Here is a 922746-nt window from a genome sequence, read left to right as displayed (position 1 = left end):
TGGATGTGGTTGATCGATGAACCATATCGTATTTGAAATCGGATTGGCTATTGCCCTTGTGGCGCTGTCCGGCTTGGTTGCCGCGAAGTTCCGCTTCTCCGTTATTCCTTTTTATATTCTGATCGGAATGGCGGTAGGACCGCATGCATTTCATATTTGGCATCTGGATTTCCGGTTTATCGAAAGCGCCGCTCTGATCGAATTTATGGGCCGGATCGGCGTGCTGTTCCTGCTGTTCTATCTCGGTCTGGAGTTCTCGGTGGGCAGGCTGGTCAAAGCGGGGAAATCGATTGCTATTGGCGGAACCATTTACATTCTGATCAACTTCTCCCTCGGTCTGCTGCTAGGCTGGGGACTCGGGTTCCCGCTTGAAGAAATTCTGGTGATCGCCGGCATTACCACCATTTCCTCCAGCGCCATCGTCGCCAAGGTTCTTGTCGATCTGAAGCGAACCGCCAATCCGGAGACCGAAATGATACTCGGCATCATCATGTTCGAGGACGTCTTTTTGGCCGTTTATATTTCGATTCTTTCCGGCCTGGTGCTCAGCGGCTCCTCCTCGCTTGGCGGAGTGCTGCTGTCGGCGCTGATTGCTCTTGTATACATGCTGGGTCTGCTTATTGTCGGCCGCAAACTGGTCCCGCTGCTTAACAAGGCGCTTAATATCCGCTCGGGCGAACTGTTTGGCCTTGTGATTTTTGCCATTCTGTTTCTGGTGGCGGGCTTCTCCGAGACCATTCATGTGGCGGAAGCGATCGGAGCGCTGCTTGTCGGACTCGTTCTGGCGGAGACCGAGCATGCCAAACGGATCGAGAAGCTGATCATTCCGTTCCGCGATTTTTTCGGAGCCGTCTTCTTCTTCAGCTTCGGCCTGACGATCGATCCGCTCACCCTTGGCGGAGAAGCCTTATGGTATTCACTGGCGGCAGTGGCCGTAACACTGCTGGGCAATTTCGCCGCTGGCCTGCTTGCCGGACGGAGCGCCGGGTTAAGCCCGCGCGCATCATCCAATATCGGCCTGACCATCGTATCGCGCGGCGAATTCTCTATCATTATGGCCAATCTCGGTAAAGCTGGCGGATTGCTTGCCGTTTTGCAGCCGTTCGCAGCGATGTATGTGCTGATTCTGGCGATTCTTGGACCGCTGCTGACCAAAGAATCCAAGGCGATCTACAAAGCGCTGGATAAGGTTTTCAAATGGGAAAGCAGACATAGGGAGCGGAAGGCGCGGGCGCAGAAGCCGACTCCAGCCTCCGACGAGCAATAGCCTTAGACATTCTTTAATCCAAGAAGAAACGCCTGACGGCACCTTTTTAAGACGCAAGTTCGTTTCTCGAAGAAATATAAGTCAAAATGATAAGCGACCGGCTTATACATTCTTATATCTTAAAAAAGCGTTCCAGGCTTTTAGGCCGGAACGCTTTTTTCTTTGTGCCGCTGTCCATCCACTGCTCATGTAACGACCAACTGACCTATGCTAGCGGAACATTCCCCATAACCGAATCAAATGAAACGTGTTGTTCGGATCGATTTTCTGGGCGATTACAAATCTTACTATGCTGTCCTCCTGGTCGGAGGTGAGTCTTTCCCCCAGAATAACCGAAGCGCTGCGCACCAGTCGGCGCACAACACCGGAGTCCTGCAGCTGTTGTCTGCTTACACCGTTAATCAGGGATTTGATCCGTTCCTTGACCGCCGGGTTCTTCATCTTCAGCTTGATGCGCTCCACCAGCTGCGGGCTGATTCCATATTGCTGATAACTCAAGCTTGCCGCACCTCCCGTCATAACCCATCTTTTACGTTCTTCTAAGTATATGACGGTATGGGGCTTCATTTGACTCAATCGATCAGATCCCCCTGAAAAATATGCTCCTTCTGAAGATAATTCCTCAGCGGGGCATATTCGGCGGACGTCCAGAAGCTGCCGTCCCGGAGCAATTCGGCCGCATCTTCACGGGCCTGTTCCAGGATGGCAAAGTCACCGGTCATATCCGCTAAGCGAAATTCCGGCAGCCCGCTCTGCTTCGTGCCGAAGAAATCGCCCGGTCCCCGAAGCTCGAGATCCCGCCGGGAGACTTCGAATCCGTCGTCCGTTTCGGTCATCGCGGCCATCCGCTCGCGACCGACCTCCGATTTCGGATCGGCGACCAGCACGCAGTAGGAAGCGTGCTCTCCCCGCCCGACGCGTCCGCGCAGCTGATGGAGCTGGGACAATCCGAACCGGTCGGCGTCCATAATAATCATCAGCGTGGCATTCGGCACATCGACGCCTACCTCAACAACGGTCGTGGATACGAGCACCTGCACCTCATTCTCGTAAAAAGCGCGCATAACCTCGTCCTTCTCACCGGGAGTCATCCGGCCATGCAGCAAGCCCACCCGGTAATCGGGAAAAGCCTGCGTTAACTGAATGTGCAAATCGATGGCATTCTGCACGTCCAGCTTGTCCGATTCTTCGATGAGCGGACAGATCAGGTACGCTTGACGCCCTAAACCGACTTCACGACGGATCAGATTCAACACCTTATCCATCTTGTCCGGCTTGACCCAATGGGTTGCAATCGGAATACGGCCCTTTGGACGTTCGGAGAGTGTGGAAACGTCCATATCCCCGAAGACGGTAATCGCCAACGTCCGCGGAATCGGTGTCGCGGTCATCGTAAGCACATCCGGGTTATAGCCTTTACGCCGCAGAACGCTGCGCTGGTTCACACCGAAGCGATGCTGTTCATCGGTTACAACAAGGCCGAGCTCCCTGAAGAACACATCTTCCTGAATCAAGGCATGGGTTCCAACGACAATATCAACGAGACCCATTTGCAGCGAGGCCAGAAGATCCTTTCGCTTGCGCCCGTTCACACTGCCTGTCAGCAGCGCTACTGTAATGCCAAAAGGCTCGAACATCGCCTGAAGAGACCGGCTGTGCTGTTCGGCTAAAATCTCCGTCGGCACCATCAGCGCTCCCTGAAAGCCCGAGCGGACCGTCGCGAACAGGGCGATCGCCGCAAGCGCCGTTTTGCCGGAGCCCACATCCCCTTGAAGCAGGCGGTTCATGCAGTAGGAAGAGCGCATATCATGCAGAATTTCAAGCTCCGCCTTCTTCTGGGCATTGGTCAGCTCGAAAGGAAGACTGCGAACGAACTGCCGCACGGTCGCATTGTCCACGGTATGAACCATGCCGTCCATTCTCCCCCGGTTCAGCGTCCGAAAGGCTTGAACCTTGAGCTGAAAGAGAAACAGCTCTTCATACACCATCCGCCTGCGACCCTGCTGCCCTTCCCTTGAATCCTCGGGCTGATGGATCGTTGCGATTGCCCGTTTGCGCGGCATGAACTCATATTTGCGCATAATCGGCTGAGGCAGAATCTCAGGGATCAAATCCCCGAACTGCAGCAGTGCCTGGGAAATCGTCTTGCGGAGCCAGCTTTGCGTCATCTTCCCGGTGACGGAATACACCGGCTGCAGCGTTCCGGTCTTTCCTTCGCCCCGGTCCGGAAATTCATAATCGGTCACCGTTATTTGCGACCGTTTCTGATCCCATTTTCCGCTGACAACAATCCGGCGTCCCGCGGTCAACTGATCGCGTACATAGTGGCGGTTAAACCAGGTCGCCGTAAACATCCACGGCTCCGCGATCATTTTGCAGCTAAGGCGGGACTTTCCTCCAAAGCGCTGCAGCACCGGAACACCGATCACTTTAGCCTCTACGGTCACTTTGTCCCCATGCTTCACCTCGCTAAGCGACTTCGGGCGGTAATCCTCATAACGGAAAGGATAATACTCCAGCAAATCCTTCACTGTAAATATGCCAAGGGCGTGAAGCTCAGCCTGCTTTTGAGCGCTCACGCCACCAATTTGCTTAATTTCGATTGTTTCCAAAGACAGAGTCATATTCATCCCTCACTACGCGGGCCAAATAAATACGGCAAGCGTACCATTGCCGACATGGCTGCCTACAACAGGGCCTACGTTGGTCAGCACTTGTTCCTCAAGGGTAAAATGCTGAGAAAGCTCCCGCATTAATTCTTCACCGGCCTCAGCCTGAGCCGTATGCCCTACGGCCACATTGATTTTGTCTATGCCTTGAAGATCGGCTTGGAACAGCTCGATCATCCGGGCCACTGCTTTTTTTCGTCCCCTAACCTTCTCCACCGCATAAATGATGCCTTCCTGATCAATGGACAGAATCGGCTTGATATTGAGCAAGGTACCGAGCACAGCCGACGCTTTGCCGATCCGTCCTCCCTTTTGCAGATACTCCAGCGTATCCACGAGAAAATACAGCTTGCGCGCGCGGCGCAATTGTTCGACCGATGCCAAAATCTCCTCCGGACCTTTCCCTTCTGCGGCTAGCCGGGCTGCATGGACCACCAGCAAACCGAATCCGTAAGACGCCGACAGGGAATCGAATACGGTAATCCGCTCGCCTTCCTCCTCCAGCATCGATTTGGCGAGCAGCGCGGACTGATAGGTTCCGCTTAACCCGGAAGAAATATGGAAAGACAGTATCGGACTGTCCGGATATTGCTCCAGCAGTTTTTGGTACACATTCATATATTCGACCGGAGACGGTTGGGACGTAGTCGGCAACTGCTGCGACCTTGGAAGTCGCTCATAGAATTGTTCCGGCGTGATATCAATTCCGTCGCGGTAAGATTCTTCCCCGAACATTAGGGTCAGCGGCACGACCTCGATGCCATAAGCTTCCGCCAGGGACGGGGGAATATCCGAGGTGCTGTCGGTAACGATAACGGTTTTATTCATGGTAAACCTCCCCTTGACTAGTGAAAAAGGCTTAAGCTTCTACCGAGAATAAATAATAATAGATGGGTTGACCGCCTTCATGGACCTCGACCTCGGCATCTGGGTAATTAGCTTCAAGCCAGCTCTCTAAGGCAGCCGTCGTCTCCGGATCGGCATCTTGTCCTGTCAGGATGGTCACGATTTCATCCCCGCTCTCCAGCATGCTTGCCAGCAGGGCCTGGCTCGCACCCAGCAGATTCTCTGCTGCAGCGACTATCTTTGAATTGGAGATCCCGATGTACTGGCCCGATTTAATGTCCATTTCCTCGAATTTCGTATCCCTCACCGCATGCGTGACCTGCCCGGATGTAACCCGACTTAGAGCCTCCAGCATACCGGAAGTGTTAGTCTCCACGGATTCTTCCTCCTGGAAGGCAAAAGCCGCCACAATGCCCTGCGGAATACTCTTGGTTGGAATAACCGTAATCTCACGCTCGCCTTCAAGCAGTTCCTTCGCTTGCTGAGCGGCAAGGACAATATTCGAGTTATTAGGCAGGAGGTAGACATGCTTCGCTGAGATAGACGATATCGCGTTAACGAAATCTTCCGTACTCGGATTCATCGTCTGCCCGCCCGACAGCACAACATCGATGCCCAGGCTTTTGAAGATCTCGGCGATTCCGTCGCCTGACGACACGGCGATGAATCCGTATGGCGCCAGATCATCCGCCGGAGGAACGGCAGGCTCCGCAGCCGTGCTCTTCTCCTCAGGAATTTCGGCAAATACATCGGGACTTGGTGCGATATCCATCCCCGCGGTCAGCAGCTCGCGGTGCTGCTCGCGCATATTCAAAATATGAATCTGCGTAATCTCCCCATACAGCAGCGCAAGATTCAGGACCTCGCCCGGAGCTCTGGAGTGGACATGTACCTTGATCGTCTCGTCATCGGAGATGACTATGATCGAATCGCCGTTCACAGATAACGCTTTCCGAAATTGATCTTCATCGAAATCTGCCGCCTGAGTTCCTCCCAGCTGACGGTTTATAAAGAATTCCATATCGTAAAAGAATTCAATATCCTCTGTCGAGAGCTGAGACTGGGCCGAGGCCTGGATGCGCTGCGGCTTCGTTTCAAGCTTGGCCGGCGGCGCCGCAGGAACTGACGGAACCGCAGCGCTTACAGCTTGTCCCTTGGCCGAATCCGCCAACGATCCGCTCATTAAATATTCATAAAACCCTTCATATATATAGACCAAACCCTGACCTCCCGAATCCACAACGCCTACTTGTTTGAGTACCGGCAGAAGCTCCGGCGTTCCCGCAAGCGCTTCTTTGGCTTTGGCCAGCACTTCAGTCATCAATTCGTTAATATCGTTAGTCCGTCTCGCAAGATAAACGGCATGTCTGGCAGCTTCCTTGGCTACAGTCAGAATGGTTCCTTCCACCGGTTTGACCACCGCTTTGTAAGCGGTATCGACTCCGGTTTGAAGTGCTGCAGCGAACTGCTGCGTATTGAGCTCCTCATATTGCGCAGCATAGCGGCCGAACCCCCGGAACAGTTGGGATAAAATAACCCCGGAATTCCCCCGGGCGCCCATCAAGAGGCCCTTCGACAGCACTCCCGCGCATTGACCGATCGAAGCCGAGCTGTTCTTTCGCAGCTCGCCCGCGCCTGCCGTCATCGTTAAATTCATATTGGTCCCCGTATCTCCGTCCGGAACCGGAAAAACATTCAGGGAATTGACGTGCTCCGCGTGCTGCTGCAGCTTCTCCGCGCCGGCTAGTACCATCGCGGTAAAATCATCTCCGTTTATAGAACGCTTACTCAATGAGAATTCCCCTTCCTAGCCTTCGTGCCTCTTCATACCTGACATCAAATAGACATAATGCACTAATCTATATTGTACTATAAGCGAACTGAGAAATAAAATGTTTTTGAATTGGTTGACGAAGCATTTTTTACTATGATATTATATTTAAGTATTGTTTGATTGCAGGTAATCGCTACAAGGAGGTGTAATCATGTCCCGTAAATGTGCTGTAACTGGCAAAAAGCCGAGCAGCGGCAACCACGTTTCTCATGCCAACAATCGTAACCGCCGCTCCTGGGGAGTTAACGTTCAGAAAGTACGCATTCTGGTGAACGGTAAACCGAAGCGTGTATACGTTAGCACCCGCGCCCTGAAATCCGGTAAGGTCGAGCGCGTTTAATCTTTAGAATGAGCCGCTCACAATAATTTGATACTTAGAAGAAATGGCAGCCCCGTCCTTTGCGGGATGGCAACCGTTTCTCCGACAAATATAAGACGAACTATAAGCGCGCAGCTTATAATACTTATATTTCAAGCAAAAAGCACCCTTACAATAGTAAGGTGCTTTTTTCATGTTCCCCTATTCCTTTTACGGCCCTCAACTCTTCTGAAAGGTATTCAAAATCGCTTTCACAAACCCTCCCAAAAACTTTGGAAGTTTAAATGTATAAAATTTCATGTTCCACCCTCCGATCGGTCCTGCAGCCCTGTCAAGAACACAAAAAAGGCTACATGAGATTTCTGCTCATGTAACCATATTTATGCGAAGAGAACTTGGCCTATACCTTGGCCATTAGCCCAACTTAGCGCCTCCGGCTGCCGCCCGAATCGCCGAAATGGCCGCTGCCCGGTTGCTTTGTCCGAAGACGGCATTCCCGGCAACCAGCACATCCGCTCCCGCCTCACTGACGATTGGCGCCGTCGCTTCGGCAATTCCACCGTCGACTTCAATGCGCAGATCATGCCCAATTTCGTTCGCCCATTCCCGGATTTCCCGGATTTTATGCACAGTGCTCGGGATGAATGCCTGTCCGCCAAAACCGGGGTTCACGGTCATGACGAGAACCAGATCGAGATCCGGCAGAATTTCTTTCACTGCGGAAGCGGGAGTCGCCGGATTGATTGCAACGCCTGCAAGCAGTCCGAGCTCCTTGATCTGATGGACAACCCGATGCAAGTGTACACACGCTTCAGCGTGAACGGTAATAACCGCCGCTCCGGCTGCGGCAAACTCGGCAATATAGCGCTCCGGATTCTCAATCATGAGATGAACATCCAGCGAAAGGGAAGTATGGGCCGATACCGCTTTGACGACTACCGGACCCAGCGTAATATTAGGCACAAAGCGTCCGTCCATAACGTCTACATGAATCCAGTCGGCGCCGGATTTTTCGGCTTCGGCCACCTCGGCGCCGAGCGCCGCGAAATCGGCAGAGAGCAGGGATGGTGCAATTTTGATCATAGGTCAATACCTCCGCTTCTTATCTTTCATTTCATTAAAAAACAGCTTGTAATGCTCGTAGCGGCTGTCTTCGATTTCTCCGGCTTCCCAAGCCTCGATGACGCGGCAGCCCGGTTCATGCAGATGGGTGCATCCGCGGAATTTGCAATCCGCCGCATAGGGAGTAAACTCGCGGAAACAGGAAGACAGCTCCTCCACGCCAAGCTCCAGAAAATCCAGCTGGCTAAAACCCGGCGTATCGGCCACATAGCCCCCTTCGCCGATATCCATCAGCTCGACATGCCGAGTCGTATGACGTCCGCGTCCAAGCCGCATACTGATCTCGCTTGTTTCCAGGGAAAGTCCGGGAACGATCCGGTTAAGCAGCGACGACTTGCCGACGCCGGATTGGCCGGCGAATACGCTAATTATGCCCGACAGCCTTTTCCGCACCTCTTCGCTTCCCGAACCCGTCCGTGAACTGGTAACCAGCACTTCGTAGCCGATCTGCTCGTACAATTTCTTCACATGAACGATGGCTTCTCCGTCTTCATCAGCGAGATCCTGTTTGGTTAACACGATGATCGTGTCCAGACCGGCATGCTCGATATGTACAAGAAACTTGTCGAGCAGCTGCAAATTCAAATCCGGTTCACGTACGGAGAATAACAGAACGGCTAATGACACATTGGCGACCGGCGGCCGGATCAGCTCGGAATCCCGGGGATTGATTTCATCAACCATCCCTTCTCCATTCTCGGTCAAGGAATAAATGACGTTGTCTCCGACAAGCGGAGACAACCCTTTTTTCTTGAAGATACCGCGGGCTCTGCACTGAATGATTTCATCCTCCGGAGAGATTTTCCCTTCCCGGAGCGGTTTTACATAATAATAACCGCTTAGAGCCTTGACGATTATTCCTTCAGGCATATGATAAAGCCTTCCTCTCTTCGATTTGGCTTACATTCTGGCAAATCTTTAACTCCGTTTACTGCAAGAGCGGCTGATAATCGGCCGCTCTTGCTCAGGGAATTATTTGTCAAATCAATTTTATTTCTGTTTCGGTTTGTCTTTTTTACCTTTATCGGCAGGATTTGAAGTATTCATGCCTGTGACAACCTGGGAAGCACTGCCTCCCGTCTGGTTGACAGCTGAGCCGTCCCCAGTATCCGGCGGGTTGCTCCCCGTACCGGGCGCGGCTGCCGGATCACCCGTCGGCTCGCCGTTGGTGGGCGCCTCCGAAGGCGTCTGGGTCGGTGACGGCGACGGCTCAACCGGAGAAGCTTCGGGAATCTGCACCGTACCGTTCTTGGCATCCATGTACGAAACGGGATACGTATCGAAGAACTCCCCGTCACGGTACAAAATGACTGCCCCATCCTTGTTGGGAGCAAGCACCAGATTCACCGACAAAACTTGGGTCCGGCTGATCGTGCGGGTTCCCCAATCCTGATTCTCGCCATTGTTGCGCGCATCGGCGTACTCAATCCTGATCTTGGTCTTCTTGCCTTCCTGAACCGGCGAAACCGGCAGGTTGAACGTGTATTCCAGCGCTTCCGGCGGATAGCCGTCACTGATGTAAATAGTGATTTTCTCGCCGGGCGGCGCCGAGGCGCCTTTTTCATACGGCCACTGCTTCGTTACCTTTCCTTTTTCAACAGTGAAACTGGATTCACTCTTCACATCGCCGAGAGCCAGACCCGCCTCTTCAAGCTTGGCTTTCGCCTCCGCTTCGGAAAGCCCGGTCAGGTCCGGGGTAGTGACGGTCTCCTGCCCCTTGCTGACGGTGATGGAGACGGTTGCCGTGTCCGGGTCATATTCGCTTCCGGAGGTCGGGTTCTGCCTAAGAACCTGGCCTGCCTGAACCTCCGCACTGAATTCGCTGACCTGGGTAATCCGGCTCTGCTCCATTCCCTGAGCCAGCAGGGCGTTCACCGCTTCGTCATAAGTCATTCCGGTAAGATTCGGCATGGCCGACAGCGGTTTGGCGATGCTTACCTTAAGCGCGATGGTCGTTCCTTCTTTGACTGTCGTATCCGGCTCCTTGCTCTGCTCAAAGACGATGCCTTCGGCAAAGTTAGGGTTGTATTGAGTTGTAACCGGCTCTTCCAGAACGAGCCCGACTTCGGTAAGTTTGGCTTTGGCGTCGTCCAGCGAAAGATTGACCAGCTTCGGGACCGTAACTTCAGGGACAACCAGCTTCGCGTTAACATACCATACTACACTGAGCATCGCCAGAAGGAGCAAAAGCGTCAGCCCAATCCATAGCGTGGGTTTCCCCCAGCCTTTTCTCTTGCTGGAAGATGGCGCATCTTCGTCACGGATCATCCGGTCTTCGACAGCCCCTCGCGCACCGAGGCCCTTGGGAATCGGCTTGATCGCGGGCATGACCCTCGTCCTGTCCTCATCGTCGTCGGCAAAAGTCAGCTTTGGCTCGCTTCGGCGTTCCGGCAGCAGACAGGTTTCCAGATCCTGAAGCATCTCCTTGGCGGACTGGTATCGTTCCTCGGGATTCTTGCGCATTGATTTGAGAATGATGTTCTCCACACTCTGGGGAATCATCGGATTCAGCTTGCGAGGTTCCTCGAATTCCTCCTGCAAATGCTTCAGCGCTACGCTGATCGGACTCTCGCCCAGAAAGGGGAGGCTGCCCGTCAGCATTTGATAAATCACGATGCCGAGCGAGTACAGGTCCGATTTTTCGCCGGTGGTTACCCCCTTGGCATGCTCCGGGGAAAAATAATGCACCGAACCGACAACCGAACCGGTCTGGGTAATGGTCGTCGACGTCACCGCGCGGGCGATCCCGAAATCCGTTACCTTAACCCGGCCGTTTCGCCCGATCAGGATATTATGCGGCTTGATGTCCCGGTGGATAATCTGGTTCTGATGGGCATGATCCAGCGCGTCGCAGATTTGAGTGGCGATTCTTACCGCTTCATCCACCTGCAGCGGAGCCCTCTCCTTGATGATTTCGTTCAGATTCTTACCTTCAACGTACTCCATAACAATATAATGAATTTCATCTTCCTGCCCCACGTCATAGATGCTGACCACATTGGGATGAGAGAGGGATGCGGCGGATTGAGCCTCCCGCCGGAACCGGCGAATAAATTCTTCATCATGTACAAATTGATTGCGTAAAACTTTAATAGCGACGTTACGGTTGAGCAGAATATCATGCGCCCTGTATACAAGGGCCATACCCCCTCCACCGATTCGCTCGATGACTTGGTAACGGCCTCCCAACTCGTGACCGATCATCTATCCCACTCCTTTGATTCGGGCACAGCGGCCTCCTCTTGATGTTCTAACATAGCGACGCTGATGTTGTCGCCGCCGCCGGCAAGCAGTGCCAGCTGTAGCAATCGGTCCGCTCTTTCCTTAAGCGATATTTCCTGCAGCCCGGCAACCTTCCCCAGATGCTCGGCGCTGACAAAATTGCTCAAACCGTCGCTGCACAGCAGCAGCACTTCACCCGGCTCAAGCTTTATTGGAAGCAGATCGGTCTTGATGTCCTCGTCCGTACCAAGCGCGCGTGTAAGAACGTTGCGGCGCGGATGGGTATCCAGCTCCTCAAGACTGATCTGGCCATTTTTGAACAGCTCATTTACCAGCGTATGATCATCGGTCAATTGCTTCGCTTTGCCGTCCTGGATTATGTAAGCTCTGCTGTCTCCAATGTGGCCAATGTACCCCGACTGCCCGGCAAGCAGCACGGAAACGACGGTCGTCCCCATATTGTGGTAACGGTCGTCGCTTGCTGCCTGATTAAAGACGGTATCATTGGCTTCACTGATTGCATTAGACAGGGCGGTGCTCAAAGCTTCTCCCTCCAGACCGGGCGCGAGGCCATCCAGATTGTCACGGATGGATTCAAGCGCAAGGCGGCTGGCGGTATCGCCTGCCAAATGTCCGCCCATTCCGTCGGCAATAATACCGAGCGTATAGCCGTGAGCCGTCACACCGGTCCAGACCGAATCTTCATTGACGGAGCGCACCCGTCCAATATCGCTGGCATGAACTGTTCTGATCAAAAGATCTCACCTCAACTCCATATGTTTGGCACGCAGCTGTCCGCATGCGGCCGCGATATCATGGCCCTGTTCCCGTCGTATCGTCACATTGACGCCTTGGTCGGCCAGAATCCGCTGAAACTGAAAAATATCGTTGCGGGAGGTGCGGACATACTTACGTTCCGGCACATGGTTGACCGGAATCAGATTGACATGGCACAGCATGTTCTTCAGCACCCCGGCAAGCTCTTCCGCGTGCTCCGGCCGGTCGTTGACGCCGCCGATCAGCGCATATTCAAAGCTGATGCGCCGTCCCGTCTTTGCCTGATAATAACGCAGCGACTCCATCACCTCATCAAAAGGATAACGCCGGTTGACTGGCATCAGCTTCGAACGAAGCGCATCATTCGGGGCATGGATGGAGATCGCCAGATTAATCTGGGTATCCTCCTCTGCAAATTTATAAATACTCGGGACAATCCCGCTCGTTGATACCGTTATATGCCGCTGGCCGATATTTAATCCTTTTTCATGAATCATTAGCCGCAGAAACCGCATTGTAGCGTCGTAATTTTCAAACGGCTCTCCCGTTCCCATAATGACAATGCTGCTGACGCGCTCGCCCCGGGTATCTAAAATCTGCTGGGAACGGACAACCTGGGCTACAATTTCGCCAGCCGTCAAATCCCGCTTCAGTCCGCCGAGCGTGGAGGCGCAAAAGGTACAGCCGATTCTGCAGCCCACCTGTGTCGTTACACATACGCTGTTGCCGTAATTATGCTTCATAATAACCGTCTCAATCGCATGGTCATCATGCAGGCCGAACAGAAATTTCACCGTTCCGTCCTTCGACTCCAGCCTGGTGATCTCTGAAAGCGCGTTTATTGAGAACTGATCACTCAGCTTTGCCCGCAGCGTCTTCGACAGGTTGCTCATCGATTCAAAGTCGGTCACCCGCTTAACGTACAGCCAATCAAAAATCTGTCCTCCGCGAAAAGCCGGCTCTCCGTTGTCTTTGGCCCACTGGGACAGCTCTTCAAGAGTAAAATCATATATTAAAGGTTTCATTATTTTATTCGCACCTGTACTTTCTTCTGGATAGTCATAATGCTTTGTCATCCTGCCTATTTTAACATAAATCTCACAAAGGGTAAAAGAAATCGCGGGACAGCGCATATTTTTAAGGCGTTGGGCCCGGTTTCTGGGCAAAAAAATTCCTGCGCAGCGGAGGTGATCCGCACGCAGGAATTTATGAATTTCAGGACATTCGCCGCAGAGCCGCGATATAAAAACCGTCACTGCCGAAATTATGGGGAAGGATCTGTATTCCGGGGGCATCTGAGGAAAGAAGATCGCGGAGGCGCCCGCCTAGAGGCGTATCGCGGTCAGCTGACGTAAACTGCGGGTTGCGCCGCAAAAAATCACCAACCGTCTCCTCATTCTCGGCACTCTCGATCGTGCAGGTGCTATACACCAGGACACCGCCCGGTTTCAGAAGCCCTGAAACGGACTCCAGCAGCTCTCTTTGCAGTTCGGAAATGCTTGCTACATCCTCGGAGCTCTTGCTCCATTTCAAATCCGGCTTACGCCGGATCACGCCGAGTCCCGAGCATGGGGCGTCCAGCAAAATCCGGTCAAAGGTCATGGGAGCATATCGCTCCTTCAGAAGCAGAGCATCCGTTGCAATCGCTTTGACGGACTCCAAACCGAGCCTTTGGGCCTGTTCGCGCACAAGCGAAACCTTATGCTCATGAAGATCACTCGCGATTACCGTGCCCCGGTCCTTCATCAGCTCGGCCATATGCGACGTCTTTCCGCCCGGCGCCGAGCAGCAGTCGAGCACGGTCATTCCCGGCTCAGGCGCCACCGCTTCGGCGACGAGCATCGAGCTCTCATCCTGAATGGACAGGACTCCGTCCCGATACCAGGAGGATAAAGCGAGATTGCCGCCTCCTTTGACGACAATCCCATAGGGACTAAGCAGAGAAGGAGCCGCTTCGAGCCCTTCGCTTCGCATCTCCTCCAGAAGCTTGTCCCGGGTCGTCATCGTAGTGTTCACCCGCACACTGACAGCGGGAGGCTCATTATTGGCCCGGCAAATGTCTTCGGCAGCAGCTTGGCCATATTGCCGAATCCAATCCTTGACCATCCACAGGGGATGCGAATGTTTCAGGGAAATGCGCTCGGCATCATCAAGTGTTTCAGGCAGCTTGGGAAGTTCTCCTGCACGCAGCGCGCTGCGGAGAACGCCGTTGACCATGCCCGATATTCCCTGATGCCCCCGCTTCTTGGCCAAATTGACCGCCTCGTTCACAGCGGCGTGAGGCGGAATCCGGTCAAGGTATACGATTTGATACAAGCTCATCCGAAGCAGGCAGCGCACCCAGGGCTGAAGCTTGCGCGTTCCTTTGCTTACGAAGTCTTCCAGTATAAAGTCCAGCGTATTCAGTCTTGAAATCGTGCCATATACCAGCTCCGTCACAAGTCCCGCATCTTCACGGGACAGCCCTGCTTTTTGCAGGCTGGCATTAAGCAGAAGATTGCTGTATGCGCCTTCCTGCTCGACACGCACGAGCACATCAAGTGCGGTTTCCCTTGCCGTAACCGGGCGGGCGCTGCGAGCCTCCCCCGGTCCGCGGCCGCCCTTGCCGCCCCGGTGGTTACCGGACGGCCTCATTCCAGCACCGTTCCGGGCTTCATCGCTGCGCCGCGCGTGAAGTCGGCCGCGCTCATTGCCTTCTTGCCGGCCGGCTGAACGGTCAGAAGCAGCAGACTTCCATCGCCGGTCTTCACTTCAACGCCGGCAGGGCCGACCGCCAGCACCGTTCCCGGCACGGTCTCGGCTTCTCCGGAACCTTCTTCCAGAATGAGTATTCCGGAAAGAGCTGTGTTGTCGGGATTGGCGGCCGCCCATACTTTGAACGTCTCTCCGTTCCACAGGGTAAAAGCGCCCGAGAAAGGGACAAGGCCGCGGATTTGGTTATAAATGGCGCGAGATTCTGCGGTCCAGTCGATCCGCTCATCCTCCCGGGTCAAGTTGGGTGCATAAGTTGCCTGACTGTCATCCTGCGTTTCCGCCGGTACAGGTCCTGCCAGCAGGCGCGGCATCTGGGCCTTCAGCAAATCCCGTCCGGCGAGACTCAGCTTCTCAAACAGCGTTCCTGAAGTATCATCATTCTCAATCGGGACCTCAACCTTGGCGATCATGTCTCCCGTATCAAGTCCTTCCGCCATGTACATCAGCGTAACGCCCGTTACGCTTTCTCCGTTGATAATGCTGCGCTGAATCGGCGCTCCTCCCCGGTACTTCGGAAGTAGCGACCCGTGTACGTTCACGCAGCCTTTGGCAGGCAAATCCAGCACGGCCTTGGGCAGAATCTGCCCGTAGGCGGCCGTTACAATCAGCTCCGGCTCATAAGCGGCAAGCTCAGCTACCGCCTCCGGCCGGCGCATTCGTTCCGGCTGAAGAACGGGTAGGCCAAGCGCTTCAGCAGCCGCTTTGACTGGTGAAGGGGTCAGCGTCTTCTTTCTTCCCTGGGGCCGGTCCGGCTGGGTAACGACGGCTACTACCTCATAGCCTTCCTCCACAAGCATTTGAAGGCAGGGCACCGCAAAAGCGGGTGTGCCCATGAACACAATCTTCATTTCCTTCACTCCTCGGTCCGGCTGCGTTCCGCATTGCTGTCGTATACCTTCTCCGCGACATCTGTGAACAGCACGCCGTTAAGGTGGTCGATTTCATGCTGAAACGCCCGGGCCAGCAGCCCGCTTCCCGTAATGGTAATCTCATTGCCTTCCCGGTCAAGTCCCCGGACGGTTACCGTCTCCGCACGGCGGACGTCTCCGTTGAGGCCCGGAATGCTGAGGCAGCCTTCAGGACCGAGCTGCTCGCCCTCGGATTTGATGATTTCGGGATTGATCATTTTAATCAACCCATGCTCCTCATCGGCATCCACCACGATCAGCCTTTTGAGAATGCCGACCTGCGGCGCGGCGAGACCGACGCCCTCGGCGTCATACATCGTATCGGCCATATCGTCCAGAAGCTTTTGGACGTTGGGCGTAATTTTAGTTACCGGTTTTGCTATTTTGTGAAGCACTTCGTCAGGCTCTTTCACGATTATACGTATCGCCATTTCGCTAACACCTTCCTGTTTTTGAATAGATTATGCCAAAACGGCGCTACATCAACATTTGAGGGTCGACGTCAATACTTAATTGAAGCACCGGGTCGCGAAGCGAATCCTCCAGCTCCTCCGCTACCTCGCGGGCCAGTCCAATGGCGTCGATGGCTCCGCGCCACTTCACCATACACTGGAAGCGGTATCTACCTTTTAGCCGGGGCAGCGGGGAGGCGACAGGGCCCAGAAGATCGAGTCCATCGGCCGTCAGCTTGTCGAGACTTCCGAACCATCGGCGCTGACGGGCTTTGCCCTGAATATTCATCGCGTAGTTCTCCGCCATCCGCAGCGCCACCGGCATCTGCTCATGAGACACCGTCACCAGAATCAGTCTGCAATAGGGCGGATAGTGAAGCGCTTTGCGGTGCTTCAGTTCATCCTTTATAAAAGAAGCATAGTCATGCCGGCTGGCATGAACGATGGAATAATGGTCAGGCGTGTAGGACTGGACCAGCACCTCTCCCGGAAGTGTGTGCCGTCCCGCCCGTCCGGCGACCTGTGTGAGAAGTTGAAACGTCTTCTCTGCCGCACGGAAATCCGGAAGATTCAGCGCCGAGTCCGCGGTGATGACGCCCACCAGCGTCACATCGGGAAAATCAAGCCCTTTGGCTACCATTTGCGTGCCCAGCAGCACGTCGGCTTTTTTGTCCCTGAACTGTCCGAGCAGCTTCTCGTGCGAGCCTTTCTCGGTCGTCGTGTCGACATCCATCCGAATGACCCGGATTCCCGGAAACAGCTTGCCCAGTTCTTCTTCTACACGCTGCGTTCCCGTTCCGAAGAAGCGGATATGTTCGCTGCCGCATTCCGGGCAGATCTCCGGAGCCGGCTCCGCATGACCGCAGTAATGACATCGCAAATTATTGCTGCGGCTGTGATAGGTCAGTGAAATGTCACATTCGGGACAGCCCGCGACGTAACCGCAGCTTCGGCACATCACAAAGGTCGAGAAGCCTCTTCGGTTCAGCAGCAGCACCGTCTGCTCTCCCCGCTCCAGTCTGCTCTGAATCGCCGAGTGAAGAGCGCGGCTGAACATGGAGCGGTTGCCTTCCTTCAGCTCCTCGCGCATGTCCACGATTTGAACCGCCGGAAGCTGGTTGCCCAGCGCCCGGCTCGGCATCTCCAGCAGTACCGGTGAGAAAAGATCGTCGCTCTTGGACCGTGCAGCGTAATAGCTCTCCAGCGAAGGCGTCGCCGACCCGAGGATGACGGCCGCATCGCCAAGCATCGCCCGGCGGACGGCCACATCCCGCGCATGGTATCTCGGATTCTCCTCCTGCTTGTAGGAGGTTTCATGCTCTTCGTCCATAATGATCAGGCCCAGATTGCTAAAAGGAGCAAATACCGCCGAGCGGGCCCCGACCGCAACAGACGCTTTGCCCTCGCGGATTTTGCGCCATTCGTCATATCGCTCCCCGGAGGACAAACGGCTGTGCATGACCGCGACCCCGCTGCCGAATCGGCCCTTGAAGCGTTCCACCATCTGCGGTGTCAGCGAAATTTCAGGAACAAGGACTATGGCCTGGCGTCCCTGTTCGACGCATCGCTGGATGCACTGAAGATAAATTTCCGTCTTTCCGCTGCCCGTTACCCCGTGCAGCAGAAAGACTTCATGACGCTGCTGCTCAACCGCGCCAATAATCCGATCGAATACGGCCTGCTGCTCACCAGTTAGCGGGAGCGGATCGCTCGGCTTAAAGTCTCTCCCCCGGTAAGGATCACGATAGACTTCCACTTCCGTAATTTCAATCAGACCTTTGTCTTCAAGTCCCTTTACCGTACCGGCTGTCACCTGCAGTGCAGACAGGACATCCTTGAGCGGCATGGGGAGCACTGCCTCCATATCGATCAGGAACGACAGCACTTCCTTCTGGCGGGCGGATCTGGCGGGAAGCTTGCTGAGCGCTTCACGGGCGGATTCCGGCTCCATGGCCAGATCGACCGCTTTGAGCTTTTTTTTGCCCATTTTATCCTTGATCGACTGGCTTTCCCTCAGCACGCCCCGCCGCAGCATGAACTTGATCGTCTCCGCTCCGTCCGGAAAGGCCCGGGTCAGCTGTCTCATTGACACCTCGCCTCCCCGACGAACGAAGTCGGCGATCTCTTTCTCCTCCCCGCCGGTACCCAGGAAGATGGGAAACCATTCTTCATCGGGGAACAAGGTTTCCTCTTCATTTACCGGTTCCGGTTCCGCGTCGCCAAGCGAAATAAGCCGTTCGGCTTTGCCCTTAAGCGCCGTCGGCAGCATAGCCTGCAGCGCAGAAATCCTGCGGCAGGCGTAACGCTCGCTAATCCAGTCCGCCAGCTCTACCAGCTCCGGAGAGAGCGGCGGAACGAGATCGAGCACCTCCTGAATCGGCTTGATTCCCTTAATCGTCCGTATATCGCCGGATTCCAGGGATACAACAAAGCCCTGCACCGTCCGGTGCCCGAAAGGAACAGCCACCCGGCTGCCCACCTCAATCCATACTTTAAAAGACTCGGGAATCGAATAATCGAAGGTTCGGTCGGTGCTTCGAACGGGAACATCGACGATAACCTTGGCGATATCCATTACAAGCCTTCTTCCGGCAGCCGTTCCGCCGCAACCGAGAGCACCCGGCGGGCCACCTCGTCCTTTGAAAGCAGCGGCAGTTCCTCCACAAGACCTTTTGGATCGTAAATCGAGACAATGTTTGTATCTGCGCCGAAGACCGCACCCGGTACGCTCACATCGTTGGCGACAATCAAATCGAGGTTTTTGCGGACCAGCTTGTCCTTGGCGTACATTTCCGCATTCCCGGTCTCGGCCGCAAAACCGATCAGCAGCTGATGGTTTTTGCGCTGCCCCAGCGTCTCCAGAATATCAACGGTTTTGACGAGTTCGAGGGTCATGGTGCTGCCAGACTTCTTGATCTTCGTGTCCGCTCTCTCTTTCGGACGGTAGTCGGAAACGGCGGCAGCCTTGATCAGGATGTCGCAATCCTCCCAGACGGCCGATACGGCGCCATACATCTCGTCGGCAGATTGAACGCGGATCACGTTAATGTCCCGAGGCGGCTGTTCATCCGTCCGCGCGGCCACAAGCGTTACCTCCGCTCCCATTTCTTTGGCCGCCCGTGCGAGGGCAAAGCCCATTTTGCCGGAAGAATCATTGGAGATATAGCGGACAGGGTCAATCCGTTCCACTGTGCCGCCGGCGGTTATCACAACTTTTTTGCCTGCCAGCTTGCCGGTATTTGCCTTATCGTTCCGCTCAAAAAAAGCCTCCACGCAGCTTACAATCGTCTCTGGCTCCTCCATACGTCCTTTGCCGACATAGCCGCAGGCCAGCAGCCCTTCTCCAGGCTCGATGAACTGGATTCCGCGTTCCGCCAGGATGTTGAGATTGTTCTGCACAGCGGGATGCTGATACATATTCACGTTCATGGCTGGAGCAACCATTACGGTTGAAGTCGCAGCCAGCAGTACGGTCGAGAGCATATCGTCGGCGATGCCGTGCGCCATTTTGGCTATAATATTTGCGGTGGCGGGTGCGATCAGCACAAGATCGGCCGAATCGGCCAAATCAATATGCGAGATGGAAGACGGGTCCCGCTCCTGAAAGGTGTCGCTGAATACTCTCTGTTTCGACAATGACTGTAAGGTCAGCTCGGTAATGAACTGTTTGGCCGAGGCTGTCATGATAACATGCACCTTGGCGCCCTTTTGTACAAGCTTGCTGCACAAGGAAGCCGCTTTATACGCGGCGATTCCCCCTGTAATGCCAAGCAATATCGTCTTGCCCTTTAACATACTCTTCCCCCCTGCTTCCCGTGTTAACGGAAAGAATCCGTCCACAAGATAACAGCCGCCTCATCAGTGATCGGGAGCAGCCATAACTTACGGACATCCACACGTTTGTGAAAAACGTATCAATATCAAGAAGAAACGGCCTCACTGTCCTTTTGGAAGCTTAGCTTCTGAAGCGGCGATACAAGTATCGCTGTTAGGTACCGTTTCTTGCAGAAATTAAGACATTTGAATTAGCGCTCAGCGTATTCATACTTAATATTTTAAAAAAATAACAACCTTCCGGTTGTCAGGAACAGCCCATTCGGGCTATGAAAAAATGCGGATCATCGATGCGCGGGGCACCAGCCTGAGCGGCCGCAGCCCCCTCAATCAGGACTGCGGGCGCCAGCTGCTAGGAAGCCCTGCCGCTTACCGCTTATTCGGAGATTTTGTCATCTACGCGGGTTACCGTGATGTAATCCTTGTATATTTCTTCAAGCGCAACCCCGACTTGCTTATGTGCTCTCGGAGACTTCAGCTCGGAAAGGCTTCCTTCACGAAGCTGTCTCGCCCGGCGGGCCGCAGCGACAACAAGGGAATATTTGCTGTCGACTTTGTTCATCATTTCATCGATCGATGGATATAACACTGGTACACCTCTTCAATTCAATTTATACAGTTTCCGAAACCGCCCAAACTATCTTATTTTACAATGTTCGGCAATAATAATGCTTTCTATTCGCTTACACGCAAGATCGATTTCGTCGTTAACCACTGCGTAATCATAATGGCGCATCAGGCTGATTTCGTCCTCCGCGACCGTCATGCGGTGATTAATAATGTCATCATGCTCTGTTCCGCGCCCGCGAATACGATCTTTCAGCTCATCCATCGACGGCGGCAGGAGGAACACAAAGATCCCTTCAGGGAACTTTTCCTTCACTTTAAGAGCGCCCTGCACTTCAATCTCAAGGATGATATCCTTCCCGCTTTCCAGCGTCCGTTCCACAAAATCGCGCGGAGTTCCATAATAATTCCCCACGTATTCCGCGTATTCCAGGAGTTCGTCGGCTTCAATCATATGAAGAAACTCCTCCCGGGTCTTGAAGAAATAATTCACTCCATCCCGTTCGCCTTCGCGGGGGCTCCGCGTGGTCGCCGACACGGAATAAATGAGCTCCGGTATTCTCGGCCTCAGCGCGCTGCATACCGTTCCTTTACCGACTCCGGAAGGTCCGGACAATACGATCAGCAATCCTTTTGACATAGTACACTCCATTAATCGTTATTCGTCGTTGTCGTCATCTTTACTGGACAGTCTGTGCGCCACGGTCTCCGGCTGAACCGCAGACAATATGACATGGTCGCTGTCCGTAATAATGACGGCACGGGTACGTCTACCATAGGTTGCGTCGATCAGCATATGCCGGTCTCTCGCTTCCTGGATAATCCGCTTGATCGGAGCCGACTCCGGGCTGACTATGGAAATGATTCGATTCGCCGATACTATATTTCCAAAGCCGATGTTGATGAGTTTGATTGCCATGTTCCGGTTGTTCCCCCCATAAGTTACATCTTCGCTTGCCCGGTCGCTATTCCAAATTAGCCGCCTGCTCGCGAATCTTCTCCAGCTCCGCCTTCATCTCCAGCACGCGGCCGGCGATCCCCAAATGATTGCATTTGGAGCCGATCGTATTCGTTTCCCGGTTCATCTCCTGAATAAGAAAATCCAGCTTCCGGCCCATTGGCTCGCCGCTGCCGAGCAGATTCCTGCACTGCTCAAAGTGACTCCGCAAACGGGTCAGCTCTTCTTCAATGTTGGAGCGGTCGGCGAAAACGGCAACTTCCATTCCGAATTTCTGATCGTCAAAAGGAAACGTGCCGTCCTGAAGCTCAGCCAGTCGCTGACGAAGCTTGTCTCTGTGTTCCAGTACCACAGCCGGAGCCAGCTCAGTCATTTCACTTTGAAGTTCTTCAAGCCTGCTCATGCGCTCCGCGATATCGGCTGCCAGATAACGTCCTTCCCTGGCTCGCATTTCCACAAGGGCCCGAACGCTCTCTTCCAGTCCGCCTACCAGGAGTTCCTGCAAGAACTCCCCGTTCTCCGGCTGATCCGGACGGCTGTCGCCGCTCTCCATTACTCCCGGCAGACTCATTATACCCGGAAGATCAAGCTCGCCGCCCACGCCGAATTCCTTCTTCAGCGCTTCTGCCGCAGCCAGATACGCCTTTACAACCGGGCGGTTCAGAACCGGACCGCCCGCGTTCTCCTCATGCTCCCGGTTAATAAAGACGTCAATGCGGCCGCGTTTGACGTATTGCTGAACCTTACGCCGCAGCGCATCTTCAAACCCGTTCCACTCCCGAGGCATACGGACCACAATTTCGCAGTAACGGTGATTCACCGATTTAACTTCAAAAACGATCTTGCTGCCGCCTAAATGCCTGGACGATTGACCGTATCCGGTCATGCTAAATGACATCGGCATCACATCCGTTACACTATTGTAATTGATTCTTTCTAGCGAAACAAGGGGGATAATTGGCGTCCCGATTTGGCCCACACATGGTTCAGAAGCTGAACGCTCATATCGTAGAACATGAACGGAGTCATCAAATAAATGCCGTTGAAGCGCTCCGTCGCCGCGTCAAGCAGCTCCTTCGCGATCGCAACCCCCTCTGCCCGTCCCGCTTCGCCTTCCAGCCCTTTCATCCGTTCACGCACCTCACCGGAGAGCTGAATGCCGGGCACTTCATTATGAAGATACTCGGCGTTGCGTCCGCTGGCGAGAGGCATGATGCCGATAAATACAGGAATATTCAGGTGAGCCGTCGCATCGGCGATCTTATGAATCAGCTCCGGGTCATATACCGGCTGGGTCATAATATAGTCGGCTCCGAATGCAATCTTCTTCTCGAGACGCTCAACGGCCTTGCCCAAATGCTTGACATTGGGGTTGAACGCCGCCCCGATAACGAAATTGGCTTTCTGCTTTAGCGGCTTGCCCGAGAAAGCAATGCCGTCGTTAAGCTGCTTGATCATCCGGATGATCTCGAATGATGTCAGATCGTACACCGAGCTTGAACCCGGAAGATCTCCGAATCTTGCAGGATCGCCCGTTACGGCAAGCACATGGTCGATGTCAAGCGCATCGAGCCCCATCAGGTGAGACTGGGTTCCGATCAGGTTCCGGTCCCGGCAGGCGATGTGCACAAGCGGTCGCAGGCCCGTCTTCTGCCGAACGAGTGCGCCGAGCGCCATATTGCTCATGCGGCACACGGCCAGTGAGTTGTCGGCGAGCGTCAGCGCGTCCGCTCCCGCGCGGCGCAGCGCCTCTGCTCCGGCCATAAATTTCGAGATATCGAGATCCCGCGGCGGGTCCAGCTCAACGATTACAGCATGGCGTTCCTTGACGATATCGATAAGGCTCGGCTCTCCGCCTTCAGCCTCGAAATCGTCCACTAAGCTCTCATGTATGCGAACGTTAATCTTTTCTTTCGGCTCAGGAGCCGTCAGCGGCAGTGGCTCATAGCCTTTAAGAGCCGCCGCGATTTCCGCGATATGCTGCGGCGTCGTTCCGCAGCAGCCGCCGATAATGCGGCTTCCCATACCGGCGAAATCTCTTGCCATCTGGCCGAAATATTCAGGGGAGGCGCCGTATTTGTAGTGGCCGTCCACATAATCGGCCAGCCCAGCGTTCGGATACACCGATACCGGCAGGTTCAGTCTGCCTTGAAGCGTTCCGAGCGCCCTTTTGATGCCGATCGGACCGGTACGGCAGTTAAAGCCGATCACATCGGCCCCATCATCTTCCAGAATGCGGAAGGCTTCGGGAAGCGTAAGCCCGTCCATCGTCATCGCCGTCTCGTCGACGGCGAACTGGCAGATGACCGGTACATCGCTTAGCTTACGCGCCGTCCGGAGCGCCAGATGCAGCTCCTCCAGATCGTAAAACGTTTCCAACATAATACCGTCCGCATTTTCTTCGAGCATCGCGCCGATCTGCTGGCTGAAATACTTTTTGAGCTCGGAGGCCGACAGATTGGCCCGCTTGCCGGCACGGATCGAGCCAACGGCCCCGACGACATAACCGGCGCTTCCGGTGGCTTGTCTGGCAATCCGGATGCCTGCACGGTTAATCTCCTCCACTTTGGATTCCAGACCGAACTTGGACAGTTTATCGTAATTGGCCGAATACGTATTGCTCTCCAGCACCTCCGCACCCGCCTCAATATAACTGCGGTGAACCTCATCAACAACCTCGGGCGAGGTCAAATTCAATTCCTCATAAGATATGCCGACAGGAAACCCTTTCTGATATAAAAAGGTTCCCATCGCTCCATCCCCGACCAGCACCTTGCTCGCCCAGGCAGACCGCAAATCCGGCTTCACAGAGCAACCCCTCCCCAGACATTAGTTTCATACTAATGTAACATAAATCGTGAGGAAAGATAAGCTTTCGTCCCGAAGCATCTGCAAGATTCGAGCGCAGGGCGCATGACGGGCGGGTTACCGCCCCATACTATTGTATAAGGCAAAGGAGCTGAAACCCGTGAAGAAACGAACAAGAAAGATGCTGCTGAAAAAATATGCCGCAATGGTTCTGTGTGGCACCCTTACCATTCTGCTGTTGTACTTTGCGGACTGGATATTCGGGTACGGTCTTACCAATATTAACACCCTGTTCCCTTTCACTATTACTACCCAAGCCGAAAAAATACTGATGATTACCCTGGCCGCAAGCTTCCTTATCCCGGATCTTATCCATTGGATTACCGGACGTCAGTCCGCTCGGGAACTCGAACGATGATTCCTGAAGGCGGCGACAATAATCAGGACGGCCGGAATGACAATAGTAAAGACGGGATATACGAAGGTAAGCATCTCCCCGCCTTCCTCCAGATGCTCCACAAAGCTTCGCGAATCCAGCATGCCGGAGAATAAAATGATAATCGCCGAGGGAATAATCAACGTCCGGTATGGAAGTTTGAACAGGTCCGAGATGGCGATCACTGCCGCACCGTAGAAAACGGCTACTTTGAAAAAAACCCCGATAATCAGCAGCATTACCACCAAAACGTCCAATCGCTGGATAAAATCGGACAACGCCGCTTTACTCACGGTAGATAGCAGAGGAAACGGAGAACGTTCCACCATGTCGCTGCCCAGCACCGTTATATTGACGAGCGACGTGTAGCTGATAATCAATCCGGATGCCAGGATTGCGGAAGGGACTACCCAAACCGCTCTTTTTTTGTCGCCGACATAAGGCATCAGCATCGTGAAACAGAAGACTTCGCCGAACGGAAACATATAATTCGAACGGATCACCGAAAGGGCCACCGGTTTGATTCCATCCCCCAGCATCGGTTGCATTCGCGACCATTCCATTTCCCCCGAAAAAAGCATTAGCAGCGTAATAATCCCGCCGATCATCAGCACACCGATCATAATAATAAACGAGGTCCGGGCCAGCACCTCCAATCCTTTATGCAACACGTATCCGCAAGATAAAATCATCATCGCGGCAACGATCATGATCGGCGTTCGGTTCAAGGCGGCCATGACCAGCAGAGCGCTTCCATCCCGCATATCGCGGCCGGCTCCATTCAAAAAGATAACCGCATAAAGAATGACCACGACCGCCCCAAGCGGTTTGCCGAGAATCGCCCGCGCATAGCCGGATAACGGCAGATCGGGATACAGCTTGAACAGATAATTATAACCCGTATAGATAAGCATGCCCACCAAACAGCCCAGGAGGATGGCTATCCAGGCGTCTCTGCCGGCTTCCATTCCAACATTAACCACCAGAGCCGTCCCCAGCTCAAACATGAGAACCAGCGAAAAAAAATGTAATGATCCTATTCTGATCTCCCGCATGAAATTCCTCCATTCCTATTTCTTTCCCTCTCCCGACGATCGCAAGGAACGGGTCCTCATCTCGGTATGACGGACAAGGGTGTTCACCTTGATGCGGACTTCGCAGCGAGGAAAGATGGTATCCCAGCGATCCTTCACTCGTTTCCAGCCTTTCGGATTATCCCGATTCACCGTCTCATTGAACCGGATATAATCGCTGTTAAGACGCTTGGCCTCTTTGACAGCGGCATCGATTTCCTTCTTTGTTTCTTCACTCAGAAGCTTTTCCCAGTTTCTCAGTACAGAAGACTTGGAAATATCCAGAGAGCCGTTGTATTCTTTCAAGGCGGCCTGCTGTTGGGTGGTGATGTAGATAACAGGATGCTCTGGATCTTTCGCGTTGGCCGTGACCGAGGTATGCACCTTGAACATACTAAAGGTGGCGGATTCATTATTTCCAAAATCAAGGAATAAAGGATATTCAGTCAGCTTGTTGTGGATCAGGCTCAGGCCCATTCCTTCTATGCCATCTTGGTATGCCATCAGTTTATCCTGCTTGAATACAGCAAGACCGGCGTTTTTCAGAATGGCCTTTGGCTTGATGCCCTCCACATTCCCCTTCGTTTCCCCCGCTTCCAAATCGCCCTTGACAAGCACGCCGTTGATAATCGCCCCTCCCTGTTTTGCCAAAATCCCGCGGATTACATCATCCACCTCAATTCGGAAATTGTAACCGAAGGAGCGGTTTCCCGTTTCCAGCTTCTGAACAAGGTCGTTGGCAGGGATTTTGCCGAATACCGTCATTACGGAAAGAATGTCTTCCGCTCGCTGTCCTCTGGACACAAAGACCAGGGTGCTGAGCCGCATTTCGGATTCCCGTTCAAAAAGATCCATGAGATCCTTAATCCCTTCACGGGCGAGCTCTTCGGATATGATGATCACCTTTGAATGGCCCAGAGAGAGAATTCGCGCGGATTGACGAGAAGCGTTGACGAGGGCCTCATAAATGGACCGGCCGCTTCCTTTGTATAGAGCGACAGGGGCGTTCCCCCTGCTGTTTTTCCCGGTTATTTCATCCGCTACAACGACCTGGAAGGACACGCTGTATTTTTTCTCCTTCGACGGCCCCTTATCGATAGATACGCCAGATACTATTGCTCTCTTGTTCAGTTCAACACTGTCCCAGCAGCCGGCCACAAAAAGAAGGAGCCCCGACACCACAAGCAGCTTCCAAAATTTAAGCACCACTTTGCCCATCCTTCCCTGTATCGGCTGTCCCCTTGCGCTTACCTGACTTGTCGTCTTTCATGTATCCAAGCTTATTGGGCCTGAGATTGATCAGAAACATTGGCACTCTAATAACCGTATCCTTTTGCCCTCTTATGGAAAACGGGCTGAGCGGGGCTAAATAGGGAGTGCCGAACGATTGCAGGCTGTTGACGTGGGCAATCAATACGATCAGCCCTAGCGTAATGCCATAGAACCCGAACATCGACGCGGAGATCATAAATCCGAAGCGGACGATCCGACCCGCGACGGCTAGATTGTAGGATGGTATGGCAAAGCTTGCGATACCAGTCAGCGCGACCACAATGACCATCACCGGTGTAATAATGCCAGCTTCTACTACGGCAGTACCCAGAATCAAAGCGCCGACCACCGAAACGGTCTGTCCCACCGCTCTCGGCATCCGGATGCCGGCCTCTCTCAAAATTTCAAATGCGGCCTCCATAATGATCGCTTCGATCGCAGCCGGAAAAGGGACATTCTCCCGCTGGGCCAGCAGACTGATCAGCATAGGCGTCGGTACCATTTCATAGTGGAAGGTAGTCAACGCAATAAAAACCGAGGGCCCGAGAAGCAGAATGATCAAGCTGACATAGCGCACCAAGCGCATGAGCGTGGCAATGTCAAACCGCAGGCTGTAATCATCGGTCGATTGAAGAAACTGGGCCAATACCGTCGGCACGATAAGCACAAAAGGCGTACCGTCTACAATCAGAACAATTCGCCCTTCCAGCAAATTGGCTGCTGCCACATCCGGCCGCTCCGTATTATAGACCGTCGGAAACGGGGTAAATACTTTATCCTGAATAAGCTGCTCAATATAACTGGATTCCAGAACCGCTTCAATGTCGATTTTTTTCAAGCGCATTTTGAGCTGGTCGAGGACTTTCTGGTCAGCTCTATCTTTCATATATAAAAGGGCAACGTCCGTATTCGTCACCGTGCCGAATTTCATAAACTCGACCCAAAGCTTCGGCGATTTGATCCGTCTTCGGATCAGCGCAGTGTTTGTAATGATTGACTCGACAAAAGAATCTTTCGGCCCCCGGATCACAATCTGGGAGGATGGCTCGGCAACGGTCCGCCATTCCCCTCCTTTTGTTCCTCCTTCGATCGCCTTACTGCAGCCGTCCAGTAAAATGATGGTGTTCCCCGAAAGCAGAGAGAGCATCATGTCGTTCCAATTATCTTTAATTGAGGTTTCGCCAAGCTCCAGCGCCCGGCCGAGGATGAGCTGAAGCCTTTCCTGCGGCTCCCGCGGCATTTCTTCCGCTGCGAAGGCAGTATTTTCAATCAATGCGCCAACCACGAATTCATCAACGGCAACGGAATTGACCAATCCATCTATAAAAACGGCGGCCGCCCAGACCGGTTCAGCTTGACCCAACTGAACCTTCCGGATCTTCAAATCGGGACTGGAACCGAGCTCCAGCTTGATGTTGCTCAGCGTTTGCTCAAGATTATCCGAAATGGTTAGAACCGACTGGTTACCGGCTCCGGCTGCTGGTTCACCCGAAGCCCCGGCAGACGCGTTCTGACTGTTTGGTCCGTTTTTTTTCATCCGCTCTCGCCTCAATTCAGACTTCTTTTTTCCATTATTTACGACTTCCGCATTTGTTATTCGCCTGGGATTAAAGCGCACACGAATTAGGCAAGTGTCATTAAACGGCAAAAAGGCCAACCGGCAAGCTGCCGATTGACCTTATTCATTCTTCTATTTGGCGAAAATTACCTTAGATGGATACGGACCCTTTGAATACCGCCTCTGCCGGTCCCGTCATGTAGACGTGATTGTCTTCCTCGTTCCATTCAATGAACAGGTCTCCGCCCTTCAGGCTTACCCAGGCTGCCCGGTCGCTAACTCCGTTGAGGACGGAGGAGACGAGCGTGGCGCAAGCACCTGTTCCGCAAGCCAGCGTAGGCCCGGCTCCCCGTTCCCATACCCGCATGTCGATGTGTCCGCGGTCTTTTACGGTGGCGAATTCGACATTCACCTTGCGAGGGAACAGCGGATGAACCTCAAGCTTCGGTCCCCAAGTCGTCAGATCAAAGGATACGGCGTCGTCCACATAAATAACGCAGTGCGGATTGCCCATCGAAACGGCGGTAAAGGTAAATTCCTTCCCGTCCGTCTCAATCGGCTGCCCCAGTACAGGCTCAGCGTCGATATTCACCGGAATTTGCGGACCTGACAGTACAGGCTCGCCCATGTCGACCGTTACAGTCTCCACCTTTCCGTCCGTAACCTTCAGCTTTACCTTCTGTTCGCCCGCGCCGATCGTTACAATGACGATTTCCTCCGACTGCACATGGCCGTGATCATACACATATTTCGCCACGCAGCGGATGGCGTTGCCGCACTGTTCCGCTTCGGAACCGTCCGAATTGATAATCCGCATCATGAAGTCCCCGCGTTCCGAGGGCAGAATATATACGAGTCCGTCGGCTCCGATGCCGAAGAACCGGTTGCATAATTTGACGGCCAGTTCCGCTGCGTTGTCTGGCAGCGATTTCTCGCCGAATACGACGATAAAGTCATTGCCGAGTCCATGCATTTTGGTAAATTCCATAGCTTCGTCCACTCCTTCGGTTAATTGCCACAAGCATACCGCAAGAGTTCAGGCAAAGCTATTGATTTTATGCCGAAATTTTTGTACTTTTCGGCAGGCTCCGTCCGCCGCCGGTGCCTCCTGCCCGGAGACGCTTCCGGCTGTGCTTCCCGCCGAAGACGCTGGCCGCACCCATCAGGAAAGTCGGAATGCCGGAGGCGACGAGGCACAGCGACCAGTCTCTGAAGCCGAGGGGCACGGTCTTGAATATAGGCTGCAGCGCCGGGATGTACATTACCGCCAGCATCAGCAATACGGATGAGAGCACCGCGAGCACCAGATATTTGTTCTGGAACGGATTCCGGTGAAACACCGATCGGGAGCTCCGGCAGTCGAACACGTGAAAGAGCTGGGCCATAACGAGGGTCGCGAACGCCACAGATTGTGCTTGGATAAGCCGCGCTGGATCGTCCGGAGCGACGCGCAGCGTCAGCCAGAAGGCCGCAAGCGTGCACAGGCCGATCAGAATGCCGCGGCTGATAATCTTCCAGCCCAGCCTGCGGGCGAAGATATTTTCACTGGCTCCGCGCGGCTTATGTTCCATCAGGTCTTTCTCGGGCTGGTCAACGCCCAGCGCCATCGCAGGCAGGCCGTCTGTTACCAGATTCACCCACAGGATTTGAATCGGCACAAGCGGCAGCGGCAGGCCGAGCATCATGGCGAAGAACATCGTCAGAATCTCCCCGACATTCGATGCGAGCAAATAACGGATAAATTTGCGGATGTTCTCATAGATGCTCCGGCCCTCTTCGATCGCCGCCACAATCGTGGAGAAATTGTCGTCTCCCAGGATCAGGGCCGATGCTTCCTTGGTGACATCAGTGCCCGTAATGCCCATCGCGATGCCGATGTCCGACGCCTTGATCGCCGGAGCGTCGTTGACCCCGTCGCCCGTCATGGCGACGACATGGCCGCGCCGCTGCAGCGACTTGACGATGCGCAGCTTGTGCTCGGGCGAGACGCGGGCGTAGACGTACACGCTGTCCGACATTTTGTCGAGCGCGTCGTCGTCCATCCGCGACAGCTGGCTGCCCGTCAGCACTTTGCCGCCGCGCTGGAGGATGCCGAGCTGATGGGCGATCGCTTCGGCGGTCGTGCCGTGATCACCGGTAATCATCACCGTCTTGATGCCCGCCTTGCGGGTGATGCTAATCGCATCCCGCACCTCCCGGCGCGGCGGGTCGATCATGCCGGCAAGACCGGCGAAGATCAGCTGGCCTTCGGCCTCCTTCTCCGAATCGGCATGTTCATTCGGCCGCAGGTCGCGGTAGGCCAGGCCGAGGACGCGGAGCGCGTCCGAAGCCATCGCTTCGTTCGCGTCGAGCGCTTTTTGCCGCAGGGTAGGCGTACATGGCACCACCTGACCTTCCCACAGCATGTAGGAGCAGCGGCTCAGCAGGACATCGGGCGCTCCCTTCGTGCACACCATGCGGCCTCCGGGATGGCTTACAATAACCGACATCAGCTTGCGTTCGGAATCGAACGGAAATTCCTTCTCTCTGGAGAACGATACGGCAAGCGCCGATGCAGTAAGCCCCATCTTTGCGGATAGCGCGACGAGTGCGCCTTCCGTCGGATCGCCCTTTAGCTCCCATACTTTGGCTGCAGAGGCAGATGTCTCTCCTTCGCCGCCTTTCGCCTTGCCTTTTCCTTTGCGTTTGGCCCGAACTTCCTCGGGAACCGTCTCGTAAATTTCGGCGTTGTTGCACAGAGCGCCGATCTGCAATACCCGCCGCAGGCTCTGGTCATTCTTCAGATCGGCCGGCTTCCCTTTATAGAGGACCGCGCCTTCCGGAGCGTACCCTTCACCTGTGACCTCAAAGCTGCGCCCGCCGTTCCAGACTCGGGTGACGGTCATTTTATTCTGCGTCAACGTTCCAGTCTTGTCGGAACAGATGACGGAAGCGCAGCCCAGCGTCTCGACGGAAGGCAGCTTGCGGACGATAGCCCTGCGCTTGATCATCCGCTGGACGCCGAGCGCCAGCGCTATGGTCACGATGGCGGGCAGCCCCTCGGGAATCGCGGCGACCGCCAGACTGACCCCGGCCAGGAACATCGACACCGCGGGCTGGCCGTGCAAAATCCCCGCAAGCACCACCACCACGGTCAATGCGAGCGACACGTAAATCAGAATTTTGCCGAGCTGCTCCAGCCGCCGCTGCAATGGCGTCTCCTGGGTATCGGTGCTCTGGATCAAGTCGGCGATCTTCCCCATTTCCGTGCCCATTCCTGTCCGGACGACGATCGCTTTGCCTGTTCCCCGGGTGACCATCGTGCCCATGAAGCCGATATTCTTCTGGTCCCCCAGGGGGACCTCCTCGGCGTGAATCGGCTCCGGGTGCTTGGATACCGGCAACGATTCACCGGTCAGCGCCGACTCCTCGCAGTACAGGGAGCTGCATTCCAGCCAGCGCACATCGGCGGGAACCCGGTCGCCGCTCTCAAGCAGGACGATGTCGCCCGGAACGAGCAGGTTCGCGGGAATTTGCTTCACGGTTCCGTCACGCAGCGCTTTCGCAGATGGGGCGGACAACTGCTTCAGCGCCCGCAGCGAGCGCTCGGCGCGAAACTCCTGGACGAACCCGAGCAGACCGTTCAGTACAATAATGGCGACAATCGTGACCGCATCCAGGTATTCGCCCAGCAGCCCCGATACGAGCGTCGCTCCCATCAGCACCAGAACCATGAAGTCCTTGAATTGATTCAGCAGCAGCGTCAGCGGGGAGATTTTCTCTCCTTCCGACAGCTCGTTCAGGCCGCTCTCGTTGCGTCTTGCTTCAGCCTCCTCTTCGCCAAGGCCCCGCTGCTTCGACACCGCGAATATTTTTTGCAGCTCATCACTGCCGAGCCTGTGCCAACTTTTTTGTTCCATGACTCTCCATTCCCCTCCCGGTCGTTTCTTGACTTCCGGCGGCGTTACCGCTTTTCCACCCGTTCATGACCAATGTATTCGAGGTCGTCCCGAATTATCACCCTGAGCTTATCCGCTTCGTTTTGCGCTGAGCGGCGAAAGTATGGCATCATAGAGAGGAATGAAATTTTACCAGCGACAGGAGAAATTATAACCATGGCACTCGACGGCATCGTGACCCGCGCCATTGTGTCCGAGCTTCAGGCTTGCATTGGACAGCGGATCAGTAAAATATATCAACCCGGCGATCACGATCTTGTATTTACCCTAAGAGGCGCAGGGGGAGGCGGCAAGCTGCTCTTGTCGGCCAACCCGACTTATCCGCGCGTGCATTTTACGGAAAGAAGCACCCTGAATCCGGCGGAAGCCCCCATGTTCTGCATGCTGATGCGAAAGCACTGCGAGGGCGGCGTCATCGAGGCGATCTCCCAAGTGGGGATGGAACGCATCATTCATTTCGAAATCCGGCAAAGGGATGAACTCGGAGACGTCTCCAGCAAGAAAATCATCATTGAGCTGATGGGCCGGCACAGCAACATTATCCTGACCGACTTCCAGACGGGCACCATTATCGACGGCATCCATCATGTTACGCCCGCCATCAGCAGTTACCGGATCGTAATGCCCGGCTTTGCCTACACGCAACCGCCGGAGCAGAACAAGCACAACCCGCTGGATATCTCTCGGAGCGACTTTCTGCAGCTGTACCGGGATGCCGATGAGGAGCAGGTTGAATCGGAAGCAGCCCTTGAGGAGGAGACGGAAGGCTCTGGCGATAAGAGCAGCGTCCGGGAGAATCGGGGAAGAAGCGACCAGAATCGGCCTTCTCTCAATCCCGCCGGGTGGATCGTCGATACCTTCAGCGGGATCAGCCCTCTGATCGCGCAGGAGATGGTCCGGCAGTCCGCACAGGGCGGAGATGCCGGGACGGCTTCAGGAAGCGGCGAAGTCTTCGGACAGGAAATCGTGACCGGAGAGAAGCTCCATGAAGCCTTCGATTCCGTCATGGAGCCTGTCCGCAGGGGCCAATTCTCTCCGGTGATCGGGACGAATGCGAAAGGAAAGCTTGTGTTTTCGGCGATTTCGTTGACGCTGCCGGAAGGCCGGACCAAGCATTACGACACGATCAGCCGCTGCATGGAGGACTATTTCGGCGACAAGGCCGAGCGGGACACGGTCAAGCAGAGAGTCAGCGACCTGATCCGTTTCCTGACGAACGAGCGGAGCAAGAATATCAAGAAGCTCGCCAATCTGCAGGCGGATCTGGAGGAAGCCGGCGGCGCCGAGGAGTACCGCATTCGGGGCGAGCTGCTGTTCGCATCGCTTCATATGCTGTCCAAAGGCGAGAAGGAAGTCCGCCTGGTTAATTACTACGATGAGGATCAGGCGGAGATCACGATCCCGCTCGACCCGCTGCTCACTCCGTCCGACAACGCCCAGCGCTATTTTAAAAAATACAATAAATACAAGAACAGCCTCGCGGTTATCGAAGAGCAGCTAGAGAAGACGCATGAGGAAATCCGCTATTTGGAGAGCCTTCTCCAGCAGTTGGATCACGCTTCCCTGAACGACATCGAGGAAATCCGGGAAGAGCTCGTAGCCGGAGGATATCTAAGGGACCGCAGTAAAAAAGGCAAAAAGAAAAAGAAGCCCACCCGTCCGACGCTTCAGGTGTTCACTTCCTCCGAAGGCGTTGAAATCTATGTTGGCAAGAACAACCTGCAAAATGAATACCTCACGAACCGCCTTGCAGGACCGAACGAAACGTGGCTGCATACGAAGGACATCCCGGGTTCGCATGTCGTGATCCGGGGCGAGGCATTCGGCGACGCCACGCTGAGTGAAGCTGCGCAGCTTGCAGCTTACTTCAGCCAGGCCAAGCAGTCGAGCAGCGTTCCGGTGGACTGCACGCTGATCCGGCATGTGCGCAAACCAAGCGGCTCCAAGCCCGGCTTCGTCATCTATGACCATCAGCGGACCCTGTTCGTGACGCCGGATGACGAGATGATCAAGGGACTGCCCAGCACGTTGAAGAGCTGAGTCCTCGGCTGGATTCCGTTAAGACTGGGTTGGTCCATTGCACCTGCACCTCCGGCCGCCAAATAAAACGAAAAAGCTTTCACGAATCGGATATACCGCTTTGTGAAAGCTTTTTTTTTGCGTTGGTTTGCACTGCCCGGGCTTATTCATCGGGTTATGCAGGTACGCTTTACAACGCACCTTCAAGCTAATGAAAGCTCTTTTGCCCCGGATTACCCGGACACATTATCGGCCAACCTATTAGGCTCTCTTTCTTTTTGCCCTAAGCCTTTAGTTGTACCAGCACATCCGCGGAGACCGTCACGCTTCCGAGATCGCCGTGAAAGATTACGCCGCCCCGCGCGCCGTGAAAATCCGAGCCGCCCGTTACCAGCAGTCCATATTCCCGGGCCATGGCCAGGTAGCGCTCCTCCTCTGCGGGGCCGTGGTCGGAGTGGTACGCCTCAACGCCGGCGAATCCGCCGCCGCCGAGAATGCCGCGCACCAACTCGTCGTCGCCGTAGAGCCCTGGGTGGGCAAGCACCGCCTTGCCCTTGGCTTCTGCGATCCATTGACTGGCTTCCTCGGGAGAAATGCGCGGCTGGGCGACAAATCCGGGCTTGCCCTCGGCAAGATATTTATCAAAGGCGTCGCGCATATCCACCGCCGCTCCGAGCCGCACCAGCTCATCCGCGATATGCGGCCTGCCGACGCTCTCGTCCGGCTTCAGTTCCCGGCCGATGCCCCGGACGACGGCCTCCATCGTAATGCCGATGCCCAGACCTTGCAACCGCTGGATGATGGCCTCATTTCGCGCGGCCCGGGTGTCCCTTAAGCCCGCCAGTCTGCTCAGGAACAACTCGTCCCGGAAATCCACAGAATATCCAAGGACATGGATGTCTTTGCCGCCGGCGCGGGTGCTGATTTCAACGCCGGAAACGACTGTAATGCCATACCGTTCCCCGGCCTCCAGCGCTTCGGGCACGCCCGCAACCGTGTCGTGATCCGTAATGGCAACCGCGGCCAGACCCTTTTCCTTGGCAAGACGCACATTTTCAGCCGGTGGCTGCATGCCGTCGGACGCCAGCGTGTGGGTATGCAGGTCGCAGAGGCCGGAAGATACGGACCCGGCAGTCTCGAACTCTTTTACCATTTCGCTCATCCTCTCTGTATGGATTCCAGCCGTTTCCTTTCTTCCCATTCCTCGCGCAGAATCCCCATTTTGCTTTAACAGACTTGTCAATCCTCCGCATGCTTGCGCAGAAAATTCAGAAACGTTACCGCGTGAATCGGCAGCAGCGTCGATTTATCATGTATCGCGTAAAACTGCCGCTTGAACGAAGCGCCCGAGACATTTACGATCTTCAGCAGCCCCAGAGCTACCTCATGCCTGACCGTAGAGGGGGACAGCATTGTCAGGCCGAGCCCGGCCTCGACCGCCGATTTGACCGCGCCAGTGCTGCCAAGCTCCATGACAACCTGCAGTTCTCCCAGATCCATCCCCTTGGCGAGCAGCTGCTCCTCCATCACCCGGCGGGTTCCCGAGCCCTGCTCTCGAAGCACGAAAGGAAACCGCAGCGCCTCTTCAAGCGAGACTTCGTCTCGGTCTGCCAGCTCATGATCCCCCGGCACAATCAGCTTCAGCTCGTCCTCCATCACCGGCTCGATTACCATGTCCGGGTGGGTGACCTCCGCCTCAATCAGCCCAAACGTGAGCTGGTGCTTGTTGATTTCCTCCATAATTTGCGTGGTGTTCATAATCTTGAGCATGACGGAAATGTAAGGATACGCTTTGCCAAAAGGGGCCAGAAGCCTCGGCAGCACATATTCCCCGATCGTCAGACTGGAACCGAGCAGCAGCCGCCCTTCCAGCATATGCGTATATGCCGCCATCCCCTGATCGGTCTCCCTCATCAGCTCAATACTGCGCAGCGCAAAGGGTAGGAGCGTTCTTCCGGCGTCAGACAGCACGATTTTTTTGGTGGAACGGTTGAACAGCTTTGTCCCGAAATAGTCCTCCAGCGCCTGCACCTGCATCGTCACGGCCGGCTGCGTCATATGAAGCGCCTGCGCCGCCGCGGAGAAGCTTCCTTTTTCGGACACGGTGTAAAAAATATGCAGCTGATGAAAATTCACGCTCGTCCACTCCTATTTATGCAAGACTTGGATTTCCGTAACTTCCTTCATTCTCAAAAAGACATGCAGCCCCGGCCGCATGCCTCTTCGCCTTATGTTTGTTCCGGTTTGTTACTACTGAAGCCCCTTTAAGGCTCCATTGAAGTTACCTTCTTTTCCGGCCGGACTGCATGAGAGATACTCTCCTCGAGCTTCGCTGACGGGCAAAATAGCTTTTCAAATCCCTGAGATCAATATTTTCCGACATTTTCCCGAGAAAGGATACGACGATCAGCTTGTAGAGCGGGTTTCCGTACAGATCGGCTTCGCCCGGCATTTCCACAATGCGCGCCGCCATCACAAGATCGTTGTCCACCACATACATTTCCGGCTCGCCCGGAGAATGCGGCTTCACTCTTTTTTGCTTAAGACATTGCCACAGCCAAAAAGCGGCCTCCTTGCCGGTCATTCCGTCCCCCTGGCTCCTGTCCTCGTAACGGCTTCTCGCGTGGGCCGTAATGACAAGATCGGCGATTCTATACTCGTTCAGCATCACATAGAACGGCTCGTAACCGCCCCGGCCGGCCATTTCCTTATCGCGCATAGCTATCACACTCCACAAAGGATCTTGGCGCGCATGTATTGATGCAATCTTACCACCATAAGAGCGGGATATACAAGTCTGAGGCCTGCGGCCGGGTAACTACGAACGCCTAGGCAAAGACTTCCGGCAGCGTACTGTCGTCGATCAGACAGCTGCCTTTGATCTGTTTGCATCTCTTTTTGAGACGCGCGGCCTCTGCGGAAATCTCCTCGATTGACTCGAACTTGCGATACCGGTTCGTTACGACGGAAACCGAAAGCGAGACGAGCGGAATTTCCTCATATTTACCCAAACGATTCTCCGCCAGAACGGACTGCTTCGTCAGATGCGACTCAGAGTAGAAGCTGTGGATCGTCTCGTCAAAAGCGCGCAGAACTGTCCGGCAGTCTTCGGAATACTGATGATGGTCCATCACGACGATAAAATCATCTCCGCCGATATGCCCGACAAGTCCTCCCGCGGGAGCCATACCACCGCTGATGATTTCCGCCGTCCATTGAATGAGCCTGTCTCCTTCTTTGAACCCGTATGTATCGTTGTAAGCTTTGAAGTAATCCAGGTCGAAATAAAGCACGCTGAACTGCTCCAATGACATGGATTTCTTGAGCCAATCGTTGATATTGACATTCCCCGGCAGACCGGTAAGGGGATTCAGGTAGCTCGCCGTCTCAGCCATAATCTCGGCAAAATGCAGCAGCAAATCTCTCACGCTAACTGCGCCGCATAACCGGTTGCCGCTCGTGACCACCACATCGTCGTACAGCTTATCCTCATCGCGGGCCATCGCCTGCTTGCTGACCTCCGTGATCGGACATTCGGCATCCACAACTAGAGGAGCACGGTCCATGACCAGCTTCACGGGTCTCTGCATATAGAGCGTGTAGCCGTATAAGGTTCCTATTTTTTGGTAAAATCTCACTCTCATGATCAATGCGACCGGATATTCGTCCTCGGTGACGGCTATTCCCTGAAGCCCCGGATTCTGCTTAAAAATACGATCCACGCATTCACATGGTGTACTCGGAGCAAGGTGCGGAATCGACTGGCATATTTCTCCTACATTATGCTGCATCAATTAGTGGCTCCTTTCCAGGACAGAACATTAAACAACGACGGGTATGCGTCCCGCTGCGGGAGAGGATTCCGGTCTTCCGACAAGATAACCTTGTCCGTAATCGATTGCCGCTTGCTGCAAATATTTCAGCTCCGCTTCGGTTTCGATGCCTTCGGCAATGACGCGGGTCCCCGACGCCAAAGCGTATTCGCGTATAAGTCCAAGCAGATGCTGCTGTTCTATATTCCCGTTAATGCCCCGGATCAGCGACTTGTCCAGCTTGATGAATTCCGGTTTCAGATATACAAGGGTCTTCAGGCTGTTATAGCCCGATCCGGCATCATCGACGGCAATCCGGAAGCCTTGCTTGCGGTAATGCGCCAGTGTTTTTTCAAAACCGACGTAGTCATGGACCGCCTGTCTCTCCGTCAATTCCAGAACGACGCGGGATGGCGTCAGTCCCAAATGCTTCAGCAAGCTGACGGTTTCACCGCTTTTGTAGCGTTCATCATTTAATACACCGGGACTTACATTGATAAAAAGCAGGGCCGAACCGCCAAAGCCAGCCACAGCCGCACTGCCTACATAACGGGTAAGCGACATCTTCCGGCAGTATCGGTCCAGCCTGGACGTGTACTCCGTTTTTGCCGCGAACTCATAGAAAATATCCGCCGAATGAAAAAGCGTTGATGCGGGAGGGCGGTTCAGCGCCTCATGCCCCATGGTCTCGCCCGTTGACAGCTCTACAATCGGCTGATAAAAGGTAGACAACGCTTCCTCGTTCAACACCCTTAATAACTCCGCGAGCCGTCTGAATTCTGTGATTTCTCTCTTCATCCTGTGGTTGATGTGCCTTAAATAATGCAATATGGGCGCATCTTCCATTAAGGATAGGTATGATTTGATCATATTCGCTCCTGCATGCTATTCGCCTAAATTTCCGATACTCTTCTAGAATAGGACCGCATTATTAACGGCGGATAAAATTCAGTCAAGTATTTCCACGAAAATAATCCGGTCGACCTAATTCCATAGTCCTATATTCATTTGCATGATCTCCCGAGTGAAGCCCGATGGTTCAAGTAAAGAATTATGCTCATTAACAACAAAACCAATCCAATTTGCAAATACCAACCTTCATAGGACAACATAATAATGAGTTCCCAACTGTTCGATGGGCCTGAGTTAGGTCCATTGCTTGCCGGATAGTCAAAAATGTAAGGGATTAATCCAATGACGAGTGAAATCACACCTAGTAGGGCCAGTAAAACAGCAATTTTTTTAATACTTATTCCCCCTGCAAAAAAGATAATATGCCATCATTAATATGCATCTAAAATAACATTATTTGGTATATATCTTCAAACGGCAACAAAAAAGGAAGAAGTCCAAAAGAGGACTTCTTCCTTTCCACACAAGAGCTTCAGACTACAGCCCGTAATATCGGGTCTTGTCCGGCACGTTGCTGTTATACTCCGTCTTCAGTTCATTCCGGTATGAGCGTTCAATCTTGCGAACGTAGGACAGCCTGCGCACGTTCTTCATGATTTCTTCCGCACGGTCCGTATTCACGTACATAACCGCGTAATGCATTTTTCGCGAAATGTAATGCAGTGTGCCGTATTTTTCCAGATTACGCGCGGCTTTTACATCGCTTACCCAAATGATATAACCTGTGCGTTCCGCAAACATGCGCTTCTCCGCCTTTCTGTCTAGGGCTTCCTTAGGCGTGTCAGCCGCAGGAGCATTTGCCTCCGCTGCCGCAGCCTCCGCCTTTGGGCAAGGGGTCGTTGCTTGGAACCTTGATGCTGTCCGAGACCGAATAAGCGATCATCTCCGACATGGAATGAAGCATATCGTCCAGCGCTTTCTCCGCCTGCTTGAACCGCGCCACTTCCTCGAACGTTTCGAGCTCGGCTTCCGTCTTGGCTACCTCATCCTTAGCCGCGTGATAGCTCGGATGAAAATGGCCGAACCGCTGAGTTTCCTCGAACAGTTCTTTCTTGCTCTCGAGCTTTCTGATCAAGCTCTGGATTTCGGGACTCGCGGCAATCCGCGTCTTCCAGTATAAATAATCCGTCACTTCGGCGGATCGGTTAATCATATCGCCCAATTCATAGGCGCCTGTCAGCACTTCAGCCATATCGACCGTGTTGTATTCCGCTACGCTCATGAATTTCATCTCGACTTCCGTAAATAATTGTTCCACTTTTTTTCAGGTGGACTATCCTATCATACCACAACCGCCATCCGCAGAAGAAGAGGGAAAACCGCGAAATACAGGAACGATCAACTGGATCGTGTCCCAATCGCCTGCGGATAGTTCCAATTCCTGAGGAGTCTCGCCAGTGAAGTCTAGCAAGCGGCCGGATACTCTCCATGCCCCCGGCATGATCCGCTCAGGGATGAATTCGCAGGGTCTTCCTTCCAGGGACAGTCTTACCTTCGTCCCCCATTTCAGCGCCTGCTCCATCAGCAGGCGTGCGGTGGAAGCGTGATACCGGCGCTCCTCCTTGATCCAGGCGGACGGCACTTCCGCCGCATCCGGCCACAGCTCCTCTGCCGACTCCGGCGCAGGAGGCATCTCGGCCTGCACGGAGACGCCGTGGCCCTCGGCGAACCACAACCCTGCGGCGGAATCGGCCGGCAGCGCATACCCGCTATCCCCGGTTTCAGGCGGATCAAGCCGGAACAATCCGCCTTCAGGCGAGCCTTCGCCGGCAGAGCCGGGCAAGCCTTCCTGCGGATACATTCCGGCTGAAGCCAGCTCCCTGCGGACCAGTTCCGCCCGGCCTTGGCTCACGGCGAAGTGGCGGGGGCCCAACCGCTCCAGGCCGTCCTTCAGCCTGGGATGTCCGGCGATCATCTCGGCATCCGTTTCACTCCTGCAGGAAAGCACCAGGGTCACGGTCAGAGCCGTCCGGCCGATATCCCGACCCCATTGTTCAAGAACGGCCCTCACCTCACCGGGCAGACCGGACTCCGCGTAATGCTCCAGCCATCGAATGACCTCATCGGGTGATATCCCTCTGGAAGAAGCCCTTTCCAGCCGATCCCGGGTCAATCTTAAGCTCCACATGCTGTCAATCTGAACCAGCTCCGCGAAGCAGGCCAGGCTCCAGCGAGAGCTGTAGGGTGTCTCCTCCGGGACAAGCACCTCAAGGTCCGGCTGAACGATAATACGCGCCTCTGCGGGTTCAATGGTTTCGGAAGACACCGATCGCTGGGGCTTCGCGTTCGTCCAGCGGAAGAATAGACTTCCGCCGGGATCGCTTCCGACATCAGCCCAGCCGAAGCCCGCGAGGCAGCGCAGCCAGGCGGCAGAAGCCTCTATAAGCCCGGGTCTTTCCCCGGGCAATGCCAGTCCTGTCGCTTCCATCCAGCCGACCGTATCGGCCAGCGAATACCAATGGCCAGGCCAGTATTCCGGCCTGCAGATCAGGCAGCGGAAATGCCTGTCAGCCGCCATCCGGCGGCCGTATCGCCGGGAAGCCGCGCGATACAGCAGAACGGACATTTCGCTTTCACTAAGGGCAAGCCACTTCTCAACGCCATTTCCCTCAGGCAAGAACGTTTGGTCCCGCCGTACCAGAAGACCCAGATGAAGCAGCAAATCGATGATCAGTACCGCAGGCTGAGGGTAATCTTCCGGATACGGCGAACGCAGATCAAGCCCTTGCAAATGTTCTTCATCCAGCTGCAATTTACAGGCGAGACGGCTGATATATTTTTTGTGAACGGCTCCTTTGGAAGTCAGCGGGAGACCTTCCTCTACGGCAAACAGCAGGGCAAGAAACAGCTCCCCCGCCAGACCCGGACCTGCTGCTACGGAAAGCCGCAGACCTTCCGGCTTCAAGCAATTGGGAGATACCGGGAAGAAGCGGCTATGCAGAGTATCCAGTCTTTCGGCGGGTATATAGAACAGCTGATTCCCCCCGATTTGCCTCATGGCGCCGATCCATCCGCCTCGCCGCAGCTCTGAGAAGGCCAATCTGAACTCCACCCGGGTCATATCAAGCGGACGGAACTTTTCCTCGACGCCCTCCTGAAACGGACGGTCTGAGCAGGCCGCGCAAATCTGTCTTAGCACACGGGATGCATCTTCGGACAGACGATGAAACCCGCTGCTGTCTTCGCTCGTCCAATGGTCCTTACAGGTTGTCATAACGATCCCGAAGCCTCCTGTTCATGGGGGTTTCCGCAATCCGGCAGCAGATTAAATTTCTGAGCGGCCGAGTCCAGTTTCTGCATCACTGCATATTCATATCCCTGCTCCGTCAGAAACAGCCGGCGCTTCAGCGCAAATTCCTGCTCTCTGCTGTCCTCTGTCACCAACGTATAAAAGAACGCCCGGTTGGCTCCCCGCTTCGGGCGAAGCACCCTCCCGAGCCGCTGGGCTTCCTCCTGCCGGGAGCCGAAGGCGCCGGACACCTCAATAGCGACTGAAGCATCCGGCAGATTGACGGCAAAGTTGGCGACTTTGGATACGATCAGCACCGGCAGTACGCCCGCGTTAAATCGGTTGTATAGCTCAATCCGCTCTTGCTGCGGCGTCTTTCCGGTAATCACCGGAGCGCCGATAATCGCCGCAAGCCCAGCCAATTGGTCAAGGTATTGGCCGATGACCAGTATGGACGCCCCCTTGTGGGCCTCAATAATTTTGACGGCCGTTTCAGCTTTGGCTGGATTGGCCGAAGCAAGGCGGAATTTCTCTTTGGGCGCCGCGTATAAATAACGTTTCTTCAGCTCCGGTTCCATCGGCACCTGAACCTCCACACACTGAACTGCGGCGATCCAGCCCTGCCGTTCAAGCGTCTTCCAAGGACAGTCGTAGACTTTGGGACCGATCAGGGAAAAAACATCCCCCTCTCTCCCGTCTTCTCTGACCAGCGTGGCGGTCAGCCCAAGACGACGGGTGGCCTGAATCTCGGCGGTGGCCCGGAAGACGGGTGCCGGAAGCAGATGCACTTCATCATAAACAATCAATCCCCAGTTCCGTTCGTTGAACAGCCCCATATGGGAGAAGCCTCCCTCTTTAGACGTACGGTGCGTCAGCATCTGATAGGTTGCGACCGTAACCGGACGCACCTGCCGCCGTTCTCCCGTGTACTCTCCCACGGACTCAGGAGACAGATTGGTCCGTTTCAACAGCTCCTCGGTCCACTGGCGTACGGAAGTTGCATTTGAGGTAAGGACCAGCGTCTCGCACTTTAATTCCTCCAAGGCGGCCAGCCCGACGATCGTCTTTCCCGCGCCGCAGGGCAGAACGGCAATTCCGCTGCTTCCGGAAATACCGAACCTTCGCGCCGCTTCCCGTTGGTACTCTCTTAGCTTAAAGGCCGAGTCTCCTTCCTTCCAGCGGATATCAAGCGCTTCCCCTTCATGATAGCCTGCCTGGTCCAGCACCGGATATCCGGCACGGGCCAGCTCCTGCTTCAGCAGCCCCCGGCAGGCGGCGCTTCCGGCCATTTCCAAACGCCCTGTTCTCTGGAATCCACAAGCTTCGGCAGTCTGCCTTACCTCATGCTCATTCAGCAGCTCGTCGCTGTCGCCGCGCAGCAGCAGTTCCCCGGAACCGTCCGACGCATGCAGTGTGAGCCTCCCATATCTGGACATCAGCAGCCTGATCTCATCCTCTAGACCGGAGGGCAATCCGCGTCCAGACCACTGCTCAAGGCTGTCGATAATCTCACCGGGATCCGCGCCAAGCGCAGCCGCGTTCCACAGCGTAAGCGGTGTGATCCGGTACGTATGATAGTGCGGCGGACTTTTGACCAGCTCCGCAAACACCGGCAGCCGGTCACGAACGGCGTCAAATTCCGGGTGGCGGCAATCAAGAAGCACTGTCCGGTCCCGGCGGACAACGCACGGCCCCTTGTCAATCACATTTATTCCCCCTTACGCACTCAAGCGCTGCACTATGTTCTATGTACAAGCCGGCCGGTGATTGATGCAAAGCAAGCGGAAAAAGCCCATCCCGGGCATCCGGGAATGAGCTTATAGATCAGTGATGTGCTAGTGCAGGCGATGCTGCTCGGAAATATCGCTGAGCGCTTCACCGGCATTGTCCGCAAATATATTGCGAACCGCCAAGTCGCCGATGGATACGACTCCGATCAGCTTCTTGCCGTCCGTAACCGGCAGGCGGCGAATTTGCTGCGAGGCCATCAGTTCGGCGGCTTCGTCTACCGTAGTGGATTGCGAAGCGCAGCGGATGCCGGTCGTCATTACTTTTTCCACCGAAGTGGAGCCCGAGTGCTTCTCAGCGTATCCCCGGATGACCAGGTCACGGTCGGTAACAACGCCGATAAGCGTATGTCCGTCCGCGAAATCCACAACCGGGATAAATCCGGTGTCGTTATCTTTCATTTTGACAGCCGCTTCATAAATATTATCCTGCAGAGTCACGGTAACCGGCTGGGTGGTCATAACTTCCTGGACTGTTTTCTTCAACGAAGAACCCTCCTTTTCGCTTGACGGACGGTCAGCCTTCGCCCGACAAAAGCCGAACGGCTCCTGTAAAACGCGCAGGCCGCATCCGTATTACGTAAATAGGTTCTCCGTTAACCGCAAAAATATTCGGCACTCATTCGTTCAGACAGGAATCGGCCATCGCGACCATCAGCTTGAGGCCATGAATCATCGCGTCTTCATCGAAATCGAATTTTGCGTGATGATGCGGATAAATCGCAGCCTTCTCCGGGTTGCCCGCTCCAACGAACATGAAGCAGCCCGGGACCTCACGTACATAATAGGAGAAGTCCTCGGCAGGCATCAGCTTTTCCATGACCGTCACCTGAACCGAACTTCCCAATGCTTCCGGAGCCACCCGGAAAAAGCGCGCCGCCTCTCCTTCATGATTCACCAGCGGCGGATATCCCATCAAATAATCCAGCTTCGCCTCCGCGCCGTAGGCCGCGCAGACTGAAGTTACCATCTCTTCGACCCTGCGCCTGAGCAGCTGCCGCGTCTCATCGTCGAAGGCCCGTACCGTCCCGGTCAGCCGGGACTGCTCCGCGACAACATTCTGGGCATACCCGCCTTGAAATGTGCCCACGTTCAGAACGGCCGGGCGCAGCGGGTCCACCGACCGGCTGACAATGCTGTGAAGCTGCGTCACGAGAGCGGCTCCGGCCAAGATGCTGTCGACCGTCCGGTGAGGCGTCCCGGCATGGCCGCCCTTGCCGATAATGTCGATAAAGAACTCATCCGCCGAAGCCATCAGCGGACCCGGCGCGCTCGCCACCGTTCCAACCGGCAGCGGCGTCCACAAGTGGAGCCCGTATACGGCATCTGCGCCTTCCAGCATGCCTTCGTCGATCATGCCGAGGGCTCCGCCCGGGCAGACCTCTTCCGCAGGCTGGAACAGGAAGCGCAGCTCGCCGCGCAGCTCTTCCTTGCGGCTGCTGTAATAGCTAGCCGCCGCCAGCAGAATGGAAGTATGCCCGTCATGACCGCAGGCATGCATAACGCCGTTAATCTCAGAAGCGTATTCGCATTCCTTCTCATCCTGGATCGGCAGCGCGTCCATATCCGCCCGAAGAACAACGATCTTGCCGGGGCTTCCGCCTTTCAATATTCCCGTAACGCCGTACCCTGACGCGCTTTTCTTCACTTCGATACCGAAGCTCTCCAGTTTCTCAGCCACAAAAGCCGATGTCTTCCGTTCCTGATACGACAGCTCCGGATTGCGGTGCAGGTGGCGGCGCCAGGCCACCATATCCGGCTGCAGGATTTCAATCGGTTTTTGCTCCATATTATCCATTCCCTTCGCATTGGCCGCTCCCATAGAAGGCCCCGCCTGTTTCCGGCTTGTCTCCTCATGAAGCGGCAGTCTGCTTTTATTGTAGCAGAAATGGCATTGTCCGGGTATTCCGTCCTGCTTTCAGCCCTTGCATAGCCCTGTCAAACATAATATCATGAGGAAGAATAAGGCACTTGCCAGGCGGGATCACTTGTTTGGATTTACATCATAAGGAGGTTGGCACGCCATGATTTTTGAGAACACGGGTCTTGTAGGGCTGCAAAGCGATCTTCTTTATCTGGATGAGAGCGCCGAAAAGGCGGGGTTCATCCGCTGGCAGTGGGAATACTACCGGGCTACATATGACTGCAAAATCGAAGACTCCGCGGGCGGCGGGGATTACTTTCTTCGAATCAATACGCGAGCCGTTGAGGGCAAGCTGGAGAAGCCGGATACCGTGCTGGCGATTGAAGCCGTTTACTTGGGCAAAGCGACCTTTCCCCACGGTCTGGAATACGAATCTCCGGTTCCTGAAACCGTGCTGAACACTGCCGGTGAACGGATTCTGGAACTCAAACGCCTTCTTGAGACATGAGAGCAGACTGATGATGAAGAAGAACGAAAGCCCGCCCGCAAAAGGAACACCCGATTTTCAACTCTTGATCCTGACACTGCTGCTTGTCGGATTCGGCCTGATCATGGTGTTCAGCTCAAGCTCCAGCCTTTTTTTCAAAAATGATCCGCTGTACTTTTTGAAGAGGCAGCTCGTATGGGTCCTTCTCGGAACCGTCGCCATGTTCGTCACCATGAATATTCACTACAGCAAGTTCAAAAAGTGGTATGCGCCGCTATTTATGATTACACTTATCCTGCTGCTGTTCGTGGCTTCGACCGAAAGGGTCAACGGAGCGCGGAGCTGGCTTAACATCGCCGGAATGGGCATCCAGCCGACAGAGCTTGCCAAAATATCGATTATCCTGTATCTGGCCGCTTTAATCACGAAAAAAGGCGAACGCCTGCGCGACCTGAGAAGCGGATATATTCCGGTCATGGTTATAGTCGGCATCGTCGCAGGTCTGATTATGATGCAGCCGGACCTCGGGTCCTGCCTGATTCTCGTCGCTACCAGTGGTCTTGTCATTTTCGCCGGAGGCGCGAGTCTGAAGCATATTTTAGGATCGGTCATGCTGCTTGTTCTCGGCGCGGGTTTGGTGTTGGGCGCGAAAATGGCGGTCGACTCCCTCTCCCCGGGCGTTGAACAGTCGGCAGCCAGCCATGATTACCGCCAAGGCCGGATCGATGCCTTTCTTGATCCGTTTCAGGACGCCGAAGGCGCCGGATACAACATCATTCAATCTCTAACGGCGCTTGGGGAAGGCGGCCTCGGGGGCGCCGGGATCGGAAAGGGCGTTCAGAAGCTGCATTACCTGCCTTACCCATACACGGATTTTATTTTCGCCGTGATCGGAGAAGAGCTTGGCTTTACCGGCACACTGCTGTTCCTTCTGGTCTATCTCTATTTTCTATGGAGAGGCATTCTCGTGGCCCTAAGGTGCAAAGACCCGTTCGGAACCCTTGTGGGCATCGGCGTTATGGGCCTTATCGCTATACAGGCCTTCGTCAATATCGGCGGTGTCACGAAGACGATTCCGCTGACCGGGGTCACGCTTCCTTTCATCAGCTACGGCGGCTCTTCGCTGCTCGTTACGATGCTGTCGATGGGCATTATCCTTAACATCTCGCGGGAAACGGCCCGTCCGATGAAGGAGGAGCATACGAAATCGGTCCGAATCACCCGATCGGTATCCCGCTAATGATTTCGCCAAGGCTTATACATTCTTATATTTGAACAAAAGGGTGTCTCTTTCCTACCTTGACGGTACGGAAGAGACACCCTTTTTCTATGCCGCTTGATCGGTAAATCCTTTCGTTCGAAGGATCTGTATTACGAAATTTCATCGTTCTTGAAAGCAACGCCTTCCACCTTGACATTCACTTCGACGACTCTTAGACCTGTCATGCTCTCTACCGCTTCACGTACGTTCTGCTGCAGCATGCGGCATACCTCGTGAATCGGTGTTTCGTACAGTACGATAATCCGCAGGTCAATCGCCGCCTCCAGCTGTCCCACTTCGACGGTAACGCCTTTTTGCACGTTTTTGCCGCTGAGACGCTTGGCCCAGCCTTCCGACAATCCGCCTGACATGGCTGCGATTCCCGGAGTTTCCAATGCAGCCATTCCGGCAATTTTTGAGACTACGTCATTAGAGATTCGAATATTTCCCTTTTCCAGTTGAAGTTGTTCCGCCATGCCCTTTCCCCCTTACACTCATTATCAATTATTGTAATTCCTAAACAGGCCAAAATGCAAATGTCATTATGCGCGTTCGTTTACATACAGGAACAATTTGGGTATATTGAGATACATACATAAAATTGATTGGGGTGTGTTTGAAATTGAAAAAATGGATTTCGCCGTCGCTTCTCGCCATCACCTTCTTACTAAGCGCCATCGGACATTACGCTAACTGGGATCACACCATTCAATTCGTCCTGTCCGCCATCGCTGTCGTATTCGTAGCAGGGTTCCTCGGCAGAGCAACGGAGAGCGTAGCCCATTATGCCGGACAACGGCTGGGAGGGTTCCTCAACGCAACATTCGGCAACGCCGCCGAGCTGATTATCGCTTTTTTCCTCGTTAAAGAAGGGTTATACGACATGGTAAAAGCGAGCTTGACCGGCTCCATCATCGGCAACCTGCTGCTTGTGCTGGGTCTCAGCATTTTCGCGGGGGGCCTGAAATACAAAGTGCAGAACTTCAATGTGACGCTGGCCGGGATGAACGGCTCCTTGATGATCGTGGGGATTATTGCCCTGTTCGTTCCGGCTATGTTCCTGAGCACGCATTCGATTACCGAAGGGGAAACCGACATGCTCAGCCTGGTCGTCGCAGGCGTTCTGATCGCTTCCTACATTGCCTGGCTTATATTCTCTATGATTACGCATAAGAAATATTTGGACGACGTCACCGATGATAAAGAGGAAGAGCTTCCGAATGAGCATGCTCCTGCCTGGTCCAAAGGCAAATCGATTCTATACCTGATTCTGGCCACCGTCATGGTCGCGTTCGTCAGTGAATGGCTGGTCGGCACGCTGGAGAGTCTGACTGAACGCTTCGGACTCAGCGAGCTGTTCGTCGGCGCCTTCCTGGTTGCGATCATCGGTAACGCCGCGGAGCACAGCGCCGCCATCCTGCTCGCCACGAAGAACAAAATCGGCGCAGCCGTCGAAATCGCGGTCGGAAGCAGCTTGCAGATCGCCTTGTTCGTGGCGCCAGTGCTTATTTTCGCCAGCTATTTCACCGGCAATACGATGGATATCGTATTCACCACCATTGAGCTGGTCGCGATCGCCGTCGCTGTCTTTATCGCCAAGTCGATTACGCAGGACGGCGCGACCAACTGGTACGAAGGGCTCCTGCTGTTAGCCGTCTACATTATTCTCGGCGTTTCTTTTTACCTCGTATAAGGGTAAAGACGACAAAAATCGCGCATGTGGTCACATGCGCGATTTTTTTTATGACGGGTTAGTCCGGTGTATTATTTTTGAAAGAAGAACCTGCCTATTGCTTCGCCTTCTCATTCAGCATTTCATACAATACCGCCAATTCCCGTTCGAGTTTGCTTACAATTTCTTTGCCCGTAAGCTCCGATAGCAGTCCCGCTCTGACCGCGAAGTCGACTTCTCTGGAGAAACCGTACATTTGAGTATCCAGTACTTCCTCATAGAGAGGGCAGTAGCGCGTTGCCAGATTCTCCATCTGCACTTCGATGAGCTTCTGAATCTTATCGGCGTCTTCTTGCAAAAGAGCGACAGCCTTGATATTCAGTTGTTCCTGCAATTCCGACGAAGTCATGCATCTTCCCCCCCATGTCCAAATTTACAGCTCCGGCACTATTGATTTAATATTAGTCGAAATCGGTTCCCAATACAAGAATGCACTTGGTTCACCTGTATTAAAAAGCCCTGCCGGTCCCGGCAGGGCTTCTGAATAACGGATATTATTCCTCGACGACGGTAAACTTCAGACCATGCTTGGCAAATACTTCGCTCATTGCCTTCTTCGCATTTTCGGCATCCGCTCCGTGCACATGCAGTTCATAATTCTGGCTCGCTACCAGAGTCGTGAACAAACCGAGAATGCTTTTGACGTCGATGTACTTGTTGTCAGCCTGAAGAACAATCGATGAGGCGAATTTACTCGCTGTTTGTGCAATTTCCACGATTGCTGCGTTGTTACTGTTTGTGGACATGTGGGATCCCTCCGCAACTGATTTTAGAAATTTATATGCTGTATAATCATTTCCATGATACATTGAATCCGCTTACCGACGCAAGGATTTATCTAATATTTATCCTTCTATTTCAAATGCTCCGGGTTGAGAGCTTCAAGCTCCGGTATGACGAACAGGCCGTCTTTGCGAATGAGTCTGTCGTCAAAATAAATTTCCCCGCCGCCGTACTCCGGCCGCTGGATCAGCACAAGATCCCAATGGATAGAGGAACGGTTGCCGTTGTCGGTCACCTCGTACGCCTGGCCTGGTGTAAAATGCAGGCTGCCGGCGATTTTTTCATCGAACAGAATATCCTTCATCGGATGCAAAATATACGGATTGAACCCGATGGCGAATTCGCCGATATAGCGCGCCCCTTCATCCGAATCCAGAATATCGTTAAGACGGGCGGTATCGTTGCTGGTTGCTTCGATAATTTTGCCTTGTTCAAAAGTAAGCTTGATGTTCTCAAACGTAATGCCGTTATATACCGTTGGCGTGTTGTAGCTGATCGTACCGTTGACCGAATCGCGTACTGGCGCGCTGTACACTTCGCCGTCCGGAATGTTTCGATGACCCGAGCATTTCTGAGCGCCGATGCCTTTGATGGAGAAGGAAATATCCGTTCCCGGCCCCGTGATCCGCACCTTGTCCGTATTGCTCATGAGTTCCGCGAGCGGGTCCTGCGCTTTATCCATATTGGCGTAATCCAGGTTGCAGACGTTGAAGTAGAAATCCTCAAAAGCTTCCGTGCTCGTATTGGCAAGCTGTGCCATGCTGGAGTTCGGATACCGCAGAACCACCCATTTCGTATGTTTTACCCGCTGTTCGCTATGTACTGGATGGGAATACAGTGAATTGTAGAGACGCATTTTCTCTTCGGGCACGTCGGACAAGTCGTTGACATTCTCGCCGGCACGGATGCCGATATACCCTTGCATTTGCTTCATGCGGTTCAAATCGATCTCCGCCCATGTACGCAGGCTCTCTTCAGTCGCGGTCATCAGCATGCTGCGCAGCACGGAACGGTCAATTAGCTGCACAAATGCACGGCCTCCGGCCTTGCCGATTTCCTCAACAATCGCTTTTACCAGATCGCGCTCGCTGCCGATCATTTCGACCAGCACATTCTCTCCCGGTTGTACATTTACGGAGTAGCCGACCAGATTTTCGGCCAATTTCTGAATTCGGGGATCTTTCATCTCTGTTCTTCCTTCCTTCGCCTAGCTTTTTATTTCTTGTTCTTTCCAAAATTCAGCATGCTTCCTTATTGTAGCACGACCAATTGGAAGCGCAAGTGGAGCGCCTTGAACGCCCTTCTTTTAGCGGTATCCATAGAAGTCTACCCGCGATACATACGTCTCCCGGCGAGTCTGTCCCTTTGTTGTCATGTATGTGATTGTCCGTTGTCTGGACATGCTCTTGGGCAAATTGCGCCGCGCATCCACCTTGACATGGTAAACGGTCTCCACCGCAGCATTGTTCAGTCTGCGCTCCAGTTCTCCGTTCTCTTTCGACCAAAGCGTTTCCAGCTTGGAGAGTTCAGCTCCCGTCCCGGCTCTCAAATCCGGCAAACGGGAATATGCCGCGCGAATTGCTTCCATCTCTGCCTTCAGCTCGGCAGCCAGCTGGTCCTGGGCCTGCTGCGGGGCAAGCTCTATTCTCAGCAGGCGCATACCCCGTCCCGCTCCATCTTCATTCGTCACCATTTTGCTCATGCTCTTGAGCTCTTCAAGCTGACGGATGGGGTTCAGGCCCGGGAGAGGGTTGACGGACCGTTCATCGCTCTCTGGAAGCACCTGCCATGCTCCGTTTCTTTTCTCCAGCCTGCTGTAAAGATTCGCTCTGGCCGACTGCTCCGTAAGTACGCCTCGTGTATTCGCAGAGTCCGGCAAAAGGGTGTACAACCGCAGGGTGCTGTGATGGTTCATCTCCCCGCCGTAATAGACCGATCCTTCAGGCAGCTGCCTGCCATCAACCAGAAGCGCCGCCTGTCCCTCGAAAGTCACGCCGTCAGTTCCCGTCAACCCGGCCAGCGCCAGATTCAGCATCTCCCCGGCCGGTTTCCCGTCCATCACGCCGCAGCCGCCGGTTAATCCGCAGAGAATCGCCAGCAGCACCGCCGCCCTTTTGGCTTGCGAAATCATCATAGGCTCCATTCCCTCTTTTCATCACTTAGTAACTATATCGTTTCCCTGTCGATGGGGCTTATGCAAAAGAAGCCCTTGAAAACGGGGATTCCCGTCTCCAAGGGCGCTATCTCATTCAATTCATGCTTTCGATCTCTCCCGAACTGCGGTCTATCATAATTTTGTTGCGGCCGTTGTTCTTGGCCTCGTACAAGGCCATGTCCGCTCTGTAGAACAGAGAGTCCAGGCTTGCCTGGTCCTGCTCCGTCCAGTTCCACTCCGCAATGCCGCAGGATATGGTAACGCTCGGGTTCGTCTCCTTCTGAACCCGCTGACGGATCCGTTCCGCTACGGAATAGGCCTGCTCGGCACCGAGCTGCGGCAGATAGACCGCCAGCTCTTCGCCGCCCCACCTTGCGGCCAAATCCCCCTGACGGATCGACAACCGAAGGATATCGCTCACCTGCTTCAGAATAAGGTCGCCCTTCTGATGGCCGTATGTATCGTTCACCGATTTGAAATGGTCTATGTCGACGACGACAAGGGTCCCGCAGAAATCGCCGTTCTGCTTCTCCTTAATAGTCTGGTCGAGAAAATGCCTGGCGTATAGTCCGGTTAACGTATCCCTGTTCGCCAGCCGGTGGACCTCCGCATGCAGCAGCGCATTGCCCACGGCAAGGCCGATATGTCCGGCCATCGCCTGGAGCAGCCGGAAATTATCATAAGTGAAATAATGCGGCTCCCTGTGGGACAGCATAATCGCTCCCCGCACCTCACCGCCTACACTGAGCGGAGTGGCGATTAGCGACTGCGATTCAGTCAAATCCATCAATTGGGACTTCGTTCCCGACTGATCCGGGTATTCGGGGATGATGACCGTTTCGCCGGAGGCGTACACCTTTCCGCCAATTCCTCTGTCGACTTCAATCAATTCATTAATCAGACCGGGATGGTTGCAGGCGACCGCTTCTAACCCGCCCCGCTCCTCGTTATAATGCAGAATGCAGCAGTAATCGGTTTCGAACATTTTCATCAATTCTTCAAAAGCCGCCTCAAACGTCTCGCTCAGCCCGAGGTTCTGATTAAGCCGCCGGGTCAGTTCATTGGTCATCCGCAGCTCGCGGATGAGCTGATTCGAACGTTCGTACAGCTTGGCGTTCTCAAAAGCGGTTCCCGCGGTTCCCGCCACCATGGACAGAAAAGGCAGATCCACTTCCGGCCAGGCGGGACTAAGCATCACCAAGTGAAACACGCCGTATACGCCCTGTTTACCGCCAAGGGGCAGACCGATCTCCACTTGCCTGTCATCCTCAGTATATGGCCGCAGCGCCATGCTGCCGTCTTTGAATGCCTTTATCCGGACGTCCTCTTCCTCCAGATCAAGCGGAAGCGGCTTCACCTGCGGATGCGAGCTTCGGTGATCCTGGGACATGTACAGCGTCAGTCTGACGTCCGGATACATCGTCATTATGCTCGCTATCACTTCCGTCAATACGGCATCGACATCGATGTTATCATGCATCCGCTGCACGATCTGGAACAGCAGGGTACGGCGGCTGCTTTCGCGTTTGGCATGAATATGTACATTTGCAAGATCAGCTACAAACATATGTTCAAACTGCCTGTAGAAGCAGGTGACGTAGTGCCGTGCCATTTCTTCGGCGGTATTGCGTCCACCACTTGCAAAATGCTCAGCCGGCATCGCACAGCCGAAGAGGGCAAATATTTCCCCCTTGGAGCGCGTAGTCATTGGCATTACAAAAAAAGCCGTTTCGGCTCCATTCTCCTCAATCTGAAGCGTACACTCCTTAGCTGTGCTTAGGCTTAAAGTAGCAACCTGCTCCCACAAAGAGTTGTCCGGTTCACTAACACCGCCGCTGCCCACAAGCCATTTGCCCGCATAATCGAACACGCACCATTTCCACGATTCCGCAAAAGACATGGTGGAGCCCCTTTTGTACCATTCATGAAAACTGTCCACAATCAAGCCTGCGGTGTAAGGAAAATCATGTCGATTGACGTCCATTTTCCTGAGCCACCCGGTTGGATCTTCGGAGTTCCATTCCGGCATCTGGGCGTTTCGCATCAGCGCATGGCTTTCCTTATGACCATAAGCTTTCTGCTCTGACATAATGAAGGATCCCCTTTGCATCCCAAATAGTAATCCGCTACTGCCTTAATTAGCACTATTTTACTCTTTTCCCGTCTGTCTTGCATCTGATTTTCGGTAATTCCGGGACTTTTTTTAGGCCCAAAGCCCTAAATATGAAAAAACTCATAAACTTCGTAAGGTACACTTGACTTGAAACCCTATTTTCATATAAAATTTATTGTTGAACAAGACTGTAACAAGTCTTCAATTGGGCGTAACGTTGTGTCACCCTCACGTCTTTCGACTGCAGCGGGCAGCGGCTGAACTTTCCCTGCGGCGCGGCTCCGAATCGGTATGCCGCATTTCGAAATACGGCGCAAATAGAGCCCTGATGAAATTTCAATTAAAAAGGAGTCTACTATAACATGGCACGTTACACCGGACCTAAATTCAAACTCAGCCGCCGTCTGGGCATTTCCCTGAGCGGCACTGGCAAAGACCTGAAACGCCCTTTCCCTCCGGGACAGCATGGCGCTAACCAACGCAGAAAAGTAAGCAACTACGGTCAACAGCTTCTGGAGAAGCAAAAACTGCGCCACATGTACGGTTTGGGCGAAAAGCAATTCCGCACTTTGTTCCACAAAGCTCACAGCTTGCAAGGGATCGCGGGCGAAAACTTCATGTTCCTGCTTGAAAGCCGTCTGGACAACCTCGTTTACCGTCTTGGCTTTGCCAACTCCCGCGCTGGCGCGCGTCAATTGGTATCGCATGGCCACGTAACGGTTAACGGCAAGAAAGTCGACATCGCTTCTTACCGTGTAAGCATCGGCGACGTTATCGGCCTTCGCGAAAGAAGCCGCGCTTTGACTTCCGTTAAGGAAGCCCTGGCAAACCGTTCGCATCTTCCGGCATACCTGGAATACTCCGACGCTGCAGTGGAAGGCAAGTACATCCGTCTGCCTGAGCGCGCCGAGCTTTCCCAAGATATCGACGAGAAGCAAATCGTCGAATTCTACAACCGTTAATATTTGCTGGATACGCATATATTGCAGCGAAAGAGCCTCCGGATATTCCGGGGGCTTTTTTGTGTTTCCTGCATATTCCTAGACATGTAAAAAAGAAGGAGAACCGGACGCCAAAGTCCGTTCTCCCTCTTTGAATGCAGCTCACCAGCTGCGCTTGTATTCAGCCTTAGCTCTACTCCAGAACCAGCTTGGCAAATTTGCGCTTGCCGACCTGAATAATATCCCCGTCCTGCGGAACGATCTCTGCGTTCGGGTCGGTCAATTTCTCTTCGTTCAGCTTGACCGCCCCCTGCTGAACGCTCCGCTTGGCCTCTCCGCCCGAAGCGGCCAGGCCGATCACCGTAAGCAGCTTGGTCAACCGGATCGACCCATCGCTAAGCTCATTTGCTGGCACAACCGCCGTCTCGATATCGTCCGGCAGCGCACGCTGCTGGAACACGGTCACGAAATGCTGCTGTGCGGCATCCGCCGCTTCGGTGCCGTGGTACATTCTGACAAAGGTGTGCGCCAGCCGCATTTTAGCATCGCGTGGATGGACCGTCCCCGCTTTCAGGCCTTCCTCCAGCTCCTTCAGCTCCTCGTTGCCAATGTCGGTCGCCAGCGAGTAGTATTTCAGCATCAGCTCATCCGGTACGGACATCGCCTTGCCGTAGATTTCATTCGGCTCTTCGTCGATGCCGATGTAGTTGCCAAGGCTCTTGCTCATCTTCTGCACGCCGTCCAGGCCTTCAAGCAGAGGGGTCATGATCGCGGCCTGGGTGTCGACGCCGTATTCTTTTTGCAGCGTCCGCCCCATCAGCAGATTGAACTTCTGGTCCGTTCCCCCGAGCTCCACGTCGCTCTTCAGCGCCACGGAATCCATACCCTGCATCAGCGGATAGAAGAACTCGTGAATGCTGATCGGCTGTCCGCTCTGATAGCGCTTCGTGAAATCGTCGCGTTCCAGCATACGCGCAACCGTAACTTTGGCCGACAAGCCCACGACATCCGCAAAGCTCATCGGTCCGAGCCATTCCGAGTTGTAGTACACTTTGGTCTTCTCAGGATCGAGAATTTTATGAAGCTGCTTCTTGTACGTTTCCGCGTTCCGCTTCACATCCTCCTCGGTAAGCTGCTTGCGTGTTTCCGATTTGCCCGTCGGATCGCCGATCCGTCCCGTGAAATCGCCGATAATCAGCTGCACCTGATGGCCCAGCTCCTGAAATTGGCGCAGCTTATGCATGACGACCGTATGGCCCACATGGATATCCGGAGCGGACGGGTCCAGACCCAGCTTGACATTCAGCGGCACGCCCGTGACGACCGATTTCATGATTTTCCGCTTCAGTTCCTCTTCCGGCACAATTTCCACGACGCCGCGCGCGATAATCTCCAGTTGGCGCTCAACCTCATGCTGCTGCTCCTGCGTTAATTCTTCCCACTTCATAATAGCAACCCCTTTTGATGTTGATACTTCTAAAATAAGAACGCACAAAAAAAGCCTCCTCTTCATCCCAAGGGACGAGAAAGAGACTCGCGGTACCACCCTAGTTAAAGCTCTAACCGTCATTGACTGTATCGTGACGATTCCAAGCCTTCGCTCGATTGAAATAACGGGCGCTTGACGTACCCGGTGCCGGACTACTGGGACTTGGGCCTTCAGGTCCATTCCGTTCCCCCGGACGGCTCCGGACTGTAATTCAAAAAGGATCCGCTATCGGTTTGCACCACCCACCGACTCTCTGAAAATCCGGGCTTCCCTTCTTACTTCTGTCCTTCTCTGCCTTTAGAAATATCCAGTTGAATTTATTTATATCACAGGATCTTTTGAAAAGTCAAATATCTGCAAATACCGCCCTCTTCCTACAAGCGCATTCAAAATCGTCAAATTGTGCTATAATAATTCCGTTAAAAGGAGGATGTCGATGTCTCAGGAAAATATGAAAAAAACAGCGACGGACATTCGCCCGCGAAGATCTTGGCTGCGCAGGGTCGGTTCCGTCGTGAAATGGATGTTTATTCTGGGCGTAATGGGCGTCCTGTTCGCCAGCGGTGCAGTTGGAGGCTTTATCGCTTCCATTGTAAAAGATGATCCGGTCCGCTCCGAGAAAATGATTCAGGAAAAGGTTGGAGAGAACGTCGTGACGGGGTTCGCCTACTTCCGCGACGGCATGCCGATCGGCCAGCTCCGGACGGAGGAAGACCGCAGGCTGGTCGCCTACAAGGATATTCCCCAGCTGGTCATTGACGCTGTACTCGCGATCGAGGACAACCATTTTTACGAGCATCATGGCGTGGATATCAGCGGCACCATGCGCGCAGTCAAGCAGAAGCTGCTGAACGAATCCGTGCAGACCGGCGGCAGCACCTTGACCCAGCAGCTCGCCAGACGAGTATTTCTTAATCTGGATAAAACGGACGACCGCAAGGTCAAGGAAATATTGCTGTCGCTTCGGCTGGAGCGTTTTTTAAGCAAAGAGGAAATATTGACGGCATACCTGAACAAGGTGCCGTTCGGCAACGGTTCCAATGGCTATAACGTCTACGGTATCAAAGCGGCGGCGAAAGGGATATTCGGCATCGATAATTTGAACAAGCTGAATGTCGCCCAAGCGGCCTACCTGGCCGGCCTCCCCCAGCTTCCTTCCGCCTATTCGGCGTTCAACGGGTACGGGGAATTTAACGAGGCTGCTTTTAAACGCGCGCTCGACCGCCAGCACCTGGTCCTTCGGCGCATGCTGGAGGAGAACAAAATCTCTTCTTCCCAGTATCAGGAAGCCCTCGCCTTTGACATTAAGAAAGCCCTTGCCCCGCACACCAAGAAGGCTTACGTCACTTTTCCTTATCTTATGATGGAGACGGAGCGTCAGGCAGCCGCGATCCTGCTGTCGCTTGAGAACAACAATCAGGAGACCGCAAAGGGCGGTTCACAGCTTGAAGAGGCCCGCCAGCAGCTGCTGACGGGAGGCTACCGCGTATACACGACAATTGATAAAAAAGTATACAGCGCAATGCACAGCATCTCCGATGACAGCAGCAATTTTACCAAAGAGAGCAAAAGCAAAGGGCTTGAACAGACCGCAGGCATGATGATCGAGAACAAAACCGGCGCGATACTGGGAATGATCGAAGGGCGTGATTTTAATGTCGAGAGCATGAACTACGCCACCCAGATGGTTCGACAGCCCGGATCGACAATGAAGCCGATAGCCGCCTATCTGCCCGCTTTAGAGTCGGGGCTGATCCAGCCGGCCAGCATTTTGGACGATGCGCCTATCATTCTGAAGGATGGCGAGAAAGGCTTCCACATTCCAAAGAACGCCAACAACCGCTATCAAGGGCTGGTAACGGCGAGGTATGCGCTGAACAACTCGCTGAACCTCCCGGCGCTGAAGCTGTTCGACGAGAAGGTAGGCATCAAGAACGCCTGGGCTTTTGCCAAGAAGCTGGGAATCACAACCATTCAAGACGATGATTACAGCGCGCAGACCGGCGTTCTCGGCGGATTGAAGTATGGAGTATCCGTTGAAGATCTGACCAATGCTTATTCCTCTATTGGCAATAAAGGCCTGTTTAACGATGCCTACATGATTGAGAAGATCGTCGATTCGAAGGGCAACATCATTTATCAGCACAAGCCTCAGCCGGAGCGTGTATTTTCGGAGCAGAGCGCTTATCTGATGACAGACATGCTCCGCACCGTCGTTACCGACGGCACCGGAAGCACCGTCAAGAGCAAGTACAAGCATTTCAAAAATATTCCGATCGTCGGCAAGACCGGCTCGACTCAAAATTATGCGGATGTCTGGTTCATGGGATATACCCCGGATATCACGCTCGGCATGTGGGTCGGATACAAAGAGCCGATCAATACGCTGGAGGGTAAAACCCAGCGGAAACAGGCGCAGACCTTGTGGGCCAAGGTTATGAACGCCGTGATCGACAAAAAGCCGGAACTGTTCAAGACAAAGAGCTTCACCAAGCCTGAAGGTATCGTCAAGGAGACCGTATCGGCGTACAGCGGCAAACTGCCGACCTCACTTACGGACAAGTTTACGACTGATATTTTCAATGCAAAATATACGCCGAAGGACAGCGACGACGGAATTTCAAGAGCGAAATACATTACCTACCAAGGGGTAAATTATATTCCGCGGGATGGAACGCCTGATGATTTTCTGAAGGAAAAGATCGTTGTTTCCAGAGAGAAGCCGATCGAAGAATTGATCAAGGAACTGGAAGCAGCCTTCAAATCCATGAAGGAGCATGAACCGCTGGAGTACTACCTGCCCGAGGATGCGAAGTCGGACGTGCCGACAGAAGTCGACCCAAGAGTCGACGACGGCGCCGCTCCGGCGGCGCCCGGGAATGTAGAAGTCTCTTACGACACCGGCAAGGCCGTCATCCGCTTTGCGCCGAGCGCTTCCCCCGATGTCGTGGGTTACCGGTTATATTCTTCCGTGAATGGCGGACCGTTCCAAAAGGTGGCGGTGCTCCTTGCCGGTGACGGCACATCTTTCACTACGGGTACCCCTGCAAGCGACTTTGCCGTGTTTTATGTGACGGCTGTGGATGTGGCAGGGAAAGAAACGTCTTCGGGGAATGTCGGCGGAGGTATGCCGACGCCTGAGCCGTCGCCTAGCCCAGGAGACGTACTTTTCCCGCCGGATACGGGGGCAACCCCTGGGGATCAGGGTCTTCCTGATCCGGGGCTCTTTCCTGGAGGGATCGGCGACCCCGGAGCGACCCCCATCCAGCCGGGTCCAGACGGTGGGCAGGTCACTCCGCCGGCCGACGGCAACAATCCGGTTAGCGGCGGAAGTAACTCCGCTAACTAAATAACCGCCATTTCCTTATCTGGCGGACCTTATAATGAGTAGACGGTTGACGCCGCCCTAATGGGCTTAGCGGTCAACCGTCTTTTTTATGGCTCGTTTACGCCTCTAATCCTCTATCGTCGAGAGATCGCCTGCGGGCAGTTGAAGCTCCCACGCTTTGAGCACGCGGCGCATGATTTTACCGGACCGGGTCTTCGGAAGCTTATCTTTGAATTCGATTTCCCTCGGCGCGGCGTGGGCGGATAACCCTGATCTCACAAATGAAGCAATTTCCGCCTTCAGCTCAGGTGATGGGATATATCCTTGCCGGAGTGATATAAAGGCCTTTACGATTTCTCCCCGCAGGGTATCGGGTTTGCCAATAACACCGGCTTCCGCAACCGCAGGATGCTCGATCAGCTTGCTCTCCACCTCAAACGGCCCAATCCGCTCGCCTGCGGAGTTAATGACATCATCAACCCGTCCCTGGAACCAGAAATAACCTTCATCGTCCATATAGGCAGAGTCCCCGGAAATATACCAGCCGGGTATGCGAAAATACTCCTCATATTTGGCGGGATTATTCCAAATCCGGTCCATCATGGACGGCCAAGGTGTTTGGATGGCCAGATTGCCCATCGTATACGGCGGGAGCTTATTCCCTTTGTCGTCCAGAATCGCAGCCGTAATGCCGGGAAGCGGCCGTCCCATCGACCCTGGTTTGATATCCATTCCGGGAAAGTTGCAGATGAGCTGTCCGCCTGTCTCCGTCATCCACCATGTATCATGAATCCGCTGGCTGTACACTTTGTCACCCCAACGGATAACCTCGGGATTGAGCGGCTCACCGACTGAGAGAATATGGCGCAGACTGCTTAAATCGACGCCTTTCAGACTTTCGGTTCCCGCACTCATCAGCATGCGGAATGCCGTAGGAGCGCTGTACCATACCGTTACTTTATTACGTTCAATCGTTTGGTACCAATCCCGTGGACTGAATCGGCCGCCGCGCACAACATTCGTCACACCGCACAGCCAGGGGGCAAAAATTCCGTAAGAGGTTCCAGTGACCCAACCGGGGTCGGCGGTGCACCAGTAAATATCATCCTCACGCAGATCGAGCACGACTTTGCCGCTATAGTAATGCTGGATCATCGCGCGCTGCACATGGTAGACGCCTTTGGGCTTTCCCGTAGAACCTGAGGTATAGTGCATTATCAGTCCATCCTCGAGGCCGAGCCACTCCGGCTCAAGCACCGTAGACGCGGAAGCGCATTCCGTTTCATAGTCAAGCACATCATTTTCAGGGTCCGAGCCCCCGCCCACAAGAAAAATATAACGCAGCTCCGGAAGCTCCTCACGTTTTATACGGTGCAATAAATCCGGGGTAGTGACCAACGCGACAGCGCCGCTGTCCTCAAGCCGATCCTTGACCGCAGTTTCCATAAACGCTTCGAACAAGGGTCCCGCAATCGCACCGACCTTCAGGATGCCGAGAAGACTGAAATACAGCTCAGGCTGCCTGGGCATAAACAGAAATACCCGGTCCCCTTTTCCGATCCCGTATTTGCGGAGGACATTACCGAAACGGTTCGACTTCTCCTGCAAATCGGCAAACGTATAGGATTCGTCCCGTGCAGAATCACTGTACAGAAGCGCCGTCTTTTCTCCCCTTCCCTCACGGACATGGCGGTCGACCGCTTCATAAGCCATATTGACCTTACCCGTGTCATACCAAGTAAAGTTGCGCTCCACATCCTCCCACTTAAAATGGGCGACAGCCTGATCGTAATCAGCCAAATTCGGATTCCGCGCCCGTCCCGGTAAAACATGATGATGAACCTGCCCCATTGCCTTTGCCCCCTCTCACATGAATGGTATAAGTTCCAATCACTTCAAGCACCATTGAAGTCAAGCTATAATTATGAACTTTTTATGTCGAATTCAAGTATATCATAGCAAACGCTTACAATCCATCCTTTGTTCATACCAAAAAGAGTCGGCAATCGCCTATTCTGCTATGACTTCTATCGGGTTCGAAAATGCCGCTGCCCTCCTATGAGCTGTTCAGCAGCGTACGGGAGGGCAGCGGGTTATGTATTAAGGCAGCATATCCAGTATGCCGCTCAAGATTTCATGGGACTTCCGGGACGCGGTCACTGTAAATTCCGAGAAGCTGACATCGGCTGAGCCGTCGGCCTTATCGGACATGGCGCGGATCACAACGAATGGAATACCGTTCATATAGCATACTTGAGCCAGCGCCGCTCCTTCCATTTCCGCGCAGGCACCTCCCAGCTGCTCCCGCAGCATCGCGACCGTTTCGTGGCTGGCAATAAACTGGTCCCCCGAAAGAACTCTCCCTGTCACATAGCGGACATCCAGCTTCCGGCAAGCCCTCTCTGCAAGCAGCACAAGTTCCGGATCGGCCGAAAACTCAGAGGTCTCCTGGTAGGGAATCACCCCGCGAGGGAAGCCAAGCGCCGTTACATCCATATCATGCTGCAAGCACTCGGAAGAGATGACAATATCTCCAACTTCAAGGTCTGGATGCAGCGCTCCGGCCACGCCAGTAAAGAGTATCTTGGCAGCGCCGAACGCATCGATCATAATCTGCGTGGTGACTGCGGCATTAACTTTTCCTACTCCCGATTTGGAGACCACAACGGATTTCCCGCCGATGTTGCCTTTATAGTATGTAATCCCCGCCTTTTCAACAGCTTCGCTGTGCTCCATATTTTCCAACAGCAATTTGATTTCTTCATCCATAGCTCCCATGATCCCGATGACCGTTTCCATCAACTGGCCTCCCTTAAAATAAAAAGATAGGTGATCGCTATCGCTCCTACAGTTCCAAACTTCCCCTTCGTTACTCCTTACACTGATTACATTTTTGAAGTTCATCTTATATAGCATAAAAAGCCCCGTGAAGGAGCTTTTTACTTTAAGTCTATTCTACTTATCCAGGTGTAAACCGCCCGGCAGCCCCATCAGGGGGATGTCCATACTATTCGTTAACGTGGCTGACGGACAGTCGCAGAATGGTCTCATGCGGCAAAATGACGCGCGGATTCTCTACGGTCTCCTTCTTCATCAGCTTGGTCAAAAGTCTCATGGCCACGGCGCCGAGGTCGTACATCGGCTGAGCCACCGTCGTTAGCAGCGGACGCACCATGGAAGCCATGCGGATGTTATCTACACTAATGATCGAGAAATCGTCTGGCACTTTCAGCCCTTCGTCCTGAATGCTGTGAATGGCGCCAATCGCCATTTCGTCCGTTGCGGCAAAGATCGCCGTCGGCTTCTTCTTCAGCCCCAGGAAATACTTCATCGCTTCAACGCCGGATTCATAGCGGTAATTTCCGATGCGCACAAGATCTTCCTGGTATTCGATACCGGCGGCTTCAAGCGCCTTCTTGTAGCCCTGGAAGCGTGAAAAACCATTGGCCGGGTCATGCAGTGTGCCGCTGATCATCGCGATTTCCCGGTGACCATGGCGAATCAGCGTATTGACCGCATCGAAGGCGGCCGCTTCATGATCGATATCAACCGAAGGATAGGTCCCCTTCTCATCGCTTGTCGCGCACAGCACAATTGGAACGGCCGAAGTCTGGAAAGCGAGAATATGCTCATCCGTCACGGTGCCGCCCATGAAGAGGAGTCCATCCACCTGCTTCTCGAGCAGGGTGTTGATCACGCGGATTTCCTTCTCCTTACGCTTGTCGGCATTACACAAAATAATATTATAGTGATACATATTGGCAATATCTTCGATTCCGCGGGCAATTTCCGCAAAAATCGAATTGGATATATCAGGAATGACAACGCCGACAGTTGTCGTTTTCTTGCTGGCAAGACCTCTTGCCACGGCGTTGGGGCGGTACCCCAAACGTTCGATCGCTTCATACACCTTCTTGCGGGTTTGCGGTTTCACATTGGGATTGTTGTTGACAACCCGTGATACCGTTGCCATAGATACGCCTGCTTCACGCGCTACATCGTAAATGGTTACCGTCAAATTACTCTCTCCATTGCCATAAATTTTATCGTTCGACCTAATTAAAATCATGATACGATAATTTGTACTTTTGTGCAATGATAACGCTTCAATTTCCTTTCAGAAATCTATTCAGTTCGGAAGCAAAGATGCCGAAACAGGGACTTGTTACACGGTTTCTTGTTATTTTTAACAAAAAGCGCCGTGATTGTCTAGTTCCGGATACCTATTCTTCTCTTCATTGCACATGCCATAAACAGGACCTTGGCGATCATCGTTTACCGGCCGATTTTCCGGACTTTCACGCAGGTATCATTGAACAGGTTGTAAGGCTTCCGCTTTAATCAGATTTCCTGCTAAAACAGAAATGTAACCTCTTTCTTTATGGTATCAAAAATCGACGAAAAAATCCAATGTTTCTGAAAAATTTTCATTGTTTTGCATAAGGGATTATACAATTCGGGATACGGTATGCGGGACCAGTCTCAGCAGCCTGTCCTCAAGCTCCTCCATCCACTTCTTATCCGCTGCTTCGGACGCAATCCGGAATAAATCCAGCAGCAGATCGATCCTCTCGCTCAACGCCTGCTGAACCGCCTGTTCCAGAACTTCCACTCTTCCCCCGTTATCGTTAAAGGTGTCATTCACTACGGAAGCCCACTCATTGTGTTCGGTAAAAGAGAAGCGGCTTCTCTTGGGATTCCCTCCCAGCTCTTGAATCAGCCGGCTTAAATCGTTCTTGACCGCCGGATGCGGCTTATACTGGAAGCAGGACTGGCACATAAAAACAGGGACATTGGTTATTTTCACTTTGCCTTTATAAATCAGCGTATGCATATGTATAATCATCTCTCCGCCGCAGCGGCAGGTTTGATGCAGTTGGCCTTCATTGTACATGATCACACCTCAACAAATGGTTATTAATAAGGATATTCGCAGCTGCCTGCGGACAGACATTCTGCGCTGGTCCAAACGAATGGATGCATTAGATTTATATTCGCGTTCTCCTGTAAAAAACCTTCCTGTTTGCATAAAATGATTAAATTACCATTTATGATAGTAAATTCTACTATGCGGATGACTTAAAAATTTAAATTTGCTACAATAATCGGGATTACGTTCTTAAGAAGGGAGCTAAAGTCAAATGCGTCTGGACGGAAAAAAAGTAATTGCACTCGTAGACGATGAATTTGAAGATTTGGAGCTTTGGTATCCTGTCTACCGGGTAAGAGAGGAAGGCGCGGAGGTACATCTTGCCGGCCTTATTAAAGACAAGACTTACGTAGGCAAATATGGTGTTCCCGCAACCGCGGAATACTCCTGGGATGAGCTGGACGCTGCCGATTACGACGGCATCCTTGTTCCCGGCGGGTGGGCGCCGGACAAGATCCGCCGCTATCCGGCGGTCCTCAAGCTGATCCGGGACTTCAACGAGTCGAAGAAACCGATTGGGCAAATCTGCCATGCCGGCTGGGTACTGATCTCCGCCAAAATTCTGGAGGGCGTCACCGTAACCTCGACTCCTGGCATCCGCGACGATATGGAGAACGCCGGAGCGATCTGGAAGGACGAGCCGGTCGTGGTCGACGGCCATATCGTCTCCGCCCGCCGTCCTCCCGATCTCCCGCCGTACGGCAAAGCCTTCTGCGACGCGCTGGCCGGGAAATAACGAAATGAAAACAGCCTTTAGCCCTCGTTTTGTAAAGCGGGCCGAAGGCTGCTTTTTTATTAACTATGCGAATTGGGGAACTGGCAAGGTACAGGGATAGATTTTGCGTGATTTGACAATATAAGAAACGGGGCAAGGATACACCGCCTGCAAAACCATGGATAGAAGCTGTAACGGAACTAAACAATAAACAGACCAATGATTATGCCGAAATGGAGGATTTTATAGCCTATGTTCATGCATAAGATGTTGCTGATTTTTCATTTGTTCATCTTATCCAATCCAGTCACCACGGCAGAGCCTCCTCAAAATCAAGAAAAAATATCGATTAGGATCGATCCTCTGTACCACCAACTGTACCTGTACTCGAATAGCCAACTTATCAAAAAGTATACAATCGCTCTTGGTAAACCCGAAACACCGTCACCTGTAGGCGAGTATGTCGTTATTAACAAATACAAAAATTGGGGGAAAGGGTTCGGCACCCGGTGGATAGGACTTAACGTACCCTGGGGAACCTACGGTATTCATGGTACAAACAGGCCCTATTCTATAGGCCATAATGCCAGTCATGGATGCATCCGGATGCACAACCATGATGTAGAGGAGTTATATGAGTTTGTACGAGTGGGGACCAGGATAAGCTTTGGAGGGCATGTTCTTGGGAAACTAGGCGAAAATCCCAGAAGTTTGGCAAAGGGGGATAGCGGCGGTGACGTTCAAATCATTCAATACCGGTTGCGGAGCGCTGGATTTTACAATGGTGAATGCAATGGCAGGTTCAACAGCACAACCGAAATAGCGCTCAAACATTATGAAAAAAAGCATGGGCTGCCCGTTGATGGCGTTGCCGGATATCACGATTATTTACACCTCGGGTTGGTTGAATGAAGCTAAAAAGTCCGGCAACCATGCCGGACCCCCAGTTCTCTATATTTTGAAAGGTTAACCGTCGATTGGTTAAGCGTCGCCCTTAACGACAGGCTGTATGATCGCCTTGTCGAGGAACTGCGTGAGCTGCCGCTCGCTCTCCTCGGCAGCCCGGCTGCGGAAGCAGAGTTTGGCGATTCTTCGGGCCTCGGAGGCCGCTGTATTCAGTGTCCGGTGCTTGACCTTCAGCAGCGCTTGAGGCGACATGCTGAGGTCACTTACGCCAAGCTCCAGCCACAGGGGAAGCGAACGCTCATCGCCGGCCAGTTCCCCGCAGACGCTGATGCCGATACCCGCTGCTTTGGCCGCTTCCACAGTCATGCGGATCATCCGAAGCACAGCCGGGTGATACGGATGGTACAAATGAGCGATCTGCTCGTTCATCCGGTCAACCGCCAGCACATACTGCACCAGATCATTCGTACCGATGCTGAAAAAGTCCACCTCTTCCGCCAGGAAGTCGGCGATCATCACCGCGGCCGGCACCTCGATCATGATGCCAATCTGCAAATTGCGGTTGTAAGGAATGCCGCGCCGGTCCAAGTCTTTTTTCACTTCCTTAAGCACGGCCTTGGCCTCCCTTACCTCCTCAATTGAGGAGATCATAGGGAACATCATTTTAATGTTGCCGTGAACGCTCGCCCGCAGGATTGCCGTCATCTGCGTCTGGAACATGTCCTTCCGGTCAAGGCTGATGCGGATGGCGCGGTAGCCAAGGAAAGGGTTCTGCTCCTCAGGAAGCTGAAAATAATCCAGATGCTTGTCTCCCCCGATATCCAGCGTTCGGATGACAACCGGATGCTCTCCTACCTTCTCCGCCACAAGTTTATATACCTCATATTGCTCCTCTTCGGTCGGAAAACTCTGACGGTCCATATACAAAAACTCTGTCCGGAACAGACCGACGCCCTCGGCGCCGTACTTCAACGCCAGATCCAGCTCCTTCACGGAGCTGATGTTGCCGGCCAGGCGCAGCTTTACTCCATCCCGGGTCTGAGCCTTCACTGAGGACAGAAGCTCCAGCTGTTGCCGTTTCTCCCGTTGTCTGTCGCGAACAATACTGTAATGTTCGGTTGTAGCTTGGTCAGGATTTACATAAAGATTACCGTTGTCCCCGTCGATAATCAGCAGCTCCCCGGTCTGGATCGGGCTGGAGAGCTTGCTCTCCAGGCCTGCCACCAGCGGGATGCCAAGCGCACGGGCCATAATGGAAGAATGCGACGTCATGCCTCCCATCATGGTCACAATACCAAGCACGTAAGCGGGATTCAGGTGGGCCAGCTGGGAAGGGGAAAGCTCTTTGGCCACCAGAATGTAGGGCTGGGTATCTGAAGGCAGCGTGACCTCAGGCGCCCCCAGCAGATGCTTAAGCAGCCGGTTACCGACATCCTTGATGTCGACCGCCCTCTCCTTCATGTATTCGTCATCCAGGAGGTCGAACATGGCCACAAAATGATCGATGGCCTCCTTGACGGCAACCTCCGCCGCCTTGTATTGCCTCTCGATGATTCCGCGGATTTCGCTCATGAATACCGGATCGTCCAGAATCGCCAAATGAGCGTCAAAAATGCTAGATTCCTCGGGGCCGACGACTTCCCTGAATTCTTTTTTGATAAATTCGAGCTCATCCTTGGAGGTGCGTATCCCTTCATATAAACGCTCAAACTCTTTGGCCAGATCGACCGGATTCACCTGCGTCTCCGGCATGCTCCATTCCCAGTTCGGCAGAACGAAGGCCTTTCCGATGGCAACACCCGCTGAGGCGCCTATACCTTGTATCATGATTCTACCCCTCCAACATTGCTTTCGTGCAATACGACGGACATCACCGAAGATTGCCCTTTTTTCACAGTTTTAAACGGAGCGTAGCTCCAGGATTTGACGCGTTCCGGATTAGTAATCACCATCGGGGTGGCAAGCGATGAGGCATGCTCTTTCAGGTATTCCAGGTCGAATTTCACCAGCAGCTGGCCGGGTTCGACGCTGTCCCCTTCCTTGATTTCCGATTCAAACGGACCTTTCAGCTGGGAGGTATTGATGCCGATATGCATGAGCACCTCGAGTCCTTCCGGCGTCGCAATGCCGATCGCGTGCATCGTGGGATATATATGCATGACTTTGCCGAATACCGGAGAGACGAGCTCTCCCTTTTCCGGAATGAAGGCGACGCCGTCTCCAACCAGCTTTTGGGCAAAAATATGATCGGGGACCTCTTCGATCGGCAGCATTTTACCCTGCATCGGGGCGTTGAACAGCACCTGAGGCAGGTCGCGGAGCATGAGCTTGTCGATTTCCTCGCGGATCAGCTCGGAGTACGTGCCGAAGACGACTTGCACATTGCCCCCGCCAAGCTTGATGATGCCTGCAGAGCCAAGGCTTTTGAGCGCTCCAATGTCGATCTTGCGGTCGTTATGCACCGTAAGCCTCAGCCGGGTAATGCAGGCCTGGACCTGCACGATGTTCTCCTTGCCGCCAAGTGCCTGCAAGATAAGCGGAGCCTGGTAAGGGATATTCCCCGCCCAGTCGCCAAGCTCGGAGCCTTCCTCCCGGCCTGGAGTCGGAATCTGAAAGCGGCGGATCGCCCAGCGGAACAATTGGTAATAGACCATCCCGTAGACGATACCGATCGGGATCAGCAGCCAGGCGCGCCGGGCCAGATGCAGATTCAAGAAAAAGTCGATGGCCCCCGCCGAATAGGAAAAGCCGTGATGGATGCCCAGCGCATAAGTCAGGGCCATGGCCAGTCCGGACATAACCGCATGGAGGGCGAACAGGTATGGCGAAGCGAACAGAAAGGCGAATTCGATCTGCTCGGATACGCCGGTCAGGAAGCAGACCAGCGCCGCGCGCATGAACGTCTTTCGGATTTGCGGCTTCAAATCTTCCCGCGCTTCCTGAATAATTGCGAACGCAATGGCGGGGAGCGCAAACATCATGATCGGAAAGAGCCCAGCCATGAAGCTGCCAGCCGTCGGATCGCCGGCAAAAAACCGCGGCAGATCGCCCTGAACGGCTGCGCCGTCCGGCGTTGTATACGTTCCCAGTTGAAACCAGAACACATTGTTCAATATATGATGAAGTCCAAAGGCCGTGAGCACTCTGTATAACACGCCGTACAGGAACAAGCCGAAGCCTCCTGTCCTGTCGACAAAGCGGAGCAGGTCGTCAAGACCGTGCTGTATCATCGGGGAGACGCCCAGCATCACCCACGCGAACAGAGCGGAGAACAAGCCCATAAAGAGCAGTACAAAACGCGATCCCCCAAAAAACTGGATCGCCTCGGGAAGCTTGATATTCTTAAAGCGGTTATGGGCGATGCCGGCAACAATTCCGAGCAGAATGCCGATCAGCGTCGCGGGCTGCAATGTGCCGTCTCCCAGCTTCATCACAATCCGGTCATAGGTGAACATTCCCGCCAGCGCCGCAAGTCCCGCGGGCCCGGCTTGATTGGACAGCCCCCAGGCGACCCCTACCGCAAACAGATAAGGCATATAATAAAAAATCCCCTGTCCCGCATAGGTTGCCACTTCAGCTACCGAAGCCAGCCCCCAAGCGGACCATGGCAGGCTTCCCAGGCTGAGCAGAATGGCCGCCGCCGGCAGCACCATGGTGGGAAGCATAATGGCTCTGCCCAGCTGCTGCAATGATCCGAGCCAGTTCAAAATGGATCTCTCCTTTCATACTACATTGAATGGTACGGCCTGTGTCCCGTTTTGTCAAAAGAATAAGTCGGCACATTTTTGTATTATACCATAAAATTCCATATCATTCGATTGAACGTGCAAAAGCAGGCACAAAAAAACGTCCCTCCCTCTCGCTCAGGACGTTTTCTCTTCACTGACGTTACTGCGTTTTCCGGGTCCGCCCCTGCATCGTAATCGCTTCTTCCACCTTGATGCAGCGGTCCATGATGGCCGTCATTCCCGCCTCTGCGGCGATTTCGGCCGCTTCCTGGCTGACAACGCCCTGCTGCAGCCACAGCACTTTGGCACCGATCGCTGCGGCCTCCCGGGCAAGCTCAGCACAGAATTCGCTGCGGCGGAACACGTTGACGATGTCGACCGGTTCAGGAATCTCGGCAAGCGAATGATAGCACTTCTCCCCAAGGATTTCGCCATCGACCATCGGATTGACCGGAATAATACGGTAGCCTTTGTTCTGCATGGCGTAAGCAACCATATAGGAGGTCCGGTCGCTCTTGTCGGACAGACCCACGATGGCGATGTTGCCTGCGGAAGCCAGGATGTCTCCGATCCGCTCCCTGGACGGATTTTCAAAAGCCATACATTTCAGCCCCTTTGTTAAGAAGTTCCTTCTGCCGCTTTTATTTTACCCACTCCACATCCGCGCCAAGCGCCTTCAAATGGTCAAAGTACTGCGGATACGATTTGGCTACATGATGCGCATCCTTAATCAGCAGCGGCTTCGCCGCGCGAAGTCCGACGACTGTGAGGGCCATAATGACGCGATGATCGAAGTGCGCGTTGATCGTAACGCCACCTTCGACGCCTTCCGGTCTGCCGTGAACGATGATCTCGTCCCGCCGTTCTTCGACCTTCGCCCCGGCCTTGCTCAGCTCGGCCAAATAATCGGTGATGCGGTCGCATTCCTTGTAGCGTAAATTCTCCACATTATAAAATCTGGAGGTCCCTTCCGCGAACACGGCGGCGGCAACCATAGCCAGCACGGCGTCCGTAGCCGCATCTCCGTCGAATTCGACCGCCTTCAGGCGTTCATTCCCCTGTACGTGCACCGTTCCGTTCTCGTGGGTAAGCGGCACTTCCATCATACGCAGCACGTCGATAATTGCTCTTTCCCCCTGCCGGCTCTTCTCGGCGAGGCGATGAATCTTTACATCGGACTTTGTAACGGCGGCGGCGGCCAGTACGGCTGCCGAGCCGGGGTAATCCCCCTGTACGGTATACGACTTGGCCTCATAAGACTGTCCGCCCGGCACCTTGAACGACATATAATCGTCGGCCGCGTGAACTACGATACCGGCCTGCTCCAGCACCTCCAGCGTCTGGCCTACAACCACTTTCGATTTCAGATCGTTCAGGACGATAATCTCACTGTCTTCCTCAAGCAGCGGCGTCAGAAACAGCAGCGCGCTCAAATACTGGGAGCTGACCGCTCCGGAGACGGTAATGCGTCCCCCTTTGGGGTTGCCGCCCCGGATAGTGATCGGAAGGCGGCCTTCGTTATGCTCGACCTCAACACCGAGCTGGCCGAGGGCGTCGATCAGATCGTCATGGGGACGCTTGCCCAGTGAGTCGGGGTATGTATTCACAAAGGTCACTTCCGGGCACAGGGAAGCTACCGCCATCAGGAAGCGCAGCACGGCGCCGGCATTGCCGACATTGAGCTCCTTAACGTCTTTGGGACGCCGGCCGAAGCCTTTGATGACAATCTTCTCGTCATCCTCCGTAAGCTCGGCTCCCAGATCGCGGATACAGCGGCGGATCGCGTCGCTGTCCTCGCTGTGCGCCGGGTGATAGATGGTGCTGGTTCCTTCGGACAGCGCGGCGACCAGCAGATAGCGCGTTGTATAATTTTTGGAGGAAAGTGCTCCGATTTCCCCGTTTAGTACCGGCGTAGGCCTTACAATAACGTCCATGTTTCTTAGCTCTCCTTATATATTGAATATATTGATTGGTGGATACGGTCACAGTCATCATTTGACAGAGTAATCCGTCCTTATGATATCATTAAACCATTCTCGTCAAGGAAAGAGGTCATATCCATGAATGGTATTCCCCAAATTACCGCCGAGGAATTGCATCAGCGCCTGGAATCCGGCGAAGAATTGGTCCTGATTGATGTCAGAGAAGCCGATGAAGTAGCCCTTGGAATGATTTCGGGCGCTCAGCATATTCCGATGGGCGACATTCCGTACCGCATGTCCGATATCCCCGAGGATGCGGAGGTTGTTTTCATATGCCGTTCCGGCTCCAGAAGCCAGCGGGTATGCGAATATTTGAGCTCCCAGGGTTATGACCGCGTAGCGAACTTCAGCGGCGGCATGATCGGCTGGTACGAGCTGCTGGAGCATTAACCAACATGCTTAAAAGCTAAAACGCGGTAGTGCATTAAAATATCCTGACACACTTGTGCCGCTGTAAGGCTGCTTGTATCCACTGTGCAGTGCGCGAAGCTGTAGGCGTCCTTACGTTCTTCCAGAATGCGTCTGACGCGCTCTTCCGCATTGCCGGCAAGCAGCGGCCGGTTGCTGTCGCCGTTTACACGTGAGATGATCTCCTCCGCCGTTGCTCTGAGCGCTGCGACGACTCCGTTCTCCAGCATCAGCTGTCTGTTCGCCTCGGCCAATACTGCACCTCCGCCCGTGGCGATAACCTGTCCTCCGGTCTGAAGCGTTTCCCGCAAGCTTTCCGTCTCTACTGTCCGGAAGTAGCCTTCTCCATCCTTTTCAAAAATCTCGGCGATGCTTCGCCCTTCCTTACGAACGATCACCTGATCCAGGTCGACCAGTTCAAATCCCAGTTCCTCGGCAAGAATGGCGCCTACCGTCGACTTCCCCGTTCCCATCATTCCGATCAGAATCAGATTTTTGGCGTCCGTTGGCCTGCTCTGCCGCTTCATGTCGTCTGCCGACATAACGATCACCACCCCTAGTTTGAGACTTTATCGTAATTTTAGACATATCATAACACAGGGTGAAAACTCAGCACAATGCTTCGTCCATCCGATTATCCCATGACCTCATAAAAAAGCCCGGAAGAACCGCCAGAAGGCGGACTCTTTCCGGGCTGTGAGGCGTAGTATACTCGACTTTATTCGGATTGCGCTTCGGCGATCCAATCGTGGTGGAAGATGCCTTCCTTGTCCACGCGCTTGAAGGTATGCGCGCCGAAGTAGTCGCGCTGCGCCTGAAGCAGGTTCGCCGGCAGACGCTCCGTGCGGTAGCTGTCGTAGTATGCCAGGGCGCTCGCAAAACCAGGAACCGGAATGCCGCGTGTAACGGCTTCGGCAACCACTTTGCGCCATGCATCCTGGTAAGAAGTCATGACGTCCTTGAAGAACGGATCCAGCAGCAGGTTTTTGAGCTCCGGATTGTTCTCGTAGGCGTCCGTAATGTTTTGCAGGAAGCGGGAACGGATATGCAGCCGCCGCGCCAGATTTTGGCGAGATTGCCGTATTTCAGGTTCCAGCCGTATTCATCGGAAGCGACGCGCAGCTGCGCGAAGCCTTGAGCGTACGACACGATCTTGCTCGCGAACAGCGCTCTGCGGACATTCTCGATGAATTCAGCCTTGTCGCCGCTGAACGGCTCCCCTGCTGGACCGCTCAGCACCTTGCTGGCTTCCACGCGCTCTTCCTTCATCGCGGACAGGAAGCGGGAGAAGACGGATTCGGTGATCATGGACAGCGGCACGCCGAGATCCAGCGAGCTTTGGCTTGTCCATTTGCCGGTGCCTTTTTGGCCCGCCGCGTCAAGAATGACGTCGACCATCGGTTTGCCGGTCTCCGGATCATACTGTGCGAAGATGTCCTTCGTGATCTCGATCAGGTAGCTGTCGAGCTCGCCTTTGTTCCACTCGGCGAAGGTGGCATGCAGTTCTTTTTCATCCAGTCCCACTACGTCCTTGAGCAGCTGATAAGCTTCGCAGATAAGCTGCATATCGCCGTACTCAATGCCGTTATGCACCATTTTGACGTAATGGCCGGCTCCGTCCGGTCCGATATATGTACAGCAAGGTTCTCCGTCCACTTTGGCCGAGATTGCTGTGAGGATCGGTTCTACCAATTGATATGCGCTTTCCTGACCGCCAGGCATAATGGAAGGTCCTTTGAGCGCGCCTTCTTCGCCGCCGGATACGCCGGTGCCGATAAAGCGGAAGCCCTTCTCTTCGAGTTCCTTGTTACGGCGAACCGTATCCGGGAAGTAGGCGTTGCCGCCGTCGATGATGATATCGCCTTGATCCAGATGCGGAATCAGTTGCTCGATCGTTGCATCCGTCGCTTTGCCCGCCTGAACCATAATCAGGATTTTGCGCGGAGTTTCCAGCGATTGCACAAATTCTTCAACGGAGAAAGTGCCTGTCAAATTCTTGCCTTCTGCTTCTTTGAGAAGATCATGCGTCTTCTCGGGGGAACGATTGTATACCGATACGGTAAAGCCTCTGCTCTCGATGTTAAGAGCCAAATTTTTGCCCATTACAGCCAGGCCTATGACGCCGATTTGTTGTTTTGCCATCTGGTCCTCCACCCTTTTTACACTTTTAATTTTGTGTGAAGCATCAAGAGATCAATTTCATTGACAAAATGCATCTTTGATGAAATTTGACTCGCAACGTAACCATTCTAACGTTTTTTTCACCAGAAGTGAACCCCTAAGGGAAATTGCCTCGCAAATCGAAGACACCCCTTTGCCAGAGGTGCCCGAATCATGCTTGATAAGAACTGTATCTACCATTCCAATTTCGTTAATTCCTTCATCAAAAATGTGAGTTTTTCCTTGGAAAGCTTTGCCTGCTGCTCGTCCTTGCGGGCCAAAGCGGCGCTTAGCCGGTCCAGCTCCTCGTCGACTTCGATTCTGCGCTCGCGGATTCGCTCTTCGCCCAGTGTTGAGTAGAACATTTTCGTAAGTTCCTGATCGGACAGCATAGGGCCTTTCTGATAGAGCACCCTCTGCTGATAGCCGGATATCTCCACCAGGCGGATGACCTCGCCGAACAGGATGTTCTCGATGATGATTTGACGATCGCGGAACCGCTTGACGATGGCATGCCCGCGCATATCGCCAATCAGCTTCTCCATCCATTCCGCCAGTCGGGCATCGCGAATCATGTAATCGCCCACCAGCTTGTAACCGTCCCTGATCCGCTGAAAACGGAGCTTGATAAGCTTGCGCCCGGTACGGACCGATATGACAAAAAGATTATCGCTCTCGCTCCAGTATAAGGAATAGCCTTCCTGGATCAAATCCTTGATCAGATTCTGAATATGCATACGGTCAAACCGGAGCTCCAAATTGCAGTACTCCACCTCGTCGTTCTTATTCACGGCACTCCCTCCTCTATGCCTTGGGATAGCAAAACCGACCTTGTCATTTGCGTCTTGTGTGTTTACGGAAGCCGTGACTGCCGCCGGTAAACACAAGCGGCCGCGGGTAAAGATTCTTTGCGTTAAGCCTACACTTATTTTATACTTCAGTTTATGTAGCGGGAACTTGGTTTATTGACTATTTTTACCCGCTCCCACAACATTCCAAACGCTTTTGCCGCGGATAAATAGCGCGCATTATAGCGAAATCGGAACATTCGCATAGAGCTTAGAGGTGACAGGATTTGACGTTTAACGGATTTACAGCAGAAGATTTCGAAGTATTTGCCATAGGCGGCCTGGAACCGCGGATGGAGGCTCTCATCTCCAGGGTACGGCCCAAGCTGACGGCGCTCGGCGACGAAGTCGCCCCGTTTCTTTCCGCCTTAAGCGGGGAAGAAATGTACCCTTATGTGGCCAAGCACGCCCGGCGAACGGTGCATCCGCCAAATGATACCTGGGTGGCCTGGGGGCCCGGAAAAAGAGGCTACAAAGCGCTCCCCCATTTCCAGACGGGAATGTTTCACAGCCATCTGTTTATCGTGTTCGCCATCATTTATGAGAGTTCGAACAAGATTATTTTCGCCGATGCGCTCTCCGGCAGCATTTCTGAAGTCCGTAATCAGCTGCCGGGAAATTATTTCTGGTCTACGGACCATCTGGACCCGCACGGAACCCCGCAATCGGACATGGACGATGAACAGTTCGCCCGGTTGACGCGCCGTCTCAAGGAGGTCAAGAAAGCGGAGGTCACCTGCGGCCTGCGGATAGAAAGCAGCGATCCCGTTCTTCGGGACGGCCCAGCGCTTCTCAAGATCATCGAACAAACCTTCGAGACGCTGCTGCCGCTGTACCGGATGGCGTTCTAAGGGGATTTTTTCATCCCCCGGATTTCTTCAAAAAAGAAAGGCAAAAACCGCCCGCTCACCGTAACATAGGAGAGCGGGCGGTTTGTATTTGGGGCACGGCTTTCAGGGGGAAGCTCCACGCTCAAGACCGCGTTAACTGGAGTGCCTCGTTTTTCCGTTTGGTGCGGCGAACAATCGCCAGGTGAAGGAAGAACAGCAGCACCATGACAAATGAGCTGGCTATAAAGGGTACGCCGTGCCCGACCGAATCCCAAAGCTTGCCCGATACGATGGGACCGGCCACCATACCGGAGCCCTGTAGGGTAAGAAATATTCCCCATACCGTTCCGCGTTCGCCTTTGGGCACCTGCTTGGCTATGAAGGCGTTCCATGCGGGCAGGATACAAGCATAGCTGATCCCGACCAGAGCGACAACCACGAAGACATACGGTAGGCTGCGTACGTGAGCAAAGGTGGCGAGCGAAGCAGCGGCCAGCAGGAAGCCGGTATTGAGAAACGCCTCAGTGCCGATCCGGTCGACCAGCTTGCCCGCCGGAACCAGAGCCAGCACGGTGATTCCGCCGCCGGCAATCAGCAGGAGATTGAACTGGATCGGCGATAAATGCAGCTCCGTCCGGGTGAACAGAGTGACGACCGGCGTCATCAGCCCGATGGCGAACGCCTGCAGGAACAAAGCCGGGTACAGCAGACGGCTGACCCTCAGCGATTGTTTAAGCTGAAGCAACGTCCGCTTCAGACTCGCGAGCGGGGACAGCTTCGGACGGGCCGCTTCCGGTGCTTGGGTTCCGCGCGTCACGGCATGTACCCCATGGCCGATCCGGGCGGGGAGCAGCAGGGCGACGGCGACTACGGCCGCTGCAAAGCCCAGGAGCACGAAGAATACGGCGCGGTAGCTTTGGTGGCCGTGGTCCATCAGGAAGTTGACCGTGATCGGGCCGATGCCCGTACCGGCCAGAGAGGCCATCTCCACGGCGCCCATGGCCGCGCCGCTGCTGCCGCTCTTGGTAGAAACGGCCAGCTCGGTTACGCCCGTCATGACGCACGGCCAGAGCGGGGATGTGCCGATCCCTAAGATCAGGCAGGCCAGCGACAGAGACGCCGCATCTTTGGCGTAAATAATAAGGATTACGGCTACCGCGATCAAGAGCAGCGCTCCGGTCATAGTCCAGCGGTACCCGATCCGTTCCATGATCCAGCCCGAAGGGCCGCGAAAGAGATTGTCGCCGAGATACTGCAGCGCAAAGGCAAGTCCGACTACCGTGACGGACAGCCCAAGAACGTTCTCCATATAGACAGGAAGCAGTGCGACAAGCAGTGATCCCTTCACAAATTCAACCAAAAAAATGATAAACCACATCTCGATTATGAACGGCGACGCCAGACTGATATGCGTGCGCTGCTGGGTATTTGCAGGCATTACATCACATCCTAGTATTATGATGATTGTTTTGTTATACTTCTCTTTGTTTGCGACTTCAGTTATAGAAAGGTTGTGGGAGTATTAATGGATCAATCGCTTACCCCTCTCTTCACGGCTCTAAAAAAGCACGCTGCCGGAAATCCGGTGCAATTTCATATTCCCGGTCATAAAAAAGGTGCCGGAACCGATCCCGAGTTCAGGGAATTCATCGGTGATAACGCCTTTTCCATAGATCTGATCAATATTGCACCGCTTGACGACCTGCATCAGCCCAAAGGCGTGATCGCCCAGGCACAGAACCTGGCGGCGGAAGCGTTTGGAGCGGACTATACTTATTTTAGCGTTCAGGGCACAAGCGGAGCCATCATGACGATGATTCTGTCGGTCTGCTCTCCAGGGGAGAAGATTATCGTGCCCCGCAATGTCCACAAATCGGTCATGTCCGCCATTATCTTCTCGGGGGCAAAGCCGATTTTTGTCTCTCCCGTACAGGATGAGAATCTCGGCATCGACCACGGCATTACGACCAGTTCGCTCAAACGGGCCCTGCAGCGTCATCCGGACGCCAAAGGGGTGCTTGTCATCAATCCGACCTATTTCGGGATATGCACCGATCTTCGATCGATCGTCGATCTGGCCCACAGCTACGGCGTTCCCGTGCTTGTTGATGAGGCCCACGGGGTGTTGATCCATTTCCACGAGGAGCTGCCGATGTCGGCCATGCAGGCCGGAGCCGATATGGCTGCCACAAGCGTTCATAAGCTCGGCGGCTCCATGACCCAAAGCTCCGTACTTAACGTCAACGCCGATACCGGTTTTATTAATCCGCAGCGCGTACAGACGATGCTCAGTATGCTGACGACAACGTCGACTTCGTACGTCTTGCTGGCATCTCTCGACACGGCTAGACGCCAGCTTGCCCTCCATGGCCATGACATGGCTTCTAGAGCAATTGAGCTTGCCAACTATGCGAGAGAAGCGGTTAACGAACTTGAAGGCCTGTACAGCTTCGGCAATGAAATTCTCGGCACGGAAGCTACCTTCGACCATGACCCTACCAAGCTGAGTATTCACGTGCGCCATCTGGGCATCACGGGCTGGGAAGCAGAGAACTGGCTGCGCGAGAAATATAATATTGAAGTTGAAATGAGCGACATGTATAACATTCTTTGCCTAATCACGCCGGGAGATACCCAACAATCGGTCGACAAGCTGTTGTCGGCACTGCGGGTGCTCTCCGCCATCCATTACGGCAAAGGCGACATCTACGAGCTTAAAGTCCAGGTTCCCGAGATTCCGCAGCTTGCGCTTACTCCGCGCGACGCCTTCTATGCGGACACGGAGCTTGTCCCGTTCAAGGAATCGGCCGACCGGATTATCGCGGAGTTCATTTATGTGTATCCACCGGGTATTCCAATCCTGCTCCCTGGAGAAGTTATTACCCAGGATAACATCGATTATATCCTCGACCATGTGGAGATCGGCCTGCCGGTCAAGGGGCCGGAGGATCGCACTCTTACTCATGTTAAAGTTATCGTCGAGGCCGACCCGATTTTTTAATATATCCCGAATTAAGGTGCTTCACCTTTATGCCAGCCCTCTATCCCGGACAGAAGCGGCTGCCTGATAGCGATACTCAGTTGAGCTGCTTCCCGCTTGATCTACCAAATAAAAACCCGATACCTGATCGTAGGTATCGGGTTTTCTTGAATTGGCGCCGGGATGTTCCCGGGCTTCTTCTATATCTCGTCCGAATTTATCCTTGCTGTGCAATCAGCTCTTGATAAGCCGCTTCTACAGCTTTCCATTCCGCTTCGTCTTCGATATTGTAAAGCACCATTTCTTCGTCTTCTTCTTCCATGCGGAGAATGATGCCGTCGGCTTCGGGGTTCTCGCGTTCCAGCAGCAGCGCATAGAGCTTGTCGGCTACGTCGAACGTTTCCACCAGCACCATTTCCACATCTTCGCCCTGCTCGTTAGTCAAAGTCAACACAAACTCCTCATGCTCATGGTCGTGTCCGCAGCCGCATCCATCATGATCATGGCTGTGCCCATGATGATGGCCATGTCCGCCGCAGCATTCTCCGCCATGCTCATGTTTGTGATCGCTCATTAAAATACCTCGCTTTGAATTGAATTATCCTACATTTGGTATGGTAACACGTAAGACGAGCCCAGGTCAATTTACTGACACTCAAGGCAAAGCGTTAATCGAGCGCAGTGATGACCTTCTCGGACACGAGCGCGTAATCGCCGTTTCGGGTCGCTTTCATGTAAAAGCCTACCTGGTACTTGCCTTTCTCCTTGAAATCGTACGTAATTTCTTTCGTCGAGAACCAGAAGTTATCCTTCTGTGCGCCGTCCAAGTCCCTGGAGTCAAGGTCCTTGACGTTGCCCGAAGGATCAGTAATCGATATTTTAACGCCCGCGATATCGTCGGTCAGGCTGTCCACCTGGCACAGCGCTTTAAATTTCAGTTTGCCCACATTAACGTTGCCAAATATGGTGTCGCCCTTGAAAAGGGATATATGAACATTCGGTTTAAGAATCTTCACCTTGCCAGAGTCGCTCCAGATCACCAGCCCGTCGATTTCACGAGCGGGTATATAGGTTTTACCATCAATAAAGTACCCTCCGTCGGATAACTCCTTGCCGTTGCTCCATACGCGCACTTTTTGATATACCGAATCGGCAAACAGCACCGAACCGCCCATCAGGGAAAATGCCAACACGCACACAGCCACTTTTCTCCATCTTTTATTCATCGCCGTTCGTACCTCCATACTAATTCATGCTGTTAATATATACTTCATACGTATAGGCAAGTTGCGCCCGACCCGGCAAAATTTTCTTCCGTTTCGCATAAGGGCGTTTTTCTTGGTGCAATATGGATAAAATGAGAGAGGACGCCATAAAATCCGTGTCATACAGCCGATTTATCAAGAGCTTAGATTTGGATTAAATAACTTCATTCTGCGTTTACAAAAGGCTGATATGATAATACAGATGGCTAACCCGGGAGGTATACAGGAATGACCGTCAAAATGCAAATGCTCGGAACGGGCAGCGCCTTCGCCAAAAATTATTTCAACAATAACGCCCTGCTGCTGGGCAGCGGCTACAACCTGCTGATCGACTGCGGCATTACCGCTCCACTGGCCATGCATGAGCTGGGACGTTCGTTCGAGGAGATCGACGCGGTCCTGATCACGCATCTGCATGCCGACCACGTTGGCGGACTGGAAGAGCTGGCCCTGACGCTTAGACATAAAACGGGCCGCAAAATGACGCTTCTGCTCGCCGAAGCTCTCGTCGATCCATTGTGGGAGCATACTCTGATGGGCGGATTGTACCAAGAGGGTATAACGACTTCGCTGGACGATGTCTTTCATGTCCGTCCCCTGCACCCGGATACGAATTACTCGCTCTCGCCGGAGATTAGCGTTCATCTTCTTCGGACACCCCACATACCGGGGAAAGACAGCTATTCACTTCTGCTAAACGAGGAAATATTTTATAGCGCCGATATGACATTCGAGCCAAAGCTGCTGACCGGTCTTGTGCGAAACCGCGGATGCCGCAAAATTTATCATGACTGCCAGCTGGAAGGCCCGGGAGTCGTACATACAACCCTCAATGAGCTGAAGAGTCTTCCGGAGGACATCCGCAGCAGAATCTCCTTGATGCATTACGGCGACGAGAAGCCGGATTATATCGGGCGGACAGCGGGAATGGATTTTTTGGAACAGCATGTAATTTACGAACTATAAAAAACCAAGAAGGTTCTGGCCCGCCACTTCCCCATCTTTTGCAATTAAAAAAGGGACTGCCCCGGGGCAGTCCCTGTCATTTCGCTGCGCTTAGAACAGCGGTAGCTGGTCAAGATTGTTGGTCGGATCGCCGTCGGCATCCCCTCTGATATGGGGAGCTCCGTCCTTGCCTTTAAATATATTGACGCCGGCTATCGCTCCGGCCTGAATTTCCTGAAGAGCCTGTTCATAGCTCAGCACGCGACCCGTAGAGGTCTGAAACGAAGTCAGATCTCCGTCACCGTTTTTTTGAACCGCCACAAAACGTTCCCGTTCTCCGTTCACCATCTGGACAATCTCCTTTATTGCAAATTTGCCAATAATCAGGCAACTCCTAGTTTGTCCGAAGAACAGGACGGATATGCGGACCTATAATTTTTTTTGCATCCGTACGTGCAGGATTCCGGCATCATAGAACGGCTTCTCGGAAACAACCTCGTAACCGAGCCTCCGGTAGAACGATTCGGCCTGGCACTGTCCGTCAAGGATGGACGTTTCGAGCCCAAGCTCCCGGGCCAGCTCTTCCAGTGCGAGCATCAGCACCCGCCCATAGCCCTTTACTCTATATTCCTTCAGCACAGCGATCCGCTGCATTTTGGCGGCTCCCTCGCGGTAATAGGTCAATCTTCCCGTGGCAACGGGAACCCCGTCGTCTATGATCAGCAAGTGATGGGCATCGGGGCCAATCACATCGAAACCGTCGATTTCTTCTTCCACGGGAACCTTTTGCTCCTCTACAAACACCTTTTTGCGGATCTCCAGCCCCTGCTGCAGCTGCTCCCCAGTTGTCACACGCACAATCTCCGCCGCCATGAATATGGTTGCTCCCCTCTATGGTCTCGATGTTGTCAATCAAACTATTATACTGAATATCGTTTGAGCTGTATAGCCGAAAGAGAAGGAGCGCGGGAACGCGTTCCCTCTGAAGTTATCGGCAGCTTACAGGCCGTTATCAGCGGTCCGTGTATACATCCTCAGGAATGGATTTCGAGTATACGTCCTGAAGCACAGGCGCCAGAGGATCGCGTTCACCTAGCCCTCTTCCAGGATTCGTGCTTGTTATATCCAATGAATCGGGAAGAGCTGGAGCGGTAGACAGCCCAGCGGGATAGATGCATCCGGAGGCGGCAATAAGCAGCGCGGCGAAGACCGCGGCCAGACCCAGTTGTCTTTTCTTCATCATGCGGCTCCTTTACTCGGATTTACCTTTCCAGGTTTGTCCAATAGTTTTAACGAAACCGGTTCATTTTATAACCCGCCCTACTCTCTGGCAAAATCAAGTTATGCTATAATAGCTACGTTTGATTGTACTTATACGACTATGATTATACTTTTATATTGAAAAGAGCTGATTTCGTGATAGGTGAGATTTTGCTTCAGGTTGTGCTTCCTGTATTTATACTGATAGGCGCCGGATCGCTGCTGCAGCGGCTGTTTCGGCTGGATTTGTATACGCTGGCCAAAATCAACTTCTACTACATAACGCCCGCCGCCGTGTTTATGAGCATGTACCTCTCCAAAATGTCGGCTTCCCTCCTCGGCCTGGTGGTCGGCTTCTATGCGCTTTACATAGGCATTCTGTATATTGTTTCCTTTACGCTTACACGTTCGTTAAAATATTCCACAAGCATGAAAGCCGCGTTCACGAACAGCGTGATTCTCGATAACGCCGGAAATTACGGCATGCCGGTCAATGAGCTGGCTTTTCACGGGGATTCTCTCGCCGCTTCGCTTCAATCGCTGATTATGGCGCTGCAAAGCCTGCTCACTTTTACATATGGCGTCATGTCCATCCAGCGGGCCAAGCTGAAAGGCAATTACCGGATCGTCATTATCGGCTTTCTGAAAATGCCCGTTCCTTATGCGCTGGTGCTGGGATTAGTGTTTCACGCTTTCTCCGTGCCTTTGCCGCTGTTCATTTCGAAACCGCTCACTTACGCCCAGGAATCAATGGTTGCCGTCGCACTGCTTACGCTTGGAGCACAAATTGTCAAATATCCGATTCGCCTTGCCCGGCTTGATCTTTATCTGAGCCTTCTCCTGCGCTTGCTTGCCGCTCCAACGATTGGCATTCTGCTTGTGCTTGCGCTTGGGATCAAAGGCATTCCCGCCCAGGCTCTGATTATCGCTTCCGGTATGCCGACCGGCGTCAACGCTTCGCTGCTGGCTGAGGAATATGGCAACGAGCCGGACTTCGCGGCCCAGACCGTGCTCATTTCAACGCTGCTGAATGTCGTTACGATTACCGGTCTGATTTCGGTGGCCCGAATGTTGGGGTAAGAAATCCGATTCACTTTCATATAAGAGATAGGGAGGAACAGACCATGAATAAGCTTGTATTTTTTCTCGGGGGAGCGGGAGCCGGCAAGACCACACTCGCCAAGGCGCTGGCAGCAAGACGAAAAATCGCCTTCTTCGACATGGATATCCTGCTGCGGCCTGCGGCAGACGCGATTATGACACTTCACGGACTGGACCCCTCCGACCGCGATTCACAGGAATACAAGAAGCTGTGCCGCGATTTGGGGTACCGGATTACGATGGACGCCGCGCTGGACAACGTCAAGCTGAATGTCGACAGCGTGGTTGTCGGCCCTTTTACAAAAGAAGCCGAGGATGAAGGATGGATTGCGCGCGAGCTGGCCCGGATCGGACGTTCGCTGTCTGATGTCGAGGTTAAAGCGGTCGTGGTCCGCCTGTCCGATGAGAGGCTGTACAAGGAGAGAATTACAGCAAGAGGCTCCGCCCTGGATGATTGGAAGCTGCGCCACTGGGATGATTTCCGCACCTCGCTTGGTGCACGCACGGTAAAATGGCCGCTTCCCTCTTCCTCCATCCTGTACTTTGACAATTCCGGTTCGGACCCGGACCTTGCTGCGGACGTCGTAGAGCGTTTCGTCTACCCGGAGGAATAAGGCGTCACCCTTCCAGGTTTTAGATGAAGAGAATGCGGGAATGTTTGTAGTATTGTCAAACATTTTGACCTTGTGCAAATTGTGAAACAATTCACCGCTAATTATAATTAAACATAACTTACAAGCGCGTCTTCCAACGAAGGCAAGGAGAGGATGAATGAATATGAAATCCGAAACGGCACAAGTCAAAGAAAGATTGCCCCGCCACCTGCTTGCCATGCTGCCCTGCCCGCTTAAGGTGCCTATTGAAGAAACATTTTTGCACCAGCAGAGCTCGGGGCTCTGGTCCGAGCTGGACCCGGAAGAGCTGGCATTTGAAGGAAATGCCAATCAAAGCGACTTCTATAAGACAGTGGATCAGTTTGATTCCGCGGACGAACTGCCGGATGTCGTGATTACACCGGGAATCAGCAGCTTTTTCCATCCGGACTTCCGCACCCGGTTTCTTGATCATGACGTATTCGCCGACGCCGCCGAATACGTGCCTAATGAGCGGTTCGCGGAAATCGGAATGAAGGACCCGACAGGCAGGGTAACGCTGATGTGCGTGAATCCGCTCGTCATCGTCGCAGACAAAGCCCGGCTGGGCGATACGCCCGAACCGCGTTCATGGAGCGACCTGCTGAATCCGGTCTACCGGAAGCAGGTGACGATGAGAGGCCATAACGGAACCTTTTGCGAGACGGTGCTGCTGACTATCGGACAGTGCTTCGGCCAGGATACGCTGACCGGGCTTGGACGTTCGGTTCGCCAGGGACTCCACCCGGGTCAAATGGCAAAGCTGGCGGGAACCGACAACGAGGCGGGAACGGCTCTTTACGTCATGCCGTATTTTTATGCAAATATGATCCGTAAACGGGATAAGGTCAATATTATCTGGCCCGAGGAAGGCGCGATTGCAAGTCCGGTCTTCCTGCTGGCCAAGAAGAATGCTACGGAAGGCGGACGCCGGCTGGCTTCCTTCTTCACAGGCGAAGAGACGGCCCGGCTCTGCGAACAGGCCTTCTTCCCTTCCCCGCATCCTTCTGCTTCGTCTTCGGTCCCTGATCGCAAGCTGCTGTGGATGGGTTGGGACCTTGTCTGGAACCGGGATATCCAGGCTTTGACGGACGCTGCCAACTCCGCCTTCAACAAAGGCTTTGCAGAGGAGGTCTGACCGATGAAGCTCATAACCGTGGCCGGCCCGCCGTCGAGCGGCAAAACCTCCATGCTTCTACGTGTGATTGATTGGCTAAAGGAGCAGGGACTTCAAGCGGGGGTCGTCAAATTCGACTGCGTCGCGTCCAAGGATGATGAGCGCTACCGTGCCAAAGATGTTCCGGTGCTTCTTGGTCTTGCCGGCAATTTGTGCCCGGATCATTATTTTGTGACCAATATTGAAGCCTGTGTCCGCTGGGGGCAGTCGCTGGAGCTGGATATTCTGATCAGCGAAAGCGCAGGACTGTGCAATCGCTGCTCCCCGTTCATCCGCCACGCGCTGGCGGTCTGTGTGATTGATAATTTATCGGGGGCGAATACCCCGACCAAAATGGGGCCTCTGCTCAAGCAGGCCGATATCGTCGCCATTACCAAAGGCGACATTGTATCCCAAGCCGAGCGTGAAGTGTTTCAGTATCAGGTGCGTAAAGTGAATTCCAAAGCCGAGGTGCTCCAGATCAACGGCCTGACCGGTCAAGGCAAGGAGCGACTTGGTGCTCTGCTGAAGCAGGCGCAGGATATCGACACCCTTGAAGGGCGGAAGCTCCGGTTCTCGATGCCTGCGGCGGTCTGTTCCTACTGCCTGGGCGAAACGAAAATCGGCAGCGATTACCAGATGGGCAACGTCAAGAGCATTGCGATACCGGACGTCCCACGCCCGGAGGTGAGTTAAGATGACGGACAGCATTGAGTCCATTACGATTCTGGGGGGCCGTTCCAAGTCAGGCAGCCCCGAGGATGTCAATCTAAGGCTGGTACCAGGCCATCTTGTGGCCGTGGTGGGGCCGACCGGCTCTGGGAAGAGCAGGCTGCTGGCCGATATCGAATATATTGCCCAGCGGGATACGCCGAGCGGGCGCTGCATCCTGATTAACGATCAGCCTCCTGCTCCCGAGCTCAGGTTCGCCTGGGGCAGAAAGCTGATCGCACAGCTGTCCCAGAACATGAACTTTGTGATGGACGCTACGGTAGCGGAATTTATCGCCATGCATGCGGAGTGCCGCGACACCCGTTTCGAAGAAGCGGGACTTGCGAATCTCATCGACAGCGTCGTCGCTCAGGCCAACCGGCTGACCGGGGAGCCGATTGTTTCGGACACTCCGCTCACCGCGCTGAGCGGCGGCCAGTCGCGGGCCCTGATGATCGCGGATACCGCGATTCTGTCTGACAGCCCAATTGTGCTCATCGACGAAATCGAGAACGCGGGGATCGACCGCAGACAGGCACTGGACATCCTCGTGCAGAATCAGAAGATTGTGCTGATGGCGACCCACGACCCGATTCTGGCGCTGCTCGCTCACAGCCGGATTATCCTGAAGAGCGGCGGCATCGCCGATGTCCTTCGCAGCGACGAGGGCGAATCCGAGCTGCTGGAAGAGCTGCAGAAGGCGGACGCCGCCATCATGGCAGTCCGCGAGAAGCTCCGCCGGGGCGAGCGGCTGGGAAGCGCCGCGTTCAAGATCTCCTGACTTACCGCGGCTTTAGGATTCATTTTCTCTTCCTTTTGAAGCCGCATAAATAAAAAGCGAACCGGCCCATCGTTGGCCGGTTCGCTTTTTATATTGATAAAGTCAAACCTCGTTCATTCGGCAGAATGTGCTGCCTTTCACTTGAGTTAGTACACGCTGGTCAGCGCTTTTTTCCGGGCAACGCCGGTTCGGATAGCCGCTTCGGCTACTGCTTTTCGAATGCATTCCACAACCCGCTTGTCGAAAGCATTGGGAATGATGAAATGCTCGTTCAGCTCGGATTCGTCGACCGCCGACGCGATCGCTTCCGCAACCGCAAGCTTCATTTCGTCGTTAATGTCGGTGGCGCCGCAGTCTAGAGCCCCCCGGAATATGCCCGGGAAGCAAAGCACATTGTTAATCTGGTTCGGATAATCGGAGCGACCCGTCGCCATAACCTTGACATACGGGGCCGCAAGAGCGGGATCGATCTCCGGTGTCGGATTGGCCATGGCGAATACGATCGGATCTTTGGCCATATTTTGAACATCCTCGACTTTTAGCACGTTCGGTGCGGAAACCCCGATAAATACATCCGCTTCCTTGATGCAGTCGGACAAAGAGCCTTGCTCCAAATGGGGATTGCTGATCTGTGCAAATTCGGTCCAGTGATGCTTGTCGTACACATTCTGGCGGTTAATCGCGCCTTCCCGGTCGACGCCGATCAGATTTTCGGCTCCTGCGCCCAGCAGCATTTTTGCGATCGATATGCCTGCCGCTCCGCAGCCGTTTACGACAATTTTGACGTCCCTGATGTCTTTGTCTACTACCTTCAGCGCGTTAAGCAGTCCGGCCAGCACCACAATCGCCGTACCATGCTGATCGTCGTGAAATACCGGAATATCCAGCTCTTCCTTGAGACGGCGCTCAATTTCGAAGCAGCGGGGAGAAGAAATATCCTCCAGATTGATGCCTCCGAACGTGGGAGCCAGCGCCTTGACGATCGCGATAATCTCTTCCGTGCTCTTCGTGTCCAGGCAGATCGGCACCGCATCCACATCGGCAAACTGTTTGAACAGCGCGGCTTTTCCTTCCATGACCGGCATGGCCGCTCTCGGTCCGATATCCCCAAGCCCCAGTACCGCCGTACCGTCGCTGATGACCGCCACTGTATTTTTTTTCGTAGTCAGCTCATATGCTTTATCCTGATCCGAAGCGATGGCTTGACATACCTTGGCAACACCCGGTGTATAGACCTTGGCCAAATCCTCCATCGATTCGATTGGATGCTTCAAAGTTGTTTCTAACTTGCCGCCTTGGTGAAGCAGCATGATTTCCTCCACATTCATGGTTATCCCTCCTGGTAATTGGCTGAACGTTTCGTGCTTTAGGTCCTTCTTTATTTATCCTGAATCGGGATGAGATGACCCCTAATCATTAATTCGGAATTTCGGTCTTCAATTCTTAATTCAATCACATAACCCTGAGGGATTTCCGCCAAATACATCACATTGACAGGTAAGCTTTTGAATTTATCGCTAATTTTTTGGGGAGCACTCCCTGCTTTTTTCATTTTCAAAAAAATAGTTGCATCTCCTGCCAGCTTTATGATATTATAAATCTCGTTGCAGGACGGTAGCTCAGCGGGAGAGCACTATCTTGACAGGGTAGGGGTCATGGGTTCGATCCCCATCCGTCCTATACGCAGAAAGCCTTGTGTATCAAGGCTTTTTTTTCATTTTAAGGACAGATTCCATCTCAACATAGCCTCTCCTTTGCCTTCGTGGTAGCACCGTGGTAGTAAGTCAGTTCATATCTTCCTGTATCCTTCAATCACCGCTGAGCAACTCAGGTTCTGAATAATTGTTCTCCCAGAGCGTGTGCAGCTTCTTCCTGCATGTTCGGAAACAGGTGAGAGTATAGATCAAGGGTAATCTGTATTGAAGCGTGTCCCAAGCGCTCTGATACGATCTTAGGATGCACATTATTCTTAAGCAGCAGTGAAGCATGGGTGTGTCTAAGATCATGAAAAGTAATAGGATGAAGTTCGGACTTCTTAAGCATGCTGTACCACGTTCTGGACAGGTTCCTCGGTGTAGTTGGTGTTCCGACCGTTGTGCAGATCACAAGGTCATGATTAATGTACATTCCCCCAGCGTCATATTTCTCCAGTTGTTGCCGACGCTTCCACTTCTCCAGCATTTGGGTTGTATCAGCATCAAGTGAGATTGTCCGAATACTGGTTGTTGTTTTTGCTCCAGCCCTTAACTCTTTGCCATCATGACTCAGCGTTTGTCTGACTGAAATCACTCCACGTTCTAAATCCACATCTCGCCAACGCAGACCAAGTATTTCTCCTTGCCGCATCCCTGTAGCTAGTGCCAAATGGAATGCTTCATAATATCGTACCTCCTCTTTACGGACTGTATGAAGGAAATGTCTGACCTCATCAGCATTCCATATCTGCATGTCTTTCCGTTTAGCCTTAGGCTTGTTATCTATCCTTGAGGCCACATTCCTTGGAATAATATCTTTTCTCTCAGCCGAATTAAGCGAGGCTGTAACCACATTAAAAATTCGTTTGATAGTACCCTCTGCCAACCCCTTGTCTCTCAGGCCGTTCACAAAACGTTCAATTGTTATGATATTTAACTTTGCCAATGGATACTGACCAAGCTGCGGTTTGATATGAAGTCTGATGTATGATTCCGTGCTCTTAGCCGTCTGCGTTCCGTAATTAGATGATTTACCTCTGAACCACTCCATCAGAAACTCTCCGTAGGTCAGTTTAGACGGCTCACAATAAGAACCCTTGTCTGCTTGCACCTGAGCTTCCCTAAGCGCCTTCTTTGCTTCCCTTTCACTCTTGAAACCGCGCTTTTTAATTTGGATTCGCTTACCGTTAGCATCTTTGCCCAAAGTCAGAGTGTAAAAGTACAGTTCCTTATTCTCTTTCTTCACGAAGTACTTTCCTACATAGCCCGCAACTGTCATTTCAATCGCCTCCATTGAATTATTGTAGTTGTTAAAAGAATTTAGAGGATTATGGATCACCACGAATACGTTCCACTAGCACTCTATATCACCACCTTTCAAGATGTATTCTTAGCCATTAAGCCACATGAAGAAGACCTCCTTCAGAATGCGAATCGACTTACCGACACGCACTACACGAAATTGTCCCGAGTTCACCAGTTCATAAGCTTGACGGCGGCCAATTCCCAGTATATTTTGAACATCCGCTACGTTAAGCACTTCAGGGTAAGAGTTTTGCATAGTAATCATCCTTTCACAATTTCTTTAGGAAGAGATATACGTTCCGCTTGATTAACAGATGCGCGTTTACTTCGATACGGGTCGAAAAGTTCAATTGCCTTAGGATTCAACCTGATAAGCAATGCTTTTCTTCCAGGCTTAGAGCAGTCAGTTTCTATATCAAGATAAGATCGCTGTCTAAGTATGCTGATGGCAGTATCAAGTCGTTCCACCCTAGCGAACTTACCCTTTGTCTTTTGCCAGATGTATTGCTTTCGATAATCTTGCTTCCCTTCTCTAACCAGAACATTCCAAAGGTATTTCGCGCTCTCCAGTTCCTCATCTGATTTGATACAACCGAACGCAGCCAACGCATGGTCAACAAAATACTGAATTGTCCCAAGTACCCTTTCTATAGTGTCTAGACTGATAATGCGGTTTATATCACCCAGTACGTCTTCTCCAAGCTCGAACTGTTCGGCTGCATGTAATAATGAAGCAATTCGTAATAGATGGGCGGGGAGCCGTTCAGTCCAAGATGTCATGAAGTCAAATGCAAGATCATTATTCAAACTTTCTTCTTGCTCTTTCAAGAAAGCAAGAAATAACTCCTGTGCTTCTTCTGAAAGGCTTAATTGAATTGGATATTTTGGATTAAACTCCATCATAGCAGTGATGGAAGCATAGAACTTTTGGGCCGCGTGCTCATCTATCTCTTTAGGAGTTACATCACGTTTGCCACGCATCGATCTGGGTTTGGCGTAAAGGAACCGACCGAATAATCCACGATCTGCTAAGCGATCAGGAAGCCCCTGAAGTACGCTTGGCTGTACAAACAAACCGATTGTAAGTATAGGGTTGTTAAGCACTTCAGAAGGACGTCCCATTCGATCGACAGCGAGATAATCACCTGTATACGACTTCAGGTATACATCCAGATTTGGAGTGGTTGTGTATCGCTTTCCATCCAGCATCTCGAACAATCCCCCCTCAGATGAGAGAACTGCCATTCTTTCATTGTTTTTCTTCATTAGGCCTATTAATTTCTCGGGGGTAGTGTCATCTGCAATAAATCTAGGCATGGAGCCGTCTTCGTCAGAGTCGGAGTCCTTATCTTGTAAAGCCTCCTTTCTCTTCCGTTTCTCATATTCGATAACGGGCCAAACGAAGGCATTGTGAACTACGCTTTTTCTTTCACCCGATGGCATAATTACTACCGTGTAAAGGTTGTTTAGCTCAGTCCATGATCCTCTTGTAAACGGACGAATTAAGAATTTCTTGGATAATGCTGTAGACAAGACTGATAATGCGGCAAAGCCTGAAGCGTCAGTTGGGGTCTGAGAAGCATCTGATACACTTAAGACAAATTGTCCTAGCCAATTCGGAAAGATGTCCACTGGGAAACTTGGAAGCTCATATTGATCGAACGGAACGATCCCCGTTTGTTCCATATCACTCTGCTTTATAATCATTTGAATACCTCCAGGTATATTAATTTGGTTTTAAGCTGATTGATTAAGACGGTGCGCCCGCTACCAAAATTGCGTAGAAACAAGATTATTTGCAGAGCGTTGAATGATTGACGTAAGCATCGTTTAGTCACATCCTTCCAAAAATGTCTCGCAGCTGTCTTGCAAACATGACTTTACAGCAGGTTGATTTTGTTTTCAACTAGTGTAAGATAAGGTGTTGTTTGTTTATTTACATTTCAACTTTAATCATTGAACCTATGTTACTTCCTTGGATTTGAACAAGTAATGAACGCAGAAGTATAAAGCCCTCAAATCTGATTCAACTCAAATACAAGCTAGGAGGAACCAGAATGGCTATAGTCAGAGGAAGATTTATTTGGCATAAGGAGCTTTCGTCTCTGAACAAAAAGAGCATTGGAAGCAAATTCAAGACTATTCGACAAATGTTAAACAAAATGTATCCAGGTGAATACACAAGACAAGCCGTGGTCAATATACCCGATCCGATAAAGCAGTTTGTTTCTTATCAGGGACTAAAGAACATTGAAGAGAACATTAAGAAGCCACGACGAAACATGATCTTAAATCTCAAGAATCATTACAATGTTCCAACTGCTTTATTTTTCCCAGACGAGGCGAACGAGCCATTGGCGGGATTTTTCCTCGGAAAGCATGAGGATGAGGAAGCATATTTCGATGATTTTTACAGAAAAGCAGGTACGATTCATCCGCATGATCCAAGAGAACGTACTGCTCTCGTAAGAAAATATCCCGAGTTGCTTGATTATGACGGTGATCTTGATGAAGAAGGAGAAGAAATTTACGAGAAGGACGGGGGTCTTGTCCTGGATCGAGTATCTATCGAATTCGTAATGAGGGTCTATCAAGGTACAAGTAAGAACGTATTAATGGAGAAGAGGATTTTTGATCAATATGTGCTTGATCCTGAGGACATTGAGTTCATTGAGCAGACAATCAAATTCTTATCTGATAAGCATAAACAGAAGCTTGAATCAAAGCAGAGCTTGGACAAAAGTAAAACGGAAGCATTACTGCTAAGGCTATCTTCATTAGCCAGTAAATTTCGTTAAACCAAACAAATTAGCACATACGTTCTCTTGTGTTTTCATGAAGTAAAAGGTTGTTCTAGCTGTGGAGATAAGTATTACACAGTTTCTTGTCGTTTCTATCTCCTTACAACAGATAAGGGGGCAGCCATAGCATGAGAGTATCATCGGATACAAAGACGTTATACATCAAACTAAATGACATCGAAAGCAGACAGCTATTCAACAGCATTATCAAGGCGTACAACAACACGAATCACGTAAGGTATCGTTACTTCGTCTTAGATAAGCGGAAGGGCGTATACCTATGGCACATTCCCAAGTTTCCTACCTCGAAGTTTACCTGTAAGCTCATGTTTCACGGCTACTCTGACGATAGCCCGTTGCTACGTGACATATTCAGTCTGATACCATTGCATAGGTGGTCAGTGAAGCGGCTAGATATTGCATTCGACAGTAACACTCCTTATGAACAGTTCCACGCCGTGCATCCTCCCAAGCGAGCAGATGTTAGGCCTCTGCCTACTTCAATGTATATGGGGTCCAGGCGATCCTCTGTTCAGCTACACATGTATGACAAGCAGCTTCAGATGCAGGAGCGGCACCGAACTCATACAGATACATGGACACGGACAGAGCTTCGTTTCCGATTCCCGACTATGAAGAAGGTGTCGGCGCTGACCATTGATGATTTTATTTCGGCCCAGCAGTATCAGATTATTACAGACATTACGGCAATGCCTGCTAAACAACAGGAACTTGTCAGGCAACTGAATGCAGGGAGCCTGGTGTGGGGGCATCTCACAAGGGCCAATCAGAAAAAAATAAGAGAGTATGCGGCAGCACAAGCGGTGAACTTGTATAACCTCATACTCTCCAATGTAGATGACCTTCCCAGCTTCATTCACTCTCCATCATCAGACGTGAGCGCTAGAACCTCGTGACAGATTTCCGCCGCTGTAAGTTCATATCTGTTCCTATTGATCGTAAGCACTCCTGAGCGATTTTTCAATACTATTCGGACTAATCCACCTGCAAGCCGTGATACGTCTGGATTTTCGCTAGTCCTATCTCTATACTGATGCATGACCTATAATGCCTAGCGGCGGCGATCCATCCTCTGATTAGGATTATCAGTCCCCTTACGTAATACTGCGTTAAGTCCTTGTATATCAAGGCTTTAAGCGGGTTTAGTCCTATTAGTTTGCCTGGTATCACATACTACCTAAATTTTCTCTTAATTCGCATCATCCTAATGATTAAGTTTACAGTCTCTGCGGGATGGCAACTCGCATAGCTGTCTCCTTTACTCATAGCGGCTCTCTAACGTACAGGGGGCCGCATTATCCCTACGTTGTTAACAGAAAGGATGAACTGATGAAGAAGCAATCGTATTACCCAAGCGATTTCGATGACAATGAGGAGGACATTCCTTATTGGAATTTACACCGCTTGTTCAATAAGTACGTATTGATCAATGCTGATGGACTTCCTGTGTGCTATGCCCTTCACTTGAAACGCTACCATGACTTCTTAACTCAATCAGAACTAGCATCCCATCTTGGAATGGCCACTTCCAGATCGAGAGCGGGAGACGGCCTATAGCTCGCAAGTATTGGCCTGCTGTGCAGAAATACCTTTATCAAGAGTGTTACTATGGTGGGGCGTTGACGTATGTAATCGATGATCTTGATGAGCAAACAGAGGTGATTTGAATGACGATGGATGAGATTCGAGCAATAATTTCAGATCAGGAACGGCATCCTTCCTGTACGAATGCCCAACGGGCGGCAAATCAGGTTAAGCTAAAGTGGTACGGTTGAGAGATAGAGAGCAGAAGGTGGAGCCTCGTCCGATACTGGATGTCATAAGGGAACGACTGGTGAACGGTACCACCCACACACCGATTTCACTGCTTGAAAATTAACTAGCAGGAGTAGTTCATTCATTGAGCGTCAGAGATTCCTTTATGGAGAGAAGAGCCGTGTTAGCCTCGCAAGCCCAATTGGGCGCTTCCAGGAAGCTCCGCAAGGAAGCGGAAACACGGCTTCACGAGAGGCTCCGTAAAGGACGATTAATGGAATGTTTCTTGCTTACTCCTCAGGACTGGGATTCGTCTTTAAAAATCACAAAGATTTAGAATTCTACGAAAATCTTCAATATAAATTGACATTAATTTTTTAGTGACGGTTACCTTTGTACCGATGATTGATGGCAGACCTAATTGCAAACAAGTAGCTTTAAGCCCATCAACAAAATCTTGTTTGGTAATTTCTCCACCATGGTGAACCAGGCATTTTCTTAAATCACCCATTTCAAGAGTGAGCGTTTCGATAACTGACTGAATTTGAATTGAATATAGTTCATTCAAGAGCCAGTTAACGAATCTTACGTTGTAATAACTTGTTGACCCAACGGAAGTATGTCCATTGAGCCTTTGCCACGTCGACCTTTCATTAGTTAAAGAATTCTTTAAATCATCAAGACTTATACCCTTTCGCTCTGCTATATATTCTTGTACAAAAGCTTCAAACAAGGAAACAAGGTACATAAACCTGAACTTAGGTAATGCTTCTAATGCAGGGCGGGTTAAATCATACATACTAAGAGGGGCATCAACGGGTAAACCCATAGATTGTTTCCCTTCAGGGGTAATAAGATCCTTTTTCAACGCACTCTCTAACTTCAGGTCCTGAAAGAATTCCCCAGCTGCAATTTCATCATTTAGCATACGTTTAAACTTACTGCACACCGCTGATTGATTCATTTAAACACCCCCATTATTTATTCTATAAACATATTCTACCCATTAATTAAGACGTGTTCAAATTTTAAAATGAGTAAAGGGAGCAGCCCGAATAAGGCCACTCCCTTGTGTTGGCAGAACTATTCAGTTACAATTGCAGTAGTCAGATTTACTTGGTCGCATTCGCTGTGCGGCCTTTTTCTTTTTCTCCAAGCTGAATTTCAGTCTTTGCCAACAGAGCCAAGCACTTGACGTACATCATACCTTCAGCGGTAGTGAGCAGCGCATTCCGATTCAATGTTGCCTTGACGAACTGTAGTTGCTTCCGCCGCTGGATCAATTGCTCAATGTTTTTCATCTTTCGTCTCACCTCTTCTCCTTAACCAGCCTGTCTCTTCCCTTTCTGATGCTTCTCAAGGTGGGAAGGGTAATTCTTGCCAGTACCGAACCACATAAAGAGCGGCAAGCTCATCTTCAAGCTCCCATTTCCTTTTGAATACGAACAGTACTGTACCCGCCATGCGGAAATGTCCATTCATGACGAGTTGTCGAAGCAATATCGTCATATCTTCGTCTCAAGCCTCTTTTAACAACCATGCTTCATTCCTCCCTAATTTGGTTTCGCCATTCCATCATCTGATGAACGGTCTCCCGCCAATCACTGCTCAGCCGATAATGTTCATCCAGGTAATCGGAATGAGTATTCTCGATACGCTCCCATTCTGCTTCCAACTTGATCATGGAATCAATTACTTTATCCAAAACCATCATAAAGGCTTCCAACTGCTCTCACCTCCTCGTATGGGGTTCATCTCACCTGCCCCGATTATCGCTGTAAGAAACGCAAAAAGGCCTGAATGCGCCCCTTAGTGGGGAGAATTCAAGTCTCTTAACTATCCCTTATATTCATCATTTTAGTTTAACTTAACCAGATACAACGAGCTATTTCGATCATCAACAAGTTTGATCATTTTATTTGCATTTACCTTCTTAGCAGGGTGAAAAAGTGTAAGAATTATCCGAGAGATGCCCCATGAGTTCGTATGCCTTTCTTGTATATATCATTACACGGACGGGTTATTTGTGATATAAATAATAGATGGGCTGTTGTTGTATACGACTGGGAACCAGTGGGCTCGTTATGAAGATTGAAAGTATCTAGCAACATAATATCTGCGCCTGGAATATTTCTAAAATTTTTCAGTTTACATAAGGAGAATTGATATGGCAAATGAAAGGATAACCGAGAATGTCGTTAGAGACATTCTAAGAGATCTTGGATACGGTAATACAGATAGTGATATTGTTATCGAAGAACAGAAAAGCCAAATTGATGAAGTGACGAAGCTCCTTAAAGGGGCTAGCAAGTCTGGAAAAGGCGGGAAAGGTGCACCAGAATTTATTATTAGTTCGCCATCTTCCCCTGACTTTCTTATCATTTTTGAGTGTAAGGCCAGCACTAAGTTCCACCAATCTCCTGATTTGAATAAGCCAGTTGAGTTTGCTGTAGATGGTGTCCTCCACTATGCAAAGTTTCTTAGTAAATCATTCAGCGTCATCTCTGTGGCAGTCAGTGGTCAGACAAAGTCAGGGTTAAAGGTGTCTACATATCTGCATCCTAAGGGTTCAAGCGACTCTAAAGTTCTAACTAATGAACATGGCCAAGAAATCAATTCAATAATTCCATATGACGATTTTCTAAGACATGGTTCTTTTGACCCTGAAGTTGCAAAGCAACGTCATGATGACTTAATGGCATTCTCAAGAGAACTGCACGATTTTATGCGGGATCACGCAAAACTCACTGAAAGTGAGAAGCCACTTCTTGTGAGCGGGACACTTATTGCCCTAAGGAATACTGCTTTCGCAAAGAGCTTTGGGGAGTATTCCCCTGAAGATCTACAGAAACAATGGATGCACGTTATTCGAGAGGAGATCGAAAAAGCGAAGATTCCCAATTCGAAGAAAGCTAATATGGCACAACCATATTCAACAATTGCAGTTCATCCAGAGCTTGGTAAGGCAGTTCCAAAGTTCCCAAAGGGCACATTACATGAGTTAATTAGGATGCTGAATGAGAAGGTCTGGCCATTCGTAAGTATTTATCACGATTTTGATGTCGTTGGCCAGTTCTATGGTGAGTTCTTGAAGTACACAGGAGGAGACAAAAAGGCTCTTGGAATTGTACTAACACCGAGGCACGTCACAGAATTGTTCTCACTCCTTGCAAACTTGGAGGTCAGTATAGAGTCAGATGAGAATGGAAGGCCAAAGGTAATCGCTACGAAGGTACTTGATATTTGTGCTGGTACAGGTGGATTTCTCATTTCTGCTATGCAACAAATGATTCGACTCGCTAGAACAGAAGCGGAAAGAGAATTCATTAAGAAAGAGTGTCTTGTAGGTGTTGAGCAACAACCGAACATGTATGCACTCGCAGCAAGTAACATGATCTTACGTGGTGATGGAAAAGCGAATTTATATCAAGGCTCATCATTTGATCAGGCAATAACTAAAGCGATTAAAGGGCATAAATGCCAAGTTGGTATGCTTAACCCCCCTTATGCTCAAGGTGATGCTGAATTACATGAATTAGTTTTCGTAAATCATATGCTGAATGCTCTACAAAAAGGTGGTACAGGAATTGCGATCGTGCCAATGTCCTGTGCAATTTCACCTCATCCTATGCGAGAAGAGCTACTCAAGCATCACACCTTAGAAGCTGTTATGTCGATGCCAGATGAGTTATTTTACCCTGTTGGAGTTATTACCTGCATTATGATTTTTACTGCTGGTGTACCGCATAAGACCAGCAATAAGAAAACATGGTTTGGATATTGGAAAGATGACGGGTACACTAAAACGAAGCATAGGGGACGTGTAGATCAAGGTAATGCATGGCCTTCTATTCGCGACCGATGGATACAGCAATACAGAAATCGGGACGTTAAACCTGGCGAAAGTGTGATGGAATATGTAACACATGATGATGAATGGTGTGCAGAAGCATATATGGAAACCGATTACTCTGCAATAACCAAAGAAGCCTTTGAAGAAGCGGTCAAGAAATACGCTGTCTTTAAATTGATTGGCGGATCTTTAGGGGGCGAAGAAGAAGATGCTAAAGAAGCTGAGTGATCTTTTTGATGTTCGCTATGGTCATAGCCTAGAACTGAATCGACTAAAGCAATGTGGATCAGAAGGCATCCCATTCGTATCACGAAAAATGAATGATAATGGTATCTCAGCGTATGTTGAACTAATTGATGGGGTTGAACCTAATCCAGCAGGTGAACTTACATGTGCATTAAGTGGAAATGGGGTACTCTCAACTTTTATTCAAGAGAGACCTTACTACACAGGATTTCATGTAGCTTGTCTGAGTCCACGAAGCCCAATGACAAAACAAGAGCTTTTATATTACTGCGTTTGTATCAAGGCAAATAGGTATCGTTATAACTATGGAAGACAAGCTAACAGGTCTTTGAAGGATATTCTAATACCTGCTCCAGAACAGATTCCTGATTGGGTCAACACCTATGACGTAAACGCATTTGATACTGCAAATCTCCCTGTTACTAAAGAAATCCACGTTGATTTAGACAAAGCGAATTGGCAATGGTTTGAACTACAAGATCTATTTGAGATCAAGAAAGGTAAAAGACTCACGAAGGCAAATATGTTGGAGGGTGAAACCCCTTTTATAGGATCTATTGACAAGAATAATGGAGTCTCCCGTTTTGTAGGTCAGGAAGCAATACATGAGGGTAATACCATAACGGTAAACTACAATGGTTCCGTCGCCGAGTCTTTCTATCAGCCAAAACCATTCTGGGCATCAGACGATGTAAATGTTCTTTACCCTAAATTTACTCTCACTCAGCACATTGCAATGTTTATCATTACATTAATAAGAGAAGAGAAGTATAGATACAATTATGGACGGAAGTGGCACATGGAACGAATGCGAACATCAAAGATAAAGCTTCCTATAGATGCTAATGGAAATCCTGACTTTACGTTAATGGATAATTATATTAAGTCACTTAACTATAGCTCTGCTATCTGTTGATTAAAACCAATGTGGTTATTTATTTAAAACGGCAACAACGGATATGCATGTGCAAAAAAAGGATATAACCTACGTCGTATTACAGGGTGAGTAGATAATCAAATATCCATGTAAGGGTCATAGATGCGTTGGTATGCCCCAGGCGATCAGCGATCATCCTCACGAGCGAAAAATCCCGATGCTTTTCGAATGCCAAGGTACTCACTTCTACTCGAATAATCAAGACTAATCGGACTAGGATGGCTTTAGTTGTTTTTATAACTAGAGTTAAACTAGTCTTATCGTTGTACTAAACCCCACCTAACTCCACTTGAAGCGGTTTAATCAGTCTATTTAGTAACCTGGCAGGATGAGATCTATAACTAGCTAAAATGCAGGAAGATCAATGTTTTATAACTATTTAGTACGATTAGTCTTGAATAGACCAGGATGATGAGTTCCTGTATACTATTTCCATGGCTATATCTCGTTAAGTTTGGGTGGGACACATGTATATCATTTACTTTGGCATACTAGTAGATCATCGAATGAAGCGTATTATTTACGGTGAGAAGTCGAGTATTATCCAAGCTGAGAGCTACTTAGGCGAGCAAGCAGAAATCTTCACAACACATTATGGATTCGAAGCTGGCTTGCAGCAAGCAGTAGAAAAATATCCTGATTATACACTGGTTAAAGTAGAACTGAGATACTAAGGAGGCGAACATTATGGCTATTTACGGTATTGGAGCCATGTATGGAAGAACACAAGACAAAAAGGACGAATTCATCCAGAATAATTGTGCTTGCATTGGATATGATCCTGCTGATGCGCCAGCCTTGCACAAGATGCTTAACAAGCTCAAGACAGGTGACTTTATCTACATAAAGTCGATAGCTGGTCAATCCGAGAAATCACTGGTCATTAAAGCTGTCGGTATTGTAACTGACGATCATATCGAAAATCGTAATGGACTTGGGTTAGGCGTAACGATGAAATGGTTATGGGAAGGTGAGGAACGAGTTATCCTGACCGAACAAATGTACAAAAATAATGTTTTCAACAATACGCTATATGAAGAGTATAATTTCGATATTCAGTCGCTTGTCTTACAGAAGGTATTTGATCTACTGTAATGCCAAAGCTCTCCTCCCTTATAGAAAGTACTAGAACGGAATATAATACGAACATACGATCGTTATTGCTCCTTGCTGGAAATGACAAGGTTTTATGAGGGATTTTTGATCCTCTCGCCGCTTCCATGTGTTGCTAGGTATGCAAACATCCACAAGCTCATTTTAACGATAAGGTGGGGTTGTTTGTTGCTTACGCTAATATCGACGATACTCACTCTACAGGTTTCATATCTATGGCGTACTCTCTCCTCGTTTTAAGATGATTTGCCAAAACGCACGTGAGCCGTCAAGGGGCGCGATAGCGACCGCGTATGCGGCTTGCCCTTTACGAGCGAGTCTCCATTATTCAAGCTATTCCCATGCCTTTCAAACTTCGTTTGAAGGCCTGCCTAGCGGCAAGCGACATCTTTATTCCCTTTGCTTTGAATGGTCGCGCCGAACAAACATCAGCTTTACTGTCTTAAGAATTCAAAGTAGTGCTGAACCGCGCTCCGTAATGAGGCTGTACCTTCTCGTATTGAATGGTATCCCTTACTCCCATTAAACGTAATTCCATGTTCAGGTTCAAGTCCACGATCAGCATCTTTTTTACTATAGAACAGGCGTTTCAGAAGCGATCTTCCACAATCTTTGGCGTATTGATCATACAAGTTACCTTCCGAATGCTCAACACGCCGACATCTTGATATACAATTTCGAACTAATATTTCACTACTTAATACCCTGCCTAGATAAATCCTGAATTCGTCCTCGCTGATTAATGACTTCATCATTATTGCTCCTTTCAAGTTACGGCATATAGGAATCATAACATGAGAAGATGTAGCCAGCACTTAGCATTTCTTATGCTTATTCATCGGTGTTTAATCATCAATGATTATTTGGTTACTGATTATAGTACCTTGGCCCCCACCGAGAGCATCATATTCCGCACTCTGAGAGTTTAACTGTGAGAGCCAACAAATCCAGTACTGGTGCGGGTTTGCTCAAGCACAGGAGTAAGTTGTGTGTAGGTGAAGCAAAAAGGCAAACAGGATTATTAATTTGTTTAATAAATCACTTGTATTTTTTTACTAAAATGGATAAGTTGAGAATAGAATCGATAAGGGTTTCTAGAGTTTCCTGCATCGGTTCTCCTTCCTAATATAGCCTCTCTCTTCTCCAGGGAGAGGCCCAATACCCATCAAAAGGAATGATTATATGGACCTATCGGATGTAGTTAAGTATGGTGATTTCGGCTTTAGACGCGATTATGTTCATAATCCAGATGATATTATGAGTATCTACAATGCAAGGAGATCTGTGTTCATCAATGTGGATAATCTGGCGTTACACAAGCAGATCAAGGCGAAGCGAATTATAGAGGGTTTCGATCAGGAGGGGCTGGGCAAGATTGTGGGCCTTCCAGCATCTACAATCAGCCTTATCGAGACAGGGAAATTGCTTATCCCTGTAAAAAGCCGTAAAGCGTTCGAACGCTATCTTTACGATAGTTGGTACGTTGATTGTCAGCTTTACTTCCAGTACTCTGAAGATGATCCCGACGATAACTATGAAGCTGAGGAATTGATGGATATCGAGGAACAAAGAGCTTACTGGAAAGCAATATTTAGTAATGACTCTGACATGTGGGGATCGGTACTCTGAATGTGAATGTAATACGATAAAGGAGCGAACCATTTGAATATTAACAACGAAACGTTTGACCGCAAGGATGACTTTGTTTTTGGTTCTAACCAATCTGAAGAAGGGACTGACGATGATGAATAGCTATGAAGAAGAATTTCTTAAGGCGCTGGAACTAGAGGATAGTCTGCCTGGAACTACAAAATGTCAGAAAGAGGCAAATGAACATAGACGTAGGCTGTGCCTACATTATATTAATAAGAGGCAAAATGATGAGGAAACAACGTATACGGACTTAGCACAGGAGATGCATATTAACAAAGCAATTGACCCGTCATACCGCTTGTCTATTTTTGGATTTCTTAAATAGGAACGCAGAGCCAACCATAATAGCTGGCACTTGATGAAACTCCGCTAATTCCTACGATACAATTCTTCTGCCTCTTCCTCTGTAACAAGGTCAAGATAGCTGTACATAATTGCTTCGAGGCGTTTTAAGTCCTCTTTAGATAATCCCATCTTCTTAGCCGCCAGTAAGGCGTATCCGATAGCTGCTTCGTTTGTCATTGTAACATTCCTCCACGAATATGATTTTGCACATTTATACATAGAACTGCGTATGGGGCGGACGAGAGAACATATAGCGCGTAGCGAAGCAGAGCGCGTATCCTGCAGCCGCAGGCATTTAAAGGAGGGGAGCTAGCCGTTTGACTGACTCCCCATTTGGTTACATCAAACCACGTTCCTTTAAGGATACATAATCCTGACCCCCTATGATCAAATGATCAAGTACACTAATGCCTAAAATATCGCCAGCATCTACTAAGCGTTTTGTAAGCTGAATATCCTCAAAAGAGGGAGTGGGATCGTCGCTGGGGTGATTATGAGCGCAAATAAGGGCTGCGCTGGAACGTTTGATGGCGGCGCGGAAGACTTCTCTTGGATGTACAATTGCTGAGTTCAGGGAACCTATAGAGATCGTCTCTGGCTGACCAATAATACGGTTCTTGGTGTTGAGGAACAGACAAATAAAGTGCTCCTTCGTTAGGTATGACAATTCACTGTACAGAAGTTCATAAGCATCCTGCGGAGAGCGTATAACAGCAGGAAGTTGCTTGGGTGTATTTAGCAGCTTGGCAAGCTCCAAGGCAGCTGCGACTTGCTGGGCTTTAACTTTTCCAATACCACGTATCTGCATCAACTCCTGTTCGGTAGCACCCAATAGTTCCTCAGGTGTGCTGAATACCTTCATAATTTCCTCAACGGTGTAGCTGCTCTTTTTCTCACGCAATGTATTGGCGATTATGGCCATATATGGATTGTTGGTTGTCATTATAAATTCCTCCATAACGTAAAATAGAGGAGTCAGCCGCAGCCGCTCCTCTTGAATATGAACTGATATTTGTTTATTATTGATTCGAATAAGTATTACCGAGGGCGCTCTGCAAAGCGTCCTTTTTCATTATCTTGCAGTTGCTCAAGCTGCATTTCCGTCATTACCAACAGGGTCAGGTAACGATTATTTCTTAACCCGTTTTTGGTATGAAGTGGAGCTTTACTGTTCGGAGCTTCCTGACCTCCTGTAGAGCCTCTTTTACACTCTGGGAGCTCCTTCATCATTGATTATCAACCTCCCTATCTAACTGCATGTAGACGCTTCAGGTGCCTCTCAAGTTGCTCGGGATAATACTTAAAGAAATAACCTCTTACATACTTGGTCGCCAACTCCTCATTGGTCTTCCATCGTCGAATAAAATAGGCTTTAAGCACATGCCCTGCCATACTGATCTGATTTTGCATAACCAATTGCCGTAAAAGAACAGTCATTTCTTCATTGATGATTTTATTTTCCTTCAATATTAATTACCTCCCGACGACCTACTCTCACACAGCCTTTTTATTCTCTGTCTTGCCTGTTATGTCTGGATATCAAGCTTTGTTTTATATTGGCTTGTTAAACTGCTGAAATTAATAAAGACTCCTACTATTGCCGTGATTGGCAAATAAGTAGGAGTCCTACCGTTCATTATTCTTACTTACTTCATTATCTGATTTCAGCCTGAATTTCTTGATGGATAGATCCCTCCTTAGCAATTGATTCGCTTTTTGACTGAATGGATTGCCATATGAATTTTTGCACCAATCCGAATATTCGCTCCAGATAATTCGTCTTATCTCCTCAACTTCTTGTATGTCCTGTCTGCACAGATGATGGAACAATGCGCTGACCTTATAATTCCTTGTATTAAGCGGGCCACTGTCATAATGAATTTGTTCCTGACCTATAAAAATGATTGCAACTATGCCATATACGCTAAGCTTTACATTCTTAATGATTTCAGAACCTCTGTAGTTATTGTAGTAAGCGGGATATAGCATGCTTGTACTGTAAAACTGGTACTGGATATTCCCCTTAGCTTGTGCAATCAATATTTGTCTGCTCAATCAAATCACTCCTCTGTAAGATTTGTGTTAATGCCGCGCCGATTCAGTTCTTCTTTAAGAAGCTGAATGAAATCATAGCTGAGTCCAAGTTTAACCGCATCCTGATAAGCTTCGAGGATGACCACGTTCCATCCTCTGTAATGGTTGTCTGAGCATGACTTTTCCCTCCTCTCCAATTTAGAGCTTTATCTCACAGCTCCTAATAATCTCTGTTAAGCGGCAGAACGCAAAAAAGGACCCGTACTCATCCCTCAACGGAATGAAATACGAGTCCTTAATTTGTATGTACTACTATTCGTCTTTCCATTCAAGCATATAGCTAAGTAATTCGTAAGCGTGTTTTTGATCCGAGGCACTTCTGCTTTGGAATTTCGATACAAGCAAGGACAGATAGTAGTTATCCCTGCCTTTTTCTAAAGGTTGAATAAAACGGAATAGTTCTTCAAAGGGGACATCAAGCGCAGCGGCTACCTTTTCAATGCTCTTCATTGTGACATTATTCTCACCTCGTTCAATTCGCCCGATGTAAGTGTAATGCAGCTCGGCAAGCTCCCCTAGCTTCATCTGACTCCACTTTCGTTGTTCACGTAAAGCGCGTATACGCTCACCTATAAGCTTCATTGTACGACTACTCAACGTTATCACCTCTACGGCAACCATAGCCTAGAGCAAACGGAGCATCGATAGTTTAATAGTATTATAAATTCAATTTTATAGCGTATTAGTATCATTTGTGATATATATACTATTGTAATAAATATACAACTAGGATTATAGGTTTAGGCTGGAAGAACTACTATTTTGTAGATAAGGGGTGGGCTCGTTAGGATTTCAAAGGAACAAATCATATATATTATTTGACCCTGGAAAAATTTATGAATTTTGAATCCTTATATGAATTTTTAAGGTAAGGAGGTGAAGAAAGAATGATAAGCGCTGGATTGATTACAGGTATCGTCATAGTAGGATTTATGCTGTTTAGCGATAAGGGTGTTGCTAGAAAGATCGGCTGGGGATGCCTGCTATTCATACTGTTGCTGATAGTGCTTGGCGCTGTAGCAATAAGCTTACTTAACAGCATGTAACCGTTTAAAGACTGTCACAGTAAGGGCCGTATGTAGTGATTTCCAAATAACAGCGGACCAAAACAACCGACCAGTCTAAATTAGATTATGAGGAGACATGTATATGAACAGAACGTAACAACGGTAATAGCTTTTACAGTAGCCACTTCAATAACCCCTGTTTCACATGCGGCTGTAAACACAAAGCAACAAGCCGTATACTTGGCCAGCGCCAGCTTCATAAAGGAATAAAGCCACTCGCCGTGACGGAGAATTCTATAGCGCAGCACTTGCTGTAGTAAAGGAGATGATAATGTGAAAAGATTAGTAATCTTGGTTATAGTAATGGGGTTATTCATATGCGGTACCGTGTCAGCTGCAGAAATTGAGGCTTATGTCACAGCTAAAGGGGAGTACGGCGAAGTAAGTACGATTACGGGGAATGGCACAGCAGGACAAGGGACATATTCAGTAGATCACCCAAGATTCCCAGTATCTGATACCAGAGGCAATGTGTACTTCTTAGATGGAGACCAGAAGAAAACAAAGCTTCGGATGTGGAATGGTAAGAGGAATACAACCATTGTAGATATGGCAGTAAATAAAGTAACTCGTCGTGAAGGAGAATTTTATACAGCAGGACTCGCTGTAGTGAAGAATAACGTGTACTTCGCTTTAAAGGATAGAACCTATAAAGTGACTAACGGCATAGTGAGCGAGATGCCTAAGGTTGCAAAGTGGATGAAAGAAAATCAGTATCACTACATTTACCGAATGGAATCGTATCAGAGTCAGTTAGCCTTTATGTTCTGGAGTAAGCTTGGAGGCGGTACCTATGGATTTGCTCTCTATAACCCTCAGAATGGCTCTATGGAGGAGTTACTACCCACAGGGTGGTATGGTAACCCTACGAACTTTGAACTCCTCCCAGATGGTGTAATGGTTGCGACAGAGGGCGGCTTTATATACTATGAGCAGTTCTTCCCGCGTAAGTCCATTATTGTCCTGAATACAAACGAAGGACAGATCCTAGATGTATGGGTGGACAAGGAGAAGACCATTTACTATTCTCTAGTGAAAGACAAGCTTAAACCTATCATTCGAACGATCCCGCGCGGAACTTCAAATCGACATAACGACACAGAAGTATTCGTTGGCAGTACACAAGGCTATACAGATGGCATAGCAGATGAAGTCCAAATGCACCATCCTACTGATTTCTCATGGGACGGGTCAGGATACATCTTCTCAGATCGAGAAAATAATGCCATAAGAAAGGTATGGGGAGATAAGGGACCATTATCACTTGATTGATCTCACAGTGTGACTAACTCATTCAATCAACGACGCTAAACCAAACCAATACTTTTCTGTACATCAATCGAACTGAGTACATACTACGTGGTAACAGATAACATTCAGATTGTAAGATTTATCATTTCTGGTTACTCAGGAAGTAAAGTTCAAGCTATAGATAGTAACGGAAAACCAACAACTTACAGGATTTCAGAGGACAAGAAAGGTGCTAGGAAGACACCGACTAGTTTTATTTATAAAAGTCAGGAGGATGTTCTGTGTCTATTACTATCGAAATCGTAATCTCCATCGCTCTAGTCATTCTGGCTATCTTTATAGTCAGCGGTATTCGCACGTATCGCGCTGATAAAGAGGCGGCTATCTTAGCACAAGCAGAGCTGGTCATGGAAAAGCAGTACGAGAAGACGAAGAATGATTCGCTCAATATTTCGGAGCGCATCAAAGGTCAAGTCACGAACCACAAGATTCACTGGCTCACGGTGACTGATCATGGGAGTACTCGTACCTATCTTCGCTACGAGGATTTGCTGGATGCGGAGGAAATAACTCCTGATGAGAAACGCGGACTAGACGTTGTTGAGCGCCATTTAAAACGTGTCCGTGAATATGTCGAGGAGAACGGGCTAAATAATACATCTGATGGTCAGAGCGGTAGTAAGAGCGCCAATGAAAGAATTGATAATTCATCCTTATATATTAAGTGTCCTAACTGTTATAAACAAAACTTTCTTTCTATGAATCATGCAAGGTGCGAGAACTGTGGTTATGTTTTTAATGGTTATGAACAGAGAGGTGTTCAAGCCTTATCGAGTTCTATTAATGAAACTCTTGACCAAGGGGGAATTTCCACTAAACACCAAGCAGCCGTGTCATCTGAAACTATTAGTAATATAATATTAGTTGACCAGCGAACGATGATGTTAATTAAAAACGAGACAACAAGAGCCAGCAAAGAGATGCAAGGTAATAGGAGTGATAAAGCCTTCACGGAGTTGGAGAAAGCTTTAGGTTATGCGGCTTTTATTAACTGGTTAGGAACTTATCTACAAATGGATAAAGAGAATAATCCTAAAAAAAGTGAGTTTTACGAAGCCTGTAATGTCAGTGCTAGAGTAATTGCGACTACGGTTATGTGCCACGTGTATAAAGATCAAACTTTATATACTCATTTAAAAAAAATTATTCCCGAGCTTAATACTTACAGAGAAATCGAATTAGCTCAGCTTACAGCTACTGCTAGCAGCAATAGCTTCGATGCTTACTGGCTAAATTGTACAACTCGGGCTGTGATCATGATTTGTCGGCAAATGGCTTATAACTACACAGGCGTTTTAGGTCAAGCAGATTTCAGATTGGCTAAACAAGGGATAAGCTGGGAAGAACTGACTATGGCAACTGATCAATGGTTGAATGAAGTTCTATACACATAGGATTGCCAAACCCTTATCTTCATACAATAGTTACTAAAGAGGCATCGTTGCGAGGCCTATCATGATGTTATTCTGCATCGAATCAACATCGATGCTTTCGTTTCATTAAAGAAATGAATGGATTACCTTTGATAACGGCAAGAACTGGGGTTATCACGATGCTAAGACAAGATACCACTTCGTTTATGATCTGTCATATTAGGATGGTGAATGGATGCTTGAATGTAGGAATCGCATGGACTTATATACAATAGTGTGAATGATGAAAGAGTTATTAAAAAGATTCAAAACACTCTTCATTTTTATAATGTGATAAGCAGCAAAATAACGAGAATAGCACTACGATTTGTCTGGTACCATGGTAGCACTGTGGTAGCACACTCTAAATAACATGCGGATATCGAAGGTAATGTGATTTATCAACTCTCCTTTCGATTCCTCGATTTATAAGCCTTAATGCCCTCGCGGGACAGCAAAGGAAACCACGGTGCTCCATTGACAGGGTAGGGGTCATGGGTTCGATCCCCATCCGTCCTATACGAATCACCACGAAAAACCCTTGTAAATCAAGGGTTTTTTCTTTTCCCGTTGATTGAAATTACTGAAATTCACCAGAAAAGTAGAATCAGGTACGAATCGGGGGACGAATTTCAGCACAAACCCTAAACTTTTGGTACCATTGTTCTTTATGGAGCTGATTTAGCCGCAGCAAGCAACTTCGAAAATATGCTGAAAGCAATCCACGTATAACTATTTTTAGTTTTATGGAAATGTGGTATAGTAGGGCTAGAAACAGCGTACAATGCAAAGAGAGCCGTGCGCGAACACGACTCTCCAAGCAATAGCCGCTTTTAAGGGCGGTTCGGCTTTAACACGGTTTACCTACAAGAAATAGGCCGCGACCCGGTCAGAGGGCGGCCTATTTCTTTTTGAGGTAATTCAGCAGAGCAATAATGAACATGCCGAACATGAACATCAGTGACAACGCTTGATAAACCTCCATGGCATCACCTCCCTTCCGGGAGATTAGCCGGCCGCCCTTACAAGCCTTTCTATTGCTCCAGTCATTATACCATGGCGGTTGCAGACTGGATAGATTTACATTTAGCCCATTACCGGGTCTACCCCCTTGTGTTTTTAGAAAGCCCAGCATAAAAAATCTACTTCCCTTTTCTTTCCTGCAGGAAGGAAAGCAGCAGATGACCTTGGAATTCCTCAGGGTCATCTTTTTTCATGTCCGCTGGCACCGCTAATGAAATGTTGACTTATTTGTCAATTGCCAGCGCATCTTATAATGGTGACAAATCATACGACGAAATGTGGATTGACCAAGATGGTGAATGTACCGACATTTACCGTGGACAGCAACTTAAGACTGACATTGACGCGGCTGGAGGACAGTCTGGCGGCCCTTAAAACCGACGTATGGTTTCAAGCTCTCTGTGAAGAGTATGGAAACATGCATTCAGTTGACCGTTTTGTAAGTTGCGGATCCTTGGGGGACACTATGTTTACACAGGGTATGCTGCCAAACTATAACATTCCCCACGTCTTCTCTAACGATAAGGGACCCGTCATTAGAGGTTTTAGTCCACGTTACATAGAAAGTTGGATGACCCCGTGCCGATTAAGTGTTATGCAAAAGCAAGAATGGATAAAAAATCACTAAGTAATAGAAAGCAGCCAAATGTTTATGATTTGGTTGCTTTTTTTTACCGTATAAATAGTAGTTCCGTACAAATACTAAGTAGCGAATTTCATGAGAGTGTGCATAAAAGGAACAGAAAAGAAAGGAGAATCATTAATGATTGACAACAAAGACCCGGAAAGTAATGAAAGCTCGGTACTAAGCGGGGCCTTCCCAGCTAACGGCAATACGGTAGGTGACGATCAAGCATTCGGAGGCAGCAGTTATGGAGGCGTAATTCCCGAGAGTGCCTCTTCTATGGCCATCGCAACACCAGATTTAGATCTGAGTCAGCCACAGGAACTGAAAAAGTCTGCACCAGGTGCTCAATGGAATCCGGATCAATTTCTATCTATTGCAATATTTCCGAAAGATTCAACCTGCTTTGGAGATGCCACTCCCTCCTATCAAAATCTTTTCAGTAGTCAATGCGGAAATGTTGAACAGTGCGGCAGCCCCTTCATCTTTGACATTTTGTATCACGTTGATGCGGATGGAGTTTCGCGTCCGACTCCGTTTACGCCTCCTAAACTGACCCTCGATGTTAAGTTCATAGATACAAGTGGGAATGTAGTATTTCAAAAACAGGCAACGGATAACAATCCTGTCTATAGAAGTGCCGGTTCTCCATTAAAAACCACATTTGGGACTCGTTTTACGATAAACACAACTAAGAATGGCAATTTACAGGTTAGTTTAAAAATGCATGACACCGATACCGGTAAAATTGTTCGTTATACCGATTCCATCAAATGTTCCATTATTGATTGCTCTTGACCTCAGGAGCCGATTAAGGATTTGGAGGCGGCAGCTATGCGAGATGTAATCCCTGAAACCATGCTGGATGTGATAAAGAGACGTTTTGGTGTCGGGATTGACCCAGACTCAAATGGCGGGCAAATTTTGAATAGCCTTCGTCCTAGACCGCCCTTTGACGATCAGATGCTCACCGGGCAGGCGGATGTTACCCCACTGACCTTGACCTTCACGAACGATGGGCTCAGTGTACATCCCGCACAGGTTACCGACGCTCTTGTATTTACCTTGCCTGTGGGTCCTCTGGACTTCAAACTGGTTCCCCCGGATGCTGTTCATCCGAAGCCGCAAGTGGAGTTGAAGCTGGTTTCGTTTCCTGTGCCTCTTCCCTATTTGCGTCCCGCTCAACTCAAACCTGACGGAACATTACAGGAGGCGGCCGGAAAAGTGGAACTCCATTTCCCTGACCTCCTGCTTGTTGTTGCTGGCAGCAGCGCAAAGCTCGCCCCTTCCCGCAATGCCACAGCAGCGTTGGAAGTGACGATGACGCCCCCTCTTGCACTTTTTGGCCCAAGTACAGTGGTTGGGTTTGGTTTCGATCGGGCGGCTCTTAAACTTGAGGGTCCGGATACGCCGGAGCTCTTCGTTCCTACAGTCGAGATTTATGTCTCGCCTCCGGCCCTCCCCGCTTTGGCGATGCACGGCAGCTGCCGCGATCTGTACTTAGGCCTGAGCGGCGGCGGTTTGTCCGGCGATTTCAGCCTTGGACTGGTTAATGGTGCTCTGGCTTCGGCACGTCCGCGATTTCTTCGAAACATGGCGACTCGTTTGCGCCTTAATCGCAATTCGGTTACCTTATTGGAATTAACCGGCCAGATTGACCTGCCGGGCGAGTTGAGGGTCCTCGTCGGCCTACAGGAGGATTCCTCCCAGTTAATCGATTACGTGCTGAGCTTGATGCTCGATGGCGGCTGGAAGGCGGCACTCACCTTGAAAGCCAATGGTAACCGAAACTACCTCTGGCGAACACAGCGCCCATTCCCAAACCCCGACGCGCATGACCTGCCGCGAGATACACTGGGAGCGTATGCGGTATTCAGTCCGCTGCTGATCCCTAACCTTCCCGGTGCGGGAAGCAGCGGCTACATAGACCTCGGAATCAGCGCTGGAGCAGCGGGCGCGATTGCAGCCAGCCAATCGGTCAGCACGCAGTCGGTTACATTGTATGGAGGCCAGTTGGTCATCCACCAGCCGGTTGGCGCCCCTCCCGAGGCGTTTTTGTTCTTTGACCTGGAGACCGAACTTCATTTCAAAATGAAAATCGGTGCCATGAAGCTGCTGGCAACCCGACGGCCGCTTAAGGTGCGCCAAAGAGCTATCGGTCTGCGGCTCGATTTCGGCCCCGGCGATGGTCCGCCTCAATTCAAGCCGGTCTTTGACCCGGCGAAGGGTTTCAGTCTTGACCTGAGCGACCCTGGTCTGTTCGAGGTGCCGGCTCCACTGGGGGATATTGTCCAGCCGGAAGGAGCCCGTATGGCGCGCGAGAACCCGCTCAACTTCGAGATTGACCTCGTGCTCAAGGCAGACCTCGGTGTGGTGACGGTCGACCGGGCCAGCGTACGTATTCCGGTCGATTCAACCGCCCTCCCCACATTGACAGCACTGGGTGCACATATCAATGTACCCGGCGCTTTATCGGGTAGCGGCTACCTTAAACTGCTGCCGGACGGCAGTTTTGCAGGGAGCCTGGATGCAGCCATTACTCCCCCGTTCGGTGTGCGCGTAGCATCCGGATTACAAATCGATAACGCTCGAGATAGCACATCGAATGAAACACTTACCGCCGTGATGGTCACGTTGGGTGTCGAGCTGCCGGTCCCTATACCATTAGCAAACTCGGGTTTGGGCCTGTTCGGATTACTTGGCATGTTCGGCATGCACTTTACGCGCAATCAGCTTTCCTCACAAACTGCGCTGAATTGGTTCGTGGATAGTGCCAAAGGCAATGCGACCAACCTTAATGCGTGGAAAGCTAATGCACACGCCTGGGCGCTGGGTTTAGGCGCAGTGATTGGAACGGTCGAGGGAGGCTTTCTGACCCACGCCAAGGGGATGGTTGTAATTGAGCTTCCCGGCCCGCGCTTTCTGCTGGTAACGAACGCCGACCTGCTAAAGGGACGGCCTGCTACGAGAGGTACTGAGACCGGCAAATTCCTGGCGATCATCGATATTCAGCCAGATAAGTCGCTTACGATGGGCATTGTCGTTGACTACAGCATCAAGCCTCTACTAGAGTTTCGCGTGCCTGTTGAGGCTTTTTTTGATTTCAAACAGCCGGAGAACTGGCATCTGGATGTAGGCGGTATCCCGCCTCGTCTGCCGGCTTCGATTAAGTTCCTTAACGAAATGCGGGCCGACGGCTATCTGCTTATCCACGGTAACGGCATCCCTTCAGCCGGCGATCCTACGCCTCCCAGCCAAGCAGATTTTCCGATCGGTCCGTTATATGGTTTCTCGGTGGCTGCCGGGGTTCGCGCCGCATTTACCTGGGGACCTGAGGAGATCGGCCTGTATCTAAAAATCGCCGCCCAGATCGACGTCGGCATCAGCTTCAAGCCTTTTCTGATTATAGGTAAGATGTCGCTCCGCGGGGAACTGCATCTGTTCATTGTCAGTATAGAAGCTTCGGCTTCGGCTGAGGTGATCATCAGCCCCATAGGTCACTTCATTTCGGCGGAAGTGTGCGGTTCGGTTGATTTCTTTTTTTTCGATGTGGAAGGCTGCGTCAAGCTGGAGCTGGGCGAACGGCCGGGTAAACCACCCGCTGAACCGCTGGTGCGGGCGCTGTCGCTTCACAGCCGCTCGCCGGCTCTGTTGACCGGATCTGCTGTCGACCGTCCAGTAGATGGAAACTTAGGGGATGCCGCATATTTTGCCGGTAATTGGGTTGGAGAGCTACCAGTTGTACCTATTGACACCATCCCGGTGCTGCAAATGGAAATGCGTCCTTGCGTTGATCCAGCGTGCAAATTCTTTAACCAGACGATTGATTCCAAACTGCCGCCGAATGGCTGGGTACGACGCGGCGAGCGTTTCTATCGCTATACACTCCAGTCGATCCAGCTTATCTGCACAAACGCTAGTGGTGCTCCGTTATATCCTCCGGTATACGAAGGAGAAACACCTGCCGTTTGGTGGGACCGGTATGGCAAACAAAGCGGCAGCGGTGATAATGAGGTGCAGTTGGCCCTGTTAAGCTGGATTCCCGATGCAACGCCGGCTGCTGCCGAGCGCACAACCAGCCTTGACCAGCGGGTCAAGGCCCGCTGGGGCAATGTATGTATTGAGGTGGCCCCTCCAACCAAAGTTCTATGGACATTCCGGCAGGCTCCAGGCGGACCTTCGAAGTCCGGATGGAGATTAGAAGGGCTTGCATGGCCTGACTCTCCTGGGACGTACCGCGGCATGCTGCCGGAGACCCGCCTGCAAGTGACCGAGCCCTGGCGCTCCGGTGAACAGCTTGCTGACGGGATGATTCTTGCTGATCCGGCCTATATATGCGCCTGGCAGGGTGAGCCGGACCGGCTGCTGGTCGCCCCGCATACCGGCATACGTTTTCGGCCTGCTGTTCCCAATGATCATCAATTCGATGAATTATTGCAAGCTTTGCGGCCCGGTGGACTAGACGCTCTGGCCGACGCCATTCGGCTTAACTGCGGAGGACTGCGAACCGTCCGATTGCTGCTTTTTGTCCACCCTGTAGTGTGGAGACACGAGTTTCTGCTCTTGCGAGCACTGGACAATGAAGGTAGCCCTACCGGTTTCGAACAAACCATCTCCCCGAATACTAGCAGGGTGATAACCCATCCGGACGAACTTCCTTCGGATTGGAACGATTCCGATGCTCCTTGGAAGCCATTAACAGAGGGGGCCTGCAATTTTTGGTTCCACAGCTTAGGGGCAATTGCCGAGCGGGCTAAGCTGGTAGTATTTGAGGCTGATTTACAAGGTGGCGCGGCGCAGCTCGAGATTGGCCTATCGAAAGATTTTTATGACAGTGACTCGAAGAAAATTGGATTTCTCCCAAACTGGGGGCTGCTGATCATCGAGGGTCTGCTTGAAGCCGAATTTTTACGCTATAACTATGACAAAGAAGCCGTTAAGCAGAACATCCAAGTTGTGAATGGAGCGCTTGGAGCAGATCAGGGCAAGCGGGCACTGCTTCGTCCTGACGCCTTTTATACGGTTGATCTAACTTATGATGTGGAAGCGGCGGACAATGACGGTAACGGCAATCCGAAGGAAGACGATATCCAGAAACTGATCGGTCAAAGGCAGCAGCTCCGCTTCAAGACCGATGCGAAGCCGCCTGAGCGACTCGATCCATGGGTTCTAGCGACTGATCCTGGACCAGCGCAGAATTTCTTTTTTTATGGCGACCTGCTTCGAATCGTGTTTGCCACCAATGCGACACGTAAACTGTTCAAGGCTTATAACCAGGAGCTATTCGCCGTGGTCAAGGCTGCCTCCGGCAAGCATCCTCAGGCGTCACCAGGGTTTGATGCTGCGGTGACCAAACTGGGGAATAGTGTGTTTCCTCCGAAAGGTATTGCGGCAGCTGCCATGACGCCATTTGAAAGCTCGCTGCGAGAAGCGCTTGCCGGGCAGTCCTGCTTAAGCGTCTCTAACCAAACAGCTGCTCACGAGCTGGTTACACTGAAGATGAAACTGGAGCCGTTGACCGACTATATTCTCGACCTTGAAGCTCGGTCTTCTGCCGCCGCACCTTCTTACCCCATGTTCCGGCGGCATTTCAGCACCTCGCGCTACGAGAGCATGGAGGCGCTGGCGGCAGACGTTAACAAGACACAAGTGCAGCATCGCCGCGTCGCCAGTACTGCGCCGCTGGCGATACTCGCCGCTCAGAATCCGGGGTCTTCGGTCTTACAGGTTAGCGACCTGGATATCGAAAACGCGTTACGGAGAGCGCGTTGGGGCGATCTCGCCCGGCCGGTGAACCCCCGCCTGACGGTGCTCTGGAAAGACGGTGCTCCAGGTACGCCCCCGCAGCCCTTTGCTCTGCTGATCGAGACGACTGAACCGCTTTGGCGCTGGCGCGATGTTCCGCAAGAAGTGATGGATAGCCACGGTACGCGCCGGTACCAACTGCAACCCGCAGCCTGGTTGGACGTAATCGAGACGACAGCGGGCGTTCGTTTAGTGTCCCGTTTCATCCGTTCAAGCGGCGGCGGTCGCACACTGGTCGTTCTTAAGCCTTCGGCGAGAGGTGGAACGCTCTCTTTGGCACTGCGCCGTACCCATCATATATTGTTCGAAGGTAATACTGCCGTCAGGACAGCTTCGATAAAAACGATCAGCCTGGCAATGGCTCCTTGGGAGGATCAATCATGAGCGTTCGTTGGGTTTTACCCCATTTGTTTAAACTACAGTCAGCAGCAATCCGTTGGAGCGATGAGCTTACCCGGTCACAATACAATGAACCCGTCTCGCATACAGACATGGATGAAGCCGCCCTCCAATTCCGCTGGATGCTGCATCCTTCGCTTGGCCTCCCAAGGCAGCCATTCTTCCTGTGGAAGAACCGTCACCCGGGCGGTGATCTGAGCACCCAGGAATTAGCAAACCTGCCGGGCTGGGAACCGCTCGAGGTCATTGGCCTTCCTGTCGACAATTCGTGGCGCGATACCGGCTACGATCTGAATGATCAGGGGCCGATTAACCATCTGTTATCCCCAATCCGGGCAGCACTTCAGCGGTTGAAGCTGGGTGCGCCGCGAAACGGCTGGACGCGGTTGTCTCTAAGCAACGTTCCCCTGCCCGATTGGGAGCCGCCCGAACCGGAAGCCTATCTCGATGATTTGCTTAAGGGCAGGCTGCTGCTCGGTATCCAAGCCATGCTTCGGGACCTCTACAATGCGCGAGACCATGACAAGTACGTGGTAAAAGAGGCGGAAGCTTACCCGGGGCAGCTTAATCCCCGATTGCTTCTTCAACAGGTCAAGGCTGCGGCCGGGCTTCATCCACCTTCCCGCAGTGAATGGCACCCGCTTGGGCTGCTGCTGGTGGGAGCCGGAACGGACCCGCTCACAGCCTTGGCACTTGGCTTTGGCACGGCACGGGTCCCTGATGGCGAAGTGGACGATCTGTATATGGTTTCGGTTCGTCATGGGCTGCAGGTGGGAAACAAGGAGTATGAATTCGAATTGGCGGATGTCGTGACTGTAAACCAGCACTTACCCGCACCAAAGGCACCTACTGGCCTTACCGCCCGCATTATCGCCCACAATCGGCCGCAGTTGCTTGACGATCCAGTACTCGAAAATATCGGCGTCAGTTGGGATCGGTCCGAGAACCCTAACTACTCTTTCCTGCCGCCGGGCAACACGAGTCACCCGGCTGCCTACGCTGTTGGACGTTTCGGCCCTGAATCCTGGCGGTCCGAGATCCTGTTAACCCGGCGTCCCGAACTTGTTAGAGGCTGGCTCCCGTTCGTCGCCAGCAAGCCGGATCAAGCCCGGCCCGTGATCTTTACCGATCACGTCGTGCACCCGGCGGCCAATAGTGATTCTCACTTGATCGCCAGCTCACTCGGCTTGAAGTGCAGCTATGCGGTAGCCGCTCAGGATATCTTTGGCCGCTGGAGCCCTTGGACCACGACTTTGTTCCAGGGCCCGGATGAACCGCCTCAGACGCCCTCCGTTCTTTCGATCAAATTAGATCCATCCGGCGCGGCTGTGGTCGATTTTTCCTGGGATTGGTCCAATCGCAGTCCTGAATTCATCGAGTTGATCGGCACTTACGAAGACGATCCCGGCAGCCGGCTGTTCATGGTGCATTTGCAGTTTGGCGGCTATGAGCAGCCTGAGTCCAGCGGTTTTGAGGTTATCCCGCTGAATTCTAAACGAGAACTTGCCGCTGGCTGGGGCGGAGCGCAGGACACGGATCCGTCGGAGCCGGAGGTTCGCTTCTATAGACTAAGCGTTACGATCCCTATCCATTTCGCCGGACAACGTTACCGATTCTTTCAGGTTCAGGCCCGAGGCCAGTGCCACAACCATCATATCTCAATCCCTGACTGGAATATAAGCCCATTCAGCCAACCGGTAGGCACAGCGATTTATGACCCTGCGCCGCCTCCACCACCCGCCGTGCCGGAAGTGCCGCAGTGGGCCAGCCTGCCCGATATTACAGGTGTGAGCCGTGCGCAGTTAAGGTGGTCTGGCAACAGTACCATAGCGGGGTATGTACTCTACGAAGCAACGGAAACAACGCTCCTTGCCGCGCTTGGGCTGCCTGGCCCGGACACCAGCAAGCCCTTCACCGATCGGCTGGCGATATTACGTGCTGCCAATCTTTCAGCACTGCGCAGCGCCTTCCGGCGAGTGCGAAAGGAACTCATCCCCGCTGCTACGCCTGAGACGGTTTACGAAGCGGCGCTGCCGCGAGGCAGCACAGTGATACACCTTTACGCTGTAACGGCGATGAGTCATAATCAGGTCGAGTCTCCTTGGCCGGACAACAGCAAGAAGTTTATTGCTGTAGCCGCCCCGAAGCTAGCCGTACCGGCAGCACCCTCACTGGAAGCAACACCTCTTACAATGGCAGAGAGAGCATTAGTCAATCTGACTATAGGATTGGGTCAAGGCGTTGCCGCGGAGAATGTTGAGCTCTACCGGACAGCTAACGAAAAACTGGCAGCCAACGTCGATACCATGGGCCCTCCAATTGCGACTCTCCATGTGGCTGGTCCCGAAATCAGCTTTACCGACAATACACTAACTCCAGGGTGGCGGCGCGTCTGGTATCGTGCCGTGGCCTGGTCGGCACGCGACGATCAACGCGGCATGATCGAAGCCCGCTCGCCAGCCTCTTCGGCGGTATCCTTCCTACTTACGCCGAGCAGCCTGCCCGAAGTTATTGATCTGAGAGTCAATGAATCCGGTTCGAGCAACTCCGAGGTGTGGATTAGTTGGACCAGTCATGCACCTGAGACTGTTACGCCTTTGGGGCCTCACAACATCGTGCTGGAGACATGTGATGCAGATGGTTCGGTAATTGCACGCGCTGAAGAACGCCTCGACGCCGTGACCGATGTTGACAACCTATCGAATCTCCCGCCTGTTGAACCGGGCGGCTGGGCTATCGTTCGTGTAGGGGAGGCGGGCAGTTACCGTATATACGCGAGATTACCACGACCGGCAGTCGATCAGGCTTTCAGCGTTACGGTTAAGATCATTGACCCGCTCGGGCGTATCGGCAGCGTTTCAGCTGATGTCCCGCCATTCACTCGTGATTTATAGTTCGATTAAACAAAAGCCAGTCTAACACTTTTTCGTGTTTCGACTGGCTTTTCGCCATCATCTTTCAGAAGGTATGACCCTTTCGTATATTTCAACCATTCGCCTCCCTCTTCACTCCGGCACTTTTAGAGACTGCGGCAGCAGCGCTCTTTCTTGTCTTCAACAAAAAGGTTAGCGGGATCGCAACAACGCCAATCCATGTAGCGACCAGAAACACATCCTGAACGCCCATCGCCATGCCTTGCGCTTTTAACAGCGAAGATCCTGCCGCCCCTCCCCCGGTCAGTGCTTTCAGATGGGTCGCGGATCTTGCAGCCAGCAAGGAGCTGAAGATCGCAATAGCCAGCGCTCCGGTGGCTTGGCGCACCCAGTTCGTTACCGAAGAGGCATGCCCGCTATATTCTTTGGGGATGGCCGACATCCCGGCATTGGTCACCGGCATAAAAGCAAGGGCGATCCCGACATAACGCAGCGTCATCCATGCGGCCACATAGATATGAGTTGCAGCCGGTGTAAGATGGCTAAGTTCCCAGGTCGAGAGAACCAGCAGCAGAATCCCTCCCAGAATCAGCCGGAACGGCCCCACCCTGGGGTACAGCTTGCCGACCACCGGTGACATAAACGCCATCGCCAGCGAGCCCGGAAGCAGCACCAGAGCGGTTAGCAGCGGTGTCGACTGCTGGATATCCTGCATAAAAATCGGAATCAGGAACGATCCGGAATACAGGGAAATGGTAATCGTGCAGTTGATGATTAAGCTGTACGTAAAGCGCTTCTGGCGGAACACCTTCAGATTGAGCAGCGGCTCTTTCAGGAAAAGCTCCCTGCGGATGAAGTAAGTCAACAGGGCCGCCCCGACAACGAGCAGCGATATTGTCCCCAACGAAGTCCAGCCCCAGGAGTTGCCTTCGCTGAAAGCCAGGATAATACAGGCGCTGCTTAGAATAACCGTGATGAAGCCCGGCAAATCAAAGGTTTTGGACAGACTGGACTGGCGAGAATAGGGCAAAAATTTAAGCGCGACCGCAATTGCAGCAATTCCTATCGGCAGGTTGATGATAAAAAGGGAGCGCCAGCCGAAATATCCGGTCAGCCAGCCGCCGAGTGTAGGCCCGAACGCCGGAGCCAGCATGGAAGAAAGACTCCATAAGCTCATGGCAAAAGCCTGCCGATCCTTCTCTATAAACTGATAGATCATCGCCATTGTTGTAGGAATAATCATTCCGCCGAACACGCCCTGCATGATGCGAAAAGCGATCAAGGAATGCATGCTCCAGGCTAACGTCGACAGTCCGGAAAAAAGGGTGAAGCCCGTTAAGGCAAACACATAAAAGTACTTATAGCTCCACTTGTCGCCAAAATATCCGACGATCGGAGCGACTACCCCGGTCGCCATCAGATAGCCGGTGATCATCCATTGAACGGAACTGACCTCCGCATGAAAATCCTTCATGAACACCGGAAAAGCCACGTTAATCGTGGTTGAACTCAGGATAGACATGAAATTCCCGAAAAAAACCGCTAAAATAATGGGCCAAAATGAAGAAATACCGGCTGTATGTTTATTCAAAGCGTTCTCTCCCCTATGCTGCACCAAAAAGAAAAAACAAATTTAGGTGTAGAATACAATTAGTTTTACATAGATGTATTATACAACTAATAATTTGAAAATGCATATAACTTTTTTCATTTTATTTTCATTTATGGATATGGATTTGCCTTGCCGGAGGTATTTTCACTTATAATATGGAGAAGAGTACACAGCAAAGGACGGAGTAAACAATGGACGATAAAAATTTGGATTTCATTAGCAATGAAATGTTGAAGCTGATTCGCCGCGCCTCTCTGGACAAAAAGCATGGCGGTCTGGACCGTTCAAGCTATACCCTGCTGTACCATTTGTCCAGCCATGACAATATCGGGGTTAAAGCGCTGGCCGAAGAATTCGGCCTGGACACCTCCACCATAAGCAGGCAGATCAGCGTGTTGGAACTTAAAGGGTACATAGAGCGGATACCCGATCCGCAGGACGGAAGATCGAGCTATTTTCAGATCACCGAACTGGGGTCACAGAGGCTTGCCGAAGCGAAAAAAATCCGCATGAACAGGTACGAGCAAATCTTTCAAAACTGGTCGCCGCAGGAATGCCGGACTTTCGGTGATTCGCTGGCCAGACTTAACCGTACACTTGCCGAATGACTCTGCTCTGCCGCATTCATTAAACGGCCTGCTCCTCCCATTCGGTTGAACTTTCCTTTTGTTCAGGTATGCAGGATAACCTCTCCCTTTTAAGCAGCGGATAATCGTATAGAAGCCCTTCGTACACCGTCTCGAAAGCCGGATGATGCAGAAAGTCGTTGGGCGTTACCAGCGCGGATGGCCGATCCCATAGGGAAAGTCCGCTTCGGCGAAGCGCTTCGGATACAAACTGGGAGCAAAAATAAGCATTTTTCGTCTCCATATCAAAGTTCATCAGCACGCCTAATAATCCGATCAGATTGTAGCGGTAGACCTGCCTCTTCTTCTGAAAAGAGAGGATTGTCCGTAGTGCAGCGTCGCGCTCTTGCCTCGAAATCCGCAATCGGAGCAGTACGCAGCGAGTGCCCGGATATTGGCGGAACGTTCCCTCATAAACATCTTCTTTCACGAATCCGCCGGCCCACGGTTTTTTGGGTTCTTTGCGGCCAAAGCTGAACACCTCGCTTAGCTCCTCGTCGAGCGCCAGAGAGGCGTGGTTATACGGAGCGGCGGTGATGCTTTTGATCAATGTTGTGAACAAAGTTCCCGTATCGGTCAACAAAACATAAATGCTGCTCTCGGAATTATTGTCTCTGCTGTTGTCAATCATTGTCTTCACCTCACCCTAAGATTAACAAAGGATGAAATTAGCGGTAACTGACCGAGGTTTAGTTTCGTTCTGGACTTTGGTCGCGGGACTTCTTTGGCCAATGGCCAGGAACACCAAAGCTTATAGTAAAGGATAAGTGAACCGTTAGTACGCAAATGGACGAAAAAAACGCCCGCGCTAGCGGACGCTCAAACGAGTTTTTTTTATTTATTTTCTTAAACATTATAGCTATTTGAGCCATTTCTCTTGAATGGCCTCCTCAAGTTCCAAATCGTTGAACCTTGCCATTGCCATGGTCAAACAAAGTAAATCAACCAGCTCGTTTTGAAAGTTTTCCTTCAGTTCCTCCAGTGACCTTCCCCTGCTTCTGGCTTTTCCAGCGCTCTCCAGATAGCATTGCACCAATTCGCCCAATTCCTCCTGAATCTTTAATAGGAACCAATCATTATCCCGCTCGATATTAAATTTTCGGCAGTACTGGGATGAAACCTTCTCCACTCTCTCAACGACATCATTAAACTTCAAACGAATCCTCCTCAAACCTCACAAATTCATCGGCATTAGCCCGGATATGGGCGGCGATTGCCTTCAGACTTGCCGGAGAAATCTGCTGAAACCGCCGGTATAACTGCTCCACCTCGGCATGCAATTCCTTGTCACGATCGAGATCGGTAATTGCGGCGTCCTTCCACTCCAAGCCGAGCCTGCGGTTTCGGGTCTCCAGAACCTCTTTGGTTTCTTCTAGCAGACGAGACATATCCACATCGCCAAAAAAGCTTAATCCGTTCATCACACCCGCCCACATGTCCGGATTTTGCAGCAGATGGGTGATCCAGCCGTAATACTCCATTTCCGAATTCTTCGCATGACCGTAGAAGACTTTGAACATGCATAACGCCCGCTGCCCTTCAGAAAGTTCGGATATTACCTTGGCCTTCACCGCCATATCTTTGGCCCGTATTTGGCTGAAGGTCGGCTCCATGCACGCCCAGCCCAATCTTTCATCTTCCAAGGAATCGAATTCACGCTTGTTCATTACCGCTAATGCCATAACATCCCTCCTTTCCATATAATACCACAACATTCCAGATGGCAGTTTACAACAAGTACTCCAGTTCAAGCTCATGGCGAATGGGAATGCCGTCATATCCGATCAGAGGAATCGACGACTTCAGCTTCCGCGCCTCTGTAATGGCGTCCCTATGAACGGCTTGGAGATCAAATCCCCTTTTCTGATAAAAACGGATCGCCCTAGTATTATCGTTGGATGTTATGAGCCAGACTCTGGCGCAGCCTTCAGCCCGGGCGTGTGCAATTACCGCATTGATCAGTCGGGTGCCGGCCCCGCGGTTCTCCACTCTGCTCTCCAGCGAGACGATCTCGCACTCTCCATTCGTCACATTATAGAAAATTGCCGAGAGCAGGTTCCCGTCTTCATCTTCCGCACAACAGCCGGGCAGCTCCTCCAGCCGGTGGACTTTCCCCCGGGATACCATCAGCGGACCAGCCTCGCCCGCCGCTTCCTTCCTGCTTCCCGCATCCATATCTTTTATCCGCATCCAGCATGCCTCCCGTCTCAGTAACAGCGGCTTTATTATAGATCAACCGGCTGTAAGGAGGCAAAATACAGCTTATTCCTGACCTTTCCACGGCGCCCGTTCAATGCTCAATCACCAGCATGCTCCATTGATACACGTTGGGAACGGTAACCGAAAGCACATATCCCCGCTCGGTTTCTTCAAGGGAATATTCAAGCTCTTTCGGTCTGCCCATGTCGATATCGGGGCTCGCCGTAAATACGGAACGGACCGACTCGTTAACTTGTACGCGAACGGTCAGATTTTTCACTTCCGCCGGCCGGTTCTTTCCTTCGTTCCAGTAATCCTCGGTGTTATTCGTCAGGTTGATGAACTGGATCAATTTCATCTGTTCGCTCTCCCGGACCACGGTCCAGACTTTGCCGGGTTCGCCGTATGTGGAATAAGAAGCGCCGCTGAATACATACTCCAGATTGTCACCCTCCACATGAGTCATTGAGACATTGCGTAAAGACGGATCATACAGCAGATGAACGTAGCGAACCATAAAATCGTAATAATTCCGGATTTCACGCATAAAGGCACCGTCCGCTACGGAATAATCGACGTAGTATCCTTGAGTCAGCACTCCGCTTTTCTCTCCAAGCAGCAGATGGTAAGCCCCATGGGAGAAAATCACCGCCGACAGCAGCAGCGCGGCAGCGTGGGCTTTATCGATGGATTCCGCTGGCTCCAGCCGGAAAGGCTTCAGGTAGGCCGCAAGAATGACCGGCTTTCCATGACCGAATTGCTGCGCCCAGGCAATAATCTGCTGGATATGATGATATTTTTCATACGGATTCCATACCTCGATATATACGGCATCCTGTGACGCCCCCGCGACCGTATCGACCGGCCAATTACCGACATTGTTGAAGATGAGGCCGATATCCGCTTTGGACTTGCTCAGCTCTCTACGAGTATTCTCGATCAGAACCGGGAATTGCTGCTCCAGCCGCTCTACCTTCTCCACGCCGCCGAGTTTTGAAATGCCCGTCTTCGGATATCCGTACGTGTCCATATGGATGCCGTCGAAGCCGACCTGTTCGATCGCCTTTTTGTACTCTCCAATGATGTGATGATGCCAGGGCGACTCCTCGCTGACGTTCATGATCGTAAAAATATCGATGAAATCGATGACTTTTCCATTGCCGTAATACAGCGCCCAATCCGGATGCTCCCGGTAAAAATCCTGGCTCGCCGCGTAAATCGCCCCATAAGCCATGGTCTTCATGCCATAGGAGCGGCAGAGGGCGATTTTCTCCTTCACCACTTTAAGGCTGAGCTCTCTCCCCATCAGATCGGTAAAGGTATCCTCCGGCGGAACGAGGTCGTCGTGGCGGTACATCCAATCGTAAAATTGCACCAGATTAATATGGAGCTTGCCCAGGCTCTCCACATCCTTGGCATCTCCCAGCTCACGCGAATGAAAATCGCTTAAAAAGCCGTACCTCGGCGATTGCCGCCAGCTCGAAACCACATCAAAGGCGGTCGAGAAACGCACAGGCTCCGCCTCCTCCCGCGTTAGCAGCAAATCGACGCCATATCCGCGAAAGGCTTCATCAGGCGGGCCAAAATCCAGGACATGCGTTGAAATGGCACCTGGAGGAATGACAATTTCATAGGCTTGGCTGTCCAGCACACGATTCGAACATATAATTTCCGCTGTTAGACGAACCGTAACTTCATGCTGGAGCGGATTATCCAATTCAACCTTAATGCATACCGGTTCTCCGGTCAGATACTGGGCTTTACCCGGGTAAGCGTCTTTAATCGTTGGAAACATACGGTTCATCCTTTCACCGCTCCGGCGGTTATCCCTTTGACAAAATATTGTTGGAAGACCAGAAAAGCAAGGACAGCAGGCGCAAGTCCGATCACAGCAGCCGCTGCCATCAGATTCCACTGCGCGCCGTACTGCTGAAAGAACATGGAGACGGCCAACGGGATCGTCCTCATATCCTGGCCCTGCAGGAAAAATACAGCCTGACCGTAATTGTTCCAGATCGCCAGCCCCTGCAAAATAACGACCGCCGCCGTAACCGGACGCAGAAAATGAAACGTGACTCTCCAAAAAGCCGTAAACGGCGTGCACCCGTCGATAATCGCCGACTCCTCAATTTCCCGGGGCAGCACTTTAATGAAGCCGGTATACAGGAAGACGGAAAAAGGAACGCCGTTCGACGCCATAAGCAGAATCATCGCCCAATGAGTATTGATACCGCCAATCGATTTCATCAGCGTGTAAAGCGGCACGGTAATAATGATCGCCGGGATCATCATGCAGATCAGCAGCACGTTGAACACCGATTGATGAAATTTGTTGCTATACCTGGCGATGGCGTAGCCCGCGGAGCTTGCCGCGAGAATAATCAGGACGGCGCCCCCTATAGCGATAATCAGGGAGTTCAGCGTAGCCAGTCCCATTTTGGACGATTCCCACGCCTCCGAGAAATTGGAGAAGTTGAAATCGGGCAGCAGCGACAGGCCGTTAAACAACGTGCGGGAAGGATTGTTCAGCGCCAAATACAGCAGGATGTAAAAAGGAATCAACGACAGCAGCGTCATTGCCGCTACCAAAGTGTATTTACCGAGTGTTCGCGTATTTTTCATAGCGGCGGCCCTCACATTTCAAACTCTTTCTTATTGATATATCTCATAAAGAGAAAGACGGGAATAATAATCATGACGAACAGAATCATCGCTACCGCAGTCGAATAGCCGGTAAAGCTTCCGTACAGCATGCGAAGAATGTAGATGCTCAGCGATTCCGTACTGTAGCCCGGCCCTCCGTCCGTCAGCGCGACGATGATCTCGAAGACAGATAGGGACCCGATAATGTTGGTGACGACATTGATTTTGATCGACTGAACGACCATCGGTATCGTAATGTACCAGAGCGATTTCAGATACCCGGCGCCGTCAATCTCCCCGGCCTCGTACAGCTCTTTTGGAATGGACTGCAGACCCGCCAGATAAATAATCATCGTCATGCCCACGAACTGCCACACATTGATGAACACCAGCACGAGGAGCGCAGAGTTCGCGTTGCCCAGCCAATCGCTTCCGCCGGTGCCCAGATGCAGGCTTGCCAGCAGATGATAGAGAAAGCCCCGATCCGGCTGCAGGATAAAATACCAGACATATCCCATAATCAGCGGGCTGATGACCGCCGGCAAATAGACGACCGCGCGCACAAAGCCTTTTCCCTTAAATGGCCGGTCCAGAATCAGCGCGTACAGAAAGCCGAATAAATTAAGCAGGGGAGCGCTTCCAATCGCAAAGAAGACCGTATTGTACACATCTTTCTTCGCCCGGGCATCATGGAAAAAATCCACAAAGTTCTGCAGTCCGATAAAACGCGGCGGGGACATACCGTTGGAATCCGTCAGGCTGATCCCGATTCCCTGCGCCAGCGGATAAATGAAGAACAGTCCAAACAGCACGATGGCCGGCAGCGCCATAAAAAGATGCAGGTTATTCCATAGCTTACGCAGTAGATTCATCCGATTTCTCTCCAATCCGTTGCCGGGACCCGGCTTTTATCTTGCGTATGCCGCTTTCCGGGTCCCGGGTTATCTGGCGCTTTATCTGTGGGTTGCTTTCCAGGCTTTGTCCCAGGCGTCTTTGTAGGCTTTGGCAAAATCCAAGGAGGCGGCATATTGGCCGGCCAGCAGCTCCTGCACCATTCTGCCGGCATCGTCGCCCGAGAAGCCTGACGGCGAATCCGTGAAAGCAATGTTAACGCCGCTGCTTAAGGCCTGATTGGCTTGTTCTTTAAGCGGTCCCCAATCCGCAGTCACATCCGTGAACGCCGGAGGCGATTTCAGGAACTCGCTGTAGGTCTTCAGATTTTCCGGCTGCAATAAAAACTCTAGGAATTTTTTCGCTTCATCCGGATGCTTGGACTGGGCCGTGATCGCGTATCTCGAATCGTCCGCAGACAGGACAACCGGCTTCGTTCCGTCCTGAATGGACGGGTAAGGGCTGAACCCGAGGTCATTCTGGAAGTCGGGGCTAATTTTGAGCAGATCCGCAACGACCCACATTCCCTGGCTGATCATCGCGGCTTTGCCTGTAGCGAACGCTTCCTTCTGGTTGTCGTATGTCGCGGTCAAAGCGTCTTTGTTAATCAGGCCGGCCGCTTGCAGCTCCAACAGACGTTTCGCGAAGGTGTCAATCGGGCCGTTCTCCTGATCAAATTTCAATTTATCCGATTCATTGTTGATGAAGGCTTCCCGGGCGCTTTTTACACCCAAATCCTGCTTGATGATCCCGTGAGCCAGGAACTCGATCAGATGTCCAAGCGTCCAGGAATCCCTTCCGGCGATAAACAGCGGCGTTACATCCGGCTTTTTGTCCTTGATCGCCTGCAGATTCGCCTTAAACTCGTCCCAGGTCAGCGCTTCCTTCAGGCCCAGCTCCTGGAATATTTTTTTGTTATAAAAAATGCCGGCCATCGTCACGTTCGTCGCCACCTGATACTGTTTGCCGCTCTTTACATCCGTCGACAGCTCTTTGACCGCAGGCAGCACTCTCGGCCAGAACGGCTCATTTGAAAGATCCAGGTATTTGCCCTGGTCGATATAATCCTGCTCTACCACTGTGGTGATGTCGGGAATGTCGCCGGAAGCAAATTTCACTTTAATGACATTGCTTGCGTCCTTTTGGTATTCCTGCTCCACCTCGATCCCCGGATTTTCCGAATTGAACTTCTGGATCAGGGTGTTCATTAAGTCGACCGTCTCCACTTTTCCGGTAAAAAACTTCAGTTTCACGGTTTCTTTGGGGGCCGTTTCCTGAACCGTGCCCGCAGCAGTACCGCTTGGGCTTGGCGAATCTGCGTTCTTCCCGCCGCAGCCTGCCAATAAACCGACCATCATCACGCCTGTAAGCAGCAGCCCCAGTTTCTTTTTTCTCATGATTGACTCCTCCCTTTGTTGGCTGTTCCTATGATTGTGTTCCCTGTTACAGTTTCATCATAAGGGGGAATCCCCGGCCGCAAAACACCGCATTTTTACACAAAGGTGCGATTTTTGCAGATCCCCGAAAAACGAATTGAAGCGCATACAATAAATCGCTACACTGATCTTGGGGGGAGTGAATATGTACAAATGGAAGCGCTACAGATATTGGAGTATCAAGAAAAAACTGCTCTTTTTCTCCGTATTGTTCATTCTGGGCTCGGTCTTTCTAGCCTCTATCCTGTCCTACTCCAAGTACACGATGGACTTTGAACAGCAATCCTCCGAGCAGGTACAGCAAATTATCGCCCAGGTCTCCTATAATATCGACACCTATCTGGATGATCTGTTCCGCCTTACCCTGTCGCCCTATATGAACGATGGCGTGATGCAGACTCTCGAGGAAGATGTGCAGGATTCCCAGCTGGCCCAGCTGAAAAAACGCCGCTTCATTGACAATTATCTCGAAGAGATGATGATTTATCCACGGAAAGATATTAACCGGGTCTTTATTTTGACGGATGAAATTTATACGGTCGGACGCATGCCCATCAGCGTGGACTACGACAGCCGGTTTCAGGAATTCGATTGGTATAAACAGGCGATGAATACGCAGGACTCCATCTTTGTGCCTACGCATACGCAGCAGATGGTGAAAAACGGCGGTCCCAAAGTATTTTCCATCGTGAAGCAGCTTCGGAGCACCCGGGATACGGAGAAAATACTCGGGGCCATCAAGGTGGATGCCAACTATAACGGCATCGCCGTCATTTGCAACAAGGTCGATATGGGCTCGGGCGGAGGCTTGTTTATTCTGGACAACAACCGCAACGTGATCTACCGGAGTACGGATCGGCTAAACGCTGTATCCTTGTTCAATCAAGTCAAAGCGGGCGGGAAACCGACGATGATGATTGATCAGAACGGCACCTCCTACCTGCTCAATTCGACGCAGCTCCCGCGTTCCAACTGGACAATCGTCGCCGTAAGCTCCGTCAAGGAACTGAATCAAAAAGCGACGGAAACGAGGAACTTCGGCTTCTTCATCGCAATGGCCTGCTCGCTGCTCGCGTTTGTCCTGATGTATTTCTTTGTCCGCCGTTTCCTGGCTCCACTGCTGAATATCGTGAAATTGATGCGGGAGGTGGAGCAGGGGAATTTGCAGGTCTCTTTTCCCGCGCACCGGAATGATGAGATCGGATATCTCGGCACCTCCTTTAACGGCCTGGTCGCCAGAGTCAACGAAATGCTGGAGGAAAATACGCAGCTCGTGAAGCAGGTATACGAAACGGAGCTGCTCCAGAAAGAAGCCCAGGTACAGGCTCTGTACAATCAGATCCGCCCCCATTTTCTGTTCAATACGCTGAATATGATATCGATGCAGATGCAGACCGGGAAGCAGGACAAGGCCATCGACCATCTCCATAAACTAAGCAGCATGCTTCGCGGCATGACCCGGATGGATAAGGACATTCCGCTGCAGAAGGAACTGGATCTCCTTAAAGCTTTCTTAAGCATCCAAAGCAGCCGCTACGAAGGCAGACTGGAGTACGAGCTGCAGGTCGACCCCGCCTTGTATGACATGCCCATCCCCGCCCTGCTGTTTCAGCCGATTGCCGAGAACGCAGTGATTCACGGCTGCGAAGCCAAACGGGAAAAGACCAGTATTCGGATTTCGGGCGAAAAGACCGCGCGCGGCGAGGTATTGTTCACGATCCGGGACAGCGGGCAGGGAATGAGCGCTGAAACGCTGCAGAAGCTCCGTGACAAGCTCGAGCGGGCCCGGCCGGATCATCCAGCTGCCGGAGATTCGGACGCGGACGGCATCCGGGCAGGAACCGGCATCGGTCTGCTAAACGTGAATAAACGGATCAAGCTAAAATACGGTTCCGGGTATGGACTTCAAGTCGACAGCGTGCAGGGACAGGGAACCGCCGTATATGTACGATTGCCGGAAGCCGGATTTGGAAGGAGCGTCGCGGATGTATAAAGTGCTGATTGTCGATGATGAACCGCTCGTGCGCGAATATTTGAAATTGCATATCACCTCGAATCATCCCGATTGGGAGGTTGCGGGAGAAGCCATGGACGGGCAGGAAGCCTGGGAAATGCTGCAGAGCATACGGGTTCATCTGGTCATCACCGATATTAAAATGCCGGTTGTTGACGGACTCGAGCTGTGCGGACGGCTGGCCCGATCGGATAATCCGCCCATTATTCTGATTCTGTCCGGCTTTGATGAATTCTCGCTTGCCCGGGATGCTCTCCGCTTCGGGGTGCAGAACTACTTGCTGAAGCCCGTAGTTCAAGATGAATTGGCCGAAGCCCTGACGCAGGTCACCGCACAGCTGGACCGCAAATTCCATGACGAGCTTGCCGCCCGGGCTATGGGGAAGGTCTCCAAGGAAAGCCAGGCGCAGGTCGTCAGACAATTCCTGAAGGCCCTTGTAAGCGAAAACCGCGTGGAGATTAAGGCCCTCTATCCCCTTGTCTTCCGCCTGAAGGTGCAGCTGATTGAAACCGAAGGCCTTATTATGGTGCTGGATCTCGATGAAGACCGGCTTGCCCAAAAAGGGATGCCTTACAGCGACTTCCCCGTCTTCCGTTTTATTCTTCATCAAATGACGGGCGAGCTGTCCGAAGCATGCGGCTTCGGGTTCGTCTTCCTGGACGAAGATCAGCACACCTGCGTGCTGGTGACGGGCGAAGACAAGAACGATATTGAGCATAAGTGCCGCTTACTCTATGATAAAGTCGCTTCAGCCATGCTGGCCAATACCGGAATTACCGTCTCCGGCGCCCTCGGAACCTTGGAATCCGAGCTGTTTCATCTGCAGTACTCCCATGCCAAAGCCATTGAAACTCATGGCCGCTGCCTATTCTCGGAAGAGCCTCTTCTGTTCAATGAACGAAACGGCGGCGTTCTCCCTCAGTGTCTCTCCATGCTTGAGCAGACGATGGCCACCGTGCAATTGGCCGTCCCGGATCGGAATGAGGCCGCCTTTTTGATGGCGGTGAAGCGTTATTTTGAAAGTCTGCCGCATATTGGCTCCGTTCATGTCTTGAAGTTCGGACTTCACCTGCTAAGACAGCTTGCGAACGGACCTTTGGAACGTCAGGGCGGATTCGCGGAAAGCGCCTACCAGCATCTACGGCAGATGCCCGGCAATCCGTCCGGACTCTCCATACAAGCTGTGCTCGGGCTGTTTCAGGAAATCTTTCATTGCCTGACCAGAGGCGGCCCGGAAGAGCCTGTCCACGAGAATGAACAGGACATCGTCAGCCGGGTCAGAACTTATATCTACTCCCACTACGCGGAGCCGTTAAGCCTTGCCCTCCTCGCCGAAAAGATAGGAATTTCTCCGGGCTATTTAAGCAGCATCTTTCACAAAACGATGCAGGAGCCGTATATCAAATTCCTGACCCGGGTCCGGATGGAGCAGGCGGCAAAGCTGCTCAAGGCCAGCCCGGCCATGAAAGTATACGACGTTTCGGAGAAGGTCGGTTACGTCAGCGTTAAACATTTTTCTCATGTGTTTAAACAATTTCACCATATGCCTCCGGGCGAGTATCAGGAAAAATATCTGAACCATAAAGAGCGCTCCATCCTCTAAGCCCCCGTCCCCTTCGTCTGCTGTCCTTAGGCTGTGTTCATCGCAATGCCGATGAACACAGCCTCTTGGCATGGGGCCGCAAGGTTACAACAGGACGATATCTGTCCATCCACTACCCTCCGCTCACTCACCTTCCTCTTTAAGACGCCCGCATGCTTCCCGCCGGCTTCCAGGCCAAAATGCGGTCGAGCCGGAACGTTCGCGGACTTCCCGTTGTCAGACACGAGGCCCGGACCAGACCTCCTCGGATATCGTTGACCGTAATCCGCCGCTGTGACAAGCGTCCGCTTCGGTCCAGATAGACAATTTCGACGGTATGGCCTATATATTTCTTCGGCATGGCGCACCTCCAAGAACAAGCGTTCGCTTTTTATTAGCACCATTATCGCAAACATTTGTTCGCAATTCAAGACCCTTTGGAAAATAATATGTATATACACGATCATATGTTCGCAATATAATTAGAGCATAGTCCTCTTTTTCCGTTCAGAAAGACCCCTGCCCAGGTACATAGGAGACGCTTCCCGGAAGCGCCGGTGTGATTACAAGTTTTTTGATGGAGGGTTCACCCATGTTGAGACACATTTTTTTAATTGACGGACAGTCCTTCTACGCATCGATAGAGAAGTCGGCTCATCCCGAATATCGCGATAAGCCCGTTGCTGTAGGAGACCCCGAAAGGCTGAACGGCATCGTGCTGGCGGCATGCCCAATCGCCAAATCCCGCGGCGTGACGACGGCGTCCCGGGTCGGAGAGGCGCTGGCCAAATGCCCGGAGTTGGTGGTCATCCGTCCCAGAATGCGGACCTATATTCAAGTCTCGCTCCTGATCACCGAAATCTTTGAGTCCTATACCGATCTTGTGGAGCCTTACAGCATCGATGAGCAATTTTTGGACGTTTCGGGCTCGCTAGCTTATTTCGGATCTCCCTATGAAATGGCCCAAATGATTCAAAACCATGTCTATTTATCAACCGGAGTACATACGAGGGTCGGCATCGGCCCTACCAAGGTTCTGGCCAAAATGGCGACCGACAACTATGCCAAGAAGATGCAGGAAGGCATATTTGAGCTCTCGTTCGAGAGGCTGGAGTCGACGTTATGGAAGCTCCCCGTGCATCAAATGTTCATGGTGGCATCGGCGATGACCCGCCATTTTACCCGGATGGGCCTGGCCTGCATCGGAGATATCGCGCGTATGGAGCTCTATGAGTTCAAGCAGCGGATGCGGCGGGAAATGGGAAAACAGAGCGATATTCAGGCCGAGTACTACTGGCAGACGGCTCGGGGGATCGATCCAAGCCCCGTGGCCGCCGGAATACGGCATCAATTAAAATCGGTGAACCATGGCAAGGCGCTCCGCTGGAGGCTGTATCACAGGCTTAAAGACATCGAAATTGTCCTGCTTGAGCTGGTGATTGAGGTGTGCCGGCGCACAAGATATCATCATTACATGGGCTCGGTTGTGTCCGTCTCCGCAGCGGAAACGGACGGCGAACGCTCCTCCCACTTTAGCCGGCAGATGACGCTGCCCGAGCCGACCGCCCTGACCCATGAAGTGGCCGCCGCCGCCCATTCCCTGTTCAAGAAGCACTGGAGCGGGCTGCCTGTCAGCCACCTGAGCGTCTCCCTGTCCCAGCTGACGGACGACAGCATTATGCAGCTTACCTTTTTTGATAACCGCTGCCTTGCTTACGACCGGGAACGGGCCATCGACGGAATCAAGGACCGGTACGGGAGCGATGCCATTATGCGCGCCTCCTCTCTGATGGAAGCCGGCGTCGCGCGGGAAAGAGCCGAACAGATTGGGGGGCATTATAAATGAGCAAGCTGGACGACAACGAACGCTGGAAATCCAAAATGCTGCTGACAGAGCATGTCGAGCAGTATGAACAGCAGCATCTTCCCCACCCGGGCAAGATCATTACCGCCGAGGAACGCACAATGCTCCGGGACTGCATCCTGCTTCCGTATATGGAAACAATGGTGCAAAAAAGCATAGCCGAAATCGAGTACTCCACCAATATCCTCAAACGCCTGTATCTCGCCGCCGGCCAATACATTCTGGAGCAAATCATGAAAGATTTGTACAGACTGCGCCGGGAGCTTAAACAGCGAAATATCCGGATTCTGACGGAGGAACAGTCCGATTTGGTCGTATATCATTATTTTTATTGCCGGGGATACAAGGAGCGGTTTGGCATGACCCGCGATGTGATGCGGTCGGAGATCAGCCTCAGGCTGACCAGGTATACGTCGGAGCTGACTACGCTGCTGAAAGAATCGCTCAAAGAACGGAACAAGGAAACTTAAGTGGGGAAAGATTGCCGGAAACCGCCAGTCACGCTTCCTCCTTGAAGCAGCTCTGCCCAGGGCTGCCGTTTGCGTTGCCTTTATTTTGACACATCCCTCCCGGGGGGATACAATGACCGTGAGCATCGGAAACGCGCAGAAGGTTATCAAGTACATTCACATAAATTACGGAGGTTCCTCATGTTAGCAGCCGCCCGCAGCGACCGGAGCCGAAAGATCAAAGTGATCCTGGCTCTGGCCATACCGTCTATGATTGAAAATTTTTTGCAGACTATTGTCGGCTTTGTCGACACCCTCTTTGTATCCCGGATCGGTCTGAATGAAGTCGCCGCCGTCGGGGTCACCAATGCCATTATGGCCGTTTATATCGCTATTTTTATGGCTATGGGAGTGGGGACTTCCTCACTGATAGCACGGAGCGTCGGCGCCGGGGAGATCGGCAAGGCCAAAGCCATTGCCCGGCAATCGGCGTGGATTTCGGCGCTGCTGGGCCTGGCCTTCGGCATCATTACGTTGTTATTTGCCGAGCCTTTGCTGCGGCTGATGGGAGCGGAGCCGGAAGTATTGGCGGATAGTGCGGTCTATTTCCGGATCGTGGCCGTCCCCTCTGTTTTCTTGTCCCTGATGACGGTATTCGGAAGCATTTTGCGCGCGGCCGGCGATACGAAAACCCCCATGAAGGTCGGCATTTGGATGAATATGGTCCATATCGCACTGGATTACGTTCTCATTTTTGGTCTGTTCGGCTGGTCAGGCTGGGGGATCGCGGGAGCCGCTTGGGCGACCTCTGCGGTTCGGGTGATTGGAGCCATTGCGCTGTTTATCCATATCCGCAGATCGAAGCTCTCTTTTTCCATTCGAAAAAGGGGCTCAAGCGAATACACGCTGCCCTTGCTGAAGCTTTCCGCCCCGGCGGCAGCCGAGAGGCTGATCATGCGTTTTGGGCAGGTGCTTTATTTTGGCCTCATTGTGCGAATAGGTACGGATGTTTACGCAGCCCATATTCTTGCCGGAAATATAGAGATCTTCTCTTATATGCCGGGGTACGGCCTGGCCGTCGCGGCGACCACGCTTGTAGGCCAGAACCTGGGAGCGGACAAAAAAGAGGATGCCCGCCAATACGGGCTGTTAACCATGTGGATTGCCGTGGCGTTTATGACCGCTGTGGGGATCTTGATGTTTGTGTTCTCCCCAGTTGCCGCCGGCTGGTTCACCCAGGATGCCGCCGTTATCGGGATGGTGACCACCGCGCTGCGTATCGATGCGTTCGCCCAGCCGTTCCTGGCCGTCGGACTGGTTATCGCCGGAGCCCTTCAAGGAGCTGGGGATACGAAGAGTCCCATGTACAGCACAGCTATCGGAATGTGGTTGATCCGCGTGGTCGGCGTATATGTGCTGTGCCTTTATTTCGACATGGGCATTGCCGGGGTCTGGTTATCCATCGCCATTGATTTGATTATTCGCGCCGTTTATTTGACGCTAAGATTTAACCGGAAAATGCGGTCCACTCAAGCCTGATTCGCCACGGATAGATGAAATAAAGAATTGGAACTTGATCTTTTGGTCCGTTGCAGGCACAATCGGATATATAACATTCAAGGGGAGGATCAACCAGGTTTTGAACAACGCTGAATCCGGGACAACCTATGAAATTATAGATCTGTGCCTTCTGGCCGGAAAAATCATGCTCCAAAATGGCGCGGAGACTTACCGCGTGGAGGATACGATGACGCGCATGGCCGCCTCCCTCGGATTTCCGGGGGCGCACAGCTATGTGACGCCGACAGTGATCCTCTTTACGACCAGCCGGACCGAGCAGCCCAAGCTGTTCCGTATCGCCGAGCGTACGACCGACCTGCAAAAGGTCGCGGAGGTCAATGACATCTCGCGCCGCCTCAGCCAGCGGCAGATCACCTCGGCGCAGGCACGGGAGCGGCTGGCCCAGGTGGACGATGCGGCCCATGCCTACCCGGTCTGGCTCCAGATCATGGCCGCCGCCATGGCGGGCGGCTGCTTCACCATGATGTTCAAGGGCGGCTTCCAGGACGCCCTGCCCGCACTCCTAGTGTCGGGGCTTGGCTACGCCTCAGCGACTTATTTGCAAAGGCTGGTCCAGATTAAATTTTTTGCCGAGCTTACGGCGTCTTTTCTGATCGGCCTGCTGGCCTACCTGTTCGTCCAGGCCGGCATCGGCAAGGAAACGGACAAGATCATCATCGGCTCCGTTATGCCGCTCGTGCCGGGACTGCTGATTACCAATGCCGTCAGAGACCTGATGGCCGGTCATCTGATATCGGGGCTGTCCAAGGGAGCGGAAGCGTTCCTGACCGCTTTTGCCATCGGAACAGGTATCGGACTTGTACTGTCCTTCGTTTCATAGCCTTACAAAGAGGAGTAATATCATGATTGTGCAGCTTATCACAAGCTTTATCGCCTCCGCCACGTTCTGCATCCTCTTTAACACGCCCAAACGCATGCTGTTTCAATGCGGACTGGCCGGAATGCTGGGCTGGATGGTATTTCTGCTGCTCGATCCCGAGTGGAAATCCGTCGTGGCTACCTTCTTTGCCACGGTCGTCGTCGGGGCGGTCAGCCAAATTTTTGCCAGATCGTTTAAAACGCCTGTTATCATCTTCAGCGTTGGCGGCATCATACCGCTCGTACCGGGCGGCCTCGCCTACGATGCCATGCGCCGGTTCATTGAAGACGATTATAACACCGCGCTGGAGGCCGCCGTGCAGGCTTTCCTGCTCTCAGGGGCCATCGCCACCGGGCTTGTACTCAGCGAGGTGCTGGGACAGATGTTCCGCCGCGGCCGAAAATAACTGCCGTTTCAAGGGGAGATCATACCCCCTCCCAAATAAGCTCACCCCCGGGCGCAGCGCTGGGGGAACAATAAGGCCGCCCTGCCCTGGATTATTGATCCGGGCAGGACGGCCTTATTGGCGATTATATAGGAGCGAAGATGTTCCGAATCCCGCTATGCTCCGACTCTTTTTTGATACACAACGATATCCAGCCACCGGCCGAATTTACGGCCGATTTCCCTGTAATAGGCACTCTGCTCATAACCGCTGCTCTCGAAAAAGGACCGGCTCGGGCCATTCTCCGAGCATACCGTGGCCACCAGCGTATGAAATCCTTGTTCCGCGGCCATCCGCTCGATAAAGGCCAATGCCGGCCTTCCGAATTTTTTCCCCGTACACTCCGGCTTCAGGTATACGCTGATTTCACCCGTTACGTCATAAGCCTGCTTGCTCTTGTGTCTTGCTATCAAAACATAGCCCTGCATTTCCTCGTCCTGCATGACCGCATAGGATTTAAACCGGGGGTCGTCGGTCAGCATGTTCCGTCTCATTTCCTGTATAGTCAGCTGCTTGGTGTGAAACGACACGGTCGTATTCAGCACATAATAATTATATATATCTGTCGCCTCAGCCAAATGCTCTTCCCCGATTTCGGCGAAAGACAGCTCTTCGCAGTTCATCTTTAATCCTCCCAAATGGCCAACTCCAGTTCATCAACAAACCAGCGGAGCTCGGCGGTGGCCTGGCGGCCCAGCGTCCCGTCCTCAAACATCCTCTGCACCGTATCGCGCTGCTCCTGAATGGCTTCGAGCTTCAATTCCAGCTGGCGGCCTTCCTCATGCTCCGCTCCATTTCCGCCCTGGTCGTGCTTCAGACGGTCTATCAGCAAGCCGTAACGCTTTGCCACGCTTCCGTAACCTTCCCGGTTATCCTCGTTCATCTCTTCCTGGATGGCGCCGATCGCGGCGCGGCACATCCCGATCTTGGCTTCCCGGATGCCTCCGACCGGAAGAGGGCGGGAACGGCCGGTTTCTTGCAGCGGCTTCGAGAATATTCCGGAGAACATCCGGCCCAGTTTCTCTAGCGACAGTCTGAGCTGTGAATCGAGTCCTCTCGTCAGCAGCGCTTCCTTGTGATCCAGCAGCTCCATCATCGCTTGCCCCGCCTCGGAAGAGATGGACCCGCCTTCAATAAGCCCGCTCAGCTCCCGCCGCTCAGCCTGCAGCCCGGTCAACCGCGCTTTGAGTGCGCACTCCTTGCCATATTTGTCATCCGGACTTGTAATCATCAGCTTGTTCTGTATTTCCTGCAGCGCCGGGAACGTACCCGGGAGTCCCGGAACAGCTGGAACAGCGTCGACACGATTCTTCTCTGCCGTCCCGCCACGGACTATCGCCTTGCAGTTCTCCACAATTTGCGACTTGGCCGCCTGCTCCGATTCTTCACGACTGTCCTCCTCCCTGCGGGCGATAAGCGGAAGCAGGACGCTGGCAATGATCAGGGAAGACAGTATAACACCCGCCGCCAAAAAGATAATCAGGTCCCGCTCCGGGAACGGCGATCCGTCGTCCAGCACAAGCGGAATAGAGAAAGCGCCGGCCAGAGTAACCGCACCTCGCACGCCCGAAATAGAGGTAATAATCCGCGACTTCATCGAAGGCTTGCCCCCGTTCTTAAAGCGCGCGCTCCTCAGGCAGATCAACCACACCCAGACGAAACGAAGTGCAATCAGCAGAGCCGTGATAGCCAGCACATACAGAATCACAGTCAGGTTGTCGACCGCCGTATCCCGGTAGATGACCGATACAACATCCGGAATCGAAATACCGAGAATAAGGAAGACCATGCCGTTCAAAATAAACAGCAGCACCGACCATATGCTTGCCGAGACAAGCTGAAGCTTGTATTGGGGGGAATCGGTCCGGTCTTTTTCAATAGCATGAACAATGCCCCCCGCCACTACCGCCAGAATGCCCGACACGCCCAGCTCTTCGCTGACAAGGTAGATCAGGAATGGCGTCAGAATCTGCAGGAGGACATGTACGGTGACATCCTCCATCCCAAAGCGCCGGATAAAGACGCTAAGACGAATCAGCAGGAACGACAGCACAGCTCCGGCAAGAAGTCCTCCGGCAGCAATGAGAATAAAGCTGCCAATCGCTTGGGATAGAGAGAATACGCCGGTGACTGCAGCCGCTACCGCAAACTTAAACGCAACGAGGCCGGAAGCGTCATTCATCAACGACTCGCCTTCAAGTACGCGGTGGACGCTCTTCGGCAGCTGCACCCGGCCTGCCCGGCCGGCCAGAGCGCTTACTGCGACCGCGTCCGTCGGCGACAGAATCGCCGCGAGTGCGAACGCCGCCGCGAGCGGGATCGTCGGAATCATCCAGTGGATGGTGTAACCCGCCACCAGTACCGTCGCAAACACCAGGCCGAGCGCCAGCAGCAGAATCGGTGCCCGCAGATTCCACAGCTCGGCCCGCGGGGTACGCCTTCCGTCGTTGAACAGAAGCGGAGCGATAAACAGGACAAAGAACAGCTCCGGTTCCAGCGCCAAGTGAATCCCCCAAGGAAAGGCGGCGGTGACAACCCCGAAACCGATTTGAATAAGCGGTACGGGAACGAAGGGAATGAACCGGTTGACAATTTTGGATAGACCGATCAGACCAAGAAGGACAAGCACGGCGATAAACGTCTCCATAGAACCATCCCCCCAATTTAGGTTTGCATCATTTTATCGTAATCGTAAATCTTCATGAAGAAGCAGAAAAAAGCGGATAACATTCTTTATTCCAATACAAAACCCATTATGTTCTACGATTCGTCGATATTCAGCTGCATACTCATTTTATTATCACTTGACAAAAAAAGTTATTTATGGTATAATAATAAATTTGCATATTGATTAAAATCCCCTCTTGGACTAAGATAGTCTCTGCACTCATTTTCCGTCTAGGAGGAATACCATGCAAATCGCCCAAGGAATTGAAATGCTGGAGATTACAGCCGAAGTAATGGGAGGAACAGATACACTGTATCCAGCCCTGCTGTGGGATGAAGATCATGCGGTACTGGTCGACACGGGCTACCCCGGACTGCTCGATAAAATCAAGAAAGCGTTCGAACTAGCCGGAGTCGCATGGAGCACACTCGACACCGTCGTTCTCACCCACCAGGACATCGACCATATCGGCGGACTCCCTTCCATGCTGGACGAGGCGAATGGAACAATCAAGGTACTGGCTCATCCCATCGAGCAGCCTTATATCGAAGGGGAGCGGATGCTGCTCAAGCATACGCCGGAAGCGATTGCCGCTGCCGAAGCCATGCTCCCGCCTCATGTGCCGGAGGAGTGGCGGCGGGCCTTTCTGCACCTTCTCGCCCATCCTCCCAAGGCAAAAGTGGACGCCGTAATCGAAGACAGCCAGGAGCTGCCGGTCGCAGGCGGCGTCATCGTCATTGAGACCCCCGGCCACAGCCCGGGGCATGTCAGTCTGTACCATCCCGCCAGCCGGACGCTGATCGCCGCCGACAGCCTGACAGTGAAGAACGGCGAACTGCATGGCCCTGATCCCCGGGTAACGCCGGATATGGCTACCGCGCTGTCCAGTCTGCGCAAATATGCAGACTATGCCGTTGAGAACGTCATCTGCTATCATGGCGGACTATACCGCGGAGATGCGGGCCGACGCATTGCCGAACTGGCGGATGGGGCGCAGTAAGCTGTCCGCTGTTGAACTTCGGTCAAGCGGACAGCAGCCGCACTTCCGCTCCGTAACCCCGCCGGGCAGCACCGGAAGTACGCCTGCCGTCAACCCGGAATTTGCGACGAGATCTGGGCCAGCGTGACTCCGCGCAGCGCGTCTTCCATCGCCTGCTGGGCTACTGAAAAGACCGGAATGATGGCCCCGGCGATGTTCTGGCCGACGGGGCAGGACGGATTCGGATGATCGTGAACCGCGAACAGGGAGTCTTTGCCAACGGCGTCAACCGCCAGATAAATGTCGAGCAGCGTAATCTCTCCGGCCGGCCGGGCCAGCTTGGCTCCGGCGATCCCCGGCCGAACCTCGATGAGACCCGCTTTGCCGAGCATGCTCGTGATCCGGCGGATCACCACCGGGTTCGTGCCAACGCTTCCGGCGATCCATTCGGAAGTATTCTTACCCTCTTTGTTAACCTCAAGCAGGGTCAGGATATGGATGGCAACCGCCAATCGGGTGCTGATGTTCATAGGGTGCTCTCCTTTTGCCGTCCGGTATTAATAAGACCTTATTAATTGGAACTATCATAGTTACCTTTACTGTTCTTGTCAATCACGGCGAGGATGGCCTGGGTCTGCGGCCCGTATTTACGGGTCAGCCGGGATTTGCCGAGATTGGCTTTTACGATCCGGACAATTCGCGGATCGGACATGCCGGCGAAGCGTTCAAGCAGGGCGGATCCTTCCTCCGGCTCGGCTGCCGCGAAGACGCTTAAGGCATATTCGAGGCCTTTGGACAGTACGCGAAGCGGCTCCGGTTCCCGTACCGGCCGGGCCGCAAGCTCTTCCATGATTTCGCCCGCCAGCGAGAGCGCGTACCGCGCGTTGTCCTTCGCTTTCAGCAGCGGAGGATGGGCCAGAGCAGCGACAAAAGATCGCTGCTCCAGCTCATTCGCCCCCCTCTTCCACGCTTCAAGCAGAGCGCGGAGCAGCCCGAAATCCTGCTCGCCGACGCTTTGCAGCCCCATCGCGGCCGCCTCGCGCATCCGCCAGCGGGAATCGTTCATCGCCCGCTTGAACGCGTCCGCAATCCTCTCTCTGCGTTCAGCGTCCGCATATCCGTAATGCGCGCCCATCGCCTGGACCGCGCAAAAAGGCAAAAACTCCCGGGGATTGCCCGTACCCGCCGCTTCGACCGAAATCTCCGCCCATTCAACCAGCAGCTCCCACAGTCCTCCGGCCAGCTCCGGGACAGCAAAGTGCCGGGCGAATTTCTCCGCCAGTTCAAGATTGGCCCGCGGCCCCGGGAGCTGGCTGTCCGCCGACATCTCGTCCCCGAGCCGATCGGGAGCCGCTTCGCCGCCGTTCATCCACCGCTCCAGCTCCGCCAGCGCGGCGTACGCTTGTCCGTTCATACTTCCTCCTTCACAGGATATACCCAACCTGTCTCATTCGTATATGTTATAATATGGAAAATACTTTCCAGAATAGAGAAACGTTACGGGAGGCGCTCATGAATCAATTGAAGCCATTGGAACAGGTGCTGCAGGAAAAAGGTATCCAATATGAAATCATTAAGCATGAAGGACCCATCAAGACGGCTCAGGAAGGCGCGGCCTATTTCGGAATCGAAATCGGGCAGACCGCCCCGGCTTTGGTGCTGAGAGCCGACGATCAATTCTACGCCCTGATCGTGTCCGGCGACCGGGGGCGCGTCAATCTGGACGAGCCCGCGGCTCTGCTCGGACTGGGCTCTTTAAAAATGGCAAGCCCCAAGCAGGTTCTAAAGCTTACGGGACAGGAAGTAGGCAGCGTATCACTAAAGCTCCCCCTGCCCTGCATCGTGGACCGGAGGCTCTTCCGTTATCCCTTCATATATGGAGGCACGGGAGAGCCCGGTTCGACGCTAAAAATACCGCCGCAGGCTTTGGAACAGCTCAATGATGTCGTCGCTTATCTGGATTAGAAGAACCAGTAGCTGCGGCCCTTTTCGGCTCAGGCTGGCTTTCGGGAGATTTTCAGGCCCCCGTCAAAATAATAGGCCGCCCCTTCGTTACGATAATCGTATGCTCGAACTGCGCAACCCGGCTGTTATCCGGAACGGTCAGCGTCCAGCCGTCCGCCTCCTGGTCCACGAATTCCGCGCCGGTCGTCAGGAACGGTTCAATCGTGATAACCTGGTTCGGTTTCAGCACCGTTGTCTCCCGGGGACTGAAATACGGCAGGATTTCATGAGGCTTATCATGCAGCGTTTTGCCGATACCGTGGCTGCACAGATTCCGCACAACCTTGTAGCCGCGTTTTCGGGCCTCCAGCTCCATCACTCTGCCGATTTCGTTGACCCGCATCCCCGCTCGCAAATGGGAGATTACGCTCATCATCGTTTCCTCGGCGCTGGTGCACAGGCGCAGCAGCTTCTGGTTGTACGGGGGCAGTTGGAAGGACACGGCGGCATCGCTGAAATACCCGTTCAGCTCGGCCGACACATCGATGTTGATCAGGTCACCGGGACGAATCACTTTGGAACCCGGAATGCCGTGCGCCACTTCCTCATTAATGCTGATGCAGGTGTCCCCCGGAAAATCATACACCTCTCTCGGAGCCGATTTCGCGCCGAAGCGCTTCAGAATTTCCGCCCCTATTTTGTCGAGCTGCAAGGTGGTCATGCCGGGTTTTACGCTCTTCCTCATCTCCGCGATGGTGAACCCGACGACCTTTCCCGCCGCCTTCAGTCCTTCCAGATCTTGTTCCGTATCGCTTGTCATCGACGCCCATCCTCTCTCATTTAATATCGGTAAAAATAATATGTCCGCCGCAAATTACCGCGCTCTGCCGGTGCGAATGGCAACCGCATAATCGGGTCTTCCGCTGCGCTCCGCGATCTCCGCCGCCGCATTCCAATCGTATGGGATCAGCTTATGCTCCACGCTCCAGCCCGTTCCTTCCTTCTTGCGGACCATGCAAAAGCTCGCATATGGCGTGCCCGATTCCATAACATGGGGAAAAGGAAGATCGTCCTCATAAGCCGGAAGACCGACGCTTCCCGGGTTGACCAGAAACTTGCCGTCCGGCAGCGTGACGGTATGAAACACATGGCTGTGTCCGCAGAAAATGCCGCGCTCCTCTATAGTGTGCAGCTCCGCCTGCAACGTTTCCGTTTTTTTGTAAAAAACGCCGTCTTCGGTTACTTCTTCAAGCAGGTACCGTCTATTGTGATCAGGCGTTCCGTGGCAGAACAGCAGATCCTCATGGCGCCACACGGCTAAATGCCCCGCAATCCACGCTTCCGTATCGGCATCAAGCAGCGGCTTGACATGGCGGTACGTCGGCGATTCGCAGTCTTTCTCCAAAAGAATTTCATCGCAGTTGCCCATGATGTTCACAAGATTTCCACGCTGCCGAAGCAGCCGCGCCGTTCCCGTCGGATCTACCGGACCGAATAAACTGTCTCCCAGATTGACGATCCAATCGGCGCCGCTCCGGTCAATTTCCCGTAAGACCGCCTCCAGCGCTGGCGTATTGCTATGTATGTCCGAAATTACCGCTATGGTGCAGCTCAGGTAGATCGCCTCCCAAAACACGCGTTCTCTATATTATAACAGCAAAACCGAAACTGGAGAAATCAGGAGGTCTCCCCGCTGTACGGACAAAAAAAAGAAAGGATGCCCGGCTTAAACAGCCCTGGAACATCCTCTCCACGCTTGCAATCGCCTTATGTTCCGCTTCAGGAACACAGCGAGGCTTCAAAAATATTCAGTTCACACCGGCCGCTTTCAGCCAGGCTTCGGTAATGAGCGCATGACCCGCGGGAGTAGGATGAACGCCGTCTTCGGCCCAGTAAGCCGGATCGGCCTTCACCGAAGCGGCGGCGAACAGGCCGTCGAGCGGGACGAGCAGCGCTCCGTATTCTCGGGCCAGCTTCCGCACAACCGCGATTTTCGGGTCCAGATCTTCCCGCCAGTCGCGGTTCAGCCCCCGAACCGGCAGGACGAACGGCTCGACCAGGATCAGCTTCGCATCCAAAGCCTCCCGCGTGCGGTCGAGCAGATTCCGGTACTGCGCTTCGAACGTTTCCGCCGTTGTCTCATCGCCGCTGTCATACCGGCACCAGCTTTCGTTGATGCCGACATAGATCGATACCCAGGTCGGCTTCAGCGCGAGGCAGTCCCTGTCCCAGCGCCGCACAAGATCGGCCGCGCGGTCGCCGCCGATGCCCCGGTTGTAGAAGGTAAGGTTTTTCTCAGGATACAGCAGGCCAAGCCGCCCGGCTACCATCAAGGGATACCCGTTTCCCAGCGAATAAGCGTCGAAACGGTCGCGGCCAACGTCCGTAATACTGTCTCCCTGGAACAGAATCACGTCATTTTCTTTAAAAAGCATCTTTGGAAATCCTCCTTTATAATAGACTCTATTACGGTTTGGAAATATTGGCAATCCCAAAAAGCGGGAGCTTTGTTGAAGGTGTGTACGACCTCATTGACGGATATCAAAAGCTGTGATATGTTTATTAAGTAACTATTAGTAAGTTTGTTAGTTTATTAAACCAATTTATTTTTTGATTATAGGATGGAGGCATTACCCATGAGCACACCCGTATCGACGAATTCTTTTGCAGACGTGGTCCAAGCCCGCAGATCAGCTATGAATTTTGTGGAAGGTATCAAGATTCCGCAGAGCGATCTGGAAGAAATCTTCTCCCTCGCCAGACTCGCCCCTTCGGCTTTCAATCTGCAGCACGCCCGTTACAAGGTAATCGCAGACCCGGAACTTAAGGAAAAGATTCGCGAGAACGCCTACGGACAATACAAAATCCATACCGCCTCGGCCGTCATTGCCGTTCTGGGCGATATGCGCGCTTACGAGCAGGCCCCGGAAATTTATGGTGGTCTCAAAATGCTGGGAGCGATGTCGCAGGAGGAATATGACGGAATGATTGGGGCGATCAATCAAGCTTACATAGGCAAAGAATCTTTCCAACGCGACGAGGCGATCCGCAACGCATCCCTGTCGGCCATGCAGTTCATGCTGATCGCCAAAGACAAGGGCTGGGATACATGCCCGATGATCGGCTTCGACCCGGAGGCTGTCAAACAGACGCTCTCCCTTCCGGACCATCTGGTTCCCGTCATGCTGATCACGATCGGCAAAGACAACCAGCGCAAGATCAGACCGCGCGGCTACCGCAAGCCGGTGGGCGAGTTCGTTGATTTTCTGTAAAAATAATTTGAAAAAACTGCTCTCATGGCTTGCTCGGCAAGCCGGAGGGCATTTTTTTATCCAATAAAACCAAAAAGAACCCCGCCATTCGGCGGGGCCAAGTGTCATCTTTGGGGGTCATGTTTATACTATACAGCCGGACGCTTAAAGGTGCATGAAAATGGGCTGAACCTCCGGTTAAACTGCTGCAAATTGGCTGTTGTACAGACGGGCGTAGTATCCTTTTCGGAGCAGCAGCTGGTTGTGGGTTCCGCTTTCCACAATGTCGCCGTCCTTCATGAACAGAATGAGGTCCGATTCACGGATGGTGGACAGGCGGTGGGCGATGACAAAGCTGGTGCGTCCCTCCATCATTTTTAGGAACGCCCGCTGGATGCGGATTTCGGTCCGGGTGTCAATGCTGCTGGTGGCCTCGTCAAGAATGAGCATCGGCGGATCGGCCAGCAGCACGCGCGCAATCGTCAGCAGCTGCTTCTGTCCCTGGGACAGATTGTCGCCGGAGCCGCTGATCACGGTATGGTAGCCTTCCGGCAGCCGTTTGATGAAGCTGTGCGCGCTTACGGCCTTGGCGGCGGCGATGACCTCATCGTCCGTCGCGCCCGGCTTGCCGTAGGCGATATTATCCCGGATGGTTCCGCTTAGCAGCCACGTATCCTGCAGCACCATGCCGAAATTCCGGCGCAGGCTGTCTCGTGTCATCTCCCTGATGTCCACGCCGCCGATTCGGATCGCTCCGCCATCCACATCATAAAAGCGCATCAGCAGGTTAACCAGCGTTGTTTTGCCTGCTCCCGTCTGTCCGACAATGGCGACCCGGGTACCCGGTTTGACTTCCAGGCTAAAGTCCGTTATCAAGGGGCGCTCGGGATGATAAGCAAACTTGACTTTGTCGAATACAACCGTCCCCTGGCCGGGCTCAGGCACAAAAGCATCTGGAGCATCCGGGGTTTCGGGCTCAAGGTCAAGTATGGCAAAGATGCGCTGCGCCGAAGCGGTCGCTGACTGAAGCTGTGTAATGACGCCGGTGATTTCGTTAAACGGCTTGGCGAACAAATTGGAGTAGATCAGAAAGCCGGACAAGTCCCCCACGCTAAGCCGGCCTGCGATAATGACGATACTGCCGATAATCGCAATCACGGAGAATGTGATATTGTTGACGAGCCGGGTCGTCGGCCCGGATAGGGAACCGTAGAATTGGGATTTGACTCCGGTCTGGTACAGCTCCCCGTTCAGCCCGGAGAACCGTTCAAAGGCGGCGTTTTCTTGATGAAAGGCTTGAACGATTTTTTGCCCGCCGACCATTTCTTCCACATAGCCATTGAGACCGCCGAGAATTTTGGCCTGGTCGCGGAAGAGCTGCTGCGAGCGCGTCGTAATAAACCGCGCCATATAATACGATGCGGGCGCGGACAGCAGCACGACTCCGGTCATGAGCGGACTGATGTACAGCATCAATCCTATGCTGCCGGCGATGGTCACCACCCCGGTGAGCAGCGTCTGGTAGCCCTGAAGCAGACCGTCCGATACAGCATCCATATCGTTCACGAACCGGCTGATCAGATCGCCCTGCGGATGATTGTCATGGAACCTCAGCGGCAGAACGTTCAGCTTGTCGAACAGCTCGGTGCGCATATTGTTGACCGTGCCGTAAGCGATCCGGTTCGTAAGATAGGTCAGCAGCCAGCCGCATAAGCTTCCGGCGATATATACAGCCGCCAAAACCAGGAGCAATTTCAGGAGCGCAGGGAAATCCACCTTCCCCTGCCCCGTCATGCGGTCGATCGCCCGGGCGATCAGCAGCGGCCCGATAAGGCTGGCCGCTACACTGAGTATGGCGCTGAACGCCGCCAGGATGGCCGAGCTTCTGAACTGCGCGGTATAGATGATCAGTCTTTTCCAAACGTTGTTGCCGTTCATACAGCCGTCTCCTCTCCTGTCAGCTGGGAGCTGCAAATTTCACGGTATACCTCGCAGCTGCGAAGCAATTCTTCATGGCGGCCGATCCCGGCAATCCGCCCGTCTTCGAACACGATAATTTTGTCGGCCTGCCGCACGGTGGCGACCCGCTGGGAGACGACAAGCGTCGTCATTCCGGCCCGGGTCTCATTCAGAGCCCGGCGGAGCGCCGCGTCGGTGGCGAAATCCAGCGCACTGGAGGAATCGTCCAGAATAAGAATGTCCGGACGTCCGATCACCGCCCGCGCGATGGTCAGCCGCTGCTTCTGCCCGCCGGACAGGTTAAGTCCGCCGCGCGAAACCGCCGTATCCAGGCCTTCGGGCAGCCTGGAAATGAACTCCTCCGCCTGCGCGACAGCCGCTGCCTCGCGGACCTCATCCTCGGAAGCTTCAGGCTTCCCCCAACGGATGTTCTCGGCGATGGTTCCGGTAAAGAGCACAGCCTTTTGCGGGACGATGCCAATGGATTGTCTGAGCCCGAGAAGCGGGTAGTCCTTGACGTTCACACCATCGACTCGCACTTCGCCCGAGAAAGTGTCATAGAAGCGGGAAATCAGATTGACAAAGGTCGATTTACCCGAGCCGGTGCCGCCGATCAGCCCCACCGTCTCCCCCCGTTCAATGGTCACTGAAATATCATCCAGCGCCAGCTCTCCGGCACGGCTGTAGCCAAAGGAGACATGGTCGAACTCAATGGCGGGAACACGGTCGGCAGATGCGGAAGAAGCGTTCCGTTCCGTTTGTGCGGCAGGTAGGACATCCGCTCTGGCAGCCTGAAGTGAGACCGCCGGATGCTCCGGCTCCGTCACGGAACTGGTTACGGTCAGCACCTCGTTTACCCGGGCCAACGACGAGTTGGCTTTGGTGAATATAATTACCAGATTGGAGGTCACGATCAGCGCCAGCAATATTTGCGTAACATAGTTGATAAAAGCGATGATCTCTCCCTGCGAGAGCCGGCCCTCATTAATGTGAATGCCTCCGGCCCAAAGAATCGCAAGGATGGCCGCATTGACCACCAGAGTGGTCAACGGGCTGAGCAGAGCGGAGATCCGGCCGACGCTCAGCGCCATCGCCGTCACTTCGTCCGCAGCGGCGCCGAAGCGTTCCCGTTCAGCGCCCCGTTTGGCGAAAGCCCGGATGACCCGGATGCCGGACAGATTCTCGCTCAGCACCTGGGCGATGCCGTCGAGCTTCTGCTGATACTTGCGGTACAGCGGCGACGAACGCGAAATGATCCAGTACAGTAAGACGGCGAAGACCGGAGCAGCCGCCAGCAGCACAAGCGACAAGCGCAAATCGAGAATCATGGCCATGATAATCGCTCCAATGGCGATAAACGGCGCCCGGATGACAAGCCGGATCAGCATGGCAACGGCCAGCTGAAGCTGGTTCACATCATTCGTCATCCGGTTAATAAGCGAAGGCGTACCGAACCGGTCAAGCTCCGCATAGGACAGCGAGGAAATATGCCGGAACATCGCGTTGCGCAGCCTGGTGCCGAAGCCCTGGGACGCCCGGGCGGCTGAATACTGGCACACCATGGAGCAGGCGAAGCCCAGGATGGACATCAGCAGCATAAGTCCCCCCATCCGGTACACATATGCGGCGTTATGCGGTCCGATGCCCCTGTTCACCATCAGTGCGACTATGGTCGGCAGCAGGAGCTCAAGAATCGCCTCCAGCAGCTTGAAAATCGGGCCGATAATCAGCTGTTTCCGGTAAGGCTTCAGAAATACGGCAATCTTGTTCATTGCTTGGTCACACCCATTCGAGAAAGTATACGTAATATATTTCACAAACAATAAAAGCCAGTTATGATTATGGCATACCTATTCCCATATTAATAATATTGGATTCGTATCTCTCCGATACGATTAACATATCAATAAGGCGGAGATGCATAATGGACATCAGACAGCTTAAATATTTTCTGACGATTGCGGAGGAAGGCCAGATTACATCGGCGGCGCGAAAGCTGCAAATGGCCCAGCCGCCGCTTAGTCAGCAGTTAAAGCAGCTGGAGGAAGAGCTTGGGGTCAAGCTGGTGGAGCGGGGACCGCGCAGCATCCAGCTCACGGACGCAGGGGTGATCCTGAGAAACCGGGCGCAGCAAATTCTCGATTTGGCCGATGCTACGGCAAGGGAAATCGGTGATTATGTCAAGGGACTAACGGGGACGCTGTCCATCGGAACCGTCTCCTCCTCGGGGTCTGCCCTGCTGCAGAATCGGCTGTGCGAGTTCCACAGGACCTATGAAGGAGTCAAATTTGAAATTCATGAGGGCAACACATTCAAAATCATTGACCTGCTGGCCAGGGGAATCGTGGAGCTCGGCATTGTCCGCACGCCGTTCAATCCGGCCAACCTCGAATGCCGCTATGCCGATTCCGAACCGATGATCGCTGTCATGAGCCGGGAGCTGGACTTTTGCCCCGGTCAGCCTTCGGTTGATCTGGGAGAGCTCAAAGACAAGCCCCTGATCATCTACCGGCGGTTCGAGCAGCTTATCACAGAGGCCTGCCTGGGGCACGGCTTCGAGCCGCAGCTCTTCTGCATGAACGACGACGCCCGGACCACGCTGCTGTGGGCCAATGCGGGTCTTGGCATCGGCATCGTGCCGAAATCCGCTTTCGGACTGGTAAGCAGCGGCAACCTGGTCTATAAAGAAATCAACAGCGACTCGTTGCACACGCGCATTGCGGCTATTATGATGAAGGGAAAATATGCGTCAACTCTGGCGACCAAGTTTTTCGAGAACTTCGGTCAAGGAGACAGCTGAATGTTAAGCATCCATTCCATTTCGACAGGAGGAATACCCATGGCGCCTTTCATCGCCCTTATTGTTTCTTTCGTACTGTTCCGCGTGCTTGGACTGTTTGGCCTCACCCCTTTCGACGGCTGGCAGCCGTCGCTGCAAGCGGCCGCAGCCGTCATGCTGCTGCTTACCGCTTCCGCCCACTGGGGAAAACGCAGAGCCGACTTGATCCGCATGGTGCCCCCCTCTTTTAGGCAACCCGGGCTTATCGTGACCCTCACCGGCCTGCTTGAGATAGCCGGCGCTGTGGGCCTGCTCTTTCCCGCCACATCGCGGACGGCGTCCTGGTGTCTGGCTGCGCTGCTGATCATCATGTTTCCGGCCAATGTGCATGCGGCCCGCAAGAAGCTGACCATTGCCGGGAGTCCGGTTCCCGGGCTTCCTGTCCGCACCCTGCTCCAGCTGGTGTTTATTGCAGTCGTACTGCTCGCGGGGTAACAATAGGGGAAGCTCCCCTTGTTACGGTCCAGCGTCTTGGGGACCAACTGGTTTAGAAAAGGCTGGAACTGTGCTAAATTAATGAAAGCGAAATAATATTCATACAGAGGATAGGTGAAACCATTGCAGAATTTCGGATTCGCAAGAGTCGCGGCCGCTTCCCCCGAGCTGCGGGTTGCCGACTGCGCATTTAATGCTGATAAAATTATGGAAATTATTGAACAGGCGGACAAGCAGCAGGTTGAATACCTGGTACTGCCGGAGCTCAGCATCACCGGCTACACGTGCGCGGACTTATTCATGCAGCGCCGGCTGCTTGACTCCGCGCTGGAGGCGCTGCTTGCCATCGCCCGCAAGACAGCAGGCCTTGGCATGGTCGTAATTGCCGGCCTTCCCATCGAGATCAGAGGACGGCTCTACAACTGCGCCGCCGTTATACAAAGCGGAAACATTCTCGGGATTGTACCGAAGACCTGCATTCCCGGCTACAGCGAGTTTTACGAGCCCCGGTGGTTCGCCGGAGCCGAGGAGCTCGAGACTTCAGAGCTGCGCATCGGGGGAGCCGTGGTCCCGATTGGCAGCGATCTCCTCTTTGTCTCCGAAGAGAATTCCAACCTGGTCTTCGGCGTGGAAATCTGCGAGGATCTGTGGGTTCCCGTTCCTCCGAGCAGTCGGCTGGCCCAGGCGGGGGCGGTGCTGCTGTTCAACCCGTCCGCCAGCAACGAGCTTGTCGGCAAGGCGGATTACCGCCGGCAGCTTGTCAGCAGCCAATCCGCTTCCTGCGTGGCGGGATATGTCTATGCCGGCAGCAATACCGGCGAATCGTCGACGGACGTCGTCTTCGGCGGCCATTCCCTCATCGCCGAGAATGGGCAGATGCTGGCGGAATCCGAACGGTTCATCCATGAGAGCCGGATAACCGTCGCCGACATCGACATTCCGAAGATCCATTATTCGCGGATCATTATGGGAACCTTCCGCGGCGGCCGGGGCGGCGCCGATTACCGCGAGATTGCGTTCAGCAACCCCGCCCCGCAGAGCGATTCGCCCCGGGAGCTGGCCCGCAAAGTGGTCACCAATCCCTTTGTTCCAGGCAATCCGCTGCAGCGGGACGAACGCTGCCAGGAAATTCTGGCGATTCAGACCTCCGGCCTGATGAAGCGCATCCGCCACATCGGCACGAAGCAGGCGGTCATCGGCATCTCAGGCGGGCTCGATTCCACGCTCGCGCTGCTTGTTGCCGTAAGAGCGATGCAGCTGCTTGGACGCCCGGCGAGCGACGTGCTCGCCGTCACGATGCCCGGCTTCGGAACGACGAACCGGACGTACGATAATGCCGTCGGCCTGATCAAGGCCCTGGGGGCTTCGATGAAGGTCGTCGATATCAAGGACGCCTGTCTGCAGCATTTCGAGGATATCGGGCATGACAAGGACGTCCACGATTTAACCTACGAGAACGTTCAGGCCAGAGAGCGGACGCAGATTCTGATGGATCTCGCCAACAAGAACGGCGGCATCGTCATCGGCACCGGCGACCTGTCCGAGCTGGCTCTCGGCTGGTGCACCTATAACGGCGACCACATGTCCATGTACGGTGTCAATTCGGGGATTCCGAAGACGCTGATCAAATATGTCGTCCAGTGGTACGCGGACCACGAGGCGGACGAAACGGCCGCCAGGTTCCTGTACGATATTATCGACACGGGAATCAGTCCGGAGCTGCTGCCTCCTTCACCGGATGGCGAGATCGCCCAGCTCACGGAAGACATTCTGGGCCCATACGATGTACATGATTTCTACCTGTATTACATGCTCAGAACGGGCGCTCCGCCCGCCAAAATTCTGTATCTCGCGGAGCACGCTTTCGGCGATCGCTTCACAAGAGAGCAGCTGGTTCAGTGGATGCGCGTGTTCTACAGCCGCTTCTTCTCCCAGCAGTTCAAACGCTCGTGCCTGCCCGATGGCCCGAAGGTAGGCACCGTCAGCCTGTCCCCGCGAGGAGACTGGCGCATGCCAAGCGACGCTTCCGCAGCCCTCTGGCTGCGGGAAGTGGAAGAGCTGTAGAACGGGAACCACGCGCGTTCCCCCTCTTTTATTAGCGTAAATGTGCCGTCCCGGTGTCTTGGTAAGACTCAGGGACGGCTTTTTACATAACATTTTTAGAATCGCCGGAGGACAATGTGAAGAAAATTTTGATTCTGTATCATTCTGGTGTCGGGAACACGAAATTTGTGGCTGAGCGAATTTATGAAAATCTAAACCGAGATTTTCATCTTGAGGTTTATTCGGTAGAACAGATCGCGGGGAACCTCGATTTAAATCATTACGATGGCTTTGTTTTCGGTTTTCCTACCGTTCATACTCATCCGTCCACTCGCATACTGCGCTTTATGGAGAGCCTCGGCATTCTTGCAAAGCCTGTACCGGACTATATCTTTACGACCTGCGGATTATATTCCGCAAATACATTGAGAATCTTTTCCAAATACTGTGTAAAGAAAAATATCATCCCGGTAACACACAGAGCATACCGCTGCGCGGCAATAGATGGAATATTATTGGCCCCTTTTATGAAACTATGGTTTTACCATGAAAAAGGTCTTGATAATAAAATTGATGCGGACTGCCAAGAGTTCCTTTCAAAAATGACAACCGGCGGTTGCCAATTAAATATGCCCCGCTTCAAGCTTTATAGCATTCTGAACTATCCGAATAAATGGCTGGGACAGCATTTGACATTTCCTATTTATCTCCATAAGGATCGATGTACCGGCTGTGGAAAGTGTATCCGAAACTGCCCTGCCGCCGCACTTGAAAAAGATGCAAGGAATTATCCCGTCTTCATGTCAAAACGATGCGAAAAATGCTACCGTTGCATCCATCGCTGTCCAAGAAAGGCATTGTCATTGTCGAAAAAAAAACCACCCTCAAAGGTGTTGGGATGAGGCTCCATGACAAAGAAGCCGCTATTCAAAGAAGAGCGGCTTCCGTACCTCGCTATTGCGTCCAGGCGGTGTCCCGCGCAAATTCGCAGTCCCGCCCGTTATTCATGCAATCGTCCGCTAGAAAATCCCCATGCTTAAGTAACGCTCACCCGAATCGGGCGCAATGCAGAGCACCCGCTTGCCGCTGCCCAGTCTTTCAGCCTCTCTCATGGCAGCCCACACTGCCGCCCCGCCGGACGGGCCGATCAGAATGCCCTCCTGGGCCGCCATCGCCCGGACGGTATTCAGGGCATCCTCATCGGAGACCTGTACAATCTCGTCATACACATCCGTATTCAAAATGGAGGGCACGAAACCCGGACTTGTCCCCACCAGCTTGTGCGGCCCCGGTTCTCCGCCGGACAATACAGGCGATCCCTTCGGCTCAACCACCAGAATGCGCACCCCGGGCAGATGCGCCCGCAGCGCCTCCCCCGTGCCGGTAATGGTGCCGCCGGTTCCCGAGGTCGCCACAAACGCATCCAGCTTCCCCTCCATTTGCGACAGAATCTCAATCGCGGTCGTTGTCCGGTGAATGTCGGGGTTCGCCTTGTTCTCGAACTGCTGCGGGATGAAGCTTCCTTCAATTTCTTTTCCAAGCTCGAGCGCCTTGGCGATGGCTCCCGGCATCCGCTCGGCGGCGGGCGTGAGCACTACTTCCGCTCCGTACGCTTTCAGCAGATTGATCCGCTCCTTGGTCATATTGTCCGGCATAACCATAATCGCCTGGTACCCCTTGGACGCCGCGTTCATCGCCAGACCAATTCCCGTATTGCCGCTCGTCGGCTCGATGATGGTGCCGCCCGGTTTCAGCAGCCCGTCCTTCTCCGCCTGCAGAATCAGATTGTACGCGGCCCGGTCTTTGACGCTTCCGCTCGGATTGAACTTCTCCAGCTTGACATACAGCTCAGCAGCATCCGGTCCGCTCAGGCGGTTCAGCCGGACAACCGGGGTGTCTCCGATCAGTTCCGTAATATGGTTGACTACTTTCTTCGGCATAACAGACCTCCTTCATTCCTACACGGAAACATTGTACCGTGTCCGGAAAACGATGTCGAATGCCCCCGCGACTGGTTAACTTCAGCCGAAGCAAAAAACGGACCCTCGGGTTTCCCCGAAGGTCCGCTATTTATAAGACAAGCTTGGCTGCTTTTTTCACCAAGTTCAATTTCCCGTATCCTTCAAGGAACGAATCGGCCTGGAAAGCTCGGCTGTGTCCGGCTGCAAATTTGTGCTTTTTGGAACTAATGTAAACATTGAAAAGATCACCTGGGACAGCTTTTTATAATTGCAAGCAAAAGCCATTCCAAGAACAGCCTCCGACGTCACAATAAGTCCATATGAATCGGTGGCCGCAGGCACCAGCAGGATGAGCAGCATCAGCCCGAGCCAGACCAGCCTGTATTTGAATAACGCTTCAACATACCGGTTGATCCATAAAACAGCGTTCATTCCGATATAGCTGACCAGCAGAACCCCGGCCCAAACCATATAGACGTTGATCGAATACAGTTTGAAATAAGTGAGTATGAAGATCAGGAACACATGAACGTACAAGAACAGAAACGAATGTTTGCCGAGAAATAGCAGCGGGTTCTTCAACGAATACTGCCGGATCAGCCTGAACAGGGCGAACGACATAAACAGCAGCACCAGGGAAAGGAAAAAGTAGCCTGGCGACATGTTGTATTTTATCAGAAATTCCGTCTCCCTCGGGGTAAGAGCATAAGCCGCCGCCAGACCGCATGCCGCAGCTATACCGCAGATTAGATTCACCAACCTTCGGCTTCGGTAGGCGAACACGCCAAGCAAAAATATCGAAAACCAAGGGACGAAGGTAAAATAGGTGTAATCCCCCTCCGGTATGAAAAATTGCTTACCCGGAAAAGAAGGTACTTTTGCCGTAAACCCAAAGTGCAGGACGAACAGGAAGACGCCTAATATCAGATACACGTAGCGGCCGGGTCTGAAATATTTTTCTAACAAAATAATGGCAAGCACGCTCATCGCCACGATCTGCGGCACATCCGAAACGGGATCGGACCAAATATAGGGCCTCCACAAAGCGTTATAGGATAGTCCAATGACGGCGAAGACGAAATAGTAGGCAATCAGCGGCAGAACGGATTTTTTGCTCTGGAAGATTGAAGTGATGCCGGACACGGCGAAAAATAGAATAGGAGCCAATTCACCGATGATCTGAAGCGAGCGGCTGCTGCCGGAAAAAACAAGCCCGGTATGAGCCATCATCATCAGCAAACAGCTAAAGCCTTTCATCGCGTCCAACGAATGATCGTATTTTTTCTCCATCCTCTCTGCTCCCCTTACATCGTAATCTTAACCAGTCGATACTTATGTAAGTGAGGTAATACTAACAGCTACATAATTACGCATCAATCATACATTCGTGTAAAAAAAAGGGCACTGCAGAGTTATATACTTTCGTCTCTACTTCTCCAAATACCGCCCCAGCTCCGTTAGCGCCCGGTGGCGCGAAAGATTAAAGGAAGGCCACTTGCCCGCAGCAGCCGCTAAATCCGAGCGCTTATTCCGCAATCCGCTGTCCAGCATTCCGTTATTCTGACGGCTGAACTCGATCAGTCGCGGCACCGCGTCGTCCGACAGAGTGAGAAGATAAGCCGCGTCGATCTTGCCGGTGGCTTCGTAGCGCTCGATATTTTTTCCAGCGATCATGGCATCCATGCCGATAAAGTTCATAACGAGATAAGCCGCAGCAGTCAGCAGAATATAGCATTTGGCCAGCGGAAACCGCGGCAAGCCGATGCGCAGCGCCGTCACCGCCAGCAGCAGCCCCAGAAAAATCATGAAGCCGTGAACGAGGAACCGGATGGTCGTATAGCCGTAAGCCTCTTCGTATAAAGCCAGCCGCGAATAAGCGGAGTACAGCATCACCGCCGAGCAGCCCGTCAGTAGATACAGCAGTCCGCGAATCGCCTTGTTCAGCCTCTCCGTCCCTTTCGTCCCCAGCAGGAGCAGCCCGAGCAGGATGATAAAATTGATACCCGCTACCATAATCAGCTCAAAAAATCCTCTCCTCGCATATTCAGCATAAGTCTCACCCGACGGCAGCACCCCCTGCCATGAACCGAACAGATACGAGAATTGCACACAGACAAACAGCACATATACAGTGTTAACCGCAGTCAACACGGTGGCGGCAATGATCGAATCGACCCGCATATCCGGCCATTCGGCCTTGTCCGGCTGCTCTGGCTGTGCCATGACTCCTGGAACCCCCTCATCTTGAAACGGAAACAGAAATCCCCGCAGAAGCCCGAAAAAGAACATTCCCAGGACCAACGCCCACAGCGTCCGGGTTAAGCCTTCCACAAACGAAACGTTGCTCAGCCATACAGGTATTTCCGACAGCACACTGTGAAACACGCCGTCGGCCGATGACAGCAGCAGCAGGACGACCAGCAGCAGCGGGAAGGAAAGGCAGAGGCCGATCAGCACTTTGCCGAGAACGTGCCTGTTCCCTCCATCCTCCGGATGTCCTGATTCTCTCCTGAAGATGTCAACGACACGGGGCCACTGCCGCAGGCTCTGCGGAATCAGATGGTCGAGCGCCCCGAAGACTAAGGAGAACTGGTCATAGGCAGGCCTTCCGTCCCCGAGCACATAGGCCAAATGCAGGAAGATCAGCACAGGAATAACTGCCATGTTCAAGTGGTAAAAAAATTCATTGCCGAACAGGCCGAAGGTCATAGAAAGCAGAAAGATAAAGGCCAGACCCGCATATCCCCCCGCCCTGGGCTTGCGGATTTTATCTTTGGCAAAGCCCAGCATATAAGCATAAAAAAGAACAGTGAACAGCGGATACGAGACGCCATAGCGGTTCCCCAGGAACAGATACTGATGAATGACGCCCAGCGCAAAAGCGGCGGCCGGCAACGCCAGGGAACGCGCCTGGATGGATGCAGCTTCTTCGTTCATGGTAATCCCTCCATTTTTTACTTACTGTACCTTATTTTAGATGATAAAATAAGAAGTTGAACACTCCCTCACTTAGCTAACACTTGAAGTGGGGGATTCTTGGGTAATCCCTTCTACTGAGGGGAATTCATATCGATATTTTCTCACGAAAAATCGTATACCAAGCGATCCCTGCGGTTCCCGCAGTTTTCCAAAGGAAAATCTGTACCGATCTTCCCACAGCTTTAAGATTTTTACCTTAGCAAAATATCTAGGAAAGAAGGGGTTGACGTTTAAACAGCAAGGCTTTTGATGTTCTGTGCGGCATTTTCATCTCGATCATGATGGGTATGGCACGATGGACATGTCCATCGCCGCACAGACAATTTCTTTACTTCGGAATGGATATAGCCACATATATGACACCTTTGGCTCGTTGGGGCGAACGTGTCGGCCACCTTCACCGTACGTCCATACCATTCCGCTTTATACGAAAGCTGACGGGCAAATTCACTCCAGGACGCATCGGCGATGGATTTGGCCAGACGGTGATTTTTGAGCATGTTCGCCACTCTCAGATTTTCGATGCTGATCGTTTGGTTTTCACGAATCAGCTTCGTGGTGAGTTGATGCAAAAAATCATGGCGGCCATTGACGATCTTTTCATGGATCCGGGCAACCTTCTGTTTGGCTTTCTGCCAATTGGAGCCCCCTTGGTTACGACGAGCCATGCGGCGTTGCCAAAATGCAAGTTTTTGTTCATATTTGCGAAATACTTTGGGATTGGCAACCCGCAACCCATCAGAGCAGACCGCTAATTCCTTGAGTCCAAGGTCAATGCCGATCTCCTTATCGGTCTGCGGCAGAGGTTTTATTTCCACTTCACAGAGGATGGATACAAAATACTTGCCTGCCGCATTTCGCCGCAGGGTAGCCGAAAGAATGCGACCTTCACACGCTCTGGAGTTGGCAAAACGAATCCAGCTAAGCTTCGGAAGTTTAAGTCGGTTTCCATCAATAGCAATGTTGTCATTGGTGTATTTGGTGGTGTAGCTTTGCACAGGATGCTTGCGGCTTTTGAAGCGTGGAGACTGATTTTGTTTCTTGAAGAAACGTTCAAAGCTGTCTGCCACGTTCCGCACCGCCGATTGCAAAGCAATGCTATCTACCGATTTCAACCATTCAAATTGCTGTTTGAGTGCAGGAAGCTGTGTGGCACAGGTGTTATAGGACAACCCTTTGCCGGTTGCTGCATAGGTTTTGTTCCATTTGACTAAGAAATGATTGAAGACAAAGCGGCAACAGCCAAACATTTGATGGATGAGTTGCCGTTGTTCCGGGTTGGGATAGATACGATATTTGTAAGCTTTATGTACCAACATGCCACAGAGCCTCCTTTCGTGTAGGATATTTCCATTATAGCACATATGTTCGATTTAAGGCAAAAAATACCACCGAGTCATCTTCTCCCTACAGAACATGAATTTGCTGGCTGAATCCTTTGTTCCCAGCCACGTATATGACGGGCTTGTCCGCACAGGGGCCGGCGGCGAAGAGATTGTTCCCGGTCTGGCCCATGCCTGGGAGACCGACGGAACACGGACAAGCTGGACCTTCCACCTCCGCAAGGAAGTGCTGCTGCATAACGGCGCGATCCTTGATGCGGACGATGTCGTCCACTCCTTCTCCCGCTTGATCCGGATGCCCCGGGGCAGGCTGTACAGCTTTATTTTGCGGGATATGGTTGAGGTGAAGGCCCTGAACAGGCTGACGGTAAGCATCCGGCTTAAAACGCCGAACGAGCTGTTTCTTTCGTTTTTGTGTACGAGCCGGGCGGCCGTCGTTCCGCGGGAGCCGGAGCGCAGCCTGGAGGGGCGCTTCGTCACGAAGCCGGTCGGAACCGGCCCGTTCAAAGTTGCGGAATGGAATGATGGGTTTTACGTGCTGGAGGCGTTCCCGCATTATTTTCAGGGAAGGGCGCAGCTGGACCGGGTGGAGATTTTGCATGTTCCGTGGGATGCGGAGCCGGATGTGGCCGATGCGGAATTCCCTTTTCACATCATCCAGAATCCCCGTCCGGAAGAATCCGCTTCGTTAAGCCGGATTCACACCGAGACCTCCGTCCGCAAATTTCTTACCTGCAACACCAAAAAAGCGGGACCGCTAAGCGATCCCGCCGTCAGGGCGGACGTGATGTCTTGTCTGGGAAGGCTGGACGAGCCGGAGAATGGTTCCGGCCCTCATGACCCGGGCGGTATCACTGGTAATCCCGGGATTTCCAGCAATCCTGGGATTTCTGGCACGATTGGTATTCCGGGCTCATCCGGCGATTCAGGCACGGATGCTGTCCCGGGCGTACCCGGCACAGTTGGTGCCCCCGGCGATATCGGCGGTTCTGGCTCGGATGGTACCACGGGCAATCCCGGTGCTTTCGACGTTCCCGACAGCAACCCAAGGGTTTCCGGCGTTCCCGGCGACTCCGGCGTTCCCTCTCCCACCGGTACTTGCCGTCCCGCCGCCTTCGGAGCAGCCGGCTCACTGTCCGGGCTGTCCTTGCGGATTGCCACGATTCCGCAGTACGCGGCGGACGCCAGGCTCGTCGCCGCGAGACTGGCGCAGCGCGGCATTTCGGCGGCTATCATCTCCGTACCGCCGGAAGAATTCAAAGGGCCGGTGCGGATGGAAGCCGACCTCATCCTGTTCGCGCTCGTCCGCGACCGGGACGAGCAGCTCAGGCTCTTCGATCTGTATCAGACGCTTGCGGAGCACGTCACGCCGCTGGCCCGGGCGGAGATCGAAGCCGAACTGCATCTGATCGCGCGCGAGCCCGGTCATGCCGCACGGGCCGAGGCGTTCAGCCGGATCGAGGGCCGGCTGATTCGGGAGCGTGAGCTGCATATTTTGTACGAAAAGCCGGTGGAAACGGCCTATCTGCCATCCGTCCGGGGAGTCCGGTTCAACAGCCAGGGCTGGATCGATCTGCGGCATGTCTGGTTTCCGCAGCCCGTCTGAATTAGAGGCTACTCGTCCGATACCTTCGTTATGTTGACTGCGTCCCCGGCCTGAAGATGCATCTCTACCTTACCCGCCGTATGCTTGCCGACGAATTTAATACGATTTTTGCCTTTGTCCAGAGTCACCATACTGACTCCGTTGCCGCTTCCCTCTGCAATAGTTGACGCCTGCTCGCTTGGGGTTACAAGCACAACCTTGAATTCCCCTTTGCCGACGGTCAGGGAATAATCGATCCGGATGTCGGCTTTTTTCTTCACATTCAGAATCCATATGGTATCCGTACCCGAAAAGCCTTTAAATTCAATATCCGCTATCCGGGAAGTCGTTGAACCTTTCCGCAAGAAATAGCTATATTGGTCGCCTTCCTGAACGATAGCAGCGTTATTATTATACATTTGCTCCTTATCATACGTTAGGTCCTTGCCGCCGCTGATCAGACTGCAGCCTGCCATCAGTAATACGGCGTATATAGCACCGACCTTTCCGAGCCGCCTGATAGTTAACATTGAAATCCCCTCCTGGAGAGCAGATTTCAATAATTTAACATTTTATTTACCCGCCGCCTATGACTTTTTCACCGTCTCCGGTGCGAGCAGCTTCATCACCGACTGCCGACAGGCATCCCGGTACACGGCATGAAGCTCGTCCTGGCCGGTCATCAGCCACTGGATCAGACAGCCGTCAATGATCGACCGGATAACCGGGGCGGTCTCCTGCACCGACAGCCGGGGATCGAACATGCCCTCGCGCTGGCCAAGCTCCACAATTTCCGCGCTGATTCGCGCGCAGTTGTCATAGAAGCGGCTGTTGATTTCCCGGTAGGAGGCACTGCGGCTGGCTCTCGCCAGAAAGTCAAGATACACCCGGTAGAAATCCCGGTTCTTCTCCGGTGACACAAAGACGGAATCGATATACGCGGCCATTTTGTCCACTGCCCGGGATTGTCCGTTTACCGCCGCGGTTTCTTTTTCATAAATTTTCCCTGTCAGCCACCCCAGCAGTTCCACAAGCACGGCCTCTTTGTTATCAAAATAATAATGGACGACGCCTTTGCTGACCTTTGCGCTATCCGCTATCGTCTGGAGCGTTACGGCATCATACCCTTGTTCGGCGATGGCCTGAAAGGCAGCGTACAGAATCTGTTTGCGTTTTTCTTCGGATTTTTTGTAACGGACCATAGAGCACCTGCCTGTAAAGAAGATATTGTAATTGAAAAAAAGGTATAAGAAATCATTGACATAAAAAAGTTGACCGGTCAGAATAAAAATATAACGACAGCATTTGACCCAACCAACCGGCTTTAATCATTCATTAATGCTTTACATACTCATTAAAAGGAGCGTATCATTATGTCCTCATCCTTTCAAGCCCTGTTTGTAGACAACACGGAGCCGTTCAGCGTCGCTGTCAAACCGGTTTCATTAGACGATCTGCCCGCAGGTGAAGTGATCATCAAGGTTGCTTATTCCAGCGTGAATTACAAAGACGGTCTGGCCTCGATTCCTGACGGCAATATCGTCAAATCGTATCCTTTTGTGCCCGGCATCGATTTGTCCGGCGTGGTGGAATCGTCCGAGGATGAACGCTATAAGCCAGGCCAGCCGGTACTCGTTACCGGATACGGATTCGGCGTGTCTCATTTCGGCGGTTACAGCGAGTATGCCCGCGTCCCTGCGGACTGGGTCGTTCCGCTGCCGGACGGCCTGTCCCTGAGAGAAGCGATGATTTACGGCACGGCGGGCTTTACGGCAGCCATGTCCATTCAAGCGCTTGAAGACAACGGCGTATCGCCGGATCAGGGAAAAGTGCTCGTCACGGGCGCGGCCGGAGGCGTCGGCGGCGCGGCCGTCGCGATGCTGGCTGCGCGCGGCTATCACGTTGTCGCCGGTACAGGCCGCACCTTGGAGAGCGATTACCTGAAAGGGCTCGGCGCAGCCGAGGTGATCTCGAGAAGCGAGATCTACGACCCTGAAGCCAAGCAGCGGCCGCTGGACAAGCAGCTCTGGCAGGCCGCCGTCGATCCGGTGGGCGGGAATCAGCTTGCGGCGATTCTCAGCAAAATCGCGTACCGCGGCTCGGTCGCCGTCAGCGGACTTACAGGCGGGACGAAAGTGCCGACAACGGTGCTGCCGTTCATTCTGCGCGGCGTGAATCTGCTCGGCATCGACTCCGTCTTCTGCCCGGCCGAGCTACGGCTCAAGGTATGGGGCCGGATGGCGAACGATCTGAAGCCAGCGGATCTGGAAACTCTTGTCGGCCGTGAGGTCACGCTGGCGGAACTGCCGCAGGCGCTTGCCGACATCTTGAAATCGAACACGCGCGGCCGGGTGCTGGTGAAACTGTCCTAAGCGGACGGCGGAACTGCCGGGCAAACTGAATTAAGGCAGCAATTAAGAGCAAAAATGACCTCATCTCCACAATAGCGTGGAGGTCGAGGTCATTTTTTTGTTCTTCCTATTTAATGCGGACTCTTGGAGATCAGCCTTTTTATTTAATGATGCCGACTTCCGAATCCAGTCTCCAGCCCGTGCCTTTCACAAACCGGAATGGTGCATCGACGATGACATGCTCGGTATCGCCTTGCGGTACGTCAAAACGGAACGTCTTCGCCTCCGCTCCATCAGCAAGCAGGCTTGCTTTTGCCTTGGACCAATCCCGCAGACTGCCTCCGTCGGCATTCGGCTGGGCGAGGCGTCCGCCCACTTCCGCAAGGCTGCCGCTTTGCGTCTGGCTGTTCCAGTATTGCTGAACTTTCTCCGGCGTGTAGACCTCCTTCAGATAGGAGAACAGCTTCTCTTTGGTGGATAGATCTTCGCCAAGCCAGCGGTAATGCTCGCCTTTGCCCGGAATGGAGAATTCCTTGATCTCTCCTTCCTTCGTCGCTTTGCCGCCGCTTTGGATATGCCAATAATGGGCGGCTGCCTTGGCTGCCAGGCCTGCGGCATCGGCAGGGCCGAATGCGGGAACGCCGTCCTTATTAACCGGAACGCCGCTTCTCGGCAGTTCACGATCGGAGGCCAGCGCCGCGATCACCCAGCTTCCGTTCTCTTTTTCAAGAGAAAGCGTGAGCATAACCGACGGCTCGGTACCGGCTGAAGTCGCCATATCCAGTCTCAGCTCGATCTGCTCCTTGCTGTTGCCGATAGGCGTGTCCTTGGTCACTTCCCATTTCGTGATCCAGGGACTGGAGACGCCGGTAACCCAGTTCAGCTCTTTGAACACGGGATACATCGTCTTTTTGAGCGCCTCGGAGAAGGCGGCATACTGTATAGAGGCGCTGCGCCGCTGCAGGCCAAAGGCATACAGCTCAGCCGCCTGTCTCGCGTCGGTCAGCACGATCGCCAACACCGGGGCCGTCTGCGTCGTCCGGTTCAACGAGAAGGACAGCCCGTGCTTCAGGTTGGCCAATATTTTACGAGCCATCCGGTAATCCGGACTGTTCGGTTTTTTGGCATAAGGCGTTTCCCCGGACTTGTGCAGCGCGTACACAATGCCGTTCAGGCTGCCGAGCACGGTATAGACCCCGCTTTCCTTATAGTCAGCCCATTTGGCGCTGTCGATCGCCTCGATGGTGAACAGCACTTCCTGGGGCAGCGACCGGTTTTGCGGAACATAATAGACCAGGGTTTGTTTGTCTTTCTCTGTGAATTGAAGCCGGTTCTTCCAATCGTTAGGCAGACGAAGCGTGAACACAGCGTTCTTGTACGTGAAGGTTTTGGAAGCGGCGGCGATCAGGGTGCCATGCCCCGGTTCCAAGGCTTTGGCCGATACGCGGCCGGGGGTGCCGACAACAATTCCGGATAACAATAGCGTTCCTGCGAGAACACCTGCCGTCAGCTTGCGAGTCAGAGATGTGGTCATAGTCTGTCGCTCCTTCTGAAGTGGATAGGGATTCATTCCATTATTTTCTTTTTCCAATCCTGTAAACGTATACCTGTCGGCAAATGTTGCAGTCCGGTGAATGTTTTTAGTTCGAACCACAGACAAAATAAGCGGCCGCGCCGAACATGGCGCAGCCGCTTTATATTTTTTACCAAATGGAGTTTTGTTATTCCCGGGAAGTCCCGGTAAAGTAATCCAGTTTCCGAGCTTCGGCATCGCGATCCAGCCTTCTGCGCTTGACCAGCTTGACCCGAAGCTGCTGAAAATCGAGTTCCATCATTAAAAGAGAAGCCATAATAAGCAGTCCGCCATAAAACAAATCGTCAGTCAACCGTTCGAATCCGAAAGCGATGGAAAAGACGCTCCCAAATACGCCTTCAAGCATCATAATCAGTCCGGCGGATGTCGCCGAGGTATGCTTTTGGGCTGCGATTTGAATCGTCTGCGCGACAAAGGAACACAGGATTCCCACATACAGCAATGGGATGAGGGCGGCCGACCAATCGATATCGGCAATCCGCTCCGTCTCCGCAAACAGGAAAAAAATCAATCCGCCGGCTCCCTGCACCGCGGCCAGCATAAAAGCTACAATACTCACATCCGTCTGTCTTGCTCCATAACCGAGATAAACAATCGAGCCGGCATAAAACACCGCGCACACCAAAGAGTAGAAGTCGCCGATATTTACCGTAAACGCTTTGTTCCATATCCCTGTCAGTATTCCCATACCAAGCATGCATAACGAGATAGAAATGAAGCTTTTGACCCTAAGCGGTTTTCGGTAGAAAGCCCAGGCTATGAAAGGAATCAAGACAACATATGTGGCCGAAATAAACGCGTTATTCGATGGAGTGGTATACTTGACGCCAATCGTTTGGGTAAGGAACCCGCCAAAATTGAGCAATCCGGCAATCAAGCCTATTTTAAAATCCTTGAAGGTCATATTAAATATCTTGGTATTAAAGAAGATAAGCACAAGCAGGGCAAAGAGAAAGCCCCGAAAAAAATTAATAAATCCTACAGATGCGTTGGCGTCCAACGCGATTTTGGTTACCACGAACCCCGAGCCCCAAAGCATGGAAATGAACAGCAGCAGGACATTGGCGGTGGATTTTGTCATTTTCATCTATTTAATCTCCTTCTAATAAAAAAAATCCTGCCTCGTTAAGAGACAGGATGCATCCGCTCTTCTATTGTTCTCATCAATACGGAACGTCTACCAAGATACTACACTACCTTCATGAGGTCAACCAAAATTTAGGACAAAAATTAGAATATTGGGCAGCCTATTCCCCGCTGAATCCTGCAAAATAGTCCAGTCCCATCGCCTCCCGCACCTCCAGCATGGTCTCACGCGCAATGGCGCGGGCCTGGGACGTGCCGCTCATCAGCAGATCGTCCACTTCGCGGGGCCGGGCCGCATAATACGACCTGCGCTCTGCCATCGGCTCAAGCAGCTCCGAGATGGTTTCCACGGCTCGCCGTTTGCACTCCGCGCAGCCGATCGCGCCCTTGCGGCATTCCTCGCCGATTTCCTCCGCCCCTTCCGGACGGAAGCAGCGGTGATACGCATAAACCGGGCAGATTTCGGGATGCCCCGGATCACCCTTGCGGACGCGCGAGGGGTCGGTCACCGCCTTGCGCATCTTCAGCTCCAGCTCCTCCCGGGAGGAATCGAGGTGAATCGCGTTACCAAGGCTCTTGCTCATCTTGGCGCTGCCGTCCGTACCCACCAGCCGAGGCGTATCGCCGACAAGCGCCCGGGGCAGGGTCAGCACGGGCCGGTACAGTTCGTTAAAGCGGCGGACTACTTTGCGGGCTAATTCGATAAGCGGCAGCTGATCTTCGCCCACCGGAATAATCGTCGCCTTGCAGAACGTAATATCCGCCGCCTGACTGACGGGATAACCAAGAAATCCGTAGTACATCTCATCTCCGCCGCCGCTCTGCGCTTCCGATTTTATGGTCGGGTTATGGCGCAGACTGTTCACGGTAACGAACATGGAATAGAACTGGGTCAGCTCGGCGATTTCCGGAATCATTGACTGGACGAAGATGGTCGCCCGCTCGGGATCGATCCCTGCCGCCAAATAATCCAGGGCGATCTCCCGCAGATGCGTCCGGATCAGCCCGGGCTGATGAAAATGGGTGGTCAGCGCCTGAACATCGGCCAGCATAATAAAGGTGTCGTACCGGTGCTGAAGCTCTACCCGGTTCTTAAGGGTTCCCGCGTAATGGCCCAGATGCAGCTTTCCGGTCACGCGGTCCGCGGTTAATACTCTCTCTTGATTCATTGTTCATTCTCCTTATTCGGTATATTGTCAACCTTAACCATCGCCACCAGCCGCCATCCAAGGCCATCACCCCCTTTCAAAATCTTCCCGTAAAGTGAAGAATCGGCTCTGCAGCCTTTGACCAACAAAAAAAGCCCCGTCCTTATAAGGACGAGACTGCTCGTTGTGCCACCTTAAGTTGACCGTTCTATCCGGCATAGCTGCGCGAAATCGGCGGTCCTCGTTAGACGGTGCGGAATCGGCGGTTCACGCCTCATCGATACCGTTCCCTCTGATAACGGCGGGAACCCCGGCCTATCCCTACGACCGGCGGGCCGGGCTCGGGACAGCAACTCGGAAGGCCATTCGATCGTATGCGGAACACCGGCTCGCAGCCACCGCCGGCTCTCTGAAATTCCTGGCATACGTCTACTTACCCTTCGTCTTCGTTGATTCTTATTTTGCAATTCCTTAAATTAATTGTAAATGTATTCCTTCCACAGGTCAACGCCGGAGCTTGTGAACGGGAATCTCCAGCACGACTTTGCCGATCAGCTTATCCTTCGCGACAAAAGGGGTGTCCCACATATGCGCGTCGAAGCTGATATTCCGGTTGTCTCCGAGGAAAAAATAGTGATCTTCCGGAACCGTTACCGGTCCGAAGGCGTAATCCATTTTTACGCTCAAATACGGTTCGTCCACCTTGTCCCCGTTGCGGTACAGCGCCCCGTCCTTGATCTGAACGACATCTCCGGGAAGCCCAATCAGCCTTTTGACATACAGCTTGGTCTCGCCTTTGATGGGAGGATGGAACACGACGATGTCTCCATGCTTCAGCGAGGTGGCCCACAACATTTTTTCCACAATCACCCTGTCTCCTACCTGAATGGTCGGGTCCATCGATTCCGTCGGAACTCTCATCGCTTCGGCGACATAACTGCGAATTAGCAAAGAAAGGACAATAGCAATCAGCAGGGTCGGTACCCAATCTTTAACCAGCTTGGTGAGCTTGTTCACTTTTAATAACCTCCGTTAAATACCGTAAGCACGGGTAATCTTATCAAGTTCAGCCTTCAAGGACTGCTCCGCTACCTTCGGAACGTGAATGATGAGGACCCCGCCAAATACGGTCTCCCATTTCCCGCCGCATTTCAGCACCTGCTTCCTAAATGATGCAAGCACTGGAGACTGTGCGGCTTCCCGGCTGAGCAGCCTGACCATTTTCACGTAGTCCGATTTACGCACCGTTTCCACGTAGTAATAGACGCCGCGTTCTTCTTTCACTTTGATGATGTCTCCCAGGGACAAGTCCGGTCTGAACACAGGCGTCTCTTCGATCCGGTATTCGTTCTCGCCGATGCGGGTAACATCGAGAATTTCAATTTCGCGTCCCGCTTCGTCGAAACAAAGCTGGAACTCCATAAACTCAGGCATCGGTTGCCTCCAATCGCTGTTATGTACCTAACTCTACAATAGACTACCGGACGGCAAAATTCAAACCTCGTCATGATCGGAGCGCCCGGGCGACGATCCGCTCGAACCAGCTCCACGGCAGCAGCGCCCTACCTCCGATCAGCAGTCGCGAGCCTCTACCTAGCACATAGCGCAGTCGGGGTGACCGCAGCCGGACAATGCGGCCAATCAGGTCGGCAACCTCCTGCGGATCGGGGGCCGTAACCGCAGCCTTGCGCGAATACTTCAGCACGGCATCCAGACGCGCCCGGTAAGGCGAGTCCCCGGCGGAAGCGATCTGCGACAGCCCCTTGTTCCAGATGGGCGTACGATACGCTCCCGGCTCCAGCAGAACGACCTTCACTCCAAACGGCGACATTTCATGCCGCAGACACTCACTGAAGCCCTCAACCGCGAATTTGGAAGCCGCGTAAGGCCCAAAGCCCGGGAAAGCGGCCCGGCCGCTGACGCTGCCGATGTTGACGATAAGCCCCGTCCTCCGCTCCCTCATCCGCGGAAGCACCGCCTTCGTCACCGCGACCAGGCCGAAAAAGTTCGTTTCGAGCTGCTGCCGCCACGCTTCCAGCGGCACCTCTTCCACAAAGCCGCCTGCCGCATAGCCCGCGTTATTGACCAGCACGTCGATTCTGCCGTAATCGGCCAGCACCGCCTTCACCGTCTCTTCGATCCCGGCGGGATCGGTCACATCCATGCGCATCACCCGCACGCGGCCCAGGATGCCGGAATGCTCCGCCCGCCGCTCCAGCTCTTCCTTCCTCGACGGCTCGCGCATCGTTGCTATGACCGTGCAGCCAAGCTCCGCCAGCTTTACGGCCGTCAGCAGCCCGAAGCCGCTGGAAGCCCCAGTGACAAAAGCCACGGCTTCCGAGTCCCGGTTCTTGGAATCATTCAATGCAACCTCTCCTTATCTTGCATATTCGTCTCCCTACACCATCAGCCGGACGATCAAGGTAATCAAAAGGGCAGCGGGATAAAGAACGAACTGGCCTAGCAGCGTGCCCAGAAACCGGGAGCCCATGAGCAGCACATATACCTTGCCAAGCTGGCTGCGGTGCTCCGGGCTGGCCGTCGCCTTGTCAGTGATCAGCCCGAGCTGCGGGTCAATGAAGATTGTCAGCAGTATCGTCGCCATCCCGTTAATGATCCCCGAAGCCTGGGAGGCGGTCGTGCTGAACTGCGGCACGAGATGGGCCGCATACAGCGACGACATCACGCCCACCGTATAGAAAGCCGTAACGAAAATATTCAGCACGATCAGCCGTTTCGGAACATCCAGGTATCGGAAATAGTACAGCCCGATTTTCGGCCGTCTGACATACTTCCGGGTATTTTTCAATTGTCCGATCGTGACGCTGGCCAGCAGCTTCGGGATAGAACCCTGGATTTCCAGCTTGGCAATGATGCGTCCGAACAACCCGATAAAAGTGGGGAACAGTCCGATGGCAATCAACGTTCCGAGCGAGCCGCCCAGCAGGATAATCCTTAAATAATTCTCCAGATGAAAGCTTGAATCGTTTCTCGCGACATCCACAAATTTGGCAGTCAGCGGAGCCTGAATCAGATTTGCCGTTCGAGAGACGAGCACAATAATGCCGGTCAGGGACAGCGCGATCGCGATTTTGTTCAGTCTGACCCCGGCGTACCGGACGGAATACGACAGTGTTTCGGCGGTATGTATAACCATTGTAAGAAGAAAGACGACAAGCAGACTTCCGGCCATTCCAGTTTCCTCCCCAAGCTCCGCCCTGCCCTAAGGCTGCATGCGGAGCATTCCCAAGACTGGGTATTTCATCCATCCCATTCTAGCACATCGCCCACTTCAAGTCTTCGGCAAAAAAATGACAGGCAGCCTCATGAGGAGACCGCCTGTCATTTTCTTGTGTAAACAACGACTCTTTAAGCCCGGACGTTACAATACATCGCCGGCCTCATTGCCAAACTCCATCACCCCCGCTTCCCTGCGGCGAATGAGGAAAGTCAGGGCAAGATCGGCGGCAAAGCCGAGAGATACCAAGGGAAGGAGCACGCTCCAGACATCCACCGTCAGCGAGTACAGATGAATCATCAGCGGATGAACGGCAACGAGGCATACAACGGCTAATCCCCACCAGTACAGTGAAAACAGCAGACAGATATGTCCGCCGAGTTGAAACTCCTGGCCCGTGTAATCCCACCACCGGCGGCGGAACAGAAGCTTCAGCAAAGCCCCGGTGGCATATTCCACAGCCGACGGTACGATAAATGCCGCGGCCAGAAACAGCGGCAGCGGCATGGTCGTGCCGCCCAAGGCCAGCAGAAGCAGAGGAGTGAAGCCGTACATCGGTTTATACGGCCCTTTCATCAGGCCCTCCTTGCGGAATGTCCCGTTGCTGTACCGGTTATACAATCCCTCGATAAGCCAGCCCAATATCGAATAGACAATAAAATAAAAAAAGTATTCCCCGGGCAGACTATGCGCCGCCTCCCGGCCCCAAGAAAACAATCCCGATATCATTAACTTCCCGCCTTCACTGTCAGAATGGAATATCCGATTTTTTCTTGCAAATCGGGCATATTATGCCATTCTGGAGACAGGAATATGCGCATAAAATCAGCCCTGCATTAGCAGGGCTTTAAAGGCCGCATGTGGTTTGCGCGGACCTTAACCTTAATTATCTCAATCGGATATAAATCCCAGTCTTGTCATCCGATACTTTAAACCGGGGATAGCGAATGCATTCGGAGTCTTCCCGTTCCAATTGCAGCAGCCACTCGGCATAACGGCTAAGGCCTGTCTGCCTGACCTCGCGGACCATTGATTTAACCCCATCCTCTTCAGAGGTTTCACCCTCCTCCGGATAGAACAGGCCGTCCGATACGAGCAGCAGGCTCTGCAGCCGGATCCGGTTGATTCTTCCATATTCGAAGAACTGCTCCGCTTCAGCCATTCCGTTAAGGACAGAATACCCTTCGGCCGTGTTCATTTTCTGCTTGTTAGCCGCAATTACGGGCTTGACCGTCTCCCATAATTGATCTTTGGAGCGCACTCCCTCCTCAATGCCATCGACCCATATCCGCTTCGACTCATGATCAATCGCAGCCACATGATCCCGGGTTATCGACCGGATCGCCCCATCCTCATAAATCGCATAGATCATGCAATCACCGGCCTGTATGAACTCGACGGCGGCATCGGTTATGCGAACAAGGGCTGCGCCCGCTGTCCATAATTCATCCTTCGACTGCGGATTAATCCCGCATCGTTTCATTTCCTGGCCCAGCCGGAGGTTGGCATCCCGAAGAAGGGCTTCCATTCCTCTAAATTCTGCAGCGGTTACACTTTCGGCATATTGCTTGACGATTTGAGAAGCTAGCCGACCGCCGGTTTCATTGCCTTCCCCGCGGAACGGCACAAGCGAAGTGGCGCCGTCCACCACACCATAGAGCTTCAGCTCCTCATTCAGTATGACGGCGTCCTCATTCCACTCCCCCGTGCCTTGAACTGAAATCCAATCCATTTCAATCATGTTAACCTTCCCCTGTCCAATATATATTCCATCCCGGCAGCATCGCCCATCCAAATGCCCTAAAGATTAGGGCATGTATGGCAGTAATTGCGCAGCGTATGCACCGAAATCCGCCTCCTGTTCCATCTCCAGATGGTTAAGGATTTGCGTGATCTGTTCCCAGCGCAGACCCGCGTCTGCCGATGGCTTCTGGCTCTCCAGCGTGCCGACCGCGCCAAGAAGCACGCCATATTTTCTGTTTAAGGCATAGTTTCGGGTGATGGCCTCAATCGTCTGATTTCGCACCGGCAAATACCCGGTTGCCTCAAGCACCTTGGTCTGAGCTTCGGAGGAGGCGAGGTAGTTCACCACATTTTCCGCCGCACTCCCAGCCTTCTTGCCGGCCACGATGCCAAATGAGCTGATGTGAGGCAGTAACACATTCCCGCCCGCAAGCGGCGCCGGAAGCATGTCATACTCAAATTTTCCGGCAATGTAATGGTCCAGCCAAGGTATCATATTTGAATGGGTCATATAAAATAACGTCTTGCCGGAAATGAAATCACTCGGCGCCAACTGGCTGCGAAGCGGCTTCATGGCCTTCGAATCAAAGACGAGTCCGCTCCATATCCGGAGCAGGCGTTCCAGTCTTTGATTACCGGGCAGGCCGCTTTGCCGGGATTGCTCCCATAAATTCAGCAGAATAAACGGCTTCGAATCATCCATGACCAGCGCTTGCTCCCAGCCCGCCGAATTGCGGGCCGTCAGATCGGCTTTCCATGCCTTCGTTTTGCTTCCAAGCTCCTCCAGAGAAGAGAAGTCGATCGCTTTATCCACACCCGTCCATTTCATCAGGTTCTTATTGTAGAACATCACCGGAACGGAGACTCCCGCCGGAACCGCCCATAACCGTTCGCCATAAGTGAATGGCTTGGCCGCCGCAGGCATAATCTCTCCGGGGAGAAGCGCACTGCCGAAGACCGGTGCTAACGCATTCATCGAGACCAGTTCAGACAGCCCGTAGGAGCTGTCCAGCTCAGTTATCTGCGGAGCGGTCTGAATCGACAGCGCCGCGAGAAGCTCTGTATACAGTTCCTTATATGAAGGAAATACTCTCACTTCAAGCTCAACACCCGAATGGGCTTTCTGATACGACGCCAGCAGGTCCGACCACCCGTCCGTATAGATCCAGCAGACCAGCTTCTCTTTTTCCGTGTCATATTGCTCCGGGACCCGCTTGACCTCAGTGAAATAGTTGGAATATACAATGACGGTAACCGTAATAATGACTAATAAAGCCGCCCATACGACACTGTTTTTTGTCATTGTCATCCTCCCTTTCTACTGGGTCCTTACACGGATAGCCCTTTTCCGCCGGACAGCTTATTCGCAATGAGCAAGGAAATCAGCGTGCTTAACGTCAGAATCGATGCAAGCGCCGCACCCGTTCCATAATTGGAGGTGAATACCTCGCTATAGATCGTAACGGAAATCGTTGCTGTTGCTCCATAATACAACACAAGAGTCGAGCTAAGCTCGTTAATCGTTGTAATCCAGCTCAGAATCGCTCCGGATATGACGCCCGGCGCCATCAGCCTTCCAGTTGTCTTGAAGAACGTCTTCATCGGCGGAACGCCCAGACTGATGGACGCTTCCTCCACACTGCGGTCAAGCTGATGAAGAATGGCGGTGCTGGAGCGTATGGTGTATGGAATTTTGCGCACGACATAGGCAATGACAAGAATGATCCATGTTCCCGTTAGCACAACCGGCGGTTTGTTAAAAGCGACAATCAGACTGATCCCGAGCACCGTCCCAGGCATGACATACGGAATCATCAGAATGCCGTCGAGTGCCGCCGTAAGCTTGGATTTGCGCCGCACCAGGATATACGAAATCAGCATGCCGCCCGCAACCATAATGATGATGGACAGAATGGAATACGAATACGTGTGAATAATCGAACGGGGAACCCGGTACAGCACTTCCCTGTAGCTATCGAGGCTAAACCCTGACTGGAAGACAGGACCCTTCGTTTTGATAAATGACGTTAAGATGACTGTAAGCTGCGGCAGGATCGAAATACACGCCGGAATAAAAGCAAGAATTGTCAGCAGCGTCTTCGCGAGTGGCTTCAGCGGAATCAGCTTCGGTGTGCGCATGCCCGTCATTGAAAAGTTTTTGCGTGCGACGAAATATCGCTGAGTGAACAAGACCGACGTGGAGAACAAGATCAGGATGATGCTCAGCGTACTGGCCATCGCCGGGTTGCCGCCCATCTCGCTCACGAACTGCTCATAGGCGAGAATCGGGAGCACCTTGAAGCCTTGTCCCAGCAGCATCGGTGTGCCGAAATCCGCGAAGGATGCCATGAATACCATTAACGCCCCGGCCGACAGAGTTGGAAAAATCAAGGGCAAGGTCACGGTGCGAAGACGCTGCCAGGAGGTCATCCCGAGGCTTTCCGACGCTTCCTCCAGCGACGTATCGATCGTCTTCAGCGCGCCGGAGACGTACAGGAAGATATGCGGATAAAATTGCAGCGCGAAAACGAACACGATACCGTGCATTCCGTAGATCGACGGAACCGAAATGCCGAGGTCTCGAATAAATCTGGTAATAAAACCGTTGTTGCCCATCAGCAAGATCCACGAATACGCGCCAATGAACGGAGGCGACAGCAGAGACATCACAATCATAATCTGCATGAGACCTTTGAATTTAATCGCATACCGGGTGGATAAATAGGCCAGCGGTACTCCGATCAGGATTGCCCCCAGTGTGGCAAGCGCGGATACCATAAAGCTGTTCAGCAGCGCCATACGGTAGTATTTTAATGAAATGAAGGTAATATAATTCTCGATCGTGAAGCCGCCTTCTTCGCTGATAAAGCTGTTGATGAACAACGTGACCAGCGGGTAAACCACGAAGACGCAGAGCAGCAGGTAGACCACGATCGTGACTGCGGTCCAGAAATCCCATTTTCTAAGCAGAAGTCTCTGCCGGATGACATTGCCCGGACTAGGCTCAGCTCTCGATAGCACGGTAGATCACCTCCTCGCCGCTACCATTGTAAATGACGGACTGGCTCAGCTGCAGATCAAGATAAACAGGCTGCTTCGGTTTGTAAATATCCCGCGTATACACCGAATGGTCATGAACCTCAATGGATTCTCCCGACGCCATTTTTACCGTATAGCTGACTTTCTCCCCAAGGAAAGTAACCTCGTCTATCGTGCCTTTATATTCATGTTCCACGGAAGGCTCAGGCGACAGTTTAACCCGTTCGGGCCGGATGGAGAACAGCACCTTCCCGGAATGCGGCTTTAGCAGAGGCAGTTCGGTTTCAAGGCCCATCAGCTTGATATTGGCGGGATTGCTAAGCGTAGCGCCTCCTTCACAGGTTCCGTCCAGAAAGTTCGAGGTGCCCATGAAGTTTGCGACAAAACGGTTTTGCGGATACAGATAAATCTCCTCAGGGGAAGCAATCTGCTGGACGGTACCATTATGCAGGACGGCAATCCGGTCGGATACAGCCAGCGCCTCCTCCTGGTCATGCGTTACGTAAATGGTCGTGATGTTCAAGTCTTTTTGCAGCTTGCGGATATCCGTGCGCATCTTCACTCTCAGCTTGGCATCTAGGTTCGACAAAGGTTCATCCATTAGCAGCAGTGCCGGACGGATGACAATCGCGCGGGCCAAGGCAATCCGCTGCTGCTGCCCGCCGCTCATGTTGGACGGTATGCGGTCTTTAAGATGCGTGAGCTCCACCATGTCGAGCGCCTCCAGCACCCGGGTCCGAATCTCGTCCTTGGGAACTTTTCTCGCCTTCAGGCCGTAGGCCACGTTATCAAATACAGTCATATGGGGGAAAATCGCATAGTTCTGAAACACCATGCCGATATTGCGTTCGTGAGTGGGTACATCGTTAATCAATTGATCGCCAAAATAAATATGGCCTTCTTCCTGTCTGTAGAAGCCCGCGATCGTCCGAAGCAGCGTCGTCTTGCCGCATCCGCTGGGGCCGAGCAAGGTGAAGAACTCGCCTTCTTCTATAGTAAAATGCGCATTATTAACAGCCTTTGCCGTACCGAAGTATTTTGTGACATGATCGAAAACAACCTTGCTCATGAGTATCTCCTCGCTTCCGGTAATGACGGGAAGAGCGGCAGCAGCCGATTCATGCTCCCTCTGCCGCCGCTCTTCTCCTTGATACGTGATACCTTATTCCTGTCCAGTCGTGATTCGGGTGAACTTTTTAATAATTTCGTCTTTATTGGTCGCGGCCCAATCGAAGTTATAATCGACCAGTTTGATATCGCCTGTCTGAGGCAGACCCTCTACAGGAGCTACATCCTTACGCACGGAGCGGCGCTTGAATTCCTTTTGCACGATCTCCTGCGCGTCTTTGCTTACGAGGAAATCGACGAACTGCTTGGCCTGCTCGAGATTCTTGCTGCCTTTCATAATGGCTGCGCCGTCAGGTACAGCGGAGGTTCCTTCTGCCGGATAAATGATGCCGATTTGCGAGCCTCCTTCAATGTAACGAAGAGCCGCATCCTCAAGGGTGATGCCGAGCGCGAATTCTTTGTCCGGAACGGCACGCTGCACAAGGCTTGAACCGGAGAGGATTTTGCCATCCATATTCGCCACCAGCTTCTTCACGTAATCCCAGCCCTTGCCGTCTTCTTTGCCGAAAGCCGTCAGCATTGTCACCAGCTGGGTATAGGAAGAGCCGGATTTGGACGGATCGGCAAAAGCGATATTGCCTTTCCACTTCGGATCAAGCAGATCCTCCCAGGATTTTGGCAGCTCACTTTCAGACACCAGTTCTTTGTTGTAAGTAATAACCATCGGGAGCGCGTTGAATGGCGTCCAGTAGGAATTCTTATCTACGTAAGCCGGCAGCAGGTTGTCATATTCCTTAGTCTTATAAGGCTGGAAGTATTCTTTATAGGATTCCAGGGAGTCTGCGCCACCCGCCCAGAATACATCGCCTAGCGGATTTCCCGCTTCTGCCTGCACTCTTTTCAGCAGTTCCCCCGTGCCTCCGGAGATCAAGTCCACTGTAATTCCTGTCCGGTCTTGAAACTCTTTAATAATGGGGTTGTTGATTTCCGCCGCATTCGGGGAGTATACCGTCAATTTCCCGCCCCCGGCCTTTCCTCCGCTTTCAGAGCCGGTAGTTGCGGCTGTGTCCTCTTTAGCCCCGCATGCCGTGATCGTTAGTGTCATGAGTGCCATAGCGACGAGACCTTTAAGCCATCTTTTCTTCATTTCTTTCCAACCTCCGCTTGATGTCATGTTTTCTTTCATCGATTGAATCTATACCCACTATACTTAGCGGCCACTGTTCCCTCAATGGGACAAAATTTCGTAATTGTTTAAAAAAATGATCTCCAAAAACAGTAAAATCGCCCCCTTTCGGGGACGATCCCTTGATTTTACTGGTTTTATTATTAACATTCATCTAACGCATAATTGTCATATCATTCACATATATAAGCTGAACTAAAGATTTTTCCATCAGATACCAGTCGCAACTACGAGGAACGTTTGGACTTCCGGCCGCTGTTGTCTCCAGATTTCTTGATTTAATCCACTCTTCGCGGTTGCAATCCGGAGACAAAGGCGATCGCTATCGCTCCTACAGTTCCAAACTTCCCCTTCGTTACTCCTTACACTGATTACATTTTTCAAGCTCATCTTATATAAGTTCCCTTTCTTTACGGAATTCTGTCGGGGTCTTGCCTGTAGCCTTGCGGAATAACTGGCTGAAATAGCGTGAATCCTGATAGCCGACGGCCAGCGATACTTCATATATCCGCGAATCAGGAGAACTTAACAGCTCCATCGCTTTTTCCATTCTCACCTGTGTCACATAATCAATAAAGGTCGTCCCCGTAGCTTTACGGAACAGTCTGCTGAAATGGGCCTCACTTATGTGAAACTGGGCGGCGAGCTGCTGCAAGGACAGATCCTCCGCATAGCGTGTCTGAATGAATGCCTCTACCTGTTTGAAATTGGCGGCATCTGTAGCTACAGGCTGCTCTCCCCAGCACTCAATATCGCCAAACTCATATACTCCGCTCTTCTGCCCCGGACCCGGGCGCTTGAAATGAAGCGCGGCCGTCGCCTCGCGGTGAGCCTGCCCTACACTCTCAAGGCTTTGATGCGGCAGGCTTAGCCCAATAACGAGCGGGCTGTTCCCTGAAATCTCTTGAATCCGGCTCCAGAGCTGCTTACCATGATCTCCTGAATCCGCTCCGATCATTAGCGCCGCACGGTTCCCGCCCAGCGTCACAGGAGGCCCTATGAGTATATCCCATAATCGGTCATGCAGTTCATCCTTGAGCTGCTCGTGCCAGCAGGTATGATCCTCATACTGAATCAGTGCAATGCGGAACCCTTCTTCACACAGCCGCCGGTTATCGATGATCTCCGTTAACATCCTGGCGGATTTCGGATCGGAAATCCCTAATAATTGGTCATGAAGAAGCTTCTCCAGCACAAGGGTATACCCGGCGGACACCCATTCTCTAAGCTCCCGTTCGACCGTTTCATTGTCCCTGCTGGCCTTGATATCCCCGCAGACCTTCTCAAAGACCTCCACTAATTCATCCGGATTGGTCGGCTTCAATACATAATCAGCTGCTTTAAGCTTCACTGCCTGCTGTGCATAGGTAAAGTCATCAAATCCCGTTAAAAATATAATGCGAATACTAGGGTGAATCCGCTGCGCTTCTTCCGCAAGCTGCATTCCATCCATACTCGGCATCCGAATATCAGTCAGCAAAATATCCGGTTTATGCTCTTTAACCGCCTGCAGCGATTGCTCTCCGTTCAAAGCCTCGGCCACAATCTCGCAATCGAGAGCCTGCCAGTCAATCGTCTGCTTCAGTCCCTCCCTGATGAGCCACTCATCGTCTGTAATCAACACTTTATACAACCCGTTCAACCTCCTTCGGATCAGTAATGCAAGGAATCCGAATCGTCACCTTCGTTCCTTTGCCCGCTTCACTCTCCACCTCCAGCTGATATGCCGTCCCAAAATGCAGCTCCAGCCGTTTCTTCAAATTGTGCAGGCCAATCCGTGTCTTTGCGGACGGTCCGCTATCTCCCTCCTGCTCCCACAGCTTCGCCAGTTTGTCCCCGTTCATCCCGACGCCATCGTCCTCGACGATGAACTCTACATCCCGGTCTACGGCACCTGCCCAAATCCGCAATGTTCCCTGGCCCTCCTTCATCTCCAGCCCGTGCCCCACCGCATTCTCAACCAGGGGCTGCAGCAGCAGCTTCGGAGTGTAGAGATCAAGAATGCCCTCGTCAATATCAAGCTCGATGTTGATTTTGTCGCGGTATCTAAGCTGAACAATCGTCAGATAATTGCGGATCTGCTTCATGTCCTCACGGATCGGAATGACCGGATTGCCGCGTCGGATGCTGAACCGCAGCAGATTGCCCAGCGATAAAGCCACTTTGCTGATCGCATCCATTCCGTGTAATCGCGCCATCCAGTTAATCGAATCGAGCGCATTATACAAAAAGTGGGGCGTAAACTGCGCCTGAATCGCCTTGATTTCCGCCTCCTGCACCTGAATCTGCTTCTCATAGCCTTCGCGGATTAACCGGTTGATCTGCCGGAGCATCGTATTAAAGCTGCGTCCCAGATGTCCGACCTCGTCGCCATATTTTGAAGGAAAGGTAACGTCCATCCGGCCCTTCTCCACCTCGTTCATCAACAAGCGAAGCTTGCGTAATGGGCGCGTCATGTAATCGGACAGCAAATAAGCAATGCAATAGCTGATCAGTATGCATGAGATGACGATAAATATCGTCAAATTGCGGATGCTGTGACTCTCTTTCGTCAATACGCCGATCGGGACGACACTCACCATTTTGAAGCCGGAGGAATCGGAGGAGTCGTATATAATCATTTTGTCAGACCCTTCGTCCACTGTGGAAAAATAGCCCTTGGTGCCGTTCAGCACTTCAGCCATATAGCTTTTATTCAGGCGCGTTCCGACCTGCTGCTTAGAGGGACTGCTGGAGATGACATATCCGTTCGCATCCAGCAAATACACCTCGCCGCCTGGATACTGGTGAGCCTTCTGATACTTGTCCGCCAGCGCGGACTCCTTAATATCCACGATGAAATAGCCGAGCGTCTCCCCGGTTTTTATCGATTTCAGGAGCCTTCCCGAGCTTAACACAGCTCCGTAATCCTCGATTTTCTTCAGGGAGTAATGGGTATCCCAGGCAGGGCCGCCGCCCGCGATTCTTGTCTTGCGGAATAATCCCCAGTTCGGCTGGTAATCCCGGTAAGCGGGCGGCAAAAAATCGCCTGTAAAATAACGTTCTCCGTTCACGCCGATCACATACAGCTCGATGTCCCAGGATTTAAAGCCGAGAAAGCTCTTCAAAATGCCGTTCACCGTCTGCTCGTCCTCATACTTCTCAGCCACGCTCCGGGATGACGGTTTGGACAATATCTCCTGTATATCTTCGTTACTGTAGATGTACATCGACAATTGCTCAATATCCTGGACAAAGTCGGTCAAGCTGTGATTGACCTGAGACAGGTTCTCCAAAATAATTTCGTAAGCTTTGATCTGAATTTCCGTGGAAGCCTTGCGGTACGAGAACATCCCAAGCAATCCGAGGGGCAAAACGGTGATGATCAGCAGCAGAAGCATTAATTTTGTCCTTAACCCCATGGAATGGAACCGATTGATAAGGCTCATGCTGTCCGACTTCCTCTCCGCCTGCAGAATTTGTCGATAAATATATCACAATCCGCGAAGAGACGACAACCGGAATTCCAAAATCGCACAAGCTGGAGCCGATAGCAAAAAAAAGCATAACCCTAAAGGTTATGCCCGGATATACGGCCTGCTGCCACCGTAATCGTTAATTGGGAGACTGCTCTTTAATCGCCGGCGATTGGAGCGGGCCGTCTTGCAGCTTTCGAAGAGTTTCCAGCTTCATATCGCTGCGGACCCCGGAATATGGACCGTACTTCTTCTCAAGAGCGGCTCCGTGAGGAGCGTCCTGCCGATTCTGCCGGTAACGGGCGTTTCGATTCCGATCACGCATTTGCATTTTCCTCCCTAAAGGTAAAATGGGTTTCAGATCAAGAAAGTGCGCCGCTTAAGCAACAGATTTATAAAGCCGGTATTTACTTCCAGTATACAAGACGCGCGGGCACAAAAAAACAGGCTGTCCCAAAGGAAAGCCTGTTTTTCTTAAAATTTTAGAAAATTTTAGCTGCTCGCTATGCCTTAACTTATATTCTAATGACGGGCCTTATTTTTTCGGCACAGGGTCGGGATGGGCGGTTGGAGCCGGTTTGGCTTCCCACTCGTCCGCTTCGGGTTCGATATCTACCCCGTTTTCCATCTTCTTGATCTCGGCGAGCGAGTCCCCAGCTTTATTTTCCCGGTTGCGGATTTCCGCTTCGTTTTGGATTTGATCGGCCATGCTTATCTCCTCCTTCTTAAGGTTTTACTTATTTGCCACATAGTTATAGTTACCCGATGATGCCTTTTACAAACATGCTAATTGTTCTCTGGAGACGGACATTCCTGTTATGCGGCTTGATACCGGCACCCGTAAGGCACTTTGATTCACGGCCGTTATCCCTTATCATAAAGAAAAAGAACGGCAAGGGGACGGGAAGATTGGAGCTGCTTTATAAGACGCGCGGAGACGGGCATGATATTGAGGTATACGAAACGGATGAATGGTATGGCGAGAAAGGGCGTTTCCGGCTGCTGCAATTTTCGGAGGAGGCGGTTCAGGGAGCGGTGGACCTTAATCGCCCGGAGCGGATCCTGTTCGAGTATCCGAGAGCGATCCTTCATTTGATGGAGTGGAACAACCCGGCGTTCGAGGACGTATTCATCATCGGGCATGGGGTCGGGACGATTTCCGGCCACTTATCCGGCAAAAAAATCATCACCGCGGAGATCGGCCAGGAGATCGCGGAAATCAGCAGAACGTATTTCGGATACAGCGGGGATTCGGTGAGGATCGGCGACGGACGCCACACGCTTGAACAAGAGGGGGACGGGGTCTTCGATTATATCGTTCTGGACGCATTCAGCGACAAGGGCACGCCCGGACATTTGATCTCGCAGGAGTTCTTCAGCCTCGTCCGGACGAAGCTGAATCCTGGCGGGATAATGCTGATGAACCTGACGGGAAAAAGCGGGAATGACCGGCTGATCCAGGCGGTTCACACAACACTCACTTCGGTATTCCCACATACGGAAGCGTTCATTCTCCCCGAAAAAGGCGCCTCCAGCCTGAAAAATATGATTCTCGCCGGCAGCGGCAGGCCGATCGGCTTCAAAGCCCGCCAGATGGCGGGCTTTACCGGGACGGTGCTCCCTCCGGGGCATATCCTGACGGACTAAAAGCTACCGCTTCGCCTTCACCTCAATCCCCTCCGCTTTCAGCCGGCGGCCCAGCTCGGCGGCAAATGCGGCCGCGCCCGCCCCGTCGCCGTGGATGCAGACGGTATCCGCTTTAAGCGGGACTTCTGCTCCGTCCAAAGACAGGACATTCCCTTCCTTGACCATGCGGATCACCTGACGGATCGATTGTTCCATGTCCGTGATCACGGCTCCCGGCTGACGGCGCGGCGTCAGCGACCCGTCCCGCTGATACGTCCGGTCGGCGAACACTTCGCTTGCCGTGGTGAGTCCTGCCTTGCGGCCGGCGGCGAGCAGCTCGCTTCCCGACAGGCCGTACAGCACCAGGGACGGATCGAACCGGGACACGGCGGCGGCGATGGCATCGGCAAGCGGACGCGAAGCCGCGGCCATATTATACAGAGCGCCGTGCGGCTTCACGTGATGAAGCCGGCCATCCTCCTGCCGGACGAAGGCGTCCAAGGCGCCGATCTGGTACGTCACGAGATCGAACGCCTCTTCGGGAGAAATGTCCATATTCCTTCTCCCGAAGCCCGTAAGATCCGGCAGGCCCGGATGCGCTCCGACGCTCACGCCAGCGGCGATCGCCGCCCGGACCGCCTTGCGCATGACACCGGGATCGCCCGCATGGAACCCGCAGGCAATATTCGCCGATGTGACGGCCGCAAGCAATGCTTCGTCAGCGCCAATGATATAAGCGCCAAAGCTCTCTCCCATATCGCAGTTCAAATCCACCTCAAGCATGATAACCCTCCTTCAGCTTCAGCCGGATCATCATTTCCAGCCGTTTCAGCTTTCGTTCTCCGCGCAGGTACAGGGATTCCGCCTCCTCCGGCGTGACCTCCCGAAACGAGACATTTCCTCCCGGCACGGTCTGGGCCAACACCGGAAGGTCCGCGCTGATGACCTGCGCGATCTTCGGATAGCCGCCGAGCGACTGCCGGTCGGCCATCAGCACAATCGGCTGGCCGTCTGCCGGAATCTGAACCGTCCCGACCGCCACGGCCTCGGACAAATATTCGCGCGGCGATTCCAGCTCAAGGGACGGCCCGGACAAGCGGTAGCCCATCCGGTCCGATTGGGGTGTTACAAGGAAGGCGGATTCCAAAAAAGCCCGGCGGCTGGCTTGGGTAAAGTCATCCCACTGACGGCCGCGGATCACCCGGATCACCGGCTTCCGGCTGTAAGCCGGAAGCAGCGACCAGGGAATGGTCCAGTGGACCGCATAGAAGGGGCCGTCTTCCCCAGCCGCCCCTGAAATCGTCGGCGCCTTGCATAGCCTGCTCTCCAGCGAAGCCGGAACTGGATAAGGGTCCCGCAGCGAAGCAGGGCCTACAGCCAGCTCATCCCCCGCTTTCAGTGGCCTCCCTCCAAATCCGCCGATTCCTGCACGCAGGTACGTACTGCGGCTGCCCATGACCTCGGGGACATCCAATCCACCGGAGACCGCCACATGCGCCCGACAGCCGGAGACCGGCCGTTTGAGCACAAGCCTGCTGCCTTTTCGAACGAATACGGGACGCCACATTGGCACCGGGCTGCCGTCGATAACGGGAGCCATATCGCCCCCCGTTATCGCAATCCAGTGATTCTGCCGGAACTCGGCGGCAAAGCCCGAGAGCGTAATCTCCAGCGCCGCCGCGCCGCCATTGTTCCCTACAAGCCAATTCGCCGCGCGATGGGCAAACCGGTCCATGGCTCCGGAGACGATTACGCCGTATTTTCCATAGCCCGTTCTCCCAAGATCCTGGATCGTCGTTAGCGGACCCGGTTTATGTATATAGATGCTCATGGCTGCATTCCCCGCAATCTCCGGTATTCTTCCTCCCCGATCGGACGAAACCGGATATAGTCTCCTCCCTTAAGCAGGGTCGGCGGCGACTTCTCCGGCCGAAAGAGCGCGAGCGGCGTTCTGCCGATAATCTGCCAGCCTCCGGGCGTCTCGATGGGATAAATGCCGGTTTGGGCGCCCGCAATGCCGACTGAACCGGCGGGAATGCTGAGCCTTGGCGTCTGTTTGCGCGGGGCCGCAATGCGATCCGGCATGCCTCCGAGATAAGGGAACCCCGGCGCAAAGCCGATGGCATACACCAGATACCGTTCACCGGAATGAATCGAAACGACTTCCTCCCCGCTTAACCCGTTCAGCTCCGCCACAAGCCCAAGGTCGGGACCGAATTCGCCGCCGTAGCAGACCGGAATGTCGATGACCTGCCCGCTTTGGACCTCCTTGTCCTCATCGGCTGTCTTCTCCATCTCCCGCAGGAGGGAACAAACATGCTCAAACGCCGTCATTTTTCGCTCCGGAAGGCGAAGCCCCATTAGATCATAATAGACGCACAACGTGGTGAAAGCCGGAACACATTCGATAAAGCCGGGGAACGGACGGCCTTCAATCCGGCGCACAGCGACTCTTATTTCTTGATGAAGCTTCTCGTCAACGCCGGAGCCGAACTCGATCAGCACCGCCGAATCCCCCAGAGGGTAAAAAGACCAGGCCATCGCCGGTCCCCCCTTTCTATTGATTAAGCGGCCGCTTGGACGGAACGCCGGCTGACTAAATAACCAGCGAACCACCCGGACCGGCTGCATTTTCTTTTTATAAGGATAAGCGATCGGCATGCCGGGGTAAACCTTTTATTCTGCCCTGGTTTCAGCGCTTCTTCCTGAACGCCAACCAGCCGAGAAGCAGCAGCAGAACGACAGCCAGCATCCCGATGCAGGCAAACACGCGCGTCATGCGTTCCCCAAAATGCATCAAAGGCATGCTGCGGAACGAGAACGCCGATACGCTCATGCACATTATGCCCATACCGATCAGAAGAACCACAATCAGCCATTCGATTTTCTTCATTAACGTTCCTCCTGCCGCAGCGCAAAATGAAGCTCGAAACAGGTTCCTTCCCCCACCTTGCTGGTGACTGTGATATTTCCGCCGAGCAGTCCCGCCAGCTTGTGAACGATGGACAGCCCAAGGCCTGTGCCGCCATGGCTGCGGGATCTGGACTTCTCCACCCGGTAAAACCGCTCGAATATATAAGGGAGCTCATCCTCAGGTATTCCGATTCCCGTATCCTGTACGGCCAGCTTCACCTCACCCGGCTCAAACGACAACCGGAGGCGGACCCATCCCCGCTCGGTGTACCGGATTGCATTTTCCAGCAGATTCAGCACAATTTGCTCCATCCGGGCACCGTCCGTATACATAGGTACCGGCTTACCTTCCACCGTATATTGTAGCTCCAGGTTTTTGTCCCCGGCTTTCAGCTTCGTCTTCTCGACCGCCTGCCCCGCAAGCTCCGCCAAATCGACCCATTCCGGCGCTAGGCTGATCTTGCCTTCCTCCATTTTGGCCAGCTCGAACAGATCATCCACAAGATGCTGAATGCGACGCGCTTCCATGTAGATGATGTCAAGATACCGGTCCTTTTCCTCTTCCGTCTCGTACAGGCGTTCTTTGACCACGTTCGCATACCCCTCAAGGTAGGTAATCGGCGTCCGAAGCTCATGCGAGATATTGGCAAAAAACTCCTGCCGCGAATCCCGGTAACGCTGCAGATCGACCGCCAAATCGTTAATCGCTCCGGCGAGCGCGCCGATCTCATCCCTGTTCCCGATGTCCACTCTCGTCTCCAGCTCTCCGGCGGCAATCTTCCGGGTAGCCTTCTGCATCTGCAGAAGCGGCCTGGACAGAAACTGGGCGATAATCCATGTGCTCCCCAAAGCAAGCAGGAACGCGCCGATGCCGGAGAGTATCAGCAGCTTCCGTACTCCCGCCAGCGACTCGTCCATCCTTTCGGTTGAAGCCACGATATACAGGGCGGAGACGACCTGCCCATCCTTCACGATCGGTTCGACCGAAACGAAATGGCGCGCGCCACCCGGATCTTTATAGAGATAGCTTACCTTTTCCCCAGAAAAAATCGCATTCAGGTCCGAACTCCGGACAAAAGACATGCACCCGTGGTCCTCGACACCCGAGTGCATCATCACGTTACCTTCCCGGCTCACATTATAAATGCCGACACCCGAAAATTCGGCGAACGTCCCCATCATGCCCATCGTATCATTCTCCGAAGACTCGGCCATAACGGTAAAATGAGAAGCCAAGTCCTCCGTTTCTGTCCGCATATTGGCATAATAAAAGCTGGTGAACATCCGGTCGACAGCCACGCCCAGAAACAGCAGCACGACGAGAAAGAGGCCAGAAATGATCAAGCCGAGCTTCAGTCCGATTCGATTATTCTTCATTGGATTTCACCGGGCACCTGAAATTTATAGCCCACTCCCCAGACGGTCTGAACCGGATTGTAGCCGAGGCCGGCTTTTTGCAGCTTTTCGCGGATATTCTTGATATGGGTGTCCACAACCCGGGTTTCCCCCTCAAAATCAAGTCCCCACAGCCGCTCCACCAGCTCATCCCGGCTGAAGGCGCGCTGCAGGTTGCCGGACAGAACGGCCAGCAGATCGAATTCCTTCGGCGTCAGCTCGACCCCGCTGTCCATGACGGACACCTCGCGGGCATCCGGACGGATGACCAGCCCGGGGAACTCCAGCACCCGCTCCTTCGGAGCCGCATACTGCGCCAGGTTCGCCCTGCGGATCAGCGAATGCATCCGGGCCACCAATTCCTCAGGCTCGAACGGCTTCGTCAGATAATCGTCTGCCCCGGTCTCCAGCCCCCGGATCTTGTCCTTCGTTTCGGAACGGGCGGTCAGCATGAGAATCGGCACGCTGCTCTTGTCCCTGACAGCCTCACATACCTGCCAGCCATCCATGTCGGGCATCATCACGTCCAGCAGCATGATATCGAACGGCTCGCTGCCAATAAGCGAAAGCGCCTCCCGTCCCGTCGAGGCTTCGCTTACCCAAAAGCCTTCCTTCATCAAATAAATTCGCAGCAGATTTCGCATATTCCATTCATCGTCCACAACAAGCGCACGGAGCCGCGCCATGATCGTCACCTTCTTTTTCCCGGTTGCCTATGCCGCAATTATTATGCTATTCCGCCTTTTGGTACGCTTTTAAAGTATCAAGCTCCCGCTTCAATTGCTCATTCTGCGCTTTCAGTTCGTCCAGCTCCAGCCGAATGCCGGAATCCGCTGAGGAAACGCCGTGTGAATGAGAACTCTTTTTGCCATGTCCGTGTCCGTGCGCTCCCTTCATCCCGAGCATCATAACCACCATCATCAGCGGACAGATCAGCGTCAGCAGCGAAGACCAATTCATCCATCATCTCTCCCGTCATTATTATAATATGAAATAGAGTAAATTCATTATAAAACGAGGTTATGTGGAAAATGTGTTGACCGCGCTGACCCATAGACCGCAGCAAAAAGCCATCCCCGGTAGGGATGACTTTACTTAATCATGATTATTTTACCATTCGGTATGGAAAATGCCTTCTTTGTCTGTTCGCTCATACGTATGCGCGCCGAAGTAATCCCGCTGGGCCTGAAGCAGATTTGCCGGCAGCCGCTCCGTCCGGTAGCTGTCAAAATAGGAGATAGCGCTAGCGAAAGCCGGAACCGAAATTCCCTGCCCGACGGCTGCCATTACCGTATCCCGCCAATCCTGCTGGTACTGGCCGATAATGTGCTGAAAATAATCATCCAATAGCAGATTGGTTAAATCAGGATTATGGTCGTAAGCCTGCTTGATTTTATTCAGAAACTGCGCCCGGATAATGCAGCCGCCCCGGAATATCATGGCAATACTGCCAAGGTCCAGATTCCAGTTATATTCCTTCGACGCTTTCGCAAGCAGGCTGAAGCCCTGGGCATAAGCGCAGATTTTGCTGACGTATAGAGCTCTGCGGATCGACTCGATGAAACCGGCGGGAATTTCGGCTTCTCTCGGAGCTGGATCGCTGAAAGCTTTGCTCGCTGTGACGCGCTCTTCTTTCAAAGCGGATAGATAACGCTCGAACACCGCGGCCGTAATGGTCGGGACAGGGGTCCCTATATCCAGCGCATTCTGGCTGGTCCATTTGCCCGTGCCCTTCTGCCCGGCGGAATCGAGAATTACATCCACCAGATATTGCCCCGTGTCCGGGTCGGTCTTCCCGAAGATATCTGCCGTAATCTCAATCAGGTAGCTATTCAGCTCTCCTTCATTCCACTCGGTGAACGCCTGCCGGATGTCGGCCGGAGACAGACCCAGCAGCCGCTGCATCAGCACATAAGCTTCTCCGATTAACTGCATGTCGGCATATTCGATCCCATTGTGAACCATTTTGACAAAATGTCCGGCCCCGTCGCCGCCTGTGTACGTGCAGCAGGGTTCGCCCTCGACCTTCGCCGAGATGTCGTTCAGTATAGGCGCAATGAGCTGGTAAGCTTCATAATTGCCGCCGGGCATAATGGACGGTCCCTTAAGCGCGCCTTCTTCCCCGCCGGATATCCCTGTGCCGACAAAATAAATGCCCCGATCTTCCAGCTCGCGGCTTCTGCGGATCGTGTCCTTGTAAAAGGAGTTGCCGCCGTCAACCAGCACATCCCCGGGTTCCAGATAAGGCAGCAGTTGAGCAATAGCCTCGTCCACGGGCTGCCCGGCTTTTACCATCAGCAGAATCTTCCGGGGCCGCTCCAGCGTCTCCGCCAAATCCTGTAGGGTGTATGCGCCCCTGATGTCCTTCTCCCCGGCCTCTGCCAGCAAAAGGTCTGTCTTCTCCTTCGACCGGTTGTATACGGCTACGGAATAACCGTGCCCGGCTATATTCAAGGCAAGATTCTTGCCCATGACGGCCAATCCGACAACTCCTACTTGCTGCTTGCTCATTCGATCTCCAGCCCCCTGTTTATTAGTATCGAATTCGACATAACGGAAGTCTTCCCGGAGCGCTGCCCCGGAAAGACTTCGTCAATGCAAGGCGAGTGCCTGCTTAGGCCTTCACGCCAACTTCTGGATTGACGCAGGTGACCGGCGCCCCGCCGTCAAGCACTGCAAAGATGTTCCGGGCGCACAGCTCGCCCATGGCTACCCTGGCTTCGGTTGTGGAGCTGCCCACATGGGGGGCCAGTACCACATTCGGAAGCTCAGCCAGTCCCGGCGCAAGCTCCGGCTCGGACTCGAACACGTCGAGGCCCGCTCCGGCAATGACGCCGCCTTGAAGCGCGGCCACCAGCGCCTGCTCGTCGATGATGGGACCCCGCGAATCGTTGATCAGGATCGCGCTCGTCTTCATGAGTTCAAGCTCTTCTGCCCCGATCAGATGGTGGGTGGAAGGCAGCAGCGGCACATGAACGGATACGAAATCCGATTCGCTCAGCAGCGTATTCTTATCCGTGAATATCCCACCCGTCTCGGCCTCAAAATCGGGATTCGGCCGCTGATCATTGTACAGTATCCGCATATTGAAGCCTTGGGCGCGCTTCGCCACAGCCTTGCCGATCCGCCCTCCGCCGAGTATCCCGATCGTCTTGCCGCTGACCTGGGCTCCGATCAGATTCATGGGGCCCCAGTTCTTCTTGCCGGCCCGTACATACGAATCGCATTCGACTACCCGGCGCGCGGCGGACAGCAGCAGGGCAAAGGCAAAATCCGCCGTTGCATCCGTCAGAACATCCGGCGTGTTGCTGACATAAATGCCGTGTTTTGATGCGGCTTCGACATCAATGTTGTTGTAGCCGACGCCGTAGTTGGCGAAAATTTTGCAGCTCGAAGCAAGCGCACGGGCCACTTCCTCATTGACTCCTGCCGACACGGTCAGAACGGCGTCGAAGCCCCGGGCATTTTCAATCAGCTCTTCCGGGCTCAGGCTCCGCTCCTCAGGGTTCATCACCACTTCACATTGTTCGCGAAGCAGTGCGAGAATATCGTCCCCCAGCGGATATGTAACATAGACACGTGCTTTGGACATGAATGATCCACTCCTATTGGTTTATTAAATTTTTTAACAATTATATAAGCTGAACTTGAATTGTTTACATCAGATATCAGTCGTAACTACGAGGAATGTTTGGACTTCCGGCCGCTGTTGTCCCCAGATTTCTTAATTAAAACCACTATTCGCGGATGAAATCCGGTGACAGCCTATGCTTTCGAAGCGAGCTTTCCTCCGGAAAGCTTTCGGGCGATCGCTATCGCTCCTACAGTTCCAAAATTCCCCTTCGTTACTCCTTACCCTGATGCCATTTTGCAAGTTCATCCTATATATTGCAAAATATCAAATTGATCAAAGACTGTCCGCAAGCTATCTTGCCATCCAACCTCCATCCACACAGATGATCTGTCCGTGAATATAACGCGCGGCCTCGGAAGCAAGAAAGACGGCGGTCCCGCCCATATCCTCCGGCGAACCCCAGCGTTTGGACGGAATCCGGTCCATGATCTGCCCGCTGCGGACCGAATCGTTAATCAAGGCCGTATTCATATCCGTCGCCATATACCCGGGCGCAATGGCATTGACATTCACTCCCCGCGAGGACCATTCATTGGCCAGTGCCTTGGTCAGCTGGGCGATCCCTCCCTTCGCCGCCGCATAGGCTGGCACGGTCAAGCCGCCGGAGAAAGACAGCAGCGAGGCGATATTGATGATTTTGCCGGAGCCTCTTTCCAGCATCCGTTTGCCGAACGCCTGGCAGAGCATGAACACCGAGCGAAGCTGAACCTGCATCACCAGATCCCAGTCTTCGATTGGAAATTGCTCCGCCGGATGGCGGCGCTGTATCCCCGCATTGTTGACCAGAATGTCCACCGGACCGAACTGCTCCTCAATCGCCGCTGCGAGCTCTTCTCCCGTCTTCAGCTCCGCCAGATCGCAGGCGACCGCATGACAGCGGCGGCCCAGCGCTTCCGTCAAAGCCGCAGTTTCCGGGCTCTCCCCGCTCCGCTGTACGGACACGATATTCGCTCCGGCCTTGGCCAACGCAACCGCCATGCCTTGTCCAAGCCCCCTGTTGCCTCCGGTAACGACTGCCAGTTTGCCTTCCAGTGAAAAATCAGATAAATCCATCGTATGATTCCTCCATCTCCTGTATTTTGCGGCGGCATGAGCTTGCTGCCACTTCAGCCGCCGCTATCTCTATTGTGAATCAGGCCGCTTTATCGCTCACTATGCTTTGAACTGTCTTCGGCAGCGTGGCGGTAATAAGCGCCGATACGGCCAGCAGACCTACAAGGCTGTACACCCCTACATTATAATTGAATGCTTGAATGAGAAAACCGACGATATAGGGTCCAAAGAATCCGCCCAGGTTCCCGAGCGCATTGATGGCTCCCCGGGCTCCGCCAGCGACTTCCTTGCTGAACAAACGCGGAGGGATTGCCCAGAACACTACCCCGGCAGCTTTTACGAAGAATCCGGCGCCAATAAGAAAGACGTATGAGAACCAGATATTCCCTTTAATCGTTACAGACAGAAGCAAGCACAGCGCGAATCCCAGCAGCGGAATAATGACAAATTCCCTTCTCCGTCCGGTCCGGTCGGACAGGCCCGAGAACAGCAGCATACCTGCAATACACGCGACCCACGGCAAGCTGGACAACAGGCCCACCATCCCCATTCCGCTATGGGTCAATTTCTTGAGCAGCGTCGGCAGCCACATGGAGAATCCATAATCGCCCGATTGGTAGCAGAAGTTCAGAGCTATGAGCTTCCACATGGATTTATTGGGCAGCAAATCCTTGATCGATGCCTGCTTCACCTGATTTTCCTGCTCGATCGCCAGCTGCTCTTCTTCCAGCTTGCCGATAATGTAATCTTTCTCTTCCTTGCTGATCCATTTGGCCTTCTGCGGGCGGTCACTGACCATAAGCAGCCAGGGAATAAGCACGATCAGCGACACAATCCCTTCAATAATGAACATTTCGCGCCAGCCGGACATAGAAATGATGAATCCCGAGATAGGGCCGGTGATGATCGCCGCGATCGGCGCAAACATCAGCACAATGGCGTTGGCCCGGCCTCTTTCCTCATTAGGGAACCAGTTGCTGCACATCGTCAGGACAACCGGCAGCATTCCGCCCTCTGCCACACCGAGACAGAACCGAAGCACAAGCAGCTGAGTCGTGCTCGTTGCCAAGCCGCTCAATATGGAAACAACCGCCCAAAAGGGAATCACCCAGGCTATGAACTTTTTGCCGCTCCTCTTGGCAGCGATTTGTCCGCCGGGGATTTGCAGAAACAAATAGCCGAAGAAGAATATTCCTGCCGCAAATCCGGCCATGCCGGCCGTCATTCCAAGTTCCTTATCCATGCCGCCAGATATGGCAAAGCTCACGTTCACACGGTCCATAAATGAAATAATGCACACAATCAATAGTGGAGGCAAAATCCGTTTCCAACGGCTGTTCGGTATGGTCTGAGTTTCGCTTTTCATCTCACTGACACCCCTTGTTATAGGAAGTTTTCAAGCGAATTAACGATTACAAAATGGCTTCGTTGATCTTAATGACTACTCTGCGGATTGCCGCCCTGCCGCCGTGCTCCCAAATCGGCCGGTGAACATCCTCGGGGAAAAAGATCGCATAATCCCCCGGCTCCAGCACCAGCTCCACTTCCCTGTTAACCTCGGCGTAAAAAATCGCATCCTTGGTCTCCAGCAGCGTCTCCGTCACCGTGTTCTTGCCTAAATCCACCGCAAACCCGATTCGTTCTTTCCCCTCTACCGAATAGTGCAGCTCAACATATTTGCGGTGCACTTCCGGTCTGGCCTCTTCTTTATCCCGGGTGGTGACATCGAAGACCTGAACAAAGAAATCATCGCCTTCAATCGGATAAATACCTGTCTCCATAAGCGCAAATTCATGCTGATGCTCCTGCAAATACCGGATGGCCCGGACTACAGGCTCCGTATACTTTTTCTCGATGGCTTCTCCGGTTTCAATGTTGGAAAAGATCATGTCCTCTAACGCCTCCCCAGATTAGTTACAAGGCTTCTGTGCTTACCTTGACGATCACTTTGCGCAGATGTGCCTGACTTTTGTTCTGACAGCCCGGACGATGGACATCCTCGGGAAAGAAGACAGCGAACTGCCCCGGCTGCATCAGAAGCTCCATTTCATTCTCGGCCTGCTTGTAAAAAATAATGTCCTTCTCCGCCGCCAAATCCTCATCTACAGCATTGTTTCCCGTGTCCGCCGCAAACCCGATCCGTTCGTTGCCTTCCACGGAAAATTGCACATCGATATACTTGCGGTGAACCTCCGGCCGGGTGTCCTCCTTCTTCTTGGTCTCCAGATTGACGACCTGAGCATAGATCTGCTGCCCTTCAATGGGATACACACCGGCGTCCATGGACAGAAATTGCTCCCGGTTATCCTTCAAATACTGAAGAGCTCTTGCAATGGCCGGCGGATACTGCCGCTTTGTTTGTTCCAAGGTTTCAATACTACCGAAATACATGACTGATCCTCCCCGTCTTCTTCCCCGGCTTAATGTATAGTCAATGCACCGGTTCTGGAATCGATTAATGTTTACGCTTTCAAGTCTTTGCTTTTGGATTAAGTGCTGCACAGCACACGCTTAATCCAATAACGGTTACCTGTAAAAAGGATGATCTTCAGATGAAGCCCGGCGATCCTCTTCTCTCTCCTTGGCTCCCAGAAAAAAGACATATTTCATTCTGGCGCCCGGCGACGCCACCGTGGGATGATAGCCGTTCGGAATGATGACCGCATCCCCCGAACGGACAATCTCCGCCTGCTCGGTTCCATCCATCAGCATTCCCACATGAATGCCAAAGCCGTTAGCGGGAATATCGAAATAGAAGTAGATTTCCTCCAGCGTATCGGAATGGTGATGGGGCGGCCAACTGGTCCAGGCGCCGTCCTGTCCTAAGGTAATGCCTGTAACGATACGGCTCGCCCGGTCGGAACGGGTCAGCAGGTTCGTGATCTCGCGGGTATAGTTGTATCGCCCGTGGATTTCCTTCTCCCGGTATGCGGCGCCGTAATCCGCATAAATAAATTCCGCGTCGCTCCACGCTTCCGCCGTTGCCATAACGAGCCTGGATGGTTCTGACCCGCCTTCAATCCTGACCGTCTGGCCTCGCGGGACATAAAGCCCGTCTCCCGGCAGCAATATGTACTCGCTATTTGCGGACTGAGCCCGCTGCTTGCCTTCGATGCAGACCAGGCTTGCTTCGCTGCCTTCCAGTTCAATGATTTGCGCCTCGCCCGGGGGCAGGTTCAGCACGAACAGCTCCAGAACCTCAAGTCGGCTGTTCCCGGGTCCTACAACCCGGTGCAGTCCCGGCGTGCTTGGCGCGGTAAATTTCAGCTCCATCTTCTCCTCCTTACAAAGGCTTTGGACTGTCTGACTACTGCCTACAACCGAATTTTAAAATGAAAGCGCATAATTGTCAACAAGTATTTCTGTCGACAACCTGATTCAAAGAAAAATCCCCCTCACCAATCGGCTCAGGAGAAGCGGATAACCTGCCTTAGAAATCTATTTTCATCAAAATTCTTTTTTATCGATCCAGCTGTTGTAGTGAAAGTGATTGCGAAGCGCGGCCAGAATCTCCTCGTTGTTTCCATCCTTCAAGGCGGCCACAATCTGGCGGTGCTTGCCCACCACCTGACGCTTGTATTCGAACTCTCCCTTGTCAAACTGGCGGCGTGTTCCCACAACCAGAATGGCCCGGCACAGCTTGTCTATGTTCGCCCAGAACAGCTTGATGAATTTGTGGTCGATGACCTCGAACGGCTTCGTGTGGAACGCGATATCCTGGGCCGCGAACTCGTCGGCATCCTTGTGGCCCAGCGCCAGCTCCATTCTGTCGACGGAAGTCTCCATAAAACGGATCACGGAATCCCGAGCCTCGGGCAGAATGTGGCTGAGCGCAAAAGATTCCAGCATGTAGCGGACATTGTAGAATTCGTTGACCTCTTTTTCCGTCAGAACCCTAATAACAGCTCCCTGCTTCGTAATATCCATCAGACCTTCGTATTCCAGATTGCGGAACGCTTCCCGCACCGGAGCGCGGCTTAATCCATATTCGCTTGCTATCGCGGTTTCCGTCAGCTTCAGCCCGTTCTCCAATTGGCCGCTGACAATCTTCATCCGCAAAATATCGGTCAGCTGCTCTCCCAACCCTATGTTAAGCTTCGGATCGATCATCAGATTAACTCCTTAAAATACATGTCGACATACAGATCCAGTTTATCACAACGGGCAAGGTAAGCGCTACATAATCTGAATTTTTGTTTTAATTGAGGATTGTCGCGGACTGAGAGAAACGCTTGGAGTTCCGGTCGCTGTTGTTTTCGGATTTTCTGGATTAGGACCGCTCTTTGCGGTATAAATCCGAAAACAAAGGCGAACGCTGACGCTCCTTCATTTCCAAGCTTCCTCTTCGCCGCTCCGCCTCTCATTCATTCCGAAGTTCATTTTAGCTGGATTCTTATCTCTTTGCCTTTTTTCCCGGTTATGTATACCCCTGCAAACACAAGCAGTCCGCCGAGTACCTGCGCAAGCGTCACCGGATTGCCGAGCAGCATGCTGAGAATGGCCGTGAACACCGTGATCAGATTCAGATATATCCCAGCCCGGCTGGCCCCGATCTCGCGGATTGACGCGTTCCAGAAAATAAACGATCCGACGGATGGAAAAATGCCGATATACAGAATGCCCAAGGTTGCCCGGTGGCTTAGCGGCAGATTCATGCCCGATGCGAGAAAAAACGGAAGGATCAGAATGAGCCCTAGCAGCGCAGATACCGCCGTCGCCGAGATGGGAGGCACCCCTACTATTTTCCGACCAAAGATCGAATACAGCGTCCAGACTAGAATCGCGGCCAGCATCAGCAAATCGCCAATATTATACTTGGTCTGAAAAATCAGCTGCAGCTGCCCCTTGGTCAGCACTAGCAGCACGCCCAGCAGCGACACCAGCAGTCCCGCGCCCTTGGCAAGCGAAATTCGTTCCCGGAGAAAAAAGGAAGAGAACAGCACGATCAGTGCCGGATTCATCGCATTGACCAGCGCGGCGTTCATCGAGGTCGTGAATCTCAGCGCTTCATACAGCAGGAAGTTATAGCCGACCACGCCCAGTAAGGCCATCACCAGCAGAATCCTCCACCTGGCCCAGACGCTCCTCCAATCCGGACGTTCCACGAGATGCGCGATCGGAAACAGCAGAAACACAGCGATCAGCCACCGCGAGAACGTCATCTGCACCGGCGTCATCTCCGCCACCACATATTTGCCGAACACATAATTCCCCGCCCAGAACAAATTAGCCAAAATTAGAAATAGATAAGTACGGTACTTGCCCATGTTCCTTGCTCGCCTCTTTCATTTTTCTGAAAATGCAAATACATTCTTTTCATTATAATACACATGAGCAAGTGGGGCAGCGACGGAGGACATTTATTTCTTACTTAAATAGGGCCTTGATACTTTTTTCTAACTGATCTGCTTGGTTTATAAAATATTCCATATTACCACTAACTTGTATATTCATTCCCAAACCTGCATCACGCAGATTTTTTCGCAACTCTTCAAAATTCTCTTTATCCTCTTCTGTTAAATCAGTGAAACGATAAATTTCATCCTTTGGATATTGATTTAGCTTATTATACAAATGGTTAAGAATTTCCTTATCACTCCTTGAAAGAGTTCCTAAATCTTCACCAGTAGTAATACTAAGCCAAATTCCGTTTAATACATCTCCCAATTCAGTCGTTACCAAGTTGGGGGCTGACCAATTATCCTCACTTTGATTCGCAATTACACCTTCCAATTCAACCAAGTTTTGCTGTACCTCTGTATGAAGAACCTGCTCATTTACAAAATTCATCTTTATATATCCCCAAGCTATAACTGCGATAAGCATTATATTCAAACCTATTGAAATTGGAAATAGCAACTTTCTTTTTTTACTCAAATTTCTCCCCTCCTACCATGAATATTTTATCGTAAAAGCCCACAATCCTTATTAAAGTATTCTGCCCGTTATGTGAACAAAGACAGCCGGTCATACTGACCGGCTGCCAAGCTTCCCTAAAAAGATACACACTCCTGTAAACTCAACAAAAACCGTTGATCTAATTAGTGGTCTTTAAATGTCTGATCTCTCTTTTCCCGTTAGCGCAACATTCCTTTGCCATTTTTATAAATAGCAACTGCAAACAATATAACACCAATAACCATGAACAAAATGCTTATTATATAGGGTACTCTCAGCATCGTTGCATCCAAAGCCAATGAGAATTTTCCTGGAGGATCGCTCCATCCCGTCATATGCGGAACATAGTTTGCAATTGCCAAATATACCATGCCAAATAGTAAGGTTCCGGACAATAAAAAAGTTGATCCAGCTATTAAAAATGATCTTCTCACGACTCCCCACCTCTGTCCGTTTATTTCAGTTTGGGCGATAAAATCTATCATCCATCCTACCACACCCCACGCAAAGTATCGCCCTAGATCAGGCTTTGCATGAGGACTTCCTAGTTAATGAGCAATTCAGCGTTACCGATATAACTCCGCTTTTTACATATTCTTAACGAGTTCGTTTATATTTCTTATAACAGTATGTTTCTTACATGTGATTTTATAATAGATGTAGAGCTTCCAGTCTCTGCATAACAGAAATGCTCGGATTCCAAGTTTCTTAGCTCCGTCACAGTTCCTTATGTTATCGTCAATAAATAAGACTTCACTCGGGGATAGTTGAAGTTCTTCAAGGGCTGTCATATACATTAACTCATGTGGCTTGGTTACACCCAATACAGAAGAAATAATGAAGGATGAAAAATAATCCCTTAACCCGGATTCTCTATAAACATGATCCAATGATGGCCAGGCATCAGATACAACCGCCAGTTTATATTTTTCACTTAATTTAGGGATGAGTTCGATGGCATCGTTGTAGAATGTATATTTTTTATTATTATGTACGAGATCTTCCGCGATAGATTTTATATGTTTGTCATCCATACCCAATTGGGGTAATTCAGCTGAAAAGATGCGATAGAATTCAACGAAATGTATATACTCCTCATCCTTATCTTTTATTAAGCTCTGCTCCGATATGTATTTACCTGCTTTATGAAAAGCATTATTGATCGAATGTTTGTCTATAGATTTGAAACTCCGTTCATCAATGACATAGAAGAAATTCGGAGTAATAAACCAATGTCCACTAGCGGGCCTATTCAGCACTCTGCCTGAGTCAAACAAAAGAGCTTTGATTTCTGTTCCGTGGGATCTGCCTCTCATACTCCTCACTCCTATAAAGGTGGCGTTGAGAAATCATCAATAATTTCTACCACTTCGATTTGTCCGTTAATTAAAAGTCAAAAGAGTTCCCAATCACTCGGAGTTTAACAATTTGTAATACTTTCCGATTGTAAGAGTCAAATAATTCTTTCCACTTTAAAGCGTCTTCGTAGCTCTTGGCAGCGTATAAGCAAGATAATCTTGAAGGATATTCAGGATATTCTTGCAGTCTAACCATTTCTACGACCACTTCTCTAATCGCTCTGGTTGTTTGGTCCATATACTTGATAGCTACATCCGCATTTTCTTTATTCAAGTTTAAGCCTTCATTTGTATAATGGCCTTGCAAAATCTTAATAAAGTCTTCGCCTTTGGAATTCAATTGTTCCCTCTCAAAACTTTCAAAATAGGGCCCTTCATTTTTAAATCTATATAATCATAAACCTTATTAATTTCTTCTTCATAATCTTGATCAATCTCAAAATACATCATGCCATGTTCCAAGCATTTGGTTCTGCATTCCACGTGCTCATTGATAAATTCATCGATCGTTCTCTCTTCTGGATAGGCACGATTTTCAATGGCATTTCTAAATTTAGTAATATTAATAAAGTTTTCATTTATATATTTTGTAGAAAAACCAAGAAAAACTGTAATGATGTTACCATTATAAGCGTTTTCGATTTCCTTAACATACTGAGGTAATAAATAACAACCTTCGATGATTAGATTCTGTTCATTCTCAATACTAGTCAAAATAATACCCTTAATAATCGGCCACAATTTTTCACTAATTACTTCGGTGCTGTCAAGCGGTGTGAACCCGCAATTCCTGTCTCCTCTAAACAAGCCCATTTTTAAGTGATCAATAGAAAGGTAAGGAATGTGATACTTCTCTAATAACCTTTGAGACATTAATGTTTTACCGGTACAGCTATTACCACTTAGTAAGATAATCATGAATGGATGACTCCTTTTTTCGTTCCCTCAGTAATTTCTCATCGACTTAACAATAAATTCACGCACAAAATCCAAAGGCTTGATGGTATTATCCAGCGTGCTGGTAAATCCATATTATGTTTATCGGGTGTAGACATGGGCCACGTATTGGACATCTATTGTAATCCCTTCCGAACCTTGGATAAATAATATCGATGTTGAGTATTTAGCAGTTCCTTAATTTCCGGAATTTCTTTGTGTGTTATTGGCTGTATACTTATTAATTCTCCGCCACATCTAAAATATTTACGGCCATCCGAATATATGTACTCATATCCCTCCAAGCCATCTTTACACTTCCCACAATTGTAGCATCCAGTATATTTATAATCATATTCTTCAATGACGGCTCTTATACTTTCATGAAAAATGTAGGAGTAATCTTTTGAGGCATAAAATTTCATTTTTAGTATTGGGTTTCCTTTTTCAATTGAAAACTTCATAATATGTTTTTTAGTCTTATGATTATTGAACACGTAATTTATCGCCTGGGTTTTTGCCTTTTTAGGTTTATAACCAAGGTTGATTGCATAATCAGCAATCTCAGAATATATATTTTGATCTTCGGCTGACAGACACTGATAAAATTCTTCGAGATCCATTCTGCTCGCCCCCTCGTTAGTTCTATGAATTAACTTCGCTATTCATTTGCTGGGAGACAGTACGTAACGTATCTGCATTCACGACGTCACTATGGCTTAAGTCCGCTCTATGTTATACATCGATTTTGAATCCAAGATTTATTTCGCTAGCCGGCAACCCGCGTATTCCCCAATTCTCCATAGTTGGTTCAAGTAATATAATCATAATATCTTGTTTCATTATTCCTAAGGGTTCAAGCTTCTCCGTTATAGTTCTGTATAAACTCCTTTTAGCTTCCACTGACCGTCCTGAAAATAGGGTTATCTCAATGATTGTAAATAATTCAGTTTTATTTGGTGGTACTTCAAAATTTGATTTTTTATGTTCATGTAAGATTTGTATACGATCATCATCGGGTATCTTAATTGACTCAACTAATGCGTCATGAACAGCTGCCAACAAATTCATCTTATGTTCTTCAGATCTTCCTACTCTAATATCAATTTTAACTCTTGGCATACTTAATCTCTCCGATCTTAAAAAATGAAACATCTATGGAGCCATCAGGCTCCGCATTGTATATGTATTGTTATCGGATGTCAGCGAGTCCCTCGAATCACTAATGCGATAAGATAAATATCTATCCCATTCTCCGGCACCTATTCCGATATTGCAGACATTCATATTCTCTTTAATCTGAAAGTTATCCTCAAAAAATTTCCGGATTGAATATTCTAAATATAAGCTCGTTTTAGATAAATTCCATGGGCCGGCTTCAGCATCATAACATTGGCCGTATACGAACCTCCCCGAATGCATTGTTATACGCAGAACCGTGCTTCATCGAGTCTTCATTCATTGATTGTTCTTTAAAGGAACAGTACAATTATTTATATATCTTCTCTTGGAGGTGTACGTATGGATTGGTCAACTGTTCGACACAATTACCCTGATAAGTGGGTCTAAATTGAGGCGCTAGCAACAAATTCTATTAATCATAAAAGAATTATTAATAATATGTCTGTAATTTCGGATTATTCAAATCCTAAAGAGGCATGGAGGAGTTATAAAAACTTCATTTATCTGAGCCAGCAAGAGAACTATATGTGTTTTATACAGCTAATGAGTTCATTGATGTTATCGAACAACCATTCACTGGAATAAGAGGTCTTCAATGAAAATAACAATAACTAATGGTCTCCCTACCCTTTCCTTCCCCTTCCTAAAAATCACCTTGGGCGGAATATACCCCAAAGATCCCCTTACTAAATTGACTCTCTATCAACTCATTGAAGTTGTTAATGGTATAATCTGCCATAGATAAATCTTGTTTGCCTAGCGGATTTTGATAACCTATTCTTTATCTCTTAATACCACTGTAACTAATTTTGTATCTGCTAAGCCTTTCACTGTTAACGGTCGCAATTCCTCATTATGAACAGTGTGGTCAGATTGAGCATGCCTAACAAAGTAAACATTCGTTGTATTTTTCATTATTTTTCCTCACTTCGAGCAACAGGACGTTGCGGATGATTTACTCATAACGAATTTAATGCCGATCTTTCACCTAACATTCCAGTATTCACGACGTCCAATCAGCTTAAGGCTCGTAGTGCCGGGTGGCTCCGCCACTTAGTCGATTGAATGTGTCCGGTGAATCCGCTCCCTCGAAATGTCTCTCCCGGACCAAGGGTCCTTGCGGGCCCGCTGCGTTGAATGCAATGTTAGGTGATGTCTCTGCCTTCTTCGAATTACTTACAATATTCTTCTTTTCTATTATTTGTTGTATGGTCCAGTTATCTCAAGCATATTTCCATCCGGATCTTCAAGCATAAAGCAATAGTAGGGTTGAACTATATTTATGTATAAAATTTCTGTTACTCTACCAATATTCAAAGCCTTGATACGTTCATATTCATTTTTAAGATCTGGTACGTTAAAATTGAGTATGATATTATTTCCGTAATTTATTTTGTTATTTTGCTTAAACAATAAATACTCCTTGTTGAAATGCTCCTCTAAATCATCATTGTTTCTAATTAGTTCGAGATCATATTCAGGATTCCATAATGCTATTGTATTTCCACAATCAAATTGAGCCCATCTCTTTATGTTCCTTGATTGTGCTTTGATCCCTAGGACTGTTTCATAAAATGAAATCGATTCTTCCATATCTTTCACAATTAAATATGTACAAGTTAAATGTAACATTTCCCCAACTCCTTCTCCAACATACTATTATTCACGAAACGCCCCTGCCTTAGATAGCTCTTATCTTAGGCTAAGGGCGTTTGTTGTCTGAGCTTCTTCCATGATTATACATCTGACAACCAAGGGGCGGTAGCTCCGATGCGTGAATGTGGTGTTTTGCAATTCCAACGACTTCTTTGAACTACTTAATTAAAACCTTGTCTTCCATCTGTTCAAATTCTTCTTTAGTCATTCCAAAGAGAATTTCATTTAGATATTTGCCATTGGTATAAACAACTTGCCGACGAATTCCTTCTTGAATACATCCTAGTTTTTTCATCATCTTCTCTGAGGCGTCATTCCCTTCAAGAATAGAGACATTAAACTTATTAAGTCTCCTTTCGAAAAATGCGTATCTTAATAGAATTCTCATGGCTCTAGTACCACAACCATTACCTCGGTGATCCCGATTTATCTGTATACCAATACTAAAAGTTCCATTTCTTTCGTCAATGCTATTAAGATTAATTCCTCCTACGTTTTCGCATTCAAAATTCTCGATAGTAAACATTATCCTACCCTGGTTAGCCGAAAAATCTGCAAATTCTTCAGCAAAACGTTTAGCTTCAACCATTGTAGGGGGTAATTCTACTTCATAATCAACTAACCTTCGAGCGGGTGTATCAAAACGATTGTTATAGTGCTCTTCCCAGTCCTCAGGTTGTATTGCACGCAATCTGATTACCCCATCTTGCCAAAAATAATTGTTGGGGATAATATCTTTCATATAAATTCCTCCAGTAATCTATGTGTTTAAATGTTTCTCGTTGGTTTCGCATAACGTTTCCGCATTCACGAACCTATGGTCGCCATTTATCATAATTAACTACATCTTCATTAAATTTCAATCGCAAGTCCATTTGAGTTCACCTCACAAATTATTATTTTCTTTATGCTTTAAAACCAGTGCACAATTTCATCTAACGTTCTTGTATCTACGAACCCAACTCCTACAGACCAAGGAGCCGCAGGCTCCGCAGCGTAAATACGGTGTTAGGCGAAGCGTCTTCTTCTTTGATTAATCCCACTACTTAACGCACTTTATAATCTTTCTTAAGTAATGCATATATTACAGTATCAACAAACCGATTCCTCCAATAAAAATGTTCCTTCAATGTCCCTTCTTCACTAAATCCAATTTTCTCAAGCACCCTTCTTGATCCCACATTCTCTGGTTCTACAAATGCTTGAATACGGTTTAATCCAAGATTGTTAAATCCGAATTCAATTGCCTTCTGAATCACCTCAGACATATAGCCTTGCCGCCAATATTCTGGTGTTAGTTCATATCCAATTTCAGCTTTATAATGATTTTTCATCCATCCATGAAATCCACATGTTCCAATTACTCTGCTTTCCGACCGCAAAGTGATTCCCCAGCGAATGCCCTGATTTCTTTCAAACTTTTGATTCCATCTATCAATTAGTTCTTCTGCTTGCTCAATATTCGTAAAACTCTCCAAATCATAAAATTTTGTAACTTCATCCAAAGAGAAATATTGAAATATTTCTCTTGAATCGTCTTGATTAAGCTGTCTTAGTACAAATCTTTCTGTTTCTAATATGGGGAATCGAGACATATTTTTTCTCCTTTCATGGTTTAAGTCATTTCGCATAACGTTGTGGTATTCACGAACCCGAGTGGCTTATGACGCTTCAGCGCCGGGTTGTTAGACTTAGTCTTGCGGGGTTTTGTCTGCTGCCATAACCTCCTCTCTCTAGCTTCTGCAGACCGAGAGGACTGTCAGGGCTCGCAGCGTGAATGCTATGTTATGCGATATCGGAGGCTTCATTGTGACGCTCTGAGAATGAATTGAAGTTTAGGTCCTAATTGTTCAAGTTTCTGTTTAATATAAGGGTCTGTCTTTTCAGGTATTTTATTGAGGTCAAAAAACTCCGCTTCTATTACTTCGTTTCCATCAGGTTTTAATTGTCCATTATATTCCGTACATAGGTACCCAATAATAATATTGTAATATTCATGTCCGTTTTTTAGTTTTGTATATAGTTTTTCTCCTGAGTACACCCCAAATAATTGTACAGATCCTATCTCGATATTTATTTCTTCTTTTACTTCTCTTCTAATACACTCCTCAACTGTTTCTCCAAGTTCCATTAGCCCACCAGGAATTCCCCATGTTTGATCTTGGTATTTGACTAGTAAAATTTGTCCTTTTTCATTCAGTATAGCAACGCTCGGTCTAACCAATAAGAAGGGTTGATTCCCAACCAGAGTTCTGAGATCTTCAACATATCCCACAGAATTACCTCCTCTAAAAATTTGTAATGCTTTTCCCCGATTTCATCTAACGTTGTTGCATTCCCGACGCGCCACCACCTTAAAGGTAGCATAGAGCCATAGGGGAATCCGGGTCCAAACAGGGTGAAACTGCGCTTAGGTGGTGCGTGTGTGTCGCCTGAATCTGCTTCCCTGCTCAAAGCATCTGGTGACCAAGGGCCATTAGGCCTGCTGCGGGAATGCGGTGTTATCGGATGTTATTGCCTTGAATCAACCCTCTCGATATTTCTTTAATCCTTCTATATATTTGTCTATATTATTTATTAATTCATTCCTATGTTCGGTTATATTTTTTTTTAATTTCATCCCTTCATGTAAAGCAATCTTGAATTCTTCGTCAGAAATAATTTCATCAATACGTGCGTTTTTCAATTCTTCTTCATCTTTGACAATCAGCTTTCCATTAGGCAATACCACGTAATCCAAGTACATGTCATTTATTAAAGGTATTCCTTCATTCGTTAATTCCATTGATTTTATAATGTCAAAATACCATTGAAGAACTTTATAATCCTGATTAATCATAAGTGTTAAACTGTATAATTTATTCTTCGGAAAGAACATCATCCATGAAAATCCGTCATCTACTATACAAATCTCATCTGTATCGTACTTGACTGTAAGTGTTTCCTTTACTTTATCAAGAAGCAAATATGAAATATATCCTTCATATTCGTCGTTACTGATATATTCCTGAAAGTATCGTTTTATTAGTATTCGTCCCCAATTGGGACGATCAGCATGTTTTTGTTTCATATTTACCTCCTTGAGACATACTCAATACATATTGCAATAATTTCCGATAACATCTTATTTACGAACTTCTTAAAATACACTATTTAACGTATATTCACGAAATCTTTAAGCAACCTAATTTTACTTACTTCATCGCTTATGTAACATTCCGCTGATTCCATTTCAGCAAAACGTATTCTTTTATTTGCTCCGCAACTTCAGCTGGTGGAGTGGACGTTGTGACAATTGTCGGCATCGGCGGGTTGTATGCGGTTTCGGCATTGTCGAGAAGCCACTGGGCAAATTGTTCATGTTGTTTTAGCATATCATCCGTCCACATCGCTTTATCCTCTCGGTTACGAAGACGACGATTACGGGTGGTGTCATCACAATGTAAGTTAATAAAGCAAAGTTCACTAAACGCTTGATACACATCACATTTCTCCGCATCCCAGGGCATAAACGTCCCACATATAATCGTTCCTCTTCCGGATTTGGCAACAGCGCTAGCAAAATGAAGCAGCAAGTTATAGCGATCCTGGTATTCCAACTTGGAAGCGGTCGTACCAAAATTATCAATATCCGTGCTGAATACAACAAAATCAGGTAATTGAACTCGCAGCTCCTCCATGACCGTTGTTTTACCTACACCGCTCGCTCCGGTAACAATAAATAAAGGTAATTTCCGTTCCAAAAATGGTTACCTCCTTTGAAATAATAACCTTATAATATCTTCTAATTTATGTATAGAAAAGGGAAAGTTTTGTAACGTGTGTTGGATGTAAACAATGACAATCATTCTATCCAACGTAAAAAAATAGCGTGCCGAATCTTCGATTCGCGCACGCCATTCTCGTTTACCCGTCACAATCCAGCTTTTTACATCATGGAGCTTCCGTTCATCATACTCCCCATATTCTTCATCATTCCGGAACCGGATTTCATCATATTATCCATATTGCCTTTTTGTTCTCCACAGGATTTGTACATATCATTCAGCTGCTGGTCGGTCAGGCTCGGATGCATTTTTTTCATAAAGGGGAGCATCTGCTCAAATGCAGGGTTGCCGGTGTCAGCGGCATATACGGCGGTGCCGATACCAAGCGTCAGCACGATCGCGCCGATGCCAATCCATAATTTCTTCTTCATTTGTATTGCCTCCTTTTTCTGTAAGCCGGATTTCTGGTTAGAGAGCGGCGGAGCGTACTTCCCAAGATGGGATGAGCGCCCTTGTTTAACTTTATTTTAACGCTAAAATATGTAGAAAATATGAGGGTAAATCTCGTCATTGAATAACTCGCCACGAGTATAGTCCTTGCTTTACAAGATAGACATACCCCTCCCATTGCGAAAATGAATTCCCCGGCGGCATAACTTTCAACTTTGTTCGATCTTTGACAACCCACCTTACAGGCGGCTGAAACCGATTTTTCGCTTCATATTGGATATGTACAACGGAATAACCGGATAAGTGCTGCACATCGAGAACCTTCACGTTTCCCCAGTCACTGCCGTTTTGCCAAAGACGAGAGACATAAGTACCTGGATTTTGTCTTGGAATCGAAATCAGGATAATAGACAGGATAACAAAAATTATAATAGATACAATCATTGCCTTCTTCATTTAATATCCTCCCGGAAAAGAGTTTATTATCGTTTTACTTGAGGACTGACAGTAAGCGACCGGCCAGTTCGAACGATACCTATTTTAAGTTCCTATTATGGAAATAATCAACATCTATTTTATGGTAAGCGGCAGCCTCTTCTCGCCCCTTCTTATTTTGCATTCAGTTAGTTTTTATTATAAACTGTTTACTATGATAACTAATGAGGAGCGTACCCCAATGCACGATCCCCGTCATACCGCAGAGGTTTACCATTCATTTTTTTCCGTTGCCAGACAGCTCAAGAGGCTTGCCCACCAAAGCGCCGCCGAAGCCGGACTTACGGTCCACCAGCTCGACATTCTCCGGTTGATCCGGCACATTCCCGGACTTACCCAGAAAGAAGTAACCGAGCGGCTTCGCGTCCCGAAGAGCAGGGTCAGCCTGCACATTGACGCCCTCGTTGAAAAAGAGCTGGCCGTGCGCGAAACCTCCCGGCAGGACCGCAGAGAAACGCTGCTCCGCCTTACCCCAGCAGGTGAAGAGCTGAGCGAACGCTTCGACAGGGAAGATCAATCGCGTCTGGCGCTTGAACAAGCTTTGGGGCAGTTCTCGGCCGAAGAAATCGGAACCCTGCTGGACATGCATCAACGGCTGCTGGATAAGCTGTAACTCTATCAAAAAAAGTTGGTGATTTGGGTATGTCAAGATATGGCGGATACACGCTCGGAAGAATGAAATTCGATGACTCACAGGAAAAGCCCGACCTCTCCAAAGAGATGCTGCTGCGGATTTCCCGCTATTTTCTTCCCTATTGGAAGCAGACTCTCGTGGTACTGGTCATTCTGGCTGCCACCTCCGTTCTAGGCTTGCTGCCGCCTCTGCTCATTCAGCAGATCGTCGACCACGCGCTTCCAGGCAAAGACTTGCGCCTGCTCGCTCTTCTGGTTGCAGGCTCTCTTGCTGCGACGGTTGCTTCAGGCTTGCTGGGGGTGCTCCAGAGCTATTTGAATGCTTTTATATCGCAAAATATTATCTTTGATATGAAAAATCAGATGTACCGGCACCTTCAAGGCATGCCGCTGCAGTTCTTCTCCAATGTAAAGCAGGGAGAGGTTATTACGCGGATGACCAGCGATATTTCGGGGATTCAAGGGGTGTTCAACGGAACGATCGTGAATTTTGCCAGCAATCTGCTGATGCTGATTACGACGGCGGGAACACTGTTCTGGATGAACTGGAAGCTGGCCTTGGTAAGTGTATTCGTTGTGCCCCTGTTTGTCGCGCCTACCCGCAAAATGGGCAGTCTCCGCTGGAAGCTGGCGAAAGAAACGCAGGAGAAAATCTCCGAGCAAAACCACATCATCGAGGAAACGCTCAGCCTGAGCGGCTATATGCTGATGAAGCTGTTTACGAAGGAGGATCAGGAACGGGACCGCTTCAAAGCGGTCAGCGCGGAGACGACGCGACTGCAAATCAGGGAATCGATGGCCGGGCGCTGGTTTATGATGCTGGTGAACACCTTCGCGTCCATCGGGCCCATGCTGATTTACCTTTGCGGCGGCTATTTGTTCATTCGGGGAGAGATCACCATCGGCGCCATTATCGCCTTTGTGTCCTTGCTCGGCAGATTGTACTCTCCCGTGGGACAGCTTACGAATTTGTATGTGGACATCAAACGGTCGGTCGCCCTGTTCGAGCGCATCTTCGATTACTTCGACATGGAGCCGCAGATTGTCGACGCTCCGGGAGCCGATTCTCTGAATGGCGCAGGAAGCGCCATCGAATTCCGGAATGTCAGCTTCGCTTATCAGCCGGATAAGCCGGCGCTGCGGGACATTTCCTTCAAGGCCGAGCCGGGCACGCTGACCGCCCTCGTCGGTCCGAGCGGAGCGGGAAAAACGACGATCACGAACCTCATCCCCCGGCTGTATAATGCCGATTCGGGCAGCATCCGCATAGGCGGCGCAGACATCGCTTCAATAACGTTGAAGTCGCTGCGTTCCAGCATCGGCCTGGTTACCCAGGATACTTACCTGTTCAACGGAACGATCCGCGAAAATCTGCTGTATGCGAACGAGGAAGCGACCGATGAAGAGATCACCCAGGCCTGCCAGGCCGCTTATATTCATGATTTTATCATGAAGCTGCCGGACGGCTACGACACGGTTGTAGGGAACCGGGGAATCAAGCTGTCAGGCGGAGAAAAACAGCGCCTGTCCATCGCAAGGGTGCTGCTGAAGAATCCGTCGATCATCATCATGGACGAAGCGACCTCATCCCTTGACACCGTCTCGGAATTTTATGTACAGCAGGCGATGAATGTTCTGCTTAAGGATAAGACCAGCCTCGTCATCGCCCACCGCCTGTCGACGATTATGTCCGCCGACAACATCCTTGTTATCCAGGATGGCCGGGTTGCCGAGGAAGGCAAGCATCAGCAGCTGCTGGAGAGAAACGGAGTTTACAAGGACTTATACGATAAACAGTTTGGGAAAAAAGTCACTTAATGCGCCCTGCGGGCAAAGTCGACAAACTGGAATTTGTCGAGTCTGTGCCGCGACTCGGTATACTGAAACAGCGTCGTATCTTCCAGATAGACGTAGCCCCGGACGACAACGACATGGGAGAGATTTTTCAGGTCGAGCAGCGCCCGGTCTTCGGGCGTCGCCGGCTCGGCCGAGATCTCTTTTTTGGCGTAGCTGATCGATAAATTCAACGTATTCTCCAAATAATCGTAGATCGACCTTGCGGCGATTTCCGGAGTCAGCGTCCCTACCCTTTCCGGCACAAAATAATCCTTGTCCAGAATGACCCGCTCCTCTTCAATCTCGCGGGACCGGATCACTTCCCATACCGTCGTTCCCTCATTGAGATCCAGATGCGCGGCAATGGTCCGCGACGCGGGAACAAGTTCCGTCTTATAGACAAGCGTCCTGGATTTCCGGCCCATTTTCTCCGACATTTCCTTAAAGCTGATCAGGCCCGTGACGGGGAATTTCATCTTGCCCAAATCGAGGACAAACGACCCCTTGCCTTTCACTTTGTGGATATATCCGTTCTGCGACAGCAGACCCAGTGCCTTGCGCACCGTTTCTCTTGAGGTTCCGTAGCTCTCCGCGAGCTCGCTCTCCGACGGGATTTTGGCTCCTGCAGGGATGTCGCCGTTCTGAATTTTCTCCGCGTAATCGTTATAAATAATCCAATAAATATTGGCGTTCACCGGTTATCACCATCCTGTCTATAGCATAACCCGAAGATAAGAAGAAGCACAGCCCCCTGGACTGCGCTTCTTTTGTTTTTATACCAAGACCGGTTCAGATGTTAGATTCCTTGGGGAGACAGTTGGATCTTCAGCACGATATCGCGGCCGGCAACCTTCGCTCCCGCAGGCTCTTCGGTTACCCGCCCAACAATAGGCTGCCCGTCTGGAATAATGATCGGTGTAATAACCGGCAGTCTTGCCTGAAGAATGGCCTCTCTGTCGAACTCGATCAGCAGCTGGCCAGCCTTCACTTCATCGCCGATGCCGACATGCAGCGTGAAAGGTGCTCCCTTCAGCGACACCGTGTTGATGCCGATATGAATCAGCACCTGGACGCCGGTGGCATGCTCCAGAATGATGGCGTGCTTGCTCTTGATAATATGCACCACCTTGGCGTCGAACGGAGCGACAACCTTTCCATCCGAAGGCTCGATAGCAATGCCCTGGCCCATCTGCCGTTCGGCGAAGGCTGGATCGGGCACGTTCTCCAGCGGAACGACTACCCCGGCAAGCGGAGCTTGAATGTCCAGCACGTTAACGGCTTTTCCTGCAGGGACAACCGGAGCCGCTTCAGAAACGGCTGCTGTGGCGGCCGTCTCGTTCGTTGCTGCAGTCCCGGAGGAGGCTTGAACCGGCGCGGATTCGTTGTTCGTATCGGCCGGACCCGCCTTTCGGGAGGCTACTTTGCCATAAACCGCCGTCAGCAGGAACGGAACGACAAGGACGATGGCCATGCCGACGAAGAAGACGCCCCACTGGTTCGGATAAATGGACAGGAAGCCGGGGATGCCGCCGACGCCGATCGACGATGCCAGAACGTGATTGATCGTCAGCACCAGTCCGCCGATCGCGGAGCCGATCATCCCGAAGATGAACGGATACTTATAGCGGATATTGACCCCGAATATGGCTGGCTCGGTTACTCCGAGAAATGCGGAGACGGAAGAAGTAACGGCAAGGCCTTTCGATTTCTGCTCGCGGAATACTAGCAGCATAGCGAGCGCCGCCGAGCCTTGAGCGATATTGGAGAGCGCCAGCATCGGCCACAGGAAGGTTCCTCCCTTGCTGCCGATAAGCTGCACGTCAACGGCCAGAAATGTGTGATGCATGCCGGTTACGACGAGCAGCGCGTAAATTCCGCCGTACAGAATGCCGCCAAGAGCCGGCAGCGTATTGAACACATGCACCAATCCGTTCGTGATCGCGTTTCCAATTGCAAAAGTGACCGGTCCGATGATGGTAAAGGCCAGGAAGCCCGTTACGAGCAGAGCCACCGGAGCGACAACGAGCAGCTTGATAGAGTCATGCACCTTCTTGTTCAGGAATCTCTCGACCCGGGCAAGAAGGTAGGCCGATACAAGAACCGGAAGCACCTGCCCCTGGTAGCCGATTTTTTCAAACTGCCAGCCGAACAGATTCCAATGCGGAATCTTGCCTTCCTGCGCAGCCTGAGCGTAGGCCCAAGCATTGAGCAGATCGGGATGCACGAGAATCAGGCCGAGTACGATACCAAGCAGCGGACTGCCGCCGAAACGGGTCGCTGCGGACCAGCCGATAAGCGCGGGCAGGAAGGTGAATGCGGTATTGGCGATCAGGTTGATAATGCCGGCGAAGTCCGTCCATGCCGGGTACTCCTGCACCAGGGACCGCCCTTCGAAGAAGATGCCGGGACCCGTCAGAATATTATTGATGCCGAGCAGCAGACCCGCGGTAACGATGGCCGGAAGGATTGGAATGAAGATATCCGCCAGCGTCTTGATCGCCTGCTGAAGCGGGTTTTGTTTTTTGGCCGCCGCCTTCTTGACGTCATCCTTGGAGGAGCGCGACCCTCCGGTAATGGCGATCATTTCATCATAGACCTTGTCCACAAGGCCGGGGCCGATGACAACCTGGAACTGTCCCTGGGAAGAGAAATGTCCCTTCACCAAGTCATTTTGCTCCAACAGCTTATGATCGACCTTCTTCTCGTCCGCCAGGGAAAATCTCAACCTCGTGACACAATGCGTAGCGGCTTCGATGTTATCCGCACCGCCGACCGCCTTGATGATCTTCTCTACGTTTGCTCTATCAATAGCCATTCATTCTCGCTCCCTTCTGAACTATAACTTAAACGGATTTATCGGATAATCCACATATAGGAGGCGTAAGGGCTCAGCTCCAGCCGAGCTTTCAACTCCGGCGTCTCATTCGTGTTGCCGGCCAGCAGTTCCGGCTCTCCGCTTTCTCTAAGCTTTGCCGCAAAGGCTTCAGGGAATTCAAAGACCGCGTCTTTGCCGCTGAAGTTGGAAACAACCGCTAAGATCTCCTCGCCGCTGATCCTTGCATAAGCGAACACCTGCGGATGCCCTTCGTCCAGACGCTCGTACCGTCCATCGGTCAGGATGTCCAATTCCTTGCGCAGCGCAATCAGCTTCTTATAATGGCTGTATACGGAATCCGGATCACTAAGCTGGTTCTTGACATTAATCTCGCGGTAACGCTCATCCACCTTAATCCACGGCGTTCCGGTTGTAAAGCCCGCCTCGGGACTGTCATCCCACTGCATCGGCGTACGTGAGTTGTCACGCGACCGTTCGCGGATAATATTCAGCGCCTCTTCCGGGGTCTTTCCGAGTTCCTGCAAAATAACGTACATGTTCCGGGACTCGATGTCCCGCAATTCACTGATGTCGTTCCAGTGCGGATTCGGCATTCCAATTTCTTCACCCTGGAACACGTAAGGCGTTCCCTGAAGACCGTGCAGCGTCGTCGCCAGCATCTTCGCGCTTTCCGTCCGGTACTTGCCGTCATCGGCGAACCTTGACAATGCCCGCGGCTGATCGTGGTTGTTCAGGAACAGGGCGTTCCATCCGCCCCCCTGCTGCATGCCGACCTGCCAATCTGAAAGCAGCGCTTTCAGCTGCTCGAAATCGTAAGGCATTAGCTCCCATTTCCGTCCGCCCGGATAATCGACCTTCAGGTGATGGAAGTTGAAGGTCATCGAGAACTCCCGTTCCTCCGGATTGGAGTAGCGGATACAGTGCTCCATCGTCGTTGAGGACATTTCGCCAACCGTTACGGTATCGGGACCGAACACTCTCCGGTTCATTTCCTTCAGATATTCGTGGACCCTTGGGCCGTCCGTGTAGAACTTTCTTCCGTCTCCGGGAGGAACGCTGCCATCATCGTCCGGGAAGCGCTGGTCCTTGGAGATCAGGTTGATGACATCCATCCGGAAGCCGCTTACACCCTTGTTCGCCCAGAAGCTCATCAGCTGGTAAACTTCTTCCCTGACCTTTGGATTCTCCCAGTTGAGATCGGCCTGCGTCTTGTCGAACAGCGTAAGAAAATACTGTCCCGTTCCTTCATCATACTGCCAGGCTGAGCCGCCGAATTTGGACTGCCAGTTGTTAGGGGGGCTTCCGTCCGGCTTCGGATCTCTCCAAATATAATAATCGCGGTACGGATTATCTTTGGATTTCTTGGCTTCTTGAAACCATCTGTGCTCCGTCGAGGAATGGTTGACAACGATGTCGAGCATCAGTCGCATCCCTCTGCGCCGGACTTCGGCCGAAAGCTCGTCGAAATCAGCCATCGTGCCGAACTGCGGATCGATCTCGCAATAATCGGCTACGTCGTAACCGTTATCATTTTGCGGCGAAACATACACTGGCTGCAGCCAAATAATGTCGATGCCAAGATCTTTTAAATAATCCAGCTTCTCCAGCAGCCCCCGGATATCGCCCTGTCCGCTGCCTGTCGTATCCTTAAAGCTCTTCGGGTAAACCTGGTAGACGGTAGAGCGGCGCCACCACTCCTGTTTGGTTCCTGCACTCACGGCATGATCCCCTCCCACGGAATTTTTCCAATTTTCTATAACCATTCATTGTAGCGCTTCCTTAAATATTTCATCTATCTGTGCTAATCCTCTTAACATCCTGTATATACAGGCTCTTGTTTATGTCCCTATATTAAACCTGTATATACAGGTTGTCAATGAAAGCGTTAAAATTTTTAAAAATGAAGATTGGGCTGAAACGGTTCTTAGGGGCTCCCAAGACGGAATGACACATACATAATAGGAGCCCTCGATTCAAACCGAAGATGTCAAACCTTGTGCGAACGCAAAAAGAAACGGCTGCCCATCCTCTTAAAGATGAAAGCAGCCGTTTCTATTAATAATATCAAAACCTGTATAAAAGCCCAGCTTATGCAAACGGAGCTTTAGCCGTCTTGATACAGCTCGTCGGACAGCTGTCAACCGCATCGCCCAGTTCTTCCAGCAGATCGCTCGGGATGAGCGTTACGCCCTTGTTGTTATCGCCCTCGTAGATTACTTCAGCCAGACCGTCATCGTCGAAATCGAAAATTTCCGGAGCCGAGGAACCGCAGCTTCCGCAGGCGATGCAAGAATCCTTTTTAACCAATACGTATTTACTCATGAAATCCCACTCCTCTATTGATAGATAACTCATATTATAAAAGCAGAATTTCCCATAAGGATGTGACTTAATTTATATTATTTAAATAGAGAAAGGAATTTACAACGATTTTTCATCGTGTTTCACATTCATGCGTGACTTTACTTAACATGAACTTTCGATTTTCAACAAGATCGTTCCCATAAAAAACAGACGCCCGTCCGAGGGCTGTTCCCTCTTTGGCCAAGCGTCCGTATTCATTCGTTAAATTCATTGCCTGGAAAGGCCTATGACGTGTAAGGTCTGCCGAGTCCTAGTTCGCTAAGAAGCTGCCGGTATGCAATCGAGGTGCGGTCTGCCGGAATATGAGCTTCGGCCTGCAAATCGAGCGGCAAATCCTCCGGTGTCTGCGCCTCCACCATCGCCCGGTCTTCCTGGAAGACCTGCAGGTTAAACTTGATCGCGTCCTCAACCGGAGCGCTCTTGTCAAAGTTTCTTGAAATCGGGCAGAACAAACGGGTATAGCGGGCCGATACTGGCGAGGCGCAGTTCAAAATCCGCAGCCTTCCCTCGTTCGGGAAATACACGGTAAGGGAAGCGGCAAACGGCGGATATACGCGGAATTCGCGAAGCCACTGAAAGCCCTCGGGTGCGGGATTTTCCTGGCCTTTACCGTAATTGCTGACCGTACTCCAATACTCGGCCACCAGCTCGTTCCCTTCCCGTCTCACCTTGTATTGAGGGACTTCCGTGTTGTTGCGGTCGCCGAAGGTTGCGGTATGCACATAGGCAAAATGGGACACATCCAGGAATCCTTCCATCTGCCGGCCGGCGGAGCCTGCAATGTCAAAGCTGGGAGGAAGGATATTCAGGTAATCGGGATCTTCCCATCCAGGGAAGGACGGGATTTGCTCCGGAGTGGACGACAAACAGGTCCAAATCAAGCCATAGCGCTCGACCGCAGGATAGACGATCAGTTTCAATTTGGGCGAAATTTTGGCGGTTGGATGGGCCGGAACGGCCGTACATTTACCCTCGCAGTTATATCGGAAGCCGTGGTATGGACAGACGATTTCCCCGTTCTCCACCCAGCCCATGCTTAAAGGCGCTCCCCGGTGAAAACAGAGGTCACGGGCGATAACCGCCTTCCCATTGCTGCGGTAAACGACAAGCTTTACATCCAATAGCTTCACAGCTACCGGTTTATCCTTCACTTCATCGGCAATGGCAACCGGATACCAATATTGGGACAGCACACGCCAATCCTCGGGTGAAAATGTACAATCGCGGGGAAGCTCCATTTCTTCCAGCGCTTTCTTCTGATTCTCTGACATGACCGCTCCACCTCGTTCTTTACTATTATTTATTGGGTTCAATCTAATGCATGTAATATAATGTGACTGTTGATGTGTATTTTAATATCATTTCATTTTAATAATCAATCTAAAGTTTTTGTTTTTGGTCACGCGCATAAAAAACTGGCCTTAACGTTATGCATAATCCCATTTAGCCTCATCAGAGCTTGATTACACAAGAATTTGTTCATTTAAACAAGCGTACCTGCCGCTTCTGCACTGTGGTAACAACGAGAACCCTGTTCATTTGAAAAAACACGGCGGCATCCCAATCGATGCAACCGTGTCCGGTGATGCGCCTTAAAGCGCAACACAACCTTCCTCTCAAAAAGAGGAGCTTCCTTAACCTTACTTGGACCGGCTAGGAGGCGCCATAAACTCCGGGCCGACCGGTTCCTTTACCGTTTCCCCAACAATCCGATCGATTTCTTCCAAAGCCTGCCGATCCAGCGACCAGCCCGTCGCTTCATCCACTGGGGCCAATTGCTCCGGTTTACGCGCGCCCCAGAGCGCTACGCCGGCACCCGGTTGAGCGAGAATCCAACGAACCGCCAGATGGATTACACGTTTGCCGTAATTTTCCTGAGCAAACTGATCAAGCTTCTGCACGGCATCGAGATACTGCCCGAAACGAGGGGCTTGAAACTTCGGATCTACCTTCCGCAGATCATCGCCTGTAAATTCCGCATCCGCCTTTATGCGTCCGCTTAACAAGCCGCGGCACAAGCTTCCATACAGCAGCGTAGTGATTTGATGCTCCGCGCAATAAGGCAGCACGTCCTGTTCAATCTCGCGCTCAAACAAATTATAGGGAGGCTGGTCCGCATGCAGCGGGGCGACCTTGCGGAAAGCATCCATTTGTTCTGTGGAGAAATTGCTGACGCCAATGGCGCGTATTTTCCCCTGCTCCAATAGCTGCCGCATCGTTTCCGCCGTTTCTTCTACAGGGACCAGCGGGTCCGGCCAATGGATTTGATAAATGTCAATATAGTCTGTCTTCAAACGCCGAAGAGAGTCGTCGACTTCCTTCAGGATGCGTTGTCTCGTTGCGTTGCGGTGAACGCTGCCGTCGATCCACTCCAGCGCCGCTTTTGTCGCAATCACAATTTGATCCCGCTTCCCATAGGACTGGACTGCTTGTCCAACAACTTCCTCAGAATGGCCAAAACCGTACACGGGCGCCGTATCGATCAGATTAATTCCGCGGTCCAATGCGGCGTGAATCGTACGAATCGACTCCGCATCATCGCTTCCGCCCCACATCCAGCCGCCGATAGCCCAAGTACCCAGACCAATTCGGGAGGCCTTAAGTCCGGTATCGGAAACCTGTACAAATTCCATTTTTCCTTCATCCTTTCTGCGAGTTAGAGTTCCAATAGGATTAAAAGACGCTTCTCACCAAACCTCCGTCAATCCGCAATGCCGCGCCGTTGATTGCCGAGGACAAAGGACTGCTTAAAAAGGTGACGAAATTAGCGATTTCTTCGGGTCTGATCAGGCGCTCTATAATGGAGGTCGGCCGATTTTCCTTCATAAACTTGGCCTCCGCTTCCTCTATGTTAAGACCCTCATTCGGATATAAAGAATTGAGCATCGTCTCTACCCCTTCGGTAAGCGTCGAGCCCGGCATAACGGTATTTACCGTAACGCGAGAGCCTGTGGTCAGTTCGGCCAGACTTCGGGAGAGCGACAACTGCATCGTTTTGGTTGCGCTGTAATGAGCCATTTCTTGGGAAGGCATGATGGCGGCTTCGCTGGCGATGAAGATTACTCTTCCTTCATCTTTTTGCAGCATTTGCTGAAGGTAGTGCCGCGTCAGCCGGACTCCGCTCATAATATTCACTTCAAAGAACTTAAACCACTCTTCGTCCGGGATTTCAAAATACTCCGCCGGCTTAAAAATCCCCAAGTTGTTGACGAGGATATCAATGTCAAATCCCCGATTAATCAGCTCCTGACAGCCGCTTTCCGTCCCCAGATCAGCGGCGGCTGGCTGAGGATTTGCATAAGGATACAATTCCTTTATATCTTGTACAACTTTTAACACCTTGTCCGCATTGCGTCCGTTGATCAGTACAGATACGCCTTCCTTGGACAAGGCCTCGGCGATCGCTCTGCCGATTCCTTCCGTCGAACCGGTGACAAGCGCGGTTCTTCCTTCTAAATGAAGCTCCATGGTTAATCACCCTCCTCCACAACAGGATAACCTATCCATCCAGTTAAATCCAGAAAGCCAGTTCACGAACAATCGGCTGCCACCCTGGAACTGTTTCAAATATAGAAACTTTATTTCTTTATTTGAATCTTTTTTTAGTAATGCTCTACTATTTTTATCATCAAAGGAGGTGAATGTATGTCTACGAAAATCTATCTCGCGCTGTTCGCGCTTGCCGTCAGCGCCTTTGCCATCGGCACGACCGAATTCGTAATCATCGGTCTTCTCCAGACGGTGGCCGCCGATCTTGGAATCACGATAACCAAGGCCGGAACTCTGGTCTCGGGCTACGCTGCGGCTATCGCCATCGGCACCCCGATCGTTGCCGCGCTGACCGGCCGCCTCCCGAAGAAAGGCTACCTGCTATTCCTTATGGCGCTGTTCACGGCGGGAAATGTGCTGTCCGCCGTCGCCGGTTCATACTCGCTGCTAATGTTCTCCCGAGTCGTCACGGCGGTGGCCCACGGCATCTTCTTCGCGGTCGCTGCAACCGTCGCCGCCGATATGGTTCCTGAGGGCAAAAAAGGAAGCGCCATTTCAATCATGTTCACGGGACTTACGGTCGCCACCATTCTGGGGGTTCCATTCGGAACTTACATCGGACAGCAGTTCAATTGGCGTCTCAGCTTCGCCGCTGTCGCCATCCTCGGCCTTATCGGCTTGCTGGTCATTATATTTGCGGTAAACAAAGTCTCCCGCGACAACGCTTCACCGACAATCAGGGATGTAGGCAGACTGGCCGGCAATCCGCGTATTTTGCTGGCGCTGCTCATGACCGTAGCCGGTTTTGGCGGAACCTTCGCCTTGTTCACTTATCTGTCACCCATTCTGGAAGAGATCAGCGGCTTCTCGTCCGATTCCATCTCCCTGCTTCTGCTCGTCTACGGCATCGCCGTTGCCGCCGGCAATCTTGCGGGAGGGAAGCTGGCGAACGGAAATCCGGTGAAGGCGCTCCGGTATGTGTTCCTGTTTCAGACAGCAGCGCTGCTGCTGCAAATCTGGCTGCTGCCCGGCAGACATTTAAGCATTCTGTCCATTATACTGCTGGGCCTATTCGCCTTCATGATGTCGGCGGGCGTGCAAGCCTATGTTCTGATGCTGGCCGAGAAGCTGGTTCCATCCGCCAAGTCGGTTGCTTCCGCGCTGAACATTTCCGCCTTCAACATCGGCATCGCCGCCGGGTCGGCGCTTGGAGGGTACACGGTCGATTACATGAGCTATCTCGATACAGCCTGGATCGGCGCGATAATGACGGCGGCCGCCATGGCGCTGGCGCTGATCAATTACCGTCTGGACCGCAGACAGCGATTATTCGATTAATTTTATTATTACGTTAGATCGAGGAGAGAGAAATATGAACTTGCAGACATTGGAACAATTGGAGCGAGAGCTCGAATTCACCGGATTCACCAATGAGGACGCTCTGCAATTGGGCAATCTGATTATTCAATATGCGAAGGAGAACAACGCGGCTATCGCTGTCCACATTGAACGGTGCCGCGTACCCGTCTTCACTCATCTGATGGATGGAACTTCAGAGGAAAATTACGCCTGGCTGTTCCGAAAAAAACGGATTGTCGATCATTACAACCGGAGCTCTGCATACATCGAAACCCGCTTTATCGAGAGCGGAACCACACATACCGCTAGCTCGCTGCTTCCCCCCGGGGATTATCAGGCGGTGGGCGGATCTTTACCCATCCGTGTCAAGGGAGTCGGCGTAGTCGGCTCCGTCACAGTTGGCGGATTGACCGGTGAATTGGACCATGAATACGCGGTTGAAGGCCTCCGGCGGTTTCTTAGCGGCAAATAGGCCATCCTGACCTGAAAAAGGCCTGAAGACGCGTCCAAGAGACGTGTCTTTCGGCCTTTCACAGTTTCCTGGAGATTTGGGCGCTGCATTCCAGCAATCTTTTGCTCAGCGCCCGGTCTTTCTTCTTCGTAAGCCGGGCGGCTGGACCGGCGAGCGCCACAGCGGCAATCACCGCATCATCATAATAGATCGGGGCGGCGATACAGCGCAGACCGACCTCCGTCTCTTCATCGTCAACCGCATAGCCTTGCCGCCGGATCACTTTAAGATGCTCCCTGAGCATATGCATGTCGGAAAAAGTGTTTTCCGTATTCTTGTGAAGCGTAAGCCGGCTCAAAATCTCTTCCCTCTGCTCTTCGCCCAAATGGGCCAGGATGACTTTGCCGAAGGCGCTCAAATGAGCGTAAGAGGAATCGCCGACCTGGGAATGAATCCGCATGGTATGCGTACCCTCCACCACTTGCGTCGTCACCACATGGAGGTCATGAAGCACTCCGACATACAGCGTCTCCCCCACCTCCTGAGCCAATTGATTTAGCGGAGGCACTGCGAGCCAGTCGAGTCTCGGACTCGAGGCCGCCGGCGTCCTTCCCAGCTTGTCCGTAACACGGTAAGCACGGTCTTCCTTCTCGATATACCCCGCATTCTCCAGCGTGTGCAGCAAGCGGAATGTCGTTGATTTGTTCAATTGAAAGGTCCGCATAATTTCGGTCAGCGTCATCGGCTGCCCTTCCCGCAGCGCCTCCAGAATCAGCAGCCCTTTCTTTAGCGTTGCCACCTCGTATTGATCCACATCTTCATCTCCTAACTATTTTATACGGTAAGCAGTAGTCCTTATATTATAGAACAAATTGCAAAGTAGGTTCAAATATAGGTACAATGGTTCATTATATGAAAAAGACCAAAAACAGAGCAAAACCGCGTACGCCATTCGAAACAGTATCCGAGGCTTTCTGGCTCAGGGAAAATACATTCAAGGCTATGGGGAACTGAACTAGCTGGAAGGTTACGCCCGTTCGTTGAAAAGGCTATGAAACACCCTTTAAAAAATTTTTTTGATATGAAGTGAGAGCAATTAATGGTTTACTGCATCTTAGAAGCAGAACAGCAGGAAAGGAGGACAAAAAAATGGATGCAAAAGAGCTGGAGCTTAGCAAGATACAGGATGTATTAAGAGGAAATAAAGAATCATACGCTTTCCTGGTAGACAAATATAAAAATAAAATATTCGGTCTGCTTCTAAAAATGGGCGCCTCTCCCGAAGACGCTCAAGATATGACACAGGAAGCTTTTATAACGGCTTATCGTAAGCTGGGGCACCATCATATAGACCGAAGCTTTGCAGGATGGATTTACACCATTGCTGTTCATATTTTCCAGGAAAGATTCAGGGGAAGAAAAAACCTCATGCATCAAGAAATTCCTGCCGATCTTTTGAGCCCGCTCCCTAATCCAGAGAGTGAGGCCATACAACAGGAGAACAGAAACGAACTCTCCCGTATAGTCAACAAGCTTCCAAGCAACTACAGATTAATGCTAATGCTGAGATATACAAATGACCTGACCTACGAAGAAATAGAACAAATAACGGGATTCAGTATGAATCAAATCAGAAACGGATTGCATCGGGCTAAAAAAAGACTTCAAAAGATGCTTACAAAGGAAGGAGTTGACCTAAATGAAATGCTGGAGCACTGCACAGATGGAAGAACTTCTTATAAACAGGCACCTGAATAAGCTGGAGAAGCATATTGAGAACTGCCCATCTTGTTTAGCTCGTTACGAACAGCTGTTGCAGGAACAATCTGAATGGTCTGACGCCCTGTTTCAGGATTCCTTATCTCCTTCATTTACCAATCAAGTCCTGGAAACTCTACAAGAAACGGAGATAGAGCCTGTTGAAGAGCCGGTACATAAGAATATGATTCCCCCTAGAAAACCTCCTCGTCGGAAATATAGAAAAAATTTACAACAATGGGCTGGTGCAGCGGTGATTCTCCTTGCTATGTCCGGATCATTAATCTATGCAAATCCATCAATAGCGGAAATCGTTCGCTCCATGTTTTCGTCTGATGCTGAACTTGACCCTGGACTGCAGCAGTCCAGAAAATTAGGACTCATTCAAGATCCAGGCATAAATGTCAGCAGTCACGGCTACAGAATTCAGGTGAACGAGGTTTCCGCAGATGCGGCTAGACTCACAATAGCTGTAAAAGTCACCGATCGGTTTGGTAAACCGGTGCTACAAGGATTTAATTGGGAGCAAATTAGCGTTAAGGATGAACTAGGTAATGAAATTGGCTTAGGGAGATTTGGAAGCGGAAATAGCAGCGTAGATGTTTTTACCTATATTTATAAAGGGGAACTTACTTCTCCAACAATTACTGTAGAGAGCCGCATTGATAAGATCAAAGGAACAAAAGGGAACTGGAGATTTTCTTTCCCGGTGGACTTGACTAAAGCAGATTCTCTGACTACTGTAGATGAGCTGAAGGAACACTATGTTAATCCAGAAGGCCTGACTATACAAATGGATAAACTGACCCATACTCCAAGCGGAGTGAAATTGGAACTTACAACGAGACTGAGCCAACAAGCAAGAAATAAAGTTCCGGCAAATATGGAAGAAATGCAGAAACTAATGTTTCATTTTGAAGATGAACAGGGGAATATAATATCACAAGTTAATGGCATGCACTCGATTTCTATGTTAGCGGGAGAAGCATCCAAACGTACGGAACAAGGGATTCACTGGGTATATACCTTTATTGATCTGCCTTATGACTCACAGCACGTAAAAATGGTGTTGGATGGATACTCCATACCTGAGAAGAGTGAGGATTCCGTAGTCATTTATCCATCCAGACTAAATAAAGAAAATGCGGTATTTAGTAATTCAGGCGATAAAGTATGGTTTAACTCCTTTAAGATTACTCAAGATCCTGATCAACAAGCAGCGATAGCGGCTGGAGTTATTGAGAATCAAGAAGCGAAATCGGCAGGAGTAGTCGAAATTAAGGGTGAATACGTGAATATGGCCAATCCGGCGGTCGAGCAATGGCAAGCCATTGATGATAAAGGCAATAAATACCCTATAGAGTTTCGAGGGACCGGGGATCTTGATAAAAAAACTCTGGATGGCAGTTTTATCATCAAAGGATTATCCTACACTCCTACGAAACTTACATTGGTTCGTAGTATTGTTGATCGGTATTACTCAGATGTTCAATGGTCTTTTGACCTCCCGAAAGGCAGACCAATCCCCGGACTTGAGAATAACGAACCCATTAAATATTGGGAAGATATTTTACCTATCCGTTAATATTGTAAGGCTGCCATATCTCCTCGGCAGCCTATATCAGTATTCGGTATCGGCTATTTGGCCCTGAGATGCAGACAACCCTTAGTGATGAAACAACCGAGTGTTGGAGAACGCCATCACTATTCCATATTCGTTACATGCGTTAATCACCTTATCGTCCCTAATTGAGCCGCCTGGTTGGACAATGTATTTCACACCGCTTTTTTGGGCGCGATCGATATTGTCCCTTTGAGGGAAAAATGCATCAGAACCAAGAGAAACGCCATCCAAATTCTTCAGCCAATCGTTTTTTTCTTCCTGGGTGAGTCTTGTTGGAATATTTACAAAGACATCTCCCCAATCTTTCATTTCCTCAGCTGTTGTATTGCTCCCCAGGAACTGATCAATTGAAATATCTTTTTCCGTTCTCGAAACGCCTTCCTTAAACTGTAAGTCCAACACTGCCGGATGTTGACGAAGGAACCAGAGGTCTGCTTTTTCTCCGGCGAGACGAGTACAATGAATTCTCGACTGCTGCCCGGCTCCACATCCAATAACCTGTCCATTCAAGGCATAACAAACGGAATTGGACTGTGTATATTTTAAAGTTATCATTGAAACGATCAAATCACGGACAGCTTCATCAGGCAGATTCTTATTTTCAGTTACAATATTATGTAATAAATCCGTATTGGGAATTAGGTCATTCCGGTGCTGCTCAAAAACAATTCCATACATTTTCCTTGTATCCAAGGCATCGGGTTCATAGTCCGGATCTATTTTGATAATATTGAAGCTGCCTTTACGCTTTTGTTTAAGAATTTTCAAGGCTTCGACTGAATAATCAGGGGCAATGATACCGTCTGACACTTCCTTTTTGATCAGCAAAGCAGTTGCCTCATCCACCTTGTCGTTTAGAGCGATCCAATCTCCAAAAGAAGAAATCCTGTCCGCGCCTCTAGCTCTGGCATACGCAGCAGCCAATGGACTTAATTCCATATTCTCAACAAAATAAGCCTTCTTTAGGTTTTCATCAAGTGGCAGCCCTATTCCACTGCCTGCCGGGCTCACATGCTTGAAGGAAGCTGCCGCAGGGAGTTTCAATGAAATCTTAAGCTCCTTTACCAACTGCCAAGAATTTATAGCATCCATAAAATTGATGTATCCCGGATTCCCGTTTAATACTTCAATAGGCAATTGATCTGTTACGGAATAAATCCTTGACGGTTTTTGGTATGGATTAATTCCATATTTCAAAATAATTTCTTTTTGCTTCATTGTCTCGCCCTCCTATTGAAAAACATTTACAGATATTTCTATATATCATATTTCTCAATACTCGGCTTGTCCAGGTATCAGGTGTGAAAAATCCTGTTGCTACACATACCCCATTAACTACTTGAGCTTCTGCGCCAAAAATCTCCGCAAACCGTCTACAAAGTGGACTAAGCTGCAAAACATTTTTATAGCCTTACAAGCCCGCAGCCGCTTTAATTTGGGCTCTTTGAGACATAATCAACGTTCTTAGTCTTTTAGTTCCGAAGGCGCCTGCCGAAAATCCGTTACCTTTCGGATAGTAAACAATCCGCAACGAGGTTCCATCCTTAAGGTGCACTCGCAGGAAAACACCATTATCGTGCTTTATTTCCTCATAAACGGCATCGGAACCCACATACTTCAGAATCAGCAGTTCACGTATGAATTCTGAAGATGCTTCCTTGCTAAAGTCTCCAATTTGACTGCCGTCCCTGGCGCTTTCCAGGCTTACTTTTTGCACCTTCCCTTCGATGTCCAGCAGATCCCCCATCGTTGCCGCATTCGGATTTTCCGTTGCTTGATAGATCTTGTTGTTTGCTGCGACCCGGAATTCCGGGTTATATCCTTTTAACGTGTAGATGACAGTTCCGGCTGGAAGGAAAGCCGCATCCCCATTTTTTGTAACGTGATCCGTACAAGCATTGTCATTCAACATATACTTCACTCGTCCCACTTCGGCATCAAGCTGCTCTGGTTTCACTTCTTTCGTTCCATCGTAGTTTTGAGCATACCTAATGTTATTGATCATCAAAAAATCAACCCACTCAATTTTCGATAAACAGGGTTCTGCTGATTTTTCAATAACCGGCTCTGAAGCAGCATGCTGTTCAACTGCCCTTTTCCCTGCCGTGCCGCAGGCAGTTCCCATCAGCACAAGACCAAAGACGAGTAATAACCGTGCCAATCGCCTGATCTTTTTCATCCCTAATCACCTCAGTTCTTTGACGAAATTCTTAAGCTTAATGTTTCAGACAGATACTTGCAACTTGTATTTATATTTCACGGGCTGGTGAATATATTATATTAATCTCCGTACAAACCGTTTTCCTCCTGGAACGACAAATCATACTTTCAATGGATAGTTAGAAACAAATGCTGAGCTGCTGCTCTAATTTTCACATTATTTTCATCTTATCCGGGTTTTGTGCACTGAATTTTGGTTAAATAACGGACATGTGTGGCAAAATGGGTGATTCAGCCTGTTTTGTGATTCATTGCAGTAAATGCAGGACCCCTGCTTGTCATCATTTTCAAGGAGGAGTTTAGGTGATTACGAGAAACGTAAGCGCTTGCATTCGTGATGTGCAAAAACAGTCCACCGAGTCCGGTTCCGGTACTCAAACGATTCTTTACCTTAAGGGCTGTCCTCTGTACTGCAATTGGTGCCCCAATCCGGAGCTCCGCAATCCCGAAGTCAGGCTGGTGTGGGACCCGATCAAAGCCAAACACTATGAAGACGGACGGATTTATTCCGTTCAGGAGGTATTGGAGTTATGCCTCGATAATCTTGATCCCGCCGAAAGGACTGCGTCCGGGGTTACGTTGACTGGCGGAGAAGCCTTGACGCAGCATACCTTTGTCTATGAACTGCTGTCACGCTTGAAGGAGCTCGGAGTACATACGGCCGTTGAAACTACCGGATATGTACCTGAGGGTCAATTTGCCAAGCTGCTCCCCCTGATTGATCATCTGATATTTTATGTAAAACACTATGAACGTGAAGCGCACAGAAAAATAACCGGAGTTTACAATGATCTCATTATTGAAAATTTGCGGAATTCTCTCTCCAGTCCAAGCGAGGTTGAGGTGCGGCTTAACCTTATTCCCGGATTGAACGACCGTCCGGAGGATGCCGAAGGATTTGCCAGACTGCTCCAGCGTATAGGTGTAAAACAGGTGCAGCTTTTCCCCTCCAACAACCAGACAGACCCATCAAACCGGCACAATGCCCAAGGCAGCGCTTCACCGTTTACCGAGGTAGAATTAGCCGCCTATCAGGACGCCTTTCAAAATCTCATAAGATGACTGCTTATAGCTTTAAGGTTTCGTGAACCCTCAGTCGAACTGAGGGTTTTCCTATACAAAAACCGCCAAACAAAATTGGACTGCCAAATATATATCCATCTGATCAGATGATATTAAAATTCAATAACCGATAAAATTAGTTGCGAACAAAAAAACTATCGTATATTGTGAAATTGCCCTCAATGTATGCGTAACCAAATTTGGAATTATTTAATAGGTAAGGAGTGTTGATGCTTGAGTCAAGTTTCTGAAGCTGTGGCCCTGAATGCGGCCGAACACCCGCAGGAGCGCCGTTTTAAGCTGTATCTGTGGGTCGTATCCTATCTTCGGCCTTACGCGGGTCAACTTACGCTGATCGTGCTGTGCGGACTGATTGCCGCCGCGGGTGAGCTGGTGATCCCCAAGATGATCGAGCATCTGGTCGACAGCATCATTCCGGCTAAGAATAAAAGCGCTTTTACAAGTATGCTTCTTCTGCTCGTTGGAATCGTGGCGCTCTCCGTCTGCGCTTCCTTGCTTCGCAATCTGCTTCAAAGAACAGTCGGAAGCAAAGCCGCGCGCGACCTGCAATTCTCCGTGCTTCAGAAGCTGCGGAAGCTTGGCTTTTCCTACTATGAACAGCGTCCCGTAGGCGAAACGCTCTCTTTGATGAACAATCAGGTGCACGCGGTGCAGGAGCTGTACACCAGCTTTTTTCCCGACATGCTGGAGCTTGCCCTCTTCGTCATTCTCGCCGTTTCCGTGATGGTGTCGGGCAGTCTCAAATTGACATTGGTTGCCGTTCCGTTCTTCCTGATCTACTATGCCGTAGGGCCGAGTCTTGATCGAAAGACCACGGAGTGGAATGAGCGCATGAATACACAGCGGATGGACTATAACCGCAAAATCCATGAATCGGTGTCAGGCATCCGCGACTTCCGGGCTTTTTCCGCTGAGAATTGGGATTTGCAGCGTGGGCTTCGGCTGTATCAGACCGTCACAGACACCACCTTGAAATGGGTATTCTTCATACATACCCGCTGGAGCATCCGAAGGGTGTTCTTCGACGCCGGCGCGGTCGCGCTTTTCATATTCGGCTATTGGTTTATCCGTAATCAGACGTTGACTGTAGGCGCTTTCCTATCCTTTTTCCTCATTTACTCTGTCGTTATGTTCAAATTATCCATGCTGATTGGCAATCTTGCGCAGCAAGGGATGATGCTGGAGCAGGCCAATCCGATTCGCAGACTTATGCTGCTGAAGCCCCTTGTAGAGGAACCGGAGCATCCCATTCCCTTGGGAACGATAAATGGCCGAATCACTTTCAAAGATGTTGGTTTCCGCTACCCGAATCGCCCGCCGGTCATCAGGGACTTCTCGCTCGACATCCGGCCCGGTGAAAGGCTGGCCTTTGTCGGCACCAGTGGAAACGGAAAATCAACTTTACTTAAGCTGATCAACCGCTTTTACGATCCTCAGGAAGGAACGATCGAGCTGGATGGGGTCCCCATCACCCGGCTGTCTTTTCAAGATTTAAGAGGAAGCATTGGTTATGTCTTTCAGGAATCGTATCTGTTTGGCTTCTCCGTCAGAGAGAACATTCGCTTTGGACGGCCGGAGGCGTCGGATGAAGAGATTGAGCAGGCCGCGAAAGCTGCCATGGCGCATGAATTTATCCTTCAGCTTCCGCAGGGCTATGACACTTTGGTCGGAGACCGCGGAATGAAGCTGTCAGGCGGACAGAAACAAAGAATCGCGATTGCCCGTATGCTGATCTCGGGTCCGAAAATCGTCCTGCTCGATGAAGCAACGTCAGCACTGGACAACGTCTCCGAAGCAGAGGTCAAGACCGCGCTGGATCGCCTCTTTGAAGGCCGGACGATGATCGCCGTTGCCCACCGGTTATCGACTATCAAGGATTTTGACCGGATTGTGGTCTTGGATGAGGGGACAATCGCAGAGATTGGTACCTACGAAGAGTTAATCGCCCGGGAAGGCATCTTCTATAATCTGGCCCAGGGTCAGGGGCAAACGGTCGCTATTACCGGTGATTCGGAGGATACGCTGTGAAATATGTGAAATGGATATGGGATCACCTGATGATGATCAGAGCCGGCTTTCAGCTGGCCATTGTGCTGCTCGTTTTGGAAAGTTTCTTCGGCGTCGCTTCCGTCTACGTGCAAAAGTACATCATCGATGATCTGTTCATGCAGCAAAAGTTCGAGCTTCTGCCCGTTCTGCTTAGTGTTTACGCCATTATCTTTATCTGTAGTGCCATCTTGTTCGTCGCCACGCCGTATACGTTTGTCCGAAACGAATATATTATTACGAAAATCATGACCAAAAACATGTTCACCCGGTTATTCCGCTTTCCCATCTCCACTTTCCAAAAAGAGAGAGCCGCCAAGTTCGTCCAAAACCTGAACAGCGATGTTCTGGATACGGGTTCTCTGGTCAGCTATCTTTCACCCACCGGGATCAGGAGTATGTTCGAAGCGCTCATCATGCTTGCCATTGTCGGCTACTCGAGCATTTGGGTCATGGTGTGCGTCCTGGCCGTGTGCTTGCTGTATATTGGTAATGCCTGTTTCTTTGCGAAAAGGATCAAGAAAGCGGCAGCCGTTGTGCTGGAGAAGCGGACGGATCTGACGGTTCATCTGGAGGAAGGAATCTCCTCGACACGGGAGGTCGTTGCGTTTCACAGAACCGAGTGGGAGTCGAACCGCTATCAAGCCTTGTTTAAAAAATACTTTGACGCAATCCTGCAGGAAGGCCGGACTGTCAACCTTCAGATGCTGTTCAGCGCGCCCTTGCGCTGGGGGGTTGCCGTTTCGGTTGTAGCCGTTGGCGGCTATCAGTTGATTGAGGGCAGACTGAGCCTCGGCACCTTCGTGGTCGTCCTACAGCTGGTGCTGCAGATCATGGATAAAATCCATTGGCTGTTCGACTACGTCATGATGATGATCGCGCGCTTCGCTTTAATCGACCGAATCGAGGACTTTAATAGTATACCGCAAATCGATAACGGAACGCAGCCGCTTAGCGGCGAGGTTCAATCTATCCAGTTCCGGAACATCAGCTTCGCTTATGAGGACAAAAATATACTGAACGGCCTTACCGCCGTCCTTCCTATTGGGAAGAAAATCGCATTCGTCGGAGCAAGCGGCGGCGGCAAATCGACGGTAGCCCAACTGCTCACCCGCTTCTACAACCCAAGCGAAGGCGAAATTCTGGTGAACGGCATTCCGCTTACCGATATTCGTCGTCAGGACTGGATGAGCCGAATTGCGATCGTATTCCAAGAGCCCTACCTGCTAGCCGACACGATCCGGAAGAACGTGCTGTTCGGCCGGGAAGACACGGATGATCAGCTTATCGGCGTGCTGCAGGACGCACAGCTGCTGGATACGGTAATGAAGCTGCCGAATAAGCTGGATGAAACCATCGGGGAACGAGGCATTCAGCTCTCCGGAGGCCAGCGCCAGCGTCTAGCCTTGGCGAGAGCGATGCTGAGAGATCCCGATATTCTCATCTTGGATGAAGCCACCTCCGCCCTGGATATGGAGACGGAAAGGAAAGTGCAGCTGCTGCTGGATGACAAGCGTTCGGGACGAACGACGATCATCATTGCGCATCGGTTGTCCACCGTAATGAACGCAGACATCATCTTCGTCATGAAAGATGGGCAGGTCGTTGAGGAAGGCACTCATGAGGAGCTGCTAAGAGAAGGCGAGCTGTATCCAGAATTGGTCCGGACCTTTGAGAAAGAAGCCAGGGATCTTGCAAGCGCGTAAGAAATAATCTTCGATGATTCGAATAAACAGGTTGGGCAGAAGATATTCTGACCCAACCTTTTTTCGCGCTCCCGCGTTCTTATTCCTAGCTGCTCAACCATACTTTACTCATATCTGCTGCCCGCTTTTGACTTTCATATCCCGATACTGAGTAGGTGCAACTCCAAGACGTTTCTTGAATGCTTTCGAGAAGGAGAAGATATCTGGATAGCCCACAGAATGGGCAATTTCGGACAATGTATAGGAAGTCTGCTCCAGTAATGATCGGGCCTCCTTCATCTTCAAGTCCTGGATAAACTGAATGGGAGTGATTCCGTAAGCCTTACGGTACTGTTTGGTAAAATGGGTGCGGTCTATGCCGACATACTCCGCAACTCTTTCAACTGTAATGCCCTCCGCATAGTGAATCTCCATATATTCATGTCCTTTTTGAAGCCACGAGACATCCCGCAGATCATTACGGGCAGAACTGTCAACCGCAGCAGAGAGCTGGTCGAAGATACGGTGGAATAAGATAAGCCGTCTCAGGTCCGTATCATTATCCGAATTCACCAATCTGAAGAAATCCCACATCAGTTGAATCGCTTCGGGTGTTAATACACCCGCCGCATGCGGGCTGTGCATAGTCAGCCCAATCTTCTCAAGCAGCATTACAGCCTGCCTCCCGTCAAAGGCAAGAAATACTTTGCGGAGCGGATCGTCCGGACTCGTGTAATATTCATGAATGACCTGCGGAAACAAACAGAAAATATCATTTGGGCGGAGCTGAAAGGTTTGCTCATTTTGATGAAACGTCCCTTGCCCTTCCAGCACAAAAAGCAAATAATAATAGGGCGTCGTCCGGGGGCCAATATGATAATTCAATTTGGCAATATTGTGTCCAAGGCGAATCGGCCAAGCGGCTCCGGACTTTTCAAATACGGAAGGGGTAAATAGGCGCAGCTCCAAAAACTCATGATTATCTTCGATCATCTTGTCTTTCATATCACTGACCTCTTTTTACAATGCGTCTCATTTTTATAAATAATATATAATTTCTAAAAGGTTCACAATGCTCTTTCATTCACTCTTTTATTCTGGAGCAATCTTTCATCATGACTCAAAATGACAAACGAGAACAACTTAAAATGACATTTACTTGCGAATATCCGGGTTGATAATATATAAAACATAGTAAACCAAGTAAATTTATTGGACATTGACTAGACCACTAGAGAAGCTGATAATACATACTGTTTGCTAGCTAATAACCATTTAAGGAGTGTACATACGATGAACAAGAGAACTCTCCTGCTTACGCTGCCCGCGATCTTGCTGGTCCTTTCCATGCTGTTAAGCGCCTGCGGTGCAAACGCCGATAGCGGCGAAGCATCCGAAATCGAAATCAAATTCCCCAGTATTTGGGTAGCCAAAGATTCCAAAGCCGCCACGTTCACTCAAATTGTCAAAGATTTCAATGATCAAAATCAAGGCAAAATCAAAGTTGTCGTTGAAGAGATCCCCGATTACGCCGCTTACAAGGACAAGATCCGCACCAATATTACGACGGGGACAGCGCCGGATATTTTTTCCTTCGATAATCCCGCGGACGGGGAGTTCTATTACAAATCGGGAAATTTGGCCGATCTTACGCCTTATCTGGACGATCAGTGGAAAAGCACATTTCTGGATCACGCTTTTGACAATGCCACATATGACGGCAAAGTATACTCGATTCCATTCGAGTTCGGCGTAACGCCGGTGTTATACAATACCAAGCTGTTCAAACAAGCGGGCATTACCGGATTCCCTAAAACATACACCGAGCTGTTCGCCGCTTTTGACAAACTCAAAGCCGCAGGCATCGCTCCCGCAACGCAAATGACCGGAGGCGACGGCTGGGTCTCCATGCTGTGGTACTCCCAGCTCGTGTCCGCAATTGGCGGACCGGATGTGTACAAACACGGATTGGACGACCCCGCTTTTGTGCAAGCCGCCGAGGTGCTGAAAAAGCTCTTTGACTACACTACCGGAGATGCTGTCGGACTGGATAATGCAGGCGGCCACTTTTTAAATCAGCAAACCGCTGTATTACTTAACGGTCCCTGGTTTATCGGCCGAATCAAAAAGGAAGGCATTGATCATTTGTACGACTCCGTCGAGGTAGCGCCTGCTCCCGTCTATGAAGGCGGGAAAGGACAACCCGGGCAGTATATCGGTTTTACCCAAGCAAGTCTGGCCGTAGGCAAGCAAAAGGATAAAAAGAAAGAAGAAGCCATTGTGAAGTTTCTTAAATACCTGACCTCTCCGGACAATGTGAAGAAAATATCGCTGGATTCCGGATCACTGTTCGTCATTAAATACGAGGTTACAAAGGACGATAAAGTGGAACGCCTGCAAACCGAGATGAAAAAAGGAATGGAAGCCGCACCGTACATCATCCCCCATTTCCGGGCAAGTGTGAGCCCCGCCGTCGGCGCAGAATTCCCGCAAGCGTTAAGCGGTCTGGTGCTTGGAAAATATACGCCGGAACAATTCGTGGAGCAGCTTAAACAAGCCGATTCTAAATAAATCCGGCACACTGAAAGCTGGAGTGAAGGAGGCAGAACATGCAGCGAACTACCCATTTCCGTACAGGCGCTATCCTTTTTCTACTGCCGGCCCTACTGCTCTTTGCCGCCTTTTTTCTATATCCTGTCGGGTATGTCGTCATTGTAAGCTTAATGAAATGGGATGGGATGAGCAGTCCCGGGTTTGTCGGTCTCCGAAATTACAGCGCCTTGTTACAGGATGAAGTATTTCGAATCTCCATTCGCAACAATTTGATCTGGGCTTGCGCGGAGGCGTTGATTCAGGTACCGCTTGCCATTCTGGTCGCCCTGCTGCTGGCCCGAAAGCCGAAGGGCTGGAAGCTGCTGCGAACGATTTATTTTTTCCCCCATGTCATCTCGGGTATCGCAATTACGATGTTGTGGGGAGCCATCTATAACAATGAACGGGGATTGCTTAACGGCTTTCTCCGTTTGATCGGATTGTCCGAATGGGAGCATAACTGGCTCGGAGGGCTGGACAGCGCGTTCCCTTCCGTACTCGTGTACGGATTGCTGTATATCGGCTATTTCATGGTCATTATTTTGGCGGACATCTCCTCGGTTTCGCAGTCCTACTATGAGGCGGCAAGCATTGACGGAGCGACACGCACGCAGCAGGATTGGTTCATCACGCTGCCGCTGATAAGGGGAACCATAGCTACTTGCGTTACGCTTGCGATGGTTAACGGGCTTCGGCAATTCGAGCAGGTTCTGCTGCTGACAAATGGCGGTCCGGCCAACAGCACCTCGGTCCTTGTACTTTATTTATATAAAGAACTGCAGAACTTCCATTATGGGACGGCCAATGCTTTGGGCACGGTGCTGATTGTTCTGGGCGGCCTGATTATTCTAACGGTACGCAGATTATTTAACGCCGCCAAATATGACATGTAATTCAGGAGAAGTCTTATGAAAATAAATGCACTGCTTGAAAAGTTATTTTCCCGGACCATTCTGTCCTTGTTTCTTGTCTACACGCTCTTCCCCATGCTCTGGCTTATCATGGCTTCGCTCAAAACAAATGTCGAACTGCTTGGCGATCCTTTCCGGTTCCCCTCTCCTCCGCAGTTCGGCAATTATGTGAATGCGTTCAAGTCGGCGCACTTGGCTTTGTTATTTTCAAATTCGGTTATAATCAGCTTCTCGGCAACTGCCTTGAACGCCCTGGTTGCATCCATGGCCGCCTATGTGCTCTCCAGGTATAAGTTCAAGTTCGGACCGGTAATATTTTCAATCCTGATCACAGGGATACTGGTGCCGGTCAGCGCACTGATGGTTCCGTATTTCACTTTAATCCGGACGCTCGGCCTCTATGACACCAAGCTGGCGCTGATTTTAACGTATACGGCGATCTCGCTTCCGCTGTCCGTCTTTATTATTAAAGGCTTCATGGATTCGATTCCCGGGGAGCTGGAAGAGGCCGCGCTGCTGGACGGGTGCGATTTCTATCAAAAGTTCTTTAGAGTGATTGTGCCGATTTCCCGCACAGGTATCGTGACCGCGGCGACGTTTCAATTCTTAAGCAGTTGGAACGAGTTCCTGTATGCGATGCTGCTGACTTCCTCCGAACAGGTGCGGACCCTGCAATTGGGCATTCGCTTTTTTTCCAGCCAGTTTACTACCGATTTCACCTCGATGTTCGCAGCGATTATCATCAGCATTATTCCAAGCGTTGCGATGTACAGCCTGTTTCAAAACCAGATCATTTCCGGACTTACGCAAGGTTCTGTTAAAGGCTGAGCGGATCGGCCGGTTCTACAAACAAAGGGGGCTCCGAGTCATTTTAATTATGGCTTTGGAGCTCTCTTTTTTCCAAGTTCATATTTAAATATATATCCAACTCCCCTTTCTAAAAATATTATTTTTCCCACTAAAAATCTACTCATTTCTCTCTCCCTCTCTTCTAATACGATCTGTTCAGCATCTATAGAAAAGACGTAAATTGACAAATCAAAGTTAACGCGAATTGACATTCCCGATAACTGAAACGCTTGTTACAATCAGAATATAAATTTAATCCTATAAGTTTTATAGGAATTCGACCGGTACACCGGAGAAATTAACCAGCAATGGTGACATCAAGTTACGACATAAGGAGGCAATCATGAGTTTGCATACAGAAGAGATTCGATTTGGCTGGTTTTTGCCGACATCCGGTGACGGCCGCTATGTGGGAACTGATCCGGAGAGAGAACCCTCGCTTGATTATTTAATTGAGGTGGCACAGATGGCGGAACGCTCCGGCTTTGAGTTCGTTCTGATCCCGACAGGCGGATCATGCCTTGATTCATGGGTAGTCGGATCAGCGGTGATGAGCCACACGACTCGGCTTAACGCCCTCGTAGCGGTCAGACCCGGATTAATCGCCCCGGTGCTTGCGGCTCGCATGGCCGCTTCTCTTGATCAATTGTCAGGGGGGCGGGCTATGATCAATGTCGTTACCGGGAGTTCGGTTCAGGATCTGGAGCAGCTCGGCGATCCGCTCGCCCATGCTCATGATGACCGGTACGAACGGGCGATGGAATACATGCAGGTGATGAAGCTTGCCTTGACCGGATCGGCCGGATCCGCGTTATCTGAATTCTCAGGCGAAGCTGAAGATGGCTCTGCCGCAGCCGCAAATTCTTTTGAAGGAAAGTATTATCAATTTCGCGGCCCGGTTCACACGCCGATTGCGGTACAGCGACCGCATCCCCCGCTTTATCTGGGAGGAAGCTCGCTGATCGCCAAGCAGGCTGCGGTCCAGCATGCAGACACTTTTCTGATGTGGGGCGAGCCGCATGAATGGATAGCCGGGCAGATTGCCGAGATGGAGGATGTTCGAAAGGAGGTTCTCAGGACTACAGGAATTGACCGCAAACCAAGGTACGGATTAAGGGCTCAGGTGCTTATACGCGACACCGAGGAAGAAGCCTGGGCGGCTGCGTGGAGCTTGATTAGCCACGCCTCACCGGACACGCTTCGGCAAGCGCAGCAATCTTTTGCCAAGACGGACGCTGCCAACCAGAGCAGGCAGAACGAGCTCAGGGAACTGTCTGCAGCGAACGACTTCGTCTTAGGCCCGAATCTGTGGAGCGGCTTATCCCTCGTTCGCTCGGGAGGGGCGATGCTAATTGTCGGTACGGCGCAGCAGGTTACGGATGTGTTAATCCGCTATGCCGAAATCGGTGTAAGCACCTTTATTCTTTCCGGTTACCCCCATTTGGAGGAAGCGGATAACTTTGGACAACAGGTCCTCCCGCTGTTCCGTGAACAGTGGAGTCAGAGGCGTTAACTTTAATCTACTTAAATCTTAAAAAATGAAGGCTGGGGTGAATGCGGATGTGTGCAGTTATAACTCACGCTTCTGGACAAAGAGAATTAACATTACGGGAAGTTATGGATAAATACAATGATGTATCTCCTTTTGTCATTATTAAATCGGATGTTACCCGCAGGTCGTTTATCTATACAGACCGGGCGCTGGGAGCGCTGGACAAAAGCAAGCATCAGTATCAGCAAAGAGTGCTGATCGGCTCCAACGGAGGTGAGAACGCCGCCGTTCCAGTCTCGCTCCTGCTCAGGGACGGAACCTCGATTATCGGCACGCCTTCCAAGACGGCCAAAAATCCTTATGTGGTCGATCAGATCGACGGCAAGCTGTATTTGACCGATCAGGGCGAAATCGTGGAAGAGGTACACTATTGGTACAAGCCGGATTATTATGACAAGTTCACGAGCTCCGGTACTCCGATGTGGCAGGTGGCCTCTGCCAGGCCGCAAAGGCTAGACATCGATCCCAACAGCCACTGCCACTTCTGGAACAAGGGGAACGGCTGCAAATTTTGCAATATCAACGCCAACTCCACACAAAGCGAGAAAGAATGCAATATGTCGAAGCAGCTGACGGCGCAGGATGTATACGAGACGGTGAAAGAGGCTTTGAAGCAGCCGGGCGCTTTTACCAATCTCAAGATGAGCTCCGGCTCCATTCTCAGCGGCGCGGAAATATTTGACGACGAAGTGGACATGTACATTGAAATGCTGCAGGCCGCCGGAGACAATTTCAAAGACAAGAAATTCCCCAGCACCATCGTTGCCTCGGCTTTCAGCGAGAAACAGCTTGCCAGACTGTACGAGAACACCGGGCTGATGACCTACACCTCGGATATTGAAATCCCGAACGAGGCATTGTTCGCCTGGATTTGCAAAGGCAAGCATAACGAAGTCGGATATGCCGAGTGGAAGCGGAGAATTATCCGGGCCGTCGATATTTTTGGAGCAGGAAATGTCAGCAGCGGAATCGTGGGCGGATGCGAAATGGCGCAGCCCCATGGATTTACCAATGAGGATGACGCGCTGAAAGCTGTGCTTGAAGAAGCGGAGGATTTTGCGAGCCAGGGAGTCAGTGTCGTTCATTGCGTATGGGTGCCCATGCATGGTTCGGCCTTCCATAACCAACAGAACCCTTCGCTTGAATACTACGTGCGGTTGGCCAAGGGCTTAAGCGACCTGAGAAAAAAATACCTTTTGAATGTCGATATGGACAATTACAGAAAATGCGGCAACCATCCGGACACGGATCTGGACAGAGGAAATTTAGATTAAAGGAGGCAAGATGAACCCATGTCTATTTTAAATGAAAGAATTCAGGCGCTTCTTCAAGATTCCGGGACGGCGAAAGTTCTGGCAACCGTCGATAAACAGGGCCTCCCTCATATCGTATCGGACCCATCTATTTCAGTTAACAACGAAGGACAGATCATTTATCTTGAGCTGATCGAAACGTCCCAGAGCAATGTGAATCTCGTGAACAGCATCTGGTTCAAGCGCAAAGTCGCCATCCATCTCTCCAAGGGAGAAGAAAGCTATCAGATTAAAGGCTATCCGGCCTACTCGGTGATTTGCGGCCCGGTGTTTGAGCATTATTATAAGCTCTCCCTGGAAAGAAATCCGGAGTTCGATTTGTCCACAGTCTGGATCATTGAGGCCGATGAGATTACGGATGATACTTACGCTGCCCGCAAAAATAAAGAACGCGAGAAGCATCCGCTCATTACGCATCTGGATCGGCTGGCAAAATAATTCATGCAGCAGTAAACAATTTATCAGTTGGAGGCTGTGACTATGTCTGTAAAAGAAAGCTATCTCTTTACATCCGAATCTGTAACGGAGGGGCATCCGGATAAAATATGCGACCAGATTTCCGACGCTGTTCTGGATGCTTTTCTGGCTAATGACCCCCATGCCCGCGTTGCCTGCGAGGTCTCCGTGGCTACCGGTCTTGTGCTGGTCATTGGAGAAATCAGCTCAAAGTCCGGATATGTGGACATCCAGTCCATCGTCCGCAATACGATTAGGGACATCGGCTATGAGCGGGCCCAGGACGGTTTTAATGCCAATAACTGCGCGGTACTGGTATCGCTGAATGAGCAATCAGCCGATATCGCCATGGGTGTTAATGCCGCTCTGGAAGATCGGGACCCTGCTCAAGTGGCTGAAGAAACCGCGAATATCGGAGCCGGCGACCAAGGATTGATGTTCGGATTCGCTACTAATGAGACATCGGAGCTGATGCCGCTGCCAATCGCTCTATCCCACCGGATCGCGCGCCGTTTATCCGAAGTCCGCAAGAACGGATTGCTGGACTATCTGCGTCCCGACGGAAAAACTCAGGTAACGATTGAATATCAGGATGGCAATCCTAAACGTATCGATACCATCGTCGTATCCGCCCAGCATGCCGAAGAGATTTCCCTGGAGCAAATTCAAGCGGATATCAAAGAGCATGTCATTCTGCAGGTGGTACCGCGTGAGCTGCTTGATCAAGACACGAAATACTTCATCAACCCGACCGGGCGGTTCGTCATCGGCGGACCTCAAGGGGACGCCGGACTGACCGGACGCAAAATCATCGTGGATACCTACGGCGGTTATGCCCGCCACGGCGGCGGAGCCTTCTCCGGCAAGGACCCGACGAAAGTGGACCGTTCCGGAGCCTATGCTGCCCGTTATGTTGCCAAAAACATTGTCGCCGCAGGCCTCGCCGATACCTGCGAAATTCAGCTGGCTTATGCCATCGGAGTGGCAAATCCGGTGTCGATTCACGTGGATACCTACGGGACCGGCCGCATTGGCGAAGACAAGCTGGTGAAGCTGATCCGCGACAACTTCGATCTGCGTCCGGCAGGCATCATTAAGATGCTGGACCTGCGCAAGCCGATTTATAAGCAAACCGCAGCCTATGGCCACTTTGGCCGAAAGGACCTGGATCTCCCTTGGGAGAGAACGGATAAAGCCGAGCTGCTGAAATCGCAAGCAGGGATGGAAGTATTCAATACGTAAGTGTGGAGTGGCTTTCCATTGATGGTGAAAACACCCGTATATCAGCCGGACACCGGATTCAGGTGTTCGGAGGATAGCGGGTGTTCTGTTTTTTGGAGTGATACAATCTTGCCTGCGTTCAGACACTTGCTTTATGCAGTCACCCGATTCGATTGAGTAACACGACTTCTTCTTCCCCCGAGAAAATAATTACTGCTTAACGCCAATAAAATACAACCTACCGTCGTAACCACGATACCGGAACAATTAAAATGTTCCATTTGAGAATGCACAAATTTCAGAATAATGTCTGGCGTGGTCATAACTCTGCAGTATTTTTTGAGGATGATTCATTGCTTTAAGCCAAAACCGCTGAAATGATTCCCTTGTAGGGAAAATCAATATCTAAAAATTGAGGGTAATATTTCATTCGACCGGTCGCATTAACAACTGCGTACTTGTACGTTTCTGAAGCATCATTAGTAATGATGAATTTAGACTGAACGGTATGATTCAAAAAAAGAGAGGAAGTTTAAACATGAACAATAACAAATAAAGGCCTATGGCGGATCTTGCTTGCCGAGGAAGATTGTCGGATTTTACAAATCGACGGTTTCATAGAGAAGTTAGTCAATCCAAAATAAAATGAAATGAGGGAGAATAATAAACATGGAGAAGAAACTTGTTCTAGAACCGGAAGCACAAAATTTTGTTGAGGCTACAGCCAATCCGCCATTCTTATTCGAGCTAGGACCGGAGCAGGGGCGGATTGCGGTCGACGAAGCCCAAGCGGGCGAGATTCAAAAGCCAGACGTGGACATTGAAGATATCAGCATAACAGGTGGCCCAAGCGGCCATGTATCCATTCGGATTTTACGTCCGAAACTCATTGCTGAGAAGAATCTGCCTGTCATTCTGTACATACACGGTGCAGGTTGGGTGTTCGGCAACGCACATACCCATGATCGGTTGATCCGTGAACTGGCCGTGAAGAGTGGAGCTGCTGTTGTATTCCCGAATTACAGTCTGTCTCCCGAAGCGAAGTATCCTACTGCAATTGAAGAAATCTATGCTGTCCTGCAGTGGATCGTAGAGCAAGGCAAAGAACATGGGCTTGATTCGGAACACTTGGCTGTAGCCGGCGATAGTGTCGGCGGAAACATGACTGCGGCAATCACGCTGATAGCCAAAGAACGCAGTGGTCCTGTTATAGGTCAGCAGCTCCTTTTCTACCCGGTTACGGATGCTTCATTTGATACGGAATCCTACCATCAATTCGCCGAAGGATACTTTTTACGCCGGGACGGGATGAAGTGGTTCTGGGATCAGTATACAAGCGATTCTGAGGAAAGAAACCAGATTACGGCCTCACCGCTGAGGGCAACTACCGAGCAGCTTCGCGGTCTTCCTCCTGCTTTGATCATTACAGCCGAAGCCGATGTCCTACGGGACGAAGGTGAAGCTTATGCGAATAAACTTCGAGAAGCTGGTGTTGATGTCACTGCGGTACGCTATCAAGGTATAATCCATGACTTCGTTATGTTGAATGCACTATCGGACACTGCCGCGGCCAAAAGTGCAATATCTCTGGCCAGCGCTTGGCTGAAAGACGGGTTTCAATAACCCTACCGATAAGAGGATGTACCTCAACTAGCATCGGAGCAATATGTCGAACCAACAAGTTACGTTTTGTTTAATCAACTGTTTCCTTATTAACTTGAATAAGCCTGTAGCCGGCAAATATTGCGGCTAAAGGCTGCCGATATGGTTGGCCAATTTATGAATTAAGATTTTCTGTTCTCCCGAGCAACCAATAAAAGTAACCTTAGAGCCCTCTGGAAAATACTTAGGAAGTTTCACCATCAATTGGTCCATGGAGATTTTGCCTACAATTTCTGCGCGGCATCCATCCACTAGCACTTCCGTATTTTGCATTCTTTGCGTCCAGCCATCGGCGTAGCCGATTGGCACGGTTCCTATCCATTGATCCGTTTTTGTTTGATAAGCATTGTTATAGCCTACATATTCCCCTTGTTTCAGTCTTTTCGTTTGCATTAAACTACTGTGCAAACTGAATGCCGGCTTTAATTTTATGTTGGTTACTTGCATTTCAGGATAAAATCCATAGATGGCAGCTCCGATACGAACCATATCCATGGACAATTCAGGGAATCGAAGTGCTGCTACGCTTCCTGCACAGTGATAATGGTTGATGGGAATCGGCAACATACTGCTCCATTCTTTCATTTCCTGAAAACGTTGGATTTGAAGCTCAAGATAACTGCTGTCTGCCTCACCTGCCGTGGCGAAATGCGTATAAAACCCATCTACCACGATATCCGGTGCTGACAGCCAGGGAACGATTTCTTGCCACTCTTCCATCGTGCGTATTCCGATGCGCCCTAGTCCAGTATCCATTTTCACATGAACATATAGTTTATTCAGGGCATTGACAGGCTTGTGTGCCCGCATCTCCTGAAACCACGACGCTCGAGTGACGGTAAGCATCAGATCATATTCTAGAGCCAGAGATGTGAGCTCGGGACGAATCGGAGTCAAAATAAGAATCGGTTGTTTCAAACCAGCATTCCTTAGTCGAATAGCTTCTTCAATAAAGGCAACCCCTAAATAATCTGCCCCTGCCTGAACGGCCTCTTTAGCCGTTTCGATATCTCCGTGGCCGTAAGCATTTGCTTTAACAACTGCCATCAGTTTGGTAGAACTAGGTAGAAATTGGCGGATCTCCATTACATTCTCGCGGATTTGCGTTAGATCTATCTCCGCCCAAGTGTCACGGTACATCAGAAGGATCTCCTCGCATAAACACTTATCGAGGAAACGTCATGTTCAATCGGTTTTCCGAAATATATAGTGAATAACATTCTTTTCATCGTGTGCCTCCTGAGGTCGTGATTTTAGGATATTGATTCGTTTAAGCTTTCAAGGTAAAACAAAGCCACGTATCAAACATCAATAACGCCTATATGCTCGGTAGTTTCATCTTACCTAGCACATAGGCGTTATTTATTCGTTGCTTATCACAAGATCCTAACTTTTCTATACTGAATTTCTTACGATTTTCTTACCGACGCTGGAAGAATGGGTGAATTCTTTATGTATCATCTGGAATCCCCTCCGCCTAAGCGGGTGTGCTATCAGATTCAACCGCGTTAGTTACTATACAAGCGCAATAAAACAAGCGATCCATCGAGAATAAAGGTTTCCCTCTTCCCGAGATCGCTTGTTTTCAGGTGACTAAAAATCATTTTTGATCCAAGTCAGTTTTTATTTCCCAGTAAAAGTTTATTTGTGCTAATATTTTTCTCAGCTTCATGAATAAATAAGAAATTGACTGCAAAAACGACAACCACATTGACTAAAAGTCCCCAGAAACCATCATATCCTGGTAAATGGAAAATAAAGTGATTAAGGAATACCATCGTAATACCTGCCACTAAACCAATAAAAACAGAAGTTTTAGCAAGTTTTGTCCAATACAAACTCAAGAAAATAGCAGGAAGTATTTGAGCGATACCACTAACCCCTTCTAATTGGAGCTGAATTAAATAGTTAGGGAATAAAATACCGAATAACAACGCTAAACCTGTAATCACAAAAACAAATAATCGTGCTACAAGCGTTTGTGATTTTCCAGAGATATTTGGGAAGAAAATATCTTTGACAATATTTGTTGCAACCAGGTTACTTGCAGCAAGAACCATGATCGAAGCGGGTACTAGGCTTGCTAACATAATTGTTGAGAACATAACACCTTGAATTAAAGGATTTGAATAAGAGGCATCAATTAAATGTAACAAAGCGAAATTGGCAAATGACGGATCTTCAGGATGCTTAGGTAAAACGATAAAGGCAACAAGTCCAAGCAATATAACGAAGAATAATAAAACATTATAAAAGGATAAGAATACCGTATTTTTTCGAACGGCCTCTTCTGATTTGGAACTTAGTACACCGGTAGCGCCATGCGGCCACATAAATAAGGCAAGAGCAGAAATAAAGGATGCTGTCGCGAACCAAAAACCATTTAACGCCCCATTTGGGCTAGTTCCTGGCAGTGTTAGCTTTTCGGGATATTTTGTAACAATCTGATTAAACATATCTCCCCATCCATCAAACCAAATAAATGGGATTGTCACAATCATCGTAATCAAAACAATCCACACTAACAAATCTTTAATTACGCCCGTCCAAGCTGGTGCACGGAGACCACTGAAGCATGTATATAAAGCAACCAAGATAAAGGATACGACGAGAGCAACCGTTCCCACAGCCTTAGGGTTTTCAAATACACCTTGTCCTGCCACTTGAACAACACCCGTAATACCTGATAATTGCAGACAAATATACGGGATTAAAAAGACGATACTAACGATGGCAACACTTACGCCAACTAACTTACTTTGGAATCTTTCGCGAGCATAATCGGCAAGCGTTGTTAAATTATGCTTTGACGCATAACGCCAAATTTTGGGGATAATAAAATAGGCAATTGGAAAAGCCATTACAGGATATGCAATAGAGAAAAATGCAGGCGCCCCAAAGCTATAGGCATAGCCTGTCATGCCTAAGAATGCATAAGCAGTATAAAGATCCGCTCCAATAAGAAACCAGACTAATAAACCGCCAAAATTACGTCCACCAACACTCCACTGCTCAATGGAACTGCGAGCGGCTTTATCACGGCCAGCTAAAAAGCCAACAAATATCACAGCTAATACAATTAAACAAGTAACAACAAATGCAGTCATTCTTCAGCACTCCTTAACTCACTATCATGTTTCTTTTCTCCGATAACATATACAAACCATGAAAGTATCGGGGTAATAATTAAACTGAAGAGATACCAGAACAGAAAAAAAGGTATCCCATTGACTAAGGGATACACTCGATTAATTAGTGGAAGCACCCCGACGTTTAGAATAATGATAACTAGTAATAAAATCCATTGCATGTTTCACACTCCCCTTTTAACAATAAGGTAACATATCTTAGCAACTAGGCCAACTAAAAATGGACCAACCAATGATCCAAGTATTGCGCTTAGTGACATGGCAATAGAAGCCATTGATGCACTAAACTCTCCGTATTCAATAGACTTGGAAATACCTAAGACATGTGCGCAACAATCATAAATGCATTATACGACATACCGGAACATAAAAGTGTGATTACAACTACAACAGATGTGTTCAGTATTGGCAGAGGGAATCTTCAAAAGACCTGCCCTGTCGATTCCGATAAAAAGAAGTAGATCAAGAGACTGACGAGAGTTGTCATGACCGTTGTTATAAGAAAAAACTATTCCCAATTGAAGTGCTCCGTAATAAATCCGCATAATACCCGACCCAGAAGTCCTCCCGCCAATGTGGCACTAACATACGTGGCCAGCACCATCCCTTTTTTCTTGATGGGAAATTCTTCACCGTACATGAACATTTTAGGGCAGGGAAGGCCTAGAAACTTGTTAATCAGATCGCCGTAGTCGGATAACTCCGACCATGGACTGGAAGATCCCTCGTACCGCGTCGGCCCGAACTTTATGGCGCAGGTTGGATGCATATAGGGCGCTAGAATAGGCTGGCGTATGACGGGTTCGCTCAATGAAGTCATCCAGGAACCGCTCGGCATCAGCCTCTGGATAGTCGATGATTTGTCTGCTGAGAAAACAATCTCAAGTACTGCTAATGCTGTTTCCACCAGAAAGGGAATAGAGATCTGCGACAAGTCCGAGCAGTGAGATTCGCCACAACCCGGCGCATCGTATGCAAGAAAGGGATGACCGGCAAAAGCTGAATAGCGAACGATGTCGGCGTAATCATCTTTCATCGAGCCAAAGCCATGAAGGAATACAATTGGGGAAAGTTCTCCATCACGATTAATGGCTGCAATGTCTAATTCAACGCTCTCCATAATGAACGAAAATTGGGATCTGACGAACTCTTTTTGCATGGAGACACTCCTTTTATCTCAATTTCAATGTCATTCTAGCTTACGAATTAATATTAATAAAATAGAAATAAGCATTTTATAATTTCGAAAGGTTAGATAATTCTGTATGCATCTTTATTTTCTTTTAATACATTGAACCGCCAGAAGACTGGTTCCAGAAATAAAAAAGGGGGCAACCAATGAAATTGGCTAACCCATCTTTCCTTTGTAAGTTCACCAGAAACCAGATCAAATGAACGGTTAGAGGCGTCCCTAGCCATTGCAGGCTTATGGGACGCCCCGTTTGTGAAAAATTGCTGTTATTGCGCTTGCTGCAGCAGCCCCAGAATGACGGTTACAGCTTCCGCTCTTGTAACACTTTGATTTGGAGCAAACCGGTTCTGACCGATTCCGTTCACAAGTCCCGCATCCTTAATCGCTGCGATATAAGGAACCGCCCATTTCGGAGCATCCTTGGCGTCCGCAAAAGACAGCGCCGCTTTAGGATTCACTTCGACCCCGCCAGCACGGACAATCAACGCTGCCATTTCGGCTCTTGTGATGACCTGATCGGGACGGAAGGTGTTATCGTTATAGCCGGCAATAATACCCGCATCCAGAGCTTGCGCGATAAAGGATTGCGACCAAGCCGGAATGTTGCCCGCATCTTTGAAGCCCAGTGACTTCCCGGCGTCCGGATGTTTCACAGCACGCATCAGGAGAGTAATAAATTCCGCCCGGTTGACCGTTTGGTTCGGACGGAAGGTTCCGTCCGCATACCCTTTGGCAAATCCAAGCTCCACGGCCTTGTTGATTGCAGCTGCTGCCCAGTGCCCGCCAATATCCTTCAGCTTTGCTGCCGGAACGGTTGGTGCCGGTATTTCTGGTGCTGACGGCGTAGTTGGTGCCGTTGGTACCGTCGGCGTTGCTGGCGCCGCCGGTTTCGTTCCTCCACCTCCAGTATTGCTAGGGGTGTCAACGTTATTACCGGTATTGGAAATTTTTTGAATACCAAACTGATCAACCAGATAAGGAGCAGCTTTATCTACATTCTGATCAATTTCATACGTAAATGCCGTCAGCTTGCCGCCGTCAATCGTGATGCCCACGAAATTCTGTACCTGGCTGCGTTTTGGACGGGTGGTGTCGCCTGGGTCCGGGCCGTATTTCGCCGCATGGTTTTCTTCCGCACGCTCGAACAGATTGTAATACTTGTCTCCTCCAAGCGCTTCTTTTTGATTCTTGTAATAGACCTTCGGTCCGGCTGTCGCCGGGATCAGATAAATCGTGCCGTCCGGGTTGACCGTGTATTCCACGGATTTGCCGTTCTGCGATTCGATGAATTTCGAGGTTGCGGCAGCGGTGTTATCGCTCTTGATCGGCTTCGTGCGGGCGTAAATATGGTCATGCCCCTGAAGGACAAAATCAATGTCCAGCTCTGCCATCAGCGGAGCGATCTTATTCCGCACTCCGTTTGGTCCCATGATGTCAGTGTCGGTCGCATGGTTCGACGTCGTGTACGGTCCCTTGTGAATGTTCACGATAATCCATTGGGCGCCTGCCGCCTTGGCTGCCTTCACATCATTTTTCAGCCACTCTACCTGATCCTTGGAGAAATCCGCGTACTCCTCCGAATTCTCATTCGAGTTCAGCACCACAAAATGCGCGTTGCTGTAATCGTAGGAGTAGTACGCTCCGGTTTCTGTAGCCGAGCCTGCGGCCGGTTTGATGTCAAAATGCTCGATGAACGCCTTGTTCTCGTCTTCATGGTTGCCCGCAGCCGGCACAATCGTTGTGTTCAGCAAGCTTTGCTGGGAGTGGCCCAGCAGCCAGTTCCACTGCTCCTCCTTGATTCCGTTATCGACAATGTCGCCGTTATGGACCACAAAGTCGGCATTCGGAACCGTCGCCAGCGCTTTGGCCAGCGTTTCGGAGGAAAGGATCGCTTCGTCCTCGCTCTTCGCCTGCGTATCGGCCAGGTCGATGAACGTGAAGGCTCCGCTTGCAGGCGCCGTCTTGAACGTTCCCGCTTCACTCCACACATTCAGCGCGGCATCTCCCACGCGGAAATAATAAGCGGTGTTTGCTTTGAGGCCGGTTGCTTCGGCTTTATGCACATTTTCCAGAGGAGAGTTTGTAGATACCTGGGTTATTCCCTTGAACGTAAGGCCGGTGTCAAACTCCGCTTTTCCATAGGTCGCTTCAATAACCTGTACAGTGCTGTCTTGAGAAGCCTTTGGCGTATACCACGTGAACCCCTTGGAAGTTTTGGGATCGCCATTGAACGTTACCGTTACCTTGCTGACGGATACCGCAGCATCCGGAGACTCTGCTGCCCATACAGGTCCCGCCGCATTCAAAGACCCCGCCGCCAACAGAAAGGCCAGCAACATAGCTGTTATGTACTTTAATAATCTCATCCTATCTCCTCCTATACTCTTTTTTCGTCACAGGGGACAATAGGATAATTCTAGCAATGAATGGTAAATAGAATGTTAGATCGTTGTATTGGGTATGTAAATATTGGAAACCCACTGCATGGTATTGAATCATGTTACGGTTAACTTTTGCGATTCATCCGCCTTGCTGTTTACTTTCTTGGGATATGCTCAATCAGACTCATTTTCAATTCATTAACTATTTTTTCAAGATCTTTGGTTTGTTGTAAGATCCGGTTGGACGCTTCTTCCAACTTTTCTTGGGGGGCATTGAAAATAGCCGGCTACCGGCTAAGCTGATTTTCAATTATCAGGCACTTTTTCAACCAGGGATGAAGCGCACCGGACCACTTGACGGACGACCGAGCCTGTTTTTTTCTCCAGCTTGCTGCTCCAGCCTTTCGAACAAATCGCTCCTAGCCGCTTGCTCATAAATACCATCGAATTCGGAACAGTCTCAAGTCGTTTCTCTATATAGATTAATGACATCCTTTAATGCTGCCGCTGCTGCTCCTCTTGGGTGAGATGCGCCTCCAATTGCACAAACGGCCCCCATTTCGATCGTTTCAAAAACGACACCTTTATTTGTTCCATTGACATGAGCTAAAGGATGCTCGCTTTCAAGCTCACATGGTTTTACTTCTACGATTACATTCTCAGCTTCTTTGTAAGCACTAGCTAGAAGCTTAAGCGTACGGCCATTTTGTTTAGCTTCCTGAATGTCTTCCTTAGTGACTTGTTCAATTCCTTTAATTTTTACATCGTCGATTAATAAGCTGCTTCCGAAAAATCCATTAGCGAGGAGGAGAATTTTGCAAGCCGTATCAAATCCTTGCACATCTAAAGCCGGGTTTGCTTCCGCAATTCCTTTTTCCTGTGCAATTTTTAGCGCTTCTTCTAAAGATAAATTGTTCTCACTCATGCTTGCTAAAATGAAATTGGAGGTTCCATTTAAAATGCCTTCAATACGAGTAATCGTGCATCCTGCTAGACTGTATTCTCCGATATCAAGCGTTGGTAAGGCTGCCGCGGTTGCGCCGCTGTACTTTAATCGACTACCATGCTTGGCTGCTTGTGTTTTGATTTTATCGAATGACTTTACAAGCGCTCCTTTTGAAACAGAGACAATATCCATCCCATTCTCCATAGATTTCTGAATATAGCCAAGTGCTGGTTCTCCCGTTTCTATATTTGTCGGAGTGCACTCGATCAGGACATCTCCTTGAAAAATCGGTTCAGTAAAAGGGAGCTTGAAATATTCCGAATATCTCGAAAGTGCTTCCGAACCCGTTCCGAAATCAATCAAGCTTGAGAGCTTGATTCCTTTTTCTTCGTAAATCATTCCTTTACTGCCAACGATTCCGGTTACGAGTAAGTCAAAGCCGTATTTTTCTTTGATCAAAGCTTCATTGTGAATAATCAGTTTGATTAGCTCTTTTGCAACGGTACCATACCCAGTTAATATGATTTTCTTCTGCATAGAAGTCTCCTTTTATTTAAATTAGCTTTATCAGAAAACGAACTTTAGGGCTGCACTAATATATTTTTAACTGGCTAGTTTCAGTCCCACAGCAGAGCCGAGGACCAACCCTATACACAAAATGCGCATTAAATTGCGTGGCTCATTATAAAAGATCATTCCAAGGATAGCACCTCCAGAAGCGCCAATTCCAGTCCATACAGCGTAAGCTGTTCCCATCGGAAGTATTTTCATTGCCAACGACAAAAATAAAAAACTAAGGCCAAAGCTGGTAATCAAAAGGGTGAGTGATCTCCAACTGCGGGATTGATTATACTTGTTGATAAGCAATACCCCTGTCATTTCAAACATGCCCGCCAGAATCAAATATATCCAATTCATATTCCACTGACCTCCTCTTTCTTCTTACTAAGCATTTTCAGACCAATCACTCCAATGAGCAGCAGTCCGATTAAAACTATCTTCGTAACACTTAAGTCTGCATCAAACAAAAGAATATCAGCTACTACAGTTCCTGTCGTTCCTAGGCCAACAAATACAGCGTATACCGTTCCAACTGCCAGTGAACGAGCCGCCTTTATCATCAAATAAAAGCTGATGTATATAGCGATTACTGTACCAATCCATTCCAAAAAGTTATCAGCATGCTTCATCCCAATAACCCATGCAACCTCAAATATAGCCGCAACAATGACTGTAATCCACGTTTTATGCATAGCACGCTCCTCCTTAAAATTCTCATTCAAAATCTGACCATAAAAAAATAAAGCCTGGGAAATAAACCGCATAATGCGTTTATCTCCCAGGCTTTTATCCTTCCGTGTCACAGCCATTTGGCTATGAGTTTTCTCTCGGACCAGACCAGTCTTGCGACTGCGGAACCCTAGAAAACTTGTTTATTCAGTTATTGATTATTTCGTTCTTCCCCTTACCCGCAACGGCTGTAGCCACAGTTCCCGCACGTCTTGCAGCCCTCGATATTAATCAGCGAGGCGCTGCCGCAGGATGGGCACAGGTCGCGGGAAGTCGCTGACGAATGGCTGTGCCCGTGTCCGCCGTGGCCGTGGTCGGCCTCAGCGTCCGGGGCTGCCGGAGCGACGCCGCCGGCTTTAAGCTCGGCGTTCAGCGCGCTCTCGAAATCCTCGAGCGCGAGTGTTGCGGCGATCGGCGCGGGAGCGTGGTCTTCATGTGCACTTTGCTGCACATGGGTTTCCAGCGCCTTCGCCACCGCGTCGGCGATGGACTCGACGCGGTTTGCGCCGAAGCCGATGGCGCCGGAGCCGCCGATGCCTTTGAGATGCTTGATCAGCAGCTCCACCTTCTCGCCGTGGTCTCCGTAGCGGAGGAACAGGGAGCAGACGCGGCCGAGCGCTTCCGCCATCGCGAACACGTCGGAGCCGGCCTTGCCGACGTTCAGGAAGATTTCGGCCGGCGTGCCATTCAGGTCGTTAATCGTAATGTACGCCATGCCGAACGGCGTGTTGATCTTGTAGGTCGCGCCGCGCAGCACCTGCGGGCGTTTCTTGTACTGCTTGTCAACGACGCCTCCGGCGGCCTGCGCGGCTGGAGCCGGAGCAGATGGAGCCACATTTACAGCCGGCGCCGCAGGGGCTTCCGCAGCCGCTTCGGCAGCGGGTTCAGCTGTCTCTTTCAGCGGAGTATCCTTCTTGTCTTCCTTCTTCTCCGTCTGCAGCACCTGCGTATCGCGGCTGCCGTCGCGGTAAATCGTGACGCCTTTGCAGCCGAGGTCGAAGGCCAGCTCGTACAGCTCTTTCGTCTCTTCCACCGTAAAGTCGTTCGGGCAGTTCGCCGTCTTGGAAATGGAGCTGTCCACCCAGCGCTGAATGGCGGCCTGTACGCGGATGTGATCCTTCGCGGACAGGTCCATGGAGGTTACGAAATAATCCGGCAGCTCTTCGCCCGGATGAGCCTCCAGATAATCCTCTGCAATCGGCACGAACTGCTCGTCGAAGCCGAGGCGGCTTTGACGGAAATATTTGAAGGCAAAGTACGGCTCGATGCCGGTCGATGTGCCGACCATCGTGCCCGTGCTGCCTGTCGGTGCTTGGGTAATGACTGTAACGTTGCGCATCCCCTGATTCGAGATGGCTTCGCCGACCTCTGGATACACTTCAGTCATATTTTTCATAAAGCCGCTAAGCAGGTATTTCTCGGCGTCGAACGCCTGGAAAGAACCTTTCTCCGCCGCGATTCCGGCTGAAGCCAGATAAGCTTCGCGCGCCATGAAGCCGTACAGCTTGTCCAGAAATTCCAGCGAGTCCGGGCTGCCGTAACGGATATTCAGCTTGATCATCAGCTCGGCCAGACCCATTGTTCCGAGACCTACGCGGCGCTCTTTTTTCTGATTGGCTTCGTTCTCCGGGAAATGATACGGCGTCTTGTCGATAACATTGTCCAGGAAGCGCACGGAATAGCGGGTTGTCGTCGCCAGATCGTCCCAAGCGACATCATGCTTCTCCTCGTCGTAAAACTTGGAGAGGTTGATCGCGGACAGGTTGCAGACGCCCCAGCCCGGCAGCCCCTGCTCACCGCACGGATTCGTACAAATGATCGGGTTGAAGTACCAGCTGTTGGACATCTGGTTGTAGTATTCCATGAAGACGACGCCCGGCTCCGCCGATTTCCACGCGGATTCGATGATCGTATGCCAGATCTCCCGCGCTTTAACGGTACGGTAATGGTTGACCTTGCGGCCCGCCGCCTTCCATTTATCCAGATCGCCGTCCCAGACTTCGTTATAGTCCGGCTCGGTCGTATCCGGGAAGACGAGATCCCAGTCGAGATCCTCTTTGACCGCCTTCATAAAGGCGTTGCTGACGCAAACCGACAGGTTGGCGTTTGTCACCTGGCCCATCGTCTGTTTAACGGTAATGAAATCGGCCACGTCCGGATGCCAGTCGTTGATCATCAGCATCAGCGCACCGCGGCGGCTGCCGCCCTGCTCGATCAGGCCAGTCGTATAGCTGAACAGACCTCCCCAGGATACCGCTCCGCTCGAAGAGCCGTTAACGCCCTTGACAACGGCACGGCGCGGACGCAGCGAAGACAGATTGATGCCGACACCGCCGCCACGGGCCATAATCTCCGTCATTTCGGACAATGTCTCCATAATGCCGCCACGGCTGTCTTTTGGCGAAGGAATGACATAGCAGTTGAACAACGTCAGTTCGTCGCTCGCACCCGCTCCAGCTGCGATCCGGCCTCCCGGAACGAGCTTCCAGTCGTCCAGGATGCTGCGAAATTTATCCGTCCATTCGCGCTGCAGCTCCGGCGTCTTCTCCACGGAAGCCATGGCTCCCGCCAGGCGGTCCCACATTTCTTCCGGTGTTTTTTCTATATTAAGCGTGAGCTTCTCCACATCGGATTTCACCAGCTCGCCGCTGCGCGTCTTGACCGTTACCGTCCGGCCGCTGCGCTCCACGATTTCTCCGACTTCCTTGGTCGGGAACTTCGGATCATCCTTCGTCAGTACCAGAACCACATCGCCCACCTTGGCATTATTTGTATCGGCATCCTTCCAGGCATAGCGGTCCAAAAAGATTTTCTCGCTTAGCCCCTCCAGCTGCTGCTTGCGCTTCACTGTACTCAATATAAACAACCTCCCGTAAGTATGATTCGTATTCCGATGTATGTGTCAGGCGGGTTTTCATTTTGTCACCCACAACATGAGCTTCCCTGCCATAACGCTACGGCTCTTAAGAAGCTCCCGGAAGTTCATCTTGTCAATTACAAATAACCTCTTCTATTCGAAATAAAACGGCTTTTACCGCATTTGTCACAATATATTGTGTGAAGCGGCCTTTAAACTATACCATATATTGTAGAAAGAGTCTTTGGCGAAATATCGCTGACCATGCCGAAAAATCGCGGCGGATGCCCCTGTTTTCTCCCTGTTTCTCTTGTTCTTAAAGGCAGACTTCAAAAATAGCAGTTATGAATTCTCTCTTTTGCGCGCATACTACTTATACAATTCACTATGTAAACATAAACGTATACGTAAACTTTAGGCCCGCAGGAGGAGACCGCTCACATGACTCACGTACCCCGCAATAATTCCGAGCAAGAATCAGCGGAGGCTTCCGTTCTCCCCGTGCCTATTTCCTTCGAACGTGATTGGCTGCAGGATCTGGAGTCCCGGCTGGACAAAGGCGGTCCCTGGGGCGACTGGAGACTGTCCCGGCTGGCGATGGAAGGCGAGGCTTCCGGACTTGTGGAGAGCTTCGAGGAGCTGCAGTGCATAAAGCATCTGGCTTCGCTGTCTCCTCTGCCCCATCAAATCGACACGGCGCAAAAGGTGCTGTTTGAGATGTCGGGACGCGCGATTCTGGCGGACGAGGTCGGCCTCGGCAAGACGATCGAAGCAGGGCTGGTGCTGAAGGAATATCTGGTGCGCGGGCTGGTCTCCAAGGTGCTCATTCTCGTTCCCGCATCGCTGGTGCTTCAGTGGGTACGGGAGCTCAATACGAAGTTCGGCATACCGGCCGTGGCGCAAAAAAAAGCCTACTCCTGGGACAACGACATCGTCGTCGCGTCCATGGATACGGCCAAACGTGATCCCCACAAGGACCGGCTGATCTCGGGCGAATACGACATGCTGATCATCGACGAAGCCCACAAGCTCAAGAACAAGAAGACGACCAACTACCAATTCGTTCAGCAGCTGCGCAAAAAATACTGCCTGCTCCTCACCGCGACGCCGGTGCAGAACGATCTCGGGGAGCTCTTCAACCTCATTACGCTGCTGAAGCCGGGTCAGCTTGGAAATCAGGGGGATTTTTCCGCCAATTTCGTGGTGGACAAGCGCGTGGCCAAGAACGAAGACCAGCTCCGGGGAGAGCTGTCCAAAGTGATGATCCGCAACCGCCGGGGCGAAGGACCGGTGACTTTTACGAAACGGAAGGTGCGGAACGTCCCGCTTACCCTTTCACCCGAAGAACAAACATTATATGACGGAGTCACTTCCTTTGTCAAAGATCAGTATCAGGAATCGGGCGGGAACCTCAGCAGTATGCTGTCGCTCGTCACCCTGCAGCGGGAGGTGTGCAGCAGCCGGGACGCGGTGTTCGTCACCCTAGTGAATCTGACGAAAAAGCTGCCCGAGGACTCGCCGCGCCGGGACCGGATGATCGAGCTCCTTCAGCTGATTCGGACGGTAAAGGCGAATACCAAGGCGGAGAAAACGATCTCACTCATCAAAGAGATGAACGATAAAGTAATCGTATTCACCGAATACCGGGCGACGCAGGAGTATTTGCTGCAATATTTTCGGGAGCATGGCATCCACTCTGTCCCTTATTCCGGCGGCATGAACCGCGGCAAAAAAGACTGGATGATGGACCTGTTTCGCGGCCGCGCCCAGGTGATGATTGCCACCGAAGCGGGCGGCGAGGGCATTAACCTGCAGTTCTGCCACCATATGATCAATTTCGATCTTCCATGGAACCCGATGCGGGTCGAGCAGCGGATCGGCCGGGTACATCGGCTGGGGCAGCAGAACGATGTCCTCATTCACAACCTCTCCACCACCGGCACGATCGAGGAGCATATTCTCCACCTGCTGCATGAAAAAATCAACCTGTTCGAGACGGTGATCGGCGGTCTGGATACGATTCTGGAACGCTTCGAGAAGAAAGAGTCGCTGGAAAAAAGCCTCTACAAGATCATGCTTGAGGCTGCGAGCGACGAGGAAATCCGCAGCAAAGTGGACCATCTCGGCCAGACGCTGGCCGATCTCAAGGATGGAATGCTTAGTGAAAGCGAGGCCGCGCCATGACCATGACCTCCCAGCAGGTGCAGAAGCATGTAATGGATTATCTGGAAGCAACGGAATGCCAGATTATTGAAAAATCGCCCGATCACGTGACCGTAAAACTGTCCCCTAGGGCCGATCAAATGCTGACGGACCGGCCGTATTACTGGGGATTTGTCGAGCGCACCGGTGCGGAGCCGCAGACGCTGTCCTTCACCTTCGTGTTCGACCCCGAGAAATACGATGCAGTGAACGATCCCGCTCCGCGCGGCGGCGGTTTGGGCGCCAGCGGCGCAGCGGGGACAATCAGCGCCGCAGGAGATGCCGGGAATCCGCCGGCCGCCGCCGCAGGACCGAATGACGGCATCCTCTCGCGCTACTTCGGAGTAACGCCGATGCTGCCGCGTCTCGGTCCCGGCCTGATCCGCCGGGAGGACGTTACTTACGGCAGCAGACGGCTGCGCCAGATCTGGAGCGCGGCGCAGACCGAGGGCAAATGCCTGCATTTGTTCGAGGTCCCGGGAAGCCTTCAGCGGAAGACGCTTTTCTCGGCCGCCTACGAGCCATGGCTTGCCGTCTGCTTCAAGGTGGAGCTCAGCTGCGATTTGAAGCGCGAGGAGCTGCATTTTATCGGCGTTTCCCTGCTTACCGGGGAAGTCCGGGAGAACTTCGGGTCCAGGCTGAATTCCATGGAACTATCTCCCCGGCTCCCGGAGAACGTCCATATCCAGCCTTATGAGCTCTCCCTCGTCAAGGGAGCCGATCTGCTGGAGCGCCGGATCGTCTCGAAGCTGTCGGCCCAAGATTACGGCTGGGCCGAAGCGGCGAGACGGCGTCTGCATGGCGAGCTGGAAATTATAGACGCCTACTACGGCGAGCTGCTGAAAGAACCCGACGAGGAAAAGCGCCTTGCCGTGGAAGAGCAGTATAACAGCCGCCGAAAGGAAACCGTTTGGCAGTATGAGCCGCATATTTCGGTTTCCCCGGTCATCTATGGCCTGTTTCATCTCCGGAAGCAGTAGGAAGCGACCCGGCTCGCTAAAAGCGGCCAAAAAAAGTGCAATCCGCCGCCCGGAAGCGTGACAGCTTGCAACATTCTTTTCAGCGTTTGTCCGCTACAATTTAAGAAGTGAAACTGAAGCAGCGGCATTGAGACAATATTCGGAGCCATTAAGAAAGACAGGTGAATAAAAAGCTAATGGATAGTCTAAGCAGAATGAGGCGGATCGCTTCGGCGCTGCGTGTCAGCTTTCTCTTGATTGTTGCCCTTCTTCTAACGGCAGTCTTTCCCGAATTTCCCTTGGGGCCGCCAGGGGGAGGCGCTCAAGCCGTCAGACTGATGGACCAACCGGCGCAAGGAGCGGCCGCCTTCCGGGATGCCGGAATCGTTGATGCGAAAGGTACCGGGACGAGCAGCTCTGCCGCTTCCGCCCTATCCCCGCTGCCCAAAAGGCAGCAGGATATGACCGTTCCGGAGTCGCTGAAGGATTTTGTCCGCAAAGCGGTGGACAAGCTTGCCGGTGAGGCGCCGTTCAAGGAATGGAAGACGGCAGAGCAAACAATTGGTCCGCTCGGTCCCGGCACCCACAGCTGGCTCGTGAACTTCTTCAGCGGAGATCAGCGGATCGGCTATATGATTATTACCGCCTCGGACAACGGGGAATATACATTAAGCGAATACGGAGCGGGTACTGATGAAAGCCTCCCCTACTCCGTAAGCGAGCTGCGCCGGTTCCTGGCGCAGAAAGGCCTTATTCATTCTTCCGACAATATCATTGAACCGATTCCACTTTATGCACCGCTTCTGCCTTATTGGAAAATAACATTGAACGGCCAAACGCTGTACTTGAACGCCATCGTTCCGGAGATTCTTCCATGGGACAAAAGCAAGGCTGAAGCGGTCGCCGGACGCGCTCAATCGGCCCGGCCTTACGGCTTATTGTCATCGGCGCTGCCGGATTCTACAGCCAAGCCGATATTCCGGAGCGGACAAGCCGGGGACCCGTATGACAATCTGCTGTGGCTGACGTCTCCGAAGCTCGCCCGGCTTACAGCCGGAGAGTTTGCCAGGCTGCTTCACCGGGAGCAAGGACTTGTATTCCGGTCGGGCGCCGGAGAGAACGACACTGTCTTCGCCCCGCTGATGATCTCGGGCTACCAGCTGTGGACCAGACCGGATGCCACAGGCAGCAGCCCCATAGCATATGCCGCTTCAGGCATGGGCGGACAGCGCTTCCTTCCGCTTGACGCCCTTCAGCAAAGCGGCCAGTTCCAGGTCTATGTCACCGGCGATGGTCAACCGGAAAGCCTGAATCGCTAAGCAAGTCGATAAAGCCCCATCCTCCGATTTTGGAGAGATGGGGCTTTATTACAGAAAAATGCAACAATATCTACTAAGACCAACGTGTATATAATGCTTTGCAAAGGCCGGGTGATCGGCGGCTATTCTGTTCCCGATATCGCTGGTCTGTTAGGCGCGCCCTACTCCTTGAATGGTTTAACTTTGGAAGAAGTAACGGGGCTCAGTTACCAAGAATGGCTTCGTCATTGGGAGATGAAATATGGGGATTAACGCAAAAACGCACATAAGTGTGCGAACGATAAAATAAGGCGCGCAAACCTGCTTTCTGATTTGCGCGCCATTTCATCTGCCGCATTGTTTACCCCTTGTCTCTAACCTTTCGGCTGCTGCGCCAAATGGACAAGCCGACCGGCAGCATACCGAACCATTTTTGGCTCCAGGGCTGTTTGCCGGCGCGGCTGCGGCCGCGGCTTTCACGAGGGCTTTCCATATATCCAACCACTTTTTCAGTAATATATTTGACCAGATCTTCACCGTCCGAGGCCACTGCACTCACCTCCTCCTGTCATCCTCTCCTTATTGTTAGTTTACGCCGTTTCTCTCTCCCTTAAACGGGCTTTATCCGCATAAATCGGTCTTATCATGCACAATCTAACCCAAAAAAGAACAGTGCTAAAGTAAGCTTTACTGCTTTCGGCTTCAAGATTGCACAGGGGAGGTTGATCTCTTGATTCTGTATACCAAGTGGAGAGCATTGGCAAGAGGGGTAATGGTCCTGATTATGGCCGGAACCCTGCTGTCCGGCAATACAAAGGCGTTCGCCGCCACACCGGAGGAACGGCCTGAACAGCATCAATCCCTGATTGGGCATGGCCACCGCATCGTCCTGATTGATGCCGGCCACGGGGGCATTGATGGAGGAACCTCACACGGCGACCTTCTGGAGAAAGACCTGACGCTTGCCATATCCCGCAAGCTGTTCATGCTGCTCAGAGCGGACGGATTCGACACGATCCTGAACCGGTTCGGCGATTATGCGCCCAGCGAGGAGAATTTGTGGCTTGGCAGCCGTTCCCGGCATATGCGCGATCTCGCCCAGCGCAAAGAATTGGCCGAGACGCTGCCCGCAGCTGTTGTCGTAAGTGTTCATGTCAATTGGGCGCGTTCTTCCTCGAAGCATGGTCCGATTGTGCTGTATCGCCAGGAAGGACGCAGCTTTATGCTGGCCAAATCGATCCAGGACCAGTTGAACGGGCTTTTCGGGGTAGAGCTCGACAGCCAGCCCGGGAAACCATTTTATCTTCTCAACAAAATAACCGCCCCCACAGTTATCGTGGAGGCGGGCTTTATCAGCAGCCCGGTTGACCGGGCCATGCTGACCTCTTCGAGAGGTCAGGAAAAGATCGCCGAAGCAATCTCGGAAGGCATTGCCGCTTACCTTATGGAATTGTAGGCTCCGGGTTCCAGTTCCACTCTTTCTTCACCAGATCGGAAATTCCGATGAACTGAACATGGTTCTTTAATTCCTTAATGCCGCCGCGAATTCCTGCGGCGGTCTCTTTGCCTTGGATGCCGACATGGCCGATCGTAACGCAGTAATGGTGATCGAGCGCCCTTTTTCCCGCCAATTGCAGCTGACGGGAGACGTGGCCGGCCGTATGCGTGTCGTCCAGGAAGACATGATTCTCCACTCGCGGCAGTCCCATTTGTTCAGCCACCCGGCCGGCTACCGACCAGTAATTGGTGTGGCTATCCACAAAGATCAGCCCCCGCTCTTTGCAGACGGACAGTACGGCGCGCATAGCCCGCTCGTCTCCCGTAACTTTGGAGCCCATATGATTGTTGATGCCGATGGCATACGGCACATGGTCAATCGCCGCTTCGACACTCTTACGGATTTCTTCGTCGCTCATATCCGATCTTATCGCCCCCGGACCTAGCCACTCCCGCTTGCCGTTTCGAGGTTCCATCGGCAAATGCACCAGCACATCGAAGCCCCGTTCATGCGCTCTTCGGGCGTCGGCCTCCGAGGTTGACAGAAACGGCATCACCGCGACAGTCAGCTTGATCGGCAGCTCGAACATCTCATCTGTTCCCCGCATGTTGTTTCCGAAATCATCGATGATGACCGCAACACTCGGATGTCCGCCTTCGGGCGTCGATTCGGCCTGCACCAGAGCATTCGTCTTCACCTTGCCGGCCAGGATCTGCCGATTATTATACGAAGAATCACGCGTTTGATCGGCTGCTTTGCCGTCTCCGACGGATTCATATTTCTGCCAAGCTGCTGCATTTCCATTACCGCCGACTATTGCCAGGCTAATTGCTAGAACTACCAGGGCGGCAGCTTTCGAGCCAATCCTGTTCGGCTGACGCATACGATTCTTGTTCATGATTTCATCTCCCTCGCCAGTATGGGTATACAGTCATTGTTTGATGACGAAGGAAATTTTATGTGGAGCGAACGGCAGTAACAATTGTCAGCTCCTTAAGCACAACGTCATTTTTATAAAATGGAGATTAGTAACATTTCCCGGAATGGGCGAATATCATGACGTTGTAAAGGAGGGATAGGCAAATGATCAATCCAAATCCAGCATATCCTAATCAAAGTAATGAAGCTTACCCAATGGGGGGCGATGTAAAAACACTAAGTCAACGGTATATGAATTACCATGTCATTGCAAAGACGAGAGACGGGTCACAGTTTGATGGAATTATCGATGGGATGGACGACGATGGCATCACGATGTTAGTTCCTGAGGAGATTGATGCCGCAGAACGGGAAAATGATAATACTTACAGAGCATTTGGCTATGGTCAAAGAAGATTTCGCCGGTTTCGCCGACAACGGTTCCCATTTTTCTTCTTTGCATTTCCATTTTTCACACCTTATCCATATTACTATCCTTATCCTTATCCTTACTATCCTGGGTATGGGTACGGTGGAGGATATTAATTTAGTAATCTCTTCTGCCCTGGTTATGAGCAATATCTTGAAAATAAGAATCGGACACTCCCACATCTGCAGAGATTTGGGAGTGTCTGTTTTTATGAACATCCTGAATATGGGCTCCAAGGCCATTTCGTAATTGGCTTAGCAAAGCAAGATGTTGGATCGACTTATCCCTGCCGCACTGGCGAGTGAACTGCTTGCTCCAGTCTGTTCAGGGCTTCTTCCACAGTCGAACGCTGACAGCCGATGTTGATCCGGACGAATCCGTCTCCTTCTTTGCCAAACGTATATCCCTGATTGAACCAGAGCTTCGCCTCGTGCAGCAAAAAATGCTCCAGTTCCTGATTACCGAGACCGAGCGAACGGCAGTCGAGCCACAGGAAATAGGTCCCTTCCGGATTGTACACCTTCAGCTGCGGCAGTCTGGCTTCAATAAATCCGACCGCATACCGCCGGTTTTCATCTATGTAGGACATCAGCTGATCCAGCCACTCCTCCCCATGCCTATATGCCGCTTCACAGGCTGCTGCGCCGAATATGTTATGGCTCTTTTGCGCCACTTGATCATTGGCTGCATCATACCGGTGTCTCAATTCATCATTTGGAATGATGATATTGGATGTGGAGAGACCCGCTAAATTGAACGTTTTGCTTGGAGCCGTGCATACAACCGTATTCTGTGCAAATGCCTCCGAGATGGATGCAAACGGAACATGACGGTGCGGCTTGAACAGCAGATCAGAATGAATTTCGTCGGATATGACGATAACGCCATGCTTCAGGCACAGCTCGCCCATGACCCGAAGCTCTTCTTGTGTGAACAGCCTCCCCACAGGGTTATGCGGATTACATAGAATAAACAGCTTAACCGAGCCGCTGCCGACCTTGTCTGCAAAGTCGGCGAGATCGGGAACGTAGCGGCCCTCTTCCACCTTCAGCGGATTAAGGACAGTCTTGCAATCATTCATGCTGATGGCGCGAAAGAAAGGGGGATAAACCGGAGGCTGGATAAGAATGCCGTCTCCCGGTTTGGTGAAGGCGCGTACCGCAGTAAACAAAGCATTGACCACGCCCGGACTGTGGGTAATCCAATTCTTATCCACCTTCCAGCCGTGCCTCTTCAGATTCCAATCGATAATCGCTTCATAGTAGTCATTAGAGCGTGCTGTGTACCCGTATATGCCATGCTGCGCTCTGTCCAGAATCGCAGTCTTAACCTCGGGAACAGTCTCGAAATCCATATCGGCCACCCACATGGGCAGAGCATCCTCCACTCCTACGGATTCCTTGACATAGTTCCACTTGGCCGACAGGGTATTGTCCCTGTTAACCGGCTTGTCAAAGTCAAAGCGCGGCCGGGTCATACGGCCTGTGCCTGCCTTAAATCATTCTGCTCCTGCTCTGCGATGCGTTGTCCGGTCAGGTCGGTATTCAGGATGGCCTGCTCCACAAGCTCCGCATTGACCTTGAAGGGCAGCGCGGCCGCCGCTTCTTCGTCAAGGGAAACGCCGCCTGCTACCAGCGCCGCTTTGTCCTGGAAGCTGTCCTTAAATCCAAGCGCGCGCAAGGTTAATGGCTGCCTTAGAGCATGCAGCAGGCGGGCGACAGTATCAATCTTGGTCTGGCTGTACCCTTCCAGATACAGCTGCACGACCAGACCGAATGCTACCTTCTCGCCATGCAGCCGGACATGCGTCTCATGCTGCTTAGTCAGGCTGTTGTTAATGGCATGCGCAATATAAGCTCGCGGTCTGCCACTGCTCAAGCTGCCAGCCTGGCCTGCCAGAAAAAGGATCGTATTGGTTACCTCGGTTATGGCATCCGTAACCTCCCCGCGGCCCGACGCCAAATAGGCGTCGATGGAGAGCTCCTCCAGAATGTCCAGCGCCAGCTTGGAGGTCGCCAGTCCCGCTCTGGCGTGAATGCTGCCCGGTCCTTTTCCCACATTGGGCGCGGCTTCATACCATTTGACGAGGGTGTCGGCAATCCCGGCCGCTATATAGCGTGGCGGCGCAGCTGCCAATATTGCTGTGTCGGACAATACCGCCTTCGGCGATCTTTCCAGTATGATTCCGCCTGTCTGGGTACCTTGACGGGTATAGATGACGGACAGGGCCGACCATGCGGCACAGGTTGCCGCGATGGTCGGCACCGTCACAACAGGAAGGCTCAGCTTATCGCCCACCGCCTTAATGGTATCCAGGATTTTGCCGCCGCCAATCCCAATGAGCACATCGGAAGCCGAGGCTTGCACCGCCGCCGCAAGAATATCGATATCTTCCAGAGTGCAGTAACCTTCATACACTTGAATCTCATAACCAATGCCGTTTTCGTCCAGACTTTTCAATAACGGCTCACCGGCCACGGACAACGCCGTCTTTCCCGCCAGTATCCAAGCCCGCTTGCCGATGGGGGCAATAATCTCTCCTCCTTTTGCGAGAATTCCCGGTTCATTCCAGTACTTCTCCGGAGCCTTTGCCAAAATCATATTCATTTTCTCCCCTCAATAATAAGTTAAGCTCTTAACGAATTAGTTCTTTGAACTTCCGGCCGCCTCCGGGGCCTTGAGCACCTTGCGCAGCGCCTCTATAAATATGCGGTTCTCTTCCATCGTTCCAATGCTGATTCTAAGCCACTCCCGCATGCCGTAAGCCGATCCGGGGCGAATGATCACGCCTTCCTTCAGCAGCTGCTGATACAAGGTATCACTGTCCTGCCCGGTATGTACCATAATGAAGCTCGCTTCCGTTGGAATGTAATCCAATCCCAGCTCTCCGAAGGTTTTGTAGAAGTATTCCTTTCCCAGCCGGTTGTTCTCGTAGACTCTCTCCCGAAATCCGGCATCCTTTAATCCGGCCAAGGCAGAGGCTTGGGCAACAGCGTTCACATTGAAAATCTGGCGGCATCTGTTCATGTAATCGGCCGTTTCCTCGCTTGCGGCGGCGTACCCGATGCGCAGAGAGGCCAGACCGTAAATCTTGGAAAAAGTACGGAGAACGATCAAATTCGGATATCGACCGATCCAATTGAGCGTATCCGGATAGCCCTGCCCGCCGGTTACAAAATCACAGTAAGCCTCGTCCATGGCGACCACAATTGAGGACGGAATATCCTCGAGGAACCGTCTAAGCTGTTCATCTGTAAAGATCGTGCCGGTGGGATTGTTGGGATTGCAAAGCCAGATAACCTTTGTTTTAGCTGTAATTTCTCTCTTAATGGCATCCAGATCGACATTATGCGTTGTTAGCGGAACCTGTATGATTCTTCCTTCCTGCAGCTTGGTAACCGTACCGTACCAAGAGAAGGAAGGTGTCGGCATAATCGCCTCATCGCCCGGCCCGATGAACGTTTCCGCAACAAAGGCAATCAGCTCAAAGGAGCCTGCCCCGATAACGAACTGCTGCGGACCGAGCCCGGTCAGCCGGGACAGTTCAGCCTTTAGCTCGGAATTGCCGCCGTCCGGATAGCGGGAGGGGGCTTGCAGGACAGCCACCGCCGCTTCTGGGACACGGGGGGAGCAGCCCAGAGGATTCTCATTGGAAGCCAGCTTGATCACCTTGGAAAGCCCAAGCTCCTTCACCACCTCCTCCAGCCGCTTGCCGGGAATATACGGATCAATGCTGTGAAGACCCTTCTTATAGGGTAACGCTGAAGACATCAGCTTCAACCTCCTAAAATTAAAATAAAGAAGACCCGATTAATGCTGAACATTAATCAGGCCTCCGGTTTTCCAGTTGGCAGCGAAAGGAATATATTATTTCTATTTCACCAATATGTTTAGTTTGTTTTTGTATTTTAACAATATATCATCGGGTATCTATCATTTCAATAGTCTAGTCATCCATAATTTAGTCGAAATAGTGTATTTAATCAGTTGGTATTACTCAAAACAATCTTCCCCCGTGTCCGGCCTGACCGGCTCAACTGATGGGCGGCTTTAACACCGTCTACGGTTAGCGGAAATACTTCGGTTACAACCGCTTTTAATTTTTTCGCTTCAACCAGTTCCCTGATGTGATTCATATTCGTTCCATCCGGGCGGGTAAAAACAAACGAAACGGTCAATTGACGTTCTTGTTCCAATACATCTGCAGAAGTTGAACGTACAGCATCCCGCGCGCTGACTATGGTCGCCACCTTGCCGTTATGCTTCATGAATTTCAATGCTTCCCCATAAGGCTCGCCCCCGAGCGTATCCAGCATAAAATCAAATTCCGTTGCTGTATCCAGGGTTCCCCGGTCATAAGCAAGAACTTCATCCGCCCCTAATGCGCGCACAAATTCAATATTCCTGGAGCTGGTTGTCGTCGCTACATATGCGCCGCGCGCTTTGGCCAGCTGAATGGCGGCCGAACCGATTCCGCCGCTTCCCCCCAGAATGAGCACCTTATCCACTGCCTGAACATTTCCCGCTTCCACAAGCGCCTGCCAGACGGTGAGACCCACCAAGGGGAGAGAAGCCGCTTCAACATAGGTCAATCCTCGTGGCATTGGCGCAACAAAGCGAGCAGGAACCACAATTTCATCGGCGTAAGTGCCCTGTTTTTCCATTTCCGGTCTAAAAAAGACATCGTCGCCTACTTTAAAATCAGTCACCTTGGAACCGGCAGCCGCCACTGTACCCGCAGCATCCCAGCCCAAAATCAAGGGAAGACGATATGGAAAAGCTTCTCGCAAAAGCCCTTCCCGCACTTTCCAGTCCACAGGGTTCACCCCGCTTGCCTTGATGGTAATCAGCAGATCTTCCGGTCCGAGCGGCTCTGTCTCTACAGCAATCATCTTCAGCTGTTGTTCATCGCCATATTCCTTTATGCCAATTCCGTTCATCGTTTACATCCCCTTTCCGTAGATTAAAAATAATCCACCCCTCAAAAGTGTTCAAGAGATGGATTGTTCACTCTTATATTAGAAATCAAAATTGTCCGGATCCGGGCCGACCCGATGATTTTGATTAAGACTGTCAATTTGCTTCATATCTTCCCCAGTTAATTCGAAATCAAAAACGTTGGCATTTTCAACGATCCGGTGTTCTTTTGTAGACTTAGGAATCGTTATAACGCCGTTCTGGAGGTCCCAGCGCAGAATGATCTGGGCAATGGATTTATTGTATTTATCGGCAATTTCTTTGAGTTCCGGATTATCCAGGAGTTCACCCTGCATGAGCGGCGACCAGGCTTCAAATTGAATGCCTTGCTGCTTGCAATATTGCTGTAATTCCTTTTGGGTCAACCGGGGATGATACTCCACTTGATTCACCATCGGTTTAAGTTCCGCGTCAACCATTAATTCTTCAATATGATGAATTTGGAAGTTGCTGACACCAATCGCTTTTACACGGCCTTCTTTATAAATGGTTTCCAGCGCTCTCCAGCCTTCTTTGAACTTTCCTTCTTTCGGCCAGTGAATCAGGTACAGATCCAGGTAGTCGAGGCCCAGTTTTTGCAGGCTCGTTTCATAGGCGGCCAACGTGGACTCATATCCCAAATCAGCGTTCCATACTTTGGAGGTCACGAACAGCTCTTCTCTGCCAATGCCTGCTTCTTCAAGCCCTTGGCGAATTCCCCGTCCGACACCTTCTTCATTTCCATAGATAGCTGCCGTATCGATGCTGCGGTACCCATGTTTGATCGCCGTTTTGACCGCATTCTCAAGTTCGGGGCCTTCTTCCACTTTAAATACGCCCAAACCAAACCACGGCATGCTCACACCATTATAAAGAGCAACTGTATCTTGCAAATTCTTAGCCACTTATTCTTCCTCCATTCTCACATCTAATTCATACGGATCGATGACCCGGCGCAGGTTTCATTATAGATTTAATCATCCATTTCGTGTAGTACGTACTTTTTAGTACTATAGGTACCAATAAGTGCCTGTAAAAATGATGTAGAGCAGCCCGGCAGCCGCTGGAATAAGCCCCCGAAAACTGAGTCTTACGTTCAGGTTCTGCAATTAGTGCCGCTTCTTTACTATTTAATAATTATTTATACAGGTACTTTTTAGTGCCTATATCACTAAAAAGTACGTACTTATCATGAAGATTGTACGGCTATATAATAGCCCCATGCACAGGAAATGCAGAGCGTTGCAGTCTGGATCAATGCAAATAATCACATTGGAGGAAAATACAAATGAGCAATATCGCACAAACCGCGTCTCAGCCTAAAGAGATGCAAAAATCGGGTAACTGGGCGCTTCTCGCCCTGGCCATTAGCGCATTTGGCATCGGTACAACCGAATTTGTTCCGGTTGGTCTGCTTGCAGCCATCGCCGATGACTTGAGAATCGGTCTTACACTGGCCGGCCTTCTTATTACAGGTTATGCCCTTGGGGTTGCTGTGGGGGCCCCTATCATTACTGCACTCACCAATCGCATGAGCCGCAAGTCTTTGCTGATGTGGCTGATGGTGCTCTTCATCATCGGTAATGCAACCGCCGCGATGTCATCATCATTTGGGCTGCTGCTCGTTGCACGTTTCATTACAGCCTTCTCGCACGGCGTCTTTTTCTCGATCGCATCGACGATCGCTGTTCAATTGGTATCTCCGGAGAAAAAAGCCAGCGCCATTGCGTTAGTATTTACCGGTCTGACGATTGCCATCGTTACGGGCGTTCCGCTTGGAACCTTCATTGGTCAAGCTTTCAACTGGAGAGCAACATTCTGGGCCGTCGCCCTGCTGGGTGTTATTGCAATCATTGCAAGCTCTATTCTGATCCCGCGTAATTTGAAGCAAGCTCCTCCCGCCAAATTCTCGGATATGTTCCGGCTGATCACGAACGGTCGTCTGCTGCTGGGCTTTCTGATTACAGCTCTTGGTTATGGCGGAACGTTTGTTGCTTTCACTTTCTTGACTCCGCTCCTGGAAGATGTCACTGGATACAGTAAAGGTGCGGTTAACGTTATCCTGATCGCCTACGGTGTAGCCGTGGCATTCGGTAACTCGATCGGCGGAAAATGGGCGAACAAAAACCCGATCCGCGCGCTGCTGATGATGTTTATTTTACAGGCCGCAGCTCTCATTCTGTTAACGTTCCTCATTCCTTTTAAAATTGCTGGTTTGATTGGCGTCGTTCTGATGGGCTTGTTCGCCTTCATGAATGTGCCCGGTCTTCAGCTCTATATTGTTCAACTGGCTGAAAAATACGTTCCATCTGCGGTAGACGTCGCTTCGGCGCTGAATATTGCGGCTTTCAACATCGGTATTGCCATCGGCGCTTTTGTCGGTGGGGTTGTTGTCGATTCGATGGGTCTTGTGCACACTCCGTGGATCGGCGCTTTAATGGTAATCGTTGCGGTTGTGCTCACCGCTATTTCGGGCAAGCTTGAACGGAAATGATCGGAGGCGCCGCCTATGTTTCAGAATCATGAAGCTTATCAAAGGATGTACCGGGAAGGTCAAATGACGCTGGGTCTTCACATCCCGCTTGAGAATTACGGAATCAAGACACCGACAATGGCGCATCAGATTGAATTGGCACAGGCTGCGGAACATTACGGATTTACCGCGCTATGGCTTCGGGACGTCATCTTGAAAGATCCGAATTTTCTCGACCCGGCGGTCGGACAAATTTACGATATTTTGATTTACGGCACGCATCTTCTGAGTCAGACGAGCAAAATCGCTCTCGGGACTTCCGCCCTCGTCCTGCCTCTTCGCCATCCGCTAAGGCTGGCGAAAGAGGCGGCGACCATTGAAGCGCTGTTTCCCCACAGGCTGGTTATGGGGGTCTCGTCCGGAGACCGGAGAGCCGACTTTCAGGGACTTGGAGTGGATCACCCCAGCAGGGGCACCCAGTTTAGGGAAGCATTTGGCTATCTTCAAAAAGCGCTGTATGAAGAATATCCCTTGATTCATTCGAGCTATGGGCATATGGAGCAAACGACGCTTGTCCCGAAGCCGGGTCACAGAATTCCGACGATCGTTACCGGCTTTGCGCAGCAGGACCTGGACTGGCATGGACAGCATGGAGACGGCTGGATGTACTACCCGCAGGCGCCGGAGCGCCAGCATGAAGTGATAACGGCATGGCGTGAATCCGCCGCCCGTCACGGCAATGAGAACTTTCGTCCGTTCTCGATGCCGATGCATCTCGATCTGGCGGAAAATCCGGATGAACGGCCAACCCCTATTCGCCTGGGATATCGTCTAGGTCGGAACAGACTGATCGAACTGCTTGAAGTCTATCGCTCCATTGGCGTGAATCATCTGTTCTTCGCCCTGTTTGACAGCGACCGGCCCGCCGGTGAAGTTATTCAGGAGCTGGGTGAATACGTGCTGCCTCATTTTCCAGCGCATGAGATGAACGATTAAAATAATAGGCTTTCCCACATAAGCCTGTTCACATAAAGAAGGGTTGTCGCCTTTAAGCCGCACATGGCTTGGCAACAACCCTTCGTTATTTTTCTTAAGAGGCGCGGCGCTCAAAAGTGACTCCAAATCGACAGGTTAAGAGATCATGAGCACCATCTTCAAACAAAAAAGGTTCATAAAACTGTTTATGCAACAGTTTCATGAACCTTTTCATTTTAAGGAATGCGGTCGAGAGGACTCGAACCTCCACGGGGGGTTAGCCCACACGGACCTGAACCGTGCGCGTCTGCCAATTCCGCCACGACCGCTCATCAATTGGCCGCTCGCTCTCGCGGCGACAAGATATATCTTACCATGACGCTAAATATCAGTCAACGATTTTTTAAATAACATTTTTTTCATAAAATGCATATAGGAATATTGCTTTCACAGCTGTAACGGATGTATAATAAGAACAAAGGTTCGCATACTACAATTGAGGTGATTCAGATGGCGACGATTGCAAAGCGTAACCGTGAAGCAACTCAGGAAGAACTGTCCCTTGTCAGAAGCTATTTGCTGCTAACGTTTATTCATAAAGTATTCGAACGCGACTGCCGGGCTATCGGTAAGAGCGGTCTGTTCAAGATGCCTCAGCTCTATATGGAACTGGTCTCCATCGGAGCCAAGAAGACTGCCCTCATGCTGCAAGAGGTCAAACGCGAGCTGGAGTCGCAGAATATCATCGTTTCAACGATCCGGCAGGATCAGAAAGGTGTTGAGGCCCAGTTCAAGTGCCGGGGAATCGCCGGCGAGATGCATATTCAATGGCCGAGCTTTCGCCGGGAGATGACGCTGCGGATGCGGGCCTACCTTGGGCTTGCCGGGGAGTTCTCCATTCATGCTCGGGAAGAGTCATCCAATCCGGTGGCCTGCCCGGTCTGACGGAAACGGCATATTGTAAGAGAAGTATTGAACCGCAGGCCCTTCCAGTCTGGCATAACGATGTCAGGCTGTTTTTTTGTTTGCCTAAAGCGGGTAATCCGCTTTCTATTCCACAATCTCAGTCACCTGCCGGGTATCCGTCAAATGAAGATCGATTTTACCGGTTCCTCAGCGTCTGTCCCGCACATATACATAGAGAAGAACGGTATCGCTGCCATATGATGGGGATTGGAGGAACGGCAATGAACAAATACTGGAGCGAGACGATCAAGGGGATTACGCCGTACGTGCCGGGAGAGCAGCCGCGGGCAGGCAGACTGGTCAAATTAAATACGAACGAGAATCCTTACCCGCCTTCGCCTGAAGTGCTGGAAGCGATGAAGGCAGCCGTTACCGACAAGCTGAGATTATACCCCGATCCGAACTGCTCCCGCTTGCGGGAAGCGGCCAGCCGCCTCTATGGTATCCCGGCGGAGCAGATTTTTGCCGGCAACGGGTCCGATGAAATTTTGGCTTTTTGCTTCAAGGCATTTTTCGATCCGGGCGATACGATCCTCTTTCCCGATATCACTTATAATTTCTATGAAGTGTACGCCGATCTGTTCGGCGTGTCATACCGGACCGTCCCGCTTACAGAAAACTTCGAGGTCTCTGCCAGTGAATTCTCCTCAGACAATGACGGCATTATCCTGGCCAACCCGAACGCCCCCACAGGCAAAACGCTCTCCCTGGAAGATCTGGAAACTCTGATACAATCCAATCGCCAAGCTGTTGTTATTATAGACGAAGCTTACATTGACTTTGGAGGAGAATCCTCGATCGGGCTGATACCCAAATACGATAATCTGCTCGTGATCCGCACATTCTCCAAATCGCGGTCGCTGGCGGGTCTGCGAATCGGCCTGGCTATGGGAAACCGCAGTCTCATTGAAGCGCTCATCCGCGTCCGGGATTGCATCAACTGCTTCACCGTCGATTGGATCGCTCAGGCGGGAGCCATAGCGTCGCTGGAAGATACGGGCACTTTCTCCCATTACATCGGCAGAATTACCGCAACCAGAGGCCGGATGACGGAATATCTCCGGGATGCGGACTTCCATGTCATTGATTCGAGTACGAACTTTCTCATGATGTCTCATCCGTTCCTGCGGGCCAAGGCGCTTTACGAGGCTTTGCGCGAAAAAAACATCTTCGTCCGTTATTTCCCCAAACCCCGGATTGACAATTATTTGCGTGTGACGATCGGAACGGATGAAGAAATGGATATTTTCTATGACGCGATTCTGGATATAGTAAAAAACACCCATTAGTGTTCCCCGCAAATACCCGGAACCAAGAGATGAAGCTCAGGCAAAAAGCGTAAACAAAAGAACAGACGGCTTTCGAACGTGGTCGGAAGCCGTCTTCGCTGCAGGTCCTATGTTGCTTGTCCGCCTACGGTCTTTATCCAAATATATGGCGCCGCGGCTCGGCATAGGGCTGAAATATATAATTCCGGTCAAGCTTAACCACCCTCCGGCTGGGCTTGCGGATCATCACCTGACTGTCGTCCCAGGCAATGACGATACCGATCACATCATTGCTCTCAAGAGCATCGCGAACGATCCGGATTTTCTCGCCCGAGAGGCGGTATTCATTCAGCTCTTCGTCGCTGATCATTTCGTGAATTCTCCTTTCCCCAGGACAAGCGTAAAGCTTGTACAGACTTAGAATAGAATAAAAAAGACCGCAATGACAAGTCATTGGGTCTTATTTTTAAAACGAGATATGCATCTCTTTGTGTTTGACCTATATCAGCGCTTCGTTCTTCTCGAACCAGAAGTCCAGCACTTTAGCGGACATCACCCGTTGTTCCAGATACTCTACTTGTTTGGTTGTAAACTTCTCTCTCCATGCGAAATTCAGTTCTTCGCACAAGCCTGCGATAGTCAGAAGTTCCGACCAGGCAACATAGCGTTTGTACCAAAAGAATTGAGGATGTTCGATCATATAGGGATACAGATCGTCAAACTCCGTGTGCTTGCAATCGAGCGCACGCTCGAAGTGATCCTTGGCCTCGGTTAATTTATCAATAAAGAATTGCTCTGTCACCGGTTCTTTCCCCATTGTGACGCCTCCTCTCCTATATCTGACCTTATTATAAAGGAAAAAGGTTGGGGTGGAAAGCAATTGTTATAAAAATAGGCTTTGTTCTCATTTTCGTCACGATTTGTAACTCACCAGGTTACTCTTCAAATTCGATTCGGCCATCGGCCAGGGATTTGATCTTGACGAGCGATTCCAGACGAACGCCCTGCTCACGGATCGTCCGTGCGCCGGCTTCAAAGCATTTTTCCACAACGACCCCGAGTCCGACCAGCTCCGCTCCCGACCGGTTAATAATCTTGATCAGGCCGCGTGCGGCGTCGCCGTTGGCGATAATGTCGTCGATGAACAAGATTTTGTCATCGGGCGAGATATACTGCCGCGAAATCATAATATCCGTGACGATCCCCTTGGTAAAGGACGGAACGCGTTCGCACAGGGCGTCGGGATCGGCGAGCAGCGTTTTTTTGCGGCGTGCAAAAACGAGCGGCACCTTGAGTTCATAAGCGGTGGCAAATGCCACGGCAATACCCGAGGACTCCACGGTAACGACGCGGGTCACCCCCTGGCCTGCAAAAAGCCTCGCAAATTCCCGTCCCATCTCCATCGTCAGCTCGGGATCGACCTGATGGTTGAGCAGTCCATCAAGCTTGAGCACCTGATCGGAAACGACAACCCCTTCCTCCAAAATCCGCTTTTTCAATAATTCCATGACGCTTACGCCTCCATTATCCATTCTCTTCGGACGTTCCTCTGTAAAATTCTTGCAATGCAAAACAGGCGGAAGTCATGTCCTTCTGCTCAACATCATAACCTGTACTATGCCAGTACACAAGCTTGTCCGGCAAAGCATCGCCGAAAGACCGCGTTTTCCGCTTCGCCGGGGAGATTCCCACCGCTTTCGAAGCGAGTTTTGCCGAAGTTATATCGACGAGGTCTACGCCCCGCAAAACTTTTAGGAGGATACCCATGAGACAAACGCTCCGCACGCTGCAAATCGCCTTTACTTATATAGGCACCATAGTGGGAGCCGGGTTCGCCACCGGCCGGGAGATTCTCCAGTTCTTTACGCAGTACGGCCACTGGGCGACACTAACCATTATCCTCTCGACTGGGGTCTTTATCTGGCTCGGTACCAAAATGATGATTCTGGCGCGCCGGATCGGGGCCGAATCGTATGAGGATTTCAACTGCCACCTGTTCGGAAAAAACACAGGAGGCATTATCAGCCTGTTCACACTGCTCATCCTCGTCGGGGTCAACAGCATCATGCTCGCGGGTGCCGGAGCCATGTTTGAAGAGCATCTCGGCCTCCATTACCAAACCGGGCTGCTGGTGACACTGGTCGGCTCCTATCTGCTGCTGAGACGGGGCATTGCCGGCATTTTGCAGATGAACAGCGTTGTCGTCCCTCTGATGCTGAGCCTGTCTCTTATTATTATATTCAACACGATTGACCATCCGGAAGCACGCCACTTTATTTCGCTTGTGACCGAACGCAGCGCGTTTTCCGCCTGGATGTCGCCTTTTCTGTATACGGCGTTCAATCTGGGCATGGCCCAGGCCGTCCTCGTCCCCATGGCGCGCCATACCCAGGACGATCGGACGCTAACCTACGGCGGCATTATCGGCGGTCTGGGCATTGGGTTTATGCTGATGGCGGCCCATTTTGCCATGAGCGCGCACATGCCGGGCATCCTGAAGTTTGAAATTCCAATGGCAAGCATCGCCTTAAGTCTCGGAACGGTGGTTCAGTTTGTGTATATGCTGTTGATTTTTCTGGAAATCTTCAGCACCTTTGTGGCCGATATTTACGGCGTAACGCTTCAACTGGCGCAGCGCCTGCCGATCTCCCGCTCCGTCATTACAGCCGCAGTAATGCTGACCTGCTATGTCTTCAGCCAATTCGGCTTCAGCAATCTGCTCGGATTGTTCTATCCCATGTTCGGCGCGCTCTCGCTGGTCTGGGCAGTCCGCCTGATCGTGACCCCTATGGTTCCGCCGGGTAAACCGGGCGCTTTTGAAAAAACGACAGCCACCCCAGCCCCCAAAACGGTTCCGCGTTCTACACGGAAATAACGGAGGCCTCAGGCACCAGTCTGGCGGAGGCTTCCGCGACATGCCGGTGACAGGTCAGCATAACAACCTGGCGGGAAGACGACAGCTCGCCAAGCAGGGAAAGCGCCGCATGCAGACGCTTCTCATCGAAATTGACGAACAGATCGTCGAACAAAAGCGGCAGCGGGTCCTGACGATCCATCGTTCCCGCGAGCGCCAGCCGCAGGGACAGATACAGCTGCTCGGCCGTTCCCCGGCTCAGCAGTCCGCTGTCCAGCAGCCCCGTTTCCCGGTGCTCGGCTTTCAGCTCTTTCTTCCCCAGCGTCATGACAACCCGCCGGTATTCTCCGCCGGTCAATCGTTCAAAATACGAAGAGGCCAAGGTTAGAACCTGCGGCTGCTTCTCGCGCTCATAAATGCGCCTCGTCCGGCCGATTAATTCCGCGGCAAGCGCGGAGATGGCGTACTGCTCGGCGAGGCTCCGCAGCGCCGCCTTCTGCTCCTCCAAACGTTGGAGCACTGTATCCTCCCGGCAGCTCTTGCTCAGGCTCTCTCTTTCCTGCAGCAGACTGCCCCGAAGCTGAAGCAGCTCGCTTCTCCGCTCTTCCAGTTCGGAAAGGCTGGCTTCCAACCGTCCCTTCTCTTCTTCCAGCGCGTAAGCATCCCTATGCTCCAGCAGCTCCAAAAGCTCCTGTCTTTCCTCTCCGCCTCTGCCGCCGAACATGGCCAGTTCCCACTCCCGGAGCGACCGCTCCAGTTCCCGGCGCCGGGAAACGGCAGCGGCGCGGCGCAGCAAATCTTCACCATCCTCAGCGAAGCCTTCGTGCAGCAGATGATCGCCCATCTGAGCCAGCGATTCCAGTTCACGCCGCATCTCTTCCCGTTCCTCCTCCGCCCCGCGCAGGCGGGACGTCAGGTCTTTCCGGTGCAGAAGTGCCGTCTTCAGAACTTCCCATGCGGCCGCCCGGTCTTCCAGCCAACGGACAGGCGAAATCGAAAGCGGCAAGCGGACAGATGCTGAAGGCGCTGCATCGGCAGGCGTAACGCCTGCCAGCGGTTCTTCAGGCAATGTTCGCTCAGGCTGCGGAGCATCGATCGGCAAAGCGGGCGGATCGTCGGGCTGTGTTACGGACGGTGAGGTCGAAAGCAGGGAGGGACACATTGGAAGAAGCCGCTCCCATCTTAGGGCGGGTTTCTTCGGCGGCTGAGGCTGTTTCCTCAGCCGCCGCTCCCGCTTCCGCCATCAAGACTCTGCATTCTTCCTCGAACGCATCGATTTCCCGCTTCAGCTCGGAAAACCGCAGCTGAAGCCCGTCTTCCCGGCGCAGCAGGTCATTCCCCTGCTCCGCCAGAGCGAAAATGTCGGGCAGCCCTTCCGGAGACAGATCCACCGGCAGCTTGCGGCGGCGAAGCCATTCCTCGAAGCGGGCCGACGCGGCGCGGAAGTCTCCTTCCGCCGCGTCCATCTCGCGGACCAGCGCCCGCTCCTGGCCGGCCAGCGCCTCGGTCTCCGTCCGGCGGAGGTCCCGCTCGCCGGTCAGCCGCTCGGCGCGCTGGCGCCAGGCCGTCCAGGCGTCCATCAGCCGCCGCAGCTCCTTCATGCCCGCCTCCAGCCCGCCCGCATCCGGGCTGGCCGGCGCCTGCTGCTCTGCGAGCAGCAGCTCCCGCAGCCGCAGCATCTCGGCTGCGGCCTCCGCCCCGCCCGTCAGCGGCGGGGCACCTCGCGGCCGGCGCACGCCGCGCCCGCCGGCGAGCAGGGCCAGATCGGCGGCGGCCAGCACGCCGAACGCGAGCCAGGCGCTGGCCGGCGGCGCGCCGGTCAGCCACAGCGCCGCCGGCAGCAGCGCGGTCAGCGCGGCCGCCAGCGCCAGCAGCGGCCGGGCGGGGGCGCGCCCGCCGGCAGCCACCGCAGCGCGCGGCTGCTGCGGCTGCAGCTGGGCCTCGCGCCAGCGCTCCGCGGCGTGCTGCAGCTCGTCCCACAGCCGCGCCGTCTCGCGCGGGCTGATGGGCCGCAGCGCCGCGAACGAAGCGGCGGCTTCCTGCTCCTCGCGCGCGAGCGAGCGCTCGGCCTGCTGCAGCGTCGCCTGCGCCGCGGCAAGCTGCACGCGCAGCGCCTGCCGCCCGGCGGCGAGGCTCTCCATTTGCCGATCGTAGGCGGCAAATGAGGCGGCAAAGCGGCGCGCCGCCTCCCGGTCCGCGGCGGCCCCGGCGAATTCCGCAAGCTCTGTCGCGGTCCAGCCGGGGTGGATGCCGCGTATAATGCGGCGCAAATGCTCCCGTAGCGCCTGCCGTTCCTCCTCCAGACGCCGAAGCTCGGCCTTCCGGCTTTCGTACCCACCCTGGGTGGCGAAGCAGCCGCTCCAGCCGAGGGCCCTGCGCTTCCAGCAGCCGGTCGGGAACCGTTCTCATCAGCTCCTCCTTCAGCTCCGAAGCGATTCGCCCGGCTCGAGCCTCCGCCTGCCGGGCATTGGCGGTCCGTGTCTGAAGCTCCCTCCAGCGCTCAGGGACATCCTCGGGAAACGACGGAAGCTCCGGCAGCTCCCTCAGTTCCTGGCGCGCGGCTTCCCGCTTCAGCCAGAGCTCGCGGATGTCGAGCGCCTTGCGCAGGCGCGCCAGCCGGTCGCTTTCCTCCCGCCGGCGGCGCTCCAGCGCGTCCAGCTCGCTTTCCGCGGACTGCATCGCCGCGGTATTCTTGTTGTATCGCGGGAGGTAAGAACGGCTCTCCGCGATCTCCCTTTCCAGTCTTTCAATCGACTGGAGAACCTTCGCTGCCTCCTGCGTCTTGCCCCGCGGCTTATAGAGCTTCTCCGCCTCCTGCTGGAGGCGCCGCTCCGCACGCAGAATTTCCCCGCCGCCGCCGATGCCGGCGTGAAACAAAAAGCTGCCCAGCTCCTTGGATTGCAGGGTCCCCAGCTCCTGAAGCTCGTCCAGCGACACCGCAAAGAGCTGACGAAACATCGTTCGGGAGACACCGCCCAGCAGCATCTTCTCCAGCTCGTCCTGTCCGAACTCTTCCACGGTTCCGTCGATGCCGCTAAACGTAATCTTGAGCCTGTCTCCCCTGCCGCCTTCCGGACCGGCGGCGTACCGCCGGATGCTCCAGCCGTTTCCCTTGGCGTCCCTGGCGGTAAGAGTTCCTCCGTGCCGGCCTCCATGCAGTGGCTCAAGCCTTTCCGACGGGTAGCTGCGGCCGGGAATGCCGAACAGCATCGCGCGGATAAACTGCAGCAGCGTGGATTTGCCGGCTTCGTTGGGACCGTACAGTACGGTAAGTCCCTCTGCCAGCTCCAGCTCCTTCCCGTGAAGACGGCCAAAGCCGCCGATTTCAAGCCGCTGTATTCTCATCTTACCGACCTCCTTGCCTGTTCCGGCCTTCAGGGAATGGACGGCTCTCTTCTTCTCCCGGTTCCATGACATCGCTCAGCAGCGTTACGGCCGTTTCGGCCGCCCGCATTAGCCAGGCGCGCATTTCGTCTTCCCCGATTTCGGCTAGAAGCCGTCTCAGCTCACGATTCTCCGCAAGCGGCGCCAGCGCTGCCCGGGCAAACTCGTCCAGAGCTTGGCCGTTCCCGACGCTTTCTGCAGCCACTCGCATCATTTCTCCCAGAAAGCTGTCCTCCGCAAGCAGGCGCTCGCGGTCAACCTCCGTTCCGGATTCAAGGGAGAAGCCTTCGGTCCAGACGAGTCCGCGGAACAGCCCCTGTTCAGCCCGCAGCGCTTCACGCCGGCGCAGCTCGTCCAGCAGGTCTCCTACCGCTCCTTTTTCGGCCAGCACGCGGTGAACGGAACCGCGCCCGGTAATCCGGAAACGCACGACGGACATCAACTCCGGGTGCAGAGCACGAATGTCCTCGACCGACCGCTCCACCGCCTCGATCCATTCGGTTTCCCGCACCATTTCGTCGATGGAAATATCCCGGATCAGGAAGCGTACTTCATCCAGCTCCCGAAACCGCAGGCTGGCAATGCCGCCGCCATCCACATCCACGACATAGCAGCCCTTTGGCCCGGTTTCTATAACGCTGCGCCCCTGGATATTTCCCGGATATACAATGTAAGGGCGTTCATTAAGAATTCGGCGCGTATGAATATGACCGAGCGCCCAGTAGTCGAAGCCCGAATCTATCAAATCCCGGCGCGTGCATGGAGAATAGGTCTCATGCGCCGGATCGCCATCCACGTTGGCGTGCAGCAGCGCGATATGGAACAGCCTGTTTCCCTCTTTCCGCCGATACCGCAGCGACGTATTCTCCGTCACTTTGGCCGTGGGATAGGATAAACCGCTGACAACCGCCACTTCCTGCCCGTCGCTGCGCCGCACAGCCACCACTTGTTCCGGCACATCTGCGCCGAATACCGTGACGCCTTCCGGAAGATCCATATGAAGACGCGGACCGTCCAGCGGGTCATGATTGCCGTGGATGAGATAGACGGCAATCCCCCTCTTGGAGAACTCCGTCAGCGCTTCATGAAAGCGCAGCTGGCTCTGAAGGGAAGAATCGGCGGAGTCGTAGACGTCGCCGCTGATGACAACGAAATCGGCCTCTTCCTCCACCGCCACGGCAACAAGCCGCCCGAGGGCGGCGAATGCGGCTTCGCGCAGGTAATTTCTTATCGGCCCCGGAATATGCGACAAGCCGGCGAACCGGCTGTCCAGATGCAAATCCGCGGCATGCACAAAACGAAACGGAACCATCCGGTTCACCCTTTACGATCGGTTTGAAGCTGCAGATATGTCTTCTTCAATTCATTTGCGATGCGGGTCAGCGAATACAGATTTTTGGCTTTGTCCCATGCCGACCGGGACAGCTCATAGCGGTAAGCGGGATCGGTGATTACCTTCTCCAGAGCGTCCGCCAAGGCATCTACATCGTCGGGCTTGACGAGCAACCCGTTGACACCGTCCTCGATTTGCTCGGGAATGCCCCCGACGTCCGTACCGACGAGCGCCAGACAGCTCAGCGCGGCCTCTGCAAATACCGAGCCGAAGGCTTCCGCGCGGGAAGGCAGCACGAAGATATCGAAGAACGGCATGAACTCTTCCGGATGCAGCGTGTACCCGTAGAAAATTGTTTCATTATATATTCCAAGCGATATCGCAAGATTCTCAAGTTCAGCGCGGAACGGGCCGTCGCCGATAATATGCAGCACGTATTCGTGGCCGCGCTTCTTCAGCTCGGCGCAGGCTTTGAAGAGGATATCGAGCCCCTTCGCCGGAACGAGACGGGTAACGGTAACCAATTGGGGGACAGCATTTTCGTGCGCCACCGGCTTAAAGCGTTTTTCGTCGAACCCGTTCGGGATGATTTGGATGCGGGACGGGTCATTTGTATAATGAGACATATAGTCCGCAAAGGACTGCGACACCGTCATCAGCCGGTCGCTGACATATTCCAGTTCCCGGTAAATCTTGGTCAGGAACTGATGCTCCAGCCCGTTCTCGGCGATTTTCCCGTTCAGGATCAGCTCGCGTTCGTAACTGGAGTGAACCGTCTGAACGAGAGGCACATCCGGGAACACTTTTTTCATCGCCAAGCCGGCGATCGGATGATGCGCGTGAATCAGATCATACCGTTTGTTCAGGCGCAGCTTCGTCCACCACAAATAATCCCGGTACGTCTGAATGTATTTTTGCACGACCGGACTTTCGCCGTAAGGCGTCCAATCGAACGTTTCGAAGACGATTTCGTCGCTGCCTTTCCCCCGGATACGCTTGGGGAGCCAGAACAGCTCCATCTCCCAGCGGCTTGATCGAAACCGTTCCTGCAAATATGGAATCATGGAGGATACACCGCCGGGCTGCTCCGGCGGAAAGAAGAGCGCTTGCAGCAAATTCATATGGTAAGTCCCCTTTTCTATTGCCTAAGATGAAACGGTTGCGCCTTCCTGTACCGGAAGATACAACTTCACCCGCCCCTTCAGGGATGGTGCCGTTTCCCGCAGAAATAGAAGAACATTTTATAAGCGGGCGAGCCTATAAATTCTTATCCTTCAAAAAACGGCCTTGCATGGCAATTATGGTATAGTTGAGCATATGTACATAGATACTGTGGATGTTCCTACTTACGATTTTATCGGCATACGTCTGAAACGGCAACACACAAAACCGTGATGATCCTCAGACGGAGTCTTACGGCCTTGCGCCGCAAGGGTTTATCCAACATGATTATTTTAAGCAAGAGGAGAATGCTGCCATGAATAAGGAAATGCTGCCCGCCGCTTTTACAGCGAGAATCCAGGAGATGCTGGGAAACGAAACGGACGCCTTTCTGGATACCTATTCAACGCCGAGGACCCAAGGCCTGCGGTTGAACCTGTTAAAAACCGAGATAGATTCGGGACGAAACGCAGCGGACCAAGCGGTGAGGCTATTCGGCCTTCAGCCCGTACCCTGGTGCCCCGGAGGCTATTATTATGAAGAACCCGCGCGCCCGGGCCGCCATCCATACCATGAGGCCGGATTATACTATATTCAGGAGCCGTCGGCCATGTCCGCCGCCGAGCTGCTGGCTCCCCGACCCGGTGAGACTGTGCTGGACCTCGCCGCAGCGCCCGGGGGCAAGACCACTCATATCGCTTCCCTAATGGGAAGGCAAGGGCTGCTTGTATCGAATGAAATCCACCCTGAACGGGCGAAAATTCTGGCGGAAAACGTGGAGCGCTCGGGAATTATGAACGCGCTGGTCACCAGCGCAGCCCCGGGCGAGCTGGCGAGCCGCTTCCCTGAAGCCTTCGACCGGATAATGCTGGACGCCCCTTGCTCCGGGGAAGGCATGTTCCGCAAGGACCCGGACGCCATTAACGAATGGTCGCCGGAGCATGTGGAGCTGTGCGCTTCCAGACAATGGGATATTGTTCAGGACGCATACACCATGCTGAAGCCGGGCGGCCGGCTGGTCTACTCCACCTGCACGTTCAATACGAAAGAGAATGAAGAGCTCATTTCGCGCCTTACGGCAAACTATCCCGATCTGGAGCTGCTTGCAGTCAAGCGGCTGTGGCCGCACCGTGAAAAAGGTGAAGGGCATTTTGTGGCGCTGTTGGCCAAAGGCGCAGACTTGTGCCCCGATAACGCTTCCTTCTCAGCACAAGATTCCACGAGACGCAGGGGACGGGCGGGCAAAGGCCGGACGGGCGGACAGGCGGAAGCCTCCGCGCAGGCCGCATTCCGGCAGTTCCTGGAATGGGCGGCAGCGGAAGTTCCGGGCTTCCGGCCGGAGGGAGTGCCCGTTCTGTTCGGTGATTCCCTCTACCTCCTGCCAGCTTCATTTGGAGACTCTTTTTCTCCCGAACTCCTTAAGGGACTGCGTATTCCGCGCGCCGGCCTCCATCTGGCCCACTTGAAGAAAAACCGGATAGAGCCTGCCCATGCGCTCGCCATGGCGCTTCGTCCAGAACAGGCGGCGCGTGTGTTCAGCCTGAACTCCGATAGCCCGGAGGCAAGAAGCTGGCTGCGGGGAGAAAGTCTTGCCGTGCCGGATGACCTTCGGGGCTGGACGCTGGTCACTGTGGACGGGCTGCCGCTGGGCTGGGGCAAAGCCAGCGCCGGCCAGCTCAAAAATCATTACCCGAAAGGGCTGCGCCTTCCGTAGAAACCCGCCCATATTAACGCCGCTGGGCGGCTGACCGAAGCGGCAGGGGCCCTCCCTACATACGATGTTCTATCCCATAAAGCCACTCCCGAAAATGAGAAGGCAGTTGGGAGAACGTCCCTTTATTTTAAGGAGGAATCCAATATGGACACAGTTTACGGAGGCTTCACTTCGACCGGAGCGATTCTGGTACTGTTTATTCTGCTAGTCATTATTAGCCGCTCGTTCTTCATTTAGTTTACCTTATATTATACGTCCGGATAACAAAAGAGTGCTCTTGGCCGCAGCTAAAAGCACTCTTTATATTTGATATTCATAAGTTCATTTTGCCAAAAGATCCGCTTTCGCCCCTGAGTTAGGACAGGCAGTATTTAATAAGCGCCTCGGATACGCCATTCTCATTGTTGGTTCCGGTGATGACGTCGGCGGCTGCTTTGACTTCCAGCGGGGAATTGTCCATGGCGATTCCGAGTCCCGCAAAAGCAAGCATCGAAATATCGTTATAATAATTGCCGATGGACAGCACTTCCTCCTGACGAATGCCAAGCTGCTTCGCCAGCTGCTTCAGCGCATTGCCCTTGGATGCTTCCGGGTGCATTAAATCGACGAAAAACTCGCCGCTGCGCTGAATATTGAACGTTTGTAACCAAGTATTCCATTCCCGCTGGGCTTCGTCCATCTTGTCCGCCGTGGAAAACACAGTGAATTTCACAATCGGTTCGCGGAATTCCTCCCAGGCCGGAAGCGATGCAGGAACCAGCTCGAGATGCTCATACATAAATCGGGCTTCTTGCGTTAAGTACTCCACATTATCTACGTAGAGTTCAAAAGCAGTATTCACGTCAAAATGGATATCGCGCTCGCGGCAGTAGCGAATATACGGATCAAGTCCGCGCCCGTCCATCTCGTATTGATGAATGACCTTCTGGTCCTCCACCCGCACGGTAACGGCGCCATTGTCCGCAAGCACATGGCCGGTCAGCCCCATCTCCTCCATTATCGGAAAAGCATTCTTCGGGTTTCTTCCCGTACAGAGTACGACCCGGCCGCCCTGCCTGGTAACCTCTGCAACCGCCTCCTTGTTCTCGGGGCTTAAAAAGTGATCGTCGTTCAGCAGCGTACCGTCCACATCAAGCGCTATCAGCTTGTATTTCATTCTCCACCGTCCTTGACCATTCTTTATCTGTCTTTTCATTATAAAATAGCGCCTTCACGGGATGTGGCCATGATTGTTAAATTTCCGCGCCAAGCAGCGCAAGCTCCGCTTTGGTCAGCTCCCGGCAGGCTCCTTCGGGCAGGCTCTCGTCGAGAGCTAAATTGCCCATCGAGACTCTTTTTAAAAAGATGACTTTTTTACCGACAGCCTGAAACATTCTTTTCACCTGATGAAACTTCCCTTCGGTTATCGTGAGGGAGATTCGCGAAATGACTTGTTTCCCGCGCTCTCTCCCCAGAATGACCAGCTGCGCAGGCAGGGTCACATAACCGTCATCCAGCTCCACTCCTTCGGCAAAAGCCGCCACGTCTTCCGGGCCGACATCGCCTTCCACAACCGCCTCGTACGTCTTCGGCACATGCTTGCGCGGCGACAGCAGCTCATGGGCAAGCTTCCCGTCATTCGTAAGCAGCAGCAGCCCCACCGTATCTTTGTCAAGCCGCCCTACGGGAAAAGGCTCGAACACCGCATAGCGCTCTTCCAGCAGATCCAGCACGGTCCGGTCCCGTTTATCCTCCGTCGCCGACAGCACGCCGGGCGGCTTGTTCATCATGAGATAAATATGCTCACGGTAATGAACCGCCTCTCCGGCCACCTCGATCTTGTCTGCGTAGGGATCGACATGCGCGCCGCTGTCTTTAACGACCGTGCCGTTTACCGTGATAAGCCCCTGCTTCGCCAGCTTCCGCAGCTCGCTGCGCGAGCCGAAGCCGATATGGGACAGCACCTTGTCCAGCCGCTGCGTTCGGCCTTGGCCGCCTTTTGTCTTGGACATCTATGTCCACCTCCAGCCTGCGGGATATTCGTTCTTGAGCATGCCGTCCTGCCATTTCCCCCAGCCCACGCTGTATTCGTCAATGCAGACGAGCACGTAGCCCTTGGGGGCTGCGCCGGGAGCGAGCCTCAGGCGGTCCGCCGGAATAGATAGCGTCTCCCCTTTAAGATAGGAGACCGCTTCCGCTCCTTCACCGGCAAGCGACAGACTGCGCCGGCTTTCCTGCGGAGTCAGCGCGGTGGCCAGGGGATGGCCGGGGATGAACCGTCCGTTGTTCCGTACCTGCCCCATGTACCAGCCGGGACGCACCGTCTTCAGGCCGTCCAGCGCTTCACGCGGCAGCGGAGACATGTACAGATGCTCCCCGAACAGGATCGGGAAGCCTTCCGGCTGCCAGCCCAGCTGTTCCGCTGCAAACTCCGCGTATGCTGCCATCATACCGTCCTCCGATAGAACGGCCGCATTCCGTCCCCGGCTTCCATTCCTGCCGGAAGCGCGGCCTCCGCTCCGGCCTTCTTGAGCCTTGTCCTTGCGGGAGACGACTGTCCGGCCGCTGTTCTCCCGGCGCGGCGCCGCCGGCAGGGACGGGCCATCGGGCGGCGTTCCGGCCATAGTATCCGCTCCCTCAGCATCTTCACGCCTTAACACAGCGATAAAATGCCCCTCGCCCTTCACCTTGTGGGGCCATAAACGCGCCGTGCCCGGAAGCGGCGGAAATCCGGGCGAGAAGAAGCCTGTCCCGCCGGCCGGAACGACCGAAAACTGCGAATGCCCCGCCAAAAATTCGGCGATGCTCCCTTCATTCTCCTCCGGCGAGAACGTGCAGGTCGAGTAGACCAATGTGCCGCCGGGCTTCAGCGCGCGGGCCGCCGCCTGCAGAATGTCTCGCTGCATGCCGGCATATTTGGCCGGCGTGCTCTCGTCCCACTGCCGGACCATGTCCTCATCCTTGCGGAACATGCCCTCACCCGAGCATGGAGCATCGATCAGAATGCGGTCGAAAAATCCGGGGAACGCCGCGGCGATCCTCTCCGGGCTCTCGTTCAGGACGACCGCGTTTCTCGCGCCGCACAGCTCCAGATTCTTGGCGAGAGCCTTGGTCCGTTCGGCATTCAGGTCATTGCTGACCAGCATGCCCCGGCCCTGCAGCTTCGCGGCAATTTGGGTCGACTTCCCGCCGGGAGCGGCGCACAGGTCCAGCACCCGGTCGCCCGGCATGACGCCAAGCAGCTCTACAGGGGCCATGGCGCTCGGCTCCTGAATATAGTAAAGGCCGGCGTGATAATAAGGGTGCTTGCCGGGTCTTGCTCCTTCGGCCGTATAGAATCCCGTGGGGCACCAGGGAATCGGTTCCATGCGAAAAGGGGCCAACCGCTGCAGCCCTTCCACCGGAATTTTTAATGTATTAACGCGGACGCCGGTATGAGGAATCTCCCCATACGTCTCCGCAAATGCTTCGTACTCCCGTCCAAGCAGGTCCCTCATCCGCTCGGAGAAGGAGCGCGGAAGTTGTACCGCCATGCTGCATCCTCCCGGTAATCTCTTTAGCAAAAAGGGGTGTATAACTGAAGGAACACCCCCTCAGGGGGTGTCCGTGTGCCGTGAACTTATTCAGCCGTGCCCGGTCAGCGGCGGCAGGACTGCTGTCTGCAGGGCCCCCGCCGCTGGGGGATATTCGGCTTGATGTCAGGCGATGCGGTCTCAACGGCTTCCGCCAGCTTCTCATCCGCGATGTCGATCGTCAAATCGTAGTAGGGGAACGGCTTCTGCTCGTATTCCTTAAGCTTCCGGGCATAGTCTTCGGTCTCGCGAATCAACTTAGTTAGGTGAATGCCTAGCGTCACATCCGGGTACTGACGGAGTCTTGAGGCCGCCCCTTCCAGCATAATCAAGGCGCCGCGCACGTTGCCGTTGCGGAAATGATACAGTCCGACAGCGACCTGAAGCAGCGCCTTGTACAGCGGATCGCGCTCCTTGGAGAGCCACAGTTCCTCCAGAACCTCATGGCACTCAAAATAATCGCGGTCCCGGTTAAAATAGACCAGATAAGCAACATACAGCCTATCATAAACCATCCGGTAAATCGCCTTTCTTCGCTTCCGAAATCATGGCGCGCACGCGGAGCAGCAGCTCTTTCATCGCCTCCATGTCCTGGCGCTGCCAGATTTCATTGAATTCTTCCTGACTGCGGATGGCTTCATTGACAAGGTGGTAGAAGTACAGTTGATGTATCGCATGAAGCACCTGGGTCGTCGTATTGGAATTTTCCTCAAACGTCTTCTGCGCCTCCAGAATCTCTTCGCGGATGCTGGACATCTCGGAATCCAGTATCGAAGCAGCCTCCGCCGCCGTCTTCAGGCGCAGTCTAATTTCATCCGGCAGGCTTTCCCGGTATTTATAGTTTAGGGAATGCTCGATGGTCGCCCAGAAATTCATCGCCAAGGTGCGGATTTGAATTTCGGCCAGCACAATTTTTAGCCCGAGCGCCGTCTGTACCGGATATTTGATGATCATATGGAAGCTGCGGTAGCCGCTCTCTTTGTAATTGGTAATATAGTCCTTCTCATATAACACTTCCAGGTCTTTGCGGGCGCGGATCATTTCCGCTACACGCCGGATATCCTCAACGAATTGGCACATAATCCGAATGCCCGCGATATCCTCAATTCCCTGCTCCAGATCCTCCATCCGCACATTAAGGCGCTTCGCCTTTTCCAAAATACTGGAGAGCCTCTTCACCCGGCCGGTGACGAATTCGATCGGCGTATATTCCTCGCGTTTTTTGAGTTCCGCGCGCATCGTTTTGAACTTGACCTTTAGCTCTTCTACTGTCTGTTCATAAGGAAGCAAAAAAATGCCCCAATCCCTGCCGTCCATCGTCCTTCCTCCTGTCTCTCATCGCCGCTCCTGCTATGGAGTAACGGCTGCGCCGCCTCCTAAGGACCACTCCGTTTCCGTACTTATAAGCACCCAAGGATAAAGTGTTAAAAGCTTTCCTTTAGCTTATAATTGGACGTCCGCGCCCACAGCCTCGGATATATGCCGGAACCCGTCCCGCCGCAAAAGATTCCGTAAACCAGTATGGATTCTGCGATTTACCTCAGGACCTTCGTAGATAAGCGCCGTATAAATTTCGACCAGGCTGGCGCCAGCCCGTATCTTGTCATAGGCGTCCTGGGGAGTAAAAATGCCGCCCGAGCCGATAATCGGCAGCTTTCCCTTCGTCTGGCGGTAGATCGCGGAGATTACCTCCGTTGATCTGTCCCGCAGCGGCTTCCCGCTGAGTCCTCCGGTCTCCGATGCCTTCTCATGCGTAAGCCCCTCGCGGCTAATCGTCGTGTTGGTAGCTATGATACCATCCATTCCCGATTCTGTCAGCGCGTGCACCATATATTCCAGCTCGGATTCGCTGACATCGGGAGCGATTTTGACCAAAATGCTCTTCTTGACGCCGGTTGCCTTGCGCTGAAGCTCCATCTCTTCCTTGACTTCGGACAGCAGACGGGACAACTCGCTTCCGTGCTGAAGACTGCGCAAATCCGGCGTATTCGGCGAGCTGATATTCACTACAAAAAAATCACCGTACGGATACAGCGTACGAATGCATTTTCGGTAATCCTCGTGCGCTTCTTCATTGGGTGTCGTCTTGTTCTTGCCGATATTCACCGCCACCGGAATGCTCCGCCGGGTTTCCGGCTTCAGACGACGCGCCATCGCTTCCGCGCCTTCATTGTTAAAGCCCATCCGGTTGATAAGCGCTTCATCAGACGGCAGGCGGAACAGCCTCGGCTGTTCATTTCCCGACTGACCCTTCGGCGTCACCGTGCCGACCTCCATAAAGCCGAAGCCGATGGAAGAAAATCCGGGCACCGCCTGGGCGTTCTTATCCAGTCCGGCCGCAAGCCCCACTGGCGTATGAAAATGGAGGCCGAACAGGTCGACGGCCAGCTCCGGCGTCTCCGGGACGCCGTACATAAGGCGCAGAGCCGAGCGTCCTCCCGGCAGGGCAGCCGCTTTTTCCAGTCCCCCGATTACGAGATGGTGTGCTGCCTCCGGGTCCATGTTGAAGAAAAAAGGTTTAGCAATATTTCGATACAGCACCGTTCTCGCTCCTTCAGGCATAAGGTTTCACTCTAATTTTAGCCTTTTCCGCTGGAAAAGAAAAGTTTTTGTCACTGCCGCAGATATCCGCCTTGGACATGGAGTATAGTATTTTTATTGAAAACGCATTACAATGTAAAGGTACATGGAATTCACGATAAGAGAAAAGGAAGGTCGAACCCTATGTCAGCCAAACGCAAACCGCCTACAATGCATCAGAAAAAAGAAGAGGTCAACCGCAAAGCGATTCTCTGGGTCGGCGTCAGCATTGCGCTGCTTGTGCTTGTTTTCATCATCCTCTTTATCGTAACCGGCAGTTAATTCAGCCAGTGGTACTCTTTACGGGGGTTAGTCTGATTCCCGGCAGCGTTCAGGGAGAAAGTTTTCTCCGGACGCAGCGTTTCGTCAGGCAGAAGACCCCCTTTGACGATTTGCACACGGGTTCCTTTGGGAACAAGATCGAACAGCTCCTCGATATCGGCCCGCTTCATTCGAATGCAGCCCAGGGATTCGTCTTTGCCTATGCTGCCTGCTTCATTGGTGCCGTGGATGGCGTAGTTGGTGTCTGACAGCTGCATCCCCCTGCTGCCGAATTCCCCGTTATCATGTCCGTTCGGATTCACGACCTTATCGGTTATGACGAAGCTGCCTTCGGGCGTCCGGTTTCCTCCAAGACCTACTTCATAGCTCCGAATTAGAATCCCGCCGCTGGTTACCGCCAAGCGGTGTTTTTGCTTGTCGATGAGAATGGCGAGCGGGCGGGACAGGAACGGCATCTCCGCCCCGCCATTGCCTGCTGATGCCGCCGCCGCTTCCGCATTCTGTTCAGCCGCCGGCGCTAAGGCCTCAGAACCTTGCGCGGCCCGCCCGGCCCGTTCCGCCGCTATCGATTTCAGCGGCCCGAACGCACGCTTCATCAGCGGAGTCGTCCCGGCCAGCCAATTGCCCGGGAAATCTCCGGCCAGCTCGGCCAGCGATTCCGGAAGACGGCCTTTGGCAGCGCGAAATCCGTTCAGCGCGCTCCAGAGTACGGCGAGCTGTTCCTGCCGCTCCTGCCAGCCGGCTGCCTTCTCCTTGAGCGGCCCGGCATCCGGCGGCTCACAAGCACAGGCCGCGGCATCGAATGACTGGATCATCGTCCGTCCGTTGACCTGACGATCCACCGTATAAACGACAGGAAGCCGCTCTTTCCAAAGAAGCCACTTCCCCGATCGCTGCATGCCCAGCACGGCTATCAACGAAGGAGCCCGGCCGCCGCTTCCGCTTCCGAGTATTCCCGCCAGATCGCGCGCTGACGGCCCGCCGCCCGCCTCACCGGCGGTGAAGCGAAGGCTGTCCACCCCCGCTGTCTTCGAGCCGCTTTGCTTCCCGGGACCATCATGACGGTCTTCGGAAAAGTCCGGCAGGCCGGAAGACTGAGCCGTGTCAGGCTTCCGGCCAAGCGGTCCCGAATCTTTACCCGGCGCGATAGCCGCGGCCGGCGTCAGAACAAGCAGCAGCAGCGACAAGGATAACAGCAGCTTTCGCGCGGCGCCTGTCCGCCGTTCCCGCTCGCGCGCCGACCGAAGCAGCCCTTCCTCATACTCTCGGAGCATATCTCCCGGCACTTTGCTCTGTTCGAAGGCTTCGTATACGCCCCCGGCCTGATTGAAGCAGTAGTTCGCCTTCCCGTCCTGCCCGTTCTTCTTATATTCCTTCCCTAGCAAGTACCACGCCATTTTATTTTCGGGGTGCTTCTGCACATACTGCTTGAGGTACTGCGAATTTTTCATCGTTACCTCCGTATAGTTGGAACAGAATCAACTTTTTTATACTATATATCGGATCGAAAACGGCAAAAAGACACCCCGGCCACGAAAAATCCGTGAAACGGGGTGTCTCTTAACAAGCCGAGCAATTCATCGAACAAGCGAAAGCTTCAATTAGCCTTCCTTGTTAAAAGGCGTATCGGAAATTTTGATCGAGTCCGTCGGGCAGCCGTCAGCTGCATCCTGCAAATCATCGAACAGATCTTCCGGGATATCCGTAATACCGCGGTTAGCGTCCGCTTCGTAGATAACCTCAGCCAGTCCCTCATCGTCGTAATCATAAATGTCCGGGGCCGTAGCGCCGCAAGCTCCGCATGCGATGCAGGTGTCCTTCTCAACCCAAGTGTATTTAGCCATAATTCTCTGCCTCCTGTTGACCAATCAGCTCCGCGCAAGGCAGGCTGTTATAATAACGATTGTCGTTCCTTGTGGACGAGTTGTCGTTTCTTCTTGTCATATTAATATAAAAAGACGGCAATTTCAATCGTATCCCCGCGCTTTTATCATTTCCGCCATGAAATCCGTCACTCCTCATCCTGAGAAGGCCGCCGCAGCTGATCCTTCTGCAGCGAGGTCCCGCGTGCCTTGTGGTTCCTCAGAAGAGCGGTATGCGGGTCGCCTAACATCCCGGCCGTCAGCACGGCGTTCTCGCCAAATTTGTTGCGCAGCATATCCATTACCTGGTTCAGCGATTCCTTTTTCGGCTGGCGCTCGTAATCGAACAAATCAAGCTGGATGGCGGAATTCTCCTTCGGAGTCAGGCTGTGCAGCGTCACTCCAAGCAGGCGGATCGGTTTTTCCTCGTTCCAATGTCTCTGAAACAGCCCGCAGGCCGCCTTATATATTTCCTCTGCCGTTTCGGACGGAGCCTCCAGCTGCCTCGAGCGGGTGATGGTCTTCATATCCGGAGTTCGCACGGTAAGCTGAACGCCGCCGGCAACAAGCTTCTGTCTTCGCAGCCTTCTTGCTACCTGGTCGCTCAAGGCGAGCAGCACCGGTCTCGCTTCGGCCAGCCCCTGGATGTCGCCGGGAAGCGTCGTCGTGTGCCCGATCGATTTGCTCTGCTCGCGCTCTGGATTCACGGGAGAATCGTCGATTCCGTTTGCAGCGCGTTTGAGCCAGTTCCCCATGACGCCAAACACGTCGGCCAGCATCCCTTCATCCGCGGCGGCCAGCTGTCCGATGCTGTAAATGCCGAGCTTTTTCAGCTTCTCCGCCGTCTTGCCTCCGATTCCGAACATCTCGCCGCATGGCTTGTCCCACAGTATCTTCGGCACATCTCTCAGCCTTAGAATCGAAATGCCATTCGGTTTCTTGAGATCCGAGGCCATTTTGGCCAGCAGCTTGTTCGGCGCGATTCCGATGGAGCAGGGCAGCCCAAGCTCCTCCTTGATTCTGCGCTGAATCTCCTCCGCAATCTCGGGCGGTGTGCCGAACTGGCGCGAGCCGGTTATGTCGAGGTAGCACTCGTCGATCGATACCGCCTCCAGCATCGGCGTATAACTGTAGGCAATTTGCATGAATGCAGCGGAATAGCGGCGGTAGAGATGAAAATCCGGTTTGATGACAATCAGCTCGGGGCATATTCTTAAAGCTTTCTGCACCTGCATTCCTGTCGATATCCCACGCCGTCTTGCCGGATACGAGCAGGTGACGATAATTCCTTTGCGCAGCTCCACGCTTCCGGCTACTGCGGTCGGTTTGCCTTTATAAGCTTCCGGATTCTCCGCCTCATGAACGGAACAGTAGAACGCATTCATATCGACATGCAAAATGACCCGGCCGAGCGCGGGATAATACCGGTCCACATTTTCGCTCATGCTCGTCCCTCTTCCTTCATCTAATACGGATGATTCTCACATTCCCCTGATGATTTTTAGCATACCGCTCCCCGCGCGGCAGGTCAATCGGGAGAACGTGGACGCGCCAATTTCGAGGACTCTGCATTTTAACGTGTCCGCGCCGGAATTTTCCGCTCTATTTTCGATGGATATGTATTATAATTGTGTAGGTTCTCTGTTACATTCCAGCGTAAAAATGCTATAATATAAAAATTCATCCCGCTTTTGCGGAGCAGATTCAAGAAGCTTATGCTATCAAAACTAAGTCCATGCTTCCGTAGTCAGTTTTGCGGAGCGGATTCAAGAAGCTTATGCTATCAAAACTTTTAGGAGGACGCACATGTCTAAGTCCATATCCATCTTCGATACAACGCTGCGCGACGGCACCCAAGGCGAAGGTATCAGTCTGTCGGCGGACGACAAGCTGAAAATCGCCAAGAAACTTGACGATCTGGGTGTGCACTATATTGAAGGTGGCATTCCTGGAAGCAACATGAAGGATATCGAATTTTTTAAAAGAGTAAAAGATCTTAACCTGCGCGCCAAAGTTACCGCATTCGGCAGTACGCGCCGCAAAAACTCCCAAGCGGATCAAGATGACAATCTTCAGCGCATACTGGATGCAGGCGTACCCGCGGCCACGCTGGTCGGTAAATCATGGGATTTCCATGTGCATACCGCGCTGCAAACGACCCTTGAGGAAAATCTCGCCATGATTGGCGATTCCATCGCTTATTTAAAAAGCAAAGGGCTTGAGGTCATTTTTGACGCCGAGCACTTTTTCGACGGATATAAGAATAATCCCGATTACGCCGTGGCGGTCATGTCGCGGGCTCTTGAGGCCGGAGCCGATTGGCTCGTCATGTGCGATACGAATGGCGGGACACTGCCGCATGAGATCCGGGACATCGTCACCTCATTGGGCCTTCATCTGCCCGGAGCGCCGCTCGGCATCCATACCCACAACGACTGCGAGCTTGCAGTCGCCAACGCGCTCAGCGCCATTGAGGCCGGCGTCCGCCATGTGCAGGGAACGATCAACGGGTACGGCGAACGCTGCGGCAACGCCAACCTGTGTTCCATCATTCCGACGCTTCAACTGAAGATGGGATACAGCTGCATTCCAGGCGATTCTTTGCCGCATCTCACAAATACGGCTCGCTATGTAAGTGAGGTCGCGAACGTTAACATGCCGGTCAACCAGCCATATGTCGGAAGCGCGGCGTTTGCGCATAAAGGCGGTATTCACGTCTCCGCCATCCTGCGCGATTCCCGCACCTACGAGCATATTTCTCCCGAACTGGTCGGCAACAAGCAGCGGGTACTTGTCTCCGAACTGGCCGGCCAGAGCAATGTGCTATCCAAAGCCCAGGATATGGGCCTGAGTCTTGACCCGAGCAGCGAGCAGGCGCGTAAAGTGATCGACAAGATCAAGGACCTGGAGCATCAAGGCTACCAGTTCGAAGGCGCTGACGCTTCGCTGGAGCTGCTACTTCGTGAAGCGACTGGCGAGATGAACGAGCTGTTTACTTTCGAATCGTTCAAAATGCTCGTTGAGAAATCGGCCGGCAAACCGGTCGTCTCGGAAGCATTCGTCAAGCTTAAGGTAGGAAACGAAACGCTGTACACTGCCGGGGAAGGCAATGGTCCGGTCAACGCTCTCGACAATGCGCTGCGCAAGGCGCTTCTGGCTTACTTCCCGCAGCTCAAGGAAATGCACCTGTCCGATTATAAGGTGCGGGTACTCGATGAAAAGGATCAAACTGCAGCAAAGGTGCGGGTGCTTATCGAATCCAAAAATTACACCGACACCTGGAGCACCGTCGGCGTATCCGCCAATATCATCGAAGCAAGCTGGGAAGCGCTGGTCGACAGTATGCGCTACGCGCTGCTCGGTCAAATGTCGCCTGAGACAACCGAATTGCTGGATCTTGGCCAGTGCGGCCTCATTAATCATTAATCATTAATTACGGCCGGTTTGAGCCACATGCTTCAATGCTCCGGCTGAATCCGGAACAAGAGCCGTTCCTTATGCTTATCGGCGCAGGAACGGCTCTTTTGCTGTGCTGATGTTATTCATTCTGCACGCGGACCAGCTTCTTCAATTTCTGATCCATTTCTTCCGCGGTCAATCCGCCAAGAATGATCTCGCTAACCACACCGCTTCTGTCGATCAGGACATTGGTAGGGAACACGGTCCCGTAATATTTGGCGTAAACCTCACCTTTAAGATCGAACATGACCGGAAACGCAAGCTTGTATTTCTTGACAAAACGCTTCGCATTAGCCTTATAATCGTAGCTGGTTACATTAATGCCGTAGATATCAAGCGTATCCCTATATTTTTCGGCAATTTTGTTCAGCTCGGGGGCCTCTTTCTGACAGGGGTCGCACCAGGAAGCCCAGAAATTAAGCAGCACGGCCTTGTCCCTTGGCCCCCCTACTGTATATGCGGTGCCATCCTCACTCCGGATAGTGAAGGACGGCGCTAGATGACCGACCTTGGGTCCGTTCTCTGCTGGCATAGCCTTACCGATGGCCGGAAGTGATTCCTGGGCTGCCGGCAGTGCCTTATTTTGCGGAATGTCAGCATCGTTCTTCTTCCCGAGATGCTGCTCAAAGATAAAGACTGCCGCAAGCAGCGCTATAACGGTGATTATCAGGTTTCTATGTTTTGTAAGCTTCATCGCGGCTTATCCTTTGCAAGTGGAGTGGATACCTCTTATTGTACCCCCGAGCTTGCCAGTTTCAAACGGCCAAAAAAAAAGAGGATTTCGTCCAGGACGAAACCCAATGAAGAGAGAGGGGTGAACAATGACAGCATTCCAGGGAAAATTACCGCCCATATGGCTGAAACCTTCCGTATACCAAGCGCTGGGGAAGCATTTGGCATCCGCTCTTCCGCACGAAGCGTGCGGCGTCCTGCTGGGTGCTGCCGCAGCGGGCGGCATGCTCATCGACAACTATGTGCCTATGCGCAACGTAGCGCCTAACCCGCTGCATACGTTCGTTCCACATCCGGCCGACTGGATTTCGGCGCTTTACTTATCGCCGCCTCCGGTAGGACTGTTCCACTCTCATCCGCGAACGCTCCCCAAACCCTCTACAGCCGATTACGATGGGCTGAGCGGACTGGATGAGCATTTTGCGGTATATTTGATTGGCGCTCCCGGCATAGAGCCTGAGCATCCCATTCATCTGAACGGTTATCACATTCAGCGCACCCGAACCGGAGATGGACTCCGTTCAATCTCTCTGATTGAATCGAAGCTTCAGGTTCTGCTTAAATAGGCATACAACTCTCCCAAAGTCTCTACCTGTTTGCGCTGGGTGATTTCGCGAAGATAGGACACCCAGAGCTTAGCCGTCATCTTCGCGTCTTCAAGCGCGTGATGCCTTCCGTGAATGGGTATGCCATGAACAGCAAGCAGCTCATCAAGCGTGTAGTTGCTTCTAGAAGGCTCAAGCCAGCGCGCAAGCATCATGGTATCCAGCACACGATGCGTAAGCTGGACCTTGGACGTCTTCCACAGCGCCGCATTCAGGAAAGCTTTGTCGTGAGCGCTCGCGTGAGCGATCAGCACTCTTTTGCCTACAAAAGACATGAAGTTATGAAGTCCGTCCATCAGCGAAGGTGCCTTCCTGCACATTTCTTCGGTAATTCCCGTTAGCTCGGTAATGTTATCAGGGATGGAGGTGCTGCAATTCACAAGCGTGTAAAAGCACTCTTCCTCCCTTATTTCATCACCGACAACCTTTATTGCTCCAAATGACAGAATTTCATCCCCATGCTGGCTGGAAAACCCCGTCGTCTCCAAATCGAACACAACCGTTTCCAGCTTGGACAGCGGCGTATGGAGCACTTCCGGACGGCGCTTCTCCCGCATCAGAGAACGGATAAAAGCCATTTGCTGCGCGGTTTGCTGCGCCGTTTCACCGCCACGAATCGAAGCGATCGCAGACGGCATTCCGCCTTGTCTAAGGTTGTTCCAAAACCCGCCGCCTTTGTTCGGCTCCTTCATAGCTGTCTCCTTTCCGCTAACCGGAGCTGGCGCTGCAGAACGCGATGAATGCGTCTTACAAGCAATAGGCTGTCCCGCAGCTCTGACATCAGCCGCCTGTCCTTCAGTTCGTTTTCAGATGCAAAATCGCTGCCCGACAAGAGACCGTCATATTCCGAGTAGGGAGTATTGACCCTCATCTTTAGCGCCGTCAGGAACGCGCTTCGCACACCTTCGGGCAGGTGCTGGTACTCCTTGCTCAGTATTTCCAGCCTTTCTAATGTCGAGGTCTTGCGAATTCCATGCTGCAAAGCAAAATATCTTACACCGTTAACTAACGGAATGTATAGCCCATATTTGACGTCAAATCCGCCGGCATGCTCCCCGAACCGTTCGGTAAGCACCTGTCCGAGCAAATTAAGCGTCGCTTTATGACGGACAGTATTTCGCAGAACAGCCGCCCAAAGTTTGGGGTTATCGATAAACCCTTCATGATAAAAATCCAGCCACTGATCAGAAAGGTTGCGGTCTCCCGCAACATGGCGCATATCGGAACAGATTATCAAATAGCGGATAGGTTCCCACTCAAACTGGGTTCTCCAGCCCTCAATCTGCTCCTTCCACTCCGTTAGGGTCTTACGCCACATCGGCTCGGATACCATGACCCTGCCTTCGCATTTCTCATATCCGGTATCAGCCAGCATTAAGGAAAGCCTGATCCCGAATTCTTCAAAATACTTCTCCTTCGCTTCCTCCGGTTCTCCTTCGATAATCAGTCCGTTATCCTGGTCGCTCCACAGCGTTGTTTCTTTTCTCCCTGCGCTGCCGAACACAATAAAGGAATAAGCGCAGGGAGGCGGGCCATGGCCCGCCTCAATCATCTGCGCCTCGGATAAAGCAACCGCCGCTTCTGCGATAGCATCATGCATCGCATTTACACGCAGCATCCATTCCTCAATGGGGATAACATTTAACTGTTCCAGGAGAATGCTTTGACAGGCGATGCGCCTTGTCTTCAGCTCCTGGGGCGAACCGGAGGTTACGATGGACTCATGAACTGCCTTATAGTCCCAATCGTCAGACTCGGTCTGGGTCACTCGGCCCGCCTCCCTGATGTCATATTCTAATTATTTCTTTTGGGATTCGGATTCCGAAATCAGCTTCATTTGCTCAGGATAACCGTAAGTGCCGTGTTCGCTGATATCCAGACCCATCAATTCTTCTTCTTCCGTTACGCGAATGCCGCTTACCAGCTTCATGATGTACAGGAAGACAAAGGACAGGATAGCTACGAAGGCAAACGTTCCGATTACGCCCAGAACTTGTACGCCCAACTGGTGTACGCCGCCGCCATAGAACAGACCGGCCTGACCGATACCTACAGTTTTAACAAGCTCAGGAGTTGCGAACAAACCAGTGGATACCGCACCCCACATACCGGCGATGCCGTGTACGGAGAAGGCATAGATCGGATCGTCCAGACCCGCGCGTTCCAGCCATTGCGAAGTCATAAACGTAAATGCACCTGCAACAAGACCGATAACAAAGGCAGCCCAAGGTTCAACAAATGCGCAGGCGCCGGTGATAGCTACGAGAGCGGCCAGAACGCCGTTCAGCATTGCTGGAATGTCGGACTTGCCGAAGTACAGCCAGGAAGCTACCAGAGCCGCAAGGCCGCCGGCTGCTGCCGCAATGTTAGTAGTCAAGGCTACATATCCGAAGAATCCGCCCATCGGGCTCAGTGCGCTGCCTGGGTTGAAGCCGAACCAGCCGAACCACAGAATGATAACACCGAGAACCGTGAACACTTGGTTATGCCCAGGAATAATAACCGGCTTGCCTTCTTTGTTGAACTTGCCAAGGCGAGGTTTCAGCAAAATAGTTGCCACAACCGCAGCCGTTGCACCCGTCAGATGGACTACTGTCGAACCTGCATAGTCCTGCATACCCATAGCGGCCAGCCAGCCGCCGCCCCATACCCAGTGAGCGACAACCGGATAAATAAAGACGGAGAACAGAATACCGAAGATAATGTATACGCTCAGCTTCGCGCGTTCCGCCATACCGCCGGAAACGATGGCCAGCGAGACAGCAGCAAACGCCATTTGGAACAGGAATTTCACGTTCAGGGTTACATCGGAGAATGCCAGGGAATCAAAGGAAGATGCCATTGAATCGCCGCCATATCCAAAGCCCGTTGTGCCGAAGAAACTGTTGCCGTTGCCGAAGCCCAGGCCAAAGCCCAGCGCCCAGAAGCAAATGCTTGCGATCGCCAGCGTCAGCACCGTCTTACCGGCTACGTGGCCCGCGTTCTTCATTCGAACGGAACCCGCTTCAAGCATCGCAAAGCCTGCTTGCATAAAGAACACCAGAATAAAAGCCAGATAAGTAAAAGCTGTGTCCAGACCGATTTGTAGGTCCGGAGCCGTAGGACCGTCAGCTGCAAAAGCGCTGACCGGGTAAATCGTCAGTGTTAGCATCGCTAACACAAAACATAACCACTTTCTTTTCATTACTCCCCACTCCCCTATGTAATATATTCTAACAAAGCGTGAAACTCTTAATGTCATTATAAGCAAAACGCATCAAAATTGACAAGAGTATTTTTCACGAAAAGAAAAATAATTTTCAGTAAATATTTAGCAGCATTTCAGCAGCATTAATGAAGAGTTTAACACATATATTTGATAAAAGCATGACGTTTGACTGTATGGTTTGTGATTGATATCATTATAAATGGATATAAAATCCTGCCTTTTTATCGGCCAGGACAAAAAACTACATCTGCGAGGTGAACGGCATGGGGATATGAAGTTGTTTCGTATCGGTGAACTGGCCAAAGCGGCCCGGATCAGCGAGCGAACCATCGATTATTATACCAAACTTGGACTAATCCAGCCGGAATCCAGAGGTTCGAACAATTATCGGCTGTACAGCGATGAAACCTTGGGTATCCTGGAACGTATTAATCAATTGAAACAAGAAAAATATACATTGGAAGAAATCAAGTCCATGATAGCCAAGTGGAGTACTGCGACATCCGACATCGATGTCTCCGGCAAGCTGGCGGAGCTTGAGTCCCATATGCAGCAGCTCCAGCGTGAGGTCAAGGCGCTTGAGCCGGCGCTGAGCAAGCTCAAGCCGGGACAGGCCAGAAGGGCATTGGCCCATCTGATTCCCCAGGGAGCCGCATGTATTGAAGCGATCCGCATTCTGCTTGCGCAGGGACCCCCAATGTAAATCAACTGATCAAAAAGTGGAGGAATGACCATGATGTACCTATTAATAATAGTTGCTTTTCTATTCTCGCTGTGGGCGCAGTTCAGGGTTAAAGGAACGTTCAACAAATGGTCGGAGGTCGCGAATCTGAGCGGAATGACCGGTTACGACGCCGCAAGACGCATGCTGGACGCGAACGGTCTCTCCGATGTTCCGATTGAGCCGGTCCGAGGAGCCCTCACCGACCACTATGACCCGATTCACCGGGTGGTCCGCCTGTCCGAACCTGTTTATTACGAGCGTTCCATTTCAGCCGTCTCGGTAGCCTGCCACGAGGTAGGCCACGCCATCCAGCATAAGGTTCACTATCCGATGCTGGTGCTGCGCCACCGGATGTTCCCTATCGTCAATTTCGCATCCGGCGTCGCTCCGTTTATGCTGCTGGCCGGCTTCCTCTTCAGTTCGTTGAACTTGATTGGACTTGGCATCATCTTCTTCTCGGCGGCCGTCGCCTTTCAGCTTGTGACACTGCCGGTGGAATTCAATGCCAGCAACAGGGCCCGCCAAGTTATGGTCGAACAGGGCTTTATCCGGAACGAAGAAGAACGCGGAGTTGCCAAAGTTCTTAACGCCGCAGCGCTGACCTACGTTGCTGCCGCTCTCGTCTCCGTGCTCGAACTGCTCCGTTTGATTATGGTTTACACCAGCAGCCGGGATTGACCCCAGGCTGCCAATCATCTGGCGACACACAATATACCCCGGAAGGCTCTAGGAGCCGACCGGGGTATTATTTTGCCGCATTCTGAAATAGGTCAGCAGAAACGCGCGGAACGACCGGGCGACGAGCGGCAGCTTGCCGTCGGAACGGTAAATGAGGCCGATCGTCCGCGTGACCGCGGGCTCCACCACTTTTACCTGAGCCGGCTGCAGCGTGCTTGTCTGGAACAGCGCCATTTCCGGCAGCAGACTAACTCCCATTCCGGCGGCGACCAGACCGCGAATCGTATCCGTCTCCCCGCCCTCGAACGCAAGCTGCGGTGTGAAGCCTGCTTTAAGGCAGGCCTGCCATACGATGGGGCGAAGCGAGTACCCCTGACTGAACAGCACAAACGGTTCTTCCTTGAGCTGTTCCAGCCGAATCACCTTCTCCCCCGCAAGCGGATGACTAGGAGGAAGAATGGCGAACAGCTCCTCGGTCATCACCACTTCCCCTGTCAATTGATCGTCGCTGTCGGGGCAGGGCGATATGAAGGCCAGGTCAACCTCACCCCCGAGCACATCCTTGATTAAAGAGGGGTAGGTCCCCTGCTTGAACCGGAATTTCACATGCGGGTAATGCTGCCGGAACTCGGCGACAATCGCCGGAATCAAGTGCGTCCCAATGCTGTGCGGAAAGCCGATCCGGATTTCCCCCCGCTCCGGGTCCAGAAATTCATGGATCTCGGACACAGACCGGTCCAGATCTTTAAGAATCGACTCCACACGTTTGCAGAACAGCTGCCCTACCGGAGTCAGCTGTAAGTTCCTGCCTTTTTGCATGAACAAATCAACGCCAAGTTCCTGCTCCAACAGACGAATCTGCCGGCTGACCGCCGACTGGGCCACATGCAGCTCCTCCGCCGCTCGGGTGACATGTTCTTTTTGGGCAACTTTCAAGAAGTACTGCAGTTGTCTAAGCTCCACGCCGCATCCGCCTCCGTCTTACACTTCTTACTGCCGGGATCCTGGTCATCGCTGCCGCCTGCGGGATAACACCCGAATAATGAGGCCGTACAAGAAAAAGCCCCCGATTAAACCGCCAATATGGGCAGCCCAGTTCACATTAGGCGTTACGAACGACATAATAATCCCCATTGTCAGCAAACCATACAGCGTCCTGCGCGAGCTCTCATCCATCAACGGACGCTGGAACAGTGCGATATACAGATACGCGCCATACACGGCGAAGATCGCCCCTGAAGCGCCGACTGAGATGGTCACCACTTCCCGCGGGCCGGCCCCCCATGCCGCCAAAGAGAGAATATTGCCGACAACTCCGCCGATCACATAGAGAAGCGCGTAACGCCACCAGCCCATCAGCCGCTCCAGCGGCGGCGCGAACACCAGAATCGCGAAACTGTTAAACAACAGGTGGGAAAATCCGTTATGCAGAAAGATCGAGGCGACATACCGCCAAAGCTCTCCCCTGTGAGATCCGGAGTCCACCATCCCTCCGAAGCGGAACAGTGTTTCCGGATCAGTCGAACCTCCGTTAAACGTCAGCACCAGGAACATAATGATATTGGCAACCAGAATCAGGCTGGTCACGGGGTAATACTTTAGATAGCTCTTCCAGTTCTCGTACCGAATGAATATCAAGGACTCTTTCCTCCCATTCTGTTTTCTTCTATGTACGTCACCGGTTGGACATGGTCTCATTAAAAAGATTATAATTTATTGGAGCAGCAACAATCCAATTTTGTTAGTTCAAGGAGGAATCAACATTGACACAAGAAAGAACCGGCGTAGCCACTCTTAAAGGAAATCCGATTACTCTTGTAGGCCCCGAGCTTAAGGTTGGAGATCAGGCCCCCGATTTTATTCTCAGCAAAAATCTGCTCGAGGAAGTTACGCTGAAGGACTACAGCGGAAAAATAAAGCTGATCAGCGTTGTTCCTTCCCTGGATACCGGCGTATGCGACGCCCAGACCCGCCGATTTAACAGCGAGGCTGCCGAACTTGGCGATGAGGTCACCATTCTGACGGTCAGCGTCGACCTTCCGTTCGCCCAGGAGCGCTGGTGCGGCGCCGCAGGCATTGACCGCGTAATTACCCTCTCCGATTACAAAACAAACGCCTTCGGCGAAGCCTACGGCGTGCTGATCAAGGAATTCAAACTGGATATGCGCTCTATTTTTGTTCTGGATAAAGACGACAAGATTACTTATGTGGAATACTTAAGCGAAATGGCGGAGCATCCGAATTACGAAGCCGCAATCGCCGCGGTCAAGACCTTGCTTTAATCAGCGTAAAATATACCGGAATTTTTAAAAAAGCGGAAGAAGGCTGCACCTTCTTCCGCTTTTTTACAGCAAAAACAAGACGATTTCCTCCTCCTGCTGCGGCGAAATTCGCTTCTCCCCTAAATATAAGCGCATACAATGGACGGTTGCTTCAACCAGGGCACCGAAAAAATAGGACTTAATCTATTTTATATTTGCCGATTTTCTTGTCCATCGACTCATAGAGACGTTGAATTACGCGGTAATTGGCTCCCAAATCGCCGAGCGAGCCCCGGGAAGCTGAATAAATATCAACTGCGCAGCGTGTAGGCGACGTACTCAGCACGGACACGGTGATATCGAGCGTCCGGCCGAAGGCCGTTTTTTTCTCCAGGGTAATCTCGCCGACGGATTTCACCTCGTGCAGCACTTTAAAGCCAGGAATCTTCTTGAGGGTGGACGATACTTCCTCCCATCCCTTTTCTTTGGAGAGGTTGTAATACCGCGTTTTTAGAGCAGGTTCTTTGGCACGATCGCTTGTCCCTTCATGGCTGCGTAACAAGCCGACCAGGTTTCTTTTTAAAGACAACGTACTTCCTCCTCATATCCCAAGTTCACTATTCCAAGTGTATCACTGTTACTCCCGGAACAAAAGTAAAATGCTTGTTTCTCTCTACATTTCGACAAAAAGAAAACGCCCTTCTCCCGTTAGGATAATGGCGCCTTCGTAAATGTTAAAGGAAAAACCCGCCTATGCCGTCCGGCCACAGTGTCTTCTGAACCTGCAACAGCAGGTGGGTGATCGCAGTCGCGTTTTTGAAGTCCCCATGTCATATAGACAGGGCCTTTCAGCTGCGCTCCAATATAGATCTCCCGAGACAATGTCATTGGTTCAAAACAACGAGCAGCCGATAACGTACATCGCAGGATTTAGTTATTATTATATTGCGTTTTAACGAAAAAGTAAACCTTGTATGCGCTTTATTTTACATAGTGGCCAATCGGACGGGCAGCTCTTCTCCCCCTGAAGTCCTGAACTACGGCCGTGGGCGCTCTTCATCCGGCGATTCTTTGGATGCGTCGATTTTTTCCGAAAGCGTGCCGGAATCTTCCGTTTCGTCGGATTGTTCAGCCTCGCGCTCTTCCTCTTCCCTCTGTTTCTTCTGCTCTGCCTGAAGCTGCAGTTTGCTGTAGGTCGCATAAAAATTAAAGAAAGCAACCATTGCAATCAACGAAGGAATGCAAACCAGATACAGCGCCGGATATTTCAGGCCGATATAAGCCAGCAGCACGCCTGCCACCAAGGTTGTAAACACCCGAATCGGGCGGGCAATCGTCAGCAGAATGGAATTGCTCATAACCTGCTTGAAGGTCATCTGATAGTGAACCACCACAGAGAAGAAGTTGAACATCGATACCATCACGACAATCATCAGGACGAGCATCAAAATACCGACAATTTTAAAATCCGGCATGCGCGTCATGTAAATTGTCACATCAAAATACATCACGAAGAACAGCACCGTATAGATCAGGCCGCCAAGCATGCTTTTCAGATAGTTCTCTTTATATCCTTTGAAAAAAGTCTTGAATGTACTGATATCCGTATTGCCCATCACCCATTTGCGGACGACGGTGAACAGCGCGGACGTTGCCGGAAAAACAGTAAACGGAGCTGTTATCGCAAGCGCCCAGTTTAAGGTTACCTGCTCGCTCACTCCCCCCTGACCGGTCGCCAGCATGATGAATTTCATAAAGATAAAGAATAAGAACGGAATGGAACAGATCGTCCACAGCACATTGCTGAACGCAATGCGTGAAATCCACTCCGTAATGCGGTATAGACCGCCCATAGCACCTTTAAACTCCACTTTCCTTCCTCCTGTCTCTTCGCTACTGCGTACCTTAACTATACCTTATTTCATCCGGCTATTTCCATAGCCCATGTTCACAAGTTTAGACTGAGGTCTAAGCATCCCGGACATAACGGCCGTCACAGGCGAATGGCTTGTAAGTTCTTATTTAAAAAAAAGAAGACGGAGCGCATGCGCACCGTCTTCTTTGCGGTCAGGGCTTGTCAGCCCAGATCATGACTTAAATGTCAAAGGAGTCTTCATGCTTCGCCGTGCGGCGCTCGCCGTCCGCTGGACGCTGGGACTTGCGCTCCCCACCGCGGTAGCTCGAGCCCTCGCGGCTGCCGTATCCATCACGGTTGCCTTTGTAGCCGCCGCTGCTATATCCTCCGCGGTTTCCGCCTTCGCGGTTTCCACCTTCACGGTTGCCCCGGTAACCGCCGCCGCCGCCATAGCCGCCACGGTTGCCGCTGTAGCCGCTTGGCTTGCGTCCGCTGCGGATGTCGTTCTTGCCGCCGCGCCGTTTCACGCGGATCGGCTCTTCCGGCGTCAGTTGAATATCGGAGTCCTTCTTCTCGCCGGTCAGCAGCTTGATTGCCGCGGACAGAAGCTGGACGGAATCGTACTGTTCAAGCATTTGAATAGCAATGCCCTTGTACTCGTTCAATTCCCCATTCTCCATCGTATCCATCAGACGCTCCGCTGTAACGCGCTGCTTGCCTTCAATGGCCTCGGCCAATGTCGGCAGCGGCTTGCGTGTGATCCGGTGGCGGGTCACACGTTCGATCAGACGAAGGTGATCGATCTCACGCGGCGTCACGAACGACCATGCGGAACCTTCTTTGCCGGCCCGGCCCGTACGGCCGATCCGGTGAACATAGCTCTCCGGGTCCTGCGGAAGGTCAAAGTTGATGACATGCGTTACGCCCGACACGTCAAGACCGCGGGCCGCTACGTCGGTAGCGACCAGAACGTCGATGCTGCCGTCCCGGAATTTGCGCATAACCGCGTCGCGCTGGTTCTGCGACAGGTCGCCGTGCAGGCCGTCCGCGGAGTATCCGCGTTTTTGCAGAGCTTCCGACAGCTCATCTACCCGACGCTTCGTACGACCGAACACAATCGCAAGCTCAGGCGATTCCATGTCGATGAGGCGGCTGAGCGCTTCGAACTTCTGGCGCTCCGGAACCTCGATGTAAGCCTGGTCGATCAGCGGCGCGCTGACCTGCTTCGGAATGACGGATACATGCTCGGGGTTTTTCAGGAACTGCTGGGCAAGACGCTGGATGTTCGGAGGCATCGTGGCCGAGAAGAGCATCGTCTGCCGTTCTTCCGGAACCAGCTTCAGGATGGACTGAATGTCTTCCATAAAGCCCATATCCAGCATTTCGTCCGCTTCATCAAGCACGACGGTCTGAACGTCGTCCAGACGGATCGTCTTGCGGTTGATGTGATCCAGCAGACGGCCCGGCGTACCGATAATGATCTGCGGTTTCTTTTTGAGACCGCGGATCTGACGGCCGATGTCTTGTCCGCCATAAATCGGCAGGGAACGAAGCCCCTTAAAACGGGTGAGCTTGCCGATTTCTTCGGCCACCTGAATGGCAAGTTCACGGGTCGGTGTCATAATGAGCGCAGCGATTTTTTCTTCGTCACGGGAAATTTTAGAGATAAGAGGAATTCCGAAGGCTGCCGTTTTCCCGGTACCGGTCTGAGCTTGTCCGATCAGGTCTCTTCCTGTCATCGCGATGGGGATCGACTGCGATTGAATCGGGGTCGCCTCTTCAAATCCCAATTCTGTGATGGCTTGCAACACCTTTGGTTCCAAGTCAAATTCTGCAAATGTTTTCAAATTATTCATGCTCCTTCTATACAGTGGACATTCCACATGCTTGTCTGTATTCTTAAGTAGCGGCAAACATTAATAGGGTGTCCAAACATGCCGAAAACTCTGCATGGTTTCGCGTTAAGAGGACGGCAGGCCGTCCTTTTCATCAGGTGCTCCAATTCGCCCGAACAACGGTAGCTTCACGTTCGAAACAATGCAAAAAGTTCATTGTAACGCTCTACTCAAGAATATCCTATACATTATATCACAAACTCCAAGAGGAATACCAGCGTATTCCTTTCATTCGTTCTTGCATCGTTTTCATCCCTGTTTACATCATACATCGGTAGGTGGTTTACTTGATAAAATATAGCTTGAACCTTCTGGCCGTTGTGCTCGGCTCCGGGCTGATTGCCGCCGGCTTCAACCTGTTCCTCATTCCCCATCACTTGCTGAGCGGAGGCGTCTCCGGCCTCTCCATGCTGGCAAGCTACTTCACTCCTCTTGGTGTCAGCCCCCTGTACTTTCTGTTCAACGTTCCGCTGCTGATCGCCGGATGGTTTCAGCTGGGCAGGCGTTTTATCGTGTTCAGTATTGTATCGGTTGCCGCAGCGGCATGGCTCATTGAATGGATTCCCGTCAAACCGCTGGTATCGGACATGCTGCTCGCTTCCGTATTCGGCGGAGTAATTGTCGGAGTGGGCAGCGGAATCTCGTTCCGAGTTGGCGGTTCATCCGGCGGGTTCGACATTCTGGGGTCGATCATCAGCCGGCACCGGGATTTTCCGATCGGCAGCGTGCTCGTATCCCTGAACGCACTCGTCATTCTCGCGGCGGGCTATCTGGAGAACAACTGGAACATCGCCCTCGCCTCCATGGCCTCTATGTATGTATCCGGCCGGGTGGTCGATTTCATCCATGTAAGCCATATCAAGGTAACCGTGTTTATTGTGACGAATCGGACGGACGAGATGCTTCAGCGTCTGTTAGGTCTTCAAAGGGGCATTACCAAAATCAAGACCGAAGGCGCTTATACTCACACGGAAAAGGATATGCTAATGACAGTGACGACCCGGTACGAACTGGCCGAGCTGAAACGCATCATTAAAGAAAGCGATCCGCAGGCGTTTGTTAATATTTTGGAAACGGTCGGCGTACTAGGTTCTTTCCGCAAAAGGTGATTGTTAAAGGATGCACTTGCTTTAAAATTGTGATATATTAATGATGCGCAGATGCCATATAATGCTCATAAAGTTTCTGCTTTGCCCTCTTTTCCAGGCACTTGTCGTTTTTCTGGGTGAAACCTGAATGCAAGTTCAGCAACATTCGAAAAAGGAAAGGGTGATTACTGTGGAAATGGAAACGGTAAAACTGTCAGCAATCGTCATGAAGTGGTATCCCGATATGATGCCGTTTCTCAAGCAGGACGAACTCGATTCCATGATCGTTCTGCGGGACGGGCTGAGCATTTTGGACTCTGCTGATGCGATGGACATCATTCAGTACAGCATATGTGAGCATCAGGATTCTGCGTATCTTCAATAAGAATTACAAGGTTTTAGTTTGCCGCTTGGACCGGCGTTTTGCCGGTTCAGGCGGCATTTACTTTTTATGATACCGTTAGACTCCCCCAGTATTTGTTTATTTAAAAAGGAAGGAATAAACTTCCGCTTTTGTTACAAACCTGTTCTTTTTCACATTAAACGTTCTTATATAATTTAAGCTAACGTACATAAAAGGGGAGAAAACAATGAACATCACTTGGGCTGTATTGATGATGGCCCTGGGAAGCGTTGGCGTTCAAAATGTCCGGACGGATGCCGACGTAGCCGCTGTGCTTCAATCCGCCGCCAATCCAGCCGTCGTCTCGAATCAGACCGGCGCTTCGTCGGCTCCGGCTTCATCCACCGGTACTGCAACCGCAACCGTCTCGCCGGCACCGGCTCCTTCCGCTTCGCCCGGTCCGGCTGAATCCGCCGATGCTGCGCCCCCGCTGGCCGATCCGCAGCCGGATGCTCCCAAAGTCAAGGGAGTATATGTCACGGCGTACAGCGCAGGAGGCTCCCGGATGGATACGCTGCTGAATCTGATCGATCAGACGGAGCTGAACGCCATGGTCATCGATATCAAAGATGACGCCGGCTATATTACCTACAAGACGGATAATCCGGAGCTTAAGCAATTGGGCAATCCGCAGCCGTTCATCCGCGATGTCGGCAAGCTGATGGAGCGGCTGAAGAAGCATAATGTCTATCCTATTGCCCGCATCGTTGTCTTCAAGGATTCCGTGCTCGCCAAGAAGCATCCGGAATTGTCATTTGTGAAGAGTGACGGCTCCGTATGGCATAACAAAGGCGGAGACAGCTTCGTCAATCCTTACAATGAGGATGTATGGAAGTACAATGTCGAAATTGCCAAAGAAGCCGTCAAGCTCGGTTTCAAAGAAATCCAGTTCGACTACGTCCGCTTCCCTGAAGGCTTTGAAAAGCGCGCGGATTCACTGAAATATACGAAGGCCCCAGGTAAAACCCGGGTTCAAATCGTTTCAGACTTCGTTAATTATGCGAAGCAGGAGCTGAATTCACTGGGCGTTCGCGTTTCGGTCGATATTTTCGGTTATGCCGCATCGGTTCCAGCTGCCGAAGGCATCGGGCAGGATTTTGTCAAGATCTCCAAAAACGTCGATGTCATCAGTCCGATGGTCTACCCGAGCCATTATACCGCCGGCTGGTTTGGCGTGAATGACCCCGATAAAAATCCTTATGCGACAATAAAAGGCTCGATGGCGGACACCCACAAAAAGCTGAACCCGCTTGGAAGCTATAAACCGGTGATCCGTCCCTGGATTCAGGACTTTACGGCCAGTTGGCTTGGCAGCGGTCACTACATTAAATACGGCAAGCAGCAGGTGGAAGACCAGATCCGCGCTCTGAACGAACAGAATATCGAAGAATTCCTGTTATGGAATGCGAGCAACCGATATACTGCAGGCGTCGACTACAGCAAATAAGCGCATACCGCACTAATCCAGTTTTATTCTATCCTGTCAAAATTGAGCTAACCCAAAGACCCGGCTCCGATGCCGGGTTCTTTGCTGGATAACGCACCCGAAGCGTGCAAGCTTGCCCGCTCCCCTATTTTGCAAACTATCAGATAAAGAGGCACATTTACATGAAACCTACAACATCATTAGGCCAGAAAACCATTCAGTTCCTTCATATTCTCTTTCCTATCCTTGTCACACAAATTGCCCTTTCGGCAATCGCCTTCTTCGATATGAACATGTCCGGCCGATTCGGCACGGCAGACCTTGCCGGGGTCGCGATCGGAACCAGCCTGTGGATTCCCGTACAAACCGGACTGAACGGTATATTAATTGGTCTCACTCCGATTGTCTCGCAGCTGCTCGGCAAAAAACGCGAAGGAGAGGTCGCCTACAAAGTCATGCAGGGCATCTGGCTCTCATTAATCGTATCGGCTATTGTGCTGGTACTTGGAGCGCTGTCGCTTGGTCCGGTTCTTCATTTTATGAACCTAGAACCCACTGTACGCAGCATCGCCTTACACTTCCTGATCGCCATTTCCTTCGGCGTCCTTCCGCTGTTCGGATATACGGTGCTGCGAAGCTGCATCGATGCGACGGGACAGACCCGGGTATCCATGTTCATCACGCTGATCGCCCTGCCAGTCAATGTCGGACTGAACTACCTGCTGATCTATGGCAACTTCGGGTTTCCCCGCCTGGGCGGTGTCGGGGCCGGAGTGGCTTCAGCGATCACGTACTGGGTCATTTTTGGCGCTGGGCTGCTGTTCATCTTCCGGGCGGAGCCTTTCCGAAGCTTGCGGATTCTCCGCAAATTCCATGCGTTCTCTCCGGCGGCCATCAAGGAGCAGCTTGCGATCGGAATCCCGATCGGCTTCTCCATCTTTTTTGAGACGGCCGTCTTCTCAACGGTTACGCTGCTAATGAGCCGATTCGACACGGTGACCATTGCCGCCCATCAGGCGGCGATTAATTTTGCTTCAACGCTATATATGATTCCGCTAAGCATTTGCATGAGTCTTACCATTCTGGTCGGCTTCGAGACCGGGGCGGGCCGATTGAAGGATGCCAGGCAATATAGTGTTCTCGGCATAGGCTCCGCCGCCGCCCTCTCGCTGGCTACCGCGCTGGTCCTTCTCTTTGCAGGAAAGCATGTGGCGGGCATATACTCTACCGATCCGGACGTGATCCGGTTGATCCAGCATTTCTTGATCTATGCGATCTTTTTCCAGATATCCGACGCTATCGCGACACCTACCCAAGGGGTGCTGCGCGGTTACAAGGATGTAAATCCTGCGTTCATCATTTGCTTTGTCGCATATTGGGTTATCGGGCTGCCCGTTGGCTTTGTCCTCGCCGAGTATACGGATCTGGGCGCGTACGGATACTGGATCGGATTGATTACCGGTCTCGCCATCGGCGCGGTTCTGCTACTGAGTCGGTTGGTCAAGGTTCAACGCCGGTATACGGCAGAATACACCATTTCCAAATCGGAAGGATAGTCCCTTCCCCCAAGACGAATAAGCGTATGGCGATGCGTTCTGAGAGCCGCAAAAATGAAACCGCCTCTTCCGCAGAGACATCTGCGAAAGAGGCGGCATCTTATATCCAGCCCAAGCATAAAAGTGTATGGCGTCAGCGGTAGCAGAAAATATCAGCGGCTTTTGACCAGAAGCTCAACCGCTTCCTTAATTACTTTGTCCGGCGAATGGCCCTTGTTCAGTTCCTCCTGGATACAGTGCTCCAGGTTCGATCCGATTACCGAGCCGATGGTCCGGTCGACCGCCGTACGGATTGCCGTCAGCTGGGTTACAATATCGCGGCAGTCCTTCCCTTCCTCCAACATGGCGAGTACTCCCCGCACCTGTCCTTCGATCCGTTTCAGCCTGTTTTTTATCGCGTTATCGTATTCCATTAGCAGCTCCTTTCTTAGATAAACAGATTCATTCCCGCATCATCGGCAGAACCGATATAGCTTGCTACACCTGCGAATTCAATGCCATCGATCAGTTCCTCCTTGCGAATGCCCATAATATCCATACTCATTGTGCAGGCTATCATTCGAACACCCGACTTGGCTGCATTCGAGATCAGCAGCTCCAACGAATCGACGTTCTTCCGGCGCATCACGCCTCGTATCATCTTCGGACCCAAACCGCCCATGTTCATTTTGGACAGCGGCAGATCATTGGTACTCTTGGGGAGCAAAAGGCCGAACATTTTCTCCATTGCAGTCTTCTTCATCTTCGGGTGTTTCGGCTTGCGCAGGAGACCCAGGCCCCAGAACGTGAAGAACATCGTAACCCTCTTCCCCATGGCAGCCGCGCCTGAGGCAATAATGAATGATGCGATGGCTTTATCCAGGTCGCCGCTGAACACGACCATTGTCGCTCCGTCGGAACGGCTGGGCTGACGGGACACAGACGCGCCTGATATTTTGTTTCCCTTTCTTATCAGCGCTTTTACTGTTCCTCCGACCGTATCCACCGATTCAAGCGTATGGCCCATCTTCTGACACCACTGGCCAATATCCGCTGCGAAACCGAAATCGGTTGCCCTGATTTCCAGCAGTTCTCCCTCGTTCAGCACTTGTACCGCTTCATATACTTTGAGTATAGGGCCGGGGCATTGGAGTCCGCAAGCATCCACCATCGTAATCCGCGAAATGGGAAGCTCAGAATCCTCCCTGCTCCTGTCAGCCGAGTCAGCCATCAACCGTTTATTAACATTTATTTTTGTATTCTCTAATTGTGAAATCCCTTCAGGCATACGGTTATCGGCCATGGAAGCATAAGTCTTATAACCCCCATCCACATTACGAACCCGGTATCCATGCTGAGCCAGCATCCGGGCGGCGATGTATCCGCGCAATCCGACCTGGCAGCTAACCGCTATTTCCCGGTTCGAAGGGAGCGCATCCAGACGGCCGCGCAATTCCGGCAGTGGAATGTTTATGGAGCCCGGAATGCTTCCAGCTATTAATTCAATTTCGTCACGGACATCAACCACAAGCCCTCCCCTGCGAACAAAATCGTCAACTTCATGCCACTGCATGGTTTCGACCAGACCGTCCGCGATATTGGAAGCGACATAGCCCGCCATGTTTACCGGATCTTTTGCCGAAGAGTACGGAGGGGCATAAGCCAGTTCAATGTCCGCAAGCTCTTGGACCTTCATACCTGCCCGGATAGCCGTCGCTATTACGTCAATCCGTTTATCGACGCCGTCTGCTCCAACCGCCTGCGCACCGAAAATATCCCCTGTCTTCGGATCAAACAGAAGCTTTAATGAAATAGGAGAAGCCCCCGGGTAATACCCTGCGTGAGATTGGGGATGGATATGAACCGCCTGATAAGGGACGCCGAGCCGCTTCAGTGTCTTTTCGCTGCTGCCTGTGGCGGCTGCCGTCAGGTCAAAGATCTTGATAATGGCCGTTCCCAGCGCCCCCTTGTACGATATCTGCTGCCCGTTGATATGGTCGGCGGCCAGTCTTCCCTGGCGGTTCGCTCCCCAGGCGAGTGAAACAAGCGTCCGAAATCCATGGATCCGGTCTTTGACCTCAATGGCATCTCCGACGGCATAGATGGAAGGATCGCTGGTCTGAAGCTGTTCATTGACGGAGATTGCACCCCGGACGCCGAGCTCAAGTCCGCTACTGCGGGCAAGCTCGTTCTCCGGCGATACACCAATGGCGAGAATGATCATATCGGCCTCCAGCACCCGCCCCGAGTCGAGACGCACTTGTCCACCCTGCCGTTCAACCGCCTTAATCCCGGTATTCAGCAGGACCTCAACCCCTTTGAGCTTCATATGCTGTTCCACCGGCTTCACCATCTCCGGATCGAACGGAGCTAGCACCTGCTCCCCGCGGTCGATTACCGTTACGCCGAGTCCTTGATCCCGCAAATTCTCCGCCATTTCAAGGCCGATAAACCCGGCTCCGATCACGACAGCGCGCTTCGGACAACGTTCGCTGACATAGGTCTTGATCAGGTCCGTATCCCGAATATTCCGAAGCGTGAACAGGTTATCGGCTGAGCCGATTCCCGGAAGCTCCGGCACGATCGGCTTGGCTCCGGGAGACAGAATAAGAATATCGTAAGGCTGACGTCCCGTTTCGCCTGTCTCCGTATTGCGGTAAACGACCGTCTTCAAGATCCTATCTATTTCCGTCACCTCGGTAAGCGGCCTAACGTCAATATTGAACCTATCCTCAATCCCTTTTTCAGTTTGAACAAAAAGCTTGTCGCGGGACTCGATTATCCCCCCGATATAATAGGGCAGCCCGCAGTTCGCAAAGGATACATGCTCTCCCCGTTCGAACATGATGATTTGATCCTGTTCATTCCATCTGCGGAGCCGCGCAGCGGCAGACGCCCCACCCGCTACTCCTCCAACGATTACAATATTTCTGGCCATCTGTGTGCCCTCCCATAAAATCAAAATACCCTATGGGGTATATATTATACGGGTAGGGGTATATTGTCAACGCAGGAAATAGCTATATGCGCGACAAAAAAGCCCTGCGCATTGCGCAGGGCTTGTCCGTATCTATTACTGGGAGAGACGCGAAGCCAGGTTGTACAGCTCCAGGTCGAAATCCTTCTTCGTATTGACAACCTTGTCGATATCCGTAAGCACAAGCTCGCCATTGATGATGCCGCATGCTTTACCCGATTCGCCTTCGATCAGCTTGCGCACAGCGAAGTCGCCAAGCCGGCTCGCCAGATTACGGTCGGCCGGTGTAGGGCTGCCGCCGCGCTGAATATGTCCGAGCACCGTTACGCGCGCATCGATCGAAGCGTGGCGATCCTTGAGCGCCTGGGCGATGTCTTCGCCTTTGCCTACGCCTTCGGCCACGATAACGATACTGTGACGCTTGCCTTTGGCAAAGTTCTCCCGCATGCGGTCGGCGACCTCGTCAAGCTCGAACGGCATTTCCGGAATGAGAATCGTCTCCGCTCCGGAAGCGAGTCCCGAATGCAGGGCGATATCGCCGCAGTGACGTCCCATGACCTCAACAACAGAAGAGCGTTCGTGGGAAGACATTGTGTCGCGCAGCTTATTGATGGCGTCAACGACGATGCTGACCGCCGTATCAAAGCCGATGGTATAGTCGGTGAAAGAAATATCATTGTCGATTGTACCCGGCAGCCCCATTGTCTTGATGCCGAGCTTGCTCAGCTTGTTGGCACCGTTGTAGGAACCATCTCCGCCGATTACCACAAGGCCGTCGATGCCGTATTCACGCAAAATATCGGCGCCCTTCTGCTGGCCTTCTGGCTTCAAAAACTCCAGGCATCGCGCGGATTGCAGGATCGTGCCGCCCCGCTGGATAATGTCGCCTACGCTGCGGATATCCATCGGGAAAATATCCCGATTCAGAAGCCCTTGGTAGCCGCGTTGAATTCCGTACACCTCAACTCCGAAAAAAAGAGCGCTGCGCACAACTGCGCGGACAGCGGCGTTCATGCCTTGCGAGTCTCCGCCGCTTGTCAAAACTGCGATTTTCTTTACTTCTGCCATACGAATGGTTTCCTCCTTAGAATGCTAATACAAATGCTTGCGTATCCACCGGCTGTTGACAAAGAAAAACAGTCTCGTCAGAGGGCTTCTCTTCATCAGCCTTCTGGAGACAGAGCGAACCTCCCGCTGTTCGCTGACTTTCGGATCGGATAAATACAATGCCAGCAGCCCCTCGATGACCATGCGGTGCAAGGGAGTCTCAGGTATGTTCCGAACATCATTTCGTGCCCACTCCACGATTGAAGCAATCCGATTCAGCATGGTATCCGTATTGTCGTAGTAATTGCAGAAATTGAGATCGCCGCCGGCGCGGTCTTCATCCTGATCGATCAGATAATCCAGCATAATATGCAGACAGCATAAATGCGGGAAATATCCTGCTCGAATCAATGAAGCGTCCGGCTTACTAAGCCTGGAGTCGCAGGAAGCCAGGAACAGCATGAAAATCCCCAGCGTCGAACCCGTTGCCGCCGCAAATTCATTCCAATGTAACCGCGGCGCCCTGCTTCGATTCTCCTCCCACCATTCCTTAAGCGCAGCTTCCCTCAAATCATGACGGATATGCTTATAGACCTGGAGATCCGTGTATAAACTTGCCAGTCCGGAAATCTCTGAAGCTGCGGACGCGTATCCGGGAAGCTTTGAGATCATTTCCTGGCAAGTGCGCACCAGCCGGTACAGATATCCGCCGTCATCTTGTTCGCTGCGGAGCGCGTAATAATTAACCGGTTCAGCTCCCGGTGTAATCGCATCCAGCATTGATTGGTGCAGCAGCCTGAAGTCTTCGGCATTCATGGAAGTGCTGCGGTCGCACAGATTGTCCAAATAATCGCTTATCGTCTGATAGGCGACAATCAGCGGGATAAGAATATGCCTCATCGGCAAATTGCCCGCTGCATATACGCCTCCGCCTTCGCAATGAAACTGCTTCGTTTCTATACTTGCGAGCGCTTGCTTCCGAAGCTCGGGATCGGGAATCCCTTCCGCATCCTTACGCCAGACATTAAGGCAGTTCCGTACCTCAGGGAGCACGTACTTGTAGACCCTGCTCATTAATCCAATCGGGCCGCGCGGACTCAGGGAACGGCCTTGCTCAAATTCACTCAATGACGGTGCCTCCACATTGTTGTCTCCTTATCCAAATCATACTCATTATAATATGATCCAAACGTTTGTACAAACAAGAAAATCACTCGCAAATTTTCATAAATTTTCATGAGTAACGCAAATAGGTACACAATTAATCATTACTATATGATATACTAACCGTATTTCATCTTTAGAGGAGTGCTTTCATGAATTTAACCGTCAGCTTATGCTTGCAACCGTCCCTTTGGCAAATTTCAGGAGGGGTGCAGCTATGAAGCGAAGAGACGGAAGCTTCACAGGCCAAAACTGGCTGCGTTCGTTCATGTTCACTATTTACGGAACCAGCGTACTCGCCATATCCTATTTCCCGCTCTTTTACAGCCATTTGGGATTTAGCAGCGCTCAAGTCGGCTATTTATATTCCCTTGGCCCGCTGATTTCAATTCTCTCCAACCTGTTCTGGAGCATGATCAGCGACCGGCTTGGCACCATTCGTAAAATTATGGTCATTCTGCTAGGCGGCCAGCTTGGTGCAGCGGTTATGTTGTCCCAGGCGACCGAGTTTTCCTCGGTTATGGTTATTCTGTCCTTCTTTTACTTCTTCTATTATCCTGTTTTTCCGCTGTCAGATACCATGGCAATCAAAATCGCGGAAAGACTTGGTCGGAACTTTATCACGATACGCCTGTTCGGATCGATAGGATATGCTTTTTTTGCTCTGACGATCGGATATCTGCTTAGAGCACTTGGCACATCGTGGAGCGTATATCTCTGTATCATTATCATTTTGATATCTCTGTTTACAGCATGGATGCTTCAGGATACGAAACCGGAGAAACGCAGCAGCACAATAAATAACTCCGAAATGGAAGTCACGCCACAGACAGGGAGCAAATCGGAAGGCATAAGACAGATTCTTTTTAAAAAGGAAGTTCTCTGGTTCTTCGGCTGCGTATTCTTACTTGCCCTGGGGCACCGGATGAACGAGGCTTTCCTGACGGTGAGCATGAAGCAGCTTGGAGCCGGGGCCGAACTGATCGGCTGGGCATTGCTGGTCTCCGCCCTAAGCGAAATTCCTGTACTGTTCCTGCTCGGAAAATACGGCGACCGATTCAAGGAGCTGCCTCTGCTCGCGTTGGCGAGCCTGATGTACGCCATCAGGTTTCTGCTCATGGCCTCCGTTCATCATCCGGGCGGTATGATCGCCATTCAGCTCATGCACAGCATCACGTTCGGGGTCTTTTATGTAACGGCCGTACGCTATATTACGCGCATTATTCCGGATCATCTGCGTGCGACCGGAATGGCTATTTTCACCATCATCTGGTCCAGCGTATCGGGACTGCTCAGCGGAACGTTCGGGGGGATGATATTTCAGGAAGCGGGACTTGCGCCGTTCTACCGGGTCGCGATGCTGCTCTCTATTGTTGCCTGTGCCGGGTTCTTCGCAAAATACTGGCTCGAGTCGGACGGCGAATTTTCGCTTACTCCATGGAAACGGCTCAGCCGGGCGAAACGCCCGAAAGTGCCTGCTGCCCAAACCTCTGCCGAAGCTTCTCACCTGGAAGAAGTTACGCTATAATAGACTAAGCAGCAGGTGTTAGTACCTGGTAACAATATTGGAAGGGGCATTTATGCAAATGACTTTTGACGATTTCAAGCAGCTGGCTCAGTCCCGCCGCAGTATCCGGGATTTCAGCGATGAGGACGTGCTACCGGAAGACGTTAGGGATATTATCGATTGCGCCCGCTTTGCTCCCAGCGACACCAATTCGCAAACCTGGGAATTTATCGCCGTGATGAACCGCGACAAGATTAAAGCAATTGAAGCCTTCACCTGGAAACGGCTGGATGAAATTGCGGCTGCGGCGGAGACCCGGGGACTTGCTCGGGAAGCCAAGCTGATGGTGAAGTCGTTCGGCCCCTACGCTACCGCATTCGGGAACGCCCCGGCGATGATTATTTGCCTGGCCACCCCCTACACGTCCAAATTCCGGGAACGGATCTTTGATCCGGTTCAGTTCGGTAACCCGGAAATCTGGGCCGAGGAAGGAATCAAGAGCAGCTGCCTGTCGGTTCAAAATCTGATGCTCGCCGCTCACGCCAAAGGGCTGGCCACCTGCCCGATGACCGGTCCCGTGCTGCTGGCAGAACAGGATCTGAGGGAATACCTGAACATTCCCCATGACCGGCAGATCAACATGGCTGTTGCGCTTGGACATCCCGCCGCTAAGCCCAAAACGATTGCGCGCAAAGAGATCGATGAGATCCTGACCTTTGTCGAGTAAATTCCCGCACCCGCGAAAAGAGCCCCGCGTCTCCTTAAAGAGAGCTGCGGGGCTTTGAATTTTTTAAATAAAGGCTATGTTAAATTCTAATGTTTTTATTGATTGTCTTCGTCGCTTTTGTACTCCAAAATATCACCTGGCTGACAATCCAAAGACTTACAAATCGCTTCTAATGTTGAAAAACGAACCGCTTTTGCTTTCCCATTTTTCAGAATGGAGAGATTCGCCATAGTAATTCCAACCCTCTCCGAAAGCTCCGTTACGCTCATTTTCCGTTTTGCTAACATCACATCAATATTAATGATAATTGTCATATCCCCACCTCAGACCGTCAAATCATTTTCTGATTTTATGTTAATCGCTTCTTGTAGAAGCCGTTGGAGGATAGCAGCAAAAACAGAGATAACCAACGAAGCAAAAATGATGATTAGCCCCAAAAATCCAATAGGAGGGTCAACTTTCTTCGCTATCAAACGAAAGAGTGGCAAACCTAATACATACAAACCACTGATTGTAATCGCACAGCACTTTATGTTCTTTAACGCCTTTACAGATAATTCCGAGAAGGCTGTGTTCTCGTCAATGTACCGTAATAGATTGAAAGCCTGATAGAGAGCAAAGTAAAACGGCACAGCCGCTCCATACATCACAATGAAAACGAAATATTTCATTAGGACAATATTGGGATACAATTTTGCTGCGAAATTCGCTATATGGGGCACTAAAAATATACACAAAGCAAGCACTGCAATTCCAGCCAGAAAAATAATTACCTTTAAGAACGTGGTTGAACCTCGTTTAACATTCATTTAAAACACCTCCTCCACCTAATAGCAGCATGATTTTAGCATATTATTTATCGTATTACAATAAATTTATATTGTTTTTATTATACTATTATTGTTATTTAAATATCCTTTGAATTTTGACAAAAATAAAAAGCATTTCTCATTAGAAAGAAATGCTCTTACTTTAAAATGTTAAATTCGAGGTTTAACATAGCCTAAATAAAAAACACAGTCCCCTCTCGAGAACTGTGCCTTGAGTTATACATGGTTGGATAACGCCTTGTTAAAAGCCTACCATATCAAGTATATTCAGAGCGAAGGGCTATCCCTTCCGCCTTGTCTTACAGTTTAATTACGTTAGCTGCTTGAGGGCCGCGGTTGCCTTCAGTGATTTCGAATTCAACGGATTGACCTTCTTCCAAAGTCTTGAAGCCGTCTCCTTGGATTGCGGAGAAATGAACGAATACGTCTTCGCCGCCATCAACTTGGATAAAACCGTAACCTTTTTCTGCGTTAAACCATTTTACTGTACCTTTCAAGTGAACAACCTCCTAAAAATACCGCCATATATGGCGAATATCTACATTATACTTTAATCTTCCGGTCAAAGCAATGCATCTTTATGATTCGCCCCAAATGATTTGCTTTTCCCTTCTCCGGTGCGTTATCATTTACCAAAAGCCAATTATCGCCAGGGTGGGACTACTATGATCAAAAAACACGAAATTTATAAAACAGACAAATGGAATATGATGACGGTGGAGGTTCAGGGCCGCTACATCATTCTACGGGAAATATCGGACCAATGGGGTGAAGAAACGCATACATTCCTCAGCCGTCCCGCCATGATGCAATGGGTAAATAACCGGTTCAACAAGGATTCCTTTAAAGATAACCCGGAAGAGTACAGCCGCATCATTGAAGCGTTCAAGCAGGTATAGACGTGAACAACGAAAGTCTTGCGATTTATGTTGTCGCTGTCCTGTGCCTGGGAGCCGTGCTGATTATGAGCAAGGATCGCCTCGCCCCCAAATTGAGAAGGAGCATGGCGCTTATCACGGTTATTATGATTGCGCTGGCGTTTGTGTTCGTCATCGTCGATTTGCTGACGTGACGCTCCGGAGAGTCCGCTAAGAGACAAACAGCGCAGGAATAGATTCATAATTGCGGGGTGCCGGGGAATAATAGGCGGACCTTTAGTCTAGAGGAGGCCGCCGCCATGCCATTCGCCGCCCGATCCCTGTTATTGCTGCTTGCGTTCGGCCTGCTGCAGGGGAGCTTCTCCTCCGCAGCGGCCGGGCGGCAGCCCGCGCAATCATCATCCCATCTTTTAAGGAGGATTCCCATGGAACAATTATTGAAGAGAAACGAAGTGCCCGAAGAGCACCGCTGGAAGCTTGAAGATATGTTCGCTTCGCAGCAGGAGTGGGACAAAACTTATGATCAAGCGAAGCAGCTGATTGAGGAAGCCTCCAAATTCCAAGGCAAACTCAGCACCGCTGCTGCGCTCAAGGAATGCTTTGAACTGGACGACGAATTGTCGCTCAAGACTGAGCGTCTGTATGTATACGCCCATATGCGTCAGGATGAAGACACCGCCAATCCAGTCTATCAGGCGCTCTCCCAGAAAGCGAAGAAGCTCAGCGTAGACGCCGGGGAAGCTCTCTCCTATGTGACGCCGGAAATTCTGGCGCTGCCGGTGGAGAAGCTTGACGAGTTCATCGCCGATCCTTCGCTGGCGGATTATACCTTTACACTGACCGAGATGAAGCGCCAAAAAGCTCATGTGCTGTCCAAAGCGGAAGAAGCGCTGCTGGCGCAGGTCGGCACGCTGTCCCAGGCGCCGCAAAATATTTTTGGCATGCTGAACAACGCCGATCTCAAATTCCCAAAAATCAAAGATGAGTCCGGCAAGGAAGTCGAACTGACCCACGGCAGCTACATAAAGTTCCTTGAGAGCCCGAACCGGGAAGTCCGCAAGAGTGCCTTTACGGCGGTATATAACACGTATGCCAAGCAAAAGAACACGATCGCCGCAACGCTCGGCGCGAATGTGAACAAGAATGTCTTTTACTCGCGGGTGCGCAAATATCCTTCCGTTCTGGAGATGTCTCTGTTCGGCGACAACATTTCCGAAGAAGTCTATACGAACCTCATCGACACGATCCATGAGAGCCTGCCGCTGATGCACCGTTATATGAAGCTGCGCCAGAAGCTGCTTGGCGTGGATGAGCTCCATATGTATGATCTGTTCGCGCCGCTGGTGGACGAATACAAGCTGGACATTCCTTTTGAAGAAGCCAAGAAAATTACAAAAGAAGGCCTGAAACCGCTGGGCGAGGATTACTTAAAGGCGCTCCAGGATGGATACGACAACGGCTGGATCGACGTCTACGAGAATGAGAACAAGCGCACCGGAGCATACAGCTGGGGAGCCTACGGCACGCATCCGTACGTGCTGCTGAACCACAACGACAACCTGAACAGCATGTTCACGCTGGCGCATGAAATGGGCCACGCCCTCCACTCGTACTATTCGGATAACGCGCTGAAGTACCGTGACGCCCAATATACGATCTTCCTTGCAGAGGTGGCTTCCACAACGAACGAGGCGCTGCTCATGCATTATTTGCTGGAAAAGTCGACCGACAAGAAGGAAAAGATGTATCTGCTCACCTACTACGCGGATCAATTCCGCACAACGGTGTTCCGTCAGACGATGTTTGCCGAGTTCGAAAAAATCGTTCACGAGCGCGCCGAGAAGGGCGAATCGCTCACTCCGCAGGATCTGTCGGCGATCTACTACGATCTGAATCTCAAATATTACGGCAAGGACATGGTCGTGGACAAGGACATTGAGATGGAATGGGCGCGGATTCCGCATTTCTATAACAGCTTCTATGTCTATAAGTACGCGACGGGCTTCTCGGCGGCCACCAGCTTCTCCAAGCAGATTCTGGAGGAAGGCAAGCCGGCGGTCGACCGTTATCTCGGCTTCCTGAAGAGCGGCGGCAGCGACTATTCGATCAATATTCTGAAAAAAGCAGGCGTCGACATGTCCTCGCCGCAGCCGATCCGCGAAGCGATGAGCGTCTTCGAGAATGTGATCGAGCAAATGGAAGAGTTGACGAAGTAAAGCGGCATCGCTGCGGCTTACAAGTTGCAAGTCCATGTCGTCCCTTGCCCCTTTTTGGGGTAAGGGATTTTATAATGTAAAGCGGCCCCAAACCTAAAAGATTCGCAAATGCTTGAGGAGGTATTTACTAATGAGAATGCAATGGTCAATAATTTTCGGACTGATTTTTGCGCTGCTGATTGCCCTGTTTGCGGTCATCAACGTCGATCCGGTGCAGGTGAACTTCGGTTTCAGCATCGTATCTCTCCCCCTGATCCTGGTCATACTCAGCTGTGCGCTGATCGGAGGGTTAATCGTGGGCTTATACGGCATTTTCCGCCAGTATAAACAGCAGAGAAAGATCAAATCCCTGACAGCGGAGCTCACGCAAGCGCAGGAGAAAATTGCCACACTTGAGGCGGCAAGCACGGTGAGTGCGGTACCCGAATCCGTTTATCCTGAAGGAACAAGCACGTTTAATTAGACAGGAGGGCTTCCTTTGTCCATTTTTACGATTCAGCCCAATGAAGATTATATCCTGGGTATTCTAAAAAAGCTGCTGGAAACGCCTAGCCCAAGCGGCTTCACCCATGCCGTTATGAAGCTGGTCGCCGAGGAGGCTGCCGCGCTGGACGTAAACCTGTCCTGGAACGAAAAAGGCGGTCTGATCCTGAGTGTGGACGGCCTCGATCCTTCCCGCATCGTCGGACTGAGCGCCCATGTCGATACGCTCGGGGCGATGGTCCGCTCCATCCGCCCGGACGGCACTCTGCGGCTGACCTCCGTGGGAGGCTTCACGATGTACAGCATCGAGAATGAATACTGCGTCATTCACACCCGTAGCGGAAAGACTTATACGGGAACGATTCTGTCGACGCGTCCTTCCGCCCATGCCTACCCCGCTGATGCCCGTGATATCAAGCGCGTGGAAGAAAATATGGAGGTCCGCATCGACGAAGTCGTCTCAAGCAAGGACGATGTGCTGAAGCTGGGCATCGCGCCCGGGGACTTCATCTCCTTCGACGCCCGTCCCGTATTCACGCCAAGCGGGTATATCAAGTCCCGTCATCTGGACGATAAAGCGAGCGTCGCCGCCCTGCTTGGCCTGCTGGAAAGTATTAAGCGCGAAGGCTGGAAGCCGCTGCATAATCTGTCTCTGCTGATCTCTAATTATGAAGAGGTCGGGCACGGCGCTTCCTGGATTCCCGGCGAAATCAGCGAATTGATCGCTGTCGATATGGGCGTCCTGGGCGACGATTTGAGCTGCAAGGAGACCGATGTCTCCATCTGCGCTAAGGATTCCACCGGCCCGTACGACTACACGATGACCGGAAGGCTCATCGAGCTGGCACAAGGCCTCGGCATCCCCTATGCGGTCGATGTATATCCGCACTACGGCTCGGACGCATCCGCCGCGCTGCATGGCGGCGCGAATATCCGGGCCGCATTGATCGGCCCCGGCGTGCACGCTTCCCATTCCATGGAGCGCACACACAAGCAGGCCGTATTCAACACGGCCAAGCTGCTTGCGGCTTATGTGGGAGCGAACTGAATCCATATTTCCATGTGTCTCCACTCCTAATCTGTTGTATTAAATCAAATCTTCTTATGTATGATCCGCTCTGAGTAAATTCAAACGAAATATGGCGAACTAATTGCCGGAATAAGAAAAACCTGCACACCCCAGAAAGGTTGTGCAGGTTTTTTATTTTTGTAAAGCGGTTCTTGATTTATTGGGCTGGATAAGCCGCAGCCGCAGCGCAGAAGCGCTCCAGCGCCTTTTGCAGAATCGATCTCGGGCAGGCCATATTGATCCGCAGATACCCTTCCCCTTCGCTTCCGTACACCGATCCTTCGTTGAAGGCAACGCCGGCCTCCTCATACATCAGCTTTTTCAATCCCGCTCCGTTTAGGCCCAGCTCGCGGCAGTCGATCCACAACAGATAGGTCGCCTCGGGCTTCATAGGCTTGACTTGCGGCAGATGCTCGGCCAGATAAGAAATGGTGTAGCCAATGTTGCCGTCAATATATGTGATCAGCTCGTCGAGCCATTCGGCCCCTTCGTTATAAGCCGCTTCAACCGCATCCTGGGCGAAAAAGCTGGCCATGTGCAGACTGAGCGCTTTGATCCGCGTCTCGAATTTCCGCTTGATTTCCGGGTTCGACGCTACGATAAAGGAGGAATGAATGCCTGGCAAATTAAAGGTTTTGGTTGGAGCCAGCGCCATCAGTGTAATGTCTGACAGTTCCTTGGACAGCGAAGCGAACGGAATATGCTTATGCCCGGGCAGCGCCAGGTCGCAGTGAATTTCGTCGGAAACGACGATGACGCCATACTGCAGGCAGAGCTCGCCGAGCCGAAGCAGCTCCTCGCGCTCCCACACTCGTCCTCCAGGATTATGCGGGCTGCACAGCAGCAGCAGCTTTGCGCCGCCTTTCATCAGCCCTTCCAGCTGCTCATAGTCCATCTCATAGCGTCCGTTCCGCAGGATCAGCGGATTGTCGGCTACTTTGCGGTCATTCATTTTGATGACATCGTAGAAAGGATAATAGACCGGCGATTGCAAAATTACCTCGGCCCCCGGCTCGCTGAACAGCTCGACCGCAAGGCTGAGTGTAGTTACGATGCCTGGAGACTGGGCGATCCATTCCTTCGATATTTCCCAGTCGTGGCGGCGCTGGAACCATCCGGTGATGGACTCTATGTATGAGCCGCTGGGGACGCAGTATCCATAGATACCGTGCTCGGCGCGGCGAACCAGCGTTTCTTTGACAGCCGGAGGACTCTCGAAGTCCATATCCGCCACCCACAGCGGTAATATATCCTTGCTTCCAAACAGTTTCTCTGCCTGGTCCCATTTGTAGGAATGGGTATTTCTCCGGTCCAGGACACGGTCAAAATCATACTTTGTCAATGCACTCACCTCGTCTTTAAATTATCTTATCTTAATCCGCCGACAGACCCGTTACGATTTGTTCGCGATTTTCTCCGCCAGTTCGTTCAGGTACGTCCAGCGCTCCATCAGCCGCTCTAGTTCGGCCTCGGCCCCGCGCTGCTCCTCCACCAATTCCTGAAGCTTCGCGGAATCAGCGTAGGCCGCCTCCATCTGCGCCGCAATGGTGCTTAACCGCTGCTCGGCCCGCTCGACAAGACCGTCTATCTCCTCATACTCCCGTTGTTCCTTGAACGAAAATTTCAGCTTTTCCCGGGCCGGCGCCTGAGTGCTGTTCCCTTGAGAAGATTGGCCTCCTTCGCTCCGCTTGACCGCCGTATTCTCTTTACCGTCGGCCACGGAACTACGAACCGGCGCATTCTTCGCCAACCACTCCTCATATTCGCTGTAATCGCCGACATGAACACGGATATTGCCGTCCTCGAACGCGATGATCTTGTCCACCGTCCGGTCCAGGAAGTACCGGTCATGGGAAACGGTCAGCACGACTCCCGGAAATTCGTCCAGGTAATCTTCGAGGATGGCGAGCGTGCCGATATCCAGATCGTTCGTCGGCTCGTCCAGCAGCAGTACATTGGGGGCGCTCATCAGGATGCGCAGAAGATACAATCTTCTCTTCTCTCCACCGGACAGCTTCGAGATCGGGGTCCACTGCATCGCCGGCGGAAAGAGGAAGCGCTCCAGCATTTGGGCTGCCGTAACGGTGGAGCCGTCGGCCGTCCGCACGACCTCCGCCTCCTCCTTGATATACTCAATCACCCGCAGCGAATCGTCCATGTCCTGATGCTCCTGGGTGAAGTACCCGAGCTTCACGGTCGGACCCAGCACCACCTCGCCGCTGTCCGGCTGAAGCTTGCCGGCGATCAGGTTCAGCAGCGTCGATTTGCCGCTGCCGTTCGGGCCGACGATTCCGACGCGGTCCTGAGGGACAGCGATATAGCTCAATTTATTGATGAGCGTCCGCCCGTTCCGGGAAATCGTCAAATCTTCAATTTCAAGGATTTTACGCCCCAGTCTTGTCGAGGCGGCGGAAATCTCCAGCTGGCTGCCGGAGGATACAGCCTGCTGATCCTTCAGTTTCTCGAAGCGGTCGATTCTCGCCTTCTGCTTCGTAGACCGCGCCTTGGCGCCCCGTCTAATCCAGGCGAGCTCATTACGCAGCAGGTTCTGCCGTTTCTGCTCGGAAGCGGCTTCCCGCTCTTCGCGTTCGGCCTTCAGCTCGAGGAAGCGGGAATAGTTCGCTTCGTAGCGGAACAGTCTTCCCTGATCAAGCTCCAGCATTACGCCTGCTACCCGCTCCAGAAAGTAGCGGTCATGCGTGATCATCAGCAGCGCGCCGCGCCGCTTCTGCAAATACTGCTCCAGCCAAGCGACCGAGGAGGTGTCAATATGGTTGGTGGGCTCGTCCAGGATAAGCAGCTCCGAGGGAGTAATCAGGGCCGCCGCCAGCGCGACCCGCTTGCGCTGGCCGCCCGAGAGCGTCTCCATGCGCGCGTCGAACTGCTGGATGCCCAGCTTGGAGAGGACGCTTTTCGCTTCGCTCTCCAGATGCCAGACTCCCGCGGCGTCGATCTCCTGGCCAAGACGGATCAGCTCATGCTCAAGCTCAGCATTTCCCGGCTGGGCTTCCAGCCTTGCCGCCGTCTCCATATACTGCCGCATGACAGCCAGTTCCGGATTGTTCCCGGCAAATACCTGCTGGAGCACGGTGTTGTTCGGTTCATAGGGAGGGTTCTGCGCCAGATACTGCACGCGAACATCATTGCCGATGGCAATTTGCCCCTCGTCGGGACTTTCAACCCCGGCGATAATCCGCAGAAGCGTCGACTTGCCCGTCCCGTTCACGCCGATGACACCGATTTTGTCGCGGTCTTCCATTCCGAAGGACGCGTCCTGGAACAGCACTTTTTCTCCGTAGCTTTTGACAAGGTGCTCTACGGTCATAATATTCATAGTTGTTGTTCGCCTTCCCTTTATATTTCGAACTTAAAAGTCAAAACAGACCGCCGATCAGGAGCGCCACGGCTCCTCCGACGATTGAACTGACCGCGTTGACGGCATCGTTACCCATCCACCGCCAGCCTCTGTGATGCACCGCCGGGCGGCCGCAGTGGACCCCGCTTTCCACCTCGCGCCCGCATACGTCGCAGCGGTTCATCTGCTGAACCGTTGCGCCGAGTAGCGAATCGGCAAAAGCGCCGGCGAGCCCTCCAAGGAGTCCTGCGGCCACCAGAGCCGTGAACGACGGCCCTTGCATTCCCGCCAGCTGCTGAAGGACCCACGAAACCGCCCCAATCATGGCGGCGCCTGCCGCAGCCGCAAGTGTCCCAGGGAGCGAAACGCCGCCGGAGGCGCCGGTCGGAAGCTTCCTGCCGGTCAATACCGAGCGGGGAGGCTTGCCGCTCAGGGTACCGATTTCGGTCGCCCACGTATCCGCGGTCACAGCCGCCATTACGCCGACGAAGAGCAGCTCCCACTCGGACCGGGGATATACAGCGCTAAGCAGAACAAGCAGCATGCCGAGACCGCCATTAGCGAATACCTGGCCTGCATCCCGCCTGCCCGTCTTCGCATAGGAACGTTCCAGCTCTTCCTTGTGCTCGGCCTTCAGTTTCGACAGCAGGCTGGAGGAGATAAAGAACAGCAGCAGGATCCCGAACCAAAAGGCGTTGCCCGCACCAAAATATATGGCGCCCATAACCACGGCGGCAAGCATGCCGGAGAGGCTAAGCGATCCCTTGCGATAAGCCGCTCCGGCAACGAACAAGGCGCCCAAGACGCCGATTACCCACTGCATGGCATCAGCTCCAATACTCTGTCCCAAAATTCCGTTATCCGATCAGGCAGCTGCCCAACAGCCGGTCGCCCCAATACAGCTCGAACGAATCGCCCGGAAGGGTGGGACCGACGCCTGCAGGCGTGCCGGTGAAGATCACATCGTCTTTGCCCAGCCCGTAGCGGGTGCCGATGAAATCCACAATGGTCTGCAGCGAAAAAATCATATTTTTCACATTGCCCCGCTGCACTTCTTCCCCGTTCTTGCGGACCGTGAAATCAGTATTCTCCAGCTCTTCCCTCGAAGGGAAAGCGATGAAGGGGGACAGAGGCGCGGCATTCCGGAAGCCTTTGGCGGGCGTCCAGGGAAGTCCTCTTTTTTGCAGATCGTTATGAATGTCCCGGAGCGTGAAATCCAGGCCCAAAGCCATTTCATCCACCAGCTCTTCCACACTTATGCCCGGAACATAGTCGCGCGCGATGCGCAGCACAAGTTCCCCTTCATAATCCACTTTTCCAGAACCCTGAGGCAGCTGAATGGTTTCTTTGTCGAGAGGAACGGCGGCATGAGACGGCTTCAAAAAAATAAGCGGCTCCGCCGGAACCTGATTGCCAAGCTCCTCCGCATGAAGTTTGTAGTTTCGTCCCACACAGTATAAGGTCTTTACAGCAGCGCACATTGACATTCAGCTCTCTTTCCACTCGATTTGTATATTTATTCATACTCCCAAAAACGTATCGCCCCATATATCCGGGCGGTTCGTACATATCATTATATCAGAATGCATGTCCGCAAGGCGACGCATCTCTTTCGCTTTGTTCACCGTCCAGGCCATGAGCCCCACTCCGCGGGCCGACATAAACCGGGCAAGCCCTGGAGTCAGACGGGAGAATGCGATAGACAAAAAAGAACATCCCAGCTCCCGCACACGCCCCGCCGGATCGCCCCATCTGGAGTCGAAGATCAGTCCGCGGCGGACAGCCGGATCGGCCTCCTGGCATCTTTGCAGCGTGCCGGTATCGAATGAGGTCAGCACCACGTCTTTGCTCATCCCTTTGGAGGCCAGCAGCTGCGTTACGGTCTTTTCGATGCCGGGGTACAGGTTGCCCGCATTTTTCAGCTCGATATTCAGCCGCATCCGTTCTTTGGACAGCTCCAGCACTTCCTCCAGCGACGGAATCCTTTCTCCCCGAAAAGAGCGATTCTTCCATCCCCCTGCGTCCAGCCGACGCATTTGGCTCCAATCCATATCCTTCACTTTGCCGTGACCGTTGGTAGTGCGGTCCAGACTGTAATCATGGATCACGACGGGCACCCCGTCTCTCGTCAGCTGAACGTCGATTTCCATCCAGGTCACATACGGAAGCTCCATCGCCATACGGAATGCGGCCAGCGTATTCTCCGGAGCCTTCCCGGAAAATCCCCGATGGGCGACGCACAAGTTGTTCATCAAAGAGCAGCCCTCCCGAAAAATAGCCCCCGCAAAGAACAGGCCTGCTTCGAAGCCTGCCCCAAATTAGCGGGGACCCCCGATAAAGAATAAGTTCCTTTTTCTATGGTATTGAAAAATCCAACAATTATTAACGCCCGGCCTCTGTCACGCGGCCCTCTTCGTCAATTTTAACCTTGCCGCCGGACAGCGATTCGACCCGCTTCAGCAGCTTCTGCCCGTCAGCGGCGCTCATCGGCACCGGCTGGCCCAGTTCGGCGTCTACAGGCTTAAGCTTGATCCCGCATTGTCCATTGGCGCTGCAATCGGCCTGAAATACGGCTGTCTCCCAGGTTGTCTTCAAAGCGGACCTTGTAAAAATAAAGTTGCCCGTGCTGTACGCGATCCATTTTCCTTTGTACGGCTCAAGACCCTGCAGGACATGGGGATGCCCTCCGATGACAAGATCCGCCCCGGCGTCGATAAAGCTCCGGCCCAGCGACTGCTGAACCGCATTCGGTTCATCCATCCGTTCCTGTCCCCAGTGGACGACGACGGCGACGATATCCGCTTTCTTCCGGGCATCGGCGATCGCCTTCAGCGCCGGGGCGCTGTCGTATACGGAAGCTACGCCGGGCTTGCCAGCTCCGGCAGCCCATCCGGCTTCGGGTATGACCCGCGTAAAGCCGAGCAGGGCGATGGTGATTCCTTTGCGCGTATAATATTGCGCCGAATAGGCCTGGCCGGCGTCCACTCCCGCCCCAACGAACGATATGCCTCTGGACTCCAGATTATCCAGCGTATCCCGTAGTCCCTGCTCGCCCATATCGAGCGTATGGTTGTTCGCCAGATTGACGGCGTCCACGCCCGCCGCCTTCAGCGCGTCCAGAGCCTCCGGAGCCGACTTGAACACATAGGTCTTGTCGGCCTCTGCACCCCGGACGGTGACAGGCGTTTCCAGATTGACAACCGACAGATCGTCCTTCTGGAACAGGCCGTTCAGGCGGGCATACGGATAATCGTAGCCCTTCTGCTTCAGCAGCTCGCCGACTTTGCCGGCAAAGATGACGTCTCCGGCAAAATTCAGCGTCACCGTGCGGCCGCTTCCGTCCTGGCCATCGGACGGCCCGGCCGTCTGACCGCCTCCTTCTTCGGCAGCAGGGCTGCCGTCAGGCGCCGCGGCCGAAGCTCCGCCCCCCGTAGAGGGCGTGCTGCCCGCGTCGGTTTCGGCCGGCGGCGTCCCGCCCGGAGACGGGTCCGCCGCCGGTGTGGCGGACGGCAGCGGCTCCCCTGACGGAGCTGAAGGCGCTCCGCCAGCGGTCCCGGGCTCCGCGGAGGGACCGGTTCCCGCTTCAGCCGATGCTTCCGGGGATGCCTCCGGCGAAGCGGAAGCCGCCCCCATGCCGGAAGGAGGAAGGTTTCCGCCTTTCTCTCCGGTGTAGAAGAAATAAAACAGCATAACCGAAATCAGCACCAGCAGACTGAGGTTGATCCACGTCCAGATCCGGTTTCTTTTCTGCTTTCTGGTCGTTTTGCTCCTTTTTCTGCTGGATCTAGGGGAATACATGTCGGACTCGAACTCCTTTTTCTGCTAAACTCGCTCTATTATATCATATCAATTAATCTTGCTCGGCCGGTAACAAATAAACGGCGAAGCGCGGGCAGAACCCTCGCTTCGCCGTCAATCCAATCTAAATCCAATAACAATAGAAAATTAGTTCAGTTCTCCCGCAGGCCTTCGGCCGCCGCCTTCGCCGTCAGCTTCGCAAACTTGATGCAGTCCGGCATGCCAATGCCGTCATACCCTGCGCCAAAGACATACACACCGGGCAGAAGTGCCGCAAGGTCGTTTCGTAGTCCGGCGATATTCGAAGGATGTCCGACCGGATACTGCGGCATCGAGTTCGGCAGACGCGTAATTTCCGTGAACAGCGGTTCGGCCGTAACGCCCATCACCTCGCGCAGATCTTTGCGCACCAGTTCCTCCAGCGCAGCGTCCGGCAGCTCCACATTCTGCTCGTCGCCCGAACGCCCCACATAACAGCGAAGCAGCACTTTACCCTCGGGGCTTGTGTGCAGCCATTTCGCCGAGGTCCAGGTGCAGGCCGTAATATTGCGCCCCTCCTTGCGGGGAACGAGGAAGCCAGAACCGTCAAAATTGCCGTCCATCTCCTCGCCGGAGAAGGCCATAACCACGTTGGCGACCGACACGTAGTTCACCGCGTCCAGCGAGGACACATCGACATGAGGCCGCAGCAGCTCGGCCGCTGCAAAGTTGGGCACGGTGATGTAAATATCATCCGCAGGCAGCAGCTCGCCGGTTCCCAGCTCAACCGCGTAACGCGGCTGCGGAGTATCAGCCGCTTCGGGATAGCCGTCCTTGGTTCCGGCCGCTTCAGTGAAGGTATCGGCTATCCGGTCGTGAATGGCCACGACGGCCGCTTCCGTACGCTGCTCCACATCATGCAGCTCATGCACAAGCGCATGGACGAGGCTTTGCAACCCCTGGCGGAAAGTGAGGAACATGCTCTTTTTGGCGCCGGTATGCGTCTCCTTAGGCTGTCTTCCCCTCAGCATTCCGCGAATCAGGCTGCCGTACTGCCGCTCCATCTCGCCGAACTGCGGAAACGTTGCCTGCAGGCTGATCTTGCGCATATCCGCCGCATAAATACCGGCCAGCAGCGGTTCCGTTAAATTCTCCAGCACTTCGGTGCCGAAACGACGCTCAATCAGCTCTCCAAGCGGCTCGTCCTCCTCCGACCGCCGGGGCGGAATGACAAAGTCCATCAATGCGCGCAGCTTGCCGGGAAAGGACAGGAGCTTGGTGCCGACAAAAGGCTTGAGGTCCGTCGGAATGCCAAGCACAAGGCCCGCTGGCATCGGCTGCAGCTTGCCCCGCTGCAAAATATATGTTTTTTTGGCGTTAGGATTCGTTGTCACCAGCTCATGATCGAGCTCCAATTCCCTGGCGAGATCGCTCATTTCCTTCTTACGGGCCAGGAAGGAATCGGGTCCTTTTTCGATAACGAAGCCGTCCTTGTGCAGGGTCTCGATTTTCCCGCCGAGGCTGCGCTCTTTTTCAAGAATAATGATCTCCGGATTAACGCCGGCTTCCTTATAAAATTTGCGGACGTAAAAAGCGGTGCTTAATCCGCTCAGCCCTCCGCCGATAATGACGACCTTGCGTGAAGTTCCGTTCATGAACGCCCCGCCTTCAGTTCCCCCGCCCGGGTGCGCACCACGTCGCTTAGCACAGCGATAAAAGCAGGGTCGCTGTTCAGCGATTCGATCCGCAGCAGGCGCATATCCAGCTCGCTCGCCACGGCCTGGGCTTCGATATCCAGATCGTACAGCACCTCAAGATGATCGGATACAAATCCGATTGGGGCGGACAGGACGTATTCCACCTGTTCCTTGCTCAGCTCGCGGAGCGTATCCAGAATATCCGGCCCGAGCCAGGGCTCCGGCGTTCTTCCAGCGCTCTGCCAAGTGAACTGCCAGGAGGTAACGCCAGCCTGTTCGGCAACGGCCTTCGAGGTTTCCAGCAGCTGGTCCCGGTACGGATCACCCATATTAAGAATCCGCTCCGGCAGGCTGTGGGCGCTGAAGAGCACCCGTACGTCTTCCCGTTTCGCGCCCGCCTCTTCATATTGGTCCAGCTTTGCCGACACGCGGCGGCTCAGGGCGGCGATCAGCTGCGGATGAAGATGGTAGCTTTCCACAAATACCATTTGGATGCCCAGACTCTCCGCTTTTTCCCTGGCGCGCTTTATGTAGCTTCCGACGCTCATGACCGAATAATGCGGCGCGAGGACGATCCCCACCGCATGGTCGATTCCGCTCTCCGCCAGCCGCTGCACCCCGTCCTCAATGAACGGATGCGCGTGCTTCAGCCCCTGAAAGCATATATATTCGATCGCTTTATCTTCATTATCCCGGTTCAGCGCTTCTTGCAGCGCCCCGGTCTGCCGGTCCGTATGCTCCCTCAGCGGAAATACGCCGCCGGTGATGGCTTCATATCGGCCCTTCAGCTCCTTCAACTGTTCATCAGATGGCGGATTGCCGCGCCGGATATGCGTGTAATAAGACTCAACACCCTCCAGGCTTTCGGGAGTGCCGTATGACATGACGAGTACGCCGATTTTGGTTGTCAAAGCAGGAATCACCTCTTAGCGAATTAATGATGTGCGAATAGTTAGGAGTGCGGCTGTGCTGCTTTCCGCAGCGCCAGCGCTTCCCTGGAATAGCCGTGGATGTACTCCGTCAGCTCGCGCAGCTTCTCCAGAGACGCCTCGGGGAACAGGCCATGCCCCAGGTTGAACACGTAGCCGGGTTCCTGGATGCCTTCGTCAATCAGCGCTTTGGCGCGCTCTTTGATAAGCTCCATCGGAGCAGTCAGGAGATAAGGGTCCAGATTGCCCTGCACCGCGAATCGCCCTCCGGTTCTGCGGCGGCCTTCGGCCAGCGACACCCGCCAGTCCAGACCGATCACATCCGCTTGAAGTCCGGAGAGAGTCGGCAGCAGTTCCCCCGAGCTTACGCCCGGAAAATAAATTTTGGGCACATCCAAATCCGATAATTCGGCAAAAATACGAGTGATCGTCGGCAGAACGAAGATTTCAAAATCCTGCGGCGACAGCGCTCCAACCCAGCTGTCGAACAGCTGGAACGCTTTGCCTCCGCTGCGGACATGAGCCCGCAAATAGGCGATGACCATATCGCCCAGCTTGTCCATCAGCTTTGCCCATACAAGAGGCTCGCTGTACATCAGCTCCTTGGTGCGGATATAGCTTTTGGAAGGTCTGCCTTCGATCAGGTAGCTCGCGATCGTGAAGGGAGCGCCGGCGAACGTGATCAACGGCACCTGGAGCTCCTTGTCCAGAATCGCGATTGTCTCCAGAATATGAGCGAGATCGCCTTCCACGTCTACTGGCCGCAGCCGCTCCACGTCGGCCGAGCTTCGGATCGGCTGTTCGATGACAGGTCCGATATTTTTGACAATGTCGAACTCGACACCGATGGAGGCTACCGGATTCATGATATCGGAATATAAAATGGCTGCATCCACACCCAGCTTGCGCACCGGCATCATCGTAATTTCGGCCGCCAGTTCGGGTTGTCTGCTGATTTCCAGCAGCGAATACTTCTCTTTGATCGCCCGGTATTCGGGATCGTAGCGGCCGGCCTGCCGCATATACCATACGGGGACGTGCTCCGTCTCCTGCTTCCTGCAGGCGCGGATAAATGTATCGTTATAGGTCATGATAAAGTCTCCATATGTTTTAATTAAAATTTTCTCAAAATATATTATGCCCTTTTTAAAAGAATGTAACAACCGTCACACCTTACAAGGCATGACAATTCCTTGACAACGGCAAAAATGCGTCTCAAGTTGGGCAGAAAAATATGGTATACTTTTGGAATGTCATCTTCGTGAATGATCGCGTAAGTTGAAAGGATGTGAAAGCACATTGAAAAAGTGGAAATCCTGGGAACCTTGGCAGATCAATCTCTATGTGCTTTGGTTTGGACAATTTCTTGTCAATGCGGGGATGACGATGATTACCCCTTTCCTGTCCCTCTATCTGGCCAAGAACCTCGGTGTGCAGGGAAACGCCGTCGGGATTTGGGCCGGTATCATATTTTCCGCCAACTTTATGACCTCGTTTCTGTTTCAGCCGCTGTGGGGCTCGCTCTCCGACAAATACGGCCGCAAAATCATGCTGCTGCGCTCCGGCTTCGGCATGGCGATCGTCATCTCGCTGATGGGCTTTGCGCAGACGCCCTGGCAGCTGCTCCTGCTGAGGCTGCTCAACGGGACGATCTCCGGGTTCAATCCCGCCTCCATCTCGCTCGTCTCGGGTACGGCGCCGAAGCATCGGATGGGCTTCGCCATGGGCCTGATGCAGTCCGGCTCTGTGGCCGGAACGATTCTCGGACCGCTGATCGGCGGGCTGCTCGCGGACTGGATCGGATTCCGTCCTATTTTTTATGTAATCGGCTTGCTGCTGTTCATCGCTTCTCTGCTCGCCCTGTTTCTGGTCAAAGAGAACTTCAACCGCGAGGAAGCCGCCCACAAGCCGCAAGTTTCCACATTTGAAGGGCTTAAGGATCTCATCAAGGTTCCGCAGCTTCCGGCGCTGTTCGCCGTCACCTTTCTGATCCAGTTCGCCATGATCAGCCCGATGGCCCTGCTGCCGCTCTATGTCGAGAGGCTGCATGGGACCGCTGTTAACATCGCGTTCTGGGCAGGCGTTGTCAGCGCTGTCACCGGAGTCTCGAACATGCTCGCCTCGCCGGTGCTCGGCAGGCTCAGCGACAAGGTCGGCGCCCACCGTATACTAACCTACGCCCTGATTGGCGCTTCATTGTTTGTTATTCCGCAGGCGTTCGTCAGCAGCGTCTGGCAGCTCATCTTCGTCCGTTTCTTGATGGGCGTCTTCATGGGCGGACTTCTTCCGAGCGTGAACGCCTTGATCCGTTCTTATACACCGGACGGCAAGGAGAGCCGGGCCTTCGGCTTCAACAGCAGCACGCTGGCCCTCGGCAATATGCTAGGGTCGCTGATAGGCGGCTTTCTGGCGGGCTATATTGGCATTGAAGGGATATTCATCGTTTCCGGCGCCATGCTGCTGATTAATACATTATGGGTACGCATGATGTTGTACAAGGCTACCCCGATCAGGCTGTTCCGCTAAACCGCAGCCCAGGCCATCCGCAGCTTATACTATTTCACCATCGCCAGAGCCAGACCGTCATAGGCGGGGAGCAGCGTGCTGGTCAGGCGGCTGTCGCTTGCGATCATTTCGTTGAAACGGCGCATCGCCTGCACCGCCGGTCCGTTCTTGTCCGCGTTCAGCGTCCGGCCGCGAAGAAAAATATTGTCTCCGGCGATAATCGCCCCCGGATTGGCAAGCCGGATCGCGTACTCCAGATAGTTCGGATAATTCTCCTTGTCCGCGTCGATAAAAAAGAAATCAAAGGTCCGGCCTTCTTCCTGGAGTTTGGCCAAACTGTCCAGTGCGGGCCCAGTGCGATATTCCACGATGCCACCGAACCCCGCCTGCTCCAGATGGCGGCGGGCCATTTCAGCGTATTCTGGCTTCAGCTCCAAGGAGGTCAACGTTCCGCCCGGAGCGAGCCCGCGGGCAAGGCAAATCCCGCTGTAGCCGCCGAGCGCCCCGATTTCAAGCACGCTTGACGAACGGGACAGCGAGACGAGCATGCCCAGCAGCCTTCCGTAGCCCGGAGCAATCGACACTTCGGGCATGCCGCCATTCCGGATGGCTTCCTTTACCGACAGCAGAAGCTCATCCTCTTCATAGAGCCTCTCGCTGTATTGTTCCTGATTGAAATATTGCTCCTGATTAAGCATGTCAGTTCTCCTTTTTATCGCTTTCTTTATTCTGATGCAGGCATTCGGTCACTCCGAACGCAGGCTGGACGTTGTGATACGTCCTTCCTTCACCTATACTTAGAACGTATTAATTTCTGTGAGAAACGGGTACCGCGCCTGATTATTAGGGCAAAATGTTTCTTATCGATTGTAACGGCAATACGCACATCCCTACAAGCAACGGAGTTGAGATTCTTGAGTAAACTACAATTGATTGCCACCGCCCCGATGGGGCTCGAGGCTATCGTCGCGCGCGAATTAAATGAAATGGGCTATGAAACGGTTACCGAGAACGGCCGCGTTCACTTCAGCGGAGATGTCATCGACATTTGCCGCTGCAACCTGTGGCTGCGCACCTCAGACCGGGTTCTGATCAACATGGGACAATTTCCTGCCAAGACCTTTGACGAGCTGTTTGAAGGCGTCAAAGCGCTTCCCTGGCAGGATTGGATTCCTGAACACGGCGAATTTCCGGTGGAAGGCCGCTCGCACAAATCGCAGCTCAGCAGCGTTCCGGCCGCGCAGGGCATCGTCAAAAAAGCGGTCGTCGAGAAGCTGAAGCAGTATTACCGCACCGACTGGTTCCCCGAGAACGGGCCGCGCTATGTCATCGAGGTCACGCTGCTGAATGACATCGCGCTGATTACGCTGGACACCACCGGTCCCGCGCTGCATAAGCGGGGCTACCGCAAGCTGGTTACGGAAGCGCCGATCAAAGAGACTATGGCCGCCGCAATGCTGAAGCTCAGCCGCTGGAGCGGCAGCCGCCCTCTGTACGACCCCTGCTGCGGGTCGGGCACGTTTCTGATCGAGGCGGCCATGATGGCCTGGAATATCGCGCCCGGCCTCCGGCGCTCATTCCCGTCCGAGCATTGGCCGGCGATCCCGCCGGAAGCGTGGCAGACGGCTCGCGAGGAAGCTTTCGACGCCGTACGGGACGACATTCCGCTGCAGCTTGCCGGCAGCGACATCGATCCGAAGGCGATTGAAGTCGCGCAGGCCGCCGCGAAGAGCGCGGGTCTGTCCGGCGAGATCGCCTTCTCCGTCCTGTCCGCCGCCAAAGCAAGGCCGGAGGGCGATTACGGCTGCATCATCACCAATCCACCTTATGGGGAGCGGCTGAGCGATGATAAAGAAGTGGAGAAGCTCATCCGCCAATTCGGACAGATGATGCTCCATCTGCCTAACTGGTCCTTCTTCGCCATCAGTCCTTCCAAGCAGTTCGAGCACTACTTCGGACGCAAGGCGGACAAGCGGCGCAAGCTGTATAACGGACGGATCGAGTGCCAGTATTATCAGTTCTTCGGTCCGCTTCCGCCAAGAGCGCCGAAGAAGGAAACGGATGAAGCCTAGTTGAACCGGCCCGGATACAATCGGATTCAGTCGTTTGAGAGCGAAGGACAACCGACGGGCCGGGCATAAGCGCTAAAATACAGGCAGGCTGCGATATCCCCGCAGCCTGCCTGTTTCTTTTTGTGCAATCGTCCTTCTCAGAAATCAACCTCGTCCGGATGTCTGCCGATGCGTTCCCCGGTATCCAGCGTATCGATGGCGTTCATTTCCTCCTCAGACAGGTTGAAATCGAAGATTTCGCTGTTCTCCTTGATCCGGGAAGGCGTTACCGATTTCGGAATCGTGACGATGTCATGCTGCAGCTCCCAGCGAAGGATGACTTGGGACACCGATTTGCCATGCATTCGCGCGATGGATGTAAGAATCTCGTTATCCTGCAGTTTTCCTTTCATAAGCGGGGCCCAGGCTTCGATCTGGATATTGTTCAGCAAGCAGAAATCATGCAGCGGCCGCTGTCTTAGACGGGGATGCAGTTCCACCTGGTTCACGACCGGAACGGTATGGCTGTCATTCATGAGCGACTCCAGATGATGAATCTGGAAGTTGCTGACGCCAATCGCGCGCACGCTGCCTTCTTCGTACAGACGCTCAAGTGCACGCCACGTATCCTTGTATCTGTTCACTCCGGGCCAATGAATGAGGTACAAGTCGATCACTTCCAGCCCCAGCGCCTCCCGGCTCTTCTCAAAAGCGGCCAGCGCCCGGTCATAGCCCTGATCGTCATTCCATACCTTGGTTGTGACGAATACGTCTTCTCTGCGCAGACCGCTGGCCCTGATGGCCCGTCCCACTTCCTGCTCGTTCCCGTACAGGGACGCCGTGTCGATGGCCCGGTAGCCGAGCTCCAGCGCCGCTGTCACCGCACGTTCCACCTCATTGCCTTCCGCTTTATACGTTCCAAGGCCGTAGCATGGCATGGCGACGCCGTTGTTCAGCAATATGGTATCCGATAGCTGCTTCATTTGCATTGCTCCTTTCTATGTAACACGCACCATTTGATACAACAAAGCTATTATATCACGCTTGACTTTATTGCCAACCTGTCCGCATACCGGTTAGGAAGGAGCACCGTCGATTGCTGCCGTACCGTTCCCGAAGCAAAAAGGCCGCTTCACAGCTTAAGCTGTGAAATCGGCCTTCATCCATAACGGCGCTGCTCCGACTTCAGATGGAGACCGCACGTTCCAAATATTACTCTTTGACAACGGGGCGCTTCACAAAAGGCTCCGCTTTCTTTAGTACCTCGTCCTCGGTCGGAGCGCTGACGTAGCGCCCGTTGATATAAATGAACGCACGCTTGCCGCACGGACCGCAGTAGGACTTGCAGCCGATTTTGATCTCGGCGTCCGGCGCCATTTTACGGAGCTTGGGGAGCACGCTCTTGATGCTCATATGATTGCATTTGTCGCAGATGCGTATATCGTTAGCCATTGCAGTTCCCTTCTATGCGCGATCCAATCTGTCCAAGCCTCCTATGGGCCGGATTAGTGGTCGCCGTGATTGCCTTTGGACGGATTGGTAATGACAAAGCCTTCCTGCGGAAAATACAGATAATCGACCTTTACTCCGTCAAGCAGCGGCTGGCCCTTCTCCAGAATAACGTCAATTTCCTTGTCGGTTGGAATAACTTCGTCGTTCTCCTTGGGCGTGTCCAAATCGAGGCCGTAGTGGGCATGATCGCCGTGCGCGTGGGTAATCAGCACCCGCAGCTTGAGATCCTTGTTTTCTTCCAGGTCCATCTGTTTCTTTATAACTTTAGCCGCGTTGCGGGTAATTTTCACATTCATGATCCGTCCATCTCCTGACAACTGGATTTAAATACTCGGTAATCTATTTTAAAGGATAACAGCCGCATTTTGCAACCATTCATGCCTCGAATTTTATCTTCCGCTGCGGAGTGACGGGTATTTGCGGTCCATTCTGGAAACGAACCAGGCCATAAGCAGCATCGATACGCCGATATCGTCAACCGGCATAAAAGGCATGACATCGGGAAGCACCCAGTACAGTAGAGCCGGAATTGTGAACAGGAGCTTGTCCCCTATCGCAACGCGGGGGGAGCTCAAATACTTCCAGGTGCCCCGCAGCACGGTGGACCAGCCTTTCAGCGACAACAGCTTCTTCAGTTTCACCTTCTGCCTCCTTTCCGTAGAAAAGGGTACGGCCGTTTAACAGCTTTTACGCGAAGTTACGGCCATACCCTCTGCATTAGATTACGCAGATTTCCTGAAAATGTTTCAATCCGTTTTACCCGGACAAAATGGACGCCAGAATGAGCCCCGTTTCCAGAGCCATGCCTTCAAAATCCTCCAGCGGGAGCGGATTTCTTCCAAGTCCCAGCTCCACGGTGAATCCCGGCTTTCCGAATTTCATAATGAACCAGTCCTTGAACCCGGCGTCGCTCTCTGTCAATGTAACGGCCCGGTAGCCGCCGGCCTTCGCCAGGCGTTCCGCAAGTTCCCGGCTCTCCGGCGGCTCATACCCCCGGTAGTTCCAGTAAATTTCCTGGCCTTGGCTATGGAGCGACACCGCCATGTCCGGCGGGGCCTTCTCGCACAGCTCGGCAAGAGCGGCCGCCTCCGGCTCACTGAGCGGCGAAGGGCCTCCATAATCCCGTGGAGAAGGCCCGGCCGCTCCCCGCCGCGACTGCTCTTCGTCCCAAAAGGCCGGGAACTGGTCCCCGAGGTCGACGCCCCGGATGTTGGCCTTCCAGTGGCGGAAGCTGCGCCGTCCGCTGTTCCATTCCGTCAGTTCCCGGCGGTATGGATGCCCTGGGCCAGCTCCCTCCTGCACCAGTTCCACGCCGTCGGGATTCGCCATTGGAACCGCCCACAGCGTCCAATTGCTGAACCAGTCTTCGGGACTGTGACCGTTCCACTTCCGGCCGTCCGCATAGGCATCGGCGTACTGCTCCAGAAAGGACAGCAGACACGGCGAAGTCAGCCATTCATTGGCATGAATCGCCGCGTTGACATGCAGACATCGGCTGCCGGTGCCGATCCGCAGCAGATGAAGCGGCTGGCCGAGGACGCTTGCGCCGATCGTGCCGGTCGAAATAAACGGATATTTGGCGGTCAGCCTGCCGATATCATCCCCGAGTTCTCTCGGTCCGTACTCGCCGCGCATCTTCACAATCGCCGTACGTTCGGACGGCGGGATCACAAGTATAGTTCCGGGCGTGCAGGACCCGTCCGGAGATAGTCTCGGATTAAGCATGATCAGCGCATCTATACTGACTCCATAGAGATCCGCTACATCCCGGGCAGATTCCCCATCCTGCGCCGCATGCCTTCTCCGCTGGATGGCAGGGAGAAACAGCACCTGCCCTGGATAAAGGTAAGGCTGGGCCGCCGCCCAGGGATTGCCGTGGATTACATTTTCCGGAGCAAGTCCGTGAGCCGCCGCAATCCGCGCCAAGGTGTCTCCTTTTCGGACAATATATTGAAGCATACCTTCTCATCCTCTCCGCTGCTCTTCTAATGATGGCTGTGCAGATATAAAGCATCCTGCTGCAGCTAGCGGCCATAGTTCAATGGGAGTTCTTTAATTGTATGCGGAGAGCGTAATAAAAGATTCCACGCAAAGAACGGCCGGGCTTCAGGCAGCCCGGCCGTTTCCGAAGGAAAGTATATTCATAAGTTCTGAAAGATTTGTCCTGTGTACCATTCAGACATCCATGGGCTCAAGCGACGATACCTGCCAAACGACCGGCGTTCGCTTGATCTGCTCGCCAAGCCAGTCCATGGCGATCTTCTGGAAGATGCCGGCGTCGCCGCTGCAGAAGAATTGATGAACGGGACTGTCGTCCCCTCTCGCCAGCTTTCCCTTGTCATATAAAATCGTGCTGATCTCGCGCGCCGTCTCGTCCGCGGAGCTGATCAGCTTGACGCCAGGCCCCATCGCCCGGCCGATCGGCTCGACCAGAAACGGGTAATGCGTGCAGCCGAGGATCAGGGTGTCGATCGGCTCATGCTTTATGCCGTTTAGTGATTCGATTACCGCCTGATCGGATTCCTTCGAACGGAACATTCCCTGTTCGACCAAGGGGACAAGCGCCGGGCATGCCTGACTGACCACCTCAATATAAGGCGACAGCTGCTTCAGCGCAGCGGTGTAAGCCCCGCTGCCGATCGTTCCGACGGTCCCGATAACGCCTACCCTGCCCGTCTTGGTCGCGCTGATCGCCGCGCGGGCGCCAGGGTGAATCACACCGATGACCGGGATGTCCACTTTGTCCGATATATAATCGAGAGCTGCCGCGGTCGCCGTATTGCAGGCAATCACGATCAGTTTGGGATTAAATTGAATAAGGTAATCGACAATTTGCTCGGTGAACATTTTGACTTCTTCGGACGAACGGGGTCCGTACGGGGCGCGGGCGGTGTCTCCGAAATAAATGATTTTTTCCCGCGGGAGCTGCCTCATGACTTCCTTGGCAACCGTCAACCCTCCCACGCCTGAATCCAGTATTGCAATAGCTTGCTGCACGAACACACCGCTTCCTTCATCTTGTTTTGAATAGCTTATGTAAGGCGGAAGCAAAGTGTACCGGGCTTCCTGTCCCAATTGCAGATAATACTCCTTTTGGCTTTCCAGTTCAAGGGCAGGAGTCTCCGTAAAAATGAATGCCCTTGAAAGGCGCCTGCTCGCTTTATGAGCGAAGCAGCGGCCTTTCAAGGGCATGCCGTCCTGCTGTATGAACCGGTCGTAATTAGGTGCGATGCTCCATCGGCTCCCGGGACCCGATTTTTCCCGCCGCTCCAGAACCCTGCGCTATGCCTGCTTCCCGGCCTCATTGCCTGCAAGATCCGCCGAGGACACGGCGGCTTCATCTTCGAAAGACGCTTCTGCGGATTTCGCTGTCGCCCCGGTATCGGCAATTGAGCTTACCGTCACCGCTTCAGGCTCATCTTCCCCGACGAACTGTTTGCTCCAGTCCGCCACTTCCTGAATGACCAGATCGACGGAATCCTTGGCTTTGCCGTACCATTCCGCGCCTTTGTCCGCAGCCTGCTGGACAAGCTCCTGGGCTTTATCGATCGTAGCTGTGGCTCCGTCCGAAATATCCTTGCGCAGCTCTTTTCCGGCTTTGGGCGCCAGCAGCAGGGCGGTTACCGAACCGACGGCTCCTCCGGCAACGATTCCCCAGAGCAGGCTTTTCGTGTTCTTCTTCATCTTACATCTCTCCTTTACGGGCGAATGCCTAGATCCTGCTTTATCATAAGCAAAGAGAGTTTGTCCTGTGACTGGTGAAGAACTTTTTTAACGAAGATAAAAAAAGACAAGCAGTGCGTCTCCTTTACGACTAACCCTTCGGTCTGATCGAATATTTGCAGCACTGTCCGCCGTCGGCCATGCACTCGCTCCGCGAGACCTTCGCTTCCAGCAGCTCCTCAAACAAATGCTGCTCGCACTCGCACGCACGGCGGTACTGAACCGCAACCTGGCGGATAGGGCAGTTATACTCCCGGAGCACAAAAGAACCGTCATCCTCCCGGTCCCACTCCGCCATATAACCTCCCGAGTTTTGGATGGCGGACAGCTCCGCCACTCGTTCTTCGAGGTCCCTGCGCTCCATCATGGGACTGTACTGCGCCAGAAGCCTGCGCCGCCGTCCCTCAAACAGGACGTTTACGGCCTCGGTCCCGCTGGTGTGGTCCAGTTCGCGCAGAAGCTCCAGCGCAAGATTATGATAATTTTTCGGAAAATAATCCTCTGCTCTTTCCGTCAGCGAATACATATGCATCGGCCGGCCCATGGCCTGGCGCACAATCCGGTTTCTTGCCAGACCCTCTCTCTCCAGCTGGAGGACATGGCGCCTTACCCCCATTTCGGTAATGCCGAGCTCCTCGGCAAGCGCTCCGATGGTCTGCGGGCCTTTCATTTTTAGGAGCGTCATAATGATTCGCCTTGTTGAACCGTTCTCCTGCCCTCTCTTCACCCCTCAGACCTCCCTTCTGCTAAAGATTCTATACGGGCTTCGGCGGAGCTTCACGCACCGGCCGGGCGATTTCAAGCTCCCGATTCAAATAGTCTTGGATCTCGGATGCAAAGCGTGTCAGCAGCTCCGGGAGCACGGCTGTCAGCGGATGCAGGCGCCCCCGTTCCCAGTTGTAGTATTCCTGCACCAGCGGCTTCCGCAGCGAGACCAGCTCAATCAGCCGGTCATACATCTCTTGGTCGCGAAATACCGACTCTTCGTAAATGATCGTGACGATATCCTCATAGCTCCCCGCATCGCGCATAATGAAGCCGTCGATCAGACAGCTTCCGGCATCGGTGACGACTTCAATGGCGAGGTGAAGGCAGCGCTCCTGCACCATTCCCCAGACGGTTCCTCCATCCCAGGAAGACGCCGCCATTCGCAGTCCGTCCGCAATATCGGGGATTTGCCGCAAAATGCGCTCAATTTGCCCGCGATTAACATAGTACATTAGGGGCGCTCCTTTCTATTTACGGCGTTTGCCGCGGCGCTTCAGCCAGAAAAGCATGATCCCGCAGGCCGCAAAAAACACAACAAGATACGTTAACGCTTCCATCGGGTATTCCAGCTCACGCATACCAGTCACCGCTTTCCGTTATGAGATGGCTGTGCCCCTGGTCAGATAAATCCCTATTTCGGTCAGATCTCGTAATCCACAGCTAATGAGAGCTCCTTGACCTCGTTGATATGAGCGATAACTTCCTTGTGCGCAGGATGCACCTGGTACTGTTCAAGGTCTTCCAGACTGGCCAGTGTCGCGGTCAGGGCGATATCGAACGAACGCTCGGTGCGCAGGATGTCTTGACCGATCTCGAGCGAGAGCAGCTGCGGGATTTTCCCTTCCATGTTGCGCAGTACTGCCACGGTCTTGGCCACGCTCTCCTCCGAACCGTCCTTCAGCTTAAAAAATACGATGTGCTTTATCATTTCATTCGCTCCCTGTGATTGGATTAAAGTTGATTCATACAAGTTTATTAAAATATATCATACCCCCCCGTTTTCCGAAAGGAATGTGCGCCAGGATGTGAAGTGTAAGGAATAACCATTGCCTTAAAACGGACAAGTATTGTAGTATATTTTTAAAAAATCGGAGGATTGTATGCCTACAAATCAGTCAGAGCCTTATATGATACAGGCGTGGTCTCTGGTCAACCGCAAGTATTTGGGAAAAGGCGTCCGGATCAAAAGATTCCGCCGTCCCCAAAGAAGCCAGATCCGCAACCGCGTGCTGCTCGCCGTGCTGATGTCCCGGGATATCAAGCTTTCCCGTCTTGCGGAAGAGCTCTCCGTATCCTCGCGGAGCGTCAGCGCATGGGTGTATGAAAGCCGCATTCCGTCCAAGACGAATATGGACAAAGCCTGCCGTTTTCTCGGTTACCCGCAGCATGTGTTATTTAACGAAGCGCTGCTTCGGCAGAGCCCGATCCTGTGCCAGCCGGGTTCTTCCCGCTTTATGAAACGAAGAGCGGCTCAGCCGAATCGCAGCGACATTCTGACCGGACTGTGCATGGTCCATGACCTTTCGGTCACCGATGCAGCCCGGTGGATCGGCGTTCATCCCGGCACGTTCCGCAAATGGATGCACCACAGCCTGCTTCCGGCCCCTTCCCTGCAGGAAAAAGCGGAAGCGTTTTTCCGGATACCTCGGGCTATTCTGTTCGCCGACTGCGTACCTTCAAGGAAACATCAATAATTTGCATTTTCGCTGTTAAATTCCGTTCCCACCCGGTTAATGTAGATCATCACCCAATACTTTTAGCGGGGCGGTGGATCGGAAGTGAGAACAACCCGGACGCTCAGAATGTCGCTCGGGCTCTTGGCCGGAACGGCGCTGGGCCATAGTCTCGGCGCACTATTCTGCTGGCAGAACCCGGTTTCTTTGAAATTCGCTTTGCTCGGCGGATTCTTCGGGATCTTCTTGGGAGCCGCGGTACCCGCCCGGAGATATAAGGACAATCATACATAAATCACTCGGACCGTTTCCTTTACGAAGGACGGTCTGTTTGTTTTTTAGGGCTCTGTTTTTGAAATGCAGGGTTATTGTTTCTTTCTCCGGTAAAAGATAAGCGGTAAACGGATCATAGATCCAGCGAGAAGCACAGGAGGTGCTCGTATTGGAATCAGGCAGTATGCTGAAAACGGGCTTAACGGATACGTGGGAAGTTGCTTCCGGCATCGTCGGTCTTAGGACGCTGTTCGTCAACGTTGCCTTTCTGGGGCAGGCCGGAGGTGACTGGGTTCTGGTGGACGCTGGGCTCGGCATGTTCGCCGGTACCATCCGCAAGCTGGCACGGGAACGGTTCGGCCGACCGCCGGCAGCGATTATTCTGACCCACGGCCATTTCGACCATGTCGGCACGCTTGGCGAACTTATCGAAGAATGGAGCGTCCCTGTATTCGCCCATTTGCTGGAGCTCCCTTATCTGACAGGCGAGGGTGACTATCCTCCGGGCGACCCTTCCGTCGGCGGAGGTATGATGGCCGAGGTTTCTCCCCTGTATCCCCACCGGGGAGTCAATTTGGGCGGCGCGGTATCTCCGCTGCCGGAGGACGGCAGTGTTCCGGGGGCACAGGGATGGCGCTGGGTGCATACGCCCGGCCATACTCACGGGCATATTTCTCTGTTTCGTGACGCCGACAAGGCGCTTATTGCAGGGGACGCCTTCATCACCGTTAAGCAGGAATCCGCTCTCTCCGTCGTTCAGCAGAGCAAGGAAATTCATGGGCCGCCGACCTATTTTACAACCGACTGGGCGGCTGCTGAGAAGTCGGTCGCTATGCTCGCCGGCATGAAGCCGCTGATAGCGTTGACCGGCCACGGCCTGCCTGTAAGCGGAGCGGAGCTGACCGGCAGGCTTGAGGATTTGGCTGACCATTTCAAAGAAATGGCTGTCCCGGACCACGGGAAATATTTGAGCTAGTATTGACAGGCCTATCAGAGACCGTGCAGCGGACATATCGAGGATCGTCCGATACGTGCGGTCTTTTTGTGGCATGTTGCGTGTGAAAGCTGGCCGCAGGGGCTCCGGCGGTTCCTTCTACCCTTTTTTCCGGGCAGCAATCGTCCGCAGCATGTAATCATGCAAGCCTTCCGTCGCACCGTCCAAAGTCTCCCTTAAGGCGCCGGTTTCCAGAATTTCCGTTCCGGAGAAATGGGCCTTCCAGTCATCCTCGCTGAAAAAATGCGCATATTTGCCTTCTTTATACCGGTACGTCCCTGTTTCCAACTGCTCACCTCGCCCGCAGCACGGGTCCTCGTCAGAGAAGCTGGTGAAGTACAGAAGTCCTCCCGGCCGAAGCCGGCTCAAGCAGGAAGCCACCAGCCTCCGGCGCTCCGGTTCAAGAAACAAATGCAGCAGGTCGTAGCAGTATATCGCGTCGAAGAGCTCGCCCTCTTCTGGAGCATCCAGTGCAGAGCCGCAGCGGACGAGGCTGTCCGGATCCCACTCCCCCGCTAGTTTCACGGCGGTTTCGCTAAGTTCGACTCCCTCCACGATGAAGTCCCGCGAGAATGCCTTCGTATTGCGGCCGTAACCGGCTCCGGGAACGAACACCGTCCGGACCCCATGCTTCAGAAACAGCTCCCTTGCCTCGAGGGCGGTTGGGCTGGGCTCCGTTCCCCAGATCATCCCTTCGCTGCCGAACCGCCGTTCCCAATATTGATCGTTTATTCGCATACAGTCCCCCGTTTGATTTTTTTGTGATTTTTCAGCCGGATGTTAGATCAAGACATCGCTCAAAACTTAACACGCGGACTGCGTAGGTGCTTTAGCTCGATTTCGCGCTAGACACATGGGATGAACGGGAATAACTCCTCTTTATTCAATGAAAAAAAGAGATTTCAGGCAATAAACGGGAAAAATTCCGGCTTATTGGCCGCTTTTCTTAATTGCTGGCTTAAATGCCTGAATTGAGATGGAGATTTTCCCGCCCAGGGCTGAAAAAGCGCCTTTTTTGAAAAATGTAGTGGAGAAATTCCGTTTCGTCCCTTCCACATCCTAATCTAACGTTATCCATCAGACATGCGCCCCATTGAGCAATTGGTTCCTCGTGGTTCTGCCGTTACTAATACTGCGTATCACCTCGTACTTGTAAAGTCTGTTCAGCTCTTATCTTACGAAGAAAATAATTTGCCCGCTCCCGGTAGTGGATGCCTATGCAGTTCCTGTGCTCAACAATTTCGCGCCTCAAGCTTCCAAATCCTCCCTTTCAGAAAAGATCACGGCCTCTCAAATCAGGAAAAAAGGTCCCGTTTCTGAGTTCATCCAGCAGGAGGTTCATCTTTTGCGGCAATATATTGGGATTTAAACGGTTCGCCCGCCGTGTTACGAATCCTGCGCTTTGAAAATTCGCCGCCCCTCCCATCAGGGGATTACAACAAAATCGGTCTTTATAGCGCGCTGGACACGTATAGATAGAATCGGGAATATATTCATCTTTACGAGGAATTGAAGGAGCGGAAGGAAGGATGAGAATACCGGTTATTGTCTTGAGCGGATTTTTGGGAAGTGGTAAAACAACCCTGCTGCTGTCGCTGCTGAAAGAGAACTATGCTCGTGGCCTGCGGCCGGGTGTTCTGATGAACGAGCTCGGCATGCAGGATGTGGACGGCTATATTCTGGAGGAGCAGACCGGCGCGGCGGTTGAGAAGCTGCTGGACGGCTGCGTATGCTGCAGCCGCAAGGAAGAGCTCGGAGCCAATCTTGAGCTGCTGATCGAACGGCGCCCCGACGTTATTTATATAGAGCTTACCGGAGTGGCGAACCCCGATGAAATTGCGCAGTCGCTCTTGGAACCTTACTGGGACAGCAGGCTGTCGCTGCATTCTTTGGTGACGTTGGTGGATGCCGAACATGTGCTGGACTACGGCAGCCGGCTGTCCGCCGACAAGCAGCTTGTGCGCACTTTACGCAGCCAGCTGGCCGCAGCACATCTCATTATCGTGAACAAAAGCGATCTTGTGGAACAGGAAACGCTCTGGAAAATCGAAAAGCTGATCCGTAAGCAAAACGCCTCGGCGGGCATCGAATTTACAATTTTCAGCCGGATTTCGCTGGACCCGCTGCTTGAGGGGATTGTTTCACGGGGAGCGAAGCCCCTGCCAAAGCGGGCACCTGCCGAATTCAAGGAGGGCCTGCTTAAGAAAGCGGCGGCGGACCCCGGCGGGGTTAAAACGGGCCTGGTGCCCGCACAGCAGGGCGGGACCGAACCAGGTCCGGCGCCTGCACAGCATGGCGAGGCCAAACCGGGCCCGGCGCCCGCACAACACGGCGGGACCGAACCAGGCCCGGTGCCCGCACAGCATGGCGAGGCCAAACCGGTCCTGGTGCCCGCACAGCACGCCGGTTCCTTCTCCCAGGTCGGCGCCGTTACGCTTGCTTTTCCCCAAGGAAAAACGCTGCCCAAGGCGGTTCTGGAAAGCTTTTTCCGGGAATGGGCGGACAGGCTGCTGCGCGCTAAAGGACATGTACGGCTTCCGGGTGGAGAGCCGGTGCAGCTTGTTCAGCATGCGGGCGCCCGGACAACCTGGGAAAACTCCCGCTATCCAGGGACGCCTTATGTCGTCTTTATCGGCATGAACATCGACAAGGAACGACTGGCTGAGCGTTGGTCCGCCCTGTTCCGCTGAGCAAAGGAGGAAGCCGCCGCATGACCGCCTTTTCGCCCCTCAAAGCGCTGCCGCTGCTTCTTCCTGCGGCTTTTCTGATCATTCCCGCCGTCCTGTGGCTGCCTCAGCACAGCGAGCTCCTGGACAGCGCTTATCTGTATACGTTCAAAACGGGGTTTATCGGCATTTTGCTGGAGGCCCTGCCTTTTGTGCTGGCCGGTTCGCTGCTGTCCTCGCTGATCGGCGTATTCGTGCCGGATGAAGCCATTGCCCGCTGGATTCCGCGCCGGGTGCTTCCGGCCTTGCTGTTCGCCTGTCTGCTGGGCGTGATCGTCCCCATCTGCGAATGCGGTATGATTCCGCTTGTCAGGCGGCTGCTGCGCAAGGGAATGCCGCTGCATGTCGGGGTCGCTTTTATCCTGTCCGGCCCCATCCTGAATCCGGTTGTATTCGCCGCCACGCTGACGGCCTTTCGCAGTCATCCGAGCCTGGCGTATGCCCGCATGGGGCTTGCCTTCGCCGTGGCTTTCCTTATAGGACTTATCCTGTATGTCACGGTCAAAAAATCGCCGCTCCGCCTTTCGATTCCGCGCGGCAGCGGGCCGGAGCATCAACACGGCACAAGGGGAGGGAAATTTGCGGCTGTGTTCACGCATGCTGCGGATGATTTTTTTGAGATGGGAAAATTCCTCATCTTCGGCTGCATGCTCACCTCTCTGATCCAGACGTTTGTCGTCCAGAGCAGCCTTGCTTCCATCGGCGCCAGACCGCTTGGCTCCTATTTGTTTATGATGGGCTTTGCGTTTATTTTGTCGCTCTGCTCGACGTCCGATGCCTTCGTTGGGGCGGCTTTTCTGCATTCCTTTCCGGCCGGATCGCTGCTTGCCTTTACGGTGCTCGGGCCGATGCTCGACTTCAAAAATGCCTTGATGCTGCTGTCGTTATTCAAGACCCGTTTTGCCTTTTATTTGTTCTTTCTGATCGCTTCCATTGTGTTTACCGGCTCGATCCTGCTGTCCGGATGGCTGTGACAGCCCCATGACCATGATCCGGCCGGCTTTGCCGATGCTATTATAGGAGGACCGCTCATGAATAACTCAGCGAGCATCCAGCGCCACTACTTGTTTCGGGCGGCCGTTCTGCTGGCGTTCGCCGTCTATATCGAACATCTGGCACGACAGGACGCGCTCCATTATTATGTCACTCCTGGTCTGGCGTTCTGGGTCAGGCTCTGTCCGATCCCGCTCGCCTTCATGGCGCTTGGTCTGGCCGTACAGGCCATCTTCGGCAGGGAAAGCGCCGGGTGCGATTGCGGCCATCAGCTCCCCCGCTCAAAGGCCCGCAGCGCCGCAGTATACGGCGCTTTCCTGTTCCCCCTCCTGCTCGGCTTCGCCCTGCCGGACAGAGCGCTTGGCAGCGTTGCCGCAGCCAGCAAGGGAGTAGCGCTAACCTTTGCATCGGAACGGAACGGAGATGCTGCAGGGTTCCGGACCTCCGATCCGTTCGCGGCGGAATTTGCCGCCTTGGCCAGGAAGCTGTACACCCAGCCGGTCATACCCGTATATCCGCAAATCTTCTCGGAAACACTGGGGGCGCTTGATCAATACAAACAGGATTTCAAGGGAAGAGAGGTTGTGGTCAGCGGCTTCCTGTACCGTGAGGATAACCACGACTTGGGCGGCCGCTTTGCGGTGAGCCGCTTTCTGGTGCAGTGCTGCACCGCGGATGCGACACCGCTCGGCGTCCTCGTCAACGCCGGACAGCAAAAAAGCCTGCCAGCCGACACCTGGATCAAGGTTCGGGGCAAGCTTCAAATTGTGGTCTATAAGGGCAAGGAAACGCTGCAGATTGACGCCGAATCGGTGACGCCGCTAAAACAGCCTTCCACTCCGTATGTCTATACCAGCCCCGATTCCGTGGAGGCATGGAACGAGCTGCAGAGGGCTGCTCAATGACTACCTGATCGATGAGGATCTGAAACGGCCGTACCAGGGAAACTTAGCCGCATAAATCCTTGATCAGCAATTATAGACTATCTGTCTTTATTCGCGCTCTTTCGAGATTGCCTTGCCGGTCATGGCGCTCCCCGGCGCCCACTGCTTCAGCACTCTGTCCAGTTCATCGCTGTGGATCGGCTTGGAAATGAAATCCTGCATTCCCGCCTTCATGCACATCTCCCTGTCTTCCTTTCTGGCAAAAGCCGTTACCGCAACGATAGCCGGACGCGAGCCGTGCTTCTCCCTGATAAGAGCCGCGGCCTCAAGGCCGTCCATGACAGGCATCTGGATATCCATAAAGACAAGATCATAATCCTTGAGCTGGACGGCGCGGACGGCCTGTTCCCCGTCCTCCACAATATCCGCCTGATAACCGCGTTTCCGCAAATAAGTTCCGAGCAAATGCCGGTTGACCGGATGGTCTTCGGCGACCAGGATCGACAGCGGACCATACTGCCCTCCCGCTATCGAGTTGGCCGCAAGATGCTTGCCCGCCTTCATATCCTCTCTTTTCTCAGCTCCGGATGCAGGCGCTCCGCCCGGTAGCAAGGCTTCCACCGTAAAGTAAAAGGAAGATCCCTCCCCTTCCCGGCTGTCCACTCCGATCGTGCCGCCGAGCAGCTCGGAAAGCTTTTTGCTGATCGCAAGCCCAAGGCCCGTTCCCCCGTATTTCCGGTTGATGGACGGATGGAGCTGCGTGAAGGATTGGAAGAGCAGTCCCTGCCTGTCCTCCGGAATGCCGATACCGGTGTCCGTAACCGTGAACTGCACGATGATCCGGGAGTAATCCAATGCCGCGCCCAGTTTCGCGTCAATGCTGATTTTTCCGCGTTCCGTGAATTTAACGGCGTTGCCAACCAGATTGACGAGAATCTGTCTAAGCCTCGCCTCATCGGTGATCAGCGTATCCGGGAGCTCCGGATCGATTGAATAGCTGAAATGCAGCTTCTTATCCGCTACCTTCGGATAGAACAGATCCCTCACGCCCTGAAGCACGTTTCGCAAGTCTACCTCTTTCAGCTCCAGCGTCATCATGCCCGCTTCAATTTTGCTGAAATCCAGCACTTCGTTTAGAATATGCAGCAGCGATTCGCCGCTCTGGCTGATGATCTCGGCATAACCGCGCTGTTCCTCATCCAGCTCCGTATCCTTGAGCAAATCCGTCATCCCGATGATCCCGTTCATCGGCGTTCGCAGTTCATGGCTCATAATCGCCAGAAACTCCGATTTGGCGCGGTCGGCTTGCTCGGCCGATTCTTTGGCGCGCCGGATCTCCTTCTCTTCCGTAATGTCCCGGAATACGACGACAGTTCCTTTTCTTTCGCCATTGTCATACAGCGGAGTCATCCGATATTTGGCCAAAAAGCTTGAGCCATCCTGCCGCCAAAAGACGCCCTCCCGCTCATCGTACATCCCGATTTCCGACAAGGTCTGAATGAGGCTCGTCTGTTCGCCCGCATATTCTCCGCTCAGTCGTGTCAGCTGAATGGGGCCTTCATGGCTGCGCCCTGCCCATTCACCCGGTCCGTACCCCAGCATATTGGCCGCGGCCGGATTAATGAACATTGTCTTGCCTTCCATGTCGATGCCGAAAATCCCCTCGGACACCGAATTGAGGATCAGCGCATGCTCGTAGCTGAGCTTCTCAATCTGCCGAAGATGGCGCTTATGTTCCGTGATGTCGCTGGTTATGCTGAACACGCCCACCACCACGCCATCCACCAGGATGGGGACCAGAATCACGCTGGCTTCCACGATATGCCCGTCCCGGTGAACGATCCGGCTCTCGAAGGTCTGGGCAATGCCTCCCGCAGCGCGGCGGAAACGTTCGCTCACATACTCCAGTTCATCCGTGTCGATGACTTCCGTGAAGAAGGACATCAGGAGATCGGAGTAGCTGTAGCCGGTTAAATATTCCATGCTGGAATTCACGGAGAGAGTACGTCCTAGCAGATCCATCGCGCTGATTGCGGAAGGATTATACTCAAACAAGGATTTGTAACGGTTCTGGCTTTCCTCAAGCCTCATTTCATATTGCTTGCGTTCCCTGGCGTCCCGTGATACCGCAATAATCTCAAAGGCCTGCCTCTCCTCGGAATACACAAGGCGGATCGTCGTCTCGGTCCACATATAGGTTCCGTCCTTGCATAAAAAGCGGAACAGAATCGGAAGGTTCTCTTTACCCTCAATGCATTCCTCCAAATAATGCTTCACCTTGTCCACATCATCCGGATGGATATAATCGATTCCCCGGGTCCCTGTCATCTCTTCCGGCGTATAGCCGTACATCGGCAGACAGATCGACGAAGCGTACAGATAAGTAGCATATCCGTCAACCGCGTTGCGCGATATGAAATCCAGTGAATTCTCCGAGATCAGACGGTAGTTCCGCTCGCTTACCCGCAGCTTCTCTTCCATCTGGTGGTGCTCGGTGACATCCTGCATAATACCGCTGACAGAAAGCATTCTGCCGTTTTCATCCTTTACCGCTTCCCAGTGACAGTCAATGTATTTCAGACTATCGCCGTTCATAATGCGGATAACCATCTGGCCGCTGATTCCGTCCTCTACCGACTGGCACAACACTTCAAGGAACCTTTCGCGATCGCCCGGCTCCATACGGGACAGGAACAAATCTGGATCGCTGCTTCCATGCTGGGGGGAGTCTCCTTCCTCATCGTCTATCCAAAATATATGCCGCAGCTCTTTTGATACCGTCAAACGGCCTGTACCCGTTTCACATTCCCAAGAGCCCATGCGGGCCAAATGCTGCGCTTTCGCGAGCATGTCCTCATGCTTCTTGCGCTCCGAGACATCTCGGGCGATGGTCATGATCTGCTGCAAGTCCCCCTCTTCGTCCCGCATCACCTTACAGCTGCTCTCAATCCATAAATAACGGCCGTCCTTGTGGCGGACCCTGCGGGTGAAGACCTTGCCGAACGAGTTATACTCACCGTACTGTGTGACATCCAGCGCGTCGTCCGGGTGGTAGAAAAGAGGCCGCTTCTGCCCGATAACTTCTTCCACAGAGTAACCGAGAAGCTGCTTTACGGATGGGGAAATATGGAGCAGCGTGCCGTCCGGCTTGCTTAAGGAAATCATGTCGGGGCTGTTCTCAGTGATCAGTCTATATAAATGCTCGCTTTCCCGCAGCTTCTCTTCGGCCAGCTTGCGATTTGTGATATCGGTCATTTCGACAACCAGGCAAGAAGGTTCACCGTCCGGCTGTTCCCGGATCATAAACAAATGAAGCTGCGTCCACAGCAGACCGCCGTCCTTACGGATGAACCGCTTTTCTTTGCTGCATTCCTCACCCGGAATCGACAGCAAAAAGGCAAGGATGGAAGAGGGATCAGACGTGTACTCTCCGCCAGGCATCATCGGATCGCCATAACGGAGGCTTGCCAGTTCTTCCTCGGTGTATCCAAACATGCGGCAGAGAGCCGGATTGCAGCGGATCTTCGCCCCAGCCTGCAAAGAAACTACGGCTATTCCGCTCGATGAGCGATGATAGATTTGTTCAAATATCAAATCGGACACAAAGGAACCCTCCTCTGCAAGCACTCGGCGGTGTATTTAAAATTCTATTTTAAGTATACCGGGTTTCGACAGAATAATCTAAGAGCTTTCCACAAAAAGGAACAGGCAAGCTAAACTTTAAGTTTAATTAAAAAAGCCGGCGGGGAACAAGTTGTTCCCCGCCGGCCCGCATACCGCGCAGCGCTTCAGTTCAAAGCGAACAGATAGGCCAGCATAGCGGCCACGCTTGCCCGATTTTACAGTTTGAATCGTTCGACCAGTTCGTGCATTTCCGCCGCCATTCGGGATAAGTCGCCCGATGACGACGAAATTTCTTCCATGGATGCCAGCTGCTGCTGAGCCGCAGCCGATATGCTCTCCGTTTCGGCCGCGCTCGACCGGGCAACACCCGCAATGGCTTCAATCGCCTCGTTCATCTCCGCCGCTCCCTCGGAAATCCGCAGGGCGGCCGCCGAGACCTCACCGATTTGACCGTTAACCTCGCCGATAAACCGTTCGATCTGCGAGAACAGGCTGCCGGCCGTTTCCACGGTGAGCATGCCGCCCTTGACCTCATTCGTAGAGGCTTCCATCGATGCCTCGACGTTAACAATTTCATTCCTGATGCTGCCGACCAGTTCGGAAATCTCCTGCGAAGAGCGCGACGAACGGTCCGAAAGCTTCTTCACTTCATCGGCAACCACCGCAAATCCCCGCCCATGCTCTCCGGCTCTTGCCGCCTCAATGGAAGCATTCAGTGAAAGCATCCCTGTCTGCCGGGAAAATTTGTTGATCGCATCCGTCACTTCACCGATCTTCTCCGAAGTTATGGACAAAACTTGGATGAGCCGCGCCAGATGCTCGACGGACTGGTCGATGGAATTCATCTGCTCGGCGGCGCTTCCGATGGCGACAGACCCCTCCGCCGACAGCGACGACGTCTTGCTCGATGTGCTCGCAACCGATTGGGCAGCGGAGGCGATTTCCTGGATTCGGGCGGTCATTTCAAAGACGGTCCGGGCCCCTTTCTCCACCGTGGCAGCCTGGTGCTCGGCTCCATCCGACATTTTCTCTGTCGCTCCGGCAATGTGCTCGGTAGCCTTGACAGTCTGCTCCGAGCTGACCGAGAGCTGCTCCGCCGAAGCGGCCAATTGATTGGACAGCTCGCTCACATCGCTTAAAACCCCGCGCAGCGAGTCGGTCATCCGGTTAAAGGCCGTTCCAAGCTGGCCCAGTTCATCCTTCCTTTCTACCTGCACGTGGGCAGTCAAATCTCCCTCGGCAAGCTTCTCGGACGCCCTCGTGAGCAGCCGCAGCGGAGAAGTGATTGAACGGATAATGAACAGAACAGCGGCCAATCCAGCCGCCATGGCAGCGATCAGAACGATGAGCGTCGTCCGGAAAATTGGCGCCGCCTCTTCCTTCACTTCATCGATGTACCAGGTTCCGGCTATTTTCCATCCGGTCAGGGGATTGGTGACAAACACCAATTTTTTGGACTTTCCGTCTCTTGCGTTCACATATTCCAATTGACCCGAGCCGGATTTAAACATGGGGTCGGCGATTAACGAATCAACCGGATCTCCGACAGTCACTCCCGGAGCAACCAAAAATTTCTTTTGATTGTCAGTCATGATGACATACCCCTGTCTGCCGATCTTCACTCCTCTTGCCGATTCGCTGAGCTCGGTCAGGCTGAAATTGGCGCCGACGATTCCATGTCCGTCACTCGTCGCTTTGGCTATCGTCACCACCGTACTGTTCGTTGACGCGGATTTATAAGTGTCTGTAATAATCACCTTGCCTTTGTTCGCCATGGCCTTGATGTATTGAGGTCGCGTCCGCGGATCGTACCCTTTAGGAAGGTTCAATTTTGTTGCGCTAAGGATCTGCCCCTGATTATTTGAAGCAAATACCGTCTCCAGATCGGGATGCAGCGCCTTGAAGCTGACAAGCAGCGCTTTTAATTCGGCATTTTCAGCGCCTGATTCCGAAATGAGATTATTAACCGGCACCTGCTGGGACAAAAAATCAATGGCATTCATTTTTTCGCGTATGTACTTATCAATCATTTGATTCAGCAGATTCACGTTAGAGGATGCCGAATTCCTTATCTCCTCATCCACTTTGTTTCTGGCGGTCACATAAGCGGTACTGCCGATCGCGAGACCGGGGAGTAGCAAGATGCATAAAAAAGACAGCACCAACCTGCTTTTGACCGAATGAAAATTGAACTTCCGACTTCGCACTTTTCCCAAGCTAAACCCATCCTCTCTTTCTCTCAAAGGAAATAAACCCCATTTTCGGTTTGATTTGAAACAAACACTAAGATATATATCGGCAAAATGAATCTTGAAAACAATACTTTTAGAAAACATTAATGTTAAAATATGGTTAAACAAAATAAAACAAGCGCAGCACAATAAAAAAAGAAGCACATTCACTCTGAAAACAAGTGTCAGTGCTTCTTCTCCAACTTATTATTCCTTGTCTAAAAAATCTTGCCCGCATTAAGAATGTTGCGATCATCGAGCGCGTTCTTGATCTGCCTCATGGCAGCGATCACCGCCGGGTCCGTAGCTTTCTGGAAATAAGGCTTCTTGCTAAGCCCGATTCCATGCTCGCCCGATGTCAAGCCGCCAAGCTCATGGCTTTTTCCGTAAATGCGGCTCATGACGGCTTTCAAATCCTTCCTCCAAGCCTCAGCATCCCGCTCCCCGCGAACCACGCATAAATGCACGTTGCCATCCCCGGCATGGCCGAAGCTGATCATCTGTACGCCGCTTTCCTGCTCCACTTCATTGGCGTAAGCGATAAAATCCGCCGTCTTGTCGATCGGCACAACGATATCCACCGGCTCCTGCTCGGATACCGCTTCTACCGCCTTGACCAGCGCCCCGCGTACCTTCCAAACCTCATCCAGCGTCTCTTTGTCCTCGAGCAGCAGAAAATCGAGCGCACCATTCCGAGTGACAGCCTGACGCGCGCGCTCCGCATTGGTGCGGACCTCACTCTCGCTGCTGCCGTCGAAGGATAGCAGGATATACGCCGACGCCTCCGGATATGGAAAGGTGACTCCCATAAACTGCTCGCCCAAGGCAACTACCTTGCGTTCCATAAATTCGATCGCGGTTGGTCCGACATTCTCGTGAATGAGCCGAATCACAGCATCAATCCCCGTCTTTAGGCTGTCAAAAGGCACAAGCGCCCCCGTCACGAACGCAGGCTTCGGAATAAGCTTCAATACGCATTCGGTGATGATGCCAAGTGTGCCCTCCGAGCCGATCAGCAGATGCTTGAGCGACAGCCCCGAGCTGTCCTTTACCACTTTGCCGCCGGTACGAATCACCTCGCCATTTGGCAATACCGCCGTAAGCCCCCGCACATAATCCCGAGTCACGCCGTATTTGACCGCCCGCATTCCGCCCGCATTGGTGCTGATATTGCCACCAATCGTGGCCTTCTTCTCCCCCGGATCGGGCGGATAGAACAATCCCCTATCTTCCACATAGGCTTGCAAATCGGTCAGCAGAACGCCCGGCTGAACCGTAATGTTGAGCGTATCTTCGTCAAGCTCTACAATCCGGTTCATCCGGGATAGATCAAGCACGATTCCCCCATGCTCAGGCACGGTGGAGCCGACGAGATTCGTCCCCGCTCCGCGCGGCGTTACGGGAACGGAGTGCGCATACGCCCATTTCATAATCGCGCTGACCTCTTCGGTGCTTACCGGAAATACCAGAGCGTCGCAGGTTCCCTGCAGGCGTCCCAAATTATCCGTAACATACTTTTCCGCGATTCCTTCGGTCTTGATCCGCTGCGGATCGGAAATAATACTGTACAGCTCCTGCAAGAAACCCACCTCTACTTTCTGGTATATAGCCGTGCGCACCAGTCGCCGATAAATTGCGCCCCCTGGACAATAACAACCAGAAGGATGACCGTTGCGATCATTACTCCCGTTTCATAGCGATAATATCCGTACTGGATCGCCAGATCGCCGATCCCGCCGCCGCCGACCAATCCCGCCATCGCGGAATATCCGATCAGACTGATGACCGTCACGGTGGTTGCCCGGATCAGCCCCGGCATCGCCTCCACAAACAGCACCTTCCGCAAAATCAGGCTTAAGCTTGCACCCGTGGCAATGGCCGCCTCCAGCACCCCTTTGTCCACTTCGCTGAACGCCGCCTCCACCAGCCGTGCGAAGAACGCAACGGAAGCAAAGGCAAGCGGAACCGAAGCGGCTACCGGCCCGATGCTGGTTCCGGCGATAGCCTTGGTTAATGGAATGAGCAGCACGAGCAAGATGACGAACGGGACGGAGCGGATCACATTCACAAGCACGCCCATCACTGCGTTGAGACCCCGTTTCGGAAAAAACAGCGGGCTTGCCGACAAATACAAAACAAGACCAAGCAGCAATCCGAACACCAGGGAAGCGGCCATGGAGATGGCAATCATAATCAGCGTTTCCCAAATCGCGGAAGGCAGCTCCAACTGCAAAATATCCCAGGTGCTATCCATTCAGCTCTCCCCCTTCGATTGCGGCGGAAAGCCGTTCAATTTTGAACACCTGTCCGGCGATATAGTCCCGGGCTTTTGCAATTTCCGCTGCATCCCCGCTCAGCTTGATGAGCAGAATACCGAGCGGCTTGCCTTGAATATACTCGATTTTCCCGTGGAGAATATCGACAAGCACGTCAAATTCCTTCGACACCTTGCTGATCAGCGGCTCGTATGCCCGCTCCCCAGTGTAGGTGATCTTCAGCATTTCCTCCTGATCCTTCAGCTGCAAATGCTCCGGAATTTCGATATTCAGCACCCGGGAAACCAAAGATTGGGTCATCGGATGCTCCGGTTCCGTAAATACCCGGTACGTATCTCCGACCTCCACGATTTCGCCATCCGCCATTACGGCAATACGGTCGAACAGCTTCCGCGCCACGTCCATCTCATGCGTAATGAACACAATGGTAATCGGATTCTCCCGGTTGATCCGCCGCAGAATCCGAATGATTTCTTCCGTATTCTCCAAATCAAGCGCCGAGGTCGCTTCGTCGCACAGCAGAATTTCCGGATCATTCGCGAGCGCGCGGGCGATCGCTACCCGCTGCTTTTGTCCGCCGCTCAAATTGGCCGGATATACTTGCTCCTTGTCCGCCAGATTCACCTGGGTAAGCAGCTCAAGTACCCGTTCTCGGATTTTAGGCTCGGGACAATTATTCGCTTTGAGCGCGAATGCGATATTGTCGTACACCGTCGCTCCGCTGATCAAGTTGAAGTGCTGGAAGATCATTCCTATTTTCAACCTGACCTTACGCAGCGCAGTGCCTTTGAACCGGGTAATATCCTGGCCGCCCACAATAACCCTGCCTGAAGCGGGAGGCTGCAGGAGATTGATTACCCGGACCAGCGTGCTCTTTCCGGCTCCGCTCGGGCCGACAATCCCGAAGATTTCGCCTTTGTTTATGGAAATGGACGCCTCTTTTACCGCATGCATCTTTCGGCCCTTCTGTTTAAAGATCACGTTGACTTTATCAAGAACAATCACCACGAGCACCCTTTCCTGCAATCAACGCCGTTCTATCCGGCTGTATCCTGTGATTGATTATTTGCCGTATTTGGCCGTATACCATTCCGGTTTGTCAAATGCTTTAAAAATCCCGTTCGCATCTTCAATCGCTTGATGGAACTCTTCCGACTCGACAGCAGCCTTCAGATCCTTGCCAAGCTGCCCATCGATATCGGCGGTCCGGACTGCAACGACGTTCTTGTAATCCTCCGTCAGCTTCTCCACAGCGATCGCGTTCGCGAGATCCAGCTTCGCTGCGATGGCAAAGTTTCCGGGGATAAGACCGATAGCCACGCTATCCAGGCTGCGCGAGATTTGGGCGGCGTCCATGGTAACAAACTCCAGCTTGTGCGGATTATCCGATACATCATGTACGGTGGCTTTCGTGGCGTCAATGTCCGCTTTCAGATCAATCAGGCCAAGCGCCTTCAAGAAACGCAGCGAGCGAGCCAGATTGGAAGCGTCGACGGCAATTGCTACCTTGGAGCCATCCGGCAAATCGCTTAAATTCTTCACTGTATTGGAATATACACCCATGCCTGCTGTCGGAACGGAGATTACCTTGCCGATATCCAGCTTGTTGTCCGCTGCGAATTTGTTCAGATACACCGTGTGCTGCATCAGGTTGGCATCGATTTCACCGCTGCCTAGTGCCTGATCGGGCTGTACATAGTCCGAAAATTGCACGACTTCAATTTTGTAGCCCTGCTTTTCCATATACGGAGCAATCGCTTTGGTGATCATATCGCCATAAGGGCCAGGAGCCACGCCAATCTTGATATCCTTCTTCGTCTCCGACGCTGCGCCCTCATCCGCCGCTTTCTCATTGCCGCCGCAAGCGGCGAGCAGAAGTCCCATCAGGGAAATAACCAGTGTAAAGACCAACCCTTTTTTTATCTTGTTCATTTGTCTGTTCCTCTCGCATTCAAATTATTTGGTATTTGATAATTCCGCGCCACGGTATGCCTCAAGCTTCTCCAGCCGTTTGAGCGCCTCGACCAGTGTCTCTTCCTTCTTGGCAAAATGAAACCGGATGTATTGATTGACGTCTTCCCGGAAAAAGCTCGAGCCCGGAACCGCCGCCACCCCAATCTCCCTTGCCAGCCACTCGCAGAACTTGTAATCGTCCGGCTCGCCGAACTCGCTGATATCTACGAGCACATAATACGCCCCTTGGGGCTTGTAATACTTGAGACCGAGCCGGTCCAGACCGTCCAGAAACAGCGTCCGCTTCCGCTCGTAAACCTGGGTCAATTCCTCGTAATACGCATCGTCCATTTCCAGACCCTTCACCGCGGCCTTCTGCAAGGGAGCGGCGGCACCGACAGTAAGGAAATCATGGACCTTGCGGCAGACCTCAATAACATGGGTCGGACCGATAATATACCCGAGCCTCCATCCTGTGATCGAATACGTCTTGGACAGCGAGCTACAGGACAGCGTCCGCTCGAACATGCCTGGAAGAGAAGCCATGTACGTATGTACATAAGGCTCGTACACGATGTGCTCATACACTTCATCCGTAATCACGAAAGTATCGAATTCGACCGCAAGCCGGGCAATCTCCTCCAGCTCTTCGCGTGTGAATACTTTACCCGTCGGATTGGACGGATTGCACAGCACGATCGCTTTAACCCCCTGCTCGAACGCGCGCCGAAGTTCCTCGGGGTTGAACATAAATTCCGGCGGGGCCAGCGGCACATATACAGGAGTGACGCCGGTCAGGATCGCATCCGCCGTATAATTTTCATAAAACGGTGAGAATACGATAACCTTGTCGCCCGGGTTGCACACCGTCATCATCGCCGCCATCATCGCTTCGGTGCTGCCGCAGGTTACAACAATATTTTCCGCAGGGTTCACAGGGATGCCCATCAGCTTGCTCTGCTTGAGCGCCAGCTTCTCCCGGAACAATTCAGAGCCCCATGTAATTTCATATTGATGGGGACCATCATCCGCCACTTTCCGCAGTTCTTCCGTCAGCTCCCGGGGAGGATCGAAATCAGGAAAGCCCTGAGAGAGATTCACAGCGTCGTACTGCCTGGCAATACGGGTCATTTTGCGAATGATCGATTCAGTAAAGCCATCCAGCCGATTGCTTAATTCCGGCATTGCCTCATCTCCTTTTCCTATAAACATTATGCCAAAGGCATAAATTTACAGATTTGATTTAAACATACTAAATTTGTCGGATTAACGTTTTAAAGTATAGGGTGCCTCCCCCGGTCTTGTCAATGCTTTTTCTGCTGTGGTGCGCCATAATACGACAAATGCGGCGGGGGCGTCCTGGCAGCCATGAAGACTTATAAAACAACCCCCACACATCATCTTGAAAAATGGCAATCAATAACTACTGAAGCAGCGTCTTCGATATGAAATCATATGCCGGAAGCTTGGCGCCCCAGGAGCCAACCAATTTATTAAAAGTATCATTAAAAACGTTTAACGAATGAAGAGCAAAGAGCCGGAACCTTAACCGGTTCCGGTTCAAAGCATTTACCCGGCCGGCTCAATCTTCAACCGGCCAAGGCAGCGGATTATAAAATGTATTCCAGTCCTGCTTCATTTCTTCCTCACTCAGCAGGCAACGGTCCAGCTCTTTCTCTATATCCTCCCGGTTCATATCCATGCCGATGAAGACAAGCTCGGTCATTCGATCGCCCCACTTATGATCCCAGCGTTCCAGCACTTCCGGTTCGCCTTCCAATACTTCGCGCTGCTGGTCCTCCGGCAGAGATGCCAGCCAATATCCTGCGGGACCAAACTGGATGGAGGGGCCGGCCTGGCTAAGCGATGCAGCCATATCGCCACGCGCCGCGATCCATACCAGTCCTTTTGCCCGAATCACTTCCTCAGGCCAATCGTTTAAGAAGTTACTGAGGCGCTCAGGATAAAACGGAACTCTGCGGCAATACACAAATGACCCTATTCCGTATTCCTCGGTTTCCGGAGCATGCTCTTCCTTGGCAAGCTCCGAAATCCACCCTGAGGACATGCTTGTCTTCTCAAAATCAAACAAACCTGTGTTCAAAATTTCCTTTGGGTTCACAACCCCGTTCACGGTACGAATGATTTTAGCCGTCGGCTGAAGCTTTCTTAGGACAGCCTCCAGCTTAACCAATTCTTTCTCTTCCACCAAGTCGCACTTGTTCAGCAATAAAACATCACAGGTTTCAATCTGATCAATCAACAGATCTACAATATCTCTATAGTCCGTCTCTCCAACCGCCTGATTGCGGTCAAGCAAGCTTTCCCCCGATGCAAAATCTTGCCAGAAACGGTTGGCATCAACGACGGTAACCATCGTATCCAATCGAGCCAGGGCGGTTAAATCGATGTCCAACTCCGGATCTGCATAAGTGAAGGTTTGCGCTACCGGAATAGGCTCGCTAATTCCCGATGACTCAATCAGGATGTAATCGAACCGGCCTTCGTCGGCCAGCTTTTGCACTTCCCGCAGCAAATCATCCCGAAGCGTGCAGCAAATGCAGCCATTGGACAGCTCCACCAGCTTTTCTTCCGTTCTCGACAGGGCGTTCCCCGATTTTACCAGATTGGCATCCACATTGACTTCGCTCATGTCATTAACAATAACAGCAACCTTTAGCCCGTCCCTGTTATGCAATACATGATTCAGTAAAGTCGTTTTCCCGGCTCCCAAATAACCGCTTAAAACCGTTATCGGAATCTTCCTGTCCACCTGTTCAGCTAACATGTATGGCCTCCTCCCATGAATTAACGCGTTTCACGATGCAGCGTATATTTTTTGAGCCGGGGGCTGTATTTGCGCAATTCCATGCGTCCGGGGTGCGTCTTTTTATTTTTGGTGGTCGTGTAATTGCGGTCTCCCGTTTCGGTACACGCCAAAGTAACAACAACTCTCATCTCTGAACATCTCCTTTTATTCGTAATTATTACGATTTAATAATTCTACATACTCTTTTCCTTCATGTCAATCGCTCCGATTGCAAATCTCGAATAGCAAAAAAGCTCCTGAATCGTCACAAGGACAAATTCAAGAGCTTGTTCATTAATATGGTGGTGCGGTCGAGAGGACTCGAACCTCCACGGGGGGTTAGCCCACACGGACCTGAACCGTGCGCGTCTGCCAATTCCGCCACGACCGCATGTTATGTAATTCCGGCTGCAATCACCGTAATTAAGAATATACAGCTTTTCTTTGTGAAAAGCAACACTTTTTTTGACAAAGCTGATCGCGATTCGAAACGCAGTCCTTTAGCCAAAAACGCCCCTGCCTTCCGGCAGAGACGTTCCTTGAGTATAACCTAAATTTTAAATTTCTCAACCAGCTCTTGGAGCTCTTTGGCGCTTTGGGTGTTCTCATCCGCCATCTCGGCTTCTTTAAACGTCTTCTCCACGATATCGGAGGTCTTCTCGGCAATATCCTGCACGCCAGCCGCACTTTCGGAAATCGTCGCCGCCACCTCGTTGACCGCAATCGTAATCGCCGAGACCGTCTCGCTCAAATGTCCGGCCGAGGTCTCGAAATCGCTCATCAGATGGTTAATCAGCTCTGCATCCTGATTATACTGCTCGCCAACCTCTTTCAACTTCTCATAGTCGGTCAGCACATTCCGGTCGATGAAAGAGAGCAGATCCTCCGAGCTGTCCTTCATCTGTCCGACGGAATGATGCACCCCTTTGACGATATCCTGAATACCCGATGCGGTCACCGAAGATTTCTCGGCAAGCTTGCGGATTTCACCGGCGACTACCGCGAATCCTTTTCCGGCCTCGCCCGCCCGCGCCGCTTCAATCGCCGCATTGAGCGCCAGCAGATTCGTCTGGCTCGTGATGTCCATAATCGTCTTCGCCAAATCATTGATTTGAGTAATCGTACCTGATTCCTCAATCGCCTGCTCCATTTTGGCGCGGACCGAATTGTAAATATTCTGCGCATGCTCCGCCGATTCCACTGCATCTTTCCGCAGCGACAAGGCGCGGCTTGTAATGCCAACCGACACTTTGCCGCCTTCCTTCGCCTTCTCGGAGATGGCGCCGACATTGCTGTCGATCTCCTGGATCGCAGCCGTCATTTCCTGTGTGGAAGCGGCGGTTTCTTCCATGCCTGCGGACAGCTCCTCGGTCGTCGCCCCGTTGTCATGGGCGTTCTCTCTCACCTCGACAGCCACCCGCTCCAGCATTTCCGCATTGCTGAGCACTTGGCCGGAAATATTCTTGAGGCTGCCCGCCATTTCTCTCAGCACCTTGCGTGTCCGGAATATCGCCTTGGCGATGGTACCGGTCTCGTCTTTATTTTTCTGCAAATATTCATATTGATTGTCGTATTTCAGATCGAGCTCGGCCGTCTTGTTGATCAGTTCGGTCAATTTAATAATCGGAGCGGTAATCTTCTGAGACACGAACACGCCTATGAGCAGGGTCACCGCCAGACTGATCAGACCGAGAATGATAATAAAGACCGTCATTTGCCGGACAGGCTGCATGATCTCTCCCACGTCTCCCGCCAGAACAAGCGTCCATTTGGTGCCGGGAAGAACGGTATAGGCCGCTTTTTTGGCTTTGCCCAAAAAATCGTAATCAATGGTTCCGTCGGCTGGCCGTTCGCCTTTTTGAACACGGGCAACAATGGCTTTGATGCCTTCGTTCTCCACCGGCTTGCCGATCTTCTCCTTGGTCGGATGATAGATCATTGTTCCCTGGGCGTCAACCAGGTAGGCGTAGCTGGTCGATCCATTCACCGCCTTCGCGCCTCCAAGGTAAGTCGTCAGACTGTCCGCATAAACGGCGGATACGGCAAGGCCCACCGTCTCGGAACCCGCCTTCACCGGCTGCGCGATGGCAAGAACAAATGCGCCCGTCGATTTGGACTTGAGCGTCTCGCTGATTACCGGCTCGCCGGTTTGAAGCACTTGTTTCACATAAGCCCGATCACTGATATTTTTGCCGACCAGCACAGGATCGCTGTCCGCAATAATAACGCCGTCCATGCCGACGACGAACATATGCTCCAGATTTCCCGCGTCCTTAACCAGCTGCTTGAGCCTGGCATTAACCTCCGCGTGAAGTGCGCTATCCCCGGGGGCTCCATTCCGTACTCCCGCAAGCAGCTCCGTGACTCCGGCCTCTCCGGCGAACACAGCTACGCTGTTTTGCTCTTTCTGAATCATGGTATTTATCGTTTCACCGCGGCTCTTGTTCAGTTCCAGCATCGAATTGTCGGACATGGACCCCAGCGAGCCGGCCGACTTCGAATAACTGAAGTACCCCATCAGAGCGGTGGATAGCAGGGTAACTGCAAGAACCATTAGTGAAAGCTTGGAACGAATCTTCATTATTTGTCTACACCCTTTCAACACGGACGATACTTCTGTCGAAATACGCTCGATGTACAAATTGTAATATTCATTCTTATCGGAAAAAGATTTTAAAAAATGAACAGGGATATTGTCAAAATTCATGGATTCTAATGTAAACGTCCAAAAATGGCACGCTGAAATAAGCTAAAGCCCATATACAGCAAAAAATCCGCCGAAACGAAATGAATTCGTTCGGCGAATTTTAATGAAACGCTTTATTCGACTTTAATTTTTGATGACATTCTGGTAGCTGGCCGTTCCTCCAAATACATTCAGGCCGAAATACCCGCTGCTGAATGTGGAGTCGTTAACGTCGATGACCGGAGTGGTCGCGCCGTCGAAGTACACCTTGATATTCGTTCCGGAGGTCACGATTTTGACATGATAGGCCGTACCGGATGTCAGGGTCGCCGGAATGTTGGCGAGGACCTGGGAATCGGAAAAGCTGCCGTTCAGTTTATAGAACAATCTCAGCGCTCTGATATTGGGATCAATATTGAAATAATAGCCGCTGGAGCCGTCGGAAGTGGCTCGGAAAATGATAGAACCCGCCCCTCCGCTTCGGTCCAGTTTGACATCGGCCTCGTACGTGAAATCGGAGCCGGTGCTGCCGGACATGTAATTGCTGTCCTTGTCGAACGTGCCGGAGATTCCATCACCGGTCACCGTCCAGGAAGGTGCCGGCATGCTGTTCCAGCCGGTCAAATTGGTCGTGAACGAACCGAACTCGACGACGGTCTTCGAGGCGATTCCGCCCGATTGCGTCGTCGCGGTAATCACTGCCCTGCCCTGCGAAACCGCCGTGACGTCAGCGCTGACGGAATCCGCCTGGGCTACAGACGCCACCGCCGGATTGCTTGAACTCCATACCAGCGTTTTGTTTGTTGCAGAACGCGGAAGAACTTCCGCGTACAGCCGGTAAACGGAGCCGCCGGCCAGTTGAACGCGGGTCTGGTCCATGACAACCTTTTGCGGCGTTGAACCGGTAGAAGGCTCGGACCGCCAGACATTGTTGAGCGGATAATAATTAAGCGAGACAATCTTTACATTGCCGCCGGTTGTATATAAGCTCAGGCCGCTGCGGGCCGATCCGGGAAAAATCATATCGGAGAAGACTGCTTTGCCATCATTTCCGAAGGCCTCGATGGACGATTGATCGACGTAAATATGCATCTTGACTCTGCCATTCTCCAGCGGAAGAACCGTGCTCTGCACGGGATGGAAATCAGTCGTGAAGCCGCTTGCCCCTGCGGATGTGCGGTCCACGAACATTTCCGATGTTCCGGGCTTGTAGCCCACAACCGTCTTCTGGCTGCCTCCTTCCCGCAGACGGAAGCCGAATTCGGATGCCGTGCTGCCGGACGGCAGCTCAAGCACCGCGTCGATCTCATAGGCCGTGCCTGCGAGCGCCGCGAGCGGATTGGCACTCGAAGGAGTGACGGTTACGTTGCTAAGCGAAGTCATGTTTGCCGTGTCACGGAGCGCGTTCAAATCGGAGACAGGCGTCTCTGTGATTCGGACGCCGGTTCCCGGGATGTCGGTCAGCTTCAGCTCGCGCGGAATGGACATCTGCCCGTTCCAGGGCGAAGTCGGGAAGCTGAACGGGTAATCCCAGTTCGACATCCAGCCGATGGAAATCCGCCGTCCGTCAGCGGCCGGAATGCCGTCAAACGTCATGGCCGCATACATATCCTTGCCCTTCTCGGTCCGAAGTACGGTCGAAGCGGAGTTATCGCTGGCAAACGTGGTGCCGTCAAAGCTGCCGACGTAATACTCCATTGCCGAGCCCTGCGTGGCGGCGACCGCTCCGGTGCTGAGCATCAACACCCATTTCTTGTTGCTCGTGCTTCCGTCGACAGGCAGCTGGAACAGATCCGGGCATTCCAGCACACCGCCATGCAGGTAAGAACCGTAGCCGAATGTACTGGCGAACGTCCAGCTGAGAAGGTTGGTCGATGTGTAGAACCGGATATGGTCCCCTCCTGAGACAACCATGACCCATTTTGAATGATCGGCATCCCATACAACTTTAGGGTCGCGGAAATCCCAGCCGCCGTCGGTTCCACCCGGATTCTGCACCACGGGGTTGCTCGCGTAATCGGTCCAGGTGCGTCCTTTGTCGCTGCTGTAAGCAATGCTGATCTTTTGGTTGCCGTTCGGCTTGTCCGGATTAAACGAAGTATAATAGGCGATCAGTCCGGAGCCGCTCGGGAACAGACCGGAAGCGTTATTCAGGTCAGCCACGGCCCCGCCCGACCAGGCATTCCCGGCGTCGTTCCACGGAATGGCGATGGGAAGGTGCTTCCAGTTCACCAGATCGGTGCTTACCGCGTGAGCCCATTGCCCGTCCTGCTGATGAAATAGGTGATACTCACCCTGATAATAGACCAGACCGTTCGGGTCGCTCGTCCGGTTTCTCGTTTCGGTAAAATGGTACTGCGGACGGTAAGTCTCGTTATAGTATTGGCTTAGATCCATAGCATAGACGTTCTGGAAATAGGCAGTGCCATTGAACGTGTTCAGCCCGATTTGACCCGATGAATAGGACGTGTCGGTTGCCGAGATCACCGGGGAAGCCGAACCATCCGCATAAACTTTAATACTGGAACCGTTTACAAAGATTTCAATGTGATACACACGTCCGGATTCTATGCTCATGTTGGCCGTGGCGATCGTGCTTCCCCCGCTGCGGTTGAAGAGGCGGATACGATCCAGATTCGGATCGATGTTCAGCACGTAGCCCCCGCTTGACGCGGATGCGGCCCGGAAGACAAGGCCCGCCGTGCCAAGCGGCGTTCCGGCATCAACCGAAAGATCGCCTTCCAGCACAAAATCGGACAGGCTTGTCGCTGATACGTTAAAAGCGTCCGTGCTTCCGGCGCTTGTCCCTTTGAAGCCTCCGAGCTGCGGAATCCAGGTCCCGCTTGGAGACGTCCAGCCTTCCAGATTAGTGTTCGGCGTGCTCATCAGAATATTTTGAAACACGGCCGAACCGTTGTAGACACCCAGACCCGTAAATCCCTGAGTATAAGTAGTATCCGTGGCCGAAAGCAGAGGATTGTAACCGCTCGTGTTTATGAAATCGCTCTGTAAGTATACTTTAATTGATGATCCTTGCGCCTTGATCCGAAGATGATAGACTTTGCCGGGGGCAATCTGCGCAGTCGCCTGTGCCAGAGTTACGTCTCCCGCCGTCTTATACAGCCTGATGCGGTCAAGGTTAGGATCGATTTGCAGCCCGTAAGCCTGCGATCCATCCGCATTCGAGCGGAACAGCAGGGTCCCAAGGGCATATGCATCGTTAATCAGCACGTCCGATTCATAGGAGAAATTGTCCGAGCTTGTTGCGGAGATGGCCGAAATATTCTGATTGGCAGCAGCCGTGCCCTTCCAGCCTTGAGATGTAAGATTCCATGTCCCAGAAGTGTTCCAGCCCGTCACATTCGTATTCAGCACATTTACGAACACATTCTGGAAATAGGCAGTACCGTTATAGACATGAAAGCCGGTGAGTCCAGAGCTATATTTGGAATCGCTTACAGAAAAGGCCTGTGTACCGTCAGCATAAACTTTTAGCGAGCTTCCATCGGCAGCCACCTTCAAATGATAGGAAGTTCCTTCGCTCATCGTCTTGGAAACAGGTGCCGCCAAGTCCGTTCCCGTGGCATAATCGAACAGGCGGATGCGGTCCATGTTCGGGTCCAGGCTGACGACATAACCTTTGGAACCGTCTGCGCTCGCCCTGAACACCAGCGAAGCCACGCCGTATGGCGATGAGGCATCGACTTTGACGTCGGCGTCATAGACAAAGTTCGCCCCCACAGCCGCTGTCGACATATTGAAGGCGTTGTCCGCTCCGGAACTAACCCCACGGAGTCCGCCCGCATCCTGCGTCCACGTCCCCGATACGGGCAAATACCCGGGAGTGTTGCCGGCCAGCCCTGCCGCATGGGCAATCGGAGAGGCATACAGACCGGAAATCCCTAATGCAAGCGCTAACAAAAATGCTGCCCATCTACCTTTACTTCTTCTCATACATTCGCTCCTTAAACTCAAATGAGCAAGACCGGGCGGATCGCCGCCGCGGTCTTGCATTATTGCAACGAGGACATGACTTGGCTGTCCTCAGTCTTGCACATTTTAATCGAGTTGCCTCGAATTGGACGGTCCGTCAGAAGGCTTGCCGCCAGTTCTTATCGGTACCGGCCCTTTCAAGCTCGGCAAACTCCCCAGTTGAAGCTTCCGTTAACCTTTAACACCCGACGCCGTAATCCCCTGAATGTAATACCGCTGAAGGAACAGGAACAGAATCAGAATGGGCACGGTCGAAATGGTGCTCGCCGCCAGAATCTTCGACCAGTCCGTTCCTTCCGCCGAAGAGAACGCGGCAATGGCAACCTGAATCATCTGCTTCTTGTCATCGTTGATGACGATCAGCGGCCACAGGTAAGAGTCCCAGTTGCCGAGGAAGGTCATCAGCCCCAGCGTGATCATCGGAGGTACAGCAGCGGGCAGCACGATCCGGGCAAAGGTGCGCGGCATCGTTGCGCCGTCGATTTTGGCCGCCTCCAGAATTTCATCCGGAATTTCAGCGAAGAACTGCCGCAGCAGGAAGATGCCGAACACGGACAGCATCGAAGGAATAATCAGCGCTTTGTACGAATCAAGCCAGCCGAAAGCGTGCATAAGCAGGTAGTTGGGTACCAAAGTCACTTCGCCGGGAATAATCATGGCGGACATGAACAGGGCGAACACGATCGCCTTGCCCCGGAAGCGCAGCTTGGCAAAAGCGAATGCGGCCATCGAGTTGATCAGCAGCACGAGCACCGTGACAATCGCAGCGACAAACAGCGTGTTGCCGATATACGTAAGGAACGGATTCCGTTCATTAAAGATAACATCTTTGAAGTTCTGCAGAGTCGGATGCACCGGCACGAACAAATGAATATTGAAGCTGTTCGAGTATTTGAACAATTCCTCGTAGGGACGAGACGCCCCCGTGATCATCCAGACAATCGGAATGATGGAGATAATGGCGATAATGATCATGGCTGTATATTTGGCGAAGCTTGCAAAACGGTTCATATCCATTCCCTCCTAGTAATCCTGATTCCGGAACAGTCTCATCTGCACAAGCGAAATGGCAAGCACGATCGCGAACAGTATAAACGCCGCCGCCGTTCCGTATCCCATTTGCATTTGCTTGAATGCCATTTGATAAATATAGAAGACTGCAGTTTCGGTCGCCCCGTTAGGTCCCCCGTTAGTCAGAACGAACACCAGACCGGAAATCTTGATGGCGTCAATCGTCGTGATGATGACAACGAAGGCGGTGGTACGGTTAAGCAGCGGAAGCGTGATCCGGAAGAACTGCTGAATTTTGCTTGCGCCGTCGACTCTGGCCGCTTCGTACAAATCCTGGGGAATATTGTTCAGCCCCGCCAGGAAGATGATCATGAAAAATCCGACCGCTTTCCACATGCCGAGCATAATAACCCCGTTCATTGCCGTGTCCGGATTGGACAGGAAGTTCGTCGTCGGCAGATGTAGAAGCTCCAGAAAATTGTTCAGCAGACCGTATTCCTTGTTGTAGATCAGCTTGAAGACCGTTGCCGCCACCGCCGTCGAAATGACAACCGGAATGAAGTAGAGCGTCCGGAACAGGCCGGTTGCGACTACCTTTTTCTGAATCAGCAGCGCCATGCCGAGCGAGATGATCGTCTGAATCGGGATGACGATGATTGCAAAATAGAACGAATGCCCGAGGCTGGCGAGGAACGAGTGATCCGTTATCAGCGTTTTGTAATTGTCCAGGCCGACAAAGGTTTTGGTGCCGCCGACCAGATTATAATTTTGAAAGCTGATAATGAACGCCTGCAGCATCGGGTAGAACACGAAGATAAGCAGGAGGGCAAACGCCGGAAGGACGAACCACCATGCCGTCATCTCTTCATTTCTCAAAGAGGAATGCCGCTTCTTTTTCGGTACGATATTGGCCGCAGGTTTTGCAGCAGTTGTTGGACTTGCCATAGGTTACCTCATCTCCAATCCCTCCGCCGCTCCGGGCCGCTTCCCTAAGACCTGACGGGCGTTTACCGTGCGGCGGATTATTATTATGAATCAAGCCTTATGCATAGGCGGGCTAAGGTTTATACACGAACGAGCTGAGCACGGAATAGACTTTGCCGTCGGGAGTCCGTGCCTTGATTTCGGCCTGGCCTTCCTTGAAGCCTTTAATGACGGCTGTCGTTCCTCCGTCGCTCACAACCTTTGCGACCGTCTCGTCGGACGATTCCCAGACCAGCTTCTGCGGAGCGGTATACGGGAGCACTGCTGCGACCGCCTGCGCACTGCCGCCAACCGGAACATCCAGGCTGCTCTTGTTCAGCACCACTCTCAGCGGTTCTGTTCCATCCGCCGCCTCATCCCGCCAAATGGACTTCATCGGGTAGAGCGCCGCGCTTTCCAGCTTAACGCTGCCCTTGGAGAGATACAGTTCCAGGCCGCTGCTCGTGGCGCTCGGGAAAATAATGCTGGAGATCACCGTGGTGCCGTCTCCCGAGAACACTTCCAGCGTGGATTCATCCACATAGAGACGCAGCTTGACGGTTCCGTTCTCCGGCTTCAGCGGCGCTTCCACCTTCTCGGCAAAGCCCGGTTCAAACGAGCTGTCGCCCGATTTGGTACGGTCCACCGTTAAAGTGGAGGATGCGGCATTGTAGGAAATGACCGTCTCCTGCCCGGCTCCTTTTCTCACCTTGATACCGAATTCCGCACTGTCATCGACGTTAAATGCCGCATCCAGCTCATAGGATGTGCCCAGCAGCGAGGAGAAGGGATTAGAGCCCTTCTTCAGCTCCTGCGCTGGTATCTCCGCCGGCTTGCCGCGCAGGGCTTCCATCTCCTTAACCGGCTGCTGCGCCAGCCTTAAGCCTTCTCCCGGTACGTCTTTGAGCGTCAGGACGCGGGGCACGGACATATTGCCCTTCCAGGGGTCCGTCGGCATATTGAAGGGATAGCGCCAATTGGACATCCAGCCTGTATAAATTCTCCGTCCGTCGCTTTCGGGAATGTCGGAGTATGAGACGGCGGCGTAGAAATCCTTCCCGTAATCGGTCCAGAGCACCTTGGAGGGCTCGTTCTCATTCTTAAAGTTCTTCCCGTCGAAAGATCCAACGAAATACTGCGCGGTAGAGCCTTTGGTCGCCGGGTTGTTGCCGATGCTCACGGCCAGCACCCACTTCTTCTCTTTAGTGCCTTCAACCGGAAGCTCGAACAGGTCCGGACATTCCCATACCGCGGCATGCGAACCCTGATCCGCTCCAAATTCGCCGGTCATCTCCCACTTCTTCAGATCAGGCGAGGAATAGAACCTGACTTTGTTATCTACGGAGACAACCATCGTCCACGATTTGGACGGCTCATACCAGAACACCTTAGGGTCCCGGAAATCCTTCAGGCCGGGATTCGGGATGACGGGGTTTCCTTCATACTTGGTCCAAGTCCGTCCTCTGTCGGCGCTATAGGCGATGCTCTGCGACTGTAATCCGCCCTTGAAATGGGTGAATATCGCAACCAGTCCGGGCTTGCCGTCAAAAAAACCGCTTGTGTCCTTCCAATCAACCACCGCGCTGCCCGACCAAATCTCTCCGAGCGAATCGCGCAGCAGCGCTACCGGCAGATGCTGCCAGTGAATAAGATCCGTGCTTACCGCATGCCCCCACTGTCCGCTGTTCTGATAGAATTGGTGATACTCCCCCTCGAAAAAGACCATCCCGTTCGGGTCGCTCATATTACCCGTTTCTGGGGACAAATGATACTGCGGCCGGTACAGCTCGGTGTAATAATTCGGGTCCTGGCTGAACTTGAAAGGCGCCGGCGTCGCTTCATTTGGCGTACTTTCGCTTTCAGCTTCTCCTCCCTTGGACGAGCCTCCCTTTCCGCAGCCGGACACCGCCACAACCAGCGCCAGAGCCATCAGGCATAACAGCTTTTTTGTTTTTTCGCTCATGCCGTCTACTCCTATCTTTGGGTTCAACATATTGGATTCTTCCCTTGTGATTTCATTGTAGACGACCGGCCGTCTTAAAAATTTCAATATCATCGGGTATTAACTTGCAATTTTTTGGCCCGCATTAATGGGGTGTTGTCCGGCCGGGCGGATGCCCGCAGACTGGCAGCAAAACATGGTTCAGGCCGCTAAAAAAGCCGGTCCAGACAGCAAAAAAAACCGCACCCAAGCGGTTCACACGCTTTTCAGGTACGGTTGTTTTGTTTCGAAGATCGAAGCGGTAAGGCGGATAACGCGAAGAGTGCATCACTGCGCGTTCTGCAAATAATCTTCCCTGTATTCCTTCGGGCTTTTGCCGGATGCCTTCTTGAAGACGGTGCTGAAATAACTGGAGCTGGAATAGCCGACAAGCATCGCGATATCGGTCAGCTTCAGCTCGTTCTCCTTCAACAGCTGCTGGGCTTTGGCGATGCGCAGACCCGTGACATAATCGCTGAAGGTGACCCCGACATGCTGCTTGAAGAGGCCCGACAGATACGTTTCGTTCAAGTGGAACATATCCGCCAAAGAGGACAGATTCAGCTCGTAGCAGAAGTTCTCCTCCACATATTGGCGTACGGCTTCCACAATATGTTGGCCGCTGGAAAACCGCGTCTTTTTGACTTCTTCCATCACGAGGCCCGCCAGCTCGTCGATCTGTCCCATAATGCCCTCTCTGGATTGATAATCCGATATGGTCATCTGGCAGTTCCATAAATGCTTTTGCAGCGAAGAGTCGCCCAGCTCGAATTTCTTCGCTACCGAACTGAACAGCAGCAGCAGCCGGAGCGCAAGAAAGGTAAAGGCGAACACCGGTGTGTCCCGGTCGGCGGAGAAGACGGCCTGCAGCTGACGACGGAACGCCGGCATATCAAGGTTCTCGATCGCCTGAACCAGCTTACGCTCCATCTCGGGCGTAAACGCGTTCGTCAGCTCCAAGAGACCGGTCTGTCCGCTCCCTTTTTGCTCATGCACGGTGCTCCGGCTCCAGGCCAGCATACAGGAGGCATAGCCGTTCTTCAAAGCGTCCCAGCCCTCCACGGTCTCCCCGATTCCCGCCACGCTGTCGACGTTCAAATATTCGGTAATATTCCGCTTCAATTCGGCGACGAAGCTCTCCGCGCTGTTCTCCGGCACGCCTTCCCCCATCACGATCAGAAAATACATCATCGAGGAGTGGGCGATTTCCGGAAACGGATAGATCCCCTCTCTCCGCGAAGCTGTCTCTCTGCACAGCATCTGGAAAGCCAGGTTCATCAGGTCCCTGCGTTCCCGGCTCACGCCGAGCCGGTCCGGCGGAATCCGCATCTCCACAGCGGCGAAGCGGGCTTTTAAACTGTCTGTGGCCAATGGGGCGAGCTGCAGCTGCTGCAGCCGCTCCTTCACGGCCGAAAGGCTGTACCACTCGTCTTTAACCAGCTGCAGCAGGTAATGCTCCTGAAGCATCAGCAGCTGCTCATTCTTCTGGTGCCGCTCCCGCTCCGAATCGCGGAGCCGCTCCTGCTCCGCGGTGATATCGGCGGCGATTCTGCCGAGCATTTCGGTCAATTCGCCGCGGGCTACAGGCTTCAGCAGATAGTCTTTGACGCCAAGCTGGATGGCCGCTTTCAAATATTCGAAATCGGAATAGCCCGACAGAACAGCCGTGCGTAATCCCGGATAGCGCTCCTTGCAGATCGTGATCAGCTCGATGCCGTTCATTTTGGGCATGCGGATATCGGAGATCAGAAGATGGGGCAGCGGCCCCTCTTCCAGTAGCTGCAGCGCTTCTCCACCGCCGGATGCTTCATAGGCAATCCGAAATCCGGCTTCTTCCCAGTTAATCTTGGCTTTGATGCTGTCGCGGATGCCCTTCTCGTCATCGACCAGCATAATCGTATACATCCCATTCAGCTCCTTACCGCCGGCAGCTTCAGCGTAATGGAAGTGCCCACATTCAATTCGGACTTCAAATTCACTTCAAACAGATCGCCATAATACAGGCGGCAGCGGGAAAGCACATTTCGCAGACCGATGCTGTTTCCTTTATCGTTCAATATACCGACGCCGCTCCTCAGCTCTGTATCCGCAAGCACGCTGCGGATCAGTTCCTCGGACATGCCGATTCCGTTATCCTCGATGGTCAGCCACAGCTGGTTGCCTCGCAGCTCCGACGATATCGTTATTTCGGCGGTGTCGCCTTTTTCCAGGCTGTATTTAATCGCGTTCTCCACCAAGGGCTGCAAAATAAACTTCGCAATATGAAGCGACTCGGTTTGCGGATCGCAATGGATAGTGACGTTCAGATTATCTTGATGACGCAGGTGCAAAATGAACAAATAATCGCGGATATAGCCCATTTCCTCGCTGACCTTCACGAGGTCGCTGTCCAGTCTGAGCGAATATCTCATCATCTTGGCGAGCGCTTCCGTCGCGTCCATGACCAGCTCCTCCTGCTTCATCGCCGCCAACCCGCCTATAATCTCCAGTGTATTGTAATAAAAATGCGGATTAATCTGCAGCAGCAGCGCCTTGTATTCGGCGTTCTTGCGCCGCAGATCCGTCTCGAATTCAGTCTCGATCAAATACTTCAGCCTGTGGGTCATCTGCTCGAATACACTGGCGACATAATTCACTTCGCTCTGCCGTTTCCCGGCCTTGGGCATATGCTGCAGCGCAAGATCGAACCGCCCGTGCTTGACATGCCTCATCGCCCGCGCCATGGCGCTAAGCGGCCTTGTAATCCCGATCGACAGCCACAGAGCGACCGCGATAACAACCACCAGCAGACCGAGGCTTCCCAGCAGCAGCGTCTGCTTGATCCGGGTAATCTTCGCATACAGCTCCGCTTCGGGCACTTCCCCGATAATAATCCAGTTCTGCGCTGGCAGCTTGCGGTAGAACAAGAGATAATCCCGATCCTTCTGCCGCAGCGGAATGATGCCGCTGATGATTCCGGTGGAGTGCGCCTTGACATATGCCAATCCCTCGCTGACCACCTGCTTGCTGTCCCCGAGATTCTGGTCAAGCACGCTCGTCCCTTCCTCGGTCAGCAAAAAAGCTCTTCCGCTGCTGCCGAACCGGATCTTGTCAATATCGCTGCGCAGCAAACTGGTCGGGTAATTGATCTTGAGAAACCCGATATTGCTCAGGGACTGAAGCTGAACGAGGGGAACGACAAGGCTGTTCACTTCTCTCCCGCGCATGCTCTCATCGCTCTGATCGGGGTCATGGTGGGCCCCGGTCCAACGGATATTCATATGCATGTACTGCTTGTACCACTCTCTGTCCTTATAGCTTCGATCCTGCGTCCAGATTCCTCCCCCGTCATCCCTGAACGCAGAAATGGAGATGATGTTGGAGTTGTTGATGGCATAAGAGGAGAAAAAATTCCGCAGCTGCTGCATCGCCAAATACCGTTCTCCGGCTGTGCCGCTTCCGTTTAAACTTGTGGTAATCCACTGCTGGGTGAACGGGCTGCTGAGCACCTGCTTGCCTGTGTCTTCGATCTGCAGGAGCAGCGTATCGGCATGGGATGCGAACTGGTCGATCGTCTGAAGCGTCGAGGTCTCAATCGAAGATTGGATCTGCTTCGCCGACTCCTTGCTCAGAATGAACACGACGGCGGTAAAAGGAATAATCAGCAATATCGAAAAAGACAGCATCAATCGGCTTCGCAGCGAGTACGGCATGTTGTTACAGCTCCTGTCTAAGGCCCCGCTTCTTGCTTTACGGACCGGAAAACTTTAATCAGTATAGTCGCTTTTTACCCAAAAAGAAATGTGTTTCATCTACTTTCCGCCCCAACGTCCGAAAAGAGACGGCCGGATTTCCGGACGCCTCTTCTCCAACCTATTCGTTGCTCTCCCGCTTGCTTTCGGGAAGGCGGTTATTTTTGCGGCAGGTCGGCATAAGCCTTGTCGATCTTGGTGATGGCATCGGCAACGGCGGCATCGACGTTCCGTCCGCTGATCGTCACTTCTTCGATCATCTTGTTCACCGCTTCGGACATTTGCGGGAAGATCGGAGTAATCGGACGCGGTCTGCCGTATTTTTGGTTCTGTACAACAAAGATGTTCTTCGGATATTCATTGAGTTCCGGGAATTGCTTCGCTACGGAGTAGCGGGCCGGAATATCTTTGGTCATCGAGCAGTAGGTCTTCGAGCCTTCGGCACCGGTAACGTAGTTGACGAACTGCCAAGCGGCTTCCGGGTTCTTGCTCTTCGCGGACACAGCCAGCGCCCAGCTTCCGTTCGCTACGGCCTGCTGCGTTTCCTTAGGCAGCGGAGCGATGTCGTAATCGACGCCAAGCTTGAAGTTCGGGAACTTATCGGCATAGTTGCCAAGAGACCACGAGCCGTCGATCGTCATGGCAAGCTGGTTGTTCGGGAACGGGTCCGGTGGGTATTCCAGAGAGGATACCTTGGACTTGTTATACAGATCCGAGAAGAATTGCAGCGCTTTTTTCGTTTCCGGCTTATCCAGGTAGCCTTTGGAGGTCGTTCCGTCCGGGCTCATGATATCGCCGCCGAATTGCCAGATGATCGGATACTTGAAGTAAGCCGTTCCGCCCGCGTTGCCGAAGCCTTGGGCCGGGTCGATGCCGTAGACGCCTTTGCCCGGATCGTTCAGCTTTTGAGCTGCTTCAAGCACTTGATCCCAAGTGATCGGCTCATCCGGATTCTTGGAAGGAAGCGGAATGCCTTTGGCTTCGAACATCTTCTTGTTATAGAACAAGGCGATCGAAGATTCGGTCAGTGGCGCCATGTAAATCTCGTTCTTGTAAGTATACGTTTTGATGGTGGACTCCGGAATATCTTCCAGATTGCCATCCTTTTTAAAATATTCCGTCAGCGGCTGCAGAGCGCCCGCCTGTGCGTAGGAAGCCATGTTCGGCGCGTCAATCGCCATAATATCCGGCGGGTTGCCCGAAGCGATGGATGTTCTGAGCTTTGTATCGTAATCCGCATAAGGGATCGGGCTCATCTCCACCTTGATGTCGGGATGACTCTCATTGAAGGAAGCCACCAGTTTGTCGTACGCCGCGTTCTCTGTGTCATTACCGGAGTTTCTCCAGAAGGTCAGCGTTACCTTCTCGCTCTTTGTCCCGGAAGAGTTCCCCTCCGCCGAGCTGTTGCCCCCTCCACTATTTCCGCATCCGGCTAACAGGCCGGTGATAAGCAGTGCGCTTATAGCCAATTTTGTTTTCTTTTTCAATTCTGTCCTCCCCTTTCTGTTATTGAATGCCCTTACATTGCAATCATAGCAGACCCTCTTCAGTATAAAATTCACTATTTTCTGCTTCGTCTTTATAAAATATTCGGGAATGATCCAGGGGCCCGCAACCGGCGGTTTCGCCTTGCCACATAGCAAAGAAACCACTTCCATAATTAGGAGAAAGCGGCTCTGCGCCAGCCTTTCCTATCGGATCTGTCCGGCTTCCAATACTCAAATCATAACAGATTTTAGACAGGACGGCCCTAAGCTCAGGAAAAACGGCGTCAGGGCCGCCTCCCGCTTCGCTTGGGGAGACGGCCCTGACGGCCTGATCAGACCGGCCTTTCGCCAGTCGTGCATTTTAATGGTCAAAGGGCTGGTTGCGGGCGCTCCTTCGCTCCTTGCTCCCGGATCGTCCGAAGAACGCCTGCTGAAGTCTAGATTCCCGGAGGAAACAGCGCGTCCCGGGCGGGACAAGGCTGGCGTTCCAGAAAGCGTTCCAGCTCCGCCGGCATCGGATTATAAATATCCTTCAACGAAGTTCCTTCATAGATGTTTCCGATAACAACCGGATGGCATAATTCGGAGATCAGGATATCGCCGTTGCCGTGCAGATGCAGCTGGGTCTTGCCTTCAATACAGTGCGAAAAATATACGCCGGGCTGCTCCCTGAAGCCCAGTTCCTCCATAAAGCGGTCCATGCAGGTGAAGTACAGCACGGTATCCTCTTTTTTGTGGGCGATCAGATCGTTGACCGAATTTTTCAGTGCTTCTCGGGCCGCAATTGATTTCCAGCCGCTGTGGTCCATAATGATGCTGTTCTGGATTTCGTGCGTGCGGACACCCATGTCGTAGACATGCTCGCTGATCTCCCGCATCCGGTGCTCGGTCTCGCTGAACAGCAGCGTTTCCAGCACGGTATCCACGTCCGTCTTCGCGAACTGCGTAATATTCTCCCTGATCTTCCGGTACACAGTCGGATGGATGTTGTAATAGCGCGAGAACTCATCCTCGTTCGTGAAATTAAACGAAATATGTATGGTCGTCAGTCCGGCTTTGGCAAGTCTGTCAATTCTCGAAGCGCTCAGCAGGCTGCCGTTGGAGTTAAGCTGCGTCTGGATTCCTCTCGAAGCGCAGTAGGTGACAACCTCCAGACAATCGTCGAACTTCAGCGTAACCTCGCCGCCGGACAGGCGGACTCTTTTTAAAGAAGGAAGCTCTTCAAGAATGCGGATAATCTCTTTCCCTTCAAGGCCCTGCCCGTCGTTCCGGTTGTAAGCGCAGCAGTAGTCGCAGCGGAAGTTGCAGTTCGACGTGACGCCGATTTCCAGCCCCTCCAGCTCCCAGGTTTGCGGTTTGACAAGCTCAAGTGATTTGTAAGTCATGCTCTTTAGGTCCTCCCGAGAAGTAATGATTGCGGGCTAAGGCCCGATGCTTGAACCTAAGTGATTATAGCGGTTTACGCTTCCGGAATATGTGACTTTTATCGTGATCGGGCGCACTACCTCCAAATACCGTTCATGTATAGTAAAACTATGAAAGAAACGCAAGCCTCATCCTGAAACTTTTAAAATTTGATTCAAATCCTCTTTTTTGAACGGCTGCCCGGATACAATGAATTTGCTGGTCAACCAATCAACCTACAGGAGGTCATATCATATGATTGCAAATCTCAAGATTGCCGACAACACGTACTGGGTCGGAAAAATAGACGACCGTGAAGTTCCGTTCCACCGTCTCGTGCTGGCAAAGGGCACAACCTACAATTCCTATTTGTTAAAAACGGGCAAGCCGACCGTCATCGACACCGTGGATATGGAGTTCGGACGGGAATATGCGGAACACCTGGCTGAAATGATCGATCCGCTCGACATTCATTATATTGTCATCAACCATACCGAACCCGACCACTCCGGCGGACTGGCCGCTCTCGCGGGCAAGGCCGTCAATGCCGTTATCGTCTGTACGGAAATCGCCGTGCCGGAGCTGCAGGAAATGTACAAGCTTCACAACCGGAATTTCCTTGTTGTCAAAGACGGAGACACGCTTGATATCGGCGGCAAGACGCTGCTGTTTAAAGAAACGCCGTACCTTCACACCGCGGAAACGATGATCACCTACTGCATCGAAGATAAAATCCTGTTCCCGTGCGATATTTTCAGCACGCATGTCGCGGCGAAGCGCCTGTTCGCTGACGAAGCCGGCTTTGATATCACCGAGGATTTCAAGGGCTATTACACGGCCATTATTCATCCGCACCGCAGATATGTAAGAACGCTGATTGAAGCGGTCAAGGATCTGGACATTGAAATGATCGCTCCCTCCCACGGATTCGTCCTCCGTCAGGAAGTGCGTAAATATATCGACCTGTACGCCGAGCTGAGCCGTGAAACGACTCAAGGGAAAAAAGCGGCCATCGTCTATACCACCATCAGAAACAATACCCGGAAAATGGCTAAAATCCTGGAGGATTCCCTTCAGCAGAACGGGATCGAGACAGCGGTCTGGGATGCCGACAAAGCGGATGCGGCGGATATTCTGGCCAGCGTCTCGGCAGCCGATGCCGTCTTCGTTGGCAGCTCCACCCGGTATGCGGATATGATCGGAAACCTGGAGCCGGTTCTTGTGCAGATGCAGTCGATGAACCTTGAAGGGAAGCTGGCTGCGGCCTTTGGCTCATACGGATGGAGCGGTGAAGCGATAGAGGTTATCCAGGATTATTTGAACGGAACCAACATGAACGTGCAGAGCACTTCAGAAGTTATTAAGACTACAGGGATGACTCATGTGGAATTTCCGGTAAGAGTCCGCTTCTCGCCCAAAGAACCCGAAAAAGAACAAAAAATCAGACATGCGGCGGAATTCGTTTCAGACCTGCTGCTTAACTCATTTTAGGAAGGAGCGTACCAATATGACGAAGCCCTATGTCATTATCGGCGGCGGCGTGGCTGCCGTTCATGCGGCAAAGGCGATCCGGGACCGTGACGATGCGGCGGAAATCATTATTTTCGGCGAAGAGAACCATCTTCCTTACAACCGGATCAAGCTGACTAAGGGTTTGTTCACCGACCTGCACAGTGAAAAGGTGCTCATTAAAAAAGAAAAATGGTATCTCGCCAACCGGATAACCGTGCACACTGGAGCACGCGCCGTATCTATCCGTCCGGATCTCTGCCAGGTCGAGACGGGGGATGGAAGAACGTGGGAATACGGCAAGCTGCTCCTGTGTATGGGTGCCCGGAACCGCGCGCTCCCCGTTCCGGGAGCCGGCCTTCCCGGGGTTCACTCGATCCGGGATATGAAGGATGCCGATACGCTCAAGTCCAGCCTCGCAAGCGGCAGCCGCGTCGCCGTCATCGGCGGAGGCGTTCAGGGGCTGGAAACGGCATGGGCGCTGTGTGAAGCCGGTTACGCCGTAACTGTCATCGAAGCCTCTCCCCGGCTGATGGCCCGTCAGCTCGACCCCCATTCCTCGGAGCGCCTCCGGTCGGAGCTGGAACGTTCCGGCGTCACGGTTCGCCTGCATTCCGGCGTTGCCGCTATCGAGGGAACCGGGTCGGTTCAGGGAATCCGGCTGGAAGACGGCTCCCTAATTCCCTGCGATCATGCTGTCTATTCCATTGGCATCCAGCCGAATACGTCTATCGTCAAAGGTACGGACATTGAGGTCCGGAACGGCATCGTTGTGAATGACCGCCTGGAAACGAGCGTAGCGGGCATATATGCCGCCGGTGACGTAGCCGAACTGAACGGACATGTGGAGGGGCTATGGGGAGGAGCGCTCGAACAGGGCCGCACGGCGGGCTTCAATATGGCGGCAGGCGACCCGGAAGTCTACGTCAAAGCGGTGCCCCTCACTCTTTTTAACGCCTTCGGCATCTCGCTGTTCTCCATCGGAACCGTCGATGAAGACCGGTGTGACCTCATGCTGTCCGGTGAGCAAAACGGAGTGTACACAGCCCTTTTTATAAAAGGGAACACCATCGTTGGCGCTATTTCCTGGGAAGGCGCAGCCGCCTCCCTCGTTTACAAGGAAGCCATCGAGCAAAGAATCGGGCTTGAAGGTATCGCGCTTGCCGGTATGGATGCAGTCTCGGTTATAGATGAAGTGAAGTCCAGACTGAGCGGGAAGACATGCAGCGCCTAACTTAATTTACATTCAGGAGATGATTAGGATGAAAAAATACATCTGTGAGCCTTGCGGTTATATATACGATCCGGCGGTCGGCGACCCCGATGAGGATGTCGCTCCAGGAACAGCTTTTGAGGACCTGCCCGAAGATTGGGTCTGCCCCGTCTGCGGCGAGGATAAAGACCATTTCGCGCCGGTTGAAGGCGCTCAAGCTTAAACCGGCGTCTGCAGCATGAAGCAAAGACCGGCGCCATGACCGTGAGAACAGGAGTGATGAGAGATGAACAAGCATTCATGCCAATACGCCGCTGAGCCCTGCACCCGGAAGGTACCGATCTTTGCTGCGCTCACTGATCAGGATTTGTCCCGCATCGGGGCCATGATCAAACACCGGAAATATGACAAGGGACAAGCGCTGGTTCTGGAGGAGCAGCCTTCGGATACGCTCTTTATTATCCGCCAGGGCCATGTGAAATTGTCCAAAATGACCCCCCAGGGGAAAGAGCAAATTTTGCGCATACTGACAGCGGGCGAGTTCTTTGGCGAGCTCAGTATTTTTGGCGGCGGGGAGCTCAGCAACTTCAGTGCCTATGCGCTGCAGGATACCGCTATTTGCAAGCTGACCCGGACCGATATGGAGACAATTATTACCGAAAATCCGGATATTTCGCTCCGGCTGTTGAAGGCCGTTACCCAGCGTCTCGCCCATACGGAAAATTTGGCGCAGAGTCTTGCAACCAAAGATCCGGAAATCCGGATCGCCCATATGATACTGGAGCTGGGTGTCAAATACGGTAAGCAGCGGGATGGTGGCTTTGACATACAGCTCCCCCTGTCCCGGGAAGAAATGGCCAATTATGTCGGTGTAACCCGGGAGACGATCAGCCGAAAATTCGCCCGGTTCGAGGAACTGAAGCTGATCAAGCTCATCGGCAACAAGCGGTTGGTTCTGAAAGATCCGGCAGCCTTGGAAAAATATTTGGATTAGCGATGAATGAGAACGGGTGTCATGCCTTTTGGCCTGACACCCGTTTTTTTATGTCTATTACGACGGTTAATTTGACATTAAATTTAATTTGACAGTTACTATCATTTTATATAGAATGCCATTATCAACTTCATTTATTGAAAGGTGGTTTATCGAAATGACGGATTCTTCAAGATCAAAATGGTGGGTTCTCTTCGCGCTCACCTTCGGTTTGCTCGCTGTCGGTCTGGATATGACCGTTCTGAATGTGGCTCTGCCGACTCTGGCCATGGATATGCAGGCATCCACTAGCCAACTGCAATGGATTCTGGACTCCTATAATCTTGTGCTCGCGGCTATGCTGCTTCCTGCAGGTATGTTGGGCGACCGTTTCGGACGAAAAAAGCTGCTTCTGCTCGCCCTTGTCCTGTTCGGGGCTGCTTCGGCCGCCTGCGCCTACTCCGGCACTCCCGCCATGATGATCGGCATGCGGTCGCTGCTCGGCCTCGGCGCGGCATTTCTGATTCCGCTGTCGATGTCCGTGCTTCCTGTTATGTTCTCCGGCGAGGAACGGACGAAAGCCATGATCATCTGGGCCAGCGCCAACATGCTCGGCATCCCTCTGGGTCCCATCCTTGGCGGTTGGCTGCTGAACCATTACAGCTGGGGCTCCGTCTTTCTGCTCAACCTCCCGCTGATCGCGATCGCTTTGATCGCCGTCACGCTGCTCATGCCGGAATCCCGAAGCGCCGAGCGTCCCCGCTTGGATATTCCCGGCGTCCTCGCTTCCAGCCTGGGTCTTACCGGCATTACCTACGGAGTGATCCGCGCCGGTGAGCACGGCTGGGGAAATACGGGAACGCTCGGCTCTCTCATTGCGGGAACATTGATTTTGACGGCCTTTATTCTGTGGCAGCGCCGCACGAAGCACCCGCTGATCGATTTGTCCCTGTTCCGGTCTTCCAGCTTTACTTGGGGCACAATCCTGGCCACCACCGTTTCCTTCGCCATGTTTGGTCTGCTCTTTGTCATGCCCCAATACTTTCAGGCCGTGAACGGAGCCGACGCCTTGGGTACCGGTCTTCGCCTGCTCCCCATGATCGGCGGTCTTATCGTCGGGGCGAAAGCGGCCCAGGCCCTTATTCCGCGGTTTGGGGCCAAGTACACCGCCGCGGCAGGCTTTGCGTTAATGACGGCCGGGCTGCTCGTGGGGACGGCCACCGGCTTGGATACCAGCTACGGATTCGCCGCTTTCTGGATCAGCGTATCCGGACTCGGCCTTGGATTCGTGCTGCCTACCGCCATGGACTCGGCGCTCGGCGAGTTGTCGGCGGAGCGCAGCGGTGTCGGTTCCGCCCTGATCATGGCGATGCGCCAAGTCGGCGGCGCAGTTGGAGTAGCCCTGCTTGGGGCGGCGCTTAACTCCACCTATCGCGCCAATCTCGCGCTCGGCGGACTGGGCAGCCAAACCGCCGACACGATCAAGCAGAGCGTATCCGCTGGAGCCGCGGCGGCGCGGCAGGCTGGGTCCGATGCGCTGCTGGCTGAAGTCCGGTCAGCTTTTGTCCAAGGGATGGATACTATGCTGTGGATTTGCGGAGGCATTGCTGCGGTCAGCTTCCTGCTTGCCCTCCTCTTCCTTCCCCGGAAAGCCGTAAGAAAGGACCAAGCGGTCCAGCCTCCGGCGGGGCTTGCCTGATCAAGCAGGGTTGTCCATGAGCCGAGAAAAAAGGTACACTAAGAGAGGGCCCCTCTACCGGAGTCTCGCTGAAAAGGGTTGATGGAGGGATTGCCGTGCCTGATTTAACTCGGCCAAAGGTCGGACTGCGTGAACGAAAGAAAATCAAGACGAGAGCCTCAATACAGCAAAACGCCATGCGGCTGTTCCGAGAGCAGGGCTATCAGGCCACCACCGTGGAACAGATTGCCGAAGCCGCTGAAATATCGCCCAGCACATTCTTCCGGTATTTTGCGACCAAAGAAGCCGTTGTGCTTGAGGACGACTACGATCCGCTGCTGATCGAGACTTATCGGAACCAGCCTCCCGGGTTGAACGTCATCCAGGCATTCCGGAATGCCGTCCGCGAAGGCTTCCTGCTTATTCCCGAGGAGGAGCGCGATGATATTTGGGAACGCGTCTCGCTGGCCATGTCCATACCCGAGCTGCGCATCGCAATGATTCACCAAATTACCGGAACTGCCGAGATGCTGGCCCGCATTATTGCCGAACGCGCGGGACTGGACGCCGGTGATCTGAAGGTCCGAAATGTGGCCGCTGCCGTTATCGGCTTGGTCATTTCTGCGCAAATATATTATTTCGAACACCCGGAAAAAGATTTTCTGGAGATACTGGATGAATCCCTGGCGCATTTGCAAGACGGGTTCCCGCTTTGATGCGGCTGTCCGCTCCGATAGGACAGATGACAGGAGACAATGCCTGCTTGGATTAGCGGATACCGCAAAGCGACCGTATACGAAACGAGGCTGACCGAAGGTAATTTTTGATCCCCTTCGGTCAGCCTCGTTCGTTTTATTCGCTCAATTGTTCGCTCTAAGATTTGCTCAATTCCACCGACTTGTTCATTTCATTCCACGCCTTCTGGCCGATCAGGCCCAGACGCCAGACGGCGATCCCCTTCAGGCCGTAACGCTTGGCAAGGCCGATTTTCGTATTGACGGAGCTTTCGTTCTCGCTATAGAGAGAGACGCCCAGCACGATCTTGTCCTTGGTCGTCTGTTTCAGGGCGAGCCGGATCGCTTCGTCTACTTTAGCCGTCGGTTCGGGACGTTGTTCGTCCTCGTAGGCGTAAGCCATCACAATCAAATCATCGGCCAAAGACGCGAGCGTCTTGTAATCATAGCCGGTGTAAGAGCTGTTGATCGGATGGACGGCGATGCTGAGCTTCAGCCCCTGCGCGCGCGCCTTGCCGGACAGATTTTTCACAAAAGCGTTATAATCCGCCGCCGCCTTTGCCTTGTCTCCGGTCATGCCGAGCCCCTCCAGATCCAGCACGATGCCTTTGAAGCCTTTCTGCACAGCCAGCTCTATGATATTCGCAATCGTTCTCTCCTGAAGCGCCTTATCTTCCAGGTTCTTGGTCACTTCAAGACCGTCGTCTCCGGAATAGACCATAAGATATGGCGTTGTTCCTCCGGCATCTGCGTTCTGTACAATATATTCCGGCGTAATATCGCCGTCTGCCTTCGGCCAGTAGTGATCCGCGCCCGTGGTGGTCAGCTCGCCGTTCTTGTCCAGCCGGCTCCATCCAAACGCCATCGCGTCGAAATCCGGGAGCAGCGCATATTCGCTGTATGAGGACATCGCATAAAAGCCCAGCGTGTACATCTCCGTCTTCGGCGAGGTGATCGACACCGTCTTCGTAGATTGATTCCACGATACCTTTGCACCGAACTGCTGGCTAAAGAAGCTCAGCGGGATCATCGTTGTACCGCGAATCGTCTGCGGCGCGACCGCCAGCTTCGCTGAACCGCCATTTACCAGCGCGGTCTTGCTGCCGAGCGTCAGAACCACATTTTTTACTACCGCCTTGTCCACTCTGGAGGCGGTAATTCGCTTCGCGCTCTGATTCCACTGCACTTTTATGCCCAGCGCTTCGGAGATGGCCCGGAACGGTACCATCGTCGTACCATTCTTGACCAAAGGCTCCACCGGAAATGGCAGCGGATAGCCGTCAAGTATAATCGAGACTTCCCCGGCCGCCGAAGCGGTCCCGGGCACGGCGGCCGGGGCGCTCCCCAGCAGCAGCGCGCCGCATAGCAATATTTTTCCCCAATGCTTCATTTGTCCAATTCTCCTGTTCCCTATAAAAATAGCAGCCCCTATCTTTAAACGCGACGAGAGAAGAATAGTTGCCATTTTTCAGGGAATTCTCACAAAAAAAGAAGCCGCCGACCTCCGAGAGCCTGTCCTCTATGAAAGATTTCCGTTTCGTTACTAATAAACATGGCTCCGGTCCGCTTCCTTCAGCCGGGTTAGCTCCCCAATTTGCGTTAATATGCTCTCCATAGAGGCGTGGTCGTTCACATCGTACTCGTCGATATTGAGCCGCAGCACCGGGCAAACGTCAAAGCCGTCAATCCATGCCGAATACCGTTCATACATTTTCTCCCAATAGGTTCGGTCAGTCCGAATCTCCATTTCGCGCCCGCGTTCCTTAATCCGGCACAGAATAGACGGGAGGGCGCCTTCCAAATAAATCAGCACATGGGGATGCGGAAAATAAGGCGTCATCACCATCGCCTCGTAGAGGCTGGTATATGTAGCGTAATCCGTCACGGACATCGTACCCTGATCGGCATGCATTTTGGCGAAAATGCCGGTATCCTCATAAATCGAACGGTCCTGCACGAAGCCCCCGCCCAATTCATGCATCCTCTTCTGCTCCTTAAACCTTTCGGCAAGAAAATAGATTTGCAGATGGAAGCTCCAGCGCTCAAAATCAACATAGAATTTCTCCAGATACGGATTATGCTCAACCTGCTCCAGCGAGGTCCGAAAGCCGAGGCTCTTCGCCAAGGCTGCCGTCAAGGTGGATTTGCCTACGCCGACGGTTCCGGCCACCGTGATCAGCGCATTTTCCGGGATATGATATCGGTTCATTATGTAAGCTCCTTTACCTGGGAAAGCTCCCTGTCTGAATACATAAGCTAAAAACAACCAGATCATTGTATCACAGCCTCCGGACCGGCGCATAAAAAATTGTGGGTTTGGATGAAATAAACTCCATCGACATCTTTCTTCGCGGCATTCGAAACCGTTCATGGTTTTGAATGCCTTTTTCATATGTAAAATCAGCTGCTATAAGCAACGGCATCGAGCATACATAAGCAAGTCGGATTCACGAAATCGGTAGTGGTTGTCATTCGCGCAGGAAAATGATCCTTCTTGAAATATTTATAAAACACATCCTTCGCTACTCTGAAATCCTCAATATTCTTGAGATACAGATTGATCTGGACAATATCGCCAAATGTCGCTCCGGCCGATTCCAAGGTAGCCGCCAGGCTGTCGAAGCTGGCTTCCATTTGGTGTACGATATCATTTGATTCATGCCCACCTGCGTGATGCGAAAGAAAGATAAAATCCCCTGCCGTTACGTAAGATGAGCAGGTATCATCTCCATAATGCGATGACGTTCTGATAATCATCTCAAACATCCTTTCCGGTGGAAAATAATTACTTATCGCCATTTTACCAAACATGTGTTCGCAAATCAACCTTTATTATTACATATAAAAGGCCCTTTCGGACTGAGTCCGAAAAGGCCTTGGAATTATGCCGTCTGCTATGGGTCAATCGGCGTTGAATCAGCTCAGCGTAGCAAGATCCTCCCGCTTGAAGGGCTGCAGTTCTTCGATGCGATTGTCGCGGATCTTGGCCGCCCACGCGGGGTCGGTCAGCAGTGCTCGACCAACTGCGACGAGGTCGAACTCTCCGCGCTCCAGACGCTCGATCAGGCTGTCAAGGCCGGCATACTGCCCGCCCTTGCCCTCCTCGAACAGGCTTGTGAAATCGGAGTCCAAGCCGATAGAGCCTACGGTAATAGCCGGCTTGCCGGTCAGCTTCTGAGTCCAGCCCGCCAGATTGAGATCCGAGCCCTCGAACTCCGGTTCCCAGAAGCGGCGCGTAGAGGCATGGAAAATATCAACGCCTGCCGCAGACAACGGCGCGAGGAAGCGCTCCAGCTCCTCCGGGTTAGCTGCCAGCTTGACGCCGTAATCGACCGGCTTCCACTGGGAGAAACGGAAGATAATCGGGAAGTCAGGACCGACCGCAGCTCGCACCGCCTCGATGATCTCTACCGCGAATCGGGTGCGGCCAACCAGGTCGCCGCCATACTCATCCGTACGCTTATTGGTAAAGTCCCAGAAGAACTGGTCAATGAGATAGCCGTGCGCGCCGTGGATCTCCACCGCGTCAAATCCGGCGCTCTTCGCATCGGCAGCGGCCTGGGCATAAGCCTGCACGAGACCGCGAATCTCTTCAACCGTTAGCGGTTCTGATACCTGCTCACCGGTCAGGCTGAGGCCCGACGGCCCGATCGGGTCGGCATTCGAATCCGGGAAATTCTTCCGATCGCGGGCGGTTCCGGTATGCCAAATCTGCGGAGCGATTTTGCCGCCCGCTTCATGAACTTCGCGAACGACGCGCGCCCATCCTTCCAGAGCTTCCTCTCCGTAAAAATGCGGCACGCCGCTGTCAGCAGCCGCAGCAGGATGGTTAATGACTGTTCCTTCGGTGATGATGAGACCGACGCCGTTTTCCGCCCTCCGGCGGTAATATCCGGCCACGTCTGGACCTGGAACGCCTGTTGGCGAAAAGGATCGGGTCATCGGGGCCATGACAATACGATTTTCAAGCTTCAATCGGCCGCTTTCAAAAGGCTTGAACAGAGCCGCAGCTGTTTTGGATACAGTCATCTCATTCTCTCCTCCTATATAGAAAAAGGCATTAATCTGTAAATACAAATATATAGATTAATCGATGGAAATGCAAGCAATACGGTGAAAACCTTCAGAGCTGCTACTTCTTCGCCTGCAGTCCGGCCTCAAAGCCCTCCAAAAAGGCTGCGATCGCCTCTTCATTTCGCCTGTAATAGGTCCATTGGCCAAAGCGGCGGGACTCCAGCAGTCCGGCCTTCTGCATAGATGACAGGTATGAGGAGATGACCGACTGCGCAAGACCGGATTTTTCCTGAATGCTTCCCACGCAGACACCGCCCGGGAACTCTTCTTTAATGACATTAGGCAGATTCTCATTCATTTTTTCCGGCTCCCGCAGCCAGCAAAGGATGTTTAGGCGGGTCTCATTAGACAGTGCCTTCAGTACCGCAAGAATATCTTCATTTTTCATTACTCGACACCCATTCTTGGTTGTTTTGTTCCCAGTATACCAAAAGTTCTACCTATATAGAAAAGAAACGGCTTCACTGTCCTCTGAAAGAGGAAGGTAACCGTTTCTCGTAAAAATATCAGAAAAAGGATATGGGCGCAGCTGACTCTTTCTGATATTTCGAAAGAAGGACAGCCGGTAAGCTGCCCTTCTCCCACACACAGATATGAATTGGCTTCATATCATTTTCTGTCTACGCCTGCCTTACGACAAGCGGCCGCTGTAATCCTCATAGCCGAAGGTACGAATCACCTTGACGCCTTCCTCATCGTTGTAGGACACGATGGACGGCAGGTTCACTCCGTTGAACATGTGGTTCTTGACCATCGAGTAATGCGCCATGTCGAGGAATACGAGACGGTCGCCGTTCTTGAGCGGCTGCTTGAACGAATAATCGCCGATAATGTCCCCTGCGAGACAGGTCAGTCCACCGAGGCGGTACGTATGCTCATACTCGTTCGGCTGCCCCGCACCTATGATGTTCGGCCGGTAAGGCATGGCCAGCACATCGGGCATATGGCATTCCGCCGAGGTGTCGAGAATGGCAATTTCCATGCCGTTCTTGACCACGTCCAGCACTGTCGCCACCAGATATCCGGTATTCAGGGCGATGGCTTCGCCCGGTTCCAGGTAAATCTGGAGGTTGTATTTTTCCTTCATATATAAAATACAGCGCACAAGCGTCTCCACATCGTAATCGGGACGCGTAATATGATGCCCGCCGCCGAAATTGAGCCACTTCATGCCTTTCAAATATGGACCGAATTTCTCGTCCACGACCTTGATCGTCCGCTCCAGTGTATCCGAGTTCTGCTCGCACATCGTATGGAAATGCAGGCCTTCGATGCCGTCCAACTCCTCCGGCCGGAAGTTATCCAGCGTCACGCCCATTCTGGAATTGTTGTAGCAGGGATCGTAGAGCGGAATCTCGATTTCGGAATACTCGGGATTCACGCGGATGCCGCAGCTGATATGCTTCGGAGCGCTCTGAACCTTCTCCTTGTAGCGACTCCACTGGTCGAAGGAGTTAAAAACAATATGATCGCTGTACTCCATCAGCTCATCGAATTCCGAGTCCACATACGCCGGAGCGTAGGCGTGAACCTCTTTGCCCATTTTTTCGTAACCGAGACGGGCTTCGAACAAGGAGCTGGAAGTGACGCCTTTCAGATATTTCCCTACAAGCGGGTAGAGAGCATGCATGGAAAAGCCTTTTTGGGCCAGCAGGATATGCGCGCCCGTACGCTCCTGAACAGAGTTCAGCAGCTCAAGATTTTTGACAAGAAGCCTTTCGTCTACAACATAACTTGGTGAAGGAACCGCGCTGAAATTAATCTCTTTCATCACAAATCCTAATCCAGCAGCGTCGGCGAGAAATCTTCCTGCCACGGCAGTCCTTTAGTATTCAGCAGCTCCATGAACGGGTCTGGGTCCAGTTCTTCCACGTTGTAAACGCCCGGTTTCATCCAGGTTCCCTTAATCATCAGCATCGCGCCGATCATGGCCGGTACGCCGGTCGTGTAGGAAATGGCCTGGGAGCCAACTTCACGATAGCATTCTTGATGGTCGCATACATTGTAGACGTAGTAATTCTTCGGCTCGCCGTCTTTGGTGCCCTGAGCGATAATGCCGATGTTCGTCTTGCCCTTCGTTCTCGGTCCGAGCGACGCCGGGTCCGGCAGAACCGCCTTCAGGAATTGCAGCGGAATGATCTCCTTGCCTTCGAACACAATCGGCTCGATGGAAGTCATGCCGACGTTCTCCAGCACCTTCAGGTGAGTCAGGTAGTTCTGGGAGAAGGTCATCCAGAAGCGGATTTTCTTGATTCCCGTAATATTTTTGGCCAGGGATTCCAGCTCTTCATGATACAGCAGGTAAATGTCCTTCGGTCCGATTTCCGGCAGGTCGTATACCTTCTTCTCGGAAAGCGGCGGCGTTTCAATCCATTCGCCGTTCTCGTAGTAGCGTCCGTTGGCGGTAATTTCGCGGATGTTGATCTCCGGGTTGAAGTTGGTCGCGAAAGGATAGCCGTGATCGCCCGCGTTGGCGTCAACAATATCGATCGTGTGAATTTCGTCAAAATAATGCTTGAGCGCATAGGCCGAGAATACGCCGGTTACACCCGGATCAAAGCCGCAGCCCAGTACAGCCATAATGCCGGCTTCTTCGAATTTCTTCTTGTACGCCCACTGCCAGCTGTATTCGAATTTCGCCGTTTCCGGCGGCTCGTAGTTCGCGGTATCCAGATAATGCACGCCCGTTGCAAGGCAGGCATCCATAATGGTCAGGTCCTGGTAAGGGAGCGCCACGTTAATAACGACGTCCGGCCCAAAGCTTTTGATGAGCTGAATTACCTCTTCGGTATTGTCGGCGTCAACCCGGGCCGTCTGGATTTTCGTGCGGCCTCCGTCCAATTTCTTTTTCAAAGCTTCGCATTTTTCTACCGTTCTGCTCGCAATACAGATCTCCTCAAAAACATCCGGGTTCTGGCAGCATTTATGAACAACAACGCTTGCGACGCCGCCAGCGCCGATAATTAACGCTTTTCCCAAAATGAAAGACCTCCTCAAAAAAAGTGTAATGGTGAAATTGAAATAGCTTCATTAAATATGATTTCAGCAAAACTCGCTTGGAAAGCGCATGCTTACGAAAAATCAACAACGCTGATTATACAAAACCTGCCGCAAATAATCAATAAAAATCGACGAATACCGTGAAGAATTTACACAAACAATAATAATGCTTGAAAATCCTCAAAAATGCATAAAAATCCTCCGTTTTTCACCGCTTTAAAACGATAAATCGGCAAACGCCCACAGTTTAGCTATACCCTTTTCCGGCAGAAATAAACGGCTCTGGGGAGGACCGCCATTACCCGATGGAACAATTTATTCATTGTAGCACAATCGGGTTCAGGATCACAGCGCGCAGGATTTAGCCCGGGAACTGCTTGTTTTCCTATGTTGACGGACGATTTCGAGGCGGCGGCGCACCGCTTTGAACGGTCCAGAAAAGCAAGCTCATGTCTGAATCTGCGATTAAGGTAAGTGTCGAGTTTGGGCTTAGTCGAGTTTGGGCTTAGGAGTGACCGGCGTAGAGGGGCTGGCATTTTCCTGCAAATATGCAGGTATTTCAGGTGAATTTGGCGCATGGGGAAGTAAAAGATGCGATTATGCAGCTATTAGAGCTCGCGGGCCGATTGGTGGGGAGATCGGAGGAGAATACCTGCACCGTTGCAGGAATGGGTTAAGGCAGGAGGAATTTCACTGAAAAAAGATGTATCAACGCAGGAATATCCGTAACCCGTAGTCCGCAGCCCGGAGCCCGCAACGAGCCCGCAGCCCGGAGCCCGCAGCCCGTAACCCGTAGTCCGCAGCCCGTAGCCCGTAGCACGCAGTCCGCAGCCCTCAATCCGCACACAATCCGGCCCGTTAATTTTCACTGGATAGTCTGTGGACGACCGTAGGTGGGAGGGGATTTTCTGCAAATCCAAAAGGTTATCAAAGGTGACTTAGGCACAGGATGTAGAAAAGAACCCAAATGCGGCCAAATCCTCCGGCATACCCCGCGGCCGACACGTTTGGGAGGCTGACTCATACACTGAAAAATGGCCGTTCTTAACTACGAGAGTAGGAACGACATAGACACAGCGCGAAAAAAAGTCAAGGACCCATTCCTCCCGCCTGCACGGGGTAAGGGTCCTTTAAATGTCATGAAGAAGTGAAATCAAGCTTCTACTGCCCGAATCCCACCCGCGGACGCTGCCGCTCTTTGGTCTCCACGGATACTGAACGGATCGCCGTAATCGGAATGTAATGGACCTGATAGTCCGTCACGTATTTGATAAACTTCTCGCCCACCTCTTCCAGAACGCCATCCCCCAGAAAGGTGCCGTCCAGAAAATAAACCGCCGCTTTTTCTCCCTGCAATGCCGTTAACATGTTCTCTCTCTCCTTTACAATTGGGTGATCACTTTGTCGATAATGCCGTACTCCAAAGCTTCCTCGGCCGTCATGAAGAAGTCCCGGTCCATATCCTTCTCGACTTTGTCGATCGGCTGACCGGTCCGTTCCGAGGTAATGCGGACAATTCGTTCCCTCACCTGCAAAATGCGCTTCGCGCTGATCGCGATGTCGCTCGCCTGCCCCTGCGCCCCGCCGTGCGGCTGATGGATCATGATTTCGCCGTTCGGGAGACAGCAGCGTTTGCCGGTCGCTCCCGACAGAAGAAGAAAGGCCGCGAAGGAAGCCGCGAAGCCGGTGCAAATCGTATTCACCTGGGGCTTAATCAATTGCATTGTATCATAGATCCCGAACCCTGCCGAAGTGGAGCCTCCCGGACTGTTGATGTACATATGAATATCCTTGTCCGGGTCCTCCGCCGCCAGAAACAGCAGCTGCGCAATGACGCTGTTCGCGAGCTGGTCGTCGATCGCCGCCCCTACGAACACAATCCGGTCTTTTAGCAGCCGGGAGTAAATATCGTAGGAACGCTCACCCCGGCTCGTCTGTTCCAGCACATAAGGAATATAACTCATTTTCGCTTACCTCCACCGATTGGATTGAATGTTTTGTTCTGACCCGTATACGGTTGAAGGCGCCCGAAAGATACTGCAATTGATACTCCGATAAAATAATTTCAGCCGCGTATCGTTTCCGCATCGTTATTCGTTTACACTGGAAAGAAAGAAGGAATGGGTTCAGATATCGCTTATGCAAAAGGAGGAATACGCATGATCACTCCGAAACGCGCGGAAGAAGGGAAGCTGCCGGATGACAGCGGGATTATTCAATTACAGGCCGCTCTGAAAAGGTACTGTCTGTCGCTCACCCGCTCAAGCTGGGATGCCGAGGATTTGGTTCAGGACACCTGGGTAAAGGCGCTTAACCCCTTAAGGTCCGGGCACGGCAACCCTGAAGCCTTCCTGCTGCGGATCGCCAAAAATACATGGCTTGATGCGGCGCGGAGAAAAACCGCGCTGAGCCAAAAGCTGCCGCTGCTGCTTGATCCGGCGGCGGTTACGCAGAGCGGCGGAGATTTCGCCGCGGAAATGGCTCTGCAGGCGATGATGAAGCATCTGTCTCCGCTTCAGCGGACGGTGTTTCTCCTGCGGGACGTGCTGGAGTATTCGGCCGCCGAAGCCGCGGAGCTGCTGGGGACCACGGAGGGCGCCGTCAAAGCGGCGCTCCACCGGGCGCGCCGGGCGCTGCCTGCGCTGCGGGAGGAGCTGGCCCTGGGCGGTCCTCCGCTCCCGGAGGAGCCCGGCTTTCGCGCGCTGCTGGAGCGGATGGCGGCCGCTTGCGAGCGCGCGGACATTGCCGAGCTGATCGCGCTGGCTCGGCAGGAGGACGAACCAGCCGAGGCCGTCGGCTGGATGCAGGATGCCCGGCCGCCGTACAGCACAGGCCGGAGCGGCGGCGGCACCGTTATGCTCATGGCAGCATAAGGCCGCCCGCCTAACAAACAAGAAAGCGCCCTGCCGGCTTATGGCAGTGGCGCTTTTTTTATCGCAACAGGGGACTAGGAACGCATCAATACCCACTCCCGGGTACCCGCTTCCCGGCCGCGCGCAGCTTACTGCGAGCCGCCCTGCGCAGCCGGCTTTTTCCCGATTCCGAAGCGCGACGTTACCCTTTTGACAAGCTCGGGCAGCAGCGCAAAGGAATCTTTTTCAAACAGGGAATTGATGGCCAGATAAATCGGGAATATCACCGCAGACAGCACGATTCCCCATATTACAAACGATAGGTAGGAATGGACAGGGAGAGTGACGCTCTCCACGACCAGATAGATGAAGACGAACAGCGCGATATTGGCCCCCCACTTCTTAAACGTGAGCCACGGACTGCGATCCATAAGCCTGCGGTTGGCATAAAAAATCATATCTGTCGTGCGGTACAGCAGCGCCGCAATCGTGCCCATCAGTACACCATAGATTCCGAACAGCAGGACAAATCCAATCGAACAGACAAGATTGATCACCGATTCCAGAATCGATCTTCCCTGGGTGCTGCGGAAATGGCCGGCGATTTCGATCACATTGTCCACCGGAGCCCGGGCATTCATTAGCAGCTTGGCCGCGGCGAACAGCAGAGGCAGCAGAACATCGATGTAGTTATTGTCTTTGATTCCGGCCGTGTACAGATGCATGAACGGCAGAATCATAATCGTAACCACAGTGATCACCGCAAAAATAAACCCGGTATAGTACGTCTCGTACATGTTGTACATTTTTATAAACTTTTCCCGGTTATCGAAATAACTTTGGCCGAGTGCGAATTTGAAGCTGCCGGTGACCATATGCACCAGATTGTCCACGAAGTTGAACACCATATTATACAGGACGTAGATGCTTACGACCTTCAGATTCGTAAACAGGGTCAGCACGAGAATATCCGTATTTCGGAAAATCAGATAGGACAGCTCGTGGATGAGCGCGGAATTCTTTTGGCTGATCGCCCCATAATCGGGTTTCCGGTTAAGATCGATCCAGCTGTAATATTTACGGATATAGAAACGGTAGAACACAATCTGCAGCAGGATGACGATAAAATAAACCGCCTGTACGGCGATAATATTAAAGCCTTGCAGCAGCAGCACAATGCGGACCAGACTGTTGGCGACATTGGCAATGGTGCCGACCGATGAATCGATGTAGCTCTTCCCCTCGGCAAGCAGGAGCACTCTGAACTTCCCCTGAAAATAATAGTTGACCGCGCCGCCCAGCCCGCTGAGCGCCACAACCGCCATGACCGTCACCGCGTCAAAGCCAGATTCAATCACAAATGGATAAACTCCCGCAATCAGGACGACCGCGGCGAAATAATAAAGTCCCGTTTTTTTGTAATAAATCGAGGTAGCAGCCAAAATATCATTGATCTTGGAACGGTCGTTCTTACTGATCGGCCGGTAGAGGGCCTGAATCGACGCTGCGCCGACGCCAGCTTCCAGCAGTGACAAATAGGCGATGATCTGTGTGATGGAGGCAACCAGCCCATTGGCTTCTGAACCGTAATTCAGCATAATCAGCCGGGGAATAAAGAAGCTGAGCGCAATGGTAACCAACTGGCTGAGCAAGCCGATGGAGATATTGAGAAAGCTGCGTTTGGCAATCATACCGTTCCTCCTTTAGCTTCATATTGTAACTGCTTGGTTTAGTGCATTCCTTCCCTCGATTATTAGACAGCCATACTCCGGTTTCCGTTACGCCGTCGCATGACGGAGTGTGGAGCGGATACGGGACTTCAGCTTGATCGCCGCCTGCTGGCATCCGAGGAGCACCCGGTACAGCTCAGGAGCGATTAGAAATGCGCGGACATGCGCTTTCGCATTGCCGTTCTCTTTGGTCCAGCGCTTGATTAAATCACGCATTTCTTCATTTAAATGCGGGTAGTTCCTGTCAATATCCTGCAGCAACGTGCGGATGGACACTTTGCCCGAGCTTCCCAGGCAGGTCTTCAGATTATAAAAATAGTTCTCAATCATGTGGCGATACAGAAGCGTATCCTGAACCTCTTTCAGCTCAGGCCGTCCGTCCATATACATTCCGGCCCGCTTGAAGGCGTCCGCAAAGTCAAATTTCTTGACGTTGTATACGCCCGAGATAGACGTACTCCGGTGCAGATAATAAGACAACACACTGTCGATAAAAACAACGTCGGCCGCGCGCGCCAAAGCCTTAAACGTGTACTCCTGGTCCTCTCCGTTCACGCAGCCGGGCGTATAGAGAATCCCTTCCTCTTCCAGAAGTCGTCTCTTGTAGGCGGCGCTTGCCGTCCAGATCCGCATGTCCTGATTGACCAGCACATGCCGCAGCGCATCCGCGCCCGACATCCGCTTCGGAAGACGCGGGGTATCCCGGTAGAAATCGTAGAGCTGCTTCCCCTTCTCGTCGACCAGCGTCCATTTCCAGCATACTATATCGGGCTCTCCGTTATCCGCCGCCTTGGCGAAAGCTTCAACCAGACCGGGGGCCACATGATCGTCGCCGTCAAGAAACAGAACATAGTCGCCGACCGCTTCCTCGGTCCCCCGGTTCCGGGCGGCGCTGACTCCACCGTTCTCCTTGGTGATCAGGCGGCAGTTCGCCAACCGGCCGCTGTCGATAAAGTTCCGGACCGCCTGCCCCGTCCCGTCGGTGGAGCCGTCGTCAACGACAATCGTCTCAAAATCCTTGCTGCTCTGTCTGGCGAGCGATTCAAGCGTATAACCGATATACGCTTCGACATTGTACGCCGGAATGATCACGCTAAGCTTCACAAGCTCTCCTCCTTTTGACGGCTGTTCCTTCATTTATTACCAGTCAGAACGGCCGGCTTGAAATTCACGGCGTCCCCGCCGCCAATACTGTCCGTAAACAGCGCCTTCAGCTTGGCGCCGATGACCTCCTCGGAATACTGGGTGCGGACAATTTCGAGCGCCCGGTCCCCCATCTTCGCGCGGAGCTCGGGGCTTGACAGCAGCTTCCGCAGCGAGTCGGCCAGCCGAAGCGGGTCGAGATTCTCCGCAAGCAGCCCGTTCTCGCCGTCGCGGATCATGCCTCTGACCCCCATGACATTGAAGGCCGCGGCAGGCAATCCGCAGGCTCCAGCTTCCAGCAGGACCAGCGGCAGTCCTTCATAGCGCGAGGGAAGCACAAACAGCTCGCTGGCGTTGTAATAGTGCCTCAATTGATTTTTGTCGCGTACCGAGCCGAGCAGGATGATTTTGTCCTCCAGACCGGCATCCGAAATCCGCTTCCGCAGCTCCTGCTCATCCGGCCCGCTTCCGGCGATCAGCACCTTCAGCTCCGGAAAGTCATGAAGTGATTTGACCGCCTCAACGAGCAGCGAATGCGCTTTTTGATACTCATCCAGTCTTCCGACCGTTATGATGTACCTTGAACCGGGGTCCAGGTCCAGTGCGCGGCGCGCCTCTTCCCGGTCTTCCCGGTGGAAGATGGACTGGTTAACGAAATTCGGAATGATGCGAATGCGGTCTTTCATATGGGGCAAAGAAGCGAGCATGCTGCGATGCTCATCTTCGTTAAGTGTCGTCAAATAAGCGGCCTGGCTCAAGGTCCGTTTTTTGATCGGCATCAGGAATTTCGGTATGCTGCCTCCGTGATAGGCCGCCACGATCGGTATGCCAAGAGATTTGGCAACGCCGGCCAGCCGTTCAAACCGTCCGGAAGCATATTCCTGGGCATAGATGACATCGATGCCGTCGTCCTGCAGAATCCGCGCAAGGTCCGGCTGAATCGTGGAGGCGTACTGGGAAATGAATTTAAGCACGGGGGTCCGGGTTGCGTAAGGAATCCGGTCATACATCCGGTACAGCGTGCCAATCGGTATGAACTTGACCGTGCAATCGACCACTTTATGCTGATAGGTCCGGGCCTTGTCGCCGGTTTTGGTGAAATTGTAGATGGTGGTTGTGATCCCGTGCTCACGGAGCAGGCGGGCATAGTCAAACGAAAAATCATTATGATAGGACTCGACATACTCCCGTTCGTTGATGCCGAGGCCCTTGACGAAGAAATCCTCGAAGTAATTGGTGTGCATAAAAATGCCGATATGCATCATACGTTCCTCCCTGTAGATAAGAATTCGCACCTTGAGCGCGGCTCTGCCGGGCGATCTACATCAGGCTCTGATTCTTCTCTTTGCGGAACGGAAAGATCAGGGTGCTGTACAGCAGGCTGTAGAAGGCCTCGCTCGTCGACAGGATAAGAGCGGCCAATTTCAGTTTCGGCCCGATCGGCTTGGCCGTCAGGATGACGGACAGATTTTCGCGCAGGAACTTTTTGACCTTTTCGACATCCCCGCTCTGGGCGGTTCCGTCTTTTTGCCTGAGCAGATAATTATACAGCTCCATCGCTTCATTAATGACGACATTGGCGGCCCAGCCCCAGGTAGCCTTATCGATTTTGTCCCGGTACTGGCTTCTGACCTTATCGTACTTCTCATAGGCTCCGTAGAATTTGTCCTGGAGCTTCTTCAGATTTTTGCTTCCGGTGATGCTCTCTTTGCGCTTGAAGTAAAAATATTTCGGAATGTTGACCAAAGACACCTTGGAAGCCTTCAGGAACAGCTTATAGGTTGTCGGAGTATCCTCGTAATACACCCCGACGGGATAGTTGACATTGCGGAACAGCTCTCTTTTGTACAGCTTGTCCCAGGCCAGATTCTTGATCCGGACGTCCATCAGCAGCTCGCTCAATCCTTCCACATTGCCAAGCACGCGGGGATAGCCGTCAAAATTGTTGATCTGGAACAGCTCGCCCTCAACCACCTCGTAGTGGCAGCATACGGCGATGTCCGAATCATTTTCGATTATGGAATGGTACAGCAGCTCATACATATCGTCGGCAACCCAGTCGTCCGAATCGACAAAGCCGACGTATTTGCCTTCGGCGATATTAAGACCCCAGTTTCTGGCGTCGGACAATCCGCCGTTCGGCTTATGAATGACCCGCACTCTCGGGTCCTTGGCGGCGTACTCGTCGCAAATGGCGGGACAGTTGTCGGGAGAGCCGTCATCGACTAGAATCAGTTCAAAGTTCTCGAAGCTCTGTGCCAGAATCGAATCCACGCATTTGCGGATATAATTTTCCACCTTATACACAGGCACAATGATGCTGATTTCCGGTTTCATCGAAGCAGGGCACCCCTTTCCATGGATAATAAAGTAAGACCAAAGATTCACGTTCGGAGGACCTTGGACTCCCCGGTTCCGCTTTAGGAAACCTTCTGAAACCGGCTCGAATCCCAAATCCGTTTATAGGCTTAACCTCAATATATTTATCGCAAGAAAAAAGGTCAATGGACTTTCAGAAAACACGGCAAAAATGGCTCTAACGTAGTAGAAGGGGGTACCCTCGTAGAGGGGGAAATTCGCTAAAAAAAGAGGAGTTTCGCGCTTAAGCGATCCCCCTCCATTTTGCTCCCAATATATCTGTTCCCTATATAATAGTAGAATCGTTGTTCATACTCCCGGGCAAATGGCCCGGCTACTCGGCAATCGCCTTTTCCAGCTCTTCGACATAGGCCAGTCCCAACTTTGAAAGCGCGGCGTCCTTATGGCAGATCCAGCCCACATTGATGCTCTCGTCGCAATCGAGCGGAACGGGAATGATCTCGTTGCCGTTCAAATCCGCGCTAAGCACGCCCGTCGATATCGTGTAGCCGTTAAGGCCGATCAGCAGATTGAACAGCGTCGCCCGGTCGTTGACCCGGATGCTCTTGGGGTGCGACAACGTGCTGAGAATTTCCTCCGAGAAGTGAAAGGAATTGTATTCCCCCTGCTCAAAGGACAAATACGGATATTCATGAAGCTGGTCGATGGTCACGATGGACTGCTTGGCCAGCGGATTATGGATGCTGATAAAAATATGCGGCTTCGCGATGAACAGGCTGTTGAAGACCAGCCCCGCGTCCTTGAGCAGCCTGCCCATCACCTTGGCGTTGAACTCATTGAGATACAGAATGCCGATCTCGCTGCGCAGGCTTTTGACGTCCTGAATGATTTCGTAGGTCTTCGTCTCACGGAGCGCCATTTCGTATTCTTCCTGGCCGTGCCGGCGCACCAGGTTCACAAAGGCGTTGACCGCAAAAGCGTAATGCTGGGTGGACACGGAGAAATGCTGGGGCGACGGCTTGGCGCCAAGATACCGGTTCTCCAGCAGTTCGGCCTGCTCGACCACCTGCCTGGCGTAGCTTAGAAACTCCGCGCCTTCCTTAGACAGCGAAATGCCTTTGTTGGTGCGCTCAAAGATCGTGATCCCGATTTCTTCTTCCAGATCCCGGATCGCGTTGGACAGGCTGGGCTGGGAAATGAACAGCCGTTTGGCGGCTTCGTTCATCGAACCGCGGCCCGCCACCTCGATGACGTATTTCAATTGTTGTAGAGTCAATGGGACGATTCCTTTCTCAAACAGGCTTATAGATAGTTTTAGCTTGGATCCGGTTCCAGGTTGCTGCAGGCAAAGCCCTGTTCCCGGAGCGTGCGTTTGGCGTCCCCGTACTCCGGATTGGCGGCGAAGAAGGCGGCGACACGGGCGGTCCAGTCTTTTTCCTCCAGCCCCTGAGCTTTCAGCGCCTGCCGGTTGCTGTCGTTCATTTCCTGCAGGTATCCGGCCAGATCGGGATTATAGCTCTCCTCGTGCCAAACCGCGGGCAGCGGAAGCCGGGGCTGCTTGGGCACTTCGGCCTCGGGATACCCGACACACAGACCGACTACCGGGAATACGTATTTCGGCAGCTTCAGCAGGTCGATGACGCCCTGCGTATTCCGCCGGATGCCGCCGATCGGAATGACGCCGAGGCCCAGCGACTCCGCCGCGACGATCGCCGCTTCCAGCGCGATGCCCACATCCGTCGCCCCGATCAGCAATGCATCCACATCGCGCTCTGCTTCAAATGAAGTCTCCTCGATCTCGCCCGCCAGCTTGGCGCGGTAAAAATCCATGCAGAACATGAGAAACACCGGTGCTTCGGCGACATGCTTCTGGTTCCCGCTGAACTCCGACAGCTGCCGCTTCCGCTCTTCGTCCCGGACGGAAATCACCGTCACGTGCTGGCCGTTGATCCAGGAAGGAGCCGCCTGCGCGGCTTCGATGATGGTCCGCAATGCTTCCGTTTCCACTTCCCGCTGTGCATACTGCCGGTAGGAGCGGTGATTTTTTAATGTAGCAATAACTTCATTCAAAAGAATGTTCCTCCTTCATATTTTCTAAGCTAAGCCCTATTATAACGGATATCGCACAAAAAAACGCCCGGGCGCTTATGCGCTCAAGGCGTTCGGTAATTTCAGGCAGCAGCGTCGAAATCGTCATCAAGGACCGCATGTTTCAGTGTACTTCCTCGCCTTGGTAGATGCCGGATATCTCCCTGAATTTGAACTGGCATTTCAGAAATACCGGGACGATGTCCGGATCGAAATGCTTGCCCGCATCCCCCGTGATAATCGCCACCGCCTGTTCATGGGACATGGCGTCCTTATACACCCTTTTGCTGGTGAGTGCGTCGTAGACGTCAGCCACGGCCATCAGCCTTGCCGAGAGCGGAATGTTTTCCCCCGCAAGTCCTTCAGGATAGCCTGTGCCGTTCCATTTTTCATGATGGGAATACACGATTTCCTTGGCATAACGAAAAAAAGTCTCGGTCTTGTTCATCAGCTGCTCCGCCCGCAAAATCGCCTCTTTCCCCAGCGTCGTGTGGGTTTTCATGATCTCGTACTCTTCCCGGGTCAGCGGACCCGGCTTCTGCAGGATATAATCCGGGATGCCCACCTTCCCGATATCATGAAGCGGAGCGGAGGCGGCAATCAGATCGACGCTCTCCTGGCATAAATACGAGCTGTACTTAGGAGTCCGGCTAAGCTGGGTGGCCAATTCTTCGACATACAGCTTCGTCCGCTGGATATGGTTCCCCGTATCAATATCCCGGATCTCGGCAAGAGCGGCCATGGACATAATGCTGACTTCCTGAATCAAAGATATTTCTTTGATCCGTCTGGAAATTTCGGTCTCAAGAAAATGGTTCTTGTCCTTGAGAAAATCCTTCGACCGCTTGAGCGTCAAATGGGTCTTCACCCTGGACAGCAGAATTGGCGAGCTGATCGGCTTCGTAATATAGTCAACCGCTCCCAGCTCGAACCCTTTATTCTCATCCTCCACCTCTTCCTTGGCAGTCAGGAAAATCACCGGTATATCCTCCAGCTCCCTGTCCATCTTCAGCCTCCGGCATGTTTCATAGCCGTCCATCACCGGCATCATGATGTCGAGCAGAATCAAATCGGGCGGTGCGGCTTTGGCTACTGCAAGCGCCCTCTCTCCGTTCGTTGCAACTTTCACCTTATACCGCTCTTTCAGCAGGCCGCTCAGTAAAGCAATATTGTCAGGCGTATCGTCCACCACTAAAACAACGGGTCTCAGGTCAAGCATCTTTATCAACCCCTATATCCAAGTTGCCGTTCCTTACCGCCCTTTCGATCCGGTCAATCGCATCTTCGTAATCGAATATTCCGATCGAGCGGGCCGTTAAGCGCCATTCCTCCGGCTCCATCCATGCCTTCAACTGGTCCTTGACCGATTGAAAATAATCGGAGGCTTCACTGTCGCTCTCCTTCAGGAGTACAAGCAATTTCCTTACGGCCTGCTCCGCTGGACGGGTTGGAACCTGTGCCTCGATTTCGAGCAGACGGGCTTCCCGTAACCGGGTCCGGATTTCTTCCGTAATGCTCAGGACACCAGCTTCGAGCTTGTCCAGAACCAGATCGGTCTCCTCTCCGGCAAGCCCCGCCGCAAGCATTGTGACGGCTTCGTCGGCCAGAAGCTGCACTTCCAGGGCGCCGACATTACCGGATACGCCTTTTAAGTTATGGGCGAGCCGGTGGGCCGTCGCGAAATCCTGCCTCTGCGCGGCCCTTTTGACCTGAATCACGGTATTCCCGTGGTTGTCTGCATATTTCTGCAGCAGGCTGACGTACAGCTTGACATTATACCCGGTCCGCCTAAGGCCGTTAACGGTATCGATTCCGGCAAATTGCGGAAAGTACGGAGCCTCGAAAGGAGTCCCGATACCTTGTTCATTGATCTCAACCGAGCGGCTATCGCTCAGCAGCCTGCGTTTCCGGTTGTCCGAAACCCATCTGTCCAGAATGGCGAACAGAATATCCGGGTCGATCGGCTTGGGCACATGATCATTCATGCCGGCCGTCAGACACTTCTCCCTCTCCTCCGGCATCGTCCGGGCCGTCATGGCGATAATCGGCAGCCGCGGGGTCAGCTCCCGGATGGCCCGCGCGGCGGCAAATCCGTCCATTACAGGCATTTGCATATCCATCAGCACCAATTGATAATGCTCCCCGGGCATATCCCTCACCATGCGAACGGCCTCCGCTCCATTCGGGGCGATCTCCGCTTCGATTCCCTGACTTTTAAGCAGCTCTACGGCGATTTGCTGGTTAATTTCGTTGTCTTCGGCCAACAGGACCCTTATTCCCGCCAGCTTATAATCCTTCTCCTTTACGATTGAGGGAACGGACAATCCCCCGTTAAGGGTAGCGAACCGACTGATAATCATGTCATAGAGCAGTGACTGATTGACCGGCTTGACCAAATAATCGTCTACATTCCCGGTGTCAGTCTGGTTAAGGAAATCGTCCCTTCCGAAAGCCGTAACGAGGATCACTGCGGGAACATGCCTTAAAGACGCATTGTTCTTAATCCTTCGGGCGAGTTCGGTGCCGTATTTGCCCTCGATCTCCCAGTCCAGGAACACGGCTTCGAATGGCTCACCGGCATCCGCCTGTTCAAGAGCAAGCAGCGCCTCTTCGCCGGATGACACGGCCGTCGCCCGGCATTCAAAATCCCGCAAATAATCGGCCAAAAGCTCTCCAGCGGCCCGGTTGTCGTCTACGACAAGCATCCGGAGCCTTCCAAGCTCAACAGGTACCGCTCTGGCCGGAGAGACGCTCTCCGCGCCGACGCCGAACCAGGCCGTAAAGGCAAAGATGCTTCCCTCGCCCTCCTTGCTCTCCACCCACAGCGTTCCTCCCATCATCTCGACGAGTCTGCGGCTGATGGCAAGCCCAAGTCCCGTACCGCCGAATTTGCGTGTGGTCGAGTTGTCCGCCTGGGTAAACGCCTGAAAAAGTCTGGCTTCCGCTTCTTTACTGAGGCCGATGCCCGTATCCCGCACGCTGATCTTCAGCTTGATCCTGTTGTCCACTCGGCGGACCTGCTCCGCCCGGACAACGACTTCTCCCGTCTCGGTGAATTTTACCGCATTGCTTACCAGATTAGTCACGATCTGCTGAAGGCGGAGCGGATCGCCGGTCAGATTCTGCGGTACATCCGCCGGTATGTAATACATCAGCTCCAGGCCTTTTTCGTAAGCGGACTGGCTTGACAGGGCAACCGAATCCGTGATCACCTCCTGAAGCTCAAACCCGGTATCCTCAAGCTCCAGCTTGCCGGATTCGACTTTGGAGAAATCCAGAATCTCGTTGACGATGCCAAGCAGGGAGGTCCCGGCATTATGAATTTTGGACAAATAATCCCGCTGCTTGGGGCTGAGCTCAGTTTTGAGCGCCAGATGAGCCAGTCCGATAATCGCGTTCATTGGCGTTCGGATTTCATGGCTCATGTTGGCCAAAAACTGCGACTTGGCGGCCGTTGCCTCTTCGGCGACGTGCAGAGCCGTTTTAAGCTCCTCTTCCTTCTTCTTCGTCTCGGTAATATCCTCGGAAACGCCCAGAAGAAAGAGCGGCTTGCCGTCGGCATCCAGAATCGGCACCTTTGAGGCATGGACATACCGGAGAGAGCCCTCCTCGCCGTCGCCCGGCAAAATTTCAATTTCGTTCACGGCTTGCCCGATCTCCAGAACCTTACGGTCCGTACTGTTCAGCTTCCTTGCCACCTCTTGCGGGAACAGATCGTAATCGCACATCCCCGGCATTTCATCTGTCGACAGACCAAGGAAATCGGCGCAGGCCTGATTCGCTTTGTAGAAATTGAGCGTTTCGGCGTCCTTGACGTACAGCATGACAGGAATATGATTGATGATGACATCGAGGAAATTCCGGCTTTCCAGCAGCTCTTTTTCCTTCGTCTTCAGATCCGTAATATCCGTCATTATGCCTAAATATCCTCCCACGGAGCCGTCGGAACGGTGATAGGCCGAAAGAGAATACAGAATATCATGCTCTTTTCCGTCGGCAAAGGGCCTTCTGAGCTGCCTTTGGGAGGGTAGGCCATTACGGCTTACTTCCTTCCGCATATCGTCCAGTACCCGATAGCTGTCACGGGGCATGTACGACAAGTCCCTCGCATGCAGTCCGGTCAGTTCCTGGCGATTCACATTAAACGCACTCTCGTAAGCGGTATTGCAGCCAAGGAAATAACCCTCGACGTCCAGGTAAAATAACGGGTGGGGCAAAGTGTCAATGAGCTGGGAGGTGAAATAGAACTGGTCGGACAGCTCCCTTTTGATGCGTTTGTACTCGGACACATTCTCTTTAATGCCGACATAATGAGTGATGTTCTGGCTGCTATCCTTGATGGACGAAATAATGGCGGCTTCCATGTACTTCTCTCCGCTCTTCTTTTTGTTGATGAATTCCCCCTGCCACTTGTCGCCCCGGCTGATGGTCTGCCACATTTCCCAGTACATCTCGGGCTTTGCTTCTTCCGATTTCAGAATACCCGGCGTCTTGCCGATCAGTTCTTCCTTGGTGTAACCGGTCAACTCCGAGAAATAAGGATTGATGTACTGGATCCGGCTGTGCGCATCGGTGATCACAATGGAAAGCGGCGACTGCTCGATCACATTCAGATACAGGCGCAGCTGCTCGTTGTATTTCTTCTCGGTTTCCAGCAGCTGTTTGGCCGCCCGGAACTGCTTCACGTACAGGCGTACGATAAAATAAGCCATAACGAATATCGCCAGATAAACGATGCTATGTATGGAAGCCAAGAGCGGCATCCTCCCCTCAGAGTCTTCCTGGTTTTCCTGAAAACTCCCTTTATCTTTTCTTCGACATCATTCAACAAAAAAATTAGACCGGACACTCGCTGGTTGCGCTTACAAAAATAATATTGTGACAGGCCGCCGCCATAAATTCAAACGGCCGCCAAGCACCCTTATCAGGCTGCCCGACGGCCGTGTCTTCAAACCCAAAATGATCCTATTTTACCGTTTCATTGTACTGCTTGAGCTTGTCTGTGATCTGCGACGCTGCATCCTGAAGTGCCTTGTCCGGCTGCTTCTGTCCGTTCAGCGCCTCTTCGATGGCCCCTTCAACGATTTGGCGCGCTTCCGGGAAAATGCCCATGACCGCACCCGAAGTGGCATTCGAGGCGCTTGAAGCGTGAAGCTGATCAACAGCAGTCTGGAACTGCGGGTATTTGACCATATTGTCTTTCAGAACCTGCTGGTCGTAAGCAGCCTTCGTGATGGGGAAGTAACCGGTGCTTACGCTCCACTCGGCCTGCACTTCCGGCGAAGCCACATATTTGATGAACTCCCATGCGGCTTTCTGCTCCTCCTCCGGCTTGTTGTTCATGATATAAAGGCTGGCTCCGCCGACAACGACGCCGCCTTCATTGACACCTTCCGGTCTTGGCAGGAAGCCGGTTCCCACCTCGAACTTGCCGCCTACCGCATCCACCATCTTCCGGAGAGCCGCCGTCGAGTTTAGGGTCATCGCCACCTGGCCGGCTGCAAATGCGCTGTCCGTGTCATCCGTATCCCGTCCGAGGTTGGCGACGGCTTTTTCATCCACCATCTTTTTCCACCAATCCAGCGTATTCACTCCAGCCTCCGATGCCAGCAGAGACTCTGTTGCAGCTTGATCGCGGCCATTGCCGCCGTTCACATACTCCGCGTTCTGATTGGCGAATAGCTGCTCCATGAACCAGCCGTAGATTGCGATAGCCGCTCCCGGCTTGCCGTTCTTGCTCAGTGCTTTGGCGGCCGCTTCAAATTCTTCGAAGGTCTTGGGCGGATTCTCGGGATCGAGTCCCGCCGCTTTAAAGGCATCCTTGTTGTAATAAAGAATCGGATTGGACGTGTTGAACGGCATCGCGTTCAGTTGGCCGCCAATCGTATAGTAACGGATGATGTTCGGTTCCAGGGAAGACAAGTCAAATTTATCCTTGTCGATAAACTTTTGTACAGGAGTAATCATCTTGGAGTCGATCATAAATTTGCTGCCGATCTCATACACCTGCATTAGATCCGGGCCGCTGTTCGAGCCGAGCGACGCCTTCAGCTTGTTGAGGCTCTCATCGTATTTGCCCTGATAGACGGCTTCAACCTGAATCTCCGGATGGCTTGCGTTAAAATCGGACACGATCTTGTTAATCGCTTTCTCTCCGGCGCCAGACATGGAGTGCCACCAGGTGATTTTCACCGGTGCAGCCGCGGCGTTAGTCGTCCCTTTATCGCTACCAGATTCGTTGTTAGACGACGTATTGTTTGCTTCAGTGTTCGCGTTAGCGCCCGAATTCCCTCCGCAGCCTGCCAAGACCAGCATCAGCATGGCGAGCACCAGAATCATTCCTCGTCTGAACCGCAGTCTTCCAAAGCCAAACCTTTTCATTGTCTTAACCTCTCCTTTTCCATTATCCGTCTTTTGGTTATATCTATCATCTGCAGAATGCAGCTGATTTCTCGGTTGGCCCCGGTCTTCTAGCCTTTCAGCGCTCCCGCCGCCATGCCACGCACCAGCTGCTTCAAGCCAAACATAAGCAGCAGCAGCGAAGGCAGAATCGCGAGTGTGATGCCGGCGAACACGAGGTTCCATGACGTCGATTCCTGAAATTCCAGCATGGAAATGCCGATCTGCACCGTCCGCATCCCTTCGCTGTTCGTAATCAGCAGCGGCCACAGATAAGCGTTATACATGTTCAAGAAGGAATAGACGGCCAAGGTGCCAATCGCGGGACGGGACAGCGGCAGCACATGCTGCAAAAAATAGCGGATATGCCCGCAGCCATCCATCCGGGCCGCTTCGAACAACTCCTTAGGCAGCTGAAGAAAGAACTGGCGCAGCAGGAAGGTGCCGAAGGCCGTCGCCAGAAACGGGACGGTCATTCCCTGATACGTATCGAGCCAGTTCAGGCTGCGGACGGTCAAGTAATTCGGGATCATCGTCACTTCCCAGGGAACCATCATTGAAGCGACGAACAGGCTGAAGATGAAGCTCTTGCCCTTGAACTCCATTTTGGCAAAAGCGTAAGCCGCAAGGCTTGCCGTAATGAGCTGCCCCGCCATCACGATGCCCGACACGAGAAACGTATTCCCGATGAATGCCGCAATCGGCACGATTCCGAATACGTCGATGAAATTGGCCGGATTGAACGTGTGCGGAACGATGGACGGCGGGAAGGCGCTCGCTTCCTCCGGCTTCATCACGGACAGAAAGAAGCTGTACGCCACCGGATACAGTGTGAATACGGCAAGCACGGTTAAGATGAGATAGACGGTGGCCCGTTCGGCGATACGCTTGTTCATTGATAATGCACCTTCCTTTCCACCCATTTGAACTGAATCAGGGTAAGGAGCAGGATCACCAGGAACAGCATCAGCGCCTGCGCGCTGCCGGTTCCGAAACGGAAATTTACGAAAGCCTCCCTGTAAATGGAGTAGACGAAGACATTTGTGCTGTTCATCGGACCGCCCTGGGTCAAAATGTTAATCTGGCCGAACGATTGAAAGGCGCTGATGATCGATACGACCAGAACGAAGAACAGTGTCGGAGACAGCAGCGGAACCGTAATCCGGCGGAACATGGCGAGCGGCCCCGCGCCGTCGATCTTGGCGCTCTCGTACATATCATCCGGAATGCCCTGCATGCCGCTGGAAATAACAATGTAATTGAACCCAAGATTCATCCAAACGGTCATGAGCGAGACGGACAGCAGCGCCCACTTTGGACTGGTCAGCCAAGGCACCGGCGCGAATCCGGCCAGCTCCAGCCCGTAGTTCAGCATGCCAAGCGACGGATGAAACAGGAACTTCCAGATGACGGCCGCAGAACCCACGGACAGCACCATCGGAAGCGAGAAGGCGAATTGGAACGGCCGCTTCCCCCTCAGAAGATTGTGGGTGAGCGCCGCAAGCGCGAGCGCGATCAGCATTCCTGCAGGAACGGTGAGTAGCGTGAACAGCGCGGTGACACGAATACCGTCCAGGAACAGGCCCGATGAGAATAAGGACTTGAAATTATCCAAGCCGACAAAAGAGGCTACCCTTCCGGCCGGATCTGTGCTGTACAGGCTGAGGTACACCGACCGCAGCAGAGGATAGAACATGAATACGCCGAACAGCAGCAGCGAGGGGGCCAGAAAAACGTAGGCAAGCATGTTTTCACGTATTTTCAGCCTTTTTAACGATATGGACCGCCGGGCGGCAGCGGAAGAAGCGCGTCTTGTTCCGGCAGGAAGGCTCCATTGATTATCAAGCTCGCTCAAGGTGAATACCTCCTTATTCGTTGAAATCTGCTCTTGTACAATCCTCTGCAAGTGTAAGACTTGAATGTAAACCGAAAACGACGGGAAATTCTGGCTGACGTAAAACTTTAGTAAAACTGTTAACCGAATGAAAAAACACAAAAAAGCTGTCCCGTAAATTGCATACTCAGGGACAGCTTCGGTTAAAGGGTGCGCGGCCAGCGGGTCTGGGCTTCAAATGAAACGGAATTTCTCCATCTTAATTTTGTCGAAAAGGACCTATGTCAAGCCTGAACGGGAAATCCTCCGCCTTAATCAGGCTTTTTGCCGAAAACAAAGAAATCGCAGAGTATAAGCCGGAGCTTTTCCCGCTTATGCTCTGCGATGCCCTTTTTTCTTAAAATAAGGAGGAGCTTTTCCTGCTCATGCATACTCCTACCTGCAGATTATAGTGAAGCCCACCATAGCCAGCAGCTCCCAATTTCCCGGGAAAATCACCTAATCCTGCATCATGCTCTCAAACAGCCTTTCAGTATCCTCCCGCTTGCACAGCTCCCGCTCGGGATTCATGACGGCGGCCGCTCCGGCGGCGATGCCGAAGCGGACGGATTCCGCCAGCGGCCCCCCCTGCTCCAACCGGTAGACAACTCCGGCCACCAGACTGTCGCCCGCGCCCACAACGCTGACAACGGGTACCTGGGGAGCGGTAATATGCTCGGCTCCTTCCTTGGAAATCATGAAGGCGCCCTTCGCTCCCAGCGAAACGATCACCGCTTCGGTACGTCCTTCCGCGATGAGCTTCTCCGCCGCAGCCTTCACATCATCGTCGCCCGTAAGCGTCATTCCGGTCAACTCTTCCAGCTCGCGGGCATTGGGCTTTAGCAGATACACGCCCGCATCGGCTGCCCGCTGAAGAGCTTCCCCCGAGGTATCCACGATGACCCGGCAGTTCCAATCCTTGACGGATTTGATGATCTGCGCGTAGTAATCCGCGGGACATCCTGGAGGCAGACTGCCGCTTAAGACCAGATAATCCGGCTTGGTCTTGAGCTGATTTAATTGATCCAGACACCGCTGCCGGTCGTCCTCGCCAAATGCCGGACCCGGCATATCGAATCGAAATTGCTGCCCGGTCGACTCCTCCAGAACAATCAAATTCTCTCTTGTTTGTCCCTTAATTGGGATAGACTGATGCTCAACGCCCTCTTGCTCCAGCATTTGATGAATCAGCTGCCCATGCAATCCTCCCGACGCGTATAGAGCCAAAGCCTTTCCGCCCAATCTGTGGATGGCCCTGGAGACGTTAACTCCGCCTCCTCCGGGTTGATAGGTCGCTTCACGGCAGCGGAGTTTATGGTCGGGAACCACCTGCTTTATGGCTGTGCTGGCGTCCACGCTTGGGTTAACGGTCAAAGTAACAATCATTTCCGCATCTCCTTTTTTGGGGAACCTCGTTATATTCTACCTAAACGGTATACTTCACATTTACCCTTTTTATACATAGGTAGGCTGGACCCGAGTGAATTCCCCAAGAAAAAACGGCCCGTCGTCACCCGGTTGCTCCTATTATCCGAAGAATCAGTCTTCCCTATGTTTCATCAGCTCCGTCTGCGCCTCCACAGCCGGTAGCCTTTCCTGACCGCTTCCAGCACCGTGTCCGGAACGCGAAACACGCCAAGAGAAGCAATCGGCCGGTACAGACGGCTGTATGCTTTTTTGAAATCGCTCCACATGGTGCAGTCTTCCTGCTTCAAAAAATCCGAAATGTCCACGATCAGGCCGCGCCCGTCCCCCAGCATTACATTTTTGGCGTGGACATCATGGGGATGGAGCCCCCGGGAAACGGCATATTTCAATGCCTCGTCAATGTCGCGGACAGCCTGATCGGTGATGGGAATCCCACGCTTCATGCAATTGTAGAAGGTTACTCCCCTAAGCCGCTTGAGCAGCAAAAAATTAGTGCCGGCATAATAAAGCAGCGAGTAGGCGGGATGCGAACCGAGACGCCGGTAAACCTCCACTTCTTCTTGAAGGCCCGGTCTTCCGGGAGCATATATCTTCACCGCATAATCCTCGTACTCCGGATGGAAGAGCACCGCGGCATAATTCCCCGATCCAAGGAGCACCCACGGCTTCGGAACGCTTCGGACCTCGATCGGGTCCTCCGGTTCCACGCTCTCCAAGACCAGATGCTCCAGCAGCTCTTCCTGTATGATTTCCAGCAGCTTCTCCATGCCTTACCCCCTGCGGCTTCATTCGACCAATTCAGTCACGGTTCTGCCCTCAGGCAGCCCTCCTCTGTCTCCAGTTTAAGGCATATTGTGCAAAAACACATCCAAAGACCGCAGCAATGGCTCCATGGCGGTGTTCTTACGGCTTACACAAACAAACAGGCCGGCCAAGGTTTGATCCTTGATCGGCCTGCAGGTATACGGTTCCTTATGGAACCGGCTCCGAAAAATGTACGAAAATTATGCCAATACGCCCAGCGCGTATCCGATAATGCCTACAGCGAATAAAGCAAAGATTAGAGCGATTGCGTTCACTTTCTTTTTAAGCAGCTTCATGCAGAGGAAGGTCAGCAGCAGAGGCAGCAGTCCAGGCATCAACTGGTCGAGAATCATTTGCACCGTCGTAATTACTTCTTTGCCGTCAGCGCCCGTATATTTGGAAACGACAAGCGGAACGTTGATACTGGTCCATTTGGAGACTAACGCGCCCATGACGAATAGTCCAAGAATGGAAGCCGATTCCGTCAGCTTGCGCAGCCGGTTACCCGACATATCGGATACAATTTCCGTACCCTTCTCATAGCCGTATTTCAAGCCGTACCACTTGGTCGCCAGACGGCACACGTTGAAGAGAAGGAAGAACAGGAGCGGTCCGACAATGCTGCCGGTCAGAGCGATGGAAGCGCCAAGCGCCGCGAGTACCGGACGGAGGGTTCCCCAGTAAATCGGATCGCCCACACCGGCGAGCGGACCCATCAGACCGACCTTCACCCCGCTAATAGTAGCGTTATCAATTGGCTGCCCATTGGCTTTCTGTTCTTCCATTGCGGCCGTTACGCCCATAATCGGGGCCGAGATAAACGGCTGCGTATTGAAGAATTCCAGGTGCCGCTTCAAAGCTTCCTTCTGATCTTCTTTCTTGCTGTACAGGCGCTTGATTGCCGGAATCAGCGTTACGCAGAAGCCGATCGACTGCATCCGTTCAAAGTTGAACGATCCGAGCAGAAACCAGGAGCGAACAAACATGCTGTTTATATCTTTTTTAGTTAATTTCTTATCTTCCATTGCGTAATCCCCTCTTTCTTTGGAAGCTTGCTACAGCTCATCGATTTCTTCGACCGCCGCGCTCTGCGCGTTATATTTCGGATTCAACTGGATGTACAGGATGGCCAGAACCGCGCCCACAATACCGAAGCCGACCAGGTTGATGCCCGTAAACGCTGCCACGACAAAGCCCAGGAAGAAGAAAGGCATCAGGTAACGGGCGGACATCATGTTGATAACCATGGCATAACCGACGACGACGATAAATCCGCCCGCAATTTGCAGACCTCTCGTGACAACTTCCGGAATGGAATTCAGCAGGCTCGTAACGAGACCCGTTTCAGCTGCAACCGCTACCAAAACAGCCGGTAATGCGACACGCAGACCTTGGAGCAGCAGCGCTATAAAGTGGCATAGCTCAATTCCCCTGAAATTCGATGATTCCGCATATTTATCGGCCAAATGCTGGAAAAATACGGTAATCGTCCGGACAAAAATCGTAAGCACCTGACCTGCGGCCGCAATCGGTATGGCGACGGCAATACCGGCGCCTATCGACTGATGACCCACGATGACAAGGATCGTGGAAACCACACTCGCGAGCGCGGCGTCGGGAGCCATGGATGCGCCGACGTTCATCCAGCCCAGCGCCATCAGCTCCAAGGTGCCGCCAAGAATAATCCCGGTCTTGATATCGCCGAGGACCAGACCGATCAGCGTGCACGCAATCAGCGGACGATGCGTCTGTCCTTCGTCGAGTACACTGCCCATGCCGCATATGGCGGCAACAATCGCTACCATTACGATTTCAAAAGTACTCATGTCATAACCCCTCTCTTATTTCCTTTGGCTATAAATCCTGAATCTTGGACATCAGATTCACCTTTGGATCGCTGGCGACTTTTCTGATCTCCAATTCGATTCCCTTTTCATGAAGCTTGCGGAACGCTTCGACGTCCTGCTTGTCGACCGATACCGCTCCGGTAATCTGTGTCTTGCCTTCTTTATAGCACATGCCGCCGACATTCACCGATTTGAACGGGACCCCTCCTTCCACCACCCGCACAACGTCGGTCGGGTTGGTAAACAGGAACAAGGTTTTGAAGTCGGCATACTTTGGATTATTATAGGCCTCGATCGCTTTATCTATGGTAACGACATACGCCTTAATCCCCGGAGGAGACACTTGCAGCAGCAGGGTCTTCCGCAATGTATCCGCTGCCACTTCATCGCTCACCGCGATAATTTTGTTGCACTTCGTTTCTTTAACCCAAACCGTAGCTACTTGACCGTGAATCAGGCGGTCGTCAATCCGAACAAATGAAATTTCCATCTTATAACTCCTCCTCTGCTTGGCTTTCTCTTATGCTGCGGAACGATTTCATTGAATCACGGCCAGCGCTGATCGCCAGTTGAGCCAATCCTTCCAGATGCTCCGATGAACGGTTGACCAGAACATCAACAACCATGGGCAGGTTCACTCCGGATACAATGTCTATGTTCTCATAGCCGGCAGCAATCCGGCTGGCGGCGTTGTACGGGCTGCCACCAAACAAATCGACAAGAAAAATAGCGCCGTCGCTCCAATCAAGCGTTTCCAAAGCTGCTTTGAATTTATCGACAAGCCCGCTAACGCTCTCACCGGGTTCAAATGTAACTCCCGCCACATTTTCCAACTGTCCGTAAACCATCGATGTCGACCTCAGCAGTTCCTCCGAAAATTTTCCATGTGTGCCAACAATAACTGCTATCATTCATTTCACCCCCTTGAATTGCCCTTCGTCCATATTTAATATGCAAGACCCGTGCCAAACTTCTGTATCGCCCAAAAAAATTTTTGAAAAAACAAAAAATCCCCGCTGTATCAGGGATTTTTGTTCGCTTGAAAACGCTAGCTTTGGTTCTATTTTTTATCTGTCATACACAAATGTAAACGCTTCATACTCTAGGCTTCTATAATGGGGCTGTTTTATATACATCGCTCAACATTTCGCAAATATAATATTTTTCATCGTCGGTCAGGGTTAAATTAATACCTGAGGCAAAAATACCGCAGGCCCGGTTCACCGCATTCATGATTTGCGGATCAAGCGTCCCTGTCTCTCCACGGTAAACTAACCCGTCATGTATAACCATCCGCTCCAGCGCGTGGGCCGTGTGGATGGCAAGCTGGACCTTCATCGCATATTCAAATTCGAGCTTAAGTTCCTGTTCCAGCTCCTGAACGAAATTCATCAAGGTGCCCAATATTTTGTGGGGATTCAGGTACGTCAGAAATTCCTTCAGGCTGTCCTCGCACAAATCCTTGATGACCACGCTCTCACTGGCCTGCACTACAGGCAGCTCATGATTCAGAAGCAATTCCCGCAGCAGCTCTTCGCCGCTTGCGTCAATCAGCTGCTCCAATGGAATGAACGGAACGGTCCGGTCGACAGGCCGCTTTACTCCAATAACAGCCAGCACATCCTGTTTGGCCTGCAGCTCTTTGACCACCTTATCCAGTTCCCTGATTCTCGCCGGGATCACCGTTATTTTCTTCTCGGTAAGGTCGTACACGATTTTCTCCACAAATTCCTTAACCTTGATCGCGGCGCCTCGGCCGGAGGAGCAGACCGTGATGATAACCTTGTTATCCAATATGGCATTCACTGAAGCATCAATATTGTTATAGCCTCTGAAATCCTTCAGCGACCGGTAAATGTCCTCAAGCTCCATATCGAGTATGCTGGCTTTTCGCACGGCTTCAAGCGTAAGCGGCGTGGACACCATGTCGATCGTCTTGACCTTGATTCCGACCCGTTCCATAATGGTTGCTTCAAAACTGAGCAGGGAGCCCATATCCACCAGCATCAGCACCCCTCTGCCGCTGTCGATGCTCTTCACCTTGTCGATAATAATCTCCAAAATCTCTCTTGGGCTGACATCAAGCGGCATATCGACTGCGCAAATATTCGAACTGCCAAGGAGACTGTCTACAACGCCGACGATGCTGCTCGCCGTACTGTTGCCGTGCGCGGCCACAATAATTCCCACATTGCCCTGACGCTCCTCCTCCACCGATTTGAGCAGGATCGCCACATACGTAACCTCGGCTCCGGGCACGTCGATTCCGAACCGGGCTTCGATCATGTCCTTGATGGTCAAGGCCACTCTATATTCTTCATCATTCTGGTTTACGGGATCGTAGACAGGCTTGCCGCCGTATTTTTTCTCCCGAATCCGCTTGAGAAAGGCGCTCAAATGAAGACTGAAGGCATAGACGAACCGCTCGCTGCATTTTCGGTCCAGCTCCTCCTCCACCAGCAGCTTTACCTGCTCGGCAAATTCAAGAACTTCATTGTCGACGATCTTGAGAATACGTTCCCGGCTTCCCTTCAGATTGTAGAACCGGTTATAGAAGCTTTTGATATGGATGTTGACGTCCGTGGTGATGAACCGGTTAATGTAGCTGTCGTCCAGACCTTCGTCCTTGAGCAGGCTTATTTTGTCCTCTATCAGCTTGTATAGGTTGAACGGCGGCTCCAATACGTCCTCTTCTTCCGTTACATGGCTGCCCTCCGGCGTAATGTACAGCTGGGATGCAATTGCTCCGAACTCCTCAATTTCCCTGCGGTTCTTCCCAATGTTGAACAGACCTTCCCGGATATTGCCCGGCAGCAATTTGAAGTCGAGAATAATTTCATCCTGGTTCTCGCGGATGCTGTTCAGAAACCCTTTGGCGCATACGAGCTGGATATTCGATTTAAGCTGCCCGATATTGCCGTAGGTGACACTGCCGATCAGCGCTTTGACGACCTCAGATTCGACCTTGATCGGCTTGTTGACCCGAAGCGCCTCGCTCTCCAGCAGATGCTTCAAAATCTGAAGCTGCTCCGCGGGCGTCCGTTCCTGCAAAGGAGGAATGTTGATGGTGATCGGGATGCGCCGGATAAAGGTCTTCAGCATGGAAGAGCCCGGATCTTCCGTCGTGGCCGCAACAAGCAGCACATTCGCGCTCCGGTTCCGCTCCGATTCCCCAAGCTTGTTGTACGTGTGCGTATCCATGAAATAGAAAATCATTTCCTGGCCTTCCGGCGGCAGGCGGTGAATCTCGTCGAGAAACAGAATGCCTCCGTCCGCTTTTTCCACCAGTCCCTTTTTTTCCGAATCGGCTCCGGTAAAGGCCCCTTTGACATGGCCGAAAATATGGGAAATCAGCAGCTGGGGATTGTTGTAATAGTCGGCGCAGTTGAATACGATAAATGGAGAATCCTCGGAAAACCGCTTCATATGCTTGCCGTAGTTGTACATCAGCCTGGCAAACAGCGTCTTGCCTACCCCCGTCTGACCCACAATCAGCGTATGCAAGCCTCTCGGCGGGTACAAAATGGCAGCCTTTCCCTGCTCCACCTGGTTGCGCATGCTGGCCTTGAAGCCGATCAGGGAATGGAACGGATCAACCTGTTCCCCGGGCCGCAGGATCTCATCCAGACTCCCGACCTCAATCTGCTTCTCTTTGAGCTGAATCCGGAAGATCTCCTCAACCGTCTGCTTATGCAGAAATTTCACCGGTCTTCCCTTGATTTTAATGATCTGGTCGGCGCGGAGAAGGTCGCTCAGCTCTTTGCTCACGTTGTTTCTCAGCATGTTCTGATGAGCGGCGATTTCCGCCGCGGTGATCCCTCCGTCGTACAGCAAATGTTCCTCGGCAAGCTTTTTGGTATGCTCTGCTATATATTCTAAAATCTTATCGATTCTTTTCATTTGCACACCTCCTGTCGTCATCCTCTTTGCAGTAAGCGCTTACTATTTTAAAATACTTTAGATATCCAGTATATATGAACCGGGAATGAATCTCTATTTAAAAACGCACCTTATAAAAAGGTGACAGATTCAATGTGCAAAAGCAACACTAAAAAAGTGCAAATAAAAGCTCCTGATTGGCAGGAAACTTGCATCGGATTCGCGAAGTCTTCTTCTACTATAGATAACTGACACGGTACTGCCCCGCTGTGTTGTTCCCGAAGGAGCTGTGACAGATCATGATACGATTCGGATTAAAGCAAGAACAGACTTTGAAGCTGACAATGACGCCCGAGCTGAGGCAGGCCATCCAGATTCTGCAATACTCTTCGGCTGATCTGATGTCCTACTTGCGCGAACAGGCGAATGAAAATCCGGTGATCGATCTGAAGGAATACGATCTTTCCATGTCGGGTGCAAGCAGCGGACAGGAACGGACAGGGATAGATTATTCCAACTCAAAAAGCGCAAATTCCGTTGACCTTCTGGATTGGATCGCCGAACCGGCGGAAACGCTGTATAAGCATCTGCAAGCGCAACTGGGACTGGTTCGCGGCCTTACCGGCATCCGGCGGAAGACGGCACTGTATCTTATCGGCAATCTGGATGAAAAAGGGTATCTGGAAACGGACGCGCCGGAGGCCGCCCGGGTGCTGGGTATTCCCGCTCAGGAAGTTCTGGACACCCTTGCCCTGATACAAAGCTTCGAGCCGGCCGGGGTTGCCGCCCGCAGTCTGGAGGAATGCCTGCTCCTGCAGCTTCGGCGCAGCGGCCAGGATGATCCACTTGCCGTAGCCATTGTTCAGCGCCATTTAAACGAATTGGCATGCAACCGGTTGCAAAAAATGTCGGATACGCTCGGTGCCTCCGTTGCCGTGATCCAGGACACGGCCGACAAGATACGCAGGCTGAATCCGTCTCCAGGTGCGGCGTTCGCCCTTAACGAGCAGCAGTACATCGTCGCTGATTTAACAGTAGAACAAACGGACAGCGGGTACGCGGTCCGTCTGAGCGACATCGGCGCTCCGCAGGTCGCGGTCAACCCCCATTACCGGCAAATGCTGAGAAATCTCCCCCAACAGGAGGAGACCCGCCAATTTATCCATGACAAGTACACCACCGCCAATTGGCTGATGAAAAGTCTGGAGCAGCGCCGTCAGACGTTGACACGCGTCGCCGAGGCCATCGTGGACATGCAGCGCGATTTTTTTGACGAGGGCATTCACGGACTTAAACCGCTTACCCAAAAAGAAATCGCCGAAAAAACCGGCCTGCACGAATCGACGGTCAGCCGGGCGGTCAGCAATAAATACATGCAGACGCCGCGCGGTCTGTTCGAATTGAAATATTTCTTCACCTCTGCTCTCGCCTCGGCTGACGGGGAATCCGCTTCCTCGGAAAGCGCCAAAAGACGGATCAAGCAGCTGATCGATGATGAAGACAAACGCAAACCGCTGGCCGATCAGACGATTGCCGAATTACTTGCCAGAGAAGGACTGGAGATTTCCCGCCGAACCGTGGCAAAATACCGGGAAGAAATGCGAATTCCATCCTCCGCCAAACGAAAACGGTTTTGAAATAAAGGCTTGTTCTCTATTTTGTCATATTTTACGAACTTTCTTGTCCGGCTGCTTATAAAGCACGAGAAACCCCCACAAATGCCAATTATTATTTGAAAATTGCCCAATCCCGGTCCAACCGATGTGATATTTATTTACATGACTTTTTTGAAATCTTTCTCCTATTTCTGAAAACATGATTTTTATCAATTATTTTATGGGCCGGTATTGGTATATTATTAGAAAAATTTTAGGCATGTGGAGGGAATACCGATGTATTATGTACAAGAAATCGCATCCGATATATTTTGGGTGGGCGGAACCGACAAAAGACTGGAACGCTTCGAGAATATGTTCCCGCTCCCTCAAGGGGTTGCCTTTAACTCGCATTTGATTCTAGATGAAAAAACCGCGCTCATGGATACAGTGGATGCCGCGATCAGCGCCCAGTTTCTGGAGAATATCGAGCATGTGCTGAACGGCCGTTCTCTGGACTATCTGGTTGTGGGACATATGGAGCCCGATCATTGCGCCAATATCGAAGAGCTGCTGCGCCGCTATCCCGATCTGAAGATCGTCGGCAACAAAAAGACGTTCCAGTTCCTGGAGCAGTTCTACACGTTCAGCAAGCCGGACAATTACCTTATCGTCAAAGAAGGGGACGAGCTTCCGCTCGGCAGACGCACGCTCCGTTTCTTCATGGCTCCGTTCGTCCATTGGCCGGAGGTCATGTTCTCGTACGAAGTTACGGAGAAAATTCTGTTCTCCGCCGACGCCTTTGGCTGCTTCGGGTCGCTTTCGGGGAATATTTTTGCCGATCAGACGGATTTTGAAGGGGTCTACCTCGACGAGTCCCGCCGCTACTACTCCAACATTGTCGGCAAATACGGACCGCAGGTACAGACGGTGCTGAAGAAGCTGGCCAAGCTGGAGATCGAGATGATCGTTCCGCTGCACGGCCCGATCTGGCGCGAGAATCTGCCTTATATCATTGACAAATACCAGCATTGGAGCACCTATCAGCCGGAGAAGAAGGGCGTTGTTCTCGTCTATGCGTCCATGTACGGCAATACGGAAAATGTGATGAACCTCATCGCGGGCAAGCTTGCCGCCAAGGGAGTTCAGGACATCCGCATGTATGATGTGTCCAAGACCCATCCGTCCTATATTATCGCGGATGCCTGGAAGTTCAGCCATCTCGTATTCGGTTCGCCGACCTATAACCTCGGGTTGTATCACGGCATGCAGGCCCTGCTTCATGAAATGGCGTCTTTGAACCTGCAGAACCGCAAAGTGGCTCTGGTCGGCAACTATACCTGGGCGAATGCCGCGGTCAGAGACATGACGGAAATTATCGAGAGCATGAAGAAGATCGAGTTCATTGGCGAGCCATTCGAAATCCAATCCGCGCTTAAGGCGGAGCAGCTCCCTGAACTGGACCAACTGGTCGAGGCCATCTACGCTTCCCTGAACGCCGATTCGGCGGAGCTGGTTGCTGAAGGCGCCGGAACAAGCACGAAATTAATTTAGAGAATTATCCAAGCAGGAATTTTGTCATTTATCAAAAGCTGCCCTTAAGTCAAGGGGACTAGCTTCCGTCCAATCGGCGGGGCAGTCCTATGACGTTAGGAGCGGCTTTTCTTTTTGATCGGGAAGATGAAAGCCCTCCCTTCTCATGAAGTCCCGCCGAAAAATGGCCATCCAAATGGGACCGAACGCCCTTGTTCCTGTATTTTCCATTCGGTAAAATAAGCTGAGTGTGCACAAATACATAATATGGAAGAAGGAATGAGGATGCGTTCAACCATCACGTATTCCCGGCTCTTACTCTCCGGACTAATGCTCGGCAGTCTGCTGGCAGGCTGTGCGGACCGGGAGCAATCGGGACAAAGCCCGGAAGACAGGCAGCCGGTGCAGGGGACCGCGGCCAAGAAAATTCACTGGTCCTATGAGGGAGAGACTTCTCCCGAATATTGGGGGGAGCTTAGCGAAGATTTTAAGACCTGCGAAGCCGGGAAGAAGCAGTCCCCGATCGATATTGAGGACAAAGATGTAGTGAAAGACGCAAATCTTTCAGCGGTTCAGGTCCATTATTCACCTTCGGAGGTGTCTCTGGTCAACAACGGCCACACCATTCAGGTAACCGTCAAAGGGCAGGATAACAATATCGTTCTCGAGGGTAAGACCTACACACTAAAGCAGTTTCATTTTCATTTACCAAGTGAGCACGAAGTAGGCGGCAAGCACAGCGAGATGGAGTTGCATTTTGTTCACCAGAGCGCAGACGGGGAATTTGCCGTTCTGAGCGTACTTATTAACAGCGGCGCGGAGAACGCGGAGCTGAACAAGCTGTGGTCCCAGCTCCCTAAGGAAGAAAGCGAAGAAGCAACGGTCATTGGGGGAACGTTCGATCTGAGCGCCCTGCTTCCGGACAATCTTCATTCCTACCGCTACCAAGGCTCGCTGACCACACCGCCGTGCACCGAAGGGGTACAGTGGATCGTCCTGCAGGAGCAGGTGGAATGGTCCGCAGACCAGATCGGCGCGTTCCGCAGCATTTTCCCGCATGATAACCGCCCGGTCCAGCCGCTGGACGGCCGCAAACTGGAGACGGAAGGGTAACTGCAGCCGGAAGCAAGCAAAAGACCGTTTTCCCGGTAAGGGGACGGTCTTTTGCCATTTTATCAGACAATCGGGTTCATTGTGTTATTAAGCCGCCGGGACCGCCTTAGGAGTCGTGCCTATCATTGTGATCCAGCCGGACCGCTCAGCTGCGGCCTTTTTATTTCCGCTTCGGCTTGTTGTACCCCTTGTCCCCGAAGGGCTCAAGCTTCTCGATCCACAGCTCAAGCAGCGCGTCGACCTCTTGCTGGTATTCGTTAAGTTCTGAACTGTCGTTCATCGTTTCTTCACGCGGCTTGATAAGGTCCAGTTCCTCGAATACGAAGCTGTCGCCGCCATAGATTTTCCAATCGGACTGCAGCTCATGGATCGAGTTCAAATTCGATTGCTGCATGAAGCTTAGCCGGTTGCGGGCCCCGGTCAAATCCATGCTGCCGAGCACCAATATTTTGCCGTTCTTTACATTTCGAATCTGGTAAACACCCATCGGGCGAAAAGACTGCGCGTACGCCTGAAGTGCACCCCTTAGAATGGACATTGGAATAAACCCCTGGTTTATCCGATGAAGTTCTTGGGGGTGCATTTTTTGTATGGCTATCAAAGGGCAAAAGTTTAAAACGTATTCCGAAGAGATCAAGAAAGAGGCCGTTCGCCTGCATGTTGTGGAAGGATGGACCTACCGAAAGATTAACGAACATTTAGGCATTCAAGACCCGCAGAGGATGAAGAAGTGGATGCGCAAATACCGGGAACAAGGCGAATTTGGACTCCTGGATCAGCGAGGCAGACGAGAGGAATACATCAATCAAGACCGGTATGTTCAAAAGCTCAAGCGGGAAAACGAAATGCTAAAAAAGTGCTTGGAAATCTGGATACAGGAGGTAAGGAAGAAAGGTATGTCCTTGTAGAGAAGGCGTCTGCCCAAGGTCGGATCACAGAATTGTGCCAGTTATTCGGCGTTTCCAGAAGCGGTTATTACGCATACCTGAAGCGAAAACAGACCGATCGGGATGCAGATGCCAAGAAACTCATCAGTAGAGCTTACTGGCGCTATGAGGGGAAGTACGGTTATCGGCAGCTCCAACTTATGATATGGCAGGACGAGGGGATATGGATGAACCACAAGAAGATACTGCGTCTCATGCAACAGCTTGGCCTTCAAGCTAAGATCCGCCGAAAACGCCGCTTGAACGTGACGTACCCGACAGGTGAGCGTGTAGCTGAGAACTTGCTCAAACGAAACTTTACAGCTGAAAAACCAAACCAGAAATGGGTCACCGATGTCACCCAATACCGTGTCGGGGATCGCTGGCTGTATCTTTCAGCGGTGAAAGACTTATTTAACAACGAGATAGTGGCCTACCAGCTAGGTGAACGCAACGACAATGAGCTGGTTCTACAGACGTTCACCAAAGCTTTTGCCAAGCAAAAAGACGTGACCGGATTGGTCGTTCACAGCGACCAGGGATTCCAGTACACGTCTCATGCTTACCACGACATGCTGCCACAGGTTGGCGCCCAAATCAGCATGTCTCGCCGGGGCAATTGCCTAGACAACGCCTCCATGGAGAGCTTCTTCTCGCATCTCAAAACGGAAGGACTCTATCCCTATGATATCCGAAATCTGGCAGAGGCACAAAGCCGAATTGAGAAATACATACGATTTTATAACCGAAAACGGCCGCAACGTAAATTAAATAAACTGACGCCGGTAGAGTACCGGCGCCAGTTTGCAGCCTAGGTGTTTTTTCAATGTCCACTAAATGGGGTCTTGACCACGCCGCAGCAAGCTCTTTCTTCTTCTGTTTATCAAGTGCCACTTACTCTGCCTCCTATCCTTCTTCGGACCGTTTAATAACCCATTTCCTTCAAAATTACCGACAGCGTCTTCAGACGTTCCCCAATCAGTTCCCCGTCATCGCTGAGCGCCTGGCTGAACAGCTTGATATCTTCATGGATTCTGTCGTTGTCCGTGCATACGGAGACGGTCATCGCATCTCCCTGTAATCCCACCCGGTCAATAACCGGATTCTCGGGATCGTACAGCTCCGGATACTGGTAGGCCTCCCGGAAATGAACCATGCTGCGCGTGACCAGAATGGCCAGATCAAGCACACGATGCAGCGGCAGCTCCTCCGATTGTCTGGACCACTTCTCGCCTGTGTACCGCCATACTTTGGCCGAAATATCGACTTTTCCGCGGTCGTTCCATTGGGCCAAGCCTAACGAAAGCCCCTTGGCGTCCGATTGATTCGCATATCTGCCATCGACGTTTTCATAATTCTCGGATACGATAACCGGTTTATGCTTGAGCGTTGTTGGAATTTTCATTTTCTTTGATCTCCTGTCGTCAGTTCGATTTCTCGATTTACTAATTTACTAAATTACTAAATGAGTAACAGTGACATAATATCCCAACCCAAACAAGAAGTCAATCTTGAACTCCAAAAAAAACGCCCGTGCGCCCTCTACGGGCGCTCCAAGCGTCAATGTCCATTTATTATTCGTGCTTTCTTTGTCCGAACTTTAAACTTTAACTACCGCTTTTTTCTTGATGCGGATCACCGCGCTTTGGGGGACCCTCGCGTCATGATATACGACAAACGCTTCGTTGAAATGCCACAGATAATCCGACTCATGGGACTTCGGAGACAGGATGATCATTTTTCTCGACAGCTCCTGCTCGTACAGCTCGAACACCTTGGACTTTCTGCCCTCGTCCAGGGCGCTGTCGAATTCGTCCAGCACGATGAATCCCGGCTCAGCCTCAATTGTCTTGAGCAGAGCAAGGGCGAACAGCAGCGAGCTCAGCGATTCCTCCCCGCCGGACACCCCTTTGCCGACCCGTCCTCCGCGGCCCTTTATGCCGATTTCCTCCAGCGGTCCCCGGTGGCCCTGCTTTCTGGCCCTGATGTTCAGGTAATACTTTACGTTGCCCTGCTTCATCTCCTGCAGCTCCCAGCTCACTTCGCCGTCAAACGAGAACAGATCCATATACCGGGTAAACCGGCTGTTTATCTGCTTGATTTCATAATCGGTCGTGCTGATCAGCTTCGCTTCAAGCTCGGCCAGACTCTCCTCCAGCTGACGCAGAAGCATGCGGGCATTCTGCACCTCCTGCTCGCCCCGCTCGAACTCCAGCCTGACTTTCTCGTAATTCTCCACGGCGTTCTCGTCCACCGTCTCGATGATCGCCTGATTTAACTGAACGAGAGCGTCCTCCTTGCGCGCTTTAGCCTGCGCCGGATTCCAGTCGGCCGCCGGAGGAAAGTCCGGCGATTCCTCAAGTAGTGTGGCGTATACGGAATCCAGTCGAACGGTCCAGTCGCTGTAAAATCGGCGCTCGGCCGTCCAGCTCTCCTCTGCGACTTCCAGAAGCTCCAGCCCGTCGTTCTTCTCCCGGGTCAGCGCCTCCAGCGTCTTGTTCGATTCTTCGATATACTGGAGCTGCTCCCTGACCCTCCTCCTTGCCGATTCCAGCGAGCGGGTAAGCCGATCCGCTTCCTCCTCACGGTCCTGAAGCTCTCTTTCGAGCTTTTGCACCCGCTCGGCCGAAATCTCTAGCTCTCTGCCGAGCTGCCCGAAGCGCTCGATTGCGGAGCTTTCCCGGTCGGCCCGGTCATACACTTGCCGGTAGCCCTCGAGCGCTTCAATTCGGACCGCAAGCTCGGCGGCGGTCCGGTTCAGCTGCCGGGCTTCACCGGCGGATTCGTCCCGGATTTCCGTCCACTTCCGCAGCTCGTCCGTCTTCCGCTCCAGCTCGCGCTTTCTCAAATCCCGCTCGGCAACATCGCCCACAATTGTCTCCGCTTCCTTGATCATTTGAAGCACCGAACGGATGAGACTCAGCCGTTCCTCGCATTCCTCCAGTTCCCGGCGTTCGGAATCAAGCTGAAGCTCCAGCTTGTCCAGCTCTTCGCCTGCGTGCTTCATACGCAGCTTGATTCCGCGCGGATGGAGAATCCATTGCCTGTCCTCCTGAGCCCCTCTCCGTCCAAGGGCGTCGACAAGCTGGCCGTTTCCAAGCCAAGCCTTCGAGGAAGCGGCGCCGGATATCAGGGTTCCGATCCACCATAATGCTTTCTGGGCTGCGGCGTACGTCTTGTCGTCGATATCTTGTTTCACGCGCAGCCCGAGAGGTGGCAGCTCATCCATCGTCCGTTCGGGGACAACGGCAGGCAGCTCGACATGACAGACATCGGTCGGCGCTGCGAAGCCCCGGGCGTCCACAAACAGCGTATACTTGATGGCGTCCAGCCGCTCTTCCCGCTCCAGCGGAACATGCTCGTCCATTTCCAGCAGGTCCGGCAGGGTGTAGACGGTTAGACCTTGGCCGCGCAGGCGGCCGATCGATTTCGCCTGTCTCAAGCTGAGCATTCCGCCGCCCTTCATCAGCGTGAAGACCTCCTCCTTCATAGAGCGGATGCCTTGCTCCAGTTCCCTTCCGCTGTCCAGCAAGGCGGAACGCCGGCTCTCCAGGCTCTCGACCTCGCGTTCAAGCCCGGCGCTTCCACCATACTGGGCGAGCATCTTCTTGGCGTCGCCTAGCCTGCGGAAGTCCTCCTCCTGCGCATATTTCAGCCTGCCGACTTCCCCGATCAGCCGATCCAGATGCGTCTGGGCCTCCCGGCACTTCTCCTCTGTCTCCCGCTCTTTGGCTTCCGTCTCCCGGAGCCTTGCCCGGTCCTGCGCCAACCGTTCTTCGACCTGTGCTCTGGAATAGGGAATCGCCCTCATCTGTTTATCCAGCTCCCGGAGAATATCTTCCAGCTGCCGGTATTCATCACTCAGCCGCTCGCGAAGGGTGCGTTCTTCGTCCGTCCGTCCTTCCAGCTCCGCCAGCAGGCCGTCCAGTTCATTCTTCCGGCGCGTCTTGTCTTCAAGCTCTCCCTGGCAGGACCGGTGCTCCTCCTCCAGCCCCATTAATCGCTCCTTTTCAGCTCCCAACCGCTCTTCCAGTCCGCCGATCCGCTCCCTCAGCGCATCGCTTTCCCTGCCGTACAGCCGTTCAAGCGCCGCCGAAGCGGTCAGCGCAGTATGGAGTCCCAGCCTCCGGCGTTCGTTCCTTCCGAGCAGCCGGTCCCGCTCCTGCTGCCAGTTGCCCAGGTTAAGCTTGTGCGAATGCTGGTTGCTTTCCGCCGTCTGGAGCGTGGAGAGCGCATCTTTTCGTTCCTCTTTTACCTTCTCCCAATTATGCTGCATCCGGTCAATGCCGGTCATTTCGCTGAAGATACGGAAGCGCTCCTCAGGCCGCATGACAGCGAACTGGTTCACATCTTGCTGATACCAGATCAAATAAAAGGCGTCGGGGGCCACCTTATATTTATGCTTCAGCTGCTGGCGGTACTCATGCAGATCATTGACGCTGTCCCCGGGGGTATAGCGGGTCTCTGTATCCCATTTCCAGGCTTCTTCCCCTTCGCAAATATAATACTCCTTCCGCAGTGGCTCCCCGGGCTGCTGCTCCAGATTCAACCGGAAGCCGATGTAAGCTCCAGCATCAACGGGGCTGTCCCCGGTATTGGCAAAAACAAGCTGAATCGCCGCTCGCCACACCCGGTCTGGCGATAAATTCCGCGAACGCAGCCCTTCCAGATCCACTTTGGAAGAGGCAAGCACCGCTCCAAGGCAGAACGTGATTGTCGATTTTCCCGAGCCGTTCGGCCCGCCTATCAGCACATGATCTTCAGGTCCGCCCCATTCCAGCCGGGTATCGGTAAAATCGCGGATGCCGCTAAACTCCAGCGCCCAAGGATTCACATTCCCTCACCTGCCTCGAGATTATAGCGTTTGAAGAACTTCAGCACATCGTCCATATTCAGCTGCTGCGAGTGGCTAAACTCGGTAAAACGTTTCAAATAGGAGTCCGAGAACAGCCGGGCCCCGATCGCTGTCAGCGCATAGGCTTCCTCACCCGATGGATGCTCGTATCGGGACACGGCGCCAAGCTTGATAAGCGTGTCAAGGTTCGCAAGTATTTTCCGCCTGACGTCAAGAGACTCATGCCCGAACGCCTCAAGCAGCTGGGTGAACAGTGTGAAATCGTTCCGGAGCACTTCCTGGTGATAAAAAATAAACATCAGCAAGGCCAGGCTTTCGGAAGGCAGCAGCTCTCTGGCCTGTCTGGCAGGAACATGAATCAGCACAACGGCCCGGTCCCGCCGCTCGTCATAGACCAGCCTGTAGTAGCGAGAGACGGCCTGATTCACTCTTTTCAAAAAAGAGACAAACCCCTGCCCGTCATCCGGACTCAGCTTCAATATCTTCATCACTTCCCGTCTGGACAGGCCGAAGCTGTCACTGCGCACCGCCGCCGAGGACGAGAACATAATCTGAACGAACGCATATTCTTCATCGGGACTGAGCACCGCCGTCAGGCGCTCCATCGCTGCCAGCGGCAGATTGCTGTAGCTGCCCTCCAGTTCTTCTGACGACATTTTTTTCTCCCCCTTTATTCATGAGCTGCCACTCCGTCCGGGTTTCGGGCGCCTGTGCATGTTCTGCACCGCCTTCTTCCCGTTCAATCGCCGCCTGTTGTCCGCCTACCAGAGCGGAGACGGCCAGCAGTGCGTTCAAGGCATCGCTCCAGTTCTCCGAACCCGCCTCCAGCACAAGCTTTTCCAGCCCTACCGCTTCCCGCTTCTGTAAAATCCGCTCGACTTCGTCTGTCCGTATCCGCTCTTTGGTCAATTGCCATTCCATCCGGGCCAGATGCAGGCCAATTTCATCCTCGGTCCATTCCTCGGCTTTCGGATAGTCAGGCTCCAGCCGCTCGAGGATCGGCTCGGCCTTGGGCACATACCCTTCGAGATAGCGGACGGTATCTGCAAGCTGAAGATTGGACACCGGGGAGGCGAACTGCACGGGTACCCACATGCCGTCCAACCGTTCTCCGGGGACGCGATCCTGCTCCAGAAAGCTCAATATTTCATGGCCGCGGGGCTGCTCGGAATCGGTTGCTTTGTCAAAGGATTGGATAATGTAGCGGCGAATGGCCTGCGGAGAAATTTCGGTCCTGATCTCGGTCTGCTGCAAGCGGGCGAAATGGAGAAATTTATTCAGCGTGCCAAGGGATATCTCCATTCCTTCCCGCATGATTTCCCTGCCTTGTTGAAGCAGGGGCGGTAAGGAATCGGCCTCCTCAACACCTTCGAATGGGCTTAGCCTTTCATTCATCCGGTCGTTCAGCTCCTGCATCAAATCCGCGATAATCTGAATCTGGGGAAGGGCGTTCCGGTCGGCGAGGAGCTCCAGCTGCCGTTCCTTCAGCTCGTCTACGGCATCCGCCGTGTTGCGAATCATGCTGGCCATCCTGTCGCCCCCCGAAATCCCTTTGTCGTCGTATGCTTCGCCAAGATCCGCATCCCTTCTTGCCTGGAACAGAGACCGGGCCACATCGTCCTGCATATAGTAAGCGAGCGAATCGTTGGCCAAGCGGATCAGCGTATCCGTCATCCTTTTGCCCGCATCCAGCATCGTCAGTCGGCGCTTGCCGCGGCTGATCCAGTTATATTTCTGCAGAACATTCAGCAGGCGGTCCAGGCGGATGCCCGGCTCGTATCCGTACTTGTTCCTGAATCGGTAAAAGAGGGCGTCGCCATCCGCAAGCGGCTCATCCAGCCCCAGCGCCTCCCGCTGAATCAGGTTCAGCATTTTCAACGTTTCCAGCACCTTCAGCGGTTCCTCGAAATGCTCCCGCAGCTCCGCCAGCACGCCCGCAAGCTTGACAAGATCACGCAGCGATTCCTTGCGAAGATGATCGGGCGCATCGGCGCCAAATATCGAGATCAGATTTCCGTCCATAGGCGGTTCCACTTCTTGGTATCCCCCATTTCCGTTTCCTGCTTGTTTTCCAAGCTCGGGTCAATTCAGGCAAGCGCTTACGGCCTTATTCAACTCACAACAGCCGCAAACGCGGTAGACCAGCAAAAATCCAAAACCTCAACTAATACCCGTCAGTGTCCAAGCTTCCCTGCCATATCCACTATAAAATTCCATAAAGGCTGCCGGTTTTCCTTCCCCTCTTTAAAGTCGTCAGTATATTTTCCCGCACCAATCAAGGGACTTAGCCGGAAACGCACAGCGATAACGCCCCAACGATAATTCATGTGCCGGGAGGGAAATAATAAAAGGAAAACTCTTGAAGGAGGTGCGCTCCGTGGACAACCGGGAGATCCTTGCGCATACAAATCATCGGCCATACCCGCTACCCAAAGGATCGTGGGCAATGAAGCAGGGCTGGAATCATCTGCTGTTCGCACACTGGCCGGCGGTTGAACGGGAACTGCAGCCATACGTGCCGGGCGGTCTCGAGCTAGATAAATGGCAGGGCACGCCGTGGGTCAGCATGTCTCCTTTTCTTGTGAAACCGCTAAGGCTGAGGGGTATTCCTCCCCTTCCTTTGGCCAGCCGCTTTCTGGAGCTGAATGTACGAACCTACGTTATCCGGAACGGCAAACCGGGTGTTCTTTTTCTTGGCCTGGAAGCCTCCAGCCGGCCGGTTGTCCTGGCGGCGCGCCGGATCGGACACTTGCCGTATCATTATGCCGATATGAAGGCTAGATTTTCCGAATCCGGAGTCACTTTTACAAGCTCAAGACGTAAGGGATCGCAGCAAGCGGTGTTTAGCGCCGAATATCAAGCGGCCGAAGGGCCTCTGTTTCATGCCCGGATTGGCACCCTTCTCTATTGGCTGACCGAGCGCTACTGCCTGTATACTTCAGACCTGAAGGGACGGCTGTTTGAAATGGATATCCATCACCTTCCTTGGCCGTTACAGGAAGCTTCTATTCATCTGAAGGCCAACACGCTGGCCGAAGCCTATGGAATATCCCTGGACTCCGCTCCTTCGGCCGTCACCTATACAGATCGTCTGGACGCGCTGATTTGGCCGATGAAAGAGGTCTGACCGGACCTCCCGATTCGGGAGAGTCCGGTCAAAGGCGATTTTTATGAGCCGGAAACGGGCAAGAGAACGCTCCGTCCTATAACCTCTTTAGCGTTTCAATATTCAGCTTGTCCATATGAAGTAACGCGTTCATCACTCTAACCGCTTTTTCTAAAAGATCGAGGTATAGAAATTTATCTCTTCCCCGGCCTTGCCGTCAAACCACAGAAAAGGGAATCTCGGGCACCGCGTTCTGCTCCTTATCCTCTGATTATAAACATTGAAAAGGTCAAGAACAACGGAAAGCCGCCGAAAACATCAGGAACTCTTACGCTAGAGCTACAGCTTGAAATGCAGGACCGTCTGACGAAGCTTGGCCGACATTTCATGCAGCATGGAGGTATGCGCCGAATTCTGCTCCATGCAGGCAAGCTGCTGCTCGGTGGCGGCTCCCACACTTTCCGTACTCTCCGCCACAGTCTTCGTCATCTCCGATATCCGGTCCATCGTATAGACGATTTTCTCGGAGTGCCCGGATAAATGATGCAGCGCTTCGGTTACCTCGTGAATTTCACCCGTAGTATCATTGGTCAGACTCTTGATCCTCTCGAACAATTCACTGACGGAACTGGTGGTCTGTACGCCTTGCGCCACCTCGTCATTCATTTCCCTGACCGACAGGCCAACCTGCCGCGTATCGCTCTGTATCGCCTGAACCAGCGCTCGGACTTTTTCCGCCGAAGCGTTGGTTTCATTGGCCAGCTTGCGGATTTCTGTCGTTACGACCGCAAATCCCCTTCCCTGCTCGCCGGCCCGTGCAGCTTCAATTGCCGCATTTAACGACAGAAGATTGGTCTGCACCCCGATTGAGGAAATGACGTTGTTCATTACTTCGATTTCGGCGGAGCGCTTCTCAAGGGATTCCATCGTCCGCTCGATATCCTCCATCCGCTCCCGGATCGTGTTCATCTGGCTAACCGCACCGGCAAGCCCCGATTCACCCAATACAGCCATATCCTGCGCTTGTCTGGCGACATCCATCGCGGCTTGGCTGTTCCGATCGATATTTCGGATATCGGCATCGACGGCCATAACCGCTTCCTGCCCTTGCTTCGTCGCCTCCACCCGGCTGCCGCTTGTAGTGGCCAAATCGCTCATCACGGCAGCCATATGCTCCGCCGCCCGGCTCGTCTCTTCCGTACCTGCCGCCACCTCTGCGGATATCGTGATTAGCTGCTCGGTGCTCTCGTTAATTTCCTTGACAATGACTCTCAGGTTGTCTTGCATCCGGCCAAAGGCTTCTGCCAGCACGCCTAATTCATCCTTCTGCTTCAGAACGAGAGGCTCCCCTCCCAAATTCCCTTCGGAAATGGATCGCACCGCCGAGGACAGCTGCCGGATCGGCCGGGATATCAGACGGGCCATGTACAAGCCGATTCCGACCGCAAGAACGAAGACGGCAATTCCGATCGCCATAGTGATTCGAATCGCCTCAGCATTCGTCCGATCCAGAGCCGCCTTGACCGCCAGCATTTCCCGGTTTTGTTCATCCGAGAGCTGCTGGGCATAGTGAACGATAGAGTCACCCATCAGCATCAGATCAGTCTTGGCCTCCAAAAAAGTGCCTTCCAAAGATTCCTTCGGCAGCGCGAACAGCGTCTCGGCCTTCTCGCTGTAATACCGGTTCATGCTTTTCATCAGATCAATCATCTTGCGACTCTCCGGCTGCTCCGCAAGCAGGGGAGACATCTCATCCAGAAGCTGCTCCGTTCGGCTGTTGTCGGTCTGCAGCTTCATATGATAGAACGTATCCTGATTCAGCAAATACGACTGCAGATTGCTGTTTTGCGATATGGCATAGAATTTCAGGTTGTCCGCCTGTTCCTTCACCTTCACATGCTGTTCCAGAACCTTCGCCATGGTCCTCTGCACCTTTCGCATGGACTGGATGTAGCTCACACCCGCACAACCGGAAATGATGGCGACTATCAAAAATCCGGCCAATAATTTATGTGCAATAGATAAACGCAATGACGCTCCCTCCTCTCCTAATTTTTCCATTTGGCAATATACTGGTCCGTTTGATTTGCAGTGACCAGCTCATATGGGACGTATGTATTTTTGGAGAAGCTTAAGCCCTTTGCGGCTTTGAGCGCGACCTTTACTGCCTGCTTACCCTGTTCAGCCGCATTCTGAAAGACAGTGACATCAATGCTGCCCATCTTCATCAGTTCCAGAGCCTGCATCGTGCCGTCGACTCCCGCAAACCGTATATTCTTCTCTTTGCCCTCCAACCGCGCGGCGAGAATCGCTCCGATCGCCATTTCGTCATTAGTCGCCACGACAGCGTCAATCGGTTGGCCGGCCTTCAGCCAGTCCGACATGAGCAGCAGCGCCTGATACCGGTCATGCGAAGCGCTTCCTTCATGCACCAGCTTCAGTCCCGGGTGCCGGGCAATGACACTCTTGATATCATCGGCCCGCTTCTCTCCTTGTCCCCCGTCGATCAGCGCAATATTCCCCTGTCCCCCCAGCAATTTGGCGATCTCGCTCATCTCCAGAATTCCGGCGGCATCGGGGGGCGATTCTGCAGAAGGCGGCTGATCGGAGCCGACGTATGCCGTCGCCTTCTCCACCCCTTCATAAGCGCGGCAAAGGACAATGGCCGGAATTCCGGCGTCCTGAATCCGTTTTGACAGCTTGACCGATTGCTCCGCGTTCAGCGGAATAAACACGATGGCGTTTACCCCCGCCGCAAGCAGCTCCTCCACCTGTTCGGCTTGGAGTTTCGCATCTTCGCCGGAATATTTGATTTCAAGCGACGTTCCCGGCTCGGCCTGAGCCTCCCGCTTCATGTTCTGCGCCAGATAGGTAAGATACCGGTCAGTCTCATCTAGTAGAACGGCTCCGATTGTCACCTCGCCTTGCTTTCCCGAGTCAGCGGCCGCCTTTGCTCTCTGTTCGACGGCCCCGCCTTCGCTGCCGCTTGCTTCGGCCGAAGCAGACTCGGCCGCTTGCTGCGCTTTCGGCGGGACGCTTCCGGATGAGCATGACACTGTCCACCCCAGCATTCCCGTCACGCATAGCATATACAGGAAGCGGACAGATTTTCTCTTTGTTTTCATCAGCTTAACCCCCTAAATAGACAGACCCTGAGTCCAAGAGCCTGAGTAACTGGTACACATGCAGGCCATTGTCCAGGGACAGCAGGCCAATCCTTTCATGCATCCATGCGTTGCGTGAGTTCGTACCAGTTTTCGTGATTATCGACATAATCCCTGTCTTTTGTTATACATTCCCGTAAATAATTCACGTGGGATAGCATTATCCCCGCCCCCCGCTTTTCGTTATCATCGCGCATACAAAAAGCCGTTAAACACACGACAGCTCCATGTGTTTAACGGCCCCAATGAAAGCCTCTTCCTATCCGATTATCTGCCGTCCAGCAGATTACCCAGTCCGCCGAGGATGCTGCCCTCTTCCTTGCGTCCCGTGCCGCGGGCTGCGGACAGAATACGGTCGGCCATCCGGTTGAACGGCAGCGACTGAACCCAAATCTTGCCCGGTCCGCGCAGCGTAGCGAAGAACAGGCCTTCGCCGCCGAACAGGGCCGTCTTGATGCCCTTGACCATCTCGATATCGTAGTCCACCGACGAGGTCATGGCGACAAGACAACCCGTGTCCAGCCGGATCACTTCTCCGGGCTGGAGCGTTCTCTCCATGACGTAGCCGCCGGAATGGACGAAGGCCAGGCCGTCGCCTTCCAGCTTCTGCATAATGAATCCTTCGCCGCCGAAGAATCCGGCACCAAGCCGGCGCTGAAATTCAATCCCGACGGATACACCCTTCGCGGCGCAGAGAAAGGCGTCCTTTTGACAGATGATTTTCCCGTTGTATTGCAGAAGGTCGAGCGGGATAATTTTCCCCGGATACGGAGCGGCGAATGTGACGGATTTCCGCCCGTAGCCTCCGGCGTGCGTGAATACGGTCATGAACAGACTTTCGCCGGTCAGCACTCTTTTGCCTGCGCCCATCAGCTTGCCCATCAGTCCGCCGCCTTGATTCGAACCGCTGCCGTCTCCGAAGATCGTCTCCATACGGATTTCCGGGTCCATCATCATGAAGCTGCCCGCTTCCGCAATGACGCTCTCGCCAGGATCAAGCTGAACCTCCACGCACTGCATTTCTTCACCCATAATGACATAATCGATTTCATGAGCTGCCATAATTCCAATTCCTCCTAAAGGTTAGTTCAAGACCTCTTCCTCTTTCGGCCGTTTGAGCGTTAATACGTCCGGCAAGCCGGAGCGGTTTCACCGGAACCCGAAATTAACCTTATGCGAATCGGCGCATTCCGATTCCTCTTGGCTGCTTCAACAGATGGGGTGCCTGTCCAAGCCCTTGTATAGTCCATCAGAAAGATGTTGTCGCGTTAAGAACATCCTGATCTTTACATCGCTAAACCGTATAGCCATAAAAAATGCAGACCCAGGTCTACATCGGGGCCAGAGTCTGCATAAATTATGAATCGTGGATTTGCCCCTTTTGATGATATGGTTCTCCGCGCTATCTGTAACGGCAAGTTTTGAAAAATGGCCATCCCTCAGGAATGACCATTCACATATTATCTGGTTGCTGTATGCTCAATGTTAAGCAAAATTAACTACCAATACGACTAAACAATCATATCACCTATTCCAATTCTTTTTATGTCGGACTTTATACTGTATATTGGCTTGAACTTCGAGTAATGTTCTGCCCATACCAATATATGTTCACTGGTGACAAATTGGTCCAAAGCTCCTGGTATTTCAAGATGTTGAAGTCCTTTAGGTAACGAAGAAAATAACGCATCCTCTACATTAATATAAGAATAGGATTGTAAACCTCTTGCGTAGAAGATGGGAGGTTCAAGTTCGATATATTCCGTCAACTTCATGTCATTATGTTGTTTTACTAGTATCGCTAATACACCCTCGATTTGTTCAACTGCTTTTGTAACACAAGGTTCCATGATGATACCTTCAAGAAGTTCAATCAACTCATTGGCTAAAGGACTGGTCTGTGCCAGTTCCTTCGAAATCCATTTGTAAGTACCAGGTCGATAACTTTTGTTATAGAGAAAAACCAATTGGATTGCTTTCTCTACCATTCTGTTTATGATTAATCTAGCTGATAATGACTCTCCTCTAATATCTGTGAGCCTTGCCACATAGAGATGACGAAATGAGCTCCATGCATATTTCAATTTATACCGCCATACATCTTCAGGTAGATAAGAAAGAGTCTTTCGTACTTCAGTTATTTCGCCTACAGGATCCGTAAAAATCTTTCCTCTTGTCCACTCTATCAATTTTTGTTCAGGAATTACTAACCAATCGTAAATGGAGAGCTGAGAAGTATGCAATCCCAATTGGATTCGCATATGCCGAGAAACACTAGTAATTGCAATATGATGTATATTGCTTTTTCCATTATACGGTACAAGCACCTCATTGAATTCATCTACGGAAAAACGAGAGGGATATCCCTTGAATAAAATTGGAACTTCTTCGTCAAATGCTTGATTTAGGGATGTAGCGTACTCATCATAGTCCGAGTCAAGCAACCAAATGTAGCATCTCGCTCCCCATTCATGATCTCTTGATAAATCATCATCATAACCTAAGACATCTGAGCCATAACCAATTAATCCAGCAGCATGTTTTTCCAACAGTTGTGGGAAACGACAGGCTATTATTGGCCTTACGATCTCCCAATAAAACTCCTCACTTAAGTCTAAACCCTTCATTGGCTAACTCCATCCCATGTAGCTGTGCGCACCCACATTATTTTTACCGGTACCCTAATGTTAACATTTGACCTAAAAATTACTAGACTATTCTTTTGGGTTCTGTTATCATTTAGATTGAAGTCTTGGTGAAATATCGCAGTCCCATATTTACTTGAGAAGCCGGAAAATTTTCTGGGCTTTTTTCATTTATACATAAAAGAAGCGCATTAAATCTCCCCCCAATATAACTCTGTTTCATATGTATAAGGTACTTTACCGTTTTTCTCATATCGATTAAATAACTTTTTTAATTCGTCCATCATAGGTCCGTAGTTAGGGTGTTCAGGCATAGGAGTATAGGAGGAAGACATTACTCTTCCACGTAGACCCTCAAAATCAAATAATTGTTCTATTTTAAAAACGGACTTCTCCATCGTATTTTCTTTATAGAATAATTGCAGTTTATCTTCAGAAATGTTTTTGTGATTCACTTCAGAATAATCAATACCATAGTTAAGCAATAAATGTTCTATCCCTTCTAAAAAAGGGGTTCCTTTTGTTTGACGTGTATTCCAAACTAAAATAACCTTACCATGTTCTTTTAGAATTCGTTTAAATTCTATTTTTGTAACCGTACGATCGAACCAGTGGAACGCCTGTGCACAAACTATAAAGTCTACGGAATTGTCACGTAAACATGTTGATTCTGCTGAACCTGCCACAGCACGAAAGTTGGATTCATGTCCAAGTATTTGTTCAGAAGCTTTTCGCATTTCCTGATCTGGTTCGACTGCAATAACATTAGTACCTCTTTCAACTAGTAATTTAGATAATTTTCCTGTTCCTGCCCCAATATCAGCTACGGTCGAATTCTCATCAAGTTTGACAATATCATATAAATAATCTATTGCATCACTAGGATATGTCGGACGATATTTCACATAATCTTTAACTCTGTTTGAAAATGATTGATTTATGTCCATCACCATACTCCTCCATTTGTCTGAGCCTATACTTATAAGACGAAAAAAGTTTACCTGTTGTTCCATACTGGATGTGAACGAAAACCAACAAGAGACGTACGAGCTGGTCGAGGCCGAAGACCGCCTAATCCGGCAGCTCAAAACCTGCGAACTGGCCCCTTCCGCCAAAACGGAGAGGGGGCTTTTGCTTTCCGCAAGCAAAAGTCCCCTCCAGATACCGCATCATCCTGTAGACCAAAAAGCTCTCAGAAGCCCCTTTTAGCAGACTTTTCTGCCGAATCTGGCCCATCCCAAACCCATTCCAAGCAAGGCGCCCTCCCAACCCTGCTGCGGGATTTCCCAAAAAAACTTACCGTTACTTGTGGTACGGTTCACCGCGCCAACAGCCCGCAGGCTGTTCTCTTTCACTGTCTACATTAGAAGCAGGTGAACGAGCTAATCCGATTCAAATCAATGCCGAAGTACGCCCAGAAGAAACCGAACCATCTGAACCCAGCAATAGAATTACGCCCGACGAATACCGGGTAGAACCAAAATTGCTCGCCGTTGTTCAGCCAAATGTATGTGTTGCGGAACAGGCAGCGTCTGATCCCGCCGGGGTCGATGGCAAATGTGGTGGCCGGCATTTGCGGTACGAATTGCGGTGGAGGAGCCGTCGGCGCTTGAACGCCTCCCGGTGCACCCCCCGGAAGTCCCGGAGTCCCGGGAAATCCACCTGGAAACCCCGGTCCTCCCGGCACGCCAGGTCCGCCCGGAAACCCTGGAAGTCCTTGGCCGGGTCCCGGCGTTGGAAAAAATCCCATATGTGATCGCTCCTTTCAATGTATAGGCATAATCATCATATGCATTCGCGGAAAGGGCGCTTGGGCGGATGCCAAGAAAAAATCCCCGCCCAGCCGAAGCTGAACGGTAATGAAATTAAGCCGCCTTTTTATCAATATCACTTATAAAGCAAATTCCATAAAGGAATCGTCTTCTGTAGATATATTGAGATTCGCGGATGAAAGAAGGAGCATGTCCTCAGGTGCGCTCACCAAGAAATTCGTGTTTGTAAATCGCATGAATTCTTTCCAAAACGTTCAGCGCTTGATCTTTAAATTTTAAATCTGCAACCTTACCTTTCAGCAAAAACACGCCGGTCTCATTACGGTGTTCCCCGAGGGCCCCCTCATACAACTGGTTCGCGCCGTGGGTAGGCGGAGAGAAAAACAGCTTCATTAGCAAATTAACCATTATGGGCAGTCCGGATTTTTCTCCTTTTCTTAGCGTATTATTGCCGCCGGGGTCAACGCTGCGGATCTTAATGCCTTCCTTGGCAAGCTGCGATGCGATAGCCTGAGTCCACAGCGAAAGCGCCAGCTTTGAAGTGGCATAAGGACCGAGCAGTTTGCGGAAGGTTTTGGGGCGTTCCAGGGTTTCGATATTAAACTCTTTCACATAGTTTAGTGCTGAAGATGAGGTATTGACCACCGTTTTTAAGCTGCCGTTTTTTAAGAGTTCCTTCAATTCCATCAGAATGATATACGGAACGACCGTCATCAGTTCATAATGTTTCTCACGCCTTTGTTTCGAATAACTTAGCTCGGGAAAGCTCGCGCCGGCATTGTTGAACAAGATGTCGATCCGCCGCTCCTTTCCTTTGATCTCTTCCAAAGTACGTCTCAAGCTGGCATAATCGGCGAGATCCGTTATTTTATAAATGCGAAGCCATCCACTATTGATAGCTTTTTGGATTCTCATATCATCCGCAGGAAAGTCGGAACGGTTCAAAGCAACCACCTGCCATTCCTCCGAAAGCAACTTCCGTGTTAATTCCAACCCGATCCCGTTGCTTGCGCCTGTAATCAGTGCGATATTTTCACGTTGGTTCGTGTTCATTGTACGTCTCCTCCTGATGTCGGGATATTTCCCCCTGATAGCGCACATTCTATAACTTGGAGTCGACTCCAAGTCAAGGCACGTAAACAAAGTTTTTGTCCTAAGGATAAGAGACTTGACTTGGAGCCAGCACCAAGATGTATAATGCACAAAAAAAGCAATCTCCGGGAGGGAACAGGATGATGGCAGAGCAAACCTTTACAATAAAGCAAACCGCCGAGCAAACCGGAATTTCCGAGGATGCGATCCGTTATTACGAAAAGATCGCGCTGCTACGCCGGGCGGACCGGAAGGACAACGGGCACCGCATCTACCGGCAGGAGGACATCAATACGATCCGGCTGATGTCCTGCCTGAAAAAAACGGGGATGCCGCTGGAGAAAATGCGGCCGTTTTTGGCGGTCTCCGCCGACACCGATCCCGCGGAATATCCCGAGCTGGTGGAGCACATAAGGAGCCACCGGGAAAATATCGTCAGCCAAATCGCCTCGCTGCAGCAGGTCGTCGATTTTATCGACATGAAGCTGGAGGAGGGAAGATACCGCCGGGATTGCTCAGATGAAAGCCAGGACGGCGTGTCGGAGAAACTGAGAGGGGAACCGAAATCAAAGCCCGTCTCACCTGTTGAGATGAGTTATTTTTCTGTATCAGCCAAAACGGGAAAGTCACCGGCTTCCGTAAAATAAGCTCGAAACATCATAAGAGAGAAAGTGCAGGAGACTTTGGCGGCCTTTAAGAAATATCTATGCAGTATCAACGTTCAGTTCGATTTTCTGCTTTACCACTATTTGTGGTACGGTTCACCGCGATGTCTGTAACGGCAAGTTTTAAGGCCATCCTTTGCAGGATGGCCTTCCGTAATCCAGCTATGGTCGGTGCCCCATTATTTCACTTTCTAGTACTATAACCTTTTCACCGGCCGCAGCACCGCATAACCATACCCCTCTGGAAAATGCCGCTGGTAATCTTGCTTGATCAATTCATCCCACTGATACCCCAGACTTTTAGGGTCGAAGGACCACGCCACGTCTTCAACCATTCCCATAACGGCACCATTATCCTTCAGGTAATTGAACGGCGGGTGGAAAAAGACCAGATACTCCGACTCTGGAATATCCCTGCATTCCATTCCTGCCGGAATCGGTCCGTCGTACTCCGTTGAAACTGGGATGCCATACAAATATCCCTTTTGTCCGCTCTGGTAAAACCATCCTGCGGTCTGTCCCAGCTGTCCGGGAAGTGTGTTGTTTGACATACTCTCCAACGTGCCGCTGACCTCGTCACAAGAGTGCCCGTTTCCCCAGAAGTCCCCATAGTTTGTTACGGAAATGTCCCAGATCCCGATAAATTTGTGCGTTGGTATGAACTCGACTTTGATCTCCGCCGATTGCAAATGTACCTTGCTCATCTTATCACGCTCCTTGATCAAATAATGATAAGGCGAGAATACCTCCTGACGAATAGCCAACGGAATAGGTCGGGGAGCTTTTTGGTAGGCTGCGGGGGAGAGCTGAAAAGCCTTGTTGAAAGCTCGTGTAAACGCCTCTTGTGATGAGAATCCATACTTTACGGCAATATCCAGAACGCGCTGGTCCGTGTCGCGGAGCTCCAAGGCGGCACGGCTGATTCTTCGGGTCCAGACGTAATCCCGTAATGTCATTCCGGTCAGTTGGTTGAACTGCTTGGAACAATAAAAGGGGGAATACCCTAACTGCTCCGACATCTTCAATAGAGATGAACTCTCCGTTATATTGGTCTCCACCCAATCCACCATAAGTTGGACCATTTCATTCCATTCGTACATGGAAGTCCTCCCTCCTTTCCCTTCGATCATATCACCGGCGATCTTCGCATACTTGATTCGAGTTGCACAATTAAAACTTGCCCTTATTTATGATACGGTTCACCTTATCATAAAACAACAAACGCCCGGATACCCGGGCGCCTTGGTGAATACGATCTATATTTTTTGCTCAAGCTTGTCATCCGCCGTTTGTATCGGCCACACGCCGACGAATTCATCCTCGTTATAGTCCAGGAAAGACTGCAAAATCTCTTCGCGGTCATCAAGAAACAGCTGATCTGCCACTCCGGTCACAAGCTTGGGAACCGCGTTCTTCGTCCCCGAAATCGCAGAAGCCGACAGGCCGCAGCTGGCCAGAGCCGAATAGTTGAAGATAAAGAGCCCATGGAGCAGCGGCTCTCCCGCTGCGTCACGACTCGTGAGCGCAAAGCCGGGGCTAAGATAAGGATGCGCGTCAAGCAGCGGATTGGCCGCTTCCTCCGGAGCTTTGTACACATCGGACCAGCGGGCAATGTGGCTCTCGATCAGCCGAAACTCCGGACGCAGGCTCGGATCGCTGAGCAGGCCGGTGCTGACAATGAGATAATCGAAGGTAAACTTGCCTTTAGGTGTGGTCACGACGACTCCCTCGCCGTCCGTCTCTACATCAAGCCATGGTGAGCCGAGATGCAGCTGAAATCCGGGCCATGATGCCGCGCGTTCGAACGTATCGTTGGTCGGCGGCTGATTGAACTTGAAGAAATGGGAGATCACCGCATATTTATCGGCATCCGACAGTACATGATATCGTTCAATCATCCCCGAGGACTCCATCTGGCGGATCGGATTGACAGTTGGCAGCTTCTCCCGGCGGACAAAGACATGGGCTTCGGCCACGCCGCTCGACAAGGCGAAATTGGCATTATCGAAGGCGGAAGCCCCGCCGCCGAGAATCCCGATTTTCTTGCCTTTAAGGCTCTCGAAATCGATCATCTCCGAAGTATGGGCGTACAGATGTCCTGGCAGCTTATCGGCAATCATCGGAGGCACATGCCACTCGCCGCCTCCCTGAATGCCGGTGGCCAGTACGACCTTTCGCGCCAGCAGGTGCGCCGCAGGCGCTCCCGCTCCTTCAATATGCAAGCGATGGACCCCGCCACCAGCAGGCTCGATCAGCTTCAGCTTCACATCGTTGATAACCGGCAGACCCAGAATCTGCCGGTACCAGCGCAGATAGTTCATCCAATCGCCCCGCGGAATCTTAACGACCTCTTCCCAGCCCTCCGGTCCGAACTGCGCTTCCCACCAGGAGCGGAAGGTCAGGGAAGGGATGCCAAGGTCGACAGAAGTTAAATGCTTGGGCGTGCGCAGCGTCACCATTCGCGCATAGGTTTCCCACGGTCCTTCCAGTCCTTCGGGGTTCTCATCAATAACCAGAATATTCGATACCCGTTCACGCAGCAGGCCGAAAGCTGCAGCCAGGCCGCTTTGGCCTCCTCCGACAATGACGACGTCATAGACATGCCCTTCGGAGTGCTCCTTCGGCTGCACCCAATCCGCGCCTCCGAAGGCAAGGTAGGAAAGATCGGTTTTCACTCGTTCGTTCAAAGCTTCCAGACTCATGCTTCCTCATACCTTTCAGTGGCGTTTAAATCAGCATATGTGCTATTACTCCAATTATATATTGTCTGATACGCCGTTTAAATGTCGATGGCATGTTAATTGTCATAATACCTAAATTTCTTACTATTAATTGTGCATCATAACTAACAATCCGTGCACACAAGCCGAATGAATGGAAGAGAACATTACATATCGAGCAAAAAGAGGGGGAACTCCGCCCCTCAGCAAAAAGCCGGAGACTCGCCCGCTCAGCAAAAATCCCCCGGGATCAAACCATCCCTGGGGATTGCCAAAAAGAATGCGCCTGCCCGCTCAACGGACCAGGGTGATTGGAGCGGGCCGATGGTCCTCGGCCGACCGGTAAGCGGCCAGTGCGACTTCAAGCGCCCGCAGCCCGTCTTCCCCGGTTACCGAGGGGGTCTTCGCTCCTTCGCTGACCGACCGGACAAAATCGCGGATCAGCTCCAGATCCATATTGTCTCCCCAGTAGTCCCAGCTCACGCCGTTGTCATTGCGATACACGCTCATTTTCTGATTGAAGGCATTGATCGACAGCACACCGTACTCGCAGATCACATCCAGCGTTACGTCCCCCCAGGTCGGGAAGTTCCTGTTCCGTGACCAGCTGCAGTCCAGGCTGGCGAACACCCCGTTGTCGAACTCCATCGTCAGGATGCCGCAGTCGTCGATCTTCCCTTCCGAGAACCGGCTGGCGGCCTCGGCGTACACATTCGTCACTTCCGCGCCCATATACCAGCGCATGACGTCAACGACATGAACGGTATGGTCCATCACCGCTCCCCCGCCGGACAGCTCCTTATCCAGGAACCAGCCGCCGGGAATGCGCCCTCGGTTCGTCCCTTTCATGGCAAGAATTTTGCCGTACACACCGCTGTCCAGCAGCTCCTTGCCCCGCCTGATCGAGGTTTGGAACCGGACGGGAAAAGCGGTCTGGAGAAGCACTCCGTTCTCCCGGCAGGCCGCGATCATCGCCAGCGCATCCTCTACCCGGGTAGCCAGCGGCTTCTCGCACAGAACATGCTTGCCCGCCCCGGCGGCCGCCATGACACAATCAATATGCCGCACGTTCTCGGAGCAGACGATGACCGCGTCGATCCCGCTGCCGATCAGCTGATTCAGCTCGGGATAGTACGCCGTCTGATAACGGCCGGCTATCTCCTGCCCCTTCTCCGCATCCTCGTCCCAGATTCCGGCCAGCTCCGCGCCGTCAATCTGCAATAAAGCGTCCATATAGCCCATGGCATGCATATGAGCAAAACTGGCTATGCCTATTTTAATCATAAGACCCTCCTGTACTTGTTAATTTTGAGATGAGGCGTCCTAACGCCCGGACACTTAAGCAATTGCCACGGGCGTGCCGCTGCGGGACGATTCAATGGCTGCCAGCGAGATGGCCAGCGCCTGGTACGCGTCCTCGGCGGTAACGATCGGTTCTTCCCCCGTCTCCATACAAGACAGAAAATGGGCCAGCTCCCGGTAATAAGGCGTTTTCAGCAGCGGGCTTTCCGGAACGGCAGCGCCCTCCTGCGGCTGGTCCGGCGCCTTCCGGAAGGACAGGATCGGATTGTCGCTCGCGCTGTTGAAATCAATAATCCCGTCGGTTCCCGCGATTTCGAAGGAAGTCGTAAATTTCTGATGGGACCACGAGCCTTCGACATGGGCAATTACGCCGCTGCGGAAGGTTAGCGTTGTCAGTGCGTAGCCGCCGCCCTCTGAAGATTCCGGAACATAGGCTTTGGCGAATACCCGCTCCACTTCCCCGAAGCACCAGCGCAAATAATCGAAATCATGGATGGACAGGTCGAGCAGCAGACCGCCGCTCTTGCTCGTATCCGCATACCAGTTCTGCCAGGCGCGCGGAAATCCTGAGGTCCGGCTGGCCCTTACCATGGCGATATCACCCAGACCTTTCTGCTCCATTACCTGTCTGGCCTGAACATATTCCGGGAAGAATCTCACCACATGTCCCACAAACAGCCGGATCTTCTTGTCCTTGCAGTAGTCGATCATTTCGCGCGCGTCCTTCAAGCTGCCGGCCAGCGGTTTTTCGCAAATGATGTGCTTGCCGTCATCCGCCGCCTTGAGCACGTACTCCCGGTGCAGATACGTTGGCAGACAGATGTCAACCACGTCGACCGTATCCAGCTCCATCATCGCTTCCTCATAGCTGCCGAACGAACGGGTACCGAACCGCTCAGCTGCTTTGCCCGCCGCGGCCGCATCCGAATCGACGATACCCGCCAAAGACACATCCTTCATGGCCGAATAGGCTTCCGCATGCGTTCTCCCCATCGTGCCGGCGCCAATCAACAACACATTCTTCATTCTGGAATCGTCTCCTTTTGAAAAGGGATGCCTTTAATACCTTTCCGTGATCCACATCGCATAACGCTGCCCCGGAAAAAGCGCCTGAAGCGCCCTGTTGCTGCGCAGCGTCTCCCGCTTTACCGCCTGTATGCCCTGCGTCAGCATGGCGCAAAATTCGGCGGCCGTACATTTGATTTCCTCGTCATAGACCAGTCCCCAGGGGGAAACCTGAACGATGACCGAGGATGGCTCGAGAACGAGCACGGCCCGCTCGGACCCGCACCGAAGCAGCAGGCGCTCAGGCAGGGCGGCCACCTCTTCTCCGGTCAGACCGGCGATCCGGTCTGTCAGTTCGGGCGCAAGCTTGGCCAGCATGGCGGGTAACCCGATCACCTTCCACATCGTCTCGTCGTTATCGACAACCTCCACAGAACCGAGCTGCCTGAAAGTTTCCGGCAGGACGCCGTCCTCAGGCAGGGTAGCTTCCAGCCGTTTGACGGATTCCGCGCCGGCTATCCTTGAGAGCAGCGGCTTCATCGCTTCGCCCTCTCCATCAAGGTAGGCGCATTCCAGCAGATTCAGCTTCCCGGCCTTTTCCTTCCCACCGATGGCGTAAGCGGCGATTTCGTTTCCTTTTCTGGCCACCCAAAAATTGTCCGTGACATGACCCGTCCATTTCAGCAAGCCTTCCCAGTATTCACGAGTCCGCACCCGGGTGTTGGCGTTCTTCCGGTTGTACCGCTCACAAATCTCCATGACCTCGTGCAAATCCCCGGCTTCAAACTTCGAGATCTGATAGGGCGTCCCCGTGCCGTCTTCCATCAATACCGATTCGGCGTTCAGCACATACAGAGGGGCTTCCACCGTCTCCCAGCCCGCCTTCTCGTAGAATGGATGAATCCCGGTAAACAGAAGGGAAAGGTCGAAACCATGGCTGCTCATCCACAAGCTCATCTCTGCCAAAATCGCCTGCACCGCCCCCAGTCCCCGGTATGCCGGGACCGCGGCCACACTGCCGATGCCTCCGACGAGCAGCTCCGCCGATCCAATATGAATCCGGTATGGAAACAGCTGCACCGACCCCGCCAATTCCCCGTCCGCCAAAGCGATCCAGGTCGTTTCGGGATCATTCGAGACATCGTAATCGAGCCTCTGCTGAAAGAACGAACGGTCCTCAGGAAATACGCTCCCCAGCATATCAAAGATCCTGTCGATTTCTTCACGGTTTTGAACCTGCCTGACTTCCAATCTTGGCAATGGCGCACCTCTTTTCCGTTAGTTAACCCTTCACGGCTCCTGCGGTCATCCCGTCCACCAAATAGCGCTGGAAGAACAGAGTCAGCAGCACCGGAGGAAGCAGGCCAATAATTCCCGACGCTGCCATCAGACCGTAATCGACGGAGAAGCGTCCGAGGAATTCGTTGATGACGACCGGCATCGTCTTCGATTGCGAGGAGCCTGTCAGCACAAGGGCCGTATTAAATTCATTCCACGTATTCAAATAGGCAAACACGCCGATGGCAAATAGCCCTGGAGCCGAAATCGGCAAAATGATCCGCAGCAGAGCGCCGAACCGTCCGAGTCCGTCCACAAAGGCCGATTCCTCCAGCTCTTTCGGAATGGATTCGAAGAACGCCCGCATCATCCAAATGATAAAAGGCAGAGTGAAGGACAGATTGGCCAGCACAAGCGCCGATTTGGTGTCCAGCAGTCCGATCCGGTTAAAAATCAAATACATCGGCAGCGCAATCGCGATGCTTGGCACCATTTGCGTAATGAGAAAAATGACCGCAAGGCGGTCTTTCAAGCGGAAACGAAGTCTGGCAAAGGCGTAGGCTCCCAAGGAGCCGAAGATCAGCGAGAACAACGTCGTGACGCTGGCCACAATCAGGCTGTTAAGCAGCGAGTTTTTGAACGATGCCGCATTGTCGGACAAGCTCAGCACCTGCTTGTAGTTCATCAGGGTGAAGCTGTCCGGCAGCCAGTGACGGGCAAGCGACGCCAGTTCTTTACCGGGCGAAAGGCTGATGATACAAGCCCAGACCAGAGGGGATACCGTAAAGATCATGACAAGCGCGACGCCGCAAAATAACAGAACCTTTTTAATGGACTTGTTCAATTGCCGCTCCCCCTTTCTCAAACTCCGTCCTTCTGCCGAAGTATCCGCATGTACAGCAGTACGAATACCAGAATAAATCCGGTCAGGATATAGCTTCCGGCCGAACCTAATCCGAAATCGCTGAACATGAAGCCCTGCTTGTACAGGTACAGGCCAGACAGCTGCGTGGAATTCGCGGGACCGCCCTTGGTCATGGCAAAGACCAGATCGAATATCCGGAAGGAGTCGATCGTGCGCAGAACGAGCAGAACCAGGGTAACGGGCACCAGCAATTTTACAATAATGTCTTTAAAAATGCGTATGCTCCCCGCACCGTCGATTTTGGCGGCTTCTACCAATTCTCCGGAAATTGACTGCAGCGCGGCCAGATACATCAAGGCGACAAAAGGAAACGATGTCCATACCTGCGCCATAATAATGGAGGCCAGCGCCAGCTTCGGGTCGGACAGCCAGCCGACCGGACTATCGATCACGCCCAGCTTCAGCAGTACCCCGTTCAGCAGACCGTAGTTCGGATGCAGCATCGTCTGCCAGATCATGGCGTTGACTACCCCGGGCATGGCCCACGGAATCAGCAGCAGCGATCGCCCGAGCCCCCTCATACGGAACTTGATATTAAAAAGAAGGGCTGCGGCCAGCCCCAGAATCATGCTTGCCGCAACACTGAATACGGCAAAATAAAGCGTCGTTTCCATGCTGAGCCAGAATTCCCCGTCTTTAAGCACCGCACTGAAATTATCCAGTCCGACGAATTTCGGGCCGACCCATGGTTTCGTCAGGTTGAGATCAACAAAACAAAGGTAGATGGAGTAGAGAAACGGATATAGCAGCAGACCGAGCAGAATAACGATAGTGGGAAGCAGCAAAAGGAATGCAAATTTCGATTCGGAAATCATTTTCTTCGAATTCGAAACGGAAGCTGCAGCCGGACGAAACAACGCTTGACCTCGCATGGACAATCCTTCTTTCTGAATCACGACCGGGTTACGGTGTTCGCTCTTATCCATAGCCATGCTCCTTACTTGTTGCTCTCCTGGATTTTTTGCGTTTCAGCGAACGCATCCGCGAGGGCCTCAGCCGGCGTTTTCTTTTGAGTCAGCGCGTTCTGGAGTTCAACCTGGAATTTGGATGACCATTCATTGTACCAAGGAATTTGCGGACGGTTGACGGCAACCTCGGCCTGCTCCAGAATCTTGTCCAATCCGGGCACACCCGCCTTCACTTCCGGATCTTCATATACGCTCTTCCAGCCCGGGAACATGCCGATTTCAAGCGCCTGCCGTTTGCTGCCTTCTACGTCGTTCAGGAATTTGATATATTCCCACGCGGCTTCCTTGTTCTTCGAACCCGAGGAGATCGCATAGGCCATCGGTCCGGCAATCGTCGCGCTGGATACGGTGTATGGAAGCGGAGCGACATCGGCCTGGTTCACGATTTTGGACTTGGAGGAATCGTTGAGCGGAGTGAGCGGCAGCCCCCAGTTGAGTTCAAAAGCGATATCGCCCGCCGCCATGGCGTCCAGTACGTTGGTTTCATTATATTGAATCGAAGCGGGGTCCACGATTTTGTATTTGTAGATCATATCCACCATCATTTGCAGCGCAGCGGTGTTCTCCGGGCTGTTGAAGACAGGATTGCCGTTCTCGTCAAACAGCTTGCCCCCCATGCTGGAAGCAATCGCGATGAAATCGCAGACAAGGCCTTCCGTCTGGCTCCAGGCCCAGGCTGAGCCGTATTTGACGAGCCCTTTTTCCTGCAAAGTCTGACTGTACTTAATGAAATCGTCCCATGTTTTCGGCGGAGCGGAGAACCCGGCTTTTTCCAGCATCGTCTTGTTATAAACAAAGGACTTGTATTCGGAGGCGTAAGGGAGGCCGTAATACTTGCCCTGATACTGCAGCGCCTGTTTCGCAAACGGCAGCATTTCATTCTTCATATCGTCCGTCATCCATTGATCGACCGGCTCCACCCATCCCGACATTACAAACCGGGGCAAGTCGATGACATCCATGACAAAAATATCATAGGTGGAACCGCCGGACATAAAGGAGTTCATCAATTTCGGTGTAACATCGGCATTGCCGACCGTATCGACCTGTACTTCAATCCCCGTCTTTTCCTGAAACTCTTTGTTCACCTTTGCGAAGTATTCCTGATTGGACGGATTGGAAATGGTTCGGAGGACAACTCCCGCATACGGCTTGTCGCCGGCGGGCGCATCTGTCGCTGTGCTGGTGCCGGTCGCTTGGCCAGTTCCTTCCGCCTTATTTGAGCCGTTACCGCAGCCGGACAGCGCCGCAACCGTAAGTACCATCAGCAGCAATACCATAATTGATGATTTCCGTTTCATGAGAACCCCCCAGTAAGATTAGGATTTGAAGTACAGCAGGCCAGCCGTCGCCGCAAATTTAAACCGGGTTAAAATGTACACGAAATGTAATGAAGCCCTCCCTCCCTGTCAACTTCCTCCAATGGATGCACAATGATGTAAATTTATCTCTCAATAAAAGAAAGAATTTTGCTGTTTTCATGTTCGTTTACATACCATTTACGCTATTATAGTCACAGAAAAGTAATATTTTCAATATCTTGCGTTAATTTTTGTCACATATTATTATGGATATATTGTAAATACCTCTCTAATCTTAATTCCACTTACTCTAATAGGTGTATTAAGTTCTCCAAGTTGAATATCGTTACTTTTTTCATTGGATGAATTAAGTGGCCGTGATAATGTGGATTTTATATTGGTCCTAAAGCGAGGTTGAGCGAAGTGAACAAGATCAGAACTGGAGATCAGAAGCTGGTTCAGGAGCTGAACCGGTCGATTATTTTAAATGTGATTCGGGAAAAAGGGCCCATCTCCCGAAGCGAGATTGCAAAGCACTACGGCATCAGCGCCACAACGGTGGCTTCCGCCATCCAGGAGCTGATCCGGGACGGTTATGTGTGCGAAATGGGCGAAGGAGCTTCCAATGGCGGAAGAAAACCGATCATGCTGAAGCTGGCTTCCGACCGCCTTTACCTGATCGGGGTCTCCGTATCCAATTCTTCCATTGACATTGCCCGGATGGATCTGGAAGCCAAGATCAGCCGCAAGCAATCGAGACCGGTTCAAGCCTTATACGGGGAGGAGCTTGTCGCTGCCGTTCTATCGGAGATTGAGCGGTTTTTGCAGGGTTGTCCCGATACCGGGCAATGCCTGGGTATCTCGATTATTATTCCGGGGGTTATCGACAAGGATTTAGGCATCGTGTACTTTAACTCCAAGCTCAAGCTGGAGCAAATCAGCCTGAAAGCTATTATTGAAAGCCGTTTCAATATCAAAACATGGCTCGAGAACGACCTTAACGCCACCGTGCTTGCCCAAAAAAAATTCGGACCCTACGGAAAGGTCCAAAATTTGATCTACGTCTCGATCTCGGAGGGTGTGGGGGCGGGGATTTTTTTTCACGACATTCTGCTTAGAGGAGGCAACGGCGGTGCGGGAGAGCTCGGGCATACCATCATTGACCGGAACGGTATCCGCTGCGAATGCGGAAGCTCGGGATGTCTGGAGAACTATATCAGCTGGCCCGCGGTATATTCCCGGATTATCGCCTCTGCGACGCGCGGCAGAAAGACGGCGATTATGGATTTGGCAGAGGGTGACATCGCCCGGGTCACGCCCGAGATGTTCAATCAAGCTGTCAAGATGCAGGACCCGCTGGCTGTCGATTTAACCGATGAGATATCCGGCTACCTCGGTCACGGCCTGGTCAATCTCATCAATTTGTTCAATCCGGAAATACTGATCCTCGGCGGGCAGATCGGCTCAAGCAACCCCCGCTTGCTGGAAAACGTCCAAAAATACGTGTCATCCCACGCGCTTCCCATACTCCGGGATCTTAAAATTTGCCCGTCAACGCTCGGTGAAGAGGCAAACCTGTTGGCGGCCGCCTCGATTATTCTGGAGGATATATTCCACTTCTCGCTCGCCAATTGATCGGGAGGACCTATTTATTTTGATCGGTCATTCAGCATAGCCGAATAGTACGCTTTTTTCTCCAGGGCGACAGTCTTGACCTGCTCCAGATGCTCCATCTGCCGCTCCAGCCAGTCGATATGCTTATCCAGGATGTCCATTCGCAAATGCAGTGAATCCTGGATGTCTGGCATTTCCCTGCCGTCAAGATCCAGCAAGCAGCCGTCTTTGGCAAAAGAAGCGATATCCTCCAGCTTCATTCCCGTTTGCTTTAAGCCATGGATGAAACGGATAAACCGGATATCCCCTTCGTCGTACCGCCGGCGCCCGGTTTCCTTTCCATCCTTACGGGAGGGGTTCGGCAGTATGCCTACTTTTTCATAGAAACGAAGGGTATACGCCGTGATCCCCGTTATTTTGGATACTTCGCTGATCGAGTACATACGCTAAAGCCCTCCCTTCCTTTGTTCATTCATCCTTTTACAACATATTTCAACTGATCAGCACCACTTTGCCGACGGCCAAAGACCGTTCAAGCAGTTCCTGCGCCTTGGCCGCTTCCTGAAGCGGAATGCGATGCGATACCAGCGGATGGATCAATCCCTCTTCCAGCAGGGACAGTACGGCGCTTGCGTCTTCCCGGAACCAGTCCAGCTGCTCCTTTTTCAAAAGGGTGATGCTGTAAAGATGCATAGGGTGTCCCTGCTCCGTCGTTTGGGCCTTTGCCAGGCGGCTCCACTCCTTCTCCCAATTTCCGGAGTTCCGCTCCTGAAGCACCGAAGTATAGCCGTAGCTGATGAACCGCCCGTTCCGGCTTAAAGTTCGCAGCGAGCGCTCGTAGTTCTCGCCTCCGATCGGATCGAACACGGCATCGATTCCTTCGGAAGCATGAAGCCTCAGAACATCGACGAAATCTTCATTCCTGTAATCAATAGGTATGGCGCCGTACCCGGAAACGATGTGATGCTTCGCAAGCGAAGCCGTGCCGTACATCTTCAGCTTCGCCAATCTGCCCAGCTCCAAAAGGGCGGTGCCGGTTCCGCCGCTTGCGCCGTGGATCAGGATACTCTCCCCCTCAGTTACTTTGGCAATCCGGTGAAGCATCTGATAAGCGGTCACATAATTCAAGACGGTGGCAACAGCGAGTGAAGAATCCATCTGCGGGGGAACGGCCACCAGCTCATCGGGCTTCGCATATACATAAGCCGCATAGCCCCCCGTTCCGTTATAGAAAACCGCCACTTTGTCCCCTATACGAAACTGCTGCACATCCTCTCCGAGCTCGTCGATCACACCGACCGCATCGTATCCCGGCGTAAACGGCGGCGTTGGCGGATTCGGAAACTTGCCTTCCCTTCTCATGATATCCGCCAGCGCGACGCCGGAGCTTTGAACTTTGACACGAACCTCGTCCCGATCTGGTATCCGCAGCGGCTCCTGAACCAATGTCAGCACTTCCGGCCCGCCGTACGCCGTTACAATGACTCTTGAGTTAAACACAGGACATCTCCCCTTCAAAGGTGAATAATGGATGCCCGTATTATATTTCTTAGAGTTTACTCGAAGTCAAGCGGCCATGAGCGCATTATCTCAAATAGCCTCCGTTATTAATATCAAAGGTCGCGCCCGTGTAGTGCCTGGATTTATCGGATAATAAAAAGACGACCGTTTCGGCCACATCCTCCGGCAGGACCGGGGTTTGGATCAGCTGGTGACTGAGATACTCCTTTTTTCTCCAATCGGGAATGGTCTGCATCATCGAGGTGTCGACCATGGTTGGCGCGACGGCGTTCACGCGTATATAAGGGGAAAAATTCATGGCACAGCTCTTCGTTAACCCGAGCAAAGCCGCTTTGGTCAGTCCGTATACCGCATCCGAGCTTCCCTCCATACCGGAGACGGAAGACATATTGACGATGGTTCCCTGCTGCCGATTGCGGAGCATCCGTCTACCGAACAGCTGCGAGAAATAGACGGCGCCCTTGATGTTGATATCCATCACCTTGTCGATCTCGTTCTCTTGATAATCGAGTATGCTTTTGGCTAAGTAAATGCCCGCATTATTAACCAGGCCGTTCGCATCCGGATGTTCCGTTTCAATATAGGCAAAAAAGTCACGAACCTGCTCGTACTCACTCACATCCGCTTGATAGGTGTGCAGCTTATGGCAAGCCCCCTCCTCCTCCTTCAGCTCTTCAAGCAGCCGGCTGTTCAGATCGCACGCGATTACCGAAGCGCCTTCGCGCAAACTTAGTTTCACGACCGCTTTTCCGATTCCGGACGCCGCGCCTGTAATGATTATTTTTTTATCAGAAAGCATTATGTCCGCCCACCCTAAAATGAAATTTAATCGCAATTTTACCTTTCCGCCGTTTGGGATTTGCATAGGACTCATATAGTGATAACAGGGTTCAATTCAACGGTAAAGGATTTGATGATTTTGAGGATAGCCTTCTTCACGGATACGTTTTACCCGCAGATCAATGGTGTGTCCAATACGTTGATGTATTTGAGCCAATATCTGACCCGCTGCGGCATTGAACATCTATTCTTTGCTCCCGATTATGAGACTGGTGAGCCTGAAGCCAGCGGGGTTCCGGTCGTGCGGTTCAAAGGATTTACTCCTCATATCTACCCGGACTGCCGCCTCGCTTTCCCTCCTTATCCCAAAGTTCTGGAGCAGCTCTCGGACTTTAAGCCCGATGTTGTCCATATTGTTACCGAGCTCGGCGTCGGCTGGAGCGGCCTTCGGGCCGCGAGAGCGCTGAATCTACCGATCGTCATGTCCTATCATACCAGCTTCGACAAGTACCTCCAATTTTACCATATGCAATATTTAAGCAAAGCCTTGTGGGCATACATGCGCCGGTTCCACAGCTTCGCGCAGGTCAATCTTGCCCCTTCCCGGAGCACGATGCAGGATTTGGCGCGCCACGGCATCACCAATTTGGATCTGTGGCCTCGCGGAATCGATCTGGAGCGGTTTCATCCCGGGAATTACTCCCCCAAGCTTCGGGAGGAGATGGGGATTACGAATGAAGTCGTATTTCTCTATGTAGGCCGCATCGCGGTGGAAAAGGGGCTGCAGACGCTGGCCGACAGCATTAAGCAAGTGAATCTGCGCTACGGCAGGGAAGTGAAATGGGTCTTCACGGGAGACGGACCTTATTTACCGGAGCTGATTGCCCAAAGGATACCTAACGCCATTTTTACGGGGAGCCGCCGGGGCGATGAACTCGCCGCTATTTATGCGAGCGCGGATGCCTTCGTCTTTCCTTCCGGCACCGAGACGTTCGGGAATGTGCTGCTGGAGGCCATGGCGAGCGGGCTTCCGGTCATCTGCACCGATTCCGGCGGAGTGACCGATTTTACGGAGAACCACCACAATGCTCTGGTCTGCAAGTACGGGAGCGTTCCGGAGTTAACCAAGGCGATTGTCAGCATGCTCAATCCGCATAATCGGCAATCTATTGGGGCAAAAGCGCTTGAAACCGCAAAAGCCCGAGGCTGGGACGCCGTATTCGATGATCTCATGCTGCAGTACACGTACGCCGCGAATCCGGAACTTCACCCCGAGCGGAGGAGCACCGGTTGACGCTGCCGGGTAGCTTGTTTAAGCACGCAGGGAAAAAGATTGCAAAACATACCGGAATCCCGGTGTCTTGCGATTTTTTTCTATACCATGGTCGGTCGTTGTGATTACGGTAAGTCTGGCAAAGTGTACTCGCGGCCAGCCGGAGCGGCCCATGCCGCCAGCACGGTGCCGCCCGGGATACAAATTCTCACAACAAACGGTAAGCATAGGATTGTGCTGTTCAGTTTGAGTCAAGTATTAAAGTAGCCGGTGTTTTTCCTGCAAGTCCTGCGGAATGTCACGGACTTCCATTTGGTCCCGAGTCCGATGTATAGTGGCTGCACCATTTTCATGCGAACCTGCGGAATACCGTGAGATACTTTTGTCAAACCTCGGTCCGGAGTGTAGTGGCTGGCGTTTTCCTGCAAACCTGCGGAATACCATGAGATGCTTCTGTTCTGCCTCGCCCCCGGGATATAGTAGCTGCACCATTTTCCTGCAAACCTGCAGGTTTGTCAGGAGAATTTCGCGTTGGTAGAAGGAAAAGATGCGATCGTACATCCTTTTAAGCCTACGAACCGCCAACGGGGAGATAGGAGGAGAATTGCCTGCACTTTGGCAGGAATTGGGCCCGGGAGGAGAGTTTCCACGGAAAAAGATGTATACACGCAGGAATCTCCGCAACCCAGCTACTTACTTAACTACTCACTTACTTACCTACCTTACTCACCTACTCACCAAACTCACCTTACTCACCTACCTTACTCACCTTACTCACCTACCTACTCACCTACTCACCAAACTCACCATACTTACTCACCTTCTCACCGCCCACCAATCTGAAAACCCAACAAACTTCCTCCCCGACACCTATCTATCCCCTTCCCCCCAAACTAACTTTCCCCGCTGCCGGTTGCCTTAACTTCTCACTGTGATCATGAAATAGATACTTCTATTCAGTAGGGACCGGTTTACAGTAGTTGGCGTTTTCCTGCTAAATTTGTAGAATACTGAGATACTTCTGTTCAACCTCGCCCCCGGGATATAGTAGCTGTCCCGTTTTCCTGCAAACCTGCAGGTTTGTCAGGTGAGTTTCGCGTTGGTAGAAGGAAAAGATGCGATCGTGCATCCTTTTTAACCTATGTACCGCCAACGGGGAGATAGGAGGAGAATTGCCTGCACTTTGGCAGGAATTGGGTTCGGGGTGAGAGTTTCCACGGAAAAAGATGTATACACGCAGGAATCTCCGCACCGTTAACGCCCCAAGCGGCCTACTGGCTGATTCTCCGTCTCTTCCCGGAGCGGTCGGCGGCTTCAATCTGGCGGCCACGGCCGCTTTTTTTGTACATTAATGGCTTTCTGGCTGTGCCCATATCCTGGTTCCATAGCAGCACCCAAGGGCGAAGCGGCGCATAAAATGCACTGCGAGGTGAGACCAACTATGAACGGACAGATTTGGCGGCAGCAGCATGCCGCGAAGCTGCATCGGCCCTTGAGGCGAAAGATTCAACAGTTGTCTAAATCCGGCGGCGCCAAGCCGGCGGCCATTCCGGTCATTATTCAACTGAAGCACCCAATAACCCCGGCCCGGCTTCAGGCTCTGAAGCGGCATGCGGGTTCGCATGCGCTGCCGGTACTGCACAAGCTTCCCCTGCTTCAATCGATAGCTACCCGGATTTCGATGGACTGTCTAAAGCGGATGTGCTGCTGCGGCGGGGTGAGGAAAATCTATCTGGACGGAATCAAAAAAACGTCGCTCCATATAGCGACGCCTTCAATCGGTTCTACTTCGGTTCAACGAAAAAAGGGGCTTACCGGAAAAGGGGTAAACATCGCCATTCTGGACACCGGCGTCTTCCCCCATCCGGATCTGACCCGGCCCATTAACCGGATTATAGCTTTTAAGGACTTCATCAACCATAGGCGAACTCCTTATGACGATAACGGCCACGGGACGCATACGGCCGGGGACGCCGCGGGAAACGGCTGGTCGAGCAAGGGTAAATACAAAGGCCCCGCCCCGAAAGCGGGCGTTATCGGCGTCAAAGTGCTGGATCAGAACGGCAACGGTTACGATTCGACGATAATCAAGGGAATCGAGTGGTGCATCGCCAACCGGAAACGACTAAAGCTGCGTATACTTTCGATGTCGCTGGGCGGTCCGATTCAAACTCCCTGTTCCGACGATCCCTTATGCCAAGCTGTGGAGCATGCGGTCAAGGCCGGGCTCAGCGTTGTGATCGCGGCCGGAAACGACGGACCGGGGTACGGAACGATAGAAACCCCCGGGAACAGTCCGTCGGCCATCACGGTCGGAGCGGTAGACGACCGGCGCACTCTCCTCCAGGCGGACGACCGCATTGCTTGGTTCTCCAGCCGGGGACCGGTACCTGGCGGCGGCAAAAAGCCGGATTTGGTCGCACCAGGCGAGTCGATCATCTCGCTGCGGGCCCCATGCTCCAAGCTTGACCGTGAATCTCCTTACTTAAGAGTCGGTAAAAAATACTTCACGCTCTCCGGCACCAGCATGTCTACGCCCATCGTCTCCGGCGCGGCCGCGCAGCTGCTTCAGAGCAGACCTTCTCTCTCGCCCCTGCAGGTGAAAACATTGCTCAAAAAGAATACCTTCCGCCTCAAGCTGAACGCCAACACCGCAGGAAGCGGCGAAGTTAATGTCAGATTTCTGCTGTCATGCCGGAAGCGGCCCCGGTCAGTCCCTTTCAGGAAACCGGGGCGCCAATAAGCTCTTCCGGTAAGAACTTACAGATACCAATCTATGTGAACGCTTTTGAAGCCTTTCAGCCTCTGAAAGCGGAAAAGTATATATCTGTTCTCCCTGTTAACCCCGCCGTCTGCTCGCCGCATCCATCCAATTCGGAATCCAGCCCCGCTCCAAATCATCCAGCGTCTTTCCTGGAGCTACAATCGTATCAATGGCGTCGAGCAGATCAGCACTTAACTTAATATCAGCGCCAGCGAGCGATCCTTGAAGCTGTTCCAGAGTGCGCGGTCCAATAATGGTAGATGTAATGGATGGGTGCGCTTGAGTAAAAGCGACAGCCATGTGGGCAAGGGAGATTCCGGCCTCGGCGGCAAGCCCTTGCAGCTCGTTAATGATTTCGAACTTCACGCGATTTTCTTCACGGGTTGGGTCCACGATTTTTCCGAGTATACCTCCCTGAAAACGGACAGCACGGGAATCTGACGAAGCAGCTTGACCCTTGACGTATTTTCCTGTGAGCAAGCCTCCTGACAGCGGACTCCATACCAGAACGCCCATGCCGTATTTTCTCACCACTTCAAGAACATCAAGCTCAATGCTGCGGTTCAGGATGGAATAAGGAGGCTGCTCGCTTGCGAAACGCGCCAGATTGCGGCGTTCGCTTACCCCTTGCGCTTCGGCAATCTGCCAAGCCTGAAAAGTGGAGGAGCCGATATAGCGGATTTTCCCTTCCTGGACAAGATCGGTTAATACGCCAAGCGTCTCTTCAATATCGGTTTGCGGGTCCGGACGATGGAGCTGATAGAGGTCAATATGGTCGGTTTGAAGCCGGCGCAAGCTGTTTTCGACTTCTTGTCTGATCCACAAGCGTGAACTTCCGCTTTGATTCAGCCCTTTTCCCATTGGCATTCCGACTTTTGTCGCAAGCACAACCTCGTTGCGCCGGCCCTTTAAAGCTTTCCCGACAATTTCTTCTGAAGCGCCGGCCGAATAGACGTCGGCTGTGTCAATGAAGTTGATGCCATTACCGATAGCGGTATCCACGATCTGGATGCATTCTTCCTCATTCGAGTTTCCCCATGCTCCAAATGCTCCTGTACCCAAAGTAAAATTGCTTACCTTTATGCCTGTGCGTCCCAAATTCCGGTATTCCATATCAATTATCTCCCAAGGCTTTAATCAGTTCTTCTGTGGTAAAAATTTCATGGACGATAGTCGGACCGTTGATCTCATGCGCCGCATGCATCGCCTCATGGCTAAAGGCAGCCGTCGCATCTTTTACGAGAGTGACATGGTACCCAAGCTCCATTCCAAATCTTGCCGTTGATTCAATGCATGTGTTTGCCAGCATGCCGATGATGATTATTTTGCTGATACCATGCACTTTAAGCTGGTGATCAAGGTCCGTGTTCGCAAAGCCGCTCTGAGACCAATGCTCTTTAATGATGATATCCCCCTCCTGCGGCTGGAAATCGGGGTGAAACTCGCCTCCCCAGGTACCTTTGGCAAATGGTTGGGCTTTGGCTGCAGATAGCTGGTAAGGCGTCGGATATTTCCATGTTGAAAAATCTCCCGGTTCAAAGCGGTGATGCGGTACGAAAAACACCTGAATACCCGCCTCCCGGACCGCTGCCACAATTTTCTTCAAATGCTCCAGCATGTTCACGGATTCCGCCACTTCTTTGGCATAAGGGTAGAGCTTGCCTTCGGAAGCCAGGAAGTCGTTATACGGATCGACCAGTAGAAGCCCTGTATCTGCGCTGTCATATTTTTTGTCCGTCATTTTAAACACTCCTTATTAATAATTATGATTTCACTAATCCACGATCCGGTTTTCCATATTTATGAAGCAAGTACAAGGAAATGAGGGGCAGCACGCAAAGTCCGAGGTAAATGTTCTGAAATACGCCGGCCATATCCGTTCCTTTTTGCAGCACAATCAGCATCCCCGTAATGCCTACCCCGAACGCGCCTCCGAAGAAGCCGCCCAGCTGGTTCATACCCATACCCGCCCCCATGTGTTCTAAAGAGAGATAATGTGATATTTCATTGGAATTACTGGCGGTCAGACTGGAAAATCCAAGACTCATAAAGAAATAACTGATGAGAACGCCGTAGACTGAAAGACTTGCCACCGTTGCGAACAGGACGACGGACAGCAGCAGAAAGATGGCTCCCCATCTGGAGACGATTCCGTTCCCCATCCGGTCGATGATTTTTCCTATTTGTCTTGAGGCAAACGCCGTAATAATCGCACCCGGGAAGATAATCAATCCGATTTCCATCGGACTCCGGTGAAAGACTTGAGCCAGCAGAATCGGCATAGCGAACAGCGTGGCAAAATTGATGAAATACGCGGTGAAGCTGATCGACAGCAGCTGGGTGAACCTTCTCTGGCGAAGCAGCTCCGGATGGATAAACGGCGAACGGATTCGATTGATATGCCGCCACAGCAGCCACAGCGTAATTAAACTAACGAGAAGCGGCCAAAGCGCGAAAGTCGTAACGAACAGCAGCAGACCCGTAATTGAAGCCGCCACCAGCAAGCTTCCGGCGTTATCAAATTGGACGGACTTTTTCTCTTCCATAGGCACATGTCTGTTAAAAATTGGAGTGATAAACAAAACCGCAGCCGTCATGACAAAAAGGAAGTTCCATCCGAGATACTGGGTCAGGGCTCCCCCGACCACCGGTCCCAATCCGAATCCAAGCGATGTGCCTGAAGCAATGAAGGACATGGCGCTGCCTCTTCGTTCTTGCGGGATATATCTAGAGAACAGCACATAGCCTAGCCCAGGAAAAGCCGCAGCTCCTATTGCCTGAAATATCCGGGCGACCATCAACAGAATAAAGGTGTGGGCGAAATAGCCGAGTAATGAGGACAGTACCAATAAAAAGGCACCAAACAGAACCATTTTACGGATCGGTAAAAAATCGGTCAGCCGGCTGTAAGTAATGGTTGCGATCCCAAAAATGATGGAATATGCGGTGACAATCCATGAAGCGACCGTTGGCGATAACGAAAACTCATGGGCAACTCTGGGCAAAGCCACGTTGAACATCGTCGTATTCATGACCACGAGCATCGCCGCCAAGCTCCAAAAGGGGACGATCAATTTCTCATTAAATGATTTTTCTCTTGTATTGAGTATCTCTATATCAGATATGGCTTCCATAAAAAAACCTCCCACTCCTATATTCCTCTTATAAGAAAGTCCGAGTAAATCCTTACTCGCTTAAAAACGCGGAGACATGCAGGACAAACCGTTCAGGATATTGAAACAGGAATCCGTGCCCGGAGTCGGGATAGAGTATCAACTGGGCATTCGGTATATGCTGCGACATAATAAAGGAATTGATGGTCGGAGCCATGATATCGTTATCACCGTTCGCGACTAGAACAGGCTGTTTAATCTCAGCCAAACGGGGATAGGCTGTATCCGGTCCGGCAGCGAAACCGATCAGTGCTTGTGTCTGCGCCTTTATGGTTTCAGCTGTAACCAGCGGCGCGCGATCCGTCTTTCTCCATTGAAGACGCTCCAGATACTCACGGCCTTTGGCCTGACTGGTTTCTGTCGGCTCGAAGAACAGGAATAAGAAATCTTTATCCTCATTAACAGGCGTGGTCATCACTTCAAACACTCCGTTTCTCGATCTTACGGTGTCTTCGCCCGCTCCGGGTCCTGTTCCGGCAAGAATGAGACGGCGAACCAGGTCCGGCCGCTTCAGCGTCACATGCTGCGCCACCATGCCGCCCATTGAGAACCCGATTAAATCGACTTGCTTAAAACCAAGCGTTTCAATAAAAGTGATCGCATAATCGGCCATATCAGGGACGCTATTAGGTGTAACCCCTGTAGACAGTCCCACACCGGCGCTGTCGAACAGGATAACGGTTCTCTCCTTGGCGATGCCGTTAACAACAGCCGGGTCCCAGTCATCCATCGTGCCCCGGTAACGTTGGCAGAACACAAGCGGAACTTCGGACTCCGCTCCGAACTTGCGGTAGGCGAAGGTGATTCCTCCGGCTTCCACGTAAGAGGTTGGTACAGTCTCCGCGGTCAATGCGCTTAATGCTTCTTGATTAATCATCGATAATCTCTCCTTTTGTTCTAACGGTTTAAATAGCGGTGCAGCAGATGGGTTCTGAACAAACGCATTACTTTTATTCATTGGAACTCCTCCCATATGGTTACTATGAAGGTCAACAGCGCTCCATCTTTTGAGAACAATCATTCTCAAATTATTAAAAAAAATTTAATCCAATATAGCCAGCGTCATGTCGATAATGCTTTCCAGCTTCTGTCTGTCTTTGGTTGTCTTCACCAAAACTCTAAGGCCCGTCAGCGCATTGAACAGATATTGGGAAAGCTGCACCGGATCGTGCTTTGCGGAAATTCCCCCTGCAGCCTGACCTTGCGTGATCAGCTCGCACAGCAGTTCCTCTGTCTCGGCAAAATAGTCGCTGACCTTGGCGGCCGCTTCCGGGTCGAGCAACGACAGCTCGCACGCCGTATTGACGGTCAGACATCCTTCGGGCCGGATATCCCTCGCGCTAATTACCATTTCGAATATGGCGCGGATCGCCTGCTTCGGGGAAGCCGCATCCTGAACACGGGTCTTAACTGAAGCAAACACTGTCTCATGATACCGCTCCAAGGCTTGCATAAATAAAGCATGTTTGTCTCCGAACGTATCATACATGCTTCGTTTATGAACGCCCATTGTCTCCACGAGGTCTTTCATCGAAGTCTTCTCATAGCCTTGACTCCAGAATAACCGCACCGCTTTCTGCAGCACCGCATCCACATCAAACTCTTTGTTTCTCGCCATAATTCTTCACCCCGCCTCCTTGCAAAGCCATCATAGCATATTGAGAACGATCGGTAAAGAATTTTTCGGAAAAATATTCTTTCGCTTCATCCGCCGCTTTCCAAACGAAAAGAAGCCTGTCCGCATCTTCTTGCGGACAGGCTTCTTTTCGGCAAGGTATTAATCAGGAGATCGGGAAAGGCAAGGGACCGCCCGGCGCCTAAGACCGCCACCAACTATACCGCTTCCGAATCGGCAGAATCGGCAAGATCCGTTAACGGCAGGTGATCCGGCAATTCGTCGATTGTAGCGAGGACAAGCGCCGCCGCGCTTTCAGCCACCGTATGAATCGTCCGGGCCAGTTCATGCTCTGTCTCTTCCCCGGTTGAATGAATGGGAGCGGCAGACACAATGCGCGCCAGCTTCTCGGCGCTTAACGACTGCTCATGGGCGTCGTCGGAAATGGAGCGGACGACCAGGAACGGCACCTTATTCGTCCAGGCGACCTGGGCGAAAGCCGCCCCTTCGGTCTCGACAGCCAGAGCCTCGAACTGTTCCCGGATGTGCTGGCGTTTCTCCGACGAGAACACGACCTGATCGCCTGTCGCGATGACTCCCTCTTTGAATTTGCGGTCAGGCGCCAAAGAAGTAAGGTTGATCGCCGCCTGACGGGCGGCCCGAAGCAGCCCTCTGTCGCTGTTGAAGCGGTTGACTCTGCCCCAAAGAGCCGCCTGTTCCGCAGCTTCGTCCGCGATCCGTGGACCGAATGGATGAAACACCTGCGGGCTGCCGTACAGGACTCCAGCGTCATGATGCACGACCGACGAAGCCAGCACCACGTCGTTTATCGCGAGCTCCGGGTCTAGCGCTCCGGCAACGCCGGTAAAGAACAGAACATCCGGACGATAGCCGGTGATAAGCGCCTGAAGCGCCGCCGCCGTATTCGTCTTTTGCGTGCCGGCCACCCCGAGGAACAGCTCATGCCCTCCGTATGAGGCTTGATAAAGCAGCCCTACCGGCGCCGGTATACGGCGAACCTGCCCCACCCAGCCAAGCAGCGGTTCGATTTCCGACACCAGCGCACTGAGCACTCCAATTCTGAGCGGAGTTTCTTCCGCGTTCCCATTCGCCATATACGAGCCTCCGTTCAATTATTATGAATCAAACCGCGATGACCTGGGTAGCGTCCGCTCCGGTTCCCTTGGAGAAATCCAGCACCTTCAGTTCCCGGGCATCGACCTTATAGAAAGCCGTATTCTGAAGCAGGCCCTTATCCGCTCTCTCTTTAAACCGCGGGTTGCGGCTGCCCAGCTGCTCAGTCGCCCGATCGATCTCGGCCGGCTCGGCCAGCGCTTCGGCTGTTCCGTGCACGGAAATATTTACAAAGCCGGACAGCTCCTGATTCTCGTGCTGGAAGAAGAGAACGATCTGCGGATTCTCCTTAATCTGCTCCACCTTCTTGCTGTCCTTCTGGGTTGAAAAATAAATCGTATACCCGTCGGCAGCAAACGAACCCAGACTTCTCAGCACTGGAGATTGATCCTTATTAACCGTCGCCAATACGACAAACCGGGTATCATTTAAATATTTCACAATCTGATCTTTAGCTTCTACGCTCATTTCCACTCACTCCTTATTTTTGTTCTGAAATCTTATGAACACCGGGACGCAAAAAAGAGGCCTGATTGGTAATCAAGCCTCCAGCATTCTGGTCAGCGAAATAATATCGACTATTCCACTCGGTATTTAAGATATTTCAAATATTAGCCAGGGGCGTGCCCCTTGTCAATATTTTTATTTTGAACAGTGCGGCATTACTGCTCTCTTCTTCTGTACAAATCGATCGACTTGTAGCCTTGAGCCAGAATCTCTTTCATCTCGCCCAATCGTTTCTCCTGCGTCTCGCTTCTCTTCGCGCTGTACACATAACGGGCCCAATCCTTCTGGTAGCCGGGGGTTAATTGATTGTAGACGGCCAGCACTTCCTGATCGCTCTCCAAATACAGCCGGATGCCCGAAATGTGATCGATATAATCGTCGACGCATTGGCTGCTCTTGGCGCCAGCTGTTCGCTTCTTGCTTGCAGCCTGCGACTTCAGGCCTACAATCGTGAACACCTCATTCAGACTGACCATCCTCGAAAATTTCAGGCGGCTGTTCCGCACAACCCCGTCCTCGTCCACGGGGAGTTCAGCTATAATGCTATCCCGCTCAATGAATTCCTCATACTGCGGATTATTCTTTTTGGGATAGGCGAAGTACAAATATCCGTCATCATTCAACGCCTGCTGCTCAATAACGCTCTGCAGGTGATGGCCAAATTGCTCAAGATTAAACACAAAAATAAAAATCAGATCATACTTCTCTTTGGAGAAAGCCGAATCATAATCAAGCTCATTGAAATCATCAATGTCTTCCGGTTTGTTCAGGATCAGCTTTGAGGGATATTTGTTTAGATTCAATTTTGCAATGACGCTGTTCTTCGAATTCATGAATGGGCCTCCAGACACTCTTTATACGGTCGCACTATGAAATATTATAATCGATTCCGTATGAAAAGAGTAACTCCGCCTTAGCCCCGTTCCGCCTTGCATATCAAAGCCTCATAGGGCTTCAGCACGCATTCCTGATGTTCTTTCAGATTGGACAAAATAACCCGGCCGATGGCTGGTTCGGCAAACGCAAGGCTCTTGTCCGAAAAATTGCATAATACCGTCCACTCCTCATTACCCAAGCTCCGGACATAGCCGCCGATCTCCTCGGAATCCTTATAAATCTCCCGATAGCCGCCGTAAATCAGCGCTTTATTCTCGCGGCGCAGCCGGATCAGCTTCCGGTAGAAATGCAGAATCGATTGCTCGTCACGCAGCGACTGGTCCACATTGATCGACGTATAGTTCGGATTCAAAGACAGCCACGGCTCCCCGGATGTAAATCCGGCCTGCGGCCCCGAACTCCACTGCATCGGCATGCGCCCCTGATCCCGGCTTCTCTTCGCCAGATGGTTCAGGATGTCCGTTTCAGGCCGCCCAAGTGCCTTTTCGTAAGCGTGAAAGTTAATGCTTTCAATATCCCGGTACTCCTCTATCGAATCAAAGGAATAATTGGTCATCCCAATCTCCTGCCCCTGGTAGATAAAAGGAGTTCCCCGCATCAGAAAATAGTAGGCGGCCAGCATCTTGGCCGATTCCTCGCGGTAGCGCCCGTCGCTGCCGAATTTGGAAACCGAACGGACATGGTCATGATTCTCCATGAACAGCGCCATCCATCCCTTACCCTCCGTTTCCGTCTGCCATTTGGACAGGGCGTGCTTGAACTCCGTCAGCTTCCAGGGATGGTAGATTCCTTTGGCCGCCGGTTTGACATCCAGATCCACATGATCAAATTGAAAAATCATATTAAATACGCCGCTCTGCTCATCCACATAATCATGAATCTGTTCAATCGGAACGCCGGGCGCCTCCGCGACGGTCATTACATTGCGCGGCTCCAGTACCTCCTGTTTCATTTCGCGCAGAAAATCCAGGATGCCGGGTTGATTCAGGCAAGCTTCAGCGAGCGGAGCGTAACGGCGTTTGTCTTCCGTCTTCAGATTCGGAAACCGCTGATCCTTTTTAATAAACGTAATCGCATCTATGCGGAATCCGGCAATTCCCTTGTCGATCCACCATTCCATCATGGAGAAAATATTCCGGCGAACCTCGGGATTCTCCCAGTTCAGATCCGGCTGCTTTCTGGAGAAACAGTGTAGATAATATTCCTGCGTCTGCTCGTCATACTCCCAGGCGGAACCTCCGAAATTGGATTCCCAATTGGTCGGCTCCTCCCCTCCCGAGCCCGGTCTCCATATATACCAGTCGCGTTTCGGATTATCCTTGGAGCTGCGCGATTCCACGAACCACGCATGTTCATCCGAGGTATGGTTCGCCACCAGATCCATGATGATACGGATGCCGAGGGCTTCCGCCTTGGTGATCAGTTCCAGCATATCCTCCATCGTTCCATATTCAGCCTGCATTTTATAAAAATCCCGGATGTCGTACCCGTTATCGTCGTTGGGCGAGTCATAAACCGGGCAGATCCAAATGACGTCAATATCCAAATCGCTCAAGTAGCCGAGCCGGCTGATGATGCCGCGAAGATCGCCTACTCCGTCCCCGTTAGAATCCTGAAAGCTCCGGGGATAAATTTGATAAACGACACTTTCCTTCCACCAGTTGCGGTCTCTGTTTTCCATAGCTCCACACTTCCTCCAGGTTTCGCATATTTTTATCTGTACTTTATTTGATCGCTCCCTGGCTCACGCCCCGGATAATATAGCGCTGTCCGAACAGATAGGCGACGAGAATCGGCAGAATGGTCAGCAGCAGGGCGGGAATCAGCAGCTCCCAGTTGTTCATGTACGTGCCGTTGAAGACCTTCATTTTGATCGGCATGGTGAAGTCCTGTTCTTTCGTAAGCACCAGAGACGGCAGCAGGTAGTCGTTCCAGATCCAGAGTACATTAAGGATAGCGATTGTCACGGAGGTGGGAACGAGCATCGGCAGCACTATTTTGAAAAATGTCTGCGCCCGAGTGCATCCGTCCAGCAATGAAGCTTCTTCCAGCTCATAAGGGATCGATTTGACGAACCCGTGGTACATGAAGACGGAAAGGGCGCTCCCGAAGCCGATATAAAGAATAATGAGCAGCGGAATCGGCGCGGCGTCGATCCAGTGAAGCTTGGCCCCGTAAATATAAATCAATGGAATCATGATGGATTGAAAAGGAATAATCATCGAAGCGACCATCAGGGCAAACAGCCCGTTATTGAATTTGGTCGGACGTCTAACCATGTAATAGGCGGTCATGGCCGCGAATATGCCAATGAACAGAACGCTTAAGAATGTAACGATAACCGTATTCCGGAACGAGACAAAGAAATTCATCTTATCGACAACTTCGGCAAAATGCCCGAAATTCAGGCTGGTCGGCAGGGAAAACGGACTTTCAAGGATTTCTCCGTTGCTCTTGAAGGAGTTGACCAGCATAAGAAAGAACGGAAAGACAAAGAGAACGAAAGATACGGCCAGCAGCAGATAAGTCAGGAACGACACGGCTTTCTTTCGGGCTTCCATCAGGCGGCAACCTCCATTTTCTTGCTGAAATAGACTTGCAGTCCCGTAATAACCGCAACAATGACGAACAGCACAATCGCCTCGGCTTGACCGACACCGTAAATATTTTCGACAAAAGCCTTTTGAACGACATGCATCGATACCATCGTCGTACTGCCGTATGGCCCGCCCTCGGTCAGGGAGTAGTTCACATCATAAACCATAAAGGCATTTTTCAAGGTTAAAAAAACCGTAACGACAAAGGACGGAACCATCAGCGGCAAAGTAACGTTTCTCAAGCGCTGCCAGGCGTTTGCCCCGTCGATCGTGGACGCTTCCATGACGTCTTTCGGCACATTGATCAATCCGGCGACGAAAATAATCATCATATAACCGGCCGATTGCCAGATCGTCACGATAACGATGGCCCAGAAAGCCAGATGCTCGTCACCCAGCCAGCCCAGCCGCAGCCACTCGATTCCAAGCTTGTCGCCAATAGACGGAAGCGTCTGGACGAAAATAAACTGCCAAATATAGCCGAGGATCAATCCGCCGATCAGATTGGGCGTGAACAGTGCCGTCCGGAAGAAATTTTGCATCTTAACGCCGGAGGTCACCAGAAAAGCCAGAATAAAGCCAAGGATATTAATGATCAGGACCGTTGCGACAACAAATTCGACCGTTAGCCACAAGGAGTCCCAGAACGCGGTATCCATAAATGCCGTTTTATAGTTGCCGAAGCCCGAGAACTTGATCGGATTAATGGGAGAGGTCATGTCCGTCAGCGTCAGGTACAGCCCATAGGCGAAAGGAATCAGTACAGCCAGAGCAAAGAACAGGATCGTGGGACCGGTAAAAAACAGCTGGTGGCCCAGCGACTTCAGCCGGCTTTTTTCCGTTATCATAGGTATGGCTCACCCCTAAGCGATTGAAGTTGAGGAAAAGAACGGGCCGCCCCGCCCTTTTCCCATTGTTTAACGATGGAAGGATTATTTCTGGTTTTTGTAATAGGTTTCGATGGCTTTGGCCAGATCGGTGCGGGATTCTTTCTTCGCAATGTATTTCTGGACATCCGGCGCCAGGATGCTGCCCCAATCCTCAACCTTTACATAGTTGGAGCTGAAAGGCAGCGTCTTGCTTGATTGAATCGCATCCGCGATTGCGCTTCCGAGCGGGTTCGTCACTTTATTCGGATTGTTTTTGAATGCGGAGACCACCTGGGCTTGATTAACCAGGAAATCCTGCCCTTTCTGGTCGTACACGATCCAGTTCAGGAACTTCTTCGCCGCTTCCTGCTGGGCGGGCGTAGCCGCTTTGTTGATGACCAGAATATTGGTCGGCCCGGCAGCGATTTTATTGTTCAGCGGATTGTCCGGATTGTTGTCAACCGGTACCGGAATAAAGCCGAAGGACTCACCTGAAACCGCCTTCAAGGAATCGAAGGCCCAGTTCCCGTTAAACAAGATCGCCGACTCGCCTTTGCCTACGCTAATATGCGCATCGTCGTAATATTTGCCGAGCGGACGTTCGCCGTATTTGTTGTACTGCGGGGAAGTCAGCAAATCCAGCGTATCGTAGTAACCATTCCACACCGGGTTGCTCGCCAGGTCGAAGGTGCCGGCCTTCAATTGTTCCACAATCGTAGCCGGATCTTCAGCCTGATTGAGAAACTGCGTACTGTAATGGTTCGCCACCGACCAGTTCTCCGTCTGGTAAGCGACCGGATATTTGACGCCGGAAGCCTGGATTTTGTCCAGAAGCGCTTTCAATTTATCGAGAGTGTTGATGGAATAAGGATCAAATGCGCCCCCAACGGCTTTTTCCACAACGCTTTTGTTGTAGACCAGCCCAAAGCCTTCAATCGAGAACGGGAAGCCTGCGACTTTGCCGTTCGCGTCTTTCACGCCGTACACCGTGTCTGCATTCCATTTCTCACCGGAAAGATCGATGCCGAAATCCTTGTATTTGTTCACGATCGCATCAGGGGCCATCATCGCCAAGGTTACGGTTTTGCCGGAAGCCGTCAGTTTATCGAGCAAATTGACCGTCTCGCCCACTGCTCCCGAAACCGCTTCCACCTCTATGTTCGGATTTGCCGCCATAAAATCTTTGGCCGCCTGCTGCCACTGAGATGCGATCTCGCCTTTTCCGTTCGTGATGATGATGCTGACTTTCCCGTCTTTGGAGCCCGCTTCCGGACTGCCCGCACTAGGTGAACCCGAATCATTGGAGCCGCCGCAAGCCGTCAAGGCTACAGCCATAAGAAGAACGAGGAATAAAGCCAATGTCTTTTTCAAATGAAACCCCTCCATTAATGTAAATGGTACAATCCCTTGCAGAACAGTTGGTAACGTTCCCAATTGCACAGATCAAATCCCGCTTACCAATTCTCTGAAGTGATTATGGATATACTATATCATCCTTTGGTAACGGTTTCAACAACTATTTATTATGCATTCATCAGATAAAAAGGCCAATCGCTATGAAAACGGCTGTTCACAGGCCCTCGGCGAACCATTTCAACCCGCATTTATTGGTAACGTTCCCAATTTTACGAAAGACAATCCGCAGCATCCACCCTTTCCTATCAAGTGGATTGACGGACGATCAATTCGACGGGAAGCTCATACACCGCCGCCCCGGGTCCGGTCTGATTCAGGATGTCCAGTAAAACCTCCCCCGCTTTCTTCCCCATTTGCTCAATGGGCTGCCTGATGGTAGTGAGTCCCGGATCAAGCACTTCCGCTATGGGCTGATCATCAAAACCGATAACCGCCAAATCCCGGGGAATGGACAAGCCGGCCTTTTTCGCGGCCAACATCAGCCCTCCGGCAATTTCATCGCTCCCGGTAAATACAGCCGTCGGACGGTCCTTCATCTCAAGAAGCTGCTGCATCGTTTGTTTGCCGTCCTCGATCGTATGCTTATCGACCAGAATCCAGTTCGGATTCACCGGGATGCCAGCTTCCGCCAGCGCTTTTTGATATCCCAAATTCCGATCCCTGTCTTTTCCGAAATCGGTAAATAGCCCCCCGGTGCAATAAGCGATCTTGCGGTGGCCCCGTTCAATCAGATGCTTAACGCCGATGTAAGTGCCTTGATACTGATCCACTCTGATCATGGGGACATCCGCTCTGTTGATATATTCGTTGCACAGCACAATCGGTCCGTACTCTGTATAAGGCTTGATGTCCTCCCAATCGTTCTCTATCGACGCCATAATGATTCCGTCCGCCTGCTTGGTCTTCAGCAGATTCAAATAGGATAATTCCTTCTCTTTATCCTCGTTCGTCTGGCAGATTAGGGTCTGGTAGCCTTTCCGGTAACCGACCTGTTCAATGGCGTCCACCAGGTAGGAAAAAAACGGATTCACAATCTTCGGCACGACGACCGCGATGGTTGTGGCGATCTGGCCTCTAAGTCTTCTCGCTGAAGGATTGGGCGTAAAGCCAAGCTGCTCCATGGCCTTCAGGACCTGTTCCTTCTTGTCCGGGGAAATATGGGGATAATTATTGATCACCCGGGAAACGGTTGTCTTGGACACTCCCGCCAGACGGGCCACATCGATTATAGTTGTCATCCGCTATATTCACCTCTCTTTGGCAAAGTATTGAAACCAGTTTCAATCATTCTACCTTAAATCCGGACGATGCGAAAGGCGCAAAATAAAGCCGCCGGACACCCGAAAGTGTCCAAAGCGGCTTCATCATACCGAATCAGTTATAGAAATTGCGGACCCACCGGTGCGCTTTCAGCTTGGCGAGCTGGTCCTGGGGAAGCCCCAAACCGTCCCCGATCTTCATATTCCGTTCCACATTGGTAACGGAGCGCATGCCCGGAATAACCGTCGAAACAGCCGGGCTGCTGAGCACATAGCGCAGCGCCGTCTCGGCGATGCCGTCCACGGGGATATTGAGGTCGGCGGCAATGCTCTGTACCCGCTCATACACCTCTCGCTTGCGGTCACCCTTGAAATAATGATTGCGGAAATCGCCTTGCTCGAAGGTCGTTTCCGGAGTGATTTTTCCGGTTAACCCGCCTTCATCCAGCGCAACCCGGACGATCACCCCGATATTATGCTTCTCGCAGGCCGGCAGCAGCTCGTCCTCCGGACTTTGTTCAAAAATATTATAAATCACCTGCACCGTATCAACGAGACCGCTTTCAATCAGCTTGATCGCATTGCTTGGCTGATAGTCATTGATGGAAACGCCGAAGAAGCGGATCTTTCCCTGTTCTTTCAGCTTCTGCACGCCTTCGAGCCAGTCCCCGGTGCCAACCCACTCATCCGACCAGACGTGGAACTGCTGAACATCAATTGTCTCCAGCCCCAGGTTGCGCAGGCTCTGCTCCGTGCTGGAAATCACATGCTCCTTTGTGAACGTCTCCTCAGCCGGCACACCGCTGCGCGCGGGCCACTGTCTGTTCTTCGGCGGGATCTTGGTCGCTACATAGATGTTCCCCGCATGCTCCCGGACGACTTGTCCGACCAGCTGCTCGCTGTGACCGTCCCCGTATCCGAGCGCCGTATCGATAAAATTCAAACCAAGCTCAACCGACCGGTTCAGCGCACCCAGCGATTCTTGATCATCCGCGCCGATCCATGACGTCTTGCCAATTCCCCAGGCTCCAAAACCGACTTCAGATACTTTCAGACCCGTTCTTCCAAGCGTTCTGTAGTTCATAAGTTCCCTCGCCTTCTTTTATCATAAATTTTCCATTGCAAACTCCAGTATAGCACAGGGAAATACAAAGCTTAAAGCCGCCGGACACACGTTAATCCCTTGTGTTTGCCGGCGGCCCGCACAGCACTTCCTATTTCTTTCTTCCGATTACCTGCTCGATGGCCTGCTTCATCACCCGGCCCGACCGGTCCCAGGAAAGCCCGAGCGCAGCCTTGCGTCCCTGCTGCCCTTTTTTCTTGCAAAGACGGGGATTCTGATAGGCGGTTCTCATCTGCTTTTTGAGGCTTTGCAGCCGGGGCTCCGCCCATAGCTGCCCCTGCTGCGCGAACAGTTCATGAAATTTGCGCGATATGGCGTGTCTGCTTCTCATGCTAACCGCCGGGTTCTGAAGCATGTACTCCACCAGAAATGAATTTTGGCTGTTCAAGAAATCCATTTGGCCTCCCCATCCAGTAGCAATAACCGGAATACCGCTGGCCATTGCTTCAAGAAACGGCAGACCTACGCCTTCTCCTCTGGTTGGAAGAACAAAAGCATTTCCCAGCGTAAACATTCCTTTCATCTGTCCGGGAGTGAGCTGTCTGCCGATGATCTTGACGGGAGCGGTGCTTTTGCCATAACCGAGCTTTTTCTTATAGCCGGCAATTCGCTGCTTGATCCAGGCCTCATTCTCATGGGAACTGTAGCCGTTGGTCTTGATAACAAGCAGCACGGAATCTCTGGCGGAGAACTCCTCCCAATACGCCCGAAGCAGCCCTTCCGGATTCTTGCGGTGCTGAAATCCAAAGACGGATACAAATACGAATCTCCCTTTGCTCTCCGGGATGTTCAGCTTGGGATTCCCCGGACGGTATCCCTTCGTATCCACGCCATGAGGCACGATGAAGATTGGAACCTTAACTCCGCTCTTTAGGAGGGCTTCCTTGTTATGACGCGTGGGCACAAAGACCGCATCAAATTTATTCATGTGAGGCTTCCAGCTGTTTGGAATCCGCGTTGTCTCCCAGACGGTGTTGAGGATGACATAGTCGTAATGCTTTCTCTCTTGTTTGATATGGACATGGTGCGGCGGGTGATGGCAGATCAGCACTTTCTTGACAGCTGAACGCCGGGCTCCCGGGCGCTTTAACGCTCCGGCGCCAACCTGCACTTCCACACCTTGTCTGCGCAGCCCCCGTACATAGGCACGGCTGGCGATACCCAGCCCGCTCTTTTTCTTAACAGGACCTCTCCACTCACAGCGGTAGCTGTTCATCATTCCCCTCTTTTCTTTTGCTTGGACTCCTATCGTCCTTCTTAATGCAGCCTAAAAGTTATGCCGTTGGATTAGGATATGCAGGGTATCCTTCAGAAGGTGCCGGGCCGAGAATGTTATAAAGCTTTTTCCGAAAAATTTGAAAGCCTCGGCGACTGATCAATGCTAAAATATCGAAATGCATTTACTGGTTGAATCATCCATTTTGGGGGAGAGTGGTGCTGTGGGGAAATATGCCGCTTATACGATAACCACGCTGAAAAACACGCAGGTCTATAAGTTCGATTTGCTGCTTCGCGTAGTGAACTCTTTTATTTTGGTAATCGCTTTCAGGGAAGCGTGGAAGGCCATTTACGAGAACGGGCAAGGCCTCGTCCTGTCCACGGGAGTGACTTCGCAGGGAATGCAGACCTACGCAATGCTATCCGTCATCCTGTTCGCCCTCCTCCCCCCTTCCATCTCTTATGAAATCAGCGACAAAGTCAGAGACGGCTCCATCGTGTTCGATATGCAGAAGCCGTGGGACTATGAATGGATGCACTTCTCCAAAGCGGTCGGCGTCTTCGTGTTCAATTTGATTTATGCCGTTATTCCGCAGTTGATTGCGATTCTTTTGTTTTTCCCCGTCGATTATCCGGTCGGCCTGCAGGCCGCCGCTTTCGCGGCAAGCGTTCTGCTTGCTTTTCTGCTGTCCTTCTTGATCAATTTTATCGTCGGCATGACGGCTGTCCTGTTTACGGAGACGTGGGGAATCGATATGTTTAAGACCGTTATCACCGACATTTGTTCCGGTGCGATGGTTCCGCTCTGGTTCTTCCCGGACGCGGTCGCCCGGTTCCTCTCCTGGCTTCCTTTTCAGGGAATCTTCAATATTCCTTTGTCCTTATTTATCGGAAAAATAACGGGAACCGCCGTCTGGGAGCAGCTTGCCTTTCAGGCGGCGTGGTGTCTGGCCCTGCTGCTGCTGAGCAGGCTGATTCTTGCGGGGGTCCAGCGGAAGCTGGTCATTTCGGGAGGTTAAAACACAAGTGAGGAGTGTGTCCCATTGATCGGCAGACATATCAAGCTGTATCTTGCCATGCAATCGGCAAATTTGCGCTCGCACATGGCCTATCCGCTGAATTTCGCCATCGGTGTGCTGAGCATTACGTTTCTCGGGCTGTCCTTCATTCTGGTGTCCTGGGTCATCACTCAGAAGGTCCCGATCATTAACGGCTGGAGTACATATGAACTCATTTTCATGACTTCGCTCTGGCGGACGACCCACGGCATTTTCATCGCTTTTTTTGTGCAATGCTGGTTTCTCGATTCGCTGATCCGGAACGGTGAATTCGACCGTTTTCTCGTCAGGCCGCTTAACCCGCTGTTCTCCTTCGCCGCCTTCAACATTCAAATCTACGGATTCGGCGATATGCTGGCAGGCCTTATCGGGCTCGCCATATCCATGGCTCATATTCCGGACTGGACGCTTGGGAAGATTGCCTATCTGCTGGTAATCGTCATCAGCGGCGCAGCCATCGAATGGTCACTGCAGATGCTGATCGGCTGCATGGTGTTCTGGACGCTGCAGGGCGGGGCGATGCGCCATATTCTGGATCAGCTGCTTGCGCAGTTCACGCGTTATCCGCTGTCCATTTATAACCGCAGCTTGCAGGTTCTGCTGACTTTCATTCTGCCTGTCGCGTTCATCAGCTACTATCCTTCTTCCTTTTTACTGGGAAACCGGCCGGACGGCGCATTCTCTCCCCTGTTAATTTACTTTACGCCGCTGGTGGCGCTGGTCCTGGTCTTGGTCACTTACTTCGTATGGACAAAAAGCTTAAACGCCTATAAAGGAGCGGGATCTTAATTGGACATTATCGTAGCGGACCATTTAGTGAGACAATTTCATTCCAGGAAAAAGCCGGAAGGCTCATTCAAGCTGCTCAAATCCGTCTTCTCCATGAAAAAGGAGACCAAAAATGTAGTTGACCGTGTATCATTCACCGTACGCAAAGGGGATATCGTCGGCTATATCGGCCCGAACGGAGCCGGAAAATCGACCACCATCAAAATGCTGTCCGGCGTGCTTGTACCCACTTCTGGAACCGTTCATGTCAAAGGCCTGGAACCGCATAAGAACCGCAAGCAGCACGCGGGGAATATCGGCGTCGTGTTCGGACAGCGGACCCAGCTCTGGTGGGATTTGCCGCTAATCGAATCCTTTAAGCTCCTTGGCAAAATATACGATGTTCCCGAGGATCGCTTCCGCCGCAATCTGGAGATGTTGACCGATATTCTCGACATGTCGTCTTTCCTTTCCACGCCGGTACGCCAGCTCAGCCTCGGGCAGCGAATGCGCGGGGACATTGCGGCTGCCCTGCTGCATGAGCCGGAAATTCTTTTTCTCGACGAACCGACAATCGGACTTGACATCATGGCCAAGGAGAAAATCCAATCCTTTCTGCAAAAGATCAACAAAGAGAAAGAAATCACCATCATCTTAACGACGCATAACATGGACGATATCGAAAAATTATGCCATAGAGTCATCTTCATCGACAAAGGACAAATCCTGTTCGACGGCAGCACGGAGGTCATGACCGCTGAGTTCGGAGGCTTTCGCTATCTTGTCGTAGATGCGCCGAATTGGGACGAAGCCGCCTGGAATGGGCCGCCTGTCGAACGGAGGGAAGACAGCCAGCTGTTCTTTCGGATTGAAGACGACAAGCAGGTCGCCCCCATGATCAAGCAGCTCACCGACCTGATCGATATCCATAATCTGACCGTCCAGGAGCCCAAAATCGAAGACGTAATTAAACAGCTATACGGAAACCACCAAAACCCACTTTTGAAACCACAGCACCAGCAGACTCTTTAATATAGAATGAAACTGCACAGTGATAGCGGCTGTGCAGTTTTTTTATGCAGATTTCGTTTAGAGGATCGGGCACCTGCAGATAAATTGGGTGAATTGCTTGGTGAAAATGCCCTAATCCCCCGGTACTCCGCAAACGTATATTATGGTACATTCCCACAAATAACGTAATGGAGGATAATCCGATGATCGAACTGGTCCTGGCTTTTCAAGACAAGGATGGGAAGTACGCCGAGCATGCCGGAGTCGTTCTGGCGTCCGTATTCCACAATACGAGCGTCCCCGTTAATGTTCATATTTTGCATGATGAGACTTTAACCGAAGATAACAAGCAGCGGCTGCTGGATTTGACTACCGACTATAACGGAATGATCCAGTTTTATCACATCACTTTACCCGAGGACATGCTTCAGGTAATGAAGGGAATCGCTTCGATTGGCATCTGGACGGAGGCCTGCATGTACCGCCTGCTTCTCCCCGCTATCATACCTGTAGACAAAATGATTTATCTGGACTGCGATGTATTGGTGAATCTGGACATCGAAGAATTGTGGCAATCCGATTTGGGAAATTATGAGTTGGCCGCCGCCAAGGATCAGGGCATCATGGGGATCCCCCAGATTATCAGCTCGAAGGGACTGAATCCGGATCATTATTTTAACTCAGGGGTTATTGTATTTGATTTAAATCGTATTCGCAGCCATGAGAATTGGTACGAAGAAACGCTGAATTTTTTGCAAAAACATCCCGATACGGCTATGCCCGATCAGGATGCCTTGAATGCCGTGTTCGGGGGGAATTACCTGCCGCTCGACCAGCGGTTTAATTGGTTCAGCGCGACCATCACGGATTATGATTTTAATAATAAAATCGTCCATTTTGCCGGTGAGGATAAATGCTGGAAGGAGGATTCCTCAGGTTGGAAGCTGTACCAGTATTACCTTGACCTGACGCCTTGGGGAAAACGTCAATCTGGAAAAACGGCGGAAAACAGCGTTCCGAAATGGATGCCGGCTGAAGCGCCCCGGATTGAAATGCATCCGGTTCAAGTAAATCCTTTTCAAGTGAATTCTTTTCAGCTTCGTCTTGCTCCGGCGCTTCCAGCTCTAGCTCTAGCTCCAGCTTCTGCTCCGGCGCTCCCGGCTGCAGCAAAAAGAAAAATCAGAAAACGCAAAACGAAGAGTATGAAGAGATACCGGAAACGGATGTATGGTACAGCTTCAAAAACCACCATGAGACGAACAGTAAAGAGGGTTCCTCAGGCAAAACCCGTCTCCAAAAAAAGAAGCCGCATGAAGGGCAGACGAACGAAGACGGTTCTGGTTTCTTTTGACAGTTTGAAATGGATCAGAACGGGCGGAGGCCAGGGCTATTATGAACATCAAGGCGTAGAGATCAATCCGGCGCTGTTTCTGCCGGCAAGAACGCTGAATTAACAAGAAAAGCCGCGGTCACATGGACGCGGCCTTTCTTTTGTCATGGAAGCGACGGACTCCCCAACTGTAACTCTATCTGCTATACTTCACCATGGTTGAACTGCCATGTCACGCCGAACTTGTCCGACAAACTTCCGTAACACTTGCTCCAAAAGGTTTCTTGCAGCTCCATGCCTACTTGTCCGCCTTCTTTAAGCCCTGCAAAAGCGGATTTCAAGGCTTCGATGTCGTTAGACACAAGCGCAAGGCTGATATTACTGCCTACTGTAAAAGGCATGCCGGGGAACACATCGGAAAACATCACATGACTGCCAAAAATGTCAAGCTGGGCATGCATGATCAGTTTTTTCGCTTCGTCCGGGAGCGGGTATTCCGGGTTGGGAGGCGCTTCCCCAAACGTCATCAGGTTAGGTTTCTCCGTCCCGAACACCTTGGCGTAGAATTCTACAGCCTCTCGGCAATTGCCATTAAAATTCAGATAAGCGTTAACAGCCATTGAGCAAGCTCCTTTATTTTAAATTTGTTATTTCCATAATACATCATGTCTTAAAGAGCAATCAAATAAACCATGCAGCCGTCTTAGTTCCCCTTCGATTTGTTCCATTCTTCATGATTTTTCAGTACCTTCTTCCATAAATTATCCCGCTCTTGGCTGGAATAGTTAACCAGGTGTTCACCAAAAATCTCCCCTAGTACTTCAAGCCAATGGGATTTTGTAAGTATTTCGGTCGTCTCAACATTCCTGTTCTCCCGCTTACTCCAGATACAACCTCTAAGTTCATTGCTTCCCTCACCGTGCCTGTGCCTGATAAGAAACAGATTCAACCATGGCGAATCCGCTGCTCGGCTGTAATAATCGTGTTTCAGCTTAAACTCTTCCATATCAAGCACAACCTCAGGCGCATAATCCACTCCGGGAAACGAGGACAGAGGATCATGTTCCAATCTCCAACCGTTCTTAACTACAGCAGACTCCTTAACCCTATATGTAAAAGGGCCCTGCCCATAGACTCCTGCATGAAGCGGCAGCGGTTCATATGGCATATCGCCCAGGCCAACATCGATGATCCATCTCTCCTCCTCTTGCTCATCTTTCGCCATATTAACAGTTAATCCAAGGTGAAAAGAGTCTACCCGAGGTTCTTGTCCCGAAGGCTGGACGCCGGCCCTATGCCAGGAAACGTTATAGCCCAAGGAACGGAGGAGTGTGCTAAACGCTCCATTAAGGTGAAAACAATAACCGCTTCGGCGGTTGATCATAAGTTGTACGGATTCTCTAACATCAATGGAAACCGGTCTTCCGGCAAAAATATCGACAGTTTCCCATGGGATACTTTTCACATGAGCTTTATGCAGTTCGATTAAAAAGGATTTGGTAGGCGGCTGAATTTCGTTAATCCCTAATCTTGTTAGATAAGCCTTTATTTCTTCTTTCGATAACATTGACTCTTGTTGCCCCTTTTATAGTCAGGTTACAGTTATTTTGAGATTTTCTTAATAAATAAGTTCACTTCAGCAATATACTTATCTTCTTCCTCATCAGGAATCATGTGTCCAGACTGCAGAAAGTCAACAACTTGGCAAGAAGGAAAGGATTGAGTATACAAATGCAAGGTTTCATCAAAAATATTCGATGGAATAACAGATTCCTTATTTTTACCGACAAAAAGACTTACGGGTAACTGTATTTGCGATAATTGCGGAGAAAAGTCTACTTCCTTCGCATCATTTCCCAGCCCCTCAAGCGCTTTCGAGCGCATGAAGTTTAAAATAGGAACCTGTAAGTAAACAAGTTCACGCCACATTTGTACAGTTTCTGCTGTAAGGCTTCTATGTATAGGTGGTTGGTCCACAAGTATAAGACCCTGCATATTATGTTGATTCTGTATACTCCACCCTAGGGCGTAAGATGCTCCTCTAGAAAATCCTAGTATGCAGTATTTCTGAAGTTCACAATGTTTAACAATCGCTTCAATATCAGTAAGATGATCCGTAAGATCATAGCCTGATTGGGGCGTCGAACTTAAACCTCGACCACGAAAACTAAACGCGACAACATGACTCGAAATCCCAGACAGAAGGGGGATCGCTCTCTCCGAAGGTTCCCATAATCCGCCAATAATCAGAAGTGATGGCACATCAGGAGAAGCAACTCCATTCTCCAGCACATGCAAAGCTACTGATCCATTATTAACAAAATAGCTTCTCATCCGTTGTACCTCCATAGATAAATAAAACTAATAATAGCTTCTCCTAGAAAAATATTGAAGCATAATGATCACATCAGTTCGTCGCTAGCGCAATATCCATTGTCTGGAAGGTTTGTTTTTGACCAAAAGTAAAAGAACCCGAACCATTTCCGCTCTCACGATTGCTCGGGCTCCTTCTCATTTTAATCCGGCAATCCGGTAAATCTTGCCGATATCGAGATGCGCTCTGGCATGTTCGGCCAATCGGTCGAACGCGGCTGTTTTGCGGCTTTGGAAATGAATGTCCGTTTCAAGAGAGGCAAGTCCTTTTTCCTGCCGGATCAGGTTGAGCCATTTACGCCGGAATTCATCGTTTTCGAATATCCCGTGCAGATAAGTGCCCCATATCCTCCCGTCAGCCGACAGCATGCCGTCTTCATGACCGCCGATCTGAAACAGCCCTTCTATGGGCTTCAGCTTCTCCGTCCTGCCCATATGGATTTCGTAACCCTCAACGGAAATACCTTGCAGCTCCAGCCATTCCGGATGCTTGCAAGCTACAATTCCCCGGACTCGCTCCGTTCGTTTATCGGGATGAAAGACCGTTTCCGCCGGCAAATATCCAAGCCCAGCCACTTCACCTTCCTCCGACTCCACTTGATGCGGGTCGCTCAGTCTCGCACCTAGCATCTGGTATCCGCCGCAAATGCCCACTAGGCGGGTACCGAGTCCGACCTTTTTGCTAATGGCTTCCGCCAATCCCAATTCCCTCAGAAATCCCAGGTCTGCCAGGGTGTTCTTCGTTCCGGGCAGCAAAATGACATCGGGATTGCCCAGTTCCTCCGGACTCTGTACATAACGCACCTGCACATCCGGTTCAGCCCCGAGCGGGTCGGTATCCGTAAAGTTGGAAATCCGGGGCAACCGGATGACAGCGACATCGATGTCGGCATCCGGATTCAGGTTATCCGCCTGGTGATCCAGGGCCACCGAATCCTCGGCCTCGATATCGATCCCGTTCAGGTGGGGGACCACGCCAAGGACGGGTATTCCCGTACGCTGCTCCAGCCAGTCCAACCCGGGCTGCAGGATCGCGATATCCCCCCGGAATTTATTGATAATGAAGCCTTTTACCCGGCTCCGTTCATGCTCTTCAAGCAGCTCCAGCGTTCCGACGATAGAGGCGAACACACCGCCGCGATCGATATCCGCGACGAGAACAACCGGAGCATCCGCCCACTCCGCGAGCCGCATATTGACAATATCCCGGTCCTTCAAATTGATTTCCGCCGGGCTCCCCGCCCCTTCGATGACGATTACCTCATACTCGGACTTCAAGCGATCAAGGGCGTCCCGCACAATGCTACCCGCTATGGGAAGGTACTCTTCACGGTAGCGCCGGGCGCTCATTTCCGCATGCGGCCTGCCGTGGACGACAACCTGGGCGGTCATATCCCTTGTCGGTTTGATTAGAATGGGGTTCATGTCCGTTGTAGCTGTAATCCCGCAGGCTTCCGCCTGAACGCCCTGCGCCCGGCCGATCTCTTTGCCGCACAAGGTAACATAGGAGTTCAGCGCCATATTTTGCGACTTGTAAGGCGCCGTCTTAAACCCGTCCTGAACCAAAATTCGGCAGATTGCCGTGGTGATGATGCTTTTTCCTACGTCGGACGCCGTTCCCTGGAACATAATCGTTTTCGCTTTACTCAGTTTCCCTCACCTCTTGACCCTCGCATTCAGTCCATTCCCCATGCTTAAGGGGATTCTCCCAGAATGGCTTCTTCCCGATATGCGCGAGCCATGAATTGATGACTCCGCCATGGGTAACAATTAGAATCCTGCTGTAATCCTGCCCGCTCACTTCCTTCATAAAATCGCACACCCGGCTGCGGACATCGGATAGCGATTCTTTCCCGCCGGGCGGGGTCCGCGTCTCGATCTGTTCGTACCACCGGGTCATTTCTTCGGGAAAGCGGGCCATTGCTTCTTCATAAGTTAATCCTTCGATCCAGCCGAAATCCGTTTCTCTCAGCCTTGCATCCGCGATCAGCGGAGGCCGGCTTAGGCCAGCGTCAAATACCGCCCGCTGTACTTCACAGGCTGTCTCGCGGGCTCTTCGCAGATCGCTGCAATAAATGGCATCCAAATGAAAATGCGTCAAGGCACTGCCGAGTTCCTTCGCTTGTTTCCTGCCCCGCTCATTCAACGGCTGATCCGTATGCCCAAGATAACGCCGCTGCGTATTCCAATCCGTAGCTCCATGTCTGGCTAAGATAATTTTGGTTAGCGGGACGTTCAATCTATCCCCTCCGCTTCCTGCCGATTGCAGAGCGCGCCGCGCAGCGCGGCAATCAAGCGTTCATTCTCCATGCATGTTCTAACCGCAATCCGGAAGTACCGCGTATCCAGACCGGCAAAGCCTGTGCAGAGGCGAATTAGAATGCCCTGCTTCCCCAGCGTGAGCTGCAGCTCCGAAGCATCCGGACCGGACGCAGCGGTGCGGACCAGCATAAAATTAGCTTTTCCCGGATACGGCAGGCAGCCGATTCGCTTTAATTCCTCTTCAAGCCAAGCCCGCTCAACGGCTACGAGCTGCCTTGTGCGCGTTTCGTATTCGCTCTGGCTTAATGCGTAGACCCCGGCTTTTTGCGCCAAATGATTTACGCTCCAAGGCACCTGCAGCTTCCGAATGAACGAGATATTGTCCGGATGGGAGGCGGCATAACCAAGGCGCAATCCGGGGATGCCGTAAAATTTGGTCATAGACCGGATAACAATCACATGCCTTGAGGCAGACGCCTCGCGAATGAAAGACAGCTCTTTCTCGTCCTCGAAAAAGTCAATGAACGCCTCGTCGAGAACGAGGATGGTATTATGCGCTATGGCTGTGTCTGCAAGACGAACCACTGCTTCCTTGTTCAACCACTGTCCCGTAGGATTGTTAGGCTGGCCAATAAACAACAGGTCGGCTTCTTCGCAAGCGGCGAGCAGCGCTTCCTCGGGAATGGCGAAGCCATCGTCCGCAGATGCGGGAACGGATAGAACTTCGGCGCCGGCTTTTAACGCGGCTTCGGCATATTCCAGGAACGCCGGATCTACCACCGCCACTTTCCCCGGCTTAAACCCTCGAACGATCAAATCAATGATTTCGGCAGCCCCGTTGCCAACGAGAATGGACGCAGGCTCAATATTGTATTTTTGCGAAATGGCTGTTCGCAGCTCTCGGGATTCAGGGTCGGGATAGTGAACCAGCCCCGCCCATTGTTCATGAAGGACATCCTTTAACCCCGGCGGCGGCCCCAAGGGATTAATATTCGCGCTGAAATCAAGCAAATCCCGGGCCGGTACTCCGAACAGTTCAACCGCCGTAGTCAAGTCCCCTCCATGGCCGTTTCGTTCCAGCATGCTTTTTCCTCCTGTTCTAGAACGAGATATATACCGCAGCCAGGAGACCTACGGTCTCTACCAGCTCGTTTAAAGCCCCATATGTATCCCCAGTCAACCCTCCAAGCCGCCGGACAAAATGACGGACCAGCAGCCAGGCGGCGGCGGCCTGAATGCCTGAAAGCCAGAACCAGCCGTAGGAAGGCCGGAGAATAACCGGGAACAGCAGCAGCAACATCGCTCCTGCAAGATAACCGGCACGGGCCTCCCGGAACAGCCCTCCCATGCCTTGCTCTCCTCCAATATAAGGGCGCCGGACAATGGCAGCCACCATGGCCCCCCGGCTCACAGCCGGAACGGTTAGCAGCACACAGAGCAGCATGTTCCCGGATATCGAACCCTGATGCATTCTGTCAAGCAGAGTCCACAGGGAAGCCCACTTCAGTAACAGCACGAAGAACGCCGCCAACACGCCCATGGCTCCAACACGGCTGTCCTTCATGATCGCCAGCATCTGCTCACGCGGCCGATGGCTTCCGAGTCCGTCCGCTGTATCCATCAATCCGTCCAGATGCAGGCCTCCGGTTATAAGGGTCCAAATGAGCAGCAGTACAGCCGCATCGAGAGGAGCCGAGCCGGATGACAGCACCACCAAAGCCAGATAAAGAATAGAGCCGATGACAAACCCTACAACTGGATAAAATATTACGCTCCGGCTCACATAGCGCTTGTCATATTCCACTTGAACGGGAATCGGAAGCCGGGTAAGAAACTGGAACGCCACGATCAAAGAAACCAGCCATTGTCTCATTTTATCTCTCCAATAAAAAGGCTTCCCGCCACGAGCAGCAGTAAGAGCATGATGAGTGCCGCGGTCAGCCATAGAATCTTTATCGTCTGCCGGATATCTTCTGCTGCCAACTCCCGGGTGGCGGTTCCCATTCTGGCTCTCTCCGATACAATGCCGCCATAGCTGTTGAACCCGCCGAGCTGAATCCCCAGCGCTCCGGCAACCGCGGCCTCGGGGATACCGCTGTTCGGGCTCGGATGCTTCGTGGCATCGCGCCGCATGGCCTGCCAGGCCCTTCCGGCATTCAGCCCTTTCGTCATGAGCGCCGAAGCCCAGAGCAGCAGCCCCGTTATTCTGGCAGGGATATAGTTCAGCACATCGTCAAGCCGGGCGGAGGCCCAGCCGAAATACCGGAATTTATCGTTCTTATAGCCAACCATCGAATCGAGGGTATTCACCGCACGATACAGTAAAGCCAGGGGAGCCCCGCCGAGCAGCGCGTAAAATAAGGGAGCAACCACAGCATCGACAATATTCTCGGCAACCGTCTCTACGGTGGCTCTCGTGACTTCCCGTTCCGATAAAGCATGCGTTTCCCTGCCCACAATGTAGCCGACATAGGTTCTGGCGCTGTCCAAATCTCCATTAACCAAAGGGCGGAATACCTGCATGGCCGCGTCACCCAAGCCTTTGATGGCAATCGTGGTTGAAATCAGCCAGACCTCCGCTAAAGATCGGATAACAGGGTGGATGAGGCCGGCAAGCCATAGAATCAGGAAAGCGGCGGCGTAAACGGCGGATAGTACGACCAGGACAAGGAGCACGCCAAGCGCTCTCTCCGCCGCCCGCCCAGTTCCCCATTTCCGCAGGGCCGATTCCGTGCCGGATATGATCTTCCCGATCCCGATCACCGGATGCGGAATGCCTCGCGGGTCGCCGACCAGCAGATCAATGACAATCGCTGTAATCACAAACATAATTCCTTGCAACAATTACTGCCCCTTTCCGCCGAACCGCCAGGCCGCTTCCCGCAAATTCAAAGGAATTCCGCAAACAACCAGAAAGACTTCATCCGCCTGTTCCGCAAGCGTCTGATTCACCTGCCCGGCAAGGTCGCGGTACACTCTGCCGAGCGGATATTCGGGAACGAGTGAGTCGCCCACTTCATTGGTGACCAGAATCGCATGGAACGGAGCACGTTTCAGCAGGCGGGAAAGCTCCCGGGTCCGCCCAAGAATAGCTTCGCTGTGCTCCGGCTTCATCCAGCGCTCTTGTCCCTCTTCTTCTGGCTGTAACAGCAGGTTCGAAATCCATAAGGTAATGCAATCGATCAGGACAACGGATACCGGTTCTTCCGACAGCCGCCGGATGACGGATTCCAGCTCGTACGGCTCTTCGACCGTCCGCCATTCCGCGGGCCGCCGGTCCCGGTGTAATGCCGCCCGCCTTTTCATTTCGTCATCATATAACTGGGATGTGGCTATATACACAACTTCCTGCCCCCGGAGCAGTCCCAGTTCTCCGGTATACTGTTCGGCAAAACGGCTCTTGCCGCTTCGCGCCCCGCCGGTGGCAAGAATCAGCTTTTTTTCATAGGACTCCGCTTCAACCATCATTTCCTCCCTGCCGCGTCCAAGGTCAATATTCAATCCCGAGAACCGCGGGTACTCCATCATTGTAATAATGCTTAACGGCCTGAACCTCGGACACCAGGTCCGCCAGTTCCAGAATTTCCGGTTTCGCCTGACGCCCGGTCAGAACCAGATGCAAATGCTTCGGCTTTTGCCTGATTAAATCGAGCACTTCTCTAAGGGGAAGGACGTCTTCAATCGGGAATTTCTCGATCGCGAGCGCATTGTTGATCTCGTCCAGAACCACAACGTCCCAATCGCCGCCAAGCACTTCATCTCTGGCCGAAGACCAGGCCTCCCGCAGAGCGGTGCGGTGCTCCTCCGGCGTCTTCGTCCAGGTGAATCCCACGCCAAGCTGCCGGATCTCCACCCCCAGTTTGCGAAGAGCGATATGTTCTCCGTAGGTCCTCTGGGGCGATTTGATAAATTGCAGAATCAGCACTTTGTAGCCGCGCCCCGAAGCCCGTACCGCGAGTCCCAGCGCGGCTGTCGTTTTGCCTTTGCCGTCGCCTGTATAGACAAGGGTATAGCCCTTGCGGTTCGATCTCCGGTCAGACTGTTCCACTGGCTTCGCCTCTTTTCCGGCTGTATTGTAAGCAGCGCTGTATGAAGCGCTCCGCGGCTTTCGGATTGGATGCAAAATGAAGATGCGTGTAGCCTGCCATCACATTTTCCGAATGGTAGCCTTCCAGTCCCGTTCCGCGCAGACCTTTCGTTTCATAAACAAAAGGGTAATTCTCCCGGTCCGCCGTTAGTTTGGAATAATGGAACTCATGGCCCCGGATGACCTCGCCCGCTTCCATAAGCAGACAGTCCCGAAGCGCCGTGGCCTCACGGTAGCCCAGAGCAGCAAGCTTATCCTGCATGGCAACGTCCGCTGGGATAAGCCCGACCATTGCATGGGCAACTCTCGCGCGGTCCGTAATCGAACGGGTAAGGTACATGTACCCTCCGCATTCGGCGAAGACCGGGAGCCCTTCCCGGACGCGGGCTTGCAAATCCCGCTTTACCCGCTCATCCGCCGCTAGCTTAGCAGCAAACTCCTCGGGGAATCCGCCGCCGAGATATACACCGTCCGCATCGCCCGGCACGGTATCGCCCGCCAGAGGGCTGAAATACACCAGCGTGGCGCCATATTGCTCAAGCAGTTCCAGGTTCTCACGGTAGTAGAAGTTGAATGCCGCGTCCCGGGCAACGGCAATCACCGGTCCAGGGTTCGGGCACGGCCCGCCGCTGAACAGCCGTTCCTCCGGCCATGCAAGCGGTTGAGCCGTACCCGCGAGTGTCAGCACCGACTCAATATCCACTCCGCCCTCGACCAGATCGGCCGCCCGTTCAAACAAACCGTCCAGTTCTCCCCGTTCAATGGCCGGAACGAGACCGAGATGGCGCTCGGGAATATCCAGCCCGTCGTCCCGCCCCAGCCAGCCGACAACGGGAATGCCGCATTCCTGTTCAATCGCGGCTTTTACGAGCTGGTAATGTCCCCGGCTTCCGCACTTGTTGACGATAACACCGGCTATGCGGATGCTTTCATCCAGCTTCTGGTACCCCAGTACGACAGCGGCCGCGCTGCGAGCCATGCTCTGCGCGTTCACAACGAGAATGACCGGACTCTCCAGCAGGGCGGAAATTTCCGCTGTCGAACCGGTATTGGACAACGGGTCCTTCCCATCGTACAGCCCCATGACGCCCTCAATGATAGACAGATCCGCTCCTTCGGAAGCTCTGAGAAAAATTTCACGCATGATATCATAGGGCAGCATCCAGGTGTCCAGATTACGCGACGGCCTGCCCGTTACGGCAGTATGATAGGTCGGATCGATGTAATCGGGGCCGCATTTGAAGCCCTGAACCCGAAGACCCCGGCGCTTCAGCGCGGCCATTAACCCTATCGTCACCGTTGTTTTACCGGCGCCGCTGCCCGTCCCTGTAATGACGATCCGGTTTCTGTTCTCGCTCATATCCTCACCTGCCCGCCAGACGGGAATGGAACGCGGGCGATGGAAAGGGTGACGTTGCCGCTCTTCCTTTTCTCCAGCAGCCAATCCGCCGCTCCGGATGAGCGAAGCGCCGCAGGCTCGCTAACCCCGTATGCGCCCGTATATTTAAATACCGTTTCGGACGGATTTCGAAGAGGAACTTCATTCAGCTCGTCCGGCGTATACAGCTCAAGCTTCCACTTATACTTCCGGCAGACTTCGAGAAGCCCCTCTTCATCCTTCTTCAGGACAATGGTGGCCGCATTGCGGACGCTTTTGACGGACAGACGGAGCTCGGACAGTGTGCTTTTGATCGTATGCTCGATCTCTTCCGCCGATGTCCCCCGGTTGCACCCGATGCCGAGGACAAGCGTCTTGGGCCTGTACAGCACCCCGTTGCTCAGCAGCGCGGCTTCTTCCCCAGACTCCAGCAGCCGGTCCGTAACGACCAGCGCCGCGTCAAACGCCGCACGCATCGCCTCTGAGGCGTGACCGTAAACGGCAATATGCGGCGGCAGCGGCTTGTCATAGGTCCACCACTGCGTCTCGCCCGCTTCCTGCACAACGGCGATCCGCCCCTCATTGACCACCGATGCGCTGACGGGTGTCGCCTTGTCGAAGCTTTCAATCTCCCAGCCGAAGCCGCGTCCGAACAAATCCACCGGAATCGTCCCCTGTACATCGGACGCGGTCGTGATGACAGGGCGGGCGCCGAGTGCTTTCGCTACCTCCAGCGTCAGCGCATTGGCTCCGCCCAAATGCCCTGAAAGTACGCTGATCACATGCTGGCCGCGATCATCGATCACGATGACTGCAGGGTCTTTTTTCTTGTCTTCCAGAATCGGGGCGATCATGCGGACGACGGCTCCAAGAGAAATGAAGATAATAAGTCCTTTGTAGGCTTTGAACAGGTCCGGCAGGATCAGCTTGACAGAGCCTTCGAACAGCCTGTACCCGAGCTCCGTCTCGTCGCCCCGGGCGAATTTGCTCATATAATAGAGGTCGGTTCCCGGGAAATCGCCGGCCAAGGACCGGGCCATTTCCACCCCATGCTTGGTGATCGCGACGGCGGCGTAAGGCTTAGTCATTGGCTGCCAGCCCTTTCCGGTAACCGTGGGTAAACGACTTGTCATATAGTTTGGAACGGTGATCATCCCGGTCAACCATTCCCGGGTCAAGCGCCCAACCCGCCAGAATCATGGCATGCATGCGAATTCCGGCCTGCCGCAAATCGCTGTCGAGATTTCGGAGCGTCGTGCGCACAATTTTCTGGTCCGGCCATGTGGCCCGCTGCACGACGGCGACCGGCGTGTCCTTCGACCAGCCTGCCTCCACAAATTCTTTGACCACCTTCTTCGCGAGCGTAGCGCTTAAAAACAGGGCAACCGTACAATGATGGGAAGCGAGGTCGCGAAGCTTCTCCCGCTCCGGAACGGGCGTTCGCCCTTCGGCCCGGGTTAGAATGACCGTCTGGGTCAAATCCGGCACCGTCAATTCGGCGCCCAGGACGGCTGCCGCAGCAAAAACGGAGCTGACGCCCGGCACGATCTCGTAGGGGATGCCGCGCTGCTTCAGCAGAACCATCTGCTCCAGGATCGCGCCGTATACGGCTGGGTCGCCCGTATGCACGCGGGCCACGCTTTTTCCGGCCAGAACGGCCTCTGCCATCACATCGACCATCTGCTCCAGATCCATCCCGGAGCTCTGCAGCACCTTGGCATGACTGCCCGCACGGGCGACAAGCTCTTCGTTCACGAGCGAATCGGTATACAGGACGAGATCGGCGTTCATCAGGATGTTCAAGCCTTTCACTGTAATCAGATCCGGATCACCCGGACCGGCGCCGACAATATACACTCTCGGTTCGAGCTTCACTATTTTTTCACCGCCATTAACGTTAAATATTCAAGCTCCTGCCCCTTTAATTCCCGCACATTCTGCCAGATCAGCTCATCCGAAGAGGTTACTTTCATGACCACCGAAGCTTTGTCCACAAGCTCCATCTCCTCCAACAGATCGATAATCAAATCCAGCACTTTGGCTACCTTGATGAACACAACCGCGTCATGGTCTTCAAGGGCTTTCTTCATTGCTTGACGGTCATTACGGGCCGGTACAATCGCTACCTGTTCGTCACCGTCGGCCAGAGGGAGTCCGAGGCGGGCGGCAGCCCCCAGGACGGAGGAAATGCCCGGGACAGAAACAACAGGGACTTCTGGATAGAGCTCCTGCACCAGGCGGGCCATATGAATAAAAGTGCTGTACAAATTGGGATCGCCTTCCGTCACAAAAGCGATATCGCGCCCTTCCTTCAGGTGCTCCCAGCACTGGGCAACCGTCCGGCTCCACTCCCTATCAAGGGTTTCCTGATCCTTGGTCATCGGGAATACGAGACCCAGCATTTCTTTTTCCGCCGTATTAATATATAATTCCACGATTTCAAGGGCGTAGGATTTGCCTCCCATCCGCTTCTTGGGATAAGCAATAACCGGACATTCTTTCATCAGGCGGAACGCCTTGACCGTAATTAACTCCGGGTCTCCCGGGCCTACACCAACCCCGTATAAGGTTCCTGTTTTTACTGCTGTCGTTGTCATGGTTGTTCGGTTCCCCCTCTTTCACTTTCGGGCTTCGCAATACCGGTGATCACATAAATGGGATTGAGTCCTTCGAAGCGGGTCATATTCAAAATCGGCTTGCTGCGCGAAATCTGCACCAGCATAATCCGGGAATCAAAGCCGTGATCGGCAAGCGCCTGCCGGGATTCGGACAATGTCTCAATCGTAGCCGCGTTCACGACTATACGCCCTTCCGCGTTCAGCCGGGAGCAGCAGATCCGGATCAACTCCCGCAGTTCCCCTCCGCTGCCGCCAATAAACACCGCATCCGGATCGGGAAGCTGATCAAGGCCATTCGGGGCTTTGTCATGAATCACCGTAAAATCCGCGCGGAATTTCTTCCGGTTCAGCTCAATGTTCTCGATATCTCCGGCGTTTTTCTCGATAGCAAACACCTGCCCGTACGGAGCAGACAGCGTACACTCAACAGCGACCGATCCGGAGCCGGCTCCAATATCCCAAACGACACTATCTTTCTTAAGCCTTAGCTCAGCCAGGCTGAGCACCCGGACTTCCTTTTTGGTAATCAATCCTTTTTCAGGCTTACGCTGATGAAACTCATTGTCCTCTATGCCAAAGCCAAACTGAGGTGCCATAACCCCAGGTTTTCGGCGCAAAATGACAACATTCAGGGGTGAAAACTCCGTCCGGGACATCTCGTCCAGCGTCCAGAATCCGCATCTCTCATTGACGCCACCCAGATTTTCCGCAACAAAAGCGTCATATTCATTGACCCCAAAATCGATCAGATAACGGGCAATCGCAGACGGACTGTTCTCGTGATCGGTCAGCAGGGCAATCTTCTCTTTACCGTTGATTCTCTGCGCCAACCCTTTCATCGTTCGCCCATGGACGCTTTCCACTGCGGCATCCTGCCAGCTTTCACCCATTCTTGCAAAGGCCAATTGCACCGAGCTTACATGAGGATGGATCTCCACCGCATCCCCGCCCAGCTTCTTCACCATGAAACTCGCGATACCGTAAAACAGCGGATCACCGGAAGCCAGCACAACGACATCTTTGTCCGCCCTTAGTTCAGCCAGCCGTTCGACAGTGCTTCCCAGCCCTCCTTTAAATATGAAGCTTTCTCCCTGGTGATCAGGGAAAAAAGACAAATGTCTCTCGCCTCCGGCAAGCACGTCCGCCCGATGAATCCGTTCGAGGGAAGCCGCGGATAGCCCCGCAGGGCCTTCGTCTCCGATACCGATAATCTTGATGCGCCTATCCACTCCGTTCCTCCCTCCCTAATATCTCGCCTTTCATCGTGACCAGCACGACCTCCACCGTTACTCCTCCCCCGATATGCTCAAGACAGTGACGGCAGGCGTATTCGCATAATTTATCAAAAAAACCGGGCAGACCGGCTTCAATTACGAGTTCGGCGGCTTGAGTCGCCGTGTTGCACTCCAGAATCGCCTCCTGAAGTTCGGGTGACGCGCCCGTCTCGACTGCGGCCTTAGCCAAAAAACCGAAGTCGACGGCGGCGCTTTTAGAGTGAACCATCATCACGCCCTGGGCCACTTTCGAGAATTTGCCGATCATGCCGACAAGGCTGATGGTGCTCATTCCGAGGCGCTTGGCATGCTGTAGGGAGAAGCCGACGAAGTCACCCATCTGGATAAAAGCCTCTTCACTCAGCTCCGGGTTTAGCTTCATTGCATATTTCTCGCTGCTGCCGCCTGTGGTCAGAACAACCTGAGTGCAGCCCGAAGCTCTTGCCACCTGCATGGCTTGAATAATGCTCGCCTTATACGCCGACGTGGAAAATGGCACCACTGTCCCCCGAGTACCCAAAATCGATATCCCGCCGATAATGCCCAGACGGCCGTTCAAGGTCTTCTTGGCGATTTCTTCTCCGCCGGGTACAGAAATGACCACTTTAACGCCCCGGTCTATGCCGTACTCGTCCAGGACTTCCTGAACTTCCTTCCGGATCATTCGGCGGGGAACCGGATTGATGGCCGCTTCGCCTACCGGAATGGGAAGCCCCGGCTTGGTGACACGCCCCACCCCGGTGCCGCCGTCCAGTTCGATGCCGCTGCCGTCCGTCCATGCCGCCATAGCGACAATCCTCGCCTTATGGGTGGCGTCCGGGTCATCGCCCGCGTCCTTGGTCGTAGCGCACTGGGCCATATCAGCAGTGAATTCACCATCTACAATGGTAAACGTATGGAAAAATCCGGCGGGCAGCCAGATGGTGGATTCATTAACCCGGCTATGGGTAGCCAGCATCATGACTGCGGCTTTCGCCGCCGCAGCCGCACAGGCGCCGGTTGTATATCCGTGCCGCATCTCTTTCGGATTGTTCTCCGGTTCCACAAAATCGCTCATGAGATCCCTTCCCTGATTTACGCTTTTTTCTCCGCCATAATGGCAAGGGCATTAACAGCCGCCACCACAACCGTACTGCCGCCCTTGCGTCCAAGATTGGTGATAAAAGGAATATCGAGCTTGCGGAGCTCATCCTTTGATTCCGCGGCAGACACGAAGCCCACCGGCATGCCGATAATCAGGCCCGGCTTGGCTTCGCCTTCCTTGACCATGCGGATCAATTCAAGAAGGGCGGTAGGGGCGTTGCCGATGGCGTAAATTCCGCCCTCCGCTTCACGCACCGCTTTGCGCATGGAGATGATCGCGCGGGTTGTGTTCAGCCGCTTCGCTTCCTCCATCACATCGGGGTCCGAAATGTAGACGTTGACGCTTCCGCCGAACCGCTCTATACGCGGCTTGCTGATCCCAACTTGGACCATTTGCACATCGGCAACGATCTTTTTGCCGCTGCTGATGGCCGCTATTCCCGCTTCAATCGCTCCCGGATGAAACACTACATTCCTGCCAAGCTCGAAGTCCGCCGAGGCATGGATGATTCGCTGAACGACCGGGTACTGCTCGGGTGTAAAGGGATGTTCGCCCAGCTCCTCCGTGATGATCTCGAAGCTCTTGCTCTCAATTTCCTGAGGCTGCACCGTTAGCGGTTTAAATTCCGTCTTAAAATCCATAACATTTCTCCCTTCTATTCGGATGATATAAAATGAAATTGAGATTTTCCCATTTGGGTGCAGTTCCAAACTTCCCCTTCGTTACTCCTTACCCTGATGTCATTTTTTCAAGTTCATTTTATATAGCAGGCAACTTCATTTAACTCCTCAATGACGTCCTGGAAATCCGTAAACACAGCCCCAAAATCAATTTCCGGCCGGGAAATTAATATTACCTGTATGCCCAGCTTCAGCGCGGCTTCAATCTTCTCGTCGACAGCCCCGGTTTTGCCGCTCTCTTTGGTGACCATCACCGTCGTACCGTACTGCCGGTACAGAGCTTCATTCAGCTCCCGGGTGAACGGCCCTTGCAGGGCAATGATGTTCTTCTGCTCCACGCCGAGCTCTTCGCATTTCTCCATATTATCGCGCCGGGGCAGCATGCGGGCCACTAGACGGATTTCTGGATCTCCCAGCAGATGCTTTGCAAAAATATGCAGTGTCTTGCCGCCGGTGGTCAGCATAACGGAGCCCTTGCGTTTCTTTGCTTCCAACGCCGCTTCTTCATAGGACGACACAACCGTAAGCTTCGGATCGTCACCGTAAACTAAAGATGCCCGTTCAAAACGAATATAAGGAATACCCGCCTCTTTCGCAGATTCCATGGCGTTCCTGTGCGCTTCTTCGGCGAACGGATGGCTCGCGTCAACAATGGCCTTGACTTCTTCCCGGCGTATCAGCGTCACAATCTCATCCTTGGCCAGACGTCCGACTCGCACGGGCAGATTGGCTTCCTGCAAACTTTTCGCCGCATTATCGGTAACCACCGATGTCAATATTTCAAATCCGTTCTGTTGTATCAAAGCAGCGAGCTCTCTCGCATCGCTTGTACCGCACAGGGCAAAAATCAAATCGCTTCCTCCTCAACATACTCTTGATGTCATTCAGCGCGGCTACGTTCCCACATGATGATGATCTTGGTCGTGGTGATGGTGGTCGTGATCATGCCCATGGTCGTGATTGTGCCCATGCCCGTGGTGATGATCGTGCCCGTGATCGTGGTCGTGATGATGGTGATGATGCTCATGACCAGCCGCCAACCGGTATTGGCACATATCACAGTTCATATAGGCTTGCCCTTCTACCGCTTCGGCAACCCGGTCGAGCAGCGCCTCAACCAGTTTCGGATGGAAACCGAAATACCCTGCAAGCTCAACTGTGATATCCGGGTGCAGTGCGGCAAATTCCGCTGTCATTTCCTCAATGCGCTTAATCAAAATTCCTGTAAACAGGAAGTAAGGAAGGACGAAGATTTTTTTCGCGCCAAGCCGTAAGACTCTTTCCAGGCCATCCTCAAAAGTAGGCTCCGTAACGCCAATAAAGCAGTTTTCCACCCATTTGACCGGAAGCTGCTCCCACAGAAGGCGGGTCATCTTAAAAAAATCGCCGTTGGCATCGCCGTCGCTGCTCCCCCGGCCAATCAGCAGAACAGCCGTATCCGGTTCACGCAGCCCTTGTTCTATAGGCAGCACCGGGATGCCGGTCTTAAATCCGGCTGACGCCATACGGGAAGTGAGGATCTCCATCACCTTTTGATGCACACCAATCGGACGCCCATAGACAAATTCCACGGCCGGATACAGCTTCTTGGCCCGATCGATCTCAAAAGGGATATGAATTTTGGCATGGCCCGCCGCGAACAGCATGATCGGAATCACGACAACCCGAGCGGCTCCCTGCTCAACGCAATTGGCTATTCCCCGGGCAATATCCGGCTGCACAAACTCCAAAAAGCAGGTCTCTATCTTATACTGGGGCGCTGCCTGGCGAACCTTATCGGCAAACTGCAGCAGCTCCTCGTTCCCTTCGGGGTCACGGCTTCCATGCCCCACCAATAATATCGCGTCCATCTTCTTCCTCCTCATGATCGTTAATCGCCGCAGACCGCATCTGCCAAAGTAACTGCACTTTGTTCCTGATGTCTGAACCCAGCAACCGTCCCTACACGTTTAAAAAACTTATGAAATCTTTCCCCCGGAAAAGCCTTATCGGTATATTCCCGGAAAATCCGTTCCACCGTATCTACAATTTGGTCCGCCTCAATTCCTTCGGCTGCTGGCTGCGCCGGATGGGCGTTCCGTCCGATCGTCTTGCCGCCAAGGAACAGGTCATATGCCCCTTTGCGGTATACAATGCCGATATCCTCCAGCACAGCCCCGTAGCAGGCCATACCGCAGCCGTTAAAGCCGATTTTCAATTCCTTGGGCGTCTTCAAACCGCCGATGACGCGGTTCAGTTCTTCCGCGACGGGGATGGACCCGTCTTTCTCCAAATTGCAGAAGTCGCAGGCTTTAATCTGCGCAACATCGCCAACCGGGAAGACGAGCAGCTTCGCCGATTTCAGTTCCGCGACGATCCTTTCTGGATCACCCCCGGGGATACGAAGAATGATTTGGTGATGCGGGGTATACTCCATTTCCCCCTGTTCACCTGCGATTTCCGCAAGCAGCGCCATTTGACGCGTGGTGAACTTCTTGTTCGCGATGCCCGGCGCCACTCCCACCTCAAAAAGGGCGTTCGGATTTCCGGCGGCAGATGGGGCGGACGGGTTCGAGGTGGCAGACGGGACGGAACCCGCGTACCCCCCGGTGACGATGCCTTTGGCCTCGAGAATTTGCAGCGCCTCCATCGCTGCTTCCAGCGGGCTGGACGAACTCACGCTGCTTAAAGAGACTGGTCCCGGGAAATCACGCTCGGCAGACTTGGCTTCCCCGCTCGCTCCGGCCTGTTCCTTCGCACTCAGAGACCACGGCTCCGCTGCCACTTGCAGACGCTCGCTGGGTCTTAGTCTCTGCTCTTCCGAGTTCAGCGTATATTTCCGCTGGTAGCCTCTTGGCGTAATCATTAGGCCGTCATATACCACCGTCGAGGAATTACCGATAATAACTGTCGTAAGCATCCCTATTTCATGCTCCAGCATGTCTGCGAGTGTGGTAAGCACGACCTGCTGCCGGTCCCGGTAAGCGCTCTTCACCAGGCCCACCGGCGTGTCCGGAGAACGGTGCCCCAGCAAAATCCGCTGAGTCTCAGCGATCTGCCGGGTGCGCTTTCCGCTTCTCGGATTATACAGAGCGATTACAAAGTCCGCCGCGGCCGCCGCTTCCACGCGTTTGGCGATGGTGTCCCAGGGGGTTAAATGATCGCTTAGGCTGATCGTACAGGCGTCATGCATAATTGGCGCCCCAAGGAGCGCTGCACAGGAGTTGATCGAGGATATTCCGGGAATAACCTCTACTTCAACTCCCTCCTCGGCATTCCATTTCTTTTCCATCAGCACTTCATAGATGAGCCCGGCCATTCCGTATACACCGGCGTCGCCGCTGGAAATAACCGCAACCGTCCTTCCCATATAAGCCTGCCGTACTGCTTCCTGAGCGCGGCTTACTTCTTCCGTCATGCCGGTTCTTACGATCTCCTGTGTGGTCAGAAGGCCCCGGATCAAATCTACATAAGTGTTGTAGCCAATAATGACTTCGCTTTCCTCGATTGCCCTGCGGGCACGATCCGTAATATGTTCAAAAGCGCCCGGACCAAACCCGATCACCAGCAGTTTGCCTCTCTTCTTTTCCATTCGTGCTGCCTCCTCTATATGAAACAACTAACCTTTCCCGTAACGCCAAGCTTTCCTTAGAGGAAGCCAGTTTCATCGACTCACCTTCCCCGGATCGGTTTAACCCTGCTGCATCCGGACCCGGATCATTGAACCGCGAGGCCGAATTCATCTTCTTCGGGGGCCGGACTCGGGATACCGAGATCTTCAAATGTGGCCATCTTCGAAACCAATTGGAGGGCCGATTCGATTACAGGCAGGGCCAGCGCTGCTCCTGTCCCTTCTCCAAGGCGCATGTCCAGATGCAGCAAAGGCTTCAGCCCAAGCTCATCCAGCACGATACGGTGCGCCGGTTCAACGGATAAATGGGAAGCGAATAAATAATCCCGGCAGCGGGGTTCGATCCGGAAGGCAGCAAGCGCCGCGGCGCCTGTAATCACCCCGTCAATGACCACCGGAACCTTGCGGGCCGCCGCTCCCAATATCACGCCTGCCAGCCCGGCGATTTCGAGCCCCCCTACTTTGGCGAGCACATCGACGGCGTCACCGGGATTTGGCCGATTGACCTCTATCGCCCGTTCGATCACCTTTGCTTTGGCGGCCAATGCTTCATCGTTAATGCCGGTCCCTCTTCCGGTGATCCGTTCCACCGGATGGTTCGTAAATACTGCCGTCATGGCGCTGCTTGGAGTCGTGTTGCCGATGCCCATTTCCCCTAAACCGATCACTTCGATTCCTTTATCAGCAAGCTCAGAAGCCATATCAATCCCGACATGGATTGCAGCAACCGCTTCTTCCTTGGTCATTGCCGGTCCTTTGGCCATATTGGCCGTTCCCGGGCGGACTTTCCGCTGAATTACACCTTCCGGCAGGTCTGTCAGCACCGTCCCGATATCGACAACGTGAACCTCCGCCCCCGCTTGGTGCGCGAGCACATTAACGGCGGCGCTTTGGCGAATAAAATTTGCCATCATCAGCCCCGTAACTTCCTGCGGATAGGCGCTGACGCCTTCCTGAACGACCCCGTGATCGCCGCACATCACGATAATCGCTTTGTTTCCCACACTGGGCTGCACACTGCCCGTAATACCGGCAAGCCTTATAGCGATCTCCTCCAGGCGGCCGAGACTCCCCAAAGGTTTGGTCAGGTTGTTGACGCGCTTTCTCATTTGATGCATTGATACAATATTGAGCCGTTCAATCTCATTTAGCACCTGCAATAATTTTCCCAAGAAAATCACAATCCTCTCTTTTATAGAGACCTATGTAACAAGAATTTGAGAAATAAAAAAGCACTTCCTACACAAAAAGAGCGCAGAAGTGCCGTTAATCGCTAATACAAGCGTGCTCCCCCTCCCTATCCTCGTAGGTCAGTCGTGCTGTTGAAAAAGGCAGGTCTCCTGACTTATGGATCAGACGCAAATACGAGATCATGATGACCAAGTTGCTTAAGCCTTCCCGTTTGACACAGTGGCTCAAAGCTCGCTCTCCATTTACAGTGGCGGGACCGCGACGGATTTTCACCGTTCTTCCCTTTTAAGAAACGCCTCGGCGTTCCACCTTTTTCTCCATATGATGTTGTTGACAAGATATGATTATAGTACGGCTATTATAACTTGAGATTTAAAAAGAAGTCTATAAGTCTGCTTTCCAGATTATCCGTGAGTTCGACTATAGTACCATTGTCTACGATTTCTGTTTGTCCGGTAATCATCCGAATAATGCTGCCATGGGTTACAAGCAGTACATTTCTTTCCTCCGGAACCTCAAGGCTGCCAATTCCTTCGCAAACCCGCCTTTGCATCGATTCCACAGCTTCAACCCCATAGATCGGAGAATGGATCAGCTCAGGATTGGCTATTTGGAATACAGTCCTGATTTCCTCCAGCGCCTTGCCTTCCAGCTCACCGAAGCTGCGTTCCGCGAACCGGCTGTCAACCTTGATAGAGAGTCCATAGACAGATGCCAGAATATGGGCTGACTCACGGGCTCTTCGCAAAGGGCTTGAAATAACGGCATGAACATTCATCCGTTCTCTGAGCCGTCTGGAAGCTTCCTGAATCTGGCCGATCCCGCGTTCATTCAGACCGATATCCTGTATCCCTTGTATTCTCCCCTGCTTATTCCAATCGGTCTCGCCATGGCGAATCAGATAAAGAGGCATTCTTCATCTCGTCCTTTTCTAAATCTGTAATGTTAAGCTAATTTGCTGCAGTATGTAGTAAATTCGATTTCCATCTGACACACGAGATAGAAAAGCAGCCTACCGGGATGAGCTAGGCTGCTCATGGCAAAATCTATTCAGGGCTAGGCGGTCAAACCGGACAGCAGCTCGCTCAGCCGGTCGAAGTTCTGCTCATTGCCTTCTACGCAGTACGTCTTGGCTTGCTCGAACTCCGCAGTATGCTTAAACAGCTGGCGGAATGTGACTCTTGTACGGTCATCCAGATCCTCAAAGGTGGCCGTCACCTGAAATTCCGGGCCGGACAAATGATTGAATACAATCCGCTCCAGCGGCACGATCTCGATGAAGACACTATGATTGGGATAGTCCGCGCCAGTCGGCCCGTGCATGACGAACCGCCACTCGCCTCCCGGCCTGAAGTCAAACTCGTGAAACGTATTGGTGAAGCCCTTCGGTCCCCACCAGCGGGCTAACAGATCGGGGGTTGTCCAGGCTTTATATACCAGCTCCTGTGGCGCATCGAACTCACGTGAGGATATAATTTCATTCTCACCTATGCTTGCTTTCATGGCTATGCCTCCCTTTAGAGTGTCTTGCCCAATGCATCCAGCATCGCGTTCGTGCCATGCTCACGTATTTCCTGCGTATCGTACCCGTCAAAGAACGCATCTTGCTCGGTTAAAACCAGCTTCGTGCCGTCCCCGGCCGGAATAAATTCGACCGTTGTGATCGAAACGGAGATGCGCTTGCCGCCCGAATCCAAGGTGTAGGTGTAGACAATGCGCTCTTCCGGAACGATCTCCTGGTAGCAGGCGTCGAAGGTAAAGACCGGTCCCTCGGGAGGCCCTCCACTGCTGTATTCGCGTCCCCCGACCCGGAATTCGAAGATATCGGGCTTCGAGAACCACTTAGATTTGGCAGTCGGGTCCGCCCAAGCGTTATAGACCCGCGCAGGCGAAGCGGCATAGGTCCGCTCGACAACGAAGGTGGCATGCTTGACGAATCGTTCGGTCATGATTGATCCTCCTTGGGTTTCGTGACTTTATTTTCCTTGGCAAGAAAGTCGTCCAGCAAATCCAGACGGTGTTCCCAGTTCATCCGCCGCTCTGCGACCAGCTTCTCATGACGCATTTTCATCGCTTGCAGGAGGCTTGTGAAATCTTCAACGGTTAATGGCGCCTTCCCCTGCATCAACTTGGATACATGCTCGAGCTGCTCGAGAAGCTTATGCTGCAGCTTGATCTGCTCCTTGATCCGGGCTATCTGCAGGGTGACGATCTCAAGCGGGTTATACTGCTCGCCGGCCAAGACGGACTTGACCTCCTCCAGTGATAAGCCCAGCTCCTTAAGCGATAAAATCTGCTGCAGACGCGACAGGTCGGATTCATTGTACAGCCTGTGGCCGGATTCCGTCTGGCCTGATGGCGAGAACAAGCCAATTTGATCGTAAAATCGCAAGGTTCGCACGGTGAGTCCCGTCAGCTTGGCAAGGTTCCCGACCTTCCAATATCTTTTCATAATCAACTCCTTCGTTTGCACTTGCTGTGTTCCGGTAACTTCACTATAAAACATGACGTAACGTAAAGTGCAAGCAGGAATATCGGAGCAATAGATCAAACCCATTCTCCAATTGACATATGAATCAGAATTACTTTGATTTCCTTTATTTTATAGCAGTGATTCGATAACTGGCTCTAAGTCAACCGGTTCCGTCGTCGTTTCGAATCTAGCTTTCACATATCCATTACGATCGATCAAAAATTTCGAGAAGTTCCACTTGATCCCGTCGCCGGCGTATATTTCCGGATGCTTTTCCTGCAGAAAATTCTGCATCCATTGGCCGTCCGAAGTCTGGGTATCGAAACCGTAAAATGGTGCTTGCTGTGTCAGATATTGAAATATAGGATGAGCAGATAGCCCTCTAACCTCTATTTTCTCAAACAACGGGAACGTCACCCCAAAGTTGCTCTCGCAAAATTGTTGCACTTCAGAGTTGCTCCCCTGCTCTTTCTCGTTGAATTGGTTGCAAGGAAAACCGAGTATTTCGAGTCCCTGCTCGCGGTGACTTTCGTAAAGCTTCTGTAGACCGGCGAATTGACGAGAATAGCTGCATCTGCTTGCAGTATTGACAATAAGGAGAACTTTTCCGCGATAGGCTGACAATTCGACCAGCTTACCGTTAATTGAGTTGACTTGAAAATCATAAATCGACACCGTATCATTCCTCCTCAAGCTTAATAGATACATCATACGGCTAGAACATCTATTGGTCTAATATATAAGAGGAATAATCGTTATAGGTTATACCAATATAGCGAGGGTGCTCGGGCCTATCACGAAACTTGACGGCTCTACTGTTCCTAGTCCTCCGTTTTTGCATGGTCAATGGCGGTTACTACCTCTGTAAAAGTTTCAATCTGCTCGTACATAAGGTCTAGATCTATTTTCTCAATATGTCCGTTGTCTCCTACCGCACAAAGGTAATCGGGTCCTGGCACAAGAGAGGTCGTTGGGATACACGCTTCGTACAAGGGCTGGCCTTCTCCAAAATAAAAATTACCCTTGGAATTTAAGGTTATGGTTCGGACCTTTGTCCGCCCTTGGATGGCGTTCAGGTAGATGCTGTCCATGAGTTGATTGCCTGCAAAGACTAACTCATTATCGCCGTCTGATATCATGGCGGACATTCCTGCGTTTGTACATCTTTTTCTGTGGAAATCCTCCTCCCTGACCCAATACCTGCAAAAGTGCAGGCATATCTCCTCCGATCTCCCCGCCTAGGGGCGCGCATGCTCTAAAAGGTGCACCATCGTAGGCTTTACTTCTTCCTGTCCAAAAATCGCCTGAAAAACCTGCAGATTTGCAGGAATACCTCAGCCCCACTCTACCTCGCAGTCCATTCTGACCGTCGTATCGAATATGCCCAGGTACGCCGCAACGCTGCCGTCACCCGACAAGTACAATCCGGTAAAAGAACGTTATCACTCAAAAGACCACTTTTACGTTTAAACTGCCGCTATCCACTGATTAACAAGAAAAAAATCCGCTTCCCCAGGATATATCCCGCGGGAGCGGATTTTTTTATACGGTAGATTTCTTTATGCAATCTCTTGCATTTTCATCGGCCGTGTATTATACAGATTTCCTTGAATGATGACCGGTTCAGCAGATTAACCCAGCTGTTCAATAACGGCTTTGGTTACAGCCAGCGTCGACTGTGGATTTTGGCCCGTAATCAGGTTGCCGTCCACCTCGTAATGGGAAGTCCAGTTCGGAGCGGCAACATAGATGGCTCCCAGATCGCGAATCTTGCTTTCCAGCAGGAAAGGAAGATACTGATCCAGCGTCGTTTGCGCTTCTTCCCGGTCTGTAAACGCGCTGACGCGTTTGCCGGCAACAAGCGGCTCGCCGTTCGACAAGGTAGCGCCAACCAGTCCGGCCGGTCCGTGGCATACTGCAGCCACAATCTTGCCCCCTTCATAGAAATCGCGCAGCAGCTTCTGAAGAGCTTCGTTAGCTGGAAGATCGTACATCGTTCCGTGGCCGCCCGGCAGGAAAATCGCATCGAAGCCTTCTACGGAAAATTCATCCAGCTTGGCTGTGTTTTCCAAATATTTTTGCGTATCCAGGATTTCTTGCGGGGTGTTGGCATCTACGCTGCCGGGATCGACCGGGGCCTTGCCTCCAAGCGGACTTGCGATGGTAAGCTCGTAGCCCTTCTTGGTAAATTCAATATAGGCTTCAGCGAATTCAGAAAGCCAAATCCCGGTCGACTTGCCTTCATGAATTTCCGAGTGATTCGTTACAACAATCAGAACTTTTTTTGCCATTGGTATTGCCTCCAGTATTTTAATTTTGGTGCTGGCTTTATTCTAGTCCTGATCTTGCTATAAAACAAATTATGAAATTTCGGATTATCCATAAATATATTTATATATTATCGCGTATTGCCGCTATCATCTCCTGGATTTGAGGCAAATGCTTATGCTTCAATTTATAGGCGAAGTACAGCTCGTTATTGACTTTTAAATCCTCATAAACCGCTTTTGCCGCAACACTTGCCGAGTTATTCAAAATATAGGTCGGGATCACACTTAAACCTGCGCCTTGTTCAATGGCTTTCAGGATTAGACGCAGATCAGGAATGATATGGGCGGGCCGGATTTGCGGACGCTTCTTGAAATGCTCCCTCCAAATTCTCCGGATGATCGGCAGATCCGGCCCGTAGCTGATCCACTTCTGAGCTGAAAGCCATTGTTCCATTGACTCCGGGTTATCCGTATCCGGCATTTCATAATCCCCGGGAGTGACAATGACGAATTCTTCATCCATGAATTTCAGGTACTCGATGCCCGGTGTCTGATATTTTTTTGATGTAATGACGAGGTCCAGCTTATCCTCTTTCAACAGCTCCACCAACTGGTCGGCCGTTCCAAAATTTGATATGGTGCTCATCTTGTATGTATGCAGGTTGGGGAGTATTTTTTCAGTGTAAAATTCGTGCGCAGCCCCTAACTTTATGACGGAATGCGTGGGCAGAGAAGCCGATTTGAAATTCATCGTGGTCTCCTCCAAAGCCTCGATCAGCGGAGCCAGCTGGGAATATAGCTCTTTTCCCCGTTCCGTCGGAATCATTTTTCTTGAAGTCCGGATGAATAAATCTTCCCCGACCTCAGCTTCCAAGGAAGCTAAATGCTGGCTCATCGCCGGCTGTGTCATAATCCGCGCCTTGGCGGCTTCAGATACGGAGTTATGCTTATATATCGTGCAAAAGCTTCGGTACCACTCAAAATCGGCCATATCCACTACTCCCTTTCATCAAACTTTCCACTGTCTTTAAAAAGGAATAGACCGCCCCCGTCCAATGGATGCGATCTATTCCTCCCCATAATATCTAAGCCATGATCATGTTCTCGCTTCTCCGGGCCGGATTTCGGCTACCGACTCTCTTTCGATGATTTTATAAGGCAAATAAAAATGCCCCTTCTCAGGAATCTGACCTCCCTCGGTAAACCATCGGATCATGTGCTTGACGCCTTCTGCACCAATCTCGCCAAAGGGCTGTTCAATGGTTGTCAGCTTCGGCATCGTAATCCGGCTTACCGACAAATTGTCAAAGCCGATAACCGAGATATCCTGCGGCACTCTAAGCCCCGAATCGAAGATGCAGCGCATCGCTCCGATCGCCATTTCATCCGAAGCGGCAAATACAGCCGTCAGTCCGGTCTCCTCCCGCTTGGCAAGAAGCTCCTTCATCGCTGTATATCCAAAACGCATATCTCCGTAAGCGACCAACGCTTCCGAGAACGGCAGACCGTAGAAGTCAACGGCCTGTTTATAACCCTTCAGCCTTAGCTGCTCGCCCCGGTCATGCTGATCCGTCAGCAGGGCGGAAATCATGCCAATGTTCCGGTGTCCGCGCGAAACGAGGTAAGAAACGGCTTCGAATGATGCCCGGATATCATCCACCTTGTAAGTCGGGAGCTTTCCACTCTCATGAGAATCAAGCAGCAGAACGACCGGAATCTGAAGCGTATCGATCAGCTCGTCATACTTGGCCGGCAGATGGAAACTCGTAAGGATAATCCCGTCAACCAAGTGCCGCTGCACAAAGGAAAAAGCCTCGGCAAGACCCTCCTCGTTCATTTTGCTGCTCTTCAGTTCGTACAAAATCAAATCAATATGATTCTCCTGTGCGATACGGCTTATCCCGCTGAATAATTCCCCGAAGAAAAACGAGGTAATATACGGAATAATGACGCCCAGGGAAATCTTTTTGTTCTTCAGATTCGCTTGTCTGGTCTTGGCCGGATCGAAGTAATTAAGCTTCTTCGCCGCCTGCATGACACGCTCGCGGGTCTCCGCATTGACCATCGCCGGTTTGTTAAGCGCCCTTGATACGGTTGCAATGGAAAGCCCCACATAATCTGCTATATCCTGAATTGTCGCCAATACGATAACCCTCCGTTTCTTTCTTTCCCGGAGGCCTAACTACCCGGACCGCTCGGCTTATTCGCTGCTTGTTAGCATCCATAATAATTATACTCGATATGACTTTAACCGAACAAGAAATCGTCAGGCCGCCTCCCGCTAGCCTTTTTCTGCTCCCGACGTCAATCCGGCAACCAGGTACCGCTGCAGCAGAAGGAACAGCACCGTAATCGGTACGGCAATCAACACACAACCGGCCGCGAACATCGTAAATTGAAGCTTCGTCCGGTCCGTGACAATATCATATAGTCCGACGGCCAGCGTCTTTTTCTCCGGAGTCCTCAGCACGAGCCTGGCGAAGATGATATCTGATAACCAGCCCCGTCGATCCGCGAGCTTCGACCGCTGCTTGAGGAGACCTTCTATGGATTGTCATCGATCCATGGAACATTCCAATCAGCTCACTTGAAGAAAAAAGGCAAAAGCACCCCTGACTGGATAGTCATGCGAGTGCTTTTGCCTTTATGGTGCATTAAATTATTTTGCCCCTAACATCATTAAAATACAATCAGCCAGTTCGGTACCCGTTGCACCGCATGCATGAATGCATTGAGCTAAAGCTAAGCCTATCATTAAGACACCTCCTAACCAAACCAATTATTACTTCAATAGTAGCTCAAAGTTATGTAGATATTATGTAGAAAAGAAAACTGCAGCCTGAGCCGGATGATCAATCGATACTTTGGCTCACGCCGGTTCCCATCTTTACCGTCAATCAATAAAAAAATCTCCCCGAATAGGAGAGACATAAATAGTAACCCAAAAAAGGAACACAAATAACCCTACACAAGCAGCATTCGATTAAGCAGCTTAAGGCCTGAAATCATTTTTTCCCGCTTCGCATACAGCTCTTGCGCATATGTTACATCCACAGCTTCAAATCGAATTTGATCCCGGGGCTTTTTCTGGGCGACATAGGGAAGATCAACGCTGATCACAACTCCGATCTTGGTATAACCACCTGTCGTCTGGCAATCCGCCATCAGAATAATTGGTTGTCCAATTGCGGGAACTTGGATGGAACCGACTGTGATAAAATCGGAAATGATATCCGCTCCATTCACATGCTCTAATTGTTGTCCCTGCAATCGATACCCCATTCGATCCGATTCGTTGGTAACGTCATAGGGCCTGGAAGTAAACCATTCGAACGATTCTTGGGTAAACGCATCTGCTTGCGGTCCCGGAATAAAACGTATAGGCCGATCCGTTCGATAGTCGGGAATGGCGCCTGGCTGTAATCTTCTTCCCTCGATATCATAGAGATTAAAGCGGCAGTTGCCTATCGGAATTTCATCGCCAATCTTCAATGCCCTGCCCTCATGCCCTCCATAATGGCCTCGAAAATATGTCGAACGGCTTCCCATAATGGGAGGTACTTCAATTCCGCCCGCAATTGAGATGTATGCTCTGCAGCCAGTAACACAATTGCCAAAGCTCAGCTCGTCATCCTGGCGAATACGAATAGATTTCCACATCGGTACCGGGATGCCGTTCAGCGCTGGAGACAAATCTCCGCCTGTAATTGCAATCACCCCGTCTGCAGCAAATCTTAATTTGGGGCCGATTAATGTTGCCTCTAAGGCTGCGTCTTCTTCATCATTCCCCACCAATAAATTGGCCAGACGCAAAGACAAACCGTCCATGGCTCCAGAGGTGGATATGCCAAGATTCTGGTATTGGAGACGCCCCAAATCCTGGACGGTTGTGAAGAAACCGGGTTTAACTACTTTTACGAATTCCATTCCCGATCCCACTCTCTCTGTCTTTGATCATCCCACCGTTCCGATTCATCGGCTGAAATAGGCACATATTGCAGGTAATCCCCCGCAACAAGTGCGCATGGCCTTTCCTGATAGGGATTAAAGACTTCCATCGGAGTCCAACCCAGCAAGTGCCACCCTCCCGGAGACTCGATGGTGTAGAGAGAGGTTTGGTTCATTGCAATGGCTACCGCCCCCTTTCTGACCTTGACCCGGGGATTGGAGCGTCTGGGAAGCACCAGTCTCTCGTCAATATCGCCGCAATAGGGCGTCCCGTCTACAAATCCAACCATGTACACGTAATAGGGTTTGGAATATAAGGTTTGGATCACTTGTTCCGGACTTAATCCGGTTCTGGCGGACACCTCGTCCAAGTCGGGACTGTATTCTCCGCCGAATACGACGGGAACATGGATCGTTTTGCTTGGAATGGCGTGATCTTCGGAGATCTGGTCTTCCAACCCCCGGATTGTATCCGCCAATTTATAGAAGCTGATCCTGACCGGATCGTAACAAATGGCCAAGCTGTTAAAGGTAATTATCAACTGAACGATTCCCGAAATCTTCCGGCTCTTGATCAAGTTTGCAAAAGCTTGAACGCCTCGGTTAACCTCAATCGAGATCTTATTCTCGAATTGCACCACCAGCGTCTGATCTCCTAGCGGAACATATTTCAAGTTCTTGTGAGAAACAAGCTGAGAAGCCAAAGCCTTCACCTCCGGACTAGCCCTTCAAATCTTTCACCGGGTGCATGGTTTCGCCCCAGAATTGGATCATCCCGTTTCCGAATTGTTCCGTCGGCCTTTTCCAGAAGCCGTATCTTTCATAGAAATGCTCTAACCCTTTTGTTGACATCAGCCCGACAACGGCGCTTTGGCAGGCATTCTTGCCGATATAATCCATGATGCGTTCCATAATTCGAGCCCCATTCCCCTCCCTTGAAATTCAGGGAGAACGAGAACATCTTGAACATAGAAGCAAGTGCCGCCATCGCGATCACTCTTGCCATCCCCACAATACGACCCGAGGATACGGCGCAAACGGCAAACAGAGAGTTATCCAGGCCTCGCGCAACCGAATCCTCCGGCATTAGTTGAAACTCTACTGCTTTGCGCAAGCTCAAATACTCCTTAACGGAAGGCTTACGGTCCACCACCAGTACATTATCAGTCATTTAGGCGGACCTCCCGATTCCATAGAACCTCAGCCTATCATCTGAAGGGTCTCCACAAATCTACAACCACTTCCCAAGGGGCATAACGCCGATTCCGTGATTCTTTAAAGTCTCTTTAATTTTAAGCGCCAGCTCAAGCGAGCCCGCTGTATCCCCGTGAACGACCAACGTATGGCCGTGAACTTCAATTTCCTTCCCCGTAATTGCGGTCACTTTTCGTTCAAGCACCATCCGCAGGCATCTTTCCACAACGACTTCAGGTTCATGAATGACAGCTCCTTCAATACTCCGGGAGACAAGGGATCCGTCTACGTTATACGCGCGATCGGCATAGATTGAGTAGGCAATTTTGAGCCCGCGCTGCTCGGCAATATTCGCAAGCTCCCCCGGATCGGTCATCACGATCAAGGAAGGATCATACTTAACGATCGCTTCAACGAACGCCTCAGCGTATTTCCGATCGTAATTCACCCGGTTTCCCAATACGCCGTGAGGAAATACATGCTGCAAGCTGCCCCCGTGTGCCTTGGCAAAAGCACTTAAAGCACCTATCTGATAAAGTGTATCCGTTATGATTTCTAACGGGGTTAATTCCATGTCCCTTCTTCCGAATCCCACCAGGTCCGGAAAACCAGGATGGGCACCGATGCCAACTCCCATCTTCACCGCTTGCGCTACCGCCGCATTCATCGTACGCGGATCCCCGGCATGGAACCCGCAAGCGATATTAGCCGAACTGACCACTTCCAATAACGCCTGATCATCAGCGACCTTGTAGTTTCCATAGCCCTCTCCCAGATCGGAACAAATATCGATGTAAGCCTTCATTCTTTGAACCTCCCCCCTTAGCGCGAGACGATAATAGAACGTTATTTTAAGATCTTTCAGCCACTTGTATTTCCTGAACATCTTCCAACCAGTCCTGCTGGAGAGCACGGCGCAGAAACTTGGCCGTTCTTTCTGTCTTCGGATGAGCGAACACTTCTTTCGCAGGCCCCTGTTCGACAATGACACCCTTGTCCATTACGATGACGCGATCTGCCACTTCTTCCGCAAATTTCATTTCGTGCGTCACCAAGATCATGGTCATTCCACCCTCCGCAAGCTTACGCATGACAAGCAGCACTTCCCCCACAAGCTCAGGATCCAGCGCAGAAGTCACCTCGTCAAATAGCATAATATCCGGATGCATGGCCAGCGCCCTGGCAATCGCAACGCGCTGCTGTTGGCCTCCGGATAATTGGCTCGGATAGTTATTCGCCTTCTCCCGCAACCCAACAACTTCAAGCAAGCGAAGCGCTTCGGCTTCCGCATCCTTCTTATTCACCCGATTCACGTGAATCGGCGCCAGTGTAATGTTGCGTAGAATCGTGAGATGAGGAAATAAATTATAGGATTGAAAAACCATGCCCACTTTACTGTGAATCTCATTCAGCGCCTGTGAACTTGCATCGCTAGTCAGCGTTATGCCCTTAACGTTAATTGTCCCTTGATTAATGGTCTCAATCCCGTTTATTGTCCGCAGAAGGGTTGTCTTACCCGATCCACTCGGACCGATGATCGACACAACCTCTCCCGCTTTTACTTCAAGCGAAACACCCCGCAGTACCTCTACAGAGCCGAAACACTTATGAATGTTATCCAGCGCGATTACCGTTTCTTTACCCGGCTTATGCTTCGTTGCCATCACAATCGCCCCTCTCCATAGGTTCGTTTAGCGAGCCAGTTTTTTCTCAAGCATACGAACACCGATCATTGCAGGATAACTGATAATGAAGTAAATGATAAAAACAGCAGTATAGATCGTTATATATTGGAAGGTGTCCGAAGACAGCAATCTTCCGGCAAACATCAATTCCGTCACAGAGATCGTCGACGCCAGCGCACTATCCTTAAATAGAGAGACCAAATAATTCCCAAGTGACGGCATAATGACACGCAGGGTTTGCGGCAAAATAACCAGACGCATCGTCTTCGCCCAACTCATATTCAAAGCTTTGGCAGCTTCCCACTGCGTACGAGGGATTGCTTCAATGCCGGAACGGTAAACTTCACTTAAGTACGCGCCATAATTCAAAGCCAGTCCGAGAATGCCCGCTTGAAACGGATCAAAGCGTATGCCCATATAAGGAAGAACAAAGTAGATATAAAATAATTGGAGAATAAGCGGCGTGCCTCGGATCACTTCGACAATAATTCCGGCCGGAATGGATAAGATGCGAATACGGCGCTTCCCGATCCGCGGCATCGCAAGAAGCAAACCTATAACAAGTGCGATAGGGAAACTCACTAACGTCAGCAAGATCGTCTTCCAAAGTCCACTGCCCAGCTTGGGCGCCCAGTCAATTAAATTCGCTATTAATTCATTTTGCACCCCACCTCACTCCTTCCCTTTTCCCCCCTATTGCCAAGATTGGTCGTGAAACCTTTGCTCGCAGAGGGGGGATTGTTATCTGATGATTCGACTATCCTTACTTATTAATCCAATAATCAGCAGGTGTTAATCCCCATTTCTCAAATATCGCTTTAACCTCACCGCTGCTCAAAGCCTGTGCGTAATATTGGTTAAACAAGGTAATGAATTCGGGATCTCCTTTAGCTATACCAAGCCCGTTCGCTACCGCTGTCTTGTCCGGAGAGTACTCGGGAACCAATTCAAGATTCAGATTCGGGTTTTGGCTGATCGCATAACTTGATACGGAGGAATCGACCAGAGCGGCCGCCAAACGTCCGCTTTCCACATCCGCCATGACATCCTGAATCGTAGGATAGACGTTCACCTTAACCTTGGAGCCGTCTGCTCCCTTGATATTATTGAGCGTATCAATCCATGTCGTGCCTTCATACGTCCCTGCCGCTTTACCGCCTAAGTCTTCCAGCGATTTGATATTTTGCGGATTTCCTTTCTTCACAACAAGTGCTTCTGGATTGTAGAACAGGATGTCCGTAAAGTCGATTTGTTCTTGGCGTTCAGCCGTTTTATACATTGCATCGCCCACGATTTGAATCCGGCCGCTTTGAATGGATGGGATAATGCTGCCGAATGGCATTGCAGTGGATCTAATCTCCGCATCGACATTCATATAATCCAAGAAGCCGCGAATAATATCAGGAACGATCCCTTCCGCTTTTCCTTCCGCCGTTACCGTAGACCAAGGTGCGTCATTGGAAGTTCCGATTTCGATTTTTTTGTTCTTAATAACTTCTTCCAATAATTTCGAGGTGACAGCTGGAGACGAGGACGCTTCCGTGTTGGAACCAGGATCAGAGGAAGTCGATGGAGCAGCGTTTGAAGCCGAAGGAGAGCTGGAAGAACTGGAGTTATCGTTATTACCGCACGCAGTAGCAAAAGCCGTACAAATTGCCAAGACTATAATCACCATGGATAGTTTACGCATTCTTATTCCGCCTCTCTGAGATGATCGGTATTTGAAATCTCTTTTGCCAATACTTCCATACCTTTCTCGATATGAGCCTTGATCAATTCTCCGACAAGTTCGTATTTTTTCGCTTGAATAGCCTCAACAATTTGGGTGTGCTCGTCCAATGAAGATTGAAGGTGGTCTCTCGAAGACGCATAAACATGCAGATAACGCAACGCTCTCTGCCTGAGCTGATCCGTCAAGGAACAGATATAGAGGTAACCTGAAGCGCGGTAAAGTACGTCGTGGAAACGTTCATCCAACTGAAGAAATTGCACCGAGTCTTGTTTTTCTACAGCAACTTTTTTTGCATCGAGCAGCCTTTTCAACTCCAGAATCTGGCCCAACTCGCACTTTCTTGCGCCTACTTTGGCAAGCATCGACTCCAGAGAAATACGTGCGCTATAGATTTCTACCAGATCCTCCATACTAAGCGGCGTTACCTTCGCGCCTTTATTGGACACATACGTGACCAACCCCTCCAAGGAAAGCCTGAGCAATGCTTGACGAACTGGCAAACGACTGCATTCCAGCTGCTTCGCGATCAAGGTTTGATCCACTGTATCCAGAGGTTTTAGTTTCCCCTGAATAATCTCATTTCGAATATAATGGTACGCTCGGTCATTCTTATCCTCATTCTTCACGTCAGATAATCTCCCTTCTTGTCAAGGTAATTTGCCCAGTCTTCTTAGTCACCCACTCCTCATTTAAAAAAATGGATCCAATTCGACGAAATTGTCACCATTTCTTCATTATTTGATAAAGTATAGAGTCTAAAGTTGTCGATAGTCAAGGTTTTATGTTAGATTATGTCACATTAATTCATAAAAATTGAGATTTTGAGCGTTAGTACACCTGCGATGTCATGTTTACTCACATGTTTAAGCCCGTAAAAATTTGTCGGATTGGATGCTGCATCTCCTATCCTATTGGAGACATATCCATAACTTCCATAACTTCCTTGGCTAAATAAAGAAAAGTCCCGATGATACAAATATCATCGGGACGGATCTTAATAGGAAATCTGCCCATGCCGTTTACAAACAAACGTTATCCAATGCCATGCCGCGCCATAGACGTCAAGAGCCTCCAACTTTCAAAAAAGCTGGGCTCTGCATAATCATACGATGTCGCTTCGGATCACACCGTAATAAACTTTATCATCATACTCGCCTGTCTCGCTGTAGTAGTAGCTTTTTCTTAGAATCCCTTCATATTTCATTCGAGCTTTCTGCAATACTCTTCCGGAAGATACGTTTCTTCCCCGATGAAAGGCCTGAACTCGATTCAACCCGGTTCGTTCAAATACAAATTGGATCACCGAAGCCAGCGCCTCCGTGGCAAAGCCCTGACCTTGGTACGACCTTCCAATGCAGTATTCGATATCCGCAACATGGTGAGCGCCATCCACATGACAAAAGGCAATTAGTCCAATGCACTCATTCTTCTCTTTAAGCACAACGGCCCACCTGTAAAAATCCTGTCTTGCATAAGACATCATCCATTTGTGCAGCAGCTCATTTACGGACTCGATCGTTTCGTACACGGGTTCACCGTAGTTTGCCTGAACTTCTTCATCGCCAATCCAGTTTCCAAGCATGCTCGCCGCATCCTGCATGACAAATGGCCTTAGTATAATTCTGTCAGTCTGGATGACTTGCGTTCCGGTATGCAAACCGCTTCCCCCTTTGACACGCCTGCCGTCACCTGAATCTGAAGATTCATGCCTTACTCCATCTTTGGATCAAACCGACATCCCGCTTGCCTTTGAGGATTCCTTGCGCTGTTCTCTTAGCAGAAAACCGCCCATTACCCCAAGTGCGGCGAACACAACCGGGATGATAAACCCGTAAGTATACCCCGCTCCGCTGGATACCGGTTGAAAATGATCCAGCACCTTCCCGTAGATGCTCGGGAGCAAGATCGCGCTGATAAAGCCTCCGGTATTCGCAAAGCCCGAAACGACGCCAACCTCTCGCATGGCAAAAGATTGACGAACAGCCGCAAACGTTAATGCGCTCGCCCCATTTCCATAGCCAATGATGAAGAACAGAACCGCAAGCATGAAGAAAGGCGGTTTCCCGCCAAATACCAGAAACGCTATCCAGCTGACGAGAACGACCAGATGAACAACCATATAGGGGCGCTTTATCGATTCCAGCCGGTTGGCAATCCAGGTGGTCAGGGAAGCACCAACAATCGCCCCGACAAGTCCGATCATCATGAGCTGGCTTACTTCCGAACGCGACATCCCGTACATCTGCATCCCGTAAGGAACCGCCCACGAGCCGATAAACCCGACATACGTGCCGACAAGCCCGAAATGGCAGAAAAAGGTGGCCCAGGCTTGCCGATCCGAAAATATCCTTTTTAACATCAAGAATGTTCTTACCCGCTCTTGTTCCGACTGAAGAACCGCCTCAGGATGGCCCTTGAAAAGCTGGTTGGGCCGCTTGACAAGTACGACATAAAGAAGAATCCCGCAAAGACAGAGTAAAATTCCGACTGTAAAAAATGGCGGCCTCCAGCCCGACCAGGCAATCCAGGCCGAAAAAGGATAAGTTGCCAGCAAGAAGCCCAGACTGCCCGCCATGCCTGCGAAGCCAAGCAATCCCACAAACTCTTTGACTCTAAACCATTGACCCAGGATTAGAACCAAATTGACCCAAATCGTCGCGTCCCCCATGCCTACCAGCGCCCGGGAAACTAACAGAACGAACTCGTTCGGCGCAGCGCTGTAAATTAAAGTGCCCAGACCATTCAGCAGCGCTCCTGCAATGAGGAACAGGTTAGGGCCGTAACGATCGGATAAAATCCCAATCGGAATTTGCAGGCTGGCATAGGCCAAAAATTGGATGCTGGTCAAAAGCCCGATGGTAGATGCCGATACATTGAAATCTTTCATCAATTGATCGGTAATTAATCCCGGCGCCGTCCTTTGACTTACAATCAGGAAATAGGTAAACAATACTGCTGTAAAAACAATCCACCGATATTTGCTATTTTGTTTGTCCAAGTATATTTCGCTCCTGCCTGACTCAGTATACTTGTATTTTACTATTCATTTTTCATTTAATATATGTACTTTTTTCACAAGCTGAAAAAACAAAACCGGAGATTCCGATGGAACCCCCGGTTCTTGCCAGTTATTCGCCCGTGAGAATGGCGTAGATTTTCCAGCTGTTGTCCGCCATTTTCTTCAGCATATATTGGCCGTCTGTCTTGATCGTGTCTTCATAGGTATTTTCGCCGTTCGATATTTTCATTTTGATCTCTCCATATACCGAATCCAATACCGCAAGACGGTCCGAACGCTCGGTAACGACGAAGGTTGGAGCTTTTACGACTTCAATGTCGATCGTTCCGCCCACGGCGGCCATTTGATTGATCTCGGTCAGGGAAGACATGTTGTAAGCGAACTGGTAGCCTGTGTAATACTTCAGAAAAATCCGCTCAAGATCATCATACTTCTTGTTTATCATAAGCTGCGTTTCTTCCTTGTCCGCTTTGGCGGCAAGATCAATCAAATCCTGTGCGGCCGGCAGGTTCCCCTGCTGCAGCTTCAGCGAGCGTTCCAGCATGACAACCGCTTGAGCGCGGGTAGCGCGGCTAAACGGCTTGAATTCGGTCTCGGTCATTCCGGTCACGATGCCGGCCTGACTGGCTTTTTGAATGGCTGTCTTCGCGTAATATTGTGGAACATCCGTAAAGGTTTTGGGTTGTCCGTCGAACTTAACGGTAGATGAAAAAGCGTTAACCACCATAACCGCAATCTCTCCCCGGGTGATCGGCCGGTCGGGACCGAATTCCGTAGGACTGATGCCGCCGACGACACCGAGCGAGCTGGCGATCCGGATCGGATCGGCGTACCATTTTCCAGCCTTCACGTCCGTGAAGGTTTTACCTTGCTGACTGCTGGTCAGACCGGCCGCATTCACAAGAATCGTTACGAACTCGGCGCGGGTGATATTATGATTCGGCTTTATGTAGATCGTGCCATCGGCATCGGCATAGCCGCTCAGCCAGTTGGCATTGACGAAATTATCCAGCGCGTCATAAGCCCAGTGGTCTTCAATGTCGGAAGGATAATACTTATCTAGAAGAGCAGACTCTTCTGCATGGGCGGACGCGGGAAAGCTCGCGGCAACCAATAAAAATGGTACTAAGAGGAAAAAAAACATTCGGTTCAACTTTGGTCTCATCTGGGATGTCCTCCTACTATTTCAAGTTCCGTCCTATAGAATAGCAGACTCATCTCAATATCTCTAACGGAAAAATCTGCAAACTGGAGCTTGGTGCATAAATCCCTTCATCTTATGTGACACTACTCCTTGTTATCCGAAAATTGAAGGAGGGTATAACCATGAATACGCAAAGAGCTCAAGAGATTGCGGCTTCGCCGATTATGGAAAATGTAACCTTTGAAGGGACGCCCATCTATATCCAGCATGTGGATGGAAACACCGGCATGGCCAGAATCTATCCTTTGAATCAGCCGGAAAACGAGCAAACGGTCCCCGTCGGAAACCTGATCGAGCATTAATCCGCCGCTTGCCTATGTTTTAAACTTTACCCACAAGAGGAGCACTTGAACAATTGGCCTTCTTGTGGGTAAAGAAAAGACAATGAAGATTTGACAAAAGCCCTGGCGTCATGCCAAGGGCCTAATTTATTTCCCACATTAGATTCATGGTCACATTTGACTCTCATACCCTGCTGTACTATATGTAAACATAGATAACATCAAAAAAAACAATTGGCGACCTGCAAAATTACGGTTTTACACGCTGATTATAACACTTCCCCTTCGCTTCACTTTCAAACCCCCGTTTTATGACTTCCCAAGACCTTCATAAACCGCTTCACAAAGATCTATCGTGAACTGGCCCGACATGCCTTCCAGCGCGGTATTGGTAAACGCCACGACGCTTATTTGCTTGACGGGATCAACGAACCAGGAATGCCCGTAAGTTCCGCCCATGCGCCAAGTTCCCGGCGATTCGGATGTTTGAGCGGCCACCGGATCTTTTAACACGGTAATACCTAACCCGAACCCGCGCCCTGGCCAGTAGGCCATTGGAAGATTGCCAATCTGGTTGGTGGTCATTTCCCGAACCAGCTTCTCCGGCAATAAAGGCGCTCCGCCTTTTCGCAGCGTTTCCAACAGCCGCATAAAGTCGCCCGCGCTGCCAACCATGCCAGCTCCGCCTGAAGGATACGCCGTTTGATCAAGCGCTCGGCCGGGAGCAAGCCTGAACCCCGAAGTACCTTCTATGAATGGAATGTGGTCAGAATCAAGCAGCCGGCGCGGCTCAGAAAAATCGTTGGCATAGGCAGCGGACAGCCTTAGGGGATCAACGGCAATAAACCCGGTATCCATCATGCCAAGGGGTTCAGTCACAAGAGAGCGAACGGCTTCGCCCAGCGGGGCATCGGCGGATCTGGCAATGACCGCACCGAGCACATCTGTTGCAATGGAATATTTCCACTGGGTACCAGGCTTATAGAGCAGCGGTACGGAAGCAATGCGCCGCAAATTTTCTTCCAATGAAATGCCAGCCTGATCCATACCGTCCGATACTCCGGCGTTCTCATATGAATCATGTTCCTTCTGGAAGAAACGGTAGGTCAACCCTGCCGTGTGAGTCAACAAATGCCGAATGGTGATGGCAGCAAATTCGCCATTTTGCAAACGGGGGCGAAACTCGGGCAGCCATCTGTCCACGCGGTCATCCAACCCCAGACGGCCTTGCGATACAAGCACCAGGGCAGCCGTGGAAACGATCGGTTTGGATACGGAAGCAAGCCGGAATAGAGTATTATTTTGCATGAACCGGTTGTGTTCACGATCTGCATATCCGGCAGCACGGTTATAACACTCCATTCCGTTAAGCGTAACTTGGACAACAGCGCCAACCAGCCTTTTTTCGGCAAGTGTACGATCAATGACTTCATCTATATGTGCCTGCAGCGCTTCTGTATCTCTCTTATTTAGTTCGTATTTGCTCATTTGCAGCCATCCTTTCTAACTTTCATAAATTAATTAAATCACTCATTTTACATATCAGAATCAATCCATTATGATAATTACACAGAGCAATAAAAGAAATTTTCTTTAAATGACCTTAATTTTAAAGGAGGATATTCATAATGGATCATGTGGACAAGCAAATCCTCTTCCATCTTCAAAATCAGGCAAGAATTTCAATGACAGAGCTGGGTAAAAGCGTGGGTTTGTCCCAGCCTGCCGTAACGGAACGGGTCAGACGAATGGAAGAAAAAGGCGTGATCGAAGAGTATCGCACAATCATCAATCCTGAAAATATTGGAAAAAACACAGCAGCCTATATGTTATTTCGGACTAGAGACTGCTATGCCTTTCTTGATTTCGTCCGTACATCTCCCCATGTTGCCGAGTGCCACCGCATCAGCGGAGAACACAATTATTTATTAAAAGTACAGACCGACTCTACACGCGCTCTCGAAGAGTTTGGCAATCAGTGCGACAAGTATGGAACCTATACGATCCTGATTGTCATGTCTTCACCGATCGATTATAAATTTCTCATTCCTTCTCTCGAAGAAGTGTAAGGAAATCCGTATTCTTGTGCCCGCCAGACAACAAGCAGTGCGAGGAGCAGCAGCAGAAACAAGGCCCACGGAAAGGATCGAACGCCTAGGGTTTCGAGTAAAATAGCGCCGATTATCCCGCCACCGCCGATGGCCAGATTCCATACTGTCACCAGCATCGATTGAGCCGTATCCGCATTCTCGCCAGCTGCGTCAGCTATTGCCGTCTGCAGCAGTGTAGCCGCTCCGCCAAACGTAAGTCCCCAGACCGATACCGCTAAATAAATCACAACGGGCTGACTGCTTGTGCCAAGAAGAAGGGATGCTAATGCGAAACCCGCAAGGCTGATCAATACCAATAAACGCTGCATACGATCAATCAACAGTCCGATTATCCAGATTCCGGCAACCGACGTAACACCGAAATTAAGCAGCATCAAGTCAACACGCCGGGCAAGTCCGGCCTGGGCAAGGTAAGGCGCAATATACGTGTACAAAATGTTATGAGACAACACCCATGCCAGTACTACAATCAATACGGGCCGCACCCCCGGCAAGATGATGACTTGGCGAAGGGGGAGTCTCTTATCAGCGGCCTGACCAGAGAAGTCCGGCATCTTCCAGAGCACCCAAGCAATGAGTAGCGCCGCCAGCAGCGACATGATGGCAAAAACAGAGCGCCAGCCAATAAGAACGCCGAGGAATGTTCCGGCTGGAACACCAAGCGCTAGAGCGAGAGGTGTGCCGACCATCGCCACCGCCATGGCCTTACCTTTGAGGATATCGGGCACCATACGCCGGGCATAGCCTGCTGTCATTCCCCACAAGACACCTGCAGAAACTCCAGCCAAGAAACGGGCAACCAGAGTCAGCATATAGATAGAGGATAGTGCAGTAACGCTGTTGAACACGAGAAAACCGATAATACACAGCAAGAGAAGCGGCCGCCTCCTCCAACCTCGTGTTGCGGTTGTTAAGGGAATTGCGGCGAGCAGGGAGCCGATTGCATACGAAGTGACAAGCTGGCCGGCAGCCGCCTCCGAGACTCCAAGTCCCCCGCCGATCTGGGGAAGCAAACCGGCTGGAAGCGTCTCTGTGAGGATACAGATAAACCCTGCCATGGCAAGGGCTAATAATCCGGCCCACGGAAGACGAGCAGAAGAAACTCCGCTCGCGGCCCTTTGCGTTGCTGATGTCAAATAAGGACTCAATATCAATCACCTCCTGTCATTTGTGCGGATTCATCAATCCGCTGTAGAGCAAGCAATCGCTCAGTCCAGATAAGTTTACAAAATGAATTGGTTATTTTACATACATCAATCAAGGTATATTTACACTTTTAGCTACAGTATTAAATTTAGTTTTCAGTGTTATCCTTTAATTTAAAACTCTGATATTTCATACTCCTTTAACGTGGTCAAAAGTCTTTGTATAAAATAAAAAGACCTCTGCATTCAGAAGGTCTTCAGTCATTGTGGGGCGCCTTGTGGGGTCAAGCCCTTAATCGCATCATTGGAGGCGAATTCGATCTACTTTAGGTGTCGCGGTTCCTGCAATACGACGCGATAATCGATGATATTGCCGTATCGGTCCGATTCAATACCCGAAATGGCCTTTTCTGGAAGATAACGATTCAATCGTTCGAAAATAAGCAACAATAGGTCACATCCCTTTGCATGTCACGCCGAGGGTGATGTTATGCAAACGCTGAAGCAGGTTTCGCTTGTCTTAAAAGATTCCCCAACAGGATAAACCCGGCAGAAGTTAAAGCGGAACCCGCAATAACGAATATTGAGGCCGCGCTACTCGTGTAACCCGCTGCAGCAAAAACAATCGTTCCAAGAATCAGAAATATACCAGCTTGCTTGGCGTGAGTTCCCGATTTTATTAACTGGACGCCAAGAATCAACATACCGAAGACAAACAGAAGCGGACCAGAGGTTACAATCCACTGTATCTCAGGAGCCTTAAGTACCGCTGCGGCTGCTGTGCTCGAAACGCCTACTATCTCAACGAGAACAATCACCGACACGAACATCGTGCCAAATGTTGAGAATAGTAGACTGAGCATACCGAATCGTCTTGTTCTCGTATGGTTTTCGTAAATGGATATCAGGGCAAATACCATCATCAAATGTGCAACCAATACGAGGTTCTTGGCAATCACAATTAAGGTGACGCTCGATGAAATCTCTTCGAGTAAATGCGCGGCAAACAGAAGCAGTCCCTATACGATGGAAGCAAAGCTTCCGAATTCACGAATGGATACGTTAAGATTCATGAATAATTCCTCCCTTAAGTTAATTAACAAACTAATGATATTAGTTTTATTTTAAACTAATTACATTAGTTTATCAAGCGGTTTTTCATTTTCTTAATTTAAGCCGATGAACTGCTGTCTTACCTCAAAAAAAATAGACCGCCCTCGATAAAGATAAAGGTAGCGATCTATTTCTGCCATCCGAAAAATATTAATTACTTTGCCATATGGGTTTGTATCATCGTGTTGCACCGATTGACAAAATCCAAGATGACGGATAATTCTTCATCTGAATATTTACATAAAATTTGAATCGTATCGTTCAAGGCAGCTTCAAATTTGGCGTCGATATGTTGTAATTTTGATGGAACTTTGTGAACAAGAACTTTTCTTTTATCCTCCGGGTCCTTCTCCCGCTTTACATATCCAGCTTTCTCCAGCCGATTGATTATTCCGGTCACTGCACCTGTCGTCAACCCGGTATAATCTGTAATTTGTCCTGCCGTTAGGGGGCCGTTTCGTATGATGTGATCCAAACATTTATGATCTGTAGCGTTAAGACCGTACGATTCCGCAATGGATGTGTCAAACAATATGGTATTTGTGCTGTTTTGGCGTAATGCGGCAAGAAGCTCTCGTTGAATTGGAGAGAGGGCAGAAAGTTTGCTTGACATAAATACCAGCTCCGAATATGATTTATTTATCTTAGTTTAGTAAGATAAGATATATGGTACGATTATAACACATTTCAATCTAACAGAAAATTTTAATGGAGATGTGAACAGATGTCTACAGTATGGAACAAAAGATTGTTGAAGTTGGGAATTATTGCTCCGATTTCCCTTAATGTTGTAGCTACAGTTGACGCATTGACAAGACCAGAATTCAACCCTGTTCGCCATTGGATCAGTCATCAGAGTCTGGGCGAGCGAGGCTGGCTTGGGACATGGAATCTGCTTCTCTCCGGAACGTTGATTATCGTTTTTGCCATCGTGCTTAGATTAACCATTCACTCAGGCAAGGGCGCGGTGTGGGGCTCCATTTTTATGGGAACGTTCGGATTAGGGTTGCTGATCGCTGCCTTATTCCCCATAGACCCAGGGCTGGACTGGCCTCCCGGTATACCGGCAAGCCGCAGCGTATCAGGCCAAATCCACGATATCGGAGGAACGATGGTATTTGGTTCATTAATTGCCGTTTGCCTTGCCATGTCAAGTAAATTCAAGGAAAGCCCTGATTGGAAAAGATGGAGAATTTATTCCATTCTCTCGGCAGTCGCCGTATTCGCATCTTTTGTTCTATGCAGCGTTTTTGTTGCCTTGGACTTCTCCAATGTGATGCCGAGTGCGCCAAGCGGTCTCTTTGAACGGATTTCTATGGCTGCAGGGTGCCTGTGGATCGTGCTTCTAACCCTTCGTCTACTGGATAACAAGTAAATCAAAATATCAACGAAAGAGGAGATTCTATGAACCAGGAAGTGACCGACTTTATTAACAATGTAAATCAATCGTGGCAGGCCAATGTGTGCAACCAGCTTCGACAGATCGTACACGTATCGATTCCGGGTGTAGAGGAACGGATTCAATACCGCAAACCTCATTTTTTGAAAAATGGCAAATATGCTGCTGTGATCACGACAGCAAAGGAAACCGTAAGTTTTACAATCTTTAACGCCGCTGGTCTCATATTGCCGGATGGTTTGTTTGAAGGCCCTTCTGAAAGAAAGACGATCAAAATCCGTGATGGTCAGACGGTTGACTACGAACTATTGACGAAGCTCTTGGAACAAGCGTCCAGTTCCTTGTGAACCATTCTTTTTTCAAAATAAGGAGGCTTATATATGCAAGCTGTTACAACTAAGCCTGGTACGCCGATCTCACAAACCGCTGCGCGATTTTCATGGGCGGCAGCCGTTTTGTCCCTGATATTACTTGCCGCTCTGCACTTCTTGAAACCGGAGTTTGATCCTTCGTGGCGAATGGTTAGCGAATATGCGATTGGGCGTAACGGCTGGGTCATGGATATCGCGTTTCTTTCCTTATCGGTTAGCTGTGTCGCCTTATTCGTTGCGATCCGCCCGCAAATACGGACTACCGGCGGTTATATCGGGCAGACTTTACTGTTGATTAGTGCAGCCGCTATTGCCACTGCAGCCTTTTTTACCATTGATCCCATAACGGCAAGCAAGGATGCCTTGACAACACATGGCAATCTTCATGGTTTAGCGTCTATGATCGGCAACCCCGGCCTTACAATTGCTGCTATACTCATTAGCCGGAGTTTGATTCCCGAGCAATCTTGGTCCCCGTCCCGGCGATTGCTTCTATGGACGTCCAACCTAATTTGGATATGTCTTCTGTTGATGCTATTGACTTTAGCCGTCACACTCCCGCAAAGCGGAGGTAAGTTCGGTCCGAACGTGCTAATCGGATGGCCCAATCGGCTTCTAATGGTAGCATATTGTACATGGCTGATGTCGGTCGCTTGGCACGCGTTAAAGTTGTACAGTCAAAGATCCTAACAGAATACAAAAATTGAAACCAAAACAAAAGAACGGCATCGCTGCCGTTCTTTCTTGTATGGACTCTCAGGGACTCGAACCCTGGACCAATTGATTAAGAGTCAACTGCTCTACCAACTGAGCTAAGAGTCCATATAATATTTTTGGTGGAGCCTAGGGGGATCGAACCCCTGACCTCATCGCTGCCAGCGATGCGCTCTCCCAGCTGAGCTAAGGCCCCATGTTATCTAAATCCGATATGTATGCATCGGCTTCTTGGTGTCTTCTGCAGCATCATGTCTCGCAGCCGACTTCTATATCATATAAAATTACGGGCTATGTGTCAACAGTTATTTTAAAAAATATTTTGCGGGACATGCACCGGATTGTCATCCGGTGGAGTAAGGAGAATGGAGAGTGGACAAACTGTAAAGCCTGGGCTTACAGTCCGTCCGTCTCTGAAGGATTTTTGGACAAGAGGGCCTTTAATTCCTTCATGAACATACTGATGTCTTTAAACTGGCGATATACGGATGCGAAGCGGACATAAGCCACCTCGTCCACCGGGTAGAGCTGCTCCATGACAAGCTCGCCGATCTGCTGGCTATCGACCTCGGCTACCGCGATGCCGCGCAGCGATTTCTCGACCTCGGAGACGATCATCTCGAGCCGCTCGACGGATACGGGGCGTTTTTCGCAGGCGCGGATGAGGCCCCGGAGTATTTTGTCGCGGCTGAACTCTTCGCGGCTGCCGTCCTTTTTGATAACGATCAGTGGAGTCTCTTCCACCATCTCGAACGTGGTGAAGCGCCGGCTGCACCTCTCGCACTCCCGCCTGCGGCGGATCGATTTATTTTCATTGGCTGGACGTGAATCGAGCACTTTGGTGTTGGTATGGTCGCAGTATGGGCATTTCATGATCCGATCACTTCCTTTGCAAAGATTATAGGTTTTACTTTTCCAGAAAACACCTTTAATTATGAGTTATGAATGTTGCATGTCCGGCACATAATACAGTTACCAACCGATAGGAGGTGAACAGAAATGGCACAAGCAAGCAATGGTCAATCCAGCACCAATAACCTTGTCGTACCAAGAGCGAATGCAGCTTTGGAGCAACTGAAATATGAAGTTGCTCAAGAACTTGGTATCACTCTTTCTCCGGATGGATATCAAGGCAATAAAACTTCTTATGAGAACGGTTCGATCGGGGGTTACATTACGAAACGTCTTGTAACCCTGGCTGAACAACAACTGGCAGGTCAATTCCAATAATCTGCCCAAATAAGCTTGCCGAAGAAGTGCTGAACGGTCCGAAGCGGCTGTCGGCACTTCTTTTCTCGTGAACGGCCAACACTAAAAGATATTTCCGTAAATCTCCGTATACTGATTGTAATAGTAAATCACGCGCTGCACATAGTGGCGGGTTTCACCGAACGGAATGCTCTTGATGTCCTCTTCGCTTCCGTTCCAAGAGCCTTCCTTAAGCCAACGTTGCACCTTGCCGGGACCTGCATTATAGGCCGCAATGACCGCTGTACGGTTGCCGTCAAACTCATCGGATAAGGTATGCAAATACCAGGCGCCCAGCTCGATATTGGCAGAAGGCTCATTCTTCAGCCTGCTCATCGAGACATCAGGGAGCTTGGCCTGTTCGAGGGCCCATTTGGCGGTATCCGGCATAAGCTGCATCAGCCCGATGGCTCCCTTTTTCGACTCGCGTCCGGTCTTGTAGTTCGTCTCTACCCGAATGATGGCCGCAATGAGATAAGGATCAACCTCATATGTGGAGCTGTGCCTGCGGATTTCTTCCTTATAATAGATCGGGTAGAACCAGGACATCCAATTGGTGCTGAGAAACAGGATTGCCGTAAAGCCGAGGAACAGCAGCAGCAGAACTCTTTTTTTACGAAGCCAATTTAGCATGGCAGACCCAGCCTGTCCCACAAAACGGCGATCTGCCGCTCAGTGTCGGCCACATCCCCGCTGTTATTGATGACAAAATCCGCTTTGGCGCGCTTCAGCTCGATATCCATTTGCGAATCCAGACGGGCTTCCGCCTGCTCCCGCGTCAGTCCGTTTCGTTTTATCAAGCGCTCAAGCTGTATATCGCGCGGCACATAAACGACCAAAATCCGTTCAAACATATCCTCCTGTCCCGACTCGTAGAGCAGCGGAATATCGGCAATAACCAGACGTTCCGGCGCTTCCCGGTCGAAGGCCTGCATCCGTTCGCGGGTTATCCGGCGGATGGCCGGATGTGTCATTCCATTCAGAGCCTTGAGGGCTTCAGGATCATTAAATACAATTTCCCCCAGCTTGGTGCGGTTTAGCGTTCCGTCAGAGAGCAATATCCCCTCGCCAAAATACTTCACAACGGCGGCCAGCACCTCGTGTCCGGGGAGCATGACCTCCCGGGCAATGGCGTCGGCGTCGACGACCTTTGCCCCCTTCTCGGCGAGAATGGCGGACACGGTGCTTTTTCCGGAGGCAATTCCTCCGGTTAAGCCCATAATCATGTTTTCACCTCATAACAGCTTCAATATTCCTATGGCAATCAAGAGCAGAGCCGGCAGCACCGAGGCGCGCTTCATCCAGACGCTTCCGGCAAAACGCAGTCCCGTGTTCAGCCCCAGAACCAGAATGCTGCCGCTGAACAGGGCGATCACAAGCGACGTCCAGAGCGGATTAAATCCGAGGAGCGCGGCCCCGAGGCCCGCCCCGAAAGCGTCGAGCGAAAGCGCAATGCCCAGAACGAGCGCCTCTGTAGAGGAGATGCTGCCCGATTGGTCCATGTCGGCTGAAGACGGCGTACGCAATATTTGAATGACAATTCCCAGTCTTCGAAGCTCCCAGGAAAATACTGCCGAGCTGTCAGGCTCTGCTTTCGCTGCTCCATCCGCCAAAGCCGGAAGCTCCTCGCTGTCTTTGGCGACGGTTCCGAGGGCGGCCTCATCATCCGGCTTCCCCTCCTTCTGCATCATCAGCTGCACCAAAGACCAGCAGCCCATCAGAAGTATGATAACCGCCCCGAACAGGGAAGCGAGATGCGGTGAAACGATTTTGGCCAGCAGCGAGCCAACCTGCATCGACACACACATCACAACACCGGAACAGAACGAGATGATGAGAACGGAAAGCAGAGGTATTTTCAATTTGCGCAATCCGTATGTAATGCCGACACCGAAACCGTCCAGACTCAGGGCAAAAGCCAGCAGCAGCAGCGAAAAAATGGGGCTGATCACCCGCAATCCCTCCCGTTGAAGAACCTGCGCCTCCGTAACCACCGGGAAGCGGCCGTTCGCAATTGTAGCATTCTTCACCCAGTATATGGGCGGGATGGGCTATGAGTGTCAACCTTCATGAAAAATCGTGAAATCTGAAGAAAACCGGCGCAAATCAATCCGGTATTAACATCAGGTTCAAGTTAAAAGCGGCGGCTGGCAGCTTGGGCAAAAATGGGTGCCCCGTCCCCCTACTACGCTTTTCTCCACCTTCGAACCGCAGGTGTAGCAGATGGCGTCTTTGCGCCCGTATATCCGCAACTGATGCTGGTACGAGCCGCTCTCGCCCTGCCCGTTCACGTACGACTTCACGGAGGAGCCGCCGGCATTCACCGCTTCCGACAGCGTAGAGACAATCGCCTGATGAAGACGACTGAGTTCCTCTGCGGAGAGGGATTTGGCGCTTCTCTTCGGATGAATGCCGGCCAGATGCAGGGACTCATCCACATAAATATTGCCGATGCCGACCACATATGCCTGATTGAGCAGCAGGGGCTTGATTTTTGTATTTTTCCCGGCAGCCAGATCCTTAAACGCTTCGATTGTAAATTCCGGACTCAGCGGCTCCAGTCCCAGCTTGTTCAGCGGGGGGAGCTCAAGATCCTCTCCGGGCAGAAAAAGATCCATCGTGCCGAACTGCCTTACATCCGTATAGCGAAGCTCGGTTCCATCGTCAAAGTAAAAAATAACATGCGTATGCTTATCTAAAGGCTCTCCCGCCGCAAACAATCCGTACCGCCCTTCCATCCGCAGATGGGAGACGAGCACCAGACCGTCCAGCAGAAAGCGCAAAAATTTGCCGCGGCGCTCCACACGTTCGATCGTATGGCCTTCCAGTAACGTCTCAAATATTCGAATATCGTCCGGCCGCCGGATAATGCGGGGCAGACGAACGGTGACTTTGTGTATCTTTTTTCCTTGCACCAAGGTGTTCAGTGTTCTCTTGACGGTCTCTACTTCCGGTAATTCCGGCATGATGTCCTCACCTCTACTCCATTATACCGGATAAGCAGGGGACGCGGGACCTTTATTTCGCTTCATACCAGTCTGCCCCGTAACTGACCTCTGCCTTGAGCGGAACGGACAGCTGCAGCGCGCCTTCCATGACCTCGGGCACAAGCTTCTTCATCGTCTCCAGCTCTTCCTCCGGCACCTCGAATACCAATTCGTCATGTACCTGCAGCAGCATGCGGCTCTTCAGCCTCTGCTTGAACAAGGCCTGGTCCATATGGATCATCGCCAGCTTGATGATATCGGCAGCGGTCCCTTGAATCGGTGTGTTCATCGCTGTCCGTTCTGCGAAGGAACGCAGGTTGAAGTTGCTCGCATTGATCTCGGGCAGGTAGCGGCGGCGTTCCAGCAGCGTGGTGACATAGCCCGATTTGCGCGCTTCCCGGACAATCTCGTCCATGTAGCGGCGCACGCCCTGGAATACCTCGAAATATTGCTCGATGAATCTTGCGGCTTCCTTCCGGGTGATATTCAGGTTCTGGGAAAGCCCGTAATCGCTGATGCCGTACACAATCCCGAAATTAACCGCCTTGGCGGAGCGGCGCATGTTGGCGTCTACCGCATCGGCAGGCACGCCGAATACGTCCATAGCCGTCTTGGTATGAATATCCATGTCATGCAAAAAGGCTTCCTTCAGCCTTGCGTCGTCCGAAATATGCGCAAGCACCCGCAGCTCAATCTGCGAATAGTCAGCCGCGAGAATCGACCAGCCCGGCTCGGAGGGCACGAAAACTTTACGGATTTTGCGGCCTTCCTCCAGCCGGATCGGAATGTTCTGCAGGTTGGGGAACTGGCTGCTCAGCCGTCCGGTCGCCGCGATCGTCTGGCGGTAGAAGGTATGGACCTTGCCCGTGGACGGGGCAATTTCCTTGAGCAGCCCCTCCACGTAGGTGGACTGCAGCTTGGCAAGCGTGCGGTACTGCAAAATATTCCGCACGATTTCATGGTAAGGCTCCAGCTTCTCCAGCACTTCGGCATCTGTGGAGTAACCGGTCTTCGTCTTCTTGATGACAGGCAGACCCAGCTTGTCGAACAAAATCTCCCCGAGCTGCTTCGTCGAATTCAAATTGAATTCCGTGCCGGCGATTTCATAGATTTGCTCAACAAGACCGGAGATCGTGCCTTCGAACTCCCGTCCCAGCTCCTTAAGTCCGTCTGTGTTGACGGAAATCCCCTGCTTCTCCATGTCCGCCAGAATGCGCGACAGCGGCATTTCGAGATCGTGGAACAGCTTAGGCATGGCTGTATCGGCCAAATCCTTCTCCTGCTTCGGCACAAGTCCAAGCACAGCCGCGCTCTTGGCAGCGACATGCGCGCTCAGAATGTCCAGCTCCGGCACCTTGTATTTCGCTCCCTTGCCAAATACCTCCTCGTCCGGCGCAAGGCGCGGCAGGCCGTATTTGGCAACAAGGTCGCTGAGGTTCTGGTTCGCCTCGGTTGGGTCGAGCAGGTAAGCGGCGAGCTGCACATCATGCGCCGCTCCGGCAAAAAGAATGCCCTGCCAGTGCAGCGCCAAATCGGCACGGTGCAGATCATAGCCGTTCTTCGGCGCCTGCTCGTCGGCAAGCCAATCGCGCAATGCCGCCGCCGCTTCGCTCTTAAGCAGCTCGAACGGCACAAAATAATGCCGCTCCGGCGTCGACACCGAGAGACCGATCACTTCTGCCCGGTGCGGGTTCTCGCCGTTCGTCTCGATATGCAGCGCCTTGACATCCTTGAGCGCGGCCGCAAGCGCTTCAAGCTCCGCTTCGCCTGCAATGACGATGTCCAGGTCGACGGCTTTGGGAGCGGTCTCTTCGTTCACAGGAGCGCTCCCGCTCAAAGACAGCCGCTCCAGCAGCGACTTGAATTCCAGCTTCGCCAGCGCGGGACCGGCACTGTCGCTCTTCAGGCCGTGAAAGGCCATGTCTTCCCAGGAATGCGTCAGCGGCACCTCGCGGAATATGGTTGCCAGCTTTTTGCTCATTATGGCGTCTTCCGCATGCGCCTCCAGCTTTTCCTTCATTTTGCCTTTCAGCTCGCCTGTTCCCGCAAGCACGCCTTCCACCGAGCCGAACTGGTGCAGGAGCTTGAGCGCGGTCTTCTCACCGACACCCGGCACGCCGGGAATGTTGTCACTCGCATCGCCCATCAGGCCCTTAAGGTCGATGATCTGCTGCGGCGTCAAATCATATTTTTCACGGATTTGCTCCGGACCGTACAGCTCAATATCGGTAACCCCTTTACGGATCAGCGCGATGGTCGTATGCTCCGACGCCAGCTGCAGCATATCCTTATCCCCCGATACGATCATCACCTGACGCCCCGCCTCATCTGCCTGACGGGAGATGCTGCCAATGATGTCATCCGCCTCATAGTTCTCGATCTCAAACTGCGAAACGCCAAGATCGCGCAGCAGGTCCTTCAGCAGGGGGAACTGCTCCGACAGCTCCGGCGGAGTCTTCTGTCGTCCCCCTTTGTACTCCTGGTAGCCCTCATGCCGGAAGGTGATCTTCCCCGCGTCGAAAGCGACGATCAGATGACTCGGCTTGTGTTCCTCGATGAGGCGCAGCAGCATCGTCGTAAAGCCGTATACGGCATTTGTCTGCTGGCCCGCCGTATTGGTCAGCGGAGGCATGGCGAAGAATGCGCGGTAAATTACATTATTTCCATCTATTAGAATCAGCTTGTCCATTATGCACCTCGTCTTCAATAGCTTATCCTTAACATCTTACCACATGGTCATAGCCCCACAAAGTGCCGCGTCGGCTTCAAGGGGATATAAAAGAAGAAAGCGCCCGGCCGCCTGACGGCAGCGGTGCGCTTTCTTCTTTTATATAGGTTCCGTGTTTCCGGCGCCGCTTACGGGCCGATTCTACCGGTTCAAATCCGGACGCTTGCCCGTTACCAGATAAACGACGCTTTCGCCAATATTGGTTGCATGATCAGCGATACGCTCGATGTACCGTCCGACCAGCGTCAGCAGCATCGCCTGGGATACGGCATCAGGCTTCTTGATCATGTAGGAGTACAGCTCATTGATCATCGCGCTGTACAGATGATCGACCTGATCGTCATCCAGCGCCATTTTATGCGCCAGATCGGTGTTCTCGTCCAGATAAGCTGTAATCGCTTCCGTCGTCATGAGCTTGACAATTTCCGCCATACGCGGAATATCTACCAGCGGCTTGATCAGCTCCTGGCCCTGAATGCGCAGGGTTACCTTCGCTACGTCCAGCGCAAGATCTCCCATCCGCTCAAGATCGCTCGATATTTTGAAGGCTACGATAATTCTTCGCAAATCCTTGGCTACCGGCTGCTGCGTTATGATGAGACGCGAACCGATATCCATAATCTTCTCTTCCATCGCATTGAGATGAACGTCAGCTGCGACGATTTCCTGCGCCCGGGTTGTATCCTGATGCTGAAGAGAAAGCACGGCGCCTTCCAGCGCGTCGATAACATGCTCGCCCATTTCACGCAAAAGGCTCCGGAGCTCCTCAAGGTTTTTATCAAATTCCAATCTTCGGATCATAAAGTAATGGCTCCTCCTCGAATCTATAGGTCTTCCGTCAGACTAAGAACCGCATTCCCTTACGGGAAGCCGCATTTAGCCGAATCTGCCGGAAATATAATCTTCGGTGCGCGAATCTTTCGGATTCGAGAATAACTGTTCCGTGTCAGCTGATTCGACAATCACGCCGTTCAGGAAGAATACAGTCTGGTTCGATACTCTCGCCGCCTGATGCATATTATGCGTGACCATGACGATAGTATACCGGTCCCGCAGCTCCTGAACCAGCTCTTCGATCTTCTGCGTTGAAACGGGGTCAAGCGCCGAGGTCGCTTCATCCATCAGCAGGATGTCAGGCTGTACGGCAAGCGCTCTGGCAATACATAACCGCTGCTGCTGTCCGCCGGACAGGCTCAGTGCGGATTTCTTCAAAAAGTCTTTGACTTCGTCCCACAAGGCCGCCTGCCGGAGACTTTGCTCCACCAGTTCGTCAAGCTGAGCCTTAGGAGGGCTGCCGTGCAGACGGGGGCCGTAAGCAACATTATCGTAAATCGATTTCGGAAAAGGATTCGGCTGCTGAAAAACCATGCCTACCCGCTTGCGCAGGGTTTCCACCTCGATGCCGCCTCCGTAAATGTCCGTGCCCCCGATCAGGACCTTGCCTTCGATCCGGGTTCCCGGAATCATGTCGTTCATCCGGTTCAAGGTGCGGAGCAGCGTTGATTTCCCGCAGCCGGACGGCCCGATGAACGCGGTAACGGCCTTCTCGGGTATCTGCAAATCCATGCCCTTGAGCGCATGAAAGGATTCGTAGTAGAGATCCAGCTTTTCTATATCAATGATGGTTTGCTTTTCTATGTCAACTGTGGACTTCATTATAGGTGTCTGTCTCCTTCTCATCACTCTTCGGAGCTATTATATGCTCTGTTTGTAAATGCCAGTCCAGAGAATTGTTAACGCTCTGTAAAATCATTCATCGCAAGCAATCTCCCTTTGACCTCCAAAGCCCGGTCCGCACTCTCCCGCGCCAACCGGCACGCCGTCTCATCTGCTTGCTCCACGGTAGAAACTGCGGATTTCAAGTTTGAGAAGAGTTCCTTCGCGGCCGTCACTTCCTCCGCACTGCCGCCGATATCGCCCGCTGCGGCTCCGGTAAGCTCCGCCGTGCGGGCGGCCAGCTCGCCAATCTTGCCAAGCAGCGAAGAAATGCTGACCGTCAAACTGCGGGTATGATGGGCGAGCGAGCGCACTTCCCCCGCCACGACCTGAAATCCCCGCCCATGCGCCCCGGCATGAGCCGCCTCAATGGAGGCGTTCAGCGCAAGCAGCTCGCTGGTCTCGGCAATCCCGCTGATCTCTGCCGTCAGAGAAGCGATCCCCGACACATTATTAAGCAGCTCTTGTACCTGGCTTCGCTGTTCATTCATTCGATCCTCGACACGCAGATACGAGTTATGTACATGGTCCAGCTTCCCGGAGCCGGCCGTGATCCAGTGCTCCATCCGGCTGCATTCTGCCCGGGCCGCCTCTGCAGCGGATGCCGCTAATTTCAGGGCCGACTCCATTTCGCCAACATGAACACTGCTGCCTTCCACGGCCAGGCGGCGCTCCTGCTCCGCCCGATCCTGCAGCCGGCCGGAGAGTGCCATTAAATCCCTTACGGTCAGAGCGCCTTTAAGTCTTCCTTCCTCCGTTACCAGGACGCAGTCGTAAAACCGCTCTTCCGTTCGCCGTAAAGCCTGGCCTATCAGCTCGGTAGGCGATACCTTGCTGTCAACCATAAGAGCTTCCTTATCCGCAAAACGGGACGCCGGATGAGCATAGAATAATTCCGCGGAGAACCTTCCCGACAGATGGCGATGAAAAGCGTCTCGCATCAACAAGCCGACAGGGCGCCCCTCCCCATCCGTTACGACAATGCACGGAGCATTCGGATAGTCGCGAAATACCGCAAGCGCCTCAAAGCAGCCGAGCTCTTGATCGATTTCCGGAACGGAGAGACAGTAGTCCATAAGCGATATGTTTAAAGGGCGGCCTGACGGATGGTCCTGTTCAAGGGATGACACAGCTTCCGTCTGCCCAGCTTCGCTTTTATACCGGGATATCTGATCATTTGGTCCCATTTCCTGCTGTGTTAGCACAGGCTTGTCTGTACCCGTCCGGCCTGCTGCTCCGGTCCCCTTCGTTCCACCCAGTCTGTTCTCGTTCTCCTCAACCGATATGAGTAACTGCACGCCCATTCCTCCCGCATGACCTTAATGCTCATAGCGTATCAGCCGATTGTCATGGCAATATTTACTTTCCGTTAAAGAAATGTGAAGGAAGTCCTAGAAAAAAAGAACCCCGGGCCTAGTTAAACGACCGGAGTTCTCTGCTTGTTGACAACCAGCTTGTAGCCGACACCGCGGATGGAGTCGATATGGACCGATTCGGGGTCCAGCTCCAGCTTCTTGCGCAGCGAACTGACATGCACATCCACCGTACGCTGGCCGCCGATGTAATCGAATCCCCACACGGCGTTCATCAAATCGTCCCTTGTCAGCACCACGCCCGGCTTCCGGGCCAGATACAGCAGGACTTCGAATTCTTTGGGGCGCAGATTGATGCTCTGGCCGCCCAACGTAACCTCGTACCGCTCAGGGTAAATTTCCAGCTGTCCCAAAATAATGGTGGAACCTGTTGTTCCCGTGGTAACCGGAGCTTCTTCGGTAACGCCGGATACGCGCCGAAGTACGGCGCTGACCCGTGCGAGCAGTTCGGATACACCGAAAGGCTTCGTCATGTAATCATCGGCTCCCGATTTCAGCCCCCGGACCACATCATCTTCGGTATTCTTGGCCGTAAGGACGATGATGGGCGTTCGGATCCCCTGGCCGCGCAGTTTGTCCAAAATGTCAATTCCGTTCATCCCCGGCAGCATGAGATCCAGCACAATCAGATCAAAATGCTCCTTGACCGCACGGTCATACCCCGTCGTTCCATGATCCTCATGCGCGACCTCGTAGCCTTCCTGCACCAAATTATACGACAGCAGCCGGGCCAGTGTAGGTTCGTCTTCGATGACTAGTAATCGTTGTGCCATAGGTTCCCCCGTCCTCCAAATTTGTGACAAGCCTATCATATCATCGGAATGTTAACCTGGTGTAAAACTCATTTTAATTTAAATGGCATTGTCCTGCAAAAGCGGCAGCTCCAGAGTAAACGTCGTTCCGATGCCAAGGTCGCTTTCTACGGAAATCGCTCCCCGGTGCAGCTCGACCAGATGCTTGACGATCGACAGCCCGAGACCGGTCCCCCCCGAACTTCGCGATCTCGCCTTGTCTACCCGGTAAAACCGTTCGAATATACGCGGCAAATCCTTGCGCGGAATGCCCATACCGGTATCGACGACTGTAAATACGACCGTTTCCTCGCCGTCCTTGTTCTGCCGGTTGACCGCTCTTACTTTTACATTGCCGCCTTCATGGGTATAGTTGATTGCATTGGAGAGCAGATTGAGAAAAATTTGCCGGAGCTTGTCCTCGTCGCCTTCCATGAACAGCTCCTCCGGCACTTCCGCGCTCAGGGTGATGCTTTTTTTCTCGGCCACCTTGCTCATCGTCTCCAGCAGCGAATCGAAGAAAGATGACAAATGAACCGGAGAGCATTCGAGCTGAACCCGCTTGGACTCGATCTTGGACAGCTCCAGAATATCCCCGATCAAGCGGTTGAGCCGCTCGTTCTCGTCATAAATAATTTGCAAAAAAGAGTTCGCCGTCTTCTCGTCCTTCACTCCGCCACTGAGCAGAGTTTCCGCGAACCCCTTGACTGCCGCGACAGGCGTCTTAAGCTCATGCGAGACATTGGCGACGAATTCGCTGCGCATCCGTTCCAGCCTCCGGATTTCCGTCACTTCCTGAAGCAGGAAGAGCATTCCCTGATAAGTTCCGTCCTGCGTCATCGGCACGCCGTCCAGGCGCACAATGCGCTCGCCAGAGTTATAGAAGTTCCGCTCCTCGTGAATCGGCTCCCTGCAGGACAGCCCCTCCTCCAGAATGCGGGTCAGCTCATAGTGGCGCTTCAGTTCCCGGAAGGAACGGCCGACCATATCGTCCGCCCTTACATCCAGCATCTTCTCCGCTGCTTTGTTGAGCAGCGCGATTTTCCCTTCCGCATCCACCAGCAAAATACCGCCGGTGATGTTGTCCAGCACACTCTGCAGCAGGTTCTCATTATCGCGGATCGTACGGAGCTGGGTCTGCAGGCTGTCAGCCATTACATTGATCGCACTCGCCAGCTGGCCGATTTCATCCTTTCTCTTGAAGGGAACCCGGGCGTCGTAATCGAGATCGGTAATACGTCGGGCGACCCGGGTAATCTGTTCCAGCGGGGAGGTAAGACTGAATGCAACTCTATAGCTGACCAAAGCGGCCGCAATAAACAGCAGAACAAGTCCGCCAGCCATGATGATCCAGGCTCTGTTTAATCCCTCTTCAACCGCATCTAGGCCCATGGACAGACGGATATATCCGTCGAAACGGCCGTTCGAGGATAATACCTTTTTGGCCACATACAGCATATTCCGATCCAGCGTATCGCTGTAACGGATCGCCCGCCCGATCCCATTCTTGGCGGCCATTATTTCTTCCTCGCGGCCCAGATGATTGTCCATCAGCTGCGGATTTTTCTCGGAATCGCCGAGAACTTTGCCGTCTTTTGCAATAAAGGTGATTCGGGAATTCGTGAGCTTGGAGATGCTGTGAGCCTGCCCGGTATAGTAATTGTAGGCGTCGCTGCCGTTCATATCGCGGAATTCCATCGTGCCCGTCAGCAGATTTATTTCCCGGGACATGTTATCCTCAAGTGCGCTAATATGGGATTTCTTGAACAGATGAGCCATCGTGAAGCCCGTTCCGATCATGGAAATGCCAATTAAAATCATAAGTATAAACGTTAGACGGACTCGAAACGGTCTCATGCTGCATTTGCCTCTTTCTTATTGAATTGAACTGATATCTTTTTATCGTAGCCCGATTCTATCAAAAATACCAGCACATGATTGTAAAGGGAATGTTAAAAAAACGGAGCGCAAACGTTCAACGTCTGCACTCCATTGGTCGTATGATTCCGATCAGGCCCATATTCGGTCAGGGCTACTTGAATACCGCCTCGCGGAACTGCGCCAGCTTCTCTGCGGAGTCCTTCTCCACATCGGCATGCAGGCTGTTTCCGTGGGCGTCCATCGTCACAATCGCCGCAAAGCCGTCCACCGTCAGATGCCACATCGCCTCGGGGATGCCGAATTCCATAAAATCGACGCCGTCCACCTTCTTGATGCATTCGGCGTAATACTGGGCCGCTCCGCCGATCGCATTCAGATATACGCCGCCATGCTCGTTGAGCGCCTGAAGGGTCTTTGCCCCCATGCCGCCCTTGCCGATAACCGCTCGGATGCCGAATTTCTTGATGATATCGCCCTGATACGGCTCCTCGCGAATGCTCGTTGTCGGGCCGGCAGCCTTCACATGCCAGCCTTCCTCGTCTTTGAGCATAACGGGACCGCAGTGGTAAATGACCGCCCCGTTCAGATCGACCGGAGACTCATGATCGGTCAGATACTTATGTAGCGCGTCGCGTCCGGTGTGCAGATCACCGGACAAGATCACCACATCGCCCACGCGCAGGGCCCGGATGTCCTCCTCACTGATCGGCGTGGTCAGCCGGATCTCGCGAGGACTGCTGCCGTGGGCCGCTTCTTCGGCGGGCGCGGCTCCGTCCGCCCAAGCAGCGCCGCCGGTCAAGGCTTCATCTGCTGCCGCGGATACAGCCGCTTCGTCCTCTCCTACCGAAATGCCGGTGCCACGCTCGTACAGCCATTCCCGAATCTCGCCGCTGCCCGCGTCGATCAGTACACCCTGTCGGCGGAACGCCCAGCAGTTATAGGCCACGGAGACGAAGAAGCTTGCCGGTAATCGGTTCATCACCCCGGCCTTGCAGCCGAGCAGCGTTACCTCGCCCCCGAAGCCCATTGTACCGATCCCGAGCTTGTTGGCATTCTCCATAATATATTCTTCCAGTTCACGCAACTCTTGGTTCGGATTGATATCGTCCACCTTGCGGAATAGCTGCTGCTTCGCAAGCTCATAGCCGGATGCCCGGTCGCCGCCGATCCCCACTCCGATAAAGCCTGCGCTGCAGCCCTGCCCCTGGGCTTGATAGACGGCATGAAGAACGCATTTGCGGATGCCGTCCAGGTCTCGTCCCGCTTTTCCAAGACCTTCAAGCTCGGCGGGAAGGCTGTACTGGATGTTCTTGTTCTCGCAGCCGCCTCCTTTAAGAATGAGCCGCACCTCTACATGCTCCTCTTCCCACTGCTCAAAATGAATCACCGGCGTGCCTTCGCCGAGATTGTCGCCGCTGTTCCGTCCGGTCAGCGAATCGACGGAGTTCGGCCGCAGCTTGCCGTCCCGGGTCGCCCTCGCGATGGCAGTGTGAATGTCACGCTTAATTTCAAGCTGGCTTCCGCCTACCGGCGTATGTATGAAAAATGTCGGCATGCCCGTATCCTGGCAAATAGGCGAAATCTGCCGCTCGGCCATGCCGATATTATGCGCAATCGTCGTCAGCGCAAGCCCCGAACGGGTGGCCTTGTCTTCAAGGCTCCGCCCCGCGGCGACCGCCCGCCGGACGTCGCCCGGCAAATTGGTGGAGGTTTCCACGATCAGATCATAGATACTGTCCTCAAAGCGCTGCATCGTTATTAAGCCCCTTTCCGTTCCGATGATCTTCTGGTTACTTTTATTCGTTACCTATCATATCATATCGGCGGATACCCGAAAGGGTTTACTTCAAATTCAAAGCATTATTCTGTCAGATTCCCTCCACAATCCGCTTGGCGCGCCCGGATACTTCATGCATAAGCTGCTCCTCGTCAATCGTAAGCAGTCGGCGATTCCGCATCAATATTCGGCCGTTTACGATCGTCGTATCCACATCGGCGCCCACAGCGCTGTATGCAAGTAGTGAAGCCGCATGATGGACGGGCTGCAGATGTGGCTTGCCCAGATCAATGAGAATGAGGTCGGCTTTGGCCCCGGCTTTCAGCGTTCCCGTCTTCCCCTCAAGGTTCAGCAGCTTAGCGCTTCCTTCCGTTGCCATCCGCAGCGCTTCCACAGCTGGAAGAAGAGCCGGATCGCCATAATCCGCTTTTTGCAGCCAGGCCGCCGCCCGGATTTCCTGAAACATATCGAGTGTCGTTGCACTGCCGGCTCCATCCGTGCCAAGCCCGACCGTGATGCCCGCATTCCTCATCTCCGTTACCGGTGCAATGCCGCAGCCGAGCTTCAGATTGCTAACCGGGTTGTGAGAGACGCCGCCACGCATGCCCCTCAGAAGCCCCACGTCCCTGCGGTTCAGATGAACGGCGTGAGCCAGCAGCACATGGCATTTTTCAAACAGCCCCTGATGGTAAAGGTACTGCGTGGGGGTCATCCCGTATTTCTGCCGGATGATCGCTACCTCTTCCTTCGTTTCGGCCAGGTGGATATGCACCGGAATATCCTCTGCTTCCGCAAGGGATACCACTTCCCTCAGCGGCTCCGGCGGGCACAGATACGGCGAATGCGGACCGAGCATAGCCGTTATCCGGCCTTCGGCCGCGCCGTCCCAGCGCCGGATTAAATCCAGCGCTTCGGTCATTCTTTTTCCCCCGTCGTCTTCGTGAAACACAAGCCCCCGGGTCAATGCGGCCCGCATTCCCGTCTCCTGCACCGCCCGCGCAATCTCGTCCATATGGATGTACATATCGGCAAAAGCCGTCGTCCCCGAGCGGATCATCTCGGCCATGGACAGCAGCGCGCCCCAGTAGATATCGTCCGGCGTCATACGCGCCTCTGCGGGAAGCATTTTTCGCTCCAGCCAGTCCATCAGCTTCAAATCGTCCGAGAAGCCCCTAAGCAGACTCATCGGCGTATGCTGGTGCGCATTGATGAGCCCGGGCATCGCCAGCATGCCGCCACCCTCGATTGAATCCGCGTGCTCTACGTCCAGATTCGCCCCTATTGCGGCGATTTTCTCGCCTTCGATCAGGATATCGCCTTTCACCGGTTGTTCCTGAACCAAATCCATAATCCATACATTTTTGATCAAAAAGCTCAATTCCTGCGCCTCCCTTTTCGGTTGAACGATTCATAACCGCAGGATAAACCTTTCCGCAAGGAGAAGGTCAAGGGGGTATTCATTTTTTGATATGATAGAGAAAGCTCAGTTGACGAAAGGATAACCTATGAAAATCAAAGAAATCGCGGAGAAGCTGGGCCTGTCGGCCAGGGCCATCCGGTTTTACGAAGAAAAGGGACTGATCGCCCCCTCAAAAGGTAATAATCAGTACCGCGAGTTCAGCGAGCAGGAAGTGTGGCGGCTTCAGACGGTGATCGCACTGCGGGAGGCGGGCATGAGCGTCGAAGATATCCGCAGGGCGCTGCAGGAGTGGGAGGGACGGGATCACGAGCGGCTTCAGTATTACCTTGAACTGCAAAGGTCCGCGCTGTTCGCCAAATGGCTGGAAATCAAGAGCATGATCGAAACGGCCGATTCGATGATTGAAATGGTCAAAAAAGAAGGCGCCTTGAAGCTGGACGATCTGTACGCGCTGGCCGAAGCTTCGCGCAAACTGCGGGGGAGCCGCAACTGGGAAGATAAATGGAACTATGACAGCCGGGCCGTCCTGCATGATCGGAATGTCCGCAGTGCCGCCGAATATGCAGGCTATGAAGAGGCCCTGGAGCTGGCAGTGGAGTGGTTGGTGCCGGTCCCCGGGGAAAAAGGGCTCGACATCGGCACGGGAACCGGCAATCTGGCCGGAAAATTGATGGAGCTAGGCGCGAACATGACGGGAGTCGACCAGTCGAAGGAAATGCTGAAGCAATGCGGCCGGAAATATCCGAAGCTTAAGACGAAGCTCGGCAATTTTCTGGCGCTGCCGTTCATTGACGAGAGATTCGACTTTGCCGTATCCAGCTTCGCCTTTCATCATCTTGCTGGGGAGCAGCAGACACTGGCCGCCAAGGAAATGCGCCGGGTGCTGAAGCCCCACGGCCGAATCTGCATTGCCGACTTGATGCTCGCGGAAGGGGACCCTGCGCCGCTGCCGGAAGAAGACGGTTATCCCTCGCTCTCCGGCCTGCTGGCCTGGTTCGATGGCAATGGCTATATTACGAAACACCGGCGCATCCAAGGTCGGCTGCATGTTGTATTTGCGGTTCCGATCCGCTGAAGCTCTTCAGGACAGCAGGCTGCGGCTCTGTCTACGCTGTTTGAAGGCTCGCACGCGGCCTGCGGTTGATTACTGGGATACGAGATAAACTTACTGGGATAAGGGATAAATGCAGCAAGCCAACCCTGCCCTAAGGAGAAGGTTGGCTTGAAATAGGCCTAGCTTGCGCCCGTTGATCATATGCTGCTTTCGGCAAGAATATCCCAGTCCTTGAACACCGGCTGCAGCCCGCTGCGGTACAGCATCTCCCGGATTTCCGGCACGCCCCGGCTGTCCGAAATTTCAAACTGCGGCGTTCCGCCTTCTCCCGTATGCCCGCCAACCTCGGTAGAGACGCCAGCCGACATTTTGGTGACCCCCAGGTGGACTAGGCGGTCGCGGAGCCTGGCGGGTTCTCTGGTGGACAAGGTAATGCCGGAACGGGGAAGGAACAGCCGATATGCCAGAATGATCTGCACCAGCGCCCGGTCGGTCACGTCCGATTCCGGGTTGAAGCTGCCCAGATAAGGGCGGAACCGCGGAGGAGACAGGCCGATTTCACAGCCGGGATAACGGTCTTGAAGATAGCGCGCATGCATCGCGGCCATGAAGGCCTCCTGCCGCCAGTCATACATGCCGAGCAGCGCGCCGACATTGACGGAACGAAAGCCTGCCTGGCAACCCCGCTCCGGGGCGTCGAGGCGGGCGCGGAAGTTCCGCTTCGGTCCTTTGACATGAAGCTTCTCGTAGGTCTCCCGGTGGTATACCTCCTGATAGATGGTCAATCCGTCCACTCCCGCATGAGCCAGCTCTTTGTATTCCTCCTGGGACAGCGGATTGACCTCGATGCCGATGGAGGAGAAATACTTGCGGAGCACGGTGACGCAATCTTTAACGTAGCTTACCGGCGAATCCCGGCGCGATTCCCCCGTCAGCAGCAGGATATGGCGAAGTCCCGTGGAGGCGATCGCCGCCGCTTCCTGTTCCACTTCTTCGAGCGTCAGCTTTTTGCGCGGAAAATCATAAATGGAGCTGAAGCTGCAGTACGTACAGTGATTGACGCAAAAGTCGGCGACATACATCGGGGTAAACAGCTGCATGACATGACCGAAATGAGTACGGGTGAGGCGCTGCGCTTTCTGCGCCATCTCCTCCAAATGCTGTCCCGCGGCAGGCGACAGCAGGGCAAGCAGATCCTCTTCATCCAGCTTATCCTTGGCAAGCGCCCGTTTCACATCCTCCGGCCCGCACTCCTTCCACAGCTCCGTAAAAGGCAGCTGCTCCAGCGCCATCAGCGATTCATAGAAGCTCATTTCCCTTCCCCCCTTCTATACGTTCAGGAATCCGGTCAATGGCGAAGAAGCTTCCGCCTCCTGCTGGACCGCTCCAAGCCCGGCTAGATACGCCTGCCGTCCGGCGGCAACCGCTCCCCGGAAAGCTTCCGCCATGACGAGCGGATCGCGGGCGGTGGCTATCGCCGTATTCAACAGCACGGCCGCCGCGCCCATCTCCATCGCTTCCGCCGCTTCCGACGGCCGACCGATTCCGGCATCCACAATAATCGGCAGGCCGGTCTCTTCGATCAGGATGCCGATCAATTCTTTCGTCCGCAGGCCCCGGTTGCTTCCGATGGGCGCTCCCAGCGGCATTACCGCAGCCGCGCCCGCGTCTCTTAGCCGCAGCGCCGCTGACAGGTCCGGGCTCATATAAGGAAGGACGACAAAACCTTCGGCGGCCAGAATCTCCGTAGCCCGGATTGTCTCCAGGTTGTCGGGCAGCAGGTACCGCTGATCGTTGATGACTTCGATCTTGACCCAATTCCCCATTCCCGCCGCTCTGGCCAGCCGGGCGATGCGCACCGCTTCTTCCGCGGTCCGTGCCCCGGAAGTATTCGGCAGCAGGGTCATGTGCGGCGGAATATGGCTCAGAATATTCTCCTCCTTAGACGACGGATCGACTCTTCGCAGAGCGACCGTAATCACTTCGGAGCCCGAACGCGCGATTACTTCCGGTATAAGCGTATTGCGGTTGTATTTGCCGGTTCCGATGAACAAACGGCTGGAAAGGGCCTTGCCCCCGATATGTAAAGCATCCTGCATAATGATTTCATCCTCCCATTCCTGATAATAGAGCGGTCAGCCAAAATAGCGGTGATAAAGCGAACGGGCTTCGGCGGGATCTCCCGTTCCGTGAACAAGCACCCTTCCGTCGGGAAAGACCGCCAGACGGTGCTTCTCCAGCGTCAGTGAAAGCATATACGGATTGCGCTCGGCCCGGCCGTAAGCGGAAAGCCGCCGCTCCCACTCCTCCAAATCCAGTCTCGCCGGACTTGGCGGGCGAATCTGCACCGTATCCCGCCCGCAGAGCACGGTCGTTCTGGAATGGCTGCCCGGCGACAAATACGGATACGTCCGCTTGTCGCCGCAGGACGGACAATCGGCCCGCTTCAGCCTTGTGGTATCCACTGACGAGTGGCGGTTCGCCCACAGGTCGAAGGAGACCAGGGTTCCGCGGAGCGCGCCGCTGTTCCCTGACAGCCATTTTAGCGCCTCGGCCGTCTGATAGGCGGCGGTCATCTGTACGGCGGGACCGATAATACCCGCCGTGTCGCAGGTATCCCCTCCGGCCGGAAGCCCGTCCAGCAGACAGTGTAGACAGGCGCTCTGCCCGGGGACAATGGTCATGGAAATCCCGTAGCTGCCGGTGCAGGCGCCATAGATCCAGGGAATTTCATCCCTTGCGGCAATATCATTGACAATCATCCTCACCTCGAAATTGTCCGCCGCATCGAGTATAAGGTCTATATCCCGCGTGTAAAGGCCGATCTCCTCTGCTGAAATATCCGCTACTATTCCTTTGACCTCTACGGAGGAATTAACGCTGCGCAGCCTGCGTGCCGCCGCCACCGCTTTGGGCATCCGCTCCGCCGCATCCTGCTCGCTGTACAGGTTTTGCCGCTGCAGGTTGCTCCACTCCACGTAATCCCGGTCCACAAGCGTCACCTTACCGACGCCCGAGCGTACCATTGTCTCCGCGCATGCAGAGCCAAGTGCCCCGGCGCCAATGATAAGCACATTTGCCTGCTCAAGCTTCCTCTGGCCCTCGATTCCGATTCCATAAAAGCGTTCCTGTCTGCTATATCTGTCCTCTCCGGCGGAAATCACCTCAACCTCAGCCTCCTCCCACAAAATGCACCAGCTCGACACGGTCCCCGTCGGCCAGCGTGACCTGCCCGTAATCGTCCTTGCCCACGATGATCCCATTCAGTTCCACGATCATCCGTCGTTCCTTCCATTCGGGACGGCTCAGCAGATCCGCAAGCGTCCCGCATGCTTCGTCAAGCCGGGTCTCGCTGCCGTTGATATACAGCATCATGGCCTTCACCTCCTTTCAAGCCGGGCCGCCCGGACCGCGGCTCGGTAAGCCATTGCCGCCGCGGCCGGATCGGCGGCGCCGCAAATGCCCGAGAGCACGGCAATGCCCGCCGCTCCGGTGGAGAGAACTTGCCCTGCATTTCCCGGCTCAATGCCGCCGATCGCGATGACCGGAACCGGGCAGGTCCGGACGGTTTCCGCGAGTCCGTCCAGGCCCCGGCCGGGTAAGCCCGGCTTGCTGGCCGAGGCGTACACATGCCCGTAGAGGCAGTAGTCCGCTCCTTCGCCCGCGGCATCGGCCGCCTCCGCCGGAGAATGGACGGAGCGGCCAATGCGCAGCCCCGGTGCATGCGGACGGGCAGCTGCAGGAGGAAGGCTGTGTCCCGCAAGCTGGACGCCGCCGGCTCCCGCAGCCAGCGCGACATCCAGCCGGTCGTTCACGACGATTTTGGCAAGCGGTACTCCACGCCGTGTCATCTCCTTCACTGCTTGGTACAGCTCATTCGCTGTACACGCTTTCTCTCGCAAATGGATGTAATCAACCCATGAATGGACCGTTTCCGCAATCAGCAGAAACTTGTCCAGCCGCGTCTCGCCGCCGGAAATAAGATGAATCTCGGGATCACTGTCTTTAATGCCCGCAGCAGCGGAACGCCGGTTAAGGGGATCTTGTGCCGCATGCACAGCCATCCTCTCCTTCCAAATTTCGTTAATCGCACCAAAAAAGCCGCCCTCCCGAAGGAAGGCGGCTGAAAACTGCGGATTGGTTCGAACCTCAGATGAGGCCCGGATGCAGCTATTCACTCTCCACTTCCCTACGCTGGTACAATCCAGATCAGGTTCAAAGGGTCCGAACAATCACGTTCGTCTCAGCCATGCGGCACCCCTAGTGTCAATCGCTATGCGGTTATGAATCTTCTACAGCATAGCATATTCTTCCTTCTCATCATACCCCTTGCGTGAAAAAAAGCCCCCGGCCGCTCTAGCGGACCGGAGGCTTTGTACCCTACCGCTAACGCGGTTGATTTCAAGGCGTGAACGGTTAGCCGTTCACGATTTCTCCGCCATTGACGTGCATAACCTGGCCGGTCACATACGTCGAATCATCGGAAGCAAGATAGACATAGGCCGGCGCCAGCTCTTCCGGCTGCCCCGGACGCTTCATCGGCTGGGTGGAGCCAAACTCGCTGACCTTTTTCTCGTCAAAGGTGGACGGAATGAGCGGTGTCCAGATCGGACCCGGCGCGACGGCGTTGACGCGAATGCCTTTGTCGGCCAGATTCATGGCAAGCGAGCGTGTGAAGGCAAGGATAGCGCCTTTAGTGGACGAATAGTCCAGCAGTTGAGGGTTTCCTCTGTATGCCGTAATCGACGTCGTATTGACGATGGTGGAGCCTTCTTTCAAATGAGGCATCGCCGCTTTCGTCAAATAGAACATCGAGAAAATATTCGTGCGGAACGTCCGCTCCAGCTGCTCGGAAGTAATATCCTCGATCTTTTCCTGCGGATGCTGCTCCGCGGCATTGTTGATGAGGATGTCCAGCTTGCCAAGACCCTCCACCGATTTGTTGATGAGATCCTGGCAGAAGGCTTCAACGCCAATATCGCCGGATATGAGAATGCATTTGCGCCCTTCCTGCTCGACTTGCCGCTTCGTCTCCTCGGCGTCAGTGTGCTCGTTCAGATAGGAAATGACCACATCGGCCCCCTCCTTGGCAAAAGCCACGGCAACCGCGCGGCCGATCCCGCTGTCACCGCCTGTAATGAGCGCCGCCCTGCCAAGCAGCTTGCCAGCCGCTTTGTATGCCGCCGGCTCATACTTCGGCCGCGGCGTCATTTCCGATTCCAGGCCGGGTTGACGATCCTGATGCTGTGGCGGCAGCGTCTTCTGGGTTTGCTGACTGCTATTGGACATCTTTCATTCTCCTTTCGAAAGTTTGTAAAAGCTCAGACTTTCCTTAGGATGTCTTTGGGATGTGCAATTATGCGTTCCCTTTACGATAGTTAAATTAACCATTTGCCGGAGGCTCAAACAGGCCTGTCCCGGCCCAGCCGAAGACCGGCCCATTTGGAAGCTTGTCCATTACGCTAGACAGGAACCTAAGAGCGCCGTCCCCCGCAGCACAAAAAAACCGCTCCCGTAAGGAAGCGGCAATACGCACGGCTGTGTGCGGCTTAAATAATCCCGTCAAAAGCCATAAAGAACAGTATGACCAGCAAGCATACCGCCAGCAGTGCGCTCAATGTGCGGATTTTGCCGGTTTCTATGGATACATTTCGGCCCTGCTTCATGCCTGAGGCGGCCAACCGAAGCGGTTTGCTCATAATGCCGCCCAGGGCGAACATCGCGAGCAGCAGCAGCGTTACGATAATCATCCACGGAACCGAAACATCTGCTTTGGTCATCAGATAGCCTCCTGTTAGCAGTTGGACAACAAGGCCGTATTGGGCGAAACGGTTAAATCCGGTAATGGCGCTAAGCGCCCCCTCCTTGGCCGCGGGAGAAAGCTTCTCCATCCGGCCAAGGATGAAAGGCAGCACCAGGTAGAATCCCAACGCCAGCATGCCGATCATATGTAAGAACATTAAAACATCCCAATCCATATCAGATTCCTCCCGATAAGTCTATGATATAAGTTACATTCGTAAATATTATAACCAATTGCCACCGCTTCTCAAAAGAAAATCCCCATTTTATCGAAATAAAATGGGGATGCCGTTCATATTTTTGTCAATTCGTCACACATTGACTACAGGCGCTGCATTATTTACATGTTTGATGGCCAATGTGATCGTCCTCACTACATGTGTTTGATCACTTCATCAGCGAACTCAGAACACTTCAGTTCGGTTGCTCCTTCCATCAGACGAGCGAAATCGTAAGTAACGGTTTTGTTGTTGATTGCGGTACTCATACCTTTGTAGATCAGATCGGCGGCTTCCTGCCAGCCCAAATGCTCAAGCATCATTACCCCGGACAGAACGACGGAACCCGGATTCACGACATCCTTGTCGGCGTATTTCGGCGCCGTACCATGCGTCGCTTCAAAAATGGCATGTCCGGTCACGTAGTTGATGTTCGCTCCCGGAGCGATGCCGATGCCGCCGATTTGCGCAGCCAGAGCGTCGGACAGATAGTCACCGTTAAGATTCAGCGTGGCAATAACGTCAAAGTCCGTCGGACGCGTCAGCACCTGCTGCAGCGCGATGTCGGCAATGGCGTCCTTGATAATGATCTTGCCTTCCTGCTCAGCCTTCTTCTGGGCCGCGTTTGCCGCATCGGCGCCTTCGGCCTCCTTGATGGCGTCGTACTGGCTCCAGGTGAACACCTTGTCGCCGAATTCCTGCTCGGCCACTTCGTATCCCCAGTTCTTGAACGCGCCCTCGGTGAATTTCATGATGTTGCCTTTATGCACAAGAGTGACGCTCTTGCGGCCATGCTTGATCGCATATTCCACTGCTGCGCGCACGAGGCGCTTCGAGCCTTCGGAGGATACCGGCTTGATGCCGATGCCCGACGTTTCCGGGAAACGGATTTTGTTCACGCCCATCTCTTGCTGCAGGAACTCGATCACTTTCTTGACCTGCTCCGAGCCTTCCTGGTATTCGATGCCAGCGTAAATATCTTCGGTGTTCTCGCGGAAAATGACCATATCGACCAGCTCTGGACGCTTCACCGGGGAAGGCACGCCGTCAAAATACCGCACCGGGCGCAGGCAAACGTATAAATCCAGCTCCTGGCGCAGCGCCACATTCAACGAACGGATGCCTCCGCCAATCGGGGTCGTAAGCGGCCCTTTGATCGCCACGATATATTCGCGGATCGCTTCAAGCGTATCGTTCGGAAGCCACTCCCCATATGTATTGAATGCTTTCTCTCCGGCAAAAACCTCGTACCAGGCAATGCTCTTGGTACCGCCGTAAGCTTTGTCGACCGCTGCGTCCAGCACTCTTTTGGAGGCTTTCCAGATGTCGCGTCCCGTTCCGTCACCCTCGATAAAAGGGATAATCGGATGATTCGGGACCTGCAGCTTTCCGTTGTCAATGGTAATTTGTTCGCCTTCTGTCGGCAGAGCATATTTTTCGAGTTTCAGCATTGGTGTGTAATTCCTCCTTAAAAGTTAATGTGGGGCATACGCTCGCCGCTTTGACTACCGCCGAAAAACCGGCAGTAAAAAGCGTACGCCCCTTAAGTGACCCGTCATCTGAAGACGGCACCTTTCCTGCTAGAGGCAGGCGCGCCAAAGAGACGGCTTATCTTTCAGTGACCGGAACGTATTTTTGCTCCACTTGACCCGTGTATTCCGCACGCGGACGGATAATGCGGTTGTCTTCATACTGCTCCAGAATATGAGCGGTCCATCCGGATACCCGGCTAATGGCGAAGAGCGGTGTAAACAGTTCGCGGTCTATGCCTAATTGAGTATACACGGAGGCGGAGTAAAAATCGACATTCGGCTTGAGACCTTTAATTCCGGTGATCAGCTCCTCGATCTTCACGGACATGTCGTACAGCCGCGTATCACCCTTCATTGCGCCCAGCTCCCGCGACATCTTCATCAGATGCTTCGCGCGCGGATCGCCGTTCTTGTACACGCGGTGACCGAAGCCCATTACCTTCTCCCGGCGCGCCAGTTTGCCGCGGATATAAGGCTCCACATTCTCGAAGCTGCCGATTTCTTCCAGCATTCTCATCACAGCTTCATTCGCCCCGCCATGCAGAGGCCCTTTGAGGGCGCCGATCGCCGAGGTGACGCCGGAGTAAATGTCCGATAGAGTGGCAACCGTTACCCTTCCGGCAAAGGTTGAAGCGTTCAGCTCATGGTCGGCGTGAAGCACGAGCCCCGTATCAAGCGCTTTGACCGACACCATATCGGGCTGATCGCCCCGGAGCATGTATAAAAAGTTCTCGGCGATGGAGAAGCCCGGCTTCGGAGCAATGGGCTCAAGCCCTTTGCGGATACGTGCCAGAGCCGCCACAATCGTCGGAATCTTCGCCTGCAGCTTCACCGCTTTGATCTCGTTCGCGCTGCGGCTCATATCGTCGGCTTCCTCATCGAACAGCGCCAGGCTCGATACGGCGGATCTCAAGGCAGCCATCGTGTTGGCATCCTTCGGATACAGCTTCATCTGCTCAATCAGCGGCTCCGGAATGGCGGCGAAATCGCTCAGATCGCGCTTGAGCTTCTCCAGCTCCGCCGTGGTCGGCAGACTGCCGAACCAGAGCAAAAAGGCAGTCTCTTCGAAGCTGGCATGTTCAGCAAGATCGTCGATATCATAGCCGCGATAGGTGAGCACGCCGTCCACAATCGAGCTGATCGAGGAAGTAGTCGCAACGATGCCTTCCAGTCCTTTGATAACTGTCATATATATTCTCTCCTTTGCCACTGGATATTTAAAAAGCGGGTTTTCCGTGAAAACATTTACAATTTGAAATATTCTAAAGAATGAATAATTATGCATTCCACCATTTTCAGTCACCGGTAATAATTTCAGGAATGCAGAGCAGAGTCCTCTATTTATCATACCGGAAATTGTCGGTTACGTGAACTAAGTGGAAGCTTTTCAGCGCATCAAATGATTTTATCGGAGATATAGAAAAATCCTTCAGTACCGGGCGTTTCATCTTTGTATTTTCCGTTTAGAGGGCTGAAAATGGGATGTTTTCTCTGTTAGAGGAATATACATTAGTGCGAGCATCAGACGAGCTATCCGCCAAACTGGGCATTTGCATAATACCTAAATTAAAAGCATGTTTATGTTCCTGGAAGCTTGATCGAAAGGAGAATCAGGATGGACCGGCTGACGTTACAACGAGTGCTGCGGGGCCTGTGGGTCGTATTCGCCATCTTTCTTGTAGTGTTCTGTCTTTATGTACTGGTTCCCCTGCTTTACCCGCTGTGCCTCGCATGGCTGCTCGCATACAGCATACGTCCGGTCGTGGAGCTTCTGAAGGGGTTTAGGCTGCCGTCATGGCTGGCTGTGATTCTCTCGCTGGTGCTTTATATCGGCTCCGCCGGTCTTATGCTTACCGCTCTCATAACCCGTCTGGTTAAAGAGCTGGCCGTCCTTGCCCAAACGTTCAACCTTCACACCGCGCAGTGGCATGAACTGCTCCTCTCCTGGGGCCGCAATGACAGACTTCAATATATCATTAACCAGATCAATCAGTTTTACAACAGCAACCCGGATTATCACGCCACAATAGACAGCCATCTCAGCAAAACGACAGAAACCATCGGGCGCGCCGCAACCGAGCTTGTCACCGGCATCTTCAATCTGATTCTGAAGCTGATTGCTTCTCTTCCTTCAGTCGGGACGGTTCTGATTGTCGTCATTCTTGCCGCCTTTTTTCTGGCGACCGGCTGGGAAAAGCGCAGGCGGATGCTGTCGGATTGGCTGCCGGAGGGTTTACGCAGCGCCGCGGCGGACATCTGGAGCGATTTGCGGAGAGCCCTCTTCGGTTACCTGCTGGCGCAGCTCGTCCTGATCTCGATTACGGGAGCCCTGGTCATTCTCGGCCTGCTGATACTGGGCGTCAAATCGGCGTTCGTCCTCGGACTGATGATCGGACTTGTCGATCTGCTGCCTTATCTTGGCGTTGGCATTGTGATTATTCCCTGGGCGTTCTATTCCTGGATGACTGGAGATATGGCGCTCGGCATCGGCCTTTCGGTGCTGTACGCGGTCATTCTGATTACCCGCCAGGTGCTGGAGCCCAAGGTACTGGCCAGCAGCATCGGCCTGGACCCTCTCGCCATGCTCATCGGCATGTTCGCCGGTCTGAAGCTGCTCGGTGCGGCAGGCCTCATTCTCGGTCCGGTCGCGCTCGTGGTGCTTGGCGCCTTTTGGAGGGCGGGGGTCTTCCGCAGCCTGCAGTCCTATATTCTCAGCGGCAGGCTGCGTTAAGGGGGAAGCAGGCGCACACCAAAAAGCGAAGGCCGCATGATGATAACGCAGCCTTCGCTTTTGCCAGTCAAGCGGGACGCTTACCTCTTGTAGTAGGTAAACGTGCCGTTTTTCATTTTTTTCTCGATCCACTTCAGCAGGACTCCCCGGTACAACGGCCGGGTCAAGGGAAAAACAAGGGTAAAACCGATAATATCCGTGATAAAGCCCGGAATAATCAGCAGCAGACCGCCAAAAAAGATACATAACCCATCCAGCATTGTCCGGCCGGGAATCCGTCCTTCCTGCATCTGCTGTCTGCTGTCCTGGAGCACCTTACTGCCTTCGAATCTCATCATCAGCAGCCCGATCAGCGAAGTCGAAATCAGCAGCAGCAGCGTCTTGGACACGCCAAACCAGGATGACACCAGAATAAAGCCGAACAGTTCTACGGCAGGTATAATAAATAACGCGGCCCACAGCACGTTTCTTTTGATAATCATATCGTCCCCCTTTCTTCCCTCAGCGCGTTCCTTATGCCACCGTAAATTTCGGGCAGCGTCCTGTCAAGCCGCACGGGCGCAAACTCCCGGTTAACCCAGGCATGGCCGGTGGAGCCGGATACCAGCAATTCGCCGTCCGCCGAGGACTTAAAGCCTTGAGGGGCGGATTCCGATCCGTCCAAACCGCTTCCCGGAGCCCCCGCACGGCGAACCTCATATTCAAAAGCGAGGCGAAGCGGTGTATATGACGTGATGCGCGTATAGACGGTAACGGTATCGTCGTATTTCGCCGATCGTTTGAACTTCAGCTCTGCCGAGAGAACGGGAAGCAGCAGCCCCTTTTTCTCCAGATCAAGATAGGTAAAGCCGAGTTCGCGCAGCATTTCAGTCCGCCCGATTTCGAACCAGTTCAAGTAATTCGAATGATAGACCACGCCCATCTGGTCGCTCTCCTGATAACGGACCCGAAACGATGCGGCATGCCAGCAGCCTGACAGAAAATCTTGAGTTTCCATGCGTGTTACCCCCTTAAAAAAAAGCTGGCTTATGCGGTCTATACTTCCGTTTAGGCACTTAATCCTTCGGTTGCCGAGGACAGCTGTCTGCGGGAGCTTCGGGCCACATAGAGGAGCAGCAAGGCTCCGGCAGCAGAGCTCAGCATACAGGAGATGTTCATGAGCTGGACGCCCCCCTGGCTCAGCAGCAAGCCGTTAAGCAAATTTCCGACAATGCCCGAAAGGCCGGAAAACACCATATTGAACACGCTTTGCCCGGTGGCCTGCATATCCGCCGATGTCGTCTTGGATACATATTCCACCGCCGCGACCAGAAAGAAGCCGAAGGATAGGCCGTGCAGCACCTGAACGCCGATCATGGCCGCAGGATACGGGAAGATAACCTGGATCGCCCAACGCAGCACATAGACGAGGGCGGCGAGCAGCAGCATCCTCTCTCTCCCGATTTTGCCGATAACGCGCGACGCCACCAGCATGGAGGGCACATTGGTGATGGAAGCAAGCATTAGCGCGATTCCGGCATACTTCGCCGAGCCTCCCACCGACTCAAAAGCCAGCACAAAATACGAGCCAAATGCCATCATCGTCTGATTGACGAGAAAGCTCCCTCCTAAAAAAGCGAGGAAAATCCTGTTTCCCAGCAGCTGCCGGATTCCTTGGGCGAAGGACTGGGTCATGATCGGATTTCCTTCCGCTTCCTTCGGCAGCGTAACCGCGACAAGTACGGTAATCAGGCTGAATAACAGATAGGGTATCCAAATGGTCGAGACGGAATATTCGGACACATACACACCGCCGAGGTAGCCTCCCGTAGCCGCGCCGAAGCTTAGCATCAGCCGGATGCTGCCGTAGGTCGAGCCCGCTCTTCTCGCGGCGGCAATAGCGTAAGAATCGGCAATGGGAGCCTGCGTGGAGGAGAAAACGGTGGATATCATATAGACCGCAAACAAGACAATAAAATATTCGGACCGGTAAAAAACGGCAAGCCCCGCCGGAACGGCGACGCTTAAGATGAGCACCAGACGGGCCTGGTTATACCGGTCGGAAATCATGCCCCATACCGGCTGAAAAAGGATCGCGACCAGTGTCCCGGTCGCCATCAGCATCCCCACCTGCCCGCTGTTCAACCCGTTGTCGACGAGCAGCGAGGTCAGGAAGGGCGAAAACAAGCCCCCGCCAAGACCCAAAAACAAATAAAAGACGCGCAGCTTCAGCAATTTCTCCATGTTGTTCCTATGTCCTCTCCGTCCGTTAACTAAATGCCTGTTCCTCGCCGCCTAAAGCTGCACATAATCTATCTTACGAAAAAAAGGGGGCCAATCACAAATCGGGATGAAGAAAAAGCAATGGCGAAAAATGCCATTGCTTTTATTTCAAATCTTATAGCATATCTCAAAACATCTCTAATGCTTGATTATTCAGTGATTTGTTCCACTTTCACCAGGTTCGTCGAACCGGAATGTCCAAGCGGAATGCCTGCTGTAATGACCACCAGGTCGCCGGCTGTTACCAGACCGGAGTCTTTGCCGCCTTTAACAGCCGTTTCCAGAAGCTCATCCGTGGAAGAAGCCGGGGAGCCTTGTACCGGAATTATGCCCCATACAAGCGCCAGTTGACGCATAGTTCTTTCTTGCGTCGTTACGGCAATAATCGGGGACTTCGGACGATACTTCGAAACGACGCGTGCCGTATGTCCGCTGACTGTCGAGGAAATGATCGCTTTCGCGTTCAGATCCAGAGCCGAGATGGATACGGATTGGCTGATTGCCTCAGTTACTGTCGTTTCTTGGGCGATTTGCTGTTTCAGGAAGATCTCACGGTAGTTCAGTGCGGATTCCGCTTTTTCGGCGATACGGGACATCGTCAGCACCGATTCAACCGGATATTTCCCTGCAGCCGTTTCGCCGGACAGCATGATTGCGTCGGTTCCGTCGAAAATCGCGTTAGCTACGTCACTCGCTTCGGCGCGTGTCGGACGCGGGTTGCGCTGCATGGAATCCAGCATTTGAGTAGCCGTGATAACCGGTTTACCCGCAATGTTACATTTTTGAATCATTAGTTTTTGCGCCAGCGGCACATCTTCCGCCGGAATTTCAACGCCAAGGTCGCCGCGGGCAACCATCAGGCCGTCGGATACCGCAAGAATTTCATCAAGGTTGTCGACACCCTGCTGGTTCTCAATTTTGGAGATGATTTGGATATGGCTTGCACCATGTTTCTCGAGCAAATCGCGAATTTCCTGAACGTCGCTGGCTTTGCGAACGAAGGAAGCGGCGATAAAATCGATGTCCTGTTCGATCCCGAAAATGATGTCGTTGGTGTCTTTTTCCGTAATGCCCGGCAGGGAAATGGCAACTCCAGGGACGTTAACACCCTTCTTGCTCTTGATCGTGCCACCGTTGACAATGCGGGTCTTGATTTCTGTGCCTTGAACGTCGACAACCGTAAGTCCGATGAGGCCGTCGTCAATCAGAATGGTGGAGCCTACTTGAACGTCTTTCGGAAGGTCAGCGTAAGTGACGGAAATGCGATTTTTGTCGCCAAGAATCTCTTCCGTAGTCAGGGTCAGGTACTCGTCCTGCACCAGTTCAATCGGTTCTACTTCCAGCTTGCCTGTACGAATCTCAGGTCCTTTCGTATCGAGCAGGATGGCAACGGTCTTGTTCAGTTCCTTCGATGCCAGACGGATGTTCTTAATCCGTGCTCCATGCTCTTCAAAGTCACCGTGGGAGAAGTTCAGGCGTGCCACATTCATTCCGGCCAGAATCAATTTCTTGAGGTTCTCCAACGATTCACTTGCTGGACCAATCGTACATACAATTTTACTTTTCCGCATTTGGTTTTCCTCCGTTTTTTCTTTTCTCTATGTCTCACTTTTTCCAACTACAAAATCTACTACAAAGTCGTCCATTTGGATAGGAACTATGTCATATGCAGTATGGACGGCGCCCTTATGAATATTACTTCAACTGGATAACAAAATCAATGTTTCCGCGGCTTTTTTCATATAAATCATCATTGACGGCATTGCAAAAAAATAACCCCGAAGCCTCTTCGGGGTTGCAAATTGCTAGTTATTTAGAGTCAACGGACCGGCTTCGCTTACTTCGGACTCCAGCACGGGTTCCTCGGAAAATACTTCTTCCGCCGCCTGCGTTTCCGCGAACTCACCGATCTTCCGGAACTTCAGATAACGGTCTTCCCTAAGCTCGTCAGCGCCCAGACCGGCCAGATCGCGCAGATGACGGATAATGGCGTCCTTGATGGCCGAGGCCGTGCTCTCGTAATCGCGGTGCGCTCCGCCTTTCGGCTCGGGAATGACCTCCTCGATCACTTCCATGGCCAGCAGGTCGCCCGCGGTAATCTTCATCGCTTCCGCCGCCTGATCGGCCTTCGAGGCGTCCTTCCACAGGATCGAAGCGGCGCCGTTCGGCGAGATGACGGAATATATGGCGTGCTCCAGCATCAGTACGCGGTTGCCAACAGCCATCGCCAGCGCCCCGCCGCTGCCGCCCTCGCCGATGACGACGCAGATGACCGGCACGCCAAGGCCTGACATTTCACGCAGATTGCGGGCAATCGCCTCCGATTGGCCCCGCTCTTCCGCGGTGTTGCCCGGATAAGCGCCCTTCGTGTCGATGAATGTAATGATCGGACGGCGGAACTTGTCCGCCTGCTGCATAAGCCGAAGCGCCTTGCGGAATCCTTCAGGATGCGGGCTGCCGAAAAATCTGGCGATATTGTCTTTTGTGTCTTTACCCCGCTGCTGTCCGATCACGGTGACCGGTACTCCCTCCAGCTTGCCGATGCCGCCGACGACTGCAAGATCGTCCCCGAACAGCCGATCCCCGTGCAGCTCGATAAAATCGGTAAAGATAAGCCCGATCAGATCGAGCGAGGTCGGCCGGCCGTGGTGGCGGGCCAGATGCATTTTCTGCGAAGGGGTAATATTCGAATAAATTTCCTCCTCCAGAAGCTTGTACCGCTCCTCGAGACGGGAGATTTCATCGGTGAAATCGATGTCTTTTTCCAGGCCGAATTGCTTCAGCTCATCAATCTTTTTGCGCATTTCAACGAGAGGTTTTTCAAAAGGCAAGTCCCCCGCCATTCTAAAATCCCCCTTTCACGTCATGCAGCTCCAGAATTTTGCTTAGCGTGGAGCGCATTTCCTTACGGTGCACCACCAGATCGAGCTGGCCGTGCTGCAAATTGAATTCCGCCGTCTGGAAATCATCCGGAAGCTTCTGCCGGATCGTCTGCTCAATGACGATTCGTCCGGCAAAGCCGAATACGGCTCCCGGCTCGGCGATATTGATATCGCCCAGCGTAGCGAAGCTCGCGGACACGCCTCCCGTCGTCGGGTCGGTAATCACGGATATGTACAATCCGCCCAACTCCCCGAAGCGGGCCAGCGCGGCGCTGGTCTTCGCCATCTGCATCAGACTCAGGATGCTCTCCTGCATCCGGGCACCGCCGGAAGTCGAAAATATGATCAGCGGCAGCTTTCTTTCAGTAGCTTCCTCGATGGCGCGGGTGATCTTCTCCCCTACCACCGAGCCCATGCTGCCCGTGAAAAATTCAAAATTCATAACCGCCACAATAACGGAATTCCCGCCGATGCTGCCCTGCCCCGTAATGACGGCGTCAAGCTGGCCCGACTTCAGCTGCTGCTGCTCCAGCTTCGTGCTGTAGCCCGGAAAGCCTAGCGGGTCCACCGACCTCATGTCTGCGTCGAACTCGATAAAGCTTCCTGGGTCCAGCGTCATGGCGATTCTCTCCGGAGCGTTCAGGCGCAGATGATGGCCGCACTCCGAACAGACCTTGAGATTCTTCTCCAGCTCCTTGCTGTACTGGATGGAACCGCATTTGGGACACTTGCTCATCAGCCCTTCGGGAATCTCCCGCTTGGGCCGCTCCCCTTCCGCCGGTTCTTTTAACTGCTCCAGCCGCTGGGAAGGAACTGTCGCGTATTTCCTTTTCTTCTGAAACAAGTCTTTAAACAAGATCCGCACCTCTTCAGCCGTTTATTTGCATTATGCAGCGTTCCGCTGTCATGATTGCTCTCAATGATGTCAATCTAGGGATGCAGAATCAGGTTAAGCACTTCCTGCACTTCATCCAGCTCGCCGGAAGGAACCAGAATCTCAAACTGCTGCTTGGACATATTGACGGGACGGCATTTAACCAGAAAGCCCTCTTCCGTCAACTTGCTCTTAATCATCTCCGCCACTTTGGCGGTAGGCGCAATATAAATGACCGTCCACATGTCCTGACGAGGCCTCCCCATGTCGATTCCAAAGCCGTATCCCGTATAATGGAACCATGATAACACAGTTTTCTTTTTCCCTGCAACAGAAGGGGAGGGAGGCAACGCGGGAGAGACCGCGCCGGATTCATGGCTTCAAGCCGGGTTTACGTCGTAGGGATACACCTTGGCTCCATCATGGCGGTGGGCGATTCTGGCCGAAGCTGCGGCGGCGATGCCGGCGACCAGATCGTCGAGAAATACGTTGATTCCGTCCTTTCTGTTGTTCAGCTCCCCGATGACACCCAGCTTGATTTTGTCCAGATAGCCGAAGCCTGTCAGACCGATCATGCCGTAAACGCCGGTAATCCCCAGCGCGAGTGTCTCGTCCGCCCCGTAAAGCGATTCATCGGCCTCCATGATGGCCTGAAACGGCTGCGGCAGCTGTTTCTTCTCCGCCAGCTCATCCAGAGCGATGCCTGTCATCAGTGTGTACTGCACCTCTCGTTTGCCCAAAACGGCACTGACGCTCGCCAGACACTCCTCCCCGCTCAAATCCGGATAATAAGCCGATTGCAGCGTATATACGATCTTGGCGATCGACTCGACTGTAACGCCTCTGCGTTCCAGTAAGTTCACCGCCAGCTGGTAGGACATCTTCATTCCCCTTTCCGCAAGTGAAGCCTGTGGTTCCCTAATGTATGCGAAAAGATGGCGAAATGTTCTTATTTTATTCTTATTGTTCCAGGGCCCAGCAGCGATTCGACAAGCCCGAACAGCTCCGGTGAAGGCTTGACCCGAAAGCTGTCGCTTAGCGCGATGAGCCTCTGCTCCCGCTCATAGAACAGCAGCGTCGGGACAGCCCCGGGATGATTCTGCAGCAGCTCCTTCAGCTGCGGCAGGAGGCCGCCTTCCTCGGCGGCGGCCGTGATTTTGATGTACGCGCGCTGGCCGGCGGAGCCCGCCGCCGGCGGCGCAGCAGCCTGCCGCGGTGCCCGCGCGGCAGGCGCCAGGCCGCCCGGCGGCCCGGCCGGGCCCCGGCCGCCGGCGGCAGTTCCTGCGGCCGCGGCTGGGGCGGCCGCCGCTTTCGGCGCGCCGGAGCCTGCCGGCGCGGGGCGGCCCTGCGGCCGCGCGGCCGCGGCCGCGCGGCGCTGCAGCAGGGCGCGCAGCGTGTCCGGCGACAGCTGCGCAACCTCGTCGGCCAGCAGCTTGAAGCCTTCGTCCTGCTGCTGGACCTTGGCGCGCAGGGCAAGCAGCGCGCCCTTGTCGACGAGCGCGCGGCTGCGCTTCCACACCTCGGGGAACAGCACGACCTCGCAGCGCTCGATCTGGTCCTCCCATTCGGCAAAGGCCATCGCTTTGCCCGCCTTGGTCATAATCTCCTTGACGGATACGATCATGCCGGCTGTAACCGCCGGGCTCTCATCCGGCGCCTCGCCAAGATCCATCAGGCGCTGCACACCGGATTGCTCCAGCAGCTCCGCGTAGTCGTCCAGCGGATGACCCGACAAATACAGGCCCAGCAGCTCTCGTTCCAGCTCCAGCTGTTGGCCTGCCGTAAATTTCGGAACATCGGGGTACCGGATGTCCCAGTTCGGCATTTCGACAAGGTCGTCGAAGAGCTGGATCTGCAGCTCCTCGCGCTCCTTGCGCCATTTGGCCGCCGCTTCCGTCGTCTCGTCCAGCATGGCAAGCAGCTGCGCCCGGTGTCCCGGCAGGCTGTCGAAGGCCCCCGCCTGGATCAGCGATTCCACGACGCGCTTGTTGCAGACTCTGAGGTCGACCCGGCGGCAAAAATCGAGCAGGCTGTCGAAAGGACGCTCCTTCCGGGCTTCCAGAATGCTCTCTACGGCCAACGTGCCGACGTTCTTGATCGCGGCCAGCCCGAAGCGGATATGTCCGCCCGCGCCGCTCGCACCGTCCACCGGCGTGAACAGCACGCCGCTCTCGTTCACATCCGGAGACAGCACGCCGATGTCCATGCGCCGGCATTCCAGCACATATTCCGCCACCTTGCGGTGGACGCCCGTCACCGCTGTCAGCATCGAAGCCATGAACGGCACCGGATAATGCGCCTTGAGGTAGGCCGTCTGGAAGGCCAGCACGCCGTAAGCCGCGGCATGGGCGCGAGGGAAGCCGTAATCGGCAAAGCGGACGATCATGTCGTAGACCGCGTTTGCGTCCGCCTCTTCATAGCCCTGCTTCAGGCTTCCCCTGACAAAATGGCCGCGCTCCCGGTCCAGCGTCTCGCGCTTCTTCTTGGATACGGCTCTGCGCAGCAGATCCGCTTCGCCGAGCGAGAAGCCCGCCATCGCCGAAGCGATCTGCATGATCTGCTCCTGATAGACGATGATGCCGTAGGTGTCGGACAGAATCGGAATCAGATCGGGATGGGGATATTCCACTTCGGCAAGCCCGTGCTTGCTCTGAATATATTTCGGTATGAATTCCATCGGACCCGGGCGGTACAGCGCCAGGACGGAAATAATATCCTCAAAGACCGTCGGCTTCAGTTCCTTGAGCACGCGGCGCATCCCCGCCGATTCCAGCTGGAACACGCCCGTCGTCTCGCCGTGGCCCAGCATCGCATACGTCGCTTCGTCGCTGTCGGGAATATTCCGGAAATCCGGCCGGCTCCCGGTCATCTCTCCGACCCAGTTCATGCAGCGCTCGATAATCGACAGCGTTCTAAGGCCCAGAAAGTCCATCTTCAGCAGCCCGACGCTCTCCAGATGCTCCATCGAATACTGGGTCAACGCCGTCCCTTCGCTGCCCTCCTGCAGCGGAACCGCATCTGTGAGCGGCCCCCGGGAGATAACGACCCCGGCGGCATGCGTCGAGGCATGACGCGGCATGCCCTCGACCTTCATCGCCATGTCGAGCAAATCGCGGGTCTTCGGGCTGCCCTCGTACAGCGCTTTAAGATCCGGACTGCTCTCCAGCGCCCGCTCGATGCTGATGCCAAGCGTCCCCGGGATCAGCTTCGCCGCTTTGTCCACATCCCCGTAGGGAAGGTTCAGCGCCCGTCCCACGTCTCGGACCGCCGCCCGAGCCGCCAGGGTTCCGAACGTAATGATCTGAGCGACATGCTCTTCGCCGTATTTGCCGGAGACATACGAGATGACCTCGTCGCGGCGCTCGTCGCTGAAATCGATATCGATATCGGGCATCGTAATCCGCTCGGGGTTCAGGAAGCGTTCGAACAACAGATTATACTTCAGCGGATCGACATCCGTAATGCGCAGGCAGTAGGCGGTGAGGCTTCCGGCGGACGAGCCCCTCCCCGGTCCTGTCGCAATGCCTTCTCTGTGGCAGAAGGCGATAAAATCCCAGACAATCAGAAAATAATCGGAGAAGCCCATCGTCTCGATAACGCCCAGCTCATAGGACAGCCGCTCTTCTGCAAGCCTCCGGCTCTCCTCCGATTCCCACCGGGGAGTGTCTTTGTAGCGTTCTTCAAGGCCGGCTTCGCACAGCCGCCTTAAATAGGCGGCGGCATCCAGTCCTTCCGGCAGCGGGGAGTAGGCGGGCAGTATGTGCTTGCCAAATTCCAGCTCCAGATTGCACCGTTCAGCGATGACTGCCGTGTTGGCAACAGCCTCCGGGACATGCGGAAACAGCGCGGCCATTTCCTCGCCGCTCTTAAGATAAAGCTGATCCGTTCCGATTTGCAGCCGGTCCTCGTCTTCCACCGTCTTCCCCGTTCCGATGCAGATCAGCACGTCCTGAACCTCGGAATCCTCCCGAGACAGATAATGCACATCGTTGGTGGCCACCAGAGGGATGCCGGTTTCTTCGGCGAGGGCGATCAGCTTCGGATTCACTCTTTTCTGCTCGGACATTCCGTGATCCTGAAGCTCCAGATAGAAGTCTCCGCCGAAGATCTCCTTGTATCGCAGCGCCGCCTTCTTCGCCTCACCGTCCCGCCCGTAGAGCAGATGCTGCGGCACCTCTCCGCCGAGACAGGCGCTTAGACAAATAAGGCCCTCCGCATGCGCGGCAAGGGCTTCTATGTCGATTCTCGGCTTATAGTGATAGCCTTCCAGTTGGCCGATGGTAACGAGCCTCATCAGATTTCGATAGCCTTCTTCGTTCCGGGCCAGCAGGATCAGGTGATAGATCGGCTGATCCTTGCGGCTGCCGCGTTCGCGGCGCGAGCCCGCCGTCAGATACACCTCGCAGCCGATGATCGGCTTGATGCCGTTCTCCTTGCACGCTTTATAAAAAGGGATCGCCCCGTACATCACTCCGTGATCGGTCAGCGCCAGCGACTTCATGCCGTGTTCGCCGGCCCGGCGCACCAGATCGGCAATGCGCGCCGCCCCGTCCAATAAACTGTATTCGCTGTGCACATGCAGATGCACGAAAGGGCTCATGATCCCACTTCCTTCCGGTTTTTCGATATACCGTTTATTTTATCATATTGAAGGGGGATTGGCCCATAGAATGAAGGGAGAGCACAAGGACAGGCAAAGCACTTGACAGAAGCCGCGTCCGGACAAGGGGGACTTTATGAACGTTTTTTTGGGCAAAGCCGTCCTCGATTTCTTCATAGCCTTCGGCATTGTGCTGGGCGGAGCCATGCTCGGGGGCATCGGAGCGGTCATATCGCTCCAGCCGCCGACGCAGACGATGCTGGATGTGGCAGGCAGGATCAAGATCTGGGCGCTGGCTGCCGCCGTAGGCGGGACGATCGACCCGATGCGGGTCATTGAAAGCAATATGCTGGGCGGAAATCTGTCCCCGGCCATCAAGCAGATATTATATCTGGTCTTTGCTTTTCTGGGCGCGCATATGGGCAGCGAGCTGGTGAAATGGGTATGCAGCAGGGGGTAATGCCATGAGGGTTCCGCCCTTTCAGCAGTTTCGCCGGTTCTCCAAGGTGTCGGCCATTTTTGTGCTCGGGATGATCGTCGGCAGCGCGGTGTACAATGCGATTTTTCATATGGGCTTCAATGCGCTCTGGCTGGACAATCAGGACCTGCGTGTGCAGGTGGAGCAGTATGAGAAGGATATTCTGACCCTGAAAAAATACAAAAACAGCTCAACAGTCATCAAGGAAATCAAAATCCGGTCCGAAAGCGGCGGATCAAGGGAAGCCGCAAACGGGCTGGACCCGGCAACCGTAAAGGAGATAATCCTCAAAATGAGCGGCGACCTCGCGCCGATGCGCGGCCGCAGCGTCTTCGACATCGACGAGGACAGCAAGATGGCCCGTCTTCTGCTGAGCGGAAAGGTATACATCGTGCGCGACAAGGAATATGCGGTCCGCATCCGAACGATGCTTGTCATGGAAGGCGTTCTGCAGATCTGGGTGGAGATCACGCCGAACCCCCCCAGATAAATCTCGCAGATTAACATGGGCAGACCCGCCAACAGCATGCTAAAATACAGGTAGAAAACGCTTTAGTCCGCTGTCTGCCGGACAAGAGCTTGCGGGGGCAGATGGCGCTCGAAGGGGTGTACCATGATCTTGTTTATCAAATATCTCCTGTTTCTCCTGCTGACGCTCTCCGTCCTCGGAGCCGCTTATTACAGCGCCGCTTCACGCCGTGCCCTAGATCCCGGCGAGCGGGGGCTGAAACGGGCGGTCATGAATATTCTGCTCGGATGCATGCTCATTCTGCTCGCGCTGATGTCGATGTTTCTATTTCGCGGCTCCACCGTCAGCGTCGCGGTCGAAGCGGTCTTTCTTGTACTGGGCGCCTTCAATCTGTTTTCCGGGCTGCGCAGCTACGGCTATTACAGCCGCCAGGATCATTCGCGGAGCCGGCGGTGAGGTTATCCACTGCGAGGCCGGGCTCAGGCCCTTACAGCCAGCTCAAACAGCCTTCTCCCTTTCGGGACAAGAAGGCTGTTTGTCTTTCCACATGTTCAGTTAACGACCGATCAGCTTGCGGATTAAAGGAACCTGGAGAATCTGCTTTTTAATAAGCCGCGTTCGGAATTCCTGCTTGACCTTGGCATAGATCTCCGGGCAGTTGCTGTGCGTCCACTCGTACATGTACGTGTAATCTTCCTTCGTCTTGGCCGAATTCCGAAGGTAGTAGACGATCGTATCGTAGGCGGTGTTGTTGAACCAGCCGGTCATTTCCTTCTTCTTATAATTGTACCGCTCGATGGCCAGGTTGCGGATCGTGCGCTTCTCTTCCAGATTCCGGACCAGAAAATCCCGGGACAGATTGAAGGTGATGTTATTTCCGTGAATCCGGTATACGCCGACCGCCGCGTCGATGAATCCGGCGTCGCCGACGAGCAGGGAGCGCAGGTAGATGGACGCGTCGTTCACCATATTCATATGAAGAATATCCATTTCGATCAGCGCTTCCCGCCGGAACAGCGTGGTCAGCGTGGAAGCCGGCTTCCCGTAGCCCGGCCGCTCGAAATTCAGAAAATAGGCGCGCCGGTCGGTCACATCCGAAAGTCCGATCTCCTGAAGCTGCAGCCGCTGCGTCGCGGAATACTCCAGAAAGACGTTGGCGGCCACAAAGGAAAGGCCGGGATGGCTCCGGTGAAAAGCAACGGCTCTGCTGAAATATCCGCTGTCGATCAAATAATCGTCGTCGTCGAGGAAGAGAATGTACTCTCCGTCCCCGTGCGCGGTAAAGGCTGCAAGCCGGTTCGCGCCTGGTCCCCGGTTAGTATCGTTCCGCATGTAAATGACTCGCGGCTCGTCTCCGAAGCTCTCCTCCATCATCAACTCCGTTCCGTCCGTCGAAGCGTCGTCGATGACGACAATCTCTTTGTTCGGATAATCCTGGGCCAGGATGCTTTCCACAGCCTGTCGCAGGAACGGTTTGCGGTTGTAGGTGGTAATGATGACGCTGATTTTGGGTGCGCTGCCGGTTTCGGCACCAGACGCGGCGCTGTCCGCCGCTTCGGCCCCGTCGCCGCCGCACAGCGCCGCAAGCTTGGCCTCCAGCAGGTCGGTCTCTTCCGACTCACCTGCCCCGAACTGGCTGTCCAGGTAGAAGCGGAGCACCTCAGGCGCATCCTTGCCTGCGGCCTGGCGGGCGATTACCCGCGACAGCGCCGTCAGCGCTTCCTGCGCCTCCGGCTGCTCCAGGGTTGCGAGTGTCTGGCACGTTCCGAACACCGTTTCTTCCGCTGCCGGACCGCCGCTGATTTCCCGGCTTACGCTGTCCATAAATCTGCGGCAGACCTGCCGCATTTCTTCTTTTTGAACCATTCCCACCCCTCCAGTCGCGATCTGTAATACAGCGATATCTTCTGGTTTCCTAATGTCAGCCGCTGACCTTGACCTTGCCGGGAACGAACTTGGCTCTCATCTTTAAGCCCAGACCCCTGAACAGCCCGAGACTATACAGAAACACCTCGCGCTCCAGCAGCGAAGCAACCGCAACGTAGAGCGGAAAAATGATAATGCCAAGAACAAAGGCTCCCAAAATAATTGAAAGGTAGGAATCGAACGAATAGCCTACAAGATTGTTCAGATAAACGACTCCGGCAAATACCGCGATATTGATGACCCATCTTCGGAATGTGATCCAGGGGCTTCGATCAAGCAGCCTTCGGTTGGCGTAAAAAATAATATCCGTGGAACGGTATACCAGCGCGGCCACCGTGCCCAGCAGCACGCCGTAAATGCCCATAAAGTGGACCAGAATCAGCGATGCGCCGAGATTGATGCCCGATTCAAGCAGCGTACGGCTCAGCGTATTTTTGAAATGGCCGGCGATATTGATGACATTGTTGGCGGACGAACGCGCGTTGATCAGCAGCTTTTGGGCGACGAACAGGACCGGAACCCAGTACAGCACATAATTGACGTCATTGACGCCGGTTGTGTAGAGCGTGATGAACGGCAGGATGAGAATATAGGCGACCGTCATCAGCGAAAACACAAAGGCCATGAAATACAGCTCGTACGCGTCGTAGAGCTTGATGAATCGGCTTCGGCCTTCATGATAGCTTTGCCCCAGGGCGAAGCGGACGCTTGTATTTACCGTATTGACGATGTTGTCGATAATGGTAAAAATCATGTTGTACATCACGTAGACGCTGACGATTTTCAGATTGGTGAAAAAGGTCAGCACCAGCACGTCGGTATTCCGGAAGATCATATAGGACAGCTCATGAACGAGCACGAAATTTTTCTGGCTGATGGCCGCAAGATTCGGCTCTTTGTTGAAATCCAGCCATTTATAATGCCGTTTCTTATAGATATGAAAAGCAACCATTTGAAGCAGCGTCACGGCAAAATACGAAGCCTGCACCAGCACGATATCCACACTCTGCATCAGCAGGATGATCCGCACCAGATTGTTGATAATGTTGCCGACGGTGACAATTGAGGTGTCCACATAGCTCTTGCCTTCGGCTAGCAGGTACACCCTGAATTTACCCTGGTAATAGTAATTGATGGCTCCGCCCATACCGTTGAAAAGCACGATGCCCATTACCTGCCACATGCCCAGCTCCGTCTTGACCGCGAATGGGTAAATCACCGAAATGGCGATTACGGAGAGCAGGTAGTAGAAGCCCGTTTTTTTGTAATACATGGCGGTGGCCGAAAGGATGGAATTAATGCCTTCACGGTCATCCTTCGAGATCGGCTTGTACAGCGCCTGCAACGATGCCGCGCCTACGCCCGCTTCCAGCAGCGCCAGATACGCAATGATCTGGACGACGGAGGACACAAGCCCGTTAGCCTCCGACCCGTAATGAACCATGATCAGCCGGGGAATGAAAATGCTGAGAACGATCGTAATCAGCTGGCTGCCCAAACCGAAGACAAGGTTAAGAATACTCCGTTTAGCTTTCATGGCCCCTCCTTGCAAAGACGCCGGGATTTAACGCAGCCGAAGCTTCTTTGGCATTATTGTTTTTTCCAAGATAGTTGTCCAGCTTTTCGAAATGCCGCTCGGCCTGTCTGGCCAGAACGGAGACGTTCAGAGTGTTCGTGTTCAGGCTGCGGACAACCTCTTCCGGATCCAGGGAGTCCATCGCTTTGAGATCAGCATACGCTCCAGTAAAGCCGGCGTCATTCATAACGTTAGTTGTCTTCTCGCTGTAGGCGATAGGGAACACGGGCTTACCGAACACCCAGCCGAGAATCATGGCATGGAACCGCGTCGCGACAATCATGCCGGAAGAGGCCAGCAGCCCGACGGCTTCCTCCAGGTTGGTCTTGTAAAAATACATATTCACACGGTCGGCATACACCTGCGGAATTAAAGAATGGATAGCTTTTACCGCTTCCTCGTCCCCTTCATACTCGCAGAACGACATCAGCTTCACCCCGTAGCCTTCTTCGGCAAAAGCGACGGCGATCTCTTTGATTTTGTTGTAATACATCGCGTCGAAGTCTTTAAGGCTCTCACGGTCCGAGGGTTTGATGACGGAAATGACGACATATTTCCCGTTCCTTGGGTTATCCGGCTTGGCGTGCTGGAAAATGATATCCGGTGCCAGCCTGACGTTGCCCAGATCCTTGAACAGGTCGTAGGAGTACCGGTCCCGGAAACAGATATCGGTGTACGTGGAGAACAGCTCTCTGTGCCTGACGTAGAACGTGTCGTCCTTGTAAGGTCCGAAGTTGGCGCCGAGGACGAAGTACGGCTTTCTGCTGTCGAACACGTCCAGCTTCCAGGCATAATCCTCTTTCCACCGGGCTCCCTGCATAAATACCGAACCGCCGATCTGAACGACACCGTCGCAGCGCCGGGCCAGTCTCTTGAGCAGGACCTTCTGGATATCGATGCTCCCGAGTTTCAATTTCTTGAGCACCTTGCGGATTCCGCGAACCCAGATGGATTCGATCGGATACAGGGTAAGATTGGACAAAGATGCGAAGCACTGCTTGTACTCGCTCCGGGCGGGAAGGACAAAATGGGTGTCCGGATACCTCTCGCACAGCAGCTTGACAAAGAGATCATCGCCCAGATTGAATTTGGTATACGCGTGGATCAACATTCTTTTCAATTTCTTCATCCCTTCCCGCAGGTAGATAGCCGAAACCGGCAACGAACAGGCTCTTCCAGGTGTGGAGGAAAAGCTGATGGGAATTTTCTGAAAGCCGCTCTTACTTTGTTCCAATTCTAAAGAATCGATTTTCCCTTTGCAATAAAAATGCAGGAAATGTCAACTTTCGACCCAAGGGCATCCTCCAAGGAGATACCGCCTCAATAATCCTTTAGAGGGTTGAAGAAACGTGAAATCCGCCATTTGCATAAATAAGGACTCCGTCATAACTGACGAAGCCCTTGTTGAAGCCTTATGAACGATGAAGTCCGCTGCCTTTGTCCGGCTCCTGCTAAGAATCTCTTGCCGCTTGATCTATCCGTGGTCTATCGACTGAAGCATCAATACGGCCTTGGCGACCAGGGTGCCCTGATGGCTGATCTCGATTTCAAGCTTGCAGGTCCGGCGGCTGCTCTCCAGCAGTCTCGGCGTTACGATAACGGAGTCCTCGATCTGGACCGGACGAACAAAATAAGTGGACATATTGTCCAGCACATGGTCGTTCCCGGTGATATCCTTGGCCGCCTTGAATGCGGAATGCATCATGAGCGTCGAAATCACCCCTTCGGAAATGGTGCCCAGATCCGTCGCCATCTGCGGGGTGATGAAGCCGTGGAAGAACAGCTTGCCCTCCTCGTCCCGCTCCTCGGCAAATCCGTTCCAGATGAGATGGTCGAAGGTTTCCCCAAGCTGCGGCTGGTTTCGGGCGTCCCTTAGGCTCTGCAGCACTTCCTTCCGGGTAAGCGAGCCTACCAGCTTGCGGTTCCGGTCGATAATGGGCAGAAAGTCGATGCCCTCCCACATCATGATCTGGGCCGCCGAGGCCAGCGACGTCTGCAATCCGGCTGTGACCGGACCGCGGATCATCATCTTCTCGATCGTCTGATCATCGGGCAGATCCTCCACATCCCGGCGGCCGACGATGCCGATAACGCGGTTCCATTCATCGGTCACGGAAAACCGCTGTTCCCCGCTCTCCCTGGACAGACTGAGCAGCTCGCCGACCGTGCTGGATATTTTCAGCGTGTTGATCCGCGGCTTCCGTTCGACAATATCCTCCACGAGCATAATCTTTTTCTTGATTAACCGGTCAAAAATCGCGCGGTTGATCATGTAGGCTACGGTAAAGGTATCGTGGCGCGAAGAAATGACCGGAAGGTCAAGCTTGTCCGCCAGCTCCTTGACCTCCCGGCTAGTTCCAAAGCCTCCGGTCACAAGCACCCCCGCGCCCTGTTCCAGCGCCAGCGAATGGACGTCGTCGCGGTTGCCAACAATCAGCAGACTGTCCGCATCGATATAGCGGATCATGGCGTCGATCTTCATGGCGCCGATGATATATTTATGCAAGGGCTTGTCCAGTCCGTTAGCACCTCCGAGCACATGTCCCTCGACAATGTCAACCACATCACCGAACGTGAGCTGCTCCGAGATGCCTCTGGGCTTCTTTTCCACCCGGACGGTTCCTATGCGCTCCTTGGTAATGACAATCCCCAGGTTCTCCGCTTCCTTGACCGCCCGGTATGCCGTTCCGTCGCTGACAGCCATCTCCTTCGCCAGCTTCCGGACCGATATTTTGGAGCCCACCTTCAGGTTTTCAATATGCTGCAGCAGCTGTTCGTGCTTAGTGACTGCATCGCCTTGATTGTCCAACTGTTACACCTCCGAAGCCAAAACTGTACTACACTGTATCTGTATTGTAGACGCAACCGGGTACGGCCGTCAAATGAATCCTTTGTTTCATAAGCGCAAATAAAAAACGGCCCGCCGGATCATTTCCGGACAGACCGTATGACGAAAGGACTATAACCGCTGAGCAGCCCGTCCTTCTTCGCTCCATTTTCCTTGCCACATATCCAGCTTCGCCTTGCGCACCGCCTCCAGCCGTTTCTGCTTCTCCTCGTCCACCCCGAGAATAAAATGCAGATGAGCCGCAATCACAAGCAGCGCAAAGGCCACCCATACCGCCCCGAACACGAATACCGGGGTTGAACCAGCCCACGACAACTCCGGCAGCGCATACAGGAGCATGACCAGCGCCAGCACCAGGTAGACCACATGCTTGAACTTGTTTCTTTTTCTCATTTCTTCCGACAGCTCCTTCATAACGAATCTATACTCTACTCTATGAGCAAGCCGTCCAAATTATGAGACGAGTTATCAAAATGCCGGAGAGCAAGGATAGGGTCAGGGCAGCCGAACGTATCATTCTCGGCCCGGACGAAGGCAAGCAGGAGACCGCCGGGTAAGCCGGTTATGTTAATCGCCTGAACAAACAGAGGGTGCTTGTCAGCCGGATCTAACCGGCAACAAGCACCCTCTTTGATTTTTATGTGATGAAATAATGCCTGAGGCGCCTTTAAACGTCCGCTCCATACAGATGTTCCAGACTGCCGGTAATAATCTTGTTCACGTCCTCGATAACAACGCTGAGGCGCCGCTCCGCTTCGAACAGGCGGCGGATGCTGAGGTTCATATTCAGCACTTCGAACAGCTTCTCCATCTTCTCCATCTCTTCCTGTGCCGGCATTTCCCCAGCCATCATCCGTTCCTGAAGCTCATGCTGGCTGCTGCGAAAATTGTCCAGCATTTCCTTGCTGCCCGGATCAGCCTCCACCAGCTTGAGCGCTGCGGAAATATCCGCCACCTCGCTGCTATCCTTGATTGCACGGGCCAATTCATGCGCCTTGTCGTAGATGTTCATATTTGGGTTCCTCCTAAAAGTATTGTTAGACCCCTTCCCCCTTGTGAATAAGGGACCTTTCGGCAGATGGGTCAATCACCAAGGGGCGTATGACTCCATATGATGGATGATATGAAGACCTCAGCTGTGAAACAGCCGGCATCATGCTGCCTACCGGAAGGAGATCCACGATGTCAAAGCTAAAGATCCCGGTCCATACGGTGTACTCGGGCATCCTGCAGGAGAACGCCGTCATGCTCGGCGACCGGCTCATCAAAAAACTCAAAATCCCGGCGCACGGACCAATCCTGCTTGCCTTCGGTTCTTTCCGTCAGGAGGTCACCGTCATTCCGGTCCCCCGATCCGACAATCTTCGCGTGAGCGAGGGTCTGGCGCGGAAGACCGGATTCAAGGCGCGTAATGTGCTGAACGCCTCCTACAGTTCCGGAAGCCGGACGCTTCGGCTCGGACCGCTGATCGGCGTGCTGGTCAGCCGGGAGCATCCCGAGCGGCCTGAAAGGTTGTTCGGTCCAATCACCTTGTTCTGCCGGGAATTAACGAATGCCTGCCATGCGCAGGGCGCCTTTGTCTATTTCTTTACCCCGGAAGCTCTGGAGAGTACCGGCTCCTCCATTACGGGCTGGGTATACGACGAAGGCTGGAAACAATCGAAGCTGCCCATTGCCGATGTCATCAACAACAGGCTCACCACGCGCAAGGCGGAGAATAAACCTAGCGTACAGCATTTTTTGTCGGAAGTAAAATCAAGGTACGGCACTCATTTTTTCAATGAGAAATTCCTCGACAAGAGCGAGGTGTTCGAAGCGCTCCGGCGGGACCCTTCCCTTCAGCGTTATTTGCCGGAGTCCCACTTGCTCGGCGGGTTTGCGATTCTCAAGAAAATGTGCGGCCATTATCCGGTCGTGTTCCTGAAGCCTGTCCGGGGCAGCCTCGGCAAAGGCATTCTGCGGATTTCCCGGGAAGAAGGCGGCGGCTACCGGCTGCAGTCCACAACTCCGCTGGGCACCCGCAAGCAGAGCTACCCGACCCTAACCAAATTGTATCAGGCGGTTGCGCCGAAGATGAAGACCACCCGATTCCAGATTCAGCAGGGGCTGCCGCTGATGGAAATCGGACGCAGGCCGGTTGATTTCCGGGCGCTCGTGCAAAAGAACGGCACCGGAAAATGGAATGTCACCTCCATCGTCGCCCGCACCGCAGGGAACAACCATTTCGTCTCGAATCTGGCGCGGGGCGGCAGCCTTAGCACCGTTCGCGAGGCGATCGGTAAAAGCTCCATCCCTCCCGGTGCCAAAGAAAGCGCAAATCTTCAGCTGCCCCGGGCGGCGCTTGCCATTGCCAAAGGCGTGGAGGCCAATATTCCGGCCCATTTCGGAGAGCTGGGCATCGATCTTGGTATGGATCAATCCGGCCGGATCTGGCTGCTCGAAGTAAATTCGAAGCCGTCCAAGAATGATAACACTCCGCTGAACGACACCAAAATCAGACCGTCCGTGAAGCAAATGATTCAGTACTGCCGCTACTTGGCCGGACTGTAAGGAGGACGCCATGCCAGTGACCGAAATGGGCTGTCTCGGCATTCTGACGTGCCGGGGCGTCAAAGGTTCCCCGGTGGCCGAACCCGCCTTCTGCAGCGTACTGTGCCGGACCGCTCCATCCTACGGTCTGCGCGTCATCGTCTTCACTCCCGATGGCGTTTCAGGCGACGGCAGGACAGTGAGAGGGTTTGTTCGCGAAGGTGAAGAATGGCGCGAAGCGACGGCCGAAGCGCCCGACATTGTGTATAACCGGATGTTCTGCAAAAATCCGGAGGAAAGACGAAACGGCTCCCGGGCTCTGCATGCGCTGGGGCGCAGTCTCGTATGGTCGAGGGGGCTGCCGGACAAATGGAGGGTATATGAACTTCTGCGGCGCAGCCGCAGGGCTTCCTCCCTGCTGCCCGAGACGAGAAGGTATGCAGGCCGGCGCAGCCTGGAGCGAATGCTCGCCGAACAGGGGGACGGGGTCTTTCTGAAGCCCCGGGCAGGCACACACGGAAAGCGAACCCTGCATGCCGTGCTCCGGGGAACTTCATCCGGAGGACTGTTCGTAAAGGGCCGGGACGGAGATAACCGGGAGATCGTCCGCGGCTTTAATGACCGCCTGAGCGGTCTTGAATGGATCGACCGCTTTATCGGCAAGCAGGGCTTTATCATGCAGCCGTTCCTGCGGCTGACCGGAGGCGGACAGCCGTTCGATGTCCGCGTACTCATGCAGAAGGACGGCGCCGGCCGCTGGACGCTCTCTGGAATGGCTGCCCGCCTTGGCCCGAGCGGCGCGCTTACCTCGAACCTTCACGGCGGAGGAACCGCGGTCCATCCCGCTTCCTTCTTACGGAAGCAATACGGCGGGGCCGCGGATGATATTCTACGTGAGGTGGAGCTTAGCGCCGCCTTTCTTCCGCCGCTGCTGGAGGCTGCCTGCGGGCGTCTCGGCGAGCTTGGGCTCGATTTCGGCATCGATCCCGGGGGCCGGATCTGGCTGCTCGAGGCCAACTCCAAGCCGGGCCGCTCCGCATTTACAATTACGGGCGACAAAGACGCCGCGCGGCGCGCGGCGGAATACCCTCTTTCCTACGCCCGCTACCTGCTGCTGACACGGCGACGTTCTCCCCGAAGCGCCGAAAGCTTAAGCGGATGATCCGGAAGATTGATATCAATGGTGCTTAAGGAGGATTCATAAATGGGTCTCACATTTTGCAATGTCCATTTCACCAAGCAGCCCCAAAGAGTCGTCTATATATCGGGGTCGCTGATGAAAAGCCTGAAGCTGTCCGGGAAGAGGAACATCCGGCTGCGACTCGGCAAAGACGCCATTCCGGCGGTGATCAAGCCGATCAAGCGAGCCGGGAAACATCTTTTTCTCGCTTCGGGCGTTCAGAACGCCATCAAGGTGCCCAAAACGGGCAGCGTCTACCTGAGGAACCTGCAGAACGACGAGGTGCAAATCGGCCCGCTCGTGGGCGTCCTGTCCGACGGCCCGTCTTCTCCGACCCAGCCGTTCGGTTCACGAACGGGCTTCATCAAGCAGCTGCTGCGCGAAGGCAGCAACATGTGCTATATTTTCGCGTTCATGCCCCGGGACATTAATTGGCAGCAGGAACGTGTGAACGGGTACTTTTTGACGGAAAGCGGCAAGTTCGAGCGCAAGATCGTACCGCTGCCCGATGTCATCTACAACCGGCTGCCCAGCAGGCGGGCGGAGACGTCGCTTGCGATTAACCAGCTCCGGGAACGGTTCACCCGCAAGAAAATCCCGTTTTTCAACTGGAGCTTTTTCAACAAATCCGACATTTACCGGCTCCTGGAAAACGACAGCTTTGCGAGCCAGCATGTGCCCGAAACGCACAGCAGCCCCGATACCGAGCTCATCAGAGATATGCTGGACCGCCATCATTTCGTCTACTACAAGCCATCCGCCGGCAGCCTTGGCCACGGCATTTACAGGCTGACTTATCTGCCGAAACGCGGATATTTCGCCCGCTATCGCCGGGGCGGCAAGAACGTGCTGCTTCGTTTTGGAACCTTTGAGAGCCTGATGCGACTGCTGCAGTCCCGTCATGGCCGCTCTCTGCAGAGCTATGTCGTTCAGCAGGGTATCCGGCTGATTGAAATCGACGGCTGCCCGATCGACTTCCGGTTCCACATGCACAAGAACGGCAGCAACCAGTGGGTTGTGGTTGGAATCGGAGCGAAGAAGGCCGGACGCGGCAGCGTAACGACCCATCTGAAAAACGGAGGCTCCCTCCTTACCCCGCAGCAGGCGCTCGGACGCGTATTCGGAGCCAAAGCCGACGAAGTGCTGCAGCGGGCGAAGCAAACGGCTATCCGGCTGGCGGAATCGCTGGAAACCCAGCATCGCCATCTGCTTGGAGAAATCGGCTTCGATCTTGGCATTGACCAGAATGAAGAAATCTGGATGTTCGAGGCAAACGCCAAGCCCGGGCGGTCCATCTTCCGCCATCCTTCCCTGAGGGCTGAAGGCAAAGCCTCCATCGAGCATATACTGGAGCACTGCCTATACCTCAGCAAGTTCCGCAGGAGGGATGATATGTGAACATCCGGCCCGACGACAGAAAGCCCGTCATCGCCATACTAACGACCAGAGATAAGTTCCGGGAATTCCGCGGCAATCATAAGAACTTTCGCGATATTATTCGAACCGGCAAGGAACTCGGCTATCTCGTTTATGTGATCACCGTGAAAGAACTAAGGCTGGGGAATCACTATGTTAACGGTTACGTTCCGGGTCCGGGCAAATCATGGATCTCCGTCCAGCTTCCCCCGCCGGAAGTCGTATACAATCGCATTCCGACCCGCGAGGATGAAGCCAAACCCGCAGTTGCCCGCAAACTCGCCGAATGTCTGGAGTATCCGGGCATTCGGCTGTACAATCCTTACTTTTTCAACAAATGGAGCCTGTTCGAATGGCTGAGAGGCTCAAATGCGACAGCCCGGCATGTGCCTGCTACCCGGCGGCTCAGAAGCGCGCGAACGCTGGCGGCCATGCTGAAGACCCACACCAGCCTGTACCTCAAGCCGGAGACCGGCAAGGCGGGGAAAGGCATCATGCGGGTCATTTATCACGCAGGCGGTGAGCTGCCGTACCGGCTGCAGATTCAAAGCGGCAAGAAGAACGTCACATACAAGGCGGCGACAGTGGAGCGGCTCTGGTCCCGCATCGGAAAGGAACGGGGCGATTCGCGCTATATCGTTCAGCAGGCGATTGAGCTTGCGACGTGCAAAGGAAGACCTTTCGACCTGCGCGTGCTCGTGCAAAAGAACGGCAAGGGCGGATGGAGCATGACGGGCATCGGTGCCAGACTGGCCGGCTCCCGCAGCATCACGACCCATGTTCCCCGAGGCGGAAGTGTTGAAGAGCCCTCCAGCATGCTCGAAGCCATGTTCGGCCCCGAACGGTCCTTATCCATCCTGAAAAGCGTTTCCGGAACGGCCCTGCTGATCGCCCGGCAGATCGAGCGGGCTTCCGGCTATATGCTGGGCGAAATGTCCATGGATCTGGGCGTCGACGAAAAAGGCGGTCTCTGGTTCTTCGAAGCCAATTCCCGTCCGATGAAATTCGATGAGCCGGACATCCGGAGGCTGTCACTCGAACGGATCATTCAATACAGCCAACATTTGTACCGCCAAATCGCAATCTTTCCGCAAAGGATGTGACTAGCCAGCATGCGGATATCTTCTGTTTACGCCGCCGGCTCCATACAGTGGAGCCGGCAGCAGGGCGCACTTCTCGCCTTTCTCCGCCGCCATGCCGGCCAGCGGATTCCAACGGAATGCTTGCAAACGCTGGCGGATCTGACGCCGGGACGTCTATCCGCGCCAGGTACGTCGCTGCTGACGGCAACGCTTCGCGATCAGCTCGGCACCCAGCTTGCCGCCCTTAGCTTGGTGACGGATTACGGCAAGGAGGCCTGTGTCATCGCCGTTCACCCGCTGTACCGGAACAAAGGCATAGGCGCCTCCCTGATGCGGGAGCAGGTGAAACGTCTCGGAACGCTCGAATGCCGTGTGACTCCGGATCATGCATCCGGCCTGAAGATGTGCTTCAATGCCGGCTTGGCTGCCGTGGCGCTGACCCGGAGCGCCTCCGGCGCGCCGGTTCTCCGCCTGCGCTCCTTCCCGGCCGGGTTCCTGCTCGCAGAAGCCGCCGAACCGGACGCGCAGCGGGACCGGAGTCCCATTTTACTGCAAGAAGGTGAATCTCTGTGAGCCAACCCGTTCTGGGAATTCTGACCCTGTATCTGAATAACGCCCGGCAGTTGGAAGAAAAGCAGGTGTACCGCCGGATGATCGCGGAAGGCAAGCAGATTGGGCTGGATGTCTTCGTGTTCACGCCGATGGATGTCGACAACGTGAAGCAGCGCATTTATGCGCTTGTGTTCGACCCGGCAAAGGGAGAGTGGAGCCGTAAATGGCGGAGCTTTCCCGACATGATATACGACCGGTGTCGCATTCAGCGCAGCGTCCGCTTCCAGCAGCTGCTTCAATTCCGCTCGCGTTACAACCACCTCACCTTCCTGAACCGGCCGCTGCGCAACAAATGGACGATTCACCAGACGTTCTCGCAAAAGGGCCGCTTCCGCCAGCATTTGCCGGATACTCTGCTGTATCAGTCTTCGGCAGACCTGCACCGAATGCTCAGGGCGAATCCGGTGGTCTACATCAAACCATCTAACGGCACAGGCGGAAGAGGGATTCTACGCATCGAGCGGCTGAAGGGAGAGCGCGGGATGTTCGACATCCAGGGCCGGCGTCTTAACCGCCAGATTATTCAGCCCCGCCGGGTTTCCTTATCCCGGCTGGAGTCGATCGTCCGCCAGTGGTGCATCGGCGGCCGCTTTCTCGTCCAGCAGGGCATCCCGCTGCGCCTTCCGGGCGGCCGGTTCCACGATTACAGGATGCTCGTTCAGAAGAACAGCCAGGGCAACTGGGCGATGACCGGCATCGCCGGCCGGGTTGGAGCAGCCAGGAGCGTGACCTCCAATCTGCATGGCGGCGGTCATGCGGTTAGAGCGGAGATACTGCTGAAGCAGTGGCTCGGCAGCGAAGAGAAAGCGGCAAAAACGATACAAACGGCCGAGAAGCTCGGTACGGACGCCGCCGCTTATCTGGAAGATAGCTTCAGCGACCTGTGCGAGCTCGCTCTTGATCTGGCCATCGACCGGGAAGGAAGGATCTATGTCCTTGAGGTTAACCCCAAACCGGCCCGCGAGGTGTTCTCCAGGGCCGGCGATAAGGAAACCTACCGCAAAGCGCTGAGGCGGCCGCTGGAATACGCGCTCTGGATTTACCGGACGAAGCTGGCGCCCTCCTCCTCGAAGAAAGTCGAGGAGTGACGGGCGAGACCCTTCGTTCCGGCAGAAAAAAACCCCAACAAGCGATTGACTAAACCCGCCTCTTCCGTGCGGATGACAATGGCTTCGTTGGGGTTAGTTTTTGCTTTACTGACTCTCTTGGTTACTGCGCCCCTTCGTACAGCTCCAGAAGCTGGTCAAAGGAACGGATAATCACATCCGAGCCTTCAAGCTCGTCCTCACGGCCAAATCCGGCGTAGGCGCAGCCGATCACCGTCTGCCCGTTCTCTTTTCCCGCCTGAACGTCGGAAGATCGGTCTCCTACCATCCAGGCGGTGCCGATGCGGTGGTTGTCCAGAAGAAGCTTCAGCAGCTGGGCCTTCGTAGAGGTACCCTGGCCGCCCGCACTGTACAAGCCTTCGAACACATCTTCCAGCTTATGTATAACGACAATGCTGTGAATATATTCCTCCAGACCGTTGCTGCAAACAAACAGCCGGATGCCCTTCTCCTTCAACTTCCGCAGCGTCTCCGGAACGCTCGGGTACAGAACGGAGCCGCCGGCCTCAAGCCCTTCGATCTCCAGCTTCAGCAGCAGCTCGCTGGCGCGCCGGTGAACCGCTTCCCCGGCTTCCGGCATGACGTTCTTCCAAATATCCGACAGCAGCATGCCTAGGCAGCCAAGGATCCGCTCCTCGGGAGGCGTCGGCCCCGAATACAGCCCTTCCTCGCGCAGAATATCGAACATTTTGTGGTAGGCTGGCAGCAGCAGACTTTCTGTCTGAAGCAGGGTTCCGTCCATATCGAACACCATCGCCTCGGGCTTTACTAGCAATTTCTGCATGTCTTGATGTTCCGCACTTTGACCTTCTCTGCTCATGAATCACTCTTCCCTTCCCTTGGACTACCCCTATATTATTGGAAACCAAATGGTCCCCGCAATTAAAAACGGCAGGTTGGCCGTTCCATTCGGAACTCCCCTCCTGCCGTTGTATTATTATTTTTGAGTCTGCCGGATTATATCTGGTTAAAGCTCTCGAGCAGTTCGTCGAGAATGTCCTTGCTGACCATTTTCCCCTTGAAGTTAATCAGATTCTCCGAGCTTCCGGAAAAAATGCAGGTTGGTTCATATTTTCTGAGAATAATCTTCTCTCCGTCGACGAAAATTTCAAGCGGGTCCTTAATGTCGATTCCCATCGTGCGGCGAAGCTCGATCGGAATGACGATACGTCCCAGCTCATCCACTTTTCTTACGATTCCAGTTGCCTTCATTCAATGTATCCTCCCTTGAAATAACCGTTATGCCATCTTTTAGAATAGAAAAGCGAAAAATTCCATTAACGGATAGAAATGATTACGCTCTTACTTGAATTGTAAAGTGTCACAAGTTTCCTGTCAATTCATATTTCTACATCTTCCGATATCAATCGACAAATTTATCGCATTAACTCTCCTAAATTCGACAAAGCAAAGTCTGATTACTACTAATTTAATCTAAAATCAGGGGTAATGGCAAGTTTATTCCAACAGATCTCTAGTAGAGTCGCTAGAGTTTCCTATGTCCGGTGCTAATTACACATGCTTTTGCAGGGATTTCGGTTAAAAAAAGAGCGGCCTTGCGGCCGCCCTTCTCATTCAGTCACTATGCGCCTGCGGTTCTCTCGGAAACCTGTCCCTTCGAATCTACAACAGCATTAAATGACCGCTCTTTTAGCAATTGAATAATCTTCTTGTTGTAATTTGCTCCCATAAATACCGGCTGGCCGTGCACAATTTTGACCGGCGTTACGCTGGCGGACAGCTTGTTTCCGGCAATCCGGAAATTCGCGAGCATCGAATCCAGCGTCTTGTCTCCGCCGCGGGTAGAACGGTTGAATACAAAATTCCCGAGAGAATAAAAAATAGGCTTGTGCTTATAGTACTCGATTCCCATCAAGCAGTGGCTGTGCGCTCCGATAATCAAATCGGCTCCGCTGTCGATCATCTGCCTGGCCAGCACGCGCGCATACTTCTCTGGATAATCCTTGAATTCCTGATTCCAATGGATATAGACGACTGTGAAATCATTGGTTTTGGCCGACTGTTTGATCTTGCCGAGCAGCGGCTCCGGCGTGTAGGCCGAGGCCGCCCCCGGTTTGTTCTTCCCCGCGTACCAAGAAGAGTCCGACAGCACGCGGCTTACGCCCAGGATCGCGATTTTTTGACCGTTCACCGTCTTAATATAGGGCTTGAACGCTTCCTCGACATCCTTTCCCGCACCCGTACGGCCGATTCCGTATTTGTCGAGATTGGACAAGGTGTCCAGCATGCCTGCTTGCCCGTAATCCAGAATATGATTGTTCGCCACGGTCACTCCGTCAATTCCGGCATATTGGAGACCGGCGAGCGTGCCCGGCTTTGACCGGAATACAAACGTCTTCTTCGCGGCCTGGCCTTTAGTCGAAACAGGCGTCTCCAGGTTGGCAAAGGCCACATCCGCCTTCTGAAGCAATGGCGCCACTTTAACAAAAGGATAATTCACTCCGTATTTGGCAATCTGGTCGCCGACATAACCGTCAAGCAGTATATCACCGGCGAACACCAGCTTGATATCGGAAGCGGCGTCCGCTGTACGGTTAACGGCAGATGCTTCGGTTCCGGCCGGAATGGACAGAGCAAGCAAGATTATAATGAAGAATAGCGGAAGTCTGCGCAACCTGAATCCCCCTCTTTATGTAAACCTTTACATTGAAAAAGTTTCAGCATCCCTCCTATTCTACTATATCATTCCATTCTATTAAAGCGGGGATCGCAAAATAATAGAGAGTTACAGAAAATGCGGTCCGCATTCCGGAGGAGTGGTATAACCGGAGCCCGTTTCAGGAAATCTAACGCTAAGAGCGACAATTAAAGTGTTGGTTTTGCGCCGGAGATGCGCTGGAAAGGAGTATACGAAATTGCGGGTTTATAGACTGCCCTTATGCTTGCTGCTGTCCGCCGCGCTGGCCGGAGGCAGCGCGAATGCCGCATCGGCTGCGGGGCCCAAAGACAGAACATACTACGAAAAACATGGTGAAATCGTTTGGGAGGTGCCGACTGCGCAGAAGCTCGTCGCCCTTACTTTCGATGACGGACCCGACCGGAGGCTCACCCCGGAAATCCTCCGTCTGCTCAAACAATACGGGGCGAAGGCCACCTTTTTCGTCGTCGGCGACAAGGCGATACGGTATCCTGAAATTCTGCGGGCCGAGCTTGATGAAGGCCATGAAATCGGCAATCATACGTTCCATCACCCCTCGTTCCAGGGAGCGTCCTCCATCCGGATTCTGGAAGAGATTAGCCGGACACAGGATGCTGTTCAGCAGGCAACCCGCCATAAGCCCGTCCTGTTCCGTCCTCCCGGCGGCTGGTATAACGAAGCAGTCGTGGATATTATCAAACAAAACCGGATGCAAATGGTGCTGTGGTCCTGGCATCAGGATACCTGGGACTGGGCCAAGCCGGGGGTTGGCCGCATCGTAAACAAAGTGCTGGGCAATGTTCGCAGCGGCGATATCATCCTGATGCATGATTATGTATACAACAGCACCCAGACAGTCGAGGCGCTCAAAATCATCCTTCCTGAGCTTCGCAGGCGGAATTATTCCGTCGTAACGGTATCGGAGCTTCTGAAGCACCGTTCGAGCCGGCGGGCCGCCGATATAAACCGGATTCCCGATCCTTTGAAGGAATCGGGCGAATCCGCCCGCACCTCAAAGCCAATACCCCGCTAATTGAGAGCGGGGTATTGGCTTTTTCGCCGATGCCCGCTTCAAGAGCAGGCTCAGCCAATTTTTTTGCTCAGAATATCTTCTTGCAATCCTGGTCATGCTTGAGAATCTCAACAGCTTCCCGGAACCGCTGCGAATGCACGATCTCCCGCTCTCTCAGGAATTTGAGGCTGTCCTGAAGATCCACGTCATCGGTCATATTGATCAGCCACTGATATGTAGCCCGCGCTTTTTCCTCTGCAGCAATGTCTTCATAGAGATCGGCAATCGGGTCCCCTTTGGCCTGAATATAAGCGGCCGTCCACGGCACGCCTCCGGCATTCTCGTAATACAGCGCGGAGTCATGGTTGACATAATGGGCGCCTAGACCGGCCTCCTCCAGCTGCTGCACGGTCGCATCCTTGGTCAGCTTGTAGACCATCGTGGCAATCATTTCCAAATGGGCCAGCTCTTCCGTTGAAATATCGTTGAGCACCGCGATCACCTTGCCCGGGATGGTGTATCTTTGATTCATGTAGCGAAGGGCGGCGGCAAGCTCTCCATCCGCTCCTCCATACTGCTCGATCAGATACTTCGCCATCCGGACGTCGCACTTGCACACCCTGACCGGATATTGCAGTTTTTTTTCGTAAACCCACATGCGCTGGACCTCCTTTTCGCCTCTATCGTTTCCTTAAACCTGCCAAGGCCAGGGACTTTCGCTCCATTCCCAGGGACATTTCGAGTACGCGCGCCCGAAATTTTGCAGCGGACCGTACAGCTCCTGAAACTGCTTCGCTAGCCGCGTCCGTTCCTGGGTAAGCTGATTGAACTGCTGGATGCTTTTGAGGTCTGTCGGATGAGTGTCCAGGTACAGATTCAGCTCAACCAGCGCAAAATCCAGCGTCTGAAGCTGCTCCAGCAGTTCATAATAGCGGGGATCGCAGGGAGTTGCTTCCATGTGCTAGTTCCCTCCTCTGATTTGAGGCGTATACGGACTGTACAGCGCGGGCCACAGCGTGCCGAGCCTCAAGGCTTCCGGAAGGTTAAACTGCGGCAGATTGGGAGGTTGGAAGCCCAAAAACAAATGCGGGGGCACGACATACGTCTTGCAAGTCACCGGCGGACAGGGATCGAACGGCCCTGCGTATACCGAATATACACGTTCTTCGGAGTTCTTCGGCGCTTGTGAAGTCAACGGCAATTCCTCCTTCGCTTTCCCCGGCTGACACGTAAATTCTGCTCTCCCGGGGATTATCTTCGTAACTAATCTATGTAGCTCTCCCGCCATTAAGACGATCTTTCCGAAAAAATAAAAACCCGCCCCGTAAGAGCGCCGTAAGGCGCGGGGCGAGTCTTTAAGGGTTCGAACGAGTGCGGCCGTCATGAGCTTTAATCGTTTCGATCCTGAGCTTCCTCTTCTTCTTCCGCTTTGGAAAAGCCCGGTTCCCGGTGAATGTTGATCCGGGTAATGCGCAGTCTGGTGGATTCCTCCACCTCGAATATCACATGATCGACGACTCTGCGTTTGCCCTTGGCCGGATTCCCCTCCAGCTCCTTGAACAGCCAGCCGCCAATGGAGTCAACCTCGTCGTCCTCGATCTCGATGCCAGTCAAATCATTGATATCCTCGATCAGCAGCCGGCCGGAGACGGAGATATAGCCATTCTCCTTGTGCTCCACCTCGGGGCGTTCATCCTCGAACTCGTCATGCAGGTCGCCGACAATCTCTTCGAGAATTTCTTCCGCCGTAAGCAGGCCGGCCGTGCCGCCGTATTCGTCCACAACCAGCGTCAGCTGGGAATGATGCTTCTGCATCAGCCGCAGTGCATGGCTGATTTCGATCGATTCCGGCACATTCAGAATCGGACGGACAAGGCTGGCGAGATTGCCCTGCTGCTCCGGGGTAGCAAGCAGAAAATCGGTAATGTGAACGAAGCCGATAATCCGGTCCTTGTCTTCCAGCGCCACGGGATATCTGGAATGCTTGGTCTCCATCACAATCCGCAAATTCTCTTCCACGGAAAGATTCGTGTACAAGCAGTCCATATCCGTTCGGGGAAGCATGACTTCCCTGGCCAACAGGTCGGAGAACTCGAAGATATTGTCCATCAGCTTCATCTCGTCCTTGTCGATAACGCCGCTCTTCGCGCTCTGATTCATCAGAATGCGGATCTCCTCCTCGGAGTGGGCGGCCTCTGCCTCGCTCGCCGGCTCCACGCCGATGAAACGCAGCAGCCCGTTCGCCGACGCGTTCAGCACCCAGATGAACGGAAAGAACAGCTTGTAAAAGAACATCAACGGAGCCGACAGCAGCAGCGCAGAGCCTTCGGTCTTCTGGATCGCCAGAGATTTGGGCGCAAGCTCGCCAAGCACAATATGTAGGAAAGTGATGATGCAGAAGCCGATAACGACTGATACGGTGGAAATCAGTCCATGGTCGGTGACCCCCAGCTTGAACATCAGCGGCTCCACGAGCAGCTCTGAAATCGCCGGCTCCCCCACCCAGCCAAGACCCAGCGAAGCCAGCGTGATGCCGAACTGGGTGGCGGACAGGTAAGCGTCCAGCCGATGGTTGACCTTGAGCGCATAGGCGGCCAGTTTGTTGCCCTCGCTTTGAAGCTGGGTCAGCCGGGACTGCCGAACCTTCACCAGCGAGAACTCCGCAGCCACAAAGACACCGTTCAAAAAGACGAGCAACAGAACAAGCAGAAGGTTAAGAATTAAACTTCCTATCTCAAATTCCGTATGCACGTTCATTACAACGCCCCATTTCTACAAAGTGATCGCTTTTCTCGATTTAAAATCAATATCCGAATAGTACATGTCTTTTACCAAGAGATTGGGGCCGCAGCAGCCGGCTTCGGCGCAGTGGCAGTTCACCGTTTGATTCAGAGGATGCTCATTTTGCCATTCCGCAAATATATCATCCAGCTTCCGCTCGGCAATATTCCCGAAGGCTGGAATGTCAGCAAAGTCCGTGACGAATACATCGCCGGTGAACAGATTGACATTGACGCGGTTTCGGCCGTCGGGATCGTTGCGCACCGTAACGTTCTTCTCGGACTTCAGGCGGTGCAGCAGCTTGCGGTCCTCTTCCAGAAAGCTGCAGGCAAAAAAGGGCAGCGTGCCGAACAGCATCCACATGTCGGGATTCCGCTGGTCCAGCAGGCCCTGAATGGCTGCCGCCGTCTCATTCAGAGAGAGAACCGGAAGCGAGGATGCGAAATTGGAGGCGTACATCGGATGAACCTCATGTCTGCGGCAGCCCATTTCCCCGATCAGCCGGTGAATTTCCGGCAGCTTGCCGTGCGTCCGGTAATTGATCATCGATTCGGCGGAGATGAACATGCCTTCCCGGCTGAGCCGCTCCGCGTTCTCCAGCATCGTGTCATACAGCCGGTAAGCCGTCTCTTTCGCCACCGAATGGCCACTAGCCGCAAACCCGACCTCATGAAAATCATCGCCGTTCACATAGTTGAACGAGATATGCATGACGTCAAGATACGGGAGCAGCTTCTCATACCGGGAATAAGGCATCGTCAGATTCGAATTGATCTGCGAGCGCAACCCGCGCTCCTTAGCATATTGAAGTAATGGAACAATGATGTTGTCCACGGTACTTGCGCGGAACATCGGCTCCCCGCCGGTAATGCTGATCGTCTCCAGATGCTCTACTTCCTCCAGCCGGCGCAACATCATCTCCAGCGGCAGCATCTCTCCTTCCCGAGTCGTCAGACTGTCGCCGACCGCACAGTGCTCACAGCGCATGTTGCACAGATTGGTAACTGTCATTTCCACGCTGGTAAGCACATGCTTGCCGTATCGGCTGAGCGAAGAAATCGGGTCCCACGGATCATAGCTGGGCGACAGCTCCTGGGGTAATGATGCCGGTGATTGAATCCTGTTCATGTGGCAGAAACTCCTTCGATAGCAATTGCTTATTCTCTTTATTAACCAAAAAAAACGCGAAAAACTTCCGTCTTATCCTATATCATACCATGAACTTTTTAAAAAACGCAGGGTTCCGCAACTCGCACAGCCGCTTCCCTAAGCTCTTGACGGGTCAAAACAAAGAATGCAGCGGGAAAGAAGGCGAAGACATCCCCCGGCCGGAGGCGCCTTTCGTCCCCATTCCCGCTGCATGGCGGCCGGTTCCGTACGGAACCCCAGGAGATTAGCGAGCATATACAGGGCCTATTCCGTCATATCGGAAATGACCACCGACAGGACCTTACGCAGATCGATTTCATAGGGAGTCAATTTCTCGCCCTCCGGACCCTCGATGACCCGGACAACGGGCCTGTGGGGAAGGCTTGGATCAATTGAAACGACAACGCCGGTCTCTCCCGTGCTCAGTTTGACGTTCAAGCCAATCGGATAGATCGCCACGCGATCCCGGAAGATCTCAAGCTGATTCTGCTCATAAAGTGTGCCGGAACCGACATAAAGCGCCTCCACCGCCTGATGCGGCAGCATCGCTTTTTTATAAATGCGGTTTGATGTCATCGCATCATAGGAATCTGCCACGCCGATCCATTTGGCATATTCGTGAATCTCCGGACCCCGTATGCCGCGCGGGTACCCGGACCCATTGATCCGTTCGTGATGCTGATAGGCACAGTGTGCGGCGAGAAGAGGAATGTTCGGTTCGTCCTTCAGAATTTTGAAGCCGATCTCGGTATGGGCCCGCATGTGCCGGAACTCTTCATCACTCAGCATGCCCGGCTTCTGCACGATCTTGATCGGAATCTGCGTCTTGCCGATATCGTGCAGCAGCGAGCCGAGCCCGAGCACTTTCAGTTCGGAGCTGCTGTAACCGTGAGCGATTCCGAGTACCAGCGTATAGAGACATACATTCAGCGAATGGACGTACAGGTAATTGTCCGTAGTATGCATATCATGAAGCATAATCATCGGATCTTCCTGCGAAGACATATCGTCGAGTATGGAATCCATGATATTGGAGAATTTCTTGTCCAGATGATAAAAGCCTTTCCTGATGCCTGACGAGTTCGACATGTCCTGGAATTGGGTGCGTATCGTCTTCAGCGCCTGATTGCGGGTCTCATCGTGCAGCATCGTCGGAATATCGACATCTTCCGTCAGGGAATCGTGTACGTATACATATCCGATATCCATTCTGGCCAGGCGGCCGATCAGAGGACCAGTAAGCTCCACACCGTCTGAGAGCAGCACTAATCCCTCATCGTTATATATTTTTTTGCCCAGCTTCATCCCCTCTTGAAGCCGATTGACTGGTACCAAACGCAACTTGGGCTCACTCCTGCCTTAACGGTAATTGGGTGCCATACAAAATATTCATGATCGCTCGGGTAGCTATACCGTTACCGTTACATCCAGCAAGCGGGTCGATAAAGCGAGAAACGGGTCTTAGCGCATAACGAACAGCCAGAAGAAGGCGGCTAGCAAAAAGCGGTAAATGGCAAAATGGGTGAGCCGGATTTTTTGAATCAGACGCATGAACAGTATCACGACGAGATAGGCTACTACAAAAGAAACCAGGAACCCGATGGCAAAGATTCCGATGGTGTCGCCGGTAATGTCCTTGTAGGAATCGAGCAGCTCATAGCCTGACGCCGCGCACATGATCGGGATAGCGATCAAAAAGGAGAAATCGGCCGATGCCTTGTAGCTGACACCGCTCAGCATGCCGCCCGAAATCGTCGAGCCGGAACGTGAAAAGCCGGGCCACAGCACGGAAATAATCTGGTACAACCCGATCGCCAGAGCTTGTCCGTAGGACAGGTCATCCAGTTCATGTGCGGTGATCCGCACTTTGCGCTTGTTGACCCACTCGGCGACGATCATCAGAATTCCTCCTGCGACCAGAGCCCACAGCACCGTGCTCGCTCCGAACAGGCTTTTAATGAAATCGCGGGCGAAAAAGGCGACTGCAAGCGCAGGGACGATGCCGAGAAGAACATGAATGAGATTAAGGCGCGAGCGGGGCATGACGCCAGCTCTCTCCTTCTTGCGGCCGATACCGAGCAGATTAAGGATACGCCGCCAGTAGATGAGCGCGATTGCGAGAATCGCCCCGAGCTGGATGACAATCTCGAACGTCTTCATCAAATTGTCCTGTTCTTCAAATCCGAGAAGCCGGGTGGTCAGGATCATGTGACCGGTGGAGGATACGGGAATAAATTCGGTGATGCCCTCAACGATAGCGAGAATGATAGCTGTAATTGTGTCCATATTTGGCCTCCTAACAGTTCTGCAATTTAGTAGTAAGACAGTCCCGCAGGTGTGCGATCTGCTCCGAAGAAGAGTTCAGGCCCTTTTGCGGGAACCCCTGGAAATTCGAGGGTAATGAGCGGGAGTTGCGTTAGCGGGAGGTCCTGCGTTAGCGGGTTCTCGGCTCCCAGCGGACCTTTCCACACTCGTCCAGACTTCCCGGACGCTGCAGCTCCAGCCGAAGCAAATCCCGGAGAAAATGAGGCAGCAGGTACCGCACGTCTTCTCCATTGCTTATCGACTCATACCCCATGCGAAAAGTGAACATGTCGAGCGTCCCGACCGTATAGTCCCGGCTGTCGTCAAGCGGCTGTCCGTCGACAAAAACTGCAATATTTGTATCATACGGCATCACATGAGGATCGTACAAGATTTTTAATCCGTCCACAGCCAGACCGCCGAGCCGTTCACCCCGAAAGCCGTATCCGTATACGACCTTCTCACGGAATTCCGACAACAGACTCTGCTGAAGCGCGGTGCGGATATCCCGTCCGGGCAGCCGCATAATGCACGTGTTAATCGGGGACGGACAGAGCGCATGCAGCATACCGGCCGTGATCTCCCCTTCGGGAAGCGGTCCTAGCAGCTGACCGGCATTGACCAGCGAAAGCGGGGTCCCTGTGAATCGTCTTACCGACTGCGCCAGCAGATTGGCAAAAGGCGACTCTCCCCTGAGATCAAGGGCCAGCCGCCGGTCGGTAATGGCAACCTTCTCGCTCAGCGCTTCCCTTCCGCGCTCCAGCTGCAGGACGGCCGCCGAGGAGAGTGAAGGTTCCAGGAGAGATGGATTGACTGGCACGCATTCACCCGTTACATAATGGAAACGTCCAGACGCTTCGTCGCGCTCGAATTCAAGACGCCCCAGATAGTTCCCGAATTTGCCCGCGCCGCACACCGCTGTGCCGTTTACGATCAGCGGCTGTTCCAGCACGTGATGCGTATGGCCGCCGAGAATGGCGTGGACCCCGTCCAGGCGTTCGGCAAGCCGCTGATCCGCAGGCAGGCCCAGATGCGAAAGGATAATGACAATATCAGCTTTCTGCGCAAGCAGCCGGCATTGTTCCCGAAGGCATTCTTCGGGCTCCAGCACATCCCATCCGAGCAGGGAATAGAACGAGGTGAAAGGAGCGGTTGCTCCTGTAACACCGATCCGTATTCCTTCTCTTTCCAGAATGGCATGGGGCTGCATCCAATGCGGAGGCTTCCCCGTTGTGCTCTCCACCAAGTTGCAGCATACGACCGGACACTGAATGCCGGCAAAGACGGAAGACAGCATCTCCCGCGTAAAAGTTAAGCCTTCATTATTACCGATTGTAACGGCGTCGTAGCCCGTCAGGTTGATCATATCGATATTCGCCTGTCCCAAGGTGCCTTCAGTTTCCGGGGCGGCCCGATCCATATGATCTCCGATATCGAACAGAAGCACGGGACTGTTTCGGGCCTCTTGTTTCTGCCTTGCGATAGCGGCTGCAAGCGGGCTCATCATCTCGAAGTGGCTGTGAATGTCATTGGTATGTAGAATCGTCAGACGCTCTGTTTCAGGCCTCATCGTCCAAGCTCCTTCCGCCTGTATATCCGCGCCCATAAGGGGCGGCCGGCAGTTTGTCTATAGTGCCTAGCATAACATTTTAAATGACATTATGGTATATTGTAGTCATTACGATCATAGCGAGGTGAACTTCAGATGCAGCTTTCCATTCGTCTTTTCGCGGGATTGGCCGAAGTTATCGGCTCCCAGACCTTGAATTTCCACGTTGCCGAGCCTCCTGTAACCGCCGGCAGACTCAAGGAGCTCCTGTCCGCTTCCTATCCGGAAGCCGCCGGTCAGATCGCCGTTTCCATGGTGGCCGTTGACCGCGAATACGCTCCCGAAGACACCGTAATTCCCGAATCTTCCGAAGTGGCGCTGATTCCTCCGGTTTCCGGGGGAGAGCCCTCCCCGGAGGAGAACAGCACTCAGGATGGATTGTACACCGTAACGGAGCAGCCGCTCCGTACGGAGGACATCCTGGCCAAAGTACTAGACAGGAATCACGGCGCTTCGCTTGTCTTTGTCGGGACTACCCGGGAAATGACGGGCAGCGAGCACACCTCCGCCCTGTACTACGAGGCCTATATTCCGATGGCCCTCTCCAAATTTGAAGAAATCGGCAGGGAAGTCAAGGAACGCTGGCAGGCGCGCTGCGCCATTTCGCACCGCATCGGACTTGTGGGCGTACAGGAAGCAAGCGTTGTGATCGCGGTATCTTCCCCGCATCGGGCCGTCTGTTATGAGGCCAGCCGCTTTGCGATTGAAGAGCTGAAACGCATGGTCCCCATCTGGAAGAAAGACATAGGCGAATCCTCCCAATCGTGGAAAGGCGCCGATCCGGCTTCCCGGGACAATTGGCCTGCTCCCCCCGCTGATTCTCATTGAAAATTTTACCTGCTCTTGTTATGCTTGAAGCAAATAACTGGCAGGGGAGACATTGGATTTGAGAGTTCACGTCACTGATTTAAAGCCCGGCGATTGCCTGAAGGACGACACCTTCAGCAAGAGGGGCATTCATGTGCTGTCCAAGGGAGCTTTGCTCCAGTTGGATGATATTTCCAGGTTGATTCGGCATGATGTGGACTATGTGGATATTGAGGACCCCCCTCAAACTCCCGCTTCGATTCCTCGTGTCTTCCATACGGTTACCACGAATTTTGACCAAAGCATCGAGGGCTTTCAATCCCTCTATCTGGAGGCGCTGTCCAGAGGAAGCTTCAACCGTTCCATGGTTGACGATATCCTGAAGCCTCTGCTTCACTCACTCGACCAGCACAAGGACACTGTTTCGCTGCTTCTTTTGCTGGATCGTGATGATGAATATACCTATAACCATTCCCTCCAGGTCGGTATGCTAACCTATTATATTGCTACCTGGCTCGGTTATTCCAAGCAGGAATGCTACGAAATTTCCCGGGCGGGTTACTTGCTCGACATTGGCAAATGCCGTATCCCGACTTCCTTGCTGAACAAGCCCGGCAGACTGACTCCGGAAGAATTTCAGGAGGTCAAACGGCACACTACATACGGATATGAAATCATCCGCAATTCCATGAACGACCACAGCACGGCGCTTGTGGCTCTTCAGCATCATGAACGCGAGGACGGGTCGGGTTATCCCGGCCGTCTGAAATCAAGCGAAATTCATCCCTACGCCCAAATCGCCGCAATCGCGGACGTGTACAGCGCAATGACAACAACCCGCGCGTTTCAGTCCAAGCAGGAGTTTATCAGTGTATTGCGGGAGCTGCATAATCTCGGATTCGGCAAATTGAACGGCAAATTCGTACAATCCTTTATCCATCATTTAATTCCCAACTTTATCGGCAAAAGAGTGCTGCTCAGCACCGGCGACATGGGAATTATCATCATGAATAACCCAATTGATGTCTTTCGGCCTCTCGTCCAGAGCGAAGGCCGCTTCATCGATCTGGACCGGGAACGGCAGGTTTCAATTGTAGAAATCTATATGGAGTGACAGACTTGGCCCTCCGGGAAGCTTCCCGGGGGGCTGCTCTTATTATGAGGTTACACCGACCCTGCATCTCATCCCCGGTTGAAGACTTTTCGTCATGCCCCGCCAAAAGACGGATACGCCTTGTACATATTATTTTCATATAGTTCCATATACCTAGTACAAATAGAGTAGTATAATTGGAAGAAAATAGTTTACAAGGAGATGCAGCACAATGGTTAAGCAAGCGGTAAAAGCGGGTCTTTTGTTCATGCTGGCCTTTATTCTCTCGGCTCAGCCGCTCTTTGCGGCAGGCAAGACTGTGAAGGTTAAAGTGACCTTCGTAAGCGCCGAGCTGGTTCAGAACGAGCATGTGGGCAATGAGTGGTGGTGGGGCGGTTATGTCAACGGCAAGGAGCTTGAGGAAGGATCGTCTGTGACTGTAAGCGCCAGCTCATCGGGTTCCATCAAGCTTCGCGCGGAAGCCCAGGAGCAGGATAAAATTCCTGAAGACGGAATCGCCAATGCTTCCGTTAAAGTGTCCTCCCTTAAATCCTCCGTCAACAAAACGTTGAACGTCACCGTGACCGAGAACCGCGGACGGTATTCCGGAAACACGGCCACATGGCGTTTTGTATTCAAGGTGGAGAAGCTGTAACCCTCTGCATATATGTACATAAATGCCCCGGCGGAGCCTGAACATTCAGGACTCTGCCGGGGCATTTATTTGTCACAGAAACCGGAACTGCGCTTCAATCAGGCCGTTATATATGCCCTCGCGTTCCGTCAGCTCGCGATGCGTCCCCATTTCTTTAATTTCCCCGTGATCGAGGACGACGATCTGGTCTGCATGGCGGATCGTTGACAGCCGGTGGGCGACGATGAACGACGTCCGGCCTTTGAGCAATACCTTTAGCGCCTCCTGAATCTTCAGCTCCGTCTCGGTATCGATGCTGGCCGTCGCTTCGTCCAGAATCAGAATGCGCGGATCGGCCAGCAGCGCCCGGGCAAATGACAACAGCTGACGCTGCCCCATCGACAGCGCGCTACCGCGCTCCTCTACCTCGGTATCATAGCCGTCCGGGAGCTTCATAATGAATTCATGGGCATCTACCGCTTTGGCCGCTTCTTCAACCTCTTTGTCTGTCGCGTCAAGCCGCCCAAAGCGGATGTTATCCCGGATGGTCCCGGAGAAAATAAACGTATCCTGCAGCACGATTCCGATTTGGCTCCGGAGACTGCTCAGAGTGACCTCGCGGATATCCTGGCCGTCTATTGTAATTAGTCCGCCCGTAATATCATAGAAACGACCGATCAGATTAATGATGGTGCTCTTCCCCGAACCGGTATGGCCGACTAACGCAATCGACTGCCCCGCTTTGACATCCAGATCGATTCCTTTCAGCGCGGCGCGCCCTTTTTCATACTCGAAATAGACCTTCCGAAAGGCGATATCGCCGCGGATCGTCGGCAGCGGCTTCGCGCCGGGATGATCCCGGACGAGCGGCTCTTCATCAAGATATTCAAAAATGCGTTCCGAAGATGCCATCGCCACAAGCAGCTGGTTATAGGTTTGTCCAAGCCGGTTGATCGGGTCCCAGAAGTTGCTCACATAAGTGCTGAAAGCCACGAGCACACCTACCGTCAGATTCCCCGTCTGGATCAGATGCGCTCCAAGCCAGAACAGAATCAGCGTTCCGATGCCGCCCGTGATCTCGATAATCGGTCCGAAGGACTGGTTCATGGCCGACGCTTTATCCCAGGACTTCTTGCTGTCCATGTTCATGGCGTCGAAGTAGCTCATGTTCTCGAGCTCCTGGGTGTAGGCCTGGGTTACCCGTATGCCTTGAATCGACTCGTTCAAATGCGAATTGATCCGCGAGTTCTTGATCCGGACCTCCTGCCAAGCGACGCGGATCGTCTTGCGGAGCTTCGTCGAGACGAAGAACATGATCGGCACCGTCACCATAACGGCGAGGCCCAGCTTCCAGTTCAGCGCCAGCAAAATTACGATAATCCCGGCAAGCTGAACGCAGTCGATAATCGAGTTGACGACCCCGTTCGTGAACAGATCCTGGAGCGAGTTGATGTCATTGGTCACCCTCACCAGCACCGAGCCTGCCGGTCGTTTGTCGAAGAAGTTAAATGAGAGCTTCTGAATATGCTTGAACAGATCGGAACGGAGATCGTAGATGACGCGCTGCCCAATCACATTGGTGTACTTGATCCGGTAGACACCGGCAACCCACTGCACGATGTACAGTACGATTACGCCTGCGGTAAGAAGATAGAGCAAGGCCGGATTCGGGATTCCTGTCTTCGGTGCAATGGCTTTATCGATCGCTTGGCTGGTGAGAAACGGTACCGCAAGCTTGGTGATCGTGCCCAGTACCATCATTAGCAGAACAAGCGGCAGCATCTGCCTGGCATATGGCTTCATGTAGCCGAACAGCCGGAGAAATTGCCTCCAGTCAAAGGGCTTGTCAATGACATCGTCATCCTTGTAGACGAATCTCTCCTGCCTCGATATCTCCGTTCCCGTCTTCATAGAGCCAGGCGCTTCCTCTTTGGTCTTCATCGTCACATGGCTCACTGTACCTCACCTCCAGCGGCTTTCACCAAATAATCGGCGTATTGAATCCGGTACACATCCCGGTAGGGGCCTGGAACCTGAATTAACTGCTCATGGGTACCGCGCTGCGCGATTTTTCCTTCGTTCAGAACAATGATCTCATCGGCATGCCGGAGCGAAGAAATGCGGTGCGCGATAATCAGCGTCGTCCGGCCGCGCATAACCTCCTGAAATCCTGCCTGGATTTCATGCTCCGTCTCCATATCGACCGCGCTTGTGGCATCGTCAAGGATCAGAATCCGCGGGTTCTTCAGCAGAGCTCTTGCAATCGCAACCCGCTGCTTCTGGCCTCCCGAGAGCCCCATGCCGCGCTCACCGACAATCGTCTCGTACCCTTCCGGCAGCTCCATAATAAAATCATGCGCCTGTGCCAGCTTGGCTGCCCGGATTACCTCCTCCATCGTCACATCCTTCAGCCCGTAGGCGATATTGTTCCGAATCGAGGACGAGAACAGAAAGGTCTCCTGAAATACGGTGGCGATCTGAGATCTCAAGCTGCGTACTCCAAGCTCCCTGATGTCGGTGCCGTCCAATCTGATGCTGCCCTCATTAACATCATAAGCCCGCATGAGCAGCTGGATGATCGTTGATTTGCCCGAACCGGTCCCGCCAAGGAAACCGATGACCGAGCCGGCTTTTGCCTCAAAGTTAATATCCGTTACAGCCGGAAGCTTATTTCCATACGCAAAGGTAACATGATCAAACTCGATATTACCCTCAACTTCAGTCGCAGCCACTTCCACCGCATCCGGCTGATCCCGGACGTCGATCCATTGATTCAGCACCTCCAGCACTCTTTCTCCGGAAGCCTTCGACTGGGTATAATTGTTGATATGAAAGCCAAGTCCCCATACAGGAGCGATAATATACCAGATCAGACTGAAAAAAGCGACCAGTTCGCCGAGTGTCATTCCATGATTAATGACCAGCGTTCCGCCCACTCCAAGGAGAATAGCCACACAGGCGCAAGCCAGAAACTCCATGATCGGAAAGAACTTGCTCCAGAGACCGGCTGCAAAAATTTGATTGTTTTTATACCGCTCATTGCGACCGGAGAATTTCTCCACCTCATGCGGCTCTCTGGCAAAAGATTTGACGGTCCTCACACCGGTCACATTCTCCTGAACCGCCGTTGTCAGCGCGCTGAGCGCAAGACGCATCTCCTGAAAAGCCGGATGAATGCGGGATTCGAACTTGAAAGCTACCGCAGCCAGCAGCGGCATCGTGACGAGCGTCACCAGCGTAAGCTTCCAGTTGAGCGAGAACATCATGATCGATCCGAAAACCACCATGAAGAAAACATTCAACAGCTGCGCGAATCCGAAGCCGATGAACAGCCGGATCGCCTCGAGATCGCCGGTCAGCCGGGACATGAGATCTCCGGTCTTTGCGGTGTCGTAATAACGGAATGACAGAAACTGCAGTTTCTCATAACAGGCGTTACGGAGCCGGTAGGCCAGATAATTCCCAACCCTTCCTCCGAAAAAGCCGTGTGCGAACTGCAAACTCGCCTTCACGCACACCACAGCCAGTACGGTCAGAGCAAGCAGGGGAACATCATTGAACTTCATGGGCACAATCACATCGTCAATCAGTTTCCTCAGCAGGTTCGGGGTAATTAGCCCCACTGCCGTAGCGGCGGCTAAACATACAATCGAAAGAATCAGATAATGCAGCCTCTCCCGGTAAAAGCCCCGCAGTTGCCTAAGAACATCCATGTCTCTCCTCCTTTATTTCACACCTTTCCAAAATTTAACGCTTTCAGTTTTTAGCGACTTTAAGCAGTTTATCATTCCTAAATTAATGGAGCAAAGTGGAAAAATAGCCTGATTCGGCGTTAAATCCTGGAATTTGACGTTTATTCTATCCAAATCGGTCCCTGCGTTCATAGAATGCTTCTATTCTCTCCTCCATGCTGGCCTTATCTAGGATAAATCGAGAACAAAATAAAAAGCGTCTCCAACGCGGAAACGCTCATCGTTATCCCTGTCATTACCTTTGTTAAGATTGCAAGCTTCGGATGGAATCAGGAGGGCTCGGGCGCCGCCATCTCCGTCATGACTTGCCAAATGATCCCGTACTTGTCCTCAAGCTGGCCGAAGTGCGCTCCCCAAAATTGTTTCTTTAGTGGCTCCATGATTTTGCCGCCCTCGGCCAGCTTGTCAAAAGCGGCATAAGCCTCTGCTTCCGCCGGAAATTCAAGCGAGAGAGCCATCCCGTTACCACGCTCGAACGCCCACATGGAATCACACATGTAAAATAAAATACCGGCCGCCTTCAGACTCAGATGCATAACCTTGTCTTTAAATTCCGGATTCGGGTCGGGACCATCCGCAAATGTCATCACATCCAGAATTTCTCCGCCAAGCGCCTCGGTATAAAATGCAGCCTGAGATTTGGCATCCTCCGAAAAAATGTACGGGGTCAGTTTAGCCATGTCTTCAACATCCCTTTCAATCTTGGATTTTGAATATCTACTGCCATGTTATCATAGAACATATGTTCGTGTCTAGTCCAAAATATAACCCGGCCGGGGCCGGGTCGGACTTGCCTTATTTTTTGATGACCATTCTCGTGGTCTTCTTATTAACCGAAGCATCATGGTCGGCTGCATAATCATTCAGCAATTTTTGCGCGGAAATGCACTCGGTCGGCGTACCTGCGCCCGTAGTGCGGAGCAGCTCGATCATTTTCCCCTTTACATTCAGGTCAGTAAGGAGCTCTCCGCTGCGCAGGAAACAGAATTTAATATCTTCACCCTCCGGGAGGTACCTCTCGCTTGTGCTCGTTCCTGAATCTATCGTATAGAACTCAATGCGGCCTTCGAGGTTGATGCCTCCAAAGGCAATCATTATCTTTACATCCCTTTGACTCGGATCATCGACTTTGAAAAAATCGACCAAAGCTTGATGAATGGCGGCAAAATCCGTTTTTTCATCAAAGTAGGGAAGCATCTGGACCGACAGCTCTTCACAAGGCCCTTGACTGCCCGCGAAAGCAATAAAAGCGCTGTTTCCGATATTAATAAAATTTTGATAATCCTCTTGCAAAACCTCGTTGTTCTCACCCAGCAGCTTTCCGTCGCTCATCACGCTTAAAAAATTCTCCCGGCCCAAAATAGACACAAAGCTCATGATATTCCCCCTAATTTCCAGCACAATTTAAAGTATGTTGACCTAAATAAAATACGTGTCCGAGCGTCTTGGGCATAAGAGCGTCAAGTTCACTGGCGGACACGTATCAAAGATGGTATTTAATTAACGGCTAAACTCCGTCCGAAAGCCGAAAAACCTTGAAGGATCAAGGTTAACCGATGCTTCCCTCCATCTCAAATTTGATGAGACGGTTCATTTCGACGGCGTATTCCATCGGCAGCTCCTTGGTGAACGGCTCGATGAAGCCCATAACGATCATCTGGGTCGCTTCGGCTTCCGAAAGACCACGGCTCATGAGGTAGAAGAGCTGTTCCTCGGATACCTTCGAGACCGTCGCTTCGTGCTCAAGCGTAATGTTATCGTTCATAATCTCATTATAAGGAATCGTATCCGAAGTGGACTCGTTATCCATAATGAGCGTATCGCACTTGATGTTCGATTTCGCGCCTTCCGCCTGACGGCCGAAGGAAGCAAGTCCGCGGTAAGTAACCTTGCCGCCGTGCTTACTGATCGATTTGGAAATAATGGTGGACGTTGTGTCCGGTGCCAAATGGATCATTTTGGCCCCTGCATCCTGGTGCTGGCCTTTGCCGGCCACCGCGATGGAGAGCACAGATCCTTTGGCGCCGCGTCCTTTCAGAACAACAGCTGGGTATTTCATCGTCAGCTTGGAACCGATGTTGCCGTCAACCCATTCCATCGTCGCGTTCTCTTCCGCAACCGCGCGTTTCGTAACGAGGTTGTAGATGTTCGGCGCCCAGTTCTGGATAGTGGTATAACGGACACGCGCGTTCTTCTTGCAGATGATCTCAACGACAGCGCTGTGCAGCGAGTTCGTGCTGTAGACCGGAGCGGTACAGCCTTCCACGTAGTGCACAAAGCTGTCCTCGTCGGCGATGATCAGCGTTCTTTCGAATTGACCCATGTTCTCGGAGTTGATGCGGAAGTATGCTTGCAGCGGAACTTCGCATTTAACGCCCTTTGGAACATAGATAAAGCTTCCGCCCGACCACACAGCGCTGTTCAGCGCAGCGAACTTGTTGTCGGCAGGAGGAATAACGGTACCGAAATATTCCTTGAAAATCTCGGGATACTCACGAAGAGCCGTGTCCGTATCCGTAAAGATAACGCCCTGCTCTTCCAGATCCTTCTGCATGCTGTGATATACAACTTCGGATTCGTATTGTGCGGATACACCCGCGAGGAACTTTTGTTCAGCTTCAGGAATACCGAGCTTATCGAAGGTTTCCTTGATTTCGGAAGGAACCTCTTCCCAGGTCTTTCCCTGCTTCTCAGAGGGTCTGACATAATACTGAATGTCGTTGAAGTCCAGCTCGTCAAGGTCTCCGCCCCAACGCGGCAGCGGCATTTTGTCGAATTGACCGAGCGATTTCAGACGGAAGTCCAGCATCCACTGCGGTTCATTCTTGATAGCCGAAATTTCCTTGACGATTTCCGGAGTCAGCCCTTTACCCGTTTGAAATACCGCCTTGTGCTCGTCCCGAAAACCATATTTGTACTCTTCAATTTCAGGCGCTTTTTTGGCCATGGGGGTATGCCTCCTTCATTTCATTTAGTGGTGTCGCTCTTCCTCATCGATGCCTTTGCGCAGCGCATTCCAGGCCAGTGTCGCGCATTTGATGCGCGCCGGGAATTTGTTCACGCCGGAAAGGGCTTCGATATCTTCATAATCGCCGAACGTCACGTCCTCGCCTTGCATCAGTGCGGAGAAGCGGCTGGCCAAGTCCAGCGCCTGTTCCACGGTTTTACCTTTAACGACTTCGGTCATCATCGAGGCGGAGGACATGCTGATTGAGCAGCCCTCACCGACATACCGAGCCTCTTTAACGATCCCGTCCTCAACCTTCAGCTGCAGTGTAATACGGTCTCCGCAGGTAGGATTGTTCAACTCCACCTTCATGGCGTCATCTTCAAATAAGCCGCGGTTCCGGGGATTCTTATAATGATCCATGATTACACGTCTGTACAAATCATCCAATTGCATCGGCGAAATACTCCTTTGTACGGATTAATGCCGAAGCCAGCCGGTCGATATCTTCTTCGTTGTTGTATAAATATAAGCTGGCCCGTGCCGTTGAACTAGCTTCCAGCCAGCGCATAAGCGGCTGGCAGCAGTGATGGCCCGCCCGAACCGCAATTCCCTCCGCATCGAGCACAGTTGCTACGTCATGCGGGTGAACATCCCCCAGATTAAAGGTCACGACGCCCACTTGCCGGTTGCGCGGTCCGTAGATGGTGATGCCATCGATTTCGGAAAGCCGCTCCTCGGCATAGGCTGCGAGCTTGATCTCATGCCGGTGAATCTCATCGAGACCGACCTCCTGAAGAAAATCGATCGCGGCTCCGAGGCCGACAGCGCCCGCAATGATCGGCGTTCCGCCCTCGAACTTCCACGGTAGCTCCTTCCAGGTCGACTCGTAAAGACCAACGTCATCAATCATTTCCCCGCCGAATTCCACCGGCTCCATGGCTTCAAGCAGCGCTCTCTTGCCGTAAAGGGCGCCGATGCCGGTAGGCGCGCACATCTTGTGGCCGGACAACGCATAGAAGTCACAGTCCAGATCCTGGACGTCGACCTTCATATGCGGCGTGCTCTGCGCGCCGTCAACCACCATAACCGCGCCATGCCGGTGGGCAATGGCCGCCAGCTCCTTCACCGGGCTTGTAACGCCCATTACGTTGGAGACGTAGGCTACGGATACGATCTTCGTTCTGTCCGTAATCGTCTTCTCGGCGTCTTCCAGCAGAATGGTTCCGTCTTTCTGCAGCGGAATGAACTTCAGCGTCGCTCCCGTCTTCTTGGCAAGCTGCTGCCACGGAATCAGGTTGCTGTGGTGCTCCATCAGCGTTATTACGATCTCATCGCCTTCACCAACGGCTGAAGGACCGTAGGAGGAAGCAACCAAATTCAGCGCCGTCGTCGTACCGCGGGTAAACACGATTTCCTTGGTGCTGCGGGCGTTAATAAATTTGGCGACCTTCTCTCTGGCACCCTCATAGGCATCGGTAGCGCGGCTGCCCAGCGTATGGACGCCGCGGTGAACGTTGGAATTATCATGTTCATAATAAGCCTTGATTGCTTCAATTACCTGCCGAGGCTTCTGTGAAGTAGCAGCGCTGTCCAGGTACACGAGCGGATGACCGTTGACGTTCTGGTTCAGGATGGGGAATTGCTCCCGGATGGCCTTGTTCATTGTCCCAACTTCCTTTCCACAAGAGACTTCAGCTGTTCGCGCAGTCCCTCTAGTGGAATTTGCGACACAACGGGCGCAAGGAAGCCGTATATAACCAGTCTCTCTGCTTCGGCGCGCGAAATGCCGCGCGACATCAGATAGTAGATTTGCTCTGGATTGACCTGACCGACGGAAGCTGCGTGTCCTGCGGTCACGTCATCTTCGTCAATAAGCAGGATCGGATTGGCGTCCCCGCGTGCCTTCGGGCTCAGCATAAGCACTTTTTCCGTCTGCTGGCCGTCTGCGCGCGTAGCGCCTTTCTCGATTTTGGTAATCCCGTTGATAATCGACGTTGCGCTTTCCCGCATTACCGCGCGGGTAATCATATTGCTTGGCGTGTTTTTGCCAAAATGCTGAGCCTGCGTCGTGTAGTTCAGCTTTTGAGCGCCCGAGCCAACCGCAATGACTTTCGCGTCGGAGCTTGCCCCGTTGCCCTTAAGCACCGACTTCGTGTCGCTGGCCGTATCGCCGCCATTCATTTCGCCGACGATCCACTCGACCGCTCCGTCATTTTCAACAATGGCGCGGCGGTAAGTCACATCGGTTGTATCCGTTCCGAATTGATGAACTGTAGCGTAGCGGACTTTCGCTCCGGCTCCGACGAACACTTCCACGGCGCCGTTATGAAGTCCAGCTTCTTCCTTGCCCGACACGTAGTTGTCGACATAGGTCACCGAGCTGTTGCTGTCGGCCACGATCAGGACGTGAGGCGCGAATGCAGCCTCCGCGTCGTCCGTCAGGAATACGGCCTGTACCGGCGTATCGACTACGACATTCTTCGGAATGTACAGGAACACGCCTCCGTTCCACAGCGCCGCGTGCAGCGCAGCGATCGAATGCTCCTCCGGTTTGACCGCAGTGTGCAGATAACGCTGCACAAGCTCGCTGTGTTCCTTAGCCGCAGTCTGCAGATCGGAGAAGATGACTCCCTTCTCCGCAAGCTCCGGGGCAAGGCGGGTGTAGACTACTCCCGAATTCCGTTGAATGATCAGGCTGCCTTCCCCTGCGCTGCCAGCAAGTGCAGCAATGGAGGAGGGGGCTTCGTTCAATGCGGCAATCGCCGCGCTTTCTTTATAACTCCCGTACCCGTGTATATTCCAGCGCTCAATCCGTGTCTTCTCCAGTTTTGGAAGCTCCAGCTTCGCTGCAAGCTCCAGTGCCTTCAGGCGGCTTTCCTTCAGCCATTCCGGCTCTCCGCTTCGCAGCGACAGTTCGCTCAGCCGGCCGGCGTCCACCGGAAGAATGGTTTGCGTCATCATAATGGTCTCCTCCTTCCAGGTGTTCTTAAGCTTCCTGTCCTACGGTTTCATCTTCGATTCCGAGTTCTTCCTTCACCCATTCGTAGCCTTCGGCTTCAAGACGTTCCGCCAGCTCCGGACCGCCGGATTTGACGATTCTGCCTTGCATCATTATATGAACAAAGTCAGGCTTGATATAGTTGAGCAAACGTTGGTAGTGGGTGATAACCAGGAATCCGCGGTCTTCGCTGCGCATAGCGTTTACCCCTTGGGCTACAACTCTCAATGCGTCGATATCCAGACCGGAGTCAATTTCGTCAAGAATGACGATTTTCGGTTCCAGCAACATCATTTGCAGGATTTCGTTGCGTTTCTTCTCGCCGCCGGAGAAGCCTTCGTTCAAATAGCGGTGCATGAACTCAGGGTTCATTTCCAATTCCTTCATTTTGCCTTCCATCTGGCGGATAAACTTGATCAGCGAAATTTCGCTGCCTTCTTCGCGGCGGGCGTTAATCGCGCTGCGGAGAAAGTCGGAGTTCGTTACGCCGGCGATTTCACTCGGATACTGCATTGCAAGGAACAATCCGGCGCGGGCGCGCTCGTCAACGCCCATTTCCAGCAAGTCTTCGCCCTCAAGGGTTACGGTTCCTTCCGTTACTTCGTATTTCGGATGGCCCATCAGCGAAGAAGCAAGTGTACTCTTGCCGGTGCCGTTCGGCCCCATGATGGCATGAACCTCGCCGCCCTTCATTTGAAGGTTAAACCCCTTTAGAATCTCTTTCCCCTCAACTGTCGCTTTCAAACCCTCAATGACAAATTCTGCTGCCATAACGTTCATTCCCTCCATTGATCGATTTGCGAAATCAGAATTATATTAAAACAGGTTAGCCCTGATCCCAGCATTATGCTTTAGAGTGCTTATCAAATTATAATCATTATAATTTGATTCTCACTGATTATCAATGATTTTCACTCATTTTATTATAATGAACCTGTCATTACAAACCGAATTTTCATTTTTTCAAAATCTTTCAACGAAGTTTCACCATTATTGTCATATTATTGCCCTAATATGGACTTAATTCTCACACGCTTTTCTTCAAACGACTCTTCGCTCAAAACCGGGTTTAACCGGATGTCGTCCTTCACCGCCGGAAGCTCAATCCAGGAACGGCAGCCCCCATATTCCGGAAGCGCCTCGATCAGAACCGGCTCCTCCAGCTTGTATACCCGGAGCAGTAATATATGAAGCGGCTGCTTCGCCTTCCATTTGAGCCGCTCCTCGGCCAAATTTCCCGTCCACATATGATAAGGATAAAGCAGCTCAAGCTGCGCGAAATCACGCACTTCAAGATCATCGGTTGCCTCGGCATATGCGGTAAGCTTCACATGGGCGGCTCCCGCATCAAATTCCGAAAGTGAACGCTCCACGAAGGATTGATAGGGGTCCTTGATCAGGTGGGCCCGCTGGTGTTCATAGGTCGGGAACAGATAAAAGGAACGGCTCTTCAGCTCAAACCGCCTCGTTTCCTCCTCGATGCCGCCTTTTCGCATAAGCAGGATCTGATCACCTTCCAGCAGAACATCAATGACCGAAGCCCATTCTTTCAGAGCGACGGGGTTGAGTTTCATCGCTTATCCCTCCTTCCAATCCCAATTTTTCAGCTGCTCATGAATCTATTATAACGGCATTCGTTCCATTCCGACAGGCTGATGTTAAAAAAGCTTCCGCAAGAAGACCATTCAAGCTCGTATTCCGGAATCCGTATGGCGTAAAAAAACGCGCCGTGTATAGATTTCCTTCCTCAGCCGCGGTATCATCCCGAAATATTTTCCAAAGCAGTTTTTTTCAAAAGGCATTACGAATTTGTCGAATAACGCAAAAAAGCCTCCTGGGGAGGCTTGTCCGCTAATTCATAGATCCTCACTGCCTGTCAAACGTACGGTCCGGTCCTCAACCGAGGAAAGAACGCAGCATCCAGGCATGCTTTTCAAAGTCGGTGCGGATTTTGATGAACAAGTCGGCCGTAGGGTGGTCCGTACCTTCCTCCGCCAGTTCGATGCCTTCCGTCACTTCTTCAGCCACGGTGGTGAAATCCTCGATCAGTGTTTGCACCATCGCGCGCGTATCCTCCTTGCCGGTTGCTTCCTGAATGGTCGCAATTTCCAGATACTCCTTCAAGGTTGCAGCCGGTTGCCCTTTGATGCTCAAGAGACGCTCTGCCACCTCGTCCATTTTCTCCGTAACCTCATCATATAATTCTTCGAATTTGACATGAAGCGAGAAGAACTGCTCGCCTTTTACATACCAATGGTAATTGTGTATTTTGACATACAGCACATTCAGATTGGCAACCTGACGGTTCAATACTTGCTCGACTGAGGTAGATTCAACTTTGTTTGTTGCTTTAGCCATTTTAAATCCCTTCCTTGTCCAAAAATGTAGCCGGCATCTCAAGATGGTCCGGCCCTGCCGTTGTCTACTGACCATTTACCCCTATGTCCACCCGGGCGAAACAATATGACCCAATCTCCATAATTTTGTCAAAATACCGGATGGATCGACTTCCGTAGGATGCTCAAAGGGATTCCCGCTTATGCTTGCCCATCCGCTTCCGGTTTTTTACACAAACGCGTAACCTCTATTTATGGACATCAATTTGGTTAAAAGCCTAGCATTAAAAAAGGGGCCGATTGGCCCCATCTCACCTGCGCATTTCTCTACAGCATCCTGAGCAAAGCTTCGGACCCGATCATGCCCGGAACGATTCCAAGCTTCTCCGCCTCGAATGTCACGGATTCCAGCGGAGCGGCAAGCAGCTGTTCCAATGTCCGTACCCCCACAGCCCTTCCGGCAATGATGCCCCGGTCTGCAAGACGTTCGTTCAGCAGTCCGACATCAAGCGCTCCGCACATAATATAACCTTTATCGGTGCTGATCGTCAGCAGCGTCGTTTTGGGCAGTTTCACTTCCACGCCAAGCATAATATGATTGCCGACCGCTACAGGCTCCAAAGTCACCATTAACAGCCACCTCCCTTATCGTTTCCCCGCTCTATGTGTATGCCTGCCTTGTTGCAGACGTGTGGACGATGGTCCCGATTTTTACGGAAGAACCAGGTGACAAAAGGCCCAATCTCCCCGAAATTCTTCTATATTATTATTTCGCGTTTAATGATATAGTTTGTTTACATAGAACCATTTCTAAGGATAAGCTGGGGGCATTATGGACAAAAAAACACTAAGCGAAGACGATCATTATTTGTTTAACGTCGACATCTTGATTAATGCCCGTACCCATCCGCTTGCTCTGCAATATTTGCTGGAACTGATGAACGGCAGCCAGGTCGTAGGAGATTTTAAAATCAATTCGGAACTCCCCCTGGGAAAAAAAATCGACAGCCTGCTGAATCCGCCCAAAACGTTGTCCAAGCAGGAAAGCGCTCTGCTTAAGAAGCTCTCGGGTTATAAGTCTTCCGTGCACGCTTCACCTTCTGCAGCGGCATCTCCTCCGAAGGCACCCGCGGAAAGTCCCGCAGACGCCTTCGAACAGATTCGCACGTTTATCCGGGATAACCGACTGGTCCGGTTAAGGGCCAACCGCCAGGGCAAGCAGTTGTCACTTCCGTGCCGTATTCTGAATTTTGACGAAGAGACAGGCACCATAAACGTCTATCATGTAGACGAGAAGCAGGTATATACGTTCAGGCTAAATGAAATCGACGAATTTTTGTAAAAAGCAAACGAGGGTGCCTTTAGACCATAAGACGGTCTAAGAGCACCCTCGCTTGCGTAAAGCCATAAGATCGCTCCGCGAGATTCAATGCGCTTCTGCCAGCGGAGCGCCTTTTGGAACTAGCGGGCTTTTTTCCGGGACCAGCCCTCCAAAGCAAGCAGCAGCCAGCCGGCAATGAAGCATACTCCGCCTAACGGAGTAATTGCTCCCAGCACCTTGATTCCCGAAATGCTCAGCGCATAAAGGCTCCCCGAGAACAGGATGATGCCGGCAATAAGCAGCCAGCCGGACCAGCGGAGCCGGCCGCTCTCACCCCATTGTCCGGCGGCAAGGCCGACGATCAGCAGACCCAGCGCATGCATCATGTGATAATGGACGCCCGTTTCATAGACCGCCATCGCCGATTCATTGAGCGAGGCTTTAAGGATATGGGCGCCGAAAGCGCCGACGGCTACGGCAAGCATGGCGAACAGCGCTCCCCAAGTGATAAATGTCCGCTGCAAAGACTGACAACTCCTTATCCTATGCCGAGAATACGCTACATACGGCATGCTTTTTCGATCCCTTCTATCATAACGGATGCACAGCAGACATATCCAGTGTTCACCTTTTTTGCCAGGGGCCTTGCATTTGGAGCTTAGCCTGTGAACAATAGTTATAGCATATACATAGTAAATAATCGGCAAAGGAGCATACCCAGTCTATGGATGAACAGGATTTTCCGAAGCAAGACCCACAGCAAAACAACCCCTATACCGGTGCCCCCGGCTTCTCTCCCTACCCGGAGGAACCGCGAAAGCTCAAGCATTCTGGCCCAGGCATCGCCTCCTTTGTTATCGCTATGGTGACAATTGTGGGATACATCGTCTCCTTCATAGTCGCTGCAGTCTTAATCGGGCAGGAAGTTCATGTAACGATCACGCTGGCTGACCGGGGAGGCGAAGGTTTTCTGTTTCTCGGCTTGTCGGTGCTTGCGCTTGCGGCGCTTAATTTGATCGGCCTGGTGGTTGGAATCATCGGCCTTGCCCTGCGCGGTAGGCGCAAAGTATTCGGAATCATCGGGACGATCATCAACGGACTTATATTGCTGATGTTCGTGCTGCTCATTGTGGTGGTTCTGGCGGACGTGGGCGCCCTGTCGTAAAGTCGGGACGGACGCTGCCCCCTTACAAAATGGCGGCTTCGAATACAGAACCGGCCCCTCGGGTTGTCCGGGTAATTACCCGAAGACAAGACCCGAGGGGCCGTTTTGTCTCTCAGCCAGTGAAGCCTTTTATGCTGCGTTTAACGGTTCACAAGCGTATTCAACGAAGCAAAGGCATGCGGTGGAAATCCTTCCGTGGCCTCACCGAAAGGGATATTCATGGTAATGATAAAACCCTGCCCGTCCGACTCCTTGACGATATATTTTTTCGCCCCGTCCTTGCCGGTTGCGGTCAGGAACAGCCGGGCGTCCGGCATTGCCTGAGCTCTCTCGCCCTCTTTAAGCTCCTTGACTTCCCCAATTTTGGACAGCTCCTTGCTGCCTTCAAGCCGCAGAATATCCAGATTAAAGTCTGAAGGAAGCTTCTCGATGTCGGCGTAATAGTCGGGATTAACCTTCAGATAAAGCCGGCCCTTCGCCTGGTCGAAGCTGAGAATATCAAACACATACAGCGCATAACCGTTGCCCTGAGCGAGCGTCGCCGTCTTCACTTCCCGGCTTCCTTCCAACGTAAGCTCCAGCTGCTTCGTTGGCGGCAATTCGGACGAATTATCCGCGCTCCCTTCCGAAGCGCTCAGCTTGGTAAGCACACGCTGCTTGACCGAAGGGTCGCCCTCTACCTCTTTTTCCACGTATTCAAAGGAGATCTTGTCCTCTTCATTCAGCGTTTCCGGCACATTCTCCAATCCGGCTCCGAGTTCAAAGGCAATCGGACCTTCCTCCGTCTGGATTTCTATGGAATGATTATCGATTTGACCGTTGTAGACCCCGGTCCCTTTTATAACCTGAGTCTCCCCGACTGCCGGTTGGCTCGGTGAAGCGGATGGTTCGGGCGCCGTGCTCGGTTCGGGAACGGCCGTGGGCGCAATGGTCGGCGAGGCCGTGACGGGCGCATCCGATGGGCCTGCGGCAGGCTTATCTCCCGTGCAAGCCGTCAGAGCGAGCAAGAATACGGCAAGAGCGGCCGCGGCCGATATGGAACGTTGTGGTTTCATGCAGTTTTGCCTCCTTAAGGTTCTCGTGCGGTGCGCACTTACCCTTTTAACGTCCCATCCCGTGCTAAGGTTGCAAATGAATTTTTCCGGAAACCGGCCTTTAACTTCTCCGCCGCTTTCAGCGCACATATCCCCAAGCCCCGTGAATATACTTTAGTTACAACTACCGGCTTCTCCGCCCCGGCGCTTTGCCGGATCTGTTCCCCTTATGCCGGTCCGCGCCGCAAGCCGCGAATTCTTTCGTTTCTTATATTCCATGGGAGGTGATCCTCTTTGCCGCAATCGTCACAGCCTTTTTCATTCGTCGTCTCAAAGGAAGACTGGTCCCTGCACCGCAAAGGCCATCAGGATCAGGAACGTCACCAGCAGAAGGTCAAGGAAGCCATCAAGAGCAATCTGCCCGATCTCGTTACGGAAGAGAACATTATCATGTCCGATGGCAAGCAAATTGTAAAAGTGCCGATCCGCAGTCTGGATGAGTACCGGATTATTTATAATTACCGCAAGCAGAAGCATGTCGGGCAAGGCGACGGAGACAGTCAAATTGGAGATGTTCTGGGACGGGAACCGGCCCAAGCGGGTCCGGGCAAGGGAGATAAAGCCGGCGATCAGCCGGGTCAGGACCTGGTGGAGGCGGAGGTCGATCTGGAGGATCTGGAGGACATTCTGTTTCAGGAATTTGAGCTGCCTCATCTAAAGCCCAAGGACAAGGAAGAAGTTGAGGTCCAGTCCATCGTCTTCAACGATATCCGCAAAAAAGGTATGATGTCCAATATCGACAAAAAGCGCACCCTGCTTGAGAACCTGCGCCGCAACGCCAGAGCCGGTATTCCGAAAATTCACCGCATCAGTCCCGACGATCTGCGCTACAAAACATGGGACGAAACGACCATCCCGCATTCCAATGCGGTTATCATCGCCATGATGGATACTTCAGGAAGTATGGGAACCTTTGAAAAATACTGCGCCCGCAGCTTCTTCTTCTGGATGACCCGCTTCCTGCGCCGCCAGTACGAGAAGGTCGAGATTGTCTTTCTGGCCCATCATACGGAAGCCAAAGAGGTCACCGAGCATGACTTCTTCACCCGGGGCGAGAGCGGCGGCACGATCTGTTCGTCGGCCTATCAAAAAGCGCTGGATATTATCGACAAACGCTATCCGCCTTCCAAGTACAACATCTATCCTTTCCATTTCTCGGACGGCGACAATTTAAGCTCCGACAACGAGCGCTGCGTCAAGCTGATCGGGGAGCTGCTGAAGCGCAGCAACATCTTCGGCTACGGCGAGGTCAACCAGTATAACCGGAGCAGCACGCTGATGTCGGCATACAAGCATATCAAGCAGCCGCAGTTCATGTACTATGTCATCAAGGACAAGAAGGAAGTGTATCAGGCGCTCAAGACCTTTTTCGCCAAAAAAGAGCCCGCAGGGCGGTAATCCGTTAATCCCGGACGCCACGGGAACAAGCCGGTTCTTTGACTTCACTCCTTACAACCTTCAGCAGCATATAAAAACGAAAAACGGCCGTTTATTACCTAAAAAAGCTTCCCTGTTGTAAGAACGGGAAGCTTTTAAATATTTTAAATGGGTTAAGCAGCTATTTCCCTTTACGCTCTTACCCTTTGCTGGCTCCCGCTGTCAATCCGTCTACCAGCAAGCGCTGGAGGAAGGCGAACAAGATCATAATCGGCACAGCAATCAGTACGGCTCCGGCCGAGAACAGGGTGAAGTTGGAGTTCTGAATGGTGTTGACCATGTCCCACATCCCTACTGCGACGGTCCAGTTCTCTTTTGTCCGCAGAATCAGCCGTGCGAAAATGAAGTCAACCCATGGTCCGACAAACTGGGTCAGCGCCATATAAGTAATCATCGGTCGTGATAATGGCAGAATAATTCTTGAGAAAATGCCGAAGTTGCTTGCCCCGTCAATCCGCGCGGCCTCGTCAAGGGAACGGGGAATCGTATCGAGAAAGCCTTTGGCGATGAATGTTCCGCTGAGAGGAGCGCCGGCCGCGTAGACGATAATTAACGCCAGATGAGTATCCAGAAGATGAAACTCCTTCAGCAGCAAATAAATGGCGATCATACTCATAAAGCCCGGGAACATGCCGAGAATCAGCAGTGTGGACAACGCCGTCTGACGTCCCTTAAAACGAAATCTTGATACCGCATAGCTTGTCAGCAGAGTCAATAATACGCCGATCAGCATAGAGCAGAGAGCGATCTTCAACGTATTCATGTACCAAGTGCCGAACAAATAGACCTGTGAGGTAAAGAGCTCTTTATAATGGACAAGCGTCAGCTGATCCGGAATAAAATGCTTGCTGTACAGCGACTTTCCGGGCCGAAGCGATCCGAGAACAATCCATATCGCCGGATACAAGGCCGATATCGCCAGGACAATCAGGATGATATAACTCACAGCCAGACGACTGATATTGGCGAATTTACGTCCGATCATTGGATCATGTCCTCCTGTTTGAAAGAATTGGTCCGGCGGTAGTTGTATATCGAAAAGGAAGCGATGATGATAAAGATAATGATCCCTACTGCGGCGGCCATGTTGTTTTTGTTCTGGTCAAGCGTCAATTTATACAACCATGTTACGAGCAAATCCGTTGAACCTGCGTATTGATAGTTCCCATTCACCGGATTCCCGCCCGTAAGCAGAAAAATCGCGTTAAAGTTGTTAATGTTGCCCGCAAACTGCGTTATGAGCGTAGGGGCTGTGGTGAACAGAACCATGGGTAAAGTGACAATGCGAAATTTTTGAAAGTTGGAAGCTCCGTCAACCTCTGCCGCTTCGTACATATCCCGCGGAATTGTCGTCAGCACACCCATAATTAGCAGCATGGATACCGGTATGCCGACCCACATATTTACAATAATAACGGTCACCTTCGCCCAGAATGGATCGGTTAGCCACGGCAGTCCGCCGAGTCCAAAATATCTCAGATATTGATTGATCGGGCCGAATTGCCCATTGAACAGGTTGCGCATGAGCAGCAGAGAGATCAGCTGCGGAACAGCATACGGAATAATCAGAATCGCTCTCCAGAAACCTTTAAATCTTATACCCTGCTGGCTAATCAGCAGCGCTACCAGCAGACCTCCGAAATAAGTGGTAACCGTCGATAAGATCGCCCAAATAATTGTCCAGGTCAGAACCCCGTAAAAAGTATGGCTCCATGTCTTCAGTGCAAGCAAATTGCGGAAGGTTTCGAAGCCGACCCAATCCACAAGCTTCGCCGGAGGAACGTGCGAGGGGGCGGAATAGTTCGTAAAGGCAATCAGGATCATAAAGATAATCGGCATGATGGTGAAGAACAAAATGCCGACGGCAGGAAGAATCAGGAAGGTTTCCGCAAATTTATAATCCCGTACATAGCGGAGTGATTGTTTAAAGTTGTTAACCGGAATTCCGGCTTCCCGTTTCCTGGCGGTTTGGAACGCATCCCTGATGTTCATAACCCAGGCGATCAGAAACAAAATCAGCACAAACAAGGTAATCAAGCTCTGAATCAAAATATAAATGGAATGGTCTCCGGGCACCATTTTCGTGATCCCGTTCACTTTAGCCAAATGGTTGGGCGTATCTCCCAAAGTGGCAATCCCCCACAAGGCCCTTCCCAAATTTCCGATAAAATAATAGACACACGCTGATTCGATCAAGAAAAAAATAATGCCTTTTACGAATTGGCGGTTGTATATTTGTCCGAGTCCCATAAAAATCGTCGACAGTATCGTGGCTGTTGCGCGTTGTATTCGCATTCCTTCTCCGCTCTCCTCTCCCGGGAATCGCTATCGCCCGCCAGGCTTGGCGCGGCGGGCGATGGCGATTTGTTTCATTATTGAGCTGCGGCTCCATTGTTCAAATCCTTGATTTGCTGAACCGCTTTGTCCATTGCCGCCTTCGGATCGGCGTTTTTATCCCAAATTTCCGGCAGCGCTGCGTTAGCCGGGCTCCACACATTGCCCATCTCCGGTATGGACGGCATAGGCTGGGAATTCTTCGCTTGTTCGGCAAAGGCCGACACATATGGATCATTCTTGACCTGCGGATCTTCCAATGCTTCCTTGTTCGTCGGGATGGAACCAATCAGCTTGTTCAGCAGAAGCTGGGCATCTTTGCTGGTAGCGAATTCAGCATACAATTTGGCCGCATTCGGATACTGCGAATACGCATTGACTCCGTAGATTTTGATGCCGGAGAAGGAAATCGACGTTTTCCCGTCAACTGTCGGCAGCGGCGCCAAACCCAACTTGTCTCCAAGCGCTTGTTTATAGCCGGCCAGTTCCCACGGACCATTAATATCCATAGCTACGTCTCCGGAATTGAACAGGCTGCGCTTGATATCCGGGTTGATATCCCCGCTCTTGATCGGCAGAGCCTCTTTCATTTTGACAAAAGCTTTCAAGCCTTCAATGGCTTGATCGGAGTTCAGGCCAATATCGTCCTTGTTAGTGCCGCTATCGCCGAAGACATAACCGCCTGTCGAAGCGATAAACATATAGTTAAAATACAGGTTGCCGACTTCCCACATAATCCCGTATTTGTTCTTCGATTTGTCCGTGAACGTCTTGCTGAAAGCAAGCACATCATCAAAAGACTTCGGCGCTTCCTTCACCAGCGATTTATTATAATACAGAGCGTAGGTCTCGGCGGAACGCGGGTAGCCGTACAGTTCGCCCTCAAAGCTGGCTCCGGTAATCGCGGCCTCGGTGTTGTTCTTTTTGGTTTCCTCGGCAAACAGATCATTTGGAAGGACAAGACTCGCAGCGACCGCCTTACCGAGATTGTCATGCGGAATAACGATAACGTCCGCCGCCAATCCCGAAGGACCGTCCTGAGACAATTTCGTCACTTGATCTGCGGGAGCCACTTCTTCGATTTTGACCGGAACATTATATTTTTGGGTAAATTCCTTGGCGATTTGCTCGGTGAACGCCCTTTCTTCTTTACTCTCCCATACCGTCAAAGCAGCTCCGTCTTCAGGAGTGATTTGAGAAGACACTGATCCCGTGTTCGTACCTCCAGAATTGGAGGCGCTTTCTGTAGGTGCACTCGTTTGGGCAGAATTCGCTCCGTTATTTCCGGACCCGCAGGCCGTAATGGAGAGAACCATTGTGAACGCAGCGGCGAGAGTGACAAACTTTTTCATCTTCAATTTCATTAGCCCCTTTCGTGTTCAATTCCCTTAATTTTTGAGTTGAAGCGATCAAGTTCGGCAGTTTGCGCAAACGATTGCAAAAAAGCTGCCACAGGACCGTAATTCTTATCTTATTTCGTCGAATTAGACAATCCCATAACTTGGAAGCGCTTCATTTCGAACCAATCATACAATAGCGTATCTTGTTTGTAAAAACGCTTTCACATAGAATTTTACGTCATTTCGTCCAATTTAATTGGGTAAATCACCTATTATCTTCTCAAATCAAATGATATCTCCTGTTTTCGTTTCTTTTTTTCAAAACATTTACTAGTGAACTGCAATATTCATGCATATTCAAGCAAAACAGGAAAGCCATATTAAGCAGAGTAAGACTGCAAAAAAATCTCTATTCTTCCCTGAGCCTGTTCGAAGCAAAAACAATTGTGTGCAAAGGTTTGAATTAACTATTGCCTGAAATCTTGGCCTCATGCTATAATCCTAATCATTCCAGAAGTAATCGCTTTCCTGGATACCAATTTAAAGGCAATGCTACTTGTTACAGGTACATCCTCGGTCGTTTCCCGGCTTAGGATGTGCCTTTTTGCTTTGGTTTAAGGGCGCATAATCTCCTTGTGTCGTGACCGGGGTGGCTTAAATAACAAGGTGTCTTGAAGTAAGAGAGTCCCGTTAAAAAAATTTTGGGAGGTATTGTTCATGTTACTGGAAGCTGTCTATCATCGCCCTCGTCTCAACTGGTCCTATGCTTACGATGAGAACACGATTCATCTGCGGCTTCGCGCCAAAAAAGGCGATTTGAGCGAAGTGTTCGCCTGGGTAGGGGATAAATATGCCTGGGATCAAACCAAAGAACTGATTCCAATGACCGTTTTTGCCTCTGACGACATGTTCGATTATTGGGAATGCGAGTCCGTTCCGCCTTTCCGCCGGCTGAAATATGGCTTTCTGCTGCAAAAGGGCAAAGAGCGGATCTGGATGACCGAAAGCGAATTTCAAGCCGAGCGTCCCTTGAATCCTTATCGGCTGTTTGAATTCCCATATATCAACCGCGGCGATGTCTTCGCTCCTCCGGCCTGGGTCAAGGATTCGATCTTTTATCAAATTTTCCCGGAGCGTTTCGCGAGTGGCGACCCCGGCCTTGATCCGGAAAACGTTGAGCCTTGGGGCGGCGTTCCGAAACAGGACAACTTTTTCGGCGGCGACCTGCAGGGTGTGATCGATCATCTGGACCACCTGACTGAACTCGGCATTACCGGTATTTACTTTACGCCTGTGTTCGCCGCTGCCTCGAATCATAAATATGACACAGAGGACTACATGAGAGTTGATCCGCATTTCGGTGACACCGAGACATTGAAGCGGCTTGTGGACGCCTGCCACGAAAGAGGAATTCGCGTGCTGCTCGACGCTGTGTTCAATCACTCGGGCAGTACCTTTGCCCCGTTTGTCGACGTCGTCCGGAACGGGGAGAACTCTGTTTATAAGGACTGGTTTCATATCCGCAAGTTCCCGGTTCATTCCGAGAATGGAATTCCCACGTACGATGCCTTTGGCTTTGTGAGAGAAATGCCGAAGCTGAATACCGAACATCCGGACGTCAAGCGTTATCTCCTGGGCGTTGCCGAATACTGGATCAAGGAAGTAGGCATTGACGGCTGGCGTCTGGACGTGGCTAACGAAGTGGATCACGGTTTCTGGCGCGATTTCCGGAAGGTCGTCAAGCAGGCCAACCCCGAAGCGTATATATTGGGCGAAATTTGGAATGAATCCTCCCCATGGCTGGAGGGAGACAAATTTGACGCCGTGATGAACTATCCATTTACCGAGGCCGTACTCGATTTCTTCATACGCGGCTCTTTGGATTCGGAAGGCTTTGCCCATGCGATCGGCAAACAGTTATCCCGTTATCCGCTTCAAGCCAGCGAAGTCACCTTCAATCTTCTGGACAGCCATGATACCGCCCGCCTGCTGACGCTCGCCGGAGGCGACAAGCGTATAATGAAACTGGCCGCGTTGTTTCAATTCACATTCATGGGCGCTCCCTGCATCTATTACGGCGATGAGATCGGTCTTGAAGGCGGTGAAGATCCAGGCTGCCGGAAATGTATGGAATGGGACATGGCCAAGCAGGACCGCGAGCTGTTCGGCTTCTACCGCAAGCTGATCGACATCCGGAAGAGTCATCCGTCGCTCCGGACCGGCACAATGGCTTTTCTTGAAGCCAACCGTCACGGCAGCAAGCTGGCCTACGAACGCCGGCTGGGAGACGAGTCGGTAATTGTGCTTCTTAATAATGAAGATACGGCGCAATCTTTCCATCTTAATGTAGAGATAGAGCGCTGGAAAGACCTGTTCACCGGGGAAACGCTTCGCATAAGCCGGGGCGTACTGTCCGTCAAGCTGCCTGCCTACGGCTTTACAGTTCTGGGCGCAGCAGACCTATAATTTTTCAATACCTTTTATGGTCCGGCCCTGCAAAGTTCAACTATTTACAATTGATTGGACTTCGATTAAGATAAGCTTAAGCAAACGTTTCCATAAGGGGGTTTCTATGACGGTTACCATCAAGGATGTGGCCAAGAGAGCGGGCGTCTCCCCTTCCACGGTCTCCCGGGTTTTGTCGGGCCATCCGAGAATCAGCGCGGAAACCTCACGCAAGGTCAAGATTATAATGGAAGAAATGGGCTACCACCCGAACATCATGGCCAAGAGTCTCGTTTCAAGGACGACGAACAGCATCTGCATCATTCTGCCGAAGCCGGCCGAGGAATTGTTCTCCAATCTGTTCTTTATGGAATTGATTCGCGGGATTGTCACACAGGCAAGCCGCTCGGGCTACGATGTTCTGATCAGCTCCGGCGCAACGGAGAAGGAAGAACTGGAAGCGGTCTCACGGCTGCTGAAAGGTCGGCGGGTTGACGGCGCGATCCTGCTCTACTCGCGCAAAGGCGACGCCGTGATCGATTTTCTCAAAGAAGAGGGCTACCCCTTTGTTCTGGTGGGGCGCAGCGACAAGTATGACGATATCCTGTCGGTCGATACCGACAACCGGATGGCGGCTTATGATGCCACAAGTCACCTTATTTCCATGGGGCATAAACGAATCGGCTTCGTCAGCGGGCCTCCGAACCTGATCGTCTCCCGGGACCGGCTGGAAGGCTACCGGGCAGCTATGGAGGATAACGGCCTTGAACTGAAATCCGAATGGATTGTGGAAGGCGAGTTTCTGCAGGAGAGCGGCTACCGGGCCATGTCTTTCTTCATGAATCTGCCGAGCCGTCCAACGGCGCTGGTTGTTGTGGACGACATCGTCTCCTTCGGAGTTCTCCGGGGGCTAAGCGAGCTGAACTACTCGGTTCCCGCGGATCTGGCGCTGGTCAGCTTTAACAACATTCCGCTGTCAGAGCTGTCTACTCCGCCGATCAGCAGCATCGATATCGGAATTTACCAGCTGGGCTACACCGCTTCTCAAATTCTGATTCAGACGATTCAGAAGCAGGTTAACGAGCCGGGCGGCACAAAGCGGCATATTATTCCTCATCGTTTGATTGTTCGAGAATCCTCCATGTATTCACCCGGCGGAAAATGACGCCGAGAACATGTAAATAAATGAAGCGCCGCAAGCTTCATTTGTTTTTTTACATTTAGTACAAACGTTTGCACAATACCGCCGATCAATGGCGACACTGCTGTTATTAGGAGGGTTAACATGAAAGAAGTCAAAGCCTGCCTGTTCGATCTCGACGGCGTGCTGGTCGACACGGCCAAGTATCATTACATCGCCTGGAAAGAGCTGGCGGACCGCCTCGGTTTCGAGTTCACCGAGAAGGATAACGAGCGGCTGAAAGGCGTCAGCCGGACCGCCTCGCTGAACATCCTGCTGGAAATCGGAGGACTTACGCTGGACGAGGCTGAAAAAGCCAAGCTTGCCGAGAGCAAGAATAACCGCTACGTCGAATATATTTCGAAGATGGACAGCTCCGAAATCCTTCCCGGAGCGCTGAACTTCCTGAAGGAATGCCGCAGTCAGGGAATATGGGTCGCCCTCGGCTCCGCCAGCAAGAACGCGATGACGATTCTGGACCAGACCGGACTCACCCCTTATTTCGACGCGATTATCGACGGCACCAAGACGTCCGCGGCCAAGCCCGATCCGGAAGTCTTCCTGCTCGGAGCCGAAGCGCTCGGGGTCTCTCCCGCCGAATGCGTTGTCTTCGAAGACGCCGAGGCCGGAATCGAGGCGGCGATCCGCGGAGGCATGGCGAGCGTCGGCATCGGTTCGCCGGAGACGCTTGGAGCCGCGAACCTTGTCATCCCGTCCCTGCAGGAGATGAACGTCGCACGGCTTAAGGAAGCTTTTGCCGCCGTTTAAATGAAAGGTCGGTCTATTTCAGATTATTGTTAATCAAAGGAGACGATCCGCAATGAAACAATATTTAAAAGTCGATGAATGGTCCATTGTTGAAGAATCATTCGATCCCCAAACCCAGGAGATTTCCGAAAGCGTATTCAGTTTGGGCAACGGCTATATGGGCGGGCGCGCCAATTTTGAAGAACAGTACAGCGGGCCCAGCCTTCAAGGCAGCTATATGGCCGGCGTGTACTATCCCGACAAGACCCGGGTCGGCTGGTGGAAGAACGGCTACCCTGAATATTTTGCCAAAGTATTGAACAGCACCAACTGGATTGGTATCGACATCGATATTGACGGCACTCCGTTGGATCTCGCGTCTTCCACCGTATCGGAATTTCGGCGGGTGCTGAACATGAAGGAAGGCACGCTGTCCCGCAGCTTCACCGCCGTCCTTGCGGACGGGAAGGAAGTTAAAGTGGAAAGCATCCGAATTGTAAGCATGACCCGGCGGGAGATCGGTGCGATCCGCTATTCGGTCACCCCGCTCAATTTTGCGGGAACGATTACGGTAACCCCCTACCTGGACGGGGACATCAAGAACAAGGATTCCAATTATGATGAGAAGTTCTGGAATGAGGTTGAGAAGAACGGCTTTCCCGGCGGGGGCTATCTGACCCTGAAGACGAAGAAGCTCGATTTTCATGTGACCACCGCCATGGCGTATGATATTGTCGTTGCCGGAGAGAAGCTGGAAGCCGAGGCCGAGCCGGTTCTGCGCGACAAGTATGTGGCGAATATCATTCAGGTTCCGGTGCACCAGGGCGAGCAGGTCGTCGTCTACAAATACGCCGCAAGCGTGACTTCGCGCAACTACGGTCTGGGCCAGCTCGTGGAGGCGGCGCAGAGTGCTCTCCAGTCGGCAAGGGAGGCCGGTTTTGTAGCCCTGCTGACGGAGCAGGCGGATGCCTGGAAGGACAAATGGAAAGAAAGCGACATTATTATTGAAGGCGACCCTTCGGCCCAGCAGGCGATCCGCTTTAATATTTTTCAGCTGAACCAGACCTATACCGGCGAGGATGACCGGCTGAATATCGGACCCAAGGGCTTCACCGGTGAAAAATACGGCGGCAGCACCTACTGGGACACGGAGGCATACTGCGTTCCTTTTTACCTCAGCACCGCGGATGCCTCCATTGCCCGCAATCTGCTGATTTACCGTTACAAGCATCTGGAAAAGGCCAAGGAGAACGCCCTTAAGCTCGGCTTTACCAAAGGCGCACTGTATCCGATGGTGACAATGAACGGCGAGGAATGCCATAACGAGTGGGAGATCACTTTTGAGGAAATCCACCGTAACGGAGCGATCGCCTACGCAATTTACAACTATGTGAACTACACCGGCGACAAGTCCTATCTCGGACAATACGGCCTGGAGGTGCTGACGGAAATCTCCCGTTTCTGGGAAGAGCGCGTGCACTACGCCCCGCATAAAGACAAATACGTCATGCTCGGCGTTACCGGACCGAACGAGTACGAGAATAATGTGAACAACAACTGGTACACGAACCGGATCGCCGCCTGGACGCTGGAGTATACCCTCGAAGCGCTCGCCTATTTGCGGGACAATGAAGAATCGCGCTATACCGAGCTGGTCGACAAGCTGGATCTGCTGGAGAGCGAGACGGAGAAGTGGCAGGATATCATCGACAAAATGTATTACCCGGCTGACGAGGAACGCGGCATTTTCCTGCAGCAGGACGGCTTCCTCGACAAGCAGATCATCCCGGTCAGGGAGCTTGGCCAAGAACACCTGCCGCTGAACCAGAAATGGTCCTGGGACCGCATTCTGCGCTCCTGCTATATCAAGCAGGCCGACGTGCTGCAAGGACTGTATTTCCTGAACGACCGCTACGACCTGGAGACGAAAAAACGGAACTTCGACTTCTACGAGCCGATCACCGTTCACGAGTCTTCCCTCTCTCCGTGCATCCATTCGGTTCTCGCCTGCGAGCTGGGATACAAGGAGAAGGCCTACGAGATGTACCTGCGCACTTCAAGGCTTGACCTGGACAATTACAACAACGACACCGAGGACGGCTGCCATACCACCAGCATGGCGGGCACCTGGATGTCGATCGTCCACGGCTTCGGCGGACTGCGTGTCCAGGATGGCCGTCTGATCCTGAAACCGTTCAACCCGGGCCACTGGAAGTCGTATTCGTTCAAAATCATGTTCCGCAGTTCCCGGCTTAAGGTAACTGTCACCGACCAAACCGTTACGGTCGCCAACGAAACCGAAACCCCGGCTTCCATCCGGATTTACGACAAGGAGTACACGGTGAACGGACTTGGCGAAGTGACTGCGCAAGGGATACCTGTAATCATATAAAAAGCAGCTTCCACCGCTTGGCCTTCGGCCGGGCGGTTTTCTTCTGTACGCGCAATGAGGCGATGGGGCAAGCGCAGCTTCCGTAACTGCGATATACTGGTGTGGATGAACCGAGGGATACTGTCCCAAGGGAGCACGGAAGAACAGGACCGGGGCAGCGCTGAATGGTAGGATAAATGCAAAGGAGATGGCGAGCGATGGAATGGCTGAACCGCATGAGGGACGCTTTGGACTATATGGAAGGGCATATGACGCAACCGGTGAATATGGATGATATCGCCAAAGCGGCCTGCTCTTCGCCCTTCCACTTTCAGCGGATGTTCAATCTGCTGACCGGAGTGACCGTAGCCGAGTACATCCGCAAGCGGAGGCTGACGCTGGCCGCGCAGGAATTGGCGATGACGCCGATCCGGGTGCTGGACGTTGCGCTCAAATACGGTTACGACTCTCCGGAAGCATTCGCCAAAGCATTCCGCAAGGCGCACGGCATTACGCCCTCGGCGGCGCGAGAGCCGGGGACCGTCCTAAAGGCTTTTCCCCGCCTCTCCTTCCACTTGTCCTTGAAGGGAGACAAAGAAATGGATTACCGTATCGTACACAAAGAAGCGTTTACCGTGGTTGGCAAAACGATGAAGACCTCCTCCCGCGATGGAGAGAATTTGCGGAAAATCCCGCTTTTCTGGCTCGAATGCAACAAGGACGGCACCTATGACAAACTTCTTGAGTTGGGCGGCAGCGTCCATGATCTGCTCGGGATATGCGCCGATATAAATCACGAGCAGGAGACGCTCACTTATTGGATTGCCGTGGAGAGCGGCGAACCCGCCCCGGACGGCTACTCCTCCACCGTCATTCCGGCCGCAACCTGGGCCGTCTTCACCTCCGTTGGCCCCATGCCGCATGCGATTCAGAGTGTGTGGGCAAGGATCTTTCAGGAATGGTTCCCGGGCACCGGCTACGAGCATTCGGGCGGGCCCGAATTCGAGCTGTATCCGCCCGGAGACCCGGCATCGGAAGACTACCGCTGCGAGATATGGATTCCGGTTCTGAAGAAGTCTTAAGCGAGGCTGATTGAGCGGTTATGTACGTCAAGAACCGGCCGGGCGCTTCAGTGCGCTCGGCCGGTTTGCTCTGGACAAGGCGTCCCGGAATTCACAGTAAGCCAGGCAGAAGGAGTCCGTAAGCCGTGGAACGGATCATCGCGATGGGAGCATGGAGATGCTATAATGAACGTATACGCGATACATGCTTTAGACTTAAGGTGATCCGATTCATCGGTGAAGGAGAATTTCATGCCCAACGTCAAAATTTTTACCGACAGCACATCCGATATGCCGCAAGGCTGGAAAGAAACCTATGATATCGGCGTTATCCCGCTGTATGTCGTGTTCGAGGATACTACATACAGAGACGGCGTGGATATTACACCGGATGAAGTGTACCGGAAAGTAGCCGCTGCCGGTGCGCTGCCGAAGACAGCCGCCCCTTCGCCTGCCGACTTCATCCATGCCTTTGCGCCCGTAATTGAGAGCGGTGACAATATTGTGTATCTCAGCCTTTCCTCATCGCTTTCCTCCACCTACCAGAACGCGCGGCTTGCCGCAGAGGAATTTCCTCCCGGACGCGTGCAGGTCGTGGATTCCTGCACCGTGTGCGGCGGAATCGCCCTGCTCGCCGTAAAGGCGGCCAAAGCGGCTCTCGGCGGCAGCAGCTCCGGCGAAATCGTCTCCATGCTGGAGCGGGACCGGGAACGGCTCAACACGGAGTTCGTCATTGATACGCTGGATTATTTATATATGGGCGGTCGCTGCTCTGGCATGCAGAATTTTATCGGCAGCCTGCTCAAGATCCGGCCGGTGCTTCGAATGGTCGACGGCTCCATCGTTCCCGTGAGCAAAGTCCGCGGCAAGAAGGAAAAAGCGGTCGAGCAAATGCTCTCCCATGCGCTTTCCGACATCGAACGGATGGACAAGGAGCTGGTGATCATTGCGCATACGCAGGCCGAGGAAGACGCCAGATATTTATGCGACGCGCTGGAAGGCGCAGGCGCGGAGGAAATTGCCGTTATGGAAGCGGGATGCGTAATCGGCAGCCACTGCGGACCTCGTACCGTAGGCATGATGTACCTTAAGAACGAATAACCGGACTTACACTGATTTCGCAGCGGCTTGATCGCTGTACAGTACTTATACCAAGAAGAAACGGATACCGCCTATTACCAGGGGTATCCGTTTTGATTTGAGCTTAGATTTGAACTTCCGCCTCTTCTTTGACAAAGGGCAGCATAAACCGGAAGATGGAACCGCGGCCCTCCTCGCTCTCCACGAAGATCGTTCCGCCCATAAGCTCCACCAGCTGCTTGCAGATCGCCAGCCCCAGTCCGGTGCCGCCGTATTTGCGGTTAATCATCGGATGAAGCTGGGAGAACGACTGGAACAGCAGCCCCAGCTTGTCCTCGGCGATGCCGACCCCGGTATCCCGTACGGAAAATTCCAGCAGATAGTTCGGCGATTCGGGCAGCAGGATGTTCTTGACGGACAGCGTCACGCTTCCCTTCTCCGTGAATTTCAGCGCATTACCGACCAGATTGACGATAATCTGCCGCAGACGGCTCGGATCGGCCTTAATCGTCTCGGGGACGCTTGTATCCGCCCACCAGCGAAGCGCCAAGCCCTTCTCCTCCGCCTTCGGCGTGAACAAATCGATGATCACAGAGAGCATCTCCCGGAGGCCGAACCGTTCGGGCTCGAGCGGCATCTTGCCGGCTTCGATTTTGCTGAAATCGAGGATGTCGTTCAAAATATTCAGCAGACTGTAGCTGCTGCTGCGCAGAATCTCCGCATACGTCCGCTGCTCTTCCCCCAGATCACTGTCCAGCAGCAGATCGGCCATTCCGATCATGCCGTTCATCGGGGTCCGGATCTCGTGGCTGATCATGGCCAGAAACTCCGATTTCGCCCGGGAGGCCTGCTCGGCAGACTCCTTCGCCCGGCGAATTTCCCGATCGTTCGTAATATCGGTAAAGGCGACGACCGCACCATCAATCTGGCCGCGTTCCATGATGGGCGACACTCTGTAGTTCACCCAGAAGCTGGTGCCGTCCTTGCGCCAGAAAATCTCCTCATTCATGGTCCTTGAAGTCCCGTCCTCAACCGTCATAAGAATCGGGCACTCTTTCGGGCAGTAACGGGAGCCGTCAGGCCGGGTGTGATGGATATGCGAGAGGCTGTGTACGCCGATGATTTCCTCACTGGAGTACCCCAGCATGAACATCGCGGTTTTGTTGATGAAGATAATTTCTCCGTCCCTGTCAAGTCCGAAGATCCCTTCCGTAACCGAATCCAGGATCAGGCTCTGCGGGTCTTGATGCTCGTAGTCCAGCTCTGGATAGGCGGCCCTTGGCGCGGTCCCGCCGCTCTCCGCCACCGTCTCAGCGGTGATGTTCCGCACAATGGCGAATATGCCAACCACGTCTTCCTTATTTGCAATCGGGATAAATGTTACCTCGGCGGAAGCGACAATGCCCAATTTTTGAATAAACTTCAAATGAAACGAAGTTGTATTGCCCGCACAGGCCAGCACAAAATGACGCCCGGCTTCCGTCCGGCTTCCGAACAAAAGCGCTTTGCTCCAAATGCCCCTTACTTCCTCGGGTGCAGCCAGCTGTTCAGCGGAGCGGTTAGCACCGATGCAGCGCCCTCTAAGATCCAGAACGTAGACGCAGTCCGGATGGTGCTCATACAGTGCCTTGTATATGCCCTCTTCGGCAATTAACCGCTTTAATATGGCTAGTTTATCCCTATGCACAGTCTACTTCCTCTCTAAACGAACTGAATGCCTTCCTCTAGAAGGCATTGCGACGGGCAATTTGCCATGAAACCGCTTTGCATTGCTGTGATAGAAATCCAATATATAAGCACCGCCGGCCATCCGGCAGGCGAAGATAGTCTACTGGTGTAGATTCGAGCAGAAGTTAAGCTTATTATAGCAAAAATTTTCAAAGGTTTAACGGGATTTTTTGTTAACTTTCGTGCTTGGGGAGGCTCATATTTGCACACAACTAGCCATATACATGTTAAGAACGGTCTGCCGCTGACAGGATGGACAGCTGGAAAGGAGATGGGTACATGCCCAGCGACGAGATACAGGCGCTTGAGAAAGCTATAGCCGAGATTACGGAAATCGCCTCCGGCTTTGGCCTGGATTTCTATCCGATGCGCTACGAGATTTGCCCTGCCGATATTATCTATACCTTCGGAGCTTACGGGATGCCGACGCGTTTTGGCCACTGGAGCTTCGGCAAGACGTTTCACAAGATGAAGTCCCAATATGATTTCGGGCTGAGCAAAATATACGAATTGGTCATCAACTCCAATCCGTGCTACGCCTTTCTTCTCGACGGCAACTCGCTGGTCCAGAACAAGCTGATCGTCGCCCATGTGCTCGCGCACTGCGACTTCTTCAAGAACAATGTCCGCTTCTCCAAGTCGAACCGGAATATGGTGGAGAGCATGTCGGCCACAGCCGACCGGATCGGCGAATATTCGATCAAGTACGGGACGGACACGGTCGAGAGTTTCATCGACGCCGTTCTGTCCATCCAGGAGCATATCGACCCTAGCCTGATCCAACAGGGCAGGCTCGGCAATAGCCGGATCGCGGAAGGGCGGCTGAAAGGACGCCGGGAAACGGCGCAGGGTCTTGCCGATGCCAACCCTTACAACGATCTTTGGGGGCTCGATGACGCCACAGGGGGCTCCCGGCAGCCCGCGTCTGGACATAAGCCGTTCCCCACGGAGCCGGAGAAAGATTTGGTCTGGTTCATTCAGCAGTACTCCGCCAGTCTGGAGAACTGGCAGCGCGACATTATGACGATGCTGCATGATGAAATGCTCTACTTCTGGCCGCAGATGGAGACGAAGATAATGAATGAGGGCTGGGCGTCTTACTGGCATCAGCGCATCATGCGGGAGCTGGACCTGACGCCGGAGGAGACCATCGAGTACGCCAAGCTCAACTCTGCGGTGGTGCAGCCCTCCCGCCAGAGCCTGAACCCGTATTATCTGGGACTGAAGATTCTCGAAGATATCGAACGCCGCTGGGACCGGGACAAAATCTTCGAGGTCCGGGAGCTCGACTCCGATATCTCCTTCATCCGCAGCTATCTGACCAAAGAATTGGTCGAGGATCTCGATCTTTATGTCTTCGAGAAGAAAGGCCCGGAATGGAAGATCACCGACAAAGCCTGGGAAAATGTCAGGGACCAGCTGGTGCAGGCCCGCATCAACGGCGGCGCCCCCTATCTCGTCGTGCAGGATGGCAACTTCGAGCGCAACGGCGAGCTATACATCATCCACCGCTATGAAGGCATCGAGCTGGATCTGAAATATCTGGAACGCACGCTGCCTCATATTCACACGCTGTGGGGCAAGACCGTCCATCTGGAGACTGTCGTCGAAGACAAGAAGGCATGCTTCTCCTATGACGGCAAAAAGGTGCTGCGGAAGTTCGTCTAAAGTCTCGGCCGGAGCCGGGATGCAGCAGATTAGGTAAAAACGGCGCCGGATAGCGCCATATTCAAAAGCAGGCCCGAGGACCCACCGTCCCCGGGCCTTGCTGTACTTGAAGCTTGTTGTGCCGCCTACTCGCTACCCGAATCCATGTCGACGACCTCCACATGCTCCGGCCCGGAGCTGGCTGTCGGCGACGGAGCGGCAGACGATCCGGCGCTTGCCCCGGGCGACGGGGTAGCTGTCGGTGCAGCCGAAGGAGCGGTCTTCGAGAACTCGGCCGTGATCCGGTTGATTCGGATGGACTTGTCCGCTCCCGAATAATCATTGGAATGAAGGGCGGTCTTCAGATTGAAGGCGTACCCGTAGACCACCTTCTTATTGTAGAACCGGAACGTGATTGCTCCGCTGCCGTTCTGCTTGTCGATCATGCGCACACTTTTGTGGCCGATGTAATCCTCAAATTTCAGCACAAGCCAATCGGGGTCGGCCATTGCCGAAGCGGCATAATCCACCTGAACATCGACGTACGATTCCGCAGGCAGCGTGATGAACTGTCCGTCTGTAATGATCGACTCGCTTCCGTCCGCAAGCGGGATTTCCTTGTCTTTGGTGATGACGATTCGCTGATCCTCTGCCGACGACTTGTCGATGTAATTTCTATACGTGAGGATCTTCTTTTTCATAGCACTGTCGGACAAGGATGTCCTCTCATACTTCCCACTGAACAGCTCCCCGTTCTCCGAGGTCAGGCTGTACAGCTGCCCGCTGTTATCCACCTGATACACGGTCCCCTTCTCCGTGGAGTAAAAAACATCGCCGTTATAGTGGGAAGCGAACAGAATCGGCGAATCTTCCGTGTATTTGCGGAACACGCTCCGGCCCGTCGTATAGGCATCCAGCTCAGGGTCCGCATAATCCAGCAGCGAGAGCAGAATATCCTTCTGCCCGAATACGCCGTCGTTGATAATCTGGCCGTTGATATCTGGTGAATACGCCGCAAAAATCCCCCAGTTCGACCCGAAAGGCTGGTCGTTCACCCCATGCGATTCGTCGGAGACGAACAGCACCAGGGTGTCTTTGGCAAAGCTCGAATGGTCAATATAATCGATAAATCCGGACAGCGCCTCATTCAGATAAGCGACCGCCGCCGCCTTGCGGCTCGGATAATTCTTCGCGTAATCGTCCGTCACCGCGTAGGGATGATGCGTTCCGACCGTCAGCATCGTGGCGAACCACGGCTTGCCCTTGTTGTTCAGCTCGTCGATATATTTTTGCGATTGCTCGAAAAAGGCTTTATCATCCGGTCCCCATCCGAAGGGGACGTAAGGGTTGCTGAAGCTCTCCCCGCCGATTACCGTATCGAAGCCCGCCGCCGTCATGAAATCGCCCTTGGACATGTACTCCAGCACCGCCCCCTGGATAAACGCCGTGTTGTAGCCGCGGTTCTTCAGCAGCTTGGGCAGAAGCTCTTCGCGGTAACTGGGGTCTTTTTGCAAATATTCGTAAGCCTTCGGCGTGGACGCGTCCAGCTTGGGGTAATCTCCGCTGACGAGCGAGTACATCCCTCTTATGGTCTGGTTGTTATGGGTAATGTAGTTGGGGAGAATGAGGCTGTGCGCCTTGATTTTATCCAGACTCGTCAGCTTGATTTCGTTCGGGATATTCAAATATTCCTGGTTCGCGGGCGAATAGGCGCCGGGAATGCCTTCCATGACGACCATCAGAATATTCTTCTTGCCCGTGTGGTTGCCAAGCAAATATTCGCCTTCTTTCAGCTGCTGCGACGTGTTAATCTGCCGCTCGATATCCGGAGGGTAGTCGGTCAAATCCTCGTCGTTGAAGGTCAGCAGCGCGACGGAATTGCGGATCGAGGCCGAGACGAAATTGCCGTTCTTCCAATCTCCGCTCGAGTAAACGGCGAGGGCCAGATAGAGAATCAGCAGCCCGGCGAAGGCGAACAGACTGTACCGTTTGGTCTTTAGCGGGAGCAGCGGCAGCTTGCGCTGACAAAAAATCGACGCCAGAAGAGACGCCATCAGCAGGATGGAATAGACCGGAAAACTGACGTGAAACAGCGTGCCCGCAATAAACTCCTTGTCCGAAGCCATCGTGATATCTTTCAGATTAACGACATGGTCCAGCGCGTAAATATATTCGACATTCGCCAAATGAAAAATGCCCAGCACGAGCGCCAGAACATACGAAGCGATGAGACTGACCTTTGAAAGCGCATATAAAAAAAGCAGAATCAAAATGCCGATGCCGATATCCTTCAAGGCAGGAGCATAGATTGAGATAAAGTCCACGGAGATATCCTTCTGCAGATACAAGAGAATACGCCCATAGGCAAAGAAGAGCAAAAAAAGAATCGAGGGTAATAGATAAAGACGTTTTTTCATGTTCTCGCCCCTGTCATAGTGCATTGAAATCTATTATATATGATATTGGTCCCTCCGGGGTCTGAATTTTTTCTGAGAAAAATAGAGCAAACGGGCACAGTCCGCCCCTGCCGCACGGAAAAAGGACCGCTGCCGTCAGCGGTCCCTCTAACACATCTATCGCGCATTCGCCGTATACATTCGGCACTTTCTTACCGGTTCAGCAGGCTTCCCACATAACGTAGCAGCTCGTTGGCGCAGATCGGGCAATAGTTGTGCTCCTCGATCAGCCTGCGGGACACCTCGTTGATGCGCTTCAGCTGGCTCTCATCCGGCGTTTTGGACGAGGTCGTGATCTTGACGATATCCTTCAGATCCGTGAACAGCTTCTTCTCGATCGCCTCCCGAAGACGGTCGTGGTTGCTGTACTCGAACTTCTTGCCTTTGCGCGAATACGCGGAAATCCGGATCAGGATCTCTTCCCGGAAGGCCTTCTTCGCGTTTTCGGAGATGCCGATTTGCTCCTCGATGGAACGCATCAGCCGCTCATCCGGCTCCAGCTCCTCGTCGGTCAGCGGGTCGCGGATTTTGGTCCAGTTGCAAAACGCCTCGATGTTGTCGAGATAGTTCTCGAACAGCGTCTTGGCCGACTCCTCGAACGAGTAGACGAACGCCTTCTGCACTTCGTTCTTGGCCAGCGTATCGTACTCCTTCCGGGCGATGGAAATGAAGTTCAAATACCGCTCCCGCTCTTCCTTCGTAATCGAAGGATGCTGGTCCAGCCCGTCCTTGATCGCCCGAAGCACATCAAGCGCGTTCATGCATTCCAGATCGCCCTTGATCAGCGCGCTGGAGATACGGTTGATGACGTACCGGGGATCGATCCCGGACATGCCTTCGTCTAAGTATTCATTTTGCATCTCCTTCAGATCGGCTTCCTTGTAGCCCTCAACCTCTTCGCCGTCGTACATGCGCAGCTTCTTGATAAGGTCCATGCCCTGCTTCTTGCTCTCCCTCAGCCTGGTCAGGACGGAGAAAATCGCGGCGGCTCGCAGCGCGTGGGGCGCGATATGCACATGCTTCATGTCGCTCTGGGCGATCAGCTTGGCATAAATCTTCTCCTCTTCCGAGACCTTCAGATTGTAGGGCACCGGCATGACAATCATCCGCGACTGAAGCGCCTCGTTCTTTTTATTCGAAATAAACGCCTTGTACTCCGTTTCGTTCGTATGGGCGACTATCAGCTCGTCGGCGCTGATCAGCGCAAACCGTCCGGCCTTGAAATTGCCCTCCTGCGTCAGCGACAGCAGGTTCCACAGGAACTTCTCGTCGCATTTCAGCATTTCCTGGAACTCCATCAGTCCGCGGTTGGCCTTGTTCAGCTCGCCGTCGAAGCGGTACGCCCGGGGATCGGATTCCGACCCGTACTCGGTGATGGTCGAAAAGTCGATGCTGCCCGTCAGGTCGGCGATATCCTGCGATTTCGGGTCGGACGGGCTGAAGGTGCCGATGCCGACGCGCTCTTCTTCGGACAGAAGCACCCGCACGACCCTCACTTTTTCAATATCGCCGCCAAACTCATTTTTCAGCCGCATCTGGCACGAAGGGCACAGGTTGCCCTCAATGCGCACCCCGAGCTCCTTCTCAATCTCCGGACGCAGCTCACCCGGTATCAAATGCAGCGGCTCCTCGTGCATCGGGCAGCCTTCAATCGCGTACACCGCCCCCTGAATCGTCCGGGAATACTGCTCCAGCCCGCGCTTCAACAGCGTAACCAGCGTCGATTTGCCGCCGCTCACCGGCCCCATCAGCAGCAGAATCCGTTTGCGAACGTCCAGCCGCCGCGCAGCCGAATGAAAATACTCCTCCACTAGCTTCTCAATGGCCCGGTCCAATCCAAAAATCTCCTGCTCGAAAAACTTGTAGCGTTTGCGGCCATTAATTTCCTCCACACCATGCGATTTGATCATGTCATACACACGGGCATGTGCTGTTTTGGCGGGAGTGGGATCTTTTCTTAGCAGTTCTATATATTCCTTGAAGGTTCCGCTCCATGCCAAACGCTCGTTCTCTGCCCGGTACGATGCTATACGTTCAAAAATGTCCATTGCTCGCTGCCTCCTCACCTTGCGCTCTTGTGACCCTCGCGTGATGTCCATCGGGCTTTGCCCGGTTGCCCTCGACAAATATCCGCCTGCCTGCCGCCGTCCCTTCCGACGCTTCCGCCGCCAAGAGCGGGGTCTGCATTCGAAAAGTGTAATACATACCTATGCGGGAAGCCCGAAATATTGACCTCTTTTTTGATGTGCTATAATAGAGAATCGGCTTTAATCGTGACAAAGGAGACAAACTATGGCGGTAAAGCGGGAAACAGAACTGTATGCTCCTTTAAAAAGTTTTTTTGAACAGCAAGGCTACGAAATCAAGGGCGAGGTGCGCTCCTGCGATTTGGTCGGCGTGCGGGAGGACGATGAACCGCCGCTGATTGTGGAGATGAAGAAGACGTTCAACCTCTCCCTGCTGCTGCAGGGGGCCCAGCGGCTGAAGCTGAGTCCGGTCGTCTATTTGGCGGTTGAGAGATGCCGGGAGAAAAAGGGCTCTGCGAGCCAGCGCTGGGGCGAGCTTAGCGATCTGTGCCGCCGCATCGGCCTCGGGCTCGTTACGGTCGTCTTCTACAAGACGAAGGCACCGCTTGTAGAGGTGCTGGCGGAGCCCGCAGTGCCCGCCGGACCGGTCCGGGGCGGCGGGCGGCGCCGGGAGCGGCTGCTCTATGAGTTCCGCGAGCGCAGCGGCGACTACAACACCGGCGGCAGCGCGCGGGTGAAGCTCGTCACCGCCTACCGCGAGAAGGCGCTGCGCGTAGCCGCCGCGCTGGAAGCGGCGGAGCGCGAGGCCGCCCTGGCCGCGGCCATAGGCGAGCCGCGCTCTGCCGCGGGGCCCGACAGCGGCACGGCTGCGCCAAAGCCCGGCGCCGTGCCCGGAGGCGCGGCCGCCGGGAGCGCGCCGCCGAAGGGCGTGACGCCGGCAGAGCTGCGCCGGCGCAGCGGGGTGCCGGCAGCGGCCGCCATCCTGCAGAACAACTACTACGGCTGGTTCAAGCGGGTGGCCCGCGGCCGGTATACGCTTGAGGCGGCCGGACGCGCCGCGCTGCTGGAGTATGCCGCCGTGTCGGTATCCCAGTCGCTGGCGGACCGTATTAACGCCGGGGAGGATGAGCATCAATCCTCTTGACACAGCCAGTGAAGCTGTTCTGATAAATCACATCATATATCCTTCTTCGCCCCTCGAAACTTCGACCCTGAAGACGGAAGCGATGCCGGTTGCAAAAAGAGCCCATTCTCTAGAACATTCTAGAGAATGGGCTCTTCGGTTAACATTCCGCCAGGTACGCCTATTAACTGCGGGCCGTAAATTCCGATACGGCTTCGCTCATCAAATTCATCCCAAGCAGCAGTTCGTCGCGGCCGGGATGGCTGAAATTAAGCCGGATATACCGGCTTCCGCTGTCGTCAGCCGTACAGAGCGGCCCCGGCAGGAAAACGACGCCCTTGCGAAGGGCGTTCTTCAGCAATATTCCTGCGTCCAGCCCCTCCGGGAGCGAAACCCACAGGAACATGCCCCCGGCAGGAAGATCATACGTGCTGTCCTTCCAGGCGGCGCGCTTGAGCAGCTCTGCCATCAGTTTCAGCCTTGTGCCGTATTCACGGTTCAGCAGCGCAATGTGCTCGCGCAAATTGAACGGGGACGCATGCAGCAGATGATACAGCAGACGCTGGTTCAGCGAGCTGGACTGCCAATCCGCCATTCCCTTGGCAGCGGCCATTACCCCGATCAGCTCACGGCTGCCCGCCGCCCAGCCCGTCCGAAGCGCAGGAGCCACCGTCTTGCTGAAAGAACCGATGTACAGCACATGTCCGTCCTCGCCCGCGTCTTCCAACGCATATAGAGATGGATACTTGCTTCCGCTGCGGTCCTGTCTCTTGAAATGCAGATCTCCGTAGGAGTCATCTTCCACAATAAGCACATCATGCGTAACGCATGCCTCCAGCACTTCCTTGCGGCGCTTTAGGCTCCAGAGGATGCCGCTCGGATTCGTAAAGCTCGGTGCGGCAAACAGCACTTTGGGCCGGTGCCTGATAATCTTCTCCCGCAAATCCTCGGGCAATAGCCCTTCCCGGTCTCCCTGTACCGGAATAATGACCGCTCCCTGCATCCGCAGCGCCTGAAGAAATCCCGGAGAAGTCGGATTCTCCACAAGCACGCGGTCCCCAGGATCGATGTATACCCGGGATAGAAGATCCACCGCCTGCTGGCTGCCTGTGGTCAGCAGGACGCCGTCCCCGGGAATATGTACTCCCTTGCCTTTCAGCCAATCCCCGGCCAGCCATTCCCTGAGCGGTCCGTATCCCTCGGGATCTCCGTATTGAAGCGCCTGCGCATCGGCCGAAATGACGGTAGACGCCGCTTCCGCCAGCAGAGGCAGCGGAAACAGCTCTTCCGCGGGCAGCTCTTCGGCCAGCGAAATCACGGAGCCTCTGCGCGTCTGCGTCCGGATGCTCAGCAATGGCGAAGACATCAGCGTATGCGCCCGGGCGGAAAAATCGTATTTCATGCGGCGTCCCTCCCTTCATGCTCTCATGAATGATTATTCCGGAGGAAGCCGCGTTATGACGCCCCGCCGGATGCTATGCGTACACGGGTCTGACCTGACGCGAATACAGCGCATACTTCTCAATGGCCTGCGCCCGCGTGGAAACTTCGAGTTTAACATAAATCTTGCGCAGGTAATTGTCAATGGATCGGCGGCTTACTTCAATCTCGGCCGCTATTTTATCGTAGGTGATTCCCTGGACAATCCGCTCCATAATAAATCTTTCAGTCGGGGTAAGCTTCAGAAGAACGTCTCCATCCTCGGTTGCGCTGATCGGCAGGATCCCCATCTCCAGCCAGTCAAGCGGCATGGACAGAAACCCCTCCCTTAGTCCTTCGATCAGCTGCAGCAGCTGGCTCGGTGATGCTCCTTTGGAAATAATGCCGCTCGCTCCCAGCTTTAACAGCGGCAGCAGCAGCTCCCTACCCTCCCTGTCGGTCATAACGACAAAATGGGACGCAGGAGCCTCCTTTTTCAGCCCGGGTAGAATCGTCTCGATCACCTCGTCCGGCACACAGTAGTCCAGAAGCACCAGCTCCGGCCGCTCCTCCCGAACCATTGCGGCTCCTTGCTCCCAATCGGAGAAGGTGCCAAGCACAATCAGACTTCCCGCCTCTTCCAGTATCAATTTTGTTCCCAGCATGCTTGTGGGATGACAGCCCATAATCACTACCTGCCAAACCTTCCTCATTAAAGCCCAAACCTCCTGCTATTATGTATTTTACCCAATTAAAGAGACGCGTTTCGCGTTTATGCGCATGGTGCAAACCAGAAGAAACGTCTTCGGGCGCCCTCATTAATGATGAGGGTTACTCCGTCTTTTTTCCTAGGCTCTGGATACATTTATGCATAGAATATTCTAGTGAAATTGTAACGCACTGCTTTCAAAGGATGCAATTACTTTTTTCCTGAATCTTCCTCTATTCTTTTTGCGAAAAAGGCGTAATTCTGGTAGAATAAGGTCTCATTAATAGGTCTAGAGGTGATTTATTCATGCAGCCGTCAATGAAATCGCCGGATGCGTATCCTTCACGCGCCGCGACAAGAAACGGCTCCTCCGTTAAATGGTTTCTGTTGTTCTGGCTAATCGTAATCGCCGCCGGCGGCTATGCCGTGTACAGCTATACGAATCATTTGAAGGATCAGATGCTTTTGCAGCTTGCCGCTCAGAACCGTCAACAATTGGCCGCGGTGCAAGCGGATTACGAGAAGAAACTGTCGGTCCTTTCGGAAGAAGTGAATGATTTACAGGATAAAGTGCAGTCATTCAATGAACTTCTTACTTTTACCAAAGATAACGCGAGCACCAAGACGGACAACAGCAACAAGCTGTACACCCAGCTGAGCGAAGTCCGCAAGCAGCTGGACGCGTTGCAGAAAGAGATGGATCTGCTGAAATGATAACGCCGGTCAAAAGAGTGAACCGTTTCTTCATGCTCGTTACCGCTCCATTCATCGGCCTGCTGGTGTGCCTGGCGTTCTATAAGCCCTCGCTTACGCTGAATTTGGAAACGCAGCGGTTTGCGCCTTCAGAGGGTCCTGTTCAGTTAACGGCCGGGATCAAGGATCAGCTGGATCAGGCCCGGAGCACCGCCGACTATACCATGCGCGCCGTTAGCGACAGCGCCAAGCTGTACAGGGAGACGACCGCTGCCATGAACTCGATTGTGGTTAAGGCCAAGACACAGGCGGGCCGTCCGGGTGTGATATACAACCGGCGGATTACGGCCAGGCTCGGCTTCCCGTACGAAACGATTACCAGCAGCCGGATTGCGATAGAGTTATACCGGGTCAATCCCGGGACTTATACGGGCTATGCGATGAAGATCAAGCTCAAGGACAAGAACGCGATGACGATGAGTCTCGGCGCGGAAGGCCCCGGCAGCTCGGAAACGACGCTCCAGGCGGCCAGAAGGTACGGAGCCGTCGCCGGCATAAACGCGGGGGGCTTCGCCGATCAGGACGGCAAGAGATACCCGCTTAGCACCACAATCGTGGGCGGCCGGTATTTAACGGGCTTTGAACCGAGCTATAAGGATTTAAGCTTCGTTGGACTGAACAAGGACGGGCGGCTGATCGGTGGGAAGTTTTACAGCCGGGAGCAGCTCGACAAGCTGAAGCCGGCCTTTGGCGCTTCCTTTGTGCCGGTGCTGCTGCAGAGCGGTTACAAAACGGTGATACCCGCGAAATGGGAAGTTTCCCCGAGGCGGGCGCCGCGTACCGCAATCGGCAAATACAAAGACGATCAGCTGCTAATTATCGTAACCGAGGGAGACAATGAGAACGGCAGCTCGGGAGCTACGCTGGAGGAGCTTCAGGACAAGCTGTTCAATATGGGCGTAAGCGATGCCTATAATCTGGATGGCGGGGGGTCTTCGTCGCTCGTCTTTAACGGGCGGGTTGTGAACAGGCCTTCGGACGGGGCTTTGCGACCAGTGCCGACAAGCTTTCTATTTTTCAAATAAAGCATCATCAATAATGTCTATGCGGCATATCACCATAACATTTATTTTTATTTAAAGGCCGGTTATAATGAGAGTAATGACAACAACATTTCCATTTTGGAGGTGCCCGAATGTCGTTCTCCTTGACCTTTTGGATTGTCTTACTCGTATTTCTGCTGTTTCTGACCGGGATTCTAACTGCCTCGTATAATGACGACAAGACCAAGGGCCTATAAAGGCTGAGCTTCCTCCGTTGCATGGAGGGAGCTTTTTTTTGTGAGAGGAAAGGATGGGAGGCCTTAGTTGAGCAGGAGAACGTATCCGCTGAAGAAAAAAGCGCTGCATAAATGCAGCGCCCGGCTTCCGAGCGAAGACGCTACGGCTTGAAGCGTTTCGGGAAGGTCCTCTATTTTGCTTAAGCGTGTCTTTGCAGTTGGGTCATTTCACCCAGGCATTGGCCGCAAATGTAACGTTCCTTATATTCGCTGACCTCTTCCATCGAACCGCAAAATACGCATTTTGGACGATATCGTTCCAAAATAATATGGTCGCCCTGAACCAAAATCTCAACAGGGTCCCCTTCATTCATTTGATACCTTTTACGCAGGGATTTGGGCAGAACAATTCTGCCAAGCTGATCCACCTTGCGAACTACACCAGCAGGCTTCATCTAAAAGCACACCTTTCCTATTCAACTGATTAATCAATATGATGAAATTTCCATTACGTTGAATTATTCGATGTGAAGATGTCGAATCCTGCTGATGAAAAATAAATTTCTGTAACTTCTTCAGGTTAACCCCGGAAAGTTCAGTTGCCGAAGGGCCTCGTATACGATAATGGCCGCTGAATTTGACAAATTAAGCGATCTTACATCTCCGGTCATCGGCATGCGCATCGTCGTTTCTCTTCCGGCGCTCAGGATGCTGTCAGGCAAACCTTTCGTTTCTTTACCGAATACAAAAAAATCGCCGTCGCGAAAAGAATAATCCGTATACCGCTTGTCCGCCTTGGTCGTTGCATAAAAGAAACGTCCTTCCGGATACATCTCCAGCACTTCTCCGAAAGAATCGTGATATTCAATGTGAACGGCGTGCCAATAATCCAGTCCAGCCCGCTTCAGGGTAGCATCATCGGTGCGAAAGCCGAGCGGACGAACCAAATGCAGATGGGTGCCGGTAGCCGCGCAGGTACGGGAAATGTTCCCCGTGTTGGCCGGAATCTCCGGCTCTACCAGTACAATGTGAAGGGCCATAGTGCTAAGTCTCTCCTTATCGCTGAACAATGTCTTAGTGATGGAAATACCCCCAAGAGCAGAGGTTTGCCCTGAGGCAAGACTTCCTTTGCTTTGGGGGAACCTTGAAAAAAATATCCTATTCGCTTAGAAGACCCTCCGCCGGAGGCGGAAGGTCTTCTGCTTAAGCTGCAATGGTCAATTAGCCGTTAGTCTTCTGGAAGTGGCTCATGAAATCGGTCAGCGCCTTGATGCTCTCATAAGGAACAGCGTTATAAATGGAAGCGCGAAGTCCTCCTACGCTGCGGTGTCCTTTAAGACCGACGAATCCTTCCTGCTCCGACGCCTTGATGAATTTCTTCTCCAGCTCTTCGGATTCCATGCGGAACGTCACGTTCATGATCGACCGGCTGCCCTGCTCGGCTACACCGCGGTAGAATCCGCCGCTGCCGTCGATGGTGTTGTACAGCAATCCGGCCTTGTCGCGGTTCTTCGCTTCGACGCCTGCCAGACCGCCCTGCTCTTCGATCCATTTCAGAACCTGGTTTACCATGTAGATCGAGTAGGATGGCGGCGTGTTGTAAAGAGAGTTGTTCTTGTAGTGGGTGCTGTAACGCAAAATAGTCGGAATGTTGGATGGAGATTCGGCAATGAGCTCTTCTTTCGCGATCACAACGGTCACGCCCGAAGGTCCGAGATTTTTTTGAGCGCCGGCATAGATCAGTCCGAACTTGTTAACGTCAAACGCGCGGCTCAAGATATCGCTCGACATATCCGCGATCAGCGGAAGCGAACCGGTATCCGGGAACTCGCTGTACTGGGTGCCTTCAATCGTCTCATTGGAAGTAATGTGCAGGTAAGCCGCATTGTCGGCCGGTTTAATCGAACCAAGATCCGGGATCGCCAGGAATTTCTTGTCTTCGGAGGTAGCTGCAACATGCGCTCCGCCGGCGATTTTGGCTTCCTTGAACGCTTTGTCGGCCCAGCTTCCCGTCATAACATAGCTTCCCACTTTGCCTTCGGAGAGGAAATTCAACGGAATCATGGCGAACTGCGTCGTTGCTCCGCCTTGAATGAATAATACTTTATAGCCCGACGGATTGCCCAAAAGCGAAAGCAGACGTTCCTGCGCTTCGTTGTGAACGGATTCGTAAACAGCTCCGCGGTGCGACATTTCCATGATCGACATTCCGGTTTCGCGGAAATCGACGAATTCTGCCTGTGCGCGCTCCAGTACCTCAAGAGGTAAAGCCGCCGGACCGGCGTTGAAATTATAAGCTCTCTTGCTCAAAATACTCCCACCCTTTCTCTTCTTTCAATATCGTAATGATAGCAATAATCTAACATGGCAGCAAGTATAATTATTCACAAATAATACGGATGATAAGGTAAAAAATCGCTGTTTTTTCCGGCTGCCGCCGAAAAATAGCGAATGCGGGTTCTGTCGGATTAATTATGCAATTGACTTTCTCCTCCCATTGGCTTGATAAATGCACCGCATTGAACATAAAATCCGGGAAAGGCAGTAAGTAAATCCAACTCTTGACCTAAAAAATCAACTGAACGGAATGACGACCAATGACCTGCGGCAGCAAGCTGAAAGACCCGCCCTATTATTGAGTGCCGCCACTTTTCAGGTAAGAGTCCTTCGTTTCATACGAAAGGACTTCTTACCCATTCGTATTTCCGCGGCGCCTAAGGGGTTTCCACGGCCCGTCAGCAGATCGCCTATACAAGCTGTGTGCTATAAGCCCATATTTGAGTCATTTCGGCCAGCAGCGCGCTGCAGCCTATACGTACATTCCCTTTCCTCATATCCTATAACAACAGCCCTGTTACCTTTTGTGACAAAATAAAAAGGAGCCCCGCTAGCCATTAACATGGCCAACGGGGCTCCTTTTTATTAAAGGTTAAGAAATCTTATACATCGAAGTACAGAGTGTATTCGTGCGGATGAACACGAATGGCAACCGCTTGAGCCTCGCCGCGTTTCAGTTCGATGTAGTTGTCGATGAAGTCTTTAGTGAAGACGCCGCCTTCTGTCAGGAACTCATAGTCAGCTTCCAGAGCGTCAAGCGCTTCGTTCAGGCTGCCCGGTACGCTGCGGATTTTCGCTTTTTCTTCATTTGGCAGTTCGTAAATGTTCTTGTCGAGCGGGCCATAGCCAAGCTCAACCGGGTTGATCTTCTTCTTGATGCCGTCCAGACCAGCCAGCAGCATTGCGGAGAAGGCCAGGTAAGGGTTAGCCGTGGTGTCCGGAGTACGGAACTCGATGCGGCAGCCCTTAGGCGTTACAGCAGCTACAGGGATACGAACTGCAGCGGAACGGTTACCTTTGGAGAATACCAGGTTAACTGGTGCTTCATAACCAGGAACCAGACGTTTGAAGGAGTTCGTGCTCGGGTTGGTCAGAGCGATCAGTGCCGGAGCATGATACAGGATACCGCCGATGTAGTTCAGAGCCATTTCGCTCAGGTTGGCATATCCGCCTTTTTCATAGAACAACGGGCTGTCGCCGTTAAAGATCGATTGGTGAACGTGCATACCGCTGCCGTTGTCGCCGAAGAGCGGTTTAGGCATGAAAGTTGCCACTTTGCCGTATTGACGGGCAGTGTTTTGCACGATGTATTTGTAAGTCAACAGATTATCGGCAGTCTTCTTCAATGTATCGAAGCGGAAGTTGATCTCAGCTTGTCCAGCTGTAGCAACTTCATGGTGATGGCGCTCGATTACAAGACCAGCTTCGGCAAGCAGACGACACATTTCGCTGCGGATATCTTGCTGAGTATCAACCGGAGCAACCGGTACATAACCGCCTTTGATGCCAACTTTGAAGCCGAGGTTGCCGCCTTCATCCTTACGGTTGGTGTTCCAGGCTGCTTCTTCGGAATCCACGAAGTAAGAAGAGCTGTTCATTCCGCTCTCGTAACGAACGTCGTCAAAAATGAAGAACTCGGATTCAGGTGCGAAGAATGCTGCGGTACCTACGCCGCTCTTTTGCAGGTATTCTTCCGCTTTAACAGCGATACCGCGCGGGTCACGCTCATAACGCTCGCCATCAGGAGTGAAAATGTCGCACATAATGTTGATCGTAGGGTGAGCAGTGAACGGATCAATATATGTAGTGCTTGGATCCGGAATCATAACCATGTCAGACTCTTCAATTCCGCGGAAACCGGCAATGGAAGATCCGTCAAAAGCTACGCCATTTACAAAAGTCTCTTCGTCAACGGCAGCAGCCGGCAAGGCAATATGATGGGCCCGTCCACCCAAATCAACAAAGCGGAAATCTACCCATTCAATGTTGTTCTCTTTAATCGTTTGCAGCACTTTTTCAACCGACATGAAAATTTTCCTCCTCAAGTTTGAACATTAAGCCGAACCCACAATGCAAATGTTCTCGTATTAATTTTAACTGTCGTCATTATAAAACTCAAACCTGACATCGTCAATGCTTATGTGAGGTATTTTTTAAGGTAATGTAAGATATTCTTACGCTTTAGTGAATTATTTCGCAACCGGCATTTATACTTGGAAAAACGCGGCAAACAGCCCTTCCGCCACCTCATTTTTCGAGGGGAAAAGGCTGTCTGCTTCTCTAACATTATACCCGTCATTTAACATTTATACTAAATATTTTCTACCCAAACTGCGCCTTGTTTATACAGAGCACAGACCGGGTTCTTTATATTCCTTAAACGACCGGTACGGCCACTTGGCTGGAGAGTTTCTTGCCAACCAGCGGAGCCAGCTTCTCCAGATCACGCAGCAGGTTGTCGAACTGGTCCGGGAACAGAGATTGAACGCCGTCACCTGTCATGGAGTTGTCCGGGTCGGTGTGCATTTCGATAATCAGACCGTTGGCGCCGGCCGCTACGGATGCTTTGGCCATAGGCTCTACCAGTTCGCGGCGTCCCGTACCGTGGCTCGGGTCGGAAATGACAGGCAGATGACTCAGTCCTTGAAGAACAGGAATAGCCGAGAGATCAAGCGTGTTGCGGGTGTAGGTCTCGAACGTACGGATACCGCGCTCGCAGAGCATAACGTCCCGGTTGCCGCCGGCCAGAATGTACTCGGCCGCATTCAGGAGCTCGTCGTACGTTGCGCTGAAACCGCGTTTCAGCAGCACGGGACGGCCGCAGGTGCCAAGCGCGCGCAGCAGGTCAAAGTTCTGCATATTCCGCGTGCCCACTTGGAGAATATCGGCGTATTCCGCGCACACATCAACATACTCCGGCGTCATAACTTCAGTGATGGTCAGCAGTCCGTGGCGTTCACCGGCTTCAGCCATCATCTTCAGCCCTTCCACGCCGATTCCCTGGAAGCTGTAAGGACCGGTACGGGGCTTGAATGCTCCGCCGCGAAGAATCTGCGCTCCCGACGCTTTGACAAGTCTTGCGATTTCGTCGATCTGCTCCGGCGATTCTACCGCGCAAGGTCCGCCCATAATGGCCAGATGCTCTCCGCCGATCTTAACACCCTTAACTTCGATGATCGTATCATCCGGATGAAAGTCTCTGCTCGCAAGCTTGTAGGATTTGGAGATTTTAACCACATTCTCAACACCTTTCATTTGACGCAGATGCTCTGCAAGCTTCGGGTTCACGCTGCCCACCAGGCCGATAACCGTACGGTCCGATCCTTTGGACAGATGCACCTGCAGACCCTCCTTCTCGATTACTGCGATAATTTCGTTGATTTGTTCCTCCGGAGTTTGATTGGATGTAATAACGATCATCTGATTCCTTCCTTTCCAAACCTCTATTATATAATGGTTGATTATTCGTTCAGCGCTATTTTACTACGACGCTTTTAAGCTTTTATGCTTTTAATCACTAAAGTCATTTTATGATAGAATACCAAATCCGTCAACCCTTTATTCAAAAAAATAATATCGCCCTGCTTCCGCTGAGAAAGCAGAGCGCTAACCGCTCGCACATTATTAAACCAGTTGTCACGTGGGCTGCCCGGCCTTGGCCTTAACCGGCGGCAGCAGCTTGGCCATATTGACCGTCCGTTTGATTCCCCAGGTATCGGGATTTTCATGATCATACTGCTCCAGGTAGGCTATGACTTCTTTGGTGATCGGCGTCGGTGTTGACGCGCCCGAAGTGACGGCAACTTTCGACACGCCCTTCAGCCACTCCTGCTTCAGTTCCGAAACGTCGGCGATCCGGTGAGCCGGAACGCCTGCGATCTCCTCGGACACCTGGGCAAGCCGGTTGGAGTTGTTGCTGCGGGGATCGCCCACGACGATGACGAGGTCGGCCTGTCCGGCCTGCTCCGCCACGGCTTCCTGCCGGACCTGTGTGGCCAGACAGATCTCATTATGAACCTCGGCGCCGGGAAAGGTTTCCAGCAGCTTTTTCATAATATGCTTGATGTCCCATTGGCTCATCGTCGTCTGATTGGTAATGACAATCCGGGAGCCTGCCGGGAGCGAAAGCGAAGCGATCTCCTCTTCCTTCTCGATCAGGTGCACATGCCCCGGAGCGATACCCACGGCACCTTCCGGCTCGGGGTGGCCCTTCTTGCCGATATAGATAATTTCGCAGCCTTCCGAAACCTTCTCGTGGATGAGATTATGCGTCTTCGTGACATCGGGGCAAGTGGCGTCTACGGTCGTCAGCCCCTTGGCCTGCGCTTTCTTGCGAACCTCCGGCGAAATGCCGTGCGCGGTGAAGATGACGGTGCCGCTGTCGATCTGGTCCAGAATATCCAGACGATTGCTGCCATCCAGAGTAATAATGCCCTCGTCCTCAAAAGATTGGGTGACGTGGCTGTTATGGACAATCATGCCGAGTATATAAACCGGCCGGGGAAGGTCGAGATTTTTCGCCGCCTGACGGGCCATAACCATGGCATCGACCACACCGTAGCAGTATCCCCGGGGAGATATTTTGATTACTTCCATTGCTTCACCAGCTTTCTGCCGTCATTGAATGTATTAAGCCAAGCCGTTTCATTATACCCTATTCCAAAGGGGCGGCAAAGAGAAGGGGCAGCCAGATGATAAACGTTGTGCCTTCGCCCTGCCGGGTAACGACCTCGACCGAGCCGCCGTGCTCATCGATGATCCATTTGGCGATGGACAGCCCCAGTCCGATGCCCTCGGTAATGCCGCGGGATTCATCTGCCCGGTAGAAACGGTCGAAAATATACGGCACCTCGTCTTTTTCCATGCCGATCCCTGTATCTCTAACCCGCAAGCCCACTTGGGATTGATATACGACCGCGTCAAAGCTCACCTCTCCGGACGGCGTATATTTGAACGCATTGTCAATAAAAATGAACAGCATCTGCTGCAAATAATCCTTGTTGCCCAGCACATATTTGCCGTTAAGCACTGACAAATCGCCTACCACCCACTCCGCTTCCCGCGGAAGGAAGGCTGCACGGCGGGCGACCTCGACCATCATCGGCTCCAGCGCAACCGGCTCCTTCTCAAAGGTTCGACCGGTATCGGCCCGGGCCAAAGACAGCATATCGCCGACAAGCCTGCTCATGCGCTTCGCCTCATCCGCGATATCGCGCACCGACTCCACCGACATCTGCCGAATAGTCGCCTCATCCATCGCCGGTTTTTCCCCAGGCTCAAGTTCCCATACCTTCTGAAGCAGATCAATGTTCCCCCGGATCGTTGTCAGCGGAGTACGAAGCTCATGCGAGGCGTCGGACACAAACCGGCGCTGGGCCGCGTACGATTGCTCCAAATTTTTGTAAAACCCTTCCATACGCCCAATCATGCTGTTGACCGTGCGGATCAGCCTTCCGATTTCGTCCGGCGGCCCGTCATATTCGATCCGTACGCTGAGGTCGTTGCCGGTCTGAATACCTTCGGCCGCTTCGATCACCTTGCCAATCGGACTCATCGCCTTGCGGGCCAGGAACAGGCCGAAAGTAAAGGCGGCGATCAGTGTGGCGAAGGAGCCGGCGATCAGAATAGTCTTCAGGCGCTCGAGCAACTTATCCTGTTCGCCGGTATAGGCCGCCATCTGAAGAACGGCCGCTGGATTTTTACCGAAGCCTTCAACATTGACCGCCTTTTGAAAAATCAAAAAGTGATAGCCTTTGTAATAGGCATCCTTAAACCCGTCACCCTTCAGGCTCTCCCTCGGTGGAACATCGAACCGCAGACTGATATTTGTCAAAGTCAAGCTCTGAATAAGCTTACCGCTGTCGTAGAAATACATTTGACCGTATAAATTCTGGGCTTCCAGACGGTTGTCAAAGACAACGTCGAGCGATTCGCCCTTCGCCTGTTCCCGAAGCCGATCTTTGATATCTCCATAAGTATTAATATAGAAAAAACCGTAAATGGCGGCTGAAAAGGCCAGCAGCATAACGGCCAATATTCCCGAATACCAGGCGGTCAGCCGCAGCTTGATCGACATCTTAGTTGTCACCTCTTAGGATATAGCCCGCTCCCCGGATCGTCTGAATCAGGCGTTTACCTCCGTGCTCCTCCGTCTTCTGGCGAAGCATGGCGATATAAACCTCCAGCACATTGGATTCCCCGCTGTAGTCGTAGCCCCAGATTTTATCCATAATCAGATCGCGGGACAACACCCGCTTCGGATTCTGCATAAACAGATGCAGCAGCTCGAATTCCTTCGCCGTCAGCTCCAGCCTTTTGCCTCCGCGGGTCACCTCGCGTGAATCGACATCCAGCACTAGATCGTTATAGACGACGGCCTGCTCGCCGCCTCCGCTCTGTTCGCTCTTGCGGCGAAGCAGCGCTCTAACCCGCGCCAGCAGCTCTTCCAGCGCAAACGGCTTGACGAGATAGTCGTCGGCTCCAAGATCCAGCCCTTTTACCCGATGTTCCACCTCGTCCTTGGCTGTCAGCATCAACACGGGAACAGTACTCCCGCCCTCTCTGAGCCTGCGGCACACCTCAAAGCCGTCCACCTGCGGCATCATAACGTCGAGAACGACGACATCCGGGTCACCGCTCAATACGGCTCGCAGGCCGTCTGCCCCGTTGGAAGCCGTCTTTACGTCATACCCTTCAAATGCGAGTCCTCTCCGCAGCATGGAAATGATTTTTTCGTCATCGTCAATAATCAAAATATTCGGTCGCATAAGCCGCCCCTTCGTTCGATTTCTTGTATATCTCTATTGTAACAGTGAACGCATCTGTGCGCACATATACGGGAAAAGCGGAAGGGCTGCCCCTCCCGCTTCCTAAGTTACCCGGTTACTGCTGACCAGTCTGCGTGGTGTTGAAGTCGTTCTTGTTGCCGATCGTTACGGGCAGATCCAGCTTCTTGCCGTCTCTGACGACGTTCAGCGTAATTTTGTCACCGACCTTCTTGCTCTTGATGAAGTCGATCAACTCCTGGCTGGTTGCATACTTCGTTCCATCAACGCCGGTAATGATATCGTATGGACGAAGATCGGCAACATAGGCAGGAGATTTGAAAATAATTTCGGCTACAACAGAGCCTTCAGTGATATTGGTTCCCATCTGCTTCGCCACTTCATCCGTAATTGTCATCAGCGAAGCGCCGATAAACGGAACCGGATCTTTCGGGATAGCCTTGTTGGCTTCCAGCTTGCTGACCACTTCCTTGATCCGATTCACCGGAATCGCGAAGCCGATCCCTTGCGAGTCCGTGCTGACGGCAACGTTCATCCCGATAACCTGGCCGTCGGCGTTAAGAAGCGGTCCGCCGGAATTGCCGGGGTTAATGGAAGCATCCGTTTGAAGCAGGTTGGAATAATTACGGGTGCCGCTTCCGTCCTCTTCATTAATATCGATGCTGCGTCCTTTCGCGCTCAGCACGCCTGCGGTAACCGTATGGTCGAATCCCTGCGGGTTGCCGATCGCCACGACCTCGGAGCCGACTTTGATCGCGTCCGAATCTCCAAGCGGAACGGTTGGGAAATTATTGTCGCCTTCAATCTTCAGCACCGCCAGGTCCAAGTCCTTGCTGGAGCCGAGCAGCTTCGCTTCATACGGCTTGGAGTTGCCGTCGACGGTTACCTGAATGACGTCGGCATTATCGATTACGTGCTGGTTGGTCAGGATGTAACCGGCTTTGTCGTAAATAAATCCGGTACCGATGCCATAAGGCGTCAACTGTGAATTCAGGCCGGAACCGCTGCCTCCGTTGTTCCGCTGCGAGCCTCCGTTAGAATTGCCGCCGAACTGGTCGCCGAAGAAGAATTGATAGAACGGATCGTTGGCGTTCGGATTGGCTTGGCTCCGTGAACCTGTCTTGACCAGCGTCTCGATCTTGACAACTGCAGGACCCGCCTCATCCACTACGCTCGACACGCCTTCCGATCCAGTCACAAACTTTGTCGCTGCCGTCGTCGGTGTAACGTTGGCGCTCTCATTGGCCGCCTTGCCTTGCGAGCTTAAAGCCGTTGAAGACGCCGCCTGATCTCCCGTAAACCAGTTCCCCCTGTCGGCCATGAACATGGAACCGGAGAGCACGAGCATACCGGCAATGAAGGACAGGACCGCGGTCTTGAAGGGCTTCTTCGGCTTGCGGTTATACTGCCAGCCGTTGCCGCCGTCCGAACCGTTGCCGCCGCCATAGCCGCCGCCGTAACCCGAAGGGCGCGGCAGCTGGTAAGGTACCGGCTTGACCGGCTGGGGAGGGGTAATTTCTACCCTTTCCGGCTCCCGCCGGTTATAATGCTCTACGCCGTCACTGTTACGCTCATTATGATTAAGAGATTTAAAAGGGCCATATGAATAATAATAGGAAGAATTTGATTCGGGAGACTGCTCGTTACCGTTTTGTTCCCGATCCGGAGATTGTCCTTCGAAACGGCCATCGCCTTCGCCGTTGAATCTGTTTTTATTGTCGTCCATTGTTTTTGCCCTCCCGCGCTCTGTCCCTCAAGGACAAGAATTCATTTTGCTTTCTTGGTTTTATTTTGTACTTTAAACCTTAAACCGACATTAAAAACAATTTAAGCGAAGATAAAACCTTCCGGATGAGACCAGAAAAAAAGCCCGGCGCTGTCTGCGTTCAGCGCCGGGCTTTTTGTGAAAGACTTCCCTCTCATTAAAAAAAGTCCCATATACAGGACTTATAATAGACTTTAAGATTGCGGCTCAACATTCCCAAGAAGAGAAGGCAGATCGGACGCTTATCCCTGGGTAACCCATCCTTTGCGGTGGGCATAGATGGCAAGCTGGGTGCGGTCCTCCAATTCGCATTTCATCAGCAAATTGCTGACATGCGTCTTGACTGTCTTGATGCTGATATGAAGCTCCTCGCCGATATCCTTGTTGCTCTTACCCTCGGCAATCAGCAGCAGAACCTCTCTTTCTCGTTCGGTCAGCCCGGATGTATCGTCCTGCACCGTGCGCTGGCGGATGCCGCGCGTCAGCGCCTGGGACACATCGCCTGTCATCACCGGCATACCGCGGTATGCGCCTTGCAGCGCGTAAATCAGTTCCTCCGCCGATACCGTCTTCAGCACGTAGCTGACCGCTCCTGCCTCAATTGCGTCAACCACGAGATCATCTTCGAGGAAGCTGGTCAGTATGACAATTTTCATCCCCGGAAACTCCGACTGTACCGCCCGGGTCGTCTCGACACCGTTCATCACCGGCATCATGAGATCCATCAGAATCAAATCGGGGAGCCCTTCCTCGCCGCTCGAACGCAGCAGCTCCAGCGCCTCACGTCCGTTTGACGCCTCGGCGATCACATCGAACATCGGCTCCAGCATCAGATACGTTTTGAGCCCCATCCGGACCATGTCGTGGTCATCCACCAGCAATATTTTGATTCGGTTCATTCGCCGATTGCCTCCTCATCCTCTTCTTCTCTTCCTGACGCTACGGCTTCATTGCCTGGTATCCGGCCGCCGTTCCCCTGAACAAACTTGGGGATATGTACGCGGATCGTCGTTCCCGCCCCCTTGCGGCTGATGATTTCAACCTGACCGCCGAGCTTCTCGGCGCGCTCCCGCATCGTTGTCAATCCGTACGAGCCCTGCTTACTGTGGGCAAGCTCAAAACCCTGCCCGTCGTCGCTGATGCTGAGCGCAACGAGCCTCGCTCCCTCGCGCAGCGACAGGCTGACCAGCCGCGCTCCGGAATGCTTGACGATATTGGCCATCGCTTCCTGGATAATCAGGAACAGCTGATGCTCGATCGCCTCGGACAGCCCGCCCTGAAGTTCAAGCTCCTTCATTCCCTTCAGCCCGTTCTGGCGGCAGTAATCCGGGAACCATTTCTCCAGCGCTTCGGAGAGGTCCCGGTCTTCCAGCTCCACCGGCCGAAGCTGGGCAATCAGCGCCCGCATCTGCTTCTGCGCCATCTGCGACATGGTGATCAGCTGGTCCATCACCGTTCGCCCTTGTTCTTCATTCCGCTCAAGCACCTTCGGCAGCGAAGAGGCGGACATGTGAATGGCGAAGAGCTGCTGGCTCACCGTATCATGCAAATCCCGGGCCATCCGCCGCCGTTCCTCAAGAACCGCGCTCTCCGCCGCCTTCTCCTTCTCAACAACCTCCTGCTCGCCTAGACGCTGAAGCAGTTTCATTTTGTTCTCAACCGCATCCATCATAAGATTGAACTCATGATAAACTCTTGCAAAAGAAGGGTCGTCACTCCCCGGCATCCGAACGGAAAGATTGCCTTTGGCTACCTTCAGCATATTGAGATCCAGATGATCGATCCGCCGCTGAATCCGCTGCACGGCCATATAGCCGATAACGGCGGTAAACAGCACGATGCCAAGGCACAGGTACACCCACATCCGGTAATCTTCGACTTTGATATAGCCCAGACAGCTCCCGGCATACATCAGCACCGCTGTTACGCTTCCGCATAGCAGAAAATAGAGCAGCAGCACCCATTTCGTATTTTTAATAATCGTCCCCATCGGTCAACCCACCGTCTTAACCTTGATATCTCCGATAAAAGCGCTGACATTGATGCGGATTTTTTTGCCGGCTTCCTTATAATATGGCGTCTTACACTGCACACTGCTCATAAATCCGCTGCGCGACTGCTCCAGCACTTCCATGTCCCCGATGAACGAGCTGCTGTTGACGGAAATGCCGAGATCCATATCGTCCGGAATGTAGACCTTGAGATCGCCGATAAACGCCGAAAGATTGATCTTCGTCTCACCGTACGGGATTTGCGCATTAGTCAGATCAAGCACCGTATCGCCGATAAACTGGGATATATTTGTGTTTTTGAGCTGAAAATGCTCGCGGCCCATATGGATATCACCGATAAAAGTGGATCGGTTCGTCGTCTCCTTGTCTCCGTCGTGGGTCCATTCATGCCCGGCATAATGCCCATGTCCATGCTTGCGCTCATGACGCTCCCAGCGCTCTTCTCTTCTACGCTCGTGGCGCTCCCAGCGTTCTTCTCTCCTGCGTTCGTGGCGCTCCTCGCGCTCCTGGCGTCTATGCTGATGACGGTCCCGATTCTCCTCCCAGCCTGCAGGCTTCTCACCATTCAGGTCCATATCTTCATCCGGGCGCCGTTCACGTTCCTCACCGCTCATTCCTTCTGTGGCCTCATGCATGCCGATGGAGCTGCGGTTCTCCTCGGGTCTGCCGAATTTCCGCTCGAATTCTTCGTCCAATGTCGAATTCAGCGGCCGGGGCGGTTCATCGCTCCCCCGCTTGTCCTCGGGATAGAATCGCGGCGGTGCCGGCGGCGGAACCGGAGGGACCGGCGGTTCGGAGCGGTGCGGTCTGAAGATGACCATTAGCCCGCCTCCAATCAGCGCGACCGGAATAATCATGGTGAAGAAATCTCCGGGGGAAAATTCGAACCATTCGAGATTCCGCCCCAGAAAATAAACGCCCATAGCCAGAAGGAACAGGGCTCCGACAGAAGCAAATCCTCTGCCGTTACGTCCTCCTCCCAGCAGCCGCTGAAAGCCTATAATAATCAGAATTACCGGCCAGAAATTGGAGAACAGGTAGCCGATATCAATCTCTGTATATCCCATCTGCCTGAGCAGAAACAGCACGCCGATTCCGATCAGAATTAGACCGCCGAATACCTGACTGGCTATTCGTCTTCTCATCTGTCATTTCCCCTTTAGCTTAGTCTAACACTTTTCCTTATGGACTAAGTTTACAACAGGCTTCGTCCGGATAACAGCGGCGGCGGAATGAAAACCTTATCGGTCTGCGGACGGAGGAAGTGGAAGTTTTTGACCCTAAAATACGAAAACATCCAATGTCCCGCCAAAAAAATGCCCCGCCTTCTAAAGAAGACGGGACATCGCTCGGCCTGCGGCCGACACTTTATTTACTTATTTGACGGTTACACTTGCGGTTTTTGGACCGGTTTGGCGATGCCGCCTTGCTTCGACGCTACGTTCGACGCTACGTTGTTCTCGGCAGCGAACTCAGCGTTGAATTTTTCGTTCGGTGTCTTGTAGTTTTCTTGAACCTTCGGTTTTTTAGCCACGTTGGTCACCTCCCTTTGCTCCTTCGCGCGTGCATGGAAGCGCCGCACAGAGGACGAATAGAGGCTAACTGCTGTGCCCCAGTCCGTATTATGGCTAGGCAGGCGGTCGATTATTCAAACCGCATGTGAAATTAAGTTCATGACTTTCCCTTTAGATTAATTCCTCAAGCATTTCCTGAGGCACGGTGTCGTAGGCCCGGATGGCTCTGCCGATATTTTTGAGCATCGCTTCCGTACATTTGCCGCTGCCGTGTTTGATCAGTTGAACCTCAACCGTTCGTTTACCCCATTCCTTATATACCTGTCTTGTCGTTGCAAAATACAGATCGACCTTATGGCCCTTGATCGCCGACCCGGTATCCGCAACCACCGCATAGCCGTATCCAGGCACATACAAAATGCTCCCCAGCGGCAGCACCTTCGGATCGGCGGCAATGGTTGATATGGCGTTCTTGTCCCGCCGAACCTTGACGCCGGAGTAGGTAATTCCGTATTCCGGATGGTTCGGGCGCTTGCCGGTCGATTCAAATCCCGCGGTATAGCCCGTGGCCGTTACCTTGAGTGTCCGGATGATCTGTTCCGGCGCCGGAGCGGCAACGGGTATGGATGATTTATTTCCTGGCTTCGGCGCTTGGGCCCGGGTTATTACGGCCTCGGACGGCTCGAACACCGCGTCACTCTCCGTCGATTGATGCGGAAATACCGTTGCACGGATCAGCCTAATTCTGGGCCGGTGTCCGCCGCCCTCATAGGCAAGCGCCGAGGAACCGGCCTCCAGGTTCGGCGCGGACGCCGCCTTCGGCTGAACCGGAGGAAACCGAAGTTCCCGGTCGGCCTCGCGGCCCGCTTTCGTATATATCAAGGACAGAGCCAACAAAAATGCAAATGTAACCAATATACACCAAGACCTCTGCCAAACACCCATTTTGTTCATCATGAAATCCTCCCCCTTATTAGCGAAGGTTTCCCGATTCCCAAAATTTTATACATGAGCCGGATATACCGTCCCACGGAGTATTGGCAGAGGTCTTGCGCAGCAAATTCATTTATTTTAGAAAATGGACTTGTTCGAAACTTCGGCAGCGAGGCTATCGATCACCTCGTCAAGCAGCTTCGCCCCAATATCGCCTTCGCCGCGTTTGCGGACGGAGACGGACCCGCCATTCTTCTCGTTCTCGCCGACGATGAACATATACGGCAGCTTCTCGAGTTGGGCTTCGCGGATCTTGTAGCCCAGCTTCTCGTTGCGAAGGTCGGCCTCGGCTCTCAGGCCGCGAAGGCGCAGCTTGTCAACAACTTCACCAGCATAGTCGTCAAAAGCGCTGGAGACAGGAATCACCTTTACCTGCTGCGGAGACAGCCAGAGCGGCAGCGAGCCGGCAAAGTTCTCCAGCAGGAAGGCGACGAAACGCTCCATGGTACTCAGGACGCCTCGGTGCAGCACAACCGGACGGTGTTTCTGCCCGTCGTCGCCGACATATTCCAGCTCAAAGCGTTCCGGCAGCAGGAAGTCGATCTGCACGGTTGACAGCGTCTCTTCCTTGCCGAGCGCGGTCTTAATTTGAACATCGAGCTTCGGCCCGTAGAACGCGGCTTCTCCCTCCGCTTCGTAGAACGGCAGACCCTCATCCTCGACTACCTCGCGCAGCATCCGCTGAGCGGTCTCCCACATATTGTCGTCCTGGAAGTACTTCTCGGTATCGGCCGGATCGCGGTAGGACAGCCGGAAACGGTAATCGTTGATGCCAAAGTCGCTGTATACCTGCTTGACCAGTTCAAGCACCCGTTTAAATTCGCCCTTGATCTGATCCAGGCGGCAGAAAATATGCGAATCGTTCAAGGTCATGGAGCGGACGCGGTGCAGGCCGGTCAGCGCGCCGGACATTTCGTAACGGTGCATCGTTCCAAGCTCGGCGATCCGGATCGGCAGATCGCGGTAGCTGTGCATGCTGCTCTTGTACACCATCATATGATGCGGACAGTTCATCGGACGCAGCACGAATTCCTCGGTGTCGATGGTCATCTTCGGGAACATGTCTTCCTGATAATGCTCCCAGTGGCCGGAGGTCTTGTACAGATCGACATTGCCGAGCACCGGAGTATAGACATGCTGGTAACCTAGGCTCGCTTCCAGATCGACGATATAGCGTTCCAGAATGCTGCGCAGCTTGGCGCCCTTCGGCAGCCAAATCGGAAGTCCCTGCCCGACCAGCTGATTGAATGTGAAAATTTCCAGTTCCTTGCCAAGCTTACGGTGGTCGCGCTTCTTCGCTTCCTCGAGCAGCCGGAGATACTCGTCAAGCTGTGCCTTCTTGACCCAGGCGGTGCCATAAACGCGCTGCAGCATTTTGTTCTTGGCGTCTCCGCGCCAGTACGCTCCCGCCACGTTCATCAGCTTGAACACTTTAATTTTGCCGGTCGAAGGGAGATGCGGCCCGCGGCACAGATCAAAGAATTCACCCTGCTCGTATATAGTGATCACGCTGTCCTCGGGCAGCGCCTCGATAAGCTCGATTTTGTACGGATCGCCAAGCTCCCCGAACAGGTCCAGCGCTTCCTTGCGGCTGACTTCCTTGCGGACAATCGGCAGATTCTCCGATACGATGCGCTCCATTTCCTTCTCGATCTTCTGCAGGTCCTCCGGATTCAGCGGATACTCCAGATCCATGTCATAGTAGAATCCGTCCTCAATCGTCGGTCCTACACCAAGCTTCACCTCTTTGGCGCCGAACAGGCGCTTGACAGCCTGCGCCATCAAATGGGCGGTGCTGTGCCGTATAACCTCCAGCCCGTCCGGGGAATCCAGCGTTACGATCTCCACCAGATCACCGTCGCCAAGCTTGGCGGACAAATCGACGATTACCCCGTTCAGCTTGCCGGCGGCGGCGTTCTTGCGCAGCCCGCTGCTGATGGAAGACGCTACATCTTCGATGCTGCTGCCTTCTGCGTATTCCCGGACCGAGCCGTCCGGTAATTTGATACTTACTGCCATTTTCATTTCCTCCTCGGGTAGTCAAGTAAACTAATTCCAGCGGCCGTCAGCCGCATACCGATCTTGCGGAACGGATATATCCACGCATACAAAAAACACCCGTCCCGCGCAGGGACGAGTGCTATACCCGTGGTTCCACCCAAATTCAATTCTGCGTCATACCCCCGGACTTCAAAAAAGATCGGGCGACGGCAGAATCCTTGTTCAGCATGGGAATAACGGCCATGAACCGGCGGTTCTTACTGATTCCGGTGCTTAACGGATCAAACGATGCGCCTTGCAATGGAAAGTTCATAACCGCAGCTACAAAGGGGTAAACCAAATACCGGATTCCGGAGGAAATTGCAGCCCAGGTGTTTCCTCTCTCTGTACGGTCCAGAAAGTCGATTCATGTCTTTGTCAATGCTGTTCGCGTGAATAATGTGTAAATTATAATTCCGGCGGCCGCTTTCGTCAACCCTGTAAGCTCAAGCAGAAACGCCCAAGAACCGTTCAGGGCCGATCTTCGCCTGTCTTTCGATCCGGCAAGCGGCCGGCGCGTCTCAGGCTCTCCCGCAGCAAAAACTCGATATGCCCGTTCACACTGCGGAACTCCTCCCCCGCCCAGCGCTCCAGCGCTTCGTACAGCGCGGGATCGATCCGCAGCGGAAAGTTCTTCTTGGCCGCCATGATTGGACCGCCTTAATACAACGAGCCGGCGTTGATGACCGGACTCGCTCCGCGCTCGGATACGATGGCCACCATCAGATTGTTGATCATCGCGGCCTTTCGTTCTTCGTCCAGCTCCACCACGCCGCTCTCCTTCAGCTGCTTGATCGCCATATCCACCATGCCGACCGCGCCTTCTACAATAATCTGCCGGGCGGACAAAACGGCGGATGCCTGCTGCCGCTGAAGCATGGTGCTTGCGATTTCGGTGGAATAGGCCAGATGCGTCAGGCGAGCCTCCAGCACTTCAACCCCGGACAGAGACAGCCGGTCCTGAAGCTCGCCGGCCAATTCCTTCGCAATTTCGTCGGCGTTGGCCCGCAGGGACATCCCGGTTCCGCTGAAGCTGTCGTACGGATACTTGCTGGCTACGTGGCGCAGCGCAGTTTCACTCTGGATTTCAACAAATTCCATGTATTTGTCCACATCGAAGAGCGCTTTGGCCGAGTTGATGACCTTGAACACGACAACGGCTGCGATTTCGATCGGATTGCCCTCGACATCGTTGACCTTAAGCTTGACGCTGTTGAAATTGCGGACCCGCAGGGAAACGGTCTTGCGCACGCTGAACGGAATGACGGCCCACAGGCCGCTTTTCGAAATCGTTCCAACGTATTGGCCGAAGAAAGTGACCACGACTGACTTGTTGGGCTGAACTACCGTGATACTTGTCATCAGAACCGCCGCTAGCACAAACAAAATGGCAGCCGCAGCATCGTAGCCCTGATTGGCACCGTAAACTCCCCCGGCAGCAAAAACAACGATAAAAGCGATGATCCAAAATCCGCTGACGGGCTGAAGTATTTTCTCTTTCATGAGGCACCTCCAAAAGGATATGTATTTGATATTTATATGATATCACTTTTGGATATTGTTGTAAATCTATGTTTTCAGGGCGGATCGCACTTCAGAAAAAGATCACAGATATACCTCCGGATTTTCCATTACTATAAATTTGATAGACAAGCTTTGGATTAAGTGACTAAAAACGGGGAGGTGAATGAAGAATGAGCGTTAAGGAGCAGGTGCTGGAAACAATTAAATCCGCAGGCAAGCCGGTAAGTGCGGGCGAGGTAGAGAAGCTGTCCGGTCTGGACCGGAAGGAGATTGACAAGGCATTTAACGAGCTTAAAAAGGAAAAAGCGATCGTCTCCCCAATTCGTTGCAAATGGGAAGCCGCCGAATAGACTCCAGTTCAGATACAGTCCTATCGAACCGGATAAGGCAGCCTTTGCCGCTCATGAACGTAAGCTGCCCTGTCCGGCTGATGCGCCGGAGCCTTCACGCCATACCCGGCTCCAGCTTTTCGTGCGCAGCACAAAGAGCCCGAAGCCTCAGCGGCCTCGGGCTCTTAAGATTGCCCTATTTAATTCTGCATCACAAAATCGCGCCGTACTCCTGAAGATACGTCGTCGAACACTCTCAGAATATCGTACTGCGTATTGCGCTGCGCCGGGATTTTGCCCGCCTCGCGGATGATTTGCAGAATCGATTCGATGTTGACCTTGTATGTGGCACCCGCGGAAGACACGACATTCTCCTCGATCATCGTGCTGCCGAAATCGTTGCAGCCGTACTGCAGCGACAGCTTGCCTACCTCCGGTCCCATCGTGACCCAGGAGGATTGGAAGTTCTTGATGTTGTCCAGCACAAGCCGGCTGATCGCAACGGTCTTGAGGTATTCCTCGGGTGTCTGTCTTGCCAGCTTCAGGTTGGTATTATCCGGCTGGAACGTCCAGGAGATAAAGGCGAGGAACCCTTCCGTGTTGTAATTATGCTCAATACACTCGTCTTGGGCTTCACGCACCCGGAGAAGGTGCAGCGCGCGTTCCTCCATGCTCTCGCCAAGACCGATGACCATTGTCGCGGTCGTATTCATGCCGATCCGGTGCGCCGTCCGCATCACGTCCATCCAGTCATGCCATGAGCCCTTGAGCCGGCTGATCTTGCGCCGCGTGCGGTCGTCCAGAATTTCCGCGCCGCCTCCCGGAAGCGAGTCCAGACCGGCTGCATGAATCTGGCGAAGCGTCTCTTCCAGAGGCAATCCCGAGAGCTCCTTCATTTTCATGATTTCCGCAGGGGAGAAGGAATGCATCGTGATTCCGGGGAAACGCTCCTTGATGTTCCGCAGCAGGTTCGTATAATAATCAAACGGCAGATCGGGATTCGTGCCGCCCTGCATCAGAATCTCGGTTCCGTCAACGGCCTGGGTCTCCCTGATTTTCTCAAAAATCGTCTCATCCGGCAGAACATAGCCCTCTTTCGAACCGGGTCTGCGGTAGAATGCGCAAAAACGGCAGTACACATCGCATATATTCGTATAGTTAATGTTGCGGCCAATAACGAACGTCGTGACTGGCTCGGGGTGCCATCTTTTCATAATCACATCCGCCGCGGCGCCCATTTTCTCGATTTCGTTGCTCTCAAACAGTCTTACCGTATCTTCAAGCCCAAGGCGTTCACCCTGGAGCGCTTTATCCAAAATGCGATCAATCGTACCCATTGTCGCAGCCTCCTTTTACAACCATCCTAATCAATCCATAAAATTTATATGACAAAGGAATATATTCGTTCATTCATCGTAACATAATCCGCTGTGCTTGAAAAACGTCTTTTTTCTTTTCATACCCTATTAGCTGCAAAAAAAGCGATAAAATACGCTAATAATTCGCATTATTGTTGGAAATTTCGAGGGGATTCGTGAAAAAGTTTCATCAATCAAACAAAAAAAACGGCCCGCCTACCTGGGGCGGCGCCGTCTCTATTCATGTCTCTCCGTTCTCTTATTGCTTGCTATATAAGCCGAACTTAAGATTTTCTCATCAGATATCAGTCATAACTACGAGGAACGTTTGGACTTCCGGTCGCTGCCCATCTTCAGATTTCTCGATTTAACCCGCTCTTCGTGGATGAAATCCGAAGACAAAGGCGATCGCTATCGCTCCTACAGTTCCAAACTTCCCCTTCGTTACTCCTTACCCTGATGTCATTTTTTAAACAGTTCATCGTATATTGCACTAAAGAGGCATGCCTCATGGCAACTGCGGCAAATGTGCTTTTCTTAAATCGGCTGCCTAAGCTTGGACGTTATTCGCTTCAAGCTCTGTCCGCGCGGCCTCCAGCGCCTGATTCAGGTCGGCGATCAGATCGTCGACATGCTCGATGCCGACCGAGAAACGCAGCAGCCGGTCGTCGACGCCGACCGCATCGCGGATTTCAACCGGGATGTCGGCATGGGTCTGCACCGCCGGGTAGGTCATCAGCGACTCGACGCCGCCAAGACTTTCCGCGAACGCGATCAGCTTGACATGGCGCAGTAGGGGCTCCACATATTTTGCATCCTTCACCTTGAAGGAGAAAATGCCAGTGTTGCCGCTGGACTGCCGCTGCTGAATGTCAAATCCGGGATGACCCGGAAGGCCCGGATGGAAGACCTCCGCAATCGCCGGATGCTCCTGCAGATGCTGGGCAATCGCCAGCGAGTTGCTCTCATGGCGTTCCATGCGCAGCGCCAGCGTCTTCATGCCTCTCATCAGCTGATAGCTGTCGCTTGGACTCAGGACGGCTCCGATCGAATTATGGAGCATCGCCATCTCCTCGGACAGTTCCTTGCCCTTCGTCACAATCAGGCCTGCCAGCACGTCGTTATGCCCGCCCAAATATTTGGTCGCGCTGTGGATGATGATGTCGGCGCCCAGCTCCAGCGGCCGCTGGAAATACGGCGTCAGCAGCGTGTTGTCCACGATCGTCAGCATGTCGTGACGGCGGGCCCACGTACACACGGCCTGAATATCGGTAATCATCATCAGCGGATTGGTCGGTGTCTCAATAAAGACGGCCTTCGTGTTCTCTCTGCAGGCCGATTCCAGAGCGTCCAGATCGTTCGTATCCACATAGGAAGCGGAGACGCCGAACTTGGACATAATCCGCTCCAGCATCCGGTAAGTGCCGCCGTACAAGTCCAGCGAAACGATCAGGTGATCCCCCTGCGCGAACAGAGCGAAAATGGTCTGCAGCGCGGCCATCCCGGAGCTGCAGGCAAAGCCCGCGTCACCGGATTCCAGCTCGGCTGCCGCGCGCTCCAGCACGGAACGCGTAGGATTTTTGGTGCGAATGTAATCAAAGCCTGTGCTTTGTCCCAGCCGGGGATGACGGAATGCGGTCGATTGGTAGATCGGGTAATTCACTGCGCCCGTCGCCGGGTCCTCCTGAGAGCCGATTTGGGCCAGCCTGCTTTCAATCCTGAGTTTGTCGTTCATGATTTACCTCCAGAAAGTTAGTACGGGATTTGCCTCCCTATTTGCTGACGGAGCCTTTTCGGCTTCCGTTATATCTGCGGAGCTGTTGCCGGCAACATCCCGGCCTTCAAAGTTAAGCTTGTCCAATCCGGAAGGCAATCATATCGTAGGTCCGATATCGTATGGCGTTTCCTGGTAGACGTAATAGTTAAGCCAGTTGGAGAACAGCAGATTCGCATGGGCGCGCCATACAGCCGGCGGTGTTCGGCCCGGATCATCATTCGGGTAGTAATGCTTCGGCAGCGCGACGTCCATCCCCTTGGCGATATCGCGCTCATACTCCCATTTCAGGGAGAACGGATCGTACTCGGAATGGCCCGTTACAAAAATCTGCCGGCCGTCCTGAGTGGCGACGAGATAAACGCCGGCTTCCTCCGATTCCGCCAATATCTGCAAATCCGGCGTATTCTCGACATCCTCGCGGGAAATGTCCGTATGACGGGAGTGGGGCACATAGAACAGCTCGTCAAAGCCCCTAAGCAGCTTCGTATTCGGCGCAGTAGTGCAGTGCGGGAATACGCCGAAGCACTTCTCGGGAAGCCCGACTTTACGAACCCCGTAGTGATAATACAAACCAGCCTGCGCCGCCCAGCATATATGCATCGTCGAAGTGACGTTGTCCTTGCTCCACTCAAAAATCTTTTTCATCTCATCCCAGTAATTCACGTCCTCGAAGTCCATCTGCTCCACCGGAGCGCCGGTCACAATCATGCCGTCCAGCCGGCGGTGGCTGATTTCGTCAAAGGTTTTGTAGAAGCTCTTGAGATGCTCCGCGGACGTATTCTTCGACGTATGGGAGCTCGGATGAAGCAGCGTGACATCAACCTGAAGCGGCGAGTTGCCTACCAGACGCAGCAGCTGCGTTTCCGTGGTCTCTTTTGTAGGCATCAAGTTCAGAATAGCGATTCGGAGAGGGCGGATATCCTGGTGAAAGGCCTGGCTTTCATCCATTACGAAAATATTTTCCCCTGAAAGCACCTCCTTGGCGGGCAAACTGTCGGGAATCTTGATTGGCATTGTGTCTCACTCCTTCATTAAAATGCAAACCGCGGACTGCGGTCTAAGTTAAAATAGAACAAATAAAAACCTTTCCCGCAGCACGAGAAAGGTCATATTTATACACATATGATACTCTCTCATCTGTCAGACAACGCGCCGCAGATCATTACACCTACGCGTCTCTGCAAGAATTAGCACCGTGCGTTATACGCCGGTTGCCGGGTTTCATTGGGCCAGTCCCTCCACCTGCTCTTGATAAGATTTGGTCATATTCAATTTTAAATTCTTATAGATCACTATAATCAATGAACCTAACTTTCGTCAAGTCCATATACTATTTTTAGAGTCCCGATTATGACAACAATTTAGCTTGAAAGAGCCCATACCCGGCGTTATACTAGACAAGTGTTTTCCGAAGATCGATATAAGCGAAGCCTTGGCTTCCGAGCCTATGGCGGGCGCTTTGCGAGAGGAAATCCCAAAACCTAATTTAATGAATAAAGAGGTGAGAAGAAGAATGGAAGGCGACCCGAGTACCCAGCACAGCGCTGATCAGGAACAACCGTACAGGATCAACATCAGCTTGCCGGCGGCGGGAGCGCTTCTTCTTCATGCCTTCGGAAAATAAGCGGCCCTATCGTCACAAACAGCCGGCCAAGCTGATTTGATTTCCTGTGCTTTCATAAGCATATTCCCTGGGCAAGCTAGGGAGAGAAGGAGTGAATCAGATGAAAATCCGGCTGGTTAACGCAGGCATTTTTACACCTGTCGACGATATTGAGCTGACCCTCGCCCCTCCGGCAGAAGGGTTCTATTGGATTGATGCAGACGTGGAGGATTTGGCACTGCTGCAGCCTGTATTTAATCTTCATGATCTGGCAGTAGAGGACTGTCTCAGCGATGAGGAGCAGCGTCCCAAAATTGAAATTTACGAGAGCCATTATTTTATTGTAGTTAACAGCATCCGTTTTGATGACGAGGAAATCTTCCTCCGGGCCCTTAACGTTTTTCTCGGGCGGCATTATATTATTACCGTCACGAAGCAGAAAATTAACGAGCTGCGCACCCTGAAGCCTATCTTGTGGGAGCAGGAGGTCAGTTCTCCGGACCGCTTCCTTTACCTTTTGGTAGACCTTGTCGTGGACAATTATTTCGCCGTCGGCGACCGGATCGAAGTCAAGATCGAGAAGCTGGAAGAAGATATACTGATGCATACCAAGAAATCGCACCTCAGCGAGATTATCGGTCTGCGGGGCGAAATTCTGTGGCTGAAGAAAATGCTTGGCCCGCAGAAGGAAGTCGTCAACACCCTGAACAAAAAAGATCTCCGGCTGATCGACGACCAGCTGCAGAAATATTTCAGCGACATCTACGAAAACGCCGTCAAAATTTCCGAGACATTCGAAACGTACCGCGATCTGATGGGCAACTTGCGAGAAGCTTATCAGTCCAGTATCGCCAACCGCGCCAATGAAATCATGCGGGTGTTTACGGCGATTACGACCATATTCATGCCGCTGACCGTGATCACAGGTATCTATGGGATGAACTTTGACAACATTCCCGAAATTCATACGAGATACGGTTACTATGGCGTCATCGGCGTTATGGTAACGCTGGGATGCGGGATGCTGTACGTGTTCCGCAAAAAAGAGTGGCTGTGAACAGCCGTCCCGCAATTTTCGTTATACAGAGAAGGTCTCCCTGACGCCTTAGGCGCTAAGGAGACCTTCTTTTGGCTTGACCGGGCCTATGCCTGCTCCTGCGGGTGAGGTGCCAATCCTGGCGTACCCTCGTTCTCTCTGCGGAACCGGAGCCTGATCAGCCGCAGGCGCTCGTAATACAGATCCAGGCTGCCCGCGGACGTGATCTCTTCGCCGTAGACTTTATGCAGCACCGGCTTCAGGAGCGTATCCCCAAGCTCTTGGTAAGCGTTCCAAACCGCTTCCTGCTCCGCGCCGGACATGCTTGCCAGTTCCCTGTCGATCAACGAATCGACAATATAGCCGTCCTTTTCGAGCTCCTCAACGGCTTCCAGAATCTCTCTTCGCGAAGAGGCGCTTCGCTCTTTGAGCTCCTCCATCCCGCAGCCGTCCGCAATGCCCTCAAGGAGCACACGCCGCAGACGGAGGCGCTCCAGCTGCTTCTTGTATTTGATCTCTTTCTGCTTGTACAGCCAGGAGGTAAAGGACTCCTCATCGATCTCGGCGCTAACCCAGCTCAGCGGAAAGGAATGACTGCGCTCCGCCGCGGAGGTAATGGCCAGTATCTCCAGGCCGTACTGCGCGGCCTTGGTCTCTCCCACACCTGGAATTTGCAGAAGCTCTTCCTCGGTCTTGGGCAGGAAGGTGCCCAATAAACGCAGCAGGCGATTGCTTGCGAGCAAATACGGCGCTTTGCGTTCTGAAGCGGCTTTCCGCCGCCGCCATGCGCATAATTCTTCGTATACAGACTCATTTGCATGCTGTTCGCTGTAATACTGAAGCTTCAGCTGCTCCTGATTCCGTCCCGCCAGGCTCTCCTCTTCGTGGAAGACACCGTCAATAAGCGGCCGGTAGCCCTCCCCCATTTTGACCGCCAGCTCATGCCTGTACACACCGAGCATTTCGTTCCAGGAGGTTCCCTCATACCATAAAGAATCGGCGCTTTCCTGATTTTCGCCGAATTCACGCCAGCCCAGACGCCAATTCCCCTCCTCCTCACCAATCCACAGCTGGGCGAATTCCCCGGCGGAATCCCCCGATTGTTTGGATAACCGGTTCATGAATACGATTTGCATGTTGCTTCCCTGCCTTTACTTTTTTAATGGTCAGTATGCGGAATTCCGCGCCGTAAAGGCACGTGTCTTCGGCTTCCAGGCGGAAGCCCCTCGGTCGAACACAAAAAAGCGCCTCTCCCACGGTAACGTGAAAGAGGCGCTTCCTCCCGAACGGCTATACTGTTAATTCATACAATACCATATATTTCCGAACAGTCAATCCCTTTTGCTCAAAAGACGGATCAGAGCCGGATCAAGAAAGTCTATTATTCCTGGGCGAGAGCCATTGCTGCCAGCCCGATCGCACCGGCCAGGCCTGCATTGTCCCCGAGCCCTGGAGGCACCACAAAGCTGTCGATATCAGCCGTCAGCGAAGCATGCTGCACGTAGCCCTTCAGCAGATCCTGAAGTTTGGCGCGGATCAGCGGGAAGAGATGGCTCTGCTTCATGACGCCGCCGCCCATAACAATTTTCTGCGGCGACAGAATCAGCACATAGCTCATCAGAGCATGGGCCAGATAATGGGCCTCTATCTCCCAAGCCGGATGATCCGGGCCGAGCTCCGCTCCCGGCACCTGCCAGCGCTGTCCAAGCGCGGGGCCTGCGGCCAGCCCCTCCAGGCAGTCCCCGTGGTAAGGGCATGTCCCCGCAAAAGCATCATCCGGATGGCGGCGGACATAAATATGTCCCATTTCCGGATGGGACAGCCCGTGGATCAATCTGCCACCCACAACGGCTCCGGCTCCGATGCCGGTTCCTACCGTGATGTAAAGGCAGCTGTCCAGCCCCCGTGCTGCGCCCCAGGTGTATTCGCCGAGCGCGGCGCCATTTACATCGGTATCGAATCCAATTGGCACGTCGATTTTGTCCCGGACCGCGCCGACCAGATTAAATTGGCCCCAATACGGCTTGGGCGTCGTCGTTACATAGCCGTATGTCGGGCTGCCGGGAATCGGATCGATCGGCCCGAACGAGCCAATGCCGATCGCTTCGACATTTTTACCTTCAAAATAGCGGTACACCTCTGCCATCGTCTCTTCCGGACGGGTCGTCGGGAAGCTGACCCGGTCGATAATGCTGCCGTCCTCATGCCCAATCCCGCATACAAATTTTGTTCCTCCCGCTTCAATTGCACCAAGTACTCTCACAGGCCTGTCTCCCCTCTACTCTTGCATACGCTTTCAATCCACAAGCGCATATCCGATATTTATTATACTTTGCGTGCCAAAAGAATAACAAGCAAATCCCGGCCATTCGCCGACTGGAAACATTCGGACACAATAGGACCGAACGACCGCTGCGCTTTTCGCCTTACGAATAAAGACTGCTCCACAGGACGCCTTGTACGCGCTCCAGTGAAACAGTCTTTATCAGATTCCGCCGACCATCCGATCAGGCAAACGGGTCAGCCTTTATGGCCCCAGCTCCGGTAGAGCGGCTCTGCCGGTCCGGAAGCACAATCTCCACGATTCCTTCCTCCCGCTGCTCTTCCTCTGCCGCCGCAATGAGATACATCAGGCTGCCGAACTCAAGCTCCTTGAACTTGCGCGCAGCCGATTCCCGCTGCAGTTCCCAGAGACACTCGGTCAGCGTGCAGACAAGCGGAACGTCGCAGCGAATTTCCGCCAGATCCCGGGACAGATGGAGCATGTCCAGATCCGCTTCGATCTTGCTCCGTACCCCTTTGGGCAGCAGATGGAGATTCTCGATTACGCCCTCCACTGTCCGGTATTCAGCCAGCAGCTTGAGCGCCGTCTTCTCACCGATTCCCCGGACACCAGGGTAATTATCACTCGTATCGCCCATGAATCCCTTCAGGTCAATGACCTGGGAAGGGGTCAGCCCTTTTTCCTCCAGCAGCGAACCCGGATCGTACACTTTGTAGTTGGAACGGCCCTTTTTCATAATAACAACCCGGACCTGATCATTCACCAGCTGAAGCATGTCATGGTCTCCGGTCAAAATATACACCTCGGACTCCCCGCCGAAGCTGGAAGCCAGGGTACCGATGCAGTCGTCGGCTTCGAATCCGGGAATGCCCACATTCGGAACGCCGAGCTCGGCGACCACCTCTTTGACCAGGTCGAACTGCGGAATCAGCTCCAACGGGGGCTCCGCGCGGTTCGATTTATAAGCATCAAATTTCTCGGTGCGGAACGTACTCTTGCCCATATCCCAGCAGCATACAACGTGGGAAGGCTCAAAGGTTGACACCGCGTCGAAAAAATACTGCAAAAACCCGTATACGCCATTGGTCGGCAGTCCGGCGCTTGTCTTGCGAATATAGCCTCCGTATGCAGTGGCATAATAGGCCCGGAACAGCAGCGCCATGCCGTCCACAATCATTACGCGGCTTCTTCCTTCTCCACTCATCGCCGTTCTCCTCCTTTACTCATTTCCCCAGGCTTTGCGGTAATCCTCTTCCTTGAACCCGACCGTTACCTTGTCCCCCGAGACAACGATGGGGCGTTTGATCAGCATGCCGTTCCCGGCCAGCATCTCCAGCTTCTCGCGATCATCGAGGCTTGGCAGCTTCTCCTTCAGGTTTTCCCGTTTGTAGACCTCGCCGCTTGTATTGAAAAACTTCTTGAGCTCAAGGCCGCTTGCCTTGGCCAGAGAAGACAGTTCGTCCACTCCCGGCGTCTGCTCCACGATATGGCGCAGCTCCAGCTCATGTCCCTGTTCTTTCAGCCATTTTACCGCCGAACGGCAGGTGCCGCACTTCGGATAATGGTATACGATCAATTGACTCATTGTGTGCGATTCTCCTTATTTCATATCCGTTTCGTTAATGTCTGCGACGTCTCTTGTTCCAGTCCTCAGTATTGCTTCCAGTTCCAACATATCCGGAGGAAGCGGCGCTTCAAACGTCATCTCGCGGCGAAAAATCGGATGCGTGAAGGACAGCCGCGCCGCATGCAGCGCCTGTCGGCCGATGGCGGCGTCCAGCTCAGCCACCCGGGTAAGCTCCGCGGCCCCTGCGGGCGCCGCGCCCGGATCAGCCCCTTCATATACCGGATGCCGGTACATCCGGTCTCCAATCAGCGGCTTGCCGATGGAGGTCATATGCACACGGATTTGATGCGTCCGCCCGGTGAGCAGCTTCAGTTCCACTTTGGAAGCATAAGCGTACCGATCCTTGACCTCGTAGCGGGTCAGCGACGGATAACCGTCCGGCGTCACAATCCGACGGTGCGGTTCGCCCGGATCGCGGTCGATCGGACCGTCGATGTCGCCCTTTTCCGGCTCCGGAATACCGTGGACAAGCGCAATATAGCGTTTGTCCACGGTGCCTGCCAGCATCTGCTCCGAGATGTGCTGGTGGCTGTACGGATTCTTCGCGATGGCAAGGACGCCGGACGTCTCCTGATCCAGCCGGTGGACGGGTCGAAAGCGGTAACGCTCGTTTTTTTGCGCCCAATAATGGACGACTCCGTTAGCCAACGTATCGGTATAGTGGCCGTGGGTGGGATGCACGATCATGCCCGCGGGCTTGCTGACGACCAGCAGGTGCTCGTCTTCATACAGGATAGGGAACGGGATCGGCTGCGGCAAAATATCCTCCGAGGTCTCCGTCTCCATCCGGATTTCCACGAGATCGCCGGCACGGACGTGCACGCTGATATAGACCCTTTCCCCGTTCAGGGTAATTCCCCGCTCGGTCAGTTTGAGACGGGACAGCAGCTTGCGCGAGACATCCATCCGCTTTTGCAGAATCGTCTTGAGCAGCATGCCGTCCTCTTCGGCAGGAACGGTGTAGGTGATGGGCGGATAGTAAGTCGTCATCTTTAGTCCCGAAACACCTTGGCGCCGCGGATATATTCAACGTCCGTCACCCCGAGCCGCGTATTGGCCGTGCGGGCAAGCGCGAAGAAATAATCCGACAGCCTGTTCAGATAAGCCACGGTCTCGCCGTTAATCTCTTGGCTGCGCCCGAGCGTAACGGTCCGGCGTTCGGCACGGCGGCATACGGTCCGGCAGACATGCAGGACCGAAGCAAGCCCGGTTCCTCCCGGCAAAATAAACCGTTCAATCGGCGGATTTCCGGCCTGAAGAACATCAATCCACCGCTCCAGCCGCTCCGTCATGTCGCCGGTTACTTTCATCTTGCCTTCGTCCAGCTTCGCATACGCCAGATCGGAGCCGCAGTCGAACAGCTCGTGCTGAATTTCAAGCAGCTGCTCCCGGACATCGGCGAATAGTTCGTCATCCATCATGCTGCGCGCCTGCCCGACAAAACCGTTCAGCTCGTCAATCGCGCCGTAGGCCTCAACCCGGATATCATCTTTGGAGACCCGGCCGCCGATAACCGAGGTCTCGCCCTGGTCCCCCGTTCGTGTATAAATCGACATGGTCCAACCCTCCGCTTCTTTTTGTGGAATTCTTTACTAACAAGCGACCGTCCTTCCGGCATCTCATCCGGCATAATCATACTTTAACATATTAACTTCGGCTTGCAAGGCCATCGGTTGTTTCCAGCAGGGCCGCAAATATAGGAGCCGCACAAACAAAAAGAGGGCCCCAAGGACCCCCACCAAGGCACTCCCGCTAATTCTTGCGGGAACGCCTCTTCATATATTCGTTGATCTTCAAATCCAGCTTGCTGCTGATTTCCACCACGTTATCAGAGGTGAATGATTTCTCTTGCAAAAACAATTGCTCCATTCGATTGCGGAGTATGCGGATCTCCTCTTCCAGGGAGAGGCTGCGCGAGGTTACATCATCCCTCGCGGAAGCTTTCCCGCTTTCCGGGAACCGGTTCCCGCCAAAGGACCACAGGTAGTAATCGCTATAAAGCAACATCATCCCCCCTAAGAACTGTACGGAGCGTAACTCCACTGCTTCCGTCATCGTAATGGTCTGACTCGCCTGAATCAACAGCAAAACAATGCGCGGAGTCGGATCATCCAGATTATCAATGTATAATTAGATTAAGGAACATATAAATAATCTGTATTCAGAGTAAAATTATACCATGAAACTGGATGATTTGCTATAACTTTTTCAACTTTTACGTCAATTTTTGTGATTTTTATCAGTTTTTTGCCGTATTAAGCCTTAATTTCTTTCTCTTTCTTCAAAAGAGCAACAAACGCGCCAATCCGTTCCAGCGCTTCGTTTAATTGGCTCACCGATGTGGCGTAGGAGCAGCGCAGATAGCCTTCGCCGCCCAGCCCGAATACGCTGCCCGGAACGGCCGCCACCCGAAACTCCCGCAGCAGGCGCTGGGCGAATTCGTCGGAGGTCAGACCCGTACCGGCTATGCTTGGGAAGGCATAGAACGCCCCTTGCGGCTCATGGCATTCCAGTCCCGCATCACGCAGCCCCTTGACAATCAGACGGCGGCGCTGATTATAGGAATCCACCATCCGGTCCTTCTCCTCCATGCCGTTCGTCAGCGCTTCAAGCGCCGCCACCTGGCCCATGGAGGGCGCGCACATCACGGTGTACTGGTGAATTTTGAGCATGGCCGCGATCAGATCGGGATGTCCGCAGGCATAGCCCAGCCGCCAGCCCGTCATCGCGAAAGCTTTGGAAAATCCGCTGACGAGTATCGTCCGGTCCATCATACCCGGCAAAGAGGCAAAGCTGACATGATTGCTGCCGTAGGTAAGCTCGGCATAAATTTCGTCGGAAATGACGATCAGGTCATGCTTCTCCACCACTTTGGCGATAGGCTCCCAGTCTTCCCGGCTCATGATCGCTCCCGTTGGATTGCTGGGATAGCACAGGATCAGAATTTTGGACCGCGGCGTTATTTTCGCTTCCAGCCCTTCGGCCGTCAGCTTGAAACGATCCTTGCCGAACGTCTCGATGCCAACCGGAACCCCGCCGCCGATCGAGGTGATCGGTGAATAGGAAATATAGCAAGGCTCCGGAATGAGAATCTCGTCTCCCGGCGATATCAGCGCCCGTAGCGCCAGATCAATCGCTTCGCTGCCGCCAATGGTCGCGATAATTTGATTCGCAGGATCATAGTCCAGATTAAATCGGGTATGAAGGTAATTTGCAATACCCTCACGGAGCTCCGGCATCCCCGCATTCGAGGTATATCCCGTAAAGCCGCGCTCCAGCGAATAGACGCAGGCTTCCCGGACATGCCAAGGCGTCTTGAAATCCGGCTCGCCGACCCCAAGAGAAATGATGTCCTTGCTTCCCGCGGCCATGTCAAAAAATCTGCGGATGCCCGAGGGCTGAATTTGCTGAACCAGCGGGGACAGATAGGATGTCATTGACTTGCTTTGTTCTCCGGCCAACTGTGTTTTGTTCGTAATCATATCAGTTCATCTCTTCCTTTACGGGGAGATCATCAGACGGTTATCTTCTTCATGATCTTCAAAAATAATCCCGTCCTGTTTATATTTTTTCAGCGTGAAATTTGTCTTGGTCGACAGTACGGAATCAATGGGAGACAGCTTCTCGGAAACGAAATTGGCAACCTCGCGCAAATTCCGGCCCTCCACTTCCACCAGTAAATCGTAGGCACCGGACATCAAATAGACCGATTTCACCTGCGGATACAGATAAATCCGTTCGGCGATGCCTTCAAATCCGCGTCCACGCTCGGGCGTAATCTGCACTTCGATCAGCGCTGTTACCCGTTCGTCGTCAACTTTATCCCAATTGACCACGGTCGCGTATTTCACGATTACGTGCTCCTGCTCCATTTGTGCGATCGCCGTCTTCACGTCTTCTTCTTCGGCCCCGAGCAGCGTTGCCATAAGCGCCGGAGTTCTTCTCGCATCTTCTTTTAACAGCTCCAGCACTTTTCTCTTCAACTCATTCATTTGTTCCATGACTTCCCTCCGGAATCTTCGCAAGGGACGGTTCGCCGCTGCCGGCGCCTCCCGCGAAAGAATTGGTTACATAAGAGTTTATTAATAATATGACATGAAAAGGTTGTGTCTGCAAACAAAAATGACGGCCCGGCCCGGGAAAATCAATCCTGCGCTGTCCCTTGCTTAAAGCGAGCGGCATGGAGAAGCGTCACCTTCCTCTCCTAAGAACCAAAGGATTCCAATCTTAAAAAAAGCGTCCGCCCTTTCACGGATACCCGCGAAGAACGGACGCTTCTTATGACACCGCCGGAGCGGCCGCAAGGCCGGGGACGATGCGTCACCCGGGTATGGCCGATTTACATATAGTAAGGGTTACTCACGTTGGGTTGATGCTGGGACACGTTCGGTGTCTGGGCATACATGCCTTGTCCGCCCATTTTTTGCTGAATGAACTGCCGGCTTTTTTGCTGAGTCTGCTGTGCGCTTTGAATTTGTTTGTCCAGCTCCTGGCGGAGCGCCTTGGAAGGCGCCTGGTACATGTTCAGCTGCGACATTTGCATGTAGAGCTCGCCCTGAATGCGGAGCGTATTCATCGTCAAGTCATTAAAGGCGCGGCGAACCGTCTGACAATTGGACTCCGTTGCGGCTGTCGCGTATTCGCGAACCGTCCGTTTCAAATCCGCCAAAATGATGTTGAGCAAATCCTCTTCTTGCATAAAAGCATTTGTGTTTTGTGCGTACACGTAAGTGACCTCCTAAAAGTTTTGTGCTGAGCAGCTTAAGAGAAAAACTTCAACTAAACTGGCTTCGGAAGCATCGACTTAAGTTTTGTGATCGGTCAGGAACGGACCAAAGTTATTGCGGCTGGGAAGGAGCGTACTGCTGGTGCTGCTGAAGAAGCTGGATCAGTATTTCCATATGGTGGTTGTGATTTTGGATATGCTGCTCGCAAATTTGGCGAACGGCTTGATTTTGTGTCACTCCGGCCGTGGCGGCGTACTGCTTGATAAGCATTTCCTCATTGGAAATGGAGTCGGAAATATAATCCAATTCTTTGCTGCTGAGCGGTTGCATTTGAGTGGATTGCATTGCATTCATTCCTTTCTTGGGATGGTTCAACCGATCTTAGTATGCCTTTCCTTCCGCCATTTATGTGCTTAATTTCGCAAGCAAAAGCCTTCTCCTGAAAATCCAGGCGGCCGGTAACTTTTGTTGCAGCATTTCTTTCTATTTGTGATAATGGGTTAGGTATAAAACCGGGAAGGGTGGAGCTCACATTATGTGGAAAGATTTCAAAAACTTCGCGCTGAAGGGAAATGTGCTTGACCTCGCATTCGCTGTCGTGATCGGGGCCGCCTTCGGCAAAATCGTAACCTCGCTGGTAGGCGACATTATTACGCCATTGATCGGACTCTTGATCGGCGGGATTAGTCTGGAAGGGCTGCAGTATACACACGGCAGCGCCGTGCTGAAATACGGGGTCTTTCTCCAAAGCGTGATCGACTTCTTTATTATCGCCTTCTCTCTGTTTCTGCTGGTCCGGATTGCCGGAAAGTTTAAACGCAAAAGAGAGGAAGCCCCCAAAACCGAGCCCGCGCCGACGCGCGAAGAGGTGCTGCTGACGGAAATCCGCGATCTGCTGAAGAACAAATAGTGCCCTAACGTATCTTGAAGCAAAACAATGCCAAAAGCCGTCTCTCCTGCCCGCATTGGGCAAGGGAAACGGCTTTTCAATAGGGTGCGTAACAGGCCAGCACCGGTTGGGTTTCGATTTAACGCATCGTCTACCGCTCGGGCACTATATTTTTCCGCAGCATTCGGCGCAGACACAGCCAGCTTCCGAGGGGAGCAACGCCAAGGCCCAGCATCAGCAGAGTAACGGTGCGTGGGGCGGCGCTGGCCGACAGAACGCCGATAAAAATAAATGTCCCCGCAAGCCTCCCGGTCATCAGACACAGCTCGCGCAGCACAATTAGTTCAACCCGCATCCCCGCGCTCTCCTTGCTCTCGCCCATCAGATCAAAGCTGCTCGAAACCATCGGGAGCATATACAGCGGAATGAACAGCGACGTTCCGATCCCCATAATCAGTAGAGTGCCGTAGTTAACCTTCCACAACAAGGGGAAGATAACCGCCACCAGCAGCAGCGAGCCCCAGAACATCCCGGCCGACCGATATTTCGGTTTAAGCCATTTCCCTGCCGCCCAGTAACAGACAAGCGATACCGCCGAGGTAATCAGCGTAAACTGCCCCAGCTTGCTTTCCTCTTTAGACGCTATGTATACGAGCAGGCCGATCAAAAAGGAAAATACGCCTTCCCGAAGCCCCTGAAATACAAGTCCCGCTCCCATTACGCGCCAATCTCTATCTTCGGAATGAAGCTCATGCCAGGGCTCGAGCCATTGATACTCGCCGGGAGTTTTTCGCTTTTTCAGAAAGAAGCTCAGCACCGCCGCCACCCCGTAAATGCAAAGCGAGATGATGAACACTACCCGATACCCACGGTTTCCGTTCATCGAGGAGATCAGCCACCCGGACAGCCAGGGACCGACGATACCGGCCAAGGAGCCAAGTAGTCCAACCCAACCGTTGAAAGCATTCCGGTTACCGGGGTCCGTGGTCTCAAAAAAAACGATGTTGAAGGCAAGCCAAAACAGCCCCAGAGCAACTCCCAACAGAACGCCGAGCGGCCAGACATAATCAACCACCCGGCTCTCCAGCCACAGCACCAATAGATAAAAAAGGCCCGAAACGGCGATGCCAAGCCGCAGGGCATTCATTTTATTGAACTCCTTCACCCATTTGCCGCCCAGCCAAAAGCTGAGGCCCAGAGCAATTTGCTGAGCCACCGTAAACCAGCCAATCATGATATAGTCCTGGCGGCTTTTCCATAAGTATACATTTAAAAAAGTTCCCGCAAGCGCCCCCGACAGCACGAATAACCCGTTCACCGCCAAGAGCAGCCGCGGTTGTCCCCGCAGCGATTCATTCATGATGCTCCCCCCTTACCCTTTGAGACATGCCTTTGATAGCATGCCCCAAACGAAGGGATTCTTACCGGCGGGAATTTATTTCCGGAGGCCGCCGATACCCCGGACCCACTGCTTGCGGTCTTCTTCCGCCAGGCTGTGCTGAACCTGGAAGCATGACGGACAGACGTACATATTCAGGGAAAAAGGTGCCTTTAGCAGCGGTACGCCGACAGCTGCGGGCACCGCAGCGTTGAACTCTTTTACCAGAGTGGTACCGGCCAGCAGCATATACTCATGGCACTGCGGACATTCCGGTACCTCGGACTGCTCATCCAGAATGGCTGCCACAGTGCTGTCATAGCGCTCCAGATCGTAGGCGTCACGATAGCTGTCAAGCAGGTTGTAGACGGGAACAATGCCGTCCTGTCCGTCTTCTCCCCATAAATCCCCGTCCCCATGTTCATGCTCATGCTCGTCGTCGTCTTCCTCATCCTCCAGATCCTCGCCGCTGATGTTGACCGTTCGGTAAGCGCTCAGTTCGTTGCCGCAATGCGGGCAGGTTTTCTCCGGTCCAAGTTCCTCATCCCATACGATTTCCGTATGGCACCAAGGGCACACAGTTGTATCCATCTCTCCAGTCTCCTTCATCATTTCATCATTAAGTAGATAATTCCGGCCGCCAAAAAAAGAACCGCCGAAACAAACAGTACGCGCACCAGAATTTTCATGCCGCCCTCAAGTCTCCTTCTCGCGCCTGAATCGTTCTTTACAAAATCGAGGCCCCGATGACATAGGACAACGACACGGAAATAAGCATCGCCGTAAGTCCAACCGCCCGGTTATCCGCCGCAATCTCCTTGTCAATCGAGAAGACGGGCGTCAGAAATTCAAACATAAAATAGGCGAGCAGAAGGAGAACGAAACCGATGAGGGACCATTTCATCGTGTCATAAATCGAGGCCTGCGCCTGAATGCTGAAGCGGAGCACATTGCAGATGCCGAATATTTTGCCGCCGGTTGCCATTGAAGCCGCCACGTTGCCCTTTCGGATTTCTTCCCAGCAGTTGTATTTCGTCACCATTTCAAATATGGACAAAAAGACAACCAGCTCCAGTATGGCGACCGCAAAGTAGCCGAGCACGCTTCCCAGCGGATGATTCAGCAAAGCATCGATTGTGTGTTCCATGGGTTCCTCCTTCTTTCCGCCGGAAACGCCGCTATTTCAGCTCGGCAACCGTTACGCCCGCTCCGCCTTCATTGTAGTTGCCGAGACGGTAGCTCTTAACATGCTTGTGTTTGCGCAAATATTCCTGGATTCCCGAACGCAGGACACCGGTTCCTTTGCCGTGGATGATATAAATTTGTCCAAGGTTGCCAAGGAACGCTTCATCAATGAAACGGTCCGTGTCGATCAGCGCCTCCTCCAGATTCGCTCCCCGCAAATCGAGCTCGCTGCGGGTATTTTCATCCCGGGTGCGCTTCAAGGTCGTGGCCTGGCGAAGCGGCTGGGGCGCAGAAGGCTTCGCGGAAGACAGCAGCTCCAGGTCGTCCAGCCGCACCTTCATTTTCATAATGCCGAGCTGTACGACGGCTTCTTTGCTTCCGCTCAGCTCGACGACATGTCCCTTCTGATTCAGGCTGTTTACAGCCACTTCATCTCCAGGGCCGATTTGTCGCGCCGGCTTGTTCTTCGTGCTGCGCGCAGGCTCCTTCTTACGCGGCGAAGGCTGCGCTTCATCGAGCCGCCGCCGGGCTTCAATCAGCTTATGCTCCTTGACCGACGCCCCTTCCTCCAGAGCCAGGCGCCGCAAATCGCCGATAATCTGTTCGGCTTCCTTACGGGCCTTGTCGACAATCGCTGCGGCTTCCTTCTCTGCCTTATCCAGCCATTTGTCCCGCTGGTTCTCAAGCTTCTCCAGCTCCTGGCGCTGTCTGCCGCGCAGCTCTTCCGCTTCGCGCCGCAGCATCTCGGCCCGTTCGCGCTCGTTCTCCGCGCCTAGCCGGTTCTCTTCCAGGGAGGCGATCATATGCTCGACGCGCAGATCCTCTTCCTTGACCTCGCCCCGAGCATGCTCCAGAATGGCCTCCGGCAGTCCCAGGCGCTCGGCAATTGCGAAGGCGTTGCTTCGGCCGGGAACGCCGATCAGCAGGCGGTACGTCGGACGAAGGCTCTGCACGTCAAATTCCATGCTGGCGTTGATGACGCCGTTACGTTCGTAGGCGTAAGCTTTAAGCTCGCTGTAGTGCGTCGTCGCCACCATCCGGCAGCCCGTCCGGTGGATATGCTCCAATATGGCAATGGCCAGTGCGGAGCCTTCCGCCGGGTCCGTACCCGCGCCGACTTCGTCGAGTAGAACCAGGCTTTTGGTAGTCATCCGCTTGAGGATGGATATAATATTGGTCATATGGCTCGAGAATGTGCTCAGACTCTGCTCTATGCTCTGTTCATCTCCGATGTCAGCGAATATGCCGTCGAACACGCACATTTGGCTGCCTTCTTCGGCCGGAATAAAGAGTCCGGACATCGACATCAGGCTGAGCAGCCCAATGGTCTTCAGTGTAACGGTCTTGCCGCCCGTATTCGGGCCAGTCACAATAATGGAGCTGTACTGATTGCCAAGCTCCGCATCCAGAGGAACGACGGACTCCGCCGGAATCAGCGGATGTCTTCCTTTGCGCAGCTTCAAGTAGCCGCGGTCGTTCATCCGCGGCCTGGACGCTTTCATTTCTCTGGCCAGACGGGCTTTGGCGAATATAAAGTCAAGCTGGCCGAGAATATCGACATCATAAGCGGTCTCCTCGGCAATTTCTCCGACAAGGGCGGTCAGCTTACGCAGGATGATTTCGATTTCCCGCTCCTCTCGCAGTCTCGTCTCTCGAAGCTTGTTGTTCATCGCGACAATTGATTCCGGCTCGATGAACAGCGTCGCCCCCGAGCCCGACTGGTCGTGAACGATGCCGCCGAAGTGCGAGCGGTATTCCGCCTTAACCGGAATAACGAACCGGTCGCCGCGGATCGTAACGAGCTGGTCCTGCAGCATCTTGGCTACGGAGGAGGAGCGAATCATCGAATCCAGCTTCTCGCGGATTCTGGTCTCGCCGTTTCGCAATTCTCTGCGGATGGCGGACAGCTCGGGGCTTGCGGAATCAAGCACATCCGCATTCTCGTCGATGGCAGAGCGAATCGCGTCCTCGACAGGCTTCTGCTCCGAGATCAAATCGCTTAGATCGAAGAGCATCGGAATCTGCTCTTCTTCATGCATGGCCGCAAGGAAGCGCTTGACCCGGCGCCCGCCGCCAATCGTGTTGCCGACGGCCAGAAGCTCGTGCGTGCCAAGCATTCCGCCGATGAAGGCCCGTTTCAGCGCCGATTTAATGTCGGTAATGCCTCCGAAGGAAGGGATTCCCTTCAAGCGGTCGACCGTTGCCCCTTCATCCGTTGCCTGCAGCAGCAGCTTGACGGCTTCAAAATCGCCCGATGGCCTGAGGGTTTCAGCCATTGCTTCTCCCATCGGGGTTTGTGTATACTGCACCAATTTATTTAAAATCTTTCGATATTCAAGCGTATGCAATATCTTGTCGTCCAATTACGGTCACAGCTCCCTTCATATAGAAATCATTATACCGAATATGGAGCATTTCCGCTATTTGGGTGCTGCCTTCCAACATAACGGAGAATGATTCTGTGTACAATAACGATTGCACGTATCCTTAAGCTTGAAGCAAAGGAGGCTTGTACAGTGAGGTTTTTAGGTCATGTAGTCCGCTTTATCGTTTCCGCGCTGGTTCTTCTCGTGGTTGGCTGGATTGTGCCAAACTTCAGCATCGGCGGATTCTGGAGCGCCCTTATGCTTGCTTTGGTGATCGCTCTGCTGGGGTGGATCGCCGAAGGCATCTTCGGGCGCAAAACAACGCCGTTCGGGCGCGGTATTGTAGGGTTTCTGGTGAGCGCCCTGGTCATCTGGCTTGCGCAGTTCATTGTCGCCGGAGTTAGCGTGTCCATCATCGGCGCAATCCTCGCGGCACTGGTCATCGGGATTATTGACCTGTTCCTGCCTGTCTCGACGCCGTTCGAAGCCGGCAAATAACAGGAAGCCGCGCAGCTAAGAAGAAACGGCTTCGCCGCCGTCCTCTGGAAGAGGAAGGCATCCGTTTCTCGTAAAAATATCAGGTTAAGGATAAGCGCGAAGCTTATCCTTTCTGATATTTCCACAAAGAAGCCGTCCCCTGCACATTAGTGAAGGGACGGCTATCTTAGGTTATGAATCAGACCGGCACAAGCCGATGTTCACCGGCGGTGATTACCCGGTTTTTACCGCTGCGCTTAGCCTGGTAGAGGGCCTCGTCCGTTCTGCGAAACAGCAGCTCTTTACCGTCTCCTGCCCGGTAAGGGCAAAGGCCGATGCTAACAGTAATCGGTTTGCCTCCCGCATAAGGATGCTCCATTTCCGATATGCCGGACCGGAGCGCTTCGGCCAGCACCAAAGCGTCCTCCAGGCTTTTATCCGTAAAGATGACCGCGAACTCCTCGCCTCCGTACCTGGCGGCAAAATCGTTGAGGCTGATCGTTCCGCCAATCTTCGCCGCGACCTCTTTCAGCACAATATCTCCAATCCAGTGTCCGTAGGTATCGTTCACCTGCTTGAAATTGTCGATATCAAACAGCGCAAGCTGCAGCTGCAGCCCGTTCTTCTCGCTTTGCTCCAGCAGTGAATCCAGATATTCATGAAAGGTCTTATGATTGTAAAGCCCCGTAAGCGCATCGATCTTGAGCAGCTTGTCCGAAAGCGCCCGTTCGACCAGAAGCCCCTGCTCCGATTTGGTCACTTGCTCCAGGTATTGGCTCGTTTCGTACGCTCTCACGATAACCCCCCGCGCCATCACGACAAACACAATAAATATACTTTCCACCATCAAAAATTCAAGCAGCGGTTTCTCCAGCAGTCTTCGCTCCAGCCCGAAGTAAATGCCGGCGTACATCAAGAGATTAAGCCCTCCAAGCGCAAACAGCATCCTGAGGTCAAAATACACAAGCGAGGCCATGACCGGTATCATCAATGCCATCTGGGCGCCGTCGATATACGGTTCGACTATAAAGTACAGCAGATAAGACACCAACAATCCGCAGCCGATCACTATTTGCTTCTGAAATCTGAATTCGGCCCGCAGCCACACTTCCGCCACGATCATAATCAGCAGCATAAACAGGCTGCAAGGGAGTATAAAATAACCGATCTGCTCCGGAACGGTGGTATCGGGCGCCAGCTTCAAGCCGCCAATCGCATAGACCATTTGCCCAACTAAAGTAATCGCTATCAGCGTCCAATACAAATTTAATATCTTTCGGTGCCAGACTTCCGTGTTCATTAAAACAGCTGCTCCACTAATGACAATCCCCTACTTTTAACCTTTGTATTATAATATATGCGCGGTATAATGCTTTTCATTATAATAAATTTGAATCGCTTTTGCATCCGGTTTTTAGATTCCTGATTTAGCTTGCGAGGCCGGTTGTACCACTTTCTTTGCCCGGAAGCGTTATCATTGTAAAATCAGGCATATGCTCTTTTTGTGCGAGTTTTGCTGTAGTCTTGCCCTGAACCATAATCTTCGCAAAACTTAAGCGTATGCTTCCGATGCGAGTTTTGCTGTAGTCCAGTCTTGATGCATTATCTTCGCAAAACTTTTAGGAGGGTTCATATGAAAAAAACGGCATTGTACCTGACATCCATCACTCTTTTGCTTACTCTCGTCAGTGGCTGCGGGAAATCGGGCAACGGCGGGAACACCGCGGACAGCGGGACCGGAAGTACGGCCGTCACGGCTTCGGCGCAGGAGGAAATCGTCATCAAGGCAACCAATTTCCGCTTTGACCAAAAAGAGTACCATCTGAAAAAAGGGGTTCCCGTCAAAATTACACTCGAGAACGCAAGCGGCAATCACGGCATTCTGGTTCCGGAGCTTGAGCTTCAATTGAGCGGCAAACATCTTTCACAGGTAATCGTTCCCGAACAAGCGGGGACATTCAAGATGACCTGCTCGGTATTTTGCGGCTCCGGTCACAGCCAAATGAGCGCCGATCTCATCGTGGAATAGATTCGTCAAAAAGGTAAAGGGCAGCCCCAAACTTTCGGGGCTGCCCTTTAAATGCAAGAAACGCAGTCGCGGCCTGCACGGTCGCTGTCCGCCGTTTCTTCTTGTGCGGTTAGGTTCAACTATCCTGTTCGATGAGCTGAATCCATTCATTATACTCATTTTGCAGCTTCGCATATTCAGCCTGAAGCTTCTGATGCTCCTGCGCAACACGATCCAGCTCGTTCTGCCGGATGTTGAATTCGGCCTGCAGCAGCCGCAGCTGCCCCTGGACAAGCTCGTAGCTTTCGCCGATCTCTTCAAGCTTCCGAAGCGCGTCACTGCGTTCCTGGCTAAGCGAATCACGCAGCTGCTCGCCCTCCAGGGCCTCCTGCTGCCAGACTTCGATTTCTTCGCGGAGCTTTGATTCCGTCTCGGCCCACGTCTGCTGCGCCTGCTTCAGCTCTTCGTAGCTCACTTTCCACGATTCGCCGTAGCTTCGAGCTTCGCTTAGCTGTTCGCGCTGCAGCTCGGCGGCAGCCGCCGCCTCTCTGCCCGCTTCGGACAGCTCCTCCAGCCGAAGGGATGCTTCCCCTGCTTCCTCCTCAAGCAAACGGCAGCGTTCCTCCAGCCGTTCTCCGCTTTGCAGCACTTCATCGTACTGCATGATCAATTCCTCATGTCGCTCACGCAGACCGGCCAGAGCGCTCTCGGTCTCCTCGCTGCGGACACGCAGCGCCTCTGCCGAGCTCTCGGCTTCCCGCCGGAGAGCCGCTTCCCGCTCCAGCGACTTCGACAGCTCTTCGGCTTCGCTCCGAAGCCTGTAAAGCTCTCCCTGCACCGCTTCGAGCTTCTCCTCGGCTTCAAGCAGGCTGACTTCGAGCTCGCCGATCTCCTCCTGCCGCTTGCCCGCCGCCGCCTCCCACTCGCCGTGTTCGGTCGTTATCCGCGAAAGCTCTTCTTCGGTGCGGTGAAGCTGCTTGGACGTCTCGCCCAGCGACTTCCGCAGTTCTTCCGCCTGGCCCGCCGACAGCTCGTAGTCCTGCCGAAGCTCCGCTAGCTCCTGTTGCAGCAGGTCTCCCAGACCGGTAGCCGCCTCCAGCTCGCCGCTCAGCTTCTGCTCGCGCAGAAGAGCCTCGTTATGCTGAGTCTGCAGCGCAGACCGGGCTTCCCGCTCCGCCTTCAGACCCGCCTCTTCAGAGCGCAGCTTCGCCTGAAGCTGGCTGATCGTGCCGCGCAGCTCGCCGAGATGCTTCTCCATCTCCTGCGCAGCTTGCTTGTGCCGGTTCTCCTGATTGCCCAAGGACTGCCGAAGCTCCTTGTTCTTGGCAAGCTCCCGCTGCAAAGACTCCCGCTCCTGGCCCAGTTCCTTGTTCAGCGCCGCGGTGGCTTCTTCCCGCTGAAGGGTCAAAATGCTCTTCGTCTCTTCCAGCTCCCTGCCGAGCGCCGCCTTCGTCTCCGCAAGCTCCCGCTCCAGGCGACCCGTGATCTCCGTCAGCTCCGACATGTGTGAAGCCCGAAGCTCCTCCAGCTCCGCCCGGTGTCCGGCGCTGAGCGCTTCCACTTGCCTCAAACGCAGCGCCTCGGCCTGCTCCAGTTGGAGCCGGTAGCTCTCCCGGCTCTCTTCCTGTTCGCGAGCATGCGCTTCGCGAAGCTCCTGCAGCTCCAGATCCCGACGCTTCAGCTCTTCCTCAAGGCCCTGCCGGACCTCCGCTGCGGTCTCCTCCGCCTGCCGCAGACTCTCGCTATGAGCGCTGCGTTCCCGCTCCTCGGCCTCCAGATGCCGCTTGCGTTCTTCTTCGGCTCCAGCGATCAGCCGCTGCTTCTCCTCTTCGGCTCCGGCAATCAACTGCTGCTTCTCCTCTTCCGCCTCAGCGATCAGCCGCTGCTTCTCTTCCTGAGCCGAGGCCTTCAGCCGTTCCCACTCCTTCTCCTGCTCCCCTTGGGCCTCGAGCAGACGGGCAACCTCAGCGCGAAGCAGGCTGCGTTCTCCGGTCAGCATATTCACTTCATTCTTGAGATCCTGCGCCTGGATCGCCTGCTCCGCCATGTGTACGGCTGCAAGAACCGCTATGCGCGGAGTATCCAGTCGGCTATGGGATTTGGAAATCGCCCGCATATGCTCGTCCACATATTGGGCGACCTGTTTCATATATTCAGTGCTGCTTCCAACCAATTTATAGGAAGTACCGTAAATTTCGACGGCGACACGAGTCCGGTCCATTGCCACAGTTGTGCCCTCCTTTATGTGTATGCGGATTCTAAGTTGGTCTCTCGTCTCTCTATTGTAACGTTATCCACAAGCATTTGGCAAAAATGTGCGCTTATCTTATTAGCCGCGATTAGCCGCAAAAGCCTCTCCAATGCAAAAGAAAAGCCGCAGCGAATCCGGGGTTCTAATTGGATTCGCTGCGGCTTTGCACAATTCCTGCTACTTTCTTAAGTTTGCGCCAAAACTTTGCTGAAGCGCGTCCAGCACCTTGGTGTGCACCTCCGAGACTTCCTCATCGGTTAATGTATGCTCCGCATGGCGGTACAGCAGGGAAACGGCGACGCTCTTCTTGCCGCTTTCCATCTTCCCGCCCGTATAGACGTCAAACACCTGCGCCGATTGCAGCAGGCTGCCTCCCTGTTCGCGGATGACATCCAGCAGACGGCTTGCCGGAACTTCCGAATCGACGACGAGCGCAATATCCCGTTCCATACCGGGGAAACGCGGAAGGTCCGTGAACTGCAGCGTTGTCCGGGCCGCTTCGTAGAGCGGCGCCAGCAGAATCTCGGCCGCATACGTATCCTCCAGATCCTGCTTGCGCTGCAGATCCGGATGAATCTGGCCTATGGTGCCAAGCTTCACCCGTTCGCCCTCCGCGTTCAGGTAGACCGATGCGGAGCGGCCAGGATGATAGCCCTGCGGCGAATCGCCTTCGAAGACAACGGCATTCTCTAGTCCGAGGTAGGCGAACACCGATTCCAGCGCGCCTTTCAGATCGAAGAAGTCGACGGGTTCGGCTGCGACATTCCACTGCTTCGCTGCCCGGCTTCCCGTCAGCAGCAGACCGAGGGTCTGGAACTCCCGAGGCTGACGGGTCAACTGCTCCTCATCGGTAACAAAGACAGTACCGATTTCGAACAGCGCCAGATCGCTCTGGCGGCGGTTCAAGTTGTACTGCGCGATATCAAGCAGCTGCGGCAAAAGACTGGTCCGCAGCACGCTGCGCTCCTCGCTCATCGGCAAAGCCAGCTTGACCGCATGCCCGCCCTCGGTCAATGCCGGGAACAGCGTCGTCTGCTCGGGCTGAATGAAGGAATAGCCCAGCACTTCCTGGTACCCGCCGTCGGCCAGCAGCCGGCGCAGATTGCGGCGCATCGCCTGCGGCCCGGTCAATCCTCCCGGTGTTGTCGGTCCTTCAATCGGCGTGGTCGGAATGTTGTCATAACCGTACAGGCGGGCAACTTCCTCGAGGAGATCCACGTCCAGCGTAATATCGCCGCGTCTTGTAGGCACGCTGACCTCAACCACTCCTTCTTCCGCATCGCCGAATGAAAAATGCAGCCGCGCAAACAGCGTCTTCACTTCCAGCAGCGAAAGGTCCGTGCCGAGGCGGCTGTTGACCTTGTCGAGCGACAGCTTGATGACTCTCTCCTGTACATCGTCGGTTCCGGCCTGAACAATCCCTCCATGCACGGAGCCGCCGGCAATGCTGCTAAGAAGCGAAGCCGCGCGGTCCAGCGCAGGGATAACGGAGCGCGGGTCCACTTCCTTCTCAAACCGCAGGGAAGCTTCCGAGCGGAGACCGAGCTGACGGGAGGTCTTGCGGACCGTTCCGCCGTCGAACCGGGCCGATTCCAGTAAGATATTGACCGTCTGATCGGTGACCTCCGAATTCAGGCCGCCCATCACGCCTGCCAATCCCACCGCTTTGGCCGCATCCGCGATAACCAGCATATGCGGCTCCAGCTTGCGCTCCTGGCCGTCCAGCGTGGTGAGGATTTCGCCTTCGCGGGCGAGACGGACGCCGATGACGCCGCCCTCAAGCCGGTCGGCATCGAAAGCATGCAGCGGCTGTCCGTATTCCAGCATGACATAGTTCGTGATGTCCACAATATTGTTAATCGGACGGATGCCGGCCGCCATCAGGCGATTCTGCATCCACAGCGGAGAGGGAGCGGGCTTCACACCGGCGATATACCGGACTGCATAATGCTTGCAGTGCTCCTCGTTCTCAATCGTAACGGCTATTTGCTCAGAAGCAGGGAATGCGATCTCAATAACATCCCGGCCTGGATTCGGCAGAGACAACTCGCGTCCCAGAATGGCGCTGGTCTCATAAGCCGCGCCGATCATGCTCAGACAGTCGGACCGGTTCGGAGTCAGATCGAATTCCAGAATCTCGTCGTTCAAACCGAGCACTTTCGTAATGTCTTGCCCGATTTCCGTATCTTCCGGCAGCACAAGGATGCCTTCCTGAAGCTCCTTCGGCAGCAGCTTGTCGTTCAGGCCCAGCTCCTTGGCCGAACAGATCATACCCTGGGACAAGACGCCGCGAAGCTTGGCCTTCTTGATCTCAAGACCCGGAAGCTTCGCGCCAACGAGCGCCACGGGAACCTTTTGGCCGGCGGCCACGTTCTTCGCTCCGCAGACGATCTGCAGGTCCTCTTCCTGACCGGCGTCGACAATGCATACATTCAGTTTGTCGGCGTCGGGATGTTTTTCCTTGGATTTAACATATCCGGTTACGATGCCGGACAGCCCTTTGTTCCGTTTCTCCACGCTGTCGATTTCGATGCCCGCGTCCGTAATTTTATCTGCCAGATCCTCTGCGGTCACGCCATCCAGCGAAATATAATCAGCCAGCCAGCCGGTAGATACTTTCATGTCCGTTCACTTCCTTATTTAATGTTGATTTTCTTACGCTCTCAAGGGAAATTCACACGCCCCGGAACTGCTTGACGAAGCCCATATCGTTGAAATAGAAGTTGCGGATATCGTCAATGCCGTATTTCAGCATCGCAATCCGCTCTACGCCCATGCCAAATGCGAATCCGCTATATTTTTCAGGGTCATAACCGCCCATTTCCAGCACCTTCGGATGCACCATGCCGGCTCCCAGAATTTCCAGCCAACCGGTCTGTTTGCACAATCTGCAGCCGTGTCCGCCGCATTTGAAGCAGCTCACGTCGACTTCCACGCTCGGCTCAGTGAAAGGGAAGAAGCTCGGACGAAGGCGAATGCCGGTGGACGGCCCGAACATCTCCTTAACGAACTGTTGGAGCGTGCCTTTCAGGTCGCTCATGCGGATATTCGGCCCGATAACCAGCCCTTCAATTTGATGGAACTGGAAGGAGTGAGTCGCATCGTCGTCGTCGCGCCGGAACACTTTGCCCGGGCAGATGATTTTAACCGGAACTTCGCCTTCCATTGCCAGCATGGTGCGGGCCTGAACCGGAGATGTCTGGGTGCGCATCAGCAACTCTTCCGTCAAATAAAAGGAATCCTGCATGTCGCGGGCCGGATGGTTCTTCGGCAGGTTCAGCGCCTCGAAATTGTAATGATCCGTCTCCACCTCGGGACCTTCAGCCACATGGTAGCCCATGCCGATGAAAATATCCTCAATTTCCTGAATCACCCGGTTCAGCGGATGAATACCACCCTGGGGCAGACGGCGTCCCGGCAGCGTAACATCGACTTTCTCTGCTTGCAGACGCTTCAGCGTTTCCTGCTCCTGAAAAGCCTCCTGCTTCGCGGAAATAATCTCCTCAATGGCGCTCCGTACCGTATTTGCCACCTGTCCGATGACCGGGCGCTCCTCCGCGCTGAGTGAGCCCATGCCGCGCAGAACCTCCGTCAGCTCGCCCTTCTTGCCGAGATATTTTACCCGCAGATCATTCAGAGTCTGAGGGTCCTGAACCTCCCGCAGCTTCTCAAGCGCTTCAACCTTCAATGCTTCCAGCTTTTCTTTCATGGCTTTAGCAGCCTCCTTCACTTCAATATTCATGCACAAAAAAAGCCTTTTCTCCCGCTAAGGGACGAAAAGACCGTGGTACCACCCTTGTTAGACAGCTGCGGACGTTTCCCGTTAAAAGAATAAACGCTCAGCTAATACTGCCTCACTTTAAACAGAAATAACGGTCTGTGGCCGGTATCCTCTACTTAATGATCACCCTCCTGGGCGTCATGTTCAAAGAACTGCTCCGGAGCGAACTTCGACAGCCCTGATTCCCGGACACGCTCTCAATCTACGGCGTATCCTCCCTGTGGGTCCGATGCTGTGTACTCTTCTCCATCGTCGCATTATTTTATTCCTTCTTACAGTATTCTTCATTATAGAGTTTTCGAGCTATTTTGGCAAGCGGCCCACCCAAAATGCCTGAAAACCGCCCCGCTCCGGCAGACGGATTCACATTGCCACGCGTTTGACGACATCGGCTCTAAGTCTTAGTCCGGGCAGCCCAAGAATCCGGCCGATCCGGGTACCGATCGTATTCAGGACGGACATTGGGCATAAATATAGACAAGTAACTCTTTTCCCTAGCAGCAGAGGATCAATGACAGCAGCACCAGGCTACCATAAAAACCGCCTTTGCCCAGTTGTCAACGGAAATATAATTTTCTGTCAGATAAAAGGGCTGTGCTTTGAGCCATCTTGCGATAGCCCCAAACTGATAAACAATAAACACTAGCCAGATTCCTCCAAGGACGTATCGAACGGGCTTTAGCTGGGTAATAAGTCTCAAGGGTTTTTCCCGCCAGTTCAATACATATTGAATAACGCCGGCCTTGCCAAATGATCCTGGCATGCTGCCTGGCTGAAAGCGTATGTACATATCCCGTAATTCTGTGAGAAGAAGCATCGGTTCCATTTATTTTGATGAAGGTTTGCTCCGGCTCAACCGGCTGAACGGATCGATTGCCCCGCCGGTGTGGCTGCGGACCATCGCCTGCCGATGCCAAAAATGGTTTTCGAAAATCTCTGCCGCTTTTCGCTCCTTTTGTTTTGAATCAGCATAGTTTACGGACCGAATATCAGTCTATGACAGAACCAACAATCTGGGCTGCCCTGCCTCGGACAATCTTTGGGAACGACTTCTTCTATGGCGGTCATGGGGCGCGCTCATCGTGTGATTTTATAATGTCTTTGCGAGGAGAGGAAGACAGTGGCTGGGTTCACCGAAGCTAAAACAACCCGTAAATTAATCATCATGTTCGCTGCTATAACTATACTTCTGATAGGCGTGAGCATCGGCTCCTTGCTGTATCTGAACCATACCATTAACCGGTTCTCGGCGACCCTTTACGAGGATATCAACCGGAATACAGGTCTTATTCGGAATGCCGAGCGGGACTTGAATCAAGCCTCGATCGCTCTGCAGATGGTTCTAAACCCTTCGCTGCCCGAAGCGCAGCGCTCTGAATTCCGGCGGGAATTCGATAATAATCTGATGGGTACCGAGCAGAATGTAGAAGACATTAGACTGAAGCTGGACTCGATGGAGCCCTACCAGAGGGGGAAAAAGAGCGAAAAGCTGCTCGCTGATATCCGGCAGGAGCTTGCTGGTTTTGAAGGACCCTTCGGAGAATGGCGGGCAGACGCGCAGGCGCTCCTCTTAACCGGCAGGCCGAAGAGCGGCGAAGTCCCGGAGAACTTCTCTTCCGCTCCGGACAGCGTACAGCTGAAACAGGCGCTCCTGAATCTGAACCGGTCGGAAGAGCTGCTTGGCAGTTATGCGGAGCAGGTAATCGCCGATTTTCAGAGCCGGAAAAGCTCGGTATTCGCGCTCTATTCCCTGATCCTGTTCATGCTTGTTCTCCTTATTATTTATCTGGGCCGAAGAATTCTCTCGCTGCAAACCGAAATGCGGGAGGAACAGGCGCTGTACCAGCTTATCGGGGAGACGATGTCCGATTTCATCCTGCTTACGGATGCCAACGGCCTGATTCTGTATGCGTCTCCGTCGCATTTTGCAGCGTTCGGTTATATCCCCCAGAAGGGTGATCCCCTCTCCCTCTACATCCGGGAGCCCGAAATTGCCTGGGCCAAACTAAAAAGTGTAGTTCAGGCCACGCCGAAGATGGCGGAACTGAGAATGAGGAGCTCTGAAGGACACTGGATATGGCTGGAAACGAGGGTCTCTCCCGTAAAAAGCAGCCTGCCCATTCCGGCGAGGTTCATGCTTGTTTCCCGGGAAATAACGCAGCGCAAGCAGTATGAGGAAAGGCTGCACAAGCTGGCTTTCTATGATCATCTGACGTCGATCCCCAATCGGGCCCATTTTAAAATGTATATGGAAAACCTGATTTCCCATCCCGATGACCGAAGGCAGAAGCTGGCGCTTGCTCTGCTCGATTGCGACAGGTTCAAGCAGCTTAACGACACCTTGGGACATCTGGCCGGCGATGAATTTTTGCAGCTGTTGTCCAGCGAGCTTCAGCAGGCCGTAAAAGGCTTGGGCCAAGCATTCCGGATTGGAGGCGATGAATTCGCCGTCGTGCTTCATCTCGGCTCCGCTCCCGAAAAAATGGATGAGATACTGGACCGGCTGCTCCAGCTGTTCAACAAGTCATGGTCGGTGAATAACGGATCGAGTTTCCGTACTTCGGCAAGCATCGGCGTCGCGCTCTACCCCCAGCATGGAAAGACTATTAACGAACTGCTGCGGGCAGCCGATCTGGCGATGTACCGTTCCAAAAGCCATGGCGGCAATGAAGCCAATCTGTATGTCAAAGGGATGGACGAAGAATACCCGGAGCAAGAGGATACCAGGCATTAAAGCCCGGTTTCCCTGCAAACTTTTTTCAAATTTAAAAAGGCTGCTGCAGCGCCGGGATGAACGGCGGATTGCAGCAGCCTTTTGCATCGGTGTCCTTCAATGTTTCAACTGGTCATGGAGAGTTTCTTGTCAACGGCAGGGCTGGTGTCGCTGATCAGCACCTTGACCTCCTTGTCGCTCTTCGAGCAATCGATGAACTTGTCGGTGCTTCCGTCCCGTGCCTCCCAATCGTTTACCCGCAAAATGTAACCGAAGGAACGCGTCTCCGGCAGCACCTCGACCACGGCGACAGCCCGGCCGTCCTCCATATACCGGAAATTGATTTGACCGTCCTGTATTCCGGTGCCCCACACCCATAAATTCCAGCCGCTAAAATCTCCGTCGGCGCGTTCATAGTGCACCTCGACTCTTTTGGCCCGCGGACGCGGCTCACCGCACTCGTCATAGAGCACCATCATCGAGAGTCCTTCAAGCTGCACTTCTGTCCCTTCCACCTTCCGGAAAGCTTCCGAGCCCGCACGGGTATGGTCGACAACCACATTCCATTGTTCCGAGCAGGTGGGCAGACCTGTCATGACTTCCCACGGATTGGCGTTGAACAGAACGACGATATTCTTCCACACGTCGCCGCCGGCGTGATTTTTCAGGATGTAGGAAACAACGCCCCCGTCGCAGCGGTAAATTTCCAGCGAACGCTCAATCTCCTGGCGTCCGCGCAGCCGGAAGGCCGGGTGATTTTTCCGCAGTGCGATCAGACTCTTGTAGTATTCAAACACCGGCAAGAATCTGGCCTTGTTGCTCCAGCGGATTGCATTGATGGCGTCGCCGCTCCGGTAGCTGTTATGGTCGCCGAATTTGCTGCGAAGCATCTCGTCACCCGCATGCATAAACGGAACGCCCTGAGAGGTCAATACAATTCCTCCGGCCAGCAATGAACGGCGCACCGTCTCATTGTCAAGCAGGCTCTCTTCAGTAATGCCAATATACGGGTCGGCTTTCGCCACCGCTTCCTCCAGACTGCCGCCGCCGTTCTTGAGCCTTCCGTTATCCAAATCGGGGAACCGGCAATCCTGACGCACTCCCTGCACCGCCAGTATCTTATCCCACAGATTCAAGTTGTCATGCGCAGTCGTATAATTAACCGTCTCTGCCGGAGAATCCGCAAAGTCATGAACGGCTCCGATAATTCCGGCCGCAACCGCTCCTTCTTTGCCCATCTCACCTGTAACAAAGCCTCTTCCCCAACCGTCGCTGTCGCCCTTAATGGCTGAGCGGAAGTTATCGTTAAAGACGGCAAAGCCCTTCCCACGCTGTGCGCCTTTAAGCGTCTTGGTGACCAGAGGGGAATCGCCACCGGTCCATGGTTCACCGTATACAATCAGGTTCGGGTTAATCTCCAGACGCAGTTCCTCGGTGATTTCACGCATGGTTGCCGTGTCGATAAGACCCATAAGGTCAAAACGAAAACCGTCGATATGATATTCAGCAGCCCAGTGCCGGAGAGAGTCTTTGATGAATTTACGCACCATCGGCCGTTCGGTGGCCAGTTCATTGCCGACTCCGGATCCATTGGAGAGACGGCCCGCATAGTCATGCCGATAGAAATAACCCGGCGCGAACGCTTCGAAAGGTCCCTTATCCACGGAATACGTATGGTTGTAAACCACGTCCATAACGACCGAAAGTCCCTGCCGGTGCAGCGCCTGAACCATCTCTTTAAATTCCCTGATGCGTACGGCGGGGTCGGATGCATTCGTGCTGTATGAGCCTTCCGGTGCATTATAGTGCTGCGGATCGTATCCCCAGTTATAGTTGTTCTCACCGGGAGCCGCGTCTCTCTGCTGCAGTTCGTCCACCGTCTGAAAATCGAACACGGGGAGCAGATGAACATGCGTGATACCCAGCTCGCTTAAATGATCGATTCCAAGCGTATGGCCTTCCGAATCGCGAAGACCTGTCTCTGTGAACGCTTTATATTTTCCCTTTCCGCTGATGCCCGAAGTTTCATGAATCGAAAAATCGCGTACGTGCAGCTCGTAGATCACCGCATCCACCGGATGCTCCAAGGGGAGGTATGCATCTAGCTCCCAGCCTTCGGGATTCGTTTCACTCATATCGATAATGGCCGATCGAAGTCCGTTTGCCGAAACGGAGAATGAATAAGGATCGGTCGACTCCCGGATCGTCCCATCCGCATAAACAACACGGTACATGTAAAATTTACCCTTCAGATCCCCGGCAATTCTGGTCTGCCACACCCCGCCTTCCCGGCGAAGCATATAAGTCAAGCGGGCGTCTTCCGACCACTCAGCATTTCCGCTTTCTTCTCCTCCCGAATTGTACAGCACAAGTGACACAGCCGAAGCTGTCGGCGCCCACACCTTGAAGATGCTGCCTTCCGGAGTATAGCTCAAGCCCAAATCTCTGCCCTCATATATTTCAGCTGCGGATTCCGCATTCATATAATAGTTTTTCATTGCATCCACCATCCTATCGCTCCCGTGCATTATAGCCGCCGGAAGTTTTTAAATCCAGATATACCCAAAACCCGGATGCCTTATACATGGCAAATGATGAATAATAAAGGCATAAAACTCATTGCCAATATATAATATGTAACAGTATGTTCACAGGTTTGGGTTTTTGGCTTTCTTATGAAACCTCTTACTTTTATTATCGGTTAAAATGACTATTTCCTGTATATAAATAACTAAATTATCTTCAATTTTTAATGATTATAACCTGCACAAAAACGCAATTCACTAGAAAATATATGCAAATGCCCAAGAAATATGGCAGATTTCCGAACATCATCCCCATTTTGCCACGAACTTTCGCCAAAACAAGAAGAAACGGCTTCGCCGTCCTTTTAAGGACGGTACCATTTCTCGTAGAAAAATAAAACAAAGTAATAAGTGCGCAGACCTTAAAAATCCTTATTTTTTGGAAAAACTAACTTTTTTCAGGAGCTTCCCCGCAGAAATAAAAAGGCCGGTCCGATGGACCGGCTGAGTCATTGTTGGAAAAGTGGTTGATTGTTAAATCGAAGGAATGCCCCGGCCGATAGCCGGATTAGCTGCTGATGCCGCGCACCAGAGCAACTACTTCCTCCGCTGTGCCTAGATCCAGCGCTTTAGCGGCCAATGTCTTCATTTCATCGACAGACAGCTTCGAAATTTGGCTGCGTGCCGGCAAAATGGAAGTGGCGCTCATACTGAACTCGTCGAGCCCAAGGCCAAGCAGCAGCGGAATGGCTGTTGCGTCTCCGGCCATCTCACCGCACATTCCCGTCCATTTGCCCTGGGCGTGAGCCGCGTCGATAACGTTCTTGATCAGACGCAGGATTGCGGGATTGTACGGCTGATACAGGTAGGATACCCGTTCGTTCATACGATCGGCAGCCATTGTATATTGAATAAGGTCGTTCGTACCGATACTGAAGAAATCAACTTCTTTGGCGAACTGATCCGCGAGTACGGCCGTGGACGGAATCTCCACCATAATGCCGAGCTGAATGTTGTCCGAAACTTCCTGGCCTTCGGCCAGAAGCTTGGCTTTCTCTTCAAACAGCAGATCGCGGGCGGCGCGGAATTCCGTAAGCGTCGCGATCATCGGGAACATGATGCGCAGGTTGCCGTGAACGCTTGCTCTCAGCAGAGCGCGGAGCTGCGTGCGGAAAATATCCTGGCGGTCCAAACACAGACGCACTGCGCGGAAGCCCAGGAACGGGTTCATTTCCTTCGGCAGATCCAGATATGGAAGCTCTTTGTCCCCGCCGATGTCCAGCGTCCGGACAACAACCGGCTTGCCGTTCATATTTTCCAGAACGGTCCGGTAGGCATTGTACTGAATTTCCTCGGAAGGCAGCTTGTCGCGGCCCATATACAGGAATTCGGTACGGTACAGGCCTACGGCTTCGCCGCCATTCTCAATTACGCCCGCCACATCATTCGGCGTACCGATGTTGGCGGCCAGCTCCACATGCGTGCCGTCGGCGGATACCGTCGGCTCGTCCCGAAGCTTTTTCCACTCCGCAATTTGCTGAGCATAGGCCTCCTGTTTCGTGGTGTACTCAGCCACCTCGGCGTCGCTCGGGTTAATGAGCACATCGCCGCTCAGGCCGTCTACAATGACGAGATCACCGGCTTTTACTTGGGACAGCACATTCTTGGTGCCGACAACCGCCGGAATCTCCAGGGAGCGGGCCATAATGGCCGAGTGGGAGGTGCGTCCGCCGATATTGGTCGTAAAGCCTTTGACATATTGACGGTTCAGCTGAGCCGTGTCGGACGGCGTCAGGTCTTCCGCGATGACGACAACCTCTTCACTGATTTCCGCAGGGCTCACATAATGGATGCCCAGCAGATGATTCATTACACGTTTGGTCACGTCGCGCATATCGGCTGCGCGTTCCTGAAGGTACGCGCTTTTCATGTTCTCGAACATGGCGATGAATTGGGCAGACACTTCGTTTAATGCGTAATCCGCATTTACCGATTCCTCGCGGATTTTATCCTTCACAGGGCTGATCAGCTCAGGATCATCCAGAATAAGCAGGTGGGATTCGAAAATCTCCGCCTTCTTCTCGCCCAGCTCCGCCAAAGTGCGCTCTTTAATCGTCTGGAGCTCCGCTTTCGATACTTCAAGCGCCTGATCCAGCTTGGCAACTTCCGCCTCTACATCTGCTACAGCGGTCTTCTTGATGGTATAGTCGGGGTGTTCCAGGATAAAGGCTCTGGCTACCGCAATACCTGCCGAAGCCGCGATTCCTGAAATTTTAGTCATTCAGCTCTCCCAGCCCTTCTTTGATCATAACTTCCTGAAGCGCGCTCAATGCTTCAGTTTCTTCGCTGCCTTCCGTAATCAGCGTCAGGGTGTCGCCTGGTTCCAGGCCAAGGGACAGAACGCCGAGGATCGATTTCAAAGTTACCTTTTTGCCTTTTGCTTCTGCAAATGCTTCAGTGCCTTTGAACTTTGTAGCAGTGTTTACCAGGGCAGTAGCCGGGCGTGCGTGAATTCCGTCCTCGTCGATGATTCTGAATGTTTTTTGCATAATTATCCAACTCGCTTTCTCTAATTTGTAGTGTATAAGGTAATGGCTAACGCTTCCATATATTATAAAGGATGCGCAGCCGGTTTGCACTTTTACTGGATGGAGATGATGTCTTTATCGCCAATGGACACCTTGCCCGGCTTCTTCAGCGTTACCGCAGAGCCTTCCGGCAGATTCGAGAAGATTACCGGCGAAATGACGGAAGGCGCGTGAGCCTTCACATATTCCAGATCGACTTCCATAATCGGCTGGCCTGCGGCGACAAGATCGCCTTCTTCTACCAGTACGGTAAAGCCCTGGCCTTTCAACTTAACGGTGTTGACGCCGATATGGACGAGCACTTCTTTGCCGCCATCGGACATAATGCCGATTGCATGCTTGCTCGGGAATACGTTGAACACTTTACCGTAGACCGGCGAAGCGATTTTGCCGTCGGAGGACAGGAACGCGAAGCCGTCACCCGTCATCTTCTGGGAGAACACGGCGTCCGGAACCTGCGTGATATCCAGCAGTTCACCGTTAACCGGCGAAACGATATCTTCAGGGATAATAGCCAGACCTTGTTCACCTGCCTGCTGCTCGGCTTCCGGCTCGGGAGCCAGGGCTACAGGAGCTGCTGCCGGCGTTCTGCCTGAAATAACATCCTGAATTTGCGACTTGATCGTATCGGAACGGGTGCCGAAAATGGCCTGTACGTTATTTCCTACTTCCAGCACACCCGACGCGCCCAGCTTCTTCAGCCGGTTCTTGTCGACATTCACTTTGTCTTTAACTTCAACCCGCAGTCGGGTAATGCAGGCGTCCAGATGAACAATGTTCTGCTGGCCGCCGAGAGCGGACAGAATATTGCGCGGCAAATCATCGCCCGCCGTAGAAACCGCCGCCGCGTCTGCAGCCGTACCGTCGGCGTCATTGTCGACCGCATCTTCGCGGCCCGGCGTCTTCAGGTTGAACTTGCGGATCACAAAACGGAATCCGAAGTAGTAGATGACGGCTATCACAAGACCGACTGGAATGACAAGCCACCATGCGGTGCGGTTCGGAATAATCCCGAACAGCGTATAGTCGATGAACCCGCCGGAGAAGGTCATACCGATCTTGACGCCAAGAATTTGCATTGTCATAAAGGAGAGACCGGCAAAAACGACGTGTACCGCGAACAGCAGCGGTGCCACGAACAGGAACGAGAACTCCAGCGGCTCGGTAATCCCTGTCAGGAATGAAGTCAAGGCCGCGGATACCATCAGGGAGCCGACAACCTTTTTGTTCTCCGGTCTGGACTCATGGTAGATAGCCAGAGCGGCGGCAGGAAGCCCGAACATCATGAACGGATACTTACCGGTTGTAAACGTACCCGCCGTAAACGGAACGCCGTCACGAAGCTGCTGCATGAAGATCCGCTGGTCGCCTCGGACCAGATCGCCCGCCTTGTCGACATAGCTTCCGAACTCGTACCAGAACGGCGCATAGAAAATGTGGTGCAAGCCGAACGGAATCAGCGAACGTTCGATCAGTCCGAAGATGAACGCCGACAGCGTCAAATTCGTATTGATCATGTTCTGGGACAAGAAGTTAAGTCCATGCTGGATGGGAGGCCAGACAATGGTCAGAACAAGACCCAGGATCAAGGATGTAACGGCCGTCATGATCGGCACAAAGCGTTTGCCCGCAAAGAACCCTAGATACGAGGGCAGCTCAATATTGAAGAAGCGCTTGTACATGGATGACGCCAATATACCGACGATAATACCGCCGAACACCCCGGTCTGAAGTGTCGGAATCCCCAATACGCTGGCATAGGCGTAATCCTGTCTGCTCAGAACGTAATCGTTGATTCCGAGCACCGTTCCCATTGTCACATTCATGACGAGGAATCCGATGATCGCCGCAAGGCCCGCAACACCCTCGCCTCCGGCCAGACCGATCGCCACCCCGACGGCGAACAACAACGACAGGTTGCTGAAGACGATTTGCCCCGAATTCATCAATACGTTAGCAATGGCCTGAACCGAATGGTTCTCAAGCGCCGGCACATATTGCAGAAAGTCCGGGTTGACCAGCATGTTGCCAATCCCCAGCAGCAAGCCCGCCGCCGGAAGAATCGCAACAGGAAGCATTAGCGCTTTACCGACTCTCTGTAAAACCCCGAAAAGCTTTTTAAACATTGAAGTGTCACTTCCTTTAACGATTATGAACAACAAGCAAAACAGAGCACAAAAAAGGCATGAGCGTAAACAGTCTACCGGTTGTTCCCTAACCCTAGAGTTAGATTACCCCGACAAGGGGAAATACAACCAAGTTACCGTAAATCACTCATGCCTGATCGAATCAGTTACACGTTAGTATTCTGTTTTGCAACTTATTGACATTGATAATTGTAGCACTGAATACGTTTTCTTGCAATACATAATCTTAAAAAAACATTCGTTCGCTCGTACTCAAAATTGGTCTAAAACCATGGACTAAAACACTATTGCGCTATTTCGATTTATTCAAATCGCCCTCGTCCTCTTTTTTCTGCGCCAAACGCTGCAAATGGACCGTCAAATAACTGACTTCCGCCGGATATACGGACAAGTGCACCCGCTGCTCGATCACCTTGGTCAGCTTCCAAGCGAGCGCATACATTTCCGGGTACTCGCGTTTCATCAAACCGTCAAGCGAGGTCGTTTCCCTGACTGCCTCCCCGCGGCGCAGCCGTTCCAGCACGAACCTCATGTGGGTAACCAGTCTGGAGTAATCCAGCGAATCCCGGGGAACGCGATATTCGAGACTGTCCTCGACTATGCTTACCAAGTCTCCGATCAGCTTCGAATGCTGCTTGAGCTCCGAAATATGTCTGTTACTTAGTGCGCTGTGAATGTGCAGAGCTACAAAGCCCACCTCGTCGGCCGGCATCGTTACGTTCATGGCCTTGTTAATTTTGTCGATGGCGTATTCGGCCATGGCATATTCCTCGGGGTAAATCTCTTTGGTCTCGTACAAAAAAGGATTATGAAAGGCGACATCCTGCTCATACCGCCGTATTGCGAAGGACAAGTGATCGGTCAGCGCGATATGGATATGCTCGTTGACTGGCTTATTGCTGTGCTGAACAATATACAGCACGATTTCCTGAATCGCTTCGATCAGTTTCTCTTCAACCTGTGGCACAAGCTGTTTATATTGTTCCTGCTCCTGCTGGTTACGGAGAATGAACATCTTCTCTACGGCGGACAGGTTGATCTGATCGCGGCTTTTGCGGTTGAAACCGATTCCTTTTCCAATCACGACAACTTCCGCATATTGGGGATGATCTGCAATAATAACATTGTTATTCAACACCTTGGCCACAGTTATGCTGCTCACGTGTACACCTCTTTTATTTCTGAATACCCTATCATTTGGCAGCAGCTTAAATGGAAGCGGCACGGTTAAATTATACTTTGGCACGCTCTCAACATCAAGAAATCTGTAAAAAAGAGAGCCGATTTTTCAAGCAATTGTGTCCAGAAATGTTCCCCCGCCGGAGCGGGGGGAAAGGACCTTGCTTGCGAAACGGCTCTGAACATAACATGGACCGGATAATTATTTATTCGGCAAGGGAAGTTTGAACCGGAACGGCTGCCGGAGACTCCTGCTTGCCGGGCGCTCCAGTCTTTGTCAGACTTTTGATCAATTGTTCCAGATCAATGCCCGAGACGCTCTTCAGCATTTCCGGCGCGGTTGCCATCAGTCCGGTCACATAATTGCTCACCCGGGCGGCTCCCTCACCGCTGCCTGTATCGACTACAGTCAGCTTATCGATAGACGATAGCGGATCGGCGATTCGGCCTGCCAGCTCGGGCAGCATTTTCACGATGATGTCCAGCACCGCAGCCTCACCGAATTTCTGGAAAGCCTCGGCAAGTTTCTCTTTCGCTTCCGCTTCGGCCAGGCCGCGCAGCCGGATGACTTCAGCATCCGCGGTACCCTTGGCGCGCTCGGCGTCGGCGACGGCCTGCCCTTCGAGACGTTTCTGCTCGGCTGTCGCTCTGGCCTGCGTCTCGATGCTGTACTGCATCGCGTCGGCCTCTCTCATCTTCCGCGCTTTCTCCGCTTCTGCAGCCTGTTCCACCGCGTAGCGGTCCGCTTCGGCCTTCTTCTTGACTTCCGCATCATACTGCTTCTCGCGGATTTGGATTTCCTTCTCCTGAAGGTCGATCTCCCGCATCTTGCGGACAAGCTCTACTTTCATCTGCTCCTCCACTGCGGTCTGCTTGGCGCGGGCCTCCTGGATATGGTAGGCCTGGTCGGCGTCCGCTTTGGCCGTATCCTGATCCCGCTTAAACGCGGCGATCTGCAGCTGATTGTCGCGGGATGCCTCCGCGATATTCGTATCGCGCAGCAGTTCGGCCTTCTGGCCCTGCTCCTCCGCGTTGGCCTTCTGGATTCTTGCGTCGCGCAGCGCCTCCGCTTCGGCGACTTCCGCATCCCGCTTGACGGCAGCAATCCGCGGCTTGCCGAGCGCTTCCAGATATCCGTGCTTGTCGCGCACATCTTTAATGGTGAAAGAAACGATCTGCAGCCCCATTTTCTTAAGGTCCCGCGCGGCCACTCCCTGCACCTCCTGGGCAAACCGGTCGCGGTTGCGGTACACTTCCTCTACCGTCATCGTCCCCAGAATGGCCCGCAGATGCCCTTCCAGCACCTCCTGGGCCTCAGCCTTGAGCGATTCGATCGGCTTGCCCATGAACTGTTCAGCCGCCGTTGCGACATCCTCTACCGCACTGCCCACCTTGATAATGGCCACACCGTCCGCGATTACGGGGACACCCTGCTCGGTATACACTTCCGGAGTGGTGACATCAAGCTTGTGGGACAACAGCGACATGAATTCCGCCTTTTGAAACACAGGCAAAATAAATGCGCCGCCGCCGCGCACGATCTTGATTTTCCTTCCTGAGCCATCATCGGAAATATGGTTGTTGCCCAGAAAAGAGCCGGTTACGATCATTGCTTTATCGGGACCAACCGTCTTGTAACGAGCCCAAAAAGCCAGGCCAAGAACAATCAAAACGGCGATAACGACTGCGGGTATCAACAGAAAATCAGGTACACCAAACATTATGAATCCTCTCCTCTTCTCATGGGTTAATCCAGTTCGGACACGAGCGCCACGCCTTCGATCACTTCAACCACGACCACTTTTGTCCCGGCGGGCAGTGTCCGGCGGTCAAAGCTTGCGGCGGTATGCAGCGTATTGGCAGGGCCAAATTTCACCATCACTTCGCCGTAGCCTTGCGCGGGAACGGGAACGGTGATTTCGCCGATTTTGCCGGGAAGCTCCCGCATGGAGAAGCCGGTCGATACTTCGCTCTTACTCGCTGGCCTCACAAATCCGAGATACAGCAGCAAGCTCATAAAAACGGATATCAGCAAAGACAGGACGAGGACAGCCTCGTTCGCCAGCCCGCTGTATCTCGTGAGCAGAATCCCGGCTCCCCCAAACACGGTCACTCCCCCGGCCAGAACCGTCGGACTTAAGGCGTCAAAGGACAGAAAATCAAGCATTCCTCCGAGCGCATGCCCGATCAAATCCCCGGCCAGCAAGCTGATCAGGGCAAATAACACCCCCAGAAACAAGCAGCCTATGTATAATGTTTGCATTGTTTCTCCTCCGATCTTGTTCCCGACTCCATATCTTATTAACGCATAAAGGTTGTGTAAGGTTTCACAAATTATGGATTAATACCTAAAGTATTGATGTTGTGGCAGGACATGCTTAAGGAGCGCAAAAAACCGGAAGCAGCTGCTTCCGGTAAAAGACTGGCATTCGATCAGCTATTTCGAAAAAAGATTCAGGTTCCTCTGAAAGAGAGCTTATAAGGCCAATTTGTAAATCTCAACCACATCTTCCCGCTGTAGCTTGCGGAAATTTCCGAACGAACCGAAACGGACAGCCTTGTCTGCCATAGCGCCAATATGGCTTCCGTCAATTTCGTAATCCGCCAGGCGGGCAGGAGCGCCAATGGAATTCCAGAAGCGGCTCAGCGCCTCGATGCCTTCCAGGCCGGCTTCGCGGTCGGTTTTGCCGGAATGATCTACGCCGAACACGTTTACCGCAAGCTGGCGGAACCGCTCAGGGCCGGCGTCCAGGTTATACTTCATCCACTGCGGGAACAGAATCGCCAGGCCGCCGCCATGTGGGATATCGTACACAGCCGAGACGGCATGCTCAATATTATGCGTAGCCCAGTCACCGGCAAAGCCCATGCTCACCATACCGTTCAGAGCCATTGTGCCGCAATACAGAATCGTCTCGCGCAGTTCATAATTCTCAAGATCGTTTACCAGTTTAGAGCCGGCATCCATCATGGTCCGCAGCAGCGCTTCACAGAAGCCGTCCTGAACGGGCGTGTTGCCATCCGTGTGGAAATAATGCTCCAGGACATGAACCATCATATCCACAACACCGTACACGGTCTGGTCACGCGGCAGGGAGAAGGTCATTTCAGGATCGAGAATAGAGAATGCCGGGTAAGCGTAAGGGCTGCTCCAGCCTATTTTTTCCATCGTCGTTTCGTTTGTGATTACCGAGTTGCTATTCATCTCCGAGCCCGTTGCAGCCATCGTCAGGACGGTACCGAGCGGCAGCGCATCCTGCGGAGCCGCCTTGCGCTCTACGAAGTCCCACATATCGCCTTCGTATTTCGCGCCCACGGCAATCGCCTTGCCGCAGTCCAGCACGCTTCCGCCGCCGACGGCGATAATCAGTTCAATGCCATTGCTGCGGCACAGATCGACGCCTTTATGTACGGTGGACAAGCGGGGATTCGGCTCGACTCCGGCCAGCTCGGTAACATTCGCGCCAATGGTTTGAAGCTGCGAGATGACTTTGTCATATAAGCCATTGCGTTTAATGCTGCCTCCGCCATAGAGAAGGAGCACATTTTTTCCGTATTTAGGAACTTCGGAAGATAATGCTTCCACTGTACCTTTGCCAAAAATAAGCTTCGTCGGGTTGTAAAATTGGAAATTGCGCATAGGTAGACCTCCGCATTTTAGAATTGGTCCTGCATTTTCTATTATATTCCTGTAATTTTTGCCGTTCAAACCGGCGAAAGTCCACATTCCCGGTCAGAGCAAAAAACCGGCTTCTCTGCTAAGAGAAACCGGCCATGCCGTTACTGTCTGATCTATTCCACCGCACCGAAGTTCTTAACGAAACGCCGGAAGGCTTCACGGCCTTCGGACGTGCGTTTGTAAACCCCGGCATGCTCCAGAATTTGCGCGAACTTGAGGCCAACTTCATTCCGGACCGTCCGCACGGCATCCTCGTGATCCATTGCCGTTCCAAATCGTTCGGTGAGTTCCGCGATCCAATCCGCATGCTGGGCCAGAGGGTGGTCCGCAACGCTTCGAACCGCTTCCAGCTCCGCCGAGTTCCCAGCCAGAATGTCTGCGATGTCGTCCAGCTCCTGCTTGAGCCTTCCCGGCAAAATCGCCAGTCCCATGACCTCGATCAGGCCGATGTTCTCCTTCTTGATATGGTGCATCTCCCGGTGCGGATGGAAAATGCCCTCGGGATGCTCCTCGCTGGTCCGGTTGTTGCGCAGCACGAGATCCAGCTCGTACCCGCCCCCTTCGCTGCGCCGGACAATCGGCGTGACCGTGTTATGAGGTTGCCGCTCGCCCTCTAATTCGGTGAACGCCAGAATATCGGCCGCAGAGTCGCTGTAGCTTTTCCATGCTTCGTAAAGGTCGTTGGCGCATTCCAGCAGGATGTCCGGCTCATCACCCTGAAGGCGGATGACAGACATCGGCCAATTGACAAGCCCCAGACTGACTCCCGGATACTTCGGATGGTTGAAGGTCTCTTCGATCGGCGCTTTTTGAAGCGCAAAGGTATGGCGGCCGCCCTGAAAGTGGTCATGCGTCAATATGGAGCCGCCCACAATCGGAAGATCCGCATTTGAGCCGATAAAATAGTGCGGGAACTCGCTTACAAATCCGAGCAGCCGCTTCAGCGTATCCTTCGTCAGCTTCATTGGAACATGATCGTGATGGAACACGATGCAGTGCTCGTTGTAATACACATAAGGCGAGTATTGGAAAAACCATTTCTCGTCATTGAGCGTAATTGGAATGGCGCGAAGATTCTGGCGGGCCGGATGGTTGAGCTGCCCGGCATAGCCTATATTTTCCCGGCAGAGCAGGCATTTCGGATACACCGGAGGGGGAAGCAGGCGCGCCGCCGCGATTTCCTTCGGATTTTTTTCCGGCTTGGACAGATTGATCGTCATCTCCAGATCACCGTAAGGCGAAGGCTGCAGCCAGTAGACGTTCTTCGAAATGCGGTCCATGCGGATATAGTTCGAATCAATGCTGAGCTGATAGAACCGGTCCGTCGCAGCAGCGCCGCCCCGCTCTTCACTCAGCCGGTAAAATTCCGCGTTCACTTCCGACGGGCGCGCCATGAGCAGTCCCATGATTTTGGCGTCCAGCAAATCCCGGTACGTGTCGCTGTTCTCCGGTATCAGTCCGATGCCGAAGCCGTAATCGATCAGGATATCGAGCGGACCCTGCGGGCCGCTCAATTCCGTCTCGTCGACATCACCCGTATACGGTTCAGTGAAGCGGAACTGATCCAGCAGCAGATTGCGGCTGTAGTCAGTGTCGGCGGGCTCGATCAGGCGCCGTCTTACGGCGAACAGCACCAGCTGCTCAATGGCATACAGTGCCCGATCGGCCGCGGAAGCTGCAGTATTACCGCTAACCATAACGTTCGACTCCTTCATTGCGGATACCGTATCAAGGGAGTTCATCAGGCTTCTCCGTACCCTGACGGATGTGACGAATGCCAGTTCCAGGCGCTGCGGATAATCTCCTTCAGGTTGGCGCGCGAAGGATTCCAGCCCAGCACGCTGCGGGCCTTGTCCGAAGAGGCCACAAGCACGGCGGGGTCGCCCGCGCGGCGTTCCTGGATGACTACCGGGATGTCGAGACCGGTCACTTCCTTGGCCGTTTCGATCACTTCCTTGACGGAGAAGCCGAGGCCGTTGCCAAGATTGAAGAAATTGCTTCCGCTTCCGCTGCGCAGATAGGTTACAGCCCGGACATGGGCGTCGGCCAGATCGCTGACATGGATGTAGTCACGGATGCAGGTGCCGTCTTCGGTCGGGTAGTCGTCGCCGAATACGGCGATGCTTTCGCGCTGCTTCAGCGCGGTCTGAAGAACGAGCGGAATCAGATGGCTTTCCGGACGGTGATCCTCGCCGATTGTTCCGCTAGCATGGGCCCCGGCGGCATTGAAGTAGCGCAGCGCCACGTACTTGATTCCAAGTACCTTGTCGAACCAAGACATCATCCGCTCCATCGTCAGCTTCGTTTCCCCGTAGACGTTGGAAGGCTCGGTACGGTCGGTCTCTTCAATCGGCACCTTCTCAGGCTCACCGTAGGTAGCGGCGGTGGAGGAAAATACGATTTTGTCCACTCTCGCCTTCTGCATGCCTTCCAGCAGGCACTGTGTGCCGTATACGTTGTTGTCGTAATATTTTACCGGATCCTTCATGCTCTCTCCAACGAGCGAGCTTGCGGCAAAGTGAATGACCGCTTCAATGTCGTTCTCGGCAAACAGCTTTGCCAGCAGCTCCTTGTCCCTTAAATCGCCGACATACAGCTTGCCTCCCAGCAGGGACTCCCGGTGCCCTGTCACCAGACTGTCGAGCACCACCACCTCTTCGCCGCGATCCAGCAGCTCCGCCACCGTATGAGAACCAATATACCCTGCTCCACCTGTTACCAAAATAGCCATCTTCCTTCACTCCTCCCGATTATTTAACACCGTTTCCGATGCCGCATACGTAATATTTTGGCCCTTAAGGGACCATTCTTTATGCAGCTCCAAGTATCCGCAAACCCATAGCATCCACCCTTTTGCCGCATCTCCTTCTAGACTGAATATTCAGCACCTTTATGCTTATAGTATAATTAAAGGAGACTATTGCCGTAATGCAATCATGTGTGTAAAGTATGGATAAATGTGACTTTACCCGAGTATAGAAAGAAAGGGATCCGTGGATGGAACAATCCTACTCCGTCGCTTCCAACCCCGTATATTACGAAGAGCAGAACCTTCATGTCCTGTTCGCGGGCGAAAGCCAGACACCCCCGACGCACCAGGTCGGACCAAAAATCTACGATTATTTTCTGCTGCACTGCATTGAAACCGGGACTGGCATGTTCCGCACAGAGCAGCGGACTTATAAGCTTGGACCCGGGGATTGCTTTCTCATCCATCCCGGCCAGCTGGTCAGTTACGTATCCGACCCCGAGAATCCGTGGAAATACCGCTGGGCGGCCTTTTCCGGCAAGGAGGCGGACAGGACTGTCCGGGAAGCCGGCTTCTCTCCCGAGCAGCCGGTCGCAGCCTGCGGAGGCGAAAGCGGCATTCCGGGCGCGCTCGCCGGCATCATGGAAACGTTCTTCGAAGGCAGGGAGAGCGGTCATTTAACCTCACTTGGACTGCTCTACCTCACACTGGGTGAGGCGGCCGGAAAGCTGAAGGCCGAGTCCGGCCCTCAGGGAAAGGACTCACAGGTGAAGCGGACCGTCAAGCAGATGATCCATTACATGTCCTCGCAGTACGCCCACCCTGTCTCCATTGAGCAAATGTGCGCGAGTCTCGGCTACAATCGAGCTTATCTGTCGCGCATTTTCAAAGAGGAGACGGGCCTGTCCCCCGTTACCTACCTACTCAAGCTGCGGATCGACAAGTCACGCCAGCTGCTGCGCGAACGGCCGGAGCTGTCGGTCGAGCAGGTGGCCGCTTCAGTCGGCCTGACCGACGCCCTGTATTTCTCGCGCCAGTTCAAGCGCTTCTGCGGGCTGTCGCCGACGGTTTACCGCGCCGTCACGGCCCGTCAGCAGGACCGCTAACAAGCAGCCTCCAAGTTACCCGTCGTTCTCCGCCCCCAGAATCACTTCGATCCGTTCCAGCTCCTCCTGCGAGAACTCCAGATTGGACAAAGCGGCGACGTTGTCTTCGATTTGGCTGACCCGGCTCGCGCCAATCAGCGCGGAAGTGACTCTGCCGCTGCGAAGCACCCAGGCCAGCGCAAACTGCGCCAGGCTCTGGCCGCGCGCCGCAGCCATCTGATTCAGCAGCCGCACCTTTCGCAGCGTGTCCGGCGTGATCTGGCTCTCGCTAAGCGCAGTCGAAGGCTTGGCCGCCCGGGAATCGCCGGGAATGCCGTTCAGGTATTTATTCGTCAGCATTCCCTGCGCCAGCGGCGTAAAGGCGATGCTGCCGACGCCGTGATGTTCCAGCACATCCCGCAGCCCGTTCTCGATCCAGCGGTCCAGCAAGGAATATCTGGGCTGGTGGATCAGCAGCGGAGTGCCAAGCTCCCGCAGGATGGCGATGGCGGCTTCCGTCTGCTCCGCGGAATAATTGGATAACCCTACATACAAGGCCTTGCCGGAGCGGACGGCCTGATCCAGCGCGCCCATCGTCTCTTCCAGCGGCGTCTCCGGATCGGGACGGTGGGAATAAAAAATATCTACATAATCCAGTCCGAGCCGCTTCAGGCTCTGGTCCAGGCTCGACAGCACATATTTGCGCGAGCCCCATTCTCCGTACGGGCCCGGCCACATATAAAAGCCGGCTTTGGTCGAGATCACCATTTCGTCACGATACGGCGCCAAATCTCTGGCGAGTACCCTTCCGAACAGCTCCTCCGCAGAACCCGGGGGAGGACCGTAGTTGTTAGCCAAATCGAAGTGGGTGATGCCCAGATCGAAGGCCCGGGTAATCATGTCCCTGCCGTTCTCGTAAGTGTCGATGCCGCCGAAGTTATGCCACAGTCCGAGCGAGATGGCCGGGAGCTTTAGTCCGGATTTACCGCAGCGGTTGTATCTCATTGCCTCATAGCGCTCGTCGCTTGCCACATATACCATGCGTATCCCCCTGCCTCTTTGGTCTAGTGTCTACCTTGTTCTTATTAAACTGCCGCGGGCCGTCAGAATCGCGAGTGGCCGCCAAAGCCTAAGAGAACGGTCAGGACAACAGCCCCCCTATGCGTTCCATCGCCTGGCCGATCCGATCCTTAATAATCAGATCCGCCCTCGAATCGTAGGGCGTCGACTCGCCGTTAAGCAGCACCGTATGCTTGCCACGGAAAAATTGGATCAGACTCGCGGCAGGCTGAACGGTCAGCGAGGTTCCGCCGATGAGAAGCAGATCGGCGCTTGCAATCGCCTGGACGGAATCATTCAGCACCTGATCGTCCAGCTGTTCCTCATACAGCACAACATCCGGCTTGATGATGCCGCCGCAGGCCGGGCAGCGGGGAACGGTTTCGGCGCTGCTTGTAATGGCGTCCAGTCCATAGTAACGGGAGCAATTCATACAGTGATTGCGGTGCACGGACCCGTGAAGCTCCAGCACGCTGCGGCTGCCCGCCTTCTGGTGAAGCCCGTCGATATTCTGCGTCACGACAGCGCTCAGCCGCCCTTCGCTTTCCAGCCGGGCCAGCAGACGGTGGGCGCCGTTCGGCTCCGCACCCGGATGGAGCATCTTCGTGCGATAAAAGTCAAAAAAGACATCCGGCTTGGAGATGAAAAAGCTGTGGCTGAGCATTTGCTCGGGCGGATACGGTGAATGCTTCTCCGTCAGGTACAGTCCCGCAGCGGAACGGAAATCGGGAATCCCGCTTTCCGTGGACGTTCCCGCCCCGCCGAAGAAGACGATGCTGCGGCTTTCCCGTATCCACGAAGCCAAAGTCTCCAAATCTTCCATAGCTAGCATCTTCCCTTCTTTCAAATTTTATAGAGCTATATAGAGACGGACAACCGGGTAAAATCCCGCACGACGATATCCGCATCCGTCAAATGCTCCGCCGTCTCCGCGCCTGGCCATATACCGATGGTCAACCGAAGTCCGGCTCCCCTGCCCATCTGCATGTCGGCGTTGCTGTCACCGATGACAACCGTCTCTTCGGGCAGAACGCCAAGCTCCCGGCAGGCGGTTTCCGCCATTTCCGGAGCAGGCTTGCCCTTGCTTACTCTGTCTCTCGTTACAACCGAGCCGAAGTACCCGGCAATTCCGAGCCACTCCAGATGCTCGGCAGTCATCTTCGACTCATCCGATGTAACGACACCCATCTTCAGCGAAGCCGCTTCGCACTGCCTTAAAAAGGGAAGCAGCCCAGGCAGAGGCCTTGCGGAGCGTCGCTCCCGGAGCACGTTCATCGCATCCTTGGCAATGCCCATCACCCGGGTTACCGCATCGTTCCAGGGAACACCTGCGGCATAGAGCTGCCAGGCCAGAATGCCGTAGGTCTGCTCCACCGTCGCCATCGGCAGCGGCCCGCCGGGATCGTAGCCGGTGATCCGGCCTTCGGCGTTCTGGACGGTGCCGAGCACCAGGTTCTTGCCGCCGGAAAAGCCGGACCCGGCCAGGGCCAAATGGGTCTCCATCGCGAGAAGCACCGATTCTGCCCATGTCCCCCACATTTCCATCAGATCCAGCAGTGTGCCGTCTTTGTCGAACAGGATGGCTTTGCAGGGCACGGAAATGCCGTTTGCATGCAGTAGAGGCACTTTCGTATCTCCCTTCGTCCTTATGTACTGCGGCCTTCGCATCCCGGAGGGCCGCAGCCGGTGCCTAGCGGACACATCCGGGATCAGCGTAAATTGCTCATCCAATCAAGCAGCGCACGAACGGTCTCTTTCTGCTGGGCATTCTCGGTTATCGTTGCCTCTCCGTCTCCTTTTTGGGGGCCGTAGCTGCCGAACTGGGCGTGGTTACCGCCTTCCAGCGAATAGTACACGGTGCTGTCCGGCAGGTAGGCTCTGCCCTCGCGGTACTTTTTCGGATCGACCACCTTGTCTTCCGTACCCAGCACCGACAGGACAGCCAGCGTTGTCGACTTCAGGCTCCCTTTCTCATCCGGATAGGAAGCAAGGAAGAACACACCTGCCAGCTCGTCGGGATGACTTGCGGCATACCGCGCCGCTATCACGCCTCCCAGCGAATGCCCGCCCAGCACAAAGGACAGGCCCGGATGCACGCGAATGATCTCCTCCGCCGCATCGCTGCGGGTCATCGCGAGATTAAGCGGCATGCGGGCGATGTAGACCGGATGCCCGGCTGCAGCCAATCCTCTGGCTAGCGGCGCATACGCTTCGGCTTTTACGAGACCCCCCGGATAAAAAATGACGCCTGCACCGCTTGCCGCCAAAGGCTCGAGGGAAATCCAGTTATCATTCATCTCGATGGTGATTCCCTTGCCGGAGACCAGGGCTGTTTCGGCCTGGCCTGTCAAGGCGTAAGGCTTCAAATAAACCCAGAGAGCCAGCGCTACAGCCGCGATGAACGCCAGCACCAACAATGCGAAACCGCGCTTCGTACGAGTCTCAGTCAATTTGTCCACTCCCGGATTTACCGCATGCGTCGCTTGTACTTAAGGAAAATTATAGAGGAATCGCTACAAGCAAACAACCTTCTACAATTTGCCACAATCGGACAGCCCATCAGCTTTGCTATAATGAATAAAGTTTGTGATAAACTTAACATCGTCCGGTAGAAAAAAGCGGTCCTTTATGATAGACTCTACTAATAAATGAGCAAAGCCTGACCTTACCTTCAGGCGGTTTGCAGCCTTTATATTTTTATAGAAACGGCGTCGACCACCCTCTTGAATAGAGCTGGACCCTGTTCTTTCTATAAACCGCGGGCTCGCGGCTCCTCGGAGAGCAGCGCGTTAACGCGGCAAAATACGGAATCACAATTGATTAATAAGGGGGAAATTGTTTAATATGGCAGCCAAGAAAATGCGTTCAGACATGATCAAGAAGGGCTTTGACCGGGCCCCGCACCGCAGTCTGCTGCGGGCCGCAGGCGTTAAGGAAGAGGATTTCGGCAAACCGTTCATCGCGGTCTGCAATTCGTATATCGATATCGTGCCGGGTCATGTGCATCTTCAGGAATTCGGCAAAATCGTCAAGGAAGCGATCCGCGAAGCGGGCGGCGTTCCTTTTGAATTCAATACAATCGGCGTTGACGACGGCATCGCCATGGGACATATCGGCATGCGCTACTCGCTGCCCAGCCGCGAGATTATCGCCGACTCCCTGGAAACGGTCGTATCCGCGCACTGGTTCGACGGCATGGTCTGCATCCCGAACTGCGACAAGATTACGCCGGGCATGATGATGGGCGCGCTGCGCGTCAACATCCCGACCATCTTCGTCAGCGGCGGACCGATGAAGGCCGGCGTGGACAGCAAGGGCCGCAAACTGTCGCTGACCTCCGTCTTTGAAGGCGTCGGCGCGTACCAGGTCGGCAAGATCAACGACGCAGAGCTGACAGAACTGGAACAATATGGCTGTCCGACCTGTGGTTCCTGTTCGGGCATGTTCACCGCCAACTCGATGAACTGTCTGGCGGAAGCTCTGGGCCTCGCCCTGCCGGGCAACGGCACGATTCTGGCCGTAGCGGAAGAGCGCAAGGAATTTGTACGGAAGTCCGCCAAACAGCTCATGGAGCTGATCAAGCTGGACCTGAAGCCCCGCGATATCGTGACCAAAGAGTCGATCGACAACGCCTTTGCCCTGGACATGGCGATGGGCGGCTCCACCAACACGGTGCTGCACACCCTTGCGCTCGCACAGGAAGCCGACATCGAATACCCGCTTGAGCGGATCAACGAAGTCGCCAACCGCACACCGTATCTGTCCAAGCTGGCTCCCGCTTCGGACATCTTCATCGAGGACGTGGACCGGGCAGGCGGCGTCAGCGCCGTGCTGAACGAGCTGCTGAAGAAGCCGGGCACGCTGTTCGGCGATTGCATGACCGTTTCCGGAAAGACACTTGCAGAGAATGTTACCGGACATGAAATTCAGGATACGAGCGTTATCCATACACTGGACAACCCGTACTCTGCGGTCGGCGGATTGTCCGTGCTGTACGGCAACCTGGCGCCGGAAGGCTCCATCATCAAAGTCGGAGCGGTGGACCCGTCCGTGGGCGGCTACCATAAAGGCCCGGCTATCTGCTTTGATTCCCAGGAAGAAGCGCTGCAAGGCATCGCGGGCGGCAAGGTTAAAGAAGGCCATGTCGTCGTAATCCGCTACGAAGGTCCGAAAGGCGGACCGGGTATGCCGGAAATGCTCGCCCCGACCTCGCAGATCGTTGGCATGGGCCTTGGCGCCAAAGTCGGCCTGATCACCGACGGCCGCTTCTCGGGCGCTTCCCGCGGCATCAGCATCGGCCATATCTCGCCGGAGGCGGCGGAAGGCGGACCGATTGCCTTCGTTCGCGACGGCGATATCATCGAGCTGGATCTGAACAACCGCAAGATCGAGCTGCATGTCAGCGAAGAGGAGCTGGCGGACCGCCGCAAAGACTGGGTGGAGTTCGAGCCCAAAGTGAAGACGGGCTACCTGGCCCGCTACTCCAAGCTTGTTACGAACGCCAGCAAGGGCGGCGTACTCAAAATTTAATTTTCCCGCAGGCCAGCGGAACAGATTGTGATACTGGCTGCGGCCATTCAACAAACAAGCCCGGAAGGCATCGTCTAATCGACGAAAGCCTTCCGGGCTGTTTTTTTGAGGCGAATCCTCATTTATGCAGTTTCCGCTCAGCGTTCCTGCCTTAAACCTCGCCCGTTTCGATTACATCCTGATACCAGTAATAGCTGTCTTTCGGCGTACGGACAAGCGTATCGTAATCCACATGGATCAGTCCGAACCGCATGCTGTATCCGAAAGCCCACTCGAAATTGTCGAGCAGCGACCAGGCAAAATATCCTTTGACCGGAATACCGCTGCCGATGCTGCGGTGAAGCTGGAGCAGATGCTGGTACAGATAATCAATCCGCTTCTGATCCGCCACGATTCCCCTGTCCGGTCCGTCGTTGTAGCAGGCCCCATTCTCCGTAATGTAGATCGGAATATCGCCGTAACGGCCGCCTATATAGCTCAGCGCTTTGTAAAAGCCCTCCGGGTAAATCGGCCAGCCGATATCCGTCCGGGCATACCCCATGTCCACCGGTTCGCATGCCATAAGACCCGCTTGCTCGCCGTATTTTGCCACGGAGCCGGAATAGTAATTGATGCCAAGAAAATCGATCTTCTCACGGATAAGCTCCAGATCGCCTTCCAGTGCGGGAACCACCGCTCCCTTCTCCCGGAACCATTTGACCAGAAAGGACGGATACTCGCCCTTGAATACCGGGTCCATAAACCATTCTATGAACCAGCCGTTCTCCCGTTTGCAGGCATCTGTATCCTTTTTCCGGCTGCTGTATGGCTCCATCCACGTTACATTGGGGGCAAAGCCGATTTCTCCGGGGATTTCCAATTCCCGAAAGGTTCGAACGGCCATTCCGTGTGCCAGCAGCAAATGATGGGAAACGGTTACGGCGAGCTGCAAATCCATGTTGCCGGGCGCATGCACTCCAAGGTAATTGGACAGAAACGACACACACCAAGGTTCGTTAATCGTTATCCATGTCTTGATTCTGCCTCCCAGAGCGCGGAACAGCGTCTTCGCATATTCGGCAAATGCATCGACAGTCGCCCGGTTCTCCCATCCTCCCGCATCCTGCAGCGTTTGGGGCAGGTCCCAGTGGTACAGCGTGCATACGGGCTCGATCCCGTTCTCTAGCAGTGCGTCAACCAAAGCATCATAGTAAGCAAGCCCTTCCGGGTTAAGCTCCCCCGTGCCTTCGGGAAAAATCCGCGGCCAGGCAATGGAGAACCGGTAAGCTTTAACGCCGAGCTCCTTCATAAAGGCGATATCCTCGCGGAACCGGTGATAGCTGTCGCAGGCGACGTCTCCGTTGTCCATGTTCTCAACTTTTCCGGGAATCCGGGCGAACGTGTCCCAGATGGACATCCCTCTGCCGTCTTCATCGTAAGCGCCTTCGATTTGGTACGAAGCGGTAGCCGCGCCCCAGATAAAATCCTGCGGAAACTGTACGGGTTTCATTGGCAAGAACCTCCTGTTATCGTTAGGGTGACAAAAAAATGATGACTTCCACACTTCTATATTACCTTTTTGAAGCGTCAATGAGAAAGGAGCTCATTTTGTTTTTTTTGAAACGGGTACGAAAGTCCTTCGTACAAAACAAGTAACACAAAGGGGCAGTCGCGCCAGCTATTGCCATAATAAAAAGCCCTTTCCGTCGGACGCCGCCAAATCCCGCCAAAGGGTTCTGACTGAGCGTCTTCCAGAAAGGGATCTCTATATGCGGATAATTGCCTAATCAATGAGCGTGCGCGCCGGGAAGCTCAGCTTCGGCCATATCTTCTTCATGCTCCGGACCAGCGGCCTGCCGTCTGTGGAGCTTGGCTCCGGTGCATTTTTGCCCATAGGAATCAAGCAGCTGAGATACCGGCATCACGATGATCTTGGGAACCAGCGCCTCGCTTCGTTCCTTCAGCCGCGCCCCGCCTGCAGGATGAATGACGCTAAGAAGAATGCTGAGATAAAATTTCGTAAGGCTTGCAAAGAGCCCTTTCGGCATATCCTTGACGGTAAAGCCGAACTTCTCCGGCCCCCGGTTGATCATACTGATGCCGTACAGCGCCTTCGCTTCGGACAGGGCATCGTCTCCGGCGATGATTTCCGCAAGATACGGCATATCCTTATCCATCCGGCGAATCATCCGGATCGCGAGCTGGGCCGCCGAACGAGACTGCATCCCGAGCTCGAACAGCTGGTGATTGTCGATATGAAGCTCAATGACCTGGTCGCCCTTGCTCAGCGTCGTTCCGTCATCAAGTGAAACCGAATGGCCTTGATAAGCGCGCAGACGGTAATGGAGGAACGGAAGCGCCGGTGATACCGTCCGCAGACGGAACAGGAAGTGAAAGCACCGTTCCCAAAGAAGCCACAGACCGACAAGCAGACGCTTGCTGAAGGACATCCGGGCCAGCGAGGATTTCTCGGCCGCCTTGATCATCTCGTCAACCCGGATGCTGTTAAGCCCCCTGACCTTGGCTTCTTCCAGCGTGCGTTCCAGCGCAGCCAGCATTTGCTCCGGCGCCTCGGGATCGGCCCCCAGCGTCAAGCCGCAGTCATGCAGCAGCATTACTTCACCGGGATTCAAACGGGCCAGCATTTTTTCCGTCAGTCGATCCACGCCAAGATTCGTGCGCCAATCCCCGAACATGGCGGACCATAGGACGATTTTGACATGACGGCGCTTCGAGAAATCGAACAGGTTGACGATCCCCCAAGGTGGACGGTAGTACGTGCTGCGCTCGCCGGTAATCCCGTAGATAATATCGTCGGTGCGCTGAATCTGCTTGCATACCGTGCCGGGGCGCATCAGCCAGTTGCTCTTGTGGACGTAATTGTGAATACCGATCAGATGCCCCTCCGCATGCATGCGGCGGATCAGCTCGGGGTACCGCTCCGCGTGGGAGCCGACGACAAAGAAGGTAGCCTTGGCGTTATACTTGTTCAGCAAATCAAGCAGCTTCGGCGTGTACTGCGGATCAGGACCGTCGTCAAAGGTAAGGGCGAAATCCTTAACTCCGATTCCTCTTCGAAAGACGCGGTAGCCAAAGATCCGGCTGATGATACCGGGAATAAAAGCATAAAATGTTGAGATATAAAACAACCAGAGCAGCAAAGTCTCCATTTTTCTTCCCCGCTTTTCTCGAGAGTTGACTTGAGAGCCGCTCTTACGTCTGTTAGCTGACAGGCGGAAAACGGCCAATAGAGGTGAATGCCGGCATAAGCGGCGACAAGGCATGAAGAAGCGGCAGCACCGATCTTGTAGAGCTTGCGCTTTCTGTGCCAGCGATGCGTGCAGACGCTTGTGAATATCCGTTTCTGGACTGAACGAGTCGCATCCTTTTAAAAACCGTTACTCCCCATTTTACCACAGCTGTCAAAGAAAAAGACGGTTTTTTGGTAAAATCGTGTACAATGGAAATCAGTTCTGTGAAAGAAATGCCATCCCAATCGCAAAGGAGTCGTTAAATCCATGCTGCCGCTTTACAAAAAATATTGGCGTACCTTTTTCGATATCGGACTGCTCGTGCTTACCGTCTATCTGGTCATGCTCGCCTTCAGCAAGCTGTACCAGTTGGCCGCTCCCGTGTTTTTGTCCTTTTTCGTATTTATGCTGATCGAACCTCTGGCGCGCTTCCTGAATCGCAGGGGGCTGCCCAAGCCGTTCGCTTCCGCTATCTCCGTGCTGCTGTTCCTGATTCTGCTGCTCGGCACGTTGTTCGGCGCCGGACTGCTGATTGCATCGCAGGCGCTGCAGCTTCAGGAAAATCTCCCCCATTATACATATGTGGTGCAGCAGCAATTTATTGAGCTGACGACCTGGCTTCAGCAAAAAATAGCGAATCTCCCGCCCGATATTACGGGCAAACTGAACAGCTATTTCAAAACGGCTACCGATCTGCTGTCGGGTTGGCTGATTGTGTTCTTTAAATATATGATCCGGCTTCTGGGCACGTTCTCCTCGTTTATGGCCAATTTCGGGGTCGCCATCATCCTCGCGTTCTTCCTGAGCATGGAGATCAAGGATTGGCGGCGGGTCGCGCATGATAAAATGCCGAAGACGTTCAAGACGGCTTACAGCTTCCTGCAGGGTAACGTCTTCAAAGCCATCGGCTCCTATTTAAAAGCGCAGCTGATCCTGATTTCCATTACATTCGTCATTGTATTGGTTGGCCTGTTCATCCTGCGGACCGGAAATGAAATCACGATGGCGATCGTCTGCGCGGTGTTCGACGTACTGCCGCTCCTTGGAGTGTCAACGATTCTGATCCCGTGGATCATTTATCTGTTCATCATCGGCAGCACGCCGCTCGCGATCGGCCTTCTCGTCCTGCTGGCTGTCGTGCTGCTCGTCCGTCAGCTGCTGGAGCCGAAGATTACCGGCAACTCCATTGGCGTCTCTTCGGCGTTCCTGATGCTGTCCTTTGTCATCCTGTCGACCTCCGCCTTCGGCGTCGCCGGGCTGATTCTCTCGCCGATTCTGCTGATTCTGATCAAGGAGCTGCTGCAGCAGGGCTATCTTAAGAAGTGGATTTCCCTGCCGCAGGAGGAATTTATCGTTTCTCCTTTCGCATACGGTGACGGAAACGGAGATGAGCCGGGCGAATCAGCCGCCGGCAGCGATGCAGAGATCAGCCGTCGGAAGGCTCCGCCAGAAGGTCCATGATCTCGCCGAACAGCCGGGTGGCGGTGTGGGGGCTCTCCGGAGCCGCGTTCTTGGCCAGCACCGCCACCGCATATTCCGGCTTCTCCGCCGGACCGAAGCCGATAAACCATTGATTGGTCCGGGGGGCTCCCCGGACCAGCGTCTCCGCCGTGCCGGACTTGCCGGCGAGCGACCAGCGCGCGCCGCTGAGGGACCGGCCCGTGCCTTCCGTCACCACCCGGCGCATCCAGGACCGCAGCAGCTTCGCGGTCCGCTCCGAGATGCGCCCTTCCGGGGCGGGCGCCAGATGCGGGGGCAGGTCCATCAGCTTCTGCCCATTGGCGAAATCGACCTCGCGCAGGATTCGCGGCGCGCGCACCTCGCCGCCGTGCAGCAGCGTGACGACCAGATTCGCCGCCTGCAGCGGCGTGACCATGGCGTCGCGCTGGCCGATGGCCGTCTGGACGCGGGCTCCCCCGTCGCCCGGGAGCAGCGTCCGAAAGACGGTCCCCCGCTGTTCGCCGGAGAGCGGCTGGAGCAGCGGCAGGCCGAGAACCTTCTCCTGCCGCCAGCCGATGTCCCGGCCGAGGCCGAGCGCCAGCGCCGCGGACTGGAGCTGGCTCGCCGTCAGCCGCTCGGCGAGCGCGGCGAACACGCTGTTGCAGGACAGGGCGAAGCCCTGCTCCAGAGTCAGCGCGCCGTGTCCGGCTTTCTTATGGCAGGACAGCCCGTATTTGCCATAGGCGCCATGACAGTGAAACGTCTCACCCGGCGAAGTCACGCCGGCTTCCAGCGCGGCGGCGGCGGTAACGATTTTGAAGATCGAGCCGGGCGCCGCCGCCTGGAGCGCGCGGTTATTCCACTCGCCTCCCTCGGGCGAGACATTGCCGGGATCATAGAACGGCAGCGATACCATCACCGCCACATCGCCGGTCCCGGCCTCCAGCACGACGACCGCTCCTTCCTTGACGCCGCTTTCGGCAGCCAGCCTCTCAATCTTGTCCTGAAGCTTCAGATCGACAGTGGTCTGAAGCTTCAGTGGATAATAGGGATTGGACGGCGTCCGCACCGTCAATCCGCTGTCCGGCAGACGCTTCCCTTCGGCGTCGACTCTCACAAAGACCTCGGTATGCCCGACCCCGCGAAGCAGCGGCTCCAGCGTCTTCTCAAGTCCCGTCGTTCCTTCCATCGTCACGCGCAGACCGGAGCCGCCATTTCCGCCGTTTCCGGTGGATGCCGCTTTACCGTCCGCCGCACGGCTCTGCTGCTTCGGCCGGGCTTCGGACAAATGGCCCAGCCACTGGCGCCCATTCAGACTGCCGCCCGGTCTGCGGGCGAACGGCAGCACCTGGACGCCGTCAATCTGAAGCCGACCGATTTCGGCGGCCTGCTCTGGCGTAAGCGCAAGCGGGCCGCCGCCGGACTTGGCGGGCCAGAGGAAGGGCTGGACCAGCTTCTCTCTTTTTTCCTGTAGCTGTTTATAGGGCACGCCCAGTACCAGGGCCAAACGGCGAAGCGCTTGAAGCGAATCCGCAGCCCCGGCGCTACTCTCTCCTCGCTTTCCTGCCTCCTGCGGGTAAAAAGCCGCCGCCCAGATCGTCTCTCCAGCCAGCGGCAGGCCATGACGGTCATACAGCCGTCCCCGGCCGGTGTCGAGCACAACCTCCCGTTCGCTCTGAATCCGGGACATTTTGGCGAGAGGATACTGCCCCCCGGGAACACGGCGCCCGCTGATGACGAATTGAATCCAGGCGAGCCGCAGTACAAGCAGAGCGAAGACGGCAGCGAGCAGAATCAGGGCGACAGAAATTCGTTTGTTTTTGTAGTGGCGTTTGCTTGGCATCGGACCGCCTCCGAAAGCGTAATTTTTCCTATTATGTCCAGCGTCCGCGATAACAATGCCCGCTATCGTCCTTGTATGTCGCTTGAATATGCAAAAAAGACCTCCGCACCGATTGATGCGAAGGTCCGCTATTAACAGAAGTCCTCTCGTTGCCGCCGATTGCTTGCGCTGCGGTCAAATTTTGAAAAGCGACAGCTTTTCCTTCAAATGGCCCGAAACGCTTTCAAGGTTGGCAGACAGCATGACCAGCTGATCACTCACACTCTGCTGCTCGCTGCTGAGCGACGCCACCTCCTCCGAGGTTGCCGACGACTGCTCCGCCACAGCGCTTACATTGCTCATCGCCTCAGACAGCACCGTCTGGGAAGCTTTTAGACTGTCGACCGCAGATGTTACAGATTGCAGGCTGGCAACGAAGCCATCCATCTGTTCCCGAACCGATAGAAAAATATCGCTCGTATTCTTGACCGAGCTCATCTGCTCCGCAAAGAGCGGCGTCACCTCTGACAGCACATCCACCGTTTCGTTCATCTCCGTCATGATCTTGTCGGTGATGTTCGCAACGAGCGCGATCGATTCCTTCGATTGATCGGCCAGCGCCCGTATTTCGCCCGCCACCACCATAAAGCCCCGGCCTGCCGCGCCTGCGCGCGCCGCTTCGATCGTTGCGTTCAGCGACAGAATGTTCGTCTGCTGGGTAATATTTTTCATCACGTCAAGCACCTTCAGGACGGACAGAGCCGTCTGCTTCAGGTTGTCCACTTTATCGACGAGCGCCTTGGTCATCTGGCCCGTGCGCCCCGTCTGCTTCAGCAGCTCTTCAAGCTGCATCATCCCTTTGCCGCTGGATTCTCCAACAATACGCGCCCTGTCATCCATTTCGCGGTTGGAGAGAATAACCGCCTCCATTTGGGCCGACAAGGCCTCGGTCAGCTCATTGCCTTTCTCTGCCTCAAGCGCGAGACTGCCGGCTCCCTCGGCAATTTCTTCGGTTGCGGACGCAATTTCCTTGGCGGATACCGCCGTCTTGCGGGAAGCTTCTCCAAGCTCGCCCGCCGTCCCCAGCACATCGCGAGCCGATTCCGTCGTCTGTGAGACCAGCTCCGTAATGCGTTCCATCATCAGATTAAAGGAAGCCGACAGCTGGCCGATCTCATCCGAGGACGTATACGGTGTGCGTACCGTCAAATTCCCCTTGGCGCCTTCGCCCATCAGATCCTTGAGACGTGCAAGCGGACGGGCGATCATGCGCACCATCCATACGCCGAGCAGCAGCGCCAGCAGGGCCGCCGCTCCAGCCGCGATATAAGTAGTAAAAAGAATCGGCTTCGCGTCCTTCACGAGCGCATCAGTCGGAACGATGCCCGTAAGCTTCCAGTCGGCTTTTGTAAGCGGGCTGAACACGGCCAGCAGGTCACGGCCCTTGGCGTCCCGGGTCTCGATGCTGCTGTTATTGGCTTTGCTGTCCTTGATAAAAGCATAGGCCGACGCTTTTCCGTCCTCCTCCTTGACCGAGGAAGCGATAACGGTTCCTCCGGGCGAAACCAGTTGGATATGTGATCCGTTCCCCAGATTTACGCATCGGAAGGCGCTTTCAAGCGCATCTTGTTTGATTTCGATCACCACGACGTACCCGGAAGTATCCCCCATATTCTGGAGCTTTCGCACAATGGCGATATTGGTGCTTTCCTTCACAACATCGCTAACCGGAAACCAGTAGAACTTCGAGCTGAAGGAGTCGCCCGCAAAGGTCGGCTTATAATTTTCCGTATTGGCGATCGCCTGCTTGTACCAATCCTTGTCCCGCATATCCTCCGAAACCAGCTTGGAATTGCCGCTTGTCATGACTTGCTGTTTAGCGTTATCCGGGATCAGCGAAAAACTGATGATATTGGAATCCGAGGTCGTCTGATTGGTCAGCTTCTCACCGATGTTATCCATCGCCACAAATTGATCATAGAACGATTTAGCGTTTTTCAGATTGTCAATCTGCCCCTGAACCTCCGGATCAAAGAACAGCTGCAAAGCGAGCGTCTCGTACTGGTTCAAAATAATATCAAGCTTCTCGGCATTTTGAATAATCGTCTGGCGGTTCGCTTCGGACACATTATCCTTGATGGTGTTCTTGGCCTTCGTATAAGACATTAATCCCAGGAACATAACCACAACGACAATGGACGATAAAAAAATCAAAAACAGCTTGACCCCGACCGACTTGGCGGGATTGACCGTTCTGAATTGCCCTGCGGATTGAGTCAGCAAGCGCTTCCAACTCAGACGTGCCGTTATGCCCGCAAACCAGCCGCCCGTCTTCTCCCTTGTCGTCAGGTTCTGGCCTGGCCGGCCTTCATCCCGCTGACCTTTCGCTAACCTTTCTTTGCGTTGAACTCGTTTTCTCTCTCTTTCAGCTTCTCCCATTCCTATTATCACCTGCCTGATGAATTTGCACTGCATGATGTAAGCGTTATCTATTATATCGGCAGACTGGGAGATTTTTCTTATACCTTTCTTTATTTTTTATGTCTGCAGACCTACTTTCTTTGTAAATTTGTAATTTTGTACAAAAAAACAGGCGGGTTCCGTCATCCGAAACCCGCCCGTTCCATACATTCCGCTTTGTTATTTCTTCTTCCGCATCATATCAAAATAAGCCACCGGCTGGTCGACCTTCATTCGGATGCGCTGCAAAGGATGGCGCGCGGCGTCCAGTACAGTGCCTTCCTCATCACGCAGCTCGCCAACAATCTGCTTGAAAGAGCTGCGGTCCGGCCCGAAGAATTCAACTTCCTGACCCGGTTTGAAATGGTTGCGCTGCTGAATCAGCGCCGTGCCCGTCTCCGCGTCATACTCCAGCACAAGGCCGGCAAAGTCAAATGGAGCGGCTTTTTCTTCCGGTTCGTAGATGTGGTCCTCATGATCCGGCGTGTCGTAGAAGAATCCCGTGTTCAGCGGACGGTTGGCCGCTTTGTTCAGTTCATCCATCCATTCCCGCTTCATCTCGTAATGCTCGGGATCAGCCATATAGGCGTCGATCGCCTTCCGGTAAGCATTGACCACGGTGGCGACGTAGTGGATGGACTTCATCCGGCCTTCGATCTTGAAGCTGTCGATGCCCGCCTCGATCAGATCGGGAATGCGCTCCAGCATGCACAGATCCTTGGCACCCATCGAAAACGGATTATCCTCCGGCTCGTGCAGCGGAAGCTGCGTTACGCCGGGAACCAGGCGCTGCGGCAGCCGTCCGGCGCTTGATTCCTCAGAAATCCGGACTCCGTCTTCACGCGTATCCTCGAACAAATCGTATTTCCACCGGCACGACTGGCAGCAGCCTCCGCGATTGGAGTCGCGGTCCGTAAAGTGGTTGGACAGCACGCAGCGGCCGGAATATGAGGAGCACATCGCTCCATGGATAAATGCCTCGATTTCTATATCGACATGCTGCTTGATCTCGGCGATTTCCTCAAGGCTCGTCTCGCGGCCCAGCACGACGCGCGGCAGTCCTTCTTCCTTCCAGAAGGATACGGCCTGCCAGTTCAATGTAGACTGCTGGGTGCTGAGGTGCACCTCAAGGCCAGGTACGGTCCGCTGGGCAATGTCCACAATCGCGGGGTCCGCGACAATAATGGCGGCGATGCCAACCTCATACAGATTGCGCAGATACTCCTCAATCCCGGCGATATCTTCGTTATGCGCGTAAATATTTGTCGCTACAAATACTTTAGCACCGTATTTCTTGGCGAATTCCACACCCTCGCGCATTTCCTCGAAGCTGAAGTTGTCCGCATTCGAGCGCAGGCCGTATTTCTGCCCGCCGATATAGACCGCATCCGCGCCATAATGCACGGCAAATTTCAATTTTTCCAGATTGCCCGCCGGAGCCAGGAGCTCCGGTTTGTCCAAACGGTAACGCTTGCCTTTGAATTGCGGCTTGGCCACAGTATTCATCCCTGTTCTCCTCTCCTTTATTCCAATATAATTAGATTTTTAAAAAACCTGCTCCTTGTAAAAGAAGCCGAAGGTCAGCTCCCGCTCCGGGTCCTGAAGCTCCCGGACTTCGTCCAGCCACTCCTCCTGGAAGGCGTAGCCTGCCGGATCGGCCGCATAGGCGTCGATCGCCTTGCGGTAAGCCTTGACCGCCGCCACGTTGTAAGACGTTGGCTTCAGCAGCCCTTCAATTTTGAAGCTGTCTACTCCGGCTTCCATCAGCACATGTAAATCTTCCAAAATGCAAATATCGTCCGAGCTCATAATATGGGTGCCGTTGCGATCCTCGTAAATCGGGAATTTCTCGTCAGGCCGTTCGGCCTCGATCAGGAACAGGCCGCGTTCCTTTCCAAGGCTTCCGCCGGTGATCGGCCGCCCCTGATGAGCCATATAGCTCTCCACAAGCTTCCGCTTGGAGTGATAAATATTGGTCATGCCGTGGACCTGAACCTGGGCCTCTACCTCAAGCTTCGGCACCATTTCCGTGATTTCGTCCATGTTCAGCTCCCGGGCCAGCACGACGCGGGAAGCGCCTTTGCGTCCCCAGTAGTTAGACGTCGCGAAATTGGTCGACGTCATCTCTGCGTTCCAGTGCAGCTTGAAGCCGGGCGCCTCGTGCCTTACCGCGGCCAGCACGGCCGGATCGCCGAACTCTGCGGCATCCACGCCGATTTCGGCAATGGCCTTGATATAGGCCGGAAGCTCGTCCAGCAGCCGGTTCGGCATCAGCCCTCCGAGTCCGGAATATATTTTACAGCCGCGTGCATGGGCCAGCTCAACCGCTGCCGCCGTATCTTCCAGACTGAAATGTCCCGCCAGCCGCATGCCGAACCGGTCGTCGCCGATCAGCAGCGCGTCGGCTCCGGCATCCAGCAGCGCGGCCGCTTCCGCAAGAGAAGCAGCCGTCGCCAGCAGCTCCGGTTTGCTCTTCATCGTGTATCCTCCTGTCATGCCGTCTTAGGCAATCCGAGACGGCCCCGGACGGCATTCTTATTGTTTCTTACGATTTTGATAAGTGCTATATATTTGCCCGGAAACGATACGGTCCTTATGAGGACGTTTCCTTCGCTCCCTGCTGGCTTTTTTTCACATTGGCCAAATGTTCCTTGTACGTCTTGGCGAACAGATGGGTGTGCGTTCCATCTTTTTTCGTGACATAGAAATAATAATCCGAAGCCTCCGGCGCAAGCGCCGCTTTGATCGAGGCTAATCCGGGGTTGCAGATCGGTCCTGGCGGCAGCCCAGTATTCCGGTACGTATTGTACGGACTCTTGATTTCCAGGTCTTTATACAACAATCTTTCCTTCTGGCGGCCCAGCAAATACTGGACAGTCGCGTCGATCTCCAGCTTTTGCCCCTTCTTCAGCCTGTTATAGATCACGCCGGCCACAAGCGGCCGCTCGCTGTCCACAACGACCTCACGCTCCACAAGCGAAGCGACGGTCAGCAGCTCGTGCAGAGTCATTCCGCGTTCTTTAAGCCGGGTCTGCCAATCCGGAATACTATCGAGCTTCTTTTGCAGCTCGTCCATCAGCTTCTCGACAATCTGCTGCGGGGTGCTGCCCTTGACCAGCTCATACGTCTCCGGAAACAGATAACCCTCCAGCCGGTGACGCAAATCCTGATCCGGCGGAACGCCGAGAACCTCCATCTCCTTAAGGCCCTCCCCCTTGTCCATCAGCGACAAAAAGACCGATGCTTCCTTGCCCCACGCCTGAGCCAGCCTGTCCGCAATCTGCTCCGCCGTATAGCCTTCCGGGATGGTGAACACGACCGTTTCCTTTTTTACCACGTCTCCTGCATTCAGCCGGGAAATCAGATTGTCATACGTTGCGCCAGGCGCGGCGCTGTAGGTTCCCGCCTTGAACTGCGAGCCTTCATTGGTCCATTTCAAATAGCCTTTAAATAAAAGAGCGCTGCGGATAATGCCGTGCTTCTCCAAAAGGTTGGCAATTTCCGAGCTGCCCATTCCTTTTTGTACCGTAAAGGTTACTGCGGAGCCAGAAGGCTCAACCGGCTTCATGCCGTTCCATACGTACCAGATTCCTCCCCCCGCCGCAATGATCAACAGCAGCAGGACAATCAACAGATTGCGAATGGCGGATTTCAAACCTACTCCTCGCTTTCCGACTATAAATATAAAATTGTATTCATTTAAATTCAATAGATATTTTAAAAAATAATCATGCAAAAGGAGCGCGGAATGCTCCGCCCTCCCCTGCATGCGCCTGCGGCAGCCGGCCCGAGGGCCGAAAGCGGCAAGCCGTATATGCTTACACTTCGTCGTCCGGAAAAGTCAGCTCGTCGTATAGCTCCGAGACATCTTCCCATTCGTCGTCGTCTTCAATACTTTCCAGCTCCGGAAGGCCATCCGGGGAAACGAGCATGCGCAGAATTTCCGGCTCCCCGTCCTTGTCCGACTCTTTCAGCACCGCATATCCGCGGCCCTGCACTTCAAATTCGGCGATGATCTCGTATACGGAGGCTGTGCCGTTCTCGTCTTCCAGTTCCACGGTTTCTCCAAAAGCTTCTTTCAGCCTGGAGGTCCATTTCACCTGGTCGGCAGAGTACTCAGTCATTCTCCGCTCCTCCGTCCAGCTCGTCAACCAGCGTGTTGAAGGTTTCTTCGACAATCGCCCACTCCTCGTCGTCCTCGATCATGAACAACTGCAGATCGTCTCCGTCCTCTTCATAACGGAATGCGTATACCTCATCGGCTTCATCGTCCTCGGAATCGAGCGGGACGACCATCATGTACTTGGAATCGGAGCCGTCAACCTCGAACTTCATAATAACCTCGAATTCCTCTTCGTTGCCTTCATCATCGGGAATATAAATAATTTCCGGTTCCTCTTCCATGCCGATCTGCTCGTTTGCCATGTGTGCGCACCCCTCACCTTTTACTGTTAGCATCCAAATAATTTTGCAAAATCAGAACTGCGGCCATTTTATCCACAATTCCTTTGCGCTTCTTACGGCTGACATCGCCTTCAATCAGCACCCGCTCCGCGGATACCGTTGTCAGACGCTCATCCCAAAGGTGTACGGGCAAGTTCAGCTTCTCCCGCAGCGCGTTTGCGAATTCAATGCAGATCTCGCCGCGAGGGCCTACTGTGCCATTCATATTCTTGGGCAGGCCGACCACAACCTCGGACACTTCATACTCCTCGATCAGGTGACGAATTCGCTCCAGCTCGCTCCCGTCCCGGCGGCGCTCGATGGTCTCCAGTCCCTGAGCGGTCCAGCCAAAAGCATCGCTTACGGCCGCGCCGATCCGGCGGTCTCCGTAATCCAGACCGAGCTTCCTCATTTGACCTTATCCACCGGCTGATTGGCAAGGTAGAACCGGACCAGCTCTTCAATCAGCTCGTCACGTTCTTTCCTCCGGACCAAACTTCTCGCATTGTTGTGGCGCGGAATATAAGCCGGATCACCGGAAAGAAGATACCCTACAATCTGGTTGATCGGATTATAATCCTTCTCCAACAGGGCGTTGTGGACGGTGAGCAGAATCTCCCGGGGAGATGCCTCTTTCTCGTCGCCCTTCACATTGAATTTGACCGTTTTGTCCATGGAGTCCATCTGTGACACCTTCCTCCTGCGCAGCCGATTTTAATAGCGGCACTCGCAAAGTTGCTGTATTACTGATTTATATCTGTCCCCATCATAACATATTCACGGCCAAACAAGAAAATCCTGCCGGAATATAGCGCTTTTTTGGGATTTTGCCTGCAAAACCCGCAATTTAAGAATGGGCAGCGGACATAAGAGATGAAAAAGCGCAAAACTTGTCCCGCAGGGGCCTAAAGCCTGCTTGGGCGCCTGACTGAAGGCCCGACTCAAAGAGCAAGCCTTTCAGGCTGCAAGTCTTCCAAGGCCCCTCTGTTCCGGGACTCTAAGCGCTTGCGGCCCTTTCAGAACGGGCACGCCCAAAGTGCGTCCATTTGCCGCTCCCCTCGCGGGAAAGGGCAAATGGACGGGCAGCCGACTCTCTAGCCCTGAGCCGCTACCAGCTCTTCGGCCTTCGCCAGCGCGGCAGCCAGCTTGGAGGCGTCCTTGCCGCCGGCCTGCGCCATGTCCGGACGGCCGCCTCCGCCTCCGCCGCATAAGGCGGCGACTTCCTTCACCAGCTTGCCGGCATGGTAGCCTTGCTTCACCAGCGCCTGCGGCACGGCCACAACAAAGTTCACTTTGTCGTCCATGGAAGCGCCCAGCACGATGATCGCCTCTGGCAGCTTCACTTTCAGCTCGTCGGCCATGGAGCGCAGCGCATCCATACTGCCGGCCTGCACGGCAGCCGTCAGCACCTGAACGCCGCTGCCGACCGTCTTCACGCTGCTCGTCAGCTCGGCAGCCGCAGCCGCGCTGAGCTTCGATTGCAGCGACTCGTTCTCGCGTGCAAGCTCTCGCACCTGGCCGCTCAAAGCCTCGATCCGCTTCGGCACATCCGGCAGCGACGATTTCAGCAGCGCGGCAGCCTGCTTCAGCACGTCGAGCTGGCTCTCCGTGTACTGGTAAGCGTAACGGCCGGTCACAGCCTCGATCCGGCGCACGCCGGAGCCGATGCCGCTCTCGCTGACGAGCTTGAAGATGCCGATCTGCGATGTGTTGCTTACATGACAGCCGCCGCACAGCTCAAGGCTGTAATCGCCGACCTGCACCACGCGGACGATATCGCCGTATTTTTCGCCGAAGAGCGCCATTGCGCCCATCGCTTTGGCTTCGTCGATCGGTTTGTTTTCGATGATGACGTCCAGGGCACGCCAGATTTGCTCATTGACCTTATGCTCAATTTCCGTCAGCTCTTCCGGTGTAATCGCGCCGAAATGCGAGAAGTCGAACCGCAGGCGCTGCCCTTCCACGAGCGAGCCCGCCTGATTGACATGGCTGCCAAGCACTTCCTTCAGCGCTTTATGCAGCAGGTGAGTAGCCGTGTGGTTCTTCACCACATCTTCGCGTTCCGTCCGGTTCACTTCGGCGCGGACCGTATCTCCCACTTTCAGCTCACCGGACTCCACGGTCACCAGATGGACATGCTGGCCGCGGGGCGCCTTGAAGAGCCCGTTGACCTTCGCTGTAACCGCACCGCCCGTCAGCACGCCGTGGTCGCTTACTTGACCGCCGCTTTCGGCGTAGAACGGAGTGGACTCCAGAATAACCTGCGCTTCAGCGCCCTCACCTGCGGTGTCCACCAGCTCGTCCCCAACCAGGATGGCGGCGATTTTCGTTTCGGCTACGAGGTCATTATATCCAACAAATTCGCTTTTAACCGTCAATTCGGACAACGCGCCGCCCTGCACCTTCATGCTGCCGCTGTCGTGACGGGCAGCTCTTGCCCGGTCGCGCTGCTCCTGCATCGCCGCGTCGAACCCTTCGCGGTCGACCTTCAGCCCCTGCTCGGCTGCATAGTCTTCCGTCAGGTCGAACGGGAAGCCATACGTGTCATACAGCTTGAACGCATCCGCACCGCTGATCGTGTCCACGCCTTCCGCCTTTGCCCGGTCGCTGATTTCGCCCAGGATGGCCAGGCCGTCGGACAGCGTTTCATGGAAGCGTTCTTCTTCCGTGCGGATGATTTTGGCGATATATTCGCGGTTCTCTACAACGGTTGGGTAGTAGACGCCCATGATGTCGCCCACAACGCTTGTCAGCTCGTACATGAACGGACGGTCCAGGCCCAGCGTCTTGCCGTAACGAACCGCACGGCGCAGCAGACGGCGGATAATGTAGCCGCGTCCTTCATTGGAAGGCAGTACACCGTCGCCTACAGCGAAAGCAACGGTACGGATATGGTCGGCGATGACCTTCAGCGCGATATCCTGCTCCAGATTGTCCTTGTAGTTTACGCCGGCAAGCTTGGCCGTTGATTGAATGATCGGCTGGAACAGGTCGGTGTCGAAGTTCGAATCCACATCCTGGAGGATGGAAGCGAAACGCTCCAGACCCGCGCCGGTATCGATGTTCTTGTTTGGAAGCGGTGTATAGCTGCCGTCTTTATTATGGTTGAACTGCGAGAACACCAGATTCCACACTTCCAGGTAGCGTTCATTCTCGCCGCCCGGGTACATTTCAGGGTCCGACATGTCGCTGCCGTAGGCTTCGCCGCGGTCGTAGAAAATTTCCGTACAGGGTCCGCATGGCCCTTCGCCGATATCCCAGAAGTTGTCCTCCAGCTTGATGATGCGCTCTGCGGGCAGCCCGATTTTTTCATTCCAGAACTTGAACGCTTCTTCATCCTCTGGGTATACAGTAACCGACAAGCGGTCCGGATCGAAGCCGATCCAATCCTTGCCCGTCAGGAACTCCCAGGCCCATGTAATCGCTTCTTCCTTAAAATAGTCGCCAATGGAGAAGTTGCCCAGCATTTCAAAAAACGTATGGTGCCGGCGTGTCTTGCCGACGTTCTCGATGTCATTGGTGCGGATACACTTCTGCGAGTTCGCAAGACGCGGATTCTCCGGCTTCACCCGGCCGTCAAAATAAGCTTTAAGCGGCGCCATCCCTGCGTTAATCCACAAAAGCGAAGGGTCGTTATGAGGAACCAGAGACGCGCTGGGCTCGATTTTATGACCTTTTCCCGCAAAAAATTCCAGCCATTTGGAACGGATTTCACTAGCTTTCATCTAAATACAGCTCCCGTCGATTGAAGTTTAAGAAGAATCGTAAAAATCTGGCAGCGGATAAGCGCTCGTCCGATCCTTGCCAGGATTTCGAAAAAATGAAAACAAAAACGCCCCTGAATAAATTCAGGGACGATTCATATCGCGGTACCACCCTGGTTATCGCCCATTTGCGTCTTGAGCATCCAGTAAAGGTGCTTAAAGATACGCCGCAGCCGAGCGATCGCCTTGTTACAGCCGTTAACGGGGCCATCCGGCGGGCTTTACCCGCACTCCGAAATCAGCTTTCCGCCGGCCCGTCTCCCGGATTCTCGCAGCCGCTTGCGTAACCCGCAAGGGAATCCGTTCTCTGCTGAAGCCTTGTTTCCGGCGTACTTCATTTCATCACTGTATTCATAGCTATGAGGTTAACGCATTTTAACATTATAAGTATATCTATGTCCATCGTTTCTGTCAAACAGCCTTACTGGATCTGCTATGACAACCGGCTGCCCTAGATCGTGGCAATCCTATTTCTTAGCTGTGCGCCAGCCTTAAGACAGAGCCTGTCCGGTTTAAGCGCTGACGGTTACAGCACTGCCGAAGAGCCGCCGTCGATATTGACGGACGTTCCGGTTACATAGGAAGCCGAATCGGATACGAGGAACGCGATCACCTTGGCCGCTTCTTCCGCCTCGCCGATTCTTCCCAGCGGAATGCCGTGCTGCGGGTCGGCCGAGAACTCCTCCCAGCTCTTCTCTGGAGCAGATTGCTTCCACTTCCGCTCGATCTGGTCGCTGCGGATAAGGCCGATGCATACCGCGTTGACGCGAATGCCCGCTCCGCCCAAATCCTTGCTCATCGCTTTGGTCAGCGCGAGCCCTGCGGCCCGGCTGACCGACGTAGGCAGAGAAGATGCGGACGGAGCCTTGCCTTTCACCGCCGTGACATTGACGATCGCGCCGCCGCCCGCCCCGCGCATATACGGGATCGCCGCCCGCGCGCAGTGAACTGCGCCCAGCAGCTTCAGGTCAAGGTCGGCGTCCCATGATTCGGCGTCCACTTCCTCGAACGGCTTGGCCGCTGAGGTCCCGGCATTATTGATAAGTATATCGACGCCTCCAAAATGCGCTCCGGCCGTCTCGACCGCCCGCCGTGCGCCCTCCTCCGACGAGATGTCGGCCTCGATGACCAGCGGCTCCTTTCCCGTCTCTTCCTGAATCCGCTGCGCGGCTGCGTTCAGCGGCTCCAGCGTGCGGGCGACGATGGCCACCTCTGCGCCTTCACTCGCCAGAAGGATGGCCGTAGCCAGACCGATTCCTTTGCTGCCGCCGGTCACTATTGCTTTTTTCCCCTTTAAACCCAGGTCCATGTTAACTCCCCCTTAGATGGCGGACGATACCGCCCTGTTAAAAATTCTCATATGGACATTATACATACTGGCGGTCTCTAAACCTACTTCAGCCAGATGTTCATATTTTCACCTCTTTTTTCCCAAAAACACTCCTTTACAAGAAACGCGAACAGGCGTATAATCTCTAATTGTTCGGACGAAACATCACTGATAATTTCCGTTAACGAGACGTGGCTCAGCTTGGTAGAGCGCTTGCTTCGGGAGCAAGAGGTCGCAGGTTCAAATCCTGTCGTCTCGACCATACTTACAAATGACAAACCCCTTGGTATCCAAGGGGTTTTTATTATTTGGCTCTTTTCTAAAGTATTGTTGCTTCAAATAAATGTCGTTCTACATTATTAAAAACGACAAAAAGCTCGTTTAAAGCCATTTCACAGGCTATAAAACGAGCTTTTTGCTTTACAGGAAACTATCGCAGGACTTAAGAAAACTAATTGCAATGAATAATACCCCTGCTATTCTGATGAGTAACTTCCATCTCCAATTGAGCATCCTTTTTTTATAAGGCCTAATCCCAAGATAAAATGAATCCCAAAACTTTTGTGGAAATAAAAGGCATAGTAATCCTATTAATAGAACACCGATCGTTATAAGAATAGACATATTCAACTCCTTAGATATTATGCCTCCAGTAGAAAGCTGTTGCTATATGGATACTAAGTTCTTCTGCTATGGCTTGATAAAGCTGAAACTACTCCGACTTTGGCAATTCCGAAATGTACCTATAGCTTTAACCAAGCCATTTTGTTATCCCTTCCTAATACACATCGACGTCCTTTCTAAACTCACCTGCCCGCTGATACCGCTTCATCCCCGCAGCCCCATCCGGTTGCCGGAACTATACCGGGCGAGCCCCTGGTGGAACAGTGTCCACGCGCCCATCCCCAGCACAGTTACCGCAGCCACAAGTCCGACCATAAAGCCCCAGTTGAACTCCCGCAAAAAACCGACCGGCAGATAGCTGATGAATCCGGCTGGCAAAACGGTAAACAGCATGATCTTCCCCCAGCTTTTGAAAATATCCGTAGGGTAGGTGCTGAACGATATGAAGCCTATAAACATCTGATACCCGATTCCTTCCGCATTTCCGATATAGAAGGCAAGGGACTGGATCAGCAGGTTAAAAAAGGTGAAGATCATGGCGGCCAGCAGCACCGCAGCGGCGTATTTTAACAGCCCCAGCGGGGTATGCTGCCCGAACCAGACATAGATCACCAGCCCGAACACAAAATCTCCTACCGCCGTTAGCGACATCCGGTTGACCAGCACATTTAGCAGCACCGGCTTGGGCTGAGCCAGATACAAATCCAAGTCGCCGTTCGCCACGATAAAAGCGATGCGCAGTGTATTGCCGAACAGCATATTGGATATGCCAAAGCCGGCCGTGCTGACGGCCCAGACCATCATCACATCGCTCAAGGTCCATCCGTTGATCAGGGGAAACCGATGAAAGTACATTGCCCAGAAGAATAGAAACACCATATTGCTTAAGGCCATCATCCCAGCCGTCATGAAGAAGCTGAGGCGAAACTCCATGGCGCCGGCCAAATTCAGCTTCCACGCCGTAAAGACAAAGCCGTATTTTCGTTTAACCGCCGTTAACATTAAGCTTGTTCACCCCTCTCCTGTACACCAGGCTGAGCAGCAGACCGAACACCAGCCCCCATACAGCCTGGATCCCCAGCATCTGGAGCATTCTCCCGGCTTCAAATTGAACAGCCGTCTTGACCGGAAAATAGATCATGGTCTGAAAAGGCAGCCAGCGGCAGATGCTCCGGAACGGCTCTGCAAACAGTTCCAAGGGAAGCAGCATCCCTCCAATTGTAAACAGCAGCTTGTCATACACGAAGATCAGGCCTTGAATTTCCTCCACCCAAAAAGCGCACAGCGACAGCATCATCCGGATCATAAAATTCAGCGTTACCGCCGCGGCAGCCACCGGCACAAAGCCGAGCCAGCCCCATCCGAAGCCCGGGAGTCCGAAAAGCGTGAGGCCCAGGGCGCCTCCCACCAGCAGGTTGACGACAAGCCTTACGGCAAATTCCCCGGCAAACTCCGCATACCGATAAAGGATGTAACTCACAGGTCTGCACAGCAGGTACCCGATGCCGCCCGTCTTCACCTCGTCCTCCACAGTAATATGAAGCTTCGGCATAGCCGTCACGAGAGATTCGGAAAAAATAAGATACCAGATCAGTTCCTCGAAACGGTAGCCTCCGATAACCTTCTCCCCTGTACCGGCATAAGTGGCGGTCCACAGCTGAATGAAGATATAGAGAATGATGAGCAGAAACAGCGTTCTTACCAGCAAATCCATAACATACATGAGTTGGTTCTTGACCGTTATCCGGCTGACGGCCCGATATTTGCGCAGCTTGACCGATACATTCATAGGGAACCTCCTGAAGCCTTGCCGCGGTGCAAGGCGGCTACGTGCGCAGCTTCCTTCTCCGCTCCTGCGGGATACCCGGCCAAGGAGCTGCGAGTGCCGCCGGTGCGCTCGTATATTTTGGCGATAATCTCTTCCATAGGAGGATCTTCAATGGTTACATCCTCCACCTGGCAGTGAGCGACAATGTACCCTAGAACCTCTTCGATGTTAATCACGGCGGTGTCAATGTTAAGCTTCAGCCCATTCCCTTGCTGCTTCAGGATCTGTACGCCGGGGAGCTCCATAGAGGCGGGTTTCTCCTTCAACCGCAGGTTGATGGTCTTGTAGGTGAGGTAATCCCGCTTCATCCGGGATACCTCCTGATCGAGAATGATATCTCCATGGTTGATGACGATAGCTCTTTTGCACAACTGCTCGATATCACCGGCGTCATGAGAGGTCAGGAACAGCGTGGTCCCTTCCTCTCTGTTCATCTCCACGATCAGGTCGCGAATCTTCTGCTTGACGACAATATCCAGTCCGATGGTGGGCTCGTCGAGGAATACCACTCTTGGGCTGTGGAGCAGCGCCGCCACAATCTCACAGCGCATTCTTTCGCCAAGAGACAGCCTGCGCACGGGAGTGTTCATATAAGGGCCAATCTCAAAGCGTTCGGCCAGATCGTCTCTGCGGCGCAGGAAATCCGTTTTCGGGAGTTCGTAGACGGCCCCGAGCAGCTCGAAGGAGTCCACAGGCGGAAGATGATACCAGAGCTGCGATTTCTGTCCGAAGACGGACCCGACCACGAAGCCCAGCCTGCCGCGTTCCTTCCAGGGGCACAGACCCAGAACCTCTGCATGGCCTGATGTCGGATGGAGAATACCGGTCAGCATTTTGATCGTGGTTGATTTTCCCGCACCGTTAGGTCCCATAAAGGCCAGGATTTCTCCCTCCTCCACCGAAAAATCAATCGGCCTCACCGCTATCTTCTCCCTGTATACCGGCCGGAACAAAGACTGCATACTGCCGCGAAGCCCCTGCCGCTTTTCCTTGACATTGAACACCTTGCTTAAGCCCTGTACACGTATGGCCGACATTGACATTCCCTCCCCGGATTTCCTTCCTCAATAAAAAAAGACCCTGGCATGCAGCTTGCCGGAAGTCGTTGATCTCTATGTACTTCCAATTATTTCTATCGATACTACCATGTGGACAGAGAAGCTGGCAAGTATAATTTACATGGGGTGTAATCATTATCGAGCAAGAACTCGAGCACGTTCTCGTATAGGTAAAGGAATCAAAATACAGATGTCGAATCTTATGAATTAAAGCTTTTGCATCGGCACTCCAGCCACCCGCTCATAAACCTCGGAACACTCAACCCTTTTAACAGCGTCGGCAAAGCTTTCCTCCGTGGAACAAACGGACAGTTTATAGGAAGGATCAACATCATATTGCCGAAAAAAGAACGAATGCGCGTAATGGGTCTGGGCAACGGAAATGGCGCCTGCTTCCCTGTCCTTATGGATCTCAAATGAATCAAGAGGAAGCGTCAATCCTGCGCCGGTAGCTTTAAGATAGCTTTCCTTTAGCGTCCATAAATCATAGAAATACTCCAATTGACGGGACTTGCTTTCCCTAATCAAACGACGGTACTCCATCGGGGCGAAAAATCGTTCGGCAATATCAAGCTCAATCGGCCGGATTTCTTCAATATCAACTCCTATCCATTGTCCATGTTCGGCAACGGCCGCAACGATCCAATTTCCCGAGTGGGAGATATTGAACGCAAAGCTTGGATCTCTCTCAAAAACAGGCTTGCCATGTGGATTGGTAACAAACGTAATCTCTTTGTTTTTCAGCTTGTATTTGTCCATAATCAGAACGCGAACGAGCAATTCGGCCCAAAGAAGACGCTGCGCGTCTTTTGGGCTTGCCATGCGCTTGATGCGTATGCTTTTCTCTGGCGACACATAATCGCACAATTCCATATTTTGCGGAAAACCCTCTTCATACGGCACCGGCAGCGCATAGACCTCAACCATTGATGTCCTTCCACTCCTTAAAAATAGACAGTGAACAGAGGAGTGTCACCCCTGCTCACTGCCCGAGTTTATCTGTACTTTTAACCTGCAAGCCATTCCTATTCCCGAATCAAATCCACAGCCTCCCGTCTCATGCTAAGCGGTGTCTCTCGGGTCGGTCTTCCCAAGCGGATCAGGAACTGGATCGTTTCGCCCGGCGACGCATACTCTCTGTGGATTCTGCCGTAAGCCTCTCGCATTTCCGGATATTCCTCCAAGACCTGGCTGAGCGGCTGCATCACGAGTCCTTCCTCATGCGCGGCAAGGATAAGCCTGCTGTACAGCATTCCCGCTTTAACCTGGCTGGTCCGGCTGTTATCCTTGCTGAGGACCAAAGCATACGCCGGAGTATGGCTCGCTGCGGTTCGGGCCGTCTGGACGGCGAGCTTGGCCGCGGCTTCTTCATTGTTGAGGGAGGGAATGAGCGTGATTAATCCTTGCAGCAGATGCTTTTTCCAGCCCGTCGTTCCTTGCCCTTCAAATGAAAATCCAAAACGGTATTTATTCTTCTGATACTCATTGGAACGAAAAATCCGGGCCGACTCGTCGTTCATCCGCTGCAGACCGGTTTCGATTTCCGTGCCCTCCACACCGTAGACGCCAAACTTCTTGATATCCTCGTTTCCGTTTAAAAAGGATAAGATCAGGTCCTGCTCCGTGTCGGTTGCGCTCAGCTTCCGGATTTGAGCCGGCGTCACTTCATCCGCCCGATAGGCCATTCTGTTCGTATCCGGCAAGAACATAAATTCATAAAGCGGATCTCGCCGGGGGTTCGCCTTGGACAACGTAATCTTCGCCACCGGCTTCCGTTCCATGCTCTCACTTAAATGTTGTTCATCGTACTCCCCATCCGGAAACAGCGTGATCTCTGCGGGGTATCCCAGCTGCTCGCCGGCTATCCGCATATACTCCAAAAAGGTGCCTTGTGAAACCAGCGTTTGCCGGGCCAAGGGGTCCGATTCCGGCGCAAGCCGTTCGCTGTCGGTGTAAAGATAGAACAGCAGCGGGTTCTGCTGGTCCAAGCGAATTTTCCATGGCTGCAGATTATGGCTGTTCGCGGCCAATAATCCATGAGCCACGAGCTGCAGTCGCGGGTCCTCGAACTGTTTGGCATAATCCCGTTTCCAGGGATCAAGATATTCGGCCTTCTTCAACGCACCGCTGGCAGTGAACAAGGTGAAGGCCAGCAGGGCGAGCAGAACAATGACAGACAGGATTATAGTTCTTGTTATTTTGTAGCCCTTGCTCATGCCCTTCTCCCTTTATACCTCGATTTTTCGGAGTCCTGCCTTTATGACCGGCACTTCCTCTTGTTCATAAGAAACCTTATAGAACTCATTAGCGAACGGATAGGTCGGCAAGAGCACCTTTTTCTGATCGGGACTACCAAGTCCGGACGGGTCGAAAGGAACGCCAAGAACATACAGCTTGCCCATGCCCTGCAAAAGATTCTCTACAGCGTCCGATTCCAGCGAGATGCTTAGGGTCTGGATTGTATCGCGCTGACCGGCCGGCAGGTTAACCGAGCGAAGATCGCTTCCGAAATAAATCAGCGCTTCGCCCGCGCCCATGGCATCCGTAAAATCCTGTTCCTCCAGTTTATTCCCGGCAGCGTTCTTAACGAAAGACCAGATGTCTCTGTTATGGCCGCGATAGATTACGCCTAGAGGAGTTACCACCGGACATTTCAAAAATTCGTGATCATCAATTGTCGTCTCGCCAGGCTGCTCGATTCCCTCCTGCATAAATAATACGGCTTGCCGCAGTGAAATCTGGCCTGTGAGAACGAGCGCGGCGAGTATGCCTGTTCCCTCCGCAAAGATTCCGGCAGGACGAATCCCTAATTCGAGCAGCAGCTTTGCAGATGCGTATTGAAGGGCAAAAGACTTAAGCTGCTCTCCGCCACTCTTAATTTCCTGCTTCGCTTTCTGGTAGGCCGAGTCAAAGCCTGGGAACCGGGAGCAGAGCGCATCCACTTCACTGCAGCTTACCTTTAGATTGCCGTCCAGCATAAGATGTACCGCTGTCGTTCGGCTTGGATTGGAGCGTCCTTTGGTAATTTCAGCAAAAGACTCGCCATTTTCAACCGCGGAAAGAACACTCGTCAAATGCTCACGGGACCTGATGACGGCAGCCGCTTTGGCGGACATTTCTTTCTGTGAAAGATTCATTGTGCAGCATACGGAAGCTGCGCTAGCCTCCTCATGCTTTTCAAGATACGCTCTGAGCTGTCCGGCAACGGCCCTTATGCTTTGTTCATTTCTGCCGGTAAGCATCAGAAGATGCGGTTCGTTATCCGCCGGAGAAAGAACATCCGCAGTCTGCGGGGCCTGTTCCAAAATAACATGGGCGTTGGTACCTCCGAATCCGAAGGCATTGACACTTGCTCTGAGCGGCGTGTCTCCTTCCGCCTTCCATGGTCTTGGATATTTATCGACCACATAGAACGGGGATTGCTCAAAATCGATATTCGGATTCGGCCGGTCATAATTCAGCGTATGCGGCAGCGTTTGATGCTTCAAGGCAAGAGCCACCTTGATCAGACTGGTCACCCCGGCGGCGGACAGCATATGGCCAACGGAGGATTTGACTGAACCGATTCCGCAAAATTGCTTCTTGTCCGTAAAGGTGCTGAACGCCTGGGTCATCCCCTCAATTTCAATGGGGTCGCCAAGCGGCGTGGCGGTACCGTGCGTTTCGACATAAGAAACCGTTTCGGGATGTATTCCCGTCCGCAGGAACGCTGCCCTGATTACCTCGGCCTGCCCCTGCGGTCTTGGCGCAGTAATTCCCTGGGAGCGGCCGTCATTGTTAATGGCCGAGCCTTTGATGACCGCATAGATGTAATCGCCGTCTCTCTGCGCGGCTTCAAGCGGCTTCAGCAGTACAGCTCCGGCTCCTTCACCCAGCACCATTCCGTTCGCTCTTTGGTCAAACGGGTAGCAGACTCCGGTCGGCGACAGCGCGGTCACCCGGCTGAGGGAGACGAACGGCGTCGGGCTAAGGTTCAGGTTCACGCCGCCCGCAATGGCCATTTCAGACTCTCCGGTGCGAAGACTTTCACAGGCCATGTGAATGGCTACCAGGGAAGAGGAGCAGGCGGAATTTACGATCAGACTGGGTCCGGTCAAATTCAAGCAATGGCTTACCCGCGCCGCTACCTCATTCAAGCCGTTGCCGGCGACCGTATCGGGAACGAGGCGGGCCGGCTCAAGAACGCCGGAAATGCCGGCGAGAATTTCCTGCCGTTCTTCAGGGTTCATCCGTTTGAAGGCGGGGCTGTCCGCCAAACGGTTCTTGATCAGCTTATAGGAACGGTAATTGGCGAAGTGCTCCATATAGGTGTTCTGCTCGCAGCCTGCGAACACGCCGATTTTGCGGGTGCGGTATTTCCCTCCATACCCCGCTTGCTGCAAGGCCTCCCAGGCGATCTGCAGAAAGATCCTCTGCTGGGGATCGGTGGCCTCCGCTTCTTTCGGCGACATTCCAAAGAACAACGGATCAAAGTCGTACGGAGCGTCGATAAAGCCCCCACGGCTGATGTAAGTCGTATGAAGCGCCGTGGCATCGGTGTTCACATGCTCATCATTAGACCATCTTCCGGGATCGACAGGGCGAATGGCGCTTCGGCCGTTATGCAGCAGCTCCCAATATTCCTCCGGATTGCCCGCTCCGGGTATGCGCAGACCGATCCCGATAATGGCGATATCTCCAAGTTTTTCATTCTTCCCGTTGTCCTCGGGTTTCTTGTTCTCCCCGTGAGCCGCTGCCTTTACGGGTTCAGCCGTGAGCAGCTCCACAATGTGCGCGGATAATTCTTCGGGCGTCTGGTATTCAAAAATGAGCGTCGGGTACAGCTCGGTATTAAAGATGCCGCCAAGCTTGGACACCACCTGAACCGCCCCGAGCGAATCCAGGCCAAGCTCCATGAAATTCTTGCCCGCCTCCAGGTGGCTGACAGGAATTTGCAGCTGCCCGGCTATTGTCCGGTATACCGTTTCCCGGATTTCTTTTGCCGTGTGGTAAACCTGCGTCCGAGCGCCGGTATCGGCGGCGGCTGCGGGATGACGTTCTGCTTTAAGAGCGGCCGGGCGTTCCTTCTTCTCATCGGTTTTTACCAGGTCCAGGATATGAATGACATCCGGCCGGGCGGTTCCCAAGGCTCTCAGGAAAGCATCGGCGGCTCTCGAGTGAGCAAGCGGCTTCAGCCCTTGTGATCTAAGCGTCAGCTCAAGAAGATTCCCAAACTCCGTTCCCGCCCCCGTGTCCGACCAAAGCGAGAAGTTGACCGACAAGGAACGCCCCGGAGCCTGCACCTTCGTTCGATAGGAGCTGTAGCTATTCAAGAAAGCGTTGGCCGCGGCATAATCGCCAAGACCCGAGGCCCATGCTTTGCGGGTGGCCGAAACCGAAGACAGGGCCGCGAAGAATCGCAGCGGCTCTTGACGGGTTACGAGGTCCGTAATAATGGTCCCCTTCCATTTGGGAGCCAGAATGCTGTCCATATCGTTTACACTTCGGCTTAAAATCTTATGCGGCGTGTATTCCAGCTGTCCCGCGGCATGAACGACTCCGTGCAATGGGCCATAGGCGGCGTGAATGCTGCGCAGCAGTTCCTCCATTTGAGCCTGATCCGTAACATCTACGGCCGCGTACATCACCTGAGCGCCCAGCTCTTCCAGCTTTGGCAGGAGGGGATGATCTGGCGGAAGCTGTTTTCGGCCAGTAAGAACGACATTGATCCGTGCTTGCCGCGCAAGCGCCAGAGCAATTTGGCCTCCCACGAGCCCAGTGCCTCCAGTGATCAGGTACGTTTCCCCATCGTTAAGGTTAATAGCCTGTCCTACGGCCGGCGCGGGCATTTTCTCCAAGGTGCGCTCATAACGGACACCGCCGCGTATGGCCGAGATCGACTCCTCATCGGCCTGCTGCTGTATGGCTAAAGTCAATGCTTTGGCCAGCTCCCGGCCTGACGGGTATTCCTGCTTGTTCATATCAACTATCGATACCCGGATTCCGTCATTCTCGGTACCGATGACCTGGCCCAGTGTGGCCGCAGCCGCCTGATTCGGATTGCCCCCGCCTGCATCGTCAGGCAGTGCATAAGCTTTATCCGTAACTATGACCAGCTGGACATCGCTCAGCCCGTGGCGGACCAAACCTTGCCCCAAATACAGAAGACTGTAAAAATGTTCATTCACGCCGCCATCCTTCAGCAGATTCTCGGCATGAAGCTCTTCCTGCAGATAATGGGATAAATGAATAACTGCCGACAGCCTGCCTGGCACCTGCTCCAGCAAATCCGCATAATCCTCCGCATGGTCGGGCCGTATGGTAAAGCTGCGCTTGCCGTCGAAATGGAACTTATCGCCGGAGGCAGCGTAGTAGACCGGGTTCCGTTCAGTGTCCGTCAGGCGTTCCAGCTCCCCGCCGATCTCCAGGTTGCCATTCCATACGATCAGGGCTCCTTCATTAAACAGGGTACCGCCGGTAAGGTCCGCAGGTTTCCACTGCCATTCGTGGAACAAGCCGCTGCCATTTGCCCCAGCTTCCGAGTCTGCTCCAAAGTCCGGCTTGAACGTCTTATGCTCGAAAGGATACGCCGGGAGCGCCACTTTCCGGTAGACATGCTCGGGCTCTATCGCTGTCCAATTGATGCCCGCTCCCAGCGAAAATAACTGCCCAAGCATACCGAGCCAGGTCTCCCAGTTCTCTTTTTTGCGGCTAAGAGAATGGAGCACCTGCGGTTTGCCTGGATGCTGCAAGCCTCCCGCCATCCCGGCAAGGATAGCGTCCGGTCCGCATTCGACCAGAACCGAGACCTCCTGGTCTATCGCGTAAGTCAGGCTTTGCTCAAACTTAACGGCATCCAGAATATGCTGCATCCAATACTGCGCCGTGGGTGATTCCTGAATGACTTCAGCGGTCACATTGGAAATGACCGGAATTTGCGGAGCATGGAACACAGTGGCTTCCAGTTCCTTCTTGAACGCTTCCAGCATCGGTTCCATCAGCGGCGTGTGAAAGGCTTGGGACACATTCAGTTTCTTGGCTCCAATTCCCTGCGTCTGCAGCGCGGACACAAATGCTTCCACCGCTTCCGCCGTTCCGGACACAACCTGATGCGTGACGTTGTACCCAGCGACCCACAAGGAACCTTCAAAGGACTTCAGCAAAGCATTAAGTTTGCTGGCTGAAGTAAATACCGCCGCCATGGCGCCCGCCGCCGGCAGCTCACTCATTAACTTGCCTCTTGCGGCTACCAATCTTGCCGCATCCTCAAGGCTCACGACGCCCGCGAGACAAGCAGCAACCCATTCCCCGATGCTGTGGCCGAGCAGGTAAGCGGGCCGGATGCCCAAATCGAGCAGCAGTCTGCCAAAGGTATAGTCCATCGTAAAGACGGCCGGTTGAGTGATGTTCGTCTGCGCAAGAACTTGATTGTCGGCCGCCGCGCCGTAGAGCAAGTCGGTCAGCTTCAATTGCAAATAGGGATAAAAGGCCTCGGAGCACTCGTCCACAATTTGACGAAAAACGGGAAGCTGATCGTATAAAGCTCTGCCCATCCCCGCATATTGCGAGCCTTGTCCGGTAAACATCAACGCAATCTTCGGCGAAATCAGGGCCGATACCGGCTCAGGCGAAGGGAGCTTTAATTTGTCGATCAGGTCCTGAGCCGAATCCGCTACCGCATGGAAACGGTGCGGCAGCGCAGTACGCGTCACATTTTCCGTGTAGCACACATCCCCGAGCGAATACTCCCCGGATTGTTCGAGAAAGGCCGCCAGCTCCGCCTTTTTTTGCTCCAGCGCGGAAGGAGTGTGAGCCGACAGCCCGATGACGTGCTTCGGCCGCTCAGGATACCCTTCCCTGCTTATCGTATGTCCCTGCAGCGCCTCTTCAACGACCATATGGCTGTTGGTCCCGCCAAAACCGAAGGAGTTAATGGCCGCTCGTCTGGCCGCTCCCTCCGCCACTTTCCATTCGCTGGCTTCAGGGAGCAGATAGAAAGGAGTCTGCTCAAATTTCAGCATCGGATTCGGCTGAACAACATTCACCTGCGGCGGCATCGTTTTGTTCCGCAGGGCCATGACGATCTTGATAAAGCTGGCGATTCCCGCCGCGCCCAACAGATGCCCGATATTGGATTTTACCGAACCAATGGCTATCGATTGCGCGGCAAGCCCCCAGCTTTTGAAGGCTTTATCAAGCGCTCTGACTTCGCTCGGATCCCCGATTTTCGTGCCCGTTCCATGGGCTTCCACATACTGAATGTCCGCCGGATTCAGCCCGCTGCGCACATAGAGGGACTCGATCAGCTCTCTCTGCCCGTCAGGGTTAGGGGCCATAACACCGATGGAGTGGCCGTCGTTGTTGATTTCACTGGCCCTAAGAACCGCCAGAACGGAATCTCCGTCTCTTTGCGCTTGCTCAAGTGGCTTGAGCATTACCAGCCCGCCCCCTTCTCCGGGTACGAAGCCGTCGGCGCCGGCATCAAAGACGCTGCTGCGCCCGCTGGCAGATAAAGCGCCGGCATTGCTGAAATATTGATACGAGGTAGGCGTCAGCAGGAGAGAGATTCCTCCAGCTATAGCGGATTCGCATTCCCCTCTGCGAATGGAATCGGCGGCAAGGTGAAGGGTAACCAGCGACGATGAGCACGCCGTATCCACGGCCATGCTCGGCCCTTTGAAATTGAATTCCTGCGAGGTTCGCGCCGGAATCATATTAACAATATTATCGACCAGCAGATTGGAATGGTCGCCCGTGATTCCCAGCTTCCGTCTCCACTCCTCCATTATCTGCTCCTGCTGCTCACGGCTGAGCACGGCGAAGCTGTCAAAGCTCTGCAGCTTCATCCGGTTCAAGGTATTCAGATGATATTCAAAATAGGAATTTCCTCCTGCACCGACAAATAGTCCGACCTTCTTCCCGCTCATTTGCTGCCGGGAATACCCCGCCCGTTCGATCAGCTCGTATGTCAGTTCCAGGACCATTCGCTGCTGCGGGTCCATCACAGCCGCTTCTTCATCGGAGATGCCAAACAAGCCGGCGTCAAAGCCGTAGGGATTGTCAAGAAAGCCTCCTGTGCGGCAGTAGGTCTTGCCGAATTCCGGACTCGGACTGTAATAGTCATCAATATTCCAATGGCTGACGGGCACTTCGCCGATTGACGTCACTCCCTGCATCAGGTTGTTCCAGAACTCCTCCGGGCTGGACGCTCCCGGGAACCGGCAGGCCATGGCGATCACGGCAATATCTCCGCCGCCGGACTTGACGCCACTTGAAGCGGACGGCTCCTTCCGCTCTTCGGAGGGGCTGCCCTTGGAGTTAATCCAGACGGCAAGGTACTCGTCCATTTCACGCACGGTGCGGCATTTGATTAACAAATCATGCGTCAGTTCAATGTGCAGCTCATCCTCAAGCGCCCCAAGAACTTGCATTGCTTTCAAAGAGGTGCCTCCCAAAGACAGGAAGGGCTCATCGTACGGTATGGTTTCTACCGGTTTATGAAGAACAGAAGCCCATATCTTCCGAATGGTCTCTATAAATGCACCGGAAGCGGCTTCGCCGCCTGATTTTTTCTCCGGTTCCATCGGATTAGCTTCGGCTGTAAAATAAGAGCCAGGATACGTCTTATCCTGAAATTCGCCCTTCTTGAATGATTCGACAAGATTGAATCGCTGCACTTTGCCGCTGGTCGTCTTGGGAATAGAGCGGATGAATGAGACATAGTCGACAGGAATACCCATTGTCTCGTTGATATGGCGGAGGATTCTGGAATAGACCGGCTTTACGTCCTTCTCCTGCAGCCGCTGGGTGGAGAACAGCCCCACCTTTTCTTTTCCCTCTGCCTCATCATGCCAACCGCAAACGGCCATTTTTCCAGGCTCAACCTCGTCCAGCTCCTCAATGACCGCTTCAATATCATGGGCGAAAAAGTTCTGCCCGTTGACGAAGACTATGTCCTTGATCCGTCCGCTGACCGATAAACGCCCGTTCAAAATAAAACCGGTATCGCCGGTCTTTAGCCACCCGTCCTGAAAGGATTTGGCTGTAACCTCAGGGTTGTTGATATAACCGGAAGTGACATTCCGCCCGCGAATCTGGATTTCGCCCACGGTTCCCTCGGGAACGACTTCGCCGGATTCCTCCTCCACAATCCGAATTTCCATGCCATGGACAGGATAGCCTTCATCGGCCATTAATGTGGCCCGCTTGTCGTCCTCGTCAATGGCCTCGGCACGCGATTCTCCCGCCAGCAATTCGCGGTTCAACGAGTGAACCAGAGGCTCTTCACCCAGGGCGGGAAAGCTTACGGCCAGACAGGCCTCGGCCATCCCGTAAACCGGAAACATGGCATTTTTGTTGAATCCGCTTTTCGCAAATTTATCCATGAATTTCCGCATTGTTTTGACTGAAACGGGTTCGGCGCCGTTAAAGAGCAATCTTAACGAGCTTAGGTCCCAGGAGCTCAATTGTTCCTCCTTCACCCTGCTGTGAACGAGCCGAAGACCGAAATTGGGGCAGCCGGAGAAGGTGATCCGGTGCTTATCGATGATATCGAGCCACAGGGTCGGCCGCTTGACGAATTTCATGGGCGTCATATTGAATTGATGGATGCCGCAAACCAAGGTGGAGAGGTGAAAGCCGATCAGCCCCATATCGTGGTGGTATGGCATCCAGCCGAGGGAGCGGTCCTTGTCCGACATCCGGCAGCTGGAGATAATGGCCTCAATGTTTGTTAACAGGTTGTCATGAGTCAGGATCGTCCCTTTAGGTATATTCGTGCTGCCGGAGCTAAACTGGATCAGCGCGGGCGAATGGGCGTCAGCCAGCATAAGAGTTCCGTCCTGCTGCGCCTCATCCAGGCTTGAAGCTTCAAGAATCTGCAATCCGCTGATGCCGAGTGTCGTTTCCATTTCTTCACGGGACTCCAGCAGACTTCGGTCGGACAGAATCCGGGGACGCTCAATAACCTCCCAAATGGCCTGCAGCTTGCTAAGCGAGGTATTGATTACCTTGGAGGATGCCGGGTAGGATGCCGGAACAGGGATAACACCGCCAAGGATGCAGGCCCAGAAGGTAAGAATGAAATCCTTGCTGTCTTCCAGCAAAATCAACGCATACTCGCCCGGCTTAAACCCTAGTTCCTGCAGACCTCCCAGGCGGCGGGTAGCTCCATCCAAGAGCGCCTGATACGAAAGGAAGAATTCCGAGTTATCATTTTGGATAAAAGTAATGCCTCTTTCCGGGTTGCCCGTCACTTGAACGAGGGCATTCGCCAGATTGCCGAGCTCGGCATATTTGCCGGTTATGCTTTTTCCCTTGAGAATAGATAGATTCTCTTTACTCTTCCTCTTGAATCTGCTCACAACATTTCCTCCTTGGCTAATCGTACTTTTGAACCTTTTCTAGTCACAAACATGTGGGTCAGAAACAAGCCAAACAGCAGCAGACTGGCCGTAAAAATATGCCGGTGCCCCCAAACGTCCATCACGACTGAGGAGAAAAACGGCCCGGCCGCCGAACCAAAGCCGTAAAAGGTGGTGAACCATGCATTTCCCGATGACCTCTCGCTTTGAGGCAAATCCTGAACCGCAAGAGCCATTGAGAGAGGATACAGCGGCCCGATCATAAACCCGGCGGCGAAGGAAAAAAGCATTTTAAGAGACATATCCGATACGTACACGATGCCGGTCACGGCCACAATCGAGAGAAGCACACATATAGCCAGGCACTTCCTCCGTCCGATCCGGTCGGCCAGATAGGTTAATGGAAGAAGACCGATAATGCTGCCGATTACAAAAATACTTAAAGCATACCCTGTCTGGGAAACCTCGACATGCTCCCTTATTAAGTAGAGGGGATACAACGAAACGACAATCGTTTCGCTGAACCCGTACACAAAGGCCCCGAAGAGTGCCAGCGTAATTTTGGATATGACCTTGTCCCTTGCACGCCCGGGAATGATCAATACATCGGTCAGCTTAAAATGAATAATTCCCGCGGCGAGCACCAGGCACAGACCGCTGAAAGCAAAGGGCAGCCATGCCGCATAACCGTACACCTGCGGCGACAGCGCCGCGCTGACTATCAGCCCCAAGGCATAGCATAAGCTGTAAATTCCGTTGATCATCCCGAGACTTTTTGCACTCGAAAGATTATGCAGCGCTGTCTGCATCCCCACCATATTGCAGCTGATGCCAATACCCATCACGGACATGAGGCCCAGCCAGATACTATTGACGGTAAAAAACGGGAAAATCGATGCGCAAACTGAGGTTAGCAGCAGCCCTGTCGTAATGACCCTTTTCACATTGCTTCCTCTCATCGTGCGGTCCACAAATACGGAACCCAGTGCCATAAAGAAAAAATAAGAGGAAGAAATGATGCCAATCCAGATTTCATCTCCATGGTTGGTGGTCATGTGGGTCGTAGAAAGCGGGTTGATGACGCCCATGGAGGTTCCCACCAGAAGGGCAATGCTGTAAATGATCCCTTTGCTTCCGCCAAAGAGCTCATGAAAGTTGCCCGATTGCTGCTCCATTTTCACTTAGGCCCCTTTTACAATGATGGTTGCTTGCGCATGACCGCCTGCAGCATTTGCATCTGCTGTGCTCCAAACCAGTTCATATCCTGCTTGCCATAGATTTGCAGAGCTTCGCCGGTAATATAATCTGAAGCGGACGAAGCCAGGAATACCGCCGCATCGGCAACGCCTGATGGAGGGATGGCCCTTCCTCTGAACGCAGCGGGGGCCATATCGGTATCCACAAGCGCCGGGCACAGCGCGTTCACCTGAATATTGCTGTTCTTTAGCTCTTCCGACAAAGACCGGGTCAAACCAAGGACACCATGTTTGGAGGCTGCATAGGCGCTCATCATCGGATAACCGATAAACGAGGAGTCGGAGCCGATATTGATGATCTTGCCCTGCTTCTGTTTCAGCAGATGCGGGATAACCGCATAGCAAAAGTGATACGTTCCCAGCAGATTCACCTGAATAATCTCGCTCCACGCCTCGGGGCTCATATCGGCCGCTGCAGCCATTCCGGTGATTCCGGCGCTGTTGACCAGAATATCAATATGGCCGAAGCGTTCCATGGCCTGATCTACGGCCTTATATACACTCGAAATATCGCTGACATCAGCCGATATCGCCAGAACCTCCGCACCTAACTTGCGGATCTCTTCGGCTGTTTCTTGGAGCTGAAGAGCCGATCTGGATACGAGAACAATATCGGCTCCCTCCCGGGCCAAGGATTCCGCGATGCTCCGTCCGATGCCTTTGCTGCCGCCCGTCACAATGGCCACTTTATTGGACAGCAGTCCTTCTCTTGATCTAAGCTGCGGTGCCGGCGATTCGATCGACGAAAGCAGGTTCAGCATATTTTCGGTGTAGTGCTCCGCCAGGCGATTGATCGTTGACGCCGCATGAAGATTGGACGAATATTCAATCTCAAGGGCCAGTTTGCCCTCCTCGATGGAGAAGAAAAATTCAATGACGGATATTCTTTTTTGCTCCGGCAGTGCGAACCGGCGGTCCAGCCCTTCCTTCGAGAATTCAAAGCCGGGCAGCTTCGGCATATCCCGGTTTCCGAGATAATTGGCCCTGATCGGCGTTAATTTGACGTCCGGGTACATGTAGATCGGCAAATTCTCGGAGATAAGATCATAGCTCACCCCGCCAAGCGGAACCTCCTCCAAACTCTGGCGAATGGCGCGGACAAGTTCCTGCCAACTGCTATTCTCCTCCACATGAACGCCCATCGGAAAATTGACGGCAAAATTGCCGGGCGTCTGCATAAAGCTCTGCTCGCTCCCCAGCTCTCGCCCATGCACCCGGTGGCTGACAATGACCTTCTGGCGCTGATAGAGACTGCCCAGCAGCCGGTAAAGCGGAGCCAGCAGAATCGGATATACATTGCTGCCAAAGTGCTTTTTGGCCCGGCCCAGTACCTTCGAAGTCTGCTCTTTGTTAAATTCGAAGCGGATAAGCCTTGCGGACTGCTCATCGTTTGGCCCCTTGATATAATCGGCAGGGAGCTTGAACACGGACTCCGGCGGAAATTGGGATGACCAGTAATCCGCATAGTTTTTGCCGTGAATTTGTTTGTGTTCCTGTACGGCCTTAATGAAATCGGCATATGAATGAGGCTTCGGGAGCTGCACTTGCTGCTCTTCCGGCCCGAGACCGGCATAAATCTGCCAAATTTCCCGAACCAACAGCTGGTTGGTAATAATATCCGAAATCAGATGATGGCCAACCGCCGCAATATCGTACGACGACTCCGAAATCTGAACGACGACAATTCGCCATAAAGGCCACCGGTCAACCTGCAATCCCTTAATCGCTTCGGTCAGGGCTGCTTGAATCGCTTCATTTCTTTCGGCTTCCTCCATATGGGTGCCGTCGTAGAAATCCACATTGCTGTCCACTTCCTTCGAAAGGAAACGCTGCTCCCATCCGAAATCCTTTTGCACCAGGACGCTTCTCAGTACATCATGCCGCCCGTTCAATATAGCAACGGCTTTTTTGAACTGCAGCAAATCCAGCGGCCGGTTGTATACAAATCGGGTATAGCCCGCCCAGCAATACGGGGATTCAAAATAATTCATCAGCCAGCTCTGGGCCGGCGCCAGCGGAAGGGTGTCCTCCGCTTTCATCTCAGGGAGATGAGGACTCTCCAAAGGCTTCGCCGGATAGCCCAATCCACCGAACAAGTCATGCAGCGCTTTGCGGTCCAGCTTGCCGTTCGGGTTCTTCGGCAGCCGTGGGAGCCACTCCAAACGATGCGGAATCATGTAGTAGGGGAGCTTCCGGCCGATAAAATCCTTGATTTCTTGTTCCTCAGTCGTCTTGCCGGACAGGCAGGCCAGCAGGATTTGCTGTCCGGGAACCAGCTCAACTACAATGACAGCAGCCTCGTCGATATGATCATGGGCGTCCAGAACGGCTTCAATCTCGCCCAATTCCACCCGAAAGCCGCGCAGCTTCACCTGATTATCGATGCGGCCATGGTATTCGAAGCTGCCATCCGCCCTTTTCACCGTCAAATCCCCAGTCCGGTAAATGAATTCCCCGGGAGTTTCCGGGAACGGATTCGGGTGGAAGGCGGCGCGGGTCTTCTCCGGATCATGCAAATATCCTTTGGCCAGCTGAATGCCGCCGATCCACAGCTCGCCCATTTCGCCCTCCGGAACTTCACGCATCCGCTCGTCCAGATTTTTAATAAACACGTTGTTGATAGGCTTGCCAATAGGGATGCTGAACTCGCCGTTCGACCCCGGTCTTTCGGAAACGATATGATAAGTGACATCGATGGAAGCCTCGGTGGGACCATAGAGATTGGCGAGTCCGGTGGACTTCCCGTACCGGTCCATCCATTTCTGAACCGGAGAGAGAGGAAGACCTTCTCCACTGAAAATGAGCCAGCGCAGCCCGGGAAACGCATATCCCTCGTCCTCAAGCGAATTGACAAATTCACCGAACAATGAGGGCACAAAATGCATGACATTGATGCGGGTATCGATCATCCACCGGGCCAGGCTCCACGGATTCTTGACGACCTCCGGCTTGGCCGGGCACACAGTTCCGCCATACATCAGCGGCCACAGCAGCTCCCAGACCGAGATGTCGAAGCAGCAGGACGTCTTTTGCGCCACCCGTTCGCCGGGCTGCAGCCGGAACGTCTCCTGATGCCATTCCAGCCGGTTCATATAGCCGCGGTGATTCAGCACAACGCCCTTCGGATTTCCGGTTGATCCCGATGTATAGAGAACGACCATGACATCATGGGGCGAGCTTATGACCTCAGGATCGCGCTCGGAATAGTTCCTCCACTGCGCCGAAGCAGGCTGGACTTGCCGTTCATGCTTGTCAACAGCTTCATCCAGATAAATCAATGCCCGGACAGACGAGCTTTCCTGAACGATTTGGTTCGCCTGCTCATTCAGCAGCTGTTCCGTCAGCAGGAACTGAAGCTGGGCATGCCGGGTAATATACTTGATCCGTTCAGGCGGATACACCGGATCAAGAGGAACATAAGCGGCCCCGGCCTTCAGAATTCCTAATATTCCGACAAGCATCAGGTGACCGGGAAGCGTCATAATTCCGACCAGCGTCTGCGATTTCACTCCCTGTGAGCGCAGATAGTTAGCCAAGCGGTTGGATAATTCATCCAGTTCGCGGTAGGTGACGCTTCGAGTTCCGTCCAGAACAGCGACGGCGTTCGGGGTAAGCTTGGATTGCTCGGAGATTTTTAGATAAGGGATCTCCGCTGCCGCCGTTTCGCTATCCTCTGACGAACCAGCGCTGCCGCCGTCCAATTTGGAAATCATTTCATTCATCGTCCGGCATTCGAACAAAGCTCCCTTATCGATATTCCCGAATACGCCGCCCAGCCTCGTGATGAGCCGGATACGCTGCAGGGAATCGAGACCAAGCTCGGCTTCCAGATCACGGGACAGATCTTCGGCGCCAAGCTTCCTTGCGCTGATTTCTTGGGCGATGGCCCGCAGCTTCTCTTCCGTCTCACCGGTCCTCCGATCCGCCTGCGGTCCCGGCGCCACAGAGACAGACTCGGCGGTCTTCCCTTCAAATGCGGCGAGCCGGTTAATATTTTCAATAAATCTGCTCATATGCTTGTCGATGTAGCCGTCGTCAAAAAAGGTGCTGTCATAGTTCGATGTGAGCATCAGTCTGCCTTGAAAAATTTCTACCAGATTGTCTATCGTCCCGGGGTTGGTTCCCGTATAAGCTTCATAATCTTGAACTTCATACTGTCCGTAATTCTTGTCAATGGATGTGTTTCCTACGAAGGAGAGATAAAGGTTTGATTTCAATGTAGAGCGGATCATGGAAGCAGCCGCTTCTGGCATGCTGCCATTGTGCAGGCGGATCGAGTCTTTGGAGTAGTGTGCAGCTCTGGAGGTCTGCGCCCGGTCCATTCCTGAGGATAGCTTGCTGTTGATGACTTCTTTGGTTCTGCCAATCAGCGATTCCCAGCCATCCCCGGCATCGTCGCAATTAAAGGTAAGGGCCAGATTCTGCGCAAACGCGCCGAGCACGTCTGTTGCATCCTGATTGGGGTACAGCTTGCCGCTTGTCGGCAGATTGAGAATAATTCGGCTTTGTTCTTCCCCCTGCTGTTTGATCGTCTTTAAATACGCGCTGACCAGAAGAACAAACAAGGAGGTGCGCCATGCTTTGGTACGCTTGAACAGGAGAGACGTAGTCTGCTCATCGATCCAATATTTCCGGGTATGGATTACAGCTTCTTTCGTACGCTCAGGTGCGAGTGCGCCTAAGGATTTATAGGGGTTGAAAAAATAGGTTCCCCTCCCCTGCTGCCGTACATAATCGTCCAGGGCTTGAACTTCCTCCGGCGCTTCCCACTGATTAATCTTCATAACGATATCGTTATACTCTTTGGCGCGAAGGGCAGGTCCCAGCCGGGCGTTTCTCTTGTGCGATCTTGCGCCGTAAATCTCCAGCAATTCCTTCACGATCTGCTGGTTGCCGAGACCATCCGAGATGAGATGGTTAATATCCAAAATGAGTTCGAATTCATCATCGGCGGTACGCATCACTGAGAAGGTGTGCAGCGGCCACCGGGTAATATCAAATTTACGATTCAGCGCGTCTTCAAATTTTCGGGAGATTACTTGCTGCTGTGCCTGCTGGTCCAGATGCCGGATATCCTCCACGGGAATCTCAGGCGGAGCAACATCCTTGAGCAGTTTCAGGCGGTAGCCCTTCAGGCTGCTTGTCCCTTGATCAAGGGTAAACACGCTCCGGAGAACAGGATGGCGGTAAATCAGCTCTCCCCAGGACTCTCTCAGACTTCCCAAATTCAGCTCGCCTCTGACCTTCACTCCCGTGCTGATGGAGAGATTAGCTACGGATAAATACGTGACCAAAAATAAATATTGGGTATGTAAAATTTCAAGAAACTCAGGATCATTTTCAGAAATTCCTGCCATAATAGGGGCGTCGGCGTTCAGAACCGGCTGGGGGACAATACCGGCATTCTTCCGCCAATCGGCAAACAACTCTACAATATCTCCGACGGTCTGCAGGGTCAGCAGCGAAGCGAAGGAATATTTGCATGTAAAGTCATCCACCTGGTCTGCAGGAATGAGTCTCAGCATAGCGTTCATGAGCGAAATCATTTTGATCGAATCCAGCCCCAGATCACTTTCCAGATCCATATCCACATGCAGATCGGCAAGGTTATGGCCGGTGATTTCGGAGATCAATTCGCAGACCTCCACCCTGAGCTGCTCGCGCATTTCACCGGTTATGGAGACGCCATCGGCAGTGGCCGCAATTTCAGGAGAATTCATAGTTTTTCCAAGGGAGGCTTCCCACGTCTCAAAAATACCCAGCAATTCACGGACAGTGGATATAACCAGCAATGATCCCACCGGGTGAGCGTCTTGAAAATCATCCAGCTGTTCCTCCGGGATCAGCTTCATCATTTCATTCATCAGCGAAATCATCTTGATCGAGTCCAGCCCCAGATCTTCTTCCAGAAACATTTCCTCTTCAATGTCTTCAATCCTGTGACCCGTCACACTGGATACCGTCTTAAGAATCCTTTGCCTGGATGCACCGTTTTCTTTGGATGGATCAACATACATTTTGCTCATTAAGCTATCCCCCTTATACGAAAGGTATTATTGATCTTACATATGTATGTACCTTGCGCTGGGATTTCTTGTCAATGATTTTTTACCTTATATTTCATTTTTTATAAAATTTAACGGCGTTTTAACATAGTTATGCAATAAATCCATAATAAACTGTCGCATTCCATGTAAAAAAGTAAAATAATGGGGTTCGTTTCGACTTAGTTAACCAGCTTTCGTGGGTGTTGAAGGGTGTGAGGAGAAAGGGGGAAAAGATTCCTGCCCGACCACTACCGTTCCAACAAGCTTTTCAGCTTGTCGAGCAGCTGCGGGCTCAGATCGATTAAGCGGCTGTATGCATCTTTCGGGGATTCAAGGGGTACCATCTGCACTCCGGAAGGACCGATGATGAGAAAAGCGACGGGAATAATGGACATGCCCACTCCAATCCCTCCACCGAACGGCAGCTTTGCAGCAACCGCGCTTGAGAATTCAGTGCCCCCGGTCACTAATCCAAAGTTCGTCCGGCAAATGGGGATGACGACCGTACCGTCCGGCGTCTGGATTGGCTTGCCAATGACAGTCTCTGCGTCGTTCATGCCTTTCAGATTTTGCAATGCGGTTTCGACCAATTGATGAATGTGTTCGGACATGTCGGCACCTCTTCTTTTACTTCAGTGCTAACCAGTCTGGACAATATTTTATCCCTTTAAACGGTCAAAAAAAGAAGGCGGAGACGCATCTCCGCCCTTGCTTTTACTGAACCGCCTCTTTTATCGGCTCCGCAACTTTGTTAACCAGCTGACTTCTGTTGATCATACTGCCAGCCTGTCCGCCTACAATCCGACCCACCCGGTCGCCCAGAAAGCCGCCGAGCGTAGCTCCAACCACAGTGCCGACGCCGGGCAGAAGCGCACTTCCAAGTACGGCTCCGTACTCGACTCCAGCCATAACGCCGACAGCCCCGGTTACGTTCTCCACCGTACGTGCGGTGAACTCCTGTCTGCCAAGCTGCCCTTGCTGCAAGTTTTTCGTGTCCTGAAGCTGTGACATGCCTCCGGAGAGAAGGCCTGCCCACAGCGATCCGCCCTGGAACATAGGAAAGCCCTCCATTCATCTGAATAACCGCATGCTGCGGTCTCATCAGATTGTGCCCATTTTGTCTACTAGTTATCGGCTGTATTACTGGAAATCTTCTCCTCGTTTCGTGTGGTTAGCGATTGCAGCCTGCTTTGTGCGGCCGAACCTGCATCCTTCGCCATTTCGGTCAGATCGAGCACGGTCTCCGTTCCCTTCACCGCCCATTTCCTTACGGCTTTTCTGGCCTCCGGCGAACATGCCAACAATAATGCCGCAGCGCCCAGTATTAAGCCAGCACGTGATTTTATCATGTGAACCCCTCCAAAAAAAGGATTAACAAAGCGGTAAGATTATTCCTCAAAGCACGGCGTTTTATGCGTGAAGTTTCTATGATCCGGCGAATAACCAGGTTTTAATTGCAAATACTATTTTGGCGAAAAAAAGCAGTAAAACCACCACCTAAAAGGAGCAATTTCATGTCGATTACCGCTCATAGCAGGGTTATCCGCTTTTTGCCAGGGCGTATTCGCCTTGAATTTGCAGGTCTGCTGCACAGCAAGTCAACCGAATTGTCTTTGCGTCAGGATCTGGCGCTCCTTCCGGGTGTCACCAAAGCCGAAGCATCCGCGATCACCGGCCGGATTCTCGTATTCTATGACGAACGGCAAACGTCCGGGCGCCAGCTGCTGCAGCAATTGGAGCGGCTCGAGAGCAAGTATAATGGCTCTGGAGAAGATAAAACGGTTATTCAAGCTTCCCGGGAGGCGCCTGTTCTTGAAACTGGAGATCAAGAGGCCTGCGCCGAAGCGGCGGTTTCTGCGGAATCGCCAGAGCTGCCGCTGAAGACTTCGGTACATGGAGGCTCCATGCCGGTTTCACATGCTGCCCAAGGGGCGCCGGAAACAAATTCAGCCCAGGTCTATCCGAGGTCTACTTCGCCTCCAGGCGTCCCTCTTCCGCTCGCGATTGCAATGGGCGGACTGCTGGTGCTTGGAACGAAGCAGCTGTTTTTCGGCAAGTCCGCATGGGCTGGCAGTCCGGTTCCCTTTTACATGTCCGGGGCGGTTGCCGCCGTTACCGGTTACCCTTTTCTGCGAAGGGGCTTTAACCGCTTTACCGAACAGGGCAAGCTGAATCCCGATCTCATTCTCGGGACCGCTGCGCTGGGACTTGCGCTTGTCCGGGAAAATCTCGTCGTGCTTGGCGCATTAAGCCTTCTTCAATATGTAAATTGGAAACGCAGCCGGATCGGGCTGGACGATATGGATACTCCGCCGCTCTCTCCCGAAATCCAGGCCTACAGCGAGCGCGCCGGACGCTTGGGGCTGGCCGCCGCGGCGGGAACCTGGCTCTTTACCCGCAGCCCTATGCGGGCCATTGCCGTTCTGCTTGCCGCCAATCCGCGGGCGGCGACCATTCCGGTGAAGACGGCTTGGCAGCAGGCGGAGCTTTACGCCAAAGAAGCGCAGGCCGGCCTCCCGCGTGGAGAATCGGCAGCGCATCTGGCACAGACCGGCACACTGCTGCTGGAAGACACCTCCCTGCTGATGCAGACGAAGATTCAGGAGACGGAATGTGTATCGCATGAGGAAGACCCGGACAAAATCATTTGTCTGACTGCGGGTCTGATGAAAAAAACTGCGCATCCGTGGAGAGATGAAGTGCTGCGGAAAGCAAGTCTGACATGCCGTACCCTGCGAACAGCATTTCACGTCGCCGAAGAGGATGACGGACTTAGCGGCCTGATCAGCAATACATCTTATTGCGTCGGCAATCTTAGCTTTTGCAAGCGGCATGAAGTGGCCTTCGAGCAATATTACCTGGAGGCTAAACGCATTGAAAGCAAAGGCTGCGAAGTGCTGTTCCTGGCGAAAAAAACCGGCGGGAACTGGATAGCCCAGGGACTGGTCTACCGTGGTCAGCAGATCGACTCCGGGCGGGCGGCCCTGCTCTCGCGGGCACGGCAGCAGGGCATGCAGATATCCGTGCTGGAGGATACCCCCGGCATCGGCCGGGATAGGGTCGCCCAGCTCGGCCTGCACACGGATTGGCTGAGCACTCCGATCCATGAAGCGGCGGAGCGCATCGCCAAGCTTCATGAACAAGGGAACCGGGTGCTTCTCGTTAGCGAATCACCCGGCGAATACAGCCGCTATTTGATGGAAGCAGGCGTTCCCGGTGTGGCGTTCGATCAGCTGGAGCAGGTGCTGGGCGCCAAACAATCCGCACAAAAGCTGGAAAATACGATAAATCAACACTACCAAATCACGAAGAAATGGAATGTACTCGGAGCTCTGCTGGCCGCCTTTGGCGTGCTGAGCGCCCCGCTTGCCAATTTAACCAATGACGCCCTGTCGCTAATCTTTCTTTCCCGCACGCAAAAGCTGGCGCAGCAAGCATTTCCCGCTGATACCGCAAGTAGCGCCGGGGCTCATAACGAGGTGGCAGCGGCGGCAGAAGCGGCCGTGTGGCACGGGATGCCATGGGAGTCAGTCACGGAGCAGCTTCGGGTTAATGTGCAGCGCGGCTTAACGGCTGCTCAAGTGAACGATTTGCGCAGCCGGCACGGAATCAACCGGCTTGCCGAAAAGGAACAGACCCCCTGGGTCGTGTCGTACGCCAGCCAGTTCAAAGAATTTACGACGCTGATTTTGCTGGGAACCTCGGTGCTTGCCCTGTTCACGGGCGGATTGTTCGACGGCCTTGCCATGGGCGCCGTGCTGCTCGCCAACGCGGCGATCGGCACGTTCCAAGAGCGGAAAGCCGAGCGGATTGTCGAAAGCTTGAACCAGTTTCAGCCTCCGGCCAGCAAGGTCATCCGTGACGGCGCGGAAGCTATTATCGACGCCACCGACCTGGTGCCAGGCGACATCGTCTGTCTGGAACCGGGCGACCGGGTGCCAGCCGATATTCGCCTGATTCGCGCCTGGAACCTGGAGGTTAACGAATCCGCGTTAACCGGGGAATCTGTGCCTGTCGCCAAGCAGGAAACCGAGGCCGAAGGAGACTGTCCGCTGTCGGAGCGGAGCTGCATGCTGTATATGGGCACCGATATTTCCCGGGGCAAAGCTTTGGGTGTCGTTGTTCAGACCGGCATGAACACGGAATTCGGCCACCTGATGTCGATGCTCAAAACGAATGAGAAGACAGCCACGCCGCTTCAGGAAAAGGTTACGTCCATCAGTAAAAAGTTCGTTAAATGGGCGTTTATCGCCGGAAGCATCGTATTTGTGTCCGGACTTCTGCGCGGCGTTCCGATCCCTGAGCTGGTGAGCACCTCGATTACGCTCGTCGCCTCGGCGATTCCTGAGGGGCTCCCGGTTACGATTACAATCGCACTGAGCGCGGGCATCTTCCGCATGTCCAGAAAAAACGCGCTCGTCCGCAAGCTGTCGGCGCTTGAGACACTGGGCCATGCGACGATCATCTGTACGGACAAGACCGGCACGCTGACGAAAAATGAAATGACGGTCAAGCAAGTCGCCGCCGTCGGCCATGCCTGGGAGGTATCCGGCAGTGGATATGACCCGGCGGGCGGTTTCCGGGAAAAGGGCCGGGCAGGGGGCGAATCCAGTCTGCCGGATTCAGCGGCTGATGAAAGCAATGCCGCGCAGCCGGAACTGCAGCGAATCCTGCAGATTGCCTGCTTGTGCAATAACAGCAAGCTGATCAAGGAAGGCTCGGGCTGGTCGATACAGGGAGACCCGACTGAAGGCGCGCTGCTGGCAATGGCTCATAAAGGCGGGGTCAAGCCGGAGGAGCTCAACCACTGGCACCGCGGCGCGGAGATCCCTTTTGATTCCGGGACGGGAAAAATGAGCGTGGTATGCAAGGACACTTCGTCCGGGCAAGCCTGTTACATTTTCTCCAAGGGTTCTGTGGAATCGATCCTCCGCCGCTGCAGCAGGTACCAGCAGAACGGCGAAGTACACCCGCTCACCATGGAGCTGCGGGCAGACATCCTGAAGGAAAGCGAGCGGCTCGCTTCCAACGCGCTGCGGGTGCTCGGCTTCGCCTACCGCGCGCTGGAGGCGGAGGAGCATGACCGTCAGGAAGACCTCGACGAGCGGGAGATGATCTATGTCGGCATGGCCGGCATGATCGACCCGCCGAAGGCCGATGTACGGCAAAGCATTGAAGAAGCGCTCTCCCTCGGCGTGAAGCCGGTCATGATTACAGGGGATCACCCGATTACGGCGATCGCCATCGCCGAGCAAATCGGCATTACTGGCGGCAGCCGGCCGGGTCAGGTCCTCACCGGTCACGAACTGGACCGCATGAGCGACGAGGAACTGGAGCAGTCGGTCGATCAGGTGTCCATCTTTGCCCGTATGACGCCGGAGCATAAGCTGCGCATCGTCAGTCTGCTGCGCAAGAAAGGGCATATCGTCGCCATGACCGGGGACGGCGTGAACGACAGCCCGGCGATCAAGCGGGCAGACGTCGGGATCGCGATGGGACGCGCCGGTACGGAAGTCAGCAAAGCAACCGCCGATATCGTGCTGAAGGAAGACCACTTCGGCTCTATCGTAGAGGGGGTCAAGGAAGGCCGTACCATTATCGGTAATATCCGCAAGGCGCTGGGCTGTCTGCTCACCGGCAATCTCGCGGAAATTCTCGTTACAAGCACTGCGGTGATACTCGGCATGCCGATTCCGCTTGTGCCTATTCAAATTTTATTGATGAACATGCTGACAGACGCGCTCCCGGCCATGGTTCTGGCCGTCAACCCGGGCAGCAAAGCCAAGCGGACGAAACGGGCGAATATCGTGGACAAATCGCTGTACCGCAAGGTTATTACGCGCGGAGTGCTGCTTGGCGCGGGATCGCTCGGACTGTTCGGCCTGGCTCTGGCCTCCGGTCAGCCCGTGGCTGTGGCGCAGAGCGTCGCTTTCGCGACACTGGTGGCCGGCCAGCTGATCCAGACGTTCTCCTGGCGCCAGGAGGACACCGAGCAAAAGGTGGGCGATTGGAGCAAAGACCGCTTCCTGGTCGGCGCGTTGAGCATTTCCTGGCTTGCCCTGCTGGGTGCGCTCTATGTGCCTCCACTTAACCAGTTTTTCCATACCGCGCCCATTCCTCTGCATCTCTGGGGGCCCATCCTGCTTGTCGCCGGCTCGATTTCCTGGCTTTCGAGACCGATTCTGTCCCTGCTCGAAGGAAAGGAACAGACGACGGGAACGGCAGTCCCTGCCTATTCCGCAGCCTAGCTGCGGGATAGTCTTTTTTATATCCACTTTAGGGAGGTTATCCGAACATGCTGGAACGAAACACGGACAGACTTATCGTGGGCACCGCGCTCGCTTTTGCCGCCTCCACGCTTTGGCCGATTGTGAAAAACACCTTGAAGCCGCTCACAGAAACCGGGGTACAGGGCGCCTCATTCCTGACGGATCGAATTCAATACGCCGTGCAAATAGCCCGCGATGAAATGGAAGACATTGTCGCCGAAGCCCAATTCGAACGGATGCGAAAGCGGCTGGATCAGGAGATTTCCGCGGAATCCTCTTCAGCCGGAGAGACAGGAGGCACACTGCATGCAGAACCTGACCATTGATCAGCATCTTCAGGAAGCGCTCGCGCATTTGGAGGAAGCCATCAATCAAAGCATACATAGCGTGGCGGACAATCAAGCCTCCAGCAAGGAGATCGGCGGGAAGTGGGAGCATTTTTTAGGCCAGTTTTACGGCATGGTTAAGGATAAGGGGAAAAAGTCACGGGTCAACCTGCTCAGCTGGATCTCTTTTGCCAAAATCCGTTGATGTACCATGTTTCGCTAAAACCCGCGGTATATAATCCTCTTTAAGCCGGCAAATCACTTTGCCGGCTTTTTTGCAGCCTTGGCAATACTAACTCTGAAATAGTAAGCAGCCTAATCCGCTGATTTAGTGATCAAATCATAGACCCTTTTCAAGTTTGTCTTAAAATATGTAGTAAAGTACCAGTCTTGAACCGTACCATAAGTAACAGCGAGGTCGAGTGGTACCGCTATTCACTAAAAGAAAATAGGTCACATCGTTGATGAATATGCATCTCAGGTAGAGGTGCTTTTTTTCATTACAGCAAGATTTGGAAAGTGCATTTTATGCCATGATGTTATCTTATGTTCATCAAATAATTATTGAAACGGAATGGAGGCACATAAAGAAGATTATGATTACCATATGGCGAGATTAATAATCTGAGTCAATCGTTAGTTTTTTGATAGGTGCGTAGATGTGGTAGGCCGAATCAAGATTGTGGATGTCATCAAAAAATTGAATAAGTTCGATGTGAGAATCGTCAGCTTCCTGCCTGGAAATCTTTAAAAATCTTGCATAATCAGTTATGAAAACATCACCTATATCAAGGAGATCACCAAAATATTTAAACTTGGCACAGAAGAGTTGTGGTACATCAACGGTAAAATAAAAAGGTTTCTCTATTTGAATATCATTTGGGATCCCGAACAAGACCTTGAAGCGGGTTGAGTTGGGTTGGCAATTCGAATAAATGACATAACATGAGCCAGTTACTGTTTCATCAATGTTATTTAACAGCTTCTTTGAATGAGACCGAATCTTCGTTTTGTAATCATCAGTTGCCAAGTCAACCTCAAAGGCTATGCCGCTCAACCGGATTGGTTTAAGCTCCGCTAGAGTAAAATCGGTGACAATATCACCATTGATGTTTTTAATGGGTCTTTTAACGACAGATGGCACTGGACTTTGAAGTATGTTCAAATTTTTTACTCTCAGAGAGCTTGGAGCAATACCGTATTGGCGTTTGAAAGCGCGGGTGAAAGAGGATTGTGTTCCAAAGTTTAGCATGTAGGCTATATCTATTAGTGGTAAATTATCGGTTTGAATGAATGGTAGTGATGCGTTCAATCTTCTGGATAGTATGTAGTTGTTTAAAGAACAACCCATCATGGCAGAAAAAAGTCTGTGAAAGTAATATTTGGACATGTTAAAGGTATTAGCCACAGACTCTAGTGATAAAGACTGGTCTAAATTGTTTTCAATATGGATTAAAGAACTCTCTATGACTTCATAATGGTCCATAATAACCCCCAATCATTTTTTTCAGAATATTCTATGATTATTATTACAATGGTGATCAGCCAAAGGAGGTTAGGTTAATGACGCAAGACAGAATAAATGGGATCATAATCGGCATTTTTTATATTGTAGCTGCGGTCACATCAGTCATCGCTGTTATCTTGTATGAGCCGGTATTGTCAGAACAATGGTATATGTCCGTGGCAAATGGATTTAAAACAAAGGTTTTGCTCGGTGTCATTAACGATCTCTTGCTCGTTCTGACAGCAGTAGGTACAGCGGTTATGCTGTTTCCTTATCTCCGTCGTTGGAATGAACAACTAGCACTAGGATATCTATGCTTTCGATTTATGGAAGCTGTTCTTATTGCAATAGGTGTGGTGAGTATATTAGGTTTATTGCAGCTTAGTATACATTATGAAGCAAACAGCTTAGCAAGTGAAGAAAATCTTCACGAGATCGGTTACATGCTGCAAGCTTTCCATCGTTGGACATCGATGTTAGGTCCCAATTTTATGCTGGGTATCAATACGGCATTGTATAGCTATTTGCTTTTTAAAACAGGTTTAGTGCCAAGACCGTTAGCGCTGTTTGGTATGATTACAGCTGTACTCGTATTCATAGCTGGTCTATTAGAAATGTTCGGTATCGTAGAACCTCTCTCTGCAGCAAAAGGACTTATTGCTTTACCTGTGGGCGTTTATGAATTGAGTTTGGCAGTCCGGTTGATTGTGAAGGGATTTCACAAGCAAAACCTCGAAAAACTAAAAGCGTGTTAGATTGTTTGCCCTATTAAACAAATAGAGATAGATTAATAAAAGAGAAGTATATCCGAAGAAGCCACTCCATTGTCAAAGGAGTGGATTTATCTTTATATACTGATGTAAACTTCATGGTCAAAATGTACTTTGTGCTTGGATACATTACGGTGAACCGTATCATTAATCAAGAGCTCTTGATTGCGCTATCCTGCCCTTTCAACAAATATTAAAGGACGCTCCCGCTCCTTCGCTTGGGCTGCGTCCTTTATACACTAAGAAAATACTTTATTTTTCCAAGACACCTTCTAGAAGGATATGTATTCAAGTCACCTTCTCAAAAGCCTGCTTAATATCCTCAATCAGCAGCTGCGGATCTTCCAATCCGATATATAACCGCACAACCGGTCCGGCCGCTGATTCATAGCCTTCCGGCAGAGTTGGAACGGTCACGAGGCTTTCGTAGCCGCCCCAGCTTACGCCGATGCGGAAATATTCCAGATGGTCCGCCCAACGCTTAATCACATCGACCGGCAGGTCCGTCTCAAATGCGAACAAGCTGCTGTAACCGGACATCTGCTCCTTGCCCAGCTCAAATTGCGGATGCGAAGGCAGGCCGGGATGATGGACTTTAAGGACATGCGAGAGCTGTTCCATCGCTTCGGCCACACGCAGGCCGTTCTTCTCGAACCGCTCCATGCGAAGCGGCAGCGTGCGCAGTCCGCGCATGGTCAGCGAAGCGGTATGCGGGGTCATTACTCCGCCGAGCAGCAGGTACTCGCTCTCATTGATCCGCCCGATCAGCTCCTCCGAGCCGATGGCCACACCGCCGACGGAATCGCTGTGCCCACCTATAAACTTGCTGGTCGAATGGAGGACCAGATCGACGCCCAGTGCGAACGGATTTTGAAAGCAAGGCGTCGCCCACGTATTGTCGATGTAGGTCAGCGCCCCGACACTCTTGGCCAGCTCCGTGCAAGCCTTCAGATCCTGAAGCTGAAACAGCAGGCTGGTTGGGCTTTCCAGGTAAAACAGTTTGGTGTTCGCGCGCACGGCGGACCGGACAGCGTCCAGGGAAGTCCCGTCCGCAAAGGTATATTCCACGCCGAATTTGGTCAGGAAATTCTCCAGCAGCTTGCGGGTCGGACCGTACACCTGGCTGACGCACACGATGTGGTCCCCCGTGCGGACAGCGGCCAGGATGGCCGTCGAAATCGCCGCCATGCCCGAAGCGAAGCAGCGGGCTTTATCTCCGCCTTGCAGCTCGGCGAGCCGCTGCTCCAGCTGTTGAACGGTCGGATTGTTCCCCCTCGAATACATCGGCCGGTCCGGCTCCTCCGCTACCGCATGGTCAAATTCCGCATAGGTGGCAAAGCTGAATAAGCTCGTTTGGTATTGCGGCACCGTTACGGAGCCTTGGTGGCGCTCGTCATGCTTGTCATGAACGACAACGGTTTGCGGATCGGGTGTCCGGCCGGCCGTTATTTTTTCTGTTTCCGACATCACTCGTCATATCCTTTCTCATCTAAGTATCCAAAGATCCCTAACCTTTCACGGCACCGTCCGTAAGGCCCTGCACAATAAGCCGCTGGCAAAGGGCAAACAGGATCATGGTAGGAATGACGGACAGAACCGTCGCAGCCGACATGGCCCCCCAGTCGATATCAAACTTGGTAATGAAGGAATTCATGGCAACGGGGATCGTCTTAGCTTCCTCACGGTCGATGAACATAATGGCCAGGAACAGCTCGTTCCAGTTCTGCACGAAGGCAAAAATAAACGTCGCCGATATCCCCGGCTTCATCACCGGAAGGATAATGCGGATCAATCCGCCCAGCCGGGAGCATCCGTCAATCATTGCCGCTTCCTCCAGGCTCGAAGGAATCCGCTGAAAGAACCCTTTAAGCATCAGGGTGCAGAACGGGATGAGCAGCACAGAATACATCAGGACAAGGGACCCCTGCTTGTTAAGCAGGTTCAATTGAGACATGATGCTATAAAGTGGACCAAATCCGATGAACATCGGAATCATTTGCGTAAGGAAGAAACCGCTCATAATCTGCCGGCTGCCCCGGAACGTAAAGCGTGCCAGCACATAGCTGCTCAATATGGAAATAACAATGACGATAAACGCCGACAATAGCGAAACGAGCAGGCTGTTGCCGATGTACACATGAAATTTTGAAATCGCGAAGATGTTGGCATAGTTCTCAAACGAAATCTTCTCCGGCAGATATTCCAGCGGAAACTGGAAAATATCATTCTTCGGCTTCAGTGAAGTAAGAATCATCCAATATAAAGGAAAGATCATGAATAACAGCCAGATCCCGAGTATGATCACTTTGGCGCTTAAATTAACCCTTCTTACAACTTTCCGTTTCATCTAAAAATCACCCGCCTTACTCGCTTTCGTAGCAAAAAGATAGAATAGGGTGTACAGCAGCAGCAGCACGATCGAAATGACCCCGACTGCGCCCGCCAGTCCGTAATCCCCGCCGAATACGATTTTATCCAGCATGAACGTGGACAGAATATGCGTCGAATTGGCCGGTCCGCCGTTCGTCATCGCATAGATAATATCCGGGAAATTGAAAATCCAGATGACCCGCAGCGCCGTGGTCGTAATGATCGTCGGCAGGATGTAGGGAATAATGACGTGCAGCATCTTTTGCAGTCCGTTCGCGCCGTCCATATCGGCAGCCTCAAACAATTCTTCGGGAATGGACTGCATGGCAGCCGTAAGCATGATGGCGAAAAAAGCAACCCCGTACCAGATATTCGCCACGATAACCGAGAACATCGCCCATTTCGGGTCGGACAGAAATCCGATGCGCTCCGAGATCAGCCCCGCTTTGAGCAGCAGATCATTAATGACGCCGATTTGGCCGTTGAACATCCAGCGCCAGATAATCCCGATCAGGAAGCCGGACATTGCCCAGGAATAATAAATCAAGCCTTGATAAACGCCTCTGCCCGGGAATTTCCGGTACAGGAGTAGCGACAGCAGGAATCCGATGGCAAACTGCAGGATCAGGGAGATGAACACCCAGAGCCCCGTATTTTTCAGAATGGTCGGCAGGTTTGGGTCCTGGAGTACCGTTCGGAAATTGTCAAAGCCGATAAACCGGATGTCGTTCAAATTAAAAAGCGAGTAGTTCTGAAACGCCATCACGATGCCCTTCAAAATCGGAAAATATGTAAGCACAAGCACCGGTATAAGGGCGGGCAGCAGACAGAACAGGATAAAAGCGGCGGTGCGGCTCAGGCGAGGTTTGCGGACGCCAGTGTTGTTCATCAGGACAGGAACCTCCTCTTAAAACAAACATATGGGCGGCAGCACCCGTACCCATATGTTTGATTGAATATTTACTTGCCTTGCTTCTTCTGGTCGAGCCAGTATGCGTCCCATTTCTTCAGGGCGTCGTCCACGGACAGCCTGCCGAAAATGATCGCCTGCGTATCCTGCTGGATGATCGAGCGCCATTCGCCGAAGCCTTTGTAGTCCGTTTCGGGCTTAACCGGAATATAGTGGGCGGCATCTGCGTTCATGTCCATGTAAGGCTTGTAGTAGCCGGTCTTGTAGAACTCGTTCTCCGAGGCGGTGGTGTGCACGGGAATCAGACCGATCTTTTGGGTGAAGAACTCATTCTGTTCCGGGCTGGACAGGAACTCGATCAATTTCCAGGCTTCGTCCTTATGCTCGGAATGAGCGGCCATCCCCCATCCGGCTGCGCCGACTTTGTAGTGGGTTACACCCGAAGGACCTGCCGGAATAGCGGCCGTGCTCCAGGTGCCTTCGCCCATTTTTTGCTTGACGACGTCGATGACATCCGGGTCTTGAATCAGCATGCCGGTAACGCCGGCCTCAAAGCCTTCGACCATTTCCGCGAATCCCCAGTTCACCGAATCTTTCGGAGAGCCGTCTTTGTAAATATTCAGGTGGTTCTCCAGCGCCTGCTTGGCTTCCGGAGTACTGAAAATGGTGTTGCCGTTCTTCAGGAACATCGCGTCTTCAGGGTTGGTGTTCGTTCCGTTGTAGTCGCGAATCATATCGACGATATAGCTGTCGGCGCCTTTGCCTCCGCGGAAGGAGTAGCCGTAGCGGTTCTTGGACGGATCGGTGATCGCCTTCGCCGCTGCATACAGCTCTTCCCACGTCTTGGGCGCTTCCAGACCTTTTTCCTTGAACCAGTCGGTACGGTAGAACAAAATCTTCTCATACAGGCCATAAGGGATGTAATACGGCTTGTTCTCGATATAATTGGCGGACATTTGTGCGCTCGCGTTCAGCGTGCCGTAACCGGACCACTTGGACGTGTAGGGCGACAAGTCGGCAATCCAGTTGTTCGTTACAAATTGCTTGACCGTTGAGTCTCTGACTTCCAGCACATCGATATCCGCTTTGGACGACAGCATTTGCGCAATCTTCGTATCGGCGCTGTCCAGCGGCGGGGAGATCAGTTCCACATCAATTCCCGGATTAGCCTCTTCAAATTTGCTCACCATTTGCTTGAGAACTTCCGTACGGGCCGGGCTGGTCAAGCTTTCGATCATCCGGATCTTCACCGGTTCCGTAGAGCCGCTTCCCGCAGCTCCTTCGCTGCTTGTCCCGCTCCCGCATGCTGTTAACGAGCTGAGTGCCGTTACGAGCAATAAAGTTGATGCGAACCATTTTTTACCGATTCTCACAAAAATCCCCCTCATTCAGAAAAAATATTATTATAAAAGGTTCAAAGTCCCTTCATAATTCTCATTCATGCTGCAGCCAAGTCGCCATACTGTCATGCTGTCATACAGGTTGAGACACAGGCTCCTGCTCACCCTCTCTGCAAGGGATCAGCTGGAGGAAATATCTGGCCGCCAGTAATGCTGTAAACCTATCTGATAGGTTAGAGCCTGAGAATCTCATTCTTTTTACCAAAGACCTTCGGTTCATGTCATGTTACATGCCACTGATGTTGAATTTCGTATCGTTATTCCAAGGATTGAACAAAGTTTTAGTTAAATTCTTAATGAATCTTAACATCCCTTTTCCCTTGTGTCAATCCTTATGTCAGAAAAGTTCACTTCACTTCGGTGATGGCTTTCACCATAACGTCCATCATTTTGTTGAATTCTACTCTCGCCTTCTCCGGATTCTTCTCCTCGATCGCTTCAACGACGGATTTATGAAAAGGATAGCTGTCATAGAAAAAATCCTTGTTGCCAAACGGCGCCCGCCAAAACTCGACAAACGTATTCCAGATCGATCCGATGATTTCCTGCAGAATGACGTTCCCCGAAGCCCGGTAAATCGCCTGGTGAAACTTCATATCCGCAATTGAGCTTTCCGCTCCGGTCGTCTTGCCGATCAGCTCGTAATAGTACCACATCTCGTCCACATGCTCCTGACTGGCCCGTACCGCCGCCAGCTCCACAGCAATTCCCTCCAGGCCTCTGCGTACGTCGCACAGCTGAAGAAGCGCGGATTTCTCATCCTCCACCGTAAATTTGGTCGACAATTGATACAAGGACGGCTCCTTGACGAATATACCTTTGCCGTTGAGGACTTCAATGATATCCAAAGCCTCCAGGTAACGGATCGCTTCACGGATCGAGGAACGGCCGACGCCAAGATTCTCCATAATTTGCTCTACGGAGGGCAGCTTGTCACCCTTCTTCAAATTGTTCTGCTGAATATAATCCTTGATTTCCTTCGAGACCATTTCGTGCGTCTGAACTTTCTTGATCTTCTTCATTCGGCTTCCCCTTCGACCAATATTTGCAACTATTCTACCTGAAAATGATAGCATGACGGATAATAAGTTACAAATATGGACTTCATGGAAAATAACCGAGTTTTGCACATAGCAAGACTCGGTTATTGGCCCAGACGGATGCCGCCGCTTAGACGAGCTTCACCCATTCTCCCTGGGCATCGGCCGAGCGGATTTCCGCTTCCACGACTTCCAGCGATTCCGCCGCGCTCTCGGGCGTACAGACGTCAACAGACTTGTCATGGATGACCGCATCCAGAAAATAGTCCAGCTCCCGGTAATAGCCGGCTTCAGGGGAGATTTCCGGGGTAAAGCCGGGGGCGTCATTCGGATTCACCTTGACCGTGCTTCCGTCAAAGACCACACTTCCCCCTTCAAAATTAACCCGGTAGCCCATGTAAAAGCCGAAATCGCCCTCCAGCGTCCAGTCCACCTGGGAGTTGATGACTTTCCCGTCTTTATAATAATAATGGGTGGAGGCGATATCGTAGCCGCTTCCCGGAAGCACATTGCGTCCGAGCGTCGATACCTTCTCCGGTTTGCCGAACAGATAGTTGATTATATCGGTGTCGTGAATATGCATGTCCATAATGCAGCCGCCGCTCAGCTTCTCATCAAGGAACCAGTCCTTCGGAGCCCCGGAGCCGCGATAGAAATAGCCTTCCGTCGCCTGGCCGAACTTGCCGCTGTCCACAACTTCCTTCAAATACTCATAGCCCGGCCAGAACCGGAGACACTGCCCGATCATGAGCTTCTTCCCGTTGCGGTTAGCCATCTCGACCATCTTCCGCGCGTCCGCCGAATGCCTTGCCATCGGTTTCTCGCAGAATACATGGATGCCGCGCTCCAGCAGTGAGCAGGCCATCTCGGCATGCAGATACGTGGGAGCCGCAATATCAATGACATCCAGCTGCTCGTTCGCCAGCATGTCCTCAAGATCGGTGTAGAGATGGTAAGCGGATAAATCGTACACTTCACGGGCCGTGCTCATATTCCCGCCCGCTTTTCCGTTCTTCAATTCTTCAATCAGTGGATCGCAGATCGCCGCGAGCGAAACAGGGCTGCCTTCCTCCATTAACCGGACGTAATTGTCAAAGTGCATCCGGCCCATAAAGCCGAAACCGACCAATCCTATTTTCAACATGCCAGAAATCGCCTCCCGCTAATGATTGTCGCTCAATAAAGCGTTGTCGCTTTAAAACAAAGTAACCCATGCCCCTTCATTCCGGGTGGATTCCATTTCAGCCTCAATGATTTCAATGGACAGAGCCGTACTTTCCGGCGCGCAGACGCTAACCGGCTTATCCTGAAGAATCGCGTCAAGGAAATAAACCAGTTCCCGATAGTAGCCCGTATGCGGAGAAAGATACGCCGTAAAGCCGGGCTGGTTGTTCGGATTGACTTTGACCTTACTGCCGTCAAACACCAGATTGCCCCGCTCAAAATTGACCCTGTAGCCCATATAAAAGCCGAAATCCCCTTCGAGCGTCCAATCCGCCTGCGCGTTGATTACTTTTCCATCCGTATAGTGATAATGCGAGGACACGATATCGTAACCGCTACCCGGTACGACATTGCGGCCGAGCGAGGAAACCTTGTCCGGCTTCCCAAACAAATACTGAATCATATCGGTGTCATGGACATGCATATCCATCATGCAGCCGCCGCTCAGCTCGTCATTTACAAGCCAGCCCTTCGGCGCGCCGGAGCCCCGGTAGAAATAACCCGCCGTAACCTGGCCGAATTCACCGCTGTCTATTTTTTCCTTCAAATATTCATAAGCCGGCCAGAACCGGAGACAATGTCCGATCATCAGCTTCTTCCCGGTCCGCGCCGCCGTCTCCGCCATCTTCACCGCCTCCGCCGAATGCCGGGCCATCGGCTTCTCGCAGAACACATGGTAGCCCCGTTCCAGCAGGGAACATGCCATTTCGGCATGCAGATACGTCGGGACCGCCAGACTGACGACATCCAGCTGCTCGTTAGCCAGCATGTCCTCCAAATCCCGATATAGATGATAGGCGGACAAATCGTAGACCTCATGGGCCGTGTTCATATTGCCGCCTGCCTTCTGGCCCTTCAGTTCTTCAATCCGCGGGTCGCAGATGGCCGTCAGAGCGATCGGATAGCCGTCTTCATTCAGCTTGACGTATTGGTCAAAGTTCATCCGGCCCATGAAACCGAATCCTACCAGTCCTACTTTAAGCATTTCTCTCACTCCCGATTAGGCTTTGTAATCCGTCCGGCCCAAAATGGCGTCCATGGACGCTGAAGTGTTGAAAATAATCTGCTCCGTGTAATGCTTGTAAGCAGGGATCATTTCGCCTGTGACATAACCGTCGTAGCCGATCTCCTTAAGAGCGCTGACGACAGCGGGATAATCCACATCTCCGGCGAGCAGGTCCACAAAGCCGTGCAGACCTCCCGCTTCCCGGCGGTAATCCTTGAAATGCACTTTCTTGATCCGGTCGCCCAGAATCCGCACCCACTGCTCCGGATAGCCGGAATGAACGATATTCCCCACATCGAGGTACGAGCCTACGAAGCGGGAGCCGACGGCGTCAATGAAACCGCGCATTTCAAGCGGGGACAGCAGGAATTTGTTCCATACATTCTCGATGCCGATGGCTACGCCCAGTCGCTCGGCCTCCAGCGCCAGCTTGCCGATCGCCTCCAGCGCTCTGTCATAGGCTTTGTCGTAGGAGACAACCTCGGAGCCCGGGATGAAATCAACGCCGACCGCGCCCGGAATGACCAGAATCGTATCCGCTCCAAGAACGGCTGCGAGCTCGAGCTGCTTTTTGCAGACATCCATCGCCTTGGTGCGGTTCGCCTCCGATTCGCTCGTCATCGCATAGGACCAATACAGTCCCGTTGCCAGTCCGGCGATTTCCAAACCCGCTTCGGCGATCGAATCGCGCAGCTCGCGGGCTTCCTTCTCAGTCGTTTGCAGTCCCATTTCACCGGACTCGTTCAGCGACAATTCAATGCCGTCAAAGCCTGCCGCTTTGGCCAGCCGCACGCACTCCTTGATTGGCATCCCTTCGCGAAACGACCAAATGTTAATCCCTTTTTTCATTACGATCACCCTCCGGTTTTGTTATTTTCCGTTTTATAGAAAGATAGCTGCGTTTGCTGTTTTCCTTAGCTTTTTTATAGTATATTAGATTTGAATTTTAATTTATTTAGGGGAAAAAGATACTTTTTGAATTATTCCGGTATATATCTTTGGTTGCCCCGTTCGTTATGGGAGGCCTTGCCATGCAGGAAAATGAGATTGTCCATCCGGTTAAAAAAGAAACGCCCTTTCGCGAATGGTCGCCCGGCATCCACTACGCCCAGTTTCAAAGCCTTCAGCCCTGCAGCTTTCCCGAACGGAGGCTGTATGATTTCGAGCTGCTGTACGTTCGCCAAGGGGAACTGACGACCAGGATTAACGGTGCGCTTCATTCGCTGACTCCCGGCCAGCTTATTTTTCTTGCGCCCGGCGTCTATCATCAAAATTCGATCCTGTCGTCTCCCGCGAAGCTGCTCGGTATCCATTTTGACTTTTTCGGTGAATCTCGGATCTTGCGGGAAGAAGACATGGTGGTCAATGAAGAGGAAGTGATTCCGGGTAAATTCGCTGTCGAAGCGGTAGCCGCGCCCTTTCTGCCCTTGTCCGAAGATCCGATCTATACGCCGCCTCCAGAATGCGTCCATGCCATGGAGCAGCTCGTGCAGGAGTTTACGATGCGTCCCCCCGGTTATGAGCTGGTCTGCCGGGGACTCATGCTGGGCATCCTCACCTCCCTGCTGCGCACGCAAAGCTCGCGCCGTCTGGCCAAAGCTTCTGTGCACGGCGAACGGATTCGGGCGCTGATGGAGGAGATCGAAGCCAAGCCCGCCGCAGGCTGGACCAACCGGTCGATGGCGGACAGGATGAACCTGCATGAGGACCATTTCTCCAAGCTGTTCCGCCAGATTGCCGGCATGCCTCCGGGCGAATATCTCCGTTCCATCCGGCACCGGGAAGCGCGCAAGCTGCTTAGGGAGACCGACTGGCCCGTCGAAAAAGTAGGAGAGCAGGTCGGTTATCCGGATATCCACTATTTCAGCAGAACCTTTTCGGCCCAAGAGGGCATTTCCCCCCGCGCGTACCGCAAGCTTTCCCGGATTTTGTGAGGCTGGCGGGACGAGGACCGGATTCGAACGCTACTATATTATTGCCGCAATTTTTTTGCTGCCAAGGAGGACACAAATGATGAACCCAACCCGCTCATATTCAATTGCACACTATACCGGTTCAACCGATTGGGAGAATATTGCACCGCTTACGTTGGACGAATATCTCTGGCTGGACAACGGCTACACGCCCAAGGTCGAGATCAGGCTGTATTACACAGCTGGGCGGCTGCACATCCAGTTCAATGTTTATGAAAAAGATCCGCTCGCTCGGTACAAGGAGCAGAATGATCCGGTCTACACGGACAGCTGCGCCGAATTTTTCATGCAGCCGCTTCCCGGCTCCGATCCCCGTTATCTTAACTTCGAATTCAACGCGGCCGGCACCATCCTGCTGCAGATTGGCAAAGGACGGGAGAACCGGATTACCCTTTCGGATTCTCCGGCGATTTTCCAAATCAAAACAGCGGTTAATCGGGTCGATGAGCACAGCGGGGAGACGTATTGGGAGCTGGCGTTTTCCATTCCTTTCGAGTGGCTGCAGAGCAAGTTTCCCGGATTCAAGGCCGAGCCCGGCCGAGCCTTCCGCGGCAACTTCTATAAATGCGGCGACGAAACGCCGGTCCCCCATTACGGGTGCTGGAACCGGGTTGATTCGGCTTCGCCGGATTACCATCAAAGCGGGTTTTTTGGGGAATTGGTGTTTAAGTAATGGGGGGGATAAACTAAAGGGTACCACTCACTAGTTCTGTTTTGACTGTCCGGTGTAGGGTAGCGGGTGTGCGGTAGCTAGCGATTCCCTGAAAATTTGAAGGCTTATTAGGTGAATTTTCTGTTCAATCTATGCCCGTTTTTTCGGTGGCAGGGGTTTTCCTGCAAATCTGCAGGTTTATCAAGTGAATTTCGTACAGGAAGAAGGAAAAGATGCAATTGTGCAGCTACTTGTGCTTGTGGGCCGATTGGAAGGGGATAGGAGGGGAAGTGCCTGCACCTTAGCAGGAATTGAGTCTGGGTGGGAGGAGTTGGACGAAAAAAGATGTATACACGCAGGAATGTCCTTAACCACACTCACCAAACGCACCGGTCCGTAATCCACCTACCCACCGCCCCACACACTAACCTACTAATTCACCGACCCAGCAACCCTCCGGCCACCAAACCATCTACCCAACTCACCAACCAGAAATACCACATAAAGCAAGCAGTAGGGTCCAATTGTGTAGACCAGATGAAGCCATCTTTTAATAGGAAAACTCTATAAAACAACAAAAAATCGAGGCCTTAAGGGCCGCGATTTTTTGTTTTAATGAGTTCACTATTAAGGATAGAAGTCATTAATAATAACTCAGCGTTCGAATTAAATTGGCGTCACCACGCCCAAGCAGCACTGCTTGTATTTCTTGCCGCTGCCGCAGGCGCAAGGATTGTTGCGGCCCGGGAGCTTTCCTTTGAAGTAAACCTTCACGTTCTGGTGAAACAGGTTGCTTCGGACACTGTCCCCAAGCAACTTCATCCGCTCGTCGGCGTACGAATAAATCTCCTTGTAGCTGGCGCAGAAATAATCTCTGCCCTTGGCCTCAAGCTCAGCTCCCCATTCCCGGTTGCGAGGGCAGCCGCCATGACAGAGCTGCTTCCATTCGCAGGTTCGGCAGCCTTCGGGAAGCGAAGGCTTCATCCCGAGAAAACGGGCATACAGTGGATGCGCCAGAAGCTCTTCGATCGAATGGGTCGCCACATTGCCGATTTTCCATTCCGGAGAAATGAAGAAATCGCATGGATAAGCATCCCCATTTTGCTCCAGGATGATCGTGGTCGGGCACGCGGCCCGGTGAATGCACAGCTCCGCCTCACGTCCGGTATAACCGGCCAGCATATTGTCAAAAAACCGCACGGAAACCCGCGGATTCCCTCCGTTATACCAGTAATCGAAGGCTTCCCGCAGAAAACGGCCGTATTCCGCTGGCGTAATATCGTAGACACCGGGCTTGTCCGGCTCCTGGGACCGGAAATCCATGCAAGGAATGAACTGCACGTAGCTGAAGCCTTCCTGTTCAAAGAAAGCCATGATCTCCGCCGCTTGTCCCACATTGCCTTTGTGAATCACGGACAAGATGTTGAAATCCACGTGATGCCGCCGTAAATGCTCAATCCCCTTCATTACCCGGTGAAAGCTGCCCTGACCGCGCGAGTCCACCCGCCGCGCATCATGAACCGCTTCAGGACCGTCCAGGCTGACGCCGACCAGAAAATTGTATTTTTTAAAAAAAGCTGCCCAGCGGTCGTTAATCAGCGTTCCGTTTGTCTGAATGGAATTACCGATGCTCGTCCCCTTCAGTGCGAAGCGAGCCTGAAGCGACACGACCTCTTCGAAGAACTCCATACCCGCCAGAAGTGGCTCCCCTCCCTGCCAGGCAAAAGAAGCCGCTCCCCGCGACCGGGCCATATATTCTTTAATGAATTTTTCCAAAATAACGGAATCAATCCGGTTGATCTTCGGTCCCGGCTTGCCGCCGCATGTGCTGTAATAGCAGTAATCGCAGGCCAGGTTGCAGTCCTCCGAAACCGTCTTCCACATCACGCCCACATGCCTTTGTTCCATTGTTATGCTACCGCAGCCCATATTTTCACCTTCCTTGTCTATTGTACTTACTTTATAATATCGCAGCGAGATCGGCCAGTTAAAAAAGCAAAACCGCTCTACGGTTACGAAGGCGTTATGCCCTTCATACCGAAGAACGGTTTTATTTTATATGTGTTATCCGTCTCCTCAAGGCAGAGCCAGCTTTCCCAGAACCGTTGAGCGGCCCGCGCCCGTGGCGGAAGGCAGATGATTGCTGATGCCATGCATGAAATCATTGCCCAGCAGCGCGAAAATAACCGCTTCCTTCGCATCGTCGCTGACGCCCAGCTCGCCCGAGGTCCGAACGGCCTGGTTCGGCAGCTGCTGCTGAAGCATCTTCAGCAGCGTGCGGTTGTGCGCGCCACCGCCGCTGACGATTACCTCGTCGATAGCGCAGCGGGGGAAGACGAAGCGCTTGCAGCCCTCGGCGATCGTGCGCGCCGTGAAAGCAGTCGCCGTAGCGACGATGTCGCTTCCGGCAAGCCCCCGCGCCGCAGCCCGGGAGACGAATTCGGCGGCATACGCCTTGCCGAACAGCTCCCGGCCCGTCGATTTCGGCGGCGCTGCAGCGAAATACGGATGCTCCAGCAGCTCGGCAACGAGCGCTTCGTCGGGGCTGCCCTTCGCGGCCCAGGAACCACCATCGTCGTAAGACAATTGGCCATCCGACAGCAGATATACAGCCTGGTCAATCACCATGTTGCCGGGACCTGTGTCGAAGGCGAATACATCTTCCGGTCCGGCTGAGGGCGGCAGGGCGGTGCAGTTGCCGATGCCGCCGATATTTTGCAGCAGCCGCCCCTTGGACGGATGGCGGAACAGGATCAGGTCTCCGTACGGGGCGAGCGGCGCCCCCTGGCCACCGACCGCCATATCGGCCGGGCGGAAATCGCCGACGACCGGCCGGCCGGTCCGCTTGGCGAGCACGGACAAGTCGCCCAATTGCAGCGTGGAGCGGACCTTGTAAGGATCAGTGGCGTCTCCTTCAGGGATATGCCAGACCGTCTGGCCGTGCGAGCTGATCAGATCGATGTCTTCCATGCTCATTCCGGCGAGGCGTACGGCCTCCAGCGAAGCCTCGGCGAATTTCTCGGCAAGGTAGACGTTCATGCCGCATACAAGGTCCACCGAGGAGCGCTCGGTGGTGCAAAGCTCCTTCAGCCGCTCGCGCAGCGCTTCGTCATATGGGACGCTGTAGTAATGCAGCAGCTTCACTTTCGCTTCAAGTCCGGCGCCTTCGATGGATACAATGGCCGCGTCGATGCCGTCCAGCGAGGTGCCGGACATCAGGCCGAGGACCGTCGCGCTCCGCTTGTTCCACAGCGGCCCGATCATAGCTCGATCCCCCAGCCGGCCGGATGCAGCCCGCCTAGCGATACGGGCAGGCGGCCCCGGAACGGAATGAGGCCCAGCAGCGCCTTCGCCAGGCTGTCCATCGCAAGCGGACGGGATTCGTAAGCTGCCGCGTAGACCTGCACTTCGGGAAAGGCCAACAGATCATAGGGATTGCGCAGGGCTGTCACCGCCAGCGGTTTCCCGAGTTCGAGCAGGGATTTCACCAGCGAGATTTGAGCGGCGTCGAACTGCGCGTTGTACGTGCCGACAACGAGATGCCCGTATCCCCCCTGCTCCGCTTCACGGACCAGTGAATCGAGCCGTCCGGTGATTTCAGCCGGCGGAACGACAATCTCGCGGCAATCCAGGCCGTGCCGCTGCAGCGCGGAGCCCAGCCCAGGCCCTGCCGCCACCGATTCATCGGCCTGGGTCACCGCCCCCGGAGCGATGGTGACAACGAGCGTCCGTTCCCCGCCGAGTGGAAGCATTGAAAGATCGTGCCGTACGAGCGTCACGCTCCTTTCGCTGATCCGTCGCGCAATCTCCCGGTGCTCCGCATTGCCGAGGAGAGACAGATCCGGCGCGCCGGGGCCGCCTGCCGCCGGATCTGCCATGCCGGGAAGGCCTGCGCCGGCCTCATTCTTAACCGGCGGCAAGGCGGCGGCGCTGACTTGTTCGTCCTCCGGCGCTATTCCGCCCGGGAGACTCTCGGGCAGCTGCCCAACGCCCAGTACGCCGCGCCGCAGCTTCATAGCCAGCAGACGGCGGACGGATTGGTCGATGCGCTCCTCGCTTAATCTCCCATCTACCACCGCCTGCTCGATCGCACCTATGGCGCCGAGCTGCCGGTCGAGGCGATGGCTGACCAGAACAAGGTCCGCACCGGCCTCGACCGCCATGACAGAAGCCTCAACCGTGCCGAAGTGCTCGGCAATGGCGTTCATTTCCATACAGTCGGTCGTAATGATGCCTTCGAACCCCAGCTCCTCGCGCAGCAGCCCGGTAAGCGCCGCCTTCGAGAGCGTCACGGGCAGCTTCCCGCTCTCGAGCGCCGGAAAATAAATATGCGCGGACATTATGGCGTCCACGCCCGCCCGCACCGCTTCCCTGAACGGCTTCAGCTCAACCTCTTCCATGCGCTTGCGGTCATGCGGCACGGTGGGCAGGTCGAGATGGGAATCCACATCGGTGTCGCCGTGCCCGGGAAAATGCTTGGCGGTCGCCGCGACACCGGCGTCCTGAAAGCCCCGGAGGGTCCGTTCGCCGAACCGCGCGACCTTCTCCGGCGATTCGCCAAAGGACCGCACGCCGATTACCGGATTGTCCGGGTTGTTGTTCACGTCCAGCACCGGCGCATAGTTCAGGTTAATCCCCATCGCGGCAAGCTCCCGGCCGCTGGCAAAAGCCGCCAAATAGGCGTCCTCCTCCGACCCGGCGGCGGCAATGGCCATTCCGCCCGGCATCAGGGCGACGCCTTCGGTAATCCGCGCGACCATTCCGCCTTCCTGGTCGATGGAAATCCAGAGCGGCGGCGTGCCGCTCTTCGCGGCGGTGTCCTGCAGCTCCGCGGTAAGCCGGATAACCTGGGCCGGCGATTCCACATTGCGGGCGAAATAAATGACGCCCCCGATTTTATAATCGGCGATCAGCCGCCGGAGATCTCCGTCCATGGAGGTCCCGTGGAAGCCGCAGATGACCATCTGGCCGATTTTGTCCCTCAGGCTCATTCCGGCCAGCCTGTCTTCCACTATGCCTGCTGTTTTGCCGTCCGGTACGCCCGTTCCGCCAGGCAGCGGTTTACCCGAGACTCCGTTACCGTTCGCATCCGAGGCGATGTCCCTATCCACCGGGTTATTCGCCGTTATGAGCACTTCCTCAATCTGCCGCTCCATGCTGTCACTTCTCCTTTCGTAGCTGAAACTTGCGTTAGACCGCCTTTTTACGAATACAAAAGATAAGGCCGGCGCAACTCCTTCCACTCTTCACTGTCTTGAAGCCAGTCCGCAGCAATCCGTTTGAGGCCTGCTTTCTGCCCAACATAGCTTCGGACCTCGTCCCCGCCGGTCAATAAATCGATAAAATGCCGCGAGCCCGCCTTCGGCGGCGCCAGCCATTCAAAATGCTCCGGATACAGCGATTGCGCTTCATGCAGCAGAACCAGTCCCGTCAGGGCGGATTGAAAGCGGTCCGGGTCCGTAACGAACAGGCGCACGCCGCCGCACAGCTTCCCTTGATGCTTGGAAAAAGAGGGCGTCATATATACCGGATGGGCATAAACACCCGGCAGTTCATGGCGGTTCACCGCTTCGGCGAAGGCTTCGCCGTCCATCCAAGGCGCCCCGATCCACTCAAACGGCCGCGTCGTTCCCCGCCCTTCGGACAAATTCGTCCCTTCGAAAAAGCACGTCCCCCCGTACACTCTGACGGTATCGACATCCGGCATATTCGGCGACGGAAGCATCCACGGCAGTCCGGTATCGCCATATTCCATGCTGCGCTCCCAGCGTTCCATCGGAATGACGCCAAGATCGCATCCAAGCCCTTTCTTATCATTGGCCATAAGAGCCAGTTCGCCGATCGTCATGCCCGTGCGAATCGGCATCGTCCACGCGCCGACCATCGATTCGTAACCCGGCTTCAGCAGTCCGCCTTCGCAGACGAACCCGCCTAGCGGATTGGGCCGGTCCAGCACCAGCAGGCTTTTGCCGTTCTCCGCGCAGGCCTCCATGACATACAACAGGGTGGACAGGTAGGTGTAGAACCGTATGCCCAAATCCTGAACGTCGAACACCACCGTATCGACCTCGTCCAGCATGTAGCTCTGCGGCCGGGTATGCCTGCCGTACAAACTGTACACCGGAACGCCGAACCATTCGTCCCGTTCATCCTCAAACCTGACGCCCGCCTGATGCTGGCCGCGTATGCCATGCTCGCAGGCGAACAGCGCCGTCAGCCGGGAAGACGGCAGCTCCGCGCAGACGCTCGCGGTAGAGCGGAAATCCGCCGTGATCCCGGTCGGATTGGTGACAAGGCCCAGGCGCCGCCCGTCCAGCAGCGGATGGCCAAGACCGGCGGCAAGCCGGTCGGCACCGGAGCGAACGCAGGGGCGCGGCTCATCCTTTCGACCTCCGGCGGCTCTATTCATAACCGCTCCCTTCCCGCATAAACGGCGCCTCCTGCCTCTTGCCCTTCCTCCGCTTCCTCCGCTTCGTCCGGGTTAAGGACATTGTGGACGGCTTTATGGGAATAGACCGCCAGCATGCCGCCGAACAGAGCGAAGAAGCCAATAACGGTCACGGCCAGCATCACACCGACGCATACCGCCTGAAAGAACGCTCCGATCGTATAAGCGGGATGCCGGAAGAACAGCTTCACGCTCTCGCCCATCGCTCTAACGATGCCCATCTCCCGTTGAATTACCAATTGCAGCGTATAGAACTGGGAAATGAGCGCCATCGCCACGAAATAGGTCTGAAAAATGGCAACCGCCCGGCCCGCCAGGCTGCCCCGCCCGCCGTAATACCACCAGGTCGACCACAAAATCACGCCCAGCAGGGCCATCAGCAGGCCAAGCGTAAAAGCGGGCGCGAAGCCTTTGGCGGCACCGGCCAGCATCTGGCGAACGGAAAGCTTCTGCCCTTCCGTTTTGCGGTGATAGGCGTAGAACGAACCGAATAAGAGCGGCATGTAGATGAGAGGCAGAAGCAGAAGCGTCAGCGTTGCCGGAAGAAACAGAATCGCCGGCACCAGTACGGCCGATCCGGTCAGACCCAGCAGCGTAAGCGGGATGATCTCTCTGTAAATCTCCGATCCGGTGCCGATCAGCACCTCGTTCAGTTTTTTCATTGCGTGCGCCTCCCTTTCAATAAGACAGAATTGACGCCTGCCCTCAATTATCCGGTTATACGTTCCTGCGTCCCCGGATCAAAATAATGGCCTTTTCTCAAATCAAGGATAAATTCTTTGCTCAGCCCGTTATACCCCTTGGTCTCGGGATGCACCTTCGCGGTCACCAACCGGTTGCCGACGTGAAAATACATAAGGTTCTCCGAGCCCAGATGCTCGACGACCTGAATACGGGCCTGAAGCCGATGCTCCGTGGAAACGCCGGGTGCAAAGTCTTCCCCGTAAATATCCTCGGGGCGGATGCCAAGCACAATGTCCTTGCCCGAATAAGGAGACAAGCGCGCAGCAACGTCCTCCGGCAGCCTAAACGATCCGCCGTCCACGATAAGGTGATCCCGCTCGACGTGAGCGTCGATAAAATTCATGGCCGGAGAGCCGATAAAGCCGGCGACGAACATATTCTTCGGATTCGCGTACAGATCCGCCGGTGAAGCGATCTGCTGAATGACCCCCTGATTCATGACGACGATGCGCTCGCCCAGCGTCATGGCTTCCACCTGGTCATGGGTAACGTAAACGATGGTCGCCCCCAGCCGCTTATGCAGCTCGCTAAGCTCCACCCGCATCTGTACCCGGAGCTTAGCGTCCAGATTGGACAGCGGCTCGTCGAACAGAAACACCTGCGGATCGCGCACGATGGCGCGGCCGACGGCCACCCGCTGGCGCTGCCCGCCGGACAGCTCACGCGGCTTGCGCTCCAGCATATGATCCAGCCCGAGTATGGCGGACGCTTCGCTCACTTTTTGATCAATATACGCTTTCGGCTTCTTGAGATTGCGCAGCCCGAAGGACAGATTCTCACGGATCGTCATGTGCGGATACAGCGCATAATCCTGAAACACCATCGCGATGTCGCGGTCCTTCGGATGCAGATCGTTGACGATGCGGTCGCCAATGATAATATCGCCGCTCGTCTGCTTCTCCAGACCCGCGATCATTCGCAGCGAAGTCGTCTTTCCGCAGCCCGAGGGACCGACGAAGACGACAAACTCCTGATCCTCTATTACAAAATCCGATCCCGCCACCGCGGTGAACGGCTTCTTGTTGCGGTCGATAAACTGCTTGCGCACCTGGCGAAATTCGACGCGTGCCATAGTTCTTCCCCCTTAAATAGCCTCATTTAGCATAGTCTGTGCCGTATAAATGCCAAGACGCCATACCAGCGTTCATTGGCTCTCTCAGGCATACGGTTGTCTGCCGACTGCTTTCATTGCTGCCCGTCTCAGCCTTTCACGGCCCCGATCGTAATGCCCTGCAGGAAATACCGCTGCAGCGAGAAGAACAGGATCAGCATCGGCAGCGCGCCGACCGTCGCCCCTGCCATAATGGCCCCATAGTCGGTCGATTCCGCGAATACGAAGGATGCAAGTCCCACCTGAATCGTCCGCATCTCGGTCGAGTTGGTAATCAGGAACGGCCAGAAAAATTCATTCCATGATGCGACAAAGGTAAAGATCGCCAGCACCGCAAGTCCCGGCTTCGCAAGAGGCAGGATAACCTTCCAGAAAATCCCGAACTCCGAGCAGGCGTCGATCCTTGCAGCGTGAATGAGCGAGGTCGGAAGCGACGACATGTACTGCTTCATCAAAAAGATGTTGCCTGCGGTAACCGCGGTTGGCAGAATGATCGCCGTGTAGCTGTCGCCGAGGTTGAAGACATTAACCACCAGGACATACAGCGGAATCAGCGTCACCTGCGCCGGTATCATCATCGTGCTGAGCAAAAGCCAGAATACCGCCTTGCTGCCCGGAAATTTCAGTTTGGAGAACGCGTATCCCGCCAGCGAAGCAAAGAATACGTTCGTTATGGTCAAAACAGTGGAGATTAACAGCGAGTTCGCCAGCCAGCGCCAGGCGGCCGTTTTGGCAAAAAAGCGCTCATACGGCGCAATCGATAACGCCCCCGGAAGCATCTCCGGCCGAAAGCTGGCCGACGCCGCCGAATCCTGTACCGAACCGACAACCATCCAGTACAAGGGAATAATGGTGATAAACGCCCAACCCGCCAGACAGGCTGCGGCCAGGATCAAAAACAGTTTGGATTTCGATTTCAATTCCCTTTCGCTCCTTTCACCCTAATACTCGACGTCACTCGAGAAGTATTTGAACTGAATGACAGAGACCAGGATAATCAGAAACGCCAGCACGAATGATTGCGCCGAAGCCAGTCCGAATTCGTAGAATTTGAACGCCGTCTGGTAGATCAGATAAGCGATGGTCGTCGTTGCAAAGTTAGGCCCGCCCTGCGTCATCATATAGACCGAGATAAACACCTGGAACGAAGTGATCACTCCCGTTACCAGCAGATACAAGGTCGTCGGCTTGAGAAGCGGCCAGGTAATCGCCCTGAACTGGGTCCACCCGCTGGCATGATCGATATCCGCCGCTTCATACAGCGATTTTGGAATACCGCCCATCGAGGCCAGGTAGAGAATAATGCCCGCGCCGTGAGAACCGACCCAGTTCATCAAAATCAGCGAGAACAGCGCGGTCTTCGATTGACCGAGCCAAATGACCGGGTCCAGACCGAACAAACCGAGGAACCGGTTCAGCAGCCCCACATCCGTAGGATCGAAAATGGCGAGCCACACAATGGAAATGGTCACGCCTGAGGCGACAGCCGGCAGATACATAGTGGCCTTGAAGAACGTCTGCCATTTCGTCTTCATCTGATAGATGAAATGAGCGAGCACGAACGTGATGACGATGTTGACCGGTACCGTGCAGACCGTAAACACCACCGTGTTCCATATCGACTTCCAGAACGTATCATCCTTGAACAAACGCTCGTAATTATCGAAGCCAACCCACGTAGATTGCATAATATTGTACTGCTGAAAGCTCATGACCAGAGCCGAAATGACCGGATATAGCGTAAAAATGAGAAAGAGCAGCACCGGCGCAAGGATGAACAGATAAGCCCATCCGTATTCCCGCCAGAACCTCCCGGCGGCGCTTCGCCGTTTGGGAGCGATTGTCGTCTGCATGAAGTGTCCTCCTAACGCTTAAGCTGAAAGCAAAGGGGACGATGCCGTCCCCTTTGACCTGAATTTACTGCCCCAGCATTTGGCCCGCTTTGCTCTTGAAATCCTCCGCGATCGCTTCCGGAGTCTCTTCTCCCGAGTACAGCGCCTGAATATTCGGCGTAACGACCTGCTCCTTGAACTGCTTCATTTTGGCTGCTGCGGCGGTATCGAGGCTCAGGGTAACGGGGATCTGGATGTTCTCAGCCATTTTCTTGGAAGCCGCAATGGTTTCAGGCGTGCCCAGCTCCTTGCCCGCATACATATCCGCCTGGGATTTGCGGACGAAAGGAAGCACCAATTCGTTGGAGGCATTGCCGGCCTTCGCGTTGCTGAGATATTCCATCAACATGAATGTATTCTTGGCGTGCTGTTCGCCTTGGTCGTTCTTCTGCTTGAAGGCGACATAGCCTTCGGCGCCCATCGTCGTTTTGGCAGGAGCGTTGTCACTGTGCGGTACCGGCAGCAGGACGAAATCGATTTTTTCGCCGGTAACCTTGCCTGCATCAATATCTTTGTTGCGGTTCTGGATCATCACGTCATAGTAAGGAATGGCTTTGGAAATAATGGCGGCCTGTCCGGCATAGAACATATCCGAGCGCTTCTTCGGGGCAATCGCCGCGGTTTCTTTTGGCATATATCCTTTGTCCAGCAGACTTTTGATGAAGCCCAGCGTCTGTTTGATCCGGTCGTCGCCCCACTGGAACTCGCCCTTCTCATTCAGAACGTCCGGCATGCCGTTGTTTCGGGTCAGCATTTCAATGAAGTCCAGGGAAGTGCCGTCCGTCACCAGGCCGTACTGCGTGGAGCCGTCAGGCAGCTTCTTGGTTAGCTTGGCCGCCGCTTCGGTAAACTCCGACCAGGTCCATCCGTTCTGCTGAATGCTCTTCCAGTCTATACCCGCTTCTTCAAGAATACGCTTGTTGCCGCCCCAGGCCCACTGGAACTGATACAGCGGAAGCCCGTACTGTTTGCCGCCGATTTGGGCAAGCTCAAGCGTTCCCGGCAAATAATCGTTCTTGATATCGTCAGTCATGTACGGATCAAGATCAAGCGCCAGGCCAGTATTCACATACGAACCGTCCACTGCGTGGAAGTACAGATCCGGAGGGCTGCCCGCGTTCAGCGCCACGTCGAATTTCTGCGGGCCTTCGGCCCAGGACAGTATTTCGGTCTTGACCGTAATGTTCGGATGCTCAGTTTCAAAGGCCGACACCAGACCTTTCAGTTCGTCTTCATAGGTGCCATGGACCGGATATGTCCAGACCGTAATCGTATCCTTGGCATCCGGAGACTTGGCGGAACTGGCTCCTTTGTCCGAATTTCCACAGGCCGTCATGAGAACAAGGACCACAATCATACACAGCATGAGACTCTTTTTCATCAATCTCCATCTCCTTTTTATCAACCTGTTTTTATCAACCTATATAATAGAAACATTTGTTATGGACCAGCCATTTGGACATCTCTCTTGATTGCGGCTAAAGCTGCTTGATGGTCTGACGGCTCTTTTCCAAATAAGTAACCGACTGCTCGTAATTCCGGCTGGCGACCGCCAGATACAGAATATCGATCAGGTTAAGCTGCGTAATTCGGGAAGCCATCGCGCCGCTGCGGATTTCATTTTCCGTGGAAGAGGTGCACAATGGGATATCGGATTGGCGACTCAGCGTGGAATTGCCATATTTCGTAATGCTGATGACCGTCCCTCCCTGTTCCTTGAACAGCGACGCCGCCCGGATGACCTCCTTCGTCTCTCCCGAGTACGAAATGCATACCGCCGTGTCGCCGGAATCTGCCGTTATCGCACTTGTCAATTGGACGTGGGGATCGGCAAATGAAAAGCTTGTCTTGTTAATCCGCAAAAATTTCTGCTGGGCGTCCATGGCAATCAGGTTCGACGCTCCCACGCCAAAAAAGTAAATCCGCCTCGCCTGGTCCAGCGCCTTAACCGCAAGCTCCACCATGTTCGGGTCCAAAATCGTGAGCGTATCCCGTATCGACTGAATATTGTTGTTCGATACGTTCTGCATAATAGCGGGCACCGTGTCATTGGGGCGAATCTCCTGATACCCTGCGGCGACAGGGTCCCGCGTATGAAGATCGCCGGCGACTTTGATCTTGAGCTCCTGGTAGCCTTTGAAGCCGATGCTTTTGCACAGCCGGACGATGGCCGCCTGACTGGAGCCGCTCTTCTGCGCCAGATCCGCAACCGATAGATGAATGATTTCATCGGGATGCTGAAGAATGTAAGAAGCGATCTTGCTCTCTGAAGGATTGAGCGTCTCCAGCATTTCCCGTAAGCGAATAAGCCCCCCGTTCATCAACCCTAAACACCTCCCTTTCAAATGGAATGGCTTTTCATTTCCGATGATCCCATCGCAGTTCTTGTCATATTAAATGACGAATCGAGTTAATATTTCTCCGCGTTTCTGGATTGAGATTATTATATGTGCAGTAAAACAAAATTTCAATATATTTTTTATTTGTGAAATTTTATTTTACATCCGGTGCAAGTTCACCTATAATTATGAAAAAATCAAAGTGGTGATCTGGCAATGAAGATATACCTCGGTCTTGATGGAGGAGGAACCAAAACCGATGCAGCCGCGGTCGATTCTCAAGGTTCCGTCCTTGCCCGCTTTACCGGCGGTCCTTCCAATCCGCATGCCGGAACCTTCAATGAAGCAACCGCGGAATTGGATAGGGTCGTTCGCGGACTGCTGTCTTCTCTGCCGGAAAAGGATATTCAGCCGGGAGGTATCTGCCTTGGAATGTCAGGTATTGATACATCAGAGGAGCGTTCCCTTATAAGTATGGCTGTCAGGAGCACTTTGGCCGAATGGCCCGGCGAGCTTCCGGTCGCAGTCGCTTCCGAAGCGCAAATTTCGCTCATGGCCGCGCTGGGACAGGAATTCGGCGTCCAAATTATTTCCGGCACCGGCTCCATCTGCTACGCCTTCGCCCCGGACGGCTCACACTGGCGCACGGGCGGCTGGGGACATTATTTGGGCGATGAAGGCAGCGGCTACAGCATCGGCCTACGCACGCTCAAAGCCGTCATGCGCAGCTACGACGGCGTACAGCCGCCGACCGAAATTACCGGCATCATCCTTGAAGAATACGGCTTTTCCCGCATTACGGAGCTGAAAAGCTACATTTATAAGCCGGAGCGGGGAAAAGCGGATATCGCCGCCTTCGCCAAGGTATGCCTAAAGGCCGCTTCCGGCGGGGACGAATGTGCCATTCGGATCGTTACGGAGGAAGCCGCGGCGCTGGCGGATACGGCCGCCGCGCTGCTGGAGCGGCTTCCAGCGGAGCTTCGAGGCCGGGCCGTGCTGACCGGCTCTATCTTCGCGCATTCACCCTTGTTTGCGCGGACGCTCCGCGGCAAGCTGCTGGACCGGTATCCGTCGCTGGAATTCGTGGACGGAACCCTTGCGCCGCCGCCCTCGGTCGGCGCGGCTCTTCTCGCCCGCAAATGGTTCGGCGGTCCGGATGCATAAGACAACAATGACAGGAGGAAATAACCCTGATGGATTCCATTCTTGATGGCTTGATTACAGAGCAGCCCAACGACAAGACAAACGCCATCGATCAGTTGAATTCAGCTGAAATTATGGCATTGATTAATGAAGAAGACCGGCTCGTCCCCGGAGTGATCACCGGGCTGATCCCGCAAATTGCCGCTGCGGCAGACCGGATTGTCGAAGCCTTCCGCTCCGGCGGACGCTTGTTCTACGTCGGCGCGGGAACGAGCGGGCGTATCGGCATCCTCGACGCCTCCGAATGTCCGCCCACCTACGGAACGGACCCGTCGATGGTTCAAGGGCTGATTGCCGGCGGCTTCAAGGCCGTTAAAGACCCCGTCGAAGGCGCGGAGGACAGCGAGGAATTGGGCGCCGCCGATCTTGAAGCCGCCGGCGTCACCGCCGGGGACGTCGTTATCGGCATTGCCGCCAGCGGCCGCACGCCTTATGTGCTCGGCGCGATGAAGCGGGGCGGCGAGCTGGGCGCGGCCGTGTTCGGCATTTGCAACAACCATGGGACGCCGATGGCCCAAACGGGATTTCCGGTCATCGAGGCCGTTGTCGGCCCTGAGGTTGTAATGGGCTCTACCCGGATGAAATCCGGGACGGCGCAGAAGCTGATCCTTAACATGCTGACTACCACCGCCATGATCCGGATTGGAAAGGTATACCGCAATCTGATGGTCGATTTGAATCCGTCCAACAAGAAGCTGGTCCACCGGGCCAAACGGATTATCGCCCTGGCCACGGAAGCGTCCGCCGCCGAAATCGAAGAAGCCTACCGCGAATCGGAAGGCCAGGTTAAAACCGCCATCGTCATGCTTCTGGCGGGTGTCAGCGCCGCCGAAGCACGCAGCCGGTTATCCGCCTCGGGCGGCTTCGTGCACAGCGCGGGCGACCGCGGCTAAACCGTAATAAAGTCCGAATGTATCGGATTTAACCGATCGAACTCCTTCCTATTTATAATAGTAGAAAGACAAAACCTCCGGTTCCATTTCAATCATGGAGCCGGAGGTTTTGTCTATTCCGTTTTTTCTATTAAAGTGGGGTTGAAGCTGCCGATTCGGCGATAGAGTCGTACACTTTTTTTACATTCGGCTTAAAATAGGTAGTAAAATACCAGTCCACATAAGCTTCCGGCACTGCAAGCTCATCGATGCTCTTCTTGTTCTGAACGGCTTCCGTCACCAATGCGACAATATCATTGATATAACTTCTCACCTCATGAAGCTCTTTCACCCCGCACACTTCCCCATGCCCCGGAATGATCGTTTCTACACCAAGCCCTTCGACTCGTTCCAAAATATCCAGCCAAGCGTCAGGATTGGCATACATCATTACAGGATGATGCTTCGAGAGCACCAGATCTCCCGTGATTGCGATTTTTTCTTCCGGGAGGTACACGAAGGCATCGCTTTGTGTGTGACCGCCGCCATAGGTGATGAGCTGTACGGTCCGATCACTGCCGTGGATCGTCATTTGTCCGTCAAAAGTTATCGTCGGCAGAGTATATTCGAGCTTGGGGAGTATGTTCATGTACTCACGGTCGCTGGCATTTTCCCATTGCATTTCCTTTTTTAGCTTGTCATCCGTCTCTTGCTGTATTTTCTCGTCGAGTTCATCCATAGCCTTAACAATCGGTTCCGGATTTGCCAATTGCCGGGCCAGCCGTTCTGTTCCAAACGTCGCCATAATTTCGCGGGTAACCGATGTAGATATGATTTGCGCCTCGGGGGCAAACACTTGATTTCCGCTCGTATGGTCACTGTGCCAATGGGTGTTGATTACATAAGAAACCGGCTTACCCGTAAGCTCTATTGCGGCTGCCTGCAAATCCTCCGCGGCTTCTATGGTTAAGAAGGTATCCACCACAAGCGTGGAATCGCCAAGGTCAATAATTGCCGCGTTTCCTAAAGAGCCGGTACCGGGGACCGATATTGCTGCAAATACCCCGTTAGCGACGTGATTAAGCCGAAAATGCTTGGAGCCTGAAAAAGTTTCCGTTTGATTTGTCATATGCCGCCTCTCTTTTCTGCTGAAATTACTGATTTATAGTATCACAGTTGTTTTCTGCCAACCAGCTTATTGCGCACTCCACCCCTGTTCATTCAACAAATGGGAGAGGACACTCCCGCGCCTGCCGCCGATACAGCCTACTAAAAAAAGGTGCTCCGCAGCCATCCGGAGATGGCCTGCGAAACACCTTGGGGGAGCTGCCGGATTTTAGGATGCTTTCTTCTCCAGCATACGGTAGATGATAACCGCCGCCTGAGCGCGGCTGGCGATATCCTTCGGTGCGAATTTCTCGGCATCCACACCGTTCACAATTCCAAGCCGGGTCAGCTGCGCGACAGCTTCCTGCGCGTAAGGCGCGATTTTGGACTTATCGGCAAACTTCTGCAGCGTCGCATTCTTATCAATCGGCTGCAGTTGTCCTTTCAGGGCATTCACGATCATAATCGCCATTTCTTCACGGGTGATTTCACGTCCCGGTTCGAATTTGCCGCTTCCGGAGCCTTTCACGATTCCAGCCTGAACGGCTGCTGCGATGGAACCCGAATACCAGACGCCCTGCTTGACATCATTGAATTTGCCGATCGCGCCAGAAGCGTTCAGATTCAGAGCGCGCACCAGCATGGTGACGAATTCTGCGCGGGTCACAGGTTTGGCCGGTGCAAAATTGCTGCCGTCCACGCCATTGATGATGCCTTTGGCGGCCAGAGAAGCAATGGCTTCCTTCGCCCATGCCACTTTCTCCACATCCTTGAATACCGGTGCCGAGGCGGTTGGTGCCGGTGTTGCATTTGGAGCCGGCGTAGCGGAAGGCGTCGGACTTGGCGATGCGGACGGGCTTGGCGTCGATCCAGGGTTAGAAGAATCCGACGGGTTCAGTTTGTTGGTGATGCGTCCTTCAATTTTAGCTGTGATCATGCCGCCCTTGAAGGTCTTCACGACGTAATCATAGAACACGTCGAGGTCGATTGGACCAGGAACGGAAGCACTGGCTTGGGTCAGAACCTTGTAGTTGTCTCCGCCCGCCGCCATAAAGTTATTCACAACGGCCGTATACGTTTGATCGGGTTTAATCGGCGTGCCGTCCGTCTTGGTGAGGCTGGCGATCCGGTCGGCTACCGGCAGATACATATTGGCTGTGTATTTCAGTCCGGCAATTTGCAGCGTTTTGGTGTCTGCCGTTCCGTCGGCTTTCACACCCCATTGCTGCTGCAGCAGAGTCTTGATTTGCGCGCCGGTGAGCGTCAGCTTCACGAGCGTGTTGCCGAACGGCTGGATTTTGGCCAGGTCGCCGAACGAGACATTTCCTTTCGGAAGATCCGCCCGGATGCCGCCCGGATTCATGAAGGCGAAGTCGGCTTGCTTGCCGTCGCCGAAATCGGCGCTCAGCATAGCGTCGGCAATCAGGTTGCCGAGAGCCGATTCGTTGTTGTACGCGTCGGTGCGGGTAATCGTACCGTCAGTCGTACCTACCGGCTTGGTCAGCTCCGGATGCAGATTCAGGTATTTGTCCACAAGTGCAGCGGTTGCCGGATCAGGGGTTACACCATCCTGGAAGGTGGTATTAACAACTGCCGACTTCGTCTTGACATCCCCTGTCGTATGATCGATCACCAGCTTGATGTCCTCAAAAGCCGTGCCGTAAGAATAAGCCTGAACAATCAGCTTGCCGTTCACAAGGCCGTTCGCCAGCGCGTGGTTGTCACCGGCAACGATGACGTCGACCGGCGAATTGGCCGGAAGCGCATTGGCCAGATCGGCGGCTTCGCCGGTTGTCACATCGCCTTTGGTGGAAGCCGGGTCATGCGCCAGCACAACAATCGTTTGGACGCCTTTGCTTTGAAGCTCGGCCGCGTACTTCCCGATCGCCTGAACTTCTTCTTCGGCGCTCAGGAAACGCACGCCCGCCGTTCCGGCAGGTGAAACTTTGCTAGGCGTAGCTTTGGTTACAACGCCGATAAAGCCGATTTTCACGCCGCCGATTTCCTTAATGACGTAAGGATTGATAATCGGCGTATTGTAGGTGCTGTCGATTACATTGGCATTGACATAATCAAAATCCGCGCCGGCATGAACAATTTTGTTGTTCTTCGGATCAGCGCCGCCGAAGATTTGCGATTTCAACGCATCTACGCCTTGGTCAAACTCATGGTTGCCCAGGGTACCGACATCGAATTTCATCAAGTTCATCCATTCAAGGGTCGGTTCGTCGCGTTCAAGCGAGGACACCGGAGCCGATGCGCCGACGGAATCCCCGTTATGGAAGAGCAGAGAATTCTCATATTTCGCCCGGGTTTGATTCAGGTAAGTCGCAAGAATCGCCGCCGTGCCTACATTCTTGCCACCCACCACGGATGTAGTGTCAAGCTGGCCGTGGAAGTCGTTGATGCCGATCAAGTGAACTTCAACGTCCTGGGTCGGAGCGGGAACCGTTTCTTTCAGGTTCAGGCTGTAGACCTCAAATCCCTTGGCATCAGATGCCCCTGTATCCTTGATGTTGCCAGGAAGAACATTTTTGGCGTCAGGCGAGGAAGTGAAGGTCACATTGACATTGCCCTTAATCGGCGCCAAAGACCAGTTGTTATCGGCGGTCGGGTCAATCGTACCCGCATCTTTGATATAATCCATCAGAACCTGACGGTTCTCGGTTTGAGTGTCCATGATCATCTGGGCGGTTTTGACTCCCGGGAAGTTGCCCCCGCCGCTTGCGCGGTAGTTATTCGTCACAACGATAAAATCCTGATCCGGATCGAGCGGCTGATCGTTATAGGTCACTTCAACCACCCGGCTGGAGGTCGGATCGTTAATCGTACCGTCCGGTTTGTATTTTGCATTCTTGGTTACGTCGATTTTGTACTTGATGCCGTCAATCACGTCGAAGTTGAATACGGCAAACCCTGGATTCAACAGGGGCTGAGGCGTGGAAATCGCCGGTTTGATCCGGTTGAACGCGCCCGCGCTCATTTCCAGCCATTCCTTAACGACCGAGCCTTTGACCTTGATCGCTTTCAGCGTGTTGTCGTACAGGTACAAATCGCTCGCGCTGCGGATCGTCAGCGGACCTGCGTCAATGCTTGTATATTCGCCAGGGCCGTTGCGTCCCGCCTTGAAAGGAGCGCCTATGCTGAGAATTGGCAGGCCTTTATATGGGGCCAAGGTAGGATCGGTGGCAATTTCTTTTTCCACATACTGTTTTTGCGCATAGGTTACAATTTGAACGGTCGGATCATCCTGTACCAGGGCAAAATAGCTGTTCATCGGAGCCGTTGTCGTACCGAGCGGTGTACCGGTGTAAGCGATAGTAGCCTCATGATCGCCCCCTACGGTAGCCAAAATGGCGGGATCCTCCGGAGCATCCTTTGCAGACCGGGTCGAAGCTTTGGAAGCGGTCTTGTCCACTGTCCACTTGCCGTCTACTTGGGTGATCGAAAGGTCGATCAGGCCGAGGTAGCCGCCGCCATAACCGGCTTGCACAGCCGGAACGTCATGAATATGGCCGTTCACATTGTCAATATAGCTGTAAGGCTGCTTGGTTGCCGGATCTTTGAAGGAAGCGTCCAGCGACGTGTTATTTCCGTTTGTCGGGAATACTTTATGCGTATGAGAGAAGGTAATCGCATCAATGCCAGGAACCTGACTGAGCTCGCTGATGGCATTTTCAGCGTTTGGTCCCGTTGCCGCAGCGTCGAAGCCGGTATGCGCCATAACCACAACGACGTCCGCACCGGCTGCTCTGACTTCAGGAACAAACTTTTCTGCGGTTTCAACAATTCCTTTGGTCACAACCTTGCCTTCCAGATTGGCCTTGTCCCATTCCAGGATTTGAGGGGTTACCAGGCCGAGAAGGCCGACTTTAATCGTTTGGTCTTGCCCATTCGTGTCTTTTACCGTCTTGGTGATAATCTCATAAGGTTTAAAATAGTTCGTTACGCCGTCCGGCTTATATATATTCGCATTGATATAAGGAAATTTAGCTTTGGTGTCTGCAGCGTCTGTGGAGCTTCCGTTAACGACCCGATCCAGGAAATCCAGACCGTAGTTGAACTCATGGTTGCCGTAGGTCGCCGCATCGTATCCCAGGGCGTTCAGCGCCGCAATCATTGGATGGGGCTTGGAATCGTAGACCACGTCAGTCACCGGCTGAATCTTCGCCTCATATGTACCGAGCGGTGTACCCTGAATCAGGTCCCCGTTGTCAAGCAGCAGGTTGTTCGGCTGCTCCGCTCTTGCCGCCTTGATCAAGGTAGCCGTCCTCGCGAGCCCGACCGAAGATGATGCGGCATTTTTGAAATAATCCCAGCCGTATACATTCGTATGCACGTCCGTCGTGCTCATTAACCGCAGGTCAATTTTAGGCAGCAAAGAGCCCCCGGAAGCGGCAGCCTCTGCCTTATCGGCCCCCCACAGCGAGCCCGTGAAAATTCCACCCAGCACCTGTGCAGAGAGCACGGCCGTTGCCAGCATGGAAGCTAGAGGCCTGTTCCATCGTTTCTTCCCCATAATCTATTAGTCCTCCTATCAAATAGTCTACTTCCGGCGATATTGTATCATACAAAATTAACCAATACCAGACGGGAAATATAAATCTCATGTTTATTTTATGTAAAATTTCTCACACAAAAGGGTAAAAACCCTCCATTTTCGAGTGAATTTAATAAAAAATTCATAATTATTCATACGTTTTGTAAACTTCAGCCTATAAATCTATCGAAATTCGGCGGCAGATTTCCTATCATCTCCCGTCAATAAAAAGAAGAGCCTTGCACAGCAATTTATCTAATTTTGAAGGATATAAGCGGATCAAAAACCCAGGGTTTTATCCAAATTTTTGGAATTATGAACAACTTGGGCTCGGTGTCCGCAGCCGGCTCAGCAGGTAATGGATGACCTCCGGTTCACAGACCGAATAACATGGAATTTCTCCCGCTTATTTCTCAAAAAGCTGCCGGTACGGGGTAATGAGATGGAATTTCTCCACCATATTTTTGAGTTATAGCCGAAAATCAACGTAAAGCGGCCAATAAGCGGGAGCTTTTCCCGTTTATTGGCCGCGAGGGTCCCTTTTTCCGAAAAAAAAAGGGACCTTTTCCCGTTCATGCATATGTCCGTCTGAAACTGGTGCTCAACGTGGATTGAGATCGTTTTCCGCGGGTACATGCGCTCGATAACCTCCGGCAGTACGCTCCCGATGACAATCATACCGTCCAGATCGTCAAGCGGCTGCTTGGGCAGCTGCCCGTTCAGGTGGAAGCTCCGAATCACTTTAATGCCGAGCTCCGCGAGCTGCTTTTCCGCCCCTTGCCGGATATACAGGAAATAAGGATCTTCGTTCTCGATCTCCGGCGGATACCAGACGAGAAGCCCGACTTTGGCCTGCTGCGGCTCAAGCGTGCTTGAAGCCGGCTTTTTTCTGCGTTTCGAAAAATCATAGTTCATCTGCCGGGCCGTACCTAAGACTCGCCGCCGCGTCTCTTCCGTAACGGAAAGTGACAAGTCGTCGTTCAGTATTCTGGATACCGTCGCGATGGATACATTGGCGCTGCGCGCAATATCGCGAATCGTCGTCATTGTTCATCCTCCCGAAGCGAACCGTTTGTTTAGTTAATGTTTACTAATATCAGCACTTCATCTTAACAAGATAACGCTTTCATTGCAACATGTTTTTTGAAGATTCCCATAAAAATATAGAGAATACTCTAAAACGCCTACGTTTCGAGCGATTAATAGGGTTAACGGCTCGAACTTTGTTTAGTAAACAAATACAAAATAACTGCGTCGTTCCCGGTAAAGTCCGCACCGCGTTCCCCCGGCGAATTCCATCCCGCATTCCGGAGCAGCGAAAAAGCCGGCCCCCTTTACCGTAAAGAGGACCGGCTGTATGAACAATTTTATTATAAGCTTGGAATCAAATCATGTTCTCCGGCTTTACCATCCGGTCAAATTCCTCTTCCGTCAGCAGCTTCAGCTTCAACGCGGCTTCCTTCAATGTGAGGCCTTCCTTGTGCGCCAGCTTGGCGATTTCAGCCGCCTTCTCGTAGCCGATATGCGGATTCAGGGCCGTCACCAGCATCAGGGAGTTATGGAGATTGCGGTGAATGACCGGCTCGTTCGCCGTGATGCCCCGGGCGCAGTGCTCCTCAAACGACCGCATGACATCGGCCAGCAGGCGGCAGGACTGCAGGAAGCTGTGAATAATGACGGGCTTGAATACATTAAGCTGAAAATGCCCCTGGCTCGCCGCCACACCAATCGTCACGTCATTGCCCAGCACCTGGCAGACGACCATCGTCATTGCTTCGCTCTGCGTCGGGTTCACCTTGCCCGGCATAATCGAGCTGCCCGGCTCATTTTCCGGGATAAGCAACTCGCCGATGCCGCTGCGGGGGCCGCTGGCGAGGAGGCGGACGTCATTTGCGATCTTCATGAGATCAGCGGCCAGCGCCTTCAGCGCTCCATGCACATGAACAATCTGGTCATGGCTCGTCAAGGCGTGGAACTTGTTGCCGGCCTGCGCAAAGGGAATGGAAAGTTCTTCGCCAATCTCCCCGGCGACCCTGGCCCCAAATTCAGGATGGGCGTTAAGGCCGGTTCCGACGGCCGTTCCTCCGATCGCCAGCTCAAGCAGCGACCGAGCGCTGTCCGTAATAAAACGTTCGCCTTTTTCCAGCATCGCGGCCCAGGCGCCGATCTCCTGCCCCAGCGTAAGCGGCGTAGCGTCCTGGAGGTGCGTGCGTCCAATTTTTATTAGGGACTGATACTCGTCCGCTTTCTGTTCCAGCGTGCTCTTGAGCCGCTTCAGTGCCGGAAGCACTTGACGTTCCACCGCGAGGAAGGCGGCGATGTGCATGGCCGAAGGAAAGGTATCGTTGGAGCTTTGGCCCTTGTTCACATCGTCATTCGGATGAATTACCGCTTCCGCCCCGACAAGCTTCAGCAGTTCGCCGCCTCGGCGGGCAATCACTTCGTTGACGTTCATATTCGTCTGGGTCCCGCTTCCCGTCTGCCAAACGACCAGCGGAAAATGCTCATCATGCATCCCCTGCATAATTTCATCAGCCGCGCGGACAATGGCGTCCGCCTTGGCTTCCGGCAGCAGGCCGAGCTCTGCGTTCACCTTTGCCGCCGCCTTCTTGATCAGCGCCAGGGCATAAACCACTTCGAGAGGCATTTGCTCGCCGCCGATTTTGAAGTTTTGCAGACTGCGCTGCGTCTGGGCGCCCCAATACTTGTCCGCCGGCACCCGCAGTTCGCCGAACGTGTCTTTTTCTATGCGAAATTCCATCCTTCATCCCGTCCTTTTGCCGGATTAGTCTGAAGCCGTTTGCATAGGCTTAACCTTATTTTACAATGGGCCGTGTCGGCGGGACAAACCGCGCCCCATCCCTTTTGGCTTCACTCCTCCCGGCCGCACAGACCGTAGAAGAACAAATGAGTCATCTCCTCGAGAAAAGTATCCATATTGTCCTGCTTACGTGCCACTTCCAGCAGATCTCCGACGCTCTTCATATACATATTCATAAAAATAAGGACGGAATTGGACGAAATTTTGGGCGAAATTTCACTCCTCGCCTTCCCTTCCTCCACCAGTCTGACGATCAGCGGAAGCACCGTTTTCTCATAACGCTCCTGAATGTAGCCGAACATTTCGGGATCGTCCACCATCAATTCTTTGATCTGCGACGGTGACAAGACGGAATACTGCGCCTTTTCCTGATCAATCGAATATTTCACAAAGTCCTTGATCGTCGGGTTCCCCTGCATGAATTGTTCGAAACCTTCGATAGACCGGTCGATGTAGTCCTTAAAGGATTGTTCCAGCAATTTCTCCTTACTGCCAAAATAGTTATAAATCGTGACCTGCGAGACGCCCGCCGCTTTGGCGATATCCGCAATCCGCATCCGTTTGGGTTCCCACGTTTTCAGCATTTCTATCGTCGTTTTCATGATTTTCCGCCTGATTTTCGCCGCTCTTTTTTCAAAACCGTTGATTTTAGTCATTCCTCTTTCACCCTAACCTGACAATATCGGATATCAAAATGTAATTTATGAAATATATTTTATAAAAAATTTCATTACTCTATTGACGCCGGCCTCAGCCAGGACTATTATAACACATGAAATATATCACTAAAAATATTTCATTATTTTACGTCGGAGGTGGCAGTATGCTTACTGTCCAAGGGTTGACCAAAACATTTTCAAACGGAAAAGGGATACGAGACATTTCATTTACGGTAAACAAAGGAGAGGTATTCGGGTTTCTCGGACCGAACGGAGCGGGCAAATCGACGACCATCCGGCATCTGATGGGCTTTATGAAGCCTGACCGGGGGAATGCAGAAATATGCGGGCTGGATGTGTGGAAAGCGCAGGGCACGGTGCAAAAGCACGTCGGCTACCTGCCGGGGGAAATCGCCTTCGTCGACGGAATGACGGGAATCGCCTTCCTTGATTTTATGGCGGATATGCAGGGCCTGAAGCACAAGGGAAAGCGCGAGGAACTCATCCGGCGCCTGCAGTTTGACGCGCGCACGCCGATCCGCAAAATGTCCAAGGGGATGAAGCAGAAGGTCGGCCTCGTCGCCGCATTCATGCACAGCCCGGAGGTGATTATTCTGGATGAGCCCACATCCGGCCTAGACCCGCTGATGCAGAAGGAATTTATTGAACTCGTGCTGGAGGAAAAAGAGCGGGGTACGACCTTCCTGATGTCGTCGCACAGCTTTCCGGAAATTGAGCGGACGTGTGACCGGGCCGCCATTATCAAGGACGGCAATCTCGTCGCCGTGAAAAATATCCACGAGCTGCAGTCGATGCAGCGGAAGCTGTTCGACGTCGTCTTCGAGAACAAGGAGGACGCGCACCGGTTCCGCGCTTCCGGTCTGCCCGTCGAGAATTATGACGATTTCCGCGTGCGGGTCGCCATCCGGGGCAATTATAACGCATTCATCGAGGAAGCAGCGAAATACCGCATTCGCAGCATGGATGTGTTCACCCAGAACCTGGAGGATATTTTTATGGATTACTATGACCGGGAGGACAAACAGCCATGAATTTCCCATTGTTCAAACAAATGATTAAAGTGAACGCCAAGGGGACGATGAACTACGCTTTTGGCTCCGCTTTTTATATCCTGCTGATTATCTGGCTCTATCCCGGCATCGCGAAAAACACCGAGGCGCTTGGCGATATTGTCAAATCCATGCCGGAGGGCGTGAACAACGCGTTCGGCCTGAACAGCGGCTTCGCCAGCGCGGAGGCGTTCATCTCAGGTGAATACTACGGGCTTATTCTGGTGCTGATCCTGTCCATTGTGTGCGTGCAAATGTCGACCCGGCTGATGGCCAGCATGGTGGACCGGGGCTCGATGGCCTATCTGCTGTCCACGCCGACCACCCGGGCCAAAGTATCGGCGACGCAGGCGCTGGTGCTGATTATGTCCCTGATCGTCATTGTGGGCGTAACGACGCTGGCGGGCTTTCTGGGAAAGGTCTGGTTTCTGGGCGACGCCTACCCTTTCAACAGCGCACGGTTTCTGCATCTGAACCTCGTTGCTTTTATGCTGTTTTTTGCGATCGGCGGACTGACCTTTCTGGTGTCCTGCCTGGCCAATGACGAGAAAAAAGCGCTCGGTATTTCCGGCCTTATCGCTTTCGGCTTCTTCACCATCGACCTGGTCGCCAAAATCAGCGACAAGCTGAGCTGGATGAAGTCGCTGACGCTCTTCACGCTGTATCGCCCCGCCGAGATCGTCACCGGGCAAGCGGAATGGGGCCGCAGCGCCCTTGTGCTGCTGGCCGTCGGCCTGGTCTCCTTCGGCTTGGGCATCGCGCTGTTCAAGCGGCGGGATTTGCCGCTATAGGCGGAGTTGGGACGGCGAGAGAGCGCGCGGGGAGCGGGAGCGACGAGGCAAGGGAGCGCGGGTGAGCAGCCTACGAGCGCGGGCGGTGCGACAGCGTGGAGCGGTGACACGGCGAGAGCGGCGGTGCGCGACAGGCGGGAGCGACGTGCGGGAGCGCGGGGCGAGGGCACGGCGGCGAGGTGCGGCAGTGGTAAGCTGGCCGCGGGCGGCCTACAAGCCCGGCTGCTCACGCTGCCAAGGCGGCCCGCCCCTCACCCAAGCCCCAGCACTACGCTCGTTACCACTAAAGCGGAATTTCTCCCCCTTATTGGGCTAATAAGGGCCCAAATCATAAATAAGCGGGAATTTCTCCCTCACATTTGATCGATTAAGATCATTTTCCCGGAAATAGGCCGAATAAGATGGAGGTTTGGACCTCTGTCAAGAAAGTGGACACCCTTTAGCTTGCTTTTCTCTTATTGAACCGAGCAGCAAAGCGAATCGGTGACAGGTACCCTAGTGCACCATGGATTCGTTTGCGGTTATAAAAAAACTCAATGTATCGGTAGATCTCATCGTAGGCCTGCTGTTTCGTTCTAAATCGCTTGCAGTAAATGAGCTCCTTTTTCAGGATGCTATGGAAAGATTCCATGCAAGCATTATCGTAGCAGTTTCCTTTGCGGCTCATGCTGGTGATCATACGGTAAGTCTTGAGCTGTTTTCGGTAATCTTCGGACGCGTACTGGCTTCCTCGATCCGAATGGTGGATCAGTCCTTTTTTAGGTCTCTTGGCAAGGTGGGCATCCTTTAGGGCGCCCAGGACGAGATCGGTGTTCATCCGGTCGCTCAGACGCCAGCCTACGATCTCACGGGTGCATAAGTCCAGCACACTGGCTAGATACAGGCGGCCTTCCCGGCATGGAATATACGTAATGTCGGCTACCCATACTTTATTGGGTTTCTCCACGTGAAACTGCTGGTTCAGGAGGTTTGGAGCGATCGGCAAATCATGATTGGAGTCGGTGGTTTGAACCTTGAAGGTACGGCTGACACAGGCACGGAATCCGAGTTCTTGCATGTATAGGCCGACGGTACGTTCGGTGACGGTTTCGCCTTCCTGGCGCAAAAGATGTGCAATCTTGGGCGCACCATAACGCTGCTGTGAATCGTTGAAATGATACGTGATCCGCTTTAACAGCCGCACCTTGCGCCGCACTCGCTCGCTGGGTTTTCGGCTGCGCCAGGTGTAGTAGCCGCTCCGGGAGACACCTAGTGCTTTGCACATCTTCTCCAAAGGGAACTCGGAGCGATGATCTTCCACAAACTGAAATCTCAGTTCTTTGGTTTGCTGAAGATGTGCACTGCTTTTTTTACGATGGCCAGTTCCTCCTCCGCATCGGCAGCACGTTGCTGGCTTTCGTGAAGTTCACGTTCTTTTTCTTTCAGCAGCTGCTCCAGTTCGCGGACTCGATCCAGGCTGGCGATAGGCTCGTTCTTAAACTCGCGGTATTTCGCCTTCCAGGCATACAGGGTCTTCACAGGAATATTCAGCTCCAGAGCGATGTCCTCTACCGACTTCGTTTGCTCCTGCAGGTACTTTACCGTTTGTTTCTTGAACTCTTCGTTATACTGTTTCCGTGGTTCACTCATGTGAACACCTCCTTAGATAACTCTATTATCTTTTTCTCTTAACGAGGTGTCCACTTTTTATACTAGCTCTAGTTTTCCTGTTCATCCACCTAATTCAAGCCTAAATGGGAAAATATGAGGGAGAAATTCCCGTTCATAGTTTCTATAGTGATTCCACCTGATCATTTTGGCAGCCGAATGAATCGGCATTATCGCCCCTGCCGCTCGCCGAGGCGCCAGCCGGGGCACTCTGCCGGATCGGCCAGTGCCTGCCTCCACCCAATCCGCTCCCGGCTTAGCACCGACCACCTCACATGTGCAAAGCCCTACTCCGCCAGCCCTTTGGCGCGGAGAAACCGCCCGATCCGCCGGGCGGCCTCGGCCAGGCGCTCCGCATCCTGCACAAGCGCTATGCGGACGAAGCCCCGTCCTTCCGCACCGAAGGCGTCGCCCGGGATGACGGCGACGCCCGTCTCCAGCAGCAGCTCGCGGGCGAAGCGCCGCGAGTCGATGCCGGCCGCCGCTGCTCCGCCGGGCAGCGGCGCCCAGACAAACATCGTCGCCGCCGGCTTCGGCACGTCCCAGTCTTCATCACGCAGCGCGCCGATGAAGGCGTCACGGCGCCGCTCATACAGCGGCCCGACACCCTCGCCGGCGTCCGGGCCCATCGCCTGATCCAGCGCGGCGATTGCCGCTTCCTGCACGGGCTCAAAGACGCCGTAGTCGATGTTGCCCTTCAGGGTCCGAAGGGCACCTACGGCATCCCGATTGCCGGCCAAAAAGCCGATACGGCAGCCGGCCATGTTAAAGCTTTTGGAAAAAGAATGAAACTCGACCGCCGTCTCCCGCGCGCCGGGCACCTGCAGAATGCTGATCGGCCGATATCCGTCAAAGCCCATTTCAGAATAGGCCAGATCATGTACGACAAGCAGGTTCCACTTGCGGGCCAGTTCAATCAGTTCTCCGAAAAAAGCCTCGTCAGCCCGAACCGAAACCGGATTGCCGGGAAAGTTAAGCAGAATAAATGACGCGCGCTCCAGCACGTCCTCCGGAATGGCTTCCAGATCGGGCAAAAAGCCGTTCTCCGCCTTCAGCGGTAGCAGCCACGGCGTTACTCCGGCGATAGCCAGCGCTCCGGAATAAATCGGATATCCCGGGTCCGGCACAATCGCCGTATCGCCGGGATTGCATACCGCCAGCGCCAGATGCGCAAGCCCATCCTGGGAGCCCATCAGCGTCAGCAGCTCGGTCTCGGGGTCAATCTCGACTCCGAACCGATGCCGCATCCAGTCCGAGGCTTTCCGGCGGAAGGCAAGCCCTCCTTCCGAAGACGGGTACGAGTAGCCGTCCTCCTTCAAGACGGATTCGCTTAGCGCCCGACGGATTTCAATGGCCGGTCCCCAGTCCGGGCTGCCGATCCCGAGGTCTATAATATCCTTGCCGGCCGCGGCCGCTTCGTTTTTCCAGCCTGCGACCTCCTGAAAGATCGAGGAGCCGAGGCTCGACAGCTTGTCCGCGCGCCATGTGGATTTGGAAGCTTTAAGAGTCAATGGAACACACCTGCCTGTATTATCAAAATCGCAGATTCAAATCGCTGCTTCAACAAGTATATCATCTCCCCCCTGTTCCTGCACCGCCCTAAAGCGATTCAATCTCCTTAAGCGAACAGAGCGCATGGAGCCACAGAACAACGGCCAACGGAGCGCACAAAGTTCACCGATCAGTTCTGCACTCAGAACATATGAAGCTAACATTATGCACCTGGCCCCCGCTGCGTCTGCCCTCGCAGCCCTTGCCCCCCCCCCCAGCGGTCCTCCGGGCCTTGCGGCATAAAAAGAGCCGGTCCCGGGAATCCCAGGCCAGCTCTTTTTCATCTACAGCAGCACTTCCCGCTTGATCGTCTCCAGCTCTTTCGAATTGCCATAGACCGGATAAGCGCGCTTGGTCGGCTCGGCCCACTGCACGCCATTGACGATGACACTCTGAATTTCCGGATGGTAGTAGGTCGGATACGCTTCATGTCCCGGCTGGAAGTAGAAGATTTTGCCGTTTCCCCGCCGGTACGTGCAGCCGCTTGGAAATACGTTTCCGCCTTCAAACCAGCCGACAAAGATCAATTCCTCGGGCGCGGGCACATCGAAGTGCGTCCCGTACATTTCCTCCTGGTCAAGCTCAATATATTCACCGATGCCCTCCGCGATTGGATGGCTCGGGTTCATCACCCACAGACGTTCCTTTTCCCCGACATCCCGCCATTTTAAATCGCAAGTGGTGCCCATCAGCTTCATGAAAATCTTCGACATATGCCCGGAATGCAGCACGACCAGTCCCATGCCCTGAAGAACCCGCCGGTGAACGCGGTCCACGATCTCGTCGCTTACTTCTTTATGAGCGATATGGCCCCACCAGACGAGAACATCGGTATTATTCAGCACTTCCTCCGTAAGCCCGTGCTCCGGCTCATCCAGCGTTGCCGTTGTGGCGTCCATGCCCGCTTCCTTCAGGAAACCTGCGATCTGGTTGTGGATGCCTTCCGGATATACAGCTGCAATTTTGTCGTCGTTCCGCTCGTGCCGGTACTCATTCCATACGGTTACTTTGACCATGCCTTTTTTCTCTCCTGTCCCCAGGTACGCCCGGAGCTCTCAAATCATGGATAGACAGCGCTGTTCCTGCCCGCCAGCAGGTGCCGCCAATCCTGTATTCAGGGCTATCACGCGTACGAGTTTAATCGTTTGCACTACTTATGATACAACTTGGGGAAGGCGCTTTCTTCCTACATTTTAGCCGAATTATTCCCGTATATTGTCCTGCGGTATTTCAGCGGAGATATGCCTGTCGCTTCCTTAAAAAAATGGTGGAACGTCTTCACGCTCCCGAACCCCGAAGCCTCGGCAACCTCCGTCATCGGCGCATCTCCGTTCAGCAGCATCCATTTGGCCTTGTTCAGCCGGTATTCATTCAGAAAGGACACAAAGGTCATGCCCGTATTCCGTTTAAACAGCTTGGTAAAATAGTAAGGGCTAAAGCCCATATATTGCGCAACTTCCTTCAAACTGATCGCTTCGCGGTAATGATTCTCGACATAGGTAAAAATCCGCTCCAGCTTCTCCAGCGTTTCCCTCGATTTGGTGGCCGATTCCTCCGATATTTTCGGTTGGCGGTGCGCGCCGCTCTTTGGAACCTCGCGGAAGATCAAGGTCAGCATCTCAAACATCCGGGCTTTGATCAGGTAAGCGTACCCGTCGGCCCTCCGCGTGTTCTCCTCGTGAATGCTTTCGATTAGCCGCCGCATTTTGTCCGCCACCCCCGCGGGCCACTTGCGCCCCGAGTGCTCCATGGAAGCGAAGATATCGCGGAGCGAATGCTCCCTCACGTCTATGACTGGAACCTCTTGAAAAAAGCCCAAATCAAACTGGATAACCACCCGCTCGCTGTCCGGGGATGCCAGAAAATAATGCACGTCCCCGCTGTCCACGAACTGGATTTCCCCCTGACTCAGATGGATCGGAACATCGTTGATCCCTAGATCCACACTTCCTTTTGCCACATAAATGATCTCGATTTCCTTATGCCAATGCGGGTAGCACAGCCGGTCCCCCTTGGTCACAAAGCTGCGGAAAGGAAAATGCTTGTCGAGCTCCGGAATTTCCAGATATAGTTTCATGCCGTCTCCCGTGCCTTTACGTTTAATGTGCTTTTGATATCGATGATAAGGCAGCGGAGCCCCGCAGGGCAAAGGATTTTTTTCGGGAAAACGGCGGAAAATTCGGGAGCTGGATCGCTTAGGACGGTAAAGGATTGGGTTCGATTCACCCAGCATAGAAAACCGCAGTTATTGCACATAAAAAAAGCCGCCGGGACTTTCCCGGGCAGCTCATAGATCCGGCACATTCCGTTATCATCTTAATAAAAATGGAAGGCCGTGTTTAAGGTGTACTCAGATTGTGCCGTAAAGATGCGCCGGACTATGCTCCGGAACGGGCTGGTAAATTTGCTGCATGGCGTTAACCGCTTGGCTGGAAGCCATGACGACAGGGTATTGGCCTTTGCGCGCCATATAATCCCAGACTTCAAAAGCCTGGTGCGAGCACATCCGAAATGCATCCTCCAGGAAGGAGCGAAGCTGCGGTGTGGAGCATTCGAAAGCAGACCAGGCGTATTCACGGCCGGCTCGTTTCAATGTCAGCAGGTAGGAAGTTGCGATGGAACGGTCGTCCAATTGTTGAAGCTGCACTTTAGGCTGCATCGGCGTATAGGCGGGGGAAGGCGCAGGCATTCCTGCGTTCATCTGCATGTTTGGAACATTCAATGTATCTGGAGAATACGAGCTGTTGGCAAACTCTACTTTCATGTTGTAATCCTGAACGTGGACTGCATAGTGCCGGGCAATCATGTTCTTTAGTTCAGGGTCGCGGGCTTGATCTAGAAACAGCGCCATACACTGAATAGAGTTCGTACAGCTAAGAAGCAGTTCGTTCAGTTCATGAGCTTCGTGGGAGCCAAGCGGCATAATTGACATCTCCTTTTTTATGGTGGATATTTGCGCCTACCGTTCTAAAATGTACAGTTTCACCTGCTTTATTCGTTGTCGTAAAGGCAATGGGCCTGCTCCGTCAGAAGGAAGGTTTCCAATCAAATTGAATCAACCGCAGGGTTTTGCAACCTTTTTTCGTCTAATCCGTTAAATGCTATAAAGAACCGTTTAAGAAAGAACACAGTGGGTATATAGCCTTATACTGTGCTTCATAGAGACAAGGGGGATACGAAATCATGTTATTAAAAAAGACCGCCGTAGTGCCTTTTATCGTACTGCTGTTCTTTTCCCTCATTCACACGTCTAGCACAGCCGGAACCCGGGCGGCTGCCGAGAGCAGCGGACCGGCGCAGGAATTGACCGTCTATATTCACTCGCTCGAGCGGGACGGTGATCGGGTAACCCTGACTGCGGATGAAATTAACTGGTATGAAGGAGCCGAAGCGAACCGTATCTTCGCGGAGCGGGAACCGGAAGCCGCAGCGGAGCTGGGCGGAGCCCCGGACGATTATTATATTGTGAATGACAGCGATATACTGACCAGCTACCCGCTGGCTGACAATGTCAGCATCAAGATGCAAATTTTTGACCACACGGGAAATCCCGGGGATCTGGACATCCATTGGAATGAAGCTGTCGGCCTCGATGCATTTTTGGAAAAATTCAGCAGCACGGATGTTGTTGACCTGAGCCAGTTCCCTTATCACATCACGGTGCAGGACGGAAAAGTGATCTCTATTGTTCAGCAATATATTCCATGATGAATAGAATAAGCCTGATTCGATTGAAATAACGGCCCGCGGCGGGACTCTTAGCCATAAGAAGTCCCGCTTGCGGGCCGCTTTGCGTATAAATGATAATCGTCTCCGCAGTCTCCGCAAATATTTCATTTGGGGCCTGGCAGAGTCTTCGGTATAATAGGGGTTAACCTGAACGGGGATGACAACTTGTGCATAAGGAGATTCTGGATGTTTAAACGGAAGTGGACGATCGCCCTGTTAATTTTACTGTGCGGATTTTTATATACGCTGGCCCAGTTCGTTCTCTCGACGAACCGGCTGCAGCGGCAAGTGGACACGCTTCTGCCCGGCCAAGCCCAGGCAGCTTCCTCCCGGCGGGTCGTCCTGATTTCCCAGGAGCAAGACAACCCTTTCTGGCGCTCGATCGAGCAGGGAGCGCGGCAGGCCGCCGGCAAATACGGCTTGACCCTTGAATACACCGGCCCCTTCCGGATTAATCCGGAGGAACAGCTGTCGCTGCTGGAGCGGGCAATTGCCACTCGGCCCGATGCCATTATTGTGCAGGGCAGCGGCGAAAGCGCTTCGCGGAATCTGATCGACCGTGCGGAATCCTTCGGGATTCCCGTCGTAACCGTCGATGCGGATGAGCCGGGAAGCCACAGGCTGTTCTACGTTGGCACGGACAATCTGGCGGCCGGCAAGGAAATGGGCCGGCTTGTCGCCAAAGCGACAGGCGGCAAAGGAACGATCGGCGTGCTGGTCGGAACACCCCGCGCGGACAGCCAGCGGCTCCGCTTGGAAGGGCTGCGGAGCGTTGTCCAGCAATATCCGGAGCTAAAGATTGCGGACATCCGCTCCTCCGATATTTCACGGCTTCAGGCCGCGGAGCAGACCCGCAGCCTTCTGGCGGCTTATCCTGAGCTGAGGGCTGTTGTGGGATTCAGCTCCCTGGACGGGCTCGGCGCCATGGACACTGCTCAGCGGCTCGGGAAAACAGGGCTGCTGCTGTTCGCTTTCGACGATCTCGCGGACACCAGGGAAGCCGTGCGCAAAGGGCTCATCGAATTGACCCTTGTCCAGCAGCCGCTGGAAATGGGCGCCGAGGCCGTGACCCTGCTGAATAAATATTTCCACCAGAAAACGGTGCCGGACGTCAGCTTCACCTCGATTTCTCCGTTGGACGGCAGCGGACTAACCGAGTCTGCGGGGGAGAGTGCGCCATGAGTATACGCAACAAGCTGCTGATCTTTATCCCCCTGCTCGTTCTGCTGATGAATCTCGTGACCTATTTCCTGTTTCAGAGCGGTACGATCGTTCAGGAAAGCTACGATCTTATTATGGGCCGGGTTCTCAAATACAAAGAGACCGCCGAGGCTGCCGAAGACAGCCTCAAGGCGGTGTACTCCTATCTGCTTCATCCTACGGAGGATATGAAAACGGTGGCGGCCGGGAAGCTTACCCAGATCTCGGCGCTGCATTCCTCCCTGATGGAAACGGGCGCGGTTCCTCCCCTGGCCTCGTCATTGACTGGGTACGGGAATATGATTCAGACTCTGCTGTCGCTTGAGCAGCAGTCGCTGGCCGCTGCTGAGAACGGCAAGGCGTCGGAAGCGTTCTCTCATTATCTGGAGGCCGAAAAGACCGTCTCCTTTATCCGGAGCGAAGGCCAGCGGCTCGTTGAAGGCGAGCTCGATTATTACCGGCCGGTCTATCGGAGCATCCAGGCGGACAATGCGCATCTGTACAAGCTGGGCGTCGCCGTCTTCGCGCTGATTACGACGCTCAGCATCGTGGTCGCGCTCTGGATTTCCCGAAGCATAACGGCTCCGGTCAGCGCGTTGGTCCGTTCGGCAGATTCGGTATCCAAGGGGAACCTGGATACCGTTCTTCCTGATGGCGGCAAGGATGAGCTCGCGGCCCTTTCAAGCGCCTTCAACAAGATGCTGGCGGGTCTCAAGGAGTCCATCGAAAAGGACAGGGAGATTGCCGAAAAGGAACAGCTGGTGAAGACCCTGGAGCTGCGTGCGCTGCAGAGCCAGATCAATCCGCATTTTTTATACAATACGCTTAATGCTCTTTCAAAGCTTGCCCTGCTGGAAGACGCAGAGAAGACGAGCGATCTGATTGTCTCGATGTCGAGCTTTCTGCGTTACAATCTGCAGAATCTGGACCGTCAGGTGCCGCTGCGGAGCGAGCTGGAGCATGTGAAGGAATACATCAGGCTGCAGCAGGCCCGGTTCCGCGACCGTGTGGAGTTCCGGCTCGATATCGAAGAGAAGGCGCTGGATGTCCGAGTGCCCTCCCTGACACTGCAGCCAATTATCGAGAATGCGTTCGTCCACGGGATTGCCCATATGGAGAGCGGAGCCGTCATCTCTCTTATCGTTCGTGAGGACACCTCGGATACGAAGATTATTATCTCCGACAACGGTCAGGGAATGACCGAGGAGATCCGGGAAGCTCTGCTGAGCCGATCTCAGTCAGTACAGGCGCCTGGTGCTCCCGGGCCGCAGGCCTCGGGGCAAACGAAGACGGGCGGACGCTCCACCTCCACCGGTCTCGGCACCCGCAACGTGTTCAGAAGGCTTGAGCTTGTCTATGGGCGGGAGGATTTGGTGCAAATCTCCAGCCAGCCGGGGAAAGGGACTACCGTAATGCTAACAATTCCGGCGAGAAGGAGCGGGATAAACAGTGTATCGGCTGATGATAGCAGATGACGAAGCGCTTGAGCGCGAGGGGCTGGAGCTGATCATCCGGCGGGCAATGCCGGACATTTTCCGGATTATCCACGCCGAGAACGGCAGGACCGCCATCGGACTGGCCGAGGAGCAGCGGCCCCATATTATTTTTATGGATGTCAATATGCCCGGGATTCAAGGTCTGGAGGCCCTCAAAGAGATCAAGGCGCGGATGCCGGACGCCAAGCTTGTGCTGGTGACGGCGTATGATTATTTTGCCTATGCCAAGGAAGCCATATCGCTGGGGGTCAGGGAGTATATCGTAAAGCCGGCCAAACGGGAGGAACTGGTATCCCTGCTGCGAAGACTGGTGGAGGAACTGGATCAGGAAAAAGCCAAACGCGAGGAAGAGCTCGAAATCCGCGACCGGATGTCGCAGCTTATGCCGCTTGCCGAGAATGAGCTCGCTCTCCTTCTGATGATGAACAAAGCTGCGGATGAAGACAGCCTGCAGCTGTCCGAATGGCTGGACTTCCCGCTGGACCGGGGTCTCGGGCTCGTTATCGCCTTCAACGACGACGCGGATATCGGCAGGCAAAGAGCATACAGCGTTATCCACAGTCTTGTCCGAACGTTCGGCAGTTCCATTTCGAGCTCTCTCATCGACAGTCATATCGCCGTATTCCTGCGCGTACCGCCGGACATGCTGGAAGCGGATTTCAACGAACAGTCTGTTGAATACGGAGAGAAGCTGCGCTCCCATGCGGAGCAGCACCTCGGACTTTCCACGGCGGTCGGGATCGGCACGATCCGCGAAGGCGCAGAAGGCCTGCATGAATCGTATTTTGAAGCCGTATTCGCCTCCACCCTTGTCGAGCGCAGCGGCGGGGTGTGCCGCTTCGGCGAGCTGAAGAAAGAGGAACGGGATTTTAACGGCGGGACCCCGGCTGCTATTGACCGGGCAGGCCAGCGTTCCTATGTCGCCGCCGCACTCCAGCGGATAAGGGAGGAGCGGGAGCAGCAGACGATGGGCGTGCTGGACAAGGCGAAGGTATATATTGGCGCCAGGTTCACGGAAGAGCTCTCACTGGAGGAGGTTGCTGATCACGTTCATCTGAATTCTTTTTACTTCAGCAAAATCTTTAAGCAGCTCACGGGCGAAACCTTTATCGATTATTTGACCGGCCTCCGAATCGGAAAAGCCAAGGAACTGATTGCCGCCGGAGAATACAGCCTGAAAGAAATCTGCTTTCTCGCAGGCTATAAAGACCCGAACTACTTCAGCCGGGTATTCAAAAAGGTAACCGGAATCACACCAAGCGAATACCGCGATCAGATCCATTAAGTGGAGTCCATGCCGCCAGGCATGGACTTTTTTGCGCCTGAATGACAACATAATGCTAGCACAGGCATTCTCCTCCCCCTTTCCCGCCCGACCTTAAAGAAATGCGCAAAAGAGCACAAAATCGTGCAGGGGATTGCTCAGCCGCGCACTTTTGGGGAATGATATAATTCAAATATGAACGGCGCCACCTTCATTTATCGGCATCCGTTGTTACATGCAATAAGACGAAGGTTAGGCATTTAGTCTTATAACGTCTTGTCATTCAGGAATTACGAAATGGCTTGGAGAGGGGCAAATATATGAGTACTCTAATTAACAATCCGGCAAAAGAACAGGAGAGCAGCATTAAATTTGTTATGCTTGTAGCGATGGTTGCAGCTCTTGGAGGTTTTTTGTTCGGATTCGATACGGCAGTCATGTCGGGAGCAAACGGATTCCTGCGCGCCCGGTTCGGACTGGGCGACTTCATGCTCGGCTGGACGGTATCCTGCCTGATTATCGGCTGTATGGCCGGAGCGGCGGTATCCGGTGCGCTGGGCGAACGGTTCGGCCGGAAAAAGGTGCTGATTACGGCGGCAATTTTGTACACTGCCGGAATTTTCGTGTCCGCCATTTCGCCGAGCCTGCTGATCTTTATCGTGGCCCGCATGATCGAGGGCGTTGGCATCGGTATCACTTCAACGCTCTGCCCGCTCTATAATGCGGAAATCGCGCCCGCGAAATACCGCGGACGGCTGGTCGCCATGAACCAGATGGCGGTGGTATCAGGTATCCTCATCGGTTCTTTCCTGGCTTTTGGCGTATCCAGCCTCGGAAACGACGCATGGGACGTGTCCACCGGCTGGCGCATCATGTTCGGAAGCGGCATCGTTCCGGGACTGCTGTTCCTGGTTCTGCTGTTCCTTGTTCCGGAAAGCCCGCGTTGGCTGATCAAGAAAGGAAGAGCCGCCGAAGCTCTGCCGATTCTGCTGAAGATTCACGGAGAAGAGCTGGCGAAGAAAGAAGTGCTCGACATCAAGCAGACCTTCAAGCAGGACGAGGAAGCAAAAGCCGCCTCCGGACGGAGATTCACACCGGCTCTGCGCATTGTTCTTATCGTTGGTATTATCACCGCTATGCTTCAGCAGGTTACAGGAATTAACGCGGTTATGTACTATGCGCCGGAAATTTTCCGCCAGACCGGAGCCGGAACGAGCGGTTCCCTTACCCAGACCATTATGGTCGGGCTGGTCAACCTGATCTTCACCGCGCTGTCTCTGTGGCTTGTCGATAAGCTTGGGCGCAAGCTGCTGCTGCTCGTCGGTTCGATCTTCATGACAATCAGTCTTACAATCATCGGCTTCGCCTTCCATACGGGACAGACAAGCGGTCCGATTGTTCTGATCTGCATTCTCGTTTACGTCGCTGCCTTTGCTATTTCGCTTGGAGCGGTTGTCTGGGTAATTCTGTCCGAAATCTTCCCGAGCCGAATTCGCGGCTTTGCCACGGCGGTCGCTACAATGGCTCTATGGGGAGCCGACTTCGCGGTGTCCCAGTCTTTCCCGCCGCTGCTCGCTTCCGCGGGACCAGCCGTAACGTTCTGGATTTTCGGTGCGACGTCCCTGTTCACCTTCCTCTTCACTTGGGGAGTCATTCCCGAGACGAAGGGCAAATCGCTCGAAGAAATCGAAGCGATGTGGGAGACCAAGCACAGCGGCAAACAAGAGAGCCTGCATCCTTCCCTACAGGATTAATTGAAGCTTAAGACGGTAGAAGCGATAATTTAAATAACAGCGAGCGAGGCTGTCCCTTCGTCACCTTGGTGATGACAATCGGGACAGCCTCGTTATATTATTTTCCTAAAATTCGTTTATAATTATGTAAACTACTGATTTTCACAAAGCCTACTGGGAGAAGGAAGCATATATGATCTACATTAAAGATTTAAAGAGCGGCCTGGATATCTTCAAGGCGCTGAGCTCCGAAATCCGGATTCAAATTCTGGAGATGCTGGGCTCCAACCAGGAACTGAACCTGAACGAAATCGCCAAACGGCTGAACCTGACCAACGGCGCGATTACCATGCATATTAAAAAACTGGAAGAAAGCGGTTTAATCAAAATCACTACCTCGGTGGGCAAGCACGGCATCCAGAAGGTGTGTTTTTTGAACAAGGACCGGCTGATGGTTGATCTCCGCAGCAAGGATGCTGACAATCTGTACGAAGTCGAGATTCAGGTGGGCCACTACAGCAACTATGCTGCCGTTCCAACCTGCGGGCTGGCGACCCGTGAACGGATTATCGGAGATCTGGACGAGCCCCGGTATTTCGCCGATCCGCAGCGGATTCATGCGGAGATTGTCTGGATGGCCGAAGGCTTTCTGGAATACCGGATTCCGAACTATTTGAAGTCCAACCAGCGCTTCCGCGAGATTCAGTTCTCCCTCGAGCTGGGATCGGAAGCTCCCGGATGCTTCGTTCCTTATCCTTCGGATATTTATTTTTACCTGAATGGCGTAGAACTCGGCTACTGGACAAGCCCCGGCGATTTCGGCGATACAAGGGGAACGTTCACCCCCGATTGGTGGCCTCCTCATTTGAATCAATACGGGATGCTGAAGCTGCTCCGGATCAACCAGGAAGGATGCTTTATCGACGGCTGCCGCAGCTCGGACGTTACGCTGAGCGATATCAACCTTGATTACAAAAGCGAGCTGACCTTCCGCATCGCCGTTACCGACAAATCGGTAAACAAACGCGGGCTGACGATCTACGGCAAGCATTTCGGCAACTACAGCCAGCATCTGCTCGCCCGCGTGCTGTACGATGTCCGCGAGACCAAAGAGCTTCAGCACGCTGCAGTCGAAGCTGTAACGGAGGTGCGCTCCTGAGAAGGGGACATCCGCCCGCCAAACGGTGATCTTTTGATGAATAGGTTGAGTTTTGGCCGGGGTGCCAATTTATGGCGAATTCGCGGACTTCTATGTTCGCATAGTCTTGCTGCTCCGCGCGCACACTATTCTTCGTCTGCCAAATCCAGCGAGAAGGAGTGTTTCAAATGCGTGAAGGTTTGATTCCTGCTGTTCTTGGTACCGTTGTATCCGCTTCTGGGGCCGCTTTGCTTGGAAGCAAGTATAAGATGGTTGCAACAGGCGTACTTGGTTTTGGTCTCGCGCACATTGTTCTTGGCGCCATCGACCTGATCGAGCATCGGTAGTCGGCTTTGGAAGACAGGATATTCCGCTGCGTTCCGGCGCTTCGCGGGATATCTTTTTTTATGCTTCGCTAAATTTTCCAGCCGATTGAATTCCCCCTATACAAAGGTGAAGGCACTCCCTCATGCAACGACAAAAAAGCGGTCCTTCTCCAGAGCCGGAGAAAAACCGCTAATCATTACTTTATGAACTCGAGCATTTCCGTTACTTCACAGCCACATAGAACAGCCGCTGGGCTTCGTTCCCGGCCGGAATCCATTCAAAGTCGGCATACACCTGCACCTGACGGAAGCCGGCGCTTCGCAGCTCTTCCGCCATCCACTCGGGATCATACGCCCGCTGAACATGGACTTCATCAAACCTGCGATACCGGTCGCTCCCCGGCGCTTCGCTCACGAAGATGGATAAATGATGCTCGATCTCCATTCTCGGCTCATCCAGATCACAAGTCCAGATGTACGAAACGGAAGGCTCATCCATAACAAAGGGCTGCTCTTCCGCATAGCGGATCAGCGTCGAAGGATGGTGAACATCGAACAGAAAGCTGCCTCCCGGTTTAAGCCCCTCGTACGTGCGCTTGAAGACCGAAGCAATCCCGTTCTCGTCCAGGACATAATTCAGGCTGTCGCAAAAGGAAATCACGGAGTCCACCGGTTCCGGCAGCTCCCATTCCCTCATGTCCTGCCTGATCCAGCGGACGCTTCCCTCCCGCAAAAACGCGAGGCCTCGCGGAAGCTCCTCCAACTTCTGCTGAGCCACGGCGAGCATATCAGATGACAGATCAATCCCCGTCATCTGATATCCCGCCTTGGCCAGTGGAATGGTAAGGCTGCCGGTGCCGCAGCCGAGCTCGGCCACAGTCTTCGGCTTGCCCAGCCGTTCCCAGGCGGCCTCGGCAAAGGCCAGCCACTGCGGATACGGCATATCGGCCATCAGTTCATCGTAGACATATGCAAATTTTCCATAGGAGGTCACACAAGGCACCGCGCTTTCCATTGCTATCTTATTCGGCAGAGCTTCCGCCGCCGCCGCTATTCTGCTTTCCGGAAGCCTGATCCGCCTTCTCTCCCTGCACCAGATACGTCCAGCTTTCCTTCTGGGTGATGAGCCCTTCCTTCATCAGCTTGCCGAGCGCTCGCTTGAACGCCGCCTTGCTGATTCCGAACCGCTGCTTGATGATATCCGGCGGCGTCGCATCCGAATACGGCATCCCCCCGCCCGGACGGTTCTTCAGGAACTCCAGAATCTTCTCGGAGTCGATATCCCGTCCGACTTCCTTGCGCTGAGCCATGGACAGATTGACTCGTCCGTCCTCCCGGATGTGAGCCACCCGAACTTCCAGCTCCTCGCCCAGACGAAGCAGCCGCGTCCGTTCCGAGGAATGGATCATGCCGATCGCACCGAAGCCGAGAACGCCCCCATCCACAATGACGAAGGTGCCCATTTGAAGCGGCTTGTATACCCGAGCCTTCAGCCACTGGCCCTTCCAGCTTGCAGGCGCCTGGAAAGTCAGCGGAGCAAGCTCCGGTTCGCCCGCAAGCTTGGCCCGCAGCCGCCCTTGCTTGTCATGCTCCATGATGACGAATACCCGGTCTCCAACCTGAGGATGCAGCTCCTTCAGCTCAGGCAGCTCGCGGATGGGCAGCAGCAGCTGGCGGCCAAGCCCCATCTCCAGGAAGCATCCCAGCCGGGGATGAACGTCGGCCACTTCCAGCAGGGCCAGCTCGCCAAGGGTAAGATACGGTTTCTTCATCGTCGCCGCAAGGCGGTCTTCCGTGTCGTAGAACAGGAACACTTCGATGCGGTCTCCCGGCTTGATTTTGTCAGTAAGCTCCGTATAATGAAGCAGCACATCCTGATCGCCCGCGTTTAAAAAATAACCGTAGGGCGAGACTTCCCGCGCCACTTCCAGCGTCATGACCGTTCCGGCGATCAGGCTCATACGTGTTCAACTACCTTTGCGTCGGACCACAGGCGTTCGATATTATAATACTCGCGCTCGTCCCGGTGGAAGATGTGGACGACCACATCGCCCAAATCCATCAGCACCCAGCGCGCCGCGTCCATGCCTTCAATCCCGCGGATGATGGAACCGGCTTCCTGGGCTACCTTGCGAACCTCGGTGGCGATTGCCTGCACCTGAGTGTCGGAATTACCGTGGCAAATGATGAAAAAATCGCTGATCAGCGAAATGCCGCGCAAATCGAGGGCGACAACGTTCATCGCTTTTTTATCTTCAACCGCGTTCAGCGTAAGACGCAGCAGTTCTTCGGATGATTTGGTCATTCATTTTCCTCCAATACTCTTACTAAATCGTTTCTTGCCATTACCGTAAGCGGAAATACAATTTTCCGTTTCTCCAACAGCAGGCTGATCGTGGAATCGAATCCGGCGATTAATCCCTCTTCGAGACTCGATTTGGACAGCTTGCGGATGCGGTCAACGCCTGGAAAATCGCGGCCCGGCTCGATGTAATCGGCCAGACAGACGATTTTGTCAATCAGGGTCATGCCTTCCCGCCCCGAGGTGTGGTAGCGGATCGCGTCAAGCACTTCCCTATCCTCAATGCCATACTCCGTCTGCGCCACAAAGGCCCCGACCTCCGCATGCCACAGCTGCTTGTCATAGGTGAGCAGTTCCGGCGAAAGATGATTCTGCGTAATGATTTCACGCTGCCGTTCGACCGGCCAATATTTCGCCACATCATGCAGAATGGCCGCTTTCTCGGCGCGCTCCGGATCTCCTCCGTATTTTCGGGCCAGCTTAACCGCCGTCTCCATAACGCCCAGCGTATGCTTCCAGCGCTTAGCAGGCATCTGCGCCGATACCGATTTAATCAACGCTTCGCGGCTGAACTCCATACAAATTCCCCCTTTGCACGTAGTCGAATACCGCTTCCGGCACCATATACCGGATCGATTTCCCGTGGGCGGCCCGCTCCCGGATCATGGTAGAAGAGATATCAACCATCGGCATATCCGCCAGCAGCACCCGCTCGGCGATATGAACGGGAAGTTCATTCAGGTCAAGGGGTGTCCCCGGCCTGCCCACTCCGATGAAGAAGAGCCGGCGGACCAGTTCGTCGATCTCCCTCCATTTGGGCAAATACCGAACCATATCCGCTCCGATAATAAAGTAAAAATCCTCCGACGGATAACGTTCCTGCAGCTGCCGCACCGTCTCAATCGTATAAGAAACGCCTCCGCGCACAATTTCCCAATCGAGGATGCGAAAAGATTCATCGTCCTTGATCGCCTCGCGCACCAGCTCCAGCCTTTCTTCGCCGGAAGCGCCGGCAGCATGCTTATGCGGCGGGATATGCGATGGCATAAACCATACCTGTTCCAGCCCGAAGGCATCTCTGGCCGTCTCCGCAGCCAGCAAATGGCCGATATGAATGGGATCGAAGGTGCCGCCCATAATGCCGACCTTCACGCCCCCACCTCCCTTGCGTAATAGCCCTCCTTGCGCCGGTCTCCTCTTCAGACCGCCAGCGCAAGAAGTGCGGACATATCACGCCCGCTTACAGACGCACTGCGTCAGCGAGGCAGCTCAATGGTCTTGTTGTCGCGGGATTCCTTGTACAGGATGATCGTCTTGCCGATCACCTGTACCAGCTCGGAGCCCGACTGCTCCGCAAGCTCGGCGCCCACATCCTTCGGGTCCTCGTCGCAGTTATTTAACACGCTGACCTTCATCAGCTCGCGCTTTTCAATCGCCTCCTCGATGTGGCGGACCAGATGCTCGTTAACGCCGCCCTTTCCGACCTGAAACACAGGATCGAGATGGTGCGCAAGCGAGCGAAGATAGCGCTTTTGTTTGCCGGTTAACATCATGTATGCATACTCCTTATTTATCAACTATTATTACCCGAAAATCATTTATTTTATTTCCATCAGCCAAGCTTCATCCGGCGCCGAGACTGCTCAGCAGCGCCTCACGCATCGCATCGACCGGAGCGGGCCTTCCCGTCCAGTATTCCAGCGCGTAAGCCCCTTGGTGGATGAACATGCCCACGCCGCCATGAATAATGCAGCCTCTTCTGCTCCGGCTTTCCAGCAGCAGACGGGTATGAAGCGGATTATAGATCAGATCGCTGACGACAATTCCTTCCGGAATGATATCCGGATCGATCGGCAAGCCTTCGATATTCGGATGCATCCCTACCGAAGTCGTGTTGATCAGGACGTCCGTACCGGCGATGTAGCGGCCGATCTCGTCAAGCCCAACGCCTTTGAGATCTCCACGGCTCTTCCAGTCTTCCGCAAGCCGCTTCGCCTTCTCCTTGTCGCGGTTCGCGATAATGACAGCCGACGGGTTCTCCTGAAGCAGCGCGTCGATAATTCCTCTTGACGCTCCTCCCGCCCCGATAATCAGTATTCTCCGTCCCGACAGATCGGAGACCGCCTCCGATTTCAGCGAACGGACATAGCCGATCCCGTCCGTATTGTAGCCGGTTAAAACGCCGTTATCATTGACGATGGTGTTGACGGCGCCGATGGCTTCAGCCGCCCGGTCCACTTTGTCCAGATGTTCGATGACCGCCAATTTATGCGGAAGCGTCACGTTGATGCCCCGAAAATTCAACGTACGGATGGCCTGGATCGTCTCCCCCACTTTATCCGGGGTAACATGCAAAGGTACATAAGCCCCTGGAATACCGAGCGCTTTCAGACCTGCGGTATGCATAACCGGCGATTTGGAGTGGGAAATAGGGCATCCTATAACCCCTAATAGAATATTTCCGCTTGGCGTAGGCCAGGCGGCGGCAGTAACGGTCATGAGCGTCCTCCTTCAGATTAAATCAGCGAAGGGCGAACCAGCACCTTCACGCCCCGCGGGGCATGGACAGCCACAACCGCGCCTTCGGTTCCGTTTATTTTGATCCAGCCCAGGCCGGATACGAATACATCGCTGCGGCTTCCTCTGGCAATTCTGAATTCATGCCGCTGCCAGGCAGGGAGCTTGTCGGCATCTTCTTTGGCCGGGGGGGACAACATTTCGCCGAGGTGATTCCGGTACAGCTCGTCCGCCCGCTCCAGCTTGGTCCGGTGAATATTCAGGCTACCGCTGATATAGCAGGTGAACGATTGATGCTCACCCTGTACAAAATCGAACCGGCCCAGCCCGCCAAAAAAGAGCGTCTGACCCGCGTTCAGCTGATATGCCGCAGGTTTGAGCGGCTTCGCGGGCATCACCGCGTCCAGATCGCGCCGTTCAACCAGCTCGCTGTAGCGCCAAGGGTAGACGATCCCCGGTGTATCAATGATGAAATGACCGTCGTCAAGAGGAATCTTGACGCTGTCAAGCGTCGTTCCCGGATACCGTGAGGTCGTCAATTCCTGCTCCAGATCGCTATAATCCGAGATAAGCCGGTTGATCAGCGTGGACTTGCCTACATTCGTTGCGCCCACGACAAATACGTCGCGGCGGCCGCGAAGCGAAGACACCGAATCCAGCAGCCGGTCAAAGCCCTGTCCCCGCTTGGCGCTGCAGAGGACGACTTCCTCTGTCTTCAGTCCAAGCTCTTTGCTGCGCTGCTGGACCCAGTTGCGCAGCTTGTTCCAGTTGGTCACCTTGGGCAGAAGATCGCATTTGTTCACGGCCAGAATGACAGGATTGCTGCCGACGAACCGCTGCAGTCCCGAAATCAGGCTGCCCTCAAAGTCGAACAGATCGACAATGTGGACGACAAGCGCATTCTTCTCACCGATGCCGGAGAGCAGGCGAAGAAATTCATCCTGATCCACGGAAACCGAAGAAGCCTCGTTATAATTCTTGATGCGGAAGCACCGCTGGCATACTACGGGCTCCCGGTTGTAAGCCGACTCCGGCAAATACCCCGGCCGGTCCCGGTCCTCCGTCTGCAGCTTGGCGCCGCAGCCGCTGCAGCTGACGGGACGCTGCTGTTCGAGCTGTTCGTTCATTCGTGTTGTTCCTCCTCGTGCCACAATCCTTGTTTGCGCAATCGGGTCAGCGCGATCCGTTCCAGACGGCGGTTAATGCGTGTGCCGATTCCTTCGTCACCCAGAGCAATCGGCTGAACCAGCACGGTAAACAGCCCCAGGCGGTTGCCTCCGAATACATCCGTGAGCATCTGGTCGCCGACGACTATTGTATTCTCCGGTGCAAGGTCCATCAGCTTCATGGCCTTCCGAAAAGGGGCGTTGGTCGGCTTGCGCGCTCCATGGACGAATTCAATATTCAGCGGCGCCGCAAACCGCGAAACGCGGTCCATATTGTTATTGGATACGATCACGAGCTTAAAGCCGAGCTGCTTCACCTTCTCGAACCACTCCAGCAGCTCCGGCGTGGCCAGCGGCGCCTTGGCGCCGACCAGCGTGTTGTCCAGATCGGTAATGATGCCCCGGTAGCCCTTGGAATACAGTTCCTCGAGATCAATATCGAATACCGTATTCACCCCCAGTTTGGGGACAAGCGTTTCAAACATACGTTCACCTCAATTTCATACGACAAACTATATCATAATCTTTACGCTTCGGAAATAATTGGGCGGGAAATCTCCGCGTTCCGCTCTTACTTCACCCGCAACAGATTCTTGCGCAGCCGCAAAGCTTCAGTATACACGGACTGCCAGTCTTTGTCTTCAATGACTTCCGGGCTGTACTTCGCTTTCTCAAACCAGCCGAGCAGCGAGGCAAGCGCTGACGAAGCGCCTGGCCGCTCGCCGCTCCAGCGGAGGACCGATTCCCTAAGCGTCTCATGCTTCTCCCGGGCAAAGCCTTTTCGCCGCATGTACGCGGTCCAGCGCTCCGTCTCTGCCACGATCTTCTCGGCCGGCGTTAGCGGCCGCCCGCTGCGCATCCGCTGCAGCAGAAAGCGAAGATCGAACCGGCGATGCCACAACAGGTACGCGGCCCAGCCCGCGATTATGACGACTGCGGCGGCAACGGTCCACACACCAACGGACAAGCTGCTTGCTTCAGCGTTCTGACCGGCAGCCTGCTGCGGGTCCTGCTCGCTCCCGCCGGGCGGCTCTGATGCCGCTGGCTCGGGATCGGACTCGCTCTGCGTCAGCATCGGAGCATTGAAACCCGGAGTCGCCTCTACCGGAATCCAGCCGTAATCCCCGAAATAGACCTCGGCCCAGGAATGGGCGTCTGCATTGGTGATCGTGTAGTTATTGTTGACGACCTGCCCCTGCCGAAGTGCCAGACTGTCGGGAAGCTGGGCCTGCTCGCCGGGGGCATAGCCTTTGACCCAGCGGGCCGGGATATCCAGCGATCGCGCCATCGTCACAAGAGCCGTGGAATAGTAATCACAGTAGCCCTCTCTGATTTCAAACAGAAAGCTTTCCACAAAATCTCTGCTTTTTTTGCGGGACAGGTCCGGTTCATTCGTATAAGGAAACGTTTGTTGTAAATATTGTTGCAGAAGAAGCGTTTTTTCATACGGAGTCTGTGCCGCCGATGTAACTTCCTGAGCGAGACTCCGTACCCGTTCCGGGAAATTGTCCGGGAGCTGCAGGAACTGGCCCGGAATATCTTTCCCGTTATACAGGTCGGAGTACGACTTGGAGCTCAGCTCCTCGACCGGAACGACGGGCAGCTCGGAAGTCAGCACGTACGTTTTGGGATACGCAGCGGAGCTGGTTTCGTTAATGACCAGTGCGCCATCCTGACTCCGCCAGGACAAGCTCTGCGCCTCTTCCTGGCCGTCAATGGAATCGATCCTTGATATGGAATAAGCGCCGAACAGCACCGGATACCGGTTGTTGCTCAGCATCCGGACGGTATATTTAATCTCCTGGGTTTCGGTAGCGGGGGCATAGTCGTTCTCCAGCGTCTTCCCCGCCTCCGCCGGTTCCAGGCCGGTCTGCCTGCTGCGGATGTTGTCGCTCCAGCCTCTGCCGGAGTAGACGGTTCTCGTCTCGCCCCGCATATAAATCCGTGAGTCCGAGGTGACCGACATCACCGGAGAATAATCGAAGGCAAATCCGCCTCCGAGATTGTTATCATTGAGACTGTAGCCGGAAGCTGTCCTTGTCGATCCCGTGCCGCTTGTTCCCGCTGTTCCCTGTGCGGCGCTTCTACTTTGCGGCGCACCGTCGCCGTTCCATTCCCTCCAGGCGGTATAAGGATCGGTCAGCGTCGGCTTGACCGTCGGCGCATTGACGCCGGTCAGAATAACCAGCGCAAAAATAACGGCGATATTGACCGCTATTTTCAGCGGATAGTCAAGCAGATACTTCCAGCTCCGGGGATAGCGCAGCTGAAAGGTCTTCAAATGATTGCTGACCAACCAGCCCAGCCCGGCGAACACCGTCCAGGCGACTTCCTGCCACAGCACCGACGGCGTGAACGAATCCAGCGCGGCAAAAGCGGCGATATTCATGCCTATGAACAGCAGAATGCGCCTCTTGGTTGTCACCAGCAGAGAGGCCGACAGCATAAGGGCCCAGGACACCAGCGCAAACCAGAGATACGGCGTCAGCTGTGAAAATACTTCGGGCAGCCGTTCGCCAAGCCGCTCCGAAGGAAAGGCGGGTATATAAAGGCCATAATATTGAATCGTCCGGTATACGGTATATAGAACTGCGGCCGCTTCCAGCAAGATCCGGTACAAGAAGCGGAACGGGAGCAGAATCTCGATAGCCGCCGTTACCGCCAGTGAGATCAGCACCGCGGCGCTGGTCTGCTGCAGCCAGATCGGATCGGTAAAAGAAAGCCATTGAAGGGCGATGATCAATATCCAAAGCAGGCTTAAGGTATGATGCCAAGACGATTTCAGAAGGCTTAACCAGTTCTTCATCACATGCCCCCTCCCAGCACACCGGGCAGCTCCTGAAGCTCACTCACCTTGTACCCGATGACGCCGCGGGAATGCAATTCATCCTGCCATTCTCCGCGGCGTATACCTGAAGGATTCAGCACCTGGATATGGCAGGGGGTCATCCCCCGGCTCTCGGCCCAACGCAGCGTTCTCAGCACGTTCTCGCCGGTCTGGGGACTGATCAGTACGAAATATGCGCCTTTGGGAAACATCCGGCTGCTCTTTTCCAGCCTTGGGACAAGCGGACCTCTCCCCTCGCCGTTAATATCGATAAGATACTGAATCATTTTCTGTCTCTCCGCTCCGCTCTCGGCGGGAGCGAACACTTTGGTGTTCCGGTCGAGACAGCACATTCCGATGCCGATCCGCTCCCGGATGCCGTAGCCAAGAAGTGAAGCCGCCGTGGAGACGGCAAGCTCGAATTGCGCGGAAGACGAATAGGCGGATGAGGTGCCGTCGATAATAAGCATCGTTTTGGGCAGGGATTCATGCTCGAACTCCTTGGATTTCCACGTTCCCGTCTTGGCTGTCGCATTCCAGTGAATCCGGCTCATGCGGTCGCCGTAGACGTAATCGCGGACGCCGTTGATTTGCGTCGTCTCCCGGCGGGACGGGGACAGCGAGGCCTGGGGGCCGGCCAGACGGGAGTTCCGCTCATACATCATCCATCTGGGAATATGCACGGTTCGCGGCAGCACCCGGAACTGCCCTTGCGCCAGAAAAGCTCCCCTGTACTCCACCAATCCGAATATATCCTCGCTGGCCACCTCCGTCTCGGAAAACGTATAGCGGCCTCGTTCCAAAGGAGGCGTCTGGAACCTCAGCTCCCCCCGCCCCCTGAAGTTCGGAACGACGCTTTCCTCGAACACCCACGACTCTCCGTTATGCCTTTTGAGCATTTCGCGGACAACAACAAAGGGCAGGGGCAAAAAGCCCGGAAGCGCGATATCGAGCTTGACACGCAGGTGTCCGCCCGCATGCAGCACATCGAGCTTGTCCCCTTCCCCAGTTAGAGTGCGGGCGCCTCGCGCCCTGCGCACTCCGGCAAAACCGCCGGCGAGCAGATATACCATGAGAACCGATACCATAGTGAACAGCATAAAAGACGTCTTGCCGCCTTGAAACAGCACATACAGCAGAGTAACACACCAAACCGCGAAGATGCCGGCCAGCTTCGCCGGAAGCCTGACGGCGGCTGCGGACAAATAGCGTCTCATGCTTATTGCCTCATAGTAACGGGCACCTGGATGCTCTGCAGAAGACCGCCCAGCAGAGTATCCGCACTGACACTGTCCAGCCGGGATTCGGGACGCAGCAGAATGCGGTGGCCGAGCGTATAAGGCGTCAGCGACTTCACATCATCCGGGAGCACATAATCGCGCTGATGCAGAAAGGCATAGGCCTTGCACGCCATCATAAAAGACAGCGCGGCGCGGGGGCTTGCCCCGAGCAGAACCAGCGGATGCTCTCTGGTGCCGCGGACAATGTCCAGCAGGTAGCCGAGAACCGGCTCGCTGATATAGACCTCGCGGATTTCCTTCTGGATGGATGCGATCTGCTCCATTCCCGCAACGGGCTGGAGCTTGTCCACAGGCTGGCCCTCCTGGTGGGACAGAAGCAGGCTTCTCTCCGTGGCCGCATCGGGATAGCCGAGGCTGATGCGGAGCATGAAGCGGTCGAGCTGCGCTTCAGGCAGCGTGTAGGTGCCTTCGAAATCAATCGGGTTCTGCGTGGCGCACAGCATGAACGGATGCGGGAGCTCGTAGGTCTCTCCGTCCACCGTTACATTCCGCTCCTCCATCACCTCAAGCAGCGCCGACTGCGTCTTGGTGGTGGCGCGGTTAATTTCGTCGGCAAGTAAAATATTGGTCATTACCGGTCCCGGGCGGAAGTGGAACATCTCATCCCTTGGATGATATACCGAGACTCCGGTAATGTCGCTTGGCAGAATGTCGGGATTGCATTGAATCCGGCGGTAGTCGCCCGAAATCGATCTTGCGAGCGCGCGGATCAGCTGGGTTTTGCCCGTTCCCGGCACGTCCTCAATCAGGACATGGCCGCCTGCAAGCAATGCGGTCAGCAGCAGCTCTATTTCAAATGTTTTTCCGAGTATACAGGATTCCAAATTGGCGCGGACAGCATTTACAGTGTGCATCGATTCTTGGCGTACGGGCATATATAGTAAACCTCCTATGTCAAGGATAAACGGTATGCTTACTATTTTACATGATTAAGAGGGGCAAAGTACATTCGGCAGGGCTTTTGAAATGAATGAAGCGCATACATCCATGCGTATTTCAGAATTGAACCGAAACCAGCCGCTTCCGCCGCAAATAATGCGCTTAAGTAAGCAGGATTTCCAAAAAGTTGAAAGAATCTTTCCATTGACTATATTCCATTAAAGTTGGAGGTCTGGTATGAACGGGGAACTGCGCAAGACCTGGAACGAGGATCACAAACGGCTGACGGCCATGATTTTGATTCCTCGGGAGCATAAGGAAGCGTCGGCTCTGCTGCTGAAGCTGCATGGGCTGCTGCATGGGGCCAGCGGGGATACGGATGGAGCCACGGATTATGGGGAACTGATTCTTAAAGGGACCAAGGAAGAGGTGCTGCGGCGCTATCCGGTGGAATCCACCGATACGCGGAACTCCATCGTTTGGCATCTGTGGCACAGCGCCAGAATAGAGGATATCACCATGAACATTCTGGTTGCCGGCACAGAGCAGGTTCTGGATACGGACTGGATGCTTCAAGAGCTGAACATCCGGTTCTCCCATTCCGGGAACGAAATGACCGAAGAGGAAATGGCCGAGCTTAGCGCGGAAATTGGAATCGAAGGACTGCTTGCTTATCGGAGGGCCGTTGGGCAGAGAACGCAGGAAATCATAGCCTCTCTGGAGCCGGGACAATTCAGACTTAAGGTGACTGCGGAGCGGATTGAGAACGTTCGGGAACAGGGAGCGGTTACGAGAAAATCGGACTGGCTGACGAAATACTGGAGCGGCAAAACGATTGGCGGCCTGATGCTGATGCCGGCCACGCGGCATCACTTCGTTCATCTGAATAAAGCGATGCGGATCAACAGCAAGCTGCAGCGCTAAGTGAACGCCGGAAAGCGTTAAGATTGCAGATGCATATTACCATCAGAGAGAGTTTGAGTTTCGTATACCCTTATCGAAAAATCATCATTTAAAATGTCACTTACAGACTTTTCCAATTGAATAAGCTGTCGATATACAGCGCTTAAACGCAGGTTTTTCCATTAGTGTTTCGGCCCGGACGTTAATCATCTTATTGCCGATCTTGTCATCTTAAGCCCATGATGGCACCAAGCCCCAGCAAAGTTCCCCCAACCGGTTACCGTCATTATTGCCAACTATGGCCGGGATAAACTGCATCGGTGCTGCGTTATCATTTGGAGAATAGCGGTTAATCGTTGCTTCCTCGGTCAGGTACCGCATTAATTCTGTGTATCTGGACATAATAATTCCGTAATAAATATGGGATTAAAGGAGCGATAATATGGGCATTTTAAGTGGTAATCCGAAAGATGAACCGATGCATTATGGTGAGATCTTTAGTGTGTGGCAAGCCTCTATGATGGCCAGAGGCGCGGTGTCGAGATACCAAGCATTTTTGAATCATGCTGGCGATAAGGACCTCAAAAAAATCCTCAATGCACTTATCGATCAAGCGGAATTGGAAATGAAAGAATGCGACACATTGCTTACTGCTAATGGAATTGCACCTGCACCGGTATTGCCTAAAAGACCAGAAGTAAAACTTGAAGACATACCTGCTGGAGCAAGATTTACCGACCCTGAAATCGCTGCGCACATAGCAGCAGATGTAGCCACGGGATTGGTTGCGTGTAGCCAAGTAATGGGACAATCCATTAGAGTAGATATTGGAGCTTTATTCGGTAAATACCATGTAACAAAAGCGGCATTAGGGGTTAGAATCCTTGAGTTGTCAAAAGAAAAAGGATGGCTTATTCCTCCTCCGCTTCAAATCAAACGTCCAGAGTTGGTTAATGCTTAGAGAAATAAAATCCCGCGAGTTTTGCGGGATTTTTCTTTGTCAAACGATAAACTCCGTAAACACCGGACTCCGAAGCATCCCCGATTTTGTCCAGTTCCTCATCTTAACCCGGACCCGCAGCCGGGGATCAAGATGAACAAACTCCTATCCTCTCCGGTCACCAATTGCCCGGTACGCCGTAAAAAGCTCGCTTGTGCGTTGGTGTGGTCCCTAACTCGATAATTTCAGCTGAGGCAGTGCCAGATGGTCCGGGGATGGCGGCGAGCCAGCCGAATTCTGCCTTACGATACCCTGTAATAAAAACCTCTGCATATGACCAGTTAATGACCTTCTGCCAGGCGGTCGAGCGGCGTACTGTCTCATACAAACTGTCCTTTCGCTTACCAATCACACCTTCCATGCCTCGCGCTTTGATCTGCTCAAACAGAGTTTCTCCAGCCCCTTCAACATGCGGTAAGACCCCAAAGCTACTTGACGGTATCGACAGCCCTACTAATACCTCCCGGTGCCGCATGAGCGGCAAGGCCCAAAAATCCTTCCCTTTGTACTGAACGATATCGAAGATAGCATAATAGGCCGGCTGCGTAGTCATGAGTCGCTTAATTTTATCGCCTGGCCGGTAACCTATGTAAAATAGCAAGAACGTCCTATCCCTGAAAAAAATAACCCGCCGGAAGCCAAATCCGGCGGGTCGTTCCATTTCAGCCTCTGGGCCGCACAAGCAACGCAGCCAGGAAAGAAAATACGATCGCTGAGGATATGCCCGCGCTCGTAATGTTGAAGATCCCCGTCACGATGCCGATCCAGCCTACCTGCTCCAGCTCGATCAGCGCGCCGTGCACCAGCGAGTTGCCGAAGCTGGTAATCGGCACGGACGCGCCCGCTCCGGCGAATTTCACGAGCGGGTCGTAAATGCCTACCGCGTCTGCTATCGCCCCGGCGACGACGAGCGTGCTCATCGTATGCGCAGGGGTCAGCTTGGCCACATCGAAGAGCAGCTGACCCACTACGCAGATCAGTCCTCCGACGATAAACGCCCATACAAAAATCATGCTTGCTCACCTCCGCTCTCAAACGCAACGGCATGCGCGATGCAGGGGATACTCTCGCCCTGCTGGTAAGTCAATGGAGAGAGCAGCGCTCCTGTGGCGACGACAAGGACCCGCTTCAGCTGTCCTTTTTTCATGCGCTTCAAGATATGTCCATAGGTGACGGTCGCCGAACAACCGCAGCCGCTGCCTCCCGCGATGACATATTTCTGCGTCTCCCGGTCGTAGATCAGCAGGCCGCAGTCGGTAAATTCCGTCTGCTCCATCGGAATGCCTTCCTTGGCGAGGAGTTCCTGGGCGATGGGCAGACCGACCGATGCAAGGTCGCCGGTCACAATCATGTCGTAATAGCCCGGAGACAACCCCGTATCGCGAAAATGCGCCGTGATCGTATCCGCGGCTGCGGGCGCCATCGCAGAGCCCATATTAAAAGGGTCCTTGATGTCAAAATCCATGATTTTTCCGATGGTTGCGTAAGTAATGAACGGCCCGGTTTGCGTTCCGTCGTTCTTCCCGACAATCGCGCAGCCTGAGCCGGTAACGGTATACTGCGCGGTCGGCGGTTTCTGCGAACCGTATTCGGTAGGATAACGGAACTGCTTCTCCACCGTACAGTTATGGCTGGCCGTTCCGGCAAGCGCATATTTGGCTCCTCCGGAATCGACGATCATGGACGCGATCGCCAGGCTTTCCATGGAGGTGGAGCAGGCGCCGAACACGCCGAGGTACGGTGTGCCCAGCTTTTTGGCGGCGAAGGAAGCGCTGATAATCTGGTTCATCAAATCGCCGCCCACAAAAAATCCGAGCTGCTCCTGCTTGAGCCCCGCATTAATCAGCGCCAATCGAACCGCCTTTTCGAACAGCCGCCGTTCCGCCTTTTCCCAAGTGCTTTCGTCCATCTTCAGGCTGTCGTACACGAAGTCAAAATCAGAAGCGAGCGGCCCTTCGCCCTCTTCCGGTCCCACCACCGCTGAAGCGCCAATAATGGCGGGCCGGGATGTGAACTCCCACGTCTGCTTGCCCAGCTGCTTCATATATGCCCTCCTCCATGGCCCAAGAAGATGTAGACGATGCCGATAATGAAGGCCGCGACGACTCCGAAGACAATGACCGAGCCCGCGATCTTGAACATGTTGGTCGCCATACCAAGCACAATTCCTTCAGAGCGGTACTCGAGCGCCGCCGAGCACATGCTGTTGGCAAAGCCGGTAACGGGAACGGCCGTGCCCGCGCCGCACCACTGCGCCAGCTTGTCATACACGCCGAAGCACGTAAGAATGACGGAACTCAGAATCAGCACCGCGACAGTCGGGCTGGCAGCCTCCCGGGGATTCATATCAAAGTTGGCCATAAAAAATTGCTGAATGGCCTGTCCGATCAAGCAGATCAGCCCGCCGGACACGAAAGCGCGCAGACAGTTTTTCAGTACGGGCCGGGATGGCTCGTGCTTTTTGGCCATTTGCTTATAAGCCTGCGGAGTCAGGGAATCAAGCTGCAGCTTGACCCCTGAACGTTTGGTTTTTGCCGGCAATGAAGGCACCTCCTGTAGAATTGCGAAGCTTCGCTTTCGCCTGCACACCGCAGTCAGACCACAAGCCGTCTTCGCATCGAAGATTTTCCTTTATTGTTCGCAGGCCGGCCTCTCCTTATGACACGCAAGGCTCAGGAAAAATACAGCAGCACCACGACCAGCAGCAGAAACAGTACTAAAATGAGCATGGCTTCGTGCCGGGTTCCGGATATCATCATTCCCTCTTTCGCTCCCTTTCGGAACTTTAGCCTTCTTTTGTCCCTGCGAGCATTTTATTCTCCGCCTTTCCGCTGGGTGTCGTTTCCGTGTTTCCGAAATGCGTATTTCGCAGCGTCTTCTTGCAATGGACAATCCGACCCCCCAAGTTCATACTAGACGTACGATAGCAAAGGAGAGATTGCCCGATGAATCAGGAAACCCTCGATATGTTCAAAATACTCACCGAATTCCCTTCCGCCCCGGGCTTTGAACGCGAGCTGCGCAAGCTTGTAAAAGAAGCCATGGCGCCTTATACGGACGAATTCGTTCATGACCGACTGGGCAGCCTGTTCGGTGTGCTTCGCGGCGACGCGAACGGACCGAAAATTATGGTAGCCGGCCATTTTGACGAAGTCGGCTTTATGGTCACCGGCATAACCGATAACGGAATGATCCGGTTCCAGCCTCTCGGCGGTTGGGTAGCCTCCGCAGTATCTTCGCAGCGTCTGCAGATCATTACGCCCAAAGGTACGATTACAGGAATTGTCGGCGGTACGCCCATTCATCTGCTCAGCCCGGAAGAGCGTACAAAGGCCGGCGATATCAAAAAGATGTTCATCGATATCGGGGCGGAAAGCCGCGAGGAAGCGATGGAATTCGGTGTAGCTTCCGGCCAGCAAATCGTGCCGATTTGTCCCTTCACTCCGCTTGCCAATCCGAAAAAAATATTGGCCAAAGCCTGGGACAACCGCTACGGCGTAGGACTCGCCATCGAGTTGGTGAAGGCGCTCAGCGGCAAGAAACTGCCGAACACGGTCTTTGCCGGCGCTACCGTCCAGGAAGAAGTAGGCCTCCGGGGAGCCCGAACGTCGGCGAACCTGATTCAGCCCGATATATTCTTCGGGCTGGATGCAAGCGCCGCCGGGGATATGACCGGCGACCGGCAGGCCTTCGGGCGGCTTGGCGACGGCGCGCTGCTGCGCATCCTTGATCCGACGATGGTCACCCACCGCGGCCTGCTGGAGTACGTGCAGGATACGGCGGATACGCACCGGATCAAGTATCAGTATTTTGTCTCCCAGGGAGGGACGGATGCGGGCGAGGTCCATTTGAACGGAATCGGCGTCCCCTCCGCCGTGATCGGCATCTGTTCCCGCTATATTCATACCCCGGCCTCCATTGTCCATACCGACGATATCGACGCTGCCAAAGAGCTGCTTATCAAGCTGGTGGAAGGACTTGACCGGACGACCCTGCAGACCATTATTGAGCGGAGCTGAAATGCCGGCAGCTTAAGATTGGCCGGATCAAGAAGAAACGCCTGACGGCCCGGCTTATAAATTCTTATATTTGAACGGAAAGCCCGCGCCGGACCTTTACGGTTTGGCGCGGGCTTCTTTATATGCTTGCACATCGTGAAATTTATCGGACGAAAATTAGAGGAATAATCCACATGAAACTTTATTATGAATTTTTCATATAATGAAATTAGCACATATCAGGCTGTAAAATTGCCAAGTTTGCGCCCGATGCGGGTCCTTGCCGTCTATTTCGCAAGCTACGCCCGTTTCAATGCGTCACGCTTTAATGCGTGAACCGGACTTAAATCGTTGTAATGCTTCAGAACCGCTTTGTGAATCTCATGGCCTGCCGGGATGCCCGTATACAGGGTAATCGTCGCCTCCAGCCCGGCTTCGGCTATGGTTGCCTGAAGCTCCGCGGCTTCAGGATCTTCCTTCACATCGAACAGCAGCGCTCCCGCCATCGACCTTGCCAGCGCCGTGAAGCTTAGATCCCGCTCATAAGCCTGCATGGCTGGAGATACGAGGCGGTCGCCCGGAGACAGCTTGCGGATCGGCGATCGTCCGACCCTGGACACTTCATCCGTGAGCGCCGGATTGCGGAAGCGCTCGAGATTTTTGCCGATATACTTGCTGTGCTCTTTCGGGTCCAGACCATGCTTGTGTACCAACACGGCTCCCGTCTCCTCCAGCACTTCGCGAACCTTGGCAGTAAGCTCTTCGTCCTCCATCGCCTGCTGAATCGTATCGTAGCCCCGAAGATAACCGAGATAGGCGGCCGAGCAGTGCCCCGTGTTCACCGTGAACAGCTTGCGCTCGATGTAAGGCTCGAGATTATCGACGTACAATGCACCTTCCACCTTTTTATACCCCGGAATCATTTGCGAAGCATCGACCACCCATTCATAGAACGGCTCCACGACAACCTTCAGAATATCCTCATGCTGCTGAAGCGGAACTATCCGATCCACCGCGGCGTTTGGAAAAGCGATCAGGGTATCGGCCTTTTTCCGCGTCTCTTCGTCCAGCTTGGCGTAGACCAGCTCTTTAAGCTGCGCGCTGCCGCCGATCGCATTCTCACAGGCAATGATATGGAGCGGCTCGGTTGAACCGCCTGATAAACGCTGCGACACGCCTTCTGCAATGACGTCCGCTATATGCTTCAGAATAGAAACACCAACTGCCGTTGTTATAAGATGTGAATTGGCGACGGCAGCCGCCACCTCCTCTCTCTGAAGGGCGCTGCTGAGCGCAGTTACGCCTCTCACCGTCACCGTCTCCCGGCCTTCGCTGGCGAGGGTAACCGTATATTCGCCGCGCTCCTGCAGCTCGCGTACCACTCGTTCGTTGACATCCACAAAGGTCACTTCATAGCCCGATTGCGACAGCAGCAGCCCGATGAACCCTCTTCCGATATTGCCCGCTCCAAAATGAACAGCTTTCATTGCTGAGTGACACCTCCTTCAAAAATCCCGATGATGTCGGCCGCACTTTCGGCATTCATCACCCGCTCAATCGCGTCGTCTTCCGTGAAGATCATCGCCACATTGGTGAGAATCTCCATATGATCGTCACCAGCGGCCGCAATGCCGATCACCACGAACGCAGGCTCGTCGCCCCCAAAGTCCACGCCTTCCGGAAAGCGGGCAACGGACAACCCCGTGGATTTGATATACGGCTTAGCGTCCTTCGTGCCGTGGGGAATGGCGAGTCCGCCTCCCATGTAAGTGGATACGACCTGCTCCCGCTCCAGCATCTTCGGCACATACTCCTCCGTCACATGGTGCCCTTCAACCAGAAGATGGCCGGCGATCGCAATCGCTTCATATTTGTCTTTGGCGGCGGCGTTCATCACAATTTTATCTTCTGACAGTATGCTCATAGGTTTCTTCTCCCTCTTTCACCTTTTATTTTCGAAAAAATGCAGCAGCCCGGCGGACAGGCACGTTCTGATCTCGGACTCTGTCCCCTTCTCCAGCAAATGCACCAGCTCCGTATCGAGCAGCATGGCGCTGATCTCGCTAAGCACTTCCAGGCTTTCCTTCGGCAGGGTGCGCGGGGCCAGCATCAGCAGAATCGTTCCGACTTCGGTATTGCCATTAAGGATAAGCGGCTCTTTCAGCCGGTATGCGGTTAAAGAAGACTTCAACACATTGCTGCTTCGGGTATGGAACAGCGCCAGCCCTGTATCGGGAATGACCTGGCTGGCCATCTTTTCCCGCTCCAGCAGCTTCTCCACCAGAATTTCCGGAGCGTCTGTGACGCCGCTGCCGCGAAGCTTATCCAGCATTTGGCGGATTGTGTCCGGCAAATCCGTCCCGTCATTATCAAGCGGGCAGCAGCGGAAACTTTCGAGCAATCCTTCAATTTCATTAAGCAGCCCTCTGTAGCTTCTGATTCGGTCTTCGGCGGCTTCGGCCGCCGTCAATTGGTCCTGTTCGGGAAGAGCCCCGCTGTCTTCTTCCCGCTGCGTCATGTTATGGATGAAGCGCATCAGCTTGTCGATCTCTTCCGCCGTCAGCAGCGGGCTTATCTTGATATATTTATCCTTCTCCAGCGGAAGGTCGATCGTGGAAATTATCAGATCATAATCTTCCTTATGCATCCGGGCCGCCTCGTACCAGGAGGCATTGCCCCGTATTTCGAGCTGCGGCATTTCCTTCCTCAGGCGCTCCCCCAGCAGCCGGGAAGAACTGAGGCCGCTTGTGCAGACGAGAATCGCCCGTACCTTGCGGCTTAACTGGTTTAGCCGCTCCGCCGAGGCGCCGAAGTGCATGACCAGAAAGGCAATCTCCTCATCGGGAACGGGGAAATCGAGCCCCAGCTCTTCCACCGAATCACGGATGATGCGGAATAAATAGTGATAGTCCTTGCGGATCGGACCCAGCAGCGGATTGCGGATTCGGGTTCCTTCACGGATTCTCCTCATGGCCAGCTCGATATGCTCCAGCAGGCCTTCCCTCAGGATTCGGTCGCCCTGGAACGGAATCCCGGTCCTTTGGACGGCCTGTTCCGTCAGGCGGTACACGGTATCCATCAGTGCGATATCCCCGTATACGAAATCCGCCGAAGAAATCGATTCCTGCGCCCGGTCCAGCAAGCAAGCGATGTATAAGATCTCCGTCTTCGGGAGCTTCAGCTCCAGCTTTTCCTCCAGCCGGTTAACGAATTGCTCCGAACCGGAAATGTTCCGGTATCCGGACTTCCGAAGGGAGGACGCCTCCTCGGGGCTGCGGAGCACCATTCCGATTTCCCCTCGCCTTACGCAGACGGACAGGCCGAGCAGCAGCTCCATGTAGACATTTTCCGTCAGTTCCGATGTCCAACTCCACTCCATGTCCCACAGGAGACTTTCAACGGCAAGCAGCCGGATTTGGCCAATAGCTGAGAGCAGCTTCCGAAAGACGATGTGACCTCCCGTACGAGGGACGCGGCTGACCAGATCGGACTGATCCAGATGCTCTGCCGCCAGCCTGCACAGCGCGCGCCTCATGTCGGCTTCACTGCCGGTGATTTCAACGCCGTAGCCTCTCCTTCGAACGAGCTGAAGCCCAAATTTGCGAAGCCATGGCTCCAGTTCATCCAGATCGTTGCTGACGGTGGCCACCGTCACTTTCAAGGTGTGCGACAGAGCGAACAGCTTCAAAGGCTCCTTTGCCTCCAGCAGCGAGCACAGCTCGAATATTTGGCGTTCTTCGCCGGAAAATGCCTCCGGTTTCTCTTCCTGCAAAAAGATCCGAAGCCGCTCCAATTCCTTTTCCGCTCCATTCACCTGAATGCCTTTTCCGGATTTTCGGCTCAGGGCCAGTCCGAAATCATGCAGAATCTGCTCGGTATCCTCCATTTCCCGGTGAACGGTCCGCACGCTGACCCCGATATTTCCGGCAATTTCCGCAGCCGTTATTTCCTCGCTGCTGTCCAGCAGAAGCATAATCATCTGTCGCTGTCTGGCGGTCATCTTACTTTTCATGGAGACCCTCACTTATTTCAAACGTTCAACCAGCTCGTCATATTTCGGACTCTTGAGGAAATTGTCGATCGAAACATGCTCGGCGGAAGGATTGCTTGCAATGGCCCGGTCGGTTAATGTCTTCTGGGTAACGACGATGTCGGCGTCCGCCGGAATTTCACTGACCGGAGCGTTCACCACCGTGATGTTGATACCCGCGTTTTGCAGTTTTTTTCTCAGGACGGAAGCGCCCATGGCGCTGGAGCCCATCCCTGCGTCGCAAGCGAATACAATTTTCTGTACTTCGCCTTTGCTGCGTACATTCACGGCCGCAGTGGAAGCGGCTGCCGTTTGAGCGGCTGTGCCCGCCGTCTTCATGTCCCGGATCTTGGCCGAGGCTTCTTCAAGGCTATTTTCTTCTTCGCTCTGCTTGACGGTCTTGAGCAGAATGGAAGCGATGACGAAGGATACGGCCGCAGCGGCGATAACCCCTGCGAACACCGGCAGATACCCGCCTTTAGGCGTCATTGCGATGTAAGCGAAGATGCTGCCCGGGGAAGGCGGAGCAGACAAGCCGGCGCCCAGCAGTTGGAAGGTGAAAGTGCCTGTTACGCCGCCGCCGATAACCGCCAGAATGAGACGCGGATTCATCAGAATGTACGGGAAGTAAATTTCGTGAATGCCGCCCAGGAAGTGAATGATAATCGCGCCGGGAGCCGATGATTTCGCCGAGCCTTTACCTGCCAGCCAGTATGCAAGCAGAATGCCGAGACCGGGACCCGGATTGGATTCGAGCATGAACAGGATGGATTTGCCTGCTTTGGCGGCCTGTTCAACGGCGATGGGACTCAGGATGCCGTGATTGATCGCATTGTTCAGGAACAGCACTTTAGCCGGCTCGATGATAATGTTGACCAGCGGGAGCAGATGGTGGTTAACCAGAAATTGAACGCCGCTTGACAGGATGCTCGTCAGGCCTTGAATTACCGGTCCGATACCAGTGTACGCGCCGAGCGCAAGGGCGCCGCCGATGATACCGAGCGAGAAGTTGTTGACGAGCATTTCAAAGCCCGCTTTGATCTTGCCGTCGACTGCGCGGTCGAATACTTTCAGTACCCAGCCGGCCAGCGGACCTACAAGCATGGCGCCGAGGAACATCGGGATGTCCGAGCCGATAATGACGCCCATGGTGACCACAGCACCGATAACGCCGCCGCGCTTGCCGTTAACCATCGATCCGCCCGTGTAGCCGATCAGAAGTGGCAGCAGATAGGTGATGATCGGGCCAACCAGTTTGGCGAGATGCTCGTTAGGCGCCCAGCCTGTCGGAATGAATAAAGCGGTAATCAAGCCCCAAGCGATAAATGCGCCGATGTTCGGCATAACCATTCCGCTTAAAAGGCGGCCGAATTGCTGCACCCGCACCCGAACGCCGCCGGATGACACTTGCTTCGTTGCCAATGTGGCCATGTATATTGCCCCCTTGAATTAATAGAATGTAAAGCCTTTCAACAAGCTTGAAGGAATGTTATTTCCTATGGATTCATCATAAATCGAAGCGCTTTCTTTGTCACCAAATTGAAAACATGGTTTCGTCATGAACGTTGTTGACAACATTTAAGAGCTGTCGCATGAAAGGGATAACGGTTGACATCCCTATAAGGCCTACTTATACTATTAGCAACTTAAAAGTTGTTCGTATAACCCCGATAATCGGTTCGGGGGCTCTACTGGGGTCCGTAAAATCCTAACTACGAACGCAATATTCTTCTTATATTGCGCTCGTAGTTAGGATTTTTTGCATTTTTCATTTTTAGGGGAGGTTTTAGTATGAGGACACTGCTGATCAAGAATGCCCGCAACATTATCACTATGGACACGGAGCGACGCTGCTACCCGGGAGGGAGCCTGTTCATCGAAGGCCAGGAGATCAAAGCCATCGGAACGGACATTCCTTATGAAGACGCGGACACGGTCATTGACGCCACGGGAAAGATCGTCTATCCCGGGCTGATCAACACCCATCATCATTTATATCAGACCTTCACCCGGAACATCCCGCAGGCCCAGGACTGCGAGCTGTTCGACTGGCTGGTGACACTGTATGAGATTTGGCGCCACATGCGGCCCGAGGATGTATACTTAAGCGCGATGGTAGGCCTCGGCGAACTGCTCAAGACCGGCTGTACGACCGCTTCCGATCATTTTTACTGTTTCCCAAATGCCGTCAGCGGAGAGCTGATCGACGAAGAAATCCGTGCCGCCGGAGAGCTCGGCATCCGTTTTTACCCGACGCGCGGCTCCATGAACCTCGGAAGGTCGCAAGGCGGGCTTCCGCCGGATGAGGTGACACAGCCGGCCGACGTCATTCTTAGAGACACTCGCCGGGTCATTGAAACCTACCACGACGCCTCCAAATTTGCGATGGTTCGCGTCGGCGTCGCACCCTGCTCGCCTTTCTCGGTGTCCGAGGATCTCTTACGGGAATCCGCCCGCCTGGCGCGCAGCTACGGCGTCCGGATGCATACCCACCTGGCCGAGACGAAGGATGAGGAGGATTTCTGCTTGGCGAAGCTCGGGCTCCGGCCGCTCGAATACATGGAGAAGACGGGCTGGATCGGCCGTGATGTGTGGTACGCGCACGGCATCCATTTCAGCGGCGAAGAAATCCGCCGGATGGGCGCCTGCGGCTGCGGCGTCGCCCATTGTCCGAGCAGCAACATGAAGCTGTCTTCGGGGGTATTTCCTATCCGAAGCATGCTGCAAGCGGGAGTTCATGTCGGACTCGGCGTGGACGGCTCGGCATCCAATGACGCGTCCAATCTGCTCGGGGAAGCGCGTCAAGCCTACCTGCTGCACAAGCTGACCGCAGGAAGCGCGGGCCCGACGGCCGAAGAAAGCTTATGGCTCGGCACGGTCGGATCGTCGAGAGTGCTCGGCTGGGAGGACGCGATCGGCTCGCTCGAGGTCGGCAAAGCGGGCGACCTGTTCATGATCGACTCTCGCAGGCTGGAATATGCCGGCGCTTTGTTCAACGACACGGCCCTTCCGGTCGTGACGGGCATCAGCCAGAACGTGGATATGACCGTCGTTGGCGGACGGATTGTCGTGAAAGACGGACGGCTCGTTCATGTCGAGGAAGAACGGATTGCTGAGGCCGCGGGGGCCGCGGCTCTTCGGATGGTCCAGGCGGCATCGGGACGGACCGGCGTCAATTATCTCAGGCATCGCGGACGGGTTTGATACGCGCCAAAAAGAAATGCCCCGAAGGCCACCATCAAATGGCTTGTTCGGGGCATTGTTCGAATCTGCTGACGTTTGACTTCTGCTGCGTTCCGCTATGCCTGAATCAGGTTCGCCGGCGTCTCGCCTTTAAGCCCGGCCACCAGATTTCTTGCAGCTGTCCAGGCCATCTCCAGCCGGGTCTCCTGTGTAGCCGAGCCGATATGCGGCAGCAGAACCGCATTATCCAGCGCCGTCAGCGGATGATGTTCCGGAAGCGGCTCCTGCACGTACACATCCAGGCCTGCCGCCCGGATAGTCCCGCTGCGCAGCGCCTCGACCAGCGCCTCTTCGTCGACGGTCGCTCCTCTTGATCCGTTGATGAAGATGGCGGTCTTCTTCATTAGCTTGAACTCGCGCTCGCTGATCATCCCCCGGGTCTCCGGCGTCAGCGGCGTCATGAGACACACAAAATCCGCCTCCGCGAGCAGCTCGTCGAGGGTGCGGTAAACCGCGCCATAGTGCTCTTCCAGCTTCGGATTGCGGGAACGGTTATGGTAAATCACATCCATATCGAACCCGAACCGGGCGCGCTGAACGATTTTTTCGCCGATACCGCCAAGTCCGATAATGCCGAGCGTCTTATGATGCACGTCGATCCCAAATATGTCTTGATCTCTCGATTCCTTCCACTGTCCGTTCCGGACGTACCGGTCCAGCTCCGGCATACGGCGCGCCGTGGCCACGAGCAGACCGAAGATTGTATCAGCCACCGTGTCGTTCAGAACTCCGGGTGTATTGGTCGCCATAATGCCGCGGCTGCTCAATTCCGGAATATTCAAATTATCGTAGCCGACCGAAACATTGCTCACGATCCTCAGACGAGGGGCGCGGTCCAGAAATGCCGCATCCACCTTCAGTCCGGACCCGAGCAGTCCCTCCGATTCCTTCAGTGCTTCCATAAAAGGGGAACCGGACGTGTTGTCCGGGGCATCAAAGCTGGAGACTTCGCAGTGCTCCTTGACGTAATCCACTACTTCTTCAGGCAGTTTGCTGTATACTAGCGCTTTAGGTTTCATCCATTCATTCCTCCGTATTAGATTATATCCAGCGGCATCTTCCGCTTCGGTTCGGGAAACGCCCGATCAAGCTGCCGCAATTCCTCCTCGCTCAGGTCGATTAAAGCCGCCGCCGCGTTCTGAAGCACATGCTCCCGGGATGAAGCTTTCGGAATCGCAATAACCCCTTCTTCACGGATGCACCAGGCAAGAATAACCTGCAAGGGAGTGGCGCCATGCGCCTCGGCAACCGCCTTCACCGCTTCATTCTGAACCAGTCCCCTTCGCAGCGCCCCTGCCTGGGCAAGCGGTGAATACGCCATAATCGGCATTTGCCGCTTACGCTGCCAGGGGAGCAGATCGAACTCAATTCCGCGCGATCCCAAATGGTACAGCACCTGATTCGTTGCGCAGTGCGTTCCCCGGGCCAGCCGCAGCAGCTCCTCCATATCGTCCGTATCGAAATTGGATACGCCCCATCTGGCGATTTTCCCCTGCTGCACCAGCCGCTCCATGCCCTCTACCGTTTCTTCCAGCGGAACACTGCCGCGCCAGTGCAGCAGATAAAGGTCCAGATGATCTGTCCCCAGGCGCTTTAGGCTGTTCTCGCAGCTCCTCTCGATCCGCCCCAGTCCTGCGTTATGCGGGTACACCTTGGAGACGAGAAAAACCTTGTCACGCAGCCCCTTCACTGCTTCACCCACCACCGTTTCGGAGCGTCCTTCCCCATACATCTCCGCGGTGTCGATCAGGTTCATCCCGAGCTCTACGCCAAGCTTGAGCGCCTCCACCTCTTCCTTCCGGCGGGAAGCATCCTCTCCGATATTCCAGGTTCCCTGACCGATTCGGGGCACGCCGGTTCCATCCCGCAGCGCAATCCGGCTCCGGGCATTGGCCTGCTCAATTTCGGATCTGCTTGCTTCATGGACGAATTTGTTCATCGGTAAGCTCCTTCCGGCTTAATGATAGTTTCCCGATAAATGCTGCTCCGTTTCAGACAATATTTTGGTGAGCAGAACGATCTGCCCGGTATGATAGCCATAATGCGCCGATATCCTCAGCAGCAGAGTACGAATGCTCCTGACGTCCCTCGCGTCTTCTTCAGAAGTCTGACTGCCTTTCATCCGCTTCCAGTCCCCCGGATCGTAAGGGACCGCAACCTCACGGTTCAAATCCTCATCCGTTAATGAGGAGAGAACCGCTTCGGATTGACTTCTCACTTCTTTGAGCTTGGCAATGAGCTCGTCCCGTGAGAAGCCGCCCTCTGCGGTAAATTCGCTGGATCGCTCCCGAATAAGCGGTCTGCCGCCAATAGCGGTTACGAAATTCTGGTATTCGTTGCCCGCCAGATGCAAGCAGTAATTGCCGATGCTGTTCATACCCGGATTGATTTTTGTCCACGTTTGTTCATCCGACAAGAGCAGCAGGCTTTTTTCGATAATATTCAGCTGACCGTTCATATACTCCAGTGCGTCTTTGACCAGTTCGATCATTATCATCCCTCCGGCTTCGTATGGACTAAAACAAGCATACCATATTTTCCCGAAGGGCCGTCAAACGGGCGAAAGCCCCCAATTATTAGAAGAAGGTTTGAGGCTTTCGGTCTCCCTTCATGACTGGTATAATTTAGTTATTTCAATCGGTTAGGAGAGAATGCCTTTCATGAGCATCGGCCTCATATTTGTTATTGTTCTGGCTTATTTGCTGGTAAGCGGCATCATCCGAAGAGACGGATATGGCAAGCCTGCCCGTAAAACCCGAAAAGATACCGGCTACGATTCCTCCCTGATCATGCTGTCGAACCCTGAGCTGACCGGCGGCTCCAATAGCGATACCCGATCCCATGGGAAGAATCATCATAATGGAGGAGGTTCCGATTGCGACGGCGGAGGCCGGCATCCGGGACATCACGGCGGCTCGCATGATTTCGGCGGCTTTGACGGCCATTCCCACGGCGGACACAGCTCCGGGGGAGACGCCGGAGGCGGAGGAGACTGCGGAGGAGGAGGAGGAGACTAAAGCTCTCCATGCCGAACCAGACAAATAAGCGGCTTGTTTCACAATGAAACATAGCCGCTTTTTTCAAATATTACCTCTTGCCTTTTATCTGCTGCAGGAAATATATCGTTTTGTCATATTGTCTTTGTAAATAAGCCTCCACTTCATCCAGGGACATATTCCTGTATCCGCCTTTTTCTGCAAAGCGGAAGAAGCTGTGAGGAAAGGCTAAATCGATATACATAAGTTCCAGCTGGCTGTCATGCAGCGGATTTTCCCGGAGATAAGACTTCAGAAGGTGGTCAAACCAGACCGGGTCCCAGCCCCTTCGCCGGTTCATTATGCCTTGCAGAAATCGTGCTATATCCTTGGAGGGATAATCATATCTTATGAATTCAAAGTCGATCACATAAAGACTTGATCCCACCGTCAGGACATTGTCGCTATGAAAGTCGCCGTGGCACAAGAAATGCTTTTGAAGAGGGGCATCGATCCAGCTTTTGAAAAAGGCATGGCGCTCAAGCCGTTCAACCAACTCCCGACCTGCTTCCAGGAAAAAATCCATAAAGGACAGGATTAGCTTTTTTTTGGTGGCCCTTGAGTTGTGATACCAGCTTGCCCAATGCTTCAATGAGGAGAGTTCCCTTCGATAAGTACGCAGCCACAGGGTTTCCTCGGATGTGTATGGCCCGTGTTTCGAAAGGAAGCCTAGCGAAGAGGAATGCATGTTGCCCAGAAGGGCTGCCCTGCGGGTCACGGCTTCTATTGTGGTTGGAGGAAACGGAGCCCCCCGCAATTTTTCTTGCAGGACATAACGGTCCCCTTCCCATAGAAAATAAGGCTGGCCTGTGAGAGCAGGAAAAACCTCGGGGATGTGAATTCCACGCCGCCGCAGGAAGTGTTCGGCTTCCAAAATAAACTGAAGACGTTGTTCACTGGTAAATATGCTTTTCAGAACATAATCCCCCTGTGGCGACTTCACGGCGAGGACCAGCGTCCGGCCCGTTTTATGAAGAATTTCAAATTCGGAGAATGCAATGCCATATTGTTCTGAAGCGGCTTGCAGCAGCTGGTGAAACATAAAGAATCACCTCGTCATGCTAAAATGGAAGTCCGTTACTCCAGAGGGCCTTACAAGAAGAAACGGCCTCTTTCGGGTCGGAAGTGGCCGGCTAACTAAATTAGTGGTCGTCGTCGCTAGAAGAAGAGCTGGAACTGGAATCGGAGTCCGAATCACAAGGGCAGTGAGTATCGCACAATACCCACTCAGCATAGGGAATACTGGACCTCTGTCAAGAAAGTGGACACCCTTTAGCTTGCTTTTCTCTTATTGAACCGAGCAGCAAAGCGAATCGGTGACAGGTACCCTAGTGCACCATGGATTCGTTTGCGGTTATAAAAAAACTCAATGTATCGGTAGATCTCATCGTAGGCCTGCTGTTTCGTTCTAAATCGCTTGCAGTAAATGAGCTCCTTTTTCAGGATGCTATGGAAAGATTCCATGCAAGCATTATCGTAGCAGTTTCCTTTGCGGCTCATGCTGGTGATCATACGGTAAGTCTTGAGCTGTTTTCGGTAATCTTCGGACGCGTACTGGCTTCCTCGATCCGAATGGTGGATCAGTCCTTTTTTAGGTCTCTTGGCAAGGTGGGCATCCTTTAGGGCGCCCAGGACGAGATCGGTGTTCATCCGGTCGCTCAGACGCCAGCCTACGATCTCACGGGTGCATAAGTCCAGCACACTGGCTAGATACAGGCGGCCTTCCCGGCATGGAATATACGTAATGTCGGCTACCCATACTTTATTGGGTTTCTCCACGTGAAACTGCTGGTTCAGGAGGTTTGGAGCGATCGGCAAATCATGATTGGAGTCGGTGGTTTGAACCTTGAAGGTACGGCTGACACAGGCACGGAATCCGAGTTCTTGCATGTATAGGCCGACGGTACGTTCGGTGACGGTTTCGCCTTCCTGGCGCAAAAGATGTGCAATCTTGGGCGCACCATAACGCTGCTGTGAATCGTTGAAATGATACGTGATCCGCTTTAACAGCCGCACCTTGCGCCGCACTCGCTCGCTGGGTTTTCGGCTGCGCCAGGTGTAGTAGCCGCTCCGGGAGACACCTAGTGCTTTGCACATCTTCTCCAAAGGGAACTCGGAGCGATGATCTTCCACAAACTGAAATCTCAGTTCTTTGGTTTGCTGAAGATGTGCACTGCTTTTTTTACGATGGCCAGTTCCTCCTCCGCATCGGCAGCACGTTGCTGGCTTTCGTGAAGTTCACGTTCTTTTTCTTTCAGCAGCTGCTCCAGTTCGCGGACTCGATCCAGGCTGGCGATAGGCTCGTTCTTAAACTCGCGGTATTTCGCCTTCCAGGCATACAGGGTCTTCACAGGAATATTCAGCTCCAGAGCGATGTCCTCTACCGACTTCGTTTGCTCCTGCAGGTACTTTACCGTTTGTTTCTTGAACTCTTCGTTATACTGTTTCCGTGGTTCACTCATGTGAACACCTCCTTAGATAACTCTATTATCTTTTTCTCTTAACGAGGTGTCCACTTTTTATACTAGCTCTATACTTGCTTGCGGATCTGTAAGGACTACACCCGGGGCTCCGCCATATCCTTGAAAAAAGGCAGTTTTCTCTGCAGGTAATGCTGATTGGACTCCACCATCCCCGGTGCCCGAAGAACCAACTACGCTAGAAATTTCCAGCAATCCGCAGATGGGCTCACAGCTGTCTTCACAGATTTTAAAATCGCCGGTTGCCGTCAACCGGATAACCGTATCAAATAGTTGATCGTTATCAAACGTTTTTTCAATACGCAGGCACGTCATCGGATCAACCTTGAACGTACCGAGATGAATATCCGTTTCATTCACTTCAAATGTTTGTACGGAATTACCAGTACATGTTCCACCTGCTACTACTACAGGTGGGTTAGGCGAAGGACATAGGCTAAGGGTCACTTGCGCTTGCAGCTTTTTATGAGTCGGATTTTTCAGAGTAACGACAAGTTTGTCGTTTATAGCAGAAGAAGAGGGAGCGTTAAATGGCGCTACATAAACAGGACCTGTAGTTATAGTGACTTGTTTGTGATCCTTATGATCCATTGTCATTATTATAAGCACTCCTTTTATCATATATTGGATGTGTTAATTTATCCTGCTACTATCAAATGCTCTGACCAAGGAAATGCAACGGCTGATATTCTAGTTAATTAACATATAGTGCCTTACAAGAAGAAACGGCCTCTTCCGGGTCGGAAGAGGCCGGCCACCTAAATTAGTGGTCGTCGTCGCTAGAAGAAGAGCTGGAGCTGGAGTCAGAATCACAAGGGCAGTGAGTATCGCACAATACATACTCGGCGTAGCGTACATGGGTTTGTTCATCTGTACCTATTACACCGGAGTTTACATAATATGCTTGATACAAGGCAGTAATCTCTGCAGGAATCGCTGTTACGAACGGACCGCCGGCGCTGCCCGAAAAACCGACTACGCTGGAAATTTCCAGCAGGCCGCAGATGGGCTGGCAGCTGTCTTTACAGATTTCAAAATCGCCGGTAGCCGTTATTCGGATAACCGAATCAAACAATTCATAGTTATTGAACGTTTTTTCAATGCGCAGGCATGTCATCGGATCAACCTTGAACGTACCGAGATGAATATCCGTTTCATTTACCTCGAATGTTTGCACCGAGTTACTGGTACAGCCACCTCCACCTCCCGCACATGGTACACAAGGACTGCTGTTAGGAGAAGGACAAAGGCCGAGTGTTACTGTCGCTTGAAGCTTTTTGTTCGTCGGATTTTTAAGAGTCACAATCAGCTTGTCGTTGGGAACAATAATGTTAATGGGCGGTACATAAATAGGACCTGAAGTAAGTGTAACTTGTTTGTTGGAATGGTGATCCATACTCATTTTTTAGTAGCGCTCCTTTATTAATATATTAGGATGCCTTTTACATCCTGATACTATTAAATGTTCGGAACGAGAAAAGGTAAGGGCAGACATTCTAGTGAATGACCATATTTCCAAGCATTCTTCAATTTAATCCTCGCCTTCCTGCCTCCAAATCGGAAAGTTGTCCCTTAATTCCTCCAAAGCCTCCCGAACGAGGTACCTCCTGCCCATTAAAAAATCAACTAACGAAGATGCATCTTCACTGGAAATACTCCACTGTTTAGGAAGCCCCTTCACCGCTTGAACAACCGCTTCCTCGCCAATCTTTTCGACTAACCGGATATAACGGCCAAACGGGTTCGGGCTGTCGATATAGGGAACAAACCTCTCATATAATGGGCCCCAGAACACATCCATTCTATCGCTGTCATCCATGAATTCTTCTATATCCCAATACGGGCCGAAAAAAGCATCCGAGTGGTCTATCATAAGAATCTTGCGCTGGTCCGGCAAATATAATAGATTCGATTCGGCGACATGCCGGTCCCAGTTATTGATCCAATGATCAAATACCATCATCCCGGCCGCCTGATGCAGATTTTGGCATAATGCCAGATTGACCTCCCCCAGCAAGGTCGTCCCCTGTTCGAAATATAAACTGCCAAGGTGCAGTCCTGTAGGGATATCCATGCTTTTCAGAGCAGGGAACATATTTACAAGATCCTTTGTTATCTGAATAATGCGGTAGGGTGCAATCGGCAAGCCAAGCCGTTTTCCCAGACGATAAGCAATCAGCTCGTTGGCCAATATACCAGAACCGGAACGATTGTTAATGAATTTGACAACATAGGTTTGACCGTCCTCGCATTTGAACAGATGCGGGAGCGTCCATCCATCATCTATTGGTCTAATGTACCTAACAGCCAATATGCTCATCGGTCCTCAACCTCTTATTCGTAAGGTCCAAACCACTGCCAGCTGTTGTGGTCGTCCCTGATGTAATATTGATACTTGCCATCTTTAGACGCAATGGCTGTCAATTGCTTCTCACTGTTCTCAACCAGGATTACATCGTCATACTGCTCTGTTCCGAACACTTCCGGGCCAAACCAGGGGTGCATGGGATCATCGTTATTTCTCCACCAATGACCAAGCCCTCCCTGCTTCATCGGGGCAACGACTTCGAAATTACCGTGGCTGCTTTCCAGAAAACCTGGAATTCCCTTAACGCCTTCCGCAAATTGTTCGGATTTGAACCATTCACCGCTATGTTCTTCTCTCCAATAATGTATGAGTGTGTTACCGCTTCGGCATACCGCTTCAAGATTGCCGAATTTGCCCTCAAGCGCCGTTAATCCCTCAATCTTTTCGCTTCCGAATGTATAGGGTCCAAACAAGACATCCTTGGTTCTGCCTGATTGGTTTTCCCTCCAGTACAGCAGTCCTTCATCCTCCGATGCAGCCAGCCACTCTATCTTTGCGCCGTTATATCTGCTTCGGCGAATGAGATAAGGCATTTCGCCAAGATACTCTTCCATAAATCGTTCCTGATAATCGGGACTCAGCTGGATTTTCCGTTTCATTGCCTCCCGGATAAAGCTTCTTGCTTCATCTTTAATCTTCCGATAGACGGGATGAATGAGGGAGCTTTCTGGTTTACCATTCATCAGGCTGACTATTTCATCAAGCGCAAAGTAAGGCCGGTAGCGAACGGCTGATCCAACCTCCTCCGGGTAAGCATGCAAGGAAAAGCCCAGCCGATCCGTCATGGTGACAAAGATAAGCTCATCGACTCCGAAGGACCTTGTATCCCGAAGGTTGCTTTTTAACAGTTCATACTGGTCATCATGCAAAAAACGAAGAACCAATTTCCTGCTGTATACCTGCCCTACGTTAAACGACTCCATATAAGGTTCGTTTCCCAGCAAAGGGATCCACTGGTCAATTTCCAGCCTGAGCTGCACCAAGCAATAAAAGTCATCATTCGGTATTTTTGTACCGACGCCCATGTAATCCTTGTCTTTCATTTCATTGAGAATGAATGGCTCAAAGCCTTCTCTGACAAACAGAACATCAGAATCCAGATTAATCAGTAAATCATAGGAATAATCAATGTCCTCGAGCCACTCCATGACTTCAAGCATATATATTGCGGTTACCCCGTACTCTAATTTCCTGCTGGTCGGGCATACCGGATATCCAAGACCTTTACATAAATCCGGATCATCTCCCCCGTTATACAAGACGACAGAACTGTCAGGACAGTAACAACGGATATTGTCTAATAAATCAAAGACAACTTCTCTGCGATTATGCACCAATATGGCAAAACAAATTTTGCTGCGGGGTTGGTCTGTGTACTCTGAATATGATGAAGATCCCGAATATTCCGTGTAGTCACTGCTTTCTGTCACATCAAATCACCTTCCTTATGTTGTGCCGCTGTTATTGTATTGTTAATCCCAGATTTTGACTGGGTAAGTACATATTTCACCATCCAATTTTGAGAAAATATACGCTTATCCCTTTCCATTGTTTTCTTCAGATCATATGGTGAAAAGACATGATTATTGGAATGGAGGGGTTTGATGATGTCGCTTGCTCGAATTGATCAGCTTGTAAGCATCGTGATCCCGTGCTTTAATGCAGAATCCTACATTGAGGATTGCCTGGATCATTTATACGAGCAAACCTACCCGAACATAGAAATCATTATTGTGGATGATGCATCGACGGACCGGTCTGCCGACCGTACCCAGCTTTGGCAGGCCCGCCGGCGATTCCCCCGCTTCACCCTGCTTCAGCTGCCCCGAAATGTAGGATTCTCCGGTTCACTGACAACTGGGCTGTTTATGGCGCGCGGAGAATATATCGCCAATCATGATGCGGATGACTACTCCCACCCGGAAAGGATAAGCAAGCAGGTCGAGTTTCTGATAAACCATCCGCAGATCAGTGTGGTCGGCACGAACTATATGGCTTTTGAAGATAGCGACATTCTCAAACAAACCCCATCGAATTGGCTCAGTTACGGTGAGGATATCCCGAAGAGGTATGCGCTCGGAGATCATTGCGTCTCTCATCCGACCCTTTTGTTTCGAGGCAGTGTATTCGATAGTCTGGGAGGGCTAACCCGAAACATGAATGGAGCCGAAGACTATGAGTTTATCGCCAAGTGCGTTTCTCACGGCATCCGGGTCGACAACCTGCGGGAGACCCTGTATTATTACCGCTCTCATCCGGCCCAGCGTTCACGGGAATTTTATTAGAATAAGGAGCTGAATCCGATTGAAAAAAAAAGCAGAAGACCGCAGCAAGAGACGCCCGGTCAAGAAACGCGCTTACACCCAAAAACCGATTGTGCAATATGTCGTGAACGCTAATCCGCCCAAGCAGGTGGTCTGGTTTAATAAAGATGAATCGAATTACAGCATGCAGCCGCGATATTCGGAAAGTGATCTGCGTATTTTAATGGTGCTGGACCAATTCAATATCGGCGGAACCGAAACGCACGTTCTGACATGCGTACGGGAATTGCTCAGAAACGGTGTTCACGTCGTTGTAGCCGGAAAACGCGGAGAGATGTGCGATGCATTTGCCGCATTGGGCTGTCCCGTATATGAGATTAACTTCGTCACGAACGAACATATCATCAATGAAGCCGATGAGCAGAAAATCATCTCCCAGTTAAAACAAATCATTAATACGGAAGGAATTACCGCTGTTCATATTCATCAGCTTCCTTCCGGTACTTTTGCCGCAAAAGCCGCAGATCAATTATGCATCCCCCGTCTATGGACGCTCCACATGCTGCTTCCATATACAATAGATGAATTCGAGCTAATAAAGAGCAGCGCGGCGGTCGTTTGCGTGAGCCCCTCCATTATGAAACAACTTCCGGTCAAAGATATGTCTGTCCAATTAATTCCTAACGGAATTGATACCGTGCAATTCAATTACCGCTCCCTTATTCAAAGTGACCTGCGCGACGAACTGGGAATACCCAAGGGTGCTCCTGTAATTATGTACGCCGGCAGATTGTCTTGGGAAAAAGCGGACATTTGCAGAGACATCATCGAAGCCTGCAGACAGTTAAGGGCCGAAAGCTATCCTGATCTGAACCTCCTTGTTACCGGTGAAGGGCGGCATAGCGAGGGGATTAAATCACTGGTTGATGTGATTCATAAAGAAACGAAGGGCAATTTCATACATTTGCTCGGGAATACGCTCAATATGTCTTCCTATTATTCCATCTGCGATGTCTTTCTCGGTACCGGAAGAGCTGCGCTTGAAGCTCTGGCCTGCTGCCGTCCTGTGGTCGCTGTCGGTGTGAAGGGGTTCGTCGGACTGGTTAATCCGGGAAATTACCGGTCCGCATGGGAGACTTGGTTCGGTGACCATCACGCCGATGAAGCCTGGTCCGTAGAAAAGCTGAAAACCGATATAAATCGGGTGCTGGATATGCCGGTTCAAGAAAAGATGGAAACAGGCTGGGTAAACCGGAATCTGATAAAGGAGCAATTCAACTTCACCCGTACTACAGATATGTTGATGAACGTCTATGCCAACATTCTAAAAAACCGTTATGCCTCCTATGAGGTGGAATGATGTCATCCCATCCGGCAGCAGATAAGCTGATGATAGTCGCTCATCCCGATGATGAAAGCATATTTGGAGGCGGAGCCTTACTCCAGGAGCCAGGCTGGAAAGTGATTTGCTTAACCAACGGAAACAACAAGACCCGCTCCCGTGAATTCCGGAGCGCAATGATGTCCGTTAACGCGGAGTGTGAAATATGGGATTTCCCCGATGAACATGATGGGGAGTTTGATGAAGAGGAAGTGAAAGACGCTTTAAGGGACCATCTGGATAGCGGTCAATTCCATAAAGTTGTCACTCATAATCTGCACGGGGAATACGGCCATAGTCAGCACCGGTCGCTATCCCGTATTTTACACAGCATGAAATTGGATCATCTATATGTATTTGAAACCGAGGATGATCCGCTTCCCTTTCATATCTTGCAAAAAAAGCTCGAATTATTGCAGCACTATAAAAGTCAAATGTTTGTAATTGAGCAGCTGATGCCCTATATCGTGAATGAGACTTTAATTTGGGTTGACCCGTGGGAATCTTGAGCTTCCATAGACGATTTATAAGCAGAGGTGAGTTACGGTGATCATTGTTCAGATCGCTCCGAACATCATTCCTCTTCCCGGCAGCGGAGGTCTCGAAAGGGTCGTTTACAATTTATCGGATGCGCTTGTTGAAATGGGGCATGAGGTCTATCTGTATGCTCTCGCAGGAAGCCGGAGCCGTGCTGTTGTGATTCCGTATGGCCACCGTTATGAAACGGACAGCATCAAGGATTTCGTTCTGGATACGATCCCGGACAATGCGGATATCATACATGACCATACGCATGATCTCCTGTTCGGGCAAGAAGACCTGGACATTCCGGTTGTCTCTACGATTCATACGGAATGGTCGCTTCATGTCCCGGCAAAGCATCCTGTATATGTGAGCCGCACAAAGCTTATACAGTCTCCTAACCGGCATAAAGGATTTTTTGTGCACAATGGAATCGACCTAAGCGAGTATGATTATAGCAAGCACAAAGAAGATTATTTGCTGTTTCTGGGACGGATTGATCCGGAAAAAGGCGTGGAAACGGCGATTGATGTGGCCGAAATGACAGGAATAAGAACGATAATAGCGGGTCCTGCATGGGACGGAGATCTGTTCAATCAGATCCTCCCGCGAATTAATAATAATCCCAATATTGAATATGTAAATGAAGTTCACGGAAAAGAAAAACAGGATTTGCTGAAGCATGCCAAATGGCTCCTGTTTCCGACGGCTTGCGAGGAGCAATTCGGACTGGTGATGATTGAAGCGATGGCGTGCGGAACGCCTGTGGCCGCATTCCCAAGAGGGGCTGTACCGGAAGTATTGTCCGGATTCCCGCAATTTCTGTGCGAAAGCACGGAGGATATGGCGAGGATGGTTATGAGCGATGCATCCGTTCATCCCAAGAAGCTTCGTCAATATGTCGCCAGACGTTTTACGAAAGAAAAGATGGCAGAACGTTACTTGAAAATCTACGAGAAGGTAATTGAGCAGGGGCAATAATTATGTAAACTGGACAGCTAAACAACGTAACATGCACCCGTTTCCCGGAAGCTGTCCGGGGAACGGGTGTTTTTTAGAGAGTCACCACAACTAACCATTATACAAGAGAATCTCACAATGGCCCATTAACAAAAGACCAGACATCAGCGATAGCTATTTCTCTCATCCGCGGTGATAGGAGTGCCATCTATGTGATAGTCATAGCTCCAGGGGATCTGGGAAAACTCCTCTTTCCCCATAACCCACAGTTCTTCCTGAAAAAGCCGGATCAGCTCATACAGCGCATACGAATGATCGGGAAACCATATCCCCAAATGGTACTGCAGAGCCCTGTTTAATCCGGAATAGTGAAAGCAGACGAATGGAAGGCCGCCTTCAAGCCAATACCGCCCTTCCCCGGCCGAAATGATCTTCCGGCTGGACTCGTGCAGATTCCAGTAGGCGACATTGTACCCCGGGTGATCCCATACGGTAACGTTAAAGAAAGCCGGCGCGAGATCGATCCATTTCTGATCACAATAAAAGGGTGCTTCGTAAAACCCGTAGTGGTACAGCCGCTGTCCCCACCATTCCAGAAAACGCATGGTTTCCTCCGACCGCCGAAGCGCCATCATGCCGGCGTTAAAGACGCCCACCCATAAATAGCTCCACGGATCTCCGCACGGCTCGAGCAGGTGAGGAAACAGCAGGATTTTATGGTGTTCCATGGCAAACAGCAGATCGTCGAATGGAGCGTAAGGGATAACGTCCGTATCCATGAATACGATGTTGAGTTCATCCGGATACCGGTCAAACAGAAAATGGAGAAAAGCCGGTTTAATGGAGGTTACCGCTTCATAAAGTCTGTATATTAGAATATTGGTTTCAAATTCGGGGATTCCCATATCCTTGGCCAGAATGACTTCGTCGAACCATGGAACGCTAAGCGCTGCCGGATGCATCGACCTCTCCAACAGACATATGACAACCCGGGCATATGGCATTTGAATTTTTGCCATTCTTGCCATCACCATAGCCTCATGCAGATTGTCTGCACAAGTCACCGAGCAGATGATCATGACAGATCCTCCTCTCCATTCGGTAATCAAAAATGACTTTCATTTGAGAGTGTGAAGGGATTAACATCCATTGAACGGTTTTTTTTGGCCTCCCGGTAGCGTAACCGGGTCTCATCCGATATTTTCTCCCCGCTGTAGAAGAAGTCATAACTCCAGGAGAAAGGTGAATGCCAGGGAAGCAACGCTTCCAGATCCTGCTTGTAGTTCTTCCACATTTGTGCATAAACCCAGTTGTCCGGAATGAAGGCGTTCATACAACTGTCCAGCAGCCCGGCCGTATTGTTGAAGTTCACGCAGTGAAGCAGAGTCCAGTCGGTCAAATAATACTGATCCTCTACCCAGTAGAGTTCTCTGCAGCGTTCATGCAGGTTCCAGAATGCCAGGTTGTAGCCGGGATGATGAAGAATTCCTGTATGATAAAAAGTGGGAACGAAGTTCAGATAAGGCTGGTCGATATACAGCCCTTTCGGCTGTCCGTAAAAATCACCTGAAGTCATCTTCACCCACCAGTCCGCAAAATGACGACCCTCGTCGCTATTTCTAACGCCAACCAGTGCGCTGTTAAAGGTCCCGTCCTGCAGCGTCCCAATCTCGCGGGAGCAATCCCAAGGGTCAGAGGGCTCAAGATGATGGGGAGTCAGCACAACATCATAATAGGTAAGCATGGCCCATATTTCACTGAACGGCTTGAATGCAACCATCTCCGGATCGAGATATACAATCTGCTCCTCCTCCGGAAAGGCTTTGAGCAGATAGCTTAACAGTTGTCCTTTCATCGCCGTGGCGCATTGGAGGGAGTTAAACTTAAACATATACCCTTCAAAATCGTGGAACCCGATATAAGCCGAAATATCCTTGGCCGTAAAAATCCAGTCAATATCTGGAAGCGGTTCTACCGGGTATCGTTCCACTAGGCAGACTACTATGGTTGTCTCAGGCATAATCCGCTTTACAGAAGCCGCCATCAGCCTCGCTTGAGGTAATCCTGAAGCATTGACTACCGTTCCGATAATCATATTGGACGAGCCTCCTTGTTCTGGGATCCTATTGATATAGCAGATACTATATTCTATGAACAACGGAGCTAATGGCTTGTGCAGATGTACAGCATAATCCGCTGATATATCCTATAGACACCCATGTCGAATGTGGAAGTGGGGGGATTTCCCAAACGAGTTCGAGGTAGCAGAGAATTGGTGGGAGGCACTTAAGGCAGGGATATCTTTTTTGAGCCAGTTAATTCTCTCCTTTGCCAGTCAGCGGTCATCTTTACTCCCACTTTGAATGGCACATTAGTTTTATACCCAGTGTCTGTATATAAATTTTTATTATAAAGATCTTGCTTAGTCATATAAACTCCATTATAAATATGTTTTCCAAAACCTAGAGTGAGATTGGGATTTACGACATCTTTTAATTCCTCTAAATACTCTTTCAAAGGTATAACCCTCTCACTTCCAATTATATAATCATTATAACTAATTCCCCTCTCTGCAATAATCCTATAGGCTCTTACAGCGTCAGTGATATAGATAAAATTATATAAATGCTCACCTTTTGTTAAGGTCGGTTCCTCGCCATTGATTAGCTTTTGTATGACACTGTTTATTAATCGACTTGAGGTTTCACCAACACCATAAGTATTGGTAAGAAGCGGCCAAAAAAAGTCTATCTTAGCTTTATTTGCTTTTAACTTACAATAAAAATGGCTTGCCAATTTTGCTGTTTTATATGCGTTTCCCTGATTAGTAACCTCTTGGCTTTTCTGCATTTCAACTAAACATTCTTTTTCCTGGATACTTCCAGCTCCTATGAAACGTGTGCAGTTTGTTTTATTTGCTAATTCCATAGCATCGAGAGCGTACTCAGTATTTCTTAGTTGCACAATATAATTAGATTGATTTTCACCGTAGACTCCTTCCCAACCCAGATGAAAAAAATAATCATAGTTTTCATTAATATTTTTTCCAGCATTTTTCAGATCAGATAAGTCACATTCTAAAATCTTTACATCACTTAAATTTTCTAATCTGTATCTATTATTTGAATTAGGTCTAATAATCGCCAATACTTTATATCCGTTATTTATTAATTCTTTTACAAGATAACTCCCTATAAAACCAGTTGCACCCGTAACAATAGCTTTCTTCACAAAAGATCGCCTCCCACACTTTGAAACATCTTGGGAGAGAGTTTATTCTCGAGCTCTCTCCATTTTTCCCTCGCAAGATAATTCGTTAATGAACTACCAATAAATCCATTTGCTCCTGTGATTATTACTTTATGCACTTCATTCACCCCTTCATAGTGAGATACTATAATCTATGAACAGGTGAACTAACAGCTTGTGCAGATGGACAGCTTCATCCGCTGATATATTTATATAAAAGAAAGGCCCATAAACAAGAAAGCAAAGGGAATGTGAGGCTCATCCGAAACGGCCGGCCACGACCTCTTTTTCCCGTTCTCCAAAATGTCGAGATTGTGGTAGATCTTGCTCTTCTCGATCTTGAGATCGACTTCCTTGATCACATCGTCTGTCTCCGGGCACAGGAAGAACCAGCAGCCTTGTGTGGCTGCTGGTTCTTCCTTTCTGAGCTATCGGTCTCGGAGTAGGTTTAAGCTTTTGTCACGGTCAACATCTTACATGCTTGCGTTTAAAACCAACCTGCCCTTTGTCGACAGCCTTTTGAATATTTTCGTAAGCGTGAAGAAATTTGCTTTTTGCCTTATCCTTATTGACTTCTACTGGGCCTACAGTCCTTGCGGTCTCACACGCTTTATCATGAAGAGGCACATAGGATACCGCCACTGTGTATAAAAAGTTGTTCATTGCGTATTTAGTGCGTTCTGGTGAATCATGAATCGTATTTTTCACGATCTCAAGCATACCGGCAATTTTGCTTTCGGAAAATTCATCATCCGGTCGATTGCCGAGCAGCCAGCAGTAACAGCTCCAGCCCGCTGACATTCTCAGCTCTTCACCGCTCGCGATCCATTTATCGGCAACCTCTTGTGCAATATCCGCTTCTGCCAAGGTTACTGCAACTACATAATCAGACAGCATATAAAAATAAGCCGCATCCATCCAGCGGTCAAAATCGGCTTCCGTCATTGCTTTGGGGTCAGCTATAATGCCGGCAAAATACATGGCGTCGTAGTTCCCCGTCGCGTAAAGCTGCTCAGCTAGAGGCTGATTTATTTTGGTTTTCTTGAAGATAGGTTTCATTGCGCCGGTAGCCACGCCAAAAAGCGGTTCGTGCGCGCCGTTCGAGCTGTATATTTTCTTGGTTCGTTCCTTGCCGAGCGCTTCAAGCTCCTGCATGACCATTTCTACATTCATTGTTTAACACTTCCTTTTTTCGAAGTAGTACAGGATAAAGAAAGTGTACTGTACGGATTTCCCTGTCGCAAGCTCAGTATCCCTTCAGACTACCTGATCTTACTGGTTCTTATTCAAAAAACGAGACATCCCCGGCCGTAGAACGGCAGCAAGACGCCCCATATTGTTCGAAGTCAACACAGCTTCAACGCTCCGCTTAACATTTTCAGCGCAGGATGAATCGAGCATTCCCTCGTATTCGTCCCGGTCATCCTTGAAAAAGCTGCGCTGCATCAATATTTTGACAGCCTGAATATCGGCCGTATAACATTGCGAAGCCAATAAGCAAATACGGTCGCTCCGGTCCACGAGCTGCGCTTATTCTGGAGGTATTGATCGTTGATAATATAAGTCCGAGTGGAAGAAGGGCTCTTCAGACCGAACTTTTCCCACTTCGCCGGGTCATTCGAACCTCCGAGCCTTACAAGCATATTCGCCGACTCACTATTGATTTTAGCCGGAATTTGCTCGTAGGCTTGAGTGATTTGCGCATGAAATTCGTCGATTGGATTGCGGCTGGCAAGGCTCTCCAAGTGGATGCCTTCGCGAAGGTAAGAAACGTATGCCAGATGGTCAGCCCAGAACTCGTCGATATAAAAAAGCCGCACCCGCTGCTCCGCAGGGCTCATCGGCTGCTCGCCTTTCAAAATTCCGAGCCGCTCCTCGTATAGAATTCGCCTCTGATCCTCCACCATATCCGAATAACAGTTCAGTTCCTGGTGGATATCGAAGTTTTGGCCCATAATAACGCGCTGAATATGCGTGATTTTGCTGCGGAGCACCGGCTCTTCGAGCGCCTCATCCTGCCTGGGAGCGCGAATCACTTTATTGATGCCGAACCGAAGCAGCAACTCGTCCTCCAAGCTTACGAAAAATACGGAAGCTCCCGGGTCGCCTTGGCGGCCAGAACGCCCGCGCAGTTGGTCGTCGATACGCACACTTTCGTTCACATGTGTACCAATCACATACAACCCGCCCAGCTTGGCGACAACTTCCGCTTGCGCGGGGTCCCCGCCGCCGAGCCGAATGTCGACGCCGCGTCCCGCCATATTCGTAGACACCGTCACGGCGCCGATTTCTCCGCTTTGGCGATGATTTCGGCTTCTTCTGCGTCGTTTTTCGCATTCAGAACATGGCAAGGCACGCCGGCAACCGCTAGCGTCTCCGCTAACATGTCAGACTCCTCGACGCTTGACGTACCAATAAGAATGGGGCGTCCCACCCTATGGACGGACGAGATTTCTTGTACAAGCGCCTTATATTTGGCTTCTTTATGGGTATAAATCCGGTGCGGATGGTCGATCCGTATGTTTGGCTGGTTCGGCGGAATTTGCAGCACCTGCAGCGCATAAATATTTTCGAATTCCATTGCAGAAGCGTATGCAGTAGCCGTCATTCCACAAATCCTCGGATACAGGCTGATGAAGTGTTGAAGGGTAATCGTCCCGAGAATTTTCCCGCCAGCGTTCCACTGCAGCCCTTCTTTGGCCGAAAGCGCGGCTTGCAGCCCGTCCGGCAAATACCTGTTCTCGGCCACGCGGCCGGTATATTCTTCGATCAGTTCGATTTTACCGTCCCGGACGATGTAATCGACGTCTTTTTGTAATAACGATTCCACATGCAGCGCGCAATTCAATGACGTTAACAAGTAACTATTATGGCTATCGTACAAATTGCCGCATCCCAGCAGCAACTCCGCTTTCGCAGCTCCTGCTTCATTCAAGTAAACGTTCCGCTGGAACTCGTCGAAGTCGTAATGCTCTGCTTGATTGAGCTGCCGAGCCACTTCTGCGAAAAGTATGCCGTCGCTCTTGGAAGAGCCCGACTCGCCGCTGATGACTAGCGGCACCCGCGCTTCGTCGAGAAGCAGTGAATCCGCTTCGTCGACAATGACGTAGTGGAAAGGACGATGTACGGTATCGGCTTCGCCCAGTGCGATTGTGTCGCGCAAATAATCGAATCCCGATTCTTTAGCCGTAACATAGGTTATATCTTTGGCGTATGCTTCCCGTTTCTCGAACAGGCTCATGCCCGCTTGAACCGAGTTTACCGTTAACCCAAGGAAACGATAGATCGGGCCCATCCACTCCGCATCCCGCTTGGCCAAATAATCGTTAAAAGTCAGCACATGAACGCCTTCGCCGGTCAGCGCATTTAGATAAGCAGGCATAACAGCAGAGAGCGTTTTTCCTTCACCGGTATGCTGCTCGATCAAAAAGCTCTCATGCAGAGCGATGGCTGCCATGATCTGGACATCATAAGGCTGTAATCCGAGCTTTCTCTTCGCTGTCTCGCAGACTAACGCATAAGCATCGACAAGCAGCGCATCCAAAGGCGTGCCCGATTTTGCTTCTTTTTGCAGCCGGAGGGATTCCGCTTGAAGCTGCTCATCGTCCCATGCTTCCAAATTCCGTTTCCGGATGAGCTCCGTTTTGTCCCGATAGACCTTCAGCTTATTCTGGGTATCTAGGTCTTTGAATTTTTGCATCAACTTGACAGCTAAATTCATCGGAATTTGATCCCTCCTCGGTAGAAATACGCGATTCTATAGTGGCTAAAGTATAATCAAACTCTATAACAATAGCAAATTTTGGAATAAAGAATGTCGTTGTGCTGTGTTTTGCTGTCTATCGAACTATCGTTTTCGTTAGCTGAACAGTATACGGTCAAGTCAAGGTATTAGATATATCCTCTAAAAAAGAGACCCGCCGACTAGGCAGGTCTCCTTCTGTTCCCTATCGCTTCGCCTTATAAAACTCATGATACAGCTTCATAAGCGCCCTTTTCTCAATCCGCGACACATAGCTGCGGCTGATGCCCAGCTCCTTGGCGATTTCGCGCTGCGTCCGCTCCTCGCCCCCGGTGTCCAGTCCGAAACGGCCGACCACCACCTCTTTTTCCCGATCGTCTAGAATGTCGAGATTGCGGTAGATCTTGCTCTTCTCGATCTTCAGGTCCACTTCCTTGATGACATCGTCCGTATCCGAGCCCAGAATATCAATCAAGGTAATTTCGTTGCCTTCTTTATCCGTACCGATGGGGTCGTGCAGTGACACGTCCTTGCGCGTTTTTTTGAGTGAGCGCAGATGCATCAGAATTTCGTTTTCAATACAGCGGGCGGCAAAGGTCGCGAGCTTCGTACCTTTGTTCGGGCGATAGCTTTCAATCGCCTTGATCAGTCCGATCGTCCCAATGGAGATTAGATCCTCCATGTCTTCGCCTGTATTGTCGAATTTTTTTACTATATGGGCGACCAGCCTCAAGTTATGTTCAATCAGCAAATTCCTTGCCTTGGCATCTCCCTCGGCCATCATTCCCAAGTATTTGCTTTCTTCCTGCTCAGTCAAAGGTTGGGGAAACGCATTGTTCCTTACATAAGATACCAGAAGCGACAGTTCCTTGATCAACAGTGCAATGGTGCTAAGAAATCCGGGCACTTTGGCGACACCTCCCGCACATGTACAATGAAACCGGTCAGTCATTCCTACGGGTTCACGGTCACTTCATTGTATGTGGGTGAATGCCTAGAAGTGCATGTACGCGGGAAATAGAAACACGAAATAAATTTACTTCCGACATCGATTATTCGGAGCGGTATAGCTGGCCGCATGCCGCGTTAATGTCCGATCCGAATTGAGTTCGAACCGTGACGCTGATACCCTTTTGAATTCAAGATCCGAACAAACGCTTTAATCTGATTAGGATCAGATTGCCGATAGCTGTCTGGCGTAACTTCAGTCGAGATGTATAAACTTTATTCAAAATAGACATTTTATATACTTATTGTTTACTTTGTTTTATTCCAGTGATATAATCTGATCAGGTTAAGATGAAGAAGTGGTCAATGAGGTTAAAGAAAGCGGAATCCTATCGTTGACACTGTTTTAATCAAAGTAGTATGGGCAATTCACAGGATCCTGTTCAACAAGCGTTAAATGCCATGGCGTAATTGTATTGATATTGATTTCACGCGAAGAAAGAAGGCAAATGGACATGGAATTGAATTTAAAAGGCAAACGGGCACTTATTACAGGTTCGAGCAATGGTCTTGGAATGGCAATGGTAAAAATGCTGGGAGCTGAAGGAGCAACTGTTATTGTACATGGACGCGATGAAGCGCGCACTCGCGCTGTAGCAGAGTCCATCAAATCCAATGGTGGAACTGCGACGATTGCACTCGGTGATCTAACTACTGATGAAGGAGCAGATGCAGTTGCTGCTGCTGCGTTGGCCGATGGTCCAGTAGACATTCTCGTCAACAACGCTGGCTTCTATCGTCATTTCTCCTGGATGGAAGCTACAGCCGACGAATGGGCTGATACCTATAACGTTAATGTCATTTCTGGTGTGCGTATGATTCAACGCTTGGTTCCAAAAATGCGTGAACAGAACTGGGGTCGTATCATTACGATCGGTGGGGGGCTTGCTCTGCAACCAATGAATACCCACCCTCAATACAACGCAACCCTAGCTGCCCGCCATAATCTTGCTGTATCTTTGGCACGTGAGTTGAAGGGCACGAGAATTACTTCCAACATTGTTTCGCCAGGAGCAATCCTTGTGGATGCGGTTAAGGATTTGGTTGAGCACATTGGACCTTCTCGGGGTTGGGGCCAAACCTGGGATGAGATTATGCCTAATGCGGTTAACGAACTTATTCCTAATGACCGGGGACGCTTCGGCTACCCTGATGAAATTGCAGCGGCTGTAGCCTATCTTTGTAGCGAATATGCAGAATATGTAAGCGGGGCAACCATTCGCGTTGACGGTGGTTTGATTCGAGGAGCATTCTAAGAACCCAACACACTAAATTAGCAAAATACGAGTTACATGTGCAAAGCACTAATTAAATCAAATGGAGTTGAATATATCATGTCTAAGGTTTGGCTTATTACCGGGAGTTCCCGGGGTTTTGGCAAGGAGCTTGTGAAAGCGGTGCTGGCAGGCGGGGATCAAGTTATAGCCACAGCACGCAACTCAAAACAGTTAGACTACCTTTTGGAGGAATACGGGGATCAAGTTCGTACGTTCTCTTTAGATGTTACTGATGCTAAGGCTGCTCTTTCGGCGGTTAAATTGGCCGTTGACTCGTTCGGGAGACTAGATGTGGTTGTGAACAATGCCGGCTACGCGAATAGTGCTCCCATTGAAGAAATGACCGATGAGGATTTTCGTGCACAAATCGAGACTAACTTATTCGGTGTCGTAAATGTGACCAAGGCAGCACTACCTGTGTTGCGCAAGCAACGTTCCGGTCATTTTGTTCAGTTCTCCTCCGTAGGTGGACGAGTTGGTGGTACACCTGGCATGGGGGCTTACCAGACTGCAAAATATGCAGTCGAAGGCTTTTCAGAAGTATTAAGCAATGAAGTCCAGCCCTTCGGTGTCAAGGTCACAATTATTGAGCCGGGGGCATTTCGAACCGACTGGCAAGGGGCATCTATGAACATGGCGGAGATGAGTGAAGATTACCTTCAAACCGTTGGTCAAATGCACCAGTTCCGCCTTGCCACGGAAGGTAAACAACCAGGAGACCCGGCACGGGCAGCCAAGATCATCATGGATATCGTTAACTTGGAAGATCCACCGCTTCGTCTACTTCTCGGTGCCGGGGCTGTTGAAGCTGCAGAGAAATCATCAAGATCGCGTGCAGAAGAAGTGGATACATGGGCTGAAGTAAGTCGTTCTGCTGATTTTCCGATAGAAACAGACTAAGCAGGCTGAAACATAGGATTTACCGAACCCCTTAGTTTAGACCACTGACGGAAATGACGCCACGATTTATGGTGCTTCCATTCGGTTAGCGGTCTCTTCTTTTCCCAATTTTTCCAATAAAAAGAAAGCCTCGTTCCAAATGAACAAGACTTTGAGACTTTTATATATTCTGATTTATAAAGCACGATTGAATTTCTCGACAATATGTTCAATGACGGGGTGAATCCGTGAGTCGTCCACTAAGGACATCTTTTCCGGTTTGAACAATTGAATTTTTTTAAAATGATAATAATCATTGAGGACTTGTTGAATGGTCATTTGGTTATAAAGCAAATACTTCACATTCATGATTTCCCGGAGCAAAATATCGTCTTGAAGTAAAATGAACTTCTCGTTAATCGGATTAAAAATCCCCTTGTTCTTCCCATCTTGATAAAACTTAAGGGTCTGCTGTTCCTTTTTATTCAACGCAGACTTCAAAACATCGTACATTTCCGGAAATACCATTTGTAAATCCTTCAGAAACACATCAGATATTTTGCCAACTAACGTTACCGATTGTTCAAACAATTGCTGAAACCAAACCCCGAACGATCGATCGTCATCCTCATTGGTACGATCCTCTAGCCGTTCTATATAGTCAACAAAAATGCGAACGACGCCCTCGATGATTTCTTCTTTTGAAGAAAAATTCTTGTACATCGTTGCCCTGCTAACATCCATAAACTTTGCAATATCGTCCATCCTCATTTGTTGAAACCCGTCCTTCATGAGGAACGGAATCAGTTTTTTCAGCAGCTTGTTTTTTGCTTTATCTTGCTGATGCTCCATTGACATTACGCTCCCCCTTACCTGTTCCTTCTATTATACACGGTTTCAAGAAAATATAAACAAATAATATTATATAGACAATTTATATATATTTTGTTCACTTCGTTTTCATTGTGTGTTATCATCCTTTTTAGCAAGAGCTGGAAGCGGGCGTTAAGAATGGGCCAATAGATCGGGCTGGAGGAATGTTTGGAGACGAAAACCATAACAGGATATGACTCGGCTAAATAATCAAACACAGTGTTCTAAAATTGATAAATGGAGGATAAGCGATGTCTAAAGTATGGCTTATAACCGGTAGTTCACGCGGCTTCGGCCGCAGTCTAGCTGAAGCTGTTCTAGCTCAAGGTGATCAATTGGTCGCTACTGCACGCAAGCCTGAGCAGCTCGAAGACCTTGTAGATCGTTACGGAGAGCAAATCCATACGATGGAATTAGATGTAACCAATATGCTGCAGGCAGAAGCAGCTGTTCAAGCGGCTGTGGCTACATTTGGCAGACTGGATGTATTGGTTAACAATGCAGGGTATGGAAATATCTCAGCTATCGAAGAGACTACTATGGAAGATTTTCGTTCTCAAATCGAGACGAACTTTTGGGGAGTCGTGCAAGTTACGAAAGCAGCATTGCCTATTTTACGCAAACAAAGATCGGGCCACATTTTTCAGTTTTCTTCGATTGGCGGACGATCAAGTGTCCCTGGTTTGGGTCCGTACCAAGCAGCAAAATGGGCCGTGGAAGGATTCTCCGAGGTATTGGCCAAGGAAGTTAATCCGTTAGGGATAAAGGTAACGTTAATCGAACCGGGTGGATTCCGTACGGATTGGGCAGGGTCATCCATGGAGCATGTTATACCAAGCGAAGATTATAAAAACACTGTGGGTTTATTATTGAAATATGTTCGGGAATCCAGCGGCAATCAGCCTGGAGACCCGTCGAAAGCAGCTCAAGCTATTCTTACGATTGCTGATGAAGCGTACCCTCCATTGCGTCTTTTACTTGGCAGCGATGCAGTCCAAATCGCTAAACAAGTGGATCAAGATAGGCTTATCGAAACCTTACGTTGGGAAAAATTAAGTGTATCTACCGATTTTCATAATAATGACTTGGACGATGAAATTTCGAGGTTAATGAATCTTGATTAAAGGATACCAGTCATCGAGTTCAAAGGATTTTCTAAGCATAGCTATAAGCTTTCCTAAACCCCCAGTCAAACTGGGGGTTTTCTTATACAATAAAAAACGACCAAATCCATTGGCCGTTATCTATCATGCTCAGCTTTGTAAATGTTTTTTGATAGTTTCAACCCAAAGCGGAAGCTGGTCAACCTGAAATTTAACCACTTCACGTTCTGCCTCCAGCACAATTTCCCCGTTTGCCTCACTATTATCAACAACAAATAAGTGATCAATAAGGTGTAAGTTGGAGAGTAGATTTTGCAAGGATGTTGTATGCCTTCTTATGATGTCTTCAGTAGGGATATCGTGACCGCCATTGCGGACCCTTGCGGCAACCCGCTCGATATTCAGTCTTACATCACCCAGTCCTACGTAGAACATCATTATCTCAAAACCGTTCGCCCTTGCATCTTTCATAAGCCTGATTACGTTGCCGCCAGCCAGTGTTGTTTCTACTGAAAAGTCCCACTTACGGGAAATACACTCCCTGGCAAGTTTGATTGCTTCTTTTCCCGCAGATACTTTACGTCGATCCGGGTGGTCGGCATCAATACCTCGAGCCAAGGCATCTGGATCAATGTTGACGCTGATGCCAAGCCTGTCTACAATCAGATTTCGGATCGTGCTTTTCCCGCTGCCATTATTCCCAGCAAATACATACATCATTGTAGCCGATTTATTCATTAGCCAAGTCTGACCCGGTTATAGGGATGATCTCGCCAGTAGCATATTCTTTCACCATTTGACCTGTTGCATTTTTATACACAATGTATGTTCCGTTTGCTTTTGCATCCAATTTGGCCCGATCGCCTGTAAGCTTGATCAGCTTATGCAAATCTTGAACACGGGTCATCACGAGTCACCATCCACCCTGCATGTAATGTTCCTAATATTATAACATATTTAGTAAGGGAACATTTGAGAGGTGTCCCCGATCATTTTAGAAAATGCAGCGGGCGTCGGATCTGCTTAATGCTTGCCATGCGTCATTCATTACATTGAGCGCAGCAATACAGAAGAAATAAAAGCACCCGGCCAGGAAAACCAATGCCTTGATTCCACTTTACCCGTATGTCCGTTTACCGCTTCAGGTAAAAGTCCGTCCCACTGAACAATCTCCGCCAATTTACTCCGGACTTTTTGGTGACGTTGTTCGTCCCCGATCTGCAGGCTGTACAGAAGCTCCTGCCCATCTCCGAGCGGCCAAGGGTGAGGGGTATGGACGGAACCGAGTCCGCCATATTCACCTTCGTAAAAGCCTCCCTTATTCTCCTTCGAAAAAGCAAACTCCATCGTATTCATCCATCTCGGGTCATTCGAATTACAGAATCCCCAGATAGGAGCATAAACGGTCGGAAGATCGTTCGCATCATGATAAAGCTGAAAGCTGCCCTTCAAGTCGGTAAGATAGGCAAACAATTCTCCGTTACCATGCGGCGCAACAAAGCAATCCAGGATATCGTGTTTGACGAGCCGGGCCATTTCCAACAATTCGAGTTCCGTAAAAGAAAAGGTTTCATTCAGCTTTGCCAGCGATGTCAGCGTATGCCATACCAACACCTGGCTTGAAAAATGATAAGGGTAAGCGACTTCATCGTCCGCCGGAGTTTCACCCGTTTGAAAAAGCCATCGTTCCCTATCCTTGTATTCCATGATCATATCCAGTATTTCGTGAATCTTGGGCAGAAGTCTTTCAATCGTCTGGCGATCCCGGAACCTGTCGTAATATTCACACAGCTGCAGCAGCGGATAACACTGTTGATCCAGTTGGAAGACATCATCCTTGCAAAATCCGTTAGTCAGGTAGGCACGGCCCCAGTAACGATGCGGACGAAGAGCCCTTTCGAACATCCACAATAGATGGCCCTTGACGGTTCGCTGCACCTGATTTTTGAATGCGGGAACGTAAGGCTCCTCATACAGCCCGTGTGCGTGCTGTTCCGAATCAAGCAGCAGCCGCATCATATAATAGGAATCCCGATTCCACGACAGAGGCAGAAGCTGATGATCGGTAATGATGCACACAGCCTCTTCATCGACCGGGACGGAGCAGCAGGACAGGATGTAGTCGATGTTCCTGTGAATGATCTGCTTTTCCGAACCCAATAGACCGTCTCTTTTCAGCCTCGGCGTCTCTTCCCATGCCCTCTTTTTCCAAGTTTGAAGCTCCTCAAAGCTAAAAGCTACCGGCTTGTCTGCTTCCTCTGATATCCGGCAAAGCATCGTAAGCTCGCGGCTCTCCCCGTTGTCTACTATCAACTCAGCATCGTGTATATAGGTTACCGGGCGGTTCGTTGTTACCTCCATCGGCCGCAATTCCAGCGGGTCTGCCCCGTTAAAAAAGAACAGGCTCGCCTCGGCCGGCAGATTCACATTACTAATGGTTAGACGGTTGTTAGCGGCAGTAACAGCAAGATCGGCCTGCTGAATCGGGATCGGACCGCCTTCCGTCAATTGTCCGTAGCTGCACCGGTGAAGGCTGAAGGTGCCGCCCACCGCCAAAGGAACGGACTCCGGTTTATCTCCATAATTGGTGACCGTAAGCTGTTGGATCAAGCCGCTCATCCCGTCATGATGAATCGGGATATACAAAGCATTGATCTCCATCGTCTGCCTTCTGTACCGGATGAGCGGGAAATGATTCCGAACCCAAAAAAACTCTCGTTTCCACTCCGTGCCCTTGGGCTGTATCCCGAATCCGGCGGCTCCCTCGGAAATATGCCCCTGATCTATTAAACGTCTGCGATAATGACGAACGTATTCACTGTCGTACCATTTATCGTTTGGAAATGGTTCTGTAGGTTCCAGCGTAATGAATCCGTGGCGCGAATGAAAGTGATTGATAGAGCGGATATAACCATCCTCTCCGATGCTGGCAGAAAGCGGGCCGCATCCCACATCCAGAGGCTTGCGGTTTCGTGCATCAGGTAAAGGCATGAACTCAAAAGAGAAAAATGACAAAGGAATTCCTCCAGTACACCGCATTCAATTAGGCCTGCTGCGCCAATATTCCATACAGTTCCGGTCTTCTGCTGCGGAGGCTCATCTCCTGCTTCCGCTCTCTTGCGATTTCGCAAAGATCGATCGTGGCTGTCGCTACTTCTTCCTCATCGCCGGCTTCGCAAATCACGTCGCCCCGTGGATTGACGATCTTGCTGTTTCCGCAATAGACAATACCTGCTTCAGAGCCTACCCGGTTAACGGCTACCGTGAAGATTTGATTGTCCTGGGCACGGGCTCTCGTTCGCAAATCCAGCAGGTATTCGAAGTCTTTTGGGATGACCGAAGGGATAAAGATAACCTGGGCTCCTTTCAAGGCCAACACCCGGAACATTTCTCCGAATGCATGATCATAGCAGATGGCAATGCCTGTTTTTACCCCGCAAATCTCAAATATGGGAAAATCCGAACCGCTGCGGAAATATTGATGCTCTGTCGGATACAGATGCGCTTTTCGATACTTCCCGATATATTCGCCCTTTTCATTGATGACAAACGTTGTATCATAGAGCACGCCTTCCTGGTTCCCATCCTTTTCCACAATCGTTCCGATAATGGCTGTTCCATAGGTGCGGGCTTTGTTCGCCAACCGTTCGACGGTCGGACCCGGGATCGTTTCCGCCAACTCGTAAAAGGCATCTCCGATCAAATCGAAATTGTAGCCGGTCGTAAACAGCTCCGGGTAACAAATAACGTCCGCTTTGCCCTCTGTTTGATCCAATAAGGCCTCTGCTTTTTGCAGATTATATTCCTTATCCAAAATTTTGCTGTCCATCTGTGCAATCGCGATTGTCAGCTCCGTCATATTCATTCCTCCGTCATTTTCACAATTTCACATGATTAGCCTTTAACGCCTCCGGCTGTAAGCCCCTGAACGAAGAAGCGCTGAAGCAGAGCAAAGATCAGTAAAGTCGGTATAGTGCCGAGAGCGGCAGCGGCGAACAGGACGCCGTAATTGGTCCCCATGATCGGATCGCCGACAAACTTGTACAGCATAACGCTGAAAGGAAACTTGTCCTCATTAAACAGCATCGTTAGCGGCAGGATGAAGTCGATCCAGGTCTGCATAAACGTAAACATGGCAGCGGCCCCGATGCCAGGCAGAGCCAGCGGCAGTGCGACGCGATAGAGGGAAGCGATTTTCGAGCTGCCATCCACCATCGAAGATTCGATTAATTCGTTCGGAATGGACTGGAAAAAACCTTTTAAAATCCAAATGTTAAGGGGCAGCGTTCTTGCAGTGTAAATGAGAATCAAACCGCTGTAAGTATTCACCAGATGCATTCGCTGCAAAATATCAAACAAAGGCACAATCGCCGCCATACCGGGAATCAGTTGGGTGGCCAAGATGGCCAGCAGAAGAATCGTCTTCCCTTTAAATTCATATTTCGCGAGTGCGTAAGCAGCCGGAAAGCTCAATGTGACGCTTAGTGCCAGCGTACCTACGGCCAGAATCAGGCTGTTGATCAATCCATTATCGATACCCGCTTCAAACAACGCTTTGGTATAGTTGGCAAATTCCCATTTGTCCGGCAAAATCGTGGGAGGAAACCGGTACAACTCATCGGCCGGCTTCACAGACATGACGAACATCCAAAGAACAGGAAAGGCAATGACGATTGCCGCAGCACTCATCAAGATATAGATTCCGAGTGATTTCTTTCGGTTTGTCATCTTGTTACGCACCTTCCTTCAGCGTGTTCAAGCCGAACAACCGGATATATACCAGAGTAATCAGAATATTGACAACAAAGATCAAGGTCGAAATGGTTGCACCCAGCCCGAGGTCCATGAATTGGAATGCGCTGCGCCACATAAACATTCCGATCACGTCCGTACTTCCAAGCGGTCCGCCCGCCGTAAGGACAAAGATAATGCCGAAGGAGTTAATGGTGTACAAGGTAATCATGATCATGTTCAAAAGCGACACATAGCGTATGGATGGAAGCGTGATATGAATAAATTTGCCCCAGGATGTACAACCGTCCACTTCCGCCGCTTCATAAAGTTCCTTGGGAATACCCTGCATCGCCGATTCCAGCATCAGCAGGGAGAAAGTGCTTCCCCACCAGACATTCGCTACAATAACGGCGGGGAGCGCGAAGTCAAAGAGCCAGTTCTGCGGATCAGCGCCGAGCAGAGTGGCGAAATAATTGATAATCCCGAACTCGGTGTCCAGCATCTGCAGCCAGATTAGCGACACAACCAATTCGGAAAGCGTATAGGGAACAATAAACGCGGTCCGGAAAAATCTTTTTCCCTTGACGCCCTGAGCGGAGAGCAGAGCAGCCAGCGCAAGCCCCACAAGAAATTGCAGCGCGACCGAGCCGGCCACATAGATGACGGAAACCTTCAAGGCATTGATAAATTCTCCGTTTGCAAACAGCTGTGAATAATGATCCAGCCCGACGAACGTCTCCCCCGGATTCAGAAGCTGCTTATCAAATAAACTGAGCCGAAATGCGTTGATGACCGGAAACAGAGCGAAAAGTCCCATCACCGCAAGCGCGGGAAACATCAGCAAGAAGGGGATGGTTTTGGCCCATTTCTTGTTGAATCTGGATCTAGATGAACCGGTGTTATCCCGGATCGCTGTGATCAGCGACTGTCCCACATATGCCACCACCTTTTTTTAAAAAATAGGGGATGAAGACATCCCCCTTACTGCAAGTTATTGCTGAGGAAGTCCTGTAACATCGCTGATCGCCTTAGCCGCTTCCGTTACCGCCTGATCGGCAGGCGTTTTGCCGGATACTGAGCTCTCGATCATCTTCTGGATTTGTTCAGATACCTTGGCATATTCCGGAATAACCGGACGGACATTCGCGTCATACAGGAACTTGCCCGTTTCAGCGAGGAACCAGTCCTTGTCTTTGTCCAGACCTTCGGTTACCGAAATCCGCGGAGAATTCTGTGCCGTGTCCACTACGAACTCCTTCATCAGTTCAGGGCCGGTTACAATTTTCAAAATCTCCATGGCGAGTTCCGGCTGCTTGGCCTGTTCATAGATGACATAGTCCATCCCGCCGGCAGATGTGGCGACTTTCCCGCTGCCGCCGGCCGGAATAGGCACGAAACCAAGCTTTTCTTTCATTTCGGCATCGCTCCAGCCGGTCGTGTTCTTGATCATCGCATATTCGTAGCTGCCCCCTACGGACAAAGCCACTTTTCCCGTTGCCAGCAACTTCGTCGCCCGATCCCATTCATAGGAAATCACTTCCTTGGTGGACGCCTTTTCACCCACAAGATCAGTCAGGAATTGGACCGCCGCCTTCGACTCCGGACTGTTTAATACCACTTTCCCGTCCTTGAAGACATCCGCGCCGCTGGACCAGAAGAAGGGCATTAACAGACTAGTCGTCGTTTCTCCGGCTTTCATCCCCCCAGGAAACGCAATGCCTTGAGAGTTTCCGTATTTGGCCTGAACGTCCTTTTGCGAAAAATGCTTCGCTGCAGCCATCAATTCATCCCAGGTCTTCGGCGGCTGAATGCCCTCCTGGCTGAACCAATCCTTGCGGAACCAGATTAGAGCCATATCCGTTTGCGAACGGATGGCATAAGGTTTTCCTTCATAGGAGTCCCCATTGACGAATACAGGATAGAAGTCTTTCTTAAAATCATTTTCAACCCAGTCGGGATCGATCGAATCAAGCGGTTTAAGGTACCCGGCGTCCGCAAACTCCGCCACCCATACCGAGTCGATCAGAGAGAAGTCGGGAGCTTGTCCGGCTGCAGCTGCGGTTGTAATCTTTTGACGCAATTGCGGGTAGCCGAGGACAAGCTGATTGAGCTTCACTTGCTTATCAGGATGTTGTTCGTTCCAGATTTTCACCGCCTTTTCCACATAAGGAGCCCAGCGGTCCTGATTAATGACGGTTAATTCAGTCGGTTCAGTTGAAGATGCCGCTGCGCTATCTCCCCCCTGCGTATTCTGGGAAGCGCCGGAATCGGAGCTTTTTGCTCCACATCCCGCCAAGATCGTCATGACTGCCATTACGAAAACCAGCACCAATACTTTCATTTTTTGCATGGTATTCTCTCCTCCTCATATTTGCCGGTGTATTTTTCTAAAACGTTTTCCGAAAAAAGGAAATGCTACAAGAATTTTTTCACCGTATCACACCCCTTGTTTCTCAAATAATCAGCTGCCCATCTGCTTCCATGTATTTGAAACGAATAAAAAGCTTAGAGTTCGTCTGGAAAGCTCCTTATTCGGTCCACCCATTTCCTAAAACGTTTTAGAAAAAATTTGAAACGAAGGCGTTAGCCCTCTCGTTTCGTTCCGCTGCTTTCTCTGATCACAAGTCTCGCTGGAATCGTGGCATGCCGGGTAATTCCGTCCTGGCTGTCGATCAGCTGAAGAAGCATTTTTGCCGCCGTCTCCCCCATTGTAAAACGCTGTTGGTGGACGGTTGTTAATGGAGGCTGATAGTCTTTGGATTCGTCGATATCGTCAAAGCCGATGACAGCAATATCTTCAGGAACCTTGAAGCCTAAGTCCTTCAGAGCATCGATGATTCCGAAAGCCATTATATCGCTGGATGCGAATACGGCTGTGACCCCGCTGTCTTTTGAGAAGAAACGTTTGGTTAACTGATAGGCTTTGTCCCGGGAGAACTCTCCGTACAGAATCAAATCGCTATCTACTTTATGCCCATACTTATTCAGTGCCTGCTTGTAGCCTTCGATCCGGTCGTACGACGCCTTGGCAACCTGGTCTCCCGCCATCTTCAAAATTCTCGTATGACCCAGTTGAATCAGATGCTCCACCGCCTGGAACGAGGCATTCACATTTTCCGTTTCAACGAAGTTAACATTGGTGTATTGATAGGATACGCTGTCTATATAAACGGTCGGCAGACTCTCATGCAGTTCCCGGATGTTCTCATCCGTACGCTGGTCGCCGGTGAGAATCAGGATGACGCCGTCGACACCTTTTTCATAGCATATGGTCTTATAGCTGGACGTAGTTCGCTTCTGATTGGCAAAGATGAGAATATCATATCCCTCCGCCCCGGCCACATCCTTGATCGAGCGGATCAGTTCGCTGAAGAACGGATTGTCGAACCCCGAGTTTTGCCGATCCCCGAAAAAGATGCCAATCGTATTCGACTTCTTCGTGATGAGCCCTCTAGCCATTACATTGGGCAAATAATCCATTTCCCTGGCCACATCGAGGATCATCTCCCTTGTCTTGCTTTTTACATCCGAATAGCCGTTCAATGCTTTGGAGACGGTGGATACGGAAACTCCAGCCGCTTTGGCGATATCTCTTATGTTAACTATAGTAACGCACCCCACATTTTCTAAAACGTTTTCGATAATTTTTATATATTCATAATACATCCGGAGCAGAATATTGGCAATATTTTTTTATTTCAATGTTAAAATATTTAACACGGGTGCTGAATGTTACTTTGGGGAGAAAGAAAAAGCAGCCTGTCAATGACAAGCTGCCATTCCACTTTTATCGTTTCGTCTTATAGAACTCATGGAGCCGTCCCCACCGACAACTTATCGTATACGGAAGAATTAACCCGGATCTCGGCGTTCGCCGCCTCCCGGTTCAGCCACGCCTCATACCTCTCATCGTTCAGCGGCTTGCCGGAACGGTCGCCGTCTTCCTTGGCAAGCCATTTCCGAAGCGCCAGCTCCAGGTTGGCCAGCGTGTAGCGATAATAGGCCTTTTCGCTGTACTGCTCCGGGCCATAGACAGGCTCGCCGAGCCGGAGACGGCTGCTGCGTGTCCGGTTCTCCGCATCCAGCCGGATCAGGAACGCCTTGTATCCGATGTCCCCGGCGATTCCGGCTTCCTTCGCGGCAATCTGCTGAACCTTGACCCGGACCAGAAGGTTCAGTGTCTTCTCTTTCAGCAGTCAAGCGGCGTCCGACCTCCGGCGCCGGAGGTCCAGAACCCCTTGGCCGCCGGGTCGGCCCCACCCTTCGCCGTCTCGGCAATGACCTCTCCCCGCAGCTCCAGCATGCGGGTCCGGAATTCGCCGTACGCGACCGGTTCGCCGTTCACCCAGGCAACGGCGGTAAAGAGATCGGGCCCCGCCCCGCCGTCCGATTCGGCAGACGGCCCGGCCCGTGAGCAGGCGGCGGGCACCAGCAGCGCCAGCAGCAGCACAAGCAGCAGCTGCAGCGCCGCCAGTGGCCGGAGCCGTCTTCCCGAGCGCAGACGGCGTTTGCGGCTTTCGCCACTCGCCGTCTTATCGACGGTCATCGTGCATCCCTCCTTGTACGCCGGCAAGCCTTAATCCAGGGAAAGCAAGCGGCGTTTTTAACGGTACTACAGGTAATCATTCCATACTTGCAGCCGTGAACGCTTACAAGTACACCCGCTTACTTACGGGGCGCGTGACCGCGGCGGATGGCCAATTTTGCTTGCCACCCGGATGCTATTCGGTCACCCGCACATTGTCGAACGACGCCATGCCGGAGTGCACGCGCATACCGATTTTGCCCGCAGCGAGTTCGGCTCCGCTGCCGGTCCAGGAGATCAGATCCGTACCGTCGACGGACCCGGTAATGGACGCACCTTGAACCGTCGCCTTCAGCCTGTATACCTGATTCGGATTTACCGTTACCGGTACACTGGCCAGCATTTGGAGACTGCCTCCCGTCTTCTTGTACAGATCGGCGGTGCTGCCCGTATCGTTCAGCCGGAACATATAAAAATTATTCGCATCCTGATAGCGAAACAGGATACCGCCATTGCCTCCGAGTTTCTTCACCTTCACATCCGCTTCAAGGGTGTAATCGGTCCAGGAGGCTTCGCCGGTGTACGCGATCGCTTCCCCATACAGGCCGTTCTGGGCAAAGGCCAGCGACTCCTCTGTTCCGACGCTCCAGCTTCCTCCGACCGTGGCCCAGCCGTCCGCCGCTCCGTCCTCGAAATTGTCTTCGAACAGCGCAGCCGGAGGCCCCCCCGTCCCAGGGGCTTCGTATACGCCGATGTCCGGCGCCCCGCTGTACAGCGGATTGCCGAAGAAGTCGATGCTGCCGTTGCCCCCCACGACGGCGCCGGAATTGATGGCCGGCGAGCCTTCAGCCAGTTTATACGCCGATGCGGTGTCGATGCCGGACGCGCCGCCGCCGCTTTGAAACTGCGGATCAGCGACAACCTTGCCGGGATCATTCGGGACGTTCGAGTTGGCTCCGTAGAACAGGTTATGGTTGTATTTTATAAAGCTGCTGTTCGTATACGTTCCCCCGGCGGCATTATAGAAAATATTGTTGCTGTAATACGCCATCCCGCTCGTGCTTGATTTGGTCAAAGGCGTCGTAATTCCGTTGTCGCGGTAAATGACGTTGTTATAGACGTACAAATTGCCGCCGCCTGGTCTTAAATGAAACGTGCCGAAGGCGTCGTAGTCATTCTGGCTGATATTGTAGCGGAAAATATTATTGTTCGTGCTGTCCATAACGAGCAGGGCTCCGCCTTCATTGTGATGGCTGAAGTTATACTGATAAATGCTGTCACTCACCTTGATGTCGAAGTCCCATGCCTGACCGTCTCCCTGCAGCACCCGGGTATTGAACGCTTCGTTGTGCTGGAAGACGGCTCCGGTCGTGTAATAAGCCCACTGGGCGGCGACAAAACTGATGTTATCGAGATAATTGACCACCGACGTGTTCACGTCACAGCTGACGCCGATCTTGTTCGTCGTGTTGTATTCAATCAGGGGCGAGACGCTAGCGCGGACCAGGATACCGTCCCGGTGAATTTTCTCCACATAGTTGCCGCGAATAATCAAATGGGTGAAAGCATCGAACTTATGGGCCCAGGAAGTGTTGGCAAAAGCGTCCGTCATCACCTGAATGCCGGTGTCCGCTACGTTGATTACCGTATTGTCCTCGATCAGCACGTCGTCCCAAGTGCTCTCGGGATCGGTATTGCCGCCGCGCGCGTGAAAATTGATGCCGCCGGTCCTCCGGTCGGTGCCAAATACGTCATGAATGTCGTTGCCTTTAATATAAATATGCTTGAACGCGCCGGCGCCCGCGCCTTCGCCGACGACAAGAATGCCGCTTCGGCGCATATCGGTCGCGTACTGCCCGCTCGTAATTTCCAGATTGTTGATTTCCCAGTACGACACATTCCTCAGCCGGACGCCGAAGCCTTCGCCGCCTACCGCCGTATTGCCAAAGTTAATCAGCGGTTTGGGGCCTGTTCCGTACCGGTCGACCACGATCGGGCTGCCTTCCACGCCCGAGCCCTTCAGGTCCAGATAGGTATCGTTCCAGACCGAACCGGCTTTAAGCAGAATCCGGTCACCGGGATCGAATACGACCGAGTTGACCTTGGCCAGCGACTTCCAGGGACTGTCCGTGCTTGTGCCGCCGTTCGTGTCGCTTCCTGCCGCCGCATCCACATAATATGTCGTGCCCGCAGCCGACGCCCGGTCCGCCGGCATAAGGCCGACCGGACCGAATAACAATGCGGCCATAAGCGGAAGCAGTAATAATTTTCTCAAAGTAACCGCTTTCATAAATACTCCCCCATAATCGTTCTAGCCCCGCTTCTTAAGCATTCTTGAACTCGCTGGGGCTTTTGCCGCTGTATTTCTTGAAGACCTTGGAGAAATAAGCCCGGTCCGAGAAACCGAGCGTATAAGCCACATTCTCAACGGTCTCGTTCTCTTGACGAAGCATGGAGATCGCGATGGAGATTTTGTAGCGATTGACGTAATCCGTAAATTTCATCCCGGCCAGCCGCTTGAAATAACGGGAGAAATAGCTGGGGTTCAGGTGCAGATGCTCCGCCATGTCAACCGACGTGATCGTCCGGTCGACATGCTCCCGCAGAAAATCGTCGATGGCCTGAAGCCGGATGTCCTTCTCCAGGTCGCTGATCGGCGTCAGCGCCTGATGCCGCCACAGATTCCACAGCTCCCGCTTGGTCAGATGTGCGGCCTCTTCGGCCCGGAGGGACCGGCTTAAATGGACGAAGAACGCTTCCTCCGCCGTTCCGTGCGTCTCCGACGCCATCTTGCGGACACACTCGGCATAAGCCTCTTTAAGCAGCCTTGGCGCCCAATGCTCCGTTTCGGCGAGCTGCAGCAGCTTGCTTACGGCCAGATCAATCCAGGCGGCATTGTCTTCCTCCAGCGCCAGCGACAGCATCGCCTTCTCTTTCTCCGGCTTCGATTCGGCCGTCTGCAGGAACGTGCGGTCCGGCTTCAGCATTACAGCCGGCAGGCCTTCTCCGTAGAAGCTGTGGTCGCGGTATTCGGCCAGCTGCTTGTAGGTCTCGACGAACTGCCGGACCGGGACCGCCTCGGCCGCGTAGAAGCCGCGGACGCTGACCTTCAGGTACTGCTCCGCCTTCTCCCGGACGGACATCATGTACCGGATCAGCTCGTCTTCCGGGACACTCCGGTCTTTGGTGTTCCACAGCAAATAAATGTCCGCCTCACCGTCCATCAGCGCCGTGATCGGCGCCTGACCGGAGGACAGCTCGGCTGCGATGTTGCCGACGGCAAAATGCAGGAGCGGCATATCCTTGTACCGGTACCGGCCGACGACGGAGGCCGCGTCGATATGCAAAAAGCCGTGGCGAAGATAGGGCAGCTTCCAGGAAATGCCCAGCCGTTCGCCGAACAGCAGAATATTGTCCCATTCCCCGCCTTCGGAGAGCAGCTGCTTCAGGAAGTTCTGCTTGAGCACCTCCCGGTTGCGCTCAATCGCCTGCTGGAACGAGTACCGGTCGAGCAGCTCCCGGCGTCCCCGGAAGCGTTCCATCGCCTTGCCGACGCTGTCCCTGAGCTGCTGGGGCGTAAGCTCATCCTTGATGAGGTAGTCGTCGGCCTCAAGCTGAATCGCCCGTTTGGAATAATGGAAATCTTCATAACAGGTAAGGAAAATCAGCCGCACCTCCGGCTTCATCATCCGGAACGCCTCGGCCAGCTCCAGTCCGTCCATGCCGGGCAGGCCGATATCGACGATGGCCAGATCGGGCAGGCTGTCATGAAACAGCTCCAGCGCCTGCTCGCTGCCGGAAGCCGCGCCGGCCAGCTCAAGCTCCAGATCGAGCTGGCCAAGCAAATGCTGCACATAGTCCAGCATAGGCACATCGTCATCAATCAGCATGACCGTCATCATGGGAAGACTCCTCCTTGCTGTTCGTTACCGGAATATAGAATGTAAAGATCATACCGCCTTCCGGGTTCGCGGCCGCCGTGAGCCGCGACCGGTACCCGTACAGCACCTGCAGACGCCGCGCCGTGTTGATCAGCCCCACGCCCTTCTCCGGCTGCGGCTGCTCAGGCTCCGCGCCCGACAGGCGGCGGCTCAGCCGGCTGATCGCCTCTTCGTTCATGCCCCGGCCGTTGTCGGAGATCGCGATTTCGAGCATACCGCCGCCAAGGCGCGCTTCCAGCCCGATACGGGGATGCTCGGGACGGGCCGAGAAGCCGTGGGCGATCGCGTTCTCGACCACGGGCTGAAGCAGCAGCCTCGGCAGCTCCAGCTCCTCCGTTCCCGGCTCAAGCCGGTAGTGGAAGGCGATATTAAGCCGGTTGCGGATCTGCATCACCTGCACATAGCTGCCGAGAATGGCGCATTCTTCGGCCAATTGAATCGGCTGGTCGGCATGGACGTAAGCCCGCTGCAGCTTCATCAGCGCGTCGATCATTCCCCCGTGGGTGGTGTCGCCGGCCATCAGCAGATTGACCTTGATCGAATTCAGCGTATTAAGCAGAAAATGCGGCCGAATCTGCGCCGACAGCGCCCGAAGCTCCAGCCTCCGCTTCTCTTCCTGCTCGCTTTCGACCTGATGCAGCAGCTGGTTGATGTCCTCAAGCATCTGGTTAAACGCGGCCGACAGCATTGCCACCTCGTCCTTGCCCTTAACCGGAATCCGCACGCTGCGGTTGCCGCCGACATACTGCTTGACGCTGGCGCGAAGCAGACTGATCGGCTTGTTCATATATCCTGCCCAGAACATGGACAGTACCACAAAGGCGGCGAAAAACACGCCGACCACCGAGATAGACACGAGAAACTCCCGGTTGATATGACTGTCGATCGAGCTGCGGGGAAGCTCGCTTGCCAGCAGCCAGCCGGTCCTTTCAATCCGAACCTCGCTGCGCAGCGGCTTCTTCCGGTCCTCCGCCCCGTTCCCCCCGCGGACGGCGATCGTCTCCCCCGAAGCATCAACCAGCGACAGAACGACAGAAGCGTTGCCGATATCCAGCAGATTCTCGAAATAATGCCGGGGAATGCCGATGAACAGCGTGCCCAGCTTCTCATGATTCCGGGGATCGAAGATAAAACGGGCGGCATAGTAGTATTCCGGAACAGAACCGCTTTCCCGGTAGGGAAACCACTGGAGCACGGTCTCTTCATTCAGGTTCAGCCTGGCGCTCTCCCGCAGGAAACGATCCGGCAGCTTTGAGAAGATTGGACGGTCCAGGTTGCCCATAATAATCCGGTTATTCCGGTTGACGATCATAATCTCAAGATCCGCATCAAGAGACTGGATCGTGAGGATGCCGCCTATCGATTTCAATTTGGCTTGATGAATGTAGGACTTGTAATCACCGAAGCTCTTGGCGTTCGTCAGGTAGCGCAGACTGTTCAGGACTTCGGGATCATAGGTTTCGGAGAGATAGAGCGATGCGAAGGAAATGTTATCGATTGTTTTTTCGATCTGATTGGCGATGACGGTGATGGTCTCTTCATTCGTGCGAAGGATCTTGTCGCTAACGTTCTGCCTGACGGACAGGTAAGACCAGAAGGTCACGGCGGCGAAAGGAAGCAGAATCAGGGCCAGAAATGAGAATTGCAGCCTCCGATGATAGGAGAAACGGTTCAACCATTGCATATCGGGTCATCCTTCTCCAGAGTATCGTTATACTGCCATTATAAGCCCTGATCGCCCCCGCGTATGACATACCGCTTAAAATCGCCCCGCAAAATCACACCGCAAGGCACAGATGGCTTGTAAAGCCGGCCTGCGGGTGATTTGCGGGGTACAGGGTGGAGTTAATCTAAATAAGAATTTAGGCCGTTACTTGTTGGCGGCGACTACCTTTTCAACTTCCGCCGTCATTTCCGCCTTGACATCGTCAAATTTGCGATTATCAAGCATAAAGCTGGCGAAGGAGTTTTCGACAATGGTCTTCAGCTGGCTGCCATAGGGAACGGTGAAGGTGCCCTCTGGCATTTTGTTGCGGCTGTCGAACAGAGTTTTGGCGAGCGAGTCGGTATCGATCAAGTTTTTGTTCTCGCTAAAAAATTGTTCCAGCAGCGCCTTGCCGTCGACATTTTTCAGCGCCGGAATTTCCTTCGTGTACTTGTAGGATTCCTTGGTCATCCACCGGATGAAATCATACGCCGCCTGCTTGTGCGCCGACTTGGCGCCTACCGCCAGACCGCCGCCGGAAATATTCGTCATGCCGACATCGGTTGCATCAACCGAACGGGGAAGCGGAGCGTACACCATCTGAAAATCATGCGGGAATTTCTCGAGATTGAGACCCGCCCGGACAGCGTAGCTCGGAACGGCCAGCATACTGGCTTTGCCGGCAAAAAACTGCTGCAGCACATGATAGTTCGAGGCCAGCACATCCGCATAAGGCTCAACGCTCTTGTCTTCCTTCTCCATGGCGCGGCGGAGGCCAAAGAAATATTTGAAGGACGGGTCATCGAAGATCGGCTTCAGGTCAGGGGTCAGCTGAGGATTCGGATGCTCGGTGTACGCGATGATGTTCGCATATTCGCCCCAGGTATGGAAATACGTTCCGTAATGATCCGGAGTCGTCAGCTTTTTGGCGTAATCGCGGAAGTCGTCCCAGGTCCAGCCCATTTCAGGAAGCTTAAGGCCAGCCTCATCCAGCTGCTGTTTGTTGAAGACCGTGAACCACTGCGTCGCGGAAGGCATCAGCCCATAGACTTTGTCATCCAGCTTGAGCACCTTGAAATATTCATCCTCTGGCTTGACGCCCTCGGCCTCAAAATACGAGTTAAGCGGTTCCACAACTCCGCGCGAAGCCCGTTCCATCAATTCTTCCTCATTCCCGGTCATGAAAGCGTCTACAACTTCGCCCCCGGCAATGAGAACGTCCAGCTTCTTCAGGAACTCCGTGCTGTCGCTGTTCTGGACAAGCGAAACATATTCCACCTCGACCTTATCCTGCGACTGGTTGTAGGCCTGAACCGCCTGGTATGTGGGCTCCTCCGGTTTATTGGACTTAAAGGTGTAAAATTTGATCTTCTCTTTCTCCGGTGTCTTTGTCTGGGTTGCCGCGGTAGGATCGGCGCCAGTCCCTTTATCGCTCGCGGCCGGAGCATTCCCGCTTCCGGAACATGCGGTGACCGAGAACGTCAGCAGCAGGCCAGCCACCCATAATGCAGGCTTCTTCATACCATTTCCCCCTTCAGTTGGTTGATGCAATTTAATTATACTACCTTGCCTCCGCGGGCACCGTGTACAGTCTTGCGGTTCGGGCGTAGACATTTTTGACTTTGCGTCTTTCGAAAGTTCCGCCGGACAAGCCGGGCGCGTTTAACCCTTGACCCCGCCTATGGAAATGCCCTTGATAACCTGCTTCTGCAATACCAAGAACAGCACGAGCAGTGGAATAATGGCGGCAAGCGAAGCCATCATCATTACGGAAATCGTCGTTCCAAACTCCTCCTTGAAGAACTGCATGCCGAGCGGAATCGTATACAGATTGGTCGAATTCAGCATGATCAGCGGTCCCTGATAGTCATTCCAGGTCCAGATGAATTTGATGATGCCGACAGTGGCCAGTATGGGGCGGCTCAAGGGGAGCATGACGCTCCAGAAAATGCGGTAGAATCCGGCGCCGTCCAGCTCAGCCGCTTCCAGCAGATCATTATGCACCCCGATCATGAACTGCCGGAGCAAAAAGGTGAAATAACTGGAGAACATGCCCATCACAATGAGCGCGGCGTGCGTATCGTACAGTCCCATTTCCTTGATCATGATATAACGGGGAACGAGCGTCGCCTGCTCCGGGATCATCATAAAGGCCATCATGGCGCTGAAGACGAGACCTTTTCCCGTAAATTTCAGCTTGGACAGCGCATAGCCGGCCATGGCGGAGACGATGAGCGTTGCGAGCGTGGAGATCAGAGCGATTTTGACCGAGTTCATATAGAAGAGGCCAAAGGAGACATCCCCCATCCAGACCGTCTTGAAATTCTGGGCAAAATGCCAATCCTTAGGAATCCACTGAATCGGAAACGTCCAGACCTCTTTCTCCGTCTTGGAGGCGGCGGACATCATCCAGACCAGCGGCAGCAGGAAGAAGATCGATAGAGCGCCGAACAGCACCGTCAGCACGATAGGTCCTAGCTTGATTTTTCGTATCGTCATATGCGCTTATGTCCTTTCTTCAAGACTTCATATCGAAACTTAATAATGCACCTTCCGGCTCTGGGTGATCCAGGTCAGCGAAGTCACGAGCATGATGATCAGGAACAGTACCCAGGACATGGCCGAAGCATAACCCATCCGGAAGTGCTGGAAGCCTTCTTCGTAAATCTGGTATACAATCACTGTGCTGGAATAATTGGGTCCCCCGTTGGTGAGGAACTTGATCATGTCAAATACCTTGAACGAAGAGATGGTGCTGGTAATCGCCAGAAAAAAAGTCGTCGGCCCAAGCAGCGGCAGCGTGATCCGCCGAAACTGCTGGAAGCCGGTCGCGCCGTCGATCGTCGCCGCCTCGTAGAGCTCATCCGGAATATTGGTCATTCCCGCCAGAAAAATGATGATCTGGTACCCGAGCAGCTGCCAGATATAGATCACCATGATGGCAACGAGCGACCAGCTCGTGTCCACCAGCCAGCGGGGCGGATCCGAGATGCCAAGATGGATCAGCATCTGGTTGAGCGGTCCCTTGGACGGATGATAGAGCGCCGACCACACCGCGGAAACCGCGACCGTCGAACAAATATAGGGAACGAAGAACGCCACCTTGAAAAAATCCTTGAAGTACAACTTCTTGTGTATGATAGCCGCAAAAACGACGCCCAGCAGCATCGTCGCCGGCACGGTGCCGGCGGTGAAGCCGATATTGTTCTTCAGCGCCTTTAGGAACCGGTCGTCCCGGAACAGCTCGGCAAAATTATCGAGGCCGATAAACTTGATGGCGGACAGGCCGCCGACCAGATTCCACTCGGTCAGGCTGAGGCCAAGGCTGAAGACCAGCGGAAACACGGCGAGAACGAGCATGCCGATGACCTCGGGCGCGATGAACAGCCAGCCGGCCAGCTGTTCGCGCCTCCGGCGGGTCCAGAACGTTCTTTTTTCGGCAGCGGCGAGCTGCTTCTGTACGGTTGCGTGGTGGCTCATTTCACGTCACCCCTGTTCCCGGCGGCGGACATCTCGGGCAGATAGGCCCCTTCTTCCCGCAGGCGCTGCCGCAGCCGGCCGACGTCAACCGCATGCACATCGCCGTCCGTCATGGCGGCGAGAGCTGCGGCCAATCCTGCGGCTTCGCCCATCGCGAGGCAGACCGGCATGACGCGGACGCTGCCGAGCACCCGGCGCTCGCAGGAGATGGACCGCCCGGCCACAAGCACATTACGCAGCCCGCGCGGCGTCAGGCAGCGGTAGGGGATGCCGTGCGATTCGCCGGGTCCGTACAGCGTAATCGTCTGCGCCGAGCCCGCCTCGCTCTTCTCCTCCTTCTCGGTGCCGTGCACATCGATGAAGTAGCTGTTGCGGCAAATCTCGTCCTCGAAGCTCCGGCGGGAGACATAGTCATCCACCGTCAGCACGTAGTCCCCGATGATGCGCCGCGATTCGCGGGTACCCATCAGCGTGCCGGTGCTGGCGACATAAGCGTTGCCGAAAGAAGCAGGCTGAATATCAGCCAGCATGTCGCGGTAGGCGGCGGCCATTTTTCGTCCGCGGATCAGCGCCCTGGATACGGAATGGGCGTCCGTATTGTCCACCTGCCACAGATGGCCGGCGTTGAAGCCGACGGCGCGAGGCGCAATAAGGTTGTTGCAGAGATGGGTGTCCGGCACATTCGGATATCGGCCCGAGGCCACCGCTTCATGGATCGGGCTTTGCGGGTTCTCCTTATGGAGAAGCGGACCGTATAGATAAGCGTAATCGTCAACATTGCCGAGGACGAAGCAGTGAGTGGCCGGCTGGAGATCGCCGGTGTCGCTGTCGCCTTTCCGGTACTCCGCTCCCGCCCAGGCGGCGACATCCCCGTCGCCCGTGCAATCGATATACACCGGCGCCTGAAACGCCTGCAGTCCGCCCTTGTTCAGGGCAACAATCGCCGTCACGTTTCCCTGCCCGTCCGTCTCCACCTCGGCCAGCGAGGTCAGAAACAGTACGTCGGCTCCCGCCTCCGTCACCAGATCGTCGTAGACGACCTTCAGCTTCTCCGGTTCGATCGGCACCCAATCGAGCGCGTCCGGCTTCACATGGGGCATCTGCGCCTTCAGCGACTCGAACACCTTCTCCGCCAGCCCGCGATAGACCATTTTCTCCTTATCCGAGAACGGGCACCATGCCGGGACCAGCCCCGATGTCCCCATTCCGCCGAGACTTCCGGTGGCCTCGATCAGCAGCGTCTTCGCCCCTTCCCGCGCGGCCGACGCCGCGGCGGTGCAGCCCGCCGGCCCGCCCCCGACGACGATCACCTCATAGGAAGTATTCAGCGGGATTTCCCTGCTCTTCAATCTGTAGCTATCCATTGCGAGCCTCGCTTTCCCGGCGGATTCCCGCTCCCGGCAGGGTCCGCCGCTTCTATTCGACCCCATTATAGCAACCGGCGGTCAAAAATACGGTATAGCTCTCATACCGGTTGGCGTGTATTTTTTTGACTTTTTGGGGAGCTATAGGCGAAAAAAAAGCAGGCATCTGCCTGCGAGGGGGAAGCATGTATGGATATGGCAGTTTTATTTACCAAGGTCAGCCCCATAATAAAAACAAACCCATCGTATCTCCTTATGGAGTTACGGTGGGTCAGCTAAATCGTTATTAAGGGTAAACCAAACTCTTCCTGAACAAAGTTCATATCACGATCTCTGGATACAAGACCAAGCTGATGTTCTAAAGAAGTGGCGATAATAATCGCATCCGGTGTTTTAAGCTTACGGCCTTGTTGATCTTTGTTCTCTTCTTATGTCGCCAGCAAGCCGTGCAATAGGGGAGCTACTCGCGTACCGCCTGCCGTACCGCTTCCAGCCACTCCCCTTCCTTAATCAGCCGGTACGCCGCCTCAATATCAATCGTCTGGCAGCGGTCGGCATCCAGAAACGGCACGGCGGAGCGGAGCAGCCAGTACGCTGCCTCCGTTCCCCGTCCCAGCTTAACCCCGCCGCGCAGGTCGATGGCCTGCGCGGCGTGAATGGCTTCAATCGCCAGCATATAGGTCAGCCGGTCAATGATCTCCCTTGTCTTGGAGACGACAAACGGCGCGTTGGTCCCGTGGTCCTCGATATCTCCCGCCAGCGACATATAATCGGTGGAGGCCGGGTTGCTCAGATGGCGGATTTCCGCATCCAGCGAAGAGGCCGTCTTCTGGACGGTGCCGAAGCCGATTGAGCGTTCCGCATCCGGCGTCAGAAAACGGCTGAGGCCGGTAAAGGCCGGATCGCCCAGCTTGAGGATGCGGTAGCAGGAGCTTTTGGCGACATGATGCAGGGCGCTGCCCAGCATCTCGAAGCCGAGCGTCCAGACCACGGGATCAAAATTGGCGCAGGATAATATGCGCCGCTCTTCCGCCAGCACGCACGGATTGTCGTCCGTGCTGTTCAGATGAATCTCCAGCAGCTCCCGGGTATAGGCAAGCGCGTCACGGGCGGCGCCGTGGATCTGACAGGCATCACGGAAGCTGAGCGGGTCCTGCAGGGAGTCCGGATTATACGCCTCCCACAGGCCGCTGCCGGCAAGGTTCTTGCGGACATTCGCCGCGCTTGCAAGCTGCCCCCGGAATGGGCGCTTACCGTGAACGGCTTCGTCCAGCGGGCTGACATTGCCGCGAATCGCCTCCAGCGACAGGGCGTACACCGCATCGGCAGCTTCCAGCAATCCGGCCAGATCATGCAGCGCCAGCGCGCCGTTCCCGGCGGAGAGCGCATTGGAGCTGACGATGGCCAGCCCGTCCTTGGGCCCCAGCAGCAGCGGAGCCAGTCCAAGCTCCGTCAGCGCCTGCTTGGCCGGTAGGCGGCGTCCGCCAAGCTGCGCCTCCCCTTCCCCGATCATCGCCAGACCCAGGTGGGCGATCAGGGTGATATCCGCGGCGCCCACCGAACCGCGCAGCGGCAGAACGGGGTGAAGCCCCAGATTGAGGAAATCGGCGTAGCGCGCGGCGATTTCCGGCTGCGAGCCGGTGGCCCCGGCGAGCAGGCCGTTCAGCCGGGCGAGCATCGCCGCCCGCACCACCTCTTCCGGGGCTTCAGGCTTGATTCCCGCGCTGTGGGACAGCAGCAGGCTGCGGTTGTAATCTTCATACAAGCCGGGAGAAATGACTTTGTCCTTATTCCAGCCCACGCCCCGGTTCAACCCGTATACGGGCAGTCCTTCTTCCGCCAGCTCGAAGATAACCTGCCGAGCCTTCTCCAGCCGTTCCCAGGCGCTCGGCGCGATTACAACCTTCCGGTTACCCCGGGCAACGCTGTCCACATCGGACACACTAAGACCGGTTCCGTCCAGCACCAGAGCGCCGACGGAGACCGGGCGGCTTCTCTCAGGCATGAACCTGCTTCTCCTTGCCGAAGGCGTAGCTCTGAAGGTCGATTCCCAGCACCGCTTCCACTTCGGGATAGACGCTCGGGTCCTTGACGCTGGAGCTAAGCGGAACATTCGATTGGTCAATGGCAAACACAGCAATCTCCTGCCCTTCCTTAAGATCCCCTACACTGACCGGACGGCCTGTGGCCAAATCGATGGTCGTAATGACATCAGGGAAGGTGGTCAGCCGTGTGCCCGACCGGTCGTCCACCGCCATATATTCGTTCATCACGTGCAGGGTCAGCGAACTCCCCGGAATTTCCACTTCAATGGTGCCGATATCAAAAGCGCCGGAATAGTGCACATTTTTCTTCGTCACTGTACCTTTGCCGACAATTCTGCCCTTAGTATGGCGCACGATCGTGTCAAGCACCGCCTCCGCGCCGTCCGGCTCGGCCGCAAGGATCGCCCGCCCCAGCTCAATCGCAATCGAGATGCCGCCCAGCGCGGCATGCTCCTTGATATATTTCGCCGGGAGCGGATGGCGCGCCGCGGCGATGAAGCCGCCGGCCATGTCCGACGCGGTGCGCAAAATGTTCGAAGTCCGCGCCGGGGTTCCTTTGACGACCAGCTCAATGTAGCTGCCCAGCTCCGGCTTGCCGCCGGCAACCGCCTGGACCGTCTCGTAATCAATGGACGAGGCGAGGCCGAGCGAGCCCATTTTGCCCGTGGGATGGGCTCGGATGTCCCCGGTGGCGTCCACAACGACAAGGCCGAGCGCGGCCGCAGGCAGCCAGCCGTTGATCGTGCTGGACATTCCGTTCTGCGGCGTCATGACCCCGGCAATTTTGCCGTCATAGTGGTCGATGACCAGCTGCACGGCTTTGATATAATCTTTGCCAAGCATTTGCCAGTCCCGGCCCGCAGGTGCGCCAATAGCTGTGCAGGTCAGAATAATGGCGTCTTCCGGCAGCTCATCGACCGACACCAGCTTCGGACGGCCCACGCTGAGCGCGGCGTGACCGATATCCAGACCGTGGTCCACCCAGCCGCCCCCGCCGCTGGCAAATACCGAACCGCCTCTAACCGCGGCGTTTACATCATCTCTCGTTAACTCTCTCATTTACCCCATTCTCCTTCTCCGGCAAGCCGGGCGCAGCGGTACGAAAGATCTTCCGCCTATTTCAAGCGCTTTTCCGGCTCGCCGCCGTTATTTTTTGCATCACGTATCATGTCGGCCAAATGTCAGCCGGTACAAATTTTAGTCCGCCACAATCTCCTCATGCCTGCGGGTATCGATTCTTGCGATTCCCTTGCGTTCCACCTCGTCCAGCGACTCCTCGTATCCGGCATCCGCATAGCGGAGCACGCCCAGACCGGTATCGTTATCGAGTGCGGTCCGCAGGCGCAGATCGCTCTCCTCCTTGCCATCGGCGACAATGGTAACGCCGGCGCTCGTCATGTACCCTGCATAGCCTCCGCCGCCTGAATGAATGGCCACCAGATCAGCCATGGAGGAGCAGTTCAGCATCGCGTTCAGCAGCGGCCAGTCGGCAATCGCGTCGCTGCCGTCCTTCATCCGTTCCGTCATGATGTTCGGGTGGGCCATGGCGGCCGCATCCAGATGGTCGCGCGAGAACGCTACCGGACCGCTCAGCTTGCCTTCACGAACCATGGCATTCACGGCCAGCGCCAGCCTGCTGCGATCGCGGTGGCCGAACCAGCCGATCCGGGCAGGCAGCCCTTCGACCGGTACGTGAATGTTCGCCAGCTTGATCCAGTTCGACACGATCTCGTTGTCACTGAATTCCCGCAAAATATATTCGTCGATCGTCCGGATGTCCTGCGGGTCGCCGCTGAGGGCGATCCAGCGGAACGGGCCGATGGCCCGGGCGAACAAGGGACGTAGGAAGGCTTCCGTGAAGATGTCGATGTCAAAAGCGTTAGCAATGCCGTACTTCACCGCCTGCGAACGGATGTTGTTGCCGTTATCGAAGACAACCGCGCCGCGCTCCTTGAATTCCAGCATCGCTCCGACTTCAGCCGCAATCGACGTTCCGGCGGCTTCCTGAAGTCCAGCCGGGTCCGTCTTGCGGGCCGCCGCCGCAGCGGCGGGGGTATAGCCGCTCGGAATATACCCGTAGAGCAGATCATGCGCGGAGGTCTGGTCCGTCACAATATCCGGCAGCACCCCGCTGGCCAGCAGCTCGGGGTACACGTCGGCGGCATTGCCAAGCAGGCCGACTGACAGCGCCTCTCCGCTACCTTTCGCCTCTTCGATCCAGGCCAGCGCTTCATCCAGGCTTGCGGTCTTGCGCTGCAAGTACCCCGCCGAAATGCGCTTGTCGATCCGTTCCTCCGCGACCTCCACGCATAAAATCGCTGCGCCCGCCATCGTTCCGGCCAGCGGCTGAGAACCGCCCATGCCGCCAAGGCCGGCGGTCAGAATGAAACGGCCCTGCAGGCTTCCGCCGAAATGCAGGCGGGCAATGCTCTGGAAGATTTCATACGTTCCCTGAATCACGCCCTGGGAACCGATGTACTGCCAGGCGGCTGCGGTCAGCCCTCCCCAGATGATCAGACCTTTGTCCTGCAATTCATAGAAGTTCTCACTGGTCGCCCATCGGCCCACCAGATTGCAGTTCGCCATTACAACGAGCGGAGCCTGGCGATGCGTGCGGAAGATTCCGATCGGTTTGCCCGATTGAATGACCAGCGTCTCGTCCTCTTCCAGATTCTTCAGCGTGTCCACAATGGCTCTGTAGGACGGCCAGTTCCGCGCCGCTTTGCCCAATGATGCATAGACAATCAGCTCCTTCTGGTTCTCGCCATTCTCCAGCACATTCTCCAGCATCCGCAGCAGCGCTTCCTGACGCCACCCCTTGCAGCGAAGCTCTCCTCCTCTTGCCGCCGTAATTCTGCTCACGGCTATCCCATCCTTTCTGTTTCAATCTCTCTCCGCGCTTAAAAATTTGCCTGTCATCCAGTCCCAGAACCGATTGCAGTCGATATCAACCGCAACGCTCACATTCGGTTCTTTCCCCGTAACATTGTTGAAGTCCGCGACAGTCATGCCGCGGGTTACCGTTCCTTCGGTCTCGACCGTCATCGCATACCGGTTCAGCGTAACGAGCCCGGGAACGACCAGGCTGGCCAAAGCGATGGCATCATGGACATTCGGCGGATCAAAGCCGAACTGCTCGCAGCGGCGCAGCATAAAGTCGAAAATCCGGGCCGCCAGGCCGGCAAATTTGTTGTCCAGCCGCTTGACAGTTTCCACAACCGCAAGCGGAAGCTGCGGCTTCAACGTCACATCCAGCCCGACCATCACCAGAGGAATGCCGGACTCGAACACGATTTTCCCGGCGTCCGGATCGACATACAGATTAAACTCGGAAGCCGGGGTCATGTTGCCGCCCCGGAGCGCGCCGCCCATTATCGTAATCCGTTTAATTAAGCGGACAATATCCGGGTAGCGAAGGATGGCCTCGGCAATATTGGTTAGCGGGCCGACGGCCACAATTTCAAGCTCGCCTTCCATGGCAGCGGCATGCTCATAGATCGTGTCAGCCGCATTCTTTCCGTAAAATGACCGGTTCGACTTCGGCACAGTCACATCCCCGAGTCCGGCCCGGCCATGACTGATCGCGGTATGCAGCTCCTTGGCAAGCGGCTGCGCCGCTCCGACCGCAACAGGAATGTCAAAGCCAAGATAATCCACAATATTAAGAGTATTGCTGCTCGTAAGATCGACTCCAACATTTCCGGCGACGGCGGTGAATGCTTTGATATCCAGCACCTCCGTGCTCATCAGCGCGCAGATAATGGCAATGGCATCGTCCGTGCCGGTATCGACATCCATGATTAAAGGAATTTTGTTCATGAGAATCTGCTCCCGGCTTTACGCCGCCTCCGTTTTTGGCAAATACTGTTCGCCGCGCGCCCGTTTCATCGCCCGTTTTTCAAAGAACAGAAGAATCCGGTTGGCAATCAGTGACAGCGCAAAGGCCAGAATCGTTCCCCATATGATCTTGTATGCAAAATTCATGCGGAGACCGTCAAACAGCAGCGTACCCAGACCTCCCGCTCCAATCATGGCCGCGATGGTCGCCATCCCGATAGCGGAAATGACCGCCAGCCTGAGGCCGCCGAGCAAGGCAGGCATGGCAAGCGGCAGCTGCACTTTGAAGAATAGCTGCGAAGCGCTGAGCCCCATCCCTCGCCCCGCTTCCAGCAAGAACGGATCGACCGATCTGAAACCTGCGAGAATATTTCTCACCAAAATAAATTGGGTATAGACGACCAGCACGGTAACGGCTGTTGGAATGCCGAGCCCGAGAAGCGGGATCAGGATCGCAAAGAAGGCCAGGCTCGGAATGGCGTACAGCGCTCCCAGCACAGCCAGTACAATCGTTGCCAGCTTGTGCGAACGATAGAGAGCAAGGCTGAGCGGCATGGCGATCAGGATTGAAATAAGCAGCACAAGCGTAACGATTTGCAGGTGCTCAAGCGTCATCTCGAGCATTTTGTCACCATATTTGACGAAGTAGGCCAGAAAATCAGCGATGGATTGGAGCATGAATGTTCACCTTCTCACCGTTTCGGCTTGGGTTGCCCGTCTGCACCCTGTCGGCTTGTAATTGCAGCAGCCCGTTCAACTGATCCCACGCGATTTCACCAACTGGCTGACCGTCCGCATCCTTCACAATGATAGACTTCCTGCCGCTTTCAAAAAACTTGGACAGCACACTGTCGAGAAACTCTTCCTTGCCGATATAAATATCCGAATCATCCGGGTCCCTTGTTAAGGGCTGCACAGCGGTTTCTGCTTTCAGAATCTTGAGCCGGTTGATGATATTCTCGGAAGCTACCAATTGCGCCACAAATTCATTGGCAGGATGAAAAAGAATATTGTACGGCGTGTCAAACTGCTGGACTTTCCCCTGATCCATAATGATGACTTTGTTGCCGAGCTTAAAGGCTTCATGAATGTCATGGGTGACAAAAAGTATCGTTTTGTTCAGCTTTGTCTGAATGCGGATCAGTTCATCCTGCAAATTCTGTCTCGTGATCGCATCAATCGCGCCGAACGGCTCATCCATCAGCATGACCTGAGGATCGGCAGCCATGGCCCGCGCCAGCCCGATTCTCTGCTGCTGCCCGCCGGATAACTGTGAAGGATACCTCTTCCTGTAGCTCTCGCCCGGCAATCCAACCAGTTCCAGCAGCTCGTCCACGCGGGCATTGATTTTCTCCTTACTCCAGCGAAGAATTTTGGGCACGGTAGCAATGTTGTCCGCCACGGTCATATGAGGGAACAGCCCGATTTGCTGGATGACATAGCCGATTTTTCTCCGGTAGTCCTCTACCTTCAGCTTTTTAATATTTTCGCCATAGAAGCAGATATCGCCAGAAGTGCTCTCATAGATCCGGTTGACCATTTTTAACAGCGTGGTTTTCCCGGAGCCCGACGTTCCAAGTATCGTGACAAAATCGCCCTCATTAACGGTAAGACTGACACCGGAAACGGAGTCGGCCTCCGCATGGGGGAACCTTTTTCTTATATTTTTAAATTCAAGCGCTATCCTGCTCACCGAAGATCAACCCCTTTTCAACTGACAACCGCCAAGAAAAAATGAAAACCACTACCCGAAACGATACGTGGTTTTCATTTCCTATTGGGTTCGTAATCTTATTTGTCCGCTGCCGCTTTCACATCGGCTTTGATGGTCTCGAAATAGTCGCCCGCGACTTCTTCATACTCTTTTTTGTCGATATCGACGGCGGCGTTGAGCTTGATAATCGTTGGGTTGTCAAGCTTCGCCGACACGGCATTCAGAATGGTCGCCACCTTCGGCGAATCCTTTATGACGTTCTCTCTGACGACCGGCGCTACATAATAAGGAGGCCACAGATGTTTGTCATCATCCAGCACGACGAATTGCGGATCAACCAGCGAACCCTCTGTCGTGTAGGCTACGGCCAGATCGGCCTCGTCATTTTTAAGCACCTGATACTTGATGCCGTCGTCATAGACCTTTGAGGATTTGAAGTTGAACTCTCCGTATACTTTTTTCAGGCCGATCAGTCCATCCTCGCGTTGATCAAACGAACCGTTGGAGGCATATCTGATCTTGTCCGCATTCTTCTGCAGATCGGAAATCGTCTTGATGCCGTATTGATCTGAAGCTTTCTTGGTGATAACCAGACCTTGCGAGTCATTGATATTGGCCTGATCGAGCAGGTCGAGCTTGAACTTGTCTTTGTACTCGGCGGCAACCTTGTCGTACACTTCCTTGGCGTCAAACAATGCCGGTTCCTTCAAAATAACCGTTAACGCCGTTCCGGTATATTCCGGATATAAATCAATGCTGCCTTTCAGCAGCGCCTCGTGGGGCCCTTGCCCGCTGATGTTAAATTCTCTCTTCACCGAAAATCCGTTGTCTTCGAGCGCCTTTGCATAAATCTCGGCAAGAACCAGCGACTCCGTGAAATCTTTAGAGCCTACCGTAATGGCCGGGCCGCTTGCGCTTCCCTTGGAGCAGCCGGCGAGCGAGAGCAATGCAGAAAGGACGACAATGGCCAGTAGCGTAGTGGTGAATATGGACTTCTTGGATTTTTTCATATGGTTTCCTCTCCCCAACTAAAAATATTTATCAGTTCTACCGCCCAATCTCAGTTCAGCCACAAATGTCTCGTAAGTCTCTTCTGGGTAATGGCAAGAATGACGTCCGCCGCTATGGACAGGATCGCTACCGACACCCCCCCGACAAGTAAAATAGCTGTGCTTGGCACCTGGAGTCCGATGATGATCAGCTCCCCTAGACCGCCGGCGCCGATATAAGCGGCCAACGCTGCGCTCGCAATCACTTCCACCGCAGCCGTTCTTATTCCCGTGATAATCATGGGAAAAGCAAGCGGAAATTCAACCGTGAACAGAATCCTGCGCGGGCTCATCCCCATCCCTCTGGCCGCCTCGATAACCGAAGGATTGATCCCCGTGAAGCCAATGCTCGTGTTGATTAAAATCGCCGGAAAAGCAAGCAGCGTCAACGCAAATATGGCGGGAGCCAGCCCTGTTCCGAGCACCGGCATCATCACGACGAGAACGGCGAGGCTCGGAATCAGACGAAAAATGTTAAACAGTCCCTGGACCGGCTGGGACAGCTTTAAAAACTTGGCGCACAGTACCCCGAGTGGAACAGCGATCAATATGCCAATGGTTACAACCGCAAGACTGATGCCGATGTGCGTCAGTACGGCTTTAAGATAGACGTCGTGATTCTTGGACAGATATTCGAGCATCTGATCAATCAATCCGGGTCACCGCCTTCAAAAAAAAATGGCAAAAGCAAATGATGCCGTTTGCCGCGTGATGTTGGAGCGTCGACATCGCCCGGTTCCCAGGATTTTCACAAGAAGAGGCAGAATGGATTTCATAGCCGTGGAACACCTCACAAATATGTAGTATTCAAATCAATATAATATGAATTAGGGTGAAGATAAATCACAAACACCATGAGATGCTTGTGATAAGCGCCAGAAAATTTCGGCTTGATACGAATGATTCATCCATAATCAAGGATTATTTATTAACATGTGATAATCAAATTCCACATTTCAATATTATTATTCATTACATCATTTTGTCAACTATTAATTCTAGTGTTTTCGTCGGAATTTAAAAAAATTAATGTGCAGCCCCCATCCGCCGCGACAACTCGGCCGCAGCCTGCTTCACCGCTTCAATGATTACCCCTTCCCGCTCCGGGCTGCAGCGGAAGCTTGGACCGGCCACGGACAGACTGGCTACCGCATGGGCGTGACCGTCCGTAATCGGGGCGGCGACGGCGAATACATCGGGATCTACCTCGCCTTTGGTGATGATATATTGGTGAGCCCGGGCCGCTTCCAGCTCCGCTTCCAGGCGCGCTCTGTCCTCTGCATCCTCAATGGTCTGAAAAATCCGCTGAGCGACCTTGTCGCTCTCAAAAGCAAGGATACATTTGCCTGAAGCGCCCAAATGCAGCGGCAGAATCCGTCCATTCTCGATGGAGAACTGGATCAGGCTGTTGCTTTTGACATTCTGGATGCACACGGCATTATTGCCGGTCCGCACGAACAGCACCGACGTTTCCTGCACCTTCTCCGTCAGCTCCTCCATAATCGGCAGAGCCAGGGGCAGCAGGTCCCGCTGAAACTGCAGGTTGAGGCTTCTTGCCAGATCCAGAATCCGCAGCCCCAACGCGATCCGGCTTCTCCCCCTTCTCTCCACGATGCCGTTCTGCTCCAGCGTCTGGAGAAACCGGTACGTGCTGCTCTCCGGTATCGAGACCTTCTCGGCAATCTCGCTGACCGTAAGCGTATCGCCGGCTTCCGCCAAGGCGAACAGAATATCCAGCGCGCGGCTGAGCGTTTGTGTTCCGTTCATTTTCTGCACCTTCCAACGACTCCTCTATTGTCCATTGCAATCATATCTCGCGAATTTGAAAAAAAGACCTCCCGCATCCGGAGGCCGCTATAAAAGTCCGTTAAACCGGACAGGTACGATCTGAACCAATTACATAATCATAATAACCTGAACGAGATTTGTATACACCTGACGGGATTTCTGATTAAAAAATTGGGATACTTGACACCAAGCTTGCCGAGTGATATTTTTCATATATGTACCGAACGTTTCAAAATAATAAGCGGGATCAATCCCCATCCAATCGAAGGAGGGGTGTTTGATTTGCATACACATAGGAGGAATTCATATGGCTACAGGACGGCCGCGCACCTTCGATAATACCGAGGCACTGGAGCGTGCGCTTCAGGTGTTTTGGGAAAAAGGTTATGAAGGCGCCTCCCTTTCCGATTTGACCGAAGCGATGAAGATTAACCGGTCAAGTCTCTATGCCACTTTTGGCAGCAAGGAACAACTATTCAACCAGGCGCTTGACCTTTATTTTGAAGGTCCACCGAAGCTGACAAGCGCAGCTTTTAACGAGCCGACAGCCCGCGCCGTTGTTGACAAACTCTTGAATGTTACTGCCGATTCGGTGACAAATCCTTCTACTCCGAAGGGTTGTTTGACCATTCGTGGAGCCATCGCTTGCGGAGAAGACGCGGACGTGATTCGTCAAGAGCTTACATCGCGCCGGGTGGGGACGGAAATGGCTTTGCGCCATCGGTTTGAACAAGCGAAGTCCGTCGGTGACCTGCCAGCTGGCTCTAATCCGGCGGCGCTTGCCCGTTATATCATGACCGTCACCGAAGGCATGTCCATTCGGGCTGCAGATGGCTCAACCCGTGACGAATTACAGGATGTGATTGATCTTGCCATGCAAGCTTGGCCATCGTAAGACGCCCCCCTTTTTCCTCGCTTATATCTACAACGCGACATTCATCATCGGAACATGCCCCTATCGAACAATCGATAGGGCTTCATGTCCCCTTGATGAATGTTTTTTATTTTTTCACTTTTTTTATTTTTCCTATTGACAACCTAATCAAATCAAGTTTATATTTAGCACATAGTTTTGAACCAATCGTTTCAAAACAAAAACTTAGGAGGTTTTTATAATGACAACAACAAATTCGTTATCCGGAAAAGTGGCACTGGTAACCGGAGGGTCCCGAGGCATTGGGGCCGCCATCGTAAAACGGCTTGCAAACGACGGCGCGACGGTAGCTTTCACCTACGCAAGCGCACAGCAAAAAGCGGAAGAATTGGTAAAAGAAATTGAAGCATCCGGCGGGCGCGCACTGGCACTTCGCGCTGACAGCGGAGACGCTGACGCTGTGAAAGGCGCGGTTGCCGAAACGGAAAAAGCTTTCGGCGGCATTCACATTCTGGTTAACAATGCCGGACTCGCAAACCTGAAGCCCTATGATCAATTCGCTATCGAAGAATTCGACCGCATGGTTGCCGTCAACGTCCGCGCCGTGTTCGCGGCGGTACAGGCAGCAGCGCCTCAAATGGGCGAAGGCGGACGCATCGTCAATATCGGCAGCATCAACGCCGACTTCAATCCGTTCCCGGACAACAGCCTCTATGTAATGTCGAAGGCTGCTGTCGCCGGACTTACCCGCGGCCTTGCCCGTGACCTTGCTCCGCTCGGCATTACCGTCAATAACGTGCAGCCCGGACCGACCGACACCGATATGAATCCGGCCGACGGTCCTTACGCCCCGGTTGTCTCGGGCATGATTCCGGTCGGCCGTTACGGTACGGGAGCAGAAATCGCCGACATGGTAGCGTATCTTGCCACTCCGGGAGCCGCTTTTGTGACCGGTGCAACCATTAATGTGGACGGCGGAACTACAGTCTAATTCTTGGTCCAAAATTGAAACCAAAACCCAAATTTGAGAGGAGAATTTATATGTCTATTGGAATTATTGGCGCAGGTGAAATCGGGCAAGCCTTTGCCAAACATGTCGTGAAAGCAGGTTATGAGGTGCTCCTGAGCAACAGCCGCGGACCGGAATCGCTTGCTCCGCTCGTCGCCAAACTCGGGGGCAAGAGCAAAGCGGTTACTGTTAAAGAAGCTGCAGCAGCTGATATCGTGTTTATTGCCCTGCCATGGAAACATCTAAAAGAAGCAGTTTCCGATTTGCCTGAATGGAACGGACGCATCGTGATCGACGCCATGAACCCGATTATTACTCCCGAATTCATCGTGGCTGATCTTGGTGGTAAAACGTCGAGCGAGGTGGTTTCGGAGCTCGTTCCCGGCGCAAGGGTGGTCAAAGGATTCAATACGCTAACTCCCGCTGTTCTGGGCTCCGATCCGCAAATTGTTGGCCGCCGCGTCATCTTCATATCCGGCGATGATGCCGCAGCAAAGGCGGAAGTTGCCCGCATAAACGACAAAATCGGATTCGCCACCGTTGATCTTGGCGGTCTTGCCGAAGGCGGCAAATTGCATCAGTTCCCGGGAGGCCCCTTCCCTACACTTAATCTGATCAAATTGCCATAAGTCTCGTCAGCTGCAGGGGTCCGGGGACAACTGGCTATCCAGCGCCGCCGGTGACCAGAGCGTTCCTTGGACGCCCGTACCGCTGACGTTTGCAGGCTAAAAAATGAGCGATGGAGCGTGATAGATATGGTTTATTATGAATCCCCTCAAGTGGAGATTTCCTGGAATGAAGCGCAGCAGATCATTGAGCTGACATGGAAGGCTTTCGCCCAAGACGCACAGTTTCGTACCGCTATGGATAAGGTAGTGGAATTGGCCGGAAAAATGAATGGCAGCAAAGTGCTGTATGACAACCGCAAGATGTCGGTCATTAGCCAAGAGGATCAAGCCTGGGTTTCCCAAAATTGGGTGAAGCGGGCATCGGACATCCAATACTGCGCCGTTGTAGAGCCGGAGAAAGTCGTCGCCAAATCAAGCTTAAACCGGATTGTCGGCACCATCGACGAGTTTCCGTATGAGTTGAAATCTTTTCAGCTTAGGGAAGATGCGGTTAACTGGCTTACTGAAATGAGGCATAAAGTCAGATGAGAGCTTATATCTATTCTGCCATTATCGCGTTCGGACTGTTCAGCATCGTCAACACTGAATTTGGCGTCATCGGCACGTTTATACAAATTACAGAAAAATACCAAATCAGCGCTTCGCAGACGGGTATGCTGGTAAGCCTGTTTGCGCTCTCGATTGCGATATTTGGCCCGTTCATGACGCTGCTGTTCTCAGGGTTTAACAAAAAACGGATCATGGCGTCCGTGCTTGGCCTTTTTGCCATCGCCAATCTTCTGTCGGCAGCCGCTCCAAACTTTTCCGTTCTGCTGATCGTCCGCATCCTGCCCGCTTTTCTTCATCCGGTCTATTTCTCGCTGGCTTTCGTAGCTGCGGCTAGTTTTTTCCCGAGCGGACAAAAAAGTAAAGCGACAGCCTACGTTTTTACCGGAGGTACGGTCGGAATGGTTCTTGGTGTCCCGTTCACCTCTTTTATCGCGGATCAATTTTCGCTTGAAGCCTCCTTTTTGTTCTCGGCCGCGCTGAATCTGATCGCGTTAATCGGTCTGCTCATCTGGGTTCCAAGCATGCCGGTAACCGCCAAATTATCTTATAGGCAGCAGCTCGGAGTACTGGCAAAACCCCAGCTATGGCTGAACATTGCCACCGTCTGCTTGACCATTTCCGCGATGTTTGCCGTATTCAGCTATTTTGCGGAATATCTCGGACAAATTACAAAGATGAGCGGGAAATTAATAAGCACCATGCTGATTCTGTTTGGGGCAAGCGGTGTTCTGGGAAATTTGGAGGCAGGGCGATTGCTTAGCAAACACGTTGTCAAAACGACCCTTCTGTATCCTGCTGTATTGGCCGTCACGTATCTGATCGTATTCTGGGGCGGAAGTTACTTCATTCCAATGATGATCATCGTGGTTGTATGGGGATTCATTCATACCGGGGGTTTTATTATCAATCAGAACTGGTTGGCCTCCGAAGCATCTGAAGCGCCTGAGTTCGCCAACAGCCTGTTCGTCTCTTTCTCGAATTTGGGCATTGCGATCGGCACCGCTTCAGGAGGCCAGTTCTTATTGCATATGGGCACACACCAGATCATCTGGGGCGGTTTAATGTTTCTGGCGCTTGCGGTCACCCTGATGCTTGCCAAAATAAAATGGTATGGCATCCGCAGCATTTAAGGGAGCTGGTCGTTTGTTAAGTGAATAAAATCGCGATGCTTAGGAAGCGATTTTATTCACCCGCTTTAATTCTACATTCAGTTTTTTTGATTTTGACAAAATGATCGTTATTACAAATCCCGATACAAAAGAAATCAAGATGGCAACTAAAAAGTTCAGCACACTGCCAGCTTGAATACTGACAAACCCTATCAGTCCAGCTGGTCCGGGGGCTGCGTTTAAAATGTGATTGAATGCTACAAAGGCGCATCCAAAAGCTGAACCGATCATAGCGGCATAAAACGGATATTTCATTTTCAGGTTAACGCCAAACATCGCGGGTTCCGTAATGCCAAGCAGGGCGGAAATTCCGGAAGAAACCGCAATGCTTTTCATTTTTTTGTCTTTTGTCAGCAGCATGGCCGCAAATGTCGCGCCTCCCTGGGCAACATTATTGCATGAAACAAGTGCCAGTAAAAACGAACCGCCAGCAGCAATTAACTGAATGTCAATCGGAAGAAGACTATGGTGCATACCCGTTAATGTCAAAGGAGATAAAATCAACCCAAAAACGGCTCCACCAAAGAAACCAAGTGTATCATACAGCCAAACCATTCCATCAGCCAAAAGATTCCCGGCGGATCTCATTATTCCGCCAACTACAGTGAACGTAAGAATGCTTGTGATAAATACCGTTAACAACGGAGTTAATAAGTTATCAAGAAAAGACGGAACGATTTTACGTAAATTTTTCTCGATTCGCGCTAGGATAAATGAAGCAGCTAAAACAGGAAACACGGTTCCTTGGTAGCCCACTTTTTCAATTTCAAATCCAAAAACATTCCATACCGGCACTTTATTATTCAAAATAGCTTGCCCGTATCCATATGCATTTAAAAGATCCGGGTGCACCATGATCATTCCCATGACAGCTCCTAAATAAGGGTTTCCTCCGAACATTTTTGTTGCGGAGAATCCTATTAATATCGGCAGGAACACAAACGCTGCATTAGCAAACACATTGATCATGTTCGCAAGATCGGTTATGTTCGGGTACACATCAACTAAAGACCTGTCTTTGAAAAATAATCCGCTGGAGGTTAAAACGTTGTTGATACCCATCAATAAACCGGCGGCTACCAGTGCCGGAATAATCGGGACAAATACGTCGGACAACAATTTCACCAGCCTTTGGACCACATTCATTTTATTGTCGGCTTCTTTTTTAACGTCCTCTTTACTAGATTCTTTAATACCTGCTAATTCAACAAAAGCGTGGTACACTTCATTGACCGTACCAGCACCGATAATAATCTGATATTGTCCTCCATTGCTGAAGTGGCCTTTAACCATATCAATATTTGATAATTCATCTGTTTTGACAGTGGATTCGTCTTTTAACACCAACCGAAGGCGGGTCGCGCAATGCGCAGCACTGATAATGTTCTCCGATCCGCCAACGGCAGCTAGAATTTGCTGTGAAGCTCGTTCGAATTTGTGGTTAGTCATTATTCTGATCCCTCTTTCAGATGATTTCATATATAATGGCTTCATACGGACGCAATGTAACGTTTTTTAAATCGCTGCTCGAGTGGCTGTAGTTGCTAATTAAAATGTTTACGGCTGAATGACTTTCGGGAGAGTAAGAAAAAGTGGCTTCCGGTTCGTAAAAATTGCATACAATAATCAGTTTTTTGTTTTCGAGTATCCGTTCGTAAGCATAAATATTGGGTTCCGAATCAAGAAGACGATAGGTCCCATAAATAAGTGTGTTGTTTTGTTTACGAATCTTAATTAATTTTTGATAATGATAAAAAACAGAATCCGAATCATATAAAGCGCTTTCTACATTAACAGAAGGATAATTGGGATTAAGCTTCATCCATGGTTTTCCTGAAGAAAATCCTGCATTTGCTGCATTCGACCATTGCATTGGGGTTCTGGCATTGTCTCTTGCTTTCATATAGAGCGATTCCATGATGTCTTCTTCGCTAAAACCGGCTGCTTTTCGTTCTTTATAAATATTTTGAGTTTCAATATCCATATAATCTTCTATGGACTCAAAAGCAGCATTTGTCATGCCGATTTCTTCTCCCTGGTAGATATAGGGGGTTCCTTTCATTCCATGTAATAAAGTGGCCAACATTTTGGCAGACTCCACCCTATATTCACGGTCATTCCCCCATCTCGATACAATGCGGGGCAGGTCGTGATTGTTCCAAAATAAGCTGTTCCAACCCTCTTCGTTTAAAGCATATTGCCACTTGCTTAACACATGCTTTAGTTCATTGAGCTCTAGCTTTTTCAAATCCCATCTTTGTTTGCCCGGAATTTTATCTAGCTGAATATGTTCAAACTGAAAGATCATGCTCAATTCCTTGCGTTTGGGGTCAGAGTACAGTTTCCCGTCTTCAGTTGTCGCGCCCCACGTTTCTCCAACCGTTAACAAATCTTTGGTTCCAAACGTTTTTTGATTCATTTCCTGCAAATAATCATGAAGTCTAGGCCCGTTTTCTTTTATTTGTTTATCGGGATCTTTTCCGATCAAATCAATCACATCCATACGGAAGCCGCCGATTCCCTTGTTAATCCAAAAGTTCATCATATCCCAGATGCTGCTGCGCATTTTTTTGTTTTCCCAGTCCAAGTCGGGCTGTTCTTTGCTGTAGAAATGCAAATAGTATTGGTTGGTTGTTTCATCAAATTGCCACGCTGAGCCACCGAAATTCGATTTCAGTTCGTTGGGTTCTTTGCCGTTAACCGGATCGCGCCAGATATAATAATCTCTGTACGGATTGTCTTTTGATTTTTTTGCTTCTATAAACCACGGATGCTGGTCTGAGGTATGGTTGACAACAAGATCCATAATAATTTTAATGCCGCGCTTGCTGCTTTCTAATAACAATTTATTCATATCTTCCATGGTTCCAAATTCCGATGAGATGGAGTAATAATCACTAATATCGTAGCCATTGTCTACGTTGGGGGAATCATAAACGGGACTTAGCCAAATGACGTCGGCGCCTAATAATTTTACATAGTCTAACTTTTGAATGATGCCTTGTAAATCGCCAACCCCATCACCATTACTGTCGTAGAAGCTACGGGGATATATTTGATAAATCACACTTTTGTGCCACCATTTTTTTTGAATCTCTTTCATTTTTGCTCTCCTTTTTGTCAATTGGAAACGTCTTCAGTATAATGAATGTTAGCAGTTCTTTCTTGCACATTTTCAAAATTTATAACACTATTCTCACTTTTTAAGGAGAAAATAAGAATGAAATCATCTTTAAAAGAAAATTCTATTCACGGCACTCCGTCTTTTCCGTTGCATATATACAGCAAGATACGTAAAACCGATTATTATGTAGGGTATCACTGGCATGAAGAATTAGAATTTATTTATGTTGAAGAAGGAGAAATGGAGGTGACGCTCAATTCAGAAATCATTCATGTTTCCAGAGGAGAATTTGTTTTTATCAATTCTGGAGACTTGCATCAAGTTACCTCAAGCGGTCCATCCATTCATCATGCTATTGTTTTTCATCCCCAGTTATTGAATTTTGAATATCCAGACATATGCCAGCAATCGATTATCAAGCCGATTACCTCGGGAGCCTTGCAATTTCCTTGTGCCATACATTTAGATAAGGAATCAAAAGAGGAGTTATCAGGAAAGTTACGAAATATCATTGCCATAAAAAAGGGGGAAAACAAGCTATCATCCTTGCGTATTAAAGTGATTCTCCTTCAAGTCATCGATCTTTTATATGAAAGAAAACTCTTCCTGGAAAATCGACTTCATACAAAAGTCAAACAAGAAAAAATCAAAAAAGTGATCCTATATATTGAGGAACATTACAATGATAAAATTTTTCTTGAGGACTTAGCTTCGCTTGTAGGAATGAATAAAAATTATTTCTCAAAATACTTTCAAATAGCTGTAGGGAAAAATCCAGTTACGTATATTAATGAATACCGGTGTGAAAAAGCAGCGAAACTGCTAAAAAATAGCGAGTTAAAAGTTTTAGAGATTTCCTTGATGGTGGGTTTTGAAAACTTCAGCTATTTTATTCGTAAATTTAGAGAGTACAAGCACTATTCTCCGTCGCAATATAGAAAAATGGTTTATGATAATTAACAAAAAGAAGCAGGTGTTAACGCACAATGCGTGATGACCTGCTTCCAGTCCGAATTCATGCTATGCCTGGTTTGCCTTGACATGTATTCGCAAAAGGCCTATGAAAAAGCCGCTTTATCTTTTAAACCTCTATCCCCGATTGGAGCGATACCCTCTGCCGTTCTTATACTCTTCCTGCCAACCGGGGGCGGCGGTTCCCGGTACTTTGCCGCTTAGCAGCCGGTCGGCGCCCGAGATCATCCAATCCTCTACCTTTCCCCGCAGCTCCAGTAGAATGTCTTGATATGCCGGATCGCCGGCCAGGTTCCGCTCCTCCAGCGGATCATTCGCAAGGTCATACAGCTCTTCAGGGACATTCGGCTTGTAGTATTGCTCCCTCACTTCATGGCCGGAAGGGCTGAGGTGAATGTCGAGCGGCAAATACACGGCAGGCCCGTCCTCGAAATTGCGGATATATTTGTACCGGTCCGTGCGGACGCCCCGCATCGGATGATAATCGTCATGCCACGTCAGTTCGGCGAAGAAATGGTCGCGTGTCGAGGGCCCGTCCGCATTCTCCAGCAGACTGTAAAAGCTGAATCCATCGATGTCCTTCGGTGGCGCCGCTCCCGCAAACTCCAGCAGAGTCGGCATCAGATCAATGTTGCAGAGCAAATGGCCGTTGACCTGCCTTGCCCCCAGCGTCCCCGGGCACCGCATAATGAGCGCGGTCTCCAGCCCCGCATCCATCAGGGTGCCCTTGGCCCGGGGGAAGGCGATGCCGTGATCGGTCGTATAGATCACCAGCGTCTCTTCCGCGAGCCCCAATGCGTCCAGCCGGGACAGGATGCGGTCGATGCCATGATCGAGCGTCTTCACCGAGCCGTGCAGCAGGGCAAAATCTTCCCGCACCCGCTCCGTATCCGGCAGATACGGCGGCGGAACGATTTTCTCCGCCGGATCGGCCACCGGCGCGTATTCGTCGAAATCGCGGTGGGTTTCAAAGAAACCGACCGAAGCAAAAAACGGCCGTTCCTGCTGCCCGGACGCTTTGTCCTCCAGGAAAGAGACGACCCGCTCTGCGACGTCAGCCGCCCGGTCGCCCGGCACCGGGAGGACTGTTTCATATCCCAGCTTATATGTAGATGAAGTGCGGTCGCCTCCGGCCTCGCCGATCGTTTCATGGCTGAAGCCGATCAGCGCCGTCTCGTATCCGGCTTCGCTAAGGCTCATCGGCAGTGTTGTAACCTCCGGATCTATCGAGAAGCCGAGATGGCTTAGCCCGATCATGCCGTGACTTTGCGGATACAGGCCGGTAAGGATGCTCCCCCGGCTCGGGCTGCACTGCGGCGCCGGGCAGAAATAATTGCTGAAGCGCACCCCTTCCTCTGCCAAAGCGTCAATCGCCGGCGTTTCAACCGATTGTCCATAGCAGCCTAAATACCGGCCGGTGTCGTGCGAGATCATCAGCAAAATATTTTTACGCTTCATTTATCATATCCTCCTTTTGTATTCGGTCAGAGTAATTTTCCTATGTCATTGGACCGCATTATTGCTTCACCGCTCCCGACGTCAGGCCCGCAATAATCCGGCGCTGAAACAGCAGCACGAGCAGCACCACCGGAACCGTCACGGTCACGGTCGCCGCCGAAATTTCTCCCCACGGAAACGTAAACTCCCCCTGGAACATGGCAATGCCGACAGGCACCGTCATCATCGACTGCTTCGTATTGATCGTCAGCGCGAACAGGAACTCATGCCACGCGTCCACGAACACGATAATCGCCGTCGTGAACAGCCCAGGCGACACGAGCGGCAGCAATACCCGGCTAAAAATGCCCAGCAGAGAAGCGCCGTCCACCTTGGCCGCCTCCTCCAGCTCAGTCGGAATCTGTTTGAAAAATGTGGTCATATACCAGATCGCAATCGGCAGAGCGTAGGTGGTGTAGGGGATGACCAGCCCCGCGTACGTATTGCGCAAACCTGTGGATTGCATAAACAGAAACAGCGGCGACAATGTGGCGATTTGCGGCAGCATGGATACGGCGAGCAGAATCCCGAGAAAAAATGTTTTTCCCAAAAAATGAAGTCTTGCTACCGCATACGACGCAAAGGCCGCAATACTGATCGAAACAAACATCGTCAGCACGCCGACCACGAAGCTGTTAAGCAGATATCTGCCGAACGGATGATTCGTAAAGACGGAAATGTAGTTCTCCAGCGTATATGCCGGGACCTTAATACTGAAAGCGTACTCTCCATATAAATACAGGGGGGCTTTTAATGAAGCAAGCAGCACCCACAGAAACGGAAAAATGATAATCCCTATAAACACGATAATAGCGATATAAAACAGCAGTCCTGCCTTTTGTCTCATGCTCTTCCTCCTTACCCGGCGCGCCGGCCGACAACATCGGACCCCAGCCATTTGACATACGCCATGCTGATCAGCAGCACACAGACAAAGACGATGACGGAAAGCGCCGAGCCTTTGCCGAAATCCAGTTCACTGAACATCGTTTTGTACGCGTAAATGGAGACCGATTCCGTTGAATTGGCGGGACCACCGCCGGTAAGGACGTAGATCAGATCGAACACGCGGAAGGCATCCAGCGTACGGAACATCAGCGCAACGAAAAAAGCGGGCTTCAGCAGCGGCACGGTGACATGCACAAACTGCTTCCATCTTCCGCCCCCATCTACCCATGCAGCTTCATATAGGGAGGAAGGAATGTTCTGAAGACCGGCTAGTAGCAATAAAGCTACGAAAGGAGCCGTCTTCCACACATCCGCCATAATGACCGAGCCCATCACCCGTGAGCCTGAAGACAACAGCGTTCCCATATCCGAAATCAGCCCGGCTTCGTACAGCAGCTTCGCGACAATGCCGTTCTGCCCGTCGTACAGATAATGCCAGATCATGGCCGAAACGGCAGTCGGTGTAGCCCACGGAATGAGCACCGCCGCACGAACCAGCCCCCGCCCCCTAAAGGAGCGATTCAGCAGCAGCGCAATCAGGAGGCCAAACAGCATTTCCAGCGCTACGGCAAACACGGTAAACAAGAGGGTATTGCTCAGCGACTCCCACAGCCGCCCGCCCGACATCAATTCTTTATAGTGCGATAATCCGACAAAATTGGGAGCCTGAAACGTATCCAGCAGGGCACTGGTTAGCCCGATGACCTCATCCGGGCGGTCCAAAGACCCGCCGGCCTTGAGTCCCGCCAGTTCCTTTCGAATCTCTTGAAGCTCCGCCTTCAAACGCTCAGCCTTCGCATTGTCCACCGGGATGAACCGCAGCTCCTGCGGAATCGGCGAAAATGCATCCAACAGCTCGTTCACCTTGCCCAGCCTCTTGCGAAATGCCGGGTCCTCTTCAAGCCCTTGGCTGACTTCCTCCAATTTACTCTGGACGGCGGACAGTGCGGACGGCGCACCTCCCCCGGCATTTCCGGCTTCCCGCTTCACTGCCCGGAGCAGGCCGGGAAACCGATCGGCATACTGCTCGATATTCACCGAATACGAATAGTGGATGGCATTGCGGGTTGGATCGTTCAGCCGGAGATCGAACATGCTGATCCAGAAAGAACGGAGCAGCGGCCAAAGCGCAACGGCAGCGATAATCAGCACAGCGGGAAGAATCATGGCGTATGCCGCTCTTCCTTCTCTCCATTTGCTTTTGTTCTTAAGCGGCATGGTATGACACCTCCTTACTCTTGTTGCGCTACGCCCAAAAACGAGTGAGGAGCCGTAAATACGGCTCTTCACCCGCCTGTCTTGGCGTACCGCTTATCGATTATTGAGAAACAACAGCCTTGATTTGCGTTTCTAAGTTGGTCAGAGCTTGCTCGGCAGTCTGCTGACCGGCGATGGCTTTGGAGACTTCCACTTGAATCAGCCCCGAGATTTTTGCGTATTGCGGCGTAATGGTCCGCGGAACCGCGCTGCCAAGACCGTTCACGAAATCGTGATTGGCAAAGAGCGGGCTGGCCTTCTGCACTTCCGGATCATCGAACAGCTTCAGGTAGGTCGGCGTTTGTGTATTGTTGATGGCTACGATTTTTTCCCCTTCCTCGCTGATCAGGAATTTCAGGAACTCCCACGCTTCCTTCGGATGCTCGGAATATTTGCTGATGGCACCCAGCCAGCCGCCCAGCGCAGCTGCGGAACGGGCATCACCGGCAGGAAGCGGCGCAATGCCTACTTTACCAACAATTTTGGAGACCTTCGGATCATTGGCCTGCGCGTACAAGGCCGGCCAATGGCGGGCAAATACGGCGTCGCCTTCGATGAACGCGGTCAAGGTTTCTTTTTCCGTGAAAGTATTCAGGTTGGAAGGAACCGCCTTCGAGGTTTGGATATCGATCAGCTTCTTGAGTCCCTTCAAAGCCTCAGGGCTGTTAACGACAACATTGCCCTGATCGTCAATGATTTTGCCGCCATAAGCGTTCACCAGCTCGGTAAAGCCGACAGCCAGCCCTTCATACTGCTTGCCTTGCGTCACAAATCCGTACTTGGTTCCGCCCTGGCCCTTCAGCTGCTCCGCCTGCTTCAGAAGCTCGTCCCAGGTTGTCGGAACCTTCTTCACCAGATCGGTGCGATAATAGAGCAGACCCGCATTGTTGTATCGCGGGAACGCCCACTGCTGGCCGTTGTAATAGCCCGCTTCAATACCGCCCTTCAAGTATTCGCTCGTGTTAATGCCGTCCTGCTCGATATAGCGGTCCAGCGGCAGCAGGAATCCGGCTTGGGCGAATTCGGCCGGCCACGTCACATCCAGATTCAGCACATCAATCTCGGAGGATTGGCCGCTCAGAATCGTCAGAAGCTGGTCATGCATTTGTGAGGAATCATTCGGGAACTCGCGGACCTCGACGTCGATGTCCGGATGCTTCGCTTCGAAGGCCGCCACCAGCTTCTTGGTGCCGTCGGTCTGGTCCGCGCCTTGGCTGAAGACGATTTTCACTTTTTCACCCGCTGCCGGTGCGGCGGAAGCTGCCGCCGAAGGCGCTGCGGAAGGCGCTGCGCTGGATTCTCCGCTTGCGCTGCCTGAGCCGGAAGTGTTGTTGCCGGAATTGCCGCAGCCCGCGAGCAGTACCCCGGTCAGAATCAGTGCCACACTTAATTTCCCTGCTTTTGTTCTCATTGTTTAACTCCTCCTTATGGAATTTAATGAATAGGTTACAATTATTACAAAATAGAAAAGCTTTTCAGCTTGGCCTATAGATTACTCCGTATCCGTCTCTTTACTACACAGCAGCCGCATCTACTTGATAACGGCCTGCTGCGTACAGTCGATCACGGAATTTCGTTCGATAATTTGGTGAGGCACACAGGTTCGCAGTTCCTCGATTGGCTCCCCATTGATCACTTTCAGAAGCTTGTCCACCGCCGAAAAACCGATCTCATACAGCGGCTGGGCTACCGTTGTCAGCCGGGGAAAGCTCATTCCCGCCATCCGGGTGTCGTCAAAGCCGATAACCGAGATATCGTCCGGGACCCGGATCTGATTCTCATGTAAGTACGATATGGCGGCCAAAGCCCGCTCGTCGCTGGATGCAAATACAGCCGTCATTTCCGGAAATTTGCCATGCAGACGTTTCATCGCCTCGTAGCTGTCCTCAAAATGATATTTCCCGAATTCCACGCAGACCGCCTCGTCAGATTCGATCTGATAATCCCTCAATGCCCGAAGAAATCCCTGAATCCGCGGATAGCCGGAGATGGGATCGTTAGGAGGACCGCTGATCATGCCGATTCGGGTATGCCCCCTGCCAATCAGATACACCGTCGCATCGTAGGCGGCCTGCTCATCGTCGACCTTGACGGATGGAATTTCAAATTCCGGACTATGGGTAGCCGCCAGCACCACCGGAAAATCAAGCGTCTCAAACATCTCATAACTATCGCGGGGAAGCGGCTCGCTTGTCCAAATGACGCCGTCAATCTGCTTCTCATACAGTACCTTCAGGATGGAATTTCTCCGCCCGGCGCTTGCGTCCGTGTTGCAAATAATCAGATTGTAGTCCGACTGGTGGGCCGCATCCTCCATGCCTCTAAGTACAGCGGGATAAAAAAGATTGGAGATATCCGGAATCAAAACTCCTAAAGTCCCGGTCCGCTTATGTATAAGTCCCCTCGCAAGCGCGTTGGGCGAATAGTGCAGCTCGCGGATGGCTTCCAGAACCCTCTGGCGTTTCCTGGGAACGACCAATTCGGGATTGTTCATTACTCTCGATACCGTGCTTATGGATACGCCGGAGAGCCGGGCCACATCTTTGATCGTCGCTTTCATCTCAATCACCTTTCACAGAGCGCCTTGCCAAACTGAAAAGCTTTTCAGTTTCTCGTAATGAAATTTCATCCACTCCCTTCATTTAGATAGAAAAAGGCCCACTTCACTCGTAATCGAGTTCGGCAGGCCGTTGGTTTGTCCAGTGGGCTCTTCGTTATGAAATTGAAAGTTTCATTGGAGAAACTATATCATGATAAATCCAATGGGTCAAGTATGAATTATTATTTTATATCGGGGAATCTCAGAAGGGAAAACATCGCGATTAGGGGTCAGAAGATCAAGAAAAAAGCCTAAACCAGCCGGCTCAGGCTCTTCGTCCGTTATTGCAGCGCGTAGACGCTCATGGCTCATCATCTTAATTAGCCAGTACTTCCTCCGTAATCCGTCTGATGTCGACAGGGGAAATCGTCTCTTCGTTTACAAGATCGGGCAGGATGTATTTAAGAAAATAACCGACACAGTGCAGCGGGATGTCCTTGATCTTCGTCAGGGCGCTGCGGTACATCGTGATAAATTCCTTCTCCGTATTGCCCTTTTGCAGCTCGGCGAACGCCTCGTACACCTGGTCCAGCTTGTCGGCGACTTCAAGAATGCGCCCTTCCACCGATTGATCCTTGCCTTCGCGAAGCTGATTATAGAAGATGCTTTTGAATTCGGACGGGATGTTTTCTTCGATAAAATGGTGCACCATCCCCTCCTCGACCTGCTGGATCAGCGCCCGAAGCTGCGGGGAGGAATGCTTGACCGGCGTTTTGATGTCGCCAATAAAGATTTCGCCGTAATCATGGCTACTCGTAATCTCGTAAAGCTTCTTCCAGTCGATCTTCACGCCGTGCTGCTCTTCGATATCTGCCAGCGTCTTGGCGTACTGCACCACTTTCCAGGAGTGGGCCGCTACACTGTGTTCCTCGAATTTGAACTTCCCCGGACAGCGGATAATCCGTTCAAGTCCGCCCAGAGACCGGAAATATGCATGGATTCCCATCGGTTCAGCCACCCTTTTTAGTGTCATGAAGTCTTGATTCTACTATAAGTAACTTATGTTAAGGGCATATTAACTAGAGATTGAACCGGGGAGGGAAATCCTGCCTTACTGCAATTCAGGGGATAAAACAAACCGCTTGATCCCGTCCTTCAAACCGTCCTCGTCATTGCTGAGCGTAACCTTGTCGGCTATTTGTTTGACTTCGTCCGGCGCGTTCCCCATCGCAATCCCCAGCCCCGCGTACAGGATCATGTCAATGTCGTTGTAATTGTCGCCGATCGCCATCAGTTCCTGGTTGGAGATGTGAAACACCTCTTCCAGCTCGCGGATCGCATATGATTTGGACACCATTTCGTCCATGATTTCCAGATAAGTATCTTTGGATTTGTACAGGCTGATGCCCGGGACCACGGTTTGCAGGGTTCGCGTAAGCCGGTTAATCTCCTCCGGATGTCCCATACATAATATTTTGTGAATCTCGGGATCTTCGTCAACATACGCGGACAACTCGCGCTCGGCCGGATCGACCTTGATAATCTCCTGCTCCTGAATGACCCACGGGTCGAAGCGGTCGGCAACAATCCACTGGTCGTGGCTGTAAAGACTGATGCTGATGTCCGGAAAGCCCGTACTAGCGATATGGAGGATAGCCTTCACGCTGTTATTGTTCAGTCCAATGCTGTGAAGCGTTTCCCTGCCACCGCCATCGCTTCCGCCAAGAACGAGAGCCCCGCTGTAACATATGACGGGCGCATTGATTTCAAGCTCCTGCTGCAGCGACAGAATGCCGCTCGGCATCCGGGCCGAAACGAGGACAAACGGAATCTCGCGTTCCTTAACCTCCTGAATAACGGTTTTGGTGCTCGGCGTAATCTGGTGCCGCGAATTCAGCAGAGTACCGTCAATATCGCTAAAAATCGCTTTGATCATAGCGCATCGCTCCTTGACAATTTTTGGCTTACTCTTCCCCGGCCGTCCGGATCAGTTCAATCCCGCTTTCGCGCAGGACAGGCAGCAGGTGCTCCGGCGGGCTTTCGTCGGTAATCAATAGGTCGATATCGGAGAACTCCATGCCCCTGAATGAAGCGGTCAGATTGAACTTTTGGCTGTCCGTCAGCACAAATACTTTTCCGGCCCGCCCAGCTACAAGCTTTTTGACCAGTGCGTCTTCCCGGTTCGCAAAATAAATGCCGTCCTCCATAATCGCTGCCGCCCCCAGAAAGACCTTGTCAAAGTAAATTTCGCTGAGCTGCTCCGCTTGGGATTCGTTATAAAAAAACCGATTTTCGTAGTTAAACTTTCCGCCGAGCAGATGAAGCTCCACGTCCGTATTGCCCGCAAGAACCTCCGCGTTGTCGAGCGAGTGGGTATATACCGTAATCTTTTCCCGAATCTCCGCGCACAGCTCCCGGACCGTCGTGGAGACATCCATAAAGATGACCTCCCCTTTGCCAATGTAGGCGTTGGCCGTCCGGGCGATTTCAAGCTTCTGTGCGGAAGCGGCGGCCGCGCGCTCCTTGTAGGCTTTAATTTCTTCCTTAAAAAATGGCAAAGCAATTCCGCCATGCGTCCTTATGGCAGCGCCTTCCTCCACCAGCTTTATAATGTCCCTTCTCGCCGTATCTCTGGAGATGTCCAGCAGCTCGCATATGTCCGCATTCGATAGCTGGGTATGGGTCTTTAGTTGATCCAAAATTTTGAGCAGCCTTTCCTCCTGGTAAATGGAAAACTCCTCCCTTCTCATCCTCATTATAAGCATTATTAAGCAATTTGTTAAGTGTTTTTAAGTATTTATTTTAACAAAAAAAGCAGCCTGTCCGGATCGCCGGAACAGACCGCTTAAGAAGGGGAGCAGAAAAACCTGTATCATACCGGAACGACTTGCACATATTCCGCAATCAAGCCGTCCGGATGTTTGGCAAGCATAATCCAGCTTCCGGGGGTCCGCTTGGGTTCCGTCAAACAGACTGCTCCATGCTGCTGCAAATAAACGGCCGCTTCCTGGATGGAATCAACCAAAATAGTTGCACTTGCAGACTCATATAGCCGTCTGGACTCCGCATCTCCTGCAATAATGACAGTACGGGCAATCATCGCCAGTTCCAAATTCAATTCCTCATAAAATACGCGAGCTTTGCATTTTTCCTGATACAAATCTTCATAGAAGCGAATGGTTTGATCCAGGGCATCTCTTTCAACAAATACTCGAATTAATGTATCCAACACCTTCATGAACAGCACCGCTTTCTTATATTTTAGGTATTTGCTAAGCTTTAAAGTTGACGCGCCTGACGGTAGACATTTTGCAGCCACTTCTCTCTTCGCTGGATACTGCTGCCCTTCATTCCCGCAAACATCATTCTCTTCACAGAACGAATGCCGCAAAACTTCAGGATGGAAGTCTTGATGACTTTCCATTCGGTGCTTCCTCTTAAAAGCCTCACAAACCAGGAAGGGGAGTCGATCGTATAGATCACCCATGCAGATTTTCCCGCCAGTAATCCCTTAGGCATCAATCCTTCATAGATATAGGCAAAGCCGGATACGAACACTCTGTCAAAAAAACCTTTTAAGATCGCAGGCGTACCGTACCACCAGACAGGGTACACAAAGATAAAATGATCTGCCTGTTTCACAAGATTACGATAACGTTCCGTTTCCGGATCATTCTTTAAATCCCTTCTCTTGGAGGTCTCGCCGAACTTCAGAACGGGATTAAATTGTTCTTGATACAAATCAATAACAGTGAATGCATGGCCTTTCTCTTTCAGTCCTTGCTTTACTTTTTCCAGGGTGGCATGATTGAAGCTTGCCGGATTGGGGTGCGCATAGATGATCAGTACGTTCATTTAAAACTCTCCTTCGATTCAGAAAATAAATGACACATCATTTAATAGGGTAAAAAGAAACGTCTGCGCCGTCCTTTTAGGGACGGTACCGTTTCTCGTAGATTCTTCCGGCATAATGTCCGCGATTAAGGTTCGTATCCGCGCCGTTTGAGCGTGTCCGCCAAAGACTGCCCCTTTAAAAAACGAAACAACAAAGAATTAATGGTCTCAAGCTCCTCCTCGGAATAGAGCTGCATGAACTGTTCGTATAGTCCCTGCTCGATGCCTTCGACTAATTTGGCTTTCTCCAATCCCTGAGTTGTGAGTTGAAGGATTACATACCGCGAATCTTTCGGATCGACTACTTTTTCAACAAGACCGTCCGCACACATTCGTTCCAGAAGCCGTGAAGGACTGCCAGACTCACAGATCAATAAATGCCCAAGATCTTTCAGAGAAAGGGTCTTCCATTCATCCAATATTCTAAGAACTTCTGCTTGCGATGCGGTTAACCCGATTTCCTTCAGTAAGTTATTGAGCAGCCTGTTTCCCTGCCGCTGAACGGCCAGAATTTCGTAGCGAAAGGTTTCTGCTTTGGAATACTTATTTCTATCCATCTAAAAATCACCTTTGATTCATTTGTTATAGAAGTAGATGATACATCATTTGATCCTATTATAGATGATGCATCATCTATAATCAAGGAAAAATTTGAAAGCGACCTGCCCGAATGCACCGGAACAGATCGCCTTACAAGAGGAACGGCTTATGCGGAAAATAAAGCTTTATTTTCCGGCCAGCTTGAAGCCGTATTTGACAAACACCTCTCCGGCTTCCTTCGTAAACAGGTAATCGTAGAAGACTTTCGCTTGTTCCGGATGTGCGCTTTCCGCTAGAACGGCGGCCGGATAGCTAATCGGATCGTGGGTGGACGGATCAACCTTCATGGCGACTTTCACCTTCGGTTCCCCAGCTGCGTCGCTGCCGTACACCAAGCCCGCTTCCACATTGCCGGACGATACGTAGGTCAGAACCTGTCGGACATCCTTGGCAAAGACGATTTTGGGCAGCAGCGTATCCCAGAGGCCCGCATGTTGCAGAAATTGCTTCGCGTACATGCCCGCCGGAACCGATTCGGGCTGACCGACCGCAATCTTCGCGAATCCGGAACCGGTTAAATCTTCGGCCTTAACGTCTGCAGCCGCCGAATCTGCGGGAACGATCAGCACCAGATCATTGGTGAGCAGGGTTCCGGTCAGAGCGGAATTCGTCAGCTGCTTGTCCGCAAGTGCGTTCATTTGTTTGGCACCCGCCGAAATGAACACGTCTGCCGGAGCGCCCTGCTCGATCTGCTGCTGAAGCGATCCCGAAGACGCCAGGTTCAGGCGCACGGCAACACCCGGATGCGCGGCATGAAATTTCGGGACCAGTTCGTTTAAAGCATCTTTAAGGCTTGCGGCCGCCGATACCAGCAGCTCCGTCTGTCCGGCTGACGACCCGGCTGCCGGGCTTGAGGTGGCGGAATCACCGCCGGGCGCTGTATTCCGGGCGCAGCCGGCAATCACGGGCAGACACAGGGACAACAGTAACACATAAACGATCCAACGATGCTTACACTTGATGGCCATCCTGTTTCATCCTTCCAAGGTCAAAATAACTTTGGTCCAAATAACTTTGATCAAGTATACAACGAAAAGGAAGCTTGCCGGAAGAGACAAAAAAATGGACGGAACTGCGTTCTTCCCCGTATGGACGAAAAAGGGAGGGCCGCTCACCGGTCCTCCCTTTTTGTTGGGCAATAACAAATGGCCAGGCTTTAAGCCCGCCTATAAAGCTGCATTCTCCCTGGCCAGGCTGTAGATGCCTTGCGCGGGATTCCCCTTGCAGATCGATACGAGCCGGGAAATCCCGGCCGCCTCGAAGAGGCTCCCGAGGCTTGTCCGAAGAACCGAAGCATTGAAGACCCCGCCGGACAAATAGATGGGAAGCTCTTCGCCGAGCCGCCCCAGCGCGGCGGATGCCAGCCGGAACAGATGCCCCGCCGCCTCTTCCATAATCCGGCGTGCGGTTGGGTCGCCCCGCTCGGCCAGTTCATTAACCGCCGGAACGAGCAAGGCGAGATCCTTGTCGGTGATTGCGCCCGAGTAGAAACCGGCCAGAAGCCGGCTTTCCTCTTTCCAATCCAGCACGGACATAGCCGCCTGCTCCAAAGCCGTCCCAGCCGAAATGCCGGCCCGTGCTTTAAGCACTTCCTTGACCGCTTCCAGACCGATCCAGTAGCCACTGCCCTCGTCTCCCAGATGGTGTCCCCAGCCGCCCAGACGGGCCGAGCTTCCCGCCGCATTCCTGCCGTAAGCCACCGTGCCGCCGCCGCTGATGACGACGATCCCCGGCTTCCCGCCCGTTACGGCCCGCCAGTTGCCCAAGTAGTCGGGCACCACTAGCAGCCCGGCCAGGGCAAAGCTCCGGCCGCTCATCCCGCGCTCAATCGTCTCGGGAATAATGGATACGTCTCCGTGGTAGCCGCTCAGGCTGAAGCATACGGAGACCGGCTCGGCCAGCTTCATCCCGTTCAGTTCCTCGCACACCCCCGCCGCGATGTGGTAGTAGCTGTCCAGACCGCCCGGCCGGGCATAATGGATAACCGGATCTGTCTTCCAGTTCCGGATTAACCCGGCGTTCCCGTTGAACAGATCAATCGAGGTCTTCGTCTGTCCTCCGTCAACGCATACAATTAGCATCGCCATCACTTCCTACACCGTGATTGTGCAAAATTCCCGTATAGCCTTTGGTAATAGCTACCGTATCGGTTATTGCCGTTCCGACAACAACGAAGTAAGCGCCGGCTTCAACCGCCGCAAGCGCCTGCTCCGGCGAAGAGACATGCCCTTCGCAAATCGTCCGTATCCCAGCATCCGCCAGCGCCTTAACCAGCTCGATATCCGGCGTCTGGCGGTTCTTGCTGATATCCGTATAACCCGAGAGCGTGGTCCCTACATAATCGGCCCCGAGCTCCCAGGCTCTGACGCCTTCTTCAAATGTGGAAATATCCGCCATAACCGGCGTATTCAGCTCTTCTTTGATCTCTCGGATCAGTTCTTTCAGCGCTTCGGTGTCAGGCTGATTCTGGAAGGTCGCTTCCAGCGCAACGATATCCGCTCCGGCTTCGACGATGTCCTTGGCGTGCTCGAACGTCGGTGTAATAAAGAAGCGGTGTCCGTGCTGCAATACTTTATTGATCCCGATTACGGGAACGTTTACATTCTTCTTGATTTCTCTAATATGCTCGGGGCTGTCGGCCCGGATTCCGACCGCCCCCCCGAGCTCCGCGCATTTCGCCAAAGCCGCGATGTGAAGCGAATGATTCAACGGATGGTCAAAATGCGCTTGGCAGGATACCACGAGTCCGTGCTTCATGCTGTTATCCACTGATTTTGCCACTCCTTTTAGTATAAGTTTTTACTGGTGGCCCTTGCCGTTTTCCGGATCGTTCCCTCGGCGGTCTCGCCAAGCTCCTGCATCACATGCGCAAAAATAATATCCAGAATATATAGCTGCGGAATCGTTGACGTAAAGGCGCTGCCTTCCGTCGGCTTCTCCCGCGATGAACTGAGCAATACGACATCGGCATATTTGGTAACCGGCGATTTGATGTGGCTCGTGATGCACACGACGCCTGCCTTACCTTCTTCTTTGGCAATTCGGGCAATGTCCACCATATCTACCGTGCTGCCCGACACCGACAGCAATACGGCGACATCGCTTTCCGTCATCAAAGTCGCTTTAACAGGCCCGAGATGCCCGTCCGTTACCGCTTCAACAGGCAGGCCCGTACGGATAAACCGGTATTTTGCGATTTCCGCCGTAAATCCCGAGGAGCCCACGCCGAAAAACACAATTTGCCTGGCGCGGAGCAGCATATTCACCGCCTCCCGGATTTGCGCTTCTTTCAGAAGGGCGGTCGTTTCATTGATTATATGAAGATTTTTTTGTCTGACCTGTTCGGTAATGCCGTCCCCGATCGAATCTCCCTGCTGCTCTTGGCCGGAGTCCAGCTCCTGGGCAAGGGCCAATTTGAACTCCTGGAATCCCTTGTACCCGATATGCCGGCAGAACCGGAGGACGGAGGTATCCCCAACCCCGGCTTTTTCCGCAAGATCGGTGAGGGAGTCGAAAATAATATTTTTAACTTCGCTGAGAACGACGTCGGCCACCTTCTTCTCGGCCTTGGTCAGTGTCGGATAAACGCTTCGGATAAACGCGATTACATTTCCGGTGGGTATATTTATTTTTTCCATCCCGGCAGTTCCTCCTCATTGCATCTGTTCAGCCTTTAACCGCACCCATCGACAATCCGCTGACCAGATAACGCTGGGCAAAAAAGGTGAACAGAAGCGGCGGCAGTATCGATAATACGGTGGCGGCTGAAATATCTCCCCATTTGATTCCCCAGCTTGTAATGAACATCGTCGAACCGAGGGTAACGGGAGTAGCCTTGTTAAGAGATATAATAACGGCAAACAAATAATCGTTCCATGAAAAAATGAACGCAAGGATGGCCACGGAAGCGATGCCTGGCGCCATCAGCGGAAGGATGATCTTCCACAATATCTGGTACACGTTGCAGCCGTCGATTTTGGCCGATTCCTCAATCTCATAGGGCAGCTCCTGCAAAAAACCTACCATTAAAATCAGCCCAAGCGGAATATTCAGGAAAATATTAATAAGAATCAGTCCGGCTACCGTATCCAGCAGTCCCAAATATTGAAACATTAAATAGTAGGGAATGGCAAATACAATCGGCGGAAACAACCTCAGCGCCATGGAAAGAGTCAGCAGCCTCCCGGAGCTAAAGCCCAGCCGGATGACGGAATAGGCGGACGGCAACGCGATCAAGATGACAAATAGACTGGTAAACACGGACAGCAGGATGCTATTCCTGAAATATCCGGTAAAATCATACCCCGCCGCGAACATCACATTCCGGTAATGCTCCAGCGTCGGAGCGAACGTAAATTTCGGAGGGAAGGAATTGATATCGCCCGTCGTTTTCAAGCTGGTCATCAGTGTGTTGAGCAATGGAAGGAGCAGAAACACGGCGATGACACTGACGGCGATCGTTGTAAGCCACGGCTTTCTTGCTTTCATAAGAGGACGGCCCTCCCTTGCGCTTTATTTGGATAATCTCTTCACGAAGAATGGAATGAGCAGCAGCAGGAACACAGCGACAATGACGGAGGCCGAGGCCGCCTGCCCGATTTGGCCGGATTTGAACGCCGCCTCATAGATGTAAATGCTTGCCGTCTTCGTGACATTGCCCGGTCCGCCATTCGTCAGGACATAAATGACGTCGAACGTGCGGAACGCATCGATCCCCCGCAGAAACGCCGCGATAAAAAAGATCGGAGCAATCACGGGAAGAATGATCTGCACAACGGTTCTCCAGTATGAAGCCCCGTCCACCGAAGCCGCCTCATAAAGTCCCGGATCGACACCTTGCAGCCCGGAGTAAATGATCAGAAACGTGAACGGCACCCACTGGATAATGTCAAGTACGATCATCAATGGCACGACGAGATCGGGATCGAACAGGTTGACTTGGATATGCAGCAGGGATAGAAAATAGGTTGCGACGCCGTTGTTCTCATTCAAAATCAGGCGGAACATAATGCCCATAAGCGAAGGAGCGACCATAATCGGCAGCAGCACCATGCTCAGAAGCGGCCGCTTCCCGGGAAATGACCGGTTAAACAGCAGCGCCAGCAAAAATCCGAGCACCAGTTCAATAACCGTCGTAATCAGAGCGAACTTTAGGGTAAAGCCGATGGAGTGCCAGAAGTCGGCATCCCGCAAAATTTCCAGATAATTGCCGAACCCGGAAAAAGAGGACATTCCCTGGCCCATGGATACATCATGAAGGCTCAAATAAATCGCATATCCCGCAGGGAATACAACCATGACAACCCAGAATAACAGCAGCGGGAAAGACAAAACCCACTTTGCCGCCCTTTCCGAATAGCCCATTTCAACACCTCTTTTTAAAAAATAGGGTAAAGGGGAGCCCCTCCCCTTTACCGGCTGCGGCTTACTTGGACAGCGTCTCGCTTACATCGCTTTGCGCTTTTTCAAGCGCTTTATTGATATCGACCTTTCCTGCCCACGCTCCGCTCAAATCTTCTGCCAGCTTCAGCATGATCGGCTGGGTTTCGGCAATAATCGGTGTGGAATAACCGTACTTGTCCACATGCTCCGCGATCAGCGGCAGCACCGGCTTTTTCTCGCCCAGACCTTTCAGCACTTCGGCAATCGGAGGAATACCGCCGCCATCGGCGTAGATCTGCATGGCATCTTTCGTCGTCAAATAATTCATCCATTTCAGCGCGGCTTCCTTGTTCTTGGCGTATTTGTTCAGTCCCACCCCAAGGGCGTGAACATGCGTCTTGTGCTCGCCCGGAATCGGCGCAACCGCTATTTTACCAGCAATATTCGGAGAACGCTCTGGATCGTTCAACTCGTCATACGCCGCTCCCCATTGAACGGCAAAGGCCGCGTTGCCGGATTGTAGAGCCGCCTGGGTTTCGGGGTACTCCGCAACGGTTGAGTTCGGGGATGTCATTTTGCCGTCATAAATCGTCGAGTAAATACCCATCGCTTTCTTGGCCGCTTCGGAATTCAGCTGCGGCTTGCCGCTCTCATCCAGCCAGGAGCCGCCATTTGACCACAGGAAGTCGTCCCAAATCATGACGTTAAAAATCAGGTTCTTCATTTGCAGCGCGGTGCCGTATTTCGTCGGGGAATCCGGATTGTACTCCTGGCTGAAGAACGCCGCGGCCGCGATAAAGTCATCCCATGTCCAGTCCTTCGGATCTTTGGGCTGAAGGACTTGGCCCAGCACCTTTTGGCTGACTTCGCCATATTTGCTCTTCCAGGTGGAGTCGCTCAGCAACTGATCGATCAAATCCTTCCGGTACAGGAGGAAATGGTTGCTGACGTCCATTGGAATCGCCAGGGTTTCGTTGTTCATTCGCAGGGAATCGACCGAGGATTTCAGATAACCGTCCGTGTTCACCTTGCCGTCCAGAGCGTCCAGACTCGGCGCATGCTGGCCGATAATATAGCTTGCTGTAAAGTACATATCTACTTCATCCGATTTGGAGCTCATCATCGCCGCTTCCTTCTCGTAAGTTCCGTCGCGGCTCAGCAGCACCATCTCGACATTCACGCCGTCGGTCTTGCCCTGCCCGCTGTTATAGGCATCCACCACTTTCTGCATGGCGTCACTCTCCGGTCCCGGCCAGTACACCATGGACACCTTGGACGTTCCCGATGGTCCGCTTCCGCCGGAAGCGCCGCCCGCATCAGCGGAACCGCCCTGGTTCGAGCCGCAGCCCGTTAGAACGACGGTCAAAGACAATGCCAAAGTAACACAACGAGTTAACAAACCTTTCATCCAAATCCCCCCTTGATTAACTTGTTCCTATCATATTCGATTCCAAAATAAAAGTAAACACTTTTTTTATTTATAAAATGGAGGATTACTCTTTTATTTGATTGAATTCCACTCCTTTTTCATGAAGTTAGCATGTTTTCCAAGGATTTACGTGTCAGATATGATCACATTTAGAGAAGGTCCTAAGGCTCTTTCTACGGCAGCAAAAAAAGAGGAACGGATGTCTCCGTCCCCTTTTCTCGCTTTTTTATTCAGGTCAAATTTGCAGTTGGCTTACAATGGCTTACCATGAAGCCGGTACACCCTGGCCTCGAACGGCTTCAGGTTAATCGTCCGGATGCTGCCTCCCGCAGGGGCCTCATAGTTCGAGAGAAGCAGCTCGGCGGTGCTGTAACGAATGCCTTTAGGCAGATGGAACAGCGCCTCGTCCGCGGTCAGGTTGGTGATGATCAGCCATTGGTCATCCTCCAGCGTTCGGGTATACGCATAGATTTGCTTGTTCTTCGGCAGAATCAGATCGTAGACACCGTAGATGGCGACCGGATTGCTCTTGCGAAGCCGGATCATCTCTTTGTAATAATGGTAGACCGAATCGGGATTCGCAAGCTCGCTTTCCACATTGATTTCCTTGCAGTTTGGATTCACCTTCATCCACGGCGTTCCCGTCGTAAATCCGGCCTGCTCCCCGGCGTTCCACTGCATCGGCGTTCGCGAATTGTCCCGCCCCGTTCTCCAGATCACCGGCATCAGATCCTCATGTTCCTTGCCTTCTTCTCTTTCCAGCCGGTACCAGTTCTTCATATGCACATCGTCGTAATCTTCAATCGAAGGAAATTGGACGTTCGTCATGCCGATTTCCTGTCCTTGATAGATGAAGGGAGTTCCCTGCATCAGAAAATACATCGTGGCCAGCGCCTTGGCCGATTGCACCCGCAGCGGTCCGTCATCACAGTAAGTGGACACCGAGCGGGGTCTATCGTGATTCTCCATGAACAGCGCGTTCCAGCCGGTGCCCTCCAGCCCTTTTTGCCACTCGGTCAGCACCTTCTTGAACTTCGGAAGGTCGAAGCCTTGATGCAGGGTTATGTCCCATAGATGCATATGATTGAATTGGAACACCATGTTGAACTTGCCTTTTTCCTTGCTGACCCAAAGATCCGCATCCTCCGCCGTGACCCCGCTCGCTTCGCCGACGGTCATAATGTCGTACTTGTCGAACGTTTCGCGCTTTAGTTCCTCAAGGAAATCATGAATGCCTTCCCGGTTCATATGTCCTTCAAATGCACTCACATAGCGCAAGCCTTCCGGGTTCGGCAGGTCGGGAAATCCGGCCAGCTTCTTGATATGCGAGATCGCGTCGATCCGGAAGCCGTCAATGCCTTTATCCAGCCACCAGTTGACCATTTCGTACAAATCCTGGCGCACATCCGCGTTCTCCCAGTTCAGATCCGGCTGTCTCTTGGAGAACACGTGCATGAAATACTGGTCCGTGACCATGTCATATTCCCAGATGGACCCGCCAAAGATGCTGTCCCAGTTATTCGGCTCCGCGCCGTCTTTCGGATCGGACCATATATAGTAGTCCCGTTTCGGGTTGTCTTTACTTGAGCGGGATTCGATGAACCAGGGATGCTCATCCGAGGTGTGATTGATGACCAGATCCATGATCAGCTTCATCTCCCGGTTGTGAACCTCTTCCAGAAGCTTATCAAAATCCTCCATCGTGCCGAATTCTTCCATAATGTCGTGATAATCGGAAATATCGTAACCGTTATCGTCATTGGGCGACTTGTAGATCGGGCAGATCCAGATCACGTCGATGCCCAAATTTTTCAGGTAATCCAGCTTTGTAATAACCCCTCGTAAATCACCAATTCCATCTCCGTTGCCATCCATAAAGCTGCGGGGGTATATTTGATAGGCCACCGCTTCTTTCCACCAGACTCTTTCCAATTCCGTCAGCTCCTCCAACTAGGTAGGAAAATTTTTTCCTTATTCGGAGTATAAAACAACTCTTTTTTCCTAGTCAAGTGGAATTGGCAGGCGGATTTCGGCATGATATGATATATATCAGGAAAATATTTTCCCGTTCCATCCATATAAATGTTCGGAGTTGTGATGCTCATGAAAGTAACGATTAACGATATCGCCCAAATGGCCGGGGTTTCGATCTCGACCGTCTCCCGGGTTATCAACAACAGCAAACCGGTTAAAGAGGAAGTCCGGATGCGGGTCATGGAAGCCATCAAACGCACCAACTATCGTTCCGGCTCCATCAAAGACGACAGCGCCAGAACTGAATCCCAGCTCATCGGAGTCATTGCGCCGCAGTTCAGCCACACCGTGCTTAACGATATGGTGGCGGGAATCGGGTCGGTTGCCCGGCTGTACGGCTACGAGCTGCTGATCGGGCTGACCGACGGAACGGTTGAAAGCGAGCTGGATCATCTCAAAAGATTCGGGAATATCCAGTCGCAGGGGATCATTTTTGTCGGCTCCATTCTGGAACACAGGCATATTGAAACAATAGAAGCGACGGAAATCCCCTGCGTAGTGATTGGACAAGTCTCCAATACCCCGTCCATCCCTTCCGTCCATGTAGATAACGTCACCGCCTCTTACGAAGCCGTGACCCATCTCATTCAAAAGGGGCACAGCCGCATCGCGATGATCCGCGGAACCGGCGATTCGGGCATCGGAAGCGACCGCTTCAAGGGCTATAAGCAGGCGATGAGCGACGCGGGCCTCCCGGTCAGAGAAGACTGGGTTGCGGAGAGCGAGCTGTCTGTGGATGACGGAATGAACGCCATGCAGAGACTTGCTGAGACTGGCGACATGCCAAGCGCCGTCTTCTGCTCAACGGACTGGATGGCGCTCGGAGCGATAAATTATTTGCTGGATCACGGCATGCGCATCCCCGAGGATGTGGCCGTATTCGGCTTTGACGGCAGCTATTTGTCATCGGTCATCCGCCCCAAGCTCTCGACAGTGGAATATTCCGCATCTGAAATCGGCATGACAGCCACCCGCAATCTCATCAAAATGATCAGAGGCGCCTCGGATATTCCGCAGCACTCGAACGTCACCCATTACCTGGCGATCCGCGAAAGCACGAACTGAGAATTACGGAAATAACTCTGGACATTCCCCAATCGGCAAAACAGCAAGCTTCCGGCGGCACGGATGCTTGCTGTTTTTATGAATTATTGAATCGCAACTTCGTCTTCTTCTAACGCCGCTTTGCTTAATTGCTCCTTCAGATACAAAGGCTTAACAGGAATTTTATGAATTTTGACGCCGGTGTGCCGAAGCGCATCCTGAACGGCCGATTGAATAACGGCGAGAACCGGTATCGACCCGCTTTCACCCGCTCCCTTGACGCCAAGCGGATTGAGCGGGGATGGCGTTTCAATATGATGAATCGTCATTTCCGGAATTTCCGTGGAAGAAGGGACGAGGTAATCCATCAGGCTGCTCGTAAGAAGCTGCCCTTCCCGGTCGTAGACAATTTCTTCATATAGGGCGTTGCCGATTCCGTTCGATATGCCGCCCTGATACTGCCCGGTTACAATCAGCGGATTAAGCAGCTTGCCGCTGTCATGGACCGATAAGTAATGCAAAACCTTGATTTGCAGCGTCTCGGGTTCCACCTCGACGACTGCCATATCGGACATCGATGTAATGGCCGCACCTTCGGGAGCAAAATAATCGGTTGCCTCCAGCATCGGATCGGTTGGAAGATCGTAGGTTTTACCTGGAGCGCCCCCCTTCGCCGCATGGGACAAGGCTCCCAGTGAAATGTGCATACCGGGCTCGTCTTTTTTGCGGACATATCCGCCAGCCAATTCAAGTGCGCTTTCCGGAACATTCAGCTCATGCGCAGCGAGCCGGAGCGCATGCTGCTTGACTTTCTGGGCAGCCTTGTACACCGCGTTGCCCGCAATGGTCGCAATCCTGCTGGCGAATGTACCGGTGCCATACGGAAAGAGGCTTGTGTCGCCTTCCCGGACGATCACCTTCTCAAGCGGGACATCCAGCACTTCAGCCGCAACCTGGGCTAGAGACGTTTCATGTCCCTGCCCCTGGGTAGCGGCGCCTGTAAACACCGTCACTTCGCCCGTATCTTCCACGCGGACGGTCGCCCCTTCATAATTGCCGAAGCCGGTGTTCTCGATACAGACAACCGTGCCGATTCCGACATTTCTGCCCTGCTTCCGGTACTCTTCCTGAAGCTCGCGCCAATGCTCATACTCCCCTTCCGACTTAACGGTTTCCACAAGCTTGGGGAAATTGCCGCTATCGTAAATCTGCGGCTTCCCGTCTCTTGACAAAAGACCGGTGCGGTAAGGAAATTCATCAGCCTGAATCAGATTGCTTCGTTTAATTTCAAGCGGGTCCATATTCAGTTCATGGGCCGCCTCATCCAGCAGCCGGTTCAGAATCATGGCCGCCTGCGGTCTTCCCGCTCCCCGGTATGGCGCGAGCGGCACCGTATTCGTATAGAAGACGTCGATATCGCAGGCATAGTCGGTCACGCGGTACGGGCCGGGGATTAATGAAGATGTAATGATGGGAACGATAACGCCCCAGGGCACGTATGCGCCCGTGCTCGCCAGGCCTTTATCGATTACCGCCACAATCTTGCCTTCCCGGGTCACTCCGAGCGTAGCCTCATGAATCTGTTCGCGCTCATGAATGCAGCTCATCATATGCTCCATCCGGTCTTCGATCCAGCTTACCGGCGCGCCCACCTGAAGCGACGCCCAGGGAACAAGCATGTCCTCCACGTAGAACGGAGCTTTGGCGCCAAAAGCGCCTCCGACATCCGGGGCAATGACCCGAACTTGATGTTCCGAGATCCGGAACGTTTCCGACAGAATTTTGCGCATTTCATGCTGACTCTGAGTCGCGGCATACACTTCCAGCATAGGTTCGGGTTGGTGATGGCTCCACTTCGCGAGCAGTCCGCGCGTCTCAATCGGCAGACAGCTCACCCGGCCGATTTCAAACCGGTGGCTGACGACGACATCGGCCTCCTTCATTCTCTCATGGGCGTTGCCGATCGACTGACTGATGCTCATCGCCACATTGGATTCCAAATGCCTGTGAGCCAGCGGCGCTCCGGGACGAGCGGCGTCTTCCAGAAAGGAAACGGCAGGGAGCTTCTCATATTTGATTTTGATCAGATCGACTGCGTCTTCGGCTATATATCTGGAGGTTGCGATTACCATGGCAACCGGCTCGCCTACATGGTGAACGGTTCTGTCAAGCGGCCGCTGGGTAACGGATATCAGGTTGGGATTGGGAAACACAACAGGCAAGCAGGGAAGCTCCGCCGCCTCATCGGGGCCGAATACCGCTACCACGCCCGGCAGTTTTCTCGCCTGCTCCAGGTCAATTTCCGTAATATTGGCATGTGCGTGCGTGCTGCGCAGAAAAGCCGCGCTCAGTGCTCCGTCCATGTGAATATCGGCGACATATCGTCCCTGTCCCCTGATCAATCGGGGATCAATTTTCCGTTTCATGGGCTGACCTATATACTTCATACCTTCACCTCCACAGTCTATAGACCGAATAGCTCTTCCATCATCCGGTCGGACCAGCGCTCCGCCGTTCCGTCCTTGGCTTCATTTGTTTCAACGCCTTGCGAATGTGTTCGGGGCGAAGGGGGAGAGAGGTTATCGGAATGGCGTATTCCTGCAGCGCGTTCACGATGGCATTGGCAATCGCGGGAGCTACGGCTACCGTTCCGCCTTCTCCCGCGCCTTTGACTCCGAGCGGATTGAGCGGTGAAGGATAGTTCTCCAAAATCTCGGCACGAACCTCCGGAACTTCCATCGAGGTTGGAATCAGATAATCCATGAAGCTGCCGGACACAAGCTGTCCGATTTCGTCATACTTCAGTTCCTCGTAAATGGCGCCTCCCAGTCCCTGGGCCATTCCGCCAATGAGCTGGCCTTCCACGAGCATCGGATTGATCGCCTTTCCGAGATCATAGGCAATATAGTAGTTCAATATATGCAGCGCCCCCGTGCCGGGATCAAGCTCCACCTCGGCCGCATGGCAGCCGTAAGGGTAAGTCATATGTTCAATATGAAACGTATATTTCTCACACAGCGTAATGCCGCGATCCGAGCAAATTTGCAGTAATTCATCCAGCGGCATGGCGACCTGCTCCGCTTCGGCATACACCACGCTCCCATGCTTGAGGGCGAGCATGTCCACCGGCACCGCAAGCTGCCCGGCCGCAACCTCTAGCAGCTTCTCCTTCAGCAATCCGGCGGCATGCCACGCGGCCGAACCGCCGACAACAGCTCCGCGGGTCGCGAATGAACCGTTACCCTTCTCCACAAGATCGGTATCGCCATGAACGACACTGACATATTCGTAAGGAATGCCAAGCTGATCGCTGCAAATTTGCGCCAGCGTCGTTGTAATCCCCTGACCGACTTCCGTCAGTCCGGTCTTGCAAATCACCCGGCCATCCGGTCGCATCTCCACCTCGGCAAATTCCCATGGGCCAAAGCCCGACTTTTCCACAAAGGAAGCAAAGCCTAGACCAATAAAGCGCCCTTCCTCCCTGGCCCTGGCCTGCTTCCCGGCAAACTGTTCCCAGCCCATGAACTTCCGGGCGTAGTCAAGCGTTTCGGCATAGTTTCCGCTGTCATATTCAATCACCTGGCCGAGAGCAGACAGCCCGTTGCTGTAAGGCATCTGTTCAGGACGAATGTAATTTCGTTCCCTGACAACGGTAGGGTCCAGCTTCAAATGTGCAGCGACCATATCAATCACCCGCTCGCGGACAAACGTCCCCTCGAACCGTCCCGGCCCCCGGTACGTTCCGACCGGCGTCTTGTTGGTCAATACCAGATGCGTTACGATTTCAATGTCGCTGAAATCGTATGGCCCGGGGAACATAGCCTGGGTCAGAGACGGCACGGTCGTACCATGCGTGCGGATATACCCGCCCTGATCAAAGAAGATTTCATCCCGCAGCGCATAAATCCGTCCGTCGCCGTCAAAGCCGACCGTTACCTGATGCTTCTGTTCTCTGGAGTGGTTCGTCGCTTTGAAGTGCTCCAGGCGGTCCTCGATCCATCTGACCGGACGCTTCAGCCGCATGGCGGCGAACGGAATTAAATAGTCTTCCGGATAGAACTCGCCCCGAGGCCCGAATCCGCCGCCGCAATCCGTTTCGATTAACCGGATTTCTTCTATATTCTTATTGAGGAGACGGGCCATCAGTTGATGATTGAAATGGACAACCTTTGCAGCGCCGTATACCGTCAGCCGCTCGTCCTCGTCGCACAACGCAAGAAGCCCCCTCGTTTCCATCGGAATACCGGAATGGCGCTGTACGTATAGTTCCTCTTTCAGCACATGCTCGCATGTCTTCAGCCGCTCTGCCGCGTCCCCTTTCTTGCCATGGATCAGGTACATTTCATTCGTACCCGCATCCGGATGAAGGAGCGGCGCCCCCGGCTCTAGCGATTGAACCGCATCCGTAACCGGAGGCAGCACATCATATTCAATCTTGATGAAATCCGCAGCGTCCTCGGCCATATAGCGATTCTTCGCGACAATCAGAGCCACCGGGTCGCCGACGTATCGGACGCGGTCTTTCGCGAGCGGATATTGCAGAGCCTTTTCGAGTATCGGGTCCGGAGACAGCCGCATCGGGATCGGGCGCAGGTCGCCTGGCAGGTCGGACGCCGTCAGAATCAGGAGAACTCCGTCCAAACGCCGGGCTTCTTCTACGTCGATAGAACGAATGATCGCATGCGCATGCGGAGATCGGATGATCACGGCTTCGCATTGATCCGGAAATCGCAGATCTCCGACATATTGTCCTCTTCCCGTTAAGAGATTGTAATCCTCCAGCCGTTTCAGACTTGCGCCAATCGACATGTCACTCCGCCCTTTCCCTCATTTCTTTGGCCGCGTATTCCACCGCATCGACAATTCCCTGGTATCCTGTGCAGCGGCACAAGTTGCCGGAGATCGCTTCGCGGATTTCTTCACGGCTAGGGTGCGGATTGTGCTCAAGCAGGTGACAAGCTGTCATCAGCATACCCGGCGTGCAAAATCCGCATTGCAGTCCGTGCTTCTCCCAGAATCCCTTCTGCAGCGGATGAAGCTCCCCGTCCTCGCTTTCCAGGCCTTCAACCGTCACTAAGTTCGCCTGATCCGCCTGAACGCCAAATACGAGACAGGAACGGACGGGTCGGCCATCTATCATAATTGTACAGGCTCCGCATACGCCGTGCTCACAGCCCACATGCGTTCCCGTCAGCCTTAGTTCGTCACGCAGGACATCGGACAACAGCATGCGAGGCTCCACATCGACCGTATATTCCTTATGGTTGACCTTCAACGTTATCGTCTTCAACCGGCTCGATTCCGCGGTTTTTTCCGTCATGGACGCTCATCCTCCCTTTCTTCCTGTCAGGCCTGTTTCGCCCGGTCCGCAGCTTTCTTTAACACACGGCGGCTTAGCGCCACGCACAAATCCTTGCGGTACTCCGCGCTGGCGTGAATGTCTTTCTCCGGGTCGACCAGATCCACGATCTGCGCGCATTTCTCCGCGAATATTTCTTCACTCGGGGCCTCGCCGATCAATTCGTCGGTGACATCCTCCAGCTTGACCGGAATGCCGTCCACTCCGCCGATACAGAGCGCAGCGCTCTCGATAAGGCCTTCCTCATCCAGCGTAACGGAAGCCGCGGCGATAATGATCGCGAAGTCGCCGCTCCGCAAAGTAAACTCTTCGATCGAATGGCCTGTCCGTTCCGCGATTACAGGAAAATGCACGGATTTGACAATTTCATTCGGTTCAATCGTCGTCGTCATATAGGTAAGAAACAGTTCTTCCGGAGTCAGCTCCCGTTCATCGCTGCTCGATACGACGGTGACCTTCCCGCCCAGCGCTGTCAGCATAACCGGAAGCTCAGCCGTAGGGTCTGCATGAACGATGCTGCCGCCAATCGTTCCGCGGG

At 52.8% G+C, this 922746-nt stretch carries 829 protein-coding genes, 6 tRNA genes, 1 other RNA gene, 7 pseudogenes, 5 riboswitches and 2 other annotated features (2 of these 850 cut by a window edge); of the genes and pseudogenes, 211 read left to right on the top strand and 632 right to left on the bottom strand.

Features of this window, described 5'->3' with window-relative positions; translation table 11 throughout:
- Window positions 1-13, top strand: the end of a protein-coding gene (locus tag PSAB_RS11330) for a cation:proton antiporter regulatory subunit (protein WP_025334696.1). It extends 482 nt beyond the left edge of the window; the window shows 13 of its 495 coding nt (coding positions 483-495); its start codon lies off the left edge, out of view; its stop codon occupies window positions 11-13.
- A 3-nt stretch (window positions 14-16) separates the two neighbouring features.
- A complete protein-coding gene (locus PSAB_RS11325) occupies window positions 17-1267 on the top strand; it encodes a cation:proton antiporter (protein ID WP_025334695.1) in 1251 nt (416 codons plus the stop codon).
- Window positions 1268-1477: 210 nt separating this feature from the next.
- Here PSAB_RS11325 and PSAB_RS11320 read toward each other — a convergent pair whose 3' ends face one another.
- The 4 genes from PSAB_RS11320 to PSAB_RS11305 form a co-directional block, all read right to left on the bottom strand.
- Window positions 1478-1765 (bottom strand): stage VI sporulation protein F, encoded by a 288-nt coding sequence (locus tag PSAB_RS11320; protein WP_025334694.1) that lies wholly within the window; start codon window positions 1763-1765, stop codon window positions 1478-1480.
- A gap of 74 nt (window positions 1766-1839) precedes the next feature.
- Window positions 1840-3891, bottom strand: coding sequence for an ATP-dependent DNA helicase RecG (gene recG / locus PSAB_RS11315; protein WP_025334693.1), 2052 nt, complete (start codon window positions 3889-3891; stop codon window positions 1840-1842).
- A gap of 12 nt (window positions 3892-3903) precedes the next feature.
- Entirely contained in the window at window positions 3904-4764 is an 861-nt protein-coding gene (locus tag PSAB_RS11310) for a DegV family protein (protein WP_025334692.1), read from the bottom strand.
- 31 nt (window positions 4765-4795) lie between these two features.
- Complete coding sequence (locus PSAB_RS11305) at window positions 4796-6574, bottom strand: DAK2 domain-containing protein (protein WP_025334691.1); 1779 nt, start codon at window positions 6572-6574, stop codon at window positions 4796-4798.
- Window positions 6575-6767: 193 nt separating this feature from the next.
- Between PSAB_RS11305 and rpmB the strand changes: the two genes are divergently transcribed.
- A complete protein-coding gene (gene rpmB / locus PSAB_RS11300; protein WP_025334690.1) occupies window positions 6768-6956 on the top strand; it encodes a 50S ribosomal protein L28 in 189 nt (62 codons plus the stop codon).
- Window positions 6957-7154: 198 nt separating this feature from the next.
- Here rpmB and spoVM read toward each other — a convergent pair whose 3' ends face one another.
- From spoVM to PSAB_RS11220, 16 genes are all read right to left on the bottom strand, one after another.
- Window positions 7155-7235: a stage V sporulation protein SpoVM gene (spoVM, locus tag PSAB_RS11295; RefSeq protein ID WP_006675261.1), complete on the bottom strand. Its 81-nt coding sequence runs from the start codon at window positions 7233-7235 to the stop codon at window positions 7155-7157.
- Window positions 7236-7349: 114 nt separating this feature from the next.
- Window positions 7350-8018, bottom strand: a complete 669-nt coding sequence (gene rpe, locus PSAB_RS11290; RefSeq protein ID WP_025334689.1) for a ribulose-phosphate 3-epimerase — start codon at window positions 8016-8018, stop codon at window positions 7350-7352.
- Window positions 8019-8021: 3 nt separating this feature from the next.
- Window positions 8022-8927, bottom strand: coding sequence for a ribosome small subunit-dependent GTPase A (rsgA, locus tag PSAB_RS11285; protein ID WP_025334688.1), 906 nt, complete (start codon window positions 8925-8927; stop codon window positions 8022-8024).
- A 120-nt stretch (window positions 8928-9047) separates the two neighbouring features.
- Entirely contained in the window at window positions 9048-11261 is a 2214-nt protein-coding gene (gene pknB / locus PSAB_RS11280) for a Stk1 family PASTA domain-containing Ser/Thr kinase (protein ID WP_025334687.1), read from the bottom strand.
- Window positions 11258-12034 carry a Stp1/IreP family PP2C-type Ser/Thr phosphatase gene (locus tag PSAB_RS11275; RefSeq protein ID WP_025334686.1) on the bottom strand — a complete coding sequence of 259 codons (777 nt, stop codon included), beginning with the start codon at window positions 12032-12034 and terminating at the stop codon, window positions 11258-11260. The genes pknB and PSAB_RS11275 overlap by 4 nt, the downstream gene beginning before the upstream one ends.
- 6 nt (window positions 12035-12040) lie before the next feature.
- On the bottom strand, window positions 12041-13081 hold the full coding sequence (gene rlmN, locus PSAB_RS11270) for a dual-specificity RNA methyltransferase RlmN (protein ID WP_025334685.1): 1041 nt from the start codon (window positions 13079-13081) through the stop codon (window positions 12041-12043).
- A gap of 190 nt (window positions 13082-13271) precedes the next feature.
- The gene (gene rsmB, locus PSAB_RS11265; RefSeq protein WP_025334684.1) at window positions 13272-14690 is read right to left on the bottom strand and encodes a 16S rRNA (cytosine(967)-C(5))-methyltransferase RsmB; all 1419 of its coding nucleotides are present in this window, start codon (window positions 14688-14690) and stop codon (window positions 13272-13274) included.
- Window positions 14687-15658, bottom strand: a complete 972-nt coding sequence (gene fmt / locus PSAB_RS11260) for a methionyl-tRNA formyltransferase (protein ID WP_025334683.1) — start codon at window positions 15656-15658, stop codon at window positions 14687-14689. Before fmt ends, rsmB begins: the two co-directional genes overlap by 4 nt.
- 5 nt (window positions 15659-15663) lie before the next feature.
- Window positions 15664-16149, bottom strand: a complete 486-nt coding sequence (gene def, locus PSAB_RS11255; RefSeq protein ID WP_025334682.1) for a peptide deformylase — start codon at window positions 16147-16149, stop codon at window positions 15664-15666.
- 46 nt (window positions 16150-16195) lie between these two features.
- On the bottom strand, window positions 16196-18745 hold the full coding sequence (priA, locus tag PSAB_RS11250) for a primosomal protein N' (RefSeq protein ID WP_025334681.1): 2550 nt from the start codon (window positions 18743-18745) through the stop codon (window positions 16196-16198).
- On the bottom strand, window positions 18745-19965 hold the full coding sequence (gene coaBC / locus PSAB_RS11245; protein WP_025334680.1) for a bifunctional phosphopantothenoylcysteine decarboxylase/phosphopantothenate--cysteine ligase CoaBC: 1221 nt from the start codon (window positions 19963-19965) through the stop codon (window positions 18745-18747). Before coaBC ends, priA begins: the two co-directional genes overlap by 1 nt.
- Window positions 19966-20380: 415 nt before the next feature.
- Entirely contained in the window at window positions 20381-20593 is a 213-nt protein-coding gene (gene rpoZ, locus PSAB_RS11240; RefSeq protein ID WP_025334679.1) for a DNA-directed RNA polymerase subunit omega, read from the bottom strand.
- A gap of 48 nt (window positions 20594-20641) precedes the next feature.
- Complete coding sequence (gene gmk, locus PSAB_RS11235) at window positions 20642-21211, bottom strand: guanylate kinase (protein WP_025334678.1); 570 nt, start codon at window positions 21209-21211, stop codon at window positions 20642-20644.
- An 18-nt stretch (window positions 21212-21229) separates the two neighbouring features.
- Window positions 21230-21490 carry an extracellular matrix/biofilm regulator RemA gene (remA, locus tag PSAB_RS11230; RefSeq protein ID WP_006209218.1) on the bottom strand — a complete coding sequence of 87 codons (261 nt, stop codon included), beginning with the start codon at window positions 21488-21490 and terminating at the stop codon, window positions 21230-21232.
- Between the two features lie 46 nt (window positions 21491-21536).
- The gene (locus tag PSAB_RS11225; RefSeq protein WP_025334677.1) at window positions 21537-22427 is read right to left on the bottom strand and encodes a YicC/YloC family endoribonuclease; all 891 of its coding nucleotides are present in this window, start codon (window positions 22425-22427) and stop codon (window positions 21537-21539) included.
- Between the two features lie 38 nt (window positions 22428-22465).
- On the bottom strand, window positions 22466-24337 hold the full coding sequence (locus tag PSAB_RS11220) for a bifunctional homocysteine S-methyltransferase/methylenetetrahydrofolate reductase (protein ID WP_025334676.1): 1872 nt from the start codon (window positions 24335-24337) through the stop codon (window positions 22466-22468).
- 160 nt (window positions 24338-24497) lie between these two features.
- Here PSAB_RS11220 and PSAB_RS11215 point away from each other — a divergent pair, with 160 nt between their 5' ends.
- Entirely contained in the window at window positions 24498-24755 is a 258-nt protein-coding gene (locus tag PSAB_RS11215; RefSeq protein ID WP_025334675.1) for a YczF family membrane protein, read from the top strand.
- Here the strand turns inward: PSAB_RS11215 and PSAB_RS11210 are convergent.
- The 5 genes from PSAB_RS11210 to PSAB_RS11190 all read right to left on the bottom strand — a co-directional run bounded on the left by PSAB_RS11210 (window position 24728) and on the right by PSAB_RS11190 (window position 32575).
- Complete coding sequence (locus tag PSAB_RS11210) at window positions 24728-25828, bottom strand: GerAB/ArcD/ProY family transporter (RefSeq protein WP_025334674.1); 1101 nt, start codon at window positions 25826-25828, stop codon at window positions 24728-24730. The two genes, PSAB_RS11215 and PSAB_RS11210, sit on opposite strands and share 28 nt — an antisense overlap.
- A 15-nt stretch (window positions 25829-25843) precedes the next feature.
- Window positions 25844-27052 (bottom strand): Ger(x)C family spore germination protein, encoded by a 1209-nt coding sequence (locus PSAB_RS11205; protein ID WP_038596949.1) that lies wholly within the window; start codon window positions 27050-27052, stop codon window positions 25844-25846.
- The gene (locus tag PSAB_RS11200) at window positions 27045-28655 is read right to left on the bottom strand and encodes a spore germination protein (RefSeq protein WP_025334672.1); all 1611 of its coding nucleotides are present in this window, start codon (window positions 28653-28655) and stop codon (window positions 27045-27047) included. Before PSAB_RS11200 ends, PSAB_RS11205 begins: the two co-directional genes overlap by 8 nt.
- A gap of 172 nt (window positions 28656-28827) precedes the next feature.
- A complete protein-coding gene (gene dapF, locus PSAB_RS11195; protein ID WP_025334671.1) occupies window positions 28828-29664 on the bottom strand; it encodes a diaminopimelate epimerase in 837 nt (278 codons plus the stop codon).
- Between the two features lie 67 nt (window positions 29665-29731).
- Window positions 29732-32575 carry a calcium-translocating P-type ATPase, SERCA-type gene (locus PSAB_RS11190; RefSeq protein WP_025334670.1) on the bottom strand — a complete coding sequence of 948 codons (2844 nt, stop codon included), beginning with the start codon at window positions 32573-32575 and terminating at the stop codon, window positions 29732-29734.
- 195 nt (window positions 32576-32770) lie between these two features.
- On the opposite strand from PSAB_RS11190, the gene PSAB_RS11185 reads away from it, so the two are divergent.
- Window positions 32771-34654: an Rqc2 family fibronectin-binding protein gene (locus PSAB_RS11185; protein WP_025334669.1), complete on the top strand. Its 1884-nt coding sequence runs from the start codon at window positions 32771-32773 to the stop codon at window positions 34652-34654.
- 262 nt (window positions 34655-34916) lie between these two features.
- Here the strand turns inward: PSAB_RS11185 and PSAB_RS11180 are convergent, their stop codons facing one another.
- The 11 genes from PSAB_RS11180 to PSAB_RS11130 form a co-directional block, all read right to left on the bottom strand.
- On the bottom strand, window positions 34917-35795 hold the full coding sequence (locus PSAB_RS11180; protein WP_084266651.1) for a PHP domain-containing protein: 879 nt from the start codon (window positions 35793-35795) through the stop codon (window positions 34917-34919).
- Between the two features lie 77 nt (window positions 35796-35872).
- Complete coding sequence (locus PSAB_RS11175) at window positions 35873-36769, bottom strand: LysR family transcriptional regulator (RefSeq protein ID WP_025334668.1); 897 nt, start codon at window positions 36767-36769, stop codon at window positions 35873-35875.
- Window positions 36770-36914: 145 nt separating this feature from the next.
- Window positions 36915-37352: a hypothetical protein gene (locus tag PSAB_RS11170; protein WP_025334667.1), complete on the bottom strand. Its 438-nt coding sequence runs from the start codon at window positions 37350-37352 to the stop codon at window positions 36915-36917.
- Between the two features lie 109 nt (window positions 37353-37461).
- A complete protein-coding gene (locus tag PSAB_RS11165) occupies window positions 37462-38424 on the bottom strand; it encodes a GGDEF domain-containing protein (RefSeq protein ID WP_025334666.1) in 963 nt (320 codons plus the stop codon).
- A gap of 30 nt (window positions 38425-38454) precedes the next feature.
- On the bottom strand, window positions 38455-39195 hold the full coding sequence (locus tag PSAB_RS11160) for an EAL domain-containing protein (protein WP_264370897.1): 741 nt from the start codon (window positions 39193-39195) through the stop codon (window positions 38455-38457).
- Window positions 39196-39834: 639 nt separating this feature from the next.
- The gene (locus PSAB_RS11155; protein ID WP_025334664.1) at window positions 39835-40098 is read right to left on the bottom strand and encodes a YlbG family protein; all 264 of its coding nucleotides are present in this window, start codon (window positions 40096-40098) and stop codon (window positions 39835-39837) included.
- A 40-nt stretch (window positions 40099-40138) separates the two neighbouring features.
- The gene (locus PSAB_RS11150; RefSeq protein ID WP_025334663.1) at window positions 40139-40579 is read right to left on the bottom strand and encodes a YlbF/YmcA family competence regulator; all 441 of its coding nucleotides are present in this window, start codon (window positions 40577-40579) and stop codon (window positions 40139-40141) included.
- A gap of 51 nt (window positions 40580-40630) precedes the next feature.
- A complete protein-coding gene (locus PSAB_RS11145; RefSeq protein WP_025334662.1) occupies window positions 40631-42571 on the bottom strand; it encodes a helicase-associated domain-containing protein in 1941 nt (646 codons plus the stop codon).
- Window positions 42568-44292: a DNA repair helicase XPB gene (locus PSAB_RS11140; protein ID WP_025334661.1), complete on the bottom strand. Its 1725-nt coding sequence runs from the start codon at window positions 44290-44292 to the stop codon at window positions 42568-42570. Before PSAB_RS11140 ends, PSAB_RS11145 begins: the two co-directional genes overlap by 4 nt.
- 129 nt (window positions 44293-44421) lie before the next feature.
- Window positions 44422-44835, bottom strand: a complete 414-nt coding sequence (locus PSAB_RS11135) for a CBS domain-containing protein (protein WP_084266650.1) — start codon at window positions 44833-44835, stop codon at window positions 44422-44424.
- Window positions 44836-44992: 157 nt separating this feature from the next.
- Window positions 44993-46195: a M20 family metallopeptidase gene (locus tag PSAB_RS11130; protein ID WP_420835627.1), complete on the bottom strand. Its 1203-nt coding sequence runs from the start codon at window positions 46193-46195 to the stop codon at window positions 44993-44995.
- 202 nt (window positions 46196-46397) lie between these two features.
- On the opposite strand from PSAB_RS11130, the gene PSAB_RS11125 reads away from it, so the two are divergent.
- Together PSAB_RS11125 and ftsW are read left to right on the top strand one after the other, a co-directional pair.
- A complete protein-coding gene (locus PSAB_RS11125) occupies window positions 46398-46745 on the top strand; it encodes a YugN family protein (RefSeq protein ID WP_025334658.1) in 348 nt (115 codons plus the stop codon).
- A gap of 13 nt (window positions 46746-46758) precedes the next feature.
- On the top strand, window positions 46759-47964 hold the full coding sequence (gene ftsW / locus PSAB_RS11120; RefSeq protein ID WP_025334657.1) for a putative lipid II flippase FtsW: 1206 nt from the start codon (window positions 46759-46761) through the stop codon (window positions 47962-47964).
- A 131-nt stretch (window positions 47965-48095) separates the two neighbouring features.
- On the opposite strand, the gene PSAB_RS11115 is transcribed toward ftsW, so the two are convergent.
- A complete protein-coding gene (locus tag PSAB_RS11115; RefSeq protein ID WP_025334656.1) occupies window positions 48096-48461 on the bottom strand; it encodes an Asp23/Gls24 family envelope stress response protein in 366 nt (121 codons plus the stop codon).
- Between the two features lie 146 nt (window positions 48462-48607).
- Here PSAB_RS11115 and cax point away from each other — a divergent pair, with 146 nt between their 5' ends.
- Window positions 48608-49678 carry a calcium/proton exchanger gene (gene cax / locus PSAB_RS11110; RefSeq protein ID WP_025334655.1) on the top strand — a complete coding sequence of 357 codons (1071 nt, stop codon included), beginning with the start codon at window positions 48608-48610 and terminating at the stop codon, window positions 49676-49678.
- 94 nt (window positions 49679-49772) lie between these two features.
- Here the strand turns inward: cax and PSAB_RS11105 are convergent, their stop codons facing one another.
- The 5 genes from PSAB_RS11105 to PSAB_RS11085 form a co-directional block, all read right to left on the bottom strand.
- Window positions 49773-50066, bottom strand: coding sequence for an Fpa/YlaN family protein (locus PSAB_RS11105; RefSeq protein ID WP_025334654.1), 294 nt, complete (start codon window positions 50064-50066; stop codon window positions 49773-49775).
- 145 nt (window positions 50067-50211) lie between these two features.
- Window positions 50212-50463 carry an HPr family phosphocarrier protein gene (locus PSAB_RS11100; protein WP_025334653.1) on the bottom strand — a complete coding sequence of 84 codons (252 nt, stop codon included), beginning with the start codon at window positions 50461-50463 and terminating at the stop codon, window positions 50212-50214.
- Window positions 50464-50570: 107 nt separating this feature from the next.
- Window positions 50571-51686 (bottom strand): aminopeptidase, encoded by a 1116-nt coding sequence (locus tag PSAB_RS11095; RefSeq protein ID WP_025334652.1) that lies wholly within the window; start codon window positions 51684-51686, stop codon window positions 50571-50573.
- A gap of 120 nt (window positions 51687-51806) precedes the next feature.
- Complete coding sequence (locus PSAB_RS11090) at window positions 51807-52634, bottom strand: flagellar basal body-associated FliL family protein (protein WP_025334651.1); 828 nt, start codon at window positions 52632-52634, stop codon at window positions 51807-51809.
- Between the two features lie 115 nt (window positions 52635-52749).
- Entirely contained in the window at window positions 52750-54744 is a 1995-nt protein-coding gene (locus PSAB_RS11085) for a sensor domain-containing diguanylate cyclase (protein WP_025334650.1), read from the bottom strand.
- Between the two features lie 386 nt (window positions 54745-55130).
- Between PSAB_RS11085 and rpsD the strand changes: the two genes are divergently transcribed.
- A complete protein-coding gene (gene rpsD / locus PSAB_RS11080; RefSeq protein WP_025334649.1) occupies window positions 55131-55730 on the top strand; it encodes a 30S ribosomal protein S4 in 600 nt (199 codons plus the stop codon).
- A gap of 172 nt (window positions 55731-55902) precedes the next feature.
- On the opposite strand, the gene tyrS is transcribed toward rpsD, so the two are convergent.
- A complete protein-coding gene (gene tyrS, locus PSAB_RS11075) occupies window positions 55903-57156 on the bottom strand; it encodes a tyrosine--tRNA ligase (protein ID WP_025334648.1) in 1254 nt (417 codons plus the stop codon).
- Between the two features lie 67 nt (window positions 57157-57223).
- Window positions 57224-57499 (bottom strand) — a binding site (T-box leader).
- Window positions 57500-57634: 135 nt separating this feature from the next.
- Between tyrS and PSAB_RS11070 the strand changes: the two genes are divergently transcribed.
- Window positions 57635-60547, top strand: a complete 2913-nt coding sequence (locus tag PSAB_RS11070; protein WP_025334647.1) for a transglycosylase domain-containing protein — start codon at window positions 57635-57637, stop codon at window positions 60545-60547.
- A 105-nt stretch (window positions 60548-60652) separates the two neighbouring features.
- On the opposite strand, the gene acsA is transcribed toward PSAB_RS11070, so the two are convergent.
- From acsA to PSAB_RS11050, 4 genes are all read right to left on the bottom strand, one after another.
- Window positions 60653-62377, bottom strand: coding sequence for an acetate--CoA ligase (acsA, locus tag PSAB_RS11065; RefSeq protein ID WP_025334646.1), 1725 nt, complete (start codon window positions 62375-62377; stop codon window positions 60653-60655).
- Window positions 62378-62626: 249 nt separating this feature from the next.
- On the bottom strand, window positions 62627-63325 hold the full coding sequence (locus PSAB_RS11060; RefSeq protein WP_025334645.1) for a 5'-methylthioadenosine/adenosylhomocysteine nucleosidase: 699 nt from the start codon (window positions 63323-63325) through the stop codon (window positions 62627-62629).
- A gap of 208 nt (window positions 63326-63533) precedes the next feature.
- Complete coding sequence (gene ccpA, locus PSAB_RS11055; RefSeq protein WP_025334644.1) at window positions 63534-64544, bottom strand: catabolite control protein A; 1011 nt, start codon at window positions 64542-64544, stop codon at window positions 63534-63536.
- 429 nt (window positions 64545-64973) lie between these two features.
- On the bottom strand, window positions 64974-65420 hold the full coding sequence (locus PSAB_RS11050) for a hypothetical protein (RefSeq protein WP_025334643.1): 447 nt from the start codon (window positions 65418-65420) through the stop codon (window positions 64974-64976).
- 247 nt (window positions 65421-65667) lie between these two features.
- Here PSAB_RS11050 and PSAB_RS11045 point away from each other — a divergent pair, with 247 nt between their 5' ends.
- Both PSAB_RS11045 and PSAB_RS11040 read left to right on the top strand, forming a co-directional pair.
- A complete protein-coding gene (locus PSAB_RS11045; protein WP_025334642.1) occupies window positions 65668-66192 on the top strand; it encodes a type 1 glutamine amidotransferase domain-containing protein in 525 nt (174 codons plus the stop codon).
- Between the two features lie 231 nt (window positions 66193-66423).
- Complete coding sequence (locus PSAB_RS11040; protein ID WP_025334641.1) at window positions 66424-67083, top strand: L,D-transpeptidase family protein; 660 nt, start codon at window positions 66424-66426, stop codon at window positions 67081-67083.
- A gap of 69 nt (window positions 67084-67152) precedes the next feature.
- On the opposite strand, the gene ptsP (PSAB_RS11035) is transcribed toward PSAB_RS11040, so the two are convergent.
- From ptsP (PSAB_RS11035) to aroA, 4 genes are all read right to left on the bottom strand, one after another.
- Window positions 67153-68904 carry a phosphoenolpyruvate--protein phosphotransferase gene (gene ptsP, locus PSAB_RS11035; protein WP_025334640.1) on the bottom strand — a complete coding sequence of 584 codons (1752 nt, stop codon included), beginning with the start codon at window positions 68902-68904 and terminating at the stop codon, window positions 67153-67155.
- The gene (locus PSAB_RS11030; protein WP_025334639.1) at window positions 68901-70784 is read right to left on the bottom strand and encodes a glucose PTS transporter subunit IIA; all 1884 of its coding nucleotides are present in this window, start codon (window positions 70782-70784) and stop codon (window positions 68901-68903) included. Before PSAB_RS11030 ends, ptsP (PSAB_RS11035) begins: the two co-directional genes overlap by 4 nt.
- Window positions 70785-70965: 181 nt before the next feature.
- Window positions 70966-71406 carry a CoA-binding protein gene (locus PSAB_RS11025; RefSeq protein WP_025334638.1) on the bottom strand — a complete coding sequence of 147 codons (441 nt, stop codon included), beginning with the start codon at window positions 71404-71406 and terminating at the stop codon, window positions 70966-70968.
- Window positions 71407-71446: 40 nt separating this feature from the next.
- Window positions 71447-72739 carry a 3-phosphoshikimate 1-carboxyvinyltransferase gene (gene aroA / locus PSAB_RS11020; RefSeq protein ID WP_025334637.1) on the bottom strand — a complete coding sequence of 431 codons (1293 nt, stop codon included), beginning with the start codon at window positions 72737-72739 and terminating at the stop codon, window positions 71447-71449.
- 126 nt (window positions 72740-72865) lie between these two features.
- On the opposite strand from aroA, the gene PSAB_RS11015 reads away from it, so the two are divergent.
- Entirely contained in the window at window positions 72866-73177 is a 312-nt protein-coding gene (locus PSAB_RS11015) for a rhodanese-like domain-containing protein (protein ID WP_025334636.1), read from the top strand.
- Here PSAB_RS11015 and PSAB_RS11010 read toward each other — a convergent pair.
- The 3 genes and pseudogenes from PSAB_RS11010 to PSAB_RS11000 form a co-directional block, all read right to left on the bottom strand.
- On the bottom strand, window positions 73174-73737 hold the full coding sequence (locus tag PSAB_RS11010; RefSeq protein WP_025334635.1) for a shikimate kinase: 564 nt from the start codon (window positions 73735-73737) through the stop codon (window positions 73174-73176). The genes PSAB_RS11015 and PSAB_RS11010 overlap by 4 nt on opposite strands.
- A 176-nt stretch (window positions 73738-73913) precedes the next feature.
- Window positions 73914-75337: pseudogene (gndA, locus tag PSAB_RS11005) on the bottom strand (NADP-dependent phosphogluconate dehydrogenase).
- A 212-nt stretch (window positions 75338-75549) separates the two neighbouring features.
- Window positions 75550-76146, bottom strand: coding sequence for a hypothetical protein (locus PSAB_RS11000; protein ID WP_025334634.1), 597 nt, complete (start codon window positions 76144-76146; stop codon window positions 75550-75552).
- Window positions 76147-76430: 284 nt separating this feature from the next.
- On the opposite strand from PSAB_RS11000, the gene PSAB_RS10995 reads away from it, so the two are divergent.
- The gene (locus tag PSAB_RS10995; protein ID WP_025334633.1) at window positions 76431-77054 is read left to right on the top strand and encodes a DUF1054 domain-containing protein; all 624 of its coding nucleotides are present in this window, start codon (window positions 76431-76433) and stop codon (window positions 77052-77054) included.
- 121 nt (window positions 77055-77175) lie between these two features.
- On the opposite strand, the gene PSAB_RS10990 is transcribed toward PSAB_RS10995, so the two are convergent.
- Window positions 77176-78471: an MFS transporter gene (locus PSAB_RS10990; RefSeq protein WP_025334632.1), complete on the bottom strand. Its 1296-nt coding sequence runs from the start codon at window positions 78469-78471 to the stop codon at window positions 77176-77178.
- Window positions 78472-78558: 87 nt separating this feature from the next.
- Here PSAB_RS10990 and PSAB_RS10985 point away from each other — a divergent pair, with 87 nt between their 5' ends.
- On the top strand, window positions 78559-80034 hold the full coding sequence (locus PSAB_RS10985; protein WP_025334631.1) for an aminotransferase class I/II-fold pyridoxal phosphate-dependent enzyme: 1476 nt from the start codon (window positions 78559-78561) through the stop codon (window positions 80032-80034).
- A gap of 196 nt (window positions 80035-80230) precedes the next feature.
- Here PSAB_RS10985 and PSAB_RS10980 read toward each other — a convergent pair whose 3' ends face one another.
- A complete protein-coding gene (locus PSAB_RS10980; RefSeq protein ID WP_025334630.1) occupies window positions 80231-80587 on the bottom strand; it encodes a DUF1292 domain-containing protein in 357 nt (118 codons plus the stop codon).
- 94 nt (window positions 80588-80681) lie between these two features.
- Window positions 80682-81239, bottom strand: a complete 558-nt coding sequence (locus PSAB_RS10975) for a hypothetical protein (protein WP_025334629.1) — start codon at window positions 81237-81239, stop codon at window positions 80682-80684.
- Window positions 81240-81506: 267 nt separating this feature from the next.
- Here PSAB_RS10975 and PSAB_RS10970 point away from each other — a divergent pair, with 267 nt between their 5' ends.
- Window positions 81507-82244 carry an MBL fold metallo-hydrolase gene (locus PSAB_RS10970; protein ID WP_025334628.1) on the top strand — a complete coding sequence of 246 codons (738 nt, stop codon included), beginning with the start codon at window positions 81507-81509 and terminating at the stop codon, window positions 82242-82244.
- A gap of 90 nt (window positions 82245-82334) precedes the next feature.
- Here PSAB_RS10970 and PSAB_RS10965 read toward each other — a convergent pair whose 3' ends face one another.
- The 3 genes from PSAB_RS10965 to PSAB_RS10955 all read right to left on the bottom strand — a co-directional run bounded on the left by PSAB_RS10965 (window position 82335) and on the right by PSAB_RS10955 (window position 83463).
- Entirely contained in the window at window positions 82335-82571 is a 237-nt protein-coding gene (locus tag PSAB_RS10965; protein ID WP_025334627.1) for a DUF3892 domain-containing protein, read from the bottom strand.
- An 81-nt stretch (window positions 82572-82652) separates the two neighbouring features.
- Window positions 82653-83096 carry a GNAT family N-acetyltransferase gene (locus PSAB_RS10960; RefSeq protein ID WP_025334626.1) on the bottom strand — a complete coding sequence of 148 codons (444 nt, stop codon included), beginning with the start codon at window positions 83094-83096 and terminating at the stop codon, window positions 82653-82655.
- A gap of 139 nt (window positions 83097-83235) precedes the next feature.
- Complete coding sequence (locus tag PSAB_RS10955) at window positions 83236-83463, bottom strand: hypothetical protein (protein ID WP_025334625.1); 228 nt, start codon at window positions 83461-83463, stop codon at window positions 83236-83238.
- Window positions 83464-83639: 176 nt separating this feature from the next.
- On the opposite strand from PSAB_RS10955, the gene PSAB_RS10950 reads away from it, so the two are divergent.
- The 5 genes from PSAB_RS10950 to PSAB_RS10930 all read left to right on the top strand — a co-directional run bounded on the left by PSAB_RS10950 (window position 83640) and on the right by PSAB_RS10930 (window position 87864).
- Complete coding sequence (locus PSAB_RS10950) at window positions 83640-84563, top strand: AEC family transporter (protein WP_025334624.1); 924 nt, start codon at window positions 83640-83642, stop codon at window positions 84561-84563.
- 44 nt (window positions 84564-84607) lie between these two features.
- Window positions 84608-85198, top strand: a complete 591-nt coding sequence (locus tag PSAB_RS10945; protein ID WP_025334623.1) for a P-loop nucleotide/nucleoside kinase family protein — start codon at window positions 84608-84610, stop codon at window positions 85196-85198.
- Window positions 85199-85355: 157 nt separating this feature from the next.
- Window positions 85356-86354 (top strand): ABC transporter substrate-binding protein, encoded by a 999-nt coding sequence (locus tag PSAB_RS10940; protein ID WP_025334622.1) that lies wholly within the window; start codon window positions 85356-85358, stop codon window positions 86352-86354.
- A gap of 3 nt (window positions 86355-86357) precedes the next feature.
- Window positions 86358-87068 (top strand): GTP-binding protein, encoded by a 711-nt coding sequence (locus PSAB_RS10935; protein ID WP_025334621.1) that lies wholly within the window; start codon window positions 86358-86360, stop codon window positions 87066-87068.
- Between the two features lies 1 nt (window position 87069).
- Complete coding sequence (locus PSAB_RS10930) at window positions 87070-87864, top strand: ATP-binding cassette domain-containing protein (RefSeq protein ID WP_038595776.1); 795 nt, start codon at window positions 87070-87072, stop codon at window positions 87862-87864.
- Between the two features lie 146 nt (window positions 87865-88010).
- Here the strand turns inward: PSAB_RS10930 and PSAB_RS10925 are convergent, their stop codons facing one another.
- On the bottom strand, window positions 88011-89192 hold the full coding sequence (locus PSAB_RS10925; RefSeq protein ID WP_144240508.1) for an NAD(P)-dependent malic enzyme: 1182 nt from the start codon (window positions 89190-89192) through the stop codon (window positions 88011-88013).
- Between the two features lie 50 nt (window positions 89193-89242).
- Entirely contained in the window at window positions 89243-89422 is a 180-nt protein-coding gene (locus PSAB_RS25770; RefSeq protein ID WP_025334619.1) for a hypothetical protein, read from the bottom strand.
- A 50-nt stretch (window positions 89423-89472) separates the two neighbouring features.
- Here PSAB_RS25770 and PSAB_RS10915 point away from each other — a divergent pair.
- A tRNA-Val gene (locus PSAB_RS10915) sits at window positions 89473-89544 on the top strand.
- Between the two features lie 147 nt (window positions 89545-89691).
- Here the strand turns inward: PSAB_RS10915 and PSAB_RS10910 are convergent.
- The 3 genes from PSAB_RS10910 to PSAB_RS10900 form a co-directional block, all read right to left on the bottom strand.
- Complete coding sequence (locus tag PSAB_RS10910; RefSeq protein WP_025334618.1) at window positions 89692-90837, bottom strand: site-specific integrase; 1146 nt, start codon at window positions 90835-90837, stop codon at window positions 89692-89694.
- A 111-nt stretch (window positions 90838-90948) separates the two neighbouring features.
- Window positions 90949-91119 carry a helix-turn-helix domain-containing protein gene (locus tag PSAB_RS10905; RefSeq protein WP_420835626.1) on the bottom strand — a complete coding sequence of 57 codons (171 nt, stop codon included), beginning with the start codon at window positions 91117-91119 and terminating at the stop codon, window positions 90949-90951.
- A gap of 5 nt (window positions 91120-91124) precedes the next feature.
- Window positions 91125-92570: a YfjI family protein gene (locus tag PSAB_RS10900; RefSeq protein ID WP_025334617.1), complete on the bottom strand. Its 1446-nt coding sequence runs from the start codon at window positions 92568-92570 to the stop codon at window positions 91125-91127.
- A gap of 350 nt (window positions 92571-92920) precedes the next feature.
- Here PSAB_RS10900 and PSAB_RS10895 point away from each other — a divergent pair, with 350 nt between their 5' ends.
- Window positions 92921-93661, top strand: a complete 741-nt coding sequence (locus PSAB_RS10895; RefSeq protein ID WP_025334616.1) for a hypothetical protein — start codon at window positions 92921-92923, stop codon at window positions 93659-93661.
- Between the two features lie 635 nt (window positions 93662-94296).
- Complete coding sequence (locus tag PSAB_RS26135; protein ID WP_226991790.1) at window positions 94297-94581, top strand: hypothetical protein; 285 nt, start codon at window positions 94297-94299, stop codon at window positions 94579-94581.
- 1175 nt (window positions 94582-95756) lie between these two features.
- Here PSAB_RS26135 and PSAB_RS10880 read toward each other — a convergent pair.
- The 3 genes from PSAB_RS10880 to PSAB_RS10870 all read right to left on the bottom strand — a co-directional run bounded on the left by PSAB_RS10880 (window position 95757) and on the right by PSAB_RS10870 (window position 97166).
- Window positions 95757-96404 (bottom strand): hypothetical protein, encoded by a 648-nt coding sequence (locus PSAB_RS10880; RefSeq protein WP_025334613.1) that lies wholly within the window; start codon window positions 96402-96404, stop codon window positions 95757-95759.
- A gap of 148 nt (window positions 96405-96552) precedes the next feature.
- Window positions 96553-96741, bottom strand: a complete 189-nt coding sequence (locus tag PSAB_RS10875) for a hypothetical protein (RefSeq protein ID WP_025334612.1) — start codon at window positions 96739-96741, stop codon at window positions 96553-96555.
- Window positions 96742-96983: 242 nt separating this feature from the next.
- A complete protein-coding gene (locus PSAB_RS10870) occupies window positions 96984-97166 on the bottom strand; it encodes a hypothetical protein (protein ID WP_025334611.1) in 183 nt (60 codons plus the stop codon).
- A gap of 441 nt (window positions 97167-97607) precedes the next feature.
- Between PSAB_RS10870 and PSAB_RS10865 the strand changes: the two genes are divergently transcribed.
- From PSAB_RS10865 to PSAB_RS10840, 6 genes are all read left to right on the top strand, one after another.
- A complete protein-coding gene (locus tag PSAB_RS10865; RefSeq protein ID WP_025334610.1) occupies window positions 97608-99521 on the top strand; it encodes an HsdM family class I SAM-dependent methyltransferase in 1914 nt (637 codons plus the stop codon).
- Window positions 99502-100455 carry a restriction endonuclease subunit S gene (locus PSAB_RS24580; protein WP_025334609.1) on the top strand — a complete coding sequence of 318 codons (954 nt, stop codon included), beginning with the start codon at window positions 99502-99504 and terminating at the stop codon, window positions 100453-100455. The genes PSAB_RS10865 and PSAB_RS24580 overlap by 20 nt, the downstream gene beginning before the upstream one ends.
- Before the next feature lie 527 nt (window positions 100456-100982).
- Window positions 100983-101150, top strand: a complete 168-nt coding sequence (locus PSAB_RS25765; RefSeq protein WP_158442586.1) for a hypothetical protein — start codon at window positions 100983-100985, stop codon at window positions 101148-101150.
- A gap of 13 nt (window positions 101151-101163) precedes the next feature.
- Complete coding sequence (locus tag PSAB_RS10850) at window positions 101164-101571, top strand: hypothetical protein (RefSeq protein WP_025334607.1); 408 nt, start codon at window positions 101164-101166, stop codon at window positions 101569-101571.
- A 1200-nt stretch (window positions 101572-102771) separates the two neighbouring features.
- Window positions 102772-103218, top strand: coding sequence for a helix-turn-helix domain-containing protein (locus PSAB_RS10845; RefSeq protein WP_025334606.1), 447 nt, complete (start codon window positions 102772-102774; stop codon window positions 103216-103218).
- 112 nt (window positions 103219-103330) lie between these two features.
- On the top strand, window positions 103331-103567 hold the full coding sequence (locus PSAB_RS10840; protein WP_144240507.1) for a hypothetical protein: 237 nt from the start codon (window positions 103331-103333) through the stop codon (window positions 103565-103567).
- A gap of 44 nt (window positions 103568-103611) precedes the next feature.
- Here PSAB_RS10840 and PSAB_RS25935 read toward each other — a convergent pair whose 3' ends face one another.
- The 7 genes from PSAB_RS25935 to PSAB_RS10815 form a co-directional block, all read right to left on the bottom strand.
- Window positions 103612-103764, bottom strand: coding sequence for a hypothetical protein (locus PSAB_RS25935; protein ID WP_193373920.1), 153 nt, complete (start codon window positions 103762-103764; stop codon window positions 103612-103614).
- Window positions 103765-103924: 160 nt separating this feature from the next.
- On the bottom strand, window positions 103925-104530 hold the full coding sequence (gene radC / locus PSAB_RS10835; protein ID WP_025334604.1) for a RadC family protein: 606 nt from the start codon (window positions 104528-104530) through the stop codon (window positions 103925-103927).
- Window positions 104531-104625: 95 nt separating this feature from the next.
- Window positions 104626-104817, bottom strand: a complete 192-nt coding sequence (locus PSAB_RS10830) for a hypothetical protein (protein ID WP_025334603.1) — start codon at window positions 104815-104817, stop codon at window positions 104626-104628.
- Between the two features lie 15 nt (window positions 104818-104832).
- Complete coding sequence (locus PSAB_RS10825; protein WP_025334602.1) at window positions 104833-105054, bottom strand: hypothetical protein; 222 nt, start codon at window positions 105052-105054, stop codon at window positions 104833-104835.
- 159 nt (window positions 105055-105213) lie between these two features.
- A complete protein-coding gene (locus PSAB_RS10820; protein WP_025334601.1) occupies window positions 105214-105642 on the bottom strand; it encodes a hypothetical protein in 429 nt (142 codons plus the stop codon).
- A 5-nt stretch (window positions 105643-105647) separates the two neighbouring features.
- On the bottom strand, window positions 105648-105767 hold the full coding sequence (gene sda, locus PSAB_RS25065) for a sporulation histidine kinase inhibitor Sda (RefSeq protein ID WP_144240506.1): 120 nt from the start codon (window positions 105765-105767) through the stop codon (window positions 105648-105650).
- 166 nt (window positions 105768-105933) lie between these two features.
- Window positions 105934-106278, bottom strand: a complete 345-nt coding sequence (locus tag PSAB_RS10815; RefSeq protein ID WP_226991789.1) for a helix-turn-helix domain-containing protein — start codon at window positions 106276-106278, stop codon at window positions 105934-105936.
- A 290-nt stretch (window positions 106279-106568) separates the two neighbouring features.
- Between PSAB_RS10815 and PSAB_RS25760 the strand changes: the two genes are divergently transcribed.
- The 3 genes from PSAB_RS25760 (at window position 106569) to PSAB_RS10805 (ending at window position 109453) form a co-directional block, all read left to right on the top strand.
- Window positions 106569-106727 carry a hypothetical protein gene (locus tag PSAB_RS25760; protein WP_158442585.1) on the top strand — a complete coding sequence of 53 codons (159 nt, stop codon included), beginning with the start codon at window positions 106569-106571 and terminating at the stop codon, window positions 106725-106727.
- Window positions 106728-107021: 294 nt separating this feature from the next.
- On the top strand, window positions 107022-108020 hold the full coding sequence (locus tag PSAB_RS10810; RefSeq protein WP_025334599.1) for a hypothetical protein: 999 nt from the start codon (window positions 107022-107024) through the stop codon (window positions 108018-108020).
- Between the two features lie 260 nt (window positions 108021-108280).
- Window positions 108281-109453 (top strand): hypothetical protein, encoded by a 1173-nt coding sequence (locus PSAB_RS10805; protein ID WP_025334598.1) that lies wholly within the window; start codon window positions 108281-108283, stop codon window positions 109451-109453.
- Window positions 109454-110372: 919 nt separating this feature from the next.
- On the opposite strand, the gene PSAB_RS26130 is transcribed toward PSAB_RS10805, so the two are convergent.
- Window positions 110373-110456, bottom strand: coding sequence for a putative holin-like toxin (locus PSAB_RS26130; protein WP_219214875.1), 84 nt, complete (start codon window positions 110454-110456; stop codon window positions 110373-110375).
- 801 nt (window positions 110457-111257) lie between these two features.
- Between PSAB_RS26130 and PSAB_RS10800 the strand changes: the two genes are divergently transcribed.
- From PSAB_RS10800 to PSAB_RS10790, 3 genes are read left to right on the top strand one after another with little or no spacing between them, the layout of a single operon-like run.
- Window positions 111258-111917: a hypothetical protein gene (locus PSAB_RS10800; protein WP_025334597.1), complete on the top strand. Its 660-nt coding sequence runs from the start codon at window positions 111258-111260 to the stop codon at window positions 111915-111917.
- A gap of 36 nt (window positions 111918-111953) precedes the next feature.
- Window positions 111954-117308, top strand: coding sequence for a hypothetical protein (locus PSAB_RS10795; RefSeq protein ID WP_025334596.1), 5355 nt, complete (start codon window positions 111954-111956; stop codon window positions 117306-117308).
- Window positions 117305-120217: a fibronectin type III domain-containing protein gene (locus PSAB_RS10790; protein WP_025334595.1), complete on the top strand. Its 2913-nt coding sequence runs from the start codon at window positions 117305-117307 to the stop codon at window positions 120215-120217. Before PSAB_RS10795 ends, PSAB_RS10790 begins: the two co-directional genes overlap by 4 nt.
- Before the next feature lie 91 nt (window positions 120218-120308).
- Here PSAB_RS10790 and PSAB_RS10785 read toward each other — a convergent pair whose 3' ends face one another.
- The gene (locus PSAB_RS10785) at window positions 120309-121787 is read right to left on the bottom strand and encodes an MDR family MFS transporter (protein WP_025334594.1); all 1479 of its coding nucleotides are present in this window, start codon (window positions 121785-121787) and stop codon (window positions 120309-120311) included.
- Window positions 121788-121999: 212 nt separating this feature from the next.
- Here PSAB_RS10785 and PSAB_RS10780 point away from each other — a divergent pair, with 212 nt between their 5' ends.
- On the top strand, window positions 122000-122416 hold the full coding sequence (locus PSAB_RS10780) for a MarR family winged helix-turn-helix transcriptional regulator (RefSeq protein WP_025334593.1): 417 nt from the start codon (window positions 122000-122002) through the stop codon (window positions 122414-122416).
- A gap of 19 nt (window positions 122417-122435) precedes the next feature.
- Here PSAB_RS10780 and PSAB_RS10775 read toward each other — a convergent pair whose 3' ends face one another.
- From PSAB_RS10775 to PSAB_RS10740, 8 genes are all read right to left on the bottom strand, one after another.
- A complete protein-coding gene (locus PSAB_RS10775) occupies window positions 122436-123065 on the bottom strand; it encodes a C40 family peptidase (protein ID WP_025334592.1) in 630 nt (209 codons plus the stop codon).
- Between the two features lie 228 nt (window positions 123066-123293).
- A complete protein-coding gene (locus PSAB_RS10770) occupies window positions 123294-123590 on the bottom strand; it encodes a nucleoside triphosphate pyrophosphohydrolase family protein (RefSeq protein WP_025334591.1) in 297 nt (98 codons plus the stop codon).
- On the bottom strand, window positions 123580-124116 hold the full coding sequence (locus PSAB_RS10765; RefSeq protein WP_025334590.1) for a hypothetical protein: 537 nt from the start codon (window positions 124114-124116) through the stop codon (window positions 123580-123582). The genes PSAB_RS10770 and PSAB_RS10765 overlap by 11 nt, the downstream gene beginning before the upstream one ends.
- A gap of 46 nt (window positions 124117-124162) precedes the next feature.
- A complete protein-coding gene (locus PSAB_RS10760; protein WP_025334589.1) occupies window positions 124163-124624 on the bottom strand; it encodes a GNAT family N-acetyltransferase in 462 nt (153 codons plus the stop codon).
- Window positions 124625-124724: 100 nt separating this feature from the next.
- Window positions 124725-126428: a glycoside hydrolase family 66 protein gene (locus PSAB_RS10755; RefSeq protein ID WP_038596929.1), complete on the bottom strand. Its 1704-nt coding sequence runs from the start codon at window positions 126426-126428 to the stop codon at window positions 124725-124727.
- A gap of 5 nt (window positions 126429-126433) precedes the next feature.
- On the bottom strand, window positions 126434-127255 hold the full coding sequence (locus PSAB_RS10750; protein WP_025334587.1) for a carbohydrate ABC transporter permease: 822 nt from the start codon (window positions 127253-127255) through the stop codon (window positions 126434-126436).
- 11 nt (window positions 127256-127266) lie between these two features.
- Complete coding sequence (locus tag PSAB_RS10745; RefSeq protein WP_025334586.1) at window positions 127267-128148, bottom strand: carbohydrate ABC transporter permease; 882 nt, start codon at window positions 128146-128148, stop codon at window positions 127267-127269.
- An 81-nt stretch (window positions 128149-128229) separates the two neighbouring features.
- Complete coding sequence (locus PSAB_RS10740; protein WP_025334585.1) at window positions 128230-129564, bottom strand: ABC transporter substrate-binding protein; 1335 nt, start codon at window positions 129562-129564, stop codon at window positions 128230-128232.
- A 184-nt stretch (window positions 129565-129748) separates the two neighbouring features.
- Between PSAB_RS10740 and PSAB_RS10735 the strand changes: the two genes are divergently transcribed.
- Together PSAB_RS10735 and PSAB_RS10730 are read left to right on the top strand one after the other, a co-directional pair.
- A complete protein-coding gene (locus PSAB_RS10735; protein WP_025334584.1) occupies window positions 129749-131596 on the top strand; it encodes a sensor histidine kinase in 1848 nt (615 codons plus the stop codon).
- Entirely contained in the window at window positions 131589-133220 is a 1632-nt protein-coding gene (locus tag PSAB_RS10730; RefSeq protein WP_025334583.1) for a response regulator, read from the top strand. Before PSAB_RS10735 ends, PSAB_RS10730 begins: the two co-directional genes overlap by 8 nt.
- A 139-nt stretch (window positions 133221-133359) precedes the next feature.
- Here the strand turns inward: PSAB_RS10730 and PSAB_RS10725 are convergent, their stop codons facing one another.
- Window positions 133360-133560 (bottom strand): hypothetical protein, encoded by a 201-nt coding sequence (locus PSAB_RS10725; RefSeq protein WP_025334582.1) that lies wholly within the window; start codon window positions 133558-133560, stop codon window positions 133360-133362.
- Window positions 133561-133791: 231 nt separating this feature from the next.
- On the opposite strand from PSAB_RS10725, the gene PSAB_RS10720 reads away from it, so the two are divergent.
- The 5 genes from PSAB_RS10720 (at window position 133792) to PSAB_RS10700 (ending at window position 138358) form a co-directional block, all read left to right on the top strand.
- Window positions 133792-135045: a DNA polymerase IV gene (locus PSAB_RS10720; RefSeq protein WP_025334581.1), complete on the top strand. Its 1254-nt coding sequence runs from the start codon at window positions 133792-133794 to the stop codon at window positions 135043-135045.
- Window positions 135042-135533 (top strand): YhjD family protein, encoded by a 492-nt coding sequence (locus PSAB_RS10715; protein WP_025334580.1) that lies wholly within the window; start codon window positions 135042-135044, stop codon window positions 135531-135533. Before PSAB_RS10720 ends, PSAB_RS10715 begins: the two co-directional genes overlap by 4 nt.
- Before the next feature lie 180 nt (window positions 135534-135713).
- Entirely contained in the window at window positions 135714-137051 is a 1338-nt protein-coding gene (locus PSAB_RS10710) for an MATE family efflux transporter (protein ID WP_038595769.1), read from the top strand.
- 100 nt (window positions 137052-137151) lie between these two features.
- Window positions 137152-137913 carry a threonine/serine exporter family protein gene (locus PSAB_RS10705; RefSeq protein WP_025334578.1) on the top strand — a complete coding sequence of 254 codons (762 nt, stop codon included), beginning with the start codon at window positions 137152-137154 and terminating at the stop codon, window positions 137911-137913.
- A gap of 22 nt (window positions 137914-137935) precedes the next feature.
- Window positions 137936-138358, top strand: coding sequence for a threonine/serine exporter family protein (locus tag PSAB_RS10700; RefSeq protein ID WP_025334577.1), 423 nt, complete (start codon window positions 137936-137938; stop codon window positions 138356-138358).
- 155 nt (window positions 138359-138513) lie between these two features.
- Here the strand turns inward: PSAB_RS10700 and PSAB_RS10695 are convergent, their stop codons facing one another.
- Window positions 138514-139020, bottom strand: a complete 507-nt coding sequence (locus PSAB_RS10695; protein ID WP_025334576.1) for a GNAT family N-acetyltransferase — start codon at window positions 139018-139020, stop codon at window positions 138514-138516.
- 2 nt (window positions 139021-139022) lie between these two features.
- Window positions 139023-141044: a Na+/H+ antiporter gene (locus tag PSAB_RS10690; protein WP_025334575.1), complete on the bottom strand. Its 2022-nt coding sequence runs from the start codon at window positions 141042-141044 to the stop codon at window positions 139023-139025.
- 265 nt (window positions 141045-141309) lie between these two features.
- Between PSAB_RS10690 and PSAB_RS10685 the strand changes: the two genes are divergently transcribed.
- Entirely contained in the window at window positions 141310-142065 is a 756-nt protein-coding gene (locus tag PSAB_RS10685; protein WP_025334574.1) for an MBL fold metallo-hydrolase, read from the top strand.
- A gap of 89 nt (window positions 142066-142154) precedes the next feature.
- On the opposite strand, the gene PSAB_RS10680 is transcribed toward PSAB_RS10685, so the two are convergent.
- Together PSAB_RS10680 and PSAB_RS10675 are read right to left on the bottom strand one after the other, a co-directional pair.
- The gene (locus tag PSAB_RS10680) at window positions 142155-142574 is read right to left on the bottom strand and encodes an Rrf2 family transcriptional regulator (protein WP_025334573.1); all 420 of its coding nucleotides are present in this window, start codon (window positions 142572-142574) and stop codon (window positions 142155-142157) included.
- 41 nt (window positions 142575-142615) lie between these two features.
- Window positions 142616-143458: a hypothetical protein gene (locus tag PSAB_RS10675; protein WP_025334572.1), complete on the bottom strand. Its 843-nt coding sequence runs from the start codon at window positions 143456-143458 to the stop codon at window positions 142616-142618.
- Between the two features lie 98 nt (window positions 143459-143556).
- Here PSAB_RS10675 and PSAB_RS10670 point away from each other — a divergent pair, with 98 nt between their 5' ends.
- Complete coding sequence (locus tag PSAB_RS10670; RefSeq protein WP_038595766.1) at window positions 143557-144009, top strand: aminoacyl-tRNA deacylase; 453 nt, start codon at window positions 143557-143559, stop codon at window positions 144007-144009.
- A 52-nt stretch (window positions 144010-144061) separates the two neighbouring features.
- On the opposite strand, the gene map is transcribed toward PSAB_RS10670, so the two are convergent.
- From map to PSAB_RS10655, 3 genes are all read right to left on the bottom strand, one after another.
- Entirely contained in the window at window positions 144062-144808 is a 747-nt protein-coding gene (gene map, locus PSAB_RS10665) for a type I methionyl aminopeptidase (RefSeq protein WP_025334570.1), read from the bottom strand.
- 54 nt (window positions 144809-144862) lie between these two features.
- Window positions 144863-145624 (bottom strand): metallophosphoesterase family protein, encoded by a 762-nt coding sequence (locus tag PSAB_RS10660; RefSeq protein ID WP_226991788.1) that lies wholly within the window; start codon window positions 145622-145624, stop codon window positions 144863-144865.
- Between the two features lie 172 nt (window positions 145625-145796).
- A complete protein-coding gene (locus PSAB_RS10655; protein ID WP_025334568.1) occupies window positions 145797-146423 on the bottom strand; it encodes an SGNH/GDSL hydrolase family protein in 627 nt (208 codons plus the stop codon).
- Window positions 146424-146624: 201 nt separating this feature from the next.
- On the opposite strand from PSAB_RS10655, the gene PSAB_RS10650 reads away from it, so the two are divergent.
- A complete protein-coding gene (locus PSAB_RS10650) occupies window positions 146625-147260 on the top strand; it encodes a nitroreductase family protein (protein ID WP_025334567.1) in 636 nt (211 codons plus the stop codon).
- Between the two features lie 177 nt (window positions 147261-147437).
- On the opposite strand, the gene PSAB_RS10645 is transcribed toward PSAB_RS10650, so the two are convergent.
- Together PSAB_RS10645 and PSAB_RS10640 are read right to left on the bottom strand one after the other, a co-directional pair.
- Entirely contained in the window at window positions 147438-149177 is a 1740-nt protein-coding gene (locus tag PSAB_RS10645; protein WP_025334566.1) for an ABC transporter ATP-binding protein, read from the bottom strand.
- A complete protein-coding gene (locus tag PSAB_RS10640) occupies window positions 149174-150970 on the bottom strand; it encodes an ABC transporter ATP-binding protein (RefSeq protein ID WP_025334565.1) in 1797 nt (598 codons plus the stop codon). The genes PSAB_RS10645 and PSAB_RS10640 overlap by 4 nt, the downstream gene beginning before the upstream one ends.
- A 152-nt stretch (window positions 150971-151122) precedes the next feature.
- On the opposite strand from PSAB_RS10640, the gene PSAB_RS10635 reads away from it, so the two are divergent.
- The 4 genes from PSAB_RS10635 to PSAB_RS10620 all read left to right on the top strand — a co-directional run bounded on the left by PSAB_RS10635 (window position 151123) and on the right by PSAB_RS10620 (window position 155417).
- The gene (locus PSAB_RS10635) at window positions 151123-151998 is read left to right on the top strand and encodes a LysR family transcriptional regulator (RefSeq protein WP_025334564.1); all 876 of its coding nucleotides are present in this window, start codon (window positions 151123-151125) and stop codon (window positions 151996-151998) included.
- 39 nt (window positions 151999-152037) lie between these two features.
- The gene (locus tag PSAB_RS10630) at window positions 152038-152472 is read left to right on the top strand and encodes a DoxX family protein (protein ID WP_025334563.1); all 435 of its coding nucleotides are present in this window, start codon (window positions 152038-152040) and stop codon (window positions 152470-152472) included.
- Between the two features lie 123 nt (window positions 152473-152595).
- On the top strand, window positions 152596-154536 hold the full coding sequence (locus tag PSAB_RS10625; protein WP_025334562.1) for an NAD(+) synthase: 1941 nt from the start codon (window positions 152596-152598) through the stop codon (window positions 154534-154536).
- Between the two features lie 116 nt (window positions 154537-154652).
- Entirely contained in the window at window positions 154653-155417 is a 765-nt protein-coding gene (locus PSAB_RS10620; RefSeq protein WP_025334561.1) for an EFR1 family ferrodoxin, read from the top strand.
- Between the two features lie 117 nt (window positions 155418-155534).
- Here PSAB_RS10620 and cysK read toward each other — a convergent pair whose 3' ends face one another.
- The 4 genes from cysK to tnpB form a co-directional block, all read right to left on the bottom strand.
- Window positions 155535-156455: a cysteine synthase A gene (gene cysK, locus PSAB_RS10615; RefSeq protein ID WP_025334560.1), complete on the bottom strand. Its 921-nt coding sequence runs from the start codon at window positions 156453-156455 to the stop codon at window positions 155535-155537.
- Between the two features lie 165 nt (window positions 156456-156620).
- A complete protein-coding gene (locus PSAB_RS10610; protein ID WP_025334559.1) occupies window positions 156621-157766 on the bottom strand; it encodes a hypothetical protein in 1146 nt (381 codons plus the stop codon).
- A gap of 138 nt (window positions 157767-157904) precedes the next feature.
- Window positions 157905-159413 carry a DUF4153 domain-containing protein gene (locus PSAB_RS10605; protein ID WP_025334558.1) on the bottom strand — a complete coding sequence of 503 codons (1509 nt, stop codon included), beginning with the start codon at window positions 159411-159413 and terminating at the stop codon, window positions 157905-157907.
- Between the two features lie 272 nt (window positions 159414-159685).
- On the bottom strand, window positions 159686-160774 hold the full coding sequence (tnpB, locus tag PSAB_RS10600; protein ID WP_025334557.1) for an IS200/IS605 family element RNA-guided endonuclease TnpB: 1089 nt from the start codon (window positions 160772-160774) through the stop codon (window positions 159686-159688).
- Window positions 160775-160871: 97 nt separating this feature from the next.
- On the opposite strand from tnpB, the gene PSAB_RS26125 reads away from it, so the two are divergent.
- Window positions 160872-162404, top strand: coding sequence for an ABC transporter substrate-binding protein (locus PSAB_RS26125; protein WP_025334556.1), 1533 nt, complete (start codon window positions 160872-160874; stop codon window positions 162402-162404).
- Between the two features lie 8 nt (window positions 162405-162412).
- On the opposite strand, the gene PSAB_RS10590 is transcribed toward PSAB_RS26125, so the two are convergent.
- Complete coding sequence (locus PSAB_RS10590) at window positions 162413-162913, bottom strand: hypothetical protein (protein WP_025334555.1); 501 nt, start codon at window positions 162911-162913, stop codon at window positions 162413-162415.
- Window positions 162914-162970: 57 nt separating this feature from the next.
- On the bottom strand, window positions 162971-163585 hold the full coding sequence (locus tag PSAB_RS10585; RefSeq protein WP_025334554.1) for a TetR/AcrR family transcriptional regulator: 615 nt from the start codon (window positions 163583-163585) through the stop codon (window positions 162971-162973).
- Window positions 163586-163756: 171 nt separating this feature from the next.
- Here PSAB_RS10585 and PSAB_RS10580 point away from each other — a divergent pair, with 171 nt between their 5' ends.
- Window positions 163757-164755 (top strand): acrylyl-CoA reductase family protein, encoded by a 999-nt coding sequence (locus tag PSAB_RS10580; RefSeq protein WP_025334553.1) that lies wholly within the window; start codon window positions 163757-163759, stop codon window positions 164753-164755.
- Window positions 164756-164894: 139 nt separating this feature from the next.
- Here the strand turns inward: PSAB_RS10580 and PSAB_RS24570 are convergent, their stop codons facing one another.
- The 17 genes from PSAB_RS24570 to PSAB_RS25930 all read right to left on the bottom strand — a co-directional run bounded on the left by PSAB_RS24570 (window position 164895) and on the right by PSAB_RS25930 (window position 183000).
- On the bottom strand, window positions 164895-166268 hold the full coding sequence (locus PSAB_RS24570) for a DL-endopeptidase inhibitor IseA family protein (protein ID WP_025334552.1): 1374 nt from the start codon (window positions 166266-166268) through the stop codon (window positions 164895-164897).
- 187 nt (window positions 166269-166455) lie between these two features.
- Window positions 166456-167415, bottom strand: a complete 960-nt coding sequence (locus tag PSAB_RS10570; RefSeq protein ID WP_051529755.1) for a DMT family transporter — start codon at window positions 167413-167415, stop codon at window positions 166456-166458.
- Window positions 167416-167575: 160 nt separating this feature from the next.
- Window positions 167576-168583, bottom strand: a complete 1008-nt coding sequence (gene trpS / locus PSAB_RS10565; RefSeq protein WP_025334550.1) for a tryptophan--tRNA ligase — start codon at window positions 168581-168583, stop codon at window positions 167576-167578.
- Window positions 168584-169066: 483 nt separating this feature from the next.
- A complete protein-coding gene (lepB, locus tag PSAB_RS10560; RefSeq protein ID WP_025334549.1) occupies window positions 169067-169579 on the bottom strand; it encodes a signal peptidase I in 513 nt (170 codons plus the stop codon).
- A 15-nt stretch (window positions 169580-169594) separates the two neighbouring features.
- Window positions 169595-169996, bottom strand: a complete 402-nt coding sequence (locus PSAB_RS10555; protein ID WP_025334548.1) for a DUF4265 domain-containing protein — start codon at window positions 169994-169996, stop codon at window positions 169595-169597.
- A gap of 70 nt (window positions 169997-170066) precedes the next feature.
- A complete protein-coding gene (locus tag PSAB_RS10550; RefSeq protein WP_025334547.1) occupies window positions 170067-170927 on the bottom strand; it encodes an SDR family oxidoreductase in 861 nt (286 codons plus the stop codon).
- A 33-nt stretch (window positions 170928-170960) separates the two neighbouring features.
- Window positions 170961-171755: a lipid II flippase Amj family protein gene (locus PSAB_RS10545; RefSeq protein WP_025334546.1), complete on the bottom strand. Its 795-nt coding sequence runs from the start codon at window positions 171753-171755 to the stop codon at window positions 170961-170963.
- A gap of 189 nt (window positions 171756-171944) precedes the next feature.
- Window positions 171945-172529, bottom strand: coding sequence for a putative ABC transporter permease (locus PSAB_RS10540; protein WP_025334545.1), 585 nt, complete (start codon window positions 172527-172529; stop codon window positions 171945-171947).
- Between the two features lie 157 nt (window positions 172530-172686).
- Window positions 172687-173541 (bottom strand): protein phosphatase 2C domain-containing protein, encoded by an 855-nt coding sequence (locus PSAB_RS10535; protein WP_025334544.1) that lies wholly within the window; start codon window positions 173539-173541, stop codon window positions 172687-172689.
- A gap of 66 nt (window positions 173542-173607) precedes the next feature.
- The gene (locus PSAB_RS10530) at window positions 173608-174846 is read right to left on the bottom strand and encodes an extracellular solute-binding protein (protein WP_025334543.1); all 1239 of its coding nucleotides are present in this window, start codon (window positions 174844-174846) and stop codon (window positions 173608-173610) included.
- Window positions 174847-174872: 26 nt separating this feature from the next.
- A complete protein-coding gene (locus PSAB_RS10525) occupies window positions 174873-176564 on the bottom strand; it encodes an ABC transporter permease (RefSeq protein ID WP_226991786.1) in 1692 nt (563 codons plus the stop codon).
- Window positions 176548-177651: an ABC transporter ATP-binding protein gene (locus tag PSAB_RS10520; protein ID WP_025334541.1), complete on the bottom strand. Its 1104-nt coding sequence runs from the start codon at window positions 177649-177651 to the stop codon at window positions 176548-176550. The genes PSAB_RS10525 and PSAB_RS10520 overlap by 17 nt, the downstream gene beginning before the upstream one ends.
- Before the next feature lie 93 nt (window positions 177652-177744).
- Window positions 177745-178797 (bottom strand): ABC transporter substrate-binding protein, encoded by a 1053-nt coding sequence (locus PSAB_RS10515; RefSeq protein ID WP_025334540.1) that lies wholly within the window; start codon window positions 178795-178797, stop codon window positions 177745-177747.
- Between the two features lie 430 nt (window positions 178798-179227).
- Window positions 179228-180460, bottom strand: a complete 1233-nt coding sequence (locus PSAB_RS10510; protein WP_226991817.1) for a response regulator — start codon at window positions 180458-180460, stop codon at window positions 179228-179230.
- A gap of 1 nt (window position 180461) precedes the next feature.
- On the bottom strand, window positions 180462-182264 hold the full coding sequence (locus PSAB_RS10505) for a cache domain-containing sensor histidine kinase (protein WP_025334538.1): 1803 nt from the start codon (window positions 182262-182264) through the stop codon (window positions 180462-180464).
- Between the two features lie 166 nt (window positions 182265-182430).
- On the bottom strand, window positions 182431-182616 hold the full coding sequence (locus PSAB_RS10500) for a hypothetical protein (RefSeq protein WP_025334537.1): 186 nt from the start codon (window positions 182614-182616) through the stop codon (window positions 182431-182433).
- A gap of 210 nt (window positions 182617-182826) precedes the next feature.
- Window positions 182827-183000, bottom strand: a complete 174-nt coding sequence (locus tag PSAB_RS25930; protein ID WP_165098904.1) for a hypothetical protein — start codon at window positions 182998-183000, stop codon at window positions 182827-182829.
- A gap of 200 nt (window positions 183001-183200) precedes the next feature.
- On the opposite strand from PSAB_RS25930, the gene PSAB_RS10495 reads away from it, so the two are divergent.
- The gene (locus tag PSAB_RS10495) at window positions 183201-183938 is read left to right on the top strand and encodes a spermidine synthase (RefSeq protein WP_025334536.1); all 738 of its coding nucleotides are present in this window, start codon (window positions 183201-183203) and stop codon (window positions 183936-183938) included.
- Window positions 183939-183941: 3 nt separating this feature from the next.
- Here PSAB_RS10495 and PSAB_RS10490 read toward each other — a convergent pair whose 3' ends face one another.
- The 31 genes and pseudogenes from PSAB_RS10490 to PSAB_RS10335 form a co-directional block, all read right to left on the bottom strand.
- Window positions 183942-184700 (bottom strand): LamB/YcsF family protein, encoded by a 759-nt coding sequence (locus PSAB_RS10490; RefSeq protein WP_025334535.1) that lies wholly within the window; start codon window positions 184698-184700, stop codon window positions 183942-183944.
- Entirely contained in the window at window positions 184693-185748 is a 1056-nt protein-coding gene (locus PSAB_RS10485; RefSeq protein WP_025334534.1) for a 5-oxoprolinase subunit C family protein, read from the bottom strand. The genes PSAB_RS10490 and PSAB_RS10485 overlap by 8 nt, the downstream gene beginning before the upstream one ends.
- Window positions 185745-186458, bottom strand: a complete 714-nt coding sequence (pxpB, locus tag PSAB_RS10480; RefSeq protein WP_025334533.1) for a 5-oxoprolinase subunit PxpB — start codon at window positions 186456-186458, stop codon at window positions 185745-185747. Before pxpB (PSAB_RS10480) ends, PSAB_RS10485 begins: the two co-directional genes overlap by 4 nt.
- Before the next feature lie 151 nt (window positions 186459-186609).
- The gene (locus PSAB_RS10475) at window positions 186610-186810 is read right to left on the bottom strand and encodes a hypothetical protein (RefSeq protein WP_025334532.1); all 201 of its coding nucleotides are present in this window, start codon (window positions 186808-186810) and stop codon (window positions 186610-186612) included.
- A complete protein-coding gene (locus PSAB_RS10470) occupies window positions 186810-188207 on the bottom strand; it encodes a sensor histidine kinase (RefSeq protein WP_025334531.1) in 1398 nt (465 codons plus the stop codon). Before PSAB_RS10470 ends, PSAB_RS10475 begins: the two co-directional genes overlap by 1 nt.
- Window positions 188204-188911, bottom strand: coding sequence for a response regulator transcription factor (locus PSAB_RS10465; protein ID WP_025334530.1), 708 nt, complete (start codon window positions 188909-188911; stop codon window positions 188204-188206). The genes PSAB_RS10470 and PSAB_RS10465 overlap by 4 nt, the downstream gene beginning before the upstream one ends.
- Before the next feature lie 46 nt (window positions 188912-188957).
- Window positions 188958-189185, bottom strand: coding sequence for a coiled-coil domain-containing protein (locus PSAB_RS10460; RefSeq protein WP_025334529.1), 228 nt, complete (start codon window positions 189183-189185; stop codon window positions 188958-188960).
- A gap of 150 nt (window positions 189186-189335) precedes the next feature.
- Complete coding sequence (gene gndA, locus PSAB_RS10455; RefSeq protein WP_025334528.1) at window positions 189336-190736, bottom strand: NADP-dependent phosphogluconate dehydrogenase; 1401 nt, start codon at window positions 190734-190736, stop codon at window positions 189336-189338.
- A gap of 103 nt (window positions 190737-190839) precedes the next feature.
- A complete protein-coding gene (locus PSAB_RS10450) occupies window positions 190840-191817 on the bottom strand; it encodes a 2-hydroxyacid dehydrogenase (protein ID WP_025334527.1) in 978 nt (325 codons plus the stop codon).
- A gap of 333 nt (window positions 191818-192150) precedes the next feature.
- Complete coding sequence (gene kduD / locus PSAB_RS10445) at window positions 192151-192912, bottom strand: 2-dehydro-3-deoxy-D-gluconate 5-dehydrogenase KduD (protein WP_025334526.1); 762 nt, start codon at window positions 192910-192912, stop codon at window positions 192151-192153.
- Window positions 192913-192991: 79 nt separating this feature from the next.
- A complete protein-coding gene (locus PSAB_RS10440) occupies window positions 192992-194278 on the bottom strand; it encodes an MFS transporter (protein ID WP_025334525.1) in 1287 nt (428 codons plus the stop codon).
- A 46-nt stretch (window positions 194279-194324) separates the two neighbouring features.
- Window positions 194325-194801, bottom strand: a complete 477-nt coding sequence (locus PSAB_RS10435; protein WP_025334524.1) for a NanQ anomerase/TabA/YiaL family protein — start codon at window positions 194799-194801, stop codon at window positions 194325-194327.
- Between the two features lie 25 nt (window positions 194802-194826).
- Window positions 194827-195303: a NanQ anomerase/TabA/YiaL family protein gene (locus PSAB_RS10430; protein ID WP_025334523.1), complete on the bottom strand. Its 477-nt coding sequence runs from the start codon at window positions 195301-195303 to the stop codon at window positions 194827-194829.
- Window positions 195304-195438: 135 nt separating this feature from the next.
- Complete coding sequence (locus PSAB_RS24565) at window positions 195439-196185, bottom strand: 5-deoxy-glucuronate isomerase (protein ID WP_025334522.1); 747 nt, start codon at window positions 196183-196185, stop codon at window positions 195439-195441.
- A 174-nt stretch (window positions 196186-196359) separates the two neighbouring features.
- Complete coding sequence (locus PSAB_RS10420) at window positions 196360-197022, bottom strand: GntR family transcriptional regulator (protein WP_025334521.1); 663 nt, start codon at window positions 197020-197022, stop codon at window positions 196360-196362.
- A 266-nt stretch (window positions 197023-197288) separates the two neighbouring features.
- Window positions 197289-198179, bottom strand: coding sequence for a DMT family transporter (locus PSAB_RS10410; protein WP_025334519.1), 891 nt, complete (start codon window positions 198177-198179; stop codon window positions 197289-197291).
- A 100-nt stretch (window positions 198180-198279) separates the two neighbouring features.
- A complete protein-coding gene (locus tag PSAB_RS10405; protein WP_025334518.1) occupies window positions 198280-198789 on the bottom strand; it encodes a hypothetical protein in 510 nt (169 codons plus the stop codon).
- Window positions 198790-198989: 200 nt separating this feature from the next.
- Window positions 198990-199295, bottom strand: coding sequence for a hypothetical protein (locus PSAB_RS10400; RefSeq protein WP_084266494.1), 306 nt, complete (start codon window positions 199293-199295; stop codon window positions 198990-198992).
- A 102-nt stretch (window positions 199296-199397) separates the two neighbouring features.
- On the bottom strand, window positions 199398-200126 hold the full coding sequence (locus PSAB_RS10395) for an HAD-IA family hydrolase (RefSeq protein WP_025334516.1): 729 nt from the start codon (window positions 200124-200126) through the stop codon (window positions 199398-199400).
- Window positions 200127-200137: 11 nt separating this feature from the next.
- Window positions 200138-200508, bottom strand: a pseudogene (locus PSAB_RS10390) (DUF2441 domain-containing protein).
- Window positions 200505-201086, bottom strand: a complete 582-nt coding sequence (locus tag PSAB_RS10385; protein ID WP_025334514.1) for a hypothetical protein — start codon at window positions 201084-201086, stop codon at window positions 200505-200507. The pseudogene PSAB_RS10390 and the gene PSAB_RS10385 overlap by 4 nt, the downstream one beginning before the upstream one ends.
- 155 nt (window positions 201087-201241) lie before the next feature.
- On the bottom strand, window positions 201242-201727 hold the full coding sequence (locus tag PSAB_RS10380) for a hypothetical protein (protein ID WP_025334513.1): 486 nt from the start codon (window positions 201725-201727) through the stop codon (window positions 201242-201244).
- 112 nt (window positions 201728-201839) lie between these two features.
- Entirely contained in the window at window positions 201840-202226 is a 387-nt protein-coding gene (locus PSAB_RS10375) for a tautomerase family protein (RefSeq protein WP_025334512.1), read from the bottom strand.
- A 1257-nt stretch (window positions 202227-203483) separates the two neighbouring features.
- Entirely contained in the window at window positions 203484-203918 is a 435-nt protein-coding gene (locus PSAB_RS10370) for a VOC family protein (RefSeq protein ID WP_025334511.1), read from the bottom strand.
- A 181-nt stretch (window positions 203919-204099) separates the two neighbouring features.
- Complete coding sequence (locus tag PSAB_RS10365) at window positions 204100-204684, bottom strand: GNAT family N-acetyltransferase (protein ID WP_025334510.1); 585 nt, start codon at window positions 204682-204684, stop codon at window positions 204100-204102.
- Between the two features lie 304 nt (window positions 204685-204988).
- Entirely contained in the window at window positions 204989-205537 is a 549-nt protein-coding gene (locus PSAB_RS10360; RefSeq protein WP_025334509.1) for a GNAT family N-acetyltransferase, read from the bottom strand.
- A 209-nt stretch (window positions 205538-205746) separates the two neighbouring features.
- Window positions 205747-206217, bottom strand: a complete 471-nt coding sequence (locus PSAB_RS10355) for an NUDIX hydrolase (RefSeq protein WP_025334508.1) — start codon at window positions 206215-206217, stop codon at window positions 205747-205749.
- Window positions 206218-206466: 249 nt separating this feature from the next.
- The gene (locus PSAB_RS10350) at window positions 206467-207012 is read right to left on the bottom strand and encodes a DUF402 domain-containing protein (protein WP_025334507.1); all 546 of its coding nucleotides are present in this window, start codon (window positions 207010-207012) and stop codon (window positions 206467-206469) included.
- A gap of 136 nt (window positions 207013-207148) precedes the next feature.
- Window positions 207149-207685 carry an AAA family ATPase gene (locus PSAB_RS10345; RefSeq protein WP_025334506.1) on the bottom strand — a complete coding sequence of 179 codons (537 nt, stop codon included), beginning with the start codon at window positions 207683-207685 and terminating at the stop codon, window positions 207149-207151.
- A 185-nt stretch (window positions 207686-207870) separates the two neighbouring features.
- Window positions 207871-208140 carry a hypothetical protein gene (locus PSAB_RS10340; RefSeq protein WP_025334505.1) on the bottom strand — a complete coding sequence of 90 codons (270 nt, stop codon included), beginning with the start codon at window positions 208138-208140 and terminating at the stop codon, window positions 207871-207873.
- 136 nt (window positions 208141-208276) lie between these two features.
- Complete coding sequence (locus PSAB_RS10335; protein WP_025334504.1) at window positions 208277-208615, bottom strand: hypothetical protein; 339 nt, start codon at window positions 208613-208615, stop codon at window positions 208277-208279.
- Between the two features lie 220 nt (window positions 208616-208835).
- Between PSAB_RS10335 and PSAB_RS10330 the strand changes: the two genes are divergently transcribed.
- Together PSAB_RS10330 and PSAB_RS10325 are read left to right on the top strand one after the other, a co-directional pair.
- Window positions 208836-209267, top strand: coding sequence for a MarR family winged helix-turn-helix transcriptional regulator (locus PSAB_RS10330; protein WP_038595759.1), 432 nt, complete (start codon window positions 208836-208838; stop codon window positions 209265-209267).
- Between the two features lie 29 nt (window positions 209268-209296).
- Window positions 209297-211105 carry an ABC transporter ATP-binding protein gene (locus PSAB_RS10325; RefSeq protein ID WP_025334503.1) on the top strand — a complete coding sequence of 603 codons (1809 nt, stop codon included), beginning with the start codon at window positions 209297-209299 and terminating at the stop codon, window positions 211103-211105.
- On the opposite strand, the gene treR is transcribed toward PSAB_RS10325, so the two are convergent.
- The 7 genes from treR to PSAB_RS10290 form a co-directional block, all read right to left on the bottom strand.
- A complete protein-coding gene (gene treR, locus PSAB_RS10320) occupies window positions 211102-211818 on the bottom strand; it encodes a trehalose operon repressor (RefSeq protein ID WP_025334502.1) in 717 nt (238 codons plus the stop codon). The genes PSAB_RS10325 and treR overlap by 4 nt on opposite strands.
- A 101-nt stretch (window positions 211819-211919) precedes the next feature.
- A complete protein-coding gene (gene treP / locus PSAB_RS10315; protein ID WP_025334501.1) occupies window positions 211920-213938 on the bottom strand; it encodes a PTS system trehalose-specific EIIBC component in 2019 nt (672 codons plus the stop codon).
- Between the two features lie 38 nt (window positions 213939-213976).
- Window positions 213977-215677: an alpha,alpha-phosphotrehalase gene (gene treC / locus PSAB_RS10310; RefSeq protein ID WP_038596901.1), complete on the bottom strand. Its 1701-nt coding sequence runs from the start codon at window positions 215675-215677 to the stop codon at window positions 213977-213979.
- 370 nt (window positions 215678-216047) lie between these two features.
- Window positions 216048-216281, bottom strand: coding sequence for a ferredoxin (locus PSAB_RS10305; RefSeq protein WP_025334499.1), 234 nt, complete (start codon window positions 216279-216281; stop codon window positions 216048-216050).
- Between the two features lie 266 nt (window positions 216282-216547).
- Window positions 216548-217594, bottom strand: a complete 1047-nt coding sequence (locus PSAB_RS10300; RefSeq protein WP_025334498.1) for an aromatic ring-hydroxylating oxygenase subunit alpha — start codon at window positions 217592-217594, stop codon at window positions 216548-216550.
- Window positions 217595-217963: 369 nt separating this feature from the next.
- A complete protein-coding gene (locus PSAB_RS10295) occupies window positions 217964-218956 on the bottom strand; it encodes an aldo/keto reductase (protein ID WP_025334497.1) in 993 nt (330 codons plus the stop codon).
- Between the two features lie 40 nt (window positions 218957-218996).
- Entirely contained in the window at window positions 218997-219791 is a 795-nt protein-coding gene (locus tag PSAB_RS10290; protein WP_025334496.1) for an SDR family NAD(P)-dependent oxidoreductase, read from the bottom strand.
- Window positions 219792-219968: 177 nt separating this feature from the next.
- Here PSAB_RS10290 and PSAB_RS10285 point away from each other — a divergent pair, with 177 nt between their 5' ends.
- Window positions 219969-221150 carry an MFS transporter gene (locus PSAB_RS10285; protein ID WP_025334495.1) on the top strand — a complete coding sequence of 394 codons (1182 nt, stop codon included), beginning with the start codon at window positions 219969-219971 and terminating at the stop codon, window positions 221148-221150.
- Window positions 221151-221184: 34 nt separating this feature from the next.
- A complete protein-coding gene (locus PSAB_RS10280; RefSeq protein ID WP_025334494.1) occupies window positions 221185-221643 on the top strand; it encodes a heme-degrading domain-containing protein in 459 nt (152 codons plus the stop codon).
- Window positions 221644-221701: 58 nt separating this feature from the next.
- Here PSAB_RS10280 and PSAB_RS10275 read toward each other — a convergent pair whose 3' ends face one another.
- Window positions 221702-222436 carry an IclR family transcriptional regulator gene (locus PSAB_RS10275; protein WP_025334493.1) on the bottom strand — a complete coding sequence of 245 codons (735 nt, stop codon included), beginning with the start codon at window positions 222434-222436 and terminating at the stop codon, window positions 221702-221704.
- Between the two features lie 335 nt (window positions 222437-222771).
- Between PSAB_RS10275 and PSAB_RS10270 the strand changes: the two genes are divergently transcribed.
- Both PSAB_RS10270 and PSAB_RS10265 read left to right on the top strand, forming a co-directional pair.
- Window positions 222772-223380 (top strand): RNA polymerase sigma factor, encoded by a 609-nt coding sequence (locus PSAB_RS10270; RefSeq protein ID WP_025334492.1) that lies wholly within the window; start codon window positions 222772-222774, stop codon window positions 223378-223380.
- Complete coding sequence (locus PSAB_RS10265; protein WP_025334491.1) at window positions 223346-224965, top strand: DUF4179 domain-containing protein; 1620 nt, start codon at window positions 223346-223348, stop codon at window positions 224963-224965. The genes PSAB_RS10270 and PSAB_RS10265 overlap by 35 nt, the downstream gene beginning before the upstream one ends.
- 81 nt (window positions 224966-225046) lie before the next feature.
- Here PSAB_RS10265 and PSAB_RS10260 read toward each other — a convergent pair whose 3' ends face one another.
- On the bottom strand, window positions 225047-226222 hold the full coding sequence (locus PSAB_RS10260; RefSeq protein ID WP_025334490.1) for a phosphoribosylaminoimidazolecarboxamide formyltransferase: 1176 nt from the start codon (window positions 226220-226222) through the stop codon (window positions 225047-225049).
- A 193-nt stretch (window positions 226223-226415) separates the two neighbouring features.
- Complete coding sequence (locus PSAB_RS10255; protein WP_025334489.1) at window positions 226416-227183, bottom strand: hypothetical protein; 768 nt, start codon at window positions 227181-227183, stop codon at window positions 226416-226418.
- Window positions 227184-227527: 344 nt separating this feature from the next.
- Here PSAB_RS10255 and PSAB_RS10250 point away from each other — a divergent pair, with 344 nt between their 5' ends.
- The 3 genes from PSAB_RS10250 to PSAB_RS10240 all read left to right on the top strand — a co-directional run bounded on the left by PSAB_RS10250 (window position 227528) and on the right by PSAB_RS10240 (window position 232059).
- The gene (locus tag PSAB_RS10250; protein ID WP_025334488.1) at window positions 227528-228286 is read left to right on the top strand and encodes a radical SAM protein; all 759 of its coding nucleotides are present in this window, start codon (window positions 227528-227530) and stop codon (window positions 228284-228286) included.
- A gap of 234 nt (window positions 228287-228520) precedes the next feature.
- Window positions 228521-230335 (top strand): ABC transporter ATP-binding protein, encoded by a 1815-nt coding sequence (locus PSAB_RS10245; protein WP_025334487.1) that lies wholly within the window; start codon window positions 228521-228523, stop codon window positions 230333-230335.
- A complete protein-coding gene (locus PSAB_RS10240; protein ID WP_025334486.1) occupies window positions 230332-232059 on the top strand; it encodes an ABC transporter ATP-binding protein in 1728 nt (575 codons plus the stop codon). The genes PSAB_RS10245 and PSAB_RS10240 overlap by 4 nt, the downstream gene beginning before the upstream one ends.
- 108 nt (window positions 232060-232167) lie before the next feature.
- On the opposite strand, the gene PSAB_RS10235 is transcribed toward PSAB_RS10240, so the two are convergent.
- Complete coding sequence (locus PSAB_RS10235) at window positions 232168-233043, bottom strand: helix-turn-helix transcriptional regulator (RefSeq protein WP_025334485.1); 876 nt, start codon at window positions 233041-233043, stop codon at window positions 232168-232170.
- 288 nt (window positions 233044-233331) lie between these two features.
- Between PSAB_RS10235 and PSAB_RS10230 the strand changes: the two genes are divergently transcribed.
- The 8 genes from PSAB_RS10230 (at window position 233332) to PSAB_RS10195 (ending at window position 242555) form a co-directional block, all read left to right on the top strand.
- On the top strand, window positions 233332-234609 hold the full coding sequence (locus PSAB_RS10230; RefSeq protein WP_025334484.1) for an ABC transporter substrate-binding protein: 1278 nt from the start codon (window positions 233332-233334) through the stop codon (window positions 234607-234609).
- A gap of 38 nt (window positions 234610-234647) precedes the next feature.
- Entirely contained in the window at window positions 234648-235523 is an 876-nt protein-coding gene (locus PSAB_RS10225; protein WP_025334483.1) for a carbohydrate ABC transporter permease, read from the top strand.
- 15 nt (window positions 235524-235538) lie between these two features.
- Window positions 235539-236369 (top strand): carbohydrate ABC transporter permease, encoded by an 831-nt coding sequence (locus PSAB_RS10220; protein ID WP_025334482.1) that lies wholly within the window; start codon window positions 235539-235541, stop codon window positions 236367-236369.
- Window positions 236370-236733: 364 nt separating this feature from the next.
- Window positions 236734-237903, top strand: coding sequence for an LLM class flavin-dependent oxidoreductase (locus PSAB_RS10215; RefSeq protein WP_038595751.1), 1170 nt, complete (start codon window positions 236734-236736; stop codon window positions 237901-237903).
- Window positions 237904-238007: 104 nt separating this feature from the next.
- Window positions 238008-239216 (top strand): radical SAM protein, encoded by a 1209-nt coding sequence (locus tag PSAB_RS10210; protein ID WP_226991785.1) that lies wholly within the window; start codon window positions 238008-238010, stop codon window positions 239214-239216.
- An 18-nt stretch (window positions 239217-239234) separates the two neighbouring features.
- Window positions 239235-239693 (top strand): pyridoxamine 5'-phosphate oxidase family protein, encoded by a 459-nt coding sequence (locus PSAB_RS10205; protein WP_025334480.1) that lies wholly within the window; start codon window positions 239235-239237, stop codon window positions 239691-239693.
- A gap of 42 nt (window positions 239694-239735) precedes the next feature.
- Entirely contained in the window at window positions 239736-240953 is a 1218-nt protein-coding gene (gene metK, locus PSAB_RS10200) for a methionine adenosyltransferase (protein WP_025334479.1), read from the top strand.
- A 648-nt stretch (window positions 240954-241601) separates the two neighbouring features.
- Entirely contained in the window at window positions 241602-242555 is a 954-nt protein-coding gene (locus PSAB_RS10195) for an alpha/beta hydrolase (protein ID WP_025334478.1), read from the top strand.
- 126 nt (window positions 242556-242681) lie between these two features.
- On the opposite strand, the gene alr is transcribed toward PSAB_RS10195, so the two are convergent.
- The 10 genes from alr to PSAB_RS10150 form a co-directional block, all read right to left on the bottom strand.
- Window positions 242682-243734, bottom strand: coding sequence for an alanine racemase (gene alr, locus PSAB_RS10190; protein ID WP_084266491.1), 1053 nt, complete (start codon window positions 243732-243734; stop codon window positions 242682-242684).
- A 476-nt stretch (window positions 243735-244210) separates the two neighbouring features.
- Window positions 244211-245701 carry a sodium:solute symporter family protein gene (locus PSAB_RS10185; RefSeq protein ID WP_038595747.1) on the bottom strand — a complete coding sequence of 497 codons (1491 nt, stop codon included), beginning with the start codon at window positions 245699-245701 and terminating at the stop codon, window positions 244211-244213.
- Entirely contained in the window at window positions 245698-245904 is a 207-nt protein-coding gene (locus PSAB_RS26550; RefSeq protein ID WP_025334477.1) for a DUF3311 domain-containing protein, read from the bottom strand. The genes PSAB_RS10185 and PSAB_RS26550 overlap by 4 nt, the downstream gene beginning before the upstream one ends.
- A gap of 3 nt (window positions 245905-245907) precedes the next feature.
- Window positions 245908-246087, bottom strand: a complete 180-nt coding sequence (locus PSAB_RS25455; RefSeq protein ID WP_144240607.1) for an LrgB family protein — start codon at window positions 246085-246087, stop codon at window positions 245908-245910.
- A gap of 164 nt (window positions 246088-246251) precedes the next feature.
- The gene (locus PSAB_RS10175) at window positions 246252-246902 is read right to left on the bottom strand and encodes an alpha/beta fold hydrolase (RefSeq protein ID WP_051529753.1); all 651 of its coding nucleotides are present in this window, start codon (window positions 246900-246902) and stop codon (window positions 246252-246254) included.
- A gap of 299 nt (window positions 246903-247201) precedes the next feature.
- Complete coding sequence (locus PSAB_RS10170; RefSeq protein WP_084266490.1) at window positions 247202-249301, bottom strand: S-layer homology domain-containing protein; 2100 nt, start codon at window positions 249299-249301, stop codon at window positions 247202-247204.
- 475 nt (window positions 249302-249776) lie between these two features.
- Window positions 249777-250799: a homoserine dehydrogenase gene (locus tag PSAB_RS10165; RefSeq protein ID WP_025334475.1), complete on the bottom strand. Its 1023-nt coding sequence runs from the start codon at window positions 250797-250799 to the stop codon at window positions 249777-249779.
- 66 nt (window positions 250800-250865) lie between these two features.
- Entirely contained in the window at window positions 250866-251180 is a 315-nt protein-coding gene (locus PSAB_RS10160; protein WP_025334474.1) for a DMT family transporter, read from the bottom strand.
- Window positions 251177-251515, bottom strand: a complete 339-nt coding sequence (locus PSAB_RS10155) for a DMT family transporter (RefSeq protein ID WP_025334473.1) — start codon at window positions 251513-251515, stop codon at window positions 251177-251179. The genes PSAB_RS10160 and PSAB_RS10155 overlap by 4 nt, the downstream gene beginning before the upstream one ends.
- Window positions 251516-251596: 81 nt before the next feature.
- A riboswitch (guanidine-I (ykkC/yxkD leader) is annotated at window positions 251597-251697 on the bottom strand.
- Window positions 251698-251727: 30 nt separating this feature from the next.
- On the bottom strand, window positions 251728-254409 hold the full coding sequence (locus PSAB_RS10150; RefSeq protein WP_025334472.1) for an adenosylcobalamin-dependent ribonucleoside-diphosphate reductase: 2682 nt from the start codon (window positions 254407-254409) through the stop codon (window positions 251728-251730).
- A gap of 441 nt (window positions 254410-254850) precedes the next feature.
- Between PSAB_RS10150 and PSAB_RS10145 the strand changes: the two genes are divergently transcribed.
- The 3 genes from PSAB_RS10145 (at window position 254851) to PSAB_RS10135 (ending at window position 258889) form a co-directional block, all read left to right on the top strand.
- Window positions 254851-256593: a DEAD/DEAH box helicase gene (locus PSAB_RS10145; protein ID WP_025334471.1), complete on the top strand. Its 1743-nt coding sequence runs from the start codon at window positions 254851-254853 to the stop codon at window positions 256591-256593.
- The gene (locus PSAB_RS10140) at window positions 256590-257591 is read left to right on the top strand and encodes a YqhG family protein (protein ID WP_025334470.1); all 1002 of its coding nucleotides are present in this window, start codon (window positions 256590-256592) and stop codon (window positions 257589-257591) included. Before PSAB_RS10145 ends, PSAB_RS10140 begins: the two co-directional genes overlap by 4 nt.
- 176 nt (window positions 257592-257767) lie before the next feature.
- Entirely contained in the window at window positions 257768-258889 is a 1122-nt protein-coding gene (locus tag PSAB_RS10135) for a hypothetical protein (RefSeq protein WP_158442584.1), read from the top strand.
- Window positions 258890-259229: 340 nt separating this feature from the next.
- Here the strand turns inward: PSAB_RS10135 and PSAB_RS10130 are convergent, their stop codons facing one another.
- A complete protein-coding gene (locus PSAB_RS10130; protein ID WP_025334468.1) occupies window positions 259230-259418 on the bottom strand; it encodes a YqzE family protein in 189 nt (62 codons plus the stop codon).
- A gap of 180 nt (window positions 259419-259598) precedes the next feature.
- Between PSAB_RS10130 and PSAB_RS10125 the strand changes: the two genes are divergently transcribed.
- Window positions 259599-260324 carry an N-acetylmuramoyl-L-alanine amidase gene (locus PSAB_RS10125; RefSeq protein WP_025334467.1) on the top strand — a complete coding sequence of 242 codons (726 nt, stop codon included), beginning with the start codon at window positions 259599-259601 and terminating at the stop codon, window positions 260322-260324.
- Here the strand turns inward: PSAB_RS10125 and PSAB_RS10120 are convergent.
- Entirely contained in the window at window positions 260311-261264 is a 954-nt protein-coding gene (locus PSAB_RS10120) for a divergent polysaccharide deacetylase family protein (RefSeq protein WP_226991784.1), read from the bottom strand. The genes PSAB_RS10125 and PSAB_RS10120 overlap by 14 nt on opposite strands.
- Window positions 261265-261449: 185 nt before the next feature.
- On the opposite strand from PSAB_RS10120, the gene PSAB_RS25925 reads away from it, so the two are divergent.
- Complete coding sequence (locus tag PSAB_RS25925; RefSeq protein WP_193373919.1) at window positions 261450-261830, top strand: hypothetical protein; 381 nt, start codon at window positions 261450-261452, stop codon at window positions 261828-261830.
- Window positions 261831-261994: 164 nt separating this feature from the next.
- On the opposite strand, the gene PSAB_RS10110 is transcribed toward PSAB_RS25925, so the two are convergent.
- From PSAB_RS10110 to PSAB_RS10090, 5 genes are all read right to left on the bottom strand, one after another.
- Complete coding sequence (locus PSAB_RS10110; RefSeq protein WP_025334465.1) at window positions 261995-263191, bottom strand: MalY/PatB family protein; 1197 nt, start codon at window positions 263189-263191, stop codon at window positions 261995-261997.
- The gene (locus tag PSAB_RS10105) at window positions 263188-264315 is read right to left on the bottom strand and encodes an iron-containing alcohol dehydrogenase family protein (protein WP_025334464.1); all 1128 of its coding nucleotides are present in this window, start codon (window positions 264313-264315) and stop codon (window positions 263188-263190) included. The genes PSAB_RS10110 and PSAB_RS10105 overlap by 4 nt, the downstream gene beginning before the upstream one ends.
- 42 nt (window positions 264316-264357) lie before the next feature.
- Window positions 264358-265485: a histidinol-phosphate transaminase gene (gene hisC, locus PSAB_RS10100; protein WP_025334463.1), complete on the bottom strand. Its 1128-nt coding sequence runs from the start codon at window positions 265483-265485 to the stop codon at window positions 264358-264360.
- A 212-nt stretch (window positions 265486-265697) separates the two neighbouring features.
- A complete protein-coding gene (locus PSAB_RS10095; RefSeq protein WP_025334462.1) occupies window positions 265698-266654 on the bottom strand; it encodes an NADP-dependent oxidoreductase in 957 nt (318 codons plus the stop codon).
- Between the two features lie 78 nt (window positions 266655-266732).
- Complete coding sequence (locus PSAB_RS10090; RefSeq protein WP_025334461.1) at window positions 266733-267575, bottom strand: aldo/keto reductase; 843 nt, start codon at window positions 267573-267575, stop codon at window positions 266733-266735.
- Window positions 267576-267958: 383 nt separating this feature from the next.
- On the opposite strand from PSAB_RS10090, the gene PSAB_RS10085 reads away from it, so the two are divergent.
- Together PSAB_RS10085 and PSAB_RS10080 are read left to right on the top strand one after the other, a co-directional pair.
- Window positions 267959-269164 carry an MFS transporter gene (locus PSAB_RS10085; RefSeq protein ID WP_025334460.1) on the top strand — a complete coding sequence of 402 codons (1206 nt, stop codon included), beginning with the start codon at window positions 267959-267961 and terminating at the stop codon, window positions 269162-269164.
- Between the two features lie 15 nt (window positions 269165-269179).
- Window positions 269180-270139, top strand: a complete 960-nt coding sequence (locus PSAB_RS10080; RefSeq protein ID WP_025334459.1) for an LLM class oxidoreductase — start codon at window positions 269180-269182, stop codon at window positions 270137-270139.
- Window positions 270140-270362: 223 nt separating this feature from the next.
- Here the strand turns inward: PSAB_RS10080 and PSAB_RS10075 are convergent.
- Window positions 270363-270447, bottom strand: a tRNA-Leu gene (locus PSAB_RS10075).
- Window positions 270448-270628: 181 nt separating this feature from the next.
- Between PSAB_RS10075 and PSAB_RS10070 the strand changes: the two genes are divergently transcribed.
- Both PSAB_RS10070 and hisC (PSAB_RS10065) read left to right on the top strand, forming a co-directional pair.
- Window positions 270629-271063, top strand: a complete 435-nt coding sequence (locus PSAB_RS10070; RefSeq protein ID WP_025334458.1) for a YhjD family protein — start codon at window positions 270629-270631, stop codon at window positions 271061-271063.
- Window positions 271064-271305: 242 nt separating this feature from the next.
- Window positions 271306-272373 carry a histidinol-phosphate transaminase gene (gene hisC, locus PSAB_RS10065; RefSeq protein ID WP_025334457.1) on the top strand — a complete coding sequence of 356 codons (1068 nt, stop codon included), beginning with the start codon at window positions 271306-271308 and terminating at the stop codon, window positions 272371-272373.
- A gap of 133 nt (window positions 272374-272506) precedes the next feature.
- On the opposite strand, the gene PSAB_RS10060 is transcribed toward hisC (PSAB_RS10065), so the two are convergent.
- The 3 genes from PSAB_RS10060 to PSAB_RS10050 form a co-directional block, all read right to left on the bottom strand.
- Window positions 272507-272722 (bottom strand): hypothetical protein, encoded by a 216-nt coding sequence (locus PSAB_RS10060; RefSeq protein ID WP_025334456.1) that lies wholly within the window; start codon window positions 272720-272722, stop codon window positions 272507-272509.
- A 129-nt stretch (window positions 272723-272851) separates the two neighbouring features.
- Window positions 272852-273169, bottom strand: a complete 318-nt coding sequence (locus tag PSAB_RS10055; protein WP_025334455.1) for a hypothetical protein — start codon at window positions 273167-273169, stop codon at window positions 272852-272854.
- A gap of 118 nt (window positions 273170-273287) precedes the next feature.
- Complete coding sequence (locus PSAB_RS10050; protein WP_025334454.1) at window positions 273288-273860, bottom strand: xanthine phosphoribosyltransferase; 573 nt, start codon at window positions 273858-273860, stop codon at window positions 273288-273290.
- A gap of 257 nt (window positions 273861-274117) precedes the next feature.
- On the opposite strand from PSAB_RS10050, the gene PSAB_RS10040 reads away from it, so the two are divergent.
- Window positions 274118-275227: a YkvI family membrane protein gene (locus PSAB_RS10040; protein ID WP_025334452.1), complete on the top strand. Its 1110-nt coding sequence runs from the start codon at window positions 274118-274120 to the stop codon at window positions 275225-275227.
- Here the strand turns inward: PSAB_RS10040 and PSAB_RS10035 are convergent.
- A complete protein-coding gene (locus PSAB_RS10035) occupies window positions 275214-276368 on the bottom strand; it encodes an ATP-binding protein (RefSeq protein WP_084266488.1) in 1155 nt (384 codons plus the stop codon). The two genes, PSAB_RS10040 and PSAB_RS10035, sit on opposite strands and share 14 nt — an antisense overlap.
- Between PSAB_RS10035 and PSAB_RS25755 the strand changes: the two genes are divergently transcribed.
- Complete coding sequence (locus PSAB_RS25755) at window positions 276368-276514, top strand: hypothetical protein (protein ID WP_158442583.1); 147 nt, start codon at window positions 276368-276370, stop codon at window positions 276512-276514. The two genes, PSAB_RS10035 and PSAB_RS25755, sit on opposite strands and share 1 nt — an antisense overlap.
- A gap of 24 nt (window positions 276515-276538) precedes the next feature.
- Here the strand turns inward: PSAB_RS25755 and PSAB_RS25045 are convergent, their stop codons facing one another.
- Genes PSAB_RS25045 through PSAB_RS10015 form a run of 3 tightly spaced genes read right to left on the bottom strand, consistent with a single transcriptional unit; the run spans window position 276539 to window position 281044 of the window.
- Window positions 276539-278551: an AAA family ATPase gene (locus PSAB_RS25045; RefSeq protein WP_158442582.1), complete on the bottom strand. Its 2013-nt coding sequence runs from the start codon at window positions 278549-278551 to the stop codon at window positions 276539-276541.
- 1 nt (window position 278552) lies between these two features.
- The gene (locus PSAB_RS10020) at window positions 278553-279902 is read right to left on the bottom strand and encodes a metallophosphoesterase family protein (RefSeq protein ID WP_025334448.1); all 1350 of its coding nucleotides are present in this window, start codon (window positions 279900-279902) and stop codon (window positions 278553-278555) included.
- A 5-nt stretch (window positions 279903-279907) separates the two neighbouring features.
- On the bottom strand, window positions 279908-281044 hold the full coding sequence (locus PSAB_RS10015; protein ID WP_025334447.1) for a glycosyltransferase family 4 protein: 1137 nt from the start codon (window positions 281042-281044) through the stop codon (window positions 279908-279910).
- 356 nt (window positions 281045-281400) lie between these two features.
- On the opposite strand from PSAB_RS10015, the gene PSAB_RS10010 reads away from it, so the two are divergent.
- Window positions 281401-282798 (top strand): RsmB/NOP family class I SAM-dependent RNA methyltransferase, encoded by a 1398-nt coding sequence (locus PSAB_RS10010; protein ID WP_025334446.1) that lies wholly within the window; start codon window positions 281401-281403, stop codon window positions 282796-282798.
- Between the two features lie 144 nt (window positions 282799-282942).
- The gene (locus PSAB_RS25040; RefSeq protein ID WP_084266486.1) at window positions 282943-283035 is read left to right on the top strand and encodes a sporulation protein YjcZ; all 93 of its coding nucleotides are present in this window, start codon (window positions 282943-282945) and stop codon (window positions 283033-283035) included.
- A 118-nt stretch (window positions 283036-283153) separates the two neighbouring features.
- Here PSAB_RS25040 and PSAB_RS10005 read toward each other — a convergent pair whose 3' ends face one another.
- The 6 genes from PSAB_RS10005 to PSAB_RS09980 form a co-directional block, all read right to left on the bottom strand.
- Window positions 283154-283954: a Cof-type HAD-IIB family hydrolase gene (locus PSAB_RS10005; RefSeq protein WP_025334445.1), complete on the bottom strand. Its 801-nt coding sequence runs from the start codon at window positions 283952-283954 to the stop codon at window positions 283154-283156.
- Window positions 283955-284030: 76 nt separating this feature from the next.
- Window positions 284031-284789, bottom strand: a complete 759-nt coding sequence (locus PSAB_RS10000) for a pseudouridine synthase (protein ID WP_025334444.1) — start codon at window positions 284787-284789, stop codon at window positions 284031-284033.
- Window positions 284790-286310, bottom strand: a complete 1521-nt coding sequence (locus PSAB_RS09995) for an RsmB/NOP family class I SAM-dependent RNA methyltransferase (RefSeq protein WP_025334443.1) — start codon at window positions 286308-286310, stop codon at window positions 284790-284792.
- 104 nt (window positions 286311-286414) lie between these two features.
- A complete protein-coding gene (locus PSAB_RS09990) occupies window positions 286415-286864 on the bottom strand; it encodes a DUF309 domain-containing protein (RefSeq protein WP_025334442.1) in 450 nt (149 codons plus the stop codon).
- Window positions 286854-287666 (bottom strand): GTP diphosphokinase, encoded by an 813-nt coding sequence (yjbM, locus tag PSAB_RS09985; RefSeq protein WP_025334441.1) that lies wholly within the window; start codon window positions 287664-287666, stop codon window positions 286854-286856. The genes PSAB_RS09990 and yjbM overlap by 11 nt, the downstream gene beginning before the upstream one ends.
- Before the next feature lie 126 nt (window positions 287667-287792).
- The gene (locus tag PSAB_RS09980; RefSeq protein WP_025334440.1) at window positions 287793-288890 is read right to left on the bottom strand and encodes a quinone-dependent dihydroorotate dehydrogenase; all 1098 of its coding nucleotides are present in this window, start codon (window positions 288888-288890) and stop codon (window positions 287793-287795) included.
- Window positions 288891-289073: 183 nt separating this feature from the next.
- On the opposite strand from PSAB_RS09980, the gene PSAB_RS25920 reads away from it, so the two are divergent.
- Window positions 289074-289211, top strand: a complete 138-nt coding sequence (locus PSAB_RS25920; protein ID WP_165101449.1) for a hypothetical protein — start codon at window positions 289074-289076, stop codon at window positions 289209-289211.
- Here PSAB_RS25920 and PSAB_RS09975 read toward each other — a convergent pair.
- The 3 genes from PSAB_RS09975 to PSAB_RS09965 all read right to left on the bottom strand — a co-directional run bounded on the left by PSAB_RS09975 (window position 289208) and on the right by PSAB_RS09965 (window position 292518).
- Window positions 289208-290662 carry a L,D-transpeptidase gene (locus PSAB_RS09975; RefSeq protein ID WP_025334439.1) on the bottom strand — a complete coding sequence of 485 codons (1455 nt, stop codon included), beginning with the start codon at window positions 290660-290662 and terminating at the stop codon, window positions 289208-289210. The two genes, PSAB_RS25920 and PSAB_RS09975, sit on opposite strands and share 4 nt — an antisense overlap.
- A 150-nt stretch (window positions 290663-290812) precedes the next feature.
- Window positions 290813-291055 (bottom strand): ferredoxin, encoded by a 243-nt coding sequence (locus tag PSAB_RS09970; protein WP_025334438.1) that lies wholly within the window; start codon window positions 291053-291055, stop codon window positions 290813-290815.
- Window positions 291056-291222: 167 nt separating this feature from the next.
- Complete coding sequence (locus PSAB_RS09965; protein ID WP_025334437.1) at window positions 291223-292518, bottom strand: DNA polymerase IV; 1296 nt, start codon at window positions 292516-292518, stop codon at window positions 291223-291225.
- 361 nt (window positions 292519-292879) lie between these two features.
- Between PSAB_RS09965 and cimA the strand changes: the two genes are divergently transcribed.
- Window positions 292880-294499: a citramalate synthase gene (cimA, locus tag PSAB_RS09960; RefSeq protein WP_025334436.1), complete on the top strand. Its 1620-nt coding sequence runs from the start codon at window positions 292880-292882 to the stop codon at window positions 294497-294499.
- Between the two features lie 112 nt (window positions 294500-294611).
- Here cimA and PSAB_RS09955 read toward each other — a convergent pair whose 3' ends face one another.
- Window positions 294612-295226 carry a TlpA family protein disulfide reductase gene (locus PSAB_RS09955; RefSeq protein ID WP_025334435.1) on the bottom strand — a complete coding sequence of 205 codons (615 nt, stop codon included), beginning with the start codon at window positions 295224-295226 and terminating at the stop codon, window positions 294612-294614.
- 127 nt (window positions 295227-295353) lie between these two features.
- Here PSAB_RS09955 and PSAB_RS24560 point away from each other — a divergent pair, with 127 nt between their 5' ends.
- A complete protein-coding gene (locus PSAB_RS24560; protein WP_025334434.1) occupies window positions 295354-295830 on the top strand; it encodes a M67 family metallopeptidase in 477 nt (158 codons plus the stop codon).
- On the opposite strand, the gene PSAB_RS09945 is transcribed toward PSAB_RS24560, so the two are convergent.
- Genes PSAB_RS09945 through PSAB_RS09935 form a run of 3 tightly spaced genes read right to left on the bottom strand, consistent with a single transcriptional unit; the run spans window position 295812 to window position 299053 of the window.
- Window positions 295812-296561 carry an exonuclease domain-containing protein gene (locus PSAB_RS09945; RefSeq protein ID WP_025334433.1) on the bottom strand — a complete coding sequence of 250 codons (750 nt, stop codon included), beginning with the start codon at window positions 296559-296561 and terminating at the stop codon, window positions 295812-295814. The genes PSAB_RS24560 and PSAB_RS09945 overlap by 19 nt on opposite strands.
- Window positions 296558-297637 carry a DUF294 nucleotidyltransferase-like domain-containing protein gene (locus tag PSAB_RS09940; RefSeq protein ID WP_025334432.1) on the bottom strand — a complete coding sequence of 360 codons (1080 nt, stop codon included), beginning with the start codon at window positions 297635-297637 and terminating at the stop codon, window positions 296558-296560. Before PSAB_RS09940 ends, PSAB_RS09945 begins: the two co-directional genes overlap by 4 nt.
- Window positions 297638-297667: 30 nt before the next feature.
- On the bottom strand, window positions 297668-299053 hold the full coding sequence (locus PSAB_RS09935) for an ammonium transporter (protein WP_025334431.1): 1386 nt from the start codon (window positions 299051-299053) through the stop codon (window positions 297668-297670).
- A gap of 295 nt (window positions 299054-299348) precedes the next feature.
- Between PSAB_RS09935 and PSAB_RS09930 the strand changes: the two genes are divergently transcribed.
- Window positions 299349-299780 carry a MerR family transcriptional regulator gene (locus PSAB_RS09930; protein WP_025334430.1) on the top strand — a complete coding sequence of 144 codons (432 nt, stop codon included), beginning with the start codon at window positions 299349-299351 and terminating at the stop codon, window positions 299778-299780.
- Window positions 299781-299804: 24 nt separating this feature from the next.
- Window positions 299805-300479 carry a zinc metallopeptidase gene (locus PSAB_RS09925; RefSeq protein ID WP_025334429.1) on the top strand — a complete coding sequence of 225 codons (675 nt, stop codon included), beginning with the start codon at window positions 299805-299807 and terminating at the stop codon, window positions 300477-300479.
- Window positions 300480-300527: 48 nt separating this feature from the next.
- Here PSAB_RS09925 and gltC read toward each other — a convergent pair whose 3' ends face one another.
- Together gltC and PSAB_RS09915 are read right to left on the bottom strand one after the other, a co-directional pair.
- A complete protein-coding gene (gene gltC, locus PSAB_RS09920; RefSeq protein ID WP_025334428.1) occupies window positions 300528-301442 on the bottom strand; it encodes a glutamate biosynthesis transcriptional regulator GltC in 915 nt (304 codons plus the stop codon).
- A 45-nt stretch (window positions 301443-301487) separates the two neighbouring features.
- Window positions 301488-302117 (bottom strand): rhomboid family intramembrane serine protease, encoded by a 630-nt coding sequence (locus tag PSAB_RS09915; protein ID WP_025334427.1) that lies wholly within the window; start codon window positions 302115-302117, stop codon window positions 301488-301490.
- 125 nt (window positions 302118-302242) lie between these two features.
- Between PSAB_RS09915 and tpx the strand changes: the two genes are divergently transcribed.
- Window positions 302243-302761: a thiol peroxidase gene (tpx, locus tag PSAB_RS09910; protein WP_025334426.1), complete on the top strand. Its 519-nt coding sequence runs from the start codon at window positions 302243-302245 to the stop codon at window positions 302759-302761.
- A gap of 178 nt (window positions 302762-302939) precedes the next feature.
- Here the strand turns inward: tpx and PSAB_RS09905 are convergent, their stop codons facing one another.
- The 4 genes from PSAB_RS09905 to cshA form a co-directional block, all read right to left on the bottom strand.
- Window positions 302940-303329: a DUF1499 domain-containing protein gene (locus PSAB_RS09905; protein WP_025334425.1), complete on the bottom strand. Its 390-nt coding sequence runs from the start codon at window positions 303327-303329 to the stop codon at window positions 302940-302942.
- A gap of 151 nt (window positions 303330-303480) precedes the next feature.
- Window positions 303481-303673, bottom strand: a non-coding RNA gene (gene ssrS / locus PSAB_RS25035) — 6S RNA.
- Between the two features lie 104 nt (window positions 303674-303777).
- The gene (locus tag PSAB_RS09900) at window positions 303778-304611 is read right to left on the bottom strand and encodes a YesL family protein (RefSeq protein ID WP_025334424.1); all 834 of its coding nucleotides are present in this window, start codon (window positions 304609-304611) and stop codon (window positions 303778-303780) included.
- A gap of 223 nt (window positions 304612-304834) precedes the next feature.
- Window positions 304835-306442, bottom strand: a complete 1608-nt coding sequence (gene cshA, locus PSAB_RS09895; protein ID WP_025334423.1) for a degradosome RNA helicase CshA — start codon at window positions 306440-306442, stop codon at window positions 304835-304837.
- 335 nt (window positions 306443-306777) lie between these two features.
- Between cshA and PSAB_RS09890 the strand changes: the two genes are divergently transcribed.
- From PSAB_RS09890 to PSAB_RS09875, 4 genes are all read left to right on the top strand, one after another.
- Complete coding sequence (locus tag PSAB_RS09890) at window positions 306778-307599, top strand: YitT family protein (protein WP_025334422.1); 822 nt, start codon at window positions 306778-306780, stop codon at window positions 307597-307599.
- Window positions 307600-307774: 175 nt separating this feature from the next.
- The gene (locus PSAB_RS09885) at window positions 307775-307963 is read left to right on the top strand and encodes a hypothetical protein (RefSeq protein WP_179035253.1); all 189 of its coding nucleotides are present in this window, start codon (window positions 307775-307777) and stop codon (window positions 307961-307963) included.
- A gap of 205 nt (window positions 307964-308168) precedes the next feature.
- Window positions 308169-309428 carry a putative glycoside hydrolase gene (locus PSAB_RS09880; protein ID WP_025334420.1) on the top strand — a complete coding sequence of 420 codons (1260 nt, stop codon included), beginning with the start codon at window positions 308169-308171 and terminating at the stop codon, window positions 309426-309428.
- A 161-nt stretch (window positions 309429-309589) separates the two neighbouring features.
- Window positions 309590-310963, top strand: a complete 1374-nt coding sequence (locus tag PSAB_RS09875; RefSeq protein ID WP_025334419.1) for an MATE family efflux transporter — start codon at window positions 309590-309592, stop codon at window positions 310961-310963.
- Window positions 310964-311115: 152 nt separating this feature from the next.
- On the opposite strand, the gene PSAB_RS09870 is transcribed toward PSAB_RS09875, so the two are convergent.
- From PSAB_RS09870 to PSAB_RS09855, 4 genes are all read right to left on the bottom strand, one after another.
- Complete coding sequence (locus PSAB_RS09870; RefSeq protein ID WP_025334418.1) at window positions 311116-311376, bottom strand: metal-sensitive transcriptional regulator; 261 nt, start codon at window positions 311374-311376, stop codon at window positions 311116-311118.
- A 14-nt stretch (window positions 311377-311390) separates the two neighbouring features.
- Complete coding sequence (locus tag PSAB_RS09865) at window positions 311391-313880, bottom strand: CoA-disulfide reductase (protein WP_025334417.1); 2490 nt, start codon at window positions 313878-313880, stop codon at window positions 311391-311393.
- A 135-nt stretch (window positions 313881-314015) separates the two neighbouring features.
- Window positions 314016-314987, bottom strand: a complete 972-nt coding sequence (pfkA, locus tag PSAB_RS09860; RefSeq protein ID WP_025334416.1) for a 6-phosphofructokinase — start codon at window positions 314985-314987, stop codon at window positions 314016-314018.
- Between the two features lie 24 nt (window positions 314988-315011).
- Window positions 315012-316094 (bottom strand): tetraprenyl-beta-curcumene synthase family protein, encoded by a 1083-nt coding sequence (locus PSAB_RS09855; protein WP_025334415.1) that lies wholly within the window; start codon window positions 316092-316094, stop codon window positions 315012-315014.
- A 253-nt stretch (window positions 316095-316347) separates the two neighbouring features.
- On the opposite strand from PSAB_RS09855, the gene PSAB_RS09850 reads away from it, so the two are divergent.
- Window positions 316348-317658 carry an MFS transporter gene (locus tag PSAB_RS09850; protein WP_025334414.1) on the top strand — a complete coding sequence of 437 codons (1311 nt, stop codon included), beginning with the start codon at window positions 316348-316350 and terminating at the stop codon, window positions 317656-317658.
- A 58-nt stretch (window positions 317659-317716) separates the two neighbouring features.
- Entirely contained in the window at window positions 317717-318364 is a 648-nt protein-coding gene (locus PSAB_RS09845; RefSeq protein ID WP_025334413.1) for a nitroreductase family protein, read from the top strand.
- Between the two features lie 95 nt (window positions 318365-318459).
- Here the strand turns inward: PSAB_RS09845 and PSAB_RS09840 are convergent, their stop codons facing one another.
- The 3 genes from PSAB_RS09840 to PSAB_RS09830 form a co-directional block, all read right to left on the bottom strand.
- On the bottom strand, window positions 318460-318678 hold the full coding sequence (locus PSAB_RS09840) for a helix-turn-helix domain-containing protein (protein ID WP_025334412.1): 219 nt from the start codon (window positions 318676-318678) through the stop codon (window positions 318460-318462).
- 9 nt (window positions 318679-318687) lie between these two features.
- Window positions 318688-319173: a DUF2975 domain-containing protein gene (locus PSAB_RS09835; protein WP_025334411.1), complete on the bottom strand. Its 486-nt coding sequence runs from the start codon at window positions 319171-319173 to the stop codon at window positions 318688-318690.
- 320 nt (window positions 319174-319493) lie between these two features.
- Window positions 319494-319691 (bottom strand): cold shock domain-containing protein, encoded by a 198-nt coding sequence (locus tag PSAB_RS09830; protein ID WP_025334410.1) that lies wholly within the window; start codon window positions 319689-319691, stop codon window positions 319494-319496.
- A gap of 168 nt (window positions 319692-319859) precedes the next feature.
- Here PSAB_RS09830 and PSAB_RS09825 point away from each other — a divergent pair, with 168 nt between their 5' ends.
- The 5 genes from PSAB_RS09825 (at window position 319860) to PSAB_RS09805 (ending at window position 323819) form a co-directional block, all read left to right on the top strand.
- A complete protein-coding gene (locus tag PSAB_RS09825) occupies window positions 319860-320093 on the top strand; it encodes a hypothetical protein (RefSeq protein ID WP_025334409.1) in 234 nt (77 codons plus the stop codon).
- A gap of 2 nt (window positions 320094-320095) precedes the next feature.
- The gene (locus PSAB_RS25915) at window positions 320096-320266 is read left to right on the top strand and encodes a hypothetical protein (protein ID WP_038595739.1); all 171 of its coding nucleotides are present in this window, start codon (window positions 320096-320098) and stop codon (window positions 320264-320266) included.
- A gap of 231 nt (window positions 320267-320497) precedes the next feature.
- Window positions 320498-322288 carry an oligoendopeptidase F gene (gene pepF / locus PSAB_RS09815; protein WP_025334408.1) on the top strand — a complete coding sequence of 597 codons (1791 nt, stop codon included), beginning with the start codon at window positions 320498-320500 and terminating at the stop codon, window positions 322286-322288.
- Between the two features lie 130 nt (window positions 322289-322418).
- Window positions 322419-322751 (top strand): LapA family protein, encoded by a 333-nt coding sequence (locus PSAB_RS09810; RefSeq protein ID WP_025334407.1) that lies wholly within the window; start codon window positions 322419-322421, stop codon window positions 322749-322751.
- Between the two features lie 21 nt (window positions 322752-322772).
- On the top strand, window positions 322773-323819 hold the full coding sequence (locus PSAB_RS09805; protein WP_025334406.1) for a M42 family metallopeptidase: 1047 nt from the start codon (window positions 322773-322775) through the stop codon (window positions 323817-323819).
- Window positions 323820-323997: 178 nt separating this feature from the next.
- On the opposite strand, the gene PSAB_RS09800 is transcribed toward PSAB_RS09805, so the two are convergent.
- The 9 genes from PSAB_RS09800 to hemE form a co-directional block, all read right to left on the bottom strand.
- The gene (locus PSAB_RS09800) at window positions 323998-325182 is read right to left on the bottom strand and encodes a MalY/PatB family protein (protein ID WP_025334405.1); all 1185 of its coding nucleotides are present in this window, start codon (window positions 325180-325182) and stop codon (window positions 323998-324000) included.
- A 51-nt stretch (window positions 325183-325233) separates the two neighbouring features.
- A complete protein-coding gene (locus PSAB_RS09795; RefSeq protein WP_025334404.1) occupies window positions 325234-327174 on the bottom strand; it encodes an ABC-F family ATP-binding cassette domain-containing protein in 1941 nt (646 codons plus the stop codon).
- A gap of 40 nt (window positions 327175-327214) precedes the next feature.
- Complete coding sequence (locus tag PSAB_RS09790) at window positions 327215-328018, bottom strand: DUF92 domain-containing protein (protein WP_025334403.1); 804 nt, start codon at window positions 328016-328018, stop codon at window positions 327215-327217.
- A gap of 34 nt (window positions 328019-328052) precedes the next feature.
- Entirely contained in the window at window positions 328053-328676 is a 624-nt protein-coding gene (locus PSAB_RS09785; RefSeq protein ID WP_025334402.1) for a fumarylacetoacetate hydrolase family protein, read from the bottom strand.
- A 39-nt stretch (window positions 328677-328715) separates the two neighbouring features.
- The gene (locus tag PSAB_RS09780; RefSeq protein WP_025334401.1) at window positions 328716-329447 is read right to left on the bottom strand and encodes a glycerophosphodiester phosphodiesterase; all 732 of its coding nucleotides are present in this window, start codon (window positions 329445-329447) and stop codon (window positions 328716-328718) included.
- A gap of 130 nt (window positions 329448-329577) precedes the next feature.
- Complete coding sequence (locus PSAB_RS09775) at window positions 329578-330993, bottom strand: CapA family protein (protein ID WP_025334400.1); 1416 nt, start codon at window positions 330991-330993, stop codon at window positions 329578-329580.
- Window positions 330994-331145: 152 nt separating this feature from the next.
- A complete protein-coding gene (hemG, locus tag PSAB_RS09770; RefSeq protein ID WP_025334399.1) occupies window positions 331146-332627 on the bottom strand; it encodes a protoporphyrinogen oxidase in 1482 nt (493 codons plus the stop codon).
- Window positions 332624-333580 carry a ferrochelatase gene (gene hemH, locus PSAB_RS09765; protein WP_025334398.1) on the bottom strand — a complete coding sequence of 319 codons (957 nt, stop codon included), beginning with the start codon at window positions 333578-333580 and terminating at the stop codon, window positions 332624-332626. Before hemH ends, hemG begins: the two co-directional genes overlap by 4 nt.
- 41 nt (window positions 333581-333621) lie before the next feature.
- The gene (gene hemE / locus PSAB_RS09760; protein ID WP_025334397.1) at window positions 333622-334689 is read right to left on the bottom strand and encodes a uroporphyrinogen decarboxylase; all 1068 of its coding nucleotides are present in this window, start codon (window positions 334687-334689) and stop codon (window positions 333622-333624) included.
- A gap of 208 nt (window positions 334690-334897) precedes the next feature.
- Between hemE and PSAB_RS09755 the strand changes: the two genes are divergently transcribed.
- Complete coding sequence (locus PSAB_RS09755; RefSeq protein WP_025334396.1) at window positions 334898-336124, top strand: MFS transporter; 1227 nt, start codon at window positions 334898-334900, stop codon at window positions 336122-336124.
- A 29-nt stretch (window positions 336125-336153) separates the two neighbouring features.
- Here PSAB_RS09755 and PSAB_RS09750 read toward each other — a convergent pair whose 3' ends face one another.
- Window positions 336154-336801, bottom strand: coding sequence for an O-methyltransferase (locus PSAB_RS09750; RefSeq protein WP_025334395.1), 648 nt, complete (start codon window positions 336799-336801; stop codon window positions 336154-336156).
- Window positions 336802-337017: 216 nt separating this feature from the next.
- Here PSAB_RS09750 and PSAB_RS09745 point away from each other — a divergent pair, with 216 nt between their 5' ends.
- Window positions 337018-338175: a THUMP domain-containing class I SAM-dependent RNA methyltransferase gene (locus tag PSAB_RS09745; RefSeq protein WP_025334394.1), complete on the top strand. Its 1158-nt coding sequence runs from the start codon at window positions 337018-337020 to the stop codon at window positions 338173-338175.
- A 137-nt stretch (window positions 338176-338312) separates the two neighbouring features.
- On the opposite strand, the gene PSAB_RS09740 is transcribed toward PSAB_RS09745, so the two are convergent.
- The 10 genes from PSAB_RS09740 to PSAB_RS09695 all read right to left on the bottom strand — a co-directional run bounded on the left by PSAB_RS09740 (window position 338313) and on the right by PSAB_RS09695 (window position 345085).
- Window positions 338313-339137: an aldo/keto reductase gene (locus PSAB_RS09740; protein WP_025334393.1), complete on the bottom strand. Its 825-nt coding sequence runs from the start codon at window positions 339135-339137 to the stop codon at window positions 338313-338315.
- Window positions 339138-339366: 229 nt separating this feature from the next.
- Window positions 339367-339606: a YuzB family protein gene (locus tag PSAB_RS09735; RefSeq protein ID WP_025334392.1), complete on the bottom strand. Its 240-nt coding sequence runs from the start codon at window positions 339604-339606 to the stop codon at window positions 339367-339369.
- 53 nt (window positions 339607-339659) lie between these two features.
- Window positions 339660-339962 carry a HesB/IscA family protein gene (locus PSAB_RS09730; protein ID WP_025334391.1) on the bottom strand — a complete coding sequence of 101 codons (303 nt, stop codon included), beginning with the start codon at window positions 339960-339962 and terminating at the stop codon, window positions 339660-339662.
- Window positions 339963-340055: 93 nt separating this feature from the next.
- Window positions 340056-340307, bottom strand: coding sequence for a hypothetical protein (locus PSAB_RS09725; protein WP_025334390.1), 252 nt, complete (start codon window positions 340305-340307; stop codon window positions 340056-340058).
- Window positions 340308-340422: 115 nt separating this feature from the next.
- Window positions 340423-341625: a M14 family metallopeptidase gene (locus tag PSAB_RS09720; RefSeq protein ID WP_025334389.1), complete on the bottom strand. Its 1203-nt coding sequence runs from the start codon at window positions 341623-341625 to the stop codon at window positions 340423-340425.
- Between the two features lie 216 nt (window positions 341626-341841).
- Complete coding sequence (gene racE / locus PSAB_RS09715) at window positions 341842-342663, bottom strand: glutamate racemase (protein WP_025334388.1); 822 nt, start codon at window positions 342661-342663, stop codon at window positions 341842-341844.
- A 285-nt stretch (window positions 342664-342948) separates the two neighbouring features.
- Complete coding sequence (locus PSAB_RS24555) at window positions 342949-343350, bottom strand: YtxH domain-containing protein (protein ID WP_025334387.1); 402 nt, start codon at window positions 343348-343350, stop codon at window positions 342949-342951.
- A 130-nt stretch (window positions 343351-343480) separates the two neighbouring features.
- Window positions 343481-344116 carry a helix-turn-helix transcriptional regulator gene (locus PSAB_RS09705; protein ID WP_025334386.1) on the bottom strand — a complete coding sequence of 212 codons (636 nt, stop codon included), beginning with the start codon at window positions 344114-344116 and terminating at the stop codon, window positions 343481-343483.
- Between the two features lie 28 nt (window positions 344117-344144).
- Window positions 344145-344609, bottom strand: coding sequence for a DUF86 domain-containing protein (locus PSAB_RS09700; protein ID WP_025334385.1), 465 nt, complete (start codon window positions 344607-344609; stop codon window positions 344145-344147).
- 188 nt (window positions 344610-344797) lie between these two features.
- Window positions 344798-345085, bottom strand: coding sequence for a Dabb family protein (locus PSAB_RS09695; RefSeq protein WP_025334384.1), 288 nt, complete (start codon window positions 345083-345085; stop codon window positions 344798-344800).
- A 172-nt stretch (window positions 345086-345257) separates the two neighbouring features.
- Here PSAB_RS09695 and PSAB_RS09690 point away from each other — a divergent pair, with 172 nt between their 5' ends.
- The 3 genes from PSAB_RS09690 to PSAB_RS09680 all read left to right on the top strand — a co-directional run bounded on the left by PSAB_RS09690 (window position 345258) and on the right by PSAB_RS09680 (window position 347079).
- Window positions 345258-345851, top strand: a complete 594-nt coding sequence (locus tag PSAB_RS09690) for a helix-turn-helix domain-containing protein (protein ID WP_025334383.1) — start codon at window positions 345258-345260, stop codon at window positions 345849-345851.
- 84 nt (window positions 345852-345935) lie between these two features.
- Window positions 345936-346124 carry a hypothetical protein gene (locus PSAB_RS09685; RefSeq protein WP_025334382.1) on the top strand — a complete coding sequence of 63 codons (189 nt, stop codon included), beginning with the start codon at window positions 345936-345938 and terminating at the stop codon, window positions 346122-346124.
- A gap of 163 nt (window positions 346125-346287) precedes the next feature.
- Window positions 346288-347079 (top strand): MBL fold metallo-hydrolase, encoded by a 792-nt coding sequence (locus tag PSAB_RS09680; RefSeq protein WP_038596856.1) that lies wholly within the window; start codon window positions 346288-346290, stop codon window positions 347077-347079.
- Between the two features lie 117 nt (window positions 347080-347196).
- Here PSAB_RS09680 and PSAB_RS09675 read toward each other — a convergent pair whose 3' ends face one another.
- A complete protein-coding gene (locus PSAB_RS09675; protein ID WP_025334380.1) occupies window positions 347197-347835 on the bottom strand; it encodes a class I SAM-dependent methyltransferase in 639 nt (212 codons plus the stop codon).
- A 791-nt stretch (window positions 347836-348626) separates the two neighbouring features.
- Here PSAB_RS09675 and PSAB_RS09670 point away from each other — a divergent pair.
- The 3 genes from PSAB_RS09670 to PSAB_RS09660 are packed head-to-tail and all read left to right on the top strand — an operon-like array spanning window position 348627 to window position 351721.
- A complete protein-coding gene (locus PSAB_RS09670) occupies window positions 348627-349787 on the top strand; it encodes a CobW family GTP-binding protein (protein ID WP_025334379.1) in 1161 nt (386 codons plus the stop codon).
- 20 nt (window positions 349788-349807) lie between these two features.
- Window positions 349808-350797 (top strand): permease, encoded by a 990-nt coding sequence (locus PSAB_RS09665; protein ID WP_025334378.1) that lies wholly within the window; start codon window positions 349808-349810, stop codon window positions 350795-350797.
- Window positions 350798-350854: 57 nt separating this feature from the next.
- The gene (locus PSAB_RS09660) at window positions 350855-351721 is read left to right on the top strand and encodes a TIGR03943 family putative permease subunit (protein WP_025334377.1); all 867 of its coding nucleotides are present in this window, start codon (window positions 350855-350857) and stop codon (window positions 351719-351721) included.
- An 87-nt stretch (window positions 351722-351808) separates the two neighbouring features.
- Here PSAB_RS09660 and PSAB_RS09655 read toward each other — a convergent pair whose 3' ends face one another.
- The 19 genes from PSAB_RS09655 to PSAB_RS09565 form a co-directional block, all read right to left on the bottom strand.
- Window positions 351809-355303, bottom strand: a complete 3495-nt coding sequence (locus PSAB_RS09655) for a PAS domain S-box protein (RefSeq protein ID WP_025334376.1) — start codon at window positions 355301-355303, stop codon at window positions 351809-351811.
- 236 nt (window positions 355304-355539) lie between these two features.
- Window positions 355540-357531, bottom strand: coding sequence for a methyl-accepting chemotaxis protein (locus PSAB_RS09650; protein ID WP_038596851.1), 1992 nt, complete (start codon window positions 357529-357531; stop codon window positions 355540-355542).
- Between the two features lie 242 nt (window positions 357532-357773).
- Entirely contained in the window at window positions 357774-359135 is a 1362-nt protein-coding gene (locus PSAB_RS09645) for an FAD-binding oxidoreductase (protein WP_025334374.1), read from the bottom strand.
- A gap of 11 nt (window positions 359136-359146) precedes the next feature.
- A complete protein-coding gene (locus tag PSAB_RS09640; protein WP_025334373.1) occupies window positions 359147-359809 on the bottom strand; it encodes a methionine ABC transporter permease in 663 nt (220 codons plus the stop codon).
- Complete coding sequence (locus PSAB_RS09635; protein ID WP_025334372.1) at window positions 359802-360836, bottom strand: methionine ABC transporter ATP-binding protein; 1035 nt, start codon at window positions 360834-360836, stop codon at window positions 359802-359804. The genes PSAB_RS09640 and PSAB_RS09635 overlap by 8 nt, the downstream gene beginning before the upstream one ends.
- A gap of 57 nt (window positions 360837-360893) precedes the next feature.
- Window positions 360894-361763 (bottom strand): MetQ/NlpA family ABC transporter substrate-binding protein, encoded by an 870-nt coding sequence (locus PSAB_RS09630; RefSeq protein WP_025334371.1) that lies wholly within the window; start codon window positions 361761-361763, stop codon window positions 360894-360896.
- 24 nt (window positions 361764-361787) lie between these two features.
- Entirely contained in the window at window positions 361788-362969 is a 1182-nt protein-coding gene (locus tag PSAB_RS09625) for a pyridoxal phosphate-dependent aminotransferase (protein ID WP_025334370.1), read from the bottom strand.
- A 397-nt stretch (window positions 362970-363366) separates the two neighbouring features.
- On the bottom strand, window positions 363367-364572 hold the full coding sequence (locus tag PSAB_RS09620) for a GTP-binding protein (protein WP_025334369.1): 1206 nt from the start codon (window positions 364570-364572) through the stop codon (window positions 363367-363369).
- Window positions 364573-364592: 20 nt separating this feature from the next.
- Window positions 364593-364742 (bottom strand): 50S ribosomal protein L33, encoded by a 150-nt coding sequence (rpmG, locus tag PSAB_RS09615; RefSeq protein ID WP_025334368.1) that lies wholly within the window; start codon window positions 364740-364742, stop codon window positions 364593-364595.
- A 154-nt stretch (window positions 364743-364896) separates the two neighbouring features.
- A tRNA-Leu gene (locus PSAB_RS09610) sits at window positions 364897-364984 on the bottom strand.
- 159 nt (window positions 364985-365143) lie between these two features.
- Window positions 365144-367174 (bottom strand): methyl-accepting chemotaxis protein, encoded by a 2031-nt coding sequence (locus PSAB_RS09605; RefSeq protein ID WP_025334367.1) that lies wholly within the window; start codon window positions 367172-367174, stop codon window positions 365144-365146.
- A gap of 249 nt (window positions 367175-367423) precedes the next feature.
- Window positions 367424-371233, bottom strand: a complete 3810-nt coding sequence (locus PSAB_RS09600) for a GH32 C-terminal domain-containing protein (RefSeq protein WP_025334366.1) — start codon at window positions 371231-371233, stop codon at window positions 367424-367426.
- Between the two features lie 210 nt (window positions 371234-371443).
- Complete coding sequence (locus tag PSAB_RS09595) at window positions 371444-372283, bottom strand: carbohydrate ABC transporter permease (RefSeq protein WP_025334365.1); 840 nt, start codon at window positions 372281-372283, stop codon at window positions 371444-371446.
- A gap of 12 nt (window positions 372284-372295) precedes the next feature.
- The gene (locus tag PSAB_RS09590; protein ID WP_025334364.1) at window positions 372296-373228 is read right to left on the bottom strand and encodes a carbohydrate ABC transporter permease; all 933 of its coding nucleotides are present in this window, start codon (window positions 373226-373228) and stop codon (window positions 372296-372298) included.
- Between the two features lie 112 nt (window positions 373229-373340).
- Window positions 373341-375209, bottom strand: coding sequence for a glycoside hydrolase family 32 protein (locus PSAB_RS09585; protein WP_025334363.1), 1869 nt, complete (start codon window positions 375207-375209; stop codon window positions 373341-373343).
- A gap of 306 nt (window positions 375210-375515) precedes the next feature.
- Window positions 375516-377132 (bottom strand): response regulator transcription factor, encoded by a 1617-nt coding sequence (locus tag PSAB_RS09580; RefSeq protein WP_025334362.1) that lies wholly within the window; start codon window positions 377130-377132, stop codon window positions 375516-375518.
- A 5-nt stretch (window positions 377133-377137) separates the two neighbouring features.
- Window positions 377138-378919 (bottom strand): cache domain-containing sensor histidine kinase, encoded by a 1782-nt coding sequence (locus PSAB_RS09575; protein WP_025334361.1) that lies wholly within the window; start codon window positions 378917-378919, stop codon window positions 377138-377140.
- Window positions 378920-379116: 197 nt separating this feature from the next.
- Complete coding sequence (locus PSAB_RS09570; protein WP_025334360.1) at window positions 379117-380445, bottom strand: ABC transporter substrate-binding protein; 1329 nt, start codon at window positions 380443-380445, stop codon at window positions 379117-379119.
- Window positions 380446-380882: 437 nt separating this feature from the next.
- Complete coding sequence (locus tag PSAB_RS09565) at window positions 380883-381830, bottom strand: radical SAM protein (RefSeq protein WP_025334359.1); 948 nt, start codon at window positions 381828-381830, stop codon at window positions 380883-380885.
- A gap of 274 nt (window positions 381831-382104) precedes the next feature.
- Between PSAB_RS09565 and PSAB_RS09560 the strand changes: the two genes are divergently transcribed.
- From PSAB_RS09560 to PSAB_RS09535, 6 genes are all read left to right on the top strand, one after another.
- A complete protein-coding gene (locus PSAB_RS09560) occupies window positions 382105-383340 on the top strand; it encodes an FprA family A-type flavoprotein (protein WP_025334358.1) in 1236 nt (411 codons plus the stop codon).
- A gap of 16 nt (window positions 383341-383356) precedes the next feature.
- The gene (locus tag PSAB_RS09555) at window positions 383357-384592 is read left to right on the top strand and encodes an NAD(P)/FAD-dependent oxidoreductase (protein WP_025334357.1); all 1236 of its coding nucleotides are present in this window, start codon (window positions 383357-383359) and stop codon (window positions 384590-384592) included.
- Between the two features lie 28 nt (window positions 384593-384620).
- Window positions 384621-384794: a rubredoxin gene (gene rd / locus PSAB_RS09550; RefSeq protein WP_025334356.1), complete on the top strand. Its 174-nt coding sequence runs from the start codon at window positions 384621-384623 to the stop codon at window positions 384792-384794.
- Window positions 384795-384857: 63 nt separating this feature from the next.
- On the top strand, window positions 384858-385565 hold the full coding sequence (locus PSAB_RS09545; RefSeq protein WP_025334355.1) for a Crp/Fnr family transcriptional regulator: 708 nt from the start codon (window positions 384858-384860) through the stop codon (window positions 385563-385565).
- A 157-nt stretch (window positions 385566-385722) separates the two neighbouring features.
- Window positions 385723-387243, top strand: a complete 1521-nt coding sequence (locus tag PSAB_RS09540) for an MFS transporter (RefSeq protein ID WP_025334354.1) — start codon at window positions 385723-385725, stop codon at window positions 387241-387243.
- A gap of 95 nt (window positions 387244-387338) precedes the next feature.
- The gene (locus PSAB_RS09535; protein ID WP_025334353.1) at window positions 387339-387938 is read left to right on the top strand and encodes an acyl-CoA-like ligand-binding transcription factor; all 600 of its coding nucleotides are present in this window, start codon (window positions 387339-387341) and stop codon (window positions 387936-387938) included.
- 157 nt (window positions 387939-388095) lie between these two features.
- Here PSAB_RS09535 and PSAB_RS09530 read toward each other — a convergent pair whose 3' ends face one another.
- From PSAB_RS09530 to clpP, 9 genes are all read right to left on the bottom strand, one after another.
- On the bottom strand, window positions 388096-389346 hold the full coding sequence (locus PSAB_RS09530) for a stalk domain-containing protein (protein ID WP_025334352.1): 1251 nt from the start codon (window positions 389344-389346) through the stop codon (window positions 388096-388098).
- A 153-nt stretch (window positions 389347-389499) separates the two neighbouring features.
- Window positions 389500-390165, bottom strand: coding sequence for a deoxynucleoside kinase (locus PSAB_RS09525; protein ID WP_025334351.1), 666 nt, complete (start codon window positions 390163-390165; stop codon window positions 389500-389502).
- A gap of 191 nt (window positions 390166-390356) precedes the next feature.
- Window positions 390357-390713: a RidA family protein gene (locus tag PSAB_RS09520; protein ID WP_025334350.1), complete on the bottom strand. Its 357-nt coding sequence runs from the start codon at window positions 390711-390713 to the stop codon at window positions 390357-390359.
- 159 nt (window positions 390714-390872) lie between these two features.
- Window positions 390873-391985 carry an NADH:flavin oxidoreductase gene (locus PSAB_RS09515; RefSeq protein WP_025334349.1) on the bottom strand — a complete coding sequence of 371 codons (1113 nt, stop codon included), beginning with the start codon at window positions 391983-391985 and terminating at the stop codon, window positions 390873-390875.
- A 103-nt stretch (window positions 391986-392088) separates the two neighbouring features.
- Complete coding sequence (locus PSAB_RS09510) at window positions 392089-392418, bottom strand: ArsR/SmtB family transcription factor (protein ID WP_025334348.1); 330 nt, start codon at window positions 392416-392418, stop codon at window positions 392089-392091.
- A gap of 243 nt (window positions 392419-392661) precedes the next feature.
- Complete coding sequence (gene nspC, locus PSAB_RS09505; protein ID WP_025334347.1) at window positions 392662-393801, bottom strand: carboxynorspermidine decarboxylase; 1140 nt, start codon at window positions 393799-393801, stop codon at window positions 392662-392664.
- Between the two features lie 8 nt (window positions 393802-393809).
- On the bottom strand, window positions 393810-395009 hold the full coding sequence (locus PSAB_RS09500) for a saccharopine dehydrogenase family protein (RefSeq protein WP_025334346.1): 1200 nt from the start codon (window positions 395007-395009) through the stop codon (window positions 393810-393812).
- A 1182-nt stretch (window positions 395010-396191) separates the two neighbouring features.
- Window positions 396192-396398: a hypothetical protein gene (locus PSAB_RS09495; RefSeq protein WP_025334345.1), complete on the bottom strand. Its 207-nt coding sequence runs from the start codon at window positions 396396-396398 to the stop codon at window positions 396192-396194.
- Window positions 396399-396412: 14 nt separating this feature from the next.
- The gene (gene clpP, locus PSAB_RS09490; protein WP_025334344.1) at window positions 396413-396994 is read right to left on the bottom strand and encodes an ATP-dependent Clp endopeptidase proteolytic subunit ClpP; all 582 of its coding nucleotides are present in this window, start codon (window positions 396992-396994) and stop codon (window positions 396413-396415) included.
- Window positions 396995-397189: 195 nt separating this feature from the next.
- Here clpP and PSAB_RS09485 point away from each other — a divergent pair, with 195 nt between their 5' ends.
- Entirely contained in the window at window positions 397190-397903 is a 714-nt protein-coding gene (locus tag PSAB_RS09485) for an RNA polymerase sigma factor (protein ID WP_025334343.1), read from the top strand.
- Window positions 397904-398031: 128 nt separating this feature from the next.
- On the opposite strand, the gene PSAB_RS09480 is transcribed toward PSAB_RS09485, so the two are convergent.
- The 18 genes from PSAB_RS09480 to PSAB_RS09395 form a co-directional block, all read right to left on the bottom strand.
- Window positions 398032-399573 carry a lipopolysaccharide biosynthesis protein gene (locus tag PSAB_RS09480; protein WP_025334342.1) on the bottom strand — a complete coding sequence of 514 codons (1542 nt, stop codon included), beginning with the start codon at window positions 399571-399573 and terminating at the stop codon, window positions 398032-398034.
- Between the two features lie 87 nt (window positions 399574-399660).
- Window positions 399661-400716, bottom strand: a complete 1056-nt coding sequence (locus PSAB_RS09475) for a glycosyltransferase family 2 protein (RefSeq protein WP_025334341.1) — start codon at window positions 400714-400716, stop codon at window positions 399661-399663.
- 29 nt (window positions 400717-400745) lie between these two features.
- Entirely contained in the window at window positions 400746-402020 is a 1275-nt protein-coding gene (locus tag PSAB_RS09470; RefSeq protein ID WP_084266479.1) for a glycosyltransferase family 4 protein, read from the bottom strand.
- 55 nt (window positions 402021-402075) lie between these two features.
- Complete coding sequence (locus PSAB_RS09465) at window positions 402076-403092, bottom strand: glycosyltransferase family 2 protein (RefSeq protein ID WP_025334339.1); 1017 nt, start codon at window positions 403090-403092, stop codon at window positions 402076-402078.
- A 355-nt stretch (window positions 403093-403447) separates the two neighbouring features.
- A complete protein-coding gene (locus tag PSAB_RS09460; protein ID WP_025334338.1) occupies window positions 403448-404350 on the bottom strand; it encodes a LysR family transcriptional regulator in 903 nt (300 codons plus the stop codon).
- 38 nt (window positions 404351-404388) lie between these two features.
- Complete coding sequence (locus PSAB_RS09455) at window positions 404389-405144, bottom strand: NADPH-dependent oxidoreductase (RefSeq protein WP_025334337.1); 756 nt, start codon at window positions 405142-405144, stop codon at window positions 404389-404391.
- 142 nt (window positions 405145-405286) lie between these two features.
- Window positions 405287-406381 (bottom strand): response regulator, encoded by a 1095-nt coding sequence (locus PSAB_RS09450; RefSeq protein ID WP_025334336.1) that lies wholly within the window; start codon window positions 406379-406381, stop codon window positions 405287-405289.
- Window positions 406374-409916, bottom strand: coding sequence for a PAS domain S-box protein (locus tag PSAB_RS24550; RefSeq protein ID WP_025334335.1), 3543 nt, complete (start codon window positions 409914-409916; stop codon window positions 406374-406376). Before PSAB_RS24550 ends, PSAB_RS09450 begins: the two co-directional genes overlap by 8 nt.
- A gap of 211 nt (window positions 409917-410127) precedes the next feature.
- Window positions 410128-411501, bottom strand: a complete 1374-nt coding sequence (locus tag PSAB_RS09440) for an ABC transporter substrate-binding protein (RefSeq protein WP_420835632.1) — start codon at window positions 411499-411501, stop codon at window positions 410128-410130.
- A 131-nt stretch (window positions 411502-411632) separates the two neighbouring features.
- Window positions 411633-412457 carry a carbohydrate ABC transporter permease gene (locus PSAB_RS09435; RefSeq protein ID WP_025334333.1) on the bottom strand — a complete coding sequence of 275 codons (825 nt, stop codon included), beginning with the start codon at window positions 412455-412457 and terminating at the stop codon, window positions 411633-411635.
- Window positions 412454-413416: a carbohydrate ABC transporter permease gene (locus PSAB_RS09430; RefSeq protein WP_025334332.1), complete on the bottom strand. Its 963-nt coding sequence runs from the start codon at window positions 413414-413416 to the stop codon at window positions 412454-412456. Before PSAB_RS09430 ends, PSAB_RS09435 begins: the two co-directional genes overlap by 4 nt.
- Window positions 413417-413893: 477 nt before the next feature.
- On the bottom strand, window positions 413894-414820 hold the full coding sequence (locus tag PSAB_RS09425; protein ID WP_025334331.1) for a 1-phosphofructokinase family hexose kinase: 927 nt from the start codon (window positions 414818-414820) through the stop codon (window positions 413894-413896).
- A gap of 173 nt (window positions 414821-414993) precedes the next feature.
- Window positions 414994-415629 (bottom strand): serine/threonine-protein kinase, encoded by a 636-nt coding sequence (locus PSAB_RS09420; RefSeq protein WP_025334330.1) that lies wholly within the window; start codon window positions 415627-415629, stop codon window positions 414994-414996.
- Window positions 415630-415866: 237 nt separating this feature from the next.
- The gene (gene manZ / locus PSAB_RS09415; RefSeq protein ID WP_025334329.1) at window positions 415867-416691 is read right to left on the bottom strand and encodes a PTS mannose transporter subunit IID; all 825 of its coding nucleotides are present in this window, start codon (window positions 416689-416691) and stop codon (window positions 415867-415869) included.
- A 30-nt stretch (window positions 416692-416721) separates the two neighbouring features.
- Entirely contained in the window at window positions 416722-417492 is a 771-nt protein-coding gene (locus tag PSAB_RS09410) for a PTS mannose/fructose/sorbose transporter subunit IIC (protein WP_025334328.1), read from the bottom strand.
- 28 nt (window positions 417493-417520) lie between these two features.
- On the bottom strand, window positions 417521-418003 hold the full coding sequence (locus tag PSAB_RS09405; protein WP_025334327.1) for a mannose/fructose/sorbose PTS transporter subunit IIB: 483 nt from the start codon (window positions 418001-418003) through the stop codon (window positions 417521-417523).
- A gap of 1 nt (window position 418004) precedes the next feature.
- Window positions 418005-418424, bottom strand: coding sequence for a PTS sugar transporter subunit IIA (locus tag PSAB_RS09400; RefSeq protein ID WP_025334326.1), 420 nt, complete (start codon window positions 418422-418424; stop codon window positions 418005-418007).
- Between the two features lie 199 nt (window positions 418425-418623).
- Complete coding sequence (locus tag PSAB_RS09395) at window positions 418624-421413, bottom strand: sigma-54-dependent transcriptional regulator (protein ID WP_025334325.1); 2790 nt, start codon at window positions 421411-421413, stop codon at window positions 418624-418626.
- Window positions 421414-421688: 275 nt separating this feature from the next.
- On the opposite strand from PSAB_RS09395, the gene rpoN reads away from it, so the two are divergent.
- From rpoN to PSAB_RS09380, 3 genes are all read left to right on the top strand, one after another.
- Complete coding sequence (rpoN, locus tag PSAB_RS09390) at window positions 421689-423029, top strand: RNA polymerase factor sigma-54 (RefSeq protein ID WP_025334324.1); 1341 nt, start codon at window positions 421689-421691, stop codon at window positions 423027-423029.
- A gap of 255 nt (window positions 423030-423284) precedes the next feature.
- Window positions 423285-424541, top strand: coding sequence for an FprA family A-type flavoprotein (locus tag PSAB_RS09385; protein ID WP_025334323.1), 1257 nt, complete (start codon window positions 423285-423287; stop codon window positions 424539-424541).
- A 264-nt stretch (window positions 424542-424805) separates the two neighbouring features.
- A complete protein-coding gene (locus PSAB_RS09380) occupies window positions 424806-425633 on the top strand; it encodes a carbonic anhydrase (RefSeq protein ID WP_025334322.1) in 828 nt (275 codons plus the stop codon).
- A gap of 160 nt (window positions 425634-425793) precedes the next feature.
- Here the strand turns inward: PSAB_RS09380 and PSAB_RS09375 are convergent, their stop codons facing one another.
- On the bottom strand, window positions 425794-426171 hold the full coding sequence (locus tag PSAB_RS09375; protein WP_025334321.1) for a GIY-YIG nuclease family protein: 378 nt from the start codon (window positions 426169-426171) through the stop codon (window positions 425794-425796).
- Window positions 426172-426223: 52 nt separating this feature from the next.
- Here PSAB_RS09375 and PSAB_RS09370 point away from each other — a divergent pair, with 52 nt between their 5' ends.
- Entirely contained in the window at window positions 426224-426541 is a 318-nt protein-coding gene (locus PSAB_RS09370) for a helix-turn-helix domain-containing protein (protein ID WP_025333158.1), read from the top strand.
- Window positions 426490-427374 carry an IS3 family transposase gene (locus PSAB_RS09365; protein ID WP_226991757.1) on the top strand — a complete coding sequence of 295 codons (885 nt, stop codon included), beginning with the start codon at window positions 426490-426492 and terminating at the stop codon, window positions 427372-427374. The genes PSAB_RS09370 and PSAB_RS09365 overlap by 52 nt, the downstream gene beginning before the upstream one ends.
- Before the next feature lie 110 nt (window positions 427375-427484).
- On the opposite strand, the gene PSAB_RS09360 is transcribed toward PSAB_RS09365, so the two are convergent.
- The 4 genes from PSAB_RS09360 to PSAB_RS09345 all read right to left on the bottom strand — a co-directional run bounded on the left by PSAB_RS09360 (window position 427485) and on the right by PSAB_RS09345 (window position 433448).
- Window positions 427485-427964: a DUF6530 family protein gene (locus PSAB_RS09360; RefSeq protein ID WP_025334320.1), complete on the bottom strand. Its 480-nt coding sequence runs from the start codon at window positions 427962-427964 to the stop codon at window positions 427485-427487.
- Window positions 427965-428159: 195 nt separating this feature from the next.
- A complete protein-coding gene (locus PSAB_RS09355) occupies window positions 428160-431393 on the bottom strand; it encodes an AAA family ATPase (protein WP_025334319.1) in 3234 nt (1077 codons plus the stop codon).
- A complete protein-coding gene (locus tag PSAB_RS09350) occupies window positions 431390-432070 on the bottom strand; it encodes a hypothetical protein (protein ID WP_025334318.1) in 681 nt (226 codons plus the stop codon). The genes PSAB_RS09355 and PSAB_RS09350 overlap by 4 nt, the downstream gene beginning before the upstream one ends.
- Window positions 431985-433448 (bottom strand): hypothetical protein, encoded by a 1464-nt coding sequence (locus PSAB_RS09345; protein WP_193373917.1) that lies wholly within the window; start codon window positions 433446-433448, stop codon window positions 431985-431987. The genes PSAB_RS09350 and PSAB_RS09345 overlap by 86 nt, the downstream gene beginning before the upstream one ends.
- A 343-nt stretch (window positions 433449-433791) precedes the next feature.
- Between PSAB_RS09345 and PSAB_RS09340 the strand changes: the two genes are divergently transcribed.
- The gene (locus PSAB_RS09340) at window positions 433792-434541 is read left to right on the top strand and encodes a YqjF family protein (protein WP_051529752.1); all 750 of its coding nucleotides are present in this window, start codon (window positions 433792-433794) and stop codon (window positions 434539-434541) included.
- 318 nt (window positions 434542-434859) lie between these two features.
- Here PSAB_RS09340 and PSAB_RS09335 read toward each other — a convergent pair whose 3' ends face one another.
- From PSAB_RS09335 to PSAB_RS09305, 7 genes are all read right to left on the bottom strand, one after another.
- Complete coding sequence (locus tag PSAB_RS09335; RefSeq protein ID WP_025334315.1) at window positions 434860-436551, bottom strand: HAMP domain-containing methyl-accepting chemotaxis protein; 1692 nt, start codon at window positions 436549-436551, stop codon at window positions 434860-434862.
- A gap of 17 nt (window positions 436552-436568) precedes the next feature.
- Entirely contained in the window at window positions 436569-437645 is a 1077-nt protein-coding gene (locus PSAB_RS09330; protein ID WP_025334314.1) for a substrate-binding domain-containing protein, read from the bottom strand.
- Between the two features lie 306 nt (window positions 437646-437951).
- A complete protein-coding gene (locus PSAB_RS09325; RefSeq protein ID WP_025334313.1) occupies window positions 437952-438746 on the bottom strand; it encodes a TIGR00266 family protein in 795 nt (264 codons plus the stop codon).
- A gap of 449 nt (window positions 438747-439195) precedes the next feature.
- Window positions 439196-440311 carry a DUF4037 domain-containing protein gene (locus PSAB_RS09320; RefSeq protein WP_025334312.1) on the bottom strand — a complete coding sequence of 372 codons (1116 nt, stop codon included), beginning with the start codon at window positions 440309-440311 and terminating at the stop codon, window positions 439196-439198.
- A gap of 209 nt (window positions 440312-440520) precedes the next feature.
- Window positions 440521-441276, bottom strand: coding sequence for a class I SAM-dependent methyltransferase (locus PSAB_RS09315; protein ID WP_025334311.1), 756 nt, complete (start codon window positions 441274-441276; stop codon window positions 440521-440523).
- A gap of 416 nt (window positions 441277-441692) precedes the next feature.
- A complete protein-coding gene (locus PSAB_RS09310) occupies window positions 441693-442079 on the bottom strand; it encodes a hypothetical protein (protein WP_025334310.1) in 387 nt (128 codons plus the stop codon).
- Between the two features lie 217 nt (window positions 442080-442296).
- On the bottom strand, window positions 442297-443154 hold the full coding sequence (locus PSAB_RS09305) for an SDR family NAD(P)-dependent oxidoreductase (protein WP_025334309.1): 858 nt from the start codon (window positions 443152-443154) through the stop codon (window positions 442297-442299).
- Between the two features lie 179 nt (window positions 443155-443333).
- Between PSAB_RS09305 and PSAB_RS09300 the strand changes: the two genes are divergently transcribed.
- Complete coding sequence (locus PSAB_RS09300; protein WP_025334308.1) at window positions 443334-443840, top strand: MerR family transcriptional regulator; 507 nt, start codon at window positions 443334-443336, stop codon at window positions 443838-443840.
- Between the two features lie 215 nt (window positions 443841-444055).
- On the opposite strand, the gene PSAB_RS09295 is transcribed toward PSAB_RS09300, so the two are convergent.
- From PSAB_RS09295 to PSAB_RS09260, 8 genes are all read right to left on the bottom strand, one after another.
- Window positions 444056-444958, bottom strand: a complete 903-nt coding sequence (locus tag PSAB_RS09295; RefSeq protein ID WP_025334307.1) for a helix-turn-helix domain-containing protein — start codon at window positions 444956-444958, stop codon at window positions 444056-444058.
- A 156-nt stretch (window positions 444959-445114) separates the two neighbouring features.
- Window positions 445115-446560, bottom strand: coding sequence for an FAD/NAD(P)-binding protein (locus PSAB_RS09290; RefSeq protein WP_025334306.1), 1446 nt, complete (start codon window positions 446558-446560; stop codon window positions 445115-445117).
- A gap of 312 nt (window positions 446561-446872) precedes the next feature.
- A complete protein-coding gene (locus tag PSAB_RS09285) occupies window positions 446873-447859 on the bottom strand; it encodes a Gfo/Idh/MocA family protein (RefSeq protein WP_025334305.1) in 987 nt (328 codons plus the stop codon).
- Between the two features lie 57 nt (window positions 447860-447916).
- The gene (locus PSAB_RS09280) at window positions 447917-448906 is read right to left on the bottom strand and encodes a Gfo/Idh/MocA family protein (RefSeq protein WP_025334304.1); all 990 of its coding nucleotides are present in this window, start codon (window positions 448904-448906) and stop codon (window positions 447917-447919) included.
- 33 nt (window positions 448907-448939) lie between these two features.
- Complete coding sequence (locus tag PSAB_RS09275; RefSeq protein WP_025334303.1) at window positions 448940-450145, bottom strand: GNAT family N-acetyltransferase; 1206 nt, start codon at window positions 450143-450145, stop codon at window positions 448940-448942.
- Window positions 450146-450167: 22 nt separating this feature from the next.
- Window positions 450168-451007, bottom strand: coding sequence for a carbohydrate ABC transporter permease (locus tag PSAB_RS09270; RefSeq protein WP_025334302.1), 840 nt, complete (start codon window positions 451005-451007; stop codon window positions 450168-450170).
- Between the two features lie 17 nt (window positions 451008-451024).
- Complete coding sequence (locus PSAB_RS09265) at window positions 451025-452014, bottom strand: carbohydrate ABC transporter permease (protein ID WP_025334301.1); 990 nt, start codon at window positions 452012-452014, stop codon at window positions 451025-451027.
- An 11-nt stretch (window positions 452015-452025) separates the two neighbouring features.
- Window positions 452026-453357 (bottom strand): extracellular solute-binding protein, encoded by a 1332-nt coding sequence (locus PSAB_RS09260; protein WP_025334300.1) that lies wholly within the window; start codon window positions 453355-453357, stop codon window positions 452026-452028.
- A gap of 423 nt (window positions 453358-453780) precedes the next feature.
- Here PSAB_RS09260 and PSAB_RS09255 point away from each other — a divergent pair, with 423 nt between their 5' ends.
- Window positions 453781-454992 (top strand): ROK family transcriptional regulator, encoded by a 1212-nt coding sequence (locus PSAB_RS09255; protein ID WP_025334299.1) that lies wholly within the window; start codon window positions 453781-453783, stop codon window positions 454990-454992.
- A 14-nt stretch (window positions 454993-455006) separates the two neighbouring features.
- Here the strand turns inward: PSAB_RS09255 and PSAB_RS09250 are convergent, their stop codons facing one another.
- The 3 genes from PSAB_RS09250 to PSAB_RS09240 form a co-directional block, all read right to left on the bottom strand.
- Window positions 455007-455414, bottom strand: coding sequence for a MerR family transcriptional regulator (locus tag PSAB_RS09250; protein ID WP_025334298.1), 408 nt, complete (start codon window positions 455412-455414; stop codon window positions 455007-455009).
- Between the two features lie 49 nt (window positions 455415-455463).
- Complete coding sequence (locus tag PSAB_RS09245; protein WP_025334297.1) at window positions 455464-456471, bottom strand: zinc-binding dehydrogenase; 1008 nt, start codon at window positions 456469-456471, stop codon at window positions 455464-455466.
- Window positions 456472-456556: 85 nt separating this feature from the next.
- Window positions 456557-457291: an SDR family oxidoreductase gene (locus PSAB_RS09240; protein WP_025334296.1), complete on the bottom strand. Its 735-nt coding sequence runs from the start codon at window positions 457289-457291 to the stop codon at window positions 456557-456559.
- Window positions 457292-457411: 120 nt separating this feature from the next.
- Here PSAB_RS09240 and PSAB_RS09235 point away from each other — a divergent pair, with 120 nt between their 5' ends.
- Both PSAB_RS09235 and PSAB_RS09225 read left to right on the top strand, forming a co-directional pair.
- Window positions 457412-458566, top strand: a complete 1155-nt coding sequence (locus PSAB_RS09235) for a glycosyltransferase family 4 protein (RefSeq protein WP_025334295.1) — start codon at window positions 457412-457414, stop codon at window positions 458564-458566.
- Between the two features lie 1420 nt (window positions 458567-459986).
- Window positions 459987-461288 carry a S8 family peptidase gene (locus PSAB_RS09225; RefSeq protein WP_025334293.1) on the top strand — a complete coding sequence of 434 codons (1302 nt, stop codon included), beginning with the start codon at window positions 459987-459989 and terminating at the stop codon, window positions 461286-461288.
- 96 nt (window positions 461289-461384) lie between these two features.
- Here the strand turns inward: PSAB_RS09225 and PSAB_RS09220 are convergent, their stop codons facing one another.
- From PSAB_RS09220 to PSAB_RS09150, 15 genes are all read right to left on the bottom strand, one after another.
- Complete coding sequence (locus tag PSAB_RS09220; RefSeq protein WP_025334292.1) at window positions 461385-462422, bottom strand: aldo/keto reductase; 1038 nt, start codon at window positions 462420-462422, stop codon at window positions 461385-461387.
- Window position 462423: 1 nt separating this feature from the next.
- Window positions 462424-463050 carry a cysteine hydrolase family protein gene (locus PSAB_RS09215; protein ID WP_025334291.1) on the bottom strand — a complete coding sequence of 209 codons (627 nt, stop codon included), beginning with the start codon at window positions 463048-463050 and terminating at the stop codon, window positions 462424-462426.
- Window positions 463051-463072: 22 nt separating this feature from the next.
- Window positions 463073-464443 carry an MFS transporter gene (locus PSAB_RS09210; RefSeq protein WP_025334290.1) on the bottom strand — a complete coding sequence of 457 codons (1371 nt, stop codon included), beginning with the start codon at window positions 464441-464443 and terminating at the stop codon, window positions 463073-463075.
- Between the two features lie 52 nt (window positions 464444-464495).
- A complete protein-coding gene (locus tag PSAB_RS09205) occupies window positions 464496-465359 on the bottom strand; it encodes an alpha/beta fold hydrolase (protein ID WP_025334289.1) in 864 nt (287 codons plus the stop codon).
- A gap of 165 nt (window positions 465360-465524) precedes the next feature.
- A complete protein-coding gene (locus PSAB_RS09200; protein WP_025334288.1) occupies window positions 465525-466100 on the bottom strand; it encodes a TetR/AcrR family transcriptional regulator in 576 nt (191 codons plus the stop codon).
- Between the two features lie 215 nt (window positions 466101-466315).
- A complete protein-coding gene (gene mtnN / locus PSAB_RS09195) occupies window positions 466316-467212 on the bottom strand; it encodes a 5'-methylthioadenosine/S-adenosylhomocysteine nucleosidase (RefSeq protein ID WP_025334287.1) in 897 nt (298 codons plus the stop codon).
- Between the two features lie 28 nt (window positions 467213-467240).
- A complete protein-coding gene (locus PSAB_RS09190) occupies window positions 467241-467699 on the bottom strand; it encodes a pyridoxamine 5'-phosphate oxidase family protein (RefSeq protein WP_025334286.1) in 459 nt (152 codons plus the stop codon).
- A gap of 194 nt (window positions 467700-467893) precedes the next feature.
- Window positions 467894-468571: a YdeI/OmpD-associated family protein gene (locus tag PSAB_RS09185; RefSeq protein ID WP_025334285.1), complete on the bottom strand. Its 678-nt coding sequence runs from the start codon at window positions 468569-468571 to the stop codon at window positions 467894-467896.
- Between the two features lie 80 nt (window positions 468572-468651).
- The gene (locus tag PSAB_RS09180; protein WP_025334284.1) at window positions 468652-470316 is read right to left on the bottom strand and encodes a glycoside hydrolase family 13 protein; all 1665 of its coding nucleotides are present in this window, start codon (window positions 470314-470316) and stop codon (window positions 468652-468654) included.
- Between the two features lie 43 nt (window positions 470317-470359).
- Complete coding sequence (locus tag PSAB_RS09175) at window positions 470360-471196, bottom strand: carbohydrate ABC transporter permease (RefSeq protein WP_025334283.1); 837 nt, start codon at window positions 471194-471196, stop codon at window positions 470360-470362.
- Entirely contained in the window at window positions 471196-472080 is an 885-nt protein-coding gene (locus PSAB_RS09170; RefSeq protein WP_025334282.1) for a carbohydrate ABC transporter permease, read from the bottom strand. Before PSAB_RS09170 ends, PSAB_RS09175 begins: the two co-directional genes overlap by 1 nt.
- Window positions 472081-472164: 84 nt before the next feature.
- Window positions 472165-473472: an ABC transporter substrate-binding protein gene (locus PSAB_RS09165; RefSeq protein WP_051529750.1), complete on the bottom strand. Its 1308-nt coding sequence runs from the start codon at window positions 473470-473472 to the stop codon at window positions 472165-472167.
- Window positions 473473-473762: 290 nt separating this feature from the next.
- Window positions 473763-474755: a LacI family DNA-binding transcriptional regulator gene (locus PSAB_RS09160; protein WP_025334280.1), complete on the bottom strand. Its 993-nt coding sequence runs from the start codon at window positions 474753-474755 to the stop codon at window positions 473763-473765.
- A 136-nt stretch (window positions 474756-474891) separates the two neighbouring features.
- The gene (locus tag PSAB_RS09155; RefSeq protein WP_025334279.1) at window positions 474892-475860 is read right to left on the bottom strand and encodes an aldo/keto reductase; all 969 of its coding nucleotides are present in this window, start codon (window positions 475858-475860) and stop codon (window positions 474892-474894) included.
- Window positions 475861-475990: 130 nt separating this feature from the next.
- Window positions 475991-477118, bottom strand: coding sequence for a glycosyltransferase (locus PSAB_RS09150; protein ID WP_226991782.1), 1128 nt, complete (start codon window positions 477116-477118; stop codon window positions 475991-475993).
- 220 nt (window positions 477119-477338) lie between these two features.
- Here PSAB_RS09150 and PSAB_RS09145 point away from each other — a divergent pair, with 220 nt between their 5' ends.
- From PSAB_RS09145 to PSAB_RS09130, 4 genes are all read left to right on the top strand, one after another.
- Window positions 477339-478136 (top strand): ABC transporter permease, encoded by a 798-nt coding sequence (locus PSAB_RS09145; protein ID WP_025334277.1) that lies wholly within the window; start codon window positions 477339-477341, stop codon window positions 478134-478136.
- A gap of 24 nt (window positions 478137-478160) precedes the next feature.
- Entirely contained in the window at window positions 478161-478964 is an 804-nt protein-coding gene (locus PSAB_RS09140) for an ABC transporter permease (RefSeq protein ID WP_025334276.1), read from the top strand.
- Window positions 478965-479975 carry an ABC transporter ATP-binding protein gene (locus PSAB_RS09135; RefSeq protein ID WP_025334275.1) on the top strand — a complete coding sequence of 337 codons (1011 nt, stop codon included), beginning with the start codon at window positions 478965-478967 and terminating at the stop codon, window positions 479973-479975. It abuts the gene before it with no gap.
- Window positions 479976-480157: 182 nt separating this feature from the next.
- Window positions 480158-481408, top strand: coding sequence for a glycosyltransferase family 8 protein (locus PSAB_RS09130; protein WP_025334274.1), 1251 nt, complete (start codon window positions 480158-480160; stop codon window positions 481406-481408).
- A gap of 79 nt (window positions 481409-481487) precedes the next feature.
- Here the strand turns inward: PSAB_RS09130 and PSAB_RS09125 are convergent, their stop codons facing one another.
- The 42 genes from PSAB_RS09125 to PSAB_RS08920 form a co-directional block, all read right to left on the bottom strand.
- Complete coding sequence (locus PSAB_RS09125; RefSeq protein WP_025334273.1) at window positions 481488-481904, bottom strand: VOC family protein; 417 nt, start codon at window positions 481902-481904, stop codon at window positions 481488-481490.
- Window positions 481905-481987: 83 nt separating this feature from the next.
- Window positions 481988-482851, bottom strand: coding sequence for an arylamine N-acetyltransferase family protein (locus PSAB_RS09120; protein ID WP_025334272.1), 864 nt, complete (start codon window positions 482849-482851; stop codon window positions 481988-481990).
- A gap of 35 nt (window positions 482852-482886) precedes the next feature.
- A complete protein-coding gene (locus PSAB_RS09115) occupies window positions 482887-483618 on the bottom strand; it encodes an alpha/beta fold hydrolase (protein WP_025334271.1) in 732 nt (243 codons plus the stop codon).
- Between the two features lie 177 nt (window positions 483619-483795).
- Complete coding sequence (locus PSAB_RS09110) at window positions 483796-485286, bottom strand: cobyric acid synthase (protein WP_038595717.1); 1491 nt, start codon at window positions 485284-485286, stop codon at window positions 483796-483798.
- Between the two features lie 13 nt (window positions 485287-485299).
- The gene (locus tag PSAB_RS09105) at window positions 485300-485896 is read right to left on the bottom strand and encodes a histidine phosphatase family protein (RefSeq protein WP_025334269.1); all 597 of its coding nucleotides are present in this window, start codon (window positions 485894-485896) and stop codon (window positions 485300-485302) included.
- Window positions 485893-487002 carry a threonine-phosphate decarboxylase CobD gene (gene cobD, locus PSAB_RS09100; RefSeq protein ID WP_025334268.1) on the bottom strand — a complete coding sequence of 370 codons (1110 nt, stop codon included), beginning with the start codon at window positions 487000-487002 and terminating at the stop codon, window positions 485893-485895. Before cobD ends, PSAB_RS09105 begins: the two co-directional genes overlap by 4 nt.
- A 16-nt stretch (window positions 487003-487018) precedes the next feature.
- On the bottom strand, window positions 487019-487792 hold the full coding sequence (gene cobS, locus PSAB_RS09095; RefSeq protein WP_025334267.1) for an adenosylcobinamide-GDP ribazoletransferase: 774 nt from the start codon (window positions 487790-487792) through the stop codon (window positions 487019-487021).
- Window positions 487789-488748 carry an adenosylcobinamide-phosphate synthase CbiB gene (cbiB, locus tag PSAB_RS09090; RefSeq protein ID WP_038596807.1) on the bottom strand — a complete coding sequence of 320 codons (960 nt, stop codon included), beginning with the start codon at window positions 488746-488748 and terminating at the stop codon, window positions 487789-487791. The genes cobS and cbiB overlap by 4 nt, the downstream gene beginning before the upstream one ends.
- A 15-nt stretch (window positions 488749-488763) precedes the next feature.
- Complete coding sequence (gene cobU / locus PSAB_RS09085; protein WP_025334265.1) at window positions 488764-489384, bottom strand: bifunctional adenosylcobinamide kinase/adenosylcobinamide-phosphate guanylyltransferase; 621 nt, start codon at window positions 489382-489384, stop codon at window positions 488764-488766.
- A gap of 25 nt (window positions 489385-489409) precedes the next feature.
- Entirely contained in the window at window positions 489410-489967 is a 558-nt protein-coding gene (gene cobO / locus PSAB_RS09080; protein WP_025334264.1) for a cob(I)yrinic acid a,c-diamide adenosyltransferase, read from the bottom strand.
- On the bottom strand, window positions 489954-491366 hold the full coding sequence (locus PSAB_RS09075) for a cobyrinic acid a,c-diamide synthase CobB (RefSeq protein ID WP_025334263.1): 1413 nt from the start codon (window positions 491364-491366) through the stop codon (window positions 489954-489956). Before PSAB_RS09075 ends, cobO begins: the two co-directional genes overlap by 14 nt.
- On the bottom strand, window positions 491363-492472 hold the full coding sequence (locus tag PSAB_RS09070) for a cobalt-precorrin 5A hydrolase (RefSeq protein WP_025334262.1): 1110 nt from the start codon (window positions 492470-492472) through the stop codon (window positions 491363-491365). The genes PSAB_RS09075 and PSAB_RS09070 overlap by 4 nt, the downstream gene beginning before the upstream one ends.
- A complete protein-coding gene (gene cobM, locus PSAB_RS09065) occupies window positions 492465-493259 on the bottom strand; it encodes a precorrin-4 C(11)-methyltransferase (protein WP_025334261.1) in 795 nt (264 codons plus the stop codon). The genes PSAB_RS09070 and cobM overlap by 8 nt, the downstream gene beginning before the upstream one ends.
- A complete protein-coding gene (cobI, locus tag PSAB_RS09060) occupies window positions 493259-493981 on the bottom strand; it encodes a precorrin-2 C(20)-methyltransferase (RefSeq protein WP_025334260.1) in 723 nt (240 codons plus the stop codon). The genes cobM and cobI overlap by 1 nt, the downstream gene beginning before the upstream one ends.
- A complete protein-coding gene (locus tag PSAB_RS09055; protein WP_025334259.1) occupies window positions 493978-495231 on the bottom strand; it encodes a bifunctional cobalt-precorrin-7 (C(5))-methyltransferase/cobalt-precorrin-6B (C(15))-methyltransferase in 1254 nt (417 codons plus the stop codon). Before PSAB_RS09055 ends, cobI begins: the two co-directional genes overlap by 4 nt.
- Window positions 495224-496333 carry a cobalt-precorrin-5B (C(1))-methyltransferase gene (locus PSAB_RS09050; protein ID WP_084266471.1) on the bottom strand — a complete coding sequence of 370 codons (1110 nt, stop codon included), beginning with the start codon at window positions 496331-496333 and terminating at the stop codon, window positions 495224-495226. The genes PSAB_RS09055 and PSAB_RS09050 overlap by 8 nt, the downstream gene beginning before the upstream one ends.
- A gap of 17 nt (window positions 496334-496350) precedes the next feature.
- Entirely contained in the window at window positions 496351-497001 is a 651-nt protein-coding gene (locus tag PSAB_RS09045) for a precorrin-8X methylmutase (RefSeq protein ID WP_025334257.1), read from the bottom strand.
- Between the two features lie 113 nt (window positions 497002-497114).
- Window positions 497115-497891 (bottom strand): precorrin-6A reductase, encoded by a 777-nt coding sequence (cobK, locus tag PSAB_RS09040; protein WP_025334256.1) that lies wholly within the window; start codon window positions 497889-497891, stop codon window positions 497115-497117.
- 42 nt (window positions 497892-497933) lie between these two features.
- Window positions 497934-498890, bottom strand: coding sequence for a sirohydrochlorin chelatase (locus tag PSAB_RS09035; protein WP_025334255.1), 957 nt, complete (start codon window positions 498888-498890; stop codon window positions 497934-497936).
- Window positions 498891-498910: 20 nt separating this feature from the next.
- Window positions 498911-500611: a precorrin-3B C(17)-methyltransferase gene (cobJ, locus tag PSAB_RS09030; protein ID WP_025334254.1), complete on the bottom strand. Its 1701-nt coding sequence runs from the start codon at window positions 500609-500611 to the stop codon at window positions 498911-498913.
- Window positions 500612-500736: 125 nt separating this feature from the next.
- On the bottom strand, window positions 500737-501831 hold the full coding sequence (gene cobT / locus PSAB_RS09025; protein ID WP_025334253.1) for a nicotinate-nucleotide--dimethylbenzimidazole phosphoribosyltransferase: 1095 nt from the start codon (window positions 501829-501831) through the stop codon (window positions 500737-500739).
- Between the two features lie 132 nt (window positions 501832-501963).
- Window positions 501964-502169: riboswitch (cobalamin riboswitch) on the bottom strand.
- A gap of 30 nt (window positions 502170-502199) precedes the next feature.
- A complete protein-coding gene (locus PSAB_RS24545; protein WP_025334252.1) occupies window positions 502200-502754 on the bottom strand; it encodes a histidine phosphatase family protein in 555 nt (184 codons plus the stop codon).
- 143 nt (window positions 502755-502897) lie between these two features.
- The gene (locus PSAB_RS09015; RefSeq protein WP_025334251.1) at window positions 502898-503344 is read right to left on the bottom strand and encodes an SRPBCC family protein; all 447 of its coding nucleotides are present in this window, start codon (window positions 503342-503344) and stop codon (window positions 502898-502900) included.
- 14 nt (window positions 503345-503358) lie between these two features.
- Window positions 503359-503790 carry an SRPBCC family protein gene (locus tag PSAB_RS09010; RefSeq protein WP_025334250.1) on the bottom strand — a complete coding sequence of 144 codons (432 nt, stop codon included), beginning with the start codon at window positions 503788-503790 and terminating at the stop codon, window positions 503359-503361.
- Window positions 503787-504293 carry a MerR family transcriptional regulator gene (locus PSAB_RS09005; RefSeq protein ID WP_025334249.1) on the bottom strand — a complete coding sequence of 169 codons (507 nt, stop codon included), beginning with the start codon at window positions 504291-504293 and terminating at the stop codon, window positions 503787-503789. Before PSAB_RS09005 ends, PSAB_RS09010 begins: the two co-directional genes overlap by 4 nt.
- 150 nt (window positions 504294-504443) lie before the next feature.
- Complete coding sequence (locus PSAB_RS09000) at window positions 504444-504989, bottom strand: glutathione peroxidase (protein ID WP_025334248.1); 546 nt, start codon at window positions 504987-504989, stop codon at window positions 504444-504446.
- A gap of 146 nt (window positions 504990-505135) precedes the next feature.
- On the bottom strand, window positions 505136-505453 hold the full coding sequence (locus tag PSAB_RS08995) for a hypothetical protein (RefSeq protein WP_158442581.1): 318 nt from the start codon (window positions 505451-505453) through the stop codon (window positions 505136-505138).
- Window positions 505454-505945: 492 nt separating this feature from the next.
- Window positions 505946-506605, bottom strand: a complete 660-nt coding sequence (locus PSAB_RS08990) for a type 1 glutamine amidotransferase domain-containing protein (protein WP_025334246.1) — start codon at window positions 506603-506605, stop codon at window positions 505946-505948.
- A gap of 100 nt (window positions 506606-506705) precedes the next feature.
- Window positions 506706-507575 carry a LysR family transcriptional regulator gene (locus tag PSAB_RS08985; protein WP_025334245.1) on the bottom strand — a complete coding sequence of 290 codons (870 nt, stop codon included), beginning with the start codon at window positions 507573-507575 and terminating at the stop codon, window positions 506706-506708.
- Window positions 507576-507680: 105 nt separating this feature from the next.
- Window positions 507681-508727, bottom strand: coding sequence for a LacI family DNA-binding transcriptional regulator (locus PSAB_RS08980; protein ID WP_025334244.1), 1047 nt, complete (start codon window positions 508725-508727; stop codon window positions 507681-507683).
- Window positions 508728-508865: 138 nt separating this feature from the next.
- On the bottom strand, window positions 508866-509054 hold the full coding sequence (locus PSAB_RS08975) for a hypothetical protein (RefSeq protein ID WP_025334243.1): 189 nt from the start codon (window positions 509052-509054) through the stop codon (window positions 508866-508868).
- Between the two features lie 494 nt (window positions 509055-509548).
- Window positions 509549-510511 carry a 5-oxoprolinase subunit C family protein gene (locus PSAB_RS08970; RefSeq protein ID WP_025334242.1) on the bottom strand — a complete coding sequence of 321 codons (963 nt, stop codon included), beginning with the start codon at window positions 510509-510511 and terminating at the stop codon, window positions 509549-509551.
- On the bottom strand, window positions 510499-511236 hold the full coding sequence (gene pxpB, locus PSAB_RS08965) for a 5-oxoprolinase subunit PxpB (protein WP_025334241.1): 738 nt from the start codon (window positions 511234-511236) through the stop codon (window positions 510499-510501). Before pxpB (PSAB_RS08965) ends, PSAB_RS08970 begins: the two co-directional genes overlap by 13 nt.
- Before the next feature lie 116 nt (window positions 511237-511352).
- Window positions 511353-511703, bottom strand: a complete 351-nt coding sequence (locus PSAB_RS25435; RefSeq protein WP_144240497.1) for a hypothetical protein — start codon at window positions 511701-511703, stop codon at window positions 511353-511355.
- Window positions 511704-511763: 60 nt separating this feature from the next.
- Window positions 511764-512531, bottom strand: a complete 768-nt coding sequence (locus tag PSAB_RS08955; protein ID WP_025334239.1) for a 5-oxoprolinase subunit PxpA — start codon at window positions 512529-512531, stop codon at window positions 511764-511766.
- Between the two features lie 46 nt (window positions 512532-512577).
- Window positions 512578-513390: an amino acid ABC transporter ATP-binding protein gene (locus PSAB_RS08950; protein ID WP_025334238.1), complete on the bottom strand. Its 813-nt coding sequence runs from the start codon at window positions 513388-513390 to the stop codon at window positions 512578-512580.
- Window positions 513391-513417: 27 nt separating this feature from the next.
- Complete coding sequence (locus PSAB_RS08945; protein ID WP_025334237.1) at window positions 513418-514077, bottom strand: amino acid ABC transporter permease; 660 nt, start codon at window positions 514075-514077, stop codon at window positions 513418-513420.
- Window positions 514078-514174: 97 nt separating this feature from the next.
- Window positions 514175-515101 (bottom strand): substrate-binding periplasmic protein, encoded by a 927-nt coding sequence (locus PSAB_RS08940; RefSeq protein ID WP_084266469.1) that lies wholly within the window; start codon window positions 515099-515101, stop codon window positions 514175-514177.
- A 2-nt stretch (window positions 515102-515103) separates the two neighbouring features.
- A complete protein-coding gene (locus tag PSAB_RS08935; protein WP_025334235.1) occupies window positions 515104-515769 on the bottom strand; it encodes a GntR family transcriptional regulator in 666 nt (221 codons plus the stop codon).
- A 476-nt stretch (window positions 515770-516245) separates the two neighbouring features.
- Window positions 516246-516800 (bottom strand): GNAT family N-acetyltransferase, encoded by a 555-nt coding sequence (locus PSAB_RS08930; protein ID WP_025334234.1) that lies wholly within the window; start codon window positions 516798-516800, stop codon window positions 516246-516248.
- A 69-nt stretch (window positions 516801-516869) separates the two neighbouring features.
- Window positions 516870-518141: an MFS transporter gene (locus tag PSAB_RS08925; RefSeq protein WP_025334233.1), complete on the bottom strand. Its 1272-nt coding sequence runs from the start codon at window positions 518139-518141 to the stop codon at window positions 516870-516872.
- Window positions 518142-518271: 130 nt separating this feature from the next.
- A complete protein-coding gene (locus tag PSAB_RS08920; protein WP_025334232.1) occupies window positions 518272-519327 on the bottom strand; it encodes an S-layer homology domain-containing protein in 1056 nt (351 codons plus the stop codon).
- 161 nt (window positions 519328-519488) lie between these two features.
- Here PSAB_RS08920 and PSAB_RS08915 point away from each other — a divergent pair, with 161 nt between their 5' ends.
- Complete coding sequence (locus PSAB_RS08915) at window positions 519489-519668, top strand: small acid-soluble spore protein H (protein WP_025334231.1); 180 nt, start codon at window positions 519489-519491, stop codon at window positions 519666-519668.
- Between the two features lie 288 nt (window positions 519669-519956).
- Here the strand turns inward: PSAB_RS08915 and PSAB_RS08910 are convergent, their stop codons facing one another.
- The gene (locus tag PSAB_RS08910; RefSeq protein ID WP_025334230.1) at window positions 519957-521135 is read right to left on the bottom strand and encodes a serine hydrolase domain-containing protein; all 1179 of its coding nucleotides are present in this window, start codon (window positions 521133-521135) and stop codon (window positions 519957-519959) included.
- Window positions 521136-521275: 140 nt separating this feature from the next.
- On the opposite strand from PSAB_RS08910, the gene PSAB_RS08905 reads away from it, so the two are divergent.
- On the top strand, window positions 521276-521716 hold the full coding sequence (locus tag PSAB_RS08905) for an Lrp/AsnC family transcriptional regulator (protein WP_025334229.1): 441 nt from the start codon (window positions 521276-521278) through the stop codon (window positions 521714-521716).
- On the opposite strand, the gene PSAB_RS08900 is transcribed toward PSAB_RS08905, so the two are convergent.
- From PSAB_RS08900 to PSAB_RS08890, 3 genes are all read right to left on the bottom strand, one after another.
- The gene (locus PSAB_RS08900) at window positions 521680-522816 is read right to left on the bottom strand and encodes an MFS transporter (protein ID WP_084266640.1); all 1137 of its coding nucleotides are present in this window, start codon (window positions 522814-522816) and stop codon (window positions 521680-521682) included. The two genes, PSAB_RS08905 and PSAB_RS08900, sit on opposite strands and share 37 nt — an antisense overlap.
- A 575-nt stretch (window positions 522817-523391) precedes the next feature.
- The gene (locus PSAB_RS08895; protein WP_025334227.1) at window positions 523392-523862 is read right to left on the bottom strand and encodes a hypothetical protein; all 471 of its coding nucleotides are present in this window, start codon (window positions 523860-523862) and stop codon (window positions 523392-523394) included.
- Between the two features lie 308 nt (window positions 523863-524170).
- Window positions 524171-524629 (bottom strand): MarR family transcriptional regulator, encoded by a 459-nt coding sequence (locus PSAB_RS08890; RefSeq protein ID WP_025334226.1) that lies wholly within the window; start codon window positions 524627-524629, stop codon window positions 524171-524173.
- A gap of 111 nt (window positions 524630-524740) precedes the next feature.
- On the opposite strand from PSAB_RS08890, the gene PSAB_RS08885 reads away from it, so the two are divergent.
- The 3 genes from PSAB_RS08885 to PSAB_RS08875 are packed head-to-tail and all read left to right on the top strand — an operon-like array spanning window position 524741 to window position 526476.
- Complete coding sequence (locus PSAB_RS08885) at window positions 524741-525391, top strand: DUF998 domain-containing protein (RefSeq protein WP_025334225.1); 651 nt, start codon at window positions 524741-524743, stop codon at window positions 525389-525391.
- Window positions 525392-525420: 29 nt separating this feature from the next.
- Window positions 525421-525762, top strand: coding sequence for a DUF1801 domain-containing protein (locus tag PSAB_RS08880; protein ID WP_025334224.1), 342 nt, complete (start codon window positions 525421-525423; stop codon window positions 525760-525762).
- 33 nt (window positions 525763-525795) lie between these two features.
- A complete protein-coding gene (locus PSAB_RS08875) occupies window positions 525796-526476 on the top strand; it encodes a DUF998 domain-containing protein (RefSeq protein ID WP_025334223.1) in 681 nt (226 codons plus the stop codon).
- A gap of 59 nt (window positions 526477-526535) precedes the next feature.
- Here PSAB_RS08875 and PSAB_RS08870 read toward each other — a convergent pair.
- From PSAB_RS08870 to nrdR, 3 genes are all read right to left on the bottom strand, one after another.
- A tRNA-Lys gene (locus tag PSAB_RS08870) sits at window positions 526536-526608 on the bottom strand.
- Between the two features lie 12 nt (window positions 526609-526620).
- Window positions 526621-526696, bottom strand: a tRNA-Ala gene (locus tag PSAB_RS08865).
- A gap of 200 nt (window positions 526697-526896) precedes the next feature.
- Complete coding sequence (gene nrdR, locus PSAB_RS08860) at window positions 526897-527373, bottom strand: transcriptional regulator NrdR (protein ID WP_025334222.1); 477 nt, start codon at window positions 527371-527373, stop codon at window positions 526897-526899.
- Between the two features lie 126 nt (window positions 527374-527499).
- Between nrdR and PSAB_RS08855 the strand changes: the two genes are divergently transcribed.
- Window positions 527500-527730 (top strand): alpha/beta-type small acid-soluble spore protein, encoded by a 231-nt coding sequence (locus PSAB_RS08855; protein ID WP_025334221.1) that lies wholly within the window; start codon window positions 527500-527502, stop codon window positions 527728-527730.
- A gap of 81 nt (window positions 527731-527811) precedes the next feature.
- On the opposite strand, the gene PSAB_RS08850 is transcribed toward PSAB_RS08855, so the two are convergent.
- From PSAB_RS08850 to PSAB_RS08795, 12 genes are all read right to left on the bottom strand, one after another.
- Window positions 527812-528381 carry a lytic transglycosylase domain-containing protein gene (locus PSAB_RS08850; protein ID WP_038595709.1) on the bottom strand — a complete coding sequence of 190 codons (570 nt, stop codon included), beginning with the start codon at window positions 528379-528381 and terminating at the stop codon, window positions 527812-527814.
- Window positions 528375-528974, bottom strand: coding sequence for a dephospho-CoA kinase (gene coaE, locus PSAB_RS08845; RefSeq protein WP_025334219.1), 600 nt, complete (start codon window positions 528972-528974; stop codon window positions 528375-528377). The genes PSAB_RS08850 and coaE overlap by 7 nt, the downstream gene beginning before the upstream one ends.
- A 9-nt stretch (window positions 528975-528983) precedes the next feature.
- On the bottom strand, window positions 528984-529700 hold the full coding sequence (locus PSAB_RS08840; RefSeq protein ID WP_025334218.1) for a manganese efflux pump: 717 nt from the start codon (window positions 529698-529700) through the stop codon (window positions 528984-528986).
- Window positions 529701-529877: 177 nt separating this feature from the next.
- The gene (gene mutM / locus PSAB_RS08835) at window positions 529878-530714 is read right to left on the bottom strand and encodes a DNA-formamidopyrimidine glycosylase (protein ID WP_025334217.1); all 837 of its coding nucleotides are present in this window, start codon (window positions 530712-530714) and stop codon (window positions 529878-529880) included.
- A 52-nt stretch (window positions 530715-530766) separates the two neighbouring features.
- On the bottom strand, window positions 530767-533424 hold the full coding sequence (gene polA / locus PSAB_RS08830; RefSeq protein WP_025334216.1) for a DNA polymerase I: 2658 nt from the start codon (window positions 533422-533424) through the stop codon (window positions 530767-530769).
- Between the two features lie 180 nt (window positions 533425-533604).
- Window positions 533605-534264, bottom strand: a complete 660-nt coding sequence (gene phoU / locus PSAB_RS08825; RefSeq protein WP_025334215.1) for a phosphate signaling complex protein PhoU — start codon at window positions 534262-534264, stop codon at window positions 533605-533607.
- A gap of 75 nt (window positions 534265-534339) precedes the next feature.
- A complete protein-coding gene (gene pstB / locus PSAB_RS08820; RefSeq protein WP_038595706.1) occupies window positions 534340-535119 on the bottom strand; it encodes a phosphate ABC transporter ATP-binding protein PstB in 780 nt (259 codons plus the stop codon).
- A gap of 77 nt (window positions 535120-535196) precedes the next feature.
- On the bottom strand, window positions 535197-536477 hold the full coding sequence (locus PSAB_RS08815; RefSeq protein WP_051529748.1) for a methyl-accepting chemotaxis protein: 1281 nt from the start codon (window positions 536475-536477) through the stop codon (window positions 535197-535199).
- Between the two features lie 119 nt (window positions 536478-536596).
- Entirely contained in the window at window positions 536597-537325 is a 729-nt protein-coding gene (locus tag PSAB_RS08810) for a response regulator transcription factor (protein WP_025334212.1), read from the bottom strand.
- Window positions 537326-537403: 78 nt separating this feature from the next.
- On the bottom strand, window positions 537404-539200 hold the full coding sequence (gene pnpS / locus PSAB_RS08805) for a two-component system histidine kinase PnpS (RefSeq protein WP_025334211.1): 1797 nt from the start codon (window positions 539198-539200) through the stop codon (window positions 537404-537406).
- A 175-nt stretch (window positions 539201-539375) separates the two neighbouring features.
- Complete coding sequence (locus PSAB_RS08800; protein WP_025334210.1) at window positions 539376-540977, bottom strand: fumarate hydratase; 1602 nt, start codon at window positions 540975-540977, stop codon at window positions 539376-539378.
- A 115-nt stretch (window positions 540978-541092) separates the two neighbouring features.
- Entirely contained in the window at window positions 541093-542379 is a 1287-nt protein-coding gene (locus tag PSAB_RS08795) for an amidohydrolase (protein WP_025334209.1), read from the bottom strand.
- Window positions 542380-542506: 127 nt separating this feature from the next.
- Here PSAB_RS08795 and PSAB_RS08790 point away from each other — a divergent pair, with 127 nt between their 5' ends.
- Window positions 542507-543496 carry a MerR family transcriptional regulator gene (locus PSAB_RS08790; RefSeq protein WP_025334208.1) on the top strand — a complete coding sequence of 330 codons (990 nt, stop codon included), beginning with the start codon at window positions 542507-542509 and terminating at the stop codon, window positions 543494-543496.
- 176 nt (window positions 543497-543672) lie between these two features.
- On the opposite strand, the gene thiH is transcribed toward PSAB_RS08790, so the two are convergent.
- The 9 genes from thiH to citZ form a co-directional block, all read right to left on the bottom strand.
- A complete protein-coding gene (gene thiH, locus PSAB_RS08785; protein ID WP_025334207.1) occupies window positions 543673-544788 on the bottom strand; it encodes a 2-iminoacetate synthase ThiH in 1116 nt (371 codons plus the stop codon).
- A gap of 15 nt (window positions 544789-544803) precedes the next feature.
- Window positions 544804-545574 (bottom strand): thiazole synthase, encoded by a 771-nt coding sequence (locus PSAB_RS08780; protein ID WP_025334206.1) that lies wholly within the window; start codon window positions 545572-545574, stop codon window positions 544804-544806.
- 36 nt (window positions 545575-545610) lie between these two features.
- Complete coding sequence (locus PSAB_RS08775; RefSeq protein WP_038595702.1) at window positions 545611-546639, bottom strand: ThiF family adenylyltransferase; 1029 nt, start codon at window positions 546637-546639, stop codon at window positions 545611-545613.
- Between the two features lie 7 nt (window positions 546640-546646).
- On the bottom strand, window positions 546647-546850 hold the full coding sequence (gene thiS, locus PSAB_RS08770) for a sulfur carrier protein ThiS (protein WP_025334204.1): 204 nt from the start codon (window positions 546848-546850) through the stop codon (window positions 546647-546649).
- 5 nt (window positions 546851-546855) lie between these two features.
- The gene (locus tag PSAB_RS08765; protein WP_226991781.1) at window positions 546856-547653 is read right to left on the bottom strand and encodes a thiamine phosphate synthase; all 798 of its coding nucleotides are present in this window, start codon (window positions 547651-547653) and stop codon (window positions 546856-546858) included.
- A riboswitch (TPP riboswitch) is annotated at window positions 547645-547747 on the bottom strand. It overlaps the preceding gene by 9 nt.
- A 144-nt stretch (window positions 547748-547891) precedes the next feature.
- Window positions 547892-548764 carry an SDR family oxidoreductase gene (locus PSAB_RS08760; protein ID WP_025334202.1) on the bottom strand — a complete coding sequence of 291 codons (873 nt, stop codon included), beginning with the start codon at window positions 548762-548764 and terminating at the stop codon, window positions 547892-547894.
- 260 nt (window positions 548765-549024) lie between these two features.
- A complete protein-coding gene (locus PSAB_RS08755; protein ID WP_025334201.1) occupies window positions 549025-549453 on the bottom strand; it encodes a hypothetical protein in 429 nt (142 codons plus the stop codon).
- A 197-nt stretch (window positions 549454-549650) separates the two neighbouring features.
- Entirely contained in the window at window positions 549651-550946 is a 1296-nt protein-coding gene (gene icd / locus PSAB_RS08750) for an NADP-dependent isocitrate dehydrogenase (RefSeq protein ID WP_025334200.1), read from the bottom strand.
- Between the two features lie 157 nt (window positions 550947-551103).
- The gene (citZ, locus tag PSAB_RS08745) at window positions 551104-552216 is read right to left on the bottom strand and encodes a citrate synthase (protein ID WP_025334199.1); all 1113 of its coding nucleotides are present in this window, start codon (window positions 552214-552216) and stop codon (window positions 551104-551106) included.
- Window positions 552217-552642: 426 nt separating this feature from the next.
- On the opposite strand from citZ, the gene ytvI reads away from it, so the two are divergent.
- Entirely contained in the window at window positions 552643-553758 is a 1116-nt protein-coding gene (gene ytvI / locus PSAB_RS08740) for a sporulation integral membrane protein YtvI (protein WP_025334198.1), read from the top strand.
- A gap of 80 nt (window positions 553759-553838) precedes the next feature.
- Here ytvI and PSAB_RS08735 read toward each other — a convergent pair whose 3' ends face one another.
- The 9 genes from PSAB_RS08735 to PSAB_RS08695 all read right to left on the bottom strand — a co-directional run bounded on the left by PSAB_RS08735 (window position 553839) and on the right by PSAB_RS08695 (window position 564376).
- Window positions 553839-554237, bottom strand: a complete 399-nt coding sequence (locus PSAB_RS08735; RefSeq protein ID WP_025334197.1) for an FxsA family protein — start codon at window positions 554235-554237, stop codon at window positions 553839-553841.
- Window positions 554237-554755, bottom strand: coding sequence for an acyl-CoA thioesterase (locus tag PSAB_RS08730; protein ID WP_025334196.1), 519 nt, complete (start codon window positions 554753-554755; stop codon window positions 554237-554239). The genes PSAB_RS08735 and PSAB_RS08730 overlap by 1 nt, the downstream gene beginning before the upstream one ends.
- Before the next feature lie 50 nt (window positions 554756-554805).
- Window positions 554806-555981, bottom strand: a complete 1176-nt coding sequence (locus tag PSAB_RS08725) for an MFS transporter (RefSeq protein ID WP_025334195.1) — start codon at window positions 555979-555981, stop codon at window positions 554806-554808.
- Between the two features lie 188 nt (window positions 555982-556169).
- Complete coding sequence (pyk, locus tag PSAB_RS08720; RefSeq protein ID WP_025334194.1) at window positions 556170-557591, bottom strand: pyruvate kinase; 1422 nt, start codon at window positions 557589-557591, stop codon at window positions 556170-556172.
- 234 nt (window positions 557592-557825) lie between these two features.
- A complete protein-coding gene (locus PSAB_RS08715; RefSeq protein ID WP_025334193.1) occupies window positions 557826-558863 on the bottom strand; it encodes an acetyl-CoA carboxylase carboxyltransferase subunit alpha in 1038 nt (345 codons plus the stop codon).
- A gap of 1 nt (window position 558864) precedes the next feature.
- The gene (gene accD, locus PSAB_RS08710; RefSeq protein ID WP_025334192.1) at window positions 558865-559758 is read right to left on the bottom strand and encodes an acetyl-CoA carboxylase, carboxyltransferase subunit beta; all 894 of its coding nucleotides are present in this window, start codon (window positions 559756-559758) and stop codon (window positions 558865-558867) included.
- Window positions 559759-559832: 74 nt separating this feature from the next.
- Window positions 559833-560021 carry a hypothetical protein gene (locus tag PSAB_RS08705; protein ID WP_025334191.1) on the bottom strand — a complete coding sequence of 63 codons (189 nt, stop codon included), beginning with the start codon at window positions 560019-560021 and terminating at the stop codon, window positions 559833-559835.
- Window positions 560022-560156: 135 nt separating this feature from the next.
- Window positions 560157-560657 carry a phosphatidylglycerophosphatase A family protein gene (locus PSAB_RS08700; protein ID WP_025334190.1) on the bottom strand — a complete coding sequence of 167 codons (501 nt, stop codon included), beginning with the start codon at window positions 560655-560657 and terminating at the stop codon, window positions 560157-560159.
- A 68-nt stretch (window positions 560658-560725) separates the two neighbouring features.
- Window positions 560726-564376: a DNA polymerase III subunit alpha gene (locus PSAB_RS08695; RefSeq protein ID WP_025334189.1), complete on the bottom strand. Its 3651-nt coding sequence runs from the start codon at window positions 564374-564376 to the stop codon at window positions 560726-560728.
- A gap of 136 nt (window positions 564377-564512) precedes the next feature.
- Here PSAB_RS08695 and PSAB_RS08690 point away from each other — a divergent pair, with 136 nt between their 5' ends.
- The 3 genes from PSAB_RS08690 (at window position 564513) to PSAB_RS08680 (ending at window position 565779) form a co-directional block, all read left to right on the top strand.
- A complete protein-coding gene (locus tag PSAB_RS08690) occupies window positions 564513-564836 on the top strand; it encodes a YtrH family sporulation protein (RefSeq protein WP_025334188.1) in 324 nt (107 codons plus the stop codon).
- 4 nt (window positions 564837-564840) lie between these two features.
- Window positions 564841-565344 carry a sporulation membrane protein YtrI gene (locus PSAB_RS08685; RefSeq protein ID WP_025334187.1) on the top strand — a complete coding sequence of 168 codons (504 nt, stop codon included), beginning with the start codon at window positions 564841-564843 and terminating at the stop codon, window positions 565342-565344.
- Between the two features lie 123 nt (window positions 565345-565467).
- Window positions 565468-565779, top strand: a complete 312-nt coding sequence (locus PSAB_RS08680) for a YtpI family protein (protein WP_025334186.1) — start codon at window positions 565468-565470, stop codon at window positions 565777-565779.
- 99 nt (window positions 565780-565878) lie between these two features.
- Here PSAB_RS08680 and PSAB_RS24535 read toward each other — a convergent pair whose 3' ends face one another.
- The 6 genes from PSAB_RS24535 to PSAB_RS08650 all read right to left on the bottom strand — a co-directional run bounded on the left by PSAB_RS24535 (window position 565879) and on the right by PSAB_RS08650 (window position 572685).
- On the bottom strand, window positions 565879-567189 hold the full coding sequence (locus PSAB_RS24535) for a glycosyltransferase family 2 protein (RefSeq protein ID WP_025334185.1): 1311 nt from the start codon (window positions 567187-567189) through the stop codon (window positions 565879-565881).
- Between the two features lie 55 nt (window positions 567190-567244).
- On the bottom strand, window positions 567245-568786 hold the full coding sequence (locus tag PSAB_RS08670; protein ID WP_025334184.1) for a sugar isomerase: 1542 nt from the start codon (window positions 568784-568786) through the stop codon (window positions 567245-567247).
- On the bottom strand, window positions 568776-569936 hold the full coding sequence (locus tag PSAB_RS08665; RefSeq protein ID WP_226991816.1) for a polysaccharide pyruvyl transferase family protein: 1161 nt from the start codon (window positions 569934-569936) through the stop codon (window positions 568776-568778). Before PSAB_RS08665 ends, PSAB_RS08670 begins: the two co-directional genes overlap by 11 nt.
- Before the next feature lie 363 nt (window positions 569937-570299).
- Window positions 570300-571634: a DRTGG domain-containing protein gene (locus PSAB_RS08660; RefSeq protein ID WP_025334182.1), complete on the bottom strand. Its 1335-nt coding sequence runs from the start codon at window positions 571632-571634 to the stop codon at window positions 570300-570302.
- A 150-nt stretch (window positions 571635-571784) separates the two neighbouring features.
- On the bottom strand, window positions 571785-572066 hold the full coding sequence (locus PSAB_RS08655; RefSeq protein ID WP_025334181.1) for a hypothetical protein: 282 nt from the start codon (window positions 572064-572066) through the stop codon (window positions 571785-571787).
- Window positions 572067-572340: 274 nt separating this feature from the next.
- The gene (locus PSAB_RS08650; RefSeq protein WP_025334180.1) at window positions 572341-572685 is read right to left on the bottom strand and encodes a YlbF/YmcA family competence regulator; all 345 of its coding nucleotides are present in this window, start codon (window positions 572683-572685) and stop codon (window positions 572341-572343) included.
- Window positions 572686-572855: 170 nt separating this feature from the next.
- Here PSAB_RS08650 and PSAB_RS08645 point away from each other — a divergent pair, with 170 nt between their 5' ends.
- From PSAB_RS08645 to PSAB_RS08620, 6 genes are read left to right on the top strand one after another with little or no spacing between them, the layout of a single operon-like run.
- Complete coding sequence (locus tag PSAB_RS08645) at window positions 572856-574223, top strand: YheC/YheD family endospore coat-associated protein (protein ID WP_025334179.1); 1368 nt, start codon at window positions 572856-572858, stop codon at window positions 574221-574223.
- A gap of 10 nt (window positions 574224-574233) precedes the next feature.
- Window positions 574234-575364 (top strand): YheC/YheD family endospore coat-associated protein, encoded by a 1131-nt coding sequence (locus PSAB_RS08640; RefSeq protein WP_025334178.1) that lies wholly within the window; start codon window positions 574234-574236, stop codon window positions 575362-575364.
- 42 nt (window positions 575365-575406) lie between these two features.
- Window positions 575407-576780: a YheC/YheD family endospore coat-associated protein gene (locus PSAB_RS08635; protein WP_025334177.1), complete on the top strand. Its 1374-nt coding sequence runs from the start codon at window positions 575407-575409 to the stop codon at window positions 576778-576780.
- Window positions 576777-577901 carry a YheC/YheD family endospore coat-associated protein gene (locus PSAB_RS08630; protein WP_025334176.1) on the top strand — a complete coding sequence of 375 codons (1125 nt, stop codon included), beginning with the start codon at window positions 576777-576779 and terminating at the stop codon, window positions 577899-577901. Before PSAB_RS08635 ends, PSAB_RS08630 begins: the two co-directional genes overlap by 4 nt.
- Before the next feature lie 9 nt (window positions 577902-577910).
- Window positions 577911-578453, top strand: a complete 543-nt coding sequence (locus PSAB_RS08625) for a GNAT family protein (protein WP_025334175.1) — start codon at window positions 577911-577913, stop codon at window positions 578451-578453.
- The gene (locus tag PSAB_RS08620; RefSeq protein ID WP_025334174.1) at window positions 578450-579580 is read left to right on the top strand and encodes a YheC/YheD family endospore coat-associated protein; all 1131 of its coding nucleotides are present in this window, start codon (window positions 578450-578452) and stop codon (window positions 579578-579580) included. The genes PSAB_RS08625 and PSAB_RS08620 overlap by 4 nt, the downstream gene beginning before the upstream one ends.
- 121 nt (window positions 579581-579701) lie before the next feature.
- Here PSAB_RS08620 and PSAB_RS08615 read toward each other — a convergent pair whose 3' ends face one another.
- The 3 genes from PSAB_RS08615 to PSAB_RS08605 all read right to left on the bottom strand — a co-directional run bounded on the left by PSAB_RS08615 (window position 579702) and on the right by PSAB_RS08605 (window position 582233).
- Window positions 579702-580418, bottom strand: a complete 717-nt coding sequence (locus PSAB_RS08615) for an HAD family hydrolase (RefSeq protein WP_420835625.1) — start codon at window positions 580416-580418, stop codon at window positions 579702-579704.
- 137 nt (window positions 580419-580555) lie between these two features.
- Entirely contained in the window at window positions 580556-580810 is a 255-nt protein-coding gene (locus PSAB_RS08610; RefSeq protein ID WP_025334172.1) for an AbrB/MazE/SpoVT family DNA-binding domain-containing protein, read from the bottom strand.
- 370 nt (window positions 580811-581180) lie between these two features.
- Window positions 581181-582233, bottom strand: a complete 1053-nt coding sequence (locus tag PSAB_RS08605) for a CapA family protein (RefSeq protein ID WP_025334171.1) — start codon at window positions 582231-582233, stop codon at window positions 581181-581183.
- Between the two features lie 241 nt (window positions 582234-582474).
- On the opposite strand from PSAB_RS08605, the gene PSAB_RS08600 reads away from it, so the two are divergent.
- Window positions 582475-583290, top strand: coding sequence for a polysaccharide deacetylase family protein (locus PSAB_RS08600; protein WP_025334170.1), 816 nt, complete (start codon window positions 582475-582477; stop codon window positions 583288-583290).
- Window positions 583291-583357: 67 nt separating this feature from the next.
- Here the strand turns inward: PSAB_RS08600 and PSAB_RS08595 are convergent, their stop codons facing one another.
- From PSAB_RS08595 to PSAB_RS08560, 8 genes are all read right to left on the bottom strand, one after another.
- On the bottom strand, window positions 583358-583927 hold the full coding sequence (locus PSAB_RS08595) for a manganese catalase family protein (RefSeq protein WP_025334169.1): 570 nt from the start codon (window positions 583925-583927) through the stop codon (window positions 583358-583360).
- A 33-nt stretch (window positions 583928-583960) separates the two neighbouring features.
- Window positions 583961-584227 (bottom strand): spore coat protein CotJB, encoded by a 267-nt coding sequence (locus PSAB_RS08590; protein ID WP_025334168.1) that lies wholly within the window; start codon window positions 584225-584227, stop codon window positions 583961-583963.
- A gap of 3 nt (window positions 584228-584230) precedes the next feature.
- Complete coding sequence (locus PSAB_RS08585; protein WP_025334167.1) at window positions 584231-584464, bottom strand: spore coat associated protein CotJA; 234 nt, start codon at window positions 584462-584464, stop codon at window positions 584231-584233.
- A gap of 194 nt (window positions 584465-584658) precedes the next feature.
- Window positions 584659-586026, bottom strand: coding sequence for a hemolysin family protein (locus PSAB_RS08580; RefSeq protein ID WP_025334166.1), 1368 nt, complete (start codon window positions 586024-586026; stop codon window positions 584659-584661).
- A 15-nt stretch (window positions 586027-586041) separates the two neighbouring features.
- Window positions 586042-587178, bottom strand: coding sequence for a radical SAM/CxCxxxxC motif protein YfkAB (gene yfkAB / locus PSAB_RS08575; RefSeq protein WP_025334165.1), 1137 nt, complete (start codon window positions 587176-587178; stop codon window positions 586042-586044).
- A 285-nt stretch (window positions 587179-587463) separates the two neighbouring features.
- Window positions 587464-588540 carry an HD-GYP domain-containing protein gene (locus tag PSAB_RS08570; RefSeq protein ID WP_025334164.1) on the bottom strand — a complete coding sequence of 359 codons (1077 nt, stop codon included), beginning with the start codon at window positions 588538-588540 and terminating at the stop codon, window positions 587464-587466.
- Between the two features lie 120 nt (window positions 588541-588660).
- Window positions 588661-589485: an undecaprenyl-diphosphate phosphatase gene (locus PSAB_RS08565; RefSeq protein WP_025334163.1), complete on the bottom strand. Its 825-nt coding sequence runs from the start codon at window positions 589483-589485 to the stop codon at window positions 588661-588663.
- 148 nt (window positions 589486-589633) lie between these two features.
- The gene (locus PSAB_RS08560; RefSeq protein ID WP_025334162.1) at window positions 589634-591073 is read right to left on the bottom strand and encodes a bifunctional metallophosphatase/5'-nucleotidase; all 1440 of its coding nucleotides are present in this window, start codon (window positions 591071-591073) and stop codon (window positions 589634-589636) included.
- A gap of 135 nt (window positions 591074-591208) precedes the next feature.
- Here PSAB_RS08560 and PSAB_RS08555 point away from each other — a divergent pair, with 135 nt between their 5' ends.
- The 3 genes from PSAB_RS08555 (at window position 591209) to PSAB_RS08545 (ending at window position 593667) form a co-directional block, all read left to right on the top strand.
- Complete coding sequence (locus tag PSAB_RS08555) at window positions 591209-591940, top strand: molybdenum cofactor biosynthesis protein (RefSeq protein WP_025334161.1); 732 nt, start codon at window positions 591209-591211, stop codon at window positions 591938-591940.
- Between the two features lie 58 nt (window positions 591941-591998).
- Window positions 591999-593033 (top strand): HD-GYP domain-containing protein, encoded by a 1035-nt coding sequence (locus tag PSAB_RS08550; RefSeq protein WP_025334160.1) that lies wholly within the window; start codon window positions 591999-592001, stop codon window positions 593031-593033.
- 211 nt (window positions 593034-593244) lie between these two features.
- Window positions 593245-593667, top strand: a complete 423-nt coding sequence (locus PSAB_RS08545) for a hypothetical protein (RefSeq protein WP_025334159.1) — start codon at window positions 593245-593247, stop codon at window positions 593665-593667.
- 72 nt (window positions 593668-593739) lie between these two features.
- Here PSAB_RS08545 and PSAB_RS08540 read toward each other — a convergent pair whose 3' ends face one another.
- The 12 genes from PSAB_RS08540 to PSAB_RS08485 form a co-directional block, all read right to left on the bottom strand.
- The gene (locus PSAB_RS08540; protein WP_193373927.1) at window positions 593740-595557 is read right to left on the bottom strand and encodes an ABC transporter ATP-binding protein; all 1818 of its coding nucleotides are present in this window, start codon (window positions 595555-595557) and stop codon (window positions 593740-593742) included.
- A gap of 41 nt (window positions 595558-595598) precedes the next feature.
- Window positions 595599-597359 (bottom strand): ABC transporter ATP-binding protein, encoded by a 1761-nt coding sequence (locus PSAB_RS08535; protein ID WP_025334157.1) that lies wholly within the window; start codon window positions 597357-597359, stop codon window positions 595599-595601.
- A 308-nt stretch (window positions 597360-597667) separates the two neighbouring features.
- Window positions 597668-598078 carry a VOC family protein gene (locus PSAB_RS08530; protein WP_025334156.1) on the bottom strand — a complete coding sequence of 137 codons (411 nt, stop codon included), beginning with the start codon at window positions 598076-598078 and terminating at the stop codon, window positions 597668-597670.
- Window positions 598079-598193: 115 nt separating this feature from the next.
- Window positions 598194-598775, bottom strand: a complete 582-nt coding sequence (locus PSAB_RS08525) for a hypothetical protein (protein WP_025334155.1) — start codon at window positions 598773-598775, stop codon at window positions 598194-598196.
- 172 nt (window positions 598776-598947) lie between these two features.
- Window positions 598948-600345: a Fe-S cluster assembly protein SufB gene (gene sufB, locus PSAB_RS08520; protein WP_025334154.1), complete on the bottom strand. Its 1398-nt coding sequence runs from the start codon at window positions 600343-600345 to the stop codon at window positions 598948-598950.
- 24 nt (window positions 600346-600369) lie between these two features.
- On the bottom strand, window positions 600370-600801 hold the full coding sequence (sufU, locus tag PSAB_RS08515; protein ID WP_025334153.1) for a Fe-S cluster assembly sulfur transfer protein SufU: 432 nt from the start codon (window positions 600799-600801) through the stop codon (window positions 600370-600372).
- Complete coding sequence (locus tag PSAB_RS08510) at window positions 600788-602011, bottom strand: cysteine desulfurase (protein ID WP_025334152.1); 1224 nt, start codon at window positions 602009-602011, stop codon at window positions 600788-600790. Before PSAB_RS08510 ends, sufU begins: the two co-directional genes overlap by 14 nt.
- The gene (sufD, locus tag PSAB_RS08505; RefSeq protein ID WP_025334151.1) at window positions 602008-603309 is read right to left on the bottom strand and encodes a Fe-S cluster assembly protein SufD; all 1302 of its coding nucleotides are present in this window, start codon (window positions 603307-603309) and stop codon (window positions 602008-602010) included. The genes PSAB_RS08510 and sufD overlap by 4 nt, the downstream gene beginning before the upstream one ends.
- 25 nt (window positions 603310-603334) lie before the next feature.
- The gene (gene sufC, locus PSAB_RS08500; protein WP_025334150.1) at window positions 603335-604117 is read right to left on the bottom strand and encodes a Fe-S cluster assembly ATPase SufC; all 783 of its coding nucleotides are present in this window, start codon (window positions 604115-604117) and stop codon (window positions 603335-603337) included.
- Window positions 604118-604347: 230 nt separating this feature from the next.
- A complete protein-coding gene (locus PSAB_RS08495) occupies window positions 604348-604920 on the bottom strand; it encodes a DUF1802 family protein (RefSeq protein WP_025334149.1) in 573 nt (190 codons plus the stop codon).
- A 322-nt stretch (window positions 604921-605242) separates the two neighbouring features.
- On the bottom strand, window positions 605243-605704 hold the full coding sequence (locus PSAB_RS08490; RefSeq protein WP_025334148.1) for a Dps family protein: 462 nt from the start codon (window positions 605702-605704) through the stop codon (window positions 605243-605245).
- Between the two features lie 305 nt (window positions 605705-606009).
- Window positions 606010-606312 (bottom strand): YunC family protein, encoded by a 303-nt coding sequence (locus PSAB_RS08485; RefSeq protein ID WP_025334147.1) that lies wholly within the window; start codon window positions 606310-606312, stop codon window positions 606010-606012.
- Window positions 606313-606514: 202 nt separating this feature from the next.
- Here PSAB_RS08485 and PSAB_RS08480 point away from each other — a divergent pair, with 202 nt between their 5' ends.
- A complete protein-coding gene (locus PSAB_RS08480; RefSeq protein ID WP_025334146.1) occupies window positions 606515-607024 on the top strand; it encodes a hypothetical protein in 510 nt (169 codons plus the stop codon).
- 119 nt (window positions 607025-607143) lie between these two features.
- Here PSAB_RS08480 and PSAB_RS08475 read toward each other — a convergent pair whose 3' ends face one another.
- Window positions 607144-607527 carry a DUF423 domain-containing protein gene (locus PSAB_RS08475; protein WP_025334145.1) on the bottom strand — a complete coding sequence of 128 codons (384 nt, stop codon included), beginning with the start codon at window positions 607525-607527 and terminating at the stop codon, window positions 607144-607146.
- Window positions 607528-607727: 200 nt separating this feature from the next.
- Here PSAB_RS08475 and PSAB_RS08470 point away from each other — a divergent pair, with 200 nt between their 5' ends.
- Entirely contained in the window at window positions 607728-608168 is a 441-nt protein-coding gene (locus tag PSAB_RS08470; protein ID WP_025334144.1) for a DUF7544 domain-containing protein, read from the top strand.
- 140 nt (window positions 608169-608308) lie between these two features.
- Here PSAB_RS08470 and PSAB_RS08465 read toward each other — a convergent pair whose 3' ends face one another.
- Window positions 608309-609223 (bottom strand): hypothetical protein, encoded by a 915-nt coding sequence (locus PSAB_RS08465; RefSeq protein ID WP_025334143.1) that lies wholly within the window; start codon window positions 609221-609223, stop codon window positions 608309-608311.
- Window positions 609224-609496: 273 nt separating this feature from the next.
- Between PSAB_RS08465 and yhbH the strand changes: the two genes are divergently transcribed.
- On the top strand, window positions 609497-610660 hold the full coding sequence (yhbH, locus tag PSAB_RS08460; RefSeq protein ID WP_025334142.1) for a sporulation protein YhbH: 1164 nt from the start codon (window positions 609497-609499) through the stop codon (window positions 610658-610660).
- A 178-nt stretch (window positions 610661-610838) separates the two neighbouring features.
- On the opposite strand, the gene PSAB_RS08455 is transcribed toward yhbH, so the two are convergent.
- From PSAB_RS08455 to PSAB_RS08445, 3 genes are all read right to left on the bottom strand, one after another.
- Window positions 610839-611684, bottom strand: coding sequence for a sugar ABC transporter permease (locus PSAB_RS08455; RefSeq protein WP_144240495.1), 846 nt, complete (start codon window positions 611682-611684; stop codon window positions 610839-610841).
- On the bottom strand, window positions 611681-612994 hold the full coding sequence (locus PSAB_RS08450; RefSeq protein WP_025334140.1) for a carbohydrate ABC transporter permease: 1314 nt from the start codon (window positions 612992-612994) through the stop codon (window positions 611681-611683). Before PSAB_RS08450 ends, PSAB_RS08455 begins: the two co-directional genes overlap by 4 nt.
- A 77-nt stretch (window positions 612995-613071) precedes the next feature.
- On the bottom strand, window positions 613072-614391 hold the full coding sequence (locus PSAB_RS08445; protein ID WP_025334139.1) for a sugar ABC transporter substrate-binding protein: 1320 nt from the start codon (window positions 614389-614391) through the stop codon (window positions 613072-613074).
- A 699-nt stretch (window positions 614392-615090) separates the two neighbouring features.
- Here PSAB_RS08445 and PSAB_RS08440 point away from each other — a divergent pair.
- From PSAB_RS08440 to PSAB_RS08415, 6 genes are all read left to right on the top strand, one after another.
- The gene (locus PSAB_RS08440) at window positions 615091-616839 is read left to right on the top strand and encodes an alpha-glycosidase (RefSeq protein ID WP_025334138.1); all 1749 of its coding nucleotides are present in this window, start codon (window positions 615091-615093) and stop codon (window positions 616837-616839) included.
- 106 nt (window positions 616840-616945) lie between these two features.
- Window positions 616946-617983: a LacI family DNA-binding transcriptional regulator gene (locus tag PSAB_RS08435; RefSeq protein WP_025334137.1), complete on the top strand. Its 1038-nt coding sequence runs from the start codon at window positions 616946-616948 to the stop codon at window positions 617981-617983.
- Between the two features lie 120 nt (window positions 617984-618103).
- The gene (pgmB, locus tag PSAB_RS08430) at window positions 618104-618766 is read left to right on the top strand and encodes a beta-phosphoglucomutase (RefSeq protein ID WP_025334136.1); all 663 of its coding nucleotides are present in this window, start codon (window positions 618104-618106) and stop codon (window positions 618764-618766) included.
- Window positions 618767-618818: 52 nt separating this feature from the next.
- Window positions 618819-621137, top strand: coding sequence for a glycoside hydrolase family 65 protein (locus tag PSAB_RS08425; RefSeq protein WP_025334135.1), 2319 nt, complete (start codon window positions 618819-618821; stop codon window positions 621135-621137).
- A gap of 197 nt (window positions 621138-621334) precedes the next feature.
- The gene (locus PSAB_RS08420; protein WP_025334134.1) at window positions 621335-622198 is read left to right on the top strand and encodes an AraC family transcriptional regulator; all 864 of its coding nucleotides are present in this window, start codon (window positions 621335-621337) and stop codon (window positions 622196-622198) included.
- Between the two features lie 231 nt (window positions 622199-622429).
- Window positions 622430-623278, top strand: coding sequence for a DegV family protein (locus PSAB_RS08415; RefSeq protein WP_025334133.1), 849 nt, complete (start codon window positions 622430-622432; stop codon window positions 623276-623278).
- A gap of 103 nt (window positions 623279-623381) precedes the next feature.
- On the opposite strand, the gene PSAB_RS08410 is transcribed toward PSAB_RS08415, so the two are convergent.
- Window positions 623382-624944 (bottom strand): ATP-binding protein, encoded by a 1563-nt coding sequence (locus PSAB_RS08410; RefSeq protein ID WP_051529747.1) that lies wholly within the window; start codon window positions 624942-624944, stop codon window positions 623382-623384.
- A gap of 320 nt (window positions 624945-625264) precedes the next feature.
- Between PSAB_RS08410 and PSAB_RS08405 the strand changes: the two genes are divergently transcribed.
- The gene (locus tag PSAB_RS08405; protein ID WP_025334132.1) at window positions 625265-626653 is read left to right on the top strand and encodes a SpoVR family protein; all 1389 of its coding nucleotides are present in this window, start codon (window positions 625265-625267) and stop codon (window positions 626651-626653) included.
- 125 nt (window positions 626654-626778) lie between these two features.
- On the opposite strand, the gene PSAB_RS08400 is transcribed toward PSAB_RS08405, so the two are convergent.
- Window positions 626779-629049 (bottom strand): LTA synthase family protein, encoded by a 2271-nt coding sequence (locus PSAB_RS08400; RefSeq protein ID WP_158442579.1) that lies wholly within the window; start codon window positions 629047-629049, stop codon window positions 626779-626781.
- A 191-nt stretch (window positions 629050-629240) separates the two neighbouring features.
- Window positions 629241-631136, bottom strand: a complete 1896-nt coding sequence (locus PSAB_RS08395; protein WP_025334131.1) for a PrkA family serine protein kinase — start codon at window positions 631134-631136, stop codon at window positions 629241-629243.
- 244 nt (window positions 631137-631380) lie between these two features.
- On the opposite strand from PSAB_RS08395, the gene PSAB_RS08390 reads away from it, so the two are divergent.
- Complete coding sequence (locus PSAB_RS08390) at window positions 631381-632259, top strand: DUF2161 family putative PD-(D/E)XK-type phosphodiesterase (RefSeq protein WP_025334130.1); 879 nt, start codon at window positions 631381-631383, stop codon at window positions 632257-632259.
- A gap of 163 nt (window positions 632260-632422) precedes the next feature.
- Here PSAB_RS08390 and PSAB_RS08385 read toward each other — a convergent pair whose 3' ends face one another.
- The gene (locus tag PSAB_RS08385) at window positions 632423-633640 is read right to left on the bottom strand and encodes an aminotransferase-like domain-containing protein (RefSeq protein ID WP_025334129.1); all 1218 of its coding nucleotides are present in this window, start codon (window positions 633638-633640) and stop codon (window positions 632423-632425) included.
- 73 nt (window positions 633641-633713) lie between these two features.
- Window positions 633714-634370 carry a LuxR C-terminal-related transcriptional regulator gene (locus tag PSAB_RS08380; RefSeq protein ID WP_025334128.1) on the bottom strand — a complete coding sequence of 219 codons (657 nt, stop codon included), beginning with the start codon at window positions 634368-634370 and terminating at the stop codon, window positions 633714-633716.
- 302 nt (window positions 634371-634672) lie between these two features.
- Between PSAB_RS08380 and PSAB_RS08375 the strand changes: the two genes are divergently transcribed.
- Together PSAB_RS08375 and PSAB_RS08370 are read left to right on the top strand one after the other, a co-directional pair.
- Complete coding sequence (locus PSAB_RS08375) at window positions 634673-635080, top strand: hypothetical protein (RefSeq protein ID WP_025334127.1); 408 nt, start codon at window positions 634673-634675, stop codon at window positions 635078-635080.
- Complete coding sequence (locus PSAB_RS08370) at window positions 635077-636144, top strand: phosphodiester glycosidase family protein (protein WP_025334126.1); 1068 nt, start codon at window positions 635077-635079, stop codon at window positions 636142-636144. Before PSAB_RS08375 ends, PSAB_RS08370 begins: the two co-directional genes overlap by 4 nt.
- 394 nt (window positions 636145-636538) lie before the next feature.
- On the opposite strand, the gene PSAB_RS08365 is transcribed toward PSAB_RS08370, so the two are convergent.
- From PSAB_RS08365 to PSAB_RS08290, 17 genes and pseudogenes are all read right to left on the bottom strand, one after another.
- A complete protein-coding gene (locus PSAB_RS08365) occupies window positions 636539-636793 on the bottom strand; it encodes an AbrB/MazE/SpoVT family DNA-binding domain-containing protein (RefSeq protein WP_025334125.1) in 255 nt (84 codons plus the stop codon).
- A gap of 120 nt (window positions 636794-636913) precedes the next feature.
- Window positions 636914-637378 carry a tRNA (uridine(34)/cytosine(34)/5-carboxymethylaminomethyluridine(34)-2'-O)-methyltransferase TrmL gene (trmL, locus tag PSAB_RS08360; protein ID WP_025334124.1) on the bottom strand — a complete coding sequence of 155 codons (465 nt, stop codon included), beginning with the start codon at window positions 637376-637378 and terminating at the stop codon, window positions 636914-636916.
- A 181-nt stretch (window positions 637379-637559) separates the two neighbouring features.
- Window positions 637560-638651 (bottom strand): 3-phosphoserine/phosphohydroxythreonine transaminase, encoded by a 1092-nt coding sequence (gene serC, locus PSAB_RS08355; RefSeq protein WP_193373926.1) that lies wholly within the window; start codon window positions 638649-638651, stop codon window positions 637560-637562.
- 626 nt (window positions 638652-639277) lie between these two features.
- The gene (glnA, locus tag PSAB_RS08350) at window positions 639278-640702 is read right to left on the bottom strand and encodes a type I glutamate--ammonia ligase (RefSeq protein WP_025334122.1); all 1425 of its coding nucleotides are present in this window, start codon (window positions 640700-640702) and stop codon (window positions 639278-639280) included.
- Window positions 640703-641051: 349 nt separating this feature from the next.
- A complete protein-coding gene (gene aroF / locus PSAB_RS08345) occupies window positions 641052-642095 on the bottom strand; it encodes a 3-deoxy-7-phosphoheptulonate synthase (RefSeq protein ID WP_025334121.1) in 1044 nt (347 codons plus the stop codon).
- 216 nt (window positions 642096-642311) lie between these two features.
- Entirely contained in the window at window positions 642312-643271 is a 960-nt protein-coding gene (locus PSAB_RS08340; RefSeq protein WP_025334120.1) for a 4-hydroxy-3-methylbut-2-enyl diphosphate reductase, read from the bottom strand.
- A 58-nt stretch (window positions 643272-643329) separates the two neighbouring features.
- Entirely contained in the window at window positions 643330-644751 is a 1422-nt protein-coding gene (locus PSAB_RS08335; RefSeq protein ID WP_025334119.1) for a sensor histidine kinase, read from the bottom strand.
- A gap of 1 nt (window position 644752) precedes the next feature.
- Window positions 644753-645442: a response regulator transcription factor gene (locus PSAB_RS08330; protein ID WP_025334118.1), complete on the bottom strand. Its 690-nt coding sequence runs from the start codon at window positions 645440-645442 to the stop codon at window positions 644753-644755.
- A gap of 115 nt (window positions 645443-645557) precedes the next feature.
- Window positions 645558-647186 carry a S1C family serine protease gene (locus PSAB_RS08325; protein ID WP_025334117.1) on the bottom strand — a complete coding sequence of 543 codons (1629 nt, stop codon included), beginning with the start codon at window positions 647184-647186 and terminating at the stop codon, window positions 645558-645560.
- 281 nt (window positions 647187-647467) lie between these two features.
- Window positions 647468-648124 (bottom strand): response regulator, encoded by a 657-nt coding sequence (locus PSAB_RS08320; RefSeq protein ID WP_025334116.1) that lies wholly within the window; start codon window positions 648122-648124, stop codon window positions 647468-647470.
- Window positions 648121-649215 (bottom strand): HAMP domain-containing sensor histidine kinase, encoded by a 1095-nt coding sequence (locus PSAB_RS08315; RefSeq protein WP_025334115.1) that lies wholly within the window; start codon window positions 649213-649215, stop codon window positions 648121-648123. The genes PSAB_RS08320 and PSAB_RS08315 overlap by 4 nt, the downstream gene beginning before the upstream one ends.
- Before the next feature lie 3 nt (window positions 649216-649218).
- Window positions 649219-650382 (bottom strand): cell wall-active antibiotics response protein LiaF, encoded by a 1164-nt coding sequence (gene liaF / locus PSAB_RS08310; RefSeq protein ID WP_025334114.1) that lies wholly within the window; start codon window positions 650380-650382, stop codon window positions 649219-649221.
- Window positions 650383-650624: 242 nt separating this feature from the next.
- Complete coding sequence (locus tag PSAB_RS25910; protein ID WP_165097926.1) at window positions 650625-650771, bottom strand: hypothetical protein; 147 nt, start codon at window positions 650769-650771, stop codon at window positions 650625-650627.
- Window positions 650772-650922: 151 nt separating this feature from the next.
- Window positions 650923-651378 (bottom strand): annotated as a pseudogene (locus PSAB_RS25030) (3D domain-containing protein); the annotation flags it as partial.
- Window positions 651379-651822: 444 nt separating this feature from the next.
- Window positions 651823-653763, bottom strand: a complete 1941-nt coding sequence (gene thrS, locus PSAB_RS08300; protein WP_025334112.1) for a threonine--tRNA ligase — start codon at window positions 653761-653763, stop codon at window positions 651823-651825.
- A gap of 492 nt (window positions 653764-654255) precedes the next feature.
- The gene (locus PSAB_RS25025; protein ID WP_038595688.1) at window positions 654256-654432 is read right to left on the bottom strand and encodes a type II toxin-antitoxin system antitoxin; all 177 of its coding nucleotides are present in this window, start codon (window positions 654430-654432) and stop codon (window positions 654256-654258) included.
- A 12-nt stretch (window positions 654433-654444) separates the two neighbouring features.
- Window positions 654445-655287, bottom strand: coding sequence for an SPFH domain-containing protein (locus tag PSAB_RS08290; protein ID WP_025334111.1), 843 nt, complete (start codon window positions 655285-655287; stop codon window positions 654445-654447).
- 191 nt (window positions 655288-655478) lie between these two features.
- Here PSAB_RS08290 and PSAB_RS08285 point away from each other — a divergent pair, with 191 nt between their 5' ends.
- Entirely contained in the window at window positions 655479-655658 is a 180-nt protein-coding gene (locus tag PSAB_RS08285; protein ID WP_025334110.1) for a transcriptional regulator, read from the top strand.
- Between the two features lie 179 nt (window positions 655659-655837).
- Here PSAB_RS08285 and mqnC read toward each other — a convergent pair whose 3' ends face one another.
- The 3 genes from mqnC to metA all read right to left on the bottom strand — a co-directional run bounded on the left by mqnC (window position 655838) and on the right by metA (window position 659786).
- On the bottom strand, window positions 655838-656974 hold the full coding sequence (mqnC, locus tag PSAB_RS08280) for a cyclic dehypoxanthinyl futalosine synthase (protein WP_025334109.1): 1137 nt from the start codon (window positions 656972-656974) through the stop codon (window positions 655838-655840).
- A 571-nt stretch (window positions 656975-657545) separates the two neighbouring features.
- Complete coding sequence (locus PSAB_RS08275; protein ID WP_025334108.1) at window positions 657546-658730, bottom strand: aminotransferase class I/II-fold pyridoxal phosphate-dependent enzyme; 1185 nt, start codon at window positions 658728-658730, stop codon at window positions 657546-657548.
- Between the two features lie 138 nt (window positions 658731-658868).
- Window positions 658869-659786 (bottom strand): homoserine O-acetyltransferase MetA, encoded by a 918-nt coding sequence (gene metA / locus PSAB_RS08270; protein ID WP_025334107.1) that lies wholly within the window; start codon window positions 659784-659786, stop codon window positions 658869-658871.
- 116 nt (window positions 659787-659902) lie between these two features.
- Window positions 659903-660030, bottom strand: a riboswitch (SAM riboswitch).
- 466 nt (window positions 660031-660496) lie between these two features.
- Between metA and corA the strand changes: the two genes are divergently transcribed.
- Window positions 660497-661432: a magnesium/cobalt transporter CorA gene (gene corA / locus PSAB_RS08265; RefSeq protein ID WP_025334106.1), complete on the top strand. Its 936-nt coding sequence runs from the start codon at window positions 660497-660499 to the stop codon at window positions 661430-661432.
- An 86-nt stretch (window positions 661433-661518) separates the two neighbouring features.
- Here corA and PSAB_RS08260 read toward each other — a convergent pair whose 3' ends face one another.
- From PSAB_RS08260 to PSAB_RS08210, 11 genes are all read right to left on the bottom strand, one after another.
- Window positions 661519-662547, bottom strand: a complete 1029-nt coding sequence (locus PSAB_RS08260) for an HRDC domain-containing protein (RefSeq protein ID WP_025334105.1) — start codon at window positions 662545-662547, stop codon at window positions 661519-661521.
- A 245-nt stretch (window positions 662548-662792) separates the two neighbouring features.
- Complete coding sequence (locus tag PSAB_RS08255) at window positions 662793-663674, bottom strand: ROK family protein (protein WP_025334104.1); 882 nt, start codon at window positions 663672-663674, stop codon at window positions 662793-662795.
- 244 nt (window positions 663675-663918) lie between these two features.
- On the bottom strand, window positions 663919-664899 hold the full coding sequence (locus PSAB_RS08250; protein ID WP_025334103.1) for a 5'-3' exonuclease: 981 nt from the start codon (window positions 664897-664899) through the stop codon (window positions 663919-663921).
- A 15-nt stretch (window positions 664900-664914) separates the two neighbouring features.
- Window positions 664915-665280 carry an arsenate reductase family protein gene (locus PSAB_RS08245; protein WP_025334102.1) on the bottom strand — a complete coding sequence of 122 codons (366 nt, stop codon included), beginning with the start codon at window positions 665278-665280 and terminating at the stop codon, window positions 664915-664917.
- A 15-nt stretch (window positions 665281-665295) separates the two neighbouring features.
- Window positions 665296-666312 carry an RluA family pseudouridine synthase gene (locus PSAB_RS08240; protein WP_025334101.1) on the bottom strand — a complete coding sequence of 339 codons (1017 nt, stop codon included), beginning with the start codon at window positions 666310-666312 and terminating at the stop codon, window positions 665296-665298.
- A gap of 2 nt (window positions 666313-666314) precedes the next feature.
- A complete protein-coding gene (locus PSAB_RS08235) occupies window positions 666315-666878 on the bottom strand; it encodes a cob(I)yrinic acid a,c-diamide adenosyltransferase (protein ID WP_025334100.1) in 564 nt (187 codons plus the stop codon).
- 196 nt (window positions 666879-667074) lie between these two features.
- Window positions 667075-667332, bottom strand: a complete 258-nt coding sequence (locus tag PSAB_RS08230; RefSeq protein ID WP_144240494.1) for an aspartyl-phosphate phosphatase Spo0E family protein — start codon at window positions 667330-667332, stop codon at window positions 667075-667077.
- Window positions 667333-667577: 245 nt separating this feature from the next.
- Window positions 667578-668804, bottom strand: coding sequence for an aminotransferase class I/II-fold pyridoxal phosphate-dependent enzyme (locus PSAB_RS08225; RefSeq protein ID WP_025334098.1), 1227 nt, complete (start codon window positions 668802-668804; stop codon window positions 667578-667580).
- A gap of 18 nt (window positions 668805-668822) precedes the next feature.
- Window positions 668823-669323 carry an Lrp/AsnC family transcriptional regulator gene (locus tag PSAB_RS08220; RefSeq protein ID WP_025334097.1) on the bottom strand — a complete coding sequence of 167 codons (501 nt, stop codon included), beginning with the start codon at window positions 669321-669323 and terminating at the stop codon, window positions 668823-668825.
- Window positions 669324-669661: 338 nt separating this feature from the next.
- Window positions 669662-670048, bottom strand: coding sequence for a spore coat protein (locus PSAB_RS08215; protein ID WP_025334096.1), 387 nt, complete (start codon window positions 670046-670048; stop codon window positions 669662-669664).
- A 112-nt stretch (window positions 670049-670160) separates the two neighbouring features.
- Complete coding sequence (locus PSAB_RS08210) at window positions 670161-670394, bottom strand: hypothetical protein (RefSeq protein ID WP_025334095.1); 234 nt, start codon at window positions 670392-670394, stop codon at window positions 670161-670163.
- A gap of 190 nt (window positions 670395-670584) precedes the next feature.
- Between PSAB_RS08210 and mscL the strand changes: the two genes are divergently transcribed.
- Complete coding sequence (mscL, locus tag PSAB_RS08205) at window positions 670585-670959, top strand: large conductance mechanosensitive channel protein MscL (RefSeq protein ID WP_025334094.1); 375 nt, start codon at window positions 670585-670587, stop codon at window positions 670957-670959.
- A 130-nt stretch (window positions 670960-671089) separates the two neighbouring features.
- Here mscL and PSAB_RS08200 read toward each other — a convergent pair whose 3' ends face one another.
- The 4 genes from PSAB_RS08200 to PSAB_RS08185 form a co-directional block, all read right to left on the bottom strand.
- A complete protein-coding gene (locus PSAB_RS08200; protein ID WP_025334093.1) occupies window positions 671090-672298 on the bottom strand; it encodes an MFS transporter in 1209 nt (402 codons plus the stop codon).
- Window positions 672299-672373: 75 nt separating this feature from the next.
- Window positions 672374-672907, bottom strand: a complete 534-nt coding sequence (locus tag PSAB_RS08195) for a hypothetical protein (RefSeq protein WP_025334092.1) — start codon at window positions 672905-672907, stop codon at window positions 672374-672376.
- 136 nt (window positions 672908-673043) lie between these two features.
- Window positions 673044-673463: a DUF350 domain-containing protein gene (locus PSAB_RS08190; protein WP_025334091.1), complete on the bottom strand. Its 420-nt coding sequence runs from the start codon at window positions 673461-673463 to the stop codon at window positions 673044-673046.
- Between the two features lie 31 nt (window positions 673464-673494).
- The gene (locus PSAB_RS08185) at window positions 673495-675864 is read right to left on the bottom strand and encodes an endonuclease MutS2 (RefSeq protein WP_025334090.1); all 2370 of its coding nucleotides are present in this window, start codon (window positions 675862-675864) and stop codon (window positions 673495-673497) included.
- Between the two features lie 153 nt (window positions 675865-676017).
- Here PSAB_RS08185 and PSAB_RS08180 point away from each other — a divergent pair, with 153 nt between their 5' ends.
- A complete protein-coding gene (locus tag PSAB_RS08180; protein WP_025334089.1) occupies window positions 676018-676365 on the top strand; it encodes a phage holin family protein in 348 nt (115 codons plus the stop codon).
- Between the two features lie 178 nt (window positions 676366-676543).
- Here the strand turns inward: PSAB_RS08180 and PSAB_RS08175 are convergent, their stop codons facing one another.
- Window positions 676544-677644: a GGDEF domain-containing protein gene (locus PSAB_RS08175; RefSeq protein ID WP_025334088.1), complete on the bottom strand. Its 1101-nt coding sequence runs from the start codon at window positions 677642-677644 to the stop codon at window positions 676544-676546.
- Between the two features lie 333 nt (window positions 677645-677977).
- On the opposite strand from PSAB_RS08175, the gene PSAB_RS08170 reads away from it, so the two are divergent.
- Entirely contained in the window at window positions 677978-678373 is a 396-nt protein-coding gene (locus PSAB_RS08170) for a cupredoxin domain-containing protein (RefSeq protein ID WP_025334087.1), read from the top strand.
- Between the two features lie 115 nt (window positions 678374-678488).
- On the opposite strand, the gene PSAB_RS08165 is transcribed toward PSAB_RS08170, so the two are convergent.
- The 3 genes from PSAB_RS08165 to pheS form a co-directional block, all read right to left on the bottom strand.
- Entirely contained in the window at window positions 678489-680573 is a 2085-nt protein-coding gene (locus PSAB_RS08165; protein WP_476739331.1) for a hypothetical protein, read from the bottom strand.
- A 207-nt stretch (window positions 680574-680780) separates the two neighbouring features.
- Window positions 680781-683225, bottom strand: a complete 2445-nt coding sequence (pheT, locus tag PSAB_RS08160; protein WP_025334085.1) for a phenylalanine--tRNA ligase subunit beta — start codon at window positions 683223-683225, stop codon at window positions 680781-680783.
- Window positions 683226-683277: 52 nt separating this feature from the next.
- Window positions 683278-684312 carry a phenylalanine--tRNA ligase subunit alpha gene (gene pheS / locus PSAB_RS08155; RefSeq protein ID WP_025334084.1) on the bottom strand — a complete coding sequence of 345 codons (1035 nt, stop codon included), beginning with the start codon at window positions 684310-684312 and terminating at the stop codon, window positions 683278-683280.
- Window positions 684313-684369: 57 nt separating this feature from the next.
- Window positions 684370-684646: a binding site (T-box leader), on the bottom strand.
- Window positions 684647-685504: 858 nt separating this feature from the next.
- Between pheS and PSAB_RS24530 the strand changes: the two genes are divergently transcribed.
- On the top strand, window positions 685505-687118 hold the full coding sequence (locus tag PSAB_RS24530) for a diguanylate cyclase domain-containing protein (protein ID WP_025334082.1): 1614 nt from the start codon (window positions 685505-685507) through the stop codon (window positions 687116-687118).
- Window positions 687119-687222: 104 nt separating this feature from the next.
- Here PSAB_RS24530 and pulA read toward each other — a convergent pair whose 3' ends face one another.
- The 10 genes from pulA to galE all read right to left on the bottom strand — a co-directional run bounded on the left by pulA (window position 687223) and on the right by galE (window position 701946).
- Window positions 687223-689595, bottom strand: coding sequence for a type I pullulanase (gene pulA / locus PSAB_RS08140; protein ID WP_025334081.1), 2373 nt, complete (start codon window positions 689593-689595; stop codon window positions 687223-687225).
- 595 nt (window positions 689596-690190) lie between these two features.
- Window positions 690191-691903, bottom strand: a complete 1713-nt coding sequence (ptsP, locus tag PSAB_RS08135) for a phosphoenolpyruvate--protein phosphotransferase (RefSeq protein ID WP_025334080.1) — start codon at window positions 691901-691903, stop codon at window positions 690191-690193.
- Window positions 691896-692171: an HPr family phosphocarrier protein gene (locus tag PSAB_RS08130; protein WP_025334079.1), complete on the bottom strand. Its 276-nt coding sequence runs from the start codon at window positions 692169-692171 to the stop codon at window positions 691896-691898. Before PSAB_RS08130 ends, ptsP (PSAB_RS08135) begins: the two co-directional genes overlap by 8 nt.
- 92 nt (window positions 692172-692263) lie before the next feature.
- Window positions 692264-694336 carry a glucose-specific PTS transporter subunit IIBC gene (gene ptsG, locus PSAB_RS08125; protein WP_025334078.1) on the bottom strand — a complete coding sequence of 691 codons (2073 nt, stop codon included), beginning with the start codon at window positions 694334-694336 and terminating at the stop codon, window positions 692264-692266.
- Window positions 694337-694649: 313 nt separating this feature from the next.
- The gene (gene glcT / locus PSAB_RS08120) at window positions 694650-695519 is read right to left on the bottom strand and encodes a glucose PTS transporter transcription antiterminator GlcT (RefSeq protein ID WP_025334077.1); all 870 of its coding nucleotides are present in this window, start codon (window positions 695517-695519) and stop codon (window positions 694650-694652) included.
- A gap of 223 nt (window positions 695520-695742) precedes the next feature.
- Complete coding sequence (locus PSAB_RS08115) at window positions 695743-697257, bottom strand: flotillin family protein (protein WP_025334076.1); 1515 nt, start codon at window positions 697255-697257, stop codon at window positions 695743-695745.
- Between the two features lie 26 nt (window positions 697258-697283).
- Complete coding sequence (locus tag PSAB_RS08110; protein WP_025334075.1) at window positions 697284-697799, bottom strand: NfeD family membrane protein; 516 nt, start codon at window positions 697797-697799, stop codon at window positions 697284-697286.
- Between the two features lie 213 nt (window positions 697800-698012).
- Window positions 698013-699176 (bottom strand): iron-containing alcohol dehydrogenase, encoded by a 1164-nt coding sequence (locus PSAB_RS08105; RefSeq protein ID WP_025334074.1) that lies wholly within the window; start codon window positions 699174-699176, stop codon window positions 698013-698015.
- Between the two features lie 152 nt (window positions 699177-699328).
- Window positions 699329-700912 (bottom strand): UDP-glucose--hexose-1-phosphate uridylyltransferase, encoded by a 1584-nt coding sequence (locus PSAB_RS08100; RefSeq protein ID WP_025334073.1) that lies wholly within the window; start codon window positions 700910-700912, stop codon window positions 699329-699331.
- A gap of 44 nt (window positions 700913-700956) precedes the next feature.
- A complete protein-coding gene (gene galE / locus PSAB_RS08095; RefSeq protein WP_025334072.1) occupies window positions 700957-701946 on the bottom strand; it encodes a UDP-glucose 4-epimerase GalE in 990 nt (329 codons plus the stop codon).
- Window positions 701947-702212: 266 nt separating this feature from the next.
- Between galE and PSAB_RS08090 the strand changes: the two genes are divergently transcribed.
- The gene (locus PSAB_RS08090) at window positions 702213-703070 is read left to right on the top strand and encodes an AraC family transcriptional regulator (RefSeq protein ID WP_025334071.1); all 858 of its coding nucleotides are present in this window, start codon (window positions 702213-702215) and stop codon (window positions 703068-703070) included.
- Between the two features lie 15 nt (window positions 703071-703085).
- Here the strand turns inward: PSAB_RS08090 and mgrA are convergent, their stop codons facing one another.
- The 4 genes from mgrA to PSAB_RS08070 all read right to left on the bottom strand — a co-directional run bounded on the left by mgrA (window position 703086) and on the right by PSAB_RS08070 (window position 706567).
- Window positions 703086-704090 (bottom strand): L-glyceraldehyde 3-phosphate reductase, encoded by a 1005-nt coding sequence (gene mgrA, locus PSAB_RS08085; protein WP_025334070.1) that lies wholly within the window; start codon window positions 704088-704090, stop codon window positions 703086-703088.
- 100 nt (window positions 704091-704190) lie between these two features.
- Window positions 704191-704931: an NAD-dependent protein deacylase gene (locus PSAB_RS08080; RefSeq protein ID WP_025334069.1), complete on the bottom strand. Its 741-nt coding sequence runs from the start codon at window positions 704929-704931 to the stop codon at window positions 704191-704193.
- Between the two features lie 35 nt (window positions 704932-704966).
- Window positions 704967-705734: an HAD family hydrolase gene (locus PSAB_RS08075; protein WP_025334068.1), complete on the bottom strand. Its 768-nt coding sequence runs from the start codon at window positions 705732-705734 to the stop codon at window positions 704967-704969.
- 83 nt (window positions 705735-705817) lie between these two features.
- Window positions 705818-706567 carry an alpha/beta fold hydrolase gene (locus tag PSAB_RS08070; RefSeq protein WP_051529745.1) on the bottom strand — a complete coding sequence of 250 codons (750 nt, stop codon included), beginning with the start codon at window positions 706565-706567 and terminating at the stop codon, window positions 705818-705820.
- Between the two features lie 385 nt (window positions 706568-706952).
- On the opposite strand from PSAB_RS08070, the gene ilvD reads away from it, so the two are divergent.
- Window positions 706953-708638, top strand: coding sequence for a dihydroxy-acid dehydratase (gene ilvD, locus PSAB_RS08065; RefSeq protein WP_025334066.1), 1686 nt, complete (start codon window positions 706953-706955; stop codon window positions 708636-708638).
- 151 nt (window positions 708639-708789) lie between these two features.
- Here the strand turns inward: ilvD and PSAB_RS08060 are convergent, their stop codons facing one another.
- Complete coding sequence (locus PSAB_RS08060) at window positions 708790-710127, bottom strand: GH1 family beta-glucosidase (protein WP_025334065.1); 1338 nt, start codon at window positions 710125-710127, stop codon at window positions 708790-708792.
- A gap of 277 nt (window positions 710128-710404) precedes the next feature.
- The gene (locus PSAB_RS08055; protein ID WP_025334064.1) at window positions 710405-711787 is read right to left on the bottom strand and encodes a polysaccharide deacetylase family protein; all 1383 of its coding nucleotides are present in this window, start codon (window positions 711785-711787) and stop codon (window positions 710405-710407) included.
- A 348-nt stretch (window positions 711788-712135) separates the two neighbouring features.
- On the opposite strand from PSAB_RS08055, the gene PSAB_RS08050 reads away from it, so the two are divergent.
- Complete coding sequence (locus PSAB_RS08050; protein ID WP_025334063.1) at window positions 712136-713329, top strand: AI-2E family transporter; 1194 nt, start codon at window positions 712136-712138, stop codon at window positions 713327-713329.
- Here PSAB_RS08050 and PSAB_RS08045 read toward each other — a convergent pair.
- The 10 genes from PSAB_RS08045 to alaS all read right to left on the bottom strand — a co-directional run bounded on the left by PSAB_RS08045 (window position 713295) and on the right by alaS (window position 725758).
- Entirely contained in the window at window positions 713295-715151 is a 1857-nt protein-coding gene (locus PSAB_RS08045; RefSeq protein WP_025334062.1) for a peptidoglycan D,D-transpeptidase FtsI family protein, read from the bottom strand. The genes PSAB_RS08050 and PSAB_RS08045 overlap by 35 nt on opposite strands.
- A 174-nt stretch (window positions 715152-715325) precedes the next feature.
- A complete protein-coding gene (locus PSAB_RS08040) occupies window positions 715326-717569 on the bottom strand; it encodes a methyl-accepting chemotaxis protein (RefSeq protein WP_025334061.1) in 2244 nt (747 codons plus the stop codon).
- Window positions 717570-717770: 201 nt separating this feature from the next.
- Window positions 717771-719096 (bottom strand): peptidase U32 family protein, encoded by a 1326-nt coding sequence (locus PSAB_RS08035; protein ID WP_025334060.1) that lies wholly within the window; start codon window positions 719094-719096, stop codon window positions 717771-717773.
- Window positions 719097-719135: 39 nt separating this feature from the next.
- On the bottom strand, window positions 719136-720068 hold the full coding sequence (locus tag PSAB_RS08030) for a peptidase U32 family protein (RefSeq protein ID WP_025334059.1): 933 nt from the start codon (window positions 720066-720068) through the stop codon (window positions 719136-719138).
- A gap of 115 nt (window positions 720069-720183) precedes the next feature.
- On the bottom strand, window positions 720184-721245 hold the full coding sequence (mltG, locus tag PSAB_RS08025) for an endolytic transglycosylase MltG (protein ID WP_025334058.1): 1062 nt from the start codon (window positions 721243-721245) through the stop codon (window positions 720184-720186).
- Window positions 721246-721408: 163 nt separating this feature from the next.
- Window positions 721409-721714 (bottom strand): DUF1292 domain-containing protein, encoded by a 306-nt coding sequence (locus tag PSAB_RS08020; protein WP_025334057.1) that lies wholly within the window; start codon window positions 721712-721714, stop codon window positions 721409-721411.
- On the bottom strand, window positions 721707-722015 hold the full coding sequence (locus PSAB_RS08015) for a DUF1292 domain-containing protein (protein WP_025334056.1): 309 nt from the start codon (window positions 722013-722015) through the stop codon (window positions 721707-721709). The genes PSAB_RS08020 and PSAB_RS08015 overlap by 8 nt, the downstream gene beginning before the upstream one ends.
- Before the next feature lie 13 nt (window positions 722016-722028).
- A complete protein-coding gene (gene ruvX / locus PSAB_RS08010) occupies window positions 722029-722445 on the bottom strand; it encodes a Holliday junction resolvase RuvX (protein ID WP_025334055.1) in 417 nt (138 codons plus the stop codon).
- The gene (locus PSAB_RS08005; protein WP_025334054.1) at window positions 722442-722717 is read right to left on the bottom strand and encodes an IreB family regulatory phosphoprotein; all 276 of its coding nucleotides are present in this window, start codon (window positions 722715-722717) and stop codon (window positions 722442-722444) included. Before PSAB_RS08005 ends, ruvX begins: the two co-directional genes overlap by 4 nt.
- Window positions 722718-723127: 410 nt before the next feature.
- Window positions 723128-725758: an alanine--tRNA ligase gene (gene alaS, locus PSAB_RS08000; protein ID WP_025334053.1), complete on the bottom strand. Its 2631-nt coding sequence runs from the start codon at window positions 725756-725758 to the stop codon at window positions 723128-723130.
- Window positions 725759-725853: 95 nt separating this feature from the next.
- Here alaS and PSAB_RS07995 point away from each other — a divergent pair, with 95 nt between their 5' ends.
- Window positions 725854-726084: a hypothetical protein gene (locus PSAB_RS07995; protein WP_025334052.1), complete on the top strand. Its 231-nt coding sequence runs from the start codon at window positions 725854-725856 to the stop codon at window positions 726082-726084.
- A 239-nt stretch (window positions 726085-726323) separates the two neighbouring features.
- Here the strand turns inward: PSAB_RS07995 and PSAB_RS07990 are convergent, their stop codons facing one another.
- Window positions 726324-727106, bottom strand: coding sequence for an SDR family NAD(P)-dependent oxidoreductase (locus PSAB_RS07990; RefSeq protein ID WP_025334051.1), 783 nt, complete (start codon window positions 727104-727106; stop codon window positions 726324-726326).
- Between the two features lie 206 nt (window positions 727107-727312).
- Between PSAB_RS07990 and PSAB_RS07985 the strand changes: the two genes are divergently transcribed.
- Window positions 727313-727389 (top strand) — tRNA-Pro (locus tag PSAB_RS07985).
- Window positions 727390-727955: 566 nt separating this feature from the next.
- Here PSAB_RS07985 and PSAB_RS07975 read toward each other — a convergent pair.
- From PSAB_RS07975 to PSAB_RS07925, 11 genes are all read right to left on the bottom strand, one after another.
- Window positions 727956-728753 (bottom strand): ABC transporter permease, encoded by a 798-nt coding sequence (locus PSAB_RS07975; RefSeq protein WP_025334049.1) that lies wholly within the window; start codon window positions 728751-728753, stop codon window positions 727956-727958.
- Window positions 728737-729540, bottom strand: coding sequence for an ABC transporter permease (locus PSAB_RS07970; RefSeq protein ID WP_025334048.1), 804 nt, complete (start codon window positions 729538-729540; stop codon window positions 728737-728739). The genes PSAB_RS07975 and PSAB_RS07970 overlap by 17 nt, the downstream gene beginning before the upstream one ends.
- Window positions 729537-730616: an ABC transporter ATP-binding protein gene (locus PSAB_RS07965; RefSeq protein ID WP_025334047.1), complete on the bottom strand. Its 1080-nt coding sequence runs from the start codon at window positions 730614-730616 to the stop codon at window positions 729537-729539. Before PSAB_RS07965 ends, PSAB_RS07970 begins: the two co-directional genes overlap by 4 nt.
- Window positions 730617-730844: 228 nt before the next feature.
- Window positions 730845-731564, bottom strand: a complete 720-nt coding sequence (locus PSAB_RS07960) for a 4'-phosphopantetheinyl transferase family protein (protein WP_025334046.1) — start codon at window positions 731562-731564, stop codon at window positions 730845-730847.
- A gap of 98 nt (window positions 731565-731662) precedes the next feature.
- Window positions 731663-732853, bottom strand: coding sequence for an Acg family FMN-binding oxidoreductase (locus tag PSAB_RS07955; protein WP_025334045.1), 1191 nt, complete (start codon window positions 732851-732853; stop codon window positions 731663-731665).
- Window positions 732854-732865: 12 nt separating this feature from the next.
- Entirely contained in the window at window positions 732866-741979 is a 9114-nt protein-coding gene (locus tag PSAB_RS07950; RefSeq protein WP_226991780.1) for a type I polyketide synthase, read from the bottom strand.
- The gene (locus PSAB_RS07945) at window positions 741976-743154 is read right to left on the bottom strand and encodes an MFS transporter (RefSeq protein WP_025334044.1); all 1179 of its coding nucleotides are present in this window, start codon (window positions 743152-743154) and stop codon (window positions 741976-741978) included. Before PSAB_RS07945 ends, PSAB_RS07950 begins: the two co-directional genes overlap by 4 nt.
- Window positions 743155-743171: 17 nt before the next feature.
- Window positions 743172-749261, bottom strand: a complete 6090-nt coding sequence (locus PSAB_RS07940) for a non-ribosomal peptide synthetase (RefSeq protein WP_226991779.1) — start codon at window positions 749259-749261, stop codon at window positions 743172-743174.
- A gap of 269 nt (window positions 749262-749530) precedes the next feature.
- Window positions 749531-749893 (bottom strand): GerW family sporulation protein, encoded by a 363-nt coding sequence (gene ytfJ, locus PSAB_RS07935; protein ID WP_038596748.1) that lies wholly within the window; start codon window positions 749891-749893, stop codon window positions 749531-749533.
- Window positions 749894-749996: 103 nt separating this feature from the next.
- Window positions 749997-750338, bottom strand: coding sequence for a hypothetical protein (locus PSAB_RS07930; protein ID WP_025334042.1), 342 nt, complete (start codon window positions 750336-750338; stop codon window positions 749997-749999).
- A gap of 68 nt (window positions 750339-750406) precedes the next feature.
- Window positions 750407-750631: a hypothetical protein gene (locus tag PSAB_RS07925; protein WP_025334041.1), complete on the bottom strand. Its 225-nt coding sequence runs from the start codon at window positions 750629-750631 to the stop codon at window positions 750407-750409.
- 165 nt (window positions 750632-750796) lie between these two features.
- Here PSAB_RS07925 and PSAB_RS26430 point away from each other — a divergent pair, with 165 nt between their 5' ends.
- Genes PSAB_RS26430 through PSAB_RS07910 form a run of 3 tightly spaced genes read left to right on the top strand, consistent with a single transcriptional unit; the run spans window position 750797 to window position 756082 of the window.
- A complete protein-coding gene (locus tag PSAB_RS26430) occupies window positions 750797-755530 on the top strand; it encodes a cation-translocating P-type ATPase (protein WP_025334040.1) in 4734 nt (1577 codons plus the stop codon).
- Window positions 755531-755577: 47 nt separating this feature from the next.
- A complete protein-coding gene (locus PSAB_RS07915) occupies window positions 755578-755877 on the top strand; it encodes a hypothetical protein (protein WP_025334039.1) in 300 nt (99 codons plus the stop codon).
- Window positions 755858-756082 carry a hypothetical protein gene (locus PSAB_RS07910; protein WP_025334038.1) on the top strand — a complete coding sequence of 75 codons (225 nt, stop codon included), beginning with the start codon at window positions 755858-755860 and terminating at the stop codon, window positions 756080-756082. The genes PSAB_RS07915 and PSAB_RS07910 overlap by 20 nt, the downstream gene beginning before the upstream one ends.
- 411 nt (window positions 756083-756493) lie before the next feature.
- Here PSAB_RS07910 and PSAB_RS07905 read toward each other — a convergent pair whose 3' ends face one another.
- Complete coding sequence (locus tag PSAB_RS07905; RefSeq protein ID WP_025334037.1) at window positions 756494-757363, bottom strand: helix-turn-helix transcriptional regulator; 870 nt, start codon at window positions 757361-757363, stop codon at window positions 756494-756496.
- 77 nt (window positions 757364-757440) lie between these two features.
- Between PSAB_RS07905 and PSAB_RS07900 the strand changes: the two genes are divergently transcribed.
- A complete protein-coding gene (locus PSAB_RS07900) occupies window positions 757441-758139 on the top strand; it encodes a DUF4386 domain-containing protein (RefSeq protein WP_025334036.1) in 699 nt (232 codons plus the stop codon).
- A gap of 303 nt (window positions 758140-758442) precedes the next feature.
- Here the strand turns inward: PSAB_RS07900 and PSAB_RS07895 are convergent, their stop codons facing one another.
- The 8 genes from PSAB_RS07895 to PSAB_RS07860 form a co-directional block, all read right to left on the bottom strand.
- The gene (locus tag PSAB_RS07895; RefSeq protein ID WP_038595674.1) at window positions 758443-759621 is read right to left on the bottom strand and encodes a trans-sulfuration enzyme family protein; all 1179 of its coding nucleotides are present in this window, start codon (window positions 759619-759621) and stop codon (window positions 758443-758445) included.
- A gap of 40 nt (window positions 759622-759661) precedes the next feature.
- Window positions 759662-760501: a carbohydrate ABC transporter permease gene (locus PSAB_RS07890; RefSeq protein ID WP_025334034.1), complete on the bottom strand. Its 840-nt coding sequence runs from the start codon at window positions 760499-760501 to the stop codon at window positions 759662-759664.
- Window positions 760502-761413: a carbohydrate ABC transporter permease gene (locus PSAB_RS07885; protein WP_084266464.1), complete on the bottom strand. Its 912-nt coding sequence runs from the start codon at window positions 761411-761413 to the stop codon at window positions 760502-760504.
- Between the two features lie 71 nt (window positions 761414-761484).
- Window positions 761485-762807 (bottom strand): ABC transporter substrate-binding protein, encoded by a 1323-nt coding sequence (locus PSAB_RS07880; RefSeq protein ID WP_025334032.1) that lies wholly within the window; start codon window positions 762805-762807, stop codon window positions 761485-761487.
- 374 nt (window positions 762808-763181) lie between these two features.
- Window positions 763182-763856 (bottom strand): FadR/GntR family transcriptional regulator, encoded by a 675-nt coding sequence (locus tag PSAB_RS07875; RefSeq protein ID WP_025334031.1) that lies wholly within the window; start codon window positions 763854-763856, stop codon window positions 763182-763184.
- A gap of 148 nt (window positions 763857-764004) precedes the next feature.
- Window positions 764005-765018 (bottom strand): Gfo/Idh/MocA family protein, encoded by a 1014-nt coding sequence (locus PSAB_RS07870; protein ID WP_025334030.1) that lies wholly within the window; start codon window positions 765016-765018, stop codon window positions 764005-764007.
- Window positions 765019-765069: 51 nt separating this feature from the next.
- Window positions 765070-766083, bottom strand: a complete 1014-nt coding sequence (locus tag PSAB_RS07865) for a Gfo/Idh/MocA family protein (protein WP_025334029.1) — start codon at window positions 766081-766083, stop codon at window positions 765070-765072.
- A 15-nt stretch (window positions 766084-766098) separates the two neighbouring features.
- On the bottom strand, window positions 766099-766953 hold the full coding sequence (locus PSAB_RS07860; protein ID WP_025334028.1) for a sugar phosphate isomerase/epimerase family protein: 855 nt from the start codon (window positions 766951-766953) through the stop codon (window positions 766099-766101).
- Between the two features lie 182 nt (window positions 766954-767135).
- Between PSAB_RS07860 and PSAB_RS07855 the strand changes: the two genes are divergently transcribed.
- On the top strand, window positions 767136-768038 hold the full coding sequence (locus tag PSAB_RS07855) for a helix-turn-helix transcriptional regulator (protein ID WP_025334027.1): 903 nt from the start codon (window positions 767136-767138) through the stop codon (window positions 768036-768038).
- Window positions 768039-768114: 76 nt separating this feature from the next.
- Window positions 768115-768750 carry a carbohydrate-binding family 9-like protein gene (locus tag PSAB_RS07850; RefSeq protein ID WP_025334026.1) on the top strand — a complete coding sequence of 212 codons (636 nt, stop codon included), beginning with the start codon at window positions 768115-768117 and terminating at the stop codon, window positions 768748-768750.
- 645 nt (window positions 768751-769395) lie between these two features.
- Here PSAB_RS07850 and PSAB_RS07845 read toward each other — a convergent pair.
- From PSAB_RS07845 to PSAB_RS07800, 10 genes are all read right to left on the bottom strand, one after another.
- Window positions 769396-770637 carry an anaerobic sulfatase maturase gene (locus tag PSAB_RS07845; RefSeq protein ID WP_038596739.1) on the bottom strand — a complete coding sequence of 414 codons (1242 nt, stop codon included), beginning with the start codon at window positions 770635-770637 and terminating at the stop codon, window positions 769396-769398.
- A 168-nt stretch (window positions 770638-770805) separates the two neighbouring features.
- Complete coding sequence (locus tag PSAB_RS07840) at window positions 770806-771993, bottom strand: anhydro-N-acetylmuramic acid kinase (RefSeq protein ID WP_025334024.1); 1188 nt, start codon at window positions 771991-771993, stop codon at window positions 770806-770808.
- Window positions 771990-773885 carry a beta-N-acetylhexosaminidase gene (gene nagZ / locus PSAB_RS07835; RefSeq protein WP_226991778.1) on the bottom strand — a complete coding sequence of 632 codons (1896 nt, stop codon included), beginning with the start codon at window positions 773883-773885 and terminating at the stop codon, window positions 771990-771992. The genes PSAB_RS07840 and nagZ overlap by 4 nt, the downstream gene beginning before the upstream one ends.
- 47 nt (window positions 773886-773932) lie before the next feature.
- On the bottom strand, window positions 773933-775138 hold the full coding sequence (locus PSAB_RS07830) for a DUF1343 domain-containing protein (RefSeq protein WP_025334022.1): 1206 nt from the start codon (window positions 775136-775138) through the stop codon (window positions 773933-773935).
- The gene (locus PSAB_RS07825; protein WP_025334021.1) at window positions 775135-775839 is read right to left on the bottom strand and encodes a hypothetical protein; all 705 of its coding nucleotides are present in this window, start codon (window positions 775837-775839) and stop codon (window positions 775135-775137) included. Before PSAB_RS07825 ends, PSAB_RS07830 begins: the two co-directional genes overlap by 4 nt.
- Before the next feature lie 47 nt (window positions 775840-775886).
- Complete coding sequence (locus PSAB_RS07820) at window positions 775887-776993, bottom strand: ABC transporter ATP-binding protein (RefSeq protein WP_025334020.1); 1107 nt, start codon at window positions 776991-776993, stop codon at window positions 775887-775889.
- A gap of 128 nt (window positions 776994-777121) precedes the next feature.
- Complete coding sequence (locus PSAB_RS07815) at window positions 777122-777952, bottom strand: carbohydrate ABC transporter permease (protein WP_025334019.1); 831 nt, start codon at window positions 777950-777952, stop codon at window positions 777122-777124.
- Between the two features lie 21 nt (window positions 777953-777973).
- A complete protein-coding gene (locus tag PSAB_RS07810; RefSeq protein ID WP_025334018.1) occupies window positions 777974-778885 on the bottom strand; it encodes a carbohydrate ABC transporter permease in 912 nt (303 codons plus the stop codon).
- A gap of 64 nt (window positions 778886-778949) precedes the next feature.
- Window positions 778950-780305, bottom strand: a complete 1356-nt coding sequence (locus PSAB_RS07805) for an ABC transporter substrate-binding protein (protein ID WP_025334017.1) — start codon at window positions 780303-780305, stop codon at window positions 778950-778952.
- 97 nt (window positions 780306-780402) lie between these two features.
- The gene (locus tag PSAB_RS07800) at window positions 780403-781245 is read right to left on the bottom strand and encodes a MurR/RpiR family transcriptional regulator (protein ID WP_025334016.1); all 843 of its coding nucleotides are present in this window, start codon (window positions 781243-781245) and stop codon (window positions 780403-780405) included.
- A gap of 234 nt (window positions 781246-781479) precedes the next feature.
- On the opposite strand from PSAB_RS07800, the gene PSAB_RS07795 reads away from it, so the two are divergent.
- Both PSAB_RS07795 and murQ read left to right on the top strand, forming a co-directional pair.
- A complete protein-coding gene (locus PSAB_RS07795; protein WP_025334015.1) occupies window positions 781480-782427 on the top strand; it encodes an N-acetylglucosamine kinase in 948 nt (315 codons plus the stop codon).
- A gap of 29 nt (window positions 782428-782456) precedes the next feature.
- Window positions 782457-783359 (top strand): N-acetylmuramic acid 6-phosphate etherase, encoded by a 903-nt coding sequence (murQ, locus tag PSAB_RS07790; RefSeq protein ID WP_025334014.1) that lies wholly within the window; start codon window positions 782457-782459, stop codon window positions 783357-783359.
- Between the two features lie 130 nt (window positions 783360-783489).
- On the opposite strand, the gene PSAB_RS07785 is transcribed toward murQ, so the two are convergent.
- The 5 genes from PSAB_RS07785 to PSAB_RS07765 form a co-directional block, all read right to left on the bottom strand.
- On the bottom strand, window positions 783490-784467 hold the full coding sequence (locus PSAB_RS07785) for an MBL fold metallo-hydrolase (protein WP_025334013.1): 978 nt from the start codon (window positions 784465-784467) through the stop codon (window positions 783490-783492).
- Between the two features lie 207 nt (window positions 784468-784674).
- Window positions 784675-788964 carry a bifunctional 2',3'-cyclic-nucleotide 2'-phosphodiesterase/3'-nucleotidase gene (locus tag PSAB_RS07780; RefSeq protein WP_025334012.1) on the bottom strand — a complete coding sequence of 1430 codons (4290 nt, stop codon included), beginning with the start codon at window positions 788962-788964 and terminating at the stop codon, window positions 784675-784677.
- 369 nt (window positions 788965-789333) lie between these two features.
- On the bottom strand, window positions 789334-790032 hold the full coding sequence (locus PSAB_RS07775) for a LacI family DNA-binding transcriptional regulator (RefSeq protein WP_025334011.1): 699 nt from the start codon (window positions 790030-790032) through the stop codon (window positions 789334-789336).
- Between the two features lie 337 nt (window positions 790033-790369).
- A complete protein-coding gene (gene fumC / locus PSAB_RS07770; protein WP_025334010.1) occupies window positions 790370-791746 on the bottom strand; it encodes a class II fumarate hydratase in 1377 nt (458 codons plus the stop codon).
- Between the two features lie 110 nt (window positions 791747-791856).
- Window positions 791857-792408 (bottom strand): TetR/AcrR family transcriptional regulator, encoded by a 552-nt coding sequence (locus PSAB_RS07765; protein ID WP_226991777.1) that lies wholly within the window; start codon window positions 792406-792408, stop codon window positions 791857-791859.
- 221 nt (window positions 792409-792629) lie between these two features.
- Here PSAB_RS07765 and PSAB_RS07760 point away from each other — a divergent pair, with 221 nt between their 5' ends.
- Window positions 792630-793517, top strand: a complete 888-nt coding sequence (locus tag PSAB_RS07760; RefSeq protein WP_025334008.1) for an ABC transporter ATP-binding protein — start codon at window positions 792630-792632, stop codon at window positions 793515-793517.
- Window positions 793514-794326, top strand: coding sequence for an ABC transporter permease subunit (locus PSAB_RS07755; RefSeq protein WP_025334007.1), 813 nt, complete (start codon window positions 793514-793516; stop codon window positions 794324-794326). Before PSAB_RS07760 ends, PSAB_RS07755 begins: the two co-directional genes overlap by 4 nt.
- A gap of 439 nt (window positions 794327-794765) precedes the next feature.
- On the opposite strand, the gene PSAB_RS07745 is transcribed toward PSAB_RS07755, so the two are convergent.
- The 6 genes from PSAB_RS07745 to PSAB_RS07710 all read right to left on the bottom strand — a co-directional run bounded on the left by PSAB_RS07745 (window position 794766) and on the right by PSAB_RS07710 (window position 800447).
- Window positions 794766-795626, bottom strand: coding sequence for an IS3 family transposase (locus PSAB_RS07745; RefSeq protein ID WP_264370880.1), 861 nt, complete (start codon window positions 795624-795626; stop codon window positions 794766-794768).
- Window positions 795627-795637: 11 nt separating this feature from the next.
- Window positions 795638-795955, bottom strand: a complete 318-nt coding sequence (locus PSAB_RS26110) for a transposase (protein ID WP_025332950.1) — start codon at window positions 795953-795955, stop codon at window positions 795638-795640.
- 305 nt (window positions 795956-796260) lie between these two features.
- A complete protein-coding gene (locus PSAB_RS07735) occupies window positions 796261-797484 on the bottom strand; it encodes an aminotransferase class I/II-fold pyridoxal phosphate-dependent enzyme (protein WP_025334005.1) in 1224 nt (407 codons plus the stop codon).
- Between the two features lie 324 nt (window positions 797485-797808).
- Window positions 797809-798540 carry a ThuA domain-containing protein gene (locus PSAB_RS07725; protein ID WP_025334003.1) on the bottom strand — a complete coding sequence of 244 codons (732 nt, stop codon included), beginning with the start codon at window positions 798538-798540 and terminating at the stop codon, window positions 797809-797811.
- A 170-nt stretch (window positions 798541-798710) separates the two neighbouring features.
- A complete protein-coding gene (locus tag PSAB_RS07720; protein WP_025334002.1) occupies window positions 798711-799601 on the bottom strand; it encodes an AraC family transcriptional regulator in 891 nt (296 codons plus the stop codon).
- A 273-nt stretch (window positions 799602-799874) separates the two neighbouring features.
- Window positions 799875-800447: a spore coat protein gene (locus tag PSAB_RS07710; RefSeq protein WP_025334000.1), complete on the bottom strand. Its 573-nt coding sequence runs from the start codon at window positions 800445-800447 to the stop codon at window positions 799875-799877.
- A 260-nt stretch (window positions 800448-800707) separates the two neighbouring features.
- Between PSAB_RS07710 and PSAB_RS07705 the strand changes: the two genes are divergently transcribed.
- From PSAB_RS07705 to PSAB_RS07675, 7 genes are all read left to right on the top strand, one after another.
- On the top strand, window positions 800708-801232 hold the full coding sequence (locus PSAB_RS07705) for a hypothetical protein (RefSeq protein ID WP_025333999.1): 525 nt from the start codon (window positions 800708-800710) through the stop codon (window positions 801230-801232).
- 207 nt (window positions 801233-801439) lie between these two features.
- Entirely contained in the window at window positions 801440-802435 is a 996-nt protein-coding gene (locus PSAB_RS07700) for a sugar-binding protein (RefSeq protein ID WP_025333998.1), read from the top strand.
- Window positions 802432-803928, top strand: a complete 1497-nt coding sequence (locus tag PSAB_RS07695) for a sensor histidine kinase (protein WP_025333997.1) — start codon at window positions 802432-802434, stop codon at window positions 803926-803928. The genes PSAB_RS07700 and PSAB_RS07695 overlap by 4 nt, the downstream gene beginning before the upstream one ends.
- Complete coding sequence (locus PSAB_RS07690; protein ID WP_025333996.1) at window positions 803903-805234, top strand: AraC family transcriptional regulator; 1332 nt, start codon at window positions 803903-803905, stop codon at window positions 805232-805234. Before PSAB_RS07695 ends, PSAB_RS07690 begins: the two co-directional genes overlap by 26 nt.
- Before the next feature lie 299 nt (window positions 805235-805533).
- Complete coding sequence (locus PSAB_RS07685; RefSeq protein ID WP_025333995.1) at window positions 805534-806967, top strand: sugar porter family MFS transporter; 1434 nt, start codon at window positions 805534-805536, stop codon at window positions 806965-806967.
- Between the two features lie 172 nt (window positions 806968-807139).
- Window positions 807140-808105 carry an ArsR/SmtB family transcription factor gene (locus PSAB_RS07680; RefSeq protein WP_025333994.1) on the top strand — a complete coding sequence of 322 codons (966 nt, stop codon included), beginning with the start codon at window positions 807140-807142 and terminating at the stop codon, window positions 808103-808105.
- Window positions 808106-808272: 167 nt separating this feature from the next.
- A complete protein-coding gene (locus tag PSAB_RS07675; protein WP_025333993.1) occupies window positions 808273-808431 on the top strand; it encodes a hypothetical protein in 159 nt (52 codons plus the stop codon).
- A gap of 202 nt (window positions 808432-808633) precedes the next feature.
- On the opposite strand, the gene PSAB_RS07670 is transcribed toward PSAB_RS07675, so the two are convergent.
- The 12 genes from PSAB_RS07670 to PSAB_RS07615 all read right to left on the bottom strand — a co-directional run bounded on the left by PSAB_RS07670 (window position 808634) and on the right by PSAB_RS07615 (window position 819398).
- Window positions 808634-809404 (bottom strand): class I SAM-dependent DNA methyltransferase, encoded by a 771-nt coding sequence (locus PSAB_RS07670; RefSeq protein WP_025333992.1) that lies wholly within the window; start codon window positions 809402-809404, stop codon window positions 808634-808636.
- Between the two features lie 28 nt (window positions 809405-809432).
- Window positions 809433-810371 (bottom strand): CvfB family protein, encoded by a 939-nt coding sequence (locus PSAB_RS07665; RefSeq protein ID WP_025333991.1) that lies wholly within the window; start codon window positions 810369-810371, stop codon window positions 809433-809435.
- Window positions 810368-810715: a ribosome silencing factor gene (rsfS, locus tag PSAB_RS07660; RefSeq protein ID WP_025333990.1), complete on the bottom strand. Its 348-nt coding sequence runs from the start codon at window positions 810713-810715 to the stop codon at window positions 810368-810370. The genes PSAB_RS07665 and rsfS overlap by 4 nt, the downstream gene beginning before the upstream one ends.
- Window positions 810712-811290 (bottom strand): bis(5'-nucleosyl)-tetraphosphatase (symmetrical) YqeK, encoded by a 579-nt coding sequence (yqeK, locus tag PSAB_RS07655; RefSeq protein WP_025333989.1) that lies wholly within the window; start codon window positions 811288-811290, stop codon window positions 810712-810714. Before yqeK ends, rsfS begins: the two co-directional genes overlap by 4 nt.
- A complete protein-coding gene (locus PSAB_RS07650) occupies window positions 811262-811864 on the bottom strand; it encodes a nicotinate-nucleotide adenylyltransferase (protein WP_025333988.1) in 603 nt (200 codons plus the stop codon). Before PSAB_RS07650 ends, yqeK begins: the two co-directional genes overlap by 29 nt.
- A gap of 104 nt (window positions 811865-811968) precedes the next feature.
- Window positions 811969-812262, bottom strand: a complete 294-nt coding sequence (gene yhbY / locus PSAB_RS07645; RefSeq protein WP_025333987.1) for a ribosome assembly RNA-binding protein YhbY — start codon at window positions 812260-812262, stop codon at window positions 811969-811971.
- A 73-nt stretch (window positions 812263-812335) separates the two neighbouring features.
- Window positions 812336-813211 (bottom strand): shikimate dehydrogenase, encoded by an 876-nt coding sequence (locus PSAB_RS07640; RefSeq protein WP_025333986.1) that lies wholly within the window; start codon window positions 813209-813211, stop codon window positions 812336-812338.
- A 17-nt stretch (window positions 813212-813228) separates the two neighbouring features.
- Complete coding sequence (gene yqeH / locus PSAB_RS07635) at window positions 813229-814356, bottom strand: ribosome biogenesis GTPase YqeH (RefSeq protein ID WP_025333985.1); 1128 nt, start codon at window positions 814354-814356, stop codon at window positions 813229-813231.
- On the bottom strand, window positions 814353-814880 hold the full coding sequence (locus PSAB_RS07630; RefSeq protein ID WP_025333984.1) for a YqeG family HAD IIIA-type phosphatase: 528 nt from the start codon (window positions 814878-814880) through the stop codon (window positions 814353-814355). Before PSAB_RS07630 ends, yqeH begins: the two co-directional genes overlap by 4 nt.
- A gap of 86 nt (window positions 814881-814966) precedes the next feature.
- Window positions 814967-817201, bottom strand: coding sequence for a transglutaminase domain-containing protein (locus PSAB_RS07625; RefSeq protein ID WP_025333983.1), 2235 nt, complete (start codon window positions 817199-817201; stop codon window positions 814967-814969).
- Window positions 817201-818439 (bottom strand): DUF58 domain-containing protein, encoded by a 1239-nt coding sequence (locus tag PSAB_RS07620; RefSeq protein ID WP_025333982.1) that lies wholly within the window; start codon window positions 818437-818439, stop codon window positions 817201-817203. The genes PSAB_RS07625 and PSAB_RS07620 overlap by 1 nt, the downstream gene beginning before the upstream one ends.
- A gap of 2 nt (window positions 818440-818441) precedes the next feature.
- Window positions 818442-819398 carry an AAA family ATPase gene (locus PSAB_RS07615; protein ID WP_025333981.1) on the bottom strand — a complete coding sequence of 319 codons (957 nt, stop codon included), beginning with the start codon at window positions 819396-819398 and terminating at the stop codon, window positions 818442-818444.
- Between the two features lie 241 nt (window positions 819399-819639).
- On the opposite strand from PSAB_RS07615, the gene PSAB_RS07610 reads away from it, so the two are divergent.
- Window positions 819640-820326: a DinB family protein gene (locus PSAB_RS07610; RefSeq protein ID WP_025333980.1), complete on the top strand. Its 687-nt coding sequence runs from the start codon at window positions 819640-819642 to the stop codon at window positions 820324-820326.
- 117 nt (window positions 820327-820443) lie between these two features.
- Here the strand turns inward: PSAB_RS07610 and PSAB_RS26105 are convergent.
- Window positions 820444-820686: pseudogene (locus PSAB_RS26105) on the bottom strand (SOS response-associated peptidase family protein); the annotation flags it as partial.
- 61 nt (window positions 820687-820747) lie between these two features.
- Here PSAB_RS26105 and PSAB_RS07605 point away from each other — a divergent pair.
- Window positions 820748-821266 carry a DUF3231 family protein gene (locus PSAB_RS07605; RefSeq protein WP_025333979.1) on the top strand — a complete coding sequence of 173 codons (519 nt, stop codon included), beginning with the start codon at window positions 820748-820750 and terminating at the stop codon, window positions 821264-821266.
- A gap of 157 nt (window positions 821267-821423) precedes the next feature.
- Here PSAB_RS07605 and PSAB_RS07600 read toward each other — a convergent pair whose 3' ends face one another.
- From PSAB_RS07600 to spoVAC, 4 genes are read right to left on the bottom strand one after another with little or no spacing between them, the layout of a single operon-like run.
- Window positions 821424-821966, bottom strand: coding sequence for an ATP-dependent DNA ligase (locus PSAB_RS07600; protein WP_051529741.1), 543 nt, complete (start codon window positions 821964-821966; stop codon window positions 821424-821426).
- Between the two features lies 1 nt (window position 821967).
- A complete protein-coding gene (gene spoVAE / locus PSAB_RS07595) occupies window positions 821968-822318 on the bottom strand; it encodes a stage V sporulation protein AE (RefSeq protein WP_025333978.1) in 351 nt (116 codons plus the stop codon).
- Window positions 822315-823349 carry a stage V sporulation protein AD gene (gene spoVAD / locus PSAB_RS07590; protein WP_025333977.1) on the bottom strand — a complete coding sequence of 345 codons (1035 nt, stop codon included), beginning with the start codon at window positions 823347-823349 and terminating at the stop codon, window positions 822315-822317. The genes spoVAE and spoVAD overlap by 4 nt, the downstream gene beginning before the upstream one ends.
- On the bottom strand, window positions 823346-823846 hold the full coding sequence (gene spoVAC / locus PSAB_RS07585) for a stage V sporulation protein AC (protein ID WP_025333976.1): 501 nt from the start codon (window positions 823844-823846) through the stop codon (window positions 823346-823348). Before spoVAC ends, spoVAD begins: the two co-directional genes overlap by 4 nt.
- 404 nt (window positions 823847-824250) lie before the next feature.
- On the opposite strand from spoVAC, the gene PSAB_RS07580 reads away from it, so the two are divergent.
- Window positions 824251-825324: a M42 family metallopeptidase gene (locus PSAB_RS07580; protein ID WP_025333975.1), complete on the top strand. Its 1074-nt coding sequence runs from the start codon at window positions 824251-824253 to the stop codon at window positions 825322-825324.
- Between the two features lie 278 nt (window positions 825325-825602).
- Here the strand turns inward: PSAB_RS07580 and PSAB_RS07575 are convergent, their stop codons facing one another.
- The 4 genes from PSAB_RS07575 to PSAB_RS07560 are packed head-to-tail and all read right to left on the bottom strand — an operon-like array spanning window position 825603 to window position 830764.
- Window positions 825603-826790 carry a mannitol-1-phosphate 5-dehydrogenase gene (locus PSAB_RS07575; protein ID WP_025333974.1) on the bottom strand — a complete coding sequence of 396 codons (1188 nt, stop codon included), beginning with the start codon at window positions 826788-826790 and terminating at the stop codon, window positions 825603-825605.
- The gene (locus PSAB_RS07570) at window positions 826787-827227 is read right to left on the bottom strand and encodes a PTS mannitol transporter subunit IIA (RefSeq protein WP_025333973.1); all 441 of its coding nucleotides are present in this window, start codon (window positions 827225-827227) and stop codon (window positions 826787-826789) included. Before PSAB_RS07570 ends, PSAB_RS07575 begins: the two co-directional genes overlap by 4 nt.
- 18 nt (window positions 827228-827245) lie before the next feature.
- Entirely contained in the window at window positions 827246-829315 is a 2070-nt protein-coding gene (locus tag PSAB_RS07565) for a BglG family transcription antiterminator (RefSeq protein WP_051529740.1), read from the bottom strand.
- A 12-nt stretch (window positions 829316-829327) separates the two neighbouring features.
- Window positions 829328-830764, bottom strand: coding sequence for a PTS mannitol transporter subunit IIBC (locus PSAB_RS07560; protein ID WP_025333971.1), 1437 nt, complete (start codon window positions 830762-830764; stop codon window positions 829328-829330).
- A gap of 206 nt (window positions 830765-830970) precedes the next feature.
- Window positions 830971-831068, top strand: a riboswitch (purine riboswitch).
- 56 nt (window positions 831069-831124) lie between these two features.
- Between PSAB_RS07560 and PSAB_RS07555 the strand changes: the two genes are divergently transcribed.
- Window positions 831125-832537, top strand: a complete 1413-nt coding sequence (locus tag PSAB_RS07555; RefSeq protein ID WP_025333970.1) for an 8-oxoguanine deaminase — start codon at window positions 831125-831127, stop codon at window positions 832535-832537.
- A gap of 95 nt (window positions 832538-832632) precedes the next feature.
- Here the strand turns inward: PSAB_RS07555 and PSAB_RS07550 are convergent, their stop codons facing one another.
- From PSAB_RS07550 to PSAB_RS07540, 3 genes are read right to left on the bottom strand one after another with little or no spacing between them, the layout of a single operon-like run.
- Complete coding sequence (locus PSAB_RS07550; RefSeq protein WP_038595666.1) at window positions 832633-833595, bottom strand: 2-hydroxyacid dehydrogenase; 963 nt, start codon at window positions 833593-833595, stop codon at window positions 832633-832635.
- Window positions 833596-833612: 17 nt separating this feature from the next.
- Window positions 833613-834515, bottom strand: coding sequence for an aldo/keto reductase (locus PSAB_RS07545; protein ID WP_025333969.1), 903 nt, complete (start codon window positions 834513-834515; stop codon window positions 833613-833615).
- Between the two features lie 18 nt (window positions 834516-834533).
- Window positions 834534-835067 carry a DinB family protein gene (locus tag PSAB_RS07540; RefSeq protein WP_025333968.1) on the bottom strand — a complete coding sequence of 178 codons (534 nt, stop codon included), beginning with the start codon at window positions 835065-835067 and terminating at the stop codon, window positions 834534-834536.
- A 169-nt stretch (window positions 835068-835236) separates the two neighbouring features.
- On the opposite strand from PSAB_RS07540, the gene PSAB_RS07535 reads away from it, so the two are divergent.
- The gene (locus tag PSAB_RS07535; protein WP_025333967.1) at window positions 835237-835593 is read left to right on the top strand and encodes a hypothetical protein; all 357 of its coding nucleotides are present in this window, start codon (window positions 835237-835239) and stop codon (window positions 835591-835593) included.
- Window positions 835594-835663: 70 nt separating this feature from the next.
- Here PSAB_RS07535 and PSAB_RS07530 read toward each other — a convergent pair whose 3' ends face one another.
- The 7 genes from PSAB_RS07530 to PSAB_RS07500 all read right to left on the bottom strand — a co-directional run bounded on the left by PSAB_RS07530 (window position 835664) and on the right by PSAB_RS07500 (window position 841619).
- The gene (locus tag PSAB_RS07530; protein WP_025333966.1) at window positions 835664-836653 is read right to left on the bottom strand and encodes a CotS family spore coat protein; all 990 of its coding nucleotides are present in this window, start codon (window positions 836651-836653) and stop codon (window positions 835664-835666) included.
- Window positions 836654-836883: 230 nt separating this feature from the next.
- Window positions 836884-837744 carry an IS3 family transposase gene (locus PSAB_RS07525; protein ID WP_264370880.1) on the bottom strand — a complete coding sequence of 287 codons (861 nt, stop codon included), beginning with the start codon at window positions 837742-837744 and terminating at the stop codon, window positions 836884-836886.
- Window positions 837745-837755: 11 nt separating this feature from the next.
- Window positions 837756-838073, bottom strand: coding sequence for a transposase (locus PSAB_RS26100; RefSeq protein ID WP_025332950.1), 318 nt, complete (start codon window positions 838071-838073; stop codon window positions 837756-837758).
- A gap of 57 nt (window positions 838074-838130) precedes the next feature.
- Window positions 838131-838688: a hypothetical protein gene (locus PSAB_RS07515; protein WP_025333965.1), complete on the bottom strand. Its 558-nt coding sequence runs from the start codon at window positions 838686-838688 to the stop codon at window positions 838131-838133.
- A 166-nt stretch (window positions 838689-838854) separates the two neighbouring features.
- Entirely contained in the window at window positions 838855-839493 is a 639-nt protein-coding gene (locus tag PSAB_RS25425; protein ID WP_144240492.1) for a hypothetical protein, read from the bottom strand.
- Window positions 839494-839622: 129 nt separating this feature from the next.
- Window positions 839623-840411, bottom strand: coding sequence for a HipA family kinase (locus tag PSAB_RS07505; protein WP_025333963.1), 789 nt, complete (start codon window positions 840409-840411; stop codon window positions 839623-839625).
- Between the two features lie 14 nt (window positions 840412-840425).
- A complete protein-coding gene (locus PSAB_RS07500) occupies window positions 840426-841619 on the bottom strand; it encodes a hypothetical protein (protein WP_025333962.1) in 1194 nt (397 codons plus the stop codon).
- Window positions 841620-842063: 444 nt separating this feature from the next.
- On the opposite strand from PSAB_RS07500, the gene PSAB_RS07495 reads away from it, so the two are divergent.
- From PSAB_RS07495 to PSAB_RS07480, 4 genes are read left to right on the top strand one after another with little or no spacing between them, the layout of a single operon-like run.
- Window positions 842064-842744, top strand: coding sequence for a glycosyltransferase (locus tag PSAB_RS07495; protein WP_084266463.1), 681 nt, complete (start codon window positions 842064-842066; stop codon window positions 842742-842744).
- A 19-nt stretch (window positions 842745-842763) separates the two neighbouring features.
- A complete protein-coding gene (locus PSAB_RS07490; RefSeq protein WP_051529739.1) occupies window positions 842764-844083 on the top strand; it encodes a glycosyltransferase in 1320 nt (439 codons plus the stop codon).
- Entirely contained in the window at window positions 844080-844613 is a 534-nt protein-coding gene (locus tag PSAB_RS24525; protein ID WP_084266462.1) for a PIG-L deacetylase family protein, read from the top strand. Before PSAB_RS07490 ends, PSAB_RS24525 begins: the two co-directional genes overlap by 4 nt.
- 37 nt (window positions 844614-844650) lie before the next feature.
- The gene (locus tag PSAB_RS07480; protein ID WP_051529738.1) at window positions 844651-845607 is read left to right on the top strand and encodes a glycosyltransferase; all 957 of its coding nucleotides are present in this window, start codon (window positions 844651-844653) and stop codon (window positions 845605-845607) included.
- A 143-nt stretch (window positions 845608-845750) separates the two neighbouring features.
- On the opposite strand, the gene PSAB_RS24520 is transcribed toward PSAB_RS07480, so the two are convergent.
- The 8 genes and pseudogenes from PSAB_RS24520 to PSAB_RS26095 all read right to left on the bottom strand — a co-directional run.
- Window positions 845751-846665, bottom strand: a complete 915-nt coding sequence (locus tag PSAB_RS24520) for a glycosyltransferase family protein (protein ID WP_025333959.1) — start codon at window positions 846663-846665, stop codon at window positions 845751-845753.
- 26 nt (window positions 846666-846691) lie between these two features.
- The gene (locus PSAB_RS07470) at window positions 846692-847681 is read right to left on the bottom strand and encodes a hypothetical protein (protein ID WP_025333958.1); all 990 of its coding nucleotides are present in this window, start codon (window positions 847679-847681) and stop codon (window positions 846692-846694) included.
- A gap of 191 nt (window positions 847682-847872) precedes the next feature.
- Window positions 847873-848817 (bottom strand): NAD-dependent epimerase/dehydratase family protein, encoded by a 945-nt coding sequence (locus PSAB_RS07465; protein ID WP_025333957.1) that lies wholly within the window; start codon window positions 848815-848817, stop codon window positions 847873-847875.
- 279 nt (window positions 848818-849096) lie between these two features.
- Window positions 849097-849185 (bottom strand): annotated as a pseudogene (locus PSAB_RS25420) (RNA polymerase subunit sigma-70); the annotation flags it as partial.
- Window positions 849186-849300: 115 nt separating this feature from the next.
- Window positions 849301-850008 (bottom strand): DNA alkylation repair protein, encoded by a 708-nt coding sequence (locus tag PSAB_RS07460; protein ID WP_025333956.1) that lies wholly within the window; start codon window positions 850006-850008, stop codon window positions 849301-849303.
- Between the two features lie 272 nt (window positions 850009-850280).
- Window positions 850281-852556: pseudogene (locus tag PSAB_RS07455) on the bottom strand (preprotein translocase subunit SecA).
- A 226-nt stretch (window positions 852557-852782) separates the two neighbouring features.
- Window positions 852783-853484 (bottom strand): RNA polymerase sporulation sigma factor SigK, encoded by a 702-nt coding sequence (sigK, locus tag PSAB_RS07450; protein ID WP_025333955.1) that lies wholly within the window; start codon window positions 853482-853484, stop codon window positions 852783-852785.
- 145 nt (window positions 853485-853629) lie between these two features.
- Window positions 853630-853789: pseudogene (locus tag PSAB_RS26095) on the bottom strand (23S rRNA (adenine(2503)-C(8))-methyltransferase ClbB); the annotation flags it as partial.
- A gap of 245 nt (window positions 853790-854034) precedes the next feature.
- Between PSAB_RS26095 and PSAB_RS07445 the strand changes: the two are divergent.
- Together PSAB_RS07445 and PSAB_RS07440 are read left to right on the top strand one after the other, a co-directional pair.
- Window positions 854035-854841, top strand: coding sequence for an SDR family NAD(P)-dependent oxidoreductase (locus PSAB_RS07445; protein WP_226991776.1), 807 nt, complete (start codon window positions 854035-854037; stop codon window positions 854839-854841).
- A 78-nt stretch (window positions 854842-854919) separates the two neighbouring features.
- A complete protein-coding gene (locus PSAB_RS07440) occupies window positions 854920-855762 on the top strand; it encodes an oxidoreductase (protein WP_025333953.1) in 843 nt (280 codons plus the stop codon).
- 174 nt (window positions 855763-855936) lie between these two features.
- Here the strand turns inward: PSAB_RS07440 and PSAB_RS07435 are convergent, their stop codons facing one another.
- Entirely contained in the window at window positions 855937-856599 is a 663-nt protein-coding gene (locus PSAB_RS07435) for a TetR/AcrR family transcriptional regulator (RefSeq protein ID WP_025333952.1), read from the bottom strand.
- A gap of 266 nt (window positions 856600-856865) precedes the next feature.
- Between PSAB_RS07435 and PSAB_RS07430 the strand changes: the two genes are divergently transcribed.
- Complete coding sequence (locus PSAB_RS07430; protein WP_025333951.1) at window positions 856866-857738, top strand: oxidoreductase; 873 nt, start codon at window positions 856866-856868, stop codon at window positions 857736-857738.
- Window positions 857739-857867: 129 nt separating this feature from the next.
- Here the strand turns inward: PSAB_RS07430 and PSAB_RS07425 are convergent, their stop codons facing one another.
- The 26 genes from PSAB_RS07425 to PSAB_RS07305 all read right to left on the bottom strand — a co-directional run bounded on the left by PSAB_RS07425 (window position 857868) and on the right by PSAB_RS07305 (window position 887878).
- Window positions 857868-858455 (bottom strand): ATPase, encoded by a 588-nt coding sequence (locus PSAB_RS07425; RefSeq protein ID WP_025333950.1) that lies wholly within the window; start codon window positions 858453-858455, stop codon window positions 857868-857870.
- A complete protein-coding gene (locus PSAB_RS07420) occupies window positions 858448-858627 on the bottom strand; it encodes a hypothetical protein (RefSeq protein ID WP_038595658.1) in 180 nt (59 codons plus the stop codon). The genes PSAB_RS07425 and PSAB_RS07420 overlap by 8 nt, the downstream gene beginning before the upstream one ends.
- A 137-nt stretch (window positions 858628-858764) precedes the next feature.
- Window positions 858765-860378, bottom strand: a complete 1614-nt coding sequence (locus PSAB_RS07415) for a glycoside hydrolase family 125 protein (protein ID WP_158442578.1) — start codon at window positions 860376-860378, stop codon at window positions 858765-858767.
- Window positions 860379-860760: 382 nt separating this feature from the next.
- A complete protein-coding gene (locus PSAB_RS07410; protein WP_051529737.1) occupies window positions 860761-861576 on the bottom strand; it encodes a carbon-nitrogen hydrolase family protein in 816 nt (271 codons plus the stop codon).
- A gap of 35 nt (window positions 861577-861611) precedes the next feature.
- On the bottom strand, window positions 861612-862445 hold the full coding sequence (locus tag PSAB_RS07405; protein ID WP_025333947.1) for a carbohydrate ABC transporter permease: 834 nt from the start codon (window positions 862443-862445) through the stop codon (window positions 861612-861614).
- A gap of 4 nt (window positions 862446-862449) precedes the next feature.
- Window positions 862450-863385, bottom strand: coding sequence for a carbohydrate ABC transporter permease (locus PSAB_RS07400; protein ID WP_025333946.1), 936 nt, complete (start codon window positions 863383-863385; stop codon window positions 862450-862452).
- Window positions 863386-863442: 57 nt separating this feature from the next.
- Window positions 863443-864801: an extracellular solute-binding protein gene (locus PSAB_RS07395; protein ID WP_025333945.1), complete on the bottom strand. Its 1359-nt coding sequence runs from the start codon at window positions 864799-864801 to the stop codon at window positions 863443-863445.
- A 233-nt stretch (window positions 864802-865034) separates the two neighbouring features.
- Window positions 865035-866072 carry a LacI family DNA-binding transcriptional regulator gene (locus PSAB_RS07390; protein WP_158442577.1) on the bottom strand — a complete coding sequence of 346 codons (1038 nt, stop codon included), beginning with the start codon at window positions 866070-866072 and terminating at the stop codon, window positions 865035-865037.
- Window positions 866073-866640: 568 nt separating this feature from the next.
- Window positions 866641-866997 carry a hypothetical protein gene (locus tag PSAB_RS07385; RefSeq protein ID WP_025333943.1) on the bottom strand — a complete coding sequence of 119 codons (357 nt, stop codon included), beginning with the start codon at window positions 866995-866997 and terminating at the stop codon, window positions 866641-866643.
- A gap of 175 nt (window positions 866998-867172) precedes the next feature.
- Window positions 867173-869266, bottom strand: a complete 2094-nt coding sequence (locus tag PSAB_RS07380) for a 3-keto-alpha-glucoside-1,2-lyase-like domain-containing protein (protein WP_025333942.1) — start codon at window positions 869264-869266, stop codon at window positions 867173-867175.
- Between the two features lie 34 nt (window positions 869267-869300).
- Complete coding sequence (locus PSAB_RS07375; RefSeq protein WP_025333941.1) at window positions 869301-870878, bottom strand: response regulator transcription factor; 1578 nt, start codon at window positions 870876-870878, stop codon at window positions 869301-869303.
- On the bottom strand, window positions 870856-872601 hold the full coding sequence (locus PSAB_RS07370; RefSeq protein WP_025333940.1) for a sensor histidine kinase: 1746 nt from the start codon (window positions 872599-872601) through the stop codon (window positions 870856-870858). The genes PSAB_RS07375 and PSAB_RS07370 overlap by 23 nt, the downstream gene beginning before the upstream one ends.
- A gap of 186 nt (window positions 872602-872787) precedes the next feature.
- Complete coding sequence (locus PSAB_RS07365; protein ID WP_025333939.1) at window positions 872788-874143, bottom strand: ABC transporter substrate-binding protein; 1356 nt, start codon at window positions 874141-874143, stop codon at window positions 872788-872790.
- Between the two features lie 141 nt (window positions 874144-874284).
- The gene (locus PSAB_RS07360; RefSeq protein WP_025333938.1) at window positions 874285-875121 is read right to left on the bottom strand and encodes a carbohydrate ABC transporter permease; all 837 of its coding nucleotides are present in this window, start codon (window positions 875119-875121) and stop codon (window positions 874285-874287) included.
- Window positions 875122-875160: 39 nt separating this feature from the next.
- A complete protein-coding gene (locus tag PSAB_RS07355; RefSeq protein ID WP_025333937.1) occupies window positions 875161-876102 on the bottom strand; it encodes a carbohydrate ABC transporter permease in 942 nt (313 codons plus the stop codon).
- Entirely contained in the window at window positions 876099-877466 is a 1368-nt protein-coding gene (locus PSAB_RS07350) for an FAD-dependent oxidoreductase (RefSeq protein WP_025333936.1), read from the bottom strand. The genes PSAB_RS07355 and PSAB_RS07350 overlap by 4 nt, the downstream gene beginning before the upstream one ends.
- Window positions 877467-877741: 275 nt before the next feature.
- Entirely contained in the window at window positions 877742-877840 is a 99-nt protein-coding gene (locus PSAB_RS26545) for a hypothetical protein (protein ID WP_420835631.1), read from the bottom strand.
- A gap of 86 nt (window positions 877841-877926) precedes the next feature.
- Window positions 877927-879471: an HAL/PAL/TAL family ammonia-lyase gene (locus PSAB_RS07345; RefSeq protein WP_025333935.1), complete on the bottom strand. Its 1545-nt coding sequence runs from the start codon at window positions 879469-879471 to the stop codon at window positions 877927-877929.
- On the bottom strand, window positions 879464-880570 hold the full coding sequence (locus tag PSAB_RS07340; protein WP_025333934.1) for a DUF917 domain-containing protein: 1107 nt from the start codon (window positions 880568-880570) through the stop codon (window positions 879464-879466). The genes PSAB_RS07345 and PSAB_RS07340 overlap by 8 nt, the downstream gene beginning before the upstream one ends.
- A gap of 138 nt (window positions 880571-880708) precedes the next feature.
- Window positions 880709-882373, bottom strand: a complete 1665-nt coding sequence (locus tag PSAB_RS07335) for a urocanate hydratase (RefSeq protein ID WP_025333933.1) — start codon at window positions 882371-882373, stop codon at window positions 880709-880711.
- 21 nt (window positions 882374-882394) lie between these two features.
- Window positions 882395-883330, bottom strand: coding sequence for a nucleoside hydrolase (locus tag PSAB_RS07330; RefSeq protein WP_025333932.1), 936 nt, complete (start codon window positions 883328-883330; stop codon window positions 882395-882397).
- A gap of 18 nt (window positions 883331-883348) precedes the next feature.
- Complete coding sequence (locus tag PSAB_RS07325; protein WP_038595654.1) at window positions 883349-884026, bottom strand: ABC transporter permease; 678 nt, start codon at window positions 884024-884026, stop codon at window positions 883349-883351.
- Entirely contained in the window at window positions 884007-885041 is a 1035-nt protein-coding gene (locus tag PSAB_RS07320; RefSeq protein WP_025333930.1) for an ABC transporter ATP-binding protein, read from the bottom strand. The genes PSAB_RS07325 and PSAB_RS07320 overlap by 20 nt, the downstream gene beginning before the upstream one ends.
- A 98-nt stretch (window positions 885042-885139) precedes the next feature.
- Window positions 885140-886072, bottom strand: coding sequence for a glycine betaine ABC transporter substrate-binding protein (locus tag PSAB_RS07315; RefSeq protein ID WP_025333929.1), 933 nt, complete (start codon window positions 886070-886072; stop codon window positions 885140-885142).
- 50 nt (window positions 886073-886122) lie between these two features.
- The gene (locus tag PSAB_RS07310) at window positions 886123-886764 is read right to left on the bottom strand and encodes an ABC transporter permease (protein ID WP_025333928.1); all 642 of its coding nucleotides are present in this window, start codon (window positions 886762-886764) and stop codon (window positions 886123-886125) included.
- Between the two features lie 373 nt (window positions 886765-887137).
- Window positions 887138-887878, bottom strand: a complete 741-nt coding sequence (locus tag PSAB_RS07305; RefSeq protein ID WP_025333927.1) for an IclR family transcriptional regulator — start codon at window positions 887876-887878, stop codon at window positions 887138-887140.
- Between the two features lie 328 nt (window positions 887879-888206).
- Between PSAB_RS07305 and PSAB_RS07300 the strand changes: the two genes are divergently transcribed.
- The 5 genes from PSAB_RS07300 (at window position 888207) to PSAB_RS07280 (ending at window position 892090) form a co-directional block, all read left to right on the top strand.
- Window positions 888207-888794, top strand: coding sequence for a TetR/AcrR family transcriptional regulator (locus tag PSAB_RS07300; protein ID WP_025333926.1), 588 nt, complete (start codon window positions 888207-888209; stop codon window positions 888792-888794).
- A 220-nt stretch (window positions 888795-889014) separates the two neighbouring features.
- Window positions 889015-889764, top strand: coding sequence for a 3-oxoacyl-ACP reductase family protein (locus tag PSAB_RS07295; RefSeq protein WP_025333925.1), 750 nt, complete (start codon window positions 889015-889017; stop codon window positions 889762-889764).
- Between the two features lie 50 nt (window positions 889765-889814).
- Window positions 889815-890411, top strand: coding sequence for an NADPH-dependent F420 reductase (locus tag PSAB_RS07290; RefSeq protein WP_025333924.1), 597 nt, complete (start codon window positions 889815-889817; stop codon window positions 890409-890411).
- A 126-nt stretch (window positions 890412-890537) separates the two neighbouring features.
- The gene (locus tag PSAB_RS07285) at window positions 890538-890939 is read left to right on the top strand and encodes a hypothetical protein (RefSeq protein ID WP_025333923.1); all 402 of its coding nucleotides are present in this window, start codon (window positions 890538-890540) and stop codon (window positions 890937-890939) included.
- Window positions 890936-892090 carry an MFS transporter gene (locus PSAB_RS07280; RefSeq protein WP_025333922.1) on the top strand — a complete coding sequence of 385 codons (1155 nt, stop codon included), beginning with the start codon at window positions 890936-890938 and terminating at the stop codon, window positions 892088-892090. Before PSAB_RS07285 ends, PSAB_RS07280 begins: the two co-directional genes overlap by 4 nt.
- A 39-nt stretch (window positions 892091-892129) precedes the next feature.
- Here PSAB_RS07280 and PSAB_RS07275 read toward each other — a convergent pair whose 3' ends face one another.
- Window positions 892130-893578 carry a sucrose-specific PTS transporter subunit IIBC gene (locus tag PSAB_RS07275; protein ID WP_025333921.1) on the bottom strand — a complete coding sequence of 483 codons (1449 nt, stop codon included), beginning with the start codon at window positions 893576-893578 and terminating at the stop codon, window positions 892130-892132.
- A 16-nt stretch (window positions 893579-893594) separates the two neighbouring features.
- Window positions 893595-895232 carry a glycoside hydrolase family 13 protein gene (locus PSAB_RS07270; protein WP_275452089.1) on the bottom strand — a complete coding sequence of 546 codons (1638 nt, stop codon included), beginning with the start codon at window positions 895230-895232 and terminating at the stop codon, window positions 893595-893597.
- A 117-nt stretch (window positions 895233-895349) separates the two neighbouring features.
- On the opposite strand from PSAB_RS07270, the gene PSAB_RS07265 reads away from it, so the two are divergent.
- Window positions 895350-896213: an AraC family transcriptional regulator gene (locus PSAB_RS07265; RefSeq protein ID WP_025333919.1), complete on the top strand. Its 864-nt coding sequence runs from the start codon at window positions 895350-895352 to the stop codon at window positions 896211-896213.
- 129 nt (window positions 896214-896342) lie between these two features.
- On the opposite strand, the gene PSAB_RS07260 is transcribed toward PSAB_RS07265, so the two are convergent.
- The 19 genes from PSAB_RS07260 to PSAB_RS07170 all read right to left on the bottom strand — a co-directional run bounded on the left by PSAB_RS07260 (window position 896343) and on the right by PSAB_RS07170 (window position 915703).
- Window positions 896343-897683: a sulfatase family protein gene (locus tag PSAB_RS07260; protein ID WP_025333918.1), complete on the bottom strand. Its 1341-nt coding sequence runs from the start codon at window positions 897681-897683 to the stop codon at window positions 896343-896345.
- Window positions 897684-897741: 58 nt separating this feature from the next.
- The gene (locus tag PSAB_RS07255; RefSeq protein ID WP_025333917.1) at window positions 897742-898569 is read right to left on the bottom strand and encodes a carbohydrate ABC transporter permease; all 828 of its coding nucleotides are present in this window, start codon (window positions 898567-898569) and stop codon (window positions 897742-897744) included.
- An 11-nt stretch (window positions 898570-898580) separates the two neighbouring features.
- Window positions 898581-899888, bottom strand: coding sequence for a carbohydrate ABC transporter permease (locus PSAB_RS07250; RefSeq protein ID WP_025333916.1), 1308 nt, complete (start codon window positions 899886-899888; stop codon window positions 898581-898583).
- 100 nt (window positions 899889-899988) lie between these two features.
- Window positions 899989-901338 (bottom strand): ABC transporter substrate-binding protein, encoded by a 1350-nt coding sequence (locus PSAB_RS07245; RefSeq protein ID WP_025333915.1) that lies wholly within the window; start codon window positions 901336-901338, stop codon window positions 899989-899991.
- 120 nt (window positions 901339-901458) lie between these two features.
- Window positions 901459-902487 (bottom strand): LacI family DNA-binding transcriptional regulator, encoded by a 1029-nt coding sequence (locus PSAB_RS07240; RefSeq protein ID WP_025333914.1) that lies wholly within the window; start codon window positions 902485-902487, stop codon window positions 901459-901461.
- Between the two features lie 355 nt (window positions 902488-902842).
- Window positions 902843-903472, bottom strand: coding sequence for a YfbR-like 5'-deoxynucleotidase (locus tag PSAB_RS07235; RefSeq protein ID WP_025333913.1), 630 nt, complete (start codon window positions 903470-903472; stop codon window positions 902843-902845).
- 105 nt (window positions 903473-903577) lie between these two features.
- On the bottom strand, window positions 903578-904402 hold the full coding sequence (locus PSAB_RS07230) for a Cof-type HAD-IIB family hydrolase (RefSeq protein WP_025333912.1): 825 nt from the start codon (window positions 904400-904402) through the stop codon (window positions 903578-903580).
- Window positions 904403-904430: 28 nt separating this feature from the next.
- Window positions 904431-905216, bottom strand: a complete 786-nt coding sequence (locus PSAB_RS07225) for a DeoR/GlpR family DNA-binding transcription regulator (RefSeq protein ID WP_051529735.1) — start codon at window positions 905214-905216, stop codon at window positions 904431-904433.
- Between the two features lie 122 nt (window positions 905217-905338).
- The gene (locus PSAB_RS07220) at window positions 905339-905704 is read right to left on the bottom strand and encodes a glyoxalase/bleomycin resistance/dioxygenase family protein (protein ID WP_025333910.1); all 366 of its coding nucleotides are present in this window, start codon (window positions 905702-905704) and stop codon (window positions 905339-905341) included.
- 41 nt (window positions 905705-905745) lie between these two features.
- Window positions 905746-906321 carry an NAD(P)H-dependent oxidoreductase gene (locus PSAB_RS07215; protein ID WP_025333909.1) on the bottom strand — a complete coding sequence of 192 codons (576 nt, stop codon included), beginning with the start codon at window positions 906319-906321 and terminating at the stop codon, window positions 905746-905748.
- Window positions 906322-906446: 125 nt separating this feature from the next.
- Window positions 906447-906917, bottom strand: coding sequence for a MarR family winged helix-turn-helix transcriptional regulator (locus tag PSAB_RS07210; protein WP_025333908.1), 471 nt, complete (start codon window positions 906915-906917; stop codon window positions 906447-906449).
- Between the two features lie 168 nt (window positions 906918-907085).
- Complete coding sequence (gene modA / locus PSAB_RS07205; RefSeq protein ID WP_038595648.1) at window positions 907086-907928, bottom strand: molybdate ABC transporter substrate-binding protein; 843 nt, start codon at window positions 907926-907928, stop codon at window positions 907086-907088.
- Window positions 907929-908126: 198 nt separating this feature from the next.
- Window positions 908127-909041, bottom strand: coding sequence for an N-acetylglucosamine kinase (locus PSAB_RS24515; protein WP_025333906.1), 915 nt, complete (start codon window positions 909039-909041; stop codon window positions 908127-908129).
- Complete coding sequence (locus PSAB_RS07195) at window positions 909022-909729, bottom strand: N-acetylmannosamine-6-phosphate 2-epimerase (RefSeq protein ID WP_025333905.1); 708 nt, start codon at window positions 909727-909729, stop codon at window positions 909022-909024. Before PSAB_RS07195 ends, PSAB_RS24515 begins: the two co-directional genes overlap by 20 nt.
- A gap of 17 nt (window positions 909730-909746) precedes the next feature.
- Window positions 909747-910598, bottom strand: a complete 852-nt coding sequence (locus PSAB_RS07190) for a MurR/RpiR family transcriptional regulator (RefSeq protein ID WP_025333904.1) — start codon at window positions 910596-910598, stop codon at window positions 909747-909749.
- A gap of 28 nt (window positions 910599-910626) precedes the next feature.
- Window positions 910627-911448 carry a carbohydrate ABC transporter permease gene (locus PSAB_RS07185; RefSeq protein WP_025333903.1) on the bottom strand — a complete coding sequence of 274 codons (822 nt, stop codon included), beginning with the start codon at window positions 911446-911448 and terminating at the stop codon, window positions 910627-910629.
- 24 nt (window positions 911449-911472) lie between these two features.
- The gene (locus PSAB_RS07180; protein ID WP_025333902.1) at window positions 911473-912324 is read right to left on the bottom strand and encodes a carbohydrate ABC transporter permease; all 852 of its coding nucleotides are present in this window, start codon (window positions 912322-912324) and stop codon (window positions 911473-911475) included.
- 61 nt (window positions 912325-912385) lie between these two features.
- On the bottom strand, window positions 912386-913750 hold the full coding sequence (locus PSAB_RS07175; RefSeq protein WP_025333901.1) for an extracellular solute-binding protein: 1365 nt from the start codon (window positions 913748-913750) through the stop codon (window positions 912386-912388).
- Window positions 913751-914023: 273 nt separating this feature from the next.
- Complete coding sequence (locus tag PSAB_RS07170; RefSeq protein ID WP_025333900.1) at window positions 914024-915703, bottom strand: glycoside hydrolase family 13 protein; 1680 nt, start codon at window positions 915701-915703, stop codon at window positions 914024-914026.
- A 171-nt stretch (window positions 915704-915874) separates the two neighbouring features.
- Between PSAB_RS07170 and PSAB_RS07165 the strand changes: the two genes are divergently transcribed.
- The gene (locus PSAB_RS07165; protein ID WP_158442576.1) at window positions 915875-916870 is read left to right on the top strand and encodes a LacI family DNA-binding transcriptional regulator; all 996 of its coding nucleotides are present in this window, start codon (window positions 915875-915877) and stop codon (window positions 916868-916870) included.
- A gap of 83 nt (window positions 916871-916953) precedes the next feature.
- Here the strand turns inward: PSAB_RS07165 and PSAB_RS07160 are convergent, their stop codons facing one another.
- The 4 genes in view from PSAB_RS07160 to PSAB_RS07145 are tightly spaced (at most 40 nt apart) and all read right to left on the bottom strand, a layout consistent with a single transcriptional unit that may run on beyond the window.
- Complete coding sequence (locus tag PSAB_RS07160; RefSeq protein ID WP_025333898.1) at window positions 916954-919296, bottom strand: xanthine dehydrogenase family protein molybdopterin-binding subunit; 2343 nt, start codon at window positions 919294-919296, stop codon at window positions 916954-916956.
- Between the two features lie 40 nt (window positions 919297-919336).
- The gene (locus PSAB_RS07155; protein WP_025333897.1) at window positions 919337-921658 is read right to left on the bottom strand and encodes a xanthine dehydrogenase family protein molybdopterin-binding subunit; all 2322 of its coding nucleotides are present in this window, start codon (window positions 921656-921658) and stop codon (window positions 919337-919339) included.
- 1 nt (window position 921659) lies between these two features.
- The gene (locus PSAB_RS07150) at window positions 921660-922169 is read right to left on the bottom strand and encodes a (2Fe-2S)-binding protein (RefSeq protein ID WP_051529733.1); all 510 of its coding nucleotides are present in this window, start codon (window positions 922167-922169) and stop codon (window positions 921660-921662) included.
- A 26-nt stretch (window positions 922170-922195) separates the two neighbouring features.
- Window positions 922196-922746 carry the 3' portion of an FAD binding domain-containing protein gene (locus tag PSAB_RS07145; RefSeq protein ID WP_025333895.1) on the bottom strand. Its footprint extends 322 nt past the window's final position, so 551 of the gene's 873 nt are visible here — the last part of the coding sequence; its start codon lies beyond the right edge, outside the window; its stop codon occupies window positions 922196-922198.

Origin of the sequence: Paenibacillus sabinae T27 (assembly GCF_000612505.1) — a bacterium.
In the GTDB taxonomy this organism is placed as follows: Bacteria; Bacillota; Bacilli; order Paenibacillales; family Paenibacillaceae; genus Paenibacillus_AQ; species Paenibacillus_AQ sabinae.
Note: the sequence above shows the minus strand (reverse complement) of the source record. Positions and strands in the feature narration are given on the sequence as shown.

Coding starts and splice junctions, on each gene's coding strand:
- PSAB_RS11325 (WP_025334695.1), top strand. CDS start 17: ATGAACCATATCGTATTTGAAATCGGATTGGCTATTGCCCTTGTGGCG.
- recG (WP_025334693.1), bottom strand. CDS start 3,891: ATGACTCTGTCTTTGGAAACAATCGAAATTAAGCAAATTGGTGGCGTG.
- PSAB_RS11310 (WP_025334692.1), bottom strand. CDS start 4,764: ATGAATAAAACCGTTATCGTTACCGACAGCACCTCGGATATTCCCCCG.
- rpmB (WP_025334690.1), top strand. CDS start 6,768: ATGTCCCGTAAATGTGCTGTAACTGGCAAAAAGCCGAGCAGCGGCAAC.
- spoVM (WP_006675261.1), bottom strand. CDS start 7,235: ATGAAATTTTATACATTTAAACTTCCAAAGTTTTTGGGAGGGTTTGTG.
- rpe (WP_025334689.1), bottom strand. CDS start 8,018: ATGATCAAAATTGCACCATCCCTGCTCTCTGCCGATTTCGCGGCGCTC.
- rsgA (WP_025334688.1), bottom strand. CDS start 8,927: ATGCCTGAAGGAATAATCGTCAAGGCTCTAAGCGGTTATTATTATGTA.
- pknB (WP_025334687.1), bottom strand. CDS start 11,261: ATGATCGGTCACGAGTTGGGAGGCCGTTACCAAGTCATCGAGCGAATC.
- rlmN (WP_025334685.1), bottom strand. CDS start 13,081: ATGAAACCTTTAATATATGATTTTACTCTTGAAGAGCTGTCCCAGTGG.
- rsmB (WP_025334684.1), bottom strand. CDS start 14,690: ATGAGGCCGTCCGGTAACCACCGGGGCGGCAAGGGCGGCCGCGGACCG.
- fmt (WP_025334683.1), bottom strand. CDS start 15,658: ATGAAGATTGTGTTCATGGGCACACCCGCTTTTGCGGTGCCCTGCCTT.
- def (WP_025334682.1), bottom strand. CDS start 16,149: ATGGCGATACGTATAATCGTGAAAGAGCCTGACGAAGTGCTTCACAAA.
- priA (WP_025334681.1), bottom strand. CDS start 18,745: ATGGATATCGCCAAGGTTATCGTCGATGTTCCCGTTCGAAGCACCGAC.
- coaBC (WP_025334680.1), bottom strand. CDS start 19,965: ATGTTAAAGGGCAAGACGATATTGCTTGGCATTACAGGGGGAATCGCC.
- gmk (WP_025334678.1), bottom strand. CDS start 21,211: ATGTCAAAAGGATTGCTGATCGTATTGTCCGGACCTTCCGGAGTCGGT.
- remA (WP_006209218.1), bottom strand. CDS start 21,490: ATGGCAATCAAACTCATCAACATCGGCTTTGGAAATATAGTATCGGCG.
- PSAB_RS11225 (WP_025334677.1), bottom strand. CDS start 22,427: ATGTCATTTAGCATGACCGGATACGGTCAATCGTCCAGGCATTTAGGC.
- PSAB_RS11210 (WP_025334674.1), bottom strand. CDS start 25,828: ATGCGGGAGATCAGAATAGGATCATTACATTTTTTTTCGCTGGTTCTC.
- PSAB_RS11200 (WP_025334672.1), bottom strand. CDS start 28,655: ATGAAAAAAAACGGACCAAACAGTCAGAACGCGTCTGCCGGGGCTTCG.
- dapF (WP_025334671.1), bottom strand. CDS start 29,664: ATGGAATTTACCAAAATGCATGGACTCGGCAATGACTTTATCGTCGTA.
- PSAB_RS11190 (WP_025334670.1), bottom strand. CDS start 32,575: ATGGAACAAAAAAGTTGGCACAGGCTCGGCAGTGATGAGCTGCAAAAA.
- PSAB_RS11185 (WP_025334669.1), top strand. CDS start 32,771: ATGGCACTCGACGGCATCGTGACCCGCGCCATTGTGTCCGAGCTTCAG.
- PSAB_RS11180 (WP_084266651.1), bottom strand. CDS start 35,795: ATGAGCGAAATGGTAAAAGAGTTCGAGACTGCCGGGTCCGTATCTTCC.
- PSAB_RS11170 (WP_025334667.1), bottom strand. CDS start 37,352: ATGCGCGATAAGGAAATGGCCGGCCGGGGCGGTTACGAGCCGTTCTAT.
- PSAB_RS11165 (WP_025334666.1), bottom strand. CDS start 38,424: ATGCAGCATAATGTAGGAGAAATATGCCAGTCGATTCCGCACCTTGCT.
- PSAB_RS11155 (WP_025334664.1), bottom strand. CDS start 40,098: ATGTTTGCGGAACGCACAGGTTATATCATTTGGGTAAGCGATGTAAAA.
- PSAB_RS11150 (WP_025334663.1), bottom strand. CDS start 40,579: ATGAGCGTAGCGGAATACAACACGGTCGATATGGCTGAAGTGCTGACA.
- PSAB_RS11145 (WP_025334662.1), bottom strand. CDS start 42,571: ATGACAACCTGTAAGGACCATTGGACGAGCGAAGACAGCAGCGGGTTT.
- PSAB_RS11135 (WP_084266650.1), bottom strand. CDS start 44,835: ATGACCACCCAGCCGGTTACCGTGACTCTGCAGGATAATATTTATGAA.
- PSAB_RS11130 (WP_420835627.1), bottom strand. CDS start 46,195: ATGGGAGCGGCCAATGCGAAGGGAATGGATAATATGGAGCAAAAACCG.
- PSAB_RS11125 (WP_025334658.1), top strand. CDS start 46,398: ATGATTTTTGAGAACACGGGTCTTGTAGGGCTGCAAAGCGATCTTCTT.
- ftsW (WP_025334657.1), top strand. CDS start 46,759: ATGAAGAAGAACGAAAGCCCGCCCGCAAAAGGAACACCCGATTTTCAA.
- PSAB_RS11115 (WP_025334656.1), bottom strand. CDS start 48,461: ATGGCGGAACAACTTCAACTGGAAAAGGGAAATATTCGAATCTCTAAT.
- PSAB_RS11105 (WP_025334654.1), bottom strand. CDS start 50,066: ATGACTTCGTCGGAATTGCAGGAACAACTGAATATCAAGGCTGTCGCT.
- PSAB_RS11100 (WP_025334653.1), bottom strand. CDS start 50,463: ATGTCCACAAACAGTAACAACGCAGCAATCGTGGAAATTGCACAAACA.
- PSAB_RS11095 (WP_025334652.1), bottom strand. CDS start 51,686: ATGAAAGATCCCCGAATTCAGAAATTGGCCGAAAATCTGGTCGGCTAC.
- PSAB_RS11090 (WP_025334651.1), bottom strand. CDS start 52,634: ATGATGATTTCGCAAGCCAAAAGGGCGGCGGTGCTGCTGGCGATTCTC.
- PSAB_RS11085 (WP_025334650.1), bottom strand. CDS start 54,744: ATGTCAGAGCAGAAAGCTTATGGTCATAAGGAAAGCCATGCGCTGATG.
- rpsD (WP_025334649.1), top strand. CDS start 55,131: ATGGCACGTTACACCGGACCTAAATTCAAACTCAGCCGCCGTCTGGGC.
- tyrS (WP_025334648.1), bottom strand. CDS start 57,156: ATGAAGTGGGAAGAATTAACGCAGGAGCAGCAGCATGAGGTTGAGCGC.
- PSAB_RS11070 (WP_025334647.1), top strand. CDS start 57,635: ATGTCTCAGGAAAATATGAAAAAAACAGCGACGGACATTCGCCCGCGA.
- acsA (WP_025334646.1), bottom strand. CDS start 62,377: ATGGGGCAGGTTCATCATCATGTTTTACCGGGACGGGCGCGGAATCCG.
- PSAB_RS11060 (WP_025334645.1), bottom strand. CDS start 63,325: ATGGAAACGGTCATCGGGATCATGGGAGCTATGGATGAAGAAATCAAA.
- PSAB_RS11050 (WP_025334643.1), bottom strand. CDS start 65,420: ATGTACAATGAAGGCCAACTGCATCAAACCTGCCGCTGCGGCGGAGAG.
- PSAB_RS11045 (WP_025334642.1), top strand. CDS start 65,668: ATGCGTCTGGACGGAAAAAAAGTAATTGCACTCGTAGACGATGAATTT.
- PSAB_RS11040 (WP_025334641.1), top strand. CDS start 66,424: ATGTTCATGCATAAGATGTTGCTGATTTTTCATTTGTTCATCTTATCC.
- ptsP (WP_025334640.1), bottom strand. CDS start 68,904: ATGATACAAGGTATAGGCGCCTCAGCGGGTGTTGCCATCGGAAAGGCC.
- PSAB_RS11025 (WP_025334638.1), bottom strand. CDS start 71,406: ATGGCTTTTGAAAATCCGTCCAGGGAGCGGATCGGAGACATCCTGGCT.
- aroA (WP_025334637.1), bottom strand. CDS start 72,739: ATGGACGTTATTGTAAGGCCTACGCCGGTACTAAACGGGGAAATCGGA.
- PSAB_RS11015 (WP_025334636.1), top strand. CDS start 72,866: ATGAATGGTATTCCCCAAATTACCGCCGAGGAATTGCATCAGCGCCTG.
- PSAB_RS11010 (WP_025334635.1), bottom strand. CDS start 73,737: ATGTCGGCAGACGACATGAAGCGGCAGAGCAGGCCAACGGACGCCAAA.
- PSAB_RS10990 (WP_025334632.1), bottom strand. CDS start 78,471: ATGCCTGCAAATACCCAGCAGCGCACGCATATCAGTCTGGCGTCGCCG.
- PSAB_RS10985 (WP_025334631.1), top strand. CDS start 78,559: ATGGATCAATCGCTTACCCCTCTCTTCACGGCTCTAAAAAAGCACGCT.
- PSAB_RS10980 (WP_025334630.1), bottom strand. CDS start 80,587: ATGAGCGATCACAAACATGAGCATGGCGGAGAATGCTGCGGCGGACAT.
- PSAB_RS10975 (WP_025334629.1), bottom strand. CDS start 81,239: ATGAATAAAAGATGGAGAAAAGTGGCTGTGTGCGTGTTGGCATTTTCC.
- PSAB_RS10970 (WP_025334628.1), top strand. CDS start 81,507: ATGACCGTCAAAATGCAAATGCTCGGAACGGGCAGCGCCTTCGCCAAA.
- PSAB_RS10965 (WP_025334627.1), bottom strand. CDS start 82,571: ATGGTGAACGGAGAACGGGAACGTTTTGTGGCGGTTCAAAAAAACGGT.
- PSAB_RS10960 (WP_025334626.1), bottom strand. CDS start 83,096: ATGGCGGCGGAGATTGTGCGTGTGACAACTGGGGAGCAGCTGCAGCAG.
- PSAB_RS10955 (WP_025334625.1), bottom strand. CDS start 83,463: ATGAAGAAAAGACAACTGGGTCTGGCCGCGGTCTTCGCCGCGCTGCTT.
- PSAB_RS10945 (WP_025334623.1), top strand. CDS start 84,608: ATGAATAAGCTTGTATTTTTTCTCGGGGGAGCGGGAGCCGGCAAGACC.
- PSAB_RS10940 (WP_025334622.1), top strand. CDS start 85,356: ATGAATATGAAATCCGAAACGGCACAAGTCAAAGAAAGATTGCCCCGC.
- PSAB_RS10935 (WP_025334621.1), top strand. CDS start 86,358: ATGAAGCTCATAACCGTGGCCGGCCCGCCGTCGAGCGGCAAAACCTCC.
- PSAB_RS10930 (WP_038595776.1), top strand. CDS start 87,070: ATGACGGACAGCATTGAGTCCATTACGATTCTGGGGGGCCGTTCCAAG.
- PSAB_RS10925 (WP_144240508.1), bottom strand. CDS start 89,192: ATGAATGTGGAGGAAATCATGCTGCTTCACCAAGGCGGCAAGTTAGAA.
- PSAB_RS10910 (WP_025334618.1), bottom strand. CDS start 90,837: ATGACAGTTGCGGGCTATGTAGGAAAGTACTTCGTGAAGAAAGAGAAT.
- PSAB_RS10905 (WP_420835626.1), bottom strand. CDS start 91,119: ATGCAAAACTCTTACCCTGAAGTGCTTAACGTAGCGGATGTTCAAAAT.
- PSAB_RS10900 (WP_025334617.1), bottom strand. CDS start 92,570: ATGATTATAAAGCAGAGTGATATGGAACAAACGGGGATCGTTCCGTTC.
- PSAB_RS10895 (WP_025334616.1), top strand. CDS start 92,921: ATGGCTATAGTCAGAGGAAGATTTATTTGGCATAAGGAGCTTTCGTCT.
- PSAB_RS26135 (WP_226991790.1), top strand. CDS start 94,297: ATGAAGAAGGTGTCGGCGCTGACCATTGATGATTTTATTTCGGCCCAG.
- PSAB_RS10880 (WP_025334613.1), bottom strand. CDS start 96,404: ATGAATCAATCAGCGGTGTGCAGTAAGTTTAAACGTATGCTAAATGAT.
- PSAB_RS10875 (WP_025334612.1), bottom strand. CDS start 96,741: ATGAAAAACATTGAGCAATTGATCCAGCGGCGGAAGCAACTACAGTTC.
- PSAB_RS10865 (WP_025334610.1), top strand. CDS start 97,608: ATGGCAAATGAAAGGATAACCGAGAATGTCGTTAGAGACATTCTAAGA.
- PSAB_RS24580 (WP_025334609.1), top strand. CDS start 99,502: ATGCTAAAGAAGCTGAGTGATCTTTTTGATGTTCGCTATGGTCATAGC.
- PSAB_RS25765 (WP_158442586.1), top strand. CDS start 100,983: ATGAAGCGTATTATTTACGGTGAGAAGTCGAGTATTATCCAAGCTGAG.
- PSAB_RS10850 (WP_025334607.1), top strand. CDS start 101,164: ATGGCTATTTACGGTATTGGAGCCATGTATGGAAGAACACAAGACAAA.
- PSAB_RS10845 (WP_025334606.1), top strand. CDS start 102,772: ATGGACCTATCGGATGTAGTTAAGTATGGTGATTTCGGCTTTAGACGC.
- PSAB_RS10840 (WP_144240507.1), top strand. CDS start 103,331: ATGATGAATAGCTATGAAGAAGAATTTCTTAAGGCGCTGGAACTAGAG.
- PSAB_RS25935 (WP_193373920.1), bottom strand. CDS start 103,764: ATGACAAACGAAGCAGCTATCGGATACGCCTTACTGGCGGCTAAGAAG.
- radC (WP_025334604.1), bottom strand. CDS start 104,530: ATGACAACCAACAATCCATATATGGCCATAATCGCCAATACATTGCGT.
- PSAB_RS10830 (WP_025334603.1), bottom strand. CDS start 104,817: ATGATGAAGGAGCTCCCAGAGTGTAAAAGAGGCTCTACAGGAGGTCAG.
- PSAB_RS25760 (WP_158442585.1), top strand. CDS start 106,569: ATGATAAGCGCTGGATTGATTACAGGTATCGTCATAGTAGGATTTATG.
- PSAB_RS26130 (WP_219214875.1), bottom strand. CDS start 110,456: ATGGAGGTTTATCAAGCGTTGTCACTGATGTTCATGTTCGGCATGTTC.
- PSAB_RS10800 (WP_025334597.1), top strand. CDS start 111,258: ATGATTGACAACAAAGACCCGGAAAGTAATGAAAGCTCGGTACTAAGC.
- PSAB_RS10795 (WP_025334596.1), top strand. CDS start 111,954: ATGCGAGATGTAATCCCTGAAACCATGCTGGATGTGATAAAGAGACGT.
- PSAB_RS10790 (WP_025334595.1), top strand. CDS start 117,305: ATGAGCGTTCGTTGGGTTTTACCCCATTTGTTTAAACTACAGTCAGCA.
- PSAB_RS10780 (WP_025334593.1), top strand. CDS start 122,000: ATGGACGATAAAAATTTGGATTTCATTAGCAATGAAATGTTGAAGCTG.
- PSAB_RS10775 (WP_025334592.1), bottom strand. CDS start 123,065: ATGATTGACAACAGCAGAGACAATAATTCCGAGAGCAGCATTTATGTT.
- PSAB_RS10765 (WP_025334590.1), bottom strand. CDS start 124,116: ATGGCATTAGCGGTAATGAACAAGCGTGAATTCGATTCCTTGGAAGAT.
- PSAB_RS10760 (WP_025334589.1), bottom strand. CDS start 124,624: ATGCGGATAAAAGATATGGATGCGGGAAGCAGGAAGGAAGCGGCGGGC.
- PSAB_RS10755 (WP_038596929.1), bottom strand. CDS start 126,428: ATGTTTCCAACGATTAAAGACGCTTACCCGGGTAAAGCCCAGTATCTG.
- PSAB_RS10750 (WP_025334587.1), bottom strand. CDS start 127,255: ATGAAAAATACGCGAACACTCGGTAAATACACTTTGGTAGCGGCAATG.
- PSAB_RS10745 (WP_025334586.1), bottom strand. CDS start 128,148: ATGAATCTACTGCGTAAGCTATGGAATAACCTGCATCTTTTTATGGCG.
- PSAB_RS10740 (WP_025334585.1), bottom strand. CDS start 129,564: ATGAGAAAAAAGAAACTGGGGCTGCTGCTTACAGGCGTGATGATGGTC.
- PSAB_RS10735 (WP_025334584.1), top strand. CDS start 129,749: ATGTACAAATGGAAGCGCTACAGATATTGGAGTATCAAGAAAAAACTG.
- PSAB_RS10730 (WP_025334583.1), top strand. CDS start 131,589: ATGTATAAAGTGCTGATTGTCGATGATGAACCGCTCGTGCGCGAATAT.
- PSAB_RS10725 (WP_025334582.1), bottom strand. CDS start 133,560: ATGCCGAAGAAATATATAGGCCATACCGTCGAAATTGTCTATCTGGAC.
- PSAB_RS10720 (WP_025334581.1), top strand. CDS start 133,792: ATGTTGAGACACATTTTTTTAATTGACGGACAGTCCTTCTACGCATCG.
- PSAB_RS10715 (WP_025334580.1), top strand. CDS start 135,042: ATGAGCAAGCTGGACGACAACGAACGCTGGAAATCCAAAATGCTGCTG.
- PSAB_RS10710 (WP_038595769.1), top strand. CDS start 135,714: ATGTTAGCAGCCGCCCGCAGCGACCGGAGCCGAAAGATCAAAGTGATC.
- PSAB_RS10700 (WP_025334577.1), top strand. CDS start 137,936: ATGATTGTGCAGCTTATCACAAGCTTTATCGCCTCCGCCACGTTCTGC.
- PSAB_RS10695 (WP_025334576.1), bottom strand. CDS start 139,020: ATGAACTGCGAAGAGCTGTCTTTCGCCGAAATCGGGGAAGAGCATTTG.
- PSAB_RS10690 (WP_025334575.1), bottom strand. CDS start 141,044: ATGGAGACGTTTATCGCCGTGCTTGTCCTTCTTGGTCTGATCGGTCTA.
- PSAB_RS10685 (WP_025334574.1), top strand. CDS start 141,310: ATGCAAATCGCCCAAGGAATTGAAATGCTGGAGATTACAGCCGAAGTA.
- PSAB_RS10680 (WP_025334573.1), bottom strand. CDS start 142,574: ATGAACATCAGCACCCGATTGGCGGTTGCCATCCATATCCTGACCCTG.
- PSAB_RS10675 (WP_025334572.1), bottom strand. CDS start 143,458: ATGAACGGACAAGCGTACGCCGCGCTGGCGGAGCTGGAGCGGTGGATG.
- PSAB_RS10670 (WP_038595766.1), top strand. CDS start 143,557: ATGAATCAATTGAAGCCATTGGAACAGGTGCTGCAGGAAAAAGGTATC.
- map (WP_025334570.1), bottom strand. CDS start 144,808: ATGACAAGCGATACGGAACAAGATCTGGAAGGACTGAAGGCGGCGGGA.
- PSAB_RS10655 (WP_025334568.1), bottom strand. CDS start 146,423: ATGCTTTTTAAAGAAAATGACGTGATTCTGTTCCAGGGAGACAGTATT.
- PSAB_RS10650 (WP_025334567.1), top strand. CDS start 146,625: ATGAGCACACCCGTATCGACGAATTCTTTTGCAGACGTGGTCCAAGCC.
- PSAB_RS10645 (WP_025334566.1), bottom strand. CDS start 149,177: ATGAACGGCAACAACGTTTGGAAAAGACTGATCATCTATACCGCGCAG.
- PSAB_RS10640 (WP_025334565.1), bottom strand. CDS start 150,970: ATGAACAAGATTGCCGTATTTCTGAAGCCTTACCGGAAACAGCTGATT.
- PSAB_RS10635 (WP_025334564.1), top strand. CDS start 151,123: ATGGACATCAGACAGCTTAAATATTTTCTGACGATTGCGGAGGAAGGC.
- PSAB_RS10630 (WP_025334563.1), top strand. CDS start 152,038: ATGGCGCCTTTCATCGCCCTTATTGTTTCTTTCGTACTGTTCCGCGTG.
- cysK (WP_025334560.1), bottom strand. CDS start 156,455: ATGCCGAAGAAAGTAGTCAACCATATTACGGAACTGATCGGAGACACC.
- PSAB_RS10610 (WP_025334559.1), bottom strand. CDS start 157,766: ATGGAGAAAAAATACGATCATTCGTTGGACGCGATGAAAGGCTTTAGC.
- PSAB_RS10605 (WP_025334558.1), bottom strand. CDS start 159,413: ATGAACGAAGAAGCTGCATCCATCCAGGCGCGTTCCCTGGCGTTGCCG.
- tnpB (WP_025334557.1), bottom strand. CDS start 160,774: ATGTTGGTACATAAAGCTTACAAATATCGTATCTATCCCAACCCGGAA.
- PSAB_RS26125 (WP_025334556.1), top strand. CDS start 160,872: ATGAATTTGCTGGCTGAATCCTTTGTTCCCAGCCACGTATATGACGGG.
- PSAB_RS10590 (WP_025334555.1), bottom strand. CDS start 162,913: ATGTTAACTATCAGGCGGCTCGGAAAGGTCGGTGCTATATACGCCGTA.
- PSAB_RS10585 (WP_025334554.1), bottom strand. CDS start 163,585: ATGGTCCGTTACAAAAAATCCGAAGAAAAACGCAAACAGATTCTGTAC.
- PSAB_RS10580 (WP_025334553.1), top strand. CDS start 163,757: ATGTCCTCATCCTTTCAAGCCCTGTTTGTAGACAACACGGAGCCGTTC.
- PSAB_RS24570 (WP_025334552.1), bottom strand. CDS start 166,268: ATGACCACATCTCTGACTCGCAAGCTGACGGCAGGTGTTCTCGCAGGA.
- PSAB_RS10570 (WP_051529755.1), bottom strand. CDS start 167,415: ATGAAAATGACAAAATCCACCGCCAATGTCCTGCTGCTGTTCATTTCC.
- trpS (WP_025334550.1), bottom strand. CDS start 168,583: ATGAATCAAGAGAGAGTATTAACCGCGGACCGCGTGACCGGAAAGCTG.
- PSAB_RS10555 (WP_025334548.1), bottom strand. CDS start 169,996: ATGCCTGAGTTTATGGAGTTCCAGCTTTGTTTCGACGAAGCGGGACGC.
- PSAB_RS10545 (WP_025334546.1), bottom strand. CDS start 171,755: ATGGCCGGAAGTCTGCTTGTCGTCTTTCTTCTTACAATGGTTATACAT.
- PSAB_RS10540 (WP_025334545.1), bottom strand. CDS start 172,529: ATGATATCGGGATTGTTTTCTTGGGGCCGGGAGGCGGCGCATAGTCTG.
- PSAB_RS10535 (WP_025334544.1), bottom strand. CDS start 173,541: ATGATTGAAATGGATTGGATTTCAGTTCAAGGCACGGGGGAGTGGAAT.
- PSAB_RS10530 (WP_025334543.1), bottom strand. CDS start 174,846: ATGACAAAAAACAGTGTCGTATGGGCGGCTTTATTAGTCATTATTACG.
- PSAB_RS10520 (WP_025334541.1), bottom strand. CDS start 177,651: ATGAGCAAGGTTGTTTTCGATCATGTCACAAAATACTTCGGTACGGCA.
- PSAB_RS10515 (WP_025334540.1), bottom strand. CDS start 178,797: ATGAAGAAAAGATGGCTTAAAGGTCTCGTCGCTATGGCACTCATGACA.
- PSAB_RS10505 (WP_025334538.1), bottom strand. CDS start 182,264: ATGAGCCTTATCAATCGGTTCCATTCCATGGGGTTAAGGACAAAATTA.
- PSAB_RS10500 (WP_025334537.1), bottom strand. CDS start 182,616: ATGCGTGATCGGAATCGAAACGCCCGTTACCGGCAGAATCGGCAGGAC.
- PSAB_RS25930 (WP_165098904.1), bottom strand. CDS start 183,000: ATGGCCGATCAAATCCAAAACGAAGCGGAAATCCGCAACCGGGAAAAT.
- PSAB_RS10490 (WP_025334535.1), bottom strand. CDS start 184,700: ATGCTTGAGGTGGATTTGAACTGCGATATGGGAGAGAGCTTTGGCGCT.
- PSAB_RS10485 (WP_025334534.1), bottom strand. CDS start 185,748: ATGAGCATCTATATACATAAACCGGGTCCGCTAACGACGATCCAGGAT.
- pxpB (WP_025334533.1), bottom strand. CDS start 186,458: ATGGCCTGGTCTTTTTACCCTCTGGGGGATTCGGCGGTGCTGATCGAG.
- PSAB_RS10475 (WP_025334532.1), bottom strand. CDS start 186,810: ATGAAGAAAATCGAATGGCTGATTGTGGTTCTTCTGATCGGTATGGGC.
- PSAB_RS10470 (WP_025334531.1), bottom strand. CDS start 188,207: ATGAAGAATAATCGAATCGGACTGAAGCTCGGCTTGATCATTTCTGGC.
- PSAB_RS10465 (WP_025334530.1), bottom strand. CDS start 188,911: ATGGCGCGGCTCCGTGCGCTTGTTGTGGACGATGAATGGAATATGCGA.
- PSAB_RS10460 (WP_025334529.1), bottom strand. CDS start 189,185: ATGAATTGGTCTTCGCTGCTGACGCTGATCTGTCCGCTGATGATGGTG.
- gndA (WP_025334528.1), bottom strand. CDS start 190,736: ATGAGCAAGCAGCAAGTAGGAGTTGTCGGATTGGCCGTCATGGGCAAG.
- PSAB_RS10450 (WP_025334527.1), bottom strand. CDS start 191,817: ATGTCCAAAGCACGTGTCTATGTTACATATCCGCTGGGGGACGATATT.
- kduD (WP_025334526.1), bottom strand. CDS start 192,912: ATGGATTTATCTGATTTTTCACTGGAAGGCAAACTGGCAGTCGTTACC.
- PSAB_RS10440 (WP_025334525.1), bottom strand. CDS start 194,278: ATGAAAAGCGAAACTCAGACCATACCGAACAGCCGTTGGAAACGGATT.
- PSAB_RS10435 (WP_025334524.1), bottom strand. CDS start 194,801: ATGATCTTTTCCAACATTGAAACCGGAGAAGCCATCGAGAAAAAGTAT.
- PSAB_RS10430 (WP_025334523.1), bottom strand. CDS start 195,303: ATGTATTTCGGTAGTATTGAAACCTTGGAACAAACAAAGCGGCAGTAT.
- PSAB_RS24565 (WP_025334522.1), bottom strand. CDS start 196,185: ATGGAGCTGAAATTTACCGCGCCAAGCACGCCGGGACTGCACCGGGTT.
- PSAB_RS10420 (WP_025334521.1), bottom strand. CDS start 197,022: ATGATCGATCCGAAGCTTAACATAGGGTTGGGAGAGCAGCTGACCGAT.
- PSAB_RS10410 (WP_025334519.1), bottom strand. CDS start 198,179: ATGGGCAAGTACCGTACTTATCTATTTCTAATTTTGGCTAATTTGTTC.
- PSAB_RS10400 (WP_084266494.1), bottom strand. CDS start 199,295: ATGATAGATTTTATCGCCCAAACTGAAATAAACGGACAGAGGTGGGGA.
- PSAB_RS10395 (WP_025334516.1), bottom strand. CDS start 200,126: ATGAGAGGCAGATCCCACGGAACAGAAATCAAAGCTCTTTTGTTTGAC.
- PSAB_RS10385 (WP_025334514.1), bottom strand. CDS start 201,086: ATGATTATCTTACTAAGTGGTAATAGCTGTACCGGTAAAACATTAATG.
- PSAB_RS10380 (WP_025334513.1), bottom strand. CDS start 201,727: ATGGATCTCGAAGAATTTTATCAGTGTCTGTCAGCCGAAGATCAAAAT.
- PSAB_RS10375 (WP_025334512.1), bottom strand. CDS start 202,226: ATGCCAAGAGTTAAAATTGATATTAGAGTAGGAAGATCTGAAGAACAT.
- PSAB_RS10370 (WP_025334511.1), bottom strand. CDS start 203,918: ATGTTACATTTAACTTGTACATATTTAATTGTGAAAGATATGGAAGAA.
- PSAB_RS10365 (WP_025334510.1), bottom strand. CDS start 204,684: ATGAAAGATATTATCCCCAACAATTATTTTTGGCAAGATGGGGTAATC.
- PSAB_RS10360 (WP_025334509.1), bottom strand. CDS start 205,537: ATGTCTCGATTCCCCATATTAGAAACAGAAAGATTTGTACTAAGACAG.
- PSAB_RS10350 (WP_025334507.1), bottom strand. CDS start 207,012: ATGAAACAAAAACATGCTGATCGTCCCAATTGGGGACGAATACTAATA.
- PSAB_RS10340 (WP_025334505.1), bottom strand. CDS start 208,140: ATGAAGAAGAAATTATGGATTGGCATCGGCGCGATCGTGCTGACGCTT.
- PSAB_RS10335 (WP_025334504.1), bottom strand. CDS start 208,615: ATGAAGAAGGCAATGATTGTATCTATTATAATTTTTGTTATCCTGTCT.
- PSAB_RS10330 (WP_038595759.1), top strand. CDS start 208,836: ATGCACGATCCCCGTCATACCGCAGAGGTTTACCATTCATTTTTTTCC.
- PSAB_RS10325 (WP_025334503.1), top strand. CDS start 209,297: ATGTCAAGATATGGCGGATACACGCTCGGAAGAATGAAATTCGATGAC.
- treP (WP_025334501.1), bottom strand. CDS start 213,938: ATGGCTATTGATAGAGCAAACGTAGAGAAGATCATCAAGGCGGTCGGC.
- PSAB_RS10305 (WP_025334499.1), bottom strand. CDS start 216,281: ATGAGTAAATACGTATTGGTTAAAAAGGATTCTTGCATCGCCTGCGGA.
- PSAB_RS10300 (WP_025334498.1), bottom strand. CDS start 217,594: ATGTCAGAGAATCAGAAGAAAGCGCTGGAAGAAATGGAGCTTCCCCGC.
- PSAB_RS10295 (WP_025334497.1), bottom strand. CDS start 218,956: ATGGAATTTGTACAGGTTTCCGATACCGGACTTAAGGCCTCCCGAATT.
- PSAB_RS10290 (WP_025334496.1), bottom strand. CDS start 219,791: ATGGAGCTTCATTTAGAAGGAAGAACCGCGCTTGTCACCGGTTCGACG.
- PSAB_RS10285 (WP_025334495.1), top strand. CDS start 219,969: ATGTCTACGAAAATCTATCTCGCGCTGTTCGCGCTTGCCGTCAGCGCC.
- PSAB_RS10280 (WP_025334494.1), top strand. CDS start 221,185: ATGAACTTGCAGACATTGGAACAATTGGAGCGAGAGCTCGAATTCACC.
- PSAB_RS10270 (WP_025334492.1), top strand. CDS start 222,772: ATGGATGCAAAAGAGCTGGAGCTTAGCAAGATACAGGATGTATTAAGA.
- PSAB_RS10265 (WP_025334491.1), top strand. CDS start 223,346: ATGGAAGAACTTCTTATAAACAGGCACCTGAATAAGCTGGAGAAGCAT.
- PSAB_RS10260 (WP_025334490.1), bottom strand. CDS start 226,222: ATGAAGCAAAAAGAAATTATTTTGAAATATGGAATTAATCCATACCAA.
- PSAB_RS10255 (WP_025334489.1), bottom strand. CDS start 227,183: ATGAAAAAGATCAGGCGATTGGCACGGTTATTACTCGTCTTTGGTCTT.
- PSAB_RS10235 (WP_025334485.1), bottom strand. CDS start 233,043: ATGAAAGACAAGATGATCGAAGATAATCATGAGTTTTTGGAGCTGCGC.
- PSAB_RS10230 (WP_025334484.1), top strand. CDS start 233,332: ATGAACAAGAGAACTCTCCTGCTTACGCTGCCCGCGATCTTGCTGGTC.
- PSAB_RS10225 (WP_025334483.1), top strand. CDS start 234,648: ATGCAGCGAACTACCCATTTCCGTACAGGCGCTATCCTTTTTCTACTG.
- PSAB_RS10220 (WP_025334482.1), top strand. CDS start 235,539: ATGAAAATAAATGCACTGCTTGAAAAGTTATTTTCCCGGACCATTCTG.
- PSAB_RS10215 (WP_038595751.1), top strand. CDS start 236,734: ATGAGTTTGCATACAGAAGAGATTCGATTTGGCTGGTTTTTGCCGACA.
- PSAB_RS10210 (WP_226991785.1), top strand. CDS start 238,008: ATGGATAAATACAATGATGTATCTCCTTTTGTCATTATTAAATCGGAT.
- PSAB_RS10205 (WP_025334480.1), top strand. CDS start 239,235: ATGTCTATTTTAAATGAAAGAATTCAGGCGCTTCTTCAAGATTCCGGG.
- metK (WP_025334479.1), top strand. CDS start 239,736: ATGTCTGTAAAAGAAAGCTATCTCTTTACATCCGAATCTGTAACGGAG.
- PSAB_RS10195 (WP_025334478.1), top strand. CDS start 241,602: ATGGAGAAGAAACTTGTTCTAGAACCGGAAGCACAAAATTTTGTTGAG.
- alr (WP_084266491.1), bottom strand. CDS start 243,734: ATGTACCGTGACACTTGGGCGGAGATAGATCTAACGCAAATCCGCGAG.
- PSAB_RS10185 (WP_038595747.1), bottom strand. CDS start 245,701: ATGACTGCATTTGTTGTTACTTGTTTAATTGTATTAGCTGTGATATTT.
- PSAB_RS26550 (WP_025334477.1), bottom strand. CDS start 245,904: ATGCAATGGATTTTATTACTAGTTATCATTATTCTAAACGTCGGGGTG.
- PSAB_RS10175 (WP_051529753.1), bottom strand. CDS start 246,902: ATGCAAAAAGAGTTCGTCAGATCCCAATTTTCGTTCATTATGGAGAGC.
- PSAB_RS10170 (WP_084266490.1), bottom strand. CDS start 249,301: ATGAGATTATTAAAGTACATAACAGCTATGTTGCTGGCCTTTCTGTTG.
- PSAB_RS10165 (WP_025334475.1), bottom strand. CDS start 250,799: ATGCAGAAGAAAATCATATTAACTGGGTATGGTACCGTTGCAAAAGAG.
- PSAB_RS10160 (WP_025334474.1), bottom strand. CDS start 251,180: ATGAATTGGATATATTTGATTCTGGCGGGCATGTTTGAAATGACAGGG.
- PSAB_RS10155 (WP_025334473.1), bottom strand. CDS start 251,515: ATGCATAAAACGTGGATTACAGTCATTGTTGCGGCTATATTTGAGGTT.
- PSAB_RS10145 (WP_025334471.1), top strand. CDS start 254,851: ATGACTCACGTACCCCGCAATAATTCCGAGCAAGAATCAGCGGAGGCT.
- PSAB_RS10140 (WP_025334470.1), top strand. CDS start 256,590: ATGACCATGACCTCCCAGCAGGTGCAGAAGCATGTAATGGATTATCTG.
- PSAB_RS10135 (WP_158442584.1), top strand. CDS start 257,768: ATGGATAGTCTAAGCAGAATGAGGCGGATCGCTTCGGCGCTGCGTGTC.
- PSAB_RS10120 (WP_226991784.1), bottom strand. CDS start 261,264: ATGAACAAGAATCGTATGCGTCAGCCGAACAGGATTGGCTCGAAAGCT.
- PSAB_RS25925 (WP_193373919.1), top strand. CDS start 261,450: ATGATCAATCCAAATCCAGCATATCCTAATCAAAGTAATGAAGCTTAC.
- PSAB_RS10110 (WP_025334465.1), bottom strand. CDS start 263,191: ATGACCCGGCCGCGCTTTGACTTTGACAAGCCGGTTAACAGGGACAAT.
- PSAB_RS10105 (WP_025334464.1), bottom strand. CDS start 264,315: ATGATTTTGGCAAAGGCTCCGGAGAAGTACTGGAATGAACCGGGAATT.
- hisC (WP_025334463.1), bottom strand. CDS start 265,485: ATGTCTTCAGCGTTACCCTATAAGAAGGGTCTTCACAGCATTGATCCG.
- PSAB_RS10095 (WP_025334462.1), bottom strand. CDS start 266,654: ATGAACGGAATTGGCATAAAGGAATATGGCGATGAACAACAGCTGAAG.
- PSAB_RS10085 (WP_025334460.1), top strand. CDS start 267,959: ATGAGCAATATCGCACAAACCGCGTCTCAGCCTAAAGAGATGCAAAAA.
- PSAB_RS10080 (WP_025334459.1), top strand. CDS start 269,180: ATGTTTCAGAATCATGAAGCTTATCAAAGGATGTACCGGGAAGGTCAA.
- PSAB_RS10070 (WP_025334458.1), top strand. CDS start 270,629: ATGGCGACGATTGCAAAGCGTAACCGTGAAGCAACTCAGGAAGAACTG.
- hisC (WP_025334457.1), top strand. CDS start 271,306: ATGAACAAATACTGGAGCGAGACGATCAAGGGGATTACGCCGTACGTG.
- PSAB_RS10060 (WP_025334456.1), bottom strand. CDS start 272,722: ATGATCAGCGACGAAGAGCTGAATGAATACCGCCTCTCGGGCGAGAAA.
- PSAB_RS10055 (WP_025334455.1), bottom strand. CDS start 273,169: ATGGGGAAAGAACCGGTGACAGAGCAATTCTTTATTGATAAATTAACC.
- PSAB_RS10050 (WP_025334454.1), bottom strand. CDS start 273,860: ATGGAATTATTGAAAAAGCGGATTTTGGAGGAAGGGGTTGTCGTTTCC.
- PSAB_RS10040 (WP_025334452.1), top strand. CDS start 274,118: ATGAGACAAACGCTCCGCACGCTGCAAATCGCCTTTACTTATATAGGC.
- PSAB_RS10035 (WP_084266488.1), bottom strand. CDS start 276,368: ATGTGTCCCTCCCTGCTTTCGACCTCACCGTCCGTAACACAGCCCGAC.
- PSAB_RS25045 (WP_158442582.1), bottom strand. CDS start 278,551: ATGAGAATACAGCGGCTTGAAATCGGCGGCTTTGGCCGTCTTCACGGG.
- PSAB_RS10020 (WP_025334448.1), bottom strand. CDS start 279,902: ATGGTTCCGTTTCGTTTTGTGCATGCCGCGGATTTGCATCTGGACAGC.
- PSAB_RS10015 (WP_025334447.1), bottom strand. CDS start 281,044: ATGAATTTGCTGCAAGCGCTCTTCTTTCCGCCGGAGCAGCCCGGCGGT.
- PSAB_RS10010 (WP_025334446.1), top strand. CDS start 281,401: ATGAATAAGGAAATGCTGCCCGCCGCTTTTACAGCGAGAATCCAGGAG.
- PSAB_RS25040 (WP_084266486.1), top strand. CDS start 282,943: ATGGACACAGTTTACGGAGGCTTCACTTCGACCGGAGCGATTCTGGTA.
- PSAB_RS10005 (WP_025334445.1), bottom strand. CDS start 283,954: ATGAAATACAAGCTGATAGCGCTTGATGTGGACGGTACGCTGCTGAAC.
- PSAB_RS10000 (WP_025334444.1), bottom strand. CDS start 284,789: ATGTCCAAGACAAAAGGCGGCCAAGGCCGAACGCAGCGGCTGGACAAG.
- PSAB_RS09995 (WP_025334443.1), bottom strand. CDS start 286,310: ATGGCGGTACAACTTCCGCGCTCCTTCTCCGAGCGGATGAGGGACCTG.
- PSAB_RS09990 (WP_025334442.1), bottom strand. CDS start 286,864: ATGGTTTATGATAGGCTGTATGTTGCTTATCTGGTCTATTTTAACCGG.
- yjbM (WP_025334441.1), bottom strand. CDS start 287,666: ATGGACGGCAGGGATTGGGGCATTTTTTTGCTTCCTTATGAACAGACA.
- PSAB_RS25920 (WP_165101449.1), top strand. CDS start 289,074: ATGTCAGCCAAACGCAAACCGCCTACAATGCATCAGAAAAAAGAAGAG.
- PSAB_RS09975 (WP_025334439.1), bottom strand. CDS start 290,662: ATGAAAAATTCGCAGTACCTCAAGCAGTATGTGCAGAAGCACCCCGAA.
- PSAB_RS09970 (WP_025334438.1), bottom strand. CDS start 291,055: ATGGCTAAATACACTTGGGTTGAGAAGGACACCTGCATCGCATGCGGA.
- PSAB_RS09965 (WP_025334437.1), bottom strand. CDS start 292,518: ATGAGCGAAAATGTGGACCGGTATTATCCCGCGCTCGGCCGGGTCATT.
- cimA (WP_025334436.1), top strand. CDS start 292,880: ATGTCTAAGTCCATATCCATCTTCGATACAACGCTGCGCGACGGCACC.
- PSAB_RS09955 (WP_025334435.1), bottom strand. CDS start 295,226: ATGAAGCTTACAAAACATAGAAACCTGATAATCACCGTTATAGCGCTG.
- PSAB_RS24560 (WP_025334434.1), top strand. CDS start 295,354: ATGACAGCATTCCAGGGAAAATTACCGCCCATATGGCTGAAACCTTCC.
- PSAB_RS09945 (WP_025334433.1), bottom strand. CDS start 296,561: ATGAAGGAGCCGAACAAAGGCGGCGGGTTTTGGAACAACCTTAGACAA.
- PSAB_RS09935 (WP_025334431.1), bottom strand. CDS start 299,053: ATGAAAAGAAAGTGGTTATGTTTTGTGTTAGCGATGCTAACACTGACG.
- PSAB_RS09930 (WP_025334430.1), top strand. CDS start 299,349: ATGAAGTTGTTTCGTATCGGTGAACTGGCCAAAGCGGCCCGGATCAGC.
- PSAB_RS09925 (WP_025334429.1), top strand. CDS start 299,805: ATGACCATGATGTACCTATTAATAATAGTTGCTTTTCTATTCTCGCTG.
- PSAB_RS09885 (WP_179035253.1), top strand. CDS start 307,775: ATGGAAACGGTAAAACTGTCAGCAATCGTCATGAAGTGGTATCCCGAT.
- PSAB_RS09880 (WP_025334420.1), top strand. CDS start 308,169: ATGAACATCACTTGGGCTGTATTGATGATGGCCCTGGGAAGCGTTGGC.
- PSAB_RS09875 (WP_025334419.1), top strand. CDS start 309,590: ATGAAACCTACAACATCATTAGGCCAGAAAACCATTCAGTTCCTTCAT.
- PSAB_RS09870 (WP_025334418.1), bottom strand. CDS start 311,376: ATGGAATACGATAACGCGATAAAAAACAGGCTGAAACGGATCGAAGGA.
- PSAB_RS09865 (WP_025334417.1), bottom strand. CDS start 313,880: ATGGCCAGAAATATTGTAATCGTTGGAGGAGTAGCGGGTGGGGCGTCT.
- pfkA (WP_025334416.1), bottom strand. CDS start 314,987: ATGGCAGAAGTAAAGAAAATCGCAGTTTTGACAAGCGGCGGAGACTCG.
- PSAB_RS09850 (WP_025334414.1), top strand. CDS start 316,348: ATGAAGCGAAGAGACGGAAGCTTCACAGGCCAAAACTGGCTGCGTTCG.
- PSAB_RS09845 (WP_025334413.1), top strand. CDS start 317,717: ATGACTTTTGACGATTTCAAGCAGCTGGCTCAGTCCCGCCGCAGTATC.
- PSAB_RS09840 (WP_025334412.1), bottom strand. CDS start 318,678: ATGACAATTATCATTAATATTGATGTGATGTTAGCAAAACGGAAAATG.
- PSAB_RS09835 (WP_025334411.1), bottom strand. CDS start 319,173: ATGAATGTTAAACGAGGTTCAACCACGTTCTTAAAGGTAATTATTTTT.
- PSAB_RS09825 (WP_025334409.1), top strand. CDS start 319,860: ATGATCAAAAAACACGAAATTTATAAAACAGACAAATGGAATATGATG.
- pepF (WP_025334408.1), top strand. CDS start 320,498: ATGGAACAATTATTGAAGAGAAACGAAGTGCCCGAAGAGCACCGCTGG.
- PSAB_RS09810 (WP_025334407.1), top strand. CDS start 322,419: ATGAGAATGCAATGGTCAATAATTTTCGGACTGATTTTTGCGCTGCTG.
- PSAB_RS09795 (WP_025334404.1), bottom strand. CDS start 327,174: ATGAATATTATGACCGTAGAGCACCTTGTCAAAAGCTACGGAGAAAAA.
- PSAB_RS09790 (WP_025334403.1), bottom strand. CDS start 328,018: ATGCAGTGGGTAATCGGCGTCTTGGGCGCCTTGTTCGTTGCCGGAGCG.
- PSAB_RS09785 (WP_025334402.1), bottom strand. CDS start 328,676: ATGTGCGCTGCTGTAAAGACCTTATACTGTGTGGGACGAAACTACAAA.
- PSAB_RS09780 (WP_025334401.1), bottom strand. CDS start 329,447: ATGAACAACTTGTGCGTCGCCCATCGGGGATTTTCCGGGAAGGCTCCG.
- PSAB_RS09775 (WP_025334400.1), bottom strand. CDS start 330,993: ATGTATTCCCCTAGATCCAGCAGAAAAAGGAGCAAAACGACCAGAAAG.
- hemG (WP_025334399.1), bottom strand. CDS start 332,627: ATGAACGGAACTTCACGCAAGGTCGTCATTATCGGCGGAGGGCTGAGC.
- hemE (WP_025334397.1), bottom strand. CDS start 334,689: ATGACCTATAACGATACATTTATCCGCGCCTGCAGGAAGCAGGAGACG.
- PSAB_RS09750 (WP_025334395.1), bottom strand. CDS start 336,801: ATGCTTAATCAGGAGCAATATTTCAATCAGGAACAATACAGCGAGAGG.
- PSAB_RS09740 (WP_025334393.1), bottom strand. CDS start 339,137: ATGAAGCAGCTATCGGATACCATATTGCTGAACAACGGCGTCGCCATG.
- PSAB_RS09735 (WP_025334392.1), bottom strand. CDS start 339,606: ATGGCTAACGATATACGCATCTGCGACAAATGCAATCATATGAGCATC.
- PSAB_RS09730 (WP_025334391.1), bottom strand. CDS start 339,962: ATGAATGTGAAAATTACCCGCAACGCGGCTAAAGTTATAAAGAAACAG.
- PSAB_RS09720 (WP_025334389.1), bottom strand. CDS start 341,625: ATGCTTCAATATATTGTCCGAAAAGGAGACACCTTGGCGCGGATTGCG.
- PSAB_RS24555 (WP_025334387.1), bottom strand. CDS start 343,350: ATGAAGAAGAACACGAAAAGCCTGCTCTGGGGAATCGTTGCCGGAGGA.
- PSAB_RS09700 (WP_025334385.1), bottom strand. CDS start 344,609: ATGTACTATGTTAATCGCGGGCAAATTGAGCGCATTTTGCGGCAAATC.
- PSAB_RS09695 (WP_025334384.1), bottom strand. CDS start 345,085: ATGATAAAGCACATCGTATTTTTTAAGCTGAAGGACGGTTCGGAGGAG.
- PSAB_RS09690 (WP_025334383.1), top strand. CDS start 345,258: ATGCCTACAAATCAGTCAGAGCCTTATATGATACAGGCGTGGTCTCTG.
- PSAB_RS09680 (WP_038596856.1), top strand. CDS start 346,288: ATGCTGAAAACGGGCTTAACGGATACGTGGGAAGTTGCTTCCGGCATC.
- PSAB_RS09675 (WP_025334380.1), bottom strand. CDS start 347,835: ATGCGAATAAACGATCAATATTGGGAACGGCGGTTCGGCAGCGAAGGG.
- PSAB_RS09670 (WP_025334379.1), top strand. CDS start 348,627: ATGAGAATACCGGTTATTGTCTTGAGCGGATTTTTGGGAAGTGGTAAA.
- PSAB_RS09665 (WP_025334378.1), top strand. CDS start 349,808: ATGACCGCCTTTTCGCCCCTCAAAGCGCTGCCGCTGCTTCTTCCTGCG.
- PSAB_RS09660 (WP_025334377.1), top strand. CDS start 350,855: ATGAATAACTCAGCGAGCATCCAGCGCCACTACTTGTTTCGGGCGGCC.
- PSAB_RS09640 (WP_025334373.1), bottom strand. CDS start 359,809: ATGGATAGCACCTGGGATATTTTGCAGTTGGAGCTGCCTTCCGCGATT.
- PSAB_RS09630 (WP_025334371.1), bottom strand. CDS start 361,763: ATGAACAAGATAAAAAAAGGGTTGGTCTTTACACTGGTTATTTCCCTG.
- PSAB_RS09625 (WP_025334370.1), bottom strand. CDS start 362,969: ATGCCGGAATTAAGCAATCGGCTGGATGGCTTTACTGAATCGATCATT.
- PSAB_RS09620 (WP_025334369.1), bottom strand. CDS start 364,572: ATGTTAGCTGAACAGGTGGACAGGAAGATTCCGATAACGGTTTTAAGC.
- rpmG (WP_025334368.1), bottom strand. CDS start 364,742: ATGAGAGTTGTTGTTACTTTGGCGTGTACCGAAACGGGAGACCGCAAT.
- PSAB_RS09605 (WP_025334367.1), bottom strand. CDS start 367,174: ATGAAGATTCGTTCCAAGCTTTCACTAATGGTTCTTGCAGTTACCCTG.
- PSAB_RS09600 (WP_025334366.1), bottom strand. CDS start 371,233: ATGAGAAGAAGTAAAGGTAGATGGGCAGCATTTTTGTTAGCGCTTGCA.
- PSAB_RS09595 (WP_025334365.1), bottom strand. CDS start 372,283: ATGAACCGTTTTGCAAGCTTCGCCAAATATACAGCCATGATCATTATC.
- PSAB_RS09590 (WP_025334364.1), bottom strand. CDS start 373,228: ATGGCAAGTCCAACAACTGCTGCAAAACCTGCGGCCAATATCGTACCG.
- PSAB_RS09585 (WP_025334363.1), bottom strand. CDS start 375,209: ATGAGCGAAAAAACAAAAAAGCTGTTATGCCTGATGGCTCTGGCGCTG.
- PSAB_RS09580 (WP_025334362.1), bottom strand. CDS start 377,132: ATGTATACGATTATGCTGGTCGATGACGAGAAGGGCATCCGCGACAGC.
- PSAB_RS09575 (WP_025334361.1), bottom strand. CDS start 378,919: ATGCCGTACTCGCTGCGAAGCCGATTGATGCTGTCTTTTTCGATATTG.
- PSAB_RS09565 (WP_025334359.1), bottom strand. CDS start 381,830: ATGACTTACAAATCACTTGAGCTTGTCAAACCGCAAACCTGGGAGCTG.
- PSAB_RS09560 (WP_025334358.1), top strand. CDS start 382,105: ATGATTGCAAATCTCAAGATTGCCGACAACACGTACTGGGTCGGAAAA.
- PSAB_RS09555 (WP_025334357.1), top strand. CDS start 383,357: ATGACGAAGCCCTATGTCATTATCGGCGGCGGCGTGGCTGCCGTTCAT.
- rd (WP_025334356.1), top strand. CDS start 384,621: ATGAAAAAATACATCTGTGAGCCTTGCGGTTATATATACGATCCGGCG.
- PSAB_RS09545 (WP_025334355.1), top strand. CDS start 384,858: ATGAACAAGCATTCATGCCAATACGCCGCTGAGCCCTGCACCCGGAAG.
- PSAB_RS09540 (WP_025334354.1), top strand. CDS start 385,723: ATGACGGATTCTTCAAGATCAAAATGGTGGGTTCTCTTCGCGCTCACC.
- PSAB_RS09530 (WP_025334352.1), bottom strand. CDS start 389,346: ATGAAGCATTGGGGAAAAATATTGCTATGCGGCGCGCTGCTGCTGGGG.
- PSAB_RS09525 (WP_025334351.1), bottom strand. CDS start 390,165: ATGAACCGATATCATATCCCGGAAAATGCGCTGATCACGGTGGCCGGA.
- PSAB_RS09520 (WP_025334350.1), bottom strand. CDS start 390,713: ATGATTATCAGAACGTCATCGCATTATGGAGATGATACCTGCTCATCT.
- PSAB_RS09515 (WP_025334349.1), bottom strand. CDS start 391,985: ATGACTGTATCCAAAACAGCTGCGGCTCTGTTCAAGCCTTTTGAAAGC.
- PSAB_RS09510 (WP_025334348.1), bottom strand. CDS start 392,418: ATGAAAAATGAAGATATTCTTGCGGTACTGAAGGCACTGTCTAATGAG.
- nspC (WP_025334347.1), bottom strand. CDS start 393,801: ATGAAAGAGATTAATTTCAGCGCGGTTCCTTCACCAAGTTATGTTGTA.
- PSAB_RS09495 (WP_025334345.1), bottom strand. CDS start 396,398: ATGTTAACGGCATTGCAGGGAGAAAAAGCGGCGGTTTATTTTCTGGAC.
- clpP (WP_025334344.1), bottom strand. CDS start 396,994: ATGAGTTATATTCCTTATGTGCTGGAACAGACGAGCCGGGGTGAGCGT.
- PSAB_RS09485 (WP_025334343.1), top strand. CDS start 397,190: ATGATCACTCCGAAACGCGCGGAAGAAGGGAAGCTGCCGGATGACAGC.
- PSAB_RS09480 (WP_025334342.1), bottom strand. CDS start 399,573: ATGATTGCCAAACGCAGCTTTCTCAATATCTCCATCGGCTTGCTCAGC.
- PSAB_RS09470 (WP_084266479.1), bottom strand. CDS start 402,020: ATGATGCATATCGGCATTTTTATGCACACCAATTACTTCGAGGATTTC.
- PSAB_RS09465 (WP_025334339.1), bottom strand. CDS start 403,092: ATGAAACCGGAAATCAGCATCATTGTGCCTGTGTATAAGGTGGAAAAT.
- PSAB_RS09450 (WP_025334336.1), bottom strand. CDS start 406,381: ATGCTTGACCTGAGACCCGTTGTTTTAGTGGTGGACGATACGCCTGAC.
- PSAB_RS09440 (WP_420835632.1), bottom strand. CDS start 411,501: ATGATTCTGGTGCTCGCCATGCTGATGCTGGTCTTGGCAGGCTGCGGA.
- PSAB_RS09435 (WP_025334333.1), bottom strand. CDS start 412,457: ATGAACAAGCGTATCGCCGAACGGGCCACCGTCTATCTCATCTTAACC.
- PSAB_RS09425 (WP_025334331.1), bottom strand. CDS start 414,820: ATGATTGTTACTTTGACCGTTAACCCAAGCGTGGACGCCAGCACAGCC.
- PSAB_RS09420 (WP_025334330.1), bottom strand. CDS start 415,629: ATGGAGAAGCTGCTGGAAATCATACAGGAAGAGCTGCTGGAGCATCTG.
- manZ (WP_025334329.1), bottom strand. CDS start 416,691: ATGGAAGATAAGAAATTAACTAAAAAAGATATAAACAGCATGTTTGTT.
- PSAB_RS09410 (WP_025334328.1), bottom strand. CDS start 417,492: ATGAGTACTTTTGAAATCGTAATGGTAGCGATTGTTGCCGCCATATGC.
- PSAB_RS09405 (WP_025334327.1), bottom strand. CDS start 418,003: ATGGAAATTTCATTTGTTCGGATTGACGACCGCCTGATTCACGGTCAA.
- PSAB_RS09400 (WP_025334326.1), bottom strand. CDS start 418,424: ATGATAGCAGTTATTGTTGGCACACATGGAAAATTTTCGGAGGAACTG.
- PSAB_RS09395 (WP_025334325.1), bottom strand. CDS start 421,413: ATGAAAAGAATCGATAAGATTTTAGAATATATAGCAGAGCATACCAAA.
- PSAB_RS09385 (WP_025334323.1), top strand. CDS start 423,285: ATGTATTATGTACAAGAAATCGCATCCGATATATTTTGGGTGGGCGGA.
- PSAB_RS09380 (WP_025334322.1), top strand. CDS start 424,806: ATGCGTTCAACCATCACGTATTCCCGGCTCTTACTCTCCGGACTAATG.
- PSAB_RS09375 (WP_025334321.1), bottom strand. CDS start 426,171: ATGTCCATTCTAAGGGGTGCACTTCAGGCGTACGCGCAGTCTTTTCGC.
- PSAB_RS09370 (WP_025333158.1), top strand. CDS start 426,224: ATGGCTATCAAAGGGCAAAAGTTTAAAACGTATTCCGAAGAGATCAAG.
- PSAB_RS09360 (WP_025334320.1), bottom strand. CDS start 427,964: ATGAAAATTCCAACAACGCTCAAGCATAAACCGGTTATCGTATCCGAG.
- PSAB_RS09350 (WP_025334318.1), bottom strand. CDS start 432,070: ATGTCGTCAGAAGAACTGGAGGGCAGCTACAGCAATCTGCCGCTGGCA.
- PSAB_RS09330 (WP_025334314.1), bottom strand. CDS start 437,645: ATGAAAACAAAGAGAAAATCTGTCCGCTTCCTGTATATGCTATGCGTG.
- PSAB_RS09325 (WP_025334313.1), bottom strand. CDS start 438,746: ATGGCAGCTCATGAAATCGATTATGTCATTATGGGTGAAGAAATGCAG.
- PSAB_RS09320 (WP_025334312.1), bottom strand. CDS start 440,311: ATGAAGGGTTTAGACTTAAGTGAGGAGTTTTATTGGGAGATCGTAAGG.
- PSAB_RS09315 (WP_025334311.1), bottom strand. CDS start 441,276: ATGGACATAAATCAATCATTTTCAAACAGAGTTAAAGATTATGTGAAA.
- PSAB_RS09310 (WP_025334310.1), bottom strand. CDS start 442,079: ATGGGATTTTTTCCAACGCCGGGACCCGGCCAAGGACTTCCAGGGTTT.
- PSAB_RS09305 (WP_025334309.1), bottom strand. CDS start 443,154: ATGAACACGAACCAACGTGAAAATATCGCACTGATTACAGGCGCAAGC.
- PSAB_RS09300 (WP_025334308.1), top strand. CDS start 443,334: ATGATGGCAGAGCAAACCTTTACAATAAAGCAAACCGCCGAGCAAACC.
- PSAB_RS09295 (WP_025334307.1), bottom strand. CDS start 444,958: ATGTACGAATGGAATGAAATGGTCCAACTTATGGTGGATTGGGTGGAG.
- PSAB_RS09290 (WP_025334306.1), bottom strand. CDS start 446,560: ATGAGTCTGGAAGCTTTGAACGAACGAGTGAAAACCGATCTTTCCTAC.
- PSAB_RS09280 (WP_025334304.1), bottom strand. CDS start 448,906: ATGAAGAATGTGTTGTTGATTGGCGCCGGCACGATGGGGAGAACGCAT.
- PSAB_RS09265 (WP_025334301.1), bottom strand. CDS start 452,014: ATGGATAAGAGCGAACACCGTAACCCGGTCGTGATTCAGAAAGAAGGA.
- PSAB_RS09260 (WP_025334300.1), bottom strand. CDS start 453,357: ATGAAACGGAAATCATCAATTATGGTATTGCTGCTGATGGTACTTACG.
- PSAB_RS09250 (WP_025334298.1), bottom strand. CDS start 455,414: ATGTACTCGATCAGCGAAGTATCCAAAATAACGGGGATCACGGCGTAT.
- PSAB_RS09240 (WP_025334296.1), bottom strand. CDS start 457,291: ATGCTTTCTGATAAAAAAATAATCATTACAGGCGCGGCGTCCGGAATC.
- PSAB_RS09225 (WP_025334293.1), top strand. CDS start 459,987: ATGAACGGACAGATTTGGCGGCAGCAGCATGCCGCGAAGCTGCATCGG.
- PSAB_RS09220 (WP_025334292.1), bottom strand. CDS start 462,422: ATGGAATACCGGAATTTGGGACGCACAGGCATAAAGGTAAGCAATTTT.
- PSAB_RS09215 (WP_025334291.1), bottom strand. CDS start 463,050: ATGACGGACAAAAAATATGACAGCGCAGATACAGGGCTTCTACTGGTC.
- PSAB_RS09210 (WP_025334290.1), bottom strand. CDS start 464,443: ATGGAAGCCATATCTGATATAGAGATACTCAATACAAGAGAAAAATCA.
- PSAB_RS09205 (WP_025334289.1), bottom strand. CDS start 465,359: ATGATTAATCAAGAAGCATTAAGCGCATTGACCGCGGAGACTGTACCA.
- PSAB_RS09200 (WP_025334288.1), bottom strand. CDS start 466,100: ATGGCGAGAAACAAAGAGTTTGATGTGGATGCGGTGCTGCAGAAAGCG.
- mtnN (WP_025334287.1), bottom strand. CDS start 467,212: ATGGCGAATGGGAACGCGGAAGAAACTCCGCTCAGAATTGGAGTGCTC.
- PSAB_RS09190 (WP_025334286.1), bottom strand. CDS start 467,699: ATGAGCGTAGAAGCTAAAGATCAGATTGTGAAATATTTAAATGATACC.
- PSAB_RS09185 (WP_025334285.1), bottom strand. CDS start 468,571: ATGAATTCGAAGAACAGCGTCATTGCAAAATTGAATCTAAACAAATAT.
- PSAB_RS09180 (WP_025334284.1), bottom strand. CDS start 470,316: ATGGAAAACAGAGACCGCAACTGGTGGAAGGAAAGTGTCGTTTATCAA.
- PSAB_RS09175 (WP_025334283.1), bottom strand. CDS start 471,196: ATGGAAGCCCGAAAGAAAGCCGTGTCGTTCCTGACTTATCTGCTGCTG.
- PSAB_RS09170 (WP_025334282.1), bottom strand. CDS start 472,080: ATGATAACGGAAAAAAGCCGGCTGAAGTCGCTGGGCCACCAGCTGTTT.
- PSAB_RS09160 (WP_025334280.1), bottom strand. CDS start 474,755: ATGACAACTATAATCGATGTGGCCCGTCTGGCGGGAGTGTCCAAGACA.
- PSAB_RS09155 (WP_025334279.1), bottom strand. CDS start 475,860: ATGAACTACAGAACGCTTGGAAGAACGGGTCTGAAAGTATCTGAAGTC.
- PSAB_RS09150 (WP_226991782.1), bottom strand. CDS start 477,118: ATGATGAACAGCTACCGCTGTGAGTGGAGAGGTCCTGTTAAGAAAAAG.
- PSAB_RS09130 (WP_025334274.1), top strand. CDS start 480,158: ATGATCGAACTGGTCCTGGCTTTTCAAGACAAGGATGGGAAGTACGCC.
- PSAB_RS09125 (WP_025334273.1), bottom strand. CDS start 481,904: ATGGCTGTTAACGCTTATCTGAATTTTAATGGCAATTGCCGAGAGGCT.
- PSAB_RS09120 (WP_025334272.1), bottom strand. CDS start 482,851: ATGTTATCGAAAGAAGAAATAAAGGCTTATCTAACAAGATTAGGGATT.
- PSAB_RS09115 (WP_025334271.1), bottom strand. CDS start 483,618: ATGAGAAGCTATTTTGTTAATAATGGATCAGTAGCTTTGCATGTGCTG.
- PSAB_RS09110 (WP_038595717.1), bottom strand. CDS start 485,286: ATGTTCCAGGGAACGGCGTCCGACGTAGGAAAAAGCATCATCACCACG.
- cobD (WP_025334268.1), bottom strand. CDS start 487,002: ATGCTGGAACGAAACGGCCATGGAGGGGACTTGACTACGGCGGTTGAA.
- cobS (WP_025334267.1), bottom strand. CDS start 487,792: ATGAGACAATGGCTGGTTTCTTTGATCGTGGCGTTCCAGTTTCTTACC.
- cbiB (WP_038596807.1), bottom strand. CDS start 488,748: ATGTTTGTGATTACAGCGATTGTCATTGATCTGCTGGTCGGCGACCCG.
- cobU (WP_025334265.1), bottom strand. CDS start 489,384: ATGGTTGAAGCGGAGTCCTATGAAAAAAAGCTGATTCTTGCCACCGGC.
- PSAB_RS09075 (WP_025334263.1), bottom strand. CDS start 491,366: ATGAGCGAGAACAGAAACCGGATCGTCATTACAGGGACGGGCAGCGGC.
- PSAB_RS09070 (WP_025334262.1), bottom strand. CDS start 492,472: ATGACTAAGCCTTACGCCGCCGTCGCGATCACCAAGCATGGGGTGGAA.
- cobI (WP_025334260.1), bottom strand. CDS start 493,981: ATGACAACGACAGCAGTAAAAACAGGAACCTTATACGGGGTTGGTGTA.
- PSAB_RS09050 (WP_084266471.1), bottom strand. CDS start 496,333: ATGAGCGATTTTGTGGAACCGGAGAACAATCCGAAAGAGATGCGGCAC.
- PSAB_RS09045 (WP_025334257.1), bottom strand. CDS start 497,001: ATGGATTTTAAGACGGAATTTAAACCGCTAACGGTGCAGCCTCAGGAA.
- PSAB_RS09035 (WP_025334255.1), bottom strand. CDS start 498,890: ATGGACGCGATATTATTGGTGGGGCATGGAAGCCGTGACCCCGAAGGG.
- cobJ (WP_025334254.1), bottom strand. CDS start 500,611: ATGGAAAAGAAGAGAGGCAAACTGCTGGTGATCGGGTTTGGTCCGGGC.
- PSAB_RS24545 (WP_025334252.1), bottom strand. CDS start 502,754: ATGCCTCTTTATCTGATTCGCCATGGCGAGACCGATTGGAATAAGCAG.
- PSAB_RS09015 (WP_025334251.1), bottom strand. CDS start 503,344: ATGAAAGCAAGCATAGGTGAGAATGAAATTATATCCTCACGTGAGTTC.
- PSAB_RS09010 (WP_025334250.1), bottom strand. CDS start 503,790: ATGACCGAACGATTCGTCAAGCATGCCACCTTCGTTGTCGAGCGGACC.
- PSAB_RS09005 (WP_025334249.1), bottom strand. CDS start 504,293: ATGAAAAGATATTGGAAGGTCGGGAACCTTGCCAAGCTGACGGGACTC.
- PSAB_RS08995 (WP_158442581.1), bottom strand. CDS start 505,453: ATGATATCAGACGGCGATAATGAGTTAGTCTTTGCAGGCAATCAACTC.
- PSAB_RS08990 (WP_025334246.1), bottom strand. CDS start 506,605: ATGGCAAAAAAAGTTCTGATTGTTGTAACGAATCACTCGGAAATTCAT.
- PSAB_RS08985 (WP_025334245.1), bottom strand. CDS start 507,575: ATGGCCGATTTTGAGTGGTACCGAAGCTTTTGCACGATATATAAGCAT.
- PSAB_RS08970 (WP_025334242.1), bottom strand. CDS start 510,511: ATGGAATTCGTAAAAGTAGTTAAACCCGGTTTCTTCACAACCGTCCAG.
- PSAB_RS25435 (WP_144240497.1), bottom strand. CDS start 511,703: ATGACTGATAATGTACTGGTGGTGGACCGTAAGCCTTCCGTTAAGGAG.
- PSAB_RS08955 (WP_025334239.1), bottom strand. CDS start 512,531: ATGAAGGCTTACATCGATATTTGTTCCGATCTGGGAGAGGGCTATGGA.
- PSAB_RS08950 (WP_025334238.1), bottom strand. CDS start 513,390: ATGGCAACGAAGCATAAGCCGGGTAAAGAAACGGTAATCGCGCTGGAT.
- PSAB_RS08940 (WP_084266469.1), bottom strand. CDS start 515,101: ATGCGTAAACTATCCATGGTGATTATAGTCTTGGCAATTTGTACGGCT.
- PSAB_RS08920 (WP_025334232.1), bottom strand. CDS start 519,327: ATGAGACCAAAGTTGAACCGAATGTTTTTTTTCCTCTTAGTACCATTT.
- PSAB_RS08915 (WP_025334231.1), top strand. CDS start 519,489: ATGAATACGCAAAGAGCTCAAGAGATTGCGGCTTCGCCGATTATGGAA.
- PSAB_RS08910 (WP_025334230.1), bottom strand. CDS start 521,135: ATGAGCAAATACGAACTAAATAAGAGAGATACAGAAGCGCTGCAGGCA.
- PSAB_RS08905 (WP_025334229.1), top strand. CDS start 521,276: ATGGATCATGTGGACAAGCAAATCCTCTTCCATCTTCAAAATCAGGCA.
- PSAB_RS08900 (WP_084266640.1), bottom strand. CDS start 522,816: ATGGCAGGGTTTATCTGTATCCTCACAGAGACGCTTCCAGCCGGTTTG.
- PSAB_RS08890 (WP_025334226.1), bottom strand. CDS start 524,629: ATGTCAAGCAAACTTTCTGCCCTCTCTCCAATTCAACGAGAGCTTCTT.
- PSAB_RS08885 (WP_025334225.1), top strand. CDS start 524,741: ATGTCTACAGTATGGAACAAAAGATTGTTGAAGTTGGGAATTATTGCT.
- PSAB_RS08880 (WP_025334224.1), top strand. CDS start 525,421: ATGAACCAGGAAGTGACCGACTTTATTAACAATGTAAATCAATCGTGG.
- PSAB_RS08875 (WP_025334223.1), top strand. CDS start 525,796: ATGCAAGCTGTTACAACTAAGCCTGGTACGCCGATCTCACAAACCGCT.
- nrdR (WP_025334222.1), bottom strand. CDS start 527,373: ATGAAATGCCCATACTGCGACCATACCAACACCAAAGTGCTCGATTCA.
- PSAB_RS08855 (WP_025334221.1), top strand. CDS start 527,500: ATGGCACAAGCAAGCAATGGTCAATCCAGCACCAATAACCTTGTCGTA.
- PSAB_RS08850 (WP_038595709.1), bottom strand. CDS start 528,381: ATGCTAAATTGGCTTCGTAAAAAAAGAGTTCTGCTGCTGCTGTTCCTC.
- coaE (WP_025334219.1), bottom strand. CDS start 528,974: ATGATTATGGGCTTAACCGGAGGAATTGCCTCCGGAAAAAGCACCGTG.
- mutM (WP_025334217.1), bottom strand. CDS start 530,714: ATGCCGGAATTACCGGAAGTAGAGACCGTCAAGAGAACACTGAACACC.
- polA (WP_025334216.1), bottom strand. CDS start 533,424: ATGGACAAGCTGATTCTAATAGATGGAAATAATGTAATTTACCGCGCA.
- phoU (WP_025334215.1), bottom strand. CDS start 534,264: ATGATCCGAAGATTGGAATTTGATAAAAACCTTGAGGAGCTCCGGAGC.
- pstB (WP_038595706.1), bottom strand. CDS start 535,119: ATGAAGTCCACAGTTGACATAGAAAAGCAAACCATCATTGATATAGAA.
- PSAB_RS08810 (WP_025334212.1), bottom strand. CDS start 537,325: ATGGCACAACGATTACTAGTCATCGAAGACGAACCTACACTGGCCCGG.
- pnpS (WP_025334211.1), bottom strand. CDS start 539,200: ATGAGACCGTTTCGAGTCCGTCTAACGTTTATACTTATGATTTTAATT.
- PSAB_RS08800 (WP_025334210.1), bottom strand. CDS start 540,977: ATGCAGCGCTTTGAGGACAGTATCTATGATCTGATCGTGGAAACCTCC.
- PSAB_RS08790 (WP_025334208.1), top strand. CDS start 542,507: ATGAAAATCAAAGAAATCGCGGAGAAGCTGGGCCTGTCGGCCAGGGCC.
- thiH (WP_025334207.1), bottom strand. CDS start 544,788: ATGAGCTTCTATGAATCGCTGATGGCGCTGGAGCAGCTGCCTTTTACG.
- PSAB_RS08780 (WP_025334206.1), bottom strand. CDS start 545,574: ATGCAGGATGCTTTACATATCGGGGGCAAGGCCCTTTCCAGCCGTTTG.
- thiS (WP_025334204.1), bottom strand. CDS start 546,850: ATGATGCTGTATATCAACGGCAGCGAGACCCGGCTTGACGAAGCATGC.
- PSAB_RS08760 (WP_025334202.1), bottom strand. CDS start 548,764: ATGTCCAATAGCAGTCAGCAAACCCAGAAGACGCTGCCGCCACAGCAT.
- PSAB_RS08755 (WP_025334201.1), bottom strand. CDS start 549,453: ATGGATTGGGATGTTTTAATGTTCTTACATATGATCGGCATGCTGGCG.
- icd (WP_025334200.1), bottom strand. CDS start 550,946: ATGCTGAAACTCGAAAAATATGCTCTGCCGACAGAAGGCGAACAAATT.
- citZ (WP_025334199.1), bottom strand. CDS start 552,216: ATGACAGTTATCAAAGGACTGGAAGGCATCGTTGCGACTACTTCCTCG.
- ytvI (WP_025334198.1), top strand. CDS start 552,643: ATGGACCGGCTGACGTTACAACGAGTGCTGCGGGGCCTGTGGGTCGTA.
- PSAB_RS08730 (WP_025334196.1), bottom strand. CDS start 554,755: ATGGAAACTCAAGATTTTCTGTCAGGCTGCTGGCATGCCGCATCGTTT.
- PSAB_RS08725 (WP_025334195.1), bottom strand. CDS start 555,981: ATGGAGAAATTGCTGAAGCTGCGCGTCTTTTATTTGTTTTTGGGTCTT.
- pyk (WP_025334194.1), bottom strand. CDS start 557,591: ATGCGGAAAAGTAAAATTGTATGTACGATTGGTCCAGCAAGTGAATCG.
- PSAB_RS08715 (WP_025334193.1), bottom strand. CDS start 558,863: ATGGCGGGGGACTTGCCTTTTGAAAAACCTCTCGTTGAAATGCGCAAA.
- PSAB_RS08705 (WP_025334191.1), bottom strand. CDS start 560,021: ATGTGGACGGTCATTTATATTGCGCCTACCGCCAAAGTGGCGGAGATG.
- PSAB_RS08700 (WP_025334190.1), bottom strand. CDS start 560,657: ATGTCCTACCAGCTGGCGGTGAACTTACTGGAACGCAGAGGCGTTACA.
- PSAB_RS08695 (WP_025334189.1), bottom strand. CDS start 564,376: ATGAGCCCTTTCGTGCATCTGCATGTGCACAGCGAATACAGTTTATTG.
- PSAB_RS08690 (WP_025334188.1), top strand. CDS start 564,513: ATGAACGTTTTTTTGGGCAAAGCCGTCCTCGATTTCTTCATAGCCTTC.
- PSAB_RS08685 (WP_025334187.1), top strand. CDS start 564,841: ATGAGGGTTCCGCCCTTTCAGCAGTTTCGCCGGTTCTCCAAGGTGTCG.
- PSAB_RS08680 (WP_025334186.1), top strand. CDS start 565,468: ATGATCTTGTTTATCAAATATCTCCTGTTTCTCCTGCTGACGCTCTCC.
- PSAB_RS24535 (WP_025334185.1), bottom strand. CDS start 567,189: ATGGTTCAAAAAGAAGAAATGCGGCAGGTCTGCCGCAGATTTATGGAC.
- PSAB_RS08670 (WP_025334184.1), bottom strand. CDS start 568,786: ATGAAAGCTAAACGGAGTATTCTTAACCTTGTCTTCGGTTTGGGCAGC.
- PSAB_RS08665 (WP_226991816.1), bottom strand. CDS start 569,936: ATGTTGATCCACGCGTATACCAAATTCAATCTGGGCGATGATCTCTTT.
- PSAB_RS08655 (WP_025334181.1), bottom strand. CDS start 572,066: ATGAGAAAAAGAAACAAGTTCAAGCATGTGGTCTACCTGGTGCTGGCG.
- PSAB_RS08650 (WP_025334180.1), bottom strand. CDS start 572,685: ATGAACATCTACGACAAGGCGCATGAATTGGCCCGTGCAATCAAGGAT.
- PSAB_RS08645 (WP_025334179.1), top strand. CDS start 572,856: ATGTCAAAGCTAAAGATCCCGGTCCATACGGTGTACTCGGGCATCCTG.
- PSAB_RS08640 (WP_025334178.1), top strand. CDS start 574,234: ATGCCAGTGACCGAAATGGGCTGTCTCGGCATTCTGACGTGCCGGGGC.
- PSAB_RS08635 (WP_025334177.1), top strand. CDS start 575,407: ATGGGTCTCACATTTTGCAATGTCCATTTCACCAAGCAGCCCCAAAGA.
- PSAB_RS08625 (WP_025334175.1), top strand. CDS start 577,911: ATGCGGATATCTTCTGTTTACGCCGCCGGCTCCATACAGTGGAGCCGG.
- PSAB_RS08615 (WP_420835625.1), bottom strand. CDS start 580,418: ATGAGCAGAGAAGGTCAAAGTGCGGAACATCAAGACATGCAGAAATTG.
- PSAB_RS08610 (WP_025334172.1), bottom strand. CDS start 580,810: ATGAAGGCAACTGGAATCGTAAGAAAAGTGGATGAGCTGGGACGTATC.
- PSAB_RS08595 (WP_025334169.1), bottom strand. CDS start 583,927: ATGTGGGTTTACGAAAAAAAACTGCAATATCCGGTCAGGGTGTGCAAG.
- PSAB_RS08590 (WP_025334168.1), bottom strand. CDS start 584,227: ATGGAAGCAACTCCCTGCGATCCCCGCTATTATGAACTGCTGGAGCAG.
- PSAB_RS08580 (WP_025334166.1), bottom strand. CDS start 586,026: ATGAACGTGCATACGGAATTTGAGATAGGAAGTTTAATTCTTAACCTT.
- yfkAB (WP_025334165.1), bottom strand. CDS start 587,178: ATGAACAGGATTCAATCACCGGCATCATTACCCCAGGAGCTGTCGCCC.
- PSAB_RS08565 (WP_025334163.1), bottom strand. CDS start 589,485: ATGGACACAATTACAGCTATCATTCTCGCTATCGTTGAGGGCATCACC.
- PSAB_RS08560 (WP_025334162.1), bottom strand. CDS start 591,073: ATGAGGCCTGAAACAGAGCGTCTGACGATTCTACATACCAATGACATT.
- PSAB_RS08555 (WP_025334161.1), top strand. CDS start 591,209: ATGCAGCTTTCCATTCGTCTTTTCGCGGGATTGGCCGAAGTTATCGGC.
- PSAB_RS08545 (WP_025334159.1), top strand. CDS start 593,245: ATGGTTAAGCAAGCGGTAAAAGCGGGTCTTTTGTTCATGCTGGCCTTT.
- PSAB_RS08540 (WP_193373927.1), bottom strand. CDS start 595,557: ATGAAGACGGGAACGGAGATATCGAGGCAGGAGAGATTCGTCTACAAG.
- PSAB_RS08535 (WP_025334157.1), bottom strand. CDS start 597,359: ATGGATGTTCTTAGGCAACTGCGGGGCTTTTACCGGGAGAGGCTGCAT.
- PSAB_RS08530 (WP_025334156.1), bottom strand. CDS start 598,078: ATGGCTAAACTGACCCCGTACATTTTTTCGGAGGATGCCAAATCTCAG.
- PSAB_RS08525 (WP_025334155.1), bottom strand. CDS start 598,775: ATGAGCTTTGTGTCTATTTTGGGCCGGGAGAATTTTTTAAGCGTGATG.
- sufB (WP_025334154.1), bottom strand. CDS start 600,345: ATGGCCAAAAAAGCGCCTGAAATTGAAGAGTACAAATATGGTTTTCGG.
- sufU (WP_025334153.1), bottom strand. CDS start 600,801: ATGCAATTGGATGATTTGTACAGACGTGTAATCATGGATCATTATAAG.
- PSAB_RS08510 (WP_025334152.1), bottom strand. CDS start 602,011: ATGAACAAGGCCATCCGGGAGCAATTCCCCATCCTGAACCAGAACGTC.
- sufD (WP_025334151.1), bottom strand. CDS start 603,309: ATGATGACGCAAACCATTCTTCCGGTGGACGCCGGCCGGCTGAGCGAA.
- sufC (WP_025334150.1), bottom strand. CDS start 604,117: ATGGCAGCAGAATTTGTCATTGAGGGTTTGAAAGCGACAGTTGAGGGG.
- PSAB_RS08495 (WP_025334149.1), bottom strand. CDS start 604,920: ATGAAACTCAACCCCGTCGCTCTGAAAGAATGGGCTTCGGTCATTGAT.
- PSAB_RS08490 (WP_025334148.1), bottom strand. CDS start 605,704: ATGGCTAAAGCAACAAACAAAGTTGAATCTACCTCAGTCGAGCAAGTA.
- PSAB_RS08485 (WP_025334147.1), bottom strand. CDS start 606,312: ATGGTGACTTTGGAGCCTGTAGCGGTCGGCAATCATATTATGCTTGGC.
- PSAB_RS08480 (WP_025334146.1), top strand. CDS start 606,515: ATGGACAAAAAAACACTAAGCGAAGACGATCATTATTTGTTTAACGTC.
- PSAB_RS08470 (WP_025334144.1), top strand. CDS start 607,728: ATGGATGAACAGGATTTTCCGAAGCAAGACCCACAGCAAAACAACCCC.
- PSAB_RS08465 (WP_025334143.1), bottom strand. CDS start 609,223: ATGAAACCACAACGTTCCATATCGGCCGCGGCCGCTCTTGCCGTATTC.
- PSAB_RS08455 (WP_144240495.1), bottom strand. CDS start 611,684: ATGATCGGACGTAAATTCGCCAATATCAGTCGTCTGGCTGTGAGTTAT.
- PSAB_RS08450 (WP_025334140.1), bottom strand. CDS start 612,994: ATGCGAATACAACGCGCAACAGCCACGATACTGTCGACGATTTTTATG.
- PSAB_RS08440 (WP_025334138.1), top strand. CDS start 615,091: ATGTTACTGGAAGCTGTCTATCATCGCCCTCGTCTCAACTGGTCCTAT.
- PSAB_RS08435 (WP_025334137.1), top strand. CDS start 616,946: ATGACGGTTACCATCAAGGATGTGGCCAAGAGAGCGGGCGTCTCCCCT.
- pgmB (WP_025334136.1), top strand. CDS start 618,104: ATGAAAGAAGTCAAAGCCTGCCTGTTCGATCTCGACGGCGTGCTGGTC.
- PSAB_RS08425 (WP_025334135.1), top strand. CDS start 618,819: ATGAAACAATATTTAAAAGTCGATGAATGGTCCATTGTTGAAGAATCA.
- PSAB_RS08420 (WP_025334134.1), top strand. CDS start 621,335: ATGGAATGGCTGAACCGCATGAGGGACGCTTTGGACTATATGGAAGGG.
- PSAB_RS08415 (WP_025334133.1), top strand. CDS start 622,430: ATGCCCAACGTCAAAATTTTTACCGACAGCACATCCGATATGCCGCAA.
- PSAB_RS08405 (WP_025334132.1), top strand. CDS start 625,265: ATGCCCAGCGACGAGATACAGGCGCTTGAGAAAGCTATAGCCGAGATT.
- PSAB_RS08400 (WP_158442579.1), bottom strand. CDS start 629,049: ATGAAAAAACGTCTTTATCTATTACCCTCGATTCTTTTTTTGCTCTTC.
- PSAB_RS08395 (WP_025334131.1), bottom strand. CDS start 631,136: ATGGACATTTTTGAACGTATAGCATCGTACCGGGCAGAGAACGAGCGT.
- PSAB_RS08390 (WP_025334130.1), top strand. CDS start 631,381: ATGGCGGTAAAGCGGGAAACAGAACTGTATGCTCCTTTAAAAAGTTTT.
- PSAB_RS08385 (WP_025334129.1), bottom strand. CDS start 633,640: ATGAAATACGATTTTTCCGCCCGGGCGCATACGCTGATGTCTTCGCCA.
- PSAB_RS08380 (WP_025334128.1), bottom strand. CDS start 634,370: ATGAGGAAGGTTTGGCAGGTAGTGATTATGGGCTGTCATCCCACAAGC.
- PSAB_RS08375 (WP_025334127.1), top strand. CDS start 634,673: ATGCAGCCGTCAATGAAATCGCCGGATGCGTATCCTTCACGCGCCGCG.
- PSAB_RS08370 (WP_025334126.1), top strand. CDS start 635,077: ATGATAACGCCGGTCAAAAGAGTGAACCGTTTCTTCATGCTCGTTACC.
- PSAB_RS08365 (WP_025334125.1), bottom strand. CDS start 636,793: ATGAAGCCTGCTGGTGTAGTTCGCAAGGTGGATCAGCTTGGCAGAATT.
- trmL (WP_025334124.1), bottom strand. CDS start 637,378: ATGGCCCTTCACATTGTACTGGTAGAGCCGGAGATTCCGGCCAACACG.
- glnA (WP_025334122.1), bottom strand. CDS start 640,702: ATGTCGGTTGAAAAAGTGCTGCAAACGATTAAAGAGAACAACATTGAA.
- aroF (WP_025334121.1), bottom strand. CDS start 642,095: ATGATCGTTATTACATCCAATCAAACTCCGGAGGAACAAATCAACGAA.
- PSAB_RS08340 (WP_025334120.1), bottom strand. CDS start 643,271: ATGGAAGTAATCAAAATATCTCCCCGGGGATACTGCTACGGTGTGGTC.
- PSAB_RS08335 (WP_025334119.1), bottom strand. CDS start 644,751: ATGTCGATCAAGCTGCGGCTGACCGCCTGGTATTCGGGAATATTGGCC.
- PSAB_RS08330 (WP_025334118.1), bottom strand. CDS start 645,442: ATGCGACCGAATATTTTGATTATTGACGATGACGAAAAAATCATTTCC.
- PSAB_RS08325 (WP_025334117.1), bottom strand. CDS start 647,186: ATGGACGACAATAAAAACAGATTCAACGGCGAAGGCGATGGCCGTTTC.
- PSAB_RS08320 (WP_025334116.1), bottom strand. CDS start 648,124: ATGAACCGAATCAAAATATTGCTGGTGGATGACCACGACATGGTCCGG.
- PSAB_RS08315 (WP_025334115.1), bottom strand. CDS start 649,215: ATGGGGACGATTATTAAAAATACGAAATGGGTGCTGCTGCTCTATTTT.
- liaF (WP_025334114.1), bottom strand. CDS start 650,382: ATGAGAAGACGAATAGCCAGTCAGGTATTCGGCGGTCTAATTCTGATC.
- thrS (WP_025334112.1), bottom strand. CDS start 653,763: ATGGCAGTAAGTATCAAATTACCGGACGGCTCGGTCCGGGAATACGCA.
- PSAB_RS25025 (WP_038595688.1), bottom strand. CDS start 654,432: ATGGCGGCCAAGAAGAACTTTCCGCTGCGGATCGATCCCGCGCTGTAC.
- PSAB_RS08290 (WP_025334111.1), bottom strand. CDS start 655,287: ATGAAAGAGAAAATACTTCAGCCCGTCAGCGGATTTTGGATCATCGCT.
- PSAB_RS08285 (WP_025334110.1), top strand. CDS start 655,479: ATGAGCGTTAAGGAGCAGGTGCTGGAAACAATTAAATCCGCAGGCAAG.
- mqnC (WP_025334109.1), bottom strand. CDS start 656,974: ATGGGTACGATTGATCGCATTTTGGATAAAGCGCTCCAGGGTGAACGC.
- PSAB_RS08275 (WP_025334108.1), bottom strand. CDS start 658,730: ATGAACGACAAACTCAGGATTGAAAGCAGGCTGGCCCAAATCGGCTCT.
- metA (WP_025334107.1), bottom strand. CDS start 659,786: ATGCCAATCAAGATTCCCGACAGTTTGCCCGCCAAGGAGGTGCTTTCA.
- corA (WP_025334106.1), top strand. CDS start 660,497: ATGAAAATCCGGCTGGTTAACGCAGGCATTTTTACACCTGTCGACGAT.
- PSAB_RS08260 (WP_025334105.1), bottom strand. CDS start 662,547: ATGCAAATCGTATTCATGAACCGGTTATCCAAACAATCGGGGGATTCC.
- PSAB_RS08250 (WP_025334103.1), bottom strand. CDS start 664,899: ATGAGTGGAGAAGGAAGAAGCCGCGTAATGATTGTGGACGGCATGGCG.
- PSAB_RS08245 (WP_025334102.1), bottom strand. CDS start 665,280: ATGAGTCAATTGATCGTATACCATTATCCGAAGTGCGGCACCTGCCGT.
- PSAB_RS08240 (WP_025334101.1), bottom strand. CDS start 666,312: ATGACGACTTACTATCCGCCCATCACCTACACCGTTCCTGCCGAAGAG.
- PSAB_RS08235 (WP_025334100.1), bottom strand. CDS start 666,878: ATGTCGATTTATACACGAACGGGGGACCAGGGCGAGACCTCGGTTATC.
- PSAB_RS08230 (WP_144240494.1), bottom strand. CDS start 667,332: ATGATGTTGCTTTATAGCGATTACTACCTGTGGTCCTTTGGCGGGAAC.
- PSAB_RS08225 (WP_025334098.1), bottom strand. CDS start 668,804: ATGATTACGAACAAAACACAGTTGGCCGGAGAACAAAGCAAGTCAATG.
- PSAB_RS08220 (WP_025334097.1), bottom strand. CDS start 669,323: ATGGAACAAATGAATGAGTTGAAGAGAAAAGTGCTGGAGCTGTTAAAA.
- PSAB_RS08210 (WP_025334095.1), bottom strand. CDS start 670,394: ATGCAATCCACTCAAATGCAACCGCTCAGCAGCAAAGAATTGGATTAT.
- mscL (WP_025334094.1), top strand. CDS start 670,585: ATGTGGAAAGATTTCAAAAACTTCGCGCTGAAGGGAAATGTGCTTGAC.
- PSAB_RS08200 (WP_025334093.1), bottom strand. CDS start 672,298: ATGAATGAATCGCTGCGGGGACAACCGCGGCTGCTCTTGGCGGTGAAC.
- PSAB_RS08195 (WP_025334092.1), bottom strand. CDS start 672,907: ATGGATACAACTGTGTGCCCTTGGTGCCATACGGAAATCGTATGGGAT.
- PSAB_RS08190 (WP_025334091.1), bottom strand. CDS start 673,463: ATGGAACACACAATCGATGCTTTGCTGAATCATCCGCTGGGAAGCGTG.
- PSAB_RS08175 (WP_025334088.1), bottom strand. CDS start 677,644: ATGAACACGGAAGTCTGGCACCGAAAGATATTAAATTTGTATTGGACG.
- PSAB_RS08170 (WP_025334087.1), top strand. CDS start 677,978: ATGAAAAAAACGGCATTGTACCTGACATCCATCACTCTTTTGCTTACT.
- PSAB_RS08165 (WP_476739331.1), bottom strand. CDS start 680,573: ATGGACCGGACTCGTGTCGCCGTCGAAATTTACGGTACTTCCTATAAA.
- pheT (WP_025334085.1), bottom strand. CDS start 683,225: ATGAAAGTATCTACCGGCTGGCTGGCTGATTATATTTCGCTGGATGGC.
- pheS (WP_025334084.1), bottom strand. CDS start 684,312: ATGAAAGAAAAGCTGGAAGCATTGAAGGTTGAAGCGCTTGAGAAGCTG.
- pulA (WP_025334081.1), bottom strand. CDS start 689,595: ATGAAAAACTATTATATGAATGCGGAATCCGCAGCTGAAATATATGAG.
- ptsP (WP_025334080.1), bottom strand. CDS start 691,903: ATGACTAAAATTTCAGGAATCGCGGCTTCGGCAGGTATTGCGGTAGCC.
- PSAB_RS08130 (WP_025334079.1), bottom strand. CDS start 692,171: ATGCAAAAAACATTCAGAATCATCGACGAGGACGGAATTCACGCACGC.
- ptsG (WP_025334078.1), bottom strand. CDS start 694,336: ATGTTTAAAAAGCTTTTCGGGGTTTTACAGAGAGTCGGTAAAGCGCTA.
- PSAB_RS08115 (WP_025334076.1), bottom strand. CDS start 697,257: ATGTTTGGTGTACCTGATTTTCTGTTGATACCCGCAGTCGTTATCGCC.
- PSAB_RS08110 (WP_025334075.1), bottom strand. CDS start 697,799: ATGCAAACATTATACATAGGCTGCTTGTTTCTGGGGGTGTTATTTGCC.
- PSAB_RS08105 (WP_025334074.1), bottom strand. CDS start 699,176: ATGCGCAATTTCCAATTTTACAACCCGACGAAGCTTATTTTTGGCAAA.
- PSAB_RS08100 (WP_025334073.1), bottom strand. CDS start 700,912: ATGGTTAGCGGTAATACTGCAGCTTCCGCGGCCGATCGGGCACTGTAT.
- galE (WP_025334072.1), bottom strand. CDS start 701,946: ATGGCTATTTTGGTAACAGGTGGAGCAGGGTATATTGGTTCTCATACG.
- PSAB_RS08090 (WP_025334071.1), top strand. CDS start 702,213: ATGGAACAATCCTACTCCGTCGCTTCCAACCCCGTATATTACGAAGAG.
- mgrA (WP_025334070.1), bottom strand. CDS start 704,090: ATGGTATATGTGGCAAGCGACGAGCGCTATGAGGCAATGAGATACAAC.
- PSAB_RS08080 (WP_025334069.1), bottom strand. CDS start 704,931: ATGGAAGATTTGGAGACTTTGGCTTCGTGGATACGGGAAAGCCGCAGC.
- ilvD (WP_025334066.1), top strand. CDS start 706,953: ATGGCAGCCAAGAAAATGCGTTCAGACATGATCAAGAAGGGCTTTGAC.
- PSAB_RS08060 (WP_025334065.1), bottom strand. CDS start 710,127: ATGAAACCCGTACAGTTTCCGCAGGATTTTATCTGGGGCGCGGCTACC.
- PSAB_RS08055 (WP_025334064.1), bottom strand. CDS start 711,787: ATGGAGACTTTGCTGCTCTGGTTGTTTTATATCTCAACATTTTATGCT.
- PSAB_RS08050 (WP_025334063.1), top strand. CDS start 712,136: ATGCTGCCGCTTTACAAAAAATATTGGCGTACCTTTTTCGATATCGGA.
- PSAB_RS08045 (WP_025334062.1), bottom strand. CDS start 715,151: ATGCCAAGCAAACGCCACTACAAAAACAAACGAATTTCTGTCGCCCTG.
- PSAB_RS08040 (WP_025334061.1), bottom strand. CDS start 717,569: ATGGGAGAAGCTGAAAGAGAGAGAAAACGAGTTCAACGCAAAGAAAGG.
- PSAB_RS08035 (WP_025334060.1), bottom strand. CDS start 719,096: ATGAATACTGTGGCCAAGCCGCAATTCAAAGGCAAGCGTTACCGTTTG.
- PSAB_RS08030 (WP_025334059.1), bottom strand. CDS start 720,068: ATGAAGAGCAAACCGGAGCTGCTGGCGACGGCTGCTTCTCTTGCGGAA.
- PSAB_RS08020 (WP_025334057.1), bottom strand. CDS start 721,714: ATGACTGAGTACTCTGCCGACCAGGTGAAATGGACCTCCAGGCTGAAA.
- PSAB_RS08015 (WP_025334056.1), bottom strand. CDS start 722,015: ATGGCAAACGAGCAGATCGGCATGGAAGAGGAACCGGAAATTATTTAT.
- ruvX (WP_025334055.1), bottom strand. CDS start 722,445: ATGAGGAAGCTCGGTCTGGATTACGGAGACCGCCGGATCGGCGCGGCC.
- PSAB_RS08005 (WP_025334054.1), bottom strand. CDS start 722,717: ATGGACTCCATGGACAAAACGGTCAAATTCAATGTGAAGGGCGACGAG.
- alaS (WP_025334053.1), bottom strand. CDS start 725,758: ATGAAAGCTAGTGAAATCCGTTCCAAATGGCTGGAATTTTTTGCGGGA.
- PSAB_RS07995 (WP_025334052.1), top strand. CDS start 725,854: ATGAAAACAAAAACGCCCCTGAATAAATTCAGGGACGATTCATATCGC.
- PSAB_RS07990 (WP_025334051.1), bottom strand. CDS start 727,106: ATGGACCTGGGTTTAAAGGGGAAAAAAGCAATAGTGACCGGCGGCAGC.
- PSAB_RS07975 (WP_025334049.1), bottom strand. CDS start 728,753: ATGTTAACGGCGGTTAAACGAAAATACGGCTTTGTCTTTACGGCGTGG.
- PSAB_RS07970 (WP_025334048.1), bottom strand. CDS start 729,540: ATGAATGTATCGGTCAAGCTGCGCAAATATCGGGCCGTCAGCCGGATA.
- PSAB_RS07965 (WP_025334047.1), bottom strand. CDS start 730,616: ATGTCGGCCATACGTGTACAGGGCTTAAGCAAGGTGTTCAATGTCAAG.
- PSAB_RS07960 (WP_025334046.1), bottom strand. CDS start 731,564: ATGGTTGAGGTCTATGCGCTGCCGGTGCCGTATGAAGAGGGTTTTCCG.
- PSAB_RS07955 (WP_025334045.1), bottom strand. CDS start 732,853: ATGAGCAAGGGCTACAAAATAACAAGAACTATAATCCTGTCTGTCATT.
- PSAB_RS07945 (WP_025334044.1), bottom strand. CDS start 743,154: ATGGAGCAGCAATCGGGCAACTTTCATGAGCTCTTTGGCGGAAGCAAA.
- PSAB_RS07940 (WP_226991779.1), bottom strand. CDS start 749,261: ATGAGCAAAATGTATGTTGATCCATCCAAAGAAAACGGTGCATCCAGG.
- ytfJ (WP_038596748.1), bottom strand. CDS start 749,893: ATGTCCGAACACATTCATCAATTGGTCGAAACCGCATTGCAAAATCTG.
- PSAB_RS07930 (WP_025334042.1), bottom strand. CDS start 750,338: ATGTTCCAGGGCGGATCGCTGTGGGCAGGCCTTCTCTCCGGAGGCATG.
- PSAB_RS07925 (WP_025334041.1), bottom strand. CDS start 750,631: ATGATAAAATCACGTGCTGGCTTAATACTGGGCGCTGCGGCATTATTG.
- PSAB_RS26430 (WP_025334040.1), top strand. CDS start 750,797: ATGTCGATTACCGCTCATAGCAGGGTTATCCGCTTTTTGCCAGGGCGT.
- PSAB_RS07915 (WP_025334039.1), top strand. CDS start 755,578: ATGCTGGAACGAAACACGGACAGACTTATCGTGGGCACCGCGCTCGCT.
- PSAB_RS07910 (WP_025334038.1), top strand. CDS start 755,858: ATGCAGAACCTGACCATTGATCAGCATCTTCAGGAAGCGCTCGCGCAT.
- PSAB_RS07905 (WP_025334037.1), bottom strand. CDS start 757,363: ATGGACCATTATGAAGTCATAGAGAGTTCTTTAATCCATATTGAAAAC.
- PSAB_RS07900 (WP_025334036.1), top strand. CDS start 757,441: ATGACGCAAGACAGAATAAATGGGATCATAATCGGCATTTTTTATATT.
- PSAB_RS07895 (WP_038595674.1), bottom strand. CDS start 759,621: ATGTCGGAAACAGAAAAAATAACGGCCGGCCGGACACCCGATCCGCAA.
- PSAB_RS07890 (WP_025334034.1), bottom strand. CDS start 760,501: ATGAAACGGAAAGTTGTAAGAAGGGTTAATTTAAGCGCCAAAGTGATC.
- PSAB_RS07885 (WP_084266464.1), bottom strand. CDS start 761,413: ATGAACAACACTGGCGTCCGCAAACCTCGCCTGAGCCGCACCGCCGCT.
- PSAB_RS07875 (WP_025334031.1), bottom strand. CDS start 763,856: ATGAAGAAGATCAAGAAAGTTCAGACGCACGAAATGGTCTCGAAGGAA.
- PSAB_RS07870 (WP_025334030.1), bottom strand. CDS start 765,018: ATGTTGAAAATAGGATTGGTCGGTTTCGGCTTTATGGGCCGGATGCAC.
- PSAB_RS07865 (WP_025334029.1), bottom strand. CDS start 766,083: ATGCTTAAAGTAGGACTGGTAGGATTCGGTTTCATGGGCCGGATGAAC.
- PSAB_RS07860 (WP_025334028.1), bottom strand. CDS start 766,953: ATGAAAAAAGGGATTAACATTTGGTCGTTTCGCGAAGGGATGCCAATC.
- PSAB_RS07855 (WP_025334027.1), top strand. CDS start 767,136: ATGCAGGAAAATGAGATTGTCCATCCGGTTAAAAAAGAAACGCCCTTT.
- PSAB_RS07850 (WP_025334026.1), top strand. CDS start 768,115: ATGATGAACCCAACCCGCTCATATTCAATTGCACACTATACCGGTTCA.
- PSAB_RS07845 (WP_038596739.1), bottom strand. CDS start 770,637: ATGGAACAAAGGCATGTGGGCGTGATGTGGAAGACGGTTTCGGAGGAC.
- PSAB_RS07840 (WP_025334024.1), bottom strand. CDS start 771,993: ATGATCGGGCCGCTGTGGAACAAGCGGAGCGCGACGGTCCTCGGCCTG.
- nagZ (WP_226991778.1), bottom strand. CDS start 773,885: ATGGAGCGGCAGATTGAGGAAGTGCTCATAACGGCGAATAACCCGGTG.
- PSAB_RS07830 (WP_025334022.1), bottom strand. CDS start 775,138: ATGAATAGAGCCGCCGGAGGTCGAAAGGATGAGCCGCGCCCCTGCGTT.
- PSAB_RS07825 (WP_025334021.1), bottom strand. CDS start 775,839: ATGAAAAAACTGAACGAGGTGCTGATCGGCACCGGATCGGAGATTTAC.
- PSAB_RS07820 (WP_025334020.1), bottom strand. CDS start 776,993: ATGGCACGCGTCGAATTTCGCCAGGTGCGCAAGCAGTTTATCGACCGC.
- PSAB_RS07810 (WP_025334018.1), bottom strand. CDS start 778,885: ATGCAGACGACAATCGCTCCCAAACGGCGAAGCGCCGCCGGGAGGTTC.
- PSAB_RS07805 (WP_025334017.1), bottom strand. CDS start 780,305: ATGAAAAAGAGTCTCATGCTGTGTATGATTGTGGTCCTTGTTCTCATG.
- PSAB_RS07800 (WP_025334016.1), bottom strand. CDS start 781,245: ATGAACGGGGGGCTTATTCGCTTACGGGAAATGCTGGAGACGCTCAAT.
- PSAB_RS07795 (WP_025334015.1), top strand. CDS start 781,480: ATGAAGATATACCTCGGTCTTGATGGAGGAGGAACCAAAACCGATGCA.
- murQ (WP_025334014.1), top strand. CDS start 782,457: ATGGATTCCATTCTTGATGGCTTGATTACAGAGCAGCCCAACGACAAG.
- PSAB_RS07785 (WP_025334013.1), bottom strand. CDS start 784,467: ATGACAAATCAAACGGAAACTTTTTCAGGCTCCAAGCATTTTCGGCTT.
- PSAB_RS07780 (WP_025334012.1), bottom strand. CDS start 788,964: ATGGGGAAGAAACGATGGAACAGGCCTCTAGCTTCCATGCTGGCAACG.
- PSAB_RS07775 (WP_025334011.1), bottom strand. CDS start 790,032: ATGACGACGATTCGCGATATTGCGCGCAGCGCCAATGTATCCATCGCG.
- fumC (WP_025334010.1), bottom strand. CDS start 791,746: ATGGAATTTCGCATAGAAAAAGACACGTTCGGCGAACTGCGGGTGCCG.
- PSAB_RS07765 (WP_226991777.1), bottom strand. CDS start 792,408: ATGAAAACGACGATAGAAATGCTGAAAACGTGGGAACCCAAACGGATG.
- PSAB_RS07760 (WP_025334008.1), top strand. CDS start 792,630: ATGCTTACTGTCCAAGGGTTGACCAAAACATTTTCAAACGGAAAAGGG.
- PSAB_RS07755 (WP_025334007.1), top strand. CDS start 793,514: ATGAATTTCCCATTGTTCAAACAAATGATTAAAGTGAACGCCAAGGGG.
- PSAB_RS26110 (WP_025332950.1), bottom strand. CDS start 795,955: ATGAGTGAACCACGGAAACAGTATAACGAAGAGTTCAAGAAACAAACG.
- PSAB_RS07725 (WP_025334003.1), bottom strand. CDS start 798,540: ATGGTCAAAGTAACCGTATGGAATGAGTACCGGCACGAGCGGAACGAC.
- PSAB_RS07720 (WP_025334002.1), bottom strand. CDS start 799,601: ATGAAACTATATCTGGAAATTCCGGAGCTCGACAAGCATTTTCCTTTC.
- PSAB_RS07710 (WP_025334000.1), bottom strand. CDS start 800,447: ATGCCGCTTGGCTCCCACGAAGCTCATGAACTGAACGAACTGCTTCTT.
- PSAB_RS07705 (WP_025333999.1), top strand. CDS start 800,708: ATGTTATTAAAAAAGACCGCCGTAGTGCCTTTTATCGTACTGCTGTTC.
- PSAB_RS07700 (WP_025333998.1), top strand. CDS start 801,440: ATGTTTAAACGGAAGTGGACGATCGCCCTGTTAATTTTACTGTGCGGA.
- PSAB_RS07695 (WP_025333997.1), top strand. CDS start 802,432: ATGAGTATACGCAACAAGCTGCTGATCTTTATCCCCCTGCTCGTTCTG.
- PSAB_RS07685 (WP_025333995.1), top strand. CDS start 805,534: ATGAGTACTCTAATTAACAATCCGGCAAAAGAACAGGAGAGCAGCATT.
- PSAB_RS07680 (WP_025333994.1), top strand. CDS start 807,140: ATGATCTACATTAAAGATTTAAAGAGCGGCCTGGATATCTTCAAGGCG.
- PSAB_RS07675 (WP_025333993.1), top strand. CDS start 808,273: ATGCGTGAAGGTTTGATTCCTGCTGTTCTTGGTACCGTTGTATCCGCT.
- PSAB_RS07665 (WP_025333991.1), bottom strand. CDS start 810,371: ATGAGCCTGATCGCCGGAACGGTCATGACGCTGGAAGTGGCGCGGGAA.
- rsfS (WP_025333990.1), bottom strand. CDS start 810,715: ATGACCAAATCATCCGAAGAACTGCTGCGTCTTACGCTGAACGCGGTT.
- yqeK (WP_025333989.1), bottom strand. CDS start 811,290: ATGGAGTTCAGCCGCGAAGCGTTGATTAAATCGGTATCGGCGCAGATG.
- yhbY (WP_025333987.1), bottom strand. CDS start 812,262: ATGTTAACCGGCAAACAAAAGCGCTATCTTCGCTCGCTTGCGCACCAT.
- PSAB_RS07640 (WP_025333986.1), bottom strand. CDS start 813,211: ATGACCGTTACTGCCGCCGCCTGGCCTACGCCAAGCGGAAATATTCTA.
- yqeH (WP_025333985.1), bottom strand. CDS start 814,356: ATGAACGAACAGCTCGAACAGCAGCGTCCCGTCAGCTGCAGCGGCTGC.
- PSAB_RS07630 (WP_025333984.1), bottom strand. CDS start 814,880: ATGTTTGAAACGCTTGTCCCCAAACTGGGGGTGAATACGGTATTCGAT.
- PSAB_RS07625 (WP_025333983.1), bottom strand. CDS start 817,201: ATGAAGAACTGGTTAAGCCTTCTGAAATCGTCTTGGCATCATACCTTA.
- PSAB_RS07620 (WP_025333982.1), bottom strand. CDS start 818,439: ATGAGACGCTATTTGTCCGCAGCCGCCGTCAGGCTTCCGGCGAAGCTG.
- PSAB_RS07615 (WP_025333981.1), bottom strand. CDS start 819,398: ATGCCCGTACGCCAAGAATCGATGCACACTGTAAATGCTGTCCGCGCC.
- PSAB_RS07610 (WP_025333980.1), top strand. CDS start 819,640: ATGAACGGGGAACTGCGCAAGACCTGGAACGAGGATCACAAACGGCTG.
- PSAB_RS07605 (WP_025333979.1), top strand. CDS start 820,748: ATGGGCATTTTAAGTGGTAATCCGAAAGATGAACCGATGCATTATGGT.
- PSAB_RS07600 (WP_051529741.1), bottom strand. CDS start 821,966: ATGGAACGACCCGCCGGATTTGGCTTCCGGCGGGTTATTTTTTTCAGG.
- spoVAE (WP_025333978.1), bottom strand. CDS start 822,318: ATGATTTTTGTATGGGCGTTTATCGTCGGAGGACTGATCTGCGTAGTG.
- spoVAD (WP_025333977.1), bottom strand. CDS start 823,349: ATGAAGCAGCTGGGCAAGCAGACGTGGGAGTTCACATCCCGGCCCGCC.
- PSAB_RS07580 (WP_025333975.1), top strand. CDS start 824,251: ATGAATCAGGAAACCCTCGATATGTTCAAAATACTCACCGAATTCCCT.
- PSAB_RS07575 (WP_025333974.1), bottom strand. CDS start 826,790: ATGAAAGCTGTTCATTTTGGAGCGGGCAATATCGGAAGAGGGTTCATC.
- PSAB_RS07570 (WP_025333973.1), bottom strand. CDS start 827,227: ATGAGCATACTGTCAGAAGATAAAATTGTGATGAACGCCGCCGCCAAA.
- PSAB_RS07565 (WP_051529740.1), bottom strand. CDS start 829,315: ATGAAAAGTAAGATGACCGCCAGACAGCGACAGATGATTATGCTTCTG.
- PSAB_RS07560 (WP_025333971.1), bottom strand. CDS start 830,764: ATGGCCACATTGGCAACGAAGCAAGTGTCATCCGGCGGCGTTCGGGTG.
- PSAB_RS07555 (WP_025333970.1), top strand. CDS start 831,125: ATGAGGACACTGCTGATCAAGAATGCCCGCAACATTATCACTATGGAC.
- PSAB_RS07550 (WP_038595666.1), bottom strand. CDS start 833,595: ATGAAACCTAAAGCGCTAGTATACAGCAAACTGCCTGAAGAAGTAGTG.
- PSAB_RS07545 (WP_025333969.1), bottom strand. CDS start 834,515: ATGAACAAATTCGTCCATGAAGCAAGCAGATCCGAAATTGAGCAGGCC.
- PSAB_RS07540 (WP_025333968.1), bottom strand. CDS start 835,067: ATGATCGAACTGGTCAAAGACGCACTGGAGTATATGAACGGTCAGCTG.
- PSAB_RS07535 (WP_025333967.1), top strand. CDS start 835,237: ATGAGCATCGGCCTCATATTTGTTATTGTTCTGGCTTATTTGCTGGTA.
- PSAB_RS07530 (WP_025333966.1), bottom strand. CDS start 836,653: ATGTTTCACCAGCTGCTGCAAGCCGCTTCAGAACAATATGGCATTGCA.
- PSAB_RS26100 (WP_025332950.1), bottom strand. CDS start 838,073: ATGAGTGAACCACGGAAACAGTATAACGAAGAGTTCAAGAAACAAACG.
- PSAB_RS07515 (WP_025333965.1), bottom strand. CDS start 838,688: ATGACAATGGATCATAAGGATCACAAACAAGTCACTATAACTACAGGT.
- PSAB_RS25425 (WP_144240492.1), bottom strand. CDS start 839,493: ATGAGTATGGATCACCATTCCAACAAACAAGTTACACTTACTTCAGGT.
- PSAB_RS07505 (WP_025333963.1), bottom strand. CDS start 840,411: ATGAGCATATTGGCTGTTAGGTACATTAGACCAATAGATGATGGATGG.
- PSAB_RS07500 (WP_025333962.1), bottom strand. CDS start 841,619: ATGCTTGAAGTCATGGAGTGGCTCGAGGACATTGATTATTCCTATGAT.
- PSAB_RS07495 (WP_084266463.1), top strand. CDS start 842,064: ATGATGTCGCTTGCTCGAATTGATCAGCTTGTAAGCATCGTGATCCCG.
- PSAB_RS24525 (WP_084266462.1), top strand. CDS start 844,080: ATGATGTCATCCCATCCGGCAGCAGATAAGCTGATGATAGTCGCTCAT.
- PSAB_RS24520 (WP_025333959.1), bottom strand. CDS start 846,665: ATGATCATCTGCTCGGTGACTTGTGCAGACAATCTGCATGAGGCTATG.
- PSAB_RS07470 (WP_025333958.1), bottom strand. CDS start 847,681: ATGATTATCGGAACGGTAGTCAATGCTTCAGGATTACCTCAAGCGAGG.
- PSAB_RS07460 (WP_025333956.1), bottom strand. CDS start 850,008: ATGAATGTAGAAATGGTCATGCAGGAGCTTGAAGCGCTCGGCAAGGAA.
- PSAB_RS07445 (WP_226991776.1), top strand. CDS start 854,035: ATGGACATGGAATTGAATTTAAAAGGCAAACGGGCACTTATTACAGGT.
- PSAB_RS07440 (WP_025333953.1), top strand. CDS start 854,920: ATGTCTAAGGTTTGGCTTATTACCGGGAGTTCCCGGGGTTTTGGCAAG.
- PSAB_RS07435 (WP_025333952.1), bottom strand. CDS start 856,599: ATGTCAATGGAGCATCAGCAAGATAAAGCAAAAAACAAGCTGCTGAAA.
- PSAB_RS07430 (WP_025333951.1), top strand. CDS start 856,866: ATGTCTAAAGTATGGCTTATAACCGGTAGTTCACGCGGCTTCGGCCGC.
- PSAB_RS07425 (WP_025333950.1), bottom strand. CDS start 858,455: ATGAATAAATCGGCTACAATGATGTATGTATTTGCTGGGAATAATGGC.
- PSAB_RS07415 (WP_158442578.1), bottom strand. CDS start 860,378: ATGGAGATCAATGCTTTGTATATCCCGATTCATCATGACGGGATGAGC.
- PSAB_RS07410 (WP_051529737.1), bottom strand. CDS start 861,576: ATGACGGAGCTGACAATCGCGATTGCACAGATGGACAGCAAAATTTTG.
- PSAB_RS07405 (WP_025333947.1), bottom strand. CDS start 862,445: ATGACAAACCGAAAGAAATCACTCGGAATCTATATCTTGATGAGTGCT.
- PSAB_RS07395 (WP_025333945.1), bottom strand. CDS start 864,801: ATGCAAAAAATGAAAGTATTGGTGCTGGTTTTCGTAATGGCAGTCATG.
- PSAB_RS07385 (WP_025333943.1), bottom strand. CDS start 866,997: ATGACCGTCGATAAGACGGCGAGTGGCGAAAGCCGCAAACGCCGTCTG.
- PSAB_RS07380 (WP_025333942.1), bottom strand. CDS start 869,266: ATGAAAGCGGTTACTTTGAGAAAATTATTACTGCTTCCGCTTATGGCC.
- PSAB_RS07375 (WP_025333941.1), bottom strand. CDS start 870,878: ATGATGACGGTCATGCTGATTGATGACGATGTGCCTATGCTGGACTAT.
- PSAB_RS07370 (WP_025333940.1), bottom strand. CDS start 872,601: ATGCAATGGTTGAACCGTTTCTCCTATCATCGGAGGCTGCAATTCTCA.
- PSAB_RS07365 (WP_025333939.1), bottom strand. CDS start 874,143: ATGAAGAAGCCTGCATTATGGGTGGCTGGCCTGCTGCTGACGTTCTCG.
- PSAB_RS07360 (WP_025333938.1), bottom strand. CDS start 875,121: ATGACGATACGAAAAATCAAGCTAGGACCTATCGTGCTGACGGTGCTG.
- PSAB_RS07355 (WP_025333937.1), bottom strand. CDS start 876,102: ATGAGCCACCACGCAACCGTACAGAAGCAGCTCGCCGCTGCCGAAAAA.
- PSAB_RS07350 (WP_025333936.1), bottom strand. CDS start 877,466: ATGGATAGCTACAGATTGAAGAGCAGGGAAATCCCGCTGAATACTTCC.
- PSAB_RS07345 (WP_025333935.1), bottom strand. CDS start 879,471: ATGCCTGAGAGAAGCCGCCCGGTCTCCGTCGGCGCTCTGGTGCTGGAC.
- PSAB_RS07340 (WP_025333934.1), bottom strand. CDS start 880,570: ATGAGAGAGTTAACGAGAGATGATGTAAACGCCGCGGTTAGAGGCGGT.
- PSAB_RS07330 (WP_025333932.1), bottom strand. CDS start 883,330: ATGAACAAAATTCCTTTAATCATGGATGTCGATACCGGCACGGACGAT.
- PSAB_RS07325 (WP_038595654.1), bottom strand. CDS start 884,026: ATGCTCCAATCCATCGCTGATTTTCTGGCCTACTTCGTCAAATATGGT.
- PSAB_RS07315 (WP_025333929.1), bottom strand. CDS start 886,072: ATGAAAAAATCCAAGAAGTCCATATTCACCACTACGCTACTGGCCATT.
- PSAB_RS07305 (WP_025333927.1), bottom strand. CDS start 887,878: ATGAACGGAACACAAACGCTCAGCCGCGCGCTGGATATTCTGTTCGCC.
- PSAB_RS07300 (WP_025333926.1), top strand. CDS start 888,207: ATGGCTACAGGACGGCCGCGCACCTTCGATAATACCGAGGCACTGGAG.
- PSAB_RS07295 (WP_025333925.1), top strand. CDS start 889,015: ATGACAACAACAAATTCGTTATCCGGAAAAGTGGCACTGGTAACCGGA.
- PSAB_RS07290 (WP_025333924.1), top strand. CDS start 889,815: ATGTCTATTGGAATTATTGGCGCAGGTGAAATCGGGCAAGCCTTTGCC.
- PSAB_RS07285 (WP_025333923.1), top strand. CDS start 890,538: ATGGTTTATTATGAATCCCCTCAAGTGGAGATTTCCTGGAATGAAGCG.
- PSAB_RS07280 (WP_025333922.1), top strand. CDS start 890,936: ATGAGAGCTTATATCTATTCTGCCATTATCGCGTTCGGACTGTTCAGC.
- PSAB_RS07275 (WP_025333921.1), bottom strand. CDS start 893,578: ATGACTAACCACAAATTCGAACGAGCTTCACAGCAAATTCTAGCTGCC.
- PSAB_RS07270 (WP_275452089.1), bottom strand. CDS start 895,232: ATGAAAGAGATTCAAAAAAAATGGTGGCACAAAAGTGTGATTTATCAA.
- PSAB_RS07265 (WP_025333919.1), top strand. CDS start 895,350: ATGAAATCATCTTTAAAAGAAAATTCTATTCACGGCACTCCGTCTTTT.
- PSAB_RS07260 (WP_025333918.1), bottom strand. CDS start 897,683: ATGAAGCGTAAAAATATTTTGCTGATGATCTCGCACGACACCGGCCGG.
- PSAB_RS07255 (WP_025333917.1), bottom strand. CDS start 898,569: ATGAGACAAAAGGCAGGACTGCTGTTTTATATCGCTATTATCGTGTTT.
- PSAB_RS07250 (WP_025333916.1), bottom strand. CDS start 899,888: ATGCCGCTTAAGAACAAAAGCAAATGGAGAGAAGGAAGAGCGGCATAC.
- PSAB_RS07245 (WP_025333915.1), bottom strand. CDS start 901,338: ATGAGAACAAAAGCAGGGAAATTAAGTGTGGCACTGATTCTGACCGGG.
- PSAB_RS07240 (WP_025333914.1), bottom strand. CDS start 902,487: ATGAAAGCGACGATCAAAGATGTGGCCCGGCTCTCCGGCGTATCCATA.
- PSAB_RS07235 (WP_025333913.1), bottom strand. CDS start 903,472: ATGGGAATCCATGCATATTTCCGGTCTCTGGGCGGACTTGAACGGATT.
- PSAB_RS07230 (WP_025333912.1), bottom strand. CDS start 904,402: ATGATCAAAGCGATTTTTAGCGATATTGACGGTACTCTGCTGAATTCG.
- PSAB_RS07225 (WP_051529735.1), bottom strand. CDS start 905,216: ATGAGAAGGGAGGAGTTTTCCATTTACCAGGAGGAAAGGCTGCTCAAA.
- PSAB_RS07220 (WP_025333910.1), bottom strand. CDS start 905,704: ATGAAGGTGTTGGATACATTAATTCGAGTATTTGTTGAAAGAGATGCC.
- PSAB_RS07215 (WP_025333909.1), bottom strand. CDS start 906,321: ATGAACGTACTGATCATCTATGCGCACCCCAATCCGGCAAGCTTCAAT.
- PSAB_RS07210 (WP_025333908.1), bottom strand. CDS start 906,917: ATGGATAGAAATAAGTATTCCAAAGCAGAAACCTTTCGCTACGAAATT.
- modA (WP_038595648.1), bottom strand. CDS start 907,928: ATGGCCATCAAGTGTAAGCATCGTTGGATCGTTTATGTGTTACTGTTG.
- PSAB_RS24515 (WP_025333906.1), bottom strand. CDS start 909,041: ATGCTAATTGTATGCGTTGACGGAGGACAGACGAAGACCTCGATTGAT.
- PSAB_RS07190 (WP_025333904.1), bottom strand. CDS start 910,598: ATGGAAAAAATAAATATACCCACCGGAAATGTAATCGCGTTTATCCGA.
- PSAB_RS07185 (WP_025333903.1), bottom strand. CDS start 911,448: ATGAAAGCAAGAAAGCCGTGGCTTACAACGATCGCCGTCAGTGTCATC.
- PSAB_RS07180 (WP_025333902.1), bottom strand. CDS start 912,324: ATGGGCTATTCGGAAAGGGCGGCAAAGTGGGTTTTGTCTTTCCCGCTG.
- PSAB_RS07175 (WP_025333901.1), bottom strand. CDS start 913,750: ATGAAAGGTTTGTTAACTCGTTGTGTTACTTTGGCATTGTCTTTGACC.
- PSAB_RS07165 (WP_158442576.1), top strand. CDS start 915,875: ATGAAAGTAACGATTAACGATATCGCCCAAATGGCCGGGGTTTCGATC.
- PSAB_RS07160 (WP_025333898.1), bottom strand. CDS start 919,296: ATGAAGTATATAGGTCAGCCCATGAAACGGAAAATTGATCCCCGATTG.
- PSAB_RS07155 (WP_025333897.1), bottom strand. CDS start 921,658: ATGTCGATTGGCGCAAGTCTGAAACGGCTGGAGGATTACAATCTCTTA.
- PSAB_RS07150 (WP_051529733.1), bottom strand. CDS start 922,169: ATGACGGAAAAAACCGCGGAATCGAGCCGGTTGAAGACGATAACGTTG.